We start from the raw sequence: 918,842 nt of genomic DNA on the forward strand, positions 1-918,842 counted from the left end.
GTGTATGCCGAGCCGGTCCTGATCGTGCCATCCTGGATCATGAAGTACTACATCCTCGACCTGTCGCCGCACAACTCGATGGTGAAGTATCTGGTCGACCAGGGGCATACGGTTTTCATTATTTCATGGAAGAACCCGACCGCAGCCGATCGCGACCTCAGCCTGGACGACTACCGGCGTTTGGGGGTCATGGACGCGTTGGACGCGGTCACGGCCATCGTGCCTGAGCGCAAGGTGCAAGCCGTCGGCTATTGCCTGGGCGGTACCTTGTTGGCGATCGCTGCTGCTGCGATGGCGCGCGATGGTGACGAACATCTGCAAAGTTTGACGCTGCTAGCGTCTGAGACCGACTTTCGTGAATCTGGCGAGATCGCGCTTTTCATCGACGAGAGCCAACTGGCGTGGCTCGAGGCCGGCATGTGGGACAAGGGCTATCTTGACGGCAGGCAGATGGCTGGCGCGTTCCAGATGCTCAATTCGCGTGACCTGATCTGGTCACGACAGGTTCGCGAATACCTGTTGGGTGAGCGGCAAGTCTTCAACGATCTGATGGCCTGGAATGCCGACGTGACCCGCATGCCGTATCGCATGCACAGCGAGTACCTGCGGCAACTGTATCTGAGCAACGATCTGGCAGAGGGACGCTATCAGGTCGACGGGAGGCCGGTGGCGCTCGCCGACATCGACGTGTCCATGTTCATCGTCGGCACGGTGCGCGATCACGTCGCGCCTTGGCCCTCTGTGTACAAGATGCACCTGCTCAGTGATGCGGAGTTGACCTTCGTGCTCACCAGCGGTGGGCACAACGCCGGCGTGGTCAGCGAGCCGGGGCATCCCCGGCGCAGCTTCCAGATTGCCACCCGTGCCGCCGGCAAGCGCTACGTCGATCCGCAGATGTGGCGCGCCGAGACGCCTTTGCACGAGGGTTCCTGGTGGCCGGCCTGGCAGCAGTGGTTGGCGCAGCGCTCGGCCGGGCGCGTAGCGCCACCTGCCATGGGCGGCAGCACGTACACACCACTTGGCGACGCGCCCGGGACATACGTGGCAATGACGTGACATGGCCATCCGCGGCGGAGACAGAGCCGCCGCGGTTCAATCGGGTCACCTCGCAAGGAATGGTCCATAGCCGCCCCCAATGGGGCACAACGTGACCGTGGAGCACTGCAATGAACAGCGAACTGCCCATCCAACTCTACAAAGCCAACGCCGAGCTACAGCTACAGATCACTCGTTTGCTGCAAGAAAGCGGACGTCGCTGGCTAGAAGCCATGCAACAGCTCAGCGCTGGCGGCGTAGAGGAAACCACTGCGCGCATCCAGAGGCTTCAGCAGGCGGCAGACTGGCAGGCGCTCGCGACCTTGCCATCCGAGGCGTTCCGGTGCCTGTATCAGGGCCGCGTTGGCGATGCCCAAGCAATCGCTCAAACCGCCACCAGGGGCCAGGCCGCCTTTGTCGATGGCCTGCGCCAGGCGCTCGCGACCTGGCAGGCGTCTGTCTCCGAGACACTTGGTGCTAGTGGTGACGCTGCTTCTTTTGCGCAGCTTTTTCAGCCATGGACACAGCCCTGGTCTGCACCAGCCGCCACGCCCAAGAGCAAGGCCGAAAAGTGAGGAGGTCGCCATGAGTACCTCTCAGCGAACAGCCCTGGTGACCGGAGGCAACCGGGGATTGGGCGCCGCGATCGCCCGTGCTCTGCACGACGTCGGCCACCGCGTAATCGTGACACATACGCCGGGCAACACCACGATTGACCAGTGGCAGCAAGCGCAAGCAACACAGGGTTATACATTCGCCGCCTACGGGGTGGATGTGTCCGAATACGAATCGACGCAGCAACTGGCGCGGCGCATCCACGCCGATGGTGATCGGATCGACATTCTGGTGAACAACGCCGGCATCACCCGCGATGCCACGCTGCGCAAGCTCGACAAGGCCGGCTGGGATGCCGTGCTGCGCACCAACCTGGACTCCCTGTTCAATGTCACCAAGCCATTCATTGATCCGATGGTGGAGCGAGGTTGGGGACGCATCGTAAACATTTCTTCGATCAATGGCAGCAAGGGCCAGTTTGGCCAGACCAATTACTCGGCTGCCAAGGCCGGCGTGCATGGATTCACCAAGGCGTTGGCGCAAGAGGTGGCGCGCAAGGGCGTGACGGTCAACACCGTCTCGCCTGGCTACCTGGCCACCGAGATGGTGATGGCGGTGCGCGAGGACGTACGCCAGAAGATCATCGATGCGATACCAGTCGGCCGCCTTGGTCAGCCGGATGAGATCGCAGCGATGGTAGCATTCATCACGAGTGATGCCGCTGCCTTCATGACCGGCAGCAACGTCGCCATGAACGGCGGTCAGCACATGTACTGATACGCGGGGAAGCTACGCTTTAACCGCAGAGCTGGCGCATCGGGAACCTGTGTTCATCAACACTGAGGCAGACTTGGATCAATCTCTACTCAGGAATCGCACCTTCGACGACCTCACGATCGGCGAGAGTGCTTCCCTCGTGCGCGTCGTTGGCCGCGACGACATCGATCTTTTCGCCACCGTGTCCGGCGATGTAAATCCCGCTCATCTCGATCCCGTCTTCGCGTCGACCGATATTTTCGGACATATCGTCGCTCATGGGATGTGGACCGGCGCGCTGGTCTCGGCCGTGCTCGGCACGAAGCTGCCGGGCCCGGGCACGATCTATCTCGAGCAGGATCTACGCTTCCGCAAACCGGTCTCCCCCGGAGATACGATCACTGTCACCGTCATCGTCCGGGAGAAGTGGCCGGAGCAGCGCATCGTCGTACTCGACACGCGCTGCGCGAACCAGCGCGGCGAGGAGGTATTGAACGGCTCGGCGACCGTGATAGCTCCGGACCGCACCGTCGAATGGCCGCGCGCGAAGCTCCCCGACGTTGCACTGGTACGGCGTCACCGATACGAGCATTTCGTCAACGAGGCTCGCGCCCTGCCAGTGCTCAAGGCAGCGATCGTCCATCCTTGCTCGCCTGATGCCATACTTGCCGCGGTGGAGCTCCGTAACGAGGGTTTGCTCGAGCCGCTTCTCGTCGGGCCCGAGGCCAAAATCAGGGCTGCGGCTGAGGAGGCCGGCGTCTCGCTTGATGGTATCCCGATCGAAGCCGTCGAGCACAGCCACGCGGCTGCTGCCCGCGCCGTCGAGCTTGCCGCCGGCGGTCGCGTCGCCACGCTCATGAAGGGTAGTCTGCATACCGACGAACTGCTCGGAGCGGTTATCGCCGAGAATTCCGGACTGCGGACAGATCGTCGCGTCAGCCATGTCTATGCGATGAGCGTGCCCGCCTACTCGAAGCCGCTTGTCGTTACCGATGCGGCGATCAACATTCAGCCGACTCTCGATCACAAGCGCGACATCTGCCAGAATGCAGTCGACCTTCTGCACACGCTCGGCGTCGTCGAACCGCTCGTTGCCGTCCTTACTGCCGTCGAGACCGTCAACTCCCGCATGCCATCGACGCTCGACGCCGCCGCGCTGACTGTCATGGCGGCTCGCGGCCAGATCACGGGCGCACGCGTCGATGGGCCGCTCGCCTTCGACAACGCCATCAACTCCGACGCAGCGCGCACCAAGGGTATAATCTCGCCGGTCGCCGGTCAGGCAGATATTCTGCTCGTACCGGATCTCGAGGCCGGAAACATGCTGGCGAAGCAACTGATCTATTTCGGCGGCGCGGACGCAGCCGGGCTCGTGCTCGGCGCCCGCGTGCCGATCATCCTGACGAGCCGAGCCGATTCCTTGCGCACCCGCATCGCCTCCGCTGCCCTTGCCAAGCTCGTCGCATTTCGCCGGTCTCAGGAAGTAAAACCCGCATGAGCCAGCGCATGCTTGTCACGTTCAACGCGGGATCGTCCACGGTGAAGCTCGGCCTGTTCGCCCTCGAAGGGGATGGGGCGCGGCGCATCGGGAAGGGAATGATCGACTTCCACAAGCCGCCCCTTCAGTTTCGTCTTCTCGAGGGACAGGACAGGTTCGATGTGGCGCTTGAATCCGACCCTGCCGCCGAACTGCATGAAGTGCTCGGCGAGGCCTTCCGCCGGCTGTCCTGGCACTACGATATGGATCAGATCACCGCCGCCGGCCATCGCATCGTTCATGGCGGCGACACCTTCGCCGGACCGATCCGGCTCGACGACACGGCGTTCGAAACCTTACAAGCCCTGACGCCGCTCGCGCCGCTGCATCAGCCGCAGGGGTTGCGGCTCGTCCGCGCGATCAGCCGCTTGCGACCCGGGCTGCCGCAAGCGGCCTCTTTCGACACAGCTTTCCATCGCACCCAGACGGACCTCGTTCGTCGCTTCGCGATCCCGCGCGCCCTGCATGACGAAGGTGTGAAACGCTACGGTTTCCATGGACTTTCCTACAAGTTTATCGCAAGCGAAATTGCGAAAAGCGAGCCCGAACTCGCCGGCGCGCGCGTCGTGGTCGCCCATCTTGGCAGTGGCGCCAGTTTGTGCGGATTGGCGGGCGGCCGCAGCTGCGACACCAGTATGGGCTTCTCCGCCCTGGATGGGGTTCCGATGGCGACCCGCTGCGGCGCGCTGGATCCTGGCGCTGTTCTACATTTCATTATGCAGAAAGGCATGAGCCCGGCCGATGTCGAGGATCTGCTCTATCGTCGCTCCGGGCTCCTCGGCATCTCCGGGATCAGCGCCGACAGTCGCGAATTGATCGAAAGCGCTGCCCCCGAAGCCGCCGAGGCGCTTGAACTCTTCTGCTTTCGCATCGCCGGCGAAATCGCCCGACTCGCGGCCACGCTCGGCGGGCTCGACGCTGTCGTCTTCACGGCGGGCGTGGGCGAAAATCAGCCGCCGGTGCGCGCCGCGGTCGCGCGTCGTCTCAGCTGGCTCGGGCTCGAGCTGGACGAGGCCGCAAACGCCGTCAATGCCCGGTCGATTGGCGCCGCAGGCGCGCGCGTCAAAATACTGGTCATCGCGACGGACGAAGAGAGCGTCATCGCCGACGAGGCGCTGTCGGTTCTGCGACCTGACAGCGCCGCTGTAGAACGCTTGTGATGTCCCCCATCGTCGACCTCTCGGGCAAACGCGGGCTCATCATCGGCATCGCCAATGCACAGAGCATCGCCTCCGGCTGCGCTCATGTCTTTCGTCGGTGGGGGCGGAACTTGCAATCACCTATCGCAATGACAAGGCGCTGCCTCATGTGGAGCCGGTCGCGCGCGCAACGGACGCGACGACCTTCGCGCCCTGCGACGTGCGCAGTCCTGGACACCAACTTGATGCTCCGGGCAATTAGGAGTGGGAATGAGCAACATTTTCCGTGCGCTCGGCCGTCTATCGTTCGTCGTCATCGCCATGACGATCCTTGCCGCCTGCAGTTCTCTTCCGCGGACACAGTACACCGCCAATGACGCGCTATCCTCGCGTGTGCTCGACCTCAACGATCTGCGGAAATATGCGGACGAGCCAGTATCGACGTTCTCCAATGAAGCGCGCATGCCCCTTCGTGCTGGCTCGCATAGCTATCTTGCGCTATCCGGAGGCGGTGCCGACGGTGCCTACGGTGCCGGCGTCTTGAGCGGCTGGGCCGCAGCCGGCACTCGCCCGCAGTTTTCAGTTGTTTCGGGGGTGAGTACCGGCGCATTGATTGCGCCGTTTGCATTTCTTGGGTCTACCTACGATGCCACGCTGAAAGAAATATACACCAGCGGCATAGCGGAGAGCCTTCTCGGATCGCCAAGTATTACGAATGCCCTTTTTAGATCGGGCGTGTTTGGAAATACGCGTCTGCGCGAGCTCGTCGCTCATTATGTTGACCAGCGTATGCTCGCAGCAATTTCTGCCGAGCACGCTAGGGGCAGAAGGCTTTTCATTGTAACCACCAATCTCGATACGCAACGCACGGTGATCTGGGACATGGGGCGAATTGCTTCGATTGGATCAACTCAGGCTTTGAACCTGTTTCGGGACGTCATTGCCGCATCGGCAAGCATCCCGGTGGTATTCCCACCTATCCTAATCGACGTTGAGGCAAATGGGCGTCGTTTTGAGGAGATGCATGCGGATGGGGCCGTGATGACGCCCGTACTGACGTTACCGGATGCATTCCTCTTACGGAATGGAAACTTCAGCCGAAATCTACATATAGACATCTATATCTTGATCAACAACAAGGTTGACCCAGATTTTCAAGTGGTGCGGAACAACACTGCGGATATCGCTGCGCGGAGTTCTGCCTCGCTCACAAAGAGGCAAACTCGGTCTATTCTATACGACACCTTTGACTTCGCCCGGCACAACAAGCTTGGGTTCAACCTGACCTACATCGACGGGAATGTTCCGTCACCTGCCTCGCCTGACTTTGATACAGGCTATATGCGGTCTCTTTATGAGTACGGTTATGAAAAGGCGAAAACCGGTCCGTTCTGGGAGAAAGCGCCACCATCGAATGATCGTCCTCTGAATGGCGGCCGCGAACAAAGGGTTGGAATGTAGCGAGCCGGAGACCGTCGACAAAGCTGTTTGGTGTGAACTCGGGCTGGCTAAGACATCAAACACGCAAATCAGCTTTGCTCGGCTCGCATGCACTCGCGATGTCGGGCTAACCGTCGACGATGGCCATCTGTTAGCGGAATGGGGGAATGCCAGCGCAGTTCGGCACGCGCTTGCTCGCTGAGGCTGGCCGAGAACTCGGGCCTGCCCTGGTCGTCAAATGTGACGAGCGCACGGTCGAAGGCAGCATCCCACAGCGCCGCTCGGCGTCGCTTTCGCACGCGCTCCACGGCACGATGTGCGAGGCTCGCAGCAGCGCCGGGTCGGAGATCCCCGTCAGGCCCCGCATACGGCCCACCTTTCGTCTTCGGCAACAGAAACGCCGACACGTTGAGATCGCATGCCGTTTCAAGTTGCCATGCGACTGCACCTTGCTTGGTCAGCGCACGTAGTCTTGCAGACTTGGCTTCAATCTCGTCGACGGTATTTTCCGGCATAGCGCGAAGCGCCTCGAAATCGCGCGTGACGTCTCTTGCACGGCTGAAACCGGAGCCTTCGGCGATACGATCTTTTTCTGCTTTCTCCAGGTTGTTCTTTCGGGCGTAGTATCTTGCTACCTCTTTGTTGTCGCCGGCGAGCTCCTTGAACGCAGCATCCGGAATACCCTGCTCCAGCACCTTTAAATCGAACACGCCAAAAAGAGAGTCGCCGCAACGGATCTGCGCATCGAAGAAGCCAAGCAGAAGGCCAGGGTCCACCGTCTCGATCCAGAGAGCGACCTTGGTGAGTTCAACCGCCATCGGGTTGCGATCGACACCATAGATGCAGCAGCGGGTGACATCACGCAGCGCATGTCGGAAATCTGCAAGCGAGGGTGTGCCCTCCGCTCGAATGCGGGCAAGACGAGTAGCGATTCGGCGGGCAGCGGCTAGCAGGAAGTGGCCCGATCCGCAGGCGGGGTCGATGACGCTGAGCTTCAACAAGGCTTGGGCTGGGTCGGCGGCTTCCGCCTCTGTCTTGTCGCGAATAGGATCGAGCGCTGTGTCGAGGAGTGCCTGCACGAGGCTGTCCGGCGTGTAGTAGGAGCCGGTGGTTTTGCGCTGGTTACCCTTCTGCTCAGTGGCTTCCGAGGCGAAGGTGAGCGTCTTGCCGTCGTCGCCAAGCTGCGGCTGGAGTTCGAGCAGAGATTCATAGACCGAACCCAGCTCCTCGGTTTCCATCGCGCGCCAGTTCACCGGCACCATGCCGGTTTTTTCGGATATCCGACCAGATTCTGCCGGGAATGCGGACATGAGGTCCACGTCGTCACCAAGACTGAGGACGCTGACGGCATCCTGTTTCTGCCGAGAAACATCGACGATGCGCCCCTCGATGATCAGGAGGGGGGACGCCGCGGGTTATCTGACCGCTACGGGAGACGGGGATCCCGACTACGCCTTCACTGGTGAGATCGAGAGCTATCCGGAGGATTGGCGCGAGGAGCGCAATGGCATCGAGCGGCTTCGGGCTAACAGGAAACGCCGGATGCCTCAGATGGTCACGGTGGCTCCCGACGGGCGGTACGATTCATCCGGGAAGAGCTTCTGGTTCATAGGCGATGCCGCCGTTCGGCTGACGAGCAGCATCACTCGTTCCAGATGATGGCCGCGGCCGCGGTCAATCACCTCGCTGGCTTAGTGGCCGAGACCCAATGGCGCGAGATCCAATGTCTCAGCCGATACAAGCCGTCGGTCGAGCTGGGTCGGCCCGTTCGCGCCAATCTGCTGGATGTTGTGAATCGGAGCCGGGATCAAAGATGGTGCGGGCGGTCGGACTCGAACCGACATATCCGTGAAGATGGTGGATTTTGAATCCACTGCGTCTACCAATTCCGCCACGCCCGCACACCACCGCCGATCCTACCCCAGGTTTCGGCTCCTAGCCGGCTCCTAGACTATTTTCGGCGATTTTCCTACTCGCCTTTGCCACTCTGTCAGCCCGTTGAAAATACGACGGTTTCAACTCGTCGTGATTTTCTGTGGATTGGTAGACAAACCACTTTTTGAGTCCGGCGCGTCTACCAGTTCCACCACACCCGCACGCAGCGACGAAGCCGTCGCCATGGGCAGCTATTTGCCATAGCAAGCCCGAGAAAGTCCAGCCTCGAAAGCTGATTGTTTTTAACGGGCGCTTCCAGCGCTCCAAGGTCCCCGGCGCCGACGGCATTTCGCGTCAGCGGCGCCATTCCTCCGCGGAATCAATCCCAGCTCAGAGCGCCGCCGCTCTGGTATTCGATAACCCGGGTCTCGAAGAAGTTCTTCTCCTTCTTGAGGTCCATAGCCTCCGACATCCAGGGGAAGGGGTTGTCCGTCTCGGCGAACACCGGCGAAAGGCCGAGCTGGGCGCAGCGCCGGTTGGCGATGAAATGCATGTACTGTTCGCAGAGTGCGGCGTTCAGGCCGAGGAAGCCCCGCGGCATGGTGTCCCGGCCGTAGGACGCCTCGAGTTCAGCAGCCTCGCGCAGCATCCCGCGCACTTCGTCCTGGAAGGCCGACGTCCAGAGATGCGGGTTCTCGTGCTTGATCTGGTTGATGACGTCAATGCCGAAATTGAGGTGAATACTCTCATCCCTGAGGATGTACTGGTACTGCTCGGCGATGCCGACCATCTTGTTGCGCCGACCCAGCGACAGAATCTGTGCGAAGCCCGTGTAGAACCACATGCCCTCGAACACGACATAAAAGGCCACGAGATCGCGCAGGAACGCCTGGTCCGCCGCAGGCGTGCCGGTCTTGAAGTCGGGATCATCGAGATGCTGCGTGTGCTTCAGCGCCCAGGCGGCCTTGTCGGTGATCGACGGCACCTCGCGATACATGTTGAACAATTCGCCCTCGTCCAGGCCGAGGCTCTCCACGATATACTGGAAGGTATGCGTGTGGACCGCCTCCTCGAAGGCCTGGCGCAGCAGATACTGCCGGCATTCCGGGTTGGTGAGATGCCGATAGATGGCCAGCACGATGTTGTTGGCCACAAGGCTTTCGGACGCCGCGAAGAAGCCGAGATTGCGCTTGATCGCCCGGCGTTCGTCGTCCGTCAGGCCTTCGCGTGATTTCCACAAGGCGATATCGGCCTGCATGGAAACCTCGGTCGGCATCCAGTGGTTGTTGCAACCCGCGAGATACTTCTCCCAGGCCCATTTATACTTGAGCGGCAGCAGCTGGTTCACGTCGGCGCGGCAGTTGATCATCGCCTTGTCGTCGACGGTGACGCGCCCGCCTCCGCGATCGATGGCGCCGAGGCCGGTGGCGTCGCCAGCGGGCTGCTGGCCGGACGGCAAGGGCTGGAATGGGAGCGCGGCTGTGGCCTTCGGCTCTGACCAATCGAGCATTCTTTTATTCTCCAAATGTCTTGTCATGTGGGGCTATGGCCCTCACTCACCCCCTCACCCCAACCCTCTCCCGCTCAACATGGCTGTTGCCGTGTTGAGCTTGAACAACGCCAAGTTGGCGATAGCCGACTTGGCGGAGAGAGGGAGGCGCTCTTCCTATTGGCAGGCTTCGCAGTCGGGGTCGTCGATCGCGCAGGCCTTGCCCCAGGCGGCGCCGAGTTCAGCCTCACCTGCCGCCACATCACTCGCTTTACGCGTCTCGGCGATGAGAATCGGCGATGCCGCGGGCGCAGCAGCCGGCACCACCGCGGAAACCGCGTTGAGCTTGCCGTCGGTGCCCTTCAGCGTCGATTTCTCGACATGGGTCGCGGAGCGCGAGCGCAGGTAGTAGGTCGTCTTCAGGCCGCGCTGCCACGCCAGGCGATAGAGCGTGTCGAGCTTACGCCCGGACGGATTGGCGATGTAGAGATTGAGCGACTGCGACTGGTCGATCCATTTCTGCCGGCGCGCGGCCGCCTCGATCAGCCAGGCCGAATCGATTTCGAAAGCCGTCGCGTAGAGCGCCTTGAGATCGTCGGGCACCCGGTCGATCTGGCCGACACTGCCGTCGAAATATTTGAGATCCGACACCATCACCTCGTCCCACAGGCCGCGCGCCTTGAGGTCGCGCACCAGCGCGGCGTTCACCACGGTGAAATCGCCCGACATGTTCGATTTCACGAAGAGGTTCTGGTAGGCGGGCTCGATCGACTGGCTGACCCCGCAGATATTGGAGATCGTCGCGGTGGGCGCGATCGCCATCGTGTTGGAATTGCGCATGCCGGTCGTGACCACCCGCTGGCGCAACGTCTCCCAATCGAGCTTCGACGAGCGGTCGAAAACCCCGTCACGCGTTGCAGTGCCGCGCGCCTCGGCCAGGAGGCCGACGGAATCGATCGGCAGGATGCCGCGTGACCATAGCGACCCTTCGAAGGATGAATAGCGGCCGCGCTCGACTGCCAGATCGACCGAGGAAGCGATGGCGTGGAACGAGATGGCTTCCATGCTCGCATCCGCGAAGGAAACGGCCGCGTCCGAGCCATAGGGAATGCGCAGGGTCTGCAGGGCGTCCTGGAAGCCCATCAGGCCAAGGCCAATCGGCCGATGACGCAGGTTCGACCGGCGCGCCTCGGGGATCGTGTAGAAGTTGATGTCGATGACATTGTCGAGGATGCGCATCGCGGTTTTGACCGTGCGCACCAATTTCTCCATATCGAGGCCGTCAGCCGTGACATGGGCCGCGAGATTGACTGAGCCGAGATTGCAGACTGCCACCTCGTCATGGGAGGTGTTCAGCGTGATCTCGGTGCAGAGGTTCGAGGAATGCACAACGCCCGCGTGCCCCTGGGGCGAGCGGATGTTGCAGGGATCCTTGAAGGTGAGCCAGGGGTGGCCGGTCTCGAACAACATGGTCAGCATGCGCCGCCAGAGGTCGAGCGCCCTCACCTGCTTGAACACCTTCATCTCACCGCGCGCGGCCTTTGCCTCATAGGCCTCGTAGGCATCACGGAAAGCCGGCCCGTAGCGATCATGCAGGTCCGGTACCTCGTCCGGCGAAAACAGTGTCCACGGGCCGTCCGCCTCGACGCGCTGCATGAACAGGTCCGGCACCCAGTTGGCGGTGTTCATGTCGTGGGTGCGGCGGCGATCGTCGCCGGTGTTCTTCCGGAGATCGAGGAATTCCTCGATGTCCACATGCCATGTCTCGAGGTAGCCGCAGACGGCGCCCTTCCTCTTGCCGCCCTGATTGACGGCGATCGCCGTATCATTGGCCACCTTGAGGAAGGGCACGACGCCCTGGCTTTCGCCGTTGGTGCCCTTGATATGGGCGCCGAGGCCACGCACCGGCGTCCAGTCATTGCCGAGCCCGCCGGAATATTTGGCGAGCAGGGCATTGTCCTTGATCGCCTTGAAGATGCCGTCGAGGTCGTCCGACACCGTGGTCAGGAAGCAGGAGGCAAGCTGCGAGCGGCGCGTGCCGGCGTTGAACAGCGTCGGCGTCGAGCACATGAAATGGAAGGACGAGAGGAGATCGTAAAATTCGATCGCCTTCGCCTCGCGGTCGACCTCACGCAGCGCCACACCCATGGCGACGCGCATGAAGAAAGCCTGCGCCAGCTCGAACCGCGTGCCGCGCACATGCAGGAAATAGCGGTCGTAGAGCGTCTGGAAGCCGAGATAGTCGAAGTTCAGATCGCGCTCGGGCTTCAGCGCGGCGGCGAGGCGGGCCAGATCGAAGCGGGCGAGCTCAGGGTCGAGAAGCTCATTGTCGATGCCAGTCTTCACGTAAGCGTGGAAATAGCTCGGGTAGCGCTCGGCCATCTCGGCCTGCGTCGCCTCCTCCGCGCGGCCGAAGACGAAGCTCAAGGCCTCGCGCCGCAGCTTGTCGTTCAAGAGCCGCGCGGAAACCTTGGCATAGTCCGGCTCGGTCTCGACAAGGGTGCGGGCCGCGAGGATCGGCGCGAGCGCCAGTTCGTCCCGGCTGATGCCGTCGTAGAGGTTGCGGCGCGCCTCCGTGAGGATCGCCTCAGCGGTCACGCCTTCGAGACCGGCGCAGGCTTCCGCGATGATGGCGGCAAGGCGCGCCTCGTCGAGCGGCACAAGTTCGCCGTCAGCGCCCTTCATGCGAAGGTGTGGCTGCTCCGGCGTCGTCGTCGCGTCATTGGCGGCGCGGGCGCGCTCGCGGGCACGCTCCTCGCGATAGAGCACATAGGCGCGCGCGGCCTTGTGATGCTCGCTGCGCATGAGGGCGAGCTCGACCTGGTCCTGCACATCCTCGATGTGGAAGGTACGCCCGGCATCGGCGCGACGGGTCAGCGCGGCGACAATCTGGCCGGTGAGATCAGCGACGATGTCGTGCACGCGGCGCGAGGCGGCGGCGCTCGATCCTTCGACGGCGAGGAACGCCTTCGTCAGCGCAACGGCGATCTTCGACGGGTCGAACGGCGTCACAGCGCCGTTGCGGCGGATGAGCTGGTATCCCGGCTCAGCGGCCGCGCGGGGGGCGCCCGTCACACCAGCGGGCGAGCGTGACAGCCTGGCTTCGGTTTCGCGGGCTTCGGTTTCGGTCATCAAGGACATCGGCAACACACCCCATTCTTGGGGGCAAAGGCCGAGCGGACGCGCAAACAGGAGCGCCCGGCAGCCTTCCGCCGCGACAAACTCCAGGCGATCCACCGGGGCACCCCGCCCGAGGACAATCTCAATCGTCGCGGCAGGTCTCCTGGCTGTGGATCGCCGCCCACGCCCTGCCTTCCCGGCGCCATGCGACGCCAGTGACATCAGTTGGACGTAGACTCACCACTTACAGTTGCGGGGGCAGCTTCGGTTTGGCGGTGCCAAAGCTCCGCGCCCGAATTCCCTCTTGCCCGCTCGAATACGAATCGAGCGACCGTGACCACTAGATATAGGGGGTAATTGCCCGCTTATGTCAATATATGCGATATCTCGGCGCGGCGTGGGATCACGGCCAGGGTTAATTTTTCCTCATTTTCCCCAGGCCGCCGAGCGCGAGCAGCGCAAGGCCGAGCGAGGCGAGCGCACTCCAGCCGGCGAGCGAAACACCCAGGAAACGCCAGGCGGCCTCGTCGCAGCGCACCACGCGGGTGGTCTGCAGGTTCTTGAGAAAATCATTGAGGCCGACATTGTTGTTCATGGGGCCGGTGCAATCCGCAGGCCCCTGCCACAAATGCCACTCCGCGCCGCTGTGGTAGACGCCGAGGCCGGCGTTGTAGAGGAACGCGACCGCGATGATGCCGAAGCCTATCCAGCGCAGGCCCACGAACAGCCGGTCACGCCGCTCATCGGGCAGAAGCGCGAGCACCGCCGCTATCGGCATCGCGAGATAGTAGGGCTGGCGCTGTTTGAGACAAAGCTCACAGGGCTTCAGCCCCAGCACGTACTCAAAATAATAGGCGCCGCCGATGAGGGCGACGCAAATGACGAGGATCGTCAGTGCAACAAGGCGTGGGCGCGAGAGAAGGGACATTGAACGCTCGTGAGGCGAGGCGCCCTGTCGATGCGCGCCCCTAGAATATATAGCGGACGGCCACGAAGCCGCCGATGATGGTGGCAAACAGGATGATTGCGGCCAGACCGAGGTTGCGCTCCAGGATTTCCTTGGCGGGAGCCCCGAAACGGTTGACCAGCGCGGCGAGAATATAGAACCGCAGGCCCCGGGTGATGATTGACAGTATCGTGAACCACAGAAGGTCGTAGCCGGCAAAGCCGGATGTGATGGTCACCAGCTTGTAGGGGATAGGCGTGAGGCCCTTGATCAGGATGATCCATTCGCCATAGGCCGCATAGGCCTGCCGGAAAGCCTCGACATTGTCACCGTAACCATAAGCCTGGATGATCCAGGCGCCGAGCGTGTCATAGAGCACCGCGCCGATGGCATAGCCGAACAAGCCGCCAATGACCGACGCCACCGTGCAGACACCGGCATAGAAAAAGGCCTTGTCCGGCCGCGCCAGCGCCATCGGCACGAGAAGCACATCCGGCGGGACCGGAAAGAATGAACTTTCGGCAAAGGAGACGAGCGCCAGCGCCCAGGCAGCGTATGGGCTTGCGGCAAGCGACAATGTCCAGTCGTAGAGGCGGCGCAGCATTGGGACCGCTTAAGCTGCCCCGCCAGTCTTGTCCATCGCCATCGCGCGTTGCGGTTACCAAATCCGCAAACACGCGGCATGACTGCCACGGTTCTCGCCAGGCGGGCAGGAAACGCATGATTGTCGGCGCATGATTGTTCTTGAGGCCCGAAAGCGTTATTGCGTGGGTGTGACCGCTCATTCTCGCCCCCCCACCCACCGTCAGGAACTGCCGGCAGCAGCCGGCGAATCCGTCGCGTTGCGCTATGAGGCGCTCATCGCCACGGGCACGGTAGAGCGCGATGAGGCGCAGCTCGCGCTCATCGCGCAACTCGATCGGCTCGTGGAAACGCTGCGGCGGGCCGAGAAGGCCAAGGCCGCGCCGAAGCGCCCCTTCGCGTGGCTGCTGGGTCGGCGCGAGCGCGACAATGGAGCGGTGGTCCGTGGGCTCTATGTCTGGGGTTCTGTCGGGCGTGGCAAGACGATGCTGATGGACCTCTTCTTCGAGGTCGCACCGGTCGCACTGAAACGGCGGGCGCATTTCCACGCCTTCATGAGCGATGTGCACGAGCGCATCTTCCACTTCCGGCAGCGCGTCAAGCGCGGCGAGGAGAAGGACACAGACCCGATCCCCCACGTGGCGGCCGAACTCGCGAAGGAAGCCGAGCTTCTGTGCTTCGACGAATTCGCGGTGACCGATATCGCCGACGCGATGATCCTCGGGCGTCTTTTCACCAGCCTCTTCTCGCTCGGCGTCGTGGTGGTCGCGACGTCCAACGTCGTGCCTGACCGTCTCTATGAGGACGGGCTCAATCGGGCGCTTTTCCTGCCGTTCATCGCTCTCCTCAAGGAGCGGATGGACGTAGTCAAGCTCCAGTCGCGTACGGATTTCCGGCTTGAGAAACTCGCCGGGAGCCCGGTCTTCATCGTGCCCGACGATGACAACGCCCGACAGCGCCTGGATACGATGTTCCACGCGCTCACCGGCTCCACCGGCGGACCCTTGTCATTGACGGTGAAGGGGCATCCGGTGGAGGTGCCTTGCGCGGCCGGCGGCGTCGCACGCTTTGCCTTCACCGATCTCTGCAGCAAGCCGCTCGGCGCCTCCGATTACCTAGCGCTGGCGGAACGCTTCCATACCCTCATCGTCGAGAACATTCCGGCGCTCAATTTCGACCGCCGCAATGAAGCCAAGCGCTTTATTACCCTCGTCGATACGCTCTACGACCGGCATGTGAAACTTCTCGCGTCCGCGGCGGCGGAGCCGCAGAACCTCTACCATGCCGATCAGGGACGCGAGGCCTTTGAATTCGACCGCACGGTCTCTCGCCTGATCGAGATGCAGTCCGAGGAATATCTCTCTGCGCCCCACGGGCGCGGCGACTCCACCGGCTCAGGCGACAGTACCGGGCTCGTGGAGACCTGATGACGGTGCGCCCGCCGCTGCCGAGGGATCATCGCGGCAGAAGCGTCCGTGACAGGAGCGTCCGCGGCCAACCTGGTCCGCTCACAGCAAGCCCCGCATCGACGTCCCCAGGCGCAAGCCCGCATGGCTAGACATCCATCGGCCAAACAGCCTTCACCTAGAAATCCTTTGACCAAGCCGACCAATATCGCGCCCGACAGGGTGGACGCGCGCCTCATCGCCATCGCCAATGAGCATGTGCGCAAGTTCGGTCCGGGCAAGATGACCGTGGTGGCTGTCGCCGAGGCGGCTGGCATGACCCATGCCAACGTCTACCGCTATTTCCCCTCGAAAAATGCCCTGATCGATGCGGTCGTCGGTGAGGCGCTGAAACCGATCGAGACCGTGATCGCGGACGTGGCGAGCGCGCCGGACCCTGCCGACGACAAGCTGGAGCGGCTGGTCCTCGACCTCGCGCGCCTCTATCGCACGCTGATGGAGCAGAACGCGCCGGTGTTCCGCCTCTTCGTCACAGCGACCCTCGAGAACCGGGCCGTCGCGCGTCGGCATCGCGGACGCGTGCGCATGCTGGTTGAACGTGTGGTCGACGAGGGCATAGCGACGGGCGCATTCGAGCCGCGCGACCGGGAAGGCGCCCTCTCCTTCCTGACCGACGTGCTTTACCGCTTCACCCACCCGAGCGCCATTCTGGCGGACGCTGGGGTCCCGCGTGACGTGCTCGATAGGCGCCTCGCGGCGGTGGTGCGGGTAGCCCTGCGGGCCTTGTCCGTAGGCCTGATCTAGGGTCCGGGAAAGCCGAAAAGTTACATTTTTCAAATTCTGTTACTAACTCGAATCGCTGAGCTCAATGCACTCGGAAGCCCTCCGGGGATTCCCATAAGCTCCTGCAATTGAATTAGTTTTATAAGCAACCGGCATGGCGGACGCGCAGGCGGCCTTCCACCGTCGCGCAGGCTGCCAACCCGGCTGTCACAACCTTGACTTGATGCAGTGCTGCCTTTGAGGCAAAGAACCTCGGTATTCCCGAGGGCATGATCCCTCCCCTTCAAAGCCAAGGACGTTTTCTATGGCCCGTAAGAAGATCGCTCTGATCGGCGCAGGCCAGATCGGCGGCACGCTCGCGCATCTGGCTGGTCTCAAGGAACTCGGCGACATCGTCCTCTTCGACATCGCAGAGGGCACCCCCCAGGGCAAGGCCCTCGACCTCGCGGAATCCTCCCCCGTCGATGGTTTCGACGCCGCCTATTCGGGAACGCAGTCTTACGCCGACATCGCCGGTGCTGATGTCATCATCGTCACCGCTGGCGTGCCGCGCAAGCCCGGCATGAGCCGCGATGATCTTCTCGGCATCAACCTCAAGGTCATGGACTCGGTCGGCCAGGGCATCAAGCAGTATGCGCCCGACGCCTTCGTCATCTGCATCACCAACCCGCTCGACGCGATGGTGTGGGCCCTGCAGAAGGCCTCGGGCCTGCCGAAGAACAAGATCGTCGGCATGGCCGGCGTGCTCGACTCCGCCCGCTTCCGTTACTTCCTCGCGGAAGAATTCAAGGTCTCGGTCGAGGACGTCACCGCCTTCGTGCTGGGCGGCCACGGCGACGACATGGTGCCGCTCGCCCGTTACTCCACCGTTGCCGGCATCCCGCTCACGGATCTCGTCAAGCTCGGCTGGACCAGCCAGGAGAAGCTCGACGCCATCATCGAGCGCACCCGCAAGGGCGGCGGCGAGATCGTCAACCTCCTCAAGACCGGCTCGGCCTTCTATGCGCCGGCCGCTTCCGCCATCGCCATGGCGGAAAGCTTCCTCAAGGACAAGCGCCGGGTGCTGCCGGCGGCCGCCCATCTCACCGGCCAGTATGGCGTCAAGGACGTCTTCGTCGGCGTGCCGATCGTCATCGGCGCCAATGGTGTCGAGCGCATCGTCGAAATCGAGCTGAACGAGGCCGAGAAGGCGGAATTCGCCAAGTCGGTCGCGGCAGTCGAAGGCCTGATCGAAGCCTGCAAGGGCATCAATCCCGCCTTTGCGTGACCAGCGCGGCCGCAGGAGGTGTCCGGCGACGGTGGTTACCGGAACACCTTATTGTGGCCCGCTTCTGTCTTCATCGAGAGTGCCGGATGTTGTCCGGCCTCTGCCGGACAACGGCCCAGTTCCGCAGCTGAAAGGCTAAACGGATGAATATTCACGAGTACCAGGGCAAGGCCATCCTCAAGGAATTCGGCGCCCCCGTTTCGGCCGGTCGGGCCGTTTTTTCGGTCGATGAGGCCGAAGCCGCCGCCAAGGAGCTTGGCGGCCCACTGTGGGTGGTGAAAAGCCAGATCCACGCCGGCGGCCGCGGCAAGGGCAAGTTCAAGGAGCCTGAGGCTGGCGAGAAGGGCGGTGTCCGCCTCGCCAAGTCGGTGGACGAGGTCAAGACCTTCGTCGGCCAGATGCTCGGCAACACCCTCGTCACGATCCAGACGGGCCCCGCTGGCAAGCAGGTCAACCGCATCTATATCGAGGACGGCTCGGACATCGAGAGCGAGTTCTATCTCTCCGCTCTCGTCGATCGCTCCACCGGCCGCGTCGCTTTCGTCGTCTCGACGGAAGGCGGCATGGACATCGAGGAAGTCGCGCATAAGACGCCCGAGAAGATCCACACCTTCTCTGTCGACCCCGCGACCGGGGTGATGCCGCACCACGGCCGGACCGTGGCTCAGGCCCTCGGTCTCACCGGCGACCTCGCCAAGCAGGCCGGCCAGCTCATCACCCAGCTTTATGCCGCCTTCGTCGCCAAGGACATGGCGATGCTCGAGATCAATCCGCTGATCGTCACCAAGGACGGCCAGCTCAAGTGCCTCGACGCCAAGGTCTCGTTCGATTCCAATTCGCTCTACCGTCATCCCGACGTTGTCGCCCTGCGTGACGTGACGGAAGAGGACGAGAAGGAAATCGAGGCGTCCAAGTACGACCTCGCCTATATCGCGCTCGACGGCACGATCGGCTGCATGGTCAACGGCGCCGGCCTCGCCATGGCGACCCTCGACATCATCAAGCTCTACGGCGAAGAGCCGGCGAACTTCCTCGATGTCGGCGGCGGCGCCTCGGAGGAGAAGGTCACGGCTGCCTTCAAGATCATCACCTCGGATCCCAACGTGAAGGGCATCCTGGTCAACATCTTCGGCGGCATCATGAAGTGCGACGTCATCGCGCGCGGCGTCATCGCCGCGGTGAAGGCCGTCGGTCTTGAAGTGCCGCTGGTCGTCCGCCTCGAAGGCACCAATGTCGAGGAAGGCAAGACCATCATTCGCGAATCCGGCCTGAACGTCATTCCGGCCGACGATCTCGATGACGCGGCGCAGAAGATTGTCGCGGCCGTGAAGGGGACCCGCTGATGTCCATTCTCATCGACAAGAACACCAAGGTCATCACCCAGGGCTTCACGGGCAAGAACGGCACGTTCCACTCGGAGCAGGCCATCGCCTATGGAACCAATCTCGTTGGCGGCACCTCGCCCGGCAAGGGGGGTTCCAAGCACCTCGGCCTGCCGGTGTTCGACACCGTGCGCGAGGCGCGTGAGAAGACCGGCGCCGACGCGTCGGTGGTCTACGTGCCGCCGGCGGGCGCCGCTGACGCCATCTGCGAGGCCATCGACGCGGAGATCCCGCTGATCGTCTGCATCACCGAAGGCATTCCGGTGCTCGACATGGTGCGCGTGCGCCGCTCGCTCGATGCCTCGAAGTCGCGCCTCATCGGCCCGAACTGCCCGGGTGTCGTCACCGCCGGCCAGTCGAAGATCGGCATCATGCCGGCCAACATCTTCAAGCCCGGCAGCGTCGGCATCGTCTCGCGCTCGGGCACGCTGACCTATGAAGCGGTGTTCCAGACCTCCCAGGAAGGCCTCGGCCAGACCACGGCGGTCGGCATCGGCGGCGATCCGGTCAAGGGCACCGAGTTCATCGAGGTGCTGGACATGTTCCTCTCCGATCCCGCGACCGAGTCGATCGTCATGATCGGCGAGATCGGCGGCGCGGCCGAGGAAGATGCCGCGGAGTTCATCGCCCGCGAGGCGAAGAAGGGCCGCAAGAAACCGATGGTCGGCTTCATCGCCGGCCGCACCGCCCCTCCCGGCCGCCGCATGGGCCATGCTGGCGCCATCATTTCGGGCGGTAAGGGCGGCGCCGAAGACAAGATCGCGGCGATGGAGGCGGCGGGCATCCGCGTGTCGCCTTCACCGGCCCGCCTTGGCAAGACCCTGGTTGAGGTCTTGAAGGGATAAGACAGCTTTTTGCCTGGTCCGGCGCTAGCCGGACCAGGTTTACATCTGTCTTGTCCGGACGTTGTAGATCCTCATCTGAGGGTCGAAGAGGAAAGGGTCTGGAAACCTTCTGGGAATATTGCGGTTCGATCGCCATATGACCGGCGGGGATCCAAGAGATCCAGTTTGATCGAAACGGGAGCGCCCCAGGCGGTCCCTCTCGCCGCGAAACCGGGTTGCGGCGGGAGAAGCCGGCCTTCGATGGCCGCGCATATGCCTTCGCAGCCGCACCCACACGTGTGTTGCAGAGGTCCCGGCCAGGATGAAGACGATGGCACGCCAGGACGTGAACGACATCTTTGCTCAAACTTCCTTCCTCTACGGTGGCAATGCCGCCTATCTGGAGGAGCTCTACGCCCGCTACCAGCAGAACCCGTCCTCCGTCGACGAGCAGTGGCAGACGTTCTTTGCCGGGCTGAAGGACGAGGGGTCGACGATCGTCGAGAACGCGCGCGGCGCGTCCTGGAAGCGGCCGAACTGGCCGATCGTCGCCAATGGCGAGCTCGTCTCGGCGCTGGACGGCAACTGGATCGGCGTCGAGAAGGCGATCGGCGACAAGATCAAGGGCAAGGCCCAGGCGAAGGGCGTCGAGCTCAGCCAGGCCGAGGTCGAGCAGGCGGCCCGCGACAGCGTGCGCGCTATCATGATGATCCGCGCCTATCGCATGCGTGGCCACCTCCATGCCGATCTCGATCCGCTGGCGCTCGAACCGCGCGGCGATCACGAGGAACTGCACCCCTCGACCTACGGCTTCGGGCCGCAGGACTACGATCGCAAGATCTTCATCGACAACGTGCTCGGTCTCGAGTTCGCCACCATCAACCAGATGCTGGAGATCCTGCGGCGCACCTATTGCCAGACGCTGGGCGTCGAGTTCATGCATATCTCCGATCCGACCGAAAAGGCCTGGATCCAGGAGCGCATCGAGGGGCCGGACAAGGAGATCAGCTTCACCCGCGAGGGCAAGCGCGCGATCTTCAACAAGCTCGTCGAGGCGGAAGGATTCGAGAAGTTCCTCGACGTCAAGTACACCGGCACCAAGCGCTTCGGCCTCGACGGCAGCGAGTCGATGATTCCGGCGCTCGAGCAGATCATCAAGCGCGGCGGCGCGCTGGGCGTTCGCGATATCGCGCTCGGCATGGCGCACCGCGGTCGTCTGAACGTGCTCGCGCAGGTCATGGGCAAGCCGCACCGCGCCATCTTCCACGAGTTCAAGGGCGGATCCTTCGCGCCTGACGACGTGGAAGGCTCCGGTGACGTGAAGTACCATCTCGGCGCCTCGTCGGACCGTGAGTTCGACGGCAACCGCGTCCATCTTTCGCTCGCCGCCAACCCCTCGCATCTCGAGATCGTCGATCCCGTCGTGCTCGGCAAGGTGCGCGCGAAGCAGGACCAGCTCGGCGACACCGTCGAGCGTTCGAAGGTGCTGCCGCTCCTCATCCATGGCGACGCGGCCTTCGCCGGCCAGGGCGTCGTGGCGGAATGCCTCGGCCTCTCCGGCCTGAAGGGGCACCGCACCGGCGGCTCCCTGCATTTCATCATCAACAACCAGATCGGCTTCACGACCAACCCGCGCTATGCGCGCACCTCGCCTTATCCGTCGGATCTCGCCAAGATGGTCGAGGCGCCGGTGTTCCACGTGAATGGCGACGACCCGGAAGCCGTGACCTTCGCCGCGAAGATCGCCATCGAGTTCCGGCAGAAGTTCCACAAGCCTGTCGTCATCGACATGTTCTGCTACCGCCGCTTCGGCCATAACGAGGGCGACGAGCCGGCGTTCACCCAGCCGATCATGTACAAGAAGATCCGCCAGCATCCGACGTCGCTGGAGATCTACGGCAAGAAGCTCGTGGCCGAGGGCGTGCTGGCCGAAAGCGAGGTCGAGGAGGCGAAGGCCGCCTGGCGCACGAGGCTCGAGGGCGAGTTCGAATCGGCGCAGACCTACAAGCCCAACAAGGCTGACTGGCTGGATGGCCGCTGGTCAGGGCTCAAGGCTGTCCGCGAGGACGCCGACGATCCGCGCCGGGGGGCGACCGGCCTGCCGGACGCGACCCTGAAGACCATGGGCGAGCGCCTGACCACGGTGCCGGAAGGCTTCCATCTGCACCGCACGATCCAGCGCTTCCTCGACAATCGTCGCAAGACGATCGAGGAAGGCCAGGGCATCGACTGGGCCACCGGCGAGGCGCTTGCCTTCGGCTCGCTGCTGCTTGAAGGCCACCCTGTCCGCCTGTCGGGCCAGGACGTCGAGCGCGGCACTTTCAGCCAGCGCCATTCGGTGCTGCTCGACCAGGAGAACGAGGACCGCTACACGCCCCTCAACAACCTGGACGAGAACCAGGCCCGCTACGAGGTCATCAACTCGATGCTCTCGGAAGAGGCGGTGCTCGGCTTCGAATATGGCTACACGCTGGCCGAGCCGAATGCGCTGACCCTGTGGGAAGCGCAGTTCGGTGACTTCGCCAACGGTGCCCAGGTGGTCGTCGACCAGTTCATCTCGTCGGGTGAGCGCAAGTGGCTCAGGATGTCGGGCCTCGTGATGCTGCTTCCGCATGGCTATGAAGGCCAGGGGCCGGAGCATTCCTCCGCCCGCCTGGAGCGCTATCTGCAGCTCTGCGCCGAGGACAACATGCAGGTCGCGAACTGCACGACGCCGGCGAACTACTTCCATATCCTGCGCCGGCAGCTGAAGCGCGAGTTCCGCAAGCCGCTCATCCTGATGACGCCGAAGTCGCTGCTGCGCCACAAGCGCTGCGTCTCGACGCTGGACGAGCTCTCCGAAGGCACGAGCTTCCACCGCATCCTGCGGGATGACGCCGAGCGTCTGCCGAAGGAGAAGATCAAGCTCGTCAAGGACGAGAAGATCCGCCGGGTCGTGATCTGCTCGGGCAAGGTCTACTACGACCTCTATGAGGAGCGCGAGAAGCGCGGCATCGACGACATCTTCTTCCTGCGCGTCGAGCAGCTCTATCCTTTCCCGGCCAAGACGCTTGCCGGCATTCTTTCCCGCTTCCGCAACGCTGAGGTGTTGTGGTGCCAGGAAGAGCCCAAGAACATGGGGTCGTGGAACTTCGTCGAACCCTATCTCGAATGGGTGCTCGACCATTCCGGCCTCAAGGCGACGCGTCCGCGCTATGTCGGACGTCCCGCCTCGGCCTCCACGGCTGTCGGCCAGATGTCCAAGCATCTGGCACAGTTGCAGGCTTTCCTTGACGAGGCGCTGGCTTCCTGAGGGAAGCCTTCGCCCCGCCCCCTCAAGCTGGCCGCAAGGCCTTAGATCGTCAGGCATCCGGCCCGGCCGGAAGACAGCAAGAAGCGAACATCATGGCGACCGAAATCCGTGTGCCGACCCTCGGCGAATCCGTGACGGAGGCCACCATCGGCCGGTGGTTCAAGAAACAGGGCGAGGCCGTGAAGGCCGATGAGCCGCTCGTCGAACTCGAAACCGACAAGGTGACGCTGGAGGTCAACGCTCCGGCCGCCGGCGTGCTCGCCGAGATCACCGTCAAGGAAGGCGACACCGTCGAGGTTGGCGCCCTGCTCGGCTCGCTCAGCGAAGGTGGCGCGGGTGCTACTCCCGCCAAGGCGGCTGAAAAGCCCGCGGCAAAGCCGGCGCCTGCTCCGGCCGCCGCTCCGGCGCCGGCACCCGCCGCTGCTCCCTCCAAGGGTGACAATGGTCCGGCGGTCGGCCGCATCGCGGCCGAGACCGGTCTTGATCCGGCGAAGGTCGCCGGCACCGGCAAGGACGGTCGCGTGACCAAGGGCGATATCCTCGGCGCGCTGTCCAGCGGCGCGGCCTCCGCCCAACCAGCCCAGCCCGTGCAGCTGCGCGCGCCGTCGGCTCCGGATGATGCCTCGCGCGAAGAGCGCGTGCGCATGACCAAGCTGCGCCAGACCATCGCGCGCCGCCTGAAGGAAGCCCAGTCCGCCGCCGCCATGCTGACGACGTTCAACGATGTCGACATGTCCGGCGTGATGGATCTGCGCAACCAGTACAAGGATGTGTTCGAGAAGAAGCACGGCGTGAAGCTCGGCTTCATGGGCTTCTTCGTGAAGGCCTGCGTGCAGGCGCTGAAGGACGTGCCGGCCGTCAATGCCGAGATCGACGGCACGGACATCATCTACAAGAACTACTACCACATCGGCGTCGCCGTCGGCACGGACAAGGGCCTCGTCGTGCCCGTAGTCCGCGATGCGGACCAGCTGTCGATCGCCGGCATCGAGAAAGAGATCGCCGAGTACGGGAAGCGCGCCCGTGACGGCAAGCTGACGATCGAGGAGATGCAGGGCGGCACCTTCACCATTTCCAACGGCGGTGTCTACGGTTCGCTTCTCTCCACGCCGATCCTCAACGCGCCACAGTCCGCTATCCTCGGAATGCACCGCATCGAGCAGCGGCCCGTGGTGAAGAACGGCCAGATCGTCGCCCGACCGATGATGTATCTCGCGGTGTCCTACGACCACCGTCTCATCGACGGTAAGGAAGCGGTCACGTTCCTGGTCCGCATCAAGGAAAACCTCGAGGACCCGACACGCCTCGTGCTGGACCTCTGATCCAGACCCCATAGTCGCTAGGGCGCTGGTCGCTCGGGACCACCGCTTCGTTCCAGAACCGGAATTCACTCATCGGGTTCTGAAGGAAAGGCTGGTGCGATGGATGGCGTTCTGGTGATCACAGGCGGTGGCCGGGGTATTGGCCGCGCCACCGCGTTCAAGGCCGCGGCCGCGGGCTATCGCGTGGCCATCAGTTACGTCTCGGATGCCACTGCGGCTGATGCCGTGGTGGCCCGGATAAGCGAGGCTGGCGGCACGGCTATTGCCGTGAAGGGGGATGTCGCTGACGAGGCGGACGTCGTTCGCCTTTTCGCCGAGGCCGACAAGCTTGGCCCCCTCGCGGGGCTGATCAACAATGCGGGCATCGTTGATCGCGCGGCGCCGCTCGCCGACATGTCGTTCGAACGCATCACCCGCATGATGATGGTGAACGTTGTCGGCAGCCTCATCGCCGCCCGCGAGGCGGTGCGCCGCATGTCCACCAGCTCCGGCGGGCAGGGCGGCGTCATCGTCAATCTGTCCTCGCGCGCCGCCGCGCTGGGCGGCGCCAAGCAGTATATCGACTACGCCGCCGCGAAGGGTGCCATCGACAGCTTTACCCATGGGCTCGCCCTGGAGGTCGCCGACCAGGGCATCCGTGTTGCCGGCGTCAGGCCCGGCATCATCGACACCGATATCCATGCTAGCGGCGGCGATCCTGGCCGGGTCGCCCGCATGCGCAGCATGCTCCCGATGGGCCGCGAGGGCAGCGCGGACGAGGTCGCGGAGGCGATCATGTGGCTCATCTCCGACAAGGCCAGCTATGTGACCGGCACGACGATCGATGTATCGGGCGGCCGTTAGAGCATGATCCCAAAAGTGGATACCGGTTTTTGGAAAAGAGCATGCTCAGAGCAAAAACTTAAAGCGGTTTGCAAGAAGGAAAGAACGCGAAATGGCTGACGCTTACGATCTCGTCGTCATCGGCACTGGACCGGGCGGCTATGTCTGCGCCATCCGGGCCGCCCAGCTCGGCCTGAAGACGGCCGTCGTCGAGAAGCGCAAGACCCATGGCGGCACGTGCCTGAACGTCGGCTGCATCCCGTCCAAGGCGCTGCTCTATGCCTCAGAGAAGTTCCACGAGGCCTCCCATGCCTTCGCCAAGATGGGCATAGGCGTGTCGGCGCCGAAGATCGACATTGCCCAGTTGCAGGCCTTCAAGCAGGAAGGCGTCGACGGCAACGTCAAGGGCGTGGAGTTCCTTCTCAAGAAGAACAAGGTCGATGTGTTCTTCGGCACGGGAAGCATTCCCGCCGCCGGTTCGGTCTCCGTGAAGGCTGAGGACGGTTCGGTCCAGACGATCGCCACGAAGTCGATCGTCATCGCGACCGGCTCGGATGTCGCCAGGCTCCCCGGCGTCACCATCGACGAGAAGATCGTGGTGTCGTCGACCGGCGCGCTCGAGCTGGCGAAGACGCCCAAGAAGCTCGTCGTCGTCGGCGCCGGCGTCATCGGCCTCGAGCTCGGCTCAGTCTGGCAGCGCCTCGGCGCCGAGGTCACGGTGATTGAGTATCTCGACCGCATCCTGCCCGGCATGGACGGCGAGGTCGCCAAGCAGTTCCAGCGCATCCTTGCCAAGCAGGGCTTCACCTTCAAGCTGTCGAGCAAGGTCACCAAGGTCGAGACGGCCAAGAACGGCGCCAAGGTCACCGTCGAGCCCGCCGCTGGCGGCGACGCCGAAACGCTCGATGCCGATATCGTTCTCGTCGCGATCGGCCGCACGCCTTACACCGACGCCCTTGGCCTCGCCGAGCTCGGCGTCGAGCTCGACAAGCGCGGCCGTGTCGTGGTCGACAGCCACTATGCGACCAAGGTTCCCGGCGTCTACGCCATCGGCGACGTCATTGCCGGCCCGATGCTCGCGCACAAGGCCGAGGACGAGGGCGTGGCGGTGGCCGAAATCCTCGCCGGCAAGGCAGGCCACGTGAATTACGAGGTCATCCCGAGCGTGGTCTACACCTTTCCGGAGGTGGCCTCCGTCGGCCGCACCGAGGAAGAACTCAAGGAAGCGGGCATCACTTATAACGTCGGCAAGTTCCCCTTCACGGCCAATGGCCGCGCCAAGGTGAACCACACCACCGACGGCTTCGTGAAATTCCTGGCGGATGCCACGACGGACCGTGTGCTCGGCTGCCACATCGTCGGCCCCGAGGCCGGCGAAATGATCCACGAAGTGGCCGTGCTGATGGAATTCGGCGGCTCGTCGGAGGATCTTGCCCGCACCTGCCATGCCCATCCGACCCGCTCCGAAGCGGTCAAGGAAGCCGCCATGGCCGTGGAGAAGCGCGCGATCCACATGTGAACGCGACGCAGTTCACTGAAGATGCTGGTCCCCGGCCTCGCGCCGGGGATTTTTTATGGCGTCCGTGTGGATCTCTGGCCAGCCACGCCGGCCGCGCGGGGACTGCACGTGCGCCAACCTATGATAAAAGTGGTTACGGTGCGCCCACCGCACTTTTTCCGTCCATCTGATGGAAGGAGGCCCCGCCGGTTTCTCTCTTCCCGCAAGGAGAGAGCTTGGATTTAGAGGCGATCTCCGGAGCGGGTACCCCTCACCCGCGCCTACGGCGCGACCTCTCCCGTCGGGAGAGGTGAGCACCACCGACATCGGCCGCGACATCAGGCATTGGCGTCCCCTCTCCCGGGCGGGAGAGGGACAGGGTGAGGGAAGCAGCGGGTTACCGTCGCGGCTCGACGTGGGAGCATCGCATCGGAACCACCAGCCCCAATAAAAAAGGCAGCCGCCTCGACTGAGGACGGCTGCTATTTATTTCTGGAGGTCGTCTGTCGGTTAGTGTCAGCCCGTCTGCGTGGTTGACGGGGCCTGGATTGTCTGTTGGCTGTCGAGCGAAGATGTATGCTTCGGGCCGCAATCCGCAAAAGCGGCCGGAGCAAAAGCCGCACTGGCGGCGAGGGTCAAGGCGAGGATCAGTGAACGCATCGTCTTTCTCCTTCAAGGGTTCTTACTTCAACTGAGGATAACGGTTTTTCCCTAGATTGGTCCCCTTTGCAGGCTACACGGCATATCGCGGAGAACAAGATGGGGGTGACATTCGTTCTGCACTAAGATCAGCCATCTCACGCAATAGTGTGCGACAGAAGGAGAATGATCATGGCGGGAAGCGTGAACTCCATCCCGGATAACGGCGCCCCGAAGCCCTACATCTGCGTCAGCCGTGGGAACGAAGCCATCGCCTTCTACAGGCAAGTCTTCGACGCCGTGGAAACGCTGAAGATCTCGGATCCGGCAGGAAAAGTCGGGCATGCCGAACTGACCATCGGCGAGGGCAGCATGATGCTCTGCGACGAGTTTCCGGAATACGGCGCTCTCAGCCCTGAAACCATCGGCGGTTCACCGGTCGTCCTGCATATCTACGTCAAAGATGCGGATACCACCGTCGCCAAGGCGGAGGCTGCGGGCGCGACCATATTGAAGCCGGTCGAGGACCAGTTTTACGGCGATCGCGGCGGAAAGCTCAAGGATCCGTTCGGGCATATCTGGTGGGTCTCCACCCGTATCGAGGACATATCGCACGATGAAATGCGCCGACGCGCCAAGGAACTCTACGGCATGAGCTGACAGGGGTCCGCCCGGGCTGATCCTGTTTGGAGCGTTCACCGGGGAGCCATCGAAGCGCCTTGCAAAGACCATGAACGACAGGCACGAGCGACAGCTGATGTCCGGAGCTGATCCATGCGCCGCCTGTTGAAACCGCTGTGGTTCCTTCTCGCCGTGCTCTTCCTGGTGGAGGCATGGCTGTGGGACAGGCTCGCCCCCGTTGTCGCCGGCATCGTCGGGCTGCTGCCATGGGCCGAATGGTCGAAGAAGCTCGCGGCCTTCATCGATCGTCTGCCGCCGCTCGCCGTGGCCGCGCTCTTCATCGTGCCGGCGAGCCTGCTGCTGCCGGTCAAGCTTCTCGCCCTGTGGCTCCTCGCCCATGAACATTGGTTCATGGCCGTTGGTCTGCTCGTCGCCGTCAAGATGCTCGGGCTTGGCGTCACGGCCTATCTCTTCGAGCTATGCCGCGAGAAGCTCCTCGAGTTGCCGTGGTTCGCCTGGCTCTACCGGCGTCTTCTCGAGATCCGCGCCTGGGCGCATCGTCAGACCGAGCCCGCGCGCCGGGCGGTCCGGTCGGCCATCGCCGCCGTGCGTCTGCGCCTCAACCTCAATGGCCAGATGGGGCGGCGCATCGCCCTTCTGCGCCGGCGTACCCGCCGCTTCGGTGGCAGCGCCTGATCCGTTAAGCTCTTGGATGGGCGGCGTCGTAGGCCGCGAGCAGCCTCGCCGCGTCAACCTTCGTGTAGTTCTGCGTCGTTGACAGGGACGCGTGGCCCAGCAGCTCCTGAATGGCCCTGAGATCCCCCCCGCGACCGAGCAGATGCGTTGCGAAGGAATGCCGCAAGGCGTGCGGCGTCGCGCTGGCGGGCAGCCCGAGCGCGCCGCGCAGGTTCTCCATGACAAGCTGGATGATACGCGGCGACAGCGGACCACCACGTGTGCCCACAAAGAGCGGACCTTCCGGCGGCAAGGGATGGGGGCAGGCCGCGATATAGTCCGCGATGGCACGCGATACCTGCGGCAGCACGGGCACGCCGCGCGTCTTGCCCCCCTTGCCCGTCACCGTGATGTCCATCTGCCCATCGACGGGCGCGTGACGGCGCTGGAGGCCAAGCGCCTCGCTGATACGCAAGCCGCACCCGTAGAGCAGCGCCAGCACGGCCGCATCGCGTGCCAGGATCCACTCCGCCCGGTCATCGCCGGCCCGGCTCTCGATCGTCGTAACGGCCTTCGCCGCCGTGACCGCGAGCGGGCGTGGCAGGCTCTTCTTCACCTTGGGACCTCGCACCGCCGCGAAGGCCGACGCATTGCCCGCGCCGCTCCGTTCGAGATGCCGGGCGAAGGAGCGCAGCGCCGCGAGCTGGCGCATGAGGGAGTGGCTGCCGATGCCATCGCGCCGCCGGGCCGCGAGGAACGCCCTGATATCAGCCGGCCCAAGCGCGGCGATGGTGCGCAAGCTGGCCGGCTCTCCCTGATATTCGGTCAGGAAAGTCAGGAACTGCCTGAGATCACGCCCATAGGCTTCAACTGTCTTGGGCGACAGGCGGCGCTCGGCGGCGAGATAGGAGAGCCACGTTGTGGTCGCCACGAACAGACCATGCCCGGCCTCCGCGCCGTCCTTGTCCACCGGCGTGCCGGCCGAAGCGGGCGAATCATCGGTGGGCAGTATCGGCTGATGTCTCGGCTGATATCTCGCCATGGAATCATTATCCGTGATTCGTCCTAATCCCAGGTGAACGGCTCCGATGGCGCGGCTGATCGCCATGCAGGCCGCGCGCCCGCGTAGTGGGGATGAACATCCGTCCCGGCAGTGCTATGCCTGCCGCCATGAGTATCGCAACGTCATGAGCATCACCGAGGCAAGCCCCACGATCAATGCATCGTCCGGCCAGGTCGCAGACGTGCTCGTGCCCGTCGCGCTTGATACAGCCTATTCCTACAAGGTCCCCGCGAGTCTCACCCTGAGCGCGGGTGATGTGGTCGTGGTGCCGCTCGGGCCGCGCGAGACCGTTGGCGTGGTATGGGAGACACGGCCCGGCGAAGGCGGCAACCTGAAGGCGGTTGTTGGTCGCGTCGATACGACGCCCATGGGCCCGGCCTTGCGGAAGCTCGTCGAATGGATCGCCTGGTACACCGTGTCGCCGCGCGGCCTTGCCCTGCGGCTCGCGCTGCGCGTGCCCGACCCGAGCCGCCCGGAAGCGCTCCGCGTTGGTGTGCGGCTGGCCGGGCCACCACCGGCCCGAATGACACCGGGGCGGCAGCGCGTGCTGGCGCTGGCGCAGGACGGGCTCGTCTTCACCAAGAAGGCGCTGGCCGAGGAAGCGGCGGTGAGCCAGGCCGTGGTCAACGGCCTGATCGATGAAGGCACGCTGGAGACGATCGCGCTGGCGCAGGAACCGGTCGCGCTGCCGCCGAACCCGGCCTTCGCCGAGGCGAGCCTCTCGCCCGCGCAGCAGGAAACAGCCGACGTCCTGCGCCAGACCGTCGGCGAAGGTGTGTTCTCGGTCACGCTGGTGGAGGGCGTGACGGGCTCCGGCAAGACGGAGGTTTATTTCGAGGCCATCGCCGAGGCGTTGGCGCGCGGCAAACAGGCGCTCATCCTGATGCCGGAAATCGCCCTCACCGCCCAGTTTCTGGAGCGCTTCGCCAGCCGCTTCGGCACGCGGCCGGCCGAATGGCATTCGGGCGTCGCCACCCGCCGGCGCGAGCGCATCCATCTCGGCGTCGCCGCGGGGGACGTGCGGGTCGTGGTGGGCGCCCGTTCGGCCCTGTTCCTGCCCTTCCGCGAACTCGGCATCATCGTCGTCGATGAAGAGCACGAGACGGCCTACAAGCAGGAAGACAACGTGCAATATCACGCCCGGGACATGGCCGTGGTGCGCGGGCGCATCGAGAATTTTCCCGTCATCCTGACGTCGGCCACGCCATCGATCGAGACCAAGGTCAACGCGCAATCCGGGCGCTACCGCTACCTCGCCCTGCCGGAGCGTTTCGGCGGCCGTGCCATGCCGACGATCCGCGCGATCGACCTGCGCCGCAGCCCCGCCGCGCGCGACCACTGGATGTCGCCACCGCTCGTGGAGGCCATGCGCGAGACGGTTGGCCAGGGCGAGCAGGCGCTGCTCTATCTCAACCGTCGCGGCTATGCGCCGCTGACGCTCTGCCGCTCTTGCGGCCATCGCTTCCAATGCCCGAATTGCTCGGCCTGGCTGGTTGAGCATCGCTACCGGCGCGCGCTCGTCTGCCATCACTGCGGCCATGTGGAACGCCGGCCTGACAGTTGCCCGTCCTGCGGCACCGTGGATGCGCTGACCGCCTGCGGCCCCGGCGTGGAACGGCTGGCGGAGGAAGTCGCGGAGCATTTTCCGGACAAGCGCAGCATCGTCCTGTCGAGCGACATGCCGGGTGGCACGGAGCGGTTGCGGGACGAGCTTGGGGCCGTGGCCAAAGGCGAATTCAGCATCGTCATCGGCACCCAGCTCGTGGCCAAGGGGCACAATTTCCCGGGGCTCACGCTGGTCGGCGTCGTCGATGCCGACATCGGCCTCGCCAATGGCGACCCACGCGCCGCCGAGCGCACCTTCCAGCTCCTGCAGCAGGTGACGGGGCGCGCCGGCCGTTTCGAGAAGCCAGGCCGCGCGCTCATCCAGACCTTCCAGCCGGATCACCCGGTGCTGCAGGCGCTCCTGTCCGGCAATGCCGAACGCTTCTACAGGGAAGAGATCGCCCAGCGCGAGGCGGCGGGCCTGCCCCCGTTCGGACGGCTTGCCGGCATCATCGTGGCGGCCCCCGACCGCAACGAGGCGGAGGCCCATGCCCGCGCGCTGGCGCGCACCGCCGAGACACCGCCGGACGTGCATGTGTTCGGCCCCGCGGAGGCACCGCTGGCGCTGGTGCGTGGCCGCTACCGCTTCCGGCTTCTGGTGCGCGCCACGCGTGAGACCGACCTGCAGGGCTATCTGAGGGCGTGGATGGCGCGCGCGCCGCGCCCGCCGCAACGCATCCGCGTCACCATCGACGTCGATCCGCAGAGCTTTCTGTAGGACAGAGCGCCCTGCCGCCGGATTACAGGAGCTCAGCCGTCTCGATCAAAATGACGCCGCCGAGCCCGGTCGCGGTGATCTTCTTGTATTCGGGGCAGTCGGCGAAATAGCCGAGAAGCCCCTCCTTGCCGATCCCCGCCTGCATGCTTTCGCGCCAGAATATCTCACCGGCGGTATCCGGAAACCTGCCCAGGAGCTCCTGATAGAAAAGCGCGATCAGATCCTCGCTGGAATGAGCCGCGCCGAAGCGGGTGGCAAACCGTTCGGTCGCCACGAGGTCACAGGCCAGCTCATGGTATCTTCCTCCCTTGTCGAGAGCATCCAATCTCGCGAAGACCATGTCGTCGGGTGGGTCATCGTCATAAACCGCCGCGCATAGGCGATAGGCGCGCCCCGCATTCCCCTCGGTATCGAATGCGAGCATCGCGTCCGAAAACTGAATCCGCTCCGTGTTGAGTAAGGTAAGCTCTGGATTGAAGCTTTGATCCGGCTTCCCATCTGGGGCATACTTTGTCTTCAGACTTAAAAATAATCCATCGTGCGTCCACGAAATATTATAAGCGTCGGACGTCGCCTGAATTATAACAGTATCTGTACCATCGCCCATATTGAGGGTACCATGGATCCATTCCCCCAATATCATTCTGTCATTGAGCGCCGTTGGCAGGCCACAGTCCGACATAAAAGCAGTATCAAGTGAAGAAAGGCTCAGGGCCCTGTTTTCCGGGGCTTTAGGTCCCAAGGCTGAGTGATGCCGCGAAGCGAACGCCTCCTCGACATGCGCGCGTTTCCCGTCGAGCGGAATGCCGTCGGGAAACAGCGTCCGCGCATGTGAGCCCATGAAACGGGGGGCACCATCGACAAACTGAATATTGCCATCCCAGCTGGATATATCTCCACTCGCCGGACGCAATGCGTTCGCCATGAACAACGCGTGGGCTATTTCATGGCGGAATACGGTTGTTGCGTCGAATCGATGCCGCTCGTCGAAAGCGCCGTCGAAGGACAGGTTTTCCAGAGAATTCAGACCTATCTTCACATGGATATCGGCTTCGTCAGGCTCGTTGTCGAACCCCGTGATCGCCTTGAAGGCCGGATGCGCCATGACGCGCATCCCTGCCACACCCTCCCGGCGGGCCATTGTCTTCAGACCATCGCCATGCGTCTCAGCGATATGCGCCTCCTCAAGCCTAGGAACGATGGTCAGTTTGAGATTGAGGGGATGTGGAGAAGGCAGAAGGGCCAACCAGTCGGCCAAGCCCCGGGTATAGCAAGTTTTCAGATCGGCGAGGACTTCTTTCGCAACGGACCCGGTTGTGTCATATAATACAACGTCAATACTCATATCTTGTCTCGGAGAAAAATTCAAATCAAGCATTATCACGATAAAATGCTATATATATTGATATACTTTCTATATTATGATATACTTGGGTATTTGAATATGACCATTTGCAATTGACGTCGCGGCCAAACGAAACGAGGCGCTCCATCGGGGCGCCTCGCCGTAGACATGCATTTAAACCACAGCTTTAGATGTTTTCACGCATCAAACTGTGATGTCGCCTTGGCTTGATGACAAGTCTAAACCCACGACGGTCGTCGCGAAATCTTTTGCCTCTTTGGTATCACAAAGCGTACGCAGAAATTCCGTGTTACTCAGACGCTGGGATTCCGACGTCCAGAATTTCAAACCTTCTGGATCGGCATCACGACCAAAGATGTTAATAAAAGATTTATTAACATACTCTTCACTTCCGTACGTCACGAAGGGCTCGTCGTCACTCCCAAGCCGCGAAAGCAAATTCTCAAGGACATATACAGGCTTATAACGACCGAGCATCTCAGCTGTATAAAGGACATCCGAGATATCGGCTTTCGCCCCAGCAATGGCCCTCGAAAACTGATATGCCTGGAACAACTCCGGTGTTAGATTTAGAGACGTCATGCCGTCGTCGAACTTCAGTAACTCGACCCCCTTGAGATGAATATCGACAGAGGAACCACCGGCTTTAGGGGACACATGCCAGTCCGGACCGTCCGCCCTGAGCACATAGTCCGACTTCTTGCCTGACAGCACGATCCCATCGTAACCAGCGCCAAGATCAATCGTTCCCGATACGGACGCATCCAGCTTGTAGACGTCGCTCGAACTGGTAAGCGACTGGAACGCGAAGGATTTTTGCTCGGCCGGATCGGGATTCGGAGTGCCCTTCCAGGCCTTTACCGCATCCTGGGCCTCTAGCCGCGCTTGCTCGATCTGTGTGTCGCACTGCTTGCAGTCATCCAACTCCAACTTCCCGATAGCGTCCTTCAGGGGTTGGACCTGCTCCTCGGCCGCTTTCAATACTGCGTCAACCCATGCCGCCGTACCGACCTCCAACTTCGGCGCTTCGGCCAGAGCGGGCGTTTGGATGGTCTGCTTCACGGCCTCGAACATCGGCGAGGCCAGTCTTTCGATAGCCTTGTCATAGGCCTGAGCGAAGACCGCCTTCTCCTCGGACGGCATATCCCAACTTCCCGCGTCACGTGACTTCAGCTGGTACTGCACGTCGTGCAGCTGGATTCCCTCCAGCTCACCGACCTTTTGCGCCACGTCGGAGATCCATGACTGTTGAGTCGCAAGCTTCTGGGTCGCCTCAGCCTCAGCCTGTGCCTTCTGCTCATCCGCGAGCTTCTGCGCCGCTTCGGCTTCTGCCTGCGCCTTCTGCTCGGCCGCAAGCTTCTGCGCCGCTTCGGCTTCAGCCTGCGCCTTCTGCTCATCCGCGAGCTTCTGCGCCGCTTCGGCTTCAGCCTGCGCCTTCTGCTCATCCGCAAGCTTCTGCGCCGCTTCGGCTTCAGCCTGCGCCTTCTGCTCATCCGCGAGCTTCTGCGCCGCTTCGGCTTCTGCCTGCGCCTTCTGCTCATCCGCGAGCTTCTGCGCCGCCTCGGCTTCAGCCTGCGCCTTCTGCTCATCCGCGAGCTTCTGCGCCGCTTCGGCTTCAGCCTGTGCCTTCTGCTCGGCCGCAAACTTCTGCGCCGCCTCGGCTTCAGCCTGTGCCTTCTGCTCGGCCGCAAGCTTCTGCGCCGCCTCGGCTTCAGCCTGCGCCTTCTGCTCATCCGCGAGCTTCTGCGCCGCTTCGGCTTCAGCCCGCGCCTTCTGCTCATCCGCGAGCTTCTGCGCCGCTTCGGCTTCAGCCTGCGCCTTCTGCTCATCCGCGAGCTTCTGCGCCGCCTCGGCTTCAGCCTGTGCCTTCTGCTCATCCGCGAGCTTCTGCGCCGCTTCGGCTTCAGCCTGTGCCTTCTGCTCGGCCGCAAGCTTCTGCGCCGCCTCGGCTTCAGCCTGCGCCTTCTGCTCATCCGCGAGCTTCTGCGCCGCCTCGGCTTCAGCCTGTGCCTTCTGCTCGGCCGCGAGCGCCTCAGCCTTCTGCTTTGCTATTCTCTCTAGCGCTCTCCTTTGAAGGGCTTCGAGCTCCAGTTTGAAGGTCTCATCACCCTCAAGAAGCTCGACGTCTTCGCGCTTAAATCTATTATTATCAAGAATTTGATTCATCACATTCCCTCGCGTGAATTATCACGCGTGGAATATAGACTCATACATAATTTTTTCGGTGATATACTATATTTATATGTCTATATAATAGAAAACATAAACAAATACAAAAGATTCAAAAATTAATACGATCGAATAAGAAACTTGTGGTCGATATGTTGCTTTTTGCGCAATAGACACTTGCAGGGACGGAAGCCTCAGCGCCCCTACCAAATGTCCTGGAAGCACCTGCGAACCTGCCCAAGGCATCGCGATCCGCCCGCAAGCCGCCCGGCCGACGCTCAGGCTTGACGTGCCAGATCACCGGGCCCGCGGCAGCCACGTGGGACGGGGAGGGTCGAGAATGTCCATCAGGCGCTCGAATGAACGCTGCGACAATTGGCTGCCCGGTCGCGGCCAGAGACCGCTCACTCCGGCATCCCAAGCCGACTTGGGCAGCCTTGCTTCAGGCAGCAGCGCCGCAGCGGGCCTCGATGAGGCTCGCCCAATAGCCGATGCCGGCCGTCACGATCTCGTCGTTGAAGTTATAGCGCGGATGATGAAGCCCGGCGCTGTCGCCGTTGCCAATGAAGATGAAAGCGCCGGGCCGCTCCTCGAGCATGTAGGAGAAGTCCTCGGCGCCCATGATCGGCAGGATGCTCCTGTCGACCTCACCGGTGCTCGATATCCCTTGGGCGACATCGGCCGCGAAGCGCGCTGCATCGGGATTGTTCATGGTGACGGGATAGCCGCGCCAGAACTCGACCTCGGCCGTCGCCCCGAGCGCGGCCGGAATGGCACGCGCCAGCGCCGTCAGCCGCTCCTCGCAGAGATCGCGGATCGCGGGATCGAGCGTGCGGACCGTGCCGGTCAGCGTCACACGCTGCGGCAGCACATTGAAGGCATCACCACCATTGATGGTCGTGACCGAAACCACCGCGTTCTTCAACGGGTCGACATTGCGCGCGACGATCGTCTGCAGCGCCAGCACAAGCTGGCTGGCCGCGACGACGCTGTCGATGCCCTCGTGCGGATGCGCGGCGTGGCTGCCCTTGCCCTCGATGACGATGCGGAAACGATCCGCGGCCGCCAGCATCGCGCCGGGCCGGATCGCGAAGCTGCCGGGAACCATGCCCGGCATATTATGCATGCCGTAGACCTCCTGGATGCCGAAGCGATCCAGAAGGCCGTCGTCGAGCATCGCCTTGGCGCCGGCCCCACCTTCCTCCGCCGGCTGGAAGATGACCACCGCCGTGCCAGCAAAGTCGCGTGTCTCGGCGAGATAGCGCGCCGCGCCGAGAAGCATGGCGGTGTGACCGTCATGGCCGCAGGCATGCATCAGGCCCGGCGCCGTCGAGCGATAGGGAAGATTCGTCTCCTCCTCGATGGGGAGCGCGTCCATGTCCGCCCTGAGGCCGATCACCGGCCCGGCGCCCTTCCCGCGAATGATCCCCACGACGCCCGTGCGGCCGATGCCGGTCACAACCTCGTCACAACCGAAGCCGCGCAGCTTGTCGGCGACGACGCCGGCTGTCCGTGTGACCTCATAGAGCAATTCGGGATGCGCATGCAGATCCCGACGCCACGCAATGACGTCGTCCTTCATCCCGGCAATGCGTTCCGCGCGCGGCATCCACCAGCCCTCCTGCCCAAATCACCAAAGGCAAAGACTTAGCACAGTCCGCACCGGGAGGCACTCCAGGGTCGGGACGAGCCGCCGGCGTCGCCTCGCTCGCGCACGCGCATCAGAACGATCTGGCGCGCACACCGCCATTCCCCAAGTTTCGACTCACGCGGGCGCGACTACGCAAAGGCGGCGAAAGTGTGCCGGGTTCGGTTGCACAGCCCGCATCCTTATGCTAGTGCACCCCCGTCTTGGGATTAAGGGTTCAGCTTGTCCCAACCCTATCAGAAGATAGCCAAACAGGGTTAGGCGCCGCCGAGCGATCGGTGACGACGTCGCCCTTGAGACGAAAGAGAGGCCCGGTGGCTAACGGGGGTGCAATGGTGTCGGGTGTCGCGGAGCGCTATGCAAAGGCGTTGCTCGATCTCGCAGAGGAAGCAAAGGCGGTGGATGCCGTCGGTGCCGACCTCGACCGATTCAGTGGTCTGATCGCGGAGAGCCCTGACCTCGCCCGCTTGGTCAAGAGCCCCGTGTTCTCCGCCGAGGAGCAGGAGAAGGCCGTCACGGCCATTCTCGCCAAAGCCGGTATCGGCGGCCTCACAGCGAATTTCATTCGCCTCGTCGCGTCGAAACGCCGGCTGTTCGCCCTTCCGGGCATGATCGAGGCTTACAAGAGCCTCGTCGCCGACAAGAAGGGCATCGTCCGCGCGGAAGTGACGCTCGCGGAACAGCCTTCTCCCAAGATGCTGGCCGACATCGAGGCCGCGCTGAAGGACGTCGCCGGTGGCAGCATCGCGCTCAACGTCAAGGTTAACCCCGCCATCATCGGCGGTCTCATCGTCAAGCTCGGCAGCCGTATGATCGATGCCAGCCTGCGCTCCAAACTGAATTCGATCCGTCTCGCGTTGAAAGAGGTCGGCTGATGGACATCCGCGCCGCGGAAATTTCCGCAATCCTCAAAGAGCAAATCAAGAACTTCGGCCAGGAGGCTGAGGTCACCGAGGTCGGACAGGTCCTCTCGGTTGGTGACGGCATCGCCCGTTGCTATGGCCTCGACAATGTCCAGGCCGGTGAAATGGTGGAGTTCGAATCGGGTGTGCGCGGCATGGCGCTCAACCTCGAGACGGACAACGTCGGCGTTGTGATCTTCGGTTCCGACCGTGAGATCGCCGAAGGCCAGACCGTGAAGCGCACGGGCGCCATCGTGGACGTGCCCGTCGGCAAGGGCCTCCTCGGCCGTGTCGTCGACGCCCTTGGCAACCCGATCGACGGCAAGGGCCCGATCGTGTCCTCCGAGCGTCGCCAGGTCGACGTGAAGGCGCCGGGTATCATTCCGCGCAAGTCCGTGCACGAGCCCATGGCGACCGGCCTCAAGGCGATCGACGCCCTGATCCCGATCGGCCGCGGCCAGCGCGAGCTCATCATCGGCGACCGCCAGACCGGCAAGACCGCCGTCGCGCTCGACACCATCCTCAACCAGAAGTCGCTCAATGTGGCTGGCGCCGACGAGCAGCAGAAGCTCTACTGCGTCTACGTCGCCATCGGCCAGAAGCGCTCCACCGTCGCCCAGTTCGTGAAGGTTCTCGAGGAGCAGGGCGCTCTCGAGTACTCGATCGTCGTGGCGGCCACCGCTTCCGACCCCGCCCCGATGCAGTTCCTGGCGCCGTTCGCTGGCTGCGCCATGGGCGAGTTCTTCCGCGACAACGGCATGCATGCCGTGATCATCTATGACGACCTGTCCAAGCAGGCCGTCGCCTACCGTCAGATGTCGCTTCTGCTGCGCCGCCCGCCGGGCCGCGAGGCTTACCCGGGCGACGTGTTCTACCTGCACTCCCGCCTGTTGGAGCGCGCCGCCAAGATGAGCGATGCGAGCGGCAAGGGATCGCTGACCGCGCTCCCGGTCATCGAGACGCAGGCGAACGACGTGTCGGCCTACATCCCGACCAACGTGATCTCGATCACCGACGGCCAGATCTTCCTTGAGACGGACCTCTTCTACCAGGGTATCCGCCCGGCAGTGAACGTCGGTCTGTCCGTGTCGCGCGTCGGCTCCTCGGCGCAGACGAAGGCGATGAAGAAGGTCGCCGGCAAGATCAAGGGCGAGCTCGCGCAGTATCGCGAAATGGCAGCCTTCGCCCAGTTCGGCTCGGACCTCGACGCGACCACCCAGCGTCTTCTGAACCGCGGCGCGCGCCTCACCGAGCTTCTGAAGCAGGGACAGTTCTCCCCGCTCACCATGGAAGAGCAGGTCGTGGTGATCTACGCCGGCGTGAACGGCTATCTCGATCCGCTGCCGGTCAACCGTGTGCGCGGTTTCGAGGAAGCGCTGCTCGGCGCGGTCCGCACCAAGCATCCGGAGATTCTCGAGGCGATCCGCACCTCTAGGGATCTCTCCGACGACACCGCTGGCAAGCTCAAGGCTGCGGTCGAGGATGTTGCCAAGACGTTCGCGTAATGGCGACGTTTGCGTAACAGCCTGTCCGTGTTGACGCTGGGCGCATTCGCGAGAAGCCTGTCTCCTCTTGCAGGGGCGGGCGGGGAGAGAAAGGCAGCTGCTGATCTCTCCCGCGTTTGCGCTTCATCCCCTCTCCAGCTCTCCCCCGCATGGGGAGAGGGTAGGTCCTGATGCCGAGCTTAAAAGACCTTCGCAATCGCATCGCCTCCGTCAAAGCGACGCAGAAGATCACCAAGGCCATGCAGATGGTGGCCGCGGCGAAGCTCCGTCGTGCCCAGATGGCCGCTGAGGCCGCTCGCCCCTATGGGCAGCGCATGTCGCATGTCCTGGCCAATCTGGCGAACGCGATGCCCTCCCGCGAGGGCGCGCCCCGCCTCTTGGTCGGCACGGGTCAGAACGAGACGCATCTCCTCATCGTCTGCACGGGCGAACGTGGCCTGTGCGGCGCTTTCAACTCGGCGATCGTCCGCCTCGCCCGCGAGCGCGCCAACGCGCTGATAGCCGAAGGCAAGCGCGTCAAGTTCTTCTGCGTCGGCAAGAAGGGCTATGATCAGCTGCGTCGTAATTTCGCCAAAGATATCATCGAGCTCGTCGAGCTACGCTCGGTCAGGGTGCTTGGCTTCGAACACGCCGATGAAATTGCGCAGAAGATCATCAGCCTGTTCCACGAAGGCAAGTTCGACGTGGCGACGCTGTTCTTCTCGCGTTTCCGCTCGGTCATTGCCCAGGTCCCGACGGCCCAGCAGATCATTCCGGCCAATGTCGAGGCCGCCGATGACGGTGAAGTCGCCGGTCTCGTCTATGACTACGAGCCGGATGAGGAAGAGATCCTCGCCACGCTGCTGCCCCGCAATCTGGCCGTCCAGATTTTCGGCGCCCTGCTCGAGAACAACGCTTCGTTCTACGGTGCGCAGATGTCCGCCATGGATAACGCCACGCGCAACGCCGGCGAGATGATCAAGAAGCAGACGCAGCTCTACAACCGCTCGCGTCAGGCGATGATCACGAAGGAACTGATCGAGATCATCTCGGGCGCCGAGGCGGTCTGACGCATTGTGACGAAGGTCGCCCAGGCGGCATTTATTATAGTTTGATGAGGCCCGGACGGGCTCGGACGGGAGTTTCCCCATGGTAACGAAGCAAGAGCCGGTAACGAGTGGGCGCGTCGCTCAGGTCATCGGTGCCGTCGTCGACGTTCAGTTCGACGGGCACCTGCCGGAAATCCTGAACGCGCTGGAAACGACGAACCACGGCAATCGCCTTGTTCTCGAAGTCGCCCAGCAGCTCGGTGAATCGACGGTGCGCTGCATCGCCATGGACACGACCGAAGGTCTTGTTCGCGGCCAGCCGGTCACGGACACGGGTTCTCCGATCATGGTGCCGGTTGGCGCCGGTACGCTCGGCCGCATCATGAACGTCATCGGCGAGCCGGTCGACGAAGCTGGCCCGGTGCCCGCCGAGGCGCTCCGCCCGATCCATGCCGAGGCGCCCAGCTATTCCGAGCAGTCGACGGACGCGCAGATCCTCGTCACCGGCATCAAGGTCGTTGACCTGCTTGCTCCTTATGCCCGCGGCGGCAAGATCGGCCTGTTCGGCGGCGCCGGCGTCGGCAAGACCGTGCTGATCCAGGAACTGATCAACAACATCGCCAAGGCCCACGGCGGCTACTCGGTGTTCGCCGGCGTCGGCGAGCGCACCCGCGAAGGCAACGACCTCTATCACGAAATGATCGAGTCGGGCGTGAACAAGGACCCGCATGAGAACAACGGCTCGACCGCCGGTTCCAAATGCGCCCTGGTGTTCGGCCAGATGAACGAGCCTCCGGGCGCCCGCGCCCGCGTCGCGCTGACCGGCCTCACGGTCGCCGAGCAGTTCCGCGATCAGGGCCAGGACGTGTTGTTCTTCATCGACAACATCTTCCGCTTCACCCAGGCGGGTTCGGAAATGTCGGCGCTTCTCGGCCGCATCCCCTCGGCCGTGGGTTATCAGCCGACGCTGGCCACCGACATGGGCCAGCTGCAGGAGCGCATCACCACCACCACCAAGGGTTCGATCACCTCGGTGCAGGCCATCTACGTGCCCGCCGACGACTTGACCGACCCGGCGCCTGCCGCCTCCTTCGCCCACTTGGACGCCACGACCGTGTTGTCGCGCGCGATCTCGGAAAAGGGCATCTATCCGGCCGTGGACCCGCTCGACTCCACCTCGCGCATGCTGTCGCCGCAGATCGTCGGTGAGGAGCACTACGACGTGGCCCGCCGCGTGCAGCAGCTCCTGCAGCGCTATAAGTCCCTCCAGGACATCATCGCGATCCTGGGCATGGATGAGCTCTCGGAAGAGGACAAGACCACGGTGGCCCGCGCCCGCAAGATCGAGCGCTTCCTCAGCCAGCCGTTCTTCGTCGCCGAAGTGTTCACCGGCGCGCCCGGCCAGCTCGTTGCCCTCGAAGACACCATCAAGGGCTTCAAGGGTCTCGTCGAAGGCCAGTATGACCATCTGCCGGAAGCTGCCTTCTACATGGTCGGCACCATCGAGCAGGCAGTCGAGAAGGCCCAGCGCCTCGCCGCCGAGGCCGCGTAAGCAGCGGGCACGACACGAGGATGCGCGCTGGACGCGCATCCGAGGCGGAGAAACCAGGCGCCTGGCCACAAGCCGGCCAGGTCTGCCAGGGATTGAATTTACTGCGCTCCAGACGCGCGCGAGATCGAAAGAGATTGAGCCATGGCCACCGTTCCGCTTGAGCTGGTCGCGCCCGAAAGACTTCTCTTCTCGGGCGACGTCGCCAGCGTCATCGTCCCCTCGGTCGAAGGCGAAATGCAGGTGATGCCGGGCCATGCGCCTGTCATCGCCGTCCTGCAGCCGGGAATCATCACCATCGACTCCGGCGCGGGTGCCTCACAACGCCTGTTCGTGCGCGGCGGCATCGCCGAAATCCGCCCAGACAACATTTCGATCCTGGCGGATTATGCGGTTCCGGTCGCGGAACTGACCGCCGAGACGCTGCAGATCGAGATCACGACCGTCGAGACGTTGGTGGCTTCGGCCACAAATGACGCGGGCCGGCTGGCAGCCTCGACGCGGCTGATGCGCCTGACAGAGCTGCGCATGCAGGTTCTGCGCTGAGCATCGCGCTCCGCATATAGCGAGATTTGACACGGCCGCCCTTTTTGGGCGGCCGTTACTTTTTTAAGATACAGCAACACCAACACGCCGACGCGCGGGCTGCCGGGGACCAACACCGGATCTCAGCGATCCACTGAGATCGGTCCGTCTCTAGCCGCGGCGAGCCAGCCAGCCGGCAACGCGCTGGCGCGCGACCTTGGCCGTCACCCGCAGCTTGCGGCGTCCCTCCTCATGCATCGCGAGAAAACGCACGGCGAGTGAGGAGCCAGGACGGGCTCCCACAAGGACATCGGAGATGGTCAGGCGTCCGTGCCAGAGATGATCGATCATCGGATGGTTGGCGATCGCGCAGGAATCGGTGTAGGCGATCGTCCGATCGTCCAGCTGCGCGTGGCTGAGCGCGAGCGTCAGCTGCACCCCGGGCGAGAAGCGAGCAAAGGCCTCGTCATAGGCAATCTTCCAGAAAAAGGCCTCGTCCCCGCTTCTCAGGACGATGCCGGCAGCGATAGCGCGCTGACCGACGTTCAGGACATGCACCTCGCAGCGTCCCTCATGCGCCATCCGGCGGGTCATGGTGCGCAGGAATGCAACGTCCCCGGTTTGCTGGAGGATGGCCGTGCCGGCCCTCGCCTTCCAGCCGGACGCCTCGATCGCGAGGAAACGCTCGACCGCGTCTCGCACCTCGAGCGGCGTGCAGGCGCGGGTGAAACTGACCGTGCCGAGATCCTCGAGCCGGCGCAGCTGGCGACGCAGTTCCTTGCGCTTACGGGCAGACTGGAGCGTCACGAAACTGCCCGGGCTGCTGGATGCCGGCAGGATGGCACGGCGATGGCGGGCGAAAACCCGCATCTGACGATCCGTCTCGCCGATCACCGCACGTAGCGCGACCGCGAAGGGCCCCTCCTCCGCCAGGAGCTGGAACAGCACGCCGGTCCCGCGCATGCCGCGGCGGCCCAGATGATCAAGGAAGGACGCGATGACACCCTGCGCATGATCACGATCGACCAGCGGCACGCCAAAGGCCATCAACGGCGGCTGCCAAAGGCGCGCCGCCGCGGGCAGCACACCTGAACGAGGCAGGATCACGGGAAAGAAGCCGACGAGCACGCGCTGTTCCGCCGGCCCGCCCCATACAAGGATCGCTGTCACATGGCGACCGTCCGGCAGATGTTGCACGGCCGGACCGGCGAACGCCGGCGTATAGAATGGGTTTTCTTCGAGCGTCCGGCTTGCGAGATCGGCCCAGGCTTCCTCGTATTCCCCCATGTTGCGAAGCAGGCGCTGCTCGACCGTGAGCGGCGCGTCGACGGCGATCGGGACAGGATGCGGCCCGGGCATCGGGACGAGCCGGATGCGCTCTGCGGTGGAGGTCCGCAAAACGGGTCCAGTTGTTGCGTGTTCGGCAACTACGGACGGAAAGACGTCGGACATTCCGAATCCCACCCTGCTCGACCTGCCTTGTCCCGGAAGAGGACAACTCCCCGACGGATCGGGGTTTTGTGGTCAGGCAGCACAAGTCTTGTGCCATAGGATAGACCGGAGTGGATGACAATAAAGCCCTACCGATGCCAACCCGGCATCTTCATCGCACGGCGCGGTTACTGAAACAGGAAGTCGCGGGTTACAGTTTGTGGCACGGTCGACGGCGCACCTAAAGAAGCATTTGTATTTATTACTGTTTCCAAATCGGGATGCGGCGCGGAGCGAGCGTCAGGCCGGCGATCCCGGTGCGGCCCATTCCGCTCCATGCCGCGACGCGATGGATCGAGGTTCATCATCGGCCCGCTTTGGGGGCCGACCGATGGGCCGTTGGGACATTCGGGCGCTGTGCCGAAATCATACGCCCCAGGCGATCGCAAGGCGATGAGAGATGTCGCCTGACAAATTCTGGGCTCGTCGGCATCATGGCCGGAGCGAGCCCGGCCATGATGGGGGAGTTTCAGCGATTCAACGCGTTCGGCCTTCGCCTACCGCCCACCGCCGAGTGCCAGGGGATTGGCCGTCAGGGCCGCGGCGTCGGGAGCGTCGATCGAGGGTTCGCCGAGGAAGGCGTTCCACAAACGCGACACGAAGCTCTCATCGAGATCGCGCAGGATGAAGACCAGACGGCTGCGGTGGTCGCCATCCGGCCATCTCTCCAGCCGAATGGGCTGGTGGAAGACGTGCTGCACGCCATGGATGACCATCGGGTGGTCGGGATCATCGGCAAGCGCGACGAGGCCCTTGACCCGCAGCAGATTGGGGCCGTGGGAGGCGCGCAGGAGATCAAGGAACAGATCGAGATTATGGGCGGTGATCGGCCGCGCGCTGGTCAGGCAGAACGCGCGGATGCGCGCGTCATGACGATTCACGTCGTGATGATGGTCCCTGTGGCCGTGACCGTGGTGGCTGTGCGCGTGCTCATGGCCATGTTCATGATCATGGGCGTGGTGATCATGGGCGTGGTGATCGCCATGCTGAGCACCATTCTCGCCATCGAACGCCTCGGCCTGCAGCCAGGCGCGCACATCGGCGATCTTGCCATCGATGTCGTAGAGCCCGATCCCGAGCAGGGCGGCAGGCGTGGCCTCGCCACGGGCGATGTCGAGGATGGGCGCGGCCGGGTTGAGTGCCTGAAGGCGATGCTTCAGCACCGAGAGGCCTTCCCGGCTCGCTTCCGGCAGATCCGCCTTGCTGATGACAAGGCGGTCGGCGACAGCCGCCTGCTTCAGCGCCTCGATATGGGCATCGAGCGTCGCCGCGCCGTTCACCGCATCGACGACGGTGATCACGCCGTCGATCGCAAACCTCTTGGCGAGATAGGGGTGATAGAGAACCGTGTGCAGCACGGGGGCCGGGTCTGCCAGACCCGTGGTCTCGATGACCACGCGACGGAAGGTCATGATGCGGCCGTTGTCGCGGCGGCGCAGCAGATCCTCCAGGGTGGAAATGAGATCGCCGCGGATCGTGCAGCACAGGCATCCCGAGGCCAGGGTCACCATGCCCTCGTCGGCCTTCTCGACGAGAAGATGATCGAGGCCGATCTCACCGAATTCATTGATGATGACGACGGTGTCTGCCAGATCCGGCTCTCGCAGCAGAGCGTTGAGAAGGCTCGTCTTCCCCGCTCCGAGGAAGCCGGTGAGGATCGTCAGCGGTATCGCGGGTATCGGCCCCTTCGGGCGCGGCGCCCGGCGCGGTTCCTCTGGCAAGGTCATCTGTCACTTTCCTCAGCGGATCTTACAGCGCAGCGCACGATGGACATGGGGGGCCATCAGGCAAACACAACAAAAAAAGGGCGAGACATCAGCGCCCCGCCCTTTATGTAACATTATATCACTTCCAGCAGAACATGCGCTTTGCGCATGCCCGATATCCGCTGTCGCGCTTAATCCTTGCCCGAATTCAGGCTCAACGGCTTGTTCTTTGCCGTGCCTTTCGCGGTGGGCTCAGCCTTGGCAGCCGGGCGAGGCGTTGGCGCTGCGGCTTTGGCCGATGTCGTCTTGGTGGTGGCCTTGGTCGTGGCAGCCTTGTCAGCCGGCGCGGTCTTCTTGGCGGGCTTGATGGCTTTCTGGAGGGCGCCCGAAGCGCTGCCACCCGGCTGCTCGACCGGCGCAAAGGCGGTGGCGCTTGCGGCGGGCACACCCTTGCCGGAACGGCTGATCTCGATCTGCTTGCGCCCCGTGGCGTTGGTTTTCGCCGCCTGCTTGGTGGTTTTGGCCGACTTCGCCTTCGCCGCTTCCGCCACGGCGGCGGCCGGGTCCGGCTCCGCACCCGGCGTGCGGCCAACGAAAACCGCGAGCGGGACGAATTTCTCACGCGGAGCCAAACGGTTCGGCGAGGATCCGCGCACGGCGGCGGCACCATTCACACGCTGCCCGCTGGAGAAGAAGCTCGCGAGACTACCGCCATCGCTGGCGGAGGCACTGACGGGCGCCGCATTATCATCGTCAACGAGATAGGGCGCGCGATTCTTGCCGCAGATCTCGTTGTAGAGATTGACAGGCGCCGTTTGCGCCGCGCGCGGCAAGCTGTCGACGGATTGCCCGCTCCCGCTCCATTGCGAAAAGCCGGCATCAAACAATTCGGCGGCCTGAATCGTGCGCTGCACGGCAGAGGGCGCTCCAAGCACCACGGTGAGAAGCTCACGATTGCCCTGCTGGGCTGTGGCCACCACATTGAACCCGGACGCGCAGACAAAGCCGGTCTTCATGCCGGTGGACCCGGGATAGCGTCCGACGAGGCCGTTGGTGTTCTGGAACGTCCGCTTGCCGAGCTGGATGGAGCCGATTTCGAAATAGCCGCGATAGGGGGCGAAATCGACAATCAACGAGCGGGCGAGCACCGCAAGGTCGCGCGCGCTCGTGCGGGCGCGGTCGTCCGGCATGCCATTGGGGTTCGCGAAATAGCTGTCGTACATCCCGATCGACTGGGCGGTCTGGTTCATGCGGGCAACGAACGCCTCGACGGAACCGCTGACGCCTTCGGCCAGAACCACGGCAATGTCGTTCGCCGACTTCACGAGCATCATCTTGAGCGCGTTGTCGACGGTGATCTCGGATCCCGGCCGGACGCCGATCTTCGACGGCTTTTCCGCGGCCGCGCGTGCGGACACCTTGAGCGGCGTCTCGAGGCCGAGCCGGCCTGCCTTGATCTCCTGGAAAACGAGATAGGTCGTCATCAGCTTCGTGAGCGAAGCCGGATACCAGAGATCGGAGGCTTGCGAGGACTGAAGCACACGCCCGCTGGCGACATCAACGACCAAGGTCGGATTGGCGCTCGCCGGCGCGATGGATGCTATCGAAATGCCGGTGCCCCCCACGGCGACGAGAGAGGCAACCGCCCAACGAGAGATCACATTCGTCATTATCCAACCTTAATCAAGGGGCACAGGATGCCACCCTCCCCGGGAGGCCGGCAATGTCCCGCACGCACTCACACGATCCTGCAGTCACACGCAGCGGATAACGGTCAACGTTTCTCGACGCTTAACATCGAGGCCAGCCGCCCGAACGGGGCGACTGCTAGCCGTATAATACGGCAGGTTCCGGGCAAGGCCCATAGTTTCCCACGAGAAAAGTTACCAGATCGCCAAGAACGCCACCATATTAGCTGCTCATGCCTCATCATCGGGGCAGAATATGACAGTCAAATGCCACGCACAGCCTCGCCAGGCGCTGCCGCTTCTATCGCGAGAGCGTGCAGGCCATCGTCGAACTCATCCTTGAGAAGCGCGTTGACGAGTCTGTGCCTGTCCAGGCGTGACTTGCCTGTAAAAGCATCCGCGACGATAGTGATGCGGTAATGTGTTTCTCCGCCTTCACGCCAGCCGCCATGTCCGGCATGCTGGTGCGACTCGTCGATGACGCTCAGTGCGAGCGGCTTGAGACCGGCGGTTAGCTTGGCACTGATCCTGTCGGCGCGGACCATGGGGGCTCCTTCTCGCGAAGTGGGTCACACGTTCGTAGTCCGAGGATAGCCCGAGGGGAAGCTGCAAGGGACGCGGCTCCGTGCGGGTCGTCGCCATCGGGTGCGAATGCCTCAGTCCGCGGATCAAACCCCGCGGTTGAGGCTCCAGCCAAGGCCAGGGTCGAGTTTATGGCGGGGCTGCCGTGTCTTTAAACCACTTGTCCATGCTGTTCGCGCAAACATAATCTGATGGTCATGAATCTGAATTCGCGCCTCTTCGATCGCATCCGGGTGAAGTCGACGGCCAGCAAGCCGACGGCAGCGGCAACCCATACGTGCGAGCATCCCGGTTGCGACAAGCCGGGCGACCATCGCGCGCCAAAGGGACGCGGACACGAGAACGAATACTGGCGCTTCTGCCTGGAGCACGTGCGCGCCTACAATCAGTCCTACAATTATTTCAACGGCATGAGCGATGATGCCGTGGCCGCTTTCCAGAAAGACGCCGTCCTCGGCCACCGCCCTACCTGGACGATGGGCATGAACGCGGCAGCGCGCGGCGCCACGCGTTCGGCCGGTGAGAACGGCAAGGCGGCCGGAGCCAATGTGGAGGATCCGTTTGGCGTCTTCGGCGCGCGGGCGTTCAACCAGGCGGCGCGCCAGGAAGAAGCCAAGCCGAAGCTCTCCAAGCCCGCGCTGCAGGCGCTCGACACGCTTGGCCTCGACGAAGGGGTGGACGCGGTCACGATCAAGGCTCGCTACAAGTTGCTGGTGAAGCGTTTTCACCCTGACGCGAATGGCGGGGACCGCGCCTTCGAGGAGCGGCTGCAAGCCATTATCCGCGCCTACAACACTTTGAAGGCGCTTGGATTGTGCTGAACAGGGCTTTTCCGGGAATGACGATGCGTCTGCGGCCCCTGGCGGGCGCTTCTGCCGCGGCTTATTTTCGCCATGCGACGCGCTCCCCCATTTGCCTGTTTGCACGCGGCCCTGTATCTCGTTTTGAGGGTCGCTGTACGCCCACCCCTCCCATGGCCCCCGGCTGTGGAGAGGTGCTGGCAGAGACCTGACGGCAATCCATGGTTATCGTGGCGCGATATCGCATCAGCGGCGTGAGAACTTATGTGAATCGCCCCACGAGCGGCATGAGCTTGCCGCGACGGAGTGAGAGGACCTATGCAAGCGACGAGTGAGAACAAGTCAGGCATCCCGGACATGAAGCTGTCCGTGCAAAAGGTGTTCGGCATCGATACCGATCTCGAAGTGCCCGCCTATTCCGAGCCTGACGAGCATGTACCCGACCTCGACCCGGACTATCTGTTCGATCGGGACACCACCCTCGCTATCCTCGCCGGATTTGCCCGCAACCGACGCGTGATGATCACGGGCTATCACGGCACGGGCAAGTCGACCCATATCGAACAGGTCGCCGCGCGCCTCAACTGGCCGTGCGTGCGCGTCAACCTCGACAGCCACGTCAGCCGCGTCGATCTCGTCGGCAAGGACGCGATCGTGGTGAAGGACGGCATGCAGGTCACCGAGTTCCGTGATGGCATGCTGCCCTGGGCGTTGCAGAACAATATCGCGCTCGTGTTCGACGAATATGACGCCGGCCGCCCGGACGTGATGTTCGTGATCCAGCGCGTGCTTGAGGTCTCGGGCCGCCTGACGCTGCTCGACCAGAACCGCGTCATCCGCCCGCATCCGGCCTTCCGGCTGTTCGCCACCGCCAACACGGTGGGCCTTGGCGACACCTCCGGCCTCTACCACGGCACGCAGCAGATCAACCAGGGCCAGATGGACCGCTGGTCGATCGTGGCGACGCTGAACTATCTGCCGCATGACCGCGAGGTCGACATCGTGGTGGCCAAGTCGCCGCACTATCGCGACGCGGCCGGCCGCGACACCGTGAGCAAGATGGTGCGCGTGGCGGATATGACCCGCAACGCCTTCATCAACGGCGACCTGTCGACGGTGATGTCGCCGCGCACGGTGATCACCTGGGCGGAAAATGCGGATATCTTCAATGACATCGCTTTCGCCTTCCGGCTGACCTTCCTCAACAAGTGCGATGAACTCGAACGCTCGCTGGTGGCCGAGTTCTACCAGCGCTGCTTTGGCAAGGAGCTGCCGGAATCGACTGTGAACGTCGCCCTGAGCTGATGATGGAGCCGTCGCGGCCGATCCCCTGATCGGCCGGTGGCAGGAGACCCATGTCCATTTCCAATCGCAAGCCGTCCTCGCCCAAGGAGGCGCCGACCGAGCCGCTGAAGCAAGCGGTGGCGACGACATTGCGCGCCATCGCGCGGCAGCCGGAGCTTGAGGTCGCCTTCTCGGCGGACAAGCCGGCCCTGACGCCCGGCCGGGCGCGCCTGAGCGAGCCGCCCAGGCGGATGTCGCCCCACGACGTTGCCCTGCTGCGGGGCCAGGCCGATGCCATGGCGCTGCGGCTCGCCTGCCACAACGATGTGACGCATCGCAAGCTGGCGCCGCAGGGCGCGGCCGCGCGCGCCGTCTTCGATGCGGTGGAGCAGGCGCGTGTGGAGGCGATCGGCGCGCGCCGGATGACGGGGGTCGGTGACAACCTGACCGCCGTGCTGGAGGAGCGCTTCCAGCGCGCGAACCTCCAAGGCATCACCGATCGTGACGATGCGCCCATCGAGGATGCAATCGCCCTGCTGGTGCGCGAGCGCCTGACCGGCCGCGCGCCCCCGGCCGCGGCCCAGGGGATCGTCGATCTCTGGCGGGACGTCATCGAGGCGAAGGCCGGCAAGGATCTCGACAGCCTGCTCGGCGCCATCGAGAATCAGCGGAGCTTTGCACGCGGGATCCGTGACCTCCTGACGCATCTCGACATGGCCGACGACGCCGAGAGCGAGGGCGAACAGGACGAATCCGACGACAGCCAGGAAGAAGGCGACAAACAGGAGCAAGGCGAGGGCGAATCCCAGGAGGATGCCAGCGCCGAGCAGGGCGACATCGAGCTCACGGACGAAGCCAGCGACGAGATGGAGGACGGCACCAGCGAGACGGCGGAAGCGCCGCAGGGCGAGGTGCCTGACGACAGCGACGCCTTCGACGAAGACGACGCCGACGAGGCCTGGCGCCCGCCGCCACCCCGTCACAATGAGCCGCGTGGCCCGGATTATCGCGTTTACACGAACCAGTTCGATGAGGTGATCGCGGCCGAGGACCTGTGTGATCCGGAAGAATTGGCGCGGTTGCGCTCCTATCTCGACAAGCAGCTGGACAACCTCCAGGGCGTGGTCGCCCGTTTGGCGAACCGCCTCCAGCGGCGCCTGCTCGCGCAGCAGAGCCGCTCATGGGAGTTCGATCTGGAAGAGGGCATGCTCGATCCCGCCCGCTTGTCGCGGGTGGTGACTGACCCCTTCCAGCCGCTGTCGTTCAAGCGCGAGAAGGACACCGACTTCAAGGACACGGTCGTCTCACTGCTGATCGATAATTCCGGCTCCATGCGCGGGCGGCCGATCACGGTTGCCGCCACCTGCGCGGACGTGCTGGCGCGCACTTTGGAGCGCTGCGGCGTCAAGGTCGAGATCCTCGGCTTCACGACGCGCGCCTGGAAGGGCGGACAGTCGCGCGAATCCTGGCTGCAGAACGGCAAGCCCGTCAATCCGGGACGCCTGAACGACCTGCGCCACATCATCTACAAGTCGGCCGACGCGCCATGGCGGCGGGTCCGGCGCAATCTTGGCCTGATGATGCGCGAGGGTCTGCTCAAAGAGAATATCGACGGCGAAGCGCTGGATTGGGCGCACAAGCGCCTTCTCGGCCGCCCGGAGCAGCGGCGCATCCTGATGGTGATCTCGGATGGCGCCCCGGTTGACGACTCCACGCTGTCCGTCAACCCCGGCAACTATCTGGAGCGGCATCTCCGGCACGTCATCGCCGAGATCGAGGAGCGCTCGCCCGTGGAGCTCATCGCCATCGGCATCGGCCACGACGTCACGCGTTATTATCGGCGCGCCGTCACGCTTGTCGACGCCGAGGAACTCGGTGGCGTCATGACGGAAAAGCTGGCCGAGCTCTTCGAGGAGAAGCCCGCTCCGAAGCGCGGAGCCGGTGTGCGTCCACGCCGCTCGGCCTACGCCTGATCGCAAGCCATGCAACTACGATTGCCCGCATGGCTGGCGACGAACCGCTCCCTGCGGATCGGTCTCGCCATGTTGGCAGTCGCGGTCGCCGTGCCGCAGGGCGCGGCGCTGTCCGAGGTGCTCGCGAAGGGGCCTGAGCCGATCGCGATCAGCGCGACGGCAATCCCGGCCTTCACCGTCAGCGGTCCGGATCGCAAACGCTTCGGCCGCCTGGAATTCCGTGGCGGCTTGCAGTTGCGATCCCCTCACCCGGCCTTCGGTGGCTTTTCCGGCCTGGCGCGATCGCCCGACGGACGGCGTCTCACAGCGATTTCCGACAAGGGCTATTGGCTGAGTGCCGATGTCGCGGAGGCCGGTGGGCGGATGGTCGGCCTCGACCGCGCGGTCATGGGCCCGCTCCCCTCGCCAACCGGCCGGCCACTCGCTTCCACGCGCTCCTACGATACCGAAGGCCTCGCGATGGCAGGCCCTGTGGCCTATGTCTCCATCGAACGCACGCATGAGGTGCTTCGCTTCGATTGGGGGCCGGAGGGACCGCGCGGCCCGGCCAAAGTCGTGCCCGTTCCACGCGAGGTGAAGGCGCTCGGCAGGAACCGAGGCCTTGAATCGATTGGTGTCGCGCCCCCCGGAAGCCCCGTCGCGGGTGCCGTGGTGACCATCGCGGAGGAGCCACCGCGCGCCGGAGGTCCGGACGGATTCATCCTCACCGGCGCACGGAAGGGCAGCTTCAGCGTCGCCCGTCACGATGGTTTTGCGATCACCGACATGGCATTTCTGCCGGGCGGCGACCTTGTGCTGCTGGAGCGCCGCTACGTGCCGCCCTTCAGCCTCGCCATGCGCCTGCGCCTCATCGATCGCACCGCGCTGCATCCCGGTGCCCTGGTCGATGGCGAAATTCTCTTGACCGCGGATCTCGCCGCCAAGATCGACAACATGGAAGGGCTGGCCGCGCACCGGAACGCCGCCGGCGAAACCATCCTAACGCTGATCTCCGACGACAATTTCTCGATGTTCCAGCGCACCCTGCTGCTGGAATTCGCCCTGCTTCCGCCGGAGACCGCATCGATCGCGCCGCCAGTGAAGGCGCAATAGGCGGACAGCGCCGCTGGGGGATTGCCGGGTTTTTACCAGACGGGCGGAAGAGCTTGGCAGGCTCGCCGAGACGATGGGCTTGAGCATCTCGTTTTGGATGGAGAGGCGCCGTCATTCCGGGCCTCGCATCAGCGAGGAGCCCGGAATCCATGAACACGGTGTCTGACAAGAAGACGCGTCCGACTGTGTCCTCTCCCGATTGATCGTCGTGTTCATGGGTTCCGGGCTCGGGCCATTCGGCCCGCCCCGGAATGACACGGCGGTTCCGTATTCATCAGAAGCTCTAACGCAGAGCGGCGCCTCATAAAAAGGCAGCCGGTCAGACACCGTGCCGCATCAACCCAAGAATGTATCAGCTCGCGCTGCGCTGGAACCGTTCGGCCGGCAGCACGACGTTGAGCAGCGCGCCGTAAGGCAGCAGCATCAGCAGCGCCATCGCCACCTTGACGACGAAATCGCTGACCGCCCAGGCCACCCAGACAGGCGCGGTCACCGCAAAGCCGGCAAAGCCGTAGGTCGCCACATCCGTGATGTCACCGGCGAAGGCGAGCGTGAAGAAGAGCGCCGTATCGATCGCGGAGCCCACGAGGCTGCCGATCAGGGGGGCGCGCCACCAGGCCAGGCGCCGCAAATTGTTGAACACCGAGATGTCGAGAAGCTGGCCGACCAGGAAGGCCGTGCCCGAGGCGATCGCGATGCGCGGGCTGGCCGCAGCGATGGACGCGATGACTGCGATGATGAAGCCCACGATCACCAGCCGGCGCGCGAGCTTCGGCCCGTAGCGCCGATTGGTGAGATCGGTGATCAGGAAAGACACGGGATAGGTGAAGGCGCCCCAAGTGAGATAGTCGGCGAGGCCGAAGGGGGTGAACGGATATTGCACCGCGACGTTGGACAGAACGACGACAGCTGCCATCGCGGCAACCGGCAGCCACAGCTGCGATACAAGACCTGCGACTGTGCGCGAAGTGTTCATCGGCGTATTCATCGGCCCGAACCACCCTTTCGACATCAAGACCCGTCACAGCCGGATCCCGACGCAAATAGCAAAAATCGCGCCGACGACGTCAGCGCGATCATCTTGCAGCAAAGCCTAGAGGCTAAGAAGCTTTCCAGCCTTAGCTGGCAACCGCTTCCGTCTGCTTCTTGGCGATTTCGCGCTTCAGGACGCGCAGGTTCTGCGCCAGGTCCGTCTCCGGCGCCTTCGCGAGGAAGGCATCGAGCCCACCGCGATGCTCAACCGAGCGCAAGGCCGCAGCCGAGATGCGCAGCTTGACGCCACGGCTCAGCGCTTCCGACTGAAGGGTCACATTGACCAGATTCGGAAGAAACTTCCGCTTGGTCTTGCGATTGGAGTGGCTCACGAGATGACCGGACAGAACGGCCTTACCCGTGAGTTCGCAGCGGCGCGCCATGACGCTTAGTCCTTAACTTTGTTGGTGCACTCTGGCAGAGCTAACAGCAGCTTGTTCCGACCTCAGTCGGGCCAAGAGGCGCCGATGTCTGAATGAAAGTTGCGCGTGTATAGTAGATGTGATCGGGCACCGTCAAGGATCCTGCGCGATTTCGTTGCGATCGGACGCAAGATGCGTCACGATTCAAACGGATTTTCATCCGATAAAAGTGAGCGATTCGGCTCGTGGTCCGTGCCGACTTGTGAGATCGCGGGATCCCGGGCGCCGCGCGATGGAGAGTGCAACAGTATGATCCGGCGTTTGAAAAGCAAGGCTGGCTACGCGGCGAGCGGCTTTCGCCGGGCTCTGCCCGGGCGAGCCATGTTCGGGCTTTTGGCGCTCGCGCCTTTGCCCGCGAGCGCCGCGTCGATTGAGGCCAACTACGACATCTCCCTGCTCGGCCTGAAGATCGGCGTTGCCGCCATCAAGGCCGATGTCCTCAAAGACCAGTACAAGCTCGATGTCTGGTCACAGCTCACGGGCCTGGCCGGCGTCATCACCGGGGGCAAGGGGGCGGCCACGTCTACCGGCAGCATCTCCGGCGATCGCATCCTCCCCACGACCTTCGCCGTGACGACGGCGAATTCCGAAAAGTCGATAACCGTCCGCATGGCCTTGGCCGGCGGCAGCGTGCAGGCCGTCGAGATCAAGCCGCCGATCGAACCAAGACCGGACCGCATACCGGTTACCGAGCAGAACAAGCGCGGCGTGGTCGACCCGCTTTCAGCCCTGCTGATGCCGGCGTCTTCCAGGAACGCGTCGAGCGAGGCGGCCTGCAACCGCACGATTCCCGTCTTCGACGGCGCCACGCGCTTTGATGTGAAGTTGTCCTACGCTCGTCAGGAGACCGTACGCAGTCCCACCTACTCCGGCCCCGTATCCGTATGCCGGGCGCGATATATGCCCATCTCCGGCCATCGGGCCGATCGGACGGCCACCAAATTCATGGAAAACAACAAGGATATGGAAGCCTGGTTGATGCCTGTGGGCGATGACCGGGTTTTCATCCCATACCGCATTTCAGTACGCACTCCGCTTGGCACGACCGTCATCGAAGCGACCCGCGTGAATGTGAACGGCGATGGTCCGCAGATGCCGGTACGCGCGCGGAACTGAGCCGCGGGAACACGTTCCCCGACTTTAGGCTGAATCGACATTTAGGAATGACACGCGCGGTCATCCCGGGACGAGCGTAAGCTCGGGCCCGGGATCCAGAGCCGATACGGTTCGTGAGTGGCCATCTGCCTTTGCACAAGGCGTCATTAGTGCTGAATCGGCCCGTTTCTGGATTCCGGACAGCGGCATACAAATCGGGTAGACCCGACTTGTTGATCCAAGATGGCGAACTCGGCAACACCCGAGTTCAGCCGGCTTCCGGGATGACACCGAGTTTCCCGCACCAATCCCACATGGGCGCTCAAAGCATTCCGGCACGTGTGTGAGCCGCGGCTGCGTTGTTTCCCGAATCGTTCCAGTCGATCGCGACGCGATCGCTGTATTTCACTTGTGTCTATTCAAAGCGGCGACCACCATATCTCGTGTGAGAACGAAACCTGATTCTGTAGGAGTCAGCGATTCGGCCGCGATTCGTTCTGGACTCGTTCCAGTGCATAAATTCAGCCGCGCTTTACGTATCGATGTGATACAGAAGGCGAGCCACATCGCGTTCAGGGCCGTTGCGGGAGTTGCGGTCACGGCGTTTCCGTCCAGTCTCTACGGCATCGGGTTTCATGGTTTCATCCCTGACGGCAGCACGGTCGCTCTCACCTCAGATGCGGGCGCGCGGTGTAACCGCGGTTCTCGGCCCCACCAACACCGGCAAGACACATCTCGCCATCGAAAGGATGGTTGGCCACACCAGCGGTGTCATCGGGCTGCCGCTCAGGCTGCTCGCGCGCGAGGTCTACGGTCGGGTGGTGGAACGCGTCGGCGCTGACGCCGTCGCGCTCATTACCGGCGAGGAAAAAATCAAGCCGCCCAACGCGCGCTACTGGGTCGCCACCGTCGAGGCGATGCCAAGCGATCTCGACGTCGCGTTCTGCGCGATCGACGAGATCCAGCTCGCGGCGGATCTCGACCGGGGGCATATCTTTACGGACCGCCTCCTCAACCGGCGCGGCTACGCGGAGACGCTGATCATCGGCGCGGCCACGATGCGCCCGCTGGTCGAGACGCTCATCCCCGGCGCCAATATCGTTTCGCGCCCGCGCCTCTCGACGCTGACCTTCACCGGCGAGAAGAAGATCACGCGGCTACCGCCGCGCTCCGCCATCGTCGCTTTCTCCGCGGAGGAGGTCTACACGATCGCCGAGCTGGTGAAGCGCCAGAAGGGCGGCGCCGCCGTCGTGCTGGGCGCGCTCAGCCCACGCACACGCAACGCGCAGGTCGCGCTCTATCAATCGGGCGAGGTGGACTATCTCATCGCCACGGACGCCATCGGCATGGGCCTCAATCTCGAGGTCAACCATGTCGCTTTCGCCGGCGACCGGAAATTCGACGGCTTCGGCTTTCGCCAGCTCAATCCCGCGGAGTTCGGCCAGATCGCGGGACGCGCCGGGCGCTATATGCGCGACGGCACCTTCGGCACGACCGGACGCTGTCCTCCCTTCGAGGCGGAACTCGTCGAGGCGCTGGAGAGCCACAGCTTCGACCCCGTCCGCGTGGCGCAATGGCGCAATGCCGACCTCAATTTCCGCTCGCTCGGCGCGCTGCAGGCGAGCCTCGCAGTCCTGCCGACCGAGAAGGGGCTGACCCGCGCGCCGCTCGCCGACGACGTGAATGCGCTCGACATCGCCTGCCGTGACGATGACATCCGGCGGCTCGCGACCGGCGAGGAAGCCGTCTCCCGGCTCTGGGAAGTATGCCGCATCCCGGACTATCGGCGCGTGGCGCCGGCGGCGCATGCTGATCTCATCGTGACGATTTACCGTGCGTTGATGACCCAGGGCGTGATAGCGGATGACTGGTTTCGTCGGCAGGTCGCGCTCGTGGACAGGACCGATGGGGATATCGATACCCTTTCGGCCCGCATCGCGCAGGTGCGCACCTGGACCTTTGTTGCCAACCGTCCCGACTGGTTACGTGATCCTGAGCATTGGCAGGAGGCCACCCGTCAGGTAGAGGACAAACTGTCGGATGCTCTGCATGAGCGTTTGGCGAGCCGGTTCGTTGATCGGCGGACCAGCGTACTCATGCGGCGCTTGAGAGAGAATGCGATGCTCGAAGCGGAAGTGACCGCCAGCGGCGACGTCCTGGTCGAAGGCCAGCATGTCGGTCGGCTGCACGGATTTCAGTTTGCCCCGGATCCCCAGGCCGATGGCCAGGAGGCCAAGGCATTGCGGGCGGCGGCCCAGAAGGCGCTGGCTGGCGAGATCGAGGCCCGTGCCGAGCGCTTTTCCCAAGCGCCGGACGATACCTTCGTGCTCGCCAATGACGGTACCATCCGCTGGATGGGCGAGGCTGTCGCCAAGCTCGTGGCGGGCGACAAGCTGCTCGCCCCGCGCTTCAGGCTGCTGGCGGACGAACAGCTGTCCGGGCCACCGCGCGACAAGGTGGATACGCGCCTCCAAACCTGGATCAAGGCGCATATCACCAAGCTGCTCGGCCCGCTGACCGCTCTTGAGGAAGCCGCCGACATTCCCGGCATCGCCCGCGGCATTGCCTTCCAGATCACCGAGGCGCTCGGCGTGCTGGAACGCGCGCGCGTCGCGCAGGACGTGAAGAGCCTCGACCAGGACGGGCGCGCGGCGCTCCGTCGCTATGGCGTGCGCTTCGGCGCCTATCATCTCTACCTGCCGCTGTTGCTCAAGCCGGCCCCGCGCGGGCTCGCCGCCCAGCTCTGGGCGCTGAAGCACGGCGGGCTCGACGTTAAGGGCCTGGACGAGATCCCGCATCTCGCCGCCTCGGGCCGCACGTCCTTCCCGGCTGATACCGAGGTGCCGCGCGGGCTCTATCGCGCCGCCGGCTTCCGGGTGTGCGGCGGTCGCGCCGTCCGTATCGACATCCTCGAACGTCTGGCGGATCTGATACGGCCGGCGATCGGCTATCGCCCCGGCACGACGCCCGGCGAACCGCCGGCTGGCGCCGCCGATGGCGATGGTTTCGTGGTGACGGTCGGCATGACCTCGCTCGCCGGCTGTTCCGGTGAGGACTTCTCATCGATCCTGAAATCTCTCGGATATGTGGTCGACCGGCGCGCCGGCCCGGCCATCACCGTCCCGCTCGTGCCGGCTCCCCAACTCATTCGCCCGGCGGCGGATGCTGCCGCGGAAGCCGAGGCTGCTTCCACAGTGGAGGAGCCCACTCCGGCTGTTGACGCCAGCAACGGAGAGGCAACGGTTTCCGTTGACGAGACGGAGCAGGCGGCCGACGTGACGGCTGATACGACCGGCGACTTAGCGGATGCTGCCGCGGAAGCCGAAGCCTCCGATAGCCCCAGCGATGCCGTGGCCGCGCCTCTCGTGTCAGTGGCCGAAGAACAGTCCGTCACCGAGTCGGTTGTGGAGACATCTCCCGCCGAGGCGGAGCCGGTGCTCGCGGTGGATGTGGCCGCCGAGGTCGTGACGCAGGCGGCGGAACCAGAAGTCGCTGAGCCAGTCGCGACCGGGGACACGCCTGTGGCGGAGGAAGTCGTTGCGGCCGAGGCCGCGCCGGCCGAAGGCGAGCCTGAGCAGCCGGCCGAGCCCGAGATGATCGAGGTGTGGCGTCCCCATCGCCAGAATCACCATGCTCAATCGCGCCGGCGCAATGATCGCGCCCCGGGCGAGGGTCGTCCTGACCGGCGAGCGGGTGACCGCAACCAGGGCCAGGGCCGCCGCGCTCCCCCGGGAGAGCCGGCGACTGCCGCCGCCCAGGACGGGCAATCCCGCGAGGGACAGCCGCACCGGCAGCCGCGCGACAATGCCGCCGGCGATCGTCCGAAGCGCGACTGGAAGGCGAAGGCCCCCAATCGCGAGGGTGGGCGCGAGTTCGGCAAAGGTGACTCTGGCAAAGGCGAGTTCGGCAAGGGTGACTTCGGTAAGAGCGGCGGCGGCAAGCGCGGCGGTGGCTCTTTCGGCAAGGAAGGCGGCCGTCAGGACGGCGGTGGCGGACATCGCGGCGGCAGAAGCGGAAACTGGCAGGATCGCCCACAACCGCGGGCCGACAAGGCGCCCGATCCCAATTCGCCTTTCGCGAAGCTGCTCGCGCTCAAGGAAGAGCTTGAAGCCCGCGCGGGCCGCAAAGGGTGAAGCCGGCTTCCGGCGAGCGGATACGGATCGACAAATGGCTATGGCATGCGCGCATGGCCAAGAGCCGTACCCTCGCCGGCAAGCTCGTTGAGAGTGGGCATGTACGCCTGAACGGCCGGCGCCTCGACGGCGCGGACCGTCTGATCAAGCCCGGCGACATTCTGACGCTGGCCCTGGCGCACGCCACCCTTGTGGTGGAGGTTCTGGCGCTCGGGCAGCGCCGTGGCCCGGCATCGGAGGCGCGGACGCTCTATCGCGATCAAGTCGGGGGCACCGCCACGGCCGCGGACCTCGATGCCGACATGGACGACTAGTCTCGTCTGCTCACGGCATCTCCCTTCCCGCGCGATCGGTCTCCCGTCGAACGCTCACTCCATCGCGGATCGGCGGCCGGGGATTTGCGCGACGTTAGGCAGATGGGTTGACCTGGGCGGCCACGCATCATATTTACATGAAAATCGCACCAATACCGCATAAATACATCTTTTTTTGGTATATAGATGCCCCCTCGCCCGATCATGCGACAAGTCCACTCTTGTAAGGGCTTGCAATTGGCTCTAGACCACGGACGCGTTTCGACCATCGAAGCGTGGCCGGATTGCGGTGTTGCGTTCAAACAGGGGCTGCGGGCCTCGCCAGCTCGCCAGCGGAGAGGTCGATGACCTACGTCGTCACCGATAACTGCATTCGTTGCAAATATATGGATTGCGTCGAAGTGTGTCCGGTGGACTGCTTCTATGAAGGCGAGAATATGCTCGTCATCCATCCTGACGAATGCATTGACTGCGGCGTCTGTGAGCCCGAATGCCCCGCCGAGGCCATCAAGCCTGATACCGAGCCGGGTCTGGAATCGTGGCTGAAGCTCAACGCGGATTACGCCAAAACCTGGCCGAACATCTCCCAGAAGGGGGAGCCCCCGGCCGACGCCAAGGCTATGGACGGCGTGCCCAATAAGCTCGAAGCCTATTTTTCACCGAATCCCGGTGAGGGCGACTGATCACGATTAATGGCTCGATCGTTGCCTTGCGAGGCGATCAGCCCGGCAGTCCTTTGATTTCCCCCGTTTTTTGTGTTAGGCTGTGCCTCATGGTCGATTAACGCCATGGGCGCCTTTTGCTGCCCTGTTGTTACGGGTTCAATAAGCAATGACATGAATGCAGTCGGCAGACCCTATTCAGGCGTCTAGCTCGCGGGGTGTCGTGTTTCCCTATCGGCTCTGATGTCAGCGTGTGAGTTTCTTGCACGTCATGGCAATTTTTTGCGTGCGTGCCGGTCGGCCTAAGCCGGTCTGCGACAGTAGCGTTCGGTCTGAAGCGAACGCGATCAGGAGGCGATCACTATCATGACGAGTGCCAAGAAGACCGCCCAGCGTCAGGGATTCAAGACGGGTGAATCCATCGTCTATCCCGCTCATGGCGTCGGACAAATCGTCGCCATCGAAGAGCAAGAGGTGGCTGGCTACAAGCTCGAGTTGTTCGTCATCACTTTCGAGAAAGACAAGATGACGCTGCGCGTCCCGACCGCGAAAGCGGCCAGCGTTGGCATGCGCAAATTGGCTGAGTCGCCGCTCGTCGGCAAGGCCCTAGAAACATTGACAGGCCGCGCCCGCGTCAAGCGTACGATGTGGTCGCGTCGCGCCCAGGAGTACGAGGCGAAGATCAACTCTGGCGATCTCATCGCCATCGCGGAAGTCGTCCGTGATCTCTATCGTTCGGACGCCCAGCCCGAGCAGTCCTACAGCGAGCGCCAGCTCTACGAAGCGGCGATCGATCGTATTCTGCGTGAAATCTCAGCGGTCAACGAGATCACCGAGACCGAGGCCATGAAGCTCATCGACGACGCGCTCGCGAAGGCTCCACGCCGCGCCACGAAAGCCACACCGGCTGACGCGGAAGGCGATGCGGACGAAGAAGACCTTCAGGACGAAGCCGCTTAAGGCTTTTTCCCACCTTTGTTCAAGCCCGGCCTTCCAAAAGAGGGCCGGGCTTTTTTATTTATGGGCGAAACGGCGCACGGCGTCTCACGCAGGTCTGATATGCGTCAATGGCGACTCGGCCTTATGAGCCAAGGTTTGCCAAGACATCGGCGGTGCGGCCCGCGCCAGCTTGGCCGCGTCCGCATTGTGGCGTTCTGCCGATGTCAGTGTTGGAGGCCTCGTCGCCCCGGCGACGACGAGGCGCCGTTGCCGAGCCTCATGGTCCGCTGCCCACGCCGTTCACAACGAACAGCCCGGGCCGGCCGGCACAAAGAGATTACAGTTTGGAGAGCCCCAAGAGCCCCAAGCAAGCCTGGCGCGCCTCGTGAGCGAGGAACCCATCTTGTCGGTTGTCATATAACTTGTTACGGTCCCTCGCATCGCTGATGGATATCCTTGAGGGATATCTTTGGGGGGCGTTGCTGATGCAAATCGTTGACATCAAGGTTCGCGTTTTCCGTCACACCACACGCCGCCATCAGGATTCAGCAGGCCATGCGCATCCCGGTGAACCGCATCAGGCGCGACAGGCGCTCCTTACCATCACGTGCGACGACGGCACCGAGGGCCACTGCTTCGCGACGCCCGAAGTCGTGCGGCCGCATCTGATCGAGACCTTCGTGAAGCGCGTCCTGCTTCGCCAGGACCCCTTCGATCGCGAGAGGCTGTGGCAGGAGCTGGCCCATTGGCAACGCGGTAGCGCGGCCCAGCTCACGGACAGGACGCTCGCCGTCGTCGACTGTGCCTTGTGGGACCTTGCCGGCCGCAAGCTCGGGCTGCCGGTTCATAAGCTCATCGGCGCATATCGCGACAAGGTGCCCGCTTATGGATCCACCATGTGCGGCGACGAACTCGAAGGGGGCCTCGCCACGCCGGAGGACTACGGTCGCTTCGCGGAGACGCTGGTGAAGCGTGGCTACAAGGGCATCAAGCTGCACACCTGGATGCCGCCGGTGTCGTGGGCGCCGGATATCAAGGCCGATCTTCGTGCCTGCGCCGCCGTGCGCGAAGCCGCTGGGCCAGACATCCATCTTATGATCGACGCGTTCCACTGGTATTCGCGGACGGAGGCCTACGAGCTCGGTCGTGGGCTGGAGAAGCTCGGCTTTGCCTGGATCGAGGAGCCGATGGACGAGCAGAGCCAGTCCTCCTACGCTTGGCTGACGGCAGCGCTCGATATCCCCGTCCTCGGCCCGGAAAGCGCCGCCGGCAAACATTTTACCCGCGCTGAATGGGCCGCGGCCAAGGCCTGCGACATTCTCCGCACCGGAGTGCATGACGTGGGCGGCATCTCACCTGCCCTGAAATCCATGCATCTTGCCGAGGCCTTCGGCATGAACTGCGAGGTGCACGGCAATGGCGCCGCCAATCTCATCGTAACCGCCGTCGCCAAGAATTGCCGCTGGTATGAGCGCGGGCTCCTTCATCCCTTCCTCGAATACGATGACGGCCACGAATATCTGCACAGCCTCTCGGATCCCATGGACGCCGACGGTTTCGTGCATCTCTCCGACAGGCCGGGCCTCGGCGAGGACATCAATTTCGACTTCATCGACGCCAATCTGGTGGACGGCGCATACCGCTGATCACCGCGACGGCTCACCCAAAGGATTTTGACAGTGAACCATCCACCCGCCCGCGCCATCGATCCCCAGGAGCTCAAGCACATCCTGTCCTCGGGCCTGATGTCCTTCCCGCTCACGGATTTCGACGAAAGCGGCAATTTCAACGAAGCCGGCTACCGTGGCCGTCTCGAATGGCTGATGCCCTATGGCGCGACGGCGCTGTTCGCCGCCGGCGGTACGGGTGAGGCGTTCTCGCTGACGCCCGCCGAGCATCAGCGTGTCATCCGCGCGGCCGTGGAAACCTGTGGCAATAACACGCCCATCATCGCCGGGGCGGGCTATGGCACGCGGCTCGCCATCGAGATGGCACGGAATGCCGAGGCCGCAGGTGCCGCGGGCATTTTGCTGATGCCGCATTATCTGACCGAGACCAACCAACGCGGGCTCGCCGCGCATATCGACGCGGTCTGCAAGTCGGTGCGGATCGGCGTCGTCGTCTACAACCGCAACGTCTGCAAGCTCGATGCCGCGACCCTCGAGAAGTTGGTCGATGCCAACCCCAATCTCATCGGCTTCAAGGACGGCGTGGGCGACATCGAAGCCGTCACAGTCATCCGTAACCGCCTTGAGGATCGCGTCAGCTATCTCGGTGGCCTGCCCACGGCCGAGGTCTTCGCCGAAGCCTACAACGCCGCGGGCTTCCCCGTGTATTCCTCCGCCGTTTTCAATTTCATCCCGCGCACGGCAAACGTGTTCTACAAGGCGGTGCGCGAGGGTGATCGCCAGACTACGACGCGCCTTTTGAAGGACTTCTTCATTCCCTACATCGCGATCCGGAATCGCGGCGGCGGCTATGCCGTGTCGATCGTGAAGGCGGGCGCCCGCCTCGTCGGCCGGTCCGCCGGTCCCGTGCGCCCGCCGCTCGCCGACTGCACGGAGGAAGATCATCGCGACCTCGCGGCGCTGATCGAGAAGCTCGGTTCCCAATAAGCCGCGCCCCGCAGGGCCGCTCAGGTCTCCTCGGCGAAATCCTCGTCGGCGAAATCGCCGGCAAGGCGCAGACCCTCGATCCATGTGCCCCCATCGCGGCGAATGATGGTGCGCGGCGTCACACCGCCGTGGCGGGCGAGTTCCGTGGCGAGTTTCTCGGAATGGGTGACAAGCCAGATCTGCGCGTGCCGCGCCGCCCGTGCGATAAGCCGCGCCAGCGGCCCGAGCAGATCGGGATGGAGGCTGGTCTCCGGTTCGTTGAGAGCGACGAATCCGGGCAGACGATAGGACAGCAACGCCCCCATCAGTGCGAGATAGCGCAGGGTGCCGTCGGACAGCTCGGCCATCTCGAAGACCCGTTTCGGGTAATCGGGAAAGATGATGCCGAAGGACGCATGCCGGCCAGGCACGGGGCAGACGAGCTGCGCACCGGGAAAAGCATCGTCAATCGCCGCGTCAAGCTCGGTCGTGTCCTCGCGGATGTGCACGAGCGTGGCGAAGACAGCAGCAAGATCGGCGCCGTCGGAGGATAGCGTCGGCGTCGTCACCGCCAGGCAGGGACGGCGCAGCGGCGCCGCCGCGTCCGTGCGAAAGTCATGATAGAAGCGCCAGTCCAGCATGAGCCTGCGGGCAATCGCCACGTCGGGAAAGTGAATGGGATCGTCAAGCGAACCGAGCGCCGTCTCGGAGGCCATCAGCCCGTCTGCGTGGCTCTGCTTACGCCCCTGGGCGTCGAGCGCCTTGGTCATCGGCCCGCGCCGCTCCAGCAGAACACGCGGATGACGCCCTTCGAGGCTCGTCAGCGTTTCGGCCTTGATCTGCGGTTCGAGCGGAAAGGCTGCGACCGCGGCGCGGCCGCCGGAGCCCGGCATGGGTAAGCCAACCTCGATCGCATAGCCCTGCGCCAGGCTGGATCGTGGTGCGTCGTCGGCCTCATCCCAGCTCGGCCCGCTGGTGCCGAATTCAACGCCCAGCTTGATACGCGCTGGCTTCCTGGGGTCCCGTACGCCGGCCCAAAGCGCGGATTCCATGCCGCCCTCTGCGGCAAGCTCCCGCGCCAGTGTGCCCGCCGCCGCGGCCCGCACCAGCTGCAGGCCTCGATAGAGGTTCGTCTTGCCGACACCGTTGGCGCCCACGAAGACATTGAGCTGGCGCAGCGGGAAGCGAATGGCGCGCACCGAGCGGTAGCCAGCGATGGCGACCTCGCGGATGGCAATAGTCATGCATGACGTCCCGATTCTGACGGTACACAAGTCCGAATTGTATGACGTCTGTGCTGGTATCGCGCAACGCGGCTTCCTCCTTATCGTCGGAGCCCGCGCAGAACAGGCCAGAAAAAAGGCGCGCATCGCGTGATGCGCGCCTCAACAAACACAGATCCTTGGCTGGATCAGGCGCTGATGGCTTCCTTCTGACGCTCGGCGCGCTTGCGATCATTCGGATCGAGCAGCGCCTTGCGCAGACGGATCGACTTCGGCGTGACCTCGACCAGTTCGTCGTCCTGAATCCATGCAAGCGCACGCTCGAGCGTCATCTTGATGGGCGGCGTCAGGCGCACGGCTTCGTCCTTCGAGGTCGTGCGGATGTTGGTGAGCTTCTTGCCCTTCAGCACATTGACCTCGAGGTCGTTGTCGCGCGTGTGGATGCCGACCAGCATGCCCTGATAGACCTTCCAGCCCGGCTCGATGATCATCGGGCCGCGATCTTCCAGGTTCCAGAGGGCATAAGCCACCGCCTCACCCTGCTCGTTGGAGATCAGCACGCCGTTGTTGCGTCCGGCGATCTCGCCCTTGTACGGCTCATAGGCATGGAACAGCCGGTTCATGATGGCGGTGCCGCGCGTGTCGGTGAGCAGTTCCGACTGGTAGCCGATGAGGCCGCGGGTCGGCGCGTAGAACACCAGACGCTGGCGATTGCCACCGGAAGGGCGCATCTCGACCATCTCGGCGCGGCGCTCGGACATCTTCTGGACGACAGTGCCGGAATATTCCTCGTCGACGTCGATGACCACCTCTTCGATCGGCTCCAGCGTCTCGCCGTTCTCGCCTTCCGAAAACACGACGCGGGGACGCGACACGGCGAGCTCGAAGCCCTCGCGGCGCATGGTCTCGATGAGAATGGCGAGCTGCAATTCACCACGACCGGAAACGAAGAAGGAGTCCTTGTCCTGGGACTCCTCGATCTTCAGCGTGACGTTGCCCTCGGCTTCCTTGAACAGGCGATCGCGGATCATGCGGCTCGTGACCTTGTCGCCTTCCGTGCCGGCGAGCGGCGAATCGTTGACGATGAAGGACATGGTGACGGTCGGCGGGTCGATCGGCTGGGCCTGGATCGCCTCGGTGACCGAGAGGTCGCAGAAGGTGTCGGCCACGGAGCCCTTCACCAGACCAGCGATGGACACGATGTCGCCCGCCTCGCCAATCTCGATCGGCTGGCGCTCGATGCCGCGGAAGGCGAGGATCTTGGAAACGCGGCCGTTCTCGACCAGGTTGCCGTCACGATCGATGACCTTGATGGTCTGGTTCGGCTTCACCGTACCGGAAGCGATGCGGCCGGTAATGATGCGCCCGAGGAACGGGTTGGCCTCGAGCAGCGTGCCGAGCATGCGGAAGGAGCCTTCCTCGACCTTGGCCGGCGGCACATGCTTGACCACGAGGTCGAACAACGGCGCGAGACCGTCTTCCTTCGGGCCTTCTGGCGAATGGGCCATCCAGCCGTCACGGCCGGAACCGTAGAGGATCGGGAAGTCGAGTTGCTCATCGGTCGCGTCGAGCGCGGCGAAGAGGTCGAACACCTCGTTGATGACCTCCGCCGCGCGTGCGTCCGGACGGTCCACCTTGTTGATCGCCACGATCGGCTTGAGGCCGATCTTCAACGCCTTGCCGACGACAAACTTCGTCTGCGGCATGGGGCCTTCGGCCGCATCGACCAGCACGATCGCGCCATCGACCATGGAGAGAATGCGCTCCACCTCGCCGCCGAAATCGGCGTGACCGGGCGTATCGACGATATTGACGCGGACATCCTTCCAGACGACCGATGTCGCCTTGGCGAGAATGGTGATGCCGCGTTCCTTTTCGAGGTCGTTGGAGTCCATCACGCGTTCGGCGACGCGCTGGTTCTCGCGGAACGATCCCGACTGCTGGAGCAATTTGTCGACAAGGGTCGTCTTACCGTGGTCGACGTGTGCGATAATCGCTATGTTGCGCAAGTTCATGGGTTTTCCTGGCCGCGACCCTCTCGGAACCTTACGGATCAGGGCCGGTGGTTAGCAGATAGACGATGACAATATGAATAATGGGCCGCGAACCTCCCAAGGCCCGCAGCCGCGCATGTTGCGCTGCATATACGGCGAAATCGCTTCCACGGCAACGTGTAGCGTTGCAATTGGCCAATGGACGACGCAACCGCCACATTGACCTCGCCTCCTGTCCCCCGTAAGCAAGAGCCGTTGTCGGGCAGCTGGTACCTGGGGAGGTGCAGCCTGATGACGATGGGCATGGCAGGTTGGAAAACGGCCGTAGACATGTCAGGAGCAAGCCGCTCCTTCGCCCACGACGCCCCCGCGTCCAGGGCGCGATAGGATCGTCCCGACACCCGGCCCCCCCTGGGGGAGGGTCGGAAACCCCTATGCCGTCGGTCATGTCGGAGCGCTATACGGCTATACTAGGGGCCTTCCTGGTCGCATTAGGTCCGGTCAGCCTTGCGCTCTATACCCCGGCCATGCCAACGCTCGTCGAAGAACTCGCGACATCGTCGGCCGCCATCAAGCTGACCATCACCGCCTATTTCATCGGCTATGCCCTGGCGCAGCTCGTCTGCGGCCCATTGTCGGATGCCTACGGACGGCGCCCCGTCGCGATGGCCTTCTTCGCGCTCCACCTCCTTGGCAGCCTCATCGCGCTTTGGTCCCCCTCAATCGGCTGGCTCCTGGCCGGTCGCATCCTGCAAGGCACGGGGGCCGCCGCTGGGGTCGCCATTTCGCGCGCCATGGTACGCGACCAGTTTACCGGCGCGTCTTCCGTGCGAATCATGAGCCTGATCGGGCTGATGCTCGCCGTCGGACCAGCCCTTTCACCGGTGCTCGGCGGCCTTACCCTGAGCGTATTCAACTGGCGCGCGCTGTTCGTGCTGATGGCCGTCTACGCCGCTGCCGCGATAGGCGTACTTCTCTTCGCGGCGCGCGAGACGAACGACCGGCCTGATCCGAAGATGGCCCGGCCACGACAGTTCATGGCGAGCTACAAGACGCTTTGGACAGACCGGGCGTTTCTGCGGGCTGGTTTTCTTCTGGCGCTGGTCACCGGCGGGCTCTACACGCTGGCCACCCTCCTGCCGTTCGTTCTTATCAGTGAAGTGGGCCTGAGCCCGGTCGTGTTCGGCCTGGGGATGATGCTGCAGTCCGGGTCCTACGCTCTCGGCTCTCTCCTCACGGCGCGCTTCATCACCTTGCTCGGCGCCGAACGCATCATCTCCATCGGACTTTGCTTTACGTTCACCGCGTCGCTCGGATTTTTTATCGCGCTGTTTCACGAACCGTCGTTCCTGACTGTCATGGTGCCCGTGATGTTCTGGGCATTCGGCCTCGCTCTCACGATGCCCGGCGCGACCACCAGCGCGCTTGCGAATTTTCCACGCATCGCAGGGGCCGCCGCCGCCATGGTCGGCTTCCTGCAAATCGCCGGCGGCCTCGCGGGCTCGGCCATCTCGGCGTTCTTCGTCGACCCCTATATCGCGCTGATGACCATCATGCCGGTCATGGGGCTCCTGGCAATCCTGTGCCACTTTGGATTGCGCGGCCGGTCCTGAGCTGCCGTCGCATGTCAGCACCGGCAGAGGCCAAGATCAGGTGGCTGCCTGACGGGCCTGCTTGAACACCGCGAGGTTGGGCTGCGCCAGGATAAGCGCGATCACGAGGAGCCAGAGACCGTAGCTGAACGAAAATGCGACCAGCGCGGCAACGAGGGCGAGGCCGCAGAGCGCAATCGTCAGGCCCGCCGCCTTCTTTCCGATGACGGGCGCGAGAAGGACATAGGCGCTACGCCCGCCATCAAGCGGAAATGCGGGCAGGAGATTGAACAGCCCCAGCGAAACATTGATCCAGCTGCCGATGTCGAGGAGGCTGCGGAGCAAAGGCGGCGTCTCGCGGGTCGTGAGGCCCAACGCGGCCTCGAAAAGCCCATAGAGAACAAGATTGCTCAACGGCCCCGCGAGCAGGATGGCGACCGCCTTCCAAGGCGTCTTCGGCATCCATTTGAGATGGGCGACACCGCCAAAGGCATTGAGCCGGATTGCCTGCGAGGGGATGTCGAACAGCCGCGCGACCTTTGAATGCGCGAGCTCATGTACCAGGACGGACAGTCCGAGAAGTACGACAAAGCCCGCGCCCAGCGCCATGATCGCGGGCCGGCCGGCGAGCCAGTAGGGAGTGGCGAGCAGGATCGCGACGAGGAGGAAGCCGCTGTCGATTTCGACGGGTACGCCGGCGACGCGGCCGAGACGCAGTACGGCGCCCTTCCTGACCCTCGATCTCTCGACTCGTGGCTGTCCTGCCGGCGGCTGGCCGGAGGGGGGCGCGGGATCCGTCGGCGTCCCCCCTGTGGCTGTCACAGGCCGAGCTTCTTCTTGCGCTGGCCGAGCGTCCGGAGGCGCAGCGCGTTCAGCTTGATGAAGCCGGCCGCGTCGCGATGATCATAGGCCACCGCGCCTTCCTCGAAGGTGACGAGATCCTGATCATAGAGGGAATACGGGCTCTCGCGGCCGATGATGTGGACGCCGCCTTTGTAGAGCTTGAGACGGACCGTTCCGGTCACGAATTCCTGGCTCTTGTCGATGAGCACCTGCAGCATCTCACGCTCGGGCGAGAACCAGAAGCCGTTGTAGATGAGCTCCGCATATTTCGGCATCAGCTCATCCTTCAGATGCGCCGCGCCGCGATCGAGCGTGATCGATTCGATCGCGCGATGGCCGAAATACAGAATGGTGCCGCCGGGGGTCTCGTACATGCCGCGCGACTTCATGCCCACGAAGCGGTTCTCGACAAGGTCGAGGCGGCCGATGCCGTTGGCGCGGCCGAGCGCGTTGAGCTTGGTCAGCAGGTTGGCTGGCGACAATGCCTCGCCGTCGATGGAAACCGCGTCGCCCTTCTCGAAGCCGATGGTGATGATCGTCGGCGTATCCGGAGCCTGCTCCGGATCGATGGTGCGGGAATAGACATAGCCGGGCACTTCCTGGCCGGGGTCTTCCAGCACCTTGCCCTCGGACGAGGCATGCAGCAGGTTTGCGTCGACCGAGAAGGGCGCCTCGCCGCGCTTGTCCTTGGCGATCGGGATCTGGTTCTTCTCCGCGAACTCGAGCAGCGCCGTGCGCGACGTCAGGTCCCATTCGCGCCAGGGCGCGATGACGGTGACGTCGGGCTTGAGCGCGTAGTAGCCAAGCTCGAAACGGACCTGGTCGTTGCCCTTGCCGGTAGCGCCATGGGAGACGGCGTCGGCGCCGAGCTTCTCGGCGATCTCGATCTGCTTCTTGGCGATCAGCGGACGCGCGATCGACGTGCCGAGCAGATAGAGCCCTTCATACTGCGCGTTGGCGCGGAACATCGGGAAAACGTAGTCGCGAACGAATTCCTCGCGCAAATCCTCGATGAAGATGTTCTCCGGCTTGATGCCGAGCAGCAAAGCCTTCTGCCGGGCAGGTTCAAGCTCCTCCCCCTGGCCGAGATCGGCGGTGAAGGTGATGACTTCACAGCCGTAGGTCGTCTGAAGCCACTTCAGGATGATGGAGGTGTCGAGACCGCCGGAATAGGCGAGCACGACTTTCTTGACAGGCTTCTCGGACGATGGGCTCAGGGACATGGGTTCAGATCTCGTCGACAAACGCGGCCGCTTAGGCGGCCTGCATGGGATGCCGCGGGACTATAGTGCGCGCGCCAAGGGGCGCAAGCCGTTCGAACACCGCGGATACGACAAAGATGCGACGATTTGGCGAGGCTGTCCAAAAAAAGCGTCCCCCCGCCTGCCCGCCGAAAAAGATGCGTCGCGGCGCGAGTGGTATTTTATGCTTCGATATTGTTCGATCTCGACATCGCCGTCGTATTGACGCCATCTTCCCACTGTCCTGACTGGTGCTTGACTCAATAAAATGGAGCGAAGCGTGCACCGCCATCAGCTGGATTTCTGGTATGATTTCGCGTCGCCCTACGCCTATCTGGCGGCGATGCGGATTGAAGCCCTCGCGGAAATCCATGCTGTCGATGTCCGCTGGCGGCCTTTCCTGCTCGGACCGATATTCGCCGCGCAGGGTTGGTCGGATTCGCCGTTCAACCTGTTTCCCGCCAAGGGGCGTTATCACTGGCGTGATCTCGCGCGGCAAAGCGCGAAATACGGCCTGCCCTTCAAGGCCCCTGCGAATTTTCCACCCAACAGCCTGGCGGCTGTTCGCCTTGGCCTTCATCTGCGCGACAGCGACCAGGCCGGCCCGTTTTCGCGGGCGCTGTTCGCCGCGACCTTCGGTGAGGGCCGCCCCATGTCCGACGCGGATGTGCTGGCCTCCGTCCTGACGAAGCTCGGCATCGATGCGGGCCGCGCCATTGCCGAGTCGCAAAGCGCTAACGTGAAGGCACGGTTGCGCGCCGAAACCGAGGAGGCCCGCTCCCGCGGGCTTTTCGGCTCCCCGACCTTCCTCACCGGCGACGGGGAGTTGTTCTGGGGGAACGACCGTCTGGAAGAGGCCATGGCCTGGGCTGCCGGCGAGCGCCCCAGCGGCATGCTTTAAGGCGGCGCGGGTTTTCTGCCGCGCCGGTCTTGCACTTGAGCGCCTTGAGGTCTATGTTCCCCGCATCCTGATCATCCAGAATGGTTCATGGTGAACCGTGACGGAGAGTGGGCCCCTACGGGTCCGCTCCTTTTTGTTCTGGAAAATCGAGTAGGGCCCCATTTGACCGAGACTGATCTGCATCTGTTGGAACAACGTGTTATTGCCGAAAAGGGCGTGGCCGCGCGCGTGGCCACCATCGTCGAGCCCGTGCTCGCCGATCTCGGCTTCCGTTTGGTGCGGGTCAAGATCAACGGCATGAACGGATGCACCGTCCAGATCATGGCTGAGCGGCCTGACGGGTCCATGACCGTCGAGGGCTGCGAAGCGGTGAGCCGCGCGATATCGCCGGTGCTCGACCTCGAGGATCCGATCGACCGCGCCTACCACCTCGAAATCTCCTCGCCGGGCATTGATCGGCCGCTAGTACGCCGGTCCGATTTCGAACGCTGGGCGGGTCATGAGGCGAAAGTGGAGACCGCTCTGCCCGTCGAGGGCCGCAAGCGTTTCCGTGGCTTGCTGCGCGGCCTTGATGGGGAGGCGGCGCGTATCGAACGGCTCGACGCCAAGCCAGACGAGGTCGTTGACGTCCTGATACCGCTCGTCGACATCACCGAGGCGCGCCTTGTCCTCACGGACGAGTTGATCCGCGAGACGCTCCGTCGCGACAAGCATGGCGAGCTCCAGGACCTCGATTTCCAGGGCCTCGGCGACGATGTCGACATCGAGGATGTGGACGCGGTGCCGGACGAGGCCGACAACGACAACAGGCCGGGCTGGGCGGGCAAAACCAAAGCCAAGGAAGCCTGGGCCAAGGACGCGAAGACCAAGGGTGGGCCCAATCGCCAGGGCAAGAAGGCCAGCAAGCCTTCTGGTGAGAAGCCTTCCACCAACGAGTGACCAAACGAGAGGATTGACGACATGGCGGTGAGCGCCAACAGGCTCGAGCTCCTGCAGATCGCCGACGCCGTCGCGCGGGAAAAAGTGATTGACCGCGGTATCGTGCTCGCGGCCATGGAGGATGCGATCGCCAAGGCGGCGCGGTCCCGCTATGGCGCCGAGACCGATATTCACGCGGAAATCAATCCCCGCACGGGCGAACTGCGCCTGGCGCGTCACCTGCTCGTTGTGGACGATGTCGAGAATTCATCGACCCAGATCGGCCTCGTTCAGGCGCGGCGCCACAACCCCGCCGCCCAGATCGGCGACGTCATCTCCGATACGCTGCCTCCGTTTGATTTCGGCCGCATCGCGGCGCAGTCCGCGAAACAGGTCATCGTGCAGAAGGTCCGCGAGGCCGAGCGTGATCGCCAGTATGAGGAATTCAAGGACCGCATCGGTCAGATCGTGAACGGCGTCGTGAAGCGCGCCGAATACGGCAACGTGATCGTCGATCTCGGCCGTGGCGAGGCGATCGTGCGTCGCGACGAGCTCATCCCGCGCGAGACGTTCCGCCCTGGTGACCGCATCCGCGCCTATGTCTATGACGTGCGTCGCGAGACGCGCGGACCGCAGATCTTCCTGTCGCGCACCCACCCGCAGTTCATGGCCAAGCTGTTCGCGCAGGAGGTGCCGGAGATCTATGACGGTATCGTCGAGATCAAGGCCGTGGCGCGCGACCCGGGCTCCCGCGCCAAGATCGCGGTGATCTCGCGTGATTCCTCCATCGATCCCGTCGGCGCTTGTGTCGGTATGCGCGGTTCGCGCGTGCAGGCCGTTGTCGGCGAGCTTCAGGGCGAAAAGATCGACATCATTCCGTGGTCCGTCGACAACGCCACCTTCATCGTCAACGCGCTGCAGCCGGCCGAGGTGGTCAAGGTGGTGCTCGACGAGGATTCAGAGCGCATCGAGGTGGTGGTGCCGGACGAGCAGCTGTCGCTCGCCATCGGCCGCCGCGGCCAGAACGTGCGGCTCGCCTCCCAGCTCACCGGTTGGGACATCGACATCCTGACGGAGGCCGAGGAATCGGAGCGCCGGCAGAAGGAATTCATCGAGCGAACCAACATCTTCATGGAACAGCTCGATGTCGATGAGGTCGTCGGCCAGTTGCTCGCCTCGGAAGGTTTCCGCTCGGTCGAGGAAATCGCCTTCGTGGAGCCCTCGGAACTTGCAACGATCGAGGGCTTCGACGACGATACAGCCGCTGAAATCCAGGCACGCGCGCAGGATTACCTGGCCCGTGTCGAGGCTGAGCTCGATGCACGGCGTCAGGAACTCGGCGTCGCTGACGAGTTGCGCGAGATCGACGGTGTGACGACCGCCATGCTCGTGGCATTCGGCGAGAACGACATCAAGACGATCGAGGATCTCGCCGGCTGCGCGACCGACGAGTTGGCCGGATGGACCGAGCGCAAGGGCCAGGAGACGACCAAGCACAAGGGCATCCTCGATGACCTCGAGGTCTCCAAGGCCGAAGCGGAAGGCATGATCATGCTGGCCCGTGTCCGCATGGGCTGGATCGACGCCAGCGAGCTCGAGCAGGCGGCCGAGGAAGCCGAAGACGGCGAGGAAACCGAGGCCACCGAGGCCACCGAGGCGGACGCCGCGGATGCCGACGAACAGACACCGGCCGAGGGCAGCACAGCCCCGGCCGCAGACAGATGAGGATGGGGAGACCGCCATGTCGCGCCGACGCGACGCAACGGTGGATCTGCGGCGGGAGGAGCGGCTTTGCGCGGTGACGCGCGAGGTCAAGGATCCCGATGAGCTGATCCGTTTCGTTGCCGGCCCTGACGGGACGATGGTGCCTGACCTGCGCCGCCGGCTTCCGGGGCGCGGTGTCTGGGTGACCGGTACCGCGTCAGCGGTGCGGCAGGCGGTCAAACGGCGCGCCTTCGGGCGCAGCCTCAAGCAGGATGTGGTGACTTCGCCGGCGCTGGCCGACGAGGTGGCGGCCCTGCTCCGCCGCGATACCTTGCAGGCGCTCGCGCTCGCCAATAAGGCAGGCGCCGTGGTGACCGGTTTTGGCAAGGTCGAGGAAGCGGCGGAAAAGGGCAAGGTGGCAGCCTTGCTCCATGCCAGCGAGGCGGCTCCGGATGGCCGGCGCAAACTCGCGCAGGCGATGCGGAGGGGCTTTCCGGAGACCTCGGCGACCGTTGCTGTCGTCGATGTTTTCGCCGAAGGCGATTTGGATTTGGCATTGGGCCGGGCACATGTGATACATGCAGCCCTCATCGCAGGCCCTGGCAGCGAAGTGTTTATGGCGCGCTGGCGTCGATTGGCGCGCTATGTGGCGGATGACGAACCCAGGGCGGGCCCGTCGGACGGTACATTGAACGAATTGGGCACAGGGCCGCGAGGCCCGGTGATGGATGAACGCGAAGGCGCAGGATTCGAGCGGAATGAGTGATACAAAAAACCCGACCGACAAGACGCTGAGCGTGACGTCGAAGACGTTGACGCTGAAGCGCCCAGTCGAACAGGGCGTAGTGCGCCAGAGCTTCTCCCACGGGCGGACCAAATCCGTCGTGGTTGAGAAGGTGAAGCGTCGCGTCATCGGACCGGGCGATGTCAAGGAAGGCGCTCCCGCTGCGCCGACGCCTCCCGTTGCTCCCCCCAAGCCCGCGCCAGCTCCGGCAAGGCCGTCCCAGCGGCCCGGCCAGCAGCAGTCGCAGCGGCCTGCCGCGCAATCGTCCTCGCGCCCCACCGGCGTGGTCCTGCGGACCTTGACCGACGATGAGCGCGATGCCCGCCTGCAAGCCTTGACGGAAGCCAAGCGCCGCGAGACCGAAGAGCGCCGCGTGGCCGAGGAAGAGGCGAAGCGTCGCGCTATCCGCGAGGCGCAGGAGCGCGTCGAGCGTGAGGCGGCGGAAGCCCGCAAGCGCGAGGAAGACGAACGTCGCCGGCAGGAAGATGACCGCAAGCGCAAGGCGGAAGAAGAGGCACGCCGGCGCCTTGGCGCCGAGACCGCTGGCCAGTCCGCGGCACCGGCGTCCCAAGTACCGCGCGCGGAAGCGCCAGCCGCCTCGCGCCGGCCTGAGACCGCTCCCCCGAGCGGCGGCGCCGCCGCTCGTCCCGCCGGAGCGGGCCAGCCGAGCGGGGCGCCTCGCCGCGCGCCTTTGAACGCAACCGTTCCCTCCAGCCGTCCGCGGCCGCTTGAATCGGAATCGGAAGCGCCGCGTGTCATTCGTCGCCCGAGTGGCGTGCCGGGACGGCCTCCCGCTCCGCCGCCGAAGACCCCGAAAGCGCCGGGGACGGACGATCGTCGCCGCGGACGCCTGACGCTCGCCACGGCCCATACGGCCGAGGAGGAGCGCACGCATTCCGCGGCCGCCTATCGCCGTCGCCTGCAGCGCATGAAGGGTTCCGCGAACGAACCGAAAGAGAAGCTCAGCCGCGAAGTCGTCATTCCTGAGACCATCACGATCCAGGAACTGGCGAACCGCATGGCCGAGCGTGGCGTCGACGTCATCCGCCTGCTGATGAAACAGGGCGAGATGCACAAGATCACCGACGTGATCGACGCCGACACCGCCCAGCTCATCGCCGAGGAACTCGGCCACACTGTCAAGCGCGTGGCTGAATCGGACGTGGAAGAAGGCCTGTTTGACGCTCCCGACCAGGAGGCGACGCTCCTGCCGCGCCCGCCGGTCGTGACCATCATGGGCCACGTCGACCACGGCAAGACCTCGCTGCTCGACGCCATCCGCCATGCCAATGTGGTGTCGGGCGAGGCAGGTGGTATCACGCAGCACATCGGCGCCTACCAGGTGACATCGCCGCTCGGCGGCAAGATCACCTTCATCGACACGCCCGGCCACGCCGCCTTCACGGCGATGCGTGCCCGTGGCGCGAAGGTGACGGATATAGTCGTGCTCGTGGTGGCGGCTGATGACGGCGTCATGCCCCAGACGGTTGAAGCCATCAACCACGCCAAGGCGGCCAATGTCCCGCTGATCGTGGCGATCAACAAGATCGACAAGCCGGAAGCGAACCCGCAGCGCGTGCGCACGGAATTGCTCCAGCACGAGATCGTCGTTGAGTCCCTGGGTGGTGACACCCTCGAATTCGAGGTCTCGGCGAAGGCCGGCACCAACCTCGACAAGCTCCTGGAAGGCCTGCAGCTTCAGTCCGAAATTCTCGATCTGAAGGCGAACCCCGACCGTGCCGCCGAAGGCACCGTCGTCGAGGCCAAGCTCGATCGTGGCCGTGGCCCGGTCGCGACCGTGCTCGTCCAGCGCGGCACGCTGAAGGTCGGCGACATCGTTGTCGCCGGTGCCGAATATGGCCGCGTCCGCGCCCTGATCGCCGATACCGGCGATCAGCTGAAGGAGGCCGGTCCGTCGGTTCCGGCCGAGGTGCTCGGTTTCAACGGCACGCCCGAGGCCGGCGATCGCGTCGCGGTCGTCGAGAACGAGGCGCGTGCCCGCGAGATCACGGGCTATCGCGAGCGTCAGAAGCGCGATCGCGCCGCCGCGCGTGGCGTGACGGCAGCCCGCTCGCTGACCGACATGATGCGCGACCTCAAGGAAGGCACAGGCCGCAAGGAGTTCGCGCTCGTCGTCAAGGGCGACGTGCAGGGCTCGGTCGAGGCCATTGTCGGCGCGCTTGAGAAGATCGGCAACGACGAGGTCAGCGCCCGCGTGCTGCATTCCGGCGTCGGCGGCATCACCGAGAGCGATGTTACGCTCGCGGAAGCCTTCAACGCGGTCATCCTCGGCTTCAACGTGCGCGCCAACAAGGAAACGCGCGAAGCCGCCGAGCGCACCGGTGTCGAGATCCGCTACTACAACATCATCTACGACCTCGTGGACGATGTGAAACTGGCGATGTCGGGCCTTCTGGCTCCCACGCTCCGCGAGCACCGGCTTGGCGAAGCGCAAATCCTCGAGATCTTCGACGTGTCGAAGGTCGGCAAGATCGCTGGTTGCCGCGTGCTGGACGGTACGGTGGAGCGTGGTGCAAACGTGCGCCTCATCCGCGACAACGTGGTCATCCACGAGGGCAAGCTCAGCCAGCTCAAGCGCTTCAAGGACGATGCGAAGGAAGTCGTCGCCGGTCAGGAATGCGGCATGGCCTTCGAGAATTATCAGGACATGCGCGCCGGCGATCTCATCGAGTGCTATCGCGTCGAGGAGATCAAGCGCACGCTTTGATCCGCGTCGCATCATGGCCGGGCTTGGCCCGGCCATCCGATTGGGGGGAGCGCAGCGCTTGGGCTGGCTTCCTCCAAAGAGCTTCGAGGATGAGATAGGCCGATCGAGATGGCCGGGACAAACCCGGCCATGATGACGGCGATTTATCAGAGCCCGGTCCGATCCCGGGAGGTAGGAACTATGCCGAAAAAGAGATTCGACACGGGCCCAGGCCCGAGCCAACGCGCGTTGCGCGTCGGCGAGCTTGTCCGTCATGCGATGGCCGAGATATTGACGCGCGGCGATCTGATCGACGACGTCGTCACCTCACATGTGATCACCATCCCCGAAGTGCGGATGTCGCCCGATCTCAAGCTGGCGACGATCTATGTCATGCCGCTCGGCGGCAAGGACGAGAAGGCGGTGGTCGAAGCCCTGCAGCGCCATCGCCGCTTCCTGCGCGGAGAACTCGCGCGGCGCCTCAGCATCAAATTCATGCCCGATATCCGCTTTCGCCTCGACGAGAGTTTCGACGAGGCGGCTCGCATCGACGGCCTGCTGCATTCCAGCAAGGTGCAGGCCGACCTCGCGCCTCACAGGGGTGAGGATGACGACGAGGACGATGCGGACGCGGATGGCATGAACTCTCACCCGTATGCCCGTCCCTCAAAAGCAGATGATGATGAGACCCCTTGAGCGCGCCACGATGAGCGACATCGCCGACGAGCCCCCCAGCCTCCCGCCCTCGCACGCCACACCCTCTTCGGGCCGTGGCCAGCAGCCCCCGCGCCGCAAGCGGGACGTGCACGGCTGGGTGGTGCTCGACAAGCCGGTGGGCATGACCTCGACCCATGCGGTGGCTGTGGTAAAGCGGGTCCTGCACGCGAAGAAGGCTGGCCACGCCGGCACGCTTGATCCGCTCGCGTCGGGGCTCCTGCCGATCGCGCTCGGTGAGGCCACGAAGACCGTGCCTTTCGTGATGGACGGCCGCAAGGCGTACCAATTTACCGTCACCTGGGGCAGCCAGACCGATACGGACGACACCGAGGGCAGCGTTACGGCGACCAGCGAGGCGCGCCCGGACGAGGCCGCCATTCTGGCTGTCCTGCCACGTTTCAGCGGCGATATCATGCAGGTGCCGCCACGCTTCTCCGCGATCAAGATCGCCGGTGAGCGCGCCTATGATCTGGCGCGCGGCGGTGAAGTGGTTGAACTCGAGGCAAGGCCGGTCCGGATCGACCGGCTCACGCTCATCAGTCACACGCCGGACCACAGCGTTTTCGAGGCGGAATGCGGCAAGGGTACCTATGTCCGCGCCATCGCGCGCGATCTCGGCCTTGCCATCGGCTGCTACGGCCATGTCTCCGCCCTGCGGCGGACACGGGTCGGGCCGTTCAATACCGACCGCTCCATCTCGCTCGAAGACCTCCAGAAAGCCGGACAGGCGGCGCCCGGCGAGGCGCTCGCGGCCGTTCTTCCCGTGGACGCGGCTTTGGATGATCTGCCTTCGGTCGCCGTCAGCCGGCCCGATGCCGCGCGGCTGGCACGTGGCCAGGGCGTTCTGCTGCGTGGCCGCGACGCGCCGATCATCGAGGGGCCCCTGTCGGTCACCTGCCAAGGACGTCTGGTGGCCGTCGCCGACATCGCCGGCGGTGAGATCGTGCCGCGGCGCGTCTTCAACCTGTCAGGCGGATTGTGAGCGCCGAGCAACGGCCTCCATCTTAGCGGCCGTCAAGCGTAACCACGCTTCACGCTGGCTTTCCCACGCAATTCGTGTATAGCACGGCAGCATGCGGCATGTGTGCTGCCTCAACAGACCTCGCTGGACGACATCCCGGCCAGGCCAACGTCAAGGAGATACCGATGTCGATCACAGCCGAGCGCAAGCAAGAGCTTCTCAAGGACTATGGACGGGTCGCCAACGACACCGGCTCTCCCGAGGTGCAGATTGCGATCCTGACCACGCGCATCGTCAATCTGACCGAGCATTTCCGCACTCACGCGAAGGACAACCACTCGCGTCGCGGACTGCTGAAGATGGTTTCGCAGCGCCGTTCGCTGCTCGACTACCTGAAGAAGAAGGACGAAGCCCGTTACCGCAGCCTGATCGAGCGCCTCGGCCTCCGTCGCTGATCGGCATCGCGATCCCGCCGCCGGACACGGTGCCGGGATCGTCTCGTATCAGGCCCCGACAACAAGGATGGCGTGCCCGATCTTCAGCGGCTCGCCTCCTCCAGGCATCCGCGCCCTTGGCTTTCCGAATGACTCAGACGCGGATGTTAAAGAGAAGAGCGATCGTTCTGATCCGATCAGGCCCATCCGCTCTGGCGTAGTTGAGTGCGTGGCCGCAACCGACTGTTCGGCTGTAGACAACGTTAGGACGTCGGCCCCCCGTAGGGTCGAAATAACAGCGGGCCATGTCGGCCTGCCGGAGAACCGGGCGGTTGGGATTGCTCGGCAGTGGCTCGCAAGGGGTAGTGTACCCACCATCGCGACCACACTCCGAACCGCAGCATGGTGCTGCGATAGGCACGTATCGTGAAAATGGCCGCTTGGCCGTGTTTTGCGCTGCGTCCCCGGGCGGACAGCAAGGGTTGACCGCCCTTCGTGAGGGACACGCGGACTTCGTCCGGCGGCTTCCCTTAGACAGGTTGCTTGAACGGCCAGGCGTGCTGCGTGAACGGCCGGGCCAGACGACCATGGCAGGATCGCCGGATGCTCATCAAGAGATCGAGCCTCTCGCCGTCTTGCTCATGGCGTCGCCTCAAGCGGCTCAAGGCCTTCGGGCCCGAAAGACCATGAGAGATAGAACCCATGTTCGACATTCAACGTGAAGAGATCAATTGGGGCGGCACCACGCTGACCCTCGAGACGGGCCGCATCGCCCGCCAGGCTGATGGCGCGGTTCTCGCGACCTACGGCGAGACGACGGTTCTCGCGACGGTCGTCGCGGCCAAGGAGCCCAAGCCCGGCATCGACTTCATGCCGCTCACCGTAAACTACCAGGAAAAGGCCTATGCCGCCGGCCGCATTCCCGGTGGTTATTTCAAGCGTGAAGGCCGTCCTTCCGAGAAGGAGACCCTGGTCTCCCGTCTGATCGACCGCCCGATCCGTCCGCTGTTCCTCGACGGCTGGCGCAATGACACCCAGGTCATCGTCACCGTGCTCACGCACGACCTAGAGAACGATCCCGACATCGTATCGATGGTCGCCGCTTCCGCTGCCTTGACCCTGTCGGGCGTACCCTTCACCGGGCCCGTCGGCGCGGCGCGCGTCGGCTATGTCAAGGGCGAGTACAAACTCAACCCGCCTGTCACCGAGAAAGAGGCCTCCGACCTCGACCTCGTCGTCGCCGGCACCGCGGATGCCGTGCTGATGGTGGAGTCGGAAGCCAAGGAGCTTTCGGAAGAGGTGATGCTCGGCGCCGTGATGTTCGGTCACAACGCCTTCCAGCCGGTGATCGAGGCCATCATCCGTCTCGCGGAGAAAGCCGCGAAAGAGCCGCGCGATATCGCCGCGCCTGATGTCTCGGACGTCGAGAAAGCGGTTCTCGAGATCGCCGAGGCTGACCTGCGCGCCGCCTATCAGATCGTCGACAAGCAGAGCCGCTATAACGCGGTCGATGCCGCCAAGGCCAAGGTCGTCGCGGCCCTTCTGCCGGAAGAAGGCGAGGCGCGTTTCCCCGCCGAGCAGGTCAAGTCCGTGTTCAAGGAAGTCCAGGCCAAGATCGTGCGCTGGAACATCCTCGACACCGGCACGCGCATCGACGGCCGCGACGTCAAGACGGTCCGCCCGATCGTCTCGGAAGTCGGGCTCCTGCCGCGCACCCACGGCTCCGCCCTCTTCACTCGCGGCGAGACGCAGGCCCTGGTGGTCGCGACGCTGGGCACCGGTGACGACGAGCAGTTCGTCGACTCGCTGGAAGGCACCTACAAGGAAACCTTCCTGCTGCACTACAATTTCCCTCCCTACTCCGTCGGCGAGACGGGCCGCATGGGTTCGCCGGGCCGCCGCGAGATCGGCCATGGCAAGCTCGCATGGCGCGCCGTGCATCCCATGCTGCCGCCGCACCACGAGTTCCCCTACACCCTGCGCGTCGTCTCGGAGATCACCGAGTCCAACGGTTCGTCCTCGATGGCGACCGTCTGCGGCACGTCGCTGTCGCTGATGGACGCGGGCGTGCCGCTGCGCCGGCCGGTGGCCGGCATCGCCATGGGCCTGATCCTGGAAGGCGAGCGCTACGCGGTGCTCTCCGACATCCTGGGCGACGAGGACCATCTCGGCGACATGGACTTCAAGGTGGCTGGCACCGACCAGGGCATCACCGCCCTGCAGATGGACATCAAGATCGCCGGCATCACCGAGGAGATCATGAAGGTCGCCCTCGACCAGGCCAAGGGCGGCCGTCTGCACATCCTCGGCGAGATGGGCAAGGCGCTGACCTCGGCTCGCGCCGAGCTCGGTGAATATGCCCCGCGCATCGAGACCATCAAGATCCCGCAGGACAAGATCCGCGAGGTCATCGGTTCGGGCGGCAAGGTCATCCGCGAGATCGTCGAGAAGACGGGCGCCAAGATCGACATCGGCGACGACGGCACCGTCAAGGTCGCGTCGTCGGATGGGAAGTCCATCACCGCCGCCATCAACTGGATCAAGGGCATCGCCGCCGAGCCGGAGCTGAACGCGATCTATGAGGGCACGGTGGTGAAGACCACGGACTTCGGCGCCTTCGTGAACTTCTTCGGCTCCCGCGACGGCCTCGTCCACATCTCCCAGCTCGCGCCGCAGCGGGTTCAGAAGGTGACGGACGTGGTCAAGGAGGGCCAGAAGGTCAAGGTCAAGCTTCTCGGCTTTGACGAGCGCGGCAAGGTCCGCCTCTCCATGAAGGCGGTCGACCAGGAGACGGGCGAGGACCTCGAGTCCAAGCAGAAGGATGGCACCGCCGAGTAAGGCGCTGCCCTTCGCATTCCAAAATGAAAAGGCCGGCTTGCGCCGGCCTTTTTTATTGCGGTCTTCAGCAATCCACTCAGGCGCGGATCGATCCAAGTCCGCGTGTAACCCAGCAAGTCCGCGTGCAACGTAGCGCTTGGAAGCCCGCGGAAACTCGCCCTCGGGCAAGACAAACCACACGCAGTTCACTGCGGTAGGCAACCACGAGCGGCATCGTCCCTACTCACCGGACCTGGCGTTATTGGCCAGCCCCGGGGTGACATAATGTGAAGTTTTGCTTCAGTGGCGGGACAAGCCGAGGCCCCGCTTACAGCCCCTCGAACAGGGCGGTAGAGAGATAGCGTTCGGCGAAATCGGGAACGATCAGCACGATCGTCTTGCCGGCCGATTCCGGACGGGCCGCGACTTCGAGGGCCGCCGCCAGCGCCGCACCCGCCGAGATGCCGACGGGAATGCCCTCCGTCCGGGCAAGCAGGCGCGAGGTGTCGAAAGCCGTCTGATTGCCGACTGTGACGACCTCGTCGATCACGGACCGATCCAGGACCTCCGGCACGAAACCGGCGCCGATGCCCTGAATCTTGTGGGGGCCTGGCTGGCCGCCCGACAGCACGGGTGAATCCTCAGGCTCGACCGCGACGACATGGAGGGAGGGCTTGCGCGGCTTCAATACCTGGCCGATGCCGGTGATCGTGCCGCCCGTGCCGACACCCGCGACGACGATATCGACCTCACCCTTGGTGTCGTTCCAGATCTCTTCAGCGGTCGTGCGCCGGTGGATGTCCGGGTTAGCCGGATTATGGAACTGCTGCGGGATGATCGATCCGGGGATAGAGGCCTTAAGCTCCTCGGCGCGGTTGATGGCGCCACGCATCCCCTGGGGTCCTGGGGTCAGCTCAAGCTCCGCGCCGAGCAGCGACAGCATCTTGCGCCGCTCGATCGACATCGTCTCCGGCATCACCAGAATGAGGCGATAACCCCGGGCGGCCGCGACGAAGGCGAGCGCGATACCCGTATTGCCCGAGGTCGGTTCGATCAGTGTCGCGCCCGGCTTGATGAGCCCCTGCTCTTCGAGAGCCGCGATCATATTGACGCCGATGCGGTCCTTCACGCTCGCGATCGGGTTGAAGAACTCGAGCTTGGCGAGCAGGCGGGCCTTCAGGCCGCGTTCCTGCTCCAATCGATGAAGCCGAACGAGCGGGGTATCACCGATCGTCTCGGTGATGGAGTCGTATACGCGGCCACGGCCTGGTCCCGTGGATGCACTCGATTTGTCCGCCATGGCGCTTCTCCGTTGCGCTGGAAATCCGTCCCGGGTTGATCCCAGCGTTCATATAACAACAATATAGAGATGATTAAAATATTTTACGATCTAAATCGTAAAATCTTCCGCGGCGGCAGGCGTGGCGAAAACCGCCGTCGCATCCGCCTTGCGGCAAAGGTCCTCGACGGTGATCTGATCGAGCTTCGCCAGGAATGTCTCGCTGGCGTCACGAATCGTCGGCCCTATGACGCGATCGACGAGAACCGAATCGGGAACCGGCAGGCCACTCTCATCATCACCGTCCATGGCTGCCCGCACGATGTCGCCGGCCGAGATCCGGCGGCGTTCCCGCGCCAGCTCATAGCCGCCGCGTGGGCCGCGCACCCCTTTCAGAATTCCGGCGCGAACGAGCTGCTGCAGCACTGTTTCCAGATGCCGCGGCGGCAAGTTGTGGCGTGCAGCGAGAAATTTCGCCGCGACTGGGGTTGGCCGCGCATGGATAGCGACATCAACGACCGCGGCAACGGCCAGAAGGCTGCGCCTGGAGAGCAAGATCATGGCGGATGGCTCCTCTCGATTAAGTCATCACGTGCCGGTCGAGCCGAAGCCCCCGCTGCCGCGCGCTGTCTCGTCGAAGGTCTCGACTTCGCGCAACGCGACCTGAATGACCGGCGCGACGACAAGTTGGGCGACGCGCATGCCGCGCGTGATGACAACAGGCTCCTGGCCCAGATTGATCAGGATGACGCCCAGTTCGCCGCGGTAATCCGCATCGACGGTGCCAGGCGCATTGGCAACGGTCAGTCCCTGCTTGAGGGCAAGTCCGGAGCGCGGCCGCACCTGTCCCTCATAACCGCGCGGCAGGGCAATCACGAGCCCGGTGGGCACCAGCGCGCGGGAGCCGGGCTGGAGCGTCAACGGCTGCCCCTCCGGCACGGCCGCGGTGAGATCCATCCCGGCCGCATCCGGTGTCTCGTAACGCGGCATCGGCAGGCCCTCGGCGTGCGCCAAACGGCGCAACCCCACTTCAACGCTCATACATTATTCTCCTGGAATACGCGGGCGATCCGCTCCACCAACCGGGCGGCCACTTCGGTCTTCGGCAGATCGGGCCAATCCTCGACCGTGTCGGCGGTCACCACATGCACCGTATTGTTGTCCCCGCCCATGATGCCCGTGGCGTGGCTGACGTCATTGGCGATGATCCAGTCACAACCCTTGCGCTGGCGCTTGGCCTTGGCATAGGCGACTACATTTTCTGTTTCGGCGGCGAAACCCACGACGAGCCGTGGGCGATCCACGGCGCGCTGCGCGACGGTCGCCAGGATATCCGGGTTCTCCACCAAGGCGAGCCTTGGAGCGGCGCCGGTTTTCTTCATTTTCTGCGAAGCTTCGCCCGCCACCCGCCAGTCCGCGACGGCCGCGGTGAAAATGCCGACATCCGCCGGTAAAGCCGCCTCGACCGCCGCGAGCATCTCGACGGCGGTTTCCACATGGTGAACCGTTACGCCGGAAGGATCAGGAATTGAAACCGGCCCCGAAACGAGCACCACCTCCGCGCCCAGCGCCGCCGCCGCGGCCGCGATAGCGTGGCCCTGGCGGCCGGAGGAGCGATTGGCAATGTAGCGGACGGGATCGATCGGTTCATGCGTCGGGCCTGACGTAATGACGACACGCCTGCCGGCGAGGGCTCGTGTCGAACCGGATTGCCCGGCATTATCCTGAAGCACCTGCTCGATCGCGGCGACGATCTCCAGCGGCTCGGCCACGCGGCCCGGCCCCTCCTCGCCCCGCTCGGCCATCTTACCGCTGTTGGGGCCAACGACGCGCACGCCGTCTGCCAGAAGTTGGGCCAAGTTGCGCCGCGTGGCGGGATGCTCCCACATGCGCGGGTTCATGGCCGGTGCGATCAAAATGGGTTTGTCCGTGGCGAGCAACGCGGTGCTCGCGAGATCATCCGCGTGGCCCTGGGCCATCTTGGCGAGGATATCGGCGGTCGCGGGTGCGACGACGAGCAGATCAGCCTGCCGCGACAACGCGATATGGCCGATGTCCGCTTCATCAGTCAGGGAAAACATATCGGTAAAGGCGCGTTCACCACAGAGACTGCCAACCGACAGGGGCGTGATGAACTCAGCGCCGGCGCGCGTCAGGATGGCGCGCACGGCGTAGCCTCGCTCCTTCAAGCGTCGAATGAGATCCAGCGACTTATAGGCCGCGATCCCCCCGGCGATGATGAGAAGAATGCGCTTCTGCAATCCACACTCCGGCGCTCGCGCTCCAATGATATGCCGGAACGATTAGCACATTCCCAGCGCGGGCTTTACCCCATTTCGCAAAATTCAGCGCGAAATAAAGGTCTTTACAAGGCGAGCCAGATGAGGCCGAGCAAAACGACAATCAGCCACAGCGCAATTGTCCGGGCGCGGCCGCCACGGGCTTCCGCCCGGCCAATGGCCGCCACGCTGTCGTGATCGAGCTGGACCCCTTCCCGCGCCATGCGCTCGACGTCGGTGACGAGGCGCTCGCCACGGGTGAGGAGGCCCGGCAGATGGCCGAGAAAGCCGCCGAACTCGCGCGCATTGCGGCCGACATCCGCCAACCGGCCAAGCGGCCCGAGATTCTGCTCGATCCAGCTGCGCACCACGGGATCGGCCGTGGACCACATATCGAGCTTCGGGTCGAGATTGCGCGCCACGCCCTCGACCACGACCATGGTCTTCTGGAGCATCACCAGCTCCGTGCGCGTCTGCATGTCGAAAAGCGCCGTGATCTCGAAGAGAAGCGTCAGCAGCTTCGCCATCGAGATCTCATCCGCGCGCCGCTTGTGGATCGGCTCGCCGATCGCGCGGATCGCCTGGGCGAAATCCGCGACGTTATGGCGATGCGGCACATAGCCCGCTTCGAAATGCACCTCAGCGACGCGCTGATAGTTGCGGGTGATGAAGCCGTAGAGGATTTCCGCGAGAAAGCGGCGCTCCTCCAGGCTCAACCGCCCCATGATGCCGCAATCCACGGCAACGAGCCGGCCGTCCGGCGCCGCGAAGAGATTGCCCGGATGCATGTCCGCGTGGAAGAAGCCGTCGCGCAGGGCCTGACGCAGGAACGTCTGGATCACCGCGCGGCCCAGCGCTACGCGGTCAAGCCCGGCCGCCTCGATGCCAGCCAGATCCGACAGCGGCAGGCCTTCCACCCATTCGTTGACCAGAACGTCGCGTCCCGTCATGTCCCATTCAACGGCCGGCACACGAAAATCGGTGTCATCGGCGGTATTCTGGGCGAGCTCCGAGAGCGCGGCGGCCTCCAGCCGGAGATCCATCTCCATGACGACGGAACGCGCCAGCGTCTCGACAACTTCCACCGGCTTGAGGCGGTGCATGTCCGGCAGAAAACGCGCCGCCAGCCGCGCCCCAAAGCGCATGGCGGACAGATCCGCGTTGAAACGCTCACGCACGCCGGGCCGCAGCACCTTGACCGCGACCTCGCGGCCGCCCCGCGCATCCACAAGCCGGGCGCGATGGACCTGGGCGATGGAGGCGGCGGCGACCGGATCGCTGAAGCTCGCGAAGACCTGGCCGAGGGGCTGTCCCAGTGTTTCTTCCACGATCGCGACCGCTTCCGCCTTCGGAAAGGCAGGCATTCTGTCTTGCAACGCCTCGAGATCGCGCGCCACGCGGATGCCCACGACATCGGGCCGCGTGGCCAGAAACTGGCCGAACTTGACATAGGAGGGCCCGAGCCGCGTCAACGCGGCGGCCAGACGTTCCGCCCCGTCGCCGCGCCCGCGTCGCTCGATAAGCCGCGCGATACGGACCCCCGCCCTCGCCGCCGGCGGCAGCAGCGACTGGTCGAACAGGCCAAAGGCCCCCTCGCGCGCCAGCACGAAGCCAACACGGGCGAAGGACAGAATATGCCAGATGTCGGAAAGCGCCACCCTATCGCCTCCCCCACGCGCCACGCCAGCCGGTGGAACGAGCCATCAAAGCTTCCATGCCGAATGGAGAGCGACGACGCCGAGCGTCATGGGACGGTAGCTGACGGAGCGGAAGCCGGCATCTTCCAGCATGGTGGAAAAGGCGTGCGGCGTCGGGAAGCGGCGGATCGATTCGACGAGATAGCGGTAGGGCTCGGCGTCGCCCGTCACCATACGCCCGACCGCCGGAATGACATTAAAAGAGTAGGCCCGATAAATCGCGTCGGCGCCGGGCACGTCGACATGGCTGAACTCAAGGCACAGCAGCCGTCCGCCACGCTTCAGCACGCGATAGGCCTCGGCGAGTGCCTTGTCGATGCGCGGCACGTTGCGGATGCCGAACACCACCGTATAAGCGTCGAATTCACGATCACCGAAGGGAAGCGCCTCGGCATTGCCGGCGACGAAGGTGATGCGGTCGCCAAAGCGCGCTCCCGCCCGATCCTTGCCGACCTCCAGCATATCGCCGTTGATGTCGAGCACCGTGACGCGCGTCTCGGGCCCGCCCGCGTCAAGCACCCGGAAGGCAACGTCCCCGGTTCCGCCCGCCACGTCGAGGTGGGCGAAGGGGCGGTTCCGCGGCGGGCGCAGCGACGATACCAGCGCATTCTTCCAGGCGCGATGCAGGCCGCCCGACATCAGATCGTTCATCACGTCGTAACGGCGCGCGACCTTGTGGAAGACGTCGTTCACGAGCGTCTGCTTTTCGTCCAGGGGCACCTCGGAAAAGCCGAAATGCGTCAGGTCATTCGCCCGGGTCACCGTGATCTCGCATCCCTATTGGAACTGATGATGCAGTCGAAGCGGCCCGACCATAGATCAAGAGCCCCAAGGGGGGAAAGTGCCATTCGGTCGCTCTCCGTCTCTATCTTATTGGAAATGATCACATTCCGATGCCTGGCGGATCTCGCCACATCAAGCGCTAGCTGGCCGCGGGGAGGAGAGGGGGTGCTGCCCACCGCCTTGGGGCAAGGCGGCCACACGAGAGAACAGTGCTAAGGCAGCCCATTTCCTTAAAATCATCTATTGCAACAGGCCGGCCGCGTTGCGGGCCATAGGGGCGAGCGACCGCTCTGGCATCAGCCCTCGCCGCTTGCTATCTGTGACAAATCTTTTAGTGAACGCCGCGAGAGAGCGGCGCACCAGGACTGTCTATGCCCGAGCTTCCTGAAGTTGAAACCGTCAGGCGCGGCCTCGAACCGGCCATGGTCGGCACGGTGATCACCGCTGTTGAACAGCGACGCCCGAACCTGCGCTTTCCCTTTCCCGCGAACTTTCCGGACAGGCTGCGCGACCAAAGCGTTATCGGTCTTGGGCGGCGCGCCAAATATCTTCTGGCTGATCTCTCAAGCGGCGATGTCCTCATCATGCATCTTGGAATGAGCGGCCGCTTTCTCATCGAGGCGAAGGACGAGCGCAGTAGGCCCGGTGTGTATCATTATGAGGCCGGCGGCGACCGTCGCCATGACCACGTGGTGTTCCACCTCGGCAACGGGCTGACCGTCACATACAATGACGCGCGGCGCTTTGGCTTCATGGTCCTCGTACCGCGCGCCGAGCTGCTTCAGCATCCGTTGATCGCCAAACTCGGCATCGAGCCTCTGGGCAATGAACTGGATGCCGAGTTGCTTGCCCGCCTGATGGCCGGGCGGCAAGCCCCCTTGAAAGCCGCCCTGATGGATCAGGGGCTGATTTCCGGTCTCGGCAACATCTACGTCTGCGAGGCGCTGCATCGGGCCGGGCTTTCACCGGCTCGCGCCGCGGGCTCGCTCGTCACAACAGCCGGCCGGCCGACGGCTGGCGCCCGGCGGCTGGCGATAGCGATCCGTGACGTCCTGTCCGAGGCGGTCGCAGCCGGCGGTTCCAGCCTGCGCGACTATGCGCAGCCGAACGGCTCGCTCGGCTATTTCCAGCATGGCTTCCGGGTCTATGACCGGGAGCACGAGCCCTGCCCGACGCCCGGCTGCCGTGGCACGATCGCGCGGATGACCCAGGCCGGGCGCTCGACGTTCTTCTGCGCGAGCTGCCAGCGGTGAGAGACCGCCATCACAGGTCCGTCCGTGGGGCTTCCGGCTATTCCGCGTGCCCGGCGTCCGACTTGAAGAAGAATGCAAGACGAGCGTTGACGCTTGAGCCGCGACACCGTATAAGCCGCCCATCAGGATGGGTGGCGTTCGGCGCTGCCCTCTTTCACTGTTAACAACTGCCGATCCCGATCGCTCGCCGCTACTGGTCGCGCGGACAGATCGGGGACGATCAAGAGGTTAGAGATGGCTAATACCGCGTCGGCCAAGAAAGCGGCTCGCAAGATTGCACGCCGCACGGCCGTGAATAAGGCGCGTAAGAGCCGCGTCCGCACCTTCCTCCGCCGTGTTGAGGAAGCCATCGGCAGCGGCGATCAGGCCGCCGCCGCGGTGGCCCTGCGTTCGGCCGAGCCCGAGTTGATGCGCGCCGCTCAGAAGGGCGTCGTGCATAAGAACACCGCGTCGCGCAAGGTCTCTCGCTTGGCGAGCCGCATCAAGGCGCTCAGCGCTTAATCGATACTCTTCGATTGCTTTGAAAAGCCCGGCTTTTGCCGGGCTTTTTTTATTTCCCGCCGCCGAATACGCATTTCGCGCACTACATGCTTGCCTTTTACTCTTGACAAGCGATCCCCGCATCAGGGGCATCTTGCAAACCCAACCGCGCAGATAAAACGCCGTCAGAACAGATCCTTAGCAGGCAAAGGGTGTGAGGGGGGGCGAATCTGTCCATCCGGGTGGGAAGGAGGGCGACCGATCGTGTCGCAAATCGCTTCCCCAGGGTGGCGATTAAGCTTGAGCGGAGCCATTACGAAAACCGAGCATCAACAACAATTTACACTGTTTGCAAGCCAGCCTGCAGCCACCGCGACTCGCCGATAGGTGAGCTTTGGCGCCTCCACAACCGTTTGATGTGTTGCGCCCGCCCAAGCGGGTGTCGTAGTGTTAGCGGACTTGAGGCTTTCGCCTTGAGGCCTTCAGCGGGAAAGTTGGAAGAATTCAACCTCTTTTTCAGGAGGGGGCGGTGTTTTTTGTCTGTTCAACAGCTGTCAGGTCGCTCTATATACAGCCTGCGACCTCTGCTTATCGAGCAGTGTGGAAAGCATCGTTACAGATTATGCCGGTGTTATGCGGCTTCGTTATTCTGTAAAGTTCTCTGTTGCTGCGCACCTGGTCCCGTTGACTCTGCGTAATTTCGAAACAGTCTCCGCACGCCTCTTGTTGCGTACCTTTTTAAGGGCAGGCGCGGCTTAAGGTTTGTTCGTTGGAGATCCAACAGCGGCGCAATCGTCGATTGTGCCGTGGGGATGGTTTGCGCTCAGAGGTCGGGCGTTAAAACAAAAAAAGGAGCTGCGGTCGATGTATAAGGCGAACGAAGGGACGAAACTCGCCGGAGAACGTGGAAGCCCTGAAAAGGGCCCTTTGTCCGGGCAGGGTTTACGGCCTTCGGAGGCCTTATCGGCAACGGCTCGTGGCCCCGGTATCAGTCCGGGCGGCCTTGGTGATCCCCTCAAAGGAAGCGCCAAGGTCGCGAATGGTTTGGGATCGAGTATCTTGGGAAGTGGTGCGTTGGGAAGTGGTGCGTTGGGAATGGGTGGCATGGGAGCAGCGGTGGTGAGCACGAACGCCGTTGGCGATCAGCCGGTATTCGGTGAGCCATGGACACGTGTGCGGCGTCGGCTGCGTGTCGAGCTCGGGGAAGATGTTTTCACGAGCTGGTTCGGGCGTCTTGAGCTGGATGGAGTGACCGAGGGCGTCGCCCGGCTCACCGTTCCGACGCGCTTCCTCAAGAGCTGGATCGAGTCCCATTATGCAGACCGTGTCCTCAACCTGTTCCGCGCCGAATGCGCTGAGGTAACCCGTCTCGCCCTATCCGTTCGCGGCTCGGTGAACCGTGACGCGATCACCCCCGCGCGGCCGGCGGAGCCGCCGGCGCCACGACCGGCAGCCGTGCGGGAGGGATTTGCCGAGACGAGCATCGCGCCGCCTGTTTTCGAGAAGCCGGTTGCAGTGACCGCTACCCAGCGTGGCGAAAGCTCGGATCTCACGGGCAATCCTCTCGACAGCCGCCTGACGTTCGAGTCCTTCATTGTCGGCCGGTCCAACGCGCTTGCCCATGCTGCGGCCGAGCGGGTGGCGCGCGACGACGGCGCGACCCCGCTTTATAATCCGCTTTATCTCCATGCCGGCGTCGGCCTCGGCAAGACGCATTTGATCCAGGCGGTGGCCCACGAGGCCCAGCGCTGCGGGAAGCGGGTCATCTATCTCACAGCCGATCGCTTCATGTATGGCTTCGTCGCCGCCCTGAAGGCCCAGACCGCGCTTGCCTTCAAGGAAAAGCTGCGCGGCATCGACCTTCTCGTCATCGACGACGTGCAGTTCCTGCAGGGCAAATCCATCCAGCAGGAATTCGGCCACACCATCAATGCCCTGCTTGATGCCGGGCGACAGATCGTGGTGGCCGCGGATCGTCCTCCCGCTGACCTTGAGGCCCTCGACGAGCGTGTCTGCTCGCGCCTTGCCGGCGGGCTCGTGGTTGAGATGGCCTCGCTGGACGAGGAGCTGCGCAACCGCATCCTGATGGCCCGGATCGCGGCGGTGCAATCCGTCCATCCGGCGTTCTCGGTGCCGGCGCCGGTCGTTTCCTACGTGGCCCGCGTGATCACCACCAACGGCCGCGACCTCGACGGTGCCGTCAACCGGCTGCTCGCGCATTCCACCCTCTCGGGGTCGGAGATGTCGCTGGAGACAGCCGAGGCAGCCATCCGCGATCTCGTCCGCACCAAGGACCCCAAACGCGTCAAGATCGAGGACATCCAGAAGCTGGTCGCCAGCCGGTACAACGTCTCGCGCGCCGATATCCTGTCCGAGCGTAGGACGGCGGCGGTAGTCAAGCCGCGCCAGATCGCGATGTATCTGTCCAAGATTCTGACCCTGCGCTCCCTGCCGGAAATCGGCCGGCGCTTCGGCGGGCGCGACCACACCACCGTGCTGCATGCGGTGCGGAAGATCGAAAAGGCCGTCGGTGACGACAGCGCATTGAACGAAGAGGTCGAGCTCCTGAAGCGCATGCTGCAGGAGTAAGTCTCCCGGAATGCGGCCCATGCCCATGGGCCGCCGCCCGGAACCGTGGCTTGTTAACAAGTGCCCTTGCGAAAGCGCTGGCGAGACGGCATTGTGCCTGCCCACCCGTTGGGCGGGCCGGTTTCTTTCCAGCCTGTTCTGCACGGGACATTGCGTTAGAGAGAAACGGAACGTTCGATGAAGGTCACCGTCGAACGGGCGACACTTTTGAAGTCGCTCGGTCATGTCCATCGCGTCGTCGAGCGGCGCACAACGATTCCGATCCTGTCCAACGTCCTCCTGAAGGGCGTGGCCGGTCAGCTTAGCCTGAAGGCAACCGATCTCGACCTCGAGGTGACGGAAACCCTGGCCGCCGATGTCGAAGTCGAGGGCGCCACAACGGTCCCGGCCCACGTCATCTACGACATCGTGCGCAAGCTGCCCGACGGCGCGCAGGTCTCGCTGGAAACCACAGGCGACGGAACGCAGATGCTGATGCGCGCCGGACGCTCGCGTTTCAACCTGCAGGCCCTGCCTGAAAGCGATTTTCCCGATCTCGCGGCGGGCGACCTACCGCATCGGTTCAGTCTGCCCGGCATCGAATTGAAGCGCCTTATCGACAAGTCGCAGTTCGCGATCTCGACGGAAGAGACGCGCTACTATCTCAACGGCATCTTCATTCACACGATCGAGGCGGAACCCGGCGCGACCGTGCTGCGCGCTGTGGCGACCGATGGCCATCGCCTCGCACGCGTCGACGTGCCGGCGCCGGCCGGATCCGTCGGCATGCCCGGCGTCATCCTGCCGCGCAAGGCCGTCGCCGAGATCCAGAAGCTGCTCGATGGCCTGGAAGCGGAAATCACCGTCGAGCTGTCGCCAGCCAAGGTGCGGCTGACGATCGGCGCCGTGGTTCTGACGTCGAAGCTGATCGACGGGACTTTCCCGGACTATCAGCGGGTCATCCCGGCCAACAATGACAAGCAGCTCGTCGTGGATCGCGACGTGTTCAGCGCGGCGGTCGATCGTGTATCGACCATTTCATCTGAGCGCGGGCGCGCGGTGAAGCTCGCCCTCAGCGACGGCCGCATGGTTCTTTCGGTCACCAACCCGGACTCAGGCAGCGCGACCGAGGAGCTCGAAGTCGACTATGAGGCAGGAGGTCTCGATATCGGCTTCAACGCGCGCTATCTCCTCGATATCACGAGCCAGCTCGACGGCGACACGGCCCTGTTCAAACTGGCGGACGCCGGTTCGCCGACACTCGTGCAGGATCGCGAGGGGGCAGCGGCTCTCTATGTGCTGATGCCGATGCGGGTCTGACCGCAGGGGCATCGCGCGCAAGGATCGGAACGACCTTGCGTGGGGAACGGCAGCCTGACGGGTCGGGGCGTTTTTCTCAGCCAGATCAGACTGTCAGGCGGCGCGATACCCGCGGCGAAGCGATTGACACATGTGGCTTCTGGCCGGCGACATGTGGACTGAGCGAGGCGGCGGTTCTTGAACGCCGCCAGATGTAGCCAGGCAAACTGTGGGGACGCGACCATTCAGGAGCTCGCGACGGCTCCGCGCGTGAAGCGCCTCATACTTGCGGATTTCCGCAGCTATGCGGACCTCCATCTCGACGTCGGCGAAGCGCCACTGGTGGCGCTCGTCGGCGACAATGGCGCGGGCAAGACCAATCTCATCGAGGCGCTGTCGCTGTTCACGCCCGGGCGTGGGTTACGCAGGGCTGACTTCAGCGAGCTCGCACGCCTTGGCGGACGCGGCGGCTTTGCGGTGTCCGCCACGCTGGCATCAGCTTTTGACGAGATTCGTCTGGGTATCGGCAGTGAACCAACGGCTGACGGCGGCGCGGGCCGCAAATGCCGGGTCGATGGCACGGCGGTGGCGTCCGCTTCAGCCTTCGCGGAGTATGTGCGAGTCGTCTGGCTGACACCGGCTCTCGACGGGCTCTTTTCCGGGGCCGCGGGTGATCGCCGCCGTTTCCTCGATCGCCTCGTTCTGGCCGTCGACGCAGGCCACGGTACACGCGTCAACGCCTTCGAGAAGGCGATGCGCGGCCGCAACCGGCTGCTCGCGGAGGATGCTCCCCACCGGGCGTGGCTCGATGCGGTGGAGCGGGAGGTGGCTGAACTCGGCGTCGCCGTTGCCGCCGCGCGCGCGGAAACGGTGGCGCGGCTCGCCGCGCTGATCGAAGCGACCCGCGATGACGCCTCTCCCTTTCCCTCGGCCGAACTGCGACTGGAAGGCGAAATCGAGGCGATGGTCAACACGACCGCCGCCGTCGAGGTCGAGGATCACTATCGCCGCCTGCTGCGTGACGGCCGGGCGCGCGACAAGGCCGCCGGCCGCACGCTGGCAGGCCCGCAGACCAGCGAACTCGTGGTGCACCATCGCGCGAAGGCGATGCCCGCCGGCCAATGCTCGACCGGCGAGCAGAAGGCGCTGCTGATCGGGCTCGTGCTCGCCCATGCCCGCCTCGTCGCGACCATGAGCGGGATCGCGCCGCTGGTGCTCATGGATGAGGTCGCAGCCCATCTCGATCCACGCCGACGCGCCGCGCTCTACCGGGAATTGGGCGCGCTGGGGTCCCAAGTCTGGATGACTGGCGCCGACCCCGCGCTGTTCGCCGACCTGCCGGACGGCTCAGTACGTTTCCTGGTGGCTTCCGGCGTGGTAACACGTTACGCCGCAACAGAAATTTGACTTTCCGCCCAGCAGCCGCACCTGCGAATCACGCCTTCGCGCCGCGTATCATTTCTGCTATGAGCAGCATCAACGTTTTTGGCTTTCTATGCCCCGATATCGTGAGACGCTGAGACAATGTCCGGCCTTGACCTGATCAGCCTTGCCGTTTTCGCCAGCGTGCTCGCCGCCGCGGGCGCTTCGCCGGGACCGGCGGTCGCGGCGATTCTCGCGCGGGTGCTGGCGCGCGGGGCGACGGGCGTCGCTCCCTTCCTTGCCGGCCTTATTGTCGGAGATGTAGTCTGGCTGGCGGCCGCGGTGCTCGGACTCGCCGTCGTGGCTCAGACATTCCACGAACTCTTCCTCGTCATCCGTTATCTCGGCGCCGCCTATCTGCTCTGGCTGGCGTGGAAGCTCTGGTTCGCGCCGGTTTCGGCCGCGCCGGGGACCTCCGCGCACGCCGGCCCCGGCGAAAGGGGCGCGCGCGCTTTCATCGGCGGCCTGATGCTGACGCTCGGCAACCCTAAGACCATGATGTTCTATCTCGCGCTCTTGCCCAATATCATTAATCTGGCGGATGTTCGTCTTTTGGCCTTCGTCGAACTCGCCGCCGTCATCGTCGCCGTCCTGACCGGCGTGTTCACCGGCTATGTGCTTCTGGCGACACGTGTTCGCCGGCTTTTCACCTCGCCGCGCGCCATGCGCTGGCTTAACCGGGGCAGCGGAACCGTGATGGCCGGCGCGGCCGTTGCGGTCGCAACGCGATAAAGCCGCATTCTCAAGGGAAAAGTGCCCGCGCGGGCGTGAAATCTCACGCCCGAATGATTAGATTTATGCTGTCGAATCAAAGGCTGCGGTGCGATCGCGGCAGTGCTTCCCGATATCGGATTGGACCCATCCATGGCTGAACCCGCCCGCGACGTGAACGAAGAGTCCTATGGCGCCGATTCTATCAAGGTGCTCAAAGGCCTCGATGCCGTCCGCAAGCGCCCAGGCATGTATATCGGCGACACCGATGACGGCTCAGGCCTCCACCACATGGTGTACGAGGTCGTCGACAACGCCATCGACGAGGCGCTCGCGGGCCATGCGACACGGGTCACCGTGACGCTGAATGCCGACGGCTCGGTCACGGTTTCCGACAATGGTCGCGGCATCCCCACCGATATTCATCCCGGCGAGGGCATTTCAGCGGCCGAGGTCATCATGACTCAGCTCCATGCGGGCGGGAAATTCGACCAGAACTCCTACAAGGTCTCCGGCGGCCTGCACGGCGTCGGCGTGTCGGTGGTCAACGCGCTGTCAACCTGGCTGAAGGTGCGCATCTGGCGCGGAGGCAAGGAGCATTTCGTCGAGTTTAATCACGGCAACGCGGTGGCGCCGCTCGCCGTTGTCGGCGAAGCCCCGCAGGACAAGCGTGGCACCGAGGTCTCCTTCCTCGCATCGCCCGAAACCTTCACCATGGTGGAATACGACTATGCCACCCTGGAGCACCGCCTGCGTGAACTGGCGTTCCTCAACTCAGGCGTGCGCATCGTCCTGACGGACAACCGCCACGCGGAGCGCAAGGTCGAGGAGTTGTTCTACGAGGGGGGCGTGGAAGCCTTCGTCCACTATCTCGACCGCGCGAAAACCTCCCTCCTCGGCAAGCCGATCGTGATCCGTGGCGAGCGCGACGGCGTCGGTGTCGAGGTCGCCCTGTGGTGGAACGACAGCTACCACGAGAATGTGCTGGTCTTCACGAACAACATTCCCCAGCGGGACGGCGGAACGCATCTTGCCGGCTTCCGTGGCGCTCTCACGCGCCAGATCACCGGCTATGCCGAAAGTTCCGGCCTTTCCAAGAAGGAGAAGGTCGGCCTCACCGGCGACGATTGCCGTGAAGGCCTGACCGCGGTTGTTTCCGTTAAGGTGCCTGATCCGAAATTCTCGTCGCAGACTAAGGACAAGCTGGTGTCGTCGGAGGTCCGGCCGGCCGTCGAGGGCGTCCTCAACGAAGCGCTCGCGATCTGGCTGGAGGAGAACCCGTCCGAAGCCAAGACCGTCGTCGGCAAGGTGGTGGAAGCGGCGGCCGCCCGCGAGGCCGCCCGCAAGGCGCGCGAGCTGACGCGGCGCAAGGGAGCGCTCGACATCGCCTCCCTCCCCGGCAAGCTCGCCGACTGCCAGGAGCGCGACCCGGCTAAGGCCGAACTCTTCATCGTCGAGGGTGACTCGGCCGGCGGCTCCGCCAAGCAGGGCCGCAACCGCGAATATCAGGCCGTGTTGCCGCTGCGCGGCAAGATCCTCAATGTGGAGCGCGCGCGCTTCGACAAGATGCTGTCCTCGGAGCAGATCGGCACGCTGATCACCGCGCTGGGCACAGGTATCGGCCGCGAGGATTTCAACGCCGACAAGCTGCGCTACCACAAGATCATCATCATGACGGACGCGGACGTGGACGGAAGCCACATCCGCACCCTGCTGCTTACCTTCTTCTTCCGGCAGATGCCGGAACTGATCGAGCGGGGGCACATCTTCATCGCCCAGCCGCCGCTCTACAAGGTCACGCGCGGCAAGTCCCAGCAGTATCTCAAGGACGAACGCGCGCTTGAGGACTACCTCATCGAGGGCGGGCTCGACGGCGCCCTGCTGCGATTCGCGAATGGCGAGGAGCGCGCAGGGCTCGACCTGAGGGCTCTGGTGGACGAGTCGCGGCTCGTCCGGCACATCCTCAGCAACCTCCACACCCGCTACGACCGCGCCGTCGTGGAGCAAGCCGCCATCGCCGGCGCGTTGCGCCCACAGGTGGCTGAAGAGCCGGAAGCCGCGAATGAGGCCGCCGCTTTTATCGCGCGCCGTCTCGACGCTATGGCCGAGGAAACGGAACGTGGCTGGGAAGGCCGCGCCGAGGCGGGCGGCTTCGTTTTCAGCCGCATCGTTCGCGGCGTGAAGCAGGTGGCAAGTCTCGATGCCGCGCTGCTTGCCTCGTCCGAGGCCCGGAAGCTCGACGAGCATGCAGCCAGCCTGCAGGCCTACGCTCACCCCTCGAAGCTCATTCGCCGCAATGAGGAGATCGGCGTGGACGGGCCGATCAGCCTGTTCAACGCGGTGGCGACGACAGGGCGCAAGGGCATCCAGCTGCAGCGCTACAAGGGCCTCGGGGAGATGAACCCCGACCAGCTCTGGTCCACCACGCTCGATCGCGACGTGCGCTCGCTGCTGCAGGTGAAGGTGAAGGAAGTCACCGACGCCGACGACATCTTCGTCAAGCTGATGGGTGACACGGTGGAGCCGCGCCGCGAGTTCATTCAGGCGAACGCGCTGAATGTCGCGAACCTCGACGTCTGAGGCAGCGTTCTAACGGTCACTCGGCCGCCGGAAGGCGAGCACCTTGTCGGTATAGGTCTCGACGACGACACTGAAGGGCGTGCCATCGGGCACGCTCAGGACGGCCTCATGCCGTATGACCTCGGTCGGAATGGCAAGAGCGCCTGCGACGATCTCCGGGGTTTGCACAGGCCGTCTCACCATTTCCCACCCATCCGGAAGCGGCGTCCAGAGCAGGCGCGCCGACAGGGTGCGGCGTCGGAACTGCAGCGCTTGCACCGCTCGTCCGAAGGCCGTGTCGGTCTCATCGAGCAACCGGTTCATCTCCGGCGTGAGCCGGGCTGGCACATACCAGTTGTCGGCCTCCGACAGCACGAAATCACCGCACACGAGCTGGACACGCCGATAACGGACGGGCTCTGCCTCCCCCACCCCGAGCGTCTGCCTGATCGCCGCCGTCGCCGCCTTGTCGGCGCCGCGCACCAGACGCGCGACCACGCGCGCCGGCGAGGCGAGCTGGTGTCGGGCGCACCAGCGCTCCAGCGTCAACGTGGCGCTTGGGTTGCTGAGGAGTTCGGCATTGAGGGTCTGCAACAGCGCCAGCGCTTCCAGACGGCTCACGAAGTCGTCCTCCCCCGAGAACGTCCGCGTCGGCGCGATGCTCTCGGCCCGAACCGGCCCGGCCGCCAGCACAAGCGCGACGCCAACCCCCAGCGCGGTGCACTCGACGGCGTGTCTGGCCGTTGTCCTCGCGGCCTTTCTTACTGTGAGCCTGGCGGCCTTTTCCGCGGCGGTCCCCACCTCGGCCATCGCCTGGAGCAGCTTGCGAGATTTCGCCATTGGCCGTCCAAACATGACCGCTCACCTCACAGATAGAACAACACCGTCACCAGCAGGAACACGGGAATCAGGATGCCGCCCGACCATAGCATGTAGCCGAAGAAGCTCGGCATCTTGACGCCGCGATGGCGGGCGATGGCATAGACCATGAAATTCGGCGCATTCCCGATATAGGTATTGGCCCCCATGAAGACGGCACCGGCGGAGATCGCCGTCAAGGTCAGCGCGCCCTCGCGCATGAGGTGCTGGGCGTCGCCGCCCGCCAGCTCAAAGAAGACGAGATAGGTCGGCGCGTTGTCGAGGAACGAGGAGAGGAGCCCGGTCAGCCAGAAATAGGCCACCGGCACGGGTTCACCCGTTGGCGCGGTCACGAGGCTGACCAACGGCGCGAATGCGCCGGACGAGCCGGCTCGCAACATCGCCATCACCGGGATCATGCAGGTGAAGATCGCGGCGAAAAGCTTGGCGACCTCGAGGATGGGGCCCCAGCTGAAGCCATTGGCCTGGCGGATGCCTTGCCGGGTCAGCGCAAGCGAGGCCAGCGCCACCAGCACGAACACGACATCGCGCAGCACATTCTGCAACTCGACCCGCGCGCCGGGGAGATCGAAGGTGATGCCCGGCTTCCAGGTCGCGCTGACGAGAACAGCCGCAATGATCACGCCAATCAGGCCGAAGTTCGCCAGGCCCTCGACCCCGAGGCGGCTTTCGGGGGTCGGATCGCGCAACCGGGGACCGATGTCCTCGCGCTTGTAGAGGCGCCAATCCAGCAGGAAGAACACCACGAGCAGGATAGCCACCAAGAGCAGCGTCTCGGGCAGGAGATGCTGCGTCGTCCAGAAGAAATCCACCCCGCGCAGGAAGCCCAGGAAGAGCGGCGGATCACCGAGCGGCGTCAGCGAACCGCCGATATTGGCGACAAGGAAGATGAAGAATACGACGACATGCACATTGTGCCGACGGTCATCGTTCGCGCGCAACAGAGGTCGTATCAGCACCATGGCGGCGCCCGTCGTGCCGATGACGCTGGCGAGGCCTGCCCCGATGGCGAGGATGGCGGTGTTCGTGCCCGGACTACCGCGCAGGTTGCCGCGAACCAGAATGCCACCGGCGCAGGTGAACAGCGCGAAGAGCAGCGCGATGAACGGGACATATTCGAGGAGCGCCGTATGGATGAGTGCTTCGAAGGCGACATCCGCGCCCTTGATCAAGGCGAGGGGGAGCGCCGTTAAAATACCCCAGACAAGCGCGATCTTGCCATAATGATGCTCCCAAACATGGGCAAAAAGCAGCGGTCCAAGGGCGATCGACAGGAGGATCCCGACAAAGGGCGTGGCCCAAAGCAGCGCCAACGACGAGCCATCGAGTTCGGCGGCGGTGGCTGGAAACGTGCTGGCCAGGAAAACAGCCGCGCTCGCTGCTACGATTATGCCCCTTTTCAAGGCGCCCTCTTGTTCTGATCGCTGTTTGATGCCGGCATTGCCGCAAGCTTAGCGGCTACTCTGGTTAAGGCTTTCGTGAGACGCTGGCAACAAGACAGCGTGATTCGCGATCATGGAGGCCCGCAGGACGACGCCGCGCATGGCGGCGAGCGCCTGTCGAGGTTTGGTTCTGCCGCGCTGACGCGCGAAAGGGTCCGTTGGAATGTGCCGCTTTCTTGCTTACCACGGTGAACCGGTGCTGCTGGAGGATCTGATCTGCGCCTCCGACCATTCGCTCATCCACCAGTCTCTGCATGCCATGGAATGCAAGACGGAAACCAACGGGGACGGCTTCGGGCTGGGCTGGTATGGCGAGCGGCCGACCCCCGGCATCTTTCGTGATCTGCGACCGGCGTGGTCCGACGAAAATCTGCGATCGCTCTGCGCGCAGGTGCGCTCGCCCCTGTTCTTCGCCCATGTGCGCGCGGCGACCGGTACCGCGACGAGCCGGGCCAACTGCCACCCCTTTTCCCATGGCCCATGGCTGTTCATGCATAACGGCCAGATCGGCGACTACGTCCGCATCAAGCGCCAGCTCGAGGCCGCCCTTCCCGACAGCCTCTATGACATGCGCCAGGGGACGACCGATTCCGAGGTCCTGTTCCTGCTGACGCTGGCGCGCATCGAGACCGGCATGGCGCCGAGGGAAGCGCTTACCGATGTTCTCGCCCTCGTGAAGAGCACCATGCTCACGGCCGGCATCACCACGCCGCTGCGTTTCACCGCCACGCTTTCAGACGGTCAGACCACCTGGGCCGTGCGCACCGCCTGCGACGACCACCCGCCCAGCCTTTACATGCTCGCCCGGCCAAAGGCCGTCATTTTCGCGTCCGAACCTTTGGAAATGCGCCGGGAGGGCTGGCAAGCCCTGCCTCCCCATTCGATCGCCGTCGTGACGCACGGCAAGGATGCGATGGTCTCCCCCTTCGCGATAACAGCGCCTTCACGGAACGCGGCCTGATCGACGGCGGTGTACAACCTCCGCGATGCGATTGGCCGTGCGTTGCGCGGCGATACGGATCCGCGCGAGCGTGGGCGCGACGATCCGCGACTGCGCGAGAGGCGCATCCTCGGCGGTATCACCAACGATGAGCGCGATTGCCGTCACGACGCCATCACGCACGCTGCGGGCGATCAGGGTGATGTTGCCGATGTCTAGACGATCGCCTTCGCGTACGCCCTCCTCGAAGGTATCGGCGAACATCGCGCCCAAGGTCAGGCCCTGAAGGCCCTCATCCGGCTCGACGCCGTAAGCGCTGGCGAGATCCGCGAATTTGATGTCCGGCGAAAAGGTGAACACGGCCGACATGGCACGGCTCTGGTGCCCTTCGAAGGCAGCGAACAAGCGGTCCAGCCGCCGGATGCGATCCGGTGGGACCAGGAAATAGCCGTAGTCGCCGACGCTGAGCACGCCCGCCTCCTCCGGCGTCAGCACGGAATCGTTGCGCACGATCAGGACCGCGCGCGCCCAGGACGGCAAGGTTCCCCGCTGGATAACGGGACTGTCGGCGAGCAGCGGGTAGCCGACCATCTCGAGATCAACCTTGCCCGGCAGGTCTATCTCCACGCGGCTGATCTCCGGAGCCGGATCAGCGAGGGCGACGCCCGTGTGACGCGCCACGAAGGCTACGCTCCAGCCCTGCACGAGCAGCGAGACCAGCACGACGAAGAAGGCCACGTTGAAATAGAGCTCCGCGTCCGGCACCTGCGTCAGCTGGGGAATCGCGGCCAGGAAGATCGATACGGCGCCCCGCAGGCCGACCCAGGAGACGAAGGTCTTTTCCTGGCGGCTGAAGCGGAATGGCGTCAGGCAGAGCCACACCGCCACGGGGCGGCCGACCAGCATGAGAAAAGCCGCGACGGCGAGCGCGGGCAAGGCATGCGCCATCAGCCTCTCGGGCGAGACGAGCAGGCCGAGGACGAGAAACATGACGATCTGGCAGAGCCATGTCGCCGCGTCGTGGAAGCTCAGGATCGAGGCGAAGGCGCGCACGGGACGGTTGCCGACGACGAGACCGGCGAGATAGACGGCAATGAAGCCCGAGCCATCAAGAATACCGGCGAGCCCGTAGATCATCACGGCGAGCGAGATGACGAACAGCGGGTGGAGGCCAGCCGGCAGGGTGACGCGATTGATGAGCCAGGCGATGGCGAGCCCGCCCCCGATGCCAAGGCCTCCGCCGATCAGGCATTGGCGCATCAGATGCAGCGGGATGTTGGCGATCTCCGAATCAAGCCCGGCATGTCCCTGCGCCCCGATAAGGGTAACGAGCAGCACCACCAGGAAGACGGCGACGGGATCGTTGGTCGCCGATTCGACCTCGATGGTGGCATTCACCCGGCGCCTGAGCTGCAGTCCTCGCGCCCGCATGAGAAAGAAAACAGCGGCTGCGTCGGTGGACGCGACGATCGAGCCGGTCAGGAAACCCTGCAGATAATTCAGGTTGAGGAGCGGCATAGCCACAAGACCGGTGAGCCCGGCCGTGATGACGACGCCGACCGTGGCGAGCAGGATCGCCGGAGCCGCACCGCCGCGCACGCTCGCGAGCCGGGTGCGGAGCCCGCCGTCGAACAGGATGATGGCCAACGCCAGCGAGCCAATGAGATACATGGCCCGGTAGTCGTCGAAGAGGATGCCGCCGGGGCCGGCCTCGCCCGCCACCATGCCGATCAGGATGAAGACCAGCAACAAGGGGGCGCCAAAACGCGAGGCCATCAGGCTGGACAAAATGCCAATGGCCACAAGCCCGGCGCCGCCGAAGAGCAGCGAGTTGACAAAAATGATCGTGTTCATTCGGCCCTGCAACTCCGGGCCGGACGGACTAGGATACAGCCATATGTCGACTCGGGGATTGATATGCTGCGGCACGGAAACGCCTCGCGCAAGCAGCAAGGTCACACCGTTTCAAGAAACTTCATCAGCACCGGGCATTCCGGGTAACAGCCCCTTAATCTGCCACATTTACGATGCCTTTCGTGGATTGTCGGAAATGTAAGGTGAATTCGTGCGCCATGCGCGGGACCGCCTTGCCTGCGCCGGCGGACGAGCCGATAGGAGCCATGCGCCTGGTCAACGGCGGGGACAATGGTAGCGACCGTGCAACGGCCCGGACGCACCGGTATCAATGCTCGAGGACAGGACATGCGGGACTTCGACCGCCGCGGGCACGACCCGGATGATGAGGCGGATTCTTACCACGATCAGCGCTCACGGGGGCTTGAGGCGCGCCGCCGGCAGGAGCCGCGCGGGAATGCCCGGTCCGGTTTCGCGCGCGAAGAGCGCGTCTACGGGGGACACAGCGATATCGTGCTATCGCCCGGCGATCGGCCCGGCGGGTCAGTCCGCGATCATGAGTCCCGGGACCGCGCGTCGGGGCCACGGAGCCGCAAGGCCGAGCGCGCGACGCAATCGGATGGACGCAGGGAGCCTTCGTTCGCTGCCGACACCGGTTTCGGAGCTCCACAGCGATTCGCGGGGGCGCCGGATTTCGACGTCACCATGATGAGCGACGACAGAGGTGCCGACCCCGGCGACTACAGCCGCACCGAGGATAGTACGATGGCAGCGTCCCCGCGTAAGAAGGGTGGTTCCGGTGGCGGCAACGGCCGCGGTGGCCGTGGCGGCGGAGCTGGAAAAGGACGGAAACGGCGGAAGCGGTCTTTCCTCGGGCGCCTTTTCGGCCTCTTCATCGTGCTCGCCGTGTGGTGCGTCGTCGGACTTGCCGGTGTCGTGGCGTATCACTTCGCGCAGCTGCCCCCCATGTCGGAACTCACCGTTCCGAAGCGCCCCCCCAATGTCGCCATCATGGCGGCGGACGGCTCGCTGCTCGCCAACCGCGGCGACACGGGCGGCCAGACCATCGCCATCCACGACTTGCCGCCCTATCTGCCCATGGCCTTCCTCGCCATCGAGGACAGGCGCTTTTACAGCCATTTCGGCGTTGATCCCGTCGGTATCGCCCGTGCGGCCTTCCGCAACGTCAGCAGCCGTGGCGTGGCACAGGGCGGCTCGACACTGACCCAGCAGCTCGCCAAGAACATGTTCCTGACACAGGAACGGACCCTTTCGCGCAAGATCCAGGAAGCGATCCTCGCGCTCTGGCTTGAGCAGACCTACACCAAGGACCAGATCCTCGAGCTTTATCTCAACCGTGTCTATTTCGGTGCCGGCGCCTATGGCGTCGAGGCGGCCGCGCTGCGTTATTTCGGAAAGCACGCGAGCGAGGTCTCGCTCGCCGAAGCCGCGATGCTCGCCGGCCTGGTTCAGGCGCCGTCCCGTCTCGCGCCGAGCCGCAACCCGCAGGCCGCGCGGGCCCGCGCGGAGGTCGTGCTCGGGGCCATGGTCGATGGCGGCTTCATCACCGAGAAGGCCGCCAAAGCCGCAGTCCTCGCCCCCGCGACGGCCGTGAAGGCCAAGGGCGCCGGCTCGGCCAACTATGCCGCCGATTATGTGATGGATGTGCTCGACGACTATGTTGGCAAAGTCGACATGGACATCGTCGTGGAGACCACGATCGACAACCGCCTGCAGGCTGCCGGCGAGCGCGCGCTGGTCGAGGAGCTCGATCAGAAGGGTGCCAAGTACAAGGCGAGCCAGGGCGCGCTCGTGTCACTGGCGACCGATGGGGCCATCCGCGCGCTGATCGGCGGACGGAATTATTCCGACAGCCAGTTCAACCGCGCGACCACGGCGAAGCGGCAGCCGGGATCCTCGTTCAAGGCCTTCGTCTATCTCGCCGCCCTTGAGAACGGCCTGACGCCGGACACGGTGCGGGAGGACTCGCCCATCAATATCCGTGGCTGGCAACCGGCGAACGCGAACCGGCGCTATAACGGCCCGATCACGCTCGCCACGGCGCTCGCCTATTCCATCAACACCGTTGCGGTGAAACTCGCGGTGGAGATGGGCCCGCGCGCCGTGGTCCGCACCGCCCAGCGGCTCGGCATTACCTCGTCGCTGCAGGCCAATCCGTCGATCGCGCTCGGCACCTCGGAGGTCACGCCGATCGAGCTCGTCGCGGCCTTCGACGCCTTCGCCAACGGTGGCATCGGCGTCATCCCCTATGCGGTGAAGACCGTTAAATCGGCTGACGGCAAGGTGCTGTACAAGCGCACCGCCGTCGATCTCGGCCGCGTCATCGAGCCCGCGCAACTCGGCATGATGAACGGCATGCTGCGCGAGGCCGTCACCATCGGCACCGCCAAGGGCGCCCAGCTCCCGGGCTGGGAAGTGGCCGGCAAGACAGGCACGTCGCAGGATTACCGCGATGCGTGGTTCATCGGCTTCACCGGCAAGGGCGTCACCGGCGTGTGGATCGGCAATGACGACAACTCGCCGACCAAGCGTGCCTCCGGCGGCAACCTGCCCGTCGAGGTCTGGAGCCGCTACATGAAAGTCGCCATCCAGGGCGAGAAGCCGGTGCCGCTGCCAGGCATCCGCTACCAGCCGTCGACGCCGAACTACCAGTCCATGGGTGGGGAGATGGCAGCGAACCAGGGCGTGACGGCTGAGGATGAAGTGACACTGGTGCCGCCCGGCTCCGTGGGCGGCGACCGTCTGGCAGCCCAGCCGCAACAGCGCCAGCCGCCACGCCAGCGCGGCCTGCTGGAGCAGTTGTTCGGCGGCTGAAACCTCGGGGCCGTTTGATCACTGAGGTTCAGTTGCGGGCCCCGCGCTTGCGACCCGCCGCGATCCCTCCCCTCAAGGGAGGGTGGCCTCGCGCCAGCGAGGTCGGGTGGGGCTCACCCCAACCACCAGGCTCTCACATTGAAAGGTCCCCACCCGGCGCTGCGGCGCCACCCTCCCTTGAGGGGAGGGATCGCGGCGCGTTTCCCGCGGCCGCCCTCAGGCCCGTCCACCCTCGCCGAGGCGGCGGTTGAACGCATCGTTGAGGCCGTCACCAACGAGGTTCAGCGCCAGCACCGTCAGCGCGATGCAGAGGCCCGGCATCACCGTCGTCCACCAGGCGAGCCGCATGGCAGAGCGTGACGCGGCGATCATGTAGCCCCAGCTGATGAGGTTGGGATCGCCAAGGCCGAGGAAGCTCAACGCCGATTCCGTCAGGATGGCATTGGCGACGAGAATCGAGCCGATCACGATCACGGGCGACAGGGCATTCGGGGCGATCTCGCGGGTAATGATATGCGCCGTCGAGAACCCCTGGACGCGGGCCGCCTCAACGAACTCGGCCCGTCGCAGCACAAGGAACTCGGCGCGCACGATGCGCGCGACCTGCGGCCAGCTGATCAGGGCGATACCGCAGATCGTGGCCGTGACGCTCGGGCGCATCAGGGCGATCAGCACCATGAGCAGGATGAAGCTCGGGATGATCTGGAAGAACTCCGTGAAGCGCATGATCGCGTCATCGATCCAGCGCCCGAAATAGCCGGCGAGCGCACCCAGCACCGCGCCGATGACGATGGCGAGCAAGGCCGACAGGAGCCCGATCGTCAGCGAGACGCGCGCGCCATAGGCGAGGCCCGCCGCAACATTGCGACCCAGCATGTCGCTGCCCGCGATGAGATTCGGCGAGCCGGGCGGCCTGAGCGGCGCACCCGCGATGGCGAGCGGATTGCCGGGATAAATCACCGGCGCGAGCAGCGCGAAGGCGAGGATGCCGAGAAAAGCAAGGAGGCCGATGACGGCGGTCGCATTGCGCAGGAAGCGGCGAAGGGCGCTCATTTGCCGAGCTCCATGCGCGGGTCCAGCACCACGTAGAGGAGATCGGTCAGAAGATTGAAGAGCACCACGAGAACCGAGGTGAAGATGAAGATGCCGATGAGCAGATTGTTGTCACGCGCGATGAGCGCGTCATAGGCGAGCCGCCCGATCCCGGGCCAGGAAAACACCGTTTCCACCAGCACCGTTCCACCGACCAGGGCGCTCGTCTGCAGGCCCGCGTAGGTGACGACGGGAATGAGCGCGTTGCGCAGGACGTGGCGTATGAACAGGCGCGTCTCCGAGATGCCCTTGGCGCGTGCCGTGCGGACGAAATCGAGATTGACGACTTCGAGCATCGCGGCGCGCGTCAGGCGAGCATAGATCGCGGCGAAGAAGAGGCCCAGCGTCAGGGCCGGCAGCACGAGATGCCGTCCGATATCGAGCGCCCGCGCCATCGGCGCCGGGTCCCCACCCATGGTCTCGATGCCGAAGGCCGGCAGCCAGCCGAGATGGACAGAGAAGGTGAGAACGAGGACGAGACCCAGCCAATAGGACGGCATGGCATAGAAGGCCATCAGAAAGACGCGCAGGACGCCGTCGACAAGCCGCCCGGCGTATTTCGCGGAGACTGCGCCGACGAAGATACCGATCGCGAGCGAGACGACGATGACGACACCGGCGAGCAGAAGCGTCGCCGGCAGTCGCTCCATGATGAGATCATAGACGGGTTGCCGTTTCTGATAGGAAAAGCCGAGATCACCGACACCGACCTTGGCGAGGTAGATGCCGAACTGGGTGAGGACCGGCTTGTCGAGGCCAAACTCCTTTCTGAGATCAGCTACATATTGCGGGTCGCTGTAGCCAGTCTCACCGGCGATCGCCATCGCCGCATCGCCCGGCGCGAGCCGCACGAGGAAAAACGAGAGAAATACCACGCCAACGACTACCATCGCGGCTTGCACAACACGACGCGCGAGAAAGGTCGCTCTCGTGGACATTCTTTCTCCTCGTGGGAAACGCGAACGGGAAAAGCAGGCGCGGCCGGCAGGCTGCCTGCACAGACGACATGCGCGGGACTTTCACGAAGATAGTCCCGCTTCGCGGAATGAGCCGCCGGACACGCTAAGCAGGCTTGGCGGCACCGAAACCGTCGCAAGGGCCGTTCGGCCCCAACACCACGTCCTTGAACTTCTTCGTGTGGAAGAGCGGCTTGCGGCGTTCATACATCCACAACATCGCGACGTCCTCGGTCAGGATCTTCTGCAATTCGCTGTAAGCGGCCTGCGCGTCCTCGCGCTTGACGGCCGTCGCGCCCTTCTGCAGGAGATCATCGACCTTCGGGTTGGAATAGCCCTGCGTATTCGTCTGGGGAACGCCCTTACGGATATTGTTCGACAGGAAGAAGCGCGACATGCCGATGGCCGGATCACCGAACTGTCCGTAGCTGTTCCACATCACGTCGTAGTCCCAGTCACCGTTTCTCTTGTAGAACGTGGCGACGTCCGTGGACTGCAGCTCGACGTCGAGACCGACATCCGCGAGCGCCTGCTTTGAATATTCGCCGGCGCGACGCCACGGACCATCTTGGTTCGGGAGCATCAAAACCGAGAACTTGTGGCGGACTCCACCCGCGCCGGGCTTCAGCCCCATGTCGTCCAACAATGCCTTGGCCTTGGCGGGCGAGAATTCGTATTGGGTGAGGGCTTTGGGATCGTAATAGGGGACAGTGGAAAAGATGGGGCTGTCCGCCACACGGCCGAGGCCGAAATTCAGCTGATCGACCAGGAAGTTGCGGTCCATCGCGTGCATGATCGCGGCCCGGAAGCGGCGATCGTTGAACGGCGCCGTGCGCTGGTTGATCTCCATCAGCGTGATCTCGCCAACGGCGTCATAGGCATTCTGCACCATGACGAGGCCTGGATTGTCACGGAAGCGTGGCACGTCGATCGGGTCGAGATCATCGCCGAAGGCCATGTCGACCGCGCCCGTCTCCAGCGCCACGGCGCGCTGCTCGGCCGAAGCGATGATGCGGAAATTCACTTCGTCGAGCCCGGGCTGGCCCTTGCGCCAATAGTTGTCATTCCGTACCAGCTTGATGAAATTACCCTTCGACCACTGAGCGAACTTGAAGGGGCCAGTACCGATCGGCGCCGTATTCGCGGGATTATTGCGAAAATCAGTGCCCTCGTAGATATGAGCCGGCATCATCGGCCCCGTGGAGGCCATGAACGCCAGAATAAAGGCGTTGAAAGGCTCCTTGAGCTTGAAAACAACCTTGTGGTCACCTTCCGCCGTAATGGATTCGCAGCGATCCATCGCGGCGCGGCTGCGTGGATTGAGCTCACGCAGCATCTTCGCGCAGGTGAACACCACATCCTTGGATGTGAACGGCTTGCCATCATGCCATTTAACGTCCGGCTCGAGCTCGAAAGTATAGACAAGGCCGTCGGGCGAGACGTCGAAGCTGCGCGCAAGATTAGGTTGCGGTTTCAACTGCCAGTCAAACAGCAGAAGCGACTCGTTGATGGATCCACATACGGACTGGATGACGCTGGTATTGAGCAGCGCGTAGTTGAGGGTGGCCGGCTCCACGTTGAGCATGGCATTCAGCACGCCACTGCGTGTCTGCGCGAACACCCACTCGGGATACCCACCTGTGGCCGCCAGGGCCGCGGCACCTCCCGCCGATTGCAGAAACCCCCGCCGCGTCGTCAAAGAACGTCGTATCGTTTCCATGATCCAAGGTTCCCTCTGCTGCTCGGACCATCCGGGACGCCCTTGATTTCAAGCCATGCGCGGACGGGCCTCTTGGTTCGAAGCTAGGGACTGGCTCCAGTTCATGTCAAGAACGCCATGTTTCCTCACACGAAACAGAAATCAAAAAACCTTGGGTTTCAGCCGGTGGCTGAGGCGAGTGGCGGCGCCTCAGGAACATAGCCGAGCGCCGTGGAAACCGCCGCCGCCGCCTTGCGCAACATGGCCACCGCCTCCACCGTGATTTCGGTGCTCATGCGCCGCTCGGGCGCCGAGAGGCTGAGCGCAGCGACGGGATAGGCGTCCTCATCAAAGATCGGCACCCCGATGCACATGGATCCGTCCTCGTTCTCGCCGGTCTCGATGGCGTAACCACGACGCCTGATATCGGCGAGCTGCCGCGACAGGGCGCCCCGGTCGGTGACGGTATTGATGGTCTTCAAATCCAGGGGCGTCGCCAGAAAACTCCTGCGCTCATCCTCCGGCAGGAAAGCCAGGATCGCCTTGCCAAGCGACGTCGAATGCATGGGATGGCGATCGCCCAGGCGGGCCTGCATTCTGAGCGCTCGCTTGGCTTCCAGCATCTCGACATAGACCACGTGGCCCTCGGAAACGATGGCGAGATTGATCGTCTCGTTGAAGATGTCGAGCAGCCGCTGCATCTCCGGCAGGGCCAGCGTCCTCAAGCCGTGCAGGCTCTTGTCGATGCGGGCGAGGCTGCGGAAACGCCCGCCGACGCCGTAGCGATCCTTCTGCGCGTCATGACGCAGGAACGAAGCGGCCGTCAGGGTCTGCAGATAGCGGAAAACCGTGGTCTTGGGCATCTTCAGCTCGGAGGCCACCTCGGTCAACGAGACGTCATGCCCCTTCTCGGCGACCAGTTCCAGCACCTTCAGCGCCTTGAACACGGGCTGCACGATGTAGTTGTTGGGCGTTGCTGGCATGGTCTTCGTCCTCGTCCGACAGGGCGCAACTGCGATACCAGATTTTTCCGCCCGACGAAACCAATGTTCCTTTACAAGAAAATGGAGCTTTGGTCTGCTTGGCTCACGATGCACAACCGTGGGAAACGCCGACCGTGTCCGCCATCACATCTTCCTCCCGTCCGCCCCTTTCGTTCGATGGTTCAGCCCGGCAGATCAAGGACAACATGCGATGGCTGCCCGGTGGGGTCAGCAGCAACTTCCGTCTCGGCATCGCGCCGACGCCGCTCGTTTTCGAGCGCGGCGAGGGCCCTTACCTGTTCGATATCGATGGCAACCGGCTGATCGATTACTACCTCGGCATGGGGCCGATGATCCTCGGCCACAGCCCGTCTGGCGTGCGTGAGGCGGTGAAGGCGCAGGCCGACACGGGCATCCTCTTCGCGGGGCAGAGCGCTGTCGAGACGGAGGCCGCGCGGCTTGTCTGCGAGATGGTGCCCTGCGCCGAGCGCGTACGCTTCGGCTCGTCCGGGTCGGAGGCGGTGCAAGGCGCGCTCAGGCTGGCGCGCGCCGCGACCGGCCGCCGCATCATCCTCAAGTTCGAGGGTCACTATCACGGCTGGTTCGACAACATCCTGTGGTCGACAGCGCCGGCCCTCAACGCGGCCGGCCCCGAGGACGCGCCCGTGCCGGTCGCGGGTAGTGTCGGCCAGGAGGCCGAGGCCGCGGGCGGCATCGAGGTGATGGCCTGGAACAACCTGGAGCGGCTTGAAGCGCGGCTCGCGAAGGGAGACGTGGCCGGCGTCATCATGGAAGCGGCCATGTGCAACGCGGGCGCCATCCACCCGGGGGCGGGCTATCTGGAGGGCGTGCGCGAAGCCTGCACCCGGACAGGCACGATCCTGATCTTCGATGAGGTGATCACCGGTTTCCGCCTCTCGCCCGGCGGCGCGCAGAAGCGCTTCGGCGTGACGCCGGACCTCGCCACCTTCGGCAAGGCCATCGCCAACGGCTTCCCCGTGGCGGCGCTGGCCGGCCGCGCCGACCTGCTCGATCTCTTCGCGACCGGCGGCGTGGTGCATGGCGGCACCTACAATGCGCAATGCCTGTCCATGGCGGCGACCGTCGCGACGCTGCAGGCGCTGACCCCGGAGCTGTTCGCCACGCTCGAAAACCGTGGCACCCGCCTGATGGACGGCATGCGCGATACCCTGGCGGAGGCCGGCATCCCGGCCGTCGTCGCCGGCTTCCCGCAAGTGTTCCACGTGGCCTTCGGGCTGAGCGAGCCGGCGCGCGACTATCGCGATCTCACCCGTATCAACCGTCAGGCCTATATAGCCTTCACCACCGCGCTGCTGGCACGCGGCGTGCGCGCGCTGGAACGCGGGGCCTGGTTCCTGTCGAGCGAACATGACGACGCGGTGATCGACGAAACACTCGCCGCCGTCGCCGGCGCGGCGCGGGACGTCAAGAGCCAGATGAGCTTGTAAAGGCAGCTGACAGCGAGCGGGGGCGCGTGATGACCGGGAATGGCGCTGGCAAAAGAATAGCCGTCGGCTGCTTCATGCAGGAGACCAACACCTTCTCGCCAACGCCGACGACGGTCGCCGATTTCGAGGCGCACTATCTCAGACGCGGTGCCGATGTTCTCACGGGCTATGGCACAGCCCGCGTCGAGGTTCCCGGCTTCCTCAGCGTTCTCACCGCTGCGGGCGCCACACCTGTCCCCCTCCTCGCCACCCATGCGGCATCGAGCGGAGCGCTGACCCGCGACTGCTTCGAGACCATTCTCGGGGAGCTGCTGCGGCGCCTTGCGGACGCAGGCCCCCTCGACGGGATCCTGCTGGCGCTGCACGGCTCCATGGCCGTCGCGGACAACGGCGATGCCGAAGGCGAAATCCTGGAGCGCGTGCGGGCGGCCCATCCGAACCTGCCCATCGGCGTGTCGCTCGACCTGCACGGCCATATCACCCAACGCATGCTGCAGCCGGACACGTTCCTCATCGGCTACCGGGAATACCCGCATATCGACATGTTCGAGACGGGCGCGCGCGTCGCGGAGCTGATGATGGAGGTCCTCGCCGGACGCCGCCGCCCGGTCATGGCCTTCGCCAAACGCCCGCTCCTGTTCAGCCCCGTACGCTGCCGGACCGACGACGGGCCGCTGACATCGATCGTCGCGGAAGCGCGTCACATGGAGGAGCGGGAGGCTCATGTGCTGCACGCCTCGTTGTTCCCGGTGCAGCCGTGGCTCGACGTGCCGGACATCGGCTTCGCGGCCCTTGTCTGCGCCGACGGCGACAGCGCGGCGGCGAAGGGCGCGGCCGACCACCTCGCCGATCTCGCCTGGGCGGCGCGCGGCGACTTCGAGCCGGATCTCACGCCCATCGACGAGGTCATCCGCATCGGACTGAGTTCCCCCGGCCTCACCGTCGTCGGGGATGGCGGTGACGCGCCGACCAGCGGCGCGCCCGCCGACGACCCCACCATCCTGAAACGGCTGCTGGCGCTTGGCGCCGACAAGGCCGCGCGCATGACCTATGTCACCCTGCGCGATGCGCCCGCGGTGCAGAAAGCCTTCGCCGCCGGCCCCGGCGCGACGGTGACGCTCTCGGTCGGCCATTCCCTGTCGGCGGGCGAGCCGGTCGAGATCACCGGCATCGTGCGCAGCCTCTCGGACGGCACCTATGTCATGCGCGACGCGGGCGCCGCCGGGCTGGAGACGCACCAGGGGCCGACCGTCGTCCTTCATATCGGCGCGATCCGGCTCGTCCTGCGCAGCCTGGGCGGCTTTGAATGGGACACGGGCGTCTACACGGCCTTTGGCCTCGACCTGCGCTATCCCGCGCTCGCCTTCGCCAAGTCCCCGTCGCATTTCCGGGTGTCCTACACCCCCTTCGCCGCACGCATCCTGGCCGGCGACACCCCCGGCGCCAGCGCCTGCAACCTGCGCCGCCTCAAGCTCGTGAACGTGACGCGACCGCTGTATCCGCTCGACGACATCTAGGCGAATTGGCAGGCTGTCGGCGTCGTTCCCTGGATCCCCCTTCCCGGGCTGCTGCGCAACCCGCCGGGGATGACATGGGGTTGCCGCCCGCGCTGATTTCTTGCCCGCGGGGGATAGGCGTGGCGCGACTGCCTTGATGACACGAAGCACTCGCGGCACAGGGCATCGCCTAAGACTTTGGTCGATGTCGCCTCTGGTTCGCTTGACACCGATACCCCGGGCTGAGTAAATCACCAGTTAGTTACAACATGCGCGGAAAGCGTAGTCTGGGAAACGCTCTGGTGGAGGTTATCGGATGGCGACGCCGTCGGTCCGTACGCTTGCTCGCATTGTGGACTCGCCCTGGGTCAGGCCGGTTGGCCTGCTTGTTCTCCTGATTGTGCTCTGGGATGTGGCGGTCAGGCTGTTCAGCATTCCGGCCTATCTCATCCCCGCGCCCATCGACGTCATCAAGGCCTTCCGCACGGAAGGGCCGATGCTCTTGGCCGAGAGCGTGCCGACCACGCTCGCGACACTCGGCGGCTTCCTGCTGTCGGCAGCCATCGGCATTCCGCTTGCGATGCTCATCGCGGGCTCGCGGACGATCGAATCCTATCTCTATCCGTTGTTGGTGTTCTCTCAATCCATCCCGAAGGTGGCTATCGCGCCGCTCTTCGTGGTGTGGTTCGGCTTCGGCATGACGCCGAAGGTGATTTCCGCTTTTTTGCTCGGCGTCTTCCCCGTCGTGGTTTCCGGCGTGCAGGGCTTCAAGTCCCTTGATCCGGACATGCGGGACCTCGCCCGCGCCATGAAGGCATCGTGGCTCCAATCCTTCGTGATGGTGAAGTTGCCCCACGCCATGCCAGCCATTTTCGCCGGCCTCAAGGTTTCGGTGACGCTCGCCGTCGTCGGCGCGGTGGTCGGCGAGTTCGTCGGCGCCAATTCCGGGCTTGGCTTCGTACTGCAGCGCTCGATCGGCAATTTCGAACTGCCGACGATGTTCGCCGCGCTTGTACTGCTCGCCGCGATCGGGGTCATCCTGTTCTGGCTCGTCGATCTGATCGAACGTTTCGCTATCCCCTGGCACGCCAGCCAGCGGCAGGAATTCTTTGCGACTGCTTGATGTTCAATAACTTCACTAACGTTCAATAACTGCACTTGCGCAACCGCCAGCTAACAAGGCGGGCCGCAATCACCGGAGGAATGATTATGTTAAGACGATCTGTTCTTAAATCGATACTTGCAGGCGCCGCGGCCCTCGCAGCCCCCTCTTTCGTTCTTCCCGCGGCGGCGGCCGACAAGGTCACGCTGATGCTCAACTGGTATGTCTACGGTGAGCACGCGCCGTTCTACTATGGCAAGGAGAAGGGCTTCTATGCCGCCGAGGGCATCGACCTTGACATCCAGGAAGGTCGCGGCTCGGCCGTAACCATTCAGGCCGTCGCCGCCAATACGGCGACCTTCGGATATGCCGACGTCGCCACGATGATTCGCGCCGCCGCCAAGGGCGCGCCTGTCACGTCCCCCGGCGTGCTGCTACAGACGAGCCCGATGTCGGTGATGGGCTTTTCAGACAAGAACATGCGCAAGCCTGAAGACCTCAAGGGCAAGACGATCGCGACCACGCCGGGCGATTCCATGTCGCAGATCTGGCCGCTCTTCCTCAAGAGCGCCGGCCTGAAGGAGAGCGAGATGAAAATCCTCTCCGGTGATGCACAGACCAAGCTCAACGCCGTCATCAGCGGTCAGGCGGATGCCCTGCTCGGCTATTCGATGGACCAGAGCATGAAGATCAAGGATGCGACCGGCAAGGACGTCTTCCCGATCATGTTCGCGGACTATGGCATTCACCTCGTCTCGTCCGGCATCATCGCCAATCGCGACTTCCTCAAGAAGAACGAGGACTTGACGCGGCGTTTCATGGCCGCCACCACCAAGGCCATCCTCGCGGCCGAAAAGGATCCGGACGGCGCGGTCCAGGCCATCCTCAAGGCTCTGCCCAAGGCCGGCCAGCCGGCGACGCTCAAGGAAGGCTTCGAGCTCACCATCCCGCTCTATCGCACGGCGGAGACGAAGAACCTGCCGCCCTTCCATGTCACCGACCAGAACATGGTCGATTCCGTTAACCTGCTTGTTGAATACGGTGGCCTCGAAGCTTCCGCCAAGAATGACGTGAAGAGCTTCTACAGCCGCGATTACTTGCCGAAGGCGGCCGGCGGCTGATCGCGATCAGCGTCGCGTTTCGTCAAGACATCGTCCATCGGTTGAAACATCAGGCTCACGGGGGAGGAAGTATGTCGCTGTCGTTGAGAGTGGTGAGTGAAAGCGATCAGCCCAAGACCAGGAAGCGACTCATCGAGATCCGCGGCCTGCAAAAAACTTACCGCACTCGCGACGGCGACGTACCCTCGTTGAAGCCGATCGACCTCGACATCCACGACGGCGAGTTCGTCGCCGTCGTGGGCCCGTCAGGCTGCGGCAAGTCCACCTTGCTGAAACTCGTCGCCGGCCTCATCCCGCCGACGGCCGGCGAGATCCACATCGACGGGAAGCCGGTGACCGAGCCGCCGGATGACGTCGGCATCGTGTTCCAGAGCCCGGTTCTGCTCGCCTGGCGCTCCGTGCTGCGCAACGTCATGATGCCGGTCGAGGTGCGCAAGCTCGACCGCGCTTCCCATCTCGAACGGGCCCGCAAGCTCCTCAAGACCGCGGGCCTGGAGGGCTTCGAGAACAAATATCCCTGGCAGCTGTCCGGGGGCATGCAGCAGCGCACGTCGATTTGCCGCGCGCTGGTGCATGATCCGAAGATCGTATTGATGGACGAGCCGTTCGGCGCTCTCGACGCCTTGACGCGCGAGCGGATGAACCTCGAGCTGCAGCGCATTCATCAGGAAACGCGCAAGACCATTCTGCTCATCACGCATTCCATCCCGGAAGCCGTCTTTCTCGCCGACCGGGTTGTAGTCATGTCTGAGCGGCCCGGGACGATCGCCGCCATCTATGACGTGGAACTGCCGCGCCCCCGCCGCCTCGAGGACATGGGCAGCCCCCTGTTCAGCTCGCTGACCCAGACCATTCGCGGGCATTTCTACGCGCGCGGCCACCTCGACTGAGAGAGTTCATGAGTCTCCGCGTCACCATCGACGAGATCGCGCTTTTTGAACGCCCGATGACGTTCCGCCTGCCGTTTCGCTTCGGCGCGGTGACAGTGACGGAAGCTCCGCAAGCCTTCGTCCGGGTGCGGCTGACGGGCGAGGACGGGCATGGCGCGACCGGTGTCGCCGCCGAGATGATGATGCCGAAATGGTTCGACAAGAACCCGGCCAAGAGCCCCGGCGACACCATCACCGACCTCCGAACGAGCCTCGCGACCGCCGCCGGCTTCTATCGCGACGGTGCACGCGAACCCGAGACTGCCTTCGGCCACCATGCCAGGGTTTATCCCCGACAGATTGCCGCCACGAGCGCGCATGGCCTTCCCTCGCTCGCCGGGGCCTATGGCCCGGCGCTCATCGACAAGGCCATTGTCGATGGCGTCCTGAAGCTCAGGGGGCTCGATCTCGCCGCCGGACTTCGCGCCAATGTCCTTGGGCTAGATAGCCGGCTTACTAATGATCTGGCGCAGGAGGACATCGATTCCTTCCTTCGTGGGGTCACGCCGCAGCCACGCGTGAGCCTCCGCCACACAATCGGCTTTGTGGACGCGCTGGATGCGCTGGCGGATGAAGTCGCCCATGCGCGGCCTCGCTATTTCAAGATCAAGCTGAGCGGTGACGTCGCGGCGGATTGCGCGCGGCTTCGCGCCTTGACGCCCGCTCTCGAGGAGCTGGTGCCTGACTTCGCGGCGAGCCTCGACGGCAATGAGCAATATGATCAGGCGCGCCTCTCCGAACTGATCGCGGCATTCGGAAGGGACCATATCCTTAGCCGGCTTAAATCAAGGCTTCTCTATATCGAGCAACCTCTTGACCGCGCGGCTACTTTCGTGACGCCGGTCGCGGGCGCTGACGATATTCCCTTCATCATCGACGAGGCGGATGGTGGCTACGACGCCTTCCCCAAGGCGGCGGCGCTCGGCTATCGCGGCGTTTCATCGAAGGCCTGCAAGGGCCTCTACAAGTCCCTGATCAACGCCGCGCGCGCGACGGCCTGGAACCGGCGCGACGGCGTGCCCGGTCGCTGGTTCGTCACCGGTGAGGACCTCACCTGTCAGGCGGGCCTCGCCGTGCAGCAGGATACGGCGCTGGTCGCGTGCCTCGGCATCAGCCATGTGGAGCGCAATGGCCACCATTATGTCGACGGCTTCGGCGCGGCGCCTGCCGCGGAGGCCGCCGCCTTCGCCGCGGCGATGCCCGGCTTCTATGAACGCCAGGGCGACGCGCTGGTGCTAGCGGTCGGCAGGGGGGCGTTGCCTACAGCCCCCCTCTTCACACCGGGCTTCGCCAGCGGCGCCATGCCGGACTGGGCGAGCCTCGCGCAGATCGAGGACGACGCGCATGTCGCTTGAATGGGCGGGGCGCGCGAATCTGCGGGCCGAGGGGACTCAGAAAAAGACCGCGCAAATCCAGACTGGGCAGATCCAGCCTGAGCAGGACGAGGCTTCACAAACCAGAGCTGGGCAACCGCCGCGCACGCGTGATCCCGAGGCGACGCGCGCGAAGATCCTTGCCGCCGCGACGGTCGAATTCGCGGCCAGCGGCTTCGCCGGCGCCTCCATCGATGCCATCGCGAGCCGGTCGCAGGCCAACCGGCGGATGATCTATCACTATTTCGGCTCGAAGCGCGGCCTGTGGCTCGCCGTTCTGGAAGCCGCCTACGAGCGCGCGCGGGTGGCCGAGGTCAAGCTCGATCTGGGCCGTTTAGCGCCCGAGGAGGCCATGCGGCGCCTCGTGACCTTCACCTTTGACGCCTTCGTCGGCGACCGGGTCTTCATCAATCTGCTCAACAGCGAGAACCTGCACCAGGCCCGTCACCTCAAGACGTCATCGCGGGTGAAGGAGATGCATTCGCCGTTGATCGGGATGATCAGCGAGATCCTGGACCGCGGCGTTGCGGCGGGGCTTTTCCGCGCGGGCATCGATCCGGCGCAGCTCTGGATCTCGATTGCCGGGCTTTCCTATTTCTACTTCTCCAACATACACACCCTTTCGGTGATCCTCGACCGCAACTTCCCCGGCAAGATGGAAATCGGCGCCCGGCGCACCCATGTGGCCGAGCTGATCCTCGCCTCGCTCCGGACTTGAATGCAGTTCCGGTGACGCGTCATAGCGGGTCCCGCTCCGGCTCATCCCGGCCATCCGGCAAGCCAGCATTGTGGCCCTTCCAATGAGAGCACCGGCGCGAACAGGCCGAAATGACGGATGTCGATTATATATTTCAAATCGCTCAGAGAACGGGATGGTGATAGCGAGACATATTGCGTAACGGAATGCGAAAAGATCATAAAAACACGCAATCCCTCAGTTTCTTGAAACAATCAGATGCCACAATACTATATTGCGGATACATCTCAATTTTCACAAATTTGACATGAATCGAGTAAATCGTGCGACGATCATAACCATTTATGACGATTAGCATGCGAAGAACATTGGTATATACGCTTCCACTTTCACTCTCATCAACTTCAGTGCCGAATCATTACCTGGTGATTCGATTTTTTTGATTGCAAAGCCGGAATCGATACGAACGACAAACTTACGGGGCGAATTCGCTTACCAGAAAAATTCCCAGATCACCTTGTCCACGTTGGAAAATTATTACTCGTAGATCTGTAAAAAACATGCTTGATCCTAACGGGCGAGGATGGACGCCGCTATTTTCCTGACACGATCGAGGATACGATTGCAAAAGGGATTGTTGAGCCTGAAAAATTGGTGAAATGATTTTTTATATTTGGAAGCGGCGACGTTGATGTTTCACAACAAACAAAAATTGCAATAACCAACGTATGTAAATAAGAAATTCTAGAAATTATTATTTGATCGCCGTCCTCTCATCACTTCACGATACGGAGTGATGAGAGGACAACGTGGACAATATGCTCGCCCCAATGGGCGAGGCGCTCCGGTGCGGTGAGATCGCGGGCAAAGATCGTTGAGAGCGTGTGGCGGTTGGACAGGTAGAAAGCCGCGAGCGAGGCGATGCTGATATAGACATCGACCGGATCGAGGCCGGGCAGAAAACGGCCCTGCGCCGCCCCTTTGTCGAGAAGCTCGCGGAGTTTTTCGATGAAGGGAGAATGCAAGCTCAGCACCTTCGCCGACTCGCGGAGATTCTCGGCCTTATGCAGGTTTTCCGTGGCGAGCAGGCTCAGGAATTCCGGGTTGTCCAGGAAATACTGCCACGTAAAGGCCGTGAGCCGGCGGATACCGTCCTCCGGGTCCGCTGTTTCCAGCTTAAGCGCGGCCTCGGCGGAACGGATCGAAGCATAGGCCTCTTCCAGAACGGCCATGTAGAGGCGCTGCTTGTCACCAAAGTAATGGTAGATCATGCGCTTGTTGACACCAGCGCGCTCCGCCACCGCATCGACACGCGCGCCACCAATACCCTTGTCCGCGAATTCGCGCGTCGCCGCCATCAGAATGGCCTGGCTCGTGCGGTCCGGGTCGCGGGACGTACCGGTATAGCCCCGGCGGCGCGGCGCGACCACGCCACTGTCACTCGTCATTGCTTGTCGGCTCCGCGCACGAGGCTCGTTAAGAATCGGAATAGATAGCCGTTCCCTCGCAGACATGGCGGCTGATCGCAAGGGTTGGATGGCCGCGCATGGCGGGAGGACAGGCTTCACGAATGTCAACTGCGCCCTTCGCAATGCAGCGCCGACGGCAACCACCCTTGCGGCGGGCGTAAAAATAGGGCTCCCTCACAGGCCATCAAGACGTCGAGCCTTGCAGAATGTAGAGCCTCGCCATGTTGCGCGTCGAATCGCCTGGCTTGCGCCGGGACCGCATGGCCACCGCGGTACTATTCTTGGTCAATGGTGCCGTGTTCGGTGCCTGGGCGACCCATATCCCCGTCGTGAAGACGGTTCACGATCTGTCGCCGTCCCTGCTCGGCCTCGCGCTTCTGGCCTTGGCGGCCGGGGCACTCATCGCCATGCCGGCGTGCGGGGTGGCCCTGGCACGCTTCGGCGCGCGGCGGGTGCTTGGCGTCACGGGGCTTGCCTTCAGCGTTCTCCTCGCGCTCCTGCCTGTCATGCCCCAGACGGCGGGACTTTTCGCTGTCCTCTTTCTCTTCGGCGCCTCCGGCGGCGCCATGGACGTCGCGATGAACGCCCATGGCACGGCCGTGGAACACCAGTTCGGCCGGCCGATCCTGTCCTCCCTCCACGGCATGTGGAGCCTCGGCGGGCTGGTGGGCGCGGGACTGGGCGGCCTCAGCCTCGCCCTCCTGCCGTCAGCGATCGAGGCGGCGACCCTCGCGGTCGTCTTTGCGGCCACAGTCCTTGCCGCCGTCCAATACATCCAGCCGCAGATGGCCACCGCGACCAGTGACGACCCGAAGCTGGCGCTGCCGGACCGCGCAACCCTTGCGATCGGCGCCGTCGTCATGTTCGCCTTCATGGCCGAAGGCGCGCTGCTCGACTGGAGCGCCGTGTACCTCCGTGAAACGCTTGATGTGCCAGCGAGCTCGGCCGGGCTCGGTTTCGCCGTTTTCTCCGGCGCCATGGCGATCTCGCGCTTTCTCGGCGACAGCATCCGTCGGCGTGTCGGGCCCGTCATGCTGGTCGGCGGCGGCGCCTTCATAGCCTCTGTGAGCCTTGGACTTGGCATAGCCGTGAACCACCCGCTGGTGGCTGTTCTGGCGTTCGGCATCGCCGGACTTGGACTCGCCAATGTCGCGCCCGTCGGTTTCAGCACCGCGAGTGCCGGCAGCGCCGACAACCCGGCGCAGGCGGTGGCGGCGGTGGCGACGCTGGGCTATGGCGGGGTTCTGATCGGTCCTGTGATGCTTGGCTTCGTCGCCGATGCGACCTCCCTGTCAGGCGCGCTGAGCTTGACGGTCGGCCTCTGCCTTCTCATCGTCTGCGGTGCACGGGCCATGCGCGTCAAGCGGTTCAGCCCGGGAACGGGCCGTTGATCGTGGGCCGCTCGCCACATCGGCTATCAGTGAGGGGAATGTGATGGAGATCGGTTTTCTGGGAGATTTACTCCTTGATACGCAAAATTGGATCAGCTTGAAGGCCTGGGCGGCCTTCATGGCCGCGTCGGCGGTGGTCCTTCTCATTCCCGGTCCGACGATCCTGCTTGTCGTATCCTATGCCCTCGGCCAGGGTCGCCAGGCCGCGATGCCCCTCGTGCTCGGGGTGGCGGTTGGCGATACGATCGCGGTGATCGCTTCCCTCATGGGCCTCGGGGCCATCCTCGCCGCTTCCGCTCTTGTGTTCACGATCGTGAAATGGCTCGGCGCCGCCTATCTCGTGTATCTCGGCATCAAGCTGTGGCGGGCTGATCCGGCCTTGCAGAGTGCCACATCTCCAGCGAAGGCGCGCCCCATGGCCATGTTCTCGCACGCGGCACTGGTCACGGCGCTGAACCCGAAGAGCATCGTCTTCTTCGTGGCGTTTCTCCCGCAGTTTCTCGACCAAAGCCGCCCGCTCCTGCCGCAGATGATCATTCTGGCCGCGACCTTTGTCACGCTGGCGTTCTTCAACGCCGCCGGCTACGCGATGCTCGCCTCCTCGGCCCGCCGCCTCGTCAGCCGCCCAAGGGTTCTGAAAGCCGTGAACCGCACCGGCGGCAGCCTCCTCGTGGGCGCCGGCATCGCGACGGCCACATGGCGCTCTTGAACTTGGCTGTCCTAAATTGGCGATTGTGAGCCGGCGTCCTGCGAACATAGGGCTGCGGAATGGGTGACGATAGGGTCAGCATCCATCACTGGCGCATTGAAGCGCTGGCACTGCGTCTCACCGACGGCCGCCAGTCGCCGACCGCCCTGAAAATCCAGCGAGGCGTTTGCCGGCTGATGGCGGGCCTCGGCCAGGTTTCGGTGACGGAACTGACCTTGGCATCCGGGCGGCGCGCCGACGTCATCGCGCTCAGCCCCGCCGGCGACATCACCATCGTCGAGGTGAAATCGAGCCTCGCCGATTTCCGGGCCGACACGAAATGGCGGGACTATCACGCCTTCAGCGACTACCTGTTCTTCGCCGTCGCGGAGGATTTCCCGATCGAGGTGCTGCCGGAGGAGGCCGGGCTGATCGTTGCCGACGCCTACGGCGCGGCCATCCTGCGCAGTCCGGAGCGCATGCCGCTCGCGGCGGCACGGCGCAAGGCGGTGACGATCCGTTTCGCGCAAGCGGCGGCGGCACGGTTGCATAGCCTGACGGATCCGGATGGCGCGCCAATCGCCTTGCTTTGATAGAGCGCCCTGGTTTGATCCAGGGCCTCTTTGATCAAGGACCTCTTTGATCAAGGGCCCTGCCGCCACGTTCCGATCTGATGAGATCGCTGAGTCTCAGTCAGCCGTCATGGCTAGGCTTTGTCCCGGCCATCCCGAATAATTGAGGTGCTTTACTGGTCGGGATCACCGGGACAGGCCCGGTGATGACGCCGGTATCTCCCGTTCGACGCTAAAATCCCGATCGACCCTAACGCGGGGCGCGCTTCGCGAGGATGCGCTGCAGGGTGCGGCGATGCATATTCAGCCGCCGGGCGGTTTCCGACACGTTGCGGCTGCAGAGTTCGTACACGCGCTGGATATGCTCCCAACGAACCCGATCCGCCGACATGGGGTTTTCGGGCAGCTGGGCGCGCTCACCCTGCTGCGCCATCAGGGCGGCATGGATCTCGTCGGCGTCAGCGGGCTTCGCGAGGTAATCGAAGGCGCCGAGCTTCACGGCCGTGACCGCGGTCGCGATATTGCCATAGCCGGTGAGCACGATGCAGCGCGCGTCGAGGCGACGCTCCTTGAGGCGGGTGACGACGTCCAAGCCGTTCCCATCGCCGAGGCGCATGTCGATGACCGCGAAGGCCGGGGCCTGCTCGTCGATAGCCGCGAGGCCCTCGGCGACACTTTCGGCAACGCGCACACTATAGCCACGGGTTTCCATGGCCCGCGCCAGTCGTGTCAGGAAAGGCCTGTCATCATCGACGATCAAAAGGCTGTTGTCGCCTTCGATCTCTGTTTGCTGCTCGGAGTCTACCATCCGGTCACCTCACGCAGGTGGGCCACGCGACACCTTTGGGCCCTCAATCACAGAGCAATCCCAGGCTAGAGCATGCCGCCTCAAAAGGAAGATCCGCCTTAGACGTAATCTGCGCTCTGTCACTTCTCTCTATAATCGCGTCCCTCGCCGCGATGATCTCTTTCCCTAGCCGCCCCTTTGACCCCGATCAATGCTGATCGATCACGAAATAGGCATTTGTGACACTTTTCTAAAGGATCGATCTCCGCTTGATCCTATCGATCACGTGATTTTTCCCGTCACCGCCATCGGCCGACGTCGGGAAGCGGATCGAGATCCCGCTCGAAAACGCCGCGTGGCCAGGTCACAGTGACGATGGCGCCCGTGTCCGGCGCGGCCGCATTGCTGAATTCGATCGACGCGCCGGAGCGCTCGATCAAGGTCTTGGCGATGAAGAGACCAAGTCCGAGGCCGTCACCCGGCTCACCACCGCCCCGGCGGTCGGATCCCCGTGTGGTGACATAGGGATCGCCCAGGCGCAGCAAGACCTCGGGCGCGAACCCCGGCCCGTCGTCGCGAACCACCACGCTCACCGTGTCCTTCGTCCAGGATGCGTCGATGACGACTCCGGAGGTCGCGAAATCAACGGCGTTGTCGACGAGATTACCGAGCCCATAGAGGAGGCCGGGACTGCGGCGACAGATGGGCTGTGCGCCCTCGCCGCTCGCATTGAGGGTAAGCGGCGTGCTGAAGGAGCGCTGGGGGTTCGCCACTTCCTCGATGAGATCGCGCAGCGTCAGGCGTTCGAGCGGCCCGGCCTCGCCGGTGCCCAGCGAGGTCAGCGTGCCGAGGATCTTGCGGCAACGCGCGACCTGCTCGCGCAGCAGCGTTATGTCCTCCGCCATGGGGCCGTCCTTCGGCGCGAGCTTGTCGAGTTCCTTGGCCACCAGCGCAATGGTGGCGAGCGGTGTGCCGAGTTCGTGGGCGGCGGCAGCGGCGAGGCCATCGAGCTGCGACAGGTGCTGCTCACGGGCGAGCACGAACTCAGTCGCGGCCAGGGCGTCGGCAAGTTGCCGCGCCTCCTCCGCGACGCGCCAGGCATAGACCCCGGTGAAGGCCAGGCCGAGCAGAATGGCGCACCAGATACCCGCCACGTACAAGAACGGCAGATGCAGCGTCTCCCCGGGATACCAGGGCAACGGCAGGTGGAAGAAGGCCAGAATGGTGACGCAGACCATGGCCATGAAGCCTAGCGCCAAAGTTCGCCAGGGTTGCAGGGCCGTCGCCGAAATCATGACGGGCGCCAGCAACAGCATCGCGAAGGGGTTTTCCAGGCCACCCGTGAGGTAGAGCAGCGCGGATAGCTGCAGGATATCGTACCCCAACAGCAGGGAGCCGGCGTTTTCGCTCAGCCTGTGGCTGATCGGGTAGCGGATACGGAGCGCGAAGTTCAGCCAGGCCGACACCGCGATGGCGACAAAGCAGAACGCAAAGGGAAAAGGAAAGCCCAGACCGAAATGCACGCCCACAACGGCAGCGCTTTGTCCCACGACGGCCAGGGAACGCAAACGGACGAGGGTGTCCACCCTCAGATGCTGGGCTGTGCGCCGTATGGTTGCTGTATCGTTGACGGCCATGGATCCATCCCGGCCGGGCGCGCCCGACTACATGTGGGGGCTAACCCCTATAGGCGCGTCGCGCAAGCGCTAAGCACAGCATCAGACTGGCTTTTTTGGCAGGGTACGCGGCCATGGGGACGACCGGCGATGTGGGATTGATGTTTCCGGAGGCATGGCTTCATGAAGGGCCCCGGCAGCTCGCCCCCTGACCTGCCCGGAACGCAAGGCTACGATTGTGCGTTGCATCAGGGTGGACGTGGTTTGAATGATTACAGAAAAAAGGTTAAGATCACGTCTCGATTTTGCGACGCAGCATCGCAGCGAGCCCTGTTGCGCCTCCCTTTGTCACCTCTCCCACGAGGGTAGAGAATGAATTTTGCCTATTTCTGGTATGAGGCCGCGCACGCTCTTGTCAGCCCGGCCCGCGCCGTCACAGATGCGGCTCGACTGACTTTCAACAATCCGATCAATCCGCTCACCTATACCGCCTACGGACGCACCGTCGCGGCCGCCTGCGAACTCTTCGAGCGAACGACGCGCCGTTACGGCAAGCCGGTCTTCGGCCTAAAGGAAACCATCGTGGAAGGCATGACCTGCCGGGTCCGCGAGGAGGTGATCTGGGAAAGGCCGTTCTGCCAGCTGCTTCACTTCGATCGCGGCGGCAAGGCCAAGCGGCTGAACCAGCCGAAGCTCCTGATAGTCGCGCCGGTCTCCGGCCACTACGCGACGCTTCTGCGCGGCACCGTCGAGGCGTTCCTGCCGACTCACGACGTCTATATCACCGATTGGGTCGATGCCCGCCTCGTGCCCCTGTCCGAAGGGCGTTTCGATCTCGACGACTATATCGACTACGTCATCGAGATGATGCGTGAGCTCGCGCCCAACCTGCATGTGCTCGCGGTCTGCCAGCCGTCCGTGCCGGTCATCGCGGCGGTCGCGCTGATGGAGGCGGACAAGGACCCGGACGTGCCGGCCTCGATGATCCACATGGGTGGCCCGATCGACACGCGCCGCTCGCCGACGGCGGTCAATCTGCTGGCGCAGGAGCGCGGCACCGAGTGGTTCCGGCGCAACTGCATCGTGAAGGTGCCCTTCACGCAGCCGGGCTTCATGCGCGAGGTCTATCCGGGCTTCCTGCAGCTGTCGGGCTTCATGGCGATGAACATCGACCGGCATCTGACCGCCCATTGGGAAATGTACCAGCATCTCGTCGACGGCAACGGCGACTCGGCCGACAAGCAGCGCGAGTTCTACGACGAGTATCTCGCCGTGATGGACATGACCGCCGAATTCTACATGCAGACCATCGACGAGGTGTTCGTCAAACATAGCCTCCCCAAGGGCGAGATGAAGCACCGGGGCAAGCCTGTTGATCTTGGCGCCATCAAGCGCGTGGCGTTGATGACCGTGGAAGGCGAGCGGGACGACATTTCGGGCGTAGGCCAGACGCAGGCCGCCCACGACCTGTGCAAAAACCTTCCCGCTTCGATGAAGCTTCAGCACCTGCAGCCGGGCGTCGGCCATTACGGCGTGTTCAACGGCCGCCGTTTCCGGGAGGAAATCGCGCCGAAGATCACAACCTTCACCAAGACGTTCAATGGCGATACGGCTGAGGTTCCGCCCCAGCGCCGCGCCAAGGTCAAGGGAGAGGCAGCCTGAGGCCGCCTCTGACAGCGTGCGGATTGTCACGACCATGATCCTTAAGCCACGTCGTGGCTCACGTCATCATGCTGATGTGCTATTGATGGCCGACCTGCCAAAGGCCTGAATCGGCATGCGCATCAGTCTGTTCAAACGGTCGGCTCCTGACCCGGACCATATTGCCGTGCGCCACGGCGCGGAGACGTTCCAGGTCACTGTGCGGCGCCGCGCCGCCGCGCGGCGCTTCACATTGCGAGTGTCGAACGCCACCGGCGAGGCCGTGCTGACCTTGCCGGAACGCGGCGACTTCGCCGCGGCGCGACGTTTCGCCGAAGCCCAAAGTGGTTGGCTCGCCGCGCGTCTCAAGCGCGTCCCGGACAGGACCCCTTTCGACGTGGGGGCGCTCGTGCCGTTGCGTGGCATTCCCCACCGTATCGTCCACTGGTCGAAGACGCGCGGCGTTCCGGAGGCGACATTCGACGCCGCCGGCGCGCCCATCCTCGCCGTCACCGGGGAAACCCCTCATGTCCCGCGCCGCGTCATGGACTTTCTCCGGCGGGAAGCCACGCGCGATCTGACGGAGGCCGTGGCGCGCCACACCAAGAGCCTCGGCATTCCGGCCCGCAGCATCAGCATCCGCGACACCAGGAGCCGCTGGGGATCCTGCTCCGCGCAGGGCCGGCTCAATTTTTCCTGGCGGCTCATCCTCGCGCCGCCTTATGTGCTCGACTATCTGGCGGCCCATGAAGTCGCGCACCTTAAGGAAATGAACCATTCGGAGCGTTTCTGGCGCTTGACGCGTCGGCTCTGCCCCCGCACAGACGAAGCAGAAGCCTGGCTCAAGCGACATGGCTCCGCCCTGCATCGCTTTGGCTGACACCATCCTGATCCGGAGGAAACAACGATGAGCGAGCCATCCGCCGTGACAGCCATCGCGCTGGCCTTTGCCAATGCGCGCGCCGAAGCCCGCGCCCTGTCGGGCTTTCCCGGTACGGTGCCGGAGAGTTTCGAGGCGGCCTATGCCGTGCAGAAAGCGGCCATGGGCGTCCATCCCGCCAATCTGCGCGGCTGGAAGGTTGCCATGGTCCGGCCGGATTGGCGCGCGGCGTTCCCCGAGGAGCGGCTGATCGGTCCGGTGTACCATGTGATCGACGTGCCGGATGGCGGCACAGCGACCATGCCTTCGATCACAGGCGGCTACACAGCCGCGGAGGCGGAATTCATCGCCGTGATGGCGCAGGATCTCCCGCCGCGCGAGAAGCCCTATGAAGTGGCGGAAGTGGCGGCAGCAATCAGTGCGATCCATGTGGGTGCGGAAATTGCCGGCAGCCCACTCGTCAATCTCAACGATCTCGGACCGGGCTCCATCATCAGCGATTTCGGCTGCAATGCTGGTGTCGTGCTGGGCCCTGAAGTCGTCGGCTGGCAATCGCGCCCCTGGGAAAGCCTCACCGCGAAATCCACGGTCAATGGCGCCGCCGTCGGCGAAGGCACCGCGGCCGGCGTACCGGGAACGCCACTGGCCGCCGTGGTTTTCCTGGCTAACAGGCTATCACGCCTCAAGATCACGCTGCGGGCGGGAGACCTCGTCTCGACGGGGATGGTGACAGGCATCCACAAGGTGGCGGCCGGTGATCGGGCGGTGATCGATTTCAGCGATTGTGGTCAGTTCACCATCGATTTCGCGACGGCGAAGCCGGTCGATTGAGCGACACCATCCCTTCACTGGACAAACGCGAGGGCTAGGTCCTCCACGGCGCGGGTCGCGGCGCAATGGCTCCGTGGTGCGCCGAGCAATCAAGAAAAACAATCGGAATCGCGCGACAAGATCAGCAGAACTCACCACGACAACGGCGCTGCCTCTTGAGCTTCTGGATCATGCCGTCTGGACGAAACCATCCAGGCGGCATGGTTTTCACAGCTTGGAGCGCGCTCCGGGCAATCCGCTTCCCTACACGGATCGTCACCGGACATGTCGCCCATCCAGCTCCTGCAGCCGCTCCTCCTGGTCTTCGCCATCATTGCCCTTTTGGCCCCGATCCATCGCGGGGCGGGATTTGTGCTTCTCGCCGCCAGCTACGGCCTGGCGTTCGTGACAGGGCAATTGAGCGGTCCGAGCCTCATCCCCATCATGCTGCTGTTTCTCGCCGCTTACGCGGTCACGCCGCGCCATCCGCAGCCCGCGCGCATTCTCGGCCACGGCTTGTTCCTTGTCCTTGCCATCGCCTTGAGCCTGCATTGGATGCCGGGCTTCGACAACTGGCGCCTCATCGGCCCGGAACGGCTGACGCCCGACGCCGCGCCTTTCACGATGTATCTCAATCTCGACAAGCCGCTTGGCGGCCTATGGCTGCTGCTGGTCCTGCCCTGGCTGCGGCCGCGCTACGCGCTCGTCCAACTCCCGATCGGTCTCGCCGGCGCCGGGCTCGCCGTGCTGCTGTCGCTGCCGCTCGCGCTCGCAGCCGGCATCACGGCATGGTCGCCCAAATGGCCGGCTTCGAGCGGGCTCTGGCTTGCGAACAACCTCCTCATCGTCACGGCCATGGAGGAGGTGGTTTTCCGCGGCTATCTCCAGGGCGGTCTTAGCCGCTGCCTTCAAGGCCGGCGGTACGGCGACTGGATCGCGCTGGCGGTCGCATCGGCCCTATTCGGCCTCGCGCATTTTGCCGGAGGATGGCCCTGGATGCTCCTGGCGAGTTTGGCCGGCCTTGCCTACGGCTGCGCCTTCCGCTTCGGTGGCCTGCCCGCCGCCGTCATTGCCCATTTCGGGCTGAATGCGGCGCATTTCTTCCTGTTCGTCTATCCCATGCTGCAGGCGGGGGCCTGACCACCCGTGTCCCCGCCGCGCGAGGCGGAAACACCTGCAAGAGATCCAGGCACGTGGGAGAGATCCCGGGATGGCTCCCGCATGCGAGGCCGCTTCAGCCGTAGTTTGCCACAGTCGCCTTGGCGCCCTTGTCGAACAGGCTCGCCAACGCGGCCGTCACCGCCTTGACGAAAGTGGCATTGGAAGCGAGATCCTCGCCAAACACGGCTCGCACGCCCATGAGCGCGGCGACCAGTTTTTCGGCATCCCGGCCGGCGGCATCCGCCAACGCCCGGAATTCGGCCGCCAGCGGGTCGCGCACGTCGATCGGCTCGCCGGCTTCATCGACGCCCGTGACATACCGCATCCAGGCCGCGACGGCGAGGGCATGACGTTCCACCGGCAGCCCGCGCGCCAGACGGTCGCGGATCGTTCCCAGCAGCCGCTGCGGCAGCTTCTGCGAACCGTCCATGGCGATCTGCCAAGTGCGGTGCTTCAGCGCCGTATTGCGGAAGCGTTCGATCAGCGAACGCTTGTAGCCCGCGACATCGGCGCCCTCTGGCAGCGTCAGCGTGACGGTGGAGTCTTCCATCAGCGCGGCGACATAAGCCGCGATCGCCTCATCCGCGATGGCTTCGGCGACGGTCTGGTATCCGGCGAGATAGCCGAGATAGGACAGCGCCGAGTGACTGCCGTTGAGCAGCCTGAGCTTCATCGCCTCGTAGGGCGCGACATCCTCCACCAGCGTGGCGCCAAACTTCTCCCACGCCGGCCGGCCGGAGACGAAGCGGTCCTCGATCACCCATTGGGTGAAGGGCTCCGTCATGATCGGCCAGGCGTCGGTCAGGCCGAGCGCGCCCGCGATGTGGCTACGGTCGGCGTCGGTCGTCGCCGGCACGATGCGGTCGATCATCGTGTCGGGGAAGCTGATCGCCTCCCGCACGTGGCGGCCGAGTTCAGGCGAGACGAGATCGGCGAAACGGGTCAGGATGCCCTTGAGCGTCTGGCCGTTGGCCGGAAGATTGTCGCAGGACATCACGGTGAAGGGGCGCGTGCCGGCAGCCTGCCTCCGGGCGATGGCGGCCGTGATGAACCCCAGCGCCGAACGGGGACGCCGCGGATTGGCGAGATCGTGCACCACATCAGGATGCGCCTCGTCCAGACGACCGGTCGCCGGGTCATGGCAATAGCCCTTCTCGGTGACCGTGAGGCTGATGATAGCCACGTCCGGATCGCTCATGCGGGCGAGCAGGGCCTCCGGATCCTCCGGGGCCACCACCACATCGAGAATGCTGCCGACGACACGCAGCGCCTCGCCGGACGTCTCGCGGACCGCTATGGTGTAGAGGCTGTCCTGCGGCACCAGGGCATCGCGCGTGTCGGGGCTGCGCAGGCTTGCGCCGACGATGCCCCAGGCCAGATCGCCTGATTTCAGGACGTCCTCGGTATAGACGGCCTGATGCGCCCGATGGAACGCGCCGATGCCCAGATGGACGATACCGCTACGGACCCGGCCGCGATCATAGGTGGGACGTTCGATCGCGGCAGGCAAGCCGCCCAGACGGGCGGCATTGAGACGGGGCGGATGCGTCACAGCTTGTAGGCCTCCTTGGCCAACCGGTAGGCGAGATCATGGGCGACTTCGGCGGCTTCATCCTCGTCGAGGCGATGGGTCACCACGAGCTCGGCGAGATAGGCGCAATCGACGCGGCGCGCCACGTCATGGCGCGCGGGAATGGAGGGGAAGGCGCGGGTGTCGTCGTTGAAGCCGACGGTGTTGTAGAAACCTGCCGTTTCCGTCACCAGCTCGCGGTAGCGGCGCATGCCCTCTGGACTGTCGTAGAACCACCAGGCCGGGCCGAGCCTCAGGCAGGGATAATGTCCGGCCATGGGCGCAAGCTCACGCGAATAGGCCGTCTCGTCGAGGGTGAAGAGAATGACCGTCAGGTCCCGCTCGTTGCCGAAGCGGTTGAGCAGCGGCTTGAGATCGCGCACGTAGTTGGTGGCGCTCGGGATGTCCGCGCCCTTGTCGCGGCCGAATCGCGCGAACAGGTCGGGATTGTGGTTGCGCTGGGAGCCCGGATGGATCTGCATCACCAGCCCATCCTCGAGGCTGAGCGCCGCCATCTCGGTCAGCATCTGCGCGCGGAACAATTCCGCGTCCTCCGGCGTCACCTGCCCCTGCGCCATGACGCGGGCATACAGCGCCTCGGCCTCAACAGGAGAGAGATCAGCGGTGCGGGCGGTGGGATGGCCGTGGTCCGTCGACGTCGCGCCGAAGCTCTTGAAGAACTGGCGACGCTTGCGGTGGGCCTCGCGATAGCCGGCGAAGGTGGCGACGTCGGTATCCGTGATCTCACCGAAGCGGCGAACGTTGTCGCGGAAGCCGTCGAACTCCGGATCGACGACCGGATCCGGTCTGTAGGCCGTGACGACGCGCCCTTTCCAGCCGCTGTCCCGGATCGCGGCATGGTGCGCGAGATCGTCAAGCGGGCTCTCGGTCGTCGCGATGACCTCGATATTGAACTGCTCGAACAGCGCGCGCGGGCGAAACGCATCGCTTTCAAGCCTGGTGGCGATCGTGTCGTAAATCGCGTCCGCGTTGCCCGCCGACAAGCGCTCGGTCACGCCGAACAGCGTCGCCAGCGCGTGGTCCAGCCATAGGCGCGTCGGTGTGCCGCGGAAATGATGGTAGTTGCTCGCGAATAGCCGCCAGATCTTGCGCGGATCCTCCTCCACGGCGGAGCCGTCGACCGTGGGAATGCCGAGATCCTCGAGGCGGATGCCCTGGCTGTAGAGCATGCGGAAAATATAGTGGTCCGGCACAACGAAAAGACGCGCCGGATCGGGGAATGCCGAATTTTCCGCGTACCAGCGTGGATCGGTGTGGCCGTGCGGGCAGATGAGCGGCAGGTCCTTGACCTCGGCATAGAGCCGGCGCGCGACAGCGCGTGTGGCCTCGTCGGCCGGAAACAGGCGGTCGTCATGCAGTAGGGTCATATCGCTATCCCAGCCTTTCCCTTGTAAGGGTTAAGGGTACAAACATGCGTCGAATGCACAGCGCTCCGCGCCCCTCGCCTGTTCTGTGCGCGGGTGAAATAGCCTTTTTCCACCGCAACGCAAACTGTCCAATGTCAGGTGGCCCACCGGCCAGCGAGATAGGATCCTGCGTCGGCCAGGGCCTTGTCAGCTGCTGGAAGTTCGGCAGCCATGCGCAGAAAGCCGTGCACGACGCCGGGAATCACATCGAGACGGAAGCTCACGCCGGCTTCCGCCAACCCGGAGCTCAAGGCCAAGGTGTCGTCGAGCAGGGGATCAAGCCCCGCCGCGTTCAGATAAAGCGGAGGCAATCCCTCCAGCTTGGCACGCAGCGGCGCCGCGAGCGAATCGGTGTCCTGCGGCAGCGAGCCGAGGAAATTGCCCCAATACCACTGCATGCTCGCCGTGGAGAGGAGATAGGTGCCATCCCCGAGGCGCGCGTGGCTCGCCGTGCCATGGTCCGGCGCGTAGCAGCCATAGAACAGGGCAGCGGTACCAAGTTGCGGCAAGCCGGCGTCCCGCCGCGCCAACAGGGCCGCGAGCGCGAGATTCGCACCGGCTGAATCGCCCGCGACAGCAATCCGCGATGCGTCGACAGCCCGTCCAAGCCCTCCCTCCTCGACGAAGCGGATGGTGGCAAGAACGTCCTCCAGGGGCTTGGGGAAGGGATGCTCCGGCGCCAGGCGGTAGTCGACGCCGAGTATCGCGGCGCCTGATCGCAAGGCGAGCCTGCGCATCGTGCCGTCGTGTGTCTCAACCGAGCCGAACGTCCAGCCGCCGCCATGCGCGTAAACCACCACCGGCGCGTCATCGGCGGCTGTCGGCCGGTAGAGCCTGGCGCGAAGCGGACCGTCTCCACCGGGCAGTTCCAGATCCTTGACCGAGGCGAGCGGCGGCGGCGCCCGATTGAATGGCTCGTGTCCGGCGGTAAAGATCGCGCGCGCTTCGTCCATGGGCATGGTGCGGTAATCAACAGCGGGCGCTGCCTTGATGCGCTCAAGAATCGGAACGAGGTCAGGATCGACTGTCACGGGACAGGCCTTTCGCGGCATGGAGAGGCGCGGGGAAATCCCGCGCCGAGGGGGTCAGCAGGGCGCGCATAATCAACGCTGGCGAGAACAAGCGTCAAGACCGTGTCGAGGCTAACATGTCACCTGTCCAAAAGGCGCTTGCTGCCGGGGCGGCCCGCGGGCTATCAGCGACAGGGGTGAAGTTCGACACGATATCAAGGTCGAGGATAAGCGGCACTATGGACCAGAACGACCACTCCCATCTCAATCCCGCAAAGGGCTACAGCGCCATCAACGCGGAGCCGCGCGTGCGGCCTGACGAACTGGCGGCGTTTGTCGAAAACGTCTTTCTGCGGATCGGCATGGACGAAGCCAGTTCAAAGGCCGTGACACGCGTGATGATGCACGGTAGCCGGCTCGGCGTGGACAGCCACGGCGTTCGCCTGCTGGCTCACTACATCAAGGAAATCGACGGCAACTGCATCAACAAGCAGCCCAAGCCGAAGTTCACGCGGACGCGGCCAGGCGCGGGCGTTCTGGATGGCGACAACGGCCACGGTGGCTTCGTGGCGACGGTGGCGATGGATCATGCCATAGCACTCGCCCGCGAGGCCGGCATCGGCGCGGTCGCGGTCCAGCGATCCAATCATTTCGGAGCCGCGGGGGCATACCCCATGCAGGCCGTCGAGGCGGGATTGATCGGCTTGTCCACCTGCAATACCGACGCCTTCGTCCATCTGCACGGGAGCAAACTGCCGTTCCACGGCACCAATCCCTTCGCGATCGGCGCGCCAGTCGCGGGGCAACGGCCCTGGCTGCTCGATTTCGCCACCAGCTCCATTCCCGTCAACCGGGTCATGCTCTATCGCTCGCTCGGCATCGGCGTGCCTCCTGACACGGCCGTCGACAGCGAGGGCAAGCCGACTACGGATTCCCAGCGTGCGACGGGCTTGCTGCCCCTCGGCGGCACCCTCTTCGGCTTCAAGGGAGCCGGCCTCGGGGGCCTTGCCGAGGTCCTCTCCGCCGCGTTGACTGGCATGCGCGCCAGCGTGGACATTCCTGCCTGGGACAGTGTCGGGAAGCCTCGCGAACTCGGCCAGTTCGTGCTGGCCATCGATCCGGAGGCTTTCGTGCCACGCGCGGTCTATGATGGAATCATGACCGGCTATCTGGCGTCGCTGCGCGGCATGGAGCCGGCGGAAGGCGCCGAGCCACCGATGGCGCCCGGAGATCGGGAATGGCGCATTGAGGAAGAGCGCAAGCTCAACGGCATTCCGATCGATCCCGCCACGTTCAGGGTTTTCGCGGAGGCCGGCGAACGGTTTGGTCTGACGCCGCCCAAGGTGCTTCAGGGAAACGCGTGAAGCACCAATGGAGCGGCTCTAGCGCCTTCGGGAAGCCAAACCTCCCGTATGGCTATGGCTTGAGATAGGCGTCCACACCCTCAGCCGCCGCGACAGCCGTCGAGAACGTCGCCTGAAGGAGGTAGCCGCCTGTCGGTGCCTCCCAATCCAGCATCTCGCCGACGGCAAAGACACCCGGAAGGCGGCGCAGCATGAAATGCTCGTCGAGCTCCGAGAGGGCGATGCCGCCCGCCGTCGAGATCGCCCGTTCGATGGGATGGGCACCGTCCAGCACGAGTGGCAACGCCTTGATATGCCGCGCCAAGGCCTCGGGTGTCTGCGGGAAAGGCCCCTTGGGCTCCCTGAGCAGCGCCGTTGCCACCGGCGAAAGCGCCGCCGCCTTGCGCAGGTGATTCGAGAGGGACTGACTGCCCCGCGACCGGCTGAGCCTGCGCGCAAGTTCATCAACCGTGAGATCTGGCCGCAGGTCGACCACGAGCATCGCCTTACCGAAACGCGAGATCTCATCGCGCAGGCTATCCGCGAGCGCATAGACCGCCCCGCCTTCAATGCCAAGGCGAGTGACGACAGCCTCTCCACGCACGCGCCGGCTTCCCGTCATCAACGCAATTCGCTTGACCGGCACGCCCGAAAAGCGCTCGCTCATGTGGCTCGACCAGGCAACGGCAAAGCCGCAGTTGGCGGGCTGGAACGATGCCACGGCGACACCCGCCTCGGCGAGTGGCCCGCGCCAGCTGCCGTCACTGCCCAGGCGCGGCCAGCTCGCTCCACCCAGAGCCAGTAAGGTCGCGTCGGCCGCGAAGGCGGCCTGCTCGCCGTCCGGCCCCTCGATCAACGGCCGGCGCACCTCGTCGAAGCCACGCCAGCTGTGGCGCAATCTGATCTCGACGCCCAAGCCGTTGAGCCGTGCGAGCCAGGCTCGCAGCAGCGGCGAGGCCTTCATGGCTCGTGGGAAGACGCGCCCGCTCGAGCCCACGAAGGTCTCGATGCCGAGATCGGTCGCCCAATTGCGCAGGTCCGTTGGCGAGAACCGCTCAAGCGCCGGCTTCACCCATGCTTCCGAGCGGCCGTATCGCTTCAGGAAGAGCGCCAGCGGTTCGCTATGGGTGATGTTGAGGCCGCCACGCCCCGCCATCAGGAACTTGCGAGCCGGGCTTGGCATGCGCTCGAAAATGGTGACGGCATGGCCCTTAAGGGCCAAACGCTCCGCCGCCATCAAGCCGCCAGGGCCGGCACCGATAATCGCCACACTTTTTGACATGGAGGGGCTGGTCTGCGCCTTGCTCAGAGTTTGCTCTTCCACCAGGCGATCTGCTCGGCCACACGGGCAGGAGCCGTGCCGCCAAAGCTGGTACGCGATTTCACCGAATTATCGACCCCGAGCACGTCATAGACCGCTGCGGTTATGCGCGGCTCAACCGCCGTGAAGGCCTTGAGAGGCAGATCCTCCAGGTCGACGCTCTGCCGTTCGGCTTCCGCCACCAGCCGGCCGGTGACGTGGTGGGCATCGCGGAAGGGCATGTCGAGCGCGCGCACCAGCCAATCGGCGAGGTCCGTGGCGGTGGAAAAGCCAGCACCGGCGGCGGCGGCCATGCGGCCTTCGTCGACGGTAAGATCCTCGATCATTCCGGCCGTAGCCGCCAGCGCGAGTTCGAGGGTATCGACCGCATCGAACAGCCGTTCCTTATCTTCCTGCATATCCTTGGAATAGGCGAGCGGCAGCCCCTTCATCACGGTGAGGAGGCCCATCAGCGCGCCGAAGATGCGTCCCGTCTTGGCGCGCACGAGCTCGGCCGCGTCGGGGTTCTTCTTCTGCGGCATGATGCTGGAGCCCGTCGTCCAGCGGTCCGAAAGACGCACGAAGGCGAACTGCGGCGTCATCCACACCACGAGCTCCTCGGCGAGGCGCGACAGGTGGACGGCGGCAATCGCGGCAACCGTCATGTATTCCAGAAGGGAATCCCGGTCCGACACCGAATCCAGCGAATTGCGCGTCGGCCCGTCAAAGCCGAGCGCCTTCGCCGTCATGTGCCTGTCGATGGGGAAGGATGTGCCCGCGAGAGCAGCCGCGCCCAGGGGGCATTCGTTCAGCCGCTTCCGGGAATCGCGCATGCGGCTTCGGTCGCGTCCGATCATCTCGACGTAAGCCATGAGATGGTGTCCGAACGTCACCGGCTGGGCGCTTTGGAGATGCGTGAAGCCGGGCATCACCGTCGCCACATGGCGCTCTGCCTGCGTGACAAGGGCGCGCATCAACACGGTGAAGCCGGCGTCGGCGCGATCATGCGCGTCACGCACGAACAGGCGGATGTCGGTCGCAACCTGGTCATTGCGGCTCCGCGCGGTATGCAGCCGGCCGGCCGCCGGCCCGGCGATCTCGCGCAGCCGCGCCTCGACATTCATATGAATGTCTTCGAGGGCCGTGGAAAAGGCGAAGCGCCCCTCGGTGATCTCCTCACGGACGGCCTCGAGACCCGCATGGATCGCGTCGCGATCCGCCTCGGTGATGATGCCCGTCGCGGCAAGCATGTCGCTATGGGCAAGGGAGCCCGTGATATCCTCGCCGGCGAGGCGCTTGTCGAACCCGATCGAGACGTTGATCGCCTCCATCAGCGCGCTCGGCGAGGTGGAAAATCGCCCGCCCCACATGGCGTTGCCGCCACTTGAGCCATCCGTATCCGCAGCCCCAGGCGTTGCGTTCGGTCCATTCGTATCGCGGGTCAATCTCACAACCTCAATTTCTCGTTCGCACCCGGCTCGATAAGATCGTCGCCGGGCGAAGGTCGCGGGCGAAGCCCACAACCCCCGCAAGGGCATCATGAAACGCAGGCATTTTCCACCAGGATTTCTGAACCCGGGCGAAGAATGCGTGCGATGGCAGGATCGCGCCTGACGTCGAAAGCTCCATCGACACCAGCGCGCGACATAAGCCAGCCTTGCAATGTTCGCAAGGCGCCACTTGCCTCGCTCGACCGGCACGATACGCCACACCGCCCGCGCATTTCGCAAGCGCCCTCAGCGCGCAAGGGTTCCATAAAACGCCTAAGATCAGAGAATTGCTATCGATATACGACTTTTCCCTCTTCTCATCTATCGCGCAAGATATCAATTTCGATTCATCAGGCGCCACTTTGTAAGAAGTACGATTGATTATAAATTAAACTTAGAACCCATCACCGAAATAAATGAAGAACTATATTGATTTTTTTCTTCACTATTAGCAGTATATTAACCTCGATTGCATATACCGTTACCTTATTTATTCATTTTTTATTCATTCCTAAAATGAGATTGCCGTGGTTGCTCGCGAGCCTTCAGCGTGCACGCCTCGATCGGAGCGGCGTGCGACCAAAACAGAGAAAGTGCCGCGCTCAAGCCGGCGTCGCCTGGCCTTGGCTGAACTGGCCCAAGCTGAGTTGGCCCAAGCTGAGTTGGCCCCGGCCGAAGCCGCCAGCGATCCGGTTATCGCCGCCGTGGAGCAAAGCCCGGATGTCGTTACAGCGCTAACGAGCCAGGATCCCATTGCGGAACCCGCCTCCGCTTGCCACATCGTCGAAGGTATCGGTGGACGCGCCCTGAGCCGTCATCTGGCGTCCCCCGTGCCAGCCGCGCGCATCCATCTCGATCTCAGCACGTTGACTGATGGTGATGAGAGTGCGCGGCTCGTCGAAGCGTGCCTTCGCAGCGCCGAACTCTCCAGCGCCGTTCTGATGGACGGCCCCCTGGCGCGAAGCGTCGCTGGAGCCCTGGTCCAGCGTGTTCCCGGGGTCGACGTCCTTTACATTCTCAATTCAGGGATCTGCTGGCAGTCCGGCGGCTGGAACGCCCTACGCGATCTCGTCGCCTTGCAGCGGCGCGCCGCCGGTCGGTTCAAACTCCTCACCATCGACGATGCGCTGACGGGGATCGTCACCGCTCTCGGCGGCTCGGCCATACCGTGCCGACTCAAGCCCGCGACGGCGCGCAGGCGGCCGCGCATGGGGCGTGTCGCTCTCCTCATCGGGCGCGGTACTGGAGAGACGCCCTCCCATGGCCACATCGCCGCGACGGCCGCCATCGCGGCGGCGGAGGTCGGCGACCGCGTCGGGGCTATTTTCGTCCCCGAGGAGCTGGGCCATCTGACGGCGCTGCTGAAATCCTTCGGACTGGGAAAGCGGCTCCTCCCGTATCTCGCTATCGAGGATGCGCTCGCGCGGCTTGCCGGCACGCCTGTCGTTTATGTTGCGCCCTTTCCAGACGGTGTCGTTGATCTGGAGGCGCTGGTCGTTCTGGATCAGGGCGGACTTGTCCTTGTCGGGCCCGGCGCGGTCCCGCTGCCCGAGACGGTCGTCGGGACGATGAGCTCCCCTTACTGGGACCAGGCTGACGAATTCGGCGCGATGTTGTGTTCGCTCGCGCGCAACTACCACGCACAATGGGCGATGCTGCACGACAGCATCCAGCAGGCCGCGCAAACCAGTCTCATCACGACGGACGCGGTCTCTCGCTTCCTGATAGCGCCGGCGGCCTGACGATGACCGGCCCCCTTTCCCTTATCCGCCGCTTCACCAGGCGCTTACCGGGACGCGCGGTTCCTCCAGCGTCGCTGGCCAGCCTGAAGGTGGCGCGAGCAATGCGTCCGGCGCCTGACGAGACCCTCGTCATGCCTGTGCCGTCGCTCCTGGCACGCTGGCTGCCAGACGAACCGGTCATCGTCACCGGCGCCACCACCGCGCTTGGCAAGCCGGTCGATCTCGCGGCGCTAGCCCTGCCGACCGGCGGCGAGCGCATCCGTAACCTGCGCATCGGCCACGGCGTCCGCGTCCCCCTCGCCATTCGCCTCGTGGCCGGAGACGTGCTGCATTTGCCTTTCACAGGGGGCGAGGTGGAGCTGCTGAGCCATCCCCATGCGGGCCTGGTCCGTGTCGAGGCGGCCGATGCCCCGCCACTGACCGCCACGCTCGACGACGATACGGCCCGCCCGGTGAGCATTGGCGCGGCGCGGCGCACGGCACGGACCAGCCAGCGCCGAACGAGCGCGCGTCATCTGCGCCTCAAGGCATTGGAAAGTGCCCTTGATCGCCACATCGCAACAGCGATGGCCGCGCCCACCCATTCCGACGCCCAGGCGGTCACGCTGGCTCTCTATACGCCGCGATGGCGCGGACCAGCGGCCTCCACCGTCAATCTCTTCAATCGCTCCTTGCCCATTCCCGTCGATGACAGCCATCCAGAGGATCTCTCGGCGGCGGAGATCGAGACCTGTGCCGCACGCATAGCCTATCTGCCCATCGACAGGCTGGTGATGTCGGGTTGCGATCCCTCCATGCGCAGACTGCTCGAAGCCATTCACCGCCGGCGTCCTATCGAGACCGACCTGCTTTGGCATTCGAGCTTTCTGCAAATGGGTGAGCCCGCGGATTGGGGTTTGCTGCGCATGTGGCTCGACGCGGCCAGTACCGGCCATATCCGCCGCATCGGGGTGGTGAAGCGAGGACTCGACGGTTTCCTGCGCTCACTCGGCTTCAATGCGACCTTCGTTCAGAATCGCATCGCCGTCGACCCAGCCACCGTCCGTCCGACCACCGCGCACGATGCCGCCGGCATCTGGCTGTCCGGCTCGTCGCACTATCGCAAGCTGCCTTATGCCACGCTGCTCGCCCTCTCCGAACTCCGCCATGTGACAGTCAGCGGTGCTGGTTTCGACAACCGCGCCCTGGCCTTGATCGAGGAGCTTGGCCTCAGCGCAGGCGACATCTCTCCCGAGCCACTGGCGCCCGAGGACCTCAAGGCGGCCCTGCGAAAGACGGCGATCACCCTTTCCATCACGACCTCGGAATGCCTGCCCATGTTGCCTCTCGAGAGTTTAGCCGAGGGCGTGCCCTGCCTGATCGGCCCCTCCTGCCACCTGTTTCGCGACCATCCGGATCTGCGGGCCGCTTACGTCGCCGATCGACCGGGCCAACCGCATTATCTAGCCGGCAAGATACGTGATGCCCTGGCCGCGACGGACGAACTTTTTCCAAAGCTTACGACCTACATGAGCGCCTGGAACGAGGCTTCCATCGCCAGCGTCGATGCCCTGCTCTGCGGACATCCGCCGCGCTCCACGGCAAACCGGGGAGTGCTCGTATGAGTACAGCCACCGACACCATGAAGCGGCTTTACCGCCTCATCCGCCGCATTCCGTTGGCTGGTCTGGCCGTGACCGGCGTCGTCAGGCTCTGCAAGGCGATATTTCTGCCCGCCCCGCGAAGCTTCGACGGGCTGGCCGATGAGCTGCATGTCGTCGGCGCATCCGTCCAAACACTGCGCGCCGACCTCGATCAGCTCGCGGTCATGGTCGCCGCCCTCAAGGCGGAGCAAACGGGCGACGCACCCCGTTTGCTCCGCGATACAAGGCCGATCGAACCCCTGGCGACGCCAGTGGCCGCCATTCTCGCGCGCGATGAAACGAGTGCTCCACAACAGATAGCACTCGATCTCAACACCACGGATCGCTCCACGCTGATGGCCCAGATCGCCGCCTGCGCACCAGCGGCGCTCTCGGCCGCGACGATCCCGCTGTCAGGATGCGAAACGCCGGAAGCCGTGCGCGCGCTCGCCCAGGCGCTCGGCAACGCCATGCGCGATCGGGCCGTGCTGTGCCTGCGACTCCTCGATCGGCTGTCGCTGTTCCTCGCCGCTCCCCGGGAAACCGGAGCGGGCGCCGAGGCACGGCAGCTCTCACCCCAGATCGTGCTCGAGATCTTCGAGCGTCAGGGCTGCCGGCTTATCGGACTGCGGCGCGGAATGGCCGGCGCCTGGCCAACCGTCGACCTCATCATTGAAATGCGAGAGTCGTGATGCATAGGCATGAACTTCCCACCGTCAGCGTGATCATAAATACCCTGAACCGCGCCGCCTATCTGGCGAATACCCTGGCGGCGCTCAAGCTGCAGCGTTACGCGAATTTCGAGGTCATCGTCGTCAACGGCCCGTCCGAGGACGGCACGGATGCGATCCTCGCGGCCTATGGTGACAGCATCCGGGTCGCCCGCTGCGACACCGCCAATCTCTCGGCGTCCCGCAATATCGGTGTCGGCCTCGCCTGCGGCGAGATCGTCGCTTTCCTCGACGACGACGCCATCCCCGAGCCCACATGGCTCGAAGCGCTCATCAGGCCGTTCGAGGATCCGCAGGTGGGGGCAGCCGGCGGCTTCATCCGCGATCACACGGGTGTCGGCTTCCAGGTGCGCGTCGTGACCTGCGACCGAACGGGCCGCCTCGAGACGTTCATGAGCGAGCAGTCAGCCAATCTGGATCAGCGACCCGGAGCAGACCGCGTGCTGTCGTCGACCGGCGCCAACGTGGCCTTCAGACGCGACCTCATCGTCGAGCTCGGTGGTTTCGACGAGAATTATCGCTACCTCCTGGAGGAAACCGACCTCAATTTCCGCATCATGGACGCGGGCTATCGCAATGTCGCGGTCCCCCAGGCGGAGGTGCATCACAAATACGCGCCGAGCCACATCCGCAACGCCGCGCGCATACCGCAGTCGCTTTACGCCATTTCGCGCAGCACGCATTATTTTGCCCTGCGCCACGGTCAGGATCATGTCGATCCCGCGACTGTGGAGAAGCGTCTCATCCGCTTCCGGCGGGATCGCAGCCGGGATATCGCGCTGCTCGCCCGCGAAGGCCATATCGATCTGGCCAGGAAGGCTTCGCTCGTCACGGATCTCACGCAAGGGGAAGCCGATGGCCGGGCCGCGGCGGCGCGGCCGCCCCTCACCCCGCTGACGTCTCCAGCGGCCGCCCCCATGGTGTTCAGGCCAAGCCGGCTGCGGTTCAACAGCGACAGGCTCAGGATCTGCCTGCTCTCGCAGCAATATACGTCCGGCCCCATGGGTGGCATCGGCAACTGGACTCAAACGCTGGCCGAAGGGCTCGCCGCCGAAGGCCATGAGATCTCCGTGATCGCCGATGCCGCGCCAGGCCACAGTGAAAGTGTGGACTTCGAGCATGGTGTCTTCGTGCATCGGCTGACCCACCGTCGCACCATTACCCCCTCGCGGCTGAAACTGCCATCCGCGGTGCGGCATCTGGAGCAGCGCTCGGTACGCTGTTTCGACGAGGCCATGCGCATCCATTCACTGCGCGGGCTCGACCTTGTCTCCGGGCCGATCTGGGATCTCGAACCTTTCGCCTGCCTGACGAGCGGTCTTTTGCCGACCGCCGTGTCGCTCCACACCACCTATGGCCTGGCGCGACCTCACAAGCCGGACTGGCAAGGCGGAGATGTCATCCAGCAGACGATGCTCGACGAGGTGGTCGCCGCCGAGCGCTGGATCCTGGCCAATGCCCCGTTTCTTCTGTCCAATTCGACCCCTATCATCCGGGACCTGGAGCGTGTGTACAAACTCCCCGGGCTCCTCGGACAACGTGCGACCATCGTGCCGCACGGCGTGCCCGATCGCCGCCGCCAGTCTCCGCTGCCGTCGAACGACAATGGTCGCATCACGGCGGTCTTCATCGGCCGGCTGGAGCCTCGCAAGGGTGTCGATGCGCTGCTCGCCGCCGCCCCGCATCTGCTGGATGCCGCGCCAAACCTCGATCTCGTGTTTGTGGGTGAGGATGTGCCCATAGACCAGACCGGCGCGACCCTTCGACAGCGCTTTCTCGCGAAGGCCGATCCTGAGATACAGACGCGCGTCACGTTCTGCGGAAACGTGCCGGCGGACGAACTGCGCGCCTGGTACGAGCGCGCGGATTTCATCCTCGCGCCATCGCGTTATGAATCCTTCGGGCTCGTCTATGTCGAGGCCATGATGCACGGCAAGGCCGTGATCGCCGGCGCGCGGGGCGGAGGTGCTGACATCGTCGTGCCGGGCGAGACGGGGCTTCTCGTCAATCCCGACGACATGGAGGATTTCATCGACGCGGTGGTCCAGCTGGCCTTGTCACCCCATGATCGCGAACGCATGGGGCGTGCCGGGCGCAAGCGGTATGAGGAGAACTTCAGCGTCGCCGCGATGGTCAACGGCGTCGAGGCCGCCTTCGCCCAGTGGATTCAGGCCCTGCGGTCGTTCGACCGACCCTTCGCCTGTCTGAAGACCTGAAATGCCGGGTGCAGCGCACGCCGCGGTCGCGCTGATATCTCTCGAGGGGTTGCCAGAGGTGGCCCAGCATGAGCTGACGTCGCGACGGCTTTGCGCGCGCTGCACTGGCCGGGCTCCGCGTGATCGCGTAGAGACGTCGCGTTGCCCTCGCGGCCGGGGTCTGTTCAAGACGATGCTCTTCCGATATCGCGCGCGGTGGCTCCGCAAGGGGTTGCCGCCGGAGAGCCGCTCCGCTGCGTTCATGTGGAGCCCAGCGTTTGCAGACGGTTCTGGCTACGGTCTTTCCGGTGTTCGCGTTGATCGCCCTCGGTTTCGGCGCCGCCAGGGTCAATATCCTGGCGCCGCAATCGACCGACGTGCTCAATCGCTACGTCATCTATCTCGCGCTGCCCGCCATGCTCTTCCGCGCGATGGTCCAGACCGATTGGGCGATGCTCGGCAATGGGCCGTACATCCTCTCCTTCGGCGGCGGCATGATCGCCACCTTCGCCCTGATGATGCTGTTCTCGATGCGGTCCCGCGCCAGCCTCGCCGACCGCGCCGTCAACGCGCTCGCCGCGTCCTATCCCAACACTGGCTATATGGGGCTGCCGCTCGCCCTGATGGCCTTCGGCGCGCCGAGCCTGCCGGCGGCGGCCGTCGCCATGCTGATGACGACATGTATCATCTTCGGCATCGCGATCGTCTTCATCGAGATGGACCGCGCGGCAACGCCCAACCTTGTCCATGCGCTGGCCAAGGTGGCCTGGGGCCTTTTGAAGAACCCGCTGATGCTCTCGCCCGTTCTGGGCGCCGCCTATTCCGCATCAGGAATTGGCTTGCCCGTCGCGATCGACCGCTTTCTCGAACTGCTCGGCGCCTCGGCGAGCCCCTGCGCGCTTGTCACGATCGGCCTGTTTCTCGCGGAGAGGCAGACAGCCGTTCCGCATGGCGGCGTGTGGAGCGTCGTCCTGCTCAAGCTGTTCGTCCAGCCGGCCGTCACCGGCTTCCTGGCTTTCCGTGTCTTTGAACTGCCCCATATCTGGGCGAGCACGGCGCTCCTCTTGAGCGCCCTGCCCATCGGCACCGGCCCGTTCATGCTCGCCAAATATTACAGGCTGGACGCCGGCGTGACCTCACGCGCGATCCTGCTCACCACGCTCGGTTCGGTGATAACCACATCGCTTCTGGTCGCATGGCTGGTGCCTTAGCGCGTCGGCTCAGCCCGCCTTGACGGTCTCGCCCGCCACCGCCTCGGCCACCGTTTCCGCGACTTCCTGCGCCTTGAGCACTTCAGGGCGCGGCATGGAGATGATGTTGTAGCCGGAATCCACGTAGTGAATCTCGCCCGTCACACCGGTTGACAGGTCCGACAGAAGATAGACGGCGGCGCCGCCGACCTCCTCGATGGTGACCGTGCGGCGGAGCGGCGCGTGGGCGCGCTGATAATTGAACATCAACCGCGCGTCCGCGATGCCCGCCCCCGCCAAGGTCCGAACCGGTCCAGCCGATATGGCATTGACGCGGATGCCCTCCGCGCCGAAGTCACCGGCGAGGTAGCGTACGCCTGCTTCCAGCGCGGCCTTCGCGACGCCCATCACGTTGTAGTTCGGCATCACGCGCGTCGACCCGCCGTAGGTCAAGGTGAGCATCGAGCCGCCGTTCGGCATGAGCGCCGCGGCGCGCTTGGCGATCTCCGTGAAGGAGAAGCAGGAAATCAGCATCGTGCGTGAGAAATTCTCCCGCGAGGTATCCGCGTAACGCCCCTTGAGTTCCGACTTGTCGGAAAAGGCGATCGCGTGGACGATGAAGTCAAGCGCTCCCCAGGTCTCCTTGAGGGTCGCGAAGACCGAATCCACCGATGCGAGATCCTCGACGTCGCAGGGGATGACGAGCGACGACCCCACCGATTCGGCGAGCGGCGCGACGCGCTTGCGGAGCGAATCGCCCTGGTAGGTGAACGCGAGCTCGGCGCCGTGGTCGCTCAAGGCCTTGGCGATGCCCCAGGCGATGGAATGGTCGTTGGCAACGCCCATCACGAGACCGCGTTTTCCCTGCATCAGTCCCGTGGTGACCATTCCTGACGTCCTTGTTACCGAGTAAGGCCCAACCGTGGCAGCCACAGGGGGCCGCCAGCTTCTTTGGCTATCCCGCAACGGATCGCATCGCGCGGCCGCGGCGGACAGTTAGCCTGAAACGCAAGACAAGAGCGGCGGCTCAGCTGATACTACGCCACCTGCCGCTCGCTAATCTTGATCTGAAAACCGATGTCCACAGGCGCCACGTCGGTTGAGACCCATGCGCGGCACCACCTCTCATCAGAGATCGACATGCTTCATGACGATCGTCGCGTTGGTGCCGCCGAAACCGAAGGAGTTCGACAGCACGCAGCCGAGCTTCGCATCGTCGATCCGTTTCCGGACGATCGGCATGTCAGCGAAGAGCGGATCGATTTCCTCGATATTGGCGCTCTCGCAGATGAAGCCGTTGTTCATCATGAGAAGCGAATAGATCGCCTCCTGCACGCCCGTGGCGCCGAGGGAATGGCCGGTGAGGGACTTCGTCGCCGAGATGGGGGGACATTTGTCGCCGAACACCTCGCGGATAGCCTCGATCTCCTTCTCGTCGCCGACAGGCGTCGAAGTGGCGTGCGGGTTGATGTAGTCGACCGGCACCCTCACACCGTCCAGGGCCATACGCATGCAGCGCACCGCGCCTTCGCCTGAGGGCGCGACCATGTCGTAGCCGTCAGACGTGGCGCCGTAACCGACGATTTCGGCATAAATCTTGGCACCGCGGGCTCTCGCGTGCTCGAGCTCCTCGAGGACAAGCACGCCCGCGCCGCCGGCGATGACAAAACCGTCGCGGTTTTTGTCATAGGCGCGTGACGCGACCTGCGGGCGGTCGTTGTACTTCGACGACATGGCGCCCATGGCGTCGAACAGCATCGACAGGCTCCAGTCGAGCTCCTCGCATCCACCCGCGAAGACCACGTCCTGCTTGCCCATCTGGATGGTCTCATAGGCATTGCCTATGCAGTGGTTCGAGGTCGCGCAGGCCGAGGAGATCGAATAGTTGACGCCCTTGATCTTGAACCAGGTCGCGAGCGTCGCGGAAGCCGTCGAGGACATGGCCTTCGGCACCGCGAACGGTCCGATGCGCTTCGGGCCCTTGGTGCGCGCGGTGTCGGCCGCCTCGACGAGCGTGCGTGTTGACGGGCCGCCGGAGCCCATGATGATGCCGGTGCGGATGTTGGAGACCTCGTCCGGTGCCAGCCCGGAATCGAGGATCGCCTGCTCCATGGCCACGTGGTTCCAGGCAGCCCCTTCGCCGAGGAAGCGCATGGCCCGCCGATCGACCACCTCCGCGGGATCCATCGTCGGCGCGCCATGAACCTGGCAGCGGAAACCGAGTTTGGCGTAGTCGTCCGCAAAGACGATGCCGGAGCGTGCCTCGCGCAGCGATGCAAGCACCTCCTGCGTGTTGTTGCCGATGGACGAGACGATGCCCATCCCCGTCACCACAACGCGTTTCATCGCAATATCCTCTGCCTTGCCTTCGACCTCGCGGCCATTTCTGCCCCGCGATATGGCCACTCGGCGCCGCCAAGTCCAGCCTCTTCTATCAGCCGGCTACGACGCGGCGCGCGTGACACGGGTCAGCCGCCCTGGGCGTCCGCCTGGACCTGGAACAAACCAACACGCAGATCCTGCGCGAGATAGATGCGCTTGCCGTCCGCTTCCAGCCAGCCATCGGCGATGCCCAGAACCAGCTTGGAGCGAAAAACGCGCTTCAGGTCGATTCCATAAACAACCTTCTTCACGCTCGGCAGCACCTGATCGACGAATTTCACCTCGCCAACGCCAAGCGCGCGTCCGCGCCCCGGCGCACCGAGCCAACCGAGGTAAAAGCCGACGAGTTGCCAAAGGGCATCGAGCCCAAGGCAGCCCGGCATCACGGGGTCGCCCTTGAAATGGCATGGAAAGAACCAGAGATCCGGCCTGACATCCAGCTCGGCGCGCACCAAGCCCTTGCCCGAAGCTCCACCGGTTTCCGCGATCTCCGAGATCCGATCGAACATCAGCATCGGCGGCAGAGGCAGCTGCGCATTGCCAGGGCCGAACATCTCGCCGCGGCCGCAAGCCAGAAGCTCCTCGTAGTTAAAACTGGACTGCCGCTCCATATCCTTCAGGCAACCTCTTCATCATTTCGTCATGTTTGGCTGGCTCGTTCGGAGCCGGCTCATTCAACGATGTCGTAACATACAGCCTTGATGGCCGAAAGCGGGGCTGCAGCGTTTTAGCGCAGGATGCTTGACTGCCAATCCCGCAATGAGCGGTTGTGGGGGTTTTCCAGCGCCGAATGTCGTTGTCCGCGAGCAACGTAACAGTTCGGTGCTGGATCGCCACAGCCAGGGCTGCCGGACATTTGATCGGCCCTTCCCGGGTCGCGCGGGTTGCGGCGAAAGCCTAAAGTTCTTATTGTTATAAGGTGATAGACAGAGTTGGCCCTTGAGATCTGGAAAGTGGAACGATGACGGACACCGTACAGGTCCGCGTAGCGCGCGAATCGGTTGAGACCTCGACACGCGCCGGCGGAACTCTCGCAGACCCGTCACTGCGGAAGGGCTGCCCCGTCCATGACTTGCGTGAGCATCTGCGCAAGGCGGGTCTGCGCCCGACGCGCCAGCGCATCTCGTTGGGCTGGCTGCTTTTCGCCAAGGGTGATCGGCACGTGTCCGCCGAAATGCTCTATGAGGAGGCGACACTTGCCCGCGTGCCGGTGTCGCTGGCCACCGTCTACAACACTCTCCACCAGTTCACCGAGGCTGGCCTCCTGCGGGAACTCGCGGTCGATGGATCGAAGACCTATTTCGATACCAACGTGTCCGACCATCACCACTTCTTTCTGGAGGGGGACGACACGCTCATGGATATCCCGGCGCCTGCCGTCGCGGTCAGCGATCTGCCCGAGCCGCCTCCCGGTATGGAGGTCGCGCGCGTGGACGTCATCGTTCGCCTGCGCCGAAAGGCTTGACTTTCACGCTTCCAAGCCCGGAGCCGGCCCCGGATGGAGCCGGGATGAGTATGGTGTCTGGAGAGAACAGAACAGACAATGATTCTGTCGCGGCGTCGTCGCTGCTGCGGACCGTTGTCGAAAGTCCGACCGACTACGCCCTCTTCTTCGATGTCGACGGCACGCTGATCGAGATCGCCATGTCGCCCGATGCCGTCGAGGTTCCCGCGGACCTGCCGGAGGGCTTGCGGCGCCTTTCCAGCCGCTACGGCGACGCGCTCGCTCTCCTCAGCGGGCGGTCCATCGAATGGCTCGACGGGCGCTTCGAGAACGCGGTAACCCCCATCGGCGGCTTGCATGGCCTTGAGCGGCGCGATGCCAGTGGCGCTCTGCGGCGTATCGAGGCCCCACCGATGCTGGAAGCGGCGCGGGCCACGATCATGGCAGCGCTCGACGACATGACAGGCGTCCTTGTCGAGGACAAGAATCTCTCCATCGCCTTGCATTATCGCGCCGCGCCCGAGCAGCGCCTGCCGGTGAAGCGGCTCCTGACTCGCCTCGCCGATGCCAGCGATGGGATGCTTGATGTCCTGCCGGGCAAGGCGGTGGTCGAGCTCCGCACCACAGGCGCCCACAAGGGCTCTGCCCTGATGGCCTTCATGCGCGAGGAACCCTTTGCCGGTCGCCTGCCCGTCTTCTTCGGCGATGACCGCACGGATGAGGATGCTTTTGCGGCCGCGCGCGAGAAGGGCGGTATCGCGGTCGTTATTGGCCGGCCAGCGGAGGAAGTGGGCGCCAACCTGTCCCTTCCCGATCCCGCCAGCGTTCGGAAATTCATCGCTCTGGCCGGCGCCGAGAATCTGGAGCCGGTCGGAGCGATTGCATGATATCAGACGGACTGAGCAAGCCCGCGCAGGCGGCAGCGGGCAACGATCCCCTGCCCGCGAATCTCGATCTCGGTGTCATCGGCAACAGCGCGCTGGCGGCGCTGATCGATGACAAAGCCAGCATCGTCTGGTGCTGCTATCCCCGGCTTGATGGGGACCCCGTCTTTCATGCCCTGCTCGGCAGCATCGACAAAGGTGACGGAGCTTTTTCGGTCGACATCGCGGATGTCGTCAAGACCGAGCGGCGCTATCTCCCGAATACCGCGATCCTTGAAACGCTCATCGAGACAGCCGACGGCGCGCGCGTCCGGGTGGTCGATTTCGCGCCCCGTTTCAAATTCAGCGGGCGCGTCTTCCGGCCGGCCATGCTCATGCGCCAGATCGAGCCCGTCGTCGGCGCTCCACAGGTGACGATCCGCATCAAGCCGCGCGCGGACTTTGGGCAGGTCGCGCCGGAAATCACGCGCGGATCGAACCATATCCGCTTCCGTCTCGGCGAGCAGACACTGCGGTTGACGACGGATGCCTCGCCGGGCCTTATCCTGGATGAAGTGGCCTTCGTCCTCGACAGGCCCCTCACCTTCGTGCTCGGTTCCGATGAAACCCTGAGCGAAGCGCCCGGCGCCGTCTACCGACATTTCCTCGAGGAAACGACCCAGTACTGGCGGGAATGGGTGCGCTATCTCGCCATTCCCTACGAATGGCAGGACGTTGTCATCCGCGCAGCCATCACGTTGAAGCTCTGCGCCTATGAGGAAACCGGCGGCATCGTCGCGGCCCTGACCACCTCGATCCCTGAATATGGAACGAGCGGCCGCACCTGGGATTATCGCTACTGCTGGCTACGCGATTCATTCTTCACGGTTCGCGCGCTCAATCGTCTTGGCGTGACCAAGACGATGGAAGACTTCATCAGCTATGTCGCCAATGTGGTGGCCCGCAGCGCTGACCGTGAACTGCAACCTCTGTTCGGACTGCAGTTCGAAGCCAAGATCGACGAACATACGCTGGAGGCGTTGCCCGGATATCGCGGCTACGGGCCCGTCCGGCGCGGCAATGCAGCCTATCTCCAGCGCCAGAACGACGGCTATGGCTCGGTGATCCTGGCGATCTCCCAGTGCTTCTTCGACGAACGCCTGGATGTCCGCGGGGACCTCGACCTTTTCTATCGCCTCGAGGCGTTGGGAGAACGGGCAGCTATCCTCTGGAACGAACCGGATGCCGGCCTGTGGGAATACCGGACGCTTTCCAGTGTTCACACCCATTCGGCCGCCATGTGCTGGGCCGCCTGCGATCGCCTGGCGCGCATCGCGCTGAAGCTCGAACTCACCGACCGCGCGACCTATTGGCGGGAGCACGCCGACCGGCTTCGCTCAAGAATTTTTGCGGAGGCGTGGAACGAGGAACTGCAAAGCTTCGTTTCGTCATTCGGTGGCACGGATGTTGACGCAGCCTTGCTGCTTCTGGCGGATATCGGCCTTGTGCGGGCGGATGATCCGCGTTTCCGTTCGACAGTCGAACTGATCGGAAAGCGCCTCAAGCGCGGAAACCATCTCTTCCGTTATGCCGGAGAGGATGATTTCGGAAAGCCGGAGACGGCCTTCACGATCTGTACGCTGTGGTACATCGAGGCTTTGGCCAAGATTGGCCGCGGGGCGGAAGCGCGCGAATTGTTCAAGCACGTACTCGGCCGTCGGAATAGTCTCGGCCTTCTCTCCGAAGGCATTCATGTCGAGACGGGTGAGCTTTGGGGTAACTTCCCCCAAACTTATTCGATGGTGGGACTTATTCACGCCGCCTTGTCACTGTCGCGATCCTGGGAGGAGGCCTTTTGAGCAAGCTGGTGGTCGTTTCCAACCGTGTCGGTGTCCCCACGAAAAAAAGCGGGGTCGCCGCGGGTGGACTGGCCGTGGCGCTCAACGATGTCCTGGCCGACAGGGGCGGCCTGTGGTTCGGCTGGAGCGGCAAGATCGGGGCGCCGCAAGCCGACGCGACGCTCGTGGAACATGGCAAGATTACCTATGCCCTGTGCGATCTTTCCAGCGAGGATTTCGGCGAATATTACAACGGTTTCGCCAATCGAACCCTATGGCCGCTGCTGCATTACCGGCTGGACCTGACTGAATTTGCCCGGCGTGATCTTGCCGGCTACCGCCGGGTCAACAGCTACTTCGCGGATTTGCTGATCAAGCATATCGAGCCGGACGATCTCATCTGGATCCACGACTACCATCTCATTCCACTCGCGGAGGCGCTGCGAGCACGCGGCATCAACAACCGCATCGGCTACTTCCAGCATATTCCCTGGCCCTCGCCCGACATCTTCCTCGCACTGCCGAACCATGTCGAGATCGGCCATGCCCTGACGGCCTGCGACCTCGTCGGCTTTCAGACAGAGAGGGACGCGGTGAACTTCGGCCGCTATCTGGTCGAGGAACTCGGTGCCTTCGCCCGCAAGGACCATGTCTTCTCGGTCGCCGGACGCGAGCTCAGGACTGGGGTCTATCCCGTGGGTATCGACAGGCTCGGCTTCGCCAAGATGGCCAAGCGCGCCAGCCGCTCGCGTTTCGTCACCGAGGTCGCGGAGAGCCTGAACGGCCGGCCCATGCTCATGGGGGTCGATCGTCTCGACTATTCCAAGGGGCTCACGCAGCGGCTCGATGCCTTCGAGCGCATGCTGGAAAAAGCGCCGGAATGGCGGGGCCACGTCACTTTCCTGCAGATCACCCCACGGAGTCGCGGGGATATCCCGGAATACGCGGCCATGCAGCGCGCCCTCGGTGAGACGGCTGGTCGCGTCAACGGGCGTTATGGCGAAGCGAACTGGACCCCGATCCGTTACGTCAACCGCTCCCATACGCGGCTTGAACTGGCGGGCCTTTATCGCGTCGCCAAGGTCGGGGTCGTGACACCCCTTCGCGATGGCATGAATCTCGTCGCCAAGGAATATGTGGCGGCGCAGGACCCGGAGGATCCCGGCGTGCTGGTGATCTCGCGCTTCGCCGGCGCCGCCAGCGTTCTTGACGGCGCTCTGGTGGTCAATCCCTATGACATGGATGGCACCGCCAACGCACTGAGCCAAGCCCTCGCGATGCCGCTGGAGGAGCGCCAGCAACGCTGGCAATCCATGTGGGATCGACTCGAGACCACGGACATCGCTGACTGGGCGCCGCACTTCCTGAGCGCGCTCGAACATGTATCCCATCGCCGGCGCGTGCCCTGGTAGGGGAATCGCGCCGGTCGATGGACCGGGGCAACAAGTTCAGATCTCCGGAAAATCGGGAGCGCTATTGCTTTCGCGACGCGCCAATTATGGCGTGCGACCGTAGCCAGTCCGACGCGGCCGCTTGCAGTCACTTGACCTGTTCGTGCGGATAAACGCCCCAAAGGCGATCCTGCTTCATATAGCCGCCAACGTCACGCACCATGACGCTGCACCATGTGCCGTCGCAGGAGCGCACATTGGCGATGACGCCAGCCTGGAGCCGGGCGGTGACCGCCGATTTCGCGTCGGTCTGGTCGCGCATGTCAAAGGTCTGGCCCTTTTCCCAGGGCGCGACGAGCGCGGTCCGCCTGCCGGACAAGAGGCTATGCAGGACCCATCCCTCCGCACCCTCCGAATCACGAATGCGACGCCATGTCTCGAACTCGGCCGTCACTTCCACCGGCAATCCCGCGCGCTGGAAGACCCAGGTGACACGATGGTCCTTGGAAGGGCCTTCCCGCAGATTGACCCGGTCAGACTTCAAGCTGACGTAGCGAGGAACAGGCAGGCCGCTGACCGTGCCGACAGGCGTTGCGGGCTGCGCGGGCGCCGCGGCCACCTGCACGTTCTCCGTCTTGGCCAAGTTCTCCGTCTTGGCCAAGTTCTGCGTTTTGGCCAAGTTCTGCGTTTTGGCCAAGTTCTGCGTTTTGGCATTGTCCGATACGCCGGCGGTCGGCTTTTCGGCCGGCGCGCTGCTGGCGGCCCGGGCATCCTGGGTCCCATGGCTGAGAAGGGCAATGATCGGAACCGCGGCAACCGTCAGAAGGCAGGCGAGGCGCATCACGTTCGAGGATTTGATCAGCATCGTCTTCTCAGTCTGAATTCAGTGCACGCGACATCGGGAGGGGCGGGGACATGCGGCAAATGCATGAGCCCTGCCAATCTGTGCGCTACGCGTTAACGGCGGCCTAATGGGCCTGCGACGCATTATCGCCCAAACTGACAAGCCCGTTCAATTTCCACAGAACCGCCCTGCATGCAATCAGCGGGAGGGCCAGGCGGTGAAACCGCGACTTGACGGCCGGCTCCGGCTTCGCTCTCTTGCGACCTGGTTACCGTTCCGCAGGAGCACGTCCATCTGTCGCGGACTTGCTCCACTTGGAAGAGACGAGCAGATTCACCAACTTGGATTGCATCCGATGATTCAGCCTAAGTTGAACGTGCTCTGAGGCCGAGATCAAGAAGATGAGCAAGCCACAGCCTCTCGTCGTCGTTACACGTCGCCTGCCGGAACCGGTCGAAGCGCGCATGAGCGAGCTCTTCTCAGTCCAGCTCAACCGTACCGATCAGCCCTTCTCGCGGGCTGACCTCATCGCCGCCATGAAGAGCGCCGACGTGCTGGTGCCAACGATCACGGACCGGATCGATGCGGGCGTCATCGCCGAAGCCGGCGAGCAACTGCGCCTCATCGCCAATTTCGGCAATGGCGTCGACAACATCGATGTCGAGGCCGCGACAGCGCGCGGAATAACGGTCACGAACACGCCGGGCGTTCTCACCGCAGACACGGCCGACATGACCATCGCTCTCATGCTCGCTGTGGTCCGCCGCCTGCCTGAGGGCTCGCGAATCATTCCCAACGAGGAGCCCTGGGCGGGTTGGTCTCCGACCTGGATGCTCGGGCGGCGCATCACCGGCAAGCGCCTCGGCATCGTCGGCATGGGGAGGATCGGCCAGGCGCTGGCCGCCCGCGCCCGCGCCTTCGGGCTTTCGATCCATTATCACAACCGCCGGCGGCTACCGACGGACAACGAAACAGCACTCGACGCGACCTACTGGTCGAGCCTCGACCGTATGCTGGCGCGGATGGACATCGTCTCCATCCATTGCCCGCATACGCCGGCAACCTACCATCTTCTGTCGGCGCGCCGCCTGAAGCTGATGAAGCCTGACGCGGTCATCATCAACACGGCGCGTGGCGAAATCATCGACGAAACCGCCCTCATCGCCATGCTCGAAGCCGATGAGCTCAGCGGCGCGGGCCTCGATGTCTTCCAGCATCATCCGGCTGTCAATCCCCGGCTGCTGCGGCTCGCCAAGGCCAACAAGGTGGTGCTGCTGCCGCATATGGGCTCGGCCACCCTTGAGGGGCGCATCGACATGGGTGACAAGGTCATGGTCAACATCCGCGCGTTCCTTGACGGGCACAAGCCGCCAAACCGCATCCTGCCCAGCATGTTGTGATCGCCTTGTCCCTGTTCGCGTCCATTTCCCTCATAATTCAGGCTGCGATCAAGGCGGCCTCGCAGCTTCTGTCGCCGGGCTTCCGCCGCCTGCTGTGGCGCTCATTGGGACTGACGATCCTACTGCTCGCGATCGTCTGGTTCGCGCTGACGCGGGTGATCGCCCATTTCATGGACGGCAGCGACATCCTCTCAAACTATCCGCTCATCGACAGCCTGGCCTTCTTCTTCGCGGGCGTCGGCATCTTCATCGGGCTTGCCTATATCATCGCGCCCGTAACGGCTGTCGTCGCCGGCTATTTCCTCGACGATGCGGCGGCGCTGGTGGAGGAACGCCATTACCCTGCCGATCCACCGGGACAGCCCCTGTCCTTGGCCCGCTCGCTGCTCTACGGCCTGCGTTTTGCCGGGCTCGCCGTTCTGGTGAACGGCGTGGCGCTCATCCTGTTTTTCGTGCCGGTGGTGAATGTCGTGGCCTTTTTCCTGGCCAACGGCTACCTGCTCGGACGGGAGTATTTCGAACTCGCCGCCGGCCGCTTCCGGCCAATGCCGGAGGCGGCTGCCATGCGCGTTGCCAATCGCGGCACCGTCCTCATCGCGGGTTTCCTGCTCGCGGTGATGGTGGCCATTCCCATCGTCAATCTGTTCACGCCGCTGTTCGGCGTCGCCCTCATGGTGCACGTCCACAAAGGCTTGGCGGCGCGGGGCCGCGTGCCCGAAGGCGCGCCGCGCTGAAACAAATCCGCCCTGGACCGCATCAGGCGATGCCATCCAGGGCGGATAGTTTTCCGGCCGGTTTACGGGCGGGCTTCAAGTCCGCAGCAGGCGGACCTGAAGCTTATGCGGCGTGATCAGATGGTGCGGATGTCGGCGAACTGGCCGGAACGGCGATAGCGCCAGAGATAGCCCGGGACGATCGCCTCGTACGGTGTCGCCGTGACGCCGATGTCACCGAGCGTGCGGCCGGTATCGATGGCCGTCGTCGACACGACATTGTCATGGCCGAGCAGCGCGACCTGATCCCGCGTGAGCACGAGATAGTCGGGCAAGATGCCGAAGGTGAGCTTGTCGGCGAATTCGACGACACCCGCCATGAGCGATGCACCGGCCTTCGGCAGATCCACCACCAGCCGGCGACGGCCGATGACGCCGAGTGTATAATCGACGATTTCGCGGAGTGTCTTCACCTCAGGCCCGCCGAGCTCGTAGACATGGCCCTCCGCGACGGCGCCGTCGACGACACGGGCAATGGCTTCGGCGACGTCCATGACATAGACGGGCTGGAAACGTGTGGCGCCACCGGTGATCGGCACGACCGGCAGGCGGCTGCCGAGCGCCGCGAAGCGGTTGAAGAACCCGTCCTCCGGGCCGAACACCACGGACGGACGGAGGATCGTCGCCTTGGGGACATGGCTGAAGGCGGCGGCCTCTCCGGCTGCCTTGGTGCGCGCGTAGAGCGATTCAGACTGCGCGTCGGCGCCCAGCGCCGAGACATGGACGAGGCGGGCACCGGCTGCCTCGGCCGCCTCGGCCACCGCGCGGGCACCGAAGCTGTGAACCGCCGCGAAATTCTGCCGGCCGGCTTCCTTGAGCACGCCGACAAGATTGATCACCACGTCCGAACCACGCGCCGCAGCCTGAACGGATTGCTTATAGCGCAGGTTTGCCTGCACCGCGTGGATCTGTCCGACGCGGCCGAGCGGCTGCAGGAAGCCGGCCAGGTCCGGACGCCGCACCGCGACGCGGATGCGATAGCCGCGCTGGGCCAACGCCCGCACCACGTGACGACCGATGAAGCCCGATCCGCCGAAGACGGTGATGAGCTGTGAGGACGTCCCCACTACTCCCGCTGTCATCGAAAGCCTCCGCCTGTTTGGAATTGATCTCGACACGTGTTCCATAGAGCGCTTTACCGCACGAGGGAACCATGCAGCGGTGAAGAATCAATCAAATTGCACGCGCCATTGCGTCGCTGCAGCATTTTCGGCCCGTCAGGGCCGGGTTGCGGATTACACGCCCCCCTAGGCCAACGGAGATGTCAGCCGCTCTCAAGGCGATACGGTCAATGAGCCCGTCAAGCGCTCTGATCTTCGCGCCGCGCCGATACGATACGAATCGAGCCCACCGAGGCGCATCAGGCCGGGGATGCCGCGCGCCGCCCCTCTCCACAACGTCCGGCGAGACCGCGAATGCAAAAGCCTTTCCGGTGCGCGTGAAGCTGTGGCGTGGCAGCCAGGGGATAGCCGCCCCTTTGACGCCCGATGTTTTCCCATACCATCAGGCCGGATATGACCGCGGCATGACGAATGCCGTTGACAGGTGATGCGGCGACCCTCTAAAGAGCGCCTGCCGACCCCGATGGGGAGGCCACCTGCCCAGGTGGTGGAATTGGTAGACACGCAGGTTTCAGGTACCTGTGCCGCAAGGCGTGAAGGTTCGAGTCCTTTCCTGGGCACCATTGATCCGCTAAGCGATTGATGGATCGGTAAATTCTGATAGATCAGAGAGTTACGTCGCCCGAGTGCTACAAACGGGTGATACAATTGGCTCTGACGATGGCACGTCCCTTCAAGCATCGGAAGACTGGCGTCTATTGGTTCCGAAAGGCGGTCCCGCAGGACTTGCGCGGTATCATCGGCAAGACCGAGATCAACAAGACGCTAGACACCAAGGACGCCGCCGTGGCCCGAACGCGCCACGCGGAGATGGCTGTTACCGTTGAGCGTGAGTGGCAGGAGCACCGCAGGCGACAAGCTCTCCTGTCCGGCCCCATGCTGGACGAAGTGGACAACGAGACGATCGCGCGCGCTGGGAAAGTCTATTACGCCGCTCTCCTCGAAGAAGACGAGGAGGTGCGGCTCGATGGCTTCAGTGATGAGCCTCGGCTTCCCCTTGAACGGCCTGACGACCCTGAAGCGGCGAACGATCTCATAGCCCGAGATGGCTTCAAACGGCCGACCTTCGACGCGCGGCAGGCGGATCGCGAATGGCTGGACGCCCACAACCGAGCACAATGGGCTCGCGGCACCATCGATCCCTTTTATGCTGGGGAAGTGGATGAGGTCATGTCCTGGCCGCAGTTCGGCATCCGCCTCGCTCCCAACTCCCCAAGCCGTAAATTCATCGCCCGAGCCCTTCAGAGCGCAGCTATCAACGCCGAGAAGGCCCGCCGGGAGCGCGATCAGGGCGAACCTATCGAAACGCCGCTGATGCCTGAGCCTGCGGCTGCCAGTCATTCAAGACCAGAACGCGCATCCTCGAAGCCGAAGAATGGGGAAACAATCACATCGCTGCTGGCCGACTGGTGGAAGGAAGCCCAAGCCACGGGGACGAAACCCAGCACGTATGACAGCTACGCGCGTACGGTGAAGTATTTCATCACCTTCCTCGGGCACGACGACGCAACCCATGTGGCTCCTGCGGACGTGGTGGCATTCAAGGATCACCGCTTGGCGTCGATCAACCCGAGGACCAACAAGCCGGTTTTACCCAAGACCGTCATGGATAGCGATCTTGTGGCGCTGAAGTCCCTGTTCGGCTGGGCTGTGATCAACCACCGGGTGCCCTCGAACCCGGCAACCGGCATTTCCATCAAGCGCGCCCGAGTACGCAATCTCCAGCGTGACCCCGGCTTCACGGATGAGGAAGCTGCCGCCCTTCTGAAGGCTGCGGACCTGTATACTCCGGGCAATGAGCATCCGAAAACCGCTGCGGGCAAACGATGGCTGCCTTGGCTCATGGCGTACACTGGCGCTCGGGTAGGCGAAGTTGCTCAGCTTCGGAAGCAAGACATAAAGCTGGTAGACGGTATGTGGATCATCCACATCACCCCGGAGGCGGGAACCGTGAAGACCGACAAGCCTCGATGGGTTACCGTACACCTCCATCTGATCGAGAAGGGATTTCCCGAGTTTGTGACTTCGGCATCACCCGGCCACTTGTTCCTCACGCCATCTGCCGAGGGGGACGTGTTGGGGCCACTTCAAGGCTTGAAGAACAGGCTTGCCGAGCTGGCGCGCAGCATCGTAACGGACCCTAGGGTGGCCCCCAACCACGGCTGGCGTCACCGCTTTCGTGCTCAATGGCGACTGGCCGAGCTGTCGATGGACGATAACGAGTTCATTCAAGGGTGGAGTTCAGGAAAGAGCAGCGCCCGATATGGCATGACTCATTACGTAATGGTCGCGAAGTCGATGGCGAAATTTCCTCGGCAAGACATCACCCGCAGTGCCCCTCAAGACGCGGTGCCTGCTCCAGTCAACACCCTGTGAACTGACGCCTTGCCGATCTCGAGGCGCCTCGCGATCTCCGACAGGCTGACCCCTTGAGCCGATAGGGCCTTGATCTCCTCAGCCTTGGCCCTCGCGGTCGGCTTCCGGCCCTTGTACTTGCCATCGGCCTTCGCCTTGGCGATGCCTTCGCGTTGCCGCTCCAGCATCATTTCGCGCTCGAACTCCGCAACACCCCCAAGGACGCTGAGCATGAGCTTGCCCGTGGGTGTGGTCGTATCGATGCCGAGATTGAGGATGCGGATGGCAACGTCCTTCGCCTGAAGGGCACGGACGATCTCCCACATGTGGGGAACCGAACGGGCCAGCCGGTCCAGCTTGGTGACCACGAAGGTATCGCCCTTGCGACAGTACGCGATGGCCTCTTCAAGGCCCTTCCTGGAGCCTACTGAGCTTGTCTGCTCCCTGAAGACCTGCTCACACCCGAGGGCTTCCAAGTCCCTGACCTGGGCCTCCAGGCCCGCTTCCTGCTCGACTGTGCTTGTTCTCGCGTACCCGACCAGCATGACCCGCCATCCGTTCCAATGAAGTCTTAGACAACGTGAGGCCGACCGTTCCGAAAGTCAATACTATTTATACGGAACGGCAAAGCTCATGCCTTGGAACGACTCACTGGGGCTTGGCCTATCGGAACGACGAGTTTTGCGAGATCGACGATGCGTAGGAACTCCTTCGTGAGCAGACAATTGGAAAGCGGATCGAAATCTTCACCGGCATACGTGGAACCGGCGCGGAAACACCTGCGTGCGGTCATTTACCTTCACTTTTGGCAGGACAAGGACCTACCGAGGCCCCCACTGGGGGAACCTCAAAGCAGGCAACTGATCGATCCTGTGTCAAACTTTTTCCGGGGAAATTTTGGATGTCCGACTCGGGGCTCAAGCGGGCCGTGAGGAAGAGTGCCCTTTACCGTGAGTGCGAGTTGTTAGAGCATAGCAGAAGGTGGACGGTCGGGGGGGGGAAATGATGGCTGCCGAAATGCTTGTCGAAGCGAGCAAATCACTTGAGAGAGTTCAACAATTCGATGCAGAGCAGTTGCCTCGACGCGACGTTCTCGGTTCAAGCCTATCATTCGACGCCGCCGTAGAACCCGCTAAGCGGATCATCGGACTTTTCCAGCAACTCCCAATCGAGCACCTGAAAGACCTCCCCACTGGATCACTTCAGCAAATCCGCGATCTGGCAAATAGCTTTTACAGCACGCTACAAAGCATATTGCAGTTCTCTACCGAAACTGATGGGAACCCGGCTGCTCTCCGACAGCAGTACATCGAGTCGCTCAAAAGGTTATACGATGATATTTTTAACATTGTTCATCCGTTAGTAGGGTACCTCACCAGTCGCCAGCGCGACTTTGGTGCACTGGAGCGCGCAGCTCGGGCTGCCGTACAGTCTGCGACGGATCAGGCCGGTTTAGTCATGGAGCAATTCGCTAAGGATCGCGAGGAAGTTCAGCGTATCCTCAACGAAGTTAGGCAGGCTGCCGCCGAACAGGGCGTGTCGCAGCAAGCCATCTATTTCAAGGATGAAGCCGAAAAGCACGAGACCTCGGCGGACAAATGGCGGACCTACACGGTCCGTACCGCGATTGGTCTAGGCGGGTTCGCTGCTGTCAGCGTATTTCTTCACAAAATCCCGTGGATCACCCCAACAACGACATATGAAGCTGTACAGGTTGGGTTGAGCAAGTTGCTGATATTTGGCGTGATCGCCTATATGGTGGCGCTGTGTGCCAGGAACTTCCTTTCGCACAAGCACAACGGCATCGTGAACCGACACCGTCAGAATGCCTTGCTGACCTTCAAATCACTCACGGATGCCGCCAGCGGCGAAGACCGACGCGATGTCGTTCTGACGCATGCAGCAGCCTGCATCTTCAGCCCTCAGGACACCGGCTACACTCGTGCATCAGGCGGCCAAGACAACTATTCCGCGACTAAGTTGATAGAGGTCTTACCCAAGCTGTCCTCATCTAGCGGCGGTTCCAGCTAGCGGAGCTAAGGCCGAAGCGGCTCATCGCTGGGCTGATAAGTCCACACTTGCCCATCGCTTAACGCTATCAGTTAATCTGAGGGTGTCTCCGAGGACGAAATCAGCTCGCCTCGACACTGCCGCACTCACAGCTAACTTCAGATCTCACCACCCAAGGCCAGCTTCTCCAAGGTTAAGAGAAGCGAGATTTCGTCCCAGCATCGTCTCCCGAAAAGTCCACCCGGATGGTCATGGACAAAATGGTGGCGAGTTTGTTCGGCATACTGGCTCACCAGCCTTAGAGGTCATCTCCGGCGATGCTTCTCCGCTGGAGCGACCACACAGCTCTTAACGATCGGCTGAGAGTAATTCTCTCGCTGATTGAGCGGAATTTTTCTTTATCTTACAAAGACTAACAACCCGCGCTGTTGCCTCTAAGTGTCCCAATGGGACAGCAGAGCTAGAAATCTTGGCCGTCCATTGACGCGTCATCGACCTGCCCCCAGCGAGCGCTGAGTTCGTCTTCCTCTTCATGGCGCGCCTGAAGCTCCTTCAACGCGCTGGCTAGAAGCCCAACGAGCTCATCCCGATCGGCCCAACTGGTTGCCTCATCGAACGCCAGGAAGAGGCTCGATAAGTTCTCTCGGGCTCCCGCAAGGGCGTCCTTGCGACGCTTCAGGGCCTGTAGGCCACCTTCGGGTTTGGGCGCATCCTCATTCGCCATCCGCTCGGCGACGGCACGATGGTCCTCCCGTATCCAGCGAAAGACACTAGACTTTGGGGCGCCTAGAACCTCCGCGATGTCGCGATAGCTCTTGAGCGAACCATTCGCGTTGATGTGCCTGCGCGCGTGGATGTAGGCCTTCAGTACGTCACGCAGGCCTCGCGCTTTAAGGGGCTGCCCGTGCCTGAGATTAGCTTCGGCCGCCAACCATCTGGCCTGCCGCCGCGTCGTCCTGATAACGTAGGCCTCAATTTCCTGCCTACCATCCATCTGATGGACATTATACCGGTGATGGCCATCGATGATGGCAAGCGAGGTCTCAAAGCCGCCATGTTCCTCGTGGGCTTCAAGTGCCGCAATTACAATTGGGTCCAACCGTGTGCCCGATCGCAGGACTCCTGCCAGCCGCGTCAGGTTGCGCGAGTCAAGGCCATCCCTGATCTGAAACACGGGGTCGCGTCGGATATCCCCGAGCGGCACGCTGTAGGGTCCCAGCGGCTGCTCCCGTTCGGCCCCAGCAAGGTCCTTCCTGAGCCGCTCCCACTTGAACGTCGTTGCGCTTGGGTGCTTCCGTGAGCTGAAGATGCCGCCTGCTCCCTCGTCATCAACGCCCGACCTCTTCTTTCTCATTCCAGTCCCTTCAGCGCCTCATGCAAGGCGTTCACTTCATCCTGCTGCTTCTGCCTGTCCCGCTCTTCCAGCTTCGCGAGATGGATGCCAGCGCCCCCGAATGCCTCAGCCAGCCACTGCCCGATGATCACAGCCGCTTTCGGTGCGAGGTCCTTGTAAACCCGCTTTGTCTTACCGGTCTTGTGATCGTACCACTCGCCCGCATTGACCTCGGCCAGTCCCCGCACACGCCGCACCAGTTGCATCCTGAAGCCTGCATCGCTGGGGAACCGGTGAGGCTGGTCCTGCTGCATCATGAACATCGCGAGCACCGTATGGATCACCTCGCGCGGCTCCAGGGGTTCCCCGAGGGTGACGATGGCATGGGCCGCGATCCGCTCATACCGGACCATAGGCTGTCCCCGCTGATAGGCGGCTAGAACACCCCGCGCGTGACTTTGGAGGGCCTCCCAGCGTTCCTCAAGCTGCGCCCATAGGGGGCTGCTCTTGTTCTTCTCCACCCGCCTCACGACCTGCCTGAGATAAGGCGCGAGCTGGGCCTTGGTGACTGCCTCCTGATCGACCGCGCCATGACGCCGCAACCGTGCGCGATGGGTGGTGCAATATGGGCTGTATCGGGAGGTGGTCTGCGAGGAGCAACCGGGTGCTCGACAAAGGCGACTCATGCAAAGCTCAATATCTGCGGCCCTGCCTAGCCAGACAGAGACGGAAATGAATAGCGGGTGCAGGTGGTGATGGCCAGAGCGCGCCGTTTGATGAGTCGGAGACGGTGCTGCGATTAGGGTAAGGCCTATGAGCCAGGAGGGCTACGCATTAAGCTTGGCCTCGCCTAAGGGGGAAGGGGAAGCTTATGTGTGACAAGGACACGCTACCGCAACACCCGACGGAAGTCGCCGATGAAGTGGCATATAGGACAGCTCGCGCCACGGTTGGGGTAGTCCCATTCGCCGGTACGTTCCTCCAAGAGCTGATGGACGTTGCCATTGGTTCTCCACTCGAGAAGCGGCGTACGGATTGGTTTAGATCACTTGCAGCCGAAGTGGCACGGCTTCGGGAGCAATCGGAGAGCTTCGATCCGCATCTTCTCGCGGGCAAACCAGAGTTTGTTAGCGCAGTCTACGAAGCTACGACGATAGCCATGAAGACCCACCACGAGGAGAAGCTAGCGGCTCTTCGAAATGCCGTGCTGAATGTAGGACTTGGCGCCGGTCCTAGCGAATTATTTCGCGGCCAGTTTATGCATTATCTGGACCGATTTTCCGTGTCCCACATAATGATGCTTCGAGCGCTGCATTCACCCGACAGCTATGGAACGATGGCAGAGGTCACCATGAATTTTCAAGGAAAGCGGGAGGACGGGAACCTACAGCGTGCGCTTGCGGCTACATTCCCAGAACTAAGCGAGGCAGGACTACTCTCCCAAGTTTTTAGCCAACTTCGAGACGAAGGTTTAGTCAGCATCAACATGGGCAACACCAATGTTGGGATGCGGTCGGGCTTAACAGGACTTGGCGAGGCGTTCCTTGAGTTCATTTCGGGACAGGACTTCTCTGACGCCTGATGTCCTCCGTCGCGACACGGAGGAGTGGCAATCGTTCAGCTCCTCGCCACCACGAACAGTAGCTACGAATGGACGTAACTACAACAGAGTGCTACAGAGAACGAATGGGGCGTAACGTAACTAGCTGTTTTTAAATGAGTTTACCTGGCTGATAGCCAGTCCTTTCCTGGGCACCATGATCTCTTGAACGCCTTGCGCAGCAAGAACTTCAAGGCACGTAAGGGTTTCTGTCTCTCGCCCTGGTACACAGGAGAGGCACACATGGTCATCGCGATGTCGCAGCCCTGGAAGCACCCGGACACCGGCGTGTTGTATTTCCGTGGCCGCGTTTCCGCTGAGCTCATCGAGACGTTGAAGAACCAAAAACTCACCGTTCGTGTGGGCGATACCTACCGCACGTTCACCGTTGCGGCCATGGGCGTTAACGTAACTCGCAGAAACACCCATCCTGCTTCTCCAAGCAGGCTTTAGCTTTCCAACGCCTCGTTGGTACACTGGTAAAGTAAGGACGGGACTTGGCACGTAGCAGGTTGGTTCCTGGGTATGCCGGACACATCGTAACGCCCTGGGATAAGGCCGCGGATCAAAACGGGTATCAGCTTCCCCAGCTCCTCACCGGAGTTAACCATCATGAAACGCCGGAATTTCCTCAAAGCATCCGCGTTAGTGCCTGTCTCCGTCGGTGCGGCGGCGATCTCGCCGGTTCTTGCCCAGACACCAACACCGCTGGAAGCGATGACCACGCAGGTCAGCGACAGTCTGTTCGCCTCCGACGGCCTCGCCGTCCCGGTCCCCGACAAGCCGGTGCCCTCGCGATTCGCTGCCGGGCTCGACCGCACGCTGGTGCTCGGTGGCGGCGGTGAATACTACGTCGCATGGTATTGTGGTTTCTTCCACGGCCTGCTCGAACTCGGCGTCGATCCGGCGGCCCTCGCCGAGATGGTGGTGGGCACCTCGGCCGGTTCCTATGCCGGCTCTTCGCTCACGTCCGGGCATTTCCTGCGAATGCGCAGCGAGATCGAGTTCTTCGGGCAGTTTCCAAGCCTGTTCGCCAAGCTCGCGCCGCTCTCCGCCCCCAATGCCAGCCAGAAGCGCGCGCAAGAGATCAACTTCAAGGTCACCAGCGGTGATGCCGCTTCGATCCGCGCCATCGGCCATGCGGCGCTGGCGGCGGACAACCACGTCAATGGCGGGGCCGTCGAGCGGTTAGCGTGGCTTCTGACGGGAGACAGCCGCACCGACTGGCCGGTCGCCAAGATGTTCACCACCGCCAATGATTGCTACACCGGCGAACGTCTGGTGGTGCATCAGGATGTGGCCCGCAAGAATGGCATTCCGCTCGCCCATGCCGCCGCCGCCAGTTCCTCGCTGCCTGGGGTTATGGGACCGACGCTGCTGGGGCAGCGCTATTGCATGGATGGCGGCATCTCCAAGACCTGGGCGCACACCGATCTGGTTGCCGGCTCGAAGCGCGCGCTCATCATCACCCTGACCAATGGCTATGAGGGCAGCCTGCTCACCGGCATTCCTCACGATATCCATAAGGAAATAGCGACGCTGGAGGCGACCGGCACCAAAGCGATGCTGATCATCGCCGGCACGCCACCGGGCGTGAACCTGCTCGATCCCGGCCAGATCGCTCCCGCGATCAAGGCAGGTTATGAGCGCGCCAAGATCGAGGCGCCGAAGATCAAGGACTTCTGGGCCTAGCCGCGGTTATTTCGGATTTTTGTGTTCCTCTGACGCGCTTCGATCCTGAATTCGGTAGGCGGGCGGATGGCGTGTCGATCGCTGGCAATGCCAAAATACGCCATGGCGCCCCCGCAATGCCCATGCCGGGTGCCTCTCGACCGGTTGCCACGCGGGCGTCAGCGCACCATGAAGCCGATGGCCACCGCATTGGCGATGTCGATGAAGAAGGCGGAGACGAGCGGCAGGATGATGAAGGCGATGGGGGCCGCGCCATGCACCTTCGTCACCGCGGTCATATTGGCGATGGCGGTGGGTGTCGCGCCGAGGGAAATACCGCTGAACCCGGCCGAAACCACGGCCGCGTCGTAGTCGCGGCCCATGGCGGGGAAGACCACGAACAGGATGTAGGCTACCGCCGCAACGGTCTGCACGCCGAGCACGAGAAGCAGGGCCGGGCCGAGATCACCGAGCGTCCATAGCTGCATGCTCATCAGCGACATGGCGAGGAAGACGCTCAGCGACAGGTCGGAGACGAGCGACAACGCCTTTGTCCGCGTAGGCCAGAGCAGCCCGCGGAAGACGTAAGGGATGGTGTTGGTCATGACGATCGCGACCATCAGGCAGGCGACGAAGAGCGGAAGATTGATGCCGAGTTCTTCCAACAGCTCATCCACGGTGAAGCCGATCAGAATGGCGATGTTGAGCACCAGGATAGTCCGCAGCAGGCTCACAGCGCTCACGTCATTCCGCACGTGCCCGTCAGGGTCATCCGGCAGGCCAACGATAGGGGCCTTCTCGAGGGGACCGCTCAGGCCATAGCGCGCTATGAGCAGGCGCGCGACGGGGCCGCCCACCAGGCTCGCGATGACAAGGCCGAGCGTGGCGCTGGCAATGCCGACCTCCAGCGCCTGGGGTATCCCGAAACGCTGCTCGATGATCGGCGCCCAGGCGATCGTCGTGCCATGGCCACCGATCAGGGAGGCCGAGCCCAGAAACGCCGCGAGCCCGTCCGGCAGGCCAAGCAGGGCGACGCTGCCGACCGCGATGATGTTCTGCAGGACGAGAAAAACGATGGTGATCGCCAGCAGGATGGCGAGTCGACGCCCGCCCGCCATGAGGTCCGACAGGCGGGCGTTCAGCCCGATCCCCGTGAAGAAATAGAGGAGCAGCATGTCGCGCGCCTCGAGATCGAAGGTAACCGCGGTATCGAAGAGATGGTAGGCCGCGAGCGTCACGACCGCGGCTATGAGGCCGCCGGTGACCGCCTCTGGAATATTCCAGCGTCGCAGCGGCTCAACCACCCGATTGAGCCCCGCTCCGGTAAAGTACACCAAGATGGCGATAGTGAAGGACAGTAGTCCCGGAACGGCGATCGTTGTCATGTCCGCTCTTAGAGCAAAGGACACGATGCCAGGCAACTGTTGGTTGCGACTTCATTGGCTCGCCCCAGGCAAGGGGCAAGGCGTCAGAATGAGGCGATCCGTAGACCACGATCGATAGTGGCGACAAGCGATGAGGCGGCGCCGGGAAGCGCCACCCTGAGGATGTCGCGTTCGAACGGCAAATCCAGGCGCATGTCAGAATCCGGCCATCACCAAAGCCTCAATTTCGGCATTGGGGTCGACGCCCGTAACACGTATATCCTCTATCGGCACATCCGACCCGCGAAAGCCGGAGTCATGCTCCGCCAGCTCTGCCAAGCCGACATCCCGCACAGTGCGAACCCCGTATATCGACTGCTCGTCGGCGGGTGGAACGTAGGAGGGCGTGAATTGCTTGAAGCTGGAACTCGACCAAGCCTCGTTGAACTTGTGCTGATCATTCAACCAGACCTGCCGGGGATTGTCATCGGTTCCAACCCAGTATTTCTTTGTCATCCGGTCCTGGTAGAGATTGTAGCCGTCGTCACCATGTCTTATTTCCTTGTAACGCCAATCCCTCAAACCTGCGCTACCTCTTATAGCTGCCGCACCAGCTTTCTCAAGAACATTAGCCATAGACGCACTCCACTATATTTCAATATCACTCGGCAAAATTTGCTGAGATCACCGCGAAGCGATGACTTTTTGCCGAGGCTCGTATCTGATCGAGGTTGATTTTTTCTACCCCAGTTCTTCAATACATAGATGGATAAATCTGAGCGACGCGAATAGTGCAGACGCGGCTGCATTGCAGGCTTCCGCAAAGAAATAAGGTCAAAAAATAAACGCCTTTGAGTAATAAAATATAATATTCGTTGAATGTTAAAATCGACGGTCGGATTCGCGGACCAAAATGCTCACGCCAGGTAGATTTTTTGGAATATCCAGCGTCAATTCACGCCATACGCATGGCGAATCTGGAAGCGCCACACGGAATAGACATCCTACGGTCAGTGAATGATCACCTGACCGACATATTCGCCCCTCATTGTGAATATATCAACGAACGTCATCCGAAACTTCCTATTCAGGAATAATCGATGCGTCTCATCATAGCACTCGCGGCAGGCACCACCCTGGCGCTCTCCCCGGTCGCTTACGCCCAAGCGCCCTCCACTCAACCGCCCGCCACACAGCCGCCAGCCACCTCGCAACAAGCCCCCCAGGAAGCGCCGCCTATCCGCAGTGTCCGGGTCCTCGACATCGAGGAGCTGCCCGAGGCCACGCGCACCGAAGTCAACAATGCGGCCGCGCAACGGAGCCCCACCGAGCTGCAGCAGTTGCGCGCGTCGATTGATGCCACGCCGGCTATCAAATCCGCCTTGACATCGAAAGGGCGCACGTCGGCTGAGGTCATCGTGGCGAGCTTGAGCAACGACGGCACGCTGACACTGGTGACAAAAAAGGCGAGCTAGGTAGGTTGAGCTCTGGAATGGCTGTGTCGAAAGCACATCGAAAAGTCTTGCTGTTCCTCGCCAAGGCCTTGTCATGCTCAGCCAGTGACAGGCAGGGATGAGCGTCTATGACGGCGAGCTGCGCGATCCGGCTCGTCATCGCCTCCGCGTAGAACTACGTCTCACGGGCCATAGTGCGCAGCGCGATATCGGCACGAGCCCAGCGTGACTTGCCGCAACTGGTGATAGAGATCATTCGTCGCGCCAGCTTCCCACACGAATCTCATCGCGGCGCCGTCGACGACGAGCTTGGCCGCCCAAACCGCTCTTGCGACGTGCGCCGGGATCACCAGCGCACGTCTTTCCCGGAAGTCTTTCCCGGAAGTCGAGCCGTTTCGGATCCATTTGGAAAGCGCCGGGCGGCTTACTCACACGGGCGCTGCTTCAGCATTCCTGATAACGACGACCGCGATAGACATAGGTACGGCAGGTGGGAGTCGTCGCGTTCCCGACAATGGCGCCGCCGACACCGCCGATGGCCGCACCCGCGAGCGCACCGCCCGCACGGCCGGTCGCCAGGCCTCCAACCAGGGCGCCCGCGCCGGCACCGATGGCGGCACCACCGATGGTCCGATCGGTGCGATCGTTGGGGTTACAGGCAACCAAGCCCATTGCAAGCAACCCTATAATAATAAAATTCTTCATTGAAGTTCTCCCACGATATCCGGTCCTTATCGCAGATTGACCGCAAGCGCTCCACGCGAAGACACGTTCACTCATCTCGCTGAATTTTCGGTTTATCTATCAACGAGAACTGCCCTACCTATCGGTTGTGGAGCATTCTGAGCCCATCCATCGTTGACGCCACACGACGCGCGCATACCGATAAACGTGCCGATCAGCTCAGGATCGCACCCTCTCCCCTTCGATAATGCACGGAGCGGCGGATTGTTGCAGACGACATCGGCTGTCCCCGCGAATCGGTCTGGCCGCTGGAATGATGCCAACCCGCCTGCAAGCGCCGGATCTCCGTCTCCAGGTGTTGCGCGGCTTGTTCCTCCACGGAGCGCCACCGCATTTCGCAACAATTGTCCCGTCGAGCGTACTTGATCACCCTCAGGTCCAAGCAAAGGGAGGCATTGGCGACGCTTCCGGCTTGGTGATAGGCTCCACCCGCGTCTTGCCAGACGCCAATCCCGTGGAGTGTCCCATGTCCGATCTCGTCGTCGTTGTATACCCCTCCGAACAGAAGGCAGAAGAGGTTCGGAAGCGCCTTTTCGAGCTGCAAAAGGAGTATCTGATCCAGATCGGCGACGCCGTTATCGCCACCAAGAACGAAAGCGGCCACGTGAAGCTTAACCAGCTCATGAACACGACGGCTGTCGGCGCGGCATCCGGCAGCATCTGGGGTCTCCTGATCGGCGCCATCTTCCTGATGCCGCTCGTCGGCGCCGCCATCGGCGCGGCCTCGGGCGCTCTTGGCGGCGCTCTGACCGACTACGGCATCAATGATAAGTTCATGAAGGAACTCAGCGAGACCCTTCAGCCGGGCAACGCCGCCCTGTTCGTGCTCGTGCAGAACGTCACCGGCGACAAGGTGCTGGAAGAGCTGCGCGGCACCGGTGGCACCGTTCTAAAGACCTCACTCGATCACACCAAGGAGCAGGCCCTGCGCGAAGCCTTGGCCGCCCAGCCCGTGACGGCACCCCCGGCAGCACCCGCCGTCTGAGCAGGCTCCATCGAACAGGCGATCGGGCCACGCGCATTACGCGCCACGTGGCCCGCTCGCCTTCACACCGCACGACGATCCTCGCACCGGCCTCCCAGGTTTGTGGCATGGTCGGCGGCCATGCCGGCGATCGCGACGGACGATATACGTTGCGGATGAGCCCAGCTGCGCAACTCCCCGACGAGACGCAAGCGGTGATGCTGCATGAAGCGCCGCGCCGCCTGGCGTCCCGCTTCCCCCAGGATAAGACGCAAATTGGGATCGCCATAGAGACGGCGCAGAATGTCCGCCGCGGCCGGAACGTCCGGCGAAGCCCAGACCTGCCCCGGGCAGCCCTCCAGCTTATCAGCCCCCTCCACGGGCACCAGGCGGCTGGGCACAAGGCAGCTGGCGCTCTGCGGCATGAAATCGAGGTTTCCCGACCAAGCCGTGGCAACCGTCGGGCGACCAAGAAGCATGCCTTGCGCGAGTGTCAACCCAAAGCTCTCCGCGCGGTGCAGCGACAGCACGACGTCGGCGCTGGCGAGAAAGCGCCACATGTCATCGTCGAGGAGATCGCGGCTGATCAGCTTGATCCTCGGATCCTGCCCCGCGATCTTGCGCAGCTTGGCGTAGCCGGGCGAGGCCATATCCGTCTTGTTGATCTTCAAGGCAAGCGTGACCTGCTCATGACGGGAGAAGGCCCGCTGGAAGGCCGAGATGGCCGCCAGCGGGTTCTTGCGGGCGAATCCGGACTGGAGATTGGCAACGACGGCGACGATGAAGCTGTCCTCATCGAGCCCGAAGCGCTTTCGATCCGCATGAACGGCGGGAGGCACTTCCAGAATATAGGGAATGACGCGGATTGGGCGGCGAACGCCGGCCGTCTGAAAAGCACGCCGCGTGAAATGACTCGGCACCCAGACTTCGTCGAGCAGGGAGAGCTGCGCCGCCGTTTCGGGCGGCAACTGCTCCAGATCCCATGGGCAATAGCCGATGACGAATTTATCCGCGAGCACCTCGCCCTCGAGATAGGACAGCCCGTAGGCGAGCTGATCCGGTCCCAGATGGACAAAAAGGGTTCCCGTGCCCGTCGCTCGGGTTTTCTCACGTCGCCCCCTGACCGTTCGAAAAGCATGGGCGATATCGATCTTCCCGACAGGCAGCCCCGCTTCCGCGGCGAGCGTCTGCATGAGCCGGGCCGACCATCCAGCCTGAGAAGCTCCCTCCAGAACCCCCGCAATATAGACCGAGCCTTCCGGCGCCGACGGACGTGCTCCACTGCGCTTTGGCGTGCCGACCATTCGGAGCCGCACCGTCTGGCGGACGTTTGACGGAACATGTTGCCAGAGGGTACCGATACCGGACCGCAAACGAGAAGCAATAACACCATGGGCAGCCCCTGCCCCAAAATAGGACGACAAAGACATAGCTATCGACCGCACAATAATAGTTGCCATTACTTTTAACGAACTACCAGCCATTGGCCAGTTCGCGCACTTTCTGAAAATAAATTACGTGTATTTTGTGTTCTTATTTCTCATTAATATCTATAAAATCCGATACTTCACCGCACCGAAATGCAAATCACGCGCTGGACATTGCGAAACGTGTTTCCTCCACATATCCAGCTTCGTCATCCACAAGCCCGTGGGCTCCTCCCCATCCCCATTGTCGGAGCTCTCGAAGGAGCGGCATTCCCATCCTGCGCCAATGGGCCTAAGACCGTGTTAAACATGGGTCGCGATGAGATGGAGATGAAACGATGGATCTAGGATTGTCGGGAAAACGCGCCCTGGTGCTGGGCGCAAGCCGTGGCCTTGGCGCCGCCATTGCCCGGACGCTGGCGGTGGAAGGCGCTGATGTCGTCGCCGCCTCACGCAACCTCGACAAGATCACGAGCTGGACGGAGGCTCTTCCCGCCGACGTCCGCGCCCGCGTTACGCCGGCCGCGATCGATCTCTTCGATGTTGCATCCGTGGAAGCGCTCGCCACCGCCATGGCGGCAAAAGGTGGCGTCGATATTCTCGTCAACAATTCCGGAGGACCGCCACCCGCCACCGCGCAGGAAGCGCCTCGCGAGACCTGGCTGAAGCAGTTCGAGGCCATGGCCGCGAACCTTATCCATCTGACGCAGCTTCTCCTGCCTCATATGCAGGAACAGGGTTGGGGCCGGGTCATCACGGTGGCTTCCTCCGGCGTGGAGCAGCCTATCCCGCGGCTTGCGCTCTCGAACGGCATTCGTTCAGCCTTGATCGGCTGGTCGAAGACCTTATCGAGCGAAGTGGCGGCCAATGGTGTGACCGTCAATGTCGTGCTGCCCGGCCGGATCGCGACCGAGCGCATCGCAGAGCTCGATTCGGCCAATGCCAAGCAGAGCGGCAAGAGCATCGAGGAGGTCGCGAAGAGCTCCATCGCGACTATCCCAGCCGGCCGTCTCGGTGATCCGCAGGAATTCGCCGATGTGGTCGCCTTCCTCGCCAGCAAGCAGGCGTCCTACGTGACGGGCACCAAGATGCGTGTGGACGGCGGCGCAACCCGCTCTGTCTGATCACGCAGCAAAAAGGCCGGGGTTTCCCCGGCCTTCGCTGTCCGCTCGCATGTGACGTGGTCTCGTCAGGCCGCCAGCGAGCTTTGCGGTCCCGCCTGGCGCACGTCGGCGTCGACGTGGCTCTCGAACTTGCCGAAGTTCTTCTGGAACATCTTGATCAGCGTCTTCGCCGTCTCCGCGAAATCCGCCTTGTTGGCCCAGGTCTTGACCGGGTACAGGATATGCGGCTCGACGCCCGGCACCGAAGTTGGCACCGCGAAACCGAAATACGGATCCTGCCGGAAATCGGCGCGATTGAGAGAGCCGTCAAGCGCCGCCGTCAGGAGGCGACGGGTGACGCGGATCGGCATACGCCGCCCGATTCCGTATTTGCCGCCCGTCCAGCCGGTATTCACCAGCCAGCAGTCCACGCCGTGCTTGCCGATGAGGTCGCGCAGCAGATTGCCGTAGACGGAGGGGTGACGGGGCAGGAACGGCGAGCCGAAGCATGTCGAGAATGTGGCCTCCGGCTCGGTCACGCCCTTCTCGGTGCCAGCTACCTTCGCGGTGTAGCCGGACAGGAAGTGATACATCGCCTGCGCCGGCGTGAGCTTGGCGATCGGCGGCAGGACGCCGAAAGCGTCGCAGGTCAGCATCACGACATTCTTCGGAATGCCGGCACGGCCCGTCGGGCTCGCATTGGCGATGAAGTCCAGCGGATAGGCGCAACGCGTATTCTCGGTCTTCGAATCGTCGTCGAAGTCCGGCTCGCTCGTGAAAGGATCGAGCACCACATTTTCGAGAACCGACCCGAAGCGCTCGGTCGCCGCATAGATGTCCGGCTCGGCCTCGCGTGACAGGCGGATGGTCTTGGCATAGCACCCGCCCTCGAAATTGAAGACGCCGCGCTCGCTCCAGCCATGCTCGTCATCGCCGATGAGCGTGCGCTCCGGATCCGATGACAATGTTGTCTTGCCCGTGCCGGAGAGGCCGAAGAAAATCGCCACATCGCCGCGCGAACCGACGTTCGACGAGCAATGCATCGGCATAACGTTCTCGGCCGGCAGGATGTAGTTGAAGTAGGTGAAGACCGACTTCTTCATCTCACCCGCATAGGACGTACCCCCGATGAGCACGATCTTGCGCGTGAAATCGCAGGCGATGACCGTCTCGCTCCTGACGCCGTGGCGAGCAGGATCGGCCTTGAAGGATGGCAGATCGACGATGGTAAGTTCGGGCACGAAATTGCGCAGCTCGCCGAGTTCCGGCCGCACGAGAAGGTTGCGGATGAAGAGGGAGTGCCACGCATATTCTGTGAAGACGCGCGTCTTGACGCGATAGGCCGGATCAGCCCCGCCGAAGAGATCCTGAGCGAAAAGCTCCTTACCCTCGGCATGCTTGAGGAAGTCCTCGAGGAGCACATCAAACTGCGCGGGGGTGATCGCGCCGTTGTTGTCCCACCAGACAGCGTCGGCGGTGACCTCGTCCTTCACGACGAACTTGTCCTTCGGGCTGCGCCCGGTATGGACGCCTGTGTCGGCGGTCAAGGCGCCGCCGGCGGCGATCTTCGCCTCACCGCGCTTCAAAGACTCCTCATAGAGGCGCGGTGCCTGAAAGTTCCAGTTCACACCCTGGAGCTTGCGGAAGCCGAATGTTTCGGCGCCATGTGCTTCATTGAACAGTCCGGCGTTCGCCACGTTTGTCTCCCTTGCCATGCGCGTTTTGCAATGCCTCTCATACTGGTGACGAGAGCCCCCTCCCTCTCGCCAGGACAACTTGGATCTGGACGTTAGACTAAAAGCCAAGCCGACAACAGATGGACAACGCCCGCCCTGATCGCATCAGGACGGGCGCTTCGATACTGGTTTATGTATCAGGCGACTCGCCGGGCTTCCTGCGCCAGATCCTTGAGGACGCCGCGCAGGGAGAGGCCCGCCCCTTCCGCCGGTTTCGGGAAGGGCAGGCGTGCCGTCTTGTCTCCAAGCATCAGATCGAGACCATCGGGATCGATGCCCGTGGCCTGCCACGCGCCGGGCTCCTGGCCCAGAAGCTTCACCGCGTAGAGTTCCAGCGCGTCCGCGTGGTCCTCGTTCATGTGAGCGACGGCGCCTGCCTCGCCAGCGACGATGGCCTCGGCGCCGGTGAGATCCGTCATGAACTCCGCGGCCTGCAGGCTGTAGATGCGCCCGAAGCCGGCGACGAGATGTGCGCTTTCCGGCTCGATGCGGTAAAAGCCGAAATCGGCGAAGGTCGAGTAGCCCGCAGATCCGGGGTGCCTAGCCAGGAAGCGACGGCGCGCGTTTTCGTCCGTGGTGAGCGACGCGCGACCCTTGATGCTGATGCGCGGATGGGCGGAGGGATCGCCACCACCCACATGCGACAACATCAGCGAGACGCGGGAATCGCGCAGGATGTTCTTGGTGTGGAGGGCGAGACGCGAAATCAGGATGACCGGCGCGCCATCGACATCCGTCCCGACATTGACGAGCGAGGTATAGGGCGCGTTCTCGGCGTCGAGCGAGCCAAGCGCGCCGTAACGCGTGCTCCGCAGCAGCGTCTTGGCCGCACCGATCTGGTCGAAGGAGGCAGCGCTTGCAGCGGCAGCCTTCATGGCGGTCCGCGCACCGGCGTCCCCGGTAGGTGGTAGGTGGCGGTCTGGTTCGGACATATCGTATCTCCCAAGATCACGCTGCGGGATCACACCATCCCCGCTGAATGCACTGTCCGGCCGCACCCTCGCCGGACCGCCGACTGCTTCACTGGGTTTTTCGCCAGGAGCGTCGGCTTTGCAAGTGGATTTGCTGCAATTAATTGACAATTTCCCGCGTTTGTAACGCTTGATCACGGCCTTTGGCGCCCGAACAGGCTAGCATGGCGAGAAGCGGAACCACTGCTTCCGGCGCCTCGACCCTGTGTGGAAAGGAGATCCGGGCGGTCGCTTTCGACGTGATGAGGTCGAGCCCGTCGGGGTCGACCCCCGTCGCGCGCCATCGCCCCTCGGGAGCGCCCGCCAGAACTGTCGCGACGCACGCCATGTCAGCCTCATGGTCGGCATTCAAGATCTTGAGAAGCTCCGCTTCCGAGGCCGCCAGAGCCTGCGCGCCACCGCAATCGAGAATGAGGTCCGCGACGGGCACGCCTGTTCCGAAGTGGGCGGCGGTGACCGTGAGACGCCACAGGCTGAAATCGGGCATCCGCATGAACGCGGCAGTCTTGCGATGACGTGCCAGGAAGCGTTGCCTGACCAGCGGCGCATCGACGATCTCCACCTGGCCGGACACTGTGAGCCGTGGCCGTGTAAACAAGGAGGCCGAAGGCGCGTCGGCCCAGCCATGGGCAATCGGCTGGCCGTCCTCAGACCGAAGTGTTCCGGCAAGCGGCTGAAGCGACAGGGATATGCGCCCGTCCGCCCTCATGTTGCGCCCGTGCAGCGTGAGTTGCGAGGTTAGGAGCAAGGGAGAGCCGTCCTGGTCCGTCGCGATATTGGTCAATGTGGCGAAGGGGTGCCCGCCCGGGTCACGCGTTGCCAGAGCCGCGACAACGGGTGCGCGCAGGTGGACGCGCATCCTCCGCGGATCGCGCGTCGACTGTGGCAAATCCACCTGGACATCGCGTGGTGTGATCGCGCTTGCGTCGCGCGCGCCAGTTGTCGTGTCGTCTCGCATCTACCCTCCGCTTGCTGTTCGCTCCCTCGCTACAGACCGGTCCACGCCACCACAATTGCGTTCTCGACAAGTGAGGGAGGCAGAAGCGGGTCTTGTGCCAAACGGAAATATTCGTAGACTTATCTTCACTCGGACGATGCGCGCGCAGCAGCCCACCAGCTTCCAAACATGCGGATTGCAGGGGGTGCGTTCAGCTTTTCGGCATGCGTGATGGTGTGATGGCGCCGATCAGGCTAAGATGGCCGACCGCGCTGCCTTATTTCGGCCGCCGTAGGACGCGAGGTGACATGTAATGTGACGCCTCCGCGGCCGCATTCGCGGCTGTTTGGCCGAGCAAAACGGAATGATGAGCGAGACGCATGCCGACCATCGCCCTCGTCGACGACGATCGAAACATCCTCACTTCGGTCTCCATTGCATTGGAGGCGGAAGGCTATCGCATTCAGACCTATACTGACGGCGCCTCTGCGCTCGATGGTCTGAAGACCAATCCGCCAGACCTCGCGATCCTCGACATCAAGATGCCGCGCATGGACGGCATGGAGCTCCTGCGCCGCCTGCGCCAGAAGACTGACCTGCCGGTGATCTTCCTGACGTCCAAGGACGAGGAGATCGACGAATTGTTCGGCCTCAAGATGGGCGCCGACGATTTCATCCGGAAGCCGTTCTCACAGCGTCTGCTCGTCGAGCGCGTCAAGGCCGTGCTCCGGCGTGTCAGCCCCCGTGACCAGAGCGCGCCGCGTGAAAATGACGCCAAGGCCCTGGAGCGGGGCCTGCTGAAGATGGATCCCGAGCGTCACACCTGCACCTGGCACAATGACCCCGTGACCCTGACGGTGACGGAGTTCCTCATCCTGCAGGCGCTCGCCCAGCGCCCGGGCGTGGTCAAGAGCCGCAACGCCCTGATGGACGCCGCCTATGACGATCAGGTCTATGTCGATGACCGCACCATCGACAGCCACATCAAGCGGCTGCGCAAGAAATTCAAGGCGGTGGACGACAACTTCGACATGATCGAGACGCTTTACGGTGTCGGCTACCGCTTCAAGGAGGCATGAGGACTGACCGAAAGCCCGTGACGACACGCGCCGGTCATCCCGAGCGTGAGCTCAAGCCCGGGATCAAGGACCGATGCGGTTTGCGGGGCTGTGCCCGCGGCGTCCGGGACACCGGCGTTGGCATTCCTTGAACGTCGATTGATCCTGGGGCTGGTCCGTCTGTTTCGGATTTGCTCCGGGGCGGATCGCCACCCACATTGAGCCGCAAGGCCTGTATGACCCTACGACTGATATCGCAGCTCCGGCAGATCCCCGGAGAGGTCTAGACGAGGACAATGGCGGTCGAGCCGATTGATCGTTTGGAGCGCCCGCACCCCAGCGGAACGCGGCGCTTCCTCAGTGGGGTTGCCCGGGCTCTCCGGCGCGGCGCGGCTGGTCTTGCCTCGCGCAGCGCCTCCAGCCTGACAAGGCGCATCGTCGTCCTCAACCTGGCGGGGCTCGTCGCCCTGCTTCTCGGCTTTCTGTATCTCAACCAGTTCCGCGCCGGCCTCATCGACGCGCGCGTGCAGAGCCTTTTGACCCAGGGCGAGATCATCGCCGCCGCGGTTGCCGCCTCCGCCACGGTCGAGACCGACACCCTGACGCTCGATCCCGACAAGCTCCTGCAACTGCAGGCGGGGGAAAGCTTCGGCATGAACGACGAGCTGTCGCCGCTGGAATTTTCCATCAATCCGGAGCGGGTGGCTCCGGTCCTGCGGCGTCTGGTGACGCCGACGCGCACGCGTGCGCGCATCTACGATCGCGACGGCCTGCTGCTTCTCGATTCCCGCTCGCTCTATTCGCGCGGCGATATTCTCCGTTACGACCTGCCACCCCTCGTGGAAAACAAGCCACCACTGCTCGAACGGGTTTGGCAGGGATTCTGGAAGCTGCTCGGCAGGGGGACATCTCCCCTCATCGACGAGCTCGCGCCTATCAATGGCCGCTCACTGCCCGAGGTGCAGCAGGCTCTCATCGGAACGCCGGGAACGGTGGTGCGCGTCAACAACCGTGGCCAGACAATCGTCTCCGTGGCGGTGCCCATCCAGCGCTTCCGCACGGTACGCGGCGCGTTGCTGCTCTCGACGCAGGGCGGCGACATCGACGCCATCATCTCGGCGGAACGCTGGGCCATCCTGCGCGTCTTCGCGGTTTCGGCGGGCGTGATGACGATCCTCTCGGTGCTTCTCGCCGGCACGATCGCCGGCCCCGTGCGCCGACTGGCCGATGCCGCCGAGCGTGTGCGGCGCGGCATCAAATCGCGCCAGGAGATCCCGGATTTCACCGATCGCTCGGACGAGATCGGCCATCTCTCCGGCGCCCTGCGCGATATGACGCGCGCGCTCTATAACCGCATCGACGCCATCGAGAGCTTCGCGGCGGATGTCGCGCATGAATTGAAGAACCCGCTGACCTCCCTGCGCAGCGCGGTCGAAACGCTCCCCCTCGCCAAGCGGGCCGACGCACGCAACCGCCTGCTCGAGGTCATCCAGCAGGACGTGCGGCGTCTTGACCGGCTGATCAGCGACATTTCCGACGCGTCCCGCCTCGATGCGGAACTCGCCCGCGCCGAGGCCGAGCCGGTGGACCTCGAGCGCCTCGTGCAGACCGTCGCCAGCGTCGCCAACGAGCTGAAGCCGGCGGGATCGGTGCCAATCAAGGTGACTGTGAACAAGAGCGCGCTCGGAAACAGCGCCTTCTTTGTCGTCGGCAACGACGGCCGCCTCGGGCAGGTCGTGCGCAACCTTATCGACAACGCCGCATCCTTTTCCCCGCCGGATGCCGAGATCCGCGTTGCGTTGCAGCGACTGCCGCAGGAGGTCGAGATTGTCGTGGAGGACGACGGGCCCGGCATTCCACCCCATGCCCTGGAACGCATCTTCGAGCGCTTCTACACCGACCGGCCGGAGCAGGGCTTCGGCCAGAATTCCGGCCTCGGCCTGTCCATTTCGCGCCAGATCGTGGAGGCGCATCGCGGGCGCATCTGGGCGGAAAATCGCTTCGCGGAAACGCCTGCGGGTGAACAGAGCGGGCAGGTTGCCGAATGCGACCGTCCGCGACTCGGTGCGCGCTTCATTGTCCGCCTGCCGGCAGCGGCGGCAACGTCCTCGTCGTGAGCGATGAGGCCCCCTGATCCTTCAAGAAATTCCAACCCGGATGCGGAACACCCGGAAGCGGGCCACTCCGGCCGGGCAACTGTCCATGCATCCTGCGTCGTCGTCGGCGAGTGCGGAGTCCTCATCCGGGGACCCTCGGGATCGGGTAAATCGACGCTCGCACGTCGACTTGTGGCGGATGCGCGGAGGGACGGACGTTTTGCCGCACTCGTCGCGGATGACCGGGTCAAGCTGACCCCGACGGGCGGGCGCATTATCGCGGAAGTTCCCCCTCGGATCGCCGGGATGCTGGAGGTTCGAAGCATCGGAATTGTGAAGGTTGCCTTTGAACCGGCCTGCATCGTCCGACTGGTTGTGGACTGCGAGAAGGCGTACCCTGCGCGGATGCCCGATCCGGCGGCGCAACGGGCGGATATCTGCGGGATTGTGCTGCCAAGGCTAAGCTTATGTGGCAGTGCAGCAATAAGCCCTGACATATTGGACTTTTTGATGACTCAGCATGCCTTTTCAGGCTTTGTTGATGACGAAATGATGAAGACTTAGACGTATTGCACTTGCACTTGCCGCCGCAATGCACAAAATGAGCGCTCCCCACTATGGGGGTGCCGCAAGGTTGCTGAATGATCGGTTTAGTGCTCGTGACGCACGGCTGCCTCGCCACGGAATTCCGTGCGGCGTTGGAGCATGTTGTCGGCCCGCAAACGCAAGTCGAGACCGTCACGATCGGTCCGGACGACGATATGGAAGCGCGTCGGCGTGACATTGTCGCCGCGGTCGACAATGTCGACACTGGCGACGGTGTGGTGGTTCTGACCGACATGTTCGGTGGAACCCCATCCAATCTCGCGATTTCAGTCATGGGTGGTCGCCAGGTCGAAGTGGTCGCCGGTATCAATCTGCCGATGCTGATCAAGCTTGTCAGCGTCCGGGACGAGCTGCCGCTCCAGGAGGCGGTCCTCCAGGCCCAGGACGCCGGCCGGAAATACATCAACGTGGCAAGCCGCGTTCTGGCAGGAAAGTGAGCGCCTGAACGCGATGAGAGCCAAGAGCGCGACATGAGCACCACTGACGACGTGGAGGATTGTGAGCCGTTCGTGCCACCGCCCGGCGCCTTGGTGCGTGAATTGGCGATCACCAATCGCAAGGGGCTGCATGCCCGCGCCTCCGCCAAATTCGTGCAGACCGTCGATGCCTTCGAGTCCGACGTCACCGTGACACGCTGCGGCGAAACCGTCGGCGGGCGCTCCATCATGGGCCTGCTGATCCTTGCCGCCGCCCAGGGCACGACAATTTTCGTGACCGCCAAGGGCGACGATGCTGAGGCCTGCCTGGCGGCCATCACCAGCCTCGTGACGTCCCGCTTCGGCGAGGACGAATAAGCCGGCATACCGACGAAATGGCTGTGCCGGTCCTCGCGCGGAACGGTGCGGTGCCAGCCGTGCCGCCGCGACGTACTGCCGCTCGCTCTCCATGAATGAGACATCCAGCCCCGCTTTCGGCGATTCGAGACGTGCAGTAATGCGAGGAACGCGGCTTGCGCGAACCCGCGCTCCTGAAATTTCTCTCACCCCAGCGACGCTTATCAAGACCTCTTGCTCGCCGTGATCCAGCCTGCCAGCATCATCGCCCCGAAGCGTTCCTCGGAGAGATCCATGGGTAAACCGCGACGCGCCTATGAAGCCGGCCATCATGCCAAGTTCCTGGCTATCGTCGACGATACGCCGGAATGCGAGCGCGCGATCCATTTCGCGGCCCGACGTGCTGTGCGCACCGGCGTTTCGCTCGTCCTGCTGTGCATCAAGCCAGAAGCGGACATGCAGGACTGGCTTGGTGTCGGCGATGTGATGCGCGCCGAAGCCGAGGACGACGCGGCCGCCGCGCTCGAAAAGGCCGCGGCCTATGTGCGTGGCATGGTCGGGCTGGAGCCGGAATGCGCCACGCGGATCGGCGTGCTCGCGGACGAACTCGTAACCTTCATCGACGACGACGAGGACATCGCCTTGCTGGTGCTGGCGGCCGGCACCGGCAGCGACGGACCAGGACCGCTCGTCTCGGCGCTCGCTTCCCGCGCCGCGGCGAGCTTTCCCGTGCCGGTCGCCATTGTGCCAGGGCATCTCAGCACGGATGAAATCGATGCGCTCGCCTGACGGAGCGATGCGCCAGCGGGGCTCATCGCGATGAGCCCCACGCCGCCTGCGCCCATCCTACGCCCCCTCATGCGGAGCGACGGGCCTGCCTTCCGCGCCATACGGGTGGAAGCGCTGTCTCTCAATCCCGGCTCCTTCGGCGCGGTGGCCGCCGACTGGGCAGACCTGTCGGATGACACACTCGCCGCGCGCATCCCAATCCAGCCGCCGAGCATCATCTTCGGCTCTTTTACGCAAGGCGCCCTCGCTGGGCGCGAGGACCTTGTCGCGATGGCGGGACTGATGGTGGCGGGATCCGTCAAACAGCTGCACAAGGGCCTCATCTGGGGCGTCTATGTCCGCGAAGCCTGGCGTCGGCGCGGGCTCGCGGCCGCTCTGATCGACGGACTGATCGCGCATGCCGTGGCCCAAGAAGGCCTCGAAATCCTGCATCTGTCGGTGGCCGCGGACAATCCGGGCGCCCGCGCGCTTTACGTGTCGCGCGGCTTCACTCCCTATGGGCTGGAGCGCCGTGCGCTCAAGCTCGGCCCCGGCGACTATCGCGACGAGGAGCTGATGATGCTCGATCTGCTGGCGCTCCGTCCCACCACAGGCGATCGCGCAGCCGGCTCGCCCTTCGTCCGCATTGATTAACATTGGCCGCGTCGCCACATCACACTCGCCGACTGAGCCAATTTCGTCTAATTCGGACTGTGACGGATATGGCATAATGTTATGGGCCGTCTGTCGAGACGGCCTGACTGCTTGACCGACACCGCCGGCCTTGAACCGGCTGCGTGAGGAGAGACCGCATGTTCATCCAGACCGAGGCGACGCCTAATCCGGCGACCCTCAAGTTCCTTCCCGGCCGCGACGTCAAGACGGGCGAGCCTTTGGACCTGCCTGATCGCACAGGCGCGGAGCGTTCGCCGCTGGCGGAGAGGCTGTTCGCCATCGACGGTGTGTCGGGCGTGTTCTTCGGTTCCGATTTCGTAACGGTGACCAAAAACGACGGCGAATGGCAGCATCTGAAGCCCGCCATCCTCGGCGCCATCATGGAACATTTCATGTCCGGCGAGCCGCTGCTGCGGTCTGACGCGGAGGAGGACTTCGATACCGCCGAGGAATTCTTCGCGGAGGAAGACGCCGAGACCGTCGAGACGATCAAGGAGCTTCTGGAAACACGCATCCGCCCGGCTGTCGCCGGCGACGGGGGCGACATCACCTTCCGCGGCTTCCGCGACGGCGTGGTCTATCTCGCCATGAAGGGCGCGTGCTCGGGTTGCCCTTCGTCCACCGCCACATTGCGCCATGGCATCCAGAATCTGCTGAAACACTTCCTGCCGGATGTGCGTGAGGTCCAGGCGGTTTGACGGCAACGCCATGTGATGACGACACAGGATTGATACAAGCGGGCGCTGCCATGGACGGTGCCTGCTCTCAAGGGCGGAAAGGCTGCCAGGTTTGCGTATTCTTGCCATCGACACCGCGCTCGGGGTGTGCGCTGCCTGCGTGCAGCAGGACAATGCGGCGGCGCCTCTATCGGCCGAGTCTCTCGCCATGGAACGCGGCCACGCGGAAGCTCTGTTGCCGCTGGTGGAGCGGGTCATGGCGCGGGTTGATGGTGGCTTCAAGAGCCTCGACCGTGTCGCCGTCAGCATCGGCCCGGGCAGCTTCACCGGTATCCGCGTTGGCATCGCTGCGGCGCGTGCCATCGGCCTCGCCGCGAAGATCCCGGTTGTCGGCGTCACGACGCTGACGGCTTTCGCCGCTCCCCTCGTGGCGAGCGGCCAGCAGCGTCTGGTCGGCGCCGCGATTGATGCCCGGCACGGACATGTCTTTTTCCAAGCTGTCGCGCCGGGCGGACGCAGCGTTGTCAACGCCCGCCATATCTCGATCCGCGACGCGGCCCGCGCCCTTGGCGCCGGCCCGGCCGTGCTGGTCGGTTCCGGGGCCGGCCTTGTCGCCGCGGATGCGCGCGCGCTCGGCGTCGAAGTCTCGACAGAGGGCGTGAACATGGCTCCCGATATCTCCTGGGTCGCGCGCCTTGGCCTCACCGCCGATCCGGCAACCGCCCTGCCCAAGCCCTTCTATCTGCGCCCGGCGGATGCCAAGCCCCAGACAGCGGCGCAGATCCCGAGGCAGCCCGCTCCGCAATGATCTTCGACCGTTTGTGGAGACCTCCTTCCGACGCCCATGTCATCCCCCTGCGACCGGACCACGCCCGCGCGATGGCCGTGCTGCATGCGGAAGCCTTCGCGCGGCCGTGGAGCGCCGCGGATCTCGAAGCCATGATCATCGACCCCATGATCGTCGGTGACGGGCTCTTTCTGGGGCGTGATCGCCAGCCGAGCGGCTTTGCGTTGTCGCGCGCGGTTCTCGACGAGGCCGAGATCCTGACGGTCGTGATCGCGCGGCGCCACCATGGCAAGGGTTTTGGCAAGACGCTCCTGGCGGCCCATCTCGGCCGGATCATGGCGCGCGGCGTCACCGACATCTTCCTCGAGGTGGAGGAAGGCAACAGGCCGGCGATCGCCCTTTACGAGGCGTTTGATTTTCTCCACACCGGACGGCGCGAAAGCTACTATGTGAAGCCGGACGGACGGCGCGTCGCGGCGCAGCTGATGCGGCGCTCGTCGTCCTGACGGAGACCACCCGGCCGATGAAGCCCCCCCACCCCAAGCAGGTTCTGCGGCTGGCGATGATCGCGCCGATGACCCTCGTCGGCATTCCGCTGCAGTGGGCGGCCGTGAGAACGAGCCCGCGCGCCGCCAAGATCATTCCCCAGGTCTATCACCGCATGCTCTGCCGCATCCTCGGCGTACGCCTGGTGGTTCGCGGCGAGCGGGTGAAGAACAGCGCGGCCCTCATCGTCGCCAACCATGTGTCCTGGCTGGACATCCCGGTGATCTCGGCGGCCGCGCCCGTTTCCTTCATCGCCAAGGCGGAGGTCGGAACCTGGCCCGTGGTGGGCCTCCTGGCCCGGCTGCAGCGCACCGTCTTCATTGATCGCACCCGTCGCGCCGCGACGGCCACGACGAACACCATGGTGGCATCCCGGCTCGGCCGCGGCGACGCTGTCGTGCTGTTTCCGGAGGGCACGACGGGGGACGGCATCCGCATTCTGCCGTTCCGTTCCTCGCTGGTCGGCGCTGTGCGCGACACGCTGACGAACGGCGGCGAGGCGCCGGTCAGCCTGCAGCCCCTCACCATCACCTATGCCAGGCGCGGCGGTTTGCCCCTGAGCGACGCGGACCAGGCCGACATCGCCTGGTACGGCGACATGGATCTCGCCCCGCACCTCGGCGCGATCCTGAAAGGCGCGCCGATCGACGTGATACTGACATGGGGCGAGCCCATTACTGTCGATGCGGCAACCGACCGCAAGGCCGCGACACGGCTCGCGGAGATGCAGGTTCGTGCCGCGATGCGGGCGGCGCGAGCCGCCCGCGGCCTGACGTGATGCGCGCGTATTGGCGCAATTGTCATGCGCGGCCTATTTCCTCTGGCCGCCTGGCGGCTTAAACAGGGGCTGAATGGCATTGAGGAGAAGGGTGACGCGATACCCGAATGCGACAGGGTGAGCTGGCTGGTCAGGGATGACTGATCAAGGGGCGGAATGACATTCGCCGCGCGATCCGGCGCCCCAGCTGGCTCGACCGACGCATTGACGGACAAGCGAGCCTTACTTTCTCCTGACCGATCCGCGAACCGCGTGCTAGCATCTGAACGAATGAGCGACGTGAAGAAAGTTTTCATCAAGTCCTACGGCTGCCAGATGAACGTCTATGACGCCAAGCGTATGGCGGACGTTCTGCGCCCGGAAGGCTATGTCGAGGTCGAGACGGCGGAGGATGCCGATCTCGTGGTCCTCAACACCTGCCACATCCGCGAGAAGGCTGCGGAAAAGGTCTATTCCGAACTCGGCCGCCTGCGTGAGCTCAAGGGTGAGCGCGCGACCCGGGGGCAAGACACGTCGATCGTCGTCGCCGGCTGTGTCGCCCAGGCCGAGGGGGCCGAAATCACGCGCCGCGCGCCCGTCGTCGATCTCGTCGTCGGGCCACAGAGCTATCACCATCTCCCAGGCCTCATCGCGCGCAGCCGCAGCGGCGAGAAGGTCGTCGAGACCGAGTTTCCGGCGGAAGACAAATTCGACCACCTGCCCGCCGCCCCGCGCGCCGTCACCCGCGCCCGCGGGGTTTCCGCCTTCCTGACGGTACAGGAGGGCTGCGACAAGTTCTGCACCTTCTGCGTGGTGCCCTATACGCGTGGCGCCGAGATGTCGCGCCCCGTCGTCAAGATCCTGGCCGAGGCCGAGCAGCTGGTCGACGCGGGCGTGCGCGAGCTGACTCTCATCGGCCAGAACGTCAATGCCTATCACGGCGAAGGGCCGGACGGCCGCGCATGGACGCTCGGCATGCTGCTGGAGCGGCTCGCGGAGATGCCCGGCGTGGCGCGCCTGCGCTATACCACCAGCCACCCGCGCGACATGGACACATCCCTGATCGCCGCCCATCGCGACCTGCCGGCGCTGATGCCGTATCTCCATCTGCCCGTGCAGTCCGGCTCCGACCGCATCCTCGCGGCCATGAACCGTCAGCACGATGGCGACGAATACCGCCGTATCATCGACCGTGTCCGCGAGGCACGACCCGACATCGCCCTGTCCTCGGATTTCATCGTCGGCTTTCCAGGCGAAACCGATGCCGATTTCGAGGATACGATGCGGCTCATCCGCGATATCGGCTTCGCCAGCGCCTATTCGTTCAAGTACAGCCCGCGCCCCGGCACCCCCGCCGCCGATCGCGACGGCCAGCTGACGGAAGCCTTGAAATCCGAGCGCCTCGCCATCCTGCAGGCCGAGCTCGATGACAGCCGCCGCGCCTTCAACCGGTCGACGGTCGGGCTCGTCACCGACATCCTTGTCGAGCGCCAGGGACGCCATCCCGGCCAGATGGCCGGCAAATCGCCCTATCTGCAGGCCGTGCAGTTCGAGGCGGAGAACGTCGCGATCGGCGATATCGTCACCGTCGAGATCACCGAGACCGGCCCGAACAGCCTGTTCGGCCGGCCGATTGGCGCCATGGCCACCCCGACCAGGGAGAGGGCAGGCGCATTGTGAGCCGTGACGTCAGGCAGGTGCCGGAGAAGGCATTCAAGGGAGGGGATGACGTGTCGCAACGCGTGCCGCGGGGACGTGCAGTCGCTGATCCACTTGTCCTCGGCCGCCCCGGTGGCGCGCCTGACACCGGCGGCGGCGAGGCCGACGAAATTCTTGTAACCCTGGATGACAACCGCACAGCCAGCCTCGTCTTCGGCCACTATGACCAGAACCTCGCCCATATCGAGCGCCGGCTTGATGTCCGTGCGACCGCCAACGGCAACCATGTCGTCATCAAGGGCCCGCCGGATCTCACCGAACGGGTTCGCCATGTGCTGGAAAGTTTGGCGCAGCGCGTGAAGGCGGGAACGCAGATCACGCTCGGCGACGTCGACGGCGCGATCGAGGAAAGCGCCCAGCAAGGCTTCCTCTTTCCGCAGGAGGAAACCGACGCGGAGCCTCGGCCGGGTGGCTTCGAGCAGATCGTCACACGCAAGCGCGGCTCGGTGAAGGCGCGCAACGCGGCGCAGGACATCTACCTCAGGGCATTGCGCCGGCATGAGCTGGTGTTCGCGGAAGGTCCCGCCGGTACAGGCAAGACCTGGCTCGCGGTGGGCCACGCGGTGTCCCTGCTCGAGCAAGGCCTCGTCGAGCGGATCATCCTGTCGCGACCGGCGGTGGAGGCCGGCGAGCGTCTCGGCTTCCTGCCGGGCGACATGCGCGAGAAGGTCGATCCCTATCTCAGGCCCGTCTATGATGCGCTGTATGATTTCATGGAGGCGCGGCTGGTGGAGCGCGGGCTGTCGACCGGGCTCATCGAGATCGCGCCGCTTGCCTTCATGCGTGGGCGCACGCTTACCAACGCCGCCATCCTTCTGGATGAGGCACAGAACTGCACCGCTATGCAGATGAAGATGTTCCTGACGCGCCTTGGCGAAGGCTCGCGCATGATCGTCACCGGCGACCCCACACAGATCGACCTGCCGCCGGGCCAGAGCTCGGGCCTGGTGGAGGCGGTGCGCCTCCTGTCAAAAGTTGAGGGCGTGGGCCATATTCGCTTTCGGGAAGGTGACGTCGTCCGCCATGAACTGGTGAAACGCATCGTCAAGGCCTATGAGGAAGAGACATCCCGGCTGCGTGAAGCCGGCCAGGAGGACCGCAGGCGTTGACCGCTCGCCCTGAACAGCACACCCCGCCCGTGGCGGATGACGGGATCGACGACGGGGCCATCCCTCTCGACGACGGCCTCGTCGTGGAGGGGCTTGTGGTGGATGTCGCCGTCGAAGCCGGCGACTGGTCAGCCCTGCCGGTCGCGGCGCTGATCCGGCGGGCCGTAACGGCGGCGCTGGCCGAGGCCCCGGTTAAGCCGGCCAAGGGAGCCGAGGTCAGCATCGTCTTGACGGACGACGCACATATCCGTGAGCTCAACCGCCAGTGGCGCGGCTTCGACAAGCCGACCAACGTGCTGTCCTTCCCCGCCGCCGAGCCCGATGCCGTCGGCGAAAGTTCGCATCTGGGCGATATCGTGCTGGCCGCGGAGACGATTGCCCGCGAAGCGGCGACCGATGACAAGACGGTGAGCGACCATCTGTGTCATCTCGTCATTCACGGTATACTGCACCTGCTGGGTGAGGATCATCTGGACGAGGCGGAAGCCGAGGCCATGGAGGCGCGGGAAGTTGCCGCGCTTGCAAGGATCGGCATTGCCGATCCTTATACGGAACCACCTGATGTTTGATGGAGCGATGAAAGAGGCCATGAGTGACGACCGAAGTACGGGACAGGACGATGGTCCGGCGCACCGGGAACCCCCCAGTGAACGTTGGATAGACCGGCTGCTCGCCGGTATCGGCCTGAGAAACACCCCGTCCATTCGCGAGGGCCTCGCTGATGCCCTGGAAGCCACCGGGCCGGGTGGCGACTTCAATCCCCAGGAGCGCTCGCTCCTTAAGAACGTCCTCGACCTTCGCGAGATGCGTGTCGATGACGCAATGGTGCCGCGATCCGATATCGTTGCCATCCACGCCGAAGCGAGCCTCGCCGAGGTGCTGAACCTGTTTCGCACGGCCGGCCATTCCCGCATTCCCGTCTATGGCGAAACGCTCGATGACCCGCGCGGAATGGTCCATATCCGCGATTTCGTCGATTATCTCGCCGGCCGGACCGAAGCGCAGGCGCCCAACCGCGCCAAGATCGCCATGGTGCGCCTCGCCATCGACCTCTCGGCTCCCCTTGCCTCCGCAAAGATCCTGCGCCCTGTGCTGTTCGTGCCGCCGTCCATGCCGGCGATGGACCTGCTCGTGAAGATGCAGGCAACCCGCACGCATATGGCGCTGGTGATCGACGAGTACGGTGGTACCGACGGCCTCGTTTCCATGGAGGATCTCGTCGAGATGATCGTGGGTGACATCGCCGACGAGCATGACGACGATGAGGATCCGCAGATCGAAGCCAGCGAGGGCGACACCTTCATCGTCGATGCCCGCGCTGGGCTGGAAGAGGTCTCCACCGCCATTGGCATCGATCTCGAAGCCGCGGATACGGCCGAGGACGTCGATACCATCGGCGGACTGATCGTGACGATGGCAGGGCGCGTCCCGACCCAGGGCGAGACCGTCGACGGGCCGGAGCAGCTGACCTTCGAGGTGCTGGATGCCGATCCGCGCCGCGTCAAGCGCGTCCGTATCCATCGGCGCGCGGTCGCAGACACGGCGACAAGCTCCGCGGAGCCCGTTCCCCTGGCTGACGGATCCACATCAGATGCCGTGAAGCCGCCCCGCTCCGATACCGCAGCGTGATCGCAGCGTCGGCCGCAACTGTTGCCCAGCGTGCCGGGGCGGCGCGCGGCTGGTCCCGGCGGGCGATCGCCTGGATTGCCGGCGCCATCGGTGCCCTCGCCATGCCACCGATCGGCCTGTGGCCGGTTCTTATCGTCTCGCTCTCGACCGCAATCTGGCTTCTTGATGGCCGTGCCGGCCGGGGGGAGCCCTATTGGCGGAGTGTGCGGGGGGCGGCCTCGGACGGCTGGTGGTTTGGCTTCGGCTATTTCGTGGCGGGGCTCTGGTGGCTCGGAGCCGCGTTCTTCGTTCAGGCTGACGAATTTCTCTGGGCGTTGCCGCTCGGTGTGCTCGGTCTTCCGGCCGGGCTCGGGATCTTCTTCGCGCTGGGCTTTGCACTGGCGCGCACCTTATGGTCGCCCGGACCCGCGCGCATCATTACCCTGGCGGCTGCGTTGACGCTCGTGGAGTGGCTGCGCGGCCACATCCTCACGGGCTTTCCCTGGAACGTCCTCGGCATGGCGCTCGCCCAGGGGCCGGAAATCGCCGCCACGCCCGTCATGGGCCAGATCGCCTCGGTCATCGGCCTGTGGGGCCTGACCTTCCTTGCGGCCGCATGCCTCGCGAGCCCGGCGACCCTGGTCGACCAGGGCTCCCTCAGTCGCCGCATCGGGCCGTCGCTCGTCGCGCTCGTCACGCTCGCCGGCATTGGCGCCTACGGGCTCGCGCGGATCCCCCGGCAGGATGTGGCGACCGTGCCCGGCATCGTGCTGCGGATCATGCAGCCCAATGTGCCGCAGGACGAGAAATTCCGGCGCGATCGCGCCCAGGCCATTCTCGACCACTATTTCACCGTGACCCGGCGGCCTATCACCGAAGCACTTGGCGAGCCAACCCACATCATCTGGCCGGAATCCGCCTTTCCCTTCCTGCTGGAGCGGGAACCGGCGGCTCTGGCGCAGATCGGCGCGGTGCTCGGCCCGGAGCGCATCCTGATCACCGGGGCGGCACGCGCCGACGACCGCCTGCCAGGCGAGAACTATCGCATTTACAACAGTATCCAGGTGGTCGACGGACAGGGAACTTTGCGCGCGACCTACGACAAGGTGCATCTCGTTCCCTTCGGCGAATACCTTCCGTTCGGCGGTTTGCTGGAGCGTTTCGGTCTTCGACAATTCGTCGAGGTGCCGGGCACCTTCGCGGCCGGAGAGAAGAGCGTCCCCCTCGCCGTGCCCGGCCTGCCCGAGACGGCGCCGCTTATCTGCTATGAGGCGATATTCCCCGAGGATGTCATTCCAGCGGGAACGCGCCCTTCCCTGCTCCTGAACCTCACCAATGACGCCTGGTTCGGGATGACTGCTGGCCCCTACCAGCATTTCGCGCAGGCCCGCCTCAGGGCTATCGAGCAAGGTCTGCCACTGATACGGGCAGCGAATACTGGAATCTCCGCGGTCATCGACCCCTACGGCCGAACCACCGCGTCGCTCGGGCTGGGTCAGGAGGGCGTCGTGGACGCGCGCCTGCCTGTCGCACTCTCCTCGACACCTTATGCGCAATTCAGCAATGTATTTGTCGCGTTTCCGCTTATATGGTGCGCAGCGATTTTGATCCTCTCGCTACGGCCCCGCCGGGCAACCAAGGGCACATAGCCCTCAAAAAGCTGGCTACTGGGCAACAAGCTGCTCAAAATCAAATATTTAACGATTACACACTGGAAAAAGCCGCTCCCTCTTTTTCGGGAGATGATCTAGTGTGAGCGCCGCGACGTATGGAGGTCGCGGCTTCGGATCATGGTGGGTGCCATCTGGGCGACGGAGATTAGCGCGTGAAGAAAACTCCCAATCCCATCGACAAGCATGTCGGTAGCCGTGTGCGCATGCAGCGCATGTTGGTGGGGATGAGCCAGGAAAAGCTCGGCGAGGCGCTCAGCCTCACTTTCCAGCAGGTCCAGAAATATGAGAAGGGCACCAATCGCATAGGTGCCAGTCGCCTCCAGCAGATATCCCAGGTGCTGGGCGTGCCGGTGGACTTCTTTTTCACGGATGCCCCCGTTCCCGCAAACGGAGAGGGCGGCTTTGCGGAAGCGCCTTCCACCGCCTATGTCGCGGACTTTTTATCGACCACCGAAGGCGTGCAACTGACGAAAGCCTTTGTCCGCATCCGCGACCCTAAAGTCCGCAGACGCATTGTGGATCTGGTCACGACGCTCGCGGGCGACGACGCGCAACCGGAATAAAGCGTATCGTTCCGTTCTTTTTATCGAACGATTCCTGTCTTCCACCTTGACCCAGCGCGGCCGGGCTGTCACAACTCCCGCATCTGCGAGCAGCGCAACGGCTCGCGCCGAGAGAGGGTTGACTGTGCCTCGCCAGAATTATCTTTTCACGAGCGAATCCGTTTCCGAAGGCCATCCGGACAAGGTCTGCGATCGCATTTCCGACACCATCGTCGATGCTTACCTCGCCGCGCTGCCCGAAGCGCGCGTGGCATGCGAGACGCTCGCGACCACCAACCGCGTCGTCATCGCCGGTGAGGTCCGCGGGCCGGAAAGCCTGACGAAGGACTACCTTGCCCATCTGGCGCGGCTTGCCATCCGCGACATCGGCTATGAACAGGACGGCTTCCACTGGGAGAAGGCGGACATCGACGTCCTCCTCCACGCCCAGTCCGCAGACATCGCCGTCGGCGTCGATTCCGCCGGCAACAAGGATGAAGGCGCCGGCGACCAGGGCATCATGTTCGGCTATGCCTGCCGCGAGACCCCGGAACTGATGCCCGCGCCGATCTATTACGCGCATCGCATCCTCAAGACCCTGTCCGACGCCCGCCGCTCGGGCGAGACCGGGGCGCTGGGGCCGGATGCCAAGAGCCAGGTCACGGTTCGCTACGAGGACGGCAAGCCGACCGGCGTCACGCAGATCGTGCTGTCGACGCAGCATCTCGACGAGGCGCTGACTTCCCACGACGTCCGCCACATCGTCGAACCCTATATCCGCTCGGCGCTGCCCGAGAACTGGATCACCGGCGAGACGGTCTGGCACGTCAATCCCACCGGCAAGTTCGTCATCGGCGGCCCGGATGGTGACTGTGGCCTCACGGGCCGCAAGATCATCGTGGACACCTATGGCGGTGCCGCGCCGCACGGCGGCGGCGCCTTCTCCGGCAAGGACCCGACGAAGGTGGATCGTTCCGCCGCCTACGCGGCGCGCTACCTGGCGAAGAACGTGGTTGCGGCCGAGCTCGCTGATCGCTGCACCATCCAGGTGTCCTACGCCATCGGCGTCTCGAAGCCGCTCTCGCTCTATGTGGACCTGCATGGTACCGGCCAGGTCGACGAGGCCAAGCTCGAGAAGGTTCTGCTCGAGGTCATGGATCTGTCCCCGCGCGGCATCCGCGAGCATCTGGCGCTGAACCGCCCGATCTATGCGCGGACCGCGGCCTATGGCCATTTCGGCCGGCCAGCCGAAGCCGATGGCGGCTTCTCCTGGGAGCGCACGGATATCGCGAAGGACATCCGCAACGCGCTGGTGTGATATCCAAACCTTGTGTGATGTGCAGGACATTGCCATGAGGCGGGATTGGCCGGGTTCGCCCGGCCATTGCCATTTTTGGGGCCGTCCCACGCGACGGTGACGAGACCGTTATGATCGAGACCGAGGAAAGACGCGGCGCATTCTGGGGCCGCCGGGTGGGGCACAAACTGCGCGAGCATCAGTCCGAACTCATGGACGTGCTGCTGCCGCATCTCATGGTGCCCGAAGGACCGCTCCCGCCCCCGGAGGATGTATTCGGCCGGCCGATGGACGATCTCTGGCTCGAGATCGGCTTCGGGGGAGGCGAACATCTGCTGACGCGGGCGGAGGCCAACCGCGATATCGGCTTTATCGGCTGCGAACCCTTCATCAACGGCATGGCCAAGTTGTTAGCGGGCGTCGAGGAACGCGGGCTCGACAATATCCGCCTGTTCGACGAGGACGCCGCGCTCCTTCTGCCGCGCCTGGGCGAAGCCAGCGTCGGACGCGCCTTCCTGCTTTATCCCGATCCCTGGCCAAAGCGGCGGCATCGCAAGCGGCGCTTCGTCTCCGACGCAACCCTGAAGGCGCTCGCGCGCGTCCTGAAACCAGGCGCGGCGTTCTGCTTCGCGACGGATATCGACGATTACGCCGCCTGGACGCTGGCCCGCATCCTGCGCTCGGCCGACTTCGCATGGGCGGCAGAGGGGCCCGACGACTGGCGCAGGCCGTGGGCGGGATGGCCCGGGACACGGTATGAAGCGAAAGCCCTGCGGGAAGGCCGAACGCCGGGCTATTTCACCTTCATTCGCCAATAAGCGCGAAAAGGCCGGTTTTCGACCTCAGAAACCGCCATTTCTCTCGATTTTGTGCGATCTTTGGACGCACGGGGGCCTTGCGGAGTCCCCCGTGCCTCTTATATAGCTTTGCCGTCCAGCAAGACGCTGCATCTTTTTTGGCAGCGCGTCAGGGTGCGTCATACCGCGCCCTTTCCGTGTTCCAAGATCCAACATCTTGTTGCGAAAATCGCCTCCGGGCGGGATCGCACGGACATACCAGACGTTCCCGACCATCGGTTCGATGTGCCGGCTCGTCCGTTTTTGCCTCGCGCCATTGGCCTGACAGAGTCGGCCTGACCGCGGCGATGCGTGACGAAAGTCGCATGGCTCGCCAAGCCGTGCGCGGCCGAGGTCGAGGAGCGGAACGCAACCTGTACGCCGGTACACTGGCAGTGGAGAACGAATGTCCGTTTCCGTCAATCACGCCCCGTCCCGCGAGGATTTCGCGGCGCTTCTCGAAGAGTCCTTTGGTGAGCACGAGTCTCACGAGGGCAGCGTCGTCAAGGGCATCGTCGTCGCCATCGAGAAGGACGTGGCCGTCATCGACATCGGCCTGAAGACCGAAGGCCGCGTCGCGCTCAAGGAATTCACGGGCCCCGGCCGCGACCAGACCCTCAAGGTGGGGGACGAGGTCGAGGTTTATCTGGAGCGCGTCGAGAATGCGCTCGGTGAAGCCGTCATTTCGCGTGACAAGGCTCGCCGTGAAGAGAGCTGGGTCAAGCTCGAGAAGGCCTTCGAGGCCAACGAGAAGGTCACGGGCGTCATCTTCAACCAGGTCAAGGGTGGTTACACCGTCGATCTCGACGGCGCCGTCGCCTTCCTGCCGCGCAGCCAGGTCGACATCCGCCCCGTGCGCGACGTCACCCCGCTGATCGGTCAGCCGCAGCCCTTCCAGATCCTCAAGATGGATCGCCGTCGCGGCAATATCGTCGTGTCGCGCCGTACCGTCCTCGAGGAGACCCGCGCCGAGGCCCGCTCCGAGCTCGTGGCCAACCTCGAAGAGGGTCAGGTCATCGAGGGCGTGGTCAAGAACATCACCGAGTATGGTGCGTTCGTTGATCTCGGCGGCATCGACGGCCTGCTCCATGTCACCGACATGGCATGGCGCCGCGTCAACCACCCGACCGACGTCGTCACCATCGGCCAGTCGGTCAAGGTCAAGATCATCAAGATCAACCACGAGACGCACCGCATCTCGCTGGGCATCAAGCAGCTTCTGGCCGATCCGTGGGAAGGCATCGCCACCCGCTATCCGCTCGAGGCGCGCTTCAAGGGCCGCGTGACCAACATCACCGACTACGGCGCCTTCGTGGAGCTGGAGCCGGGGATCGAGGGCCTCATTCACGTCTCCGAGATGTCCTGGACGAAGAAGAACGTCCATCCCGGCAAGATCGTCTCGACCTCCCAGGAAGTCGAAGTGCAGATCCTCGAGGTCGATCCGGTCAAGCGCCGCATCTCGCTCGGTCTCAAGCAGACCCTGCAAAACCCGTGGGAAGCCTTCGCCGAGAAGTTCCCGGCCGGCGCAACCGTCGAAGGCGAGGTCAAGAACAAGACCGAGTTCGGTCTGTTCATTGGTCTCGACGGCGACGTGGACGGCATGGTCCATCTCACCGACCTCGACTGGAACCGTCCGGGCGAGCAGGTCATCGAAGAGTTCAAGAAGGGCGACGTCGTTCGCGCCGTCGTTCTGGACGTCGATGTGGAGAAGGAGCGCATCTCGCTCGGCATCAAGCAGCTCGAGGGTGACCCCTTCGCCGATGCCGGCGAGCTCAAGAAGGGCGCCATCGTCACCTGCGAGGTTCTCGAGGTGAAGGACAGCGGCATCGAGGTGAAGATCGTCGATACCGACATGACCTCCTTCATCCGTCGCGCCGAGCTCGCTCGCGAGCGTGGCGACCAGCGTCCGGAGCGTTTCGCCGCCGGCGAGAAGGTGGATGCCCGCGTGGTCCAGTTCGACCGCAAGGCGCGCCGCATCCAGCTGTCCATCAAGGCGCTGGAAGTGGCCGAGGAGAAGGAAGCCATCGCTCAGTATGGTTCGTCCGACTCGGGCGCCTCGCTCGGCGACATCCTCGGGGCCGCCCTCAAGCGCGCCAACGAGAAGAAGTGATCACAAGGCCGCGAAGCTCGCGGCCTTTCAAAGAAAACGACCCGCGCGGAGCGATCCGCGCGGGTTTTTCTATCTGCCTCAGGAGCCCAGACGTGACAATCGCCGCGAATGCCCCAGTTGATATGATCGAGGGCGAAGTCGCCGCCATCGGCATCGATTTCGGCACCACGAACAGCGTCGTCGCGCTGGCTCACCCCGATGGGCGCGTCACCACCCGCAGCTTTCCCACACATGCCGGCCCGGTGGACGCCTATCGTTCGGCCCTGATGTTCTGGCGCGAGGGACGTCCGCCGGCGAGCACGATCCGTCATGCCAGCGGGCCGGACGCGCTCAACATGGCGATCGACATGACGAGCGAGCATCGCTTCCTCCAGTCGCTCAAGACCCACCTGTCCAGCCGCGCCTTCCAGGACACGCGCCTCTTCGGCAAGCTCTACCGGCTGGAGGAGTTGATCGGCGTCTTTCTCGGGGACCTCACGGCCAACCTCCAGGGCCTCGACACTCTGCCCCTCGTTTCCGGACGTCCGGTCGTATTCGCGGGCGACCGGCCCGACGAGGAGCTCGCGCTGCGTCGCCTCACAGCCGCCTATGCGGCCGGCGGCATGGCGAAGGTGGACTATGCCTATGAGCCACTGGGCGCCGCTTACTGGTACGCGCGCGACCTCACACGGCCCGAGACGATGCTCGTCGCCGACTTCGGCGGCGGCACGAGCGACTTCTCGGTCATGCGCTTCGAGCCGGGCGGCGATGCCGGGCGGCTCAAGGCCATTCCGCTTTCCCATGCCGGTGTGGGCGTCGCGGGGGACAGCTTCGACTACCGGATCATCGAGCACGCCGTTTCACCGCGGCTTGGCAAGAACACGCGATACCGCTCCTTCGACAAATGGCTGCCGGTGCCGGCGCACTACCATGCCGCCTTCGCGCAATGGCACCGCCTGTCCCTGATGAAGAGCCGGGAGACCATGGCCGAGCTCAAGGCGCTGATCAGGGATTCCGAGGACCCCGCCAAGCTGGAGGACCTCCTGGCCGTCATCGAGTATGACCTTGGCTATGCCCTCTACCGGGCGGTGTCGGCCGCCAAGATCGCCCTGTCATCGGCGGACGAGGCGGTCCTGTCCTTCAACGAAATTGACGTGAAGATCGAGGCGACGATTAAGCGGGCCGATTTCGACCGCTGGATCGCCGACGATGTCGCCGCGATCGAGGGCGCTCTCGATGAGGCGCTGGCGCGCGCGGGCATCGCTCCCGAGGCTATCGAGGCCGTCTTCATCACGGGCGGCACCTCGCACGTGCCAAGCGTCCGCGCCCTGTTCGACAGGCGCTTCGGACGTGAGCGCATCCATGTGGGCGACGCCTTCCGGTCCGTCGCGAGCGGCCTTGCCCTGATCGCGCTCGATCGTCAACGCGCCGTCGCGGCTGCCTGAAGCCTTGCCGGTTCGGCCCCCGGGGACTAAATCAGACGGCATCGCATGCCATCCGCGTTGCTGAGGAACCTTGCCGATGTCCTTCGAGGCCGATCTTCTTGTCGATCGCAAGCGTCTCCGGCGCAAGCTGACCTGGTGGCGCGCGGCGGTGTTCCTGGTGCTCATTCTCGCGGTCGGGGCGGTTGCCTGGGCCTTCCGCGACAAGGTGAGCGACGGTCAGGCGCAGATCGCGCGGATATCCCTGTCCGGCTTCATCAGCGGCGATGAGCGCACGCTCAACCTCATTCGCGATGTCGGCAACAGCCGGGCCGTGCGGGCCGTGCTTGTCGAGATCTCCAGCCCGGGCGGCACGACCTCCGGCGCGGAAAGGGTCTATAACGCGCTCCGCGAACTGTCGGCGAAGAAACCGACCGTGGCTGTCGTCGGCGGGCTTGCGGCTTCCGGCGGCTACATAGCGGCCATCGGCACGGACCGCATCGTGGCGCTGGAGACATCCCTCGTCGGTTCGATCGGCGTGCTGATGCAGTATCCGAACGTCGAGGGGCTGCTCAACACCCTCGGGGTGAAGATGGAAGAGGTGAAGTCCAGCCCCCTGAAGGCCGCGCCCAACGGATTCGAGCCGACCTCCCCGGCCGCGCGCGCTGCCCTCGAATCCCTCATCGCCGACAGCTACGCCTGGTTCAAGCGGTTGGTGCGTGAACGGCGCAAGTTCGATGAGACGCAGCTGACCGTGGTTGCCGACGGGCGCGTGTTCACGGGCCATCAGGCGGCGGAACTCGGCCTCATCGATCAGATCGGCGACCGGCGCGAGGCTATTCGTTGGCTGGAACAGGACAAGAAAGTCGCCCGGGATCTTCCCGTGCGCGAGTGGAAACGCTCCGGATCGGACGGAACCTTCGGACTGTGGAGTGCAATGGCGATCGGCGCGCAGGGCGTGGGCTTGACTAATATTGCGGCGATTTTTGACCGTCTTGACAATCAATTAGCCGCTCACCGCCTTGACGGGCTTCTCGCCCTCTGGCACCCTGCACTCGAAAAATAGTGATTTTTCAAGGACTAAGCGGGGCACATGATCAAGTCGGAACTGGTGCTGCTCATTGCTGAGCAAAACCCGCATCTCTACCAACGAGATGTCGAGAACATCGTAAACGCCATCCTGGACGAGATCACGCGGGCCCTGGCCCGTGGTGACCGGGTGGAGTTGCGCGGCTTCGGAGCCTTCTCGGTGAAGAAGCGCGATGCCCGCGTCGGACGTAATCCGCGCACAGGCGAGACCGTCTCGGTCGCGGAAAAGATGATTCCCGTGTTCAAGACTGGCAAGGAGATGCGCCAGCGGCTCAATGGCGGCACCCCAACCACCCGCAGCCGTGGCGCCGCACGCGCACGGGCATGATGTTGCGTTGAGCGGCGGAACACCGATTCTTGGGAGAGTCGATTCCGTGAGAGAATCGATTCTTGGAGAGAAAGCCCGTCTTGGAGAGAAAGCCCGGTCCCATCGGACCGGAACATCCACTCCCTATGGTTTTGGCATTTTCGTTGCGCGAACCGATGCGCCTTTCGCTTGAAAATGCTCCGATGCGACAGGAGGCTTCACGATGAAGCGGTTTCTGAAGGCTCTCGTGCTCCTGCCGCTTGCCCTGATCGTCGTGCTCCTGTCTGTCGCCAATCGCGGCATCGTCCGGGTGTCGCTCGATCCGTTCTCCCCTGACCAGCCGATGGCAAGCCTCGAAATGCCGCTGTTCGTCGCGCTGTTCCTGTGCGTCATGCTTGGCGTCGTCATCGGCGGCGTTGTCGTCTGGGCGGCCCAGGGCAAGCACCGCAAGGTCGTGCGCCAGCAGAGGCGCGAACTTGAGCGCATGCGCGTGGGGCGGGTTGAGCACCGTCCGCAGTCGCAGGCGGTAGCCACGATTCCGCCCATTTAAACCGGTTTAAGCGGCGCGGCGTGATCTATTCTTCGGCGCGTGCTTCCTGCGAAAAGCCGTTGCCACTTTTCCGCAGCGTGCTCCAGGGCCGTGAGGGCAACCCATCGTGACCATCGTCAAGATCTGTGGGCTGAGTACGCCCGACACCATGGCGGCGGCGCTCGACAGCGGCGCCGACATGATCGGCCTCGTCTTTTTTGCCAAGAGCCCTCGCTACGTCGATCTGAAGACCGCGCGCTCGCTCGCGGAGCAGGCACGCGGCCGCGCGGCCATCGCGGCGCTCACGGTCAATGCCGATGACGCGACCCTCACGGGCATCATCGCCGCAACCAGGCCGGACGTCCTGCAGCTGCATGGCCATGAAACGGCCGAGCGCATCGCCGACATCCGGCTGCGCTTCCGTCGTCCGGTGATGAAGGCCGTCGGCATTGCCTCGGCGGAGGATGTCACCGCTGCGCGTGATCTCGCGGCTGCACTCGCGGCCGCCGGAAGCCAGGACCGGATGCTGCTGGACGCCAAGCCACCCAAGGACGCGGCACTACCGGGCGGAAACGGCTTGCCCTTCGACCGAAACCTCGTCGCCGGGCTTGACCTCGCACTGCCGTTCATGGTGTCAGGAGGGCTTGATCCCGCGAGCGTGGCCGAGGCCATAAGGCTCGTCGCCCCCTGGGGTGTCGATGTCTCGTCAGGGGTCGAGCGGGCGCCGGGTGTCAAGGACCCTGCCCGGATCGAGGCTTTCATCAGGGCCGCCCGCGCAGCAGGCGTCGACGGCGCAGAGACGAGGGGCAGAGTGGCGTGACCAGCGAGCCGAATTCCTATCGGACGGGACCCGACGAACATGGGCACTTCGGGCAGTTCGGCGGCCGCTTCGTGGCCGAGACGCTCATGCCCAACCTGCTCGAGCTGGAGGCGGCCTATGCCGCCGCCAAGGCTGACCCCGCCTTCGCCAGGGACATGGCGAACTACCACACCCATTATGTCGGGCGCCCGAGCCCGCTCTATTTCGCGGAGCGGCTGACCGAGCACGTGCGCCAGCAGGCGGCCGCCAAGGGCGGCAGCGGCGGTGCCAGGATCTACCTGAAGCGCGAGGAGCTCAATCATACGGGCTCGCACAAGGTCAACAATGTGCTCGGGCAGATCCTGCTCGCACGCCGCATGGGCAAGACGCGCATCATCGCCGAAACCGGCGCCGGCCAGCATGGCGTGGCGACGGCCACGCTCTGCGCGCGCTTCGGCCTTGAATGCGTGGTCTATATGGGCGCCGTGGACGTGGAGCGGCAGAAGCCGAACGTCTTCCGCATGGAGATGCTCGGCGCCAAGGTCGTTCCCGTGCAGTCGGGCTCGCGCACCCTGAAGGACGCGATGAACGACGCCCTGCGGGACTGGGTGACCAACGTCAACAATACCTTCTACTGCATCGGCACGGTGGCGGGTCCACACCCCTACCCCGGCATGGTGCGCGACTTCCAGGTCATCATTGGCAACGAAGTCCGCCAGCAGATCATGGAAGCCGAGGGACGGCTGCCGGATTCGCTGGTCGCCTGTGTCGGCGGCGGCTCCAACGCCATCGGCCTGTTCCACCCCTTCCTGGATGACCGCGGCGTCGAGATCTTCGGCGTGGAAGCGGCCGGCCACGGCCTCCTGACCGACGCCCATGCCGCCTCGATCAACGGCGGCCGTCCCGGCGTGCTGCACGGCAACCGCACCTATCTCCTCATGGACGGCGACGGCCAGATCATCGAGGCCCACTCGATCTCGGCCGGCCTCGACTATCCCGGCATCGGCCCCGAGCATTCCTGGCTCAATGACGTCGGCCGGGTGAACTACATCGGCGCGACCGACGCCGAGGCGCTCTCTGCCTTCCAGCTTCTTTCCAAGCTCGAGGGCATCATTCCCGCGCTTGAATCCGCCCACGCGGTGGCCAAGGCGGTCGAACTCGCCGCCGAACGCCCGCGTGACCACATCATGGTGGTCAACCTCTCCGGCCGTGGTGACAAGGATGTCTCGCAGGTCGCCGATATGCTCGGGAGCAGCCTGTCATGAGCCGCATCGACGCCAAGTTCGCCGCCGTGAAGGCGGAAGGACGCGCCGCGCTGGTCACCTTCGTGACGGCGGGTGATCCCGATCACGACACATCGCTCGCTATCATCAAGGCGCTGCCCGGTGCCGGCGCCGACCTCATCGAGATCGGCATGCCCTTCACCGATCCGATGGCCGATGGCCCGGCCATCCAGCTCTCGTCGCAACGCGCGCTCAAGGGTGGGCAGACGCTCACGAAGACACTGGCGATGGTCGCCGCCTTCCGCCAGACCGACAACGAGACGCCGATCATCCTGATGGGCTACTACAACCCCATCTATATCTACGGCGTGCCCCGTTTCGTGGCCGACGCCAAGGCTGCCGGCGTCGATGGCCTGATCGTCGTGGACCTGCCGCCTGAGGAAGACGCCGAGCTCTGCCTGCCGGCGCTTGAGGCCGGTGTCGCCTTCATCCGGCTCGCGACCCCCACCACCAACGACAAGCGGTTGCCGACGGTGCTCGCGAATACCAGCGGATTCGTTTATTACGTCTCCATTAACGGTATCACCGGCTCGGCGACCCCCGATTTCGCGGAAGTGGGCTTGGCGGTTGACCGGATCAAGGCGCATACCCACCTTCCTGTTGTGGTGGGCTTCGGTGTGAAGAGCCGCGCCCATTCGGCCGAGGTCGCGAAGGTCGCCGATGGCGTCGTGGTCGGATCGGCGCTTGTTGATGCCGTACGCCGTTCGCTGGACGCGGACGGCAAGGCCGGGACGGGGACTGTCGATGCAGTCATCGACCTGGTCAGGGAGCTTGCCGCCGGTGTACGCGACGGCCAGCGCGTCAGGGCGTGAAATATCGCCCCGCGTTCGTGGCCGTGACATCTGGAAGGATGGATAAACGATGAATTGGATCTCCGACGTCGTTCGGCCGAAGATCAAAACGCTCTTCAAGCGCGAAGTGCCGGAGAATCTGTGGATCAAGTGCCCCGATACGGGGCAGATGGTGTTCCACAAGGACGTCGAGGCCAATCTCTACGTCATTCCGGGCTCCAACTATCACTTGCGCATGACGGCGGCCAATCGCCTGAAGGCGATGTTCGACGATTCCAGGTGGGAGGCGATCCCGACGCCCGAGGCCGCGATCGATCCGCTCAAGTTCCGCGACGAAAAGCGCTACGTGGACCGTCTGCGCGACGCCAAGGCCAAAACCGGCATGCAGGATGCCGTGCTCGTCGGTGTCGGCGAGGTCGAGGGCCAGAAGACGACCATCGCTGTCCAAGACTTCGAATTCATGGGCGGGTCGCTTGGGATGGCGGCCGGCGACGCCATCATCACCGGCCTCGATACCGCGCGCAGCCGCGGCACGCCTTTCGTTCTCTTCGTATCATCGGGCGGCGCGCGCATGCAGGAGGGTATCCTCTCACTCATGCAGATGCCGCGCACGACGGTCGCCGTACAGCGCCTCCGGGACGCCAAGCTCCCCTATATCGTCGTGTTGACGAACCCGACCACCGGCGGCGTCACGGCGTCCTATGCCATGCTGGGCGATGTCCATATCGCCGAGCCCGGCGCTCTCATCGGCTTCGCCGGACCGCGCGTCATCGAGCAGACCATCCGCGAGAAACTACCGCCGGGCTTCCAGCGCTCCGAGTATCTCAAGGACCATGGCATGGTCGACATGGTCGTCCATCGCCATGACCTCAAGGCGACGATCGCGCGCCTGAACGGGCTTCTGACGCGAACGCCCGCCGCATCGGCGACTGAGGTGAAGGACGAACCCGCGCCTGAACCCCAGGTGCTGGAGGCCGCCGCAGAGTAGACCGCCGACAAGGCTGCGCGGAGAGCGAGAAGCGCGATGGACTCATCCGATGCCCTGCTGGCGCGCTTCCTGGCGCTCCATCCGAAGGTGATCGACCTGTCGCTCGGCCGCATCGCGCGCCTGCTGGCGAGCCTGGGCCATCCCGAGCATCGGCTTCCGCCGATCATCCATGTCGCCGGCACCAACGGCAAAGGCTCCACCATCGCCTTCATGCGGGCTATCCTGGAAGCGGCGGGCCTGGCGGCGCATGTCTATACCTCACCGCATCTGGTGCGTTATCACGAGCGCATCCGGCTCGGGGCTCCGGGCGGCAGCCGTATCGTCGACGAGCAGCGCCTGCTCGATGCGTTCCGGCGTTGTGAGGAAGCCAATGGCCGCGAACCGATCACGTTTTTCGAGATCACGACGGCCGCGGCCTTTCTCCTGTTCGCGGAAAACCCGGCTGACGTCCTCCTTCTCGAAGTCGGTCTCGGTGGCGAGGCCGATGCCACCAATGTCATCTCCGAGCCGCTGGTGACGGTGGTGACGCCCGTCTCGCTCGATCACCCAGAATATCTCGGCAACCGCATTACCAGCGTTGCCGCGGCCAAGGCAGGCATTTTCAAGCGTGGCGTGCCCGCCGTCATCGCGCCCCAGGACCCGGAAGCCTCAGCCGTGCTGGAGGCCCGCGCCGAACGTATCGGCGCGCCGCTGATCATCGGCGATCAGGACTTCTCCGTTCATGAGGAAGGCGGGCGCCTCGTCTATCAGGACGAGCGCGGGCTGCTCGATCTGCCCCTGCCCCGCCTGTCCGGCCGCCATCAGCATATCAATGCCGGCACCGCGATCGCGGCGCTGCGCGCCGGTGGCTTCGATCGCCTGCCCGTCTCGGCTTATGAAACGGGCCTCAAGAATGCCGACTGGCCAGCGCGGATGCAGCGCCTGACACGCGGCGATCTCATCGCGCATGCACCCGAAGGCGCTGAAATCTGGCTCGACGGCGGCCACAACCCCGAGGGCGGCCGTGCCATCGCCAGCGCCATGGCCGACATGGAAGAGAGCCGGCCGGCACCGCTCGTGCTCATTGTCGGCATGCTCGGCACGAAGGACGCGGTTGGCTTCCTCTCCCCCTTCGCGGGCCTTGCCCGTGAATTGCTGGCGGTGTCGATGACCACGCAGCTCGCCGCGCGCCCGGCGGAGGAAATCGCCGAAATCGCCCAGGAGCTCGGCTTCGTCACGTCGGCCCATGCCAGTGTTGAGGCAGCCCTCGGCTCTCTCAAGCACCAGGATTGGGAGCATCCCCCGCGGATCCTGATCACCGGGTCGCTCTATTTCGCGGGTGAAGTGCTGGCCGCAAACGGAACCCCACCGACCTGAGCATCCGCCGGAATTATAGAGAATATCGTGTTTGAATGGAGACCCGCGGTTATTCCGGGGCCTCGCCTCAGCGAGGAGCCCGGAATCCATGAACACACGGCCTGACAAGAACACGCATCGGACCGTGCCCCCTCGTGGTTACCGCCGTGTTCATGGATTCCGGGCTCGGGCCTCTCGGCCCGCCCGGAATGACACGGCGGTACCGTTTGAAGTCAGCATGACCAGGGGCGCGGAACACGCCGCCAACCCCTTCCCCGGAGCTGATACCCTGCCGCGTGGGAAGGCACGGTTCCCTGTCCGGTTTACGACAAGAGCTGCCTCAATAAAAAACCCGGCTCCGCGAGGGGCCGGGTTTTCTCTTTCGCTCGAAAATCGCGGCGCGGGAGGCGCCAAGACCTGATCAGACCGAACCGGAGATCCAGCGGGACAGGTCGCTCTTGGGTGCCGCGCCGACTTTCTGGCCGGCGAGCTTGCCGTCCTTGAAGAGGAGCAGCGTCGGGATCGAACGGATGCCGAACTGCGCGGCCGTGGCCGGGTTCTCATCCACATTGACCTTCACGACCTTGACCTTGCCGGCGAGCTCCGTGGAAATCTCTTCCAGGGCCGGGCCGATCATCTTGCAGGGGCCGCACCATTCCGCCCAGAAGTCCACAACCACCGGCTCGCCCGCTTTCAGGACGTCGGCTTCGAAACTCGCATCGGTTGCCTTGATGGTCGCCATGATGAAAAACCTTTCGTGGGTGGCAGGCTGCACGGGGAAGCCCATGGCCGTCCGTTGGATGGGAACGTAAGAAGCGGGATGGGATGGGTCAAGGAGCAGGCAGCACAAGTCACGCCTGCTTGACAAGCATGAGTGCGGCCTCAAGCGCCTCCGGCGGCACCTTGAACACGCGCGGGCCGCGCGTATAGACGAGGAAAGCCCGGACCGGCCGATCGGGATAGATCTCGGCGAGCAAGGCCGCGTAGACCGCGAGCTGCGCGAGATGGCTCGCCGGGGCCGCATCGAGCGTTGCCGGTGGCCAGTGACTCGTCTTGAAATCCGCCACATGAACGGCGTCCGCGGTGACGGCGAGACGGTCGATCTGGCCCGAGACCGGTACGGCCTCATCATCAATGGTGATCGCGCCAGCGATCGGCACCTCGGCGCGGCTCGATGGGCCGAACAAGGCCGCAAGGTCCGGCCGGGCGAGCACCGCCAGCGCGTCCGTGACGATGCCATCCCGCGTCGCGGCGTCGAGGCCGGTGGCGCGCACCTCCAGAAGCGCCGCGATCTCCCGTGCCATGGCCTCTCCGCCGCGCATGAGGCCCTCCGGCAGATGCTGCAGGAGTTTGTGCAGGAAGTCGCCCCCGAGCCGAGCCGCGCGGCGCGCGTCCTCATCACGCCGGGAACGCGGCGGCGCTCCCAAAGGACCGGCCAGAGGACCTCCAGAAGGAAAACCAGCCGCCTCCGGAAGCTGATCCGCCGCGCCAAGGGCGCTTGACGGCCTGAGCGGGGGGCGCGCCTCGGCTTCCGGCGGCAGGCGGCGATCGAGCCAGGCGGGCAGGCTCGGCAAAGCCACCGCGGCCGCGGCCGGCGGCGCGGAGGGGCTCGCCGGCCGCGCGGGATCCCGCCAACGCCAGACGGTGCCGTTGCCGTGGGGAGCCGGAGCCTCGACGAGCCCGTATGCGCCGGCCTCCAGCCCCTTGCGAATCATCGCCGGCCAGCTCTTCTCCGGCAATGGCCGGAAGTCGCCGGTCTTGGCGTCGCGGCCAAGGCTCGTGTAGGAGGCCACCACCAGCCGCTCCTTGGCCCGGGTCATGGCCACATAGAGCAGGCGATTGTGCTCCTCCTCCGCCTCGCGCCGCAATCTGTCGCGCACCCCTGCGACCGCCGCGGGATCGAGCTCGCTCCTCGGTGACCAGATCGGCAAGGCAGGGCCATCGCGGCCGGCAATGGCGAAAAGCTTGGGATCGGTGCGCCCGGTCGGCACATCGCAGCCATCCGCAAGGATGACGACGGGTGCCTCCAGTCCCTTGGCACCGTGCACGGTCATGACGCGGATCTCATCATGGCCATCTTCGAGATCGCGCTTCACCTCGCGTTCGGCCTCGCCGAAGGCGACGAGGAAACCCGCCAGGGACGGTGCCTGCCGCCGTTCATAGCCGAGCGCCGCGGCCATGAATTCGTCGATGGCGTCGCCCGCCTCGGCGCCGAGGCGGGCCACCAACCGGCGGCGCCCACCGCCGGGACCGATCAGATGGGCGTAGAAGGCGAAGGGACCGCCCCGGCGTGCCCGCTGGCGCCAGTCCGCCAGCAGCCCGACGGCGCGCACGGCCCGCTCATTGCCCGCTTCCGCCGCCAGCGCCAAGGCGTGGTCGAGCGATTGCTCCTCGGGCCGCTCGGCGCCGATGCGCATGAGGTCGTCGTCGTCGAGGCCAACGAGCGGCGATTTCAGGAGCGCCGCGAGCGTCAGGTCGTCCGCCGGCAGCAAGGCCGCGCGGCCGGCCGCGACGAGGTCGCGCACCGCGATATGTTCGGTGACCTTGAGCCGGTCGGCGCCGGCCACCGGCAGGCCGGTGTCCTTCAGCGCGCGGATCAGGGATTCGTAGAAGCCGCCGCGCTTGCGCACCAGGATGAGGATGTCGCCGGGCGAGAAGCGCCGGCCGTCGTCGCCCCCGCCTGTCCAGTGCTTCACGGCCCGCGCGATGCGCCGCGCAAGCCGCACCTGGGGCGATCCCTCCTCGAGCTCATCGACGGGCAGCGTCCAGGCTTCCGCATCGACCACCTCCGTGGGGCGTTCGGCCTCCCAGAACTCGACAAGGCCCGCGAGCTGCGGCCGGGCGCTCTCATGGACCGTGCCGACGGCATCGTCATCGAAGGACAGGCCCTGGAAATGCTGGGGATCGGCGAAGACCGCATCGACCGCCTTCAACACCTCCGGCGCCGAGCGGAAGGACACTGTCAGGCGCACATCCTCGAAGGCTTGGCCAGCGGCCTCGACGCGCCGGCGGAAATAGCGGCCGCTGTCGTCGAACTCGCGTGGCGCCGCGCCCTGGAAACCGTAGATGGACTGCTTGGGATCACCCACCGCGAACAGCGTCCGCCGCGTCAGCGCGGCGCTGTCGCCAGCGGTGAACTCTTCCGCGAGCGCCTTGAGGATGCGCCACTGCTCCGGGCTCGTATCCTGCGCCTCGTCGACCAGGATGTGGTCGATGCCGGCATCGAGCTTGTAAAGCACCCAGGCCGCCTCATGGCGGGCGAAGAGATCGACCGTGCGGGCGATCAGATCGTCGAAATCCAGCGCGCCGCGTGCGTTCTTGGAGGCCTCGACGCGGGTGAAGACCGCGCTCGCGAGCGTCAGCAGGGCGGCTGTGCGCTCGACGGCGAGCACAGCCTTGAGCCGTCCGGTCAGCCCGGCGAGGCGATCGCGCTCGTCGCGGAGCTGCTGGACCAGGTCTGGATCAATGGCTTTCGTGCCGAAGCGACTGTCTGAACGCGGCTCGCCAGCCTGGGTAAAAAACACAGATTGATAGGCGGCTAATTTGTCGGCCGGGTTCGTTGCGGCGAGCGCTGCCCGGAAGCAGTCGGCCAGAGCCTGATCCGTCGTTTTGCCAGCGGCCAGTGCCGTGATGATGTCGGGCCAATCGGCCTCGGGGATGCCCTCCCCCAGCATCTGGCGTTCCACGCTGGCGCGATCGTCGGCGGGCTCGAGGCCGAGCGCGGCCTTGATGGCGTCGGTCGCGATGCCTCCGCCTGACGGCCCGGGTTCCCTGGAAAGGCCCTGCCGCAGCAAGGCCTTGGCGCGCAATGCCTCGGCAAGGGCCTTGTCGATGGTGACATCGCCCGCCTCCTCCACCAGCCGGGCCAGAGCCGCAGCGAGCGCCGGGGCGCGGCCGGCGATGGCATCGCTGATCACGGCGACGCGGGCGCGGGCGAGAAGATCGGCGGCATCCGTGTCGTCCAGCACCTCGAAGCGGGCCGGGACATTCGCCTCGAAGGGGAAGAGATGCAGAACGCGCTCGCAGAAGGCGTGGATGGTCTCGATCTTCAGCCCGCCGGGCGTCTCGATGGCGCGCGCGAAGAGCCGCCGGGCGACCGCACGGAGATCGGCGGTCGGCGGCTTGCCGGTGAGGCGAAGCAAGGCGGCGTCGAGTGCTGCGTCATCCAGCGCGACCCAGCGGCCGAGGTCGTCGAACACCCGGTTCGACATATTGGCGGCGGCGGCCTTGGTGAAGGTGAGGCAGAGGATGCGCCCGGGCTCCGCGCCCGCCAGCAGAAGCCGCAGCACCCGGTTGGCGAGCACGGTGGTCTTGCCGGAGCCGGCATTGGCCGACACCCAGGCCGAGGCGGCCGGATCAGCTGCCCGATGCTGGTCATGGATGACGCGACCGATGACCTCATCAGCGGACGGAGGCGTAACGCTCATTCGCCGCCTCCCTCGTCGCCGCCGGTGGACCATTCGCGCACCCGCGCCAGATGGTCATAGACACCCTCGCGCTTGGCGTATTCGGCGAAGGGCCGTGAGGCGAAGCCGATCTCACCACGGCAATAGCGCGACAGAAGCTGCGCCAGCCGGGTGGGATGCTCGGTGACGAGATCCGCGACACTCCGGGTTTCGCCCCGCTCCGGCTGCACCGGCCGGGGCTTGAGAGGCTCCTTGCCGCCGGTGGCGCCGACATAAAGCAGCTCTATCCGATCCGCGGGCATGGACGCCGGGCCCTTGAAACCGCCCGCGACCAGCATGGCGGCTTCCAGGGTCATCTGCGGCGCGAAGCCGGCGAAGATCTGCTTGGGCGTCGGCACCTGGCCCGTCTTGAAATCCACGATCACTGCGAGGTTGTCGTTTTCCTCGACGCGGTCGGCGCGCCCCCGCAGGGAAAAGCTCGATCCGTCCGCGAGCACGAGATCGAGCGCGCCGGAAATCTCGGCATGGAGCCGCCCCAGGCCCGGACGGCGGGCGGCCTCCCATGCCACATAAGCCTCCGCGAGCCTGAGGAAGCGCGGCCACCACAGGGCCATGACGTCGGGATAGGCCCCATAGGGCGCGAACACTTCACGGCCGATCGCGGTGAGAGCGGCGAGCGCATCGGCCGGGAGGGCTCCCGGGTAAGTGTTGGCGAAACTGCCAAGCGCCTCATGGACGAGATTGCCGCGGTCAGCTGCGCCCGGAGGCACCGCGAGGCCGTCCAGCGGATCGAGCTTCAGCACATGCCGGGCGTAGATGGCATAGGGGTCACGCACCAGCGTCTCGACCTCGGTGACGCTGAGGGAGCGCGGAATGAGGTGGAGCGGCGGCTTCGGCATCGGCCGACGCAGGGAGGGCTCAGCCGGTGCGTGTTCCAAGGCCTCGGCCCAGGCGAGGATCGTGCGGCCGCGCGCGCGAACCGCCTCCCAGGCCTCGCCTCCCGCCAGCGCCTTCATGCGCTGCAGAAAGCGCGATGGCACGGTCGGCGCCCCCTCGCGCTTCAACGAACGGGTGATCACCGCGTCACGCGTGCCCAGGGCCTCGACGAAGTCATGGGCGGTCTGGCCGATGCGCCGCTCCGGCGGGCTCATCCCGAGCGCGGTGCGCATGGGGCGATTGAGGAAGGCGTCCGTCCGCACCACCGGCGGCCAGATGCCCTCGTCGAGGCCGCCCAGCACGATCCTGTCGGCGGTGAGGAGGCGGGCCTCCAGCAGCCCGAAGACCTTGGCGCGGCGATGCGCGGCCTCGCCCCGGCGCAGCACGCGCTCCGCCAGGAGCCCCGCAAAGAAGGCCGGATAATCCCCCGGGCGGCCGATGAGCTCAGCGGATTTTACGACGGCGAGATCATCGAACAGGCTGGCGAGGTCTCCCCAGCCATCGGCGCGCGGCGGATCCCAATCCTCCTCCGGCGCGCGTGCCGAGACCGCGCGCAAAACTGCGTCGTGGGCTGAGGCCATCGCGACGAGGTCGGCCGCACCATCCGCGAAACTCCTGACGTCGAGGGGGGCGAAGGCGGCCTCCAGCGCGTCAAGCAGCGCCGCCACGCGTTCCCAGGCCGAGGGGCCAAGGCGCCGCAGGGGACGTGGGCTGCGACGGCTCGCGGCCTCTCTCCGGCGTTCGGGGAGAACGGCCTTCAACCCGGCGATGCCGGGCGGTGCCTCCGGCCCGCGCAGCAGGCCGATCTCAAGCTCCGTTGCCGCCTGACGCGCCGTCGCGAAGCTCTGTCCGAAGGTCGCGTCGGGGTGATTGAGGAGCGCGAGCAGGTCCGGTGCAGCGAAATCGGCAAACGCCACATCAGCGACGAGCTGGGCGAGGCTGCCGGCGCGCGAGCGGCTGAGCGGCAGCCCGGCCGAATCTTCCACCGCGATATCCCAGCGGGCGAGCTCGGCGATGGTGCGTTCGGCCAACATGCGATCCGGCGTGACGAGCGCGACTGTCGCGCCCGGCGTCTCCAGCGCCTCGCGCATGGCGAGCGCCGCGGCCAGCGCCTCGGAACGTTCATCCGGCGCCTCCACAAGGGTGAGGCCCGCAAGGGCGGCGCGTGTCGTCGTGGCGAAGTCTCCCGTGCCCTGGCGATACTCCGCCCAGACGTGGGTGGTCTCGGCCGGGCGCAGCGCCTCGGCGAGGAAGCTCGCGCGGGCCGCGACCTCCGGGGGAAGATCGGCGAGTTCCTGAACCTCGGCGCGGTCGATGCCAATGGTGGTGATGAGACGTTGCAAGGCGGCTTGGGGATGGCCGTGTCTCGCATCCGCGATAGCGCGCCACGAGGGTTCGTCCAGCCCGCGATCGAGGCCTGGCAGGACGACAGCGCCCTGCGGCAGCCGCGATACGGCGGCGATGAGATGGGCCGTCGCCGGCACCGAGCCGGTGGACCCGGCGACGATCATCGGCGCCTCCGGCCGTTCACGGGCGAGCCGTTCGGCGTCAGCGAGGATGATGGCGTTGCGCCGGCTGACGGGATCGCTCGCGCCACGGTCCGCCAGAATCTGCGGCCAGGTCTCGGCGGCGATTTTCAGGAAGTCGAGCGTGATGCCGTAGTAGCGGGAATAGCGATCCTCCACGAGGCTGTGCAGGCTCTCCCAAGCAATACCCTCGGTGGCAAGCGCGTCCATGAGGCGGGCGAGATCCCCCGCGAGCCCGAGCGCATCGGCCGGGGAAGCCGGCACGAGCAATGGCTCGTGATCGTCAAGCCGCAGGAGGGCGCGATCGACGGCCTTGGCCCAGGCGAGCACCAGCCGCGTCAGGATGAGGCGTCGTTCCGTCTCGCCGATCGCCGGCGGGAAGCCGGTAAAGTCCCCCTCGCCCATTCCGCCAAGGTCGGCGGCAAGGGCAATCTCGGCATCATCGACATCACCCAGCGGCACGATGCGCGGGAGAAGCACCGCCCGCCCGCCACAGCGCTCGGCGAGAAGGGTCGTCAGGGCCCGCGCCGCGCGGCGGGTGGGCAGGAAGATGGTAGTATCGGCGAGCGCCAGCGGATCGACGGTGCCATCGGAAAGCCCGAGGCCGGGCAGGATGCGCCCGGAGGCCAGCGCCTCGACCAGCGTCGGCAGAAAGGGCGCGCCCGGCGCAATGGTGAAGACCCTCGGCGATGGCGCCCTTGCCATCCTTACCTCGCGCTCGCGACGAAGGTCTCTTCGGCGAGCTTGACGGCGGCCGGCGTGCCGACATGCAGCCACTGGCCGTCGAGCCTGACGCCATAGAGACGGCCGGCGGTAATGGCGCGATCGAACAGGAGGTTCAGTGAAAAGGAACCCTCGGGGGTATTCTCGAACAGCTCCGGCTTGGCAATGGCTACGCCGGCGTAGATGAACGGCGCGAGTTCCCGCTCGCCCCGCCGACGCAGGACACCGGCCGGATCCATCGTGAAATCGCCGTAGCCCTCATCGCCGATGCTGGTGGCGCCGGAAGCGAGGAGGAGCAGGATATCCATGCGCGCGGGATCCCAGATCCGCCCCATGCGCGCGATATTGCCGTGTGGCCCCTCGAGCCATAGCGAATCGGTGTTGATGATGAAGAACGGATCCGGCCCGAGCAGCGGCAGGGCCTTCTTGATGCCGCCCCCCGTCTCCAGGAGCTTGCCGCGCTCGTCGGAAATGATGATATCCGGCGCCTTGCGGCGCTTGAGATGCTGCTCCACGAGATCGGCGAGATAATGGACATTGACCACGGCCCGCTTCACCCCGGCGGCCGCCAGCCTGTCGAGCCCATGGTCGAGCAGGGAGCGGCCCGCGATGCGGATGAGGGGTTTGGGGGTCGTCGCCGTGATCGGGCGCATGCGCTTGCCGAGGCCGGCGGCCAGCACCATGGCGGTGATCGGCAATTGCCCGGCTTCTCGGCCCGCATGCTGGTCTGCCGTGCGGCCGGCATTCGCGGGAGAATCTATCGTCGAACCGTCTGTCATCGTGGATCGATCTTGAGGGGGGCCGCCCTCCGGATCTTGGGAAGCGGCCGCTACGCGGGGGGGCGGGCGACGAGGCCCGGCAGGCGAGCCTCATACCAGAGCTTCAGCTCCGACAACACCGGATGTGCGAGATTGCGCGCGAGATAGTCCTGCATCCGTGGCAGATGATCGAGATATTGGGGTTTGCCGTCGCGCTTGTCGAGCCGCACGAATGTCCCGAACAGCTTGGTCGCGCGCTGCGCGCCCAGAATAGCGTAAGCCTCGGCGAAGCTCGCCACGTTGAATTCGGGATGGCTCACCCGGCGCAGCTTCGCGTAATGCGCGATGAGTTCAAGCTCGAGTGCGGCGGGCATTGTCACCCGCGCGTCCTGCAGCAGGGCCACGACGTCATAGGCCGGATGCCCCAGCACGGTATCCTGCAGATCGATGAGCCCGACGCGCGCCAGCCCTTGCCGCTGCGGCAGCCAGAACAGGTTGGGGGAGTGCATGTCGCGGAGCGTCCATGTCTGCGGAATATTGGTCTGAGGGATATTGCTCTGCGGGCCGGACACCACCTGCCCGAGGAGCTCCGTCCAGACCTTAATGAAATCGGAACGGGCCGCCGCGCCGAGGGAGCCGCCGCCCTTGTGCGGGGCGTACCAGTCGAGCAGCAACTCGACCTCGATCAGGAGTGCCTCCAGATCATAGGGCTGCAGGATATGCTCGCGGCCGTCCATGACAGGCAGGACGCTTGGCAGGTCCTTGTCGTGCAAGGCGGCGAGGACGCCTATGGCCTCGCGATAGCGCTCCGGGATGGGACCGTCCGCATTGGTCACGGGCTCCTTGCCGAGATCCTCGACCAGCACGAGGCCCTGGTCGAGATCGGCTCCGTAGATCTCGGGGGCGCTGAAGCCCTCCGCGCGCAGGCCCTGCGCCACGGCGACGAAGGCGTCGACGCGCTCGGCCAGCTTCGCGAGCTCATGATAGGGCCGCCCGTTGCGGATGGCCGGCCCGGCGAGACGCGGTGGGGCGATCATCAGGATCGCGGTCTCACCGCTGTCCTTGTGCAATCGGTCATACAGCCGAACCGAGGCATCGCCCTGGATGTGCTCACGGCGCGCCTCGCCCCAGCCGGCCTTCTCCAGCAGGCGGCGCAGCGATTGCAGCCGGGCGAGACGCGGCGCGAAACGGCCCGTGCCGGTCAATCTGACGCGCCGGGCCTCGTAGTTGTCGCCGTTCACATGGGTCAGCGCGACATCCAGCCTGTCGGCGGAGAGAACGCCCGCCGCCCGGTCCGGCCATTCGACAAGGACGATGGCCTCCTCGCTCGCCTCGTCCCAGCCGAGATCCTCAAGCTCCGCGGCGTGACCCACGCGATAGAGATCCGCGTGGACCACCGTGCCGTGGCCGGTCTCGTAGAGCTGCATCAGCGTGAAGGTCGGGCTCGGCACCTCGAGGGCGGGATCATCCGCGAGAATGCGGATCAGCGCCCGCGCGAAGGTCGTCTTGCCCGCGCCGAGGTCGCCCGACAGTGTCACGAGATCACCGGGCCTGAGCTCCTCGGCGAGAAGATGGGCCAGAGCCTCGGTTCCCGCCTCGTTGTCGATGGGAAAATCCCAGGTCGCCTCCGCCCGGCGGCTGTCTTCGCGCACGAGCGCGGGCGCGGGCGGCGAGAGGAGGCTGTTGATGGTCGTGGCGGCAGCCGCGCCGTCTGTGGTGTCGTCGAACGCCATTACTGTCACCGCCGTCATGCGCGTCACACTGCTCTTATTCGGCCGCGACGCGGGCTAGCCCGCCGGCTGCCGGGAAATGACACACGACCGTTGTTCCGCGGCCCGTGCCGGTTTCGAGTTCGACATGGCCGCCGTGCAGTTCCACGAAGGACCGCACGATGGAAAGTCCCAGACCCACGCCGCGATGACGAGAGCCGATCGCGTAGCTCTCGAACCGATCAAAGACATGGGCCTTAATCTCGGGCGGGATGCCCGGCCCCTCGTCGGCCACCGAGAACAGGATCTCGTCGTTCTGCTTGTAGGCCGACACCTTGACCCTTTGTCCCATCGCTGAAAAGCCCACCGCGTTCGACAGGAGGTTGAACAGCACCTGGCGCACGCGCTTGGCATCCGCGATGAAGACGCCGATGCTGGGCGCCACCTCGATATCGAGCTGAATATTGCGTTCGACGAGCCGGTCGTCCAACCCGCGCACCGCGGCCGCGATCGTCTCGCGCGCATCCACCGGTCCGAGGTCGAGCTCGATCGATCCGTTGTCGATGGTGGCGAGATCGAGAATGTCGTTGATGATGGCGAGCAGCGCGGCCGACGACTTGGTGATATGGGAGGTGTATTCGCGCTGGCGCGCGTTCAGGGCACCGACCGTCTCGTCCCCAAGGAGCTGGGTGAAGCCAATGATGTTGGTGAGCGGCGAACGCAGCTCATAGGAGACGTGGTGGACGAAATCGTCGCGCAGGCGCGAGGTTTTTTCCAGCGCGTCGTTCCGCTCGGTCAGGACCCGCTCCACATCGACCGCCGCCGTGACATCGGTGAAGGTGATCAGCGTGGACCCGTCGGGCAGTGGCGCCGTCACGCAATCGACGACCGTGCCGTCCGGGCGCTTGATGCGCTGTGAATGACTGGTGCGCGTGTCGTACAGGCCCGTCACCGCCATGCGCAATTCGCTCCAGTCGTCATCCTCGGAGAGGTGACCGCAGAGCGCCACTATCGCGTCGATATGGGGATGCCCGGCCAGAAGCGAGGGCTCCAGATTCCAGATGGTAGCGAAAGCCGGGTTGAAGAGCGTCAGGCTGCCGTCGGCGGCAAAGACGACCACGCCTTCCCGGAGCGAATCCAACGTCTCGCCGCGTGCCCGAACGAGGGCGTTGTAGCGCGATTCCATCTGGACGCGCTCCGTGACATCGTCGAAGAGATAGGTGACGCCGCCCTTCGGCGCGGGATTGCCGATCACCCGCAGGGTGCGGCCATCCGGCAGATACCACCAGTGCTCCTGCGTCTCCAGAGACTTGTATCCGGCCAGGATCTCGTTCCTCCAGACGCGGAAGTCCGCCTGCTCGGGAAGACGGCGCTCAGAGCGCAGCCGATCGAGGATTTCACCGTCCTTGGGCCGGGAATCGAGGAACTCGGCGTCGAGCTGCCAGAACTCGCGATACGCCGCATTGTAGAACACCAGCCGCTCGTTGCCGTCGAAGCTCGCCACCGCGGTCGGCAGCTGATCCAGCGTGCGCACATGCGCCTGCATCTGCCTCTGCAGATCGAGCCGCATTGCCTCCAGCTCGGACACATCGGTGGCTATACCGGCGCTGCCCTCCCCGGTCGGAGTTTCCACGACGTCGAGCGTGCGGCGCTGGCCCGCGATAATCGCCGCGACCCGCGCCTTGTAGGCGCCACCGCCGTCGCGGGCTTCCCGCGATGCCAGACGAGTCGGTTCGTCCAGAAGCTCAAGGCGGCGCTCGATGGCGTCGCGCCCGTCACTCGCCTCCACGGCGCGGCCATAGGCGGCGTTCACCCAGAGAACTTCGCCGTCCCCATCCCTCAGCCAGACCGGTTGGGGAAGCGCATCAAGGAGCGCCTGCAAGCCTTCCAGATCGCCGCGCGTCGTGATCAGCGCATCATGCGCGCGCACGAGTTCGAGCCGCTCGGCGGTGATTTCGCGCAGCCGCAGCACTGCCTGCCCGCTGATCGCGCTGCCTTCGGCCTCGAAATAGAGGCCGGAGACCGAGCGCAGGACCAGATGGAAGGCCTCGCCGTTGCGCTTGAGATGGCCAAGGGATGTCTCCAGGGCCTGGGCGCTGGCGGCTGTGAGCCAGGAGCCAAAGGCAAGGATGCGGCGTGGCGAGGCGCCTTCGCCGACAACGGACACATCCCCTTCGATGACGGGATCGTCGTCCTTATGGCCGAAACTGATGACGACGCGGTGTTCGGCCGCGAAGATCACATCGGCACGATCGCAGCGCAGCTGCAGCTGCGCCACTTCCGCGGACAGGGCGTCCTCCCGCTCGCGCGCACGGCGGCGTTCCCGGAGGTGGAAGAAGGCTGTCGCGGCTGCAAAAAGCGTCAAGCCGCCCATGATGGCGAGCGGCACGGCCGTTTCGAGATAGCCGCCGGAGCCCGGCGCGCGAGCGAGCCATCCGGCCAGCGAGAACCCTTCAGCCATCCCCGGCGCGGGCTGGGCCACGGAGGGAACCGCGAAAATGCCCAGCGTCAGGACGGAGACCCCGCCACCCAGCGCTGCGGCTGGCGCCAGGACAGGTCTGGAGCCGGCTTTGGCCTCGGTCTTGCTCCGCTGATGTCCGAAACGCGCCATTCTCGCCACGATCCCCCGCTTCATCGCCACGCGATTCAACCCGCTTCACTCAAGATTCTGCCTGAACCGACCCATGCGCCCAAACCGACCCGTGCGCCCAAACCGACCCGTGCGCCCAAGCCTCGAAACCACGATATCCGACCCTCGATAGCGCAAGCCGACCGCATCACGCCCAACGGGGGCGGCGCGAGCTACGCAAACCAGTCAATGGCCGAATCAGTTTCACTGTATCGTTTGCCAGACTCCCTCAGGAAGTGGTTAACGGACGCAAAAAAAACACCCGGCCTGTGAAGACCGGGTGCTGTGTCTTTGCTGCCGATGCGGCGTCAGCCGGGATCGGCCGATTCGGATCAGTAACGATAATGATCGGGCTTGTACGGGCCCTGCGGCGTCACGCCGATATAGGCGGCCTGCTCGGCGCTGAGCTCCGTGAGCTTCACACCGATCTTAGCGAGATGCAGGCGTGCGACCTTCTCGTCGAGGTGCTTGGGAAGCGTATAGACCTTCTTGTCGTACTGTCCCTGCTTGGTGAACAGCTCGATCTGGGCCAGCGTCTGGTTGGTGAAGGATGCCGACATCACGAAGGACGGATGGCCCGTGGCGTTGCCGAGGTTCACGAGGCGCCCCTCCGACAGGAGGATGATGCGCTTGCCGTCGGGGAACTCAACCTCGTCCACCTGCGGCTTCACGTTGTGCCACTTGAAGTTCTTGAGGCCCGCGACCTGAATTTCGTTGTCGAAATGGCCGATGTTGCAGACGATCGCCCGGTCCTTCATGCCGCGCATATGCTCGACGGTGATGATGTCCTTGTTGCCGGTGGCCGTGACATAGATGTCGGCACGCGGCAGGGCGTCCTCGATGGTGGCGACTTCATAGCCTTCCATCGCCGCCTGGAGGGCGCAGATCGGATCGACTTCCGACACCAGCACGCGGGCGCCGGCCTGACGCAGCGAGGCGGCAGAGCCCTTGCCCACGTCGCCGAAGCCGGCCACGAAGGCGACCTTGCCGGCCATCATCACGTCGGTGCCACGGCGGATGCCATCGACCAGCGACTCGCGGCAGCCGTAGAGATTGTCGAACTTCGATTTCGTGACGCTGTCATTGACGTTGATCGCCGGGAAGAGCAGCTTGCCGTCCTTCTCCATCATATAGAGGCGATGCACGCCCGTGGTCGTCTCCTCGGAGACGCCGCGGATCGACTTGGCGAGCTCGGCGAACCAGCCCTTGGGCTTCTCGGCCAGGGTCTTCTTCAGGAGCGCGAAGAGCACCTCCTCCTCTTCCGAGGAGGCCTTGTCGAGGAAGGCGGTGTCGCCGTTCTCGGCACGCAGCCCGAGATGGACGAACAGGGTCGCGTCACCGCCGTCGTCGAGGATCATGTTCGGCATACCGCCGCCATGCCACTCGAACAGCTTGCGGGTGTAATCCCAATAGTCGGTCAGCGTCTCGCCCTTGATGGCGAACACCGGCGTGCCGGCGGCGGCGATGGCCGCTGCAGCGTGGTCCTGGGTCGAATAGATGTTGCAGGACACCCAGCGCACGTCAGCGCCAAGCGCCTTCAGCGTCTCGATGAGCACGGCGGTCTGGATCGTCATATGCAGGGAGCCGGCGATGCGGGCGCCCTTGAGCGGCTGTGCCGCGCCGTACTCTTCGCGGACAGCCATCAGGCCGGGCATTTCGCTCTCGGCGATGGCGATTTCCTTGCGGCCCCAATCGGCCAGCGAGATATCCTTGACGATGTAGTCCTGGGCAGCGGTGGACATGGCGCGATTTCCGTTCTGATGCGATAGCGCGGCCTCTATAGCAGGCTGCGGCGAGACGCGCAATAAAGACATAAAGAAGTCTTTATATGGCTAAATGTGCGCTTTGGGAGATGGCGGCAATCTCAAGCGCGGCGTTCCCCCACCCCTTACCCTCCCCGCAAAGGGTGAGGTGTCTCGCGTTGAGACTGCTGAACAAAAGCCACTGGCCTCCGCGTTTCCCGACACCCGATTTGACGGAAATGCACTACGTCGCCGCGCCCCTCCCCTTTGCGGGGAGGGTGAGGGGTGGGGTACACCCGATGACGAAAAAGCCCGGAGGGCTAATGCCTTCCGGGCTCGAATCGTGTGCGAAATGATTGCTATCGCGGCGAAGCGCTTACTTCGCCCTGACGAAGCCGAGGATATCCTTCACCGCGTCGATCGTCGGCTTGGCGATCGCCCGGGCGCGGTCGGCGCCGTCGATCAAAACGGAATCAATATAGGCCGGGTCATCGACGAGGCGCTTCATCTCGGCGCCGAGCGGACCGAGCCGATCGACGGAGAGGTCGATCAACGCCGCCTTGAAGGCGGAGAACTGGCCGCCGCCGTAGTCGCGCAGCACCTCGGTGCGCGGAATACCCTTCAGCGCCGCGAAGATGCCGACCAGGTTGTCCGCCTCGGGCCGGCCTTCCAGCCCCTTCTCCTCCGACGGCAGGGGCTCCGGATCGGTCTTAGCCTTGCGGATCTTCTGGGCGATGGTGTCCGCGTCATCGGTCAGGTTGATGCGCGAATAATCCGACGGATCGGACTTCGACATCTTCTTGGTGCCGTCGCGCAAGGACATGATGCGCATGGCCGGCCCCTGGATCAGCGGCTCGGTCAACGGGAAGAAGGCGCCATTAAAGCCGTTCGCGGCGATCGACGCGGCGTAGTCGTTGTTGAACTTCTGCGCGATGTCGCGGGTCAGCTCCAGATGCTGCTTCTGGTCCTCGCCCACGGGAACATGGGTCGCCCGGTAGATCAGGATGTCGGCGGCCATCAGGGAGGGATAGGCGTAGAGCCCGAGCGAGGCATTCTCGCGGTCCTTGCCGGCCTTCTCCTTGAACTGCGTCATGCGGTTCATCCAGCCGACCCGCGCGACGCAGTTGAACACCCAGGCGAGTTCGGCGTGTTCCGTCACCTGGCTCTGGTTGAAGACGATGTGGCGCTTGGCGTCGATGCCGGCGGCGAGGAAGGCCGCCGTGACCTCACGGATCTGCCGCTTCAGCTCGGCCGGATCCTGCGGCACGGTGATCGCGTGCATGTCGACCACGCAGTAGATGCAGTCATACTTCTCCTGCAACGGCACGAAGCGCGCGATGGCGCCGAGATAGTTGCCAAGGTGAAGGTTTCCCGTCGGCTGCACGCCGGAGAAAACGCGTTCCTGAAAAGCCGCCATGATGACTCCGTCAACCCCAGCCTCTGCGGGTCAGCCGGCGCCTGTCGGGGATGGCCCATCCATCCCGCATGCGCATCGGCAATGCCCGCATGAAAAAACGTGCGGCGTTATCGCAATGCGCCGACCGGAGCGCAAGGTGCCGCGTGCAAGGTGCCGCGTGATAGCACAGCTCAGGAGCGACGCCATCGTAGAATATGTGGCGCGATCGCACCGGTCGCGAAGGCCATACCGGCATAGAGGGCAAGTCCTCCACCGCATAGCAGCGCGAGCGCGCCGGCCTTCACCGCGAGATGATCCATCACGAGCCATGGCGCGAGCCCGCGCATGCCCGCCACGAGGCCCAAGCCCATCACGAGCGAAGCGGCAAGCAGCAGCATGACGCGGCGCGCCATACCGGCAGTCAGCGCCTCAGCCGTGGACCGCGCGGCCCCCCACAGCACCAGCGCATTGATGCCAAGGCCGAGGCTGAGGCCGAGGCCAATCCCGGCAATGCCCAAGGCAGAGTTGAGCGCGTAGCCGGCCAGTCCCGTTACCACGAGACATGACAGCCCGCCGACAATCGGGATGCGCAAGGCCTCCCGGGCGAAGAAGGGCTGGGCCAGGACCTTGGCGATCGACGCTGCCGGGAGGCCGAGAGCCAGCATGCGCAGGAGCGCCGCCGTGCCCGCCGCATCGTCAGGCCCGAAGGCTCCACGCTGGAAAAGCACCATGGTGATTGGCTCAGCGAGTATGGCCAGCGCTACCGCCGCCGGCAGCGACAGAGCGAGCGCGCCTTCCAGCGCCCGCGCCTGCGCGATGGCCGCGCCGTGATGGTCGCCCGCTGCGAGGCGGGCCGCCACCTCGGACAGCAAGACCGTGCCCACCGCAACGCCGATGAGCGAGAGCGGAAGCTGCGCGACACGATCGGCATAGTAGAGCCAGGACACCGCTGAGGCTTCTTGCGAGGCGACCGCGGTCGCCACGACGACGGCGAGCTGGGTGGCGCCGCTCGCGGCGGTCGCCGGCAGGACACGGCGCGCAAGCCGGCGGATGTCGGGCGTCAACCGAGGGCGGCGCCACGTGAAACCGCCGGGATGACGTAGCAGCGCGACGAGAACGATGCCGAGATGCACAAGGCCGGAGGCGCTGACCGCGAGCGAGAGCCACCAGCCCTGCCGGATCGCGGTCTCCTCGTCAGGCACGTCGAGCATCAGCAGGACGGCGATCATCAGGACATTCACGAGTACCGGCGCCATAGCAGCTGCCGTATAGCGCCGGTCCGCGTTGAGATAAGCGCCGATGAGCGAAGCGAGACCCGCCAGCGCGACAAAGGGGAAGGCCAGACGTGTGTAGGTGACCGCCAGCGCGAATTTGTCCGCGTCGTCGGCGTAGCCGGCGCCCAGCGCCATGACGACAACAGGCGCGGCAAGCTCGACCAGTCCCGTCAGCCCGAGGAGGACCAGGGCCGCGCCACTCATGGCCTGGCCGGCAAAGCGCCACGCCTCGGCCTCCCCCCGCTCCGCGCGGATGCGACTGTAGAGCGGCACGAAGCCGGCATTGAGCCCGCCTTCCCCGAATACGCGACGCGCCACGTTGGGAAGCCGAAACGCGAGCAGGAAGGCATCCGCGGCCATACCGGCGCCGAGCACGCGCGCGATCATGACATCGCGCGCGAAACCGATGAGGCGCGAGGCGATGGCGGCAAGGCCCACGACGAGGCTGGAACGAGCGAGCGACATGCCTGAGGTCTAGCTTATTCGCGGGCTGGGATCAGCGGCTGATTTTTGAGGGTTGGAACGGGCGCCCTACAGGCAACCTCAGTCCTACCTCCCGCACGGACGCCCCCTCCGCCAGCCTGCGGCTGGCACCTTCCCCTGGAAGGGGGAGGATCACTCAGCCTGTGAACGCGCGTTGATCCCTCCCCTCAGGGGAGGGTGGCCTCGCGCAGCGAGGTCGGGTGGGGTTCAACCCGGCCGACCTGTCTCACGTGAAACATTTGGGCGCGGCGGTGGCGACAGAACTCACAGAATGAAGCGGCTAAGGTCCGTGTTCTTGGCGAGGTCACCGACGCCGGAGCGTACATAGTCGCCGGTGATGGTGACCGTTTCGCCACCCCTGTCCGGCGCCGTGAAGGAGATGTCGTCGAGCACACGCTCGATAACTGTCTGCAGGCGGCGGGCACCGATGTTCTCGACGGAGCTGTTCACGTCCACGGCCACCTTGGCGATGGCGTCGATGGCGTCATCGGCGAAGACGAGCTTCACGCCCTCCGTGTCCATCATCGCCACGGACTGCTTGATCAGGCTTGCCTCGGTCTCCGTGAGGATGCGGCGGAAATCCGCCTCGTTCAGCGGTTGCAGCTCCACGCGGATCGGCAGCCGGCCCTGCAGCTCCGGCAAAAGGTCGGACGGCTTCGACACATGGAAGGCGCCGGAGGCGATGAACAGGATATGGTCCGTCTTCACAGGGCCATGCTTGGTGGAGACGGTCGTACCCTCGATCAAGGGAAGCAGATCGCGCTGTACACCCTCGCGCGACACGTCGGCACCGCCACCACGGCCGGATTCCGAGCCGCGCGCGCAGATCTTGTCGATCTCGTCGAGGAAGACGATGCCGTTCTGCTCCACTTCACGGACGGCTTCCTGGGTGATCTGGTCCTGATCGATGAGCTTGTCGCTTTCCTCCGCCAGCAAAGGCTCATAGGCCTCCTTCACGGTGACGCGACGCGTCTTGGAACGGCCGCCCATGGCCTTGCCGAAAATGTCACCGAGATTGATGGCGCCCATCGAGCCGCCCGGCATGCCCGAAAGATCGAACATGGAAATACCCGGCGCTGGGGCCTGGACCTCGATCTCGATTTCCTTGTCGTCGAGCTCACCCGCGCGCAGCTTCCGGCGGAACGAATCACGGGTCGGGGCGCTCGCGTTCGGGCCTACCAGCGCGACCAGCACCCGCTCCTCCGCCGCGATATGGGCCTTCGCCTCGACATCCCGGCGCTTGGCCGTCCGCACGAGGCCGATGCCGACTTCGACGAGGTCGCGGATGATCTGCTCGACATCGCGGCCGACATAGCCGACCTCGGTGAACTTGGTCGCCTCGACCTTGAGGAAGGGCGCGCCCGCGAGCTTGGCAAGGCGCCGCGACACCTCGGTCTTGCCGCAGCCCGTCGGGCCGATCATCAGAATGTTCTTCGGCAGGACCTCTTCCTTCAACGGCCCCGTGAGCTGCTGCCGGCGCCAGCGATTGCGCAGGGCGATGGCGACGGCACGCTTGGCGTCGTTCTGGCCGACGATGTAGCGGTCGAGCTCGGATACGATCTCACGGGGCGAAAAATTGGTCATGTCAGGTCAATCAGGTCACTGGGTTTGGAAGTCGGAGGGTGAGGTTCACCGGCAGTCCCCGCAGGAACAGGCGGCGCAGGGGCTGCCAGCCGGCGCTGAGCAGGAGAATGAAGGCGCCAAGCACGAGCAGCGTCGCCGGCAGCATCAGGTCTGACGCGCCGGCATTGCGCAGCAATGTCCCGCAGGCGATACCGGCATAGATAAGGCCTGACACGAGGATAGCCCGTCGGTCGATGATCACAGCCACGATACCGAGCGCGAGGAAGGCGCCGAGTATGGCCACCGCCTGACCGAGGCTGACCACGCCAAAGTCCGCGCCGATACCCGCGAAGAGGGGATGCACGATCATCGGCGCCGCGGCGAGGTGAAGCCAGAAGGCCACGTCCGTCCGACGGGTCAGGCGCGCCTTGTCGGACATGTCGAAGCGCATGGCGAGGACGAAGATGGCGAGCCCAAGCACGAAAAGCAGGGCTGTCACATGAGTACGCACAATCTCGGGGGCGGCCGCCAGCAGTCCCGCGAGAAGCGCGCCGGCCAGGGCGACGACTCCGGCCGCGACCGTGATCGGGACGCGGAAGCGCAGGTAGTGCAGGAAAGCGGCCACGCTCGTCGCCAGGGCCGCGACGCTCGCGACCATGGGATAGCCATTGACGAAAGCGGGATAGTTGCCTGTGGCGATGTCGACATCGCCGGTCAGTGCCGCAAAGCCGTGGAGCAACGCGAGAAAGGTCGCCCCGACGAAGACGGCGAGAAGCACGATGGATGGCAGCGCCATGCGGCGCCGGCGCGTGAAGAACTCGGCGAGCAACCAGGCGACGATCGCCAGCACCAGCCACGACAGGCCGAGATCGGGCAACAGGGCGCCGCCGATATACCGAACCGCGCCGAGAAACAGAACGAGGCCGAGGGTCACGAAAATGTCGGCGAAACCGGTGATAAGCCGCAATGCCTCATCATCGGGCGTGCGCTGAGCCGCCGGCTGGCTTTCCCCGCCAAGCTCGGCCGCGAGACGATTGAGCGCGTCGGCCTGGTCGGCCGACAGGATGCCACGGCTGACCGCAGTGGCGATGACGCTCTCTTGCATCATGTATCTATACTCTCAATCACGAGATTGCTGTTGGTATAGACACATATGTCGGCGGCGATGCCGAGCGCGCGGCGTACAATGGTTTCAGCATCGTGGTCACTGTCGGCGAGCGCGCGGGCAGCGGCGAGCGCGTAGTTGCCGCCCGACCCGATCGCCATGATCGCCGCCCCATGCAGAAGCTCCGGCTCGAGCACGTCACCAGTACCCGACAGAAGGAGGCCGACATCCTTGTCCGCCACCAGCATCATGGCCTCCAGCCGACGCAGGTAACGGTCCGTCCGCCAATCCTTGGCGAGTTCGACGCAGGCGCGCGTGAGCTGCCCCGGGAACTGCTCGAGCTTGGCCTCCAGCCGCTCGAACAAGGTGAAGGCATCGGCGGTCGCACCGGCGAAACCGGACAGGACTTTTCCTTGGGCCAGCCGGCGAACCTTGCGGGCGTTGCCTTTGATCACGGTCTGCCCGAGGCTGACCTGGCCATCCCCGCCGATGACCACCTTGCCGTTCTTGCGCACCATGAGGATGGTGGTGGCGTGGAAGACGCCGCCCTGGTCGCCGTCATGGTGGGAGCTCGGGTTGTGCATGCGCATGGGGATCTGGCCAGCTTCTGAATGCGAACGGGAATAGGCGACAATCGATAGGACCGTCGCCGGTTTCATGTAAGCCCATTTTCGCCAAGATCCAGAGTTTCACGTCGCGAGCGCGCACGGGCCCAAGCAAAGCTCCCGGGGGCGTGAGGCCTGAGACGGGAGAACCTGGGGAGTCCTAACCTTAAGCGATGGTGGCGCGGCGCCTCGCGTCTTGCTAGAAGCAGCCGGACTGCCGAGAGACGACCAACAGGCAGGCGCCGAAGGAGACAAGTCATGCGGGCCGCGACCGTGAAACGCCGCACCAGCGAGACCGACGTTGCCGTCGAGGTTGCTCTCGATGGGTCGGGCAAGGCTGACATTGCGACGGGCGTTGGATTTTTCGACCACATGCTCGAACTCTTCGCGCGCCACGCCTTGTTCGACATGAAGGTCAAGGTCACAGGCGACCTGCATGTGGACCAGCATCATACGGTCGAGGATGTCGGCATAGCGCTCGGCGAAGCCGTGCTCAAGGCGCTTGGCGAAAAGCGTGGCATCCAGCGTTATGCGAGTGTCGACCTGCCTATGGACGAGACGCTGAGCCGGGTTGTCGTCGATATTTCCGGCCGGCCCTTTCTCGTCTTCCGGACCACCTTCCCCACCGAGAAAGTCGGCCAGTTCGACACCGAGCTCGTGCGCGAATGGTTCCAGGCTTTCGCGGTCAATGCGCGCCTCACGCTCCACGTCGAGACTTTCTATGGCGACAACGCTCACCATATTGCAGAGAGCTGCTTCAAGGGATTGGCCCGCGCCTTGCGTGCCGCTGTCTCCGTGGACGCACGCGAAGGCGAGCGTATCCCTTCGACGAAGGGCGCACTTTAGGGCGGTTCAGTGCGGGAGTTTGGGTGATGGCGGTGTACACGCTGCATGTCCCGGCCGAGGACATGCCGGGCGATCCGGCGGCGCTGGGGGATGCCGTTCTTCTAAAGGACGGCTTCGCCTGGGGCGCGTTTATTTTCCAGGTTTTCTGGTGCCTCTATCACCGGCTGTGGCTGGTGGCGCTGGCGCTGGCGGTCGTCACATTGGGCGTCAGCGCCGGCCTGCAATGGTTTGGCCTGCCGTCTTTCGCCGTGACGGTGATCTCCCTGCTCATCGCCGCGTTCTTCGCCTTGGAAGCCAACGGGCTCCGGCGACGGAAGCTGGAGCGACACGGTTTCCGCCCGGCGGGCGTCGTCGTCGCGGACAGCTATTCGGATGCGGAGGCACGCGCGTTCTCGGCCTGGCTCGACACACGCGAGCCTGGGATCGTTCCCCCTGGACGGACCACGCCGACGAGCGTTTACGACCAGCCCCGGCATAAGGTCGCCGCTGGAGCCGCGGGAACGCATCCGGTGCTCGGCCTTTTTCCTGACCAGGAGGGTCCACGATGACCACGGCCATTGTCGACTACGGCTCGGGCAACCTGCACTCCGCTCACAAAGCGTTCGAGCGGGCGGCGCGCGAGGCCGGGCTTGAGCAGGCGATCACCGTGACGTCGGACCCGGACGTCGTCCTCGGCGCCGACCGAATCGTCTTGCCCGGCGTTGGGGCCTTCGCGGATTGCCGGCGCGGACTTGACGCGGTGCCAGGCATGGTCGAAGCGCTCGAGACGGCTGTGCGCCGTCGTGGTGCACCTTTTTTAGGCATTTGCGTCGGCATGCAACTCCTGGCGACGCGCGGCCTCGAATACGAGACGACCGCGGGCCTGGACTGGATCGGTGGCGACGTCGCCCAGATCGAGCCGTCGGACACTCATCTGAAAATCCCGCATATGGGCTGGAACACGCTCGGCACGACCCGCGGCCACGCCTTGCTCGAGGGCATCGAGACCGGGCCGGAGGGCCTGCACGCCTATTTCGTCCATTCCTACGCGCTGAAGCCGCGCGATCCGTCCGATCTGGTGGCGGAAACGGACTACGGCGGCGCGATCACCGCCATCGTCGCCCGTGACAATGTCGCGGGCACCCAGTTTCATCCTGAGAAGAGCCAGGAGCTCGGTCTCTCTCTCATCGCCAATTTCCTGAGGTGGCGGCCATGATTTTGTTTCCCGCCATTGACCTGAAAGAAGGTCGTTGCGTGCGTCTCGTCCAGGGTGACATGGACCAGGCCACGGTGTTCAACGATGATCCGGCCGCGCAGGCCGAGACCTTCGCCGCCCAGGGCTTCTCCTGGCTCCATGTGGTGGATCTCGACGGCGCGTTCGCCGGCCGGCCGATGAACGCGGAGGCCGTGGAGGGAATCATCGCGCGGAGCTCGATGCCCCTGCAGCTCGGCGGCGGCATCCGTGACATGAAGACTGTCGATGGCTGGATCGAGCGTGGCATCTCGCGCGTCGTCATCGGAACCGCCGCGGTGCGCGACCCCCAGTTCGTGCGCGAGGCCGCCCGCGTCCATCCCGGCCGGATTGCGGTCGGCATCGACGCCCGCGACGGTCGTGTCGCGGTGGAGGGCTGGGCGCGCCTGTCGGAAATGACGGCCGAGGAGCTTGCCCAGCGCTTCGAGGATGCCGGTGTCGCGGCGATCATCTACACGGACATCGCCCGCGACGGCATCCTCAAGGGCCTCAATATCGAGGCGACGCTGCGGCTCGCCAAGGCCGTGTCGATCCCCGTCATCGCCTCCGGCGGCCTCGCTTCCATCGATGACGTGAAACGGCTGCTCGAGCCCGATTGCGCCATCCTCGAAGGGGCGATCACCGGCCGCGCGCTCTATGACGGGCGGCTGGATCCCGCCGAGGCTATGGCCTTGATCAAGGCCGCCGGGCGTATCCCCACGCCTTTGGCGTCGTAAGGGGTGACTTCATGCTGAAGGTCCGCCTTATTCCTTGCCTGGACGTCAAGGATGGCCGCGTCGTCAAGGGCGTCAAATTCGTCGACCTGCGCGACGCGGGCGATCCAGTCGAGGCCGCGATTGCCTATGACGCGGCCGGGGCCGATGAATTGTGCTTCCTCGACATCACGGCCAGTCACGAGGATCGCGGCACGCTGCTCGATGTGGTGCAACGCACCGCCGAGGCCTGCTTCATGCCGCTGACAGTCGGCGGCGGCGTGCGCAGCGTCGACGATATCCGCACGCTTCTGCTTGCCGGCGCCGACAAGGTGTCGATTATGACGGCGGCGGTGAAGAACCGGCAGTTCGTCCGCGAGGCGGCGGAAAAATTCGGCGACCAGTGCATCGTCGTCGCCATCGATGCGAAGAAGACCTCCCTGCCCGGCTCACCCGACCGCTGGGAAATATTCACCCACGGCGGCCGCAATCCGACGGGCCTCGACGCGGTGGCCTATGCCGCGGAAGTGGCGAGCCTCGGCGCCGGCGAACTGCTCGTGACGTCCATGGATCGCGACGGCACCCACGCCGGCTATGATCTCGCCCTGATGCGGGCCATCGCCGACGCGGTCACCATCCCGGTGATCGCCTCCGGCGGCGTCGGCAATCTCGACCACCTCGTCGACGGGGTGCGCGAAGGCCATGCCAGCGCCGTGCTGGCCGCCTCAATTTTCCATTTCGGCGACTATAGTATAAGTGAAGCCAAGGCTTATATGGCCGATGCCGGCTTGGCGATGCGTTTGGATCCCCCAAGGAGTGGTCCCCACCATCGGGCGGGCTGACTTCGACCGTCGCTTTTGGGTTTGGACGCAAGGCCAATGACTGACGCCGATACAGACGTGCCGACCAACGCCTTTACGCTCGCCGACCTGGCGAAGATCGTCGCGACGCGAGCCCAAGCGGGGCCTGATCAGTCCTACACGGCCAAGCTGATGGCGAGCCGCCCCGAGGGGCCGGCCAAAAAACTGGGTGAGGAGGCGGTCGAAGTCGTGATCGCCGCCATGGCGGGCGACCGGCAGGCCCTGACCTATGAGGCAGCAGACCTCATCTATCATCTGCTCGTCGTGCTCGAAGCGGGCGATGTGCGGATCGCCGATGTTCTAGCCGAGCTGCAGCGTCGCACCGCCCTATCCGGGCTTGCAGAGAAAGCCCAGCGCAAGCGCTGACCCCTCGACGACTGGAATCCGTCCATGGATGATCGCGTCACCCCATTTCCTGATCTTGAGGCCGAGCTGTCGCCATACCGGGTCTTCCGGCGGGCGGAATGGGCGGCCTTGCGCGCCGATACGCCTCTGACATTGACCGCGGATGAGGTCCTGCGCCTGCAGTCCCTCAACGACATCATTTCGTTGTCGGAGGTGTCGGAGATCTACCTCCCCCTGTCGCGCCTGCTCTCGCTCTATGTGGCGGCGACCCAGGGGCTGTTCCGCGCCACACAGCGCTTTCTGCTCGCCGACGAACAGAGCAAGGTGCCCTATATCATCGGCGTCGCCGGCTCGGTCGCGGCGGGCAAGTCCACCACCGCCCGCGTGCTGCAGGCCCTGCTCGCGCGCTGGCCGAACACGCCGAAGGTGGATCTCATCACCACCGACGGCTTTCTCCTGCCCAATGCCGAGCTCCAGCGGCTCGGCCTGATGCAGCGCAAGGGCTTCCCCGAGAGCTACGACACCCAGGCCCTTCTGCGCTTCCTGACGGATATCAAGGCCGGCAAGCGGCAGGTCGAGGCGCCGGTCTATTCACATCTCGTGTACGACTTCGTGCCTGGCGAGACGACCGTTGTCGACCGCCCCGACATTCTCATCGTCGAGGGGTTGAATGTGCTGCAGCCCGCGCGCCTTCCCCGCGACGGCAAGGCCATCCCGTTCGTGTCCGACTTCTTTGATTTTTCGATCTATGTGGACGCGGAAGAGCAGCACCTGCACGACTGGTATGTGAGCCGCTTCATGCGCCTGCGCGAAACGGCCTTCCGCGATCCGAAATCCTACTTCGCGAAATACGCCGTCGTCTCGCGAGAGGAGGCCCTGACAACCGCTGAAAGCCTCTGGATGGGGATCAACCTGCCGAACCTGCGCGAGAACATCCTGCCGACCCGGCGGCGCGCCAGCCTCATCCTGAAAAAAGGTGACAGTCACCGCATCGAGGAAGTCGCACTGCGGCGGTTATGAGCGCACTCGTCCGGCGTGCGGGCATGCTGAGTTTGGATGGAACCCCGCCGTCATTCCGGGGCCTCGCCTCAGCGAGGAGCCCGGAATCCATGAGCACAAGTCCTGACAAGAAGACGCGTCGGACCATGCCCTCCTGGTCGACCGTCGTATTCATGGATTCCGGGCTCGGGCCTTTCGTCCTCCCCCGGAATGACACGGTAGTTCCGTAATTAGTCAACATGCCTTGGGGCCGGGCCGACCATGCCAAGAGCGCCCTGAATACCTAGGGTCCGCGGCTCTTCAGACAGGCAGGCCGTTGTCCAGTGCGCGCTGCTTGAGTTCCTGCTCCGGCCGGGCGCCGACATGCTGGATCACCTCGCTTGCCGCGAGCGCGCCATGATGGGCGCAGGTGCGCAGGTCGAAGTTGCGCGCGAGGCCGAACAGGAAGCCCGCGGCGAACTGGTCACCGGCGCCCGTGGTGTCGACGAGCGTCTCGATCGGCACGGCCGGGACAGCGAGCGTCTCCTCGCGGGTCACCACGACGACACCCTTCTCGGAGCGCGTGACGACGCCAAGCAGGTTTTCCTCGCGCAGATAGGCGAGCGCCGTGTCGAAATCGGCAGTTTGATAGAGGCTGGCGAGCTCCGATTCGTTGGCAAAAAGGATGTCGACCGCCCCGGTGCGCATCAAGCCACGGAATTCCTCCCGGTAGCGATCGACGCAGAATGAATCCGAGAGGGTTAGCGCGACCTTGCGGCCAGCCGCGTGCGCAATGCGCCCCGCCTTAACGAAGGCCTCCTTCGCTGGCGGCGGGTCCCACAGGTAGCCTTCGAGATAGACAATCGCTGCGGCGGAGACGGTGTCCTCGTCGATGTCTGCCGGTGCCAGATCCTGGCTTGCGCCGAGATAGGTGTTCATCGTGCGCTCGCCATCCGGCGTCACGAGGATGAAGCAACGCGCCGTGGCGGGACCATCGGCGGCGGGCATCGTCTCGAAATTAATGCCGAGGGCCCGGATATCGTGGGAGAACAATCCGCCAAGCTCATCGCCCTTGACCTTGCCGATGAAGGCGGCGGATGCGCCGAGCGAGGCAAGGCCGGCCACGGTGTTGGAGGCGGACCCGCCGGATATGATGGTGGCGGGGCCCATGGCCTGATAAAGCGCTTCGGCGCGCGCTTCGTCGATGAGCGTCATCCCGCCCTTGCGCAGATTGTGGGTGAGGAGGAAGTCCTCATCCGTACGAGCAATGACATCGACGATCGCATTGCCAATGCCCAGCACGTCATAGCGGCGCGTCATCCATTTCCCTTTCGAGCCTGGAGAAAGCCCGCTGCTGCGGACTGGCTCCACTTAAACAAGCGGCGAGCACATGTGCCCTCTGGCCGCGCACTAAGCATCGCCCCGCGTGAGGGGTCAAGCGCGACCACGTGGATCCAACGGCTCACTCGGAGGCAGGTGTATCGGGGGCAGATTTCTCTGAGCTTTGCGTGGCAGGGCCCGCATCCTCGTCTCGCTCTCCCAGGATAAGGAGCAGCCGCCGGACCTGCACTGGCGGCAGGGCTCCGATGTCCCTTGCCAGTCGATTGGCGAGAAGCGTTGCCTCCGGGCTGAGGCCCGCGGTGTCGATCACGATGCGGGGATGGGAGAGTTCGGCGAGCCTGAGGAGTTCGTCCGCCTCGTCCCAGATGATGTTGAAATACTGCAGGATGGACTGCATCAACGCCCAGGTCGGCCGGCCGCGCCGGCCATGCTCCAGTGCCGAAAGATAAGCGCTGGAGACGTCGAGAGCGTCCGCCATATCCTTCAGGGTGACGCCGCGCTCCCGCCGCAGCTCTCGAATGCGCGCACCGAAGGGGGTCACGGCCGCGTCTCCCGGCTTCGGCGCAGGCGCACATAAAGCGCGCCCGTGCCGCCGTGATGCCGACCGGCCTCCCCGTAACCCAGAACGACCGATCGCAATTCCGGTGAGGCCAGCCACTGCGGAACCAGCCGGCGCAGGACGCCGCGCTCACCGAACATCAGGTCATCACCGACCTCGCCACCTCCCTTGCCGGTGACAACCACGACGACGCGCTTCTGCTCACGCTGAGCCCTGCGGACAAAGCCGATCAGCGCCGCGTGCGCTTCCATCTGCCGCATGCCGTGGAGATCGAGCACAGCCTCGATGGCCTCCGTTCCGCGCCGAAGCGCGAGCCGCTGCCGCCGTTCCAGCGGCGCGAGCGGCGGGATCTTTGGGGCTGGGACTTTGGGAGCGGCAGGCTTCTGTGGCGCGGTCTTGGCAGTTGTCTTCTTGCCTCCGCTCTTGGCTCCGAGTTTATCCGCAAGCTGCTGCGTGGCCTTCACGATGTCTTTTGATTCGGCCCCGGATTGATCGCCAGCGTCAGCGGGGGCCTCGTCGGGCGGTATGGCCGGTATGGCCCGTCCCGGCAGGGGTTTCACGCTTTTCACCACATGGTGCCAAAGCGTTATCTCTTCCTTGTCGAGCGTCCGGCCGCGCCGGCGTCTCATCGCCCCGCTCCACCGGGCCGCCGGGTCGTTTCGCGCGGCAGCAGAACAACAAACCGGCCTGGATGGCGGATCAACCCCGCCTTGTCCCCGGCGGCGGGGCCGCTTCCAAAGAAGATGTCGCCCCGCGCCGGCCCCAGTATGGCCGAGCCCGTATCCTGCGCGATCATCAACTTACGGAACTTTGCCGTGCTTTCATCCGGACGCGGCAGCTCCGCGTCGATCCAGAACGGCAGGCCGTAAGACCAGAGGTTGCGATCGATCGCGAGACTGCGCCCGGGTACGAGCTGGACGGATGACCCGCCGAGCGGTCCTCGTCTGGGATCGAGCTCGTCCGCGACACGGAAGAAAATATAGGAGCGGTTCTGCCGCATCAGCCGTCGGCCGGCATCCGGATTCGCCTTGAGCCAGGCGACCAGTTTGGGCGTATTGAGCTCCGCAGGTGGCAGCCCCGTCTCGAGGGCGACCATGCGACCGAGCGAACTATAGGGCTGTCCATTGCGGGCGGCGTAGGCGAGCCGGATGATGCTGCCATCATCGATTCGCACCCGAACCGACCCTTGCACATGGGCGAGAAAGGCGTCGATTGGGTCAAGATACGCCAGTGGCCGCGCCTTCGCGCCAAGCGCGCCATCCTCGATTGCCGCCCGGTCCGGATATGGCTCGAGACCCGACGCCGTTCGCCGCGCGGCCGTGAGCGCGGCATGCGGCTCCGGCAGACGCTCGCCGTCGGCGAGGGTGACGAGGTCGTCGGGGCGGGCGAGAAGAGGCGCCGAGAAGATCGCGTCGGGGGCCAGCCGCCCGCGATACTCCGGCTCGAAATAGCCAGTGAGGAAGCCGTGGCCCTGCGACGGCACGACCTGGAAAGCCGCGAAATTATGTTCGAAGAAACGGCGCGCTGCCGCCTGGGTTTTCGGAGGGTGCTTCAGCGCGCGCCGGCAGATGCCGACCAGCCCCCGCGACGAAGGGGTGATCCATCGCTGTTCGCCCGTACCCTTGCGGATCGCCTCGCAAGATCGCAGGAATGTCTTGAAGGCGGCTCTGTGATCGTCCGCGCGCCAGCCACCCAGATCGTGAAAGGCCACCGGCTCAAGGCGGGCGCCGGCCACCTCCCGAGGCGTCGCCGAAAAGGCAGGCAGCAACCCCGCGCATGCCAGGAACCCGGCCGCCGCGAGGGCGGTGAGAGAACGCCTCGCAATCCTGATCCGCTCGGACCCGATGCCACGCCGCACGGCACCGGACCCGTTACTGCGCCGCTTCGGTCGCGACCAGCTGCCAGTTCGGATCGCGGCCACCCAGGGTGCGCGCGAAGGTCCAGACATCCGTGACCGTGACGACCGTCTCAGCGCTGCCGTCGACGACGGTGCCCGCGGCATCCCGCGTGGCCGTGATGAGCTTCGAGGTGAAGCGCACCGTTGCCTGCGCCAGCTTGCCCTTGAGGTCCACTGCGAGAAGGTCGGCGCCGTCGATCGAGACAAACGTGGTCTCGATCTTCTCGCCACGCTTTTCGCGTTCGCCGATTTCCCGATCGAACCCTTCAAAAACCTCCTTCGAGAGAAGGCCCTTGAGGCTCTTGCGGTCGCCCTGGGCGAAAGCCATCACGATCATCTCGTAGGCCATCTTGGCGCCGCTGAGGAATTCCTGCGGATTGAAGCTCGGCTCAGCCCGGACAACGGCATCGAGGCCCGCCGCCAGCGGCGTCCCTGCCTCCGCGATGCCTTTCCAGCGATTGGGGTTTGCCTCGGCGCCCGAGCCGGTGTCATTGGCCGCGCCGGGCAGGCGCACCACATTGTCACCGTTCGAACTCCCGTTCGCGGGCTTCATCGGCGGATCGCGGCGCGCGAAAGGATCCTGCGGGGGGCGCTCATTGCCCGTCCGCTGGCCAAGCACCGAGCGGAGGCGCCAGATCACGAACACCGCGAGCGCGAGGAAGACTATAGTCGTTACGTCGAAACCGTCTTGCATGGCTATCAGTCGTCTCGTGCTCGTACCCCGGCGTCAAGTCCCACGGTTCGATTCATAGCCACAAAGACCATCCCTGTCCGATACCGCTTGATAGATATGGGGCCTTGCGCTCGTAACATCCACCGTTGCGGCAAACAAGAGATGGGTGCCTCACAAGGGCGCGGGATTGGGATTATCGTGCCTTGTCGGTGACCAGCTTTCCATGCTAGCCCCCAGCGACTGGAGCTGGGAATGCAGCAAGGCTTCGGTGGTCCATTCAGAACGGCCCGGTTCCGACAGGGATCCGTCGCCGGTCGACGAGTCCCGGTCCGGGGAGCGCGGATGCCTTCCGGAACCTTAGTTTCCATCATCCGTATATCCGGAGAAGTTTTTCCATGAGCGACATCTCAACCAACGGCACCGGCGCCCCGGCCGATACCACGCCCTCGCTGAACGCGCTCGCGCAATATATCAAGGACTTGTCCTTCGAGAACCCGAATGCCCCGCGCTCGCTGACGCCGCAGCAGCAGGGTCCGGAAATCTCGATCCAGGTCAATGTTGGCGCCAACCAGCTCGCCGAAACCGATTTCGAGGTCGACCTCACCCTCGAGGGCAAGGCCACCATCGGCAATGACGTTCTGTTCGTCTTTGAGCTCGTCTATGGCGGCGTGTTCCGCCTGCGCAACATCCCGCAGGAGCACCTGCATCCGACCGTCATGATCGAATGCCCGCGCCTGCTTTTCCCGTTTGCCCGGCAGATCGTGGCGGACAGCGTGCGCAACGGCGGTTTTCCACCCCTGTTCATCGACCCGATCGATTTCGCAGCGCTCTATCGCCAGAAGCTTTCGGAAGTGCAGCCGCAGCAGCCGGCCGCGCAGGCCTGATAACGGCCTCGGGCTCTCAAACCCGTTTGCAGCGCACCGGGCCGCCGGAAGTTATCCCTCCCCCCTTGGGGGCCCCAAGGCGCTCCCTTGGGGGGAGGTTGGCCTCGCGCCAACGAGGGCGGGGCGGGGTGCCCAGGTCAGAAGATCGATACTCCCGCCGGGCATTAAAATCACTTCTCCTCAAGCGTCCGAGATCACGCCATAGCGCGTCCAGATCGCTGCCTCGCCCAAGCCAGTCACAAAGTTGCGATGAGCCTCGCGTTCGGCGTCGCTGAGGCGCGACGGAAGCGGCTCCGGCCGCTGCATGGCTCTTAACGCTCCCTCGGCGATCGTGACGGCGGCACGTGCCGCACCGGCGACGGCGAGCCCCAGATCCGTCTGCCGGCCGCCGATAAGCTCCAGATAAACATCCGCCAGAATTTCAGAATCGAGCAGGGCGCCGTGCTTCGTGCGACGCGAGTTGTCGATGCCATAACGCGAACACAACGCATCGAGGCTGTTTTGCCCACCAGGATGCTTGCGGCGCGCAAGCATCAGTGTGTCGATGACATTGGCCGCTTCGATGCGCGGGAAGCCCAGCCGGGTGAGTTCAGAATCCAGAAAACCGACGTCGAAGGACGCGTTGTGAATCACGAGATGCGCGTCTGCGATGAATGCGACGAACTCCGCGGCCACGTCCTGAAACAGTGGCTTGTCGGACAGAAACTCGTTGGACAGTCCGTGCACGTCAAAGGCGGCCGGAGCGACCGGATATTGCGGATTGATGTATTTGTGAAAAGTACGGCCCGTTGGCAGATGGTTGATGAGCTCGACGGCGCCGATCTCGACAATCCGGTCCCCGGTGAGATGATCAAGGCCGGTCGTTTCCGTGTCGAGTACGATTTCACGCATCAAATCAGTCCCGTCGCTCGCTTGTCCGCGCCATGATGTTAGCAATGATCACGTCGATCTGAGCTTCCGCCTCCGCCAATCCGCGCCCGGTGTCCACAATGAAATCCGCCCGTCGCCGTTTCTCGGCGTCGGGAAGTTGTTTCACGTGAATCATCGCGAATCGTTCCGGCGTCATGCCCGGGCGCGCCAGAACCCGCTCACGCTGGATTTCGGGCGATGCGGTCACCACCAGAACCGCGTCGCAGTCCTTCTCCGCGCCCGTCTCATAGAGAAGCGGAATATCGAAGACCATCAGCGCCGCACCAGACCGCCGCGCCTCTTCCAGAAGGGCGTCCCTGTCCGCCCGGACGAGCGGGTGAATGATCTTTTCCAGTCTGGCCATACGCTCAGGATGGCCGATGACTTGAGCACCGAGCTTTGCCCGGTCAACCGCGCCGTCGGTCGTGGTGCCCGGAAAAGCCTCCTCGACCAGGGGCGCCGCCGCACCCCGATATAAGCGGTGAACCGCCTCGTCGGAATCATGTACGGGTATTCCCCGTGCCCTGAACATCGCGGCCGTGGTGGACTTGCCCATGCCGATCGAGCCGGTGAGGCCAAGGATAAAGGTCATACCGCTCACGCCGCCGGATAGTGCCGCAGAACGTCGGCCTCGATATGATCCCGCAGCCTCGGCGTTACGCGGGGCAATATCCCGAACCAGCGCTCAAAACCTGGAACCGCCTGATGCAGAAGCATGCCAAGCCCATCTACACCGAGAATGCCGCGCGTCCGTGCCTGGGCCAAGAGCTCGGTCTCGAGGGGAACATAGACGATATCATTGACGACGGCGTTGACCGACAACCCTGAAAGGTCGATCGCGAGCCGGTCCTGGCCGAACATGCCGAGCGAGGTGGCATTCACGAGAAGCCTGATCTGCGGCAGAAGCTTTCCGATATCCTGCCAGGGCGTCACTTCCACTTGGCCGTTGGATGAACCTTTGAACCGCTCCGCCAGAGCTTCCGCCCGGCCGGAGCTGCGATTGGCGATCACCACGCGTTGGACGCCCCGGGTCAGCAAAGCATAGACCACAGCCTTGGCGGCACCACCGGCGCCCAGAACCAATGCGACCTCCGTGCGGGCATCCCAGCCCGGCGCGCCTTCGTCCAAATTGCCGAGAAAACCCGCGACGTCGGTATTGTCGCCGCAGAGCTCACCTTCCTCGTTCAACCAGAGCGTGTTGGCCGCACCGAGAGCCACGGCGGTATCACTGAGATGAACGATGTGAGGGACGACCGCTTCCTTGTGTGGAACCGTGACATTCGCCCCGACGTATCCTCGCTCCGTCAGGTTCGTCACAAAGGCGGCCACATCGTCTGGCGCCACATCCACCTTCTCATAGGCACCGGCCAACCCATGCTCCAGGAGCCAGTGGCCATGAATAAGCGGCGAGCGGGAATGACCGATGGGATGGCCGATAACACAGGCCTTGGGCAGAGTAGCTGACATCGGTCGGTTCCTATCAAGCGAGCACGGCTTCGCGGCGCAACGCCGGAAGGATCGAGAGCAGGGGCAGACCGAGAATGGTGAAATGATCCCCGGTGATCGCCGTGAACAGGTGGACACCCAGCCCCTCGAGCTGATAGCCACCCACGCTGCGAGTCACTGCTTCCCCTGCGGCTGCGAGATAGCGCGAGACGAATGCCGCGTCCATGGCGCGCATGGTGAGCGCGGCACTTGATACGGTCTTGAAGACGATCTCTCCATCCCGCGCCAGCGCCGCTGCGGCATGGAGATGATGCGTGCGTCCGGCGAGATCCATCAACTGGCGATGCGCGGCCTCCCTGTCGCCGGGCTTGGAGAAGGATGTCCCCTCACAATCCAGCGTCTGGTCTCCTCCAAGCACGAGCCGCCCCGGATGGCGTTGGCTGACCGCAAGCGCTTTGGCGCAGGCAAGGCTCAAGGCCACATCTCGTGGCGAGGCGCCGGCCGCCTTGAGTGGCGCCTCGATAGCGCGTTCATCGACCGCCGGATCCTCCGTTTCCACGGGAATTCCCGCCGCATCGACGAGAGCGCGCCGTGTCGCGCTGGTTGATGCCAGGATCAGCGGCGCGGGCGAGAGCCAGAGGTTCGACGCTATCATAGGGCAATGAACTTCAAACGATGATCGCGGTGCAGCTCGATGATCGTCGCCGCCGTCTCCTCGATGGAGCGGCGTGTGACATCGATCACCGGCCAGTTGTTTCGGGAACACAGGCGGCGCGACTGGGCTATTTCCTCCGCTACCATATCGCGATCCACATAGGCGGAATCTTCGTCCGCGCGGAGGCTGAGCAGGCGGTTGCGGCGGATTTCCACAATACGCTCGGCTGTCGCGATCAGCCCGACGATCAAGGGCTTGCGTGCCTCCATCACCTGCGGCGGTACGGGGACGCCCGGCACGAGGGGGATGTTGGCTGTCTTGATACCGCGATTCGCCAGATAAATGCTGGTCGGGGTTTTTGACGTTCGGCTGACGCCGAGCAGCACTACGTCCGCCGCATCGACATCATCCGCCATCTGCCCATCGTCATGCATAAGCGTGAAATTCATCGCCTCGATGCGCCGGAAATAATCGGCATTCAGCGTATGCTGGGCGCCTGGGCGCGCCTGCGATGCCATGCCCAGATAGGACTCGAACAGCCGCTGGACGGGATCGAGGACGTGGAGGCAGGGAGAACTCGCCGCCGCGCAGGCCGCTTCCAACATCGCAGCGAGATCCGGCTCCACCAGGGTGTAAAGGACGATACCCGGAGCGACATCGATCTCCGCGATGACCCGCTCCAGCTGCGCCTTGGATCGCACCAAGGGATAGACATGCTCGATCGCCGAGATCCCCTCGTATTGGGCGGCTGCGGCACGGCTGACCGCGATGAGGGTCTCACCGGTCGAATCGGATACGAGATGAATATGGAAGTAGCTGCGACTCAAGGGTTTTTCCCGATCTTCCTGCGCCGGACGAAGCGGACGGCCGCCACGCCAGGCCATCTGACAGCCAAGTGGATGAAGCGTTGACGGCTGTGGAGAACTCCAGCCCGCACCAAGGACCGCCGCCACACTGTGGCTTGAGTAGCCCGAGCGATCAACAGCGAGCTTCCTATGGACGGATTCCACCGGGGTTGGATCCCGTCAACGGGGATAGTCCCGACTCAATCACGCCGCAATCGTTAACAAACGATGAAGATTAACGGTTTGTTAAGATATGCGGCGGCTCTTCCGCCCGTTCATCCATCCCCCACCCTGGCGAGCAATCTGGGGACGGCTTGTGGACGGCCTTGGCGCATGTGTCATGCCCTGACCAGTAGAAACAACAGAATCTAGACTCTAAAATAAGATTAGATTTGAAGAGAGAGATGGTGTGACCAGCGTCCTGCAAGCCTCCCAAAGCCAGCACTCCCCTATCCTCCGGACGCTCTCCGGGGAAACGATGACCCCTCCTCCTCTCTGGATGATGCGCCAGGCCGGGCGTTATCTCCCGGAATATCGCGCTCTGCGCGCGGAAGCCGGATCGTTTCTCGACCTCTGCTACACCCCCAGCCTCGCCACCGAGGTCACTCTTCAGCCCATCCGTCGGTTCGGCTTCGACGCCGCCATCCTGTTCAGTGATATCCTGGTCGTGCCGCACGCGCTCGGGCAGGATCTGTGGTTCGTCGAGGGCGAGGGACCACGGCTCAAGCCGGTCGCGACGACGAAGGACCTTGCGGCGCTGCGCGAAGACCTCGATCCTGAGAAGGTTGGAGCGGTCCTTGAGACCGTCTCACGGGTGAGAGCCGCATTGCCGCGCGAGACGGCCCTGCTTGGTTTCTGTGGGGCACCGTGGACGGTCGCGACCTATATGGTTGCCGGCAGAGGGACGCCAGACCAGGCGCCGGCGCTTGATCTCGCCGCGCGGGATCCCGTGCTCTTCAGGGCGATCATCGACCGCCTGGTCGCGCAGTCGACGCGTTATCTGGTTAGCCAGCTCCAGGCGGGCGCGGACGCGGTCCAGATCTTCGACAGTTGGGCCGGCGCGCTCATCAGTGACGAAGCGCTCTACCGCCGGTGGTGCCTGGAGCCGATCGCGCGGATCGTCGACGGCGTCCGCGCCGAGGTTCCCGGGGCGCGGATCATTGGCTTTCCGAAGGGCAGCGGACCTTTCTATCCGCTTTTTGCTGGCGAGAGCGGGGTCGATGCGGTGGGATTGGACCAGGGTCTGGGATTGGACCAGGCTCGCGCCGTTCAGGCTATTCGGCCGGTGCAGGGCAACCTCAGCCCAGAAGTTCTTCTGTCAGGCGGCACAGCGCTTGACCGGGCTATCGATTTGATCCTGGAGGCGCTCGGCGGGCGTCCCCATATCTTCAACCTTGGCCATGGCATTCTGCCGCAGACCCCGATTCCGCATGTTGAAAGGCTCGTCAAGCGGGTGCGCGGCGGGTTAGGTTGATCCCATGTATGAATGGATCAAAGCCTTCCACGTCATCTCCGTTATCGCCTGGATGGCGGGCATGCTCTATTTGCCCCGTCTCTTTGTCTACCACGCGGAGGCGCCCGTGGGTTCCGACCGCTCCGAGACCTTCAAGGTCATGGAGCGGCGCCTTTTGAAGGCGATCATCAATCCCGCCATGATCGCGACGTGGATTTCCGGCCTCTACATAGCCTATAGCGGGGGCTGGTTCTCATCCGGCTGGCTTCACGGGAAGCTGCTTCTGGTTGTTCTTTTGTCTGGCATTCACGGTTTTTTTGCTGGCGAACAGCGCAGGCTCGCGGGCGACATTCGCAAGCATAAGGCGCGATTCTATCGTATTGTGAACGAGATACCGACCCTTCTGATGATCGGGATTGTGATACTGGTTGTCGTCAAACCTTTTTGAAGCCTTGACGGTGGGGCTTGAGAGCCACTTCAAAAACGGATATGGAATTCCCATCCTTCCTTGAAACAGGTTGGCGGATGCCGTGGGTTTCTACCACGCGACGCCTCTTCCGGTAGCTTGTTATTCCTAGCCGCTGCCCTTCTGCCTGTTAGTTCCCCTTCTTACCGTGGCCAGCCTTCCCCAGGCATGCCCCTTACATTTTGAGAGAGTCTCCATGCGGGAGATCAAGCTTCAGGACCTCAAGTCCAAGACGCCAACCGAGCTTTTGACTTCAGCCGAGGAGCTCGAGGTCGAAAACGCCAGCATCATGCGCAAACAGGAATTGATGTTTGCGATTTTGAAGCAGCTGGCTGCGCGTGAAATCGAAATCATCGGCGAAGGCGTCGTCGAGGTCCTTCAGGACGGATTCGGATTTCTCCGGTCGTCCGATTCCAACTACCTGCCGGGGCCGGACGATATCTACATTTCGCCCTCGCAAATCCGCCGTTTCGGCCTTCGCACCGGTGACACGGTCGAGGGCCCTATCCGTGGTCCGAAGGAAGGCGAGCGCTATTTCGCGCTGCTCAAGGTCAACACGATCAATTTCGAGGATCCGGAGAAGATCCGGCACAAGGTTCACTTCGACAACCTGACGCCGCTCTATCCCGACGAGAGGTTGCGTCTCGAGCTCGAGGATCCGACCAAGAAGGACTACTCGGCCCGGATCATCGACATTGTCTCGCCGATCGGCAAAGGCCAGCGCGCCCTCATCGTGGCGCCGCCGCGTACCGGCAAGACGGTCCTTCTGCAGAATATCGCCCAGTCGATCACCACGAATCATCCCGAGTGCTACCTCATCGTCCTGCTCATCGACGAGCGGCCTGAGGAAGTCACCGACATGCAGCGCTCGGTGAAGGGCGAGGTGATTTCCTCCACCTTCGACGAGCCGGCCGCACGCCACGTGCAGGTGGCCGAGATGGTCATCGAGAAGGCGAAGCGCCTGGTCGAGCATGGCCGTGACGTGGTCATCCTGCTCGATTCCATCACCCGACTCGGTCGCGCCTACAACACGGTCGTGCCGTCTTCAGGCAAGGTGTTGACCGGCGGTGTGGATGCGAACGCCTTGCAGCGGCCGAAGCGCTTTTTCGGTGCGGCTCGCAATATCGAGGAAGGCGGTTCGCTGACCATTATCGCGACCGCGCTGATCGATACCGGCAGCCGCATGGACGAAGTGATCTTCGAGGAGTTCAAGGGCACGGGTAACTCGGAAATCATTCTCGACCGCAAGGTTTCCGACAAGCGCGTCTTCCCGGCGCTGGACATTACCCGTTCCGGCACGCGCAAGGAGGAACTGCTTACGCCGGCGGACATCCTCAAGAAGACCTATGTGCTCCGGCGGATTCTCAATCCGATGGGTACGGTCGATGCCATCGAGTTCCTGCTCGACAAGCTGCGGCAGACCAAGTCCAACGGCGAATTCTTCGATTCGATGAATACCTGAGGATCGAAAGGCTGCCGGGGATCAAGGCCGCCGCTTCGATCGGTTGCCCCCGACCCCTCCATTCAAAAAAACCGCCGGGGTTTTGCTCCGGCGGTTTTTTGTGCCCTGTGCGCTGCCGATCCCACGCTCCGGCCGGCAGCACAAACCCTCTGGCGGAAAGCCGGCTCGACACTTGCGAACTTGCCACGGGGGACCTCGGTCTATCCCGGAACGGGGCAAAGGCGCAGTCAAAGCGGGAATTCTGGCATGGTTATCAATTTGACACCGACAAGTGGTGTTTCGTTTCGGGACTACCTGACGTTGGGGAGTTCCTATTCCGTCGCCTACGGGTATGGCGGCAACGATACGATCGAGAGCACCGCACGGGGGGGTTTCAATCTCGCCATGGGCGGCAAGGGCGAGGACGGCTATATCGTAAGCGGTGACATGATCATCTCGGATAGTGGCGGAGATGATTATGTGACGATGCGGGGCATCTCGTGGTCGTCATCGACGAGCCACATCGCGACGATCGATAATCGCCATCTCGTTCTCTGGGATACCGCCAGTGATACGTCGGTCATCGTTCTCGACTGGCTTGATCCGGGCCGACAGGTCGAGCTCTACCATTTCAATGACGTCAGTCTGAGCTGGGGCGAAATCGCCTATTACCTGCCCGAAAAAGGAAGCTACATCGGTGACATTCCCTGGGAAGGATTGGGTGGCCTCGGTCTCAGTGGTTTCCTGTCCAATGATGCCAACGACACCATCAATTTCCATCGCGAGCAGGAAGTCTTCGGTTCCAACAAGGCGGATGCCGAAGGCGTCGGACGTCTTTATGAGGCTGGCCTCGGCCGCAAGGCCGATATTGCGGGCCTCAACTTCTGGTATGACCTGCAGGCGAGCGGCGTCCCGGAGACGGACATCGCGGGCTCGCTTCTGAAAAGCGCCGAATTCACGAAGGCCTACGGAAACGCGTACACCATGACCAACGCTGATTTGGTCGAGGTGATGTATGAGAACGTACTTGGCCGGGCCAGTGACAGCGCCGGGGCAGCTTTCTGGATCAGCCAGCTGCAGAACGGATTCAGTCGCGAGAACCTTCTTATCGCTTTCGCCGATAGTCCCGAGAACGTGAGCCAGAGCGACTATCTGCACTCGCTCGCCTGGAACGCGTCTACCAGTGATTGGTACTTTGCCTGAGGATTTCGCACCGCGCGACTCTCTCGCTGACCGCGTGTCGCGCGGCCGTTGAGCCGGGAAGCCGGCTCCTCCTCACCACCCCGCGACTGCAAATTGCCGCGGGGTTTTTGCAAACTAGTCCGTCTTATCCGAAGATGGGCTTAGCAATTCTACCAGTACGACTGGATCGCTGATCGGTAGGGAACAGGCCTGCCCCCGGCATATGAAGGCACTTCCCCGCCCAGCTCTCTCGGATTGCGCCCTCACCGGGTGCCCAGCGGCAAGGGCATGGACATCTCGCAACTCCATGATTGTCCGATTCGGATATGGAACGGACCTGGCCGCCGCGAGCAGCGCCTCTCTTTCGGATCCCGCGACGACGATAGCCGCGCCATGGATATGAAAATCCAGGCCGTTCAGGATCGACGCGTGATTTAAGGGTGCTACCTTGGCATGGCCAGCGAGCATCGACAGTTCCTCGCCGGCGCCTTCGAAAGGTGCGAGTGCCGCCAGTCTGGCCAAGGCTTCCGCGTACAGGCCGTTGGCATTCGGCGTCGCTTCATCCATCGTCGGTCGTGGGCGCACGACAAGATCATCAGCGCTGTCGGCAACCAGGAAGAGCAAACCCGATTCGTCAGCGTAACGATCTTTTAACGCTGTTCGCCAACGCACGGCATCGTCCAGATAGTGCGGGCCTCCCGTCGCCTCATAAAGCGTTAGAGCCGCCAGCATCAATGCGGCGTGATCGGTGGCGAAACCGGGGAAAAGCAGACGGCCATCCCGCCAGCTATGGCCCAGAAGACCGTCCCGCACCATCGATTCGTTTATGAAACGATACGCGCCCTGGGCGGTTTCTATCCAGTCCGGGCGGTCGAGAAGTAATCCCGCGCGGACGAGCCCGACGATCACCAATCCGTTCCAGTCGGCGAGGATCTTGTCGTCCCGAGCGGGCTGCGGACGTCGGCTTCGATAGTCCAGAACACGCTCCCTGAGACCTTCCAGCTTGGTCATCTGTCGGGGGTCAGGGACAAAGTCGTTCTGGCGGTTGAGGATGGTATGGCCTTCCCAATTGCCTCCGGGCGTCACGCCGTAGACGGCCTTGAACAGGGCGGCGTCTGACCCCAGGATCGCATCGATTTCGGGTTCGGTCCAAACATAGGCCTTGCCTTCCTCTCCCTCCGAATCCGCATCGAGGCTTGCCGCGAAGGCACCGCCTGGCATGCGCATCTCACGCTCAAGCCAGCTGACGATGCCCTCGGCCGCCTCCTTGAAGACGGTATGACCCGTCTGGGAGGCTGCTAGGGCGAAGAGAGGCAGCAGCTGGGCATTGTCGTAGAGCATCTTCTCGAAATGCGGCACGAGCCATCGATCATCGACAGAGTAGCGCGCGAAGCCGCCGCCGAGGTGATCATGGATGCCCCCGCGAGCCATCTGTTCCAGCGAGAACTGAAACAAGGCTTCCGCTTCCGCATCGCCTTGCGCTTGAGACCAGCGCCACAGGAATTCGAGAAGCATGGGGTTGGGAAACTTCGGGGCGCCTTTCAAGCCGCCGCTGACCGGATCGAAAGCGCGCTTGAGTGCCGACCCCACCTCTCCGAGCCACTGCCCACCAAAGGAGGCGTCGGGGCTCGCGGCGACCGTCGCGCGCAAATTCTGCAACAGGGCATTCCGGTTATGGGCGATCCGTACCGGCTCCTCCCGGACAAGCCGGGCTACCTCTTTGAGAACGGACACAAACGCGGGGCGCCCGAACTGGGCTGTCTTTGGGAAGTAGGTCCCGCCCCAGAATGGCTCAGCCTCGGGCGTTAGGAACATGGTGAGCGGCCAGCCCCCCTGTTCTCCCAACATGTGAAGGGCCTGCATATAGATCTGGTCGACGTCCGGACGCTCCTCGCGATCCACCTTGATATTGACGAAGAGTTCGTTCATCACGGCGGCGGTCGCCGCGTCTTCGAAGCTCTCGTGCGCCATGACGTGGCACCAGTGGCAAGCCGCGTATCCGACCGACAGCAGAATCGGCTTGCCCAGACGCCTCGCTTCGGCAAGCGCTTGCGATCCCCAAGGCCACCAATCGACGGGGTTGTCACTATGCTGCAGGAGATAGGGACTTGTCTGGTCACCCAGGCGGTTCATATCAACGCTCCGTCCTCACTCGGTGTCATTGTCGCATGATTTGCCGATCAAACTAGGCCTCGCCGTCGTAATCCTGAAGGGCTGACTTCGTTCCGTGATGACCAATATGGCTCCGACCCATCATGAAAACGCCGGGGGGCGGGAAACGATCGTTGCGCTCGCGACCGGGCAGGTTCGTTCCGCCGTGGCGATCCTGCGCTTGTCGGGCCCCGGAAGCCGATTCGCTCTCGAAACGATCGCCGGTGGCTGCCCAGATCCCCGCCGGGCTTCCCTTCGCTCGCTGCGCGCGCCAGGGACCGGCGAGGTTCTCGATCACGCGCTTGTCTTCTGGTTCCCAGGGCCCGCGAGTTTCAGCGGCGAAGACATGGCGGAGTTTCACCTCCACGGCGGTACGGCGGTCATCAAGGCCGTCATGGCAGCCCTGCTGGACATACCGCGTTGTCGGCTCGCCGAGCCGGGCGAGTTCTCGCGCCGCGCCTTTCTCGCCGGGCGTCTCGATCTGAGCGAGGCGGAGGGCATCGCGGATCTTGTGGACGCGGAGACTGAGTTGCAGCGTCGGCAGGCCTTGCGTCAAATGGACGGTGCCCTTTCCGCCGTCACAATGGGCTGGCGGGACCGGTTAGCGGACTGCCTGGCCGAGGTCGAGGCTGAACTTGATTTCTCGGACGAAGGGGATGTGCCCGACAATTTGGTTGACGGGGTAGGGCCACGTGTGGCGCAGGTTCGTGCAGAGATCGCCGCGGCGATCTCGGATGGCCGTCGGGGCGAACGGCTGCGTGAGGGCTTCACCGTGGTCATCGCGGGCGCACCGAACGCCGGCAAGTCCACGTTGTTCAATCGTCTGCTTCAGAGAGAGGCGGCGATCGTTACCCCTGTTCCGGGTACGACCAGGGATGTATTGGAAGCAGCGCTCGATATCGATGGGCTGCCCGTAATGCTCGTCGACACGGCTGGGCTCCGCTCAACCGAGGACCTGATTGAGACGGAGGGGATTCGACGGGCCCTCGTCCGCGCCGAGCGGGCTGACCTGGTGCTTGCGCTCGAGGCCCTCGATTCGCCCCCGCAACCATCCGAATGGCAAGCGCCTACGTTACGGGTATGGACGAAACGTGATCTGCGGGAAGCGCCGGTCGGCTTTGATGGCCTTGCGATTTCATCGACAAGAGATCAAGGGATCGCACAGTTGTTGCACGTGATCGCTGATCGTGCGCGCGAGGCGCTGGGAAACGGCTCAGCGCTTGTGACCCGTGAACGCCATCGTAATGCGCTCACAGCCGCGCTCTCGGCTCTCGAAAGAGGTTTGGAGCCCGCCAAACCACCCGAGCTTTTCGCGGAAGACTTGCGGCTTGCTCTACGCGGCCTTGGTCGCGTAACAGGGCATGTCGGGGTGGAGGAGATTCTCGACCGAGTCTTTTCGTCATTCTGCATCGGGAAGTAGGGCACCGCTTCGCGCTGTTTCACGTGAAACGCATTTCGCGTACAAGCGTCATGACGCTCTGGGATCGCACGGAGATCCAAATGTTGACCAAGTTTGATGTCGTTGTGGTGGGCGGTGGTCATGCCGGGACTGAGGCTGCGTCCGCCTCCGCGCGTCTTGGCGCGCGAACCGTTCTGGTCACGCATAGCCAAGCGACCATCGGCGCGATGTCATGCAATCCGGCGATCGGTGGCCTTGGCAAGGGTCATCTCGTGCGCGAGATCGATGCCCTGGATGGGGTCATGGCTCGCGCGGCCGACGTGGCTGGAATACAGTTCCGGGTTCTCAACCGCCGCAAGGGACCGGCCGTGCGTGGCCCGCGGGCTCAAGCGGATCGGAAGCTCTATGCCCGCGCCGTGCAGGAAGCCTTGGCAGCGACCCCGAACCTGTCGCTTCTGGAAGCTGAAGTCGATTCCATTATCTTCTCGGACAATTGCGTGTCCGGCGTGCAACTCGGCGATGGGCGCCGCCTGGCCTGTGGCGCTATCGTTATTACGACTGGCACATTCCTGCGCGGGTTGATCCATATCGGAGAGTTCAGGCAGGCAGGCGGACGCTATGGGGAGCCACCCGTGAATGGCCTTTCGGCCAGCTTGATGAGCCTCGGGCTTTCGCTCGGGAGGTTGAAGACAGGGACCCCGGCCCGCCTGGACGGCCGGACGATCGATTGGTCTGCTGTGGAGATGCAGGCCGGCGATGATCCGCCAGAACCTTTCTCGACGCTGACCAACCGGATCGTAACGCCGCAAATCGCGTGTGGCATTACCCGGACGACCGAGGCGACCCACGCGGTCATCCGGCAAAACATCCACCGGTCGGCGATGTACTCCGGTTCAATTACCGGTAGAGGCCCCCGTTACTGTCCTTCGGTGGAAGACAAGATTACCCGCTTCGGCGATCGGGATGGCCACCAGATCTTTCTGGAGCCGGAAGGGCTGGATGATCCCACAGTCTATCCGAATGGCATTTCTACGTCCCTGCCTGAGGATGTACAGCGTGCCTTCATTGCCACAATACCCGGGTTGGAGAAGGCTACCATTCTCCGGCCTGGCTATGCGATCGAGTATGACTATGTCGATCCGCGCAATCTGAGGGCGACTTTGGAGGTCAAGACCTGCGGCGGTCTTTTCTTGGCGGGTCAGATCAATGGTACGACCGGCTACGAGGAGGCTGGCGCTCAAGGATTGGTCGCCGGTCTCAACGCCGCGCGCCTCGCGGGAAAGCAGCCTGGGATCATCTTCGATCGCGCCGAGAGCTATATGGGCGTTATGGTGGATGACCTCGTAACGCAAGGCGTGAGTGAGCCATACCGGATGTTCACGTCCCGATCGGAATATCGGTTGTCGCTCCGTTCCGATAATGCGGATGAGCGCCTGACGCCTCGGGGCCTGGCAATCGGCTGCGTCGGAAGCGAACGGGCGGAAAGCTTCCGTTTGTCTCAGGAGGCGCTAGCCAACCTTCGTAGTCAGCTAACGTCACTAGCCCTCACGCCCAACGAAGCTGACAAGTTTGGTCTGTCGCTCAATCGTGACGGGCAGCGGCGCTCGGCCTTCCAGCTGCTCTCTTATCCGGGCATCGATATGCGGAGGCTTGCCGGAATATGGCCCGAACTCGCATCGACGCCCGACCGCCTTGCCGCGCGTGTGGAAGCCGACGCGACCTATGCCGTCTATACCGAGCGTCAAGCGGTGGATATCGCTACCTATCGCGCGGATGAATCCGTTAAACTTCCTCCCGTTGATTTCCTCACCATGCCTGGGTTGTCCAACGAAATTCGCCAGAAACTTGCGCAGGTACAGCCCGCTACGCTCGGACAAGCCGCCCGTATTGAAGGCATGACACCCGCCGCGATGACGATCCTGGCCGCTATCGCCCTGGGGAAGGTGAATCGATTCGCTACCGTTACATAAAGCAGTTGTTTCACATGAAACATTCCCGATGCTATAGCTTGATGATCGATTCTTTTCCGCAACGATTCGGCATTTAGGTCCATGGCTTCAGGGGTTCAAAAAGGTGATTTGGAACAAGCCGGCCTGGCCGATGTTTCACGTGAAACTGTGGCCAAGCTCGATGTATATGTCCGCGAACTTCAGCGCTGGCAGTCCATAAAGAACCTTGTTGGGCCTGGAACCCTGGAGGACATCTGGGGTCGGCATATCGCTGATTCGGCGCAACTTCTTCGGCTTCGGCCGCAGGCTCGCCGATGGCTCGATCTCGGATCAGGAGCTGGGTTCCCGGGTCTGGTTATCGCGATCCTCCTCAGTGACACGGCGGGCGCGGAGGTTCATCTCGTTGAGAGTAACAGCCGGAAATGTGCCTTCTTGCGGGCCGCCGTTCGCGCCACGGGAGCCCCTGCCAAAGTACACGAGGGGCGTATCGAAGATGTCGCGAATCAGTTTGTGGGCGGGATCGATGTCGTGACCGCGCGGGCGTTGGCGCCGGTTGTCCGGCTCATGCCGATGGTCAAAGATCTGTTGAGAACCGGATCGGTCGGGATATTTCCCAAGGGCCAGGATCTGGATGCTGAATTGACCGAGGCCTCTAAATCCTGGAGAATCACTGCCGATATCGCGCCGAGCTTAACGGATCCCGAGGCGGGCATCCTGGTTGTGAGCGAGGCCTGTGAGCTTGAGCGGGAATAGGCGACGTCATGACCGATAGCCATACCATTGAACCGCCGCAGGCCGGACCGATCCAACGGTTGCATTCCCAGGCGGTGCGTGTTCTTGCTTTGGCCAACCAAAAAGGCGGGGTTGGCAAGACCACGACGGCGATTAATTTAGGAACAGCGCTGGCCGCCATCGGTGAGCGTGTCTTGATCATCGATCTCGACCCTCAGGGTAATGCGACGACAGGCCTCGGGATTGACCGCCGAAGCCGTCGCATTTCCACCTATGACGTCATGACGGGCGCAGCCCAACTCGCCGATGCGGTCATCGACACCGCGGTTCCCAATCTGTCTGTGGCGCCTTCAACGCTCGATCTTTTGGGTGTGGAGCTGGAGATCGCCTCGTCCCGTGATCGGGCGCATCGTTTGGTGCATGCCATTAAAACCGTTTCGGCATTGCCGTCCCAGGATGGCCATACCGGCGGCTTTACCTATGTTCTGATTGATTGTCCGCCCTCTCTCAACCTGCTGACAATCAATGCATTGACGGCGGCCGACGCTGTCGTGGTGCCGTTGCAGTGCGAATTCTTTGCTTTGGAGGGGCTCAGCCAACTCCTGAAGACCGTGGATCAGGTTCGTGCGGCGCTCAATCCGCGGCTCACAATTCATGGGGTCGTATTGACGATGTATGACCCCCGTAACAATCTCGCCGGTCAAGTTGTGGCGGACGTGCGGCAGTTCATGGGCCAGAAGGTCTATGATACGGTCATACCGCGGAATGTTCGGGTTTCCGAGGCGCCTTCTCATGGTAAGCCGGTCTTGCTCTATGATCTCAAATGCGCCGGCGCCCAAGCCTATCTCAAGCTGGCGTCAGAAGTGATTCAGCGCGAGCGTAGCTTGTGCGCAGCCTGATCGCAGGCCTTGTCGTTCTGGAGACCTCCTATGGCCGATGATCCCGCACGTTCCCGCCTTGGCCGAGGCTTGGCCGCTCTCATCGGTGATGTCGGCGAAGAATTCGGCGCGCTGGAGCGCACACGTACGCCTGGTCAGCGCCTTGTTCCGGTGGAGTTTCTCCGGCCAAACCCGCGTAATCCACGCAAGGCCTTTGTTGAGGAAGATCTATCCGAGCTCGCTGATTCGATCAGGCAGCGGGGTGTCATCCAGCCGATCGTGGTGCGGTCGCTCCCGCATTTGATCGATGTCTTCGAGATCATCGCGGGTGAGCGTCGTTGGCGGGCGGCCCAACGGGCCGGCCTGCACGAAGTCCCGGTGGTAGTTATCGAGGCGGACGACAAAACCGCGCTCGAGATCGCGATCATCGAGAACGTGCAGCGCGCCGACCTCAATCCCATGGAGGAGGCCGCCGGCTACGAGCGGCTCATCGCCGATTTTGACTATTCGCAGAACGATTTAGCGCAGGTAATCGGCAAGAGCCGCAGCCATGTCGCAAATACGCTTCGCTTGCTCAAGCTGCCGACCGGTGTAAAGGATCTGGTCAATGACGGTCAGCTGTCGGCCGGCCATGCGCGTGCCCTGCTCGGCCTGGAAGATCCGGAGAGCGTCGCGCGGCAGGTGATTGAAAAGGGGCTCAATGTTCGCGATGTCGAGCGCATCGCACAGGACGAAGCCCGTGATAGCGGAAAGCCGAGCGTGCCGCGTGCGCGTGCGAAGGCGGAGAAGGACCCCGACACCCGCGCCTTGGAAAAGGCGCTTGAGGATGTTCTTGGGCTGACTGTGACGATCAACCATCAGGCGCGTGGCGGCGAGATGCGGATCCGCTACCTCACTTTGGACCAGCTCGACGCGCTTTGCCGCCGTCTGCAGGGCTGAAATCTGCCGCGAAGGATTGTCGCATGTGTGCGACAGTTGGCGGCTTCGACTAATGTCCTAGTGATTTCAAACCGTTCTAGCCTTTATTCCAATACAGATCGGCATGCGTTGCGCTTGCCGAGCGATAGCTCGATTCGCATAATCAACTGAGCCACGGTTGGTTGCGTCAGCGTTCGTTCCATAAGCCGACCGGGAGGAAACCAATGTCGGACAAGATTTATCCGGTGCCTGCTGATTGGGCCGCTCGCGCTTATGTGGATAAGGCGCGCTATGAGGCCATGTATCAGGCCTCTATCGACGATCCTGAAGCCTTTTGGGGCGAGCATGGGCGACGCATCCACTGGTTCACGCCCTATACCAAGGTAAAAAATACGAGCTTCGCGCCGGGTGAGGTGTCGATTCGTTGGTATGAAGATGGCGCCACGAACGTCGCTTACAACTGCATTGATCGGCATTTGCCGGAGCGCGCCGACCAGGTCGCGATCATCTGGGAAGGTGACGACCCGAGCGAGCACAAGTACATCACCTATCAAGAGCTTCATGACGAGGTTGCCCGGCTCGCCAATGTCCTGCGGCTGCGAGGGGTGGAAAAGGGCGATCGCGTCACGATCTACATGCCGATGATACCTGAGGCGGCCTATGCCATGCTGGCCTGCGCGCGGCTCGGCGCCGTGCATTCGGTCGTGTTTGGTGGGTTCTCGCCCGATTCTCTGGCCGGCCGTATTACGGACTGCGGTTCGAAAGTCATCATCACCGCCGACGAAGGGCTGCGTGGCGGGCGCAAGGTGCCGCTCAAGGTGAATGTCGACGAGGCCATCGCCATCGCGGGTGGGGTGGACCATGTGGTCGTCGTCAAGCGCACAGGCGCGCCCGTGAACATGGAGCCGGGCCGTGACGTGTGGTTGCACGAGGCCGCGGCGCTTGTGACAGCGGAGTGCCCCTGCGAGGAAATGAACGCTGAGGATCCGCTATTCATCCTCTATACTTCGGGTTCGACCGGAAAGCCGAAAGGCGTTCTGCATACGACGGGCGGCTATCTCGTCTATGCTTCAATGACCTTCCAATACATCTTCGACTATCATGGCGACGAGGTGTATTGGTGCACGGCCGATGTGGGCTGGGTGACAGGGCACAGCTATATCGTTTATGGGCCACTGGCCAATGGCGCCAAGACCCTGATGTTCGAAGGCATCCCGACCTATCCAACCAAGTCCCGCATGTGGGAAGTGGTCGACAAGCACAAGGTCAACATCTTCTACACCGCCCCCACTGCGCTGCGGGCCCTGATGCAGGCTGGGGACGAACCGGTGAAGCAGACGTCCCGCGCCTCGCTGCGTCTTCTGGGCTCCGTGGGTGAGCCCATCAACCCGGAGGCCTGGGAGTGGTACCATCGCGTCGTTGGTGACGACCGCTGCCCGATCGTGGACACCTGGTGGCAGACCGAGACCGGCGCGGCGCTGATCTCACCGTTGCCAGGTGCCACAGACCTCAAACCCGGTTCCGCAACACGGCCGTTCTTCGGCGTCCGCCCGGAACTTCTCGACGCGGATGGAAAGATTATTGAAGGTGCGGGCGCTGGCAATCTGGTGCTGACTGATTCCTGGCCAGGGCAGATGCGCACCGTCTATGGTGACCATGCGCGCTTCATGGATACCTATTTCTCCGCCTATCCGAACCGCTATTTCACGGGTGACGGCTGCCGGCGCGACGAGGACGGGTACTACTGGATCACCGGTCGCGTTGACGATGTTCTCAATGTCTCCGGCCACAGGCTTGGAACGGCCGAGGTGGAGTCAGCGCTCGTCGCCCATGACAATGTCTCGGAAGCGGCCGTTGTCGGCTATCCCCATGACATCAAGGGGCAGGGCATCTACGCTTATGTCACACTGATGGTCGGCGTCGAGCCCTCCGAGAGCCTGCGCAAGGATCTCGTGGCCTGGGTGCGCCATGAGATCGGGCCGATTGCCACGCCGGACCTCATCCAGTTCGCGCCGGGCTTGCCCAAGACCCGTTCCGGAAAGATCATGCGGCGTATCCTTCGCAAGATTGCGGAGGATGAACATGGGAGCCTCGGCGACACCTCGACCCTGGCGGATCCTGGAGTCGTCGATGATCTTGTGGCCAACCGGCTGAACAAGCGCGCAGGCACCTGACAGCGACGCGGATGTGATCTGGGACGAACTCGACGCGCCCGTTCTGGTGGCGCGTCGAGAGGGCGCGCGCATATCAGGCTCAATCGCCCAAGACACTCAAGAGCCAGCGAATGTGAAAGTGAGGCTGGCTCTTCTGCGCCGCGCGCGCCTTGTCGCGATTCTAGAGGCCTGCCTTGGGGTGGAGTATACGCCGCCCCCCGCCCCCTGAAGGGTCATGATTCTATGAGGCCGTGCGCGCTGCGGTCATCGACAAAGACAGAAATCCGCGATGGCCGCCAGCGACGCTATCTGAGGTGGATTCTGCACTTATTGCAGCGCATCTGTAGCGCTGATGAATCTATCAAACGTGGAGTTCACGACTCTGTTTGGATATTCATGAAGCATGGTTGCAATTTGATGCTCCACTACAGAGGCAAGATTCTACATTAGTAAATGGCGCCATCTATGCCTATGGATCCTCCCTTCAAAGGGCGATACGAGAGCGGCGATCTCCTGTATGGCCTTGCTGACGCAAGAAAGACATACTGTCAAAAGTGGGGGCTGACATCCAAGTTATGCGATGAGCCTTTTCTGATGATCGACTGCTATTCCTTATCGAGTGACGAAGCTCATGTTAGGGGGAACGTCGATGAATTCAATCCGCCGTCCCAACGGCAAGTCGATTTCTGGAATACATTGCGCAGTCATTCGGTCTATGCATCCGCACTCAATGATGAGTATCAACTGCGCGGGAATTGGAGTTTCTACTCGTCGCAAACAACGCGGCGGAAAACCAAGGGGGGGTTACACTGGGCCGCACGCGGCAGGTTTAATATTGCCGTCCATTTCATTCTTGATGACCTGGACTTGCGGGCCGTCGTTGAAAAGAACGCAACATGGGGCGACGGTGAGAAAATCGACTACGTGGAGCGAGGCCGCAAGCGGCGCGCGTGTACAGGTGCCGAACTCCGCTGGATTTACAGGAATCAGACCGACGCACTCGTCCGCAATACGGTTCAATTCTGGAAGAACTTTCGGCCAGTCGCGCCACCCTGGGAGCCGGGGCATCTCGGCTGGAGCGAAGCGCGACTGTGGTCACACTATGTCCCGCGTTCATGGGGCGGGAAGTTCAAAGTTTGAGAACGACATAGATCAGGGCTGGAATCTGAAACGGGAAGGGTCGGGCGACTTCGGATCACTGCTGTAGCAAGCACGGGCGTCCAGCCTTGAGGTGGATGCGGAATCTAATATCGCCGCTCTGCTCAAATAAAACCCAAAGTTCCAAAAGTCTAAATATCTCAAAACCGGGATTAGGCTTTGGCTCAAATTATGTGACGCCCAGATGCCCATGACTCCCCCCTTTAAAGAATTCTATGAAACTGGCGACCTATTGTATGGTCTAGCCGACGCAAGAAAAATATATTGTACCCGATGGGGAATTTGCTCGAAATTGAGGAATGAGCCATTTCCCTTGATCGACTATTATTCCTTATCAAAGGACGAAGCCCGCGCCAGGGGGAACGTCGACGAACTACACCCCCTGTCCCATCGACAGATTGATTTTTGGAGTACATTACGTAGTCATCCGGTATACTCTTCCGCTCTCAGCAGCACCCATTATATTTTCGGAAATTGCTCCTCGTATCCGTCGGAGACGACGCGGCGCAAATGCAAGGGTGGTCTACATTGGGCGGCATACGGAAATATTGGTATGTCCGTCCATTTCGTTCTCGATGAAATCGACATACGCGCTGTTGTGGAAAAAAATGCGACATGGGAAAACGGTGAGAAACTTGACCATATGGAGCAGGGGCGTAAGTGGCGCTCCTGTACCGGCGCTGAACTTCGCTGGCTTTTTAGACATCAGAAAGATCCATTAGTTCGCGATACGGTGCAGTTCTGGAAGTATTTTCGGCCTGTTGCGCCGCCTTGGGAGTTCGGGCATCTGGGCGGAATCGATGCGCAGTTGTGGTCGCGCTACATTCCTCGCTCGTGGCGGGAATGATAACTGATGAATATCATGCTTCGGAAGTAAGCTGGGCTCCTAGCCGAAGAAAAGACCCGTAACCGACAAGGCCATATAGTTCTGGCGGAACGACCGGCCAGCCGGTCCGCCCAGGAGGATGCGTGGGCAGCGGGCAGACCAATGCCCAGTGAGCTGCTTACCGGCCGCGAAGCTTGGCGTGAGATGCACCGACCTTGGCGCTGGCGTCGTCTGTTCCGCCCGGGGGTTGCGCGTCATCTCCGGCATGGGCATCCTTGACGCTTGGGCGAGGTCTGTCGCCGAACAGGTTGCGAGTTAAACGCCATGACGGATACGATCAAGCCGCGCATCGTCATCACCTATTGCACCCAGTGCCAGTGGCTGCTGCGGGCGGGCTGGATGGCGCAGGAGCTTCTGTCGACTTTCGGTGCCGATATCGGCGAGGTCGCGCTCGTCCCGGGCACCGGCGGCGTTTTCCAGATCGACTGCAATGACGTTGTCATCTGGGAGCGACAGAGGGACGATGGCTTTCCGGATGTGAAGACGCTGAAACAACGCGTCCGCGACCAGCTCGAGCCGGGGCGTGACCTCGGACATATCGATCGAGCCTGAGGACACGTTTTCGTGCGTATCGCCAGCTTTCGGCTAACGAAATGAAATACTACGCTTTCATCGGCAGCTTTGGATGTAGAACAGTTAAAATATAATGATTACTGTTACTTAAGTCTTGCGCTGCGCTGCCGAATGCGCGCAAAAAGCGCCCGTACGCGGGCGCCCCCTGTCAAGGCGCGGAGGTTTTGGCCTGGTTCCCCCTGTTGGGATTTGCCGGATCAATGGCGGACCGGCGGGGACAGCGCCCTCGGCATCGAAAACGGGGCTGCGCGAGCTCAAGGAGATAGAACCGATGGCGATACTGGTCTGCGAAGCGCGGGTCCGTACAGGCCTCTCGTCACATGCCATTGCAACGCTCTGCGAGCGCTTCGCGCGGGACGATGCGCAGGCGACCTGGAGCGAGCGCAGCGGGCGCGCCGATTTCAGCTTTGGATCTGGAATTCTCGAGGCCACCGAAGACAGCATCATGCTGCGGGCCGAGGCCGCCGACGAGGCATCGCTGGCGCGTGTGAAATTCCTGCTGGCATGGCGTTTCGAGGAATTGGCGAAGGCCGAGAAACCGGACATCATCTGGACAGGCGACGGCTGTGATCGCACCGAGCTTCTTAATTTTCGCGAGATGCGGGTGTCGAGGATCGCGGATATCACGCCGCATCTGCGCCGAATCACGCTGGCGGGCCAGGATCTCGCCCGTTTCGACAGCCGTAATTTCCACGTGAAGCTCCTGATCCCGCCAGTCGGCGTGGAACCGGCCTGGCCGGTGATGGGACGCAATGGAATGCCGATCTGGCCCGAGGGCGAGCGTCGGCCGACCGTGCGCACCTACACGGTCCGACGTGTGGACGCGCTGGCGGGTGAGCTCGATATCGATTTCGTCATGCACGAGGACGCCGGCCCGGGATCAGCCTTCGCGCTACGTGCTGAGACGGGTGATGTCGTCGGCATCATGGGTCCGGGCGGGCGCGGGCTTGCCGACGCGGATTGGTATTGCTTTGTCGGCGATGAGACAGCCTTTCCGGCGATTGCCCGCATGCTGGAGTCCATGCCGGCGACCGCAAAAGGGGTCGCGCTGGTCGAGGTGAGTGATGCCGGCGAGGAGCAGACCGTTCAACACCCGCCGGGAATTTCCCTGCGCTTTCTCCATCGCAACGGCGCGGAACCCGGCTCCACGACTCTTCTGCAGGATGCGGTCCGCGTGGTCGAATGGCCGTCTGATGGCAGCGTCTTCGCCTGGGCGGGGGTGGAGTTCGAGGCTTTTCGAGCAATACGCAGCTACTGGCGCAAGGAGATGAACCTTGATCGTAGCAGCCATCTCGCTGTTGCTTATTGGCGTCGCGGCTTCAGCGAAGGTGACTTCAAGAAAGCTCCAGCTGAAGACTAGTGATCGTGATTATATTAGATATATTCTAATGTATTGGGCAGGCGAGGCCAGTTTTGAACACGTCTAATGTGACATAGAAACTAGGCAGCCATGCTTTCATGGACTATTCGTAGTCATGATATTTGGCGTAAGTGAGAGCGGGTGAGGGACGGCATGGCCCTTCCGAGCTTTACGACGTCTGAATATACCGCAAGCCAGCCAATTCCTGCTTCGGCCGGATCAGCCAGCCAGTGGCCAATCTGCTAGATGCCAATAGGGATGTGGCTTATGCCTGCGATTCACGGACTGACGCCTGTTGATCATTCGCGCCTGCCGATGGCAGCGGGAGTGATGAAGCCGATGGCCATGATATCCTCGCAGACAATGGCGTCGCGTTTGAAACGGCTGCCGTTCCGCGTCGCGTGTGGAGCGACCATCTGGCTCGCCGCGGCGTGCTTGAGCCCGCTGGCAGCGCAGCAGGCACTGCCAGCGCAAGGCGGCCAGCCCGGATCTGCATCAGGCCAACTCCCCGCGGGGCATCCCGTCGTCAGCCCGTCGCGGATGGGGCAGAATCCTGTGACGATGCCGCCCGCTGCCGCGCCCGGACCTGTCCAGCCTTCCTCCCCGCAGCCTTCCTTCGTACCCAATGACCAGGGAGGCATCGAGGCCCGCCCGCCCGTGTCCCAGACCGCGACAGGCGTGGTGACACCCGCCGCCGGACCAGCGACTGCACCAACGGCGGAAACCGCGCTGCCGGAACTGCCCTCGCTGCAAGGCCCCTCCGCGGGAGGATTGCCGCATGATCTGTCCCCTTGGGGCATGTTCATGCAGGCGGATCTGGTCGTTAAAGCGGTGATGGTTGGTCTCGCCTTCGCCTCGCTTATCACCTGGACAGTCTGGCTTGCCAAAAGCATCGAGCTTGCGGCCGCCAAGCGTCGTGCTCGCCGTTCGCTCACCGGGCTCGTCGAGGCGCGTAGTCTCGAAGACGCTGAAAGCAACCTCATGCAGGGGCGGCTCGACAAGGGAGTGGTCGCCGCCCTGGTGCGCGCGGCCAAGCAGGAAGAGGACGTTTCCGCCGATCTGCCCGCCGACGGCATCAAGGAGCGCGCGTCGGCCGCCTTGTCGCGCATCGAGGCGCGGGCGGGCCGGCTGATGACGCGCGGCACCGGACTTCTCGCGACCATCGGCGCCACCGCGCCCTTCGTCGGCCTGTTCGGCACCGTCTGGGGCATCATGAATTCGTTCATCGGCATTGCGAAATCGAACACGACGAATCTGGCCGTTGTCGCGCCCGGCATCGCCGAGGCGTTGCTCGCGACGGCCATCGGCCTTGTGGCGGCCATTCCGGCGGTGATCATCTATAATGTCTTCGCGCGCGGCATCACCGGCTATCGGGCCATGCTCGCGGACGCGGGCACCGAAGTGCTGCGTCATCTCTCGCGGGATCTCGATCGCCGCGCGGCGGCGAACGGACGCCGCAAGCCCAGTCTTTTCGCCGCTGCCGAATAAGCCGCCATGGGTGTCCGTCTGGATCATGGCGACGAGGAACTCGCCGACAACCACGAGATCAATGTCACGCCCTTCATCGACGTGATGCTGGTTCTGCTCATCATCTTCATGGTCGCCGCGCCACTTTCGACCGTGGATGTGGCGGTGGATCTGCCCTCATCCAACGCGCAGCCGCAGCCCCGCCCGGAGAAACCGCTGTTCCTGACAGTCAAGGAGGATTTGACGCTGGCCCTCGGTGACACGCCGATGGACCGTGGAATGCTCCAGATGGCGCTTGATGTGCAGACCAACAACAATCGCGAGGAGCGCGTCTTCGTGCGGGCTGACAAGGTCGTGCCCTATGGCGACGTGATGGAGGTGATGAACCTCCTTCGATCAGCGGGCTACCTCAAGATCGGGCTGGTGGGCCTCGAAGGCGCTCCAGCTCAAGGGACATCTCCCGCCGCGCCGGCCGCTCCACCATCAGCGGCGGCTTCCGGGGCGGCACAGTGAGTTCGCTATCGCCTTTGGGGAGCTTCCGCTGGGAGGAGGGGGCAACTCGTCAGGTCGCCCGCTGGGGGCTGGCCGCGCTGCTGGTGGCCAGCGCGCATGCGGCGGGTGCCTGGGGCGTGATGAACTGGCCGCGGGACGCGGAGCCGTCCGATCCGACCGGCGCGGCCGTGCTGATCGAGCTGGCACCCCTTCCCGTGTCTCCTGAAGCGCCACCGGAAACGGAAGTCGGGCCGCAGATGGCAGAGGCCGAGCCCGAACCGGAAAAGCCGATCGAGCCACCTGTCGAGACGCCGGACCCGGAGCCGCCACCACCCCCGCCTCTGCCTGAGCCCGTGCCGCCCGAGCCTGAACCGCCTCCACCGGAGCCCGAGCCGGAGCCACCCCCGCCGGAACCGGAGCCGCCGCGCCCCGTCGTGGAGGCGCCGGACATCAGCGTTCCGGAATTGCCCGATGTCCCCAACGCCGCCGCCATCCTGACGCCACCCCCGCCACCTCCGCCCCCGCCGAAAGAGGTCAAGAAGGAGGTGAAGAAGGTCGAGAAGAAGGAGCCGCCCAAGCCCCGTCGGGTCGAGCGTCGCCGTGAGGTCGAGCGCAGGGACCGGCGTGCGGACCGAAACTCCGCTCCGCCGGCCAGCGAGGCCCCGCGCGCGCAGACCGCTGCCGCCCCGTCACAAGGTGTGACGCAAGCGCCTTCGCGGGCGCCAGCGACCTGGAAGAATCTTCTCAACGCGCATCTGAAGCGCCACCAGCGATATGCTCGTGAGTTGCAGGACAGAAACCAACGTGGGACCGCTTATGTCACGTTTACGATCGATCGATCGGGACGGGTATTGTCCGCGAGGCTTGGCCGAAGTTCAGGATCAGCGATGATCGATCAGGAGGCGGTTGCAACCTTGCAACGAGCCAGCCCACTCCCGGCGCCTCCGCCTGAGATAAGGGGAGCTACCCTCTCCCTTTCAATACCGATTGTGTACAATCTTCGGTAGCTCAAGCAAGAAAGCCCGCCAACGAGACCGTTGGCGGGCTTTTTGTTGCGACGAAACCGGAGATCAGGCCGCGCGGGTGGCCTGGCGCTGCGCGGTGAAATGCCCGCACCAATCGTCATTCGTCACCACGGGCCAGAGGCCATGGGCGTCGGGGCCGGGCTGGGAAACCGGGGGATTGAAGCGGCAGAGACCCGCGTCAGCAGCCGGGCTACCGCCGTTGCCGGCGTGGGTGTCAAAGAAGATGCAGCTCGTGCAGGAGGTGGTCCGATCCATCGTCAATCACTCCAATGCGGCGGGGAGGCCGGCAATTCAACTTTCATTAGAATAATTACAATTTAGAATCGGTCAAGACTGGCAGGTATTTTTTGTGCCGCAACACGGTGCGATGGAGCTGGCAATCCCGGCCGTTCGTTGGGAAAACGCGAATGTTTCCCAGGGCTCGACCACCACCACCGCACCTTCCGGTAGATCGCCGGATACATGAAGGTTGCCCCGCGACCCCTCAGCGGTCCGGCGCTCACGCCTTGTCCGACACGCCTGAGGCAGGGCCGGCTTGCCCTATGAGGAGCCGAACCAGGTGGCAGACGTCCGCAAACCCTTGCGGCGCGCGGAAGGACTTCCAAGCACCTCCAAGCCTCTTCGCGACTGTGCCCTTTGCGGACAAGGCGCGACTTCCTATCTGAGAGGCGCGGCAGGCGCCGGACATGGACCGGCCGAGATCGGGTTTGGCTTGCGATATCAGGTGGACTTATGCAGTGACTTGTTCGATGAGTCGGCGGATCATGAGCGGGAGCCGCATGTGTTCGCCGGCGACATGCTATCGCCCGTAAGGTTAAGGACGGCGTCCGGGGCTTTGCCCGTGGGATGCGCCCAGGAGAGATGAGGAATTCATGCTCGCAGATACGTCCGGCCAGGCCGATTCCCTGGTAAAGGATACAACAACCTCGGATTTCCGGCAGGATGTGATCGCGGAGTCCATGCGTCAGCCTGTCCTAGTGGATTTCTGGGCCCCTTGGTGCGGGCCGTGCAAGCAGCTCGGGCCTGTCATCGAAAAGGCCGTGAACGCCGCGCAGGGCAAGGTGAAGCTGGTCAAGCTCAATATCGACGAGCATCCGCAGATCCCCGGCCAGCTCGGCATCCAGTCCATCCCGGCTGTCGTTGCCTTCAGTCGTGGCCAGCCGGCCGACGGTTTTGTGGGCGCCTTGCCGGAAAGCCAGGTCAAGGCGTTCATCGAGCGGCTCGTCGGGCCGATCGGGCCCGGGCCTATCGCTGAGCTCCTGGACAGCGCGGACCAGCTTGCCGCGGCCGGAGATGCGGCTGGCGCGGCCGGTCTCTATGCCGAGGCGCTGGCGCAGGAGCCCGACAATGCCCGCGCCATCGCGGCGCTCGCCAAGCTTCACGTGGAACTCGATGACCTTGAAGGCGCGCGCCGCTTCCTCGACATGGTGCCCGCTGACAAGGCCAACGATCCCGCGATAGCGGCCGCGCGCGCCGCCCTTGAACTGGCGGAGCAGGCTGCTTCGCTGGGTGATCTCGCAGAGTTCGAGCAGCGGCTGGCGGCTAATCCGCTCGATCATCAGGCGCGTTTCGACCTCGCCGTAGCCCTGAATGCGAAGGGCAGGCGTGAGGAAGCTGCCGATCATCTGCTCGACATCGTTCGTCGCGATCGCAACTGGAATGATGACGGCGCGCGCAAGCAGCTTCTGCAGTTCTTCGAGGCCTGGGGGCCGACTGACGAGGCTACGCTGGCCGGCCGGCGGCGGCTGTCGTCGCTCCTGTTCGCTTGATGCCAATCAGCCCCACCAACCGCACCGGCCGTGGGGCCCGCGATCGGCATCGACATTGCGTATTTAAGGCTTGATCGAGATGTCGACGCACCAGACCTATCGTGGTCCACAGGACTGCCCCGCCGTCGTTCCGCTGTTTCCCCTGGCCGGGGCGCTGCTGCTGCCGCGCGGGCAACTGCCCCTGAATATCTTCGAGCCTCGCTATGTCGCGATGGTCGACGAGGCGATCGCCAGCCATCGCGTCATCGGGATGATCCAGCCGGATGACGACGAGGACGCGGCCATACCTCGGCTCTACTCCGTGGGCTGCACGGGCCGCATCACGCAGTTCGCCGAGACAGGCGATGGGCGCTATCTGATTTCCCTCACGGGCGTTTCCCGTTTTCGCGTTGTCGAGGAACTGACCGTCGCGACCCCCTATCGCCAGGCACGCGTCGATTACGAGCCTTTCAAGGTGGATTTCGAGCCGCGCGCCGGGGAAGCCGAGACCGATCGCGCCGGGGTTATCCGTACCCTGAAGGAATTCGCCGAGGCCAACGATCTGAAGGTGGACTGGAAGGGCATCAACGAAGCGCCCAACGAGGCGCTGGTGAATGCCCTCTCCATGATGAGCCCGTTCGGCACCCGTGAGAAACAGGCGCTCCTCGAAGCACCTGATCTCAAGAGCCGGGCGGAAATGCTGATCGCGATCACAGAGATTGAATTAGTTCGCGACTCCGAAAATCCTGATTCGACATTGCAGTGAGCTTTCATGACGGACGAATCCTCTCCCCCCGCCACGCCCCCTAGCGAAGAGCCTTCTCTGGCCGAAGGCACGGCCGTGGATCCCAAGCTCCTGGAGATCCTTGTCTGCCCCCTGACCAAGGCCGGCCTGGAATATGACGCCGCACGTCAGGAGCTCATCAGCCGGCCTGCCAAGCTCGCCTATCCCATTCGGGATGGTATCCCGATCATGCTGCCGGAAGAGGCGCGATCCATCGAGTGAAGCCGCCTTGCCGCCCGCTCGCCGGTCGGCTGGCCGCGTCGCAGGGCTGCTGCTGCTGATCGCGGTCTCTCCCGTCCAGGCCGAAACCATCGTGAACGTCGATGGTATGGCCGGGGTCTATTCCGCGCCGGCGGGAAAAGCCGCCTTTGCCTGCGCGGTGATCGTGCCGGGATCGGGGCCGACGAACCGCGACGGCAACAATCCCTACGGTGTCGGCGCCCGTCCCTACGCGCTTGTCGCGGATGCCCTTCTGGCCGACGGGATAGCTAGCCTCCGCTATGACAAGCGTCTGCCCGCCACCGTGGAAGCGGAGCGGGAGCTCACCTTCGATGCCGCGGTTGCCGATGCCGGGCGATGGCTCCACTGGTGTCGCGCGCAGGCGGGCGTCTCGGCGGTCTTCCTCATTGGACACAGCGAAGGCGGTCTCATCGCGCTCGCGCTTGCCCGTCGCGAGGCGGTCGCGGGTCTCGTGCTGCTGACAACGCCCGGCAGGCCCGTCGCGGAGCTTATCCAGAAGCAACTCGCGCAGGCGCCGGAGCCGTTGCGCGCCGAGGCGGCCGCGATACTCGCGCGTCTTCAGCGTGGGGATCCTGTCGATGACGTGCCGGCGGCGCTCGCTCCGTTGTTCCGGCCGAGCGTTCAGCCGTTTCTCCGGTCCCTGATTGCCGTGGATCCGGACGCCCTGGCGCGCCAGCAGCAGGCACCCTTCCTGGTGGTCGCCGGCGGACGGGATATCCAGGTTCCGCCGGCCGACGCCCGCCCCGGCGGTGAGGCGCTGACCTTGCCCGACATGAATCACGTGCTGAAGGACGTGGCGGCGGAGCCCGCGGACAACCCGTTAGCCGACAACCTCTTAGCCGACAACTTGGCGGCTTACCGCGACCCGGATCGGCCTCTCGCTAACGGGCTCGTCGAGGCCGTCGTCTCCTTCATCCGCCGGCACGCGCCGTAGAGCCATGCTGTCTATTACAGACGTGACTCCGGTGTCTTGACTCTGATGTCTTGGGTCTGAGGCTTCGCGATCAGAGTGGCTCGCCGCGCATGAGACGCGGCACGGCGCCGACGACACCGGCCGCCTCGCGGATGAAGAAGCTCTTCAGCCCGGGCATACGGTCCACCAGGCCAAGGCCGAGGTCCCGCATGAGGCGAAGCGGCAGCCGGTCGTTCGAGAACAGCCGGTTGAGGCCGTCGGTCGCGACGCCAAGCGTCAAGGTGTCGAACCGCCGCGCGCGCTGGTAGCTTTCCAGCACCGTCGCCTCGCCGGGTGGAAGCCCAAGGCGGGTCTGGTCAACGATGGCCTCGGCAAGGACGGCGGCGTCGCGCAGGCCGAGGTTGAGGCCAAGGCCAGCCAGGGGATGCACGAGATGCGCGGCGTCGCCGACCAGGGCGAAGCGGTCGCCGATGAAGCGACGCGCCATGCCGACGCCGAGCGGGAAGGCGCGTGGTTCCGTCTCCAGGGTTATCCGCCCCAGGTCGAGGCCGAAGCGGCGTTCCAGTTCGTCGACGAGATCATCCGGATCGAGCGCGAGAATCGCATTTGCATCCTCCCGTCGTTCCGTCCAGACGATCGAGGAGCGGTTTCCTGTCAGCGGAAGTCGCGCGAAGGGGCCGGAAGGCAGGAAATGCTGGACGGCGCAGCCGTCATGGGGTCGTTCATGCCCTATCGTCGCAACGATGCCGGATTGGTCATAATCGCGGCCGCTCCAGGCGATGCCGGCGTAAGCGCGCAACGCCGAACGCGCCCCATCGGCTGCGACAAGCAGCGCTGTCCGCAGTTTGTCTCCGTCGGCCAGAGTGATATCAAGGCTGGCGCCCCGTTCCGTGAAAGCCTTCACCGAGGTTAGAGCCGTGACAACGCCCGCCTTCTCCGCGGCCGCACGAAGCGCTTCGCTGACAACGGCATTCTCGATGATATAGGCGAAGGGCTCATCCGGGGCGATCTCTCCGTCGAAGGTGATGAAGGTCTGCCGCACGGGATCGGCAAGCCGGCTGTCGGTTACCACCATCTTGGACACGGGCTGAGCGGCGGGTGCGATCGCGTCCCACACGCCGAGTTCGGCCAGCATGCGCTGCGCGCCGGCCGCGAGAGCGGAAGCCCGCCCGACATCCTTGCCGGGGGGAAGAGGATCACAAACCAGAACCGACAGGCCGGCGCCTTGTCGCAACGCCACGGCCAAGCAAAGGCCAACGATGCCTCCGCCGGCGATCGTGACATCGGTCCTTGGCAGCGGGGCTGCCTGTTGCGTGTCGTTTGCCATGCCCTGTTCCACCAACGGATACCATTCTACCGCGCGCCTTCGCCAAGACCATTGCCCGAGATCAACAGCGGGATGGCAGATGCGAACTCCCCACAGCCTCTAGATGCCGTAATGGGCCGGTGTCTCAAGAGTAGCCATGCTGTGTGGCTGTCCCTCAGAATGATGTTGTTGAAACGAGGTTCGAGCGATCGGCCTCAAGCATCATGAGAGGAACAGCCGTGGAGCATTATGCAGGAATCGATGTCTCTCTGAAAGAGAGCAACGTGTGCGTCGTCGATACGACTGGAAAAGTGGTTCGCGAGGTGAAGCTCGTCAGCGAGCCGGAGGCCTTGGTTGGGTATTTCGAATTGCTCGGATTGCCTGTTTCCCGGATCGGTCTCGAAGCCGGCCCGCTATCGCAGTGGCTGCATGCAGCGCTCTTGGCTGCCGGCCGTGACGTGGTTTTGCTGGAAACGCGGCACGTGAAGGCGGCGCTTTCAGCGATGACGGTGAAGACTGACCGGAAGGATGCGCGGGGCATCGCGCAACTGCTGCGGATGGGATGGTATCGGCCGGTCCATGCGAAGTCGTCAGCGGCCCAGGACACACGAGCGTTGCTCGTCGGGCGTAAGCTCCTCCAGGGCAAGCTGCTCGATGTCGAGCTCAGCATCCGCGGCATCTTGCGGGGCTATGGATTGAAGGTCGGTGAGGTCAGCCGGGGGCGGTTCGAGGCGCGTATCCAGAACCTGATCGCGGGACACGCCACACTCTCGACGGTGATCGGCGGAATGTTGGCGGCGCGAGCGACGCTATGGAGCGAGTTTACAAAGCTTCATCGGGAGATGCTCCGGATCGCTCGGGCCGACGCGATCTGCCACCGACTGATGTCGGTGCCCGGCGTCGGTGCGCTGGTTTCGCTGACATACCGCTCGGCAGTGGACGACCCGACACGCTTCGGGAAATCCAGCACCGTCGGCGCATACTTCGGTCTGACGCCGAAGAAATATCAGTCCGGGGAAACCGACCGGGATGGCGGTGTCACGAAAATTGGCGACGCCATGGTACGCACCGCCTTGTTCGAAGCAGCACATATCATGCTGACGCGGGCGACGCGCTTCTCCGGCCTCAAACAGTGGGGGCTGAAAGTTGCGCGGCGGCGCGGAATGAAGCGCGCGAAGGTGGCGCTCGCCCGCAAGCTGGGTGTCGTGCTCCATCGCATGTGGATCGACGCGACCGACTTCCGGTGGAGCGCCGTGCACGTGGCCGCTTGAGAGTAGAAATGAGATTGGGTCGGTCAGGTTAGGCCGGCTCTGTTGGGGTCCCGTCGCCGGGACGCAGGCTTGGCAAGGTCGTGTGTAGTGCTGTGATTGCCTCGGCAAATCACGCTTCCTAGATTGACCTGCCGGCTTGAGGATCTGATGGCATGGTGTGGCAGCCTTCGTGCTGACCACGGACAGAAGCATGATCCTGGCGACGAGATATCGTTCAGAGGGACTTGACGATCAAAGGCCCATTACAGAAGCACTATTAGGGACAAATCGAACCATGGTATCGGGCCGCGTCCCGGAAGGACATTCACCGCAGGCGCTTGACGCCCCCACCTGTCAGGCGCACATGGGATGCAAGAGGCATGCGGTAGGTGGACATTGCCTTCCGCAGTCACGCATCGCATGCGGCAGAAATGAGTGACCGATGGCCGATCCCGTAGATGAAGTGCTCGATATTCTCGACCTTGAGCCGCTCGAGCGTAACCTGTTCCGCGGGCGCAGCCCCAAGGTCGGTTGGCAGCGGGTGTTTGGTGGACAGGTCATTGGCCAGGCACTCGTCGCGGTGACACGGACCGTGGATCCCGGGCGTGATATTCACTCGCTGCACGGTTATTTCATGCGGCCCGGCGACCCAAAGGTCCCGATCATCTATGAGGTCGATCGCATCCGCGATGGGCGTTCCTTCGCGACGCGCCGTGTCGTTGCCATCCAGCATGGCGAAGCGATCTTCTCCATGTCGGCCTCCTTTCACACTCCGGAGACCGGCCTGACCTATCACTTGCCCATGCCAGACGTGCCGATGCCGGAGGATCTGCCTACCGAGGATGATCTGCGCGCCAATTTCCTTCCGGCTATGCCCCATCCCATGCGGACTTACTACGAGCGCGAGAGGCCGATCGAACTCAGGCCTGTTGAATACCAACGCTATCAGCAGACGGGCACACCGATGGCGCCCCAATTCAACGTGTGGATCCGCACCACGAAGCGCCTGCCGGATGATGCGGCGATTCATCGCTGCGTGCTGGCCTATGCCTCGGACATGACGCTGCTCGATACCAGCCTCGTTCCCCACGGCCGCACGGTTTTCGAGCCGGATATCCAGGGGGCGAGCCTCGACCATGCTCTCTGGTTCCACGGGCCGTTCCGTGCCGACGAATGGCTGCTCTATTCGCAGGATACGCCCTTTTCCGGAGGCGCGCGGGGCTTTTCCCGGGGCCTGATCTATACGCGCGATGGCGCCCTGATTGCCTCAGTGGCGCAGGAAGGTCTGATACGCCTACGGCCTGACCTCGCGGTCTGATTGCATATTTTTTAATCAAACTGACTGTTCATTGCGCATCATTGGCATGCGTCCGTGGGGAGACCGCGGGCGCGTGTCTGCATTTGCCCTGAAAAAGTGCGCTTTGCGCCATCTTCGGCCTATCTGGCACGAAGATTGATTTCCCTTGGACGGATTAGCTGGTCAGGGGCGCCTCACAAAGCGTCCAGCACCATCCGCGAGGGAGCCGAGACATGAAATTCGTGGTGGCCATCATCAAGCCCTTCAAGCTCGAGGAGGTCCGCGACGCCCTGACAGCCATTGGCGTGAACGGGCTCACCGTCACCGAGGTCAAGGGATACGGGCGACAGAAGGGACATACCGAGATCTACCGTGGTGCCGAATACGCGGTGAGCTTTCTTCCCAAGCTGAAGATCGAGGTCGCCGTCGCTGCCGATATTGCGGACAAGGTGGTCGACGCGATCGTTGGAGCCGCACGCACCGGCCAGATCGGCGATGGCAAGATTTTCGTCTCGTCGATCGAGAAGGCCGTTCGCATCCGCACGGGTGAAACCGACGCCGACGCTCTTTGACAACCCGCCTGCCTGCTACATTCGAGGAGTTTGTTTCATGACGTTAAAGCGCGAGCATAAGGCGGGTCTTGCGGCACTCGCCCTTGCACTTGCCGCTGGCACCATTGCGGGTGTCGGACCGGCATTTGCCCAGGCTGCCGCAGAAGCGGCGCCTGCGGCTGCTCCGGTTCCCAATAAAGGTGACACGGCCTGGATGCTGGTTTCCGCGATCCTCGTGCTCGCAATGACCATCCCGGGGCTTGCCCTGTTCTACGGTGGCCTCGTTCGCACCAAGAACATGCTGTCCGTGCTGACGCAGGTGTTTTCCATCGTCTGCGTGGTCGTCCTTGTATGGGTCATCTACGGCTACAGCCTCGCCTTCACGGGCACGAGCGCGTTCATCGGCAATTTTTCCAAGGCCTTCCTTGCCGGCATAACGGGTGATTCGACGACGGACACCTTCACCAAGGGTGTCGTGATCCCCGAGTTCGTATTCATCTGCTTCCAGATGACCTTCGCCTGCATCACGCCGGCGCTGATCGTCGGGTCCTTTGCGGAGCGCATCAAGTTTTCCGCGCTCCTGCTGTTCACCGTCCTGTGGGTCACCTTCGTCTACTTCCCCATGGCGCATATGGTGTGGTTCAGCGAGGGCCTCCTGTTCAAGATGGGCGCGCTCGACTTCGCCGGCGGCACGGTCGTCCACATCAACGCGGGTATGGCAGGTCTTGTCGGCGCCTTGATGATTGGCAAGCGCACGGGCTACGGCAAGGAGCCGATGCCTCCGCACTCCATGACCATGACCATGATCGGCGCCTCCCTTCTGTGGGTGGGCTGGTTCGGCTTCAACGCCGGCTCGAACCTCGAGGCCAACGGTGGCGCGGCGCTTGCCATGCTCAACACCTTCGTCGCGACCGCCGCGGCTGGTATGGCCTGGCAGTTCACCGAATGGGGCACGAAGGGTCACCCGTCGCTGCTCGGCACGGTTTCGGGCGCCGTCGCCGGCCTTGTTGCGGTCACGCCGGCAGCCGGCCTCATCGGCCCTATGGGCTCGATCATCCTGGGCCTCATCGCCGGCGTCATCTGCTTCTACGCGTCGACCACCGTGAAGAACGCGCTCGGCTATGACGACTCACTCGATGTCTTCGGCATCCACTGCATTGGCGGCATCGTCGGCTCGCTGCTCACCGGCATCCTGGTCGCTCCGGCTCTCGGTGGTGTCGGCGTCGCGGATTACTCCATGGGCGGCCAGCTCTGGACGCAGTTCGTCGCGGTTGTCGTCGCCCTGCTGTGGAGCGGCATCGGCTCGGCCATTCTTTATAAGGTGGTCGATCTGATCGTCGGCCTGCGGATTTCCGTCGAGGGCGAGCGCGAAGGGCTCGATCTCGCGGACCACGGCGAACGTGCCTACAACTACTGAGACCGCTTCTTTCATCTTCTCCTGAGACTTCAACCCCGGCCGTGAGGCCGGGGTTTTTTTGCGCGCGGCCGAGGGTTTCAGGCTAGGGCCATCGTGTTGCAAGATTGGGCCATCAAGCGATACGCGGCACGGGGCCATACCAATAAGCGACGCAATGCGACTTTGCTGGGAAGGTTAATCGCGCCTTAACCGCCGGGTCTTACGCTAAGGTCTGTTAGCGTGACTTTTCCGGGTCCCTCTGCGATATGCGAACACTACGCCGGCCTTCGTCTCCCACCGACGGTCTCTCCGATGCGCTGCGCCGCTTCTTCGCACGCCGCGCCGTGGAGCTGGTCGGTCTCGCCTTGCTGGGTGTTGCGGGCGCAACCGCACTCGCGCTTGCCACGTGGTCGGTTGACGACCCGAGCCTGACGCACGCCACGAGCCAGCCCGCCGTCAATCTGCTGAAACTGCCCGGGGCGATCACCGCCGATCTCGCGATGCAGGTCTTTGGACTCGGCGCAATCGCCTTCCTGCTGCCGGTCGCGGCCTGGGGGCTTGGCCTGATGACCCGCAGGGCACTGCCGCGTCTGCCTTTGAAGATCGGCCTATGGCTTCTCGGGGGGGCCGCCGCGGCCGCGGTCGCCAGCGCTCTTCCGTCAACCGCGCGATGGCCTTTACCGACGGGTCTCGGCGGCGTGGTTGGTGACGCGCTCGTCTTCGCGGCCAGGGGCATCATTCCTTTCGGCGGTGGTCCCGAGCGGGCGCTTGTCGCGCTGATCTATGCGGGTGTCGCCATTCTTGCGCTGACGGCTGCCTGTGGCATCGGCCTTACCGAGGACCACCACGAGAATGCCGATGACGACAATCACGATGGGGCGGCTGACAGCGACGACGATGCCGACGGCAGCAGCGAGCCGGGCTGGGGCATCATTTCTCTCGGCGCCATCGCCCATGGCGTGATGGCGACGAAGGCGGCTCTCGCCCGCCGTTTCGCCGCGCCAAAAGCCGCGCCGAGGCAACGTGGCGAACCCATGCTGGAAAGGGCCGGGGCCGCCTCGTCACGGCGTGCGGTGTCGTCGCCCTACCCGCAGTATGACGACGATGACGATTATGCTGACGCTCCCTTCGGGTCTGACGACAGTTTCGCGCCGGAACCGCCGCCGAGCCGGGTGACGCCACGCGCGCCCGCGCCCAAGCCGGGCCGGCGTCTGGCGCGGGAGGCACAACCCTCCTTCCTCGACGCGGAGCACTACCAGCTGCCGCCGCTCGGCCTGCTGGCGGAGCCGAAGAAGACGCTGATGCCGGTATCCCCGGAGGCGCTCGACCAGAATGCGGCGCTTCTCGAAGGTGTTCTCACGGATTTCGGTGTGCGCGGCGATATCGTCAATGTGCGTCCCGGTCCGGTCGTCACGCTCTACGAGCTGGAACCGGCGCCGGGCACCAAGTCGTCCCGCGTCATCAGCCTCGCGGACGATATCGCGCGCTCGATGAGTGCCGTCTCCGCGCGCGTGGCCGTCATACCAGGGCGCAACGCCATCGGTATCGAGCTGCCCAACGCGAAGCGCGAGACGGTCTTCCTGCGCGAGCTGCTGGCCTCGGAGGATTTCGAGAAGACCAAGCTGAAGCTCGCGCTCTGCCTCGGCAAGACGATCGGCGGCGAGCCCGTCATCGCCGAACTCGCGCGCATGCCGCATCTGCTCGTGGCCGGCACCACCGGCTCGGGCAAGTCAGTCGCCATCAACACCATGATCCTCTCGCTGCTTTACCGGCTGAAGCCGGAGGAATGCCGGCTGATCATGGTGGACCCCAAGATGCTCGAGCTCTCGGTCTACGAGGGTATACCGCATCTCCTGACACCCGTCGTCACCGACCCGAAGAAGGCGGTCGTCGCCCTGAAATGGGCGGTCCGGGAGATGGAGGAGCGCTATAAGAAGATGTCGAAGGTCGGTGTGCGCAACATCGACGGGTTCAATGCCCGCGTCGCCGAGGCGAAGGCCAAGGGCGACGTCATCACCCGCACGGTGCAGACGGGCTTCGACAAGGAAACGGGCGAGGCGGTCTATGAGGAAGAGCTCATGGATCTCGAGACGCTGCCCTATATCGTCGTCATCGTCGATGAGATGGCCGACCTGATGATGGTCGCCGGAAAGGAAATCGAAGGCACCATCCAGCGCCTTGCGCAGATGGCGCGCGCCGCCGGCATCCATGTTGTCCTCGCCACCCAGCGTCCGTCCGTCGACGTTATCACCGGGACCATCAAGGCGAATTTCCCGACGCGCATCTCCTTCCAGGTGACGTCCAAGATCGACAGCCGCACCATCCTTGGCGAACAGGGCGCCGAGCAGCTTCTGGGGCAGGGCGACATGCTCTATATGGCGGGCGGCGGCCGCATCATGCGTGTGCACGGTCCCTTCGTTTCCGACAACGAGGTCGAGAAGATCGTCGCGCATCTCAAGCGCCAGGGACGGCCGCAATATCTCGATGCCGTCACGGCCGGCGACGACGACGGGAGCGATGGGGGTGGTGATGGCGCCGTGTTCGACAGTTCGTCCTTTGGCGCGCCGGGCGGCGATCTCTACGACCAGGCCGTCGCCGTTGTGCTGCGCGACCAGAAGGCGTCGACCTCCTATATCCAGCGTCGCCTGCAGATCGGCTACAACCGCGCTGCCTCCCTGATGGAGCGCATGGAGAACGAAGGGATCGTCGGTCCGGCGAATCACGCGGGCAAGCGTGAAATCCTCATGGAAGGCGGTGGCCGCGACGACGACGAGGACTAGGCGGTGTGAACAGTTGGTCGCGTCGGCCTTGCCGGAATGACGACAGAGTTTCCGGTGACTTCACTGCGGCAACTGTCCACACGCGACAGGCCACATGGCCTCATGGGCATGTTAGGCAGGGCGCCTCATTGAGAGGGGCTTGGCCGTCAGGATTTTCGGCGCGTGACAGGCAAGGCGGATAGGGGAAGCCATTTCGGGAACGGACCACCTGTTTCAGCGGAGCTTTCCGGTCCCGCTTTCGCCATAACGTGGGTTTATGTGAAACGTCTCAGCTTTACGTGAAGACTGTTGGAATTTGGCGTATGGTTTACGATCTACGGAGGGAGGCCGCTTCGTCAGGGTCTCCATGGGTAGGTCGGAGTATGGCCGGAGCATGTGATGCTCCGCCGTTAGCGCGGATGGTGAGATGAAGCGTTTTGGTTGTGCAACATTGGCGCTTGTGGTCGCTTTCGCGGCCAGTGGCGGCGTGCCCGTTGCGCAAGCGCAGAATGATCCCCTCACGCGCTTTCTCGACGGCATGTTCAGAAAGACGCCGGCTGAAGAACCCGCGCAGGCCCCGGCTCCGGCACGGGCCGCCCCGCTCCCGGCACCGACCGGCGGCAGTACGGCCCCGCCGCAAGCCGCATCCCCCCCAGCCATATCCCCCACCGCCCCCACCCAGTCCGCTGCGGGCGGACCGCCGTTGCCCCCGCGCCGGCCGGCTGCGCTGGGCGGCAATGAGGGTCAATCCGTCCAGCCTGTCACCACGGCCGCCCCGGCGCCGGCCGCAGCCCCAGCCGCCGCGCCCGTGGCATCCATCGCTCCGGCAGCCACCGCGCCGCGGGCCGCGAACAACGTGGTGCCGACGAGCCAGGCGGCCGCCATTGAACGCGTGAATTCTTATGTGAACAGTATCGACACGCTGACGGGGCGGTTCGTCCAGTATGGCGGCGACGGCCGCCGGGCCGAAGGCACGCTCTATATCCAGCGGCCGGGGCGTTTGCGCTTCGCCTACAATCCGCCGTCGACGCTCGAGATCGTCGCGGATGGCCGTTCTGTCGCGATCCGCGATTCCAAGCTCAAGACCAACGATGTCTATCCGATCGGGCAGACGCCGCTGAAATTTCTTTTGAAAGATCGTTTCGACCTGACGCGGGATACCAAGGTTCGCGCGGTGGACATCGGCAATGACGGCGTCGTGACCGTCAGTTTCGAGGATAGCGCCACGATCGGCGGCACCTCGCGCATCACCTTGCGCTTCGATGCCCGCAACAATGCCCTGCGGCAGTGGACCGTCGTCGATCCACAGGGCTACGAGACCTCCGTCGCGCTGTCCGATCTGCGCCTCGCGAGCCGCGCGCAGACGGAGTAGGACGAGGCTTCGTAGCGGACGGGCTTGATTTAGAAGCGCAGCGAAACACCGACCACCGGGCCGTGCTGAGTCACGTCCCATGCGAACCGTTCCGGCGAGTTATTCGTTTTGTAGTCCTGATAGAGGGCGCGGTAGCCGACACGGAGATTAGCGGGAACGCCGAGCAGTTCCGTCCGATATCCCAGGTAGATCTGGCCGTTGAGGCTCAGGTCGGACCCGACGCTGAATCCCCCGACATCGCCCTCGGCGGCTATGTTCCATCGCTCGTCGAGATCCACGTAAAGACGCAAACCTACGAATGGATCGACCCATTCCACTTTGCGCGATACTTCGTATGGTCCGAGGTTCAGGCCCGCCTTGAGCCGGGTCCAGCGCAGGCCGGCCGTCGGTTCGATCGCGAACACCCGGGGGCGGTCGATGGCATTCGTCCCGCCGAGCCGATGCTCATAAACGCGATAGTAGGCCCCGGCGGCGATGAGGCTGGATGTGACGCTCAATCCGAGCCGGTTGTTGTAAACATTCTCGTGCTGGCTGGTTTTCGTGTACTGGCCGTCCACATAGACGCCAAAGGCCCCGTTCGTAACCTCGACATTGCCCATGAAGCTGAAATCGAGGTTCTTCAAGGTCTCTGAGAACGGGATATCGACGTGGGCATGGCGCCCGTAAAGATAGGATTTTCCTGTGAGGGACGCGCCCCAGACATAGGGGCTGACGATGACGCGCCAAGACCGATCCAGTGATTGATTTGCGGCGCGGGTCTTCGGTATTGCCGTCGGAGCCGTGCCGCTCTCAGGGATCGAGGCTGGGTCCGCCGCATACGCCGCGTTTGCAGAGATGAGAAAAACCGCCGCGAGGATGCACCCCCGCAGGCCCTTCATCGTGGATGAGCTGAGCGTGGCGAGCCAGCGAGGGTTGATCATGGTTGCTCCGCATATGCCTTAAGCTCGGCCCTTGTTCACCTTGTGCAATAGGCAAAAAGGCAACCGGGTTCAATAAGGCCCATGGTCGGCCATCGGTTGGTTTGAGATGCGGCTGCGGCGGCTCGTCCGTTTGCGGGACGCATCATTTTCTGCGAAAGCAAAGCTCGAGGTCGCCCGCATCATGGGCACATGGCTCTCCCCTGCCAGCACGTCGAAAGCCAAGGCATGAAACTCGTCGTCACTTCCTGGAACGTCAATTCCGTCCGTATGCGGCTGGACCATGTCGTCCGCTTCCTGACGGAAACGCGCCCGGATGTGCTGTGCCTGCAAGAGACGAAATGTCCGGATGACCGTTTCCCATCGGCGGCCTTCAAGGCGCTTGGCTATCATTACATGGCGCTCAACGGTCAGAAGGGCTACCACGGGGTCGCGGTGCTCTCCCGGCTGCCTTTCGCGTCGACCAATATCATGGGCTTCTGTGACAAGAACGATTCGCGCCATATCGCGGTGACGCTGGGCACGGGCGCCAAAGCCGCTTCGGGTGTGACCATCCATAACTTCTATGTGCCCGCTGGCGGCGATATCCCCGATCCGGAGCTCAATCCGCGCTTTGCTCATAAGCTTGCCTTCCTCGACGAGCTGATGCAGTGGCAGGACCGCGCCCGGCCAACCGCCGCGCCCAGCATTCTGCTCGGCGATCTCAATATCGCGCCTTACGAAGCCGATGTGTGGAACCACAAGGCGCTGCTCAACGTCGTCAGTCATACGCCGATCGAGACGACGCGGCTGGAGGAGTTTCGACAGACGTCGGGTTTCGTCGATGCCATACGCCAGCTGCGCCCCGTGCCGGAAAAGGTGTTCACGTGGTGGAGCTACCGTTCGCCGGATTGGGCGGCGGCCGACAAGGGCCGTCGTCTCGATCACGTCTGGGTCGCACCGGAGCTTGTCCCAAGCGTGACGGGCAGTGCCATCGCGCGTGAAACGCGCGGCTGGGAGCGGCCGTCAGACCACGTGCCGGTGTCGATTACGCTTGATCTCTAGCGGCTTGATCTTCTGAACCTTGATCACGTGAAGCTTGGATCGCCGGCTCGGCGCTGGTCGCATCGATCGTGTCGCGTATCTCCCCGAGCTCCTGGGAGAACGCTATCAGTCGCGCCGCGATGGCATCGTGCAGGGCGCGGGCTGAATGGGGAAACTCGCCCAGTACGCGATGCACAAGCCCGCGCTGCATCTTCATGACGCTGGACGGCTCCCGCGCGATGGCCGTGGCCGGGCGGCTGCATTCCGCGAAGAGCGCGGATTCTCCAAGGAGCGTGCCGGGCCTTGCGATGTAATTCGCGGGCGAGCCGTCATCCCTTGCATCAAGCGCTATCGCGCCCGACACAACGATATAACCGCCGTCAGCGTTCTCGCCGCGTCGGAACAGTATGTCGCCCGCCCGCAGGATGCGCGTTTCGGCGGCAAAGGCGAGAAGGCGCAGGGCCTCAGGTTCTATCAACGAGAGGAGCGGCACCCGACTCAAGGTTTCGAGGTCGTCGTTCAGTCCCATACCCGCGCCGCCTGCAAAACTGGTCCCAAAACTGCGATGACACGGCCATACCGGGTCATACCGAAACGTGTCACGCCGAAACGTTTCACCCGTTGCCGCGCGCGATGGCCTGGTCCGGATGGACAGGCTACGGGATCAGTTTGTACCCGCCGGCTTCGGTGACAAGAATGCGGGCTTCGGAAGGATCCTCTTCAATCTTCTGCCGCAACCGATAAATATGTGTTTCCAGCGTGTGCGTCGTTACGCCAGCGTTGTAGCCCCAGACTTCCGCGAGGAGGGTATCGCGGCCGACGACCTTCTGATCTGCCCTATAGAGGAAGCGCAGAATGGCGGTTTCCTTCTCGGTCAGCTTCAGCTTCGAACCGCGGGCATTGACGAGAAGCTTGGCGCTTGGCCGGAACGTATACGGGCCGATCGAGAAAACGGCGTCCTCGCTCGCCTCGTGCTGGCGCAGCTGGGCGCGGATCCGTGCGAGCAGCACCGCGAATTTGAAGGGCTTCACCACATAGTCGTTGGCGCCGGCTTCCAGACCCTGGACCGTATCCGAATCGCCGCCGAGCGCGGTGAGCATGATGATGGGTGCGCGGAACCCGCCTTCCCGCATGATCTTGACCGCATCACGTCCATCCTTGTCGGGCAGGCCGACATCCATGATCACGAGATCGATCCGGCCAGCGGCGACGGACGCGATTGCTTCCGTGGCGTTCGCCGCAGTTGCGACGGTGAATTCCTCAACAAGCGCGAGCTGCTCCGCGAGAGTTTCGCGAAGGTCCTGCTCGTCGTCCACAATGAGGAGGTGGCGAGCACTGGGCATGTGGGGGATTCCTTAGAATGGAGCGACGGAAGGATCGAGGCGGGAATTTGTCTTGGATTTGGGAACAATCGCGATAGACAGTGAAAAGGCTCCTTAACACCGGAAGCACCGTGGAATTCCTAGACTATGTATGCCCCCGGCGCCAAACAAGGCCTCAAGCAACCTTGGGCTGCTCGCAAAGGGTCTTCGAGGCATGAAGCGCACAACAATTCCCGTTGTTCACGTCTATGCCTCCCCTCTCGATCGCGCCCGCGGGGTCGTCGTCGCGGGTGCGTTGCGTCTGCCTTGCGCTCTGGGGCGCTCCGGAATCGCCGTCGTCAAACGTGAAGGCGATGGCAGGACGCCGCGCGGGCGCTTTGGCCTTCTGGGTCTGACTTACCGGGCCGATCATGGCGCCCGCCCGCGCTCGGGCCTTCCCACACGCGTGACGCGCCGGAGTGACGGGTGGTGCGACGCGCCAGGGGATCGCCGGTACAATTGCCCGGTCGTCCTCCCCTATCCCGCGAGTACCGAGACCTTGTGGCGCGACGATGATCTGTATAATGCCGTCGTGGATATCGCTTGGAATCGCGGGCCGCGCATTGCCGGTCGCGGCAGCGCCATCTTCCTGCATGTCGCGCGTTCCGGTTTCAAGCCGACAGAAGGCTGCGTGGCCGTCGACGCGAAGGCCATCCGCCGGCTTTTAGCCGTGATCGGGCCCCATACCGTCCTCTCCATCCATTGACTGGTCCTGCCCCGTGACATCCATTGCCCCCGCCACGCTCCTGTTCGATCTCGACGGCACACTCGTGAATACGGACCATCTTCATTGGCGCGCCTTCCAGGATCTGCTGGGCGATTTTGATCGCGGTATGGAGTGGGACGTGTTCGAGCGCGATATCATAGGGCGCGCCAATGCCGACATCATGGTCGGCTTGTTTCCCGATCTCCCGGTCACCGAGCACGAGCGGCTGGCGGCGGCCAAGGAGGCCCTGTTCCGCGGCAAGGTCGAGGACCTCTCACCGACGCCCGGGCTGGACGACCTGCTGGCCTTCGCGCGCACCCATGGCATCGGCTGCGCCGTGGTCACCAACGCGCCCCGCGACAACGCCATGCTGCTCCTGAAGGGGCTGAAGCTCGACGCGCGTTTCGAGGCGGTGGTCATCGCCGACGAACTCCCCGCCCAGAAGCCCGATCCCTTGCCCTATCTCACCGGGCTTAAGCTGCTGAACGGCGATGCGCGCCGCGCGCTTGCCTTCGAGGATTCCCGTTCCGGCATCAAGGCTGCCACGGCGGCCGGCATCCTGACCGTCGGCCTGACGACCTCGCTCAGCGAAGCCGCCCTCATGGACGCGGGGGCCTCACTTGCTGTGGCGGATTTCACGGATCCCCGTTTGGGAAGCCTTATCCACGACCGGCTTGGCATCCGTTAGCGTCGAACTGTTTCAACAGCCCGATTCGCCCCGGTTGATGCTTGCGATCTGTGCGGCCTCGGCTGCGAAGCTGCGTGAATCCAAAGAGATAGGGCATTTCAGGCGAACCGGAATTCGCGGGAAACTCTCCGGGCTTCCCCGGATGGCGCATGGTGCGGGATATCAGGCGCAATCTGCGATGATAGGATGGCAAGCTTTATGGAAATATATTTCATGCAGGAGCGTGAAATATGCAGGACTCTTTTGTTTTTTTAGGTAATGAGATCGGAAATATAAAAGCATCCGTCATAAAACAATGTCGATTTTACAAGAAATCATCGCCAAATCATCGTTTCGCGACATTCTGTAATCGCGGATCAGGGCTCGCCCCGGTGTTCGAAAATTGTCTTTCGGCAATATCGGAATACAGCACAGTCCATATCGGCTTTATTGCTGCGTCGAGCGGTTCCCATGTGGTGGGGCGAACATATTTGTTTCCGGGAAGCCCACCCGGCTTTAGCGCCATTCGAAAAGCGGCCATGCGCGCCCGCTCGCGTTTTTTCCCGTCCATCTGGCTCCCGCCGCATGATCACGGGCCCGACCGGTTGCTCAAGGCTGCGGAGATCGGGCACTTCATTCTGTCGCTCGGGATTCCTCCTAAAGTCATGGTCAATTTGGCTCCAGGCCTCTCTGACAATGCGATGTTCGAAATCAACATGGTCCTCGCGATCAACGACGTGCCGGTCACGCTGGTATCCGCTTCCAGTCCCTGGTTTCCAAGCTATGTCGGCGCGTCGTCGATCGATGAGATGAGAACCTACCGTATCAGCATGGCGGAACAATCAATCACATGAGGCGGCGGTGCTGTTCGATGCTTCGGCCCCCCGCGAACAGGAAACGTGTCAATGAGCCGCTCCGCGCTCCTCTATGTCGGCAACGCCCATGATGCCCAAATACTAGCGCGCTTGCCGCGGAGCCAAGTGTATCTGACCACGCCGCCGGGTCGGCGCTTCGCCACCTTCGCGTTTGATGCGCTTGGACTGACAGTTGTCGAACCAGGGTGTTTCGCGAGGCTTGGCCGGAACGCCACCATCTGTGTCCTTTGCCAGCAAACGGCATGTGGCCGGGATATCCTGGCGCGCCACCTGTTCGAGGACACACGGCTTGAGGGGATGCCGCCCGCGGATGACAGGGCCGTATCAGCATCGGAATTCACGGACTTCATGGAAGAGCTGGGAGCGCCGATGCCGCTTGCGATAGCCTTTCCGCCTGGCTTCTCACCTGTTGGAAAGTTGCTGTTGCGGCATCATCTCACGGTCGGAGGCCGAAGGGTGACTTGCCTCTTTCACGAAGAGGCCTGGTTGCCCGAAACCCGTGGCGCCCTGCGGGATCTCCTGTAACCGGCGTGATTCCGGTCCCGACCGCCGCTAGAGAGGCGGGCGATGCCCGAAGATGGCGCTGCCGACGCGCACATGGGTCGCGCCGAGCATCACCGCCTGCTCGAAATCGCCGCTCATGCCCATCGACAACAGCGGCAGGCCATAGCGGCGCGCCAGCGTTGCGAGCAGGGCGAAATGCGCGGAGGGCGGTTCCTCGGCCGGGGGAATGCACATCAGCCCCTCGATCGTGAGAGCGTGATGGTCGCGCAGACGGGTGAGGAAGGCGCCGAGATCGGCGGGCGCGATGCCAGCTTTCTGCGGCTCCAGCCCGGTATTGACCTCCACCAGGAGTTTGGGCCGGCGGCCGGTGGCTGCCTCCTCGCGCGGGATCTCCTTGGCGAGCGCCGCAGCCAGTGATTCGCGGTCGACCGTATGGATGACGTCGAACAGCGCCACTGCCTCCCGGGCCTTGTTGCTCTGCAGGGGGCCGATGAGATGGAGTTCCACCCCGGGAAAGCGCTCCCGGAGCCCCGGCCATTTGGCCTTGGCTTCCTGGACGCGGTTTTCCCCGAAGACACGCTGGCCGGCCTCCAGCACGGGCAGGATATCTTCCGCCGGGAATGTCTTGGAGACGGCGACCAGCGTGACCTGCGAGGGATCGCGCCCTTCCTCGCGCGCGGTGCGGGCAATCGCATCGCGAACCGCTGCCAGCCGCGTCGCTGCCGCGTGCCCGGAGCTCGTATCGGTGGACGCTGCGCTAGCCATGATGCTCACCAAATCCTTCACTGGGCCCGTCGTTGTCCATCCGGCCACAGAGGGCGTTAAAAGGCGGCCTGTTGTTGACCGCCTCCTTCATTCGTGTCCTAGTCCGATCGACCTCGGTGAGGCAATGCCGCTGCGCCGTTTTTGACGCATGCGGCACGGTTCTGCGCCGATTCCCTTCACTTTGCGCTCCCTCGGGAGCGAACGACCGGACCGACGACAGCAATGAGCGTGGAGCGTTACAACCCGAAGGAAGCCGAGCCGAAATGGCGCAAGGTGTGGGACGAGCGTCAGCTTTTCCGCACCGACAATGCGGATCCGCGCCCGAAGTACTACGTGCTCGAGATGTTCCCCTATCCTTCGGGACGCATCCACATGGGCCACGTGCGCAACTATACCATGGGCGACGTGGTTGCGCGCTACAAGCGCGCCAAAGGCTTCAACGTGCTGCACCCCATGGGCTGGGACGCCTTCGGCATGCCGGCCGAGAACGCGGCGATGGCGAACAGGGTGCATCCTCGCGAGTGGACCTACGCCAATATCGCGACCATGCGCGATCAGTTGAAGTCCATGGGCCTGTCGCTGGACTGGAGCCGCGAGATCGCGACCTGCGATCCTGCCTATTATCGCCACCAGCAGCGCATGTTCATCGATTTCCTGAAGGCGGGGCTGGTCTCACGCAAGACCGCGCGCGTCAACTGGGATCCGGTTGACCACACGGTGCTCGCCAACGAGCAGGTGATCGATGGCCGGGGGTGGCGCTCGGGCGCGTTGGTGGAGCAACGCGAGCTGACGCAATGGTTCTTCACCATCACACGTTACGCGCAGGATCTGGAAAACGCGCTCGACGGGCTGACGCGCTGGCCTGAGAAGGTCCGCATCATGCAGAAGAACTGGATCGGCCGGTCGGAAGGCCTGCTGGTCCGTTTCGCGCTCCAGGACGGCGATGCCAGCGAGGTCGAGGTCTATACGACGCGGCCGGACACGTTGTTCGGTGCGAGCTTCGTGGCGATCGCGGCCGACCACCCCATCGCCCGCAAGGCGGCCGAAGACAATGCCGAACTCGCGGCTTTCATCGAGGAATGCAAGCGCACCGGCACGGCGCAGGAAATCATCGACAAGGCCGAGAAGCGCGGTTTCGATACCGGCATCAAGGCCGTGCATCCCTTTGATCCCAACTGGACGCTGCCGGTCTATGTCGCCAATTTCGTGCTGATGGACTACGGCACGGGCGCCATCTTCGGTTGCCCGGCGCATGACCAGCGCGACCTCGAGTTCGCCCGGGCTTATGGCCTGCCGGTGAAGGCGGTCGTGCGGCCGGAAGGCGCTTCTGACGATTTCGCCGTCACCGACACGGCTTATGACGGTGACGGCCGCCTCTTCAACTCCGCCTTTCTGGATGGCTTCGGCATTCCCGAGGCCAAGGAGGAGGTTGCCAAGCGCCTGGAAAGCCGCGACTACGACGGGCGGCCGGTGGCCGAGCGCAAGGTGAACTATCGCCTGCGCGACTGGGGGGTGTCACGCCAGCGATATTGGGGCTGCCCGATCCCGATCATTCACTGCGAGAGCTGCGGTGTCGTCCCGGTGCCGGCGGAAAGCCTTCCCGTGACCCTGCCTGAGGACGTTTCCTTCGACGTGCCGGGCAACCCGCTCGACCGTCATCCCACATGGAAGCACGTGGCCTGCCCCACCTGCGGCAAGCCGGCGGTGCGCGAGACTGACACCATGGACACCTTCGTGGATTCGTCCTGGTATTACGCGCGCTTCACCGATCCTTTCCTGGAGACGGAACCCACGGACCGCGCGGTGGTCGATCGCTGGCTGCCGGTGGACCAGTACATCGGTGGCGTGGAGCATGCGATCCTGCATCTGCTCTACTCCCGTTTCTTCATGCGGGCGATGAGTGCCACCGGCCATTCCGGGCTGGATGAGCCCTTTGCGGGGCTGTTCACCCAGGGCATGGTCGTGCATGAGACCTATCGTGGCGCGGACGGGCGCTGGCTGCAGCCGTCCGAAATCCGCATCACCACCGAAGGGGGGGAGCGCCGCGCCATCGAGTTGTCGAACGGTGCCGATGTCGAGATCGGCTCCATCGAGAAGATGTCGAAGTCGAAGAAGAACACGGTCGACCCTGACGATATCATCGGCACCTTCGGCGCAGACACCGCGCGCTTCTTCATGCTGTCGGATTCGCCGCCGGAGCGCGACGTCATCTGGACAGAGGACGGGGTGCAGAGCTCCCATCGCTTTGTCCAGCGCGTCTGGCGCCTCGTGAACGAGGTGGCTACCATCACGGGCATCGTGAAGGACGAGCAGGCCGCCACCGAGCTTGATGCGGCCTCGCTCGCGCTGCGCAAGGCCGCGCACCGCGCCTTGGCGACGGCAGGCGAGGATATCGAGCGCCTGCGCTTCAACCGCGCGGTCGCCCAGCTTTACGAACTCACCAACGCCCTTCAGGCGGCGGCCGTCGGCGCGCGCCAGGTGGGCGAGGCGGGCGGTATCGAGGATATCTCGGCCGACATGCGTTTCGCGCTCTACGAGGCGGCGACTATCCTCGTGCAGCTTGCCGCCCCAATGATGCCGCATCTCGCCGAAGAATGCTGGTCGGTTCTCGGCTATACCAACCTCGTGGCCGAGACCCCGTGGCCCGTGGCCGACAGCTCGCTCCTCGTCGAGGACGAGATCACGCTGCCGGTCCAGGTCAACGGCAAGCGCCGCGGCGATGTGACCGTCGCGCGCGACGCGGATTCCGCCACCGTCGAGGCGGCGGTCCTGGCGTTGGAAGCTGTGCAGCGGGCCGTTGAGGGGCGGCCGATCAAGAAGATCATCGTGGTTCCGCAAAGGATCGTGAATGTCGTCGCCTGACGTGAAGCGTCGAGCACCGCTTCTACCCGTTGTGCTCACACTGGCCGTCGCCCTGTCGCTGGGCGGATGCTTCCGTCCGCTTTACGGGACGACGTCCGCCGGCACATCCGTGCGCTCGGATCTGGCTGCGATCGAGGTCGCTCCGATGGGCGCGGCCGTCGGCCAGGAGCGCATGGCCCATTACCTGCGCAACGAGACCGTTTTCGCGCTGAACGGAGGCGCCCCGGCCGGTGACAAGCGCTACCGGCTTGAGATGACAGTGTCCGAGCGCGTGCAGACGGCGATCGTCGATTCGTCCACCGGTAACGCGCAATCCGCGACGCTGATCGGTACCGCGAACTACACGCTCCGGCCGTACACCGGCGGTGATCCCATCTTTACCGGCAAGGCCGTCGCGTCCGCGTCCTACGACCGTAGCCCGCAACGCTTCGCGTCGCTGCGCGCGGCCCGCGACGCGGAGATCCTGGTCGCGAAGCAACTGGCCGAGCAGATCAAGACCCAGCTCGCGGCGCGGATGGCCAATCGGCAGGTCGCGGGCCTCTGATCGCCGATGGTCGCGGTCAAGGCCAGCGATGCGGAGACTGTGCTGCGGCGGCAGGATCTCCGCGCCGCCGTCGTGCTTTTATATGGCCCCGACGGCGGGCTTGTTTCGGAGAGGGCGCGGGCGCTCGCGGAACGCAGCGTCAGCGATCCCGGTGATCCCTTCCAGCTCGTCAAGATGGACGGCGACGACATCGCCGGCGACCCGCTGCGGCTGGCCGATGAGGCCAATACCATCGGGCTCTTCGGCGGCAAGCGCGCCATTCGCGTCAGGGCAGGCAGCCGCAATCTGGCTCCGGCCGTCACGACGGTGCTGGCCACGCCACCGGAGGACGCCGTCATCGTCATCGAGGCGGGCGAACTCCAGAAATCCTCGCCGCTCCGTGTCCTCTGCGAGAAATCACCGGCCGCGCTCGCCATCGCTTGTTATGCGGACGACGCCCGCAGTCTCGCCGCGCTCATCGATACGAGCGTGAAGGGCGCGGGCCTCACGATCGATGCCGAGGCCAAGGAGCATCTGCTCGGCCTCCTGGGGGCGGATCGCGGCGCGACACGGGGCGAGATCGACAAGCTCGTTCTCTATGCCCATGGAAAAGGCTCCATCACCGTCGAGGACATCGAGGCGGTGATCGGCGATGTGTCCGCGCTCGCCATGGATGCGGCCATCGATGCGGCCTTTACCGGCAATCTGGCCGAGCTGGACCGGGCCTTCACGCGGCTCATGGGCGAGGGGGTCGATGCCGGGACGTTGCTGGGCTATGCGCTACGACATGCCCTCATGCTGGCGCAGGCGCGCGTTGGTGTCGATCGCGGGGCTCCGACGGCAGCGGCCGTGAAGACGATGCGCGGTCTCTATTTCAAGCGAGAGAGCGCCGTCGAGCGGCAGCTGCGGGTCTGGACGACCCCGATGCTGCGCAGCGCGGTGGTCGATCTCGGCGCGGGCGTCGCCGCCACGCGGCGACAATCTGGCCTCGCCAGCGAGCTGGCGTTGAAATGCCTGTGGTCCGTGGCGCTGGCTGCCCGCCGCGCGGCGCGGCGGTGAGCGTCAGGCCCGTTTCACTTACGTACCGAGAACCGCAACCCGATTATTCCCGCCTGAAGCCGGTGCTCGCCACCATCAGATCACGGGTGTAGGGCGTGCTGATCTGGCGGGTTGCGAGATCCTGCGCGGAGAGTTCCTCCACCGCCTGCCCCTTCTGCATCACGAGAAGCCGCTCACACATATGGGTGACGACAGCGAGGTCGTGGCTGACGAGCACATAGGTCAGCCGGCGTTCGCGCCTGAGCTGCTCCAGCAGGTTGAGGACCTCTGCCTGCACCGAGGCGTCGAGCGCCGAAGTCGGTTCGTCGAGCAGGAGAACCTCAGGCTCCAGCAGCAACGCCCGCGCGATGGCAACGCGCTGGCGCTGACCGCCGGACAGCTGGTGCGGATAGCGGAAGCGGAAACCTTTTCCCAGCCCCACTTCGTCCAGTGCGCGGGCGATCCGACGCTCGCCGTCGCCGATTCCGTGGATCGCGAGCGGCTCGGCAAGGGCCCTGTCTATGGTCTGGCGGGGATGCAGCGAGCCATAGGGATCCTGGAACACCATCTGGACATGGCGGTAGAACGCCTTGCCGCGCGGGCTCGCCACGGGCCTGCCGTCGAGCAGAACGGCGCCGCCGCTGACGGGTGCGAGCCCCACGATGGCCCGCAGGACCGTGGATTTGCCGGAGCCCGACTCACCGACAAGACCAAAGGATGAGCCGGCCGCGACGGTGAAGGAAACGTCGTCGACGGCCGCGAAATCCTCGAAATAGACGGTGAGGTTGCTGATGGTAAGGGCGTCGGTCATTCCGCCCACTCCGGCCGCCTGTCCAGCACCGGCAGGGGGTGGCGGTCATCGCCGATCTGCGGCAGGCAATTGATCAGGCCGCGCGTGTAGGGATGCGTTGCCTCGTTGAGCCGATTGGCGGCGATCTCCTCGACGATCCGCCCGCGATACATCACGAGCACGCGGTCGCAGAAGGAGGAGACGAGCCGGAGGTCGTGGGAGATGAAGATCAGTCCCATGCCGCGCTCGCTGACCAGCCGGTCGAGAATGCCGAGAACCTGCAGCTGCACGGTGACATCGAGCGCCGATGTCGGCTCGTCGGCGATCAGGAGTTCCGGGTCGGCGATCAGCATCATGGCGATCATGGCGCGCTGGCCCATGCCGCCGGACACCTCGTGCGGGTAGAGACCGAAAATGCGCTCGGGATCACGGATCTGCACGGCGGCCAGCATCTCCAGCGCGCGCTCGCGGGCGACAGCGCGTGTCACGTCGCTATGGGCGCGCAGGGTCTCCGTGATCTGCTGGCCGATGGTCATGACCGGGTTCAGCGAATATTTTGGATCCTGGAGGATCATGGCGATGCGCTCGCCGCGAAAGGCACGCCGCTCGCGGGCGGACAGCTCCATCAGATCCGTTCCAGCGAAGGCGAGGCGTCTGGCGGTGATCTCCGCATGCGGCGGCGTCAACCCCATGATGGCGCGGCCCGTCTGGGACTTGCCCGAGCCGGATTCGCCAACGATACCCAACCGCTCACGCCCCAGCGTGAAGGAGACCCCGCGCACCGCTTCCACGGGGCCGTTACGGCTCGGAAAACTGACCCGGAGGTCCTCGACCTCGAGAAGCGGCTTACTCTCCGGGAGAGTTTTGCCGACACGCGGATCGCCTGCGTGGCTTTCGCTCTTGAAGCCGCCGCTCATTGGTCCGACGCCTTGGGATCGAGCGCGTCGCGCAAACCATCGCCGAGCAGGTTGAAGCCGAGGCTGACGATGAAGATGGCGGCGCCCGGCGCGGCGGCCACCCACCACTGGTCAAGCACGAAACGCCGGCCGGAGGCGATCATCGCGCCCCATTCCGGCAGCGGCGGCTGGGCGCCGAGACCCAGGAAGCCGAGGCCCGCCGCGGTGAGGATGATGCCTGCCATGTCGAGGGTGACCCGGATGATCAGCGAGGACACACACAGCGGCATGATATGGCGCAGGACGACACGCCAGGAGGACGCGCCCATCAGCTCGACCGCCGCGATGAACTCGCTGGAGCGGATGGTCAATGTCTCGGCCCGCGCGATGCGCGCATAGGGTGGCCATGAGGTGATGGCGATGGCGATGACGGCATTCTCGATGCCCGGGCCCAGCGCGGCCACGAAGGCCAGCGCCAGGATAAGCTTCGGAAAGGCGAGAAAGATGTCGGTGATGCGCATCAGGATGGCATCGACATAGCCGCCGGCATAGCCCGCCACCGTCCCGACGATGAGGCCGATGGGCGCCGCGATGATGGCGACCAGTACCACGACGAACAGTGTAATGCGTGAGCCGAAGACCACGCGTGAGAAGATGTCGCGCGCCTGGTCGTCGGTCCCGAAGAGATGGGCGGCGCTCGGCGGCAAAAGCCTTTCCGTGCGCAGGTCCCCGCCCTCGACGGGGGAATAGGGCGCTATGAAGTCGGCGAAGATAGCGACCAGAACGAGACCGAGCACGATCGCGAAGCCGACCATGGCGAGCTTGTTCGCCGTGAAACGCCGCCAGCCGGCATAGGCGCGGCCGAGGCGCGCCTGGCTGCGCGAGGCCGGCCGATCGCTCATGAGCCATGCCCGCCAGTGCTGGGGCTGAGCCATATCGGTCATCGCACGTCCGCCCTGATGAGATGTCGCTGCTCGTCCGCTTTCATCGCCGCTTCGTCATCTCCGTTTCGTTCGGGGATCGAGGAAACGGTAGAGCAGGTCCGAGAGGAGATTGAGCCCGATGAAAACCGAGCCGACCACGATGGTGCCGCCGAGCACGGCGTTCATGTCGGCGTTCTGCAGGGAATTGGTGATGTAGAGCCCCAATCCCGGCCAGGCAAAGACGGATTCGGTCAGGACCGAGCCTTCGAGCAGGCCGGCATAGGACAGCACGATCACCGTCACGAGCGGGACGGCGGCGTTGCGCAGGGCATGGCGCCAGATCACACGCGTCTCCGAGATGCCCTTGGCCCGGGCCGCGACGATATATTCCTGGCCGAGCTCGTTCAGCATGAAAGAGCGCGTCATGCGGCTGATATAGGCCAGCGAGAAATAGCCGAGCAGCGCCGAGGGCAGGATGAGATGGCCCGCGACATTGCGGAAGGCATCCCATTCTCCCGCCATGGCGGTGTCGAGGAGCAGAATGCCGGTCACCGGGGTGATCGTGTATTCGTAGATGATGTCGAAGCGGCCCGGCCCCTCAGTCCAGCCGAGGCGGGCGTAAAAGACGAGCAGCGCCATCAGCCCGAGCCAGAAGATCGGCACGGAATAACCGACGAGCCCGATGACGCGCACGATCTGGTCGGCAAGGCTGCCGCGCTTCACAGCTGCGAGCACGCCGAGCGGAATGCCGAACACGGCGCCGATGATCGTGCCGAGGGTCGCGAGCTCGAGCGTCGCGGGGAAGACGCGGCGGATGTCATCGATCACGCGGTTCGATGTCAACACCGACGTGCCGAGATCTCCCGCCAGCACGTTGCGGACGTAAATGACAAACTGCTCGATGAGCGGCTTGTTGAGGCCGAGCTCCTCCCGCGTGCGTTCCACGACATGTGTCGGCGCGCGATCACCGACGATGGCGAGCACGGGATCGACGGGAATGACACGACCGATGAAGAACGTGACGGCCAGGAGGCCAAGATAGGTCAGGACGACGATGACGAGGAAGCGGCCGATGCTGGAGGCGGCCGCCCACGAACGGGATTTCGCGCGGGGCCGGGTGGGCTTGATGCCACCCGGCCGGGGCGTCTCAACGACGGCCATGATGGGCCGTCAGCTCTTCGAGGCCTTGTAGGTATAGGTCGTGTCCGAGGTCGGGCCGAGCTTGAAATCCTTGACGTCCTTGCGAACGCCCGCCGTCTCGATCATCTGGAAGATGATGACGTAGGGGCTCGCCGCGAGGACATCCTTCTGCATGTCCTTATAGAGCTGCGCGCGCTTCTCGGTGTCGCGTTCCAGCACGGCCGCGTCGGCCTTCTTCGTCAATTCCGGGATATCCCAATCATTGCGCCAGGCCAGGGTCTTCGATGAGGCGTTGTCGGAATTGTCCGGGTTGCGGGCGAAGGTATCGGCGTTGGTATGGGGGTCCCAATAGTCCGCGCCCCACTGGCCGATATAGAGGTCATGGTTGCGCGCGCGGTACTTGGTCAGCGTCTGCTTGCCATCGCCGGGGATGATGTCCATCTTGATGCCGGCCTGCGCGAAGCTGCGCTGCACCGCTTCGGCGATGCCCGTCACCGGTTGCGTGTTGCGCACGTCCATGGTGATGGTGAAGCCGTCCTTCAGGCCCGCTTTCGCCAGAAGTTCCTTGGCCTTGGCGACATCGAGCTTGTAGGGCTTCTCGTCGGAGGCGCCGAGCAGGCCCTTCGGCAGGAAGGTCTGGTGGATCTCGCCGATGCCCTTGATGAAGGTCTGGCCGATCGCGTCATAGTCGACCAGGTATTTCATGGCCTCGCGAACCTCGGGCTTGGCCAGCGTCGGGTTCTTCTGATTGAGGCTGAAATAGTAGATCGTGCCCTTCGGCGTGTTGGTGACGGCCACATCGGCGTTTTTAGCGACCGCGTCGAGATCGCCCGGCTCCAGATTGCGCGCGACGTCGATGTCGCCCTTCTCGAGGAGCAGGCGCTGCGTGGCGCTTTCCTTGACATGGCGGTAGATCACGCGCGGCAGCTTGGATTTCTCACCGTAGTAGTTGTCGTTGCGCTCCATCGCGAGGATTTCGTTCGCCCGCCAGTCGCGGATCTTGAGCGGGCCGGACCCAGCATAGTGGGTCTTCAGCCAAGCGTAGCCCATGTCGCCGTCCTTGGCATTCGCCTCGACGAGCTTCTTGTCGACGATCGCCGCGACATTGGCGGTGAGGCAGTTCAGGACGAAGCTCGGCGCGTAGGGCTTGTCGGTCTCGAGCGTCACCGTGAGGTCGTCGACCTTCTTGACCTTGCCATCGACGTTGTCCTTCGACCAGCCGAGCTGAGTCAGGATGAAGGCCGGCGTCTTGTCGAGCTTGACGGCCCGCTGCAGCGAATAGACGACGTCATCGGCCGTCAGCGGGTTGCCGGACGCGAATTTAAGGTTCGGCTTCAGCTTGAAGGTATAGAGCTTGCCGTCGTCTGAGACTGTCCAGGAATCGGCGATGTCGCCATAAAGCTTGGACGGATCGTTGACATCGAAGCGCACAAGGCGATCGTAGGTATTGCCCATGATCTCACCGGCGCTGATCTCAAAGGCCTCGGCCGGGTCGAGCGTGATGATGTCGTCGATCGCCCAGGCCAGTACAAGCGTATCCTTGGGCGTGGCGGCCGCGACCGGTGACACGCTGGCCAGCAGTCCCGCCATCAGGCCCGCCATGGCACCGGCCATCGCGGCGCTCTTCCAGTTCTTGCGCATCATGATCATGATTTTTTCCCCTCGCTTTGACGATAGCCGCCTCGCCGCATTGAATATCAATGCCGTCTGCGTCGATTGTCAAAGACGATCATGGACAATCCGTACTTGCGTCGCGCGCGAATACGTGGCGCCTTCCGGCAAGATGACAAAGATATCTCACGATATCACTTTGTCTTGGCAAAAGTCCTTGGGCGTCTTGTCAAAATATACGCAAACACGGCACCCCATCAACGGTTGGGCGAGACGTTGATCTAAGTTTCGTAATACTAAAGACTAACGCGCGTTCCCTTAGTATATCCGTTGCATGATTTGCTGCCCACGCAACTGTTCTGATGCGATCGTAACCGTTGGCGTATCGTTGTCAAACGGTACGCGGGGCACGGCGGAAGCACCGCCATCGGCCATGCCGGCGAGGGTGCGATTTCAGGATGGCGTCGACCGATAGACGGTTCTGGGCGGCTTCCAAATCAGCGGCCGCCCGATCCCACGCTTCTGCACCGCGCGACCGCACGCCGCGCCTTCCCTGGCGGGATCAAGAGCGGCGTTGAGGCGGCTTCGCGGGCGTGGCTGGCTGATTGATGCAGGCCGGGCGCCGCTTGGCTTCCGATGCCGCCAGATGCTGGTTGAGCGCAGTGTCGCTGGACGTGAAGCCCGTGCCGTCGATCATGCAGGCCAGGGTATCGGCATCGATGGGCCGATCGGCGGCCCCGCAGGCCCAGCCGGATAGGGTCAAGCCGCCGCCCTGGCCGCGGTTGCGGAACACGAGGCAGTCGCGGCGCAGCGTTCCGTTGGTCAGGACGCCATTGGCCATTTCCGTAGGGCCGAACTTCGTCGCGCGAGCGGCGGGAACATCCGTGCGGATCACGCCGATGCCGGCTTCGGCCGCCTGGCGGGCGGCATCGACGAAGAACGTTGGAGCGGCCTGTGCCTCCTCGCCCTGCCGATAAAAGGACAGGAAGACGTAGAGGCCGTCGGCGAAGTGCCCGAAGACCGTCGTGTCCCGCTGTCCACCGAGCCCGTGCTGCCAGGTCTCGTAAGCGACATCGGAGGTCTTGAGGGCCGGTGCCGGATTGACGACGGTCACTGCCGGTTTCGCGAGCCGCACCCATATGGGAAGCGCCTGACCGAGCGCATCAACCGCCGGCGTCGGCTTAATGGTGTAGTCGAGAGGATCGCTGCGCTCTTCCCCGACTTCGGGAATGACGGGCTGCTCGAGCAGCTTGTGCGTCAGAAGTGCTCCCGTGGCGGCGGCCAGAAGTCCAAGCGCGATCAGCCCAACGTTGACGCGTTTGCTTGTCGTGGCCTGCCGGCGGCGTTGTCCTTCGGGGATCGCCCTGAGATGCACGCGGTGATGCGGGATGCCCGGGTGGTCCGGCCTGCCTGGGTGCGGGACGGGGCCCTGGCGGCGTACGGTCTTGAGAGGCACGCCCTTGGGCGCGGCGCGTTTGCCGGAGATAGCGTCGGCCAGTCGGGTAAATTCCGAATCCTCGTCCCAATTCGTATCGCCGTAACGAGAATTCATAGCGTGATCGAAATCCGTTGCTGTTGGTCCGGACGCGATAGCCGGGCGTCACCGTCCACTCATGCCACATCGACGCCACGACTTTGGACCCTCAACGTTGTTCACCCGTTATTGGTGCCCGCTTTTTGTCGCGGAGGGTGAACAAAAGATTGCGGATATTCCGATACGGATTGAGCGCCCGGTCGGGTTCGGGCGCCAGTGGCAAGTTGTGCAATCCACTCGTGATTTCATGCGCTCCCCCGTGCCGTTTCGCATCTGCCCTCTTGACAGGAGCCTCTGTCTGATGTTGCTCACCGTCAGACTTGAGCCGGATTGCGACGGAACAGCCATGGTGGCGCTTCACACCACGACGAAACGGAAAACCGTCACGACGGTCGCGAAAGCGACCGGCTGAGCCTCCGCTCGTTCCCCGTTCTCTCTCCCGCGGGGCGAGAGGACGGTGCCGCAAGGCGCCATAGGTGACGGGGAGAGAAGCGCAACAGGAGATGATGATGGGGTTCAAGGTCGCCGTGGTCGGCGCCACGGGCAATGTGGGCCGTGAGATGATGGAGATCCTCGCCGATCGGGCCTTTCCCGCGGACGAGGTTGTCGCTCTCGCGTCCCGTCGCAGCATCGGTCAGGAGGTCTCCTTCGGCGACAAGACGCTGAAGGTAAAGGATCTTGAGACCTACGATTTCTCCGATATCGATATCTGCCTGATGTCGGCCGGCGGTGCCGTGTCGAAGGAATGGTCGCCCCGGATCGGTGCCCAGGGCGCTGTCGTCATCGACAATTCCTCGACCTGGCGCATGGATCCGGACGTGCCGCTGGTGGTGCCCGAGGTGAATGCCGAGGCAGTCGCCGGCTTCACGAAGAAGAACATCATCGCCAATCCCAATTGCTCGACGGCGCAGCTCGTGGTGGCCCTGAAGCCCCTGCACGATCATGCTGTCATCAAGCGTGTCGTGGTGGCGACCTATCAGTCGGTCTCCGGCGCCGGCAAGGACGGCATGGACGAACTGTTCAACCAGACCCGTTCCATCTTCACCGCCGGCGAGCTCAAGACCACCAAGTTCACCAAGCGCATCGCCTTCAACCTGATCCCTCACATCGACGTGTTCATGGAGGACGGGTACACGAAGGAAGAGTGGAAGATGGTCGCCGAGACCAAGAAGATCCTCGACCCGAAGATCAAGCTGACGGCCACAGCCGTGCGCGTGCCGGTATTCATCTCTCATTCGGAAGCGGTCAATATCGAGTTCGAGAAGCCGATCACGGCTGACGAGGCCCGCGAAATCCTGCGTTCGGCGCCGGGCTGCGTCGTCATCGACAAGCATGAGGACGGCGGCTACATCACCCCGCATGAGGCGGCCGGTGAGGACGCGACCTATATCTCGCGCATTCGCGAGGATGGCACGGTGGAGAACGGCCTCGCGATGTGGGTCGTCTCGGACAACCTCCGCAAGGGCGCGGCGCTCAACGCGGTGCAGATCGCCGAGGCGCTGGTCAACCGCAAGCTCATCACGCCGAAGGCCAAGGCGGCCTAATATCGCGCCACAGGGTTGTCATCGAAAAAGCGCGGCTCCATGGCCGCGCTTTTTTGTTTTGATGAAGCTCGCCGCAATCGGAGCTCAGCCGGAGTTCATCGGCAGTCGAACAGGGAGGTCTTGCCGGGGTGGTCCGGGACGACGGCTTCGAAGACGCCGGTGGCCGGGTCGCGCACGAGAAGCTGCCCGCTCGCCACGCCGAAATAGGCGCCGTGCAGCTGGAGGCGGCCCTGATTCACCAGGATCTCGATGCACGGGAAGGTCATGAGATTGGCGAGGCTCATCTCGATCGCGGCATGTTCGAGCTTTGTCAGATAGGAACCGCGGTCGCCGGCGGGGGTGCCGAGCTTCTCTGCGGCGGGCGCTATCAGCGCCATCCAGTTGCCGATGAAGTTGCCGGGAGACAAAGGCTCGGCGTCATCGGCGAAGGCACGGATACCACCGCAGCTCGCATGGCCCAGCACGACGATATGCTTGACCCGGAGCGCCTGCACCGCGAATTCGAGCGCGGCGCTGGTACCGTGGAAGTCGCCGCCGGTCTCGTAAGGAGGCACCAGATTGGCGACATTGCGGGCGACGAAGAGCTCGCCGGGGCTGGCGTCGAAGATCACCTCCGGTGAGACACGCGAATCACAGCAGCCGATGACCATGACCTCCGGCTTCTGTCCCTTTTCCGCCAGCTGCTTGTAGCGGCTGCGCTCGCTGGGAAAACGGCTATCGAGAAAAGCCCGATAGCCTGCCGTGAGTTTCTCCGGAAACATTGTGGTCTCCTTTTTTTACGCAAACCGCCATGCCGGCCTACGGCCGGCACCGGAACAGCCGGGGTCAGTGACGGAAATGGCGATGGCGGGTGAAGACCATCGCGAGCCCGGCCCCGTCGGCCGCCTTGATGACCTCGTCGTCGCGCATCGAGCCGCCGGGCTGGATCACGGCGGTGGCGCCTGCCTCGGCGGCAGCCAAAAGCCCGTCGGCAAAGGGGAAGAAGGCGTCGGACGCGACCACGGACCCTTCGGCCAGGGAGCGCGGCAGGCCGGCGGTCCGGGCCGCCTCGGCCGCCTTCCAGGCCGCGATGCGCGAGGAATCGACGCGGCTCATCTGGCCCGCCCCCACGCCGACGGTCGCGCCGCCCTTGGCATAGACGATGGCATTCGACTTCACGTGCTTCGCGACACGGAATGCGAAGGTGAGATCGGCGCGTTCGGCTTCCGTCGGCGCGCGTTGCGTCACCACCTCGAGCTGCATGTCGTCGATGACGGCGTTGTCGCGCGCCTGAACGAGGAAGCCACCAGCCACCGTTTTGAAACCGAGGCCGGGCGCGCGCGGATCCGGCAGGCCGCCAGTCAGGAGAAGTCGCAGGTTCTTCTTCGCGGCGACAAGCGCGATCGCCTCCTCACTCGCGTCGGGGGCGATGATCACCTCAGTGAAGATCTCGACGATTTTGCGAGCCGCGTCGGCGTCGAGGGTCTGGTTGAGGGCGACGATACCGCCGAAGGCGGAGACCGGGTCACAGGCCAGTGCCTTCTCGTAGGCATCGAGCAGGGAGGATCCCTCCGCCACGCCGCAGGGATTGGCATGTTTCACGATCACGACGGCAGACGTGCGCGCGGGGTCGAATTCCGCGACGCATTCGAAGGCTGCGTCGGTGTCGTTGATGTTGTTGTAGGAGAGCTGCTTGCCTTGCAGCTGGCGGGCGGTCGCCACGCCGGGCCTCGCTTCGGCCGTACGATAGAAGGCCCCCGCCTGATGCGGGTTTTCTCCGTAGCGCATGGGCTGGATCAGCGAGCCGCCCAGGGCGCGGAAAGCCGGCGCCTCCTCGCCGATCTCACGGGCCAGCCAGTTGGAGATGGCGGCGTCATAGCTCGCAGTCCGGGCATAGGCCTTCTGGGCGAGATGGCGGCGCAACGGCAGGGTGGTGGAACCGTCGTGGGTGGCGAGTTCCTTCAGGACCGCGTCATAGTCGGACGGTTCGACCACCACCGCGACATCCGTGTGGTTCTTGGCGGCGGCGCGGATCATGGCGGGGCCACCGATGTCGATGTTCTCGACGCAATCGTCGAAGGAGCCGCCGCGCGCGAGCGTCGCCTCGAAGGGGTAGAGGTTGACGACGAGCAGATCGATGGTCGCGATGCCATGCGCCAGCAGCGCGGCCTGGTGAGAGGGATTTTCGCGGACTGCCAGGAGACCGCCGTGGACGGCGGGGTGAAGGGTCTTAACACGACCGTCCATCATCTCGGGGAAGCCCGTGACATCGGACACTTCCGTGACTGGCAGGCCCGCTTCGGCGATGGCCTTGAATGTGCCGCCGGTCGAAATCAGCGAGACGCCGCGTTCAACGAGGCTGCGGGCAAAATCGACGAGGCCGGTCTTGTCCGAAACCGAGAGAAGGGCACGTGTCAGGGGCTTTGGATGTTCAAGCATCGGCTTCCGTCGAGAATGTCGTTTCGATCCACGTCCAGGGTGGATGCGTCGCGATTAGCACGAAAGCGACCTTCGGCAAAAGCTGCAGGATCGACGCGGGCCAGTGCGCAGGTGTCCCGTCGACACGTTCCCTGGATCAGCTCGCGCTTTCCGTATGCGGCCGGTGGCCGAGGTGCAGGAAGCGCCAGCGTACGGTTCGCGTCAGACCCGCGTCAATGGCCACGACGATTTGTGTCGTGCGCCTGACACCGTCGGAGGCGGCGAAAAACACGCTCTCTTCGAGGCTGAGCTCGCCCGCGTCCGCCTCGAAGCTCCAGCAGTCCTGATTGGGCAAGACGAGAAAAATCCCCGGTCCGTCGGCGATCCGGGATGCGCGCACGGAAGGATGCAGGTGAAAGCGCAGCGCCGTATCGGTCTCGCCAGGCCGCGCGGGCCCTTCAGAAATGAAGCTGTCCTCGCCTTCGAGCCTGTCGCCATGGGCGCCCAGATCGAGCCGGCGCTCGTGGATCACCCCGAAGCGATTGAGATAGCCGTCGTGCGAGGCCTTGATGCTGATTCCGTCAGGCAGGATCTCCCGCGTCGCGGGGACCTGGCGGGGGCCTGAAAGCACGGGCGTACCGATGAAGCGGCCAAGCCACCAGCCAATGCTGCTGCCGTTGGTGGCGCCCGCAAAATGGCAGGACGACACGTCGCCCATAGTGACCGTGGAGTGAGCGGCCGTGGAGCGCGCGGCGAACGTCGACTGTCCGGTGCCGGGACGCGGCGCGCCGCAATTCACAACGAGACGGAACGCGCCGACCGACATCTCGAAGGAGAGGCAGCCGGCATGGGCCTCACGCGAGAATTCAGCGGGCGGCGGTGTCCCGACATCCATCAGCACGATCGCCTCTCCGGCCTCGAGGCGTTCGTATCCGGAATGGGGCGCGTGTTCCATCGCCTTGGCGCGCACGTCGTCGTAGGCGAGAAGAGTCGCGATAAGGTCCGGCTTGGTCAAGCCCATGCCGTTGAAAAGGCCGAGTGATCCTTCGCCATGCCGGAACATGCGCAGCACCGGCATCATCCGATCGATGGCGCCGATGAGCGCCGGCGGCGGTTCGGCGCCGCGCGCGGCATAAGTCTGGCTCAGCGGCAGCAAGTCAGTCAGGAGCTCGACCACCAGGCGGGGATTGCGACTGATGTGGCCGCCGTCGGGAAGGACCTGGCGGTTCAGTTCGTCGGTCAGCAGGCGGTTCGCCTGCCGGAGCACACGACTGGGGCCGTTCAGGCAAAGCCCGGCATAGGCCAGCGCGACGGCCGCGATGAGCCTGTCGTTTCCGCGCAATCCGCCTGCGACGGACAGCTGGAGCTGCACCGCCGTGCGGCCAAGGGTGCGCGTGAAGCGCCGGTAGAAGCCGCGGTCCGCGCCGTCGAGCACAAGGGGGGAGTGGTCGAGCAGCGAGATCAGCCGGCGGGCGGCGACGCGCGGTTTGGTTGCGATGCCGTTGCGCGATGCGGCGTGATTGAAGAAATCATCGACCAGCGCACGGGCGTTGGCCCGCGACAGCGCGGAATCGGCGGCCCGGAGATGTCGCAGCCAGCCGAAGCCATAAAGAGCTTCGGCCCAGGCGCGGCTCGGCGGCTCTTCGTTGAAAGGGGATGATCCGCGCGTGTTCACGACGCGGCCGGCGAGGGCGTAGTAGCCGGAGTAGATGTCGCCCGCGACCGTTGGATCGGCGGTCCGCAGGTCCTGGGGCACGATGAGAATGCGATCCGGGGCAAAGCGATGCAGGGAAAAAACGCTGCGCCAGGCGCTGACGGCGCAGTAGCGCAGCCGCCGCCAGCCCTCGCCCAAGGCGAGCCCGTAGAGACGCCATCGGTCGGTTCCCCGGGGCACGACCGCTTTGGTCCTCTGTACTTCAGCTCTCCTCACGGCGACTGCGTCCACTCATCCCGTCCCGTATCATCCGACCGGCCGATGCGCATGACCGCTCAGTGCTCCAGCACCGTTACCAACCGGCGAAGATAGCGGGCAGAGGTTAACGTTTCAGTTGCCCCTTCAGGTGCCACCGCGCCGCAGGCGGGCGGCATAGAAGCCATCGAAACCATCGACAGCGGTTCCGTCGGCCAATGTCATGCCGGCGCTTGGCAGACTGCGGAAGTCGCCATCACGGGTCACGAGATGGTCAACGCCGCCGAGTTCGGCCGCCGAGATCGCCTCGCGTCGGAATTCCGGATTCCGGGCAAGGAAGGCATCGGTCTGGGCCTCGCCTTCCTCGGGTTCCAGCGAGCAGGTGCAATAGACGAGGACTCCTCCGGCTTTGACAAGGCCGGCCGCATGGTCCAGCAGCTGCCGCTGGATCGCGGCAAGGGCTGGAATATCTTCCGGGCGCTTGGTCCAGGCCACGTCGGGATGACGGCGGATGGTGCCGGTTGCGCTGCAGGGCGCATCCAGCAGCACGGCGTCGGCGGGGGCGTGCTCAAGACTGCCCGCATCAGCTTTGCGGCATGTCACACCGAGCTTGAGCCGCTTCATGTTCTCCTTGAGGCGCTCCAGCCTCGCTTCAGCCCTGTCCACGGCGGTGACATCGGCACCGGCGGCCGCGAGCTGAGCCGTCTTGCCGCCCGGCGCGGCGCAGAGATCGAGCACCGTGTCGCCGGACTGGACCAGAAGAAGCCGAGCCGGAAGCGCGGCCGCGGCATCCTGCACCCACCAGGCGCCCTCGGCATAGCCGGGCAGTTCCGCCACAGGCGTCCGCGTCGTCAGGCGGATCGATCCGGTCGGCAGCAGGAGGCCGCCGAGCTGTTCCGCCCAATGCGGCGCATCGGCCTTGACGGTAATGTCGATCGAGGGCTCCCGACCATGCGCAGCCGCGATCTGCCGCGCCGTCGCCTCGCCGTAGGTTTCGCTCCAACGGGCGCGCAGCCAAGCTGGCGTATCGACATCGAAGGGGTCCGTCGCGGCCAGGATGGCGTCACGGTCGGCTGCGATACGGCGCAGCACGGCGTTGACCAGCTTGGCATAGGGAAAAGCGCGCTTGTCGCCCCGGGCGAGATCCACCGCCGTGGTCACCGCCGCATGGTCCGGAACATCGAGCAGCAACAACTGGGCCGCCCCGACGAGCAGGATGGCTTCCAGCGCCCCCGAGTTGCGCGGCAGACCCTTCTGCAGGCGGTCGCCTATCGCCTTGCGCAAGGTGCCGAGACGGCGAAGGGCCGCTGTCGTAATGGCACGGGCCAAGGCCTTGTCGCGCTGGTCAAGCTCCGCGCCGACGGGCTTGTCCTGATGCCGGCCTCCGGCCGGCTTGTTGTCGCGCGAAGCGCCGCGACGTCCGGCGGCCCCGTCAAATAGGTCCTCCAGGCCCTCGCTATGCCCGAGGATGCGCGTCAGCGCAGCCACCGCCATGCGGCGAGCGGCGAGGCCGGGTGGATCTTCCCGCCGTGATCGGCCGCGGTGTGCCGGAACGGAGGCTTTCAACTGGGCCGATCCCCTGTGGCAGGATCTGTCATGGGCTTAAACTCTGAAGAACCTTGGGCGACAAGGGCTGGCGCGAGAATTCCGGGCGGAAGACGCCGCAGCTACACCAGACCATGCCATCAGCACGCCTTTTCCGCGAAGCGATGGCATTTGTCGACATCTAATCACGAAGGATCGAGACAGCTGCCCCGGATTGGCTCCGGCGCCGGATCAACCCCACGGACCGTTGCGCGGGCGCGATCCGTTGCCCCAGGGGCCGGCGGCGCGCTGGGCGCCTCCGAGGAAGGAGGACGAGCGCGATGGCGCCACGCCCATGCTGCGGGCGAGCTGCTCGAGCGCCGCGATGCGGTTTTCCGTGGCCGGGTGGGTGGAGAACAGATTGTCCATGGCCCGCCCGGACAGAGGATTGATGATGAACATCGGCGCCGTCGCCGGGTGGCTCTCGGCCTCCTCGTTGGGGATATGGGCGACACCCTGCGAAATCTTGGCGAGAGCGGTGGAGAGCCACAAAGGATTGCCGCAGAATTCGGCGCCCATGCGATCGGCTTCGTATTCGCGCGAGCGACTGACCGCCATCTGGATGATCATCGCCGCGATCGGCGCGAGGACGACGAGCAGAATGGTGCCAATGGTCCCCAACCCGTTATTGTTACGGTTTCCGCCGCCGAAAAACAGGCCGAACTGGGCGATCGAGGAGATGGCGCCGGCAATGGTGGCCGAGATCGTCATCGTGAGAGTGTCGTGATTCTTGATATGCGCGAGCTCATGGGCCATGACGCCGGCCAGTTCCTCACGGCTCAGAATGCGCATGAGGCCCGTTGTGGCGGCCACGGCGGCATTCTCCGGGTTGCGGCCGGTCGCGAAGGCGTTGGGCTGGGGATTGTCGATGATATAGACGCGCGGCATCGGCAGTCCGGCGCGCTCGGCAAGCTGGCGGACCATGCCGACATATTCCGGCGCGGCGCGCTCGTCGACTTCCTGGGCATTGTAGGCGGCCAGGGCGAGCCTGTCCGAATTCCAGTAGCTGAAAAGGTTCATGCCCGCGGCGAGCGCCAGGGCGATGAGAAGGCCAGCCGCGCCGCCGATGAGATAACCGACGACGCCGAACAGCGCCGTCAGTGCCGCAAGCAGCATACCGGTCTTCACGTAGTTCATCCGCACCCTCCACCGATCCCGGTCAGCTCTGTCGAGCCGGGTTTCTATCTGCCATAACGATATGGCATCCTTGGGATCGTGCTCTATATGTGGAGGAGGATAGCCCCTGCGTTCAAGAGCATGGAGCGTCCATAAGTGGAGCAATTTCTGTGACGAGCCCCGACAAGCTGTCCTCCAGCATAGCCGGCGCCGCATCGGCGGCGGAAGCGCCGCGCAAGCCGCTGACCCCGGCGGCGCAACGCGCGCTGGCCGAAGCCGCGGAGCGTCGCGCGGCCATCGACGCCCATACCGCCGCATTGACCGCGCAACGCGAAATCAACGGGCGCAACGGGCCGGAGCCCGTGCGCTATGATGACTGGGAAGTCAAAGGCATCGCCAGCGACTTCTGATCAGGGGGTCACACCTTGGTGCGATTGCGGATCATCAGGGTGTCGAAGGCATATTCGTTGACCTGCCACCAGAGGTAATTCTCGGTGCGGAAGGCGATCATCGATTCCAGCGCCTTCTTGAACAAGGGGTTCTTGGCGGCCATCTCGCCATAAAGTTCGTGGGCGGCGTTCCAGGCGGAATCGAGCACCGCGTTGGGGAAGAACCTGAGTTCCGTGCCTGTTCCGATGAGGCGCTTCAGGGCTGGGCCATTGAAAGCGTCGTATTTCGCCAGCATCCAGTTGGTCGAGGCATCGGCCGCCTGCCGCATGACGGCCTGGTAGTGCTTCGGCAGGGCGTTCCACTTGTCTCGGTTGACGACCATGTGGAGCATCGCGCCGCCCTCCCAGAAACCGGGCGCGTAGTAGTATTTGGCGACCTTGGCGAAGCCCAGTTTCTCATCATCGTAGGGGCTGACGAATTCGGCGGCGTCGATCGTGCCGCGTTCGAGCGCCGGATAGATGTCGCCGCCGGCGATCTGCTGGGGCACCACGCCGAGCCGCGCGAGCACGTCGCCGCCCAGACCGCCGATGCGGAATTTCAGCCCCTTCCAATCGTCCGGTGTGTTGATCTCCTTACGGAACCAACCGCCCATTTGGGTTCCGGATTGGCCACATGGGAACCCAACTACGTTGAACTTAGCCAGGGCTTCGTCCATCAGCGCATTGCCGCCGCCATTGAGCAGCCAGGCGTACTGGAGGCGCGAATTGAAGCTGAAGGGAACGCCGGTGCCGAAGGCCAGCGCCGTCTCCTTGCCGGTGTAGAAATAGATCGGCGTGTGGGCGCATTCGACCGTACCGTTCTGGGCGGCGTCGAGCGCCTGAAGCGCGGGCACGATCTCGCCGGGACCGAAGCACTGGATCTGGAATTGTCCGTCGGTCGCCTCTCCGACGAATTTCGCAAACATCTCGGCGTTGCCGAACAGGGCGTCGAGTGGCTTCGGAAAGCTCGAAGTCATGCGCCATTTGATGGCCGGTGACGACTGGGCGATGGCAGGCATCGCCACGCCCGCGGCGGCAACCGTGCCTGCGGCGACAGCGCCGGGGGCACCTTTCAGGAAATCACGACGCTTCATCCGGCATCCTCCCAGGAGCACATTATGGAGGGGCTATGAGCCCGGCGGGTTTCATAATGTGTCATGCGGGTGGTTGGCAAACGGATTGGATATTCGAGCCTTCCGTTGCCGACACGCGGGCGCTCCGCCCACAGACTGACGCGATCTGCGGCAATTGCAATCACCTTCACTCTTATCTTCCTGCGATGATAATTTTAAATTGAAAATGATTTCACGGAATAGATTTTATGGTATTCGCGAGATATTTTGATGAAATGTTCCCGAAACATTTTTGCAAATCGCGTGGGCGAGTATGTGTATGCTTGGACTCTGGCCGAGGGAAAGCCTTCGTCCGGGGTACGTGCATGCGTTATATCAACGCATGGAGCGAGATTTCACGGCGGGTATTTCTCGTGGCCAAATGTTGAGCTTGTTTTCTATGGTCCTGAAGGTGCCTCGCTCGTGCAGCCCATCAGCACGGACATCATCGGCGTGCTAACCGAGACCTATCCAAACTACGAGACGATGAAACGCGGCCCTTACCCGGACTACTTTCTCAGCAAATATCAGGGGCCGGACGAGACCTATGAGTTTCTTGGCGACCTGCCGGTCCATGTCGCCCATCGCTATTCGATCCGGCGGCCGGAGGAGCGCCCGGCGAGCCCGCCGCATCCCGAGGCTGTCGCGCTTTACGCGGATTCCGGTATCCCCGCATACAAGGACCTCGTCTCCCGGCATGGGGTGTGGACCATGGACGTAATCACCGTGAGACGGCGTGGTCTGAAAGTCGCAACGCGTCTGTCAACACTGATCAAGACCTTGCACAGACACGGTTATCACTATCACACGATCCACTGCGATTTTTGTCGGAGCCCGCTGTTGCCTTTTCGCGAACCGAGCTATTCACCCCGGCGCCGCCACACTTTTTGAGCGCGGCGGCCCGCCCGGACCATACTTGGCGCCAACCGGGGTGACACTTTTGCTTCCAATGCTCTAACGTCGCGCGCGAACGGAATAGGAAAGCGTGATGACGAGCGGGAAGACTGGTGAGGGCGGGGACAAGCGTCTCGCTGCGGTGAAACGTGTGCTACGGCAGGCGGCGGAGCATATCAACGCCGATTTCGGAATCAGACTGTGGGACGGCGAGGTGATTCCACTCGGCGCCGACGCACGCACTGATTTGCTCGTGGCTCTCAACAGCCCGGCCGTGTTGAGCCGCCTCATTCGCCAGCCGCGTCTGACGACCGTAGTCGACCTCGTCGCCTCGGGCGATGTCGATATCATCGGCGGAACGCTGCTTGATCTCGCCGCGCGGCGCGGCAGTGGCACCAAGGGTATCTGGAAGAAGATCGGCAAATTGTCGCTGGCGCGGGCGCTCTGGCCCTTCCTGTTTTCCGCCAAGGCCGATGCCGCGGCGAACCCGCTCAAAAGCGAGGCTTACCAGGGCGAGCAGATCGACAAGGACGCGGGCGGGCGTGACAACAAGGCCCTGGTGCAGTTTCATTACGATCTCTCGAACACCTTCTACCAGCTCTTCCTCGACCCCGAGATGCAGTATTCCTGCGCCTATTTCCCGACCTGGGAGAGTTCGCTGGAAGATGCCCAGCGCGCCAAGCTCGACATGATCTGCCGGAAGCTCAGGCTGCAGCCCGGCGAGCGTTTCCTGGATATCGGCTGCGGCTGGGGCGGCCTTGTCTGCCATGCCGCCCAACACTATGGGGTGGAGGCCCATGGCGTGACCCTGTCGGAGGCGCAGCTCGCCTTCACCAAGGAGAAGATCGCTCGTCTTGGCCTCGAAGGGCGTGTCCACGTCGAGCTGCGGGATTATCGGGACATCTCCGGAACCTTCGACAAGATCGCCTCGATCGGCATGTTCGAGCATGTGGGGCTCGATAACCACGCGGCCTATTTCAACAAGCTGCGAGAGCTGCTGAAGCCGCGCGGCATCCTGCTCAACCATGCGATCACGCGCCCGGCCAAGAAGGATGCCCGCGCCTTCCGTCGCAAGCGGCCGGAATATCAGGCTATCGTGAATTACATCTTCCCGGGATCGGAGCTCGACCATATCGGCGGCTCGGTCACCAGCCTGGAGCGTCATGGCTTTGAGATCCACGACGTCGAGGCGTGGCGGGAGCACTATGCCTTGACCACGCGGCGCTGGTGCGAGCGCCTCTATGCGGAGCGCGAGGCGGCCGTGCGCGAGGTCGGCGAGGCCAAGACCCGGCTGTGGCTGCTCTATCTCGCCGGCGTTTCGCTCGGATTTGAACGCGGCACGATCGGCATTTTCCAGACGGTGGCGACGCGCCGGGCACGCGGGCTATCCGGCCTGCCGCCGACACGGGCCGATCTTTATGCCGGCGCGGACGTCACGGGACAACGATAACAGGCGTGCCGACGCGCACCCGCTGATAAAGGTCGATGATGTCCTCGTTCAGCATGCGGATGCAGCCGTAGCTCGCGTAGGTGCCGATGCTGCGTCGCATGCTGCGCGTTGTTCCGTGGATCGCGTAGAGATCGCCCGAGAGCGTCAAGGCGCGCGCTCCCATCGGATTGTCGCGCGCGCCGCCGGCGATGTAATCGGGAAGCTGCGGATTGTCGCGCTTCACATCCGGCGGCGGCATCCACGCCGGTTCAACATATTTGCCATCGATGTGGACCGTGCCATGCCATTGCTTGCCCGGCTTGGCGACGGCGACGGGATAGCGGATCGCCTGGCCCTCGCCAAGCACGAGATAGAGCCTGCGTTCACGGGTGCGAACCAGCACGGTGCCGGCAGGCGGCCCTTCGAATGGGGCGAGACTGGGTGCCGCTGCCACATCCGCCGGTAGAATTGCCAGGCCCGCCGGTAAACCCAGCGCGGGCAGGCCAATGACGAACCGCCGCGTCCAGCCGCGCGATCTTGAAAACTCTCCACCCATGATCCCGTTCCATCACGCACAGTCTTGCGGTGAACGGCATTCAACGCGGGTGGTGCTGAAGCAATCCTTGCTGACGATCAGGAATACTGCTGGTTGATGGGCGGATCGGTGCACCAATTGCAATTAGATTTAATGATTCTCAAATGCGGCCCTATCAGCGTGTCTTGGCGTCATGAAGCTTGGCACCATGAAAACTTGGCTCATGAAAGCTTGGCTCATGGGCAGGCAGCACGAGTTGGACATGCTGACTTGGATAACCTGACTTGGATAACCGGCCGCCGTGTCATTCCGGGGCGGGTCATGGGCCCGAGCCCGGAGACCATGAACGCGACGGCAAACTAAGATAGGGAAACGTCCGACGCGTCTTCCTATCTTGCCTTGTGTTCATGGATTCCGGGTTCCTCGCTGATGCGAGGCCCCCGGAATGACGGCAAGATTTTCTATCCAAACTCGACATCCGGCTGGTGAAGGCCCGCATAACGAAAAAGCGCCTGTCCCGTTGGCATGGGACAGGCGCTCTATTGAAATCAGCCGGCCGACTGGCGGAAAACTGCGGCGTCAGCGCAAGCTCGAAGGCAGCCGGCGCTTCCAGCGCTGACCGGGCGGCAGCGCGGCGGCTGGCTGTTTACGGCGCCGACGCACGACGGAAGCGTTCACATCCCGACGGGGCGCCGCGTCCGCCAACGGCTGGATGTCGTGCGCGGCATCGACCGCGTCCAGGACTTCATCCGCGTCCAGGATTTCATCGTCCTCGCCCTCGTCATCCAAGGGGAGAGAGAAAGCAAGCGGAGCCTTGGGCACCTTGGGGACGGCCGTCTGCGCCTTGCGACGCGAATTCGCCTTGGGCTTGGACGGCGCGATCTCTTCCGGCGGCAATTGGCCGGCGAAGAGATCGACGGAAAGCTTTGGCTCGACCAGGGAAGCGACGACCTCTTCGGCCTTCGGCTTGATGCTCCAGCCGAGAGCAGCTGTCGCGTCTTCGGAACTAAGAGGCTTTGCGTCCTCCGCGAAAGCTTCCCGCGAGCGCGGGTCATCCCAAAGGCTAGCGGCAGCCGGCGCTGGTTCTGCCGGCGGTGCCATGCGCGCGGCGAGATCGGGTAGGGCAACAGCCTGTGATCTGGCCGGAGCCTTAGCCTTCGCAGAGATCTTGCGCGCGGCAGGTGATGGCGTGCGCAGCGAGAACACGTCGTCTTCTATGCCGTGATCATCCTCCTCGACGTGGTCGCTTGTGGCGGCTCGTTCCAGGACGGGTGTTTCATCGGCAAGAAGGCTCGGCAGAATACGCGGTGTGGCGCTAGTATTGCCGGCCTGTTCTGGCGCTTGCGTCGGTGACTTCTTGAAGAGACCTTCCAGACTTGCCGATGCCGCGCCAGCGCGGTTGGTTGGCGCTTCCGCATCATCAAAAATGGAAGAAGATCCCCAAATATTGGTCGGAGCCTTCCGCGTGCGCTTAACCTCGACCACAAACGGTCGCGACTGTCGTCTCATAAGTCCTCTTGAGTGTTATCTTTAGTCTTATAACTGTTTAGCGATCCATTCACGGGTGTTTGCACGGCATTCATCGCCGCAGCCACCAGAATGATCGACGACAAATTTCGTGCCCCCGCACAAACTTGCTCAATAGCTAGCGCTGATTCGCATTCCCCACTGGACTATAGCGAATTTTCTCGCGCGAACCCAGCCCTTCTTCCTCTTCGTGACAGGAAACCCCGGCACGATGGTGTCGAAGCCGACATTGCGTTCAGCAAGAGCCATTGGACAGTGAGCGAGTAGCAAGTCTGTCGCCAATACGCAAGAGATATAATGGTTGGCGAAATCAAGCTTTTCCAGGGGTAGGCGAAAAAAAGCCTTGCGGCATGCTGTCCCGTGGTCCCGCTGCTCACGCCAATGTTCATGAATGACGGAAATGCCGCTTGCCGTATCACTGGTAGATATATGCTTCAAATGTTAAAATGGCGTATATATCAGTATATATGATCGATGACCTGACATTGATAGCCGATATTTTGATTATTTTTTGAGCAAACAGACGATCATTTATGGGATTTGACGATATATTTCACCGGGGAGCTTATAACATCAGTATTCTTATGGCGATGATGCGCCGCTGCTTCTTGGGTGAGGCCCGATATCATTGCGCGTCGCGCCTTGTGAATAGAGCCGAACGAATTCTTCGACACGCCTCGCCCTACCCAGAGTTCCTGGAGATGGAGGGGCTGGCCCGCCGCACGGGCGCAGCGGGCGCCATGGTCGCAGCCGGGCCAGGGGTACCATAACCCTCAGGCTTCGGACGCCGATCCGGCTTCGGGCGCCGGTTTGGCGGAACGGCGCGCGCGCCATTCCTCGAACCGCTGCAAGACGGTGAAGAACGAGGGAACGAACAGCACGGCAAGGCAGGTCGAGGCGAGCATGCCAGAGAAGACGGCGATGCCGATGGATTTGCGCGCCGACGCGCCGGCGCCTGTCGCCAGCACCAGCGGCAAGACACCCAGAATGAAGGCGAAGGACGTCATGATGATGGGGCGGAAGCGAAGACGCGCCGCCTCGACCGCCGCCTCGGCGATTTCCATGCCCTCGGCCCGCTTCTCGCGCGCATATTCCACGATCAGGATAGCGTTCTTACTCGCCAGCGCTATGAGCAGGATCAGGCCGATCTGCGTATAGAGGTTGTTGGCGATGCCGAGCCCGACGAGGGCGCCGACCGTCCCGAGCAGTGCCAGCGGTACGGCGAGCAGCACCGACAGCGGCTGGATCCAGCTTTCATATTGCCCGGCGAGGACGAAATAGACGAGCAGGATGGCGAGCCCGAAGACGACATAGATCTGCGAGCCGACCGCCATCTCCTGGTAGGACATGGCGGTCCATTCATAGCCGGTTCCGGGCGGCAGGACGCTGGCGGCGATCTGGCCCATCAGGTCCAGCGCCTGGCCGGACGAGAAGCCGGGCGCCGGCGTGCCGACGATCGTCGCGCTCGGATAAAGATTGTAGAGACTGATGAGGGCCGGGCCGGTCATCGGTTCGACAGTAACCATCGTGCCGATCGGCACCATCGTGCCATTGCCGGCGCGGACCTTCAGGCTCAAGAGATCCTGGGGACTGACGCGGTACTGCGATTCCGCCTGCGTATAGACCTGGAAGGTCATGCCGAAGGCGTTGAACTGCGTCACGTAGCTCGATCCGACATAGCCCGAAATAGTGGAGAAGAGCTGCCCGACGGTCACGCCGAGCGTCTCGGCCTTCACACGGTCAACCCTCACCTCGAACTGGGGCACACCCGCGCGGAAGGAGGTGTTGAGATGCTGCAACCCGGACTGGCTCGATCCGGCCTCGACGATCTGGCGTGTCACGGCCTCGAGCAGCTGATAGTTGAAGCTGCCGTCCTTCACCTGGGTCTGCATGGTAAAGCCGCTGGCGTTGCCGATACCCTGGATGGGCGGCGGCACGAGCACGAAGGTGGTCGCTTCCGGCACCGCCTGCAGCGCGCGGTTGAGATGCTCATAGATGCTGAGAAGATCCTCGCCCTTGGCCTTGCCGCGCGTGTCCCAATCCTTGAGGACGACATAAGCGACGCCAGCGTTCGCGAGCGTTGCGCTGTTGTCGAGAATCGAGATGCCGCTGATGCCGATGACATTCTCGACGCCGGGGGTTTCCTGCGCGATCTGCGACACCTTGGCGAGGACGGCGTTAGTGCGCTCCTGGGAGGCGCCGTCGGGGAGCTGCGCGCCAATGAGGACGTAGCCCTGATCTTCCGTTGGCAGGAAGGATGTGGGCACGCGCGTCAGCGCCCAGCCGGCAAAGCCGATCAGCACCAAGGCAATCGCCACCATGAAGCCGCTGCGATGCACCATGTGGGCGATGAGCCGGGAATAGGCACGTTCGCAGCGATCGTAGATGGCATTGAAGCCGCGATAGAAGGCGTTGCGCTTCTCGGGCGGCACGGGCTTGCGGAGCCACAGCGCGCACTGGGTCGGCTTCAGCGTCAAAGCGTTGACGGCACTGATCAGGGCGGTCGCGGCGATCACCAGCGCGAATTGCTGGAAGAGCTGGCCTGTCAGGCCCGGCAGGAAGGCGGCCGGAATGAACACGGACATCAGGACGAGGGTGATGCCGATGATCGGGCCGAACAGTTCATCCATGGCCTTCTCAGCGGCGGCCTGGCCCGGCATGCCGGCCTCGACGTGGCGTGACACGCCTTCGACGATGACGATGGCATCGTCGACGACGATGCCGATCGCGAGCACGATGGCGAAGAGCGTCGACAGGTTGACGGTGAAGCCCATCGCCGACATCGCCGCGAAGGCGCCGATGATCGTGACGGGGACGGTGGTCGCCGGCACGAGCATGGCCCGCCAGTCCTGCAGGAACAGCAGGATGACGACGAGCACCAGGATGCCGGCCTCGAACAGGGTCTTGTAGACTTCCGTGATCGAGGCGTTCACGAACATCGTGGTATCGAAGGGTACGCCATAAACGAGACCCGGCGGGAAGCTCTTCGACAATTCCTCCATCTTGCCGCGGACTTCCTCCGCCACCGCGATGGCGTTGGCTTCCGGGAGCTGGAAGATGCCGATGCCCGCCGCCGGCTTTCCGTTCAATGTGAACGTCTGGCTGTAGGTCTGCGCGCCGAGCTCGACGCGGCCGATGTCGCGGACGCGGGTGATCTGGCCGCCGTTGGCATTGTCGACCTTGACGATGATGTTCTCAAAGTCCGGCGCGTTGTCGAGCCGGCCATTGATGTTGATGGTATATTGGAAGTTCTGGCCAGCGGGCGCCGGGGGCATGCCGACCACGCCCGCCGTGACCTCCTGGCTCTGCTGCTGGATGGCGCTGATGACGTCCGACGGTGTCAAGCCGCGGGCCTGCATCTGCTGAGGGTCCATCCACACGCGCATGGCATATTCGCCGGCGCCGAACACGTTGACGTTGCCGACGCCGGGCAGGCGGGCGAGCTCGTTCTGGAGATTGATGACGCCGTAGTTCGCAAGGAAGAGACTGTCATAGCGCGCGTCTGGCGAGGACAGGGTCACGAACTGCAGGATCGAGGTGGACTTCTTCTGCGTCGTCACGCCCTGCACCTGTACCGCCTGCGGCAGGGAGGACATGGCGATGCTCACGCGGTTCTGCACCAGAACCTGCGCGAAATCCGGATCCGTGCCGATGGCGAAGGTCACCGTCAGCGTGTAGGAGCCGTCGCTGGCACTGGTCGACTGCATGTAGATCATCTTGTCGACGCCGTTGACCTGCTGCTCGATGGGCAGGGCAACCGTATCGACGACGGTCTTGGCGCTGGCGCCGGGGTAGCGCGTCGTTACTTGCACGGTCGGCGGCGTGACGTTGGGATATTGCGCGACCGGCAGATTGAAGAGCGCCACCGCGCCGATCAACACCATGACCAACGCCAGGACGTTGGCGAGGACCGGACGCTCGATGAAGAAGCGGGAAATCATGGGGGACCGCCTTCTGGACGGAGCGTCAGGGCTTCGTGGGGGCAGGCGCGGCAGCCGGCGCAGGCACCGGGCTGGCGGGTGGCGGGCTGTTGGTCGCCGGGCTGTTGGTGGCCATGGTGCCGGTCTGAGGATTGACCTTGTTGCCGGGCACGGCGCGTTGGAGACCGTTGATGATCACCTTGTCCCCGGCTTCAATGCCCTTCTCGATAACCCGAAGCTGGCCTTCCAGCCGGCCCGTCGTCACGGGACGCTGCTGGACGACGCCGTCGGCGCCAACGACGAGCACGTAGCTGCCGAGCTGGTTCCGGCCGATGGCGGTATCATCCACGAGCAGGGCGTTCTGCGGCGGCCCGACGGGAATGCGAACCCGCACGAACAAGCCCGGTATCAGCGCCAGCTCCTTATTGGGGAAGACGCCGCGCACTTCGAGGGTGCCGGTGCTCGGATCGACCTGCGGGGCGATGTAATCGATCGTGCCGCGATACGGAAAGTCCGTCTGATCCTGCAGGCCGATCTCGATCGGAACATTGTGGATCTCGGTGAGATTGCGGCCAAGGCGGGCGAGTTCCGCCTTGATCTGGAGCACGATCTGCTCGCTGACCGTGAAATAGGTGTAGATCGGGTCGACCTGCACGATCGTCGCGAGCTTGGTGGGGCCGGAATAGCCGACGAGCGCGCCGACATCGACCAGATGGCGCGTTACAATGCCGTCGAACGGCGCGCTCACCTGAGTATAGCCCAGGGTGATCGTCGCAAGCTGGATATTGGCCTGATCGGCCGCAATCTGCGCGGTTGCCTTGTCCAGGTTGGTCTTGGCGTCGTCGATGGCGCGCTGGGAGGCGAAGTCCTGCTTGCCGAGCTGCGCCTGTCGGTTGTACTCGGTTTGCGCGTTCGCCTGCGTCGCCTGCGCCGAGGCGAGCTCGGCCTTCTGCAGGTCAAGCTGTGCCTGGTACTGGTCACGCTGGATGGTGAACAGCAGCGTGTCCTTTTTGACGAGCGCGCCGTCCTTGTAGCTGATGGCATCGAGGAAGCCCTGGACGCGAGCCTCCAGATCAACGGAGTTCACGGCCGCGGTGTTGCCGGTGAATGAGAGATAGCGCTGCACCGGCTGCTGGACGGGCGTTGCGACATAGACTTGTGGCGGCGGCGGCGGAACATAGGTATTTTTGTCGTTGCAGGCCGCCAGTGTCAGAAGCATCAGCGCGACAGCGCCGACGCCCGGACCAGCCATGCGATGAGGCTGAGCGCTCGCGATACCGCGAAGACCCGGAACCTCGGCATGTTGGCCGGTTTGTGTGACAAGCCTCTCAAACGCCATGCGAACCCCCAACACTGCCCGCGACTGCAGATTCCCGCCGCGCGGGCGGAATGCTCAAACCAAACAACTCCGAGCCCGCACTTCCTGCGGTCACGGAGGTCAAGAAGTCCAGGAGGCCGAGATACTTGGTCCCGGCCTGTTATTTCGCCACAGCTCGGGACCGCCGCGCAGCCGGCCGAGCATTTCTCGTGAAGCGAAGCAGCGTTCCCGCTTTCGGAAACGCTTTAGAATGGGTTGGCGACAACCTGATAAACGGCACGGCCATTGGAGTAGTAAGGCCTGTAGAACGTCGAACCGCAACGATAGTAGCGCACGCCGCTTACCGTCGCCGATGTGCAGCCACCCGGCAGGCTGGCAAACATGGCGCCGATCGGTGCAGCCGTTGTGACAGGCGGTGGCGCATAATAGACAGGCGGTGGCGCCGCCGCGGCTGCCCCGAGCGCCGCTCCCGCCGCGAGCCCCGCCGCCGCGCCAACCGCGGCCGCGGCACCCGGTGATGGGCCGCCATAGCCCCAGCCATAACCCCAGCCCGGCCGAACGACCGGACCACCCCAGGCGGCTCCCCCATGCCAGGCGTGAAAGCCTCCGGCTGGCCCCCGCCAGACGCCACCACCGTGATAGGCAACCCAAGCCGACGCCGGCGACGTCGCTGAGACGACCGCAATGGCGGCTCCGGCCGCGGCGATTGCCAGTGCAAGGCGCCGCTTCAGCTTGCGTCGCGGGGAAGCGCCGCTGGTCACTATCGCGTCCTGACCAGTCATTTCACACCGCATCGGACATCTCTCTTCGCTTGAAACAGAAGGTCGTGGCATGTCGATCATTGCGAGGCTGGCAGAAAGTCGATCTTCGCATCAGACTTGCCCGGCGAGAAACGGAACCGTGAGTCAGGGCGGTCGCGGAATTCCCAGTCCTTGAAGGACACCGCGAAACGCGGCGACTTCGGCACGTCGAGGTAAGTCACAGTCATCAGGCGCGGCAAGTTGGACTTCGTATCGAGCCAGAGCTGGTACTCAATGCCCGGCTTGGCAAAGACCAGATGGCGGACAGCCTTGCCGTCGACGGTGGTCTGGCCCGCCTCATAGGCGTTCGTCAGGCCGCTCGCGAGCTGGCTGTAGGGGTCGCTCACGAGGAAGTCGGCCATGGGGAAGTGGATGCCCCGCTTCTGCGCGGCATCGGTGAGGAAGGCGTCGAGCGTGGCCGGCGCTTCCGCGACGGCATAGAGCTTGGCCTTGTCGTCGAAGATCGTTACGGACTTTCCGTCGTAATAAACGTCGACTTCGCTATTGCCACCCCTGATTTCGGCCTTCAACTTATTGGGCCGCTTCACATCGACTTCGGCGGTGTCGAAGAAGGTGAGCATCTGGCCCTGGCTGGAGGGAACCTCCCGCGAGCCGGATGTCTCGACCGAGAAGGCCTTGGCATCGGCGATGCGTGCTGTCGCTTTCTTCAGGAGGTCGAGAACCGCCTGGTCGAGGATCGGCTTGTTGCCATCCGCGGGCGCGGCTGCGGGCCCGGGAGAGGCCGGGGGAGTTGAGGCCGGGGGAGTTCCCTGCGCGTTCTGGGCATATGCGGTGATTGTCAGCGGTGGCAGGAGAAGTGATACGCCGATGGCGAGCACCGCCCCCAAACGCACGCGGCCCGGCCGATTCAGCTCAAGCGCCATTGAAGCGAATCCCTGTCCGTATTCGGATGATTTTGCTTACGGCGAAGCCTTCGTCTTTCACCATTGTCCTGTCAATAGCCGATAGCCTCGTGTGGTGAATTTCCGATCCGATGGTTGTTAATCCGCAAAGAGCCCTGCGTTCGACAGTCAACCGTCAGTTTTCATTGCCGGCGAAGAGGCGCGTGCGGATCGGGGTCTGCGGCGCATTGTATCGTTTCCAATCTCGATCCTTGCGAGCGGGTCGGCAGCTTTATAACCTGCTCGTTACAACAAAGCGTGGCGCTTGCGATTTGGTGGTGCGGCGCGAGGGAGAAACGCGTGAGCAAGACGAGCGACGAAGACGTTCCGGCCGCGCCGGGCAAGGCAGGGACCCGGCCACGGCGTGCCATTTCCGAGCTGCGAAGCCAGCGTTGGTATGGTGATCCCGGCCTCCGGGCTTTCGGCCACCGCTCCCGCACCTTCCAGATGGGCTATACGCGCGCCGACTTCATGGGCAAGCCGGTGGTCGCGATCGTCAATACCTGGAGCGACATCAACCCCTGCCACAGCCATTTCAAGCAGCGTGTGGAAGAGGTGAAGCGCGGCATCTGGCAGGCTGGGGGATTTCCCGTGGAGCTGCCGGCAATGTCCCTGAGCGAGCCCTTCGTCAAGCCGACGACGATGCTCTATCGCAATTTCCTCGCCATGGAGACCGAGGAACTCCTGCGCAGCCATCCCATGGATGGCGTCGTGCTGCTCGGCGGTTGCGACAAGACCACGCCGGCGCTCCTCATGGGGGCTATCAGCATGAACCTGCCCGCCATCTTCGTGCCCGCCGGACCGATGCTGCGCGGCAACTGGGCCGGCAAGGTGCTGGGCTCCGGCAGCGACACCTGGAAATACTGGGCGGAGAAGCGTGCCGGCAACCTGAGCGAGCAGGCCTGGCAGGAGATCGAGGAGGGCATCGCCCGCTCGCCCGGCCATTGCATGACCATGGGCACGGCCTCGACGATGACGGCCATCGTCGAGACAATGGGGATGACGTTGCCGGGCGCCTCGTCAATTCCCGCACCCGATTCGGGCCATGCCCGCATGGCGTCGGAAAGCGGGCGCAGGATCGTCGACATGATCCTGGAGGACCTTAAGCCGAGCGATATCCTGACGCCGGCCGCCTTCGACAACGGCATCACCGCCGACATCGCGCTGTCGGGCTCGACAAATGCCATCATCCACCTCGTGGCGATGGCGGGCCGCGTGGGGATCGACCTGCCGCTCGAGCGCTTCGACGAGATCGCCAAGCGCACGCCGGTGCTGGCGGACGTCCGTCCCTCCGGCCGCTTCCTGATGGAGGACTTCTATTACGCCGGCGGCCTCCGGGGATTGCTCAGCCGCATCACCGACCACCTCGACCTGACCACGCTCACGGCCAATGGCCGCACGCTCGGCGAGAATCTCGCGGGGGCTGAGGTCTACAATGACGAGGTGATCCGCCCGCGCGACAATCCGCTGACGGCCTCGAGCGGCCTTGCCGTGCTCCGCGGCAATCTCGCCCCCAACGGCGCCGTCATCAAGCCACCGGCGGCGGAGCCGCGCCTGCATGTACACACCGGCAAGGCACGGGTCTTCCGCAACTACGATGACATGGCAGCGCGCATCGACGATCCGGCGCTCGATATCGACGAGACCTGCGTGATCGTGTTGCAGAACGCCGGGCCGCTCGGCGCCCCCGGCATGCCCGAATGGGGACAGCTGCCGATCCCGCAGAAGATCCTTGCCAAGGGCGTGCGCGACATGGTGCGGATTTCCGACGCGCGCATGAGCGGCACGAGCTACGGCGCCTGCGTGCTCCATGTCTCGCCGGAATCCTACCTCGGCGGCCCGCTGGCGCTTGTGAAGGACGACGATCTCATCACACTCGACATTCCTGGCCGCCGGCTGGAACTGCATGTGGACGACGCCGAACTCGCCCGCCGCAAGGCGGCGTGGGTGCAGCCGAAACCCCACTACGAGCGGGGCTATGGCGCGATGTTCGCCAAGCATATAACGTCAGCCGACAAGGGCTGTGACTTCGATTTCCTGCACGCTGGCGCACCGACGGCGGAGCCGGAAATCCATTAACGCGGGAAGGGCGCGGGCGCTGGGGTCCGCGCCGCTTCTACGGCTTTCGTCGAACATGAGCATGTCGCGCTGGCGTTCCAGTTGTATCGATGTAAGATGACATACGAGATAGGCTCCTGTCCGGTGCGTTGAACGGAGGACTTGAGACGCGGCTTGATTGGCCGAACACCCTGGCGGAACGGCCCCGTCCCTGAGCCGGCAACTTGTCCTGTCAGGAGATGGTGAGTGAAGCCGGCGCAATAGACGACCGCGGGGAACGGTCGCGTGGCAGATAATAGAGAGACAGCCGACACTGATCGATCCTGAAATCGAACGGTATTCGGACAAGTTCTTCGAGCAAGTCTTGCGTATGCGCGAGACCGTCTGGTTTTGACGATCTATAAAGTCAATATTTTTCTATGAAGACGTATAAATCGTCGTTGTCGTAAATAAGAATAATTCACTGGGGAGTGAAAAGAGATGATCTTTACGGCGAGAGCATTATTGCATTCTTGCGCGGCGGGGGCATTCCTGGTGGCCGCGCTGCCGGTCCTTGCGGCTGACTACAAGGAGGCGCCGACGCTGGCAACGTCCGTCAAGGCTGGCCAACTGCCATCGGTCGACAAGCGCCTGCCGGAGCATCCTGAGGTGGTGAAGCCGCTGAATGCCATTGGCACCTATGGCGGGCAGCTGCGGTTCGGCCTGCGCGGCTCGTCGGACCACAACCACATTCTGCGCATGGTCGGCAACCAGGGCCTGGTCCGCTGGGATCCGGAATATACGAAGATCGTGCCGAATGTCGCGGAGAAGGTCGATGTCAGCCCGGACGGCAAGGTCTTCACCTTCACCTTGCGCAAGGGCATGAAATGGTCGGATGGCAAGCCCTTCACGGCCGACGACATTCTCTTCAACGTCAATGATCTCATCCTGAATGCCGAATTCGCCGCGCCCCAGCCCCGCTACATGACGGGCGGCGTGCCGATGAAGGTCGAGAAGATCGACGATGCCACCGTGAAGTTCACTTTCACGGAGCCCTATGGCGACTTCCTGGCGGAACTCGCGAGCCCGCTCGGGCAGCATCCGGTGCTCTATGCGAAGCATTATTGTTCGCAGTTCCACCCCAAGTACAACGCCAATATCGCGGATACGGTCAAGGCGAACAACGCTTCCGACTGGAAGAACCTGTTCCTGCAGAAATGCGGCGACATCGAAATCCCGGCGCGCTGGGGCAATGTCGATCGCCCGACACTTGACCCCTGGGTGGTGAAAGACGCCTACACCGGCGGGGCCACGCGTGTGATCATGGTGCGCAACCCCTATTTCTGGCAGGTCGATACGGACGGTAACCAGCTTCCCTATATCGACGAGCTCAATGCGCCGATCGCGCAGGATGTGGAAAGCCTGATCCTGGCGGCCATCGGTGGCCGCATCGATTTCGGCCTTCGCCATCTCGACGCCCCGGCCAACCGCGCCGTGCTCGCGGAGAACCGCACCAAGGGCGGCTACGAGATGTTCGAGGCTTCGGCCGTCGGCGGCACCAATATGGTGATCAATCTCAACCTGATGTCGAAGGACAAGGAGCTGAGGGAGCTCTTCAATAAGAAGGATTTCCGCATCGCCCTGTCGCACGGCATGAACCGCAAGGAAATCATCGATACCGCGCTACTTGGCGACGGCGAGCCCTGGCAGAACGGACCGTTCGAGAACCATCCCAATTTCCACAAGCGCATCGCAACGCAGTATCTGGAGTATGACGAAGCCAAGGCGAATGCGTTGCTTGACGGTCTCGGACTGACCAAGCGCGGCCCGGATGGCACGCGCCTTCTTCCGAGCGGCAAGCCGATCAAGTTCAAGATCGACGTCATTCCCACGCTGCAGCCCGAGCAGGTGGACATGCTGCAGCTGATCGAGCGCCAGTGGGCCAAGATCGGCATCGACATGGATGTGAACTCGCTGGAGCGCACGTTCTTCTATGAGCGGACGTCCAACAGCAACGACCATGACGCGGCGGTCTGGGGTGGCCAGGCGAGCTGGGTGCCGGGAGAGATTCCGCAGCAGATCGTGCCCGTGCACCACGACTCGCGCTGGGGCATCCCGTGGGTGCAGTGGTACAAGACGGGTGGCAAGCAAGGCGAGGAGCCGCCGGCTTCGGTGAAGGAGCGCATGAAGCTCTATGACGAGGCGCGCGCGACGACGGACCCGGAAAAGCGGCGGGCGCTGATGCTCAAGATCGCGGATATCGCCGCTGACGAGTTCGAGGTGTTCTCGGTGACCAAGGCCTTGCCGACTTACGGTATCGCCAAGACGAACCTCAAGAACGTCCCGGCCACGATGCCGAGCTCCTGGTACTATCCGACGCCCGCGCCAACCCTGCCGCAGACGTGGTTCTGGGCCAAGTAAGGCTTCGAAGCGACACTTCGGAGTGAACGGTTTCGGTCGCGTAGCACGATGTTCTGGCCATGTGCCGGTCAAGCCCCCCGGTTCCGCGGAGCCGGGGGCTTTCCGGGGCCAGCACATCTCCGATCTGTCACAGGAACGCCCGCAGCCGATAGCGGCAGTCAATCGGGCGTGCCAGAAGCCGATCGCTGGAGATGATCGCTGATGCTCATCACCTATATCATTCGCCGCATCTTGTGGTCCGTGCCGTTTCTCTTCGTCGTGTCGCTGATCGCCTTTGCGCTCATCCAGGCGCCGCCCGGCGACTATTTGACGACATTCGCCGCGACGCTCGCGCAATCGGGCGATGTGGTCGACCAGGAGCGCCTCGAGCTCCTGCGGGAACGCTACGGCCTCGATCAGCCGTTCATCGTCCAATACTGGAAATGGATCACCGGCGTTCTCGTCGGCGATTTCGGCATCTCCTTCGAGTGGCAGCAGCCGGTCTCCAATCTCATCTGGGAGCGCATGGCCTTGTCCGTGACGCTGGCGCTCTCGACGCTGCTGTTCACCTGGGCGGTCGCCTTTCCCATCGGGGTCTATTCCGCCGTCAAGAAATACACGCTCGGCGACTATGTCATCACGGCGGTCGGCTTCATCGGCCTCGCCATGCCGAGCTTCCTCGTGGCGCTCGTGCTCATGTATATCGCCGTCGTCTTCTTCGGCAGCGATGTCTCGGGCCTGTTTTCGGAGGAGTTCGAGAAGGCGCCCTGGTCGCTGGCAAAGATTGGCGACCTCATGTCCCACCTCTGGCTGCCGGTGGTCATCCTCGGGCTTGGCTCCACCGCCAGTCTCACGCGCATCATGCGCGCCAATCTGCTGGATGAACTCCACAAGCCCTATGTGACGACCGCCCGCGCCAAGGGGCTGTCGGAACTCCGGCTCATTCTCAAATACCCCGTGCGTATGGCGCTGAACCCCTTCGTATCGACCCTGGGCTGGGCATTCCCACAGCTCATCAGCGGCGCGGTGATCACCGCCTTCGTGCTCTCCCTGCCCACGTCGGGGCCGCTCCTGCTGCAAGCTCTGCTCGCGCAGGACATGTATCTCGCCGGTGCCTTCATCCTGCTGCTCTGCTGCCTGTCGGTCGTCGGCATGCTCGTCTCGGACATCCTGCTCGCGGTCATCGACCCGCGCATCCGCTACAGGTGAGGGGAGATCGCATCGATGAGTGTCGTCGCCGATCCACATATCGATCCGAACGCCGATCCCCGGGCCATCGCCGGCGAGGACAGCGCGTCGCAATGGCGGTTGATCTGGGGCACCTTCCGTCGTCATCGTCTTGCGATGACCGGCGCGGTGGTGGTCATAGCCTTCTATCTCGTCGCGCTATTCACGGAGTTTCTGGCGCCGTTCGATCCCGACGCGCCGTCGTCGCGCGATGTCTACCATCCGCCGCAGATGATCCACCTGTTCGACACCACCGCTGACGGAAGCTGGACCTTTCGACCTCATGTGAATGGCATGAAGCTGTCGCGGGACCGCTTCACGCTCAAGACGACCTTTGCACCAGACCCGGACAAGAAGATCTATCTCACCCTGTTCGGCAACGGCTCACCCTACAAGCTGTGGGGTTTGATCCCGATGGAGAAGCGCCTGATCGCCGCGGTCACGCCCGGCGAGCGCTTCTATCTTCTCGGCGCGGACCGGCTTGGCCGCGACATGCTGAGCCGAATCATCGCCGGAACGCGCGTCTCGATGTCGATTGGTCTTGCCGGCGTCGCCGTCAGCCTGTTGCTCGGCCTCGTGCTGGGCGGGTTGTCCGGCTATTACGGCGGCTGGGTCGATACCGGGGTCCAGCGACTCATCGAACTCAAGCTGTCCCTCCCGACAATCCCCATCTGGCTGGGGTTGAGCGCCGCCCTGCCGCAGGACTGGGCGCCGCTGACCCGCTATTTCGCCATCACCCTGATCCTGTCGCTCGTCGGCTGGACGGAGCTGGCGCGTGTGGTGCGCGGGCGTTTCCTGGCCCTGCGGACGGAAGATTTCGTCGTCGCCGCGCGGCTCGACGGGGGCAGCAAGGCGCGCGTCATCTTCCGCCATATGATGCCGTCGATGGTCAGCCATATCATCGCCTCGGTCAGCCTCGCCATCCCGGTCATGATCATCGCCGAGACGTCCCTGTCGTTCCTCGGCCTCGGCCTCCTGCCGCCGACGATTTCCTGGGGCGTGCTTCTCAAAGAGGCGCAGAACGTGCGCAGCATCGCCCAGGCGCCCTGGCTGTTCGCGCCAGGCGTGGCCGTCTGCGTCGCGGTTCTCGCTCTCAATTTCCTCGGCGACGGCCTGCGTGACGCGGCCGATCCCTATGCGCAGGAGGGCCGCTGATGAGCGGGACCGCCGATCGTCTCCCCGGCTCGCCGAACGGCGCCGGAGGCTCGGGGCGTGAGCCACTGCCGGTTCTTGAGGTCAGGAACCTCGTCACCGAATTCGCCACGCGACGCGGCGTGTTCCGCGCGGTGGACGATGTGACATTGTCGCTCTATCCTGGCCGCACGCTGTGTGTCGTGGGGGAAAGCGGCTCCGGCAAGAGCGTGACGGCCCGGTCGATCCTTCAGATCGTCGATCCGCCCGGCAAGGTCGCCTCCGGGCAGGTTCTGCTGCACCGCCATCTCACGGCGCGGGGGCGCGGCGCCGAGAACACGGTGGATCTCGTCAGCCTCGATCCGCGCTCGTCGGCGATCCGCTCCATTCGCGGGCGCGACGTCGCGATGATCTTCCAGGAGCCGATGAGCTCATTGTCGCCGGTGCATCGCATCGGTGACCAGATCGGCGAGGTCATCCGCCTGCACGAGCATGTCTCGAAGAAGGAGGCGCGGGCGCGGACCATCGAACTCCTGCGCAAGGTCGAGATTCCCCGGCCGGAGGTGGCGATCGACCGCTATCCCTTCGAGTATTCCGGTGGGATGCGCCAGCGCGCGGTCATCGCCATGGCATTGGCCTGCAATCCGGCGGTTCTGATCGCCGATGAGCCGACCACGGCGCTCGACGTGACGATTCAGGCCGAGATTCTGGCGTTGATCCGCCAGCTCCAGCGCGACAGCGACATGGCCGTGATGTTCATCACCCATGACATGGGGGTCGTCGCCGAGATCGCCGACGACATCGCCGTGATGCGTTTCGGCAAGATGGTGGAGCGCGGCGACGTGTTCTCGATCTTCGAGAGGCCACAGCACGACTACACGCGCCATCTGCTCAATGCCGTGCGGGAACTCGACCGGCCATCGGAGCGGCGCCTCGCCATGCGGGCGAAGGCGGCGCCCGGCAAGCCGATCCTCGTCATGGCGGACATGCGCAAGGAGTTCCCTTTCGCCACCGGCTTTCTGGGGTTGAAGCACGATTCCATCGTCGCGGTGGCGGACGCGAGCCTTGAGCTGAAGGCCGGTGAAAACCTCGGCATCGTGGGCGAGTCCGGGTCGGGCAAGACGACGCTCGGCCGTTGCCTGCAGCGCGTTCATCCCGTCACATCAGGCCGCATTCTTTATACGGATCGCCACGGCAAGACGATCGATCTGGCGCCGCTGTCGGACAACCAGCTGAAGGAGCCCTGGCGCGACATTCGCATGGTGTTCCAGGATCCGTTCTCATCGCTCAATCCGCGCATGACCGTCGGGCAGATCATCGGCGAGCCGCTGCTCGTCAACGGCAGCTTGAGTGGCGCGGCTCTCAAGGCGCGCGTCGCGGAGCTTCTCGGGCTCGTCGGCCTGCCGGCCTCGGCGGCGGAGCGTTACCCCCATGCCTTCTCGGGCGGGCAGAGGCAGCGCATCTCGATTGCGAGGGCAATCGCGCCTGACCCGCGCATCATCATCGCCGACGAAGCGTCGTCGGCGCTCGATGTGAGCCTGAGGACCCAGATCCTCGATCTGATGCTCGACCTGCAGGAGCGGCTCGATCTCAGTTTCATCTTCATCAGCCACGATATCGCGGTGATCCGCTATTTCTGCGATCGCATCGCGGTCATGCACCGGGGCCGCATCGTCGAGACGGGCGAGACGGAGACGGTCTGCTCCAACCCCCAGCATGCCTACACGCAGTCCCTGCTCTCGGCTGTTCCGGTCGCCGACCCGCGCCGGCGCGGCATGACGCATCGCTTTCGCTATCGTGAACCGTAAAGTTGGATTAGTCGTCCCATGAAGATCACCGCCGTCAAAACCTATCTGATGCAAGTCGGCTCGCGCCCGACAACGACGAGTGCCTCGAAGGAGGGAGCAGCCCAGGACAGTGCGGGAAAAGATAGCGCGGGACTTGGGGCCGATGCCGACTTCCGCGGATCGCGCAACTGGCTATTCGTGAAGATCTTTACCGACGAGGGCATCACCGGCGTCGGCGAATGCTCCGGCTGGCCGCGCGTCATCGAAACGGCGGTCAAGGACTATGCCTCGATACTCGTGGGTGAGGAGGCCAGCGACATCGACCGGCTGTGGCATCGCCTCTACGTGGCCTCGATGGGCCACGGCGTGCTCGGCACGGTCGGTGGCGGTGCCCTGACCGGGATCGAGATGGCTTTGTGGGACATCAAGGGCAAGGCGCTCGGCCAGCCGGTCTGGAACCTGCTCGGGGGGCGCTTCCGCGATCGCATCCGCGTCTACGGCCATGCCAAGACACCGGAGCGCGCACGCGACCTGATGGCACGCGGATATACCGGCGTGAAGGTCGGCTTCACAGGCGCCGTTGATGTTGATTGCGTGGCGGCGGTGCGTGACGCCGTCGGCGCTGATGTAGACGTGATGGTCGACGCGCATGGCCCGTCCTGGATGACACCCCAGGACGCGATCATCGTCGGCCGCGCCCTCGAGCCGCTCGATCTTCTCTTCTACGAGGACCCGGTCGCACCCGAGAGCCTGGACGCGCTGGCGCGGGTGCGCGATTCCGTGGATATTCCGCTGGCCGCCGGCGAGCGTGTCAGCACGATCTGGGGCATTCGGCCCTACATCGAGCGTGATCTCGTCGATGTCATCCAGCCCGATACCGGCCGCGCCGGCGGCATCACGCAGATGCGCAAGATGGCGGCCATGGCGGAGGGACATTTCATCACCATGGCTCCCCATTCCGGTTCGCTCGGACCGGTGGCGGAATTCGCGGCGCTCCATGTCATGGCGACCATTCCCAACGCGTTGATGCTGGAGCGTGTCGAGTTCGACTGGCCGGGCCGCTACGAGGTGGTTACGCCGGTGCTGAAGGTCGTCGACGGACATCTGCCGGTGCCGACCGCCCCCGGCCTCGGCGTCGACATCGTCGAGGAGGAAGTGGCGCGCTATCCGAGCCGCCGCAACGTCGCCGACATGCCGCCCGAGGACGGCTGGGCCTATGAGACGGGCACGGTCGGCGAGAACGTCTATTTCCAGACGCGCCTGCGACGGCGGGCGAAGCTGACGCGCACGGGCGGGTGAGAGGGCTTTCGCCGCTTTGATCCTGCTCCCCGTTTCATCCCCGGCGGCCGGCAAAGCCGGCCGGGAAGGGGATCCAGCTGGCTGCGACGCCATCGGCCGCTTCTTACCTCTCCCGGTGGGGAGAGGTCGGGCGCGTAGCGACCGGGTGAGGGGCTTTTGACCCTGGAGCGCATACCCCTCATCCTGTCCTTCTCCCCGCCGGGGAGAAGGGACGCTCACGATGACGGGCCGCGTTCAATGAGCTGCCCCAACAGTCCCGCCTTTCAATCGCGCGGCGCTGCCTCAGGCCCATGCGGATCGAGCCCGAGCGCCTGCATGGCGCCGATGATGTAGCCGTAGCAGAAGGCGAAGGCCGTGCCGCTTGGATCCGGGCCGGACACCTTGGGCGCATGATCCGGCATGATCATGTATTTGTAGCCGACCTCGGCATAGAGCTTGAGCGCGGCGACCATATCCATGTCGCCCTCGTCCGGGAAGGTCTCCATGAAATCGAGGCGCCTCCCCCGGATATTGCGGAAATGCACGTTGAAGAGCTTGCCGCGTTCGCCAAACCACCTGATGACATCGCCGATTTCGCGAGCGGGATCTTCCAGCATCTCGCCGACCGTGCCTTGGCAGAAATTGAGCCCGTGATACGGGCTCTCATGCATCGTCACGAAGCGCTTCAACCCCTCGACCGTGCCGAGCACACGCGTGACGCCGCGATAGCCCGGCGGGGTGTAAGGATCGTGCGGATGGCAGGCGAGCCGCACCTTCACGGCGGTGGCCACGGACACGACGCGCGCCAGGAAATAGTCGATCCGCTCCCAGTTCTCCTCCTCCGGGAGAATGCCGGCGCGTCCGGGCGCGGCTTCATGATCAGCCTTGTCCCAGCGGAAGGCTTCGTTGACCGAGCCGCCGCGCCCGGCCTCCGGCGCGGTGCGCGGAATGCCGATGATGTTCATGTTGTATTTGACGGCGGGGATGCCGGCACGCGCCACGCGGTCCAGTAGAGCGCAGATCGAATCGATCTCCCGGTCGCGCTCTGGGCTTTGCCCGAGCAGGATATGCGGGCTGCGGCTCTCTTCGATCGGATGGGATTTCAGGGGCAATTCCACCATGTCGAGCACGAGACCGAAGCTCTCGATATGAGCGCGGTGCCGCTCGAGGTCGTCGAGTGTCCAGTCATGCGGGTTGCCGGGCGGATCGGCGCAGACGTGGCGGACGCCCAATTGCGCCATGACCCGGTAGTCGTCATCCGTGCGGGCCTTGAACTGCGTGCCTACAAACATTCTCCACTCCTTAGTCGCGCCACGGCGGCCTGGCTGTCCCGCCGGCCTCGCGGGCAAGGCTCCACCGACATCCAAGGCTCTAGTGGCATCCAAGGCTCAAGGGACATCCAAGACTTAAGGGACGTCATTGGGATCGGCGGTGAATTCCGTCGACACGAAGCGTGATCCCTGGAACTCTTCCGCTATGGGATCGTCGCCCCGGATATGGCCGACCTCGGCAGCATAGGCTTCCGACTCATCCTGTGGATCGTAGCCGAGCCGGTAGGCGTTGCTGTTGTCCCACCAGGCCCGCTTGTTGCGTGAGATGCCGAAGACTATCTCGTTGGTATAATCGGCGGTCAGGCCAACGCTCACCAATTGCGCCATGTCCCGGTGGGAAATCCAGGTCGAAAGCGCGCGTGCATCCGTCGGTGTTGGCGTGAAGGAGCCTATGCGCATGCCGAAGCCGCGCACGCCGTATTTATAGGCGTAGAGGTAGGCGAGATCCTCCATGAAGGCCTTTGACAGCCCATAGCGGCAGTCAGGCCGGTGCGGGCCGCGATGGTCCAGCGTTTCGCTGCGCCGAGTGAAGGCGATCGCGTGGTTCGAACTCGCATAGATGATGCGGTCGACGCCTTCGTGGCGCGCTGCCTCCCAGACATTGATCGAGCCGATGATGTTGGGCTCCAGGATCTCCGGCCAGGGGCTCTCGCGCGGGTTGCCGCCGCAATGGATGATGGCATCCACATCGCGGCAGGCGTGCCTGACGGCCTCAGCATCCTTGAGGTCGCATGTGACGCCTTCCTCATGCGACTGAACGTCTTTCAGTGGAATGATGTCAGACAAGATAAGGCGCTCATATCGACCCTGGAGCGCGGTCCGCAACATCCCGCCGATGCGGCCGCCCGCGCCAGTGATGAGCACGCGATTGATGGTACGCGCCATTCCTCCCCCTCCAGATCCGCCGTTCTGTGCAACGGTCAAGCCGCTCCGGGTCTCGATGCCCGGTCACGGTATGTCTGACGGAATACCTGTCTCGCCGATTGGCCAGTCTCTCCATTCTGCTAGGAGGTCGGCCGAATGTCGACGGGAAAGACGTGAGGCCAGATGAAAAGCGTCGCCCACGACCGGATGCTGGCCGTGAAGCGTTTGTTGTGTCCATCGGCGGACTGCGGCTCACCACGCGGTATTAAGCCATCGCTGGCGCAGCGCAAGCCCGGCAGTATTCGTCGCCGCCATCGGAATTATTTCGGAACAGGCTTTAACGGAGAACGTTATTCGCTGGAGCCTCGGGAGAAATTTCGCCTAAGCCTTAAAAGCTGGGGCTTGTCCATTTTCCATATATTGTGGAGGGTATAATGGGTTTTTTCGCGAAAGACATAAAGTCAATGGACGATCTGTTTGTCCATACGCTGCAGGACATTTACTACGCTGAGAAGAAGATCGCCAAAGCTTTACCGGACATGGTGAAGAAGGCGAGCAACGCTGAACTCAAGAAGGGGTTCGAAACCCATCTCGGTGAAACGAAGAATCACATCGCCCGTGTGGAGGAAGTCTTCCGCATGCACGGCGCTCAGGCGAAAGCCGTGGAGTGTCCGGCGATTGACGGAATCATCGAGGAGGCCGAGGAAATTGCCGGTGATGTCGATGATCCGCGCGTTCTTGACGCGGCCTTGATCGCGGCGGGCCAAGCTGTCGAACACTATGAGATGACACGCTATGGCACGCTTGTGGCCTGGGCGAAGGAACTTGGTCGCGACGACTGCGCGAAGGTGCTCCAGCAGAACCTTGATGAGGAGAAGGCGACGGATCAGAAGCTGACAAAGCTGGCCGTCGGCACCGTCAATATGCAGGCGGCGGAGTAGCGCGGGCGGATTGTCTTGAAGGGTGGACCGCCTTGAAGGACAGTCCGCGGCGCGAGCTCTTTTCCGGCAGCGCAGTTCAAAATTCATCTGGACGCTCGTTCCCGCCATGGTCCAAAAGGCGAATGGTCATGAAGCGGTGAGTTCTTCTTGGCCTTTGCGATTTTGAAGCGGTCGCGAGGGGGCTGGCTCCGTGAAGAAGCGACGGGCGTTGGGGCGGCTCTTCTTTCGAGCGCTCTCGGCGGGACGGCGATTGTCGCGTCCCGCCATACCGCCGCCGTTGGCGCGTTGATGCTCGGGGTCATCCGTTTTGGCGTCGGTTTTTGCCGCGTTTCTTCCCGTCGCCGTCCTGCGGCAGGAGCGCTGGCCACCGCCGCCGGACCGGTCTGCCGTGATTTGGCGACGACGCAGGGCGCGTCTAGTCAAGGCTGAGGGCGCGTCAACGTTAATGTGACGTTTTCCAAGGCGTATGAACAATATTCGCCTTTGGATTGCATTGCGGCGTATAAGATAATATCTGCACGTTCAAATGAACCGCAGGATGTAAGCCATGCGCTCCCAGTCACTCGCCTTGACGGCAATCACACTCGCGGCGGGTCTCGTCGTATCGGCTGCAGCCGAGGCTCAAAACCGCCAGCCGCGGACAATCCGCGTTCAGCCTCGCAGCTTCCTCGATCCTGGCACGGTCGTGCCGGTCGGCTCGCTTTCAGGCTATGTGACAGCCGGCAGCATTTTGAGCTCCCCGGCGCCCACGCTCGCCGCGCAGCCCCAGTATGAGGCGCTACCGCCGCGCATCGGCGCGGGTCGCAATCCCTTCCCCAAGGTCTATCTGACGCCGCCGCTGGCTGATCCGGCAGCTCGCTGATCTGGCCCGAAGCGTAATCCGGCGATCGCCCGGCCTCCGGTTCGCATCCGGTGTGAAAGCCTGTCCATTCGGACAGGCTTTTTTATGGGCCGGCGGGGGCGAGGCTGGATCGGCATTGAGCGCTTCGACTGAAACGTGGGTTCAGCAACCGCTGTGGTATCGAGGCAGCCGCGGTGTGCAGAGCCGCGCCTTTCCCGTCCGATTGGATGTGAGCGGCCACCGGCGCTCCGGCCTCTCCCGGAGGGACAGGATTGGGGTGAGGGGGATCATCGCTTCCTTGAGGGAGTTCCCTCACCCACACCTTCGGCGCGACCTCTCCCTCCAGCGAGAGGTGCGCAGCGGCAACCGTCGTCATCCCTGAATGTCGATCGCTCCTACCGCGCCTGGACGGTCAGCATCTTGATGGCGAACGCGCCGAACAGGCTCGCAAAGCCGTAGTCGATCGCCCGCATGACGCGGGGACGGCGCTTCAGTGCCCCGACCACCTTGTCCGCGGCCAGCACTAGCGCGATCGAGAGGGGCGTGGCGACCACGACGAAGTAAAGCCCCAGGAACCAGAGCTTACCCGAGGCATGGGGGTCGCTCGCGTCCACGAATTGCGGAAGGAACGTCACAAAGAACAGGACGACCTTCGGGTTGGTGAGATTGATGCCGAGTCCGACGAGAGCCGTGCGCCATAGCGGCATAGGCTTTCCCTGCCGCTTCGCGTCGACACTCAGCGCGGAGCCATGGCGGATGGCTTCGAACGCAAGCCACAACAGATACAGCGCGCCGACGACCTTCAGGATCGTGAAGGCTGTGACCGATGCGGCGAGAAGGGCGGACACGCCGAGCGCGGCGAGCATGGTCTGCACGCAGCAACCCGCGGTGGTTCCAAAGAGCGCCGCGAAGCCCTGGCGGCGACCGCCGGACAGGGTCTTGGCGAGCATCAGGCTCATGTCGGGCCCTGGGGTCACGAACAGGACGATGCAGGCAAGCGTGTAAGTCAGGATGATCGTGGTGGATGGCAGGAACGTCATCATCGTCGCGGAATCCGCACTGGAACGGCCCTGCAAGAAGGAGGCCCGCAGCCCCCTGGTCGCTAAAGGCCGTCGCTTTTGGCCGCGCCGAGAATCACGCTTGGGCGGCCGTTGTCAACTGCCTGCAGCAGCACGACGTAACCGTCCGTGCCCGGGGGCTTGGCCGCCTCCGGTGAAACATCGATCGTCATCGCTTGCCCGGACCAGTCACCGAGCTTCGTGATGCGCCTGACGACATTCGTGTAAACGACGGTGCGACCCGTGTTCTCGCCGCGCCCGATGGCCACGTTGTGGCTGCGCGAGACCGCCAGAATCCACAGCGCCGCGGTTTGGCCAGGCTGACCCTGCGGCACCGCTATCTTGAGCGTCCCCGCGTTATCGCTGACGTCGAGCGGGATTGTCAGCGCGGTCTTGGCAAGGCTCTTGTCGATATTCCCCTTCTCGCCCTCACCCTTGTTGGCGATGGCGGCCTCGATGCTCTTGCGGTCAGATCCGAGCGCATGCCGCGATCCGTTGATCACTGCTTGCGGCGTGTAGATCTGGCCATCGCCACGCGTCTCGGCATAGGCGCGCTGGCGTTTGCTGAAGGCCTTCTCGGCGAGCGTATCCTTCCAGCCGAGATAGTCCCAGTAGGTCACGGGGAGGCTGATCGCCACGATGCTCGTGTCCTTCGCGAGCTCGCGCAGAAGGGCATCGGCCGGCGGGCAGGACGAGCAGCCCTGGCTGGTGAAGAGTTCGACGACGCCACGTGGCGCATTCCCGGCAAGAGCGGGGAATGAAATCGCCATCAGGCAGGTAAGGGTGGGGACGAGGGCAAATCTTTTTGTCATGGAGGCTGTTTCCACGATCACTGAAACGCAAATTTGCCGCCGGCGATACTCACGTTGCCTTGAGCGCGACGACAGGCGGGCGCCAGCGACGATGCATCCACAGCCATTGGCCGGGATCCTCTCGCACCCAAGTCTCGACGACGGCCGTCATGGCGGCCATGGCGCCCTCGACATCGACCAGTCCCTCGCTGTCGCGCGGTAGATCAAGCGGAGGCGTCAACTGCAGGCGGAAACGCCCTCCGGGCAGCCGCTGGACCCGGACGCCATGCACCGGACAGTCGAATCGCCGCGCGAATTTGCCGAGGATCGGATTTGTCCGTGCCGGCCGCCCGAAGAACGGCACTGTCACCCCGCGTGTGAAGTGCTGGTCGATCAACATCCCGAGATGACCGCCGTCCTCGAGGACGCGGGCCATGGCGAAGGCCGCCCCCTGGCGCGCGGCCTCGAGCCCGCCCATGGTCTGGCTGCGCACCTCATGCACCACATGGGCGATGCCGGGATCGTTGGGCGCGCGGAAGACCGCCGTCGCCGCCAGCCCGTAGCGCGCCGCGCAGATCGCGGGGAGCTCCCAGTTGCCGAGATGCGCGGAGAATATAATGCCAGGCTTGCCATCGTCACGCAGCGCCATGAAGTGCTCGATGCCATCCACTTCCACACGTGCATCAAGTTGCGGGTTGTCGTGGTCATAGTCGAACAGGACCGAGAGATGGGCATATTCCGCGCCGGTGCGGCCGAGATTGTCCCAGGCGCTCCGCGCGATCGCGCGCCGCTCCGCCTCGCTCTTGTCGGGAAAGGCTTCGCGCAGATTGGTCATCGCGGTGCGATGGGCGGGGAAGAGTGGCCCGATGGCGCGGGCGACGGCGCCGCCCAAGGCGCTCGAGCGGTCCGGACCCAACGCGCGGAACAGTGCGAAGACAGCGCGGACGAGCCCGATCATGGTCACTTCCGCGACCCGCGCGGCCAATCGCCGAACGATCCCGCCAAGCGAGATCTGACGTCGTGCTGTCAAAGTCGTCCTGCTCCAAGCATTACGCGGCAGGACGCATGCGCCGTCCAACCCACTCTTGCCTGCCTACTTCCCCGAAGCGGGCTGCCGGGTCAAGAGCATGGACCGCGTTACAAGGTCACGATGACCTTGCCGAACACCTTGCGGCTTTCGAGCCGCTCCAGGCCCTCAGCGTAGTCGGCGACATCGAAGACGGTATCGATCACCGGCGTGAGGCCTGTCGCCATCTTGTGCAGCGACTGCTCGATGTTGCGCAGCGTGCAGCCGAACGATCCGAAGATCTTGTACTGCTGCTGGAAGAGCTGCATCAGGTTCATCGTGGTCGATACGCCGGAGGTCGACCCGCAGGTCACCAGGCGGCCGCCACGCTTCAGGCAGAGCAGGGAGCCGTTCCAGGTGTCGACGCCGACATGCTCGAAGACCACGTCGACGCCCTTGCGGCCTGTGAGCTTGCGCACCACCCCCTCGAAGCGGTCGGTGCGGTAGTTGATCACATGGTCGGCGCCGAGCAGCTTGGCCTTGGCGCCCTTGTCATCATCGCCGACCGTGGTGATCACGGTGCAGCCGATGGCCTTGGCCATCTTGATCGCCGCGGTGCCGATGCCGGAGCCGCCGGCATGGACGAGGATCGTCTCGCCGGGTTCGAGCTTGGCGTTGTCGAAGAGCATGTGCTGCACGGTGCCGAAGGCAACCGGCGCGCAGGCGGCTTCCTGGAAGCTCACGCCATCGGGAATCTTCACCATGAGCCGCTGGGGCATATTGACGAAGTCGCGGGCAAAGCCGTCGATATGGAAGCCGAGCACCCCGCCGACATTCTCGCAGAGATTGTCGCGGCCTTCGCGGCAAGCCTTGCAATGGCCGCAGGTCATCGCGCCATACATGGCGACGCGATCCCCGACATCCACATGGGTGACGTCCTCGCCCACCGCGACCACGGCACCGGAGGCCTCCGCTCCAACGGCGAGCGGCAGCTTGCGCTTGGCAAAGGCCATGCCACGGAAGCCCCAGACATCGATGTGGTTGAGGCCGACGGCGTGGACACGCACCTGGACCTCGCCCGGGCCGGGAGGTGGCGGTGCGGCCACCTCTTCCAGTCTGAGGTCGCGGTCACCAAAAAGCTGCAGCGCGCGCATGGAATGCATCGTCACAATCTACCTGATTTTTGAGTGACGCGATCCGTAGCAGGGCACACCGCCGGCATCAACCACCACGCCCGGATTAGGGCTCAGCGATGGACACCGAGCTGTGCGGTCAGGCCGCCGTCGATCGGAATGACCGCGCCGGTGATATAGGCCGCAGGCGGGCTCATCAGGAAGGCGACAAGACCGGCGATCTCGTCCGGCGCCGCGAAACGGCCCGCCGGGATCTGCTTTTCCATCTGCGCGCGGTAGGCCGCATAGGGGGTCATCATGTCGGTATCGATGAAGCCGGGCGCGATGTAGTTAGCGGTGACACCACGCTTGGCGCTCTCGATCGCGAGCGTCTTGAGATAGCTGAGCAGCGCGCCCTTGGAGGCGGCATAGGCCGCATTTCCGGCATTCGCCTGAAGCGCGGTCACGGAGCCGATCACGGCGATGCGCCCCGCGCGAGCGCGGATCATCGGCCGGATGAAGGTCTTCACCAGCCGCGTCACGGACCAGAAATTGACCTGCATGGCCGCCTCGGCCTTGTCCTGCGACATCACGGCGGTCAAGGCGTCATAAGGCTGGCCGGCGTTGTGCACGAGCCCGTAGTAGACAGTGTCTTCCTGCGCCACGCAGAAGGCCTCTATCGCGGCCGTGTCGGCGAGGTCGAGCGCCAGCGCGTTGACAGCCACGCCGTGGGCGTCCGACAGCTCACGCGCCAGGGCGTGAGCGGCGTCGCCGGAGCTGCGATAGGTGAAATCGACGGCATAGCCGCCGGCGACGAGCGTCCGCACGATGGCGGCGCCGACGCCCTTGGCTCCGCCGGTGACGAGAATGCGTTGCGGTTCGACGGAGGCTGTCATCGTATCTGCGTCAGGTCACCGGTTCGGCCGTGAACAGCAGGCAGGTGTTCTGACCGCCGAAGCCGAAGGAATTGGAGAGCACGCGGGTGACGGATGCGTCACGCGCCTCGTTGGGTACCACATCAAGCGGGATCGCGGGATCGGGCACCTGATAGTTGATCGTGGGCGGCAGACGGCCATTGGCGATCGTCATCAGCGACACGACCGCCTCGATGGCGCCGGCCGCCGTCAAGGTATGGCCGATCATCGACTTGTTGGAGGAGATCGGCACCTGCGCCATGCGCTCGCCGAGCACGGTCGTCAGGCCGAGCGCCTCCATCTTGTCATTTTCCGGCGTCGCCGTGCCATGGGCGTTGATATAGTCGACATCATCCGGCGTCAGCCCCGCGTCGGCGATGGCCTCGCGGATGGCGGCGATGATCGGCGCCCCGCCGGGGCTCGAACGGGTGCGGTGAAAACCATCGCCCTTCTCGCCGACGCCCGCCACGATGCCGAGGATGGTCGCGCCGCGCGCGATCGCGTGGTCGTAATCCTCGAGGACGAGTGCCGCGGCGCCTTCGCCCATGACAAAGCCGTCACGGTTCTTGGAGAAGGGCTTCGCGGCCTCCTCGGCCGGGTCGTTCTGGGTTGACAGGGCCGAGAGCAGCGAGAAACGGATCAAGGCTTCCGCATGCACCGAGCCGTCGGTGCCGATGGCGAGCACGGCCTTGTTCTCGCCGCGACGGATCGCCTCGACGCCAAGCTGAATGGCCGTCGCGCCGGAAGAACAGGCCGTCGACAGCGAGATCGGCGAGCCCTTGGTGCCGAAGCGCTCGCGGATGCGATCCGCGACGGTTCCGAACAGGAAGAGGTTGTGCCAGGCCCTGAAATCGCCGGAGCCGGCCGCCTTGAGCAGGTCGGCATAAGTGATGTCGCCCGCCTGGCCGGATGCCTTGGCTAGCGCCTCGCGCTGCGGCCATTCCATTTCCACGGGCGGCACGGCGATGAAAAGGCTGCCGGGAAAATCGCCGGCCGAACCGATGGCCGCCTGGCTCACGGCCTCCTCGGCGGCGAGCGTCGCGAGCTGCTCGGAAAGAAGAGGAGCGCAGAACGGTTCGACGGGAATGAAATCGACCGTGCCCGCGATGGTTGTGCGCAGGCCCTCGATCGGGAAGCGGCTGATGGTGTGGATGCCGGAGCGGCCCGCCGTCAGGGCGGCCCAGTTCTCGTCCTTGCCGGCGCCGAGCGAGGTGACGACGCCCATGCCGGTGACGGCAACGATCGGCCGTCCATGGCTGTCGCGGTGTTCATGACTGTCGCGGTGTTGCTGTGCCATCGTGCTCCCGCCTCAGACCGACGTCAGGAAGGCCAGGCCTTCGCCGCGCATGTGACCGACGCTGGTGACCGCGGCCTGCCTGAGATAGCTGTCGCGGATCGCTGCCGCCGCGATGGCCACGCTCAAGGGGAACTGCGCCTCGATCGTGTGACCGATGAAATCGCCCATGGCATGGACCGTCGTGCCCGGCATAAGCTTGGCGAGCGCGCCACGCTCTTCCTCGGTGATGCCGGTTATACCCGTCGCGCCGGAGAGAATGGCGCCGCCCGTCGGCCTGAAGTCGCTCGCCGCTTGCTGCCACAGGTTCTCGACGCTGGCGCCCACCGCGCCGATGCCGCGCGTCACCTGGTCCGCCGCGACCGCCTGCAACGTCGCGACCGGTGTGGCTCCGCGCGCCTCGGCTGTTTCCCGCGCTTCGAGCACCAGGAAGCCAGCAGCGCTGCCGGGAATGAAACCACCGCCCTCGCCGGGCCGGTCCCAGACCGACGCATAAGGCTTCTTCCAGAGAAGCTGGCCCATTTCGTAGATCAGGAGGACGTCCGGTCGCTCGGCGTTGTAGGCGCCGCCCACGAGGAACGTGTCGCCCTGTCCCGCCGCAATCCGCGCATGGGCGATGCGCAGGGCGTCGACGCCGGACTGCTCCTCGCCCATGAAGGTACGGGTGGCACCGGTGACGCCATGAACGATGGAAATGTTGCCGGCCAGAAGGTTGGACAACTGCGCTAGGAACAGGGTCGGCCGGATGTCGCCCATCAGATGTTCGTTGAGAAACACACCGGGCTTTTCGGCCGTGCGCAGCCCGGTCAGGATCTGGCCGTCGACCGCGTAGTCGCGCTCACCACCACCCGCCGCAACGATGAGCTGCATGGCCGCAAGCCTTTCGGCGTCGCCCTTCAGGCCCGCGTCTTCGAGCGCGAGACCCGCGGCATAGACGCCGAGGCGCTGCCAGGGTTCCATCTGGCGTTGGTCGGCCTTCTTCGGAATCTGCCGGTCCAGCTCCAGGGGAATGGCGGGATGGACAGAGAACGGCGCGAAGCGCTCGCTATCGATGACCGGGTCCGTGTCTCCGTCGAAAATGCCGAGATGGGCTTTCGCGCCTTCACCCAGGCTGGAGACGAGCCCGAGGCCGGTGATCCAGACCTCACGCGTCATTCTGCGATTCCTCCACTTCGAGGCCGAGGGATGCTGCCTGTTCACGCATGCGGGCCCCGAGACCGTCCGGGAAGGGCATCGTGCGGAACATCAGCTCTGCATCACAGATGGCCTTGCCGCCCGACGCAATGCGCGCCTTTGTCACGGCGTAGCCTGAGCCTTCGTGAAGACGGGTGGCGGTGATGTCGAGCGGCGCGCCGGGGCCGACAAAGGTGCGGAACTTCGCCTTCTCGACGCCGCAGAGAAACGGCATATGGGAGAAACGGCAGAGGCCGAGGATGAGATAGCCGGATGCCTGGGCCATCGTCTCGGTGAGAAGGACGCCCGGCATCAGCGGGTGACCGGGGAAATGGCCTTCAAAAACCGGGCTCTCCGCAGGAACGGTGGAGCGGGCCTCAAGCCGCAAAGCCGCCTCGTCGAAAGCGACGACGCGGTCGATCATCTGGAAATATTCAAGGCGCATACGGTGAGCTACCGGAGCCAGACAGCAGCGCCGGGGAGACCGGCGCCTGTCGTTTCATCAAGCCCGGACGGGCTCGAAGGCCCATTGTCAGGGCGCGTCACGCGGTTTTCGCCGCCACGAGATCGTCGATGCGGGCGCAAAGGTTCTTCAGAACGAAATACTGGTCGGCCGGGACCTTCCCGTCGTTGACCTCCTGCGTCCAGGTCTCAAGAGGCAACTTGATGCCGAACGCCTTGTCGATCGCGAAGGCGATGTCGAGGAAGGCCAGCGAATCAATACCGAGATCGTCGATGGCGTGGCTTTCCGGCGTGATCTGATCGCGCGGAATGTCAGCGGTTTCGGCGATGATATCGGCGACGGTCTCGAAGGTAGATGCCATCGCTTGGCTCTCCTGTCCGTGAAGTGTGCAACCCTTAAGGGCGCAACAGAAAAAATGCCCAGGCACGTGGGGCGTGCGCGGGGCCTTGATGCGTTTCCCTATACATGAGCGCCGGCTCTTGTCCAAGCGCGGGTGACGGTTCGGTGACCGATCTTCGCCGCAAAATCGCAGATTGTGCGGCAGCGCACGCCATCGGTGCAAGCCGCTGCTCCTTCCTGAAAGCCAGGCTGACATTCAGAAAGCGGGCAGGCGTCCCGCGCCGTGGTCGTGGGAGAAGGAGGCGGCCTCGAGGGCCGCCCCGTTCATCATTAGGCTGCGAGATTGCGCAGGACGTACTGCAGGATGCCGCCGTTGCGGAAATAATCCAGCTCGTCGAGCGTATCGATGCGGCAGGTCAGCGGGACGTTCTTCACCGAGCCGTCGCCAAGGGTGATCTCTGCTGTCAGCGTCTGGCGCGGCTTCAGGTCGCCCTCGATGCCGCGGATGGTGACGACTTCGTCGCCCTTGAGTCCAAGCGTCTGCCAGGAGTCTTCACCCTGGAAGACGAGCGGGACGATGCCCATCCCCACGAGGTTGGAGCGGTGGATGCGCTCGAAGCTCTGGGCGATGACCGCGCGGATGCCGAGCAGCTTGGTGCCCTTGGCCGCCCAGTCGCGGGAGGAACCGGTGCCGTATTCCTTGCCGGCAAAGACCACGAGCGGAACGCCCTCCGCCTTGTACTTCATGGCCGCGTCATAAATCGGCATCTCGGTGCCATCGGGCCAATGCTTGGTGAAGCCACCTTCCTTGCCGCCGAGCATCTGATTCTTGATGCGGATATTGGCGAAGGTGCCGCGCATCATGACTTCGTGGTTGCCACGGCGCGTGCCGTACTGGTTGAAGTCCTGCGGGCGCACCTGGTGATCGCGCAGGTAGTGACCAGCAGGGCTTGCTTCCTTGATCGAACCGGCCGGAGAGATGTGGTCGGTCGTGATCGAATCGAGGAACAGGCCCATCACCCGCGCCTTGACGATGTCCGTGACCGGCTCCGGCTTCATCTCCATGCCTTCAAAGTAAGGCGGGTTCTGCACATAGGTGGAGCCCGAGTCCCAGGCATATGTCTCGCCGGTCGGCACGGCAATTTTCTGCCAGTTGCTGTCGCCCTTGAAGACGTCAGCGTATTTTTCCTGGAACATCTTCTTGGTGACGTTCTCGCGGATGAACTTGGCGATCTCCTGGTTGGACGGCCAGATATCCTTGAGATAGACCGGCTTTCCGTCCGAACCCGTGCCGAGCGGCTCGGTTGTCAGGTCGATCTGCAGCGAGCCGGCGATGGCATAGGCGACGACCAGCGGCGGCGAGGCGAGGTAGTTCGCCTTCACGTCCGGGTTCACGCGGCCTTCGAAGTTGCGGTTGCCGGAGATGACGGCGCCCGCGACGAGGTCGTTCTTGTTGATCGCCTCGGAGATGTTCTCGGGCAGCGGGCCGGAGTTGCCGATGCAGGTCGTGCAGCCGAAGCCGACGAGATTGAACCCGAGGGCGTCGAGATCGGTCTGCAGGCCGGAGGCGTTGAGATAGCCTTCGACCACCTGCGATCCCGGTGCCAGCGAAGTCTTCACCCACGGCTTGGACTTGAGGCCCTTGGCGGCAGCGTTGCGCGCCAGAAGTCCGGCCGCGATCAGCACGCTCGGGTTGGAGGTGTTGGTGCAGGAGGTGATGGCGGCGATGGTGACATCGCCATGACCGAGGGTGAAGTCGGCATCGGCAACGGCGAAACGCTTGGCAGCCTCGCCCGGCTTCTTGAACTCGCCTTCGAGGGCGGCGAGAAAGCCTTCCTTGGTGCCGGAGAGCAGCACGCGGTCCTGTGGGCGCTTGGGGCCGGCGAGCGATGGCAGCACGGAGCCGATGTCGAGCTCGAGGATGTCGGTGAAGACCGGATCCGGCGTGCCCACTTCGCGCCACATGCCCTGTGCCTTGGAATAGGCCTCGACCAGCGCGATGCGGTCGTCGGTACGGCCGGTCTCGTCGAGATAGGCGATGGTTTCACTGTCGACGGGGAAGAAACCGCAGGTCGCGCCATATTCCGGCGCCATGTTGCCGATCGTGGCGCGGTCGGCCAGCGAGAGATGGTCGAGGCCATCGCCGAAGAATTCGACGAATTTGCCGACCACGCCTTTCTTGCGCAGCATCTGGGTGACCGTCAGCACGAGGTCGGTCGCCGTGATGCCCTCGTTGAGCCTGCCGGTGAGCTTGAAGCCGATGACCTCGGGGATGAGCATGGAGACCGGCTGGCCGAGCATGGCCGCCTCGGCCTCGATGCCGCCGACGCCCCAGCCGAGCACGCCGAGGCCGTTCACCATGGTGGTGTGGCTGTCCGTGCCGACGCAGGTATCGGGATAGGCGACCGTTTCGCCGTCCTCGGTCTTGGTCCACACGGTCTGTGCGAGGTACTCGAGGTTGACCTGGTGGCAGATGCCGGTGCCGGGCGGCACGACACGGAAATTGTCGAAGGCCGACTGGCCCCATTTCAGGAAGCGGTAACGCTCCTGGTTCTGCTTGTATTCTTCCTCGACGTTCTTGCCGAAGGCGGCGTTGTTGCCGAAGAAATTCACGATCACCGAGTGGTCGATGACGAGGTCGACCGGCACCAGCGGGTTGATGCGCTTGGGGTCGCCGCCGAGATTGACCATGGCGTCGCGCATCGCGGCGAGGTCGACGACCGCGGGAACGCCGGTGAAGTCCTGCATCAGAACGCGTGACGGGCGATAGGCGATCTCGCGCTCGGCCGTGCCGCGGTTCACCAGCCAGTCCTTGATGGCGATGATGTCCTTCTTCGTGACGGAACGGCCGTCCTCGAAGCGCAGCAAGTTTTCGAGAAGCACCTTCATGGAGAAGGGCAGGCGGGAAATTCCCTCAAGGCCGTTCTTTTCGGCTTCCGGCAGGGAATAGTAGGTGTAAGTCTTGCCAGCCGCGACGATGGTGCGGCGGGAGGAGAAGCTATCGACGGATTTGGTCATCGCGTGATCCTTCGGGGATGGACGGCACAAATGTCTGGTGAGACGGACATGCCAGCCTGTTGCGCAAAAGCGCGCGCCGCCCCGGGGGTGCCCAGGTCCCCGCGCGTCACGCGCGCGGCGCAGCCTGCGCTCTATATAGAGAGTTTCGTGCCGGACTTCTAGACGAATGATAGTGATTCTAAACTGACCGTGAAGCCCTCACGGTCATTTCGCCCTCCCTTCCCGCCCAGAGGTTCGCCCATCTTGCGCCTTGAGATCGATCGTCTCTCCTGCCGCCGTTCTGGACGGCTGCTGGTCGAGCACCTTACGCTCACGGTCGCCGGTGGCGAAGCGCTTGTGGTGAGGGGACAGAACGGCGCGGGAAAGTCGACGCTGCTCGCGACCCTCGCCGGGCGGCTGAAGCCCGCCAGTGGCACGATCCGCCTGATCGGGGACAGCAGCTCGACCGAGCGACGCGAGGGAGAGGAGGATGCACCGCTCGCCGAACGGGCGGTCTTGGTGGGGCATCGCGACGGGCTCAAAACGGCGCTGACGGCGACGGAGAACCTCGTTTTCGCCGCCGCGATGCTGGGGGTGCCGGCGACACCGCCGCAGGCGGTTGCGGCCCTTGATGATCTTGGTCTCGTTCATGTGTCCGATATTCCTGTCGGATATCTCTCGGCGGGCCAGCGGCGGCGTGTGGCCCTGGCGCGGCTCATCCTTGTTGATCGGCCCGTATGGCTGCTCGACGAGCCCACGGCGGCGCTGGATGCCACGGCGCAGGAGGATCTCGCGCATCTGATGCAGCGGCAGCTCGCGCGTGGGGGCCTCATCGTCGCGGCGACACATCTGCCGCTGGGGCTCGACGGCGCGCGCGTGCTCACTCTCGGTGGCAAGAGTGACGGGCATGACAATAGCTCTGGCGATAGCCCAAGTGATGGGCCTGGCGATCTGGACGCCTGGGAGTTCAGCCGATGATGGCCGCTCTCCGCGCTCTTCTCGTCAGGGACCTGAAGCTCGCGGCGCGGGTCGGCGGCTCCGGCTTGCTCGGCGTCGTGTTCTTCCTGATGCTCGTCACGCTTATCCCCTTCGCGCTCGGGCCGGATCTCAACCTTCTGCGCCGCATCGGCCCGGCCATCCTCTGGATCGCGGCGGTGCTGGCCACGCTCATCGGCCTCGACCGGCTTTTCCAGGGCGATGAGGAGGATGGTTCGCTTGATCTCATGCTGATGTCGCAGGTGCCGCTCGAACTCACTGTCGTCGTGAAGGGCTTCGCCCATTGGCTCACAACGGGCTTTCCGCTGGCGCTGCTCTCGCCGCTGTTCGGCCTACTCCTGGCCCAGGAGCCCGATGCGATGCTTTCGGTCATGGCGACGCTGATGGTCGGCACGCCGGCCCTGACCTTCATCGGCGGCATCGGGGCAGCGTTGACGGCGACCCTGCCGCGCGGGGGGCTCATTCTGGCCGTCCTTGTGCTGCCGTTGATGATCCCCACGCTGATCTTCGGCGTCTCGGCGGCGCAGGCGGCGCTGGGGGGAACGGTGCCGTTCCTCACGCCCTTCCTCGTGCTCGCCGCGCTCAGCCTTGTCGCGATCGTGACCGGGGCGGTGGCGTCCGCGGCAGCGTTACGCGGCGGCGGATAGCAGGAGACCGTTGCGGGCGAGACTGTCGGCCGCTACATCACGATGATGCGGAGGAGCACCATGCCGACCAGCCTTCTATGGGGGCTCGCCAATCCCACGCGTTTCATGGCTCTCTCGGCCCGCGTTCTCCCTTGGATGGCGGGGGTGAGCGCCATTGTCACCGCCACCGGGCTCTATCTCGCGCTGTTTTCGTCGCCTACGGACTATCAGCAGGGTGAGACGGTCCGCATCATGTACATTCACGTGCCGGCGGCCTGGCTCGCGCTTGCCCTCTACACGATCATGAGCGCATCGGCGCTCGGCACGCTGGTCTGGCGTCACCCCCTGGCCGACGTCTCCCAGAAGGCAGCGGCACCGATCGGGGCAGCCTTCACGCTGCTGTGCCTCGTCACCGGCTCCCTCTGGGGCAAGCCCATGTGGGGTACCTGGTGGGTATGGGACGCGCGCCTGACCTCCGTGCTCGTGCTCTTTCTCATCTATCTCGGCATCCTCGCGCTCTGGCGCGCCATCGAGGAGCCGGGACAGGCGGCGCGTGCCGTTGCCATCCTTACCCTGGTCGGCTTCGTCAACATCCCCATCGTCAAGTTCTCGGTGGATTGGTGGAATACCCTGCACCAGCCGGCCTCCGTCATCCGCATGGACGGCGCGACGATCGACGCCAGCATGCTGTGGCCGTTGTTCATGATGGCGATCGGCCTGACGTTGCTCGCCCTCACGCTGCACGTATCCGGCATGCGCAGCGAGATCCTGGCGCGGCGGGTCCGCAGCCTCACCCTGAAGGCGGCCGATCAGTCCGCGGACCATCGCCGCCCGCTTCCGCTCGGTGCCGGCTCGGCCGGCGCGGGGCCGGCGTGAGGTTCCGGTGATGATCGCGCTCGATGCTCCCCATATCGGTTTTGTGCTCGCCGCCTATGGGGCGGCTGCCGTCATCGTGACAGGTCTTGTGCTACGCGCCGTCATGGACAGCCGGATGCAGCACAAAGCCCTCGACGCCCTGGCCGCACGCGGGGTGGCGCGCAACCGTATGCCATCGTCCGGCCATCCTCCGGGTGCAAGTGCCGTGCGGGATATCGGCGATAGCGGTGGCGGCGCCGGACATACATCATCGGCACGCGATGCCGCGAACCAGGATTCAAACGAGGGCAAAGAGCGTGGTGCTGCGCGATCCCACAACGACGGACGGAGCGATCGTCACTGACGAGGCGTCGCTGCGGAGGCGTCGCATCCTGCTCGCAGTTCCGCTCGTCATCTTCCTGGCGCTGGCCGTGCTGTTCGTGGTGCGGTTGTTCGCCGGCGATCCGGCCCGCATTCCGTCAGCCCTCATAGGACGGCCGGTTCCCGTCTTTTCCCTGCCGCCGCTCGAGGGCCTCGTGCGCGATGGCCAGCCCGTGCCGGGGTTGACCAACGAGAGCCTGCTGGCATCAGGGCCGAATCAGGTGACGGTCGTGAACATCTGGGCGTCCTGGTGCGCGCCCTGTCGCGAGGAACATCCACTCCTGATGAGCTTGGCGCAGGATCCGCGCGTCAAGGTCGTTGGAATCAACTACAAGGACAACGCTGAGAACGCCCGGCGCTTCCTGGGCGCGCTCGGCAATCCCTTCACGGCGGTCGGCGTGGATGCGGCTGGTCGCGCCTCGATCGACTGGGGGGTGTATGGCGTGCCTGAGACCTTTATCGTCAGCCGCGACGGACGCATTCAGCATAAACATATCGGGCCGTTAACCCACGAGGCTCTGCAAACGAGTATCAACGCAGCGATCGACAAGGCGGCCAAGCCCTGACGATTCGCTTCCCACCCGGCTGGCCGATCCTAGCGAGCGGTCACCGGCACCAGCAGGTTCCACCCCCGGACCACGGCCATCCATGATCGCCCGCTCCTTCAAGCTCCCTAAGGAAAGTGACGTCCTGCTGCTCAGCGCCGAGCTGAGCGCGGAGCGGACGGCGAGCCTCGTGCGTATGATCACGGGTATCGTTCTCCTGGCGGCGATCGCCTTCGTGGATCGCAAGAGCGACTTCTCGCCGATCGGTGAGCGGCAGGTTTTATACGCCCAGCTTACGGTGCTGACGTTGTTCCTGTCAGGGCTTCTCAGCTACGGGCTGGTGCGCGTCCGCCTCTGGCGGTGGTGGATGAGCTTTGGGACGGCGACGATCGACATGTTCATCGTCGCGTTCAACATCTGGCTCAACGTCTGGGTTACCGGGCTGACCGGCCAGTATATCCTGTCGTTTCCGATCATCGCGGCCCTGCCGCTGGTCTTTGCGAGCAACGCGCTGCGCCTGCGGCCGAGCGTCCAGATCTACACGACGGTTCTGCTCGTCCTGTCGATGGTCGCCGTGGGCATTTTCGCCGCGCCCGCGCAAATGACGTTCCCCCGTCCCCCCGAACTCATGGTGCAGGACCAATTCGGCTGGCAGCCGAATTTCGCGCGCGTCGTCATTCTGCTCCTCACTGGCGGAATCCTCATTCTGGCGGCTGCACGTGGCCGCAAGCTCCTGGTGCGCGCGGTTGAGGAAACAACGATCCGTCTCAATCTCGGCCGCTATCTGCCGGCCGAGCTCGCGCCGGTGCTCGCGGAAGGGCGCATCAGCGAGCTGAAAGCCGGTCGCCGTAGCGTCGTGACGCTCATGTTCGTCGACATTCGCGGCTCGACCGCCATGGAGGAGAGCCTGTCGCCCTCGGCCGTCGTGGAGCTGATCGGCACGTTCCGCGAGCATGTGATGGCGGCGGCGGCCGAGCATGGAGGCGTCATCGACAAGTTCATCGGCGATGGCGCCTTCCTCGTCTTCGGCATGCCCGAGCCCGGCGAGGATGACGCGGCGCGGGCGCTGGCGTGCGGGCGCGCCATTCTCGACCGCATGGACAAATGGAACCTGGAGCGCGGCCGGAATGGGTTCGATCCCATCCGCATCGGCATCGGTGTGCATAGCGGCGAGGCGTTCATCGGCGCCATCGGCAACGACATGCGTCTCGACTTCACGGTGCTGGGGGATGCGGTGAACGTTGCCTGCCGGCTCGAACAGGCGACGAAGCTGCACCAGGTCGCGTTCCTCGTATCGGAGGAAGCGCTTGACGCCGCGCACGCCGACCGCTCCGGATGGCGCCATATCGGCGAGCAATCCCTGCGTGGCCGGGCGGAACCCATCGAGCTGTTCACCCCTGCCGATCTCGCGAGCTGGGAGACCGCCGAAGCCGAGCCCGCCAGCCAGGCGTCCTGACCGGACCGTCCGGCCGCGATGACTGCCGAAATCCAGGCGGCCGAAACCCGGAGTTCCTAAGTCAGGATTGCCGGATTTGGCCCTATGCCTCGGGCTGGTCTTTCTCGGGCAGGGAATGGCGCATGATCAGCGGTGTCTGTGCCAAAGCAAAGACGATGGTGATCGGCATCGTCGCGAAGACCTTGAAGTTCACCCAGAAGTCGGTGGACTGGGTCCGCCAGACCACTTCGTTCAAAATCGCCAGGAAGAAGAAGAACAGCCCCCAGCGTAGCGTCAGCTTCCGCCAGCCCTCATCATCCAGGTGAAACACGCTGTCGAAGACGATGGGCAAGAGCGGCTTGTTGAAGGCCAGCCCGCCCAGGAGCACGCCGCCGAACAGGCAGTTCACGATCGTGGGCTTCAGCTTGATGAACAGCTCATCATGCAGCACGAGCGTCAGGCCGCCGAAAACCAGCACCACGACGCCAGAGACGATCGGCATGATGGGCAGATGCCGGACGAGCGCGTAGTGGACCACAAGCGCGATGGCGGTCGCGACCATGAACACGGCCGTCGCCGTGAAGAGACCCTCGCGCTGGTTCGCGAAAAAGAACAGGACGAGGGGCCCAAGCTCAAGGGCCAGCTTGAGCATGGGGTTGAGCGGCTGTCGCTTGGTATCGGTCATGGGATGATGTCTGCCCGTTCCGCCACAAGCCGTCAACTCTAGTGGCTGGAGCCGCCTATCACGACACCGGGATCATCGGCTCGGATTTTTTTCCGGTTCATGTCACAGTCCGGGAACCTCGCTCGTCAACGCACCGACATGTTCCCAAAGTTGGAAACGGAGTGAGACATGAAGCCGAGATTGAACCCCTACACCGCCGCTCCCGACACCATGAGCGCCATGTTCGACCTGGAGAAGCGGGCCTTCGGCAGCGGGCTCGAGCACAGTCTGCTCGAACTGGTGAAGACGCGGGCCTCGCAGATCAACGGCTGCGCCTTCTGCATCCACATGCACACCCGCGATGCCCGCGCCGCCGGTGAGACGGAGGAGCGGCTCTATCTGCTGGACGCCTGGCGGGAGTCGCCCCTCTATACGGACCGCGAGCGTGCCGCGCTGGCCTGGACCGAGGCCTTGACGCTGGTGTCCAAGACCCATGCGCCCGATGAGGACTACGAGGCGCTGAAGCGCGAGTTTTCCGATGAGGAGCAGGTGAAACTCACACTGATGATCGCCACGATCAATGCCTGGAACCGTTTCGCCATCGGCTTCCGGGCCATCCATCCCGTGTCGAAGCGGCAAGACCGTGAGTGACGGTATCGTGAGTGATCGCGGCCCCGACCAGGATGCCATGTTGACGGAGGCCTTCTCGGCGGCGCGCCCACGCCTGATCCGCCTTGCCTATCGCATGCTTGGATCGATCGCGGAGGCCGAAGACATGGTGCAGGAGGCCTTCATCCGCCTGCACCGCGCGGATGCGGCCACCATCCGCGAGCCGGCCGCCTTCCTGTCGCGGGTGGTCACCAATCTCTGCCTCGACCAGCTCAAGTCCGCCCGCGTCAAGCGGGAGAGCTATGTGGGGCCATGGCTGCCGGAGCCCGTAGTCGATCCGCTCGAGGACGAGGGCACTGACGATATCACGACCGCGCTGATGGTGGCGCTGGAGCGTCTGTCGCCGCTCGAACGGGCCGCCTTTCTCCTGCATGATGTGTTCGGCGTCGGCTTCGACGAGATTGCGGCATCCCTGCAGCGCGACCCGGCCGCCTGCCGGCAGCTGGCCCGCCGTGCCCGCGCGCATGTGCAGGCCGCCCGCCCACGCTTTCCCGTCTCGCCCGAGAAAGGCCGCGACCTGGCTGAGGCCTTTCTCGCCGCCTCCGCGACCGGCAACATGGCCGGCCTGCAGGCGCTGCTGGCCGAGGACGTGGTGCTCTATGGCGACGGCGGCGGCAAGGTCGCCGCGACGTTCAACCCGATCTTCGGGCAGGACAAGGTGTCCCGCTTCTTCTGGGGCCTGAGCCGCAAGAAGGACTACAAGCCGGCCACCGTGCTAAGGCGCTGCGTCATCGACGGCCTGCCCGGCTTTGTGACGGTCGACGGCCATGGCCATCTGCAGACGACCGCCCTTGCGATCGACAATGGGCGGATCACGGCGATCTATGTGGTCCGCAATCCGGACAAGCTCGCCCATGTCGTCGAGGGGCTGTCGCCCTTTGCTTCCTGAGGTCAGTCGACATCTGTGCTTCGTTCAGGGGAGGCGCGGGAGCCTCCGCGTCATCCCGGAAGCCGCAAAGCGGCTGTCCGGGATCCATGAACACTACTGATTCAGAAAGACGGCACCTTGCGCAAAGGCTGACAGCCACTCGCGGACCGTATCGGTTCTGGATCCCCGGCCCGAGCTTGCGCTCTTCCCGGGATGGCCCGCGTGGAAATCGACGCCGGCCTTTGACATTGGCATGGAACCGGTGCCACGAAGGCGGGAGCCCTTGACCCGTCCTCAACCCATCTCGCCGATGCCCATTCCCGCCCTCGCGATCTATATACTCGCCGCGCTCGCGGAGATTGCCGGCTGCTTCGCCTTCTGGGCGTGGCTGCGCCTTGGCCAGAGCGTGCTATGGCTCATCCCCGGCGTCGTCTCGCTGGCCGCCTTCGCCTATTTCCTCACGCTGATCGACACGGCAGCGGCCGGGCGCGCCTACGCGGCCTATGGCGGCATCTATATCGTGATGTCGCTGATCTGGCTGTGGCGGGCCGAGGGTGTCACCCCCGACCGTTGGGACCTTGCTGGCGGCGCCATCTGCCTTGCCGGGGCGGCGGTCATCCTGCTGGGGCCGCGGGCCGCCTGAGCGGCCGGCGGCTCAGGCGTCGAGGCCGGCGATGGCCCGCGCGAAATCGCGCGCCGTGAAGGGTTCGAGGTCGTCCACCCCCTCGCCGACGCCGATGAAATGCACCGGCAGGCCTGTCTTGTCGGCGAGAGCCACGAGGATGCCGCCGCGCGCGGTGCCATCGAGCTTGGTCATGACGAGGCCGGTGACGCCGGCCGTCTTGCCGAAGATCTCGGCCTGGCTCAGCGCGTTCTGGCCCGTCGTCGCGTCGAGCACGAGGAGCACCGCATGCGGCGCCTCCGCATCGAGCTTGCGCATGACGCGGACGATCTTCTCGAGCTCGGCCATGAGGCCCGCCTTGTTCTGCAGCCGGCCGGCGGTATCGACGATCAGCACGTCGGTGCTCGCGTCACGGGCGGCTTGGAGGGCGTCGAAGGCGAGGCCCGCCGCATCCGCGCCCTGGTCACGCGCGACGACGTTGGCGCCCGTGCGCGTGCCCCAGACCTTGAGCTGCTCGACGGCAGCCGCGCGGAAGGTGTCGCCGGCCGCGAGCATCACCGAGCGGCCCTCGGCGCGATATTTGGCGGCGAGCTTGCCGATGGTGGTCGTCTTGCCGGAGCCGTTGACGCCGACCATCAGGATCACGAAAGGCTTCTTGTCCGCCGCGACGACGAGGGGCTTGGCTACCGGCGCCAGCACCGCCTCGACCTCCCGGGCGAGCACGCCCTTGACCTCTTCCGGATCGATCGCGCGGTCATGCCGGCCCTTGCCGACGGCTTCCGTCACCCGCGCCGCCATCGCGACCCCAAGGTCGGCCTGGATGAGAATGTCTTCCAGTTCCTCCAGGGTCGCGGCGTCGAACTTCCGCTTGGTGAAGAGATCTGTGATGCCCGCGCCGATCGACGACGACGTGCGTTTCAGGCCCGCCGTCAGCCGCTGCCACCAGTTTTGGGGCTTCTGCGCGGACGGGGAGGGCAAGTCCGGTTCAGGCTCCGGGGGCCCGGGTGGCGCGACCGGAGCGGCATGGCCGCCATCCGTGTCACCGATAGTCGGTGGCAGCGCCTCGGGCGCGGGCGGCGTGACGGGTTGAGGCTCGGCGACGTCCGTCGCCGCCGGAGGTGGGACAGGCGCCGGCTCGGGAGCGGGCAGGGCCGGGGCCTCCGGTTGGGACGCGACGGGTTCGGCCGCGGGCAGCGGTGACTCGAAAGGGGGTGACTTGAAAGATTCCGACTGGGAAGGCTTGGGTTCGGAAGGCGCCGGCTCTGTCTTGTCCCTGCGACGGCCGAACAGCCGGTCCAGCATCGTCCGTTTCTCGTTCTCAGCCATCGTCGCCTTCAATCCCCGGGGCACAATCCCGAAAAGCCGTTCGACTTCCCGGAGCCGATCATGCGTTCAAACACTGCATTGCCTCAGCCACCGCTGGGTGGCCAGCCGCAGATGAGCCTTGCCGCCCGATCCCGCAAGGCATAGAGCAAAATCCGACTTGGATTGCATTGTACGATCCAAGTCGGTGAATTTGCTCGCCTCTTTTCAGAGAGCAAGTCCGCAACAGACGGACTTGCCCGCGAGCGGTTCTATCGCGTCGGCAGGATGAGGGCATGACACAGGACAGGCCGAAGGGCCATATCTCCAGGTCGGATATTCTGACGCGCCTTCTCTATCGCGACGCGCTCATGCTCGTCATCGACAAACCGGCCGGACTGCCGGTGCACCCCGACGCGAAGGGCGGCGAGACGCTCGCGGACCACCTCGATGCCTTGCGTTTCGGCCTGCCGCGCCGGCCTGAACTGGCGCATCGCCTGGACAGGGACACGTCCGGATGCCTTGTGCTCGGACGTCATCGCAAGGCGCTGGAACGGCTGAGCCGCCTGTTCGCTGACAACAAGGTGTCGAAGACCTACTGGGCTGTCGTCGTCGGTGGGCCGGAGGCCGACGCGGGCGAGATCATGCTGGCGCTCAGCCCGCGCGATCCCGCGCAGGGGTGGCGCATGCAGGTGGATCCCGCCGGCCTGCCGGCCCTGACGCGCTGGCAGGTTCTTGGCCGTGGCGGCGGCCTCACCTGGCTCGCGCTCGAACCCGTGACCGGCCGTACCCACCAGCTTCGGGTGCACTGTGCCAGCATGGGCTGGCCGATCCTGGGCGACCGCGTCTACGGGCGTGGCGGAGCCGGGCAGGGCCTTCATCTGCATGCGCGCGCGGTGACAGTCCCGCTCTACCCGAAACGCGATCCGATCACGGTGGAGGCGCCTGCGCCGGCGGGCATGCAAGAGACGCTGGCGATGCTCAAAGGAAGAGAGGGGCATCCGTCAGGATGAACGACACCAATGTGATGGTTTGTGACCGGAAACGCGGTGTCATCAAGTCAGTCGCGACGCGCCGATCCCTCCCCTGAGGGGAGGGTGGCGCCGCAGGCGCCGGGTGGGATCCACCTGCCGCTGGCCCGGCTGGAAGAAGAAGATGCGAGCTGGCCGGGATGGCCGCGGAGGCGCGGCCACCAGCGTTTCTCCCTCTCCCCGGCGGGGAGAGTGCCGGGAGAGGGGGATGCTTCCGGAGCGGGCGCTCCCCTCACCCGCGCCTTCGGCGCGACCTCTCCCTGCGGGAGAGGTGCGCGGTTGAAACCGTCGCGCGTGATTCCTGGCCTTGCGCCGGAGATCCTGATTGGTTTCAGGCTGCCAGCAGCTCGTGCCCGTCGTGGCCGGCGATGGTGACGTCCAAGATGCGGCCGGGGACGGCGGCGGAGGCGAGGCGCACCAGCGTGAAACCCTCGGTGCGGCCAAGCTCGGCGTTTTCGGTGAGCACCGGCACCTGACGGCCGACCTCGCGCGCGAGATGGCGGGCGAGCGCCTCCGCGCCCTTCTCGCGCAGGCGGCGGGCGCGGTCCTTGATGAGCGCCCGATCGACCTGCGGCATGCGCGCGGCCGGCGTGCCGGGGCGCGGCGAGAAGGGGAAGACATGGAGGTGGGTGAGGTCGCATTCGTCGATGATGGCGAGCGAGCGTGCGAACATATCCTCGGTCTCTGTCGGAAAGCCGGCGATGATGTCGGCGCCGAACACCACATCGGGCCTCAGCTTGCGGACATCCTCGCAGAAGCGGATGGCGTCGTCGCGCAGGTGGCGGCGCTTCATGCGCTTCAGGATGAGATCGTCGCCCGCCTGCAGCGAGAGATGCAGGTGCGGCATCAGACGCGGCTCGGTGGCCAGCGCGTCGAGCAGATCGTCGTCGGCTTCCACGGAGTCGATCGACGAGATGCGCAGGCGCGGCAGCTCCGGAACATGCCTGAGGATCTGCTTGACCAGTCTGCCGAGCGTCGGCGTGCCGGGCAGGTCGCGGCCGTAGCTCGTGATGTCCACGCCCGTGACGACGACCTCTCCGCAACCGTTCTCCGCGAGCCGTCGCACCTGATCGACGACGGCGCCCATGGCGACGGAACGCGAATTGCCGCGGCCATAGGGAATGATGCAGAAGGTGCAGCGGTGGTCGCAGCCGTTCTGCACCTGCACGAAGGAGCGGGGGAGCCCGCCGTAGCCATCGACGAGATGGCTCGCGGTTTCCTTCACCGCCATGATGTCGCCGACGAGGATGCGCTCGGCGGGCGCGGCTCCGGCGATGGCGGCCCAGGTCCCGGCCTGCATCTTCTCGGTGTTGCCGATGACGTGGTCGACTTCCGCCATCGCGGAGAAGGTCGCCGCCTCGATCTGGGCGGCACAGCCGGTAACGACGATGCGCGCCTGCGGCCGCTCGCGGCGAAGTCTGCGGATGGTCTGGCGGGCTTGCCGGCTAGCCTCGGCGGTCACGGCGCAGGTGTTGATGATGACGAGGTCGTCGGCGCCGGCTGCATCGGCATGGCGCTTCATCGCCTCCGATTCGTAGGTGTTCAGCCTGCAGCCGAAAGTGACGACGTCGATCGCCATCAGGCGGCGCCCGCGAAAATTTCCGGCGGGAAGCGGGCTTCCCATTCGAAGGCAACGGCGCCCGTCATGAGGACATGACCGTCGCTTTCCCGCCAGGTGATGGTGAGATCGCCGCCGGGCAGGCTGACGACCACCTCGCGATCGGTGAGGTTCTTGCGCGCGGCCGCGACAGCCGCTGCGCAGGCGGCGGAGCCGCAGGCGCGCGTGATGCCGGCCCCGCGCTCCCATACCCATAGATCGATGTGCCGGCGATCCTTCACGGCCGCGAGCGAGATATTGGCGCGCTCGGGAAAGATCGGGTGGTTCTCGAGCAGCGGGCCGATGGCCGGCAGGTCATAGGCCTTCACGTCATCCACCCAGAAGATGGCATGGGGGTTGCCCATGTTGACGGCGGATGGCGAATGCAGGATGGGCGCATCGATCGGACCGATCTGCAGCTCGATCGCGCGGGTGTCGCGGAATTCTTCCGCCAGCGGGATCTGGTCCCAGCCGAAGCGTGGCGCCCCCATGTCGACGGTGAAGGTGAGCGCGTCGACACGCGTGCAAGGCAAGACGCCGGCAGAGGTCTCCAGCGTCAGGCTGTCGCGGTCGCCATCCTTCATGAGGTGCCAGGCCACGCAGCGCGTGCCGTTGCCGCAGGCCGCCGATTCCGAACCGTCGGTGTTGTAGATGCGCATGAAGGCATCCGTGCCAGGCGTCACGGGCGCATGCAGCACCATCAGCTGATCGAACCGGGAATGCGGATCGCCAGCGATGGCACGCGCTTCCGCCGGTGTCACGACGTGGTCGCAGCCGCGCAGGTCGAGAACGACGATCTCGTTGCCGATGCCGTTCATCTTGGCGAAGGAGTGGTTGGCGAGCGTGCTCATGGTTTCGGCCGGTGGTGCAAACGTCTGGACAGATGGGGGCCTTTTAGAATGATTGCGAGAGGGTGCCAATCCGTCAAAGACATCACGGCTTTCAGTTATTTGCGCGCCATGGCGCGCTTTGCCGCAAATAAGCGCCAAATCGCGATGAACATCCCTTAAAGCATCTCTCGCTCACGGACGCCGAGAATCGTATCGTCGCGATAGCGAAAAGATAGCGATTCGCGGCTGTGGCGAGGAGCCAGGCAATGAGGGAGAGCCGGGCGTTGGGAGAAGTCGCAATCCTGCAAGACGTGCCGCGTCGATCCGTGCCTCGTCCGGATGCGCGTCGCAAGGCGCGTGGCTTGAATGGGCCCCGGGGCTCTGGGCCGGTCGCAACGCGGATCATGTCAGGGCTGGTCATCTCAAGATTGGTTGTCTCTCGACTGATCCTGGCCGCCCTGTTTGCCGCCGGCCCCGTCGTGGCATCCAAGGCTTTCGCGCAGGAAGCCGCGCAACCCCCCGCCGCCTCGTCCCCCGCGCCTGCGGAAGGCGCCCAGCCTTTGCCGCGGACTGCCGAGGAATTGCCGGCTCTCGTGCCTTCCACGGGCAACAGCGGCGACGCGGAGGACGTAACCCTTCCCGAGAAGCCGGCGGCGGTGCTGAAGGGCGGTGAAAGCTCGTGGGACGATGGCTTCAAGAACCTGACGGAGAGCTTCACCCGCATCCAGGACGCGCTGGCGAAGGCGGGATTGAAACCGGCCGGACGGCCCATAGCCATCTTCCTGTCGGCGGATGACACCCATTTCCGGTTCGAGGCCATGGTACCGCTCGCCGCGCCGTTTCCCGGCGGCGGCGAGATCGCGCCTGGCATCACAGCCGGCGTGACCCCATCCGGGAGGGCCTTGCGCTTCGTGCACAAGGCACCTTACGACGAAATCGACACGACCTATGAGGCGATCACCGCCTATCTCGACTCAAAGAACATGGTCGCGAAGGACACCTTCATCGAGGAATATCCATCGCGCACGATGGACCCGGATGATCCGGAGCTCGAGATCAACGTCTACGTGCAGCCCAAATAGAGATTGCGCTCCGCTCACCGTGCCAACTTGCGCACCATGCGCAGACTTCCTCCCGCGATCCCGCGAAGCAGCCGCAGCATCCGCGCCACGAGGCCATCGCCACTCGCGTAGCGGATATAGGCGGCGGCGATGCGGTGGGCACGCGAATGGAAGGCGACGTCGCGGAAATACCTAAGCTCCGTGACTTCGGCGACAAGCGTGTCCTTCTCAAAGGTCGCGATGCGCCTGATTTCCCGGGCGCGCTCCTCCGACAACAGGGCGAGTTCGCGATAATGGGCGACATCCCCTGCCGGGTCATCAGCCGCGCTCTTCAGGCGTTCAATCTCAAGCCAAGGCGCGATATAGGCAGTGCGGGACAAGGGGGTAGAGACCGCGGCCGGCGCGACTGTCGCGTTCCAGACGCCCACGAAGAAAGTCGCACTCTCCGGTGTAACGCTGTGCTCCTTCTCAGCCGGCAGGAGAAGTGACTGAGCAATGGTCTCCGCATTCAGGCTGAGATCCATGGCATCGTCATGCGTGGCGAGCCGCGCGTTGCCCTCCTCGAGGATCGACAGGCCGGTCAGGGGGGCGCCCAGGAGCCATTGCGATGCCGGGCCTAGAACGGCAACGGTGGTGTCCTTGAATTCCTGAAGGCTGTAGGTTTTCTGGTGGAAGGGGTTTTGAATGCCCCGGCGCGTGTCGATGGCATCATTGGGGCAGCTGATGATGATCGCGCCGCCTGGCGCCAGCTGGGCGCGAAGGTTTTCCAGCAACCGGCTCGCGCTCGATACATGCTCGATCGTCTCGAAACAGGTGATGAGATCGAATGGTCCATGCCCATGAAAAGTCGCGGGGGAAAGCGCATCACCCGCGATAAACGTGATGCCGGGCTTGGCGAAACGTGTGTTGGCGGCCTCGATCGCTTCCTTGGCGATGTCTATGCCGACGACCGTGGTGGCTCCGCTCGCACGGAGGAAGCTTGTGCCGTAGCCTTCGCCGCAAGCGACATCGAGCACGCGCTTGCCGGTGCAGAGGGGCCTTGCGAGCAGATAGCGCGCGACATGCTCGGCAGCGAGCATTGCATCGTAAGGCATGGTGCCGGGGGAGAAGCTGATCCGCTCAGCCATGACAGAGGACCTTGGGGGCGACCGTAGGGAATGGCGAGGCGTGACGCGGCCTCTGGCCGAACAGCTGGGCGACGCGCGCGCGGTATACCGCATGGGAATGCTGCCGCGCGACCAGCTCCAGCGCAGCTTGGCTGAATGTCTGCAGCAGTGCGGGATCGCGATGGAGCCGAACCAAGGCTTCCACATAGGCGTCGGCCATTGCGTCGTTGTCCCACAGCGCTGGCAACAGAATGCCCGTCTTCCCATCGATCACGACTTCAGAAATGCCGCCGACATCAGACGCGACCACGGGGAGCCCATGACTCATGGCCTCCAGTATCGTGTTTGGAACGCCGTCATAGTGGCTCGTATACATCAATGCCAGGTATGTATTCGGCGACAGGGACTCGAAGCCGTTATAGGGGCCGTGAAAGGTGAGGTTCTTATACCCATCGAGCTGCGTCGCGCTGAAGCCATTGAAGACAGCTCCGCCGAATGCGTGAATATGCACATTTGGAAGCCGGCGCTGCAGCCGCTCGGCAACGAGTGGCAGAAGATCCGGACGTTTCTCGGAATCGAGCCGTGACGCCCAGAGAATGCGGGACTGTGCCTCCGGCGTTTGCGGGGCAATCACGGCCGGCCGCTGCACCGGCGCGTAGAGGCATTCCCATTTTTCGGTCTGAGTGCCGACACGGTGGCGGTCACGGTCTATCATTGCCTGGCTGTCGCAAATAATTTTTGAAAGAGAATCAATATTCTCCACGATAAGATTCAGGGGTGAATAGTAAATGAACTTGCGGCCGTCCTGAATAAGCTCCGTTTCGCAGAAATGATAATAGACGCATTCGTGTTGACCCATAATGGGGCCGAACGCCGTCAGGAAGCGCTCGGTAAATACGGAATCGCGCAGATGGATGCGCGCGTCCGGCGTGCGCGACTGGATGAGCTTGAGCGTGAGGAGGCACCGCTTGTCCATCGGCAGTCCCCCGCAGAGGCTGCCGAAGTCGACGATGCTTGCATTGGGCGGCACGCGATCCTCCCAGGACGGGCCCGCACGATTCTCCCCGAAAATCAGCAGCGTGTCGGAAAGAGGTTCGTTCTGGTACATGGCCTCGAGCAGTTCGAGAAAATACTTCTCGGCGCCACCGCGCGGCATGAAGGGCAACAGGAAGACATCCGTGAAATCCGCGTCGCCGATGGCTTGGCAGACCTTGTAGTAGGCCACGCCCGCCGAGAGGTCCTGCATGGAATTCGAGATGAGATCACAGTGCTCATATTTCGGTGTCGAGATAAGAGGCTCGATCGCGTTGGCAGCGTCGATCGCACGGCGAATATCGCCGCGTGCGAGAAGGTCTCGCGATGGCGGATCCATCGGCTTGACTGCGCCGGGGGCTTTCGCGACGCGATCGTAATAGGGGGCGCAGATCTTGAGATAAGTTTTCGGCACGAACAGGGGGTTGGGCGGGATCTGGCATGTCGACGCGGACTCCGCGCTATCGAGCAGACTTCCCCGGCGCTTGCGATAGAACAGGAGCGTCCCGGGGGCGATGCGCATGTCGAAACCGGCGGCGACCGCCGCGCAATTGAGATCCCAATCCTCGAAGGCGTAACCTGAGGAAAGCCTGAGATCGGAATAGCGCAGCTCAGCGAAGGCGTCACGATGGGCGCAGAGCCGCGATGTGAACGGGTGCATGTCGATGAGGGCGAACGGCGTCACCGTGGCGAGATCGCGATAGGCCCAGATGTGGTAGGTCGCCCCGAAGGCGAAGAGATATTCCGGAAACACGAGGCAGCGCGGTCCAGCGCCACGCGCGGTCCGGATGGTCTCCTTCAGAAAATTGGGCGAGACAAGGTCGTCCGCGTCCGCTGTCAGAATGAATTCGCCACGCGCTCGTGCAATGCCGTCGTTGCGTGATAGGCCGAGCGAGCCGTTGTCGACATCGAGCATTTCGACATGGGCATAGCCGTTGAGGTCGTGTCCCGCCAGAACGGCGCGCGTCGCATCATCGCTGCGGTCGAATACCGCTACGAGTTCGATGGCAAGGCCATCGTCGTGAGCCACAGCAAGCGCCTCATCCAGTGAAAGGAGCGTGCGCTTCAGGAAGACCGCTTCGCGATGTATGTTGAGGATGATGGATGCGTGAAAAGTCCGCGACGCTTCCACTTCGACGCCCCCCAGCGTGGTCATGTGAGCCACGGTCCGTGGCGCTCGGCGCGATCTAACGTGAATTGGAAGATGGGTCAATGTAATGGCAGCAAATCTTGGGCGCGATTGCAGGTCCTGATTTCATGGAACGACGGCGCGGCTACTTGTGTGACGCTGCCGGGGCAGCATAAGGACTCACGTAAAATTGGACGCAATTTCGCCATCTTTTATTCAAATCGACATTCTGACGCTTTCGTCTCGCGCCGTGATGAGTTGTCCAGACGCGAGATATTGCCCGCTTTAAATTTTATCTTTTGTATATACAAGCCTAGCCTTGATCTCGCGGCACGCTTCTCCATATGTGCGGCGTTGCTCGCGGAAAGGGCGCGGTTGCAGCAATCAGCACGCGCGGTGCACGAGTTGCCGGCGAGGCGCTATGGAGATCCGGGCAAAACATGGGTCGCTCGGCAAACCTTGACTCATCAAGCCCTGTGGCTCATAAGGCGCGGATATTTGCCCGAACCCTGCCGTGTTCGAGAGCCGCCGACTGGTCCGAGAGACCGGAGGTCAACGTCCGACAGCGCTGTGCGCCCTCGGGCGTGATCGCGCTTGAAGACGACGTGCGTGGGGGAGGGCTATCAGGAGTGACTATGGCATTGGCTGACACGCCTTTGAGGATTGAGGACGCGATCAACGAGCTCTGCCCATGGTCCGGGCGGCCGATCGCGGCTGACAGCCTCACGCGTTACAAAGGGGCGGTCGTTGGCTTCTGCAATCCCGGATGCCGGGACAAATTCGAGACGGCCGTCAAGCATTTCGAGGCCGCGCTGGTCGTCCGTCGGGCGACGCGGGCCGGACAAGTCGAGGAGTGAACTGTGTTCGACAATCTCTCCGATAAGCTCTCCGGCATTTTCAACGCGCTGACCAAGCGCGGCGCGCTCTCCGAGGAGGACGTCAACGCCGCGCTTCGTGAAGTGCGCCGCGCACTGCTCGAGGCGGATGTCGCACTGGAAGTCGCGCGCAGCTTCATCGACAAGGTGCGCAGCCGCGCCGTCGGCGCCGAGGTCATCAAGTCGGTGACCCCCGGTCAGATGGTCGTGAAGATCGTTCACGACGAACTTGTTGCGATGCTTGGCGCGGAAGCAGAGAGCATCGATCTCGAGGCTCCTGCGCCCGTCGGTATTCTGATGGTCGGCCTGCAGGGCTCGGGCAAGACCACGACGACGGCGAAGATCGCCAAGCGCCTCACCGACAAGGCCAAGCGCCGCGTCCTTCTGGCGTCGCTCGATACGCGCCGTCCCGCCGCCATGGAGCAGCTCGCCGTGCTCGGCAAGCAGGTGGGTGTCGAGACCTTGCCGATCATCGCCGGCCAGTCCGCCGTGCAGATCGCTCGCCGCGCCATGGAGGCCGCGCGCCTTGGTGGCTTCGACGTGGTCATGCTCGACACCGCGGGCCGCGTCACCCTCGACGAGGCGCTGATGCTCGAGGCGGCCGAGGTGAAGGCCGTCGCGCAGCCGCACGAGGTGCTCCTGGTCGCCGACAGCCTCACCGGCCAGGACGCGGTGAATACGGCCAAGGCCTTCGATGGCCGGCTGGGGCTCACGGGCATCGTGCTGACCCGTATGGACGGCGACGGCCGTGGCGGCGCGGCGCTCTCCATGCGCGCCGTCACCGGCAAGCCGATCAAGCTCGTCGGCACCGGCGAGAAGGTCGACGCGCTGGAGGACTTCCATCCGGCCCGTGTCGCCAACCGCATTCTCGGCATGGGCGACATCGTCTCCCTGGTGGAAAAGGCGGCGGAAAGCTTCGACGCCGAGCGCGCCCAGCGCATGGCCGAGAAGATGCGCAAGGGCTCCTTCGATCTGGAGGACCTGCGTGATCAATTGGCCCAGATGGAAAAGCTCGGCGGCATGGGCGGCCTGCTCGGGATGCTGCCGGGCATCGCCAAGATGAAGTCCCAGATCGCCAGCGCCAATCTCGACGACAAGGTGGTGAAGCGCCAGACCGCCATCATCGATTCGATGACGGTGAAGGAGCGCCGCAATCCGGACATCCTCAAGGCCAGCCGCAAGAAGCGCATCGCCGCTGGCTCCGGCACCAAGGTCGAGGACGTCAACAAGCTCCTGAAGATGCACCGGACCATGGCCGACGTCATGAAGTCCATGGGCAAGGGCGGCCGGGGCGGTATCGCGGGCGCGCTTGGCAACATGTTCGGCCTTGGCGGCGGCGGCATGCCCAACATCGATCCCTCCAAGGTGACGCCGGAGATGCTGGAGCAGATGAAATCGCAACTGCCCGGCGGGCTTGGCGGTGGCGGGCTGCCTGCCCTGCCGCCCGGCGGCTTCGGCGGAGGCTCCAAGCTTCCCGGCATGGGTGGCGGGCTTCCCGGCCTCGGGCCAAAACTGCCCGGGCTCGGTGGGTTTCCCGGATTGGGGAAGAAGAAGTGATGGATGCGCATCCCGAATTGCTGCGCTTGCGCGGCAGCATCGACAATATTGACGCGGCGCTGGTGCATCTTCTGGCGGAGCGCTTCAAATGCACCCAGGCGGTCGGCGAATATAAGGCAACCCATGATCTGCCGCCTGCCGATCCCAGCCGCGAGGCGAGGCAGATCACCCGCCTGAGGGCGCTCGCCGCCGACGCCCATCTCGACCCAGACTTCGCCGAGAAGTTCTTGAACTTCATCGTCAAGGAAGTGATCCGGCATCACGAAACCATCAAGAGCCGGCAGAACCAGGGCGCCTGAGGCGCCCCTATCGTTAGACCTGAGGAGTAGTCTTTTATGTCCCTGAAGATCCGTCTGACCCGTGGCGGCGCCAAGAAGCGTCCTTACTACCGCATCGTGGTGGCCGACGCCCGCGCTCCGCGTGACGGCCGCTTCATCGAGAAGATCGGCGCCTATGATCCGATGAAGCCGAAGGATGACGCGGCTCGCGTCGTGCTCGACATCGAGAAGGCCAAGTCCTGGCTCGCCAAGGGCGCCCAGCCGACCGACCGCGTGCTGCGCTTCCTCGATGCCGCCGGCGTCGTCAAGCGTCCGGCCCGCAACAACCCCAAGAAGGCCGAGCCGGGCAAGAAGGCCCAGGAGCGCGCGGCTGAGCGCGCCGCCGCCGCCGGCGCCGAAGCTGCCGAGGCGTAAGCCACGCAACGCAGGGGCAGGATCCTGAATGGCAAGAAAGCCCTCTCGTCCGGCCCCGGCACGTCCGGCGTCCTCCCGTCCGCGGAGGGAGGATGACAAGCGCCTGCCCGTCGCGCGCGGATCTCACGCCCCGAAAGGGCGGGAGAAGCCGCGCCCGGGGCTGGTGCAGGTCGGTGAATTCGGCCGCGCGCATGGCGTGCGCGGCGAGGTCCGCCTCAAGTCCTTCACGGGTGAGCCAGGGGCGATCAAGGGGTACTCGCCGCTTGAGACGGCTGATGGCTCAATGAGCTTCGTCCTGAACCATGTGCGACCGGCCGCCGGCCCAGCCGGCGATATGCTGGTGGCCCGTGTCGCGGGCATTGACAATCGTGATGCCGCCGAGGCGCTGAACCGCGTCGCGCTTTATATTCCGCGCGAGCGACTGGCGAGCGATCTCGAGGAAGAAGAGTTCCTCCAGGCCGATCTCATCGGCCTGGCCGTCCTGGCCGAGGATGGTGCGCGTCTCGGCACGCTGGTCGGCTTCCACGATTTCGGCGCTGGCGATATCATCGAGGTCCGCAAGGCCGACAGTCCCATCACCGCAATGGTTCCTTTCAGCAAGGCCGCGGTTCCCGTCGTCTCGGTGAAGGACGGGCATGTCGTCGTGGCCGACAAGCGTCTGTTCGATCCGGTGGAGCCTGTTGATCCCGATGAGGACGGCCGGGCCGCGCGGGATTGATGGCGATGACCTGGCGCGCCACGATACTCACCCTCTATCCCGAGATGTTTCCCGGCCCGCTTGGCACCAGCCTGTCGGGAGATGCGCTGTCGCGCGGGCTCTGGAGCCTCGAGGCGCGCCAGATCCGCGACCATGGCATCGGCCGCCACGCCAAGGTGGACGATACCCCTGCCGGGGGTGGCCCGGGCATGGTGCTGAGGGCCGATGTGCTGGCCGCCGCCATCGATGCGGCGGCGGAAGAAGGTGACATCAGGCCGCGTTTGCTGATGAGCCCGCGCGGGCGCCCCTTTACGCAGGCGGATGCGCGCCGGCTGGCGACGGGGCCAGGGCTCGTCATCGTCTGCGGCCGGTTCGAGGGTATCGATGAGCGGGTAATCGCCGGGCGTGATCTCACCGAGGTGTCGATCGGCGATTATGTGCTCTCCGGCGGCGAGATTCCGGCGATGGTGCTGACCGACGCCTGCGTGCGGCTGCTGCCGGGCGTGATGGGCGCCGACGCATCCGGAGACGACGAGAGCTTCGAGAATGGGCTGCTCGAATATCCGCAATATACGCGGCCGCGTGAGTGGGAGGGGCGTCCCATTCCGGATGTGCTCCTCTCGGGCGATCATGGCGCCATCGCGCGCTGGCGGCGCCAGGAAGCGGAGCGCCTGACGGCCGAGCGCCGGCCGGATCTGCTCAGCGCGCGCTGAGGCCAATCCAGGGCGGGCGCAACGCGCTTCCAATTGTCGCAAAATGAACGCCCGCCGCGCCTTGCGCCTCGACAGGGCTGTCTGGCTGGTGTATAGCGCGCCATCCTCGGCTGCCCGTTTGGTTCGCTGCGGAAACCCAATTCAAAACAGCGTCGCCGAAACGCTGGCGCCCGCGAGGGCGTCTCGGCAGGAGTTGAACCGATGAACATCATTGAAGCCCTTGATAAAGAGCAGATCGCCAAGCTCACCGAAGGCCGCGAGCTTCCCGATTTCGAGCCCGGCGACACCGTGCAGGTGAACGTGAAGGTCAAGGAAGGCGAGCGCACCCGCGTCCAGGCCTATGAGGGTGTCTGCATCGCCCGTGACGGCGGCGGCATCAACCAGAGCTTCACGGTCCGCAAGATTTCCTACGGCGAAGGTGTCGAGCGTGTGTTCCCGCTCTACTCGCCGAACATCGATTCCATCAAGGTCGTCCGCCGCGGCAAGGTGCGTCGCGCCAAGCTCTACTATCTGCGTGACCGTCGTGGTAAGTCCGCCCGTATCGCCGAGCGCACCGATCGCGCGTCCAAGACCAAGGGCGCCGCGGCAACCGCCGCCGAGTAATCGCACGTTCCATTCCGGCCGTCGCGCCGGGGTGTTGAGGGCGGGCCTGCCTGTCTTTCCGCTGATGGTCCCTTGGGATGATCCGGAAGGCACGCGGTTCCCGCCTTTTTTCTTGAAGAGCGCCATCTTCCGCGGTTACGGCCGCGGGATGCGTCATCCCGCCCGCTGGAACGACCGGAGTCGGCTGTCTCCACCTCTATCGTGGTATTGATTGTCGGATCTTTTTGGATCTGCTAAAAACTAGACATTATGACCATGCAATGCTCACAGGATCGGCTGTTACCGGCCTTGTCGCGCGCCTTGAGGGCGCGACCGGTGGTGACGACCCATGAGTTTGCTGCGCTGCATGATCACGCGCGTCTGCCGGGACGTTTTTTTGGACGCCTGACCACGGCCGCGAACGCGCAACTTACGGTGATCTGACGCCGGCTCCGCCGGCTCACATGTCGCGAGCGGAAATTTTCCGCGCGCGCGGCCGTTACCGGTGGCTCCAGGAACAGCCATCTTCTGAGTTGAGATCATCACGCCATGAAGCCTCGCACTCTCTACGACAAGATTTGGGACGACCATCTGGTCGACGAACAGCCCGATGGCACTTGCCTGCTCTATATCGACCGCCATCTCGTGCACGAGGTGACCAGCCCGCAGGCCTTCGAGGGCTTGCGTGTCGCCGGTCGTAAGCTGCGCGCGCCGCAGAAGACGCTTGCCGTCGTCGATCACAACGTCCCCACTAGCGACCGCTCCAAGGGCATCGACGACCCGGAGGCGGCGACGCAGGTTGCCGCGCTGGCCGAGAACGCCCGCGATTTCGGCGTGGAATATTATGACGAGCGCGACGTTCGCCAGGGCATCGTCCACGTCATCGGTCCGGAGCAGGGCTTCACGCTGCCGGGCACGACGATTGTCTGCGGCGACAGCCACACCTCGACTCATGGCGCTTTTGGCGCCTTGGCCCATGGCATCGGCACGTCCGAGGTGGAGCATGTGCTCGCCACACAGACGCTGATCCAGAAGAAGGCCAAGAACATGCGCGTGACGGTGGACGGCCAGCTGCCGCCCGGCGTCACCGCCAAGGATATCGTGCTGGCGATCATCGGTGAGATCGGCACGGCCGGCGGCACCGGCCATGTCATCGAATATGCGGGCGAGGCAATCCGCGCGCTGTCCATGGAAGGCCGCATGACGGTCTGCAACATGTCGATCGAGGGCGGCGCCCGCGCCGGCCTCGTCGCGCCGGACGAGAAGACCTACGAGTATCTCAAGGGCCGGCCCAAGGCACCGACGGGCGCCGCATGGGACGAGGCGGTGCGCTTCTGGGAAAGCCTGAAGACGGACGAGGGCGCGTTCTTCGACAGCGAGATCCGGCTCGACGCCGCCAGCCTGCCGCCGATCGTGACCTGGGGTACGAGCCCGGAGGACGTCGTTGCGGTGACCGGTGTCGTTCCCAACCCGGACGATATCCAGGACGAGAACAAGCGCAACTCCAAATGGCGCGCGCTCGAGTACATCGGCCTGAAGCCCGGCACCAAGCTGACCGACGTAACCATCGACCGTGTCTTCATCGGCTCCTGCACCAACGGCCGTATCGAGGACATGCGCGCGGCCGCTGCCGTGGTGCGGGGCAAGAGCGTGCATCCGGGCGTCAATGCCATGGTCGTTCCCGGCTCGGGTCTGGTGAAGCTCCAGGCCGAGGAGGAAGGTCTGGACGTCATCTTCCGTGAAGCGGGCTTCGACTGGCGTGAGCCGGGCTGCTCCATGTGCCTTGCCATGAACGCCGACAAGCTGAAGCCGGGCGAGCGCTGCGCGTCGACCTCGAACCGCAATTTCGAGGGGCGCCAGGGCTTCAAGGGCCGCACGCATCTCGTGTCGCCAGCGATGGCGGCGGCCGCGGCGATCGCCGGGCACTTCGTTGACATCCGGGACTGGAAATGACCGTGGACGGGCGGCCGTCGCCGGTTGGCGCGGCCGCTTCCGCGGCAACGCCCGGCCTTGTGCTGCGGGAGCTCGATCCGGCTGACGCGACCGGGCTCTTGCCGTTGATCGCGGCCTATGGCGAGGCGCTCAGCCACGGCGAGGACAACGGCGACAAGCCTGACCTCGCTTATGTCGAGCGGCTGTTGGCTGAGTCCGGCGTCATCATCCGTGGTGCTTTCGCGGGCGATGACATGAACGGCAAGCTCGTCGGCTTTGCCCTGTTCTATGACCTGCCGGAGGCGATCTCGCGGCGGCGGGCCGGGCAGATCGATGACCTCTATGTTCTTCCCGAGGCGCGCGGTCAGGGGGTTGCGGGGGCGTTGATCGCCGATATCGTCGCGGAGGGACGCAAGCGTGGCTGGATCCAGTTGCGCTGGATGGTTCCTCACGACAATCTTGGCGCGCAACGGCTTTATGACCGCATCGCCGAAGCCGCCCCCTGGAAGAACTATGTGATCTGGCTCGAGCCGGGCGTTTCCTGGTGAGGCGGTAACGCGAAAGCCAGCGGGGCCGGGCTTGAGGCGGTTATCATGGTGGGTCATGACGAAAGGTGATGACGAGCGGGAGCGGGAAGCCAAGGAGACGCTGGAGCGCGTGTCCCGCGACAGCGAGGCGATCGCGGATTCCGGCGTCGCGCGTGTCGTTCGCCATATGACCGGCGCGGATGCGCCCCTGTTGCCGGACGGTCGTCGCGATCCCATCGAGGTCTGGGGACGGCGCATCGGACGGGCAATCGGTGTGGTGATCGTCATCTACCTCGCGGTGTCGCTGTTTACCCAGCTGCGGGGCTGAGGAGAACAGCTTTCGCGACTGAGCGTTTTCGAGCGGAGTGGAAACCGGTTCGTGTGAAGGAAATGCGTGGAAGCAAAGACCTGAAGCGTTCCTGGTGAACTCCGGTTCATAGGGAAAGCTCCAGGCTTTGAACGGAGAGTGACGGCGTGGCATCTGTGCACAATCTCGCGGAGGAACTGCCTCTGGCCTGGGGCAGGCGGATGGCCCCTACCTTGGCTGACGTCGAGGTTCTGGCCGAGCGTGCCCTGGCGCAGCTGCCTGATACGTTCCGCGCATTGTGCAGCGGCGTGGTGCTCACGATCGAGGATTTTCCGGACGAAGAGACAATCGAGGAAATGGATCTCGAAAGTCCTTTCGATCTGCTCGGCCTGTTCCGCGGGCATGGCCTGGCGCAACAGGGCGCGGGTCCCTTGAGCGGGCAGATGCCGAATATGGTTTTCCTCTACCGCCGGCCCATCCTCGACTATTGGGCGGAGCACGAGGAAACGCTGGGTTCGATTGTGACGCATGTGCTCGTGCATGAGATCGGGCATCATTTCGGTCTGTCCGATGAAGATATCGAGGCGATCGAGCGCGAAGCCGGTTGATGGAAATCTGCGGAGCCTTTGAGCTCCTGTTGCTTGAGAATTTGGGTGGAAGGACTGGACGGATGGACAAATTCACAACCCTGACGGGGGTCGCGGCTCCGCTGGAGATCGTCAATGTCGATACCGACATGATCATCCCGAAGCAGTATCTGAAGACGATCAAGCGCACGGGTCTCGGCGCTGGCCTCTTCGCCGAGATGCGCTTTAAGGAAGATGGCTCGGAAAATCCCGACTTCATCCTGAACAAGCCGGCCTACCGTAACGCGCAGATCCTCGTCGCGGGTGACAATTTCGGCTGCGGCTCCTCGCGCGAGCACGCGCCCTGGGCGTTGCTCGACTTCGGCATCCGCTGCGTGATCTCGACGTCCTTCGCGGATATTTTCTACAACAACTGCTTCCAGAACGGCATCCTGCCGATCAAGGTCTCGCCGGAAGATCTCGACAAGCTGATGGATGACGCACGCCGCGGGGCCAATGCGACGCTCACGGTCGATCTGGAAAGCCAGACCATCAAGGGCCCCGACGGTGGCAGCATCAGCTTCGACCTTGACCCCTTCCGCAAGCATTGCATGCTCAATGGTCTCGATGGCGTGGGACTGACCATGGAGAAGCGCGACGCCATCTCGAGCTATGAGACCAAGACGAAAGAGACGCATCCCTGGCTTTGATCGCGCGGGCCTCGTGCCCCGGCTGATCGGCTCATAATTTGCGACTTGAAATGCGGCGGGAGCCTCCAAGAGGTTTCCCGCCGTTATTGTTTTCGATGAATGTATTTATGTATATTGCAAGTTATTGTGATGTTTGTTTCGCGATCAGGGCATGACGTATACTAAATCAATTTCGGAAATTGGGAGTTTCAGCGTCTATTTGAGCCATATCTATGTTGGTGGAGTGATCGTGCACTCCAGCTTCAACAGGATGGCAGGTTTTCATAGTGACAAGATGGGCTGTGTGAACAACGCGATCCGTTTCATCATGGAGCGATTGCCCGATCATCTACCGCGCATTTCACCGCTGAATGTGATGTTGCATCCTCGCATTGCTTGCGAGGCCTGCTGGTGGCCGGAGGGGCCGGGCGGCAAGCGCACCATGTTCGTGGGAGACAAGATCTTTGACGTGAATGACCATTACCCCGGCCAGAGTCCGATCTTCGGGGAAGGTCCCAAAGGCAAGCGCGGTATTCCCGACCAGTTGCGCGATGCTGGTATCATGAACCAGATAACAGGGTTGACGCCGGTGCCGAAACGGAGCGCCTCGGAAGCGATGCGTGGGATCGCGGCTGTCGTCCATGAATTCGGCCATTTCCTGCATGAGGCTAACAGGCCCGCCATGTTCTGGAGCCTGAAGATGATATCAAGCACGGCATGTGTCGCGCCTGACATCGGCATCCAGGTGAGCGGCTATGCAACCATCAACCCGCTGGAGTTCGTCGCCGAGGTCTTCACCGGTCTGGTGTTCGGCCTGCGTTACTCCGAGGCTGTGATCGCGCAGTATCACGCCTTTGGTGGGGTCGATCTCTAGAGGAGTTTACCCTCGGCCCATGTGGTGATCGTTCGCCAAGTCCTAAAGCTTGCCAAGTCCCCGCGGAACGTCTTAAACCTCCGGCACAATCCATCTCGGCGTAGTCTCGCGAGGCATCATGGCATCCTTCAATCTCCTTCTCCTCCCCGGTGACGGGATCGGCCCCGAAGTCATGAGCGAAGTGGAAAAGCTCGTTCGCTGGTTCGACAAGGAAAGCGGCAACCGTTTCGAGACGGAGCGTCAGCTCGTAGGCGGTTCCGCCTATGACGCGCATGGCGTTGCCATCACCGACGAGGCGATGGGGCTAGCCATGGCGTCGGACGCCGTGCTGTTCGGTGCGGTCGGCGGACCAAAGTGGGACAAGGTCCCCTATGAGCACCGTCCCGAGGCAGGCCTGCTGCGCCTGCGGAAGGATCTTGGGCTTTTCGCCAACCTGCGCCCCGCCATCTGTTACCCGGCGCTGGCCGACGCGTCGTCCCTGAAGCGTGAGCTGGTCGAAGGGCTCGACATCCTCATCGTGCGCGAGTTGACGGGCGGCGTGTATTTCGGCGAGCCGAAGGAGATCGTGACGCTGGAGAACGGCGAGAAGCGCGCCGTGGATACCCAGCTCTACACGACCCACGAAATCGATCGCATCGCCCGCATCGCTTTTGATCTCGCCGGCAAGCGCCGCAGCAAGGTGGCCTCCGCTGAGAAGCGCAATGTCATGAAGTCCGGGGTGCTGTGGAACGAGGTCGTCACCCGCGTGCATGGCGACTATCCCGGTATCGCGCTGGAGCATGTGCTCGCCGATAACTGCGCCATGCAGCTGGTGCGTAATCCCAAGCAGTATGACGTCATCGTCACCGACAACCTCTTCGGCGACATCCTCTCGGACGTGGCGGCGATGCTGACGGGCTCGCTCGGCATGCTGCCATCGGCGGCGCTCGGCGCGGTCGACCCCGTGACGGGTAAGCGCCGGGCCATGTATGAGCCGGTGCACGGCTCAGCCCCCGATATCGCCGGCCAGAGCCTTGCCAATCCGATCGCCATGATCGGCTCTTTCGCCATGGCATTGCGGTATTCCTGCAACCTCGTCGAGGAAGCCGATCTCCTTGAGAAGGCGGTTGCCAACGTGCTGGACAGTGGCCTGCGCACGCGCGATATCGCCGCGCGGGGCTCCAACGCGACCAGCACCGGCGAAATGGGCGATGCTGTCCTGGCCGAGCTGCAAAACCTCGCGCGCTGAACGCGCCCGCGAGACTGTTGGGTATTTGGGGAGTGCCCGAGGCGCTCCTTATTTTTTCCTGAAGTCGAAGCTCGCCACCATCAGCGACGCGTCTGGATGAAAATAAGAGACCGTCCAGCGGTTCGGCAGCGTTTCGAGTTCCTCATTGTACGCCTTGGCGCCCGCGACATAATCGCTGCGCGCCACGACCATCCGCTGTTCGTGCTCGGCCAGCTGCGCGAGGAGCGCCTTGACCTTGGGGTCAGCCGCGTCCGTCGGATGGGCGTTGACGAGATCCAGCACTTCACCCAAGGCGTCCGAGAGGACATCCTGCGTCGCCATGAAGGCGCGCAGCTTGTCGGGCGAATACGGCGTGCTGGGGTCCGACGGCAGCGCCTCGACATCCTCGGTGGCGGTGACAATGCGTTCGCGTAGCTTGTCGTTGGCCTCGACGCGGATGGCGAGCGAAACCATCGCCGGTGCGACCGCTGTGCGTGCCCTGAATTCCTTCTCGACATTGCCCCAGGCCGCGACGGCATTCTTCGCCCGTATGGGGATCTCCGCGGCGCTGTTTCTGGCGAACACAACGGTTGCTGCCCCAAAACACACTGCCGTCACGACAGCGACAACGCCGATGAGCGTCCGTGACCCCATGGTCAGATTTCCCCGATCGTCAGATGTGTAGATGAAGTGGTTGTGGGACGAAGTGCCCGTAGGCACAGCTGGACCGGCATCATGGCCGGCGACCCGCGGTACGACCGGCGATCGCCCAATGGACCAGGCCGGCAAGCGCGCCCGTGAGGAACAGTACGAGGGTGACGTCGGCCTCGCCCTGCGTGCCATCCGCCGAACCCCGCGCGATCCAGGGAAGGGCCGCTGTAAGGAGCGCGGTCGCGGCGGAATACCAGACGAAGGAGCGCCATCCCGCGAATTCGCCGACGAGGGCGATGATGGCGGGCGGCAGCGCCACGAAACCGACGGTCAGCATCCAGAGCGCCAGAAGCGATCCGGGATCGCCGGTCGTTGTCAGGGCATCGAAAAAGGTAAGGAGACCCGCGAGGCTGAGCCCGGCGAAGAGCTGGGCGAGCGCGGGCTGGAAGGTCGCCGCCAGCATCAGGAAGATGAGGCCCGCCGTGACCGCGCAGCCGATGCCGAGCGGCACAAGGATAAAGCGCGCGAGAAGGCGCATCCGTCAGTCTCCGGCGGTGAACAGGCCTTCGGCGCCGATGCCGCTCTCCGCCATCAGGCGCGCCCGCGCCCGGAGCTTTTCCGTCTCGCTCTTCAGCTGGCCGCAGGCGGCCAGGATATCGCGGCCGCGCGGAGTGCGCACCGGGCTCGCGTAACCCGCCCGGAACACGATGTCCGAGAAGGTCTCGATCGTGTCCCAGTCCGAGCATTCATATTGCGTTCCGGGCCAGGGATTGAACGGGATGAGGTTGATCTTGGCCGGAATGCCCTTGAGCAGGCGCACGAGCTCACGCGCGTCGGCCTTGCTGTCGTTGATGCCCTTCAGCATCACGTATTCGAACGTGATGCGGCGTGCATTCGATACGCCGGGATAGTTGCGGCAGGCATCCAGAAGCTCGGCGATCGGATACTTCTTGTTCAACGGAACGAGGGTGTTGCGCAGGTCGTCCCGCACGGCATGCAGGGAGATGGCGAGCATCGAGCCGATTTCCTCGCCGGCGCGCGGGATCATCGGGACGACGCCGGATGTCGAGAGGGTGATGCGGCGCTTGCCGAGGGACAGGCCATCGCCATCGGCGACCACGCCCATGGCGTCACGGACATTGTCGAAATTGTAAAGCGGCTCGCCCATGCCCATGAGGACGATGTTGGTGACGAAGCGGTTGCCATCGCCCGGCAGGAGGCCCTTTTCGCGCGCGCCGGGCGGTGGGGACTGGCCGGGCCAGTCGCCCAGCCGGTCACGGGCGACGACGAGCTGCGCGACGATCTCGGCGGCGGTGAGGTTGCGCACCAGCTTCTGCGTTCCTGTGTGGCAGAACGAGCAGTTCAGGGTGCAGCCCACCTGACTCGAAATGCAGAGCGTCGCACGGTCGGCTTCCGGAATGTAGACGCACTCGATCTCCGGGCCGACACCTTTGACCTTCTCGTGCGCCGCGACGGGCGCCATGCGCATCAGCCATTTGCGCGTGCCGTCGCGCGACACCTGCTCGGTCACGACTTCGGGACGGGCGAGCGTGAAGGCATCGCCCAGCCGCGCGCGCAGCTCCTTGCCGATCGTCGTCATGGACGTGAAATCGGTGGCGCCGCGCTGGTAGATCCAACTCCAGAGCTGGGCGGTGCGCATCTTGAGGTCGCGATCGGGCACGCCGATCGACGACAGGGCTGTCCGCAATTCCTCACGTGTCGCGCCAAGGAGTGAGGGCGCACGCTCATCAACGGGCTGGGCGGCGCCGACAGGGGCATGCGCAACGGCCGCCATGGGGGCGCTGCTGCGTCTGGCAAAGTCGAGCGAAACCTCGGCCATTGGTGATCATCTCATATAACGATGCACGGAACCGGGACGGAAGCGCGTCATGGAACAGTGCATGAGGGTTGTGGTCCATCCGGAGCGCCGATGTCGCGGCCGCCCGCAGTGACATGCGCTCCAAGGGATGCGGAATGCGCCGCTATAGCACGGTCATCGCCTCACGGCCATGCCGTTTCCGCAATTCCGCTATCCGTCGAGCCTCTCATATACCAGCACGCCGGAGCGTGGATCGACGGCAAAATCCATCACGCGGCCGTTCTTCATGCCTTCGCCTTCCCAGCGGCCGTCATCCGCCTCGAGGGCATGTATGGCGCTGTAGCCGCTTTCCTTCAATTTCGCGATGACTTGCTCCATCGGAAGCCAATCAGGACCAGGGACGTCCGCGAGTGCGTGGCTTGCGAAGGCTGCAGTCAGGGTGACGGTACAGAGCACGGCTTTCAAACGCGACAAAGGTCTCTCCTTTTCTGTCGATACACATGCAAACGGCGCCACGCGGGCGCCGTCATTAGAGATGGAAATCGATAGGGAGGCGAATAAAGGATTCGCTACTTCTTGCATTCCGCGGCGGCTCGTTCCAGCGCCTGAGTGAAGCCGGCCAATGAATATTCATCCGTGAGGTTGCTGCCGCGCCGCGACTGCGACTTCACGATGAGCTTCGCGCCAGCGCGAAAGGCGGCGAGCACACGCGCTTCCTCAGCGGGGTTCTTGACCCAGGCGTTGGTATCTTTCGTCACGAGCGCAAATTTCGCATCGCCTACCGTTGCCGTGGCCTCCGCGCCTTCCTTCGTCGGGAAGCCCATCACGATGCTGATCTCGTTTCGGACGTTCTCAGCCGGTCGCGTGGAGATGAAGAGATAGGCGGGATCGCGGTTCAGTCCCTGAGGCAAACGGGTCTTGGGCTGCGACAGCGCATAGCAGACCTTGTTGCGTCCCTGACCCGAGGCATAGGCGCCCCAGTCACCCGAGGAGGCGAGAAGAACCGCCTGACCTTGGCCGGCGCCTTGCGCCGTCGCGCTGGTCGCTGTTGCCCCGTAACCGCACGCGAGCAGCGCGACCATGAAGAAGCCCCGTAGGGGCTGGAAGGAGAGATGCCGAATCATGAACGCATGTTACTCCCCGCAGCCCGCAGGAAAAGCGGGCGCGTTCCCTTAACCCTGATCTGTACCATGATATAGAAAGTTAGGCATAATTTTCCCTGAACGGGCGATGCGTAACCCGCGAACCTTAATGGCTTTTGCTGCTCAGTTGTCCATCTCGGACAAAGTTTCGTGAGCGCGGCGGCGATGGTCGTCGGTGATTGATGTGGCAACGCCGGTAATCGCGGCCGCGAGAAGCGCCATGTCGTCGCCATAGCCGAGCAGCGGGATGATGTCGGGAACCGCGTCGAAGGGCAGGATGAAATAGGCGAGCGCGCCGTAGAGCACCAGCTTCACGCTCCGTGGCGTCTTGGGATCGAGCGCACAGTAATAGGCGGCGACAAGATCGCTCGCGAATGGCACGTTGCGCGCCACGCGTTTCAGGGCCGGCCAGAAGCCACGCTTCACGCGCACCTCGGCGTCCCCGTCCTCCACCTTGGCCCGACGCCGGATTTCGGCCATTTCCTCCGGGGTGAGCCGCTTCTCAAAACGGGAACCAGCGAAATCGCCAGTAGCCATTGCCTCATGCATCCTTCCTGGTGGCGGGCCCTGGCCCGCGCTCACAACGCCCTGAGAGATGGGATCGGAGGGGCGCGGGTGCAAGCCTCGCCAAGAGCAGCGAACGAGAGCAGCGAACGAGAGCGGCCTGGCAAAGGGGCTGGCCGAGAGGCGCGAAGGGCTTCGCTAAGCAGGGGATGCTCGGAGCAGCGGGTAGACCGCCTCGGTGATATAGGGGCCGCCCCCGACGGAAGCGCGCGCCGACATGAGCACGAAATGATCGACAGGGAAGGTGATGGACCGGGGTGCGCTGCGGGTCGAGAGATAATCCGCCACATCGAGCGGCGAAGCGTCGCGCAGCCGCGCCAAAGTCACGTGGGGGGTGAATTTTCGCGTTTCGGGATCGAGGCCGGCGCGCCGGCAGCGCCTTTCAAGGTCTGCCTGCAGTTCCATCAGGGGGGCGGCCGGCGCGGCGCGCGCGATGATGGCGCGGGGCCGGGCGCCGCCAAAGCTGTCGAGGCCCTCGATGGTGACATCGAACGGGCGGCGGTGGATTTCCGCCAATGTCTCGTCGATGTCGCGCGCCATCGCATCGTCGATATCGCCGATGAAGCGCAAGGTGAGGTGGTAGTCGTTCGGTTCCATCCAGCGCGCGCCCGGCAGCCCGCCGCGCAGAAGTGACAGCGCGCCGGCGACATCCTCCGGGATGGAGAGGGCGGAAAACAAGCGCGGCATGGTCATCTCCTCAAATCTACAGCTGCCGGCAGAACGCCTCCCGGCGCTCTGCTGCCCGTGGACATGAACCCTGATGCCGCTAGGGGCAGGGGTTCTGATGCAGCAGATGGATATCGTTGATCTGCTGTTCGATTTCCTCCGTGAGCGCGAGGTCGATGGCGTCGATATTGGTCTTCAGTTGGTCGAGGTTGCTGGCGCCGACAATGGCGGCGGTCACGAAAGGCCGCGACAGCACGAAGGCGAGCGCCATTTGCGCGGGATCGAGGCCGGTTGTGGCGGCGAGGGCGAGATAGGCATCAAAGGCTGGCTGCGCGCCGGGGGTCTCGTAGCGTTGCAGCCGGTTGTAGAGCTGCTTGCGGCTGCCCTTTGGCAATGCGCCGTTCTGATACTTGCCGGTGAGGTAGCCCTGTCCTAGGGGGGAATAGGCGAGGAGGCCCGTGTTCTCGCGCAGCGCGATCTCGGCGAGGCCGAGCTCGAAGGTGCGATTGACGAGTGAATAGGCATTCTGGATCGACTGCACACGTGGCTTGCCAGCCGTCTCGGCTGCGTGGAGGAAGCTCATGGTGCCCCATGGAGTCTCGTTGGAGAGACCAATGAAGCGCACCTTGCCGGCTTTGACGATGTCGTCGAGGGCGTCGAGAATCTCAGGGATCGGGTTTTCCGGACCCTCGACGGCCTTGAAGATGGTGGCGTTGGAGCCGAAACGGCTGACGGCGCGATCCGGCCAGTGCAGCTGGTAGAGGTCAATGTAGTCCGTCTTCAGGCGTTTGAGGCTCTTGTCGACCGCCTCGTGGATCTGGGCGCGGTTGAGCTCACCGGGCAGGCCGCCTTCCCGAAACCAGGTGTTGGGCGTACGCCCGACAATCTTGGTGGCGAGGACGATCTTGTCGCGCTGGCCGCGCTCCATCAACCAGTCCCCGACGATGCGCTCGGTGGAGCCTTGCGTCTCCGGCTTCGGCGGCACCGAATAAAGCTCGGCGGTATCGAAGAAATTGATGCCGCGCTCGACGGCATGATCCATCTGGGCGAAGCCTTCGGCCTTCGTGTTCTGATCACCGAAGGTCATCGTGCCGAGGCAGATGCGGCTGACGTCGAGGCCGGTGCGGCCGAGTTTTGTGTAGCGCATGGAGGGACAGTGTCCGCGTGTCGTGGGTCTTGGTGTGGAAGGACCGAGGGCTTGCCGCCGTCAGCTTTTGGGGAGAGAGGCGATGAACTGTTCGACCGTCGGCAGTATCGCGGCTGCGATGCGCCGCACGCCTTCGGCCGTCGGATGGAGCCCATCAGGAAGGTTGAGCGAACTGTTGCCGGCAACGCCGTCGAGAAAAAACGGATAAAGTGTCACGCCATGCGTCTTGGCAAGCTCCGGATAGATGGCGTTGAAGCGCTGGACGTAGTCGGCGCCAAGATTGGGAGCAGCCTGCATGCCGGCCAGCAAGACGGGAATATTGCGCTCCTTCAGCCGCTTAATGATGCTGTCGAGCGTGGCTTTCGTCACCGCGGGATCGACGCCGCGCAGCATATCATTGGCGCCAAGTTCCAGGATCACGCCTTGTGTGTCTTCGGGGATCGACCAGTCGAGCCGGGCAAGGCCGGCCGACGCGGTATCGCCTGAGACGCCGGCATTGACCAGTTCCACCTTGATGCCTTTTTCCGCCAGCATCGCCTGCAAAACGTTTGGAAAGGCCTGGCTGGCCGACAAGCCGTAACCCGCGACGAGGCTGTCTCCGAAAACCACGATCTTCGGCGTTTCAGCGGCGCGGGCGGGGAGAAGCATCAGGGGCACCGACAGCGTGAGCGCGAGGGACAGGGTCATCAGGTGCGTTGTCACACCGCGAAAGTGGAAAGCAAGGTGAGACAAACATTGGATCACGGCGCGATCTCTCCCATATGACGTTGGCTGTCCGGATGGCGGCGGGTTGTTCGGAGGTATCGATCCTGCGCATCCTGTGCCCACCGCGCCTGTTTCACAGGAGTGGCTCGCGATGGCGAGCCAATGGCGGGCCACACCAGATCGATGGATTGTGATGATGGCCACATGGGCCTTTGCTGTAAGGCGGACAAAGGTAGCGTGACCGGATGGGCAGAAGCGGAGCAAAGGGTATGGAACCTACGGTGGAAGCAGATCAGCGCACTGTTCACAACGGTCTCCAGGACAGGCTGACGTCTTCCGCTTCGCAGCCCAGAATGGGACAGACTTTGCCGCAAGGACAACTTCAGGCCAATGCCGCCGCGGCGGCTACACCCACCGATATGGCTATCCAGCTCGCGGACGTCCATCTCAGTCTCGGTCATGCAGCGGCTCGCGTCCACATCCTGAAGGGCATATCACTGGCCGTGCGTCCCGGCGAGGCCATCGGTCTGGTTGGCCCTTCCGGTTCCGGCAAGTCAACGCTCCTGATGACGCTGGCGGGCCTTGAACGCGCGGATAAAGGCTCGGTCATGGTCGCGGGCCAGGAGCTCGGAAGCCTTGATGAAGATGCGTTGGCGCGCTTCCGGGGGCGCAATATCGGTATCGTTTTCCAGTCATTCCATCTTGTGCCCACCATGACGGCGCTGGAGAATGTCGCCCTGCCGATCGAACTGGCCGGTGGGCGCGATGCTTTCGAGCGGGCCGCGGCCTCTCTCGAGCGCGTGGGGCTCGGCCATCGCCTCAGCCATTATCCGTCCCAGTTGTCCGGCGGCGAGCAGCAGCGTGTTGCCATCGCCCGGGCGACCGTCGGCCATCCGCCCATCCTGGTGGCGGACGAGCCCACGGGCAATCTCGACGAGGCGACGGGGAGTAGCATTGTTGAGCTGCTGTTTGAGCTGAAGCGCGATCGCCATGCGACGCTCGTGCTCGTGACCCATGATCCGAGCCTGGCGGCTCGCTGTGATCGCGTCGTGCATCTCCGGTCCGGTCTGGTCGAGGCCGACCATGCATCCACCAACCATTGAGGGACGACCCCGTGCCGGGATTCGTTGCTGATCGATCCGGCTGGGCCGGCCTCATCCTCGTCGTCAGGCTGGCGTTCAGGGAGATGCGCGGCGGCCTGCGCGGCTTCGGGATTTTCCTGGCCTGCGTGGCACTTGGTGTTGCCGCCATCGCGGCTGTGGGCTCCGTCGGGCGCAGCCTCACGGATGGCTTGGCCTCCCAGGGCCGGCTCATTCTCGGCGGTGACCTCAGCTACTCGCTGGTTCAACGGGAGGCGACGGAGAGCGAGCAAGCCTTTCTTGCCGCGCGGGGCGACCTGTCGAGCGTGGCGACGCTTCGCGCGATGGTTGTCGCGGGCGACAAGGGCTCCGCACTGGTCGAGGTCAAGGCCGTCGATCATCGCTATCCCTCGCTGGGAACGCTTGAGACCGACCCGCCGCTGGCACGTGACGCGCTCGGCGTGACAGACGGGGCCTATGGCGCCTTCGCCGACCCCGTGCTGCTGGCGCGTCTCGGCCTGAAGACGGGTGACCGGGTGACACTGGGGCACCTGCCGGTGGTCCTCAAGGCGGCCATCATCACCGAGCCCGACAAGGTGGTGGCCGGGGTGGGCTTCGGTCCACGCCTCATGATTTCGCAGGAGGCGCTGAAGGCCTCCGGGCTTCTCCAGCCGGGAAGCCTCGTCCGCTGGACCTATCGCCTCGTGCTGCCACCGGGCGCCGACGATGACGCGGCGCTGGCGACGATCCAGAGCGCCGTGAAACAGGCTTTTCCCGATACCGGATGGGAGATACGCAGCCGTCTTGAGGCCGCGCCGCGCCTGGCCCGCGAGATCGAGCGCTTTACTCAGTTTCTGACCCTCGTCGGACTGACGGCCCTGCTCGTTGGTGGTGTCGGCGTTGCGAATGCGGTCAATGCCTTCGTCGACCGCAAGCGGCCCTCGATCGCCACGCTGAAGAGCATCGGCGCGCCTGGCGGGCAGGTCGTGGCTATCTACCTTATCCAGGTCATGCTGATGGCGTTCATCGGCGTCGCTATCGGCATGGCGTTGGGGGCGACGGTGCCCTTCCTGCTCTCGACAGTGGGACGCACGCTCATTCCGCTGCCGTTGGAACCGAGCTTCGCGCCGCTGGAACTGGCGCTCGCCGCCCTCTACGGGCTGCTGACCGCTTTCGTCTTCGCGCTGTTGCCGCTCGGCCGCGCCCATGACGTGCCCGTGACGGCTCTCTTCCGCTCGGCCGTGCAGCTCGACCGGCGCCTGCCGCGTCGTCGGTATCTCGTTGCGCTGGCGCTTGCCATCACCGCCCTGGTCACCGTCGCCGTGGTCTTTTCGTACGACCGCTGGCTCGCGCTGATGTTCGTGGCCGCCGCGGCCGCCGTCTTCCTGCTGCTGCGGCTGGTGGCGAGTGGCCTCATGCGCATCGCCAGCGCGTTGCCACGGGTGCAACGGCCGGCGATGCGGCTCGCCATCGCCAATATCCACCGCCCGGCGGCGCCGACGCCGTCTCTGGTATTGTCCCTGGGGCTCGGGATCACGCTGATCGTCACCCTCGCCCTCATCGAGACAAATCTGCGCAACCAGCTCACCGGCAGCCTGCCCGCGCAGGCGCCGAGCTTCTTCTTCCTTGACGTACCGGGCAACCAGGCGGAGGAGTTTCGCGCATTTCTGGCAAGCGAGGCGCCCAACGCCAAGATCGACCAGGTGCCGATGATGCGTGGGCGCCTGTTGACGTTGAAGGGCGAGCCCGCTGAGGGATACAAGGCGCCGGAGGACGTGCAGTGGGTGCTCGACGGCGACCGCGGCATCACGTATTCCGCTACTGTCCCGGAGAATTCCAGCGTCGTTGCCGGGCAATGGTGGCCGGCCGACTATGCCGGGCCGCCGCTCGTGTCCTTTGAAAGCGAGGTCGCGGAAAAGCTCCGTCTCGGCATCGGGGATGTCATCACGGTCAACGTGCTCGGCCGCCGGATCGAGGCGCGGATTGCCAATCTGCGCAAGCTGGAATGGCGTTCGCTCGGCATCAATTTCGTGATGGTCTTCACCCCGAATACCTTCGCGGGCGCGCCTCACACCGACCTCGCGACGCTGAGCTGGCCAAGGGGGGAGATCGCCGACAACGGGCTGATCACACGGGAGGCAGCGCTGCTGCGCAAGGCCGCGGAAACCTTTCCCGTCGTGACGAGTGTGCGTGTGCGTGACGCTTTGCAGGCTGTCGACGATATGGTGTCGCAGCTGGCGCTTGCCGTGCGGGCGGCGGCTTCAATCGCCCTTGCGGCGAGCGTCCTTGTCCTGGCGGGCGCCATGGCGGCGTCGCATCAGGCGCGGCTCTACGATGCGGTGGTGCTGAAGACCATCGGCGCAACCCGCTCGCATCTCCTGACGGCCTATATAATCGAGTATGGGGTGATTGCCCTGTCTACAGCCATCTTCGGTTTCATTGCGGGCTCCATCGCCGGATGGGTTATAATAACCCGCGTCATGAGGCTGAGTTTCGACTTGTCGCCAATGAGCGCGATATTGGCCGCGCTGATTGCAGTTGTGGTTGCCGTAGGGATCGGGCTTGCCGGAACATGGAGAATACTTGGCCAGAAGCCCGCGCCTTATTTGAGGGATCTTTAGCAAAAGGTGCTTCCGGGCTGGCGTTTCGCCGCCTCTAATCTTTACGAAACGTTCATGTTGGGACGTATGTCTTGCGGCAGCGCGCGGAATGAGCGAGCAGCCCTTGTATCGCGGGCGGCGATGTTCCATATTTCGTCTGCTGCCAATATGTCGCAGCATAACGCTTTTCGGAGTTTCGAGAGGGAATCATGTCGGATCTGAACCGCAACACCTACGCCTACGGCAGCGGTGTCGCCCGGGCCGGAACCGCAGAGCTCGACCAGGGTCTGCGGGCCTTCATGCTCGGTGTCTACAACAACATGGTTCTGGGCCTGGCCATCACGGGTCTGGCCGCGCTTGGAACCTCTATGGCGGCCGTCACCACTGACCCGGCTGCCGCCGCCGGTCAGTTCAGCAACGGCCTGATGCTCACGAGCTTCGGCGTCGCGATGTTCGGCTCGCCCCTGAAGTGGGTGGTGATCTTCGCCCCGCTGGCGCTGGTCTTCTTCCTGAGCTTCCGCATCGCGCGGCTTCAGCCCGCCACGGCGCGTCTGCTGTTCTTTGCCTACGCGGCGCTGGTCGGCCTGTCGCTGTCGTCGATCTTCCTCGTCTACACCCACGCGTCGATCACGCGGGTGTTCTTCATCACCGCGGCGACCTTCGGCGCACTCAGCCTCTATGGCTACACGACGAAGCGTAACCTGTCGGCGATGGGTTCGTTCCTGATCATGGGCCTGTTCGGCGTCATCATCGCCTCGCTGGTCAACATCTTCCTGGCGTCGAGCGCCCTGCAGTTCGCCATCTCGGTGGCTGGTGTGCTGGTCTTCGCCGGTCTGACCGCCTGGGATACCCAGCGGATCAAGGAGATGTACTACGAGATGGACGACAGCGCCTCGGCGGCCCGCAAGTCGGTGCTGGGCGCGCTGATGCTCTATCTGGACTTCATCAACATGTTCGTCATGCTGATGCAGCTCTTCGGCCAGCAGCGCAGCAGCTGATAAGGCTGTAGGATAAACGAAGAGCCCCGGTTTGCGCCGGGGCTTTTTTATTGGCGGCGTTCGTTCGATCCCCGCTCAATAGGTCGCAGACATCGGGGCATGTTTTGACGATCATCATCGATGCCGTCCTGGTTCATCGACTTGTCGCCGAGCAGTTCCCTGATTTGGCACATCTGTCGATATCGCCGGTCGTGCCGGGCGGGTGGGACAACCGCACCTTCCGTCTGGGCGAGAACATGCTCGTGCGCTTGCCGAGCGCTGGTCGTTATGTCGCGCAGGTCGCGAAAGAGCATCGCTGGCTCCCCGCGCTGACGCCCCATCTACCGTTGCCCATTCCGGTCCCCGTGGCCAATGGCCAGCCAGGCCAGGGATATCCCTGGCCCTGGTCCATCTATCGCTGGCTTCCCGGCAATCCCGTGGCGCGTGAACCGCAGGCCGATCTCAATCGCGTGGCATGCTCGCTCGCCGATTTTCTGAGCGCGCTGCATCGGATAGATACCCGTGATGGCCCACCGCCCGGAGACCATAATTTTCATCGCGGCGGCCAGCTCGCGGTGTATGCGGGGGAGGTTCAGGCGGCGCTGGCGGTCCTTGGAGAAACAGCTGAAACCGGTGTTCTCAGGGATGTGTGGGCCAATGCGCTCGCATCGCAATGGGAGCGCCCGCCGGTCTGGGTCCATGGGGACGTATCAGGTGGCAACCTGTTGGTTCGCGATGGCGATCTCAGCGCTGTCATCGATTTCGGCAGTTCCGCGGTGGGCGACCCGGCGTGTGATCTCGTGATCGCATGGACGCTGTTTTCGGGCGACAGCCGTGCGACTTTTCGAGCAGCGCTTTCCCTCGATGATAAGACGTGGAGCCGCGCCCGAGGCTGGGCGCTATGGAAAGCCCTGATCACAGTTACCGCGCCTGACATCGCTCGGGATGGGGCCGAGGCGTCATGGCGGCTTATTGGCGACGTATCGGCCGACCACCGGCAATGCCATCAGACGTAAGGCCCGTCAGCCCACCACCCGCAGGGAGGACCGGTCGAGAACGCTGATCACGCGGGCGAGGTCGTGGCCGCGTTTGAGGATGAGGCCCGAAGCCGTGATGACGCTGTAAGCACCCTGTCGGCGCGCCAGCCTCGGGTCCTTCTCGATGCGATACATCGGCACCTCCGATGTCCGCCGGAAGACGGAGAAGACAGCGCGCTCCTTCAGGCAATCGATTGCGTAGTCACGCCATTCGCCGGCCGCGACCTTCCGGCCGTAGAGATTGAGGATCTCCCGGAGCTCCAGCCGGTCGAACGACACAACGGGCGGTAAGCTCGGCTGGGCAGCAGCAGGCGGAAGCGCGTTTGACGGGGCGAAGGGAGAAGATCGGTTTTGTGCTGCCGCGAAGGGAAGGACGGATCGGCTCGATGACCGGCCTGGCGATGGTTCGCTGTCCGCCGCCGTTGTGATCGCCTCGATGCGATACGCTGACGGCGCGGACAGGTTTGGCTCGATGTCCGAGCTGCCCTCCTCGCTCATTCCGTTACCCTGTTCCTGCCTTCCGCGGCCGGCGAACGCCAACTCACTGAAGCGGCGGCCACGGCGGCCGCCGTACCGAGGGCGCGACAAAACCTCGCCCTATCGCCTTTCATGATGGGGCGCGTCGCGTTGTCATGCAAGCGTCATGAGCTGCACGCTAACGGCGCGCTATGTCAGCCGTGCTGAGTGGCGGCGTTTGATAAATCGCAAAATCCACATTTCCGCCGCAGAGAGGCCCAGCGGCGGCCCAACTGCCCGGCGATAAAGTCCATGTTGCCTTGGTGGCTCGGCATCTCCTGGTGCCGGAATACGTCAGCCCCCCAGCCCCCCGGTGTCAGGGGAATGCCGGGCCACTTGGCAACGCGTAACGAGTATCTGACTTCAAAAAGGCCGGCGTTGAACGCCGGCCTTTTCTTTTGTGCGGTGCGAGCCCTGGAGCCACCGGCGCTGCGACGACAGCGGTGCTGCAAGCGCGATTCCTCGCAGCCCTGGCACTGGCCTCGCGCGCGGGTAAGCGCGAAAGAGAACCGCGGTTTGTAGCATTCGCCTTCCTTTCGGGGATCTCTCCGGTTGCCATTGAGGCACAAGCGGTTAAGGCTACTACGCGCCAGTAACGGGCGGATAAAAAGCGTCAGCCGCGATCGGCAGCTGAGCACCCTGAGGAAGGCGTCCACATTGATCGTGACCGCGAGCATCGAAACGGGAACTCACCGTCGCACCTGACAATTCGAGAGGCGAGACGATGACCGCCCGGTGAGCCTTCGGTTCGCATGGTGGTTTTCTTGAGCGGCCTATACGGCTCAGGTCATGATTGGTGCACATCCCTCGGCTAGCCTGTTTCAGGAGGCCTGCGGGACACCGCAGCAGCACGAGCAGCATATTGGGAGTTTGGGTATGACGTCGGCGAAGCCGGATCTAGTGAAGCCCCATAATCATGAGCGAGCCGCCACGTCGGGAGTGTCTCCAGGGCTTCTTGATTCGCAGGGAATTCGTTCCTACGGCGAGGTCTCCGGTGATCAGGGGGACAGGGAAAAGGTGCATCTGATCGCGTCCATCGACGCGGTGTTGCATGAACGCGCGCCCTCGGTTCCCAAGGGGTTCGCCGCCAAGCTCTTTGGGGCGACGGCGACCGAGGACCTCGAGCGCTATGCGCCGGATGAGGTGGCGGCACTCGCGGCCGATGCCTTTGCCCATCTCGCTGAACCCCGGCGACGCGGCGACCCGCCGATCGTCAAGCTGATCGATCGCGACATCAACGGCGATGGTCAGCAGCGTCAGATCACGCTGCTCGAAGTCGTCAACGACAATATGGCGTTTCTGCTCGATTCCACCCTCGCGGCGCTGATCGCCCAGGGCTTCGAGGCGGAGCTCGCGCTGGTCGCGCATCCGATCATCGCCGTGGAGCGCGACGGGGACGGCCGTCTTGCCAGGATCATTCCTGACGCGGAAGCCGGCGGCACCGTTCCGCGCGAGAGCCTCATCCATATCCATCTCGATCGTATAGACGATGACGCCGTGCGCGCGGCCCTCGTCGCGGAGTTGTCGCGGACCTATGCGGAGGTCCGGCAGGCGACCGACGATTGGACAACGATGCGTGAACGCCTGCGCGGAGCGATCGATGTCGTCAGGGCATCGCCCGCGAGCATGCCGGCGGAGGCGGTCGAGGAAGCCGGGGATTTCCTCTCGTGGCTCGCGGATGGCAATTTCACCATTCTCGGCATCCGTGAATACAGCTTCGCGGGTGGCGACACGAGCGCCGACCTCGTCGAAGGTTCGGGCCTTGGCATCCTGCGGGATCCCTCAGTTCGGATCTTGCGGCGCGGGCGGGACATGGTCGTCATGACACCGGAAATGCGGGCTTTCCTTGCTGAGCCCGTGCCGCTGATCGTCACCAAGGCCAATGTCAAGTCGCGTGTCCATCGCCGGGCCTATCTCGACTATATCGGCGTGAAGCTGTTCTCGGGGGATGGCCGGCTGGAAGGCGAGCTGCGCATCGTCGGCCTCTTCACCGCCGATGCCTATACGGGCACGACGCGGGATGTCCCCTATCTTCGGCACAAGGTGGCGCAGGTCATCGCCCGCGCCGGCTTCGATCCGGCGAGTTATTCCGGCCGCGCGCTGCTCTACGTGCTGGAGGACTATCCGCGCGACGAGCTGTTCCAGGTGGATGTCGAGACGTTGTATCGCTTCTGCCTGGAAATCCTGAAACTGACCGAACGGCCGCGCGTGCGCGTGCTAGCTCGCCGGGACGCTTTCGACCGCTTCGTCTCCGTCCTCGTCTATATTCCGAAGGACCGTTACGACACCGAGGTCCGGCGGCGTGTCGGCGAGTTTCTGGCGCGCACTTTCGACGGCCATGTCTCCGCCGCCTATCCGGCCTATCCCGAGGGGCCGTTGTCACGCACGCATTTCATCATCGGCCATCACGAGGGCAAGATCCCGGCGATCGGGCAGGAGGCGCTCGAAGCCGGCGTGCGTGCCATCGTGCGGACGTGGCGGGACGCGCTCGGCGAATTGCTCGATGCGGCGATCGGAGGCCGGCGCGGTCGCGTGCTCGCGGAGCGTTACGGCGATGCCTTCGGGGCGGCCTATCGCGAATTCTACAGCGGCGATGCCGTTCTCACGGATATCAATATCCTCGAGCAGTTGAGCGCCGAGCGGCCTTGGGCGGTGGATATCTACCGCCGCGAGGGCGAGGATGACACCAGCGCCAATCTCAAGGTGTTCTCGCGGGGGCGGCCGATGCCCCTGTCCGAGCGGGTGCCCTTGCTCGAGAACCTCGGTTTCCGTGTCGTGAACGAGCGCACCCACCGCATCTTTCCCGCGGGGGCGAGCGATGACGCGCGGGTCTGGCTGCACGACATGCGGCTCGAGCGCGCCGCCGGCGGGGTCATCGATGTGGACGCGCTGCAGCCAGCCATCGAAGCGGCCTTGATGGCGCTGTTCCGGGACCTGGCGGAATCGGATGGCTTCAACGCCCTGGTTCTGGAAGCCGGGCTTGGCTGGCGTGACGTGGCGCTTTTGCGCTCGCTCGCCATCTATCTGCGCCAGATCGGCGTGCATTTCAGCATGGGCTATCTCGCGGGCGCCGTGACACGCCACGCCGCCATCGCGAAAGAGATCGTCGCGCTGTTCTATGCCCGCTTCGACCCACGCTTGGACGAAGCCACGCGGCTGGCGCGTCAGGCCGAAATCCACACCCGTATCGAGGAACTTCTGCAGGGCGTGGCGAGCCTCGACGACGACCGCATTCTTCGGCGTTTCGTCAATCTCATCGACGCGGCGATCCGCACCAACTTTTTCCAGCTGGACGGTGACGGCAATCCACGACGTACCATTGCCGTCAAATATGCCTGCGCGAAGGTGGACGGCTTGCCGATGCCGAAGCCTCTCTACGAGATCTTCGTGCATTCGCCGCGGGTGGACGGCGTGCATATGCGCTTCGGCAAGGTGGCGCGCGGCGGATTGCGCTGGTCCGACCGGGCGCAGGATTTCCGCACCGAGGTGCTTGGCCTCGTCAAGGCACAGCAGGTGAAGAACGCGGTCATCGTGCCTGTCGGCGCGAAAGGCGGGTTCCTGCCGAAGCGCTTGCCGGCCCCCGGCGACCGGCAGGCCTTCATGGCCGAGGGCACAGAGGCCTATCGAATCTTCGTGTCGTCAATGCTGGACATCACCGACAATCGCGAGGGCGAGGCCATCGTCCATCCGCCGCTGACGGTTCGCTATGACGATGATGATCCCTATCTGGTCGTTGCCGCCGACAAGGGCACGGCCACCTTCTCGGACCTCGCCAACAGCATCTCGGCTGATCATGGCTTCTGGCTCGGCGATGCCTTCGCCTCCGGTGGCAGCCACGGTTACGACCACAAGAAGATGGGCATTACCGCGCGTGGTGGCTGGGAAGCCGTGAAGAGGCACTTCCGGGAGCTCGACGTTGATATCCAGTCGACGCCGGTGACGGTGGCGGGCGTCGGCGACATGTCGGGGGATGTCTTCGGCAATGGCATGCTACTGTCGGAGCAGCTGAAGCTCGTGGCCGCCTTCGACCATCGCGACATCTTCCTCGATCCGAACCCGGATCCCGCTGTGGGCTACGCGGAACGGCAGCGGCTCTTTGCGCTGCCGCGATCGAGCTGGCAGGACTACGACACCGCGCTGATTTCGGACGGCGGTGGGGTCTTCTCGCGCGCCGCCAAATCCATTCCGCTGTCGCCGGCTGCGCAGGCCGCGATCGGCCTCACGCAAGATCACGCCTCGCCCCAGGAGGTGATGTCAGCCATCCTCAAGGCCCCTGTCGATCTCCTGTGGTTCGGCGGCATCGGCACCTATATCCGCGCCAGTGAGGAGACCGATGCCGAGGCGGGCGATCGCAACAACGACGCCATACGCATCACGGGTCAGTCCGTCCGCGCGAAGGTGATCGGCGAGGGTGCCAACCTGGGCATGACCCAACGCGGGCGTATCGAGGCGGCGGAGGCCGGCGTTCGCCTCAACACCGACGCCATCGACAATTCGGCAGGCGTCAATTCCTCCGACGTCGAGGTGAACATCAAGATCGCGCTGGCACCCCCGGTGAAGGAGGGGCGGCTTGATGAAGCCGGCCGTGACAGCCTGCTTGTCGAGATGACGGACGAGGTCGCCCGGCTCGTCCTGACGAACAACTATCTGCAGACACTCGCTATTTCGCTCGCTGAGCGGCGCGGGACCGAGGAGCTCGGCTTTGCCCGTCGCCTCATGCGTGTGCTGGAGGCGGAAGGACGTCTTGATCGCGCGGTGGAATTCCTGCCGGACGACGCGACGCTCGCCCAGCGCCAGCAGCGCGGTGAAAACCTGACGCGGCCGGAGATCGCGGTCATCCTCGCCTATGCCAAGCTCGCGCTCTACGACGCGATCCTCGAAAGCCCGGTACCGGATGACCCGTATCTTGCGGGCGAACTGATGCGGTATATGCCGAAGCCTTTGCGGGAGCGGTTCCCGGACGCGGTGACGGCGCATCGCCTGCGACGGGAGATCATTGCGACGCAGCTTGCCAATGCCATCATCAATCGCGGCGGGCCGACGATTGTCACGCGCCTCGCGGATGAGACGGGGGCTGATGCGCCAACGATCGCCGCTGCCTACGCGGCGGTCCGGGACGCCTATGGGCTGATCGAGCTGAATGCGGGCATTGACGCGCTCGATGAGCGCATCGGCCATTCCGCCGACGACATCAATGCGGCCATGCAGCTTGATCTCTATGCGGGCTTGCAGGACCTTCTCGTCGATGGGCTCTCCTGGTTCATCCGCAACGCGGATTTCCAGGCCGAGGGAATCCAGAAGATCGTCGCGCGCTACCGTCGCGGCATCGCGACTGTCGAGGCGGCCTTGCCGGCCGCGCTGTCCGCGGATGTCCGCGAGGGGCTCGAAGCGCGAAGCACGAGCCTGGAGGAGGCCGGGATCCCCGCGCCGCTGGCACGGCGGCTTGCCGCCTTGTCGGAGCTGGGCGCCGCGCCGGACATCGTGCGTATTTCCCAGGCGAGTGATCGCGATGCCGACGAAGTGGCCGCGATCCACTTCGCGGTGGAGAGCAGCTTCCGTCTCCGAGAGCTCGCGGCCGCGGCGCGCGGGCTGCCGGTGACCGACTACTACGACCGGCTTGCGCTCGGCCGTGCGCTCGGCGGCATCGCCAGCGCGCATCGCCGCCTGACAACGGCCATCGTCGCGACCGGGGCGCCCGCGCGGGATGCCGCCGCGGCCCGCGAGGCCGTGCGCCTCTGGGCGGAAGCGCGGGGCGGCGAGGTGGAGCGCATCCGTTCGACCGTAGAAAGCATCGCGGGTTCTGGGCTGACGCTGTCGCGCCTGACGGTCGCGGCGGGCCTCGTAGGGGATCTGGTGAAGTCATGACGCAGCGACCGTGCCAACCCGTCGACCCACCGGAATTCGGCCCGGCGTTTCGCAAGCAGCTGGAGGAGCTCCTCGCATGGCGGCGGGACGTGCGCCGCTTCACCGGCGCGCCCATGCAGGAGGGCATGCTGCGGCATCTCATCGATCTCGCCGTGATGGCTCCCTCTGTCGGGAACAGCCAGCCGTGGCGCTTCGTGGAGGTCGTCACCCCGGCGCGGCGGCAGGCCATCATCGCCGAATTCGAGCGTTGCAATGCCGAGGCATTGAAGAGCTATACGGGTGATCGCGCGTCATCCTATGCCACGCTGAAACTTGCGGGCCTGCGCGATGCGCCGGCCCATATCGCGGTCTTCAACGAAGACAAGCCACTGGCGGGATATGGCCTTGGCCGGCGGACCATGCCGGAGACGCTCCATTATTCCACCCTGATGGCGATTCATACGCTATGGCTTGCGGCCCGCGCCGAGGGGCTTGGCATGGGGTGGGTCTCCATCCTCGACCCCGAACGCGTCAAGGCAGCCCTTGACGTGCCGCCCACATGGTCGTTTATCGCCTATCTATGCATCGGCGAGCCCTGTGAAGAACATCTCGATCCGGAGCTCGTCCGCCACGGCTGGCAGGAGACCTTGCCGATCGAAGCCGTTCTTCACAGCCGCTGACCCTGCAAGGCCCCCTTGTCATCACTCCATCAGCGGCATAAGTCGCTTCCCGCAGAGCCGGTGGCGCCAGGGTATCCGCCCAAGCGCGCGGTCGTCGCCTGGATCTTCTTTGACTGGGCCACGCAGCCGTTCTTCACGTTGATCACCACCTTCGTGTTCGCGCCTTATTTCGCGGCGCGCCTCGCGTCCGATCCCGTGAGCGGGCAAAGCCTCTGGGGCTACGCGACGGGCGTTGCCGGGCTCGCGATCGCGCTGACGTCGCCGTTCCTCGGCGCGGTCGCGGACACGACAGGCCCCAAGAAGCCCTGGATCGTTGTCTTCGGCCTGCTGCTGGCCGTTGGCTCGGCGGCCTTGTGGTGGGCAGCCCCTGGCGTGCCGGGGGCGGTCGCGCTGGCGCTCGTCGCCTTTGCCGTTGCGACGATCGGCGCTGAATTCGCCACGGTCTTCAACAATTCCATGATGCCGCATCTGGTGCCGCCTGAGCGCATCGGCCGGCTGTCCGGCGCCGGCTGGGCGACGGGCTATGTGGGTGGATTGATCTCGCTGGCCCTGACGCTGGCCCTCTTCGCGGCGTCGCCTGACACCGGCCGGACGCTGGCCGGGCTCACACCACTCTTCGGGCTTGATCCCGCGACCTTTGCCGGTGATCGGCTGGTGGGTCCCCTGACGGCCCTGTGGTTCATCGTCTTCGTGATCCCCATGCTGCTTCTGACGCCGGATGTGAAGCCCAGCGGGATCCCGCTCAAGGTCGCCATGCGCGCGGGCTTCAACGCCTTGACGGAAACCGTGCGCCAGGCAAAGAGCCTCGGCGATATCGGCCGCTTCCTCCTCGCCAATATGATCTATCAGGACGGCCTTGTGGCGCTGTTTGCCTTCGGCGGGATTTACGCCGCCGGCGTGTTCGGCTGGGGCATGATCGAGATTGGCGTCTTCGGAATTCTGTTGACCTTGACCGGGACGATCGGCGCCTTCATCGGCGGGCGCCTCGATGATGCCATCGGCGGCAAGCGGGTCATCCTCGGGGCATTGACCATCCTCGTCCTGTGCTGCCTCGGTATACTCTCGCTCGGACGGGACCATATCCTGTTCGTCTGGCCGACAGGTCCCATGATCCCGGGGGCGGGGCTTTATGCCCACCTGCCGGAAAAGGTCTATGTCGCGCTCGGTCTCGCCATCGGCCTCGTCGCGGGGCCGCTGCAGGCCTCCTCACGCAGCCTGCTCGTCCGTCTCGCGCCACCTGGGCAGGCCGGGCAGTTCTTCGGCCTCTTCGCGCTGTCGGGCAAGGTGACCTCCTTCCTGGGGCCGACACTCGTCGCCACCGCCACCTATCTGTTCCAGAGCCAGGCCGCCGGTCTCGCCGTTCTCATCGGCTTCTTCGGTCTCGGCGGCCTCCTGATCGCCGGCGTTCGCGCACGCTGAGTGGCGGGGGGCCGCCTCGGCTTCGACCGAGCGTGGCCACCGGAAAAGATCAGGGGCTTCAATCGAGGCTCGATATGCGATCGGTCGTCGCGCTCAAGGCTGCCAGGGCGCGTCGTCGGTTTCGGCTTCCGCGGCGGCCACGCCGTCAAGTGTCGCCATGACAGCCCGCAGCACCTCACGCACGCCGGCGCCTGAGGCGGCCGAGATCACGTAGGGCGTGCGCTTGGAGGCCCGTTTCAGCCGCGCGACCTGATCCTTGCGGGTCTCGTCATCAAGCGAGTCGGCTTTCGTCAGTACTACGATCTCGGGCTTGTCGCTCAATCCGTGGCCATAGGCCTCAAGCTCCGCGCGCACGGTCTTATAGGCCTTGCCCGCGTGCTCGCCGGTGCCGTCGACGAGATGGAGCAGGACCCGGCAACGCTCGACATGGCCGAGGAAGCGGTCGCCCAGGCCATGTCCCTCGTGGGCGCCCTCGATGAGGCCGGGGATGTCCGCCAGCACAAATTCCCGGCCATCCACGCCGACCACGCCGAGGCCCGGATGCAGCGTCGTGAAGGGATAATCGGCGATCTTAGGCTTTGCGGCGCTGACCGCGGCGAGAAATGTGGACTTGCCGGCATTGGGCAGGCCGACGAGGCCGGCATCGGCGATAAGCTTCAGCCGAAGCCAGATCCACATCTCGGTGCCGGTCTGGCCGGGATTGGCGTGGCGCGGGGCCTGGTTGGTGGACGACTTGAAATAGGCGTTGCCGAACCCGCCATTGCCGCCGCGCGCCAGAACGACCCGCTGGCCGACCTCGGTCATGTCGGCGAGCAGGGTCTCGCCATCCTCCGTATAGATCTCGGTGCCTTGGGGAACCTTGAGCACCACATCGTCACCGCGCGGGCCGTTGCGGTTCTTGCCCATGCCGTGCATGCCCGGCCGGGCCTTGAAATGCTGCTGGTAGCGATAGTCGATCAACGTGTTGAGCCCGTCGGTGCACTCCACGATGACATCGCCGCCGCGACCGCCGTCACCGCCGTTTGGGCCGCCAAATTCGATGAATTTTTCGCGCCGGAAGGAGACGCATCCCGCGCCACCATCACCAGAGCGCACATAGACCTTGGCTTGATCGAGAAACTTCATGGCACCACTCCCGCCCACCGCGGGACGAGCCTTGTTCCTACAGGAGGTTGGTGAAGGCTGCAACGTGTCGTGGCCTCTCAAGATGCGCGCTGCGTGTGCGCAGAACGCAAATTCACGCGTGAACTGCCAGGTTTTCAGCGCAGTCCGCGTGTCAATCCATGACAAGAGCGAATAACGCATTCGGTGCTGATGTGAGGAATGAAATGAGTATAGCGAATAATATTCCGACTGGAAACCGTGCGATAGACGGGCTTATTCATCAATATAAATGGTCATCAAATATTATAACTTATAGCTTTCCAAGTTCCTTGTCGGACTATGGAGATAATTATCCAATTGATTATATTGCCGATTTCAAAGGGGTTGCTAAAGGCGTCAAAGAAAAGGCTCGTGAATTTTTCAGAGAGATTGAGAAGGTAATCAACGTAAAATTTTATGAGTACGAGGCCGATCCGGGCCGGGCCATCATTCGTATCGCGCAAAGTCGCGTAAAAAATCCCTGCGCCTATTTACCAGATACTCATCATTGCGCCGGCGATGTCTGGCTTCCAATCACGGATGACTATTGCGAACTCAACGAGGGCGGCTTCGAGCACCACGCAATACGTCACGAAATTGGTCATGCCTTGGGTTTGAAGCATCCTCATGATTCCGGCGCCTTCGGGACGCTTCCGCAGGAACAAGACAGCTCCCGTTTTACAGTCATGAGCTATAATACTTACCGCGACTATTGGAGCTTGGGCTGCAGCCGAGGCGAACATCCCCAGAGCTTCATGCCGCTGGATGTGCTGGCGCTTCAAGCACTCTATGGTCCACCGGCCCTGTCGCCAAACTCCGGGATCGATAGTTTATATTCATGGGATCCTTTGAAGGGCCACAGTTTCCGCGACGGTCAATATCGCAAGAAAGCGTCGGGCGACTATGTCTTCGAGACAATTGTTGATGACGGCGGATGGGACACTTTCGATTTCTCGAACTTTACGCGGGATCTGAATATCGACCTTCGACCAGGAGGGGCGAGCCACGTCATGCCACGCTTCTTGAAGTACGGCGAGACCGCCGAGCAGATGGTTGTCTGCACGCCGATGTCACCTCGGGATGACCCCCGCTTCTTCATCGAGGCCGCAATCGGAGGGGCCGGGAACGACGCGATGAAGGGCAATTGCGGTCCCAATCATCTTCGCGGCGGAGGAGGTCATGATCGCATCAATGGATACGCCGGGGATGACAGGCTTGAGGGCGACGATGGAGATGACGTGCTTTGGGGCGGTCGCGGAGATGACTTCATGGCGGGAGGAACGGGACGAAACCTTTTCTATATTACTCCCGGCGATGGGCATGACGTGATCGAGGATTTCAAGCGAGGTTCGGGTAATGTCATCGATCTCAGGCGCTTCGGCATAACAGCACCGGAGGATGTGAAGATGCTGGACACTCCGGCCTTTGGCGGCTCCGTGACACTGCATCTTGTTGCTTTCAACGGAGAGGGTGAAGCCAAACTCACCTTGATCGGCATGACAGTACAGGAGGTCCGCGCGGATCCAGCGATGTTCCTGTTCTGATGGGCGGTTTACGTTCACCCCGCGTTGCGCATGCTGCGGAGAAGCCGTCGAACCAGACGCTCTTCCGCTCAACGCACATGCGAAGACCCGGCCGTCGTGTGTGACGGCCGGGTTATTTGTTTCATGCCGCCATGGCGCTTTCACGCCAACGGGTACGACCGAGCATCGTGTCGGAATGGGCGCGATGACGGCCCAGGGCCTGCGATTCGAGCAGTCCCTCACCGACCACCACAAAGCCCAGCTTCTCCTGGACGCGCAACGATGCCTCGTTGTCACTGAATGCCCCGGACGTAAGGTGCACGTCCGATGAGCCAGCGAAGAAGCCCGCCACATAGGCAGCGGCGGTCTCGGTGGCCAATCCCTTGCCCCAGTGGGGCTCAGCGAGCCAGTAACCGAGATTCATCGCGCCGTGGCGTGGTCTGATCGACATAACGCCCGCCGGCGTACCATCGACAACCACCGTATGGTGCCAACTGATGCCCGCGCGCGTCTGGGCTTCAGCCCTTGAGGCAAAATCCTCGACCCCGGCGAGCGGAAGAGGCCATGGCACACGGCTTAGCTGGCGCACGACGCCCCACGTCATCGCCGCGTGCAGCGCTTTTGCGTCCCCGGCGACGATGGGGCGGAGAAGAGCGCGTTGAGTCTCTATCGCATTGTCCAGCATCTCCACCTCCTTATCCTAATGGCGCCGTCAGGGCTGTGTCGTTCCGCACGCCCTCAACGACCACCGCTGGTCCCCACTGCTTGAGGCTGGCCCAGATGCCGCGCTCAAGGGCGAAAAGATCAACGGGAAGCCGGCCACCGCGGGCTGGAAAGTCCATGAATCCCGCACCGTCATGGTGGAAGCCGCACTTTTCCAGGACGTGGCGGGACGCCGGGTTGACCACCCGGACAGCCGCCGAGAGTCCCCGGCTGTCGCTGCGGGCGAACAGAACGTCGATGAGGCCACGCAGTGCCTCCGTCGCCAGCCCCCGACCCCAGTAAGGTCTACCCAGCCAGTAACCGACCGAAGGCAGCGATGTTTCCGGCTCGCGGGTGGCGCCGAACGCTCCGATGATGTCATCGGGCGCGTGGCGGAAGGCCGCGACCAGGATGAGGTGCTGCCCGGCCGCGTTGCCCGCGCGGGCGGTCGTGATGAATTGTTCCGCCAGGCCTGGTGGATAGGGATGCGGAACAAGAGCCGTCATTTCAGCTACGGCTTTGTCACCGGCCAAGCATGCGATGGCGGCTGCGTCGGCGAGGCGCGGCGAGCGCAGGGCAAGCCGTTCGGTCTCGATGACGAAGGCGTCTTCGATGATGCCGCAGGTGAACATCGTTCGCTCCGTTCCAAAAGGCCGTGTGCCAGCGCGGCAACGACGGCGAAAACGACGAAGGGGAGATGGTCATCCCATCTCCCCTGTCGCTTGGATCCGAAGCTATCGTAAGGAGCCTCTTGATCCGCCGGTTCGCTGGGATGCCGGCGGAGCTCCTCGTCTTAAGCTGCGCCGTTTACTCTGCCGCCTGTTGGGCGGGTACAACCGATACAAATGCTCGTCCGGCACGTTTCGTGAAGTCGACGCGGCCTGCGCAAAGCGCGAAGAGCGTATGGTCTTTGCCCATGCCGACGTTGGCGCCCGCGTGCACCTTGGTGCCGCGTTGGCGGATAAGGATGTTGCCGGAAATGACGCTTTCGCCACCGAACTTCTTCACGCCGAGACGCCGGCCGTCCGAGTCACGACCGTTGCGCGACGAGCCGCCTGCCTTTTTGTGAGCCATGGTGAAACTCCTGAATTACTTGCCGTGTGTAGCGCGAGACGCCGTTTCCGCAACTCTGAACGCTACTGCCTAAACCTTCGTTGAACCCTACCGCTCAGTAGTCCTCACCGGACTTCAGCTCGGCCTGATCGATCTTCGCACGGGGCGGCTTGCCGGCCAGGAGCTCCTTGGCCTGCTCGATCCACTCGTCGCGTGCAATGCGACCGCGCAGGGCGAGTTCGGCATCGTACTTCTCGATGTCGGCCTCGGTCCAGGCCGCGATCTGATCCCAGCTCGTGACGCCAGCGGCGCGCAGCTTCTTCTCGATGGTCGGGCCGATGCCCGCTATCAGCGAGAGATTGCTATGATCGCCGGCAGTGTCAGCCGCGGCGGCGGCTTCCGTTGCCTTCGCTTCCGTCGCCTTGGCCTTCGGTGCGGGCTTCGCGGCCGCGACCTTCGCCGACGGCTTCGCGCCACCCGTGAGAATCTCCGTGATGCGCACCACGGTCAGGTCCTGACGGTGACCACGCTTGCGCTTCGAGTTCTGCCGGCGACGCTTCTTGAAGGCGATGACCTTGTCGCCGCGGCTCTGCTCTACGAGCTCACCGGCAACGGTGGCGCCGGCCACGAAGGGCGCGCCCACTTCGGTTGTCTCGCCATTGCCAAGCATCAGCACGTCGCTGAAGGCAATGATGTCACCAGGCTCGCCGGCAAGGCGCTCGATGGTGATAACGTCGGCGGCGGCGACGCGGTACTGTTTGCCGCCGGTCTTGATAACTGCGAACATCGTTCTTGTCCCGTGTTCCTCCCGGCTCTTTGCGGCTGGAGCCACAAGGCCGGCTTTTTGGCAGATGTTGCCGTACGCACGCGTGGCGCTTTCAAGGCTGAAGGAGCCACGCACAGGTACGGAGCGCGAAAAGACTTCGCATGGAATGAGGGTCGATACATCCCACGGGCATGCATGTCAACGCGTTGACGGTGCAAAATGTACCACGAGCCCCTTGATCTTGCGCCGGTGTCACGTATAAGTGCCGCGCCGACGCGGAGAGGTGGCAGAGCGGTTGAATGCACCGCACTCGAAATGCGGCATGGGTGCAAGCCCATCGGGGGTTCGAATCCCCCCCTCTCCGCCAGGCGTCTCTATAAGTAATTGATTTCATTGAATAATTTATGGAGATGAAATGGACATCTGCCATTTCATACCACATTCCTATTTGGACGACCCTGGACGCTGCACGGCGCTGTCATCCGATCAGCGAGATCACGCCTCCCGAAATTCTTGAGACCTAGCGGCGGGGCGAAGCGCGGGGACGGTATGAAACCGCGAGAAGGTTGCGATCTACTATCGGCAGCGTGTTCCGCTATGCCGTTGCGACGGCGCGTGCCGATACTGACCCAACTTTCGCCTTGCGAGGCGCTCTCACAGTGCCGCAGACGAAATCCTGGGCCGCCTTGACCGAGCCAAAGGCCTTCCGGGCGCTCTTGCGGGCAATCGATGGCTTCGAGGGGCAGGCCACGGCGACAGCTGCTTGAAGCTCTTGGCACTACTGTTCCTCGGCTCGGTGAGTTGAGAGCGGCCCACTGGTCAGAGTTCAATCTGGACGAGGGGATTTGGACCGTTCCGGAAGCCCTGATGAAGATGCGCCGTCCCCATCGGGTGCCGTTGCCCACACAAGCCGTTGCCATTCTCAAGGACGTGCAGCAACTCACCGGCCATGGCACCTTTGTCTTTCCCTCGCTCCGCTCGGTCCGCGTCCCATGTCGGAAAATACGCTGAATGCAGCGCTGCGGCGTTTGGGCTTCACCAAGGAAGAGATGACTTCCCACGGATTCCGAGCGAGTGCCAGTTCCATACTCAACGGGAGTGGCTATTGGCATCCCGATGCCATTGAGAGGCAACTTGCACATGTGGAGGAAAACAGTGTGCGGCGCGCCTATGCTCGCGGCGAGCATTGGGACGAGCGGGTTCGGATGATGGCTTGGTGGGCTAATCGCCTGGATGAGCTATGCGCGGGTAGCCTGAGGTGATCATGCCCGGCTCCAAGGGGCTGAAGGTGACTCTGGAAACCGTTTCCAAATGGCAGACTTGGGGCCGGTGGCAGACTGTCTGCTATAGGGGCCTTCAAACGAGAGGCGGACATGTCGCCGATGAATGCCCGAGGCCGGAGCTGGCCCATTTCCGACTCTCAGAGCGTCCGGTTTCCGGCCGTCCAATGGACGTGCATCTCACTTTCCTGGCGGACATCAATCTGTCGCGCTCGTCGCGCGAGGGACTGCTCTAGCACCGCTTTTGGTTCAAGCGCTTTTTCGATTTGGGCGCCGTCAAAGCCGACTTGCCTAGGTCGGACGGTGTGTGACGCTTGCCCTAGACGCGGAACAGCACCACCGTCTTCTGGACCGAACTGTCCGCTACGGTTCGATGGTGAAGCGAGATCTGATCCCTGATGTCGGGCTGGGCGCCCATTCTGTCGAAAAGATCGAGAACCATCAGAATGGCAAAGCTGACATTGGTGCTCTGATACGCGATTGCTTGGGGCCCGTACTCGTCAACGAGCTGATCTGATGATCGTTTGGGGAGTGATCGTTTGAGCTCGGCCGCGGTTTTCATCCACCGGAACGTGAAAAGGACATCGACGCGACCTCCACCGAGATCTCTTGCTTCTGGGGTGCAGATTTGCGCGAGTGTCGAGCCCACAGGTAGGCAACCAAGGGAAACGTCGCGACACTCAAATCGTGGCGCGCGACGAGGAAGCGGGTCGTATGCAGCAGGACTACTTCGAAGAATCTCCGAGCGTCCTCGTGCTTTGCGTAGCCGCCATTCTCCATGAGCCCGTTGGTTGTGGCCTCCAGAACCTCAATGAAGCTCCGGGATACTGTCTCATTCAAGATCGATAGCGCGGCCGCCTCGATCCGCGCCACGATCGTCGCCTGCTCGCTGGCTGGCAGGCGCTCAATGATGGCGGCGGTCGGTGAGCTGCCGACCACCGCCCCCGAAGGGCGGTGTGCAACGAGGTCTTCTCGGGCGTGGACGACCAGCTCTCGGAGGGCGTCTGCATCCGGCAGCAAGCCAGACGACGAATTCTCGGCGATCCATAGTTCCAGAATATCGAGAGAGCGGAGCTCCTTCTGCATGCTACCTATGCCCGGGCCTCGGCGATCGCGGTTCCGTTCTGCGCTAGCCATTCGTCCGTGACGCTCCGGCCGCTGGCGGCGCCCCGAAAGCGCGCCGCCAGGGTCTCGGCAATCTGCTAATGCTTGATCGCGATGCGCTTGACCTGAGACTGTGCCCTCTCGCTCTTGGGCAGGACGATCGTCAGCACGCCGTTCTTGAAGCGGGCATCGATCTTGTCCTGCTCGACCTCACAGCCGAGAGGAATGCGACGCTCGAAGCGGCCGTAATACCGCTCCGAATACTGTCTCTCCTTGTCCTCGCTCTCGGCGCGTTTCGCGCCCCTGAGCGTCAGGACGTCGTCATCGAGCAGGATCTCGAGATCCTTCTCCTCGATCCCGGGAATTTCGGCGGTTACCTTGATATCCCCGGCTGTCTCGGAGATCTCGACCTTCGGCCAGCCGCCATTGAAGGCCGGCAGCGAACCAAGGCTGTCGAACGAGCGGAACATGTCGTCGAACAGGCGATTGACCTCGCGATGAAGCGAGAAGACGGGGTTGTGCTGATCATCGCGATAAAGCGTGGGGACCCGATTACCATTGTCGCGGCCCCAAGGGATCAAATCTCGAACGCTCATGGCAGTCCTCCTTGTGTTGATACGTCAAAGCGGATCGGCAGCGCCGGACTCCTCGCCCGGCGCCTGACGCCAGCTTTCAAGCAGCCTCTGCTCAGGCCGCGCGCTTCTGAGAGTCGATCTGCAGCCGATCGGCTTTCGGCAGTGCGGTGCTGGTGGCGATCTCAATCCGGCGCGGCTTCATCTCCTCGGGCAGCTCGCGCTTCAGATCGACTGTCAGCAAACCGTTCTCGAGGTTGGCGGCCACGATCTTGACGTGGTCCGCGAGCTCGAAGCGGCGCTGGAAGGCGCGCTCGGCGATGCCATGGTGGAGATACTGGCCATTGTCCTGGCCGGCTTTCTGCCCGGACACCATCAGAGGTTCGGCTCCTGCGTGATCGTGAGCTCGTCACGCGAGAAGCCTGCGACGGCCATCGTGATGCGATAGTCGTCGTCACCGGTCTTGACGATGTCGTAGGGCGGCCAGTTGCCGGCCGGGTCCAGCCGGCTCGCAGCTTCGAGCGCACCGAATATGCGGTCGAAGCCGACACTCGACCGATACAGAGGAGAAAAATCGAAGACGGTTCTCATAACCACATCCTCCATCGAGCAACATGGGTACAAGTCGGTCATTCCGAGGTCTCACCGACGCCGGCTTGACCGGCCGATCCCGTAAAAGGCGATCGGCGATCATCGATTTGGATCAGGTTGGCCGGTGTTCAAGAGGGTCGACGACATTTTTTGAACAGCGTTCGATGGCTCGGAAACGGCCGCGTCGAACGAGAGCTCAGCTGAACTGGGTCTCGAAGCCGGTGCTGTTCGCCCAAAGTCGGGGCAGGATTTCGACAGATTGCAGTAAGGGAGCGTCCAGGCTTCGAGAATACCCGGCCCCGCCAGCGCGGCGCCGGGCTCTTCTTCAGGCGTGGCCGCGCGAGCCTTCCTTGCGGCGGCTGACGAACGCGGCCACGTCGGGCGCGAGAAGATCGTGCTTTTCCGCCCATGACGCGAACAAGCCGCGCGCCGTATCCGGCTCGATCTCGCCGCGGATCGCCGCCAAGCAGGCTTTCAGCGCGAAGCCGTGCACCGGATCGCGCCTGCTCAAGGGCCAGTCGGCCAGGAACACGTAGGCCTCCATGGCTGATGCGATCGCCGCCGGGTGCCCGAGCCCGGTCAGGATCACGACCGGCCTCTCGAAGTCGTCAGATATCATCATGCAGTCCTCCCTGAGTGGGGAGCGATTGCCAACGTTGCCATAGCCATATCCTCCTGGAAGCAACATGGATCCGGTTTGGTTGATCGCCGCGTCGAGCGCGCTGTCGCTTTCGGCGGCCACCATGATTTTGGGAGGTGTTCTCGCCGGATCAAGTCCCGCCGGTGCATCGACGTTATTGGAGCCGGAATTCGCCGTTCACCGCGCTGAGGTCGGCAGGCCCGATCAGGTCCTGATGGGCAACGGTAATCCGAAAAAGCTTACCGTCGAGCTTGGCCTGCCAGAAGGCGAGGAACTTGTTCAGCTCCGGGAAGCGCGGGGCGAGGTCGTAGTCCTGCCAGATGTATTCTTGCAGAATCGAAGGGTGGTCGGGCAGGCGGTAGAGAATACCGGCGGTGGTCAGTCCATAGCCCGCGATCTGGCGGGCGAAGTCGGTAGAAGCCATTCCTTTCAGCTCCGTGATTCAACTGCACCATGGCAGCCCAATCTGAACGGCGGAGCAAGCCCAAAAGTTGCATTTATGGCGCCTTATCAACCGGTTAGCACTCGTACGAAAAAAGTGCTGCCAGCCTCTTGAAGGCGAAAATGCGGCAAACCAAATCATCGCGCGGGCACGGCGCCTCAGGGGCGCGCGGAACCTCGCCGCGAGACCCGCACAGGGCCGACCCGCTTTGACATGTGACCGACATGGAAATTGGAGGAACTCATGAAGTTTCGGCCACTGCATGACCGCGTCGTCGTGAAGCGCATCGACGCCGAGGAGAAGACCAGGGGCGGGATCATCATCCCCGACACCGCCAAGGAAAAGCCGCAGGAGGGCGAGGTCGTCGCTGTCGGCCCCGGGGCTCGTGATGAGGCCGGCAAGCTCGCGCCGCTTGACGTCAAGGTCGGCGACCGCGTGCTCTTTGGCAAATGGAGCGGCACCGAGGTCAAGATCGACGGCGAGGATCTCCTGATCATGAAGGAGTCCGACATCATGGGCGTCGTCGAGGCGACCGCGACCCTCAAGCAGGCTGCCTGACGGGGCCTCTTCCAAACCATCAACCTGAAACCTCAAGTCTGAAGGAGTGAGGAATCATGGCTGCGAAGGACGTGAAGTTTTCGCAGGACGCGCGCGAGCGGATGCTGCGCGGCGTCGACACACTGGCGAATGCCGTCAAGGTGACGCTGGGTCCGAAGGGCCGCAACGTCGTGATCGAGAAATCGTTCGGCGCCCCCCGCATCACCAAGGACGGCGTCACCGTCGCCAAGGAAATTGAGCTTGCCGACAAGTTCGAGAACATGGGCGCCCAGATGGTGCGCGAGGTTGCGTCGAAGCAGAACGATGCGGCCGGTGACGGCACCACGACCGCGACGGTCCTCGCTCAGGCGATCGTCCGCGAGGGCGCCAAGGCGGTTGCCGCCGGCATCAATCCGATGGATCTTAAGCGCGGCATCGACCTCGCGGTGGAGGCGGTGACCAAATCGCTCGGCGAGCATTCGAAGAAGATCACGGGCTCGGAGGAGGTCGCGCAGGTCGGCACCATCTCCGCCAATGGCGACCGCACCATCGGCGAGATGATCGCCGAGGCGATGAAGAAGGTCGGCAACGAGGGCGTCATCACCGTCGAGGAAGCCAAGACCGCCGAGACCGAGCTCGACGTCGTCGAGGGCATGCAGTTCGACCGTGGCTACCTCTCGCCCTATTTCGTGACCAACACCGAGAAGATGATCGCAGAGCTCGAGGATCCCTACATCCTGATCCACGAGAAGAAGCTCTCGGGTCTCCAGACCATGCTGCCGCTGCTGGAAGCGGTGGTGCAGACCGGCAAGCCGTTGCTGATCGTGGCGGAGGACGTCGAGGGCGAGGCACTCGCCACCCTCGTCGTCAACAAGCTGCGCGGCGGCCTCAAGATCGCGGCCGTCAAGGCTCCGGGCTTCGGCGATCGCCGCAAGGCCATGCTGGAGGACATCGCCATCCTGACCGGTGGCACCGCGATCAGCGAGGATCTCGGCATCAAGCTGGAGAACGTCACGCTCGACATGCTCGGCCGTGCCAAGAAGGTCCGGATCGAGAAGGAGAACACCACCATCGTCGATGGCGCCGGCGCGAAAGTCGAGATCGACGCCCGGGTCGCGCAGATCAAGGCGCAGATCGAGGAGACCACCTCCGAGTACGACCGCGAGAAGCTCCAGGAGCGCCTGGCCAAGCTCGCGGGCGGCGTCGCGGTGATCCGCGTCGGCGGCGCGACCGAAGTCGAGGTCAAGGAGAAGAAGGACCGCGTCGATGATGCCTTGAACGCCACCCGCGCCGCGGTCGAGGAAGGCATCCTGCCGGGCGGCGGCGTCGCTCTGCTACGCGCGGTCAAGGCACTCGAAGGGCTCGTGCCGGGCAACGACGATCAGCGCACCGGCGTCGAGATCGTCCGCAAGGCGATCACCGCGCCCGCCAGGCAGATCATCGACAATGCCGGCGTTGACGGCGCGGTCGTGATCGGCAAGCTGCTGGAAGCGTCCGATTACAACCACGGCTACGATGCCCAGACCGGCACCTATGGCGACCTCGTCAGGGCGGGCATCATCGACCCGACCAAGGTCGTGCGCACGGCGATCCAGGACGCGGCCTCCGTCGCGGGCCTGCTGATCACCACCGAGGCGATGATCGCCGAGGCGCCGAAGAAGGAAGCGGCCCCCGCCATGCCCGCCGGTGGCATGGACTATTGAGCATCGAGGGCGCCGCGGCTTCCGCGGCGCCCTTTCCCAACGCCGCGATCTCCCAGGCATGCCGAGGGAAGTCATGCCCTTTTCATCGCTGACCGACCCCATCGACCTGGCCCATGCCGAGGCCGCTCTCGAAAAGGCATGGGCGGAACTCAAGCCGTCGCTCCCGGAAGGCTCGGACGAACAGGAGCGGAAAAACCTCGCCTATATCGTTGCTTCGCTGGTTCCTTTGGCGCTCGACGAGGATGATCTCGCACAGCGTGCGATCGATCGGTTTCGCGCGAAAGCCTAGACGAGACGTATTGGGAAAGCTTCTGGATGCTTTTCTATTGATATCAGGCAATGTGGGCTGGCGTGAAGCCTGCCGCGCAAAATCCAGTTCCCTCAGCTTTGGATGTCCGGTTCCAGGTTGCTTCTGAATGTCCGATTGTGGCGCAACAGAGCCATCCCGCGAGCCTGGATGGATGCCCGCTTCTGAGTAGCGCCCGTCACTGCGGTAACGACCGGAATGGGCGCAAAGCGGCCATTAGGATCAAGCCGCATTAGGTCACCAGCGTCAGAAGGTTGCACGCTCTCCCGCGTTGGGAATGATGGCAAGGTCTGGCCTGCCTGCTAAGGTGCCGCTGGGGGAATAGGGGGATCACGTGGCACGGGTGTTGCGGAAGCTGCTTCGGCATGAGCCTGACGCGACTGATCGCGAAGGCCATATACGGGCGATCCTGGAGCTCAGCTTTCCGCTGATCGCCGACGAACTGAGAGACGTCGTGCGTGCGCTGTCTGAAGGCGTGCTGCCTAATGATGCAATAGGGCGTACGCTGGCGGGCTCGCCCGCTTTTTCCGATCCGCAAGACTGGAGCGATGACGAGCAGACCGAGACTCAGGATGCGATCATGGCCGCGGCGGCGCTCTATACCACGTTGCAGCCACTCCCCATGCCTGAGCTTCGTGATCGATTGTTGCCTTGCAGTCGACCAGGCGCATCGTTCGATATGGCCGCATGGTGGGAAATGCCATTCTGGACAGTGGCGGAGTCGCGGCCTTGTCCCTCGGCAAAGATCCGCATTTACTTGACGAGGGGTCGCCGGTGGCCGATGAGGCGCTGCCAACAATCAAGTGCTTCAAGGAGCAGCACGAGCGAATCCGACGGGCTGTGGCGATCGGCCTCGTTGGTCATGACGGCAGGGTCATTCCGCAGCAGCTGGCCGATTGGCTGGGGGATGCCGCGTTCGGGGAGGCTTTGAGGGAGCAACCACGCCCGCAAGACCGGAGAAGCGGGAAGCCGAAAGCACCACGCGCTGAGAAAGGGAAAAAGCCGAATGCAGTTGCATCGCCTGCACCAACTCAAGTTGCCCCGGATGAGAAACCGACGGCCGAGAATACGAACCAACAAACAACGCAGACGGAGATGCCACGGACTGGGTTGGTCCGGTTGAAGCAGATTCTGGCGCCAGGTGGCCCATTGCCCCTGAGCAAGTCCACCTTCTGGACGAAAGTGAAGACGGGCGAGTTTCCCCAGCCGGTGCGTCTGGGCGGAACAACATCCTGGCGCGCGGAAGAGATCTGGGAGCTTATCAACAACCGGAATCTGCCCGAGAAGACAAAACGCTGACACTAGCTTGACGGAACGGCTTCAAAGATCCTTGCATGACACCCGCCCGCCAGGAATACGGTCTGTACAATGGGCGAATAGATCAGGCTTCAGTGTATTTCACGTAAAATGCACTGTCGTGAGATGCACAACGGAGTCGTTGCGGCGAGCGTGAGCAAAGGATGGCTTTACACGCCCGCCGTTCGCTCATCGCGTGATGCTGCACGAGATGCGCGACGGCTTTCCGCTCGGCGGCGGGCGTCACCACTTCTTTCCCAGCAGATCCTTCAGTGCGACATTGTCGAGCATCGCATCGGCCACATCCGCTTCAGCTTGGCGTTCTCGTCCTCGAGCGTTCGCAGGCGCCTGGCCTCCGACAGGTCCATTCCGCCGAACCTCGCCTTCCACTTGTAGATGCTGGCGTCGCTCACACCGTGCTTGCGGCACAGATCGGCGACCGAGACCCCGGACTCCTGCTTCTTTCAAAATCGCGATGATCTGCTCTTCCGAGAAGCGGCTGCGCTTCATGCTCTGGTCCTCTCAACAGGCCAGAACGAACTTCAAACCGGATTAGAACCAAGGGGCAACGTCATCGGATATGTTCCATGCTCGACTTCAAATCAGCCGCCTGCGCCGCGACGATCTGTCTGGGATCGAAATGGTCCTCATGATGCGCAAACGGCAGGCTAGGTACGTCTACAATCAGCACCATCACTCGTTGAGCAGTTTGACCCCTGTCGGCTGGGGGTTGAACTGGACCACGCGCCCGCGCCGGTGGTGCCGCTCTTGCAGGCACGCGGGATAGGCCATACAGACGCCGTGCCCTTCATGCTGGCGGTGCGTGCGGTCAAATTGCCGGGCGAGATTGCCCTCCTGCGGGCCGCGGCCCGGATGACTGAAGCCGCCATCGAGGCCGGGATGCAGGCCGCCCGCGTCGGCGTGACGGACAAGGAGGTGGCCGCTGTCGTGGCCGCCGCCATGTCGGCCGGTGGGGGCTATCCGCGCAATGTAACCGTGGTGGGTGGGCTCGACAGCGCCTTTGCCGATGCCTTCGCACGCGAAAGGCCGCTGGCCCCGGGCGACCTGCTGCGGTTCGACGTGGGCTGTAACTACTACGGATACAAATCCGATCTGGCCCGCACCGCCGTGATGCGCGAATCCACGCCCCTGCAGCAGACCCGTTACGAGGCGCTGCGTCTAGGCCTGAAGGCCGAAGTCGACACGGCCCGCGCGGGGGTGACAGCCGGCGAGATATTCGAAGCCGGGTTGCAGGGCATCACCGAGGCGGGGTTTCCCAGCGTCCGCCGCCACCATCTGGGCCACGCCATCGGCATGTCGGTCTATGAGCAGCCCGTCATCACGCCGGGCAGCACGGCGGTGCTGCAGGCCGGATCGACCTTCTGCCTTGAAACCCCCTATTACGAGCCCGGCTGGGGCGGGATGATGTGCGAAGATACCGTCATTGTCACCGAAACGGGCTTCACGCTGATCTCGTCGATGGATCGCAGCCTGCGCATCCTGACCTTCCGTCATCCGGGGCTGCCCAGCGCCGAACTGAACGAACGTTTGGTGCTGGCGGGGGTGGATGTGACGGTGCGTCAGGGCAATCTGCGCATCGCGCCGCATTTCTATAACGACACCGGCGATATCGACCGGCTGCTCGACGCGCTGCCTGCATAGCGCCGTCCGGTTGAGGGGACAGCCCATCCCTCACCGCCCCAGACCCACCTAAAGGCCCAGCCGCCCGAGCTGGGCCAGCGGGCCTGTTGCCTGTGGGCTGGTCGCCTGTTCGACCAGATAGGTACCGGTCTTGCGGATATCCTGGGCCATAGCTAGTTCGGCCGCAGCACCGTCCCGCAGCGACAGCGCCGCCAGCAGCTCGATATGGGACGAGGTATCCCACAGATTGGGCGAGTTAAGTGAGAAATACATCGTGGGGCCTGACCGCAGCCACAGCGCTTCGATGATCGGCATCAGGATGTCAGATTCGGCATGGTGGTACAGGGTGAAATGGAACCGCTGGTTGACCTGCAGCACTCCAGCCATGTTGCCGTCACGATGCTCGGCCTGAAGATCGCGGTTGATCGCCGTCAGCGAATCAATCAGCTGCGGTACGGCCTTTTCAGCCGCCATCCGGGCAGCCAGCCCTTCAATCCGGATCCTGACTTCGAACAGCTCCTTCAGCGTGCCGCTCGACATGCGCGGCACCCGCAACGAACGGTTGGGCAGTTCCTCCAGCACATTCGCAGCCAGCAGCCGGCTCAGGCTTTCGCGCACCGGCATGGCGCTGGTGCCCAGGCTTGACGCCAGCTTGCGCAGGCTGACCGCTTGCCCCGGCACGAACAGCCCCGACATCAGCCCATACTGGATGCTGGCCAGCACGCGGTCCTGCATTTTTCCACGGCCCGAAGTCGTTCCGTCGTCATCGGCTGCATCCGGTGCTTCATTCATGGGCAACATCAACTCTCCTTGTCGGCAGGTCTAGATTCTTCTTGCTGGCGGCTTGACAGGCAGAAAACGTGATTACAATGTGTGATCACAGTTAAGGATCTCAATATGGTCACTGCTAGCAATCGAACCCCGCTAGGGCAACCTGAATCTGGACCCGGCCGATGAAGGCTGCCCGCTCCCGGGCCGACCTTGTTTCGGTCGATGACTACAGCAAGGCTGCGCATCGCGTGCTGCCGCGCATGATCGACGATTTCGTGCGCGGCGGCGCGTTGGACGAACGGACGCTTGCGCGCAACGCCGCGGGGTTCGATGACCTGTGGCTGCGTGCCCGCAGCTTCAGCGCCGCGTCGCAGGTGGAACTGGGCACGACCGTTCTAGGCAGCCAGATCGCCCTGCCGGTAATGACGGCGCCCACCGGCGCCTCGGGCCTGTTGTGGCCGGGGGGCGAGGCCGCAACCGGCCGCGCCACGGCCGCGTGCGGAACGGTCATGCAGGTCAGCGCGGGATCACTGCAATCCATGGAGGACATTGCGGCTGGCTCGGACGGGCCCAAATGGCTGCAGCTGTTCCTGTATAAGGACCGCGGGCTGACCACCGAATTCCTGCAGCGTGCCAAAGCGGCGGGCTATCGGGCGATCATGGTCACCACCGACTGCCCGGTGCACGGTCGGCGGGAACGTGACAGCCGAAACGGCTTTACCATGGAACGGCGAATTCGCTTCTCGCGGCTGGTGGACACCGCGCTGCGCTATCGCTGGTGGCTGCGCATGGCCGGCGCGCCGCCGTTTTCGCTGCGCAATTTCGAAGGACGCGCCACGGGCGGGCTGGTAGACATGGCCGCCTATATCGCCAGCGTGCTGGACCCCGATGTGACCTGGGCCGATCTGGAGTGGCTGCGTGGCCAGTGGGACGGGCCGCTGGTGATCAAGGGCATCCTGCATCCCGATGATGCGCGTCAGGCGATGGCAGCTGGAGTCGACGGCATTCAGGTGTCCAACCACGGCGGGCGCCAGCTGGACGGGACCCTGGCCACGATCGACGCCCTGCCCGCGGTGGTGGATGCCGTGGCCGGCAAGGTGCCGGTGCTGCTGGACGGCGGCGTGCGCCGGGGTACCGACGTGATCAAGGCGCTCGCACTGGGTGCCACCGCCTGTGCCATCGGGCGGTCACATCTGTGGGGGCTGGCGGTGGCCGGCGAGCGCGGCGTGGCCGCAGTACTGGACATCCTGGCGGCCGAAATGCGCAACGCGATGATGATTGGGGGCTGGCGGTCGGTGGCTGAGCTAGGCCGCGTATCGGTCTGCCAGCTGCGCCGGCCCGATTTTCAAAGAGAGCTCATGAATGCATGATATCAGACGCATAGGCGACAACGTGCGGATGCGCGACTGCGTGATCCACAACGGAACGGTGTATTTCCGCGGGCTGACCGCGCGCGGCGGTCCGCCCGATGCGGCAGGGCAGGCGCGGGTGGTTCTAGATCAGCTGGACGGCCTGCTAGCCAAGGCCGGCACCACGCGCGACAGGCTGCTGGCCGTCACCATCTGGCTGACCGACATGGCCGATTTCGATGTGGTGAACGCGGTCTATGACGGCTGGGTGGTGCCCGGCGCGCAACCGGTGCGCGCCTGTGTACAGTCGCAACTCGCCGCCCCCGAACTGAAGATCGAGGTGCAGGCCACCGCGGCGCTCTAAGCCCCGGATGGCATCGGACATAAACGGTCAAATAACCGACAGGGGAACCACAATGACCAAGATCACGACAAGCCGTCCTGCTGCGATGAGCCGACGGCGACTGATGCAGACCGGCAGCGGACTATTCGCCCTGGGGCTAGCGGCCCCCTGGGTTGGCCGTGCCCATGCGGCCGTGGAAAACGAGCTGATCTTTGCCGGTACCGGTGGCATCACCCAGAAGCTGATCGAGCAGGAGATCTTTCCCGCCTTTGCCGCCAACCATGGCGGGCTGCGACTGACCTATGTCTCCAGCCCCACCTCTGAAAACGTGGCCAAGCTGCGCACCCAGCGCGGCACGCCGTCGATTGATGTGATCTGGCTGGCGGGCGCGCAGACCTATCAGGTTGCCGACGAAGGGCTGGTGGCAGAGCTGGATATTGGCCGCATGCCCAATGCCCAGAACATTCCGGCCGAAAGCCGCACCGAGTCCCGCTCGCTGCCGCTGGGCAACACGACGGCCGGCCTGCTGTATAACGAGCGCATCTTCAAGGAGAAGGGGCTGCAGCCACCGACCTCGTGGTTCGACATGTGGGACCCGAAATATCGCGCCCACACCGGCATGCTGAACATCGGCAGCACCAGCACGGTGGCCACCCTGCCGCTCTTGGCCAAGGCGCTGGGCAGCGATCCCTATGATTTCGACGCCGCCTTTGCCAAGCTGGGCAAGCTGCGCGCCAATGTCTACGACTTCTTCACCGCCTCTGGCCCGATGGATACCATGGTGCAATCGGGTGATCTGTGGATGTGGTCGCACATCGCCGCCCGCGCCATGCAGTACCAGAACAGTGGCTTTCCGGCCCGGTTCGTGACCCCCAAAGAGGGGGCGGTGGGCTACAGCGCCTCGTTGGGCATCGTCAAGAACGCGCCGCATATCAACGCGGCCTATGCATGGCTTGACTATCTGTACACCCCCGGCGTCCAGCAGAAGCTGGCCGAGGTGATCGGATATACCCCCGTCGTGCCGGGGATCGAGATCGCCGAGGCGCTGCGCGAATTCCACCCAGCTCCCGATAAGATATTCATCCCCGACATGCGCCGTATGCAGACGTTACTACCCGATCTGGTGCAGCGCTGGAACCGGGAGGTCGAGGGTTGATGCTCGTAAAGGACATCACGAATCCGGCCGGAGTTTCGCTTGATCTTGAGCAGGTCGAGGTCAACTACGGCGGCGGGGCCGTGCTCGCGGACTTCTCGCTCGGCATTGCGCCGGGCGAGTTGTTCGGGTTGATCGGACCTTCGGGGTGCGGAAAGTCCACCACGCTGGGGGTGATCGCCGGGTTCATACCGATCGAACGGGGCAATGTGCGGCTGGGCGGGCGCGACGTAACGGGCCTGCCGTCGCAAAAGCGCGAGGTCGGCGTGGTGTTCCAGAACTACGCGCTGTTCCCGCATATGACGGCGGCCGAGAACATCGGCTATGGCCTGCGCGTCAGCCATGACATGTCCGACTATGACGCCCGCATCCAGTCGCTGCTGGATCTGGTCAAGCTGAGTGCCAAGGGCGGGCGGCTTCCGCGCGAATTGTCCGGCGGCGAACAGCAGCGCGTGGCCATCGCCCGCGCTCTGGCGATCAGGCCCAAGGTGTTGTTGCTGGATGAACCGCTGTCGAACCTTGACGCCCGACTACGCGGCGAGATGCAGGAGGAACTGCGCCGTATCCAGCGCGAGGCGAGCGTGACCACGATATTCGTGACCCATGACCAGGATGAGGCCTTTGCGGTCTGCGACCGGGTGGCGATCATGAATCTGGGCCGCATCGAACAGCTTGGCAGGCCGCGCGATTTATATCGCAGCCCGGCCACCCGCTTCGTCGCCCGCTTCATCGGCAAGTCCAGCAAGCTGCAGGGCCGCGCGGCGGCGGCCAACACGCTGGAAATCGCAGACGCGCAAGTCCGCACCGCAACGCCCATGCAGCCGGGCCGGACCTACGAGCTGTACCTGCGCCCCGAAGACATCTCGATCGGCGCCGCGGTCCATACCGACAACCGGTTCGAGGGCCGGGTCACCGCCATGCTCGAGGCTGGCCCGCACCGCTATTACACCGTCCGTTTTGACGGGGGCGAGGTGCAGGTGATGTTCTCGGCCCGGGCCGAGACCGACTTTGATCTGTCCGCCCCGGTCTGGATCGGCTGGCCGGCGCAGGCGGGTGCCCTGCTGGAGGGGTCCGATGGCTGAGGCTGTTTCCCTCCGGGTCGACTGGCCCCGCCTGGTGCTTTACAGCGCAATGCTGGCCCCGCTCTTCATAATCCTGCTTTTCTTCTTTGTAGTGCCGCTGGGTATCGTGGCCGGCAACAGCTTGACCGGCACCGGGGTCGACGCGGCCTTTCCATCGCTGAGCCAGTACACGTCGATCGTGACCGACAGCTATTATCTGGGCATCCTGTGGCGCACGGTCGTCGTGGGGCTAGCGGCCACGCTGGGCGCGCTGGTGCTGGGCTATCCGGCGGCGCTGGTGCTGTTCTTCTTTCAGGGGCGGTGGCGGCAGGTGTTCCTGTTCGTCATCATCTCGCCGCTGTTCATCAGCGTGATCGTGCGCACCTATGGCTGGATGGTGCTGCTGGGACCGGGCGGGCTGCCGTCACTGCTGCCGTCCGAGATCCGCCCGCGGCTGATCAAGACCGAATTCGCCATCATGGTGGGTCTAGCGCATATCTACATTCCCTACATGGTGCTGTCGATCAACTCGGCCATGTCGCGCATCGACGTGCGTTACCTTAGGGCCGCCGCCACGCTGCGGGCCTCGAACTACCAGATTTTCCGCGACATCATCCTGCCGCTGTCAGCACCCGGTGTAGTGGCGGGCTGCGCCATAGTGTTTTCGCTGTCGATGACGTCCTTCAGCACGCCGATCCTGTTGGGCGGATCGGGCAACAAGACAATGCCCTATTTGATCTACCAGCAGAATCTAGTGGTGGGCGACTGGGCCACGGGTTCGGCACTGGCCATCGTGCTACTGGCTGTGACCATGTCGGTGCTGGTGACGCTGACCCTGCTGAGCCGCCGTGTGATGACCCGGGTGGGAGGTTGACATGACCACGGGCCTTTTGCGCACCGGCGGCCGCATCTACGGCATCCTATTCTGCATCTTCATGCTCGCGCCGATGATCGTGGTGCTGGGCGCCTCGTTCACCGGCGAAGGCTATATCAGCTTTCCGCCTCCCAGTCTGTCGCTGCGCTGGTATCAGGAGGTGTACCATAACGACACCTTCATGCGCGCGTTGCGTTACAGTCTTGAAATCGCGGCTATTACGGCGGCGGCTTCTGGGGCGCTGGGGGTTGCGGCGGCGGTGGTGCTGGTCAACCGCGGCATTCCGGGCCGCGGGCTGCTGGTCACGCTGGCGACCATGCCGCTGACATTGCCGCATATCGTGCTGTCCATCGCGCTGCTGCAGCTGTTCGGGCAGTTTGCCGTGCCGACGGCGCCCTATGCGCTGCTTGCGGGCCATATCCTGATCACCGCGCCCTATGTGCTGCGCCTGACCATGTCCAGCCTCGGCGGACTGGACCCACGGCTGGAACTGGCCAGCTACACCTTGGGGGCCTCCTATGCGCAGACCCTGGTGCGGGTCGTCCTGCCGCTGGGCATGCGTGGCATAACGGCAGGGTTGCTGTTCGCCTTCCTGCTTTCGTTCGACGAGGTGACGATCTCGCTTTTCACCGCGCTGCCAGGCGCCCAAACCCTTCCGGCTGAGATCTTCAACTATGCCTCGCAGGGGGCCGATCCGATCATCGCCTCGGCCAGCGGCATCATGATCATCATCAGCGCGCTGGGTGTCGTCGCCATCGAGCTGAGCTTTGGCCTGCTGCGGATGATCGCGGGCGAAGAAAGGCCGCGCCGCAGCTGACCACCGGCGCGGCCCGGCCGCCCGTTCCAAGATCCAATCTCCTCCCTCCTGCGCGCGGCCATGCCCGCAGCGCCAAGGGATAGCCATACCCGACGGAGCCTGCAGTGCCGACGATTTCGCAGATCGAGACGATCCTTGTCCGCCTTCCTACCCGACGCCGGCACCAGTGGACCGGCCTGACCGAACCCATCGGCCAGTATCTGATGGTCCGCATGACCGACAGCGACGGTCGCACCGGCTGGGGCGAGGCGCCCGCGCTGAAGGACTGGGGCGGCGAGTTCGGCCGCTACTTCGGCGAAAGCACGGCCGTGGCCGGGCTGGTGATTGAGCGCTACCTGACACCGTCCATTGACGACCACCCGCTGGGCGATGTGATCGGCTTGCACCGGCGCATGGATGCGATCATCAAGGGCTATCCCTATGCCAAGGCCGCGATAGAGTTCGCCTATCTGGACCTGACCGGAAAATGGCTGGGCGTGCCGGCGCATACGCTTTTGGGCGGGCTGACGCGTGACCGGGTGGCGGTCACGCATTCCATCGGCCTGATGTCGGTCGAGGAGGCGGTGGCCGAGGCGGCCAAGGTCGCGGCCGAGGGCATCCGCACGATCAAGATCAAGGTCGGCGTTGACGCCGCCCGCGACATTCGCATCGTGGGCGAGATCCGCACGGCCGTAGGCCCTGACACCCGCCTGTGCGTGGACGCGAACGAAGGCTACGCCACCCCGGGCGAGGCCATCCGCACCTTCCGCGCGATGGAAAAGTTCGATCTGGTCTATTTCGAACAGCCCGTCATTGGGATCGAACGCATCGCCGAGGTGGCCCGGGCCATCGACACCCCGGTCATGGCCGACGAATCCGCCTGGAACTCGCACGATGCGTTGCAGATCGCCCAAGCCCGCGCGGCGCAGATCGTCTCGCTTTACACCACCAAATCGGGCGGGCTGTGGAAGGCGATGGAGGCCGCAGCCGTCTGCCGGGCCGCGGGCATCGTCTGCAACGTCAACGGCTCGGTCGAAACCGGGGTGGGCAACCTTGCCAATGTCCATCTTGCCGCCGCCGCGCCTGCGGCCACGCTGTCGAACGTCATCCCCGTTTCAACCCCGGCCCAGTTCCAGACCGGCACTATCGGCGGGATCTACTACTCGGACGACCTGCTGGTTGCGCCGCTGGAGCTGGTAGACGGCCATATCACCGTACCCACCGCGCCGGGCATGGGCATCGCCGTCGATGAGGCCAAGATCGACCGCTACCGCGTGTCGTGACCGTTTCGCAAAGGACCATTCCCATGACGCTGCATGCCACCCTCTCGCCGCGCGAGGAAATCATCACCCGCCAGGTCGCCGCGATGCGCAGCGCCGGGCTTGATGCCAATATCTCCTGCTCGCCCGAGGGCTTTGCCCATCTGACCGGGTTCGTCGTGCCTTCGCAGCCGCTGATACGCCACCGCCACGCCATGGCGATCCTGTCAGCGGCGGGTGACATGTCGCTGTTCGGCGTGGATATGGAGGAGTCGACGATCCGCCGTCAGGCCCCCGCCCAGCATCTGACCGTCTGGGCCGAGTTCCGCGACGATCCCATGGCCGTGCTGGCCGACCGACTGACCACACTGGGGCTGGGCTCTGCGCGGATCGGGATTGAGCTGGATTACCTTCCGGCGGCCGATTTCGCCCGGCTGGTCCGTCTGATGCCAGCCGCCCGGTTCGAACCCATCGATGCTATGCTGGCCCGCCTGCGGCAGATCAAGACCCCCGCCGAGATCGCGCTTCTGCGCGAGCTGTCGCGCATTGCCGACCGGGCGATTGCCGATGCATATGCCGCCGTGGGCCCCGGCAGTTCGGAAATGGACATCGCAGCCGCCCTGACCCGTCGGGTCTATGAACTGGGCGCCGAGCATTTCAAACTGCTGATCGTGGCCACGGGCGAACGCAGCCAGTTGCCCAACGTCGGCCCCACCGCCCGCATCCTGCAGAAGGGCGACATCTGCCGGGTCGAGATCTTTGCGGTCAAGGCGGGCTATCAGGCGGGCGTCTGCCGCACGGCCTATGTCGTGGAACCACCGCCCATGGCCGAAAAGATCTGGTCGCTGCTGGCCGATTGCAAGCAGCGCATCCTTGATCAGGTGCGCCCCGGGGCCAGCTGTCTCGCCATATATCAGGATTTCATTGGCCGGCTGGCTACGATGAACCTGCCGCCGATCTCGTTCGTGGCACATGGGATCGGCCTGCATCTGCACGAAGACCCCTATATTGGCGAGACCCCCACCATCGGCCGGCCGGGACAGGATACCCTCCTGGAGGAAGGCATGGTCTTGGGGTTCGAGCCGCTCTGTTACCGCACGGGCTTTGGCTACGGGATGCAGAACAAGGATCTTCTGTGCGTGACCGCTTCGGGAGCGGAACTGCTGTCGAACCACACCAACACCGACCGGCTGATCCGTGTCGGCTGAAGGAGAGCACCAGATGAACGATACCGCAGAGCGCGCCGGCTGCGACATCCTGATCCTGGGATCGGGCTATTTCGCCGAGGTGATGGTGGCCGACCTGGCGCTGGCCGCCGATACACCGGTGCGCACGGTGATCGGAGGACGTAATGCCGCCCGTTGCGGCTGGTTGGCACTGGCGGGCAATTCGCGGGCAGCACTGCACGGCCGGTCGGCCCGGTTCGACAGCGCCAGTGTCGATTTCGATAGCCCCGACCGGCTGGATGCACTGCTGGGCCGGCTGCAGCCGCGGGTGGTGGTGCAATCGGCCTCGATGCAGTCGCCCTGGAAGGTCGATGTGCTGGATAGCGAATGGTCACGCGTGGTGGCCGAGGGCGGCTTTGGGATCACCATCGCCTTTCACTCCGTGCTGTCGGCGCGGACGGCGGCTGCGGTCGCCCGGACGGTCCCGGGGGCACATTTCGTCAACACCTGCTATCCCGATGGGGTGAACCCCCTGCTGGCGCGCGCGGGGCTGCCGGTCACCACCGGCGTCGGCAACGTCTCGATCTATTCCTCGGTGATCGCGGGACTTCTGCCACCTGAGCAGCGGCAGCGCCTGCGCGTGCTGGGGCACCACCATCATCTGGTCCAGTGGCGCCGCACGCCCGGCACCCGGACCGGCGCACCGGTGCGAGCATGGGTGGGCGGTGTCGAGATCGTCGATACCGAAGCGCTAACCGGACACCTGCAACTGCCCTACCGCGACCTTAATCTCATTTCGGGCGGTGGCGCGGTACCGGTACTGCTGGGGCTGGCCGGAGCGTGGTCGGGCCGGGCGCATGTGCCGGGCCCGCGCGGGCTTCCGGGTGGCTATCCGGTGCAGGTTTCGCAGGCTGGCGTCACGCTGGACCTGCCGCCGGGGCTGACTGAGGCCGAGGCCATCGCCTGGAACCGCGGCTTTGACGAGGCCGATGGCGTGTCGGTCGGGGATGACGGGCGGGTCATCTATTCTGCCGCCGGCCAGCGCGCTCTGGCACGTCACAGCGCCGAACTGGCGCGGGGGTTCCATGTGGGCGCGGTCGAAGAGGCCGCACGCGAACTGGGTGACTTGCGCGCCCGCCTGGGGGGTTGAGATGCGCGTACTGGTGATCGGGTCAGGTTCGGGTGCCATGGCCTCGGCGGTGGAACTGTCGCTGGCAGGCCATGAGGTGCGGCTGGTCGGGCGATCCGAGGCGACGATGGCCCCACTCCGCGCCAACGGAATCGGCTATAAGGGCGTGCTGGGCGAAGGGCGGACCGGCGCCATGGTGATCGACACCGCCATGGCGCCGCATGCCGGCTGGGCCGAGGCCGCCGTCGTTTCGCTGCCCACATTCGCTCATTCCGGCATAGCGCGCGCCATGGCGCAGGCGGGTTGGAACGCGGCGCGGCCCGTGGTGCTGAACCCTGGCCATACCGGCGGCGCGCTGGAATTCGCGACGGCTTTTAAGGCACAGGTGGGTGTCGCGCCCTGCGTGGCCGAATTCGCCACGCTGGCCTATGTTGCGCGCAAGTACCTGCCCGATGAAGTGACAGTAACCGGCCGGGCCAAATTCCTGCGCGCTGCCGCGCTGCCGGGCGGCGATGAGGCCCTGCACACGGCACTGGCTCTTTTTCCCGGCAGCCATGACGCGGGCGACGTTCTGGCGACGGGTCTCGCCAATGTGAACATGGTGCTTCACCCGCCCGGCAGCGTGATGGCGGCCGCCTGGGTCGAGGCGCGGCAGGGCGATTTCACCTTTTACGTCGATGCGATGACGCCAGGGGTGGCCCGGGTGATGGCGAAGCTGGACGGTGAACGTCGCCGCGTGGCCGCGGCCTTTGGCCATGATCTGCCACCGCTAGTGGCGGAGATGCAGCGGATCGGAACCGCATCGGCCAATGCAGATGCCACCGACCTGCGCGCGGCCATTTCGGGTGGCGAGGCCAATGCCCGCATTCGTGCGCCCGACGCCCTGACCCACCGGTACTATACCGAGGATTTCGGCTTTGGTCTGGTGCCGTTCGTCGCGCTGGCCGGGGTCGCGCGGGTCGGCGTTCCCACGGCCGCGGCGCTGCTGGCGCTGGGTCATGCGATGCAGCCGGGAGTGGGCGGTGCGGGGCGCGATGCGGCGGCGATGGGCATCGCGGGACTGAACCGCGCGGATCTGCTGCGGCACGTCAGGCGGTAGCACCGGTCTCCGGCGGCGGCTCGCCGGAATAACGGGCACGGGGGCGGATCAGGTTCTGGTCGCCATTCTGTTCCAGCACATGTGCGATCCACCCTGTCAGCCGGCCGCACAGGAACAGGATCTGCGCCGCCTCATCGGGCAGACCCAGCGCATGTCGCATCGCGACCAGCGCAAAGGTGAAAGCCGGCCGCTTGCCCAGCACCGCCTCCATCGTGTGCAGCAGCGCATCGCGCAGCGGATCGGCCGGTAGTCCGGCCAACAGCAGCAACGCCCGCGGGTCACCCAGTTCGTGCATCTGCAGGCCAAAGCGCGGCAACCGGTCGCCCCGCGCCAGCCTGTCGATGATCGCGCGCTCGGGATGGCCAGAGGCGGCTGCCTCGGCAAACAGCTGTTCGATCATGCCAATCTCACCGCCGTGCCGCGGCCCGCCAAAGGCGGCCAGCCCGCCCGAGATGCAGGCGCTGAGGCTGGCCCCGGTCGAGGCGATGACCCGCGTGCAGAACGTGGCGGGCGACAGTTCGTGATCGGCCGCCAGCACCAGCGCCCTGCGCAGCAAATCGGCCTGTTCCGGTGGCACGTCCCAGGCGCGGGCCAGTTGCAGGTGGATTGGCGCGGTGGCGGCCGGGCAGCCGGTCAGCAGCGCGGTGGCCCCGCGCAGCATGTCGATGGCCGTGCCGATCAGGCTGTGGGCTTCGCGCTGCCAGATGGGCACCGATGGGCCAAGACGCGGCAGGTCATGGCGAAGCCGTTCTTCGATCGTGGCACCCGGATACACCGCGCGGTCGGGCGGTCCGATCAACGGCGCCGGACGGTCGAACAACCGCACGTCACATTGCCACAGCAGCGCCGCCGCCTGTTCCAGCGTTGCCCGCTGCGCCAGTTCCACCGCATCCTGCCCTCGGTACACCAGGCGGCCGTTCTCGACCTGGCTGATCGCACTGGTCAGCGCGGGAAAACCAAGGTTCAGCGCCGAGGCCGCCACATCCACCGGTTTGCGCCCGATCTCTTTGCGGCGGTTCAGCTCGGTGATGTCGCGAAGGCTGTACAGCCGGCGCCGGTTGCCGCCGGGGTTGTGGCGCGACCGGATCTGGCCGCGGCTGACATAAGCATAAAGCGTGTCATGCTTGACCCCCAGCAGTGCTACGGCCTCATCGGCATCGATGAATTCATCGACCATGGCCACCATTCCGTACCTTGATCATGTTTATCAAGATTGACTGGATACCAGGGCGCACGCAAGCTCTGTCCATCCAAACTGCGCCAGTGGGCAACCGCCGCCAGCACCAGACATTGGACGTACCCGCAACTGGAGGTTGAAAGATGCCGGATCACCGGAGCATGAAACTCGGGCTGTCGATGCGCGGGCTGGGCTATCACCCCAGTGCCTGGCTTGATCCGCGCGTTCCGGCCGACGGGGCGATCAGCCTGCCCTTTTACCGCGACCTGGTGGCTACTGCCGAACGCGGCCTGCTAGATGTCTGTTTTCTGGCGGATCAAAACGCGATCACCGTCAGCGACACGCCCAAGGGCGCATTTGGCCGCACGCCCGTGGGCGCCGAGTTCGAGCCGCTGACCCTGCTGTCCGCGCTAAGCACCTCTTCGTCGCATGTGGGTCTGGTGGCCACGGCCTCGACCACCTTCCACCAACCCTATCAGCTGGCGCGCGTCTTCGGCTCGCTTGACCATTTGAGCGGGGGGCGGGCGGGGTGGAATGTGGTTACCTCCTCGCGCGATGACGAGGCGCAGAATTTCAGTGAAGACCGGATCCTGGCCAAGGAGCTTCGCTATGAACGCGCGCGCGAGGCACTGGAGGTTTGCTTTGGCCTGTGGAACAGCTGGGATGCCGATGCCTTTGTGCATGACCGCAGCCGGGGGGTCTTTGTCGAACCGGCAGGGATGCACCGTTTGGACCACAAGGGCCAGTTCTTCAAGGTGCGTGGGCCGCTGAACCAGCCGCCTACCCCGCAGGGTCGGCCAGTGATCTTTCAGGCCGGCGCGTCCGAAGGCGGCATGGATTTCGCCGCAGCCTTTGCCGAGGTCGTCTATTCGGTGCAGCACAGGCTGGCTGATGCGCAGGCTTTCTATGCCGCGATGAAGAGCCGGATCGCCAAACATGGGCGCGACCCCGCTGCAGTGATGATCCTGCCCGGCATCCTGCCTGTGCTGGGCGGCACCGAGGCCGAGGCGCAAGCCAAGTTCCGCGACATGCAGGACCAGATCGACGATATCGTCGGGCTTGAAAAGCTGTACCGGTTCTTTGGTGACCTGTCTGGCCATGATCTGAATGGCCCGGTTCCTGACCTGCGTCAGGACATCGCCGTGGTCAGTCGCGGCGAGATGATGGTTCGGATCGCGCGCGACAATGGATGGAGCATCCGAGACCTGTTCCGACGCACGTCGATCGGAAATTCACACAATGTTGTGGTCGGCACACCCGAACAGGTAGCTGATGCGATGGAGGTCTGGTTCACGCAGGGCGCTGCGGACGGATTCAACCTGTTGCCGGCCAAATCTCCGGTGGATGTGGCGGATTTCGTGGATCAAGTGGTGCCGGTCCTGCGGCGCCGGGGCCTGACACGCAGCGCCTATGCGGCGGATACGCTGCGCGGGAACCTTGGCCTTCCGGCTACCCCCGTCGGCCGGCTGGCCGGGGCATGACCGGCCCGGCGAAGCCGCAGATGGCGAGTGACGCCTTTCGGCTGGGCATGCGGCGGCTGGCGGGCGCGGTCTGTCTGGTCACTACCAGCGAGAACAGGCAGGATGCCGGACTAGTCGCCACAGCGGTCAGCTCGGTCAGCGCCGAGCCGCCCACCCTGCTGGTCTGCGTGAACCGCAGTGCCTCGGCCTGGCCGGTGATCGAACGGTTTGGGGTGTTCTGCGTCAGCGTCCTGGGCCATGCGGCGCTGCCTCTGGTCGGGCAGTTCAGCGCGCCGGACCGCCGGGACGAACGGTTCAGCACCGGCAGCTGGCAACGCCTTGGCGGCGGTGCGCCGGTGCCCGAGGGCGCACTGGCGGTATTCGACTGCGCGGTGGCGCAGATCGTCCCGTGGCATTCGCATGCCATCATCCTGGGCGCGGTGCGCGAGGTGACGCTCACTGAGGGCGCGGATGTCCCGCTGCTGTACATGGACCGCGGCTTTCACCGGCTGGCCGCACTGCCCGCCTGACCCGTGGTCAGCTGGCCACCGGCGTCAGCCAATGCACATAATCCGGCAGCCGGCCCGACACGCAGTCGTCGTACAGCGCCTGCAGGCGGCGGGTCAGCGGGCCGGGGCTGCCGTCGCCGACCGCATAGCCGTCGATCTCGGCCACCGGCAGGATCTCGTGCCCGGTGCCGCACAGGAACAGTTCGTCGCAGATATACACCTCGCTGCGGCCCACGGAGCGTTCCTGCACCATGACCCCCAGCCGCTCGCGTGCCAGCCGCATGACCGTGTCGCGGGTGATGCTTTCCAGAATGTCCTCGGTCACCGGCGGGGTGATCAGCACACCTTCGCGCACCATGAACACGCAAGAGCTGGGGCTTTCGGCGACATTTCCCTGCTGGTTCAGCATGATGGGCACGTCATGCCCGCGCAGCTGCGCCTCGACCTGGGCCAACCGCGAATTGTGGTAGTTGGCCGAGGCCTTGATGCGCGATGGCGCCGCATTGTCGGGGCTGCGCCGCCAGCTGCTGATGCCGCTGCGGATGCCAGTCGCGGCGCCGGCCCGGCGCGGGTTCGGCAGCGCAAAGATGAACAGGCCCGAGGCAATATCTTCGGGCCGCCAGCCATAGCCCAGCCCCTCACCGAAATAGGCGGTGGCGCGCAGATGGATGGTCTGGTCAAACCCGTTGACCCGAACCAGATCACACATCGCGCGGGTCAGCTGGTCGTCCGACCACGCAATCGGAAGACGCATGAAGCGCGCCGACTGGCGGAGCCGCAGCAGATGTTCGGGCACGCGGAACAGGTTCAGGCGGCCTGACGCATCGGGATAGCCGCGCAGCCCCTCGAACACGCTACCGCCGCGCAGGACAGCTTCGGAGGTCACATGCAGCCGGGCATCCGCCCAGGCAAGCATTTCGCCGTCCATCCAGATAAAGTCAGCCTTGGCCGCCATCAGATCCTGCTCTCCTGTGCCGCAAGCCAACAGCGCGCTGCACGGCCGGGCGTGTGGGGTTCGAGGGGCGGCGGCGTCTGGCAGGCATCGTATGCCTGCGCGCAGCGGTTGCGAAACGCGCAGCCGGGCGGCAGGCGAGCCATATCCGGCACCGTGCCGGGGATCGCCTGCAACGGGGTCTTGGGCGCCATATCGGCCGCGGGCACCGAGGCCAGCAGGCCCCGGGTATAGGGATGCGCGGGCGCCTGCAGCACGCGTTCGCAGGGGCCGCTTTCCACCAGCTCGCCCGCATACATGACCGCCACCCGGTGGGCGATGCGCGACACCACGCCCAGATCATGCGAGATGAAGATCCCGCAACCGGATTCGCCCACCAGCGCCAGAACCTCGCCCCGGTGCAGATCGAACGATACCCCCCGCACCGCCAAGCGTCTCTATAAGTAGTTAATTTAATTAAATAATTTAGAGCGATGAAATGGTCGTCGGCCATTTCACGCCACATTCCTATTTGGACAATCTCGGACGCTGCAATCTGCCGGCGTCCGGTCCGCGAGATCGCGGCTCCCGAAATTCTTGAGACCTTGCGGCGCGTTGAAGTGCGTGGGCAGTGTGAAGCGCCCAGAGGCTGCGCTCCACCATCGGCCGCGTGTTCCGCTATGCCGTGGACCGTTAAGCGCGGATGAAGATGTGCCGTCCCCATCGGGTGCCGCTGCCTACACAACCATGTTGCACCTCTGCGCATGCGGGTGCGGGGCGCAGGGTCGTGACACCGCTCTCGCCGAACGATTGGAAATTTATCTGCAACGGAAGGAACGTTTCCGTAAGTCCCTCGATAGGAAGTTGGTCACTCCCCTGCCGTTCCCACTACGTCATCGAGCATGGCAGGATTCGATGGGCGGACGATTGGACTGACGAACAAGTGGAGCGTGGACGCAACGCTGACCTGCACCGCAAACGCTCGCCGGAATGACGGAGATGGGCGCGCGAAACTGACTAGGCAAATTTTGCTGCACGGGGGCTCCGCCGGACGGTCCGGTTATGGGGTGTTCCCGTTGAGCTGCCGTTCTGGGCCCTGCCTCAGTCAAAGTCTGCCAAGTCATCGACTTTGACTAAGGCCCGCAGCGTCATCACCTCGTGAAAGGAAGACTACAACCATACAGAGTAGCCTCGGAGCTCGGCAACATGCCACCGGCCGAGCTCGCTATGAAATCTACACCGGAAAACAAGCCGCGTGAGGTCAGAAATGGAACCCAGCACTCTCCCTTAAACCAGAGGAAGGTAGGGCCTCAAGTCAAATGATCTAGATCCAGCGGCAGCCAAGCTGCCCGCGCCCCCGAGGTCATCGGGCACGAGCACAACTGTCTTTCGATGCCCTCCCCAACGACGGCGTTACAGAATCCTGGATAATTCGGCAGTGATCCGTTTCGCCGTTTGACGCACCAGCCTGGCGCAGAGTTCGTGACGTCGCGCGTCGTGCCGGTATACGGGCATACTGACGCTTATCGCTCCGACTGGTTCCCGCTGACGATTGAAGATCGGGCTGCCGAGACAACGAATATCCGGCTCGTTCTCCTCGTCATCAAATGCAAACCCCTGCTCGCGCGTCCGCTTCAGTTCCGCGAGCAGCGCCTCCGGCGTCGTTAGCGTCATGGCGGTGTGGCGCTTTAACTCCAACCCTTTGATGACTTCCAGCAACCGCTCGTCCGGTAGGCCAGACAGCCACGCCTTGCCCACGGATGTGGAGTGAAGTTCAACCTGGCCGCCAATGCTCGTCTTCATCTGAACTGTGCTGGAGCCGACCAACTTGTCTATGTAGACCATCTGGTTGTTGCTGGGCACCGCAAGGTGCACGGCCTCATCCGTTGCGTCGCGGAGCGATACCAGAAAGTCCCTCGCGATCGTTCGCAGGTCGGAATCCTCCCAGGTCTTGGCAGCGAGCTGGAGAAGGCGCGGCCCAAGGCGAAACGTTCCGCTCTCCCCGGACTGCGTGATGAGGCCCTCGGCGATCAGCGCCGACACGAGTCGGTAGACCGTCCCGCGCGGGAAACGCGCACGCTTGGTCAGTTGGGCAATGTCCAGTGTCCCGGGGGAATCCGCGATGATCTGGAGCACCGTCATGAACTTTGAGAACGAAGCCGCTCCCTGCACGGGATTGGGAGCCCTGACATCTGCTTCGTCCTGGAGGTCACTCAGGCTCATGGCATAACTCCCTGCAAGCTTGACAACGGAACATGGCGGTACTACACGTTCGTGGGCAAACTGTCCATATTGTAGTCAGTATTCCGGAATTCCGGTTCTAGTCGTATGATCGGGGAGGGTCAACGACAAGCTCACCTGCACCGAAAGTGAACGCATCGGGCAGTCCGCCCTTCGGCGAGAGGGCGCGGGAATTGCTGCTGGGAGGATAAGCAATGACAAAAAAAGGGTACTGGGTTGCAATGGTCGATATTGCAGACCAAGAGGGCTACAAAGAATACATCGCCTTGAACAAGGCCGCTTTCGACAAATACGGCGCGACTTTTGTCGTTCGCGCCGGAAAACACCAGGTCATGGAAGGGCCGGACGCGAACCGTGTGGTTGTGATCGAGTTCAAGGACTACGAGACTGCCCTCGCCTGCTACAACTCCCCTGAGTATCGGAAGGCGATCGAGGCACGCGTCAAGTACGCCAAGGCACATCTGACTGTGGTGGAAGGCGTCTGACGCCGGAAGCAAGGCTTGAAACCTCCTGTCGTGGTGGTTGGAGGGAACGTCGCTTTTGCTCCTGCGCGCCGTTCGACCGGAGTAGCAGCACAGGGCTTGATCACACGACAGGGCGTTTCCGGCCCGACCGGCATGCTGGAGCGCCATGCTCGCCTTCTCCGTAGCCTCGTCAGAGTGCGGCGAGGACGTCGCTTGAGCGCACAACCTTCTGGGGGGAACTATGCCCGAACCGTTGCGGTGGCTTTTTAAGGTCTTTGACGTCCTCGTCGTCGTCGGCATGGCCGTCATCAGCCTCTTGATCTTTACAAATGTCGTGCTGCGCTACGGTTTCAGCTCAGGCATTCCGTTTGCTGTCGAAGTCTCCCGTGTAGTCCTCGTCTGGGTCATCTTTCTGGGATCCGTGGTGGCCCTGGCCAAGGGCGCGCATCTCGGCGTCGACTCATTGGTCGTCCGGTTGCCACGCAGGGCGCGATTCGTCTGCTTTCTTGCTTCATACGGCCTGATGCTTTGGTGCTGCTGGCTCCTGGCAAAGGGCAGCTGGTCGCTCACCCTCATCGAGTGGGGCAACGTCCAGGCACTGTCGGGAATTCCCGTCGGCGCCATCTACGCCGCGGGGCTCGCCGCCGCCATCCTGATGGCTCTGGTTCTCCTTATCGATCTGTGGCGCTCGCTGCGCGGCATCCTGCCGGCCCCTTGGTCGGGCGAACAACACGTTGAGCCGGTTCCGGTCGTGCCTGCGGCGCTCAAGACGGAGGGAGCACCGTGAGCGGATTGGTCTTCATCGCGTCTCTCCTCGGTGCGATGGGCATCGGGGTCCCCATCGCCTTCGCCCTGATGGTCTCCGGCATTGCGATGATGCTGCTGATGGGCAATCTGGATGCGCAGATCCTGGCACAGCGGCTGGTCAATGGCGCAGACAGCTATCCGCTGATGGCGATCCCGTTCTTTCTGATTGCTGGCGAGCTCATGAACGCAGGCGGCCTCTCCCGCCGGATCGTGAACGTGGCCTTGGCGCTCGTCGGTCATATACGTGGCGGCCTCGGTTACGTGGTCATCGGCACGGGCCTGGTGCTCGCCAGCGTCTCCGGGTCGGCGATCGCGGATACGGCGACGCTCGCCGTCATGCTGGTCCCCCTTATGCGGGATGCGGGCTATCACATGGGTCGAGCTTCCGGACTGATGGCGGCGACGGGCATTATCGCGCCTGTCATCCCGCCGTCCGTCGGGTTCATCCTCCTGGGCGTCACCGCGAATATCTCCATCGTCGGCCTGTTCTTTGCCGGAATCGTGCCAGGGCTTTTGATGGGGGTGAGCCTCATGATCGCCTGGTGGTTCCTCTCCAAAAAGGAAACGGCGTCGGTCCACCTGAAACTTCCGCGCAGGGACATCCCGAAAACAATCAGGACCGCCGGTTGGGCGCTGATGATGCCGGCGATCATCCTGGGCGGATTGCGGTTCGGCATCTTCACGCCCACGGAGGCCGGCGTCGTTGCCGCCTTCTATGCCCTGTTCGTGGGGGTGTTTATTTATCGAGAGCTGACACCGCGGCTACTCTATGACGCGCTGCTGGGCGCCGGGCGTCTGACGGCAGTGATCATGCTTTTGGTCGCGGCCTCCATGATCTCCGGCTTCATGCTGACGATCTCCAATATGCCCGCCCAGCTGGTCAGTCTCCTTCAGCCGTTCATGGACTCGCCGATCCTGCTGATGGGCATGATCGTCGTGGCCGTCTTCGTCGTCGGCACGGCGCTCGATTTCGCACCCTGCATCACAATTCTGGTGCCGATCCTCGTTCCAATCGTCAAGGCGGCGGGGATCGACCCGGTTTATTTCGGGGTCATCTTCATGATGGTCAACGCGGTCGGCCTTATCACGCCTCCTGTCGGAACCGTGCTCAACACTGTGTGTGGAATCAGCGGGGTTTCCATGGAGGCCGCTACCAAGGGGGCCATGCCCTACCTCCTGGCGCAGATGATACTCATTGTGCTGCTGGTTCTATTCCCGGCGCTGGTGACCGTGCCAGCCTCTTGGCTGCACTGAGCTCAAACCGTCGGCGTTCGACATGCGACAGCGGCTTCTTCACCCACGCGACACCGGGCCTCGACGAAGCCCGGCAGCGGAGCGCCTGGTGCGATAAGACATGCAACCGCCGGGCCAGGTGCAATGCGCGTGCTGGTCGGCGGGGGCGCTCGGTGAGGCGGCCTTGCCGCCCACATTCGTTAGCCAGACAAAGAAGTGTCCGGTTTTGGGGGAGGGCGACCGCGTTGGCATGCGTTGAGACTTCAGGGCTCACGCGGCCAGCGCGGCGTTCCTCGATCCGGGCGGCAGATTGAACAGCCGACCTGGAGATCCGCAATTCAATGGGCGCGAAACCGCGTCCATCGCCGCGGGCGGAAGGTTCGGTAGGTCCGGGAATGAGGATGGCAACCGCTCTCGGCAAGTGTGCCAGGGAACCTGGCACTCCCTGTGACATACGCCTGGGGCGTCAGAGCCCCCCGGACACCGTGATCAGCGTGCCTGTTATGAACCCGGAGCCAGGAGACGCAAGCCACAGGGCCGCGCGCGCGATGTCTTCGGGCTCTGCGATGCGCCCCATGGGGGTTGCCGCCGCGATCCTGGCGGGCCGCTCGGGGTTTCCGCCTTGGGTGTGTATCCGCGTGTTGGTGGTCCCGACACGTATGGCGTTCACGCGAATGCCCTCCGGTGCCAACTCTTTGCCCGCACCGAAGGTGATGGTTTCGACGGCTCCCTTGCTCGCGGCATAGTGGACGTATTCGTTGGGGCTACCGAGGTAGGCCGCAAGGGACGACATGTTCACGATCGTCCCGCCCTGTCCGCCCCGACGGGTCGACATGCGTTTCGCGGCCTCCTGGATACAATACATCACGCCGAATACGTTCACCCTGAAGGTTCTCTCCAGAGTGGCAGGCTGCAGATCCTCTATTCGGCTGGCATTGCCGATGATCCCCGCGTTGTTGATCACGCAGGTCACCCGTCCCAGCGCATCGTCGCATACGCTGAAGAGCGCCTGGATGTCCTCGATCTTCCCGACGTCTCCCTGCACCGCGATGGCGCGGGCGCCTGCGGCCTTGCAGTCTTCCGCGACTGTCGATGCAGCCGCGGTGTCGGAGAGATAGTTTATGCAGACATCGTAGCCGTCAGCGGCGAACAGCCGAGCCGTTTCGGCGCCGATGCCGTGGCTTGCGCCCGTTACGATTACAATCGGTCTCAAGGACTTGCCTCCCCGCTTCCTGTCTGAGGGCGTTCCGGCCTAGGTTTAATCGACATTCAGCGTTCTCAGCTGTCATGGCCGGGCTCGTCCCGGCCATCCCGATTTATGGAGGCGCCCTTCCTATCGGGATCACTGGAACTCGGCTGTTGCCGAGTTCCAGGCTAGTAGCCGAGATCGGATAAATCCGATCTTGGGACAAGCCCGGTGATGACGGTGCTATCTCTTGGGCATACTTGAATGTCGATTGCCCGTAGAGCAAGTCCGTCTGTTGCGGACTTGCTCCGCTCGAAAATTGACGAGCAAATTTACCGTCTTAGATAGTGTCGGACGATTCCATCTGAGACGGATGCGCGCTAGAAGACGGACTCAAGTATCGAGGCGTAGTCTTCCTTCGTCAGCGGGCGTGGGTTGGTGGGGTGGCTGTGATCTGCGAGGGCCCGCTCACATACCCAATCGATGACATGCCGGGGCACACCCAATTCGGACAATCTCGGCGTGATGCCCAGACGGCGGTTCAACTCGTCCAGCGCGTCTGCGAGTGTTATCTGTTCAAGTCCCGCCAGGCTCTCGAGGTAGCTTACTTTTTCAGCCGCGGCCTCGACTTTCACATTCCACCGGAGGACGGGCGGCATCAGGATGGCGTTGAGCGTCCCATGATGGAGTCGCGCCTCCTTCAGACCACCCAGGGCGTGGCTGAGTGCATGGACGGCCCCTAGCCCTTTCTGGAACGTCATGCCGCCTTCGAGGGCACCCATCATGAGATCGCTCCGCGCCTGCGCGTTCGAGCCATCGGCGTAGGCGACGGGCAATGCCTTCCAGATGCGTTTGAAGCCGTCGACGGCAATTGCCTCGGCAGGCGGATTGTAGCGGGGAGAAAGGTAGGTCTCGATGCAATGGGACAGCGCGTCGAGTCCTGTCGAGGCCGTCAATGCCGGAGGAAGCCCCATCGTCAACTCCGGGTCACAGACCGCCCTGCGAGGGATCAGATGGGGGCTGATGAACCCCAGCTTCCGGCCATCATTCAGCGTGATCAATGCGGCGCGCCCCACCTCGGATCCCGTACCCGCCGTTGTCGGGACAGCCACGAGCGGCGCGACCGCGCCTGTGATGCGCGCCACGCCGCCCAGGATCGCCGCATAGCGCTCAAGTTCGCCGTCGTGCGTGGCGAGCAGTGCAACACCCTTGGCGAGATCAATCGGAGAGCCCCCGCCAATCGCCACCACCCCGTCGCAACCGCTTTGTCTGTATAGCGCCAGACCGGCCGCAACAGCGCTCTCGGTCGGGTTGGAGGGGACGTCCAGGAAGGTCGGCGCGGTGCTCAGAAACGCGAAAGCACGGCGCTGAAGCAGGCCAGCGGCCCGGACCCCGGGATCGCTGATGACCAGCGGGTTCGACACTCCGAGTTCGCGCAAAATTTCCGCCAACGACTCGGCCGCCCCAAGCCCGAAACTAATGTTTGTAAGATAAGTTATAGTATTCACGCTGCGAGTATTCACGCTGCCGCTCTCCTCGATGTCCCCACCCCCAATGCACCGCCGCAGCCAACGGGTGGCACTCGGCACGTTTTGAGGAGCCATGCAGAATGTGACGCTCTCGTCACCTTGGTCCATATTGTGGACATATTGCCCAAACATTAATCGGAGCTCTGCAAATGTCAAGCGGCGCGTTTCGCGCGCCCGCTGCTATGGCCATTGACAAGGAGCGTTCCAATCTTACCATGGATATGGTCATATTGCCTATATTGTGGACAATCTGTTGATGGCTTTAGGGCTGCGCTGATCAGCTCGTGGGAATTCGCACCGGCAGTGACATGCCGAAGGGAGGAAAGCCATTGTCGAACCCCGCCGCTACCGTGCTGATACCAGGCTGGATGCACGAGCATGCACGGCACATGCTCGGCACGCAGTTCAACCTAGTCGAGACTCCCGACTGCGACATTCACGCCCGTCTGCCCCAGGAGGTACGGGCTTCAATTCGTGGGGTGGCCTGCCGTACCAGAATCGACAGTCAGTTCATTGACGCCCTTCCCAACCTGGAGATCATCGCCAGCTATGGCGTCGGATACGACGCAGTGGATGCTGCCTATGCGCGCAGCAAGAACATCATCGTGACCAACACCTCTGACGTCCTGAACGAGGAGGTCGCCGATCTCACAGTGGGGCTCCTTGTCAGCGTCGTGCGCGAGATACCAAAGGCGCAAGCCTTCGTCCGCGAAGGCCGCTGGAAGACGTCGGACTACCCGCTTAGCCGAAACACGCTGCGAAACCGGAGGATCGGTATTTACGGATTGGGTCGGATCGGGCGCTGCATCGCCCGGCGGATCGAAGCTTTCGGGCTTCCTGTCGCCTACTACAGCCGGCGCCCGGCTAACGAAGTCGCGTACGACTACTTTCCCTCGCTGCTCGAACTTGCGTATGCAGTCGACGTGCTCATCGCCATCGTTCCCGGAGACGCTTCGACCGCAAAGACCGTGAATGCCGACGTGCTGTCCGCCCTTGGACCGGAGGGCGTGTTCATCAATGTCGGCCGCGGAACTGTGGTGGACGAGGATGCATTGGTCGGCGCCCTCCGGACAGGAACCATTGCGGCGGCCGGTCTGGATGTCATCGCGGATGAGCCCAATGTCACGGATGACATGCTGGCGCTCGAGAATCTGACGATCCTTCCGCACATCGGATCCGCGTCGGTCGCGACGCGCACCGCGATGGCCGATCTCCTCGCGCGGAACTTGATCGCCTGGTTCCAAAGCGGAGCGGCGATTACGCCCGTGCCCTAGCCCCTACCGGCAGGCCAGGGTCCGCGCGCCTTCCACCGCCACGGCGGTCAAGGCGTCAACCCAACGCCAGCCATCTCGTCGCCGTACTCTGGAGCGTGGCGAGAAGCGTTGACAATCGGGAGTAGTCTGCCATCATATCATTTTGGACAATTCGCCCATAATGTGGACATTCTCGTCTGGTTTAAAGTAGGGCCACAATACACGTAATACCGGACTTGTTCGCGTCTGTAGACAATCCGCACATCCTAGTTGCGTGAACGATCCTTGGGAGGGGAACTCAATGAAACTCTTGCTTCTGACGGCGGCATTTGTCGGAGGCCTTCTGGCTGCTGCTCCGGCGATGGCCCAGAATGCCCGCCTTGGCTACGTGCCCACGGAAGACCATCCGGTGGGGCAGGCTTCGCGCCACTTTGCGAACCTGGTAAAAGAGAGGAGCGGCGGTCGCATCAAGATCGATACGTTCGGCAACGGCGTGCTCGGCAGCGAGCCCGAGATGCAGGCGTCGGTTCAAGCCGGCTTCATCGACATCATGGTCGGCCCGACGCCCAACCTGGTCGGCGTTGTTCCGCAGTTCATGATCTACGACCTTCCGTTCTTCTACAAGGACTTCGCCGCCGTGGATGCCGTGATGGACGGCGCGGTCGGTGAGCAGCTGTTCTCGCAGCTGAAGGAAAAGACCGGCATAGTTGGGCTGGCGTGGTGGGACAACGGCTTCCGTCACATGACCACCAAGGCCCGTCCCGTCAACAAGGTCGAGGATATGGCGGGGATCAACATCCGCGTCATACCCAACCCGTTGTTCATCGCGACCTGGAAGGCCCTGGGTACCAATCCGACACCGCTACCCTGGCCTGAGCTCTACAGCGCCCTCGAAAATGGCGCCGTCGATGCGCAGGAGACCCCGTACGCTCTGATCTACACCGCAAGGTTTTACGAGGTGCAGAAGCATCTGGCCAAGACGGGCCACGTCTACACGCCGTTTGTTCTTCTCGCGAGCAAGAAATGGTTCGAAAGCCTCTCGGACGCGGATAAGGCGATCGTCATGGACGCCGCGAAGGAATCGGCAGCCTTCCAGCGTGAAATTTCTCGCAAGTCTGCGGAGGATCTGGAGAAGGAACTCGTGGCAAAGGGGTTCAAGATTACCCAACCCACGCCCGAAGCCCTCGCAGCCATGCGCCAGCGCGTCGCGCCTGTCGTGAAAGAATACAGCGAGAAGATCGGCGCGAATGTGGTCGAGCAGGCACGAGCGGCGATGGCTGCAGTCGCCGGTCAGTAAAGAACATGCCTATGTCGGCGATGTGGTGCAGCCCCGCATCGCCGCTTCTCTAAATTCAATCGGATCACGAAACCTTGTCTGGCGTCCGCCACGTCGGCATACCGCGACGGGCAGGCCAAAGTCATCGGCGGAACGCACGACGGCTCTTGCTCGGTCCGAGCGGCGCTGAAGATCGTCACATGACCCTACGCATGCCCTTGCCCCACGAGGTCATCCAGTACCCAATCGAATGCCGGGATCGAGCTAGACCCACACCGCGAGCAACCGCGCCTCACCGTCGCCAGTTCTGGCAGCGGAGCGAGACGCACCGCGCATGGCCTTAAACTTCGCCGCCGATGATGCAGATCACGTCAGCGCTCCGCGCCGGCAGCGTAGTCCGCATTCGCTGCCAATGACAACATTTTACGGGAGCGCACCCGTGCCGCAGACAGAGCCCTCTCAGGATGTCGATCATTTGCTTTCATAGCAAACTACAATCGATACTACATTGTAACTTGGATTGTACTGGATCGCAATGGACCAAGCCGGATAGGTGATCGATACGATTATTTGTTATATTTACCTAATTTGAATGGTTGGGCTGAACTGGATCCGGATACGGCGGCCCCCCTCTCCGCGACCTTGGCTAAATTCGCCAATCCAGCGAACGATTGCCGCCGGTCGCCACCGTTTTCCTCCGCTTTCCCACCTCGCCGGTCGTAACGCCGCCCGAATGTTCCATCCGCCACTATTGACCGCGTAGGACGTTTGTCCTAAGAGTTTATAGGTCAAATGTCCTACGGCGTAGTTCACGGCTTTTGCCTTCCGCGCCATGATTGTGGAGGCAAGATATGGGCGCCAGCGAAACCCGCCGGCAGATCGTGGATGCCGCCGACCGGCTCTTCTACGAGCGTGGCTTCGAAGCGACGTCGTTTGCGGCTATCGCCAAGGACGTGGGCCTCTCGCGCGGCAATTTCTACTACCACTTCAAGACCAAGGACGAGATTCTCGACGCGGTGATCGCACAGCGCATGGCAAATACCCGCGCCATGCTGGAGGCCTGGGAGCAGGATGCTGCTCCCCCGACAGACTGCATCCGCAACTTTGTCCACATTCTCATCGCGAACCGGGCCAAGATCATGGCCCATGGCTGCCCGGTCGGCACGCTTTGCAGCGAGTTGGCGAAGCTGGATCACCTGGCGAAGGACGACGCGACCGGTCTGTTCACCCTGTTCCGCGACTGGCTCCGCCGGCAGTTCACCAGGCTCGGGCGCGAAGCGGATGCCGATGCGCTGGCCCTCCACGTTCTGATGGGCAGCCAGGGCGTCGCGGCGCTCGCCACCGCCTTCCGGGACGAAGAGTTTATCCGCCGCGAAGTCGCGGACATGGAGGCGTGGCTGCTCGCCCAGTGCCCGGTCGGTTCAACCCCCAATGTCCGCCAACCTGCCTGATGGAGAGACCATGTTCATCATCACCCTTCGCTTTGCTGACAAGACCAAAGCGCCCCTATTCATGGACGGGCACAACGCTTGGATCAAACGCGGCTTCGACGATGGCGTTTTCCTCCTAACCGGCAGCCTTCAGCCGAGCGCAGGCGGTGCGATCCTCGCGCACAATGCGTCTCCTGAAGAGATCGAGGCTCGTGTGCAGGATGACCCCTTCGTCGCCCAGGGGATCGTCAGCGCTGAAATCCTCCGCATCATACCGGGCCGTACCGACGAACGGCTCGCCTTTCTGAAAGGCTGAGTGATGAGCGCGACGATCTCTGGTCCGGACGCCCGCCCGCGTTGCCGCTGGTGCGCGGCCGCGCCCGAATTCCTCGCTTATCACGACACCGAATGGGGTTCTATCTCAATGGTGTGGCCAAGTAACCGCCGCGCAGATCGCGCTGAGCGCTTCGTGTTCGAGGCTCATCGTCGCAAAATCCCACGGATCATGCGAAGGACTGACCAGGACTCTCATGGTTAGGCTGCGCCTAGTTTTCTGGGCGGTCTGCCGGAAATCTGAAACGACCAGCTCGACGAGCGCTCGGGCTGGACCTCGTGAATATGCAGCCTGACCGCCTGCTACCCCTGCTGGTTCAGACCGAATGCCGGGTGATGGATCAACTCTCCGCGAGGCTCCGTGCCGTCGAACGGCAGAGCCTGAACCACTTCGGGGGACAGCCGGTCACGCCGAGGCCGGGGAATGCCCGGACGCCGAACCGGCCATAACAGGCGGGGTCACCCACCAGCGCCGCGCCCCGGCTGGTCGCCCGCAATCGGCGCAGGGCCTCTGCCATCAGGCCCTCACCGATACCTTGGCGATGCCTTGACGGCAAAACGACAAGCGGGCCGATCAGAGCCCAGCCGCCCTGCTTCCCGAGCCGCGCCGGCGAGACCGCCAGATAGCCGATTACTTCGCCGTCCTCCTCGGCAACAAGCGAGAGGGCAAGCGCGCGGTTGCCCGCAGCGCCTCCACGATGCCTGCCTCGGTTCCAATGGATCGCGCCAGCATCTGCATCGCTTCGGTGACAAGCCCGCTGATAGCCCGGATGTCAACGGCAGTCTCATCGCGGATCAGCATGTCATGGCTCCCTGAACGTCGCGTTGCATGTGGACGTGGGTGCCATCGTCTGGGACGTTTGCCGGTTAATAGTCTCAAAAGCACTAACGCCCCACAAACGCTCACATGATCATAGTCTCACCGAAGTTTAGTCAAAGCTTTCGCTGATCGCTGCAACGCCGCTTGTGAACGAAGCATCTCTTCATACGATTTGCTCTGGAACATGCATTCCCGCCGCGCATTCACTAAGGGTGACCCACTTCAAAATCTTAATTGAGGATCGCCGATGAAAGCGCTGACTTGGCACGGCAAGGGCGACATCCGCTGCGAGAGCGTGCCAGACCCGCAGATCGAGGATGGCCGAGACGCCATTATTCGCGTCACGTCCTGTGCCATTTGTGGATCCGACCTGCACATGTACGACGGCGTCATCCCGGGGATGCAGGCGGGCGACGTCGTCGGCCATGAGACTATGGGCGAAGTCGTCGAGGTGGGGGCGCGCAACAGCAAATTGAAGGTGGGTGACCGCGTGGTGGTGCCCTTCACTATTTCCTGTGGCGAATGCTTCTTCTGCAAGCGCGGCTATTTTTCAGGCTGTGAGCGCACCAATCCCGACCGGGAGAAGGCGGCGAAGCTCTGGGGCAATTCGCCCGCGGGCCTGTTCGGCTATTCGCATCTTCTGGGGGGATATGCCGGAGGGCAGGCCGAATATCTGCGCGTGCCCTATGCTGATGTCGGCCCGATCAAGGTGCCCGACACCCTCACTGACGATCAGGCGCTGTTCCTCTCCGACATCTTCCCGACCGGCTACATGGCGGCCGAATTTTGCGATATTCAGCCCGGCGATACGATAGCCATCTGGGGCTGTGGCCCTGTCGGACAGATGGCTATCCGCTCGGCCTTCCTGCTCGGTGCCGAACGGGTGATTGCGATAGACACGGTGCCGGAGCGCCTCGCGCTCGCCCGCGCCGGCGGTGCACTTACGCTCGATTTCATGGACGAAGACATCTACGACCGCATCATGGAACTGACCCATGGCCGCGGCGCGGACGCATGTATCGACGCCGTCGGGACGGAAGCGGAAGCGATGGCCAGCGTGGATTCGATGCTGGACAGAGTGAAGACCGCACTGTTCATGGGAACAGACCGCCCCCATGTCCTTCGCCAGGCGATTCATTGCTGTCGCAACTTCGGCACAGTGTCCGTTGTCGGCGTCTATGGCGGCTTTCTCGACAACGTGCCCATGGGTTCGGCCATCAATCGCGGCCTGAAATTCCGGATGGCCCAAACACCCGTACAACATTATCTGCCTGTGCTGCTCGAGCGTATCGAGAAGGGGGAGATCGATCCGTCCTTCGTCATCACGCATCACGCCTCGCTGGAAGAAGGCCCGGAGCTCTACAAGACCTTCCGCGACAAGCGTGACGGCTGCATCAAGGTCGTGCTCAAGCCCTGAGGAGAGAGCTAAATGTCAGATGGCAGTCGCCCGCTTGGTGGTCACGGGCGCGTCTACCGGAATAGGCTTTGCGCTTGCCCGCATTGCCGCCGCGCGCGGCTATGATTTAGTCATCGCGGCCAACGAGTCGCGCATAAAAGTGGCCGCGCAGGAATTGCGCGGGCTTGGCGCCCCCGTAGTGGCGGTCGAGGCTGCCCTCGCCCGGCTCGAGGGGGTCGACGCGCTCTATGAAGCCATCGCCACCTTGGGAATGACCCAATCGATCGCGCCAGCCTTAACCGCATCATCGCCGGCGCCCTTGCTGCGTGAGAACTCTGTGGGTGCCTGACGATCAACCTCTATCGCGGAAAAATGGATGAGGCGCTGGACACCGGTCTCTCCAGTTGCCGCGAGCGCTGCGGCGATATGCGAGCCGATGAGGCCGCGGCACCAATGATGAGGATGGGGCTTTTGGCATGATAAGCATTTGGGCACGGGCCCTCACTCGGCCAGTTCCCGCGTCAACCCGCAATGCAGTCTCAGCCACCCGAGGGAGCCTCGCCAAACTTGGCCATTGCAACCAACCCGGCCTCGCGGCTTGGATAGGGGCCGTGTATCGGCGTTTCCGCGTGATCGGTAACCCACCACCCCGCGGCCACTCCCTTCTCGGCGGCGTGTTCTTCGGACCATTCAGCAACGAGATAGTGCGGCTCTCGCGATCGCGAGATATCCACTCTTGGTGTCTTGTCCATCGCTCATTTCCTTCTGCTACTGTGAAAAAGTCGACGACTTGGCTATTCGTTCCCGGCGATATGTTTCCCGCGGGCGGGATAAGACCGGCTCGCTGTCACCCAGTCTCTGGCTCGGCAAGCCGCGATTGAGGGTCGCTCCGCCGAGGAATTCCGTGGGGTCTTTCCGCGTCGCTCCGGCGCATTGATTGGAGCGCAGGATCTTGCGTTTCGTGCTTGCCGAATATGATCCTCTCGGCGGCGCTGCCCAAGCACTTCCTTGCCCCCCTCCGCCCCCCTCCATGACGGAGGAGACGGCTGCGATCGGTAGCAATCCCCTCTTAGATGGCCATGATGGAAATGCCGCATGCGCCGTTGCTGCCGGAACCTGGACGGCGCCCCGCGTGGCGGCATAAGAATTCATGGGACAAAAAAAGGGCCGTCCAAAGGACGGCCCCTCAGTGCGAAATGTAGCGGATGATCAGCGCTGTCCACCTTTTCTGCCGGCCTCGGACGCCTTCTCAGGGTCCTTAGCGAAATTGCCGCCAGATTGCTGGCCGCCTTTCTTACCGGCTTCAGACGCACGCTCTGGATCGTTCTTGAAATTACCACCAGAGGCGTGACCGCCCTTGGCCGCGATTTCGCGCTGCTTGTCCTCGTCCATAGCGCCAAATCCGCGGTTCGATGTCTGATTTGCCATAATCTTTCTCCATCCTGTCGCATTCGACATAATAAAAACAGCAGTCGATACGAGATGTTCCTATTTTTTATTGTGTTAATAATGTGAATGATAAGAGCAAGCTAAGAGAGAGCATATATCAACAGGGCGGCGACGGCGAATACTGAGATGACTACGATGGAAATTTCCGCAGCAACGCTCCAGCCCCGCTCTATATTGCTGGTTCCAGATGGACCTCGTATCCGCTCCCGCGTGTCGTGCGGCGAACGGTCGCCCGGGCGTGTGAACTCGGCTTCCCCCGCCAGCTTCAGCTCCGCCTCTGTAGGTGGTGTACCGGCTGCCTCATCGTCGGTGCCAAGCGGCGCCGCTGCCGGATCGGGGAAGTCGACCTTGTCCTTGGCGTGCCCTCTGTCGATTCCTTCCTTCAATTGGGCGGACGTCTTCATCTGGCCTCCCCTTTCAATGATCGCGAGGCTCAATACCTCTCGCAGGGCTGCATCACCTTGTGGCGATGGGGGTTGCTGGATTGCTGCGCAGGGTTATGAGCGCCCGACCTTCGGCGCAGCTTTTGCGTCAGCCAGGCTCAATGTGTGGGAACAATGAATCATGGTTGCCCTCAATGCTTGGCCACGATGCCGGGGGATTCTTCCCGCCGCAGGTAGGTCAGAGTGAGGTGGTTGAAGTTGTTGCGGGCCCACTCCGCCATCGCTTCCTCCTCCTGCAGGATGCGTGTGCAGACTTCAGCTGTGCGACTGTCACCCACCGCCTCCGCCGCGGCGATAAGGACTTCATAGGCGGCGATTTCCATGTGCTCGAACGTATAGCTCGCCATCGCGCCCTTGATGATCTCGTCACCCACGAAGACCCCGCTCAGGCCTTGTCCCATGGCCACGAATTTGGCGGCCAGGTCCTTGAGAGACGACGTGTCGCCCCCACGGCGCTCGATGCATTCATTCAGGAGCTGAGCCTGGATCCGGGTCTCTTCCAGATGGGCATCGATCCGGGCTTTGACCTCGGGGTAGTTTTCAATACGGCTGGCAAGTCCGCTCAGCATCGTCTCGGCTTGTTGCTCCATAGCATGCGCGTCGCGCAACCACTCCATGAGGCGTTCTTCGGCTGTAGCCATCGTTTCTGCTCCGCGTGTTGTGGGGTCTACCCCAACCAGCAGCGGATGTCGGAGTTCCAAGCGAGTGAGGTCTTCCGGACAACCGAGCGCAACCGTACCAATCGGAGCGCCGGCTCGCTCCCGAGCATGCGAACGTGATCCGTCCCAAGCAAGTCTCGCCCGCAGGATCGCGACGACGAACCACCCTGAGGGGCCAGCTCTTGATCGGGGGGAACATCGGCCTGTGCCGCTGGTTTAAAAAGCATTCCAGCATTAGGAGACGTCCGATGGCCAAAGAGCAGAATCTCGAAACGCTTTTCCACGAGACTCTGAAAGACATTCTTTATGCCGAGAAGCAGATCTTAAAGGCTCTGCCCAAGATGGCACGCAACGCGGATTCTGAACAACTGAAGCAGGCGTTTCTTGCTCATCGGGAGGAAACCGATACGCATGTCGAGAGGTTGCAGCAGATTTTCGAGATGCTCGATAAGCCCGCCCGTGGCAAAACATGTGATGCCATTCTCGGCATTGTCGAGGAGGGCAAGGAGGTTATGGAGGAGTTCTCCGGTTCGCCAGCCTTGGATGCTGGCCTCACGGCTTCCGCGCAGGCGGTCGAACATTACGAAATCGCGCGCTATGGCACGCTCAAGACTTGGGCGACCCAGCTCGGCATGAAGGACGCGGCCAAGCTTCTGGATCAGACACTCCAGGAAGAGATCAAGACCGACAAGCTCCTCACCCAGCTTGCCGAGCAAGCTGTGAATGCCAAGGCCGCCTGAGGGCGCAACGCGCTATGGCCGGCCAAGGTCTCATCCACGGCCCTCTCGGTGATAACTGGGTGCATCTGTGCGTCGACATGCAACGCATCTTTGGGCCCGGTTTTCCGTGGGCGGTACCGTGGATGGACCGCGTCCTTCCTCGCATTGAGACCCTGTGCGACCGGTACGCCGATCGCACCATCTTCACGCGCTTCATCCCTGCGCGAAAGTCTGGCGAAGGTCGCGGGACCTGGGCGCGCTACTACCGCCGTTGGGCGGACGTGACGCTCGAGAGCATCGGTGCTGACGCCGTGCGGCTCGTTCCCGAGCTTGAGCGCTTTGTCCCGCCGGCTCGCGTCCTCGACAAGAACGTCTACTCGCCCTGGACCGAGGGACATCTTCCCGCCTTGCTTCGCGATGTCGAGACCCTTGTGCTCACAGGCGGCGAAACGGACGTGTGCGTGCTCGCGACAGCGTTGGGAGGGATTGATCATGGGTACCGCATTGTTCTTATCGCTGACGCGCTCTGCAGTTCCTCGGATGCAACCCATGATGCGCTGATGGAATTGTATCTCACAAGGTTCAGCGAACAGGTCGAGGTAGCGACACTCGCCGAAATTATCGACGTTTTGCGGTAACTGGATACGCCTATGTTACGCATCTTCTTCCGCGACAATGGACTGACGCTTGTGCTGACGGCCATGTTCGTGCTTTCCGTCGCGGGCATGATCTTCGCGGGGCAAGCAGCATATAATAAAGACCTCGCGGATCATGGCGCGGCTACGGTCGGGCTTATGCGCTATCTCCAATCAGGAAATTTCCTTTCAGCCCTCTTCGAGAACTGGGAAAGCGAATTTCTGCAGATGGCGGCCTATGTCGTTTTGACGGCGATGCTGTTTCAGCGCGGATCAGCCGAGTCACGCGATCCAGACGATCCCGACAGGCCAAATGATCGTTGGGACCGGCGTGGCTGGTCGCCGATTGCGGCTTGGATCTATGAGCGCTCGCTGGGCCTGGCGCTGGCATTGCTTTTCGGAGCGTCCTTTGTTCTCCACTGGTGGTTCAGTATGATAGCCGCCAATGAGGAGGCGGCCCGCCATGCCGGGCCGGCAAGCTCGCTATTTGAGCATTTCTGGGATTCCCAATTGTGGTTCGAATCCTTCCAGAACTGGCAATCCGAGTTCCTATCGACGGCGCTTCTGGTTGTGCTCTCGATTTTCTTGCGCCACCGCCACTCGCCGGAATCAAAGCCTGTGGGTGCCACCAATTCCGAAACCGGAGCTTGAGGCCTCCACGGAATTTCGGAGGGTGGAGGACACGTCCGCCAATCTTTCGATAGGTCGGCTAACTTTAGCCATTCCGTCATAGCTTTATTGAGGAGGGTTATGGCGGGATAGCGTGGATGTCGTTTTCCGTTTCGGTTTCATCACTTGCCGCCCCGCAAATATTGTCCAGGCAGCCGTCTTTTCAAAGGCTCAGAAGCCTCATTGTCTAAGCCTGAATTTCGGCCAGACAGATTTTGTTGGCCTTCCATTCCATAAGCCGCGCGGCCATAGTTTGGCCTGCCGCCTGGTCCGCCAAGCCGCGCCTGATCGACGATGGCCACATCCTCGTCGGTTTTTGGCCAGTCATGGCCTTGACCAGTCGTGGCCTTGATCTGCCCATTGCCGGATCCGGCCTCGACTAGAAGTCTGCCCGCGAACGCGGACGCATGATTTTGGCAGCTACCCTTTGCAGCGAGCTTGCGTCGATCCCCAGCTCGCTCAATCCAAGCTCTTGGAGTTCAGCGCCGGGAGGTGCCTGATAAGGTTCGGGCGATTCCCGCTGTCGCGTGTTCCCTTCACGATCCTTGTTGAGACGTCATGTCCTTTTCAGATTCCGTTTATCGTCCCTTCGAGACGCTCGTTCAGCCCCTCGACATTCCCGTGACGCCGCTGCCCTCCAGCGGTCCGCTCTCGCTGCTCGGGCACTTCGCGTCCATGTTCCGGGGCGTGCTGGTCACCGTCGCCCTCCTCATGATCGCCGTGGAGGGCATCAATCTCGCAACCATCTGGACTATCTCCTTCGTCGTGGACGGCGTGACAGCCAGCGGCGCGCGGGTTTTCCTGGGAGAGGAGTGGCCGACGCTGGTCCTCCTTGGCGTCTTGATCTTTCCAGTCTTGCCCTTGCTGATCTTCCTCGGAAACGCGCTGAACTCGCAGGCCGTCGCGGTGTGCATGCCGGCCGCCATTCAGTGGCAGGGCCATAAGGCGGTGGAACGTCAGGATCTCGCCTTCTTCCAGGACCTGTTCGCCGGACAGGTCGCGGCGCGCATCTCCCAGGTCGCCTCGGCGGTGCAGCAGCAGATCGTGGTGGCCTTCTACCAGATCCCGCTCTTCTTGGTGCAATTCGTGGGCTCACTGGCTCTGCTCGGCGCGCTGTGCTGGCCGCTGGCGCTACCGGTTTTCGTCTGGATCGTCGCCAATGTTGTCCTCGCCGTCGTGGCCGTGCCCCATTTTTCCGAGCGTTCGCGCCGGACGGCCCGGGCGCGCGGCCTCATCTTCGGCGCGATGACCGACGTCTACAGCAATATCCAGATGGTGAAGCTCTTCGCGGCGGAAGACAGCGAAGCGGGCGCGATGCGGACGTTCATGGCGAACGCCATCGAGACCCAGCAGCGCGAGAGGCGGATCCATCTGACTTCGGATACGACGGTCATTCTGCTCAACACTTTGCTTGTGATCGCCAATTTCGCGATCGGTTTCTGGGGGCTTGCCGCCGGCTTCGTCACGATTGGCCAATTCGTCGCATCGATCGCCATCGTGCAGCGCCTCAGCGCCAATTCCCGCGCCTTTCTCCAGATGGGGCAGCAGATCTTCCAGGCGGTGGGCACGATCCGCGACGCCATGCCCGTGATGACGACCCCACCCACCATCATCGACGCGCCCGATGCCCAACCGCTCAGGGTGGAAGCGGGCCGGGTCGAATTCAAACATGTCCATTTCGCTTATCGGGAGGGACAGGCCGTCATCGAAGATCTCTCGCTCACGGTCCGCGCCGGCGAGAGGGTCGGACTGGTCGGCCTCTCGGGCGCGGGCAAATCGACGCTTGTCAGCCTGCTGTTGCGGTTCTTCGAACTCAAGGATGGCTCGATCAGGATCGACGGGCAGGACATCCGCTCCATAACCCAGGCAAGCCTCAGGGAGAGCATCGGCGTCGTGACGCAGGACGTCTCGCTGCTGCATCGCTCCGTGGGTGACAATATTCGCTACGGGCGCCCCGATGCATCACCGTCGGAAATCAGGCAAGCTGCCGTGCTCGCCGAAGCCGACGGATTCATCACGGCCTTGAAGGATGGGGAAGGGCGCACCGGCTACGACGCCTTCGTCGGAGACCGGGGCGTCAAGCTTTCGGGCGGGCAGCGTCAGCGGGTGGCGATTGCCCGCGTGCTGCTCAAGGATGCGCCCATCCTCGTTCTGGATGAGGCGACCTCGGCGCTCGACAGTGAATCCGAGGCGGCGGTTCAGGACAAGCTCGCCCTCCTGATGCAAGGCAAGACGGTTATCGCCATAGCTCACCGACTGTCGACCATCGCCAGCATGGATCGCATCATTGTCATCGACCGCGGACGCATCGTCGAGGAAGGCACACCACAGGCGCTGCTTGAGCGCGACGGTCTTTATGCCCGCCTCTGGAAACGACAGACCGGCGGCTACATCGCCGACACCGTCGAGGCGACGTGAACGTGTTCCCAGTCCGCCTTGCGGGGAAACGGTCTCGCGGTTGCCGGTCTCCTCGCAAGTCGTGCCGCTGATCGCCCATGGTGAAAAACAGAAACGACAAAGGTCTCGTCACCGGTCAAATCGGAAAAGCCGATAGGGTGTGATCGAAAATTTCGATAGTTCAATGCGACGAGTGTGCACGCTACGCTTTCAGCCGGTCAACGCTCGATCCATGGGACTCTTTTTGTTCAAACGAGATACCTTGTCAGTCGGCCCTGGTTGGCGTACTCGGAGCCCATAAGACCAAAGACCGATTAACAGGACCGGTTGGTGGCCCTGCGCTTAAGCCCCATGGACCCCATGACGTTGAGATTGCGATGACCCTCTACTCGGATTACCTGGCTGAGATCAAAAGCAGAGAGACTCAAGGGCTCGCCCCCAAGCCGATCGACGATGGCAGACTCACTGCGGAAATCATCGCGCTCATCAGGGATGCCGGTAACGAGCATCGCGCGGAAGCCCTGAATTTCTTCATCTATAATACGCTGCCTGGGACGACCAGCGCGGCTGGGGTGAAGGCGGCGTTCTTGAAGGAGATCATCCTCGGCGAAGCGATCGTCCCGGAGATCACCCCCGCGTTCGCCCTCGAACTGCTGTCGCATATGAAGGGCGGGCCTTCGGTCGAAGTGCTGCTCGACATCGCGCTTGGCGATGACGCCGCGATCGCCGGCGAGGCCGGCGAGGTGCTGAAGACCCAGGTCTTCCTGTACGATGCCGACATGTTCCGCCTGCGCGATGCCTATAAGGCGGGCAACGCGGTTGCTAAGGGCATTCTCGAAAGCTATGCCAAGGCGGAATTCTTCACCAAGCTCCCGGATGTGGAGGACGAGATCAAGGTCGTGACCTTCATCGCCGCCGAAGGCGATATCTCGACCGACCTCCTGTCGCCGGGCAATCAGGCGCATTCGCGCTCCGACCGTCAGCTGCACGGCCAGTGCATGATTACACCGGAAGCGCAGCAGGAAATCGTGGCGCTGCAGAAGCAGCACCCGGACAAGCGCGTGATGATGATCGCCGAGAAGGGCACGATGGGCGTGGGCTCGTCGCGCATGTCCGGCGTCAACAACGTGGCGCTCTGGACCGGCAAGCAGGCCAGCCCCTATGTGCCCTTCGTCAATTACGCCCCCATCGTCGCGGGCACCAACGGCATCTCGCCGATCTTCGCGACCACGGTCGATGTGACCGGCGGCATCGGCATCAACCTGAAGAACTGGGTCAAGAAGACCGGCGAGGACGGCAAGCCGATCCTCAACAACGAGGGCAATCCGATCCTCGATCAGAAATTCTCGGTCGAGACCGGCACCGTCCTGAAGATCGACACCAAGACCAAGAAGCTGCGCGACGAGGCCGGCGAGGAGCTGGTAGACATCGCCTCTTCCTTCACGCCGCAGAAGGTGGAGTTCATGAAGGCGGGCAGCTCCTATGCCATCGTCTTCGGCAAGAAGCTCCAGACCTTTGCCGCCGAGACCCTGGGTGTGGAACCGACCGCGGTCTTTGCCCCGAACAAGGAAATCACCGTCGAGGGCCAGGGCCTGACCGCGGTCGAGAAGATCTTCAACCGCAACGCCGTCGGCGTGACGCCGGGCAAAGTCCTGCACGCCGGCTCGGACGTGCGCGTGAAGGTGAACATCGTCGGCTCGCAGGACACCACCGGCCTTATGACCGCGCAGGAGCTGGAGGCGATGGCGGCCACCGTCATCTCGCCGCTGGTGGACGGCGCCTACCAATCGGGCTGTCACACCGCATCCGTGTGGGACAAGAAGGCGCAGGCGAACATCCCGAAGCTCATGTCCTTCATGAACAATTTCGGCGTCATCACCGCCCGCGACCCGAAGGGCGTCTATCACGCGATGACGGATGTGATCCACAAGGTGCTGAACGACATCACCGTGGACGATTGGGACATCATCATCGGCGGCGACAGTCATACCCGCATGTCGAAGGGTGTCGCCTTCGGTGCGGATTCCGGTACCGTGGCGCTGGCGCTTGCCACCGGCGAAGCCACCATGCCGATCCCACAGTCCGTCAAGGTCACCTTCAAGGGCAGGATGCTGCCGTACATGGACTTCCGCGACGTGGTGCATGCCACCCAGGCGCAGATGCTCCAGCAGCACGGCGACAACGTCTTCCAGGGCCGCATCATCGAAGTCCATATCGGCACCCTGCTGGCTGACCAGGCCTTCACCTTCACCGACTGGACCGCAGAAATGAAGGCCAAGGCCTCCATCTGTATTTCCGAAGACGAGACGCTGATCGAGTCCCTGGAAATCGCCAAGTCGCGCATGCAGATCATGATCGACAAGGGCATGGACAATGCCGTCGGCACGCTGAAGGGCCTGATCGCCAAGGCCGATCGCCGCATCGCCGAAATCCGCTCGGGTGAAAAGCCGGCGCTGACCCCGGACGCCAACGCGAAATATTTCGCCGAAGTCGTCGTCGATCTCGATCTCATCGACGAGCCGATGATCGCCGACCCGGACGTCAACAATGCCGACGTCTCCCGCCGCTATACCCACGACACGATCCGGCCGGTGTCCTATTACGGTGGCACCAAGAAGGTGGACCTCGGCTTCGTGGGTTCGTGCATGGTGCACAAGGGCGACATGAAGATCGTCGCCCAGATGTTGAAGAACATCGAGAAGGCCGAGGGCAAGGTCGAGTTCAAGGCGCCGCTCGTCGTCGCCGCGCCGACCTATAACATCATCGATGAGTTGAAGGCCGAGGGCGACTGGGAAATACTGCAGAAGTATTCGGGCTTCGAATTCGATGACCTGAAGCCCAAGACCAGCAACCGGACCGAATACGAGAACATCCTGTATCTAGAGCGTCCGGGCTGCAACCTCTGCATGGGCAATCAGGAGAAGGCGGAGAAGGGCGACACGGTTCTCGCCACCTCGACCCGTCTGTTCCAGGGGCGCGTTGTGGAAGACACCGCCGAGAAGAAGGGCGAGTCGCTTCTGGCCTCGACGCCGGTCGTGGTGCTGTCGGCGATCCTTGGCCGCACGCCGAGCGCGGAGGAATACAAGGCGGCCGTCGAGGGGATCGATCTGACCAAGTTCGCGCCGCCGAAAGCCTCTCCGATCGATGCCCGCTCCGTCCATTACTAAGGTCGGGCCTGGAGGAGTTTGGACTCTGACAGCCGCACTCCTCCGCGAGATCCATCTCTAAGAGTAATGTGATGGGAATACTGGTGATGCTCCACCATCCCCATCACATTTCCCGCGCACGTTCCCGGTCTTCGTCCGGGCTTCGACTTACGGTCCCGGGATCAGGTCGGCCTTCAATCGCGACGAGTACTTTATGAAGAGCTCTTGACGAAGAATTCCTGGCGACGCGGCAGACTTGCCACCTTTTCACGCGGCAGGCCCAGATTGGTCGCAAGTACATCCACCGGATTTGTTGAAAGCCATGCGGAGAGATCGTTGGCTTGGTAATGGCCGTTGTTGAAGCCGACGAGGACACGCAGGACCGATTGGCCGGTGTTCTTGATATAGTGGCCTGAACCCATCGGCGCGTATCCGACATCACCAGCTTCGAATTGCTCGGTGACGACGTTGCCTTCCGCCAGGAAGACGGCCATCTCCGCACGGCCCTCGATATAGTATTGCCACTCATCGGCGTTGGGATGCCAGTGGAGCTCGCGCATGGCGCCGGGCTGAATCTCGAGGAGCGAGCCTGCCATCGTTCTCGAAATGGGGAACTCGTCGACCGTCACGGTTCGCTGTGTCCCTCCGCCGGGAACGCGCCTCGGCTGCTGCGCGTGCAGGGGATAGCGATGCGTGGTCACCAGCTGCGCTTCCTTGCGGCATGTCGCGTCCGCGGAGCGATCATCGGGTGTCGGGCCTTTCGCGAAATAGGCTTCTCCCTTCGGCAGGAGGGCCACATCGGCTGGAGCAAGGCCAAGGCTCGCAGCGACGACGTCCTGCGGGGTCCGCGACAGCCAATCCGTGATGCTGAAGGTGTGATCCTCGGAAAAATCGCCGTTGTCGAAGATCAGGATGAAATGGCACTCGTCCGGGCCGATACCTTGAATCGAATGGCCCCAGCCCCGTGGGAAATACCAGACATCGCCGGGGCCGAACGTGTCGATCTCCGCGCCGCCATCCGGATTGAGAAGGGTCGTGCGGCAATTCCCCGAGATCACATACGCCCATTCAGCGGCATTGGCATGCCAATGGAGCTCGCGCATCCCGCCGGGCTCCAGGCGCATCGACACCCCCGCGATGCCCTGGCTGGCGGGAAACTGCTTCACGGACGCGCCGCGGGTAATGCCGCCCGGGCCAAGGCGCGGCTCTTCCTGCTCCAGGCGATAGCGGAATGAAATTGGATGGGTACTCATTGACTGCCTCCTCTTATTGTTAAATCGGTACCTTGATTGGCCGGATCGCAGCACGCGTGGCGATAGTAAACCAAGTCGAGCGCTAACCGAGCTTTTTCTTGGCTTGAGGTGAACGATAGACAGAAGTTTCGCTGCGCAATGCTTGGCGAGGCCGAAACTGTTCAAGTAGTCGGCTGTCGTGCGAAGCTGACGGAATTCCGAAGTGGCGGGAGAGTATCCGGCGGCCGCGCGTCACGGGTGCGGCGCTATCCGGCCAGGGCTGAAGCTACACCCGCGCCTGCTCGAGCTCTTTCCGTCCGCGCCAGCGGTGGGGCGTCTCGCCGGTTATTCTCTTGAAGACACTCGTGAAATGCGCCTGTGTCTGAAAGCCGACATCCAGGGCGATGGCGACAAGTGGAGTATCGCTCGATGCCATCATTTCCTGCGCGCGCTCGACCCTCTGGCGGAGGAGAAATTCATGCGGGCGTGTGCCGGTGGCAATGCGAAACTGCGCCGCGAAATGCATGCGGCTGAGACCCGCGACCGACGCCATGTCCTGCAGCGTGATCGGTTCGCCCAGATTGGCGCTGACATAGTCGACGACCCGCTTGAAGCGCCATTTCTGAAGGCCGGATTTTTCAGGCCGGGGCTTTCGCGCGTGATCTGCCGGGCGTTGCGCTGGCTCGGCGGCGCGAAGGCTCAGCACGCGTGTGACGATGGCGAGCCGCAACGCGTCCGCCATCACGCTGGAGAGTTCGTCGTCACGCCGGCCAACGGTATCAAGTGCTCCAGACATCCGCTTGACGACCGGATCGGCGGTGACGCGCGCCGTCCCGGCGTTGGCTTCGCCCTCGCCGGTGCCGGACAACGGATCTGGCCCGGAGGTCTGACTGGCGTGAACCGTTACGGCTTCGGACGTGTTGTTCATCCTTGAAAGGGCGATCTGCAGCCCGAGAGCGGCTAGACTGATCCCTTTTTCACCGCCCGGAGAACGTGAAGAGCCCGCTCCAAACGAGAGATCCTTGAAGTCCAATGTATAAAGATGACGTTCTGACAGCTTTTCTGAGGCGCTATATACATCATCAGCTGTATAGGTGGAACGAGCTTCAGGAAGCGGCAATATATGAAGCGACATGGCGCGAGCTCCTGGGGCCATAGATTTCGGATGTAGCGGTGGGCTGGCGGAAAATATCCGGGCGTAGACCACACGCGCAGATAACTATCTGGCAGTTGCACCGGATGGCTGCGCGCTGTCGATGTGTGTAGAATATCGCGTCGTGGAATTCCCGCCATTCTACGTTGGTTTGACTGCATATCTAAAGATTGAGGCGCGGTCATACCTTCGTATAGGCCAGCACTACTGGTCCCAGCCTCGTCATGACCGGCGCCCGATGCGCCCGCAAAAGGTCGCCGGGCGAAAGCTACGGCAATGCGGCTGCATCTCAACGGATGATCGCGGCCATGACAGGTGACGCTGATCAGTCACGCCGGCCGCTCGGGTTCAGGGGACCATGGGGGGCGGCCCCCAGCATCGCCACCACCGCTATCCCGGCGAGCGCCCCCCAGAAGCTGATGCGGAAGCCGTCGATATAGGCGAGGACATTGGCGTTCTGGCTTACGATGTCCGCCAGCGCCGCCACCCCACGCTCCCGACTGAGCTCGGCGGAACCGCCAGCGCCGGCGAAATGCGACGCGAGGCGCTCGACCCGCGCTGTGACGGCCGCGCTCGAGGCGGGTACATGGAGCCCAAGAAGATAAGAGTGAAGCTGCTCGCGCTGCCTTAGCCACGTCGCCATCAGGCTGATCGCCATTTCCGCGCCGCCCAGCCGCAGGACCTGCACATAGGCTGCCGATGCTGTCGCGAACTTGGGATCGGAGTTCGCGAGGATATAAACCACGGCCGCGAGGAAAGTGAAACCTTGTCCGACGGCCTGGATCATCAGCATGGGAATGAAGGTCCAGGGTGACCATTCCCGGGTGATCATGGTGCCCATCTGTCCGGCGATGGCGAAGGCAACGAAGCCGATCAGGAGGGATAGGCGGATATCGAAGCGGCGAATCATGACGACCGCGATCGGCATCACCAGCGTCAGCGGCACCGCGGTCCCGAGGACGATTGGCAATCCGATCTGCTCGGGCCGCAGTCCAACGACGTTGCTCAGGAAATTGGGAACCAACAGGCTGTTGGAAATGCTCGCGATGTCGAAACAGAGAATGCTGATGAAGGCGAGGATGATATTGGGTGATGAAATGACTTTGTGTGTCGCCCATGGCTGTTGAACGACAGCTTCATTGACAATAAAGCCGATGAGCAGCGCTCCACCGGCAAGAAGAAGCGACAGCACGAGACCGGATTCAAACCAGTCCAGCCGGTTTCCCTGGTCCAGTGCGACGTAGATCAGCGCCCAGCTCGCCCCGAGCAGCGCCATTCCTCCCCAGTCCCCGCCGGCCCATAGAGCGGCGTTCACCGTCTCCCGTTTTGTCCCGAGCATGACGAGCAAGCCGATCATGGGCGCCAGAACGACATCCTGCCAGTAGACCCATTCCCAGCCGAGGTATTGCTCGTAAAAGCCGACGATCGCAACGCCGACGCTCTGCGAGAAGGCCAGCCGGAAAGCATAGATGGCCAGTGCCGGCGCCCACCACCGAATGGGCAGGGTTCGCAATATGATCATGATGGTCGCTGGAATGAAGACGCCAAGCAGCAATCCGCGTAGCGCGTGCAGAACGAGAAGAAATTCCCAGCTGCGAACCTCGGGTATCAAAGCCGACAACCCGGCATAGACAATGCTGGGCAAGACCAGTACGCGGCGAATTCCAAAGGTCGCCGCGAGCCAGGCGACAGCGGGCGCCACGACGATCTGCGGTGCCGTGGCTATCGTGTTGAGCCACGCGCCCTGGTCGAAGCTGAGGCCGAACCCGCCACGCAGATCGGGCAAAGCCATCGCGAAGAGACGCGTATCAAAGCCCACAAGGAATGAGCCCAGCAGCACCGCGGCCACGGCGAAGGCAGGTCGCGGGCTTGTCTCAGCCCCGGTCGTGCCGGTTGCGGTGCTGGCGACCGTCATCGCGTCACCGGCGCTCATCTGTGTGGATCTCGGCCTCCACGGACATGCCCGCGCGCAACTTCTCCTTGATGGGCTGGCCGTCATCGATCGAGATGCGGACTGGTATGCGCTGCACGACCTTCGTGAAGTTGCCCGTCGCGTTGTCCGGCGGAAGCAGGGCAAAGACCGCTCCGCTGGCCGGGGAAATGCGCTCGACATGCCCCTTGATGGTCTGTCCCGGAAACGCATCGACAGTGATGTCCACCCGCTGACCGGGCTCGACCTTTGTGAGCTGCGTTTCCTTGAAGCTCGCGATCACGTGGACGCTGGGCAACGGTACTGTGGCGATCAGGTTCGTGCCGATATTGACATAATCGGACACCTGCACGAGCCGCGCGCCCACATTGCCGTCGAACGGCGCGACGATGGCCGTATAGCCGAGCTTGAGCTGAGCACTCTCGAGTGTCGCCTTGGCTGCATCCAGCCCTGCTTGCAGGCTCCCCTCCTGGCCGATGAAGACGTCGAGCTGGCTTTTCTGCGCGGTGATGGCGGCATTCGCCTGCTGGACGCTCGCGGTGGCTTGGGCGAGATTCGATGTGGCCTGCTGCAGGCGCTGTTCCGTACCCGCGAGCCCCCCCTTCACGAGTGCCTGCTGACGGTTGAATTCCTCGCTGCTCTCGGTTTCGGCCGCTCGCGCCGACGCGAGCTGGGCCTCGGCGCTGGTGACGAGCGCCCGTTGCAGGGCTTCCTGGTTCTTCAGGTTGGCGAGGGCGGCGCGCGCGCCGGCTACCCCCGCCTTCGCGGCATCCACGGCCGCGATGTAGTCGGCAGGGTCGATTTCGACCAGCGGCTGGCCGGCCTTCACGGATTGATAGTCCGCGACCAGCACACGCTTGATGTTGCCGCTGACACGTGCGCTCAGCATGGAAACATCCGACTGGATATAAGCGTCATCGGTGGACTGGGTGGCGCGATTGCTCACCCATGAGGCCCATCGCTCATTCGTCAGGACAAGAAGCCCACAGACCAAGACGATCGCGGCTATCGGTATGGCCAGGCGGCGAAGCGCCGCGAGACCGGGGGACGCCGGCGGGATGGCGACCGCCGGCGTCGCTGCTGGCGTTGCAGTGTTCGGCAGGGAGCCGATTTCGTCCGCGTGTGACATGATCAAGCCGTCCCGGAGCAGCCCGCCGGGGGCTGGTGTTGCGGGTTAGTGCCGCCAGATTAGACGCGCTCTCTCAGCGGCTCTTTCCAGAAACCATCGTGCGGGGGATTGAGCGTGCATGGTGGATAGCGGGGCGAACTGAACAGAGCCTACGGGTCTTCCAGGGCTCGCGAGGGCCTCATACGTTCTGTGACTCCCCCCGGCTCCGTCGGCCGCGTGCCTGCAGGATTGTCGCGAGTGCGCTGAGCGTCAGGCCCAGAGCGCTGACGGCCGACCAACCGCCGTAGTCCCACGCCATCGTTGCGGCAGCCGAGCCAAAGGCGCCTCCGAGAAACATCGCCCCCATGAAGATCGTGTTCAGCCGCGAGCGTGCACTGGGCCGCAGCGAGAAGGTGATGTGCTGGTTGGAAACCAGGGCGGTCTGTATGCCGAAGTCCAGCAGGATCACCCCGACAACGAGCCCGATGATAGAATCCCAGGCCCCAAGGACGATCCAGGACACCAAGGTCGCGACAGCGCCAAGCATCACGGCGCGATGGGGCCCTTTTCTGTCAGCGAAACGCCCCGCGAGCGGCGCGGCCAGGATGCCGACGGCGCCGACCAGCCCGAACAATCCCGCGATATCGGCCCCCAATCCGAAACGTGGCTCTTCCAGCCGGAAGGCGAGAATCGTCCAGAAGGCCGTGAAGGCGGCGAAAAGGGCGGCCTGAGTCAGCGCTGCGACGCGAAGGGCAGGAAATTCCAGCCACAGATGCAGGATCGAATGGAGCAGCGGACGATATCTCATCCGTGAATCAGGCGCGCTGTGGGGGAGGACAGCGGCCATCAGAGCCGCGGCCGCCAGGGCCATCGGCACGGCGAGCCAGAACATCTCGCGCCAACCGCCGTGGGTCGCCACAAAGCCCGCAAGGGTCCGGCTGAGCAATATGCCCGTCAGGAGCCCCGCCATCACGGTGCCGACCGTGGCTCCACGCTTTTCAGGCGGGGCGAGATGGGCGGCGAACGGCACGATCTGCTGCGCGACCGTCGCCGACAGGCCGACCGCGAATGAGGCGGCGACGACAAGCGCCGCGGTCGGCGCAACGGCCGCCAGAACCAACGCGGCGGCCAATACGACGAGCTGCACGACGATCAGCCGCCGACGCTCAACCAGATCGCCGAGCGGCACGAGAAAAAACAGACCGACGGCGTAGCCGAGCTGCGTCGCGGTGGGGATGGCGGCGCTCGCGGCCCCGGGCAGATCCTGCTCGATCAGCGCAAGCATCGGCTGGTTGTAGTAGATATTGGCGACCGCCAGTCCCGCCGCGGCAGCCATCGCGAAGATCGTGCCGGAGCCTGGCGGGGCTTCAGGGCGGGCATCGCCCTCGGAAGCTGGGCTGTGAGCTGTTTCTTGGGTCGTCATGCTGGTCTCCTCGGCGCCAGGGCTCCTGTATGTGGAGCTGCGGCACGCAAGCCCGCGCGATTCCGACGGGCCGCATTGGCTTGGAAGATAGAATTGTAGCGGTCGCGGTTATAGTGTCTTCCCGTGATGCACGGTTGTATCGTATTCTGTTATTATGGATCTCGCGGCGCTAGCAGTTCTGGTGGAAACGGCGTCCGCGGGCAGTCTGGCGGGCGCCGCCCGCAGGCTGCGCATCACGCCCATGACGGCGACGCGGCTTCTGGCGGCCCTTGAACACGAATTGGGTGTTCGGCTCGTGCAGCGGACGACCCGCTCGCTGTCCCTGACAGCCGAAGGACAAGCCTTTCTGCCCCATGCGCAGGCGCTGGTCGAGGGGGAGGCGGTGGCACTGGCTAGCCTGCGCGGCACGGCCGCTGGCGCAAGCGGGCTTCTGCGCCTGACGGCCTCTTTGGCTTTTGGTCGGCAGGTCGTGGCCCCCCTTGCCGTGGAGTTCATGAGGGCCAATCCAGAGGTCAAGATCGACCTCCTGCTGACCGACAGCCTTGTCGACATCGTCGCAGAGGGAATCGATCTCGCGGTGCGCATCGCCGACCTTGCTGACAGCAGTCTCATTGCGAAACGCCTGGCGGACAATCCGCGCCTTCTGGTCGCGTCTCCAGCTTATATCGATCGTTTTGGTGTACCTACCGAACTCGCCGGCCTGCAGCGGCATGAGTGTCTCATGGTCAGTGCATCCTCGCATTGGGACTTCCGTTCAGGGGATATGTCCCGGCGGATCAAGGTGCTCGGACGCTTCACGGCCAATTCGATCGATGCGATTCATGAGGCCTGTCGCGGCGGACTTGGGATCGCGAACCTGTCGCATTGGGATGTGCAACAGGATCTGAAGGAGGGCGCGCTTGTTTCGATTTCCCTCGCGGATGCCTATCCCGAGCCATTGTCGATCTGGGCGGTCTATCCATCGCGTCGCATGGTCCCGGCCAAGGTGCGGCTCTTTATCGACGCGTTGTCAGGTCATCTGAAGCCGCGCGGCTGACTCACAGGGTTCGGCTGGGCTCCCTCGTTCCGGCGAAAGCCGCGATTGCGCAGGGCAGGCGAATTGTGACATCGCCGCCCATATGCCCCGGCGATGTTGCGACGCGGATATCCCCATCATGGGCCGCGAGGATCGTTCTGCACATGGCAAGGCCAAGACCCATGCCGCCGGCCTTGGTGGTGTAGAAGGGCTCAAAGGCCTTCTGCGCCGCCTCCTCCGAGAAGCCAGGCCCACTGTCCGCCACCGCGATGAGCACGCTCTCGCCGCTCAGCACAGTGCGGACGGACAAGGCGCGCTTGTCGGGCGCCAGGATCTGCATGGCCTGGATCGCGTTATTCATCAGATTGATGACGACCTGCTGAAGCAGAACTCGATCCCCCAGGATTGCGGCGCCCTCGGCTTCCAGAGCCGTCGTCAGTTTGACGCTATTGGCGCCAAGTTCGTTCTGGATGAGATGAATGGCTTCCTCGACCAGCGCGTTCACCGGCAGGGACATCCGGTCCGGCTCGACGCGTGTCATGAATAGGCGAATGCGGCGCACCACTTCCGAGGCCCTCATGGCGGCTGCGCTCGCCTCTTGAAGCGAGGCGCGGACTTCACCGAGATTGGGCGGGTCACGGTCCATCCAGCGGCGGGCGGCGGCGGCATGGGTGGTAATGGCGGCGAGAGGCTGGTTGATCTCATGGGCGATCGAAGCCGACACTTCGCCGACCGTCGCGGCGCGCAGGGCATGGTCGAGCTGGTTACGGGCCTGCTGCAATGCTTCCTGCGCCTTCACGCGCTCCGTGATGTTCAGAATGCAGGCCTGCACCCGGTCGAGCATATCGCGCGGCGGGAAATTGAAGGCGACGATCACCCGCAGGATCTCACCGCGCCTGGTCCTGATGATAGCCTCGTTCTCATAGGACGAAACTCCGGCATCCAGAGCGACGAGAAAGGCCGCGAAGCTGTCATCCGCGTCGGCCAGAAAATCGTCGAGATGCGTGAAGAACTCCTGCTTGGTGGCGATGCCCATGAGCTTGAGGCCGGTCGTGTTGACATCCGTCACCCGGACCGTGCGGCGCAGGCTCCGCACGAAATCCGGATGGCTGGCGAGATAGGACGGCATATCGGTGATGCCACTCGCCCTCAGCGCGTCCAAAGCGTCCTTTACAGGACGAAGGTCGTGCTCCCAGATCGCGACCGCCAGCGTCTCGAAGATCGTCCGGAAGCGTTCTTCGCTCTTCGCGAGGGCCTCGATCGCGGCCTTGCGGTCCGTTACGTCGGTGTTGCTCTCGAGAATGGTGTTGAGCTTGGGATTGGTGGTGCTGCGCTGCCGCCAGCGGCTGAAGACATAGACGGTTCGCCCATTCCGGGTCGACTGCGCGATCTCGCCCTCCCAGCTCCCATGGTCGCGCAGGCTGTCATTGATCGCGGCGCGCGGAAGGGGCAGCTGGCTGCGCAGGAGTTGGTGAGGGTCGCGCCCGAGGACCTCCTCGGAAGGCCAGCCATACAGCCTCTCCGCGCCGCTGTTCCAATAGGTTATCAGTCCTGAGGCATCAGTGAGAAAGATCGCGTCGCTGGTAACTTCAAGAAGTTCAGCCTGCGCCGCTACCGTTTTACGATCGTCGAGTCGCTCAAGGAGTATGAACGTCGTCGCCAGAATCGCGGCGATGCTGAAGACCAGGCGCAACAATACGTCGATCTCACCAGTAAGACCGTGACCGTAGACATAACTGAACAGCGTGAGCGCGATGCAGGCGCCCGCCACCGCATACAGGCCTTGCGGTGTCGATTTCTCGCCTACGACCAGCAGCACGAGAACATAAAGGACGGCGACGGCGCTGCCGAGGGCCGTGAAGCTATCGATGGCGAACACGGACGCAGCGAAGAGTGCGGCTCCAGCATAACGCCACGTCAAGGTGAGCGAGTTCGGAGCAGCATCTCGTCGCATACGGAGCATGTTCACTTATGAGGCCGAGGATGTCGGATCATAAGCCGATCGGCGAGTGCCATGTCATTAGCTAAAGGTAGGGCTTCTCCCCACCTCAGGTATAGGTTGGGATCGCTGCCGCGCCGGTGTTTCGGTCAGCCGCGGCCGGAAACGGCTCGCTCGAGTGCGGCAACCAAGCTGGCGACGTCGCGCTGCCCGTCGTAACGCTCTCCATTGATGAAAAGCGTCGGTGTCCCGTTTACGCCGCTGCGCAGCCCACCCATGAAATCCTGGCGTATCTTGCCGTCATAGCGGCCGTCGAAGGCCTTGAGAACCGCGGAGCGGTCGAGGCCTACCGTCTCACCGTAGGCGATGAGGTCGAGGTCTTCCAGTGCGTCCTGATGCTCGTAGAGAAGATCGTGCGCCTCCCAGAAGCGTCCGGCCGTTGCGGCGGCCTCGGCAAATTCGGCGGCGCGACCGGCATGAGGATGGGCTTCGGTGATGGGGAAATTGCGAAACACGAACCGGAGCTGGTCTCCCAGCGCTTCCTGGGCTGCCTTGATGACCGGATAGGCCTCACCGCAGTAGGGGCACTCGTAATCCCCATATTCGAGAAGCGTGACAGGCGCGTCGCGTGGTCCCTGGATATGATCTTCGACGCTGACGGGCACGGTGAGGCGGCTCATGGCTGGGCTCCCAGTCCTTGTGGATTTTGCGCGAGGTCTTCCAATGCGCTGAGAATTCCGTCAGCCCCTGGATTGAGGCCAACGGGCGAGACATAACTCCAGCGTATGACCCCGGCCGGATCAATGACGAACAGGGCCCGCGCGGCCGTGCCTTCCGCGGCGCGATAGACGCCGTAGCTTCTGGCAACCCCGCCTTTCGGCTCGAAGTCGGCCAGAAGCGGGAAGTGAAGCTTGCGCTGTTCGGAAAAGGCCGCGTGACACCAGACCCCGTCGGTCGAAATGCCGACGAGATGCGCGCCGAACCGATGAAATTCAGGCAAGACCTGATTGTAGAGGGTCATCTGGTCGCCGCAAACCGGACTCCAGTCGGCTGGATAGAAGGCAAGGATCACCGGCTGCCCGCGAAGATCAGCGAGGGATAGCTGCTGATCCGGTGTGGCCGGCAGGGTGAAGGCTGGCGCGGGCTGACCGGGCTGCAGCGCGCCAGCTGCCGAAATTTCCGTTTGAGACATGATGTTTCTCCACCGCAACTGCGCGCCGATGAGACGCGTGCGACTCATCGGTGTTCCTGCATGGTCCGCTCAGACGTTGGAACGCGTGGCCTCGTAGAGGAACCACGTGCGCCGCTCCGTTTCATCGATCCACACCTCGATCAGGCTGGTCGTTGCCACGTCATTGTAGTCCTCACAGACACCATGGGCGGCGCGCAGGAATGCGGTCAACTGCTTGTTGTCTTCGCCCAGCTCGGAGAGCATGTCCGCCGCCGTTACATAGGGCGCATCGTTGTCGGCAAGGCGCTGCAGCCGATGGATGTGGCCAATCGAACGTAGCGTCGTGCCGCCGATCTTGCGCGCCCGCTCGGCGATGGCATCAGTCATCGCAAAGATCTGATCGCCCTGATCATCAAGCAGAAGATGGTAATCGCGGAAATGGGGACCGGACATATGCCAATGAAAATTCTTTGTCTTGATGTAGAGCGCAAAGACATCGGCCAGAAGTCCTGTCAGGGCGGCGGCAATGTCACGCGTTGCATCGGCCCCGAGATCCGTCGGTGTGCGCAGGGGGGCGATCTGTCGCATTTTTGCGGGAACTGTCGTCATCATAGGGCTCCATAGCTCCGGGAAAGGCCAACGCGCTTCAGCATCAGGACCAGCCTTCCGCCGTTCAATTCTCGCCAACCGCTTGGCTGTCCGTGTTGCGCTGAACGATACAGGCAGTTTACGGAGTGATACGTTCTTTGGAAATCGTTCGCTAGGATATTTGAATTATACATCCGTTTACATCGGGATATGCAAGCGGGATTATAATAATCGTGTTTTAATGTGTCCGGTATCGGACGGAATAAGCTATTTTGAGGTTTCTTATAATACGGGCGACGCCGGCAACGACGGTGGACGCCTCGTGGCATTACTATCAGTGCAGGGTGACCCTACAGGGACACTTGCTGCCCCTGGGGATCCTGCAATGCGCGATCCAGGCAAGCCACCATCTCGCCGCCGTCGAAGGGTTTGCTGAGAAACCCGATCGCGCCCGCGGACATGGCCTGGTGGCGCAGCCGCTCCTCGGGGAAGGCGGTGATAACGATGACGGGCACGGGATTGCCGCTGGCCTTGAGACGGACTTGCAGCTCCATGCCGCTCATGCCTGGCATTTGGACATCAGTAATCACGCAGTCCGAGCAGGTCAGCTGTTCGGAGTTGAGAAAGTCCTCGGCGGACGCGAACAGACTCGTCGCCAACCCCAGCGAACGGACGAGGCTCGCCGTTGCGGTTCTCACAGATTCGTCGTCGTCGATGATCGAGATCATCGCAGATTGGCGCACTTCGAAAAATCCTTCCAGATGGCCCGCACGCGCGCAGGCCGCACGCCCCCAATACCCCCGACATATAGGGCGTTGCTCGCCGCCGGGATATCATATCAAGGTTTACAGGGGCCATCTCTTGGGGCTGGTGTGGCCACGCGGCGAGGGGAAGCCCAGAACAGGGGACTTGTTCCGGGTGATGTGCCCCGGCTTTGTTGGGAGTGGCGCGATCATTCCGGGCAAGGACCCGCAGCCTGCTTGAGACTAGCGAAGGTCATCGCGGTGGCTTCAACGCGGCAACTGCCCATATGCCCTAACGCCGTGAGGCGATCTTGGGCTTCGGCAATTGCAGAAGCTCTGCCATGCGCACGAGATCGGCCAGCGACCGCGCCTCCATCTTCTTCATCGCGTGCCCGCGATGAATCTTGACGGTAATCTCGCTCAGCCCGACTTCGGCCGCGACCTGCTTGTTCATCAGGCCGGCGGTCACAAAGGCCATGATCTCCTTCTCGCGCTCCGTCAGGGTGTTGTAGAGCGCTTGCACATCCGCGATGGCCTGGTCGGATTTGCGCCTGGACCGGTCCTGATCGAGGGCGGTCGCCACGGCGTCGAGGATATCCTGGTCGCGGAAGGGCTTGGTGAGAAAATCAACCGCTCCAGCCTTCATGGCGCGGACAGTCATCGGAATATCGCCATATCCCGTCATGAAAATGATCGGCATGTTGAAGCCCGAGCGAGAGAGCTGGCTCTGGAACTCCAGCCCACTGACACCAGGCAATCGGATGTCCAGCACCAGGCAGCGCGGGACGTCCGGGATCGGAGCCGCCAGGAACTCCGCCGCCGAGGCAAAAAGCATGACATCCAGGCCAATCGACCGGAAAAGGCTTGAGAGCGCCGCCCGAAGGGCATCGTCATCATCCACCACGATGACGAGGGGCTCGCTCGCCTCAGCGGCGACGCGTGGCGGGTTCCCGGTCGCAATCACAACGGCAAATCCTTTATCGGCAGGGGTAAAGTGATCCGGAAGGTCATACCACCTTCAGCCTGGGCGATCGCCTTGATCCGACCGCGACGCGCCTCGACGATCGAACGCGAGATGGACAGTCCAAGTCCCATGCCATTCGGTTCGGTGCTGTAGAAGGGCTCGAACAGCCGCAGCACATCCACGATCCGCCCCATGTGACTTGTCATTTGCCAGGCTGGCCCTGCCGCGCATGCACGGCAAGGAGATGGCGCACCGTGGGTCCGTCATCGAGAATATGGAAACGACGGACCTCGCCCTGCACATCCGCATCGGCATGGGAAACGCGTCGGTGCTGGCGCAGATGTTCCGCCCACGATTCCACCATGAACCACTCGACGATGATTTCCGGATCAGCGGCATCCTCGGTGACACCCCAGCTATAGGCGCCATCACGGCGGCGCGCGTGGGATAGCCTTTCCAGGGCGGAAAGGAACGCCGTGCGATCCCGCTGCGCGATCCGGTACTCGATGAGGATGAGAACCGGCCCCCGGTCATCCGCGACGGGTTCGGCAAGGGAAGGTTCTGGCCAGTGATGCGAAGGCGTCAGGTCCGCCTCGCCCTTTGGCAGCCGGACCCGATGAACAAGCAGCCCGCTCGCGATGAGGCCCGCCGCGGACAAGATCAACGTCGCGGACAGCCCGATTTCCTGGGCGATGAGCCCCCAGGTGAGGCTTCCGCCGGCCATCGCGCCGTTGAACACCGTCAGATAGACGGCCAGCGCCCGCCCCCGCACCCAGTTGGGGAGGATGGCTTGCGCGGTCGCGTTGAGTGTCGTGAGAGCGATGATCCAGGCCCCGCCCATGGCGAGAAGGATCGCCACCGCTAACCAGCGCGGCGGCGCCATTGCCAAAGCGAGCGCTGCGGCGCCCGTGACGATGGCCGCGGTCAGCATGAGGCCGTCGACGCCGAGGCGCTCGCGCAAGGCGGGCAAGACCAGCGCGCCACCGATCGCGCCGAGGCCAACGGAGCCCAGCAGAACGCCATAGAACGCCGCGTCGCCACGGAGCAGTTCGCGGGTAATCAGCGGCAGCAGCGCCCACACGGCGCTGGCAAAGGCGAAGAACACCAGCGCCCGGAGCAGGACGACATGCAGTTCGCGGCTGGCGCGCGCGTAGCGCAGGCCCGCGCGAAAGGCGCCGGCGAAATGTTCGCCGAGTTCGTCCTCCGCGCTTTTTGGTCGTTTCCACCAGAGGAGCGCCGCAATCACGATGAGATAGCTCGCCACGTCCGCGCCGTAGGTCACCGCCGCGCCGAAGGCCGCGAGCAAGAACCCGCCCACCGCCGGCCCTATCGAGCGAGCGATGTTGATCCCTAGTGAATTGAGGGCAACGGCGGCCTTGAGTTCCGCCCTCGGCACGAGTTCCGGCACGATCGATTGCCAGGTTGGGCCCATGAGCGCGGCGCCGATACCGCCGACGAATGTCAGGGCGATCAGCAATGACACGCTCATCAGCCCGCTCTGCGCGAGAAGCATCAAGGTCGCGCTGACGCAGCCCAGCATGATCTGGATGGCGATGAGAAAGCGGCGGCGATCGAGAATGTCCGACAGAACCCCCGCCGGAATGGCGAGCAGGAAAACTGGCAGCATCCCGGCGGCTTGCACGGCCGCGACCGCAGCCGGGGAAGCCGAAAGATCGGTCACCAGCCAGGCACTGGCGACATCGCGCATGAAACTACCGGTGTTGCCGAGAACGGTGGCAACCCAAAGGACGGCGAAAACCGAGCGACGCAGCGGCGCGAAGCCGCTGGAGCCCGTCGGGCTGGCGGCTGGTTTCTCGGATGGGCTCACCCTGTTACCTCAACGCTGTTCGGATCATCGTGAAATACGGCCGCCCTGCCATCGCCTCAAATGTGCTCACAATTCAGACCGCCCAACAGGCGCAGCCGAGCGCGCCCCAGAAGGAACGGGCATCGGACACCGGAACATCGGCGCCCCACGCGGTTGCGTGACCATGGCCGTGGACATTGCAGCTGTTGGCGCAGCCACAGAACGACGCGACGGCAGCGGTGGCGGCCAGCGCCTCGGCGCGTTGCTGGTAGCCGCCAAAACGGCGCACCGGGGACCAGTCGGGCATGGGCGGCGGGAGGTCGGGTGCCAAAGGCCGGAAATCACCATCACCGTGGACCGGCGTCCCACCAAGCAATGTCAGCGCGGCGGTGATGTCCTGAATCTCGTCCTCGCGAACGCTGAAGTAGTCGGCGGACAGGACGGCGATATCAGCGAGCTGCCCGGTCCTGATCTGACCTTTCTTGCCGCTCTCATTCGAGAACCAGCCATTGGCCTGCGTCCACAACTGCAAGGCTGTCTCCCGGTCGAGACGATTCGATGCCGGGTAAAGTGAGAGGCCTCCGACAGTCTTGCCCGTCACGAGCCAGTAAAGCGAGACCCATGGATTATACGAGGCGACACGCGTGGCATCTGTTCCGGCCCCCACGGGCACGCCCATGTCCAGCATCTTGCGGATTGGCGGCGTGCGTTCCGCGGACCGGTGGCCGTAGCGCTCGACGAAATACTCGCCCTGATAGGCCATGCGATGCTGCACGGCGATGCCGCCGCCCAGTCTGGCGATCCGCTCGATGTTGCGGTCGGAGATCGTTTCAGCGTGATCGAAGAACCAGTTGAGGCCACGAAGCGGGATATCCCGGTTCACTTTCTCGAAGACATCGAGCGCGCGCGAGATGGTCTCGTCATAGGTCGCATGCAGGCGCCAGGGCCACCCGTTTTCCGCGAGAAGACGGACGACCGGCTCGAGGTCCGCCTCCATGTTCGACGGCATCTCGGGGCGCGGCATCTGGAAGTCTTCGAAGTCGGCGGCACTGTAGACGAGCATCTCGCCGGCGCCGTTATGACGATAGAGATCATCGCCCTGGCCGGGACGCACCTGCATCGCCCAGCTTTCGAAGTCCCGCAGTTCTTCCTTCGGCTTCTGGGTGAAGAGGTTGTAGGCGATGCGCACCGTGAGAAGACCCTCGCGGTGCAGTTCCTCAATGATCGCGTAGTCGTCGGGATAGTTCTGGAAACCGCCTCCGGCGTCGATCACGCTCGTCACGCCGAGACGATTGACCTCACGCATGAAATGGCGGGTCGAGTTCTTTTGGTACTCGGCCGGAAGCCGGGGCCCTTTCGCAAGCGTTGCATAGAGTATCGTGGCATTGGGCTGTGCGATGAGGAGTCCGGTCGGGTTTCCGCGCGCATCCCGAACGATCTCGCCACCGGGAGGGTTCGGCGTGTCCTTGGTATAGCCGACGGCGCGAAGCGCCGCGCCATTCAGCAAGGCCCGATCATAGAGATGGAGGATGAAGACAGGCGTGTCGGGCGCGACGGCGTTGATTTCCTCAAGCGTCGGCAGGCGCTTTTCGGCGAACTGATGCTCCGTGAAACCACCGACCACACGCACCCATTGCGGCGGTGGCGTGATTGCAACCTGTGTCCTGAGCATGTCCATGGCCTGCGCGAGGGAGCGCACCCCATCCCAGCGCAGTTCCATATTGTAGTTCAATCCACCCCGAATGATGTGCATGTGGCTGTCGATCAGCCCAGGCACAACGCGGCGCCCCGCGACGTCCACAATCTTCGTCCCGGGGCCGGCATGCGCCATCGCATCTGCGTCCGTGCCGGCGAGAAGAATCCGACCGTCCTTGATCGCAACGGCTTGTGCCTGCGGGTTGGAACGATCCAGCGTCGTGACCTTGCCGTTGAGCAGAATGAGATCAGCGGCAGTCGTCATAGGGCAACCTCAAGCAGAGAGAGGAGGGCGGCGCCGCCATGCTCAGGGCTGGCGACACCCGCCGATTGGCCGGCGCCGAAGGGCAACCAGCCAATTGGACCGGTTTTCCCGCCTTACTGCGCGATGAAAGCCAGGAGATCCGCGTTGATCACATCGGCGTGTGTCGTGCACATGCCATGCGGGAAGCCCGGATAGACTTTCAGGGTGGAGCCCTTCACGAGCTTGGCCGACAGCGGCGCGGAATCGGCGAAGGGGACGATCTGGTCATCATCGCCGTGCATCACCAATGTCGGAACCTCGACGGCTTTGAGATCCTCCGTGAAATCGGTCTCGGAAAAGGCCTTGATGCCGTCGTAATGGGCCTTGGCACCGCCGGCCATGCCCTGGCGCCACCAGTTCTCGATCACACCCTGGGAGACCTTCGCGCCGGGGCGGTTGAAGCCGTAGAACGGACCGGCGGGGACATCGAGGAAGAACTGGGCGCGGTTGTCGGCCAGGGCCTTGCGGAATCCGTCGAAGACCTCGATCGGTAGCCCGCCCGGATTGGCATCCGTCTTCAGCATGAGGGGCGGCACGGCGCCGATGAGCACGAGCTTGGCGACGCGGCCCTTGCCGTGTCTGACGGTGAAGTGCAACGCTTCTCCACCGCCTGTCGAATGCCCAATGTGAACCGAGTTCTTGAGGTCGAGATGCTCGACCACGGCCGCGGCATCGGCGGCGTAGTGGTCCATGTCATGACCGTCCCAAACCTGCGTTGAGCGACCGTGACCGCGTCTGTCATGGGCTACCACACGATAGCCCTTAGCAAGGAAGAACAGCATCTGCGCGTCCCAATCATCGGCGCTCAACGGCCAGCCGTGGTGGAACATGATGGGCTGTGCGTCCTTGGGACCCCAGTCCTTGAAGAAAATTTCGACGCCGTCCTTGGTGGTAACGCTTGGCATGGAGGTCAATCCTTCACTCGAATGATGGAGTTTCCACGACCCGCCCGTGCGGGCCGCGACGGAAGGTACGAGAGGCCTGTTCCAAGGCAATCGATCCGGCCCTGCCATCCGGCCCTGCCATGAGACCATGCGCCCTGATCGGACATCGCTCAAGGCCGAGTAGCCTGCAGAACCTTCACTCTTGCCCGATCAAAGTCCCGGAGTGGTGAACACTTCACCGAATTTCAACCCGGGGCAATAGGGTGCTTAATGTCCCTCGGAAGCATCGAACATCGACTTGGCGTAGATAATACCAAGACCGTACGCTCCGCCGAATTTCTTGGCGATGCCCGTTGTTAGATCGTAGGTCTCCGACCGGGCCCAGTCACGCTGGAGTTCAAGAAGATATTGCAGAGATGTCATCGGCACCGCGCCAGCCTGGACCATACGTTCCATGGCGCGTTCATGCGCCTCCGAGGACACATCACCGCATGCGTCCGCGATGACCGCGACGTCGTAGCCCTGTTCGAGGGCAGATAGTGCGGGTCCGACGATGCACACGCTCGTCCAGAGACCGGCGAGGACAATCCTCGATGAACCGATCTCATTGACCCGCGCAATGACCGCGGCGTCTTCCCAAATATTCATCGACGTCCGATCGAGCATCGGTTGTCCGGCGAAGGCCTCGATAATCTCGTCGAACATCGGACCCGAGAAGCTTTTTTCAGCAACCGTCGTGAGGATCGTCGGCACCTTGAAGCCGGCGGCCGCCTGGGAAACCAGCGCCGCGTTATTGCGCAGCGCGACGGCGTCGATGGATTTCGTCGCAAAAGCCATCTGCGACTGGAAGTCGATGAGAATGAGCGCGTGATTGCTGGGATCGAGCAGGCGCTTACCGGGTGTGGGCGTGGCGGTCGGCATGGCTGTCCTCTGCGAGCGGCAGCTTCATTTTAGGAAATCTCACGGCAAGGCGGCAATTGTCTACTCATGTAGGTGCCATTGAACTTGAGTATAGGGTGGCAGAGGGCGATCCTGCGGGCTCGATCCGCTAGGCCTTGGCAGGATCCGTCGCGAGACGGTCGACGATGCGTACGAGGTCGGGGAGCGTCCTCGCCTGCATCTTCGTCATGATCTGGGCGCGATGAACCTTCACGGTCACTTCGCTCAGCTTGAGATCCATCGCGATCTGTTTGTTCATCAAGCCGCTTGCCACAAGGGGCATGATCTCCCGCTCCCGGGGTGTCATCAATGCGTATCGATCGCGCAATTCCGTGATTTGCCGATCCTGAGCGAGACGGCGGCGGTCCATGTCGATACCGTTGTGGACCGCGTCGAGTAGATCCTGATCCCGGAAAGGCTTCATCAGGAACTCAATCGCGCCGGCTTTCATGGCGGCTACCGACATCGGGACATCGCCATGGCCGGTGATGAAGACGATCGGCGTCAGGATGCCGTTGCGTGCGAGTTCCCGCTGGAACTCCAGGCCGCTCACGCCTCGCAACCGGACATCGAGGACAAGGCACGCGGGCAGGGGGGGCCGGGGCGCCTCCAGGAAGGCTTGCGCGGAATCGAACGTCAGAACCGCGTGGCCTTCGGATGCGAGAAGGCTTTCGAGGGAGGCTCTTACGGACTGGTCATCGTCCACGACATAGACAACGGAATCCGTCATCGCTCCACCTGCGCGTCCCTATCAACAGTCTTCGGCCCTGCCGCCGACAAAATGGCTGCAGGCAGGGAGAAATGGAAGACGGCCCCGCGCGGGAAATTCGGCGTGACCCAGATGCGCCCGCCATGGGCCTCGATGACGGATCGGCAGAACATCAAGCCCATCCCCATGCCACCCGGTTTCGTCGAAACGAACGGATCAAACACGCGATCCGCGATAGCATGCGCGACGCCGGTTCCATTGTCCTCCACGCTGACCGTGACCACGCCATATGTGTCGCGCCGCGCGCGCAGAATGACGCGCCGGGAGCGCTCTCCGCCCGCCTTCACCGCGTCGATGGCGTTCTCGATGAGATTGCGCAGGACATGATGCAGCTGGGCGCCATTGCCGTTCACGGCGGGCAATTGCGGCTCCAGATCGACTTCAAGATCGATGCCACCGTGGTTCGCCTCGGCGGACGCCGTTCTCACGGCCTCCAACACCACCGCGCCCAAGTCAACTTCCGCGCGCTCCTGCGTACCCTTGCTGAACATGGCCCGGATGCCGGCGACGACCTTGTTGGCGCGATGCCCGTCATCCACGATGCGCCGCAAGGCGGCATCGGCCTTGTCGACCTGCGGCTCCTGTCTGGCCAGCCAGCGCAGGGCGGCCGAGGCATTGGTGATCATGCTCGTGAGAGGCTGGTTGATCTCGTGGGCGATCGATGCCGACAGGGCTTCCATGGCGGTCAGCCGGTTCTGACGGGCGCGCCGCTCAGCCGCGATCGTTTCCACGAGCCTTCCCTGGACGCGCGCGCTTTCGGAGAGGAGAACGAGCAATATGACGCTGGCGGCGACAAGCCCGTAAATTCGTCCTGTCCACCAGCCCACGCTGAGCCGGATGGCGCCTCCGAGATAGGAGATCGTCAACAACTCGATGAAGAGCGAGAAGAGAACGAGACATACCCAGATGTCCAGGGGTGCGCGACGACGCCACAGCAGAAGGACGATGTTGACGCCGTAGAGAAAGAGAGCAAGCCCGGGCACGTAGAACCATAGAGAATCAACCTGCCGCGCATCCAGCATGAGCGTGGGAAGCCCCCGGTGATTGACAAGGATCGCTCCTGTCAGCAGCCCTGCGGCCAGGCAAACGCCGACGATGCTGGCCGCGATCGCGCGCCCGGGCGACATGCTCATCCGGTCGCAGACTGGTGCGAGGGCATAAGCCAGGATGGAAAGAGGAAAGGCCAGGCGCCGAAGGGCAGCAACCGCCGCGGTTGCCTGGAGGCCGAAGTCGATCCCGAGGCTGCCGAAGACGCCCGGAAAGGAAATCGCCCATGCGGGTATTGTCAGGGCGGAGAACAGATAGCCCGATGCCAGGAGCAGGAGCGCACCCGTGCGTTGGGCGTTGAACAGCGCGAACAGGAGCGCTGCCGTCATCAATTCCAGGATGAACGTCGCCGCGGCATAGGCCGGAAGCAGGGCCTCCGTGCCATGCGTGGGAAGGCGCGCGAATGGCATGGAAACGGTCAGGGCCAGCACGAGGCCCAGCGAAATGCACGCCGCGAGCAACGCCTGAACGCGCGTCGCATGCGCGGGAGCCACAATATGATCGCCCTTGGCCAGAAGCCTCTCCGTCAACCCTCACGCCGGACGCCACCGGACGCGGGCGGAGGGGAAGAGCAAGAGGCGCCTCTCACCGTCCACGCAACGCGGGGCGGCGCCAAAGTTGACCGAAGACAGGCAATTGTCCAGTCACACGTTCAGCTTGGGATGCGGTGCCGAAACCGTCGATCAAGCGCCTGCGAGGGGATGGCGGTCCAGCCCTATGCACGGGATCGCCGCGGCGCGGCACGGCGGGGCGTTGTTCACGCCTTCGGCGCTCGCCTCACCAGTTGGTATGGGAGCCGTCGTCGCGCTTCAGATGGGGCATCTCGACGAACTGGAACGCGCCGGCCTTCGCCAGGGCCTCCTCGTCGATCTCGATGCCGAGGCCCGGCGAGGTCGGCACGGGATACATCGTGCCCTCCAGCTGCGGGCGGCTGCGGAAGATGCCGCTGTCGTACCGCCGATACTCCTCGCCGGGCGTCTCGCGGCATTCCAGCCATGCGAAATTCGGGACGGCCGCGGCGAAATGCACGCTCGCGGCGATGCAGATCGGCCCGAGCGGATTGTGCGGCATCAGGTCGATGTAATGCGCCTCGCACCATCCGGCCACCTTCATCGCCTCGGTGAAGCCGCCGACATTGCAGACATCGAGCCGCGCGTATTCGGTCAAGCGCTGCTCGACATAGGGCAAGAACTGCCATTTCGAGGAAAACTCCTCACCAACGGCGAAGGGCACGGTCGTCAGCCGGCGCAGAGCCGCATAGGACGCCGGATCCTCGTCGCGGATCGGCTCCTCGACGAAATCGAGCGTGCCGGCCGGCATCCGTTGGCACAAAGCGGCGGTCTCCGCCACCGTCAGCCGATGATGCAGGTCAATGCCCAGGCATACGCCGATACCCAACTCCTGACGCAGGCGTGGCAACCACTCGACGTAGCGCGCAACGGCTTCCCAGGGTTCGAAACGCGCGCCCGGCGCGCCGACATCGACGAGCAGGCGAATGCAGGTCCAGCCGGCATCGCGCACGGCGCGGCCGCGCTCCAGCACCACATCGAGGGTGCTGCCCTTCAACGAGGCGAAGGTGGGCACATGGTGGCGATGCCGGCCGCCGAGCAATTCATAGACCGGCACGCCGAGCGCCTTGCCCTTGATGTCGTACAGCGCGATGTCGATGGCCGAAATGGCCGCCGTCAGAACGCGGCCGCCCTCGAAATACTGGCTGCGGTACATCTCCTGCCAGAGCGCGCCGATGGCGAAGACATCCTGCCCGATGAGAAATTTCTCGTAGTGCTCGATCACGCCCATGACGGCGCGCTCGCGCGTGGCGAGGCCGGATTCGCCCCAGCCGTGGATGCCGGCGTCCGTCTCCACCTTGACGAGGAGTTGATTGCGATCGCCGATGCGGACGGGAAAGCTGCGGATTGCCTTGATCTTCACAATCTTACTCTCTGCTGGATGGACGGGGCCGACGGGCTGTCATCGAAGCTTGAACCGGGCCAGCGCGTCATCGCGCGAGCGCTGCACATGCTGACGGGCCAGCCGGCCGGCGGTTTCGACATCGCGGGCCTCGATGGCGGCGACAAGCTGGTTGTGTTCGTCGATGATTTCGTCCAGGCGCCCTTCGGCATAGCCGGTCTGCCCGCGCAGGGAGTAAATCAGCTCCCAACCCTGATCGAGAATGCGCGCCGCCTCGGCGTTGCGCGCCAGGTCGGTGATGCGCCCGTGAAACGCCAGGTTCGCCGCCATGAGGGCGCGAAAGTCGCCGCTCGCCGCCATCTCAGCATGTTTGACGGCGAGAGGACGCAGGCTTGAGAGTTCGGCATCGCTCGATCGTTCGATGGCCCGCCGGACCAGAAGCTCCTCGAGCATCATGCGGATATCGAACATGTTCTCGATGAACTGATGGTCGATCTTGCGCACTGCCGCGCCCCGGTTGGGCTGCAATTCGACGAGCCCTTCCGAACTCAGCTTCACCAGCGCGTCGCGGATCGGCATCTGGCTGACGCCGAAGCGATCGGATAGTTCACGCAGCTTGAGGCGCGTTCCAGAGGGAAGGTTTCCACTCAGGATCTCGTCGCGCAGGCGCTGCGCGAGCCGTGCCACGATCGTCTCGCTGAGCAGACGATCGTCTTCTCCGCCGGTTGCCGCGGTCGCGGCCGCAACCATCGTCATGGTGTCGCTCCTCCGGTTGCCTCATCGTCTACCCAGGCTGGCAGGCCGCCCCGTGCCCGGTGACAAGCGACCTGGTGCCCGGCTCCCTGTGCGGCGAGGGCGGGATCGCTCCTTCCGCATAGACCCGGGCGGAAATGCAGGCAACGGCCGGCGAACAGGCAGCCCGGCGGCTCGGTGAGCGGACTGACCGGCTCCCCGCGCAAGACGATACGCTGCGGCGCCGGCCGGTCTCGGCTCGGATGCGGGGCCGCCGACAACAGGGCGCGCGTGTAGGGATGCAGCGGGCGGGCGAACAGCACATCCGCCGGTGCCACTTCGATGATCCGTCCAGCGTGCATCACCGCGATCCGATCGGCGAAGCGCCTGACCACGCCGAGATCGTGGGTGATGAAGAGATAAGCGAGCTTGTAGCTGCGTTTCAGGCTGCCGAGCAGGTTCAGGATCTGCGCCTGCACTGACACGTCCAGCGCGGAGACGGCCTCATCGCAGATGACCAGTTGCGGCTGCAGGGCGAGAGCCCGCGCGATGGAGATGCGCTGGCGCTGGCCGCCGGAGAGCGCCGCGGGGAAGCGCTGCAGCATGTCGGCGTTCAGTCCCACCTGAGCGATCAGGGCCTCGACCCGGCGGCGCCTTTCCTGGCTGTCGCCGACGCCGTGCACCTTGAGCGGCTCGGCCAGGATATCGGCGATCCGCTTGCGACGGTTGAGCGAGGAGTAGGGATCCTGAAACACCATTTGCAGGCCGCGCCGTACACGGCGCATGCCGGCTCGATCCGCCCTCAGGATATCGATGCCATCGAAACGCGCCTGTCCCGCTGCCGGCACGAGCCGCGTGATGGCGCGCGCGAGCGTGCTCTTACCGGACCCGGATTCGCCGACCAGAGCGAGGGTCTCGCCCGCCTCCAGGGTGAGGGACACCTTGCGCAGCGCGCGGATTGGCGTGGGCGCGGCGAAGGGGTGCGGGCGTGGCCCGCGCAATGTCACGGAGACATCATTGAGTTCGAGAAGCATGCTCATGCCGGCACCCCGGAATTGAACAACCAGCAGGCGACGTCGTGCGCGGATGCGCCGGGAACGGTTGCCATTGGCGGACGTGTGGCGCAGCGCTCAAACGCGCGGGGACAGCGCGGGGCAAAGGCGCAACCCGGCATGTCGGGTCCGTTGGCCGGCGGTGTGCCTTCGATCGTGCGGAATTCCACCCCTTCGCCCGTCCAGAGGCTCTGCACGCTGGCGAGAAGCCCGGCGGCATAGGGATGCGAGGGGCGATCCAGCAGCGCATCCGCCGGACCGATCTCCACCAGGCGTCCCGCGTACATCACGGCCACCCGGTCCGCGATACGGTTGAGGAGCGCGAGATCATGGGTGATCCAGATGAGGCTGAGGCCGCGTGAACGCCGGATTGACAGGATGAGGTCGACCACCTCGGCCTGCACCGTCGCATCGAGGGCCGTCGTCGGCTCATCGGCGATCAGAAGCTCGGGATCGCAGGCGAGCGCCATGGCGATGGTGATCCGTTGCAGCATGCCGCCAGAGAACTGGAAGGGATAGAAGGATAGCCGCCGCTCGGCATCGGTGATGCCGACTTCCCCGAGGAGGCGCAGAGCCCGCGCACGCGCCGTCCGCGCGTCGAGACGCAGATGTTGGCGCATGTGGTCGGTGAGCTGACGCTCGATGGTCAAGACCGGGTTGAGGGCGACCATGGGGTTCTGAAAGACGACGCCGATCCGCCTGCCGAGCACGCCGGCTTGCTTTCCGTTCAGCTTGCCGAGATCCGTGCCGTCGAGCCGCACATGGCGCGCCTCGACTTCGGCGGTTTCCGGGTCAAGCAGGCCGACCGCGCCCATCGCGGTCGTGCTCTTTCCGCTGCCGGATTCACCGACGATGCCGAGCGCCTCGCCGGGCGCGAGACGGAAGGACACGTTGTCGACGGCGGTCTTTCCGCCAAATCGCACGGTGAGACCCTCGACCTCGAACGAGGCGCCGGTCGACACCGGGACCGTCTCTGCCGCTGGGGTCATGACCGTCATCGCTGCGGATCCAGTCGCATGCGCAGGCCGTCCGCGGCGATATTCAGCGCGAGCACCACGGCGGTGATCGTGAGACCGGGCGCCAGCGCGTACCATGGGGCCGATACCGTATAAGCGCGGGAGTCGCTGAGCATCGCGCCCAGCGATGGACGCGGCACCTGTACGCCAAGGCCGATGAAGCTCAGCCCGGCTTCGGTGAGGATGGCGATGGCGAAATAGAGCGTCGCCTGCACCACGACCGGCGCCAGGATGTTGGGCAGAAGATGGCTCATCATGATCCCCAGCGGGCCGACGCCAACAACCCGCGCCGCATCGACATAAAGTCCTTGCTGTTCCGAAAGAGCCGCGCCACGGGCGATGCGCGCCATCTGCGGCACACCGACGATGCCGAGCGCGATCGTCGCGCTGACCGCGCCGGGACCTATGATCGCCGCGACGCCGATGGCCAGCAGCAGAGACGGGAACGCCAGCAGCGCATCAAGGCCGCGCATGATGACCGAGTCGCTCCAGCGGCCGAAATAGGCGGCGGCGAGGCCGAGCGGCACTCCGATTGCCAGCGAGGTCAGGACGGCCGCGCCCGCGATGACCAGCGAGACCTGCAAGCCCCAGAGGGTTCGCACGAAAATGTCGCGACCGAACTGGTCCGTGCCGAACCAGGCATGGAACGAGGGCGGCATGAGGCGCGCCGTCGACATCTTGGTGTAGGGCGCGAAAGGCAGCGCGGGTGTCAGAAGCGCCAGGGCCCCGACAATGATGAGAAAGGCGACCGCGATCAGGAAACCGCGCCTGCCCCGGCTCCTTTGATCAATGCTGGGCATGGCGAATTCTCGGATTGAGAAGCCCGTAGAGCAGGTCCACGATGAGATTGGCGAAGACAAAGCCGAAGACCGCGATCAGCAGAACCGCCTGGATGACGGAATAGTCGCGGTTGCCCATGGCGGAGACGAGCAGGGAGCCCATCCCCGGCCAGGAGAAGACGATCTCGACCAGCGCCGCGCCGCCGATGAGATTTCCGAGAAGAATGCCGGCGGCCGTCACGGTTGGGATGAGCGAGTTGCGCACGATGTAATCGCGCGTCACCACAGTTCTGGACAGCCCCTTGGCATGGGCGGCGCGCACATATTCGGCGCGCCGCGTTTCCTGGATGCTGTCGCGCAGAAAGCGCATGATCACCGGCGCGTTGGCGATGGCGAGCGTCGCCACCGGCATCGCGAGGCTGGCGAGCGCGGCGCCCACGCCTTGGGAAAAGGGCACCCGTCCGGCGGGCGGAAGCCATTTCAAGGACACGCCGAAAACGGCGACGAGCAGCATGCCCGTCCAGAACATCGGCGCCGCCAGCCCGAGCGCCGCAACCGCCGAGATCAGCCGGTCCAGCAGGGTATCCGGGCGAAGGCCGGCCAGGATGCCGAGCATGCCGCCCAGCAGGAGGCTCGCGAGAAGACCGCCCATGGCCAGTTCGAGGGTGGGCGCGATACGCTCGCCCATGATGCGCGACACCGGCAGCCCGCTGACCATGGACCGGCCGAGATCACCCGTGAGCAATGCCCCGAGCCACTTCACATATTGCGTGGCATAGCTCTCATCGAGCCCAAGCCGGCTTCTGACGGCCGCAATCGTCTCGGCGGTGGCGTCATTGCCGGCCAACATGGTAGCAGGATCCCCCGGCGACAGCCGCATGCCGACGAAGATGAGCAACGACGTGATGAGCAGAACGGGAATGGCCTGAAGAAGCCGTTTCAGGATGAAGCCGAACATGGATGATCCGCGATGCCGGAATAAACGGTCGTCGACGCGTGCCGGGGAAGTCAGCGCGTGACGTCGACCTGCTGCAACTGCGAGAAGCCGGAGCCATCCATCTCGAAGTTCTTGACGCCGTCGATCATCGGGATGGGCCGGAACTCATGGGCGAAGGGCAGCATGAAGGCTTCATCGGCGATCAGCTTTGAGATGTCGGCATAGATCGCCTTGCGCTCGTTGAGATCGAGCGTCTTGCCCGCCTTCTCCACGATCGCCTCGAAGGCCGGGCTCGTGAACTTCGTACGACCCTTGGTCGGCCCGTAGATCGCGCTCGGGATGATGAACTGCGGATCGTTGCCGCCTTCGATGTAGTTGTGCAGCAGCATGTCGAAATTGGCGCCGAGGATGAGTTCACGCGCCTTCGCCGGTTCATAGGTGGCGATGTTCAGGGTGATGCCGAGGGCCGCCAGATCCTCTTTCAGGATCTGAGCCGTATCGACACTGCCGGGCGCGTAGGAATCGGTGGAGGTGTTCACCGTCATGGTGAAGGGACCGACGCCGGATTCCTTCATCAACGCCTTGGCTTTGTCGAGATCATAGCCACACAGCTTGTCGACGGCCGGCGCATAGGCCCAGTGGCTTTCGGCCCAGGGTTGGCAGCTCGGCGCCGCGAAGTCGTTGTAGACCACCGAAGCGATCATCTCGCGATTGATGGCATGGGAGATCGCCTGGCGCACCAGCTTGTTGTCCAGCGGCGCGCGCGACGTATTGAGGGCGAGATAATGGCTGCGCGGCGCGCGCTTGATGCGCTCGATCTTGGTGCCGGCGGCATCCTTCAACTGGGCCAGCGCGAGGGGGCCGGCGGTATAGAGGACATCCACGGCCCGCGTCTGGAGCAGAGCCGCGCCGGCGGCGTCATCCGGCACGATACGCACGGTGATGCGATCGGGCTTGGTGCGATCGTTGCTCCAGTGGTCGGCGAAGCGCTCCATGGTGTAGGACACGCCGGGCGTCCAGTTCTTCATGACGAACGGGCCGCTGCCGGCGTCCTGCTGGGCGATATTCCCGACCGTCTTTTCGTCGAGTATGAACAGCGCGCTGAGGAGATCGTAGAGGCCCGGCGCCAGCGACGACAGGGTGAGCTTGACGGTGCGATCATCGAGCGCCTCGACATCCTTCACCGCGCTCAGGCGCGCGAGGAGGTTCGCGGCATTGGCCGGATCGAGGTGATAACGCACGCTGTAGACCACATCCTGGGCGGTCAGAGGCCGGCCGGAATGGAACTTCGCCGGGCGCAGCTTGAAGGTGACTGACAGCCCGTCCGCCGAACGCTCCCAGCTTTCCGCGAGCGATGGACGCGGCTGTCCGTCAGGTCCGATTTCGACAAGCGTGTCATAGAGCTGGTGCAGATAGGACGTATTGGGCGCGGAAAAGCGCGTGGGATTGAAGCCCAAAGGGTCCGCGCCCTGCGCCAGGACCAACTCCGTCGCCGCGTCCTTGGCCGAAACTTGAGCCGAATTCTGGGCCGATGCCATGTGTGGCCACGCCACGCAGGCCAATGCCGCCAACGCGATCGCTCTCTTGAGAGCCGGCTTGTTGAACATGTGAAATCCTCCCTGAGCCGCTTGAGCAGCCTTGGGAGTTGAATATTTGATAAAATATGGAGCGTCAACAGATTTGATAAAATATTGAATTAGTGCGATCCCTCCCCTTTAAGGGAAGGGATCCACCTCAACCGTATGATTCTAGACTCCATCCCCATGGGCGGCTTCGTTGATGACGAGTGTGGGCATCTTCGAGAAATCGACGGCGACTGGGCCGGTCGGGCCAATGGCAAGCTGCAATGTGCGGATCACATGGACGAGCCGGCTGACCGTTTCGCGTGTGGCCGGCGCATCCTCATCCAGGTCAAGCGGTTCGAGGCAATAGCCGATGATCTGCTTTGGTCTTTCATAGGAGGTCATCTTCATTCTCCTGTCTTCATTCTTGGACATTCGCGTGGGGCGGAGACGGGTGGCTTGCGGCACCGGCCTCCGGAACTTCGGTCGACCGGGCCTTTGTTTCCGCTCGACCGCGCCGCCACCGTGACGAGTCAGGCCGCCGCGAACTGGTTCATGGTGTTGGCGTGGCCGCCCGCCTTCAGGGCACGCTCGCCCGCGACCATTTCCTTGAAGCTGTCGCCGAGATCGGAACCGACCTCGTGCTGATGCTTCACGGCCGAGATGCCGCGTCGGATTTCCTCGCGCTGCACCGTGTTGACGTAGGCCTTCATGCGGTCCGCGCCGAAGTAACCCTGGGCCAGCTCGTCGACGCTCTTGGCCGTCAGATGGAAGGTCGGCAGGGTAATGAGGTTGTGGAACACCCCGGCTTGCGCCGCGATATCGACCTGGAAGCGGGCAAGCCGGGCATCGGCCTCATGACCGAGCTCGCTGTCGTCCAGTTCAGCCTTCATCAGGGCGTTTCCGTCGGGATAGGCATCCGCCGTGATCCGGCCTTCCGACAGCCACTCGGCCCGCACCTGCTTGCGGATGTTCAAGGTCCAGTTGAACGACGGCGAATTGTTGTAGGCGAGTTTGGCGCCCGGCGCCGCCTTGCGGATCTCGCTGACGATCGATGCGATTTCGGTGACATTCGGCGTGTCGGTCTCGATCCAGAGCAGGTCCGCGCCGCCGTCATTGATGAACGCGATGCAGTCCTCGATGACACGCGCCCGTCCCGAGCCTTCGCGGAACTGGAAGAGGCCGTTCGCCAGCCGCTCCGGCCGGACCAGCTGGCCTCCCTGCCACAGCGCGACCTCGCCCTCGCGCAGGGGCTTTTCCTCGGTCACGGGCTCCGTCCTGAGCCATTTCGTATATTCGGCAGCGAGATCGCCGGGCCGCTGGCTGACCGGTATCTTCTGGGTCAGCCCCGCGCCCAGGCTATCCGTGCGGGCGACGACAATGCCGTCGGTCACGCCGAGTTCCTCGAAGGCGAGGCGGCAGGCCCGCAGCTTCTCGATGAAATCCTCGCGCGGGACCGTGACCTTCCCGTCCTGGTGGCCGCATTGCTTGGCGTCCGAGACCTGGTTCTCGATCTGCAGGCAACAGGCCCCGGCCTTGATGAGCTCCTTGGCGAGCAGATAGGTCGCATGCTCATTGCCGAAGCCCGCGTCGATATCGGCGATGATCGGCACGACGTGGGTCTCGAAGCCGTCGATCGCCGCGATCGCCTCGGCCTCGGCCTCCGCGTCGCCGGCGGCGCGCGCCGCCTTGAGCGCACGAAACAGGTCGTTCAGAGCCACTTCGTCAGCCTGGCGCAACGAGACGTAGATCTCCTCGATCAGGTCGGCGACGGCCGTCTTTTCATGCATGGACTGATCGGGCAGGTGGCCGAAGCGATTGCGCAGCCCCGCGACCATCCATCCCGACAAATAGACATAGGCGCCACGCGCGGTGCCGCGCAGCCGCTTGACCGATTTGATCATCTGCTGCGCATGAAACCCGGACCAGCAGCCGAGCGACTGGGTGAACTGCGCGCTGTCCGCGTCGTACAGCGCCATGTCGCGGCGGACGACAGTGGCCATGGCGCGCGCGATGTCGAGATGGGTATCGAAGGTGTTCTGCAAGCGAAGCTGCACGATGTCATCGACCGTGATGCCACCGGGGCCGACGCCCGAGGGATAGCGGGAGAGAGCCTCGGCCCTCAGGTCGGAATAGCGCTTCAGCGGGTGGTCGCCGGTCTTGGCGGCGACCACCGTCTCAAGGCGCCCGGCGGACGCGAAACGGGGACGATCTTGACGAATTTGGTCCAACACGGCTGTCTCCTCATTCCTGTCGGAGCTGGATTTGTACATAGATTGACAGGATGCCGCCGAGAGGCAAGAACTTATTGTAAATCAACATGTTAAGTTGAAAATTGATGTCAATCGCGATGGCGGGATGTGTCAATTTTGTAAAGATCCGCGCGTCCTTACAGCGCCATCCAGCCTGTCATCCGGGGCAGTCTGAACGGGATCGTTATCGGCGATTTCCAGCTATTTTCGCAGGGGCGTCCCGCGTCGAGGAACCCATGATGCGGGGCGCTGGAGAAAGGCTCCCGCAGGCGCTAGTGTCGACGACGGCCACACGTCTCACGGGCGCAAGACAGTCGACCAGGTGCAATGATTTTTCACGCCGACCTGCATATCCATTCCAAATATTCCCGCGCCACCAGTCGGGACCTTGATCTGGAGCATCTGTTCTGGTGGGCGGCGCGCAAAGGCATAAGGGTCGTCGGCACCGGGGACTGCGTGCATCCGGCTTGGCTTGCGGAGATCAAGGACAAGCTCCAGCCGGAAGGCAACGGGCTTTTCCGGCTGAAGCCCGAGATCGAGGCCGCCCTTTACGAGACCTTGCCGCCCGTTTGCCGGCAGCCGGTCTCGTTCATGCTCTGCACCGAAATCTCGACCATCTACAAGAAGGGCGAGAAGACGCGGAAGGTCCATCACCTCATTTATGCCGCCGATCTCGATTCGGCGGACAGACTGGCGGCGCGCCTCGCCCGCATCGGCAATATCGCCTCGGATGGGCGGCCGATCCTCGGCCTCGATTCGCGGGACCTCCTGGAGGTCACGTTGGAATCGGGGCCGGATTCCTACCTGGTCCCCGCGCATATCTGGACGCCCTGGTTCGCCGCGATGGGCTCGCAATCCGGCTTTGACTCGATTGACGAATGCTACCGCGATCTCAGCCAGCACATTTTCGCGGTCGAGACCGGGCTGTCCTCCGATCCCGCGATGAACTGGCGCATCTCCTCGCTCGACCGGTTCCGCCTGACCTCCAATTCGGACGCGCATTCTCCCGGCAAGCTCGGCCGCGAAGCGACGCGCTTCGCCTGTGCACCGGATTACTTCGCCATACGCGGCGCCCTGGAGACCGGCGAGGGCTATGTCGGCACGGTCGAGTTCTTTCCGGAGGAAGGCAAATACCACATGGACGGCCACCGTGCCTGCGGCGTGCGGCTCGACCCCAAGGAGACGATCGGGCTCGGCGGTCGTTGCCCCGTCTGCGGCCGTCCCGTGACGGTGGGTGTCGCGCATCGCGTCGAGGCACTGGCCGATCGCGAGGAGGGCGCCGTGACCCCGGCCACGGCGGGCAAGGCGTCGAGCCTTGTCCCGCTGCCGGAAATCCTGTCGGAGATCGTCGGCAGCGGCGTTGCCTCCAAGAAGGTAGTGGGAGCCTATGACGGTGTCATCGCGGCGTTGGGCGCGGAATTGTCGGTGCTGGATGAACTGCCCGCCGAGGACGTCGCAAGGGTCCATCCGCTTCTGGGCGAGGCGGTGACCCGGCTACGCGCGGGCAAGGTCATCCGCAACGCCGGCTATGACGGTGAATACGGCGTCATCAAACTTTTCGAAGAGGGTGAGATCGACACGATCGCGGGCAACCGGGCCCTCTTCGACGATGCCCCTTTGCAACGCAGGAACCGCCCCCGGAAAGCATCGGCGGCAACACCGCCGGCCGCCGGGAGTACCGCGCCCGACCTGCCGATCCCGGAGGCGGCGTCCACCGCGGGCTCCGGTGAGGCGGGTGTTCTGGCCGGGCTCGACCCCGACCAGACATGCGCGGCCCGGGCCATTTCGGGGCTCTTGATCGTCCTTGCCGGTCCGGGCTCCGGCAAGACGCGCATGCTGACCCGCCGCCTCGCGCATCTCGTTCTGGAACGCGACGTGCCCGCCGTATCCTGCCTCGCGATCACCTTCACGCGGAAGGCGACGGAGGAACTGCGGGCACGCCTCGCCGCGCTTCTGGCGGAGGCATCGCGCGCCATTGCCGTGCACAGCTTCCATTCGCTGGGACTGGCAATCCTGCGTGCCCATGCCGATAGGGCAGGCTTCAGCGCGGACCTTCGCGTCGCCACCGACAAGGAATGGCAGGAGGCTCTGGCGGGCGCCATGGGCATCAGCGATGCGAAAGCGACGCGTCTGCGCAAGCTTGTCTCGGTGCGCAAGCGCGGCGAGGCGGCGGATCCGCGCGCTGACGCCTCAGGCCAGGGTGAGGAAGCGCAGGCGCGGGCCGTGCTCGAGCGGATAGGACGCGAACGCGACTGGGTCGATTTCGATGATCTCGTCGCCCTGTCGGCTGATCTTCTGGAACGGCATGATGATATCGCAAGCCAGTGGCGCGCGCGTTATCGGCATATCGTCGCCGACGAGTTCCAGGACGCCGACGCGCAGCAATATCGCCTGTTGCGATTGATCGCGGGCGAGAACGGCAATCTCTGCGTGATCGGCGACCCCGATCAGGCGATCTACAGTTTCCGTGGGGCGGATGCCGGCTGTTTCGCGCGTTTCCTGTACGATTTTCCATCGGCGCGCACGTTGCGGCTTGGCCGCAATTACCGCTCCAGCGGAACGATCGTGAAGGCCGCGACCGGCTTCATCGGGGCGCCGGACGCCAGCATCATGCGCCCGGCCGGGACAAAGATCACGGTCCATGTGGCGCCCGACGAAACGGCAGAGGCCGAATTCGTCGCGGCGACGATCGAGGCGCTGATGGGCGGGCATGACATGCTGGCGGCCAACCGCAACGGCGGTGGGGGCGCTGCCGGCAGCAACGCCCTCGGCTTCGGCGATTGCGCGGTGCTGTATCGCACGGATGCCCAGTCGGCCGCCTTGAGGCTGGCCTTCGACCGGGCCGGCATCCCGTTCGCCAAGAGCTCGCCGGCACCGATCGCCGGCCACCCCGGCGTACAGGCGATCCTTGCGGCGCTGGATGGCGTGGAAGGCGACATGCCGCAGCGCGTCGCTGACGCGGCCGAGATCGTGCGCCGCGAGGGAACGGTCGATGCGGCCACCCTCGCCGAGGCGAAAGGCTGGCTCGCCACGCTCGCTCCGTCCGATGCCGTCGTGGACGAGACGGCGCGGTTCGCCGAGGCGGTTGCCTTGTCGACCGAAGCCGATTTTCATGATGCGCGGGCTGGCCGCGTTTCCCTGCTCACCATGCATGCGGCGAAGGGGCTGGAATTTTCGGTGGTCTTCATCGTTGGCCTTGAGGCGGGCCTAGTGCCGTTTTCCTGGGGCACATCCTCTGTCGAGGACGAGCCCGCCACGGCTGAGGAGCGGCGCCTGTTCTATGTCGCCATGACACGCGCCAAGGACCAGCTGTTTCTCAGCCGGGCAACCGAGCGCTTCTGGCGCGGCGCGGTCCGCTCGCTGCCGTCCTCGCCTTTCCTGAACGAAATTGCCCCGGACTTGATGACCAGGGCCGGAAAAGGCGGAAAAAAGCGGCAGACCGCGCGGCAGCTTAGCCTGTTCTAGGGGCCATCGATATTCAGCATTCTCAGCTGTCATGGCCGGGCTTGTCCCGGCCATCCCGATGGATCGATGCGCCTTTCGGGTCGGGATCACCGGGGCTGGCCCGGTGATGACGGTGGTATCTCTTAGGCAATACTTGAATGTCGATTGCCCCCAGGGCGTATGGTCACTCGCCGCGATAAAGCCGCGGGAAACCATGACCGCGACCTTCGGCAAGGCCGACGCGACCACCTGTGTCTAACTCCGAGGGAGGCGTATTGTCCAAACAGCGGATTACAGCCCCACGACCTTCTGCGGCCATGGATTCACGCCATCCCTGAGCCAGAGCAGCGTATCGGTCCAGAAGTCGCCGGCGTGGCTGTCATGGAACAGCCTGAAGTGGCCGATGGCCTCCCGTCCATAGTCGGCGGGCGTCAGCGACACCATCGTTCGTGATGCACCGGTGTAGTAGCCAAGCGTGCGGCGCACGGCGGCGGGGGTCCCGAGTTCGTCATCGGTGACCGAGACGGCGAGGATCGGCGCTTTCACGGCGGCCATCCGGGCGAGCACGGACTTCCGCTCACCGCGTGGATGGCTGCGTTCGAACCGCGGCCCGCGAAAGCTCCATTCGTTCGCGACGCCGGCGGGCAGGTCCTCCAGCCAGCCGAGCCTGCGGCCGGGGAAATAGCCATGGAGCGCCGTGGCGGCGGGCATGGCGACATGCCACTTGAGGAAAAGGCCAAGCCGCCGGCGCGCGGCATAGTCTCCCCACCAGGCGTATTGAGCGCCGACGGTGAGCATTCGGTCGATCATCGATGCGCTGTCCGCGAGGCCGGGCAGGAAGCCACCGATGCTATGGCCCACCACACGGATCGGCGCGCCGTTCGCGTGCTCCAGCATGAAGCGCAAGGCGGCGTCGCAGTCTCGTTCGCCCCAGTCACGCCAACGATATCCACTGCCGCGCAGCCGGCCGGGACGTGATGCGCCGATGCCGCGATAGTCATAGGTGAGGACGTCGAAGCCGCGGCTTGCCAGGAATGCCGCATAGCGGTGGTAGTAACGCGCCAGTACTCCCGTCGCCGGATTGATGACGACACCGGCCAGGGGGCCGGTCGACGCCGGCCAGAGATGGCCACCGAGCCGCACGCCATCGCGGCAAGTGATGGTAACGGCCCCTCCGTTTGGGATGGGGGTGGACAGCGCGGCGTTGGCTGATGCTGTCGAAGGCAATGCGGTGTCGTCCAACGCGGTCTCGTTCAACGTGGTGTCGTTTTCGCGAGAGGCGATAGATCCGGGACATTGACAATGCACCCCGGTGTTCGCCCACCGTATCGATGGCAGTTCGCACGGACATGCAGGCCTTGCGCGGCCATCACGGGGCTGTGGCCGTGATCCCGCGCAGCATGGCTATGAAATTGCTCGTGCGGAGGGCCTTGTTTCTGTCCCCGCGCGCGACGACCTGCACGACGACGAGGTGTTTCGACGGCACGATGGCGATAAACTGGCCGCCAAAGCCGGAAGCGAGCGCCGCGCCTGGTCCGAAAACATCGGCCCGGAGCGTCCACCAGAGATAACCATACCCACGGCTGCCCCGATCCGTTTGAGAGTAGGCTGTCGTTGATTCCCGCACCCAGTCGGCGGGGATGACCTGCCGGCCGTTCCACTGGCCGCCGTCCACGAACAACTGGCCGAATCGGGCCGCGTCCCGCGCGGAGAGCGCGAAGGGATAGGCGGGATGAATGGACGGGGGCTCTGTGACGTAACGACCGTCCCCGATCGCGAAATCCTCCATGCCGATGGGCGCGGCGATGCGTTGCGCGAAGCTCTTGAAAAGGTCTTCGCCAGTCCTCTGCCTGTAGATCGTGGCGAGGGCATTGAAGTCCCAGTTGTTGTAGAACCAGAATGTGCCTGGCGCATGGCTGCCCCTACTGGGCCGCTTGCGTCTCATCTCCGCGGTCTCATGGGCGGCCTCGTGATAGACGCCGGAACGGGCCATCAGCAGATCACGGACAGTTGCCCGTTTTTCCGCGGCAGTGAGGGGTGGCGCCTTATCGTCCATGCCAAGATCGGCGAGGGAGGAGGTGAGGCTGATGTGGCCGTCGGCAACCGCGATCCCATAGAGGGCGCCAAGGAGGCTCTTGCGGACGGACGCAACCTCCACCTTGCGCGAAATATCCCCCCATCTCATGATGATTTTGCCATTTTGCACGATCATGAAGGCGGTCGGGCCGAGGCGGGCGACGTAGTCTTCCGCTGCTTCTATCTTCTCCTGTGACCATCCGGCCGACGCCGGGTGCGCCGCCTGCCATGGCTGGGCGGCAGCAGGCTCTGGCGACATCGTGATCAGAGTGCAGGTCAGGATGGCGGTTGCCGCCACGCGAAGCCGGATCAGGTGCCACGATATCGGCGAGCTTGAGATGTTAGCCCGGTCCAATTGCGGCTCCGTCGCGGCTTGCAGGTGAGAAGACGACAATAATCTCTGTCGAGCTTGAGTCGGTTCGACTATGGACTAATGCGTGCAGGCACGACACAGTGAATCGGGGGATATGTGATTTTTTGAGACGCCGGGAATCGGGCTTCACAAAACCAACTAGGATATAGCGACCATTATGGTGGGTAGAATTCAGCTTGATGAGAAGACCAAGAAGGCGCGCCAGCAAGGGGGAGTGTGGTTGCGGCGCCTGCGCGAGGAAGCAGGCTTGTCGCAGCGCGATTTGGCCAAGCTCATCGATATCGATTTTTATACGTTCGTTTCCCAGGTTGAAATCGGCAAGGGGCGCATTCCTCCGGAGAAGTATTTAGTCTGGAGCAAGGCCCTTAAGGTCGATCCGCATGAGTTCGCCATCAATATAATAAAATACTATAATCCGTTTCTCCACGATCTGCTTTTCCCGACCGCGGGCGCACGCGCGAAGGCCGGCGCATCGGCGAAATCACCGCTCCTCGATATCCATGGGCTGCAAGAGGAGATCCGCGAGCTTCAACGCCTGTTGGGGGAAAAAACGCTTGAGATAGCCCGGCTTCAGGTGCGCCTGAAGCAAAGCGAAGCGGACGCGCGGCCCGCCGCGGAAGAGCCGCCCGCCGATCCCGGCAAGAGCGCGCGATCGCGCGGGCGTAAGAAGGGATAATGTCGCGGGCTGGCTAGCTCGCCCTGGGCTTCCGCGCCATCTTCCTGGCTGCGGTCAGTGTTCCCTGAAGGCGCCGGTCATGGCGTCTGTGAGGGGTCTCATGAGGTAGCTCATGACGGTTCTTTCGCCGGTGTTGAAGATGATTTCGGCGGGCATTCCGGGTCTGAGGCGTCCCTTGAGCTCGGCGGGGACATCGGTGTCGGCGACGGAGATGAGGGCGAGGTAGTAGGGCTCGCGGGTCTGCTCGTCGACGAGGCGGTCGCGGGAGACGTTGCGCAGGGTGCCGAGGATGAGCGGCGTGGTGCGCGAGTGGAAGGCGGGGAAGCGGACTTCCGTCGAGGTCTCGGTCCTGAGGTTGTCGATGTCGGTGACCTGGACGCGGGCCTCGATGACGAGCTCGTCGTCCTGGGGGACGATCTCGACGAGGGTGTCGCCGGGGCGCACGACGGCGCCGACGGTGAAGACGCGCTGATTGATGTTCTGGGCCTCGCCGCCGCGCGGCGCGCGGATTTCGGTGCGGCGCAGGACGTCCTCGGTGACATTGAGCTTCTCGCGCATGTCGCCGAGCTTCTGGCGGATGTCGAGGAGCTGGGCGCCGACCTCCTCGATGAATTTCTGGCGGGTCTGGGTCGCCTGCAGGTTCATCTCGCCGATATTGTTCTGGGCCTTGGCGGCATCGGCGAGATTGCGGCCGACGACGCCGTCGAGGCGGGCCTTCTCGCGCTCCAGCGCCGACTGGCGGGACTTCGGGACGAGGCCCTTGAGGGCGAGGTCGCGGATGCCGACGAGCTCGTCGTTGATGAAGTAGAGCTGCTGCTCGGCGGACTTGCGCTCGCGGTCGAGACCGTCGATCTCGGCCTTGAGCTGGTCGACGCGGCCGTTGATGATGTTGATCTGGCCGGTGATGGAGGCGCGGCGGTCGTTGAACTGGGCGGTCTCGTCGCCGATGACGCGCTTGACCACCGGGTCGTCGGGATGATCGACGAGGAGGGCGGGGAAGGTGATCCTCGGGGCGTCGTCGCGCTCGGCGACGAGGCGGGCCTCGAGCGCCAGGGCCGCATAGACCTGGTTGCGGACGGCGTCGCGGTTGGCGAGCGCGGTGGTGTCCTCGAGGCGGAACAGGAGATCGCCGACCTCGACCTTCTGGCCTTCGCGGACCTTGATCTCCTTGATGATGCCGCCTTCCAGGTGCTGCACGACCTGGCGCTTGCTCTCCACGGAGATGAGGCCCGGCGCCACGACGCCGGCGTCGATATTGGCGAGCGCCGCCCAGCCGCCCATGATGCCGAAGGTGAAGACGATGATGGCATAGCCGGTCAGGGCGATGCGGCGGAAGTCACTGTCGGGCTTGCCCGGGGAACCGGTGCCGTCGTTGCCCGGAGCGCCGTCGCCGTTCGTGGTGCCGCGCTTGCTCTTGCCCAGGCTGAGGGCGGCATCGATGGCCTTTTCGAGAAAGGGCAGCTTGCGCCCGGCCTTGTCCGGCTGGGCGTTGGCGAGCGCGCCGGCGCCGCCGTGCCCGGGGTTGCCTTGCCCAAAATTGCCTTGCCCAAAATTGCCTTGCCCAGGATTACCTTGGCCAGGATTACCTTGGATGGCCTCATGCGCCGGCACCTTCACCGGCGTGATGGCGGCGAAGGGCACCGGGCCGCTGGCGCCGGGGCCATTTGTCTCGGAACCCGTTGTCTCCGGACCCCTGGCCAGCCCCCCTTCCGACGCGGCGGCTGCCGCCAGGCTGGCGGCGGGTTGCGCCGTGCCGGCCGCCAGGGGAGGGGCCGGCCGGCTCATGCCGGGCTGGTTCATGCCGGGCTGGCTCATGCCGGGCTGGCTCATGGCGGACTGGCCTGTCGCGGGCTGGCTTGAAAAAGCGGGCTGGTTTGCAAAAGCAGGCTGGTTTGCAGGAGCAGGCTGGTTTGGCGGAATGGGCTTGCCGAAGGTCAGCGGCCGTGGAAAGCGGGCGCCCTCGCTGTCGGCGCCGGCCGGGACGCCGCCGGGGGCGGGCGCCGCCAGGGGCCGCGAAGGTTGACCTGCGGCGGGTTGACCTGCGCTGGGCTGATTCTGAGCCTGCCCCGTCTGGGCATTGACCGGCTGGGCATTCACCGGGGGGATCTTCTGCTCGGACATCAACCACGCTCCAGCGTCACACACAGGCTCCGGCCGGCAGACAGCGCCGGAGAAACCACAGGAACCACAGCTGTACGGACCACGATGGCGGCCGGGACAGCGATCACATAGACACCGGCGCCGCCGCTTGCCAGAGGAAGCCCGCCGGCGCCGATCACATCGATGTTAGTCGCGGGCATCCGCGGCCGGCTTTCGGCCTCGGCGCGGTATCGCCGCTCTGTCGTCTCAGCAGACCTTGGCCAGGCCTTGGCTCAGCAGGCCTTGGCTCAACCTGGCGCGGCCGCCGCGGCGATGCCGGGCTGGCCCGGGGTGGCCGTCACCGATCCCGCCGTCACCGATCCCGCCCCCTGGCCAGCGCCCTGCGGCCCGACGATGCGCGGCCCGAGCACCTTGGCCAGCACCTCGTCGCGCGGCCCGAAGGCCTGCACGCCACCTTCCGCCAGCACCAGGATGGAATCGCACAAGGCCAGTGAATTGGTCTTGTGGCTGATCAGGATGACCGTGCGTCCGGCCGCCTTCAGCTGGCGGATCGCCGTCATCAGCGCCTGTTCGCCGGCCGCGTCCAGGCTCGCGTTCGGCTCGTCCAGCACCAGGATCGGCGGCGACCCGTAAAGCGCCCGCGCCAGGCCGACCCGCTGGCGCTGGCCGCCCGACAGCGCCTGCCCGCCTTCGCCGATCTGCGTGTTGTAGCCGTCCGGCAGCCGCTGGATCATCTCATGCACGCCCGCCAGCTGCGCCGCCCCCACGATCCCCGCCTCGTCCATGTCGCCGAAGCGCGCGATGTTCTCGGCGATCGAGCCGGAAAACAGCTCGACGTCCTGTGGCAGATAGCCGAGGAAACGCCCGAGCTGTTCGGGATCCCAATGGCTCAGGTCCGACCCGTCGAGCCGCACGCAGCCCGCCGCCGCCGGCCACACCCCGACAAGCGCTCGCGCCAGGCTCGACTTGCCCGCAGCGCTCGGCCCGATCACACCCAGCACCGTGCCGGCATTGACCGCGAAGGAGATGCCCTTCAGCACCGGCATGTCCCGCGTCGGCACCCGCACGATCAGGTTTTCGACCGAGATGTCGCCCTTCGGGTCGGGCAGGCGCATGCGCGCCCCCGGCGCCGGCAGCGCCCGCAAAAGGCCCTGCACGCGCTCATAGGCCGAGCGCATGTTGATCAGCGACTTCCAGTTGCTGATCGCCATCTCGATCGGCTGCACGCAGCGCCCCACGATGATCGACGCCGCGATCATCATGCCCGGCGAGATCTCCCGCTTGATCGCCAGATAGGCCCCGACCCCCAGGATCAGGCTCTGCATGAAGGCGCGGTTGAACTTGATGCCGGCCATCAGCCCGCCGGCGCGGTCCGAGGCCTGCGCCTGGTGGCCGAGCGCGTCGTAGTGGTGCTTCACCCACTTCTCGCGCAGCCGCCCCACCATCCCCATCGCCTGCAGCACCTCCGCGTTGCGGAAGGTGGTCAGCGCCTGGTTCTGCGCCGTGATGTTGGCCTTCGTCGCCTGGTCCAGCACCGGCCGTGTCGCCCGGTCGTTGGCGAAGGCCAGCGCCGCCGAGATCAGGGCCGTGATGATCGCCAGGACCCCGTACCAGGGATGCAGCAGCGTCGCCGCGATGATGTAGATCGGCACCCACGGCACGTCGCAGAAGGTGATCAGCCCCTGGCCCGTGAAAAACTCCCGGATGCTGTCGACGTCGCGCAGGGCCTGGACATGGCCAGGCCCGGGCTGGCGCAGCGAGGCGCGCTGCACCGCGTTGAACGCATCCGCGTTCACCTCCTCGTCAAACCGCACCCCGGCCCGCACCAGAAGCCGCGTCCGCAGGCTCTCCAGCGACGCCGAGACAAGATACAAAATCGCGATCAGGATCGTCAGAACAACTAGCGTCGTCAGGTTCCGGCTCGACAGGACGCGGTCATAGACCTGCATCATGTACAACGAACCCGTCAGTCCCAGAAGATTGATGAAAAACGAAAAAATGATCGCCGTCACAAAGGCCGGACGCGTCGCGCGGATCGCCGCGTTCAAGGCCGTCGGCGCCTTCTTCCCCCCAACCATCATCCCCGCCTGTGACATCAATCTACGCTCCAATCCCAGGAGCTGCACTTTCCGGCGCAGCTTTATACCGCGTGAGATCACCCGCGTTATTCAAACGCCTCGCCCCCTCGCGGTGCCCCTCGGTCAATAGGAAAGCGCAACGACTCCATGCACCAGCAAGGCATTGCCATCTGGCGCGGAAGTCGCTGGCTGGCCAATTCACATCCCGCATGACGCTTGTGTAAAATTCCTGCCTCTACCGAAGATGTGCCGAGATTCTACAGCTTCAAAACGATATCCTTATTCTTGGCCAGTTCCAGCTTTCTAAGAAGTTCCACGATCGGGCAGGTGCGGTACAGGGACCCCGGAAGACCGCCATCGCGCAGGAAGAGATGCGTCCAAATGCAGCATTCACCCTTTGATAGACTGACGACTCCACCTTCGATGGTCACTGATATAGAACATTTTTTGCAGGGTACTGTCTCAACGACGCCATCAAGTGTGGCAATGTCGGATGATCTGCCCATTTGCCTAGCTTCGGATGTCGGAGATGCAGATAGCGCGACCACCATGGCGCGCGCATGACGGACCTTCATTCACACGAGCTTCTGCCAGGCAATTCATTGCGCCAGCCTTGCATGCAAGGGTGTATTATTTTTACATACCATTGGCAAGTGTCGACTATTCGTTTGCCGGCAAGATGCTGTAGCTTATGCCGTGGTGGACAGGGGCAAGGTGTCACGTGATCTGTCGAGGGGAACCAAGCCGGGAAGCTTGGCATCGGGAGGAGCGCTGGCAAGCTTTAAAAAAGCAACCGGATGCAGGAGAATGCGGGCCGCTGGCCAACCGGTTCTATCGGGAAGCGCAACCCATAAAACTTCGCTGAAGAAAGGCGTATTGCGCCAAGGGGCGGCCGCGCATCTGTGGGGCCGCCGGCTTGAGCGCGACGCAAATGGAGCGATCTACGCCCGAGCGTTGATGCCGTTCTCTTCAAGTGCATTTTTCAAGAGAGGGCGAAGGCGGGGACCGCTGCTTGCGGCCCGCAACGGAGATGACGCAACGAGTGCGACGCCATCAATCCAGGCGATATGGACAATAGTCTCAGCGTATTCCGCATCGATAACGGCAACCCATTCGCTTCCATCTTCACTGACTGAGGAAGATATCTCGAATCGAGGTCCGACTTTATTCAACACCTTTTCAAGCCAAAGTAGATCCGTAAGATCCTGCTTGCCCGCAGACTTCAAGTGAAGATAGTTCATACTCCCCTCAATCATGAATCTACGCGACGCATACCGAATTTTCCAAGTTTACGCGCGATACCAAGATCTTGGCATCGGCAGCTGGCGTGATGCATCCCACTATTCGGAAAATTCCGACTTTACATAATGCGTTACGTTCAGGTGGAATTTCAGGCGCCCTATCTGTGATGAGCAGGGATAGAGATGGTATTACCTATTTATCTCAGAATTCTAATGGCAACCATTTGGACCAACGAGGCGCGGCTTGCGCGGTGAAGCTGTAAGGTCCTCTCAGAATGCTGGACGTAACGAGAAAAAGCCTCGATTCGCGATGGCATAATTGGTTGTTAACGGATTGCACTCCCCGATCGTGGCGGGTGCGATTGCACTTGGCTTGCGACACGTCCCCGAATCACTGCGATGCTTCCAAAAACGTCACCTCCGTCGCCGACACTTTCGTCAGCAGGCACCGGGATGCTGACGGTTTGGGAGCAGCAACAATTAGCCCAGCCGGGCAAAATGGTGCGGAGCGCCGCATGATTGAGCCTTCAGTCCAACTTCGCTAAACCCGCTGATCTCACGTAAATGTTTCATATCCATGTCGGCGTAAGCTTGGGCTGTGCCTTTGCTGGCAGTATTTCATTTTCTTCGCTTCCTCTCCGCCCTCTTCTGGCAGCTCCGGTTAAGGTGAAACGAAATTATGAGACAGATCTTTCGATGGCGCCGATGTCGAGCCTTGAATTGGACCAAAGAAGAAAAACGAAGAGCAGCGGGATCGCTTAAGAGGCGAGCCAGAGCTCTGTGCTCAGGAAGCCGATCAACGTGATGTGAGACCCATCTTCTGCCGCCAGAGTCGTAAGAACAAAGGTCTTTCCTGTGCCTGAGGAATCGTTGAGATCGGAAGTGGAGTATACGACATCGCCCCCGCCCTGGCCGAATGCGCCTTTTCCGTCCGCGTCCCGGATATGAATGTTGCGATTGTTGTCCATGAAGTTTTCGACCAGGCTGATCGCACGTGCGTTGGAAACGACAGGATCGGCTGGCGGATTGTGCTGGCCAGACGTGGGAGGTTGCGGAAGCAAGGTCGGGGGCGGCGACGGATCGTTAATCGGGAGGGAATCGGCCATCCGGTCCGGTACCGATGGAGAAGGATCCTGAGGGAGCGTGGGCGATGCGATGGGAAAGCGGATTTTTGCTTCGGACGTATCGTTATCGAGGCTCGCAGCACCCAAACGCGCGGTGCTCGTTACCCATCCGTCCCCGTCAAAGTCCGAGGTGCGATCATCCGCAACCGAATACTCTGGCAAATGGTCGTTCGCGACGAACAGGCTGGCAAACTGCACTCTCGGCTCGGCTTCGGGTGCGCCGTTACTTCCACGTCCACCGGCGAGCATCTGATCGATCGCCTGCTTTATCGCGTCGCTGATATCTTCGGTACTGGCGTGAGCCTCAGCTACAGAATCAGCCGTTGCCGCCAAGCTCGCCTCGCCAGCCGCCAAGACCTTGTTGACCAGCTTGCCAACATTGGCCGTAGCCACCATTAACGCCCTGTCGTCAACGCTCCCGGCGTCATCGGCTGCTTCAAGCGCACCAGAAGACGTCGCATGCGGGGGAACGACGTGCCGCGCTCTGCCGTCCGGACTGGCATCTATGTCCGCCATGCCTGTCCCCGTGCCCGGGGCGACATGGGACGGGTCTGCCATCGCAATGTCCATGGCTATCGATGATGGATCATGGGCATCCGTGGATTCGACCGCATGCGGGGAAGGGTTCGATCCGTCGACGACCCCACGCTGGTGGATGGCAGCGGCGAGCGCGGCCAGAAGCACTGCCGCCGCAGGGAAGGAACCCTGATCCTTCAATCGCGAGGCAGCCGTCGCAACCCAGGCGTGCTTGCTGGTGGCAGGGATCGGAACGCCGGTACTGTAGGAATTATTGAGATTCTCGCTAAGGTTGTTGACAAACAGCGGCGCGACGACGCTTGGCAGCAGCGCGGCCGGATGCGCAATGACATTGGATGTCTGGTCTGGAGGCTGCGCGACTGGCAGGCGAGATACATGCCGCGTCAGGAAGCTCTCAACGACTTTTCCAAGGGCCCGATCCTGCAGGGCCTCGCCAAAGCCACTCGCGATGACAAAGACCCCGTCGATATAGGCGATATGAATAATCGGATCTTCTGTGTCGACGCTTGTGAAGATGAACCACGGGTCTCCTTCATCCGAGCACCCATGCTCCGACTCGATATTGAGACCGCAGCGCCGCAGCGCGGCTTCGAGGCGCGCAAGGTCGGCCAAGTCCTGGGGAGTCCAGTCCTTGGATTTGCGCCTGAAGAAGTAAAGATTCGTTATGAGATTGCTTGCCATGGCCAGCCCAGCCAAGCGCGGGTCGGTAGGCGGCTAAGCGCCTTCGCCCTCGAAGAGGATATCATAGGTGACGGGGTCGTAGAACTTGAGCATGGTCTGCACAAAAAGCTTCAAGTCTATCTTGAGCGCTTTCGACCAAGCGCGGTACCGGTCAGGAGGGATACGACCACGACCGAGCTCAAGCTGGGATATGAAAGTATAATACTGTGTGCCGACGAGGGCCGCCAGCTCACGCTGGGATAGGCCTACGGCCTCACGTCGCTCCTTGAGCCACCGTCCGGCGTCGCGTCTGAGCGACTGAACGTCCGAATCATCTAGTCTTTGTGGGTTTCCATACATCACGCGCCTCGACATGCGACGTTTCCAGCCTTCGGCAAAGGTACTGCACTTGCCCCCGGGGTGCAATATTTGCTGTACGCCGATCGTAGTGATTTTTCTTATAATTCCGGACGAAGTGTTGCATTCTTGCGGTTAACAATATCTATCATATTGATTTAAATGGCATTTTATATTTCTAGAAGCGGCCTTCCTGGAGCATGGGGATATAAAAAACGCTTACTATGCGCTTGTAAGGGTATGAAGAACGCTGTATACCCCCGGCTACGGCAGATGCCTCGGCTTGCAGCCTGGCCTGCCCCTTGTGTCTCGAGAGGATCCGTCCATGGCTCTTGATCCCGCAGTCGTTGCTGCAAACTACAAAGCAATCCTTCGCGTTACGCCGACCCAATCCCAAGTGAATGCCCTTGCCGGTACTTACGATACTGTGCAGGAGCTTCAGGATATTCTGATCACCGCCGCTCGCGGCAGCGTTAACCCTGTCGTCCAGCTTTACCAGGCTGTCTTCGGTCGCGTGCCGGACAGCGCCGGTCTTGACTTCTGGGTCCAGAGCTACACGCAGGCCAATGTCGGCGGTAAGCTGACGCTCGGCAATCTGTCGACTGCTTTCGCGGTCAGCCAGGAGTTCCAGGACCAGTACGACTCGCTTCCCGACGCAGCTGTCGTCGCGAAGATGTATGTCAACGTGCTCGGCCGCGAGGGTGAGCCGGCTGGCGTTCAGTTCTGGACCGCGGCTCTCGGCCAGTGGACCCAGGAAGTCGGCCGTGAGGAAGCTCTCGCCCGCCTCGTCCTGTCGTTCTCGCAGTCGCCGGAGTTCACCTCCGCGTCGCAGGAATACATCGCCGGCTTCCTCGAAGCCGCCGCCGATGGCCAGCCTGTTTACACCGGCACGCTGTTCAACCCGGACTTCCTGCCGCCTGAGCCGCAGCCTGAGCCGGAAGTCATCGCGCTGACCTCGGGCGTCGACATCCTCAACATCCATGACGGCGACGTCGTTCGTGGTGGCACGGGCACGCTGACCGCCGGCGACATCATCACCGGCCATTCCGGCACGGTCGAGCTCGAGTTCACGTCGGGTGGCTATGATGGCCAGACGATCACGAATGTCGATCTCATCAAGGTTGGCACCAGCGATGCCGCCGGCACGGGCCCCGTCACGGTCGACACCCGCCGCTGGACCGACATCGACGCGATCGCGCTTGACACGCTGCGTGTCGACACCGCGCTCAACAACCTGCAGAGCTCGGACACCGTCTACAGCATCGACGACGATGTCACCTCGAATGGCACGCTGACCACCACGCTCGACTTCGACAAGCAGGCTGTCGGCGCCGACAAGACGGTGAAGCTCGGCCTCAAGGAAGTCACCGGCAACGTCAAGCTGACGGCTGACGTCGGCGCCGTGATCGGCACGGTCGCCCTCACGATCAACGACACCGCCGGCTTCGAGTCCAACCTGGCCTCGCTGCACAGCCAGGGCACCACCAAGCTGACCATCGACGGTGGCACGGCTGGCCTCAACTTCGGCATCAAGGGCGCTCTCGACGCTGGCCTCACCAGCATCGACGCTTCGGCTGCCAAGTCGAACCTGTCGCTGAACATCTCCGACTCGACCACTGACATCAATGTCAAGCTCGGCTCGGGCAACGACAAGCTGTACACCGGCGACACGCTCTCCAACGGCGACGTGTTCGATGGCAACGGCGGCAACGACACGCTCTATGCGACCTTCACCACGGGTGGCACGCGCGCGCCGACGAGCACCGAGATCGAGACCTTCGACCTCACCTTCAAGGCCAATGCGACCCTGAACTTCGCCAAGGTCGATGACGTCAAGACCGTGAACGTCAACGAGAGCGACAACCGCATCTCGCTGATCAACATGGACTCGACCGTCGCGAACCTGAACGTGTTCGGCACGCAGGCCGATGCCTACCACAACATCGAGTACGCTCCCGGTGTCTCCGACAGCAACCTGAAGGTCACCTGGACCAACAACAAGGCCAATGACGAGGCGGGTGCTCTCGGCGTGAAGCGCGCTGGCGAGTTCCACTTCGAGTCGAAGGGCCAGTTCGACACCTACTTCACCAACAAGGGTCCGGATCTCTCCGGCGATGCCTGGCAGTTCGATATCTCGGATGCCTCGCACCCGGTGACCCGCGTTCTCGAAGTGGTGAACAGCGGCAAGGGCGATCTCGTTCTTGGCAACAAGGGTGCTTACCCGTCGTTCAATTATAGCGGCGACTACTACTACTATATGGGCGGCTTCAACGATATCGGCGGCACCAATGCGGTCACCGACATGTCCTTCCAGACCAAGGACACCGGCGACATCCTGCTGCGCGATATCCGCAACGTCGACGCGCTGGAGCGTTTCGACGCCCATGCGACGGCGAGCGGCGACATCTTCATCAACTCGGTCGGCCTCGGCCTTGCTCTGGGCTTCAACAACCCGGCGCCGTTCGACGCAGCCCGTTACCTCGATGAAGTCCACCTGTCGTCGGCGCAGGGCTCCACCACCAATGTCAATATCATCAACGCCCTTGGTGATCTGACGAGCCCGGTTCTCTCGAACGGCGCCACGATCTCCGAGATCACCCTGGACGCCCAGAACGACTCCGAGACCAACCTCTGGTACCTCGGTGCCGGCGATGTCGAGAAGACCACGATCACGGTCGCCAACGGCGCCTCGGTCGGCGTCAACACCTGGATCCTCGCCAACAACATCTCGCAGGGCTCCAGCCTCGGCACGCTGACCGCGTCCGGCGCCGGCGTCCTCGAGGAAGGCGATTTCCAGAGCAGCTACCAAGGCGGCGGTGGTCACTGGTTCACGTTTGCCAACCAGGCGATCAAGACCCAGAACTACTCCGGCCTGACCTATGACACCGTCCATGTCGACTTCGAGAACGACACGGTAGGCGTGAACTTTACCGGCACGAATAATGATCTCACCGAGTACAGCCAGAACGTAGACAAGAGCTTTGTGAGCTACGGCGATGTCGGCAATAACGGTGGTCAGAACAATTTCTACAACCTGAACAACGAGAATCAGTCTGGCTTCGGTGCTAACGACGGCTTCGTAGGCAAGGTGACCGGTGACTGGATCAAGGCTGGTGACGGCAACGACGTCATCAAGGCTCTTGGCGGTAACGACTTCATCTACGGCGGCATCGGCAAGAACACCATCGATGCCGGCACGGGTAACGACGTCGTGGTGACCGCCACGAAGGGCTCGAACACCATCACGCTCGGCGGGGGTGACGACTATGTCATCTTCAACAATGCCGGTCAGTCGAATGTCGGTGGCAAGACGGTGTCCAATAACATCGTTACCGACTTCAACTACGACGGTAACGACAAGATCGTCATCGACATCAGCGGCATCAACAGCCAGCTGTCCGGCGGTGGTGAGCTCGTCAACACCCGTGGCTTCGACATCGTGGCGGCAAATGAGTCCTACCTCCAGGCCGACTTCCTGACGCTGGACAATGTGCTCAGCAACCTCGGCAGCCTCGTGTCCACGCCTTCCTTCATCGATGTGACCGGCACCTTCGCCAATCACAACGCGGTTGCGTCGGCTCTGAACATCGGCAGCATGCAGGCGATCATCGCCGGTACGGGTGCGGATGTGAATGATGCCTTCCTGATCGGCTGGCGCGACACGGATGGTGACTTCCACGTCTCCTTGGCCAAGATTGCCACTGAGTCGGCAGGCCCCGTTCAGGCCTTCAACTTCAACATCGTTGATGTTGTCGAACTGACCGGCGTCTCGGGCATCTCCCAGGACGACCTGCTCTTCACGGCGTAATTTCCAGCCAAGTCGTCCAAGGACCCTTGGATGACCGCTTTTCGGGACCCGGTGCACGCGCCGGGTCCTATTTTTCATTACCATGCATGCCGACTTTCCGATCTGAGGCCGCATCGGTCGCCGCTGGCGACCCCCGCACCGGAGGAAGTCATGAAAGCGCAGCCGATCACGCTGTCTGAAGCCGCCCGCCTGGAACTCGAAGACTGGATGCAGACCGCCACGCCTGACGAGCAGGTGAGGGCGCAGTGCATTCTCCTCGCGGCCGACGGCGCCCGTAACAATGCCATCAGCGAAGCCGTCAATCTCTCCCAGCAGGCCGTTGGGAAGTGGCGCAAGCGCTATGCGGACATGGGACTTGAGGGGATAAAGGAACCTCGCCGCGGCCGCCCGCCGAAGTTCGACGCGGACACGGTGGAGCAGGTTGTCAATTTACGCTTCGCGCATCGCGGCCCCGACGAGCCCGCGACGAGCTGGTCCATCCGGAAGCTGGCGCGCAACTCCGGCATGTCCTTCCGGACAGTGCAGAAGATCGTCAAGGCGGCCGCCCCTCAGCGCCCGAATTCGTGACCTTATCCGAAATGACGGCCAAGGTTCCGGTTGCGCCGCTGCGCTACACGCCTGATGACGCGCGACTATCGACGTGTGGCGATCTGCCGGGCCATGTCGGCCAGATAGGCATATTCACCCGCCGTCTCCGATTCCCACCACATGGCACAGAGGTGATGGCCCGCAACGGGCGGGTCCGCCTCCAGTACCCTGAGATCCAGCCCTTCTCCTGAGAAGCCGAGAATCTCGCGCGGCAGCAGCGCCGCGCCCGTGCCGGCGTTTGCCAGCCGCGCGATCACCGTGAGCGGATTGCATGTGTTGAGCCTCAAGGGCTTCAGGCCACGGGTGCCGAACCACATCTGAATGGTCGTGAACAGGCCGGAAGGCGGGCTGTTGGTGAAGATGGGGAGGCCGACGAGCTTCTCAGGCGTGGCCACGCCGCCGTCGAAAGGGAGGTTGCGCCCGATAACCCAGACAAGATCGATCTGCCACAGCGGCGTAATCACGATCTTCTCGTGGGCGCGCGGCTGCGACAGGAAGGCGATGTCGATGGCCCGGTCGAGCAGCAACTGCTCCAGCCGGGTGCTGAAATCGACCGTGACGTCCACCTGCAGGCTTGGGTGCCTGGCGGCAAGTGCGGCCAGGAGATCCGGCAGGATGCGCGCGGCGAAGGAATCGGCCGCGCCGATGCGCAGGAGCCCGTGGCCCGGCATGTCCTCACGCGAGCGGCGCTGCACCAGCTCGGCGTGGGCGAGCATGCGCTCCACGTCGCCGTAGATGCTCGCGCCGAGCGAAGTCGGCACTGGGCGATACAGGGAGCGGTCAAAAAGGTCGCCGCCAAGTATGCGCTCGAGCTCCTTCACGCGCAGGCTGACCGTCGGCTGGGAGAGGTTGAGATGCGCGGCCGCAGCCCGGAAACCGCCGAGACGGGCGACCCAGTAGAAGGCTTCGGCCTGACCGAAGGTGTAGCGCATGGGAGTGGCGGCGATCCGTTGCGCCGAGCTCTCTCGGCATGCGAGATGATAGCAAAAATCAATCAAGTGACCAAGGCTTCTTATTTTAATTCAATGGTGCCTCGGTGCTACGCTTGCCTGATCCGCCGCGCCTTCGGGCCCCGCGCGGCCAACGTTCAAAAATGAGGGGGACTTCGATGGATCGTTTTCAGACAGACCGTCGCCGCTTGCTCGCCGGTGGTGCGGCTGGCGCTTTGGCATCCTTCCTTCCGGCCAGTCTGCTCCATGCGCAGCCCAACGAGGGCAAGACGCTGACGATCGTGCTGCCGAGCAATCCGATCACCATGGATCCGATCAACCAGCTCAATCATGACGCGATGGTTCTCGGCCAGACCGTGTTCGAGAACCTCGTCGAATATGACGTCGATGGGGTTTTGAAGCCGCAGCTCGCGAAGGCCCTGCCGACGATTTCCGCGGACAAGAAGACCTATGTCTTTGAACTGCGCGATGACGTCATGTTCCAGAACGGCAAGAAGATGACCGCCGAGGACGTGAAATACAGCTTCGACTATCTGCTCGATCCCGAGAACAAGGCGGCGCGGCGCTCCCTCTTCACGCGTATCGCAAAGGTGACCGCGCTTGCGCCGGACAAGGTGCAGTTCGATCTCAGCGAGCCGTATGGACCTTGGCTCTACTTCCTGACGAAGTATATGGGCATCTTCCCGGCCGGGTCGCGCAAGGAACATGGCGACGACTACTTCAAATCCAGGCCCGCGGGCGTCGGGACGGGGTTCGGCATCTTCGAGGAGTGGAAGCCGAACGACTACATCAGCTTCAAGAAAAACCCGAATTACTGGCGCAAGGGCTTGCCACATTGGGACAGGCTCGTCGTCAAGATGATCCCGGAGGACGCGACGCGTGTCGCCTACCTGCTCACGGGGCAGGTGGATATCATCAGCGCGCCACCGCCACGGGAGTTCAACAAACTCAAGGACATGCCGGGCGTCACGGGCGCCTCGCGACCCACGCTGGGCGGTGCCCTCCTGATGTTCACGAACAACCTCAAGCCCCCGCTGGACGATGTGAATTTCCGCAAGGCGATCTCAGCGGCTCTGGATCGCAAGGTCATCGGCGACAAGGTCTACTATGGGCTCCTTGATCCGACCTCCGTGCCGGCGCCGCCGCGCGGCTGGTGGTACAACGCGGAAGCGGACAAGGAACTCGGCTTCAACCTCGACCGCGCCAAGGAATTCCTCGCGAAGTCAAAGTATCCGACCGGCGCCGAGGTCGACCTCAGCATCCAGGCCGAGCCTTACCTGCTCGACACGAAGGATGCGGCGATCTTCGTGCAGTCGCAGCTCGCCAAGATCGGCATCAAGGTCAACCTCAAGGTCTATGAATTCTCGGTGCTCATCCAGCAGATCGCGCGTGGTGAACATCAGATGGCGCTGCAGGTCTTCATGTCGCCGGGCGAGGCGAGCTATATCGTGCAGGTGACCCTGACGCCCGGGCAAGTGCTGTCGAAGAGCACAGGCTACGACAATCCGGAGCTGACCGGCTTGCTGTCGGCGGCATTCGCCGAGACCGATCAGGCCAAGCTGAAGGATATCTATGGGAAGATCCAGTCTATCGTCGCGCGCGACGCGCCAATCGGCGTGCTCGGCTACGTGCACGCCTCGAACCTCTGGCGCGACCGCGTGAAAGACTTCAAGGTCAACCAGGGTTTGACGATGTATGTCGGCGAGACCAAGGTATAGACGCGGTCTGGATCGATGTTTCGCCTCATCGCCGGCCGGATCGTCTCTTCCATTGGCACGTTGCTGTTCGTTGGGCTGGCGTTGTTTCTCCTGACGCGATCCGGACCGGGTTCGCCCGCCCGGGTCGTGCTGGGGACTGACGCCACGGCGCAGCAAATAGCCGAGTTCGAGCAGAGCCATGGCCTTGATAGGCCGGTCCTCGTTCAGTATGGCGACTGGCTTGCCGATGTCGTCACGCGTGGAGACTTCGGAAAATCATTCGTAACGGGGCGGGATGTGGCCGGGGAAATCATGGCGTCTCTCCCTGTGACCTTATCAATTGTTCTGTTTGCCTTCTTCATCGCAATGGTCTTCGGCCTTGCCATTGGCATCGCGGCCGCCTTGAGACCGGGGGGCGTGTTCGACAGGCTGGCGCGGCTGGGGGCCGTCGTCGGCCTGTCGATACCGGCCTTCTGGCTGGGGATCATCCTCATCCGCTTTATCGCGGTGGATCTGCGCCTGCTGCCTCCCGGTGGCTATGCGCCGCCCTCGGCAGGTCTCGTGGCGCACCTCAAGACCATCCTGATGCCCGCCGTCTCGCTGGCAGTCTATTATATCGCTGTTCTCGCGCGCATGACGCAGGCGAGCCTGCAGGAGGCGCTGCGGGGAGACTATGTGCGCACGGCGCGCGCCATGGGCCTGCCATCCTGGAAGGTCGTCGCCTATGCGCTGGTCAATGCGCTGCCGCCGGTCATCAATCTGGCGGCCCTTTCCTTCGGCTACATGTTCGGCTGGGCTTTGATCATCGAACAGGTGTTCAACATCCCGGGCCTGTCGCGGGCGCTGCTGAACGCGATCTCGCAGCGGGATTTCCTGCTGCTGCAGGGCATCGTCTTTCTCTTTACGGTCATTTTCGTCATGGCGAATCTCGCGGCTGATCTCGTCAACCGTACGTTGGATCCACGCCAGAGGAGCGCGGCATGAACCGCTGGTCGGGCGCCCTGCGCAGCGTGGATTGGACCGGCTGGCTCGGCGCGGCCTTCGTGGCGCTGATGCTGGGCAGCGCGTTGCTCGCGCCCGTCATCGCTCCATTCGATCCGCTCGAAGTCAGTCTGGAAGACAGGCTCATGCCCCCGGATGCCGTGCATTGGCTCGGTACGGACCAGGCGGGCCGGGATGTGCTCAGCCGCATTATCTACGGGGCGCGCGCCTCGCTCACCGTGGGGATCGGCGCCGTCCTCATCGGTGCCCTCATCGGCGTGTCCGCCGGCCTTTTCGCGGCCTACAAGGGCGGCCTTGGCGATCAGCTCGTGATGCGCATCATCGATGGCATCGCGGCTATCCCCTTGCTCGTCTGGGCCATCGCCATCGTCGGCATCCTGGGGGTGGGGCCCTTGCATCTTGGGCCTTTCGCCTTGCCGAACGAGGCGAAGATCGTGCTGCTGGTGGGTGTCTTGTTCTCGCCCGTGTTCGGCCGCGTCACCTATGCCGTCGCGCAGCGTGTGGTGCGTGCGGATTTCGTCAAGGCGCGCCTGCTCCAGGGCGCGAGCCACAGGGCGATCGTGCTGGGCGACATTCTGCCCAATTGCCTGTCGCCGATCATCGTCCAGGCGACGCTGCTCGTCGCGATCGGCATCGTCATCGAGGCCTCCGTCAGCTTCGTGGGGCTGGGCGTGCAGCCGCCAAGCCCGAGCTGGGGCACCATGCTGTCAGATGCCCGCAGCGCCATTTACTCCGGAGAGTGGTGGCTGCCGGTGTTCCCGGGGCTCGCGATCTCGATCACGGTCGTCGGTTTCAATCTGCTGGGCGATGCGGTGCGCGATCTGTTCGATCCGCGCAGTGAAGCAAGGACACTGGTCGCATGAGTGGGAACGCTCCGTTGCTCGCCATGGAAGGCCTGCGGGTCGGCTTCCGCGCCACGGGTGGTGGCATGATCGAAGCCGTGCGCGGTGTGGACCTCACCGTGGCGCCAGGCGAGGCCGTCGGCATCGTCGGCGAGTCCGGCTCCGGCAAAAGCCTCAGCATGCTGGCCGCCATGCGCCTGCTCGGCAGCACGGCCCGCATCACCGGCGGGCGCATCATGTTCGACGGGCGGGACCTGACGGCGGCGAGCGAGGCGGAGATGCGCAGCCTGCGGGGTCGCGACATGGCGATGGTGTTCCAGGATCCGCAAAGTTCGCTCAATCCGGCGCTCACCATCGGCCGGCAGATCACGGATGTGGTCCGCGCCCATCGCGGCGTCGGCCAGACCGAAGCGCGGCGGGTGGCGGCCGACGCCCTGGAGCGGGTCGGCATCCGCGATGCGGGGAGGCGCCTCGATGCCTATCCCCACGAATTCTCGGGGGGCATGCGCCAGCGCGCGCTGATTGCCATGGCGATCGCCTGCCGTCCCCGCCTGCTGATCGCGGACGAGCCGACCACGGCGCTCGACGTGACGGTGCAGGCCCAGATCGTCGACCTGATCGCGGAACTGCGCCGGGATCTCGGTCTTGCGGTCGTCTTCATTTCCCACAACCTGCAACTCGTGGCGGAGGTCGTTGACCGCGTCGTCGTCATGTACGGCGGCAAGGTCGTCGAGGACGGGCCGGTCGAAACCATCGAGCTCGCCGCGCGCCATCCCTACACCAGGCTGCTGCGCTCCTGCGTGCCGCGGCTTGACGGGCCGGTCGGGCCGCTCGCGACCATCGAGGGCGCCCCGCCGCGTCTCGGTCGCATGCCGGCCGGGTGTCCGTTCCAGCCGCGCTGTCCGAGCAGCGAGGCCGTCTGCGCGTCGGACATGCCACCGCTGGTGGCCGATGTGGCGCATCGGCTGGCCTGCTGGAGGCCGCAATGAGCCCGGCCCTCCTCTCCCTACGGGACGTGACCAAGTCCTATCCGCGTGGCGGCCTCATCGACAGGGTCCTCAAGGGCACCAAGCCTTTCGTCGCGCTCGACAACGTATCGCTCGATATTCATCGCGGCGACGTGGTGGGCATTGTCGGCGAAAGCGGATCGGGCAAATCAACCTTGGCGAGCCTCGCGGTCGGGCTGATCGCGCCAACGGTGGGCGATATCCTGCTCGACGGCGAGAACCTCGCAGAACTGATGCGCGACCACGCCGGGCCATGGCGTCGGCGCGTACAGATGGCGTTCCAGGATTCGAGCAGCGCGCTCAATCCGCGCAAGACGGTCGAGCTGTGCCTCACCGAGACCCTGGCGCTGCGTGGAGTGGCGCGCGAAGGGCGGCGACAGGAGGCCCATGAACTGCTCGCCCTCGTCGGGCTGGGCGCCGAGCTCGCGCCACGCTTGCCGCACGAGCTGTCCGGCGGCCAACGCCAGCGCGTCGGGCTCGCCCGGGCGCTCGCCATGCGGCCGGATATCCTCTTTGCCGACGAGCCGGTGTCGGCGCTCGATGTGTCCTTGCAGGCGCAGGTCGTCAATCTCCTGGCACGCCTCACGCGGGAGCTTGGCCTGACGCTCGTGTTCATCAGCCATGATCTCGCGCTCGTCCGCACGTTATGTAGCCGACTTATCGTTATGCGCAACGGCGCCGTCGTGGAACAGGGCGCTTGTCGGGACGTATTGGACAATCCGCAGCACGATTACACCCGGCTTCTGATTGCCGCCGTGCCCAAGGGGCTCACGGGACGCCGTGTCGGGCCTCCGGCTTCAAGCGCTGGCGCGAGTATTCTCGAGCGAAAGTCGCCGGATCCAAAGAAATCTATCTTCGCCAGTCGTCGATTGGCTGAACGTATCTGAATACATATCAATGGAATGTCGAGACGACATCAATGTCCCAACATAGTTACCGGATAGGCGTCGACATCGGCGGAACATTCACCGATGTGGTTGTTGCGCGCAACGATGGCCTTGTTGAAACGCGCAAGGTGCCCTCGACACCTGACGACTACAGCCGCGGCATCGCCATGGCGATCAAGGCGCTGGTCGAGGAGTTTCAGACCACGCCCGATCGCATTACCGGCATCGTCCACGCGACGACGGTCGCGACCAATGCGATCCTGGAATACAAGGGCGCCTGCACGGGCCTGTTGACGACGGCCGGCTTCCGCGACGTGCTGGAGATGCGCCGGCTGCGCATCCCCGTGCTCTATGACCTTCAGTATGACAAGCCGAAACCGCTCGTGGCGCGGCGGCTCAGGCTTGAGGTGCGCGAGCGGCTGAGCGCCGACGGCGGCGTCAGGCTGCCGTTGTCGGAGGACGATGTCGTTGCCGCCGCGCGACACTTCCGCGAAGCCGACGCGGAGGCCGTCGCCATCAGCTTCCTGCATGCCTATGCGAATCCGGCCCATGAAATCGCGGCGGAGGCCATCCTGCGGCGCGAGCTGGGCTCGCATGTCTATATCTGCCGGGGCTCCGAGATCCTTCCCGAGATCCGCGAATACGAGCGCACCAGCACGGTGGTCGTGAATGCTTATATCGGTCCGGTGGTGCGCAACTACGCCAGCGCCCTGACCGCGCGGCTTGCCTCGATCGGCGTGACCTGCGCGGTGGACATGATGCATTCCGGCGGCGGCATCATGCGGCTGGAATCGGCGGTGCGCCGCGCCGCGTCCCTCGTGGAGTCGGGGCCGGCCGCTGGCGTGATTGCCTGCGCGCGGCTGTTCCCAGGGCACGCCGAACCCAGCATCATCAGTTTCGACATGGGAGGCACCACGGCGAAGGCTGCTTTGGTGGAGGACGGCGAGCCCGCGCGGACCACGGAATATGAGGTGGGCGCCGGCATCAATCTGTCGAGCAAGCTGGTCAAGGGGGGCGGCTATCCCATCAAGATGCCGTTCATCGATGTCTCCGAGATCGGTGCCGGCGGGGGCAGCATCATCGCCATCGATCGCATGAACCAGGTCTCCGTCGGTCCGCAGAGCGCCGGCGCCTATCCCGGTCCCGTCTGCTACGGTTTGGGCGGCACGCAGGCCACGCTGACCGATGCCTTTCTCACGCTCGGCTACATCAACAATGAGGCGCTTGCCGGCGGCACGTTTCCGCTGCAGGCGGAGGCTGGGCGCGCGGCGCTGAACGATCAGGTGGCGCGGCCGCTCGGGCTTGAACTGTCGCGCACGGCGCGCGGCGTGCTGACCCTTGCGGTCACCACCATGACGCGGGCCGTCAAGGCTGTGTCCACCTACCGTGGCCGGGATCCGCGTCAGTCGACCCTCGTCGCGTTCGGAGGCAACGGGCCGGTTGTGGCGGCGGAGGTGGCCATGGCGCTCGGTATCCGGCGTGTCATCATTCCGCGCGCGGCAGGCGTTTTCAGCGCGCTCGGGCTGCTGCGCTCCGATGTGGAGCAGGAATTCGTGCGGCCATCGCGGCATCGGCCGGGGGAGCTGGACGATGGCGGGCTCGCCGGCCTGTTCGACGAACTCGCGGCCGATGCCCGCCGCATCATGACGCTGGAGGGTTATGACCAGTCAGCCGCTACGTTCCATCGCGCGGCGGACCTACGCTATGTCGGGCAGGCCTATGAGCTCACGGTGCCGGCTGAACGGCTCTCACTGGATGAGCTGACGGAGCTGTTCCATCGCGAGCATGAGCGCACCTATGGGCATCGCTCCGCAGGTGACGCGGTGCATCTCGTCAATGCGCGCCTCACCGTGCGTTTGCCGCTCGTCGCGCCGCCCCCGCATTTCCATCCGGACAAGCCGCTGCGGCGCGCCGACCGAAGCGTCATTTTCGCCGCTGATCGTGAGCCGGCTACCGTCGCGGTCATCGGCCGGGGCGAGCTGGACGCCACGCCACGGCGCGGGCCCTTCGTGATCGAGGACTATGACAGCACCTGTATCATCGGGCCTGGGCAGGCCGCGAGCCTCGATGAGGCCGGCAACATAGCCATCATGCTCAGTGGAGAAGCGTCATGAGCCAGACTGACATGAGCGTCTCCGGGGAGGGCGTCGCCCCGGCGATCGACCCCATAACCCTAGAGGTCATCCGCAACGCACTTGCTTCCACCGCCGACGAGATGGCGCTGATCATCATGCGCAGCGCCTATTCGCCGGTCGTGCGCGACATCATGGATTATTCGACCGGCCTCTGCGACGCGAAAGGCCGGGTCATCGCGCAGGGCCTGACGCTGCCGATCCAGCTCTGTTCCTTCCCGCGCATCATGCAGTTCGTGCGGGAGCGCTTCGGCGCCTCGCTCAGCGAAGGCGATATCCTCATCGCCAACGACCCCTACGGGTCGGGCGGGCAACATCTCCCGGACGTCTATATTCTCAAGCCGATCTTCGCCGACGGCGTGCTGGCCGGCTTCGCGGCGACCGTCGCCCACCACACCGATCTTGGCGGCATCGCACCCGGGAGTGTCGCCATCTACGCGACCGAGATTCAGCAGGAAGGGTTGAGGCTGCCCCTGCTCAAGCTTTATGAAGCCGGCAAACCAAATGAGGCCGTCTTCGGCATTCTAGAGGCGAACACGCGCTCGCCGGTCGAGGTGCTGGGCGATATCCGCGCGCAGATCGCGGCCTGCAATGTGGCCGAGGAGGGGCTGAAGGCGCTTGTTGCCCGCTACGGGCAGGCCTGCCTCGACAGCTATATCGGGGCCCTGCATGACCACGCCGAGGCGATGATGCGCGAGACGATCCGCGACCTGCCGAACGGCGTCTACCGCGCCACGGACTATATCGACGGCGTGGGCGAGAACCCGGCACCCCTTGCCATCGTGGCGACCGTCACCGTCAACGACGACACCATCGACATCGACTTCGCCGGCACGGCCGGCCAGGTGGCGGCGAGCATCAACTGCCCGATCTCGCTGCCGGAATCGGCCGCCTTCAGCGCCATCCGCTGCCTGTCGCAGCGGGATATCCCCAATTGCGAGGGCTACCTCAGGCCCATCACGGTTCGCGCGCCGGAGGGCTGCCTGGTCAATCCGCGTTACCCCGCCGCCTGCGGGGCTCGCGGCGTCGTCGGCTACCGCGTCTTCGACGCGATCATGCAGGCGCTGGCGCAGGTGGTGCCGGAGCGCGCCATCGGCGGCTCCGAAGGCGGACCCTATCTCCTGGCATCGGGCGGCATGCATCAGGGGCGGCCCTTCGTGCTCAACGAGATGGTCGTCGGCACCTGGGGGGCGCGCGCCACGAAGGACGGCATCGAAGGTATTTCGAACCCGGCCGCCAACCTGTCCAACCAGCCGATCGAAATGATCGAGACGGATATGCCCATCGAGGTGCTTGATTACGGCCTGGTGCCGGATTCCGGTGGGCCGGGGGAGTTCCGGGGCGGCCTCGCCTTCGTGCGCAGCTTCAGATTTCTCACCGATGCCCGCTTCACCTTGCGCGGGGACCGGCGCGCTCACCCGCCCTATGGCGTCGAGGGCGGCGGCGCGGGTTCCTCGTCCGAGCATCTCCTGATCCGGCTGGATGGTGGCGCACATGTTCTGCCGACCATGCCGATGGAGAGCTTCACGGCTAGGGCGGGCGATGTCTTCCGCCTTACCGGCGCTGGCGGTGGCGGCTACGGCAATCCGCTCCTGCGAGAGACCTCGCGGGTTCTGGATGATATCCGCGAAGGCAAGGTGACACGCGAGGGGGCATTGCGCGACTATGGCGTCGTCGTGGACGATGATCTGAGTGTGGACCCGGCTGCAACACTGCGTCTGCGCCGGGAGCGTGGACTGGAGCGACAATCGTGATGAACACTGTCGGTGCCGCGGCGCTGAACGCGCCGAAGATCGGGATTGTGGCTGGCCGCGCACATCTTGAGACCCCGGCGGCCGTGCTCGACCTGCCGATCTTTGAGCGCAACCTTGCCACCCTGGCGGAGACATGCCGGCGGGCGGGTGTCGGCATGCGGCCCCATGCAAAGTCGCACAAGTCAGCGGAGATCGCGCGGCGGCAGCTCGCGGCAGGCGCGCTCGGCATCTGCTGCGCCAAGCCGGGAGAGCTCCTGGCCTTGTTCGAGGCGGGCATCACGGATCTGATGCTGACGGCGCCCGTTGCGAGCGCCGCCAAGATCGACGCGTTGGCGCGGGCGGCATCTGCGGGAGCGCGCCTGATGGTGGTGGCTGATCGGGTGGACCTTATCGCCGCCTATGGCGATGCAGCCCGGCGTCACGACACACGCATCGATCTCGTGGTCGATCTCGATGTCGGTCTTCTGCGCAGCGGCGTGACCGAGCCTGAGCAGGCCGTAGCCTTGGCGCGGGCCGCAGCCGACCATTCCTATCTGCGCTTTGCCGGTGTGCAGGCTTACCAGGGTCGTGTCCAACATATCGATGATTTCGACCAGCGGCGCGCGGCCAATGATGAGGTCGCCCGACGTCTGGTGCCGATGCTCGACGCGCTTGCCGTTGCCTCGCTCGCGCCCGCCATCATCTCCGGCGGTGGCACAGGCAGCCACGTGCTGGATGCCGAGCGCCGCTTGTTCACCGAGGTTCAGCCCGGTTCCTATGTCTTCATGGATGAGGCCTACAACTCGGTCGATATCGCGGGAGGCGGCGAGCTCGTCTTCGGCCCAGCCCTGCGCATCGCGGTCACCGTCATCGGCCACTCCTCGGCCGGCTTCGCTATCACGGATGGCGGCAGCAAGAGCTTTGCGTGGGATGGGCCGGCGCCGCGCGTGCTGCTCCCCGGCCCGTCAGGCGACAGGCTGGTCGGCACGATCGAATGGTGTGGCGATGAGTTCGGCCGCATTCTTCCGGCCGCCGGCTGTGCCACCCTGCCCATCGGTACGGTCGTTGAATGCACCGTTCCCCATTGCGACCCGACCATCAACATGCACGACGTCCTGCATGTGATGTCCGGCGACCGGCTGGTGGCGCAATGGGCCGTGGAAGGGCGAGGCCGCGCGGATTGAAATCCACGCAGTCCCGCGCTCAGCTCAATCCCGCAGCAGCTCGTTGATCGCGGTCTTGGAGCGGGTCTGGGCGTCGACGCGCTTGACGATGACCGCGCAGTAGAGCGAGGGGCCAGGCGTTCCGTCCGGGAGAGGCTTGCCCGGCAGGTTGCCCGGCACCACGACCGAATAGGGCGGCACACGGCCATAGAACACTTCACCGGTGGCGCGATCCACGATCTTGGTGGACGACGAGATGAAAACGCCCATCGACAGCACGGCGCCCTCGCCGACGACCACGCCCTCGACCACCTCCGAGCGGGCGCCGATGAAGCAGTTGTCCTCGATGATCACCGGGCCGGCCTGCAGCGGCTCGAGCACGCCGCCGATGCCGACGCCGCCTGAGAGATGCACGTTCTTGCCGATCTGCGCGCAGGAGCCGACGGTCGCCCAGGTGTCGACCATCGTGCCCTCATCCACATAGGCGCCGAGATTGACGAAGGAGGGCATCAGCACGACGTTCGGAGCGATATAGGCGCCACGGCGCACCGTGCAGTTGGGCACGGCACGGACACCGGCTGCCTTGAACTCACCCGCGCCCCAACCGTCGAACTTGGAGGGCACCTTGTCCCACCACACCGCCTCGCCCGGGCCGCCGGGAATGACGGCCATGTCGTTAAGGCGGAAGGAGAGGAGGACGGCTTTCTTCAGCCACTGGTTGACGCGCCAGCCCGTGGCTTCCGCCGCGTCCTTCTCGGCAATGCGCTTCTTGCCGCTGTCGAGGAGGAGGAGTGATTCATTCACCGCGTCGCGAACTTCGCCCTGTGTTGCCGCGCTGATCTCGGCACGTGCCTCCCAGGCGGTCTCGATGACGGAAGCGAGTTGTTCGGTGCTCATAAATCGACATCCTTGGCAGCAGTGGACGGCACGGGCGATATCCGGCGGGCGGCACCGGGGTGGAAGGCGTTGTCGGCATTGGCTGGGCCTGAGTCAAGGTCGAACTCGCGCGATAGGCCTGCCACGCGCTGATCGCGGGCGCATGTGAAACCCATCGTCGAAGTTCTTGCTGCGGCCTCTTTCAATTTACCGATCCGATAGCAACTTATTGACCGCATCACCCAATGGGATTTGAAGTTGCGGGGGCTGGATGCGATCAAGGCGGCGGAACCCCCGGCCACTGCCGCTGAACACCGGTTTTGTCTTATGGAACGCAATCCGATCCGATATGTCTGGGCTCGCAGCCGGGGCGTTCATTGTCTGGCCTTTCTCATCATCGCCGCGCTGTTGCCGGTGGTTTGGCTGCTGTTGCTGGTGCCACGCGAACTTGTCGACATGGTATTCCTCGGCGATGCGGGCGCTGATGGACAGGTCAACGCTTTCCTGCGGCTCGCCATACCCTTGTCCTGGCATTTCGGTGGCGAGCGGGTGCTTTTCTCCGGCTTTCCGTTGAGCCGGGACCAGGCGTTCACGGTGGGGCTGATGGTTGTTGCCCTCCTTGTCCTGCTGAGGGCCGTGCTCAGGGTGTCCATCCGGCTGATCAGCGCGCGCCTCGGGCCTAGTCTCGCCGATGATCTCAGGCTCCTTCTCTTCCGGCATCTGGTGGCGGAACGTACCACCAGCGACGCCGTGGAGAACGCGATCACCTCGCTCGGCCATCGGGTCGCGGCGGTTACGCCTTTCCTCGGCCGGGCCTTGGCGGCGCCTGCGCTGTTTCTCGCCGAGGGCGTCATCGTCGTCCTGTTCGTCTTCACGCTGAATCTGTGGCTTGGCCTTGCCTTGATGGTGGCGGCCATGCTCGACGCGATGCTTGTTCCGGCCCGCGAGGCGGAAAGGGACACGATGTTGAGGCGGACGACGGCGGGTGAAACCGAGGCGATCCAGATGGGGCGCCATGCGGTTGAGCGCCTTCCGGCCATCCGGGTGCATGGCACGGCCGACGGCGAGGCCAGCCATTTCGCCGAGCGCCTGGCCAATGTCGCTAACAAGAACCGCCCGCCGCTCGGCCAGCTCACCGTGCTCGGCATCGCCCTGCGCATGGTGCGCGACGGCATGCCGGTGCTGATGCTTATCGTCGGCGGTTGGCTGATGATGCAGGGCAAGCTGACGCCGGGCGGCCTGCTGGCCGCCGTGAGCGCGGCTTTCCTGCTCATCCGCCCCGTCGAGGCCATGGCGCTCTGGACGCGCGAGCGGCATGCGGCGACGCAGCTCTTCGACGAGATCGCGCGTTCGATCGGCGATCTCAAGGCCCGCGCCCGGCGTTTCTCCGACACGGATCTGCCGGAACACTGGAGCCAGCTCCGTATTGAGCGGGCATCGATCTTCGATCCGGTGACCAGCCATCGGCTCTCTGCGGTCGACATCGACATTCCCCTGCCGACGCGCACGGCGCTGGTGACCGATGACGAGGGCGGCGGACATATCATCGCGGCGGCGCTCGGTGGCGCGCTCGAGCCGTCCTCGGGCGAGATCAAGCTGGACGGCATCAATCTTCTGAATGTGCCGGCGGCTCGCCGCGCCCGGCGCGTCGCGCTGGCAGGCCATACGCCCATCATTCTCGACGGCACCTTGCGCCAGAATATTCTCTATGGAGCCTCCGATCCTGCCGGAGGGGACATCGACGCGGTCCTCTGCGATGTCATGCGCACGGCCGGCATCGATGACGAAGCCTATGCGCTCGGCCTCTCCACGAGCGTCAGCAGCCAGACGGCGCCCCGTCTGGCGGAACAGGTGGTGGATGTCCGCCGGGCCATTCGGGCGGAGCTCAGCGCCAACGGGCTCGGCGAGTTGGTCGATCCCTTCGAGCCCAATCGCTACAACCGCTACGGAACCGTTGCCGAGAACATTCTGAATGGCGTCCCTGTCGGGGATACGTTCCGGGAGGCGCATCTCGCCTCCAATCCCTTCCTGCGGGCCGTGTTCGAAGCCGAGGACCTGACGCGGCCGCTCGCGGAGATGGGGTTCGCCATTGCCTCCAGTCTCGTCGAGATCTTCGACGGCGTGCCGGATGGGCATCCACTTTTCCAGCGTTTCGCCTTCTTCAGCGCCGCCGAGCGTGGCCTCTGCGCAGACATGGTGGCGCGCCGGTCGGAGCGCCGGCGGTCCGCCGAGACCGGGCGCGACCGCGACCGACAGATCGCGCTGGCGCTTCGCTATTGCGAGACGCGGCATCGTCTCGGCGTTCTCGATGAGGCGATGGAAAAACGCCTCGTTGCAGCACGCCATACATTTGCGCGGTTGCTCCCGCCGAGCCTGAGGCCAGCGATCTCCTTTTACGAAGCGGATGCCATCTGCGCCGCCGCCTCGCTCAGCGACAATCTGCTCTTCGGGCGTATCGCCTATGACGTGGCCGGTGCCGAGGACAAGGTCCACGCGACCGCGCGGCGCGTTCTCAGCAATCTCGGCCTGGATGAGGATGTGCTGCGTCTCGGGCTTTCCGCGCATGTCAGCCACGGCGCCGAAAGGCTTCAGCACCTCAACATCGCGCTGATCGATCTGGCACGCTGTTTGGTGCGCCAGCCGGATCTTCTTGTTCTTGACCGGGTGTTCGATGGTCTCTCCATCGCCGAGATCTCCGCCTTGATGAAGCGATTGGACGTGTTCATGGCTGACGGCAGCCTTATCGCCGTCGTGCCTTCCACCTTCGATCTAGGCGCGTTCTCCCGGATCATCCGCTTCGAGGGCGACCATGTCCTGGTTACGCAGGCTGATACGGAGCCCGCCGCTACAACGGAGCCCGTTACCGTGGGCGGCGGCAATGCGGCGATTTCAGCGCAATCATGATGCATTCCGTGTGCGTTTGCACACGGTCCGATCCAGGAGTCTGGAATTTCACGCCAATTTGGCGGTATCGGCGGCGCGTAACCCCAGATGGCGTGGATTTTCGCATCCTCCACCACCATATTCGGTGCTGGAAGCCGCTGCCGATGTGAGAAAGGCAGTTGCCACGTCGCGATGTTCATGGTGCTGATAAGGCTGAACGGGATCGCGGGATGGATAGAACTGTGGCAATTGTGGCGAAACATCCTTCTGTGTGTGTTAGCGCACGGAATTTGCGGCGTTTTTGAGGTAACGGTAGCCGATGTGCGCCTATCCTGCTCCAGCCGATGATGCGCTCCTGGTCAAGTTTTGGGGCGTTCGCGGTTCGATTCCGGTCTGCGGAACAGATCACGTCATTTTTGGCGGCCATACGCCTTGTGTCGAGATTCGATGCGGCGGCCAGCTTTTCATCATTGATGCCGGTACGGGAATCACCAACCTCGGCCTGGCCATCAAGGAGACGGCGCCGGCGCAGATCGAGATTCTGCTGAGCCATCTTCATCTCGATCATGTGATGGGCTTGCCCTTCTTCAAGCCCGCCCTTTATCCTGACAAGACGATCCGGTTGTCCTGCGGCAACCTCGATGGGCAAACGGCCGAAAAGCCTTTGGAGCGGTTGTTTGCGCCGCCGATTTTCCCGGTAACGCTCGCGCAGCTGCCCGCGAAATTCGTCTACAACGGTTTCAGGGCCGGTGAGACGCTGTCATTCGGCCCCCATAGCGTGCGGACCTGTCCGTTGGACCATCCGTCCGGCGCGACCGCCTATCGTTTTGACTATGGTGGCCGCAGCGTGTGCTATGTCAGCGACGTCGAACATGGCGAGAACTGGCCGCCCGAGAATCTCATCGAATTCGTCCTGGATGCGGACCTCGTCATCTATGACGCCATGTTCTGCGAAAACGAATACAGCCATTGCCGTGGGTGGGGGCATTCCACGATTAGCGCGGGGGTCGAGCTTTGCCGTCGCGGTCATGTAAAGCAGCTCGCTGCTTTCCATATGCACCCGATGCATAATGATGCCTTCCTGCTCGACATGGAGGCCGACCTCGCCAAGGCTATGCCGGGATCATTCGTGGCCCGTCAGGGACAGTCTCTCGTCTTCGCCCCCGTGGCGATGGAAGTCCCGGCCTGACGCAGCCGCGCCTGTCACCGTCTGCTCCCTTGATATACGCGATATCAGCATCGCCTGCGGAAAGGCGGTGCTGGTCTCTTGCCCCCGGAAATCCGGCCGCTATTGTCCGGCCGGTAATTCTCCATCGTCGCGGGCAGGGACTGGCGAGGCATGACGGCATCTCTTCTGGCAGGCGTCGCCAGTGTCGGGCTCATCGCGGCGGGGCTTTCGGCCGCCCTTGTTCTTCTCCTCTTCCCGCTCATGCAGCGCTACGCGCTAGCCCGTCCGAACGCCCGTTCCAGCCACCGCGTGCCGACGCCGCAAGGCGGCGGCATCGCGGTGTTGGCGGCCATGCTGGTGACTGCGTGCGCGGGCATTTCAGTTCTCGCGCCGGGCGCGATCTCCGCTTTCATCCCGGTCGCGATGGCCGCCGTCGTTCTGGCTGTCATTGGCGCCTTCGATGATATCCGGCCGTTGCCCGTGCTGCCGCGTCTCCTGTTCCAGTTCGGCGCGGTTGCCCTCGGCGTCGCGGCGGCGGGGGAGATCCGGCTCTTTCCTGCCCTTCTGCCGGCTCCTGTGGAATTCGCCCTCGTCGTTCTGGCAGGCGTCTGGTTCGTCAACCTCGTCAATTTCATGGACGGGCTGGACTGGATCACGGTGGCTGAAGTCGCGCCGGTCACGGCGGCGCTGGCGCTGTTCGCGCTGCTCGGCGCACTCCCCGGCGACGCGGGGCTCGTGGCGATAGGGCTCTGCGGGGCGATGCTTGGCTTCGCGCCCTTCAACAGGCCCGTGGCCCGGCTCTTCCTGGGTGATGTCGGCTCGCTCCCCATTGGCCTGATCCTGGGCTTCCTTCTCTATCGCCTCGCGGGGGAAGGGCATCTCACTGCGGCGCTCCTTCTGCCGCTCTACTATCTCGCGGACGCGACCTTGACGCTTCTGATGCGTCTGAGGCGCGGCGAGAAGGTCTGGCAGGCCCATCGCAGCCATTTCTACCAGCGTGCCACCGACAATGGCTTCACGGTGATGGAAGTCGTCGGAACGGTCTTCGCGCTCAATCTGGTGCTGGCCGGGCTTGCGACGTCGGCTGTGCTCGCAGAGGGAGTTCTCGTTCCCTGCGGGCTGCTGATGGCCGGCATCATCGCGGTTGCCATCGTGCTCGCACGTTTCGCCCGGCCGCGTCCGGCGGTCGCGGCGGGGAGAAGCTGATGGCGCAGCGGGTTCTCCTGACCGGCGCGACGGGTTTCGTCGGCCGCCATCTCACCGCTGATCTGATGCGCGCCGGTATGATCGTGCGGGCGGCCACGCGCCAACAGAGCAGCCTGCCGGCAGGGGTCGAGCAGGTGGTCGTGGGCGATCTCGATGGTCCGGTTGACTGGAGCGAGGCGCTTGCTGGCGTGGACGCGGTTGTTCATGCCGCGGGCATCGCCCATGCCGGGCCGGGCATCGCCGAGGATCGCTATCATCGTGTGAATACGGCGGCGACGGTGGCGTTGGCGGAAGCGGCGGGGCCCCTGCGACGTTTCGTCTTCATCTCGTCCATCCGCGCCCAGAGCGGCCCGACGGCGGCGCGCATTCTGACGGAAGCTGACGCGCCTCGTCCCGAGGACGCCTACGGCCGCTCAAAACTCGCCGCGGAGAAAGCGTTGGCCGATCTCAATGGGGACTGGGTCGCGCTCAGACCGGTGCTGGTCTATGGTCAAGGGGTGGGCGGGAATATGGGCGCCCTGCTGCGGCTGGCGCGCCTTCCCTTCCCCCTCCCGTTGAAAGGCCTCACGGGACGGCGGTCCCTTCTGGCGGTCGAGACGCTCGCGGGGGCTGTGCGCCACTGTCTCGCAATGGAGGAGGCGCCGAGGCGCGCCTTCATCGTCGCTGATCCGCAGCCGGTGACGGTGGGAGAGATCGTGGCAGCGCTCCGGGAAGGGATGGGCAGGCGACCGGGCCTTTTCACGGTGCCGGAGGGCGTTTTCCGGTCGCTCTGCGCGCTGTCTGGGCGCACCGCGGCCTGGGAACGCCTGGCGGGCTCGCTGGAAGTCGACGCGGCCGCGCTCAGGCGATCCGGCTTTGCGCCGGAACTGCAGACCCGACCACAGCTGCGTCTTTTATCGGCGGGGTCTTGCGCGCGGCGAACTCAGGGATAGCATCCTCGAGGATGGCTTCCGCGGCCAGCCGGTCACCGCTGGTGATCGCCTCCGCGAGCGCGGCAAGGCGCGCGGCGAGATAACGCCGGTCAGCAAACAGCGGTTTGGCGGCCATGACGCCGTCTATGCCGGTTTCCGCCATGGGTTCCTGCTGGCTGAACAAAATCTCGTGCAGCCTTTCGCCCGGCCGGATCCCGGTCTCGACGATGTCGATATCCGCCCCCGGCTCGAAACCGGCCAGACGGATCATGCGTTCGGCGAGCGCGTAGATGCGAACGGGCTGGCCCATCTTCAGCACATAGACGGAGGCCTGCTCACGCGGCGCGGTGTTATCCGTGCTCGCATTGGCCACGACCTCGCCTGCCACGCGCCCCTCGCCATCGGCGTGGGAGGCGGCCGTGATGACGAGGTCCACGGCCTCGCGCACGGTCATGAAGTAGCGCACCATGTCACGATGCGTGACCGTCACCGGGCCACCGCGCGCGATCTGCGCCTTGAACTTCGGCACAACCGAGCCATTCGAGCCGAGCACATTGCCGAAGCGCACAGCGATGAGACGCGTCCCGCCGTCCTGATGGCCGCGTCCGCCATCGGCGCCTGCCATCTCCGCATCGAGGGCCTGGGCATACATCTCGGCGAAACGTTTGGTGGCGCCGAGCATCGACACCGGCTCGATCGCCTTGTCGGTGGAGATCATCACCATGGCCTTGGCACCGGCGGCGACTGCGGCGTCAGCCACGTTGACGGAGCCGAAGACATTGGTGCGGATACCCTCACCCCAGTCCTGCTCAAGATAGGGCACATGTTTCAAGGCGGCCGCATGGAAGACGATGTCCGGGTTGAACCGGGCGAAGAGCGTGTCCATGCGCATGCGGTCGCGCACGTCGGCGATCGCGCCTTCCACTTTCGTCTCGGTACCCAGATTGGCCAACGCTTCCGTGATCTGGTGGAGGGCGGGCTCGGAATTCTCGATGACGAGAATGTCAGACGCGCCAAAAGCGGCCGAACGCAGGCAAAGTTCGCTGCCGATGGAGCCGCCGCCGCCGGTGACGACGATACGCCGGCCGCGCACAAAGCGGGCGAGCCGGGCACGATCGATCTCGACCGTCGGTCGCAGCAGGAGATCCTCGATTTCCACGGGCTGGAGCGCCGCGGCGCTCATGCCCTCCTCGACATCCTGCATGCGTGACAGCGGCAGTCCGAGCCGCCGGGCGCGCAACAGAAGGTCACTGCCCTCGGTGTCGCTGCCATGCTCACCGGTGAGGGCATTCTGTGTCAGGACGAGCCGGCGGATGGATACTCCGCGTTCCTGGGCCTCCGCGACCACCTGTTCGAGATCCGCGAAGCTGCCGAGCACGGGGACGCCGCGGATGGCCTGGCCGAGATCGCCCTGGCGGGGCGAGAGGATGCCCTCAGCGGAAATCTTACGGAAAGCCCCGGATTCGATGGCGCGAAGCAGTGCCTCGATGTCCGTGCCGCGACCCAACAGAAGTGCGGGATGGGCGCCATCCTTCGCGTGGGTCTTGGCCTGTTCGTATTTTATATAACGATAGGCGAGGCGCGGGCCGCCCAGCAGCGCGACCTGCAGCAGCCAATAGAGCGCGATGGTGATCTTGCCGAAAAAGAAGAAGCCATAGAACGTCGACGAGGCCAGCACGTAGTCCACGACCAGCAGGGTGAGCGCCAGAACCGTCGAGGCGCGAACGATGTTCGACAGGTCGGGTAACGACGCGAAGCGCCACTTCGATTTGTAGAGCGAGAACAGCCAGTAGATCGCGCCGGCGTAAATCAGGAAGACCGGCAGTATCGTCGGCAGCAGGTCGAGCCGCGTGGCAAGACGCCCCCCTTCGAAACGGATGATGAAGGCAAGGGTGACGGCGAGCGCCGTCGCGACGAGATCGTGGATCACGATCAACGTCTTCTTGAGGGAAGGGATGAGATCAAGCCGGGCCATGGGTCGTGCGGGATATCCGCTCACATCACGCTTTTGTCAATGTTGGAAGCGCCGGGGACGGCGTTGTTGGCCAAGCATCGCGTGCAAGAACGACCTTATTGAGTCCATTCACTTTTTCTCGCCTTTCCATGGCCAGATTCTTGAGTCTAAAGGTCCAGCTGAAGCGCGCCGATCGATTCGACGGCGGGAACCAAACTGAACTGGAAATATTTCAATAGGTGATCTGCGTCCCGCGCCACATGACGCGCGTAACTTGCCAAGGCGAAGCTGGGCGTTCGTTAACCTATTGTTAAAGTGGACATGGTGATGAGCGGATCGAAGCGGATCGACGGCATTGATTTCTGGCGAGGCATCGTTCTCGCGATGATTTTCATCAATCATGTGCCCGGCAACGGCTTTGAAATTATGACCCACCGCCATGTGGGCTTCAGCGATTCCGCCGAGGCCTTCGTTTTCCTGGCTGGCGTTTCGGTGGCGCTCGCCTATGGCGGCCGTTTTCTCGGCAGCCAGACGTGGCGTGGCTTTCGTTCGCTCATGAGCCGCGCCGTGACCCTCTATGGCGTGCAGATCGCCATGTCCTTCGCGGCGATTGCCATCTTTGCCGTCGGCGCGCTTGTTTTCGATGATGACACCATCATGCACGAGCATGGGCGGGATCTTTTCCTGTCGAACCCGATGCGCGCCGTTGTCGCCGTAACAGGCCTCAGCCATCAGCTCGGCTATTTCAACATCCTGCCGATGTATATCGTTTTCCTGCTTTGGGCGCCGGCTCTGCTTCTGCTGGCGCGCATCGATGATCGCCTGATGCTGGGGCTCTCGGCGCTGATCTATCTCTTCGCCCGTGAATATGGCTGGAACTTTCCAACCTGGCCAGTCGAGGGGGGATGGTTCTTCAATCCCTTCACGTGGCAGTTCCTGTTCGCGACGGGAGTGTTCATCGGGCTGCGCCTGCGCGAGACGGGGGAAATCGGCTTCGACCGCCGCCTCTTCATGGCGAGTGTCGTCATCCTGGCCGTTTCGGCTTTCGTGGTCACCAAGGCCTTTGGCTTCCTGCCGCTTTTGCCGGAGCAGCTCAACAGCATTGTCGACATGAGCAAGACCAATCTGGCGCCGATCCGGATGATCCACTTCCTGGCGCTTGCCTACGTGCTCTATCACTCCGGCCTGACGTTGATGGCCAAGAGCGGCAATCTGTTCGCGCCGCTCTGCGTGATCGGTCGTCAGAGCCTGCCGGTCTTTGCCGCCGGCTCTATCCTCAGCGCGATCGGCCAGATCGTGATCGGGATGCGGAACACCGGCTTCATCGACGATCTTCTGTTCATCGGTGGGGGATTGCTCCTCCTCTACGCCATTGCGCTTTATCTCAGCGACCGCCGCGATGTGGCGACGGGCGAGCCGCCGAAGGCAAAGATGGCCTGATCCCGCGATCGCGGATCAAACGCGGCTGCGGGCGATCGACAGCAGGGTCGCGGTGTCGAGATGGCGCGCCATATGCGAAGCGAGCTTATCGAGCGTGTCCTCTATCGTCGCGTCATAGGCCAGCCCCGTCTCACCGGGGCCATCCGCTAACGTGCCCGCGAGCCAGCCCAGAAAAGCGCGGCGGAAGGCATCCGCCGTGAACAGGCCGTGCAGATAGGTGCCTAACACCCGGCCGTTCGGCGAGCGGGCGCCTTCAGGCCGCCCGTCGATCTGGAAAAGAGGGCGGGCGCAATCCGCGCCGTTGCTGCGGCCGAGGTGGATTTCATAGGCCTCGATGGGTGCGGCGGGGGCCAGGGCCAGTGCCTTCACGGGCCGGACCGTCTTGTCTCCCGCCAGCACCGTGTCGATGGCGAGATGCCCAAGACCGTCGGCCGTGCCGGGCGGGCCTTCGAGGCCGTCGGGGTCGGCGATCGTCCGCCCCAGCATCTGGTAGCCGCCACAGAGGCCGAGGACGGCCCCGCCGCGCCGGATGTGGGCCGCGAGGTCGATGTGCCAGCCCTCCTCGCGGAACACGGCGAGGTCGGCGATCGTCGCCTTCGAGCCCGGCAGGATGATGAGATCCGCATCTCCGGGCAGGGCCTGCCCGCGCTCGACGAAGGTCAGTGCCACGGAGGGTTCGAGCCGGAGCGGGTCGAGATCGTCGAAATTGGCGATGCGGGGCAGCACCGGGACGGCAATGCGAAGGTTTCCGTCGGGATTCGGCGGGCCACGCCGCAGGTCCATCGCGTCCTCGGCGGGCAGGCGGCCGGCATCCGGAAACCAGGGCAGGATGCCGATGGACCGCCAGCCGGTGCGGGTGGTGATGGTGTCGAGGCCAGCGGCGAACAGGCTGGGGTCTCCGCGGAACTTGTTGATGAGAAAGCCGCGGATCATCGCGCGGTCGTCAGCCTCCAGCACCGCATGGGTGCCGACGAGGCTCGCGATGACACCGCCCCGGTCGATATCGCCCCCCAGAATGACGGGCACGCCGGCCTCGCGGGCAAAGCCCATATTGGCGATGTCGCCGCCACGCAGGTTGGTCTCCGCCGGGCTACCGGCTCCCTCGACGATCACGAGGTCCGCTTCCTCGGCAAGGCGCGTGAAGCTCTCCATGACGAAGGGCATCAGCCGCTCGCGCTTCGACGTGAAATCGCGGGCCTCCAACCGGCCGAAGCGCTGGCCCTGGACGATGAGCTGCGAGCCGCGCTCGCTCTCGGGCTTCAGGAGGATCGGGTTCATATGGACTGATGGCGCCACCCTGGCCGCCCGTGCCTGCAGGGCCTGCGCCCTCCCGATCTCGCCCCCGTCGACCGCGGCGGCGTTGTTCGACATGTTCTGCGGCTTGAACGGACGCACCCTGAGGCCCTGGCCGGCGAAGTACCGGCAGAGGCTGGCGACGAGGAGCGACTTGCCGACATTGGAGCCGGTGCCCTGGATCATGATGGCCGGGGTGGGACGCATATCAGCTTTCAGAGCCCGCGATTTCGTCATAGCCGCGATTGAGGAACTCGATCAGGCAGAACCCGTGGCCGAAAGGATCGGCGCAGATGGCTATCTTGCCCCAGGGGGCGCTTGTTATGCCGCTTTCGAGCGTCGCGCCGGCGGCGATGGCGCGGGCGAGAGCGATCTCGATATCATCGACCGGGACATCGAGATGGATGGGTGTCCAGTGGCGCTCATAACGCCGATGATCGTTGGCGGCGCCGACCGTACCCGGTCCTTTCTCGAGCAGATAGATCGGAACCTGGCCTCCGTCGAGTTCAACGACCGTCTTGCCCAGGCGGCGCCCGGGCGTCAGGCCGAAGGCCGCGGTGTAGAAGGCCACGGCCAGCGTGAGATCCGGCACATCGATATTGACCAGCAACCGCATGGCGATGTCCTTCCGCTTGAACGCCGCAACCCGAACAACGCAACGCGGATTGGCGGCGTCAGGCTTACATCAGAACTCGATGCCTAGAACTCGATGCCTTCCTGCGCGCGCACGCCCGCTTCGAAATGGTGCTTCACCGGCGTCATCTCGGTGACGAGGTCGGCGGCGGCGATGAGTTCTAGCTTGGCGTTGCGACCGGTGACGATCACGTGCAGGTCCGGGCGTCGCGCGCTCAGAGCCTCCACCACCTCGTTAAGCGGAAGATAGTCATAGCGCAGCGCGATGTTGAGCTCATCGAGGACCACAAGGCGAATGGCCGGATCGTCCATGAGTTCCCTGGCCTTCGCCCAGGCGCGGGTCGCGGCGGCGATATCGCGCTCTTTATCCTGCGTTTCCCAGGTGAAGCCCTCGCCCATGCTGTACCAGCGCACCTGGTCTCCGAAGGCCTCCAGCGCCTTGCGCTCGCCGGTCGACCAGGCGCCCTTGATGAACTGCACGACCCCGACCGGCCAGCCATGGCCCAGAGCCCGCAGCATCAATCCGAAGGCGGCCGTCGATTTGCCCTTGCCCTTGCCCGTATGGACGATGAGCAGGCCCTTCTCGATGGTCTTGGAGGCAACCTCCGCGTCCTGGGCGGCCTTGCGCTTGATCATCTTGTCGCGATGGCGCGCGTCGTCAGTGCTCAGGCTCATGATGTCCTCGGGATAACTTGCGGGCGGGATAACTTGCTGGCCGTTTGGATACCGGCGGCCCCGCACCGGATCTATTTCAGTTTCAGGGGAAGGCCGGCGGCGACCATCACCACTTCATCGGCGATGGCCGCGACGCGCTGGTTGATGAGGCCCGCCTGGTCGCGGAAAGCGCGGGCGAGCGCATTGTCCGGCACGATGCCGAGGCCGACCTCGTTGCTGACGATGACGAGGGGGCGGTCGTTGGCCTCCAGGCGCGTGACCAGCCGGTCGCATTCCCCGCTGACGTCGTATTCGGCCAGCATCACATTGGTGAGCCAGAGGGTCAGGCAGTCGATGAGCATCGGGACGCCCGGCGGCGCCTCGTCGAGCACCTCCACGATGTCTATGGGTTCCTCGCGGGTGATCCATCCGCCGCCGCGGCGGTCGCGGTGATGGGCGATGCGTTCGGCCATCTCCTTATCGCGCGGCTCACAGGTGGCGAGGTAAATCCACGGCTGCGGCAGTGATGTGATACGGGCTTCGGCCACGCGGCTCTTGCCAGAGCGGGCTCCGCCGAGGATCAGGGACAGGAAGGGGCGTGGTGCGCTGGCCTGGGACATGCCCATTGGTGTCACGACCCTCGGGGCAATGCAAGGCGTCGGGGGCGTTGCCCAAAAACGGGAACCGGCCCGGCAAGTCCGCAAGGCTGGGAGGGGGCACCGGAGAACGGTCCAGCCATACGGCCCTGCCGAGCCGATGACTCATCCTTCGGCTTCATCGCTTGTGAAGTCAAACAAACCCCAGCCCTGAGCGGCGGACCTGCACCGAAGCCCGGTCCAGGCTGTGCGCTGGCACACCCTGGTATGCGCTGATTGCAATATCCCGCGCGGCCTGTTGCAGGAGATCGACAACGGGGTGTCGCGCCACGCGCATGGCGCGATGAATGCCGTTTCGCCGGCCGGTCGGCGGTGCTAAGGCTGACGCATTGTAGAGGCGCTGCTCCATGAACCGCATTTTCTCCTCCCTGCCCACCACAGTCTTCGAATCCATGTCGCAGCTCGCCCGCGAAACGGGAGCGGTGAACCTCGGGCAGGGCTTTCCCGACGGCGCCGGCCCGGACGACGTTCGTGCCAAGGCGGCGGAAGCCGTGATCTCCGGCTGGAACCAGTATCCGCCGATGATGGGCCTGCCCGAACTCAGGCAGGCGGTCGCCCAGCACTACGCCGATCACCAGGGGCTCGATCTCGGGGCGGATGAGGTGATGGTGACATCAGGCGCCACGGAGGCGATCGCGGGTGCCCTGTTCGCGCTCATCGAGCCGGGTGACGAGGTCGTGCTCTTCGAGCCGATGTATGATGCCTATCTGCCGCTTGTGCGGCGTGCGGGTGGCGTGCCGCGCTTCGTCACCTTGCAGCCCCCGCATTGGCGCCTGACGGAGGAGGCGCTCGCCGCGGCTTTCTCCGACAAGACGAAGGTCGTTCTGTTCAACAATCCGCTCAATCCCTCCGCCGTCGTTTTCCCGGAGGAAGACCTCGCCTTGCTCGCTCGCTTCTGCGTCAAGCATGATGCGATCGCGGTGTGTGACGAGGTGTGGGAACATGTGGTGTTCGACGGGCGCTGTCATCGTCCGCTGATGGCGGAGCCCGGCATGCGCGAGCGCACCGTCAAGATCGGCTCGGCGGGCAAGATCTTTTCGCTGACCGGGTGGAAGGTGGGCTTTGCCTGTGCCGCGCCGGACATCCTCAAGGTGCTCGCCAAGGCGCACCAGTTCCTGACCTTTACCACGGCGCCGAACTTGCAGGCGGCCGTCGCCTATGGCCTCGGCAAGGCCGACGACTATTTCACCGGCATGCGGGCGGATTTCCAGCGCAGCCGCGATCGTTTCAGCCATGGCCTCAAGGAGCGCGGCTTCACCGTGCTGCCGAGCCACGGCACCTATTTTCTCAACGTGGACATCGCGCCGCTCGGTGAGAGGGATGACGTCGATTTCTGCAAGCGCCTCGTGACGGAACGCGGCGTGGCCGCGATCCCCGTTTCAGCCTTCTATGCCGAAGGGGCTGTGCGCACCGTGGCGCGCTTCTGCTTCGCCAAGACGGACGCGACTCTCGACCGCGCCCTCGCGCAGTTGGAAGGGCTTGTGCAGAGCCGTTGAACTGCCTCACATTGTCTGGCAACACTCCAGCAAGACGAAAACGCACTCCAGCTTGGGAACAGCCGGCATGATCCGTTCTCTGATGCTCCGCTCCTTGGTGTCGATCGCCGCGCTGGCCGCGGCCGGGGTCGCCTTGGCGCAGGACAAGACAGTCAACGTCTATAACTGGTCGGACTACATCGATCCTACCGTGCTCGAGGAGTTCACGAAGGAAACGGGGATCAAGGTCGTCTACGATACCTACGACAACAACGAGATCGTCGAGACGAAGCTGCTTGCCGGCAAATCCGGCTACGACATCGTCGTGCCGTCTGGACCGTTCCTGCAGCGCGAGATCAAGGCCAAGGTCTTCCAACCGCTCGACAAGGCGAAGATTCCCAATCTCGTCAACATGTGGCCGGACGTGGCCAAGAAGCTCACCGTCTTCGACCCCGGCAATGTCTATGCCGTCAATTACATGTGGGGCACCACGGGCATCGGCCTGAACGTCGACAAGGTGAAGGAGCGGCTTGGCGATGTGCCGCTGAATACCTGGGATCTCGTGCTGAAGCCTGAAGTCGCGGCGAAACTCAAGGATTGCGGCATCTATATGCTGGATTCGCCCGAGGACCTCTTCCCCGGCGTCCTGAACTATGTCGGCCTCAATCCCGATTCGAAGGACTCGAAGGATCTCAACAAGGCGACCGATGCGCTCATGAAAGTGCGTGGCAACATCCGCAAGTTCCATTCCTCCGAATATATCAACGCGCTCGCCAACGGCGACATCTGCGTGGCGGTCGGGTATTCCGGCGATATCGTGCAGGCCAAGACCCGCGCGGAAGAGGCCAAGAACGGCGTCAACATCGGCTATGTCATTCCGAAGGAAGGCGCGCTGATGTGGTTCGATTCCATGGCTATCCCGGCCGATGCCAAGAACGTCGCGGAGGCGCATGCCTTCATCGATTTCATGAACCGGCCCGAGATCGCGGCGCGCAACGCCAATGCCGTGCACTACGCCAGCGGCAACCTGGCCGCGAAGAAGGATGTCGATCCCGCGATCCTGAACGATCCGGGCATCTATCCGGATGAGCAGACCATGTCGCGCCTGTTCACGAACACCGCCTATAACGAGCAGGCCCAGCGCACCGCGACGCGCCTGTGGACCCGCATCAAAACGGGACGCTAAGGCCCGCGCCTTGCGGGATATGGCCTCTCGTAGGGCCTATGCAAGCGATACAGCCATTGGCTGGAAGAGAGCAGGCTCGCCCTTTGGGGGGCCTGCCAATCAAGGTTTCGCGCAGCGCGAGCGAATCAGGGCCTGGAAATCAGCGACCGATGCGTCCATTTGCGTCACATTCTCCTGGCGCTCACGCCCCGTCGTGCAACGGGTGAAAGTCTTGCTCGCCTCGCGCATGACATCGACATGCTTGCGATAGGCGCTGCATTTGGCGTCATCGCTCGCCTGCGCCACGGCTTCCAGATTGCGCAAGGCATTGCTCAGCGTTGATTCGAGAACGAAGAGATCACGCTTGCAAACGGCTGTGCCAGCCTGCGCCTGCGCCGTGCCGGGCGCGAGGCTCAAGCCCAGAACGATGCTCATGAAACCTGCGCTCAAGAATCGCGTGGCTTTCGCGCGGTTCAAGCCTGTCGTTCTGGAAGGCATGCGTCGCTGTCCTCGTCATCACTCCATACGGAGCCATGCATAGCCTGATCCTGACTTATTGCCACTAAAGCATTTGTGGGCGCAGTGGAAACCGGTTCGCGTGAAGGAATCGCTTAGACGCAGGACCCCCCCGGACATCCCCGGTCTTGCTGGGCATTCCCGGCGCATTCCTGTGCCGATACCTTGGTTCGGGCAGGCCTCGCGCTTGACCCCGCTCCGCCAAAGCGGGACAAGGACCAATCAAACAGGTCGGCCGAAGCGTCATGTCGCCCGGATTTCCGGAGATGCTTTGGCAGCGGAACCCTCGGCGCAACGCTCTCGTTTACAGGGACGATGACGGCAAAATTTCCTCACCCCGTACTGGTCGGCGATATCGGTGGCACCAATGCGCGCTTCGCGCTGGTAGAAGCCCCCGGCGGCGCCCTCGAAGCTTCCGTGCAGCTACATACGCATGACCATGCGAGCGCCCATGACGGTGTCGTCGCGGCAATCGCAGCGATGCGCGGTGGCGCCGCTGGATCGACCTCCGCGCGTCTGCCGGCGCCCCGCTCTATGATCGTATGCGGCGCCGGGCCGTTGGTCGACGGGCGCATCCAGCTCACCAACGCGGGGTGGGTGCTCGACCAGCAGGCGTTGCTGGATGAGCTTGGCCTGGAAGAATGTCTGCTGCTCAACGATTTCGAGGCGCAGGCCCTCTCGCTGCCGGCCTTGCCGCATGAGGCGCTTCATCAAATCACGCCAGATCTGTCACCGCGGGCGGGAACGCGGGTCGTGCTCGGGCCGGGCACGGGCCTTGGTGTCGCGGGCCTCATCGAAAGTGCCGGCCAGTTCATTCCCGTTGCCAGCGAGGGCGGTCATATCGACTTCGGCCCCGTAACGGACGAGGAATATGGGCTCTGGCCGCATATCGAGCGGGTCGATGGCCGGGTGACGGCGGAATGCGTTCTGTCCGGCCCTGGCCTCTTGCGGCTCTACAAGGCGCAATGCACGGTGGCGGGACGGGAGCCGCTCTACGGCGAGCCACCCACGCTGGTCGAAGCTGCGGTGGACGGCAGCGATCCCGTGGCGCGTGATACGGTGCGTCTGTTTCTCTCCATCCTGGCGCGCTTTGCCGGTGACGTCGCGCTGACATTCGGCGCCCGGGGTGGCGTTTACCTCTCCGGTGGTATCCTGCCGCGGATCCAGTCGTTGATCGACCCCGTCGCCTTCGGCGCGATCTTCGCCGACAAGGCCCCGGTCGATGGTTTCATGAGTCGTATCGCGACTGTGCTGGTCATAGAGCCGCAGGCTGTGCTGCTTGGCATGGCGGCCGTTGCGGCGGCGCCGGAGTGCTACCGCATGGATTGGAACAGCAGGCTTTCCCGCCGTGAGCGTCATAGGTGACGGCTTCTGCCGTAGTCAGATATTCCGATCGCGGTGACTACACGTAACGGAGTTTGTAGTTTAATTACAAAATTCTGGCGTCATACGTCGCAATTTCTCCGTTGAAGCGGCCCCGCAATGTAATTATTCTACGACACGACCCCTTGAATGGCCCTACCGCAAGCATCCGGATAATGTCGTGATGCGCGGGCAGAGTAAGGCAAAAGAAGCCACGCCACGGGCATACGGGCCGTGTTCTAGAGAGTTTGCGGGAGGGACAAACATGAGTGTGACGAGACGGACAATTCTGAGAACGGGCGCCGCGACGGCGGCGCTTCTGCCCTTCGTGGGTCCGCTGCGGGCCGACGGCAAGCAGATCAACGTGTTCGCGCACCGCGTGATGCAGAACGTGTCCAATGGTACAAAGGGGGGTGACGTCACTCAGGCTTTCACGAAGGCGACCGGCGACACGGTCAACTGGGTGACTTTCGAGACAGGGCCGCTGCATGACCGGCTGTTCCGCGAGGCTTCGCTCTCGGAATCCACCGTCGATGTGGCCTTTATTCTCAACACCTACGCCACGCCGCGCATCGCGAACCTGTTCGAGCCGCTCGGTCCGCGCATGGCCAAGGATCCTGTCGAGGATCCGAAGGACCTGTTCCCGGGCCTCGTCAAGGGCGTGACGATTGCCGACGAGCTTTATGCGGTTCCGTTCAGGCACGCATCGACCGGTCTCCACTATAACGAGGAGATCTTCGCCGAGCGGGGCATCAAGGGACCGCCGCAGACCATCGAGGAATTCGTCGAGGTCGCCAAGAAATGCACCTACACCCGGCCTGATGGCACGCCGGTCGTGGGCTTCATCCTGCCGGGCGTGGCCTATCCCGAGGTTATCGCGCTCGCCCGTGCCTGGGATGCTGATTTCATTACCCCCGACATGAAGGTCGTCGCCAATTCCAAGGAGATGGTGGCGGCGCTGACCATGATCCGCGACCTGTACACGTCGGGTGCGGTTCCCAAGAACCTCACCGGCATGAAAGCCGAGGACGCCAATACCTGGATGCAGCAGGGCCGCGCGGCCATGGCCGCGAGTTCGATGAGCCGGAACGGTCTTTATAACGATCCAGCGAAGTCGCAGGTCGCCGGCAAGATCAAGACGACCTATTTCCCGATCGCCGAGGCCCTGAAGGGCAAATATGAGGTGGCGCCCACCAAGGTCGAGTTCTGGAGCATGGCGATCCCCAAGAACTCCAAGAACAAGGATCTGGCCTGGGCCTTCATCAAGGCGATGTCGTCGAAGGACGCGACGCTGGCCGCCGCTCTTAACGGCAACGGGCCGGTTCGCGGTTCCACCTATGATGATCCCCGCATCAAGGAGGCCCTCCCCTATTCGGAGGCGGAGCGGAAGGTGCTGCAGGTGTCGCGCGTGCCGCTGCCGGCCTTCGACAATGCCGCCCGCGCCGCCGACCTCTTCAAGGAACAGGCGGAAACGGTCGTCCTTGGGATGAAGTCACCGCAGCAGGCGATGGACGAGCTGACCGTCAGCGTGCAGAAGCTGGTCAGCTGACAGGGGACCCAATAAGAGGGGGGAAGGGCGCGGTCATCTCATAGGCATGTCCCGGGATGACCGCGCAGACCTTCTCAGTTTTCTGGTCAGTATTGTTGCGTGCTGAGGCGATCCCCAGATTGCCAGGGTGTCCTTTCAAGACCCGTTGATCAGCGCGTCCGGCGTCGTGTCTTCCCCCATATGCACAAGGACGTCTCCCGGCTCCGCGAGCGTCGGCACGCGCCGGCAGATGACGAGGCCGTCTGCCGCATAGTGGAGCGGTTCGGGCGTTCGTTCGGGCCGTTCGGGATCGCTGAGCCAACCCGCCACGTCGCCGGCCGCCACCGCATCGCCGAGCATGAAGGCGGGAGCGAAGAGGCCTCGTCCGGGTGAGCGCAGGAAATGCTCGCCGCCGACCGCGAGGAGCCGTGTCGATGCGCTTGTCGGGGTCGATGCGCTTGCCGGCCCGGAGGCGCTGTCCGTGAGGACGCCGACATGGGCAAGCGCGCGGCGCAGCCCGGCAGCGGCTATCGCAACCGTCTGCCTTGTGACGCCGCCGCTTCCGCCCAGTTCCGTCGCCATGGCGACGACACCGAGATCGAGCGCCGTGGCGACAAGGGTGCCCTTGGCCTCGGGGCGCTTTACCACCGCGGTCACGGGCGCGCCAAAGGCTACCAAAAGATCCAGCACCCGGGCTGCCAAGGCCTTGTCCGCCGGCAGACGGCCGAAGGCGCAGGGCAGATAGTCGAGCGTGCCGCCGCCGCTGTGGAAATCCAGGAGATAGTCAGCCCCAGGCAGGAGAAGGCGTGTGATGCCCTCGGCGATCTGGCTTGTGGGGCCGCCGCTCGCCTCCCCGGGGAAAAGGCGCGCGAGGTTGCCGCCATCGATGGGTGAGGTGCGCCGGCTGGCCAGTGCCGCCGGCGGATTGGCAGTGGGCATGATGATCAGCCTGCCCTTGATATCCTCAGGCACGAGTTCGCGGGCCAGCGCGCCGAGGACGATCGGACCTTCATATTCATCGCCGTGGACGCCACCGGTGCATAGCACGGTCGGCCCGGGGCCGCCGTTGATCACGATGACAGGGATAACGATCTGGCCATAGGCGGAGCGGTCATGAGACCACGGCAACCGCAGCGCGCCGATCGTGCGCCCCGGCCGATCCAGCGGAATGTCGAGCCGCGCGGGGCCTGGCTGAGTGGCTTCCGATCTGCTCACGCCATGGCCTCCCCGGCGAGCGCTTGCGCATGGGTGAAGAGACCGGGTGTGCCGCCGGAATGCAGGAAGACGACGGAATGCTCCGGCTTGATCACGCCAGTCCGTACCGCCGTGGCGAGGCCGGCCATGCCCTTGCCGGTATAGACCGGGTCGAGCACCAGGCCTTCCATGCGGCCCGCGAGGCGGACCGCTGCCAGGCTCGCCGGCGATGGCTTGCCGTAGCCCGGCGCGATTTCGCTGTCGATGATGTCGAAATCATCGCCCATTAAGCGCGTGTCGATGCCGAGCAGGGCCGAGGCTTCATCCGCCGTGCCGCAGATCCATGCCTTGAGGCGCGGAGCGGGCTGCTGGGCGCTGATGCCGAGGAGGCGCGTGCGGCAACCGAGATGCTTGAAGCCAAGAGCGAGGCCCGCGAGCGAGAGGCCGGAGCCGCAGACGGCCACCAACACGTCCGGCACCGCGCCACGCGCCGCGAAGTCCCCGATGAGCTCGGCCGCGCCGGACATCCAGCCGCAGACCCCGACGGCCGCGCTCACACCCGTCAGCTGCACAATGAAAGGATTGCGGCCCTCGGCCGCATAGCCGGCGGCGATCGCGTCGAGCTCATTGGCGACCGTCCGGTCCCAGGGGTCCGTCACGGCGGTGAAGGTGATGGTAGCGCCGAAGACGTCATCCAGCAGGAGATTGCCTACCCGCTCGGTGCCCATCGCGGCGCGCAGGTGGAGGTGGCAACCAAGCCCGAGCTTGGCGGCGGCGCCGGCGAGGGACCGGCAAAAATTGGACTGGCTGCCGGCTGTGGTGATCAGCATGTCCGCGCCGGCGGCGAGGGCTTCAGCCAGGATGAAATCAAGCTGGCGCAGCTTGTTGCCGCCCAACGCGTAACCGGCCATGTCCTCCCGCTTGATCGCAAGCTTCGCAATGCCGAGCGCCCGGGCCAGCCTGGGGGCATCATCCAGTGGGGTTGGCAGCTGCGACAGAATGAGGCGCTCAAGACCCGTTGTCGGGTCACGCTGTGTAGCGGGCATGGTCGTTTCCTGAATTGTTCTGATCGTTCCGGGCGAAGTCAAAATCGTGAGGAGTCGGCCTGTGGAGGGGCTCCAGCCTGGCGAAACCCTTCCTGTCATTCAGATCTCAGCTCCAGAATTGCGGCCGCGTGTTCAAATGGATTGCCGAGCATACACCGTGCATGCGGTAGTCGCGAGCGATTTGTAGCTTTATTACGGCGCGCGCGGTGGCTTCAGCTCGCCCGAGAAATATCGGCGAAAAGGCCTGTCATTTATCGATGCAGCCGCACAGTATTATCGTTCATGTGATATTTCACCGAGATTTCAACGAGAAATGCTCAATACTCCCTAGAATTTCATGATCGGGGATTGAAACCTCCCCCTCTTTTTGAAAAATAACTCTGATGTATCAAATCCTAGTTCGATCGCGAGGATGTCCGCGCCGATGAACCTTCAATCATCCCCGGGCGATTTTTGGAGAAAAATTACATGCATCCCGCCTCAACGCCCAACCAGCCGCGGATCAGCGTGGGGGGTGTGTCGATGAAGGCCGCATCCGTTGTGATTATGAGCGACTTGGAATGGTCATCGCATCGATGACGATGGTGAATTTCCAGCGTGACCGAGGTGATGCAATGGCGGCGGACGAAACGGGCGCCGGGCCTGACCAGCGCGCGGGTGTCAAGGCAGCCAGCGGGCCGCTGATGCAGGACGCGTCGCGTTTCCTGGACAAGATTGCGGCCCAACGCGCGCAATTGTCGCCGTCGGAGCGGAAGGTCGCCGATTTCGTTCTGGATCATCCCGAGCGGATCATTCGCATGTCGATCGCCGAATTGGCCGCGTCGGTCGGAGTAAGCCAGCCAACTGTGCTGCGCTTCGTGCGTTCGCTCGGCCTGTCGCGCTATCCCGATCTCAAATTGCTCACCGGCCAGAGCATCGTCTCCGGCACGCCCTATCTCCATAGCGAGGTCCGTACACAGGACACGCTGGATGAGGTCGCGGACAAGATTTTCGATTCGAGTATTCACGTCCTCAACACGGTTCGCCAGTCGATCAATCGCGAGGCACTGATGCGTGCCGTGCAGATGATTGTCGCGGCGCGGCGCATCGATTGTTTCGGTGCTGGCGCGGCCAGCATTCTCGCCATCGAGGCGCAGCACAAACTCATGCGCTTGGGGTTGCCCGTGATGGCCTATGTCGACACGCATTTGCAGCGCATGGCGGCGGCGACACTCGGACCGCGTGACGTCGTGCTGTGCTTTTCCCATACGGGCGAGATCCGCGACACGGTGAAGATGGCCATGAAGGCGAGGGAGGTTGGCGCTTGCGTCATCGCCCTTACCAAGCCCGGTACGGCCCTTGCCGCCGCGGCCGATATCCTGCTCGCGATCGACGCCCATGAGAATACGGAAGTCTACGCGCCGATGACCTCGCGGATCGCCCATGCCGTGGTGTTGGACATCATCGTGACCGCCGTTGCCCTGCATTTCGGCGAACCTCTGCTCAAGCGTCTGCGCGATGTGAAGGACAGCCTGGCTGATCTCCGCCTGCCGGCCGCGCATGGGCAGGCTGGGAAGCAGGGGGGCACGGGCAAAGCGCCAGCGGGCGGGTATGGTGGGTGACCCGGCAGGCTGTGACGGAACCTAGCTCCGCCTTCACTGCCGTTGTCCGCTCCGACGCATTATGTCCCATCGGCCTAGGCCGGAAGCGGGAGTCATCAGGGGCTGTTTGCCGAAGCAACGACGGGCGGGTCGATCCTGATTGGTTCCCACATGCTGATGAGCCGTGGCTCCTGCAGCAGATCCGGCAGCGCCGCGTGCCAGGCCGCGCGATACGGGCGTTGGAGCTGTACGTCGACGACATCCTGGTGGTTCGCCCAGGTCTCATAAAGCATGAAATGATTGGCGTTGGCGGGATCACGGTGCAGCGCCGCGTTCCTGAAGTTGTCCTCGCCGCGCATGGCGTCCAGGACGCCATTGATGAGAATGAGGAAGCGCTCGCGTTCCGTTGGCTTGACGTCGAACTCGATGAGATAGGTCACGCTCATGATGAGGCTCCCACGGCATCCGAAGATAAGGGCGCGTTCAGCAACGCCGTGCGTGTCGCGGCGTCGGCCGGATAGAAGCATTCGAGGGTCAGTTCCGCCAACGTCACATCTGTCGCTGTTCCGAAGACCGTGGTGGTGGAAATGAAGGAGAGGCATGCGCCATCATCGGCTCTGAGCCTCAGCGGGACAGCGATGGCATTGGCTGTCCCCGGCCGGGCCCTGCTGGCCCGGAAGGGCAAGGTGGAGAGCTCTGCCAGCAAATCCGCCAGCACAGGGTCGCCGGTCTCGTCGCATTGTCGGGCGAGGCGTTCGAGCAGGTGGTGTCGCCACTCGGCCAGATTGTCGATGCGCGGCGCCAGGCCCTCCGGATGGAGGCTGAGCCGCAGTACGTTCACGGGAGTCGTCAGGAGCTGTTGCTCTACCCCCGCCAGGAACGGCGCAAGGGCGGGATTGGCAAGCACAAGGTTCCAATGACGATCCACGGCAAGGGCGGGAAAAGGCATATGGCCGGCAAGGACTGCCTCCACCGCTTCACGCGCCGCAGTCATGTCGCGCGCATCGAGTGGACGTTCGGCGTGTTCTGGTGCGTATCCGCCCGCGAGCAGCAGCCGGTTCCGAATGCGCAGCGGCATTGCGAGATGCTCGGCAAGGCGAATGAGCATGTCACGGCTCGCGGAGGCCCGCCCGCTCTCCACGAAGCTCAGATGGCGGGTGGACAGAGCGGCTTCGCTTGCGAGGTCGAGTTGGCTGAAGCGGCGTCTCTGGCGCCATTCGCGCAACAGGGAGCCCACGTTGTCGATGGTCGTTTCCGAGGTCGTCTCCATGGGGGACACTATAGCGGAATGTGGTGGCCTGGATGATTACCTCGGAGGTAATCGCGCCGGCCGCCAAAACTAGCCAGGATCGTCACGTCGACCACAGGAGTGACAGTTCATGAGCGACAACCAAGATATCGCACACATCTATCTCGCCACCTGGAATGAAATTGACGATGGGCAGCGGCGTAAGCTCATCGCGGCGCGATGGTCCGCGGATGCTCGTTATGTGGATCCCCTGATGTCGGGAGCGGGAAGCGAGGGGATAGCCCTGATGATAGCGGCTGCGCGTGCGCAGTTTCCCGGTCACCGCTTCGAATTGCGGGGAACGCCGGACAGCCACAACGACTATGTTCGCTTTTCCTGGTCGTTGACGGCCGGCGAGGGGCACCCCATCGCCGAAGGGACGGATATCGTGCGTCTGGATGCGGCGGGCCGCATCGCGACCGTCGTCGGCTTCCTCGACCCACGGCCCGCATGAAAGGGAATGCCGTGATCAGGGCGCCTTGAACCGAGACGGCTCAAGGCCAAAGTTTGCCGAAACACCCTCATCCGCGGCGAGACATTCGCGCCCAGACTTCGGAAGATTCAGAAGATTCATGGTGGCGAAGAAGGCTTGGCTGGGGCGGGAGGATTCGAACCTCCGCATGGCGGAATCAAAATCCGCTGCCTTACCACTTGGCGACGCCCCAACGCGTTGCACGCTTCGCCGCCCTTGGCGACGCAAGTCTTGCGAGCGGGGCGGACCATAATTCGCTGCTTGTGCGATGGCAATGGCCAACCCGTGGGCTTTGCGCAGAAATCTTGCGCGTCCTTGCTCCCTGGCAATTACTCCGCCGGCGTCAAATGCCCCGGTGTCCCGGCCCCCTTGGGGTGCGGATGATGCGCATGGGCTTCGTCGTGCTCCTCATGGGGTTTGTGGATGCGGCCCACCAGGCTGTAGACGGTGGGCACCACGAACAGGGTGAGCAGCGTGCCGAGGGTGAGGCCACCGACAATGACGAGGCCGATCTGCTGGCGGCTTTCGGCGCCCGCACCTTCCGCGAGCGCAAGCGGCACGGCGCCGAGCACCATGGCGCCGGTCGTCATCAGGATCGGCCGCAGACGCAGTGTCGCCGCCTCGATCACCGCCGTGAGACGGGTCTTGCCGGCTTCCTGCTGCTGGTTGGCGAATTCGACGATGAGAATACCGTGCTTGGTGATCAGGCCGACGAGGGTCACAAGGCCGATCTGCGAATACACGTTGAGCGTTCCGCCGGCGTAGTACAGCGCGGCGAGCGCGCCCGTCATAGACAACGGCACCGTGAGCAGGATGATGACCGGATCGCGGAAGCTCTCGAATTGCGCGGCAAGCACGAGGTAGATGAAGCCAAGCGCCAGCACGAATACGACCGCGAGGCTCTGGCTGGAAGAGTGGAATTCACGGCTCTGCCCGCCGAAGTCGGTCTGCACGGTCGCGGGGAGTACCTCCTGGGCGGCTTTCTCCAGATAGGCCAGGCCGTCGCCCAGGGCGTAGCCCGGCGCGAGGTTGGCAGAGATGGTCGCCGCCCTCAGCTGGTTGAAACGCCGAAGTTCCTTGGGCGCGACAGATTCGGTAACCCGCACGATGTTGGAGAGCTGAACCATTTCCCCATTCGGGGCCCGCAGGAAGATGGTGGACAGCGTCGACGGCGAGGCGCGATCTTCCGCCGCCATCTGCACATAGACGTCGTATTGCTCGCCTTCCACCTCGAAACGGGTGACCTGGCGCCCGCCGAGCAGCGTTTCCAGTGTCCGGCCGATCACCGAAACATCGAGGCCGAGATCGGCCACCTTCGCGCGATCCAGCTCGATGCGAAACTCAGGCTTGTTCAGCTTGAGGTCCGAATCCAGATTGATGAACCCCGGGTAATCGCCAACCCTGTTCAGGAACGTATTCACATAGCCCTGCAACTCCTCGTAGGTTCCGGATGTCTGCAGGATGAATTCGATGGGACGGGACGAGCCGCGCTGGCCAAGCGAGGCCGGATTGTTGGCGTAAGCCTGGACACCGGGAATGCGAGCAAGCTTGGCGCGCATCGCCGCGGCAATTTCCTGCTGGCTTCGCTGTCGGACATCCCAGTCCTTCAGGCGGCCGACGATCATGAAGTCCGTGATTTCCGGGAAGCCAAGAATGACCAGTACCGACTGCATTTCCGGAACTTCGCGGAGCGAATCCTCGATCTGGCGGGAATAGCGGCTCATATAGGCGAGAGTGGCGCCTTCCGGACCGCTGCCACGAATCATGATGACGCCACGATCCTCGACGGGCGCAAGTTCAGCCCTGAGATGCGTGAAATAATAGCCGCTCATGCCAGCGACGCCGAGCGCCAGCAGGATGATCAGGAAGCGGACCTTGAGCGTGGCGACAAGCAGGCGGCGATAGCCATTCTCAAAGGCGTTGAAGCCACGCTCGAGCAGCCTGAAAAGGAAGCCGGGATTAGGCTCGTGCTTGAGGATCTTCGAGCACATCATCGGCGTCAGCGTCAGCGCGACAAAGCCCGATACCAGAACCGCGCCGGCGAGGGTCAGCGCGAATTCCAGGAACAGGCGGCCTGTGCGGCCCGGTGAGAAGGCCACCGGCGCGTAAACCGCCACCAAGGTGAGTGTCATGGCGATGACGGCGAATCCGATCTCCTTGACACCTTTGATGGCGGCCGCTTTCGGCTTCATGCCATGCTCGACGTGGCGGTGAATGTTCTCGAGCACCACGATGGCGTCATCCACCACGAGGCCGATCGCCAGCACCATGGCGAGCAGAGTCAGGGTGTTGATGCTGAAGCCCAGCGCATACATCAGCGTGAAAGTCGCGATCAACGAGATCGGGATTGTCACGATGGGAATGAACGAGGCTCGCAGCGAACGCAGGAAGAACAGAATGACGAGCACGACGAGAACGATGGCTTCCAGAATCGTGTGAAAGACGCTCTGGATGGACCGGTCGATGAAGACGGCGTTGTCGTTGGCGATCTCGGCGGTCACACCGTCGGGCAGCGAGGCGCTGATATCGGGAAGGACAGCCCTCAGGGCTTCCGACACGTCGAGCGGATTGGCGACGGCCTGTTTCACAATGCCGACGGTGACGCTCGTCTGGCCGTTGTAGCGGCCGTCGCGCCGCTGGTCCGCCGCGCCAAGCTCGACGCGCGCGATGTCCTTTAACTTGACCTGATAGTTTCCGGACAGCTTGACGACGATATTCTCGAACTGTTGAGCATTCGTCAGGCCCGTGCGGGAGAGCACGGTGAACTCGCGGTCTCGGCTCTCGATCCGGCCGGACGGAAGCTCGACGTTCTGGGCGCGGAGCGCGGCCTCGATGTCCTGGACTGTCAGATTGTAGGCCGCCAAGCGCTCGCGATCGACCCAGATACGCATGGCATAGCGCCGTTCACCAAAAATGCTGACGTCCGCGACGCCTGTCAGATTCTTCAGGCGGTTGGTGACATAGCGGTCGATATAGTCCGTCAACTCCAGGGCGTTCATGTCGGTGGCCATGAACGAGATGAAGATGATCGGCTGAGCGTCGGCTTCCACCTTCGCGATGACCGGCTCGTCAATTTCATCCGGAAGGCGACGGCGCACGCGGCTCACGCGATCGCGCACATCGCTCGCGGCCACATCGGCATCGATGCCGAGACGGAAACGAACGGTAATGCGGCTCGACTCCGAGCGGCTCGATGATTCCAGCACGTCAATGCCCGCGATGCCGGCGATCGAGCCTTCGAGCACCTGCGTCACTTGGCTTTCCATGATGGTGGCCGAGGCGCCGGGATAAGTCGTGGTCACGGAGACCACGGGTTCGTCGATATTGGGGTACTCACGCACGGTCAGGCGCTGATACGAGACGGCGCCGATGAGCACGATGATCAGGCTGAGCACTGTCGCGAAGACTGGCCGGCGGATGCAGAGCTCAGAAAAACCCATATCAGCCGTGCCTTTCGAAGGGATCTGGGACGCGTAGGGCGTAACCTGAAATCAATGCGAGCAAGTTGGCGACAGGAGCGTAAGGCGCATCAGGTCTGGCGCAGAGAACTGGCGACGACCTCCACACGGACGCCGTCACGCAGCCGCGACTGTCCCGATGTCACCACCGGGGCGTCGGCTATCAGACCCTCAAGGATCTCGACCTCTCCAGCCTTACGGTTGCCAAGGCGCACCTTGGTCTCCACGGCCTTGCCGTCGACGATCTGGTAAATAAGCGAATCCTTGCCGCGAGGCACGACGGCTTCTTCCGGAACGAGCGAAACATTCTGCACGCTCTGGCCCTTCACGGTGATGCGCGCGAACAGGCCTGGCCGCAGGGTGAGATCCGTATTGGGCAGACGGGCGCGGATGGTGAGCGCCCGGCCATTGACGTCGACCATGGGGTCGATGGCGTAGATGGTGCCTGTGAAGATACGGCCCGGCAGCGCGTCGACCGTCAGTTCAACGGTCTGGCCCACCGAAACGCGCGACAGGAAGATCTCGGGAACCTTGAAATCGACTTTGAGGGCGTCGATCTTTTCCAGATTGACGATGGCGGCGCCGGGGCTGAGATAGGCGCCGACCGACACTTTGCGGATGCCGAGGACGCCTGGGAAAGGCGCCTGGATCGACAGCTTGTCGAAGCGCGCCTGCATGAGAGACAGGGTCGCCCTGGCCGTCGCGAGACCGGCGAAGGCCTCGTCATTGGCGCGCTGAGTGGCGTTGCCGCCCTTGGCGAGGGCATTTGTGCGCTTGTAGTTGGAATCAGCCAGATCGAGACGCGCCTGCGCGTCATCAAGTTCAGCCTGCGTCAGAGAGCCGTCGAGCTTAACGAGTACCGCCCCCGCATTGACCTGCTGGCCTTCCTTGAAGAGGATTTCAGCAACCCGGCCCGCGATCTCCGACGAGACAACCACCGATTCATCGGATTGAAGGCCGCCGACGGCCAGAATATCAGATGTGGCTTCGCCGCGCCGTGGTCGCACCGCTTCAACCGGCATGGCCGCGGCCTGCTGCCGCGCCGGCCCCGCGCTCTGGTCGCGCGCGCGCGCTTCGCCGAAGACTGCCTCCTTCAGCCGCTTGACCTCCGCCGAAAGGTCCGATCCGCCACGATCGAGCATGAAGGCGCCGGCAGAGGCCAGAGCGACAAGACCCACAACTGCCAAAACCGACTTTCGCATTCTCGTCTCATCCGCTGCGGAGTGATCCGGATCCTCTAAGCAACTCGCGTGCCGATCAAGTTAACATTTGCTCATGTAACGCCAAAAGGGACGACCAAGCCCATTATCCGGCATTTATGAGGGCTTCGCCATCACGTGTTTGATACCGCGGCGACCACTCCCTTCGGAGCGGCCGCCGCGCAACAAGTTGGATGGTGGGTGAGGCCGGGTCAGGCCGCCGGCGCGGCCCTTGACGATGCGTAGACGTCCAGGATCTCGTCGACGCCGCCCTCGGCGATGACGCGGCCTTCGCGCAGCATGATCGCCCGATTGCAATATTGCCGCAAAGCGTTGCTGTCGTGTGACGCCAGCACAAGGATGCTGGCGTTGTTCATCATGTCCTCGGTGCGCTGCAGGGCCTTGTCGGCGAAGCCCGCATCGCCCACGCTGATGAGCTCGTCCAGGAGCAGGATATCGGGCTGTACGGCCGTGGATATGGCAAAGGCGAGCCTGAGCGACATGCCGGTGGAATAGGTGCGCATGGGCAAGTCGATATAGCCGCCGAGCTCCGAGAAATCCGCGATCTCGCCGATGCGCGCGCGCGCCTCGGCGATGGACATGCCGACAATGACGCCACGCAGGATGATATTTTCGGCGCCTGTCAGCTCCGGATCCATCCCCATGCTGATATCGAGCAACGAGGAAATCCGTCCCTCAATGTCCACGGTGCCGTCCGAGGGCTCATAGGAGCCGGAGAAGACCCGCAGCAAGGTCGATTTGCCGGCGCCGTTATGGCCGATGAGGGCGAGCCGATCACCTGCCTTGAGCGACAGATTGATGTTGCGCAGCGCCTTCACGGTGACGACGTCGCCGTTCTCGCTCTCGATCTGGCCGCCGACACGCTTGAGGAGGCTCGATCGCAGCGATCGCCCGCGTGCGTTGTAGATGGGGAATTCCACGGAGGCATTGACGAGGTCGATCGACGGCATGGCCCTGTCCGATCTCAAAAGCTTAAAGCCAATAGACGATGCGCGCCCGGAAACGGGCGAACAGCGGCGCCGCGATGAGCGTCAGCACGGCGATGACGACGAAGGCGCTCGCGTAGGTCGCGAGGCCGGGGATGCGGCCGTGCAAAGGCTCGGCCACGATGCGCAGGAAGACCGCGAACGGGTTGAAGCCCACGATATACCAGGCGGCCGCGCCCATCTGGTCCACCCGCCACATCACCGGCGTCATGAAGAACGCGATCTGCAGCAGGTTCTGGATGATTTGAGGGAGATCGCGAAAGCGTGTCGACAGGATCCCGATGATCATCGCGGACAGGAAGGCCGCCACCATCATCAGCACCAGGCCGGGGATAGCGAGCAGCATGGCTGGACTCGGCACGACCAGGAAGCAGATCCAGACTATGGGTATGATGATGAGATTGTGGGCAAAGGCGATGAGGTTGCGCACGAGAATGCGCAGGATGAAGACGGTTTTAGGCATCGCCTCCTGGCGCAGGTAGACCGAGGCCTGCACGAAGGCGAGCGTCGCTTCGTTGACGATGCCGGCGATCAGCGTCCACACGACCATATTGACAGCCAGGAACGGCAGATACTCGCGAACGGGCTGGTTGAACAGGAAGGCGTAGACGATGCCGATGCCTGCGACAAAAATGCCCATGCTCAGCGTGATCCAAAACTGTCCGAATTTGGATCGCTTGTAACGCTGGCGAATATCGCTGAAGCCGAGCAGCACCCAAACGTGCCAGGCGGTGATACCGCGCACGACATCGTTCAGCATAAGCCGCCAGTCGCGACGTGTCGGGCTCAAGGGCATGGGTGGTTTCTCGGATTCGGGTCTCGACAAGGAAAAAATAAGGCCGGTGGCGAAAGCTCCAACAAACCCAGGTCAGGTCATTAGCTTCCGTCTCCGCTAGGCCCCGCGGCATCGAGGGGCAGAACGCTGGCAGCCCGCCTTGCCGAGCCCGTCCCGCTCGGCAGCCGCAGGGGCGGGTGGGCACCGATGCGTCCGGCCAGCCTGTTCGGCTGTCTAGCGAAGGCGGAGATGAGGGTCAAGGCAACTGCGGCCCGCGATAAGCGACAGTGGGGATGACGAAAAGGCGGATGCGGCTCTCCTTGGCCATTCTCCTGTGCGATGGCCCCGCTGTCGTGTCCGGTGATCAAATGGGCTTGTCAGGATGAGCCTGCCAGTGTTCTTAAGCGGCCTGCGGATCGAGCGATCGATCATGAGGCGGTGGAAGCACCGTGGCGGGCAGCAGGGCGACGCGCCGGGATGATGGAGAGAGTGATGGTGAAAGCAGCCTCGTTGGTAGACAGACAAACGATCGCCCACCAGACCGCCCGCATGATGCTCGAGGTCAAGGCTATTCATTTCAACGCCGAGAAGCCGTTCATCTTCACGTCCGGTTGGGCGAGCCCGGTCTATACCGACTGCCGCAAGCTGATTTCGTATCCGCGCCTGCGCGCCGGGCTGATGGATTTCGCCGCGACCACCATCCTGCGCGACATCGGCTACGAATCGATCGATTGTGTGGCGGGCGGCGAGACCGCCGGCATTCCCTTCGCCGCCTGGATCGCCGATCGGCTCATGCTGCCGATGCAATACATCCGCAAGAAGCCGAAGGGCTTCGGCCGCAACGCCCAGATCGAGGGCGAGGTCGTGGAAGGCGCACGGACGCTTCTGGTCGAGGACCTGGCGACTGACGGCGGCAGCAAGGTGACCTTCGCGGATGCCATCCGCAACGCGGGCCAGACGGTCGACCACTGCTTCGTGCTCTTCTTCTACGATATATTCCCGACGGCTCGCGCTGATCTGAAGGCCATCGGCCTCGATCTCCATGCGCTCGTGACATGGTGGGACGTGCTGGAGGTCGCGAAGGCGAGCGGTCATTTCGACGCCGGTGTTTTGGCTGAGGTTGAAGCTTTCCTCAAGCAGCCGACCCAATGGTCCGCCGCCCACGGTGGCAAATCCGAGTTTGGTGGGCCGAAGAGCTGAGCGGCAGCTCGAATAGGGGCGGCTTTGCGCCAGAATGCTGCGCCGGCTGAAAACTGTTCGCGGAAGCCCGTGCCGGGCATTCCGGGACGACCCCTAGCTTGGCCGGGATTCAATCAGCACGGTTTGCCGGCAGCCCATAAGCGCCTCTCAAGAGGCTTTCTCTCTGAAGCCGTATGGGTTCAGGATCCGCACGGCGACATATAAGTCGTTTCGGCTTGTTCGTCTTAAAGCGCTGAACTCGGCAAGACCTGAGTTCAGCGCCGTTTGCGGGATGCCCGGGGGGCAGGCATCAATCTCGCTAGAGGCGCTGGACGACGGCTGGATCAGGCCGCGCCGGCAACCTGCGGACCCGACGCGGCTGCGCTTCTGTCGGCTTTGCCAGTCAGGTCATTTCAGGCTCTAGTCGCTCCGCCGGTGCGCTCACCGCCAAAAGGAGATCAATCAGGCGCCGCACCCGGCGGGTGGCTGACGGGTATAGGGTCGCCTGGTTTGCGTGATCGTCCAAATGCGCCATTGCCTCGGCGAGTTCGGCCGCGCTTGCGCCGGTTCCGATCATTTCAGAGGCGATCATATCGTCTACCGTGCCAACGAGCGTGTCGATGTCACGTCGTGATATGCCAGTCATTCAACTTCTCCCGCGCCTTTTCCATGGCGTAGAACCTTTTGCATGACAAGTGTTACGATGATCCTAGGGGCTGAAGGTCACGCATCTACTTATTTTCTTATCAATATTAGAGAATGACGTCATAAAACCTTATTATTCAGTCCTGTTTACGATGGTGACGAATGCCGGAATCACGATCATGATTCGTGCCTCATCATACAGATTTCGAGATGTTATTCTAATCGTGCGATGTCTATGCCTGTTCAGGGCTGTGGGTTATGCGCCCCGCCGGGCGGGTGAAGATGCTGAAAATGCTCGCATAAGAGGGCGTCGCCCACTATCTTGCGGGAGTGGTCCGCGACCACATGATCAATAAGGATCCTTGCGTCATGGCTTCGTCCGAACCCGTCGCCGGGCCGACCGAAACACCTTCCGACAGCCGTCGGCTGATTGTCGGGCTGTCTGCGGTGGCGGCCGTGCTGACGCTTTTCGCGGGAGTGATGCTGTGGGCCAGTCAGGGTGACGGTGTTTTCCTCGCCTGGATAACGACAGCGGTCGCTGGCTGCTTTTGACGTTGGTCGTTTGCGCCCATTTCGGGGCGGGCGTCAGTTACCGTTCATAGCAAATGACGTTTTCGCGAGGCGACCATCTGCCGCCTTCTCCTGCCGGGCCGGTGCCGGCTATAGCGATGCTGCCGACGCCCCCCGCCCGCCTGGTCCACGAGGGTTCCTGGTCCACGAGGGTTTATAGTCCACGAGGGATTGGCTTGGGAAAGTCGGTCCGGATGGCATCTCCGAGGAGATGTCGGCTCCGGAGCACAGGGATCGCCTTCGGGTAGCGTAACGGGAGCAACGCATATGAATCATGACCGCCTTCGGCGTCTGGCGCTCCCTCTCGCAGCTTTCCTCTTCAGCGTTATCGTGCTCGGCATCGCGATCGTCTCGCTGGTTGATTTTCGCCGCGATGAACCGGTGATATCCTCCGTTGGAGGGCCATTCACCCTGACCGCGCAGGATGGACGCACCGTTACGAACAAGGACTTCCTCGGCGCGCCGTTCCTGGTATTCTTCGGCTTCACCCATTGCCCCGATGTCTGTCCGACGACGCTGTTCGAGGCCTCCGAACTTCTCAGGGCCGCGGGGCCACAGGGCGACAAGCTGCGCGTTCTGTTCGTCACGGTGGATCCCGAGCGGGACACGCCCGAGGTGCTGAAAAGCTATCTCGGGGCGTTCGACCCACGCATCATCGGGCTGTCCGGTTCACCCGAGGCAATCGCGGCGGTGCTCAAGTCCTACAAGGTCTATGCGCGCAAGGTGCCGACAAGCGACGGATACACCATGGATCACACGGCCATGGTGTATCTGATGGATGCCAAGGGGCGCTTCGTGAACGGCTTTGATCTCAAGCGCGCGCCGGACGTCGCGGCGAAAGATCTTTTGGGCTACCTGTAATCTGGAGGCTGTGGCGCCGGGCGGACAGTCCGTGCTCCGTCTTGTTCCAGTTGAATGGGGAAGTGACGAGGCCGACGAGGCCGCGCCACGAGGCCACCGACACCAGGACGTAGTAGAAGGGCAGCAGCGGCACATAGAGCATCAACCTCCACGGGCCGCGCCGGGCGATGCCGATGATGGGCGGCAGCAGCATCGAAACGAAGCCTGCCGTGAAGACCACGAGCGCAAGCGCCGCAAAACCGGCGTCCGCGATCGAGGAAACCGCGATATTCCCGCCATTCAGCACGAGCCTCGCCGCGATGATCAGGGCGAGTGTAGCGAATAGCGGATAGGCCAACGCGGTTGCGACCGTGCCGAAGGCCATCGTCACGACGCCGAGCGAACCGGCTCCGCCGAGTGTCCTCACGGTATTGAGCGGGGCGCGGCTGTGGGTGATGCAGACCTGCATCCATCCCTTCATCCAGCGTGCGCGCTGGCGCATCCAGGCGCCGAGGTGCATCGGAGCCTCCTCAAGGGTCGCCGATGGCAGATCGGCGACGTCGTAGCCGCGACACGCCAGCCTGACGCCAAGGTCGGCATCTTCCGTCACGTTCCAGGCATCCCAGCCCTTGATGTCGCGCAGTACCTCCGTCCGGAAGTGGTTGGAGGTGCCGCCGAGCGGCACCGGCAGGCCATAGCTGGCGAGGCCTGGATTGATGACGTCGAACAGCGCCATGTATTCGATCGCGAACAGGGAGGCGAGCAGGCCATCCCTGAAGTTGTCGATGACGAGACGCGCCTGGAGGCAGGCCACGGAGCGGGGCATGCGCGCGAAAGTCTCCACGGCCAGGCGTAGCTGGTCGCGATCCGGCACATCCTCGGCGTCGTAGACGACGACGAATTCTCCGCGCGCGAGCGGCAGGGCGACGTTCAGCGCCCGTGGCTTCGTCCGGGGCTGCCCTGACGGGGCGATGATGACCTCGATGAAATTCGGCATCTCCATGGACCGGACAGCGGCGCGCATGGGCTCGTCGTCTTCTTCCAGCACAAGCTTGATATCGAGCTTGGCCGCCGGGTAGTCGAGGTTCTGTAGAGCGCTGACGATCTGGCCCAGCACGCGTGTCTCGCGAAACAGGGGCACGATGATGGTGTAGGCCGGCAGGTGTTCATCGCTGTGCGGCTGATCGCCGTGGTGATCATCGCGGTGCCATTCCTGGCCCCAGGCGCGTGAAACCTTGCGGCGGGGGCGGACTGGCACCCGCTCGAGGCAGCAGGCCAACCTGACCGTGATCATGGCCAGGAAGATAAGGCTGATCAGACCAACGATGACTTGCTGCACTTGAAGCGGCGCCAGCGTCGCCAGAAAGCTCGCCGCGCCCACGGCCGTGGCGACGGAGACGATCTGTGCCTTTGTCGCGCCGTCGCGTGCGGAGAGGGCAGGGTCTTCATCGGGCAATTCGTGGGCCGCGCGGCGCGCGATGCGGGCGGCGGATGCCGCCATGACGCGTTCGGCGAGGCGTCGCGGTGCGATCAATGCCACACCCTGCCGCGCGAGCTTGGGCCCCCGCAGAAGCAACTCCTGCACCGCGCTGCCGCGCGGGGCGATCGCGAAGGCGAGGCGACGCCGGTTGGGCTGCAGCGCCACGATCCCCGAGCGAATTCCCAGGTCGTAGGGTGCGTGCGGACACACCGCTATATCGGCCGGCAAAAGCGGCACGCCTGTCTCCGCGGCCAGGGCGCGGTAAAAGGCATCCTCGTCGATGAAGCCCAGGGCCAGCAGGGACTCGGACGGTGTGACACCCCACAGAAGCGCGTAACGCTTTGCTTTGATGAGTTGCGGAACGGTCACCCCATGTGCCGCCAGAAAGGCGATCTCGGGTGGCAAGGGCTCATCGTCGCCCTGCGGTGACCACCGATAACGCAACAACCAGCCTTCCCCGCTGGCATTGCTGCCCCGATGCATAGTTTTCCCCCAAATTGTCCCCGGGGCGCATTGTGCTAGAAGTTTAGCAAGGATTGCGAGTCAAATCCGACTCATTCCATGGTCGAATAGACGCTGGCCATCCGATGCCTGGAACAGAATGAAGCCCTTGCCGTCCCGTATTGTCCGGATCATTCGGTCGCATTGGCCGCGCTCGGCGGTTGCCGCCATCCTGTCGATCATCCTCACCATTGCCTCGGGCGCGGGGACGTCTTTGGCGCAGGACGGGCGGCCGCGCGGGGCCTCGGACGAGGTTGCCGTGCCGAATTTCTGGAATCGCCAGAATCCTCCGAACAAGCCGGATCTGACTGGCCTGCGGGTCATCCGGTTTCTCACGGATGATCTATACCCCCCCTTGCATTTCTCGGATGCGGAAGGCCTGCCGACGGGCTTTTCGGTGGATCTGGCGCGTGCGGTCTGCGACGTGTTGCAGGTCGCCTGCACCATCCAGGTGCGGCGTTTCGATACGCTTCTCGACTCGCTCGCCGAAAGTCGCGGCGATGCCATCGCCGCCGCCATCCCCATCCGGGAGGGGCTGCGCCAGCGCTTCGCGGTGACGACGCCCTACTACCGGACGCCCGCTCGTTTTGTGGCGCGGGGGGGCGGCGATCTGCCGGAGCCGACTGTGGAAACGATCGTCGGGCGCACGGTCGGTGTCGTGGAGCAGTCAGCCCACCGCGCCTATCTCAAGGCGGCCTTTCCGGGCGCGAAAGTCGAGACCTTCATCAACCTCGGCCTGGCACAGGATGCCCTGCGTGACGGCAAGGTGGACTATGTCTTCGCCGATGGGCTGAGCATGGCGCTCTGGCTGAACGGGAGCGATGCCGCGGGCTGCTGCCGGTTCAGTGGCGGGCCTTATACCGAGAGCCGGTATTTTGGCGAGGGCGTTGGCTTCATCACCCGGCGGGACGACCCCATCCTGCGCCAGGCCCTTGACTATGGCCTGCAGAAGGTATGGGAGGATGGCACCTATGCGGAGCTTTACCTGCGGTACTTTCCGGTGAGTTTCTACTGAGGCATGCCAGGCGGATCCCATCGCGGATCCCGTCTTGGATCCCCTGGCCTTCCCCCAAGGGCTCGGCCGCTGATCGGTCGCGCAGCCGTATCTTGCGCGCTATCCTCTTGTTCGGGCAACGCATTTCACCAGAAACCGCGTGCACTTTAGCTGTCGATGTTCTAGTGTCCGCCGCGTTTGCATCAGATTGGCCCCTGTCGAGCCTCTGGTGGCAGACCCTTTCGACACCCTGAAAACCTGAAAGTTTGAGTTCATGACGACCCCCCTCGCGCTCGATCGCGGCGTTATCGATGCGGCCCACGCATCGCAGGCCTGGCCTTTTGAAGAGGCCCGCAAGCTCGTTGCACGCCTGGAACGCTCGGGGAAAAAATCGGTGCTGTTCGAGACCGGCTATGGCCCCTCGGGTTTGCCGCATATCGGCACCTTTGGCGAGGTGGCGCGCACCTCGATGGTGCGCCATGCCTTCCGTGTCCTGACCGAGGACAAGATCCCGACCCGCCTCGTCGCCTTTTCCGACGACATGGACGGCCTGCGCAAGGTTCCCGACAATATCCCGAACAAGGAGCAGACGGCTGCCTATCTCGGCAAGCCGTTGACTGAGGTGCCGGACCCGTTCGGCACGCATCCGAGCTTCGGGCAGCACAACAACGCGCGGCTGCGCGCCTTTCTCGACGCTTTCGGCTTCGAGTATTCCTTCCAGTCGGCGACCGAGACGTACAAGTCTGGCGTGTTCGATGCCACGCTCAAGCTGGTGCTGGAGCGCTACGACGCGATCATGGCCATCATGCTGCCGAGCCTCCGGGCCGAGCGGGCGCAAAGCTATTCGCCTTTTCTGCCTATCCATCCCAGGACCGGCATCGTCATGCAGGTGCCTCTCGATGAGATAAGGGCGGACACAGGCACCATCGTGTGGCGCGATCCGGAGACCGGCGAGCGGTTTGAGACGCCGGTGACCGGCGGCCATGTCAAACTGCAGTGGAAGCCGGACTGGGCGATGCGTTGGGTCGCGCTCGGCGTTGACTATGAAATGGCCGGCAAGGATCTGATCGATTCCGTCAAGCTGTCCGGCCAGATCGCGCGCGCGCTCGGCGCGGTGCCGCCGGATGGCTTCAACTACGAGCTTTTCCTGGACGAGAAGGGCCAGAAGATCTCGAAGTCCAAGGGCAACGGCCTCACGATCGAGGAATGGCTGTCCTACGGCATGCCGGAGAGCCTTGCGCTCTTCATGTATTCCAAGCCGCGTGAGGCGAAGCGGCTCTATTTCGACGTCATCCCACGGCAAGTGGATGAATATGCGGCCCATCTCGCCGCTTATCAGAAGCAGGCGGAGCCGCAGCGGCTCTCGAATCCAGTCTGGCATATCCATGCCGGAAAGCCGCCGGAGCCGGAGACCGTTGCCGCGGCCGGTGACAACAGCGGGCGCAGCCAGCTCTCCTTCGCGCTGCTTCTCAATATCGTGGCGGTGGCGAATGCCGAGAGCAAGGACATGCTCTGGGGCTATATCCGCCGCTATGCGCCGGGTGTCGGCCCGGATACGCATCCGCGGCTCGATGCGCTCGTCGGCTACGCCATCCGCTATTTCCAGGATTTCGTGAAGCCGGCGAAGACCTATCGCATGCCGGACGACGGGGAGAGGGCCGCGCTCGAGGCGCTCTCGGCGGCGCTTTCGGTGCTTCCAGCGGATGCATCAGCCGAGAAGATCCAGGAAGTTCTCTATGACGTGGCGCGGCCCATCCCGCGCTATCAGGACTTGAACGCCAAGAACGCGACGCCCGAGCGGCCCGGCGTGTCCAACGCCTGGTTCAACACGATCTACCAGATCCTGCTGGGCGAGGAGCGCGGGCCGCGCTTTGGATCCTTCGTGGCCGTCTACGGCATCCCGGAAACGCGCGCGCTCATCGCCAAGGCGCTGAACGGCGAGCTCATCGCCGAGCATCAGGCCTTCCTGGCTGCCCGCGGAGCCGCCTGAAGACAAGATTGGCGAGCGGCGGCCGTGAAAGGCGCGCCGCTCGAAGGGCGCGCCGCTTGCCTTGATTGCTCTCACTGGCTCGCCCACATGACGCGGGCCATCCACGAGACATCCGCCAGCGACAGCACGCGGTCGGCATGGTCGGGGTTGAGGGAGCGCAGCTCGACGGTCTTGACCGTGCGGCGCTTGAGCTCCTTCACCATCACCTCGCCCTCGAGGGTGCGCACCACCACCCGGTCGCCCCGGCGCGGCGCCGCTGTGGGCGAAACGATGATGACATCGCCGTCGCGATAGAGCGGCAGCATGGATTCGCCGGAAATTTCCAGCGCGTAGAACCGATCGTCACCCATGTCCGGGAAGGCGACCTCGTCCCAGCCGGTGCCGACGGGGAAGCCGCCATCGTCGAAATAGCCGCCATGGCCGGCCTGCGCGAAGCCGATGAGCGGCAAGCCGCGCGGCGCGCGGCGCCCGCCACGCTCCAGGCTCGCCATGAATTCGTCGAGGGACGCGCCCGTCGCCTCCAGGATCTTGGCGATAGACTCTGTCGACGGCCAGCGCAGGCGGCCATCCGGACCGATGCGCTTGGACCGGTTAAAGGACGTGGGATCGAGCCCGGCCTTGCGGGCAAGACCAGAAGGTGAGAGGCCATAACGCGCCGCGAGCCCATCGACGGCTGACCAGATCTGATCATGCGAGAGCATCGAGGCCGCTTTCATGGATGGCTAGGATAATTCCCTTATTATAGGATAATATGCCTTTTCGCAAGGAGAGATTGAAGCACGCGCCCGGCTCGCGCCAGCATTTTGGCGGGGTCTGGTTTTCTCTCGGAGAGCCCCCACCCCTTAACCCTGCCCGCAAGGGGGGAGGGGTAAGGGGGATACGCGCAGCTATCGGTGTTCCGGCGCCCATCAGTCAGCCTCGCATTGGCCGTCTCCCGCATTGACAGGTTGATCTCCGGCGGCGCCTGCCCTACCCACCTGATGAGGAGGCGACGCCTGTGTCCACCATCGACGAAACCTGCATCTACAAGATCTGTCCGGAGGCCTTATGGCGGGAGGCCGAACGGGACGGTGTCTTCACAGGTGCGCCGGTGGACCATGCGGATGGCTTCATCCATTTCTCGACGGCCGCGCAGGTCCGCGAGACCGCGCGCCGCCACTTCGCCGGGCAACAGAACCTGCTGCTGATCGCCATTGATCCAGCCTCGTTTGGGGCCGAACTACGTTTCGAGCCCTCCCGCGGAGGCGATCTCTTCCCGCATCTCTATGCGCCCCTGTCCCTATCCGCCGTCCGCCGCATTGATCCGCTGCCGCTCGGTCCCGATGGCGCCCCTATCTTTCCGGAAGAAATCCCATGATGTCGATGCTCGCCTCCCTCGCGCGGCCGTTCCTGGCGCAGCTTGATGCCGAGACGGCGCATCGTCTGACCATTCGCGCCCTGTCCGCCCTGCCGCCGGCGACACCGCCACAGAATGACCCGAAACTCAGGGTCGAGGCTTTCGGGTTGAGTTTTCCCAACCCCGTCGGCCTTGCCGCCGGTTTCGACAAGAACGCGGAGGTGCCGGATGCGATGCTCGGCTTCGGCTTCGGTTTCGTCGAAGCGGGCACGCTGACCCCGCGGCCGCAGGAGGGCAACCCGCGTCCGCGCGTTTTCCGCCTGCCGGCGGACCAGGGCGTCATCAACCGGCTCGGCTTCAACAACGGTGGCCATGCCGCGGCTGAGGCCCGGCTCAAGGCGCGGCGCGGCCGGGCGAACCCGTCCGCCATCCTGGGCATCAATATCGGCGCCAACAAGGATTCAGCCGATCGCGCGGCGGATTACGTGGCCGGTGTGAAGGCCTTCGCGCCCTATGCCAGCTATTTCACCGTCAACATCTCCTCGCCCAACACGCCGGGTCTGCGCGATCTTCAGCAGGCGGCCGCCCTTGACGATCTCCTCGCCCGCGTCATTGAGGCGCGTGACGGCGCCAATGGCCCGCGTCGTCCGGTCGTCCTCAAGATCGCGCCGGATGTCACCTTGGCCGAGCTCGACGATATCGTCCGGGTGGCCCGCGCCCGCGCCATCGACGGCATGATCGTCGGCAACACCACGATCAGCCGGCCCGCGACACTGCGGGATTCCCGCGTGACGGAGGCGGGCGGCCTGTCCGGCCAGCCGCTGTTTCCGCTCGCGACACGCATGCTGGCCGAAACCTTCCTGCGTGTCGAAGGCGCTTTCCCGTTGATCGCGGCGGGCGGCATTTCATCCGCCGAGACCGCCTGGCAAAAGCTTCGCGCGGGAGCCACCTTGATGCAGCTCTACAGCGCGTTGGTCTATCACGGTCCCGAGTTGGTGGGCGTCATCAAGCAGGGGCTCGTCGCCAAGCTCGCGACCGAAGGCGGCACGCTCAACAGCCATGTTGGCCGCGATGCGAGCGCCTGGACGCGCGAGATCTGACTGCCGAAGGCCTATCGTCCCTTGCTGGTCACGCGGAGCAGGAGCCAGATCGGCACGACGATGATGGCGCCATAGACGAGCCATTGTCCGACTTCCATCAGCGTTTCCAGGCCTCGGCCGAAGATGCGATCGATGAACCTGACGACGCCTTCGACCAGACTGAAGGGCGTGATCCCGAGGAAGGCCATGAGCGCGCCGACCAGGATCGACAGAAAGACCAGCCGCACCAGAACCGCTCCCGGCGAACCGCCGAGAAAACGCTGCAGTGAACCATTGGCCATACGCATGCTCCTGTTGCCGATACCGCCTGCTGGACGACGATCGCTCATTGTTGTTTCATCGCAGGCCCGTCCATTGAGCGCAACCGGTCTGTCGCATGCCTGATCCCGCCCTGTTCGATCCCGCCGCCATCGATCCCGAGACGGCGGCGCTCAATGCCACCATCATCGCCAATGCCGACCAGGCTCCCGATCAGTGGAGCCTGCCGCCGGCCGTCATTCGCGACATGCGCGCCAAAGGCATCGGGGCCTTCCCGCTGGCGCCGAAGAGCCCGCGCGCCGAGACGGTGACAATCCGGGGACCGGGTGGGCCGATCGCGCTCCGGATCATCGCACCGCCACAACCGCGCGGCGTTTACTTCCATATCCATGGCGGTGGCTGGACCTTCGGCGGAGCAGACCTGCAGGACGGCCGTCTCGAGCGCTGGGTCGAGACGGCGGGACTAGCCTGCGTCTCCGTGGAATACCGGCTCGCGCCGGAACATCCCTATCCCGCCGCGCCGGATGATTGCGAGGCGGCGGCGCTCTGGCTAATCCGTGAGGCCAAGAACCGCTTCGGGACAGAGCGTCTGTTCATCGGCGGCGAATCGGCTGGCGCGCATCTGGCCGTCGTGACCCTGCTGCGTCTGCGCGACCGACACCAGCTCACGCCCTTCCGCGCCGCCAATCTGGTGGCGGGAGCCTTCGACCTCGGCATGACTCCAAGCGCCCGCCAGTTCGGCGAGGAGAAACTGATTCTGCGGACGCTCGACATCCACTTGTTCGTGCAGAACTTTCTGCGCAACGGTGGAGACTTGCGTGCCCCCGACATTTCACCGCTGTATGGCGATCTCCGCGGCATGCCCCCCGCGATCTTCACCATCGGCACCCGCGACGCGCTGCTCGACGACAGCCTCTTCATGAGCGGGCGCTGGACAGCGGCCGGCAATCGCGCCGAACTCGCGGTCTATCCCGGCGGGTGTCATGTCTTCATTGGCTTTCCAACGGCCTTGACCGAAAGGGCGCTCGTCCGCAGCGAAGCCTTTCTGGCAGATTTTTAGGGCCAATCGACATTCAGGAATTGCCCAAAAGTTATGACCCAAAGCATACCATCGTCATCACCGGGCTTGTCCCGGTGATCCCGACCAGTAAGCCACCTCAGCTCATCGGGATGGCCGGGACAAGCCCGGCCATGACAGCCGAGAACGCTCACGGTCGATTGAACTGCCGGCTTTCTCGCCATACGGGAGCCGGGAAGGACGACATGGGAACGATAGCAGGGACGGCCATTCTCAGGCCGCTGTTCCCGTTCCCGTCACCCTGCCGGCCAGTATGACGGCCTGCGTGCGGCTCTCGACGCCCAGCTTCTGCAGGATCGCCGAGACATGGGCTTTCACGGTCGCCTCGGAGACGCTGAGTTCATAGGCGATCTGCTTGTTGAGCAGGCCCTCCGTCAGCATCATGAGCACACGCAACTGCTGTGGCGTGAGGCGGGACAGGCGCTTGGCGGCGTCGCCCAGCGCCGCATCCCCGGCTGTCGACAAGTCGATGTCCGGCGGGACCCAGGTGTTTCCAGCCAGCACGGACCGCACGGCCTCGCCGATGCTCGCGACGCCGAGGGACTTCGGTATGAAGCCGGAGGCGCCGCAGTCCATGCAGCCGCGAATCACGGTGCGATCGTCATTGCCGGACACGATGACGACCGGAGTGCCGGGATACTGGGCGCGAAGATACATCAGGCCGGACAGGCGCTGGGCGCCAGGAATGGCGAGATCGAGCAACACGAGATCGACGTCGCCTTTTTCCGCCAGAACCGCAACCGCGTCATCGAAAGTGCCGACGTCGATCACCATCGCCTGGGGCATGAGCGTCGTAATGGTTTGCTGCAAGGCCCCGCGATAAAGCGGGTGGTCATCTGCGATGACGATCTGCACGGATGGCTGATCGTTCAATGAATGGGCCTCCCGAATTTTGCCACATTGTTTCGCGTTGCGCCCCGCGGCGCAAGAGTTACTCTAAAAAAACCAGAAAATTGGGATAATTTGGCGATCCTTGATCAGATAGGACAGTGTCCTTGCCCTAATCTTTGCCTTCGAGCAAGGCTTCAAGGAATTCGATTCGGTCCGCCTCCCGTGGCGGCTTGTCCCATCGGATGCGGCTTATGCGCGGAAAGCGCATGGCGATGCCTGATTTATGCCGCGGTGACGACTGCAGGCCTTCGAAGGCAACCTCCAAGACCAGACCGCTGTCGCGCGCATGCACGACCTCGCGGACGGGCCCGAACCGGTTGACCGTGGACTGCCGCACGAAGCGGTCGAGCCTGGCGAGTTCCTCGTCGGTGAAGCCGAAATACGCCTTGCCGACCGGCACCAGCTCTTCCTCGCCTTCCGGCCCGCGCCACACCCCGAAGGTGTAGTCCGAATACAGCGATGAGCGCTTGCCATGGCCGCGCTGGGCATACATCAGCACCGCATCGACCGTGTGCGGGTCGCGTTTCCACTTGAACCACGGCCCCTTGGGACGGCCGGGGACATAGGTGCTGTCATGGCGCTTCAGCATCAAGCCTTCGATGGCCGCGGCATCCGCCCCGCCGCCGGCGGACGCCGGATCGGTCCGCGCGGCGGCCAGGGCGTCCCAGTTGGCCGCCGCGACGAGAGGCGACAGATCGATGCGCGTGCCGGCGAGGCTGTCCACGAAACGCTCGAGCCGCTGGCGTCTCTCCCTGAAGGGGAGGGCGCGCAGGTCCTCGCCGGCTTGCGCCAGGAGGTCATAGGCCCTGATATGCGCGGGATATTCCGCCATCAGCTTCGGCGTGACCGATTTGCGGTTGAGCCGCTGCTGCAGCACGTTGAAGCTCTGAACGAGCCCGCCCCGCATGATGAGCAGTTCGCCATCGATGGCGCCCTCGAAGGCGGGATCGAGAAGGATCGCCTCGATGAGATCGGGAAAGCCTCCCGAAATATCCTCACCCGTGCGTGTATAGAGCCGCACCTGGCGGCGCCCCTCGCGTTGGCTCCGGCTGCTGCCCGCCACGGCCTGGATGCGGATGCCGTCCCATTTCCACTCGGCGGAGAAATCGGCGGGATCGAGCTTGGCGATGTCCACTTCCTCGAGGGCATGCGCCAGCATCGGCGGGCGAAAGGGAACCGCCGACACGCCTTCCGGCTTATCGCCACGTCCCTCCACCCAGGCGAACAAGGGCTCGTAGGGCGCCTCCAGCCCGTGCCAGATCTCCTCGATGGCGTCCGGATCGAGACCTCCGAGTTCCGCGACGGCCGTCTTGGCGAGCCGCGCGGACACGCCGACGCGCAAGCCGCCGGTGATGAGCTTGAGCAGCGCCCAGCGCCCGGTCTCGTCAAGGCCGTCGAGCCAGCCGGCGACGAGGTGAGGCAGATCGGGCTTCAGCGTTGCCGTGAAGGCCTCGACGACTTCGGTCAGCGTGGGCGCCGGCGGATGATTGTGGCCCCGCGTGGGAAGGCTCGAAGATCCCTCCCCTTCAGGGGAGGGTCCTCCGCGCAGCGGAGGGGGTGGGGCGCCCTCTCCCGTCTCCGCGCTTCGCGCGGATCCACTCTCTCCTGAAGGGGAGGGATCTGGGCGATCACCCGGCGGAGGGCCGGGCCACATCAGCGCGACGGTTTCCGAAAGATCCCCGACATAGTCGTAGGACAGGGCGAACAGCACGGGGTCGGTGCGCTCGGCGATCAAGGCACGAATAACGCCGGGCTTTGCGTTGGCAAAGGAGAGCGCGCCGGTCAGCGCCGCGAGCGCGAAGCCGCGTTCGGGATCGGGCGTCTCGCGAAAATACGCGCTCATCAGCCTGAGCTTGGCATTGCGGCGCGGCTCATAGGAGAGGCGGTCAAGCAGCTCGGCGAAGCGGTTCATGGCGTTTCGCTCTCCGCTGCCGCCTGGCTCGCCACCGGCGCCTCGCTCTCGGCCGCGGCCGCCTCCTCGTCGTCGCCATAGCCCAGCATATGCAGGGGCTTGGCCTTGAGACCACGGCCCGTGCACCAGTGGACGAGGGCGTCGGCCTCGCCGTGTGTCACCCAGATCTCGGAAGCGCCCGTCTCGCAGATCGTGGTGCAGAGGTCCTCCCAGTCGGCATGGTCGGAGACGACCAGGGGTAATTCGACGCCGCGCTGGCGCGCCCGCGCCCGCACCCGCATCCAGCCCGAGGCGAAGGCGGTGACCGGATCGGCGAAGCGACGCGACCATATTTCCTGCGTCGCGCTCGGCGGACAGAGGATGATCGACCCCGCGAATGTGCTGCGGCCCGCCTCCTTGCCTGTCGGCACCTTGCGGATATCACCGAGCGGCACGCCCAGTGTCTCGTAGAGGGCCATCAGCCGTTCCATGGCGCCGTGGATATAGATGGGCGCGTCATGTCCCGCTTCGCGCAGAAGGGCGACGAGCCGTTGCGCTTTGCCCAGCGAATAGGCGCCGACGAGATGGCTGCGCTCCGGAAACAGGGCGACCGAAGCGATGAGTTTCGCCACCTCGTCACGTGCCGGCGGATGGCGGAACACGGGCAACCCGAAGGTCGCCTCGGTGATGAAGACATCGCAGGCGATCGGCTGAAAGGGGATGCAGGTCGGGTCCGGCTCGCGCTTGTAATCGCCGGAATTGACGATGCGGCACCCACCGGCCTCGATGAGGATCTGAGCGGAGCCGAGCACATGGCCGGCCGGGTAGAAGGTGACCGTCACGTCGCCGAGGCGCATGGATTCGCCGAGAACGGCCGTCTGTTGCGTGGCACAGAAGCCCTCGCCGCATCTGACTGCCATGATGGCGAGCGTTTCCGACGTCGCGAGGACAGCGCCATGGCCCGGCCGTGCATGGTCGGAATGGCCATGGGTGATCAAGGCGCGGGGCACTGGCCGCAGCGGATCGATGTGGAAATCGCCGGGTGGGCAGTAAAGCCCGGCGGGCGTGAGGGTGAGAATGTCGGTTGGGCGCATGCTCCCTGAAAGATAAGTCTTTATATGGCCATGCACAGGGGGGCCGGTTCATCGTCCCGTGAGTGGCGCGCGAGGCGCTTTGGAACGACAGCAATGGCTTCCCTTCCCGGCGCTCGCGCCACCGGGAATGACATGAGGGAACTGCTGCCCTTCACCTCGCCCCAGCGGGGAGAGGTCGCGCCGCAGGCGCGGGTGAGGGGACGCCCTGCTGTCAACGATCGCCCCCTCACCCCAGCCCTCTCCCCGCCCGGGGAGAGGGAGAGCCGCGCTAGTCCCGACGGGATGAAGATGCTTCTCCAAATCCGCGTACACTTTTCGGCGCAATGCACTAGATTGGGTCCGTGCCCGATGCGCCGCCCATATTCCCTTTGCCGGAGCCTTTTGCCGGCTGGTTCGCCGCGCGAGGCTGGACACCGCGCGTCCATCAGCTCGAACTTCTGGCCAAGGCCGAGGCCGGCCGCTCGGCGCTGCTCGTCGCGCCGACGGGCGCCGGCAAGACGCTCGCCGGCTTTCTGCCGAGCCTGGTCGAACTCACCGCGCGCGGCACGCATCCTGATGTCTCCCGCGGCATCCACACGCTCTACATCTCGCCCTTGAAGGCGCTTGCCGTCGACATCGCCCGCAACCTGGAAACCCCCGCGCGCGAGATGGGGCTGCCGGTCAGGATCGAGACACGCACGGGTGACACTCCCGCCCACAAGCGCGCGCGCCAGATCGAGCGGCCACCGGACATTCTCCTGACGACGCCGGAGCAACTGGCGCTTCTTCTTGCCCACCGGGAATCCGAGGCGTTTTTCTCTGGCCTGAAGCGCGTGGTGCTCGATGAATTGCACGCGCTCGTCACCTCCAAGCGCGGCGACCTGCTGTCGCTTGGTCTTGCGCGGCTTGGCCGGCTCGCGCCGGACCTGACCGCGGTCGGCCTGTCCGCCACGGTGCGGGAGCCGGAGGTGCTCGCCCGCTACCTGCCGGGGCGGGAAGCGGCCGACATCGTCGTGGTCAGGGGTGGCGCGCAACCCGAGATCGGTATCCTGGCGACCAAGGTCTCGCCGCCGCTCGCCGGCCACACCGCCGCCCACGCCATGCGCGAGGTCTATGCAGCGATCCGCGACCACAAGCTCAGCCTGGTGTTCGTGAACACCCGGATGCAGGCGGAGTTCCTGTTCCAGGAACTCTGGCACATGAACGACGACAACCTCGCCATCGCGCTCCATCATGGCTCGCTCGACGTTGGCCAACGCCGCCGTGTCGAGGAGGCGATGGCGGCGGGCCAGCTGAAGGCCGTCGTCTGCACCTCGACGCTCGATCTTGGCATCGACTGGGGCGACGTCGATCTCGTCATCAATGTCGGCGCTCCGAAGGGGGCGAGCCGTCTGATGCAGCGGATCGGCCGCGCCAACCACAGGCTCGACGAGCCATCTGCGGCGGTCCTCGTGCCCTCGAACCGCTTCGAGGTGCTGGAATGCCGGGCGGCGCTCGACGCCGTGGCGGAGGCCGCGCAGGATACGCCGGATGCGCGCACCGGGGCGCTCGACGTACTGGCCCAGCATATACTCGGCATGGCCTGCGGCGCCCCCTTCGCGACTGACGCGCTCTACGACGAGGTGCGGCAGGCCGCTCCTTATGCCGGCCTCAGCCGCCCCGATTTCGATGCGACCGTCGCTTTCGTGGCGACCGGTGGCTACGCGCTCAAGAGCTACGAGCGCTTCGCCAAGATCGCCCGGGGGCGGGACGGGCTGTGGCGCGTCGCCAATCCCCGCGTCGCCCAGCAGTATCGCCTGAACGTCGGCACCATCGTCGAGGCGTCGATGCTCAAGGTGCGTGTCTCCAAGCCGCGCCGTGGCGTCCAGCCTACCCAGGGCTGGATGCGGGGTGGGCGCGTGCTTGGCGAGGTCGAGGAGTATTTCGCGGAGGGCCTGTCGCCCGGCGATACTTTCGTCTTCGCAGGCGAAGTGCTTCGCTTCGACGCCATTGTCGAAAACGAGGTGATCGCCCAGCGTACCGCGCCCGGCACGGACCCCAAGATCCCGTCCTATGAGGGCGGCAAGTTCCCGCTCTCGACCTTTCTCGCGGATCGGGTGCGCGCCATGCTGGCGACGCCAGAGGACTGGCATCGCTTGCCGAGCCCCGTGGCGAACTGGCTGGAGGGCCAGAGGCTGATGTCGCGACTGCCCGGCCGCGAGGGGCTCCTGGTGGAGACCTTTCCACGCGCGGGGCGGCATTTTCTCGTCTGCTACCCCTTCGAGGGGCGGTTGGCGCATCAGACGCTCGGCATGCTGCTGACGCGCCGGCTGGAACGGGCGCGCCTCAACCCGCTCGGCTTCGTCGCCAACGACTATGGCCTCGCCGCCTGGTGCCTGTCGGATATCGACGCGGCCATCGCCTCGGACCGCCTGTCGATCAATGGTCTCTTCGGCCAGGACATGTTGGGTGACGACCTGGAGGAATGGCTGGCCGAATCGGCGCTGATGAAACGCAGCTTCCGGCAATGCGCCATCATCGCCGGCCTGATCGAGCGGCGTTTTCCCGCGCAGGAGAAGTCGCAGCGTCAGGTCACCATGTCGACCGATCTCGTCTATGACGTGCTGCGCCGGCACGAGCCGCAGCACCTGCTGCTGCGGGCGGCGCGGGCGGACGCGGCCACCGGCCTCCTTGACCTCGCGCGCCTCGCCGGCATGCTGGGGCGCATCGAAGGCCGAATCACGCATCAGCCGCTAGAGCGGCTTTCGCCGCTCTCGATCGCGGTCATGCTGGAAATCGGCCGCGAGCTGGTCTACGGCGAAGCCTCCGAGACGATCCTCGCGGACGCCGAGGCGAGTCTTATCGAGGAGGCCATGGGATGATCTTCGGGGATGACCTTCGGGGGTGATCTCCGGCCGCAACGGATGGGCGAGACGCTGATTTGAGCATGGTGGTGGCGAGAGATGACGTCGATGTCGCCGGGCGGGAAGCCGCAGGCTCGCTGTTGCTTGGCCAGCATACCGCCACGGCTGATCCGAGTGGGGCGCTCCTCCTGCGTGAGGAGCGCATGCTCGTGGTGGCGGATTTGCACCTCGAGAAGGGCTCCTCGTATGCGCGGCGCCGCATCTTCCTGCCGCCTTACGACACCCGGGCGACGCTGGAGCGGCTGGCGGCGGTCATCGACTCGCATGCGCCGCGCATCGTTGTCGCCCTTGGCGACAGCTTCCACGACGACGGCGGAGGCGGAAGGCTCGATGCAGGCGACCGTGAACGGCTCGCGGCGTTGCAGCGTGGCCGCCAGTGGATCTGGATTACTGGAAATCATGATCCCTCACCACCGGTCGGGGTCGGCGGCGACGTGGTCACGGAGATGTCCGCCGGCGGAATGGCCTTGCGGCATATTCCCGGCAGCGCCCCGGATTGCCGCGCGGCGTTCGAGCTTGCCGGCCACCTCCATCCCGTCGCGAAAGTGGCATCGCGTGGCCAGGTCGTCCGCCGTCGCTGCTTTGCCTTGGGGCCCGGGCGCTGCGTCCTGCCGGCCTTCGGCGCCTATGCGGGCGGGCTGAATGTGCGTGATGAGGTCTTCGCGCCGCTCTTTCCGAAAGGGATGACGGCCCATGTGCTCGGGCGCCGCACCTTCGCCATCGCTTCGCCGCAGCTGCTGCCGGATTGAGACCATCACGCCGAAAGGTGGATGCCGGTCTCCGGACGAGAGCGATGCCGAAGATCGTCACTCGCGACGGAAGACGACCGTGGCGAGCCAGCCCAGGAAGAGCGCGCTCGCGGCGGCGATGAGACCGTAGACGAACCCATAGTCGCGGGCGAGAACGACGGTCGCCTGTTCAAAGCCCGTTTTCTCAACTTCGAAATTCGTGGATTGCCGCGAGAGCGCGATACCGTCGGACAAAAGGACAGTCTCGACCTCATAGAGGCCCGTCGGTGCGATCGCGGGCAGTTCGATCTTCGCACGAAACAGGTTCTGCGTCAGGAAGACGACGCCCTCGGGATCTTCCTGGAAGAGGTTCTGCTGGCGGCGCAGACGGATGAAGGCGTCGATGAAGTCCTCGCCCATGATGTTCGCGCCGGGAAGAGGCGATGCGAACTCCGCTTGAAGCCCCAGCTTCAGCCGTTCTCGCACGGGCTCTCCCGCGATGTCGTTGATCGCGCGCGAGCTCACGACGGCGAGATAAACCGGTTGGTCGACGAAACGGCGCTGCCCACGGGTGATCCAGAGCGGGCCGAGCGGCTCCTTCTCGCGCACCAGCGCCGTGCGCCGGGGGCCGCGCACCGTGACGACCAGATCATAGGGCGCGGCGCGCGTCGTCGTGCGCGCGTCCCGCTCGATCGAGCCGAACAGGACGAGGGATGCGCCGGTGTAGTTGGAGTTGATGGCGACGCGATAGGTCGACAGGGAGGTGACGAGCGTCTCCGCCATCACCGGCGCCATGCTGGCGAGACAAGCGAGAAGGGCCAGCGCGCACCGTTTCATCAATTGTCCAGCGTCACGATGGAAAAGGTCTCGTCGGGCTTCAGGATGATGTCGCCCGCAAAGCGGACGCCGACGCCGAGGATGAGGATCGCGAGCATGAGGCGGAAGGCATCGCCGCGCAGGTTGCGTCCGACGATCGCTCCGAATTGCGCGCCGACGACGCCGCCGACGATGAGGAGCAGCGCCAGGACCAGATCGACCGAATGGTTCGAGGTGGCGTGCATGATCGTCGCCGCCACCATCGTGAGCAGGATCTGGAACAGTGAGGTGCCCACGACGACGGCGGCGGGGATGCGGAACAGGTAGATCAGGGCCGGAACGGCGATGAAGCCGCCGCCGATGCCGAGGACGGCGCCGATGAAGGCGATCAGGAGCGCGAGCAGCGCCAGCGGTATGATGCTGCCGTAGAGCTTGGACTGGTGAAAGCGCATCTTCAGCGGCAGGCCGAGATACCACGGGTGTTCGCCGGGCCGGCGCGGCGGCCGTCTGATGCCCTTGCGAGTGAGCCACATGGCGCGCAGGCTCTCGAAGAGCATCAGCCCACCGATCACGCCGAAGAGCACGACATAGGCGATGGCGATGATGACATCGAGCTGGCCAAGCCGCCGCATCACATTGAAAAACCACACGCCGAGCACGGTGCCGATGAGGCCGCCTGCAGCCAGAACGAGGCCGAGCTTCACGTCCACCGCGCGTCGGCGCCAATAGCCGATGGAGCCGGTCATCGAGGACGCGGCGATCTGGGCGGCCTGGGTGGCGACCGCGATGGCGGTGGGAATACCGATGAAAATGAGCAGCGGCGTCATCACGAAGCCGCCGCCGACGCCGAAGAGGCCTGAAATGAAGCCGACGCCGCCGCCCATTGCCAGCAGCAGCAACCAGTTCACCGAGACATCGGCGATGGGAAGATAGATCTGCACGACGCGCCTTACACAAAAGGATCAGCACATACGACAAAGCGCCGGCATCGCATGAACGATGCCGGTCCAACACTACGGCGCATAGTCCTTAGAGAATTCTCGGTCCACCCCTTGGATATGCGTTTTACCAGATGGTTACGCCCACGGAACGAAAGGTCAACCTCGTGTTTTCGCTTTGGCGGCCGCGCCTGCGTCTCCGGTCGTGTTCTTCGGAAGCGCAGGCCTGTTCCATTCCGGGGCCACTTCGACACTATTGACGGCCGGGTCCGGGGTCTTCGCGACCCATTGCTCGGCGGCCGCGCGTGCCAGCGTGAGATCGGTGGGGGACAGGCGAGCGCCGACGCTGTCGCGTTTCTCGGCGGCGTCCGCGTCGCCGTGATCAGCCAGAACGGCGAACCAAGTGTAGGATTGCACGAGGTCGGGATCCATCCCGAGGCCACGCGCTGCGAGGATCGCCAGGTTGAACTGGCTGTCGCGGATGCCGAGCTCAGCCGCCTTGCGGAACCATTTCACGGCCGTCGGGTAGTCCGGCTTGCCACTGACGCCTTCTGCGTAGAGAACGGCCAGGTTGTGCATGGCTTTCGCGTTGCCGGCCTCGGCGGCGCGCTGATACCATTCACGCGCCTTGGCAAGGTCGCGATCGACACCGAAGCCCTTCTCATAATGGTTGGCGATACGATACTGGGCCGGCGCGAAACCTGCTTCCGCCTGGATCTCGAATAGCCGGGCGGCGCTCTTCATGTCCCGCGGGATGCCGCGCCCCTCGGCCAACCGCGACGCCAGCTCATAGACCGCCGACGCGTTGCCTTTCTCTGCGGCCTGCCGCAGTGCATCCGGGCCGATGTTGACGGGTATGCCCGCCAGCATGTCCTTGGGCAGAACGGTGGTTATCTCGCGCGGCTTTGCCGTTTCGGGCGCCACGGCTTCAGGTGTGAAGGGGCTTTGGGCGGGGAACAGGGGCGCCATCGGCACGGTGCCGACCTGGACGGACTTGCCGGTATCGGCAACGGTCGCCTCTGGGACCGGCTTGATGGAGCCGGTGGTCACCGAGGCATCTGAGTTGGCGGCTTGATTGGCCGATGGCTGCGCCAGGGGATTGACGAAATCTTTCAGTCCGAGCGGCTGGCCCGATTGAGCGGGGCTCGCCGCCGGGACGTCCGCCATCTGCGTGCTCGGCGGCAGGGCAGCCGGCTGCTGAGTATTGGTGTTGTGAGGCTTGGCCTGAGCAAGGCTCGATGCATTGGGAGCAGGCTCCGACGGCACCGCGCTATGTTCACCGAGCGCGATGGGCGCCGTGCCGTCTTTCGAAAGGCGCCCGTACGATACGATGAGTTGCGCCGCGCCGAGAGCGATGACCAGGGCGGCAAGGCCGAAGACCAGTTTGCGGCGGCGTGTGGAACCGTGGCGCAGGCGCTCGATCAGCGATTCACCTCGTCCGCGCACGATGGCCGCAGCGGCAGCCGCATCGGCCTCGGTTTGTGCCACGACGGGGGCAGGAGAGGCGGGGAGCGGCTGCTTCGGAGTGGCAGGGGCCACGGTGGCCTGGGAAGCGGTCGCAGGTCCGCCCATTTCCACCGTTGCCGTCTGCGCGGCCCGGCGCGCGGCGGCGATGAAGCTTGATTTGACGTCCGTCGACGCCACCTCGCCGGCCGGGCGTGCCGGTTCCGTGGCGGGCGGCAATGTGACGGCAGAGGGGGCGTCGCGATCAGTCGCCAGGATCTGTGACACCTGCTTCTCGAAGAGCGAGCGCGAAAGGTCCGGCTTGCGGCCGAAACTGCGTTCGGATTCCATGAGCGCGAGACGCTGCACAACCAGCTCCAGCGTCTGATGCACGGCACTGAGCGTGTCCTGCGTGCGCTCGTTGCTGGCGCTGTGAACAGACTTGAGGTCGGCGATGTCGGCCTTGAGGCCGCTCATGTCATCCGAGCCATCCCAGATCTTGGCGCCGAGAGCGTCCGTGACCGCGGTGCGTGTCGCGAATTCGACAGCCTCCACGGCCTTCTGCTGCAAGCCCTGCACGCGATCGACAAGGCCGACGATGATCGTCTCGAGCTCACCCAGCTTTTTCTCGAGGGTAGCGTCGGTCAGCTTGCTGCGCAGCGCATCGTCAACGCGATGAGCGAGATGCCCGATCTGCGTTTCGAGCGCATCGAGGCTGTCGGTATCGAGTGCCTTGCCCTGGTTCGATTCAAGCCGGTCGGCGACAACGGTGAGCAACTGCTCGACACGTCCGAAGTCGCCGGAGAGCTTCGGATGTTCGATGTGAGCGTCGATACGGTCGAGCCGCTCGATCACGCCGTCGAGCGCGGGGAAACGGCCGGGCACGAGCAGTGCGTCGATCTTCTCCGTCAAGGCCTCGAGCCGTTCCGCGACGTCAACCGCGATCCCGCTCGTCGCGGATTGGCTCGCTGGCGTGGCCGACCTGTGTGCGGAGCCGGCCCTGATCTGCGTGGACCGGGCCTTGTCAGTTTCGTCCATATCGGCGTCTTCCGTATCCGCCGACATGTCGGCGATGTCCTGCTCGCCTTCTTCAGACAGTCTGGCCTGCCGACGGCGGATCTCGGCGATGGTCGCCGCGAATCGATCGATATCCGAATCAACGCCGCCAGGGCGGGTGATGGGTTCATGGAACGGCGTCGTCCCGCGCAGGCTTGCAGCCTTGTGGGCGGAGGCGGTGGGCTCCTGCTGGCCGCCACCGGTGCTCATTCCGTCGGGGAGATGTCTTGTCGCCTCGCGCCGGGGCGCGATCGCTGCGGTTGCATCCGGCCCAAGCCGAACGATGATGTCAGTCAATCGCGTTTCGAGCGTACGCAACATGTCTTCCGCCGCAGTTGCACCGGACGGCGCGATCGCCGCGGTGAGGTACTCCAAACGTTGTTCAAGCTTCTCGACGGCCGACAGCGTCGGCTGCGCCGCATGCTGGGTATCGAGACGTGTCTCGATGGCGTCGAGGCGCCGGGCGACGTTGTCGAGCAGGTTTTCGAGGGCGGCGGCCGGACCATGCTGGGCGGCATGTGCATTCCGGGAAGCCTCGGCGGCGCGTGCCTTCAGTGCCGCCGTCTCCAGGGAGAGCCTGTCGGCTGCATGCGCAAAGACGTCCTGCGATTCGCTGTCGAAAGAAAAGCGATGGAGCCCGCCGCCGCCTGGCTGGGTTGTTTCCGCGATCATGCTGTTCAGCCACGCGCCCAGCGTCATGCCGGCCTTGCGCGCCGCATCCTTCGCAGCCTCGCGGGTTTGCGGATCGATCCCTTTGACGCTCCAGGGAACGTTCTGAGTCATGATCGCGATGGTCCTCGTGCGGTCACGTGCTTTCGCAGACATCTCTCTGAGTTGGGGCCACCGCGACTCCACAAAAGCGGCGGAATCGAAAGTCTGCCTCGCAAGCTCACTCTTTTCAATTTACGGTTAACAACCAGTTAACGAATCAAGTGGATGTTTGCACCAAATGGTTGTACCGTCCTGATGTGGCGTATTTTTCCTGATCAATCTGCGCAACGCGGTGTCTTCCGCCTGTATCCGCTTCACGTAAAATGGAAGCGGATGCATCATTCGTGCGCGCAAAATTGGCAAATGTCGTGAGTCTTCCTAGCTAACAGATAGCGGGAGGTCCCGACGGGAGGAGACGATATCGTGCCGAGCTACAAGGCGCCCCTGGACGAGGTGTTGTTCCTGATCAACGACGTGTTTTCCCTTGATCACTACAGCCATCTCGATGCCTTCACCGACGTCACGCCGGATCTCGCATCGGCGGTGCTGACGGAAGCCGCCAGAATCACCGAAGAAGGATTTGCCCCGCTCAATGCGATCGGCGACCGGCAGGGTTGCCATCGCGATGCCGATGGTTTCGTGCGCACGCCGGAGGGGTTCGGGGAGGCCTATGCAGAGTTCGTGAAGGGCGGCTGGGTCGGTCTCGCGACGCCGCCGGACTATGGGGGGCAGGGGCTGCCCTATACCTTCGCGGCCATCGTCAATGAATTCGCGTCCTCGGCCAACATGGCGCTCGCCATGTATCCCGGGCTGACGCAAGGCGCGATCGCGGCTCTTCTGCAACACGGCACGGCGGAACAGAAGGCGCTCTATCTGCCACCGATGGTGACGGGAACCTGGACCGGCACGATGAACCTCACCGAGCCGCAATGCGGCACGGATCTCGGTCTCATCCGCACGCGGGCCGAGCGCAAGAGCGATGGCACCTATGCCATCACCGGCACAAAGATTTTCATTTCCGCGGGCGAGCATGATCTCGCCAGCAACATCGTCCATCTCGTTCTCGCCCGGGTGGAGGGAGCGCCGGTCGGCACCAAGGGCCTCAGCCTGTTCATCGTGCCGAAATTCCTGGCGGCCAGCGGCGGGGTGAAAGGCGCCCGGAACCGGGTGAGCTGCGGCTCGATCGAGGAGAAGATGGGCATTCACGGCAATGCCACCTGCGTCATGAACTACGACGGGGCGACAGGCTGGCTCTTGGGCGAGGAAAACCGTGGCCTCAACGCGATGTTCACGATGATGAACGAGGCGCGGCTCGGCGTCGGCATCCAGGGCCTCGCGCTCTCCGAGGTGGCCTACCAGAACGCCGCGACTTATGCGCGAGACCGCCTGCAGGGGCGGGCGCTGACCGGCGCGGCCTTTCCCGCGCAGGCGGCCGATCCCATCATCGTCCACCCCGATGTCCGGCGCACGCTGTTGTCCATCAAGGCCTTCAACGCGGCCGCGCGGGCACTGGTGGTGTGGACGTCGCTCAAGGCCGATGTTGCACGTCAGGCGACAGATGAGGCCGAGCGTCAGGCCGCGGAAGATCATCTCGGCCTCCTGACGCCCGTGATCAAGGGCGTGCTCACCGACATCGGCTTCGACAACACCGTCAAGGCGCAGCAGATGTTCGGCGGACATGGCTATATCGTCGAGACCGGCGTCGAGCAGTTCGTGCGCGATGCCCGCATCGCCATGCTTTATGAAGGCGCCAACGGCATCCAGGCCATCGATCTGGTCGGGCGCAAGCTGCCCCGCGACGCGGGTCGGGCGATGCTGGCCTTCTTCGCGGAAGTGTCCGGGTTCCTCAAGGACAATGCCGAGCATGAGGGGGTCAAGCCTCACGTCGCGGGCATGAAGACCGCGCTCGACCACCTGCAGGAAGCCTCCATGTGGTTCATGCGCAACGCGCTCGGCAAACCTGACAATGCCGGCGCAGGCTCGACCGACTACATGCATCTCTTCGGGCTCGTGGCGCTCGGCTACATGTCGCTCAGGATCGCGAAGGCCGCCGCGGACAAGCGTGCCGATGCGCACGACGCCCATGACGACGGTGCCGTCGCGGTGATCGACACACGCCTGACGACGACACGGTTCTTCATGGAGAGGATACTGCCGGAGACCGCACTCAGGCTCAGCCGTGTCACGGCCGGCGCCGAGGGTGTCATGACGCTGCCGGCCGAGATGTTCTGACCGCGAGAGAGCCAGACCGCAACGTGGTGGCCAGCTTTGGTGCCGGCCGCAAGGGAGATCCGAGATGCCCGATGCCTTCATCTATGACCACGTCCGCACGCCGCGCGGGCGCGGCAAGCCAGACGGGGCGTTGCACACAGTCGAGTCGGTGGCTCTCGCGGCCGCCACGCTGTCCGCGCTCAAGGAACGCAACGGGCTCGACACGCGCCTCGTCGATGATGTCATCCTCGGCTGTGTCGATCCCGTCGGCGAGGCGGGGGGTGACATCGCGCGGGCGGCGGTATTCCTCGCGGACTACGGCAGCCACGTGCCCGGAATGCAGATCAACCGCTTCTGCGCCTCCGGGCTCGATGCTGTGAATATCGCGGCCGGGCAGGTGCTTTCGGGCCAGCACGAGCTCGCCATCGGCGGTGGTGTCGAATCCATGAGCCGTGTGGGTATCGGCGCCTCGGGAGGCGCCTGGCCCGTCGATCCGGCGGTTGCCGTGAAGTCCTATTTTATGCCGCAGGGCGTTTCCGCGGATCTTATCGCGACACGCTACGGCTTTTCCCGCGAAGCGGTGGACAGCTATGCGGTGGAAAGCCAACGCCGCGCCGCCCTCGCCTGGCGCGAGGGGCGCTTCTCCAGATCCATCGCGCCTGTCAAAGACGTGAACGGGCTCGTCCTGCTCGATCGTGACGAGCATATGCGTCCTGATACGACCGTCGAGGGGCTGGCGACGCTCAAGCCGTCCTTCGCGCAGATGGGCGAGCTCGGCGGCTTCGACGCGGTCGGCATTGCGGCCCATCCCGAGGTCGAGGCGATCGACCATGTGCACCACGCCGGCAATTCCTCCGGGGTCGTCGATGGCGCCGCCGCCGTGCTCATCGGTTCTGCCGCGGCCGGGCGGGCCATGGGGCTGAAGCCACGGGCCCGCATCAGGGCCTTCGCCAATATCGGCTCCGATCCAGCCCTCATGCTGACCGGGCCCGTGGATGTGACGCGGAAGCTGCTCGACCGGTCCGGACTGGCGATGTCGGATATTGATCTGTTCGAGGTCAACGAGGCTTTTGCGGCCGTGGTTCTCCGCTATCTTCAGGCCTTCGACCTCGATCCCGCCATCGTCAACGTGAATGGCGGCGCCATCGCCATGGGCCATCCGCTCGGGGCGACAGGCGCGATGATCCTGGGCACGGCGCTCGACGAACTGGAGCGGCGTCAGGCCGCGACGGCGCTCGTCACATTGTGCATCGGCGCGGGCATGGGTACTGCCACCGTCATCGAGAGGATGTGACCGGCGCGGCCGGATGGGAGATCGACCATGAATCTCGTCAACTTCCGTTTCGAGATCGACGCCGACGGCATTGCGCTCGCCACCTGGGACATGCCCGACCGCTCGATGAACATCATCACCACCGAGGTGATGGATGAGCTTACCCTGATCATCGACGGCGTCGCCGCCGACCCAGAGATCAAGGGCTGTGTCATCACCTCCGGCAAGGACAGCTTCTCGGGCGGCGCGGACCTCTCCATGCTGCAGGACCTCGGCCGCAGCTACGCGCTGCTCAAGGCCGAGCGCGGTGATGCCGAGGCGACACGCGTGTTCTTCGAGCAGTCGCGGCGCCTTTCGCAACTCTACCGGGCGCTGGAGACCTGCGGAAAGCCCTTCGCCGTGGCGATCCATGGTGTTTGCCTCGGTGGCGCCTTCGAACTCGCGCTGTCCTGCCACTACCGGGTGCTTTCGGATGCCGATTCGACGCGGGTCGGGCTGCCGGAAATCAAGGTTGGGCTCTTTCCCGGAGCCGGCGGCAGCCAGCGTCTGCCGCGGCTGATGCCGACGCCGGACGCGCTCCAGCTGATGGCGCGCGGTGAGCAGCTTCGGCCGGCTGCCGCGAAGAAGCTCAATATCGCGGGCGCGGTGGTGCCGCGCGAGCAGATCGTGGAGACGGCCAAGGCGTGGATCCGCCAGGGCGGCAAGGCGGTGGCGCCGTGGGACGAGCAAGGCTTCCGCCTGCCGTCCGGCAAGGTCTATTCGCCCACCGGCATGCAGATCTGGCCCGCCGCTAACGCGATCTATCGCCGGGAAACCCAGGACAATTATCCGGCGGGACGCGCGTTGCTGCAGGCGGTCTACGAGGGGCTGCAACTGCCGATGGATCAGGCGCTGAGGGTGGAGAGCCGCTACTTTGCCTCCATCCTGCGCTCGCCCGTGGCGACCGCGATGATCCGCACGCTGTTCCTGTCGAAGCAGGAGCTCGACAAGGGCGCGCGGCGGCCAAAGGAAATCCCCCCTTCGCGGCCGGCGACGGTCGGCATCGTCGGTGCCGGCTTCATGGGAGCGGCCGTCGCCTATGTCACGGCGCTCGCCGGTATCAAGGTCGTGCTGGTGGACCGGGATCAGGAAACGGCGGACAAGGGCAAGAGCTTGTCGCACAAGCTCATGACCGACCAGATCATGAAGGGGCGGGCGAAGACGTCCGATCGGGATCGTCTGCTCGAACTCATCACGGCGACGCCGGACTACACGGCCCTGTCCACTTGCGATCTCGTCATCGAGGCGGTGTTTGAGGACCCGAAGGTCAAGGCTGAGGTGCTTGGGCGCATAGATGCGGTGTTGAAGGAAGACGCGATCCTCGCCACCAACACCTCCACGTTGCCGGTGAGCGGACTGGCCCGCGCCGTCACCCGGCCCGAGCGCTTCGTCGGCATCCACTTTTTCTCGCCTGTGGAGAAAATGCTTCTCGTCGAGGTTATCCGGGGGCACGGAACGGGCGACCGCGCGCTCGCGGTGGCGCTTGATTTCGTGCGGGCTCTCAAGAAGACGCCGATCGTCGTCAACGACGCCCGGGGCTTCTACGCCAATCGCTGCGTGCTCGCCTATGTGCGCGAGGGGCATATCATGCTCGGGGAGGGCGTACCCCCGGCGATGATCGAGAATGTGGCGAAGCAGGCCGGCATGCCGGTGGGCCCGCTGGCCCTCAATGATGAGGTCGCGCTCGATCTTGCGCTCCGCATCCTCCGGGCCACAAAGGCGGAGGTAGGAAATGATGCTGTCGATCCGGCGCAGGAGGCTCTGCTCGTTGCCCTCGTGGAGGGGGAGAGCCGGCTCGGACGCAAGAACGGCAAGGGCTTCTATGACTATCCGGAGGGCAAGCCGAAGCACCTGTGGGTGGGATTGCGCGCCTTTCAGCCTGTCCAGCAGAACCCGGACACCAGTGACATCGCGGTGTTGAAGCAGCGCTTCCTTGTGGTCCAGGCGCTTGAGGCCGCGCGCGCCATCGAGGAAAAGGTGCTGATCGACCCGCGCGAGGGTGATGTCGGCGCCATCCTCGGCTTCGGCTTCGCACCGTTCACGGGAGGACCCCTCTCCTACATCGATGGCATGGGCGCCGCGACCTTCGTGGGCTTGAGCGAGCGTCTGGCCGCCGTGCACGGCCCGCGGTTCGTGCCCTGTGATCTCCTCGTGGAGATGGCCCGCACCGGTGGCGCCTTTTATGCTCAGGACGAGCGAAGCGCGGCGGCATAGTGCATCGGGCTGCAAAGCTGGATGCCGGTTTTCGGCAAAATGAGCCGGCCTCACACAAATCCACGTCGTCATTCCGGGGCGGGCCGTAAGGCCCGAGCCCGGAACCCATGAACACGGCGGAAAACGAATAGCATGCCGGACCGATGCGTCGTCTTGTCAGACGCTGTGTTCATGGATTCCGGGCTCCTCGCTGACGCGAGGCCCCGGAATGACGGCGTCAAGAGGGCGATGTCTCGCAGCAGAAATCTCATTCCGCAGCGATGTTGGGCGCCGCCTGCCAGTGTACGAACAGTGCCCGGATCGCGGCGGGCTTCAGGGGCTTTTCTAGCACATGGATGTCGGCCGCGCGGGCGCGTTCACGCACCTCCGGTGACCGATCCGCGGTCACGAGCACGGCGGGCAGGGCGCGGCCGAGCTTCTGGCGTAGCGCCAGGATCGCGGCGATGCCCTCGCCGTCGTCGAGATGATAGTCGGCAACGAGGACATCCGGCATGAAGCCGCCATCGACCAGGGTCTCGGCTTCAGGGAGGCCACACGCGGTCGCGATGCGGCATCCCCAGCTCGAGAACAGAACACGCATGCCGTCCGCCACCACCGGCTCGTTGTCGATGGCGAGGACCGCGAGATTTTCCAATGTGCCGAAGCTCGGCGCCGCGAGGTCCCGGGTCGGCAGGTTGGTGGGCACGCTGTCGGCGATTGGCAGTTCGACGCTGAACATGGAGCCATGGCCGGGCACCGATCTGAGCGTGACCTTATGGTCGAGCACGCGCGCTATGCGCTCGACGATGGAGAGGCCGAGCCCCAGGCCGCGCGCCATATGCGCGGCGTCAAGCCGCTGAAACTCGCGGAAGATGATGCGGTGCTGGCTGGTCGGGATGCCGGGGCCGGTATCCCACACCTCGACCTTCAACGTGCCGCGCTCGGTGCGCCGGCATCCCACCAGTACACGCCCGGCCGGCGTATATTTCACGGCGTTGGAGACGAAGTTCTGCAGGAGGCGCCGCAGCAGACGGCGGTCGGAACGGACGGCGAGGGAGGAGCGCACGAAGGTCAGCGCGATGCCCTTCTCCTCCGCCATCAACTCGAATTCGCGCTGCAAGGGAACCAGCAGGTCATCGATGCGGAAATTCGAGAGTTCGGCCTTGAGGGCTCCCGCATCAAGCCGGGCGATGTCGAGGAGAGCCGTCAGGATTTCCTCGACGGTATCGAGCGAGGCCTGCACATTCTCGGCGAGCGACGGGTCTCCCTCGCGGCGGTCGCGTTCGGCGAGGGCGGTCGCATAGAGGCGGGCCGCGTTCAGCGGCTGCAGAATGTCGTGACTGGCGGCGGCGAGGAAGCGGGTTTTCGACGCATTGGCATCCTCGGCCTCACCCTTGGCGCGTGACAGTTCCTGGTTCAGCCGCTCCAGTTCCTCCGTGCGCTCCTTGACGCGACGCTCGAGTGTTTCGTTGGCGCGCGCCAGCTCCTCTTCCGTCGAGACCGTGTCGGTGATGTCGGCATAGGTCGTCACGATGCCGCCGTCAGGCAGCCGGTTCGACCGGATTTCGATGACATTGCCGGAGGGAAACAGCTTGAGGCGCACGGGCGCGCGGTCATCCATCAGGCTCTCAATCCGCGCGGCGAGAAGCTGCTCCGGGTGGCCGTCGCCGTAGGCGCCGCGCGCAATGTTGGAACGGACGATCTCGTCGAGCCCGACGCCCACGCGCATGAGATAAGGCGGAAGATTGTAGATGTCGCAGAACGCCCGGTTCCACCCCATCAGGCGCAGGTCCTTGTCGAAGATCGTGATGCCCTGGCTCGCGTGGTCGAGCCCGTGTTGCAGCAGATCCCGGTTGTACTGGATGGCGGCCGAGGCATCGTCGAGGAGCTTGAGCGCCGCGGTGGCTGACACATTGCGGCGCAGCAGCAGCGACAGAACGAGCCGCGAGGACGCTGCCCCGATGGCGGAGGCCAGCAGATGCTCGGTCTGGCGCAGAAGGTGAAGATCCGCCTCGCTGTCGTCGGCAAGCGGCGTGCCGCGCGCGGTGGTGAAGCTGGCGAAGGCGCGTTCGGCCCGCTCGGCGCCGAGATAGCGCGCGACGGTCGAGCGCAGCTCCGCGACACTGACGGCGGACCGGCGCAGGCGGAGGTTCTGCGTGATGGCCGGCGTGCCGAGGTAGTTCTTGCTGGTGAAGAGCTGTGCCTGCAAGGTCTCCATGACATTGGCGGGCCGCATGAAGGAAAAGCCGATATAAGCCGTCACGTTGATGGCAAGGCTCCAGAGCACGCCGTGGGTCAGCTGCGGGAGGTCGGTCCCGAAAAGCGCGGTTGGCCTGAGCGCGGTGATGCCGAAGGGCCCTTCGGCAATCAGTTCCGCCGCGAGGCCGCCCGTCGGCGCCAGGCTCGGGAGAAGCAGCGTGTAAAGCCAGACGCTGAAGCCCGCGACGAGGCCGGCGCCGGCGCCTCGGGCGGTGCCGCGCCGCCAGAACAGGCCGCCGAAGAAGGCCGGCGCGATCTGCGCGACAGCGGCGAAGGACAGGAAGCCAATCGCGGCGAGTTGCGCCTCGCCGGCCATGCGGAAATAGGCATAGCCGAGGAAGATGATCGTCACGATGGCGATGCGGCGCGTCACCAGCACGAATGTGCCGAGGTCGCCCATCGTGCCCGCCGCGTCCCGCATGGCGCTTTGCAAGAGCGAGCCCCGATCCGCTCCGCGCCGCCGCAGCCAGCCCCTCCGCCGCAAAACGAAGGGCATGACGAGATCGTTGGAGATCATGATGGCGAGAGCCACGGAATCGACGATGACCATGGCGGTTGCCGCCGACAGGCCGCCGATGAAGGCGATGAGCGCGATGCCGCCGGCATTCACGGAGAGCGGCAGGGCCAGCACGGTCATGTCGTGGTCGATGGTGCCGGGCTGGAACAGGAGCTGTCCGGCAAAGGCGAGCGGCAGGACGAACAGGTTGATGAGAACGAGGTAAAGCGGAAACAGCCAGGACGCGGTGCGCACATCGCGCAGGTTGCGGTTTTCCACGATCATCATGTGGAACTGGCGGGGCAAGAGCAGGGCCGCCGCACTCGACAGAATGATCATCGCAAGGAAGGGCAGGGGCGGTGAGGTGCCTTTGGTGACGGAATGGGCATGCTCGGTGGCGGCGATGCGGTCGAAGATGTCCGACACCCCGTCGAACATCCAGTACGACACGAACAGCCCGACTGTCAGAAACGCGAAAAGCTTGACCGCCGACTCCACGGCGATCGCCAGCACAAGGCCGTTCTGGGGCTTGGTCGCGTCAATATGGCGTGTGCCGAAGGCAACCGAGAAGGTTGCGAGCACGCAGGCGACGACAAAGGCGAGGTCGCCGAAGATCATCGTCGAGCTCGACAGGCCGGTGACCCGGCTCGCATCCAGGAAGGCGGTGAGCGAATTCGAGACGGCCTTCAGCTGCAAGGCGATATAAGGCACCGTGCCGACGACCGCGATCAGCGTGACGAAAGCCGCGATGCGGTCGTCCTTGCCGTAGCGCGCTGCCACGAAATCGGCGATCGTCGTGATGTTCTGCGCCTTGGCCAATCGCACGATATGCATCACGAGGCGGGTGCCGAGCCCGATGACGAGGATCGGCCCGATATAGATGGTGAGGAAGTCGAGACCCGCGCGCTCAGCCAGCCCGACGCCGCCGAAGAAGGTCCAGGAGGTGCAGTAGACCGCGAGCGCCAGGGCATAGATGAGCGCGCCCGACCGACCGACCATCAGGCCCTTGCCGAACAGGGTGCCGGCTCGCGCCACCGCGAAGAGGCCGCTGAGATAGACTAGCGCGGAGAGAACAACGGCCCAATCGGCGATCATGAAGCACCTTGCCGGGGCACTGTCATGCCCGCAACGAGGGTGCTGGCTTGCCAGCCAGCCGGACGGTGGCTCTGATCTCCGCGTGTGAAGCGGGCGTCATGAATCTCAATCTGCATTGGATGCCCGCAGTCCTCCCCCCAGACATCAAGGCACGCAACCATCCAGGTACTGAACATCGTCCTTTTAAAGCAAGGCACTCAGAGTTCAGAGCGCCAAACTCCAGCCTATGTGGCTCATTTCTTTGGGAAGAGTAGCGTCGACGGTGAAAAACGGCAAATATTGGGCGATTCGCATCGCCCGGGAGCTGGGACACCTGGCAAAGGACACCTGGCAAGGGACACCTGGACCGTGGCGTCTGCCGCCGTTGAGAGAGGATGAGCAGGGCGTGATTGCTCACAATCCCATATTGGAGTGTGTTCCGATCGAACAATCCGGTCCGTCTTTAAGTTTCCCGCGTACCGGGCTTCGCCAGAACAGGCTTTAAGTCGACCAAAACAGGAAGGGTCTCGTTATGTCCATGGTCAAGGAGTTTCGGGAGTTTGCCCTCAAGGGCAATGTCATCGATCTCGCCATCGGTGTCATCATCGGCGCCGCGTTCAGCCGTATCGTCGAATCCGTCGTCAATGATCTCTTCAACCCCATCCTGGGTGCCATCACCGGTGGCGGTATCGATTTCGCGAATTATTTCCTCCCGCTGAGCAGCAATGTCACGGCGACATCCCTGGCCGCGGCGCGCGAACAGGGCGCGGTTCTCGCATGGGGCAACTTCGTCACCGTCGCGATCAACTTCCTGATCGTCGCGTGGATTCTCTTCCTCGTCGTCAAGGGCATCAACAGGCTGCGTCGCCAGGAAAAGGTCGAGGAAAAGGCGCCCGAGGCTCCGGCCGATGTGAAGTTGTTGACCGAGATCCGAGACCTTCTCGCCGCGCAGCGCCGATAACCCTGAGCTCCCCGCCTAGCCGTTTCCCTCCCAAGTCCCGTCAATTGCGGCGCAGGGTCTCCAGCAGCTCCTGCGAAGGATAGGAATCCGCGGGCAGGCCAAAACGGCTCTGGGCATCGCGTACGGCTGTGCGCGTCGCGGTGCCCAGTTTGCCGTCGATGGGGCCAGGGTCCCATCCCTTCGCCGAAAGGAGCCTCTGCAGGTCGGACGTGTCCTGGGCATTGAGGGGTGTGACGCGCCCGCGCCCCCTGTTGATCGGCGGCGCGCCAGCGAGGCGATCGGCGAGGTAGGCCGCCGTCGTCGAATAGACCAGGGACTGGTTCCATTTCAGGAACACCTGGAAATTGTCATAGGCGAGGAAGGCCGGGCCGAGCCGTCCCATCGGCAGATGAAGTGACGCCTCCCGCTCTTCCGCAGGCAGGGCGCCGCCATTCGGCAGGGTCACGCCCCATTGGGCCCAGACCGAAACCGGGTGCTTGATGGCGAGATCCGCCTGTTTCCAGTCCAGGCTTTCGGGCACGCGTACCTCGCGCAGCCAGGGCTCCCCACGGCGCCAACCGAGCGACTTCAGGAAATTGCCGGCCGAAGCCAGGGCATCGGCGCGACTGCGTAAGAGATCGCGGCGGCCGTCACCATCCTCGTCCACCGCGTATTTCAGGTAGTAGGACGGCATGAACTGAAACTGGCCGAGCTCTCCCGCCCAGGCGCCGCGCATGTCGCTGGCCTGGAGATCGCCGCGGTCTATGATTTTCAGAGCGTCAATCAGTTCGGCGCGGAACATCGCCGGGCGGCGGCAATCATAGGCCAACGTGGCCAGCGAGCGCAGCGTGGACATGTTGCCCATCACTGCGCCGAAGTCTGTCTCGAGACCCCAGAACGCCACGATCACCGGCCCGGGCACCCCGTAGGTTCGCGCGATATGGTCGAACGTCGCGGCTTCGCTTTTCAGGAAGCGACCTCCGCGCAAAAGCCGGTCAGCCGAAACCATTCGATCAGAGAACTGCAGAAAGCTCTGCTGGAAGACGCCCTGCGCCCGATCCCGCGCCACGATCTGAGGATCGTAGGTAAGGCCGTTGAGGGCCGCGAGCCCGCGCGGTGTCACACCTGCAGCGGCGGCCTCCGACTTCACGTCCGCGAGCCAGGCTTCGAAGGGCTGGCGGGTGGAGCAGGAAGCGGCCAGAGCCGAAGACAAGGTTGCTCCCGAAAAAAGCAGCACGGCTGCAATCGTCCGAAACATGGTCTTCATGCGTCACCTCGGTGCCCGATGCTTCTCGCGGCGTAGCGCGGCAAAGGGTCCGCCGAGAGTGAGGAGCGGCTGCTCCGGGGTCAAGCCGGGGCTCAAATCACGGTGAACGGCAGTTGAGCGGGACGCTTCGGGAAGCCTGCTTCGCTTTTAGGCATCAAATACGACCGTCTTGCGGCCATTGAGGATGACGCGATCCTCCAGGTGATAGCTGAGCGCGCGCGCGAGCACCCGCCGCTCGATATCCCGCCCCTTGCGGACGAGATCCTCGGGGAAATCCGCGTGGCTGACCCGCTCCACGTCCTGCGCGATGATCGGACCTTCGTCGAGATCACTGGTGACGTAATGCGCGGTCGCACCGATGACCTTGACGCCACGCGCGAAGGCCTGGTGATACGGCTTGGCACCCTTGAAGCCGGGCAGGAAGGAATGGTGGATATTGATGCACCGCCCGGCGAGCTTCGCCGCGAGCCCTTCCGACAGCACCTGCATATAGCGGGCGAGGACGACCACGTCGCTCCGCGTCGACTGCACCAGCTCCCACAGGGCGTGCTCCTGCTCGAGCTTGGTGTCCTTGGTCACGGGCAGATAATGGAAGGGAATGCCGTCGAAGTCGTGATGCGCGTAGGTGTCGCGCGGATGGTTGGCGACGATGGCCGCGATGTCCATCGGCAACTCCTCGATCCGCCAGCGGTAGAGGAGGTCGGCGAGGCAATGGTCGAATTTCGAGACGAGAATCATCACACGGCGTCGCGCCGCCGGATCGCTCATGCGCCAATCCATAGCGAAGCGCTCGGCTATGGCTCGGAAGCCATCTTCCAGAACGGCCTGGCTCGGCTCGGCCGCCACGCGATCGAAGACAACACGCATGAAGAACCGGCCGGTCTCGGTGTCGTCGAACTGGTGAGCCTGGTTGATGTTGCAACCCGTCTCGAACAGGTAGGTCGACACGGCGGAAACGATGCCGGGGCGGTTGATGCACGACAGCGTCAGCACATGGTTGGCACGAGACATCGGGAACTCCGGCGGCCTTGACGAATACGGTTCCGTGGCGGGGCCACGCCTTGTCGCGACCCTGGCGGCTTCATGCCGTTGCCGGGCGGAGAACGCAAGAGCCACGCATGCGAGGTCTGAGAATGCCAGGGTGCCGCGCTCCTGCGCGGCGGCCGTGTGTCGTAATTGTGGCGATTGCTTGTCGCGGCCCCTTGTGAAGTGTTACACCCACGGCAGCTTTTCGACCCGAAAGGGGCCGGGCGGGCCGGAGGCGGCCTTGCGGCTCGCCGGGTTGGATATTACGTGATTTCAACACCAAGGTGCTGAATGGCCATTCGTCTGCATCGCGGAGATCTTCCGCCAGGTCTTGATTTCGGCGCGTCAGTCGCGGTCGATACGGAGACGCTTGGTCTCAATCCGCACCGCGACCGGCTCTGTGTCGTTCAGCTCTCCCGTGGCGACGGGTCGGCGGAGGTTGTGCAGATCCTTCGCGACGGCCCGCCACCAGAGAATTTGATCAGGCTCCTCGCTGATCCCGGGGTGGTGAAGATCTTCCATTTCGCGCGTTTCGACCTCGCCGTGCTGTTCCATCGGCTGGGGGTCATGCCGGCGCCGGTCTATTGCACGAAGATCGCCTCGAAGCTCACGCGCACCTATACGGACCGCCACGGCCTCAAGGACCTCCTGAAGGAACTGCTTTCGGTCGATATCTCAAAACAGCAGCAATCCTCCGATTGGGGCGCCGACACATTGACGGACGCCCAGATCGCCTATGCCGCATCCGATGTCCTGCATCTCCATGCCCTGAGGGAGAAGCTGGATATATCCCTCGCCCGCGAGGGAAGGACTGAGATCGCGGCCGCTTGTTTCGATTTTCTGCCGACCCGGGCCCGGCTCGACCTTCTCGGCTGGCCTGATGTCGACATTTTCGCGCATAGTTGAGCGACCGGTTGGCGATCAGACGCCGGACAGGCCACAACTTCGCCACGGGTTTCGCTGATTGAAGGGCGTGATGCTAGGAGGGCCGCGCGGGTTCAGGACACGATGGATCAACCGACCCTGGAGATGAGGCCGCCGTTGGGGGCACCAAACACTAGCAGCGCCAAGCGTTTACAGCGCGGCGGTTACGCGGCCGCTGTGAAGCATTCCGCGCGCGTGCGCTTCTTCAAGAAGGCTATCCCCATCGGCGCGGCGACTGCCGTGATCCTCGTGCTGATCATTGGCATCTTCGATCCTTTCGGCCGCTTGCGCGGCCTCTCCCTCGGCCCGGTGAGCCTGTCCGGCACGAAGATCACGATGGCGGCGCCGAAGCTGCGCGGATACCGCGCGGGGTCGAGGCCCTATGAGATGACCGCGGCATCGGCGTCCCAAGATGCGCGCAAGCCCAATATCGTGGAACTCAACGATATTACCGGGAAGGTGACGTTGGAGAACAACGGCCAGGCTCATATCGAGGCGACGACGGGCGTTTATGACTCCCAGACCGAGCTTCTGGAACTTGCTGGCCGCGTCAATGTGCGGACTGACACGGGCTACAGCGCCCATCTCACGACGGCATCCGTCGACTTCAAGGGCGGCAAGGTTTCATCGGCGGAGCCGGTGAGGGTTGATATCGATGGAGGCTCGATTAAAGCGGATAAGCTTGATATCGATGACAATGGCAAGCACATCGTCTTCCAAGGGCGGGTGCGAGCCATCATGGAATCTGATAAGGCCCGATCGAACCCTCCTGCTCCTACGAACGATTGAGAGACGAGCCATGAAGCGTTGCTTCCTATCGCATCTAGGCTTCGCCCTGGCCCTACCGATCGCGGTTGCCGCAGTTGCGCCTGCCGCTTTCGCCCAGAAAGTTGCGCAGCAACAGCAACAGCAACAGCAAGGGCCAAAGAATTCGCCTCTCGGAGGTATCGGCTCCAACAACAAGGAGCCGATCAAGATCGACGCCGATCGCCTGGATATCTTCGATCGGGAGCAGCGCGCCAGCTTCTCCGGCAATGTGGTTGCCGTGCAGGGCGACACGACCATGCGGTGCTCGCTGCTCAACGTCTACTATGAGCAAAGCGCGATGGGCGGTGCCACCGGCGCGCAACGGCCGGCGCAACCCGCTGCCCAGCCCGGTGGGGAGAACAGCAATATCCGCAGGCTCGACTGCAAGGGGCCCGTGACGGTCGTCTCCAAGGACCAGACCGCGACTGGCGAGAACGCGACCTATGACCGGGGCGACAACAAGGTCATCCTCACTGGGCGCGTCGCTTTGAGCCAAGGTCCCAATGTGCAGCAATGCGATCGCATCGTCTATAATTTGGACACGAGCATCGCCAATTGTGAATCCCGCCCGGGTGGCCGCGTGCAGGGTGTCTTCGTTCCCGGCAGCGCCGAGCCTGGGCAGAAGCCGGCCCAATCGCGCCAGGGCCGCTGAGCGGCGACCGGACGGGCGGCCGGGCGTTATAATGGATCAGGTAATGGATCAAACAGTCGGCGCCAGCTACGCCGCTTCCTCGCATGAGATCTCTGGTGGTGCCCTCTCATCGGCGAGCGAGGGAGCCGTGCAGGGCCGCGTCATGGGAAGCGGCATTCTCTCGGTGCATGGCCTCGAGAAAAGCTATCGCGGCCGAACCGTCGTGCAGGACGCGACGCTGCATCTCAGCAACGGCGAGGCCGTCGGCCTGCTTGGGCCGAATGGTGCCGGCAAGACGACGATCTTCTACATGATCACCGGGCTGGTAGGCGCGGACCGGGGCATGATCAGCCTTGATGGCCACGACATCACCCATCTGCCGATGTATCGGCGGGCGCGCCTCGGGATCGGCTATCTTCCCCAGGAAGCCTCGATCTTCCGCGGGCTGAGCGTCGAGGACAATATCCGTGCCGTGCTCGAGGCCGTGGAACCCGACCGCAAGGCACGGGACCGTAAACTCGATGAGCTGCTCGAGGAATTCGATATAGCGCGATTGCGGAAGTCACCCTCCATCGCGCTGTCTGGCGGTGAAAGGCGTCGCTGCGAGATTGCGCGTGCGCTCGCCGGCAATCCATCGTTCATGCTTCTCGACGAACCCTTCGCGGGTATCGATCCCATCGCGGTCGGTGACATCCAGAATCTCGTGCGGCACCTGACCCGCAGGGGTATCGGGGTACTTATCACCGACCATAATGTGCGAGAGACGCTCGGGCTGATCGACCGGGCCTATATCATCCACTCCGGTCGTGTGCTGACCGAAGGTACACCGGACGAGATTATCGCTGATCAGGACGTTCGTCGGCTCTATCTCGGTGAAGATTTTCACCTGTGATTTTTTGCGGGCCGCGCGCCCTTCGAAGGCAAAGAGCCCAAGCTGCTCAATTCATAAGCATTTTGCTGTTTAACCATCACGCCGGATTGCCGCATGGCCGCATTCAGCACGCGCATTGCGCCTTTGACGCCGCGCTCGCAACCAGATAGAGATTGAACGCAAGAATTATGCCGATTTCTACCTGAGGTATCTCACTACGCGCGACGCAATCCGTGGCGTGGGAAGAGCAGGATCGATCGGCGAGCCGGGGGCATGTTCGCCGCGCCGAGGTGGGGCCACTTTAGCGGGATGTCTTCCGGCCATCGGCTGAGGGTGGTGGGCGTCGGCAATGGCTCTATCTCACAGACTTGAATTGCGCCAAGGGCAGTCCTTGGTCATGACGCCGCAGCTGTTGCAGGCGATCAAGCTGCTGCAGTTGTCGCATTTCGAGCTCATGGCGCATGTCGAGGCGGAACTCGAGACAAATCCCCTTCTGGAACGCGGCGGCGATGTTGCCGACGGCTTCGATGGGGCTGACGAGCGGCACGCCGATGCTCACGAGCCGGCGCCTCCCGCGTCCTTCGATACTCCTCTCGATCCCGCTGACTGGAGCCAGCCTGACGGCGGGCTCCAGCGCGAGACAATCGAGGCGGATTTCGGCACGACATTCGACAATGTCTTTCAGGACGAGGCGCCGCTACGGGCCGCAGAGGCTGCTGGCGGAAGTGAATTGCCGGTGTCGTCCTCCCTCTGGAGCGGCGTGGGCGGCGGCGGCTTCGACGACGACATGGATTTCGCCGCGACGCTTGTCGCGGACGAGACCCTTCACGGTCATCTCGAAGCCCAGCTCGATCTCGCCACGACGGATCCCGTTACCCAATTGATCGGCCGCTTCCTGATCGACGCCATCGACGAGGCGGGCTATCTCGCGGAGGATCTCGCGGTCATCGCGGATCGGCTCGACGTGGGCGTCAGCCGGGTAGAACTTGTGCTCAAGCTCGTCCAGAGCTTCGAGCCCTCCGGCGTAGGCGCGCGCAGCCTCGCCGAATGTCTTGCCATCCAGCTCAGAGAGCTGGACCGCTTCGATCCGGCGATGGAGGCCCTCGTCGCCAACCTGCCGCTGGTCGCGCGCCGGGATTTCCAGGCCCTCAAGCGCATTTGCGGGGTGGACGACGAGGATCTCGCCGACATGCTGGCGGAAGTGCGCCAGCTTGATCCGAAGCCGGGCCGTGCCTTCGGTTCCACGCCAGTCCAGCCACTGGTGCCGGATGTGTTCGTGCGGACAGCGCCCGATGGGAGCTGGCTTATCGATCTCAATCCGGAGACGCTGCCGCGGGTGCTCGTCAACCAGACCTACCACGCCAAGGTGGCGCGCCATGCGCGCAACGATACGGAAAAGGCCTATATCGCCGATTGCCTCCAGAATGCCACCTGGCTGCAGCGCAGCCTTGAGCAGCGAGCCAAGACCATTCTGAAGGTTGCCTCCGAGATCGTGCGCCAGCAGGACGGCTTCTTCGCCTATGGCGCGGAGCATCTGCGTCCATTGAACCTTAAGACAGTGGCGGATGCGATCGGCCTTCACGAATCAACCGTCTCCCGCGTGACGTCGAACAAGGCGATCGGTACAAGCCGTGGCGTCTTCGCGATGAAATATTTCTTCTCGGCGGCAATCGCGGGGGTAACGGGCGCTGAGAGCCATTCGGCGGAAGCTGTTCGCCATCGCATCAAGCAGATGATCGATCAGGAAACGCCGCGCGACATTCTGTCCGATGATGCCATTGTCCAGAAACTGCGTGACAGTGGCATCGATATTGCGCGGAGGACGGTCGCCAAATACCGCGAATCGTTGCGCATCCCGTCCTCGGTCGAGCGACGGCGGATGCATCAGCGGGCGTGACCGCGAAACCGTGAGCCATTAAACGCTTGAGGCGCGTTGACAGATCCTGGGGAGCTTTCTAGGACTTGGCGCTAGAGACTGACGTGAATGGATGATCAAGGCTCACGACGTGATCGCCCCGGCCAGGCAGGGAGGAACAGATGGTTTTGCGGCTTTTCCACGATCAGCATTCAGCGCTCTTTTGCTGCATTTCCAACGTTCTTGCCAATTATACAGGCGGTCATTGCCCTGATCGCGCGATCGCACCAGCTCGTCCCCCTAGCGGCGGACCTCGCAACATCGTATATCGTCGTGATGAGGAGCTTCGGGAATATCCGCCCGAGCCATGTTTCGAGGGGCAGGCCTGACATCGTATCGGCCTTGAAGGCCGTTTCATAACGATCTCGCGGGGGCGGCCTTTGCCGCACGTACTCAAGACGATGGCTCTGATCGACATCATATCTCCGAACGCTGTTTTGCCCTCTCTCAAGGTCAACGGCAAAAAGCAGGCACTCCAGGAAGTCGCCAGCCAGGCTGCCCGACTTCTCAATCTCGATGATCGCGAGATCTTCGAGGCGCTGCTTCAGCGCGAGCGCCTGGGATCGACCGGCATCGGTGACGGCATCGCCATTCCGCATGGCAAGCTGGCCCATGTCGACAAGCTGTTCGGGCTCATGGCCCGGCTTGAGCGCCCTATCGATTTCGAGGCCCTCGACGGCCAGCCCGTCGATATCATTTTTCTGCTCCTGGCACCGGAGACGGCGGGCGCGGACCACCTCAAGGCGCTCGCCCGGATTGCCCGGCTGTTGCGCGAGCCGGGTCTGGTCGACAGCATACGTGCCACCCGGGACGCGTCGGCGCTTTATGCCCTTATTACCCAGAGCGCGGTTTCGCACCCGGCATAGGTCCACCCTGGAGAGGGGTCCTCATGTATTTCTATCAGCCGTCCAAGGGGCATGGGCTGCCGCATGATCCCTTCAATGCGATCATCGGCCCGCGCCCTATTGGCTGGATTTCGTCCCGCGCGGCTGATGGGGTGCTGAATCTCGCACCCTACAGCTTTTTCAACGCTTTCAACTACAGGCCGCCGATCATCGGCTTCGCCAGCACGGGCTGGAAGGACAGCGTCCGCAATATCACCGAGACGGGGGAATTCGTCTGGAACCTGGCGACGCGCGCCCTCGCGGAGGCCATGAACGTGACCTCGACGACGCTGCCGCCCGCCGTGGATGAATTCGCGCTCGCAGGGCTGACGCCGGCAGCGAGCCAGATGGTCAGCGTACCGCGTGTGGCGGAAAGTCCTGTTGCCATGGAATGCGTGAAGATCGACGTCATTCGTCTCAAGTCGGCGGCGGGGGAGCCCGTCGACAGCTGGCTGACCCTCGGCGAGGTCGTCGGTGTCCATATCGACGAGGCGCTTCTCAAGGACGGCGTCTACGACACGGCGGCCGCGCTCCCCATCCTGCGCGCGGGAGGCGTGGGGGGCTACGCGCAGATCTCGCCCGACGTCATGTTCGAGATGGTGAGGCCCGACGCGCGCCGGTAAGATACAACCTCACTCCACCTCCGCCAGGATCACTTCAAGCCGATTTATGTTTGCACCCGGTGCTGTTACAAGCATGGCCGCTCCCTTCCCGTCGCGGCGGGAGCGTTGCCATGCTGCACGGGGCCTCGCGGATGCTCGACGACCAGGCGCTTTTCATCACCCAGCTCGTCACGCTTTGGGCCGTGCTTGATCCGATAAGCCATCTGCCTCTTTTCATGGGGGCGACCACAAGCCTGAGCGATGGTGAAAAACGCCGAGCGGCCTCGATCGCCGTGCTGCTGGCCTTCGTCATTCTCGCGATCTTCGGCTTTTGCGGTCAGTTCCTCCTGCATGCCATGGGCATTTCACTGCTCTCCTTCCAGATCGCGGGCGGCATCGTCCTCTTCCTGTTCGCCGTGTCCATGGTGCTTGGCGAGGCCAAACACACGCCGTCGTCGGTGCCGACCGGCGAGAAGGTGATGGAGGTCGCCGTCTATCCGCTCGCCACGCCGATCATCGCCGGGCCCGGCGCGATGCTCACCATCGTCCTCCTCATGGACAACAACCGTTACTCGCCAACCGAACAGATCATCACCTTCGCCGCTTTGGCGACCGTTCTCGTCGGGCTCCTCACCATCTTCCTGCTGGGCGGCATTCTCACGAAGCTGCTCGGCACCGGAATGACCAACCTGCTGCGGCGAACGATGGGCCTCGTCCTCGCGGCGCTTGCCGTCAATCTCGTGCTCAGCGCGGCGGCGACCTGGCTGAAACTGCCGGAGATTTAGAATACACCGGCTCAAGATCGTGCCGACCCCCGTCCGCTTTTGTCCCGTATGATTGTCACCGATGCTGCCCTGGATAACCCTCGACACCGCCAAGATACCGGATGCCAGCCTCGCTGGTGGAGAAGGAGAGCTGCGCCTCAAGCAGCGCGGACAGGAGTTCTCCATCATGCTCGGCACGAACGAGCTGATGAACAGCCGGCTGAGCGGTTCCGAGGAGGCGCTAGCCAATCTTGGTTGCGCGCGCATCGCGGGGCGCTCCCGCCCTCATGTTCTCATCGGCGGGCTTGGCATGGGCTTCACCCTGCGAGCAGCCCTCGCGGCGCTGGGCGCGGACGCGCGCGTCACGGTGGCCGAGCTCGTGCCGGCCGTCGTCGCCTGGGCGCGAGGGCCGATGGCCGGCCTCTTCGCCGGCTCGCTGGAGGACCGGCGTGTGACCCTACGCGAGGAGGACGTCGCGCTGTTGATGCGCGAGCGTGGAGCGGCCTTCGACGCCATCCTGCTCGATGTGGACAACGGCCCGGAGGGCCTCACATCGGAGGCCAATGACAGCCTTTATTCGACAGCGGGTCTCGGGATCGCCCGCGCGGCGCTCCGTCCGGGCGGCATTCTGGCGGTCTGGTCCGCGGCACCGGACCACGCTTTCGCGCAGCGACTGCGACGGGTGGGCTTCGCGGTGGAGGAGGCGCGGGTCCGCGCCAATCGCGGGCGCTCCGGCGCGCGGCACGTCATCTGGCTCGCCGCCAAGGATGGCGGCGCTCAGCCGCGGCCCCGGTCCCGCTGAGCCTGTCCCGTGGAAACGACGCTCTATCTGCCGGTCAAGCGCTTCCTCGAGGGGCTCGGTTTTTCCGTCAAAGGCGAAATCGGCGGCTGTGACATCGTGGCGCTCAAGGAGGGCGAGCCGCCGCTCGTGGTGATCGGCGAAATGAAGTTGAGCTTCAATCTGGAGCTCGTGCTGCAAGCCGTCGACCGTGCTGCCGCCTGCGACGAGGTATGGCTCGCGGCCCGCCTGTCCGCCCGGGGCAAAGGGCGCGAGAGCGATGCCCGCTTCCGCCAGCTCTGCCGGCGGCTTGGTTTCGGGATGCTCGGCGTGGCCGCCGATGGCGCGGTCAGCGTGCTCGTGAGCCCGGAGGCCCCCATGCCGCGCAAGAACCCGCGCCGGCGTTCGCGTCTCGTCTCGGAGCATCGCAGGCGTCTCGGCGATCCGGCGTTGGGCGGTGGCTCCCGCGCCCCGATCATGACCGCCTATCGTCAGCAGGCGCTCGCCTGCGCGGCCGCGCTCGCGCGGGGGGCGCTGAGGCCGCGGGATCTGCGGCCGCTCGCGCCCGACGCGGCCAAGATCCTGCAGCGCAACGTCTATGGCTGGTTCGCCCGTGCTGAACGCGGGGTCTATGCGCTCACCGCGGCCGGCCAGGAGGCGCTGGTCCGGTGGCCCCAGAACGACACAACTTCAGTTCATGGCGCTGATACGCTTTCCGCCACCGAGGATTACTCCACGACCACCTTGTAGGTTTCGCCCGGCGCCAGGGAGGTCGAAGGATCAAGGCCATTCAGGACGCGGAACCGCTCCACACGTCCGTTGGCGATCGCCATGCCAGCCGCCAGCGTGTCCGGCGTGTCACCCGGATTGGCCTTGGCAAGGGCAATCCGTAACGGCTTCACGGCGTTGATCTCACTGTCGGAGAGGCGACGCAGGCTGTTGAGGGTTCCGGTGAACGCCGGGCCGCTCGCATTGTCGCGGTCACGCGAAGCCAGTACCAGCCGATAGATCGAACTGCCGATCCGCACGGCGGCGAGATGGAAGCGCCATCCATTGCTTTCGGCGGTGGCGGTTGCAGCGGACAGGCCATTCACCGTCACAGGCTGGATGCTGGCCGGATCGACCTTCTCGATCCAGCCTGATCGCAGGAATTCCTCCAGCGAATTGATATCACCGCCTTCTACCGCGTCGAGCCGAAAGGCGGCTTCGCCGTTGCGCGAGACGCCCAGCACGGCCTGGGCGGTGTTGTCGATGGAGAAGTTTTCAGGGGCGGTAAAGGTGATGCCGAGGCGCGGATGGATGAAGGCGCGGCCGCGTACGACGCCGTCAGCCGGGTCATCCCCATAGGCGATGCCGTTGATGGCGGCGAGATATTCCGCGCGATGGCGCTCGCCGAGGCCCGGCGCCGCAATGCTGCGGGCGGTCGAAAGAGCCTGAGCGATGCGTTCCGGCGTGCTAGGATGCGTGGCCAGGAAGTTCGATGCCTGCGGCTGGCGCCCGTTCGAATTGCGGCCGAGAGAAGCGAGGAAGCGCGCGGACCCATAGGGATCGTAACCGGCGCGCGCCATGGTACGGATGCCGATGCGATCAGCCTCGAGTTCCTGGGCGCGGGAGAAGCCGGCGATGGTCCGTTCGGACTGGTTGGTGACAGTCTCGCTCTCGCTTGGATTGTTAAGCACTTCGGAGACCACGCGACTCACCAGCGCTGACTTTTCGGCAAGCTCCGCGCGGGCGCTCGCATGTTTCGCCGTGACATGGGCGATCTCATGCGCGAGCACGCCAGCGACCTCCGAATCGTCGTTGGCAAGCGCCAGGAGACCGCGTGTCACGTAGATATTGCCTGTCGGCAGCGCGAACGCGTTGACTGTCGGCGAGTTCAGGAGGGTGACGCGATAGCCTTGGGTCGGCGTGTCAGTAGCGGCCACCAGTTTCGCGACCATGGTTCTCAGCCGCGTCTCAGCTGCCGGCCAGCGGTAGCTGCCGCCGAGCGATGCGACGAGGCGTTGATGTTCGCGGTCTGCGGCGCGCTCGATGCCCGTGACGCGGGGCGCGGCTGGTGGCAGAGGGGCGGACGTAGGAAGCTTGCTGGTTTCTGTAGCGCAACTGGTCAGGAACATGACGCCAAGCAATGCGCAAGCGCCGCGCGCCGTCGCCCAGCTCATCCTATTCCGCTTCACTCTGGGCGACAGTCCGCCGGCTGCGCCAGCCAGCATCATTCGCTTCGTCACGCCACACGCGCTCATTCAGTCCCGATGACCTCGATTTGTTCCGGCGTCAACACGTCGATCAATGGCCCTCGGCCTGCCTCCACCATGCCGCGTACCCGGATACGTCGTCCATCAAGTTCGGCGACCCGTAGTCCGGCGGCGGCAAATTTTGCCCGGTTCTTCTTCCAGATGGTGACTGTGAAATCCCGCGTCCACTGTGTTCCGAAATTTAAATAGGTAACCCGTTCCCTTTCCCTTACGCTGACGATTATGCCCTCAATCACGGCAAAATCGCCAGCCTTGGCGAGTATGGCTTCTGGTTCGCCGGCCGCCAGCACGGCGGACGCATCCTGCCATTGCCCCCGGCGGCTCGTGCGCGCCTTGTCCTCGCGCGCGAGCAATGCCTTCATGCATGGTCGTGACAGCGGTGTGACCGCCGCGTCGGGCGCTGCCCGGGCCAACCCGGCATCGACAAGCCATTGCGCGATGGTGTAGGCGGGTTCAGCACCTGAGTCCATGCCCATCTCCGCCGCCGTTTTGGCCTTTTGCGTGCCGGCCTCGCTGGAGGAGGCGCGCGAAGAGTTCTGAGCCCCAGCCATCGCCTCCGGCAACAAGATGTCAGCGGATAGCCGCCCCCAGCGATCCGATGCTGGCTGGAGGACACGGAAACGCAGCTCCGATCCGAGAACGGCACCGAACTCCGCGCGGGGAATGGGACTATCGGCTTGCGCCGGCGCGAGAAGGATGCCGGCCAGGGTGAGCAGTCGCCCATCGGCCAGGCGCAGATCGCCGTTGTCCTCGATGCCCGTCACGACGCCGGCATCGGTCACCTCGGGCGGCAGGCATGTTGCGTTGCTACGGGTGGATTTCCTCTCGCGCGCAGCCACATCGGGAATGGCGAGCGCGATCGCGGCAAGGAGGGAGAGAGCGGCTGGGGCGAGGAACTGCGCGAGGCCTGATGGAGCGAGCATGTGCGGAAAGGGATCAGTAACGGACGGTAAGTTTACGCAGGACCGAGCCATAAACCAAGACGTAACAGGAGGCTGTTTTCACAGTTCCCCTCTTGAACATGAAGGGCGCCTTGGGTCATATGGATCGCGTGAACGCTCGCTTTTCGAGTGGGATCGCGTCGGCATCTCGATTGTGAGACTGTCCCGGTAGCTCAGCAGGATAGAGCAACGGTTTCCTAAACCGTAGGTCAGGGGTTCGAATCCCTTCCGGGACGCCATATCTTAATCCGCCGCGGTTCATTTTAATTCTGAATCCGTTGAGAAATAGTAGATTTGCATTGGTTGCATGTCCGCATCTGTCCGTCCGCGTGTGTTGGTACCCAGCCAAATCGTTGGTATTTTCAGCGGTAGTTCCAAAGCCACTCACCTGCGATACCAACAATTATGCCGCTCACGGGCATTGCCATTCGACGAATCAAACCATCCCAGCAGTCACAGAAGATTTCAGACGGCCAAGGTCTGCACCTGTTTGTCGCGGTATCAGGGTCCAAGCTGTGGCGGATGTCTTACCGCTACATGGGCAAACAAAAGCTGCTGAGTTTCGGAGCTTATCCGGCCGTGAGTTTGGCCGATGCACGACGCGCACGGGACGCGGCGAAGCAGGTTTTAGCGGCCGGCGAGGATCCAGGTCTTAAGATCAAGCTCGCAAAGATCGCCAAACGTGCCGGTGGTGATGAGACCTTCGGTAAAATCGCTGAGGAATACAAAGATAAGCTCATTCGTGAGGGGAGGGCAGCGCCGACCGTGGAGAAGGAGACTTGGCTTCTTGGGGGTGGCTACCCCGTCTTTGGGCCGACGTCCGATCCGCGAGATCACGGCTCCCGAAATTCTAGAGACCTTACGGCGGGTCGAAGTGCGTGGACGGTATGAAAGCGCGCGGAGGCTGCGCTCCACGCTCGGCAGCGTGTTCCGCTATGCCGTTGCCACCGCTCGTGCGGATAATGATCCAACCTCGCATTGCGCGGTGCTCTGACCGCACCGCAGACGAAATCATGGGCCGCCTTGACCGAGCCAAAGGCCTTCGGGGCGCTCTTGCGGGCAATCGATGGCTTCGAGGGGCAGGCCACGACGACAGCCGCGTTGAAGCTCTTGGCGCTGCTGTTTCCCCGGCCTGGTGAGTTGAGAGCGGCTCACTGGTCCGAGTTCAAGCTGGACGAGGAGGTATGGATCGTTCCGGAGGCGCGGATGAAGATGCGCCGTCCCCATCGGGTGCCGAATAGGGCGTATGCTGGCGGGCTCGCCCGCTTTTTCCGATCCGCAAGACTGGAGCGATGACGAGCAGGCCGAGATGCAGGGTGCGGTCATCGCCGCGGCGGCGCTCCATACCACGTTGCAGCCACTCCCCATGCCTGAGCTTCGTGATCGATTGTTGCCTTGCAATCGACCAGGCGCATCGTTCGATATGGCCGCATGGTGGGAAATGCCATTCTGGACGGTGGCGGAGGCTGTGGCCTTGTCCCTCGGCAAAGATCCACGCTTACTTGACGAGGGGTCGCTCGCGGCTGATGAGGCGTTCCCAACGATCAAGAGCTTCAAGGAGCAGCACGAGCGAATCCGACGGGCAATGGCGATAGGTCTCGTTGGTCATGACGACATGGTCATTCCGCATAAACTGGCCGATCTGCTGGGGGATGCCGTATTCCAGGAGGCTTTGACGGAGGCGGCTCGCCCGCAGGTCCGAAAAGAGCTGAGCAGAACCCCTCTCGCTCAAGAACCGAGAAACAAACTAATGCACCTGCGTCGCCTGTGCCGCTTCAAGTTGCCCCCGGATGTAGGACCAACGGCTGAAACTGCGGACCAACAAACAAGGCCGACGGAGAGGTCACGGACTGGCTTGGTCCGGTTGAAGCACATTCTGGCACCAACCGGACCTTTGCCGGTAAGCAAATCCAGGTTTTGGGCGAAGGTGAAGACGGGTGAGTTTCCCCAGCAGGTGCGTCTGGGCGGAACAACATCCTGGCGCGCGAAAGAGATCTGGGAGCTTATCAACAACCGGAATCCGCCCGCGAAGACAAAACGCTGACACCAGCTTGGCAAAACCGACTTCAAAGTCCCATGCATGATACCGGGCGCCAGGAATACCGCCCGTGCAATGGGCGAAAATACCCCGTTTCAGTGTATTTCACGTAAAATGCACTGGCCGGTTTAGTTGGTCCTAAACAGCTTGCGCCTTTCGGCGGTCTTCTCGACTGACAGCTTTAAGATGCCGTGGCGTCGGGGAAGCGACGCATAGTGTTGCGGTAGAGGTAGCCGTAGTGCCTCAGGGGAGGCAGAGCATACCGTCAAGCGATGTCGCGCCTACCACCGGAAGACGAACACGATGGTTCTCCAGACCCGCGCCAGCACAATACTCCGGCCTTTCGGCTCGACGCGCGTTGGCCGCTCGAACCACCTCTTCACCGTCTTCGGATGCAGGCTTAGGATGCGCAGCAACAGTCAGGGTCGTTTCTTTCGGCTCTCGGAGTTCGGTTCGGACACACTGCATTATGCACGCCATCGTGAAGAACGGCTTTTATTCGAGAAAAAACCCTGACGACGTGAGAGCATAGTGCTGTCAGCTTATAGTATCGCATGCATAATTCGGGGCCGACAGTTCGGTCGGGTCCAGAGTTCAGCACTTAATTGCAACGCACTTCACTTCGGCCAAAACGCCAGGGTAAGCGAGTTCCGAAACACCGATCCTGGTCCAGGCATAAGTGCCTTTCGGGAAAACGGCGTTCTTTGCGACGCGGAATACGTCCATGTGCTTGGACATCTCGACGTGATAGCTCGTCATTTCGACGATGTTATCGAATGTGCAGCCCGCTGCCTCCAACACCACGCGGAGGTTTTCCCACATCGCATCGAACTGTTTCCGGGGATCTTCGATCACTTGAAGATCCCTGGTTCGCCCGATCTGCCCGACAACGTAGATTGTATGTCCTACTTTAACGGCGGGCGCGTAGCCTGCCCGGTCAACGATTTCCCTCATTTCCTCAGGGATGATGATTTCTCGGTCCATATGGCACACGGATTCCGCGTTGGGGTTTTGGCGCTGCGTGATCGGACGACCGCGCCGAATGTCTGAGGTCAAGACGCTGTGGAAAGATCGTCCCGCACGGCGACGGACTCCAGGTAATTCTTTACTTCGGCCGTCGGAATGACATCGGCGTACTTGCAGTTGAGATCAAACAAGTTGATAGCATGGCTGGATTGAAAGCGGTCAAAGGCTGTCTCTTCGGGGACGATGACTTTAAAATTATAAGAATAGGCGTCGACTGCGGTAGCCCTTAGGCATCCGGACGTCGTGCATCCGGTCAAGATGAGGGTGTCGACATCGAAGAAATTCAAATGGCTCATAAATATCGTGCCAAAAAAAGCGGACGGTTTGCGCTTGCCGATTCGAATATCTTGAGGCCGCGGTGCCAAAGGCTCAACGGTCTGCGTCGCGTGCGTACCCTCGAGGACAGTCTTTTCCTTGCCTCGATGATTTTTGCCGACCTGGACGCCGCTATCAACCATATCCGGGCGGCGTGCACTCTCAGTATAGAAGACGGGAATGTTCTTGGCCCGCGCCAGTTCCAGCAAGGGTACAATATGCTCCACGGCGGCCCAAGCCTCTGCGCCGCAATGGGTCCGATACTGCTTCAGACCGTCCAGGATATCCTCGGGACGGTCGCCACAGAAATTATACTGGACATCGATGATGAACAAGGCCGGGCGCTTGCCGAAGCCACCGCGCTTGCCGTATCCGGCTTGCGCGAAAACTTCCTTGTCGCGCTCGGTCAGGAAATCGTCCCAAATTCTCTTGGTCATCGTGAAACTCCCGGAATGCGATTGAGGTAGCGGCCGGCTGGAGCCTGGCAAGCCTGTTCGTCGAGGGCCCCATCACTGGCGAGTGTTCGCCCGCGCAGAATCGTCCTGACCGGAGATCCCTTGAACGTCATGCCCTCATATGGAGAATAGTCGGAGTAGGATTCCTGCGTCGTCGGATCCACATGAACCTCGCGATCCGGGTCGACAATGACCATGTCGGCGTCCATCCCGATGCCGAGCTCCCCCTTGTTGGGAATGGAATATAAGCGCGCAACGTTGGCACTCGTCACCGCGGCGATACGCTCGATCGGAATACCGCGCTTGTGCACGCCCTCATGCACAAGGACCCGGAGCATCGTGCCGAGACCAGGAAAGCCTGCACTGGCCTTCCAGATGTCCGGGCCCTTGGTCTCCCGCTTCCGGCCGACGTGATCCGATCCAACTGTTGAAATCGTGCCGTCGCGGATGCCCTCCCAGAGAGCATCGACGTCTGACTGACTGCGCAAAGGCGGATTGACCTTGCCGAGCAAACCGATCGGCGAATTGCGCGTCAGAGAGAGATAATGGCTACACGTTTCAACATGGATCGGCGCCCGGCCAGGCCTTCTCAGGTTGCGAACGATTTCGAGGCTCTCGGCGCTCGACATGTGGACGATATTGACCGGGCACTCGGCCTTTTCGCCAAAATAGGCGACCCTGAAAACGTTCTCGGCCTCGAGAAACCCGGGGCTTTGTTCGTCCCATGCGGGAAGGTCGTTCCGCCCCGCGGCTTTCAATGGATCCCGAAAGACCGGAATGACCTCGACGTTCTCGCAATGCACGCCAACAACACCGCCGGTGATGTTCCTGGTCTGTAGCATCGCCGCGAACAGGAGCCCATCGTCGATTTCCGTGAAGCCTTTCGCAGCGCCGCTGGCGCCCTTATACATGAGATAAACTTTGATCGATGTGACACCGAACCGACGGGTCGTTTCAGCGAGCGTCTCAATATGAAGTTTGCTCGTCACGCCAAAGTGAAAGCTGAAATCAATCAAAGATTGCTCTTCGCCGCGCTTTCTCCACGGGCCAGTCGAGGCGCTGAGGTCGTTGGACCTGTGAAACGTCAGGAGGCTGGTGACACCGCCTAGCGCCGCGGAGCGGGATTCTGTTAGAAAGTCTGTCTCGTTGGAACCGAAACCGATGTGGGTATGAGGATCAATGAGGCCCGGCAGCACCCACTTATCTTTGCAATCAATGATCTCGTTGGCCTTCAGGCCATCGGATCGTGAGACAATACCTGCGATCTTGCCGTTCCGAACGAGGATGGAGCCCGTGCGGATTCCCCGGTCGGGAAAGACGATTTCGCCGTTAGCGAGGATTAGGTCATAACTCATGTGATTGGACCTGAACTTCGTGATTATGACGAGAAAATCGCTTGAACATGTCGACCATGATGCCGCCGTTCTTGAGACAGTCGCGTTCGCTTTGTGTCGTCACGGCTGCGGATACCTCAAATGTGAGCTCGTGATCGTCCTGACGCGCCCTTACAACCGCTCGAGCAACGCCATCAACCGCCTGGAGCAAGCCTTCAATTGCAAAGGTCTCTGAGCCTTTGAGACCGAGCTGGCGCCAACCCTCCCCGGCGGCGAATTGCAAGGGGATGACGCCCATTCCGATGAGGTTCGACCGGTGAATGCGTTCGAAGTTCTCGGCGATGACCGCTCGAATGCCCAGCAGTGCGGTACCTTTGGCCGCCCAATCCCGACTTGAACCCATTCCATAGTCGCGGCCCCCCAGAACGATCAGGGGAGTGCTGCGCGCCCTGTAGATGGCTGCTGCATCGTAGACCGTCCACACATCGCCTTCGGGAAAGACGCGCGCCCACCCGCCTTCGCGTTCCTCAACCAGCAGATTCTTGATTCTGAGATTTGCGAACGTCCCGCGCGCCATGACCTCATGGTTGCAGCGACGTCCAACATAGGTGTTGAATTTCGCTTGCGGAATGCCTTTCGCCAGTAGGTACTGTCCCGCGGCGCTCTCCGAAGGGATCTCCCCACTCGGAGAGATATGGTCGGTGGTAAGGGAGTCACCAAAGACGCCTAGCGCTCGTGCGTCGTCAATACGATCCGGCAGCCCGGACCGTGCCTGCTCGCGCCCCAAGGCAATGAAGGGGGGTTCGATGAGATATGTCGACTGTTCTTCCCATTGGAAGCGACTGCCGCTCGGTGCTGCAAGATCGTCCCAAAGCGCGACGCGGTTTGGCTCACCGTAGACCCCGGCGAACAACGCAGGGTCACGAACGATCTCCAGCGACTGGGTGATTTCCGATTGGGAGGGCCAAATGTCCGAGAGATAGATGGTGTTGCCGCCGGAACCCGCCCCGAGCGGTTCGCGATCCAGGTCGATGTCGACCCGACCCGCCAATGCATATGCGACGACCAAAGGCGGCGACATGATGTAGTTGGCGCGAACCTGACGGTGAATTCTACCCTCGAAGTTTCGGTTTCCCGAAAGTACGGAGGCTGCAACGAGATCGGTCTGCGCAATCGTCGCCGACATGGCTGGATGCAGCGGGCCGGATTTCCCGCCGCAGGTGGTGCACCCATATCCAACCACCCCAAAACCAATCGCTTCCAGTTTGTTGAGTAGGCCGAGCTCCTCAAGGTAACGCGTGACCACCCTGGATCCGGGCGCTAGCGAGGTTTTCACCCAAGGAGCCGGTAACAAGCCCGCATTGACCGCTTTCTCTGCGAGAAGCCCGGCAGCGACCATGACTTCGGGGTTTGACGTATTGGTGCATGCGGTAATGGCAGCGATCGCGATGGCGCCATGTGTGATCGTTGCGGTGCGGCCATCAACCCTAATCTCGGCCTCAAGTGGGGACCTGCATGCAAACCCCCCATCCCTTACGCCGAGCGGCAAGCGCCTACGAAAATCGTCAGCGACATCCGGAATATCGAGGCGGTCCTGAGGGCGCCGTGGTCCCGCAACGCTGCGCCCGACCGAGCCAAGCTCGATCTCGATCGTGCGTGCATACAGCGGCTCAGCATGCCCAGGATCAGCAAACAGGTCATTGGCCTTGGAGTATCGTTCGACAAAGTCAGCGTGCGCGGGCGACCTCGTATAGGTCAGGTACGATATTGTCTCTTGATCGATGGGGAAAAATGCTGCGGTCGCACCGTATTCTGGCGCCATGTTCGACAGTGTCGCACGGGCTGGAACGGGCAGTTTCGCTACTGCTGCGCCACAATATTCAACGATTGAGCTGACCACGCCTTCTCGCCGGAGGCGCTCCGTCACATGCAGAACCAAGTCGGTCGTCGTCGCGCCAGATGGCAATTCGCCGTTCAGGCGAACACCCACGAACTCCGGAATGGGGAAGATGTAAGGGACGGCAAGCATCGCCGCTTGAGCCTCGATCCCTCCTACACCCCAGCCCAAAACACCGATGGCATTGACCATGGGCGTGTGAGAGTCACCGCCGAGCACGAAGTCGGGGTAGGCGAGCCCAGTCTCAGTCGATCCGACTACAGGTGCGATATGCTCGAGATTGATCTGGTGGATGATCCCGGTGCCGGGCGGAAACACGCGAACAGACCTGAAGGCCTGCTGCGCCCATTTCAGGAACCGATAGCGCTCGCTATTCCGTTCGAACTCGTGGTGCAGGTTGCGAGAGGCCGCGCCCGGTACCGCGGAGACATCGACCTGCAGCGAATGATCGACGATGACATCAACCGGGATACTGGGCTCAATGACGGTTGGATCGGATCCTTCGCGCGCCACCGCATCACGCAACGCCGCCATGTCGAGCAATACGGGTAGCCCGCTGGAATCCGGTAAGATTACACGGCCGACGTTTAGGGGGGCACTTTCGCCGATATGGTCATTCCAGTGGATCATATGAGCGATGTCGGTCGAGGATACAACGTCCGGGCGCAACTGAGAGCCTCTGGCCAGATTCTCCACGAGCACCCGGCACGCGAATGGCAGCTGGCTGGGCCTCACTTTGTAGGGCGCGCAGGCGGACGCAACACTTATGTAACTGTAGGACGCGCCGTCGCTACAGCTAAACTGGCCAATGGAAGGGGTTAAATCTCTCACGTCCGCCTCTCGGCATACGAATATCTTCGAATGGAGTGTCCGCTCAGCACAATCCGGGCTTCACAGACTGCGCTGCCTACGACGTTTACTTCTGTTCAGCCGATGTCTTTGCGTGAGGGTCGAATGCTGGCACCGGAATGCCGCGGTCGGCGAACTTCGCGCGCCGCTCTTCATTGAGCGCAGCTGAGCGTTTGCCCGGGGCAAGAATTGGCGCAATTTCTTCCCTCTTGAGTTCACGCATCTTCTTTTTGCGTGCAAGCGCGGCCTGGATGTAAGGGGTGAGCTCCTTCTGCTTCCTGGCCTGCCGCTCTGCTTCGCGGGCGTGGAACTCGGGCATGACAGCCTCCGCGAACAGCGTCAGCGAGTCGCAGATGTGCTCATGCTTATTCGCTCCCGCCTGCTGGACAAAAATGAGCTGATCAACGCCGCATTTTTCGTAGCGGAGAAGATAGTCCCGTATTTGCTCTGGCGATCCGATACCGCCGGCCCCCGCGTTGCCGGGCAGGGTGTCCTTGACGGATTCGAAGCCGCTCCAGATGTCTGAATGACCGGGAACCATCTCGCCGAAGCTGCTGACGTACCCCAGGGAGTATCCAAAGAACTTGAACCCATCGAGGCCGCGACGCTCCGCTTCCTGCGGATCCGAATGGCACATCATGCCGCCGACCAGGGCGATGTTCGGATTCACGACATGAGAGATCGGAACGCACTCTTCCGACTTGATGATGTCGTAGTACTCTTCAACCCACTTAGCTGCCATTTCGGGCTCTACGAACGCAAACGCGAGCGCCCCGAGGCCATTTCGCGCCGCGCGGTGGATCGTTTCTCTTTTCGAACAAGCAACCCACATCGGCGGATGAGGTCGCTGAACCGGCTTTGGCACGATGTTGCGGACCGGCATGTCGAAGAACTGGCCCTGAAAGCCAGGATACGGCGACAGCGCGACCATATTGGCCGATTGCTCGGTCGCTTCAGTCCACATGGCCGTCTTATCCGCGGGATCGACGCCGAAGCCCTCGAGCTCGATGATCGAAGCGGATTCCCCCGTACCCCATTCGACACGGCCCTTGGAGAGCAAATCCAGCGTTGCAATTCGCTCCGCAACGCGTGCCGGATGCGTATATTTCGGTGGCATCAAGGCGATGCCGTGACCCAGTCGCATCCGCTTGGTGCGCTGAGAAACAGCGCCAAGGAAAACTTCCGGAGCCGAGGAGTGCGAATATTCCTCCAAGAAATGATGCTCAGCCACCCACAGCATATCGAAGTTCAGCCGATCGGCGAGCTCAATCTGATCCAACGCATCTTGAAAGAGTTTAAGCTCATCTCCTTCATTCCACGGTTTCGGAAACTGATGTTCGTAGAACAATCCGAATTGCATTGGCTAAACTCCGTGTACAAAATGAATGTTGGGCGGTCGGATGTGTTATGTTCGGACGCGACCAGGGGCGACTACTGCAGTGCGAGAACAGGGAGCTTCCAGCCAAACAGTGTCTCCACCGTTCGTCCCGCCCTAAGTACCCGAGCCTCTTTGAAGTATGGGCCGACAAACTGCACCGAAAGCGGCAGTCCGTTCGAGGCCAATCCCACAGGCACGCTCATTGCTGGGTGGCCGCTTAAGCTGAACGGGTAAGCTTGGATCACCGATGGTGCGGTGAACGGGTCTGGCATCGAGTCTAGACGCGGTGCCGGTGCAACGCTGCAGGCGGTCAGGATGAGATCGTATTGATTGAAAGTATCGTCGACGGCCCGCGCCAGCTCCCGCCGCAGGCGTAGCGCCTGGATGTAGTCGGCTGCGGTGAGCGAGGCTCCGAGCATGATGCGCTGCATGGCCAGCGAGCTATAGTCGGCAGCCCGTGTCCGCATGTTTTCTTCATGAACTGAGAACGCCTCAGCCGTGAGGATGACACGACCGCACGTGCTGAAGAGAGGATAGTCCGGCATTGCGATATCCTCAACCGTCGCGCCTGCCGCGCGCAAGGCGTCCTCGACCTGCGTGATTGCGGCCAGAGCCTCTGTCGATATGCCTTGCGCTTTTTCGAAGAAGGCTCGAGGAACGCCGATCTTTAACCTAGCCACTCCCCCATTCAGTTCAGCCAGGTAATCTTCCACTGGCACGTCTGCGCTCGAAGGATCCCGAGGATCATGGCCCGCCAACACCTGTAGCGCGATCGCCGCTTCGGTCACACTCGCCGCCAGTGGACCACAATGATCCATCGAGTAGGCAAGCGGGTAGGCGCCGCGCGTGCTGACCCTGCCGAAGGTTGGCTTCACTCCGGCAAGCCCGCACAGAGCCGCCGGCCCCCTGATGGAACCACCTGTGTCAGTTCCGATCGCAAAGCGAACCATCCCTGATGAAACGGCGACAGCGGAGCCCGATGATGAGCCGCCCGTCATGTGCTCGGTGTTCCATGGGTTCAGCGGAGCAGGGAATGGGAGATCGTCCGTGGGCCCGCCAAATGCGAATTCGTCCGTGGCTAACTTTCCCATGAGCACTCCGCCGGCATTCGACAAGCGGGCGACGACTGCAGAATCCTCGGCCGGTATATTGTCCAGCAGGATCTTGCTATGACACGTCGTTCGGATCCCCTCGGTGTCGAAGACGTCCTTTACCGCATAGGGGATGCCGTGCAGCGGCCCACGGTCGACCCCCGCAGCGAGTTCGTCATCGGCTCGCTTTGCATCCGCAAGCGCCTTCTCTTCTGTAACCGTAATGAAGGCATGCAGCGTAGGGTTATACTCGCTAATGTGACGAAGGGCGGATCGGGTGAGTTCCTGAGACGAAATCTCACGAGAGCGGATCGATCGCCCCGCCTGCTCTATGCTCAGCTCTCTATACGTGGCGTCCTTCATGATAATCTCCGCACATCCACGCTAAAAACCGAACATGGAGCAGAAGATGGCTTCCGCTTCTGCCGCAAGAGTGCGACGCGTTTTCTTAGATCCTCATACCCAGCAATCATCGCCTCTCTGCGGTCAGCGGACACAGACAAGCCCGCACGAGCAAGAAAAGCGTCGAATTCCGTGGCGACATTCATCGGTGACACTCCGGATTTATGCCCGCCACGCACGAACATATCAAGAACATAGCATAATGTGTTCATACTTTACGAGCGAGGCCGACACAATTCTCGTAGAGTCTCGCTATTTGGCAGTCAAGAGTGTTGACACATTTTTAGAGGTTGAACTACAGTCGCAGCGTTGATTGAGCCCAATAAACTTTGGGGTGCCCGCCTCGATAAACCGCTGCGGCGGACCTGCGCAGAGGCCTGGAAGCACTGACCTGACCAAAATGAGGGGACGAAGAATGACCACTAAATCGGGTCCGTACATGTCTAATCTTACGCGCCGCGCGGCGCTCCTCGGAGGCTCGGGCCTAGTCGCTTCGGCCGCGCTTCCACAGGCGCCGAAGGCGCAGGAGCAGGCGCCGATCACCGTCACCTGCTACGGTGGCGCGTTTGAAAAAACGGTTCGCGAGAAAATCATTCCACGCTTCGAGGCCGAGCACCCCTATAAGATCAGGCTCGTCGTTACGGATGATGCAGACATTGTCGCGAAGTTGGTTGTTGCGCGGGGAAAGCCACCCTTTGATGCGATCATGATCAATCATGAGACCGCGATCATGCTCAATGAAGCCGGCCTTCTGCTCGGCGATCAGAGCTCGAAACTGTCGCATGCCGGCGAAATCTACGAGAGCATGATGCCGCCGAAATGCGAAGTGTATGGCACTACGATCTACAAGTTCGACCTTGTCTATCGCAAAGTCGCCTTCGAATCCCCTCCGACCTCTTGGCGGGATCTGTGGCGTCCCGGTCTGGCGGTAGGCGTCCCGTACGTCGGCCAACCGTACGGGTTGACGTTCCTCTACCTAGCAGCCGTACTCAACGGTGGAAGCGCCACAAATCTCAATCCCGGCTTCGCGGCAATCAGGCGCCTGCCAAAATTCAAGATCTACAACAATGTCGGACAAGGCCTTCAACTGTTCCAGCAGCAGGAGATCGATGCCGCGTTCTACTATGCCCATCGGGGCGAGCAGCTTATCGCGCTCGGCTTGCCGGTTGCGCGCGCCCAACCCCACGAAGGGGTCTATGCCCAGAGGACAGGGACTCAGATCCCAAAGGGGACGCGAAATCTCGCTGGAGCCCTCGCGTGGACGGACTTCACGCTGTCAGCCGGCTACCAGGCGCCGCTCGTCGAGCAATTCTACAGCCCGGCCAACAAGACGGTTGCTATTCCTGCCGACAAGACCGCGAACTTCACGTTCGGTGATGAAGCCGTCGCGCAGCTTCTGGATCCGCCGTGGCACGATCTCATGCCGCAGCGCGATGCGCTGCTCGATCAATGGCGAAAGGAAATTGGGTGACCTCTATGAGATTGGGTTTCTGGACGCCGCTGCCCCATATCGTGCAGTCGGAGCCGGCAATCGAGGCTGCTGTCCAGGCAGCCTCGAAGCGAGGTTTGGGCCAAACCGATGAGTTGCTTAGTTTCACGCGGCAAGCGGTCAAAGAAGCCGAGGCGTACGGATTTGACGTGACACTCGTTGCCGAACGTTGGCTTGGCCCTGATCACGCGTCCTGGATCCTGGCCACGGCTCTCGCTTGCGCGACAAGCAGAATGGAGATCATGGTCGCGACCCATCCGGGCATACTCGCCCCCCAGGCCGTTGCAAAGATGGGCGCAACGCTCGATCGCATCAGTGGCGGCCGCTTCAGCATGAATATCGTCAACGGCTGGTGGCCCGAGGAATTGAATGTCTTCGGCAATGGCGCCTGGCTTGAAGATCCCGGGCAGCGGTACAAGCGCATGGATGAGTTTGTCCGCGCGATTCGCGCGCTTTGGACGGAGGAGGCTCCGTTGCTCCAAGGGGAGTATTTCACGTTGGATGGGACCGAACTTCCGTTGAAGCCCGTTCGCTCACCATCTCCTCCGATCTATGCTGCCAGCCGGTCGGAACCAGGCAAGAACACAATTGCGGAATTCTGTGACTGCTGGTTCGTCGAGTATGATACGGATTTCCGAAAATACGAAGGCAACCTTGGGAAGATCCGCGTGGATATCGCGGAAATGCGGGATCGTGCTGCTAAATTCGGTCGCACTCTGCAGTTTGGAATGAGCGCTCACGTCATTTGCGCGGATGACGCTACCGACGCGGTTCGGCAGGCCGTTGAGCTCGAAGAGTATGGCGCCCGAAACCGAGTCGCGCTGACCTCGGCAAAGGCGCTGGGTGCCGGCCTGCTTGGAACTGCCGAAACGGTAGCCGAGCGGATCGATACATATGCTGAGATTGGGATCGACCTTATCATGCTTCGCTTCCACCCTACGCTCGACGGTCTGCGGCGCTTTGGTACTGAGGTCATGCCCAAGGTCAGATCTCTCAACCGAGTGCCGGTCGACGCGGTGGTTTGACTGGCGGTTTGAGTGGCCAGGATGGTGGCGCTCGATGAAAAATATCGTCTTCGCTTGCCTAACGTGAAGCGCCTCACGGCGGCTACATGCCCTTACAAACAAAAACCCCGGCTTTGCCGGGGTTTTCCGCGATTGGCCGAAGACCAGGAAGCCCGGCTAAAACTGCCCGCACTCACCGATGACGACCAGAATGTCGGATATCGACACGATTACCATACCATTCCTCGTCGCAGAGCGATCCAAATCGTCGCCGCGAGCCATCGTGCCATCAGGATTGGTGATCTCGCAGAGAACGCCAGCGTCGCGTAGGCCAGCCAACCGCATCAACTCGAGTGTGGCCTCGGTGTGTCCCTGCCGGCCATGCAGGCCTTCGGGATGGCTCTTGAGCGGAAATACATGCCCTGGGCGGACGAGATCGTTCGCCTCCGCGTCGATAGCAACAGCAGCCTGAATAGTCCTCACACGGTCCGCGGCCGAGACGCCGGACGACACACCATGCCTGGCCTCGATAGAGACAGTGAAGCCCGTGCCGAACTTCGATTGATTATCCTGGACCATGGGGGGAAGTTCGAGTTGGAGTGCGCGCGCGTCACTGATAACCAGACAAACAATCCCGGATCCCTCTCTGATCATCAGCGCCATTTGCTCTATGGTCAGGTTCTCTGCGGAAAAGACGAAATCGCCTTCGTTTTCGCGATCCTCGCTGTCGGTTACGATTACCCCCTTGCCGGCGCGAAGATCAGCAACAGCGCGCGCTACGCGAAGAGAAGCCGACACGAGTTTACTGGCTTCGGCGACTTCAGCCCCGGCGACTGGAGGGGTTGGGACGAGAATATTCATGGCGTATCCGTCGATGCTCAGGAGTCATTCAAGCCGCGATCGTGCTTTCGGGCGGCTTTGACTTCCCGAAGCGCGCGAAGGTCACGACCTGCTCAGCCAGAATGTGCAACTGAGCGCGGGTGTTGGGGTCGATGCAATTGCCTTCCTGATCGAACGCTCTGACGGCAACCGTATTGATGCCCACTCCGAGTGGAGTGGGCCAGCCCCGGAGGGCGTGCACGATCGAACGCAGGGACGTCAGCGTTGTGCCGACGGCTTGCCAGCCCGCGGCGCAGACGATGCACCCCACGCTGCGGTGCTCAAGATAGACACGCGTGTCCTCACGCATGTCCTCGGTATAGTCCAACGCGTTCTTCAGCATTCCGGATATGCCGCCGTGATATCCCGGAGACGCTAGAATAACGCCGTCAGCCGCACGCAAAGCGGCGATGAGTTCAAGCGCTTCGGAGCTGCGCTTCGCTGATTCTGGCGCATACATCGGCATGTTCAACAGTGCTCCGTCGAACATCTGGACTTTTGCCCCGAGCTTGGCGGCCTCCGCCAATGCGAACCGCGCAGCGTTCTCGGACGACGATCCGACCCGCGTGGTCCCTCCAAGAGCCACAATGGAAACGTGAGACATCCTAGATCCCTTTTGGCCATTGATTTGCGGGCGCGGCCCGTTGCAAAAGCAGCGGGTGGCTGCTGCCAATCACCCACGCCAGGGGCGCAGGATCGGACGCTGAGGCCTAAGTGTCAACACTTAAATCTCTCGACGGTCGAAAGCCAGAAGCAAAATGCTAGGAGGCGGCGGACTTTTCCAGCGTTCCCGTCAAGAAACTCTCCTGGCGAGCAAGATTTTCGGACGCACGCGCGATATGCGATCGCATCATCGACTCAGCGAGATCGGCGTCTCGACTGATGATGGCGCGCATGATCTGCCAGTGCTCCTGATAGGCCGTCTGCCGCCTCTGGTTATCCATCCCCGACTGCCGCCGATAAACTCTGAAGAGCTGGTGCAAATCGCCATTCAGCGTGTCGATGATACGCTGGTTTCCGCAGGCAGCAACCACGCGCTGGTGAAAATCAAACTTCCGCGACCTGTCCCCACTGGTCCAGGAGCGCCGGTCCGCCTCGAGGTCGGCCAGAAGTCTTGTCGACTCGTCTGCACTCATGTTCTCCGCTGCTAGGCGGCAGGCCATGCCTTCAAGGGCTTCGCGCATCTGGAATAGCTCGGCCAGTTGCTTGGCATTGAGGGAGACCACCCGAGCGCGCATGAATGGCTCGCGCGAAATAAGACCAATACCTTGCAAGCGTCGCAAGGCTTCACGCACAGGCCCCCTGCTCACCTGGAAGCGCTGAGCGAGGAATTTCTCATTGACTTCAGAACCCAATCCAAGTTCGCCTGATTGAATGATCTCGGCGATATCGTGAAAAAGCTGTTCACCGAGCGTGCCCGCCTCCCGATCGGTTGACACAATCTCACTCATTCGATCTTCCCTAAAAAGATTGAAAACTCAGCATCCAGGATAGCGGTTCGCTTGCCTATTGACCAGAGCTACCCCGCAATGAGCGTGATGCGCACTTAACGTGTTGACACTATTTTCGACGGCTCGTATGTCAATATCAATCCTGGGTAGACTTCTCCGGCGTGCCGAGAAGTGAGAGATGGAGCTCCACCGTGATCTTGGATAGGGATGATAACAAGACGGGCCCCAAGGCTTTTCGGCGCCTGCTAAGCTCCGGTGACTTCATCGTGTCGCCGGGTGTCTATGACGGATACAGTGCGCGCCTCGTCGAAGCCGCCGGCTTCAAGACCGCAGCGACGAGTGGAGCCGCAATCGCCAATGCCATGCTCGGCATGGAGGATGTTGGCATCATGGGGCTCGCGGAAAACGTCGCGCATTGTCGCAATCTCGCCCGAGCGATCGAGATTCCTCTCACTGCAGACGCAGACGACGGATATGGAAATCCTGTCAATGTGTTTCACACGGTTCGCGAATTCGAGGCGGCTGGCGTCGCGGCCGTCAACATCGAGGACCAGGTCAGCCCCAAACGTTGCGGGCACATGCCGGGCAAGGAGGTCATCCCGACCGCGGAAATGGTCAAGAAGATTGAAGCTGCGTGCCTGGCTCGCAAAGACGACGCTTTCGGGATTGTCGCGAGAACGGATGCTCTGGCTATCGAAGGCATTGAGGTTACAGTGCAACGGGTTCGTGCTTACGTTGCCGCTGGCGCCGACATGATCTTTCCGGATGCTGTACGATCACAGGATGATATCGCCAGGATCGTGGAAGCTGCCGGTGTGCCGGTTACGGTCAATATGGGCTTTGGAATCCGGTCCCGTCCGACCTCTCCGCTCATTCCAATCGAACGCTTGAAGGAACTCGGGGTTCGGCGGATCAGTCTTCCGAGAATGCTCCCGGCTGCCGCTATCCATGGCATGAAAAGTGCTCTTTCGGTCATGCGCTCCGTGGTTGACACTGGCCAGGCCGTCGATCGCCCGGATCTTCTCGTTGGTATAGAGGAAATCTGGTCCCTTATGGGCTTTCCTCAGATTCAGGAACTCGAACGCCGGCTTCTTTCAATGGCGACACTGTCGAGCAAGTACGGCGATGCCCCGGCGGTACCCGCCTAGCCGCCAGAAATTCATACTGATCGTTCTGAGGAGGCACGCATATGCTGGCTGTCCCACCGGCATCCAATAATGCGCTGAAAGGCAAGGTCGCGCTGGTCACAGGAGCTCAACGGGGCATAGGACGCTCTGTTGCCGTGGCGCTGGCGTCCGCTGGTGCGGATATCGCAATCAACTGGCTTGATAACGAGGCCGATGCGAGGCTGACCGGCGACTTGGTGGAGGAGGAGGGGCGACGCGCCCGGCTCGTCCGGGCCGATGTCGCGCAGTTGACTGAAATCGCGGAGATGGTTCAAGAGGCCGTGTCGACGTTAGGATCGGTCGATATCCTCGTAAACAACGCCGGCATATTTCCGCGGGTATCATTCCTCGAGCTGTCTGAGGAGGTTTGGGATGCCGTTGTTGCTGTCAATCTCAAAGCAGCCGCCTTTTGCACTCAAGCGGTAGCACGCGAACTTATCCGACTGGGCAGGACCGGCTGTATCGTCAACATGTCATCGTCGGCGTTACGGGGATCCCCACGAGGCGCCCATTACAGCGCGAGCAAAGCGGGGCTCATTGGCTTGACGCGAACGACGGCTTTGGAGCTGGCTCCCTATGGCATTCGCGTGAACGCCGTTGCGCCGGGGTTGATCGATACAGCCCAACCCCGAGGTGGATATGACGAAGTTCAACTCACCGAGATGACGAAGAGCATTCCGCTGAGGCGTATGGGACAAGCAGGCGAAATCGCCGATGCCGTTCTGTTCCTTGCTTCGGACGCGTCTTCGTTCGTCACTGGCGAGTTGATTCACGTCAACGGCGGCGCCTACATGGGATGAGCCGATAGAAGTTAGCCAACGTTTTCTTCTAGAAGCATAAATAATAATAAATATTGATCGCGGAGTGGTGAACGTGAATTCAGAACCGATTCAAGTCGCAGATCCCGGCGAAATTGCCTTGTCAATAAGGAATGTTCGCGTGAAATATGGCTCCTTCGACGCCCTTAAGGGTGTGAGCCTCGATGTGAAGCGCGGCGAGTTTGTTGCGCTTTTGGGTCCGTCTGGATGCGGGAAGACTTCTCTGCTTCGCACGATTGCGGGCTTTGTATCGCCCGCGCACGGAAGCGTCGTCCTGAATGGCCACGATGTTGCCGGGCTGGCCGCACGGAGTCGCAATATCGGTATCGTTTTCCAATCTTACGCGCTGTTCCCTCATATGACTGCGCTTGAGAATGTGCAGTTCGGACTGGATTGCCGGCAGATTCCCGCCGAGCGGAAGCGCGCCATGGCCAACAGTGCCTTGGCGTTGGTTGGACTTGGCGCACTCTCAGACCGGAAGCCGAAGCAATTGTCGGGCGGCCAGCAGCAGCGCGTCGCACTCGCGCGTGCGATTGTGTTTCAGCCGGATCTTCTCCTGCTCGATGAGCCACTAGGAGCTCTCGACAAACAGCTCCGCGTCCAGATGCAAACCGAGCTCAAGGCGCTGCAGCGCCGCCTTGGGGTCACGGCTGTTTTCGTAACCCATGACCAGGAGGAGGCGATGTCGATGGCGGACCGCATCGTCGTTATGCGGGATGGCAATATTGTGCAACTCGACACGCCCGAAGAACTTTTCGCAAAGCCGAATTCGTCCTGGGTGTGCGAGTTCGTGGGCTCTGGAAACCTTCTTCGAGGCGATTTCCAGGCGACAGGCGAGGAAGAACTTGAGCTGAGGCTTGGAGGCGACAGCACGATTAGGGTCCGCGGGAGAAATGCGCCCGATATTGCTGTGCAGTTGGCCTTCAACAAGGTGCGCGTTGTTGCCAGCGACGAAGCCTCTCTTAAAGTGACCGGCAAGCGATTCCTTGGTTCGTCTCTGGAGCTACAAATCGCGACGCCTGCGGGATTGGTCTGTGCCCATGTCGATCCGCAGCTCGGCGGTCGGTTCGAGCTGGGTACCGGAGTGACAATCGGCGCGGACATGCAGGATTGCAGGGTGGTGCCAGCGCGATGAGTATCGAGACCATGTCTTCACCACGCGCGGCGTACGGCGCTGGGGCCAAAGCGCCTTGGTCGAAAATGTGCTCCTATTTGGCGCCGATCACCGCATTTTACATCGTCTTCCTGATCGTTCCGTATGCGCTCATTCTGGAGATGAGTTTCTTCTCATTCAGCTCCACGAAACTATATATACCGATCCTTACGTTGAAAAATTACGTCGATGTTCTCACGGATACCTACTATCTTTTACTCATTGTTCGATCTATCGGCCTCGGTATATTGGTCACGCTCATTTGTATCCTGCTCGGCTTTCCACTCGCATTGAAAATCGCGAGATCGGGAGCTGCTATGAAAAGCGCGCTGATCGCACTGACGCTGTCACCGCTCCTGATCAACCTTGTCGTGCGTTCCTATGCGTGGATCGTCCTGCTTGGTGACACGGGCTTGATCAACAGTTGGCTCAAAGCCGCGGGTATCATCGAGGCGCCGCTGCCGTTGAATGGAAACACGTTCGCGGTGGTGGTCGGCCTGGTTCACATCAGCCTGCCACTGATGGTTCTCAGCCTGATCGGCATTCTTGAGAAGATAGATAAGTCGCTCATAGACGCGGCTGAGAGTCTGGGTGCGTCGCGATCACGTATCCTTCGGAAGGTCGTTCTGCCGCTGTCGGTGCCGGGAATCGCCGCGGGTTCGCTGCTGGTGTTCAGTCTCGCCATCAGCGCCTTCGTGACACCGGTTCTGCTCGGAGGAAGTCGGGTTTCGACGATCAGCACACTGATCTATGAGAAATTCACGTATTCAGTGAATTGGCCGGTGGGCGCCACGCTCGTGATGGTCCTTCTAGTCATCAATGTCGCCGTTATGGCGCTGCACGGCCGCTTGTTCAAGGAGCAATGATCGACATGGACAAGGCTCTGGACCTCGCCGCCTGGTTAGTTGTGATCTTCCTGATCGGCCCTCTGGTCGTGATCATGGGGGGCTCTTTCACGCTCACCCCCTACGTCGCATTCCCGCCGGTTGGTTTCACATTTGACTGGTATTATAAACTTCTCCATCACGTGGATTTCTTCCATTCCTTCATTCTCAGCCTCGTACTGGCGACTTTGTGCTCATTGGCTGCAATGGTGATCGGTGTTGCGGCGGCCATTGGACTTCACAAGTTTAAATTCTCTGGCTCCAGTTTGTACAAGTCATTTCTGATGTCACCTTTGCTGTTGCCGACCGTCGTCACGGGCGTTGCATTGTTGCAATTTTACTACATGATTCATATCGACACTTCGTTGTTCGGATTGTTGGCTGCCCACGTTCTCATCACAGTTCCTTACGTTCTGCGCACGGTTGGTGCCGGGCTCGTTGGGCTCGACCCTGCAATCGAGGAGGCGGCCGCGAGCCTGGGGGCCGGCGAGCTCCGAACTCTCGTTCGCGTGACGCTGCCGGCAATCGCGCCCTCCATCATGGCTGCCGTGATTTTTGTATTCATCACGTCCTTCGACCAGACGACTGTCTCTATCTTTTTGGCAGACGTGAATTTGATGCCCCTTCCGGTGCGAATATTCAACTACATCGACTTGGCTGTAGACCCAATGATTGCGGCAGTTTCCACGCTGCTGATCTTTTTTGCGTTCGGGATGATCGTGCTCCTCCAGCGGCTCCTGGGATTGGATAAAGCGATGGGTGTTGGCTAGAACCACAAATCTCACCCTTGCATTTGAACGGCGATGGGCGGTCCTTTTTCAGTCGTCGCCGAAGTTCCTGGAAGGTTTCGCCGTGGTTTTGAGAATAGCGACGCGACCCAGCAAGCTCGCCCTCTGGCAAGCTCGTTACGTTAAGAGCCTGATCAACGGTAAGCGGTGTTCTCAGGCCACGGCCTTGATCTCGGAAGCGGCGATATAGGCCCAAGGCAGGAGATCGTCGATTTGGCTGTTTGGATGGCCGTTGACGATCCTTGCGAGCACGTCGGCGATGTAGCGGAGCGGTTCGACGTCGTTGAGCTTGCAGGTTTCAATGAGAGAAGCGACGACAGCCCAATGCTCGGCGCCACCGTCAGAGCCCGCGAAGAGAGCGTTCTTGCGGTTGAGCGCAATCGGTCGGATCGACCGCTCGACGGTATTGGAGTCGATCTCGATACGTCCGTCGTCCAGGAAGCGGGTGAGCCCCTCCCAGCGTGAGAGCGTATAGCGGATTGCCTCGGCGAGTTTGGTCTTCTGGCTGATCAGGCTGAGCTTCTCGTGCAGCCATGGCTCGAGTTCGGCCAGGAGCGGCCGACTCCTTTCCTGGCGCGCGGTGCGACGTTCGCCTGCCGACTGGCCGCGGATGTCGTTCTCGACGCGATAGATCTCTGCGATGCGCCGGAGCGCCTCGCTGGCGATGGGCGCCGGGCTGGCGGCCGCGAGCTCGTAGAAGCGCCGGCGTACGTGTGCCCAGCAGAAGGCGAGCGTTGCGCCGCTCTTCCCGGCCAGCACGCGATAGCCGCCATAGCCGTCGACCTGCAGGATGCCGGTAAAGCCCGCGAGATGAGCGATCGGTCGCTCCGCCTTTCGGTCCGGCGCATAGACATAGGCGACGCCCGGCGGGTCGCTCCCGTTCCATGGTCGGTCATCGCGAGCGTAGGCCCAGAGCTGCCCGGTCTTGGTCTTGCCGCGGCCGGGATCCAGCACCGGCGCCGTGGTCTCGTCGGCAAAGAGCTTCGGCGAGGCCTTCAGCTTCTCCAACAGCCGCTCGTGGACCGGACGCAGGTGCCAGGCGGCGCGGCCGACCCAGTCGGCGAGCGTGGAACGGTCGAGGTTGATACCCTGCCGAGCATAGATCTGCGCCTGACGATAGAGCGGCAAATGATCGGCATATTTGGAGACCAGAACCTGCGCGACCGTCGCCTCGGTCGGCAGACCGCCTTCGATCAGCCGGGCAGGCGCCGGAGCCTGCACGACCACGTCATCGCAGGCACGACACGCATATTTGGGTCGACGCACGACGATCACGCGCAATTGCGCCGGCACGATATCGAGCCGCTCGCTGACGTCTTCGCCGATCCGATGAAGGTCGTTGCGGCAGCATGGGCAGGCATGGTCCTCGATGTCGACGACCATCTCGATGCGTGGCAGATGCGGCGGCAGCGCGCCACGGTTCGCCCGCCGCTTCGCAGCGCGTTCCCTGCGGATAGCCGGATCAGCGTGTTCGGCTTCTTCCTCGCCCGCTGCTTCGATCTGCTCTGCTTCCTCGAGGCCAAGAAGGAGTTGATCCTCAGGCAGGCTCTCGGCCCGACGACCGAAGCGGTGGCGCTGCAATTCCTTGATGATCTGGGTCAGGCGAGCGTTCTCGACATCGCGCGCCAGGACCATCGCCTTCAGCACATCCGGATCGTCGGGAAGCTGGTCCGCCGTCATCGCCATGACGGGAGCAGACCATATTCGCCGGCTCCGGGCGACAGCGGAATCGAGGCTGATTCACTTCGTCGCGGATCAACTCGCCTGCGTGGGAACGCTTGTCTGGCGGGCTTCATGGACCCGCCGCCAATCGAGCCCCTCAAGCAGCGCCGACAACTGCGCGGCCGTCAGGCGCATCACGCCATCCTGCACCTTTGGCCAGCGGAACTCCCCGTCTTCCAGCCGCTTTGCATAGAGGCAGACGCCGGTACCGTCCCAGAAGATCAGCTTGATCCGATCCGTGCGCTTGGCACGAAACACATACACCGCACCGCTGAACGGGTCGGCGCCCATCGTCTCGCGCACCAACGCAGCCAGCCCCTCCGCCCCCTTGCGGAAGTCTACCGGCTTCGTCGCCACCATGACCTTGACGGCGCCCGTCGGCCCGATCACGAGGTTGCCTTCAGCGCACGGATCACCGCCGCAACCGTCTTGGCGTCGGCGCCTCGGCCAACCCGCATGGCAATGCCGTCTATCTCCAGCTCGATCATCCCAACGTCGCGGATACTCTTGCGCCTCCGCGGCTGTCCAGGACGCTTCGGCGCGGATCCCCGAGGCGGGGCTGTCACCACCGCGGATACGAAGGCCAGGGATTCCTGCTGCACCGAAGCGGCCTGTTTGCGCGCTTCGCGCCGCCAGGCGAACACCTGCTGCGGCCTGAGACCATAACGCCGGGCAACTTCGGAAATGATTGCGGTCGGCTCCAGCGTCTCCGCGACGATCCTCGCCTTGTCATCCATCGACCAGTGACGCCGGCCGCCAGCACCGTTGATCACCTCGAAACGCCGAGGCTGCCGCTCCGGGTCAAGCGTAAGGTCAAGTCCAGACACAAATCTATCTCCGATCCAATACAGGACCGGCAACCTCACAGATCGCGATCACTCCCGAAAGATGGCCCGGAAACACCGCTTACGATCAACGTACGCCATCCGGAAATTCCGGTGCAGATCGTGCCCATCAAGACGGTCGGAGACACAATCATCGACAGGCCGCTTCGAGAGTTGGACGGGAAAGCGCTTTTTATCAAGGAGGTCGAAGATGCGCTTCTGGATGGCCGTGCGGACATCGCCGTTCATTGCATGAAGGATTATTATCCCACGGTGCCTGAAAGCTTTAACCTGGAAGTTATCTTGCGCCGCGAGACGGCGTTCGACCTAATCCTAACACGCGATAGGCTTGGCCGCTGGAGAGAATTACCGTTGGGCTCGGTGATAGGAACGACGAGCCAACGGCGAGTCTTTGAACTCAAGCGCGCGCGCCCGGACTTCATCTTCCGACCATTGAGAGGCAATATCGACACGCGGCTGGCTCGACTATGTCGTGGTGACTTCGACGCCATCGTGCTGGCTGAGGCCGGGTTTCACCGACTTGGGCTTGAGCATCATTCCGTTTTTACCCTTTCCCCTGAGGAGATGCTTCCCGCAGTCGGCCAGGGGGCACTGGGTATCGAAACCAGGGCGGGAGATCTAACGACGTTAGCGAAGATCCGCTTCCTGGACGACGGCCTGACCCACGCGCTCGTCTCCGCTGAGCGGGCATTCGTTCGCATGGTCGGCGGAGATTGCGGGTCCGCGGTTGGCGCCTTTGCCCGCTTCAGCGGGACAAATATCATCCTCACTGGGTTTGTCGGTGATGTCGCTTCAATGAAGGAAATCCGGAAAACAGCCCAGGGTACCATGGACGCGCCTGAAGAGCTCGGGATCGCTCTGGGGGCAAAATTTGCCTCCCAAGGCGCTGCGAAGATCATTTCCTCTTAAGTTACTTAAAATTAAAAATTCGTATATTTTATTTGGTCGCTATTTGTTTCGGGAAGAGGCGCAAATTCCGCCATATTCATTAGCCATTCAAAAATTTCAACCTTAATAAAGTGTGATACTTTCGGAGGATATCCATCTTTTCAGCTTATAAAATCATCAACCACTTCGTTCCTCGGTTCAAGACAGGAGGAGCACCGCTAAATAGGTGTCCTCACCCCACCTGCAAGCCAGCCCGTTTCCTCGCAACCACCCTAGCCCGGCTGACATAAGCTTTCCCAGCCCCCGAGGCGGTCATCAGGTCATACTTACGCAACTCCCCCAACACCCGCAGCAGAACCACACGATGCTGACGCGACTGCCGATCCTGGAAAGTTTCGCGAATAACTCGGGAGCCTATAATCACAACATGAGGTGTAAGACTCATCCATGCTCTTAATGACGCCAGGTGGGGCACTCGCGTTAGTGTGTTTGGCGCAAAATGCACTGTATGGGAAGTCTGCGTGGCTTGCGAGGCCGGACGATTGCAGCATTTTCTTCACCACATCGCGGGCCATATAGGCTTTGGCTTCGACAACGGCATATACGCTGTCTTTGTCAAAGGCCGCCACATTGCCGTGAAGACACGCATATTTGTCGACTTCCTCATTGAAGTATTTAAACGAAACAGTGACGTGCAAGCATAAGGACCCGCGCTGACTATAGTTACTTGATTTCGCATGGCACAAGCGACCTATCCTTAATGAGGATCTCGACAAAATATGTCGAAGAACAACCGTCCCCTCTTGGACGGTAGGATGTGGGGTTTCCGAATACAGATCGCAAGCCGGTCGCGCTCCGGCATGCGAAATGCCCACTTTCCATTCAGCCCGACAAGGGACGATCGACAATGGCCCCGGTGTCAGTGAGCCGGCGGCGCAACTCGGCGACGTCGATTTCGCGCAGGGGCACGTTGCCAAGCGATGACATCGCGGCCGCGGTGCCCGCGGCTTGGCCCATCGCCATGCAGGTACCCATAACCCGGAAGGCAGACTGGGCGGCGCGGCTGCCCGACACGCAACGGCCGGCCAGGATCAGCCCGTCCAGCGACTGCGGGACCAGTGCGCCATAGGGGATGCCGAAGCTCGCCTCATCGGCGATCTGCCCGCCTCCGGCCGCCTGGGTAAAGTCGGAGCTGTCAGGGTCGTGGATGTCCATGAAGTAGCCGCACTGAGCAACCGAATCCTCGAATTGACGGGCGGTGAGCGCGTCCTCGTCGGTGAGATAGTATTCGCCACGGATGCGGCGTGTCTCGCGGACGCCCAGATGCGTTGCGATCTGGACAAGCCGCACCTCCTCGAAGCCCGGCACGTGCTGGCGCAGAATCTCGACCAGCCGCCATACCAGCAGACGGCCAACCGTTTCCCCTCGCGCCAGCTGCTCGCCGTTTGTGCCGTCGAGATGGCTGATATGGATGAAGTTGCCGGTCTGGAACATGCCGTCATTCTGGTCGTGGAACCGGAAACGCGTGATCGGGGGCACTTCGCTGGGCGTAATCGCCTTGAGCACGTCCGCCCAAGGGGTCATGTCAAGGATGTAGCTCCTGAACTTGCCGGTCAGTTCGACGGGCTCCATCACGTTCCACGGGGTTCGCTTCATCGCCCCTGATGCCATGGCCCTTTCGACGTCGATATTGCCGACGGCGAACAACATGGTCATGGGCTGGAACACACCATCGCCGCGGCTGCCGAGTTCGAATGCGGCGCCGGCTCGCGCCGCGAGGTCGCCGTCGCCGGTGCAATCGACGATGACGTCGGCGGACAGTTCGCTACGGCCTGACTTGTTCTCGATGACCACCGCATCGATGCGGCCGTTGCTTGTGAGCGTGCCGGTGACGAGGGTGCGGCAGAGGATGTCGACCCCGGCCTCGAGCAGCATCTCGGTGGCGACCTGCTTGAATAGTTCGGGACTGTAGCGGATACCCGTGGAATGGAAGAACTCGAGCGCGAAATCGCCGTCGTGCTTGCCATCGTTACGGTAAACGACGCAGTTACCTTTCGCCATCATGCGACGCACCATCTCCCATGGCACGCCGCCGACCACCCGCCGGAAGGCATTATCGTGGAAGGCGAGCAGGCTCAGGCCGGTGCCGGCCATGCCGCCGACGAAGCCTTGTTGCTCGATAAGTGTGATCTTGGCGCCATGGCGGGCGGCGGCGATTGCGGCGACGATGCCGGCTGGACCGCCTCCGGCCACTACAACATGAGCATTCCTTGTCATTTGGGTTCCTTGTCGTCCAGTGCGCGGGGGATTGCCGCCGCGTATGCGTGGCATTGAGCAAATCGGGCATTGTCCCGGGTCTTGTGCCTAGGAACCGGAGCGCCTTAGTCGGATGCCTCGATGACCACCCGGCCGGAGCGCCTCAGCCACAGCAGGCCGATGGCGATTGCCAGCACCACGATGATGACTGAGACAGAGATCGGACGCTGCAGGAAGATCAGAGGCGACCCGTAGCCCATGATCAACGCCTGCTGCAGGCTCTGTTCTAGGATCTGCCCGAGGACCAGCGACAGCACCAGCGGTGCCGCGTCGTAGCTCCAGGCCTTGAGCGCGAGCCCCACGGCGCCGAACGCGATGAGCATCAGACAGTCACCCATCTGGCCACGCAGCGAATAGGCGCCGATGAAACACATAACCAGCACGAAGATCGCCAGCCGCCGCTTGTTGAGGCGCAGCAGCTGCACGAACACCGCGACCAGCGGCACGTTCAGGATGATCAGAAAGACGTTGGCGACGAACATCCCAACGACGATGCCCCAGAACATGTCGGGACGACTGGAGACGAGCATAGGGCCGGGGGTCAGGCCATGGATGATGAAGGCGCCCAGGATCATCGAGGTGATGACGTTATTGGGGATTCCGAGCGAGAGCAGCGGCACCATGGCCGCCTGGGAGGCTGCGTTGTTGGCGGCCTCCGGGGCGGCTACGGCGCGCTCGTCGCCGGTGCCCACCCGGCCGGTCTTGTCGAGCGCTTTCTCAAAGCCGTAGGCGAAGAACGCCGAGAGCGTCGCGCCCGCGCCGGGGAACAGGCCGACGATGAAGCCGATGATCGTGCCTCGCGCTGTCGCCGGAACGATCTTGAGCAGTTCGCGCGGCTTGGGATAGAGGCCGGAGATTTTGCCCGGCAGGTCGGGGGGCCGTGAATCCTTCTCCGACAGCAGACCGATCGCTTCGGCGACGCCGTAGATTCCCATCGCGACGATGGCGACGTTGATGCCGTCGGCGAGGAACATTTGGCCGCCGGTGAAACGGCTCTCGGCGAAGACGAGGTCGGTACCGATCGTGCTCATGGCAAGCCCGAGCCCGGCCATGATCAGCGACTTGGTGAGGTTGCTCTGGGACACGGCCGCAACGAGCAGCAGTCCGCCCAGCACCAGCACCACATATTCAGGCGGGCCGAACGAGCCCGAGACGCGTGCCAGCGGCTCCCCTATCAGGCCGACAAGGATCGTCGCGACGATACCAGCGCCGAGCGATGCGAAGGCGCAGATCGCCAACGCGTAGCCGGGCCGACCTTTCCTCGCTATGAGGTGTCCGTCCTGACATGTCATCAGCGAGGTCACTTCGCCGGGCACGCGCATCAGTACCGAGGTGATCGAGCCGCCATACATCACGCCGTAGTAGATGCCGCACAGCATCAGGATCGCCGACAGTGGATCCATTGCGAAAGTGATCGGCAGCAGGATGGCGATGGTGGCGGTAGGCCCGAGCCCGGGCAGCACGCCGACAGCGGTACCCACCAGCGAGCCCATGAAACACGCGGCGAGGCGATCGAAAACGGCGACCGCGGCGACACCCTGCCATAGACCATGGGAAAGAAAGGAATCCATATCCGCCTACCGGAGGAGGGGAATGAGCGCCGGCATAAGCGGCAAGTTGAATATCACCTTGAAGACGAGGTGCATGGTCGTCGCCGCGACCAGGGCAAACAGCAGGGAATTGGCCAGTGCCCGCCTGTCCCAGGCGTCAATGACGAGTGTCGCGACGCCAATCAGGGCGATGAAACTGCCCAACACCACCCCGAACAGGGCGAGTAGCGCAAGAGTGGCCCCACAGGCGAGCCAGGCTGCGAGCGTGCCGAAACTGCTTCCCAGATCCGGAACGACCTCGTGGGAGGACACGCCGGCAAACCGGCCTCTCGCCTCCACCAGGAGGGCCACCGCCATCAGGGAGCCGAACAACACCGGGGCGGCGCCCGGCCCGGGCGCTCTATCCACAACCACGCCGTATCGCGCGCCGCTGAGGAAGAACAGGCAGATCAGTGTGAGCACAACGAGATCAAGGTGCCGAACGAGCTTCTGAACCATAACGAGGCTGTCCTAAACTGGCTTATATAGTTGCGACGGACAAACGGACGGCACATGATCGCCTTCGCGCCGGCTCGCCTTGCGCACCGCGTTCACTTGTTGGAAACGCCGGCTTCCCTCATCGCCACGCCGACCTTGGTGAACACCTCCTTGGCATTGGCCTTGTAGTCGGCAGCGCTGAGCCAGGCCGGGCGCAGGTTAATACGCTTCAGCGTATCGACCGCCGATGGGTTCGCCATCGCCTTCTCGCAAGCCGTTTCCAGCCGGGCACGGACATCGCCGGCAAGCCCCCTGGGCGCGACAAGGCCGGCGAAGCCGACAAATTCCATAGTGTTGACGCCCAGTTCTTTCAGAGTCGGAACATTCTGTGCCTCGGGCGCGCGCTCGTTGGCAAACATCGCGACAGAGGAAAGGCCCGCATTGGCGATGGTCGTCGGCGTATCGGCCGCGACATGAATCTGCCCGGAAGCCAGCGCCTGGATCATCGGCGCCCCGCCGGTGAAAGGTACGCGCGTCATTTCTGTCCCCGTCGCCCTCTGCAGCGCCAGCATCGCAACATGATAGATGCCGCCGATGGCGGGAGTTCCGTACAGGATCTTGCCAGGGTTTTCCTTGGCGTAGGCGATCATGCCGGCAACATCCTTGAAAGGCGCCGATGGCGCGATGGCAAGCGAAACTGGAACGGCAAAAATGCGACAGATGAAGTCGAACGTCTCTGTATTGTAGGCCGTAGTCTTGAAGTTCGGCTCGTAGATGAGGTTGTTAGACGCCAGCAACAAAAGCGTATAGCCGTCGGCCTTATCTTTCATGACTTCGGTAATACCCAGAGCACCGCCGGCACCCGCCTTGTTCAGCACCACAACGGGCTGGCCAAGATCTTCCGAGAAAGCCGACTGGACCGCTCTGGCCGCGAGGTCGTTCGCACCACCAGCGTCGAACGGCACCACGATCTCAACCGGTCCTGTGGGAAAGGATTGCGCCTGGGCGGGCAGACCCGCAGCCAGCCCCACTGCTGCTGTGAGCGGAATAAAAGCCCTCATCCACATGCTCGACATGCCTTCAACCTCCCTTTTTATGAACTTTGTTCAGGAATAGAATCGTTCGGCTGGCGCTGTCAAGATGCCGGACCGGGACCCGAATCTGAACCTTGACGAAGACAGGTAAGCCAGAGTCATGCATTTTTATCATTTTTACCAATATATTAATGAAATTTCGCGCGTCGGTGGACAACATTGACGGCGCAGGAGCAGACCTGTTAGGCATGCGTTGAAATTCGTGAACAAGGTTCGATATGAGAGTTGGCACCACCCTGATTTCGCAGGCCGTCGCGGTGATCGAGCTGCTGGCTGAGGAGGCACGGCCGATGCGCTTCGCGGACATCACCGGCCGGCTCGAATTGCCAAAGAGCAGCGCTCACGCCCTGCTAAGCGCCCTATGCGAGGCCGCCTGGGTGGACCAGGACGCCGATACGGGCTTCTATCGGCTGTCGTTGCGCTTCCCAGTGCTGGGACAGCGCTTCATCACCGGGATGGGCTTACGCGAGGTCTTCCAGCCGGTGCTCGACAGGCTGGCGCGCGAGAGTGGTGAGCTTGCACGCCTCGCGATCGTGGAGGGCCACCAGCTAATGTGGACCGCCGACGCGCAAGGGGCGCATAGCGGGCTCATCTACCAGCCGATCGTGAATTCAGTAGTGGCCCCGCATGTCACCGCGCACGGTCGGGCGTGGCTCGCAACCCTGCCGCAGGAAGAGGCGGTCAAGATCGTGCTCGCCATCGGTTTCGGACGCCCCGATGACTACGGCCCTCGCGCAATCCGCTCGATGGACGCGCTGCTGCGCGAACTTGAGCGAACACGCGAGCGCGGATACGGCGTCGTCTTCGAAGAGGCCCTGCCCGGCATTGCGGCCGTCGCCGTCGCAATCCGCCCTCATGGCGGGGTTGCGGTCGGCACGGTGGGGGTCGCAGGGCCGATCATACGGATAGATAAAGCTAGGCTTCCTGAACTAGTCCGCGTCGTCAGGGCGGCGTCCGAGGACCTGGCGACGCTATGGCCGCTGCGCAGCTTGAGGCCGAAGCCGGCTGGCGTTTGAATGGACGGTAGGTCAGGTTAACGTCACGCAGCGGAAAGAGGCGAACTTGGCCTTGTTCCCCACGCTGCCGTGGCGCTCTAGCTGATAAAAGGCAGGTTCGAGTGCGTCGAGCGGCTATGGCCGTGGTCTGAGCACCTTCCCAGTACCTTCGCCGTGACTTTGCACCATAATGATGGCGCCGTCTTCCATGATGTATTCCATGGCGGGTGCGTCTGTGCAGGCGTCGAAGAGCTTCACGAACACATTAGCCTTGCGCCAATCGCTGAAGCGTCGAAAGGCCGTGCTCCAGTTGCCGAACTCGCGGGCAAAGCACGCCATGGACTGCTGTGCGCGCGATTCAGAGCACAGCTTCGCCACCCTGCGGCTCCCCCTCCCAAGCGTTTGCCAATCTGGTTAACGTTCGCTAGAAGCTTGAGCATTCGACATAGAAGCCTCTCTCACGGGAGGTTAGGCGCTTCATCGTGCCTATCTATGCCTTTGGGGGAGGGGTATGGGGACTATCCGGATGTACGTGCTGACCGTGCCACCCTTGAGATCGAGCTTGAGAAGGGCTTGAAACTGGCGGCCTACGAAGCCACGGCGATCTGGCAAATGCTTTGACTCTGCCGGAGGTTTGGTGGACGCCGCGTGTAGTCGTTCCTAGACTCGGTGAGAATATTCCAAACTTGCGCGCACTCGCGGGTCAACATGGCCGGAGAAATCTCACAGTAATAAGAGTGGGTCCAGACCTCTGGAGAGAGCTAAGAGGGGAGATTGCGATCATAGCGAGAGGATTTAGCGTACTGCACATACTGCTAAGACCGATACTCACCCTACCCGTAAACCAGCCCGTTTCCTCGCAACCACCCTTGCCCGACTGACAACAGCCTTCCCAGCCCCTGAAGCGGTCATCAGGTCGTACTTGCGCAGCTCCCCCAAGAGCCGCAGCAGAACCACACGGTGTCTAAGCGACTGCCGATCCCGGAAGGTCTTGGACGGTAGGACCCTGTCCCCCGCACAGGCCAGCTTTCGCCCCCACACACTGTCCACCATCCGCCCATCCTTAACGGCATAGGCCAACCATCCTACAAGGTCATGACAGGCCCGAAAGTCGAAGCGGCTGATACCGTGATCGTTGACACCGAGCCGCACAACCAGCTGCCGTAACACGGACCGTGGCGCCCAAATCAAGCCGTGGACATGGGGACTAACGACGGTATGGACCTCATCCGTATAGCGCCGGATCCCGACATCAATATGCGCCAAAAAGGGATAAGGCCGCAGCACCAACCCCACACGCCGCCGGATCTGCCTCACGACGGCCTGAAACCGCTCGGGAGTAGCACCACCAAGGGGTATCTCCCAATCCATTATCGACGAGAGTAAAGGCCCACATTGATCCGGGTAATTGAGCCGCCACCACCTCTTTCGCGAGCATCCTGGCCCATCGCTTGATACCACACCGCGATTGATGCCGATGTCCCGCCCCGTGACAAAAGCGCGGGGATGGTACAGCATCGCGCCCCGATCGCGATGCTGTCCTGATTAGCCCATCCGGAATAGGTTACAGCGCCGCTCTTTTCAGGCAGAGAAAGCGCTTGCGCTTCGAGACCGGGGATTTTGATCCGCCATATAATTATTCTTTATATTTACCTAATTTGTATAACGTCGGATCGGGATGGATCCGGATGCGGCGGCCCCTCTCCGCCAAATGCCGCGGGTTGCCCTCTGAGCTCTCTATTGCCTGCGATCGCCTCACACCCACCAATCGGCATTCAAAACCGCCGATTCTACGCCACAGCCCGATATTTCTTGAAGATCGGCAACGCCTGCTATCCATCCCTTTTCGGACGCTGCATTGCGTAACCCTTGAAGCTGCCGTCGTAGGGACGGACTGGCTGCCCAACTGGCCCTGCTCAAATCGTACCAGCACCCTACGCCGCCTCCTTGGCCGCTCAAGCATGGGAATGCACTTCTGCTACTGGATAGTCACCATGGCATCAACGGACGTTTTATGTGGTGGGTGCCCTAGACACCTTCTGGATCGGGTGCCCGTATTGGCTCGGTGCGACGCCGACAAAGCGGGAAAAGGCAACGCTGAAGGCGCTTGCCGAGCCGTAGCCAATGCGCCTGGCGATTTCTTTCATTCGCCCGTCCTTGCGCCTTAGCATATCCTTGGCCAGCGCCATCCGCCACGACAGCAGATATTCCATGGGCGCCATGCCAGTCTGCTTTTGAAACCTGTCGAAGAACACCGACCGTGACAGCATGGCGGTGGATGCCAGTTCTTCGACCGTCCAGGCTTTGGCGGGGTTCTCGTGCATCTGCCGAATTACCGGGCCGAGGCTCTTGTCGGCAAGGCCCCGCAACAGGCCGGGCGTTTCCAACCCGGTGGAATCCGAGCGCAACGCCTCGATCAAAAGAAGCTGCAACTGCCTTTCGAGCACGATCTCCTTGGCGGGTCTGTCGCCTTGCGCTTCCTCGCGGATCATGTGCACGAGTGCGGTCAGGCGTGCCTGACCCCGCACATGCAGCAGGCAAGGCAGGAGTGCGAAAACCAGGGTTGTATCGGGAGAGCCGAAGGCCAGTCGTCCGATCAGCACGCGCATGTTGGGCATACCGGTTGGATCGCCATGTCGCGTTTCGTCGCCGAGCCGCGTGACACGAAGCGGGTCGTCGGCTTCATCTGTGTTTTCGGCATTGCTCGACATGGTGAAGCGGCAGGCGGCCGGAATGAGCACGAAATCGTTCTCCTCCAGCTCAGTGCCTGGCTGTCCGTTGATGGCAAGCCTTGCCGATCCTTCGAGGATCACCGCAAAGAAAGGGCTTCCATCGCCATCTCCGTCCACGCGCCAATTTCCGGATCCGCTTGCCGCCTTGGAGAAGGGCAGGCTCGGCTGAAGCATGCTGACGATTTCGGCGAGGGGGTCGATCAATAGGACGATCTCTAATGCAATTAGGACGCGCCATTATAGCACGTCCTGTCTTCGGGATCCACATAAGCGATGCTAGAACACCGCGAAAGGACTTCTCATGAAGACCGTGCTCATTACCGGCTGCTCGTCCGGCTTTGGTCTCGATACCGCCAGGCTTTTCCTCGATCGTGGCTGGAAGGTTATCGCGACCATGCGCTCGCCGCGTAGCGACTTACTGCCAAAGTCGGACAAACTAGTCGTTCTGCCGCTCGACGTCACCAGTGACCAGAGCGTTCGCGATGCGGTCGAGGTGGCGGGGCCGATCGACGTACTGGTCAACAATGCGGGGATCGGCTGGCTCAATGCCCTTGAAGGCACTCCAATCGATGTTGCCCGATCCCTCTTCGAGACCAATACACTAGGGACCATGCGTATGATCAGCGCCGTCCTGCCCCAGTTTCGCAGCAGAAACGCGGGCCTTGTCATCAACGTGACTTCAAGCGTCACGATGAAGCCGCTGCCGCTCCTTTCGGCCTATACGGCCAGCAAGGCAGCCGTAAACGCCTTCACGGAATCCCTGGCGCTGGAACTCGCCCCCTTTGGAATTGAGGTCAAGATCGTGTTGCCCGGCGCGGCGCCGGAGACAAGCTTCGGCAGCACCGCGTTTTCACGATTGGAGGAAAACGGCGGCTTCCCCGCGGCCTATGCCGAGTTTGCCAATGGCGTGATCGCGGCCATGCGTGCATCGGACGCTCCAAAGACCCTTTCCTCGGACGTCGCTGAGGCCGCCTGGCGTGCGGCCACCGATCCATCTGCCCCGATGCGCATCCCCGCAGGCGCCGACGCGGTTGCGCTGGAACGTTAGGCCAGCTGCCAGCCGTCCAGGCTAACGTCCGATGCAGAGCGGAGTGAATTTGCATCGGACGCGATCACCATATCCCACGCGCTCCATCCGCAATCGCCAGGTATGACAATGAGCTGGCGGTCTTCCTCCCCCCAGGACCGCCAGGCTAGCAACGTATTCTGCGTTCCGAGGCGGCCATCCGCGCTGGGTCGGATGACTGCTCAGAGTTAGATTCCGGTTCGCTCGGCTAGGAGTAGGGGCGTCCTCCCGGTCGATGCCGAGATATCGGACGGTGTTCGATTTTGGAATGACCGAGAAGGATCTGGATCGCTCGCAGGTTTCCTGTCGCCTTGGAGATCATCGAGGTCTTTGTTCGGCGAAGAAAGTGAGTCCCATACTCCTCTGGAAGCAAGCCAATCGCCATCACCCATTCGCCGACCAGGCGAGCATACTGCCTCGTGCCCATTTGACATGCGTGATCGATCCGGCTCGGGAAGGCATAGTCCTCGACAGTACCCCACGCCGTTCGAGCCCCTTGCCGACCATCGTCTCGATTCTACCGAGTATGTGCTGGACGTTGGAGTTTATGCGCGGCGTATCTGGATGCGCATCCTCAACAACCATCTTGTCGTCGCCGGCACGCCAACCGCGCATGTGTAGGCACTCATTCACAGCGGGAAAATCCCCGAGATCGGCGGGCCCTCTGGGTCGAGCAGCTCATTTCATGCCGATCGAGATACGCGAAGGTTTCCGCTCGGCGGCTAACTTAGGGCGTGATCTCGACGATCTTAAGCATTCAATGGCGGTAATGCCGCTGAGACGAAGAAGAGCCAAATGTACGCCTCCCAGTCAAACACAATAATTTACATCAGACTCGTCTGATGGCGATTTATTCAGACAATGCTACCGCCATCAACGACGAGGCATTTGTTTGCCCCCAGTCAGCGCGTAGGCATAAATTTTGACATTGGCGGTGATGAGCTTATCCGGAGCTCGCTCACGAGGGGGCGTGAGTTCACAAATCAAGTATGATGTTTTGCTGTCAAAAGAGATCGGGCTTATCGACCGGGCGTGTTGCATGCCAAAGCCACGAGGCAGTCGCAAAACGTGCTTACGACGAGCTCAGGGCTCATTCCAGCGATGTCCAGCCGCATGACGAACAGCGGCGTGATGAAGCTTGCGCGCAGCCTGGATGATGAGACTTCGCTGTCTTGAATGGGACGAGCAGCCCACGAGGCCCAACGCGTGATAGACGCTGATGAAGAAATTGATGACGCTGTTCGGCCGCAGCGCTCCGCCGCGACGCAAGATGATCACGGGACCATCGACGATCCCAATGGGCTTCAGGTCTTTCAGGCTCGGCGCAGATCCGAATGAAGGGGAATCCGGCGCCCGCTGCCCTTCTTGGTGATGGCATCCCGGACACTCAACACCGATCCCACCCGACCCTTGTCGTCGCGCACATCGACCAATCGCGACCGGAGATCTCACGCATTCGTGGCAAATCAATTGTCTCGCTGAAGATGACTCCCACCCGGATGCCGGCCCCAGATAGCAGTCGCGCCATCGATGCCTATGGCGGGCACGATATCAGCGATACCGGATCCGCGTCTCCCGGAAGCAAATCCGACAAGGATCTGCACCGCCCTTCGTAGCAAAGCCGCCAGTCATCTGTCGCTCCCGATCGCCTCATGGCCACGGATGCCAATGGCCCGAGCGGCGGCTTCCAGGCCCAAAAGTTGCCCTCTCGTCGTGCTTCCGGTGGCGGGTCCATACCAGCACCAGATCCCATGACACGCGCCTGTGTGAGCAGCAGCCCTTGTGGCGTCAGACGCCAATCCTCTTCCCATACGGTCTTCTGCACAGAATGCGTCCAGCTCAAGGTGACCTGGGAGACGCCCAGCTGGACCATCAAGCCGACTGCGGCCAAGCATAGGCTCATGCTCGCGCGGGACTTATCTGTCTATTTCGCCAGACATGCGCGGCAATCACCATGATGCCCAGGGCAAACCCCACCTCATCGGTGATGGGCAGCGCGAGAAAGAGAAATCCTGCGGCCGCAGTCGCCAGGAGCCGCTCCCAGATGGCGAGCGGCGCATTGAGATAGCCGATCGCGGCCATGCCCCAGAGACCAATGGCGAGTGAAGTCTTGATCACCATATAGACGACCGCCCACGCATAGGCGATCCCTTCCAGGCCTGGCTGCGGCTGCAACATCAGGGCGGGATCGTAGACCGCCATATAGGGTATGACGAAGCCGGGCAGCGCGATGCGTATGGCCTGAAAGCCGATCCGGAAACCGCTCTCTTTCGCGATGGGCGCCGCGGCGAAGGCGGCCAGCGCCACCGGCGGCGTGAGATCAGCCATGATCCCGAAATAGAATACGAACATATGGCTGACGATGAGCGGCACGCCGAGATCGAGTAGCGCCGGGGCGGCCAGAGAGGACGTGATGATGTAGTTCGGGATGGTGGGGATGCCCATGCCTAGAAACAGGCTTACGAACATCGTCAGGATCAGCGACAGGATGAGAGATCCCTTGCCGATCGAGACGACCCAGTTGCCGAAGATCGTGCCGACGCCCGTGAGCGTCATGGTGCCGATCACGATGCCGACAACCGCACAGGCAAGTCCGACGGGCAGCGCTTGACGCGCTCCGTCGGCAAGAGCCGCGCGACAGGCTATCAGAGTGTCCGGGCCACCTCGCACGAAGAGACTCACCACGATGAGGAGGGCAACGAGGCCGACCACCATCAACACGCCAAGCACAAGGAAACTCGCCGCCAGCAGGCCGAGACCGACCCAGAAGACGAGCCGGATTACCTCATGGGTCAGCCCGGCGGCGATAGCGCCGCCCAGGATCAGCACGACCGTCAGGGCAAGGCCAACCGACCCTGAATAGAGTGGCGTATAGCCCGCGAAGAGGAGATAAACGAGGACCGCCAGAGGCAGCAGCAGAAACCATTTCGAGCGGAAGGCGGCCATCGCGCTCGGCAGCTCGTTCTTAGGCATGCCCACAAGGCCGCGCTTGCCGGCTTCGAGATGGACCGCCCAGAAGGCTGATCCGAAATACAGAATAGCCGGTATCACCGCGGCTTGGACGATGTCGGCATAAGGAACGCCGATCGTCTCGGCCATGATGAAGGCCACCGCCCCCATGACCGGCGGCATGATCTGCCCGCCCATGGAGGCGGTGGCCTCGACCCCGCCAGCGAACGCGGCCTTGTAGCCGAAGCGTTTCATCAGCGGGATGGTGAACTGACCGGTCGAGACCACATTGGCGACACCGGATCCGGAAATCGTGCCCATGAGCGCGGACGCGAAGACGGCGACCTTCGCGGGTCCGCCTCTGGCGCCACCGAAGATGCCCATGGCGATATCGGTGAACAGCTGAATCATCCCCGCGCGCTCGAGAAACGAGCCGAACAGGATGAAGAGAAAGATATAGGTCGCCGAGACCGCCGTCGGTACGGCGTAGATCCCCTCCGTTCCGAAGGACATATGTTCGACGACCTGTTCGAGGTCGTAACCGCGGTGATCAAAGGGGGCCGGAAGGAATTGGCCGAACAGGCAGTAAGCCAGGAACAGCCCTGCCACGATCGGCAAGGCCGGCCCCATCACGCGCCAGACTAAAACGAACAGAATGACGAGAACGGCGATGCCGGCGACAAAATCAGGCCCCGTCAGTTCGCCGGCGCGATTGACCAGATCGAAGTAGAAGGCCCAATGGTAAATGCCGATGAGAAAGCCGGCGACGCCGATGCCCCAGCCGAGAAGTCGCCCTCCGCTCGTTGTGGCCCGATGGTTGGCGAGCATCGCTCCAGCCACGAGGCAGAGAAAGCCAACGTGCATCGCGCGCACGACCTGGCTGGGAAGGCCGCCACTGAATTGCGCGACAATCACATAGACGACGCCGAGTGAAAGAAGGCCATAAGCCCCCTCTGACACACCGCGACCCTTGCTCTTGTCCCAAACAAGCTTTGCCAGCCAAAAGGCGAGACCGGCCCCCATAAGATGGATCAGGGTGACGCTGAGAAAGACGGGTTGGTTAAGCGGAAGCCCGAAGGCCGTGATGATCTGGAACGTGGAAAAGGCCACGGCTATCCAGAACAGCAGTCGCCCCGCATGGCCCGGGCCAAATCCTTCCGGCAGCCCATGTTCGGGATTGGCGATGGGCTCCGCATCCGGCACCTTCATCTCGCGTGCGTGAACCATGCATACCCCCGGATATTCAGCTTCCGATCAGGCCAAAGGACAGCAAGCTGATCGTCTCATTGCATTGGAAGCACTGAAGCACTCAGATCTTCGATAGCTAGAGCATTTCCAGCGAACTCCGGTTCTCCGGAAATGCTCCTTTATGTTTTTACGCATTTTCCTCACGCGAACCGGTTTCCACTTCGCTCGAAAATGCTCTAGCCGGAAACGAGAAGAGCCATATCGCTCTTCCCCGCCATGTTCGCTTACTGAGGAACGCTCAGGCCCTTTTCCTTGAAGTAACGCGCGGCGCCTGGATGAAGCGGCACGGGAACGCCCTGCAGGGCGTTGTCGAGCTTGATGGACTTTGCGGCGCTGTGAGCTGCCGCCATCGTGTCGAGATTGTCGAAGATCGCCTTGGTCATTCCATAGACGAGGTCATCCTTGACGCCCTCGTGGGTGACGAAATAGTTGACCACGGCGGCCGTGGGCACGGCTTCGCTCTGCCCGGTGTAGGTACCGGCCGGAATAGTCGCGGCGATATAAGGCGCCCCGACTTTCTTGACGGTGTCTTCGGGGACGGCAACGACGACGACATCGACCGCCGACGCGAGATCGCGCAGCGAGGCGACCCCCAGCCCCGCCGACTGCAAGGTCGCGTCCAGCTGGCGATTCTTCATGAGCTCGACGGATTCCGCGAACGGCAGATATTCCACCCTCCCGAGATCGCCATAGGTGAGGCCCGCGCCCTTGAGGATCGCCCTGGCGTTGAGTTCGGTGCCGGATTTCGGCGCGCCGACGGACAGACGCTTGCCCTTGAGGTCGGCGAGCGTCTTGATGCCGGAGTCCTTGGACGCCACGATCTGAATGTAGTTTGGATAGATGGCGCTGATCGCACGCAGCTTGTCCAGCTTGGACCTGAAGCCAGCATCCTCCACGCCGTTCCAGGCATCAGCCAGGCTGTCGCCGAGCGTGAAGGCGATCTCCCCCTTGCGTTGCTGGAGCAGATTGAGGTTCTCGACGGATGCCTTGGTCGCTTGAACCGAGGGGCGGCTTCCAGGGATCTTCTCCGTGTAGATCTTCGACAGCGCGACCCCGAGCGGATAATAGACGCCTGAGGTGCCACCCGTAAGAATGTTGATGAATTCCTGAGCCTTAACAGGCACGGCAAGCGCCAAAACCGCCGTCGCTGCAATAATTGTCCGGCGAATGAGCATCCCGGAAACCTCCCACCATTATTCAAAATATTCTAGTCTTGCGTATGTTAGCTATTGCACAGCGAGACACAACTAGCCAAAAGGCGGGATAGGCTGCGAAGGGATCCAGACGACTGCCGTGGTTCCCGGGCCGCCTTGCCTGTCCGTCCAGCCCATCCCAAAGAGGGGTTTGGGTGTCAGTCGCATAGCGCAACTGGCAGGTGCATGAGTTGGTCGGGCCGCCAGCTCGGGAGCACTGACATCTATGAGCCATCGCGCCGCGCCACGCGCGCCGACCCGCGCACAAATCCTGGCCGCTCGCGCTGCCGCGTCTTTGGAGCGCTTCATCCCTATCGAGGCCACCAGCGGCGTTGTTCTCATGCTCGCTGCGGGCGGTGGCCTTGATCTGGGCGAATTCTCCCTTCGCGCAAAGTTATGATCACCTGTGGCACCTTCCCGTGACAGTCGGCATAGGTGAATACACTTTCGAGCGCTCGCTGCATTTCTGGATCAACGATGCCCTGATAACTGTCTTCTTTCTCGTCGTGGGCATGGAGATCCGCCGCGAGATGCACGAGGGCGCTCTGTCCAGCTGGCGCGAAGCCTCGCTTCCTGCCCGGTGAGCTGCGCTCCGCGATGCATTTCCTCGACCTACCGAAGAACGTTGATTGTCTTGGCCTTGATCAAATCAAAATCAATCCCGACACCGAGGCCCGGCTTGTGGATGGCTATTGATATAGCCGTCGGAGTCTACAACGAGATCATCGAGAATTCCATACTGCTGCGCCTCGGAAGGAAGAAAAACCTCAAACAACCCGGTGTTGACGATGGAAAGCGCGGCATGAATTTGGGCAATATTGTTGAGCGAGTTGCCATGATGGATTTCGAAGTTCATGCGAAAAGCGTCTGCGAGCCCCGCTGCCTTCAGGATGCCGGTGAGGCCGTCCTTCACCGCCACATCCCCCCGCAGATAATCGGTGGTCTTGGAAGAGATCCAGATCGGATAGGAATAGAAACCGCCAGGTGAATATTTCGTTGCCATGAGCGGGATGGTCAATTTCTCCCGTGGCTCCGTATAGTTGTAGATATCATCCTCAGCCAATGGGTCTTCAAACCAAAAGAAATCGAGTTCTTCCGGGGCTCTACCCAGCCGCACAGCTTCCGTGAAGTTGTGGCGGCCCCCCGTGTCAACCATGAGCCGCATGTCGGGTCCAACAGCCGCGCGCACGGCTTGGCAGGCGACCACCGCGTCCCGGCTCCCGGGACTGCCCATGCGACAGGTCCCGCACGTGTGCCAGCCGCCGATCACATATTTGCGCACATGCGCTTCGGGCAGTTCGTCGCTGCCGAGCAGCTCTGCAAGTGGGAGGCCGGGAGCAAGGGTCGATGCCGCCGACGATGCGTTGATCTAGCATCTCGAAGGTCGTTATCGGATCGAACCACAATCCGACCAGGGCCGCTGAAGTCCGGTGCCGGGTCGAGCGATGTTGTTCGAGCACGCGGCAGGCCCGCCGCTCTGACGCCTTCAGAGCAAGCTGGACATGGTCGATGCGGTACGGCGACGCGCGGGGATCAGAAGTTTTCTGAGGCAGCCTCTTTCAGGAACAGCTTGTCGAGCGTTAGGTCCGCGACGGCGCGGCGAAGCCGGGCGCTCTCAGCCTCGAGCTCCTTCATCTGCTCAACCTGATCCGACTTCAGGCAGCCAAACTCACGCGCCAGTGGGAGCGGCTAGCCTCCGTGACACGGATCGAACGGATCGCATCGGCAACGGCTTACCCTGCGAGATTAGTACATCAACCTGGCGCGGCTTCGTGACAATCCCTTCGGGTTTGTGGCGCTTCTTTGGCATGACGGTCCTCCTGCCTGACGAGAGACATACTTCAGGGTGGACCCGTCCAACGGGAGTGGATCAGGTCACGCGATGAGCATGGCGTTATCCACAGGCGATTTTCTCCGCAAGGTAGGACAATTGGTCGTCTAGTCCAAATCAGCAACGGGGTTGGCATCACAGTTGGCGATTTAAAAATATGATATTTATCAATTTCTTATGGAGGTATGTAGCACTTTAGGTAGCGCCATATCCCGGTCCGGCGCCGTTTTCATTGGTCCAGAAACTATTATCTGTCCGGAGGCTTTTTAAGAGTAAGCGGTTTCAGGCCGCCTATGGCGGAGGTCATCGGGCATGGCGTGCCGGCGCGGAAGGGCGCGCGGGCCGTATGAAGCTGAAGGCCGGTGGGGTCGCCATCGGCGACATCCCCCCTTGAAGGGCTCAGCCCAGATTTGCTCTGTCAGATTGATGGATTGGTCTTCGCTGATGTACCAATGGCGCGCCAAGGCGGTCGCTGGTCGTCCAAGCCATCATGCTGTGGGAATCCCTGCGGCTACGCATCGCGTTATCGGGCGGCGGATGCTAAGGGCGATGCGCGAAGGGGTTCCTGATGAAGGTCAACATCGACATGGGCGCCGCGGCCGGTGGTGCGGTGGCGGATCTGGATCTGGAAGAGTTGCTCGCGACCCGCCTGCTGGTGCAGGGCAATTCAGGGTCCGGCAAGTCGCATCTGCTGCGACGCCTGCTGGAACAGAGCGCGCCCTGGGTCCAGCAATGCATCATCGACCCCGAAGGCGACTTCGTCACGCTCGCGGAGAAATTCGGCCACCAGGTGGTGGATGCCGCCCGCACCGAGGCGGAGCTCGCGCGCATCGCCAGCCGCGTTCGCCAGCATCGTGTCTCTGTGGTGCTCAATCTTGAGGGGCTCGACATCGAGCAGCAGATGCGTGCCGCGGCAGCTTTCCTCGGCGGTATGTTCGATACCGAGCGCGACTATTGGTACCCCGTGCTCGTGGTGGTCGATGAGGCGCAGCTTTTCGCCCCCGCCGTTGCCGGTGAGGTCTCGGACGAGACGCGGAAGCTCTCGCTGGGCGCGATGACCAATCTGATGTGCCGTGGCCGTAAGCGCGGGCTGGCGGGCGTCATTGCCACCCAGCGCCTGGCCAAGCTGGCGAAGAACGTTGCGGCGGAAGCGTCCAACTTCCTGATGGGCCGCACCTTCCTGGACATCGACATGGCGCGCGCCGCCGACCTCCTGGGGATGGAGCGCCGCCAGGCCGAAATGTTCCGTGAGCTGGCGCGCGGGCGCTTCATCGCATTGGGCCCGGCCCTGTCGCGTCGGCCGCTGGCGATCACCATAGGCTCTGTCGAGACCTCGGCGCGCTCGGCTAGCCCGAAACTCATGCCATTGCCCGACGCGCCGGAGGATGTCCGCGACCTCATTTTCACGCCCGGCCCCGAGGAAGCGAGCCAGGTCGTGAGAAAACCGCCACCCAAACCGATACCGACAGCTGACATTCTGACCCAGCTGTCGCGGCCGAGGCCGGCGCCTGAACCGCCGGCCGAGCCGGTTTTCGCCATCATCGACGAGGCTGAGCGCGAAGCCGGCATCGACACGGTGTTGCGCGAAATTCTTGAAGACCCCGACGCGGCGTTCCGCTCCGATGCGGTGCTCTATCAGGACTTTCTGGTGCGCAGCCGTATTCGACGGGTGCCGGGAGAACCGCTGCAGCTGCCCGCCTTCCGCAGGCGGCTCGCTGTCGCCAAGGCCGGGGTCGATGAAAGCGCCGGCGGCGAGGCCTGGGCCATGGCGCTGTCGCTATCGGAAGGTCTTCCCGATGATCTCCAGGGCATGTTCCTGATGATCGCCCGAGCCGCGACCAACAAGGATCCCTGTCCGTCCGATGCGACTTTGGCGCGTGCCTATGGCAGCCACTCGCCGCGCCGGGTGCGGCGCCTGCTCACCTATTTCGAGGAGCGCGGCCTGCTCGTCACCCGCATGGATTTTCATGGGCGGCGCGTGCTCGCCTTCCCGGATCTCGGCTGCGAAACCGCCCCCGGCGACCCTGATGGGCCTGACGAGGCGCAACGCGACGCCGCTGAGTGATGAGACCGGCGCGGCCCGTAACCGCCGTGTGTCGTGCTAGAGCATTTTCGAGCGAAGTGGAAACCGGTTCGCGTGAAGAAAATGCGTAAAAACATAAAGGAGCATTTCCGGCGAACCGGAGTTCGCTGGAAATGCTCTAGGATAGTCAGGGTGATTGGCACAACGGGCATGGCATAGTGGGGGCGCGCCGCATGGTCAGTATCGTCGATGTTGCTCGACATGCACGGGTGTCACAAGCGACGGTATCGCGTGTGCTGAGCCAGAAGGTCTTCGTGACGGAGGAAACGCGCCAGAAGGTCATGTCAGCGATCGAGGAACTAGGCTACCTGCCGAGTTCACTTGGCAAGGCACTGCGGACAGGTTATCTCGACTCTGTCGCGTTTCTCGTCAGCGATATCGAGCAGGGCTGGTATTCGGCACTCGCCAAGCATTTGCAGCGGGCGTTGCAGGAGCGTGGCCTCGATATGTTGCTGTTTGACCTGAGCCATAGTGAGGCTCGGCTGGTGCAGATGCTCGAACGCAGCAATTCCCTCCGATTGCGCGGCGTTATACTGGCGACAAGCGATAATTTTGACTTCAGATCGATACAGCCTATTACCGCGCAATTGAAGGATGGAAATATTCCGGTCGTATCGATCGGCCAAAAAATGGATCATCTCGGAATTAGTTCGGTCCTTCACGACGAAGTCGATGCAGGCATACAAGGTGTCATGCATTTTGTCGCGAGGGGGCGCACCCGCATCGCTTATCTCAACCGTATCTCGCTGTCGGCCGCGGGTCGCCAGCGCTATGATGGTTATGTGGCAGGACTTCAGAAAGCGGGCATACCGTTCGACAGCTCATTGCTCTGGGAAAGTCCCCTCTATCGTTTTGAAGGCGGCTACGCGATGGTCGCGCAGGCCGTTGCGGCCGGTGTTCAGTTCGATGCGATACTGGCGGGAACGGACGAACTGGCGATCGGGGCGTTGTCGGCCGCCGATGATGTTGGTCTCAATGTCCCGCGCGATGTTGCCGTTATGGGTTTCGGTGGTCTTGATGTTGGCAAGTATTCGAGGCCAAAGCTCACCACGCTGACTGGAAATCCGGTTGCGGTCGCGCAGGAGATGGTAAAAATGCTCTTCTCAAATGCTGTGAGCTGTGTCTCGTTCAAGCGTGAGCTCATCGTAAGGGCGACGAGCTAGAGCATAATCCGACCGGAGTGAAACGAGGATCGATAAGATTATGCTTGAAATAAAAGAGGTTGGAGCGCCGATCTGATACAATCAGATCGAAACGCGCTCTAAAAGCGCTTCGCGGGCGCGCTCGATCTGAGGTGGCGCGTTATCTCCGACTTAGCGTCTAGCGAACCGCGCGCGCCTTTGCTTTGCGCGCTGATCAGCGGGTCTGAAGCATCTGCAAGCGGGATGTATCGGACAGGTGCGCCCGGCGTCAGAGCATCTCCCTGGCGATGAGGTGATACTGGCGTTTGCGCAAGGAAAGGGTCGGCAGAAACTCCTGCAGCATGAACTCGGTGACACCGGTCTGCGCCGACATGCGCTCGATGGTCGATCGTACCTGTCGGGGCGTTCCCACGAGATAGGCCGGCCAGTCGGCCTCTTCGGCCGGCACCATACCGCCCAGTAAGGCGATAGCTTCCTCCGGCGTCGGCCATGTCTCAAGGAGAATATTCTGCTCGCGGCGCAATTTGAAAACGGCTCGTACCGGCATCGCCAGATATTCCGCCTCCTCCTTGGTTTCGGCGACGATGACGCGTACGGCGGTGATCAGAGCCGGCTCGCTCACGCCCGCAGCGTAGCGCGAGGCCACAAAAGCGCGTCGATACGCGGCCACTGCCGGGGCAGCTATCCCTGGCGCTATGAAGGCGCTGAAGGCGAGCGGAATACCATAGCGCGCCGCGCGCAGGGCGCTTTCTTCACTGGCCGCCAGAATCCAGGGCGTCGGCCCGGCGGGCTCATCCGGCATGATGCGGATAGCCCGGAAAGGGGAATCCGCGTCCAGCTGATGGCTCAACCAGCCGATCACTTCGCGTATCTGCTCTTCCTGATCATCTGGCACCTCGCACCCGCGCAAGCGGCGCAAGGCGGTGTCGGCCAGCGTCCCGGTGCGGGCCCGGCCAAAGCCGGCGTCGATGCGCCCCGGAAACATCACGCCCAGCGTGCGCATGCATTCCGCTGCCTTGTAAGGACTGTAATGGTTCAGAAGGACGCCACCGACACCAACGCGAATGGATCGGGTCGCGCCGGCGAGCGCCATGGCGAAGACTTCCGGCGCGGGATTCGCCTCGAACGGTGTGGCGTGGTGCTCAACGATCCAGTAGCGGTGGTATCCCAGTTCTTCCGCATATTGGGCCAGCGCGATGGTTTCCCGCATGGCCTGCCCCGAAGTCAGGCCGGTCGATTTCTGCATGGCGTCGAGTATCGACAGGCGAAGACGGGGCGACATGCAGGTGCTCCTTCTGAATCAGGCCGCAGCGATCAATGCGCGCGTATACTCGTTTTGGGGGGTCCGTACGATGGTGTCGGCCTGTCCTTCCTCGATGATACGGCCCTGGCGCAATACGGCGAGGCGATCGCAGAAGTGGCGGGCCAGCGCGATATCGTGAGTAATGAGGAGAAAGGCCGTTGCGGTTTCGCGCGCGAGGCTTTCCATCAATTCCATCATCTCCATCCGGACCGATTGATCGAGCATGGATGTGGGCTCATCAGCGATGATGAGCTTGGGATTGACGACCACCGCTCTCGCGAACGCGACACGCTGTCTCTGTCCGCCAGACAGGGCGATGGGCAGATGGGAGATGAAGGCGCCGTCATTGGGCAGTCTGGCGGCCGCCAGCGCCGCGAGGACCTTCGCATGGATGACGGCGGGATCGCGCTCGCCCCGGATGCGCAAGGGCTCGGCGACGATGTCGCGCACGGACATGCCGTTACGCATGCTTTGGTAAGGATCCTGAAAGACCAGATGGACGGCCTCGCTCATGATCTGGCGGCGGCGCGGGCCAAGCGAGGCCATGTCTCTGCCCTGGAAGAGGACAGTGCCTTCATCGGGTGACAGGACACCCATGCACAGACGGGCGATGGTGGATTTGCCCGCCCCACTGCCGCCCACAAGGCCCAGTTTCTCTCCGGGAGCCAGAACCAGCGATACATCGTTCAGCGCCCGATGCTCGCTCGCCCCACGCGCCCGCCCGGCACGGCGGCGGAAGGTCTTCGATACGTTCCGCAATTCGATGAGTGGCGTTGGCGCGGGCCCACTTCTCTCTGCTTGGGCTTGCCAGCGCTTTTCGCCGTTGATCTCAGGCAGGCTTTCGAAAAGAGCGCGTGTGTGGGCGTGACGCGGGGCGCGGCGCAAGTCCGCCGGCTCGCCTTCTTCCACGATTGTCCCGCCGCACATCACAGCCAGCCGGTCGGCATGGCGCGCGATCAGGGGCAGGTTGTGGGTGACGAACAGGATCGAGAGATCGAGCCGCTGCCGCAAATCGAGTAGCAGCGCCATGATGTCCTCCTGCACAAGGACGTCGAGGCCTGTCGTTGGCTCGTCAGCGATTACGACCTCGGGTCGGTTGCAAAGCGCGATGGCGATGACGGCGCGCTGGCGCATGCCGCCGGACAGCTCATGCGGGAAGCTCGCGGCATGGCGGACCTCCAGTCCGACCGACAGCAACTTCTCGGCGATGGCGGCTTCACGGGCCTTTGGCGTGCGCTTCCCGCCCTGGTCCAGTGCCTCGCCGAGCTGGGCGCCAATTGTGAGCACGGGGTCCAGGGCGTTCATGGCGCTCTGCGGAATAAGCGCGATGCGCCGTCCGCGCAGACGCCGCATCGTTTCGTCGCTGGCGGTCAGAAGGTCATCGCTGTGCAGCCAGATGGCGCCGCGCGTGACGCAGGCGGAGGAGCGCAAGAGCCGCGGGATCGCCATCGACACCGTCGTCTTGCCTGAGCCGGATTCGCCCACGAGGCCGAGCAGTTCGCCCCGCCGCAGGTTGAGATCGACGCCGCGCACCACCTCATGGCTGCCGAATTCGGATTCCCACGATACATGCAGCTGCTGCACCGACAGAATGACGCCGGGAACGGGTGCCGCCGCCGCGGGGCGTTCGATCGCTTTCGCCAGCCGCTTGCGGATGCGGGGCGCGAGCGAGGCATCGTAGCCAAAGCCGATCAGCGCCAGCGCCAGCACGGTTATCGAGACGGCGAGCCCCGGTGGCATGACCCAGTAGACCCAGGCGCCTGTGAGAAAGGCCGTGCGCGCGTTGGCGTGGAAAAGGATGGAGCCCCAGCTGTTCTGCAATGGGTCGCCCAGGCCGAGGAAGCTCAGCGAGGTCTCGATCAGGATCGCGTTATGGGCGATGCGAACGAACTGCGGCACGATCAAGGGCGCGAGCTCGGGAATGAGATGGCGCATGCCGACGAAATAGCCGCTGGCGCCCATCGCCAGCGATGCCTCAACGAAGGTGCTGGACCGGATCTGCAGGATCTGCGCGCGCAGCTCGCGCACGGATGGCGCCCACATGACAAAGGCGATGACAAGGACCTGGGTCTTTATCGATGCGCCAAAGAACACGCCAAGCACGACGACGAGCGGCATGAAGGGCAGGCACAGGATGATGTCCACCAGGCGCATGACAAGGCGGTCGATCAACCCGCCGTTGAACCCGGCGATGACCGCGATGACCGTCGCCAGGAATGTCGATATCACAGCCACCAGCAGTCCGACGAAAAGCGATATGCGCGCGCCGTACAGCAGCTGGGAAAACAGGTCCTGCCCTGCGTCGTCGCAGCCCAGTATATGCGCCGCGGTCGGTGCCGCGAAAGGTCTGCACACAGTGTCGCGAGGCCCGTAGGAAGTCAGCAACGGCGCGAATATGGCACTGAGCGCGATGACCGCGAGGATGACCATTCCTGCGCGCTGGACCTTGCCGGTCAAGGTTTCGCCCGGCGCGAGAAAGCGGCGCGTGTTTACATAGCGATCGCTCATATCCGGTCAATTTCAGCGGTGCGAGGATCGATCAGCGGATAGAGCAGGTCGGCTACCAGATTGGCGATGATCACGCTCAGCGACACGAGAATGAAAATGCCTTGAAGAAGGTTGTAATCGCGCGAGTTGACCGCCATCACGATCAGGCTGCCGAGCCCCGGATAAGAGAACACGGTCTCGATCACCAGCGTGCCCCCCACGAGAGATCCGACGCTCATCATCACGTTCGTAACCAGGGGCAAGAGCGCGTTGCGGAAGGCATGGCCGAAGAAGATGCGACGCTCGCTGAGCCCCTTGGCACGGGCAAAGGTCACATAATCCTGGTCCAAAGCCATCATCGTCGCTGAGCGTGCGATGAGGAGCACATTGGCGGCCATCACGACCCCCAGCGCGAGTGTCGGCATGATCAGTCGCTTGGCGACGCCGACATACCACGCCCAGCTGCCGGTCGGCGTGCCGATCGGATACGCGCCATAGGACGGCAACCACTGCAAGGTGGTTGAGAAGAGGATGATCAGCATCATGGCCAGCCAGAAGGGTGGCAGGGAGCCTATGAAAAGCACGCCCGAAATGGTGGCGAGATCCGCGGCGCGGCCCCGCCGCCAGGCCGAATAGGCACCGAGCAGCGAGCCGACCAGGGTGCTGAATATGAGCGCGCCGCCCATCAGCAGCAGCGTCCAGGGCAAGCGCTGCATCAACGCCTGCGACACTGGCATGCCAAGGAGGATCGAGTTGCCGAGGTCGCCCCGGAAGAAGCTCGTCAGATAGTTCAGATATTGCTGCCAGAGAGGCAGATGCAGGTTGAACTCTTCCATGATGCGTTGCATCTGGGCCTTCGTCATGTTCTCCACGACGTCGGACCCCAGCAAGGCATTGATCGGGTTTCCGGGCGCAAGGCGCGGCAGAAGAAAATTGGCCGTCAGAACGACGAGCAATGTCACCGCGTATTGCAGGAATGTACGGAGATAATACATCGGTGAAAGCCCGCTCATTAAAGATGAGAGGGGGTCTCTCATCTCCGATTTCGGATAGTTCCGGTGATGCTTCAGGAAGAGCGGGGGCGCCGCCTCTATCGGCTCCAGGATATTCCGACGCGCGGCACGGATAGCACTTTTCCGGAGCTCTCAGGAATTGTAGAGACTTTGTTTCCACGGCCGGCTTGTCTCGACCATCTCCATCAATGAGTCCCAGAAGCCTTTCCAATCGTCGTTACGGAACTCGGGTGTTCGCGAGTTCCTGATGACTAGCCGGCATCGGGTAAACCGATTTCGGGAACAAGCCCAGTGATGACCATGGTACCTCTTGGGCAATTCGTGAATGTCGACTGGGCTTAGTGCTGGAACTGGGCGTCGAGCGGCGCAGTCGTGCCGATGCGGCCAGCCTCGGGCAGAAATGAATACTTGTGAAATATCCCGTATCCCGATGACGAAGCATAGTTGTCATAGGACTGCCAGCGATAAGCAAAGAGACCATCCGGATACCAGAGCATGAAACGGCTCGGGTACTTCACTTCATATTCCTGGAGTTCGAAGCTGACGTCCTTGCGCTTGTCACGCGTATCGGCATCCCACCACTTGTTGTAGAGGGCGAGCCGCTCCGGCTCGCTTTCCAGCAGTTTTTTCATCTGCGAGGACGAGTAGAACTGCATGTACTGGTCCTGATCGGCCAATCCATGCGGCGTGATTTCCGAGATCGAGAAATCATAATTGCCGGAATTCGAGAGATTGGCGAAAGTCGCGGCATCGACAGCCTCGACATGGGACTTGAACCCCACGTTGGCGAATTGCTTCACCATCAACTCGGCGGCCCGCACGTGCAGAGGCTGGTTTGTCGACACGAGGATGCGCCAATCGATGGGCTTGCCATCAGGTAGATCGCGGAAGCCGTCCTTGTCCTTGTCGACGAAGCCCTGGCTGTCGAGGCCCTTCTTGGCGAGCTCGGCGTCGTAGGGCACGGTAAGGCCCGGCTTCGTCCAGGTGCTGTCGAGATGCGGCCAGCCATGCTTGCCGGATTGGGCCCGGCCCAGCATGATGCGATCGACCATCTCGTCCGGCTGAATGGCAAGCGACAAGGCATAGCGCAAGTCGCGATTGTTGAAGACGGGCAGATCGAGGTTCATCTGCATCCAGGTCCCCCAGAGGCTGGGCGCCTGAGCGATCTCTATGCTTAGGTCGTTCCGCCATTGCTCCACCAGCTCGGGCGGCATGGCGCGTGCAGCGCCGTCGATCTCGCCTGACTTCAGCGCGGCGAACATCGTCTGGGGGTCCTTGATCATGACGAGGGTCAGTTCATCGACCACCGGTTTGCCCGCCCAATATTGATCATGGGCGACATAGTGGTAGTATTCATCCGCCTTGTAGTCGACCAGCTTGTAGGGACCGGTGCCGATGGCCGGATCGGTGAGCGTGCGCGGATCCTTGATGTTTTCCCACTGCTTCTTCTGCAGAATGGGCAGTTCCGGCGCTGTTACAAGGTCGAAGTTAGGCATGGGCCGTTCGCTCGTGAAGCGTATGCGGGTCGGACTGATCTTCTCGATCTTGTCGACACGCGGAACGTCCGAAACATGGTGCGTCCAGCGATTGGCTGGCCCGTCGCGATAGTATTCATATGTGAAGACAACATCATCGACGGTCAGTTCGCTCCCGTCGTGGAACTTCACGCCCTGCCGGATCTCGGCTTCCCACACTCGTCCGTCGGCCGTCACCGGAACAACCTCGGTGGCCAGCCAGCTGCGGCCTTTGCTGAGATAAGGTGAAGGCTCGAGCAGCTTGTCGAGGCTCAGATACAGCACCCAGTCATTCCAGGAGTTGCCGATCGTGTAGGTCGTGATGTTGCCCGCGGTGTTCCAGATGCCAATGCGCAGATGCTTGGCTTTCTTGGGTCCTTCGTTATTGGTCGCGCTCAAAATTCCGGCCGCGGTGTGCTTCTGGTCGGCCGTCACGTGGGCACCATCATGGGCGACGACAGGCGCCGCTGTGGCCATGAGGGCGCAAACAGCCGTGGCGGTTGCAAGGCGCGTGAGAACTGCCATGTCCGGAACCTTTTCGAGAGGAATGCGCGTCCAAAATTTGACGGGCTCGCGAAGCCAGCGGAGCGCTGCTGACTTATCGTTATGTATTGCATCCGTCAAGGAAAGATGACATCTAAGAAATGTTAAAAACTAACGCTTTCGCGATCGACGAGGCATCACAAATTATGGGCGTACTTCTTGTACAGTCTCATTATAATTATTATAATGAAGGAAATAGTCCTATGGGACTTCAAATCCAGGCTCAGGAGGTGCTGCCGGTCCGCGAATTGCAGCTCACGGAAGGCCATTTTCGGGAAGCGACCGGGCTTATTACCACCACGCACCTGGATCAGATCGGATTTTTACGCTTTCGCGACGCGGTCGAGGACTTCCTGGATCGCGGCGGGCGTTGGATTTTCAACGGCCATCTCATGAGGCCGCTGGTCGAAGGGCTGCGCAACTATGTGCCGCTTCCAAGTCAGCGGCGGGTGGATCTTGACCAGATCCGCCTGAATTCACATCCCATCTTTCTTGGCATCGACCAGAAGAAGCTTGAGGAAAACCGTGGTGTCGCAGGCTTTTACGGGCGCGGCCACAATCCGATGCCGGAGGGCGCGGTGGCAATCAACGGAATTGGTCCCGACAAGGTTGCGGTGGATTGGGTCTGGGCGAGGCCGCGCGGCGGCGAGATCTTCTCACACAGTGGCAACGAGTTCTGGGGCTGTGGAGATGATCCCGACCTGAAAGCGAGTTTACTCGACCGGGCTGTCAGGTGGGCTGGGGGGAAATTGAACTGATGCGCGTCCTGGCTATCCATCCTGGCACTTATTATCACATTCAAAGTCTCGAGAGCCCTCCCTTCGCGCAATATTTCGACGCGCTGGTTCGGCCTGAGGACCTTACTTGGGCGGAGCTGCGGCGGTACGACGTTCTTTTCATCCCTTGCCGCACCCCCGCCGATAGGATGCTTCCCTACAAGGATCTCTTGCTGCGCCATCTCGATGAGGGCGGGACGATCATCTCGACGGGTGAGAATCATAGCGAGCTCTATCTCCCAGGCGTCCGTTTCACCCCGCAGCCGACCAACTGGTGGTGGTGGCTCACGCCGGGCGCGGATCTCGGCGTGCGGGCCGCGAATGCCGATCACTCCCTTTTCCGCTACCTGCCCGAGGAGGATCTGACCTGGCACCTGCACGGCTGGTTTGATCCGCCGGAAGGCGTCACGGCGTTGGCCGTCAACGAAGCCGGCAAGCCGATCCTCTACGTGGATGACGTGAGCACCAACGGCCGTCTCATCATCACCAGCCTCGATCCGCTTTTCCATCATGGCTCGCACTTCATGCCTGCCACGACACGCTTCCTGAAAGGCTTCCTGCCCTGGATGCGCGATCATGCCGCGCGCCAAGCCGCGTCAAAAGTCGAGTGAGCCTTCAAGAGCATGCGCTCGTGAAGGCTCACGGCTGGCCGGATGTTGAAAGGAGCGGAGCCTCGTCAGGGACCCCGCGCGTTGGGCGCGCAAGGTCCCTGTCTCCATTTACGTCCGGCGCGGGGCCTTGGTGTCGCGGTCATTGTCCAAATCTATTTACGGAAGAAACAAGTATATTTGTGTTTTATACCCATCGTTGAAAGTGGATTTTTTTTTGAGTGAATTATGAAAATCATGATGTGATTGATATGTATTGTTCGTAATGTATATCTACGAATTGCGAATTTCACGAATCGGAATGCTTTAACAGATCGAATATAGTAGATATATTGCCATTTGAGTGTATATATTTTGTTATGATCAACTATAAATCGAGCGCTGGCTTGTGCTATCGAATAAGCCTCCACTCCGCAGAGGCCTTCCGGCCCATTCGGCGGAACGTCTTGTCGTCCACGCGCGTTCCAGGGTTGTGCGTCATTGGGGCTGACGGCATCATCGCGCGCGTCGGAAATCGGGCTGGTGTTGGCTTGAGGTGGGAAAGGATACGCTATGGCAGTTGCCAAGAACACGATCTGTTTGTGGTTCGACAAGGACGCTGAGAATGCGGCCCGCTTCTACGCCGAGACGTTCCCGGACAGTTCGGTCGGTGCCGTTCACCGTGCGCCCAGCGACTTTCCATCCGGGAAGGCGGGCGATGTGCTGACGGTTGACTTCACCGTCGCGGGCATCCCCTGCCTCGGCCTCAACGGAGGTCCTGCGTTCAAACATAACGAGGCCTTTTCGTTCCAGATCGCTACGGACGATCAGGAAGAGACGGATCGGTATTGGAATGCCATCGTCTCCAATGGCGGCCAGGAAAGCGCGTGTGGATGGTGCAAGGATAAATGGGGCATCTCCTGGCAGATAACGCCGCGTGTGCTGACGGACGCTCTCGCCGCTGGCGGTGAGGAAGCCAAGCGCGCCTTCGAGGCCATGATGGATATGACGAAAATCGACGTCGCGGCCATCGAGGCGGCGCGGCGCGGCTGAGGATTCGAGATCGCGCGCTCCATCGGGTGATGTGGCGTGTCCAACGCGACGCGTCGTCGCTCCTTAATGGACAAGGTGTTGCAGCGTCTGGTTGCAAGGGAGTATCACGGCCAGTACCACGGCTGTTTATCGATTGAGTGATGCCTTGACCCATCCGGCGAATTATGAAGGACTAAGCGTTCCCTTTGCAGAGCCACCAGCCTCTGGTGAGGTCGTCGAAGTCGCTCCCGGTCTTCTCTGGGTGCGCTTGCCGCTGCCTTTCCGCCTGAACCACGTCAATATCTATCTGATCGCGGATGGTGAGGGCTGGGCGGTCATCGATGCGGGCATCGGCGACGCGACCTCGCGTGCGGCGTGGGAGGGCCTGATGGCCGGTCCCCTGGCGGGACAAAAGCTGACTCGCCTCTTCGTCACGCATTTCCATCCCGATCACATCGGGCTCGCCGGTTGGCTGGTCGAGCGTTTTCAAATCCCGCTTCTATGCAGCGGCACGACCTATCTGATGTCGCGCAACATCGCGCTCGACCCCAACTCGCTCGACGCGGATTTCTATCGGGATTTCTATCTGCGCCACGGGATGGATCCGGACACGGTCGCGCTCGTCGTGACCCAGGGCCATGCCTATCTCGGCATGGTCGATAGCTTGCCGCTGAGTTTCCGGCGTTGCGTGGCGGGCGATCAACTGCGCTTTGGCGAGCGCACATTCGACGTGATCGACGGCAATGGGCATGCGGCCGAGCAGCTGATGCTCTATTGCAAGGCCGAGCGCATTCTCCTGGCTGCCGACCAGGTGATGGCGCGGATCACGCCGAATGTCAGCGTGTCTGCTATCGATCCGGAAGGCGATCCTCTGGGCCTTTATCTGCGCTCGCTGACTGAGCTCGCGGATCAGATTGATCCCGAGGCCCTGGTGCTGCCCGGCCACCAACTGCCCTTCGTCGGCCTTCAGACGCGCTGTCGCCAGATCGCGGATCACCACGCCGCGCGATGTGAAATGATCGCCGCGGCTTGCGCCGTGGACGCGCGTTCCGTGGCTGAGATTGTCCCGGTGATGTTCCCGCGACCGCTGGACCCGCATCAATGGAGCTTCGCATTCAGCGAGGCCCATGCCCATGTGAACTACCTGGTCCATCGCGGCGATCTGGTTCGGATCGTTGAGGCCGACAGCGAAAGATTCTTGCTGAACGCCCGCTAAAGAGCTCTCCGCGCGGGCCGTTCACGGGCGGCGGGCAAGTCGGGCTGAAACATGCGCCAAACCCCGCGTAAGGAAGACGCCCGTCATGAAAGTGGCGCCACTAAGGGCGCCACCGAGTCATGCGATTACCCATCCCTAAAATGGATCAGGCGGGGGCGGTCTCACCGACGAAGCGGCGCACGCTGCTGGCTTGTGGGCCCATGGGGCCTTCGCCCGTCGCGCGGGTGATATGCACCATCATGCCGACTTCCAGGTCCTCAAACGCGCCTGATGTGACCGCGTTGCGGCTGAAATAGAGCTGCGGGCTGCCGACGACCTCGACAAAGCCGTAGTCCCGATCCGGAAAGAGCCGGGCGATCTTGCCGGTTTCGGCGCCTGTGTCGTGGGCTTTGACGTGCTTGCGCCGGACCTGCGCGTCTTCCTCGAGCTGCCGGCGGATGGCATCGAAAGCACGCGTGACGATCGCGGTGCGATCCTCCTTCATCTCTTTCATTTCATCGCTGCGCTTTGCAACCAGCGTGCGGCCGGGGACATCGACTTCGAGATTGATGGCGAGAGGGGTCTTGCCGCTACCCGAACCACGATGGGGCACTTCAATCACGACACGGCAGGCTACAATGTGGGGGTGGAAACGCTCCAGACGATCAACGCGTTCGCGGATGAACCGATCGAGTGACTCGGACGTCTCGGTATCCTTGAAAGTGATCTGCAGCGGTGTTTGCATGGTCTGCATCCCCTGTTCTGTCTACATGTCAAAGCTTACACAACCGGCCCGTACGTCAAGAGCTGAAAAGCCTCCCACCCGGCGAGATGTCCGAGCGTGATCGAATTAATGTGCAGGAAGGCACCAGCGACGGGCAGGGTTCTCACTATCCTCGTTTCATCCCCCCTCATTGATTCATTTAGGCTTTGATGGGCCATTCGCAATGCGCCCGACGTGCAGGGAATGGCAAAAAGGTCTCAGAATCTGTTTTGTGAGGCACCTTCTTACCATCGCAAACAGGCACGATGCAGCTGCGCTCCCCACGTTCCGGCATCGCTTCGAGGTTGTCCTGCCGGGACATCCGGGGCGCAGCCATTTCGGCTGTCAGCGCGGCCCGGCAACGATCAGCGCCCAATAGACCTTGTACTTGGAGCCGGGCGCATAGGCAGTCGCGATGCCGAGGCGCGTCGCGCGCGGGAGCAGCATGACACGATTGTGGGCCGGGGAATCCCGCCATCCCGAGAAGGCTTCCGCGAGGGTGTGGTATCCGGCGGACAGATTGACCCCCGGCGAGCTCAGGCCCCGTGTCGCCAATTGCTTGCTGAGGGCTTCCCCGGAGGCGGGCCGATCGGCGCGTGCCATGGCATTTGCGGCCGCCTGGGCGCTCTGGATGAGTTCTGGGTCAACCGTCAGCGGTGGCAGCCCCTTGTTGGCCCGGTAGGCGGAGATCATTTCGGCAGCCGTGGCCGGATCGACACTGGCGGAGGACGAGGCCAGCGACCGGTAGAACACCGGCTGGGAGGGCGGCGATGGACGTGGCGCATCCGAGCTGCAGGCAGCGAGGAGGGCGAGAACGCAGGCCGCGGCGGCGGCGGGGAAGGCGGATCGGACCATACGGATCACCCTCGGCGCCATTCGTTAATGCACCCTTGCAATCAGCGCGGCGGCAGTGCATCTCGTGCTTTTAATTCGCGCAGGATCTTGAAGCTGATTTCGCTCTTGATCCGCCCGCTGGTCGCCACGTCGGCGACGAAGCCGTGCAGATCGAAATTGACGGCCTTCTCGCCGAATTCAGTCAGGAACACGCGGGGCGGCGGGTCACGCAGAACCTCGGCATGGCCTGCGGCGAGCGACAGGAGCAGGTCCCGGATCTCGTCGGCGTCGGCCGTATAGCTCACGCCGACCTTGATAGTGAAACGGCCCGAGCGGCCGTTGTGGACCCAGTTCTTCACGACACCGGAGACCAGGTTGGAGTTCGGCACGATGACAGCCGCCCGGTCGAAAGTCTCGATTTCGGTCGCGCGCACGCTGATACGCCGTACATGGCCCTGATCCGCGCCGACCACGACCCAATCACCCACCCGTATGCTGCGCTCCCACAGCAGGATGAGGCCTGACACGAAGTTGTTGACGATGGATTGGAGACCAAGACCGATACCGACACTGAGCGCGCCGGCGACGATCGCGACATTCGCGAGGCTGAGGCCGAGTTGCGACAAGGCTACCATCGCGGCGATGAAGAAGCCGAGGTAGCCGACCGCTGTCGTGATCGAGTTGCGAATGCCGGATTCGAGCTCCGTCGTGGGCAGGAAAGTGCCGGATAGCCAGCTCTGGACGGCACGGATGGCGGCGATAATCACGATGAAGGTCAGAACGGCGATCATGATCGCCGAGAGCGATATGGTCACCTCGCCGATGGTGAAGCCGACGAGTGCTTGGCGCGCCGCGGGAATGATGTCGTTGGATTCGACGCCGAACGGGGCTAGCACAAGCAGGAAGCCGAGCAGGATCAGGGTGACGTTGATTAGCCCGCCCGCCAGCACGCTGAACTGCTCCAGTGAGCGGTAGCTGAGCCCGATATTGGCGTGAATGGCGGAGGCCATGCGCTTGTCACGCGGGATCGCTCCGATGGTGACCGCAACGAGTTGTATCGCGAGATAGATGACGGCGGCGACAAGGGCCGCCCACATGAGCTGCCCTACGATGAAGCCCGCGAGCGCGACGTAGCCGAGAATGACGGCCAGGGTGACAACGGCGATCGCGGCCCAGCCCGCGATCTTGAAAATGCCCGCGGAGCGATTGGGCGCGACATAGGGGCCAAGGGCGCATTCCTCGTCCTCATCGGGGCTGCGCAGGCTGTGCAGGGCCGTCAGCGTGACGAGGACGACGGCGACGAGATACAGGCATTTGACGAGGATCGTGCTGGGAAGGCTGGCGCTTGTGGCGACGAGCAGCGCCTCGATCACGCGTTCAGCGAGCATCAGGCCGGCTATCGTCGAGACGTAGGTCAAGAGCTGGCGTGCGGTCGTCTCCTGCATGCCGAACAGGCGCCAGGACGGCAGGTTTGGCGCGAAACAGGCGTCTGCAAGGGCTCGCGCGCAGACGACCAGGGAGAGAGCCAGGAAAATAGCCTGCGCCAGATCCTTGATCCGGCCCGGCAGAAGGCCAATACCGTCCATCGCCACATACATCAGGGCAAGGGTGATCGCGACCGTGAGCGTGCGGCCCAGCGCGATGCCGATCGCGACGAGGACGCGTTTGCGTTGCGAAACGTCGACGGCTTCAGGATCACGGCGGGTCAGGTGAGGTATCAGCCATTGCCGCAGGACGAACATGCCGATCCCGACCAGGAGCGGCAGGACGAGGGCCGCGATGCGCCCGTCTTGTACGCGTTCGGCGAAAATGCCCGCCCAGTCGCGTGCCAGCCTATGCAATGCACGCATGTCATAGGGCATGGCGGCGAGGGCATCGGTCCACAGCGCCGGGCTGAAGATGCCGGGGGTCTTGGCCAGGATACGGCCGCTGATAAGCGTGCGGCGCGCGTCCGAGATGCTGGTCCGCAACTGCGCGGCCTGGACCTGCAGAGCGTTGGCCGCGGCGACCAGGCCTTCCGCCCGGGCGAGGCCGGCCTTTTGGGCATCGCGCTCCTCGCGGTTTTCATCCATCGGCGGCGCCGTCGCACCCGCCACCGCCTCAGGGGCCGGGCCGAGCTGCGCCAGTCGGGCTTTCAGGGCATCCACACGCGGGCGCAGCTCCGCCTGAATCGTGCTGATCGTGACCGCTATCGGCTCAAGGGAATCACGCAGACCCGTCAATGTGTCGTCCGAGAGATCCTGGCGGGTTAGCGTTGCCTCGATCTGGTCGAGCTGCAGCTTCGCCTGGTCGAGGCGGGATTGGGCACTTTCAGCCTGGCCTCCCGCCGCGCTTTGGGATTGCGCCGGCGTCTGCGCCAGCGCTGGTCCATTCATCGTCAGACCGCCAAGCCCGACCACCAAAAGGCACAGGAAGATGGCGGCGATCCGGCACGGAACTGAACGAAGAAGAATGGACAGGCGCATGCGTGAACGGCTCCGCGAACCATCAGGATCTATCGTGAGTGATGTCAGGGTTGCCTGCCCTCGATGACGAAGGCAAGGCCTCTTTGGGGCCATTTCGGTCGCGATCCCTTTCCCGATACCCTGTCTCACGGCTTGACAGTGGTGCGCGGCGCGTTGTGACTGGCGTGTTCAGAAACACTCGCCAGCAATTCGGTTCCGATGAATCTTGCCCGTCTCTATCTGCGTGTCCTGTCTGCGCTGGGCGGCGAGGCCCGGCTCGGCGGTTTGCTGATCGTGGCGAATATCGCCCTTGCCCTCGCCCAGTTCGCGGAGCCCCTGCTGTTCGGTCGCATCATCGACCTGCTCTCGCATGCCCAGGGCAGCGGCCAGCCGCCGGACATCGGCCTGCTCGGCCGCTATACCGCGGCGTGGGTCGGCTTCGGACTTTTTAGCATTGGTGCCGGCGTGTTCGTTGCCTTGCATGCGGATCGCCTGTCGCACAGGCGGCGCCTGGCTGTGATGGCGCAGTTCTTCGAGCATGCGTTGACGCTGCCGCTGGCGTTCCACGGGGCAACTCATTCGGGCCGGATGCTGAAGGTGATGCTGGAGGGCGCCAACGGCATGGCCGCCGTCTGGCTCTCTTTCTTCCGTGAGCAGTGCTCCGGCTTCGTGGTGCTTGTCGCGCTCCTGCCCATCTCCATGATGCTGAACTGGCGGCTCGGCCTCCTGCTTCTCGTGCTCGTCTTTTTCTTCGCCGCCGTCACGACTTTCGTGCTGCGGCGTACGGAAACCTTGCAGGGCTCCGTCGAGCGTCACCATTCGGCGCTGGCCGAGCATGCCTCTGACGCGCTCGGCAATGTGCCGGTCATCCAGAGCTTCACGCGCGTCGAGGCGGAGGCGCGGGCTCTGCGGTCGACCATCGATGCGCTCCTCGCCGCGCAAACGCCTGTACTGTCCTGGTGGGCGCTGGCGACGGTCGCCTCGCGGGCGTCGGCCACCCTGACGGTCCTGTCCATCTTCCTGACGGGCACCTGGCTCAATCTCAACGGTCTTGCCACGCTCGGCGAGGTGGTCGCGTTCATGAGCCTTGCCACGATGCTGATCGGCCGGCTCGAGCAGATCGTGTCCTATATCAATTTCCTCTTCCTGCAGGCGCCCAAGATCAGCGAGTTCTTCTCGATTGCCGATACGGTTGCGACGGTGGCCGACCGTCCGACGGCCCGTGACGCGGGCGTGCTGACGGGGAACGTCGTTTTCGACAACGTATCTTTTTCCTACGACGGCAAGCGCGCCGCCCTCGCGGATGTCTCCTTTGAGGTCAAACCCGGCGAGACGATCGCGCTCGTCGGCTCCACGGGTTCAGGCAAGTCGACAACGCTCGGACTTCTCCATCGCGCTTTCGATCCGCAGTCCGGGCGCATCCTGATCGATGGCACAGACATTCGCGATTTCACGCTGCTGTCTCTGCGACGGAACATCGGCGTCGTCTTTCAGGAGCCGATGCTGTTCGCGCGCTCCATTGCGGACAATTTGCGGGTCGGCAAGCCGAACGCGACCGACGAGGAGCTGCGGGTGGCGCTGGAGCGTGCCCAGGCCACGGATTTCATCGCCCGGCAGCCCGATGGCATCTATACGCTCGTCGGCGAGCGCGGGCGCACCCTTTCCGGCGGCGAGCGTCAGCGCCTCTCGATCGCCCGCGCGCTTCTGAAAAATCCGCCGATCCTCATTCTCGACGAAGCGACCAGCGCGCTGGACGCGACGACCGAAGGCAGGCTGCAGGCGGCGCTCGACGAGGTGATGCGTGGGCGGACGACCTTCGTCATCGCCCATAGACTCGCGACCGTTCGCAATGCCGATCGCATCTTCGTACTCGATGCCGGCCGTATCGTCGAAGGCGGGACTTTCGACGAGCTCGTCGCGAAGGGAGGTGTCTTTGCGGCTCTCGCCCGCGCGCAGTTTCTCGCCGCGCCGGAGGAGGAGGCTGCTTCCAGGCAAGCCCGCCCTGTCACCCTGCCCGATGGCGCGGGGCTGGCGGAGACCTGACATCTGGCGGCGACGAGCCTGGGATCTGTCTCGCGCACCATGCTCATCAGCCATGCGCTCCAGGCAGTTGGTTGCATCGGCGACCATCGCTATGAAGAGCGTTCAGAAATGGGTGCTCAATCATGGCTGTCGAAGCCGAGACTAGTCAGAATGCCGCGGCAGGCGTGAAGCGCGGAGGGGCCGTCATCGGCATCCTGTCGGCGATCAGTCTGTCCCATCTGTTGAACGACACGATCCAGTCGCTCGTTCCCGCGATCTACCCGGTTCTCAAGGATGGGTTCCATCTTGATTTCGGGCAGATCGGCCTGATCACGCTCGCCTTCAATCTCACCGCCTCGCTTCTGCAGCCGGCGGTCGGACTTTATACGGACAAGCACCCGCAGCCCTTTTCACTCGCGGTCGGCATGGGCGTGACGCTGAGCGGCGTGGTGCTGCTCTCCATGGCCCACAGTTTCGGGATGATCGTGCTCGCTGTGTCGCTCATCGGGACAGGCTCGGCGATCTTCCATCCGGAATCCTCGCGCGTGGCCCGAATGGCTTCAGGTGGCCGGCACGGCTTCGCGCAATCCTTCTTCCAGGTCGGCGGCAATGTCGGATCGTCGCTCGGGCCGCTGCTCGCCGCCTTCATCGTCCTTCCTTACGGGCAGCCGAGCCTCGCCTGGTTCTCGCTGATCGCCCTCACGGGCATCATCGTGCTGACCCGCGTCGGCTTCTGGTATCGCAACGAGGGCCGACGTCCCAAGGCTGCCGCCGTCTCGCTGGCTGCGGGCGTGGAGGCCATTTTCAGCCGTGGGACGGTGGCGCGCGCCATCGGCATCCTCATCGTGCTGATCTTCTCCAAATATTTCTACATGGCGGCGATGGGGAGCTACTATACGTTCTTCATCATCGAGAAGTTCGGTGTGTCCGTGCGCGACGCGCAGCTCTACCTCTTCGTCTTCCTCGGCGCCGTGGCGCTGGGCACCTTCGTCGGCGGGCCGATGGGCGACCGTTTCGGCCGCAAATATGTCATCTGGTTCTCGATCCTCGGCGTCCTGCCGTTCACGCTCATCCTGCCTCACGTCAACCTGTTCTGGACGGTTGTATCGAGCGTGGCGATCGGCATCATCCTGGCGTCTGCCTTTTCTAGCATCCTCGTCTATGCACAGGAGCTGATGCCGGGCAAGGTTGGTACGATCTCGGGGCTGTTCTTCGGCTTCGCCTTCGGCATGGGCGGGCTCGGCGCGGCGGTGCTGGGGCAACTGGCGGACCACACCAGCATCCGCTTCGTCTTCAACCTCTGCTCCTTCCTGCCGCTCCTCGGCATCCTGGCAGCCTTCCTGCCCAATACGCGCAGGAAGACCCCGGTGGTGGTGAAGGATCAGTAGAGCGGCTGGACCGTCGCGAAAGCGAAAGGCCCCACGGCGACGCGTCCGTTGGAAATCGTCACCGTCGGCAGCGGCGTCAAGCCGTTAGACGGCTTCGCGGTGCCATCGCCTTGCCCCTGTGATTGCTGGGCTTGTGATTGCTGGGATTGGCGGGCGCCGAGACGCGCGAGCCCGCCCGCGATGAGCGCGCCGAGATTGCTGCCCTGGCCGCCGATGCCGAAACGGGCAAGCACCTGTTCAAGACCCGCGACCGATGCATCGATGGTCCCCGCGGGGCGGTGAGCTTCGTCGAGGCCGAGTTCGCCACGCGCCTCAAGCCGCTGCTGGCCCTTGTCCATGGACAGTCCGAGGATCTGCACCCTGCCGCCCGCCTGGCGCCAGGCCTCGAGCTCTTCGGCGCGGCTTTGCGCGGTGAACGGTCGCGCGTGGCTCACCTTCGCATCGAGCGCGAGCTTGATGGGTGTCTGGGTCGCGAGAAGGGCGTCCAGCGGCGGGACGACCGCACCATCGAAGGCAAGTGTGAAATCGTAGGTATTCTCTTCCGGCGGCCGTGACGGGTCTCGCCGCAAGTGGGACTCAAAGGTATTCGCGGTCAGGTTGAGGGGCATCACCGCTGATCCCGCGACAGTGAGCGTAGGTTGATCGATGACCATCGACACGCGCTCCACGGATCGGCCGGCGGCGATGACGCTTGCGTCGAGCAGCTTCCAGTCGAAAGTCAGGTCGATCGTGCCGTCCGCCTTGGCGACCTTCAGCGGTCCGGTCGCCTCGAAGATCACGTGCTGTGGCTTATAGATCTGGGCAACCGCGGCGAGGCGCGGCATGGATCCGTTGACAGGCCCTTCGGGTGTCTTGCCGGCGAAGGTGAGGTTGTTGCACGTCAGTTCGAAGCGGAACGGAAAGCCGCCTATGGTGCGATCCGGGCAACTCCAGTCGCGACCCTGGGCCGCCTCACGGGTCAGCCAGGTGTTGACCGCCGTATTGACGGTGTTGCGCGCAATGAACCAGAACACGGACCAGCCGGCGGCGATCGCGAAGAGGAGGGCGACGGGCAAATAGAGGCCGAGGCGGCTCCTTCGTTTGATGGTCCCGGACGTATCTGCGGACATTGCTGGCCTGATCTCCTGTTCGGTCACACTTTCCGAAGCGTCGACAATTCTTATCATCATTCATTCGGGCGGGACTGTGTTACATCACCGGCCGGTCGGATCCAATGCGCCTTCCCAATGGGCGGGACTGCCTGTTGACTGTGAGGGCCTCAAGCTGTCAAAGACCTTAAGCTGTGAAAGACCTGGTTCATGAATGAGATGACCGTGTCAGCGCGCGGGGCCGTTTCACCCGACCCGGCCAAGAGCATGTCCGACAGCATTTCCGGCGATCTCTGGGTATTCGGCTACGGGTCGTTGATGTGGCGGCCCGGCTTCCCCTTCGTTGAACAGCGCAAAGCCGTCATCCGCGGCTTTCATCGGTCGCTGTGCATCTATTCCCATGTCCATCGGGGCACCGCGTCGCAACCGGGCCTCGTGCTGGGGCTCGACAAGGGTGGCTCGTGCCTCGGGATCGCCTTCCGCGTCGCGGCGACCGATGCCACGGCAACGATCGCTTATCTACGCGAACGTGAGCAGGCGACGTCAGTCTATCTCGAACGCTACGTTCAGACGATGTTGGGCGTGGGGGAGGTCGTGCGCTCCCTGGTCTATGTCGCGGACCGCAAGCATGATCAATATGCGGGGCGTCTTGACGAAAGCGAGGTGCTACGCCTCGTCCGGCAGGGGATAGGCCAGTCCGGCGCCAATCCGGACTACGTGCGTAACACGCAGGCCCATCTGCTTGAGCTCGGGGTGCATGACCCCGTTCTCACCCGTCTCGTCGCCGGGCTCGACGCTCCGGCCTGAGCGAGCGCCTTTCAGGCGGCTCCGGCCGTTGCCGGCACTGGCGTTCCGTCGGTGTGCCGGCCCTCCTCGATCAGGCGGCTGGAGGCTTCCTCAATCTCCGCCGCGACCCGGTCGCGGAAAGTCAGGCGCGACAGCCCGGGCGGGATGGGGGGGAGGCACTCGACAATGATGGTGCCGGGGCGTTTGATGAACTGCCGGCGCGGCCAGTAGAGTCCGGAATTCAGCGCGACCGGCAGGCAGGGCACGGCAAGCGTGTTGTAGAGGTGCACGAGGCCGTATTTGTAGGCCGGTGGCGCTCCCGGCGGCCGCCGGGTGCCCTCGGGGAAAATCACGATCTGACGGCCCTTGGCGAGCTCGTTGCCGACCCGTTCCGCCATGGCGGCCAACGCCGTCGCGCCCTTGCCGCGATCGACCGGAATCATCTGCGCCTTCACCGCATACCAGCCGAAGAACGGCAGCCAGGTCAGCTCGCGCTTCAAGACGAAGACCGGGTCCTTGATGATGGTGAGCAGAGCAAAGGTCTCCCACAGGGACTGGTGCTTCGACGCGATGATGCATCCACCTGCCGGGATCCGCTCGACACCGCGAAACTCGGCCTTCGTGCCGGCGATGACGCGCAGCAGCCAGAGCGACGAGTGAGCCCAATTGCGCACGGCCGCCATCAGCCACGCGCGCGGTAGCACCAGCAGCGGCAGATACAGCACAAGGCGCGCGATCATGTTGACGTAGAACGCGATATTGAACAGCAGCGAACGTAGAACGAGCATGAGACAGGCCTGACAGTCAGTCCGCTAAACCGGCAGGTCGTCATCAGGCCGGGCGAAGCGAGGATCGCCCTCTCATATAGCGGTCAGACGCTCACCGCCAGATGTCGGTCCCGACATGGCGCGATCGGCGTCAGTCGTGCTTCGTCATGAGCGGGCCGCTGATCGCGGGCTCGCGGCCCCCGACGAGCACAGCCATGCGCGAGTGCTCCGGGTCACCCTCGACGAGCGTCCGCACTGACGCGGCGAGGAATTTGACGTACTCCATGACGAGCAGCCGGGTCGTCGCGGCATCGCTCCACCAGCGCTCGGTCAGGGAATTCTCGGCCACGACGGCGTATGGCATGAGCTTCACCCCGGGCAGCGTGTTGCCGAGCTCCACGAGCGTGCGGGGCATGTGATAGTTGGACGTGACGACGATGACGGAGTCGAAGTTATTTTCCTGTGCCCATCGCCGCGCGCCGATGGCATTGCCGATCGTGTTGCGGGCGCGATAATCGAGGTCGACGCAGCAATCGACCAGATGCGCGAGTTCGCTGTTGACCGCGACAATCTGTTCGCGTGTCGTCTTCAGATTGACGCCGGTGATCAGCATGCGCTTGGCGCGGCCCCGCGCCAGCAGGTCCGATGCCTCGGCGATACGCTGCGCGCCGCCGGTCAGGACGACGATGCCATCCGCGGTCGTGCTATCGCTGGTGCGATAGCTGTCGAGTTGGCGTACGAAGGCGAAAAAGCCGCCGATGAGAAGGACCAGCGCAATAACGACGGCGCCGATCCCGACCAGCTTCAGCCGCCGCCCAATCTTCAGCGGCTGCCTCTTGTTCGTGATCGCCAATCCATCCGTCATATACACCCATCCCACGCGCATTCGGGAGAGACCGTGGCTCCGCGCGCGAATCCAGATGTTTTAAGGATAATGGCGAATGAGGCAATGAGGGGGCAGCCAGAATAACCCTTCGCCATGGCGTTGCCGGGCATCGCGTCCTCACTGCAACCCGCTGAGGTGTCGTCGGACCGTCGTGCGCGAAACGGCCGCCGTCACCAAGGCGATGATAACCGCGATCGCGGCCACGGATGCATAGCCCCAGATACCGATGTCGAACAGGCCGAAGAGGGCCTCCAGCTGGTCGCCCCCAGGGCTCGCGCGCCAGTAGCGCGCCATCATGCCGCCGACGATGAGACACAGGAGTGCGGCGCCACCGCCGATGAGACCTCCCTTGAGGCCGAGGCCCAGAAAGCGTCGCTGGTACTCGCGCGCGATGAACTGGTCGTCCGCGCCGACGAAATGCAGCACCTCCAGGATCTCGCGGTTGCTCGCGACCGCGCCACGTGTGGCGGAGGCGATGGCGAGCGCGGCGGCGACCAGCACGAGGCCAACGATCGCGAGGGCGCCGAACACGACCGTGCCGGCCATGGCCGAAAGCCGCGCGATCCACGCGCGATGATCGTCGATGGTCGTCCCGGGCACGGCGGCGGCGAGCTTGCTGCGAAGCGTTGCGAAATCCGGCTGGATACCTGGCTTCACGGTGAGGACGATCAACCGGGGGATTGGCAGCTCCACGAAATCCAGCGTCGTGCCAAGCCATGGCGACAGGAGACGTTCCGCCTCCGCGCGCGAATAGACCAAGACGCCGTCGATCGCGACATCGGCTCGCGCGATATCGGCGGCAGCCGCCACGTCCGCCTCGATGTCACGCTGAGGATTGGGGCGGACCTGGATGGTCGCCTCGCGCGCGATCGAGGCGTTCCATTCCGATGAGGCGCTGGCGACGAGCTGGGCGGCCCCGGCGGCCAGCGCCGCGAGGAAGGTGAGGATGGCGATGACCGTGACCAATGCGCGGCCCGCCGAAGAATCACTTGGAACAAGCGACTGATTGCGCTTCAACGCTTCGGGCAGTGGGCCAAGCTCGGAATCCGGCGATCCCGGAGAGTGAGGCGTGTCATCCGCTTGGCCGCTTTCGGCAAAGAAGGTCATCGATCCTCAGTCGTAAATGTGAAGCCGGCCTTCGGCGAGCACCAGGCGGCGGGCATCGACCTGGTCCATGAGGCCGAAGTCGTGCGTGGCGATGATGACGGACGTTCCAAGACGGTTCAACTCGATCAAAAGGCGCAGCAGGCGGCGGCCGAGATTGGGATCCACATTGCCGGTGGGCTCGTCAGCGAGCAACAGCTCCGGCCGGACGATGAGGGCGCGTGCGATCGCCGCACGCTGCTTCTCTCCGCCGGACAGCACGGGCGGCAGCACATGCATGCGCTCACCCAGCCCCACCCAGCGCAGAAGCTCTACCACCTCGGCGCGGTAGCTGGCCTCTTCCTTGCCTTGTACCCTGAGTGGCAAAGCCACGTTCTCGTAAGTGGTGAGATGGTCGAGCAGGCGAAAGTCCTGGAAGACCACACCCATACGGCGACGCACGGCCGTCAGCGCCTCGCCCGCGATCTGTGAGACATCTGTCCCGAAGATGCTGATGAGACCCCGCGTCGGCTTGAGTGACAGGAGGATAAGGCGCAACAAGGTTGTCTTGCCGGCGCCCGAGGGGCCGGTCAGGAACTGGAAGGACCGTGGAGCGACCGTGAAGGTAAGGTCCTTCAGGACTTCCGGGCCCATGCCATAGCGCAGTCCGACGTTGTCAAAGCGGACCACTCTTCATCCTCTCCTCCAAAACCACTCGTTCACACGGGCCGCAGCGAGCAGTTGGCCCTGATTCGCCATGCTGCCGTGCTTCCACGCCGATGCAAGCGATGTTTCCAATCAAGATTTGGCCCACGGACGCGGACCGCCGGGCCTGCGTGGCCACGGCCGTTCCACGATGATCAAGACCATATGCCCCCCGAAGTTTCACTCTCGATTTGCGCGTGCCGGGATCGGCCGTGCCGAAATCGCCCGCGCGAGGGCCGTCGGCATAAGATTTCCAGCATGGGATCTCTCGCACTGGATCTCTTGCACCCGGATCTCTTGCACCATCTCATCGGCGCCTTTAATCCGAAAATCAGGCTGGCGGCTATCACATGTGTGTGCCGGGGACTATGCTGGCGCACCATATGGTCGCTGTCATCACGATGGGCGGTGATCCTATCCGAGAAAGAGGGTCATGGTTAACAAAGGCTTAGGTGCGGAAGAGAAGGGCGCGGATCGAGGGCCCGCCGCCAGTCACAATGATACGCCGACGCGGCCCGTGCGCGTGCTCTACGAGGCTAAGGACATAGCGCAGCGCAATGAGGAGATTGCGGCGGCGATCGCCGCATCCGAGCCGCGTGATCTTCTTGTCGTTGCCGTCCTCAAGGGCAGTTTCATGTTCGCGGCGGATCTCATCCGCTGTCTGCACCGGGTTGGCCTCGCGCCGCAGGTCGAGTTCGTGCATCTGTCGAGCTACCGCAAGGCCACCGTCTCGTCGGGGCAGGTCGACATTCTGAAAGATGTGGATAGCGACGTCCGCAATCGCGACGTGCTCCTCGTGGACGATATTCTGGAGTCAGGCAGGACGCTCGCGTTCGCCAAGGATCTGATGGCGGCGCGTGGCGCCCGACGGGTCATGTGCGCTGTTCTCCTGGAGAAGCCGCACAAGCGCGCCGTCAACATCGAGGCTGATTTCGTGGGCTTCGCCTGCCCGGACGCCTTTGTGGTCGGCTATGGGATGGATGCGGCCCATTTCTACCGCGAGTTGCCCTTCGTCGGCATCGTCGAGGCTGCAGACACCGAGGTTGATTGACCATGGCGCGCATTCTTCTCGTCGATGACGAAGCCGGCGTCCGGGGCCTTCTGAAGCGAGGATTGGAACTCGATGGCCACACGGTGGAGACCGGCGAGGATGGTCTCGACGGCCTTGAGCGGCTACAGGCAGCGCGCGGCGATTTCACCCTGCTGGTCAGCGATATCAGGATGCCGTTGATGGACGGCATCGAACTCGCCGTGGCGGCGAAGGAGGACTATCCGTCCCTGACGATCATGCTGATGACCGGCTTCACCGAGGAACAGGAGCGCATCAAGGGGCTCGACGAGACCGTCGCGGATCTGTTGATCAAGCCGTTCTCGCTCGGCGACTTCCGGGCCGCGGTCAGACGCGTGCTGGCTGCGGCGTGAGACGACTTCAGCGGTTCAGCCACCAGATGCTCGCGTTCAGCACCGTGGCGAAAGAGACCCATGCGGCATAGGGTACGAGGCACCATGCGGCGGAGGCATCCAGCCGGTGAAAAGCGGCGATCGTCACGAGAATCATCGCCAGCAGCGGAATGATGACGATGAGGCCGAGAAGCGGGCTGTTGGCGCCGAAGAACGCAAAGGACCACAGCGCGTTCAACACGAGCTGCAGATAAAAGAGCATGAGCGCCCCCCGCCTGTGCCGGACGGAGGTTGGCAGTCTCAGGATTCGCCAGGCAGCAAATGCCATGAGGATGTAAAGCACCGTCCAAACCGGCCCGAACACGCTGTTGGGCGGATTGAACGATGGCTTGATGAGGCCGGCGTACCAGGGAGCCAGGTTGGGGAAGGTGGCGTATTGCCCCGCGAGGGATGCAGCGGCCACCGGCAGGATGGCCGCAAGCGCCAGCCAGAGCGACCGTGGGAAGCCCGAGTGAGCGACTGTCGTCATGGGAATCTGTCTCGAAAGGGCGCTGGACGGCTTTGACCACGATGCCGCCATGAACCGCGCGCGGCAGACGACGACCTGCCCCATCAATCCGGCGAGACGATCAAAGGTTCCCATTCGCTCGCGACGGGCGACGGCATGAGGCGCCTCACCACGCGGGATGAATATGGGGGCTGGCGGATAGACGTGGCGGCAACCCGAGCCACGGCGACACGCTCCATAATAAGGCCCCGCGCCTCCTGGAGGCGCGGTTAGCTTTCAGCCCGCGGCGCGCTGGGACGATGAGCCGACGTCGGGCTGGGACGGGGTCTTTCCAACAACGTCTTCCATCACCCGGAAGGCCGCTTCGATCATAGCCTGAAAGGCGGCTGGAACAGACTCCGTCGCAAGCGCCGGCGAGGTTGTCAGCAACTGCGTGAACCCCCTGGGGGAAATCAGCATATACCGGGTATAGGGCCTGAAGGTATTGGGACTCGTTTCGAGCCTGGCGAGATGCTTATCGTCGGCCTTTACGGCGGCCAGCGCCAGCGTCACGTTAAGTTCGCCCCGGCGATTGACGAACAAGTCGAGTGCGCGGCAGATGTCGGCGGCCACGAACCAGGGTTCGCCCTGATGGCGGACGATCCGGATCTCCCGGTTGCTTTCCGGCCAGGGGACTCGGTGGATAACAGCCTCGGCAAAGCTGTCCATTGTTAGCCTCCGCTCGAATTTGCGTTGGGGGGAACGCTAGAGGACGCTCCGCACGGCGGCGTGGCGCGGCGCGCACGCCACCAAGTTTGGTGCGCAACGTAAGTAACGATTGTCAATATTCTCGTCTCATTGGTGAAGTTTTTGCCGGAGGATAACTTCGGGTTGTCGATTCTTTGCGGAGATCGTCCGCTCACGTTCAATTTTTAAAGCGTTTTATACTGAATTTCTGATGGGGACCGTTGAGTTCTTCATGTTGGATAGCGCTGACTTTGTGAAAGGTGCGAAGAAGAGACCCGAGGCTGGCGATAACGATCATTAGAATCTGCCCTTCTTTCATGTGCGGCTCGCGATGGCAACGCCACCTATGGCGATGGCGGTGCCCGTGATTTGCAGGGGTGTCATCGTCTCGCCGAACAGGGCGAAGGCCATCAGCGCCGCGACGGGCGGCACGAGATAGAAAAGCGAGGCGACCTGGGCGACGGCGCCGCGTCGTATCATGGCCAGCAGGATGAGTATGGCGCCGACTGAAATGCCGAACACCGCCCAGATCAGGCCCACCCACAATTGCCAGCTGTTGTCGATAAAGCCGGTCTCAAGCACGGCGGCGGCAGGCAGGGTCACAAGAAGGGCCGCGATGAACTGAATGACGGCGCCTGTTACGAGGTGCTGGGAAGAGCCCGTGCGCTTCTGCCAGATGGTTCCCAGGGTGATGCAGAACATGGAGGCCAGCGCCACGGCGATGGTGAGCCCGCCACCCGACGCGCTGAGGTTGGGAACGATCACACAGGCTACGCCGAGAAGTCCGAGACCGATCCCAATCCAACGGCGTCCCGAGACGCTCTCGCCGAGGAGGGGACCGGCGAGCGCCGCCGTGAGGACGGGCTGCAGGCTCATGATAAGGGCGACGACGCCGGCGCCGAGCCCATGGCGGACACTCCAGAATACGCCGCCAAGATAAAGTCCCTGGAGCAAGACCCCGGCGATGAGCGCGTTCCGCCAGCCATGCCAGTTCAGTGGCCAGGCTTGGCGCAATGCCACCGCGATGGCCGTGAGCGCCAGGATGCTGAGCACGTAGCGGGCGACAAGGAAGGTCAGGGGCTCGGCGTGGGGAGCCACCAGCCGTGCGACAATGAAGCCCGTGGCCCAGATCACCACGAAGATCGCAGGGGCGGCGCGCAGGAAGAGAATGGGATTCGACCGATCCGACAAGCGCCTGCCCGACATCTCAATGGCGACCGCCCCATGTGAGAGGGTCCTGATACCGCAATGAACCAAACGCGGCACTGGCGAGCAATGCGTTTTCCAGATAAGAGCCTTGCGCAAATTGCAAGGCTCACGCTTTATGCGCGCGGATCAGCGTGTCGCGGTCAGCATGTAGTTGACCGCGAGATCTCCGGAGAGCCGCCATGAGGCTGTCAGAGGATTATAGGTGACGCCCGTGCGGTCCCTCACGGTGAAATCGGCGGCGGCCACCGCTTGCGTGAGTTCCTCCGGCGTGACGAACTTTTCCCAGTCGTGGGTGCCGCGCGGCAGCCAGCGCAGGACATACTCGGCGCCGACGATGGCCAGAGCGAAGGACCGCAGCGTGCGGTTCAGGGTGGAGAGAATGACGATGCCGTCCTGTCCCGCGACCGCGCAGGCCGACTTCACGAAAACCTCCACGTCGGCGACGTGCTCCACCACTTCCATAGCGGTGACCACATCGAAACGCTCCCCCCGCGCCGCGACGGTTTCGATCGTCTCCGTGCGGTAGTCGATGGAAAGGCCGCTCTCCTCCGCATGCCGGCGTGCCGCGGCCGCCATGCCGGCCGCCGGCTCAAGGCCCGTCACATCAGCGCCGAGGCGTGACAAAGGCTCGGCGAGCAGGCCCCCGCCGGAGCCGATATCGAGAAGGGACAGGCCGGCGAGCGGTTTCGGCGTGCGGACCGACCGGCCGAAATGGGCGAGCACCGCGTCGCGGATGTAGGCGAGCCGCAGCGGGTTGATCTGATGCAGGGGGCGCATCGGCCCGTTCGGGTCCCACCAGCTGTCGGCCAGCTTGTCGAAGCGCGCCACTTCAGCAGGGTCGATCGTCTGGCCCGCTGGCGCGGCCGCACCCTCCGGTGTTCGATCCTCGGGGGCTGTCATGGTCTGCTCCATAGGGCTCATCGCCTGCCTTCATTCAGCCACGGCAGCAGTGCCATGGTGGTCATATGTCGCCCGCGTTGACAGCGGCCGGCCACATCGTCATGTATACGCGCCTTTTGTTGAGCAGCCATAGCGTGGCCAGCGGCGCGAGGCATCACAAACGTTCCTATCGACACTGAAGTTGCAGATCCTGTCATGGCTCGCCTCGTAATGAAATTCGGCGGCACTTCCGTCGCCAACGTCGATCGCATCCGTAACGTCGCTCGCCATGTCAAACGCGAGACCGACGCCGGGCATGATGTTGCTGTCGTCGTATCGGCCATGTCGGGGAAAACCAACGAGCTCGTCGGCTGGTGCCGCGAAGCGGCGCCGCTGCATGACGCGCGCGAGTATGATGCCGTGGTCGCCTCGGGCGAACAGGTCACCGCAGGCCTCCTTGCCATCGTCCTGCAGGAGATGGGGGTGCCCGCGCGCTCCTGGATGGGGTGGCAAGTTCCCATCCTGACGGATGGCGCGCACGGGGTCGCCCGAATCACGGGCATCGACGGCTCCGGCATCATCCGCCATTTCGACGAGCGGAAGGAAGTGGCCGTCGTCGCCGGGTTTCAGGGCATGCATGAACCCACGCGCCGCATCTCCACGCTCGGGCGGGGCGGTTCGGACACGAGCGCGGTGGCCATTGCCGCTGCCATCGGGGCGGACCGGTGCGACATTTATACGGACGTGGATGGCGTTTACACGACGGATCCGCGGATCGTGCCGCATGCGCGCCGTCTCGACCGTGTGTCGTTCGAGGAAATGCTTGAACTCGCGTCCCTGGGCGCGAAGGTCCTGCAGGTTCGGTCCGTGGAACTCGCCATGACCCAGAAGGTCAGGACATTCGTACGTTCGAGCTTCGATGATCCGCTCGATCCGAAACCCGGCACGCTCATCTGCGATGAGGAGGATATCTTGGAAAGTAACGTGATCACGGGTATCGCCTATTCCAAGGACGAGGCCCAGATCACCTTGCGGCGCGTGGCCGACAAGCCCGGCGTCGCGGCGGCGATCTTCGTGCCACTGGCCGAAGCCAACATCAATGTGGACATGATCATCCAGGTGGTTTCGGACGATACCACCACCACGGATATCACCTTTACGGTGGGATCGGCGGATTTCGAGCGAGCCAAGGGCATCCTCGAGGCCTCGCGGGCGAAGATCGGCTTTGCGACGCTCGAGGGCGCGACCGATGTGGTCAAGGTTTCGGCCATCGGCATCGGTATGCGCAGCCACGCCGGCGTCGCGGCGCGAGCATTCCAGGCGCTGGCCGAGAAGGGCATCAACATCCGCGCGATCACCACATCGGAGATCAAGTTCTCGGTGTTGATCGATTCGGCTTATACCGAGCTCGCCGTTCGCACGCTTCATTCGCTCTACGGCCTCGACAAGCCACAGTAAGGCCGCGCCCCGGGGCCGGTTTACGCCGATGCGGGCTCACCCTGAGCTCAGTGTCATTCCGCGCATCGGCGTCGTGCATTCGCGCCGCCTCTATTCTGGCAGCGGACTGCGCGTGCCGGGTTGGCAAGTGGCCAGCCCGGGTTGGCGAATGGTGTCGCCAACCGTCACATCCTATCCACGTTTCCCCGATATCCCCCCAACGGGGATGATTGATGCGTTTGAAACAGTTGATTCGCCAGAGGATCGGCGCTTTGGATCAAGTGGTCCTGGAGCCGGCCCCGCCGCCAAAGCGGTTTTCGGATAAATCCCATGCTCCAGCAATGAGATAGAGTGGCGCGTCGGGTATCTTTGACGGCCTGCTCGTCTAGCTTTTCCTAAAGGCGACCAGGTGGTTTCGGCCCGACGATGATGGGCTTTTGTCGTTTGATGCAATGCTTCATGCGACAGTGATGCGTTAATATGCGCACCATGGGTTGCGGTAGCGCGAATTCGTTGGCTATACCAACGGTCTATTGGCGCGCCACGTACCGGCGGAGCGGTTTCGCCGGCGCGGTTGGCCGTTAGCTGACCCGCTTCGTGCGGGACGTTCAACGGGAACAGGTTGATGCGAGGCGCTCTTGGTGGCCCGCGAGTCCTGTTGCGTCGTCTCCGCGAGGTCATGGCGGAGCCGGTCAGCGCGCAGGACAGGCTCGACCGCATCGTCGTTTTGATCGCGGCCAACATGGTCGCGGAGGTCTGTTCCGTCTATGTCATGCGCACGGACGGAACGCTCGAGCTCTATGCGACCGAGGGTCTGAAGCGCGAAGCCGTCCATCTCACCACGATGAGTTCGGGCGAGGGCCTCGTCGGCCTCATCGCGCGGGAGGCTGAACCGCTGGCCCTGCCGGACGCGCAGGTCCATCCCGCTTATTCCTACAAGCCCGAGACGGGTGAAGAGATCTACCACGCCTTCCTCGGTGTGCCGATCCTGCGTGCTGGCAACACGCTCGGCGTGCTCGTGGTACAGAACAAGACGCATCGGGTCTATCACGAGGAGGAGATCGAGGCGCTGCAGATCACGGCGATGATCATCGCCGAGATGATCGCCTCCGGCGAGCTGCAGGCACTGGCTCGTCCCGGCGCGGACATCGCCATCCGCCGCTCCTTCCATCAGCGCGGTGTCGCCCTGGCCGATGGTGTCGGTCTCGGCCATGTCGTGCTGCATGAGCCACGCGTGGTAGTGAAGGATCTCATCGCCGAGAATGTCGAAGGCGAGGTGAAACGCCTCGAGGACGCGATCGCGGTGATGCGGGCCGATATCGATCGCCTGCTGGAACGCGGCGACGTGGCTCATCACGGCGAGCATCGCGACGTGCTCGAGACCGTGCGCATGTTCGCCAATGACAAGGGCTGGATCCGTCGCATCCGGGAGGCCGTGACCACTGGCCTCACCGCCGAGGCCGCCGTCGAGCGCATCCAGTCGGACACGCGCGCGAAGATCCTGCGGCAAACGGATCCCTATCTGCGCGAGCGTCTGCACGACCTCGAGGATCTGGCCGACCGCCTGCTGCATGTCCTGGCCGGGGCTAAGCGCGGCGCGACGCGCGAGGATCTGCCGGAAAACGCCATACTCGTCGCGCGTTCGATGGGGCCGGCGGCGCTGCTGGATTACGACCGGTCCCGTTTGCGCGGCCTGGTGCTGGAGGAGGGGGGGCCTTCGAGCCACATCGCCATCGTGGCGCGGGCGCTCGGGATCCCGGCCGTCAGCCGCGTCGAAGGCATAGCCGGACTTGTCGAGGCCGGTGACGCCATCATCGTCGATGGCGGCGCCGGTGATGTCCAGATCAGGCCCGCGCCCGATATCGAGGCGGCCTATGCCGAGAAGGCGAGGCTGCGCGCGCGGCGGCAGGAGCAGTATCGCAGCCTGCGCGGCATTCCAGCGATCACCAGGGATGGGACGACCATCACTCTGCAACTCAACGCGGGCCTGCTCGTCGATCTGCCCAATATCGTCGAGACGGGCGCGACGGGCATCGGCCTGTTTCGCACCGAGCTGCAGTTCATGGTTTCGGAGCGCATGCCCTCCACCAGCGACCAGCAGACGCTCTATCGTCAGGTGTTGGTCGAGGCCGGCGGCACGCCGGTTACATTCCGTACGCTCGATATCGGCGGCGATAAGGTTTTGCCCTATATGCAGGCCGCCGAGGAAGAAAATCCGGCGCTCGGCTGGCGGGCCATCCGTATCGGGCTTGATCGGCCGGGCCTCTTGCGCTCGCAGTTGCGGGCGCTGCTCAAGGCGGGCTCAGGCTATCATCTGAAGATCATGTTTCCGATGGTCGCGACGGTCGAGGAATTCCTGCGCGCCAAATCGATGGTGGGCCGCGAGCAGGCCTATCTCCGGAAATATGGCCATCCCGAGCCCGAATCGGTTTCGCTCGGCGTGATGGTCGAGGTGCCGTCGCTCCTCTTCCAGCTCGACGAGATCGCGAGCCACGCGGATTTCCTGTCGGTTGGATCGAACGACCTCCTGCAGTTTCTTTTCGCGGCGGACCGCGACAACAAGCAGGTTTCGGATCGTTTCGATCCGCTAAGCGCTCCGGCTTTACGGGCGCTGCGGTCGATCGCGGAGACCGCGGGCCGTCACAACTGTCCGGTGACGCTCTGCGGGGAGGTCGGGGGGCGTCCGCTTGAGGCTATGGCCCTGATCGGCATTGGTTATCGCGCTTTTTCGATGACGCCGGCTTCCGTCGGTCCCGTGAAGGCGATGCTGCTGGAATTGAACGTATCCGAACTGGCAAACACCATGACCACGCTGCTTGGAGCCAGTGAGAAGGGCAGCCTTCGGCCAGCGCTTGCCGCCTTCGCGGCCGCGCACGGCTTGCCTGTGCAGTGAATCCACCGGACTGGCCGCGAAAAACCACTGGCATAAAGGCCGCGTCGCACTTATGTGCCCTTCCTCATGACCCAGTCCAGCACCATGGTTCCCCAGGACAAGCTCGCGGCGATCCTGCAGCGGCACGATATTCTCACGGCCACGCTCGCGGCGGGCGGGGATGCTGATGACTTCGTCGCCTTGTCACGGGAATTGTCGGAGCTCGACCCGGTCGTTGCCGCGATCCGTGATTTTCAGGCGGCCGCCCGCAATGCCGAGGATATCGAGGCCCTTCTGAACGATCCCACCACGGATGCGGACATGAGGACCCTTGCCGCAGAGGAGCAGGCGGATGCGGACGCCGCAGCGGAGGCGGCCGCGCTCGCCTTGCGCCTGCTTCTCATCCCCAAGGACGAGGCGGATGAGAAAAGCGCCATACTCGAGGTGCGCGCCGGCACAGGTGGTGACGAGGCCGCGCTGTTCGCGGGTGATCTCTTCCGTATGTACTCCCGCTATGCCGACCTGAAGGGCTGGAAGGTCGAGATTCTCTCCGAAAGCGAGGGAACCGTCGGTGGCTACAAGGAAGTCATCGCTGAAATTCGGGGAAGGGGCGTTTTTGCGCGCCTCAAGTTCGAATCCGGTGCCCATCGGGTCCAGCGGGTGCCGGACACGGAGGCCTCGGGGCGCATTCATACCTCGGCAGCGACGGTAGCTGTGCTGCCGGAGGCCGAGGACGTTGACATCGCCATCGATGAAAGCGACCTCAAGATCGATACCATGCGGGCACAGGGCGCTGGCGGCCAGCACGTCAACAAGACGGAATCGGCCGTGCGCATCACCCATATCCCGACAGGAATTGCGGTCGTGGTGCAGGACGAGCGCTCCCAGCATCGCAACCGCGCCAAGGCCATGGGGGTACTGCGCTCCCGGCTTTACGACATCCAGCGTCAGCAGAAGGACGCCGCCCGCGCCGCGGACCGGCGGTCACAAGTTGGCTCCGGTGACCGTTCGGAGCGTATCCGTACCTATAATTTCCCGCAGGGGCGGGTTACGGATCACCGCATCGGCCTTACGCTCTACAAACTTGACGAGATGATGATGGGGACGGCTATGGACGAGGTCGTCGATGCCCTGACCGCGGCGCATCAGGCGGCCTTGCTCGCCGAGGGAGAATGACGCCGCCCGCCAGCAACTGGATAACCCCCGCCACGACGCGCGGGGAGGCACGGCGTCTGATGGCCGACGCCTTTTCCACCGCGGGTCTCGATACGCCGGCGCTGGATGCGCGTGTGCTGCTATGCAAGGCGCTGGAGATCACCGCTCTTGATCTCTCGACGAAGCCGGACGTGACGATCGGACCAGTCGCTCCCCTGCTTGCAGGGATGGTCGCGCGGCGGCTCAAATTCGAACCTGTCGCCCGCATCTGCGGCATGCAGGAGTTCTGGGGACTGCCTTTTGCGCTGTCAGGGGCGACGCTGGTGCCGCGTCCTGATACCGAAACACTGGTGGAGGCCGCCCTTAAGGTCGTTCGCGAGGAGGGCAGAGCCGACAGCCGGCTGCGCATTCTCGACCTCGGCACCGGCTCGGGCTGCATTCTGACCGCCCTTTTGAGTGAGCTGCCGGCCGCCACGGGCGTCGGCATCGACCTTTCACCGGACGCCGCGCGCGTGGCGCGCCAAAACGCCGCGATGAACGGGGTGGGCGCGCGCGCCGCGTTCCTCGCCGGGGACTGGGCCTCGGCCGTGGCGGCGCCCTTCGATTTTATCGTCTCGAATCCCCCCTATATCGAGACGGCTGACATCGAGTGCCTTGCCCCCGATGTGAGGCTCCATGACCCCCGGCTTGCCCTCGATGGCGGGCCGGATGGACTTGCGGCTTATTGGCGCGTCGCTGCCGAAGCGGAGCGCTTGCTGCGTCGGGACGGACACTGCCTCGTCGAGGTTGGGGCGGGACAGGCGGGCGATGTGGGCCGTCTGTTTGGCCGATATGGTCTCGTCAATTGGGTCGCGATACCAGATCTCGCGGGAATCGAGCGTGTCATTCACGCAACACCCGATCGCGATACGGGCGATATGCACCGATCACCATGAGGGTGATCTTGCAAAAATGGCTTGGCTGAATAGGGTAAAGACGTTAGTGTGGCTTTTAGGAATTGCGCTTAGCGGCAAAAGATAAAGGGTCATGCGATCCTATCGGATCCGCAAGGAGTAGACCTCCGCGAGAAGTGCGAATCAGAATCTCCGGTGCAGTGGATGGCGGGCAGCTTTGATGTTGCGCGCAGACCTCGGGTCGAATAATTCGCTGCTGGTGAGGCCTTGTCGTATCACCTTGGGATCGGCATCCGCAATATGAACACAAGGGTGGCTGACTGGACCTTCGGGGGTTTCAGCTACGGCGCTGACTGAATAAGCGCGCATTCTCCGCCACTGGCGGCTGGCGCGTTTGAACGCGGGCGTTTGCCGCGCGTGGTTTTTTTATCCATATCCAGAGACAGTCGATGAGACCAGGTCAAAACAGGCGCATGCGGGGCCGGAATCGGAAGGGCCCCAATCCTTTGACACGGACATACGAGTCCAACGGACCGGATGTGAAGATCAGGGGCACAGCCCAGCATATCGCCGAAAAATATGCGCAGTTGTCGCGTGATGCACAGGCCTCCGGTGATCCCGTATCGGCCGAGAACTACCTGCAGCACGCCGAACACTATTACCGGCTCATCGCCGCCGCGCAGGCTCAGTTTCAGCAGACCTATGGCACCTTTCCCCGCGCCTATGACGATGAGCGCGACGAGGGCGAGGGCGCTGAAGAGGGCGGTTACGGCTACGGCTCGCAGCAGCCTTCGGACTATGGAGCGCCGCAGCCTGCTTATGACGAGCAGCCCTATGCGCCAGCGCAGCCTTATCAAGCACGCCAAGACCGTAATGACCGCCAGGACCGTGGCGAACGTCAAGACCGTGGCGAACGTCAGGACCGTGGTGAACGCCAGGACCGTGGTGAACGCCAGGATCGCAACGATCGTCAGGATAGGGGTGAGCGTCAGGACAGGGGCGATCGTTACGAGCGTACCGAGCGTCAGGATCGCGGCGACCGGCAGGCTCGCGGCGAGCGCCAGGATCGCGGCGAGCGCCAGGATCGTGGTGAGCGCCAGGATAGGGGTGAGCGTCAAGAGCGCAACGATCGTCAGGAGCGTGGGGATCGCCAGGACCGTCGCGAGCGGTTCCGTGGTCCGCGCCGCAACGATGATGCCCAGCCGGGCGAGACGGGCGCAAATGCGCAGGGTGTGCTGCCCGCCTTTCTGACGGCGCCTCTGCGGCAGTCGCCGGAAGCGGTTGATGAAACGCCGGAGGTCGTCGAAGCTCCCGCACCGGTCGAGCGGCCCCGTGGTCGCGCTGCCGCGAAGACCACCGCTCCCAAGGAGACTGCTCCCAAGGAGACCGCGGCGAAGGTCGAGGCTCGGGCCGAGACCCCGGCCGCCGCCGAAGAAGCCGAGGCGCCTGCTCCGCGCGCGCGCCGCACCCGCAAGGTGGCGACAGTGGCGCCTGAAGCGCCGGCCACACCCGCTCCGCGGGCGACGCGCGGGCGCCCGAAGCGCCGTGCCGCGGCGGAAGAAGATGCCGACAGCGACGAGAGTGTGCTGCCGCTGGGCGATTGATAAGCTGCGCGCGGCTCGGCTTTACAGACCGGAATGATGACGAAGGAGGGCCTTGAGCCCTCCTTTTTTATTGTCTGGAACTTTTGATTGCCAAGGCGGCATAGTGGTGCTTGGCTCTTACGAGGTCACCCGCCCAATCCGGCTCCGGCCGATGCCGCCGGGATTGTTGCGGCATCGTCGCAAATATCCGGTCATCGGGCGGGGGTGGCCACTTGTGTTACTGATTTACAACACTACATCAGCTTCGCCGACCCCGCCGATGGGGGCGGTGCCTGGCGCGGCTCAACCCGCGGGGCAATCCTTCGCGGGTCTCGGCGTGCCTCTCGGGGGCGCCGCTGCCGGAGCGGGAGCAGGACATGAATATTGATAAGTACACCGACCGGGCAAAAGGTTTTCTTCAGTCCGCTCAGGCGCTTGCACTGAGAGAGGGACATCAGCAATTCACGCCGGAGCACCTCCTCAAGGTGCTGTTGGATGATTCCGAAGGGCTTGCGGCAGGCCTCATCGACAGGGCGGGCGGTCAGTCGCGGCTGGCCTTGAGCGCCGTCGAACAGGCGCTCGCCAAGCTGCCGAAGGTGCAGGGCGGCTCGGGGCAGATCTACCTGTCGCCGGCGCTGGCGCGAGTTTTCGATCAAGCCGAGAAGGCGGCCGACAAGGCGGGCGACAGCTTCGTCACGGTCGAGCGGCTGCTGCTTGCGCTCGCCGTCGAGAAGGACAGCGAGGCTGGCAAGGCTTTGGCTGAGGCCGGCGTTACCGCGCAGAGCCTGAACGCGGCGATCAATGCGCTCCGTAAGGGCCGGACGGCCGACAACGCGTCAGCGGAGAATGCCTATGACGCGCTCAAGAAATATGCGCGGGACCTCACGCAGGCGGCGCGCGACGGCAAGATCGATCCGGTCATCGGCCGTGACGAGGAGATCCGTCGCACCATCCAGGTGCTGTCGCGTCGCACGAAGAACAATCCCGTGCTCATCGGCGAGCCCGGCGTCGGTAAGACGGCTATCGTGGAGGGCCTCGCCAAGCGCATCGTCGATGGCGACGTGCCGGAGAGCCTGAAGGACAAGCAGTTGCTGGCGCTTGACATGGGCGCGCTGATCGCCGGCGCGAAATACCGCGGCGAGTTCGAGGAACGCCTGAAGGGCGTTCTGTCGGAAGTGCAGGCGGCCGAGGGCGGGATCATCCTGTTCATCGACGAGATGCATACGCTCGTCGGCGCCGGCAAGGCCGATGGGGCCATGGATGCCTCGAACCTCCTGAAGCCGGCGCTCGCCCGGGGCGAGCTGCATTGCGTCGGCGCGACCACGCTCGACGAATATCGCAAGCATGTCGAGAAGGACGCGGCGCTCGCCCGGCGTTTCCAGCCCGTCTTCGTCTCTGAGCCGACGGTTGAGGATACCGTCTCGATCTTGCGCGGCATCAAGGAGAAATACGAGCAGCACCACGGCGTGCGCATCCAGGATTCGGCGCTCGTCGCCGCCGCGACGCTGTCTAACCGCTACATCACCGACCGCTTCCTGCCCGACAAGGCGATTGACCTTGTAGATGAGGCCGCGGCCAGGCTGAGGATGCAGGTCGATTCAAAGCCCGAGGAGCTCGACTCGATCGATCGTGAGATCGTTCGTCGGAAAATCGAATCCGAGGCTCTGAAGAAGGAGACCGACGCGGCTTCCAAGGATCGGCTCGTGCGGCTGGACAAGGAACTGGCGGACCTCGAGGAGCAATCTTCCGCCCTGACGGCCAAGTGGCAGTCCGAGAAGGACAAGCTCGGCAAGGCGGCGGACCTCAAGAAGAAGCTCGACGAGGCGCGCAACGAGCTCGCCATCGCGCAGCGTCAGGGCCAATACCAGCGTGCGGGCGAACTCGCCTACGGCATCATTCCGGGCCTGGAGAAAGAGCTGGCCGATACCGAGGAAAAGGAGAGCAGCGGCCAGGGCGGCGTGGTGCAGGAGGCGGTGACGCCCGACAACATTGCCCAGGTCGTCTCCCGCTGGACGGGCGTGCCCGTCGACAAGATGCTGGAGGGCGAGAGGGAAAAGCTCCTCAAGATGGAGGACCAGCTCGCCAAGCGTGTCGTGGGCCAGGAGGAGGCGGTCGAGGCCGTGTCCACCGCGGTGCGCCGCGCCCGCGCCGGGCTGCAGGACCCGAACCGGCCGATCGGCTCGTTCATGTTCCTCGGCCCGACGGGCGTCGGCAAGACCGAGCTGACCAAGGCGCTTGCGGCTTTCCTGTTCGACGACGAGACGGCCCTCGTGCGCCTCGACATGTCGGAATACATGGAGAAGCACTCGGTGGCCCGCCTGATCGGCGCGCCTCCCGGCTATGTCGGTTACGAGGAAGGTGGCGCCCTGACGGAGGCCGTGCGACGCCGGCCTTATCAGGTCGTGCTCTTCGACGAGGTCGAGAAGGCTCATCCGGACGTCTTCAACGTTCTCCTGCAGGTGCTTGATGACGGGCGCCTGACGGACGGGCAGGGGCGGACGGTGGACTTCCGCAACACGCTCATCATCATGACGTCGAATCTCGGCGCCGAATATCTCGTCAACCAGAAGGCCGGCGAGGATTCCGAGGCCGTGCGCGAGGAGGTGATGGGCGTTGTGCGGGCGCACTTCCGACCGGAATTCCTGAACCGCGTGGACGAGATCATCCTGTTCCACAGGCTCAAGAAGGAGCAGATGGGTGCTATCGTCGATATCCAGCTCAAGCGGCTCGCCAAGCTCCTGGAGGAGCGCAAGATCACGCTGGAGCTCGACGAGTCGGCCCGTGAATGGCTTGCTGACAAGGGCTATGACCCGGCCTATGGCGCTCGCCCGCTGAAACGAGTGATCCAGAAGAACGTGCAGGATCCGCTGGCTGAGCTGATCCTCGCGGGATCGATCAAGGACGGTGAGACCGTGCCGATCGTCGCCGGGCCCAGCGGGCTTATTATCGGTGACTTCCCGGCAGCGGAGACACGCCGTCCCGTGGGCGTCTCGCTGAACTGAGGCTTCGCTGCCCGCAAATCCCCCTTCCCGCATGCGGGAAGGGGATAACGCGTATGAATATGTCACCATGCCCTGACAATTGGCCTCCCGGCGCTTATCTCTCAGGGGTTCGTCGGGAGAACTCTTGATGCAGGACAGCGACAGCCCCAAAGCCGATCGGGAAGCAAACCGCCTTTCGGCGCGGGCTGCGCGTTATGCCCGGGTCGGGCGCGATGTGGGCGGCATCGCTGCCAAACTTGCCGGTGCCCGGGCGCTCGGATTGACCACGGATCGCGAGCAGAATGCCGGGGAGCTTATGCGCGCTCTCGGTGGCCTCAAGGGGCCGCTGATGAAGGTGGCCCAGCTTCTCTCCACCATTCCCGATGCCTTGCCGCCGGAATATGCGACCGAACTGCAGAAGTTGCAGGCGGAGGCCCCGCCCATGGGAGCTGCCTTCGTGAAGCGGCGCATGATGAGCGAGCTCGGGCCGGATTGGGCCACGCGCTTTCAATCCTTCGATCTGAGGCCGGCGGCGGCCGCTTCGCTCGGGCAGGTGCATCGCGCCACCGCGCATGACGGCACGGCGCTTGCCTGCAAGCTGCAGTACCCTGACATGCAGTCGGCGGTCGAGGCGGACCTGGTGCAGCTTGGCCTCGTCATGAAGCTGCAACGCCGCTTCAATCCCTCCATCGACACACGGGAGATCGCCACCGAGATCGGCGCGCGCCTGCGCGAGGAGCTGGATTATCGCCGCGAGGCCAAGCATGCCGCGCTCTATCGCCTCATGCTGGCCGATGTGCCTGATGTGCGCGTGCCGCGCGTGCATGAGGATCTGTCGACCGGCCGTCTCCTGACGCTGGACTGGCTGCAGGGCGAGCGGCTGCTGGATTTCCGGCATGCCTCGCTCGATACCCGCAACAGGCTGGCCACCGTGATGTTCGGCGCCTGGTGGCATCCTTTCAGCCACTATGGCGTCATCCACGGCGATCCCCATCTCGGCAACTATACCGTCTTCCGCGGCGGTCCGGACAACAACGCGCAAGGCATCAATCTCCTGGACTACGGATGCATCCGGATTTTCCCGCCAGCCTTCGTCGGCGGCGTAGTGGATCTTTATCGCGGGCTCCTCGGTGGGGACGAGGAACGCGTGGTGCAGGCTTATGAAACCTGGGGTTTCCGCGGGCTGACGCGCGATCTCATCAGCGTGCTGAACATGTGGGCGCGCTTCATCTATGGCCCGTTGCTGGACGACCGCGTGCGGACGATCGCCGATGGCGTGGCGCCGGGCGAATATGGCCGGCGCGAGGCCTGGCGCGTCAAACAGGCGCTGAAGGAGAAGGGCCCGGTCCGCATACCACGCGAATTCGTCTTCATGGACCGCGCCGCGATTGGCCTTGGCGCGGTTTTCCTGCATCTCAAGGCCGAATTGAATTTCCACCGGCTGTTCGAGGCCGAGATCGAAAGCTTTGATCTCAATGTCGTGCGGGACCGGCAGGCGAGGGCGTTGGTGGAAAGCGGCCTGGCTTGAAGCGTTCCGGAGACGACACGTGGTCGCGCCGCAGCTATCGCGATTCCCAATGGCGCGCTGCAATTTCTGAATGACGATAAGGCGTTGCAAGGCGCATTGGCATGGGGTAAAGCCCCATCCAGGAAACGTGACAGCAGCCTGAGGGAACATTATGGCCCAAGCCGCCGAAGCCAAAGCTCACCACGCGCCGCCGGCGATGGACTACGGTGAGCACGAGCGCACCTATCAAGGCTTCGTCGTCGGGGCGAAATGGGGAACCATCGCGGTCTGCGCCATACTCATTCTGATGGCGATCTTCCTCCTCTGATTTTGCAATTCGCTGATCGACAGATAGGGCCGGATCCCTGCCTCATGTGATGATCTGCACGTGGTGGTTGGATCGCTCGGGGTAGCCATGGGCTACAGGTCGTGACGCGCCTTTGCTGTTTCCGGGAGAGACGTCGGCACGTTCCTGATGGCCGACTATCCATCTCTCGCCGCCGTCCAAGCTGTTACCGTCGTTCTGGAGTGGTTCAACGATGCTGATCGCCGTCCCCGCCGAGACCGAGCAGAATGAAGGGCGCGTTGCCGCGACGCCCGAGACGGTAAAGAAATTCCTGGGCCTCGGGGCCGAGGTGGTCGTGCAGAGCGGGGCTGGCCTGCGCTCCGGCTTGACCGATGCTGACTATACGGAAGCCGGCGCGCGTATCGCGGCGACATCGGAAGAGACCTTGAGCGGCGCCGATGTGGTGCTGAAGGTGCGGCGGCCGAGCGTCACCGAGCTCCCGTTGATCAAGCGGGGCGCCCTCGTGATCGCCGTGCTCGATCCCTATGGTGACGATGCTGCCGTGAGGAGCTGGGCGGATGCCGGCATCTCGGCATTTTCCATGGAATTCATGCCGCGCATTACCCGCGCGCAGGTGATGGACGTTCTGTCCTCGCAGGCCAATCTCGCGGGTTACCGCGCGGTCATCGACGCGGCCGCCGAATATGGACGGGCCTTGCCGATGATGATGACGGCCGCCGGCACCGTTCCCGCCGCGCGTGCCTTCGTGATGGGCGCGGGTGTCGCCGGCCTCCAGGCCATCGCGACGGCGCGACGTCTGGGCGCGGTCGTTTCCGCGACCGACGTGCGTCCCGCCGCGAAGGAGCAGGTGGCCTCCCTCGGCGCCAAGTTCATCGCGGTCGAGGACGAGGAGTTCAAGGCGGCCGAGACGGCCGGCGGCTATGCCAAGCAGATGTCGGCCGAGTACCAGGCCAAGCAGGCCGAGCTCACCGCGAGCCACATTTCCAAGCAGGACATCGTCATCACGACGGCGCTGATCCCCGGTCGTCCCGCGCCGAAGCTGATCACGGCCGCCATGGTGGCCTCGATGCGGCCGGGTTCGGTGATCATCGACCTCGCGGTCGAGCGCGGCGGCAATGTCGAGGGCGCGGTTCCCGGCGAGGTGGTGGTGACGCCGAACGGCGTGAAGATCGTCGGGCATCTCAACGTGCCGGGCCGTCTCGCCGCGACGGCATCGAGCCTCTATGCCAAGAACCTCTATGCCTTCGCCGAGACGCTGATCGACAAGGCGTCGAAGGCGCTGGCCGTGAACTGGGACGACGAACTCGTGAAAGCGACGGCGCTGACACGGGACGGCGCCATCGTGCATCCGGCCTTCCTGCCGAAAGCCTGATGGCGACGAACCTGCCCCTTCTTCTCCGATTTCCCTGACCACAGAACCACACCGGTATAAACGAGGGAGTGCGAGCGATGGCCAATCTTACGCCGGAGGAAGCGCTCGAACGCGCCCGTGCGGCAGCTGACGCGGCCCGGCAGGCCGCCGAGGCAGCGCAGACCTATGCCGACTACGCCGCTGACATGGTGGGCAACGTGGCCCATGCGGCCACGGGCGGAGCGGTCGACCCGACGGTTTTCCGCCTGGCGATCTTCGTGCTCGCGGTCTTCGTGGGCTACTATGTGGTCTGGTCGGTCACGCCGGCACTGCATACGCCATTGATGTCGGTCACCAACGCCATCTCGTCGGTGATCGTGGTGGGCGCTCTGCTTGCCGTGGGCGTCGCCGTGGCGCCTGAGCTCGGCGCCGGGCCCTGGTGGGCGAAAGTCTTCGGCTTCATCGCCTTGATCCTCGCCTCCATCAATATCTTCGGTGGCTTTCTGGTGACCCAGCGCATGCTCGCCATGTACAAGAAGAAGGGCTGATGGACATGGCCGCCAATCTATCTGCGCTGCTCTATCTCGTCGCCGGCGTCCTCTTCATCCTGGCCTTGCGCGGCCTGTCGTCTCCGGCGACCTCCCGCCAAGGCAATCTCTATGGCATGATCGGCATGGGGATCGCGATCCTCACGACCATCGTGTTCCATCCGCCGGCGGATATCCTGAGCTGGCTGATCATCATCCTGGGCATGGCCATTGGTGGCGGCATCGGCGCGGTCGTGGCAAAACGCGTGCCCATGACCGCGATGCCGCAGCTCGTGGCTGCGTTCCACTCCGGCGTCGGCCTTGCCGCGGTGTTCGTCGCCGCAGGCGCACTTTATGCCCCAGAAGCCTTCGGCCTCGGGGCAGTCGGCACGATCCACGGCGGCAGCCTCGTCGAGATGTCGCTCGGCGTGGCGATCGGCGCGGTCACCTTCACGGGCTCGGTCATCGCGTTCCTGAAGCTTGATGGCCGCATGTCCGGCAAGCCGATCATGCTGCCGCAGCGCCATCTCCTGAATATCGCCCTTGGCGCGCTTCTTGTCGTCTTGATCGCCGTGTTCGTTGCCACCGAGAGCCATGTGGTCTTCTGGCTGATCGCGCTGGTCTCCTTCGTGCTCGGCGTCACGCTGATCATCCCGATCGGCGGCGCCGACATGCCGGTCGTCGTGTCCATGCTCAACTCCTATTCGGGGTGGGCGGCCGCCGGCATCGGCTTCACGCTCGGCAATCTGGCGCTGATCATCACCGGTGCGCTCGTCGGCTCTTCGGGCGCGATCCTGTCCTACATCATGTGCAAGGGCATGAACCGCTCGTTCATCTCGGTCATCCTTGGCGGTTTCGGTGGTGACAGCGCGGCCGCGACCAGCGGTGCCGTCGAGACGCGGCCGGTCAAGCAGGGCTCGGCCGATGATGCTGCCTTCCTGATGAAGAACGCCGCCAAAGTCATCATCGTGCCGGGTTACGGCATGGCGGTGGCGCAGGCCCAGCATGCGCTGCGTGAAATGGCCGACAAGCTCAAGGAAGAGGGCGTCGAGGTCAAATATGCGATCCACCCGGTCGCTGGCCGCATGCCCGGCCATATGAACGTGCTTCTGGCCGAGGCCAACGTGCCCTATGACGAGGTCTTCGAGCTGGAGGACATCAATTCGGAATTCGCGCAGGCCGATGTCGCCTTTGTCATCGGCGCGAATGACGTGACCAATCCGGCCGCCAAGACCGATCCCGCCTCGCCGATCTTCGGCATGCCGATCCTTGACGTCGAGAAGGCCAAGACGGTCCTCTTCATCAAGCGCGGCATGGGTTCCGGCTACGCGGGCGTGGAGAACGAGCTGTTCTTCAAGGACAACACCATGATGCTGTTTGGTGATGCCAAGAAGATGGTGGAGAATATCCTCAAGTCGCTGTGACCGTCCGAGCTCCGCCGGACCGGGGACCGCAGCAGTGTTTCCGGTCCTGCCTTGACGGGGCCATGGTCGATACGGAAGGGAGGCCGCTTGTCGGACGCTCAGCATCCACCGGTGATGCCGCCTTCGCCGCCTCCCAATCTCCCGCCGCCACCGCCGGAGGGCTCTTTCCCCGGCCTGCCGCAGCGCCCGCCGGACGCGCCGCCGCGTGTCCGCCGCAACTGGCGGCGTCTTGTGGCGCTCGTCATCGGCGCGATCGCGCTGGCCTATCTCGCGGCGGTCGGCGCCCTCTACAGCCAGCAGCGGCATTATCTCTTCCCGCTTGATCCGGCGCGGACGGATCCGGTGGTCGCGGGTATCCCCGGGCTGGCTGAGACGACCATCAGCACCGAGGACGGTGAAACTCTGGTCGCCTGGGTTCTGCCTCCTCAGGAGGGCAAGCCCGTCCTTCTTTATTTCCATGGGCAAAGCGGCAATCTCGCGCGTCCCGGCCGGCTCGACCGCTACAAGGCCTTGAGCGAGGATGGCGAGGGCCTGTTCATCGTCAGCTACCGCGGCTATGGCGGCTCTACGGGCAGCCCGTCCGAGGAAGGACTGCGGGCGGACGCGCGCGCCGCATACAAAGCCGCCGCTGAACGGTTCGGCGCCGAGCGCCTGGTTGCCTATGGCGAATCACTCGGCACCGGCGTCGCCGTGGGTCTCGCGGCGGAAGTCCCGCTCAAGGGTGTCATTCTGGAATCGCCCTACACCTCGACCGCCGAGGTCGGCGCGGCGCGCTACCCCTGGGCGCCGGTCAAGCTCCTGATGCGCGACCCGTTCCGGTCGGATGAGCTGATCGGCAAGATACGCGCCCCGCTCCTCATCCTGCACGGGCTCCAGGACCACATCATCCCCTACGCGCAAGGCGTTGCGCTGTTCAACCTGGCGCCGGGGCCGAAGCGGCTGGTCTCGTTTGTGGGCGGGGGACATGTGGACCTGCCGGACCACGGCTCCATCCCCCAGATAACCATGTTCCTGCGGGATATCGACGGCGCGACGCCGCTGCCGGAGGCACAGACTCGCGTTGTCAGGGAAATCCTGGACGCGCCGGAGCCGGCGCCTCAGGGCCAGAAGTAACATTCCGGGCGCCGAGCGCGGCTCTTTGTGGAAACCAGGGGATAAGGCTTCGCGGCGGCAGGCCTGTCCGTGGGTGTCCCCCATAGGCGAGGACGAATCGAATCTCACTCGCTGGGGCAGTGGCTTTCCGAATGCGGGCAGGGCGCGTGCGGGCGGGATGACGACCGCCTCACAATAAAAGAGCACCGGCTGGTATGTCCGGTGCCCGAAATATGGAGGAGGGGGAGGCCTCCTCTGACCGGAGCCATCATCCCATCTGCGCGCAAAGCTGCGGCGCGGGACATGACGGCTCGGAAGCGAAGCTAATTAAGGATTTCCTAATGTTAAGGACATTCCTAATGTAAGGACTTGGACGCCATGCCATGCTGCAATTGCTCTAGCTCGTCCTTGAGCTGGAGTTTTTTGCGTTTGAGCTCGGCCACCTTGAGTGTGCTGGCATTAGACGGGCTCGCGAGTGTCGATTGTATCTCCTCCTCGAGGGCCTGATGCCGCCTCTTGAGCTCCATGATATGGGCCTGCAAAGACATCGGACTATCTCCTCTCCTTAAGAGCAGTGACGACAGCAGTGTGACACAACGGACAGCGGCTGTGGAGCCTCGGGTCTCGCACATTGCGAAATCTTTGTGACGCTTCTTGGCGTGCAGCCCCTTGAATAGTGCGCTGATGCCCTATATAGGGACGGTCACTGAACGCTCCCTTCGTCTAGCGGTCTAGGACGTCGCCCTCTCACGGCGAAAACAGGGGTTCGATTCCCCTAGGGAGCGCCAGTATTTCAAGGGTTTAGCGGGTGACGCTCGACGACCCCTCCCTCTTCCTCTTCTCCCCATTTTTGTGATGCCGGCGCCGTTTTCGGCCGTTCGCCATGATGCGAACTTTTGATACGGGCTCACGGAAATTTTTTTACACCGGCAGAGGCTGCACGCGATCGCGGCGCCCGATCGACATGCCGATCGCGGCCTTTCCTTGGGCGAGATAGATTTCGCCGGGTTCCAGTGTCTAGTTGTTTTCATATATAAATTCGCGATAATCCCGAAGTTTGCGAATTAATCCTGTATTATTTTCTATTTCAAATTTATTTATTTAGACTTAAACATAGCATTTGAAATGTTATAAACTTGAATATTTTATTCATTATTTATTTTGAAGGTTTCTCTGAATTTTATAATGATCATAATTGAAGTTCGTGCATTTATGGCCTGATCATTACTGCATGGCTCCGCGCCGGATGTTCACTGACAATGCAGTTCTTGACCTGGATCAAATTCTGCGCTGATATAGTTCTATGTAAAGCATATGTCTTCTATTAGAAGACAAACAGAAGCGCGATCAAAGTCACCCATGGCAGTTCGTTCTCTCTCCACGGTTTTGAAAACGCTTGCCGTTCTTGATGCGGCGGGGCGGTCCGATCGTCCCTTGCGGCTTGTCGATTTCTGTCGCGCGACAGGAGAGGCGAGGGGCGCGGTCTATCAGCGGCTGGTGACCCTGATCGAGGCGGGATGGATCGAAGCGACCGACGAGGGCACCTATCGATTGTCGTTGCGCATCGTGCCCTATGCCAACCGCGCGCTCGACCAGGCGAGCCTTGGGACGCGGCTCGCGGATGTGCTGCAGCAGATCGTCGTTGATACCGGCGAAACCGCTTCGCTCGCGGTGCTCGAGGATGGCGAGGCCGTCATCGTCCAGCGCGTGGAATCGAAGGGCATCCTGCGGTCCGACCTGCGGGTCGGCAAGCGTCTGGAACTGGCGCGCACGGCGCTTGGGCGTGCCCTCGCCGCCTATGCGCAGCCAGAGATTCTGGCGCATCTCGCCGAGCTCGGGGTGGATCTTCCTCCCGAGGAGGTGATGCGTGAGGTGCGCGAGCAGGGCTACTCCGTGTCCGTTCTCTCAGGCCCGCGCACGGTCTCGGCTGTGGCGAGCCCGATCTTCGACAGCCGCGGCCACTGCATCGGCGCCATTTCGGTGTCCGGGCCGACGGCTGGTTTCGACAAGGACAAATGCGCGCGCGCGGCCGTCGCGGCCGCCGAACGCGCCAATTCACGCTTGATGGGAATGGCTGCCGAATGATGGCTCTAGACACACGCCCGGCCGACCCGGCGTTCGACATCGCTGCCTTGATGCGCGCGCCAGCGCGCATCATGCGGCCGGAAAAGCTGGCGGCGTTCCAGCCGTCGCGATTGAGCGCCTCCCGCGCGCTGATGAGCCAGGCCGTGCGGCAGAAGTGGTCTATCCATCGCCGGCGCTTCGACATCGATGCTACCGGCCGCGGCGTCGCCGACTATCGTATCGACATCGGCGGCTGGCGCTTCTCCTTCCCGGTCTATTCCTTCGCGCCCTCGAAGGAGGGGCGGACGGGCCGAATCATCGGCCGCGCCTGGGACATGATGGGCGCGCTCGTCGAGGGCGACATGTCCGCCGAGGATTTCGAGACCACGGGACGGGAGCTTCCCAAGCTCTATGAGGGCCGCGCGACACCCGGCACGCTGATCTGGTGCCGCTCGAACCGCAGCGGCCGTTTCTTCAACACGGCGCAGCAAGCTCTTGCGCAAGGCCGCCAGCCGGATGTCGCGGCCCTCGCGCAGAGCTGCTACCTCATGCGCAACACCGGCCTCGACGGCAACGGCACCTTTGGCACCAAGACCTTCCTGACTTACGAGAAGGACCACCCGCTGCGTTGGTCACTCTCCGCCCAGATGCTGTGCGCCTACATGATGCGGGTCTTTGCGCAGGATCTCGTGCATCACCTCGCGCGTCTCGCCAATCCGGCGGCGCCCGAGCTGGCGCCGGAGCTTCGCCGCTTCCTCGGTGTGGGCAACGGCTCGGCGCTGGGGCTGATGCTGTTCGTCAACAACCACCCCCGGCTGATCGATCGCTGGATCGGCATCCGCGAGACGGCGCTGGCCCATGCCAAGAGCGTGGCCCTCTCGCCCGACGGCCGGGAACTCGCCCTGCTGCTCGGTCTCATCGACAAGGCGATCGTCTTCCGCCAGCAAGACCGTGCGGAATATGAGGCGTTGACGGCGAGCGAGGTCATCGCCGAGGACCTCGTCGTGGTCCGCGACGCCCTTTGCCGTCTCCAGGCGCGCGTCGGGGCCGGCGAAGTCCTGCCCGAGCGGCCGTTGTGCGATCTCTGCGAGGGGCTTGAAGGCCGCATCGCTCCCGAAGCGCTGGAAACGCTTCATTCCATCCTGATCGAGCTGGTGCCCGATGTCGCCAACAGCTTGGCCGCGACGCTCGTGCTCGACGAGGAACTGACCGGGCGGCCGGAGATGCCTGTCAGCCGGCTGCTGGAGATCGTGCGCGAGGAATATGCCTGGGCCTTCGCGCTGGGTCTCACCTCCGAGGCCTCGTCCCGCTACGTCTGGTACAAGTCCGCGACGGCGGAAGAGCCGCGCCGTGGGCCACGCAGCGAGGCGGAGGACGCGGTGAACCTCGGGCTCGACCTTGCCCGCTTCATTGTGCGGCTGGAGGCGGATCTCGCACGGCAGGACCCTCGCCTCAGCACCGCGCGCTTCCTCATGGCCCATCCCCAGCACCGGGCCATCGTCACGCGTGTCCAGGCGCTCGCCGGCTCGCTCTATCATTCGCCTTACGCCGACATCATGAGCGAGGATTTCGTTCCCGCCCATATCACGCGGCTGCTCAATGTCGGCCTGCACGGCATCGACAAGACCCGCGACTTCCTCAACCGCAACCTGCGCGGCGTTCTCTATCACGGCGCGCCGCTGCCTGAGGATCTTCGCGCCGGCACGGCTGATGATCTCTGGTTCTATCCTTCGGAGCCCGTATTGTGAGTTCAGCGAACGCACCCTCCACACCGATGCGCGCCAGCCTGCGGGAAAGCCGCATGGTCCTGGAGCGCCTCATGCAGGTCGTCCGTATCGACGAAGGCTTGGTCCCCTCGCTGCGCGACTGTGCCCTCTATTCGGCCGCCCTCGGGCTCGGCGGCTTTCCGGTCGTATCGGCCCAGCTGGAACTGCTGCGCGGCGCGGCCCCCGCCGCTATCAGGCTGGTGAGCGAGGCGCCCTTGACGATCGACGGCGCCGGCCAGCACGCCTGGGTGGTGGCGGAGGCCGTCGTCGACCTTCTTGTCGCCGAAGCGCGTGCCGCGGCAGCGCCGGGCCCGGAGACGGCGGAGGCGCGCGTCCTCAATGTGGCGGAGCCGGGCGAACTCGGGATTGTGGCGGCTATCGCTCGCAAGCACGGGTTCACGACCGAACTCAGCCATGGCGAAGGAGAGGCCGGTATCCGTATCGTCCTGCGGCCCGCATCGGCCGACGAGCTGGATCCGCTGCAGCGCATCCGGCTTGAGGGACTGCCGGTTGCCCAGGACCTCTGGTGGCGGCTCTTCCATCGCGCCAATGAGGCTCTTGCCGCTGATACGGTGGAGTCGCGGCGTCATGCCGGGCCCATCCGGGTCGAGGAGGATGGACGCATCGTTGGCCGTCAGGACGACGACGAGACGGATTTCAGCCTGCTTGTCGGTCCAGCCGTCTCACCGCACACGCCTTCAGCCACGCCCATCGCCAAGCAAGGGGCCTGAACCATGCTCATCGACGCGTTGCAATGCGGAAATTTCGACCGGGACGTGTTCGAGGAACTGAAGGCGGGCGGCTTCACCTGCGTCACGCCCACCCTCGGTTTCTGGGAGGGCACGCTCGAATCCCTCGATGAGCTCGGCCGCTGGCGCGACCGGGAGCGGGAATATCCCGATCTCATCAAGATCGTGCGCAAGGCCGACGACATCCGCGCCGCCGAACGCGAGGGCAAGGTCGGCGTCCTGCTCGGCTACCAGAACACCAACCTGCTCGAGGACCGGATCGCCTATGTCGAGCTGTTCGCCGATCTCGGCGTGCGTGTTCTCCAGCTCACCTACAACAACCAGAACGAACTCGGCGGCAGCTGCTACGAGGAGCAAGACAGCGGGCTTGCTCGCTTCGGCCGGGAGGTCGTGCGCGAGATGAACCGCACCGGCATCGTCATTGATTGCTCGCATGTGGGCGACAAGACAACCCTCGACGCCATCGAATACTCGCAGAAGCCGGTAGCGATCACCCATGCCAATGCCGATTCATTGTTTCCGCACAAGCGGAACAAGACGGATCCGGTCCTGAAGGCCTTGTCGCAGACAGGCGGCGTCATCGGTTGCGCTGCCTATCGCAATATCACGCCCGCCGATGCCTGCGTCACCGTGGATGCCTGGTGCGAGATGGTGGCGCGCACCGTCGAGATCGCCGGCATCGACCATGTCGGCCTCGGCACCGACTACAGCCACAAGACAGGCCCGAACCATCTGGACTGGATGCGCAAGGGCCGCTGGACGCGCGGTGTGCAGTATGGCGCGGGTTCGGCCGCCGTCCCGGGCAAGGTCGCGAAGCCGGACTGGCTCGTCAATATCGGCTCGTTGAACAGCGTCGAGGGCGGTTTGCGCCGTGTCGGCTTTGATGAGGAAGGTATCGCCAAGATCATGGGGGGCAACTGGCTGCGCCTCTATGAAGAGGTTTTTGGATAACATCCGGAAATTGTTGGAACAGACGGGGAGAGAATAATGACAAAGTCAGATATCAGCGGTGTCTGCTCTCCTGAGCAGGCCGTATCGACTGCAGCAACCAAGGTTTCGCGCCGCTCGTTCCTGGCAACGGCTGCAGCGGGCGCGGCGTTGTCCATGCCGGCTGTGCGCCGGGCGGTGGCGGACGAAAAGGTGCTCTATGTGAATACATGGGGCGGTGCCTGGGAGGAATCGGCGAAGGAAGCACTGTTTACGCCGTTCACCCGCGATACCGGCATCGAGATCCGCACCGTCGCGCCGGTGTCCTTCGCGAAGCTCGCGGCGCAGGTGCGCACCGGCGTCTACGAATTCGACGTCACGACGCTGGGGGTCGCCGAACTCGGGCGCGCCAATCAGGCCAAGCTGATCGCCGCACCGGAAAAGTCGATCCTCGATCCGGCGAAGCTGTGGCCGGGCGCCGTGGTGCTCGACGGCGTGGCCTCGCACGCCTTCGGCAATGTCATGGCCTTCCGCAATGAGAAGTTTCCCGCCCCTGGGCTGCAGAGCTGGGCCGACTTTTGGGACGTCCAGAAATTCCCGGGCTCACGCTGCCTGCAGCGCTATGCCGGCCGCGTCATCCCCATCGCGCTCCTGGCCGATGGTGTCGCGCCCGACAAGCTGTTCCCGATGGATCTCGACCGGGCCTTCAAGTCGCTCGACAGGATCAAGCCTTATATCCGCGTGTGGTGGTCGCAAGGGCCGCAATCCCAGCAGTTGCTGCGCGACGGTGAGGTCGATGCCATCGGCATGTGGAACACGCAGGTGCAGCGCCTTGTCGAGGCGAAAGCCCCAATCACGGTGAGCTGGAATCAGGCCGTGGTCGACGTGGCCTACTGGGCGGTCGCCCGAGGCACGCCGCGCTCCGAGAACGCCTGGCGCTTCGTGAACTACGCCGTGCAGCCGGAACCGCTTGCGAAGTTCTCCGTGAAGAATGACTATGGCCCGATGAATCCAGAGGCTTTCAAGTTTATTCCGGAAGATAAGGCCAAGCAGCTGCCGACATGGCCCGAAAACTTCAAGAACTCGATCGTGCTTGATCCTGCGAAAATGCTGCCGCAGATCGATGAGTTCTCGAAGCGTTTTGACCAGTGGATCGCGAGCTGACGGCCTCCGCATCCGTTCCACGGATCTGGATTTGTCCCGGTCGTCTTGAAGACGGCCGGGATTTTGGAATGCGCGGCACCTGCCGCGGCGCGGCGGGCTTTGCCTGCCCGGTATACGCGATGCTTGAGGAATAGGTTTATGGGGTCGAGCGTCTCGCGCTTGTTGAGAGGGCCGGCTGTGCTTTATTTGCCAGCCGCGCTCTTTCTGCTTGTCTTCTTTCTCGTGCCGCTTTTCAACGTGGCCTGGATGAGCTTTACTGAGCCGGATACCGGGTTCGGCAACTATACCGCTTTCTTCGCATCGTCCTTCGACGTCGGCGTCCTGTTGAATACGTTCAAGACAGCGGCGATCGTCACGCTCATCTCCCTTATCTTCGCCTATCCCGTCGCCTATGTGGCCGCGCGCTATGGTGGGGCGCTTGGTTCCATCCTGCTGCTGGTCGTCACCTTAAGTTTCTGGACGAGCTTCCTGGTCCGCACCTATGCGTGGATGGTGATCCTCGGCGTCAAGGGGCCGATCACGGCGGCGCTCATCATGCTCGGCTGGTCGCCGCCGCCGCAGATCCTGTTCACGACCTTCGCCTCCACCTTCGCCATGACGCATCTCCTGATGCCGTTCATGATCCTCACCCTCTACGCGGTCATGCGGCGTATCGATGGCACCTACATGCGCGCCGCCGCAGGACTAGGCGCCAGGCCTCTCAAGGCTTTCACCTCGATCTATCTGCCCCTCAGTCTGCCGGGCATCGCCAATGGCTCGGTGCTGGTCTTCATCACATGCCTTGGCTTCTATGTCACACCGGTCCTGCTCGGCAGCCCGCGCGACAAGATGATCGCGGGGCGCATTGGTGACGAGATCGAGCAGATGCTGAACTTCGGCGGTGCTTCGGCGATGGCGATCGTTCTTCTTGTCGCGACGCTCGGCCTGTTCGCGCTCTACAGCCGCTTCTTCGGCCTCGACAAGCTCTGGAGATAGCGATGTATTCGGAAAATACCCTTCCGGTGAAGCTGCTTGCGGTGCTGATCGCACTCTTCATTGCCGCACCGATGTTCGTCGTCATCCCCATGTCGTTCTCGACGGCGCCCTCCCTCGAGTTCCCGCCGCCGGGATACTGGCTCGGCTACTACGAGCGCTTCTTCACCGATCGGAACTGGACGCTGCCCTTGTTCAATTCCATCGTCATCGGGCTTGGCACCACGGTGCTGACGCTGGTGCTCGCGGCGCCCGCGGCTTTCGCGCTCGTGCGTCACGATTTCCGCGGCAAGGCGTTGCTCAATCTCGCCCTGATGATGCCGCTCGTCGTGCCGCATATCGTCATGGCGCTCGCCTATTACAGCTATTTCGGCATGCTGCGGCTCGTGCAGAGCTACACCGGCCTCATCCTCGCCCATACCTGCCTCTCGATGCCGGTGGCGATCCTCATCCTGACGGCGGCGCTGAAGACCTTCGACCGCAATCTGGAGCGGGCCGCCGCCAATCTCGGCTCGCGGCCGCTGACCACCTTCCGGCTCATCACCTTGCCGGTGCTGAAGCCCGCGTTCCTTGTCGCCGGCCTCTTCGTCTTCATCCACTCCTTCGATGAGACGGTGATCGCCTTGTTCATCTCCGGTCGCGATACCACGACGCTGCCCCGGCAGATGTTCAACTCGTTCCTCATGCAGGCCGACCCGGTGCTGTCGGCCGCGTCCTCCGTCCTTTTCACCGCCGTGCTCATCGCAGTCGCTGTGCCGGCCGTCGTGCGGGCGGTGCGCGGCAAGCGCGCGGTCTCCCCACGATCGTAGTCAGTCCACCATTCATCGTCGTTTCATTCGTCTGAGAAGAATTCATGCAGCCGCGTTCCTTGATCCTGACAGATCTCGTCAAGTCCTATGATCGGCGAACCAATGCCGTCGACCATATCGATCTTCGGATCGAGGCGGGCGAATTCGTTTCATTTCTCGGGCCATCCGGTTCCGGGAAAACAACCACCTTGATGATGATCGCCGGCTTCGAGCAGCCGACCTCGGGGGAGATCAAGCTCGACGGCCGCGCCATCGAGCAGGTGCCGCCCTATGACCGCAACATCGGCATGGTGTTCCAGAACTATGCGCTGTTTCCGCATATGACGGTGCGCGGCAATGTCGGCTATCCCCTGCGCATCCGCCATGTGGCGAAAGACGAGATGCGCCAGCGGGTCGACAAGGCGCTCGCCATGGTGGGACTGAGCACTTTCGGGGAGCGATATCCCGCGGAGCTTTCTGGTGGCCAGCAGCAGCGTGTCGCGCTGGCGCGCGCCCTCGTCTTCGAGCCGGGCCTCATCCTGCTCGACGAGCCCCTGGGCGCGCTCGACAAGAATCTGCGCGAGCATATGCAGGTGGAGCTGAAGCGCATCCACAAGGAACTCGGCGTCACCATGATCTATGTGACGCATGACCAGACCGAGGCGATGACGATGTCGGACCGCATCGCCGTGTTCAATGCCGGCCGTATCGAGCATCTCGGCACCCCGACTGAGGTGTATTTCAAGCCGCGCACACGCTTCGTCGCATCCTTCGTGGGCGACAGCAATCTCCTCGAGGGCACCACCGGCAAGGGGGGCGTCGTCGAAGTCCCCGGCTTCGGCCCGGTCGCCACGGCGGGCACCGACCTGCCTGCCGGCTCGCCGGCACTGCTGCTCATGCGGCCGGAGATCTTCGAGGTGGTGGCGGACGGGGAGGGGGCTTCCGTGACCGCCAACCGCCTTCAGGTGGCCGATGTCGTGAACTATGGCGACAGTCTGCTTCTCATCGGCAAGGCGGGCGAGCAATCCCTGCGCGTGCGGGTGCCGAGCCGGGTCGCCGCGGGCTATGAAGCGGGCGGGCATTATGGCATCCGCTGGAATCCGGCCAATGTGCAGGTGGTGGGCAACTGACCACCCGGGCAGACGACAAGCCCCGCGGATCCTGATATTCACGGCGGAAGCCTGTTTCGGGAGACCGCCTGATGACCGCCTATTCCGAGCTCTACGCCCATTTCGGCCGTGTCGCGGCGCTGGCCAATGCGGTCGGCATCCTGCAGTGGGACAACGACACCATGATGCCGCGCGGCGCGGCCGTGACGCGCGCCGAAAGCATGGCGCTGCTGCATGTCCTGCGCCATGGCATGATGACCGACCCGCGTATCGGTGACTGGCTGGAGGCGGCCGCCGCGGATACGGGCCTCGGTGCCTGGGAAAAGGCCAATCTGCGCGAAATCCGCCGGGTCTGGACGGTCGAGACCGCGGTGCCGCCGGATCTCGTCGAGGCGTCGAGCAAGGCGATCTCGGCCTGCGAGATGACCTGGCGGCAGGCGCGCGCCGATTCCGACTTCAAGGCGCTGCTGCCGACGTTGACGGAAGTCCTCAACCTGCAGCGTGCCATCGGCGAGGCCAAGGGCGCGAAGCTCGGCCTCTCCGCCTATGACGCCCTGCTGAATGACTATGAGCCCGGCGGGCATTCCACGGCCATTGATGCATTGTTCGATGATCTGGCTGACTTCCTGCCGGGGCTCACCGCAGAGGTGCTGGAGGTCCAGGCCCGCCGGCCTGCCGATCCGCCGCTGGCGGGTCCCTTCCCGGTTGCCGCGCAGCGCGCGCTCGGCATGCAGATGATGGAGGTGCTCGGCTATGATTTCGAGCGTGGGCGGCTCGACGTCTCGACCCATCCATTCTGCGGTGGGGCGGACAACGATGTACGCATCACGACGCGCTACGACGAGGACGATTTCACGAGCGCCCTGATGGGGGTGATCCATGAGACGGGTCATGCCCTCTACGAGCAGGGGCGCCCCCAGGCCGAACTTGGCCAGCCCGTCAGCGTCGCGCGCGGCATGAGCATCCACGAGAGCCAGTCACTGCTCATGGAGATGCAAGCCTGCCGTAGCCGCGAGTTTCTCCGCTTCGCCGCGCCGGTGATGCGCAAGGCGATGGGGGGCAGCGGCCCTGCCTGGGAAGCCGACGCCCTGTGGCGCCGCTATACGCATGTGGAGCGCGGCTTCATCCGCGTCGACGCGGACGAGATCACCTATCCAGCCCATGTTATCCTGCGCTACCGCCTGGAGAAGGCGCTAGTCGCCGACGCGATGCCGCTCGCGGAACTGCCGCTTGCCTGGAACGCGGGCATGCGCGACCTCCTCGGGGTGACGCCGCCGAACGACCGGCTCGGCTGCCTCCAGGACGTGCACTGGCCGAGCGGCGGCTGGGGCTATTTTCCCACCTACACGCTCGGCGCCATGACGGCGGCCCAGCTTTTCGACGCGGCCTGCAAGGCCAATCCAGATGTTTTGCCGGCTATCGGCCGGGGCGACTTCGCGCCGCTCGTCAACTGGCTCCGCTCGAATATCCATATCTATGGATCATTTTATGAGACGAACGATCTGTTGACCCACGCAACCGGCCGGCCGCTCGACGCGAGCGTTTTCAAGGCGCATCTGCGCCGGCGCTATATCGAGGAAGTCTAGGTGGGGGTGCGTTGCCCTCACCCCGCCCCTCTTCCATTCGGGAGAGGGGGCGCCAGTGATCCGCCTCTGGGCGATGGCGATGGTTTTGGGGAGAGGTGAAGGACGGTATCGGGACGCTTCGGTGCAGTATCGGTGAAACAGACGATCATTGGCGTCCCTTCTCCCCGGCGGGGAGAAGGACAGGATGAGGGGAAAGCAGCGTTCAGGAATGCGAGCCAGGCCTTGCTCCAGATGCTGTTCGTCTGGAGCATTTCCAGTTAACTCCGGTTCACCGGCAATGCTCTAGGTTTTTGTTTTTTCGCATTTCCTTCACGCGAACCGGTTTCAACTTCGCTCGAAAATGCTCTAATCTTTCGCGCCCCCCGTGAATTCTTCCGGCGCGGGGCCGTCGGGGGCTTCGATGAACATGCCGGAGACAGGTTCGACATAGGTCAGGTGGTCCTTCACCGCCTTGGTGCCGGGAATGCCCTCGGCCAGCACTTTCAAGGCGTAACGCACTTCGTCGGTGACGATGACGCCGACGAGATGCACGACCCCGTCACGGACGAAGACATCGACACCATTGACTGGCGCCCAGGGCTGCTTGGCGACCTCGGTCATGATCGCGTCCTGAATCGCCGCGTCCCCGCGGGCGGGTTCCGGACGGCGAAGCAGCGCCACGTTCAGCGCCTTGAGAAGGTCCGCGCGGGTGATGATGCCGATGAGCCGTCCATCGCGCACCACCGGGATGCGCTTTACGCTTTTGCTCTCCATCAGAGCCACGACGTCCTCAAGGCTTGAGTCGGGCGCGACGGTCGCAACCTCGCGCGTCATCACCTCCTCGACGCGACGGGCGTGGGCCTGCACATAGTCCTCGGCAAGGCGCCCGGGCCCCAGGATGTAGGAGAGCCACCGCGGCCGCTTGGTCTCGGTTCCGAGCTCGGCTCGCCGCAGGAGGTCACCTTCAGTCACGATGCCGACGAGCTGCCCGCTCGCTTCGACGACGGGAAGACCACTGTATCCATGCTCGATGAGCAACTGGACTGTATCGGCGATCGTCGCATTGGCCGGCACGCTCATCACCGTGGTCGTCATGACATCCGAGGCTTTCATGGCCTGCTCCTTTCGACGCGGCTCACCATCGGACTGGGCGATCCTGGCCGCATTGACAGCGATCAAACGACACTTGATCGACGTCAAGGACAAATAATTGATGCTGCATACCTTATAATCCGGCACGTTGCGGCAAGGCCCCGTTGCGCCAGCTGCCCAAAGGGAGAAGACGTCATGCCCAGAATGAAAGCCGCTATCTTCGTCGAACCCGGCCGTATCGTTCTCGATGAGAAGCCCGTGCCCGACATCGGCCCGCTCGATGCACTTCTGCGCATCACGACGACCACCATCTGCGGGACGGACGTCCACATCCTCAAGGGCGAGTATCCGGTTGCCAAGGGGTTGACGATCGGCCATGAGCCCGTCGGCATCATCGAGAAGCTCGGCTCGGCCGTCACGGGTTATCGCGAGGGGCAACGCGTCATCGCCGGTGCCATAACCCCGAGCGGCCACAGCTATGCCTGTCTGTGCGGTTGCTCATCGCAGGACGGCCCGGACACGCGTCACGGCTTCAAGGCCACGGGTGGCTGGAAATTCGGCAATACGATCGACGGCGCGCAGGCTGAGTATGTCCGGGTGCCGGACGCTATGGTCAACCTGAGCCCGGTGCCCGATCATCTGACTGACGAGCAGGTGCTAATGTGCCCGGACATCATGTCGACAGGCTTTTCCGGCGCCGAGAACGGCGGCGTGCGTATCGGGGATACCGTCGTCGTTTTCGCACTGGGTCCGATCGGGCTTTGTGCGGTTGCCGGCGCCAAGCTGATGGGGGCCACGACGATCATCGGCGTCGATACGGTGCCGGAGCGTCTGGCTGTCGCCAAGGCGCTCGGCGCCGATCACGTGGTCGACTTCAAGCAGGGCGATCCGGTCGAGCAGATCATGGCCCTCACGGATGGGCGTGGCGTCGACGTATCGATCGAGGCGCTGGGAACGCAAGGCACCTTCGAATCGGCGCTGCGCGTGCTGCGGCCGGGTGGAACGCTGTCGAGCCTCGGTGTGTATTCCAGCGACCTGACCATTCCCCTCAACGCCTTTTCCGCCGGGCTCGGCGACAACCGCATCGTCACGGCTCTGTGCCCCGGCGGCAAGGAACGCATGCGTCGTCTGATGGATGTCATCGCGTCGGGCCGCGCGGATCTGACGGCGCTTGTCACACACCGGTTCAAGCTCGACGACATCGAGACGGCCTACGAGCTGTTCTCCCATCAGCGCGACGGGGTGCTGAAAGTGGCGATCACGCCCTGACGCGTGACCGACGCCGCAAATAAGAACGCCGCCCGGATCCGGGCGGCGTCAATGTCAGCGGTTTCCCGGTCGCTGCCTCTCACCTCTCCCTGGTGAGGGAGAGGTCGCGCTGCAGGCGCGGGTGAGGGGGATGCACGCATTGAAATCGATCAGTCCCTCGTCCCATTCCTCTACCCGCCAGGGAGAGCGAGAAACGCGCGCGTCCTTCCTCGGTTGATTCGATTGCACGTCGGCAGCGTGAATATCGATGATCCTAGCCTGCGCAGGCAAAGGAGATGTCGTCATTCCGCTCCTCGTCGGCCCCGCCGCTGAGTTCGCGCAGGCCCCGTGGGCGCTCGATGATCAGGTGGTAGCGGCCGCGAAAGGAGATCATCCCGTCGCGCTGCATTCGCGTCAGGACGCGGCTCACCGTTTCGATGGTCAGGCCGAGATAGTCGGCCATATCGAGGCGGCTCATTGGCAGGTCGATTTCCCGCGGCGACTGACCGATGCGCTCGGCCATGGCGAGAATGAAGCTCGCCACGCGCTCATCCGCCGTCTTGCGACCGAGCAGCACGATCTGGTCCTGCGCGCGGGCCAACTCCTTCGCGATGGTGGCGAGGGCTTCCGGGCGAAGGCTTGGGATCACGTCGGCTGCATTGTAGAGGCTGCGGCGCGACACACGGCGGAGTTTGATTTCGCCGACAGCCTCGGCGCTGCAGGGATAGCGGCGCGTGAAGGCTATACCGACGATCTCGCCCGCGCAGGCAAAGCCTGTGATCGCTCGCCGTCCGTCGGGCAGAGAACGGTAGAGCCTCAGCAGGCCTTCCACGACGGTGAAGACATCCTCGGCGTCATCACCTTCCCAGAAAACGGTCTGGCCAGCATCGAAGGACTCAAGCGCGGCGTCCCGGAAAAGTGAGCCGAGACTTGGCTCCTCCGGTCCGGCCTGCATTGCATGTCCCTCGCGCGCCGCCAGAGCGGGCTGCCGTGCGGGGAAGGGAAAGATGGGGGCAGCGGCCAAGGCGGTGGTCAGAGTCTGCATAACGCTCTCCTGTCGAGGTGCGACAATGAGAAAAGCCCGACCGTGTGACGCGCGTGTCAGAACTATCGCAAGAATCTGTGCGATTGTGTAACAGTTTGTAATCGGTGAAGGTTGAGCTGCGATTTGGGGCGGGTTTGAGCGACGACGACAAAGGATCAGCGCATATCCTTGTGGTGGATGACGAGGTTCGCATCCGGGATATGCTCCATCGCTATTTCGAGGGCGAAGGTTTCAAAGTCACCTTGGCCGATGGCGGACCCGCCATGCGCGCGGTTCTTGAGCGCGAGCACGTCGACCTTGTCTTGCTCGACCTGATGATGCCCGGTGACGACGGTTTCACCCTCGCCAAGGAGATCCGCGCCCGTCCGGATATCGGCATCATCATGCTGACGGGGCGCAGCGACATGGTCGACCGGGTTGTCGGCCTGGAAGTCGGCGCCGACGACTACATCGCGAAGCCTTTTCATCTGCGCGAGGTTCACGCGCGGGTCAAAAGCGTGCTCAGGCGGCTGCAACCAAGCGCCCGGCCACCCGGCCAGGTCGCTCCCTCAGCGGAGCAGACCCTGCGCTTCGACGGATGGCTGCTCAACCTCGATCGCCGCCAGCTGACGACGCCGACTGGCGACGACGTCGCGTTGACCACCGGCGAGTTCGATCTGCTCGCGGTGTTCGTCAGCAACGCTGGGCGCGTGCTGGACCGCGACCGGCTGATGGATCTGACCCGGGGGCGTCACTGGGAAGCTTTCGATCGCACCATCGATGCGCAAGTGGGGCGTTTGCGCCGCAAGCTCGACATCGATCCCCGGATCCCCTCGCTCATCAAGTCCGTGCGCGGCGTCGGCTACGTCTTTACAGGCGCCGTCGCGCGGGGCTGATCGTCCCGGCATCCACGTCGTCTGGCGCTCAATCGAGGACGCTGCGGAGCTTTTTGGCCAGGGCCGTTGTCGTATAGGGCTTCATCAGCCATTGGGCCGTCGATGCCGGATGCCGCATGACGAGGTCCGGTTCGGCATAGCCGGACGTGAGCAGGAGCTTGATGGCGGGACGCAGCGTCTGCACCGCCGTCGCGAGATCGCCTCCAGTCATGCCGCCTGGCATCACCATGTCCGTGAAGACGAGCGCGATTTCCTCGTGGCGCTGGAACATCTCGAGCGCCAAGGGGCCGTTCTCGGCCTCCATGACATCATAGCCGAGATCGCGCAGGCGGCTGACGGTGACACGGCGCACGCGCGGGTCATCCTCGACGACCAGGATCGTCTCGCCCTTCGCCCTTGGCAACGAGGCCGGGGTATCGACTGATGTGACCTCATCGGCGTTACGCTCGGGAACCACGACTGGCAGGAACAGCCGCACCGTCGTGCCATGGCCGGGCTCGCTGTAAAGTTGGACGTGTCCGCCGGATTGCTTGACGAAGCCATACACCTGGCTGAGGCCGAGCCCCGTGCCGGCGCCAACCCCCTTGGTCGTGAAGAACGGTTCGAAAGCGCGGTCGCGCACTTCGGGGGTCATGCCCGAGCCGCCGTCGGTGACCGCGATCAGAACGTAATGGCCGGGGGAAACGTCCGGATATATTTCGCAATAGCTCGCGTCGAGTTCAGCGCGGCTGACCTCGATCGTCAGCCGCCCCCCGCCCGGCATGGCGTCCCGCGCATTGATGCCCAGATTGAGCAGGGCGTTCTGCAACTGCGACGCATCGACCACGGCCTGCAGGTTATGCTCGTCCACGACCATGCGCACGTGCACGGTCTCGCCCAGCGTGCGCCGCAACAGTCCCGCGAATTCGCTGACAAGCCTGCTGATGTCGACCAGTTTGGGATCAAGGGGATGCCGGCGCCCGAAGGCGAGCAGGCGTTCCGTCAACTGGGCGCCGAGCTGGGCGGCCTCCTGCGCTTCGCGAACAAGGGTGTGCTTCAGCGGATCCGGCTGCAACCGCTGTTCCAGCATTTCGAGATTGCCGAGGATGACCGTCAGCAGATTGTTGAAGTCATGGGCGATGCCCCCGGTGAGCTGTCCTATGGCTTCCATCTTCTGGGCATGGCGAAGTTCCTGCTCCATGCGATGCCGCGATGTCAGGTCGCGGATGAAGCCGGTGAACAGCCGCCGGCCGTTGGCCATGGCTTCGCCCACAGCCAGTTCCATAGGAAACGTCGAGCCGTCCTTGCGTAATCCCTCGACGGTGCGACCGATCCCTATGATGCGTTTCTCGCCCGTGGCGAGGTATCGGCTGAGGTAGCCATCGTGGGCGGCGCGGTGGGGCGCCGGCATGAGCATGCTGACGTTGCGGCCCACGACTTCGTCGGCATCGTACCCGAACAGGATTTCCGCGGACTTGCTGAATGATTCGATGTGGCCTCGCTCGTCGATGGTGACGAGTGCCTCAGGGGCCGTCTCAAGGATAGAGCGCAGCCGTGCCTCACGCTCGCGCAGCACGCTTTCCGTATCGCGCTTGTCAGTGCGCGCCTCTTCAAGGGGCGCGCTTCTCCTGGTGGCACTCTGGGTCACGCCGGCTTCGTCCCTGGATCCCCGACATAGTCTCATTGACTGCAAATCTAGCGCTCTTCCCGCGCCATTCATTGCGCGATGTCAAACCCGCTATGGCGATTTTTGTGCCGGGAAGTTTCGCGCAACACAGGTCTATCGCAGAAAATCTCTGAATAGCCTCCAAGCCAGCCTGCGGCAGTCTGCCGCAGTTAGCCTTGAATCCGTTAAAGTTTTGGTAACTTTTTGGAAGTTTTCTCGTCATGTTGCCGCAAAAAAACACGCGGCGGTTGATGGACGAACCGAGCGCCACCGTTATAGTGCGGACATCTGTGGCGTCAGGGAGCTCCGGCATTGGATATAGCGGCATGAACGAACGCAGCTTCGCGAAGATCTCGATGGGCTTGGCCTTGCTGCTTGTGTCACTGTCGCTCGGTGCCTGCAGCGCTTCTCGTGGAACGGTCTCCGACGCGCGTACATATTCTGGCACCAGCCGGGAATGTCTCGCACGTGCCATGTATTTCGAATCCAATCGCTCGAGTGAAGACGGCATGCTCGCCGTGGGCTCCGTGGTGATGAACCGCGTCGAGTCGCAGCAGTTCCAGAATTCTGTTTGTGGTGTCGTCGGCGCGCCCCGGCAATTCGCCCAAGGCGTCTTGTCCAAGCCGATGAAGGAAGGGGCCTCGAGGGAGCGCGCGCTCAAGGTAGCGGATGCCGTTCTTTCCGGCAGGCGCCACAAGGGTGTCGACAAGAAGGTCATGTACTTCCACACGGCCGGCTTGAAATTCCCCTACAACAATATGCATTACACGGTCGTGGCCGGTGGCAATGCCTTCTACGAGAAGCGCGGCCGCAAGCCGACGATCCCGGTCGCGCCGATCGAGACCGCCTCGCCGGTCATCATGGTCGCGGATGCCCGGCCCGCCCCACGCGCTGTGCCGAGCTTCGTGACTGCCTCGGCGGATCAGCCTGAGCGCGTGACCGAAGCGCGCACGGTCGTCGCGAGCTATGCGCCGGTGCAGGAACCCGCGCCGGCACCTGTCGTCGCGCAGGTCCAGCCTCAGACGCAGCCGGCCGCGGTGGCCGTGCAGGCGGCGGTCGAGCCGGAGCCCGTCAGGACGCCGGTCATCCGCACGGCGACGCCCGCAAAACCCGTCTACCAGCCTAAGCCGGTCGTCGTAGCCTCAATGATGCCGCTGCCGCCCAGCCGTTCGGTCGTGGCAGCTCCGCCGGCGCGCGCGCCGCGGAATCTGACGGAGCTCATCGAGGCGACGTCGCATGTGAATGCGGGTCTCGGCCCGATCTATTGATCATACCCACGTTTGCGGATGAATGCTTAGAGCCACCCCATGGGTGGCTCTTTTGCTTTGTGCCGAATCAGCATGCGCACGTAATCGACGTAATCGGCGGAGTGGTCTCTACCGGCTCGCCGTTGCGGCCGGAGCGGCTTGCCAGCCGCCGCCCAAAGCCCGAAACAGCCCGACGCTGGCCTGCAGGCGCTGAAGATTCATTCCCGCCATCTGGTCTTCCGCCTGGAAGAGCGTGCGTTGCGCGTCCAGCAGCGTGATCAGATCCGTCGCGCCGGCGCGGTAGCGCGCATCGGCGAGGCGGAAGGCGATCTGCGCCTGCCGCTGCTGTTCCGCCACGAAAACGGACTGCCGATTGAGCGTCTCGACCGCCTTCAGCGCGACGCTGACATCGGCGAAGGATGCGGCGAGGACCGCGCGGTAGCTCGCGATGAGTTCCTGCTGGGTGGCGAGCGCCACATCCCGTTGGCCGATCAGCCGCCCGCCCTCGAAGATCGGCTGAGCCAGCCCGGCGGCGAGGCCGTAGCCGAAGGCGCCGCCGCTGAACAGGGAGGTCAGCGCGGTGCTCGCAAGATTGGTGGTGCCTGTCAGGTTGATAGTCGGGAAAAAGGCGGCGCGCGCGGCCTGCACATCGGCCCCGGCCGCCGCCAGGCGCTCTTCCGCCGCCTTGATGTCAGGGCGGCGCGTCAGGAGCCCGGAGGGCAACCCGGGCTTGACCTGCGGCGCGCGGAGGCCGGCGAGCGAACTGCCGGCTACGGTGAATGTGTCGAGCGGTTGATCAAGCAGCACCGCCAGCGCCGACCGGGCCTCGAATTCCTGCCTCTCGAGCTGGGGGAGCGTTGCCTCCTGGCCGGCGATGACCGCCCGCTGCTGGGCAAGGTCGAGATCCGTTCCCGCGCCGGCGCGGACGCGGGCCTCGATGGTGGCGAGCACGCTGCGGGCATTGGCAAGATTGGAGCGGGCGATGCGCAGCCGGTCTCGCAGTGACAGCACGGTCAGGTAGTTGTTCACGACATCCGCGGTGATGCTCAGCGCGACCGTGTTCTGGTCGGCCGTGCTGGCCCGCAGCGTGGCCTGGGCGGCAGCCTCGTTGGCCCGAAGCCTGCCCCACAGGTCCACCTCGTAGCTGCCACCGATGCCGGCCCCGTAGGACCGCGTGACGTTGCTGTTGCCGGCATTGCCGCGCAAGGCCGCGTCCGCATCGAAACCGATGCTCGGGAACAGCGCGGCGCCGACGACACGGGTGCGCGCCTCGGCCTGCAGGATTCGCGCCGCCGCGATCGCGATATCGGTGTTGTTGGCATGGGCGGTCACGACGATCGTGTCGAGTTCCCTGCTGCCGAAGCCGCTCCACCAGCCCGGGGCGGGCCAGGTCGGGGCGCTGTTGGCGACCGGTGCGCTCCAGCCACGCGGCTCGGCAACCGCTGGCTTGTCGCCAGGCGCGCCGACACACCCCGCGATCGAGGTCATCAAGGCCGCGCCGCAGCCATAGCCGATGATGGAGATGAGCTTCATTCGTTGGCGAGCGCGACGACGGGATCAAGGCGGGACGCCTTGATCGCAGGAGCGAGACCAAAAAGGAAGCCCGTGCTGACGGCGCAGCCGAAAGCCAGGAGCACCGGGCCGGCGCTGAGCTGCACGGTCATGCCGGTCAATGTCGTGACCCAGGCGGCGAAGAAGCCGAGCGCGATGCCCGCGATGCCGCCGCAGGCGGATATGACGAAGGCCTCCGTCATGAACTGGCTCAATATGTCACGTGTCCCGGCGCCGGTCGCCATGCGGATGCCGATCTCGCGCGTGCGTTCGGTGACGCTCATCAGCATGACGTTCATGACGCCGATGCCGCCGACGAGGAGGGAGATGGCTGCGATGGAACCGAGCAATATGGTCATGGTGTTGGCGGTCGCCGAGACTGTTTCGATCAGTGAAGCCATGTTGCGGATCTGGAAATCCTCCTTTCCGTGCCGGTCGGTAAGAAGGGTCCGAACGTCGGTCTCGCTTTGGTCTATCCGGCTCGTGTCCGCCACCGCGACAGTGATCGACTGGACATGGCGACGGCCAAAAATCCGGAGGCTGCCGGTGGTGATCGGAACGATCATCACGTCGTCCATGTCGCGCCCGCCGGAATTCGCGCCTTTGGGCGCCATCACGCCGATGATCTGGAAGGGCACATTATTGATGATGATGAATCGCCCCAGCGGTTCCTCCCCGTCGGGAAACAGGATGTTCGCGACGGTGGTGCCGAGAACGACGACCGCCGCATAGCTCTCCGCATCCTCGGGCGTGAAGAAGGTACCATGCGCGATATCCCAGCGCTGGGCGACGGGATAACCGGAGGTCGTCCCGGTGGCGAGGGTGCTGTAGTCGACGCGCCCGCCGCGCACCGTGACCGATGACGAGATCTCCGGCACGGCGACGATCACATTCTCCTGTTTCGCGATCGCCTCGGCATCCGCTGGCACGAGGCTCGTCACCGAGCCGCCGGCCGAGAAGCGCTGGTTGGGTGCGCCCGGGCGGACCAGAAGAAGATTGCTGCCCATGGCCGACACGCGGTCGAGCACGTTGCGCTTGGCGCCTTCCCCGACGGCCAGCATGGCGATGACGGAGGCGACGCCGATCATGATGCCGAGCAGCGTGAGAAGGGTACGGAACGGGTTGGTGCCCAATGCCCGCATCGCCATCTTGGCGGCTTCCGCCATTTGGCCGGCGGGATGACGGCTTGCCGGCGCCGGATGGGCCGGCAGTCCGTGTGATGCGGTGCGGTCGAGATGGGTGAGATCGTTGCCGGTGTCGGACACGATCCGTCCATCCTGGATCTCGACCACGCGCCGGGTCTGCGCGGCGACATCGCGGTCGTGGGTGATCAGGATGATCGTGCGGCCTTCGTCCGAAAGGCGCTTCATCAGGTCAAGCAGCTGCTGTCCGCTCTTGCTGTCAAGGGCGCCGGTCGGCTCGTCGGCGAGAATGACGCGGCCGTCGTTCATCAGGGCGCGGGCGATCGAGACGCGCTGTTGCTGACCGCCGGAGAGCTGATTTGGCAAGTGCTCCAGCCGCTCGCCGAGCCCCAGATCGGTCAGGATGCTCTCCGCCACCGCGTGGCGTTCGCTGGCTGGCCGGCCGGCATAGATGGCCGGGATCTCGACATTCTCGACCGCCGTCGCATTCGCGATGAGGTTGTAGCTCTGGAAGACGAAGCCGAATTCGTGTCGCCGAAGCTGCGCGAGTTCGTCGCGTGACAGATCGTCCACGTCGCGCCCGGCGAAGCGGTAGCGACCCGCGCTCGGCCGGTCGAGGCAGCCGAGAATGTTCATCAGGCTCGATTTGCCGGAGCCGGAGGAGCCGACGATCGCCACGAACTCGCCGGGATAGATCGTGAGCGAGATGCCCTTCAGCGCCTCGGCGCGAATGCCGCCATCGGTCACATAGACCTTGGTGATGCCCTCGAGCTCGATCAGCGGCTGAACCGGCACCTTCGGTTGCGCGAGAGACTGGCGGGTATCGAGCTCGACGTTCATGGCGGCCCCCGCGTCAGAAGCGCATGCGGGGGAGGCCCGGAGGGCCGCCGGGGCGGTTGCCCTGCGCGGTGCGGGCGTCTCCGGTGCGGTTGCCGACCACCACGCGCTCCCCTGGCTCTATGCCGGAACGGATTTCGGCCAGCACGCGGTTGGTCACGCCGACGTCCACGGGCCGGGTCTCGATCGAGCCGTCGTCGCGCACCACATCGACGGTCGCCTTCCGCTCGCGGCCGCCACGTTTCACCGCGGAGAACGGTACCGTGATCACATCGCTGGCTTCCGCCACCACGAAATAGACCTGCGCCGTCATCTGGGTCATCAATTCCTGCTTGGGATTGGCGACGTCGAACAGGGCCGTATAGAGCACGACGTTATTGACGATCTCGGGGGTCGGCATGATCTGCCGCAGCGTGCCGGTCCAGCGCCGTTGCGGCATGCCGAGCGTGTTGAAATAAGCCTTCATGCCGAGCTTGAGCCGCGACACGTCCGCTTCCGACACCTGGGTCCAGATGGTCATGGTCGACAGGTCGGCGATGCGCAGGATGATCGGGGCCTGCTGGTTGGTGTTCAGCGTCTGCCCCTTGCGCGCGGTCAGCGACACCACCGTTCCGGCCATGGGCGCGAAGATCTTGGTGTAGCCGAGCGTCGCCTCGTCGCCGCGGATCGTCGATTCAACCTGGCTGATCTGGGCTTTCAGCATGTCGATCTGCGCCTCAGCAGAGCGCGCGGCGGCATCGGCGCTCTCGTAAGCCTCCTCGCTCGTCGCCTTGTCACGGCGAAGCCTGCCCTGGCGCTCAAACACCTGGCGGGCGAGGGTCGCCTGCGCCTGTCGATCGACGAGCTGCGCCTTCAGGCTCGCAAGCTGCGCCCGCCCGCCCTCGACCCGCGCGACAAGCACGACGGGATCGATCTCGGCCAGCAGGAAATTGTTGGGCACTTCGTCGCCCACGACGACGTGGATCTGCTTGAGCTGGCCTGATACCTGGGCGCCCACATCCACATAGTCGCGTGGTTGAATGTTGCCGAGCGCGGAGACGGCGTCCTCGATATCGCCGCGTGTCGCGACAGCAGTCACGGGTTCCGCGCGCGCCTCTGTCTCCGACGCGGCACGCATGTAACCCATCGCCCCGGCTCCGGCCGCGAGTATCACGATCGCGAGGAGCGTGAGGCGCCAGCGCGAGCGTCCGCGGCGCTTCGCCGGCACAGGCTGCGCCTTGTTGCCCGCCGAGGGATTGGTGCTGTCGGTCATCAGGGTTCGGCTCCGCCGTCGATCACTTCTGCCGGAACATCCCGAAGCTCAATCAAAGCGTTCGCTGCCTCAAGCCTGATATAAGTCGCGTATGTTTCTCTGATCGGTGATATCCGTGGGCAGATCAATAGCGGCAGCCGCGTCCACGCCGCCGAAATCGCATTAAATTTTTGTAAACCTTGGCCGCCGCGCGACTGTTGCAGGCAAGTGTGGCAAGCTGTTGTAGCGCGACATCACGATCGCTGGAGCGTCGTGGGGGTCAGGCTCTGGCGCGAACGGCACCCAGTATCGCCGCTAGACCAGAGGTGCAGGCCGCGATGATGAGCATGGCGTTGGGGGCGTTGTGGCCGAGCAACCCGAAAACGGTGCCGGCTGCGGCAACGCCAAAGGTCTGGCCGACGAGGCGCGCTGATGACTGCATGCCACTGGCACTGCCGCTGCGGGACCGTGGAACGCCCATGAGCATGGTGATGTTGTTCGGCGTCTGAAACAAGCCAAAGCCCACACCCGCGAAGGCGAGCCGCCAGAGAATATCCATCGTTGTGGCCGTGGCGGGCAGCATGGCGAGCAGGGCGATCCCGAGCGTCATCAGCACGAGGCCAGCCGAAGAGACATAGGGCGCGGGGTAACGGTCGGCCAGACGGCCGGCGAGGGGCGCCGTGCAGGCGACCGCGACAGGCCAGGCCGTCATCACGAAGCCCGCCTGGATCACCGGCCAGCCGAGGATGTCCTGCAGGTAGAAGGCGAGCGCCAGGAACGTCATGGCCTGGGTGGCGAAGGACGAGATGGACGTCAGGATCGACAGGCTGAATATCGGTCGTTTCAAGAGGTCGATCGGCAGGAGGGGCACCGGCAGTTTGAGCTGCCTGCGTACGAAGAACACGCCGACGATGGCGGATACGACGAGCTCCATTATCGGCAGGGTTCGATCCGCGGCACCGCCAATCGTACTGACCCCCCTGATCAACAGGCCGATCACCACGGCATAGAGCACAGTGCTGATGGCATCGAAGGGGCGTCCTGAACGCGGAGTGAGCGGCAGGTAGCGCAGCGACGCGACAAGCGCGAAAAGGCCGATCGGAACGTTGACGAGGAACAGCCAGTGCCACGACGCGACGGAAAGGATCGAGGCGCCGATGGTCGGCCCCGAGGCGATGGACAGCGCGACGATCACAGCCATACGCCCTGCGCCGACGCCGAGCATATGCGGCGGATAGATGAAGCGTACCAGCGCGAAGTTCACGCTCATGACGCCGGCCGCCCCCAGGCCCTGGATGGCGCGGCCCGCGAGGAGAACCTCGAAGGACGGCGCCACGGCGCAAAGCACCGAAGCGAGCGTGAAGACCGCGAGGCCGGTGCAGTAGACTCGCTTGTAGCCATGGCTGTCACCCAGGGCGGACAGGGGCAGCAGGGCAATCGTCACCGCGAGCTGGTAGATGTTGACGAGCCAGATGGCCTGCGCGGCGGGCACATTGAGATCGCGCGCCATGTGGGGCAGGGCGATATTGACGGCGGTGCCGTCGATCACGGAAAGGCTTACCGCCGCGGCGATGGCAATGGAGGCGAGGTTGCGGGCGGCGCGAGGCAGGCCTTCCTCGCTCATCGTGGGCTTCGGCGGATCCGCGGGCGGCGCGACGTCGTTCCCGGCTGGCAAGGCCTCGCCCCGCGCATTCATGTCCGCAGAGGTCCCGGAGGAAGTTCCCGCTTGCGGCCCCTTGGCATCCCGGCGGTCCCTGGAACGTTGATCGTCCTTGGCCGCCTTGTCGCTGGAAAGCGTCATTCCTAGTCCATGGGGTGCGACCGCAGTCTCACAAAGCCACTAAAACTCCAATGCGGCTCTATCGTTTTGCGCAATCTGCGACAAGCGCTCATTGCGCATGGCTTCTTTCCTTTTCATGAATGCGCGGCCTCCGCCTTTATTTTCCGAATTCTGCAGCCTATAAGGCGCCACATTTCCTTCATTCATTCTGGATCGCCGTTTGTGGCCATTGCGCTGTGAGCCGATCCGCCAGCCGGAGCAGACCATGGCCGGACATTCACAGTTTAAGAACATCATGCACCGGAAGGGCAAACAGGATGCCGTCCGGTCCAAGCTCTTCTCCAAGCTCGCCCGCGAAATCACCGTGTCGGCCAAGCTCGGTATGCCCGATCCCAACATGAACCCGCGCCTGCGTGCCGCCATACTGGCCGCCCGCGCCGAGAACATGCCGAAGGACAACATCGAGCGCGCCATCAAGAAGGCGTCTGGCGGCGATGGCGAGAACTACGAGGAAATCCGCTATGAGGGCTACGGCCCCGGCGGCGCGGCGCTGATCGTCGAGGCGATGACCGACAACCGCAATCGCACGGCGTCCGATGTGCGCTCTTATTTCGGCAAGGCCGGCGGCAACCTCGCCGAAACTGGCGCGGTGGCCTTCATGTTCGATCGCGTGGGGCTCATCGAGTTCGACGCGGGCGTCGCCTCCGCCGATGCCATGCTCGAGGCGGCCGTCGATGCCGGCGCCGACGACGTGGCGTCCAGCGAGGATGGCCATGAGGTCTATTGCGAGCAGAGCGCGCTGGCCGAAGTCTCCAAGGTACTCGAAGGCCATTTCGGCGAGCCGCGCAAGTCCAGGCTGATCTGGAAGCCGCAGACCCCCGTGGCCGTCGACGACGAGACCGCCGAGAAGCTCATGCGCCTGATGGAGACGCTCGAGGATCACGACGACGTCCAGAACGTTTACGGTAATTTCGAATTCTCGGACGCTTTCCTCGCCAAGCTTGCGGATTCGTGAGCATTCCGGCCTACGGACTGGTGTGTTCTCGCTTTGTTTCCGCTAGGCTGCAGGCATGGTCATGCATCCGATTCGCATTCTCGGTGTCGACCCCGGCCTGCGTCGCACCGGCTGGGGCGTCGTGGCGGCGGAGGGCTCGCGTTTGTCCTTCATCGCCTGCGGCTGTGTGGAGTCCAATGGCAAGCTGAGCCTGGCCGAGCGGCTGCGCGAGCTGCATGTCGGCCTGACCGAGGTGCTGGAACGGCACATGCCGCATGAGGTCGCCGTCGAGGAGACCTTCGTCAACAAGGACGCGCAAGCGACGCTGAAGCTCGGGCATGCCCGGGCGATCGCTCTTCTGGTGCCGGCGCTCGCCAATCTTTCCGTTGCCGAATACGCGAGTAATCTCGTGAAGAAGACGGTTGTCGGCGTTGGCCATGCCGAGAAGGCGCAGGTCGGGGCCATGGTCAGGGTGCTCCTGCCGAAGGCGACGCCCAAGACGGCTGACGCCGCCGATGCCCTCGCGGTCGCTATCACCCATGCACAGCACAGGCAGGCGCGTGCTCTGGCGCGGCGGGTTCTGGAGAGCGCATCGTGATCGGCAAACTGAAGGGTCTGGTCGATTCCTACGGCGAGGATTTCGTGATCCTCGATGTGGGGGGTGTGGGCTATGTCGTGCATTGCTCGACGCGCACCCTTCAAAATCTGCCGCAGGCGGGAGAGGCCGCGACACTCGCCATCGAAACCCATGTCCGCGAGGATATGATACGGCTTTACGGTTTCCGCTCGGACGCCGAGCGTGAGTGGTTTCGCATTCTGCAGACCGTTCAGGGCGTCGGCGCCAAGGTGGCGCTCGCCATTCTGTCCGTCCTCGATCCCGGAGCGCTCGCCACGGCCATCGCCATGGCGGACAAGGCGGCGGTGGCGCGGGCGCCAGGCGTCGGCCCGAAGCTCGCCGCCCGCCTCGTCGCGGAGCTGAAGGACAAGGCGCCGGCGTTCGGCGTCGTCGATCCGATCGTCGCAAGCCTTGCCGGCGCCGTCGAGGATCGACGCGCGCCGCAACCGGCAGCGGATGCCATCTCGGCGCTGGTCAATCTGGGCTATGGCCAGCCGCAGGCGGCCGCTGCCATCGCCGCCGCCATGCGGCAAAGCGGGGAGGACGCGCCGACCGCGACCCTGATCCGGCTCGGCCTTAAGGAACTGGCGCGATGAATACTCCTTCCCGCCTCGTGACCGCCGAGAAGCGCGACGACGATCAGGAGATGTCGCTGCGCCCGCTGGCGCTGGGCGAATTCATCGGCCAGGCGGCGGCGCGGGCCAATCTTGGTGTCTTCATCGAAGCGGCCAAGACACGGGGCGACGCGCTCGACCATGTGCTGTTCGTGGGACCGCCCGGCCTCGGCAAGACGACGCTGGCGCAGATCGTCGCGCGGGAGCTCGGCGTCAATTTCCGTTCGACCTCGGGACCGGTGATCGCCAAGGCCGGCGATCTCGCCGCGCAGCTCACCAATCTGGAAGAGCGCGACGTGCTTTTCATCGACGAGATCCACCGTCTCAATCCGGCGGTGGAGGAAATCCTCTATCCGGCGATGGAGGACTACCAGCTCGATCTCATCATCGGCGAGGGGCCGGCGGCGCGCTCGGTCAAGATCGACTTGCCGAAATTCACCCTCGTCGGCGCGACGACCCGGCAGGGCCTCCTGACGACGCCGTTGCGCGACCGCTTCGGCATCCCCATCCGCCTGCAGTTCTATACGGTGGAGGAGCTGGAGCTCATCGTCTCGCGCGGCGCGCGCGTGCTCGGCATCGGCATGAGCGACGACGGCGCCAACGAGATCGCCCGGAGGGCGCGCGGCACGCCGCGCATCGCGGGGCGTCTCCTGCGCCGCGTGCGTGATTTCGCTATCGTCGACGGCAATGCCACGGTCACCCGGAGTGTCGCCGACAAGGCGCTGGGCCTGCTCGACGTCGATGGGGTGGGCCTTGACCTCATGGACCGGCGCTATCTGACGATGATCGCCACATCCTTCGGGGGAGGGCCGGTCGGGATAGAGACGATCGCGGCGGCGCTCTCGGAGCCGCGGGACGCCATCGAGGAGATCATCGAGCCCTTCCTGATCCAGAAGGGCTTTGTCCAGCGCACGCCGCGCGGACGCATGTTGACCCCGCACGCTTTCCGCCACCTCGGCCTCGCCGAGCCGACCCGTGAGGGGCCGCAGATGCCGCTCTTCGATGAAGGCGATTGAGCCTGTCGACGGCCGCGCTTCCGTCATGTAAAGCCTCGTCACATGAGCTGGTCGAAAAAGGATGGTCCGCGCGGCTATCATCATGGCAACCTGAGGGAAGCCCTGATGCAGGCGGCGCTCGACCTGATCAACGAGAAAGGCACGGCGGGCGCGACCTTCGCCGAGGCCGCGCGGCGCGCGGGTGTGAGCCCAGCCGCGCCCTATCGTCACTTTCGCGACCGCGATGAACTTCTGGCGGCTGTGGCCGCCTCAGGCTTTGCACAGTTCGCGGAAGCGCTGCAGACCGCCTGGAACCAGGGGCAACCACACCCGGCGCAGGCTTTCGAGCGCATGGGCAAGGCTTACCTCGCCTTTGCCCGCGACAATCCGGCGCTTTATGTGGCGATGTTCGAATCGGGCCTGCCGGCCGATGCCAGCGCTGAACTTCAACAGGCGGCCGAGCGCGCTTTCGGTGTGCTGCGGAGCGGCGCCGAGGCCCTGGTGGCGACCATGCCGGCACCCGGTCGTCCGCCCGCGCTCATGGTGGCCCTCCACATCTGGTCCATGGCACATGGGGTCGCCAGCCTGTTCGGCCGCGCGGACGCCGCGCGACGCAAGGTGCCGATGGCGCCCGAAGACCTCCTCGAGGCAGGGTTCCTGATCTATCTCAAGGGATTGGGCGGGGCGCCCGAGTAGCGCCGGTCGCCATGTTTCGAGCATGATCCCGACACCGTGTCGGACATTTTGAACCCTACCATTTTCACCCAGAGGGCCGTCTGGGATCCACCCGACGCTGCCCCGCAGGCGATCGGCTGGCGTGGGGGCAGCGGCTCGAGCCGTGTGACCCCACCCGACCTCGCTCGGCGAGGCCACCCTCCCGGAGGGAGGGACCGGCCCGTCGTGCCGCTTGGCGTGAGGCCTGCGTGAGGCTTCGGGCGGTGGAGGCGCCCCCTGGAAGAGCTTCGACTCATCATTTTTCACGACCCGTTATTGACAGGAAAGCCTCCCATCTCTAACTATGTAAATGTGATTAACATTCACAGAGGACGGACGGTCATGCAGCTCGCAGCAAAGCTGGACGAATTTGGCAAACCGGCCTGGATCGCCCTCATGGTGCTGGGCTTCATTGCCTGGTGGCCCCTGGGCCTGGCGGTCCTCGCCTTCTCAGTATGGAGCGGACGTATGGGATGCGGTATGAAGCGCGGCGGTTTCGGCCCTTGGGCATTTCGCCGGGACGACGGTCAGCGTTGGGGCGGCCGGTGGGGTGGCCCACCGTCAAGCGGCAACCGCGCTTTCGACGAGTATCGCGAGGAGACCTTGCGCCGGCTGGAAGACGAGCAGCGCGAGTTCCGCGACTTCCTCGAGCGTCTGAGGCTGGCCAAGGACAAGGCCGAGTTCGACCAGTTCATGGCGGACCGGCGCAACCGCCCGCAGACGCCGCCTTCGCAGCCGGAAGCGCAGGCCTGATCGTAACCAAGCCTGATCCTAGCCAGCCCTGATCATATCAGGTCTGAATGTAACCTCCCCGGTCCGGTCGAGCTGGATGGCTGATCCGGACCGTTCCGCCAAAGACGACGCCGCGCTCGCAAAAGCGCGGCGTTTTTTTTCGGGCACTCGCTATCCCTTCACGCACGATAGGCGATGAGGACCGCGCCGGCCGCAATCATGACGACGCCGAGCCAGTTGGTGCCGGACAATTTTTCGCCGAGGAAGAGGACGCCGAAGACGGCGACGAGGACCACGCTCATCTTGTCGAGGGGGGCGACGCGCGCTGCATCGCCGAGCTTCAGCGCGCGGAAATAGCACAGCCAGGACGCGCCCGTCGCAAGGCCTGATAAAGCCAGGAAGACGTAAGTTCGGCCAGGAACCGAGCCCGGCTGCTGCCATTGGCCGGTCGCGCCCAGCAAGGCGGCCACCGTGATGAGGATGACGATGGTGCGGATGAAGGTCGCATAGTCCGAATTCACCTCACTCACACCGATCTTGGCGAGAATGGCGGTCAAGGCAGCGAAGGCGGCTGACATCAGCGCCCAGAATTGCCAGGTCAGGAGAAAGGGTTTCATGAGTTGCAGGGTCCCATGGGCTCGCGGCGCCTCTGGTGTGATCTCAGCGAAATTCGTATCACCTGTACCCGGCCAGCGGCGGACGAGCCGCCGAGCACGCCCGCATTGCCGGGACGCGTGGCCGCGATGCCGAAGTGCCAGATCAGGTTTTGGATATCCGATGAGTGAAACGCACCGCACCGACTTTTCCTATCTCGCCGGCCAGTTGATCGAGGGTGTTCACCGCCTGCCCGTGCGCATCTACTACGAGGATACGGATTTCTCGGGCATCGTCTATCATGCCGGATACTTGCGCTTCCTGGAGAGGGGCCGCACGGATTTCCTGCGGCTGGCGGGCGTCGACCAGTCTGTCCTTCATGACGAGGGGCAGGGCCTTGCTTTCGCGGTGCGGCGCATGACGATCGACTTCATCCGGCCGGCGCGCATGGATGACGTCGTCGAAGTGGAAACGCGCATGGCGGAGGTGCGCGGCGCGTCGCTTGTCATTGCCCAATCCATCAAGAGGGGGGATGACGTGATCGTGACGGCTGACGTCCGCGTGGCGTTGATCCGCGGTGGAGCGCCCGCACGCATTCCCGAGCCACTGCGCCGCATCCTGAGCGGCGACGCAAAAGTTTAACGCCAGGCGCCGATTGCCGGGGCGAGTGAAGTTGACGACATCGGCGACGCTGCCTGTGATCACGCAGCCAACTCGTTGACTAGAACTTTTGCGTCGAGACGCCGCTAACCGCAAATTAACCTTATCTCATGCTTAACTCATCGGGAGTGCGCGGCAGGGGGAATGCCTTGGCAGTCCCTTTGTAGCGCCCTCATTTCGACAGATTCCGAGGCGAGTGAGGGGATACGCGGATCATCCCATTTTTTCACAGCCGTTCGACCGTGGTGACTTGACACGAGCGAAGAGGGTGGGCCCGCGCATTGAAGGAGTAGTCGATGAATCCGGCCGAGGTTACCCAGGCGGCTCTGCCCCATGCGGGTGGTGGCTCGCTGCTGGAGTTGTTCTGGCAGGCGCACATCGTTGTCAAACTGGTGATGCTGGGGCTCATTGCCGCTTCAGTGTGGTGCTGGGCCATCGTCATCGATAAATCGCTCCTCTTTGCGCGCACCAAACGAGCGATGGACCGCTTCGAGGAAGTGTTCTGGTCGGGCCAGTCGCTGGAGGAGCTCTACCGCTCCCTGCACAACCGCCCGACCCAGGGGCTGGCGACCTTGTTCACCGCCGCGATGCGCGAATGGAAGCGCTCGTTCGAGGGGGGCGGCCGCTCGATGGCGAGCCTCTCGCAACGGATCGACAAGGTGCTCGACGTCGCCATTCAGCGCGAGACCGCGCGGCTCGAATCACGCCTGCTGGTTCTCGCCACCGTAGGGTCGTCAGCACCCTTCATCGGCCTGTTCGGCACGGTCTGGGGCATCATGACCGCCTTCCAGTCGATCGCCGCATCCAAGAACACCAGTCTTGCCGTCGTCGCGCCAGGCATCGCGGAGGCCTTGTTCGCGACCGCCATCGGCCTGTTCGCCGCCATTCCCGCTGTCATCGCCTACAACAAGCTGCAGGCGGAGGCCGCCAAGGCGCAGGGGCGTATGGAGACTTTCGCGGACGAGTTCTCCGCCATTCTGTCGCGGCAGATCGACGAGCGGGCAGCCGCCTGACGGCGGACACGAGGAGCCGACAGCATGGGCATGTCTCTCGGAGCATCAGCGGGCGGCGGCGGGCGGCGCAGACGCCGCCGCAAGCATGGGGCCATCGCCGACATCAACATGACGCCCTTCATCGACGTCATGCTCGTGTTGCTCATCATCTTCATGGTGGCGGCACCGCTATTGACCGCTGGCGTGCCGCTGGATCTGCCGCAGACGTCTGCCAAGCCGATCAATGTCGACCAGAAGCCGCTGACGGTGTCGATCAACGCCGAGGGCCGCGTCTATCTCAATGAGGACGAGGTCCAGCCTTCCGATGTGGTGTCACGCCTCCAGGCGCGGGCCCAGGAGGGAATGGAGCAGCGCATCTACGTGCGTGGTGCCAAGAACGTGAATTACGGCCGCGTCGCCGAGATCATGTCGCTGATCACGGCTGCCGGCTTCAAGAAAGTCGCCCTTATCACCGAGCCGGACCAGCAAAGCTGATATCGTGAGCGTGAAATCGGCCATCCTCAGTTTTGTGAAGCGTGAACCCGGGCTTGTCGCATCAAGCACGGGACACGTGGCGATTCTCGTCGCCGGATTGGTCGCCTTTTCGGCGGCCGCTCCTTTCGCGGACCAGCAGGAGTCGGTCGCAGTCGAACTGATGTCTGCGAGTGAATTCGGCGCCATGATGCGGGGCGATAAATCCGCGAAGGAAATCAAGCCGGATCCCAAGCCGCGCGCCGACAAGGTCGCCGAGGTGGCCGAAGAGAAGCCTGTGCCGGGCGAGGCCGCGCGTGATGTGCCGGCGCCGCCTTCGCGGCCGCAGGTCCTGCCGGACCCCAATGTCGCCGAGACGCCGCCGCCTCCACAGCAGGCCAAGGTTGAGCCGAAGCCGGAGCCGCCCAAGGTCGAGCCGCCCAAACCGACGCCGAAGCCGCCGGAGCCGGCGAAGATAGAGCCGCCAAAGCCAGAGCCCGTGAAAGAGGCCGAGCCGAAGCCTGAACCGCCGAAGCGGCCTGAACCGCCGAAGCAGGCTGAGACAAAGCCGGAGCCGCCGAAGCCTGAACCCAAGAAGGTCGAGGCGCCGAAGCCCGAGCCCAAGAAACCCGAACCCCAGAAGCCTGAACCCCAGAAGCCCGAGCCGAAAAAGCAGGATCTTGCCAAGCTCATCGAGAGCAGTGAGCCGAAGGCCAAGCCCCAGCCCTCGAAGCCGGCCGAGCAGGAGAGCAGCAAGTTCAATCCGAGCGATATCCAGAAGCTCTTGCAGAGCAAGGAGAAGGCTCAGAACGCCGCTTCGACCGGCCGTGAGGTCAGCCGCACGGCGTCCGCCGGCACACGGACGGGGGCCGGCACCAGCAATACCAATTCGCCCAAGCTCTCGATGGCGCAGAAGGACGCGATCGGCCGGCTGCTTAAGGAGCAGATCCAGCGCTGCTTCTCAGCGCCGCCCGGCATCGAGCAGGTGAAGACGCCGCCCATCGTGCGTGTAGAGTTGAGCGCGGACGGTTCGCTGGCGGCTTCGCCCAAGGTGGCTAACTCGTCTGACGACCCGGGCTTTCGCTCCTATGCGGAGAGCCTGCGCCGGGCCATCCTGCGCTGCGCGCCTTATCATATTCCCGCCCAGTATGCGCCTTTCATGAATGACTGGCGCGATCTCAATATCGTCGCCGACCCTCAGGACTTCTTAGGCTGATGCGCATTTCCTCCTTTCTCCCTTCGATGCCTAGACGAGGTGTCGCCGTCGATGCCGGCCTTCCCGGTCGCAATTTCCTACGCCGCACCGTTAACGAGGCCGCGCCGCTTCTCCGGCGGGCGTGGCAACACGGTCAGCGGGGCCTGTCGGCCGGAAGGCTGTTCGCCTTGCGGGGGGTGGCGATCGGCGCCGCCTTCATAGCCACGGCGGTGGTGCAGCCGGCCCGTGCCGAGATTACCATCACGCTCGATCGGGCCAATTTCCAGCCGCTGCCCGTGGCGATCACCGATTTTGCCGGTGATGGCGACCTCGGCGCGAAGATAGCGGGCGTGATTTCCGCCAATCTCAAGCGCTGCGGCTATTTCGTTCCCCTCGATCGGCAGAACATGCCAGCCAGCATGGCCGGGTTTGACGCGGTGCCGCAGTTCCAGCAGTGGCAGGCCTTGAATATTCAAGGCCTTGTGACCGGCCGTGTCACGCGTGAAGGGTCCGGCCGCCTCAAGGTGGAGTTCCGGCTGTGGGATGTTCCCGCCGGGCAGCAGCTCACCGGCCAGCAGTATTTCACCGATCCCGCCAACTGGCGCCGCATCGCGCATATCATTTCGGACGCCGTGTTCACGCGGCTCACCGGGCTCAAGGGCATGTTCGACACGAAGATTGTGTTCGTTGACGAATCCGGCCCCAAGGAAAGCCGCCGCAAGCGCCTTGCGGTCATGGACCAGGATGGCGCGAATGTCCGCTTCCTGACGCGCGGCGAGGATCTCGTCGTGACGCCGCGCTTCTCGCCGACGAGTTCCGAAATCGCTTATATGGCGCAGCGCCGTGGAGCCCAGCCGCATATCCAGTTGCTCAATCTCGACACGAATCAGCGCGAGATGGTCGGCAACTTCCCCGATATGACCTCGAGCCCGCGCTTCTCGCCGGATGGAAGCAGGCTTCTGCTCAGCCTGCAGCAGGGTGGCAACGCCAATATCTATGTGATGGACCTGCGCTCGCGCACGACAACCCGGCTGACGTCGACCAATGCGATCGACACGAGCCCGTCCTTCTCGCCGGATGGCTCGCAGATCGTCTTCGAGTCGGACCGTGGCGGCCAGCCGCAGCTCTATGTCATGCCGGCATCCGGCGGCGAAGCGCGCCGCATCTCCTTCGGTCAGGGCACCTACGGCCAGCCGGTCTGGTCGCCGCGTGGCGACTACATCGCCTTCACGAAACAAAGCGGTGGCCGTTTCGGCATCGGCATCATGAAGCCGGATGGCTCCGGCGAACGCCTGCTGACGGAAGGCTTCCATAATGAGGGCCCGACGTGGGCGCCCAACGGCCAGTTCCTGATGTTGTGGCGCGATGGCGGCGGCGCCAATGGCGGCCGGATCTTCATGGTCGATATCACCGGCCGTGTCGAAGTGCCGGTGCCGACGCCGTCCTTCGCGTCCGATCCGGCCTGGTCGTCCGTTCTGACGGAAATTCGCTGACGCGCACGTCTGTGACACGGCGCCCGAACTTCGGGCGTCGTCCGGGTTAAGGTCAGTCTTAACAGGCCGTTAACCTTGTTTCGTGTTTTGGTTTTGAAACGAGCCAGCGGCTCGCCGCGTCAAGAACCCGTCAAGGTTGACGGATCATGAATTGTAACAAACCGAGCGGCTTACGCGTCCCGTGTTCTCCTGCCAGGTGTTTCAGGCAGAGGGGCAGGCGCGTGGAGCCGCAGTGCAAGCCGTCGTTCTGGAGTGATCCGATGCTGTCTCTCACTTGTTCCCCGCGCGGCCTGAAGTTGGCAGCGGTCTTTGTTGCAACGCTCGCCATGGCCGCCTGTGCCAAGGACGCCAACCAGGCGGGGCTCGGTGGCGCGGGCGGCGCTGGTGGCTACGGCGCCGGCGGCGCGAGCACGCCAGGCTCCACGCAGGACTTCGTCGTCAATGTCGGCGACCGCGTCTTCTTCGAGACGGATTCGAGTGACCTGACGCCGACCGCGATCGCCACGCTCAACAAGCAGGCGCAATGGTTGCAGCAGTATCCGCGCTACACCTTCGTTCTCGAAGGACACGCCGACGAGCGTGGCACGCGTGAGTACAACTTCTCGCTCGGCGCCCGCCGCGCACAGACGGTGCGTGACTACCTCGCCTCGCGCGGCATTCCCGCTTCCCGGATGCGCACGATCTCCTACGGCAAAGAGCGGCCGGTCGCGGTTTGCGACGACATCTCGTGCTGGTCCCAGAATCGTCGCGTCGTGACCGTTCTCGACGGCGCTGGCGCCTGATTGGTCCACTAGGGCCTGCGGCGCCAATCGGCCCGCAGGTCCGTGGCCATCGCGCATGCGCTATGGTAGAAGCCCCGAGGAGCGGCGAGGATCCTGGCTCTTGTCTGCGTTGCGGGCCTTGCCTCGAGTCGCGACATCAGATGGTCGCGGGTGTCAAAGTGTCTCGACCGCGATGACGTGAATTGACGTGGCGGCGGGAATGGGCGCTCCTCGCTTGAGGATTTTATCTTAAGGGCGGTTCATGATCAGAGTTCAGCGTTCGCTTTTACTCCTGACCGTTTGCGGCATGGCACTTTCGGCCGGCGTCGAGGCACGAGCCCAGGACGCTTCGGAGATGTTCGTCCGCCTGCAGCGGCTTGAGGGGCAGGTGCGCGAGCTCTCCGGCCGCGTGGAGCAACTGCAGTTCGAGAACCGCCGCCTTCAGGACCAGACGCGCAAGTTCCAGGAAGACGTGGACTTCCGCTTCCAGGAACTTGGCGGGAAGGGCGGCGGCAATGCCGCTCCCCAGCGGCCGCCGCAGAAACGCAGCGACGCCTTCGATCCCGCGACGCAGTCTGGACAGCCTGGCGCACCGCGACCGCTGGGACAGGGCCAGTCCAACCTTGCCGCCGCGGATCCGGATGCGACCGGCGGCATCGCCATCATTGACGAATCCGGATCAGGCGATCGCCCGGACGCGCCTCTAGACCTCTCGAGTGTGGGCCGGAATCCCCCGCCGCCGCCCCGGATGAGCGTCGCCGCGACGGCGACGGATGATCCGCGCACGCAGTATGAGAGCGCAGTCTCGTTGCTTCAGCGGAAGGACTATGAGAGCGCGGAAATGGGCTTTCGCCAGTTTCTGCAGTCCCACCCGCGCGATCGGCTCGTTCCGGACGCGACCTATCTCCTCGGGGAGAGCTATCTGTCCCGTGGCCGCTATCGCGAGGCGGCTGAACAATATCTCAAGGTGACGACCGAGTACGGCAAGAGCAACCGCGCGCCCGCCGGCATGGTGAAGTTGGCCGTGTCGCTGAACGCGCTCGGCGCCCGCGACCAGGCCTGCGCAACGCTCGCCGAGGTCGGCCGCAAATATCCTCAGGCTGATGCCAATGTCCGCCAGAACGTTGCGCGGGAGCGCGCGCGCGTCAAATGTACCTGAGACGCCAGCCACAGTGCTGAGCGGCAACGCGCTCGGGCAGGCTGCCGCGCAGGCGCCGGACGGATCCGCGCTGGACAGACGCCAGGTGGACAAACCCAAGCTTGACAACCCCGGGCTCGACAAACCCTTGCCAGGGTTTTCTGATTGCGAGGTCGTTGCATTGCTTGCCCCGCTAGGCGAGGCCAGTGGCATCATCCTTGCGGTATCCGGCGGCCCGGATTCGCTTGCTCTGCTGCTGCTGGCATTGCGATGGCGGGCTCTTGTCGAGGCTCCGCCAATCACCGTTGCCAGTGTCGACCATGCGCTCCGGCCGGAGAGCGGGGCGGAGGTCGCGGCCGTCGCCGCGCTTTGCGCGCGCCTCAACGTCGCTCACCGCGGTCTCAACTGGGAAGGCCCGAAGCCCGCGACAGGCATTCATGAAGCGGCGCGTGCGGCGCGCTATCGCCTCCTGGCGATCGCCGCCCGGCAGGCCGGCGCGACGCATCTGGTCACGGCGCACCACGGGGATGATCAGGCGGAAACCGTTCTGCTACGCCTCGCGCGGGGAAGCGGCGTCGGCGGCCTGGCGGCGATGCGGCCGACAAGTCCTCTCGCCCCGGGCCTCATTCTCGCGCGGCCCCTCCTTGGCCTGCCCAAGGCGCGGCTCGTGGCCCTGGTGAAAGCGATGGGGCTCTCCGCCATCGATGATCCGTCCAATCGCGATCCCCGCTTTGCGCGAGGAGCCTTGCGCGGGCAGGCGGGGGCGCAGGAGGCGCTCGGTCTGACGGCGGCGCGGCTGGTGCTGCTCGCTCGCCGGGCGGCACGGGCCGAGGACGCGCTCGAACAGTCGACGAACACCGCGGCCGCGCGTTGCGTTCTGAAGGATGCCGACGCGGCTGTGGGCAGCCGGCTTTCTCCGGATTTCTTCCTGGAGCCGGAGGAGTTGCGTTTGCGCCTGTTGCGGCGCGGGATCGCGGGGGCCTCGGCAGATGTGCGGCACCTGCGGCTCGAGCGCCTTGAAACATTGACAGAAGCGCTCTCGGAAGCACGGGCGCGCGGGGCACCGCTTAAACGGACTCTTGGGGGGGCGGTGATAAGGTTATCGCGGACCGGTCACATCCATATGACCCGGGAAAGCCCTCGCCGACGCGGAAAGATACGGAAAGTTTGACTTTTTGACCGAGTATCTGGAACAATCGCCGGCTGTTTCCAGGCGCGCATGCCAACTTCCTCGGGCTCTTCCCTTGGCAAGCATGGTTGTGAGCCCTAGATTAGCGCGTACGGCGGCTTTCGCAGATAACAATGCCGCTTCAGAGTGACGAGGAAGACCTAATCCGATGAACCCCAATTTCCGCAATTTCGCCCTGTGGGTCATCATCTTTCTATTGGTGCTTGCGCTCGTCACGCTCTTCCAGAATCCGGGCTCGCGCGGAACCGCCAACGAGATCCCCTATTCGCAGCTCCTGAACGATGCTGACGCGGGGCGGATCACGAGCGTGGTGATTTCCGGCCAGGACATTACCGGCACCTACACGAATGGCGGGTCCTTCCGCACCTTCGCGCCGAATGACCCTTCGCTGGTGAGCAAGCTTTCCCAGAAGGGCGTGCAGATCACCGCCAAGCCGCCGTCGGACTCGACGCCTTGGTTCATCGCGCTGCTTTTCAACTGGTTGCCCTTGCTTGTTTTCATCGGCGCCTGGATTTTCCTGTCGCGCCAGATGCAGAGCGGTGCGGGCCGTGCCATGGGCTTCGGCAAGTCCAAGGCAAAGCTCCTCACGGAAGCGCATGGCCGTGTAACTTTCGAGGACGTGGCCGGCATCGACGAGGCCAAGGAGGACCTGCAGGAGATCGTGGAATTCCTGCGCGATCCGCAGAAGTTCCAGCGGCTCGGCGGTCGGATCCCGCGCGGCGTGCTGCTCGTCGGCCCGCCCGGCACGGGTAAGACGCTCACGGCGCGTGCCGTCGCGGGCGAGGCCAATGTGCCGTTCTTCACCATTTCAGGCTCAGACTTCGTCGAGATGTTCGTGGGCGTCGGCGCAAGCCGTGTGCGCGACATGTTCGAGCAGGCCAAGAAGAACGCGCCCTGCATCATCTTCATCGACGAGATCGACGCGGTCGGCCGCCATCGTGGCGCGGGCCTCGGCGGCGGCAATGACGAGCGCGAGCAGACGCTGAACCAGCTGCTCGTCGAGATGGATGGCTTCGAGCAGAACGAAGGCATCATCATCATCGCCGCCACGAACCGCCCGGATGTGCTCGACCCCGCCCTGCTGCGTCCCGGCCGCTTCGACCGCCAGATCGTCATCCCGAATCCGGATGTCGCCGGCCGCGAGAAGATCCTGCGCGTTCACGTCCGCAAGGTGCCGCTGGCGCCGGACGTCGACCTCAAGACCATCGCGCGTGGCACGCCTGGCTTTTCCGGCGCCGATCTGATGAACCTCGTGAACGAAGGGGCCCTTCTCGCCGCAAGGCGTGGCAAGCGTATCGTCACACAGGCTGAGTTCGAGGATGCCAAGGACAAGGTCATGATGGGCGCCGAGCGCCGCTCCATGGCCATGACCCAGGAGGAAAAGGAACTCACGGCCTATCACGAGGCGGGCCACGCGATCGTCGGCATCAACGTGCCGAGCCACGATCCGATCCACAAGGCGACCATCATTCCCCGTGGCCGCGCGCTCGGCATGGTGATGTCGCTGCCGGAAAGTGATCGTCACTCCTATACGCGTGAGTGGTGCGTCTCCCGTATCGCAATGACCTTCGGCGGTCGCGAGGCCGAGATCCTGAAGTTTGGCCCGAACAAGGTGACGAACGGCGCGAGCGGCGACATCCAGCAGGCCACCCGTCTCGCCCGGGCGATGATCATGGAGTGGGGCATGTCCGACAAGCTCGGGCGCGTCCGCTACCAGTCCAACGAGCAGGAGGTGTTCCTCGGCCATTCCGTGGCGCAGAGCCAGAACATGTCCGATGAAACCGCGAAGCTCATCGACGCGGAAATCCGCAAGCTGATCGAGGATGGCGAGAATGAAGCTCGTCGCATTCTCATCGAGAAGCGTCAGGATTGGGAAACGCTGGCTCAGGCGCTTCTGGAGTACGAAACCCTGTCCGGTGAGGAAATCCGCGACCTCCTGAACGGCAAGCCGCCGACACGTGACAGTGGCGAGCCGAAGACCCCGAGCCGCAGCTCGGCCGTGCCGACGACGGGCCGCAACCGGCCACGGGGCGAGCCGGATACGGGCTTGGAGCCTCAGCCGCAGGTCTGATGATCAAGCCGCATAGAGACTCTTCCAACCTCCGCCGGATGTGATCCGGCGGAGGTTTTTGCTTTTGGGAAAGACACAGGCTTGAAGACGCGCCGGCTTGAAAGATTTGCTCATATTTTTTGAACGAAGTTCGGTCACAGTCGGCGCGCGGCGCTGCTATAAGCGTCAGAATCCGTACAGTTCGGACGGTATGGGCTGTGGAGGTCGCGATGGCGCGCAAGGGACGTAGAACGCGCCTTGAGATGAAATCTCCCGCTGAAGACAAGCAGAAGGCTGCCGATATGAGACGCGCGTATTTCGGAACGGATGGCATTCGTGGCTTGGCCAATGCCGTCATCACGCCTGAACTCGCCCTGAAAGTCGGGCAGGCGGCGGGGCTTCTGTTCCAGCGCGGCGAACATCGACACCGTGTGGTGATCGGCAAGGATACACGTCTTTCGGGCTACATGATCGAATATGCGCTGGTGGCGGGCTTTACCTCGGTCGGCATGGACGTGCTGCTGCTCGGCCCGATGCCGACGCCGGCGGTCGCCATGCTCACCCGCTCGATGCGGTGCGATCTCGGCGTCATGATTTCCGCCTCGCACAATCCGTATGAGGACAACGGCATCAAGCTGTTCGGCCCCGATGGCTACAAGCTCAACGATGAGGTCGAGGAAGAGATCGAGGGATTGATCGACGCCGATCTCAGACTGCGGCTTTCGAAGCCCGAAAGCCTTGGCCGCGCGAAGCGTATCGAGAGCGTGCACGCGCGCTATATCGAATTTGCCAAGCGGACCCTGCCACGCCAGCTTGATCTCGACGGACTGCGTATCGTCGTCGATTGCGCCAACGGCGCTGCCTACAAGGTGGCCCCGGAAGCTCTGTGGGAGCTCGGCGCGGATGTCATTTCCATTGGCGTCGAGCCGGATGGTTTCAACATCAACCGCGACGTCGGATCCACCGCGCCCTCGGCGTTGATCGCCAAGGTGCGTGAGACACGCGCCGACATCGGCATCGCGCTCGATGGCGACGCCGATCGCGTCATCATCGTCGACGAGAAGGGCCATCTCGTGGATGGCGATAGCCTGATGGCCGCCATCGCCACGAGCTGGAAGGAAGACGGGCGCCTGTCCCGGCCCGGAATCGTCGCGACGATCATGTCCAATCTCGGGCTTGAACGTTATCTTGAGGGGCTCGGCCTCAACCTCGTCCGCACCGCGGTGGGGGACCGCTATGTGCTCGAGCGCATGCGTCAGGATGGCTATAATCTCGGCGGCGAGCAATCCGGCCACATCATCATGCCGGACCACGCGACGACCGGCGACGGGCTTGTCGCGGCCCTCCAGCTGCTTGCCGTGGTGAAGGGACGTAATCGCCCCGTCAGCGAGATCTGCCAGTGTTTTGAGCGTTTGCCGCAAATTCTGAAGAACGTGCGTTATCGCAGGGATCAGGCGCTCTCGGAAGAATTGGTCGGGCCGGTCGTCGAGGCCGCCCGCAAGAAACTCGGCTCAGGCGGGCGCCTTGTCATCCGGCCTTCAGGCACCGAGCCGCTCATCCGCGTGATGGGTGAAGGCGATGATCGCGTTCTCGTCGAGAGTGTTGTCGATGAGGTCGTCGAGGCCTTCACGCGAGCCGCTGCCGCGGCGTGATTCGCACGGTGAAACGGCGCCTCGTGGTTAACGCGGCGCCGCCTTTCTTTAATCATTTTCACCGTTTCTGGCGACAGGAGCGGGGTGTCGGTGCCCGGGATGATCTTGTCCGGGCCAGTTGCCGGCGCGTAAAAAACGCGTCCGGAGTCGCCTCGCGAGCTTGTGTCGTTGCCGAATAGTAATGAAATCAGCCCGTTATGGATCTGTCGCTCCGCGTGGTCCCATGGCCTCGCGGGTAGGTCCGCGCGTGCCCGATCGATGACCGGAAGACGATAAGCTCAATACTCATTATGGTGAAGTATTAAGGTTAAGATCTGTTTAAGAGTTTTATGCGACTGTCCTTCCATGTGCAGTGGGGAGCTCCACAACCGGACCCTTCCCTGACAAGAAGGAACCTCGTTCATGCGTGGCATGAAATCTATCGTCCTGGCGGGCAGCTTTGTTGTGGGGAGCATGGGGGCTGGTCTCGCCGCGGATCTCTTGCCACCGCCACCCCCACTCGCGCCTCCGGTGCCGCTCGACATGAGCGGATGGTATCTGCGTGGTGATATCGGCTTCAGCAACCAGCAGGTCGATAAGCTCGACAATGTGCTCTACCAGGGCACAACAGTTGTCAATATCAATAAGGACTTCGACGCCGCACCCTTCGCCGGTGTCGGTGTCGGTTATAAGTTCAACAACTGGTTCCGCACCGATCTGACAACCGAATATCGTGCGAGAGCCAACTTCAAGGGGCTCGATATATACGAGGCTCCTTATCTTTCGACCGGCTATGCGACCGATCAATACTCCGGCGGCAAGACGGAGTGGACGACGCTGCTCAATGCTTATTTCGACCTCGGCACCTGGTCAGGCATAACGCCTTTCGTTGGCGCGGGCATCGGTGTCACGCGCAATACGATCACAGGTTTCACCGACACCAATATCATCACGCAGGGACTTGCCTACGGTCGCGACAAGTCGAAGTGGAATCTCGCCTGGGCGCTTTACGCTGGCCTTGGTTATGAGGTGACGCCGAATTTCACGGTCGAACTGGCCTATCGCTACCTCAACCTGGGCGATGCGGAGTCGGGTGATCTGATCACCTACACGGGCTATAATTCAGTCTATAACCCGATGAAGTTCAAAGACTTGAGCTCGCACGACATCAAGATCGGCCTGCGCTGGATGCTGGGTGGCCCAAGCTATGCGGCCATGGATGAGCCTTTGATGCGCAGCTACTAAGGCGCGGTCGTCTGGAACAAATCGGATTTGGATGGGATCAGTTGTTTCCATCCAAGCCGGCGGGTTTGCTCGTTTATTCTTAAGCGGAGCAAGTCCGCAACAGACGGCTTGCCCTGGACAGCCTCAGCTGCGCGGCGAGATGGCCGGCGCCTATGATGGCATGGAGCCTGTTTGCGTTGAGCGCTGAATCAGCCTCACGCAAGCAGGCTTTTTTTTAATCGCTCCGGCGTTCTCCTTATGAGAGGACATGCGCTCGCTTCTTGCCTATCAGGATTTCTTGCGCATCCTAAGTAAATTTGCGTTATATTTCTTATAGATTTTGAATTTGAAACTTCCGAACATAGGCGCTAACGTTTGTCCGGGATAAAATTTGATATCTATTTTGCTTTTAACTATAATATATGCTATATTTTTTCTGATGAATTGTTGTTTTAGCTATTCGTTAAACATAAAAGCCAAGTATCCGCTGGCTGTACGAGTCGTTGTGAGTTGGGCGCGCGGTGATGTCCGAGAGGGGCGTCGCAGCGCTGCGTGAAACAAGCTTCGAGGAAGACAGGACCATGCGGGCGGCATTCTTCGGGATCGATCTTAGCGCATGTCGCCGGGCGGCGGTGGTGTATCTGCTGGCCGGGAGTGCCCTTCAAGGCCAACCGACGCGGGTGCAGGCCGCAGATCTCGAATACTCCTCGCTACGTGGCGCGATCATGGATGACAAGCCGGCCGATGCGCCTGACTGGAGTGGTGTTTATCTTGGCGCGCAGGCCGGCTATGCCAATGCGAATGTCGATTTTGGCAGGGCGACAGGCGATCTCGTTGCCCATGTGCTCCGCGACACCATCATCGAGTCCGAGGCCGCCGTCTCTGGCTGGACGGCATTGCCTGAGCGAGACGCGCGGCGGGGCGTCTTCGGCGGATTCATTGGCTACAACAGTCAATGGGATGATGTGGTGCTGGGTATCGAAGCCAACTACAATCACACGAATATGAGTATAACGGCGCGCGATAAGCTTCAGAGAGCATTTATCGCTTCAGATCGGTACAATTATAACGTCGATCTCGATGCGCGGTCGACCGTCAAGGTGATGGATTACATGACGTTGCGCGCGCGTGCCGGCTACGCCCTTGGCTCCATCTTGCCTTATGCGATGATGGGCGTGGCGGTCGGTCGGGCAAGTATCGATCGATCCGCCTCGGTGGCCGTAACAGCCTATGATTATTCCGGCATGGGAAGGCCGGTGGCGAGCCTCGATCCCAATCCGACGACGCTGTCAGAGAAAAAGAACAATGAATTCGCCTATGGAATGGCGGCCGGGTTGGGCGTCGATATGCTTCTGACTGATGGCATCTTCCTGCGAGGTGAATATGAATACATTCGCTTCATGTCATTCTCAAAGGCGCGGGCCGATATAAATACCTTGCGCGGCGCGGTCGGTGTGAAATTCTAGACGCAGGGTGGCGCGCGCTTCAGGAGAAGCGTTGTCGGACGCGCCTTGCGACTTTCCATGAGCGCGTATTTCGATTCGCGCGCATTTCGATCCGCGACGGTGAGCGTCGCGGTTGACCGAAAACTGCGAGAAGCCCTCGTCACAATAACCCGTTGACTGGCGGCTCCATCTCCCGTATCTCCATCCGCGGGACACCTTCCCCCAACGGAAGGCGCCCATCTGTAAGGATGGACTGACATGACAGAGACGCTGCCCGCCGCGCGCCCCGCTCGGCCTCATTTTTCGTCTGGCCCCTGCGCAAAGCGCCCGGGCTGGGATGCCGGAGCCCTCGATACGAGCGTGCTCGGCCGCTCCCACCGCGCCAAGATCGGCAAGGCCAAGCTCAAGCAGGCGATCGATCTTACCCGTGAAATTCTGCAGGTTCCTGCCGACTATCGTATCGGCATCGTGCCTGCGTCCGATACCGGCGCCGTCGAGATGGCGCTGTGGTCGCTGCTCGGCGCCCGCCCCGTCGACATGCTCGCCTGGGAATCCTTCGGCGAAGGCTGGGTGACGGATGTCGTCAAGCAGCTCAAGCTCGCTGACGCCCGCGTCATCAAGGCCGGCTACGGTGAGCTTCCCGATCTGGCCGAGGTCGATACCAAGACCCGCGACGTGGTCTTCACCTGGAATGGCACGACCTCCGGCGTGCGCGTCCCGAACGCTGACTGGATCGCCGCCGACCGTGAAGGCCTGACCATCTGCGATGCCACCTCGGCAGCCTTCGCCCAGCGTCTCGATTGGCCGAAGCTCGATGTCGTCACCTTCTCCTGGCAGAAGGTTCTCGGCGGCGAGGGCGGTCACGGCATCCTCATTCTCTCGCCGCGCGCCGTCGCCCGGCTCGAGAGCTACACGCCGGCTTGGCCGATGCCGAAGATCTTCCGCATGACCAAGGGCGGCAAGATCGTCGAGGGCATCTTCCAGGGCGAGACCATCAACACCCCGTCGATGCTCTGCGTCGAGGACTATATCGATGCGCTCGAATGGGCGAAGTCGCTCGGCGGGCTCGATGCGCTGGTCGCGCGGGCTGACGCCAACGCCAAGGCGATTGCCGACTGGGTGGCAAAGACGCCGTGGGTCGCCAATCTCGCCAAGGTCGCGGAGACGCAGTCCAATACGTCCGTCTGCCTGTCGATCGTCGATGCCGACGTGGTCGCCAAGGGGCCGGAGGCCGTCGCCGCGGTCGCCAAGGGCCTTGCCGCCGCGCTCGACAAGCTCGATGTCGCCTATGACATCGGCGCCTATCGCGATGCCCCTCCCGGCCTCAGGATCTGGTGCGGCGCCACCGTCGACGCCGCCGATGTAGCTGCGTTGACCCAATGGCTCGACTGGGCCTTCGCCCAGGAAAAGGCCAAGGTCGCCTGATCTTGTGCTGAAGGCGCACTGCGCTCTTTCGTGAAGAATAAGAGCGCGCTGAGATGGCCGGGGATGGTGACGTCCCCCGGCCGCTCGAAGCAACCACGTTGTCTGATCCTCAGAGTCGCAGCGCATGCGAGACGCTCAGACGCCATCCGTTGGCCTGCGTCGTCGCTCCTGAAAGGATTTCCGATGCCCGCTCCCAAGGTTCTCATTTCCGACGCTCTGTCTCCCGCCGCCGTGCAGATCTTTCGGGATCGCGGCATCGAGGTCGATTTCCAGCCCGATCTCGGCAAGGACAAGGACAAGCTCGCCGCCATCATCGGCAACTACGATGGCCTTGCGATCCGGTCCGCCACCAAGGTCACGCCCAAGATCCTCGAAGAGGCGAAATCGCTGAAGGTCATCGGTCGCGCCGGCATCGGCGTCGACAATGTCGATATCCCGGCGGCCACCGCCAAGGGCATCATCGTGATGAACACGCCCTTCGGCAATTCGATCACCACCGCCGAGCACGCCATCGCCATGATGTTCGCGCTGGCCCGCGAGATCCCCGCCGCCGATGCCTCCACGCAGGCCGGCAAGTGGGAGAAGAACCGCTTCATGGGCGTCGAGATCACGGCCAAGACGCTCGGCATCATCGGCTGCGGCAATATCGGCTCCATCGTCGCCGAGCGGGCGATCGGCCTGAGGATGAAGGTCATCGCCTATGATCCCTTCCTGTCGCCGGAACGGGCGCTCGACCTCGGCGTCGAGAAGGTCGAGCTCGACGACCTGCTGGCCCGCGCCGATTTCATCACGCTGCACACGCCGCTGACGGAAAAGACCAAGAACGTCCTCTCCGCCGAGGCGTTGGCCAAGACCAAGAAGGGCGTACGCATCATCAACTGCGCCCGTGGCGGCCTGGTTGACGAGGCGGCCCTGCGCGCGGCGCTGGATTCGGGCCATGTCGGTGGCGCTGCCTTCGACGTGTTCGTCGAGGAGCCGGCAAAGGAAAACCCGCTGTTCGGGCACCCGAATGTGGTCTGCACGCCGCATCTGGGCGCCGCCACCACCGAAGCGCAGGAGAATGTCGCTCTCCAAGTCGCCGAGCAGATGTCCGAGTACCTGCTGCGCGGCGCCATCTCCAACGCGGTGAATTTCCCGTCCATCACCGCCGAGGAAGCGCCGAAGCTGAAGCCCTTCATCGCGCTGGCCGAGAATCTAGGCTCATTCGCGGGGCAGTTGACCGAAACCGGCATCAAGAGTGTCCACATCACCTATGAGGGCACTGTCGCCGCTCTGAAGATCAAGGCACTCACCTCGGCGGCGGTCGCCGGCCTGCTGCGGCCGATGCTGGCGGATATCAATGTTGTCTCGGCGCCGAGCGTCGCCAAGGAGCGCGGCATCGTCATCGAGGAGACGACGCGCGAGGCTCAGGGCGAGCACGACGCGCTGATCACGCTGACGGTCATCACCGAAAAGCAGGAGCGCTCCGTGGTCGGCACCGTCTTCGCCGATGGCGCGCCGCGGATCGTGGCGATCAAGGGCATCAAGGTCGATGCCGAATTCGCCCCGTCGATGATCTATGTCACGAACGAGGACAAGCCCGGCTTCATCGGCCGCTTCGCCAGCATGCTGGGCGATGCCGGCGTCAATATCGCGACCTTCGCGCTTGGCCGCGACCGGCAGGGAGGCTCGGCGATCGCGCTTGTCGAGGTGGACGGAGCCGTGCCGGACAACGTGCTGGCCAGCGTCGAGACCATCCCGGGCGTCAAGCAGGTCAAGCCGCTGAAGTTCTGAGCCGGCTGCCCCCCGAGGTGAACACAGTCAGACGCGCCTTCTTGTCAGACATCGTGTTCATGGATTCCGGGCTCCTCGCTGAGGCGAGGCCCCGGAATGACGGCGGGATTCCATCCGAACGCAGCGTGCGCCAGGGGAGGGATCATGCGCCGCATCGATCCCTAGCGCAGGCGCTCGGCGATGAGGATGCCGCCGATCACCAGCACCATGGCCGCCATCTGGTAGAAGCCGAAGGCCTCACCCAGCAGCACGATGGACAGCACGATGCCGAAGACCGGCATCAGATTGTTGAACAGGCCGGCACGGCTCGGGCCGATGAGTTGGACGGAGCGGATAAAGAAAATCTGCCCGATGAGAGACGGAAAGATCCCGATATAAAGAAGGGTGAGCCATCCGGACGAGCTCGGCCAATAGGCCTTGCCCTGGGCGATCTCGATGGCGAGCAGCGGCAGGGACGAGACGAAGGCCGCCAGCGCCATCGCTGCGAAATAGGCGGTGTCCGACACCTTCGGCCGGCTGCGCAGATGCAGCGCATAGGCTGCATAGAACGCGCAGGCGATCAGCATGAACAGGTCGCCGCGGTTGATGGTGAGATTCAACAGGGTTTGCAAGTCGCCATGCGAGGCCGTCACCATCACGCCGAGGATGGTCAGTACAAGCCCGACGGCCTGGCCGATATTGATCCGCTGGCCGAAGAACAGGATCGCTCCCATGACCACGAAGACCGGTATCGCGCTCTGGATGATCGTCATGTTGACGGCGGTGGTCTCGTAGGCCGAGACGTAGAAGAGCGCGTTGAAACCGGTGAAGGCCAGTGTCCCCATGCCGGCGATGATCGGCCAGCGGGATTTCAGCACCGGCAGATCGCGGACGATGTCCTTCCGGCTGAAGATGAGCAGAACCACGCAGACGATGGCCCAGCGCAGGCAAACGATGCTCATCGGCGAGATCTGGCCGACAGCGAATTTACTGGCTGTGACATTGCCGGCCCACATCAGCATCGTGAGCGGCAGCAGGACATAGGCTTGATTGAACAACCACTGGGTCGCGCGGCCGATCGGGGAATTCGTCTCAGGCATGTCCGCTCGACGCGCTTGTGGTCACGATCATGGAAGAGGCACTCCTAAGCGATACTCACTCATGGAAGCCAATCCACGGAGAGGGGCTGTTCGGGGCGCGACGATAGCCAAAACCGTCAGGTCAGGGTTAGCAGAGTTGGCGCAAGGCTGACATGCATAAAGACTGTCACAACGCCAGCCGGTAAGCCGCCACGTGGATTGTGAACCTGTCATGGAGCGCCCAGCGACGCTGTGGCTTGACCTCGCGGGTCTAATCGTCGAAGAGAGGCTGTAAGGACCCCGGCCTTGCGCCGGGGTTTGTCATGTGAGGGGTCGGCTATTGGCCGGCTTGAAGGATATGGCGAACGTCGTTGTAGTCGGTGCCCAGTGGGGCGATGAAGGTAAAGGCAAGATCGTCGATTGGTTGAGCGAACAGGCCGACGTGGTCGTTCGCTTCCAGGGCGGTCACAATGCCGGTCACACGCTTGTCATCGATGGCACGACCTACAAGCTTTCCCTTCTGCCGTCCGGCGTCGTCCGACCCGGCAAGCTCGGCGTCATCGGCAATGGCGTTGTTCTCGACCCGCAGGCGCTGATCTCTGAGATCTCGCGGCTGAAAGAGCAGGGGCTCGCGATCTCGCCGGAGAATCTGCGCGTCGCCGACAATGCCGCTCTGATCCTGTCGCTGCATCGCGAGCTTGATGCGCTGCGGGAGAATTCCAACAGCGGCACGAAGATTGGCACCACCCGCCGCGGCATCGGCCCGGCTTATGAAGACAAGGTGGGCCGCCGCGCGATTCGCGTGATGGATCTGGCGGATCTCGACACGCTCGAGGAAAAGATCGAGCGCCTGCTCGTCCATCACAACGCTCTGCGGCGCGGTTTTGGGCTCCCTGAGTTCAACGCGGCGGACATCTTTGCCGAACTCAAGGCTGTCGCGTCCGAGATCGTTCCCTACATGGGCGTGACGTGGATGCTGCTCGATGAGCATCGCCGCGCCGGCAAGCGCATCCTGTTCGAGGGCGCGCAGGGCGCGCTTCTCGATGTCGATCACGGCACCTATCCCTTCGTCACATCCTCGCACACCGTCGCGGGCCAGGCTGCCGCCGGCTCGGGTCTCGGCCCCAACGCCATCGGCTATGTGCTGGGCATCGCCAAGGCTTACACCACCCGCGTCGGCGGGGGGCCGTTTCCAACCGAGCAGGACAACGAGATCGGCGAAACGCTCGGCACCCGCGGCCATGAATTTGGCACCGTGACCGGGCGCAAGCGTCGCTGCGGCTGGTTCGATGCCGTCCTCGTCCGGCAGACGGTGAAGACATCCGGCATCGATGGCATTGCCCTGACCAAGCTCGACATTCTCGATGGCTTCAAGACCATCGACGTTTGCGTCGGTTACCGCCTCGAAGGCAAGGACTACGATTACCTGCCCGCCGGTCAGGCGCAGCAGGCCCGCGTCGAGCCGATCTACGAGACGATCGAGGGCTGGGAAGGCTCCACGGCAGGCGCCCGTTCCTGGGCCGACCTGCCTGCCCAGGCCATCAAATATGTCAGGCGTATCGAGGAATTGATCGGTGCTCCGGTTGCTCTTCTCTCGACCAGCCCCGAACGTGATGACACGATCCTGGTGCATAACCCCTTCGAAGGTTGACGTGACGACCGATTCGAGACATTCGACCTGAATGGCCGATTATTACACCCTGCTGCAGCGGGCAATTTCTGGTCTGCCGGAAAACACGCCCGAAACTCGCGGAGCCATCTACGAGCGGGCGCGAACCGTGCTCGTCCAGCAGTTGCGCAATGTCGAGCCGCCGCTTCCCGACGCTGACATCGATCGCGAATATGCCGCGCTCGACCTTGTTATCGCGCGCATAGAGGCGGAGGCCCGGCCACTCGAAGAGCCGGCCTGGCCGCAGGACAACTGGCCTGATCAGGAGAACCTGCACGCCTTCGAGCAAGTGCCTCAGGTGTTTGACGAGGGTGCGGCACGGACAGGCGAGGCCTCGCCACAGCAGGACGAGCAATCCGAGCCGCAACCGGCGGGAACACAGCAGCCCGATTTCAGGTCGTTGGACACGGATGCGAATGGATCGCCGGGCCGCGAGAGGCCGCGGCTGGCGCCCGTCCGGCCGAAGCGGGACTGGCGCAGCCATATGCGCACTTTTGTGGTGACAGGCGTGCTTGCCGCGGTTGTTGCGGCGATCGCGGGCGTCGCGGTCGTGCTGCGTGATCGACCCGTGGAAATTCCGCGCGAGGAAGAGCATGCCGCGCCACAGGAGCAAGGCGACGGCAAGTTCACCGAGCGGCTGGGCGGCGAGCCGGCACCCGCGGCCCCGCCGCCTGCGGCGGCGCCGGCACAAACCGCAAGCCCGCAACCGTCGCCGGCCCAGCCTCAGGTGCCGGCTCAAGCGCCTCAGGGCGGGGTTGCTGTCGCGCAGCGCGCAAGTCTTTATGAGGAATCACCGGACAATCCGCAGGCGGCCCCTATCGTGCGGGCCGGACGTACGACGTGGCGGATCGACAGCATCAACCCTGGCCAGGGCGAGCCGCTCGAAAGCGTCGTCCATGCGGATGTGGAGATTCCCGAAGCGGGCCTGACGCTTGCGCTCGTGCTCCGGCGCAACCGCGATACGACGTTGCCGGCTTCCCATACGGTTGAGCTGACATTCCGGAACACATCAGGCGATGCGACGCGCTCGGTCCGCGATGTCGGCGTGATGCAGCTGAAAGCGGACGAGGGCGGTCGCGGCACGCCTCTGGCCGGCCTGCCGGTGCCTGTCACTGAAAATATCTTCCTGATTGGCCTGTCGAATCTCAGCGCGGATATGGAGCGCAACGCATCCCTGCTGAAAAGTCAGGCCTGGATCGACCTGCCGCTTCGCTTCGCCAACGGGCGTCGCGCGGTACTGGCCTTCGAGAAGGGCGTATCGGGCGACCAGGCGATCAACGAGGCCTTCCGCCTCTGGCAATAGCCGCGCCTGGCTGTGCTTTCTTGGCTGCCGGGGCCGGACTGGCGACGCAGCCGATCTCGCCCCAAGGTTGGAGACGGCAAAAAAAATGGCCCCGGAAGGGGCCATTTTCGTTGCCGCGGCAATCAGCCGGTCTGCTGGTATTACATCGCGGGAAGAGCCGCCGGGCCGGCCATCTCAAGCTTGGCCAAGCCTTTTTTCACGGCTTCCTGCACCTTCTCGAAAGCGCGGACCTCGATCTGGCGGACGCGTTCGCGCGAGACGCCGAACTCACCGGACAGATCCTCGAGGGTGACAGGCTCGTCCTGAAGGCGGCGCGCCTCGAAGATGCGCCGCTCGCGGTCGTTGAGGACGCCGAGCGCGTCGCGCAAAGCGGAGAGGCGGTTACGCCCTTCCTCTTCGTCCGCCAGGATCGTCTCCTGGCTAGCGCTGTCATCCACAAGCCAGTCCTGCCACTCGCCTTCGCCTTCCTGGCGCAGCGGGGCGTTCAAGGACGTGTCGCCGCCGAGACGGCGGTTCATGTCGATGACGTCCTGCTCGGACACGCCGAGGCGCGTGGCGATCGTCTTGACCTGGTCGGGGCGAAGATCCCCTTCCTCGTAAGCCGAAATATGGCTCTTGGCCTTGCGCAGATTGAAGAACAGCTTCTTCTGATTGGCCGTGGTTCCCATCTTGACCAGCGACCATGAGCGAAGGATGTACTCTTGAATAGCGGCCTTGATCCACCACATCGCATAGGTCGCCAAGCGGAAGCCTTTGTCGGGCTCGAAGCGTTTGACGGCCTGCATGAGGCCAACGTTACCCTCCGATACGACTTCCGAAATCGGCAGGCCGTAGCCCCGGTAGCCCATGGCGATCTTGGCCACGAGCCGCAAATGGGATGTCACAAGCTTATGGGCCGCTTCGCGATCGTCCTGCTCGCGCCAACGTTTGGCGAGCATGAATTCCTCTTCCGGTTTCAGCATCGGAAACCGGCGGATTTCATCGAGATAGCGCGACAGGCCACCTTCGTTCAGCAGCGCGGGAAGAACCGTCGAAGCCATGAAAACCTCCTAACCAACCCCCTTTCAGGCAGGTTGTCTTAGAGCCGCCTATCTGGCCGGCTCCGTATTGTAGCATATAGGTCTCGACCTGAGCGGGCGAGGCACCTTTCTGCGTCATGGGCATATTGCAGTGCGAAGGCGCTGAATGCAGTGCGATTCCGCACATGATCTACTGTTTGGGTCTTGTTGTCGGCAAGGCCGCTACCAATCGTGCCAAATCCTCCGGCGGCGCGCTTTCAAAGCTCATGAATTCGCCTGTCGCCGGATGGGCGAAACCAAGGGTACGGGCATGCAACGCCTGCCGTCCGAGGATCTCGAGCGCGGAGCGGGCGGCGGGGCCGAGCAGGCTCTCCTTCGTCTTGAAACCCCGCCCGTAAAGCTGGTCGCCCAGCAAGGGGTGGCCGATATGAGCCATGTGGACGCGGATTTGATGGGTTCGCCCTGTTTCAAGACGACAACGGACGAAGCTTCCGATGGGTTCCATACCGCGGTCCTCATCGCCTCTGAAGACCCTATCGACTTCATAGTGGGTGATCGCGATCCGGCCTCGCCCCTCGCGGGTGACCGTCATTTTCTCGCGGTTGTGCGTGGCGCGCTCGATCGGCTGATCGATGGTGCCTCTCAGCGTGGGCAGGATGCCCCAGACAACTGCCGTATAGACGCGCTCCAGCGGCCCGGTGCGACCATGATCGGCGAACTGCGCGGACAGCGCGGCGTGGGCCTGATCGGTTTTGGCGACCACCATCACACCGGACGTGTCCTTGTCCAGTCGATGCACGATGCCGGGACGCCGCACGCCCCCAATGCCGGAAAGGCTGTCGCCGCAATGGGCCAGCAGCGCATTGACCAGCGTTCCGCTGGCATGGCCGGGCGCGGGATGTACGACGAGGCCGGCGGGCTTGTCGATGACGATGATGTGATTGTCTTCGTAGAGCACGGTCAGCGGGATCGTCTCCGGCTCCGGCTCCGCGGGGGCGGCGGGCGGCACCACCAAGGTGACCGTGGCGCCGACGGTCACCTTGTGCTTCGGATCTTCCACGACCGCCCCATCGATGCGAACCTGTCCTGCCCTGACGAGCTGTTGCAGGCGGGAGCGGGACAGGTCGGAGAAGGCGGCGGCGAGAAAGCGGTCCAGGCGATCGCCGGCGAGGTCGTCCGCCACGACAACGGTCTGGATCTGCTCGGAAGCGATATGGGCTGGGCTGGATAAAGCGTGCATCGGCAAGGGATGCCCTTGGCAAGTCCCCTTGGCAAGTCCCCTCGGCAAGTCCCCTCGGCAAGTCCCCTGAACCGGCCGTCCAAATCATCGGTCAAGGCTCCGGCAATGCTGGGCAGGGCCGCTGGACCGATATCGTCGCCGTTATTCAAGACAACCGGCACGGGAAGCGCCCTCGGGGGCGTGACCGATAGTCACTGCATACGTTGGAAGCCGCTACTGGCTCATCGTCGCGGTGGAACGTTTTCGCGCTCCGGCGTATGATGCTTAACGCAGGGTGGCAGGCGCCTTGACAGCTGATGGCCGCTAAGGCTCTTGGTTCTGAAAGGTGCTCCGCGGTCCCGGTGGGATTCGTTATCTTGAGGGAAGTTCAGGCCGGCATGAACACGCGATCGACGTGTTGCAGAGGTAATGATATGGGCGCTGGTGCTGCACCTCGGCGAGGACAGACGCGGAGGCGCGGGTGAACGACGTGCGGCTGCCGCCCTCAATTGTCTCACTACAAGGCGGCGGGTCTCCGCCCCCGAGCGCCGACAACTCGGACAAACCCTTGGTTATCGGCCTGTTTGAGGGCGACGAGCAGGATGTCCTCGCGGCTGAGTTATCGCGGTTGCGGGAGGAGCATCGTGATCTCGACATGGCGATCGGTGCCCTGGAGCATGTCGGTCCAGCCGATCAATTGCAGATCCAGCGGTTGAAGAAGCGTAAGCTTTTCCTGAAGGATCGCATCTCCTTCATCGAGGACCAGTTAACCCCGGACATCATTGCGTGATGACGGCGGCTGTAGCAAGGCTGCGCCGGCTGCGGCTACACCCGCAGAGGGCTGCGAGGCGGGCGACATGACCGCGTCGGCCCTTGCGTAGGGCCTCCGCACCCGCTATGGCGCGATTTTCAGAGGAGCGCAAACGTATGGGAAGCGCCGGCTACGGCATTCGCCCGCTTTGGAAAGGGATGATCACCCGATGAATGGGAAAGCGGGCAAGGCACCGGTTGCCGTCATCATGGGAAGCCAGTCGGACTGGGCAACCATGCGTCATGCCACAGAGACGCTGGAGGCGCTGGGCATCGTGTTCGATGCCAGGATCGTTTCAGCCCATCGCACGCCGGACAGGCTGTATGATTTCGCGAAGGGTGCGGCGGACGCCGGCTACAAGATCATCATCGCCGGTGCCGGCGGCGCGGCGCATCTGCCTGGCATGGCGGCCGCGCTGACGCATCTTCCGGTTTTCGGCGTGCCCGTGGAGTCCAAGGCCCTGTCCGGAAAGGACAGTCTGCTCTCGATCGTGCAGATGCCGGCCGGGATCCCCGTCGGGACGCTGGCGATAGGCCGCGCGGGTGCCGTGAACGCGGCCTTGCTCGCGGCTGCCGTTCTGGCCCTCGACGATGCCGAGCTGACCGCGCGCCTCAAAGCCTGGCGCGAGCGCCAGACGGCTGCGGTAGCCGATGTCCCTGAGACGACATCATGAGCGTGGAATCTTCCGCCGACAGGGCAGGGATGGGCGCGCTGCCGCCCGGCTCGACTGTCGGAATTCTCGGCGGCGGGCAACTTGGCCGCATGATGGCTATCGCGGCGGCATCCTACGGATTGAAGACGCATATCTTCGCGCCGGACGCGGATAGTCCGGCTTTCGAGGTCGCGGGCAAGCACACCGTGGCCGGTTATGAGGACGAGGCGGCTCTGGTCGCGTTCGCGGCCGCTGTTGATGTCGTCACTTACGAATTCGAGAATATCCCCGCTGAAAGCGTGGATCTTCTTCGCCGGCATGTGCCGCTTTTTCCGGATCACAAGGCCCTGGCGACCACCCAGGACCGTTTGCTCGAGAAGCGTTTCGTCGCGGCGCTCGGCATTCCGACAGCGCCATTTCGGGACATCGCCAGTAGGCAGGACCTTGTCACGGCCCTTGCCGATCTCGGCGCGCCGGCAATCCTCAAGACGCGCCGTTTCGGCTATGACGGCAAGGGGCAGGTGAAGATCGAGGTTGGGGCCGATCTCGATGCGGCTCTCGCGGCGATCGGCCATGCGCCTGCCATTCTGGAAGGGTTCGTCCCGTTCGTGCGCGAGGTGTCCGTCGTGGGCGCGCGCGACCAGGCGGGCGCCTTTGCGGCTTACGATGTGTGCGAGAACGTCCATCGGCATCACATTCTAGACATCACGACGGTGCCAAGCGCGCTCTCCGCGGAGCAGACGGCGGAGGCCATCGCGGCCGCGAAGGCTATCGCCGATGCCCTGTCCTATGTCGGGGTGTTGGCTGTCGAGATGTTCGTGCTTGAAGGCGGGGACAGCCCGATCGTCGTGAATGAGATTGCCCCGAGGGTGCACAATTCCGGTCACTGGACCATCGAGGGGGCGGTCACCTCGCAATTTGCGCAGCATATCCGCGCGGTCTGCGGCTGGCCTTTGGGCTCCACCCGTCGCAACGGCCAGGTGGAGATGCGCAATCTGATCGGCGACGATGTCGAGGCCTGGGCCGACATCGTCGCGCAACCCGGTTTGCATCTGCACCTCTATGGCAAGGCCAGCGCCCGTCCCGGCCGCAAGATGGGCCATGTCACCCGTGTCCTGCCCGAATGAGATGGGACGGTGACGGTCGATCGCGATTTGATGCCGGAATCATGGCTGCGATGGTGGACAGCCGTGATGACATCTGCTATTCGCAACCATCCTTGGTGGCGGCGCGTTTCAGCGCCGCTTTCGGCTTTTGCCAAACCTACTCAGAATACGGGATGAAGGCGTGCAGGTTCTCGTTCGCGACAACAATGTCGATCAAGCGCTGCGTGCGCTGAAAAAAAAGATGCAGCGTGAGGGCATCTTTCGTGAGATGAAGCTTCGCGGACATTACGAGAAGCCCTCCGAGAAGCGGGCCCGCGAGAAGGCTGAGGCCGTGCGTCGCGCGCGCAAGCTCATGCGCAAGCGTCTTCAGCGCGAAGGCCTGCTGCCTTCGAAGCCGAAGCCCACGCGCTGATCACTGACCGGCTCGGCGTAGCCGGTTTCGCGTCTTCGCCGACGCTCATGGTAGCAGGTGAGACTGCGCTGTTCAGACAGTAGCCCATGGCGAAGCTGAATCGTGGGATGCTAATCGCAGCCGGCGCCGCTTATGATACAGACAGTCGAGTTATGCGGCGCCCTGGAACCTCCCGGGCGCCTTTTCCGTTTGGATACCACGTCATTGTGCAGAGCTGAGCTTCGACGGGATGAAATCGCGTGGGGCAGGACGCATGTGCTGGATGCCAAGCTGATCTGCTTGTGACGCAGGTTGAGACAATCCGCCGCGAGGCGGGCCGACAATCGGCACCATCGCCATGGCAGATCGTTCTCGCGAGTGACCTGGTGCCGATAACCAATTGATATAAATAATCTTTTATGACCGGCTGTTCGTGCCCGGTAAAATGAACGGCGATCGTCCACCAGCCGACGTCTGTGAACCGCCAGCGAACTGAATACTTCAGAAACCGGATTTCGCCAGAATGATGGTTAAAGGTTAACCAGACCAGTGTTTATTGCGTCCGGTCTGGCGTCAGGTGGTGGCGGCAGAGCGGACTCGTTCGGGATGCCGGGGGATAACTGGCATCAAGGTAGGAGAATCTGTGGTGATGAATCAGCGCGCGGCGCAGGCCTCTCCTCGTCGTTCTTATGGCACGGCGGGATATCGCTTCTGGGTTGGCGCTCGAATCGTTGCGGCGGCGGGCCTGATGAGTGGTCTGGTGGCCTGTGAGACGGTGGCTCCGCAATCGGCCAGGGTCGCTGAGCTCGTGAAGGACAACTCCGCCGCCACGTCGACGAATATCGCGTCGCTGACGGACGTCATCAAGGCAAACCCCAATGATCCCGGGGCTTACAACACCCGCGGCGCGGCCTATGCCCGCACCGGGCAATTCTCGGATGCCATCGCTGATTTCTCGCAGGCGGTGAAACTCAATCCCAATTATGCGCCAGCCTATACGAATCGCGCGCTGGCTTATCGCCAGACCGGGCGCGACCAGCAGGCGCTGAGCGATTTCGACCGCGCTATCGCATCTGACCCGAATTATGCGCCTGCCTATGTCGGGCGTGCCAATCTGCTACGTGTCCAGGGCCGCTTCGATCAGGCTCAGGCCGATCTGAGCCGGGCGATCCAGATCAACCCTGAATCCGCCGAATCCTTCCACGCCCGCGCGCTCGTCTACCAGCGCCAGGGCCAGAACCAACTGGCGATCAAGGACTTCGACGCCGCTCTCGACCGCAATCCCTTCGTCGCGGCGCCCTATACGGGACGAGGCCAGAGCCTGCTCGCGGTCGGCCAGTACGACAAGGCGGTCGAGGACTTCAACGCCTCGCTCAATGTCGACAATCACAATGCCGACGCATGGGCTGGTCGCGGCATGGCTTACGAGCGCCTCGGCAAGAAGAACGAAGCGATCGAATCCTATCAGCGCGCGATCTCGGTGGACCCCAATAACGATCTCGCCAAGCAGGGCCTCCGTCGTCTTCAGAGTGGAGGCGGGCTCTTCGGCTAGCCACACGCGTCCGTCTGCCGTGGATTTTCTCCGGTTGAACGAGGCGAGCCAATTCACCGACGGGATGGTGCCGGATGATGCCATCCTGACACAGATCTGATCCAGAGCCACTCAGGGGTTGAGCGAGCACCCGCACGCCACAAGGTCTGTGCGCCTATCGCGCGCGCTTGAGAGCCCAATCTCGCCAAGCCCCTCTCGCCAAGCCCCTCATGCCGCCGGCACACCGGCCGATGATCCGTTCGCGCCATGCCGCCATGCCCCGCTCATGGCAGAGGCTGCGCCAGAGCGTGTAGCCGATCGCCGTCCAGAACGACAGGCTGGCGACTGCGGTCGCAATCGATTGTGCAAATTGCATGGCAACCCTACCTGCTATCGGGCGCCCCCCAACAGGCACACTCTATTCTCTCGCCCCCCTGGCGGAGTGACAGCGGCGTTGCATTGCGTTTCAGTGCGTTGCAATGGCACGGGCGTGTCCGTGCCCGCACCCTCGTAAGGTGTGTTTCCCAACAAAAAGGGCGCCCAACCGGGCGCCCCGCTATTCCGGGAGCTCAAACTCCCGATGTCCCTTCAAGCCCCTGCGGCTTGGATGTGTTCAATCCTCGTCCTCGTCATCGCGGGGCCGCAACTGCTTGAGCTTCGCGAAAACGCTGTCAGCGTCGATCGCGTCATCCTCTTCCTTCTTTGGACGGCTCATGTCGCTGAACGGATCAATCGTGTCTTCATGGAGTGGCGCGGTGGTTTCCTCCGGCGATAGCAAGGTCTGACCGGCGTCCATCTGGGCGGGGCGATCCTTCGCCGAACGCGCGACCTCGAAATCAAGATCGATCTGGGAGCAAAGCCCGAGGGTGACCGGATCCATGGGCGCGAGGCTCGCCGCGTTCCAGTGGGTGCGTTCGCGGATCTGCTGGATGGTCGTCTTGGTGGTGCCGATCAGCCGCATGATCTGCGCATCCTTCAATTCAGGATGATTGCGCAGCAGCCACAGGATGGCATTGGGACGGTCCTGGCGCCGCGAAACGGGCGTGTAACGCGGACCCTTCTTGCGCTTCTGCTCCGGCAGCTTGACCTTGGGCGCGGCCATGCGCAGGACGTGGTTTTCGTCCTTTTCGGCACGGCTGATTTCCTCGCGGCTCAACTGGCCCGTGCTTGTCGGGTCGAGACCCTTGATGCCGATCGCGACTTCGCCGTCGGCGATGCCCTTCACCTCGAGCGGGTGCAATTTGCAGAACTCGGCGATCTGCTCAAAGGTCAATGCCGTGTTCTCGACCAACCAGACGGCGGTCGCTTTCGGCATCAGGGGGCCCGTGGACATAGGGAGCTCCTTAAAGGTCTTATTCGCGGCATCGTCTTCACGACGACGCCTGTGAGGTCAAGCGCCAGAACCTATTTGGCAACGGAGGGCACTTGCCGCGCCCGCACAGCCAACTTGGCTCCAAGTTATTGATCTGGAGCGATTTCTTGTGAATCTGATGATACCATCCGGTTCACAAGCGCTCTAGGTAAACCTTCCGCGGGCTTCCGGCCAGGCTAACCGGCCAGGGCGGGACGTCACCACCGATGAAGGGGAACTGGCGGAATATAGGCGTTGCAACGGTCGCTGGCAAATGGCGAACCGCGAGAAAGCGATGTCGGGTGCGGTAAAAGTATCTCCAAGCCGGCGCCCCTTTGCCTTCGACACCTTCATTGCCATATCGGGGTAAGTGTTCCATGAACGATGGGCGCATCCCGCGATGGCAGCATGAGGAGAATTGCCGATGGTTGGCCTCTTCGATGATGAAGCCCCCCGACCCGTGACCCCGCATGTTCTCGGTCAGGACCTCAGCACCTTGTCGCTCCATGAACTGACCGAACGTATCGCGCTGCTTCGGGCGGAAATCGAGCGCCTGATGGCGGCGCAGACCGCGAAGGAGGCCTCACGGGCCCAGGCGGACGCCGTGTTCCGCTCCTGAACGGGCTGACGGTCGCATTTGTATCTTTTTGACGCGGGCGTCTGGCCATGGCGGTCAGGCAACGGTCCATTAAGGTTTCCAATATATGACTAGGGTGTCCATTTCCTGGACGCTGAGTGGCCCTGTCCACTCTTTTTGACGCCTCCCTGCTTCGACCTTCAGCCGCCCAAAGGGCGGCTTCTTTTTGGACCCTGCGCGCACGGCGCCAAACCCTGTCCCGCCGTGCCGATGCCATGCGCGGCGTTTTCGGCAATCCCGCCGGGCGGTGTCAAAATCGGCCGCCTTGCGCGCGCGGAGATCGCATCGCTGTCGTCATCTGGCCAGCATACTCTCTGTCTCGCGGCTTGGGCTTGCGGCTGATCATGAGTGCTTCACACCACCAGTGGGTCGCTCCGGCCGCCCGTGCTTGGCGTTGTCCTTGCGATACCGAACCCAGGCGGGAGTCGATGTTTCATTACGAGACGTCGGCGTCCGGCCGGAGCCGGAAGGGTGAGGTATGGCAAGCGTAGACATGACTCGGCAGGCGACGGCGCCGATTCCATTCGGCGTGCATTTCGTTGCTTCGGAGCAGTTTCGCCGCTTGTTCCGTGAAGGCATGGCCCTGATCGAGGAGACGGCCGCCTACCTGGAAGGGGCGGGGCGCGCGGAGGCCCGCGCATTGCGCCGACAGGCCGCCCTGGCCTATGCGACGGAAAGCATGCGCCTCACGACGCGCCTGATGCAGATGGCATCCTGGCTGCTGTTGCACCGCGCGGTCGCGGATGGCGAGATCAGCATGCGTGAGGCGCGCAGCGAGAAATCCAAGGTTCGGCTCGCCAACGCCGAGCCGAACGAGGTTCTCTTGATGGACGATGCGCTCCCGCCACGGCTTTGTGAGTTGCTGGCGCGCGCACAGCGTCTCTTCACCCGCATCAAGCATCTTGAGCACGTGCTCGCCACAGGCGACGACGACGTCGTTTTCGTCGCGACGCAGGCGCCTTTGACTCAAGTCAAACGCCTACAATCAGTTTTGCTTTAGTTAAACAAGGTTGGGGGGCCGGCTTGCTGCTTCTCGAAGCCAGCGAGCCGGAATTGCTGGAGCCCCGCGAGGTCTAAAGCCATGTGGGGCTCCAGCGCACTGCATCATCTGCGACAAACACGAAACGGCGGCTGGAAATATCCAGCCGCCGTTTCGTGTTCCTAGTCTCCGTGCGCGGCAAGTCCCTCGCAGGGTGCAGGCGCTATATGCCGCTCAACCTGTCAGAGGGCTGGAATTGAGCTGCGCGAGGCCGCGCCGGTATGAACCGGCGCAGGCATCACCAGCTCACTTCTTGCCGAAGCTCAGGCCGGCGAAGCGGTTGTTGAAGCGCGACAGGCGACCACCGCGATCGAGCAGCTGCTGCGTGCCGCCGGTCCAGGCCGGATGAGTCAGATTGTCGATATCGAGGTTGAGGTTGTCACCCTCTTTGCCATAAGTCGAACGCGTGACGTAGGTGGAACCGTCGGTCTGCGTGACCTTGATGAAATGGTAGGTGGGGTGAATGTCGGCCTTCATGGCAAATTCCTTTCGAAGTCACCGCAAGCGGCGGCAACCACGCACATCGTCGGCAGGTTGTCTCAGGGTCGCGACCCTATAGCGCAGCGCCAAGCGAAGGACAAGCGGACAAAAGGAAGCAAATTCGGAGGATTGATGATGGCACGCCGATCGGCAAGCCAGATGGACGATCTTGGAAGCGAAACCAGGCCCCGGGCACCGCTGAGCGCGCTCCGGCCTCTGCTGCCGTTTGCCCTGCGCTATCGCGGCCTCATCGCCGCCGCCTGCCTCGCCCTGCTCATGGCGTCCGCCGCCACGCTCGCCTTGCCGCTTGCCGTGCGCCGCGTGATCGACCATGGCTTCTCGACCGATGGCGCCGGCATGATCGACAGCTATTTTGCCGTGCTCGTCGTCGTGGTCGGTGTTCTCGCGCTCGCCAGCGCCACGCGCTATTATTTCGTGACGACGCTCGGCGAGCGGGTGGTCGCGGATCTGCGTTCAGCCGTCTTCCGGCATCTCACGCATCTCGATGCCGGCTTCTACGACCGGACCAAGAGCGGCGAGATCACCTCGCGGTTGACCGCCGACACCACGATGATCAAGGCCGCCTTCGGTGCCAGCGCTTCGGTCGCCCTGCGCAATCTCGTGCTGTTCCTCGGCGCTGCGACGATGATGCTGATCACCAGCCCGCGCCTGTCGAGCCTGGTGCTCATCGTCATCCCGATCATCGTCATTCCGCTGGTGGCGTCCGGCCGGGGTGTCAGGCGGCGCTCCCGGATCGCCCAGGACAAGCTCGCGGCGGTCTCCGCCTATGCCGTGGAGGCCATTGGTGCCGTGCGCATCATGCAGGCCTTCAACGCCGAGGATGCGACCGCGTCGCGTTTCAGCCGGGCGGCGGAAGAGACTTTCGAGGCCGCCCGGGCTTCGGTGACCGCGCGCGCGATACTGACCGCCATTGCCCTGTTCCTCGTGTCCGCGAGCGTCGTCGCCGTGCTCTGGTATGGCGCCCAGGACGTGCTCGCCGGCCGCATGACCGCCGGGCGCCTGTCGCAGTTCGTGATCTACGCCGTGCTGGCGGCCTCATCGCTCGGTGAGCTCAGCCAAGTGTGGGGTGAGGTTTCCCAGGCCGCAGGTGCCGCTGGGCGGCTCGCCGAGCTTCTGGCAACCAAGCCCGCCGTCACGGTCCCGGCGCGGCCTGTGGCACTGCCTGAGCCGCCTCTGGGCACCGTTGCGTTCGAGACGGTGCGGTTCGCCTATCCGACCCGGCCGGAGACGCCGTCAGTCGATGGCCTCAGCTTCGAGATCCGTCGGGGTGAGCGAGTGGCCCTCGTTGGTCCTTCAGGGGCCGGCAAGAGCACGGTGATCCAGCTTTTGCTGCGCGCCTACGATCCCCAGGCGGGGATTGTGCGCGTCGATGGCGTCGACATCGCGACGGCCGATCCCGCGGCCGTGCGCCGGCGCATCGCCTTCGTGCCGCAGGACCCGGTCGTCTTCGGCACCAGCGTGATCGACAACATCCGCTACGGGCGTCCCGACGCGAGCGAGGCCGAGGCGCGGCAGGCGGCCGCTTTCGCCGCCGCCGACGGTTTCATCCAGGCGCTGCCGCAGGGCTATGAGACCCTTGTCGGCGAACGGGGCGTCACCTTGTCCGGCGGCCAGCGCCAGCGCATCGCCATCGCCCGGGCGGTGCTCAAGGACGCGCCTATCCTGGTGCTCGACGAGGCGACCTCGGCGCTCGATGCCGAAAGCGAGCAGCTCGTCCAGACCGCGCTCGACCGCCTGATGGAAGGGCGCACGACCCTCGTGGTGGCGCACCGTCTGGCGACCGTGCTCTCGGCGGATCGCATCCTCGTCATCGATGAGGGACGCATCGTGGAGGAAGGCACGCATCAAAGCCTTGTCGCGCGGGGCGGCCTCTACGCGCGGCTCGCGCGTCTGCAGTTCAGCCATGCCACGCCCGAGCGGGTGGCCGTCGTGGCTGGCGGAGCGGGCCTCACCGTTCCGTAAGCTTCAGCTCGATGCGGCGATTGCGGCGGTAGGCGTCGTCGTTGTCGCCCAGTTCGATCGGCTGGTATTCGCCGAAGCCGGCGGCGAGCAGCCGCTGCGGCGGCACGCCCTTGCTGACGAAATATTGCACCACGGCGATGGCGCGCGCGGCGGAGAGGGCCCAGTTGCTCTTGAACTCGCCGAAGCCCGACAGCGGGCGCTTGTCGGTGTGGCCGTCCACGCGGATGATCCAGGGGATATCCGCCGGGATCTCCTTGTCGAGATCGACCAGCGCGGTCGCCACCTTGTCGAGCTCGGCCGCGCCCGCGGGCAGAAGAGCGGCGGAGCCGGCGTCGAAAAAGACCTCGGACTGGAAGACGAAGCGATCACCGACGACGCGGATGTCTGGCCGCTCACCCAGGATCTGCCGCAGGCGACCAAAGAAATCCGAGCGGAAGCGGGCAAGCTCCTGGACACGCTGCGCCAGCGCGACATTGAGGCGACTGCCGAGATCGGCAACGCGCGCCTGGCTTTCCTTGTCGCGCGCCTCGGAGGCCGCGAGGGCGTCCTCCAGCGCCGCGAGCTGGCGCCGCAACGCGGCGAGTTGCTGGTTGAGCAGCTCGACCTGCGTCAGCGCCCGGGCCGAGATGGCCTTTTCCTTGTCGATTTCCGCGGTCAGCTGGCCGATGCGGGTGTTCGCAGCGGTGCTGGTGGCCGAGCCCGAGCTCAGGAGGCCCTGCAGGCGCAGCCTGTCGGCCTCGGCGGTCTGCAGGGTGGATTGCAACGCGGCAAGATTGTCCTCGGCATCCTGGCGGTTGGCGCGCTCAAGGGCGAGCAGTTCGTTCAGCTCCAGGATCTGGCGGTTGAGGCGCTGCAGGGCGGTGTCACGCCCCGAGATTTCCTGGGACAGGAAAAACTGCCCCAGCACGAAGACCGTCAGGATGAAGATGATCGACAGCACCAGTGTCGACAGGGCATCGACGAAGCCCGGCCAGTAGTCGAGCCGGCGCTCGGAGCGGCGGGCGCGGGACAGGGCCATGTCAGCGGATCCGCTCGTCGACGAGGCGCTCCAGCAGCCGCTTCAGCTCGCGCTGCTGGCCGGCCTGGGATTCCACCCAGTCGCGGATCATCTGCTGTTCGGACCGCATGTGCTGCACGAGGCCCTGGACGCCTTCCGCGAGATTGGCCATGGCATGGGTGGCGGCGCGACCGCCCTGGCCGTCGTTGATCACCGTGGCGAGCTTTTCGAGCGCGGCCGCGACGTCCTGGTCGGAGCCGCCGAGCGCCGGTGGCAGCCTGCCGGACATGGGGTTGGGGTTATCGACCACATGGGCGGACAGCCAGTCCTCGAGTTCCGTGTAGAAGCGCCCCTGCGCCTGGCCGAGCTGCAGGTCGAGGAAGCCGAGGACGAGGGAGCCGGCGAGGCCGAACAGCGAGGACGAGAAGGAGATGCCCATGCCGGCGAGCGGCGCGGCGAGCCCGCTCTTCAGTTCCTCGAACAGGACACCGGCTTCCGCACCCGTGCGCATGGAGGAGATGACGTTGCCCACCGAACTGACCGTCTCGAGAAGGCCCCAGAAGGTGCCAAGCAGGCCGAGGAAGACGAGGAGGCCTGCGAGATAGCGCAGGTTCTCGCGGTTCTCGTCGAGGCGCGCGCCGATCGATTCGAGGATCGCGCGGAAAGTGTGGGTGCTGACGCCCCGCGATGAGTTCTTGTTGCCGAACAGCTTCGCCGTCGGGCCGAGCAGGCTCGGCGGCGAATCAAGGGTCGCGTTCGGGTTCGAGCGGCGCAGCTCATTGACCCAGCGGACCGAGCGGAACAGGCGGATCACCTGGCGGAAGGCCAGGATGATGCCGATGAGGAGAGCGCCGATAATGAGGCCGTTGAGCCCCGGGTTCGTCATGAACGCCGTTGTGATCTGCCGGTGCAGCACAAAGGCCAGGAAGCCGACGAGCACGATGAACACGAGCATGCGGATCACATGGATCCGGGGAGGGGTCAGCTTCAGGGAGTCATCGGCAACCATGCATCCACCCGCGTGCTCACGGCAATCAAGAGACGTGGCTGCATGTTCGCTGGCGCGGCGTTCGCAATCAAGCCTTTACGGCGGGGAGCCCGCGCCATCCCGAGGGCTTTATGCATCCGGGTCTTGAGCGTGCTATTTTTGTATGCCTTGTTTTGAAAGGTTTGAAGGCCCGGATGGGACACCCGCTTGCGGGAGGCCTCAAAGGCTCTCCCGTCTTGAGCCGGCGGGGTTGCCTCAGGCGGCGGGCTGGGGAGCGCGCGCGGTCTTGAGAACCTCGAGCAATTCGCGGTGCAGGGCTTCGTTGCCGCAGGCGATATGGCCCTTCGCGACGGGATCGGAGCCGCCGTCGGCGTCGCTCGCGAAGGCGCCCGCCTCGCGCAGGATGGCGAGGCCCGCGGCCATGTCCCAGCTCTTGAGGCCGCGCCCGAAGAAGGCATCGAAGCGGCCGCAGGCGACATAGGCGATATCAAGGGCGGCCGCTCCGTAGGAGCGCAGGCCGGCGGCGCGTGCGCTCATGGTCGCGATCTCGCGAAGCGTGGTGGCCTGGGTGCGCTCGCCGAGATGCGGAATATCGCAGCCGACGACCGACGCGCTCAGCTCCCGCCGCGCGGCGACGCGTACCCGGCGGTTGTTGAGAAATGCGCCCTTGCCCTTCTCGGCGATGAACATCTCGTCCTTGATGGGGTCATAGATGATGCCGGCAACCATCTGCCCGTCACGCTCAAGGCCGACGGAGATGCAGAAATGCGGAATGCCGTGCAGGAAGTTGGTGGTGCCGTCCAGCGGGTCGATATGCCAGCGATGCGAGGTATCGCTGCCCTCGACGATCCCGCTTTCCTCCATGACAAGGCCATAGCCGGGGCGGGCCTTCTCCAGGGCCTCGCGAAGGATTGTTTCCGCCTTGCGATCGGCATTGGAGACGAAATCACCCGGTCCCTTGATGGAGACCTGGAGGGCTTCGACTTCGCCAAAATCGCGTTTGAGAGAACGCGAGGCCTTAATGACGGCCTCCGACATGACGGTGATGAGCGGGGAGCGAATCATTGCTTGGGTTCTGCCTTCGCGCCGTTTCGTGACGCCATCGGTAAACTTGAATATCGGTAAACTTGGATTGTGTTCCGGAGGTCGTGTCCAAGGACCGCCAGCCGGACAGGCTGGCACGCGGACACTAAACCAGAGAATTGATCCGGTGAACCGGTCTCGGCGGCTCGGCCGCAAGAGGGCGGCCAAGTCCAATGAGATCGGTGGCAATATCGATGCTGCTGTGTGCCTGCCCGCTGGCCGCCCGTCAAGGCTGCAGATTGGCGGAGAGATCGGCGTTGCGCTGGCGCGCCAGCCCCTCCGCCTTGATCCTCTCGGCGGAGGACAGGTCCTTCAGCTGGTCGTCGAGCCATCTGTCGGCGAGACCCTGCTGCGTCGCCATGAGGTTCCAGGCGGCCGACTCAACACGGTTTTTCGCGACGCCCCGGCCGGTTGCCAGGAGACGCGCGTAACGGTTCTGCGCGATGGCGTTGCCGCGTCCGGCCGCCAGCGCGAAGAGTTGCGCGGCCCGTTTCTCATCCGCCTTAACGCCCTCGCCGTTGAACAGCATGATCGCATACTCGACCTGGGCGCTGATGTTGTCGTTCGCCGCGGCGCGCGCCATCCATTGCGCGGCCTCGGTATCGTTCTTCGGCAAGCCGCGTCCCTGCTTGGTCAGCACGGCGAGCGCATATTGGGCATCACCGATTTCGGCCTGCGAGGCGGTGCGCAGCAGGTCGATCGCGCGCTTCAGGTCCTCCGGCTTGCCGGTGCTGATCAACGCGACGGCGAGATTGTAGGCGGCCGGTCCCTGGCCGGCCTTGGCGGCCTTCTCGAGATAACCGAGGGCGGCCATCTCGTCCTTCGGTACGCCGCGTCCCGCCAGCACCATCATCGCCAGCGCGAAGGACGCGTTGGGATCGCCCTGGGCATCCGCCAGCTTGTACCACTCGGCCGCTTTCGTGAAATCGCGGCGTATGCCGAGGCCCTGGTTGGTGAGTTCACCGAGCAGGGTCAGGGCGGCGGCGTCGCGCGGGTTGCGGTCCGCCCGCTGCTTCGCCTCGTCATAGGCGCGGCGGTAAAGGCCGCGCTGGTAGGCGCCGTAGGCAGCATCCGCATTGGGATCGGGCAAGCTCGGTAGCGTCGGGATCGCCGACTGGGATGGCTGGCCGAAACCGGGTTGGGCAGGACTCCCGAAGGGGCTGTCCAGCGATCCGGACCCGTCGAAGTTCGGCATCACCGTCGAGGGGAGCTGGCGTGGACGGGCTGGCTGGGCATTGCCGCCGCCGGTCGATCCGGATGACGCGGCCGGCAGAGAGGGCGAGTTGGAGGGCGCGCGGGAGGGCGGCTGCGTTCGCTCCTGGGCAATGGCTTCCACCGCCACCGATGCGATGGTGGTCATTACCAGCCCGCCGAGGATCAGCGCCCGCGGCGTCATGGTTCTTCCGGAGCGTTGGCGGCTATGCTGGCAAGGGCCTCGGTGACGGCGGCGGCTGGTCCGGCCGGATTCGTCCAGACCGCGTCACCGAGCGCGACGAATTCGACGCCGACGGCAGCCAGCGGGCCGACATCGCCGAGCGTTTCGGCGTAGGCCACACAAGGCGTCGCGAAGATCGACGCCCACCAGCCGGCGCGCTCAAGGGTCTCGGAGGCCGGGGGCACGCTGCCGTCGGGGCGCGGTTCGCCGAACATCACATAGTCCACCTCGGCCTCTCCGGCCTGCATGGCGGCATGGCGGCTCTTGAGGCCGCCCGCGCCCAGCATGCGCTCAGGCCGAAGCTGCGAGATCGCGTCGCCGAGCACATCCTCCGGATCGTCCGCGTTGCGGATATCGAGATGCGCACCGTCCGCCCCGCCGCGCGCGGCAACGCCCGGGGAGGCCGCGACAATCAGCGCGGCTCCAGCGTCCTGCGCGATCGGCGCAAGTTCCTTGACGATGTTGATGGCAGCGCGTTCGTCACTCGCATCGAGGCGCAGCAGCACGGCGGCAATGTCGCCGGCGGCGCAAGCAGCCTTCAACATGGGCGCGAAGGCCTCGGGGGCGGTGACTGCGGGGCTGACGAGATAAAGACGGCAGAAGGGTTTGGTCATTCACTCACTCGATGCCGCCAAAACGCGGCGATGCTCCGCTGACAGAGCGGAGCATAACGTGATTCTGCCGTTGATGATGGCGCGAGAGTGGCCGCCATCCCTCACGATCGGCTGATGTTCAGCCGGTCGCCAGCCGAACTTCAGCTGATCTTGGGCGCGAGCTCGCCCTTGTCGTAGCGCTTGGCCATGGCGGCCAGCGACAGCGGCTTGATCTTGCCGGCCTGGCCCGCCGTGCCGAACTCCTCGAAGCGCTGCTTGCAGAGCTTCGTCATGGCCTCCATGGCGGGCTTCAGGTATTTGCGCGGGTCGAACTCGCCCTTGTTCTCGCTCAGCACCTTGCGAATCTGGCCGGTCATGGCCATGCGGTTGTCCGTGTCGATGTTGATCTTGCGGACGCCGTGCTTGATGCCGCGCTGGATCTCTTCCACCGGAACGCCCCAGGTCTGGGGCATCTCGCCGCCGTAGGCATTGATGATGTCCTGCAGATCCTGCGGCACCGAGGAGGAGCCGTGCATGACGAGATGCGTGTCCGGCAGGCGCCGGTGGATTTCCTCGATGACGTGCATGGCGAGGATGGCGCCGTCGGGCTTGCGTGTGAACTTATAGGCGCCGTGCGAGGTGCCCATGGCGATGGCGAGCGCGTCGACCTGGGTCTCCTTGACGAACTTCACCGCTTCTTCCGGGTCGGTCAGCAGCTGGTCGTGGCCGATCTCGCCCTCGACGCCGTGGCCGTCCTCCTGCTCGCCGCCGCCATGTTCCAGGGAGCCGAGCACGCCGAGCTCACCCTCGACCGACACGCCACCCCAATGGGCCATCTCCACCACCTTGCGAGTGATGCCGACGTTATAGTCCCAGTCGGCGGCGGTCTTGCCGTCGGCCTTGAGCGAGCCGTCCATCATCACGGAGGTGAAGCCGTACTGGATGGCGGTGGCGCAGGTCGCTTCGTTGTTGCCGTGGTCGAGATGCATGCACAGCGGGATGTGTGGGTAAAGTTCCGCCAGGCCCTCGATCAGCTTCGCGAGGACGAGGTCGTTGGCATAGGAGCGCGCGCCGCGGCTCGCCTGGATGATCACAGGGGCATCGGCCGCATCGGCCGCCGCCATGATGGCGAGGCCCTGCTCCATGTTGTTGATGTTGAAGGCGGGAACGCCATAGCCGTTTTCCGCGGCATGATCGAGCAACTGGCGCAGGGTAATGCGAGACACGTGTTAGATCTCCTATGCGACGGTGGCCAGCGGCCACTAGGGGATGGGAGCGACAGGGCCGGTTGGCCCGAATTGCGGATCAGGACACTTTCAGCGCGCTGACACCCGGCAGATCCTTCCCCTCGAGCCATTCGAGGAAAGCGCCGCCGGCCGTGGACACGTAGGTGAAATCGTCGCCAACGCCTGCATGGTTCAGGGCCGCGACGGTGTCGCCGCCACCGGCGATCGACACGAGCTTGCCCTGCTTCGTCCGCTCGGCGGCATGCCGGGCGGCAACGACGGTGCCATGGTCGAAGGGGTTGAGCTCGAAGGCACCGAGCGGGCCATTCCAGACGATCGTCGCGGCATCGTCGATCGCGGATTTGATCCGTTCGATCGATTGCGGGCCGACATCGAGAATCATGCCGTCGGTCGGCACGGCGTCGAAACCATAGGCATGGTGCGGCGCATTCGCCTTGAACTCATAGGCGACGAGACCGTCCACCGGCAGGATGATGGCGCAGTTCTTTTCCTGCGCGACCGAGAGGATGCGGCGAGCGGTATCGGCGAGATCCTTCTCGGCGAGCGACTTGCCGATATTGACGCCCTCGGCATGCAGGAAGGTGTTCGCCATGCCGCCCCCGATCACGAGGGCATCGACCTTGGCGACCAGGTTCTCCAGGAGATCGAGCTTCGTCGACACCTTGGCGCCGCCGACGATGGCGACGACCGGGCGCGCGGGCTTCTCCAGGCCCTTGCGCAGCGCGTCGAGCTCGGCCTGCATGCTGCGGCCGACATAGGCCGGGAGGACGTGGGCCAGCCCCTCGGTCGAGGCATGGGCGCGATGGGCCGCCGAGAAGGCGTCATTGACATAGATGTCGCCGAGCTTGGCGAGCTCGGCCACGAAGGCCTTGTCGTTCTTTTCCTCGCCGGCGTGGAAGCGGGTGTTCTCGAGGAGAAGGACGCCGCCGTCGGCAAGCTTGGCGACCGCCTGAGCGGCCGCCTCACCGATGCAGTCCTCAGCGAAGGCGACCGGCTTGCCCAGCGCCGCCGCCACTGCCTTTACCACTGGCTTCAGGCTGTCCTTCGGTTCGCGCTTGCCCTTCGGGCGGCCGAAATGGGCGAGCAGAATGACCTTGCCGCCACGGTCGGCAATCTCACGCAGCGTGGGCACCACCCGCTCGATGCGCGTGGCATCTGTGACCTTGCCATCCTCCATGGGGACGTTGATGTCGACGCGTACAAGGACGCGCTGCCCCTTCACCGGCGCTTCGTCGAGGGTGCGGAACGAGCTCATAGGCCAAGGCCTCCTGCGTAGCGGAGAAGGATAACGGCGAGCACGGCGCCGCCGATGGCGGCCAGTGCTGCGACGACGATGAGTGTGCCGTAGCCGGGAAGCCGGCTGACGCGATAGTCGACGGCCGCGACATCCTCCTGGCGCGCCAGGGAGCCGGTGATCCCGGTCGATTTTTCGATCTGCGCCTCAAGCCGCAGCATCAGGGCTTCGGAGCGTGCGAACTTTTCCTCGATGCGGGCGGCCTTCTCCTCGATGCGGGCCAACTGGTCGAGGCCAGGACGCTGGCTCGCCGGGACGGCTTGCTGAGGTGGCTGCGACTGGGCGGGCTGCGGGGGCGGAGCGGGACGCGGAGCCGGCTGGGGTGCGGGAGCAGCCCGCGTCTCGGCTGCGGGTTGAGGCGGCGGCGGTGCCGGGCGCGTCTCGGGTTGTGGTGCCGCCGGTGGGGGCGGCGCGGCCTCCGCCTCGGGCGTCGACAGGCTGGGTTCGATACGTCCACTCGTCCGGGGGTCGCTCATGGCATCCATCCAGTTGCGAGAAGAGGTGGCGGACTGGGGGGAATCCGCCGGCTGTTCGCGATCATGACACGCCCGCCAGAGCCTTCCCTTGCCGTGGCGCGCGCGCTTCTGTCTCAGAACGCAAAAGGCACCGGCTTTGCCGATGCCCTTCTACAAAACTGCTGTCTCAGATGAGCTTCGCCATTGCAACCGCGGTATCGGACATGCGGTTGGAGAAGCCCCACTCGTTGTCGTACCAGGACATCACGCGCACCAGCTTTCCATCGAGCACCTTCGTCTGGTCGAGGGCGAAGGTCGAGGAATGCGGATCGTGATTGAAGTCGATCGAGACATTCGGCGCGGTGGTATAGGCAAGAATGCCCTTCAGCGGGCCATCAGCGGCGGCCTTGAGGGCGGAATTCACCGCGTCCTTCGTCGTCGCCCGGCTCGGCACGAACTTGAAGTCGATGACCGAGACATTCGGCGTCGGGACGCGGATCGACGTGCCATCCAGCTTGCCGGCGAGCTGCGGCAGCACGAGGCCCACCGCCTTGGCGGCGCCGGTCGAGGTCGGGATCATCGACATCGCAGCAGCGCGGGCCCGGTAGAGGTCCTTGTGCATGGTGTCGAGCGTGGGCTGGTCGCCGGTATAGGCGTGAACCGTCGTCATGAAACCCTGCTCGATGCCGAAGGCCTCGTCCAGCACCTTGGCCACCGGCGCGAGGCAGTTGGTGGTGCAGGACGCGTTGGAAACGACGAGGTGATCCTTGGTGAGCTTGTCGTGGTTGACGCCATAAACGACCGTGAGGTCGGCGCCATCGGCCGGAGCCGAGACCAGGACGCGCTTGGCGCCGGCGGCGAGATGCGCGGCGGCCTTCTCGCGGCTCGTGAAGATGCCCGTGCATTCCAGCGCGATGTCGACACCGAGGTCCTTATGCGGCAGCTCGGCCGGATTGCGGACCGCCGTGACCTTGATCGGCCCACGTCCGACATTGATGCTGTCGCCGTCGACCGTCACCTGATGCGGAAAGCGACCATGCACCGAGTCGAAACGCAGCAGATGGGCATTCGTCTCGACCGGGCCGAGATCGTTGATCGCCACGACTTCGATGTCCGTGCGTCCGCTTTCCACGATGGCGCGCAGCACATTGCGCCCGATCCGCCCGAACCCATTGATCGCGACCCGAACCGCCATAACCTCACTCCTCCGCTGGGCATCCCCAGGGGGATGCCTTTCCGTATCCAATGATACTGACCGTCGTCAGCCGTTGTGGCGCGCGGTCACACGTTCCACAACGCTTTCAGCCGTAATGCCGAAATAAGCGTAAAGATCCTTGTAAGGCCCGCTGGCGCCGAAGCTCGCCATGCCCACGAAGATGCCGTCATGGCCGATGACGGCGTCCCAGCCGAAGCGAACCGCGGCCTCTACGGCCACCTTGATGGGCGCATCGCCGATCACGGCCTTCTGCACGTCTTCCGGCTGTTCGAGGAACAGCTCCAGCGACGGTACGGAGACCACGCGGGCATGGATGCCCTTCTCGGCGAGCTTGGCCTGCGCCGCGACGGCGATCTCGACCTCCGAGCCCGAGGCGAACAGCGTCGCGATGGCCTTCCCGCCCGCCGGCGACAGCTCATAGGCGCCGGTCGCGCAGAGGTTGCTCTCGACGGCTTCCTTGCGCAGCAGAGGCAGGTTCTGGCGCGTCAATGCCAAGACGGTCGGGCCGTCCTTGCGGGTGAGGGCGAGCTGCCAGGCTTCGGCGGTCTCGACCGCGTCCGCCGGGCGGAACACGCGCATGTTCGGCATGGCGCGGAGCGCCGCCAGATGCTCCACCGGCTGGTGGGTCGGGCCATCCTCGCCAAGACCGATGGAGTCGTGGGTCATGACATAGACCACGCTCGTTCCCATCAGCGCCGCGAGGCGCATGGCTGGGCGGGCATAGTCGGTGAAGACCATGAAGGTCGCGCCGGCCGGCAGGAAGCCGCCATGCAGGGCGATGCCGTTCATGGCCGCGGCCATGCCGAATTCACGGATGCCGTAGTGGATGTAGCGGCCGCTGAAATCTGCGGCATTGATGGCTTTCGCCGTCTTGGTGCGGGTGTTGTTCGACGGCGTAAGGTCGGCCGAGCCGATCGCCAGTTCCGGCAGGAGCGGCACGACGGCCTCGAGAACGAGCTCGCTCGCCTTGCGGGTGGCGATGGCCGGGGCCTCGGCGATGAGTTTGCCCTTGAGCGCCGAGATCGCGGGACCGAGCGCCTTCGGGCGCTCGCCGACGAGGCGGCGGACGAAATCGTCCCGGGTGTTTTGCGGCGCGGCGGCGAGGCGACGCTGCCATTCCTCACGCGCGGCGCGTCCGCGTTCGCCGATGGCCCGCCAGGCGCTGGCGATATCGGTGGGGATCTCGAACGGGCCGTATTCCCATTTCAGGGCGGCCTTGGCGCCGGCCAGTTCCTCGGCGCCGAGGGCTTCACCATGGGCCTTGGATGTCCCGGCCTTCGTCGGAGCGCCGTAACCGATGGTCGTGCGGCAAGCGATCATCACGGGCCGGTCGGCCGTGCGCGCGTTGGCGATGGCGGCTGCGACCGCCTGGGGATCATGCCCGTCGACGCGGGAGGCGAGCCAGCCGGCCGCCTCGAAGCGCTTCACCTGGTCGACGGTGTCGGCAAGCGATAGCGGGCCGTCGATGGAAATGCCGTTGTCGTCATAGAGGACGATGAGCCGGGAGAGCTTGAGATGACCAGCGAGAGCGATGGCCTCGTGGCTGACGCCTTCCATCAGATCGCCGTCGGAGGCGATCACATAGGTGTAGTGGTCGACGAGGTCTTCGCCGAATTCAGCGGCGAGCATGCGCTCGGCCATTGCCATGCCGATCGCGGTAGCGAGCCCCTGGCCGAGCGGACCGGTGGTCGTCTCGACGCCTGCCGTCACGAAATTCTCGGGATGGCCCGGCGTCTTCGAATGCAGCTGGCGGAAGCGCTTGATCTCGTCGAGGGAGACGCTTTCGTAACCGGTCAGGTGCAGCAGCGAATACAGCAGCATCGAGCCATGGCCGGCTGACAGCACGAAACGGTCGCGATCAGGCCAGTGCGGATCGGCGGCATCGAACTTCAGGAAGCGCGAAAACAGGACCGTCGCGACGTCGGCCATGCCCATGGGCAGGCCGGGGTGGCCGGACTTGGCCTTCTCCACGCCATCCATGGAAAGGGCGCGGAGTGCATTGGCCAGACGGTCGTGTTCTACCTGGGATGTCATTGTTTCGCCTGCACGCGTTCGGAGGTCACTGCGATCGCGAAAAATCGCGCGATGGACGTGAGGCGCCGGAACGCCTGGCACGTTGGGGCTTGATAGCAGTAGATATGGGCAAGTCAAAGAGGCTCATTGACGTTCTATCTCGCACCCGGCACCCTGTCGCGCAGAATTGGCAGGGATATGGCAGAGATTCGGGTGCGCTCCGTGTTGCGCCGCGATACCGGCTGAGAGGATCCACGCACCCTGCCGCTGATGCTTGTATCAAGGCCAGGGAGGGCGATCGACATGACGCTTGCTGAGGCGCTGAAGCGACTCGAGGCGGCCATCGGGACGCTGGAGGCCGCCACCATGCGTCGTTTGGAGACCGAACGTCGCCGGGGCGATCTCGAGACCGAGCTGTCGCTGATGCAGGATGATCGGGCGCGCATGGCTGTCGAACTCGACGGCACGCTGGCGCGTCTCAACAATCTAGAGGCCGTCACGGAAGACGTCGACAAGCGGCTCGCCCGCGCGACGAGCGTCGTCGGCTCCATTCTCTCCGAGGCCGGGCGGCGCTAGGTCTTCGTCAGCGGCCTCGGGCGCGGCATGTCTATGGTCTCGGCAAGAGGGTATTGGGACGAGAGGCCTGCACGGGCGGCGGACCGTGCATTTGTGGAGTATGTCCTTGAAGGTTAGAATGGGTTCCGCTTCATGGTCTCGGGGCGGGGAGGGCTGAATGGCAGAGGTCAATGTCAGCATCGCCGGGCGCAACTATCGCATGGCCTGCGGGCCCGGCGAAGAAGAGCATATCTCCGCGTTGGCAGGGGTGCTCGACGGACGCATCCTCGAACTGAGGCAGTCCTTCGGCGAGATCGGCGACATGCGTCTCCATGTCATGGCGGCGCTCACGATTGCGGACGAATTGTCCGAGGCCAAGCGTGGTCTCGCCAATCTCGAAGCGGAGGTCGCGAAGCTCAAGGAGGCGGTCGGGGCTGGCGACGCGCGCGTCGGTACCATGGAGGCCGAGCTCACCGAGGCGGTCGCATCAGCCGCCCAGCGCATCGAGCGCATCGCCCGCGAGCTCAATACGCCGCAGCAGAACGGGTAACGGGTCCCGTTTTACCCCTCCCTGGCGGGGAGAGGTCGCGCCGGAGGCGCGGGTGAGGGACTTCGACCCTTTCTCCCCTCACCCTGTCCCTCTCCCGCCGGGAGAGGGGACGCAAATGACGGGCGATCCGCGGTTTGACGTCCTGACTTTCGCTGCCTCACGTCATTTCTGATCGCGCTGGGCTCTAGCATTCCGCGCGGGGGGCGATTATCTTCGTTCATGCGGGGCTATGGGGTGCGTCAGGAGACATATTCCCCGGGGCCTTACGATCTCCTAGGGAGCTGTCCCTGGCCGGGTCCGTGGACCTGGGCATACGGCGCCCACCTACTTATGTAGGTTCCCGGGATCGTCACTCCAACGGCCTTCGTGGCTCCGCGCTTCTTTCAACAGGTCGAGCCTTTGAACGATCGTCCGATCGGGGCGCGCAAGTCCGATCTTCGCGCCGCCATCCTCGCTGCCCGTAAAATTTTCGCCTCTTCCAACGGCACCGCCGCCGGCATGGCCCTCGCCGGTCCGGTGCTGGAGCTGCCGATTTTCGCGCAGGAAGGCGCGGTCGTCGGCGGTTACTGGCCGATCAGGGGAGAGGCCGATCCGAGGCCTTTGCTGATGGCGCTCGGCATGAGGCGTATCCCGACCGCCCTGCCGGTGGTCGTGGAGGACGACCTTTCCTTCCATCTGTGGAGGGATGGCGAGGTGCTCGTGCCAGCCGGGCTCGGCACTTTCGGTCCCGACACCACGGCTCCCGTCGTCCGTCCGTCGATCCTTCTTGTTCCCCTCGTCGCCTTCGACCGCAGAGGCTACAGGCTCGGCTATGGCCGTGGCTTCTACGACCGGGTGGTGGCGCGGCTGAAGGCGGCGGGGCCGCTGGCGACCATCGGTCTCGCCTATGCCATGCAGGAAGTGCCGGCCGTGCCGACCGAGCCCCATGACCAGCCGCTCGACTACGTCGCCACCGAGCATGGGGTTCTCGTCACGGGGGCGCCGCCGCCCGGGCGTGACGGCAGGTGACGCGCGGTTCACTTCCCTTTGAACGGCTTTCCGCCCTGACAGGTGCCGCTTGCGTCGCCGCGCTGAAGCCTGCAAGAGGTGATGGATCGATCGCGGTTTTTCGAGGCTCCCATGCGCCTGCTGTTTCTTGGAGATGTCGTCGGGCGTCCTGGGCGTTCCGCAGTCACGCGCCTTCTGCCTGGTCTCAGACAGGCCTGGGCGCTCGATTGCGTGATCATCAACGGCGAGAATGCCGCCGGCGGCTTCGGGCTCACGGAGGCGATCTGCGACGACCTGCTGGGTGCCGGCGCTGACGTCGTCACGCTGGGCAACCATTCCTTCGATCAGCGCGAAGCCCTCGTTTTCATCGAAAGGCAGCCGCGCCTGCTGCGCCCGGTGAATTTTCCGCCGGGCACGCCCGGTCGGGGCGTCACCATGGTGGAGACCGCTACGGGAGCCCGGGTGCTCGTGGCCAATGTCATGGGGCGGCTGTTCATGGACGCGCTCGACGATCCCTTCGCGGCGATGGAGCGGGCGGTCGGCGAATGTCCCCTCGGCCTCGGCGCGGACGCGATCGTTGTGGATGTCCACGCCGAGGCGACCAGTGAGAAGCAGGCCATGGGCCATTTTCTCGACGGACGGGTCAGCATCGTCGTGGGCACCCATACCCATGTGCCGACGGCCGACGCGCGTATCCTGCCGGGCGGCACGGCTTACCAGTCCGACGCCGGCATGTGCGGGGACTACCAGTCCATCCTCGGCATGCAGCACGAGGAGGCGGTCCGCCGCTTCGTGCAGAAAACGCCCGGCGCGCGGCTCGAGCCCGCGACGGGAGAGGGGACGCTCACGGGCCTTGCCGTCGAGACCGACGACCGGACGGGCCTCGCGGTGAAAGTCTCGGCCGTGTCGATTGGCCCGCATCTGGCCGAGATCCGTCCGGCTTTCTGGGAGAAGGCCTGACCCGGAGGGCGCCATAGCCGGAGGGCTTAATAACCCCGCGTGATGTCGAAGGTGTTCGGCAAGGGGCGTCCTTCGCGCAGGGCCTTCATGTTCGTGAAGAGCACGTCGAGCGTGTTCGCCATGTAACGCGCGGGATCATCGGCCGACATATGCGGCGTGATCACCACATCGGGTGTCGTCCAGATGCGGGCGTCCCGCGGCAGCGGCTCCGTGACGAAGACGTCCAACACAGCGCCGGCGAGCGCGCCCGTGTCGAGGGCATCGCAGAGCGCCGGCTCGTCCACCAGCTGTCCGCGTCCGATATTCACCAATCCGGCATGGCGTGGCAGCAGCGCGAGCCGACGCCGGTCGAGGATGTTGCGGGTGGCCGGCGTCAGCGGGCAGGCCAGCACGAGATAGTCCGTCTCCGGCAGGACGCTGTCGACATCGCTGGTGGCGACCACACGGTCGCAGGCAGGGTGCGGCGTGGCGCTGGTGCGCACCCCAGTCACATGCATGCCGAAGGCCTTGCCATGGTGGGCGGCGGCCCCGCCAAGGGCGCCGAGGCCGACCACGGTCAGGCGTCCGTCGCGCAGAAGCCGGCCGGCTTGCCGGTTCCAGCGCGCCTCGCCCTGGGCCGCGACGAAGGCGGGAATGCGGTTCGCCAGCATCAGCAGGGCCATGATTGCGTACTCGCCGGCCTTGTCGGCATGGGTGCCGCTGTTGGTCAGCAGGGTTACGCCGGGCGGCAACCAATCGAAGGGGGCGAGCGAATCAAGGCCGGCATTGCCGCACATGACGTATTTCAGCTTCGGTGCCTCAACAGGAAACAGGTCCGGAATGCTGCGGTTGTGGCTGAGCAGCAGTTCCGCATCCGCGATGGCGCCGGCGTAGTCGTCCAGCGTATTGCCATAGGTGACCTGGTAAGCCGCGCCATCCTCGCCGTTGCGGGCCAGCGCGGCCGCCCAAAGGGCCTCATCGACGGTATAGGTTGAATTGAGGGTCGCGGTGTTCTGGATATGGATGCGCATGCTGGACCTTCAGTGGGCTGAAAAGCGGACACCCGGGCGGGCAAGGCCGCCGCCGATGCCGAGAACGGTGCCGTCGGCCCGCCAGCAGGCGGCTCCCGTCATGGAGCCGTCGGGATGGAAGGCGATGGCATTTATGCCGCCGGCGACGCGCCCCACGCGCGTGACGCGATGGCCACGGCGGGAGAGCTCGGCCTGCGCCGCCTCGCTGATACCGCGCTCGACTTCGAGATCCCACCCTTGCGTCCATACGCGAGGGGCTTCCACCGCCTCCTGCAAGCCCATCCCATGGTCGATGAGATTGATCAGCGCCTGCATGGCCGAGCCGAAGATGCGCAACCCGCCGGGAAGGCCGAGCGCATAGGCGACGCGCCCATCCCTGAGCGCCATCATCGGTGCCTGCGAGGTGAAGACGCGCTTGCCGGGGGCGATCGACAGCGCCTTGCCGGGGTGTGGATCGAAATTGAACATGTAGTTATTGGCGATCATGCCCGTGCCGGGCACCATGACCCGCGCGCCGAAGACGGAATTGATGGTCTGCGTGGCGGCGACCACGTTGCCCTCGCTGTCCGCGATCGTGACATGGGTGGTGTTGGGTGATTCAGGCGGCATGAGGCTGCGGCCGGCGGAAATGCCCGGCAGCCAATCCCTGGCCTGATCGATCGATAAGGCAGCCCGTCGCTCGGCCGCATAGGCGGGATCGATGAGGCGAGCGACCGGCACTTCGACGAAGGCCGGATCCGCCGTGGCGACGGCGCGATCGGCGAAGGCGATCTTCAGCACTTCAGCGAGGAGATGCGCGTTGTCCGCCGTGCCGAAACCCAGCGCGCCGATGTCGTAGCCCTCAAGAATATTGAGCATCTGCGCGATATGCACACCGGCCGAGGAGGGCGGCGGCGGCCCGACGATCTCGAAGCCACGGTAATGGCTGCGAACGACATCGCGGGTGACAGTTGCATAGTCGGCGAGGTCCGAGACCGCGAGGGAGCCGCCGCCGCTGGAGGTGGCCGTTGCCAGCGCCGCGCCAAGCGGGCCGCGGTAAAGCGCGTCGGACCCCTCATCCGCAATAGCCTGGAGCGTGGCCGCGTAGTCGCCCTGAATGAGGCGGTCGCCCGTCTCAAGGGCGTGGCCGCCGGGCAGATAGAGCCGGGCGAGACCATTGTCGCGCGCGAGGTCGGCGGCGGTGTCGGTGATGCAGTCGACGAGATAGGGCGTGACGGCGAAGCCGCGTGCGGCGAGCTGGATCGCCGGAGCCATGACATCGCCGAGCGGCAGCCTGCCGAACCGCTTAAGGGCTTCGCACCAGCCGGCCAGCGCTCCAGGCACGGCGACCGCCGCATCACCCGTCTCATTCCGCCGGCCGACGGTGATCTGATAATCGGGCAGCACATCCGACACCGTCTCGTACATGCCGGCATGGGCGGCCGCAGGCGCGGTCGACAGAGCATCGATGACGCGATGCGATCCGTCAGCCTGGCGGATATGGAGCAGTCCGCCGCCGAGCACACCGACCATCATCGGCTCCACCACGGTGAGGGCGAAGAGCGCGGCTACCGTGGCGTCGATCGCGTTGCCGCCGGAGAGCAGCATCTGGCTCGCCGCCTGCGATGCCAGGGGGTGGTTGGTGACGACCATTCCCTTTGTCGCGTGAACCGGCGTCTTCTCGCATGCAAACGCCGGGGACAAGGCGGGCACACCGGAGGACGCAGCATTGACGGTCATGACGTGATGTCCTCCTGGCCGGGACCGGCCGCTGATCGGTTCCGTTCGCGGTTGGGGCCATGGCGCAGGCCCGTCGGCGGGGTCGCACTCTGTCGCGAAATGTCGCGTCCGACAACCGTCTTCCCTTGGACAGCTTTCCCGCACCGAGCCAAGCAGTGACCGCGCCTTGATTGTATTCGCGACGCGGCGTATGGAAAATTGTTACCCGCCGATGGCGAAGTCGACGACTCACTCGAGAAATTTGGCCGCGCGTGCTCTTCTTTTCCCAGTCGTTCCTCTTCGTCTTTCTGCCGATCGTGCTGGCCGGCGCGTTGTTTCTCTCCCGTATCCGGGGCGCCCTGTTCGTGGTGCCGTGGCTCGCCGTCGCCTCGGTGGTGTTCTATGTGCAGGACGGCTGGCGCCACGCCGTCCTCCTGGCCCTGTCCATCGTCGTCAACTGGATCGTGGGGGCCGGCCTCATGCGGGCGCGGGACAATCCCCGCGTGGCGCGCATGATCTTCCTTGCCGGAGTGGCCTTCGACGTCGGCCTGCTGGCGGTGTTCAAGTACCTCGATTTCCTCATTCGCACTGCGAATGATCTCACCGGCTGGCATGGCGCGGCCTTTGAAATAGCGCTGCCGGTCGGTATCTCCTTCTATACATTCACGCAGATCGCCTACATTTCAGATGTCTATCTCAAGCGTCACGATCACGAGCCGTTCATCCCTTATGTCCTCTTCGTGACCTTCTTCCCGCATCTGATCGCCGGCCCCATCATCCACCACAAGGAGATGATGCCGCAGTTTCACGCGCGCCGGCGGATCTCGCTGTTTTCCGATGAAATGGCGCAAGGCTGGCTTCTGTTCGCGATCGGGTTGTTCAAGAAGCTCGTCGTCGCCGACACGCTCGCCCTGTTCGCCGATCGCGGGTTCGCTGACAAGGCGGAGCTCGGCGTGGGCGATGCGTGGCTCGCGAGCCTCGCTTATACCTTCCAGCTCTATTTCGACTTCTCGGGCTATGCCGACATGGCGGTAGGGCTCGCGTTGATGTTCGGCATCCTTCTGCCGTTCAACTTCAATTCGCCCTACAAGGCGCTCAATATCCAGGATTTCTGGCGCCGCTGGCATATGACGCTGTCACGCTGGCTGAGGGACTATCTCTATATTCCACTCGGCGGCAACCGCGGCACCGAGGCCCGGACGCTGGGCAATCTCTTCATCGTCTTCCTGGTCGGCGGCCTCTGGCATGGCGCGGCCTGGACCTTCGTGATCTGGGGCGCCATGCATGGCGCCGCCATCGTCGTCCACCGGCTTTGGGTGCAAGCCGGGATGCGGATGATGCCGGCGCTCGCGTTGCCACTGACCTTCCTGTTCGTCAATGTCGCCTGGGTGCCGTTTCGCGCGCCGGATGGCGCAACGGCGGCCGGAATCCTGTCCGCGATGGCCGGCCGCGCGCAATCAACCGACGTCATGACGCTGTTCGCCATGGATTGGCACTGGCTTGTCGCCCTGCTCGCGCTGTGCGTGGGAATAGTCTGGAGCATGCCCAATTCCCAGACGATCGTCCTTGGCGGGCGCTGGCGCATAGGCTGGGTGAGCGGCGTGGCGACGGGCCTCGCGATCTTCCTCGCGCTCATCCGCGCGGGCGGTGGCGAAACGTCGCCGTTCCTGTACTTCAATTTCTAGGGGCGGCCGACGATGTCCCGAAGCCGCAACGGCCAATTCCTCATGGCGGGTGTCGTCACCTTCGTGGTGCTCGCCGTTGCGAGCTTCCTTGTTTTCGATCGCCTGCTCGTCCTGCCGGCGCGTGATCCCCCGCTGTCTGTGAGGCAGGTCCTGTTTGAGCAGACGACCGGTCCGCGGATCATCATCGATGCGGGATCCAACGCCTATGTCGGGCTTGATCCGGAAATTCTTGAACGCAGGTTCGGTCACCAGACCGTGCTGCTGGCCGACCATGCCGGCTATCCGCTCGATATGAAGCTCTCTCGCCTGGAGAAGTATCTCCATCAGGGCGATGTCCTTATCTTGCCGCTCGAGTGGAACTATTACGTCGGCCACTTCAGTGATCGGACGTTCACGGACAATGTTTTCACGGCGCTCAAGCATTATTATCGCGCGCTCCCCTTTTGGGAGCGAGCCCGTTTCTTTTTCACGGGCATGAAATTTTCCTCCGTATTCAAATATGTACGGTCCCTCGTTCTCGGCGAGGTGGCGCGGCCGAGCTCTCGGGCCATTGTTTCCGAATGGTATGCCCAGTTGAAGCATTCGCCCTTTGGCGCGGCGCTCAATGATGGTCCGGTGCCGCGCTATGTCGGTTTTTTCGACTGTCGCAGCATGTTGCTGTTCGGAGAGAAGAACGGGGCGCCCGACCTGGAGAGGCTGGCGGACCGGCTCGCCGCGATCGCCCGCGCGCGGCAGGTGAAGATTGCGCTGACCTGGCCGGTGGTGATCGGCAAGGATTGTTACGATGCCTATGAGCGGGATTTTCGTCCCGCCGAAAATGCGCTCCGGGCCGCGATGGGACGCGTCGGCATCCCCATCCTGGGCAATCCGCGCGACTACTACTTCGCCGATGAGCGCTATATGCTCGACACATATTATCATCCCATCGCCGAGGGCGCGCGTATCCGTACGCGCCGTTTGGCCGAGCAGGTCGCGGAGGCGGGAATTCTGGCGTCTCAGGCTGTATCGGCCGCCGAGCTCGCGCAGCAGCGCCTGGAGGCGGTCGATGCCGCGATTGCCGGCGTGGCCTATCGCGGGCTTGTGCCGGCCAGCAACGGCACGCATGTGATCGATCAGACGGCTGTCGAGAACAACATGCTGTTCGGCCGTGGATGGTCCCAGCCCGAAGCCAACAGCTTCATCTGGTCGGACGGACTGGAATCGGTTTTGGCCATCCGTTTGCCGGAGCGCCGCTGCCGGCTGACGCTGAATCATTTTCTCCATGGCGAGCAACGGGACAGCGAGGTGCGGCTTGTTCCCTCGCGGACCTGGCAATCGGCATCCGAACCGATCGAGGTGCCGGCGGCGGCAAGGGGCGTAGCGCTCCTCCAGCTGCGTCACTGGGATGTGAAATCGCCGCTTGAACTTGGCCAGGGTACAGACCCGCGGCTTTTGAAGTTCAATCTGCAATCATTCACGGTCGACTGCGAAGGCTGACAGAAGGCGGGCGCATGAGGATGCGCCCGCCGTGCAGCTGTCAGCACTGCTGATAGCGGCGACCGCGATACCAGTAGTAATCGCAACGGGGTGTGGTCGCGTTGCCCACAATTGCACCGCCGACACCGCCGATAGCCGCCCCAGCCAGAGCACCGCCAGCGGTTCCTGTCGCGAGGCCGCCCACAAGCGCGCCCGCGCCGCCGCCGATGAGGGCGCCACCGACCGTGCGGTCCGTTGGGTTGTTGGGGTTGCAAGCTGCGAGACCAAGCGCCATAGCGCCGACGGCCAATAGCTTCTTCATAAGACTGACTTCCTCCATGGATGCTGCATGACTGAGCATACTGTCCCGTTTTAGGCTAACCGGGCGCGATAATAAACCGCGCTTGCTGCGGCGGGCGCCGCCGCCTTCGTCTTACATGAAGCGGTGGGGGTCTTGGCCGGGCACGGCGGCTTCTCGTCCAGCAGGTTCCCCGCAGTGGATGTTGCAATGAAAAAAAGCCTCTGTTCCAGCTCATGGCCTGAGCATCAGGCGATCCTGGGATGGTATTTCCTGTCGTCAGCAATAGACATCGTGTGCACTACTTGCAAGTTTTACGTTATTCCATGGATAACATACTGCATAGAAACACGTTTATAATTCATCTTCTGGGCAATAGATCGGCAAAATAACAAGAGAATGAGTAATTGTTTTTGATATGAATGGTTGTAATCGGCTGGCGTGAATATATAATATGGTGCGAGCACAATTTTCTTAGATTGTAGCCATGCCAGTGATATTGCTGTAGTGACGGTTCGCCCTAAGTATTGGCGCTAACAGTAAAATCAAAATGACATATCTGGAGTGGCGAGCGTGGAGTAAGGAGAGGATGGAAGAGAGAGCAAGAGGCCCCAAGGTGGGCGCGTCGATCGCGCCTTGTGCAAGCCGTATCGAAAACGTTGCTGTTCAGGACTTTTCGATCGATCAGTTGTCGCCCGTCGATCAGGATAACGACGATCAGGAGCCCGGGCACGTGGCCCATCTGGAACTCGTGCGTATTGTGGAGCGTGTCTATCGACGCTATCTCGATCTTCTGCGCAATGATCTGACTCGGCTGGGCGTCGACGACGTGAGTCCGTCACAGGTGATGATGCTCTTCACGATCGGTGGGGACGATCTGTCGGTGCGTGACCTCATCGATCGCGGGCATTATCTCGGTTCAAACGCGTCCTATAACCTCAAGCGGCTTGTGGAATGCGGTTATGTCGAGCGCAGCGCATCCCCACGTGACAAGCGGGCTGCCCGTATCCGGCTGTCCGATGAGGGGCGGCATCTGTGCGATCTCATCCGCAAGATCGATGACGGCTATCATCGTCTGGCGGTGAGGGATGACGAGCAGACGCGCGAATTTGCTGTCACCTTCACGACGTTACAGAGGCTAGAGCATATCTGGACCAATGCTGCGCGCTATGGTGAGGCGCGGCTCGTCTGAAGATGTCGGGACCTGCGATGAAACCCTCGATGGCGCAGGTCCCCGTTGCCTCAGGCCTGCGCCTGCTGGGCCCTGATGGCGTCGGCCTTCTCAAAGGCGCGGATGACGGCTGGCCTTTCGGCGATTGTTTTGAACCAACGCTCCACGTTGGGGAAATCCTGGAGACGTTGTCCATGGCGCTCATGGGGGACGACCCAGGGATAGCAGGCCATGTCAGCGATCGAATAGTCGCCGGCAAGAAATGGCCTGTCGGTGAGGCGTTTATCCATCACGCCATAAAGGCGGGCGGTTTCCTTGACATAACGCTCGATGGCGTAGGGTATCTTTTCAGGAGCCACGTTGCTGAAGTGATGGTTCTGGCCGGCCATGGGGCCGAGACCGCCCATCTGCCAGAACAGCCATTGCAAGACTTCGGAGCGACCGCGAATCTCGGAGGGGATGAAGCGATGAATTTTCTCCGCGAGATAAAGCAGAATCGCGCCGGATTCGAATAGAGAGACCGGCGCCCCACCGTCGGCCGGTTCGTGATCTACGATGGCTGGGATCCGATTATTCGGCGCGATCTTGAGGAAGTCTGGGCTGAACTGCTCACCCTTGCCGATATTCACCGGATAGATTCGATAAGGCAGGCCTGCTTCCTCAAGGAAAATCGTTATCTTGTGGCCGTTCGGGGTGGTCCAGTAGTAAACATCGATCATATCAGGCTCGCTCAAAACCATCGTCGGGCTCGGATGGTGCTCCATCCCTCTGCCAGACGATGCACTATTCTAAGCGAGCTTCCAAATTAGCGGGCATCCGGCCAAGGTGGGCCCGCCATCCCCGGATAGCGGGCCGTCGGGCCGATGCAAGGCAAGGGCGACGTAATGTCGAACGGCCGTGGGAGACCTTTAGTCAGTCTTCGAGCTCGCCGATATGGTTCTGCGCATAGAGTTGCTCACCGAGTTGCTTGATGAGCTCAAGCTGCGTCTCCAGAAAGTCGATATGACCCTCTTCGTCTGTCATGAGCTCAATGAAGAGATCGCGTGACGGATAGTCTTTCTGCGTCTCGCAATAGGCCGCAGCTTCCTGGTATAGCGCGCGAGCACCGACCTCCGCGGCCAGATCGCATTCGATGACTTCCTTGACGGTCTGGCCGATCTGCAAAGGGTCCAGAACCTGGAGATTGGGGTGCCCATCAAGGAAAAGGATGCGATCGACGAACTTGTCGGCATGCACCATCTCCTCGATCGACTCCGCGCGCCACTTCTTGGCCATGGCCTTGTAGCCCCAGTTATCGAGCATGCGATAATGCAGCCAGTACTGGTTGATCGCGGTCAGTTCGCTACGCAATCCGCGATTGAGGTATTCTATGACCTTTGCGTCGCCCTTCATGGCATCCAACTCCCGTGGCCTGGAATTTCAATTTAGAATAATTATAAACTTGGATTTGAAAGATCAAGCCCATGACCACTCGAGAAGCGCGTTTTCCCACGGGGGCGTGGCACCGCAGGGCAACCCCGGATCGGATTGTCGTAGAATTCCCTTTAGCCTGACCGCAGACTTGGCCGTCTCTTCAAGGGGAGGACGCGGCGGCGCGCGCCGTGGAGCTGGGGGCATCGCATTTCGCGGGGCGCTCGCGACAAGCCCTTCAGTTCAGGCGGTGGACTGGCTCAAGCTTGCTGCCGTCGTGCTTGTGACGCGGCTTTATTCGGCCGCGACAAGGGTGGCCCGTTCGGGCTGATCGACCTCGCGATGAGCCATCTCATGCCCATGGGCATGCTCATGAGGGACATGGTCGTGCTGACCATGCATGGCGCTCGGACAAATCGCGCAACCAACCGGGCAGGCAGCGGCACGGGCGTCGGAGAGGATGCGGCGCACGGTCACGAGGCACCGGCCGCAATCGGGGCTGCAGCCGAGACAACGATACGCCTGCGCGGGGCTGCGCGGCTTCGTCGGATCCTCGTCTGCCAATGTGCTGCGTATATCAGCATCGGTCACGACGTTGCAGTGGCAGACGATCATTACCGGTCCAGTTTAGAATAATTCAAAAAAACCTTTTATATCAAGAACTTAACGTGCACAGCCGAAAATTCAAGGCCTTTCCCTGCGACAGAATCGCCCCTTTTGCGGACAATCGGCGCGGAAGTGGTATTGAGGTCCGCGGAGTTGGAGCATCCCTTTGCGCATCCCTGCCGACGCGTTATGCCGGGAGGGACATGATGGCAGGCAGGCTATGATCCGGATTAATGATCGCATCGAGCTCGACGAGCGGGAGATCGAGGAAAGTTTCGTCAGGGCCGCTGGTCCGGGCGGGCAGAATGTCAATAAGGTCTCGACGGCCGTTCAGCTGAGGTTCGACATCCGGCGCTCGCCCTCGCTTCCCAATGATGTCGCGATCCGCATGATGAAGCTGGCCGGCAGCCGGGTGACCAATGATGGCGTGATCGTGATCACGGCACAGGCCCATCGCAGTCAGCAGCGCAATCGCGAGGAGGCCCTCGAACGGTTGATCGCGCTCATCCGGCAGGCGACCCATGTCGACAAGCCGCGCCGCGCCACCCGCCCGACGCTCGCCTCCAAGGTGAGGCGGCTCGATAGCAAGAGCCGGCGCGGCGCCATCAAGGGATTGCGCGGCCGCAAACCGGGGGAGGAGTAAGGGCCTGCGAGAATATGCGCGATAGCCCGGACGGTTTTCATCCGGGCGCCTCGCGGGGTGCAGTATCTTGCTCGTTTTTCTGGAATTATGGTTGTTTGGATCCCCTTCCCGAGCGGCTTCGCCGCTCGCCGGGGATGACACAGCTCACGCCGGGTCAGGGCTCTCTATGTCGTCAAGTTAGGTGCGACCGCTCCATCCATGTCGTCCCCGGCGTCGCGCAGCGACGGGAAGGGATCCAGCGGCTGGGCCAGGATGTGTGGCCTGACAGGTTTCGGGAAAAAGCAGGGCGGTGTTGATCTCTCGCCGTTGCGGGGAAGTTGGCGTCGCGTTGAGCGAAGCCGCGGCCGGGCTTCAAGCTTTCGGCGGATAGAGATGGGTCTCGCCCTGATAGTCCGTGACGTCGTAGCTTTCTGGGTCGAGGCTCTCGCACAGATATCCAGGGCCGATCGGAACCTTGCCGTGGCCGCCGGGAATGTCGAGCACGTAGGTCGGTTGGCAAATGCCTGAGACATGCCCGCGCAAGGCGCGCATCAACGCCTGGCCCTCGGTGATGGTGGTGCGCAGATGGCTGGTGCCGGGCGCGAGATCACCGTGGTGCAGGTAGTAGGGTTTGACGCGGCTCTCGACGAGGGCGCGCAGCAGATCGGCCAGCGCTTCGGGCGTGTCGTTGATGCCCTTCAGGAGCACGGACTGGCTGAGCATCGGGATGCCGGCATCGACCAGCCGCGCGCAAGCCGCGCGGGCGGCGGGCGTCAGTTCCCGCGCGTGGTTGGCGTGGAGCACCACATAGCTTGCCTTGCCCTCAGCCTTGAGTGCCTCCACCAGCGTCGGCGTGATCCGCTCGGGATCGACGACGGGCAGGCGCGTGTGCCAGCGGATGACCTTCACATGGTCGATGGCGGCGAGGCCGGCGACCGACTCGGCGATACGGCGGGGCGAGACGACCAGCGGGTCGCCCCCGGTGATCACCACCTCCCAGATCGCCGGCGTCTGACGGATATAGGCGAGGGCGGCTGCCATCTCGTCCGGCGTCAGCATCTTGGCGCCCGGGCCCACCATCTCGCGGCGGAAGCAGAAGCGGCAATAGACGGCGCAGACATGCACCAGCTTGAGCAGGACACGATCGGGATAGCGATGCACGATGCCCGGGGCGGCCGCATGGGGCTCGTCGCCGATCGGGTCGTCGATTTCCCCGGGCCGGCGGTCGAGTTCGGCCGGATCGGGAATGAACTGCCGGGCGATGGGATCGTCAGGGTCGGCGGCATCGATCAGGTCCGCCATCGCCGGGGTGACCGCGACGGCATAACGAGCGGCGACGGCATCGAGCGCGGCGATCCGCTCGGGCGCGACTAGACCACCCGCCGCTAGCTCGGCGGGGCGGGTCATCTGGCGCGTCGGCCGTGCCTGCGCGGCGCCGGGCGAAAAGGGTTTGACCGGTGAATTCATCAGGAGCGGTTGTGCCCCTTCAGGGCATGGGTGTCCAGAGCACGTCCTCGATGCGACGCGCGCCGACCGCCAGCATCACCAGCCGGTCGAGGCCGAGCGCGATGCCGCTGGCCGGGGGCATCGCCGCCAGCGCCGCCAGGAAATCCTCGTCGAGCGGATAACGCTCGCCATAGATGCGCTCCTTCTCGTCCATGTCGTGAATGAAGCGGTTGCGCTGTTCCTCGGCGTCGGTCAGTTCGCCAAACGCATTGGCCAGCTCCACACCGCAGACATAGAGCTCGAAGCGCTCGGCGAAGCGTGGGTCGTCGGGCTTGCGGCGGGCGAGTGCGGCCTCGCTCTCGGGATAGTCGTAGAGAATGGTGGCGCGCCCCAGTCCAAGCCGTGGTTCGACACGCTCGCTGATGACGCGGCTGAAGATATCGCTCCAGCCGTCGTCCTGCGCGACGCGCAGCCCCTTCGCCCGAGCAGCGGCTGCGAAGGCATCACGGGCGCCGGCCGGATCAGCCCCGGGCAAAATGGCGGCGAGATCGATGCCGGCGTGTCGCGAGAACGCCTCCACGACCGAGAGGCGCTCCGGGCTCGCGTGCGGATCGGCGGTCAGGTCGCGATAGCGGAAGATGTCGGTTGTGGCGGCCTTGGCGGCGAGTGCGAGAATGTCGGCGCAATCGGCCATCAGGCTTTCATAGCCCGCCCCGGCACGGTACCATTCCAGCATCGTGAATTCTGGATGATGCAGGGGGCTGCGCTCCCGGTTGCGGAAGACGCGGGCGAGGTCGAAGATGCGCGTCTCGCCGGCGGCCAGCAGCTTCTTGCAGGCGAATTCCGGTGATGTATGGAGGTAAAGCGGCGTATCGCCCTGGTCCAGGCCGACGAGCATGGTGCGAAAGGCGTGCAGATGCGTTTCGTTGCCCGGTGAGGTTTGAAGAATTCCGGCTTCAACCTCGACGAAATCCTGCGCCGCGAAGTGTTCGCGCAGGGCACGGATGATCGCCTGGCGCGCGAGAAGGGCGGGACGACGGCGGTTGTGCTGTTCACGGGACCACCAGGGTGACGGCGAGGCCGACGGCAACATAGGCATTTTGAACGGATCCGGAGCGTTTTTTCGGTGCGGGATATGGCGCTTGCCGTCAAGATCGGTATTGTGCACCGAAATTTAGCGGCATTGGTGGCCTGATGGCGCGCCGATGTCTTTAGCCATTCGATGAATCAAGGACGACCACCGTGAAGGTTATCGCGAGCTCCGTGCGCAAAGGCAATATTCTCGAGGTGGACGGAGCGCTGTATGCCGTGCTCTCGGCCGAGAGCTTCTTTCCCGGCAAGGGAACGCCGACCACTCAGATCGACATGCGTCGCCTCTCCGACGGGGTGAAAACCTCGCAGCGCTATCGTACGACAGAGCAGGTCGAGCGCGCCTATGTCGAGGATCGCGAGCACACCTATCTCTATCAGGACGGCGCCGACTATGTCTTCATGAACCCCGAGAGCTTCGAGCAGATCACCGTTCCGGCTGATGTGATCGGCGATCAGGCCGTGTATCTGCAGGAAGGAATGGCCTGTATGGTCTCGATCCATGAGGGCGTGGCTGTTTCCATCGAGCTGCCGCAGCGCGTGGTGCTCGAGGTGGTGGAAACCGAGCCGACGGTGAAGGGGCAGACCGCTTCCTCATCCTACAAGCCGGCTCAGATGTCGAACGGCATCCGCGTGATGGTGCCGCCGCATATCTCCACCGGCACGCGCATCGTCGTGATGACCGCCGACAACTCCTATGTCGAGCGCGCCAAGGACTGAGGCTCGTCTGACTGAGGCGCATCTGTCGGCTGAAGCGGCGGGGCAGGTGCTGCCGCTTCGATCAGGCCCCAGATCTCCGTTTCCTGGCTGCGTCCCCGCAGGAGCGTGTTGCCGATACGATTGAGCTGGCTCAAGGTCGGCGGGACGGCGCCACCATCGCAGTTGCGCGCGGCTTCGAGCGCTTCCTGGCTGACAATGAGAGCCGCGCCATGGGTTCTGCATAGCACCTGGAGGCGGCTCGCGGCATTGACCGTGTCGCCCACGACGGTAATGGCGAGCGCCTGCTCGCCTCCGATGTCGCCGAGCATCACATCCCCCTTGTGAATGCCAATTCCCATTGCGACTTCAGGCAGGCCGCGCCCGACCCTGTTCCTGTTGATCCCTTCAAGTGCTTCCAGCATTGCAAATCCGCAGGCAAGCGCCCGTCGCGCGTCGTCACCGCGCGGCTCGGGCATCCCGAACACCGCCATAAGCCCATCGCCCAGGAAGCGATCGAGCGTGCCGTGATGGTCGAAGATGACCTTGGCCATCGCCTTGTGGAAGTCGCGCAGCAGCTCCATCGTTTCCTCGGGGCCGGCCGCTTCCGAGAGGGTGGTGAAGCTGCGGATGTCGCAGAAAAGTACAGTGGCCGGCAGCTTGCGCGGCTTCGCGAACGGTCGGCCGAGGCGTGCCACGAGTTCCACCATGTTGGGCGAGAAATGGCGCGCGAGATTGATTCGCTCGGCCGCGCTGCGGCGGCTCTCCGCCACGGTTGCATAGAGCACGAATTGCGTCGAGGTGACGGTGAGAATGTAGAGCTGCGCCAGGAGCAGGAGGATCGGCAGATCGAAGTTGGAATCGCCGTCGTGGCTGCCGACCACCATCAGGGTCAGACTGGCGGTCGTCAGAACGATCGCGCAGAAGAGCCGCGGCCGGGTCGAAAAGGCTGCGGCCGCGAGCGCGGGGCCGATCAGCAGCAGCATGGCCGCGTTCTCGACCATGGCAGGCAGATTGACAAAAAGTGCGGCGAACGCCGTGACGATCGTCAGGCCCCAGAGCGTCAGGACGGTTACTGGCGGACGCTCCCAACGGCCGGGCTGGCTCCAGGCGATCAAGGCTGGCGTCACCATGACGCAGCTCGCCAGGTCGCCGATGAGCCAGGGAATGAAGCTGCCTATAAAATCGGAGGCTCCGCTCAGAGGCTCGATTCCCCGCAGGGCCAGTGACCCGCGCAATATCGTGGTGCCGACCAGCGCACTGCCTAAGGCGAAAGCCTCGCAGCCCGCCGCCAGAAGAATCACCATGCTGCGCGGGTGACTGAACGGATCTTTCGGGCCATCCCAGTTTTGGGAGAAGAGCCTGCACATCGCGGCGCCGAATATGGCGCCGGTCACCGCCGCGCTGATGAGCAATACCTCTGTCAGGAAAAAGCCGAAAGTCGGCTGATTCTTCTGCAGGGTGGTTATGATCGCGGCGAGAAGGCCTCCGGTGATCGTTGGTCCGAGGCCCATGACGAGGTTGGCGCGACCGTAACGCAGGATGAGGTAAAGCGCGATACCGCCTGCCGGCCACAACACCGTGATGTCGTTGGCGATGGCCCCGTAGTTATGTGCCAGGACGGCAAGCACACAGTATAGCGCCGTCCAAACCAGAAAACCGACCACGATTGCTCCCCGCCACAGCTGGCGAAAACTACCCCTTTTCGCCGCAACAGCCTATCGGAAAGGAGCAGGCCGCAAGCGGCACATGTCTCCACCGGCAGATCGGAGAAATCGACCTCAAAGGGGTGTCCGGCAAAACGCAGGATCCGCCGATGGCCTGTATGAAGCTATGTGGTGGCGCACATGAACAGGATATTGCTGGCTGCAGAGTAAAAAAGAACCCGGATGGACAGGCCATCCGGGTTTGCCAAGTCTCGGGCGGAGATTAAGTCTCGGGCGGAGAAAGGTTTAGTCATAAACGGACAGCCGTGGTCATCCCGCGTCCACGATGCCGCGAGGTTTACCAGCTTGGGAGTATGGAACCCTTGAAGGTCTTTTCGATGAAGCTCTTCACTTCGGGAGTGTGGTAGCTGTCGACAAGTATCTTCACCCACGGCTTGTCCTTATCGACGCTGCGGACCGCGATGACGTTCACGTAGGGACCTTTCGCGTCTTCGGTGAGGATGATCGCCGAGGGATCGATACCGGCCGAGGTCGCATAATTGGTGTTGATCGACGCCGCCGCCACGTCATCCAAGGTGCGTGGGGTCTGAGCCGCCTCGATTTCCAGGAACTTTAGCTTCTTCGGATTGTCGATGATGTCGAGCGGGCTGGGCTTGAAGCCGACGCCTTCCTTCAGCTTGATCAGTCCCTTGGCCTGGAGCAGCAGCAGGCTGCGCCCGCCATTGGTCGGGTCGTTCTGGATAGCGACGGTGGAGCCTTCGGGGATGTCGTTCCAGGACTTGTATTTCTTGGAATAGATGCTGAGGGGGAACGTCACGGTGGATGCGACATTCTCGATCTTGAAGCCACGATCGGCTTTCTGGTTGTCGAGGAACGGCTCGTGCTGGAACGAGTTGGCCTGGATGTCGCCGGAATCGAGCGCCTGATTGGGCACGACATAGTCGGAGAATTCGACGATCTCGATGGTGACGCCCTGCTTGGCGGCAATGGGCTTCACCGCTTCCAGGATCTGCGCATGCGGGCCCGGCGTCACGCCGATCTTGATCGTTTCCGCTTGGGCGGACAGGGATGTCGCCGCGAATGTGAGGCTTGCCGCGACGGCGAGGGTTAAGAACGAGAGTTTCATGGCAGTCTCCGTGGACAGATATTCTTCAGGATCAGGCACGCGTGATCAGCCGTGGCGCACGCGCTTGTTCAGCTTGCGCGACAGGGCGTCGCCGAGGCTTTGGATGCCCTGCACGAGAAGGATGAGGACGAGAACGACAGCGGCCATCACATCCGGCATGAAGCGCTGGTAGCCATAGCGGATGCCGAGATCCCCCAGGCCGCCACCGCCAACCACGCCGACGATGGCGGAGAAGCCGATCAGGCTGACGATGGCGAGCGTCAGGCCTAGCACGATTCCGGGCAAAGCCTCGGGCACCAGCACCTTGGCGAGAATCTGCACCGGGCTCGCGCCCATGGCGCGCGCCGCCTCGATCAGCCCCTGATCGACCTCGCGAATTGAGCCTTCGACGAGGCGGGCGATGAATGGGGTGGCGGCCACCGCGAGGGGGACGATGGCCGCCGTGGTGCCGATCGACGTGCCCGCGACAAGGCGGGTGAACGGGATGATCGACACGGTGAGAATGATGAAGGGTGTCGAGCGCGCAGCATTCACGATGATGCCAAGGACACTGTTGGCGACGGGCGCCGACAGCAGCTCGCCGCGCTTGCTCGTGGCCAGGAAAACGCCGAGCGGCAGGCCAATGAGGGTGCCGATCGCGGTGGCGGCTGCGACCATGTAGAGCGTATCAAGTGTTGACGCGGCGATCAGGCGGATGATTTCAGGCGACATCGCTCTGTCCCCCCTTGTTCTGCGTGGCGTCCACCGGGGCTTGATCGGCGCCGAGGGCGATGAAGCCCAGCGTTTCGACATCCAGGCCGCGCGCCGTGAGGAAGGCGGTGATGCGTTGCAGCAGGCTGGCGTCGTTGGGCACGGCGACGATCAGCGTGCCGAACGGCCGTCCGGAAATGGCGTCCACCGTGCCGCCGAGGATATTGACGTCGATCGCGAAGTTGCGGGTGATCTGCGACAGCACGGGGTCGGTGGCGTGCGAGCCCCTGAAGATGACGCGCAGGACGGCCTGGCTGGAGGGAGCCGCCTCGGTGGTCAGGCGCGCGGCGACATAGGCGGGGAGGGCACGGCCGCTTTCGGCGGCCAGGAAGGTCCGTGTCGTCGGGTGCTGCGGCCTGGTGAACAGGTCGAATACGTCTCCCTTCTCGACGATGCGGCCCTTGTCGATAACCGCCACGTCACGGGCGATGCCCCGGATCACGGCCATTTCGTGGGTGATCAGGAGAATGGTGAGCTTCAGCTCGGCATTGATCGTCGCGAGCAGGTCGAGGATCGAGCGGGTGGTCTCGGGATCGAGCGCGGAGGTCGCCTCATCCGAAAGCAGCACCTTGGGCCGCGTCGCCAGCGCCCGCGCGATGCCGACGCGCTGCTTCTGGCCGCCGGAAAGCTCGGCGGGATAGCGATCGCGCTTGTCGGCGAGGCCCACGAGCTCGATGAGGGGGCCGACCCGCTGCCTGATCTCTTCGCGGCTGGCGCCGGCGATCTCGAGCGGCAGGGCGACATTGTCGTAGACGGTGCGGGAGGACAAGAGATTGAAGTGCTGGAAAATCATGCCGATCGAACGCCTGAGCTGTCTCAGGTCTTTCTCGGCCAAGCGCGCGACGTCGGTGCCATCGACCAGGACACGACCCGCTGTCGGCTTCTCCAGGCCGTTGACGAGGCGGATCAACGTGGACTTGCCGGCGCCGCTGCGCCCTATGACGCCCAGAATTGAGCCGCGCCGCACGGTGAGATCGATGTCCTCGAGGGCGGCGACCGCGGTCTGCCGCCCTCGGGCGGCGAATGTCTTGGCGACGCCCTCGAAACGCACGACGGCATCGTCAGCGGCCAAGGGCGGCTGGGCTGCGTCCTGCGGATGAAATGGAAGAGCGTTCACGGTTGATCTCGTTTCTCATAGGATTTGCGGCAGAATAACATGCGCCGCCCTACAATGATTGCTTGTGCTGCGAAAGTATAAGCGCGCGATGCTGCCACGATTATGCTTGATGGGCCGGTTGTGGGGAGGGCCGCCACGTCGGGTTGCTTCGTCGCCGAACAGGGCCTTTGACGCGGCGGTCCTCAACGCAGCCCGGATCAGTCGATACGGTGCGGGACGTTGCGCCGTCCGACCCCGTTGAGATGGCGCTGCGCTGCCTTCTGGGCAGCCCACGGATCGGCAAAGACCTGACCGTTCAGGCTGTAGAAGGGACGCGCGGACGCATGGAAGCGATAACCATGGGTATCGCGCGCAACGATGCCAGCCGGCCGGCCGGCGACCTCGATGAGATAGCTGTCGTACATGATGTTTATGCGCCGGTGCTGTGGCGCCTCTCTTGCTCGGATTGTCCGGAATGACTGGTCAGATGCGCTGGTTGCGACAGCACATGCCTGCGACGTCACATCGACACGGACACATTCGGGAGGAGCAGAGGGCATGACCGGCTGCGCGCGGAGCCTGGCTCGACGGCGAGTGGTGCGAGAAAGAAAGTGCCATGCGCATCTCCTGCATTGACCGGAGCCACGAAGACACTTCGTGGCGCTTTAGCGTTTGGTGACGCGGCGCAAGCTGCTTTCAAATTCCCGCGGTGGACCAGATTTCGCCGATCCGACGGCTCCATACATAAGGCCCTTCTGGTGAAAGTCAACAGTTTATGTAGAATTATATTTTTCACATGCACTAAATGTATTTAATTGTTCGGCACAAGTTGGCGGCTCGCGCGTTCGATAATGTGAACTGATGGTCCGGAGGGCTTGAGGAAGAAGGGTTGTCACCGCTCATTTTGACGTATAATTTATGTGAAATTATTAATTCCACAAATTCTATATTGATTATGTAGAAATATGCGTAAACAATGCGGTCAAACTGGTTCCATCGAGCCGGATGATTGAGGAGGCCGCCATGGTGACGAATACATTCAAGCTGTCGCGCCGGTTTGTCGTGGCGCTCGCGGCGCTCGGTGCCGCGTCCGCGGCCTTGCCGGTTGCGCCAGCGCGTGCGGAGACGGTGCTGCTCAACGTCTCCTATGATCCGACGCGGGAGCTTTATCGCGAGCTCAACGCCGCGTTCATAGCGGACTACGAGAAGAAGGCAGGCGAGAAGCTGACAGTCCGGGTCTCGCACGGCGGTTCCGGTTCGCAGGCGCGGACGGTGATCGACGGGCTCGACGCCGACGTCGTCACGCTCGCGCTGGCCGCCGATATCGATGCGATCGCCAATCGCACGGATCTCATTCCGAAGGATTGGCAGAAGCGCCTTCCCAACAATTCCTCGCCCTATACCTCGACCATCGTTTTCCTGGTGCGCAAGGGGAACCCGAAGGGCATCAAGGATTGGGATGATCTGATCAAGCCCGGCGTGCAGGTGATCACGCCCAACCCGAAGACCTCGGGTGGCGCGCGCTGGAATTATCTGGCGGCCTGGGGCTTCGAGCTTGGCCGGACCAAGAGCGATGAGAAGGCGAAGGAATTCGTCGCGGCCCTGTTCAGGAACGTGCCTGTCCTCGATACGGGCGCGCGCGGCTCGACGATCACCTTCGCCCAGCGTGAGCTCGGCGATGTGCTGCTCGCATGGGAAAACGAGGCGTTTCTCGCTTCCGCCGAGTTCGGCGCCGACAAATTCGACATCGTCGTGCCGTCAATTTCGATCCTGGCCGAGCCGCCTGTCACGCTTGTGGACGGCAACGTCGACAAGAAGGGCACTCGCAAGCAGGCAGAGGCCTATCTGAACTTCCTTTATACGCCCGAAGCGCAGGCGATCATCGCCAAGCACAAGTATCGGCCGTCGAAGCGGGAGTTCGCGCGCAAGGAGGATCTCGCGGCTTTGCCAGCTATCAAGCTCATCACGATCGACGATGTCTTTGGGGGCTGGACGAAGGTGCAGAAGGAACATTTCGACAACGGCGGCATCTTTGATCAGATCGTGAAGGTCAAGCGATGAGCCAAGCGATGACGTCGGCCGGGGCTCGCAGTCCATCGTTTCGCCACTGGCGGGCGCCGAGCGCGCTTCCCGGCTTTGGCATCGCTTTTGGCTATACGCTCATCTATCTGGCGTTGATCGTCCTCATACCGATGGCGGGGCTCGCGCTCAAGTCAGCCTCGCTCGGCATAGCTGGGATCGTCGACATCATCACCGAGGAGCGGACGCTCGCGGCGCTCAGGACGAGCTTCGGCGTGTCGCTCGCAGCCGCCGGCTTCGGCAGCGTGTTCGGTCTCGCTATCGCCTGGGTTTTGACCCGTTACCATTTCCCCGGTCGCCGGCTGATCGATGCGATGGTGGACCTGCCCTTCGCGCTCCCCACAGCTGTCGCCGGCATCGCGCTCGGCGCCATTTACGCGCCGAACGGCTGGGTGGGTGCGCAGCTGGCGCCTTTCGGAATCAAGGTGGCCTTCACGCCGCTCGGCATCTTCGTCGCACTCGTCTTTGTCAGTCTCCCCTTTGCGGTGCGCACGGTTCAGCCGTTGATCGAGGAGATCGACAGGGAGCTTGAGGAAGCTTCCGCGACGCTCGGCGCCAGCCGTTTGCAAACGGTGTGGCGCGTGCTGTTGCCGCCGCTCGTGCCGGCGGTGCTCACGGGATTCGCGTTGGGCTTCGCGCGGGCCGTCGGCGAATACGGCTCGGTCATCTTCATCGCGGGCAACCTGCCTTACGTGTCCGAGATCGCCCCGCTCCTCATCGTCATCAAGCTCGAGGAATTCGACTATGCCGGCGCGACGGCGATCGCGCTAATCATGCTCGTGATCTCTTTTTCGAGCCTGCTCGTCATCAACCTCATTCAGGCCTGGAGCCGGCGGAGGTTCGGGCATGTCTAGCGCGACCAAGTCCCGTTTCATCGTCCCGGCGACATTGGGGAGGCACCCATGGCAAGCGTGACGCTGTCCACGGGGAGCGTGGCGAGGCCGCATGCGGCCAGGCGCGTCGCGACGACGGAGGCGCCGATAGCCCGCTGGCTGCTCATCGCGGGCACGCTGTGCTTTCTCGCGTTGTTCCTGCTGCTGCCTCTGCTCGCGGTTTTTTCGCAGGCATTCGCGGCCGGCGTCGGCACCTATTGGGCCGCGCTGCGCGAGCCCGATGCGCTGGCCGCCATTCGCCTGACACTTCTGGTGGCCGCGATCGCCGTGCCCCTCAATCTCGTCTTCGGTATCGCGGCGTCCTGGGCCATCACCAAATTCGAGTTTCGTGGCAAGAGCTTCCTCATCACGCTCATCGACCTGCCGTTCTCGGTCTCTCCCGTGGTCGCAGGCCTGATCTATGTGCTCCTTTTCGGAGCTCAGGGCTTTCTCGGGCCCTATCTCAAATCACAAGGCTTGCAGATCATCTTTGCGGTTCCGGGTATCGTTCTCGCCACCGTCTTCGTGACTTTTCCCTTCGTGGCGCGCGAACTCATTCCCCTCATGCAGCAACAGGGCACAAGCGACGAAGAGGCGGCGCTGACGCTGGGCGCTTCCGGCTTCACGGCCTTCCGCACGGTGACGCTGCCGAACATCCGCTGGGCGCTTCTCTACGGCGTGCTGCTTTGCAACGCGCGGGCGATGGGGGAATTTGGCGCCGTTTCGGTGGTATCCGGCCGCATTCGGGGACTTACCAACACCATGCCGCTGCAGGTGGAGATTCTCTACAATGAATATAACATCGTCGCGGCCTTCGCCGTTGCTTCGCTCCTCGCTCTCCTCGCCCTTGTCACTCTCGCAGGGAAATCAATTCTCGAATGGCGATATGGTAACAGCCTCGACACCCAGCACTAAGGCGGGGCATCCGCCCGCGGGGATCCGCGTTGTCGGGATAGCCAAGGATTTCGGAGGGGACGCGGCGCTTCGAGGCGTCGACCTCGACATCGCGCCGGGCGAGCTCGTCGCCCTGCTCGGGCCGTCCGGTTCGGGCAAGACGACGCTGCTGCGCATCATCGCCGGGCTGGAAGATGCCAGTGCAGGCCAGGTGTTCTTCGGGCATGACGACGCCACGCGCCTCTCGGTGCAGGAGCGCCGCGTCGGCTTTGTCTTCCAGCACTATGCGCTGTTTCGGCACATGACGGTGTTCGACAATGTCGCCTATGGCCTGAAGGTGCGGCCGCGCGCGGAGCGGCCCTCCAAGGCCGAGATCCGTGAGCGGGTGCTCTCGCTGATCGACCTCGTACAGCTTGGCGGCCTGGAGCGCCGCTATCCCTCCCAGCTCTCGGGCGGGCAACGGCAGCGTGTCGCGCTGGCGCGGGCGCTGGCGGTGGAGCCGCGCGTGCTCCTGCTCGACGAGCCCTTTGGCGCCCTCGATGCCAAGGTGCGCAAGGATCTGCGCCGCTGGCTGCGTGAGATCCATGATCGAACCGGCCATACCACTGTTTTCGTGACTCACGACCAGGATGAGGCGATGGAGCTTGCCGACCGGGTCGCCATCCTCAACAAAGGGCGGCTGGAGCAGGTCGGTTCCGCCGATGAGGTCTACGAAAACCCCGCGTCTGCTTTCGTGATGTCCTTCGTGGGGGACACCGTCAGCCTCCCGGTGGCCGTGCGCGCTGGCCGCATCTTCTTTGGCGACGCGCCGCTGGAAGCGGACGTGGCTGACGCGCCGGAAGGGCCGGCCGCCCTGTATCTGCGACCGTCGAACCTGGCCTTGACCCGGTGCGACGAGGGCGGGGTGCTCGGCGGGACCGTCGTGGCGGTTCGTCGCACGGCGAATGGCCGTCGTGCCGAGGTTCTGACGGATGTCGGCGCGGCATCGGTCGAGGTCGAGCTGCCCAGCGGCAAGCTGCTCGCACCCGGCGAACGCGTTGGCCTGCATATCCTGAAGGCGCGCCTGTTTCCGACCGCCTAGCGTTAGTTGAACGTCAGGAACGGCCTGCCGCGACGCCGGGAAGGGGGGATGATCCCTCCCGTGAGGGGAGGGATCGGAGCGACGAGGATCCAGCGCACGGCGTTCCTTAAAATACGTCTAAAATTTGTATTTTTATTATTATTTACGCGTGTTATCGTAATTTATAAATTTTACGGTCATTCGGTGTTGATTTGCCTCGCTTGCGCTTCTTTCCCGTATCCTATGACGTTGCCGGCAAGGCCGTGGTCGTGGCTGGCGGCGCGGAGCCCGCGCTCGCGAAGTTGCGCCTCCTCGTGCGGAGCGAGGCGCGGCTTACGCTTGTGTCGCCGAATATCGACGGTGAACTGGCTGCCTTCGCCCATGAGCATGGCATCCCGCATGTGGCCCGTGACCTGACGCTGGCGGATGTGGATGGCGCCGCGCTTCTCTTCGTGGCGACCGATGACGAGGCGCAGGACGCGGCTCTGGCGGCGTTGGGGCGGCAGGCCGGCGTGCCCGTGAATGTGGTCGACCGGCCGCATCTGTCCGACTTCGCGGTGCCGGCGATCGTCGATCGCGCTCCCGTGGCGGTGGCGATCTCGACCGATGGCTATGCGCCGGTACTCGCCCAGCGCGTGCGTGCGGCCATCGAAATGCTGCTGCCGCCCGAGTTCGGCAGGCTCGGCGAGCTTGCCGCCTCCCTGCGCGGTGCCGTCATTGCCTCCCTTGGCACCGCGCGCCATCGCCGGCGTTTCTGGGCCCGTCTGTTCGATGGCCGCAGCGCCGACCTCGCCTTGTCCGGCGATCTGGCCGGCGCCCGTCGCGCCGCGCTGTCCGTGCTGGGCGAGAGCTTTACGGCCAATGAAGGCGTGGTCTGGCTGATCGGCGCGGGCCCCGGCGCGACGGATCTGCTCACCTTGAGGGCGCAGCGCCTGCTCCAGCAGGCTGACGTGATCGTCCATGATCGCCTCGTGCCCGCCGAGGTCGTCGAGATGGGCCGCCGCGACGCCGAGCGTATTTCCGTCGGCAAGGCCAAGGGGCACCATTCCGTTCCCCAGCATGAGATTGACGCGCTCCTCGTGCGGCTCGCCCGCGAGGGCAAGCAGGTTGCTCGCCTCAAGGCTGGCGACCCCCTGGTGTTCGGCCGGGCGGGTGAGGAACTGGCCGCGCTCCGCACCGCAGGTATCCGCCATGAGATCGTGCCCGGCGTCACATCGGCGCTGGCGGCAGCCGCGGATGCCGGTGTTCCGCTGACGCTGCGGGGCGTTTCGTCCGCGCTCGCCTTCGCGACCGGCCACGGCGCCGATGGCGCGGAGCCGGCGGGTTGGGCCGAGGTTGCGAGAACGGGTGGCACGATTGCCGTCTACATGGGCGCCAGTGTGGCCGGCGATGTGGGTCGGCGGCTCGAGGCCGAGGGGGTTTTCCCTGCGACCCCCGTGGTGGCCGTCGAGAATGCGGGACGCACCGAGCGCCGCATCTTCTCCGGCACATTGGCCGAGCTCGGGGCGCTCGCCACACGTAACGACGTCAAAGGCCCGGTCATGATCCTCGTCGGCGATGCGGTGAACCACGGGGCAGGCGCGGGTGAGCGGTTTGCCGCCGAGGCCTGGTGTCCGGCCGGCGTGACATCCCGCGTTTCCCAGAAATCCCTTATCTCCCAGAACGTGTAATGCCATGAAGCGCGATGCCAAGAAGGCCGGTCCCAAGGTGGTCACGGCCAATGCCCTCGATACCGGATGGGTCGTTTTTCTGAAGGCGGACGGCGGCTGGTCGCGCGATATCCGCGAGGCGGCCGTGGCGGATGATGCCGAGGCGGAAGCAGCCCTCAATGCGCGTGGGCTGGAGGCGGCCCAGCATAACATCGTGGTCGAGCCCTATCTGGTCGAGGTGAGGGACGTGGATGGTGGCCGCGTGCCGGTTCTCCTGCGGGAGGTCATTCGCGCAGCGGGCGGCCCGACAGCCAGCACGTTGCACCGTATCGCCGAAGGCGCGGTGGTCTGAGGCTGCCGGATCAAGTCCGTCTGTTGCGGATAGGCTCCGCTCGGAAACAGACGAGCAAGGAATTGAACGATGTATCGTTATGATGAATTCGACCGTCAGTTCGTGACCGAGCGCGTCGAGGAATTCCGCGATCAAGTCGCCCGGCGCCTGAGCGGTGAGTTGACGGAAGACGAGTTCAAGCCGCTCAGGCTGATGAATGGGCTCTACCTGCAACTCCACGCCTACATGCTGCGGATCGCCATCCCCTACGGCACCCTGACCCCGCGGCAATTGCGACGGCTTGCCGATATCGGCCGCCGCTATGATCGCGGCTATGGCCATTTCACGACCCGGCAGAACCTGCAGTTCCACTGGATCAACTTGAAGGATGTGCCGGATGTGCTGAGCGCGCTGGCCGAGGTGGAGATGCATGCCATCCAGACCTCGGGCAACTGCATCCGCAATGTCTCGGCGGATCATTTCGCGGGCGCTGCGGCCGATGAGGTGGCGGATCCGCGTGTCTATGCCGAGATCCTGCGCCAGTGGTCCTCTCTGCACCCGGAATTCACCTATCTGCCGCGCAAGTTCAAGATCGCGGTATCCGCCGCGCCGGACGATCGCGCGGCGATCCAGATCCACGACATCGGCCTGGAGGTGAGGCGGAACGACGCCGGCGAGATCGGCTTCGGCGTCTATGTCGGTGGGGGGCTGGGGCGCTCGCCCTTCATCGCCAAGAAGCTGCGCGACTTCCTGCCGGAGGCGGAGCTGCTCAGCTACTGCGAGGCGATCCTGCGCGTCTACAACCTGTTCGGCCGCCGCGACAACAAATACAAGGCGCGGGTCAAGATCCTCCTGCACGAGGCCGGCACGGAGGAAATCTCCCGCCAGGTCGAGGCAGAATATGAGGCCATCCGCGCGCAGGGGCGGCTGACGCTGCCGCAAACCGAGATCGACCGCATCCGCGCCTATTTCGCGCCGCCGAAGCTCGATGATCTGCCGGCGCGATCTGCGCGCCTGGACGAGGCCGCGGCTTCCGACCAGGGGCTGCGGCACTTCCTGGAGCGCAATCTCGTCCCGCACAAGGTGCCGGGCTACGGCATCGTGACGATCTCGCTGAAGGCGATCGGTGCGGTGCCCGGCGATGTCACCTCCGACCAGATGGAGGCAATCGCCGACATCGCCGAGCGCTATTCGGCCAACGAGCTGCGCGTCAGCCACGAGCAGAACCTCGTTCTCCCGCATGTGAAGCTGGACGATCTGCCGGAGGTCTTCGCGCTTCTGCAGAAGGTCGGCCTCGCGACCCCCAATGCCGGCCTGATATCGGATATCATCGCCTGCCCGGGGCTCGATTATTGCTCGCTCGCCAATGCGCGCTCCATCCCGCTCGCACAGCGCATCGCCGAGCGCTTCGGCGACCATGACCGCCAGACGCTGATCGGGGATCTCAAGGTGAAGATTTCCGGCTGCATCAACGCCTGCGGCCACCACCACGTCGGCCACATCGGCATTCTCGGCGTCGATCGCAAGGGCGAGGAATTCTATCAGATCACCCTCGGCGGCTCCGGCGACCAGCATGCGAGCCTCGGTGAGATCGTCGGTAAGGGTTTTTCCTCCGCGGAGGTGGTCGATGCCATCGAGACGATCGTGGAGACGTATCTCACACGCCGCGAAAATGCCGACGAGACTTTCCTCGCCTGCTTCCGGCGGATCGGCGAGACGCCTTTCCAGGAGGCGCTCTATGCCGACGCAAAATGATGATGACGGACGCGACGCTGTCTCACCTCTCCCTGGTGGGGAGAGGTCGTCTGCGAAGCAGGCGGGTGAGGGGGACATGTCCCCAGATCGAAAAGGCCCATCTCCCCTCACCCTGTCCCTCTCCCTACCGGGGAAAGGGGACCAAATCCGGCCAAGCGCTGGTCCTGTGATCGAGGGGGAGCATCACGCCCGCGCCGCGGCGCTCGATGCGGAGATCGGCCAGCTCGCGCCCGAGGCGGTGTTGAGGGAGGCGATCGCGCGCTTTCCCGGAGAGCTCGCGCTGGTGTCGAGCTTCGGCGCGGAATCGGCCGTGCTGCTCCACATGGCGGCGGCGATCGACCGGCATTTGCCCGTCGTCTTCGTCGATACGCTGCGCCTGTTCCCGGAAACGCTCGCCTATCGCGATACACTCGTCGCACGGCTCGGGCTTGCCGACGTGCGCACCGTCGGGCCGCAGCGCGCGGTGATGGAACAGGCAGATCCTTGGCATGCCCTCTTCAACGTCGATCCCGACCGTTGCTGTCACCTGCGCAAGGTCGAGCCTCTGGCGGAGGCGCTGGTGCCTTTCGCCGCCTGGATCACCGGCCGCAAGCGCTATCAGGCGACCACGCGGACGGCACTCGCGGTCGTCGAGGCCGACGACACGCATATCAAGATCTCGCCGCTCGCGTCCTGGGGCGCGCCGGAGATATCAGCCTATATGCGCGCCCACGATCTGCCCATCCATCCCCTCGTAGCGCAGGGTTATCCCTCCATCGGCTGCGCGCCTTGCACGACCCAGGTCGCGCCGGGGGAGGACCCGCGGGCAGGGCGCTGGCGCGGCCAGGGCAAGGTGGAATGCGGCATTCATGTCAGCGCAGCTGGCGTCGAGAGAAGGAGCGCCTGATGCCTCTCTTCAAGAACGGAACCTTCGTCGACGATCCCTGGCAGACCCTCGCTGACGATGTCGCCGTGCCGGCGGATCGTTCGGTCATCGTCAGCAAGACGCGGTATCTCGCCGAGCGGGACGCGCTCGCCGGCCGCAACGCACCGCTCGGGCTGCTGTTGCAGCCGGGCGAGGGGTTGGAGGAGATCGAGGCTGACCTTCCCCGCTTCGCGGTGATCGCGCTTGCCTTCCCCAAGTTCAACGATGGACGCTCCTACTCAACCGCCCGCCTGCTGCGCGAGCGGCACGGCTTCGCGGGCGAGCTGCGGGCGATCGGCAACATCTTGCGGGACCAGGTGAATTCCCTACATCGCTGCGGTTTCGATGCGCTGGACGTCACCCATCCCGGAACCATCGCCGCTCTGGAGAAGGGGGCGATCAAATTCGTGCACAGGCACTACCAGCCTGCGGCGGTCGATGCCGTGGAGGCAGGGCCTCCCGCTGACCGGCCGAGGCTCCGCGTGACACCCGGCCAAGCCTGATCTGACCAAGCTCAATCTGGCCAAGCTTAGTAAGGCGGCCCGGCTGGCCGGGCGCGCCCCTTCAGGATCGATGCAATGACCTATCCCTTGCGGGCTGATCCCGCCGGTGATGCCGTCCTATCTGCTCTCACCGTCGATCGTGAGGCCAGACCGGCGCTGTCGCCCCATCTCAAGCGCCTCGAAGCCGAGGCCATCCACATCATGCGCGAGGTCGCCGCCGAATTCGCCAAGCCGGTGATGCTTTATTCGATCGGCAAGGACTCCTCAGTGATGCTGCATCTGGCACGCAAGGCGTTCTTCCCCTCCAAGCCGCCTTTTCCGCTCCTTCATGTCGATACGACATGGAAGTTTCGGGAAATGATCGCCTTCCGCGACGAGACGGCCAGGGCGCTTGACTGGGAGCTTATCGTTCACGTGAACCAGGACGGTGTCGCGCGCGGCGTCGATCCTTTCCGGTCGGGGTCGGCCGTGCACACGCAGGTCATGAAGACGGAAGGGCTGAAGCAGGCTCTCGACACATGGGGCTTCGACGCGGCGTTCGGCGGCGCACGCCGGGACGAGGAGAAGAGCCGGGCGAAGGAGCGCATCTTCTCCCACCGCACGGCAAGCCATGCCTGGGACCCGCGCAGCCAGCGGCCGGAACTCTGGCGGGTGTTCAACACGCGGATCGGGCCGGGCGAATCGATGCGCGTCTTCCCGCTCTCCAACTGGACCGAGCTCGACGTCTGGCAATATATCGCCGCCGAGGGCATTCCCGTGGTGCCGCTCTATTTCGCGGCCGAGCGGCCGGTCGTGAAGCGCAATGGCGCGCTCATCATGGTGGATGATCAGCGCATGCCGCTCGATCCGGGCGAGCAGCCGGAGCTGCAACGCGTCCGCTTCCGCACGCTCGGCTGCTATCCGCTGACGGGCGCTATCCCGTCCGATGCGACGACGCTGGACGACATCGTCGCCGAATTGCTCGCTTCCAAGGTGTCCGAACGCCAGGGCCGCGTGATCGACCAGGACGGGCAGGCGTCCATGGAGCGCAAGAAGCGCGAGGGGTATTTCTGATGAGTGTGCTGTCCCTTGCGCGTGAACCCGAGGCGCACGCCGCCGAACCTTTGGCGGCCGATCGCGGCCTCCTGCGCTTCATCACCTGCGGCTCGGTCGACGACGGCAAGTCGACCCTTATCGGGCGTCTGCTGTTCGAGACGCACGCGGTGTTCGACGACCAGCTCGTCGCGCTTGAGGCCGACTCCCGGCGGGTCGGCACGACGGGCGGCGACATGGATTTCGCGCTGCTAGTGGATGGGCTGGAGCAGGAGCGCGAGCAGGGTATCACCATTGATGTCGCGCATCGCTATTTCTCCACGCCACGCCGCTCCTTCATCGTGGCTGACACGCCCGGCCACGAGCAATATACGCGCAACATGGCCACCGGCGCGTCCAACGCGGAACTGGCGATCATTCTCGTCGACGCCCGCAAGGGCCTGCTGACCCAGACGCGGCGCCATAGCATCATCGCGTCGCTGATGGGCATCCGCCATGTCGTCGTCGCGATCAACAAGATCGACCTCGTCGGCTACGACGAGGCGCGCTTCAGGGCCCTGACCGCGGATTATGCGAGTCTCGCCGAGGGGCTCGGCTTCGCCTCGATCACCCCGATCCCGCTCTCCGCGCGCTTCGGAGACAACATCTCCACCGCGAGCGCGGCGACGCCATGGTACGATGGGCCGACCCTGCTCGGTCATCTCGAAACCGTCGACGTGGAGGAGGCGAGCGCGCGGACTGGCTTTCGCTTTCCCGTGCAATGGGTGAACCGGCCAAACCAGTCTTTCCGTGGTTTCTCCGGCACGGTCGCCGGCGGCACCATTGCCGTGGGGGACGCTGTGGTGACGGCCGTCTCCGGTCATCAAAGCACCATCGCCCGGATCGTCACCTTCGACGGTGATCTGGAGCGGGCATCCGCTGGCGACGCGGTGACGCTGGTGCTGGCCGACGAGATCGACGTGCCGCGCGGCGACGTGCTGGTCACGCCGAGGGAGCGCCCCTCGGTCGCGAGCCGGCTCAGTGCCGACATCGTCTGGATGGGCGAGGATCTCGCCGTTGCCGGTCGCAGCTATCTCCTGAAGATCGGCACGCGGACGGTGCCGGCCAAGATCAGCGTCATCGACCATACCCTCGACGTTGAGACCCTTTCCGTCGCTCCGGCGGTGTCGCTCGGCCTCAATGCCATCGGCCGCGTCGAGATCGAGACTCTGATGCCGGTTTCTTTCGACGCCTATGCGGATAACCGCGCGACGGGCGCCTTCATCCTGATCGATCGCTTTACCCATGCCACGGTCGCGGCGGGGCTCGCCCGCGAGGCGCGCGGCGCCACCAACGTCCATCGCCACGGCTTCGATGTCGATCGTGATGCACGCGCGGCGTTGAAGCGCCAGCGTCCCCTCACGATCTGGCTGACCGGGCTTCCGGGTTCGGGCAAATCGACCATTGCCAATCTGCTCGAACGGAAGCTCCACGCGCTGGGCCGCCATACGGCCGTGCTCGACGGCGATAGCCTGCGGCAGGGGCTCAACGCCGATCTTGGTTTCGACGCCGCGGCGCGCGCCGAGAACGTGCGGCGCGCCGCCGAGGTGGCGCGCCTGATGGTCGATGCGGGCCTGATCGTCATCTGCGCGTTCGTCTCGCCCTTCCGCGATGACCGAGCGAACGCGCGAGCGCGCTTCGCCGATGGTGACTTCCTAGAAGTCTTCGTCGATGCGCCACTGGAGGTCTGCGCGGAACGCGACCCAAAGGGGCTGTATGCCGGCGCGCGCGAAGGGCGCATCGCGACATTCACCGGCGTCGGCCAGCCCTATGAGGCGCCCGTCGCGCCGGATGTCTATCTCGACGCGGCAGGAGCGGACGCGAATACCCTGGCGGAGCAACTCCTCGCCGTGGTGGAGCATCGCATCACGGGCGCGGCGGACAATTCGGAGGATTCGGCGGCGCTCTGAGGGGTGTCATCCCTCGTCCGGAGCCTGGCCTTGTCTTGAAGCATGCTTGCCGTGTTGGGTTCCCCCTGACGCGGCTGCTTCGGCTTGCCGCTCCGCACGCTCCAACGCCTCCGTGATGGAAAGACCGCTGCGGCGCGCCTTTTCGGCCAGCTTCTGATAGTGATTGCGGAAATCGTCCAGTTCCTTTTCCGACAACTCCTCAAGATCGAGCAGGGAGTTCTGGGCACGGGACGTGGCGCGGATCAACTCGTCCAGTTTGATATGCATGGCCTGGGCGTCACGGTTCTGGGTGTTCTGGATGATGAACACCATAAGAAATGTGATGATGGTCGTGCCTGTGTTGATGGTCAGTTGCCAGACTTCGGAAAAGCCGAGGAATGGGCCCGAGATGGCCCAAACAACCACGATGATACAGGCTGCGGCGAAGACGGCGGGGCTTCCCGCGAGGCGTGCTGTCTTCGAAGCGAAATGACCGAACCAATTGGAATGAGCCCGAGCTTGCGGACCGTTTTGCGGCATGGAGGCGTTCTCGATTCAAACGTTCGAAGCTCCCGCGCCAAGGTTCATGACGACAGGGCGCTTCGTTCTCACGAAATAACCGCTGTGCTGCGCTTCAGGTTCCGCTGTCCCCCGTCTGTTGAGCATCGGAGCGTGTCGGCGTTTGCCGTTTCGCGCGGGGCGCGGGTTTTGGCTTCGGCGGATCGATCGTCAGGAATGCATCGCCGATTTCCTCGATGCGCTCACGCAGCTTCGCGGTCTCGGTGACAAGCCCCGCATCGGCGCTTCCGTTGCCGATGGCGGCATTGGCCGCCGTCTTTGACTTCCGCGCCCTGGGCACCGCAGGCGCATCGAGCGCAGGCGGATTGGCAAGTTGCGCTTCGAGCTCCGCGATACGGGCCTCGGCCTGGGCGATTGTCGCCTCGCGCTGCTCGATTGTGGTGCGCAGACGCGCGGAGGCGACCGTCGCCTCCGTCAGCTTGGCCGCAAATTCGATCTCGTTGGCTTCGAACATCTCGACAAGAGAGCTCTGGTTATCCTGCCGCAACGTGATTTCCGAGACCTTGCGCGTGAGGGTCTGGGACTTTTCCTTTTCGGCGGAGAGCTTCTTTTCAGCTGTCTCGGCGCGTTTCTGCATCGCGCCCAGCTCATCGCGGGCGCTTGCGGCCAGCTTTTCCGCATCCTGCTTGCGCAGGGCTGAAGCCTCATTGCGTGTTTCGAGCTCAACGACAGTGATGCGCCGACGATCGAGTTCAAGCATCAGGTCTTGAATCTTGGCGTCGAGCGCGGCAATCGCCGCCTCCCGTTCAGTGACGGTGAAACGGGTGTCGCGCAATACGCGCTCGAGCTCGGAGATGATCGTCTGCTTCTGGTAGATCTCGGCGCTGGCGTCGCTGTTGCGGGCTTCCGCCAGAAGATTCTTGGTGGCTTCCAGCTCCTGATTGCTCTTGGCGAGCGCATCTTCCAGATTGATGACGACCTTGTTGCGCTCGGTCAGCGTGGCTTGGCTCGCGGCATAAAGGGAGCGTTGCTTCTCCGTCTCACGTTCGAGACGCCGTACGGCTACGGCGAACTCAGCGCGCAAATGGTCGCGTTCCGCGAAAATTTCCTGCCGCGTCAAAGGAAGTTGCGATTCCAGCCGCCGTCTCATCAGCCGCTGTGCCCGACGGTTGAAGGCCGGCAGGAGCATCGCCACCAGCAGGGCAGCGGCCAGGAAGCCCAAGGCGAAGAGCATGGCTGCTTCGACCTTCGCCATTTCGATCATCGTTGATCCCTGGTTCCGGAGGCGAATATCTCAGTGAGATTATCTGCTAAAAACAAATGGATAAAACATTCTTGACGACAGGCGCGGACAAAACGGACGCTCTCTGTCAATTGCGCTGCGACCTCGACAACTTCCCTCGCCGCTTGCCGCTGAGGGACGCAGTCGATGAACGCCATGGTTGCACAACAAGCATATCGCAGCTACAGGTTTTTTGAGCACTTCAACACCTGGCCGACGAACTGGCAATACAGGCGCGATTGCCAGGCGCCCCGCATGAGGCGGAGAGCTCGCTTCATACGAGAGAGGACACGAGAAGGGCGGCCAAGGCCTGGGAGCACACGTCAGAACGGGTTCCAGGTGGCGTTGGGCGTGAATTTCACATAGCCGAGGTTGACGCCGAGACGCGCGCCCACACCGGACTTGATCGGCACAATGATGATGCCGTTGTTGGTCAGAGCTGTCATGCCGAAGCCAGCGACCAGATAAGCTGAGCCATTCACGCCGGCAAACCGCTCAAAGATCGCATCCACGGCGGGCAGGTTGTAGACCAGCATCATCGTGCGCGCGCCGTCGCCGCCGATGTCGAAGCCAAGCGACGGGCCTTGCCAGAATACGCGGCGGTCCCCGGCGTTGCGCGTGTAGAGGATGCCTTCGCCATAGCGCAGGCCGCCGAAGAAGGCGCCGGACCCTTCCTGGCCCAGGATGTAGCCGTTCGGCTGGCCCCAACGACGCGTGGCCTCCTGGATCGTGAGCGCGATACCACGCGAGACATTTCCGAAAAACTTATGGCCGGATGTGACAAGTTCGTCCGGGCTGAACGTTTCCGGCGCCTGCTGGCCAGGCCCACTGTAGCCGCCGCCCTGGGCGGCCGCGCTGGGGATATGGCCCGCGACGGCCAGGAGGGTGGCGACGAAGCCAGCCATCACCAGGCTGTAGAACCGCGACATGGGCTTCTCCTCACTCGTGCACATATCAACGCATCGGCGCAGCATCAGCACCGCGGCCGATCGAATCACAACCATGGACAGTCATGCTTAACAATGTCTGTCGTAGGGCCGGATTATCGCGCTGTGGGCTGGAGCACATCCGGGGCGAGCGCGGGGTCGCCGAAAGCGATGAAGGCGCCATTGAGGAAGGCGCGTTCGGCGTGACCATAGGTAAAGTGGCTGCCATCGGGCGCGAGCATGCGGCCGCCAGCTGCGAGCAGAATGGCTTCGCCGGCGGCGGTGTCCCACTCCTTGGTTGGGCCAAAGCGGGGATAGATGTCGGCCTGGCCGCTGGCCACGAGACAGAATTTCAGCGCAGAGGCGCGCCGTTCCACCGCCCGCACCGGCAGGCGCGAGAGCAGCGCCTCGCTTTCGGCATCCCCATGACGGCGGCTCGCCAGCGCAACCAGCCCATCGGCCGGCGCGGGTCGCGTCCTGATCGGCAGCCAATGCGCCTCGGTCGGCATCGGCCGGCCAGCCGCGACGGTCATCGCATAGGCGCGCGTGCCGCCGATATAGAGCTGTCCAAGCCGGGGCGCGAAGACCGCGCCGGCAATGGGGCGGCCGTTGCGGACCGCGGCGATGTTCACGGAGAAATCCGTCTCGCCGGCAATGAAATCGCGGGTTCCGTCCAGCGGATCGACCACGAAGAAGGAGGTTGCCAGCGGGGGCCCCGCCTCGGCGCTTTCTTCCGACACGATGGCGCATGCGGGCGCGTCTCGCTGGAGTGCGGCCACGATCGCTGCCTCCGCAGCTTCGTCTGCCGCGGTGCAGGGGCTTCCGTCATCCTTCATGTTGACGTGGAGGCTCGCCTGGGATGCTTCCGCAATGGCGGCGCCGGCCGCGATGGCAATCCTGCCGAGGAAGGCCGCGAGCGTGTCCGGCTCGCTATGGTCGATATGCAACACAATCTTCGCCTTTGAACAACGCACTGAACGAACGCTGCCGGGCACGACCTTATCCGGCGTCCCGCTCTCCTACGCCCAAGAGCTCGTCAAACATACCCCAAAATGCCAAAGCTCAACGTTCCGCGTGATATCTTAGTCTAGGGATTCCGGCCGCCAGCTTCCAAGGAGCGGCAAGGCGGTGTATCAAAAATCAACCGGGTCTGGGAGTATGAGCCGAGTGATTCTGACCTGGGGCGGAGCTGTGGATGAATTCTATCTCGTTGGATGCCCTCGATCTTGCTGCTCTGCTGTGCAGTCGTGTTTGCCATGATGTGATCAGCCCGGTCGGCGCGATCGTCAACGGCCTCGAGGTGCTTGAGGACGAGGACGATGCGTCCATGAAGGAATTCGCGCTTGATCTCATTCGCAAGAGCGCGCGGCAGGCATCCGCGCGCCTCCAGTTCGCGCGTCTTGCCTTCGGTGCGGCCGGTTCGGCCGGGGCGTCCATCGATCTCGGCGACGCCGAGCAGGTGGCGAAAGGCTTTATCCAGGATGACAAGCTGTCGCTCACCTGGGAAGCGGTCCGCGTTCTGATGCCCAAGAACAAGGTGAAGCTTCTGCTCAACCTCGTCCTGGTCGCCACAAACGCCATTCCACGCGGCGGACGTATCGACGTGAAGGTCGAGGGGGCGGACGAGACGACGACTTTTCTCCTGACCGCGACGGGACGTAGCGCGCGCATTCCCACCCATGCCGAGGAACTCATTGGCGGGCATTCGGCAGATGGTACCGTCGATGCCCATGGTATCCAGGCCTTCTACACGGGGTTGGTGGCCAAGGCTGCCGGCATGGAGATCGCCTTCTCCATCGAGGAGGAAACCGTGACATTGAAGGCCGTACCGGCGGTCTGAGCCAAGCTTTCGCAACCGATCGTCAACCGTTGGCCGTCAAACTGTGCATGCTAGTATGCGTGCATGCCCTGTTGAGGCGCGAGGGTCCGGGTTGGCGTGATGGACGAACTCCTGCGTGAGTTTCTGACTGAGACGAATGAGCATCTCGACGTCGTTGACGTCGAGCTCGTTCGCTTCGAGCGCGACCCCAACGATATTGATGTTCTTCGCAACGTTTTTCGCCTCGTTCACACCATCAAAGGTACGTGCGGGTTTCTTGGATTGCCGCGCCTGGAGGCGATCGCCCATGCGGCGGAGTCTCTGCTTGGTCGTTTTCGCGACGGCAAGGTCGAGGTGCAGCCAGAGGATGTCTCGCTCATCCTCGCCAGCATCGACCGTATCAAGCATATCGTCGCGGAACTCGACCGAACCGCGGCCGAGCCGCCCGGTACTGACCGGGATATCATCGATCAACTCGAAGGAAGCCTGAAGAGGCCTCAGCAGGACGAGCGGGTCGCGCGCGTCGCGTCCGTGGTGGAGGCCTCGCCGGATGGCGACCGGGGATCGCTGCGGCAGCCGACCATCCGCGTGACAGTGGACGTGCTTGAGCATCTGATGACGATGGTCTCGGAACTGGTGCTGACCCGCAACCAGCTGCTTGATCTTGCCCGGCGCCAGGACGACCCGGCCTTGATGGTGCCCCTGCAGCGGCTGTCGCATGTGACCGTCGAGCTGCAGGAAGGCGTCATGAAGGCGCGTATGCAGCCTATCGGCACGGTGTGGCAGAAGATGCCGCGCATCCTGCGCGACCTCGCAGTCGATCTCGGCAAGAGCATCGATCTTAAGCTGCGTGGTCCTGAGACCGAGCTGGACCGGCAGGTGCTCGAGTTCGTCAAGGATCCGCTGACGCAGCTGGTACGCAATGCGGCAGATCACGGGATCGAGGTCCCCGCAGCGCGGATCAAGGCAGGCAAGCCCGAGCGCGGCACCATCACGTTGTCGGCTTTCCATGACAGCGGTTCGATCACTGTCGAGGTTTCAGACGATGGCCGGGGGCTCGACTACCAGCGCATCAGGCACATCGCCATCGAGCGCGGGCTTATCACAGAGGCGGAGGCCGACCGGCTGGGCGATGCCGCTGTCGCGCGGTTCATTTTCCATCCCGGCTTTTCGACGGCGCAGGCCGTGACATCTGTCTCCGGTCGTGGCGTTGGCATGGATATCGTCAAGACCAACATCGATCTGATCGGTGGGTCCGTGGAGGTCCGTTCGGAAGCCGGGCGTGGCACCACTTTCGTGGTCAAGCTGCCTTTGACGCTGGCAATCGTCGCGACGCTCATAGTCGGCGCCGCCGGCCAGCGCTTCGCCATACCCCAGATGTCCATCATGGAACTGGTGCGCGTGCGGCCGGGCCAAGGCGATGCCGCCGTCGAGAAGCTGAACGATGCCCTGGTGTTCCGTCAGCGCAACGAGCTCATCCCTGTCATCCCCTTCGCGACCCTTCTAGGCCTCACCGCGAAGGATCAGGCCACAGCGCATGACGGCTTTATCGTCGTGATCCAGATCGGCCGCCAACGTTTTGGCCTGCTCGTCGATACTGTGCTGCATACCGAGGAGATCGTGGTGAAGCCGTTGAACAAGCGGCTTCGCAGCCTGCGCTGCTTTTCCGGCAGCACCATTCTCGGCGACGGTAGCATCATTCTCATCGTCGAGCCGGGTGGCCTTGTGCGTATGTTCGAGGACTACGCCGAGAGCGCCGTTCCGACGATCGAGGCGCGGCCGGAGCCCGAACCGCAGAAGATCGAGGAGGAAATGGATGGTCCGGTCTCCTTGCTGGTCTTCCGGGCCGGGAGCGACATGCCGAAGGCCGTCCCCCTGTCCCTCGTCACTCGTCTTGAGGAAATTGACGCGGCGCGCATCGAGCAGGCGGGCGGGAGGCTGCTGCTTCAGTACCGCGGCCATCTCATGCCCCTCGTTTTCGCCGACCCCGCCATGAGCCTGCAAAAGGAGGGGCGCCAGGCGATGGTGGTCTTCTCCGACGGCGATCGTTGGATGGGGCTTATCGTCGATGAGATCCTCGACATCGTGGAGGATGCGCTCACCGTCGAACTCGTTGCGGACCGGCCTGAGCTGGTGGGGTCCGCAATTGTCCGCGGCCGCGCGACAGAGATTTTGAACGTCGCGCATTTCCTGCCGCTCGGCCATGGCGCCTGGCTGCAGCGGGAGGTTGCCCCCCAGACGGTGACGCGCACCGTGCTGCTGGTAGATGATTCTGAATTCTTCCGCAGCATGCTCGCTCCACTCCTGCGCGCTTCGGGATATCGCGTACTCGTCGCCGACGGCGTGGAAGGGGCCCTGGCCACGCTCGCGCTGCCGCGCCTTGTGGACGTTGTCGTCACGGATCTCGAGATGCCGGACAGGAGCGGCTTCGATCTTATCGAAAGCCTCAGGGCTGAGCCCCGGTTCGCGGGGCTCCCCGTCATCGCCTTGTCGTCCTATGTGAGCCCGCCGATTGTGGAGCGGGCACGCAAGCTGGGTGTCGTGAATTTCGTGGCGAAGTTCGATCGCAGCGGGCTCGTGGAGGCGCTGAGCGCCGTGCTCAACGCTCGGAGCCGGGGAGTGGCCGCATAATGGCGATCGCCAAGCATTCGCCTGATCGGGGCACGGCACAGGCGCCGGTGATCGAACAGCAGGACAAGCATATCCAATATGTCACGGCGTGGGTTGCCGATCAGCTTTTCGGTATCCCCATCGCCGACGTCCGTGACGTGTTCGTCATCCAGTCGATGACGCCGGTGCCCCTGGCGCCGCCGCAGATTCTCGGCCTGGTCAATCTACGCGGGCGCGTCGTGACGGCCGTCAGTCTGCGCTGGCAGCTCGGGCTGCCCGAGCCGGCCGACCGCCAGAGGATGATCGCGATCGGTATCGAGGCGGATGGTGAATCTTATGGAGTGATCGTCGATCGCATCGGGGAGGTGCTGAATCTCATGCCGGATACGGCAGCTCCGACGCCGTTTCATCTGGATACGCGCTGGGCGAGCCTGTCGACAGGCGTGCATAGCCTCGACGATTGCCTGCTCGTCATTCTGAATGTGAGTTCCGTGCTGGCCTTCTCCAATGATAACAATGGTCTTTAATGCGAATCGCCGCTTCAAGGGCGCCACATTATGAAGCACTGTCTCATCGTCGATGACTCGGCGGTTATAAGAAAAGTGGCGCGCCGTATCCTGGAGGCTCTCGAGTTCCGGATCTCAGAGGCTGAGGACGGCGCAAAGGCGCTCGCCGTCTGTGAGCGGGATATGCCCGAGGCGGTGCTTCTGGACTGGAACATGCCCGTTATGGACGGCTACGAGTTTCTCGGGCACTTACGCCGGATGCCGGGCGGCAGGCTTCCCAAGGTTGTGTTCTGCACGACCGAGAGCAATGTGGAGCATATCGCCAGGGCCATGCAGGCCGGAGCCGACGAGTACATCATGAAGCCCTTCGATAAAGAGATCGTCGCGGCCAAGTTCCATGAGGTGGGGCTTGTCTAACCAAAGGCAACGGGACTAACGCTACTGCTGTATCGCCCGGGGAGGGCTCCTCTCAGCGCCATGTGCGTCAACAGGCAGCCTGCGGCATAGGCGGAGGGGGTATGCCTACCAGTCAGCGAAAATCAGATGATCCAACAAGGGTCATGGTCATCGGTGCGACGTCGATGTTCGACGAAGCGGCGATCGGACATCTGCGTCAGGCGGTGAATGTTGTCGCGCATTTTCCAACCATCAGCGGGGTGCTTGATGAGCTCAACGTGCTCGATCCGCATGTCGTGCTGCTTGATGTGACCGCAGGCACCTTCGACGGCATGGCCGCGCTTCAGCTCATCCTTGCGGTGAAACCCGCTGTCGCAATCATCGTCATGGTAGGCGAGGCGCCGCAAAGCGCCGATCTCAGCCTGCGCTGCCTGTCGCGTGGCGCGGCTGCCGGCATCATGCTGCCGGCGCGGGCGCGAGGAAGGCCGGTCCGGGAGACGCGCGACTGCTTTGTCCGGGCCCTTATCGGCAAGATCAGGACGGTCGCCGCACGCCCCCAGGAGCGGACGCGAATGGTCATTCCCGGTCTGCGACGCGCCGAGCCCAGCAGCACCCAACCCAGATGCATCATTATCAGCGCCTCCACCGGAGGGCCGCAGGCGCTCGCGATCGTCATGCGCGAACTTGGCCCCGCGCTCGTGCGGAGCGTTCCGATCATCATTCTCCAACATATGCCAACGATTCTGATCGCCGGCCTTGCCAGCCAGATCGGCGCTCTGTGTGGCTGTAGGGCGGCGGAGGTGGCGGACGGCGAACATATTCGTGCCGGGGCCGTTTATGTGGCGCCTGGACATCGGCACTTGCGGTTGAGGAAAGCGGGAAGGAGCGTCGTGGCCTGGCTCGATGACGGCCCGCCGGTCAATTCCTGCAAGCCGTCGGCGGATCTTCTGCTCGGCGATGCCGCAGAGGTCTATGGCTGTGCGATTCTCTCGATCATTCTTACGGGCATGGGGCAGGACGGGCTCCGGGGGGCAACCGCCTTGTCCGCCGTCGGCGCGCCCATACTGGTCCAGGACGAGGCGACGAGCACGGTTTGGGGGATGCCCGGTAGTGTGGCCCGCGCAGGCCTTGCTTCCGCGGTCGTGCCGCTCGATCAGATGGCAGCCACCGCGAAAACGTATTGGCCGGACATGCTGCGCCATGACTGAAGCTGATTATCAGTTTCTCAGTTCCTTCCTGCGTGCGCGGTCGGGCATGGTTCTGAACAGCGACGGCCACTATCTGGCCAGGAGCCGCCTTCCCGCGGTGTGCAGACGCTTTGGTCTGGTTGATCCCGCCGAGGTTGTTGCCATCCTGCGCAACGGCTCTCATCCCGAGATCGAGGCAGCCGTCGTCGAGGCGATGGTGATTCAGGAGACGTTCTTCTTCCGCGACAAGACGCTCTTTGCCCAGATTCATGAAACGGTGCTCCCCCGCCTCGTCGAAGCGCGGGCCTCCAGTCGGCGCCTGCGCATTTGGTCCGCGGCCGCGTCGACTGGGCAGGAGGCCTATTCAATCGCCATGATGCTCGCCGGTCTGGCGCCGCGCCTTGAGGGCTGGACGGTTGACATCGTCGCCACGGATCTGTCGGAGGTTGCCCTGGAGCGAGGCCGCAAGGGGCTTTACACGCATTTTGAAGTGCAGCGGGGATTGCCTATCCAGATGCTCCTCAAGCATTTCACCCAGCTGGGCGACCTCTGGCAGATCAATGCTGACCTGACCGCGATGGTGGATTTTTCTCGCATCAATCTGCTGGATGATTTCAGCGATCTTGGCACGTTTGATCTCATACTTTGTCGTAACGTACTGATGTATCTTGATGATCGGACCAAGCGCGATGTGCTTGAGCGTGCCGTCGCGCGGCTCGCCAATGATGGCAAGCTGATCCTGGGCGGGGTCGAAACCCCGCTTGGCTTGACCGAGGGCATCGTTGCCGATGCCGCGCTAAAAGGGATCTATGGCCGCGCGGGTTGCCGCTGATCGGATCTGCTGCCCAATTCTGAGCGCGGAAATCCGCAACAGACGGACCAGCTCCGGGTCTGCCAGCTCCGGGTCTGCCAGCTCCAAGTCCAACGGGGAGCGATCAGGCGGCTAGAAATAAAAAGCCCCGCCAGAGGCGGGGCTTTGGATGGGACTTTACGCATACAAGCTTTTTGCAAGTTCTTGATTGCGTGCAACTACGCTCAACCAGCGACCCAGTTTCCCCGAGGCTACTGAGGGCTCTGTCGCTGATCTGCGTTAATGACGAATTTGGAGCTTGTGTGTCGAGCAGGTTCGAGGTGACAAGACCACCTCGATCAAACCGCGAGACGCTCCTCGACCTCATTGGGCTCGCGCAGCACATAGCCGCGTCCCCAGACGGTCTCGATATAGTTCTTACCACTCGATGCATTCGCGAGCTTCTTGCGGAGCTTGCAAATGAACACGTCGATGATCTTGAGTTCCGGCTCGTCCATGCCGCCGTAGAGATGATTGAGGAACATCTCCTTGGTGAGCGTGGTCCCCTTGCGGAGGCTCAGCAGCTCAAGCATCTGGTACTCTTTGCCGGTCAGGTGAACGCGGTTCTGACCGACCTCGACCGTCTTGGTGTCCAGATTGACCACCAGGTCGCCGGTATTGATGACCGACTGGGCATGGCCCTTCGAACGCCGGACGATCGCGTGGATACGCGCAACGAGCTCGTCCTTATGGAAGGGCTTTGTCAGATAGTCGTCGGCGCCGAAGCCGAGACCTTTCACCTTGTCCTCAATGCCGGCAAGACCGGAAAGGATAAGGATTGGCGTCTTGACCTTCGCCACACGCAGACTGCGCAGGACCTCGTAGCCCGACATGTCGGGCAAATTGAGATCCAGAAGGATGATATCGTAGTCATACAACTTTCCGAGATCGACGCCTTCTTCGCCGAGATCGGTCGTGTAGACGTTAAAGTTCTCAGACTTGAGCATCAATTCGATGCTCTGCGCCGTAGCGCTGTCATCTTCGATAAGCAGTACGCGCATTGTCAGATCCCCAACCTCGCTCCACCGGCCTCACCGGCCAAGTCCCGATGCGTTAACGCAGCTCCCGGAACAGGGCGGAGTGCACGCCCAATCTCCCACTTTAATCCGACTCGCGACGCTACTCGTAAATGGATAACAAAACCTAATTCCATCGCGCAAGCACCATCAGCCGAAACTTCCATTAACCAACGCAGAACGTTGATGTTGAGCTCGTTTTGGGCTTGCATCCTGTTCGCGCCATGGTTGAAGAAATTGGATTAAGTGACTCAAGCGGTTCGTTCATCGCACCGCTTCGCAGCATCTCGAACGCTGAGAATACTCTTAACGATGCAGGTAAATGAAAGGTTGACGACGGGGCAACAAATATGAACGCGAGCTAATCGAAGCGAAAAAAATTAAGGGACCGACGAGGAACCATAGCCTCTCGCCCCCTGCCGATGGAAGATGAGCCCACAAGCTTGCGCGAAGGTGTGCTTCTCCTACAACGCTTGGTAGGCATTCGTAGGCGGAGCACGGCTTTCAAGTGAGGGCTACCGCCGATTCTGTTCTGTTGTCAGGCTCTTGACGGTAAGGAAAGCCTTCGCCGACCAGCAAAGGTAACATTCGATCAACTTCCTTGAGTAATGCTGATGATGGCCATTCTGTGGTGCGCTTGGGTGCGCCGCGGGTGCACAGTATGCGTGTTCAAGGAGTCTTTCGGCAATGAAACCGCGGGAAAGCCTGGTGCGCCTCAAGCGCTTCCAAGTCGATGAAAAGCGTCGGCGCGTCATGCAAATCGAGATGATGATCGCCGAATTCACGCGCGTCGCGTCCGATCTTGAGCGAGAAATCGCGAGCGAGGAAAGCCGCGCGGGTATCACTGACCAGAATCATTTCGCCTATCCGACCTACGCGAAGGCGGCGGCCCAGCGCCGAGACAATCTTCGCCGTTCCGCGGACGAGTTGCAGGAGCAGCTCAGCGAGGCGAAGTCCGATATGGATGCGGCAACGGCGGATCTCACCAAGGCGGAGCAGTTGGAGGACCGCGAGCAGGTCCGGTTTCGCACTGCAGAAGCACCGCGCGATCAAGCGGTCTTTGAAGCGAAAGCGTTCTCGGCGAGCTCGACCGCCAGCTTCTGACCCACGATAGTCCGGCGCCGGTTACCGCGGGCTGCCGGTGTCACTGGCCGCGACGCGATCGCGGCATTTCAGGCGGCGTTCGGCCGGTCCGACGGCTGCTGAGCGGGCCCCCATGCCCTGTCGCCGTCCCGCGGTTGGTCCTTGGGGGATGCGTGAGGTCGAGTTTGTCGATTTTTTTGAAGGCCGCGACGTAAGAACAGCTTGCGGGGGAGGGTCTGCTCGGGCACAGATGCCAGGAAACATACGGCGTTGGGCATGGGATGACATGTCGGCACCGGGCAGGGGACAGAGAGCTGGCATCGTGAGTCCATGAAGAAGACGCTTGAGTATGTCTGGCCGGTAGTCGGCCTGCTTGCGGTTGTGTTTTCGTTTTGGCTTCTCTACCGAGAGTTGAAAGATATCTCGGCGAGTGAGGTCGTAGCGAGTGTCGCGGCGATTCCCTTCCACCGTTGGGTCCTTGCGGTGGCGGCCACGATCGTGGCTTATGGCGCGCTTGCCTGGTACGATCGGATTGCCTTGCTGCATCTCGGCCGCAAGCTTTCGTGGTTCGTCATCTCCCTGGTTTCCTTCACCACCTATGCCCTCTCGCACAATATCGGTGCCTCGGTGCTCTCAGGCGCCATGGTCCGGTTCCGTGCCTATGGCACGATGGGGTTGTCAGTGGCCGAGATCGGCGTGCTCGTCGCGCTTTGCTCCTTCACCTTCGCGCTCGGCACGGTCCTGCTCGGCGGTCTTGTGCTCGTGGGTGAGCCGGAAGTGGTGCTGCGGCTGTTCGATGTGCCCATCTGGATGGCAAGGCTGATCGGCATCGGCATGCTGGTGCTGGTGGCGCTATATGTGCTCGGGTCCTGGAAAGAGTTCAAGCCGGTCAAGATCGGCCAGTTCTCCATCTATTATCCGCGCCTGAAGATCACGGTACGCCAGCTGTTCGCAGCCCCGCTCGAGCTGATCGGCGCGGCGGGCATCATTTATTTCGCCCTGCCGGAGGCCGGCAATCCCGGCTTCTTCATCGTGCTCGGCGTGTTCCTCGCTTCTTTCTCGGCCGCTCTGATCTCGCACGCGCCCGGCGGACTTGGCGTGCTCGAGTTCGTTTTCATCAGCGCGATGCCCGAGATGAACCAGACAGACGTGCTGGCAGCCCTGCTCGTGTTTCGTCTGCTCTATCTCCTCATCCCACTCGGGTTCTCGACGATCGTCGTCATCCTCTTCGAGCGGTCGCGACTGGCGAAGACTATGCAGGATCGCCTGGCGCGCAGTCCCGTCGACAGAGCCTGATCGATCACGGTGAGCGGGCGACGGCTGAGGCGTTTTTGGCTTGGATTGCGGACCCTCGCGGGGGCGGCCCGCAGCGGGTATTTCATACCCTATCGCTATGCGCGGCCGGCGCGGCGAGAGCCCTATGCGGCGCTCGAGCCTCTCTTCACGGCGGCAACGGAACAATTCGAGGCCCTGCTGGGTGAGATCGAGCGGCATGCCGCGGCCTTGTCCGCTATTCCCGTCGAAGGTGAGGGCCTGCGCTGGGGGCAGATGTGGTTTCCCCGCCTGGACGCGGCGGCGGCCTACGCCCTTGTCCGCAGCCTCCGACCGAACCGGATCGTCGAAATCGGCTCTGGTCACTCGACGCGCTTTCTGGCGCGCGCGGTCAGCGACGGCGGCCTGCCAACACGGATCACCGCCATCGACCCCGCGCCGCGCGCGTCCATCAAGGCTCTGCCGATCACTCATCACGCCAAGGTCGTCGAGGAGGTCGCTCCAGAGCTGATCACCAGTCTGGAGGCCGGGGACATCCTCTTCATCGACTCAAGCCATGTGGCGATGCCGGGGGGCGATGTCGATCGTCTGCTGCTCGATATCCTGCCGCGCGTCACGCCCGGGGTTGTCGTGCATATCCATGACATATTCCTGCCGGACGCCTATCCGGCGGAATGGGACTGGCGCGGGTACAACGAACAGCTCGTGGTGGGGGCCCTGATGCAGGGCGGGGGCTATGAAACGTTGTTCGCGAGCCGTTATGTGGCAACGCGCATGGCGGCCCGCGTCAACGAGACCGTCCTTGCGCGGCTGCCGCTCCAGTCCGGCGCTCACGAAACCAGCCTGTGGCTGCGCAAGCGGTGACCGCAGGGCGCTCAACGCCGAGGTGGCCGCGCGATTTTCGAGAGATGCCTCAGCGTGTCCGTGGCCGCGGCGCGGGAACGCTCATTCCGGCGGCGTTATAGCTCGTCAGCTTGTTGTGGAGGCTTCGCAGCGAAATGCCGAGTATCCTGGCGGCTGAGGTGCGATTGCCCTCGCAATAGTCCAGCGTAGCAAGGATCAGTCCCTGCTCGACCTCGGCGACGGTAGCGCCGACGAAGGGATGATCTTCCGGCTGGCTGGAAGGCGCGAGCTTGGAAATCGTTCCGCTCGACTGGCCGCGGCCCGTTCCCTTACCCCATGATGACCCTAACGACGCCAATGGCACCTACACACTCCCGTCACGCTCGGCTTTACATCGAGCGATAACAATCGGCGGGGTATGGTTAGGGTTTGGTTAACAGCCGTCTCACGGGCGGACCGTAGGCCACAGGCTCAGGAGACCGGCCTACTCACGACCCCGACCGCGCGGCACCACAATGCCGCGTAGTCGGGATTTTCATGAGCTACACACGGTAAGTTCCTTGCGACGCAGCTGGCCATCCGGTAGTTATGGTGGTGCGAATCGCTCAGGTGGTTCGTCGCTTCCGCCTTCTCAGAACGCGGAGGCGCTATTGACGATAGTGCTGAATGCGCGTGGTCCGTAAACCGGCCAAGCCATGGCGATCGATAGATTCCTGCCAGCCGAGGAATTCCTCGACGGTCAGTGTGTAACGTTGGCACGCCTCATCAAGACTGAGGAGGCCGCCTCGCACAGCCGCGACGACTTCTGCTTTGCGACGGATGACCCATCGCTTGGTATTCGAGGGCGGCAGATCCGCAATCGTCAGAGGACTGCCATCAGGCCCGATGACGTACTTCACCCTCGGGCGGTGGGGTTCGGTCATGATACGCTCACACTAATCGACTAACCCTTGTTATCCCCAACACTAGAGTGCTGCGCTTAAGATTTGACTAAAGGCGCAATTATTTCCGGAACTTGCGGCGGGATTTCGGCAGGAGGGCAGTTGATTCAGATCATTGCGCCGATTCCCCCGAATGCCAAAGTCGTGTGCTAGCGGCCAACCGGCCTGCCTTCCGGCATCGCAAATGGCCCGTTTTCCCCACCTTCATGGCTGGGGTGAAATGGACGCAGACGCGGGTCCAGGTCTGGAAAGCCGGATCGATGGCGCTTATAGAACACTGGATGCAGGGTGCGTAGGCCGTAAGCTGGGAGCGATTTCGTCTTCGTATCTGTGGCAGCACCAACGATGGCGGCAGACAGCAGGCCGTTGTGGAAGATCCGTTCAGATGTGATAAGCAGAGGCGAGGCGGCCCAGCTGACGACCGCTAGCCGCCGCTGAAGGCAAGATATGGTGAATAGTCTCGATCTGCCGAAGACCCCTGCCGACACGCGCGTCGTGGTCGCGATGTCGGGAGGTGTGGATTCATCGGTGGTGGCCGCGCTGCTGAAGAGCCAAGGCTACGAGGTCATTGGCATCACGCTCCAGCTCTATGACCATGGCGAAGCAACCCACCGCCGTGGCGCGTGCTGCGCCGGCCAGGACATCCACGATGCGCGCCGCGTGGCCGAGCGGCTCGATATCCCCCACTATGTGCTGGATTATGAAAGCCGATTCCGCGACGAGGTCATGGCGCGTTTCGCGGAGAGCTATCTCGCGGGCGAGACCCCCATTCCTTGTGTCGAGTGCAATCGCTCGATCAAGTTCGCCGAACTCCTGGAGACCGCCCGCGACCTCGGCGCCGACGTCCTGGCGACTGGCCATTATGTCGTGACCCGGCCGATGCCGCAGGGCGGGCGCGGGCTTTATCGCGCCGCCGATCCCGATCGTGACCAGAGCTATTTCCTCTATGCCACCACGCAGGCGCAGCTCGACTTCCTGCGTTTCCCCCTTGGCGGCATGCTGAAACCGGATGTGCGCAAGCTCGCGCACGATTTTGGGCTAGCCATCGCGGAGAAGCCGGATAGTCAGGATATCTGCTTCGTGCCAAGCGGCCGCTATACCGAGGTGATCGAGCGCTTGAAGCCAGGCGCGGTGACGCCGGGCGATATCGTGGACCACAACGGCCGCGTTCTCGGCCGTCATAATGGCATCATCCATTATACGGTAGGCCAGAGGCGCGGACTTGGCCTGTCCGTGGGCGAGCCGCTCTATGTGGTCAAGCTGGATGCTGAGCGGGGCGAGGTCGTAGTCGGCCCACGGGAACTGCTGGCGACGCGGACGATCAGTCTCAACGCCATGAACTGGCTCGGTGACGTGCCTCTCGATGGTGATGCCGTGCACGAGGTTGCAGCCCGCGTGCGTTCGACGCGCAAGCCGCGGCCGGCTCTGGTGCGCGCCACGCTCGACGGCGCGGAGGTGACCCTGCTGGATCCCGAGGAGGGCGTCGCGCCCGGCCAGGCCTGCGTGCTTTACGACAGTGCAGGTCCTGATGCCCGCGTCCTCGGCGGGGGTACCATCCGTGCGGCCGCCCGGCCGCTCTCCCAGCGTCTCGGCCCCCCGGCTGAGCCGATGTTGCGAACCGACGCCACTCTGGCGCGTTCCTTGCCATAACGAGGATAGGAAGACGGCCAGCATGGCAGAGGTACGATACGCTCAGCCCGACATGACGCTCATGCGCAAAGCCTACGCGCGTTGGGCCCCGGTCTATGACCTTGTCTATGACGGTATCACCGCGCCGGCGCGGCGTGACGCGGTCGATGCCGCGCTGGCTTGTGGGCGCGATATCCTCGAAGTCGGGGTGGGCACCGGTCTCTCGCTCGGGGACTATCCCGTCAATGCGCGCATAACGGGCGTCGATCTTTCTGCCCATATGCTCAAGCGCGCGGTCGAGAAGGCGCGCAAGAACCACTGGAGCCATGTGAAGCTGCTGGCGGTAATGGATGCCTGTCGCCTTGGCTTCGCCGATGCCACCTTCGACGCCGTGGTCGCGCAATTCCTGATCACGCTGGTCCCGCATCCGGAGGCGGCGCTGGACGAGATGCTGCGCGTTCTCCGGCCCGGCGGCGAGATCGTGCTCGCCAACCATTTCGGCGTGCCCGATGGTCCGGTCGCGCGTGTCGAGGAAGCCGTCGCGCCGCTGGCGAGCCGCCTTGGCTGGAGTTCCGCCTTCAAAGCCCGGCGCATCGAGGATTGGGCGAAGGCTCGTGGCGACGTCGAGGTGCTGTCGCTGACGCCGGCCTTCCCCCTCGGCTTCTTCAAGGTGCTGCGGCTGCGCAAGAAGAGCTGAGCGGGGCTATTGAGCCGAGCGGCTCTGAAGCATCGGCCCGAAAAGCGGAATTCGGTTTTCGGGCAAAGCCGATGCCTTGGCGGGTCGCAGCTCACCGTTATCCAACGGCGAGCGATCTCTCAGTCTTCGGATCGAAAAGATGAAGCCGCGAGACATCGCAGGTGAGCGCTACCGGCTCGCCGGCTTGCGGAACAAAACGGCCGTCAGCCATGCCCACCAATTCGTGGTCGCCGACCTTCGCAATCACCTGCGTGGTGACACCGAGCGGCTCCGCGATCACCACCGTGCCCTCCAGCCGTCCGGCCTGGTCGCCATGCCCGGCCGTGGCCGGGGTGATCGCGAGGTCATCGGGGCGGATGCCCACGGTCACGTGCTCCCGGTTGCCAAGGCGCGCGTTCGCCTCCGGCGAGAGCGGCAGGACGGCCTGCTCACCGAAGGCGATGGCGGGGCCGCCTTCGGACCTTAGAACGGGCAACCCGATGAGATTCATCGTCGGCGTGCCGATGAAGCCGGCGACGAAGGTGCTGACCGGCGCGTGGAAGACGTCGAGCGGCGTGCCGACCTGCTCGATGCGGCCGTCACGCATGATGACGATCCGATCGGCAAGCGTCATTGCTTCCACCTGATCATGGGTGACATAGACGATCGTCGTGCCGATCGACTGATGCAGCCGCTTGATCTCCGTGCGCATCTGGCCGCGCAATTGCGCGTCGAGGTTGGACAAGGGCTCATCGAACAGGAACACGGTCGGGTCGCGCACGATCGCGCGCCCCATGGCGACGCGCTGCCGCTGGCCGCCGGACAATTCATTCGGACGCCGCTCCAGAAGCTCGGAAAGGCCGAGCAGCTTGGCCGCCTCACGCACCTTCCTGTCAATGGCGTCCTTGGGCAGCTTGGCCGCATGCAAGCCGAAGGCGATGTTGCGGAACACCGTCATATGCGGATAGAGCGCGTAGTTCTGGAACACCATGGCAATGTTCCTGTCCTTGGGCTCCAGCGTATTGACCACCCGGTCGCCGATGGAGATGGTGCCGGCGCTCAGGCTCTCCAGCCCGGCGATCATCCGGAGCGTGGTGGATTTGCCGCAACCGGACGGCCCGACCAGGACGACGAACTCTCCGTCCTTGATGTCCAGGCTGATGCCATGGACGATCTCGATATTGCCATAGCGCTTGACGACGTTCTTCAGGGTGAGTTCAGCCATGGTTTCAGGCCCCGGTCGCGGTGGTCATGAGCGTCGCCATCGCGTCCGCCAGAAGTTCCTTGGAAGCTGCGTCCCGCGCCCGGTGGGCGGCGATGACGGCCCGCGCGTCGGCGGCTTCGCCGGTGTAGATGGCAAGGCTCTCGGCCATCGCCTCCGGCGCCGGACCGCCCGGCAGCTCGCGCACGGCCACGAAATGCTCCGGTGTCGTCACGCGGCGGAAGGTTGCCTCGTCGAAGGTGGGTTCACGTCCCGCCGTCTCCGCGAAAATCCGGACGAAAGTCTGGTACGGCACGTTCGACAATGTCTCTCCCGAGGCCTGCATGTGGCGGGCGAGGGTCGCGGCGATGTGGTGGGCCTTGGAGAAGGGCAGGTTCTCCTCGCGAACCAGGGAATCCGCGAGTTCGGTGATGGTGGCGTAGGACGCTTCGATATTGGCGCGCACGCGCCGGCCGTTGATTTCGGCTGACTGCACGACACCCGCCATCAGCGCAAGCACACGATGGGCTGTCGCGAAGGCCTCGTAGCCCGCGCCATGGACCTCGTGCTCGTTGTCGTTCATGTCGATGAACGGCGTGTTGTGGAGGGCCAGCAGCACCGCATCGGCATGGCCGGCGGTGAGCGAGGCAAGGAGGCGCATGTGCTCCACCGGCACGGGATTGCGCTTTTGCGGCATGATCGAGGAGATCTGCACGAAACCATCGGAGAAGCGCAGCTGGCCGACCTCGTAGGCGGTCCAATAGCCCATGTCCTGCGCGAAACGGCCGAGGCTGAGGGCCATCAGCTTGATGGCGCCGTAAGTCGCGGCGGTGTAGTCCGCGCCGGCGATGCAACCGTAGGAATTGCGCAGGATGACGGGAAAGCCGAGCAGGTCAGCCACGCGCTGGCGATCGAGCGGGAAGCCTGTTGTCGTGATGGCCGCCGCGCCGAGGGGGGAGAGGTCCACCACCGCCCGCGCTTCCATCAGCCTATTGAAGTCGCGCAGCAGGGTCTCGATGACGGCGCCGAGATAATGGCCGTAGGTCGATGGCTGCGCCGGCTGGCCGTGGGTGTAGGCCAGGATGATCGTGCCGGCATCGGCGCGGGCCCGCGCGATGAGCGTGTCGACGAGATCGAGCACCGCCGTGCCGAGCGTGTCGAGCCGTTCGCGCAGCGCCATCTTGAACAGGGTATGGTCGATGTCGTTGCGCGAGCGCCCGGTGTGCAGGCGGCCGGCCACGTCGGGATCGACCTTCTGGGCCGCGATATCCTGGGCGATCAGCTTCTCGATATAGAAGAAGAGGTCTTCATATTCGCCGGTATAGGCCACGGGCGCGGTCAACCCGGCAAATGTCGCTTCCACCCTGTCGAGCGCCTTGAACAGGGCGGCGGCCTGCTGCGCTTCAAGAAGACCTTGCTCGGCCAGCATCGCCGCATGGGCGCGATGCAGGCGCAGGAGGTGGCCGACCAGGTGCTTCTGGCTATGCATGAAGCCGGGTGCCAGCACGGTTTCGGCGTAGACGGGAGCGGGAAAGCGGTCATCGCCGCCCATCACGGCCGGAGTGCCTGTCGAAACGCTCATAACGATTATCCCTTCAGCCCGGCCAGCACGACGCCGCGGATGATGTAGCGTTGGAAGATGATGAAGACGATCAGGGTCGGCAGCGTCGCGAGCGTGGCGCCCGTCATGATAAGTTCCCAGTCCGACAGGAATTCGCCGGAGAACGAGGCGAGGCCGACGGGGACCGTGTAGAGCGCGCGGTCGTTGGTGGCGATCAGCGGCCAGAGGAAGGCCGTCCAGTTGCCGAGAAAGGTGAAGATGGCGAGCGCCGACAGGGCCGGCGTGACGAGCGGCATCGCCACCTTCCACCAGATCTGGAATTCGTTGAGCCCGTCGATGCGCGCGGCATGGATGTAGTCGTCCGGAATGCCGGAGAAGAACTGCCGCATGAGGAACACGCCGAAGCCCGTGATGAGGCCGGGGAACATGATGCCCCAGTAGCTGTTCAGCCAGCCGAAGTTCTTCGCCATGATATACCACGGCACGATGAGCATCTCGGTCGGGATCATCAGTGTGGTGAGGATCGCGATGAAGATGAACTCGCGCCCGCGAAACTTGAACTTCGCCAGGGTGTAGCCGACGAGGCTGTCGAAGAAGATGACCGAGATCGTCACGAGCGTGCTGGTGACGAGCGAGTTCACGAACCAGATGCCGAAACGCGTATTCTGAAAGATATAGGTGTAGTTATCGAGTGTCGGCTCATGGGGGATGATGTTGAGCTCATAGACCTCGTTCGGATATTTGAAAGAGGTGGCCACCATATAGACGAGAGGCACCATCATGACGATGGCGCCCATGGCGAGCAGCGTCCAGGCGACGATGCGGCCGGGGTGGATGACCGTCCCGAGGGACCAGCCGCGCGCGGTGGTGGTGTCCGAGGCGTGGGTCATGGGCGGCCCCTCATCAGGCGTAGCTGCAAGAGGCTGATCACCAGAAGGATGATGAACAGCACGAGCGTTTGCGCGGCCGCATAGCCCATCTGGAACGAGCGGAAGGCCGTGTCGTAGATGTTCAGCACGAGCGGCCGCGTCGAGTTCAAGGGGCCGCCGGCGCCATTGTCCGTCATGTTGTAGACATGGTCGAAGATGCGCAGGAAGCCGATCGACGAGATCACCAGGAGGAAGACGATGGTCGGGCGCAGCAAGGGCAGGGTGATCTCGCGCAGGATCATCCAGCGGCCGGCGCCGTCAATGCGCGCCGCCTCGTAGTAGCTGGACGGGATGGCGCGCAGGCCCGCGAGGAACAGCACCACCTGGAAACCGAGCCCGGCCCAGATCGCGGGCGCAAGGACCGCCGGCAGAGCCTGTGTGGTCGAGCGCAGGAAGGGCTGCACGTCAAAGCCGACCGAGGCCAGCATGTTGTTGAAGAGCCCGACCGGCATCGGCTGGTAGAACCAGCGCCATACCCAGGCCATCGCCACTGTCGTCGTGAGATGCGGCATGAAGTAAAGCGCGCGGATGAAGCCGTGGCCGAAGCGCACCTGATCCAGATAGTAGGCGATGACGAAGGCGAGGAGGAGGCTGATCGGCGTGCCGAGGATCAGATAGAGGAACGTGTTCTTCAGGGTCTGCCAGAAGACCGGATCGTGGATCATCTGCCGGAAGTTGTCCAACCCGATGAATTCCGGCGGTGACAACAGGTTCCAGCGCGTGAAGGCGATCCCGAAGGACTCGAAGGCCGGGTAGAAACGGATCAATCCGAAGAAGACGATGGGAATGGCCAGAAAGGCCCAGGCCCAGACCGCCTGCTTCTTCTCGACCGTGAGATTGCTATAGATCCGCATCGCTCCGCCTGTTCCCCACGTTCGTCCCACGACGTTCCTATGACGCGTCGAAGTTCCTTGTGACGCGTCGCTTGGGCGCCTGTTGCGCCGATCATGGTCCAGCCCGATTAAATCAGGATTGTTGATTTAATACGTGAGCCACGTCATTATGCAAGTGTCAGCCGCGATGCGCTGCGAATGAAGGCCCTAAGGACCAATGGTCATTCAGGAATGGCCCAAGCGACACCACCGTCATCACCGGGCTTGTCCCGGTGATCCCGACTGGAAAGGTGCCTCAGTTCATCGGGATGGCAACGGAACTCGGCTGTTGCCCAGTTCCGCATTGAATAAGCTGAAGTCGGGCAAGCCCGACTTCAGGGACAAGCCCGGCCATGACGGATGAGAATGCCGAATGTCGATTGAACCTTGAGCTGGCGGGAGAGATGACGGGCATGAGCGTTTCCGGCCTCGCTCCATTCGACAGGCGTGGTCACAACCGCCGCGTCATTCTGGATGCCTTGCGCCGGCAGGGTGCGGCGTCACGGGCCGAGCTCGCGGCGACGACCGGCCTGTCCGCGCAGACGCTGTCCTCCATCGCGGATGATCTGTGCCGCGAAGGGCTTCTCAAGATTGTCGGTCGTCGCGCATCGGCGCGGGGACAGCCTCCGATCGACCTCGCCATCAATCGCGACGGCGGATTTGCGGTGGGAATTCATGTCGAGCACGGCCGCCTCACCGGCGTGTTGGCGGATCTCGGCGCGGAGATCCGCGACGAGACGGTGCTGGCCTGCGATACGGCGACGCCTGAGACGGCTATCGGCGGCGCGTGCAGGCTGGTCGAGCGGCTCGTATCGGCCGCCGCTATCGACAGGGCTCGGCTTTGGGGCGTTGGCATCGTGCTGCCCGGCCCCTTCGGTCCCATCGATCTTGGGCCGGATCCGCTCTCCATGGCCGCCTGGTCCCGGGCCGATTTCAGTGGAGCCTATGCGGCGGCCCTGAAGTTGCCGGTTCTGGTCGGCAACGACGCCTCCGCTGCCGCCATCGGTGAGCATCTGCACGGTGTGGCACGGGATCTCAGGAGCTTCGTTTATCTTTATATCGCCGAGGGTGTCGGCGGCGGGGTGTTCGTCGACGGGCAGCCTGCGACCGGCGCTTTCGGGAATGCGGGCGAGATCGGCCGCATGGTCGTTGGCATTGCCCAGGACGGTGAGACGCCGATCACCCTGGAGGACCACGCATCCCTTGACGCGCTGCGCCGGCGGCTGAGCGAAGCCGGACTGTCGGAGGCCGCGGCCGATGATGCGCGGCTGTTCGCCACCCGGCCCGACATCGTCGCCGAATGGCGGGAGAGCGCGGCCCGCTACCTGCGTATGGCTATCGCGACGGTCGAGAGTCTCTTCGATCCGGAAACCATCGTGGTGGGCGGCCCCTTGCCGCCGCCGGAACTCAAGGCCTTGATCGCGGCGCTCGATCCGCTGCTGCCGACGGTCAGCTTGCGCAAGGACAGGGTGCAACCGCGCGTGATGATGGGCAGCGCCGGTCGGGCGTCGCCTGCGCTGGGTGGCGCAACGCTGCCTCTCTTCCGGGGCCTGACCCCGCAGCCGCGCGCCGCGCGCGTGCCGAAAGGCTTGCGGAGCGCCAGACAGGGCGCAGGTTTGCCGAATGCCACGGCCCGCTCCACGAATGGTGGAGCCGCACAATGAACGGGCTTTCCTTCCTACGCTCAGGACGCGCTGGATTGTGTGGCTGGCAGCGGCTCAAAGGCGAAGCCGTCGTCCGCGTTGCCGGTGATCGCGCCGAAGCAGCGGTCCTCCGGGAAATGGCCCGCTGCAACGACAGCGCCCTCGGTTGCCGCGAAGGCGGCGAAGCCCATGCGCGTGAGAATGGCCTGGGCCGGGTCGCGATCGGCCCGGTGGCACCAATGCGGCTCGCCGATCTGGGCCGGGCTGTGCCAAAGATCGCCGGCCGTCAGCAGCGGCCGCGCGGTACCCGAAAGGGTCACCACGCTATGGCCCTCGGTATGGCCCGGCGCCGGCAGGAGGCTGAGCTCGGTCGCGCCAAGGCGCATGACCGGCGTGTCGGTGGAGTGCCCTGTGAGGGTTCCGGCCGCGATGAGCGGCGCGATATGCGTGCGATAGGCCGCCACATGATGCGGCAGCGCCGCGTCATCGCCGGCTTTCTGCCAGTGGGCCATTTCGGCGACGGGAGCGAGGTAGCGCGCTTTGCGAAAGGTCGGGACGCCTTCCGTGTCGCTTGCCCAGCCGACATGGTCGAGGTGAAAATGGGTGAAGAGAACGAAATCGACGTCATCCGGCTGGATGCCCGCCGTGGCGAGTTCGTCCAGCAGTCTCCCGGACAGGCCGGGAAAATAGGCAACCGGCCCGGCCCCGATGCCGCAATCGATCAGGACGACCTCATCCCCGATCCGGAGGGCGAATGCATTGAAGCGGGTGTGAAAACGGTGATCGGGAAACCAGCGGCTCATGAGATCCGGCCTCCGGCTCACATCAGCCTTTGGAAAAGAATAAGACCATTCCGCCGGGGAGGGCGCTGCATCGGTCAAGGCGAAAAGAGTAGCGCCGCCAAGATCGAGCTGTCGCATGGTAATCTCCGAACTTTGATTGTGGCTATGCAGAAATGAAATTTTTGTTCATCTGCAGGCCATCCATTCTCCATGAATTAAGTGCCATCGTTTGAAAGCGATAACAAGGGAGAGACTACAATGACCGATGATAGAGCGGGAAAATGCGGTAAGGGTAGTGGGTTGTCGATCAACCGCCGCGTGTTCGCTACGGGTGCGATGGCGACGGGCTTTGCGGTGGCTGCACCCGCCGTCTTGCGCGCCCAGACGGTTGAAATCGAGTATTGGCAGTATTTCTTCAAGGAACGCGTCGAGGCGATCGATGCCCTCATCGCGCAGTTCGAGGCGGCCAATCCCGGCATCAAGGTCAAGCACTCGCATTTCCCCTATGCGCAGTATCGCACGAAGGTCGCCGCCGCCGTGCCGGCGGGCGAGGGCCCGGCCGTGCTCCAGCTCTATTTCGGCTGGATGCGCGAATATTCCAGGGCGAAGCTGATCCAGCCCTTGCCGACGGACGTGTTCAAGGCGGCCGATATCGACAAGAACTTCTTCCCCTTCGTGCAGCTCATGAAGCGCGATGACGCCTATTGGGCCATCCCGACCGCAGTGCGCAGCCTTGGGATGTTCTACAACAAGAAGCTCCTCGAGGGCGCGAGTATCGCGGAGCCGCCGAAGACGCTCGATGACTACGTGAAGACGGCTCTCGCGGTCGCCAAGCACGACTCGTCCGGCAACCTGATCACCGCCGGCGCCACCATCGGCCTGCCTTCGCAGGATAACCACTGGTGGCGCGACATTCTCATCCGGCAGTTCGGCGGTAAGCCCTACAGCGACGATTTCCGCACCGTCACATATGGGAACGAGCACGGCGCGGCGGCGCTTGCCTGGTACACTGACCTGCAGCGCAAGCACAAGGTGGCGACGGCCGGCTTCGTGGGCGAAACGCAGGCGGCCTTCAAGTCGGGCAAGGCTGGCCTGACTGTGGATGGCTCCTTCCGCCTCGGCAGCTTCAAGACGGCGCGCGGTTTCGACTGGGGTGTGGCGGAAGTGCCGACCCACAACGGCATCAAGTCCAACTACGCATCCTACTGGGTCAATGGTCTTACCGCGGGTGTCACCGGCGCGAAAAAGGACGCTGCGACCAAGTTCCTCGCCTTCATCACCACCGATGACGCGATGCAGCTGTGGCTCGACAAGACGGGCGAGTTGCCGGCCAAGCCGAGCGTGGCCCTCAGCCCCAAGAACCTGGCCGATCCTCTGACCGGGCCGATGCTCAAGGGCCTGGAATATGCGCATACGACCGATTTCGTGAACGAGGATGCAAACCTCCAGAACTTCGCGAATATGATCGACCGGGTGCTGATCCAGAATCAGGATCCGTTGGAGTCCGTCAAGATCGCGGCTGCCGCCGAGCAGAAGCTGATCGACGACTATTACAAGTCCTGATCACGAGAAAACGCACGCCAGCTATCGGGCTGGCGTGCCTTCCTTACCGGCGACAAGATGTGAGGTGCGGCTCAGACGCCGCCGAGCGGATCCGGGCCGAATCGATTGGGCCCGCGCGTGCCCGGCTGGCAGAACCAGATAATCAGGATGATGCCGCCGATGCCTGTGAAGCCAAGCAGCACCCACCATCCCGTCCGGTCCATGTCGTGGAAGCGGCGGACGGCCAAGGCAAGCGTCGGCAGAAACAGCGCGAGATAGGCGAGGCCGTTGAGCGGCGTGACGGCCATCTCACCGGTCTCGAACAGGAGGCGATCGATGCCGCCGGCGACGAGATAGACGACAATGGTGAACAGGATCCAATACCAATAGGCCGAGCGCGACGCGCGGCCGTTGAAATTGACGTAGTTCTGGAAACCGGATGCGACCGCTTGGCTGAATGTCATGGCCCCTGCCCATGCGTCTGTATCAATAGGTTCTCTCTATCCAAACGCGCGGCGGTGGCAATGAGATCTCGCTGTTAGTGTTAAGCGGCTTGCCTCAGCGCGAGCGTTTCCCTGTTCCTCGTTCTGAAATAGCCGAGCAGCCTGAGCGCGTTGAGGGTCACGAGCACCGTGCCGCCGGTGTCGGCGATGACGGCCATCCAAAGTCCGGTCGCCCCGACGATCGTGGTGACGAGAAACAGCGCTTTCAGGCCCAGCGCGATCGCGATGTTCTGACGGATGTTGGCCATTGTGGCGCGGGCGAGGCCGATGAGTTGCGAGACGCCCGATACGTCGTTCTTGAGCAGCGCCGCGTCAGCGGCTTCCAGGGCGACGTCGGTGCCCGACCCCATGGCGATGCCCACCTGCGCGGAGGCGAGCGCGGGCGCATCGTTGATGCCGTCGCCAACCATGGCGACCGGTTTTTCCGCCGCCATCGTCTTGATCACCTCCGCCTTGTCAGCGGGCAACATCTCGGCCCTGACATCAAGGCCGAGCATCTGGCCGATGGCCGCGCCCGTCCGGGCGTTGTCACCGGTCAGCATGACCGCTCCGACGCCGAGATCCTTGAGCGCGGCGATACCGGCGGCGGCCCCCGCGCGCGGCTGGTCGCGCAGCGCGATCAGCCCTTGCGCGGCGCCATCCGTCGTCACCACCACGACGGTCTTGCCCTCGCTTTCCAGCCGCGCGATCGTCTCTTCAACGCCGGAAAGCTCCGCGCGTTCAGCGGCGAAGCGCGGCGCGCCGATGAAGACATCGCTCGGCCCCACGCGGCCTTCCATGCCCTTGCCGGGCACCGCGCGCACGGCGGTGGCCTCGCGTTTGCCGGCGTTTGCCGGGATGGCGGCAGCACGGCTGACGATCGCCTTGGCGAGCGGGTGGTTGGAATGTGCCTCCACGGCGGCCGCCATGGCGAGAAGCGCATCGTCGCCGCCTGTCAGCGCCACCACGTCGGTCACCTCCGGCCGCCCTTCCGTCAGGGTGCCCGTCTTGTCCAGTGCGACGGTCTTGATGCCGGCGAGCTTTTCAACGATGACGCCACCCTTGATCAGCAAGCCGTGGCGCGCACCGGCCGACAGGCTTGAGGCGATCGCCGCCGGGACCGAGATGACAAGCGCACAGGGGCAGCCGATGAGCAGGAGTGTCAGCCCCTTGTAAACCCATTCATCCCATGCGCCGCCAAAAGCGAGCGGCGGCACGACGGCGACGAGCGCCGACAGCACGACGATGAAGGGCATGTAGACCCTGGAGAAGCGATCAATGAAGCGTTCGGTGGGCGCCTGCGCTTCCTGGGCTTCCTCGACGAGGGTGACGATGCGCGCGATCATGTTGTCGCTGGCGGCTTTCTCCACCCGCACCCTGAGCGCCGCATCCTGGTTGATGGAGCCGGCGAAGACATCGGCCCCGGGCTCCTTGGCCTTGGGCACGGATTCGCCGGTGATCGGCGCTTCATCGACGCTCGAGAATCCTTCCTCCACCTTGCCGTCGGCGGGCACGCGGTCACCCGGCCGGACCACGACGATCTGGCCGACGGCGAGGCTCGCGGCCGGCACCTCGCGAAGGGCGCCGCCGGCCTCAAGCATGGCCGTCTGCGGGATGAGATTGGCGAGGGCGCGGATGCCGGCGCGGGCGCGGCTCGCCGCCACCCCCTCAAGCACCTCGCCGACGCTGAACAGGAACACGACGATCGCGGCCTCTTCGGCCGCGCCGATGATCAGCGCGCCTATGACGGCGATTGTCATCAGCATCTCGATGGTGAATGGCGCTCCTGCGCGCGCCGCGATGATCGCGCGGCGGGATATGGGGGCCGCGGCAATGAGCGTCGCAGCAATAAAGATGAGATAGGCGGCCTGCGGAATAACGAGGCTCGCGCCATAGGCCAGCACCACAAGCAGCCCTGCGGTGAGCGCGATGCGCCCCTTGGGTTGGCTCCACCAGGCGCGTGGGGGCTCCTCCTTTGTCGGGCGAGCGGTTGGATCGCTCCTGTCAACCCGCTCGGGCCGATAGCCCAGCTGGCTGATCTGGCGCTCGATATCGGTCTCTTGCGTCACCGCGCGATCCAGCTTGAGCGCCAGTGTCTCGTTGGTGACGGAGATGCGGATGTCTCCCGCGCCCGGCAGGCGCTGAAGCGCGGTCTTGATGGTGTTGGCGCAGCTCGCGCAGTCCATGCCATAGACCTTCCACACGACCGCGCCCGCCGGCGCTGTGGCTACGGCAAGACCCGTGTCCTCATCCGCGGAAGCTTGGTGGTCGTGGGCGGCATGCGTGTGCTGGTGGCCCTGATCATGGTCATGCTGGCAGCTGGCGCCATGGGTATGAGCGCCATGGGTATGGGGATCGTGGCCATGTGCATCATGGCCGCACGAATCATGCTCATGGTGGTCGCGAGGCGCGTGACCGGATTGTCCATGCCTGCAGCCGCAGCCCGCACCGTGGCTATGCCCGTCTTGGCTATGCCCTTCCTGGGGATGGTGTTTCGTCTGCGCATTCATGGCGGCACCGGTCATTGAATTTCGATCCGGCGCCCACCATAATTCCTCTAGTAACTACAGGTTCAAGCCCAAAAATTCGGGTGATGGGAGCTTTTGCGATGGCCGGGACGACCCTTGAACGCGCCTATTCCATCGGCAAGGTGTCCGAGGCCACGGGCTGCAAGGTGGAGACCATCCGTTTCTACGAGCAGATTGGGCTGTTGCCTGAGCCTGAGCGCACGGAGGGCAAGCAGCGCCGCTATCTCGCCAGCCATATCGACCGCCTGCGGTTCATCCTTCACGCGCGTGACCTTGGTTTTTCCGTCGAGGCGGTCCGCGAGCTCCTGAAGTTGGCCGCCGACCCTTCCGCGCCCTGCGAGCAGGCCGATGAGATCGCCCGCGCGCAGCTGACCGCCGTGCGGGCCAAGATCGCCCGCCTGATGGATCTCGCCGAGGAACTCGAACGGGTGGCTGAAGGCTGCCATGGAGGGCGCATAGCCGATTGCCGGGTCATCGAGGTGCTGGCGGAACACGGCGCCTGCAGCCACGGCGGTGCCCGCTATGACGATGGGCGATAGACCTTGACCTTCCCATAGGGGGAAGGTTTATGTGAGCTGCATCCCATGGGGTGGGATCGCGGTCAAATGTCTTGGCTTGATCTCCTGGCCTAATCTCTCGACCGTCCCCCATGGGCCGACGTGTGTCCGGACGGGGGCGCGTCGCATGATCCGGCATTCGGGTGGCCGGAACCGATCCCTCCCTCGCAACAGTGGAGATGGACACATGAATATCGGTGAGGCGGCGATCGCTTCGGGCATTTCCGCCAAGATGCTGCGCTATTATGAGCGCGTGGGGTTGATACGCCCCGCGCAGCGCACCGAGAGCGGTTATCGCGTCTACGGAGAGGATGACGTCCACACCCTGCGCTTTGTGCGTCGCGCCAGGGGGCTCGGTTTTTCCATCGAGGAAACGGCAGGGCTCCTGGCCCTATGGCGGGACAAGACGCGGGCGAGCGCGGACGTCAAGGCGATGGCGCTTCGCCATATGCGGGAGCTCGAGGCCAAGATCACGGAACTCGAGGCCATGCGTCGCACGCTGCAGCATCTGGCCGGCCATTGCCACGGTGACACGCGCCCGGACTGCCCCATTCTCGACGATATGGCCGGCCTGAAGCGGAAGTCCGATGCCTGAGCGTTTTATCGTTATCACCGGCGGTCCTGGGGCGGGCAAGACAACACTCATCGAGGCTCTGGCGGCACAAGGCTACGCCACCGCCCCAGAGGCGGGGCGCGGCATCATTCAGGACCAGATGGCCATCGACGGACAGGCGCTGCCCTGGCGGGACAAGGCCCTCTTCGCGGAGATGATGCTGGCGGCCGATCTCGCGACCTATCGCAAGCAGCCCGTTGACGCGGAGGGACCTGTCTTTTTCGATCGCGGCATTCCCGATATCGCGGGATATCTTACGCTCTCGGGGCTCGCCGTGCCCGCTCATGTCGAGCGTGCGATCAGACTATGTCGCTACAACTGCACCGTCTTCATTTGCCCGCCGTGGCCCGAAATCTATGCGGGAGACACGGAACGCAAGCAGTCGCTCGGGGAGGCCGCGCGCACCTCGGAGGCCATGCGCGTGACCTATTCCCGCTACGGCTATCGGCTCACCGAGGTGCCGCGCCTCACCGTCGCGGAGCGGGTGGCCTTCATCCTGGCGGCCGTCGGCTCGGACTGATGCCAGGCGGTGCCCCTGCATGCGGGGCTCCTGACAATTTGGGCTGCGGTATCGATCGATGGAACGGCCGGCGACTTGAGCCGCCGGCCGGATGGTGGTGGTGATGCTTAGTCGACGAGCGCCGCGTCCAATGTGATTTCAGCTTTCAGGAGCTTGGAAACGGGGCAGCCGGCCTTGGCCTTGTTCGCGAGTTCCTTGAATATCTCGGGCGTCGCTCCGGGGATCTTGGCGCGCAAGGTCAGATGCACCGCCGTGATGGCGAAGCCGTCCTCAACCTTATCGAGGGTGACCTCGGCGGTTGTGTCCATGTTCTCGGCCGTCAGCTTGGCCTCGCCGAGGATGAGCGAGAGCGCCATGGTGAAACAGCCGGCATGGGCCGCGCCGATGAGTTCTTCGGGATTGGTGCCGGGCTTGCCCTCGAAGCGGCTGCTGAAGCCATAGGGATAGGCACTCAGCGCCCCGCTTTTCGTCGAGATCGCTCCCTTGCCATCCTTGATGCCACCTTGCCATACGGCTGATCCACTCGTCTTCATGAATGATCTCCTGACAGTCGGTGAGGGGCCGCGAGCCGTGCAGCTGGCTCCACCATTGCGGCGACCCTCACCCCTTGGTTGACCAACTGGAGCGGTTACCCTCGGGAGAGGCGCTCCAGCGCGAAAGGCTGATGTCACTCTATACCGGCGTGCGGACGCTGATACAGCGAGGAGATAAGCAGGAGCGGGCGCGTCTTCCAGTGCGTCGCGGTGCTTTGGCGCAAAGCTTCCGAAGCGGTCGCGATGCCTCACCGATAAAAAGATGGCGCATATCTTTGCGCCCCGCTCACCTTTAAACCGGTTGGCATCGAAGCCGGGCTTGCATTCTGCCATCTGCCCGCTATAGAAGCGCAGCGCGTGGGCGAAGAGGTGCTGTTCCACAGCATCGCGTGGGTGACAGACGGGGTGCCAAGCCCCAGTCTCTCACCTCAAGTCCGCGCCGGGGAGAGGTGGCCGAGTGGTTGAAGGCGCACGCCTGGAACGCGTGTATACGGGCAACCGTATCGAGGGTTCGAATCCCTCTCTCTCCGCCAAGCGTTCTTCTAAGATGTTGAATTGTCTAAATTTTTATAGTGGACGTGACTAGCGCCCTAGTTCTAGGCCTAGATCCGCGATCGGATTTGCTCGGACGACTGCGGCCCATTCAATTTGGATTGACGCGGCGCCTTGCTCGTCCCTTCATACCCCGATGGCCGAACTGTCCGAGACCGCCGCTTGCCTGCGCTTCATTGGTGATGACCTCGATCCCGGCGAGCTCACCCATCGGCTGGGCGCGGAACCGACTAGCAGCGCCCGAAAGGGTGGTCGCGTCTCGCGACCGAACGGGACGGTCGTAGTCGCCCCTCGCGGATGGTGGCATTTCAAGGTCGAGCGCCGTCGTCCCGGTGGCCTCGATGGCCAGATTGCCGAGATCCTGGAACGCCTAACGGATGAGCTATCGGTATGGCAGGACCTCGCGGCCAGGTTCAGAGCCGAGATTTTCTGCGGGCTGTTCCTGCACGAAGGGAACGAAGGCTTGGCGCTCACGCCGGCAACGATGCTGGCGCTCGGGATGCGCGGCCTTCAGCTGGAGATGGACATATATGGCCCCCAGGATGGCGAGCACTGACAAACAAGATCGAGTTGAACGGGTAGCGCTATCGGAGTTGGAAATACCGAGACGTATCGTATGACGCCGTCGTAGGCGTGGCACTGTGGTTTCATTCGGGCCCCAATGATCCTTCTGGCAAGCTCACCACCTGACCAGAGCCGGTCCGCGCGCGCAGCGCGACCCGGCAGGATCTGCTGGATCTGGACATCCCGGACAGGTGGGACATTAGCCATTGCCGAGTGAGAAGCTTGCGCATTCATCGTCGCTCACTCAGCATGCCGCCAAGTAGACAAAGGTCTAGATTCGCCGTTCAGGCTACGTCGCTCGTAAAGCATCCGCTTTGCCGGCTTTGGCGACCAGAATCGCCATGATCTTCATTCCAGCCGACATGTCTCCTCCTCCAAATCCGATATTGAGCGACGTCACTCTTTCTCGCCGCGCAGAGCATTCAGTCCGCGCACCGCAAACCTGTGCGCGAGCGGGCCGAAGCGCTTGGCCTCCGGATCGGAAGCGTTGCCGGCCGCCGCACGGTCGGCGATGCCGACGAAGATGACCGCGAAGCGGAACAACGCGAAGGCGACGTGGAAGGGCTCCAGCCGAGCCGCAGTGGTGTTGATCCGCCGATAGGCCTCAACGAACTCGGCCTGCGTTGGAATGCCTGGCACATCCTGTCCGAGAATGCCGCCATACTCATCGGGCGACGTATGCCATGGCATGCAGCAGAAGCCCAGGTCGGCGAGTGGATCGCCGAGCGTCGAAAGCTCCCAGTCGAGAACGGCGACGACGCGTGGCTCTACCGGGTGAAACAGCATATTGCCCAGCCGGAAATCGCCATGGGCGATCGAGACCTGTCCGCCATCGTCCGGCAAGCTGGTGGCGAGCCTGTCCGCCAATGCGAACAGCAGAGGATCACGCTGACTGGTTGATTTCTCCAGCTGGCCGCCCCAGCGCTTCATTTGCCGCGCAAAGTAATTGCCCGGTGGACCGAAGTCGCCAAGGCCGATCTCGTCCGGGCGCACCAGATGCAGTTTCGCCAGCGTTTCCGCCATCGACAGATACATGGCGCGACGATCTGACGGCGCGATGTCCGGTAGTGTGCAGTCGGAGAAGACGCGGCCTTCCACGAAGTCCATGAGATAGAAGGGTGTGCCGATGATATCCGGATTGTCTTCGAAAAGAAGCGCCCGTGGCACGGGCACGTTTGTCCCGCTCAAGGCCCTCAGCACACGGTACTCTCGATCGATCGCATGGGCGCCGCGCAGGATTTCACCGTTGGGCTGCTTACGCAGCACCGATTTCCTGCCGCCCCATTCGATGATGTAGGTCGGATTGGATTGGCCACCGCCTATGCGGGTTAACGCGAGACTCCCGCCGCCGAACTGGTCCGCGAGAAAGGTCTCGAGCTTTGCGACGTCGAAATCGGCCTTCAGCGAAGCTTCGCTCACGCTTTCGCCTCCGCACTTTCCCAATGCCAGAAGTTACGGCCTTCATTGCTCAAATGCCGGCTAAGCACCATACGATGCACTTCGTCGGCCCCATCAACGAGGCGAGCCTGCCGGGCATAGCGGTAGATCCATTCGGCTACAGTGTCCTTGGAATAGCCCCTGGCGCCATTGATCTGGATGGCGGTGTCGGCAGCCCGGTGCAGAAGATTGGCGACATGGACCTTCGCCATCGACACCTCCTTCTGGGCAAACCCGCCCCGATCGAGTTCCCATGCCGCCTTCATCACCAGAAGACGGCCAATCTCGATGTCAGCGCAGAGCGCGCCGATCAACATCTGCACGCTTTCGCGCTTGGAAAGCCTGATGCCGAAGCCATCGCGACGGTCGGCATATTCGGTGGCAATCTCGATGCAGCGTTTGGAAAGGCCGAGCCAACGCATGCAGTGGGTGAGGCGCGCAACGCCGAGTCTCGTCTGCACCACCTTCAGTCCGCGGCCTTCCTCAAGCACGACGTTGCGCGCGGGTATCCGCAGGCCGTCGAATTCGAGCTCGCAATGCCCGCCATGCTCTTCCGGACCCATGATCGGGATGCGACGGGTGATCCTCCAGCCTGGATCATTCTTGTGGAACAGGAAGCAGGTATGTCCACGTCGCTCGTCGTCCGAGGTGCGCGCGAGCAGCATGAAATGCTCTGCTTCGCCAGCGCCGGTAATGAACCACTTGCGGCCGCGCACGACGTAGTCGTCTCCGTCTCGGGTCGCGGTCGTCAGCATCATGCCGGGATCGGAACCGCCGCCCGGGGCGGGTTCTGTCATCGCGAAGGTCGAACGGACCCGCCCCTCGACGACCGGCTTCAACCACCATTCCTTCTGCTCGGCGGTGCCGAGCGCTTCCATAACCATCATGTTGCCGTCGTCGGGAGCTGCCGAGTTGAAGACGGCCGGGCCGAAGATCGAGCGGTTCATCTCCTCGTAGCAGACCGCCATGCCGACACGGCCAACGCCGCGTCCGCCCGTTTCCGGTTTCAACTGCAGGCACCACAGGCCTTGCGCGCGGGCCTTGTCGCGCGTCCGCGCCAAGAGGTCGAGGCGAATGTTCTCATGCTCATCGTAGGAGGCGGGATCGCTTTCCAACGGCAAGACGTCTGTCTCGACGAAGTGGGCGATCTGCGCGCGCAAGGCCTCCAGCTCGGCCGAAATTGTAAAGTCCATGGTGTCCTCACAAGCCTGACACGAGGTGCCCGCCGTCTACGGTCAGGATCGAGCCGGTCATATGGGCGGCGGCGTCAGAGCAAAGCATCTTCAGCGGCGCATCGAGGTCCTGGACTGTGCCGAGACGCCGCTGCGGAACGCGCCGTATCAAGGCAAGGCCGGGCTCGCTTGCGAAGAACTCGGCGTTGAGCGGCGTTTCGATATAGCCTGGGCAAAGCGCGTTGACGCGAATGCCATAGCGCGCCCACTCCAGTGCCAGTGCCTTGGTGAGATGAACCACGCCGGCTTTCGAGGCCGCATAGGCGGCCACGTTTCCAGAGACCCTGAGGCCGAGGATGGACGCGATATTGATGATCGCGCCGCCGCCTTCGTCTTTCATCCGCTTGGCGGCGGCTTGGGCGACATAGAAGACGCCTTTCAGGTTGGTGTCGATGATGGCGCCGAATTCGGCGGGCTCCATCGCGATTGCGGGCTTGCTGGCTGTGATGCCGGCATTATTGACGACCACATCGACTTTTCGGGAAACCGCGGCGACACCGTTCGCGACAGAGCCGGCATCGGTCACGTCGATTTCGACAACTTCAGCGGAGCCTCCCAAGGCTGCGATGTCTGATGCAATCGTCTCGATGCGATCGCGCCTGCGCGCGGCGAGAATGATGTGATGGCCATCCCGCGCCAAGCTGCGCGCAAAGCTCTCCCCAAGCCCACTCGATGCGCCCGTAACCAGGATCGTTTTTGTTTCAGTCACCGCCCCGACTTCCTCCGACATTTCGCAAGGAGACCACTCCTGGAATGCCGGGCAGGCCTCGCTTGACAATTGCCTTATTATCCGACAATCCTTTTATCCTAATAAAAAGTCAAGCGGTGATCGAAGTTTCGCGTTCGCGGCTTCAAGTGGGAGGCACGATGAACAAGGTATTCCCCTCCGCGTCCGAGGCGCTTCAGGACGTCTTGACAGACGACATGCTCATCGCCGCAGGCGGTTTCGGCCTTTGCGGCATTCCAGAGTTGCTGATCGCCGCAATCCGGGAGTCCGGCGTCCGCAATCTGGTCTTCGCTTCCAACAATTGCGGGGTCGACGACTTCGGCCTGGGCCTGCTTCTCCAGACCCGGCAGATCAAAAAGATGATCTCGTCCTACGTTGGCGAGAACGCCGAGTTTATGCGGCAATATCTCGCCGGAGAACTAGAGGTTGAGTTCAACCCGCAAGGAACACTCGCGGAACGCATGCGCGCCGGCGGTGCTGGCATTCCCGGATTTTATACGAAGACTGGCGTTGGCACGTTGATAGCCGAGGGCAAGGAACATAAAACCTTTGACGGCCACACCTATATTCTGGAGAGGGGCATCGTCGCCGACCTTTCGATTGTAAAGGCGTGGAAGGCGGACACGACAGGCAATCTCGTCTTCCGCAAGACAGCGAACAACTTCAATTCCCCGGCAGCCAAATGCGGGCGCGTCTGCGTCGTTGAAGTCGAGGAGATCGTCGAGGCCGGTGACCTCGACCCCGAACGGATCGATCTGCCGGGCATCTACGTGCACCGCATCATTACCGGCCATCACGAAAAGCGCATCGAGCAGCGCACCACACGCAGCGCCTGAGGGAGGAACGAGATGGCTTGGGATCGCGACCGGATGGCGCGGCGGGCAGCTGCCGAGCTTGCAGACGGAATGTACGTAAACCTGGGGATTGGAATACCCACGCGGGTGTCCAATTTCATTCCCGACGGCATGATGGTGACCTTCCATTCGGAGAACGGCATGCTCGGCGCCGGCCCTTTCCCGAAGGAACACGAAGTCGACGCCGATCTCATCAATGCCGGCAAACAGACTGTGACGGCTCTGCCGCACGCCGCCTTCTTCGACAGCGCCGAGAGTTTCTCGATGATCCGCGGCGGCAAGATTGCCATGGCGATCCTCGGCGCCATGGAAGTATCCGAGACCGGTGACCTCGCCAACTGGATGGTTCCAGGCAAGCTGGTCAAGGGCATGGGCGGCGCTATGGACCTGGTTGCCGGCGTCGAGCGCGTTGTCGTCGTCATGGACCACACCAGCAAGGCAGGCCAGTCGAAGGTGCTGAGGTCGTGCTCGTTGCCATTGACAGGCCAAGGCGTCGTCAGCCGCATCATCACCAATCTTGGCGTCCTCGATGTCGTTGATGGCGGCCTTAGGATCGTCGAACTGGCGGATGGCGTTAGCGAGGCCGAACTGCGTGCGGCTACCGAGGCGAGGCTCGTCAACTGAGAGCTGATTCCATCCGAAGAGGCTGGGCTGGCCGCCTCTTCCTATCCTCGGAGGGCCGGGGTCTGCGGGATCCTGGCGCAGGTCGGCGGGGACCTCCAATCAGATCAATCTCGACGGGATCAATGAGGGGATCGTCGACACGAAAGCGGGGTGCAACATCCGTTTCATCGTGGAGTTCACGCAATGAACGTCGATCGCCTAGCCGCGTTGCTCGCCGAACATCAGCTCGATGCCGTCGTTAGCACCTCGCCGGGTGCAGCTGTTGTACAATAATAATTTTGCAGGTTATACGGCGATGCCGGAGCGTATATATATAAGAAATATTTAGGTGTTAATCGGAGTTCAACAAAAATGGCGTCGGAATCCACATTCATCATTTCCGGTATCCGCACCGCGATCGGGGATTTCGGTGGCGCGTTGGCGGGTGTTGCGCCCTGCGATCTTGCAACGGCGGTCTCTAAGGCAGCGATCGAGCGGTCCGGGCTGGAGAGCGGCGATATCGACCAGACGGTCTTCGGCAACGTGATTCATACCGAACCGCGCGACATGTATCTCTCCCGCGTGGCGGCGATCGGGGCAGGCGTGCCGGTTGGGGCTCCGGCCCTCACGCTGAACCGGCTGTGCGGTTCCGGTCTGCAGGCGATCGCCACGGCCTCGGATGCCATCCGGCTCGGCTATGCCGGTGCGGTGCTCGCGGGCGGCGCGGAAAGCATGAGCCGCGCCGGGCATCTGATGACCCAGGCGCGGGCGGGCCAGAAGATGGGGGATATGACGGCCATCGACATGATGGTCGGCGCGCTCACGGATCCCTTCGGCAATGGGCATATGGGCATCACGGCGGAAAACATCGCCGCCGCCGACGGCATCGACCGGGAGGCGCAGGACGCGCTGGCGCTGCAATCGCATCAGCGCGCCGCCCATGCCATCCGCGAGGGATATTTTCGGGAACAGATCCTGCCGATCGAGGTGAAGCAAGGGCGGGCGACCGTGCTGTTCGACACGGACGAACACGTGCGGCCCGACGTATCCGCTGCGGACCTGGCCAAGCTGAGGGCGGCGTTCAGGAAAGACGGCTCTGTCACGGCCGGCAATGCGAGCGGTATCAATGACGGCGCGGCCGCGCTGGTTCTGGCGTCGGAATCAGTTGTAGGGGCGCGGGGCCTGAAACCCCGGGCGAGGATCGTCGCCACCGGGCTCGGCGGTGTTCCGCCGGAATTGATGGGCCTCGGTCCTCAGCCGGCGGTTGAGCAGGCACTCGGCCGGGCCGGCCTGACGGTGGGCGACCTCGATGTGATCGAATCCAACGAGGCCTTCGCGGCGCAGGCCTGTGCCGTGTCTCGCAGGCTCGGCTTCCCGGATGACAAGACCAATCCCAACGGCGGCGCGATCGCGCTCGGCCATCCGGTCGGCGCATCCGGCGCGATCATCATGGTCAAGCTTCTGGCCGAGCTGGAGCGGATCGGTGGCCGCTACGGTCTCGCCACGATGTGCATCGGTGGCGGGCAGGGCATCGCGGTCATCGTCGAGAACGTGAGGCTCTGATTAGAAAAAGATCGGGATTGCCGGTCGCGGCACGATGGGGTGCTTGGGCATTTTATGTACCGTCCAGGTTGCTCAGGAAGCACGCCGCGGCGGGCCAACCCTGACTGATCGAGCGGGAGCCGCGGGGCTCAGGCTCGGCAAGCCGCCCGGTGATTTCACCACAAGTTTGCCGCAGGCGACGTGGCTGAACGTGTCGCGTAGGGTCGGATGGAGGCCGTGATCAAGGATCCGACGGTGAAAGGGAAGGTGGATTAGGACGATACGGCGTGAAGATGTTTCAATCGACAAAACGAATGCCAACCTTGACACGAATCATCCGTTGTAGAATTGACCTACAATAGGTTTTTGGAACTGGGCACAACCGATGGCCGCCGTCTCTTCGCGGAAAACCGCAGTTCTGCCGCAGCTTGATACCGCACCCGGATACAAGCGGGTCGCGAAGCTGATCGAGGCGGAAATCGTTGCCGGGCGCTTGAAGGAAGGGGACCTTCTGCCGACGGAGGGCGATCTTGCCGACCAGCTCGGAGTCCATCGTTCGACGGTCCGCGAGGGCATCCGATCGCTGGAGAATTCCGGCCTCGTCCGTCGGGCTGGTGGCAAGCGCCTTATGGTTGCAACCCCGGATGCCAGTTCCATCGCCATGTCCAATATCCGCGCCCTCGGTTTGAAGCAGGTGAGCTTCAACGAGCTCTGGGAAGCGCAAATGGAACTCGAGCCGTTCTGCGCCAAACTTGCCGCGACCCGCATGACCGAAGACATCGAAGCGGCGCTGGTCAGGAACGTCGATAGGCTACGGTCCAACCTCGACAACGACGACGTCGTCATCGAAAGCGATATCGAGTTTCATCGTCTGATCGCGGCGGCCTCTGGCAATGCGGTGGTGGCCCTGGTCGCCGCACCCATCGGCGTCCTGCTTTTCTCGGCGACCGTTCAGCTCTACCAGACCGTCGCTGCCGCGCGGCATCGCCTGCTCGCAGCCCACGAGAAGATCTTGGAAGGGCTTATCGCCCGGGACGCTGCGATGGCCGAGACATGGATGAGGCGGCATATCCTCGACTTCAAGCGGGGCTACGAGATCGCCGGTTTCGATTTCAACGCGCCAATTCAGCTTGAAGCAAGGGCCTTCGCCAGCTTCAGCTGATCCTGCCGTTTTCCGTTGCAAGCCCAAATCTATGAAGCGCGCGGCCACGGATGTGTTCTCCGCGGCGAGAATACCGTTCAGTCGGCAAAGTGCGTCATCCAAGGTAATGCGCGTCAGCGAGGGCCGATACGCTGCAGCCGATGTGAGAAGATGATCCTGCACGTGGCAAAGCTAGCTCTGAAATCTCAAAACGCATGGGCCGCCTACCTGAGATTGGAGCATGTTCGGCGCGTTGGATCGATCGTGATCTGCAGATGAGGCAGCTTGACGATTGATCGTGACCGTTGAAGAGGGCTTGACACGGAGATGCCCGAGAGCTGCTGGCTATGTTGGGACCTATCGCCAAGAACCTCAGCTTAAGAAAAGCGGGTAACCAGCGGCAAAAGCACCGATTCGCCCTTAAGTTGTTTCATTGGAGAGTGAAATGGATAAGGACGGCGATCTGATGGTGGAGGGGTGCCACCTCAAACTGACATGCTGGGCGTGCCCCGAACAGTACGACGTGTTTCGAGATGGGATACAGGTGGGGTATCTGAGGTTGCGGCACGGGTATTTCGAAGCCTGCGTGCCTGACGAGAATGGCGATACTGTCTACGAGGCCAGCCCAAATGGCGATGGCCGATTTGATGACGATGAGAGAGGACGCTTCTTACATGAAGCTGTCGCGGCCATCGCCAGATCGTTGAAGTCGGAGCAGCGCTTCCTCACCCCATCCCCGCCTCCACAGTAGCCTTGAGAAAGGCGGAGCGCTCAGTCTCGATCTGCCCGCAGATCGCCTTCATACCACGCCAGCTGTGGAGGGGGCGCCGGTTTCCGAAATCTGCCGGAAGGCGGGCTTGCATGCGGATGCGGCGGAACCCCGCTTCACGGAAGCTGCCGCCCCGCACCTCCGTTTCGATCTTATGGTGCAACGCTGCGATCCAGCATTCTGCGGCGCGATTGGATGAGGTGGTGTTGCATGGCAACGCGCGCAGCCTGTGCATCCTGCATGCGGATCGCACTGACGATCTGGTCATGTTCTGATATGACGAGTTCGCCTCTGCTGATTGAGCGGGCACTCGTCACCGAGACTGAAACCGATAGCAGGCTCGATAGGCTCATGGGCGGGCCTTCAAGGCTCCGCGCGTAGAATTCATTGCCAGATGCGGCTGCGATTTCGAGATGGAAAAGCCTGTCGGATTCCCACCGAATTTCACGGCGACGTACTTCGGCAATGAAGTTCTGGTGGGCTGCCTCGATCCTGGCCATCTCGGCGTGGCTTCGCCGCTCGGCTGCAAACGTGGCCGCGGCCCCTTCGATGGTGAGCCGAAATTCCTGGAACCGTTGGTAGCGCGCGATCCAGTTGACATCACCTGTCGCGCCAACCTCCTCTTCAGGAATGCGCAGGACGTAACTGCCACTGCCTTTCCTGCTCTCGACCACGCCGTCCCGCTGCAGCCGCGCCATAGCCTCGCGCACCACAGGCCGCGAAACAGCGAACTTCTCGCACAAGGCAGCTTCCGATGGCAGGCGGGTATGAATTGGAAAATGACCACTGATAATGGCACGAAAAATCTGGTCGTAGACCTGATCCGCAAAGGATGATGGGCGGGACCCAAGCGGTTCCTTGTCGTCTCGTGGCGAAACAATAGTCATATCGGCGCCCCAGCGACCTCAGTTTCGTGTTGTCCCGATGTCTGTTGACATAGCGGTGGATGCAAGTGCCGGCACCTTGTTTCCCCAACGTTTGCATCACTCGGGCGCCAAGTTTGATTGTCCCAAAGGTCGGAAGGTCCTATTAATTGACAGATTAAAGATTATAAGGCGTATTCTTGTTAAAATAAAAGACAGCTTTCGGCCGCCCAGGTCAAGGGCCCGACCACACCCGTCCGGAGTATGGAATGTCAAAAAAGATTGCCACGCCAAATGTTGGGGGCCTCGCGGTCTTTCAGCCGGTGGAACAGCCCCGTCTTTACGTCGCCGTGGCGAGGCAGATCGCTCAGCAGATTCAGGACATTCCGTTGCCGCCGGGGACGCGCTTGCCCTCAGAACGTGAGCTTGCGGGCCAGTTTCAGGTCAGCAGGACCACGCTTCGAGAAGCCATGATCGCGTTGGAGACGATGGACCTGATCGAAGTGCGCGTCGGCGACGGAACGTATGTTCGGAAAGGCGCAGGCCGGCCGTTCGGGCTTCGATGGGAGCAAGAGGGCGATCCCGGCCCGGGCCCGCATGAGCAGTTCAGGGTCAGGGTGCTGGCAGAATGCGCGGCGGCCGAGGATGCCGCGGCGAATATCTCCATCGGAGAGTTGCGGCAGCTTGAGGACCTGATAGTGGCAATGGAAATGGATATCGATGGCCCTGCCGCCGAAGCTAATCGGCGCGCTTTCCATGCGAATATAGCGGCGGCGTCGAGAAACTCGATCCTTGTTGGGCTTATTGACCAGTTGTGGGAAATGCGCGGAAGCGCCATGTGGCGCAAAATCAGGGACCGCGCCGTCCGGCCCCAGCACCACCACGAAGCCCTCAGCGACCGTCGCGCAATAGTCGAGTCCTTGAGAGCAAAGGACGGCGCAGGAGCCTCAGCGGCCATGGCGCGGCTTATGGACCGCATTCGGCAACGGTATTTTGGCCAGCTCGATGAATAAACGTTGACGCGCGATTGGGAGGCGAGCTGTCAGGATCCTTCACAGGATGGGCGTTGCGGCGTTCGTGCGGGTTTGCGGGATTGGGAAAGAGGAGTTCCTTTGACGCCCGGCTTGCCCAAGGCGTGCATATGTCTTGCGCCGCCGCCGCTGTTTTCATCATCTCATCGTTCTTGTTTCGCTGAACGCGACACCCCGACATCCATGCAAATCTGTAATTTTGATTGACAGATTATCCGTTGATGTTTAATGGTCCAGCCACTGGATGTCTGGAGCTAAAATGCCTCCGGCAGATAACGATCAAAAAGGGAGGGAAACACATGAAAGGACTTCAGTTCGGGTTCCTGACGCTTGCCCTGGCGCTAAGTTCCGGTGGTGCCCTGGCGGAGACGGTGACGGTTTGGACCTTTCTTGATCCAAACAAGTCGACAGGGCGTGACCAGGCCCTCAAGGAAATCATCGGCAATTTCGAGAAAAAGAATCCGGGAACGACGGTAAAGGTCGAATCCCAAGTATTCTCAGAGCTCGGGCCAAAGTTCTTGATGGCCTCCCAAATAGGCAGCGCGCCCGATGTGGTGTTTATCAACATCGAGAATCTTGGGGCGCTGGTGAAATCAGGCGCTGCTGCCGACTTGCAATCGGAGCTTGTCTCCGCCTGGCCGAAGGGCGCTGAAGACGATTTTTACATGCGCGCGGCATGGGATGCGGCAAAGTCTGGCAACGCGCGTTATGCAGTTCCTTTATTTCCGGGCACCGCGACTTTATTCTACCGTAAAGACCTGTTTAAGGCCGCTGGCATCGATCCTGCTGATTTAAAATCCTGGGATGATTTAACGAATGCGGCCCGGAAACTTACAAAAGATACGGATGGGAACGGAACGCCGGATATCTGGGGCTTATCCATTCCGTTGTCGGTAGAACGGACCGGTGGCGTGACGGCAATGCTGCCAATGATCCAAGAAGGTCAGGAACAGGTCTGGCAGAATTGCAAGGCCAGTTACGATACCGAGGCAGGTCGGCGGGCACTCCAGGTGCACGTCGATTGGATTCAGAAAGACAAGGTCATGTCGCAGGAGGCTTTCGCCTCCAATAGCGATGATACGATGGAGCAATTCATCGCAGGCAGGTCTGCGATGGCGGTCGGACCATTCGCGCGTTTCGACGCCACGGCGAAAGCGGCAGCCTGGGATGGCGCCGCGAACCTGGGCGTTCTTCCCTGGCCGACGTGGGACGGGAAGGGCAGTGGGCCGCAGAGCGTGACTGGCTGGTTTCTGGCCGCATCGAGCAAATCCCCCAGGAAGAAGTCTGCGGTTGCGCTTATAGACTATATGATCGGTCCGGAGGCAGCACGCATCTGGTCCATGACCGGAGGGCAGGTACCTATTCGCACCTCCGTTTTTACTGATCCCCACTTCCAAACTCCAAAGTACGAATACATGCGGGTCATGCAGCAGGCGTGGTCGAACTGGAGCATGGTCGTGCCGACCGAATGCAATAACGCCCGCATAGACGCCGATCTCAATGCCGCGGTTCAGCGAGTAGCCCTGGGGTCCGCCAATGTCTCGGCTGCGCTCAAGGAAGCTGAGAAATCCTACATGGAGCGGCAATAGCCGCTCCCACACCCCTCACTTCAGCGGACGGACGTGATGTTTAGGCAAGACAAAGTTGCCTGGGGCCTTGTGCTGCCCTTTCTGGCGATCGAGTTCATCTTTGTCGCGGTGCCGCTCGGCATCGGAGGCTGGATGAGTCTTCATCGCGTTGACTTCCTGGTCGTTAAAAATTTCGTAGGGATGCAGAATTACTGGGACGTCATCAACTCGCCGGCCGTTTTAAACAGCCTGCTGCTGACCGCGGTTTTTACGTTCTTCGCGCTGTTTTTCACGTTTCTGTCCGGATTCTCGCTCGCGCTTTTTTTGGAACGGGACGGACGCCTGCAAGTCTTCGGCCGCGCGGTCGTGCTTGTGCCGTTCACGATCTCCATGCTGATCGGCTCGATGCTCTTGAAATGGATATTCTCGCGCGAGGGTGGATTGATGCCACTCGCACTTCAGCCACTTGGCATGGCGGACACCAGTATTCTCGCAGATCCCTCGAATGCGATGGGAGCTCTGGTGTTCAACGCGATGTGGAGAGATTCGGCCCATGCGATGATCCTGCTCATGGCCGGCCTGAAGAGCGTACCCCTTCAACTCTACGATGCAGCCCGCGTCGATGGGGCCGGCCCGGTCCGGCGGTTCGTCAGGATAACACTGCCGATGATGCGGCTGCCGATCCTGATTACATGCGTCCGGCTCATTCTCCATTTCGCCAACATCTTGACCTTTCCACTGATCCTGACGGGTGGCGGCCCGAATGACGCGACCAACATCATCGGCCTCCAACTTTACCGGACGGGCTTTCAGGATTTCCGGCTCGGCATCGGCAATGCTTTCGCCTTGATTGTCTTCGTCGTGAACATCGCGCTGATCATGGTCGTCATCCGCCTGTTCAGGGCAAAAGAGGAAAGCCAGGCATGAATTATCAGGGCCGTATCCTGATCCGCCGCGGCGTTGACGTCGTCGTAACCGTGGTAATCGCTATCATCTGCCTGTTCCCAATTCTATGGGGGCTGTCGACATCGTTGAAGCCGACGCGCGACATCATGGCCTATCCGCCGAAACTGATCCCGGAGACGATCAGTTTTGACCATTACCGGACGTTATGGGACCAAAATATCCTGCACTACGTCATGAATAGTGCGCTCGTCTCCGTGTTTACGATCGTGGCCTGCCTCCTCATCGGCTCGCTGGCTGCGTATGCCTTGGCGCGGTTCCGGTTCAAAGGCAAGGGCTTCGTGATGGTCGTCATCGTGGCGGTGATGAGCGTTCCGATCTCCTCGCTGCTCGTGCCGACATTCAGCTTCATGGCCAATGTGCAGTTGCTGAACACACGTCTCGGCCTGGTGCTGCTTTACACCGCCTATGAACTGCCGATGGCGGTCTGGCTGTTGTCCGCATTCTTCCAGACCATTCCAGTCGAATTGGAACGCGCGGCCATGATTGATGGCTATTCACGTCTTCAGACGATCCGTCGCGTTGTTCTTCCCCTTTCCCGGACCGGGCTGGTGGCCGCAGGGCTTTTCGTTTTGACCTTCACTTGGAATGATTTCGTCGTGGCGCTGGTGATGACGACAAATGACAGTGTCCGAACCTTGCCGATCGCGATCTACAACTTTCTCGGCTACTACGGCCGAGAATGGGGACCACTGACCGCCGGCGCCATGGTTTCGATTATCCCTCTTATCGTCATCTTCGTGCTTTTCCAGCGCTACTTCCTGTCGGGGATGACCGGCGGAAGCGTGAAAGGATAATCATGTCGCATGTCACTTGTAATTCGGTCTCGAAGCGTTTCGGCAAAGTCCTCGCGCTGGACGATTTGAACCTGGAGATCAAGGAAGGAGAGTTTGTCTCGCTTCTTGGCCCGTCCGGTTCGGGAAAGACCACGACGCTTAATCTGCTCGCAGGGTTGCTTCCGATCGACGAAGGTAAAATCTCGATAGATGGCAGAGTCGTCAATGATCTGACACCAGACAAGCGCGACATCGCCATGGTCTTTCAGAACTATGCGCTCTACCCGCATATGACGATCTTCGAGAATATTGCCTTTCCTCTCAAGTCCAGAGGGAGGAAGCTCGCTGCCGCGGAAGTCGAACAGAAGGTCCAGCGCATTGCCGAAATGCTTGGGGTGCGGGATATGCTGGCAAGATATCCGAAGGAATTGTCGGGTGGGCAGCAGCAACGTGTCGCGCTCGGGCGCGCGATGGTCCGTGATCCCAAGGTTTTCCTGCTGGATGAGCCTTTATCCAATCTGGACGCGCGTCTACGTATTCGAATGCGGCAGGATATCAAGGCCTTGCACGCCCGCATCGGTTCGACGATCATTTATGTGACGCATGACCAGGCTGAAGCCATGTCGATGTCGAGCCGCATCGCCGTTTTCGCCCGCGGTAAACTGCAACAGTTTGCAAGCCCGTTCGACATCTATAACCGCCCCGCCAATCTCTTCGTGGCAGGTTTTGTGGGCGAGCGGGAAATCAATCAGTTCAACGGGCGCCTGGTGCGCGGCGACGGACAACTCATGCTGGAGGCGGGGGGCCTCGTCTTCGCGATCGAAGCTGCGGACGAACTGCGTGCCGGGTTGGATAGCGAGGTGACCGTCGGCGTGCGGGCCGAAAGCCTCGAACCTCGGACAGAGCCCGGACCAGGCTTGATCCCGGCGCGCGTGATCATGTCGGAGTTGATCGGACCGGACCTGATCCTTCAGGTCAAGGCAGGAGACCTGACATTCGATTGCCGCGCCGATCCGCGTCTGCGCTTCGGCGAAACCGTGCATCTCGATCCCCGCACCGCGGAGTTCCACCTCTTCGATATCCACAGCACCAACAATCTCCGCGTCTGCGCCTGACGCTCACGCCGGAAAGGAAAGCCAATGGAACAGCGCCTGAAACAATTGGACTATGACGTGGTCGTGGTCGGCGGGGGCTCGGCTGGTGTCGCCGCGGCCATTTCTGCCGCGAACAACGGATCGCGGACCCTGCTGATCGAAGCGGGCCCGCTGATCGGCGGTGAGATGCTGAGTGGCTTGCCTATCGACGGATGTCTCTCGACGCGAGGCGAGTGGGTGGTCGGCGGCGTAGCACGCGAAATTTTCAAGGAATGCGACCGGCTCGGTGGTTATGTCGGACACTTCTATGATTGGCGCACGATCTGGGTCGTGTCCGTTGATCCTGAGATCATGAAGCTTGCGGTTGTCAATGTGGTTCGCCGCGCGGGCGTCGATATGCTGCTATATACATTCGCAGAGGAAGTCGTCGTCCAGGATGGAAGCGTCAAGGGTGTCATTGTTCTCAATAAGAACCAGCGGACACTGATCACCGCGAAAGTTTTCATAGATTGCTCGGGCGACGGCGATTTGGCGCAGCGTGCAGGAGCCCCGTTCGAATCAGGCGGCGGAAACGGCGAGTTCCAGCCTGTCAGCCTCGTTTTCCGTATGTCAGGCGTCGACTTCGGGCGGCTGATGACCTTTGTCGGCGAGAATCCCGAGAACGTGGCGGTAGCCGAGAACCCGTACTATGCCGATATCAGTCGAGAAGAGCAGGTCCGCCGCCTGGTGGAGCAGGGCTATCCCAAAGTGTTCTTCGTCGCCAACGGGCCTCTGATCAAGCAGGCGATCGCGGACGGCGATCTTCACGCCACGGCGCTCATCGGGATCGGTCCGGTCTCGATGAAGCGGCGCGAGGTCTACTGCAATACAACCCGTATCGCGGATGTGGATGCGACGCGTACGGATCAACTCACCAAAGCCTTGCCAGATCTGATGGACCAGGTCTGGAGCTGCGCGGGCTTTCTGTCCCGCCGGGTGCCGGGCTTTGAAGACGCGCACTTCTCCGGCATCGCTCCGCGCATTGGCATCCGCGAGACACGCCGCATTATGGGCGATTATGTCCTCACGGCAGAGGATGTGCTGGAGGCCCGCAAACGAGACGATGGAGTAGCGAAGGGGGCGCATCACATCGATGTGCACGGGTCGGGCACCAAGCAACTGCGTCAGCCGATAAAAGACGGGGGATCCTACGACATACCCTATGGCAGCCTGATCCCTCGTAATCTGACGAATGTCTTGCTCGCGGGACGGTGCTTCTCCGCGACACGTGAGGCTCACGGCTCGGCTCGCGTGATGGGGACATGCATGGCGATGGGGCAGGCGGTGGGCACGGCCGCGGCCATGGTCTCCCAATCCAATCATCTCGATGTCCGCCAGGTCCCGGTCGAAGCCCTGCGTTCGCGTTTGAAAGCCCAAGGCGCAGTCATTGACGGAACGCACTGATGTCCTGGGTCAGTTTGGATCAGAGCCAGGCGGGCATGGTGTCGGCGCTTGCGCGCCACATCTGGCCCGCCGATGAAGCCGGGGCAGACGGTGCCGATCTGGGTGTGGTCACCTATATCGACAGGGCGCTTGGTGGGCATGAGCGCGCGCACGGGTCGGATTATCGCTCGGCGCTGGCGGCGCTGAACGCCGCGGCCCAGGCGCGCTTCGGCTTCGCGTTCGCGGATAGCAGCGCCTCGCAACAGAATATCCTGATCACTGCGATGGAGGAGGGACAGGTTGAAGGCCTGCCCAAAGGCTTTTTCAACCTCTTGCGCCGTCACGTCATCGAAGGGCTCTTCGCCGACCCCGCTTATGGAGGCAATCGCGATACCGGGGGCTGGGCCTCCATCGGCTTCCCCGGAGTTATCGATACCCACACGCCGGAGGAGAACCTAGGCGCTCCCGTCGCCTTACGGGGCGGACGGCGGGCGACCATGGGAGATGCGGAACGCCGGCTGGATCCGGGCCCTTCCGCCCCGGCGCCTGTCCGGTTCGGCGATGCCGTGGATGTCGTCGTGGTGGGTGCGGGCGGTGTAGGGGCGCTCGTCGGCCCGTGGCTGGCCATGGCCGGGCTCAAGGTTGTTGCCCTGGAGGCTGGAGGTACGCGCGCGGCCGCCTCCAGCCGGCCGGACGAATTACGCAATGCCTACTATTGCCGCGCCGGATTCGGCGAGAAGTTCAACGAGGAAGTGCCAAGCTGGCGGGAGGGCCCGGGCTTCGAGACGAGCCCGATGACATTCTCGCTTGGCCGGATGTGCAACGGTGTGGGCGGATCGCTCATACACTACGGCGCCAGGTTGCGCCGACAACATCCGCACCAATTCTCGATGCGGAGTGCGCTGTCTGAACTCGGCTTGCTGGCCGGACTCGATCCGTCCTGCACGGTGGCTGACTGGCCGCTTGGCTATGAAGATCTGGCGGAGCATTATGAGGCTCTGGAATGGATGGTCGGGATCGCGGGGCCTGACGAGCACCCATTCATCCCCCGTCGCAAAGGGCTGCCGATGCCGCCCGCGCGCGCATTTGCCGCCGGCGAGAAGTTCGGAGCGATAGCGCGATCTCTTGGCCTTCATCCGGAGCCGGTACCGGTCGGTATGAATACGGTGCCGTGGAATGGCCGGCCGGCTATGGAGTACTCGCCGTGGGGAGAGGGGATGGGCTCGCCCACGCGTTCCCGATGGATGCCCGATGACGATCTCATTCCTGCGGCGCTTGCGACTGGAAATCTGGAGATCCGGACCCACACACGGGTCCTGCGCGTACTGACGGACAGCACGGGCTGCGCCTCCGGCGTGGTCTGTGTGAACCAGGCTGGCCACACATTCGAGATCCACGCGCGGGCCGTGATCCTATCCGCCTACACGTTCGAAAATGTGCGCCTGATGTTTCTGTCCGGCGACACTAAGCGGCCGGAGGGGCTCGGTAACTCGAGTGGCCAGCTTGGGCAGCATTTCATGACCAAGCAATTTCCATCGGTCTATGGCTGGTACCCGGGTCAGAGTTTCAACAGGCATACGGGCCCTGGTGCGCAGGGGCTGGTCGTAGAGGACATGCTCACTCCTGGTTTCATGGCCCGAGAGCGTCTGGCAGGTGGCGGCACCCTATCGACCGAGAACCAGCTTCTGCCGATCCAGATCGCGCGCGAACCGCTGCCGGCGGATATCCCGGCGTGGGGCGGGGCGTGGAAGCGGCATGTCCGGTCTTGGAATGAGAGGCTGGCCATTCGTATCCAAACGGATACGCTGCCCTATGCGGAAAACCGGCTCGATCTCGATCCGCTGCGTCGAGATCGTAGCGGGTTGGGGTTGCCGGTCGTCCGCGTCACCTATGGCATACGCGATCACGAGATGAAGCTTTATCGGCATATGATCGCCGAGGCTGAAGCGCTGCATCGCGCCATGGGCGCCGAAAAGATCTGGTCCGGGCCGATTTTCACAGGCATTGGCAGTTGTCACGACCTTGGCGGGTGCCGGATGGGTGAGGATCCGTCTCGTTCCGTTGTCTCGCCAGATCTGGAGGTGCATGACACGCCAGGACTCTATGTCATGGGAGGGGCGGTTTTCCCGTCCTGTCACGCCGTAAACCCGACGCTCACGATCTGGGCGCTGTGCCGCCGGGCTACACAATCTCTGATTGGAAGGCTGAAATGATGCTTGATCGAGCAATGGAAGCCATGGCGTCGGTGGTTTTGTCGCACCGCATTGAGGGGCGAAACGTCGGTGCCGGGTCGGAGCGCGCGTTAATCGACCCAGGCCGCGCATTGTCGTTTGCTGCGGTGCCGGACGGCGGTCCGGATGACGTGTCGGCGGCCGTGGCCGCCGCCCGCGATGCGTTGGCGGGGCCATGGCAAAGCATGAAGCCCGCCGACAGGGGGCAGCTCCTGATGGTCGCATCACAGCGGTTGATGGCGGAGCAGGATCGCTTCGCGCTCGTCGAAACGCTGAACGTGGGCAAGCCTCTCCGGCAAGCCCGCGCGGACGTTGGGACGGCCGCGCGCTTCTTCGAATACTACGCCGGCGTGGCGGACAAGTTGGAAGGGGAAACGATCCCCCTCGGCCCTGGGATGATGGCCTGGACGGAGCGCGAGCCGGTTGGCGTCACAGCGCAGATCGTGCCGTGGAACGCCCCGCTTGCGATGCTCGCCCGCGGTCTCGCGCCCGCGTTGGCCGCCGGGTGCACGGTCATCGCCAAACCAGCCGAAACGACGCCTCTGACGGCCCTCATGCTGGCGGATCTGCTGCAAGAGGTCGGCTTGCCCGCTGGCGTGTTGAATGTAGTCCTCGGTCCCGGTCACGTCGTAGGCGCCGCCCTTGCCGCTCATCCAGATGTCAATCACATCACGTTTACGGGTTCGGTTGCGACCGGCAAGGCCGTAATGGCCTCCGCCGCTTCCCACCTCGCAACCGTAACGCTGGAGCTCGGAGGCAAATCTCCGGTCGTCGTGCTCGACGACGCCGATCTCGATGCGGCAGCGGAAGGCATTATGCGAGGGATATTCACAAATGCGGGCCAGATCTGCTCGGCGGCCGCGCGATTGGTGGTGGACCGCCGCGTCGCCGACAAGCTGCTGGACGATATCACCCGACGTGCCCGTTTGCTGGATCTCGGCCATGGATTGCAGGACCCCGACCTCGGACCGCTTGCGTCCGAGACACAGTTGAAAAAAGTCGATGATATGGTGCAGAAGGCAAAAATGGCAGGCGATCGTGTCCTCGCGGGTGGTGTTCAAGCATCCGGGCCAGGTTATTTCTTTCAGCCTACGATCATGGCGTCCCGTCCCGACAGACCACTCGCGCAAGAAGAGATCTTCGGGCCGGTTCTGACCGTTTTGGAGGTCGATGATCCGGCCGAGGCCTTGCGGGTCTCCAACAACTCACGCTTCGGCCTAGTCGCCGGGATATACACCCGGAACATAGACCGTGCGCTCTCCTTTGCCCGCTCGGTCGAAGCTGGCCAGGTCTTTGTCAACCGCTTTCTGGCTGGCGGCGTTGAAACGCCCGTCGGCGGAGTCAAGGACAGCGGCATTGGCCGTGAGAAGGGCCTGCGAGGGCTTGAAGCGTATCTGCGGGTCAAATGCACCACGGTGGCCTTCGATGCATCCTGAACCACACCGCGTCCTCTGCTTTGGCGACAGCCTCACCTGGGGCCTCGATCCCCTGCGGGGATGCCGTCATGGAGAAGCTGTACGCTGGCCATCTGTCCTGGAGCGCGCTTTTGGTCAGGGCCTGCGTGTGATCGAGGAAGGGCAGGGCGGCCGCACCACTGTTTTCGAGGATCCGTCTTCGCCGGTCAGCAAGAACGGGGCAAAGGCATTGCCAGTCGTGCTATCGACGCATCAGCCGCTCGACCTCGTGATCATCATGCTCGGCACGAACGATTTGAAGCCTGCCATCTGTGGATCGGCCGAGGGGGCGGCCGAAGGCATCGGGCACCTGGTCGAACTCATCCGGACACATCCTTGGCACGCCTCATGCCGCATGCCGGGCATCATGATCGTAAGTCCCCCGCATTTCCGGCAGACTGCTTCGGGGGAGGGGCCCAGGCTGGGGCGCCAGATTTCGGAATCTCTCCGGCTGCAGCCGGCTTATCGGTCGCTTGCGGGCGAGCGGGGATGCCACTTCTTCGACGCGGCGAAGGTTGCGGAGGCGTCCTCGATCGACGGCGTGCATCTCGAGGCGGAGGCGACGCGCGCGATTGGTATAGCAATCGCTCGGTTCCTGCAGGACCACGTCTTCGGTGCGAAGGACGACAGCCATGACCGGTGAGGTAAAAGCGCGGCTTCGCAGCTCCCGATGGTTCGATCCCGATGATCTGCGATCGATGGGCCATCGCTCGCGTTTGATGCAGCTCGGCTATTCCGAAGCCGATTTTATGGGAAAGCCGATCATCGGTGTACTCAACACCTGGTCAGAGCTGAATGCCTGCCATGGACATTTCCGCGAGCGCGCGCAGGACGTAAAACGCGGCGTCGCGCAGGCCGGCGGTTTCGCCGTCGAGCTGCCAGCTCTTTCTGTCGACGAAAGCTTCAACAAGCCGACCTCGATGCTTTACCGCAACCTCCTGGCCATGGAAACGGAAGAGCAGATCAGGGCGCATCCGCTCGATGGCGTGGTACTCATGGGCGGTTGTGACAAGACGACGCCCGCTCTCGTCATGGGAGGTCTTTCCGCCGGCGTTCCCATGATTTTCCTGCCCGCCGGCCCGATGCTGCGAGGCAACTATGCGGGAAATGCACTCGGCTCGGGATCGGACGCCTGGAAATACTGGGATGAACGTCGCGCAGGACATGTGTCTGACGCAGAATGGCTCGGTATCCAGGGGGGCATAGCGCGCTCGGCGGGTACGTGCATGACGATGGGTACCGCCGCGACCATGACGGCCATTGCCGAGGCCATGGGCCTGACGCTCCCAGGCGCATCGTCGATTCCCGCGGTCGATTCCGGCCATCAACGCATGGCGGCAGACTGCGGCCGGCGCATCGTTGCGATGGTGCGGGAGGGTTTGACGCCGGACCGGATCGTGACGGAAAGCGCAGTGAGGAATGCCGCCATCGTCGCCATGGCAACGGGATGCTCGACGAATGCCGTGATCCACTTGATCGCAATCGCTCGCCGCGCCGGTGTGGAACTAACCCTGGATGACCTTGATGCGTTAGGTCGTAACACGCCACTCATCGCGAATATCCGCCCGTCCGGCAAAGACTATCTCATGGAAGATTTCTATTACGCGGGTGGCCTGAAGGCATTGATGAACCAGATTGGCAGTCGCCTTGATCTCTCGGCCATTACGGTTACAGGAAAGACCCTTGGCCAGACACTCGAGCACGCGCAGGTTTATAATGAGGACGTGATCCGGCCGTTGTCCAATCCCGTCTATCACGAGGGATCGCTCGCTGTGCTGCGCGGCAACCTCTGTCCGGATGGCGCCGTCATCAAGCCAGCGGCCTGCGACCCGAGATTCCATGTTCACGAGGGACCCGCGTTGGTATTCGACAGCTACCCGGAGATGAAGGCGGCGATCGATAACGAACACCTCGATGTGACTCCGGATCACGTGCTGGTGCTGCGCAATGCCGGCCCCATTGGAGGCCCCGGCTTTCCCGAATGGGGAATGTTGCCGATACCAAAGGCCTTGATCCGACGGGGCTGCCGCGACATGCTGAGGATTTCGGACGCCCGCATGTCCGGCACGTCTTACGGCGCATGCGTCCTACATGTCGCACCGGAAGCCTATATTGGCGGACCACTGGTGCTCTTGCGCAGTGGTGACATCGTGCGCATGGACCTGCCAGGCCGCAGGCTCGACATGCTGGTCGATGATGACGAACTGGAACGCCGCCGTGCCGCATGGCAAGCGCCCGAACCCCGCTATGGACGCGGGTGGGGCTGGATGTTCTCGCGCCATGTGACGCAGGCCGACAAGGGTTGTGATTTCGACTTTCTCGAACGCGGCTTCGGCAAGGCCGTTGGCGAACCCGATATTTTCTGAGGACGATCGATGACAATTTCGCTCGAAAACGCACTGACCGGGATTTCAGGAATTCTGGTCACCCCGTATGATGCTGAAGGCCGGATTGCTCCCGAACGCCTCGCGCCGATTCTCGACCGGGCCCTCGGTGCAGGCATGCATCTCCCCGTTATCAATGGAAATACGAGCGAATTCTACGCCCTGACTACCGACGAAGCTTGCACCATGGTGCGCGAGGTCGTCGGCTTGGTGGCGAAACGTGCGCCCGTTCTCGCCGGTGTCGGGCGGGCCATCGGAGATGCCCGTCGCCTAGCCCGCGCATCGGCGGACGCTGGCGCTGCTGGGTTGATGATCCACCAGCCGCCCGATCCTTTCGTGGCCGCGCGCGGGGTCGTCGATTATCTGAAAGCGGTCGCCGATGCGTCGGGCGGGTTGCCGATGATGCTTTATCTGCGCAATGACGCCATAGGCACCGCGGCCATCGCCGATTTGTGCGCCGTGCCCGGCGTGCGGGGCGTCAAATGGGCCACGCCGAACCCTCTCCGGCTTGCCGAGGCTAAAGCCGCGTGCGACCCGTCCATCGTCTGGGTCGGTGGCCTTGCGGAGGTATGGGCGCCGATTTTCTATGCGGTGGGTGCGCGCGGTTTCACGTCCGGACTGGTCAATGTGTGGCCCGAACGTTCCCTCGCAATCCATGGCGCGCTGGAAGCGGGAAACTATCAAGTTGCGAACGCGCTGATCGCAGGTATGAAGGCTTTTGAGGATATACGGGCCGAGGAAATGAACGGTGCCAATGTGTCCGTTGTCAAAGCTGCTCTACAGGCGTTGGGGCTCGATTGCGGGCCGACGCGCCCCCCTTCCGCGTGGCCCCTGACTCCTGCACAAAAAGCAAAGCTTCATGCGTTTCTTGGAGACCACCAGCTTGCTGGCCTAAGGCACATGGACAGGGTATCGGGAGCTGGCATCCTCCCCTGAACGGGAGGGCGGACATCCATGAGCGTCCTAAACCGGGCCGCCACCGATCTGTGACAAGTGGTGAACCTGACGCCAGAGGGCATCTGCCTTTTGGGTCGCTGTGGATTGGGCCGGATCCGGCGGCCCCCGTCTCCTCGTCGGCCGTCATGCCGCGAGAGGCTCTGCGCCAAGTTGACATGCGCCAGATTGGTCCGGGACGATTGCCTTCTGGTGCTTTTCCGGCGTAAGGCTCGTGTCGGTGGTGGCTGGCTGGGTGGCGAAAAATGAGGTGTTCTAGCGGGCTCAGACATGCCAATTTCGCGCCGCGATTTGGCAGGCAGGCGAAGAAGAGATGACGAAGACGCTGACGTTGGTCCCCCCTCAGCATCCATTGCGCGGCGCCGTTGCGCCACCAGGGTCAAAATCGATCACAAATCGCGCGCTTCTTTTGGCCGCGCTCGCCAATGGAACGAGCCGCCTGACCGGCGCGTTGAAGAGCGATGACACGCACCATATGGCGAATGCCCTTAGGCACATGGGCGTCGTGATCGATGAGCCTGACGCGACAAGCTTTCTCATCCACGGCACCGGTGGATTAAAGGCGCCTTCCGAACCCGTTTTCCTAGGAAACGCCGGCACCGCCACCCGCTTCCTGACCGCTGCGGCCGCCCTCGCGAACGGCGTTGTCGTCATCACCGGCGATGACCACATGCAGAAGCGGCCGATCGCGCCGCTGGTCACGGCGCTCGACCAACTGGGCGTCACCGCGAGCGCGCCAACCGGTTGTCCGCCGGTGACGGTCGAGGGGCGTGGCCGCTTCGAGGGCGACAGTGTCACCGTCGATGCCGGGCTTTCGAGCCAATACATTTCCGCTTTGCTGATGCTGGCCGCCGGCGGATCTCGCCCGGTCCATGTCAACCTCAAGGGCGAGGCTATCGGCGCGCGAGGCTACGTCGACCTCACCTGCGCCGCGATGCGCCACTTCGGCGCGCGTGTCGAGGAACTGAACGCCGCGACATGGGTGGTCCAGCCGGGCGGTTACAGCGCCGCCGACATGCACATCGAGCCTGACGCGTCGGCGGCCACCTACCTGTGGGCGGCGGAAGTTCTGACCGGCGGGGCGATCGATATCGGCACGGCTGCGAGCGCCTTCACCCAGCCTGATGCGCGCGCCCACGCCTTGATCAGCCAGTTTCCGCATCTGCCGCGGGAGATCGACGGATCGCAGATGCAGGATGCCGTTCCCACCCTGGCGGTCCTGGCCGCGTTCTGCGCGGCGCCGGTTCGCTTCACGGGCATCGCAAACCTGCGCGTCAAGGAATGCGACCGTGTCGCCGCCCTCGCCAATGAGCTGTCGCGACTGGCTCCCGGATTGGCTATCGAGGACGGGGATGACCTCGTCGTCACACCTTTGCCGGCAGACCGCTTTCAGGCCGCGGAGATCGAGACCTACGCCGATCACCGGATCGCCATGAGCCTGGCGCTCGCTGGCCTAATGGTGCCGGGGGTCACCATCAAGGACCCCGATTGCGTCAACAAGACATATCCGGCCTATTGGCAGGACCTGCGCTCCCTGGGCGTCGTCATGTCGATGCACGGGACATAAGCCATCCGCCGGACGCGGTGTGGAGAGCAGTGCGGTCTCCACACGCGGCCGGATTTGTTGATCAGTATTTGTTGCTCAGTCTCGACCGTTGCGTGTGTCCCGCCAGGCAATCCATTCCGGTAAAAAGGACAGGTCGAACCGGGGGCCGGCTGTACGCACCATGAAAAGCGTACATCCCGCATCCAGAAATGCTCGAGTCTTTGAAAGGTCGTCCGGTGATACCGCGACCCCACGTTCGATGGAAAGGGAATCGCGCCCGATCGTCTCGCAGGCAGAGTCCAATTCTTCATTGTAGGCCTGTACCACCTCAGGGGACTTGAAATCCATCCAGATGTCGGCGTGGCGCGCGACCATCTCAGGTGGTTTCCGGTCGCCGCCATTGCCGATCATGACAGGCAGTTTGCCCGCCGGAGGCGGATTAAGCCGTGGGAGCCTGTATCTTATGGCCTCCAGCGATTGATGGAGACCTTCGAGACGGCTTTTTGCGTCAGACAGGTCATAGCCATATTCGTCATGATCTTTTCTGAACCAGCCGGAACCAATACCCAAGATCGCTCTGCCATGTGCTATGTGATCGACCGTTCGCGCCATGTCCGCAAGGAGATGGGCGTTTCGATACGTGTTGCCACTCACAGAAACGCCGAGCTGAACATGGCGCGTCTGTTCCGCCCATGCGCCAAGCATTGTCCAGGCCTCAAAGCAACTTCCACGATCATCCCCGATCGATGGAAAGAAATGATCCGAATTGAAAAGGATGTCCGCGCCGGAGGCATCGACACGCGAAACGGCAGCGCGCAATGTATCATATGTGCAGTGAACCGGCTGAAGTTGAACAGCGATACGGATCCTGGGCGCGTGTGACATTATTTCTCCGGTTGCGGGCCGCTGGAGACTGCAGGCGGGAAGGACGGCGCAGCGCGTGACGCGAATGCCTCGCGCCACGCCTTTCGAAGGAACGCGATACGTTCTCGGCGGTAAGAAACTGGTTCAGCCGAATACCGCGCCATAGAGACGCAGCCAGTTCCCACCCATGATCTTTCCGATTTCGTCCGATGAGAATCCCACTTCGGCCAAGGCGGGTTCGAGATCCTTCAGGCGGTCGGCAGTCGGCAGCCAATCCGGCTTGGAGACCGCGCCGGGACGGGTAGCCGAACCCGCGCCATACTGCACGGACCGGGTCCAGCGCCCCTTGCGCATCCATTCCCGGAATGCGTCATTCGACTTGTAGCTAAAATCGGTGCCCAGGCCGACATGGTCGATGCCTGCTATCTCGACCGTCCGCGCGATCATTTCCGCAAAGCCACGCGCAGTCGCGCAGGCAGCATCCGGCGTTATGTTGCGGTAGGCCGCGCAGCCGATAACGCCGCCGGTTTCAGCCAGCGCCTTCAGCACGTCATCGCTGCGGTTGCGCTTGTGCGGGAAGATCGACGCGGCGTTCGCATGGGTCACGGCGATTGGCTTGGGGCTGTGCTCGATCGCATGGAGCGTCGTGCGATCGCCGACATGCGAGCAATCCACGACGATGCCGCAACGGGCCATCTCGACCACGACCTCGCGGCCGAAGCGGGAGAGGCCGCTGTCTTCGTCCTCGTAGCAGGAGCCTCCAAGCTCGTTCTGATTATTGTAGGTCAACTGCATCACGCGGGTATCCATATCCGCGAAGAGCTCCACGAAGCGGATGCGATCTTCCAGACAATTTGTGTTCTGGAAGCCAAGCAGGACACCAAGCTTGCCGTCCGCCACGCATTGGCGGATGTCATCGCTCTTGCGCACGATCCGGATCAGATCGGCATGGTCCCGCTCCATATCCTTCCATTTGCCGATGGCGTCCATGGATTCCAGCGTGCCTTCCCAGAAGCCGAGGGTCGGGGTTACGCAGGTATACCCGCCTGCCCGCAGCATCTCGAGAACGTCGCGGTCGAATTCACCGCATTGAAGGGCGTCAATAAGCATGGCCTGTCCTTTGGAAATGCTGATCGAAATCAGTGTTTTGCGTTGCGGACGAAACTGGCGACCTTCCCGCTGGCCGGGTTGGCGGCCAGATCCTCGAAGGGGGCATCCTGAATGACGACACCGTGATCCATGAAGACGACCCGGTCCGAGACCTCGCTCGCAAAGCCCATTTCATGGGTGACCACGATCATCGTCGTTCCGCTCCTGGCGACGTCCTTCATCACCGCGAGTACCTCGCCGACGAGTTCGGGGTCGAGCGCGCTGGTCGGCTCGTCGAACAGCATTACCTTGGGCTCCATGGCGAGCGCCCGTGCAATCGCGACGCGCTGCTGTTGACCGCCCGAGAGCTGATAGGGATAGAGATTGGCTTTGTCGGCGAGTCCGACCTTCTCCAGGAACGCCATCGCCTGCGCGCGTGCAGTCGATTTCGCGATACCGCGTACCGATACGGGCGCCTCCATGACATTGCCGATGGCGGTCAGATGCTGAAACAGGTTGAACTGCTGGAAAACCATTCCGAGGGCGCGCCGCTGCAGCATGCGGCGATGGGCGGACAGCCGACGGACGCGGCCGTTCACATAGTCATAGCCTATGCTTTCGCCGTCGATTTCGATCCAGCCGCCGTCAATATCCTCAAGTTGATTGAGGCAGCGAAGGAAGGTCGATTTTCCGGATCCGGAAGAACCGAGAATGACGACGACCTCGGAAGCGCGAACCGAGAGATTAACTCCCTTGAGAACCTGGTTCTGGCCAAAGCTTTTGCGTATGTCGCGCGCCACGACTACGGGGTTACTGGCGTGTTCGGTCACGGTCATTGCTCGGTCATTCCTGCGCTGCGCTGTGGTCGCTTGTGCCGGCGCGGCTGCGATATCCGCGCCCGAAGTATTTCTCGATGTATCTCTGACCAATCTGCAATATCGAAGTGAGAATGAGGTACCAAAGGCAGGCGACGACCAGCAACGGAATGGTCTGGAACGTCCGCGCGTAGATCGTCTCTACGGTGTAGAGGAGATCGGCCATGGAGATCACGCTCACCAGCGAGGTGAGCTTCAGGGTGGAGATGATCTCACTGCCGGTGGGTGGAATGATGACCCGCATGGCTTGCGGCAGGATGACCCTGCGCAGCATTGTCGCCGACGACATGCCAAGCGAGGTTGCGGCCTGCTTCTGCCCGTCATCCACTGACAACAAGCCTGCCCTTATGATCTCTGACATGTAGGCGGCCTTGTGAAAGCCGAGCCCGATTGTCGCGGCGACGAACGGTGTGACGAGGTCGTTGGTGCGTTCCGACCACAATACCGGGCCGAATGGTATCCCGATCTCCACCGTCGGGACCAGGATCGAGATGTTATAAAGGAAAATAAGCAGAACCAGCGTCGGAACAGAGCGAAACAGCCAGGTGAAGCCTAACGCGAAGTAGCTGAGTGGGGCAATCGTGCTCATCCGGAACAAAGCCAACGCCGTGCCCAGCACAAACCCAACCGCCATGGCAAGAAAGGTCAGCCATAGCGTCATGCCAAGTCCGCGCAATACGACTGGATTGAACAGATAGTTGGCAACGATCGGCCACTGGAGGTTCTGGTTTGTGGCGATCAGTATGAAGAACCGGAGCACCAGCAAGGTCACGAAAATGCTGAGCGCCCACCTCCATGGGTGCCATTGTTTCTCGGCCCGGGCCACGTCGGGCAGCTCGGCGGTGCCTTGGGGGCCGGCGAGCGGCACCGGAATGGATTGCTGTGACATGGTGTTGGCCTCGTCTGTCTTGGAGGTTCGCTCACCGCTTGAAGCATCGGACGAGCAGGGCAATGCAGCTTGCAGTCAGGAGAGCGTGAGCAAAGTCTCGGCTAGCAGTTGCGGATGGGTGATCATGACGTTGTGAGCGGCATCAAGGTCCCGGACAGTCCACCCTTTGCGGTCTCGATGTCGATCTGCGGCAAGATCGAAATAAGACCGTTTGTGCGCCGTGCATCGAATGTAAATCTTGCGATCCGCATCCGCCGCCGGTTTCGCCAGATGCAGCCTGTCCGTATAGGCCTTCCAAGCCATGGGCGTGGCCAGACGGTTGATCCATGCCGCGTCCTCAAGGTCTTCAGTGCCGAATACGGAGGCGGGCGAGGGGGGAAGTCTCCAGCCGCCGCCATCTTCCGCCACCCGCCTACGAAGGCGTTCTGTTACCTCCGGCCCGGCGAGGGCGCACATACTGTCGCCATCCATAGGCACGTGAGCGTCGAGATAGACAAGTGCAGCGATGCGGTCTGGCACTGCATCTTGAACGCCGCGTATCACCATGCCTCCGTAGCTGTGTCCTAGGAGTATGATGTTGCTCGCGTCGTTGAAGCGTAGCGTCTGCACCACATCGTCGATATGGGTGTCGAGCCCGACGGCTGGGGTCAGAAGATGATACCGCTCACCCTGTCCGGTCAGGGTTGGTGTGAGGACACCGGCCCCATGCTTGCGTAATATGGGAGCTACTCGCGACCAGCACCACCCACCATGCCATGAGCCATGGACCAGGACGAATGTCGGATTTTCCATGTATTCGCGCCCTCCATGACGAAAAGAGCGTGTGGATACCTTTTCAACCGAGGTATCCAAAGAAATGGTCTATTGGTTCGGCTTGGCGAGGTTGAGACCAGGCGCCGGGAGCATGTCGTCCTCAATGCCCCACTTGGTCATGAGACGGGCGTAGGCGCCGTTGTCGACCAACTGCTGCCACGCTGCCATAATGACTTTCGTCAGATCGGAGCCCTTGGGGGTCGCCGAGGCCTGGTAGAGTTCCGCCAGAAGGTTCTTGCCGGACGGAACGACCTTGAAGGCGTTGTTGTTGACAGAATTCTGATAGGCGAGAGCCACGGTCTCGGAGAAAACCGCCTGGATTCTCTTAGACCTGAGGCCGAGAAGAAGCGTGGCCTGGTCGTTCAGAATTTGGACCGTCACCGGCTTTTTCCCGGCTGCGACGCAAAGCTCGCTTTGCTTTTGAATGATGGGCTCGACGAAGCTAGCCTTCTGGATGCCGACGATGAGGCCGCATGCGTCATCGATGCTGCTCATTGCGGTGCCGTCTTCAGGGTTGATCAGGAAGGCGGTGCCCTGCCTTTTCCAATCGACCATATCAACGACATTCTGGCGCTCTGGTGTATCGGCAACAACCCCGAGAATGAAATCGAAGCGATTACTGGTGAGACCGGTGATGAGCGACGCGATGGATTCTGCGATCTCGTTCTTAACCGGAACGCCCAGGACTTTCTCCATTTCCTCTCCGAGCTCTATCGACAAGCCCTGGAGAGTTTTTCCGTCTTCCTTCATGAAATTGAAGGGCGGATAGCGTCCGGTCGTGGCTGAAACGATATAGCCCTTTTCACGGATTTCAGCCGGCAATTGCTTGTAGAGCGGCGCGGACGGGTCCGGCTGCGACAGCCCCTGCGACAAGGCCGGACTGACCAGCATGAAGCCTAGCAGGCTCGCCGCGAGAAATTTGTTCATTTGTCTCCACCCTCCACTACGTGTCATGATAACGTTTACATCGGTCATTCCGGCTGTCAATAGAGGGTGATTGATTATATGAAAACGTTATCACGGTGAGGTGAGGAGTAGGGGTCGCGCCTCTTGGCAGTCGGCCGCGAGGCCTGTCGGCGAGACCAGGGAGACGTTCACGCCGGCCTGAGGGGCTCGAGGATGTTGTGGCTCCGCCCATCGTGGAGCGTGCGAAGGAAGGCAGGATGGTAAGCGTTGTTGATGTCGCGCGTCATGCGGGTGTGTCTCAGGCCACGGTGTCGCGGGTCCTGAGTGGCAAGGTCTTCGTTGCGGAGGACACCCGTGGCCGTGTCATACGATCCATCGAGGTGCTTGGCTATCGGCCCAGTTCCATAGGAAAAGCGCTGCGGTCCGGCCAAATTGCTTCCGTTGCATTTCTGGTCAGTGACATAGAGCAGGGCTGGTACTCGGCTTTGGCGAAGCAATTGCAGCTCGCCTTGCAGGCTGTCGATCTCGATCTTCTTCTATTCGATCTCGGTCACAGTCAGCAGAGACTTACGCAGGCGCTGCGTCACTGCCAATCTCTCCATGTTCGAGCGCTCGTGCTGGCGTCTTCTGACCCGTTGGATTTCGTTGAACTGCGCTCCGAAATCGCCAATCTGCGACGCGGAAAGATGAGGCTCATCTCAACTGGCCAGGATCTCACGGCGGCGGGATTCATGTCCATCATCCATGATGAGCAGGATGCCGGTAAGCGGGCTATCGCGCATCTTGTCGGACGGGGTTGCCGACGTATCGCCTATCTGAACAGGGTCAGCCACTCCGTAGCGGGGCAGAGGCGGTTTCAGGCCTATCGAAGAGCTTTGGGCCTCCACGGATTGGAGTTCGACGAGGCGCTTGTCTGGTCAAACCCGGCCTTTCGTTTCGAGGGTGGGTTTCGCAGCGCCTCCGATGCAATTGAAAAGAAGATCGCGTTCGATGCGATACTTGCCGGGACGGACGAGCTTGCCGCCGGCGCGCTGGCGGCCATCACCGACGCCGGGTATCGAGTTCCCGACGATGTCGCCCTGATCGGCTTCGGTGATCTCAGCTTAAGCCGCTATACGCGGCCGGCGTTGTCGACCTTGAGCGGCCAAGCTGAGGAAATGTGCCGAATAATAGTGGAGTGCCTGAGTCACTCGGATATCGAAATGCTGGCCATTTCGCGCGATTTGATTTTGCGAGAATCGGCTTGATTTTATATGAATAAATATTCATGTAATTATGAATATAGGTTAGAGATGTCATTATAATATATGTTGCGGGTATTTGTTGGGATTTGTATTTTCCTGCATACGGGGTATCTCCTGAATCGGTAGATGGGTATCGCGCTGGGAGGTATCATCCGGCGATGACTGTTCTGTCTTTGCTGGGAATGCTTCGGGTGAGGGGCGGCGCTCCCTGCGCCCAATGGCGGGAGCCCACTGTATCTCCCGCGATGTCCAAGGGGCGCAGGGAAGGGGTTCGCAACACGCGATCGGAGAGCATGCATCCGGTGTTACCCCGAAGCTTGGAGCTCACTGCGTCGTCATGGCGACCGTAACCAGTTTCGCGGCACAGCGTGAGTTGGTCAAGCCGGGCGCGGGCCCTATGGCATGCCTGTAGGCCCTCATCCCGTCAATCCGCTTTGCACTTTTCACGCGTGTTCCCGCCATACGTGTCCTGAAGGACGACACGCGAGCGCTTGCAGGGTCGGCGTTGCGGCGATCTGAATGAAAATTTTCATGTTGAACAAGGAATAATATTCCAATACATTGAGCGATAAGAGAAGCCTTCCAGCAAGGGGAATACGATGGGAAAGTTTTTGGCAGCCATGGCTATTTCGCTGGCCGCGACCTTGTCCGCGCAGGCCCAGACGAGAGAGCTCGTGGTGGGGGCTTTCGGTGGTGCCTACACGGAAGCCTTGAAGAAGAACATCGCGCAGTTTGAAAAGGACAATGACGTCAAGGTGACATTCGTTCCGGCATCAGGCGCGGATGGTCTTGCGAAGGCTATGGCCAAGGAAATCGACGTTGTCCATGCCGATATGGCCTGGGCTTATCGTGGCGAAGCCCAGGGTGCATTCGAGAAGCTCGATCCTAAGGTCATTACCAACCTCGATAAGCTTTACCCGAGGGCGCGCTTTTCGGAGTACGGCGTTATTACGAATTTCGGAGAATATGGCATCGCCTTTAATCCGAAGGAGGTGTCGCCCGCGCCGACATCCTGGCTTGATCTGTGGAACCCCAAATATGACGGTGCGGTCAGCACAACAGGTTTCGATGCGGCCAATATAGAGCTTCTTGTGCTGATGGCGAAGCTTAACGGCGGCAATGAGGATAATATTGATCCTGGCTTCCAGAAAATGGCCGAGCTCGGCAAGCACATCACAGTTTTCTACAGCCAGCATCCGCAGTTGCTCGATCTCTTCCGCAATAATGAGGTCGTCATCTCCCGCTGGCTGCGCGGGCGGGTTGACTGGGCCAACAAGCAGGGCGTCAGCCTTGGCTTCGCGGCGCCGAAGGAAGGCGCCATTGCTCTTGTCTCGACGGTGCATGTCGTGAAAGGACGACCAAACACGGAACTCGCACAGAAATTCGTCAATCACCTTCTAAGTGTTGATGGACAGATGACCTACGCATCGGATCTCGGCTATACGCCGGCGCGCGCGGGGCTCGATCTCAAGGGCATCAACGTTCCCTATGGGGAGGATGTCGTCGGGTCGCTTCTGATCGCCGACTGGAAGAAGATCGTTCCCAAGATGGACGCCTGGAAAGAACGCTGGGAAAAGGAAGTTGTCGCGCGCTGACGACTGGAACAACGCGCCCGGCATGCACGCCATGCCGGGCCTGGCTGAGCAGCGAGGGACTGTCGCCGATGGGGCAGATTAGTGTCAACCGCATTTCGAAAAGCTGGGGGAGCTTCGCGGCTCTCGAGAGCATCGATCTTGAAGTGCGCGAAGGAGAATTCCTCTCCATTCTCGGTCCAAGCGGTTGTGGCAAGAGTACGCTTTTGCGGATCATCGCCGGGCTTGAGGAGCCGAGCGGTGGGGAAATCCACATCGCCGGACGCAACGTCACGCGGGATCCCGTGTGGAAGCGCAGGATTGGCTTTGTCTTCCAGAATTTCGCGCTGTGGCCTCATCTCAGCGTTTTCCGCAATATCTCGATGGGTCTTGAGCTGAGAGGCACACCTTCCGCTGAGCTTCGCGCCCGCGTCACCGAGGCATTGGCCATGGTGCAACTCGAAGCCCTCGCCGACCGCTTGCCCACCCAACTCTCCGGCGGACAGCAGCAGCGTGTGGCGTTGGCTCGCGCCATCGTGTTAAAACCGGACGTGCTCTTGCTCGACGAGCCGCTGAGTGCGCTCGACAAGAACCTGCGTCAAGACATGCAGGTGGAGCTTAAGACCTTGCAGCAGACGCTCGGTCTGACGACAGTCTTCGTAACGCATGATCAGGAAGAGGCGCTTTCGCTGTCGGATCGAGTCGTTGTCATGAATAAGGGCGTTATTGAGCAACTCAATACGCCACATGCCATCTACAACAGTCCCGTTTCGGAATATGTCGCGCGCTTTGTCGGCGAGGCATTCTTCTTCCGGGGCCAGGTCGAGAATCGCGGGGCGATCCAGTGCATACGCCTGGCCGAGGACATGGTGATCCCGGTCGAAGGTGCCGAGCAACACGTGGGGCGAGGCGTCATTGCCTTCGTGCGTCCCGAATGGGTGACGCTGGATGCGCCAAAGGCGCAGGAGGAGCAGGAACTTCCGCGCGGCGTCGTGGATCGCCTCATGTTCTTCGGCCAGTCAAGCGACTATCTCATCAAGTTTGGTGACCGCCAGATGCGCGTGAAGCGGCGCCCGGACGCGCCAGAGTTCCAGGCTGGCGATGTTGTCGCCTTGCGTTGCCAGGCTCGGATGCTGCCGAACGAGGCGCTTGCGCCATGAAGATCTCCACTGTCCTCGTCCTTCCCGCTGTTGTCATTCTTGGCGCTTTTTTCGTCGTGCCCCTGATCTGGGTGTTCATCCTGAGTTTTCTCGGCGCGGGGCCGACTGGCGAGGTGCAGCACACGTTCACGCTCGGCAATTACGCTCGCTTCCTCACCGATAGCTACTATGTAAACGACCTTCTTCTGCGCACCATCCGGCTCGCGGCAATTGCGACCCTGTTCTCGGTCGTCATCGGCTATTTGGGCGCCTTTGTTATCGTAAGGGCCTCGCCGGCGGCGCAGACCTGGATGATCCTGCTGGTTATGCTGCCGCTCTGGGTCAATCTGGTGGTGCGCACGCTGAGCCTTATGGTGGTCCTCGGCCGCAACGGCCTGGTCAATCAGATCCTCGTTGGGATCGGCATCAGTGCCCGCCCGCTACCGTTGCTCTACAACGAGACGGCCGTGGTGATAGGCATGGTGCAGGTGGCGGTGCCTTTTGTCGTCATGTCAGTGTATGGCGTTCTCCAGGCCATTCCCCGCCAGCTCGAACAGGCCGCCATGACCGTGGGCGCCAATCCGCTCTCCGCCTTCCGCCGCGTGACTTTGCCGCTCAGCGTGCCGGGAATCCTCGCCGGCAGCGTACTGGCATTCGGCATCAACGTTGAATCCTTCGTGGTGCCGATCCTGCTCGGCGGAGGGCGGGTCCGTTTCATGAGCGTGGCTGCCTACGAGACTGCGACGGTGTCGAACAATCTGCCTTTCGCGGCCACCATCGGCGTCATCCTCCTGATTGTCACCATGGTGATGCTGGGGGTCTATCAATGGGCGGTACGATCCGCCGGCCGCCCGGCGCCGGCTGTTCAAGCGGCTTGAGGAGAGGTTTATGCAGAAAACGCTTCTCGGCAGCGGCCTGTGGTATGTGGGTGTCGCGCTCTTCTTCGCTTTTCTTTTGGCGCCGCTGGCCATTCTTATCGCGGTCTCTTTCAATCCCGTGTCGATGGTCTTTCCCCCGCAGGGCTTCACTCTGAAGTGGTATGCCACGATCCTGGACAAACCGGATTTCCTGCATGCGGCCTGGGCCAGCACCATCCTCGGTGTCGCCACGGCGCTTCTCAGCACCGGCCTCGGCGTTCTCGCCGCCATCGGCTTGCAGCGTCAGCGTGGCGCGGCGAGGGCGCTTGTCTCATCGCTTCTGATGTCGCCCTTATTCATTCCCGCTGTGATCGTTGCGCTCGCCCTGTTCCAGATCATCTTCATGATGGGGTTGGTCAACAACGTCTGGACGCTGCTCGCCGCGCATGTGGTGGTGACGCTGCCATATCCGCTGCGCAATGTGATGGCGCAAATGGAAGGCTTCGACGTGCGCCTTGAGGAAGCAGCGCTCAGTGTCGGCGCGACGCCCCGGCAGGCGCTCTGGCGCGTGACATTGCCCTTGCTCAAGGCAAGTATCATTCCGTCGCTGATCATCGTTTTTGTGTTGTCCTGGAACAACTATACGGTGTCTGTTTTTCTTGCGAACAAGAACTGGACGACACTGCCGCTACAGTTGCGCGCCTACCTGCAATACGAATACGAGCCTTTTGTCGCGGCGATGTCGACAGTGTTGATCGTGGCCTCGGTCATCCTTCTCGTCATCGTCGACAGGACGGTGGGTCTAGGTGCCGTGCGCAAGCGCGATTGATCGGCGATTAAAACAGGCAGAGGGCTCGAATGCTCGATCAGCTCACGAAAACCTTACGCCTCTTCGAGGAGCGGTCGACGGCTTCAAGCCGCTTCTGAGCACCTCCCTTCATGCTGATGCAAAGTGCGTCGAGCAATACAGAGACGAGTATCGCTGAGCCGGCGTAGGAATCGAACAGCAGGCGATTGCTGACACGTGATGTGAGCAGGATGTCGGCTATGCCATCGTGATTGTTGAAGCTGGCGTCCGTGACGAGCGCGATGCTCATGCCGGCCTGGCGGGCGCATTCGATAGCGCGGATCGTCTCTCGGGGATGGAGCGGCATCATGAAGACGAGCATCGTGCGCCCGCCGGCCGCGGCGCATTGCTCGATCTGGTCCTCGACGAAGGACCCGCCGCCGGTCAGCAGCCGGACATCAGGATGCACCTTGGCGGCGAAATAGGCGAATTGGGTGGCAAGCCCAGCCGAGGCGCGCAGGCCGAGCACGGCCAGTGGCCGTGACTTCGCCAGCGCCTCGCCGAAGCTCTCGATGACGCCTGTGTCGGCAAGGGACTGTCCGAGTTCCGTCAGATTGCTGGCCTCGGCAAGCACGGCCGTCTGGTATCGGTTGGCTTCGCATTGCTCCTGCGCGGCGCTTTCGCCGGAATGATTGGCCCGCAGGAACCGCCGCATTTCCAGATACCCGTCGAAGCCGAGCGCGACAGCGAAACGTGTCACCGACGGTTGGCTGACATCGGCCAGTTCGGCCAGCTCCATACTGGAGAGAAATCCCAACTGCGCGCTGTTCTCGATCATGCACTGGGCGATGCGGCGCTGTCCGGGCGTCAGCCTTTGGCCAGCCGCGCGCCGATCAAGCTCCGCCCGCAAAGACTGTCGATCCGCCGGATGAGCGTTTGCCCCCAATGCCGCGCTGTCTTCTGTTGTCTTGCTCGCCGCCACGACTGCTATCCCGATGCGCATCAGCCACTCTTGAGCCTGTATTATTATATTCAGGCGATGGATGCGCGCATAAATTTTTGCGCAAAAAAAAGCCAGAGCCGGCAATGCCGGGCCCTGGCCTTCGAGCCGAGGGGAGGGCTTCGTCTCAGGCCGCCGCGACGACCTTGGAGAATGCCAGAACCTCCGATGGTTTACGGTGCGGAAAGGCGACGCCGAGGTTCCATGGAAAGATAAAGTGGATCCAGCGATGCATGCGGATGACGTAAGTCATCATCGCGCCCGTCAGTTCGACGTATTCATCCTTCGTCTTCAGCGTGTCGAGCGTGTCGGAATACATCTGTCCTATTTGATGCATATTTGTGAGGCCGAGATCGGTCATGAACTCGAATACGTTGAAGGTGCCGGTCAGGAACTCGCGCGTCATGCGGTTCAGGGTCGCAAGCTCCGTATCTTCGTATCTAGATATCTTGAGCAACCGGTACATCACATCGGCGCCGACAAGCATCATATAGGCTTCAAGGTGGACAAGAACCGAGAACGACTGCTCGCCGCTTCCCGCGCCACTGTCGATCACACCCCAGCGGATCTTCTGGATTTCCTCGGGCTCATCGAACCAGACGCGATCGATCTCCTTCTCGATGATGGCCTTGGCTTCCCGCCAGTCACCGGTGAATCGCGTGATCGCGGACATTATGCTGCCCTCCGGACATTGATTTCGACGATATTGCGCCGTGGCTGAGTGACGGTCTGCTCATACACCTGCGTACCGAGCTGTTGCAGTTTTGGCAGGTCCTCGCCGAACACCTCGGCGAATTTGTTGACATTGGCGCTCTCGGTGATCTTCCCGTAGGTCAGGCAGATCGATTGGCCGGGCGCATAGAGATAGACCGCGCCGGGATGGCGCTGGACCATATTGTTGCGGCCGAGATGAACGATACGTGTCGGCATCCAGATGGCTTCGCCGGAGATGACGACATGGCCGAGCGCGCTCTTCAGCGGCAACTGGGCAAGCACCTGCGCGACCACATCGGGGTTCTCTTCGGCAAGAAGTTTAGCCCGGAAAGACAAGCCGACGCTGGGCGCGTCGAACTCCAGGATTTCGGATGACGACATTGGACCTCCTTGGAGGGGCTGAATGAGAATATCAGGGTCCGATATTTATGTATAAAACCATTCATTATGTCAACGAATGAAAAGAAACATTCCTGCCGCGGGCCGTCGCCTAGCGTCCGGTTTAAAGGTGGAAAGAGCGCGATGGATCGAATGGGCCGAGCCGCCGTTGCCAACTGTGGGTCCAGATGGATGTCATTCGCGAATTCTACGAAGCGAGGCGAACCAGGTAGCCACGCGACCGCTGCGCGTCTGCCATGGGAAGCCGCTTAGCTTGGTCGCCGCAAGACGGCCGGCTCATCGACATGATCTTTGAGGTCGCCCGCGGCTTCGCGTCATCTTCGCTCGACAAGATCGCGTGGATCTCGTCAAATTCGCTCGCCAGATCGACAGCACAATTTTAGCCACACGCTACTCACTTCGATGTCAGCAACGTTCTTGGTGAGTTTTGCCCCGCCAGTTCCGGGGCCATACATCGTGCCTGTTGCTGGACGGTGAGGAGAAGGACAACGGGATATGCCAACGAAAACGATCGCGGACTTCCTCGCAGCGACCCTCGCCGAGATCGGTGTGGAGCGCATCTGGGGCGTGACGGGCGACAGTCTGAACGGCCTCAACGATAGCCTGCGACGACTCGGCAGCATTCGCTGGATGCACACGCGCCATGAGGAGGTAGCCGCTTTTGCTGCAGGTGGCGAGGCGGCGGTCACGGGACGGCTTGCCGTCTGCGCCGGGAGCTGCGGGCCGGGTAATCTGCATCTCATCAACGGGCTCTACGACTGCCATCGCAACCATGTGCCTGTGCTTGCCATCGCGGCCCATATCCCATCCTCGGAGATCGGCCTCCACTATTTTCAGGAAACGCATCCGCAGGAACTGTTCCGTGAATGCAGCAACTATGTGGAGCTCGTATCGAGCCCGGAACAGTTCCCGCGGGTGCTGGAGACAGCCATCCGTACTGCGATCGGCAAGCAGGGCGTCTCCGTCGTCGTTCTTCCCGGCGATGTCGCACTGAAGCCCATGCCGGACGGCGCGCGGATCGATATCGCTCGGACCGCGCCTCCGACGATCACCCCCGCAACCGCGGATATCGACCGACTGGTTGAGCTGCTTGATTTGTCCAAGGCTGTGACCCTGCTATGTGGCAGCGGCTGCGCGGGCGCTCATGACGAGGTGGTGGCGCTGGCCGACACGCTCGCCGCGCCCATCGTCCATGCCCTGCGCGGCAAGGAGCACATCGAATGGGACAATCCCTTCGATGTGGGCATGACAGGGCTGATCGGCTTCTCGTCAGGCTACCATGCGATGTTGAACTGCGACACGCTGGTCATGCTGGGCACCGACTTCCCGTATCGCAACTTTTATCCCGACAAGGCGAAGATCGTTCAGATCGACATCCGTCCGGAAGCGATAGGCCGACGGGCGCCGGTCGCTCTCGGGCTGATCGGCGATGTCAGGTCAACCCTCGCCACCGTCAGCGCTCGGCTCAAGAAGCGCACCGATCGGACCTTCCTTGAAAAGGCCAAGGCGCATTACGCGGACGCGCGCACCGGCCTCGACGATCTCGCGCGGCCCAGGGCCGGCGATAAGCGCATACACGCCCAGCATCTCACGCGCCTCGTCAGCGAATTCGCGGATGATGACGCCATTTTCACCGCTGATGTCGGCACGCCCACTGTCTGGGCCGCCCGCTATCTCAAGATGAACGGGAAGAGACGTCTTGTCGGCTCGTTCAATCATGGCTCCATGGCCAACGCCATGCCGCAGGCCATTGGCGCGAAGGCCGCTTCCCCCGGGCGTCAAGTGATCTCGCTCTCGGGCGATGGTGGCTTTTCCATGCTGATGGGAGATGTGCTGTCGCTCAGGCAACTTGACCTGCCCGTGAAGCTCGTCGTCTTCAACAACGGTTCGCTCGGTTTCGTCGCCATGGAGATGAAGGCGGCGGGTTATCTCGACACTGGCACCGATCTCGACAATCCGAATTTCGCGGCTATGGCGGAAGCGATCGGTATTCGCGGCATTCGGGTAGAGGATCCGGCTGCGCTCGAGGACGGCGTCAAGGCAGCGCTGGCCCACGACGGTCCTGTCCTCCTCGACGTGGTCACCGCCAAGCAGGAGCTCGCACTCCCCCCCAAGATTCAGCTTGAGCAGGCCAAGGGCTTCAGCCTGTTCCTCCTGAAGGCGATCATCAACGGCCGCGGCGACGAGGTTCTTGAACTCGCCCGTACGAACCTGCGCCGCTGAGTGTTGTCCCGAGCGGCGTCGTGTCGCGGCAGCTAGAGCATTTTCGAGCGAAGTGGAAACCGGTTCGCGTGAAGAAAATGCGTAAAAACAAAGGCCTAGAGAATTTCTGGTAAGCCCGGAGTTCACCAGAAATGCTCTAGCGGTGAACCAACGGGGCCAGCTCTTCGACGAGCGCGTCGAAAACGGCCCTGCACCGCGCGCTGCTGCGAAGATCTTCGTGCATCACGACCCAGGTTTCCAGATCGACTGCGAAAGCATCGGGTAACACCCGCATGAGATCCGGTTCTGAGGTGGCGATAGGCACCTGGCAGACGCCGATACCGAAGCCAGCGCGAATGGCCGCGAGCTGGGCGACATCACTATCGACCCGGAGTGCGAATGCGCTTCGCGTCAATGCCGGATAGTGCTGGGCGATCGCCCGGATCGCCGGCGTCTCGACATCATAGCCGATCAGGTCATGTCGTCCGAGTTCCTCCAAGCTCACGGGCGTCCCGCGCCGGGCGAGGTAAGCCTGATGCGCGTGTAGCCCCAAGCGAATGGACCCAATGCGTTTCGACACGAGTGCCTGCTGCTCGGGGCGGACCATGCGGATCGCGATGTCTGCCTTGCGCTGAAGAAGATCGTCCAGCGCGTTGGACAGCGATAGCTCGATCGTGAGCGCGGGATGACGCTGTCTCAGCCGCGCTAGAATAGGTGGCAGATGCTCTGTTCCGACGACTTCGCTCGCGCTGATCCTGACCGTGCCATCGACTTCACTGGCCCGGCCTTCGGCGGTGCGCACGAGCGCCGCGGAAGTGGACACCAATAACTCCACAAAAGGTTTGATCTCCAATGCGGCATCAGTCGGCGAAAGCCCGCGGGGCGTTCGCACAAAAAGCCTCGACCCAACAGCAGCTTCCAGGCTGTCGATGTGGCGTGCGGCGCTGGGCTGGCTGAGGCCCAAAGTTCTGGCCGCGCCCGAAAGAGATCCCTCCCGCAGAACGGCGGCGAAGGTGCGATAGAGGTCCCAGCTTGGCTCAGAGCTCATATATATTCGTATACCAGACGCAGAATTTTCGGCAATTTCTTTGAGTTCACAATGCGACCACTCTGACCACGTCAAGCAATGGAGACTGACATGGACAAGAGGAAGGCATTGGTGCTCGGTGCGACAGGTGGCATCGGCAGCGAAGTTGCGGCCAAGCTCGTACGCTCTGGCTGGCGGGTGATCGCGCTTCATCGCGATCCCGAGGGCGTGGGGAGGGACGACCGGTTCGGGTGGGTCAAGGGCAACGCGATGGTTGCTTCGGACGTGGCAGCGGCGTCCTCGGGAACGTCGCTGATCGTTCACGCCGTCAATCCGCCCGCCTATCGCGACTGGGACAAGCTCGTTCTGCCGATGCTGGATAATACGATAGCCGCCGCTGAGGCGAACGGCGCACGCATTCTTCTTCCCGGCACCGTTTACAACTACGGTCCCGACGCCTTTCCCAATATTGCCGAGGACGCGCCCCAGAATGCGCCAACCCGCAAGGGGCGTATTCGCGTGGAAATGGAGCGGCGCTTGCGGCGAGCGGCGGACGAAGGAAAAGCCAGGGTACTGATCGTTCGCGCGGGCGACTTCTTTGGCCCCAAAGCGGCGAATAACTGGTTCAGCCAGGGCCTGGTGAAGCCTGGCCTGCAGCCGAGGGCCATCACCTATCCGGGCAAACCTGGTCTTGGACACCAGTGGGCCTATCTGCCGGATGTCGCTGAAACCATGCTGCGGCTTATTGAGCGCGATGGGAGGCTTGAGAATTTCGCCACCTTCCACATGGACGGCCATTGGGACGCCGACGGCATGCGCATGATCGAGACCATCCGTCATGCGCTTGATACCCCGGACCTGCCAATCAAACGGATGCCCTGGCTGCTCATGCGGCTGGCCGCGCCCTTCGTGCCGCTGCTCAGGGAGCTCGTCGAAATGCGATATCTCTGGCAGCAGCCGGTTCGGCTGCGCAACGGGAAGCTCGAAGCGACCATCGGCGCGGAACCTCGCACTCCGCTCATCGAGGCTGTCTGGACGACGCTGGCGGCTATCGGATGCTGCGACGCGGCGACGAAGCCCGAGCCGCGCGCGAAAGTGATTGCTTTGTAGCGGCGTGAGCCGCCACCGTGCGAAACATCACCCTTCCGATGCGCCATGGCTGTGCTTCCGCGCCGCCACTTTCGCCATTGCCTCGCCGCTTCTTGACTGTGGGAGGGGCAATATAAGTCCAACAACCCGTGACAGTCCGACGAAGCCTGTTAAAGTTGCCGAACCCGCCGCCAAGAGTCGGGGAAGAGCGAGATCGGGAGGTTGCCGTGGATGGAGTCTTATCCCGCCGCGCCTTTATTGGCGCAGCTGCCGGAACGGGTTTGTCGAGCCTTGGTTGGAATGTCGCCCGCGCGCAGGCGCCCGCGCTGAACATTATGTCTCACCGCGTGCACCAGCAGGTTGCGACAAGCGCCGACCGGCCGGGCGGCGATGTCACCGCCGACTGGGTGAAGCGCAATGGCCGCCCCTTGTCCTGGATCACGCTGGACAACGGCCCACTGCATGACCGCCTCCAGCGCGAGTTGGTGCTGGGGGAGACCTCGATCGATGCCGCCTATGTGCTGAACACCGCCATATCGCCGCGGCTGCTCAATCTGCTGGAGCCGTTGGAGGGCCATGTCGCAACCGCGCCGGTGGAAGACTTCCCGGATATCGCCGCCGGCATGGTGGAGGCAGTGACCATCGACGGCAGCCTGCGGGCCATCCCGATCCGCCACGCCACTGTCGGGCTTTTCTACAACGAGGCGCTCTTCGAGGAGCAGGGTATCAAGGCCCCTCCGAAGACCATGGAGGAGCTGATCGATCTGGCGGGACGGCTTACCTATCGCCGGCCCGACGGCACAGCGGTCAACGGCTTCGCTTTCCAGGGCAACTCGCATTTCAATTTCCTCACCATGGCCTTCGCCTATGACGCGCCGTTGATCGCGCCGGACCGGACCTTGCTGCCCAATGAGGCCGGCATGGTGACCATGTTCGAGGCGCTGCAGACGCTATTCGACAAGAAAATCCTGCCGCGCAATTTCTCGGCGATGTCGCAGGATGACGTCTTCACCATGATCCAGAATGGGCGCGTCGCCATGGCTTTGGCCATCATGGGACGCTACGCGGATTTCAACGATCCCAAGAAGTCCCAGTATCCCGGCCGTATCAAGCTCGTGCCGGTTGTCGCCTCGGCCGGCGTCAAGGAGAAGGTGCCGCTCGTCGCCACGTCGGATTTCTGGTCGATCGCCATTCCGAAGAACGCCGGCAACAAGGACCTGACCTGGTCGCTGATCCGCGATCTCGCAAGCAAGGACGGCACATTGCGTCAGGCGCTGAACGGTAATGGCCCTGTGCGCAGTTCGGTCTATTCCGACCAGCGGTTGGTGGCCGCCGTTCCTCAGGCCCGTATCGAGGCCGCGGTGCTGCCCTATGCTCGCCCACCTCTGCCGATCTTCGCCGAGGCGCAGCGCGCCGCCGACATCATGATGCAGACCAGCCAGGGCGTCGTCGTCGGCGTCATGACCCCGGCCGCGGCCGTCAAGGAACTGCGATCCAAGATTTCTCCCCTGTTGAAGGCTTGAGCATGCTGCCTATTGATCTCACCGGCCAGGTGGCCTTCGTTACCGCTTCTTCTCGCGGCATTGGCCGCGGCATCGCGCTCATGCTGGCGGATGCCGGCGCCAGCGTGGCTGTCACCTGGGCGGCGGCGCGCGAGGAAGCGGAGGCCGTGGCCGCTGACGCACGGTCGCGTGGGGCCGATTCCTTTGCAGTGCGCTGCGACGTCACCGACAGTGCTTCGGTTGATGAGGCCGTCAGCGCAGCCAATGCCCGCTGGGGCAAGGTCGATATCCTTGTCAGCAATGCCGGGGTTGGCACGGCCAAGCCCATGACCGAGACCACGGACGCCGAATATGCGCGCGTCTTTGATCTCAACGTGCGCGGTTTCGTGGCGACCGCGCGCGCGGTGTTGCCCGGGATGAAGGAGCGGCGCGCCGGTCGCGTCATTGCCATCAGCTCGGTTACAGGCCGCAGCGGCAAAGCCTTTCGCTCGCCGTCCCCGACCTACGCTGGTGCCAAGGCGGCGTTGATCGGCTATACGAAAGGGCTCGCGCGCGAATGCGCGCCCTACGGGATCACAGTGAACTGCGTCTGCCCCGGCTGGATCGACTGGGGCGAGAAGCATTCCGGTGCTCCCGCCGAGGTCCGCGCCCAGGCCCTGAAGGAAATCGCTCTCGGCCGCACCGGCACGCCCGAAGACGTTGCGGGCGCCACCGTATTCCTGGCATCCGGTTTTGCGAGCTACATCACCGGGGCGACGCTGGACGTGAACGGCGGCCTCTATATGGGGTGAGTGCCGTCTTCCAACGGGCCCATGGTTTCCACCGCACAGGGCGCTCCTCGCATGCGACACCGCCATCAGTGTCCGCGCCGAAGTGTATGCCGCCGTGAAAGAGGGCCGTTCGCTTCAAAAAACCGCCTGCGCTATACGGATAACCAGCGCCAGCGCGACCGGATGCCTTAATCCAAGTAACGACGGCGCGTCCCAAAGTGTCAAGCGGATGGCGCAACGGGTCAAGCGGCCACGTCCCGCCCGCAGATAATTGTCCTGGTCCAAGTTGGACGAGGACGAGACGCGAGCGGGGCATTGGTGGTGACAGAGTATGAATCAGTCCGTGCTGGATGCCTATGGGGCGCGGATGCCGCAAGCAGGCTGCTGTCCAAGTCAGTGCCTGAAGTCATGGCGGGAGAAATGGCATGAATCCGACCCACGCGACCGCGCCGGATCACCTGCCGTTCTTCCTTCCCGTGCCGGGTACGACCGATGTTCTCATGGTCGTCATGGCGGTTTTTCTTCTACTGGTCGTGCTGGCGGTCGGGTTGCTGTTTCTGCGCCTGCATACGTTGCCCGAACGTATCGCGCACAGATCGCACAAACTGCAGTTCGAGATCGTCGCAGTGCTCGGCTTGCTGGCTCTCTTCACCCATATGCACGTGTTCTGGGTGGCGGGCTTGCTGCTGGCCTTGATCGATATCCCCGATTTCGGGCGGCCGCTCAGGAGTATCGCGCAGTCGCTGGAGAAGATTGCCGGCACCACGCCTGACGCGCATGGCGCTGGAGTGAAGGACAGTCCAGCCGAGGAGACGGATCGGTCAGGGATAAAATCTCCACAAGATACTGCCGGAATTCTCCCCCATGCTTGAGCTCCTGTTTTGTTCAATCCTGACGATCCTGCCGGATTATCTCTATCGTCGTTATGTCCAAGGCAAGCGGATCGGCAAGGAAATCACCCTTTATTCGGTCTGGTTCGAATTGCGGTGGGGCATCATTTCATGCCTGATGCTGACGATCGGCTTGATAACGGTGATCTTCTACAATCACCCGTCAACAAGCAATGTGACCGTATTCTTTCGGACGATCCCGGTATTGCCGGAATCCAACGGCCGCGTTGCGGAGGTATTCGTTGGGTTCAGCGATGATGTCAAACAGGGTGAGCCCATCTTCCGGCTGGACAGCACGCGCCAGGAGGCCGCGGCCGAGACCGCTCGACGGCGGATAGTGGAGGCCGATGCGGCCCTTGTCGTGGCCCGCGCCGACATTCTGGCCTCGGACGGCCGGCTGAGGGAGGCCAGAGGCGCGCACCAACAGGCTGTCGACGAATTGGAAACCAAGCGCGAGATCTATCGGCGCAATCCCGGCGCGGTCGCGCTGCGCGATATCGAGAGACTGGAGGTCACGGTTGAGGGGCGACAAGGCGCCATCGACGCGGCGGCGGCGGCGAAGCAGGAGGCTGAGGCAAGGGTCTCCACGCTGCTGCCGGCAGAAAAGGCCAGCGCGGAGGCGGCGCTGGCTCAGGCCCAGGTCGATTTGGACAAGACCGTCGTCAGGGCGGGTGTGTCAGGGCGCCTGGAGCAATTCACGCTGCGGGTTGGCGATGTGGTCAATCCGCTGATGCGCCCGGCAGGCGTGCTGATTCCCGAAGGAGCAGGCCGAGGTCGCCTGCAGGCTGGCTTTGGCCAGATCGAGGCGCAAGTGATGCGCGTTGGGATGGTGGCTGAGGCAACCTGTATCTCGAAGCCCTGGACTATAATTCCTCTCGTTGTGACCGGTGTTCAGGACTTCATCGCTGCTGGGCAATTCAGGGGCGGTGAGCAACTGCTCGATGCACAGTTTGCCGCTCAGCCTGGGACCATTCTGGTGACGCTGGAACCGCTCTATGAAGGAGGGCTTGATGGTGTCATGCCCGGCAGCAGCTGCATCGCCAACGCCTATACCAGTAATCACGATCTGCTCGCCTCAAAAGGCGTGGGCACGCTTCGCGGAATAGCCCTTCACGCCGTTGATGCGGTGGCGTTGGTCCATGCCATGCTTCTGAGGATCCAGGCGCTTATCATGCCTATCCAGACGCTTGTGTTCGGAGGGCATTGAGGCGTAATCGACATTCGCGGGGCGACGAGATGATTGCCCCGAAAGGATTGCCCAATGGCAGGGTAATCCGGATGGCAGGGTAATCCGGCGACCGGCAGCCTTTGGGGCATAAGACGGATCACTGCTTGATTGCAGGTCAACAAGGTCATGGCAACCGATCCAACCCTCAGGGCCTCGAGCCGCTCAGTAAAGCTCAGGTCTATGCCGTCGATTAACTGGTTATTGATATTTGCTCCTGCCGCCATCATCCTCGATAGGGCAGGCAATCTGCCAGCCGGGTTCGTGTTTTTCTGTGCCGCCATCGCCATCGTGCCATTCGCAAAGCTCATCGTGAAGGGAACGGAGCAGGTCGCGGCCTATGCCGGCGCGACATTGGGCGGCTTGCTGAATGCGACCTTCGGCAATCTCCCCGAGCTCATCATCGCCATCGCGGCTTTGCGTGCCGGCCTTGTTGAAATGGTGCGCGCCTCGATTGTCGGGGCACTCCTGGCTAACTTGCTCTTCGCGCTCGGGCTGTCATTCCTGCTGGGAGGAGCGCGGCACCGGAGGCAGGAATATAACCCCCGCGCTGTATCGGCTTTTTCATCGACCATGGTGCTGGCATGGCTCAGCCTCGCTTTGCCGAGTGCCTTTCACCGGGCGTTGGGTGAGCAGGCCGCTCAGGCTCAATATGCCATACTGGATGTTATTGTGGCCGTCCTGTTGTTGTCACTCTACGGACTTTTCCTTCTCTATTCGCTGTTCACCCACCCGGAGACCTTTGCTGAACTCGGCGCGCCTTCTTCAGAGGAGGCGGGCGATCGCGCGGGGATGATGCGCGGCATCGTGATGTTGCTGGTGGCTTCCTTTGGCGCGGCCTGGATGAGCGAACTTCTTGTCGGCGCGGCAGAGCAGGCCGGTCGCTCTCTGGGTATGTCGCAAATGTTCATCGGCGTGATTGTGCTTGCTGTCATTGGCGGCGCGGCTGAAACCGGATCCGCGGTTGCCATGGCGCGCGCCAATCGCATCGATCTCAGTCTTGGCATCGCATTGGGAAGCTGTGTGCAGATCGCTCTGTTTGTCGCGCCGTTGCTGGTGTTGCTGGCGCCGATCATTGGCCCGGCGCAGTTCCAGCTTGTCTTCTCTCAAGCCGAGATGTGGATGTTGTTCGGCGCCGTGCTACTCGGACTGGCGGTCACCATGTCCGGTTACGCGGACTGGTTCAAAGGAGCGCAACTTCTGGCGCTTTACGTGATTGTCGCGGTTGTTCTTTACCTCATTCCCGGTGAGACGCAGTAAGGTCCTAATTCCATACGCGCGCAGGTCAGCGAAATTGTATTCGAACCGCATCCGCGCCGCCGGCGAGCATCAGTCCCTGTCTCCTGGATTGCAGTCGCAATACAACGCCCTTGTCGTTCTGCAGCCACAGTCGCCCATCGCCCTTGCTTGCCAGAGCCCAGCCGATGCGGGCCTGTCCATAGATGCCTTCGAGATCGCGGGGACGGGCGAGGTTGAAGACCTCACCGGTTGCTCTCAGCTTCGACACCCCGACGCCTCCAAAGCCGAGGCCATTGATCGTGAAGGGATAGCTCTTCCCGCGGAAGTTTAACGTGCCGCCGCCTACCGCCGCGCTGCCAATGAATGCGACCTGGGCCTGATCGATCACGACACGGCCCGCGGGTTTCGGCTTGGCTGATTGGGCCGAGGCATCCGCCGTCATGATTGCGATAGCGAGCAATACGAGTGCCGTGAAAAGGCTGGCGCCTTGCGGAATGCGCATCACGTCCTCCTTCAAGTTAACGCGACGAGGCTGTCCAGCTTTTTCGCGGGACTTTGTCCCGGTGCGGCTTGCATCGCTATCGATGCCGATGGACGCACCGGGCGGCGGCATGCAAATGGCTCGTCGGCTGACATCCACCGCAATCGCAGCTCAGAGCTTGCTGTCTCCCCATTTCAGGAAGAAGCCCACATCGCCTGGCAGCCCGCCGGGCCATTCGATGATCATGGCCGTCAGCCTGAAACCGGCGTCTTTCAAGTGGCTCTGCCAGAGTTCATAGGCTTGGCGCGGCCGACCCGTCAGGGTGTCAGGCCAGGATGGATCGCTGTTGTTGATGGCGCGGCCCTTATCCGAACACAGGGTGTTGGGAAAGCGCATCACCAGCAACTCCGTGTCTCCGCGTTCGGCAGCTGCGCGCAGTTTTGAGCGCAACGGCTGAAGGATCTGCTTGAGCCGCTCGGGGGTGAGATCGATGCGTTCAGCGAGTTGCTTGACGAGTTCTTGCCGCGCTTTTTCAGCGCGGTCCATGCTTTCCATCGATTGTGACGCTTTTGCTATCAGCATTTCACCCATATAGCGGCGCAAATCGGCCGCCGACATGAATGTCTCGTCGCCGAGTTCCTGCCATGCCTTGGGTTCTGCGGCGCCCGTCTTCTGAGCTTCCATGGTATTGTTCTCCTTGTCCTGGAAGGCCTGTCTAGCGTCGACTTGAGGCGATCTCTGGCAGCCAGTGAAGTATGGTTTCTTCCTGCACGGCTGCTTGACTGTTTGCGCCATCGGCTTGACAGTTTTGGACCATGCAGCGGGCGCGGGGGAAGCGTATTCGCCACGCCATTCGCCTCTCGTTCGGCGAACATCGGCTGGCGACAGAGTGGTGCGGACCAGAAAACGCGGACCGGCCGCAATCCATTCCCAGCGTGGGTACGCGGCGGCGAGCTGAAGCGTGGCCCACGTCCCATATAGACAAGTGCTTGACCCAAAGGATCAAGCCGTTTGGTGTGAATGGCGCGATCATGGTCCGTTGAAATCGTGGGCAGATGGTTGGCGTTGCGCGAGCAGAGTGTGGCTCCAGGGGATCCGCTCAACCGCGAACAGGCCTTCCCGTCCTGCGGTTCTGCCCGCATGAACGGATCGCCGGAAGTCCGGGACGAGATCGATCGGTCGCTGAAGGAGAATGGGGATGGGCCATAAGAAAGACGCTGTAAAGGCGAAAAAAGCGGCTGCCGATGACACGGTGACGTCTCCAGCTCCCATGAAGCGCAAGGAATTCGAGTCAGAACTGCGTAAGCTTCAGGTTGAACTCGTACGGCTCCAGACTTGGGTGAAGGCAACCGGCGCCAAGGTCGTTGTGGTCTTCGAAGGGCGCGACACGGCAGGCAAGGGCGGTGTGATCAGTCGGATCATGCAACGGGTCAGTCCCCGCGTGTTCCGGCATGTCGCCCTGCCTGCGCCGACCGAACGGGAGAAGAGCCAGCTCTACATCCAACGTTACATCGCCCATTTTCCGGCAGCCGGGGAGATCATCCTGTTCGATCGCTCATGGTATAACCGGGCGGGTGTCGAGCGCGTCATGGGGTTCTGCAGCAAGGATGACTACGAGCGCTTCATGCGGCTTGTGCCCTCCTTCGAGCAGGAAATGATCGAGAATGGAATCATTCTCCTCAAGTATTTCCTGGATGTCAGCCAGGATGAACAGCGCCGGCGTTTCGCGGACCGCATTAATGAGCCTATCAAGCACTGGAAGCTGAGCCCCATGGACACAGAGTCGGTGCGGCGCTGGTGGGACTACACGGAGGCTTATCAGGACATGCTGCGCGGGACAGATACGGCGGCGAGCCCTTGGTATTTGGTTCCCTCAGATGACAAGCGCCGGGCGCGCCTCAATCTTATTTCTCATTTCCTGAGCAAGATCCCTTACGAGAAGGTCAAGGTAGACCTTCCGAAGATGCCGAAGGCGCAATCGCGCCCCAAAGGTGTTGAGGATGCACTGCCCGTTCGGGACACCGTCCCGTCGGTGTATTGATCTGGACCGATGACCGGCAGTGCGGCTGGCCGCGTCGAGAAAGCCCCTTGATGAGGCCGTTGGCCAGGTATGCTTTCTGATACAGGTATGTTTTCTGATAGGCGTGAGGACAGCGGCTCGAGAGACACTCCGCAGCAATGACAACGCATGACCCCCGCGAGTCCGGACCGATCTGGTCAGGCCATACCCCGCAGACAGGTGAGAGCGAGACGGGGCGGGGATGGTTGCGTTGGATGCCTGGTCTTCAGACCCTGCGCGACTACAAGATCAGCTGGCTCGGGCAGGACGTGGTGGCCGGCCTCGTACTGGCGACGATGCTGGTGCCTGTCGGCATCGCTTATGCGGTGGCATCGGGCTTGCCGGGGATCGCCGGCCTTTATGCCACGATCGTTCCCCTTCTCGTCTACGCCATCGTCGGCCCTAGTCGCATACTTGTGCTTGGTCCGGATTCCGCGCTGGCGGCTGTCATCCTCGGTGTCGTGCTGCCGTTGTCACTCGGTGATCCGCAGCGGGCTATCGTGCTGGCCGGCGCCATGGCGCTCGTGTCCGGGGCCGTGCTTGTCCTGGCGGGGTTGGGAAGGTTGGGATTTGTCACAGAACTCCTCTCGAAGCCCATACGCTATGGTTATATGAACGGCATAGCCCTGACGGTTCTGATCAGCCAGTTGCCGAAGCTGTTGGGGATTTCGACGGACGCCACGGGGCCGCTTCGTAATCTGTGGGCTATGGGGCAGGCCATTCTCGCGGGCAAGGTCAACTGGATGTCCTTTGCTATCGGGATCGCCACGCTTGCGGTGATCCTGCTGCTGCGGGGCAGCAAGCGCGTGCCGGGCATTCTGGTTGCGGTCATTGGCGCGGCGGTTCTGGTGGGCGTGTTCGATCTCGCTGATCGTTTCGGTGTCGCAATTCTGGGATCGGTTCCGCAAGGCCTGCCGGCCTTCACGCTTCCGCTCATCGGCCTTGATGACATCGTTCCCGTGCTTCTTGGCGGTTTCGCAGTCGCCCTTGTCTCCTTCGCCGACACCAGCGTCCTGTCCCGCTCCTACGCCGCGCGCATGGGTGCCAAGGTCGATCCGAACCAGGAGATGATTGGGCTCGGGGCCGCCAATCTGGCGACTGGCTTTTTCCAGGGATTTCCGATCAGCAGCAGCAGCTCGCGCACACCGGTCGCGGAGGCGGCCGGCGCGCGTACCCAGCTCACCGGCGTGGTTGGCGCCGCAAGCATCGCGGTGCTGCTGATGTTTGCACCCGATCTTCTCAGGACACTGCCGAATGCTGCCTTGGCGGCAGTCGTCATAGCCTCGGCCATCGGCTTGTTCGAGGTTGCTGACCTCAAGCGCATCTATAGGATTCAGCGCTGGGAGTTCTGGTTGTCGATCGCCTGTTTCGTCGGGGTCGCGGTGCTTGGCCCCATTCCCGGAATAGGCCTGGCGATCGTGATCGCCATTATCGAATTTCTCTGGGACGGATGGCGGCCGTACTACGCCGTTCTGGGGCGGCCGGATGGCATCGCGGGCTACCACGACGTGACACGCTACCCCGATGCCCGCCGGATTCGGGGGCTTGTGCTGTTTCGATGGGACGCGCCGCTTTTCTTTGCGAATGCTGAGTTGTTTCGTGAGCGGGTGTTGGCTGCGGTCGCCTCCTCCCCTACCGAGGTCCGTTGGGTTGTCGTGACGGCGGCTCCGGTGACAAGTATCGACGTCACCGCCGCTGACGTCCTGATCGAGCTGGACGAGACCCTGCGCGCGCGGGGTATCGACTTCTGCTTCGCCGAGTTAAAGGACCCGGTCAAGGACAAGCTCAAAAGGTTCGGACTATCGGCGCAGTTCGACGAGGGACATTTCTTCCCGACGATCGACAGCGCGGTGGCGTGCTACCTCGGGTCCAGAGGGAAGGACCTGGATAACGCTTAGCTGGCTGGCAGATCCTCACGAGATCCGCGATCGCCGATGGTTGTAAACGTCCTGCGGCATTCAGCTTGTCCTCAAGCGAGCCTTTCCTCCTCCCTCCATGTGGTTGGTGTCAACCCTGACCAGCGGCGGAAGGCGCGGGTGAAGGCGCTTGCCTCCGAATAGCCAAGTGTCGCGGCGATCTGCGCAAGCGGCATTTTGGTATCCTCAAGCAACTGCCGGGCGATCTCGAACCGTATCTCGTTGGTGATTGTCCGATATCCTATACCGCAGTCTTTCAGGCGGCGGCTCAAGGTGCGGCGGTGCATGGCCAGCAGGAGAGCCGTATCCTCGGCGGAGCAGCGATGGCTGGTGAGCCGCGTTCGCAGAAGACGCCGTATGTCGTCCGAAAACTCTGTTCCGGGCCAACCCTTGAGTTGTTGAACGCGCTCCTCAAGGACCGCGCGAAGCATCGGGTCTGCGCCGGCGATCCGCCGTTCGAGATCGCGGGCCGGAAATGACAGCGTCGCGCTCTCCTGATCAAACCGGACGGGCGCTCGAAAGTGACGCCTGTAGGGCGTGGTATCCTTCGGCGGCTTGCGGGGCAGAAGCACGTCGCTCGGGTTCCAATCGACACCGCACAGGCTGCGCAACGCGTTCACGGTTACCGCGAGCGCTCCGTCCGATATCTGGTCTGCGCTTTCGGCTTCCGGCTGATAGACCGAGAAGCTGAAGAGGGCCGTATCGCCGCCGATCGACATGGAAGGGACCGCGCCGCGGTTCTGAATGCTGAGATTGGAGACCAGGCTGCGTAACGCGTCGCCCACCGTCTCGCAGTGTTGCATGAGGCGGCCCACCAGCCCGAGGGACAGAATTGTCGCCCTTTGGCCAACCATGAGCCCGAAGTGAGAGCAATTCGTCCTTGCCACGCTGAGCGCCAGCAGGCGTCCTAGAGAGGCATGCGGTATGACACTTGTCACGTCATCGAACGATGACGGATCGAGCCCAGCTTCCCGGATGAGAACATCGGGATCGAGGCCAAAGTCCTGTAATATAGGAACAATTTCCTTGGCGACGCCAAGATGGATATAGCCTGGGGGGAGAGTGCGGCCAACCCTGCCTTGAGCGGGCGGGGACGCCGTTGATCCCATCCCGACTTTATTGTCCATGCGATACCCAATGTCCTGCATTGGAGCCCCGACAACTTGACGGATTGGCATCTATCTACCGCATATCATTCATTATGCGAACCCGGACATTATCATGGCGCGAGGCGTTGGCAACGGCAATATTGTTGGCGCTATCAGCGTATGAGTTCATGAAGCTTCGATCCGATGGAAACGAAGGTGGTGTCACAGTAAATACAAATATTTGGATCGCTTTCGTCTCAGGCGTGAAACTTGCTGCGCATGGCGCGGTCTCGGTGGATGCCGCGGAAAATGGCACCAGCCTGACGCGTTTTCTCTGTGCACGTTAGCGGGTTGATGCCAGTAAGGTATTGCTAGTATTAGTTAAATCTAGGGGGTGATGCGGAGCTGGTTGGGGAGCGGCCTGCTCCGCCCAATGTTGTCGCTGCGCGCGCCCGGACAGCACGCGTTGGATGGGGGAGTTGCTGCTATGACGCGGCTATTCCCGCATCGGGTTGCGTTCAGAGCCTGCGCGGCGTGAGGACGATCTGCGTCGCTTCCGTGAAAACGAGGTTAACCATATCACCCCGGCGTAATGTTTGCAGCACACTGATAACGGCCGGATCAATCACCCGAAGGCTTCTAGCGCCTTCCGGGCCGACATAGCGGACGGTGCCGCTGGCAGCATCAAAGCTCGTAAACTGCGCCGTGACAGTCACATTGCGAACGACCCAGCGGGCCGGGAGGTTGCCAAACAGCCCCTCATCGCGTGCCACCGTGAACACGACATCTGGCTTCGTCCCCCGGCGAGCGGGCGTGACTGCGATCAAGGCACTTTCAACCCGGGAGATCGATAAACGATCGCGGCGCCTCAGGGCCGCGAGGCTGCCGAAATCCTCGGGAACGGTAATGCGCCATTGACGGCCACTGCGTTCCACAACCACGTTGCGGGATGGAAGATCGACCGAGACAACACGCACATCGACATTGTCAACAGCCACGACGCCCAGGCCGCGCACATTGACCGATTGTTGCGCTATGGCAGGCGAAGTAATCAACGGCACTGCCGGCATGAATATTGCACCCGCGAGGAGTGAGGCCGTCAAGTGGCGACGCGTTACAGACATCTTGGTCATCCTTTGTTGACGAACGCGGTAGTTTGCTTGCGAGATAGACCACGCGGTGATGAGGGTTGTCGAGCGAAAATATGCCAGCATGAACGGGATCAGGCTAAGGGTTTGAGGCGGCACAGGTCTTGATGCGTCGTTCTCAGCGTTTCATTTTTCGAAGCGTCTGGGAACACTCCGCGGAGATCAGGCTGCCGTTCATCCTGAGGCATTGCAGAAGTCGGCTGCTTCCCGCATGGACGTTCTTGCAAAATTTCCGCAAATCAGCCTTGCAGTGCCTGGCGAGTTCACCCTGCGTTTGGGCGTGACTAGCAAGATCCGTGCAAGCAAGGATCGCCAGAGCCAGAAATATTCTCTTCATGGTTTTGGCTCAACGGTGGGGTCTTTTCACATCACGACCGGCGATGTCTGTCTCGTAGCGGGCTTCAATTCAATGTATATGTGCTTAGGTGCAATTATTGCGGTCGTCGGGCGCAATCCTGATGGGGACTGCCGATCGTGTCTTGCGCATTGAGATATCGATTGAGCGAGCCATCGGGCTGTCTCGCCATGAGAACGCGCACGTCATTGCTGCCGACAGCGTTGACGCAGTCGAGAGCAAGTTCTTGGAGATTGCCAGATGGGCGGACCGACTTGATGCGACAACTGGCACCCGGTGTCGTGAGACGGTTGCCGGAAACGATGAAAGCGGGGGCAAAGAGATCGACCGGCTTTTTGAATGATATGCCTTTCGCCGACATTGTGTAAACGTCCGTGCAATCGGAGCTTTTAGCCAGCCAAGCCCCCTGCAACGACTTTAAGTCCTGCGCTGAGGCAATCCCCGCTGGTATCGAGACTGTCATGACGAGCGATAATCCAGCTAGCTCGATGAAGCGACGGATTCTCAATGGGAACTCCTGATTAGAGCTGGGCTATACGATCGCTGGGATAGCTGGTTTCCTTGAAGCCTTGGCATATCAATGCCTTTCCGGTGCGTATCCGGCGTCCTTCGCTGTCGTCTACCAAGCCATAGAGATGCCGAGAGCCTCTTCCAGGCGCTCGCACGCGAGGCGATGAGTATGGTTTCTCGCAATTCACCTGCTTGATTAGTCTGGCCATTTTCTTGACATTTTGAGACACGGCGCTGTGTGGCGGCCGAACACTGTTCAAGAGGCTGAGCCCTCGGCCATCTTCATTGGCGGTAACGTCTCGCCCAATGGGGCCGACGAGAGCGCCTTTCACGGCATGACGTGATTTGTGGGCAGCTACGGCTCCCGGCCATCAGCCCCCTCCGCGAAAGTCAAAGGACTAGCACGCTTATGCGCATGCAGGGTTAGTCGACCACTTTGGTATTCAGCCCTGTCGGGGGATGGGGCTTAAGGCTTTCTGGCCTATTCTGCCCACCATCGGCCGGGCGCCCATGGCGAACGGTTGGTGTCTTGATGAAATCGACAAATGCGCGCAGCGGCGCGGGCACGAGACGGCGGCCGGGATAGTAGAGGAAAGGCCCTGGAAAGCTCGGCCACCAGGGCTCGAGGACTGGCTCAAGCGCGCCGCTTTCGAAATGAGGGCGCAACCAGTCCTCGAATAGCCCGACAATACCGGCGCCGGCGACGGCTGAATGGACGGCGAGGTCCGAACCGCCGCCAGCCTGCACGATCAGTGGCCCTGTGGGATCGACACGGATGATCTCGTCGTCGCGCTCGAATTCCCAGGCTGGCATTGTCCCACTGGGAAAGCGATGGCGCAGGCATGCATGGCCGAGCAGATCGCGCGGATGCTCCGGCCGACCGTGGCGATCAAGATAGGCCGGAGAAGCGGCGGTGGCGTAGCGTTGAATGCGCGGCCCGATCGGCACGGCGACCATGTCCTGCTCCAGCCGTTCCTCGTAGCGGATCCCGGCATCGCAGCCGGCCGCGAGCACGTCTATGAAGCTCTCTTCGGTGATCACTTCCAGCCTGATGTCCGGATAGGCCGCGATGAAGGAAGGGACGATATGCGGCAGCACCAGCCGTGCCGCGCTGACTGGCACGTTGAGCTTGAGCGTTCCAGCGGGCCTATCGCGGAAATCGTTCACTACCCCAAGCGCCACGTCCACCTCCCGCAGCGCCGGGCCAAGCCGCTCCAGAAGACGCTTGCCAGCCTCGGTCGGCACGACGCTACGCGTGGTGCGGTGAAACAGCCTCACCCCGAGCTGGCCTTCAAGACGTCGCACGGCCTCGCTCAAGGCCGACGCGCTCGCGCCGCTCTGGCGCGCCCCGTCGCGAAAGCCCTTGGCGCGGGCCACCATGACGAAGGCGTTCAGGTCACTCAGATCGATCTTCATTGTTCGCTAATCCGCACAGCCTGTGCGGATTGTATCTGGTTATCGCTGTCACGCGCAGAGCCCATTTGTCTCATGTGAGAATTGGGAGAAGACCATGACCAGCATCGATCAGTCCGACACCTTCGCCCTGGGCGGCCGCCGGGTGAAAAGGCTTGGTTACGGAGCCATGCAGCTCGCCGGGCCTGGGGTGTTCGGTCCGCCGAGGGATCGCGGCGCGGCACTCGCTGTGCTGCGCGAGGCTGTCGCGCACGGAGTCAATCATATCGATACGAGCGACTTCTATGGTCCGCATGTCACCAACCAACTGATCCGTGAAGCGCTTCATCCCTATCCGGATGATCTCGTCATCGTCACCAAGATTGGCGCGCGGCGTGGCGCGGACGCCTCATGGCTTCCGGCCTTCGCGCCCGATGAGCTGGCGAGCGCGGTGCATGATAACCTGCGTAATCTTGGGCTCGACGCGCTGGAGGTCGTCAATCTTCGGATCATGTTCGATACGCATGGGCCAGCCGAAGGGTCGATCGAGGCGCCGCTTGCCGCTCTGGCCGAGCTTCAGCGGCAAGGCCTCGTCCGACATATCGGGTTGAGCAACGTCACGGCCGCGCAGATCGCGGAGGGGCGCAAGATCTGCGAGATCGTTTGTGTCCAGAACCACTACAATCTGGTTCATCGCGGCGATGATGCCTTGATCGATACGCTCGTCAATGACGGCATTGCCTATGTGCCGTTTTTCCCGCTTGGCGGCTTTACGCCGCTGCAGTCGTCCAGATTATCCGATGTTGCTCAGCGTCTCGGCCTCACGCCCATGCAGGCCGCTCTCGCCTGGCTGCTTCAACGCGCGCCCAATATTCTTCTGATCCCGGGCACGTCCTCGGTTGCGCATCTGCGTGAAAATCTTGCCGCTGGCGCACTCGATCTGCCCGACGACGCGTTTGCGGATCTCGATCGCGTTACTTGAGGGGCACGGCTGAAGCGCTGTCAAGCGAAGTGAAAGTCAGTTCGCGTGAAGGAAACACGTCCAAACAACAACCTGGAGCATACCCGACGCACAGTCTTTTAACGGGCATGCTCCAGGTCGGCGCTCGATATAATCGGACATGGAGCCTGACAGGACACGGAAGGTTTCGACGGTCACCACCTTCCGTGTCGGGCGTCTTCAGTTCAGTCCAAGTTTTCCGCGCAAGGTCGACAGGTCTTCAGCGAGTGTGTTGACGGCGCTAGCCAGAACCTTGCGATCATCATCAGTGAGCTTGTCGTAGGACTGATAACCTTCGCCGCTCTTGTATTTGGCGAGAGTCGTGCCGACAACGCTGAAATTATCCGCGACTTTCTTGACGAAATCCGGATCTTTCTTTTCGATCAACGGCCGTACGAGGATGAAAATCTTCTCAGAGCCATCGAAATTGCCCTTGAAGTCCCACAGATCGGTGTGGCTATAGCGATCTTCCTCGCCGGAGATCTTGGTTGCCGCGACCTCTTCCATGAGCGCCGCGGCGCCGCCGACCACCTTTTCCGGCGGAAGTGTCATGTCGGTGATCCGCTGGCTCAGCGCGGTCACATCGGCCATGAGCTTGTCTGCGAAGGGCGTGAGGCCTTCCGTGGAATTCTGCTCCCAGAGACCGTATTCAATACGATGGAAGCCTGGGAATTCGGGGTTCTTCTCACCATTCTCATAGTCGTCGGCCCGCGAGTCGATGGCGGCGTCGAGATCGCTGAAGAGTTCCGCGATAGGCTCGATTGCCTCATAGCTCATGCGGGTGGGGGCGAAAAGACTTTTTGCCTTGTCCACATTGCCCGCCTTCACCGCATCCGTGAAGGTCTTCGTATCCGCGACGAGTTTTTGCAGTTTCTCGGATACGTAGATCTTGTATTCGGCGATCGGCTCGACCAGATCGAGCGTCGCAGCCTGTTGCGCATAGGCCGTGCCGCCAAGCGATGAGGTCAACACCGCAACAGCGAGGAGAGCCTTCAATCTCATTTCGTTTCTCCTGGTCTTCATGTCGGGGATGGATGGCCTGCGCGCGCGGCTTCGATGAGCCGTCGGCCGAGATAGTCGCCGGGCTCCCGCACGCCGGGCAGAACATAGAAATAGCCGCCGCCGATAGGCTTGAGATATTCCTCGAGGGGTTCTCCGTTCAGGCGGCGCTGCACGGTGAGGAACCCGGCCTCGAGGTCGGCCTGATAGCAGATGAACAGAAGGCCTTGCTCGAGCTGGCCGGATCGCGTCACGCCGTTCGAATAGTTGAACGGCCGCCGCAGGATCAGATGCTCCTCCGATCCCGGCGTTCGCGGGTTGGCCAGGCGGATGTGAGCATCGAGCGCCGTCACCGCGCCGTCGGGATCTTCTTTGTAGTCGGGCTCGTCGAACTCGGTCGCGCCATTGAATGGCGCTCCGCTCGCCTTGTGGCGGCCCATGATGCGCTCCTGTTCCCCCAGCGGGGTCCTGTCCCAGCGCTCGACCAGGTTGCGAATGATGCGGATGGCTTGATAGCTACCGCCCACTGCCCAGGCGGGCTCACCCCTGTCCTCGCCGACCCACAGGATGTGCCGCATCAAAGCCGCGTTATTGGCGTCGGGGTTCGCCGAGCCGTCGCGAAAGCCGAGGAAATTGCGCGCGCTCTCGACACGACCGTCGGGACGCGGCGGAATGACCGGAACACTGCCTTCCTGCTTCCAACGCAGCACCAGCTTGTCCGGCATCGTTTTCACGATGTCGCGCAGCGCATGGATCGTCGTATCGGACCGGTTGGCGCAGAATTGCAGGGCGAGATCGCCATGGCAGATGGAGGCGTCCAGCGCATCGTTGGGAAACTTCGTCATCCGCTGGAGATGACGCGGTTTGAGCGGCTTCAGCCAGTCGCGACCCGCGAAAAGGGACGCGCCGACCGAGACCGTCGCCGTCAGGCTGTCCGGCGAGACGAAAGGCCCGAGGATGCCGGAATCCGCCGGCGGAAATTTCGGGTCGAGATCCGGCGGCCGGCCGCCCTGCGTCAGGAAGACGAGGCGCTCGGTCAGTGTCCGGAAGAGCCTTTCCAGCTCGTCCGGGGTTCGCGCGATCACGTCGAAAGAGGCGACCATGCCGGCCGCCGGGCGCGGCGTCACGATGCCTTGCTGGACCTCTCCAAAGAACGGCCAGCGGCCTTCCGTCGAGGCGTCACCCGTGGGCGCATCGGTGACGTGATGCTCGGTCTGCGCGAGTGCCGCCTTGTCTTCGGCATGCTTATCTTCGGCATGGGCGGCCTGTGTCGCAAGCGCGCCTCCCGCGGCAGCACCCACGCCGAGCAGAAAGCGCCGGCGCTCGCGGTCCTGTGGGGAGGAAGGATCATCCTGTCGAGCCATGACCTTATCCCGGAGCCAGGCGATTGGAGACCTTGTCGAGGGTATCGGCAAGGGCGCGGAAGGTTTCGGCGATCGTCCTGCGGCTTGGCGCATCCACCTTGTCGTAGGTGGCATAGTCCTTGCCCGACTTCAGCGCTTCGAGGCTCTGGCGCGCCGCCTTCAATCGTGTGTCGAGTTCGTGGCTGAGATCGGCGGAGCTTTCGGGGATGAGCGGGCGCACCAACCCGGCCATTCTGGTGATGCCGGTCAAGCTTGCGTCGAGGTCGTCGAGGTCACTATGCGCATAGGCGTTCTCGCCGCTTTCGATCTTTCCATCGGCGAGGCGCCTCGAGAGGCGTGCCGCCCCGCCTGGTACATCGTCGGGCGCCAGTTTCACGGCGCGCAGTCGCGCTTTCAGCTCATTCACATCGGTAAGTAATTTCTCGGCGATCGGAATGAGCGGCGCCGTCGTATTTTCGACGAACAATCCATATTCGAGACGGTGATACCCCGTGAAATGGCTGTCCTTCTCGCGATCCTCCAGATAATCGGCGATCGGGTCGATCGCGGTCTGAAGATCCGCCCACCGCATGGCAGTCGCCTCAGCCTGGCGATAGGGCGCCCGCGCTGACACGTAGAGCGCCCGGGCCTCGTCCAGGTCGCCCGCCTTGAGCGCCGCGACGAGTTTTTCCGTCGCCGTGACGAGGCTCGCGCCCTGCAGTGCCAGGAAGAACTTATATTCGGACAAGGGACCGATGAAGGCCTTCAGCTCCGGCCCTGTCTTGGCGGCGGCTTCCGACGCCGCGTTGGGCGTGACGGTGAGTTTGCCACGCGGGTTGGAGAGAAGCCCGCATGTGATCTGGTACTGGCCGGGCTTCAGATTGGCCGCCAAAGTTTGCCGCAAGCCCGGGATGATGTTTTCCCGTTCCTCAAGGACCATGATGCCGTCGAGGATCTCCCATTCGACAGGGCGATCCGAGGCATTGTGGATCTCGAAGGTATGCCGGCCCGCCGGGAGCGTGAGTTCATTCGGCCTGCAGGCCTTCGCCCCAACCTCCACCTTGACGAGATCGGACGTGCTGCCGCTCTGCCGCTTCGCAGTCGCGTAGAAAAAGGCGCCGCCGCCCGCCAGCGCGAGCAAAGCCGCGCCGGCAACCGCGAAGGGCATGAGGGGCGACGGGCCGGGGCCTGGTTTGCGTTCTATGCTCATGGCCTGGGGTCCTCGGCTGGCCGCGCAAGGGGGCTCGGCGCCGGGGCGCGGCTGTCCCGAAGGAAGAGAAAAAGGCTCACGGCAAGAAAGACGATATAGACGAAGACTTCACCAACGGCGGGTGCTTCCTGATAGCTGAATAATCCCGACAGCACGGTTCCGCTCACGCTGGAAACCGGCAGGATGTCGCTAAGGTCGTAGGCGCGGGCTTGCAAGAGATTCCAAAGCCCAGCTTCATGCAGATTGCGCAGCGCGCTTGAGAGGATGCCGGCCGCGACGATGAGGATGAAAACGCCTGTCCAGGTGAAGAAGCGACGCATGTTGATGCGCACGCCACCAATATAAACGAGATAGCCGACGGCGACGGCGCACAGGAGGCCGGCGAGGGCGCCGAGCGGAGCCAGTGGCGTTGGGCTCTGTTGAAAGATCGCGAGCAGGAAGAAGACGGACTCCAGCCCTTCCCGCATCACAGCGAAGAAAACCATACCGACGAGTGCCCATCCGCCGGCGGCGCCTGGCTGGAAGGCATCGTCTATGGCGTGCTGAAGCTCGGATTTCATGGAGCGGGCCGCCTTGCGCATCCAGAAGACCATCGAAACGAGCACGCCCACGGCAAGGAACCCGACGAGACCCTCGAAAAGTTCCTGCGCCTTCTGCGGAAATTCCGCGCTGGCCAGTTGCAGCACGGCACCGATGAAAAACGAAGCCGCGATGGCGAGAAAAATCCCGATCCAGACAAAGGGCATCCACGCGGAGCGGCCTGTCTGCCGAAGGTAGCTCGCAATGATGCCTACGATGAGGGCTGCCTCGATGCCCTCGCGCAGCATGACGAGAAACGGAGCAAGCGTTTTGACCTCCTTACCCGGAATCCGGGCGCAGATCTTTAAAAAACGGCCTATGTATAGCGCCGTGGCAAGTGAAAGCAACCGCACTTGTTGGAAATGTTTTTTAATTAATCTAATAAAAAACTGAATTACCAAGTAATGATAATGGGTGGTCGCGCACGATCGCAGCAATCAGCGCGCCGTGCGTGACGTGTAGCCCGTTGCGCCCGCGATCAAGACGTCCTGTGGCGGCGGCACCTCATCGCCTCAAAAAAACGGACACTCGTCGATACCCTTCTAAGTAGCCACAGAGATGGCGACGCAACCCGCCCGATGACATGTGCGCGAACGCGCTTTCCTCGGGCGGGAGAAAGGGCTAGTTCAGTCGCATCTGCGACGATGGCCGGTAAACGCCGGCCTGAACAGGCCAAGGCGGCTCTCCTGGAGGCAAAAGATGGCGCACGCGCTGCAATTCTACATCAATGGTGAATGGGTCGCGCCCAGCGGCAGTGCGACGCTCGACGTCATCGATCCTTCCAATGAGGAGGCTTTCGCGACCATCGCGCTCGGCACGGAAGCAGATGTCGACAAGGCCGTTGCCGCGGCGCGCGCGGCCTTCCCCGCATTCGCTGCGACCTCGCGGGAAGAGCGGCTCGCCCTCATGCGCAGGCTGCTGGAGGCTTATAAGGCACGCTATGACGATGTCGCCAAGGTCCTCTCGCAGGAGATGGGGGCGCCGCTTCCTTTCGCGCATCGCTCGCAGGCAGCGATGGGGACGGCCCATCTCGCCAAGACGATCGAGGCCCTGGAGACTTTCACCTTCGAGGAATTGCGCGGCACAACGCTGATAGCGCGCGAGCCGATCGGCGTCGTGGGCATGATCACGCCCTGGAACTGGCCGATCAACCAGATCATGTGCAAGGTCGCGCCGGCGCTTGCCACTGGTTGCACGATGGTGTTGAAGCCGAGCGAGATCGCGCCGCTCAACGCGATCATCTTCGCCGAGGCCATGCACGATGCCGGCGTGCCGAAGGGGGTTTTCAACCTCGTGAACGGCGATGGCCCAACAGTGGGTGAGGCGATTGCCCGCCATCCGGGCGTCGACATGGTGTCTTTCACGGGTTCGACGCGCGCGGGCATTCTCGTGGCCAAAGCCGCTGCTGACACGGTGAAGCGCGTGCATCAGGAGCTCGGCGGCAAGTCGGCGAACATCATCCTGGATGATGCCGACCTTGACCACGCGGTGAGGACCGGCGTCGAGGATTGCATGGGCAATTCCGGCCAGTCCTGCAACGCGCCCACACGCCTGTTCGTGCCGGCCGCCATGCACGATCGGGCGGTAGCCGTCGCCAAGGCTGCCGTGGAGCCATTGCGGGTCGGCCCCGCCTCGGCGGAAGGCACGCGCCTCGGGCCTGTCGTCAGCGAGGTCCAGTTCAACAAGATCCAGCATCTCATCGAGGCTGGCATCAAGGAGGGGGCGGATCTCGTCGCGGGCGGGCTCGGACGTCCCGAGGGGTTGAACCGCGGCTATTACGTCCGCCCCACCGTCTTCGCCAATGTGACCGACGACATGACGATCGCGCGCGAGGAGATCTTCGGGCCGGTGATCTCGATCCTGCCCTACCAGACCGAAGCCGAGGCCGTGACGCGGGCCAATGACACGCCCTATGGGCTGGCCGCCTATGTGCAGTCCGGTTCGCTCGAGCGGGCGCGCCGGATCGCCGCGCAGATGCGGGCGGGCAATGTCTATATCAACTATCCCGCATGGGACGCCGGTGCGCCGTTCGGCGGCTACAAGCAATCGGGCAACGGGCGTGAGTATGCCGATTTCGGCATCCACGAGTTTCTGGAGATCAAGGGAACGGTCGGCTACGGCGCAGCCTGAGTTTGTCCAGCCTTGCCTTGACCAGACCACATGTCTTCTCAAAAAGCCGGGCCTTCGCCCGGCTTTTTTCGTGACCACAGGTTCCATGCGGTCCGACTTGGCTGATGACAATCATGTCGATGCGGAGAATTTAGGCACGCACTTGAATGTCGGCTCATCAATGCATTGATGAGCGTGGATGCGCGTCTGGAATTTGCTCGAACTGCTCTCCGGTGGCTCCAGAAGTGCACCCCCACACATCAATGCGAGGCCGAGCGATGTTCACATGTACTGGCTATGCCGCCGAGGCTGCCGACCAAAAACTTGCGCCTTTCACATTCCAAAGGCGGGATCCCGGCCCCAACGACGTTGTCATCGAGATCCTCTACTGCGGCGTCTGCCATTCCTACCTCCACACGGTTCGCAACGAGTGGCAGAACACGCTTTTTCCAAGCCTGCCGGGCCACGAGATCGTCGGCCGCGTTCAGGCCGTGGGCACGGATGTCACGCGATTCAAGGCGGGTGACATCGCGGCGGTCGGTTGCATGGTGGATTCCTGCCGGACCTGCCCGAGCTGCCGCGAGGGGCTGGAGCAATATTGCGAGCCGGGCTTCACCGGCACCTACAACAGCCCGGACAAAGTCTTGGGCGGCCCCACCTTCGGCGGTTATTCCAGCCATATCGTGGTGGATGATGCCTTCGTTTTGAAGGTGCCCGCCAATCTCGATCTGGCCGCCGCGGCCCCCTTGCTGTGCGCCGGCATCACGACCTATTCGCCGCTCCGTCACTGGAAGGCCGGCCCTGGCAAGAAGGTCGGCATCGTCGGTCTGGGCGGTCTTGGGCATATGGGGGTCAAGCTCGCCCACGCGATGGGGGCGGAGGTCGTGCTGTTTACCACCTCGGCGAGCAAGGTTGACGACGGGCTGCGGCTCGGCGCCGATGCGGTGGTGCTTTCGACGGATCCCGCCGCCATGGCCGCGCATGCCGAAAGCTTCGACCTGATTGTCGATGCCGTGGCGGCGCCGCACGACATCAACGCCTATCTGGCGCTCATCAAGCGCGACGGCACGCTGGTGCAGGTCGGCGCGCCGGATAAGCCTCTGCCGGTCTCGGTTTTCAGCGTGATCTGGCGGCGCCGGAATTTTGCCGGCTCATTGATCGGTGGCATAGCGGAGACGCAGGAGATGCTCGACTTCTGCGGCGAGCACGGCATTACCGCCGACATCGAGATGATATCGATGGACAAGATCGAGGACGCTTACGCCCGTATGCTGAAGAGTGATGTGAAGTACCGCTTCGTCATCGACATGGCGACCTTGCCGAAGGCTGCTTGAAATAATGGATCGACGGCGGCGCGCATAACGCCGCCCTCATTCGGCCCGGCGGCTCCTCATGTCCAATGCAGGGCCGCCGCGGCCAGCGCCGCATAACGCCCGACCTTGGCGACTGTCACCAATGCCAGAAAGATCGGCAGCGGCTCACGAAGAACACCTGCCACCACCGTCAAGGGGTCACCAATGATTGGCATCCAGCTGAGAAGCAGGGACCATCTGCCATAGCGCTGATACCAGCCTTGCGCGCGCTGGAGCGCGCTCGCCTTGACGGGAAACCAACGGCGATCGCTGAAGCGCTCGATCCCCCGGCCAAGCAGCCAGTTGATGACGGATCCCAGCACATTTCCAACACTTGCGACGCCAATCACCAGCCAAGGCGTGTAGTCGGCCATGAGCATGGCGACGAGCACCGCTTCGGACTGCATGGGAATAATGGTTGCGGCGGCCAACGCCGTTGCGAACAGACCGAAATAGGCGGCGATGAGGCTCATGTCCGATGATCACGTAAGGTAGTGTTTCATCACGGTCTATAGCAATTTGTCGACAGCGGGAGCGTGGCGCCGCATCGCGTTGGGCCTTAAGGTCGCGGCGACGGCGAAAAGCTCACCTCTGGACGGATGCGGGCGGGAAGGGTTTTGATGGAGACGACTGCGGTTCTTATCGTCGGCGCCGGGCCTGTGGGCCTCATGCTGGCCAACCAACTCCAGCGGCAGGGCATCGCGCATGTCCTCATCGACCGGCAGCTTGAGCACAGCTTTTTCTGCAAGGCACTTGGCGTTACCGCCCGCACGCTCGAGATATTCGATGATCTCGGAATTGCCGACGAAGCGATCGACCGGGGCGTCTGGCTGCGTGGTCTACGCACTTTCGACAATGGCGAGCAGGTCGCTGCTTTTGACCTCCCCGAACGCGACCTTCCGTTCGGCGCGCTGTCTCTTGCCCAATATGAGACAGAGGACTTGCTGGAGATGAGCCTGCGTCGCCATGGCGGCGGCGTCGCGCGCGGCTGGCGGCTGGACAGATTCGTGGAAGACGCGGACGGCGTTCAGGCTGAACTGGTGCGCGAGGGCGACGATCCGGCGGTGACACGCACGCTGAGATGCCAATGGCTTGTCGGGTGCGATGGCGCTCACAGTCGGGTCCGTGCGGCGCTTGGCCTGAGTTTCGAGGGCGGCAAGTTCCCCCAGACCTTTGTGCTCGGGGACCTCGATATCGACTGGTCGCTGCCGCGCGGCTACTTCTATCGCTTCAGTACGCACCGGGATGGACAGCAACCGAACTCGCTGGCGGCGGTCCCCGTCCATGGTTCGGTGCGGCGTTACCGCCTTTCGACCATGCTGCAGGATGGGCCGGAGCTCGCCATGCCGGAGGGTGTCGAAGCAACGCCGCCGGATCTCGAGCGGCTGACGGCGATTGTGCAAAGCGGCTTGCCGCAGGGCACGCGCTTGTCGAATTTGCGCTGGTCATCGCTCTATCGCGTGAGCCACCGTATCGTGCCGAGCTACGGCAAGGGCCGCGTGTTTCTTGCGGGCGATGCGGCGCATATCCATCCGCCCGTTGGCGGGCAGGGCATGAACACCGGTTTGCAGGACGCCAACAATCTGGCCTGGAAGCTCGCGCTTGCGGCGCGAGGCCTTGCGGCTGAGGGACTTCTGCAAAGCTATGATGCCGAGCGGCGTCCCGTTGGCCTTGATGTCGTCGAAGGCACGAGCCGCGCTCTGAACGCGGTTCTCTCACAGCAAGCCACCATGCCCGGGGTCAAGGAAACCCAGCTGCTCATCAGCTATCCGGAAAGCCCGATCATCGTGAGGTCGAAAGCAGGTGTCGAGACCGGGCTGCAGGCCGGTGACAGGGCGCCCGACGCCTATGGCCTTGTCAGACCGTTCGTGGCCCATCCGGCCCGTCTCCACGAGCGGTTGGGAAAGGGGAAGCACCGTCTCCTGTGCTACGCCGGTCAGGAAGGCTTCGCGCCTTTCTCGGCGCTTGTCAGAGAACTCGCCGCCCGTCTGCCCGGTTGTTCCGGGAGCCTTGGTATCGTGGCGAAGGGCGCGCCGCCCGCCGACGATGAGGCGATCCCGCTGCTCCAGGACGCGGCCGACAACTTCCGCTCGTCCTATAACGCGGTTCCGGGCATGGCGTGGCTTGTACGACCGGATGGTCACCTCGCCTGGATTGGGCACGCTGAGGAAATCGCGGAGCTTTCATCCGCGCTCGACCTGGTGGCCGCCATCCGCTCGGCTGAATTATGACTCAGTCTTTCCAGGGGCTCCGGCTTCACTGAGGATAGCCGAGACAGCCAGCCGTGTGCGATCAAGATGTGTCGCGAGGACATCGAGGCTGGCGGGATCGCGGGCGAGGACCAATTCCATCAGGCTGCGATGGTCCGCTAAGAGATCGTGACCAAGCTTGGAGCGATCCATGCTTGTCAGACGGAGCGCCCGGTAGCGCTCTGTCTGATCGACCATCTGATCGATGAGCCGCAGCAGGCGCGGCGACGGTGCCGCCTTGATAAGGCTGAAATGGAAGGCGCGGTGGCGTGCCTCCCACTCCATCACCGCGCTCGGCTGATCCGCGACATGGTAGGGAAGCGGTGCCTTCTCCATGCGGTGGCATGTCGCGATGATATCCGCCTCCCAGTCATCGTCGCCGAATTGCAGCGCGAGCCCCAGGGCCTCCCGCTCCAGTGCGATCCGGATGCGGTAAACATCCTCAACGTCGCCGATGGACGGGCGCGGCACGCGGACGCCGCGGTGGCTCGCGGCTTCCAGGAACTGCTCGCCGACCAATCGCGCCAGCGCTTCGCGCAGGGGACTGATGCCGCATTCGTAGCGCGCGAGCAGATCGCGCGTCAGCAAGGCCGAGCCGGGCGGTAGCTCTCCTGAGAGCAGGTCCGACTTGATCGACCGATAGACATTCTCGGCAACCGTTTGTGCCGATGCCGGGGCGGAGAGCGCGTCACTCATACGACCTCTGTAGCAGCTTCGGAAAATTAATACCAGATTCCATCATGAATTAAATTTTCCAAACTTTTGACGATTGTGGAAATGATGTCATGATCACGCCAAATCGACGAGGGGAGTTTTCTTGATGTGGGCATTGACGACGGCCGAGTTTGCGAGTGGGCCGACAGCATGTCTCGTGGTCGGCGATACGCTTCACCCGCTCAGTGAGCTCGCTGCTGCCCATGGTGTCGCCCTTCCGGGTACGGTTGTGGATGTCCTCGCCGATTGGGCGCGTTGCGAGCCCCTCCTGTCGGACCTAGCCGGCAGGGCGACCGGAGGGCATCCGGTAGCGGAGGCCGGTATTCTCGCGCCATTGCGATATCCCGGAAAAATCTTGTGCGCGGGCGCGAATTACTTCGATCATATGGCCGAGATGGGCTTTCCTGACATAACAAAGGACAGCCAGCGGCTGTTCTTCTTCATGAAGCCGCCGCGCAACGCGATTGTCGGTCCGGGAGCGACGGTCCTGATGCCGCGCGGAACGCAAGCCTTCGACTGGGAGGTTGAGCTCGCCGCTGTCATAGGCAAGACGGCGCGGCATGTGTCCGTTGATGACGCGCTTTCCTATATCGCCGGTTATACGGTCGCGATCGATTTTTCAGCGCGTGACTTCAACAAGGCGCCGGAGCAGTTCTACAAGCTGGACTGGGTCGCGGGGAAAGCCAACGATACCTGCTGCCCGATCGGCCCGTGCATTGTTCCGGCGGCACATTTCCCAAATCCGCAAGCGGCCCGCCTCCGCCTCTCGGTCAATGGTGAGCTCAAACAGAATGGCAGCGCGGAGCAGATGATCTTCTCGATCGCGGAGCAGGTCGCGCGTGCATCGGAAATCATGACGCTCGATCCCGGCGATCTCCTGCTTACAGGTACGCCGGCCGGGGTTGGCGTGCCAAAGCAGAGCTTCCTCAAGGTCGGCGACAGGGTGGATGCCGAGATTGATGGCATCGGCAAGCTGTCGGTCACCATCGCGGGCGAGGCCTGAGATGAAGCCGCGGCCCGTCGCCTTCGTCACCGGTGGGGCGTCCGGCATAGGGCGAGCGACGGTGCTTCGCCTCGTGGCGGACGGCTTCCATGTGGCGGCGGCGGATCTCAACCGGGTGCTACTGGACGAGCTGGGCGGGAGCGAAAGACACATCACCACCCATGTGGCCGATGTGCGGGAGCGGTCGCAGATCTCCGAGGCGATGGCGGCTTATCCGGAGATAAATGCGCTTGTCTGCGTCGCGGGCCTGTATCAACCGCGGCGTTTCGAAGACATCACGACTGAAGACTTTCGATTGATGCTGGACGTCAACCTTATCGGCGTCTTCATCGCGGCCCAGGAAGTGCTGCACCATATGCCGGAGGGTGGTCGCATCGTCACGGTTTCATCGCGCGCGGCGATCGGAGGCACCAATTTCGCGCATTACGTAGCCTCAAAGGCCGCGGTGGTCGGCTTGACGCGTGCGATCGCCATGGAGTTGCGGCCTCGTCGTATCGCGGTGAATTCGGTCGCCCCCGGCTTCACGGATACGCCGATGACGCGGAGTATGCCGCCGGACCAGTATGCCGCCGCGCAGTCCCTGGAGCCGAGTGGGGCGGCGGCCGATCCTGACGATATCGCTGGTGCAATAGCCTTTCTTGCCAGCCCTACCACGCGCTTCATCACCGGTCAGACGTTGTTCGTCGATGGTGGAAAGTCACTGGGCGGCCTCGGTATGTAATGCGAAGACGCGATGGCGTACTAAGCGCTTATCAACAGCAATGACAAGAAGAGGGGATCTTTCATGTTCAAATACAGCAAGGCCATCGCGCTCGCCTGCGCGGTAACCTTCGGTGGAGTGACGGGCGCTGCCGAGGCGGCAACGCAGTTGCGCATCTCGACGGCGGCTCCGGAGAATTCTCCGCTGACGGATGCATTCCGCCACATCAAGAAGAAGATGGAAGAGGCCTTTCCGGGCGAGGTGACGGTGTCGGTGCACCCCGCTTCCAGCCTTTTCCGCCAGGGCACGGAACTTCCGGCCATGCAGCGCGGAAACCTCGAAATGGCGTCGCCGGTCACGTTCGAAATCGAGGCTCAGCTGCCGGAATACGGTGTTTTCTCGTCCGGCTATGTATTCCGCGATCCAGCCCATATGCTAAAAGTATTCAACGGTCCGATCGGCGAGGAGTTCTACGCGAAGGTCGCCGACAAGATGGGGCTCGTCATTCTCGACACAGCCTATCTCGGAACGCGGCAAGTCGGCCTGCGCGACGTGAAGAACATCAAGACACCGAAGGATTTTTCCGGGGTGAAGCTACGGATGCCGCCGGGAGCAGCCTTCCAGACATTGGCGCGCGCCATGGGCGTGACTCCGCTCGCCATGCCGATCACGGAAGTTTATCTCGCATTGCAGACCGGATCGATCGACGGCCAGGACAATCCCGCGAACATGACGCGTGATTGGAAATTCAACGAGGTCTCGAAAGAGATCGTGCTGACGCAGCACATCGTTCAGCCCGTCTTCATCGCCATCTCCAAGACCGCCTATGACAAGCTGACGCCCGACCAGCAGAAGGCGCTGCGCGCTGCGGCCAAGGAAGCCACGGCGATCGAGGTTCAGAAGACCATCGAAGACGAGAAATCAGCTGTCGAGGGCTTCAAGAAGGCCGGCATCGTCGTCTCCGAGCCCGATCTGGAACTCTTCCGCGCCAATGCCGCGAAACTCTACAAGGAAGAAGGCTATGAGACGAAGTGGCAGCCGGGCCTGAAGGACAAGATCGACGCCCTGCAGTGAGGAAGTTCGCGTTCTGATGTCCTCGTAACAGGAGCGGGCCATGAGGGATCGCATCGTGCAGGCGGCCGAAAAGTTCAGCCGCTTCGCCGAGATCGTATCCGGTTTAATGTTCGCCGGCATATTCGTGGTGTTCATCGTTGGTATCGCTATGCGCTATCTCTTCCACAAGCCGCTCATGTGGACCGACGAAGTCACCATATTGCTTCTGCTCTGGTGCACATTTCTAACGGATGCCTTCGTCGTCCGTTCCAGCGACCATGTCGCTTTCGACGTTGTCTGGGATGTCGTCTCCCTGAGGACGCGGCGGGTCATCGGTATCATCGGGCGCCTTCTGTTCGCGCTGATATTCATCGGCGCCCTCCCCACTGTTATCGATTACGTTCTGTTTCTTTGGCGCGAGCGCACCGATGTTCTGGAGATCCGGCTGGACATCGTCTTTTCCTGCTTCGTGATTTACATGATCATGGTTGTTGTGCGGCTCATCGCCCAGCTTGTCGAGTTTTGCGGGCCCGCTTGGCGGCAGCACGTCGCCGCATCCGATGCCCCCAATACCTCCAACGTGATTGGTTGAAGCGATGAGCACCAGCTTGATCGTTTTGTGCGTCGCCTTCGTCGTGGGGGCGGTTCTTCGCATACCGGTTGTTCTGACCATGTTCGGCAGCGGCATTGTCTATCTCTGGGTGAGCGGCCAGGACGTCGGCCTACTCGTCGATCAGACGTTGAACAATATGATGGGCATGAACGCGATGCTCGCGGTGCCCATGTTCATTCTCGCCGCCAACGTCATGAATGCGGCCACCATTTCGGAGCGGCTCTGGTCCGCCGCAAACCTTCTGGTGGGGCGCCTGCGCGGTGGCCACGGCCATGTCACTGTCCTCATGAACGTGGCCATGTCCTCAATGACCGGCAGCGCCGTATCGGAGGCATCCGGCGCGGGCATGGTCGCCATCCGCATGATGCGGAACCAGGGCCACTATCCCGGTGGTCTTGCGGTGGCTGTGGCATCGGGCGCGTCGTTGCTCGGCCCGATCATGCCACCTTCCATCCCGCTCGTGCTCTACGCGGTTATTTCCGGCGCATCGGTGGGGGCTCTGTTCCTGGCTGGTATTGTGCCGGCGTTCCTGATGGCGCTGTCGCTCAGCATCCTGATTTCCATCATGGCGCATCGCCGGAACCTGCCGCGCGCCGGCCAGGTAGCGCGGGGCGAGAGACTGAAGGTTATCGCTGGGGCGCTGGTGCCATTGACGCTTCCCGCCGTTCTGCTGGGCGGTATCTGGAGCGGCATCTTCACGCCGACGGAAGCCGCCTCGGTCGCGGCGCTTTGGGCCATACTGCTCGGCTTTATCGTTTATCGTAACCTCAATATGAAGTCATTGCTCGCCGTCTTCTTGGAATCATCCAGGCAGTCAGCCGTCGTGATGATGTTGATCATCAGCTCGTTCATCATCAACTATGCGATAACGAACGAAGGCCTTGCGGATAACATGGCGGCGTGGATAAAGGCGATGAACCTGTCGCCGCTCCAGTTCATGCTGCTGGTCAACGTATTGTTCCTTGTCCTGGGGACAGTTCTTGACGGCGCGGTTATGCTGATGGTCTTCGTACCGGTGCTTTTGCCATCAGTGCACGCGCTGGGCATCGACCCCGTCCATTTCGGTGTGGTTTCAATCATCAACTTCATGATTGCGATCATTACACCTCCCTATGGGCTTATTCTGTTTGTTTTGTCGACGCTGACAAAGGTACCGATGCGCGAAATCAATCGTGAAATCTGGGCATTTTGCGTCCCGTTGACGATTGTCATGTTCATTCTTGTCTTGTTTCCGCAGATCGTGCTCTTTCTCCCACGCATGTTTGGCTTCCAATAATATTGGCATCTGCCAGGGCGAGGTGGATAATTCCTGCCGCTCCGCAAGACAGCTCGCCACCGGAGACAATCCATGATCATACGTTCCGCTGTACTCGAGGGGCATGTTGCCCCCGGAGATCAAGAGGCCTTCGACCATAGCATGCGCACGCATGTGTTGCCGGCTATTCGCAGCTATCCGCGGCTTCGCGATGTCAGACTGCGAAAACTTGCTGTGCCGGAAGCCGGAGCGCCCGACGTCTATATGATCTTCGACCTCTATTTTGACAGTATCGCGGACATGGATGCGGCACTGGCAAGTGAAACAAGGCAGATTGTTCGCATGGCGATTGCTGAAAACATGGCTGCGTTCCAGGGGCGTGTCTATCATCTTGTTTTTGACGAAGACGCATAGAGCATTGGACGGCTCATGGGGATACTGATTACAGGCGGTGGGGTCGTCGGATTGCGGACAGCCGCGCTTTTGGCGGCGCGCGGTGAGCGTGTCGTGATTGTCGACGTTCGGCAGATCCGCTCGGACACCCTCGGCGGCGGAGTCGAAACCGCCACATGCGACGTTGTCGACCGCGATGGGCTCACCGCGCTGGTCGAAGCTAACGCGATCACGTCGATCATTCATACGGCCGCGCTGCTCTCGACGGCCATCCGCCGTGATCCTGTCCGCGGTGTCATGGTCAACACGGTGGGGACGACCAATGTCCTCGAAATCGCGCGCAGCATGAAGCTGAGGCGCGTGGTCATCGCAAGTTCCACGACGGTTGGATATACCGGGTTCTCTACACATGGGCCTGATCCCATCGAGGAGGACATCCAGCTCCGCGTAGTCAGCCAGCGGCCGGCAAGTATATATGCGGCAACTAAGCTGGCCGCAGAGAATATCGCACTACTGTACAACGATCTTTATGACGTTGATGTCGCCGTTTTGCGTTATGGCGCGGTGTTGAGCGCCAGCCAGGACATCGCGACGAGCGTGCCGGATCAGCTCCTCTCAACGCTCATGTCGGCGGGGCGTGCCGGCATGCCTGTCCATATCAAGGACCCATTTCTTCTATGGGCTGGTCGCGAAGAATTCGTCGATGCCCGGGACTGCGCGCGCGCCAATATCGCTGCGCTGGACGCTTCCGAGCTGAAGTCGCGCGTTTATAATATCGCGACGGGCGCATGGTATAGTTTCGAGGATGTCTGTGACGTCGTGCGCGGAATTTATCCTGATCTTTCCGTCGATTTAGGTGTCAATGTTACGAGCGGCTTCGCGGGATTTCCCCATATGCGTCCCGCGCCGTCGTCGACGGCCGCCGCGAAGCGCGAGCTTGGCTTCACGGCAGCTTATCGACTGGAGGATACGGTCTCCCAGCTGGCTTTGCCCGCCTGAGGTGGCGTCGCAGCCATTCCGTCAAAAGTCATCCGAGGTGATGAACTGTATCCGGGTTCCATTATCGTTGATTGGTGACCGGGGCGCGGGCTGGGCGGTCGGAGACGGCGACGCGGAACGCTGGGGAGGCGATGCTGACGTGTGCGGAGCTGGTGCCGGGGGAACCCGTGGCTCCTCCTGTACGTCTAGGCCGATGCTAGCGGGGGACTGAGCAGCGCGGTTGGCCGCTCGCTGGGCGCGATAAGCCGCGACCAGTTGATCCGAGCTGCGGATGGCGCGCTGGCCGGGTGCTGCCGCTTCGGGGGCTTCCCGCACGACGCGCCGAGCAGGGGCGTGCGGTGTGCTCACAGGTTCGCTTGATGCGGCCGGCCGCTGAGGGGCAGGGGGCAATGGCCGGCTCGTGGGTCGTTGATCGGCTGGCGCCGGCTGCGGGGCCGGGGAAAAGACGACCGGCCGCGCATCCGTCTCGGGGTAGGACACCGGCGCGGACGAGCGCAGCGCTGGTGCGGGCTGTGCCGGTGGGGGGGCAGGCAGTTGCGCGACCGCGCTTCGGGGCAGTTGGGCCAGCGCTTCCAGGTGAAGAGCCGGCGGCGTGCGCGCCGCCTGCGCGACCCGTGCCTCTTCCAAAGCGTCGCGCAGGGCGCGTTCGCGCTCCTCTCCCTTATCGCGCTTCTTGCGTTCGTCCTTGAGCAGGCCAAGGGCGTCACGCAGCGAGGCGACGATCTCCGCGGATGGCTCCACGGTCGGGTTGAGCTGCAGGGCGGACAGTGTCTTGTGCAGCCGCTTCACCTCGGCTTCGGCGGCCTTGGCGCGGGTTTCAGCGAGCTTCGCCTTCTCGGCGAGCCCGCCCTGAAGTGCGGCTTGTTCCGTGAGAGCGCCGACAAGGCTGTCGACCTTCTGACGGAGATAGAGCTTTTCCTCGTCGGGTCCTTCCGGCCCGCGCTGGGGAGCCCGCGCTTCGTGGGCGAAGCTCTCGGCGACGACGGGGAGGGAGCGTGCCAGCGTGTGCAGCAACGGCTGCTCCTCTCCCGACTGGGACTTCTGCACGATGGCATGGATGAGGGCGTCGAGGGTCTTGGCGCCTTGCCACATCAGGCGCGCCATGTCCGGGCGTTCGGCTGAGAGGGCCTCGGCACGATCCCGCAGCAATTCGGCTATGTCCTGAAGCCCGGGCGCGGCTTTCGCCGGCTCGCCCGCCCCATGCCGCGGAGGTGACACCGGCACCAGGCTCGGGCGAATGGCCGCGCGCATGAGAAGCGTTGGCAACCATTGCCTTGCGAAAAGGCAAAATTCCATCGCCTCGTCAATTGTGGGGGGCGTGTCGGCCGTCAGGCGCTTGCACCAGCGCTCCCAACCGTTGAAGCTTTCTGACATCATCTCGGCGTCTATGGACATGGTGCCGGTGTAGCGTGATCGGTGCCAGACATCCAGCAGTTATGCGAATCGCTCGGAAGAGTATGGCATCGTAGCAACTGGTTAACGCTGAACCTAGATGCAAATCGTCGCTTAGAGCTGATGGATGAAATGGGAGAGCTTTTGGCTAGCCTCCGCACGATCGAGCCCTCGTTGCCTGACGAGGTCTTGGGCCGCCTGTCCCAGGTGTTCACGCTGCTGCCTGTCCCGGAGGAGATCGACCGTGGCCCTGGCGAGCGCCTCGCTGTCAAAGAAATTCACGAGCCGCGCGGTTTCACCGTCGCTCATGAACTCGGTTACAGGCGGCGTATCAGAGGCAACGATGGCGTGGCCCATCGCCATGGCCTCCAGCGCTGACCACGACAGCACGAAGGGATAGGTGAGGTAGAGATGGACCTCTGCCATCCGCGTCACTGTCACATAGTCACGGAAGGGAAGATTGCCCAGGAAATGGAGGCGCGTGTGGTCGATTTCCCAGCCCTTCTGCTGCAGCATAAGCTCCTTCCAGGTCTGGCCGTTCGCAGGCGTGGCGCCGTAGCCGCCCTTCTCCGATCCAACGACGAGGATATGGGCGTCGGGAGCTAGTGACTGCAGGATGGGCACCGCGCGGATGAACGTGTGGAAGCCGCGATGCGGCTCCAGGTAGCGGGCCACATAGGTGATAACAGGCGCCGAGCGGCGGATGCCGAGCTTCTGGCGCCACTGCGCCTCGGCTGCCTCGTCGGCGCCAAGGCCACGTAGGTCGATCCCCTCATGAAGAACGGCAATCTTGGAGTGCAGCTCCGCCGGATAGGTGGAGCGTTGCCAGAGCGTTGGGGAAATGCAGGCGACTGCGTCGTCAACCGAGGCGAGCTCGAAGGCATTGCGAACGCGCAGGCGATGCAGGATATCGAGGGATTCGATGGGGAATTCCGGATCGAACCCGATATCGGCGCCAGCGCGATGGTAGAAGAACTCGCAGTAGCAGACCAGCCTGGCGCGTGGAAAAATGTCCCTGAGATAGAGCGCCTCGCCCCAGCCGCTGTGAACGACCATGACGTCGGGCTCGAATCCCGTGTGCTGCAAAAGCCGTGCCTGGGCGGCGACAGCCGATGCACGGCGCAGGCGCCCGCTTGCGTCGTCGATCGACAGATCGTTGGATTGCTGCACCATTGGCGCGCCGTAGCGATGATAGCGGATCCGGCTGTGCTGGAAGTCACGCGCGCCGATGCCCGCGACCTCCACATTCTCCGTCAGGAGCCGGTCGACCAATCCGGCGAACTGGCCTGGGAAGTTCTGGTGGACGAACAGGACTTTCAAGAGAGAGAACCTTTTTGACCCTCGGTTCCGGTAGCCTTCTGTGCGGGCGCGCCCGTCGCGGCGGCTGTCCTCTCCGAAGGTTCCTCAAAAACATGGTCAAGGTATGAGGGGGCGTCCTTCTGCATGGCGATCGCCCAAAGATCGAAACTGTTGCCAAAGGCAACCACGACGCGTGGAAAGCCGGCGTCGACAAGCAGGTTGCCAAGCCGATCCCGGCTGAACGCCGTCTTGTGACTCATGAAATGATTGCCGGCCGCCACCGAACGGCGGTGGCCGAACATCATGTCGAGTGCCGTGATCGGCCCGGCGGGCGATTGGTAGGCGACTTCATCGAGCTTCCCGTCGACCACTAGCTGGGCGATCGCCTCGATATCGGGCATCGTCATCAGCGCGAAGCCGGTGGGGCGCAAGACACGGCGAAACTCCCGCAGCGCCACGGGCACATCGTGATCGTAGAGATGTTCGAGGTTATGCGAACTCCAGACCGCATCGGCGCCACCGTCCGCGAAAACCGAAAGATCGCAGATGTCAGCCTCGACATCCGGCGCGACGTTGGGGTCTATATCAACCCGGACCTCGCGCCAGCCGGGGCGGCGGAAATGCGAGTGAAGCTTGCGCGGATTGGACACGCCGCAACCGACGTGCAGCACCGTCTTCGCGCGTGGGGTCGGCTCGCCCGTCAAAAGCATGACTTTGTCGTCACTCATGGATAACCACCACTGCTGGATTGCCGTGATGCACCGTCAACTGAGCCATTTGAACATCGTGTTGGGTTGTGGCGGCTGGTTCAGGCGCATGGCCCTGTCTCGCGGCGGCCAGGCGATGCCCGTATAGGGGTAGGCATCGCGGTTGAGGCAGGGTGAGTAGAGCGGATCAGAAACCAGCGTTTCCCCCCATTTGAGCCGCAGCGCGTTCAACTCGCGCCGTGTGCGGGATTGCCGCTCGGCACTCGCATCCTGTCCGCGGCTTGCGGATTCCTTGTGGCGGAGGACGGCATGCGGCGTCCAGATATTGCGCCGGCCGATTGCACGCAGTTTGAGGCAAAGATCCACGTCGTTGAAATTCACGGGAAACAGCCGCTCGTCGAGCCCGCCGACCGCGAAATAGTCATCCCGCTTGACCAGCAGGCAGGCGGCTGTGACCGCGCTGGTCTCACGCGTTACCTCCAGAAGCCCGTCATAGCCTGGTTCGTCGCCTTGGCGTTCGTTGAAGGCATGCGCGGCACCGAAATGCGAGCCGAGGACCACGCCGCCGTGCTGGACAAGCCCGCTCGGCCAAAGAAGTTTGGCGCCGACGGCACCCGCATCGGCAGCGATGCCGGCTTCGAGGAGGGCGGTCAGCCAGTCGCGATCCTCGACCTCGGTGTCATTGTTGAGCAGCAGGAGATAGCAGCCACGCGCCTCGCGCGCGGCTGCATTGTTGATCCGCGCGTAATTGAAGGGGCCAGGCGCCGGCAGGATCCGGACGCCGCGATAGGTAAGCTCGCGGAAATAGGCGAGGGTGTCCTCTTCGCGCGAATCGTTGTCCGCGATGAGGACCTCGAACGCGGGATGTGCTGTCCTGGCGAAGATGCTTTCCACGCAGGGACGCAGCAGGTCGAGGCGATCACGCGTCGGGATGATGATGCTGACCAGCGCTTCGTGATCGACCTCCGGCCGGATGCGAATGGCCGGGAAGAGCCGGCCTTCGCTCACCACGACATGGGTCTCGCGTTCAGGATCGAGCAGCGGTGGCAAGGCCGCGACCAGCGCGTCGGCCTCCGCTTCGGCGGAGGAAACCGGCACGGTGACGAGCACGTTCGGCACATGGCCGATCGGCCGTCCGGCGGCCAGCGCATTGGCGACGACATGGGCCACAAGGCCATAGTCGCTGACGCTATCATCCTCGGACAACTCCGGCAGCAGGCTCGCATCGAAGGCGACGAGATCGCAGATATAGCCCTGGGCGAGGAAGCGTTCCTTGTCGAAGGCCGGCTTGAAGCGCGGCAGCAGCGTGCCGTCGGCCAGGGCGATCTCACTGTCGCTATAGACAAGGGCCGGCTTGTCCGGCCCAGCCATCGCGGCGGCGAGCGAGGTGAGCGCGGCCGGATGCACGCGGCTGCCGGCCTTCAGCACAAGGATGACATCACTGTCTTCCGCGACGAGATGGGCGCGTGCCTCGCGCCAGAGATCCAGGCCGCCGGGGGAGAGGCTTTCCAGCGCGACGGCCGTCCACAACGGCGCATCGTCGCCATCAAGGCTTTGCAGAGTTTCCTCGGCTTGATCGGAAGGGCCGAACACCACGGCGGCGATGCGCGGCGTCTCAGCCAATTGAGGCGCTTTCGGCGCGTAGGCCATGCGCCAGTCGGCATAGCTCGTCAGTGGCAACGCACTCGGCATCAGCCGTTCGAGATAGGCGAGGCGGGCCAACTCATCCTTGGACGCGGGCGCGATATCGGCCAGGCCGAATTGCTCGATCCCGCTGCCAAGGGTCAGTAGCGCGATGGGGCTGCCCGCGAGTTCGGTTCCGCGCTCGGTGAGGACGCGGATTTCGTGCACGCGCCCGTCGGCCAGTTCCATCGGCAGGGTTATGTCGAAGCCGTGGCGGCCTGGAGCGAGCGGTTCGTCCGGCCCAGGCTCGTACCACATGTCAGCTGGGACCTCCGCCAGCAGACGCGAGCCTTCAAACAGCGAGACGGTCAGCGTTTTTTCGATATGGACCCGATCACGCGCCCAGCCAACAACGCGGATGCCACCGACCCAACGGACCGAGCCCGCGATGTCTTCCGGCTTCGCAGGCCGCGCGGAACCCGTGCTACTGAGATGCACCGTACCGAGGTGATGATCTGTATTGGCCACATAGGCCGAAACCTGACGCGTGTGTGCGAGCGAGGAGAGCTTCAGGCTTGTCGCGAAGCCATGGCAGCCGTCAGTGCCCTCCGCTTCGCGCAGCTCGGGCACGAACAGATCCGCCCGCACGAGTGAAGTCACCACGCCATCAAGCCACAATTCCACGGCGAGTTTGCGCTCCGGATGCCGGGGATCGAAAGCCCACCCCCCGAACAAACCGTCTCCGAGCTGCCAGAAGTCGCCCTGGAACGTTAGGTTCTTGGTCTGTGGGACGGCCGCCGGCAATGGCTCGACATGCGCGGGTGCCGGCCCATGGGTCACCCGCTTGACACGGCGCTGGGGCCGTTGACTCGCAGCTTCAGGCTCACTCACCGGTTCACGCGTCTCGTCGCGACTGGATTGTTCCATGCGCTGTTAAATATACCTCTTAACGCCGGCTATTCGTCCCGGAACAACTTCCGGAAAGGGATAGCAGGTTTCCGTCCGGAGTTGAGTGAAAATAGAATGCGCTTGCGGCTTGTGAAATCGACCGGGTGAAATGCCAGGCCATTGCGGCGTATTGAAGAAGGTGAACTCATAACCGCGCCAGCCAGCCTTCAATCGTCGCGGCGACAGCGCTGTCGCCGGCTTCCGGGATCAGTGCCAGATCGCGTGGGCCTGCGGTGAGTTCGGCACAGAGGCCTTGGGCGAATGTCGCGATCGGCGCGCGAATTCCGGCCAGGATAGGACAGCGTATCTCCGCGAAGAGAAGCCTTCTGCACGGCACGACGACGCCGGGGGACCGGTAGGTGGAGACGACGGTAGGCCATTCCTGCGGGTCGACCTTGCCGAGTACGAAGACATTGCCGAGGCGCATCAAAGCTTCGTCGTCCAGGGTCTCTCCGACAACCAGCAATGGCGTCTGGCAATCAGCCTGGTTTAATCTCAACGCCAATGCGCGGATGAGGGCAAAGGTGGCTGGGCCGTCGTCCAGGGGTAAGATCGCCAGCGGATCATCGCTATGGGCCGCTCTGGCGCGCGGGGCATCGGCCTGTGCAGTTTCGCGCGACAACGCCAGCAAGGGGGGCTGAACAGCGCGGCAGCCGTGGGCGGCGAGTGGCTTTGCGAGCGCCGCACAGCCTGGCACGACATGCGTGGCGCGTGCCAGAAGGTCGGACCAACTCGCGAGGGCGGCCTCCAGGTCGCCCGACTCGCGTGGCGCCTCCACGAGACATGCATCAACGGTCACATTCAGGTTTGCGGCGATGTCCAGCAACACTTGCGAAGGCGGCTCGCCGGCGAGGAAGATGATGCGCTCGACGGCCGCCGCCCGAAGGAGTGCCTCCAGGCGGGCGCTGTCATCAGCCGGAAGCGGCAGTTCCATTGGGAGACCACCGACCAGACCCATCACTTTCACGGCGAGAGTCCTGACGGCACCATGTATCTCGGGGGCGATATGGATCCAGGGTTCCTCCAATCCCTGCACGTCCCGGAGCAATGCCTCGCCCGCCATTGCGTCCGTGCATGTCGACACGACCGCCGTGCGGGCGTGCACGACGGCGGGCCACAGGCCCTCGGTGATGCGATGGCGGGCCGGTGCCAGCGGATCCGTCTCCATGAACCAGGAGGTGTGACGCCTGAGGTCAGGAAAACGGCGCAGGGTTTCCGCCTGATTGCGCAGCACGAGGCCGCGCTTGGCATCGAGATAGGATGCCGATCCAAGATGTCCCACCACGATGTCGGTGGCGCAAACGTTGCGAAAGCCCTTTTCCTCCGCACGCAGGCAGAAATCCACGTCCTCGAAATAGCCGTGGGTGAGGAAATCACTGCCGAAGAATCCAAGCACATCGAGGCAGGTTCGCCTGATATAGAAGCAGAAGCCGATTCCGCTCGGCAGATCGATGATTTCACCCGCGTTCACACGTGCCGCCGTGGCATCGATCAATGCAAGATGGCCCGGCTCCGGCATCGGTGCCTCGCCAAAGGGCACGGGATAGCTCGTCAGATCGCCATTGTTGGACAAAGGCGTGACCGTGCCGATGTTATCGGCGGCATACGCCGCAGCGTGCAGCCGCTCCAGCCATCCCGCCGGAACGACGGTGTCCGCGTTGAGGAGGATGATGTCGCTGGTCGCTGTCTCGGCGAGGCCTGTTTCGACGGCGTGGATGAACCCTCTGTTGCGGGCATGTACGAAAAGCTTGATCTTGCCCGCCGTGGCCTGGTCACGGAGATAGGCCGACAGTTCAGGCTCCGGGCTCGCATCATCGACGACAATGAGATCGTAACGCTTGCCGTGTCCTGGCTCCCGTAACACGGCTTCGATGCAATCCCGCGTCGCCGGCAGATTGCGGTAGGCCGGGATGAGGACCGTGACAGGAGCCTCGCGTTTGCCGCGGCGCGCTGAGGAACCCTTCATCTTCGTCATTGCCGCTGGTGTCGGTTCGGCCGGGCTGTCCCGCCTGCTTTCCGCAACCGGTCGCAGAATTGGCGGCATCACGGCTTCGCCTGAAGGCCAGAAGAACTGGCAGCGGTCGACGTCGTCCGGCCAGGGCAGGCTTACGCGTATGCTGTAGTCGAAGGCGGCGGCATAGCGTGCAGGGGCACGGCCGGTGACATTGATGACGTGATCCCGCGCGTTTTGTGGACCATCAGCCGAACTGTCGTCACTGGCGCGACGCTTGCCGGATGCCCGGCTTGCGTCCCCATCACTCTCGTAGCGAACGGCGAGCGAGATTGCCTGCATCCCTTGCCACAGGCAGTGGAGGACGATCGCGTCGTCGTCGAGCCAATGCCGGCCCGCGCGAGGCATGCCCTGGAGGGCGAAAGCGCGCGCTATGACATCCGCATGGACGTCAGCGCGATCTTCCCGGAAGAGGCCGTTGGTAAGCGGGGCGAGATCCGCGTCGCTTCCCTTGTCTATCTGTACCCGCAACCAGTGGGCGCGCAGTGCGAGATCATCCGGGGTGAGCTTGATGGCACTGGCCAGATCCCGCTCAGCCGCATCGATGGCACCGAGCGCCTCATTGATGGCTGCGCGGAGTCTGTAATGTTCGGCGTCTGGGATGAAGGCACGGCAACAGCGATCGATCAGGGCGAGCGCCCGGATATGGTCACCGTGTTGATAGGCATCGAGCGCGTGGAGCGCGAAATCGCTGCGGCTGCTCGAACCGAGAATCAGAGAGTTGCGTGATGACAGCAGGGGTGATCGCACGTGTGCGGAAACTCAATGAGCGGCAGATGGGATGACGAGCGTGTAGGCATCCCAATCTGATCTAAAAAGATCTTACCGCAAATCTCCAAACTGCAGGCATTACCCGCGATGTAATTCCTGCGCAGCCCGCTGACGAAGGGGCGAAGGCGCCGCAAAAACGCAAATGACGTGATTGACCATCAAAAAGGGTATGAGCCGTCAGAGACGGCTCATACGTAGTCAATGCAGGTAACGAGCCACTGGCATCAGGCCAGGTGATCGTCGTCGTCGAGGACGTGGATGGTACGCTCGGTGGACTGCTCACCTTCAGCCGACTGAGCAAAGGCGACAGCGATGTCAGCGCGATCGGCAGTGCCTTCGTCAAGCAGGTTGGTCCAGTATGCCGCGCCGGCAGCGTCGGGCTCGCGACCGAAGAGCTGCTCGTAGAGGTTATCCACGAACTCGGCATTCGTGTCCGAACCGTGAGCGCTGGAGAACTCTTCGCTATCGAGGAACGCCTGAGCGATGTCGTGGAGCGAAGCGTCGCCGGACTCGTAGACGTCGAACCAGAACTTGACGCCTTCGAAGTCGCCGTAACGGTCGAGCAGCGTCTCGTACATGCGGGCAACGACGCCGAGATCAGCCGTTTCCGCGGCAATGATCGCGCCATCGTCGAACTGCACGTATTCGACATTCGAAATGACCGATGTCTCACCGGCGAGATTGGTGATCGAGAGCTGGTTGCCTTCCCAAGAAATGCCAGCTGTGTCGAACGACGTCTCGATAACGCCGAGATCGAAGCCGGCGCCGCCATCGACCGTGTCCGAACCATCGCCGAAGTAGATGGTGTCGTCACCAGCCGCTGCCACGATAGAATCGTTGCCAGCGCCGCCATGGATCGTGTGGTCGCTTTCCGACGAAGGATCGACGATGAGTGTGTCGTCGCCCGCGCCAAGCTGAACGACCGTCGGAACGGTGCCTTCCAGCGTGACCTGCACGTTCTGTTCGGTTTCGAAAATGACGACCGGTACGCCATCGGGAATTGCAACTTGAGTTGCATCACCCTTGACGAACAACACGTCGACTCCATCAGGGATGTTGTCGCCAGGCTGCCAGTTGTCGACGAAATTCACCAATTCCCCAGGGGGGATATCGTTCAATACATTAAGGATTGCATCCTTTACGCCCTGCGGCAGATCTGATCCGCCAATGGCGGATTCAGCGTCGCTTACGGACGTATCGTAAGGGGTTGCCATCTAGACCTCCAGTCCCAGATTCATTCAGCTGCGTGTCGGTTGGCGAAACTGCGAGCGCCGCGAAAAACGCGAACCCTTTCGGAGCGCAGTCCCACACCATTCCTCGCCCCAGCATCCTTCATCTCGGGCACCGAATCGGCCAGCTGATGATCGACACTTCCCCCAACGGACGTCTCACTTAGTTGAGTTGCAGAAGCCTTAACGCCCTCAACGGCAGCCTTTTGGACATGCACGGTGAGGCCGACGAGCGATGCGCCGGGATCCCGGGGAGCTGCGACCAGCTCCAAGGCCGAAGATCGAACAGCGGACCCATCGGAAAAAATCGCTTCTGCCTGCAGCTTGTAGGAAGCCGCATTCTCTCCAATCAAACGAAGAGATACTCCATCGATCGACAACGCACGGGCGCGCGTGCCGACAAAACCACCTGTCAATGCTTCGGGCATACGACCTTGCCCAGTCACCGAACAGTCATACTCGATATCGACACCCATAGGCCGACGCGGCCAATGAACGGCGAAGCCCTCGATGTGCTGTCGGGACGAACGGCCCCCAAGCCATTCACCCGCAGGCAAAGAGACGTCCCCCCGGCGCTGTATATGCCCCGAGAGGTAAATCGGCATTTCCTCGCTGCTATCCTGAGACTTCTTCTTTTGACCGGTTGACGCGCGAACAAGCTCGCCATCCCGGCCGGAAACTTTGTCAAGCTGATCAATCTTCAGCTTCACACCGTCGGAGAGTGCAAACTCACCGACGAAAATTGTCACCACGATCATGGCATCGCCCGAAGACGATACCACGACGGCATCGCCAGGACGGCGCATGACGCCATCTTCCGCTCCCGGCGCGAACAACAATTGCACGTCGCCCGTCACATCCGGGCCCACATGGACACTGATGCGAGGCGGGTTCCGCTCGTCGTCGGCACCGAGATAGCGAAGAGCGAACAGCCCCCGGGGTACCGGCATGGCACGGGCAAAGACCCTGTTCAGATCCTCGTTGCCCTTCACGCCAACCATATAGCCCTCAGGCGCCATCCGACCGCTCCAGCGCAATAGCACAGAAAAATGACGTTAATTTTCAAGATATTTTTCTATTCCCGTGGCATGCATAAGTCAATAGAACTTTTGCAGAGATCGCGATCTTGGTCGCGTCTATCGAGGAAAATGGCAGGGATCGACATGTATAAAAATTTGGCGCCCTTCTCATATGGGCGCAAGAGATTGGAGTTATTTAGTACTGTACAGTATAAACATCTTAATAAAACTATCACATTTCCCGTATCACTTGTTGAGCTAAATAATGTAGCTCATTCTTATCCTGTCGTGTGGCAGCGAAATAAGGATGGTGTCGAGCTGGTCGCGCTCGTCGGGTTGGAGCCGGATCATAATTACGCATTATCTGGGCATCCTAACTTTGTGCGGTGCAACCTGCTTATTTTGGAGGCATATCCGTTCGCGCTGGGGAAGACCGACAAGGAGGGGCATTGGCAGATCCTCGTCGATGAGGTTATCGGGCAGGGTGAGGACGATCCTGCGGCGTTGAGGAATGCGGAGGGGGAACTCAGCGAGGAGGCAGACCACCGGCTGTCAGCATTGCGTGTCTTCGCGGAGAGCTATGGACGCACACAGACCCTTTCCCAGCAGCTCGACCAGGCTGGATTGCTGAAGCCCTGGGACGTCTCACTCAAGATCGGCGACCGTTTCGTTGGCCTCCGGGGGCTCGAAGTGCTTGATAGAGATGTGGATATCCGGCGCCTTAAACTTGCCGGAGTAATCGAGCAAGTGGGATGGGATGCTATCCATCTCGCCACCATGCATGAGCTGTCCCTGTTCCGAATGCAGAATCTCCTGGAAGCGCGAACCGCGGCGCAGGCTGCCTGAGTTGGTCGATATGTGCGGCATTTCGGACACACTTCGTGTGTTTTCGTTGAGTAAAGCCTGATGCAGTTTCTGTTTGAGCCCCTCAATATTAGCCGGCATCGGGACCAACGCTGGTCGCGGCCAGTCCAATTCGACTTTACAAGCGATATCAAGCTCGCGCCGCTCACGTTCCGCGAGGTCCACAGGGCCGCTCATCATTTTCCGCTATGTGTGCGCCGTACGAGCGCCGGCTTGAGTCTGGTCGCCGTTTTGGCGGACAATGCGGGTCGTAATCAACATATCGACGACGAAGGGCGCTGGACGTCGCCCTATATACCTTTTGTGTTTCGTACTCACCCCTTCCGCCTGATCGCCTCTGGGGCAGGCTCTTCGTTGGTGCTGGCGGTCGCGCGTGACGGGGCAACCGTGAACCCAAATGGTGAGTTCGCGTTCTTTGAGCAGGACAAGTCGGTGTCGGAGGCGACCCGTGCCGTCCACAAGGCTTTGTCCGAGGCAGAGGCGAGTACAAGGCAGCTTGCCGCCGCGCTCGTGCAGCTCGAAGCGCTCGATGTGCTATCGGAGGTGCCGGCGGATAAGATGGGGCAGTGGCTCCGACGGCAGCGTTGCTTTGGTGTTCAGGCCGCTAAGCTCAGGGTGTTGCAGGCTGCACCGCCAGATGCGCTGGCCGGCCTCTTCTCGGCATCGCCCGCGGCCATGGAACTTGCAGAGATCATCGTATTTTCACACCGCACCGTCACCAAAATGCGTCGCGTGCAGTCGAGTAAAACAGCAGAGGCGGCGCCGGCGCTGATCGAGGAGGAGGTCGAGGCGGCTCCCGCTTTGTCATTCCGTCGCAAAGAAGTTGACTTTCTCGACTATGGGGACAACCTCACCTTTGATATAGAATAGCAATCTGGCATTCAGATTATCGAAGATTACGACACGGCGTTTCCGTGAAGTATCGGAAAATGTTTCATTTTCCGCGGCCCGAGAGAGATTTGCACATTGCTTCTTTCGTCCTGGCTACCTCATCACCTGTTGGGTACGACGGCTTCCACGCCTACCCCGCTGGAAGGGGCCATCCGCAAGGCCCGTCCGGCGATAGGTTATGTGGCGTTGTTCACCAGCGTCACGAGCATCCTGGGCTTCGTCACGCCCATCTATATGATGAACGTGTACGACCGCGTATTGTCGAGCCGTAGCGTCGATACTCTACTTGCGCTCAGTCTTATCGCAGCTTTTCTTCTCATGATCGCTGCGGTGATTCGCTTCATTCGGACGGCGATGCTGAAGCGGCTTGGCGCCTGGTGCGATGAGGAAGTGGCGCCGCAGCTGTTTTCCGCCGTCCAGACGGCGGCTCTGACCTCTCCCAACCGCGGCGAGGTCCAGGCCCTGCGGGACCTCGACACGTTTCGTGATTTCTGGGTCAACCATGGCCTGGTGACCGTGTTCTCAGCGATGTACACGCCGATCTTCTTGATCGCGTTGTTCATTCTGAGCCCTTACCTCGGGATTCTCGCTCTGGTCGCCGTGGCCATCATCGCGGTCCTCGCCGTGATGATCGAAAAGGCGATGTGGCCAAGCCTGAAGAAGGCGTCCGAGGCCAATATGCGAGCCTCCGCCAGTGCCCGCATGGCGATGAGGAATGTCGAATCCGTCCACGCCATGGGCATGCGCAATGCCATGGCGGACGCCTGGCACGAGGACCACCGGGCGGCGCTGGCTTGGAATGCCCATGCCGCCGAGCGCGCGGCGCCCTATACGACCGCTTCTAATTTCATCAGCGCCGGGATGATGATCGCCGTGCTCGGCACGGCCGCCTTCCTTGCTCTCGAAGGACAGATTTCGCCTGGCGCCATTTTCGCGGCGAACCTTATTTTCCGTCAGGCGACCGGCCCTCTTCGGTCGCTCATCTCGCAGTGGAAGGGCTTTCTCGGTTCACGTCTCGCTTACGGACGTCTGCAAACGCTGTTCCGTGAGGCGGGAGTTCACGGAGATCGCGTTTCTCTGCCCCGCCCGGAAGGCGCGCTGTCGGTGGAGAACGTCACGCTGTCGATCTTCGACAGCAAGCAGATCGTTTTGCGCAATGTCGACTTCGCCGTCGAACCAGGCGATGTGTTGGGCATCATTGGTCCGAGCGGCGCCGGCAAATCCACGCTGTCCCGGGCTCTGGTCGGCCTTATCAGGCCGACGCTCGGCACCATTCGCATCGATGGCGCAGATCTAGAACATTGGGCGCCGGACGAGCTCGGCCAATATGTCGGCTATCTGCCTCAGAATGTTGAGCTGCTGGCTGGAACGGTCGCTGAGAATATCAGGCGCTTCCGTCCCCGTGATGACGTGGGGGTTATCGAGGCCGCCAAGCTGGTCGGTGTCCACGATCTCATCCAATCGCTTCCCGCAGGCTACAATACCAAGCTCGGAGAAGATGGCGTGGGGCTCTCCGGTGGGCAGCGACAGCGTATTGCGCTTGCTCGCGCGGCCTATGGCCGCCCATCCTATGTCGTTCTTGACGAACCGAACTCCAATCTTGACGCGGCGGGGGAGGCGGCCTTGACGCGCGCGATCCTGGCGTTGAAGGAAGCCGGCACCACCGTCGTTCTCGTAACGCATAAGGCGCAAATTCTGAGTTGCGTCGACAAGATCGCCGTTCTGGGTAACGGCACCTTGATGCACTTCGGCCAGCGCGATGATGTATTGAAGAGATTGTCCACGCCCAAGATCGTCCCCATTAAGGGGCAGCAGGAATTGCTGGCCAAACGCTAGCATGGGGTGGATCTTCGGGCCCGGTGTGGCGTGACGTTTCGAGCGCGTTGCAGAGCGGCCTCGGGTTGTGATTTTTGCTTATTCTCGCTGGCATCGCGAGGATGCTCGGGTCGTTCGCGGCCAGGTTGGTGAAAGGCGCGGTATGTCTGACGACGACATGGATCAAAGCTTCGACACCACGGTGCTGGACAGGCCCAACAAGGCTCTGCCGCAGAATGACCGTGGATTGCCGCCGCTGAACATGGACTGGCGTCGTTCGGCGCGGCTTGGCCTGGCCGTTATCTGTATTGGTTTTGGTGGAAGCGCGGCCTGGGGGTTTGTCGCGGGGCTCGACAGCGCGGCGATAGCCGATGGCGTGGTGAGCGCCGAATCGAACAGGAAGACGGTGCAGCACTACGAGGGCGGCATCATCCGCGACATCCGGGTTCGCGACGGCGACCATGTCGAGGAAGGCCAAGTCCTGTTCGTGCTGGACGACACGCAGGCACGCGCCAATCTCGACGCGGTGCGGAACCAGCGGGCCGCGGCGCTTGCCGAGGAGGCACGCCTCGTCGCGGAGCGTGACGGCAAGGACAGTATTTCCTTCCCGCAGGAGTCCCTGGAACGCCAGAACGATACCGCCGTCCGCCGCACGATCGAGGATCAGCAGCGCGCATTCCAGGACAGGCGCGCCTTCATCAAGAACCAGGTCGATTCGCTGCAGTCGAAAGTCGGACAGGCTGAGGAGAAGCTAACCGGCTCGGAGGAAGCCAATAAGTCGGCCATCAAGCAGCTCGAGTGGATCGACAAGGAGCTTCCCGCGCTTCGTACCCTTTATGACAAGGGCCTCGTCCAGTGGCCGCGCATCACCGCGCTGGAGCGCCAGCGGGCACAAATGGAGGGCACGATCGGCCAGACCGCGGCCGCGATGGCGGAGAGCCGTCAGGCGATCGACCAGGCGAAATTCGACATGGCCCAGGTCGGCAAGGGCATGCAGCAGGAGGTCGCCCAGCGAATCATCGATGTGCGCAAGCAGCTCTCCGACCTTGGGGAGAAATTGAAAGTCGCTGAGGATGTGATGAATCGGTTGACGGTGCTCGCACCGCAGACCGGTGTGGTGCAGGGACTGAAATTCTTCACTCGCGGCGCGGTGATCCGCCCAGGTGACGCGCTCCTCGATATCGCGCCGCTCAACGAGGCGCTCGTCATCCTGGCCCAGATCCAGCCGACGGATATGGATGTGGTACAAACGGGGCTTGAGGCGGAGGTGCGCTTTCCTTCGTTCCACCTCGGCCAGGTGCCGTTCATCATGGGGACGGTGAAAACCTTGTCCTATGATCGGCTCATCGACCAGAAGAACCAGAATTCCTATTTCGCTGCCGAAATCGTCGTGGATCCGAAGACGATCCCCGACCAGATCAAGGACAAGCTGAGGCCGGGCATGCCGGCGCAGGTGATGATCGCGACGGGCGAACGCACGCCATTCGAATATCTCACTGCGCCACTGTTCAATCGCCTCCGGAAGACGATGGTCGACGGCCACTGAGTGCGAGCGTTCGGGATTTGATGGTTGGCCGGACGGTGGGGCCGATGCGTCGTGCGTCAGAAGCTGCTACGAAAGCGGCATCTATCGCTGATCGCAGAGAGGCATCTGTGGCACGTATCGAGGGTGGAGCCATCCGCAATCACGGCAACGTCGAGGCCGTGCCGCTTGCGCTGGACGGGGTAATGCTCGTCAGAGCGCGGCGCTTTGGTGACGCGCGCGGATTCTTCACGGAGGCCTACAACCGGGCCGATTTTCTTGCTGTAGGCATCGACAGCGTGTTTGTGCAGGACAATCAGTCATTTTCGGCGCCACGGGGCACCATCCGTGGCCTTCACTTCCAGACGCCACCTCACGCCCAGGCAAAACTTGTGCGCGTGCTGCGAGGCGCTATCCTGGATGTCGTTGTGGACATCCGGCGGAACTCGCCCACCTTCGGGCGCCATCTCGCCGTAGAGCTCGATCATGCGGAAGGCCAGCAGCTCTTTGTCCCAGAGGGCTTCGCGCATGGCTTCTGCACTCTGACGCCGGATACGGAAGTGTTCTACAAGGTCACCGATATCTACGCCCCTCAATGTGACCGCGGTATTGCGTGGAACGATCCGGCGCTCGGTATTGAGTGGCCCGTTGATGCAGCCGACGCGAGCCTTTCCGACAAGGATCGGCATCAGCCGTTCCTGTCCGAGGCTGAACTCGTCTTCTGAGGGGCCCGCATGCGTATCATCGTGACAGGCGGCGCCGGCTTCATCGGATCAGCATTGGTGCGCCATCTCGTTCTGGAGCGTGGCGCCAATGTTCTCGTCATCGATAAGCTGACTTATGCCGGCAACCGTGCTTCGTTGAGGCTGTGCGAGGGCAGGACGGGCTTTGCCTTCCTGCAGGCGGACATCGCGGACGGTTCCCGCATGCGCGCGGCCTTCAGCGAATTTGCGCCGGATGCGGTCATGCATCTCGCCGCTGAGAGCCATGTCGATCGTTCGATTGCGGGAGCGGCGCCGTTCATCGAGACCAATATCGTCGGCACCTTCACATTGCTCGAGGCCGCGCGTGCCTATCGCGACACGCTGGCGGGCAAGGCGAAGGATGCCTTCCGGTTCCTGCATGTCTCGACCGATGAGGTTTTCGGTTCGCTGGGTGAGAGCGGCGCTTTCTCCGAGAAGACGCCCTATGATCCGCGCTCGCCTTATTCCGCGAGCAAGGCGGCATCGGATCATCTGGCGCGCGCCTGGTGGGAGACCTATGGCCTGCCGACGATCGTCACCAACTGTTCCAACAACTACGGGCCTTACCATTTTCCCGAAAAGCTCATTCCGCTGATCATTCTCAACGCTCTGGAGGGCAGGCTGCTGCCCGTTTATGGCGATGGGGGGCATGTTCGCGACTGGCTCTTTGTGGAAGACCATGTGCGCGCGCTCGTCGCCGCGCTGGAGCGGGGCCGGCCGGGGGAGACCTATGCGATCGGAGGCCGCAGTGAGCGCCGCAACCTCGCGGTCGTGGAGGCCGTCTGCGATATTCTTGACGGGCTGGTTCCGGACGGAGTTGGCACACGGCGCAGGCTGATCACCTTAGTGGCGGACCGCCCGGGCCATGACCGCCGCTATGCCATCGATGCCTCGAAAATTGAGCGGGAGCTTGGCTGGCGTCCGAGCGAGAGCTTCGAGGGGGGGATAGCGCAGACGGTGCGGTGGTATCTCGATAATGAGTGGTGGTGGCGTCCCCTGCGACAGGGTGTCTATGACGGGGAGAGGCTTGGCCTCCTGTCCGGGCATGCCGCGTCTAGGTCTGCATCCTCCAGGTCCGCATCCTCCCGGCCCACGGAAGGAGAGGGGTGATGCGGGTTCTCGTGGCGGGGGCGGGCGGACAGCTCGGCAGCGCGCTCGTCGCGGGATTGCGCGCGGCGGGTGCTGATGTCATTGCGATGGTCCGCGCAGATCTCGACCTCTCCTCACCATCGAGCTGGGGTGATCGCGTCGCGGCTGCACGGCCCGACCTCGTCGTCAACGCGGCCGCATACACGGCCGTCGACCGGGCCGAGGATGACAGGGACGCTGCCTGGGCAGTGAATGCGGCGGGGGCGGCGGCGCTGGCGCGCGAGGCTGCGGCCTGCGATGCCGCGCTCGTGCACGTCTCGACCGATTATGTTTTCGACGGACGCAAGGGGGCCCCCTATACGGAGGAGGACGCGCCCAGTCCCACGGGTGTGTATGGAGCTTCCAAGCTTGCGGGTGAGGCGGCGGTGATGGCGTGCCATCCGCGGGCCCTGGCCCTTCGCACGGCGTGGGTCGTGTCCGCCAGCGGGCATAATTTCCTTAAGACCATGCTGCGCCTGGGAGCAGAGCGCGAGAGCATCAGCGTCGTCGACGACCAGTGGGGCGCGCCGACATTCGCGGATGATCTGGCGGACGCCATCGTTCGCATGGCGCCGCGTCTTGTTTCGTCCGAAGCTGGGGACCCCGCCTTCGGCGTGTTTCATCTCACGGGCGCTCCCCATACGACGTGGCATGGCTTTGCCGAGGCCATCTTTACCAAGACCGCCAAGCGCGGCCGGAAAACGCCCACGCTCCGGCCAATCGGGACGGCCGATTATCCCACACGCGCGGTTCGGCCAGCCGATTCGCGCCTTGATTGCGCGCGGATCTTGGCTGTTCATGGCATCGCAGCGGCGGATTGGCGCCTGTCCCTTGGGCGCTGCCTCGATGGGTTGCTGCTGGTTGAAGGAGACGACGGGCGATGAAGGGAATTGTTCTGGCGGGGGGGAGCGGCACGCGGCTCTATCCGGCGACGCTCGCTGTCTCGAAGCAGCTCATGCCAGTCTACGACAAGCCGATGGTGTACTATCCCCTGTCGGTCCTCATGCTCGCAGGCATCCGCGATATCCTCCTGATTTCGACGCCGCAGGACCTGCCACTCTTTCGGCGCTTGCTTGGGGACGGCTCCCAATGGGGAATATCGCTCAGCTTTGTCGAGCAGGATGAACCACGCGGCATCGCCCATGCCTTGATCCTTGCCGAGACCTTCATCGGCGGTGGAGATGTGGCGCTGATCCTCGGCGACAACATCTTCTATGGCCATGACCTGCCACAACAGATGGCCGATGCGCGCAAGAAGAGCACTGGTGCCTCGGTCTTTGCCTATCATGTCGCCGATCCCGAGCGTTATGGCGTCGTGGAATTCGACGCAGAGGGGCGTGCCCTGTCGATCGAAGAAAAGCCCATCAAGCCGAAGTCGGAATGGGCCGTCACGGGCTTGTATTTCTATGATGGACGGGCTTCGTCCATTGCACGTGAATTGAGGCCGTCAAAGCGTGGCGAACTCGAAATCACAGATCTGAACCAGTTTTACCTGCGCGAGGGGATGCTCCACGTGCAGCGTCTCGGCCGTGGCTACGCCTGGCTCGATACAGGCACGCACGACAGCATGCTGGAGGCCGGCGAGTTCGTGCGGGCAATCGAAAAGCGCACCGGACAGAAGATCGCGGCGCCTGAAGAAATCGCCTATGAACAGGGCTTTATCGATGCCGCGCAACTACGCAAGCTCGCGGGGCCTTTGCGCAAGAGCGGTTATGGCGCCTATCTCGATGGTCTCACGGGCTCTGAACCATAAAAAAAGTCGGGCCAGCCTGAAGACTGCGCCCGACAATTTCAAACTCAAGCCAGATCGTTGGAGTGAGCGGCCTCAGGCCGCCTCTTCCTCCTCATCGCCCCATTCGCTCCACGCAGCGCTTGGCGCACCAAGGACGGTCACGCCCTTCTTCGGAAACATCCCGGAAAAGGCGAACTGACAGCGAACGTCGAGCATCGGTATAAGCGGCGGTGCAAAAATCGGCCACGGTAGCGGCGGGATAGTCCCGCTTCGGGCGGCGTAAAAGCCGGCCACCTATTGTCCTTCTGCAACGAGCGCAGGAGGGTTAGGGATCTACACCGTGGAATTGTATCTGAAGGTCCGTCTGGCCTGCTCGGAAGGGATGAGCCGGCGTCAGGCGGCGAAGCATTTCAACATATCGCGCGACAGCGTAGCCAAGATGCTGTCGTATTCGACCCCTCCGGGCTACCGTCGGCGGTCACCGGTCCGGCGGCCGAAGCTCGACGCGTTCGTTTCGACCATCGATCGCTGGCTGGACGAGGACAGACAAGTGCCGCGCAAGCAACGCCATACGGCCAAGCGGGTGTTTGACCGGCTACGAGACGAATGCGGGTTCACCGGCGGCTACACGATCATCAAGGACTACATGCGTGAACGGGAACAGCGTCGCCAGGAGGTGTTCGTGCCGCTGGCGCATCCGCCAGGCCACGCGCAGGCCGACTTCGGCGAGGCGATGGTGGTGATCGGCGGCATAGAACGGAAGGCGCGCTTCTTCGTGCTCGACCTGCCACATAGCGACGCCTGCTATGTTCGTGCCTATCCGGCGGCGGTGTCGGAGGCCTGGGTCGATGGCCACATCCATGCGTTCGCCTTCTTCGGCGCGGTGCCGCAGTCGATCGTCTACGACAACGACCGCTGCCTGGTGGCGAAGATCCTGCCCGACGGCACGCGCAAGCGCGCGGTGCTGTTCAGCGGCTTCCTGTCTCATTACCTGATCCGGGACCGTTACGGCCGTCCCGGCAAGGGCAATGACAAGGGAAGCGTCGAGGGCCTCGTCGGCTATGCGCGGCGCAACTTCATGGTGCCGATCCCGCAGTTTGCGACATGGGATGAGTTCAACGTCTGGCTGGAAGAGCAATGCCGCAAGCGTCAGCATGACAGACTGCGCGGCGAGAACGAGACGATCGGGGAACGGCTGCAGCGCGATCTTGCTGCCATGCATTCATTGCCGGCTTCGCCCTTCGATGCCTGCGACCAGGCCAGCGCCAAAGTGACGGCGCAGTCGCTGGTGCGCTACAAGACCAACGACTATTCGGTGCCGGTCGCCTTCGGCCATCAGGACGTCTGGGTCCGGGGCTATGTCGACGAGGTGGTGATCGGCTGCCGCGGCGATATCATCGCTCGCCATTCCCGCAGCTGGGAGCGGGAAGACGTCGTCTTCGATCCGCTGCACTACCTGCCGCTGATCGAGCAGAAGATCAATTCACTGGATCAGGCAGCGCCCTTGCAGGGTTGGGACCTTCCCGGGGAGTTCGCCACGCTGCGCCGCCTGATGGAGGCGAGGATGAACAAGCACGGCCGGCGCGAGTATGTGCAGGTGCTGCGCCTGCTGGAAAGCTTCGAACTCGCCGATCTGCATGCGGCGGTGAAGCAGGCCCTGCATCTCGGTGCGGTCGGCTTCGACGCCGTCAAGCATCTTCTCCTGTGCCGGGTGGAGCGCCGGCCACCGAGACTGGATCTGTCCATCTACCCCTACCTGCCGAAGGCGAACGTCGAGACGACCTCGGCGAAGGCCTACATGCGTCTTCTGTCGACGAATGCGGGAGAAGCGGCATGAGCGCCGAAGCCCCCGAAATCCTGCTCTCCCATTACCTCAAGACCCTCAAGCTGCCGACCTTCCTGCGCGAGTATCAGAAGCTGGCCCGGCACTGCGCCACCGAGGGCGTGGATCATACCGGATATCTTGCTCGGCTCGCCGAAAGGGAGATGATCGAGCGGGATCGCCGCAAGGTCGAACGCCGCATCAAGGCGGCCAGATTCCCTGTCGTCAAAAGCCTCGACAGTTTCGACTTCGCCGCTATCCCGAAGCTCAACAGGATGCAGGTGCTGGAACTGGCACGCTGCGAATGGATCGAGCGGCGCGAGAACGTCATCGCGCTCGGTCCCAGCGGCACGGGCAAGACCCATGTCGCCCTCGGCCTCGGCCTGGCCGCCTGTCAGAAGGGCCTGTCCGTCGGCTTCACGACAGCAGCCGCGCTGGTCAGCGAGATGATGGAGGCACGCGACGAGCGGCGATTGTTACGCTTCCAGAAGCAGATGGCCGGCTACAAGCTCCTCGTCATCGACGAACTGGGCTTCGTGCCGCTCTCCAAGACCGGCGCGGAATTGCTGTTCGAGCTGATCTCGCAACGCTACGAGCGCGGCGCAACCCTGATCACCAGCAATCTTCCCTTTGACGAATGGACCGAAACGCTGGGATCAGAACGTCTGACGGGCGCGCTGCTCGATCGCGTCACCCACCACGTCAATATCCTCGAGATGAACGGCGAAAGCTATCGCCTCGCCCAAAGCCGTGCCCGAAAGGCCGGCTGAAACCCCTCTCAAAAATGGCCGACGCTGCAAGCGGGAAACTCTGGTCGGGCTACGCCCTCCCGACGTTCCCCGCTTGCACCGCTAAGTGGCCTACTTTTACGCCGCCCTGTGGCCTGATTTTGCTCCGCCGTTGACACAGCAGCCACCGGTCAGGTCGTCGCGCGGTCCGCCAGGCCTCTTTCCCAGGCAAGTGCCTGCGAGACAATCATGTCTAGGTTCTGGAATTGTGGGTTCCAATCAAGGGTCGACTTGATTTTCGCGACTTCCGCGACGATCGCGGCCGGATCGCCGGCCCGTCGCGGGCTGAGCACCACGGGGATATCCACCCCGCTGACGCGTTTGACCGCTTCAACGACCTCAAGCACAGAATATCCGCGCCCGTATCCGCAGTTCAACGTGAGATTATCTCCGCCCGCACGCAGATGATCCAATGCCGCGACATGTGCCTGCGCGAGATCGCTGACCTGGACATAGTCGCGCAGGCACGAGCCGTCCGGCGTGTCATAGTCCGTGCCGAAAACCTCAAGCCGCGGGCGCAGGCCAAGCGCGGCTTGGCAGGCGACCTTGATCAGATGGGTCGCGGCGGGTGTCGATTGGCCTGTCCGGCCGCCCGGATCGGCGCCGGCCACATTGAAATAGCGCAGGACGACATACTTAAGCCCATGGGCGAAGGCCGTATCCTGCAACATCCACTCGCTCATCAGCTTCGAACGCCCGTAGGGCGAGACCGGCTGCAGCGGCACATCCTCGGGGACAGGCATGACAGGCGGGTTGCCGTAGACAGCCGCGGTGGACGAAAAAATGAAGCTTTCCACGCCGTTGCGTACGGCCGAGGCGAGAAGGCTGCGGGTCTTGGCGGTGTTGCCGAGATAATAGCCCAGGGGATCGGCCACCGATTCGGGTACAACAATCCTGGCCGCGAAATGGGCGATGGCCGTGACGCCGTGGTCCTTGATCGTCTTGTCGAGGAGTGCGTCGTCCGCAACGTCGCCAACCACGAGGGGCACATCTTCGGGGAGCGCCCAGCGGAAGCCCGTCGACAAGTTGTCCAGGACAACGACGTCGTCGCCCTGGTCCCGAAGAGCCAAAACCATGTGGCTTCCGATATAGCCTGCCCCGCCAGTGACGAGAACGCTCATGCCGATCTTCCTCTTGAACAGCCTGGGGGCCATTCTCTAGCAATAAATGGTCCGGGAGAGAATGCGGGACGGCCAGCCCTCCCTCCCCAAGTTGCGTATCATAGCTAACACGTCTGTCATGCTCTTGTGCAATTGCGAAATATATTTTTGTATATCGACCGTTCGATCGCTACACGAGCGCTTATCGATCACCCCGTGCGCCATGGGCTGCGGGAGGCGTTAAGTTCTGGTGAGCTTAGTGGCAGATCACGAGATGTGGCGTAACGTGGAAGATTACGCCATGCGGGGGGAGCGCTTCAGCTTGCATGTTGATCAGCCCATTCCTATGGAGTTTAACGAAGCGCCTATGACAGAAAACAATGTAATTACAGAACGTTCATTGGCCACCCCCCGCCGTATCCGGAAGGCGGTGTTTCCGGTGGCGGGGCTTGGCACGCGGTTTCTGCCGGCGACGAAGGCGATGCCGAAGGAGATGCTGACCGTCGTCGACCGGCCGGTGATCCAGCATGTGGTCGATGAGGCCCGCGCCGCCGGCATCGAGCATTTCGTCTTCGTCACCGGCCGCAACAAGAGCGTCATCGAGGACCATTTCGACAGCCAGTTCGAACTGGAGCGCACCCTCGAGGCCCGCGGCAAGACCAAGGAGCTGAAGGCGCTGCTCGAGGACCTGCCCGGCCCCGGCCAGACCAGCTTCACCCGCCAGCAGGCGCCGCTCGGCCTCGGCCATGCGGTGTGGTGCGCCCGCGAGATCGTCGGCGACGAGCCCTTCGCGCTGCTCCTGCCGGACATGCTCCACCACGGCGCGACGCCGTGCCTCGCCGACATGATCGCCGCCTATGAGGCCCATGGCGGCAACCATATCGCGGTGGCGCCGGTGCCGGAGGACCAGACCCACCAGTACGGCATCGTCGGCGTCGAGGATGCCGCGGCCAAGGTGTCGAAGATCACCAGCATGGTCGAGAAGCCGCCCAAGGGCACGGCCCCCTCGAACCTGCACATCACCGGCCGCTATATCCTGGAGCCGGCGATCTTCGACCTCATCGCCACCCAGGAGCGCGGCGCCGGCGGCGAGATCCAGCTCACCGACGCCATGCTGACCCTCGCCAAGACCCGCCCCTTCCACGCCACCCGCTTCGACGGCGCCATCTATGACTGCGGCTCCAAGACCGGCTTCCTCGCCGCCAATGTCGCCTATGCCATGGACAGACCAGACATCGCGCCTATCCTCAGGCAGGATATCAAGGCGATCTTGAAGGATTAGTGAGTTCTGTACGAAGATACTCCAGATTTCGCGCTTCGATGATGAGTGTCTGATATTTGAAGTATCGGATATATTTATATTATTCCCGGCCGGGTGCGGCTCCTGCGAGGCTTCAAGCCTCGCAGGGCCCTTGAACCACGCGCGCGTATAGTAATCACGCTCCGGTCCGTCGAATTCTCCGCTTTGCATGCAGCATCGATTGAAATCTGCGTCCGGAGCCGCAGGCGCAGAGGTCTTTGCGGCCGAGTTCCTCGATGGGTTCGACATGGCCGTGGATGACGCGATCGCCACGTTTAACGTAGGTCTCGGAGCGATGGAGCCGGCGACGTTTGCTCATGATCTCAAAAGGAGGCCATGTCGGCGATGGAGCGCGATGCCCAAACAGGACGATGGCTCGATCCGCTATTCGGATCGCGGTTCCTAGGGCGTGTCGTGAAGGGTGCGAACAATGTTGCCACGCCCAACCGATATCAGGTCGAGCCAGTCGTGGAGCCGGGCCGCGTTGCTATCGCGTTCATGCACCGCCGCGAGCAATGTGCGCAGCCCCCTGGCTCAGCGCTTCCTCTGCCGCCAGCGGGCGCCGGCCCGTGGCCGGCTTTACGTTTCGAAAAGATTTCACCTCGACAGGCTCGCTCGTTAACAGCCCTTGGCTGCGCGTGCTGTGCCTTAAAAGAAGGCAGGTCGGCTGCGCGGACATGAGCCATGGCGTGCCGCGTGTCTGAATGCTTTGGCTTGGGATGTCCGGGCGCGTGGTCATCAATGCTGTTTTCCATACACCCTGGAAGCAGAAAATACGAAATTCCTGGCCGAAAATGGAACTAAAAATCGCTCAACCCCGCCGATGCTCAGGGACGGGCATAACGCATGGATTAACAATGCCGGCCAGGAGAAGAGGGTGAGGGCGATGGTGCGAGATTTTCAGATTTGCGCATTTTTTAGGCATAAACTGCGTTGGTAGTTGCAAATATAAACAGGCCCGTATGTACAAACATACTTGACTGTTTGTAAATTGCGATGCCTGATGGGGCCAAGGGAGCACCCATGGCAGTTCGCAGGCAACGTCGGACCCAGCAGGAGCGTAGCGCCGATACATCGGAAAGGCTGCTCAATGCGACCATCGATCTATTGCATGATCGTGGTCTTTATCGCATGTCTACGTCCGAAATTGCCGAGATAGCAGGTCTATCCCGGGGCGCGCTGACGCATCATTTTAGTTCTAAAGAGGAGATAATTGTCGAGGCGGTTGGATATATGCTTCGAAAGGTAACTGCCGGACTGCATGAAATGGCCGAAGGTATCCGTTTCTCTGGTAGTTCTACGGATGAAATTGTCGAATATCTGTGGCGAATGATGAATGATCGCCTGTTTTACGTGACGATGGAGTATCTTCCCGAGGCGCGGCACAACCCGGAGTTCCGTGAGAAGATCGTCCCGGTCGTCAAGGAATTTCACGAAGGGCTCAATGCCGTATGGGCTGAGCTCGCGGCGCAGGCAGGCGTCAGCGTGGATCAGGTTCTCGTCTTGATGAATGCCACCATGTGCATGTTTCGCGGGATGATCGCACAGACGACCGTCAAGGACGATCCCGCCTATTTCCAGGAATTGCTTCAATTCTGGAAGGGGCAGGTCAGGCGGGAATTCAATG

At 63.3% G+C, this 918,842-nt stretch carries 810 protein-coding genes, 7 tRNA genes, 1 other RNA gene, 9 pseudogenes and 1 riboswitch (2 of these 828 only partly in view); of the genes and pseudogenes, 471 read left to right on the top strand and 356 right to left on the bottom strand.

All coding sequences use genetic code 11. The features are described 5' to 3' along the window. The 7 genes and pseudogenes from KIO74_RS14470 to KIO74_RS14495 form a co-directional block, all read left to right on the top strand. A protein-coding gene (locus KIO74_RS14470; RefSeq protein WP_029075194.1) for a PHA/PHB synthase family protein crosses the window boundary here: on the top strand, positions 1-1,056 show its 3' portion. It extends 705 nt beyond the left edge of the window; 1,056 of the gene's 1,761 nt are visible here — the last part of the coding sequence; the start codon falls outside the window, past its left edge; it ends in the stop codon at positions 1,054-1,056. A 110-nt stretch (positions 1,057-1,166) separates the two neighbouring features. Continuing rightward, positions 1,167-1,610 (top strand): phasin family protein, encoded by a 444-nt coding sequence (locus KIO74_RS14475; RefSeq protein WP_213332558.1) that lies wholly within the window; start codon positions 1,167-1,169, stop codon positions 1,608-1,610. Between the two features lie 10 nt (positions 1,611-1,620). Further along, positions 1,621-2,367 (top strand): acetoacetyl-CoA reductase, encoded by a 747-nt coding sequence (gene phbB, locus KIO74_RS14480; protein ID WP_029075192.1) that lies wholly within the window; start codon positions 1,621-1,623, stop codon positions 2,365-2,367. A gap of 49 nt (positions 2,368-2,416) precedes the next feature. Further along, positions 2,417-3,844 (top strand): bifunctional enoyl-CoA hydratase/phosphate acetyltransferase, encoded by a 1,428-nt coding sequence (locus KIO74_RS14485; RefSeq protein ID WP_035830963.1) that lies wholly within the window; start codon positions 2,417-2,419, stop codon positions 3,842-3,844. Further along, positions 3,841-5,043 (top strand): acetate/propionate family kinase, encoded by a 1,203-nt coding sequence (locus KIO74_RS14490; protein WP_029075190.1) that lies wholly within the window; start codon positions 3,841-3,843, stop codon positions 5,041-5,043. The genes KIO74_RS14485 and KIO74_RS14490 overlap by 4 nt, the downstream gene beginning before the upstream one ends. Continuing rightward, a pseudogene (locus KIO74_RS31795) lies at positions 5,043-5,272 on the top strand (SDR family oxidoreductase); the annotation flags it as partial. The gene KIO74_RS14490 and the pseudogene KIO74_RS31795, both read left to right, overlap by 1 nt. A gap of 20 nt (positions 5,273-5,292) precedes the next feature. Then, positions 5,293-6,483 carry a patatin-like phospholipase family protein gene (locus tag KIO74_RS14495; RefSeq protein WP_084639931.1) on the top strand — a complete coding sequence of 397 codons (1,191 nt, stop codon included), beginning with the start codon at positions 5,293-5,295 and terminating at the stop codon, positions 6,481-6,483. A gap of 68 nt (positions 6,484-6,551) precedes the next feature. Here KIO74_RS14495 and KIO74_RS32655 read toward each other — a convergent pair whose 3' ends face one another. Further along, complete coding sequence (locus KIO74_RS32655; RefSeq protein WP_245576853.1) at positions 6,552-7,772, bottom strand: N-6 DNA methylase; 1,221 nt, start codon at positions 7,770-7,772, stop codon at positions 6,552-6,554. 79 nt (positions 7,773-7,851) lie between these two features. Between KIO74_RS32655 and KIO74_RS14510 the strand changes: the two genes are divergently transcribed. Continuing rightward, complete coding sequence (locus tag KIO74_RS14510; protein WP_249730991.1) at positions 7,852-8,121, top strand: hypothetical protein; 270 nt, start codon at positions 7,852-7,854, stop codon at positions 8,119-8,121. A 155-nt stretch (positions 8,122-8,276) separates the two neighbouring features. Here KIO74_RS14510 and KIO74_RS14515 read toward each other — a convergent pair. From KIO74_RS14515 to KIO74_RS14535, 5 genes are all read right to left on the bottom strand, one after another. Then, positions 8,277-8,363 (bottom strand) — tRNA-Leu (locus KIO74_RS14515). Positions 8,364-8,716: 353 nt separating this feature from the next. Further along, positions 8,717-9,847: a ribonucleotide-diphosphate reductase subunit beta gene (locus KIO74_RS14520; protein ID WP_213332559.1), complete on the bottom strand. Its 1,131-nt coding sequence runs from the start codon at positions 9,845-9,847 to the stop codon at positions 8,717-8,719. Positions 9,848-10,003: 156 nt separating this feature from the next. Continuing rightward, positions 10,004-12,958 (bottom strand): ribonucleoside-diphosphate reductase subunit alpha, encoded by a 2,955-nt coding sequence (locus KIO74_RS14525; protein WP_213332560.1) that lies wholly within the window; start codon positions 12,956-12,958, stop codon positions 10,004-10,006. Between the two features lie 124 nt (positions 12,959-13,082). Next, positions 13,083-13,297, bottom strand: a riboswitch (cobalamin riboswitch). Positions 13,298-13,361: 64 nt separating this feature from the next. After that, positions 13,362-13,874 (bottom strand): disulfide bond formation protein B, encoded by a 513-nt coding sequence (locus tag KIO74_RS14530; RefSeq protein ID WP_213332561.1) that lies wholly within the window; start codon positions 13,872-13,874, stop codon positions 13,362-13,364. A gap of 40 nt (positions 13,875-13,914) precedes the next feature. Continuing rightward, positions 13,915-14,496, bottom strand: a complete 582-nt coding sequence (locus KIO74_RS14535) for a YqaA family protein (RefSeq protein WP_213332562.1) — start codon at positions 14,494-14,496, stop codon at positions 13,915-13,917. A 130-nt stretch (positions 14,497-14,626) separates the two neighbouring features. On the opposite strand from KIO74_RS14535, the gene zapE reads away from it, so the two are divergent. From zapE to lpdA, 9 genes are all read left to right on the top strand, one after another. Then, positions 14,627-15,901, top strand: a complete 1,275-nt coding sequence (zapE, locus tag KIO74_RS14540; protein ID WP_213332563.1) for a cell division protein ZapE — start codon at positions 14,627-14,629, stop codon at positions 15,899-15,901. 168 nt (positions 15,902-16,069) lie between these two features. Beyond that, positions 16,070-16,684, top strand: coding sequence for a TetR/AcrR family transcriptional regulator (locus KIO74_RS14545; protein ID WP_249730992.1), 615 nt, complete (start codon positions 16,070-16,072; stop codon positions 16,682-16,684). Positions 16,685-16,967: 283 nt separating this feature from the next. Beyond that, complete coding sequence (mdh, locus tag KIO74_RS14550) at positions 16,968-17,930, top strand: malate dehydrogenase (RefSeq protein ID WP_213332565.1); 963 nt, start codon at positions 16,968-16,970, stop codon at positions 17,928-17,930. A 143-nt stretch (positions 17,931-18,073) separates the two neighbouring features. Beyond that, a complete protein-coding gene (gene sucC / locus KIO74_RS14555) occupies positions 18,074-19,273 on the top strand; it encodes an ADP-forming succinate--CoA ligase subunit beta (protein WP_213332566.1) in 1,200 nt (399 codons plus the stop codon). Beyond that, positions 19,273-20,157 (top strand): succinate--CoA ligase subunit alpha, encoded by an 885-nt coding sequence (gene sucD, locus KIO74_RS14560; protein ID WP_213332567.1) that lies wholly within the window; start codon positions 19,273-19,275, stop codon positions 20,155-20,157. The genes sucC and sucD overlap by 1 nt, the downstream gene beginning before the upstream one ends. Positions 20,158-20,467: 310 nt before the next feature. Then, on the top strand, positions 20,468-23,428 hold the full coding sequence (locus KIO74_RS14565; RefSeq protein ID WP_213332568.1) for a 2-oxoglutarate dehydrogenase E1 component: 2,961 nt from the start codon (positions 20,468-20,470) through the stop codon (positions 23,426-23,428). Positions 23,429-23,520: 92 nt separating this feature from the next. Next, positions 23,521-24,750 (top strand): 2-oxoglutarate dehydrogenase complex dihydrolipoyllysine-residue succinyltransferase, encoded by a 1,230-nt coding sequence (odhB, locus tag KIO74_RS14570; protein WP_213332569.1) that lies wholly within the window; start codon positions 23,521-23,523, stop codon positions 24,748-24,750. Between the two features lie 99 nt (positions 24,751-24,849). Further along, positions 24,850-25,593 (top strand): SDR family oxidoreductase, encoded by a 744-nt coding sequence (locus tag KIO74_RS14575; RefSeq protein WP_213332570.1) that lies wholly within the window; start codon positions 24,850-24,852, stop codon positions 25,591-25,593. Between the two features lie 91 nt (positions 25,594-25,684). Continuing rightward, complete coding sequence (gene lpdA, locus KIO74_RS14580; protein WP_213332571.1) at positions 25,685-27,091, top strand: dihydrolipoyl dehydrogenase; 1,407 nt, start codon at positions 25,685-25,687, stop codon at positions 27,089-27,091. A 495-nt stretch (positions 27,092-27,586) separates the two neighbouring features. On the opposite strand, the gene KIO74_RS14585 is transcribed toward lpdA, so the two are convergent. Further along, positions 27,587-27,730, bottom strand: coding sequence for a hypothetical protein (locus KIO74_RS14585; RefSeq protein ID WP_213332572.1), 144 nt, complete (start codon positions 27,728-27,730; stop codon positions 27,587-27,589). Positions 27,731-27,901: 171 nt separating this feature from the next. Between KIO74_RS14585 and KIO74_RS14590 the strand changes: the two genes are divergently transcribed. After that, positions 27,902-28,369, top strand: coding sequence for a VOC family protein (locus tag KIO74_RS14590; protein ID WP_213332573.1), 468 nt, complete (start codon positions 27,902-27,904; stop codon positions 28,367-28,369). A 114-nt stretch (positions 28,370-28,483) separates the two neighbouring features. Then, positions 28,484-29,026 (top strand): hypothetical protein, encoded by a 543-nt coding sequence (locus KIO74_RS14595; RefSeq protein ID WP_213332574.1) that lies wholly within the window; start codon positions 28,484-28,486, stop codon positions 29,024-29,026. Positions 29,027-29,030: 4 nt separating this feature from the next. Here KIO74_RS14595 and KIO74_RS14600 read toward each other — a convergent pair whose 3' ends face one another. Further along, positions 29,031-30,047 carry a tyrosine recombinase XerC gene (locus KIO74_RS14600; protein WP_213332575.1) on the bottom strand — a complete coding sequence of 339 codons (1,017 nt, stop codon included), beginning with the start codon at positions 30,045-30,047 and terminating at the stop codon, positions 29,031-29,033. A gap of 145 nt (positions 30,048-30,192) precedes the next feature. Between KIO74_RS14600 and KIO74_RS14605 the strand changes: the two genes are divergently transcribed. Next, a complete protein-coding gene (locus tag KIO74_RS14605) occupies positions 30,193-32,391 on the top strand; it encodes a primosomal protein N' (protein WP_213335275.1) in 2,199 nt (732 codons plus the stop codon). Positions 32,392-32,413: 22 nt separating this feature from the next. On the opposite strand, the gene KIO74_RS14610 is transcribed toward KIO74_RS14605, so the two are convergent. From KIO74_RS14610 to KIO74_RS14620, 3 genes are all read right to left on the bottom strand, one after another. Continuing rightward, a complete protein-coding gene (locus tag KIO74_RS14610; protein WP_213332576.1) occupies positions 32,414-33,736 on the bottom strand; it encodes a DUF4214 domain-containing protein in 1,323 nt (440 codons plus the stop codon). A 204-nt stretch (positions 33,737-33,940) separates the two neighbouring features. Beyond that, complete coding sequence (locus KIO74_RS14615; RefSeq protein WP_213332577.1) at positions 33,941-35,923, bottom strand: hypothetical protein; 1,983 nt, start codon at positions 35,921-35,923, stop codon at positions 33,941-33,943. Between the two features lie 445 nt (positions 35,924-36,368). Then, on the bottom strand, positions 36,369-37,535 hold the full coding sequence (locus KIO74_RS14620; protein ID WP_213332578.1) for a M20 aminoacylase family protein: 1,167 nt from the start codon (positions 37,533-37,535) through the stop codon (positions 36,369-36,371). A gap of 353 nt (positions 37,536-37,888) precedes the next feature. Between KIO74_RS14620 and KIO74_RS14625 the strand changes: the two genes are divergently transcribed. The 5 genes from KIO74_RS14625 to KIO74_RS14645 all read left to right on the top strand — a co-directional run bounded on the left by KIO74_RS14625 (position 37,889) and on the right by KIO74_RS14645 (position 43,104). Further along, positions 37,889-38,449 (top strand): F0F1 ATP synthase subunit delta, encoded by a 561-nt coding sequence (locus tag KIO74_RS14625; RefSeq protein WP_213332579.1) that lies wholly within the window; start codon positions 37,889-37,891, stop codon positions 38,447-38,449. After that, positions 38,449-39,981 carry a F0F1 ATP synthase subunit alpha gene (atpA, locus tag KIO74_RS14630; RefSeq protein WP_213332580.1) on the top strand — a complete coding sequence of 511 codons (1,533 nt, stop codon included), beginning with the start codon at positions 38,449-38,451 and terminating at the stop codon, positions 39,979-39,981. The genes KIO74_RS14625 and atpA overlap by 1 nt, the downstream gene beginning before the upstream one ends. 170 nt (positions 39,982-40,151) lie before the next feature. After that, complete coding sequence (locus tag KIO74_RS14635; protein ID WP_213332581.1) at positions 40,152-41,030, top strand: F0F1 ATP synthase subunit gamma; 879 nt, start codon at positions 40,152-40,154, stop codon at positions 41,028-41,030. 79 nt (positions 41,031-41,109) lie between these two features. Continuing rightward, positions 41,110-42,561: a F0F1 ATP synthase subunit beta gene (gene atpD / locus KIO74_RS14640; protein WP_213332582.1), complete on the top strand. Its 1,452-nt coding sequence runs from the start codon at positions 41,110-41,112 to the stop codon at positions 42,559-42,561. A gap of 141 nt (positions 42,562-42,702) precedes the next feature. Then, positions 42,703-43,104, top strand: coding sequence for a F0F1 ATP synthase subunit epsilon (locus KIO74_RS14645; protein ID WP_213332583.1), 402 nt, complete (start codon positions 42,703-42,705; stop codon positions 43,102-43,104). Between the two features lie 150 nt (positions 43,105-43,254). Here KIO74_RS14645 and KIO74_RS14650 read toward each other — a convergent pair whose 3' ends face one another. The 4 genes from KIO74_RS14650 to KIO74_RS14665 form a co-directional block, all read right to left on the bottom strand. Next, complete coding sequence (locus KIO74_RS14650; protein ID WP_213332584.1) at positions 43,255-44,535, bottom strand: GNAT family N-acetyltransferase; 1,281 nt, start codon at positions 44,533-44,535, stop codon at positions 43,255-43,257. A gap of 536 nt (positions 44,536-45,071) precedes the next feature. Next, positions 45,072-46,301 carry a CobW family GTP-binding protein gene (locus KIO74_RS14655; RefSeq protein ID WP_213332585.1) on the bottom strand — a complete coding sequence of 410 codons (1,230 nt, stop codon included), beginning with the start codon at positions 46,299-46,301 and terminating at the stop codon, positions 45,072-45,074. Between the two features lie 170 nt (positions 46,302-46,471). After that, on the bottom strand, positions 46,472-47,950 hold the full coding sequence (locus KIO74_RS14660) for a D-alanyl-D-alanine carboxypeptidase family protein (RefSeq protein WP_213332586.1): 1,479 nt from the start codon (positions 47,948-47,950) through the stop codon (positions 46,472-46,474). Between the two features lie 281 nt (positions 47,951-48,231). Beyond that, on the bottom strand, positions 48,232-48,513 hold the full coding sequence (locus KIO74_RS14665; protein WP_213332587.1) for a BolA family protein: 282 nt from the start codon (positions 48,511-48,513) through the stop codon (positions 48,232-48,234). 234 nt (positions 48,514-48,747) lie between these two features. Here KIO74_RS14665 and KIO74_RS14670 point away from each other — a divergent pair, with 234 nt between their 5' ends. The 4 genes from KIO74_RS14670 to KIO74_RS14685 all read left to right on the top strand — a co-directional run bounded on the left by KIO74_RS14670 (position 48,748) and on the right by KIO74_RS14685 (position 53,699). Beyond that, positions 48,748-49,371: a J domain-containing protein gene (locus tag KIO74_RS14670; protein WP_213335290.1), complete on the top strand. Its 624-nt coding sequence runs from the start codon at positions 48,748-48,750 to the stop codon at positions 49,369-49,371. 297 nt (positions 49,372-49,668) lie between these two features. Further along, the gene (cobS, locus tag KIO74_RS14675) at positions 49,669-50,655 is read left to right on the top strand and encodes a cobaltochelatase subunit CobS (RefSeq protein ID WP_213332588.1); all 987 of its coding nucleotides are present in this window, start codon (positions 49,669-49,671) and stop codon (positions 50,653-50,655) included. A gap of 50 nt (positions 50,656-50,705) precedes the next feature. Next, on the top strand, positions 50,706-52,607 hold the full coding sequence (gene cobT / locus KIO74_RS14680) for a cobaltochelatase subunit CobT (protein WP_213332589.1): 1,902 nt from the start codon (positions 50,706-50,708) through the stop codon (positions 52,605-52,607). Positions 52,608-52,616: 9 nt separating this feature from the next. Further along, positions 52,617-53,699: an esterase-like activity of phytase family protein gene (locus tag KIO74_RS14685; protein ID WP_249730993.1), complete on the top strand. Its 1,083-nt coding sequence runs from the start codon at positions 52,617-52,619 to the stop codon at positions 53,697-53,699. 352 nt (positions 53,700-54,051) lie between these two features. Here the strand turns inward: KIO74_RS14685 and KIO74_RS14690 are convergent, their stop codons facing one another. Then, positions 54,052-54,675, bottom strand: coding sequence for a queuosine precursor transporter (locus KIO74_RS14690; RefSeq protein ID WP_213332590.1), 624 nt, complete (start codon positions 54,673-54,675; stop codon positions 54,052-54,054). Between the two features lie 142 nt (positions 54,676-54,817). Further along, positions 54,818-55,114 (bottom strand): 50S ribosomal protein L28, encoded by a 297-nt coding sequence (gene rpmB, locus KIO74_RS14695; protein WP_213332591.1) that lies wholly within the window; start codon positions 55,112-55,114, stop codon positions 54,818-54,820. Positions 55,115-55,402: 288 nt separating this feature from the next. On the opposite strand from rpmB, the gene KIO74_RS14700 reads away from it, so the two are divergent. From KIO74_RS14700 to kdgD, 7 genes are all read left to right on the top strand, one after another. Beyond that, positions 55,403-56,269, top strand: a complete 867-nt coding sequence (locus tag KIO74_RS14700) for a DUF3108 domain-containing protein (protein WP_213332592.1) — start codon at positions 55,403-55,405, stop codon at positions 56,267-56,269. A 614-nt stretch (positions 56,270-56,883) separates the two neighbouring features. Further along, positions 56,884-60,381: a helicase-related protein gene (locus KIO74_RS14705; protein ID WP_249730994.1), complete on the top strand. Its 3,498-nt coding sequence runs from the start codon at positions 56,884-56,886 to the stop codon at positions 60,379-60,381. Next, positions 60,378-60,695 carry an RNA-binding S4 domain-containing protein gene (locus tag KIO74_RS14710; RefSeq protein ID WP_291979745.1) on the top strand — a complete coding sequence of 106 codons (318 nt, stop codon included), beginning with the start codon at positions 60,378-60,380 and terminating at the stop codon, positions 60,693-60,695. Before KIO74_RS14705 ends, KIO74_RS14710 begins: the two co-directional genes overlap by 4 nt. A gap of 344 nt (positions 60,696-61,039) precedes the next feature. Further along, on the top strand, positions 61,040-61,378 hold the full coding sequence (gene fdxA / locus KIO74_RS14715) for a ferredoxin FdxA (RefSeq protein ID WP_213332594.1): 339 nt from the start codon (positions 61,040-61,042) through the stop codon (positions 61,376-61,378). A 345-nt stretch (positions 61,379-61,723) separates the two neighbouring features. Then, positions 61,724-62,317 (top strand): CarD family transcriptional regulator, encoded by a 594-nt coding sequence (locus KIO74_RS14720; protein ID WP_213332595.1) that lies wholly within the window; start codon positions 61,724-61,726, stop codon positions 62,315-62,317. A gap of 464 nt (positions 62,318-62,781) precedes the next feature. Beyond that, positions 62,782-63,942: a mandelate racemase family protein gene (locus KIO74_RS14725; protein WP_213332596.1), complete on the top strand. Its 1,161-nt coding sequence runs from the start codon at positions 62,782-62,784 to the stop codon at positions 63,940-63,942. Between the two features lie 33 nt (positions 63,943-63,975). Next, positions 63,976-64,911: a 5-dehydro-4-deoxyglucarate dehydratase gene (gene kdgD / locus KIO74_RS14730; RefSeq protein WP_349629192.1), complete on the top strand. Its 936-nt coding sequence runs from the start codon at positions 63,976-63,978 to the stop codon at positions 64,909-64,911. A 20-nt stretch (positions 64,912-64,931) separates the two neighbouring features. Here the strand turns inward: kdgD and KIO74_RS14735 are convergent, their stop codons facing one another. Both KIO74_RS14735 and typA read right to left on the bottom strand, forming a co-directional pair. After that, positions 64,932-66,134, bottom strand: a complete 1,203-nt coding sequence (locus tag KIO74_RS14735) for an AAA family ATPase (RefSeq protein ID WP_213332597.1) — start codon at positions 66,132-66,134, stop codon at positions 64,932-64,934. A gap of 167 nt (positions 66,135-66,301) precedes the next feature. Continuing rightward, positions 66,302-68,128: a translational GTPase TypA gene (gene typA, locus KIO74_RS14740; RefSeq protein ID WP_213332598.1), complete on the bottom strand. Its 1,827-nt coding sequence runs from the start codon at positions 68,126-68,128 to the stop codon at positions 66,302-66,304. Between the two features lie 413 nt (positions 68,129-68,541). Between typA and KIO74_RS14745 the strand changes: the two genes are divergently transcribed. Next, the gene (locus KIO74_RS14745) at positions 68,542-69,720 is read left to right on the top strand and encodes a multidrug effflux MFS transporter (RefSeq protein WP_213332599.1); all 1,179 of its coding nucleotides are present in this window, start codon (positions 68,542-68,544) and stop codon (positions 69,718-69,720) included. Between the two features lie 36 nt (positions 69,721-69,756). Here the strand turns inward: KIO74_RS14745 and KIO74_RS14750 are convergent, their stop codons facing one another. After that, complete coding sequence (locus tag KIO74_RS14750) at positions 69,757-70,521, bottom strand: site-2 protease family protein (RefSeq protein WP_213332600.1); 765 nt, start codon at positions 70,519-70,521, stop codon at positions 69,757-69,759. Then, positions 70,518-71,765 (bottom strand): argininosuccinate synthase, encoded by a 1,248-nt coding sequence (locus KIO74_RS14755; RefSeq protein WP_213332601.1) that lies wholly within the window; start codon positions 71,763-71,765, stop codon positions 70,518-70,520. Before KIO74_RS14755 ends, KIO74_RS14750 begins: the two co-directional genes overlap by 4 nt. A 286-nt stretch (positions 71,766-72,051) precedes the next feature. On the opposite strand from KIO74_RS14755, the gene KIO74_RS14760 reads away from it, so the two are divergent. From KIO74_RS14760 to pnp, 9 genes are all read left to right on the top strand, one after another. Next, on the top strand, positions 72,052-72,684 hold the full coding sequence (locus KIO74_RS14760; RefSeq protein ID WP_213332602.1) for a 2-hydroxychromene-2-carboxylate isomerase: 633 nt from the start codon (positions 72,052-72,054) through the stop codon (positions 72,682-72,684). Positions 72,685-72,846: 162 nt separating this feature from the next. After that, positions 72,847-73,623 carry a ribosome maturation factor RimP gene (rimP, locus tag KIO74_RS14765; RefSeq protein ID WP_249730995.1) on the top strand — a complete coding sequence of 259 codons (777 nt, stop codon included), beginning with the start codon at positions 72,847-72,849 and terminating at the stop codon, positions 73,621-73,623. A gap of 21 nt (positions 73,624-73,644) precedes the next feature. Further along, the gene (nusA, locus tag KIO74_RS14770; protein WP_213332604.1) at positions 73,645-75,327 is read left to right on the top strand and encodes a transcription termination factor NusA; all 1,683 of its coding nucleotides are present in this window, start codon (positions 73,645-73,647) and stop codon (positions 75,325-75,327) included. 16 nt (positions 75,328-75,343) lie between these two features. Continuing rightward, positions 75,344-76,072, top strand: a complete 729-nt coding sequence (locus tag KIO74_RS14775) for an RNA-binding protein (protein ID WP_213332605.1) — start codon at positions 75,344-75,346, stop codon at positions 76,070-76,072. Next, positions 76,065-78,818, top strand: a complete 2,754-nt coding sequence (gene infB / locus KIO74_RS14780; RefSeq protein ID WP_213332606.1) for a translation initiation factor IF-2 — start codon at positions 76,065-76,067, stop codon at positions 78,816-78,818. Before KIO74_RS14775 ends, infB begins: the two co-directional genes overlap by 8 nt. A gap of 180 nt (positions 78,819-78,998) precedes the next feature. Next, positions 78,999-79,493, top strand: coding sequence for a 30S ribosome-binding factor RbfA (gene rbfA / locus KIO74_RS14785; protein WP_213332607.1), 495 nt, complete (start codon positions 78,999-79,001; stop codon positions 79,491-79,493). A gap of 10 nt (positions 79,494-79,503) precedes the next feature. Then, a complete protein-coding gene (truB, locus tag KIO74_RS14790) occupies positions 79,504-80,496 on the top strand; it encodes a tRNA pseudouridine(55) synthase TruB (protein WP_249730996.1) in 993 nt (330 codons plus the stop codon). A 164-nt stretch (positions 80,497-80,660) separates the two neighbouring features. Then, positions 80,661-80,930 carry a 30S ribosomal protein S15 gene (gene rpsO, locus KIO74_RS14795; RefSeq protein ID WP_213322245.1) on the top strand — a complete coding sequence of 90 codons (270 nt, stop codon included), beginning with the start codon at positions 80,661-80,663 and terminating at the stop codon, positions 80,928-80,930. Positions 80,931-81,611: 681 nt separating this feature from the next. Then, positions 81,612-83,747, top strand: a complete 2,136-nt coding sequence (gene pnp, locus KIO74_RS14800) for a polyribonucleotide nucleotidyltransferase (RefSeq protein ID WP_213332609.1) — start codon at positions 81,612-81,614, stop codon at positions 83,745-83,747. A 307-nt stretch (positions 83,748-84,054) separates the two neighbouring features. On the opposite strand, the gene cysK is transcribed toward pnp, so the two are convergent. From cysK to ubiE, 6 genes are all read right to left on the bottom strand, one after another. Further along, complete coding sequence (gene cysK / locus KIO74_RS14805) at positions 84,055-85,026, bottom strand: cysteine synthase A (RefSeq protein WP_213332610.1); 972 nt, start codon at positions 85,024-85,026, stop codon at positions 84,055-84,057. Positions 85,027-85,116: 90 nt separating this feature from the next. Further along, positions 85,117-85,566, bottom strand: coding sequence for an RrF2 family transcriptional regulator (locus tag KIO74_RS14810; RefSeq protein ID WP_213332611.1), 450 nt, complete (start codon positions 85,564-85,566; stop codon positions 85,117-85,119). Positions 85,567-85,593: 27 nt separating this feature from the next. Further along, the gene (gene dut / locus KIO74_RS14815) at positions 85,594-86,046 is read right to left on the bottom strand and encodes a dUTP diphosphatase (RefSeq protein ID WP_213332612.1); all 453 of its coding nucleotides are present in this window, start codon (positions 86,044-86,046) and stop codon (positions 85,594-85,596) included. Next, positions 86,043-87,266 (bottom strand): bifunctional phosphopantothenoylcysteine decarboxylase/phosphopantothenate--cysteine ligase CoaBC, encoded by a 1,224-nt coding sequence (gene coaBC, locus KIO74_RS14820; protein ID WP_213332613.1) that lies wholly within the window; start codon positions 87,264-87,266, stop codon positions 86,043-86,045. Before coaBC ends, dut begins: the two co-directional genes overlap by 4 nt. A gap of 104 nt (positions 87,267-87,370) precedes the next feature. Further along, positions 87,371-88,942, bottom strand: coding sequence for a 2-polyprenylphenol 6-hydroxylase (gene ubiB / locus KIO74_RS14825; protein WP_213332614.1), 1,572 nt, complete (start codon positions 88,940-88,942; stop codon positions 87,371-87,373). A gap of 45 nt (positions 88,943-88,987) precedes the next feature. Next, positions 88,988-89,743: a bifunctional demethylmenaquinone methyltransferase/2-methoxy-6-polyprenyl-1,4-benzoquinol methylase UbiE gene (ubiE, locus tag KIO74_RS14830; protein ID WP_213332615.1), complete on the bottom strand. Its 756-nt coding sequence runs from the start codon at positions 89,741-89,743 to the stop codon at positions 88,988-88,990. Between the two features lie 392 nt (positions 89,744-90,135). Between ubiE and mutM the strand changes: the two genes are divergently transcribed. The 7 genes from mutM to gyrB all read left to right on the top strand — a co-directional run bounded on the left by mutM (position 90,136) and on the right by gyrB (position 100,077). Then, positions 90,136-91,017, top strand: coding sequence for a bifunctional DNA-formamidopyrimidine glycosylase/DNA-(apurinic or apyrimidinic site) lyase (gene mutM / locus KIO74_RS14835; RefSeq protein ID WP_213332616.1), 882 nt, complete (start codon positions 90,136-90,138; stop codon positions 91,015-91,017). 234 nt (positions 91,018-91,251) lie between these two features. Beyond that, entirely contained in the window at positions 91,252-91,518 is a 267-nt protein-coding gene (gene rpsT / locus KIO74_RS14840) for a 30S ribosomal protein S20 (RefSeq protein ID WP_213332617.1), read from the top strand. A 1,083-nt stretch (positions 91,519-92,601) separates the two neighbouring features. Next, positions 92,602-94,086 carry a chromosomal replication initiator protein DnaA gene (gene dnaA, locus KIO74_RS14845; protein WP_249730997.1) on the top strand — a complete coding sequence of 495 codons (1,485 nt, stop codon included), beginning with the start codon at positions 92,602-92,604 and terminating at the stop codon, positions 94,084-94,086. Between the two features lie 177 nt (positions 94,087-94,263). Then, entirely contained in the window at positions 94,264-95,385 is a 1,122-nt protein-coding gene (dnaN, locus tag KIO74_RS14850) for a DNA polymerase III subunit beta (RefSeq protein ID WP_213332619.1), read from the top strand. Positions 95,386-95,607: 222 nt separating this feature from the next. Continuing rightward, on the top strand, positions 95,608-96,771 hold the full coding sequence (gene recF, locus KIO74_RS14855) for a DNA replication/repair protein RecF (protein WP_213335303.1): 1,164 nt from the start codon (positions 95,608-95,610) through the stop codon (positions 96,769-96,771). A gap of 117 nt (positions 96,772-96,888) precedes the next feature. Next, a complete protein-coding gene (locus tag KIO74_RS14860) occupies positions 96,889-97,518 on the top strand; it encodes a LysE family translocator (protein ID WP_213332620.1) in 630 nt (209 codons plus the stop codon). Between the two features lie 132 nt (positions 97,519-97,650). Then, positions 97,651-100,077, top strand: coding sequence for a DNA topoisomerase (ATP-hydrolyzing) subunit B (gene gyrB / locus KIO74_RS14865; protein WP_213332621.1), 2,427 nt, complete (start codon positions 97,651-97,653; stop codon positions 100,075-100,077). Positions 100,078-100,086: 9 nt separating this feature from the next. On the opposite strand, the gene KIO74_RS14870 is transcribed toward gyrB, so the two are convergent. Together KIO74_RS14870 and KIO74_RS14875 are read right to left on the bottom strand one after the other, a co-directional pair. After that, positions 100,087-100,896, bottom strand: coding sequence for a hypothetical protein (locus KIO74_RS14870; protein ID WP_249730999.1), 810 nt, complete (start codon positions 100,894-100,896; stop codon positions 100,087-100,089). A gap of 26 nt (positions 100,897-100,922) precedes the next feature. Beyond that, positions 100,923-102,338: a sodium:proton antiporter gene (locus KIO74_RS14875; RefSeq protein WP_249731000.1), complete on the bottom strand. Its 1,416-nt coding sequence runs from the start codon at positions 102,336-102,338 to the stop codon at positions 100,923-100,925. 202 nt (positions 102,339-102,540) lie between these two features. Between KIO74_RS14875 and KIO74_RS14880 the strand changes: the two genes are divergently transcribed. Then, complete coding sequence (locus KIO74_RS14880) at positions 102,541-103,338, top strand: class II glutamine amidotransferase (RefSeq protein ID WP_213332622.1); 798 nt, start codon at positions 102,541-102,543, stop codon at positions 103,336-103,338. On the opposite strand, the gene KIO74_RS14885 is transcribed toward KIO74_RS14880, so the two are convergent. Further along, positions 103,321-105,171 (bottom strand): potassium/proton antiporter, encoded by a 1,851-nt coding sequence (locus KIO74_RS14885; RefSeq protein ID WP_213332623.1) that lies wholly within the window; start codon positions 105,169-105,171, stop codon positions 103,321-103,323. The two genes, KIO74_RS14880 and KIO74_RS14885, sit on opposite strands and share 18 nt — an antisense overlap. 705 nt (positions 105,172-105,876) lie before the next feature. Here KIO74_RS14885 and KIO74_RS14890 point away from each other — a divergent pair. Continuing rightward, entirely contained in the window at positions 105,877-108,006 is a 2,130-nt protein-coding gene (locus tag KIO74_RS14890) for a PBP1A family penicillin-binding protein (protein ID WP_213335312.1), read from the top strand. Between the two features lie 216 nt (positions 108,007-108,222). On the opposite strand, the gene KIO74_RS14895 is transcribed toward KIO74_RS14890, so the two are convergent. From KIO74_RS14895 to KIO74_RS14910, 4 genes are all read right to left on the bottom strand, one after another. Then, on the bottom strand, positions 108,223-109,059 hold the full coding sequence (locus KIO74_RS14895; RefSeq protein ID WP_213332624.1) for an ABC transporter permease: 837 nt from the start codon (positions 109,057-109,059) through the stop codon (positions 108,223-108,225). Continuing rightward, entirely contained in the window at positions 109,056-110,036 is a 981-nt protein-coding gene (locus tag KIO74_RS14900) for an ABC transporter permease (protein ID WP_213332625.1), read from the bottom strand. The genes KIO74_RS14895 and KIO74_RS14900 overlap by 4 nt, the downstream gene beginning before the upstream one ends. Before the next feature lie 124 nt (positions 110,037-110,160). Then, the gene (locus tag KIO74_RS14905; RefSeq protein ID WP_213332626.1) at positions 110,161-111,774 is read right to left on the bottom strand and encodes an ABC transporter substrate-binding protein; all 1,614 of its coding nucleotides are present in this window, start codon (positions 111,772-111,774) and stop codon (positions 110,161-110,163) included. Between the two features lie 158 nt (positions 111,775-111,932). Further along, positions 111,933-112,736, bottom strand: a complete 804-nt coding sequence (locus tag KIO74_RS14910) for an IclR family transcriptional regulator (protein WP_213332627.1) — start codon at positions 112,734-112,736, stop codon at positions 111,933-111,935. A gap of 134 nt (positions 112,737-112,870) precedes the next feature. Between KIO74_RS14910 and KIO74_RS14915 the strand changes: the two genes are divergently transcribed. The 7 genes from KIO74_RS14915 (at position 112,871) to KIO74_RS14945 (ending at position 120,944) form a co-directional block, all read left to right on the top strand. After that, positions 112,871-114,205, top strand: coding sequence for an aspartate aminotransferase family protein (locus tag KIO74_RS14915; protein WP_297258550.1), 1,335 nt, complete (start codon positions 112,871-112,873; stop codon positions 114,203-114,205). A 29-nt stretch (positions 114,206-114,234) separates the two neighbouring features. Then, positions 114,235-115,722, top strand: a complete 1,488-nt coding sequence (locus KIO74_RS14920; protein WP_213332628.1) for a M81 family metallopeptidase — start codon at positions 114,235-114,237, stop codon at positions 115,720-115,722. A 295-nt stretch (positions 115,723-116,017) separates the two neighbouring features. Next, the gene (locus KIO74_RS14925; RefSeq protein WP_213332629.1) at positions 116,018-116,824 is read left to right on the top strand and encodes an ABC transporter permease; all 807 of its coding nucleotides are present in this window, start codon (positions 116,018-116,020) and stop codon (positions 116,822-116,824) included. A gap of 86 nt (positions 116,825-116,910) precedes the next feature. Then, complete coding sequence (locus KIO74_RS14930) at positions 116,911-117,924, top strand: ABC transporter substrate-binding protein (RefSeq protein ID WP_213332630.1); 1,014 nt, start codon at positions 116,911-116,913, stop codon at positions 117,922-117,924. A 71-nt stretch (positions 117,925-117,995) separates the two neighbouring features. Further along, a complete protein-coding gene (locus KIO74_RS14935; RefSeq protein ID WP_213332631.1) occupies positions 117,996-118,814 on the top strand; it encodes an ABC transporter ATP-binding protein in 819 nt (272 codons plus the stop codon). Positions 118,815-118,822: 8 nt separating this feature from the next. After that, the gene (locus KIO74_RS14940) at positions 118,823-120,208 is read left to right on the top strand and encodes an enolase-like domain-containing protein (RefSeq protein ID WP_213332632.1); all 1,386 of its coding nucleotides are present in this window, start codon (positions 118,823-118,825) and stop codon (positions 120,206-120,208) included. Continuing rightward, positions 120,198-120,944, top strand: coding sequence for a TetR/AcrR family transcriptional regulator (locus tag KIO74_RS14945; RefSeq protein ID WP_213332633.1), 747 nt, complete (start codon positions 120,198-120,200; stop codon positions 120,942-120,944). Before KIO74_RS14940 ends, KIO74_RS14945 begins: the two co-directional genes overlap by 11 nt. 755 nt (positions 120,945-121,699) lie before the next feature. Here the strand turns inward: KIO74_RS14945 and KIO74_RS14950 are convergent. Then, positions 121,700-122,371, bottom strand: coding sequence for a TetR/AcrR family transcriptional regulator (locus KIO74_RS14950; protein WP_213332634.1), 672 nt, complete (start codon positions 122,369-122,371; stop codon positions 121,700-121,702). A 242-nt stretch (positions 122,372-122,613) separates the two neighbouring features. Between KIO74_RS14950 and KIO74_RS14955 the strand changes: the two genes are divergently transcribed. The 3 genes from KIO74_RS14955 (at position 122,614) to KIO74_RS14965 (ending at position 125,064) form a co-directional block, all read left to right on the top strand. Then, positions 122,614-123,783, top strand: a complete 1,170-nt coding sequence (locus KIO74_RS14955) for an MFS transporter (RefSeq protein ID WP_213332635.1) — start codon at positions 122,614-122,616, stop codon at positions 123,781-123,783. A gap of 91 nt (positions 123,784-123,874) precedes the next feature. Beyond that, positions 123,875-124,492 carry a LysE family translocator gene (locus KIO74_RS14960; RefSeq protein ID WP_213335340.1) on the top strand — a complete coding sequence of 206 codons (618 nt, stop codon included), beginning with the start codon at positions 123,875-123,877 and terminating at the stop codon, positions 124,490-124,492. 59 nt (positions 124,493-124,551) lie between these two features. Beyond that, on the top strand, positions 124,552-125,064 hold the full coding sequence (locus KIO74_RS14965) for an MmcB family DNA repair protein (RefSeq protein ID WP_213332636.1): 513 nt from the start codon (positions 124,552-124,554) through the stop codon (positions 125,062-125,064). A 229-nt stretch (positions 125,065-125,293) separates the two neighbouring features. Here the strand turns inward: KIO74_RS14965 and KIO74_RS14970 are convergent, their stop codons facing one another. Beyond that, the gene (locus tag KIO74_RS14970) at positions 125,294-125,851 is read right to left on the bottom strand and encodes an ActR/PrrA/RegA family redox response regulator transcription factor (RefSeq protein ID WP_213332637.1); all 558 of its coding nucleotides are present in this window, start codon (positions 125,849-125,851) and stop codon (positions 125,294-125,296) included. A gap of 278 nt (positions 125,852-126,129) precedes the next feature. Continuing rightward, positions 126,130-127,467 (bottom strand): ActS/PrrB/RegB family redox-sensitive histidine kinase, encoded by a 1,338-nt coding sequence (locus tag KIO74_RS14975; RefSeq protein WP_213332638.1) that lies wholly within the window; start codon positions 127,465-127,467, stop codon positions 126,130-126,132. A 351-nt stretch (positions 127,468-127,818) separates the two neighbouring features. Between KIO74_RS14975 and KIO74_RS14980 the strand changes: the two genes are divergently transcribed. From KIO74_RS14980 to KIO74_RS14995, 4 genes are all read left to right on the top strand, one after another. Next, the gene (locus KIO74_RS14980; RefSeq protein ID WP_213332639.1) at positions 127,819-129,108 is read left to right on the top strand and encodes a polyhydroxyalkanoate depolymerase; all 1,290 of its coding nucleotides are present in this window, start codon (positions 127,819-127,821) and stop codon (positions 129,106-129,108) included. A gap of 115 nt (positions 129,109-129,223) precedes the next feature. Beyond that, positions 129,224-129,967, top strand: a complete 744-nt coding sequence (locus KIO74_RS14985; RefSeq protein ID WP_213332640.1) for a M48 family metallopeptidase — start codon at positions 129,224-129,226, stop codon at positions 129,965-129,967. A 27-nt stretch (positions 129,968-129,994) separates the two neighbouring features. Continuing rightward, the gene (locus KIO74_RS14990; protein ID WP_213332641.1) at positions 129,995-130,798 is read left to right on the top strand and encodes a 2-keto-4-pentenoate hydratase; all 804 of its coding nucleotides are present in this window, start codon (positions 129,995-129,997) and stop codon (positions 130,796-130,798) included. A gap of 264 nt (positions 130,799-131,062) precedes the next feature. Further along, positions 131,063-131,917, top strand: a complete 855-nt coding sequence (locus KIO74_RS14995; protein ID WP_213332642.1) for a CPBP family intramembrane glutamic endopeptidase — start codon at positions 131,063-131,065, stop codon at positions 131,915-131,917. A 94-nt stretch (positions 131,918-132,011) separates the two neighbouring features. On the opposite strand, the gene KIO74_RS15000 is transcribed toward KIO74_RS14995, so the two are convergent. From KIO74_RS15000 to KIO74_RS15010, 3 genes are all read right to left on the bottom strand, one after another. Then, complete coding sequence (locus tag KIO74_RS15000) at positions 132,012-133,490, bottom strand: mannitol dehydrogenase family protein (protein WP_213332643.1); 1,479 nt, start codon at positions 133,488-133,490, stop codon at positions 132,012-132,014. Continuing rightward, positions 133,487-134,896, bottom strand: a complete 1,410-nt coding sequence (gene uxaC, locus KIO74_RS15005) for a glucuronate isomerase (protein WP_213332644.1) — start codon at positions 134,894-134,896, stop codon at positions 133,487-133,489. The genes KIO74_RS15000 and uxaC overlap by 4 nt, the downstream gene beginning before the upstream one ends. A gap of 134 nt (positions 134,897-135,030) precedes the next feature. Beyond that, positions 135,031-135,966 carry an alpha/beta hydrolase gene (locus tag KIO74_RS15010; protein ID WP_213332645.1) on the bottom strand — a complete coding sequence of 312 codons (936 nt, stop codon included), beginning with the start codon at positions 135,964-135,966 and terminating at the stop codon, positions 135,031-135,033. Between the two features lie 218 nt (positions 135,967-136,184). On the opposite strand from KIO74_RS15010, the gene KIO74_RS15015 reads away from it, so the two are divergent. Further along, positions 136,185-137,309 (top strand): Ldh family oxidoreductase, encoded by a 1,125-nt coding sequence (locus tag KIO74_RS15015; RefSeq protein ID WP_213332646.1) that lies wholly within the window; start codon positions 136,185-136,187, stop codon positions 137,307-137,309. Positions 137,310-137,361: 52 nt separating this feature from the next. Here KIO74_RS15015 and KIO74_RS15020 read toward each other — a convergent pair whose 3' ends face one another. Then, a complete protein-coding gene (locus KIO74_RS15020; RefSeq protein ID WP_213335343.1) occupies positions 137,362-138,570 on the bottom strand; it encodes a TIGR03862 family flavoprotein in 1,209 nt (402 codons plus the stop codon). Between the two features lie 23 nt (positions 138,571-138,593). Beyond that, entirely contained in the window at positions 138,594-139,958 is a 1,365-nt protein-coding gene (gene argH / locus KIO74_RS15025) for an argininosuccinate lyase (protein WP_213335346.1), read from the bottom strand. A gap of 743 nt (positions 139,959-140,701) precedes the next feature. On the opposite strand from argH (KIO74_RS15025), the gene KIO74_RS15030 reads away from it, so the two are divergent. From KIO74_RS15030 to KIO74_RS15050, 5 genes are all read left to right on the top strand, one after another. Then, on the top strand, positions 140,702-141,820 hold the full coding sequence (locus KIO74_RS15030; protein ID WP_213332647.1) for a hypothetical protein: 1,119 nt from the start codon (positions 140,702-140,704) through the stop codon (positions 141,818-141,820). 101 nt (positions 141,821-141,921) lie between these two features. Continuing rightward, complete coding sequence (locus KIO74_RS15035; RefSeq protein ID WP_213332648.1) at positions 141,922-143,424, top strand: glycosyltransferase family protein; 1,503 nt, start codon at positions 141,922-141,924, stop codon at positions 143,422-143,424. After that, positions 143,421-144,134 carry a hypothetical protein gene (locus KIO74_RS15040; protein WP_213332649.1) on the top strand — a complete coding sequence of 238 codons (714 nt, stop codon included), beginning with the start codon at positions 143,421-143,423 and terminating at the stop codon, positions 144,132-144,134. The genes KIO74_RS15035 and KIO74_RS15040 overlap by 4 nt, the downstream gene beginning before the upstream one ends. Further along, positions 144,134-146,389 carry a glycosyltransferase gene (locus tag KIO74_RS15045; RefSeq protein ID WP_213332650.1) on the top strand — a complete coding sequence of 752 codons (2,256 nt, stop codon included), beginning with the start codon at positions 144,134-144,136 and terminating at the stop codon, positions 146,387-146,389. Before KIO74_RS15040 ends, KIO74_RS15045 begins: the two co-directional genes overlap by 1 nt. Before the next feature lie 257 nt (positions 146,390-146,646). After that, the gene (locus KIO74_RS15050) at positions 146,647-147,579 is read left to right on the top strand and encodes an AEC family transporter (protein WP_213332651.1); all 933 of its coding nucleotides are present in this window, start codon (positions 146,647-146,649) and stop codon (positions 147,577-147,579) included. A 9-nt stretch (positions 147,580-147,588) separates the two neighbouring features. Here the strand turns inward: KIO74_RS15050 and fabI are convergent, their stop codons facing one another. The 3 genes from fabI to fabA form a co-directional block, all read right to left on the bottom strand. Next, positions 147,589-148,446 carry an enoyl-ACP reductase FabI gene (gene fabI / locus KIO74_RS15055; RefSeq protein WP_249731003.1) on the bottom strand — a complete coding sequence of 286 codons (858 nt, stop codon included), beginning with the start codon at positions 148,444-148,446 and terminating at the stop codon, positions 147,589-147,591. 240 nt (positions 148,447-148,686) lie between these two features. Then, positions 148,687-149,904: a beta-ketoacyl-ACP synthase I gene (gene fabB / locus KIO74_RS15060; protein WP_213332652.1), complete on the bottom strand. Its 1,218-nt coding sequence runs from the start codon at positions 149,902-149,904 to the stop codon at positions 148,687-148,689. A 122-nt stretch (positions 149,905-150,026) separates the two neighbouring features. Then, complete coding sequence (fabA, locus tag KIO74_RS15065) at positions 150,027-150,551, bottom strand: 3-hydroxyacyl-[acyl-carrier-protein] dehydratase FabA (protein WP_213332653.1); 525 nt, start codon at positions 150,549-150,551, stop codon at positions 150,027-150,029. A gap of 350 nt (positions 150,552-150,901) precedes the next feature. Here fabA and irrA point away from each other — a divergent pair, with 350 nt between their 5' ends. Genes irrA through otsA form a run of 4 tightly spaced genes read left to right on the top strand, consistent with a single transcriptional unit; the run spans position 150,902 to position 155,497 of the window. Continuing rightward, entirely contained in the window at positions 150,902-151,405 is a 504-nt protein-coding gene (irrA, locus tag KIO74_RS15070) for an iron response transcriptional regulator IrrA (protein ID WP_213332654.1), read from the top strand. 44 nt (positions 151,406-151,449) lie between these two features. Next, positions 151,450-152,271: a trehalose-phosphatase gene (gene otsB / locus KIO74_RS15075; RefSeq protein ID WP_213332655.1), complete on the top strand. Its 822-nt coding sequence runs from the start codon at positions 151,450-151,452 to the stop codon at positions 152,269-152,271. Next, the gene (locus tag KIO74_RS15080; protein ID WP_213332656.1) at positions 152,268-154,106 is read left to right on the top strand and encodes a glycoside hydrolase family 15 protein; all 1,839 of its coding nucleotides are present in this window, start codon (positions 152,268-152,270) and stop codon (positions 154,104-154,106) included. The genes otsB and KIO74_RS15080 overlap by 4 nt, the downstream gene beginning before the upstream one ends. Next, entirely contained in the window at positions 154,103-155,497 is a 1,395-nt protein-coding gene (gene otsA / locus KIO74_RS15085; protein WP_213332657.1) for an alpha,alpha-trehalose-phosphate synthase (UDP-forming), read from the top strand. Before KIO74_RS15080 ends, otsA begins: the two co-directional genes overlap by 4 nt. Positions 155,498-155,624: 127 nt before the next feature. Here otsA and KIO74_RS15090 read toward each other — a convergent pair whose 3' ends face one another. After that, positions 155,625-156,119 carry an SH3 domain-containing protein gene (locus tag KIO74_RS15090; protein WP_249731319.1) on the bottom strand — a complete coding sequence of 165 codons (495 nt, stop codon included), beginning with the start codon at positions 156,117-156,119 and terminating at the stop codon, positions 155,625-155,627. A 602-nt stretch (positions 156,120-156,721) separates the two neighbouring features. Here KIO74_RS15090 and KIO74_RS15095 point away from each other — a divergent pair. After that, complete coding sequence (locus tag KIO74_RS15095) at positions 156,722-157,720, top strand: 2-hydroxyacid dehydrogenase (protein ID WP_213332658.1); 999 nt, start codon at positions 156,722-156,724, stop codon at positions 157,718-157,720. Then, positions 157,717-158,454, top strand: coding sequence for a sulfate transporter family protein (locus KIO74_RS15100; RefSeq protein ID WP_291979718.1), 738 nt, complete (start codon positions 157,717-157,719; stop codon positions 158,452-158,454). Before KIO74_RS15095 ends, KIO74_RS15100 begins: the two co-directional genes overlap by 4 nt. A 116-nt stretch (positions 158,455-158,570) precedes the next feature. On the opposite strand, the gene KIO74_RS15105 is transcribed toward KIO74_RS15100, so the two are convergent. Continuing rightward, on the bottom strand, positions 158,571-159,575 hold the full coding sequence (locus KIO74_RS15105; protein WP_213332659.1) for a complex I NDUFA9 subunit family protein: 1,005 nt from the start codon (positions 159,573-159,575) through the stop codon (positions 158,571-158,573). A gap of 517 nt (positions 159,576-160,092) precedes the next feature. On the opposite strand from KIO74_RS15105, the gene KIO74_RS15110 reads away from it, so the two are divergent. Together KIO74_RS15110 and KIO74_RS15115 are read left to right on the top strand one after the other, a co-directional pair. Beyond that, positions 160,093-160,177 (top strand) — tRNA-Leu (locus tag KIO74_RS15110). A gap of 97 nt (positions 160,178-160,274) precedes the next feature. Next, the gene (locus KIO74_RS15115) at positions 160,275-161,990 is read left to right on the top strand and encodes a DUF6538 domain-containing protein (protein WP_213332660.1); all 1,716 of its coding nucleotides are present in this window, start codon (positions 160,275-160,277) and stop codon (positions 161,988-161,990) included. Here KIO74_RS15115 and KIO74_RS15120 read toward each other — a convergent pair. Further along, positions 161,954-162,514, bottom strand: a complete 561-nt coding sequence (locus KIO74_RS15120; protein ID WP_213332661.1) for a recombinase family protein — start codon at positions 162,512-162,514, stop codon at positions 161,954-161,956. The two genes, KIO74_RS15115 and KIO74_RS15120, sit on opposite strands and share 37 nt — an antisense overlap. A 457-nt stretch (positions 162,515-162,971) precedes the next feature. On the opposite strand from KIO74_RS15120, the gene KIO74_RS15125 reads away from it, so the two are divergent. Then, the gene (locus tag KIO74_RS15125; RefSeq protein WP_213332662.1) at positions 162,972-164,000 is read left to right on the top strand and encodes a DUF6161 domain-containing protein; all 1,029 of its coding nucleotides are present in this window, start codon (positions 162,972-162,974) and stop codon (positions 163,998-164,000) included. Positions 164,001-164,439: 439 nt separating this feature from the next. On the opposite strand, the gene KIO74_RS15130 is transcribed toward KIO74_RS15125, so the two are convergent. Further along, positions 164,440-165,333 (bottom strand): ParB N-terminal domain-containing protein, encoded by an 894-nt coding sequence (locus KIO74_RS15130; protein ID WP_213332663.1) that lies wholly within the window; start codon positions 165,331-165,333, stop codon positions 164,440-164,442. Beyond that, positions 165,330-165,998: a hypothetical protein gene (locus tag KIO74_RS15135; protein ID WP_213332664.1), complete on the bottom strand. Its 669-nt coding sequence runs from the start codon at positions 165,996-165,998 to the stop codon at positions 165,330-165,332. Before KIO74_RS15135 ends, KIO74_RS15130 begins: the two co-directional genes overlap by 4 nt. 305 nt (positions 165,999-166,303) lie before the next feature. On the opposite strand from KIO74_RS15135, the gene KIO74_RS15140 reads away from it, so the two are divergent. The 3 genes from KIO74_RS15140 to KIO74_RS15150 all read left to right on the top strand — a co-directional run bounded on the left by KIO74_RS15140 (position 166,304) and on the right by KIO74_RS15150 (position 168,604). After that, the gene (locus tag KIO74_RS15140) at positions 166,304-166,894 is read left to right on the top strand and encodes a hypothetical protein (protein ID WP_213332665.1); all 591 of its coding nucleotides are present in this window, start codon (positions 166,304-166,306) and stop codon (positions 166,892-166,894) included. A 261-nt stretch (positions 166,895-167,155) separates the two neighbouring features. After that, positions 167,156-167,365, top strand: coding sequence for a hypothetical protein (locus KIO74_RS15145; RefSeq protein ID WP_213332666.1), 210 nt, complete (start codon positions 167,156-167,158; stop codon positions 167,363-167,365). A 159-nt stretch (positions 167,366-167,524) separates the two neighbouring features. Continuing rightward, a complete protein-coding gene (locus KIO74_RS15150) occupies positions 167,525-168,604 on the top strand; it encodes a patatin-like phospholipase family protein (protein ID WP_213332667.1) in 1,080 nt (359 codons plus the stop codon). Between the two features lie 158 nt (positions 168,605-168,762). Here the strand turns inward: KIO74_RS15150 and gltS are convergent, their stop codons facing one another. Next, complete coding sequence (gene gltS / locus KIO74_RS15155) at positions 168,763-169,968, bottom strand: sodium/glutamate symporter (RefSeq protein ID WP_213332668.1); 1,206 nt, start codon at positions 169,966-169,968, stop codon at positions 168,763-168,765. A 195-nt stretch (positions 169,969-170,163) separates the two neighbouring features. After that, positions 170,164-170,583 (bottom strand): hypothetical protein, encoded by a 420-nt coding sequence (locus tag KIO74_RS15160; protein WP_213332669.1) that lies wholly within the window; start codon positions 170,581-170,583, stop codon positions 170,164-170,166. Between the two features lie 464 nt (positions 170,584-171,047). On the opposite strand from KIO74_RS15160, the gene KIO74_RS15165 reads away from it, so the two are divergent. Continuing rightward, entirely contained in the window at positions 171,048-171,422 is a 375-nt protein-coding gene (locus KIO74_RS15165) for a superantigen-like protein SSL4 (protein WP_213332670.1), read from the top strand. Positions 171,423-171,845: 423 nt separating this feature from the next. On the opposite strand, the gene KIO74_RS15170 is transcribed toward KIO74_RS15165, so the two are convergent. Then, positions 171,846-172,106 carry a YMGG-like glycine zipper-containing protein gene (locus tag KIO74_RS15170; protein WP_213332671.1) on the bottom strand — a complete coding sequence of 87 codons (261 nt, stop codon included), beginning with the start codon at positions 172,104-172,106 and terminating at the stop codon, positions 171,846-171,848. A gap of 505 nt (positions 172,107-172,611) precedes the next feature. Here KIO74_RS15170 and KIO74_RS15175 point away from each other — a divergent pair. After that, complete coding sequence (locus tag KIO74_RS15175; protein ID WP_213332672.1) at positions 172,612-173,130, top strand: DUF1269 domain-containing protein; 519 nt, start codon at positions 172,612-172,614, stop codon at positions 173,128-173,130. Positions 173,131-173,192: 62 nt separating this feature from the next. Here KIO74_RS15175 and KIO74_RS15180 read toward each other — a convergent pair whose 3' ends face one another. Beyond that, positions 173,193-174,413 (bottom strand): glycosyltransferase family 4 protein, encoded by a 1,221-nt coding sequence (locus KIO74_RS15180; RefSeq protein WP_213332673.1) that lies wholly within the window; start codon positions 174,411-174,413, stop codon positions 173,193-173,195. Positions 174,414-174,874: 461 nt separating this feature from the next. On the opposite strand from KIO74_RS15180, the gene KIO74_RS15185 reads away from it, so the two are divergent. Continuing rightward, a complete protein-coding gene (locus tag KIO74_RS15185) occupies positions 174,875-175,660 on the top strand; it encodes an SDR family oxidoreductase (RefSeq protein ID WP_213332674.1) in 786 nt (261 codons plus the stop codon). 65 nt (positions 175,661-175,725) lie between these two features. Here the strand turns inward: KIO74_RS15185 and KIO74_RS15190 are convergent, their stop codons facing one another. From KIO74_RS15190 to KIO74_RS15200, 3 genes are all read right to left on the bottom strand, one after another. Further along, complete coding sequence (locus KIO74_RS15190) at positions 175,726-177,354, bottom strand: phosphoenolpyruvate carboxykinase (protein ID WP_213332675.1); 1,629 nt, start codon at positions 177,352-177,354, stop codon at positions 175,726-175,728. Positions 177,355-177,512: 158 nt separating this feature from the next. After that, complete coding sequence (locus KIO74_RS15195) at positions 177,513-178,307, bottom strand: HugZ family pyridoxamine 5'-phosphate oxidase (RefSeq protein WP_249731004.1); 795 nt, start codon at positions 178,305-178,307, stop codon at positions 177,513-177,515. Positions 178,308-178,446: 139 nt separating this feature from the next. After that, complete coding sequence (locus KIO74_RS15200) at positions 178,447-179,304, bottom strand: HugZ family pyridoxamine 5'-phosphate oxidase (protein WP_213332676.1); 858 nt, start codon at positions 179,302-179,304, stop codon at positions 178,447-178,449. A gap of 359 nt (positions 179,305-179,663) precedes the next feature. Here KIO74_RS15200 and KIO74_RS15205 point away from each other — a divergent pair, with 359 nt between their 5' ends. The 29 genes from KIO74_RS15205 to KIO74_RS15345 all read left to right on the top strand — a co-directional run bounded on the left by KIO74_RS15205 (position 179,664) and on the right by KIO74_RS15345 (position 207,462). Further along, positions 179,664-180,362: a response regulator transcription factor gene (locus KIO74_RS15205; RefSeq protein ID WP_213332677.1), complete on the top strand. Its 699-nt coding sequence runs from the start codon at positions 179,664-179,666 to the stop codon at positions 180,360-180,362. 275 nt (positions 180,363-180,637) lie between these two features. Beyond that, entirely contained in the window at positions 180,638-182,458 is a 1,821-nt protein-coding gene (locus KIO74_RS15210; protein WP_213332678.1) for a sensor histidine kinase, read from the top strand. Between the two features lie 3 nt (positions 182,459-182,461). Further along, positions 182,462-183,001 (top strand): HPr kinase/phosphorylase, encoded by a 540-nt coding sequence (locus KIO74_RS32235; protein ID WP_213332679.1) that lies wholly within the window; start codon positions 182,462-182,464, stop codon positions 182,999-183,001. 77 nt (positions 183,002-183,078) lie between these two features. Further along, entirely contained in the window at positions 183,079-183,480 is a 402-nt protein-coding gene (locus KIO74_RS15220) for a PTS sugar transporter subunit IIA (protein WP_213332680.1), read from the top strand. Between the two features lie 33 nt (positions 183,481-183,513). Then, on the top strand, positions 183,514-183,837 hold the full coding sequence (locus KIO74_RS15225; RefSeq protein WP_213332681.1) for an HPr family phosphocarrier protein: 324 nt from the start codon (positions 183,514-183,516) through the stop codon (positions 183,835-183,837). A 273-nt stretch (positions 183,838-184,110) separates the two neighbouring features. Next, positions 184,111-184,605, top strand: coding sequence for a universal stress protein (locus tag KIO74_RS15230; RefSeq protein ID WP_213332682.1), 495 nt, complete (start codon positions 184,111-184,113; stop codon positions 184,603-184,605). 30 nt (positions 184,606-184,635) lie between these two features. Next, entirely contained in the window at positions 184,636-185,238 is a 603-nt protein-coding gene (locus KIO74_RS15235; protein WP_213332683.1) for a GNAT family N-acetyltransferase, read from the top strand. A gap of 158 nt (positions 185,239-185,396) precedes the next feature. Further along, positions 185,397-185,957, top strand: coding sequence for a NifU family protein (locus KIO74_RS15240; RefSeq protein WP_213332684.1), 561 nt, complete (start codon positions 185,397-185,399; stop codon positions 185,955-185,957). A gap of 91 nt (positions 185,958-186,048) precedes the next feature. Then, positions 186,049-186,744, top strand: a complete 696-nt coding sequence (gene tsaB, locus KIO74_RS15245) for a tRNA (adenosine(37)-N6)-threonylcarbamoyltransferase complex dimerization subunit type 1 TsaB (RefSeq protein ID WP_213332685.1) — start codon at positions 186,049-186,051, stop codon at positions 186,742-186,744. Continuing rightward, positions 186,741-187,229 carry a GNAT family N-acetyltransferase gene (locus KIO74_RS15250; protein ID WP_213332686.1) on the top strand — a complete coding sequence of 163 codons (489 nt, stop codon included), beginning with the start codon at positions 186,741-186,743 and terminating at the stop codon, positions 187,227-187,229. The genes tsaB and KIO74_RS15250 overlap by 4 nt, the downstream gene beginning before the upstream one ends. A 17-nt stretch (positions 187,230-187,246) precedes the next feature. After that, positions 187,247-188,047: a lysophospholipid acyltransferase family protein gene (locus tag KIO74_RS15255; RefSeq protein ID WP_213332687.1), complete on the top strand. Its 801-nt coding sequence runs from the start codon at positions 187,247-187,249 to the stop codon at positions 188,045-188,047. A 279-nt stretch (positions 188,048-188,326) separates the two neighbouring features. Further along, positions 188,327-189,706, top strand: a complete 1,380-nt coding sequence (gene miaB, locus KIO74_RS15260; RefSeq protein WP_213332688.1) for a tRNA (N6-isopentenyl adenosine(37)-C2)-methylthiotransferase MiaB — start codon at positions 188,327-188,329, stop codon at positions 189,704-189,706. Positions 189,707-189,768: 62 nt separating this feature from the next. Continuing rightward, positions 189,769-190,854 carry a PhoH family protein gene (locus tag KIO74_RS15265; RefSeq protein WP_502762113.1) on the top strand — a complete coding sequence of 362 codons (1,086 nt, stop codon included), beginning with the start codon at positions 189,769-189,771 and terminating at the stop codon, positions 190,852-190,854. Between the two features lie 29 nt (positions 190,855-190,883). Next, on the top strand, positions 190,884-191,423 hold the full coding sequence (gene ybeY / locus KIO74_RS15270; protein WP_213335373.1) for an rRNA maturation RNase YbeY: 540 nt from the start codon (positions 190,884-190,886) through the stop codon (positions 191,421-191,423). 19 nt (positions 191,424-191,442) lie between these two features. Then, the gene (locus tag KIO74_RS15275) at positions 191,443-192,483 is read left to right on the top strand and encodes a hemolysin family protein (RefSeq protein WP_213332689.1); all 1,041 of its coding nucleotides are present in this window, start codon (positions 191,443-191,445) and stop codon (positions 192,481-192,483) included. Further along, positions 192,480-194,111, top strand: a complete 1,632-nt coding sequence (gene lnt, locus KIO74_RS15280; protein WP_291979707.1) for an apolipoprotein N-acyltransferase — start codon at positions 192,480-192,482, stop codon at positions 194,109-194,111. The genes KIO74_RS15275 and lnt overlap by 4 nt, the downstream gene beginning before the upstream one ends. A 227-nt stretch (positions 194,112-194,338) precedes the next feature. Continuing rightward, on the top strand, positions 194,339-194,698 hold the full coding sequence (locus tag KIO74_RS15285) for a helix-turn-helix domain-containing protein (RefSeq protein ID WP_213335393.1): 360 nt from the start codon (positions 194,339-194,341) through the stop codon (positions 194,696-194,698). A 124-nt stretch (positions 194,699-194,822) separates the two neighbouring features. Beyond that, on the top strand, positions 194,823-195,995 hold the full coding sequence (gene metK / locus KIO74_RS15290; protein ID WP_213332690.1) for a methionine adenosyltransferase: 1,173 nt from the start codon (positions 194,823-194,825) through the stop codon (positions 195,993-195,995). Between the two features lie 110 nt (positions 195,996-196,105). Then, entirely contained in the window at positions 196,106-196,792 is a 687-nt protein-coding gene (gene trmB, locus KIO74_RS15295) for a tRNA (guanine(46)-N(7))-methyltransferase TrmB (protein ID WP_213332691.1), read from the top strand. Positions 196,793-197,216: 424 nt separating this feature from the next. Continuing rightward, a complete protein-coding gene (rpsA, locus tag KIO74_RS15300; RefSeq protein WP_213332692.1) occupies positions 197,217-198,920 on the top strand; it encodes a 30S ribosomal protein S1 in 1,704 nt (567 codons plus the stop codon). Positions 198,921-199,012: 92 nt separating this feature from the next. Next, on the top strand, positions 199,013-200,344 hold the full coding sequence (locus KIO74_RS15305; RefSeq protein ID WP_291979705.1) for an Hsp70 family protein: 1,332 nt from the start codon (positions 199,013-199,015) through the stop codon (positions 200,342-200,344). A 76-nt stretch (positions 200,345-200,420) separates the two neighbouring features. After that, a complete protein-coding gene (sppA, locus tag KIO74_RS15310) occupies positions 200,421-201,386 on the top strand; it encodes a signal peptide peptidase SppA (protein WP_213332693.1) in 966 nt (321 codons plus the stop codon). 27 nt (positions 201,387-201,413) lie between these two features. Next, positions 201,414-201,737, top strand: a complete 324-nt coding sequence (gene ihfB, locus KIO74_RS15315) for an integration host factor subunit beta (protein WP_213332694.1) — start codon at positions 201,414-201,416, stop codon at positions 201,735-201,737. 202 nt (positions 201,738-201,939) lie between these two features. Then, positions 201,940-202,266 carry a lipopolysaccharide assembly protein LapA domain-containing protein gene (locus tag KIO74_RS15320; RefSeq protein WP_213332695.1) on the top strand — a complete coding sequence of 109 codons (327 nt, stop codon included), beginning with the start codon at positions 201,940-201,942 and terminating at the stop codon, positions 202,264-202,266. 103 nt (positions 202,267-202,369) lie between these two features. Continuing rightward, positions 202,370-203,065: a phosphoribosylanthranilate isomerase gene (locus tag KIO74_RS15325; RefSeq protein ID WP_213335399.1), complete on the top strand. Its 696-nt coding sequence runs from the start codon at positions 202,370-202,372 to the stop codon at positions 203,063-203,065. Next, on the top strand, positions 203,062-204,309 hold the full coding sequence (gene trpB, locus KIO74_RS15330; protein WP_213332696.1) for a tryptophan synthase subunit beta: 1,248 nt from the start codon (positions 203,062-203,064) through the stop codon (positions 204,307-204,309). The genes KIO74_RS15325 and trpB overlap by 4 nt, the downstream gene beginning before the upstream one ends. Further along, positions 204,306-205,139 (top strand): tryptophan synthase subunit alpha, encoded by an 834-nt coding sequence (gene trpA, locus KIO74_RS15335; protein WP_213332697.1) that lies wholly within the window; start codon positions 204,306-204,308, stop codon positions 205,137-205,139. The genes trpB and trpA overlap by 4 nt, the downstream gene beginning before the upstream one ends. Positions 205,140-205,188: 49 nt before the next feature. Continuing rightward, positions 205,189-206,106: an acetyl-CoA carboxylase, carboxyltransferase subunit beta gene (gene accD / locus KIO74_RS15340; protein WP_213332698.1), complete on the top strand. Its 918-nt coding sequence runs from the start codon at positions 205,189-205,191 to the stop codon at positions 206,104-206,106. A gap of 36 nt (positions 206,107-206,142) precedes the next feature. Next, a complete protein-coding gene (locus KIO74_RS15345; RefSeq protein ID WP_213332699.1) occupies positions 206,143-207,462 on the top strand; it encodes a bifunctional folylpolyglutamate synthase/dihydrofolate synthase in 1,320 nt (439 codons plus the stop codon). A gap of 400 nt (positions 207,463-207,862) precedes the next feature. On the opposite strand, the gene trxA (KIO74_RS15350) is transcribed toward KIO74_RS15345, so the two are convergent. The 12 genes from trxA (KIO74_RS15350) to hslV all read right to left on the bottom strand — a co-directional run bounded on the left by trxA (KIO74_RS15350) (position 207,863) and on the right by hslV (position 228,275). Beyond that, positions 207,863-208,183 carry a thioredoxin gene (trxA, locus tag KIO74_RS15350; RefSeq protein ID WP_213332700.1) on the bottom strand — a complete coding sequence of 107 codons (321 nt, stop codon included), beginning with the start codon at positions 208,181-208,183 and terminating at the stop codon, positions 207,863-207,865. A gap of 109 nt (positions 208,184-208,292) precedes the next feature. Next, complete coding sequence (addA, locus tag KIO74_RS15355; protein WP_213332701.1) at positions 208,293-211,868, bottom strand: double-strand break repair helicase AddA; 3,576 nt, start codon at positions 211,866-211,868, stop codon at positions 208,293-208,295. Beyond that, entirely contained in the window at positions 211,865-215,014 is a 3,150-nt protein-coding gene (gene addB, locus KIO74_RS15360) for a double-strand break repair protein AddB (RefSeq protein ID WP_213332702.1), read from the bottom strand. Before addB ends, addA begins: the two co-directional genes overlap by 4 nt. A gap of 2 nt (positions 215,015-215,016) precedes the next feature. Continuing rightward, positions 215,017-215,715, bottom strand: a complete 699-nt coding sequence (locus KIO74_RS15365; RefSeq protein ID WP_249731324.1) for a nucleotidyltransferase family protein — start codon at positions 215,713-215,715, stop codon at positions 215,017-215,019. A gap of 146 nt (positions 215,716-215,861) precedes the next feature. Beyond that, complete coding sequence (gene tsaE / locus KIO74_RS15370; RefSeq protein ID WP_249731007.1) at positions 215,862-217,541, bottom strand: tRNA (adenosine(37)-N6)-threonylcarbamoyltransferase complex ATPase subunit type 1 TsaE; 1,680 nt, start codon at positions 217,539-217,541, stop codon at positions 215,862-215,864. 16 nt (positions 217,542-217,557) lie between these two features. Then, the gene (locus tag KIO74_RS15375; RefSeq protein WP_249731008.1) at positions 217,558-220,110 is read right to left on the bottom strand and encodes a sensor histidine kinase; all 2,553 of its coding nucleotides are present in this window, start codon (positions 220,108-220,110) and stop codon (positions 217,558-217,560) included. A 350-nt stretch (positions 220,111-220,460) separates the two neighbouring features. Then, entirely contained in the window at positions 220,461-221,870 is a 1,410-nt protein-coding gene (gene ahcY, locus KIO74_RS15380; RefSeq protein ID WP_213332704.1) for an adenosylhomocysteinase, read from the bottom strand. A gap of 376 nt (positions 221,871-222,246) precedes the next feature. Continuing rightward, positions 222,247-223,287 (bottom strand): tryptophan--tRNA ligase, encoded by a 1,041-nt coding sequence (gene trpS, locus KIO74_RS15385; protein WP_213332705.1) that lies wholly within the window; start codon positions 223,285-223,287, stop codon positions 222,247-222,249. 170 nt (positions 223,288-223,457) lie between these two features. Then, positions 223,458-225,005: a murein biosynthesis integral membrane protein MurJ gene (gene murJ / locus KIO74_RS15390; protein WP_213332706.1), complete on the bottom strand. Its 1,548-nt coding sequence runs from the start codon at positions 225,003-225,005 to the stop codon at positions 223,458-223,460. Between the two features lie 282 nt (positions 225,006-225,287). Next, on the bottom strand, positions 225,288-226,607 hold the full coding sequence (hslU, locus tag KIO74_RS15395) for an ATP-dependent protease ATPase subunit HslU (protein ID WP_213332707.1): 1,320 nt from the start codon (positions 226,605-226,607) through the stop codon (positions 225,288-225,290). Positions 226,608-226,617: 10 nt separating this feature from the next. After that, positions 226,618-227,694, bottom strand: a complete 1,077-nt coding sequence (locus KIO74_RS15400; protein WP_213332708.1) for a hypothetical protein — start codon at positions 227,692-227,694, stop codon at positions 226,618-226,620. After that, positions 227,691-228,275, bottom strand: a complete 585-nt coding sequence (gene hslV, locus KIO74_RS15405) for an ATP-dependent protease subunit HslV (RefSeq protein ID WP_213335435.1) — start codon at positions 228,273-228,275, stop codon at positions 227,691-227,693. The genes KIO74_RS15400 and hslV overlap by 4 nt, the downstream gene beginning before the upstream one ends. Before the next feature lie 279 nt (positions 228,276-228,554). On the opposite strand from hslV, the gene hisB reads away from it, so the two are divergent. Genes hisB through coaA form a run of 7 tightly spaced genes read left to right on the top strand, consistent with a single transcriptional unit; the run spans position 228,555 to position 233,290 of the window. Then, positions 228,555-229,142, top strand: coding sequence for an imidazoleglycerol-phosphate dehydratase HisB (gene hisB / locus KIO74_RS15410; RefSeq protein ID WP_213332709.1), 588 nt, complete (start codon positions 228,555-228,557; stop codon positions 229,140-229,142). Positions 229,143-229,168: 26 nt separating this feature from the next. Next, positions 229,169-229,690, top strand: a complete 522-nt coding sequence (locus KIO74_RS15415) for a DUF2628 domain-containing protein (RefSeq protein ID WP_213332710.1) — start codon at positions 229,169-229,171, stop codon at positions 229,688-229,690. Beyond that, positions 229,687-230,337 (top strand): imidazole glycerol phosphate synthase subunit HisH, encoded by a 651-nt coding sequence (hisH, locus tag KIO74_RS15420; protein WP_213332711.1) that lies wholly within the window; start codon positions 229,687-229,689, stop codon positions 230,335-230,337. Before KIO74_RS15415 ends, hisH begins: the two co-directional genes overlap by 4 nt. After that, positions 230,334-231,089, top strand: a complete 756-nt coding sequence (gene hisA, locus KIO74_RS15425; RefSeq protein WP_213332712.1) for a 1-(5-phosphoribosyl)-5-[(5-phosphoribosylamino)methylideneamino]imidazole-4-carboxamide isomerase — start codon at positions 230,334-230,336, stop codon at positions 231,087-231,089. Before hisH ends, hisA begins: the two co-directional genes overlap by 4 nt. Before the next feature lie 11 nt (positions 231,090-231,100). Beyond that, positions 231,101-231,907 carry an imidazole glycerol phosphate synthase subunit HisF gene (gene hisF / locus KIO74_RS15430; RefSeq protein WP_213332713.1) on the top strand — a complete coding sequence of 269 codons (807 nt, stop codon included), beginning with the start codon at positions 231,101-231,103 and terminating at the stop codon, positions 231,905-231,907. A 36-nt stretch (positions 231,908-231,943) separates the two neighbouring features. Beyond that, a complete protein-coding gene (locus KIO74_RS15435) occupies positions 231,944-232,291 on the top strand; it encodes a phosphoribosyl-ATP diphosphatase (RefSeq protein WP_213332714.1) in 348 nt (115 codons plus the stop codon). 24 nt (positions 232,292-232,315) lie between these two features. Next, on the top strand, positions 232,316-233,290 hold the full coding sequence (gene coaA / locus KIO74_RS15440) for a type I pantothenate kinase (RefSeq protein WP_213332715.1): 975 nt from the start codon (positions 232,316-232,318) through the stop codon (positions 233,288-233,290). Positions 233,291-233,569: 279 nt separating this feature from the next. Here coaA and KIO74_RS15445 read toward each other — a convergent pair whose 3' ends face one another. The 5 genes from KIO74_RS15445 to KIO74_RS15465 all read right to left on the bottom strand — a co-directional run bounded on the left by KIO74_RS15445 (position 233,570) and on the right by KIO74_RS15465 (position 237,739). Then, positions 233,570-234,568, bottom strand: coding sequence for an adenosine kinase (locus tag KIO74_RS15445; RefSeq protein ID WP_213332716.1), 999 nt, complete (start codon positions 234,566-234,568; stop codon positions 233,570-233,572). A gap of 142 nt (positions 234,569-234,710) precedes the next feature. After that, complete coding sequence (locus KIO74_RS15450) at positions 234,711-235,130, bottom strand: helix-turn-helix domain-containing protein (protein WP_213332717.1); 420 nt, start codon at positions 235,128-235,130, stop codon at positions 234,711-234,713. Continuing rightward, positions 235,127-235,777 carry a Smr/MutS family protein gene (locus KIO74_RS15455; RefSeq protein ID WP_213332718.1) on the bottom strand — a complete coding sequence of 217 codons (651 nt, stop codon included), beginning with the start codon at positions 235,775-235,777 and terminating at the stop codon, positions 235,127-235,129. Before KIO74_RS15455 ends, KIO74_RS15450 begins: the two co-directional genes overlap by 4 nt. Further along, the gene (mltA, locus tag KIO74_RS15460) at positions 235,774-237,006 is read right to left on the bottom strand and encodes a murein transglycosylase A (protein WP_291979695.1); all 1,233 of its coding nucleotides are present in this window, start codon (positions 237,004-237,006) and stop codon (positions 235,774-235,776) included. Before mltA ends, KIO74_RS15455 begins: the two co-directional genes overlap by 4 nt. A 13-nt stretch (positions 237,007-237,019) precedes the next feature. Then, a complete protein-coding gene (locus KIO74_RS15465; protein WP_213332720.1) occupies positions 237,020-237,739 on the bottom strand; it encodes a Tim44/TimA family putative adaptor protein in 720 nt (239 codons plus the stop codon). A gap of 374 nt (positions 237,740-238,113) precedes the next feature. Here KIO74_RS15465 and secB point away from each other — a divergent pair, with 374 nt between their 5' ends. Next, a complete protein-coding gene (secB, locus tag KIO74_RS15470; RefSeq protein ID WP_213332721.1) occupies positions 238,114-238,602 on the top strand; it encodes a protein-export chaperone SecB in 489 nt (162 codons plus the stop codon). A gap of 180 nt (positions 238,603-238,782) precedes the next feature. On the opposite strand, the gene dnaQ is transcribed toward secB, so the two are convergent. Genes dnaQ through KIO74_RS15495 form a run of 5 tightly spaced genes read right to left on the bottom strand, consistent with a single transcriptional unit; the run spans position 238,783 to position 242,439 of the window. Next, positions 238,783-239,493 (bottom strand): DNA polymerase III subunit epsilon, encoded by a 711-nt coding sequence (gene dnaQ, locus KIO74_RS15475; protein ID WP_213332722.1) that lies wholly within the window; start codon positions 239,491-239,493, stop codon positions 238,783-238,785. A 4-nt stretch (positions 239,494-239,497) separates the two neighbouring features. After that, the gene (coaE, locus tag KIO74_RS15480) at positions 239,498-240,103 is read right to left on the bottom strand and encodes a dephospho-CoA kinase (RefSeq protein ID WP_213332723.1); all 606 of its coding nucleotides are present in this window, start codon (positions 240,101-240,103) and stop codon (positions 239,498-239,500) included. Between the two features lie 5 nt (positions 240,104-240,108). Further along, a complete protein-coding gene (locus KIO74_RS15485; RefSeq protein ID WP_213332724.1) occupies positions 240,109-240,978 on the bottom strand; it encodes a shikimate dehydrogenase in 870 nt (289 codons plus the stop codon). A 13-nt stretch (positions 240,979-240,991) separates the two neighbouring features. Further along, positions 240,992-241,612 (bottom strand): Maf family protein, encoded by a 621-nt coding sequence (locus KIO74_RS15490; RefSeq protein WP_213332725.1) that lies wholly within the window; start codon positions 241,610-241,612, stop codon positions 240,992-240,994. After that, positions 241,609-242,439 carry a pyruvate, water dikinase regulatory protein gene (locus KIO74_RS15495; protein WP_213332726.1) on the bottom strand — a complete coding sequence of 277 codons (831 nt, stop codon included), beginning with the start codon at positions 242,437-242,439 and terminating at the stop codon, positions 241,609-241,611. The genes KIO74_RS15490 and KIO74_RS15495 overlap by 4 nt, the downstream gene beginning before the upstream one ends. 439 nt (positions 242,440-242,878) lie before the next feature. Between KIO74_RS15495 and hemE the strand changes: the two genes are divergently transcribed. The 4 genes from hemE to KIO74_RS15515 all read left to right on the top strand — a co-directional run bounded on the left by hemE (position 242,879) and on the right by KIO74_RS15515 (position 247,020). Further along, positions 242,879-243,931, top strand: coding sequence for a uroporphyrinogen decarboxylase (gene hemE, locus KIO74_RS15500; RefSeq protein WP_213335437.1), 1,053 nt, complete (start codon positions 242,879-242,881; stop codon positions 243,929-243,931). Positions 243,932-243,935: 4 nt separating this feature from the next. Further along, entirely contained in the window at positions 243,936-244,358 is a 423-nt protein-coding gene (hemJ, locus tag KIO74_RS15505; RefSeq protein WP_213332727.1) for a protoporphyrinogen oxidase HemJ, read from the top strand. Positions 244,359-244,572: 214 nt separating this feature from the next. Then, the gene (rho, locus tag KIO74_RS15510; protein WP_213332728.1) at positions 244,573-245,838 is read left to right on the top strand and encodes a transcription termination factor Rho; all 1,266 of its coding nucleotides are present in this window, start codon (positions 244,573-244,575) and stop codon (positions 245,836-245,838) included. 246 nt (positions 245,839-246,084) lie between these two features. Beyond that, the gene (locus KIO74_RS15515) at positions 246,085-247,020 is read left to right on the top strand and encodes a DUF4214 domain-containing protein (RefSeq protein WP_213332729.1); all 936 of its coding nucleotides are present in this window, start codon (positions 246,085-246,087) and stop codon (positions 247,018-247,020) included. 114 nt (positions 247,021-247,134) lie between these two features. Here KIO74_RS15515 and KIO74_RS15520 read toward each other — a convergent pair whose 3' ends face one another. Continuing rightward, positions 247,135-249,132 (bottom strand): thioredoxin domain-containing protein, encoded by a 1,998-nt coding sequence (locus KIO74_RS15520; protein WP_213332730.1) that lies wholly within the window; start codon positions 249,130-249,132, stop codon positions 247,135-247,137. Positions 249,133-249,238: 106 nt separating this feature from the next. On the opposite strand from KIO74_RS15520, the gene mnmE reads away from it, so the two are divergent. The 9 genes from mnmE to KIO74_RS15565 all read left to right on the top strand — a co-directional run bounded on the left by mnmE (position 249,239) and on the right by KIO74_RS15565 (position 259,184). Next, positions 249,239-250,570 (top strand): tRNA uridine-5-carboxymethylaminomethyl(34) synthesis GTPase MnmE, encoded by a 1,332-nt coding sequence (mnmE, locus tag KIO74_RS15525; protein WP_213332731.1) that lies wholly within the window; start codon positions 249,239-249,241, stop codon positions 250,568-250,570. A gap of 80 nt (positions 250,571-250,650) precedes the next feature. Further along, complete coding sequence (mnmG, locus tag KIO74_RS15530; protein WP_213332732.1) at positions 250,651-252,519, top strand: tRNA uridine-5-carboxymethylaminomethyl(34) synthesis enzyme MnmG; 1,869 nt, start codon at positions 250,651-250,653, stop codon at positions 252,517-252,519. An 81-nt stretch (positions 252,520-252,600) separates the two neighbouring features. Next, positions 252,601-253,251 carry a 16S rRNA (guanine(527)-N(7))-methyltransferase RsmG gene (gene rsmG / locus KIO74_RS15535; RefSeq protein WP_213332733.1) on the top strand — a complete coding sequence of 217 codons (651 nt, stop codon included), beginning with the start codon at positions 252,601-252,603 and terminating at the stop codon, positions 253,249-253,251. A gap of 8 nt (positions 253,252-253,259) precedes the next feature. After that, the gene (locus KIO74_RS15540; RefSeq protein ID WP_213332734.1) at positions 253,260-254,129 is read left to right on the top strand and encodes a ParA family protein; all 870 of its coding nucleotides are present in this window, start codon (positions 253,260-253,262) and stop codon (positions 254,127-254,129) included. A gap of 30 nt (positions 254,130-254,159) precedes the next feature. After that, positions 254,160-255,047, top strand: a complete 888-nt coding sequence (locus KIO74_RS15545) for a ParB/RepB/Spo0J family partition protein (protein ID WP_213332735.1) — start codon at positions 254,160-254,162, stop codon at positions 255,045-255,047. A gap of 203 nt (positions 255,048-255,250) precedes the next feature. Next, positions 255,251-257,200 carry an acetate--CoA ligase gene (gene acs / locus KIO74_RS15550; RefSeq protein ID WP_213332736.1) on the top strand — a complete coding sequence of 650 codons (1,950 nt, stop codon included), beginning with the start codon at positions 255,251-255,253 and terminating at the stop codon, positions 257,198-257,200. Between the two features lie 230 nt (positions 257,201-257,430). Next, positions 257,431-257,526: an enoyl-CoA hydratase/isomerase family protein gene (locus KIO74_RS32240; RefSeq protein WP_213332737.1), complete on the top strand. Its 96-nt coding sequence runs from the start codon at positions 257,431-257,433 to the stop codon at positions 257,524-257,526. A 247-nt stretch (positions 257,527-257,773) separates the two neighbouring features. Continuing rightward, positions 257,774-258,319 carry a hypothetical protein gene (locus tag KIO74_RS15560; RefSeq protein WP_213332738.1) on the top strand — a complete coding sequence of 182 codons (546 nt, stop codon included), beginning with the start codon at positions 257,774-257,776 and terminating at the stop codon, positions 258,317-258,319. Between the two features lie 571 nt (positions 258,320-258,890). Then, complete coding sequence (locus KIO74_RS15565) at positions 258,891-259,184, top strand: hypothetical protein (RefSeq protein ID WP_213332739.1); 294 nt, start codon at positions 258,891-258,893, stop codon at positions 259,182-259,184. A 39-nt stretch (positions 259,185-259,223) separates the two neighbouring features. Here the strand turns inward: KIO74_RS15565 and KIO74_RS15570 are convergent, their stop codons facing one another. Then, positions 259,224-259,430, bottom strand: coding sequence for a hypothetical protein (locus KIO74_RS15570; RefSeq protein WP_213332740.1), 207 nt, complete (start codon positions 259,428-259,430; stop codon positions 259,224-259,226). 57 nt (positions 259,431-259,487) lie between these two features. On the opposite strand from KIO74_RS15570, the gene KIO74_RS15575 reads away from it, so the two are divergent. The 5 genes from KIO74_RS15575 to KIO74_RS15595 all read left to right on the top strand — a co-directional run bounded on the left by KIO74_RS15575 (position 259,488) and on the right by KIO74_RS15595 (position 264,122). Beyond that, positions 259,488-259,775 carry an Rdx family protein gene (locus tag KIO74_RS15575; protein ID WP_213332741.1) on the top strand — a complete coding sequence of 96 codons (288 nt, stop codon included), beginning with the start codon at positions 259,488-259,490 and terminating at the stop codon, positions 259,773-259,775. A 292-nt stretch (positions 259,776-260,067) separates the two neighbouring features. Further along, a complete protein-coding gene (locus KIO74_RS15580) occupies positions 260,068-261,156 on the top strand; it encodes a siderophore-interacting protein (protein ID WP_213332742.1) in 1,089 nt (362 codons plus the stop codon). 267 nt (positions 261,157-261,423) lie between these two features. Next, entirely contained in the window at positions 261,424-262,644 is a 1,221-nt protein-coding gene (exbB, locus tag KIO74_RS15585; protein ID WP_249731010.1) for a tonB-system energizer ExbB, read from the top strand. Positions 262,645-262,650: 6 nt separating this feature from the next. Further along, a complete protein-coding gene (gene exbD / locus KIO74_RS15590) occupies positions 262,651-263,136 on the top strand; it encodes a TonB system transport protein ExbD (protein ID WP_213332743.1) in 486 nt (161 codons plus the stop codon). Continuing rightward, the gene (locus tag KIO74_RS15595; protein WP_291979689.1) at positions 263,133-264,122 is read left to right on the top strand and encodes an energy transducer TonB family protein; all 990 of its coding nucleotides are present in this window, start codon (positions 263,133-263,135) and stop codon (positions 264,120-264,122) included. The genes exbD and KIO74_RS15595 overlap by 4 nt, the downstream gene beginning before the upstream one ends. Positions 264,123-264,185: 63 nt before the next feature. Here KIO74_RS15595 and KIO74_RS15600 read toward each other — a convergent pair whose 3' ends face one another. Then, positions 264,186-264,395, bottom strand: a complete 210-nt coding sequence (locus KIO74_RS15600) for a hypothetical protein (protein ID WP_213332744.1) — start codon at positions 264,393-264,395, stop codon at positions 264,186-264,188. A gap of 617 nt (positions 264,396-265,012) precedes the next feature. Between KIO74_RS15600 and trxA (KIO74_RS15605) the strand changes: the two genes are divergently transcribed. The 4 genes from trxA (KIO74_RS15605) to KIO74_RS15620 all read left to right on the top strand — a co-directional run bounded on the left by trxA (KIO74_RS15605) (position 265,013) and on the right by KIO74_RS15620 (position 267,846). Next, on the top strand, positions 265,013-265,909 hold the full coding sequence (trxA, locus tag KIO74_RS15605) for a thioredoxin (protein ID WP_213332745.1): 897 nt from the start codon (positions 265,013-265,015) through the stop codon (positions 265,907-265,909). A 79-nt stretch (positions 265,910-265,988) separates the two neighbouring features. Further along, positions 265,989-266,654, top strand: coding sequence for an LON peptidase substrate-binding domain-containing protein (locus tag KIO74_RS15610; RefSeq protein ID WP_213332746.1), 666 nt, complete (start codon positions 265,989-265,991; stop codon positions 266,652-266,654). A 6-nt stretch (positions 266,655-266,660) separates the two neighbouring features. Next, positions 266,661-266,894, top strand: coding sequence for a Trm112 family protein (locus tag KIO74_RS15615; protein WP_249731011.1), 234 nt, complete (start codon positions 266,661-266,663; stop codon positions 266,892-266,894). Positions 266,895-266,901: 7 nt separating this feature from the next. After that, on the top strand, positions 266,902-267,846 hold the full coding sequence (locus KIO74_RS15620) for an alpha/beta hydrolase (RefSeq protein WP_213332747.1): 945 nt from the start codon (positions 266,902-266,904) through the stop codon (positions 267,844-267,846). A 70-nt stretch (positions 267,847-267,916) separates the two neighbouring features. On the opposite strand, the gene KIO74_RS15625 is transcribed toward KIO74_RS15620, so the two are convergent. After that, on the bottom strand, positions 267,917-269,152 hold the full coding sequence (locus KIO74_RS15625; protein ID WP_213332748.1) for a ubiquinone biosynthesis hydroxylase: 1,236 nt from the start codon (positions 269,150-269,152) through the stop codon (positions 267,917-267,919). 218 nt (positions 269,153-269,370) lie between these two features. Between KIO74_RS15625 and KIO74_RS15630 the strand changes: the two genes are divergently transcribed. From KIO74_RS15630 to KIO74_RS15655, 6 genes are all read left to right on the top strand, one after another. After that, on the top strand, positions 269,371-270,402 hold the full coding sequence (locus KIO74_RS15630) for an IS110 family RNA-guided transposase (RefSeq protein ID WP_213332749.1): 1,032 nt from the start codon (positions 269,371-269,373) through the stop codon (positions 270,400-270,402). A 421-nt stretch (positions 270,403-270,823) separates the two neighbouring features. After that, positions 270,824-271,699: an acyl-CoA thioesterase II gene (gene tesB / locus KIO74_RS15635; protein ID WP_213332750.1), complete on the top strand. Its 876-nt coding sequence runs from the start codon at positions 270,824-270,826 to the stop codon at positions 271,697-271,699. Between the two features lie 212 nt (positions 271,700-271,911). After that, positions 271,912-272,250: a P-II family nitrogen regulator gene (locus KIO74_RS15640; protein WP_110374906.1), complete on the top strand. Its 339-nt coding sequence runs from the start codon at positions 271,912-271,914 to the stop codon at positions 272,248-272,250. 37 nt (positions 272,251-272,287) lie between these two features. Continuing rightward, positions 272,288-273,646: an ammonium transporter gene (locus tag KIO74_RS15645; RefSeq protein ID WP_213332751.1), complete on the top strand. Its 1,359-nt coding sequence runs from the start codon at positions 272,288-272,290 to the stop codon at positions 273,644-273,646. A 245-nt stretch (positions 273,647-273,891) separates the two neighbouring features. Further along, on the top strand, positions 273,892-276,405 hold the full coding sequence (locus KIO74_RS15650) for an FtsK/SpoIIIE family DNA translocase (protein ID WP_213332752.1): 2,514 nt from the start codon (positions 273,892-273,894) through the stop codon (positions 276,403-276,405). 406 nt (positions 276,406-276,811) lie between these two features. Next, positions 276,812-277,756 (top strand): outer-membrane lipoprotein carrier protein LolA, encoded by a 945-nt coding sequence (locus tag KIO74_RS15655; protein WP_213332753.1) that lies wholly within the window; start codon positions 276,812-276,814, stop codon positions 277,754-277,756. Positions 277,757-277,785: 29 nt separating this feature from the next. Here KIO74_RS15655 and KIO74_RS15660 read toward each other — a convergent pair whose 3' ends face one another. After that, complete coding sequence (locus KIO74_RS15660) at positions 277,786-278,676, bottom strand: porin family protein (protein ID WP_249731013.1); 891 nt, start codon at positions 278,674-278,676, stop codon at positions 277,786-277,788. Between the two features lie 225 nt (positions 278,677-278,901). Here KIO74_RS15660 and xth point away from each other — a divergent pair, with 225 nt between their 5' ends. Continuing rightward, positions 278,902-279,717: an exodeoxyribonuclease III gene (gene xth, locus KIO74_RS15665; RefSeq protein WP_213332754.1), complete on the top strand. Its 816-nt coding sequence runs from the start codon at positions 278,902-278,904 to the stop codon at positions 279,715-279,717. Here xth and KIO74_RS15670 read toward each other — a convergent pair. Then, complete coding sequence (locus KIO74_RS15670; protein ID WP_213332755.1) at positions 279,701-280,225, bottom strand: cyclic nucleotide-binding domain-containing protein; 525 nt, start codon at positions 280,223-280,225, stop codon at positions 279,701-279,703. The two genes, xth and KIO74_RS15670, sit on opposite strands and share 17 nt — an antisense overlap. Positions 280,226-280,352: 127 nt before the next feature. After that, positions 280,353-281,039, bottom strand: coding sequence for a response regulator transcription factor (locus KIO74_RS15675; RefSeq protein WP_213332756.1), 687 nt, complete (start codon positions 281,037-281,039; stop codon positions 280,353-280,355). Between the two features lie 193 nt (positions 281,040-281,232). Between KIO74_RS15675 and KIO74_RS15680 the strand changes: the two genes are divergently transcribed. The 4 genes from KIO74_RS15680 to KIO74_RS15695 all read left to right on the top strand — a co-directional run bounded on the left by KIO74_RS15680 (position 281,233) and on the right by KIO74_RS15695 (position 283,830). After that, a complete protein-coding gene (locus KIO74_RS15680) occupies positions 281,233-281,763 on the top strand; it encodes a L,D-transpeptidase family protein (protein ID WP_213332757.1) in 531 nt (176 codons plus the stop codon). Between the two features lie 13 nt (positions 281,764-281,776). Then, positions 281,777-282,451 carry an HAD family hydrolase gene (locus KIO74_RS15685; RefSeq protein ID WP_291960556.1) on the top strand — a complete coding sequence of 225 codons (675 nt, stop codon included), beginning with the start codon at positions 281,777-281,779 and terminating at the stop codon, positions 282,449-282,451. Between the two features lie 230 nt (positions 282,452-282,681). Continuing rightward, positions 282,682-283,284 carry a hypothetical protein gene (locus tag KIO74_RS15690; protein ID WP_213332758.1) on the top strand — a complete coding sequence of 201 codons (603 nt, stop codon included), beginning with the start codon at positions 282,682-282,684 and terminating at the stop codon, positions 283,282-283,284. Between the two features lie 51 nt (positions 283,285-283,335). Beyond that, positions 283,336-283,830 carry a hypothetical protein gene (locus KIO74_RS15695; protein ID WP_213332759.1) on the top strand — a complete coding sequence of 165 codons (495 nt, stop codon included), beginning with the start codon at positions 283,336-283,338 and terminating at the stop codon, positions 283,828-283,830. Between the two features lie 27 nt (positions 283,831-283,857). On the opposite strand, the gene KIO74_RS15700 is transcribed toward KIO74_RS15695, so the two are convergent. After that, entirely contained in the window at positions 283,858-284,574 is a 717-nt protein-coding gene (locus KIO74_RS15700) for a YggS family pyridoxal phosphate-dependent enzyme (protein WP_213332760.1), read from the bottom strand. A 222-nt stretch (positions 284,575-284,796) separates the two neighbouring features. Between KIO74_RS15700 and leuS the strand changes: the two genes are divergently transcribed. From leuS to holA, 3 genes are read left to right on the top strand one after another with little or no spacing between them, the layout of a single operon-like run. Then, positions 284,797-287,436 carry a leucine--tRNA ligase gene (gene leuS / locus KIO74_RS15705; RefSeq protein WP_213332761.1) on the top strand — a complete coding sequence of 880 codons (2,640 nt, stop codon included), beginning with the start codon at positions 284,797-284,799 and terminating at the stop codon, positions 287,434-287,436. Continuing rightward, positions 287,423-287,980 (top strand): LPS assembly lipoprotein LptE, encoded by a 558-nt coding sequence (gene lptE / locus KIO74_RS15710; RefSeq protein ID WP_213332762.1) that lies wholly within the window; start codon positions 287,423-287,425, stop codon positions 287,978-287,980. The genes leuS and lptE overlap by 14 nt, the downstream gene beginning before the upstream one ends. A 6-nt stretch (positions 287,981-287,986) precedes the next feature. After that, the gene (gene holA, locus KIO74_RS15715) at positions 287,987-289,018 is read left to right on the top strand and encodes a DNA polymerase III subunit delta (protein WP_213332763.1); all 1,032 of its coding nucleotides are present in this window, start codon (positions 287,987-287,989) and stop codon (positions 289,016-289,018) included. A gap of 43 nt (positions 289,019-289,061) precedes the next feature. Here the strand turns inward: holA and KIO74_RS15720 are convergent, their stop codons facing one another. The 6 genes from KIO74_RS15720 to KIO74_RS15745 all read right to left on the bottom strand — a co-directional run bounded on the left by KIO74_RS15720 (position 289,062) and on the right by KIO74_RS15745 (position 295,909). Continuing rightward, positions 289,062-289,808 carry an ABC transporter ATP-binding protein gene (locus KIO74_RS15720; protein ID WP_213332764.1) on the bottom strand — a complete coding sequence of 249 codons (747 nt, stop codon included), beginning with the start codon at positions 289,806-289,808 and terminating at the stop codon, positions 289,062-289,064. Next, positions 289,805-290,704: an ABC transporter ATP-binding protein gene (locus KIO74_RS15725; RefSeq protein ID WP_213332765.1), complete on the bottom strand. Its 900-nt coding sequence runs from the start codon at positions 290,702-290,704 to the stop codon at positions 289,805-289,807. The genes KIO74_RS15720 and KIO74_RS15725 overlap by 4 nt, the downstream gene beginning before the upstream one ends. Beyond that, positions 290,701-291,627, bottom strand: coding sequence for an ABC transporter permease (locus KIO74_RS15730; protein WP_213332766.1), 927 nt, complete (start codon positions 291,625-291,627; stop codon positions 290,701-290,703). The genes KIO74_RS15725 and KIO74_RS15730 overlap by 4 nt, the downstream gene beginning before the upstream one ends. Positions 291,628-291,681: 54 nt before the next feature. After that, positions 291,682-292,767, bottom strand: coding sequence for an ABC transporter permease (locus KIO74_RS15735; protein WP_213332767.1), 1,086 nt, complete (start codon positions 292,765-292,767; stop codon positions 291,682-291,684). 9 nt (positions 292,768-292,776) lie between these two features. After that, positions 292,777-294,396: an ABC transporter substrate-binding protein gene (locus KIO74_RS15740; RefSeq protein ID WP_213332768.1), complete on the bottom strand. Its 1,620-nt coding sequence runs from the start codon at positions 294,394-294,396 to the stop codon at positions 292,777-292,779. A 523-nt stretch (positions 294,397-294,919) separates the two neighbouring features. After that, a complete protein-coding gene (locus KIO74_RS15745) occupies positions 294,920-295,909 on the bottom strand; it encodes a hypothetical protein (RefSeq protein ID WP_213332769.1) in 990 nt (329 codons plus the stop codon). A gap of 491 nt (positions 295,910-296,400) precedes the next feature. Here KIO74_RS15745 and KIO74_RS15750 point away from each other — a divergent pair, with 491 nt between their 5' ends. Next, a complete protein-coding gene (locus tag KIO74_RS15750) occupies positions 296,401-297,435 on the top strand; it encodes an aspartate-semialdehyde dehydrogenase (RefSeq protein ID WP_213335479.1) in 1,035 nt (344 codons plus the stop codon). A 95-nt stretch (positions 297,436-297,530) separates the two neighbouring features. Here the strand turns inward: KIO74_RS15750 and KIO74_RS15755 are convergent, their stop codons facing one another. From KIO74_RS15755 to htpX, 5 genes are all read right to left on the bottom strand, one after another. Continuing rightward, positions 297,531-298,196, bottom strand: coding sequence for a carbonic anhydrase (locus KIO74_RS15755; RefSeq protein WP_213332770.1), 666 nt, complete (start codon positions 298,194-298,196; stop codon positions 297,531-297,533). A 64-nt stretch (positions 298,197-298,260) separates the two neighbouring features. After that, positions 298,261-299,853: a bifunctional phosphoribosylaminoimidazolecarboxamide formyltransferase/IMP cyclohydrolase gene (gene purH / locus KIO74_RS15760; RefSeq protein ID WP_213332771.1), complete on the bottom strand. Its 1,593-nt coding sequence runs from the start codon at positions 299,851-299,853 to the stop codon at positions 298,261-298,263. Positions 299,854-299,989: 136 nt separating this feature from the next. Next, on the bottom strand, positions 299,990-301,726 hold the full coding sequence (locus tag KIO74_RS15765; RefSeq protein ID WP_213332772.1) for a heparinase II/III family protein: 1,737 nt from the start codon (positions 301,724-301,726) through the stop codon (positions 299,990-299,992). 162 nt (positions 301,727-301,888) lie between these two features. Then, positions 301,889-303,307 (bottom strand): RsmB/NOP family class I SAM-dependent RNA methyltransferase, encoded by a 1,419-nt coding sequence (locus KIO74_RS15770; protein ID WP_249731014.1) that lies wholly within the window; start codon positions 303,305-303,307, stop codon positions 301,889-301,891. Between the two features lie 210 nt (positions 303,308-303,517). Continuing rightward, positions 303,518-304,462 (bottom strand): zinc metalloprotease HtpX, encoded by a 945-nt coding sequence (htpX, locus tag KIO74_RS15775; RefSeq protein WP_213332773.1) that lies wholly within the window; start codon positions 304,460-304,462, stop codon positions 303,518-303,520. Positions 304,463-304,611: 149 nt separating this feature from the next. Here htpX and KIO74_RS15780 point away from each other — a divergent pair, with 149 nt between their 5' ends. After that, the gene (locus KIO74_RS15780) at positions 304,612-304,851 is read left to right on the top strand and encodes a DUF1674 domain-containing protein (RefSeq protein ID WP_291959983.1); all 240 of its coding nucleotides are present in this window, start codon (positions 304,612-304,614) and stop codon (positions 304,849-304,851) included. Between the two features lie 8 nt (positions 304,852-304,859). Here the strand turns inward: KIO74_RS15780 and KIO74_RS15785 are convergent, their stop codons facing one another. Continuing rightward, positions 304,860-305,963, bottom strand: a complete 1,104-nt coding sequence (locus tag KIO74_RS15785) for a TRAP transporter substrate-binding protein (RefSeq protein ID WP_213332774.1) — start codon at positions 305,961-305,963, stop codon at positions 304,860-304,862. 249 nt (positions 305,964-306,212) lie between these two features. Between KIO74_RS15785 and KIO74_RS15790 the strand changes: the two genes are divergently transcribed. Together KIO74_RS15790 and KIO74_RS15795 are read left to right on the top strand one after the other, a co-directional pair. After that, positions 306,213-306,872, top strand: a complete 660-nt coding sequence (locus KIO74_RS15790) for a putative adhesin (protein ID WP_349629197.1) — start codon at positions 306,213-306,215, stop codon at positions 306,870-306,872. Between the two features lie 97 nt (positions 306,873-306,969). Next, positions 306,970-308,325 carry a class I SAM-dependent methyltransferase gene (locus KIO74_RS15795; protein WP_213332776.1) on the top strand — a complete coding sequence of 452 codons (1,356 nt, stop codon included), beginning with the start codon at positions 306,970-306,972 and terminating at the stop codon, positions 308,323-308,325. On the opposite strand, the gene KIO74_RS15800 is transcribed toward KIO74_RS15795, so the two are convergent. From KIO74_RS15800 to KIO74_RS15825, 6 genes are all read right to left on the bottom strand, one after another. Then, complete coding sequence (locus KIO74_RS15800; RefSeq protein WP_213332777.1) at positions 308,309-308,860, bottom strand: L,D-transpeptidase; 552 nt, start codon at positions 308,858-308,860, stop codon at positions 308,309-308,311. The genes KIO74_RS15795 and KIO74_RS15800 overlap by 17 nt on opposite strands. A gap of 558 nt (positions 308,861-309,418) precedes the next feature. After that, positions 309,419-310,348: a hypothetical protein gene (locus tag KIO74_RS15805; RefSeq protein WP_213332778.1), complete on the bottom strand. Its 930-nt coding sequence runs from the start codon at positions 310,346-310,348 to the stop codon at positions 309,419-309,421. Positions 310,349-311,139: 791 nt separating this feature from the next. After that, on the bottom strand, positions 311,140-314,307 hold the full coding sequence (locus tag KIO74_RS15810) for an efflux RND transporter permease subunit (RefSeq protein ID WP_213332779.1): 3,168 nt from the start codon (positions 314,305-314,307) through the stop codon (positions 311,140-311,142). A gap of 25 nt (positions 314,308-314,332) precedes the next feature. Beyond that, complete coding sequence (locus KIO74_RS15815; RefSeq protein WP_349629198.1) at positions 314,333-315,625, bottom strand: efflux RND transporter periplasmic adaptor subunit; 1,293 nt, start codon at positions 315,623-315,625, stop codon at positions 314,333-314,335. Positions 315,626-315,849: 224 nt separating this feature from the next. Beyond that, positions 315,850-316,365, bottom strand: coding sequence for a DUF6515 family protein (locus tag KIO74_RS15820; protein WP_213332780.1), 516 nt, complete (start codon positions 316,363-316,365; stop codon positions 315,850-315,852). A 77-nt stretch (positions 316,366-316,442) separates the two neighbouring features. After that, positions 316,443-317,288 carry a DUF2092 domain-containing protein gene (locus KIO74_RS15825; RefSeq protein WP_213332781.1) on the bottom strand — a complete coding sequence of 282 codons (846 nt, stop codon included), beginning with the start codon at positions 317,286-317,288 and terminating at the stop codon, positions 316,443-316,445. A 318-nt stretch (positions 317,289-317,606) separates the two neighbouring features. Between KIO74_RS15825 and araD (KIO74_RS15830) the strand changes: the two genes are divergently transcribed. From araD (KIO74_RS15830) to KIO74_RS15855, 6 genes are all read left to right on the top strand, one after another. Continuing rightward, on the top strand, positions 317,607-319,385 hold the full coding sequence (araD, locus tag KIO74_RS15830; RefSeq protein WP_502762068.1) for an L-arabinonate dehydratase: 1,779 nt from the start codon (positions 317,607-317,609) through the stop codon (positions 319,383-319,385). 459 nt (positions 319,386-319,844) lie between these two features. Then, the gene (locus KIO74_RS15835) at positions 319,845-321,764 is read left to right on the top strand and encodes an ABC transporter substrate-binding protein (RefSeq protein ID WP_213332782.1); all 1,920 of its coding nucleotides are present in this window, start codon (positions 319,845-319,847) and stop codon (positions 321,762-321,764) included. A 201-nt stretch (positions 321,765-321,965) separates the two neighbouring features. After that, positions 321,966-322,952 (top strand): ABC transporter permease, encoded by a 987-nt coding sequence (locus KIO74_RS15840; RefSeq protein WP_213332783.1) that lies wholly within the window; start codon positions 321,966-321,968, stop codon positions 322,950-322,952. A gap of 6 nt (positions 322,953-322,958) precedes the next feature. Then, entirely contained in the window at positions 322,959-324,125 is a 1,167-nt protein-coding gene (locus KIO74_RS15845) for an ABC transporter permease (RefSeq protein ID WP_502762114.1), read from the top strand. Then, complete coding sequence (locus KIO74_RS15850) at positions 324,125-325,909, top strand: ABC transporter ATP-binding protein (RefSeq protein WP_213332785.1); 1,785 nt, start codon at positions 324,125-324,127, stop codon at positions 325,907-325,909. The genes KIO74_RS15845 and KIO74_RS15850 overlap by 1 nt, the downstream gene beginning before the upstream one ends. Positions 325,910-325,927: 18 nt before the next feature. Then, positions 325,928-327,187 (top strand): mandelate racemase/muconate lactonizing enzyme family protein, encoded by a 1,260-nt coding sequence (locus KIO74_RS15855; protein WP_213332786.1) that lies wholly within the window; start codon positions 325,928-325,930, stop codon positions 327,185-327,187. Between the two features lie 263 nt (positions 327,188-327,450). Here the strand turns inward: KIO74_RS15855 and KIO74_RS15860 are convergent, their stop codons facing one another. Then, the gene (locus tag KIO74_RS15860) at positions 327,451-328,458 is read right to left on the bottom strand and encodes a mannonate dehydratase (protein ID WP_213332787.1); all 1,008 of its coding nucleotides are present in this window, start codon (positions 328,456-328,458) and stop codon (positions 327,451-327,453) included. Positions 328,459-328,572: 114 nt separating this feature from the next. Then, positions 328,573-329,382 carry an NAD-dependent epimerase/dehydratase family protein gene (locus KIO74_RS15865; RefSeq protein WP_213332788.1) on the bottom strand — a complete coding sequence of 270 codons (810 nt, stop codon included), beginning with the start codon at positions 329,380-329,382 and terminating at the stop codon, positions 328,573-328,575. A gap of 162 nt (positions 329,383-329,544) precedes the next feature. Here KIO74_RS15865 and KIO74_RS15870 point away from each other — a divergent pair, with 162 nt between their 5' ends. The 3 genes from KIO74_RS15870 (at position 329,545) to KIO74_RS15880 (ending at position 331,164) form a co-directional block, all read left to right on the top strand. Then, complete coding sequence (locus KIO74_RS15870; RefSeq protein ID WP_213332789.1) at positions 329,545-329,796, top strand: hypothetical protein; 252 nt, start codon at positions 329,545-329,547, stop codon at positions 329,794-329,796. After that, positions 329,796-330,302: a YciE/YciF ferroxidase family protein gene (locus tag KIO74_RS15875; RefSeq protein WP_213332790.1), complete on the top strand. Its 507-nt coding sequence runs from the start codon at positions 329,796-329,798 to the stop codon at positions 330,300-330,302. The genes KIO74_RS15870 and KIO74_RS15875 overlap by 1 nt, the downstream gene beginning before the upstream one ends. A 547-nt stretch (positions 330,303-330,849) precedes the next feature. Further along, on the top strand, positions 330,850-331,164 hold the full coding sequence (locus KIO74_RS15880) for a hypothetical protein (protein ID WP_213332791.1): 315 nt from the start codon (positions 330,850-330,852) through the stop codon (positions 331,162-331,164). Between the two features lie 374 nt (positions 331,165-331,538). On the opposite strand, the gene KIO74_RS15885 is transcribed toward KIO74_RS15880, so the two are convergent. The 10 genes from KIO74_RS15885 to acnA (KIO74_RS15930) all read right to left on the bottom strand — a co-directional run bounded on the left by KIO74_RS15885 (position 331,539) and on the right by acnA (KIO74_RS15930) (position 342,311). Then, positions 331,539-332,183, bottom strand: coding sequence for a LysE family translocator (locus KIO74_RS15885; RefSeq protein WP_213335506.1), 645 nt, complete (start codon positions 332,181-332,183; stop codon positions 331,539-331,541). 62 nt (positions 332,184-332,245) lie between these two features. Next, positions 332,246-333,013: a DUF1223 domain-containing protein gene (locus KIO74_RS15890; protein WP_213332792.1), complete on the bottom strand. Its 768-nt coding sequence runs from the start codon at positions 333,011-333,013 to the stop codon at positions 332,246-332,248. Between the two features lie 49 nt (positions 333,014-333,062). Beyond that, the gene (locus KIO74_RS15895; RefSeq protein WP_283772128.1) at positions 333,063-334,022 is read right to left on the bottom strand and encodes a lipid A biosynthesis lauroyl acyltransferase; all 960 of its coding nucleotides are present in this window, start codon (positions 334,020-334,022) and stop codon (positions 333,063-333,065) included. 107 nt (positions 334,023-334,129) lie between these two features. After that, positions 334,130-335,152 (bottom strand): zinc-binding dehydrogenase, encoded by a 1,023-nt coding sequence (locus KIO74_RS15900; protein WP_213332793.1) that lies wholly within the window; start codon positions 335,150-335,152, stop codon positions 334,130-334,132. Positions 335,153-335,244: 92 nt separating this feature from the next. Continuing rightward, positions 335,245-336,006 (bottom strand): SDR family oxidoreductase, encoded by a 762-nt coding sequence (locus KIO74_RS15905; RefSeq protein ID WP_213332794.1) that lies wholly within the window; start codon positions 336,004-336,006, stop codon positions 335,245-335,247. Between the two features lie 10 nt (positions 336,007-336,016). Next, positions 336,017-337,321, bottom strand: a complete 1,305-nt coding sequence (locus KIO74_RS15910) for a beta-ketoacyl-ACP synthase (RefSeq protein ID WP_213332795.1) — start codon at positions 337,319-337,321, stop codon at positions 336,017-336,019. A gap of 12 nt (positions 337,322-337,333) precedes the next feature. Then, positions 337,334-338,473 carry a beta-ketoacyl-ACP synthase gene (locus KIO74_RS15915; RefSeq protein ID WP_213332796.1) on the bottom strand — a complete coding sequence of 380 codons (1,140 nt, stop codon included), beginning with the start codon at positions 338,471-338,473 and terminating at the stop codon, positions 337,334-337,336. Next, positions 338,463-338,936 (bottom strand): 3-hydroxyacyl-ACP dehydratase FabZ family protein, encoded by a 474-nt coding sequence (locus KIO74_RS15920; RefSeq protein ID WP_213332797.1) that lies wholly within the window; start codon positions 338,934-338,936, stop codon positions 338,463-338,465. The genes KIO74_RS15915 and KIO74_RS15920 overlap by 11 nt, the downstream gene beginning before the upstream one ends. A gap of 97 nt (positions 338,937-339,033) precedes the next feature. Continuing rightward, the gene (locus KIO74_RS15925) at positions 339,034-339,315 is read right to left on the bottom strand and encodes an acyl carrier protein (RefSeq protein WP_110374860.1); all 282 of its coding nucleotides are present in this window, start codon (positions 339,313-339,315) and stop codon (positions 339,034-339,036) included. Positions 339,316-339,623: 308 nt separating this feature from the next. Continuing rightward, a complete protein-coding gene (gene acnA, locus KIO74_RS15930) occupies positions 339,624-342,311 on the bottom strand; it encodes an aconitate hydratase AcnA (RefSeq protein ID WP_213332798.1) in 2,688 nt (895 codons plus the stop codon). Between the two features lie 243 nt (positions 342,312-342,554). On the opposite strand from acnA (KIO74_RS15930), the gene ccmA reads away from it, so the two are divergent. From ccmA to KIO74_RS15960, 6 genes are all read left to right on the top strand, one after another. Next, entirely contained in the window at positions 342,555-343,268 is a 714-nt protein-coding gene (gene ccmA, locus KIO74_RS15935; RefSeq protein WP_213332799.1) for a heme ABC exporter ATP-binding protein CcmA, read from the top strand. Then, positions 343,265-343,933 (top strand): heme exporter protein CcmB, encoded by a 669-nt coding sequence (ccmB, locus tag KIO74_RS15940; protein WP_213332800.1) that lies wholly within the window; start codon positions 343,265-343,267, stop codon positions 343,931-343,933. Before ccmA ends, ccmB begins: the two co-directional genes overlap by 4 nt. Before the next feature lie 60 nt (positions 343,934-343,993). Continuing rightward, a complete protein-coding gene (locus KIO74_RS15945; RefSeq protein ID WP_213332801.1) occupies positions 343,994-344,788 on the top strand; it encodes a heme ABC transporter permease in 795 nt (264 codons plus the stop codon). Positions 344,789-344,798: 10 nt separating this feature from the next. Continuing rightward, the gene (ccmD, locus tag KIO74_RS15950; RefSeq protein ID WP_213332802.1) at positions 344,799-345,131 is read left to right on the top strand and encodes a heme exporter protein CcmD; all 333 of its coding nucleotides are present in this window, start codon (positions 344,799-344,801) and stop codon (positions 345,129-345,131) included. Continuing rightward, positions 345,091-345,714, top strand: coding sequence for a DsbE family thiol:disulfide interchange protein (locus tag KIO74_RS15955; protein ID WP_249731332.1), 624 nt, complete (start codon positions 345,091-345,093; stop codon positions 345,712-345,714). Before ccmD ends, KIO74_RS15955 begins: the two co-directional genes overlap by 41 nt. Positions 345,715-345,796: 82 nt before the next feature. Beyond that, positions 345,797-347,149, top strand: a complete 1,353-nt coding sequence (locus KIO74_RS15960) for an adenylate/guanylate cyclase domain-containing protein (protein ID WP_213332804.1) — start codon at positions 345,797-345,799, stop codon at positions 347,147-347,149. 82 nt (positions 347,150-347,231) lie between these two features. Here the strand turns inward: KIO74_RS15960 and KIO74_RS15965 are convergent, their stop codons facing one another. Beyond that, positions 347,232-347,813: a septation protein A gene (locus KIO74_RS15965; RefSeq protein WP_213332805.1), complete on the bottom strand. Its 582-nt coding sequence runs from the start codon at positions 347,811-347,813 to the stop codon at positions 347,232-347,234. Positions 347,814-347,981: 168 nt separating this feature from the next. On the opposite strand from KIO74_RS15965, the gene KIO74_RS15970 reads away from it, so the two are divergent. The 3 genes from KIO74_RS15970 to KIO74_RS15980 all read left to right on the top strand — a co-directional run bounded on the left by KIO74_RS15970 (position 347,982) and on the right by KIO74_RS15980 (position 349,972). After that, positions 347,982-348,443, top strand: coding sequence for a carboxymuconolactone decarboxylase family protein (locus tag KIO74_RS15970; protein ID WP_213332806.1), 462 nt, complete (start codon positions 347,982-347,984; stop codon positions 348,441-348,443). A gap of 37 nt (positions 348,444-348,480) precedes the next feature. Continuing rightward, entirely contained in the window at positions 348,481-349,350 is an 870-nt protein-coding gene (locus KIO74_RS15975) for a sigma-70 family RNA polymerase sigma factor (RefSeq protein WP_213335512.1), read from the top strand. Positions 349,351-349,645: 295 nt separating this feature from the next. Further along, the gene (locus tag KIO74_RS15980; RefSeq protein ID WP_213335515.1) at positions 349,646-349,972 is read left to right on the top strand and encodes a YnfA family protein; all 327 of its coding nucleotides are present in this window, start codon (positions 349,646-349,648) and stop codon (positions 349,970-349,972) included. A gap of 12 nt (positions 349,973-349,984) precedes the next feature. Here the strand turns inward: KIO74_RS15980 and ftsY are convergent, their stop codons facing one another. Beyond that, positions 349,985-351,277: a signal recognition particle-docking protein FtsY gene (ftsY, locus tag KIO74_RS15985; protein WP_213332807.1), complete on the bottom strand. Its 1,293-nt coding sequence runs from the start codon at positions 351,275-351,277 to the stop codon at positions 349,985-349,987. Positions 351,278-351,549: 272 nt separating this feature from the next. On the opposite strand from ftsY, the gene KIO74_RS15990 reads away from it, so the two are divergent. Beyond that, positions 351,550-352,266: an RluA family pseudouridine synthase gene (locus KIO74_RS15990; protein ID WP_213332808.1), complete on the top strand. Its 717-nt coding sequence runs from the start codon at positions 351,550-351,552 to the stop codon at positions 352,264-352,266. Between the two features lie 349 nt (positions 352,267-352,615). Here the strand turns inward: KIO74_RS15990 and mtaB are convergent, their stop codons facing one another. Together mtaB and dapF are read right to left on the bottom strand one after the other, a co-directional pair. Continuing rightward, complete coding sequence (gene mtaB / locus KIO74_RS15995; RefSeq protein ID WP_213332809.1) at positions 352,616-353,863, bottom strand: tRNA (N(6)-L-threonylcarbamoyladenosine(37)-C(2))-methylthiotransferase MtaB; 1,248 nt, start codon at positions 353,861-353,863, stop codon at positions 352,616-352,618. Next, entirely contained in the window at positions 353,863-354,732 is an 870-nt protein-coding gene (gene dapF / locus KIO74_RS16000; RefSeq protein ID WP_213332810.1) for a diaminopimelate epimerase, read from the bottom strand. Before dapF ends, mtaB begins: the two co-directional genes overlap by 1 nt. A gap of 245 nt (positions 354,733-354,977) precedes the next feature. On the opposite strand from dapF, the gene KIO74_RS16005 reads away from it, so the two are divergent. Continuing rightward, positions 354,978-355,793 (top strand): GyrI-like domain-containing protein, encoded by an 816-nt coding sequence (locus KIO74_RS16005; RefSeq protein ID WP_213332811.1) that lies wholly within the window; start codon positions 354,978-354,980, stop codon positions 355,791-355,793. Between the two features lie 14 nt (positions 355,794-355,807). On the opposite strand, the gene KIO74_RS16010 is transcribed toward KIO74_RS16005, so the two are convergent. Together KIO74_RS16010 and KIO74_RS16015 are read right to left on the bottom strand one after the other, a co-directional pair. Then, entirely contained in the window at positions 355,808-356,899 is a 1,092-nt protein-coding gene (locus tag KIO74_RS16010) for a class I SAM-dependent methyltransferase (RefSeq protein ID WP_213332812.1), read from the bottom strand. Next, the gene (locus tag KIO74_RS16015; protein WP_213332813.1) at positions 356,892-359,066 is read right to left on the bottom strand and encodes a glycosyltransferase; all 2,175 of its coding nucleotides are present in this window, start codon (positions 359,064-359,066) and stop codon (positions 356,892-356,894) included. The genes KIO74_RS16010 and KIO74_RS16015 overlap by 8 nt, the downstream gene beginning before the upstream one ends. Positions 359,067-359,674: 608 nt before the next feature. Here KIO74_RS16015 and KIO74_RS16020 point away from each other — a divergent pair. From KIO74_RS16020 to leuB, 14 genes are all read left to right on the top strand, one after another. Beyond that, entirely contained in the window at positions 359,675-359,896 is a 222-nt protein-coding gene (locus KIO74_RS16020; RefSeq protein ID WP_213332814.1) for an eL24 family ribosomal protein, read from the top strand. A gap of 3 nt (positions 359,897-359,899) precedes the next feature. After that, the gene (ffh, locus tag KIO74_RS16025) at positions 359,900-361,471 is read left to right on the top strand and encodes a signal recognition particle protein (RefSeq protein WP_213332815.1); all 1,572 of its coding nucleotides are present in this window, start codon (positions 359,900-359,902) and stop codon (positions 361,469-361,471) included. Continuing rightward, positions 361,471-361,770 carry a chorismate mutase gene (locus KIO74_RS16030; protein WP_213332816.1) on the top strand — a complete coding sequence of 100 codons (300 nt, stop codon included), beginning with the start codon at positions 361,471-361,473 and terminating at the stop codon, positions 361,768-361,770. Before ffh ends, KIO74_RS16030 begins: the two co-directional genes overlap by 1 nt. Positions 361,771-361,806: 36 nt before the next feature. After that, a complete protein-coding gene (gene rpsP / locus KIO74_RS16035; protein WP_213332817.1) occupies positions 361,807-362,163 on the top strand; it encodes a 30S ribosomal protein S16 in 357 nt (118 codons plus the stop codon). 28 nt (positions 362,164-362,191) lie between these two features. Beyond that, positions 362,192-362,881 carry a ribosome maturation factor RimM gene (gene rimM, locus KIO74_RS16040; protein ID WP_213332818.1) on the top strand — a complete coding sequence of 230 codons (690 nt, stop codon included), beginning with the start codon at positions 362,192-362,194 and terminating at the stop codon, positions 362,879-362,881. Next, positions 362,881-363,573, top strand: coding sequence for a tRNA (guanosine(37)-N1)-methyltransferase TrmD (gene trmD / locus KIO74_RS16045; protein ID WP_213332819.1), 693 nt, complete (start codon positions 362,881-362,883; stop codon positions 363,571-363,573). The genes rimM and trmD overlap by 1 nt, the downstream gene beginning before the upstream one ends. A 201-nt stretch (positions 363,574-363,774) precedes the next feature. Then, positions 363,775-364,176, top strand: coding sequence for a 50S ribosomal protein L19 (rplS, locus tag KIO74_RS16050; RefSeq protein ID WP_213332820.1), 402 nt, complete (start codon positions 363,775-363,777; stop codon positions 364,174-364,176). A 528-nt stretch (positions 364,177-364,704) separates the two neighbouring features. Further along, the gene (leuC, locus tag KIO74_RS16055; protein ID WP_213332821.1) at positions 364,705-366,108 is read left to right on the top strand and encodes a 3-isopropylmalate dehydratase large subunit; all 1,404 of its coding nucleotides are present in this window, start codon (positions 364,705-364,707) and stop codon (positions 366,106-366,108) included. Beyond that, positions 366,105-366,635, top strand: coding sequence for a GNAT family N-acetyltransferase (locus KIO74_RS16060; protein ID WP_213332822.1), 531 nt, complete (start codon positions 366,105-366,107; stop codon positions 366,633-366,635). The genes leuC and KIO74_RS16060 overlap by 4 nt, the downstream gene beginning before the upstream one ends. 55 nt (positions 366,636-366,690) lie before the next feature. Then, positions 366,691-366,942, top strand: coding sequence for a hypothetical protein (locus KIO74_RS16065; RefSeq protein ID WP_213332823.1), 252 nt, complete (start codon positions 366,691-366,693; stop codon positions 366,940-366,942). Positions 366,943-367,142: 200 nt separating this feature from the next. After that, positions 367,143-367,529 carry a metallopeptidase family protein gene (locus KIO74_RS16070; RefSeq protein WP_213335518.1) on the top strand — a complete coding sequence of 129 codons (387 nt, stop codon included), beginning with the start codon at positions 367,143-367,145 and terminating at the stop codon, positions 367,527-367,529. 62 nt (positions 367,530-367,591) lie between these two features. Further along, positions 367,592-368,197, top strand: coding sequence for a 3-isopropylmalate dehydratase small subunit (gene leuD, locus KIO74_RS16075; RefSeq protein WP_213332824.1), 606 nt, complete (start codon positions 367,592-367,594; stop codon positions 368,195-368,197). A 133-nt stretch (positions 368,198-368,330) separates the two neighbouring features. After that, positions 368,331-369,050 carry a hypothetical protein gene (locus KIO74_RS16080; protein WP_213332825.1) on the top strand — a complete coding sequence of 240 codons (720 nt, stop codon included), beginning with the start codon at positions 368,331-368,333 and terminating at the stop codon, positions 369,048-369,050. Between the two features lie 118 nt (positions 369,051-369,168). After that, positions 369,169-370,278, top strand: coding sequence for a 3-isopropylmalate dehydrogenase (gene leuB, locus KIO74_RS16085; RefSeq protein ID WP_213332826.1), 1,110 nt, complete (start codon positions 369,169-369,171; stop codon positions 370,276-370,278). A 48-nt stretch (positions 370,279-370,326) separates the two neighbouring features. On the opposite strand, the gene KIO74_RS16090 is transcribed toward leuB, so the two are convergent. The 9 genes from KIO74_RS16090 to KIO74_RS16130 form a co-directional block, all read right to left on the bottom strand. Continuing rightward, positions 370,327-370,911: a LemA family protein gene (locus KIO74_RS16090; RefSeq protein ID WP_213332827.1), complete on the bottom strand. Its 585-nt coding sequence runs from the start codon at positions 370,909-370,911 to the stop codon at positions 370,327-370,329. Positions 370,912-370,990: 79 nt separating this feature from the next. Next, positions 370,991-371,446 carry a hypothetical protein gene (locus tag KIO74_RS16095; RefSeq protein WP_213332828.1) on the bottom strand — a complete coding sequence of 152 codons (456 nt, stop codon included), beginning with the start codon at positions 371,444-371,446 and terminating at the stop codon, positions 370,991-370,993. Positions 371,447-371,449: 3 nt separating this feature from the next. Next, the gene (gene rlmN / locus KIO74_RS16100; protein WP_213332829.1) at positions 371,450-372,748 is read right to left on the bottom strand and encodes a dual-specificity RNA methyltransferase RlmN; all 1,299 of its coding nucleotides are present in this window, start codon (positions 372,746-372,748) and stop codon (positions 371,450-371,452) included. 189 nt (positions 372,749-372,937) lie between these two features. After that, positions 372,938-373,309: a PepSY domain-containing protein gene (locus KIO74_RS16105; protein ID WP_213332830.1), complete on the bottom strand. Its 372-nt coding sequence runs from the start codon at positions 373,307-373,309 to the stop codon at positions 372,938-372,940. Continuing rightward, positions 373,297-373,851, bottom strand: a complete 555-nt coding sequence (locus KIO74_RS16110; RefSeq protein ID WP_249731015.1) for an invasion associated locus B family protein — start codon at positions 373,849-373,851, stop codon at positions 373,297-373,299. The genes KIO74_RS16105 and KIO74_RS16110 overlap by 13 nt, the downstream gene beginning before the upstream one ends. A 141-nt stretch (positions 373,852-373,992) precedes the next feature. Next, entirely contained in the window at positions 373,993-374,406 is a 414-nt protein-coding gene (locus KIO74_RS16115) for a YkvA family protein (RefSeq protein WP_502762069.1), read from the bottom strand. A gap of 165 nt (positions 374,407-374,571) precedes the next feature. After that, the gene (gene thpR / locus KIO74_RS16120) at positions 374,572-375,120 is read right to left on the bottom strand and encodes an RNA 2',3'-cyclic phosphodiesterase (RefSeq protein WP_213332831.1); all 549 of its coding nucleotides are present in this window, start codon (positions 375,118-375,120) and stop codon (positions 374,572-374,574) included. 79 nt (positions 375,121-375,199) lie between these two features. Then, a complete protein-coding gene (locus tag KIO74_RS16125) occupies positions 375,200-376,246 on the bottom strand; it encodes an aldo/keto reductase (protein ID WP_213332832.1) in 1,047 nt (348 codons plus the stop codon). A 60-nt stretch (positions 376,247-376,306) separates the two neighbouring features. Beyond that, on the bottom strand, positions 376,307-376,933 hold the full coding sequence (locus tag KIO74_RS16130; RefSeq protein WP_213332833.1) for an arylesterase: 627 nt from the start codon (positions 376,931-376,933) through the stop codon (positions 376,307-376,309). A 437-nt stretch (positions 376,934-377,370) separates the two neighbouring features. Here KIO74_RS16130 and KIO74_RS16135 point away from each other — a divergent pair, with 437 nt between their 5' ends. From KIO74_RS16135 to KIO74_RS16150, 4 genes are all read left to right on the top strand, one after another. After that, positions 377,371-378,054 (top strand): ABC transporter ATP-binding protein, encoded by a 684-nt coding sequence (locus KIO74_RS16135; RefSeq protein ID WP_249731336.1) that lies wholly within the window; start codon positions 377,371-377,373, stop codon positions 378,052-378,054. An 11-nt stretch (positions 378,055-378,065) separates the two neighbouring features. Beyond that, positions 378,066-380,651 carry an ABC transporter permease gene (locus KIO74_RS16140; RefSeq protein ID WP_291980008.1) on the top strand — a complete coding sequence of 862 codons (2,586 nt, stop codon included), beginning with the start codon at positions 378,066-378,068 and terminating at the stop codon, positions 380,649-380,651. Between the two features lie 188 nt (positions 380,652-380,839). Beyond that, positions 380,840-381,628 carry a Bax inhibitor-1/YccA family protein gene (locus KIO74_RS16145; protein ID WP_213332834.1) on the top strand — a complete coding sequence of 263 codons (789 nt, stop codon included), beginning with the start codon at positions 380,840-380,842 and terminating at the stop codon, positions 381,626-381,628. Positions 381,629-381,732: 104 nt separating this feature from the next. After that, entirely contained in the window at positions 381,733-382,623 is an 891-nt protein-coding gene (locus tag KIO74_RS16150; protein ID WP_213332835.1) for an aminoglycoside phosphotransferase family protein, read from the top strand. A gap of 6 nt (positions 382,624-382,629) precedes the next feature. Here the strand turns inward: KIO74_RS16150 and KIO74_RS31815 are convergent, their stop codons facing one another. After that, positions 382,630-383,073 carry a DUF2794 domain-containing protein gene (locus KIO74_RS31815; RefSeq protein WP_291980012.1) on the bottom strand — a complete coding sequence of 148 codons (444 nt, stop codon included), beginning with the start codon at positions 383,071-383,073 and terminating at the stop codon, positions 382,630-382,632. A 963-nt stretch (positions 383,074-384,036) separates the two neighbouring features. On the opposite strand from KIO74_RS31815, the gene KIO74_RS16160 reads away from it, so the two are divergent. The 3 genes from KIO74_RS16160 to KIO74_RS16170 are packed head-to-tail and all read left to right on the top strand — an operon-like array spanning position 384,037 to position 391,103. Further along, positions 384,037-389,025: an NAD-glutamate dehydrogenase gene (locus tag KIO74_RS16160; protein ID WP_213332836.1), complete on the top strand. Its 4,989-nt coding sequence runs from the start codon at positions 384,037-384,039 to the stop codon at positions 389,023-389,025. After that, positions 389,022-389,684 (top strand): 5,6-dimethylbenzimidazole synthase, encoded by a 663-nt coding sequence (bluB, locus tag KIO74_RS16165; protein ID WP_213332837.1) that lies wholly within the window; start codon positions 389,022-389,024, stop codon positions 389,682-389,684. The genes KIO74_RS16160 and bluB overlap by 4 nt, the downstream gene beginning before the upstream one ends. Positions 389,685-389,699: 15 nt before the next feature. Next, complete coding sequence (locus tag KIO74_RS16170; RefSeq protein WP_213332838.1) at positions 389,700-391,103, top strand: MFS transporter; 1,404 nt, start codon at positions 389,700-389,702, stop codon at positions 391,101-391,103. Between the two features lie 93 nt (positions 391,104-391,196). Here the strand turns inward: KIO74_RS16170 and obgE are convergent, their stop codons facing one another. Continuing rightward, positions 391,197-392,228, bottom strand: a complete 1,032-nt coding sequence (obgE, locus tag KIO74_RS16175) for a GTPase ObgE (protein ID WP_213332839.1) — start codon at positions 392,226-392,228, stop codon at positions 391,197-391,199. Positions 392,229-392,386: 158 nt separating this feature from the next. Between obgE and KIO74_RS16180 the strand changes: the two genes are divergently transcribed. Beyond that, complete coding sequence (locus KIO74_RS16180) at positions 392,387-393,790, top strand: M10 family metallopeptidase (RefSeq protein ID WP_213332840.1); 1,404 nt, start codon at positions 392,387-392,389, stop codon at positions 393,788-393,790. 121 nt (positions 393,791-393,911) lie between these two features. On the opposite strand, the gene KIO74_RS16185 is transcribed toward KIO74_RS16180, so the two are convergent. The 4 genes from KIO74_RS16185 to KIO74_RS16200 all read right to left on the bottom strand — a co-directional run bounded on the left by KIO74_RS16185 (position 393,912) and on the right by KIO74_RS16200 (position 396,311). Beyond that, the gene (locus tag KIO74_RS16185) at positions 393,912-394,454 is read right to left on the bottom strand and encodes a GNAT family N-acetyltransferase (protein ID WP_213332841.1); all 543 of its coding nucleotides are present in this window, start codon (positions 394,452-394,454) and stop codon (positions 393,912-393,914) included. 10 nt (positions 394,455-394,464) lie between these two features. Next, complete coding sequence (locus tag KIO74_RS16190) at positions 394,465-395,103, bottom strand: GNAT family N-acetyltransferase (protein ID WP_213332842.1); 639 nt, start codon at positions 395,101-395,103, stop codon at positions 394,465-394,467. Between the two features lie 175 nt (positions 395,104-395,278). Continuing rightward, on the bottom strand, positions 395,279-395,545 hold the full coding sequence (gene rpmA / locus KIO74_RS16195; protein ID WP_213332843.1) for a 50S ribosomal protein L27: 267 nt from the start codon (positions 395,543-395,545) through the stop codon (positions 395,279-395,281). A 94-nt stretch (positions 395,546-395,639) separates the two neighbouring features. Further along, a complete protein-coding gene (locus KIO74_RS16200; RefSeq protein WP_213332844.1) occupies positions 395,640-396,311 on the bottom strand; it encodes a 50S ribosomal protein L21 in 672 nt (223 codons plus the stop codon). A 256-nt stretch (positions 396,312-396,567) separates the two neighbouring features. On the opposite strand from KIO74_RS16200, the gene KIO74_RS16205 reads away from it, so the two are divergent. The 3 genes and pseudogenes from KIO74_RS16205 to KIO74_RS32480 all read left to right on the top strand — a co-directional run bounded on the left by KIO74_RS16205 (position 396,568) and on the right by KIO74_RS32480 (position 397,301). Beyond that, positions 396,568-396,657, top strand: a tRNA-Ser gene (locus tag KIO74_RS16205). 172 nt (positions 396,658-396,829) lie between these two features. After that, positions 396,830-397,057 (top strand): annotated as a pseudogene (locus KIO74_RS32475) (phage integrase central domain-containing protein); the annotation flags it as partial. After that, positions 397,020-397,301, top strand: a complete 282-nt coding sequence (locus KIO74_RS32480; protein ID WP_349629200.1) for a tyrosine-type recombinase/integrase — start codon at positions 397,020-397,022, stop codon at positions 397,299-397,301. The pseudogene KIO74_RS32475 and the gene KIO74_RS32480, both read left to right, overlap by 38 nt. 588 nt (positions 397,302-397,889) lie before the next feature. Here the strand turns inward: KIO74_RS32480 and KIO74_RS16215 are convergent. From KIO74_RS16215 to KIO74_RS16240, 6 genes and pseudogenes are all read right to left on the bottom strand, one after another. After that, the gene (locus tag KIO74_RS16215; RefSeq protein ID WP_213332845.1) at positions 397,890-398,132 is read right to left on the bottom strand and encodes a hypothetical protein; all 243 of its coding nucleotides are present in this window, start codon (positions 398,130-398,132) and stop codon (positions 397,890-397,892) included. Further along, positions 398,129-398,656 carry a hypothetical protein gene (locus tag KIO74_RS16220; protein WP_213332846.1) on the bottom strand — a complete coding sequence of 176 codons (528 nt, stop codon included), beginning with the start codon at positions 398,654-398,656 and terminating at the stop codon, positions 398,129-398,131. Before KIO74_RS16220 ends, KIO74_RS16215 begins: the two co-directional genes overlap by 4 nt. Before the next feature lie 116 nt (positions 398,657-398,772). Further along, positions 398,773-399,270, bottom strand: a complete 498-nt coding sequence (locus tag KIO74_RS16225) for an Hsp20/alpha crystallin family protein (protein ID WP_213332847.1) — start codon at positions 399,268-399,270, stop codon at positions 398,773-398,775. A 91-nt stretch (positions 399,271-399,361) separates the two neighbouring features. Beyond that, positions 399,362-399,837: pseudogene (locus tag KIO74_RS16230) on the bottom strand (Hsp20 family protein). 325 nt (positions 399,838-400,162) lie between these two features. Beyond that, a complete protein-coding gene (locus KIO74_RS16235) occupies positions 400,163-400,582 on the bottom strand; it encodes a DUF982 domain-containing protein (protein ID WP_349629201.1) in 420 nt (139 codons plus the stop codon). Between the two features lie 49 nt (positions 400,583-400,631). Beyond that, positions 400,632-400,901: an usg protein gene (locus KIO74_RS16240; protein WP_213332848.1), complete on the bottom strand. Its 270-nt coding sequence runs from the start codon at positions 400,899-400,901 to the stop codon at positions 400,632-400,634. A 261-nt stretch (positions 400,902-401,162) separates the two neighbouring features. On the opposite strand from KIO74_RS16240, the gene groES reads away from it, so the two are divergent. From groES to KIO74_RS31820, 4 genes are all read left to right on the top strand, one after another. Beyond that, positions 401,163-401,477 (top strand): co-chaperone GroES, encoded by a 315-nt coding sequence (gene groES / locus KIO74_RS16245; protein ID WP_213332849.1) that lies wholly within the window; start codon positions 401,163-401,165, stop codon positions 401,475-401,477. A 56-nt stretch (positions 401,478-401,533) separates the two neighbouring features. Continuing rightward, complete coding sequence (gene groL, locus KIO74_RS16250; protein ID WP_213332850.1) at positions 401,534-403,159, top strand: chaperonin GroEL; 1,626 nt, start codon at positions 401,534-401,536, stop codon at positions 403,157-403,159. Positions 403,160-403,232: 73 nt separating this feature from the next. Beyond that, positions 403,233-403,448, top strand: coding sequence for a hypothetical protein (locus KIO74_RS16255; protein ID WP_213332851.1), 216 nt, complete (start codon positions 403,233-403,235; stop codon positions 403,446-403,448). Positions 403,449-404,117: 669 nt separating this feature from the next. Beyond that, positions 404,118-404,765, top strand: a complete 648-nt coding sequence (locus KIO74_RS31820; protein ID WP_249731016.1) for a helix-turn-helix transcriptional regulator — start codon at positions 404,118-404,120, stop codon at positions 404,763-404,765. Between the two features lie 109 nt (positions 404,766-404,874). Here KIO74_RS31820 and KIO74_RS16265 read toward each other — a convergent pair. Beyond that, positions 404,875-405,272: pseudogene (locus tag KIO74_RS16265) on the bottom strand (transposase); the annotation flags it as partial. A 300-nt stretch (positions 405,273-405,572) separates the two neighbouring features. On the opposite strand from KIO74_RS16265, the gene KIO74_RS16270 reads away from it, so the two are divergent. Continuing rightward, a complete protein-coding gene (locus KIO74_RS16270) occupies positions 405,573-406,424 on the top strand; it encodes a M24 family metallopeptidase (protein WP_213332852.1) in 852 nt (283 codons plus the stop codon). Positions 406,425-406,472: 48 nt separating this feature from the next. Here KIO74_RS16270 and KIO74_RS16275 read toward each other — a convergent pair whose 3' ends face one another. Then, a complete protein-coding gene (locus KIO74_RS16275) occupies positions 406,473-407,195 on the bottom strand; it encodes a GntR family transcriptional regulator (RefSeq protein WP_213332853.1) in 723 nt (240 codons plus the stop codon). 161 nt (positions 407,196-407,356) lie between these two features. Here KIO74_RS16275 and KIO74_RS16280 point away from each other — a divergent pair, with 161 nt between their 5' ends. From KIO74_RS16280 to KIO74_RS16325, 10 genes are all read left to right on the top strand, one after another. After that, entirely contained in the window at positions 407,357-408,544 is a 1,188-nt protein-coding gene (locus KIO74_RS16280) for an alpha-hydroxy acid oxidase (protein ID WP_213332854.1), read from the top strand. Then, positions 408,537-408,887, top strand: a complete 351-nt coding sequence (locus tag KIO74_RS16285) for a RidA family protein (protein ID WP_213332855.1) — start codon at positions 408,537-408,539, stop codon at positions 408,885-408,887. The genes KIO74_RS16280 and KIO74_RS16285 overlap by 8 nt, the downstream gene beginning before the upstream one ends. A gap of 52 nt (positions 408,888-408,939) precedes the next feature. Further along, positions 408,940-410,022: an ABC transporter substrate-binding protein gene (locus KIO74_RS16290; protein ID WP_213332856.1), complete on the top strand. Its 1,083-nt coding sequence runs from the start codon at positions 408,940-408,942 to the stop codon at positions 410,020-410,022. Next, positions 410,022-411,101, top strand: coding sequence for an ABC transporter ATP-binding protein (locus KIO74_RS16295; RefSeq protein WP_249731339.1), 1,080 nt, complete (start codon positions 410,022-410,024; stop codon positions 411,099-411,101). The genes KIO74_RS16290 and KIO74_RS16295 overlap by 1 nt, the downstream gene beginning before the upstream one ends. Next, positions 411,094-411,954, top strand: a complete 861-nt coding sequence (locus KIO74_RS16300) for an ABC transporter permease (RefSeq protein WP_213332858.1) — start codon at positions 411,094-411,096, stop codon at positions 411,952-411,954. Before KIO74_RS16295 ends, KIO74_RS16300 begins: the two co-directional genes overlap by 8 nt. Position 411,955: 1 nt before the next feature. Next, positions 411,956-412,771 (top strand): ABC transporter permease, encoded by an 816-nt coding sequence (locus KIO74_RS16305; protein WP_213332859.1) that lies wholly within the window; start codon positions 411,956-411,958, stop codon positions 412,769-412,771. A 104-nt stretch (positions 412,772-412,875) separates the two neighbouring features. After that, positions 412,876-414,033, top strand: coding sequence for a mandelate racemase/muconate lactonizing enzyme family protein (locus KIO74_RS32485; RefSeq protein ID WP_213332860.1), 1,158 nt, complete (start codon positions 412,876-412,878; stop codon positions 414,031-414,033). 23 nt (positions 414,034-414,056) lie between these two features. Then, on the top strand, positions 414,057-415,217 hold the full coding sequence (locus KIO74_RS16315; RefSeq protein ID WP_249731017.1) for a M24 family metallopeptidase: 1,161 nt from the start codon (positions 414,057-414,059) through the stop codon (positions 415,215-415,217). A gap of 13 nt (positions 415,218-415,230) precedes the next feature. Next, complete coding sequence (locus KIO74_RS16320) at positions 415,231-416,325, top strand: hypothetical protein (protein WP_213332861.1); 1,095 nt, start codon at positions 415,231-415,233, stop codon at positions 416,323-416,325. A gap of 1 nt (position 416,326) precedes the next feature. Then, on the top strand, positions 416,327-417,403 hold the full coding sequence (locus tag KIO74_RS16325; RefSeq protein ID WP_213332862.1) for an NAD/NADP octopine/nopaline dehydrogenase family protein: 1,077 nt from the start codon (positions 416,327-416,329) through the stop codon (positions 417,401-417,403). Here the strand turns inward: KIO74_RS16325 and KIO74_RS16330 are convergent. Further along, positions 417,393-418,580, bottom strand: a complete 1,188-nt coding sequence (locus tag KIO74_RS16330; RefSeq protein ID WP_213332863.1) for a citrate/2-methylcitrate synthase — start codon at positions 418,578-418,580, stop codon at positions 417,393-417,395. The genes KIO74_RS16325 and KIO74_RS16330 overlap by 11 nt on opposite strands. Before the next feature lie 161 nt (positions 418,581-418,741). Here KIO74_RS16330 and KIO74_RS16335 point away from each other — a divergent pair, with 161 nt between their 5' ends. After that, positions 418,742-420,061, top strand: a complete 1,320-nt coding sequence (locus KIO74_RS16335; RefSeq protein WP_213332864.1) for an LLM class flavin-dependent oxidoreductase — start codon at positions 418,742-418,744, stop codon at positions 420,059-420,061. Further along, entirely contained in the window at positions 420,058-420,570 is a 513-nt protein-coding gene (locus KIO74_RS16340; RefSeq protein ID WP_249731018.1) for a flavin reductase family protein, read from the top strand. The genes KIO74_RS16335 and KIO74_RS16340 overlap by 4 nt, the downstream gene beginning before the upstream one ends. Positions 420,571-420,577: 7 nt before the next feature. On the opposite strand, the gene KIO74_RS16345 is transcribed toward KIO74_RS16340, so the two are convergent. Together KIO74_RS16345 and KIO74_RS16350 are read right to left on the bottom strand one after the other, a co-directional pair. Beyond that, positions 420,578-421,504 carry a branched-chain amino acid transaminase gene (locus KIO74_RS16345; protein WP_213332865.1) on the bottom strand — a complete coding sequence of 309 codons (927 nt, stop codon included), beginning with the start codon at positions 421,502-421,504 and terminating at the stop codon, positions 420,578-420,580. Then, complete coding sequence (locus tag KIO74_RS16350; RefSeq protein ID WP_291980011.1) at positions 421,504-421,926, bottom strand: oligopeptide/dipeptide ABC transporter ATP-binding protein; 423 nt, start codon at positions 421,924-421,926, stop codon at positions 421,504-421,506. Before KIO74_RS16350 ends, KIO74_RS16345 begins: the two co-directional genes overlap by 1 nt. 263 nt (positions 421,927-422,189) lie before the next feature. On the opposite strand from KIO74_RS16350, the gene KIO74_RS32660 reads away from it, so the two are divergent. After that, on the top strand, positions 422,190-422,474 hold the full coding sequence (locus tag KIO74_RS32660; protein ID WP_502762115.1) for a ubiquitination-like system serine protease family protein: 285 nt from the start codon (positions 422,190-422,192) through the stop codon (positions 422,472-422,474). Positions 422,475-422,893: 419 nt separating this feature from the next. Here KIO74_RS32660 and KIO74_RS16355 read toward each other — a convergent pair whose 3' ends face one another. Next, a complete protein-coding gene (locus KIO74_RS16355; RefSeq protein WP_213332867.1) occupies positions 422,894-423,703 on the bottom strand; it encodes an IclR family transcriptional regulator in 810 nt (269 codons plus the stop codon). Between the two features lie 212 nt (positions 423,704-423,915). Here KIO74_RS16355 and KIO74_RS16360 point away from each other — a divergent pair, with 212 nt between their 5' ends. The 3 genes from KIO74_RS16360 to KIO74_RS16370 all read left to right on the top strand — a co-directional run bounded on the left by KIO74_RS16360 (position 423,916) and on the right by KIO74_RS16370 (position 426,246). Beyond that, positions 423,916-424,206, top strand: coding sequence for a DUF1330 domain-containing protein (locus KIO74_RS16360; RefSeq protein WP_213332868.1), 291 nt, complete (start codon positions 423,916-423,918; stop codon positions 424,204-424,206). A gap of 220 nt (positions 424,207-424,426) precedes the next feature. Further along, complete coding sequence (locus KIO74_RS16365) at positions 424,427-424,972, top strand: TRAP transporter small permease (RefSeq protein ID WP_213332869.1); 546 nt, start codon at positions 424,427-424,429, stop codon at positions 424,970-424,972. After that, the gene (locus tag KIO74_RS16370; protein WP_213332870.1) at positions 424,969-426,246 is read left to right on the top strand and encodes a TRAP transporter large permease; all 1,278 of its coding nucleotides are present in this window, start codon (positions 424,969-424,971) and stop codon (positions 426,244-426,246) included. Before KIO74_RS16365 ends, KIO74_RS16370 begins: the two co-directional genes overlap by 4 nt. A 445-nt stretch (positions 426,247-426,691) precedes the next feature. Here the strand turns inward: KIO74_RS16370 and KIO74_RS16375 are convergent, their stop codons facing one another. Together KIO74_RS16375 and gbd are read right to left on the bottom strand one after the other, a co-directional pair. Continuing rightward, a complete protein-coding gene (locus KIO74_RS16375; protein WP_213332871.1) occupies positions 426,692-427,438 on the bottom strand; it encodes an SDR family oxidoreductase in 747 nt (248 codons plus the stop codon). A gap of 353 nt (positions 427,439-427,791) precedes the next feature. Further along, complete coding sequence (gene gbd / locus KIO74_RS16380) at positions 427,792-428,919, bottom strand: 4-hydroxybutyrate dehydrogenase (RefSeq protein ID WP_213335572.1); 1,128 nt, start codon at positions 428,917-428,919, stop codon at positions 427,792-427,794. A gap of 350 nt (positions 428,920-429,269) precedes the next feature. Between gbd and KIO74_RS16385 the strand changes: the two genes are divergently transcribed. From KIO74_RS16385 to KIO74_RS31825, 5 genes and pseudogenes are all read left to right on the top strand, one after another. Then, a complete protein-coding gene (locus KIO74_RS16385) occupies positions 429,270-430,214 on the top strand; it encodes a 2-hydroxyacid dehydrogenase (protein ID WP_502762070.1) in 945 nt (314 codons plus the stop codon). 280 nt (positions 430,215-430,494) lie between these two features. Then, complete coding sequence (locus KIO74_RS16390) at positions 430,495-431,490, top strand: TRAP transporter substrate-binding protein (protein WP_213332872.1); 996 nt, start codon at positions 430,495-430,497, stop codon at positions 431,488-431,490. Between the two features lie 830 nt (positions 431,491-432,320). Then, positions 432,321-432,920 carry a TetR/AcrR family transcriptional regulator gene (locus tag KIO74_RS16395; RefSeq protein ID WP_213332873.1) on the top strand — a complete coding sequence of 200 codons (600 nt, stop codon included), beginning with the start codon at positions 432,321-432,323 and terminating at the stop codon, positions 432,918-432,920. 10 nt (positions 432,921-432,930) lie between these two features. Continuing rightward, a complete protein-coding gene (locus KIO74_RS16400; protein WP_213332874.1) occupies positions 432,931-433,215 on the top strand; it encodes a YciI family protein in 285 nt (94 codons plus the stop codon). A gap of 3 nt (positions 433,216-433,218) precedes the next feature. Further along, positions 433,219-433,314, top strand: a pseudogene (locus KIO74_RS31825) (DNA-3-methyladenine glycosylase I); the annotation flags it as partial. Between the two features lie 259 nt (positions 433,315-433,573). On the opposite strand, the gene KIO74_RS31830 reads toward KIO74_RS31825, so the two are convergent. The 3 genes and pseudogenes from KIO74_RS31830 to KIO74_RS31840 all read right to left on the bottom strand — a co-directional run bounded on the left by KIO74_RS31830 (position 433,574) and on the right by KIO74_RS31840 (position 434,034). Next, positions 433,574-433,750: a hypothetical protein gene (locus tag KIO74_RS31830; RefSeq protein WP_249731020.1), complete on the bottom strand. Its 177-nt coding sequence runs from the start codon at positions 433,748-433,750 to the stop codon at positions 433,574-433,576. A 15-nt stretch (positions 433,751-433,765) separates the two neighbouring features. After that, positions 433,766-433,864 (bottom strand): annotated as a pseudogene (locus KIO74_RS31835) (GNAT family N-acetyltransferase); the annotation flags it as partial. Next, positions 433,864-434,034, bottom strand: a complete 171-nt coding sequence (locus KIO74_RS31840; RefSeq protein ID WP_249731021.1) for a hypothetical protein — start codon at positions 434,032-434,034, stop codon at positions 433,864-433,866. The pseudogene KIO74_RS31835 and the gene KIO74_RS31840, both read right to left, overlap by 1 nt. 265 nt (positions 434,035-434,299) lie before the next feature. Between KIO74_RS31840 and KIO74_RS16410 the strand changes: the two genes are divergently transcribed. Both KIO74_RS16410 and KIO74_RS16415 read left to right on the top strand, forming a co-directional pair. Then, the gene (locus KIO74_RS16410; RefSeq protein ID WP_213332875.1) at positions 434,300-435,469 is read left to right on the top strand and encodes a zinc-dependent alcohol dehydrogenase; all 1,170 of its coding nucleotides are present in this window, start codon (positions 434,300-434,302) and stop codon (positions 435,467-435,469) included. 19 nt (positions 435,470-435,488) lie between these two features. Next, positions 435,489-435,797, top strand: a complete 309-nt coding sequence (locus tag KIO74_RS16415) for an SDR family NAD(P)-dependent oxidoreductase (protein ID WP_213332876.1) — start codon at positions 435,489-435,491, stop codon at positions 435,795-435,797. 190 nt (positions 435,798-435,987) lie between these two features. Here KIO74_RS16415 and KIO74_RS16420 read toward each other — a convergent pair whose 3' ends face one another. The 4 genes from KIO74_RS16420 to KIO74_RS16435 form a co-directional block, all read right to left on the bottom strand. Then, a complete protein-coding gene (locus KIO74_RS16420) occupies positions 435,988-436,200 on the bottom strand; it encodes a hypothetical protein (RefSeq protein WP_213332877.1) in 213 nt (70 codons plus the stop codon). Between the two features lie 457 nt (positions 436,201-436,657). Further along, a complete protein-coding gene (locus tag KIO74_RS32490) occupies positions 436,658-436,906 on the bottom strand; it encodes a con-10 family general stress protein (protein ID WP_349629203.1) in 249 nt (82 codons plus the stop codon). 71 nt (positions 436,907-436,977) lie between these two features. Further along, the gene (locus KIO74_RS16430; RefSeq protein WP_213332879.1) at positions 436,978-437,301 is read right to left on the bottom strand and encodes a hypothetical protein; all 324 of its coding nucleotides are present in this window, start codon (positions 437,299-437,301) and stop codon (positions 436,978-436,980) included. Positions 437,302-437,471: 170 nt separating this feature from the next. Then, a complete protein-coding gene (locus KIO74_RS16435) occupies positions 437,472-437,981 on the bottom strand; it encodes a ferritin-like domain-containing protein (protein ID WP_213332880.1) in 510 nt (169 codons plus the stop codon). 266 nt (positions 437,982-438,247) lie between these two features. Between KIO74_RS16435 and KIO74_RS16440 the strand changes: the two genes are divergently transcribed. The 5 genes from KIO74_RS16440 (at position 438,248) to KIO74_RS16460 (ending at position 445,586) form a co-directional block, all read left to right on the top strand. Continuing rightward, complete coding sequence (locus tag KIO74_RS16440; RefSeq protein WP_213335578.1) at positions 438,248-438,739, top strand: YciE/YciF ferroxidase family protein; 492 nt, start codon at positions 438,248-438,250, stop codon at positions 438,737-438,739. A gap of 14 nt (positions 438,740-438,753) precedes the next feature. Continuing rightward, positions 438,754-439,356 (top strand): cysteine hydrolase family protein, encoded by a 603-nt coding sequence (locus KIO74_RS16445; RefSeq protein WP_213332881.1) that lies wholly within the window; start codon positions 438,754-438,756, stop codon positions 439,354-439,356. A gap of 12 nt (positions 439,357-439,368) precedes the next feature. Then, complete coding sequence (locus tag KIO74_RS16450) at positions 439,369-440,004, top strand: DUF6766 family protein (protein WP_213332882.1); 636 nt, start codon at positions 439,369-439,371, stop codon at positions 440,002-440,004. 576 nt (positions 440,005-440,580) lie between these two features. Next, complete coding sequence (locus tag KIO74_RS16455; RefSeq protein ID WP_213332883.1) at positions 440,581-442,440, top strand: ABC transporter ATP-binding protein; 1,860 nt, start codon at positions 440,581-440,583, stop codon at positions 442,438-442,440. A gap of 356 nt (positions 442,441-442,796) precedes the next feature. Beyond that, complete coding sequence (locus tag KIO74_RS16460; protein ID WP_213332884.1) at positions 442,797-445,586, top strand: bifunctional aconitate hydratase 2/2-methylisocitrate dehydratase; 2,790 nt, start codon at positions 442,797-442,799, stop codon at positions 445,584-445,586. Positions 445,587-445,777: 191 nt separating this feature from the next. Here KIO74_RS16460 and KIO74_RS16465 read toward each other — a convergent pair whose 3' ends face one another. The 5 genes from KIO74_RS16465 to KIO74_RS16485 all read right to left on the bottom strand — a co-directional run bounded on the left by KIO74_RS16465 (position 445,778) and on the right by KIO74_RS16485 (position 452,411). Next, positions 445,778-446,818 (bottom strand): cupin domain-containing protein, encoded by a 1,041-nt coding sequence (locus KIO74_RS16465; protein ID WP_213332885.1) that lies wholly within the window; start codon positions 446,816-446,818, stop codon positions 445,778-445,780. A gap of 265 nt (positions 446,819-447,083) precedes the next feature. After that, positions 447,084-447,725 carry a helix-turn-helix domain-containing protein gene (locus KIO74_RS16470; protein ID WP_213332886.1) on the bottom strand — a complete coding sequence of 214 codons (642 nt, stop codon included), beginning with the start codon at positions 447,723-447,725 and terminating at the stop codon, positions 447,084-447,086. A gap of 550 nt (positions 447,726-448,275) precedes the next feature. Continuing rightward, a complete protein-coding gene (locus KIO74_RS16475) occupies positions 448,276-449,883 on the bottom strand; it encodes an MFS transporter (protein ID WP_249731023.1) in 1,608 nt (535 codons plus the stop codon). Next, positions 449,870-451,009, bottom strand: coding sequence for an HlyD family secretion protein (locus tag KIO74_RS16480; RefSeq protein WP_213332887.1), 1,140 nt, complete (start codon positions 451,007-451,009; stop codon positions 449,870-449,872). The genes KIO74_RS16475 and KIO74_RS16480 overlap by 14 nt, the downstream gene beginning before the upstream one ends. Before the next feature lie 178 nt (positions 451,010-451,187). Next, a complete protein-coding gene (locus KIO74_RS16485) occupies positions 451,188-452,411 on the bottom strand; it encodes an MFS transporter (RefSeq protein ID WP_213332888.1) in 1,224 nt (407 codons plus the stop codon). Between the two features lie 154 nt (positions 452,412-452,565). On the opposite strand from KIO74_RS16485, the gene KIO74_RS16490 reads away from it, so the two are divergent. After that, positions 452,566-453,447, top strand: a complete 882-nt coding sequence (locus KIO74_RS16490; RefSeq protein ID WP_213332889.1) for a LysR family transcriptional regulator — start codon at positions 452,566-452,568, stop codon at positions 453,445-453,447. Position 453,448: 1 nt separating this feature from the next. Here KIO74_RS16490 and KIO74_RS16495 read toward each other — a convergent pair whose 3' ends face one another. The 22 genes from KIO74_RS16495 to KIO74_RS16600 all read right to left on the bottom strand — a co-directional run bounded on the left by KIO74_RS16495 (position 453,449) and on the right by KIO74_RS16600 (position 476,391). After that, on the bottom strand, positions 453,449-455,380 hold the full coding sequence (locus tag KIO74_RS16495; protein ID WP_213332890.1) for a PAS domain-containing sensor histidine kinase: 1,932 nt from the start codon (positions 455,378-455,380) through the stop codon (positions 453,449-453,451). 134 nt (positions 455,381-455,514) lie between these two features. Next, on the bottom strand, positions 455,515-456,045 hold the full coding sequence (locus tag KIO74_RS16500; protein WP_213332891.1) for a DsbA family protein: 531 nt from the start codon (positions 456,043-456,045) through the stop codon (positions 455,515-455,517). Beyond that, complete coding sequence (locus tag KIO74_RS16505) at positions 456,042-456,557, bottom strand: redoxin domain-containing protein (RefSeq protein ID WP_213332892.1); 516 nt, start codon at positions 456,555-456,557, stop codon at positions 456,042-456,044. The genes KIO74_RS16500 and KIO74_RS16505 overlap by 4 nt, the downstream gene beginning before the upstream one ends. A gap of 69 nt (positions 456,558-456,626) precedes the next feature. Beyond that, positions 456,627-457,145, bottom strand: coding sequence for a Dps family protein (locus tag KIO74_RS16510; RefSeq protein WP_213332893.1), 519 nt, complete (start codon positions 457,143-457,145; stop codon positions 456,627-456,629). A 329-nt stretch (positions 457,146-457,474) separates the two neighbouring features. Beyond that, on the bottom strand, positions 457,475-457,852 hold the full coding sequence (locus tag KIO74_RS16515) for a response regulator transcription factor (protein WP_213332894.1): 378 nt from the start codon (positions 457,850-457,852) through the stop codon (positions 457,475-457,477). Between the two features lie 307 nt (positions 457,853-458,159). Next, on the bottom strand, positions 458,160-458,828 hold the full coding sequence (locus KIO74_RS16520) for a response regulator transcription factor (protein ID WP_213335594.1): 669 nt from the start codon (positions 458,826-458,828) through the stop codon (positions 458,160-458,162). Further along, the gene (locus KIO74_RS32255) at positions 458,828-459,025 is read right to left on the bottom strand and encodes an ATP-binding protein (protein ID WP_283772129.1); all 198 of its coding nucleotides are present in this window, start codon (positions 459,023-459,025) and stop codon (positions 458,828-458,830) included. Before KIO74_RS32255 ends, KIO74_RS16520 begins: the two co-directional genes overlap by 1 nt. Positions 459,026-459,033: 8 nt before the next feature. Further along, a complete protein-coding gene (locus KIO74_RS16530; protein WP_213332896.1) occupies positions 459,034-460,659 on the bottom strand; it encodes an MFS transporter in 1,626 nt (541 codons plus the stop codon). Between the two features lie 73 nt (positions 460,660-460,732). After that, positions 460,733-462,598 carry an amidohydrolase gene (locus KIO74_RS16535; RefSeq protein WP_213332897.1) on the bottom strand — a complete coding sequence of 622 codons (1,866 nt, stop codon included), beginning with the start codon at positions 462,596-462,598 and terminating at the stop codon, positions 460,733-460,735. A 113-nt stretch (positions 462,599-462,711) separates the two neighbouring features. Next, a complete protein-coding gene (locus KIO74_RS16540) occupies positions 462,712-463,542 on the bottom strand; it encodes an alpha/beta fold hydrolase (protein WP_213332898.1) in 831 nt (276 codons plus the stop codon). A gap of 246 nt (positions 463,543-463,788) precedes the next feature. Continuing rightward, positions 463,789-464,442: a hydrolase gene (locus KIO74_RS16545; RefSeq protein ID WP_213332899.1), complete on the bottom strand. Its 654-nt coding sequence runs from the start codon at positions 464,440-464,442 to the stop codon at positions 463,789-463,791. Positions 464,443-464,569: 127 nt separating this feature from the next. Then, entirely contained in the window at positions 464,570-465,190 is a 621-nt protein-coding gene (locus KIO74_RS16550; RefSeq protein ID WP_213332900.1) for a response regulator transcription factor, read from the bottom strand. Further along, on the bottom strand, positions 465,187-466,806 hold the full coding sequence (locus tag KIO74_RS16555; protein WP_249731024.1) for a sensor histidine kinase: 1,620 nt from the start codon (positions 466,804-466,806) through the stop codon (positions 465,187-465,189). The genes KIO74_RS16550 and KIO74_RS16555 overlap by 4 nt, the downstream gene beginning before the upstream one ends. A 247-nt stretch (positions 466,807-467,053) precedes the next feature. Next, positions 467,054-468,208, bottom strand: coding sequence for a mandelate racemase/muconate lactonizing enzyme family protein (locus KIO74_RS16560; protein ID WP_213332901.1), 1,155 nt, complete (start codon positions 468,206-468,208; stop codon positions 467,054-467,056). Positions 468,209-468,247: 39 nt separating this feature from the next. Further along, positions 468,248-468,943 (bottom strand): GntR family transcriptional regulator, encoded by a 696-nt coding sequence (locus KIO74_RS16565; RefSeq protein WP_213332902.1) that lies wholly within the window; start codon positions 468,941-468,943, stop codon positions 468,248-468,250. After that, the gene (locus KIO74_RS16570) at positions 468,940-469,959 is read right to left on the bottom strand and encodes an ABC transporter ATP-binding protein (protein WP_213332903.1); all 1,020 of its coding nucleotides are present in this window, start codon (positions 469,957-469,959) and stop codon (positions 468,940-468,942) included. The genes KIO74_RS16565 and KIO74_RS16570 overlap by 4 nt, the downstream gene beginning before the upstream one ends. Next, complete coding sequence (locus KIO74_RS16575; RefSeq protein WP_213332904.1) at positions 469,956-470,960, bottom strand: ABC transporter ATP-binding protein; 1,005 nt, start codon at positions 470,958-470,960, stop codon at positions 469,956-469,958. Before KIO74_RS16575 ends, KIO74_RS16570 begins: the two co-directional genes overlap by 4 nt. Positions 470,961-470,965: 5 nt before the next feature. Further along, the gene (locus KIO74_RS16580; RefSeq protein WP_213332905.1) at positions 470,966-471,787 is read right to left on the bottom strand and encodes an ABC transporter permease; all 822 of its coding nucleotides are present in this window, start codon (positions 471,785-471,787) and stop codon (positions 470,966-470,968) included. Beyond that, complete coding sequence (locus KIO74_RS16585) at positions 471,774-472,724, bottom strand: ABC transporter permease (protein ID WP_213332906.1); 951 nt, start codon at positions 472,722-472,724, stop codon at positions 471,774-471,776. Before KIO74_RS16585 ends, KIO74_RS16580 begins: the two co-directional genes overlap by 14 nt. Positions 472,725-472,774: 50 nt before the next feature. After that, positions 472,775-474,310: an ABC transporter substrate-binding protein gene (locus KIO74_RS16590; protein ID WP_213332907.1), complete on the bottom strand. Its 1,536-nt coding sequence runs from the start codon at positions 474,308-474,310 to the stop codon at positions 472,775-472,777. Between the two features lie 141 nt (positions 474,311-474,451). Beyond that, positions 474,452-474,670 (bottom strand): hypothetical protein, encoded by a 219-nt coding sequence (locus KIO74_RS16595; RefSeq protein WP_213332908.1) that lies wholly within the window; start codon positions 474,668-474,670, stop codon positions 474,452-474,454. Between the two features lie 128 nt (positions 474,671-474,798). Then, positions 474,799-476,391 (bottom strand): isocitrate lyase, encoded by a 1,593-nt coding sequence (locus tag KIO74_RS16600; RefSeq protein ID WP_249731346.1) that lies wholly within the window; start codon positions 476,389-476,391, stop codon positions 474,799-474,801. A gap of 453 nt (positions 476,392-476,844) precedes the next feature. Here KIO74_RS16600 and KIO74_RS16605 point away from each other — a divergent pair, with 453 nt between their 5' ends. Then, positions 476,845-479,982, top strand: a complete 3,138-nt coding sequence (locus KIO74_RS16605; RefSeq protein WP_213332910.1) for a UvrD-helicase domain-containing protein — start codon at positions 476,845-476,847, stop codon at positions 479,980-479,982. Positions 479,983-480,252: 270 nt separating this feature from the next. On the opposite strand, the gene KIO74_RS16610 is transcribed toward KIO74_RS16605, so the two are convergent. Further along, a complete protein-coding gene (locus KIO74_RS16610; RefSeq protein ID WP_502762116.1) occupies positions 480,253-481,146 on the bottom strand; it encodes an alpha/beta hydrolase family protein in 894 nt (297 codons plus the stop codon). Positions 481,147-481,330: 184 nt separating this feature from the next. After that, positions 481,331-482,392 carry a serine hydrolase domain-containing protein gene (locus KIO74_RS16615; RefSeq protein ID WP_249731025.1) on the bottom strand — a complete coding sequence of 354 codons (1,062 nt, stop codon included), beginning with the start codon at positions 482,390-482,392 and terminating at the stop codon, positions 481,331-481,333. A gap of 238 nt (positions 482,393-482,630) precedes the next feature. On the opposite strand from KIO74_RS16615, the gene KIO74_RS16620 reads away from it, so the two are divergent. Then, positions 482,631-483,086, top strand: a complete 456-nt coding sequence (locus tag KIO74_RS16620) for a helix-turn-helix domain-containing protein (protein WP_249731026.1) — start codon at positions 482,631-482,633, stop codon at positions 483,084-483,086. A 54-nt stretch (positions 483,087-483,140) separates the two neighbouring features. On the opposite strand, the gene KIO74_RS16625 is transcribed toward KIO74_RS16620, so the two are convergent. From KIO74_RS16625 to KIO74_RS16650, 6 genes are all read right to left on the bottom strand, one after another. Next, on the bottom strand, positions 483,141-485,207 hold the full coding sequence (locus KIO74_RS16625) for an HlyD family type I secretion periplasmic adaptor subunit (RefSeq protein WP_213331219.1): 2,067 nt from the start codon (positions 485,205-485,207) through the stop codon (positions 483,141-483,143). Continuing rightward, positions 485,207-485,386, bottom strand: coding sequence for a hypothetical protein (locus KIO74_RS16630; protein ID WP_213331218.1), 180 nt, complete (start codon positions 485,384-485,386; stop codon positions 485,207-485,209). The genes KIO74_RS16625 and KIO74_RS16630 overlap by 1 nt, the downstream gene beginning before the upstream one ends. Positions 485,387-485,473: 87 nt before the next feature. Next, positions 485,474-487,234: a type I secretion system permease/ATPase gene (locus tag KIO74_RS16635; RefSeq protein ID WP_249730876.1), complete on the bottom strand. Its 1,761-nt coding sequence runs from the start codon at positions 487,232-487,234 to the stop codon at positions 485,474-485,476. Positions 487,235-488,205: 971 nt separating this feature from the next. Further along, the gene (locus KIO74_RS16640; protein WP_213332912.1) at positions 488,206-488,505 is read right to left on the bottom strand and encodes a hypothetical protein; all 300 of its coding nucleotides are present in this window, start codon (positions 488,503-488,505) and stop codon (positions 488,206-488,208) included. A gap of 758 nt (positions 488,506-489,263) precedes the next feature. Beyond that, on the bottom strand, positions 489,264-490,847 hold the full coding sequence (locus KIO74_RS16645; protein ID WP_213332913.1) for a hypothetical protein: 1,584 nt from the start codon (positions 490,845-490,847) through the stop codon (positions 489,264-489,266). 33 nt (positions 490,848-490,880) lie between these two features. Next, positions 490,881-491,186 carry a helix-turn-helix domain-containing protein gene (locus tag KIO74_RS16650; RefSeq protein WP_213335629.1) on the bottom strand — a complete coding sequence of 102 codons (306 nt, stop codon included), beginning with the start codon at positions 491,184-491,186 and terminating at the stop codon, positions 490,881-490,883. Between the two features lie 322 nt (positions 491,187-491,508). Between KIO74_RS16650 and KIO74_RS16655 the strand changes: the two genes are divergently transcribed. Both KIO74_RS16655 and KIO74_RS16660 read left to right on the top strand, forming a co-directional pair. Beyond that, on the top strand, positions 491,509-494,991 hold the full coding sequence (locus tag KIO74_RS16655; protein ID WP_213332914.1) for a DUF4214 domain-containing protein: 3,483 nt from the start codon (positions 491,509-491,511) through the stop codon (positions 494,989-494,991). Between the two features lie 150 nt (positions 494,992-495,141). Continuing rightward, positions 495,142-495,558 (top strand): helix-turn-helix domain-containing protein, encoded by a 417-nt coding sequence (locus KIO74_RS16660; protein WP_213332915.1) that lies wholly within the window; start codon positions 495,142-495,144, stop codon positions 495,556-495,558. A 65-nt stretch (positions 495,559-495,623) separates the two neighbouring features. Here KIO74_RS16660 and KIO74_RS16665 read toward each other — a convergent pair whose 3' ends face one another. Continuing rightward, on the bottom strand, positions 495,624-496,511 hold the full coding sequence (locus KIO74_RS16665) for a LysR family transcriptional regulator (protein WP_213332916.1): 888 nt from the start codon (positions 496,509-496,511) through the stop codon (positions 495,624-495,626). A gap of 176 nt (positions 496,512-496,687) precedes the next feature. Between KIO74_RS16665 and KIO74_RS16670 the strand changes: the two genes are divergently transcribed. Genes KIO74_RS16670 through KIO74_RS16705 form a run of 8 tightly spaced genes read left to right on the top strand, consistent with a single transcriptional unit; the run spans position 496,688 to position 507,013 of the window. Next, the gene (locus KIO74_RS16670; RefSeq protein ID WP_213332917.1) at positions 496,688-498,247 is read left to right on the top strand and encodes an ABC transporter substrate-binding protein; all 1,560 of its coding nucleotides are present in this window, start codon (positions 496,688-496,690) and stop codon (positions 498,245-498,247) included. A 15-nt stretch (positions 498,248-498,262) separates the two neighbouring features. Next, on the top strand, positions 498,263-499,210 hold the full coding sequence (locus KIO74_RS16675; RefSeq protein ID WP_213332918.1) for an ABC transporter permease: 948 nt from the start codon (positions 498,263-498,265) through the stop codon (positions 499,208-499,210). Continuing rightward, positions 499,207-500,091 (top strand): ABC transporter permease, encoded by an 885-nt coding sequence (locus KIO74_RS16680; RefSeq protein ID WP_213332919.1) that lies wholly within the window; start codon positions 499,207-499,209, stop codon positions 500,089-500,091. The genes KIO74_RS16675 and KIO74_RS16680 overlap by 4 nt, the downstream gene beginning before the upstream one ends. Beyond that, a complete protein-coding gene (locus KIO74_RS16685; RefSeq protein ID WP_213332920.1) occupies positions 500,088-501,059 on the top strand; it encodes an ABC transporter ATP-binding protein in 972 nt (323 codons plus the stop codon). The genes KIO74_RS16680 and KIO74_RS16685 overlap by 4 nt, the downstream gene beginning before the upstream one ends. After that, positions 501,056-501,964: an ABC transporter ATP-binding protein gene (locus tag KIO74_RS16690; RefSeq protein ID WP_213332921.1), complete on the top strand. Its 909-nt coding sequence runs from the start codon at positions 501,056-501,058 to the stop codon at positions 501,962-501,964. The genes KIO74_RS16685 and KIO74_RS16690 overlap by 4 nt, the downstream gene beginning before the upstream one ends. 32 nt (positions 501,965-501,996) lie before the next feature. Beyond that, a complete protein-coding gene (locus KIO74_RS16695; protein ID WP_213332922.1) occupies positions 501,997-504,078 on the top strand; it encodes a hydantoinase/oxoprolinase family protein in 2,082 nt (693 codons plus the stop codon). Beyond that, on the top strand, positions 504,075-505,850 hold the full coding sequence (locus tag KIO74_RS16700) for a hydantoinase B/oxoprolinase family protein (RefSeq protein ID WP_213332923.1): 1,776 nt from the start codon (positions 504,075-504,077) through the stop codon (positions 505,848-505,850). Before KIO74_RS16695 ends, KIO74_RS16700 begins: the two co-directional genes overlap by 4 nt. Further along, positions 505,850-507,013, top strand: coding sequence for an alanine racemase (locus KIO74_RS16705; protein WP_249731347.1), 1,164 nt, complete (start codon positions 505,850-505,852; stop codon positions 507,011-507,013). The genes KIO74_RS16700 and KIO74_RS16705 overlap by 1 nt, the downstream gene beginning before the upstream one ends. Positions 507,014-507,037: 24 nt before the next feature. Here KIO74_RS16705 and dapD read toward each other — a convergent pair whose 3' ends face one another. Then, on the bottom strand, positions 507,038-507,889 hold the full coding sequence (gene dapD, locus KIO74_RS16710; RefSeq protein WP_213332925.1) for a 2,3,4,5-tetrahydropyridine-2,6-dicarboxylate N-succinyltransferase: 852 nt from the start codon (positions 507,887-507,889) through the stop codon (positions 507,038-507,040). Between the two features lie 306 nt (positions 507,890-508,195). On the opposite strand from dapD, the gene KIO74_RS16715 reads away from it, so the two are divergent. The 4 genes from KIO74_RS16715 (at position 508,196) to KIO74_RS16730 (ending at position 514,057) form a co-directional block, all read left to right on the top strand. After that, positions 508,196-510,772 carry an ABC transporter transmembrane domain-containing protein gene (locus KIO74_RS16715; RefSeq protein ID WP_213332926.1) on the top strand — a complete coding sequence of 859 codons (2,577 nt, stop codon included), beginning with the start codon at positions 508,196-508,198 and terminating at the stop codon, positions 510,770-510,772. A 298-nt stretch (positions 510,773-511,070) separates the two neighbouring features. Continuing rightward, a complete protein-coding gene (locus KIO74_RS16720) occupies positions 511,071-511,940 on the top strand; it encodes an MBL fold metallo-hydrolase (RefSeq protein WP_213332927.1) in 870 nt (289 codons plus the stop codon). Between the two features lie 150 nt (positions 511,941-512,090). Beyond that, on the top strand, positions 512,091-513,125 hold the full coding sequence (locus KIO74_RS16725) for an MraY family glycosyltransferase (protein ID WP_213332928.1): 1,035 nt from the start codon (positions 512,091-512,093) through the stop codon (positions 513,123-513,125). Beyond that, a complete protein-coding gene (locus tag KIO74_RS16730) occupies positions 513,125-514,057 on the top strand; it encodes an NAD-dependent epimerase/dehydratase family protein (protein ID WP_213332929.1) in 933 nt (310 codons plus the stop codon). The genes KIO74_RS16725 and KIO74_RS16730 overlap by 1 nt, the downstream gene beginning before the upstream one ends. On the opposite strand, the gene KIO74_RS16735 is transcribed toward KIO74_RS16730, so the two are convergent. Continuing rightward, complete coding sequence (locus KIO74_RS16735) at positions 513,966-516,011, bottom strand: nucleoside-diphosphate sugar epimerase/dehydratase (RefSeq protein WP_213332930.1); 2,046 nt, start codon at positions 516,009-516,011, stop codon at positions 513,966-513,968. The genes KIO74_RS16730 and KIO74_RS16735 overlap by 92 nt on opposite strands. Positions 516,012-516,317: 306 nt before the next feature. Between KIO74_RS16735 and KIO74_RS16740 the strand changes: the two genes are divergently transcribed. After that, the gene (locus KIO74_RS16740; RefSeq protein ID WP_213332931.1) at positions 516,318-517,430 is read left to right on the top strand and encodes an OpgC family protein; all 1,113 of its coding nucleotides are present in this window, start codon (positions 516,318-516,320) and stop codon (positions 517,428-517,430) included. Positions 517,431-517,445: 15 nt separating this feature from the next. Here KIO74_RS16740 and KIO74_RS16745 read toward each other — a convergent pair whose 3' ends face one another. The 5 genes from KIO74_RS16745 to KIO74_RS16765 all read right to left on the bottom strand — a co-directional run bounded on the left by KIO74_RS16745 (position 517,446) and on the right by KIO74_RS16765 (position 521,024). Beyond that, entirely contained in the window at positions 517,446-518,930 is a 1,485-nt protein-coding gene (locus tag KIO74_RS16745) for a cobyric acid synthase (RefSeq protein WP_213332932.1), read from the bottom strand. A gap of 1 nt (position 518,931) precedes the next feature. Further along, positions 518,932-519,339 carry a VOC family protein gene (locus KIO74_RS16750; RefSeq protein WP_213332933.1) on the bottom strand — a complete coding sequence of 136 codons (408 nt, stop codon included), beginning with the start codon at positions 519,337-519,339 and terminating at the stop codon, positions 518,932-518,934. Between the two features lie 83 nt (positions 519,340-519,422). Then, positions 519,423-520,031 carry a cob(I)yrinic acid a,c-diamide adenosyltransferase gene (gene cobO, locus KIO74_RS16755; RefSeq protein ID WP_213332934.1) on the bottom strand — a complete coding sequence of 203 codons (609 nt, stop codon included), beginning with the start codon at positions 520,029-520,031 and terminating at the stop codon, positions 519,423-519,425. A gap of 71 nt (positions 520,032-520,102) precedes the next feature. Then, complete coding sequence (gene cobU / locus KIO74_RS16760) at positions 520,103-520,630, bottom strand: bifunctional adenosylcobinamide kinase/adenosylcobinamide-phosphate guanylyltransferase (protein WP_213332935.1); 528 nt, start codon at positions 520,628-520,630, stop codon at positions 520,103-520,105. Between the two features lie 169 nt (positions 520,631-520,799). Further along, positions 520,800-521,024, bottom strand: a complete 225-nt coding sequence (locus KIO74_RS16765; protein WP_213332936.1) for a hypothetical protein — start codon at positions 521,022-521,024, stop codon at positions 520,800-520,802. Between KIO74_RS16765 and KIO74_RS16770 the strand changes: the two genes are divergently transcribed. Both KIO74_RS16770 and KIO74_RS16775 read left to right on the top strand, forming a co-directional pair. Beyond that, a complete protein-coding gene (locus KIO74_RS16770; protein WP_213332937.1) occupies positions 521,014-522,162 on the top strand; it encodes an aminotransferase in 1,149 nt (382 codons plus the stop codon). The genes KIO74_RS16765 and KIO74_RS16770 overlap by 11 nt on opposite strands. A gap of 67 nt (positions 522,163-522,229) precedes the next feature. Beyond that, positions 522,230-523,327 carry a polyamine ABC transporter substrate-binding protein gene (locus KIO74_RS16775; RefSeq protein WP_213332938.1) on the top strand — a complete coding sequence of 366 codons (1,098 nt, stop codon included), beginning with the start codon at positions 522,230-522,232 and terminating at the stop codon, positions 523,325-523,327. 99 nt (positions 523,328-523,426) lie between these two features. On the opposite strand, the gene KIO74_RS16780 is transcribed toward KIO74_RS16775, so the two are convergent. Continuing rightward, positions 523,427-523,741 carry a hypothetical protein gene (locus KIO74_RS16780; RefSeq protein WP_213332939.1) on the bottom strand — a complete coding sequence of 105 codons (315 nt, stop codon included), beginning with the start codon at positions 523,739-523,741 and terminating at the stop codon, positions 523,427-523,429. Positions 523,742-524,137: 396 nt separating this feature from the next. Here KIO74_RS16780 and KIO74_RS16785 point away from each other — a divergent pair, with 396 nt between their 5' ends. Together KIO74_RS16785 and KIO74_RS16790 are read left to right on the top strand one after the other, a co-directional pair. Continuing rightward, positions 524,138-525,187, top strand: a complete 1,050-nt coding sequence (locus KIO74_RS16785) for a glucokinase (protein WP_213332940.1) — start codon at positions 524,138-524,140, stop codon at positions 525,185-525,187. Between the two features lie 262 nt (positions 525,188-525,449). Continuing rightward, positions 525,450-526,733, top strand: a complete 1,284-nt coding sequence (locus tag KIO74_RS16790; RefSeq protein ID WP_213332941.1) for an ABC transporter substrate-binding protein — start codon at positions 525,450-525,452, stop codon at positions 526,731-526,733. A gap of 135 nt (positions 526,734-526,868) precedes the next feature. Here the strand turns inward: KIO74_RS16790 and KIO74_RS16795 are convergent, their stop codons facing one another. After that, the gene (locus KIO74_RS16795; RefSeq protein WP_213332942.1) at positions 526,869-527,927 is read right to left on the bottom strand and encodes a succinylglutamate desuccinylase/aspartoacylase family protein; all 1,059 of its coding nucleotides are present in this window, start codon (positions 527,925-527,927) and stop codon (positions 526,869-526,871) included. Further along, positions 527,924-528,952: a 1-aminocyclopropane-1-carboxylate deaminase/D-cysteine desulfhydrase gene (locus KIO74_RS16800; RefSeq protein ID WP_213332943.1), complete on the bottom strand. Its 1,029-nt coding sequence runs from the start codon at positions 528,950-528,952 to the stop codon at positions 527,924-527,926. Before KIO74_RS16800 ends, KIO74_RS16795 begins: the two co-directional genes overlap by 4 nt. 560 nt (positions 528,953-529,512) lie before the next feature. Between KIO74_RS16800 and KIO74_RS16805 the strand changes: the two genes are divergently transcribed. Beyond that, the gene (locus KIO74_RS16805; protein ID WP_213332944.1) at positions 529,513-530,553 is read left to right on the top strand and encodes an SIS domain-containing protein; all 1,041 of its coding nucleotides are present in this window, start codon (positions 529,513-529,515) and stop codon (positions 530,551-530,553) included. 95 nt (positions 530,554-530,648) lie between these two features. Here KIO74_RS16805 and KIO74_RS16810 read toward each other — a convergent pair whose 3' ends face one another. Together KIO74_RS16810 and KIO74_RS16815 are read right to left on the bottom strand one after the other, a co-directional pair. After that, on the bottom strand, positions 530,649-530,978 hold the full coding sequence (locus tag KIO74_RS16810; RefSeq protein WP_213332945.1) for a putative quinol monooxygenase: 330 nt from the start codon (positions 530,976-530,978) through the stop codon (positions 530,649-530,651). Further along, positions 530,975-531,802, bottom strand: a complete 828-nt coding sequence (locus KIO74_RS16815; RefSeq protein WP_213332946.1) for a helix-turn-helix domain-containing protein — start codon at positions 531,800-531,802, stop codon at positions 530,975-530,977. The genes KIO74_RS16810 and KIO74_RS16815 overlap by 4 nt, the downstream gene beginning before the upstream one ends. 109 nt (positions 531,803-531,911) lie before the next feature. Between KIO74_RS16815 and KIO74_RS16820 the strand changes: the two genes are divergently transcribed. Beyond that, a complete protein-coding gene (locus tag KIO74_RS16820; protein ID WP_213332947.1) occupies positions 531,912-532,274 on the top strand; it encodes a nuclear transport factor 2 family protein in 363 nt (120 codons plus the stop codon). 136 nt (positions 532,275-532,410) lie between these two features. Here the strand turns inward: KIO74_RS16820 and KIO74_RS16825 are convergent. The 5 genes from KIO74_RS16825 to KIO74_RS16845 all read right to left on the bottom strand — a co-directional run bounded on the left by KIO74_RS16825 (position 532,411) and on the right by KIO74_RS16845 (position 538,752). Then, positions 532,411-532,485, bottom strand: a tRNA-Gln gene (locus KIO74_RS16825). A gap of 136 nt (positions 532,486-532,621) precedes the next feature. Beyond that, positions 532,622-535,732 (bottom strand): efflux RND transporter permease subunit, encoded by a 3,111-nt coding sequence (locus KIO74_RS16830; RefSeq protein WP_213332948.1) that lies wholly within the window; start codon positions 535,730-535,732, stop codon positions 532,622-532,624. An 89-nt stretch (positions 535,733-535,821) separates the two neighbouring features. After that, complete coding sequence (locus tag KIO74_RS16835; RefSeq protein ID WP_213332949.1) at positions 535,822-536,952, bottom strand: efflux RND transporter periplasmic adaptor subunit; 1,131 nt, start codon at positions 536,950-536,952, stop codon at positions 535,822-535,824. Between the two features lie 209 nt (positions 536,953-537,161). Beyond that, a complete protein-coding gene (locus KIO74_RS16840; protein ID WP_213332950.1) occupies positions 537,162-537,920 on the bottom strand; it encodes an ABC transporter ATP-binding protein in 759 nt (252 codons plus the stop codon). 22 nt (positions 537,921-537,942) lie between these two features. Beyond that, complete coding sequence (locus tag KIO74_RS16845; RefSeq protein ID WP_213332951.1) at positions 537,943-538,752, bottom strand: ABC transporter permease; 810 nt, start codon at positions 538,750-538,752, stop codon at positions 537,943-537,945. A 471-nt stretch (positions 538,753-539,223) separates the two neighbouring features. Between KIO74_RS16845 and KIO74_RS16850 the strand changes: the two genes are divergently transcribed. Beyond that, positions 539,224-539,931: an orotate phosphoribosyltransferase gene (locus KIO74_RS16850; RefSeq protein ID WP_213332952.1), complete on the top strand. Its 708-nt coding sequence runs from the start codon at positions 539,224-539,226 to the stop codon at positions 539,929-539,931. Positions 539,932-540,313: 382 nt separating this feature from the next. On the opposite strand, the gene KIO74_RS16855 is transcribed toward KIO74_RS16850, so the two are convergent. Next, a complete protein-coding gene (locus tag KIO74_RS16855; RefSeq protein WP_213332953.1) occupies positions 540,314-540,556 on the bottom strand; it encodes a hypothetical protein in 243 nt (80 codons plus the stop codon). A gap of 368 nt (positions 540,557-540,924) precedes the next feature. On the opposite strand from KIO74_RS16855, the gene KIO74_RS16860 reads away from it, so the two are divergent. Together KIO74_RS16860 and KIO74_RS16865 are read left to right on the top strand one after the other, a co-directional pair. After that, complete coding sequence (locus KIO74_RS16860) at positions 540,925-541,107, top strand: hypothetical protein (protein WP_213332954.1); 183 nt, start codon at positions 540,925-540,927, stop codon at positions 541,105-541,107. Between the two features lie 285 nt (positions 541,108-541,392). Then, on the top strand, positions 541,393-541,986 hold the full coding sequence (locus KIO74_RS16865; protein WP_213332955.1) for an SCO family protein: 594 nt from the start codon (positions 541,393-541,395) through the stop codon (positions 541,984-541,986). Here the strand turns inward: KIO74_RS16865 and KIO74_RS16870 are convergent. Further along, entirely contained in the window at positions 541,937-543,892 is a 1,956-nt protein-coding gene (locus KIO74_RS16870; RefSeq protein WP_213332956.1) for a glycosyltransferase, read from the bottom strand. The two genes, KIO74_RS16865 and KIO74_RS16870, sit on opposite strands and share 50 nt — an antisense overlap. 154 nt (positions 543,893-544,046) lie before the next feature. Here KIO74_RS16870 and KIO74_RS16875 point away from each other — a divergent pair, with 154 nt between their 5' ends. After that, complete coding sequence (locus KIO74_RS16875; RefSeq protein ID WP_213332957.1) at positions 544,047-544,961, top strand: transporter substrate-binding domain-containing protein; 915 nt, start codon at positions 544,047-544,049, stop codon at positions 544,959-544,961. A gap of 253 nt (positions 544,962-545,214) precedes the next feature. Continuing rightward, positions 545,215-546,930, top strand: a complete 1,716-nt coding sequence (locus KIO74_RS16880) for a lysine--tRNA ligase (protein WP_213332958.1) — start codon at positions 545,215-545,217, stop codon at positions 546,928-546,930. A 71-nt stretch (positions 546,931-547,001) separates the two neighbouring features. Here the strand turns inward: KIO74_RS16880 and KIO74_RS16885 are convergent, their stop codons facing one another. Further along, positions 547,002-547,631: a S24 family peptidase gene (locus KIO74_RS16885; protein ID WP_213332959.1), complete on the bottom strand. Its 630-nt coding sequence runs from the start codon at positions 547,629-547,631 to the stop codon at positions 547,002-547,004. Positions 547,632-547,927: 296 nt separating this feature from the next. Here KIO74_RS16885 and KIO74_RS16890 point away from each other — a divergent pair, with 296 nt between their 5' ends. After that, positions 547,928-548,287 (top strand): DUF952 domain-containing protein, encoded by a 360-nt coding sequence (locus KIO74_RS16890; protein ID WP_291980227.1) that lies wholly within the window; start codon positions 547,928-547,930, stop codon positions 548,285-548,287. After that, on the top strand, positions 548,284-549,366 hold the full coding sequence (locus KIO74_RS16895; RefSeq protein WP_213332960.1) for a quinone-dependent dihydroorotate dehydrogenase: 1,083 nt from the start codon (positions 548,284-548,286) through the stop codon (positions 549,364-549,366). The genes KIO74_RS16890 and KIO74_RS16895 overlap by 4 nt, the downstream gene beginning before the upstream one ends. Positions 549,367-549,377: 11 nt before the next feature. On the opposite strand, the gene KIO74_RS16900 is transcribed toward KIO74_RS16895, so the two are convergent. Beyond that, a complete protein-coding gene (locus KIO74_RS16900; protein WP_213332961.1) occupies positions 549,378-549,647 on the bottom strand; it encodes a DUF6460 domain-containing protein in 270 nt (89 codons plus the stop codon). 95 nt (positions 549,648-549,742) lie between these two features. Here KIO74_RS16900 and KIO74_RS16905 point away from each other — a divergent pair, with 95 nt between their 5' ends. Further along, a complete protein-coding gene (locus tag KIO74_RS16905) occupies positions 549,743-550,684 on the top strand; it encodes an alpha/beta hydrolase (RefSeq protein WP_213332962.1) in 942 nt (313 codons plus the stop codon). 231 nt (positions 550,685-550,915) lie between these two features. Here the strand turns inward: KIO74_RS16905 and KIO74_RS16910 are convergent, their stop codons facing one another. From KIO74_RS16910 to KIO74_RS16920, 3 genes are all read right to left on the bottom strand, one after another. Next, positions 550,916-551,575, bottom strand: coding sequence for a LuxR C-terminal-related transcriptional regulator (locus tag KIO74_RS16910; RefSeq protein WP_213332963.1), 660 nt, complete (start codon positions 551,573-551,575; stop codon positions 550,916-550,918). Positions 551,576-551,702: 127 nt separating this feature from the next. After that, a complete protein-coding gene (locus KIO74_RS16915) occupies positions 551,703-553,505 on the bottom strand; it encodes a cisplatin damage response ATP-dependent DNA ligase (RefSeq protein ID WP_213332964.1) in 1,803 nt (600 codons plus the stop codon). Further along, positions 553,502-554,578 (bottom strand): ligase-associated DNA damage response exonuclease, encoded by a 1,077-nt coding sequence (locus tag KIO74_RS16920; protein WP_213332965.1) that lies wholly within the window; start codon positions 554,576-554,578, stop codon positions 553,502-553,504. The genes KIO74_RS16915 and KIO74_RS16920 overlap by 4 nt, the downstream gene beginning before the upstream one ends. Positions 554,579-554,919: 341 nt before the next feature. Between KIO74_RS16920 and KIO74_RS16925 the strand changes: the two genes are divergently transcribed. Beyond that, positions 554,920-557,418, top strand: coding sequence for a ligase-associated DNA damage response DEXH box helicase (locus tag KIO74_RS16925; protein ID WP_213332966.1), 2,499 nt, complete (start codon positions 554,920-554,922; stop codon positions 557,416-557,418). 65 nt (positions 557,419-557,483) lie between these two features. Then, a complete protein-coding gene (pdeM, locus tag KIO74_RS16930; protein ID WP_213332967.1) occupies positions 557,484-558,209 on the top strand; it encodes a ligase-associated DNA damage response endonuclease PdeM in 726 nt (241 codons plus the stop codon). Positions 558,210-558,266: 57 nt separating this feature from the next. Here pdeM and KIO74_RS16935 read toward each other — a convergent pair whose 3' ends face one another. The 3 genes from KIO74_RS16935 to KIO74_RS16945 form a co-directional block, all read right to left on the bottom strand. Continuing rightward, a complete protein-coding gene (locus tag KIO74_RS16935; protein WP_249731027.1) occupies positions 558,267-559,025 on the bottom strand; it encodes a TIGR02186 family protein in 759 nt (252 codons plus the stop codon). Beyond that, positions 559,025-559,945: a sulfite exporter TauE/SafE family protein gene (locus KIO74_RS16940; protein ID WP_213332968.1), complete on the bottom strand. Its 921-nt coding sequence runs from the start codon at positions 559,943-559,945 to the stop codon at positions 559,025-559,027. Before KIO74_RS16940 ends, KIO74_RS16935 begins: the two co-directional genes overlap by 1 nt. Positions 559,946-560,101: 156 nt before the next feature. Beyond that, positions 560,102-563,224, bottom strand: coding sequence for an SEL1-like repeat protein (locus KIO74_RS16945; RefSeq protein ID WP_213332969.1), 3,123 nt, complete (start codon positions 563,222-563,224; stop codon positions 560,102-560,104). A 351-nt stretch (positions 563,225-563,575) separates the two neighbouring features. On the opposite strand from KIO74_RS16945, the gene KIO74_RS16950 reads away from it, so the two are divergent. The 3 genes from KIO74_RS16950 to KIO74_RS16960 all read left to right on the top strand — a co-directional run bounded on the left by KIO74_RS16950 (position 563,576) and on the right by KIO74_RS16960 (position 568,889). Further along, on the top strand, positions 563,576-565,384 hold the full coding sequence (locus tag KIO74_RS16950; protein ID WP_213332970.1) for an acyl-CoA dehydrogenase C-terminal domain-containing protein: 1,809 nt from the start codon (positions 563,576-563,578) through the stop codon (positions 565,382-565,384). A gap of 64 nt (positions 565,385-565,448) precedes the next feature. Further along, positions 565,449-566,657, top strand: coding sequence for an acetyl-CoA C-acetyltransferase (locus KIO74_RS16955; protein ID WP_213332971.1), 1,209 nt, complete (start codon positions 565,449-565,451; stop codon positions 566,655-566,657). Positions 566,658-566,684: 27 nt separating this feature from the next. Continuing rightward, the gene (locus KIO74_RS16960; RefSeq protein ID WP_213332972.1) at positions 566,685-568,889 is read left to right on the top strand and encodes a 3-hydroxyacyl-CoA dehydrogenase NAD-binding domain-containing protein; all 2,205 of its coding nucleotides are present in this window, start codon (positions 566,685-566,687) and stop codon (positions 568,887-568,889) included. Positions 568,890-569,136: 247 nt separating this feature from the next. Here the strand turns inward: KIO74_RS16960 and KIO74_RS16965 are convergent, their stop codons facing one another. Then, entirely contained in the window at positions 569,137-572,718 is a 3,582-nt protein-coding gene (locus KIO74_RS16965) for a PAS domain-containing hybrid sensor histidine kinase/response regulator (RefSeq protein ID WP_213332973.1), read from the bottom strand. 517 nt (positions 572,719-573,235) lie between these two features. On the opposite strand from KIO74_RS16965, the gene mscL reads away from it, so the two are divergent. After that, complete coding sequence (gene mscL / locus KIO74_RS16970) at positions 573,236-573,658, top strand: large conductance mechanosensitive channel protein MscL (RefSeq protein ID WP_213335647.1); 423 nt, start codon at positions 573,236-573,238, stop codon at positions 573,656-573,658. Positions 573,659-573,698: 40 nt separating this feature from the next. On the opposite strand, the gene KIO74_RS16975 is transcribed toward mscL, so the two are convergent. Next, on the bottom strand, positions 573,699-574,904 hold the full coding sequence (locus KIO74_RS16975; protein WP_249731028.1) for a lytic murein transglycosylase: 1,206 nt from the start codon (positions 574,902-574,904) through the stop codon (positions 573,699-573,701). 147 nt (positions 574,905-575,051) lie between these two features. Next, a complete protein-coding gene (gene purU / locus KIO74_RS16980; RefSeq protein WP_213332974.1) occupies positions 575,052-575,915 on the bottom strand; it encodes a formyltetrahydrofolate deformylase in 864 nt (287 codons plus the stop codon). 306 nt (positions 575,916-576,221) lie between these two features. Here purU and KIO74_RS16985 point away from each other — a divergent pair, with 306 nt between their 5' ends. From KIO74_RS16985 to KIO74_RS17030, 10 genes are all read left to right on the top strand, one after another. Further along, positions 576,222-576,836, top strand: a complete 615-nt coding sequence (locus KIO74_RS16985; RefSeq protein ID WP_213332975.1) for a ribonuclease D — start codon at positions 576,222-576,224, stop codon at positions 576,834-576,836. A gap of 135 nt (positions 576,837-576,971) precedes the next feature. Then, a complete protein-coding gene (lptC, locus tag KIO74_RS16990) occupies positions 576,972-577,643 on the top strand; it encodes an LPS export ABC transporter periplasmic protein LptC (RefSeq protein WP_213332976.1) in 672 nt (223 codons plus the stop codon). 10 nt (positions 577,644-577,653) lie between these two features. Continuing rightward, positions 577,654-578,313, top strand: coding sequence for an LptA/OstA family protein (locus KIO74_RS16995; RefSeq protein WP_213332977.1), 660 nt, complete (start codon positions 577,654-577,656; stop codon positions 578,311-578,313). Positions 578,314-578,356: 43 nt separating this feature from the next. Beyond that, a complete protein-coding gene (gene lptB / locus KIO74_RS17000) occupies positions 578,357-579,184 on the top strand; it encodes an LPS export ABC transporter ATP-binding protein (protein ID WP_249731029.1) in 828 nt (275 codons plus the stop codon). A 328-nt stretch (positions 579,185-579,512) separates the two neighbouring features. After that, the gene (gene rpoN, locus KIO74_RS17005; protein WP_213332979.1) at positions 579,513-581,060 is read left to right on the top strand and encodes an RNA polymerase factor sigma-54; all 1,548 of its coding nucleotides are present in this window, start codon (positions 579,513-579,515) and stop codon (positions 581,058-581,060) included. Between the two features lie 419 nt (positions 581,061-581,479). Then, positions 581,480-581,944 carry a PTS IIA-like nitrogen regulatory protein PtsN gene (gene ptsN, locus KIO74_RS17010; RefSeq protein ID WP_213335653.1) on the top strand — a complete coding sequence of 155 codons (465 nt, stop codon included), beginning with the start codon at positions 581,480-581,482 and terminating at the stop codon, positions 581,942-581,944. A 23-nt stretch (positions 581,945-581,967) separates the two neighbouring features. After that, positions 581,968-582,585 carry a flavin reductase family protein gene (locus KIO74_RS17015; protein ID WP_213332980.1) on the top strand — a complete coding sequence of 206 codons (618 nt, stop codon included), beginning with the start codon at positions 581,968-581,970 and terminating at the stop codon, positions 582,583-582,585. A 110-nt stretch (positions 582,586-582,695) separates the two neighbouring features. After that, positions 582,696-583,349: a MarC family protein gene (locus KIO74_RS17020; RefSeq protein WP_249731030.1), complete on the top strand. Its 654-nt coding sequence runs from the start codon at positions 582,696-582,698 to the stop codon at positions 583,347-583,349. A gap of 61 nt (positions 583,350-583,410) precedes the next feature. After that, the gene (locus KIO74_RS17025) at positions 583,411-584,130 is read left to right on the top strand and encodes a polyamine aminopropyltransferase (protein ID WP_213332981.1); all 720 of its coding nucleotides are present in this window, start codon (positions 583,411-583,413) and stop codon (positions 584,128-584,130) included. A 9-nt stretch (positions 584,131-584,139) separates the two neighbouring features. After that, on the top strand, positions 584,140-584,856 hold the full coding sequence (locus tag KIO74_RS17030) for a DUF2161 domain-containing phosphodiesterase (protein ID WP_213332982.1): 717 nt from the start codon (positions 584,140-584,142) through the stop codon (positions 584,854-584,856). On the opposite strand, the gene KIO74_RS17035 is transcribed toward KIO74_RS17030, so the two are convergent. Beyond that, positions 584,835-586,268 carry a M48 family metalloprotease gene (locus KIO74_RS17035; RefSeq protein WP_249731031.1) on the bottom strand — a complete coding sequence of 478 codons (1,434 nt, stop codon included), beginning with the start codon at positions 586,266-586,268 and terminating at the stop codon, positions 584,835-584,837. The two genes, KIO74_RS17030 and KIO74_RS17035, sit on opposite strands and share 22 nt — an antisense overlap. A gap of 77 nt (positions 586,269-586,345) precedes the next feature. Next, the gene (locus KIO74_RS17040; protein ID WP_213332983.1) at positions 586,346-587,284 is read right to left on the bottom strand and encodes a hypothetical protein; all 939 of its coding nucleotides are present in this window, start codon (positions 587,282-587,284) and stop codon (positions 586,346-586,348) included. 180 nt (positions 587,285-587,464) lie between these two features. Between KIO74_RS17040 and KIO74_RS17045 the strand changes: the two genes are divergently transcribed. The 5 genes from KIO74_RS17045 (at position 587,465) to KIO74_RS31860 (ending at position 589,346) form a co-directional block, all read left to right on the top strand. After that, a tRNA-Arg gene (locus KIO74_RS17045) sits at positions 587,465-587,541 on the top strand. Between the two features lie 166 nt (positions 587,542-587,707). Continuing rightward, positions 587,708-588,193 (top strand): Arm DNA-binding domain-containing protein, encoded by a 486-nt coding sequence (locus tag KIO74_RS31850; RefSeq protein WP_249731032.1) that lies wholly within the window; start codon positions 587,708-587,710, stop codon positions 588,191-588,193. Beyond that, a complete protein-coding gene (locus tag KIO74_RS32665; RefSeq protein WP_502762078.1) occupies positions 588,096-588,296 on the top strand; it encodes a phage integrase central domain-containing protein in 201 nt (66 codons plus the stop codon). Before KIO74_RS31850 ends, KIO74_RS32665 begins: the two co-directional genes overlap by 98 nt. Positions 588,297-588,325: 29 nt before the next feature. Beyond that, a complete protein-coding gene (locus KIO74_RS31855) occupies positions 588,326-588,598 on the top strand; it encodes a hypothetical protein (protein ID WP_249731033.1) in 273 nt (90 codons plus the stop codon). Continuing rightward, positions 588,549-589,346, top strand: a complete 798-nt coding sequence (locus KIO74_RS31860) for a helix-turn-helix transcriptional regulator (protein WP_249731034.1) — start codon at positions 588,549-588,551, stop codon at positions 589,344-589,346. Before KIO74_RS31855 ends, KIO74_RS31860 begins: the two co-directional genes overlap by 50 nt. Before the next feature lie 588 nt (positions 589,347-589,934). On the opposite strand, the gene KIO74_RS17060 is transcribed toward KIO74_RS31860, so the two are convergent. The 6 genes from KIO74_RS17060 to KIO74_RS17085 form a co-directional block, all read right to left on the bottom strand. After that, entirely contained in the window at positions 589,935-590,324 is a 390-nt protein-coding gene (locus KIO74_RS17060) for a RidA family protein (RefSeq protein ID WP_213332984.1), read from the bottom strand. A 68-nt stretch (positions 590,325-590,392) separates the two neighbouring features. Next, positions 590,393-591,118 (bottom strand): isochorismatase family protein, encoded by a 726-nt coding sequence (locus tag KIO74_RS17065; protein WP_213332985.1) that lies wholly within the window; start codon positions 591,116-591,118, stop codon positions 590,393-590,395. Further along, a complete protein-coding gene (locus tag KIO74_RS17070; RefSeq protein WP_213332986.1) occupies positions 591,115-592,491 on the bottom strand; it encodes a dihydroorotase in 1,377 nt (458 codons plus the stop codon). Before KIO74_RS17070 ends, KIO74_RS17065 begins: the two co-directional genes overlap by 4 nt. Then, entirely contained in the window at positions 592,481-595,198 is a 2,718-nt protein-coding gene (gene acnA / locus KIO74_RS17075) for an aconitate hydratase AcnA (RefSeq protein ID WP_213332987.1), read from the bottom strand. The genes KIO74_RS17070 and acnA (KIO74_RS17075) overlap by 11 nt, the downstream gene beginning before the upstream one ends. A gap of 85 nt (positions 595,199-595,283) precedes the next feature. Beyond that, positions 595,284-596,576: an LLM class flavin-dependent oxidoreductase gene (locus tag KIO74_RS17080; RefSeq protein ID WP_213332988.1), complete on the bottom strand. Its 1,293-nt coding sequence runs from the start codon at positions 596,574-596,576 to the stop codon at positions 595,284-595,286. A 71-nt stretch (positions 596,577-596,647) separates the two neighbouring features. Further along, positions 596,648-598,048 (bottom strand): amidase, encoded by a 1,401-nt coding sequence (locus KIO74_RS17085; protein WP_213332989.1) that lies wholly within the window; start codon positions 598,046-598,048, stop codon positions 596,648-596,650. Positions 598,049-598,526: 478 nt separating this feature from the next. Between KIO74_RS17085 and KIO74_RS17090 the strand changes: the two genes are divergently transcribed. Continuing rightward, the gene (locus KIO74_RS17090; protein ID WP_213332990.1) at positions 598,527-599,558 is read left to right on the top strand and encodes an extracellular solute-binding protein; all 1,032 of its coding nucleotides are present in this window, start codon (positions 598,527-598,529) and stop codon (positions 599,556-599,558) included. A gap of 11 nt (positions 599,559-599,569) precedes the next feature. Continuing rightward, positions 599,570-600,601, top strand: coding sequence for an LLM class flavin-dependent oxidoreductase (locus KIO74_RS17095; protein ID WP_213332991.1), 1,032 nt, complete (start codon positions 599,570-599,572; stop codon positions 600,599-600,601). A gap of 156 nt (positions 600,602-600,757) precedes the next feature. Here KIO74_RS17095 and ribB read toward each other — a convergent pair whose 3' ends face one another. From ribB to KIO74_RS17110, 3 genes are all read right to left on the bottom strand, one after another. Beyond that, on the bottom strand, positions 600,758-601,441 hold the full coding sequence (gene ribB / locus KIO74_RS17100; RefSeq protein WP_213332992.1) for a 3,4-dihydroxy-2-butanone-4-phosphate synthase: 684 nt from the start codon (positions 601,439-601,441) through the stop codon (positions 600,758-600,760). A 28-nt stretch (positions 601,442-601,469) separates the two neighbouring features. After that, positions 601,470-602,063, bottom strand: a complete 594-nt coding sequence (locus tag KIO74_RS17105; protein ID WP_213332993.1) for an NADPH-dependent FMN reductase — start codon at positions 602,061-602,063, stop codon at positions 601,470-601,472. Between the two features lie 157 nt (positions 602,064-602,220). Further along, on the bottom strand, positions 602,221-602,910 hold the full coding sequence (locus KIO74_RS17110; RefSeq protein ID WP_213332994.1) for a GntR family transcriptional regulator: 690 nt from the start codon (positions 602,908-602,910) through the stop codon (positions 602,221-602,223). Between the two features lie 191 nt (positions 602,911-603,101). Between KIO74_RS17110 and KIO74_RS17115 the strand changes: the two genes are divergently transcribed. The 5 genes from KIO74_RS17115 (at position 603,102) to KIO74_RS17135 (ending at position 607,701) form a co-directional block, all read left to right on the top strand. Beyond that, positions 603,102-604,058 carry an isocitrate lyase/PEP mutase family protein gene (locus KIO74_RS17115; RefSeq protein ID WP_213332995.1) on the top strand — a complete coding sequence of 319 codons (957 nt, stop codon included), beginning with the start codon at positions 603,102-603,104 and terminating at the stop codon, positions 604,056-604,058. 41 nt (positions 604,059-604,099) lie between these two features. Beyond that, positions 604,100-604,876 carry an SDR family NAD(P)-dependent oxidoreductase gene (locus KIO74_RS17120; RefSeq protein WP_213332996.1) on the top strand — a complete coding sequence of 259 codons (777 nt, stop codon included), beginning with the start codon at positions 604,100-604,102 and terminating at the stop codon, positions 604,874-604,876. A gap of 73 nt (positions 604,877-604,949) precedes the next feature. Further along, the gene (locus KIO74_RS17125; RefSeq protein ID WP_213332997.1) at positions 604,950-606,029 is read left to right on the top strand and encodes an ABC transporter ATP-binding protein; all 1,080 of its coding nucleotides are present in this window, start codon (positions 604,950-604,952) and stop codon (positions 606,027-606,029) included. Continuing rightward, positions 606,026-606,913: an ABC transporter permease gene (locus tag KIO74_RS17130; RefSeq protein WP_213332998.1), complete on the top strand. Its 888-nt coding sequence runs from the start codon at positions 606,026-606,028 to the stop codon at positions 606,911-606,913. The genes KIO74_RS17125 and KIO74_RS17130 overlap by 4 nt, the downstream gene beginning before the upstream one ends. A gap of 5 nt (positions 606,914-606,918) precedes the next feature. Continuing rightward, positions 606,919-607,701, top strand: a complete 783-nt coding sequence (locus KIO74_RS17135; RefSeq protein ID WP_213332999.1) for an ABC transporter permease — start codon at positions 606,919-606,921, stop codon at positions 607,699-607,701. A gap of 171 nt (positions 607,702-607,872) precedes the next feature. On the opposite strand, the gene tnpC is transcribed toward KIO74_RS17135, so the two are convergent. The 3 genes from tnpC to tnpA form a co-directional block, all read right to left on the bottom strand. After that, on the bottom strand, positions 607,873-609,405 hold the full coding sequence (gene tnpC, locus KIO74_RS17140; RefSeq protein WP_213331183.1) for an IS66 family transposase: 1,533 nt from the start codon (positions 609,403-609,405) through the stop codon (positions 607,873-607,875). Between the two features lie 69 nt (positions 609,406-609,474). Then, a complete protein-coding gene (gene tnpB, locus KIO74_RS17145; RefSeq protein ID WP_213331182.1) occupies positions 609,475-609,831 on the bottom strand; it encodes an IS66 family insertion sequence element accessory protein TnpB in 357 nt (118 codons plus the stop codon). After that, on the bottom strand, positions 609,828-610,268 hold the full coding sequence (gene tnpA / locus KIO74_RS32670) for an IS66-like element accessory protein TnpA (protein WP_213331181.1): 441 nt from the start codon (positions 610,266-610,268) through the stop codon (positions 609,828-609,830). Before tnpA ends, tnpB begins: the two co-directional genes overlap by 4 nt. Between tnpA and hemC the strand changes: the two genes are divergently transcribed. Then, positions 610,185-611,195, top strand: a complete 1,011-nt coding sequence (gene hemC, locus KIO74_RS17155; RefSeq protein WP_297258495.1) for a hydroxymethylbilane synthase — start codon at positions 610,185-610,187, stop codon at positions 611,193-611,195. The two genes, tnpA and hemC, sit on opposite strands and share 84 nt — an antisense overlap. A gap of 861 nt (positions 611,196-612,056) precedes the next feature. Here the strand turns inward: hemC and KIO74_RS17160 are convergent. The 4 genes from KIO74_RS17160 to KIO74_RS17175 all read right to left on the bottom strand — a co-directional run bounded on the left by KIO74_RS17160 (position 612,057) and on the right by KIO74_RS17175 (position 616,593). After that, complete coding sequence (locus tag KIO74_RS17160; RefSeq protein WP_213333001.1) at positions 612,057-613,451, bottom strand: FAD-dependent oxidoreductase; 1,395 nt, start codon at positions 613,449-613,451, stop codon at positions 612,057-612,059. A gap of 104 nt (positions 613,452-613,555) precedes the next feature. Continuing rightward, on the bottom strand, positions 613,556-615,061 hold the full coding sequence (locus KIO74_RS17165) for a tripartite tricarboxylate transporter permease (RefSeq protein ID WP_213333002.1): 1,506 nt from the start codon (positions 615,059-615,061) through the stop codon (positions 613,556-613,558). Positions 615,062-615,067: 6 nt separating this feature from the next. Further along, on the bottom strand, positions 615,068-615,538 hold the full coding sequence (locus tag KIO74_RS17170; RefSeq protein ID WP_213333003.1) for a tripartite tricarboxylate transporter TctB family protein: 471 nt from the start codon (positions 615,536-615,538) through the stop codon (positions 615,068-615,070). A gap of 92 nt (positions 615,539-615,630) precedes the next feature. Further along, positions 615,631-616,593 carry a Bug family tripartite tricarboxylate transporter substrate binding protein gene (locus KIO74_RS17175; protein ID WP_213333004.1) on the bottom strand — a complete coding sequence of 321 codons (963 nt, stop codon included), beginning with the start codon at positions 616,591-616,593 and terminating at the stop codon, positions 615,631-615,633. A 236-nt stretch (positions 616,594-616,829) separates the two neighbouring features. Here KIO74_RS17175 and KIO74_RS17180 point away from each other — a divergent pair, with 236 nt between their 5' ends. Next, positions 616,830-617,627 carry an IclR family transcriptional regulator gene (locus tag KIO74_RS17180; protein WP_213333005.1) on the top strand — a complete coding sequence of 266 codons (798 nt, stop codon included), beginning with the start codon at positions 616,830-616,832 and terminating at the stop codon, positions 617,625-617,627. A gap of 114 nt (positions 617,628-617,741) precedes the next feature. Here KIO74_RS17180 and KIO74_RS17185 read toward each other — a convergent pair whose 3' ends face one another. Next, the gene (locus KIO74_RS17185; RefSeq protein ID WP_213333006.1) at positions 617,742-617,984 is read right to left on the bottom strand and encodes a hypothetical protein; all 243 of its coding nucleotides are present in this window, start codon (positions 617,982-617,984) and stop codon (positions 617,742-617,744) included. Between the two features lie 1,634 nt (positions 617,985-619,618). After that, positions 619,619-620,542 carry an AraC family transcriptional regulator gene (locus KIO74_RS17190; protein WP_213333007.1) on the bottom strand — a complete coding sequence of 308 codons (924 nt, stop codon included), beginning with the start codon at positions 620,540-620,542 and terminating at the stop codon, positions 619,619-619,621. Positions 620,543-620,639: 97 nt separating this feature from the next. Between KIO74_RS17190 and KIO74_RS17195 the strand changes: the two genes are divergently transcribed. After that, positions 620,640-621,386 (top strand): SDR family oxidoreductase, encoded by a 747-nt coding sequence (locus tag KIO74_RS17195; protein ID WP_213333008.1) that lies wholly within the window; start codon positions 620,640-620,642, stop codon positions 621,384-621,386. 206 nt (positions 621,387-621,592) lie between these two features. Here KIO74_RS17195 and KIO74_RS32675 read toward each other — a convergent pair. Beyond that, a pseudogene (locus tag KIO74_RS32675) lies at positions 621,593-621,882 on the bottom strand (tyrosine-type recombinase/integrase); the annotation flags it as partial. Between KIO74_RS32675 and KIO74_RS17200 the strand changes: the two are divergent. After that, on the top strand, positions 621,837-622,025 hold the full coding sequence (locus KIO74_RS17200; protein ID WP_213333009.1) for a hypothetical protein: 189 nt from the start codon (positions 621,837-621,839) through the stop codon (positions 622,023-622,025). The pseudogene KIO74_RS32675 and the gene KIO74_RS17200 sit on opposite strands and share 46 nt — an antisense overlap. A gap of 913 nt (positions 622,026-622,938) precedes the next feature. Here KIO74_RS17200 and KIO74_RS17205 read toward each other — a convergent pair. The 3 genes from KIO74_RS17205 to KIO74_RS17215 all read right to left on the bottom strand — a co-directional run bounded on the left by KIO74_RS17205 (position 622,939) and on the right by KIO74_RS17215 (position 626,770). After that, positions 622,939-623,307, bottom strand: a complete 369-nt coding sequence (locus tag KIO74_RS17205; RefSeq protein ID WP_213333010.1) for a DUF1850 domain-containing protein — start codon at positions 623,305-623,307, stop codon at positions 622,939-622,941. After that, complete coding sequence (locus KIO74_RS17210) at positions 623,304-625,580, bottom strand: TRAP transporter permease (protein WP_249731035.1); 2,277 nt, start codon at positions 625,578-625,580, stop codon at positions 623,304-623,306. The genes KIO74_RS17205 and KIO74_RS17210 overlap by 4 nt, the downstream gene beginning before the upstream one ends. Positions 625,581-625,825: 245 nt before the next feature. Then, entirely contained in the window at positions 625,826-626,770 is a 945-nt protein-coding gene (locus KIO74_RS17215) for a TAXI family TRAP transporter solute-binding subunit (protein WP_213335678.1), read from the bottom strand. A 380-nt stretch (positions 626,771-627,150) separates the two neighbouring features. On the opposite strand from KIO74_RS17215, the gene KIO74_RS32495 reads away from it, so the two are divergent. Next, positions 627,151-627,378, top strand: a complete 228-nt coding sequence (locus tag KIO74_RS32495; RefSeq protein ID WP_349629206.1) for a Na+/H+ antiporter NhaA — start codon at positions 627,151-627,153, stop codon at positions 627,376-627,378. 71 nt (positions 627,379-627,449) lie between these two features. On the opposite strand, the gene KIO74_RS17225 is transcribed toward KIO74_RS32495, so the two are convergent. Together KIO74_RS17225 and KIO74_RS31870 are read right to left on the bottom strand one after the other, a co-directional pair. Further along, complete coding sequence (locus KIO74_RS17225; protein WP_213333011.1) at positions 627,450-628,028, bottom strand: enolase C-terminal domain-like protein; 579 nt, start codon at positions 628,026-628,028, stop codon at positions 627,450-627,452. A gap of 193 nt (positions 628,029-628,221) precedes the next feature. Further along, positions 628,222-628,604, bottom strand: a pseudogene (locus tag KIO74_RS31870) (IS3 family transposase); the annotation flags it as partial. Positions 628,605-629,193: 589 nt separating this feature from the next. Between KIO74_RS31870 and KIO74_RS17230 the strand changes: the two are divergent. Both KIO74_RS17230 and KIO74_RS17235 read left to right on the top strand, forming a co-directional pair. Further along, complete coding sequence (locus tag KIO74_RS17230; RefSeq protein ID WP_213333012.1) at positions 629,194-630,690, top strand: helicase HerA domain-containing protein; 1,497 nt, start codon at positions 629,194-629,196, stop codon at positions 630,688-630,690. Between the two features lie 191 nt (positions 630,691-630,881). Continuing rightward, positions 630,882-631,871 (top strand): LacI family DNA-binding transcriptional regulator, encoded by a 990-nt coding sequence (locus tag KIO74_RS17235; RefSeq protein WP_213333013.1) that lies wholly within the window; start codon positions 630,882-630,884, stop codon positions 631,869-631,871. Positions 631,872-632,118: 247 nt separating this feature from the next. Here the strand turns inward: KIO74_RS17235 and KIO74_RS17240 are convergent, their stop codons facing one another. The 4 genes from KIO74_RS17240 to KIO74_RS17255 all read right to left on the bottom strand — a co-directional run bounded on the left by KIO74_RS17240 (position 632,119) and on the right by KIO74_RS17255 (position 638,692). Then, positions 632,119-633,132 carry an MsnO8 family LLM class oxidoreductase gene (locus KIO74_RS17240; RefSeq protein ID WP_213333014.1) on the bottom strand — a complete coding sequence of 338 codons (1,014 nt, stop codon included), beginning with the start codon at positions 633,130-633,132 and terminating at the stop codon, positions 632,119-632,121. Between the two features lie 18 nt (positions 633,133-633,150). Continuing rightward, positions 633,151-635,661: an ABC transporter ATP-binding protein/permease gene (locus tag KIO74_RS17245; RefSeq protein ID WP_213333015.1), complete on the bottom strand. Its 2,511-nt coding sequence runs from the start codon at positions 635,659-635,661 to the stop codon at positions 633,151-633,153. Then, entirely contained in the window at positions 635,658-636,635 is a 978-nt protein-coding gene (locus KIO74_RS17250; RefSeq protein ID WP_213333016.1) for an ABC transporter permease, read from the bottom strand. The genes KIO74_RS17245 and KIO74_RS17250 overlap by 4 nt, the downstream gene beginning before the upstream one ends. A 356-nt stretch (positions 636,636-636,991) precedes the next feature. After that, a complete protein-coding gene (locus tag KIO74_RS17255; protein ID WP_213333017.1) occupies positions 636,992-638,692 on the bottom strand; it encodes an ABC transporter substrate-binding protein in 1,701 nt (566 codons plus the stop codon). A gap of 119 nt (positions 638,693-638,811) precedes the next feature. On the opposite strand from KIO74_RS17255, the gene KIO74_RS17260 reads away from it, so the two are divergent. From KIO74_RS17260 to KIO74_RS17275, 4 genes are all read left to right on the top strand, one after another. Then, a complete protein-coding gene (locus KIO74_RS17260; protein WP_349629208.1) occupies positions 638,812-639,468 on the top strand; it encodes a hypothetical protein in 657 nt (218 codons plus the stop codon). Then, positions 639,468-640,097 carry a hypothetical protein gene (locus KIO74_RS17265; RefSeq protein WP_213333018.1) on the top strand — a complete coding sequence of 210 codons (630 nt, stop codon included), beginning with the start codon at positions 639,468-639,470 and terminating at the stop codon, positions 640,095-640,097. Before KIO74_RS17260 ends, KIO74_RS17265 begins: the two co-directional genes overlap by 1 nt. A gap of 549 nt (positions 640,098-640,646) precedes the next feature. Then, positions 640,647-641,126, top strand: coding sequence for a VOC family protein (locus KIO74_RS17270; protein ID WP_213333019.1), 480 nt, complete (start codon positions 640,647-640,649; stop codon positions 641,124-641,126). A 145-nt stretch (positions 641,127-641,271) separates the two neighbouring features. Then, positions 641,272-642,321, top strand: a complete 1,050-nt coding sequence (locus tag KIO74_RS17275) for an MBL fold metallo-hydrolase (protein ID WP_213333020.1) — start codon at positions 641,272-641,274, stop codon at positions 642,319-642,321. A 145-nt stretch (positions 642,322-642,466) separates the two neighbouring features. Here KIO74_RS17275 and KIO74_RS17280 read toward each other — a convergent pair whose 3' ends face one another. The 3 genes from KIO74_RS17280 to KIO74_RS17290 form a co-directional block, all read right to left on the bottom strand. Continuing rightward, entirely contained in the window at positions 642,467-643,045 is a 579-nt protein-coding gene (locus KIO74_RS17280) for an HPF/RaiA family ribosome-associated protein (protein ID WP_213333021.1), read from the bottom strand. A gap of 363 nt (positions 643,046-643,408) precedes the next feature. Beyond that, entirely contained in the window at positions 643,409-643,918 is a 510-nt protein-coding gene (locus tag KIO74_RS17285; RefSeq protein ID WP_213333022.1) for a CAP domain-containing protein, read from the bottom strand. A 41-nt stretch (positions 643,919-643,959) separates the two neighbouring features. Further along, a complete protein-coding gene (locus KIO74_RS17290; protein ID WP_213333023.1) occupies positions 643,960-646,362 on the bottom strand; it encodes a DUF3772 domain-containing protein in 2,403 nt (800 codons plus the stop codon). A gap of 198 nt (positions 646,363-646,560) precedes the next feature. Between KIO74_RS17290 and KIO74_RS17295 the strand changes: the two genes are divergently transcribed. Together KIO74_RS17295 and KIO74_RS17300 are read left to right on the top strand one after the other, a co-directional pair. After that, on the top strand, positions 646,561-648,384 hold the full coding sequence (locus KIO74_RS17295; protein ID WP_213333024.1) for a glucan ABC transporter ATP-binding protein/ permease: 1,824 nt from the start codon (positions 646,561-646,563) through the stop codon (positions 648,382-648,384). A gap of 122 nt (positions 648,385-648,506) precedes the next feature. Continuing rightward, positions 648,507-649,751: an MFS transporter gene (locus KIO74_RS17300; RefSeq protein WP_213333025.1), complete on the top strand. Its 1,245-nt coding sequence runs from the start codon at positions 648,507-648,509 to the stop codon at positions 649,749-649,751. Here the strand turns inward: KIO74_RS17300 and KIO74_RS17305 are convergent. Then, positions 649,745-650,860: a DUF2125 domain-containing protein gene (locus tag KIO74_RS17305; protein ID WP_213333026.1), complete on the bottom strand. Its 1,116-nt coding sequence runs from the start codon at positions 650,858-650,860 to the stop codon at positions 649,745-649,747. The genes KIO74_RS17300 and KIO74_RS17305 overlap by 7 nt on opposite strands. A gap of 246 nt (positions 650,861-651,106) precedes the next feature. On the opposite strand from KIO74_RS17305, the gene KIO74_RS17310 reads away from it, so the two are divergent. Then, on the top strand, positions 651,107-651,646 hold the full coding sequence (locus tag KIO74_RS17310) for a gamma-glutamylcyclotransferase (RefSeq protein WP_213335684.1): 540 nt from the start codon (positions 651,107-651,109) through the stop codon (positions 651,644-651,646). A gap of 11 nt (positions 651,647-651,657) precedes the next feature. Here the strand turns inward: KIO74_RS17310 and KIO74_RS17315 are convergent, their stop codons facing one another. From KIO74_RS17315 to ftsE, 4 genes are all read right to left on the bottom strand, one after another. Continuing rightward, entirely contained in the window at positions 651,658-652,413 is a 756-nt protein-coding gene (locus KIO74_RS17315) for a lysophospholipid acyltransferase family protein (RefSeq protein ID WP_213333027.1), read from the bottom strand. A 130-nt stretch (positions 652,414-652,543) separates the two neighbouring features. Next, the gene (locus KIO74_RS17320) at positions 652,544-653,257 is read right to left on the bottom strand and encodes a YdcF family protein (protein WP_213333028.1); all 714 of its coding nucleotides are present in this window, start codon (positions 653,255-653,257) and stop codon (positions 652,544-652,546) included. Between the two features lie 138 nt (positions 653,258-653,395). Beyond that, a complete protein-coding gene (locus tag KIO74_RS17325) occupies positions 653,396-654,385 on the bottom strand; it encodes a cell division protein FtsX (RefSeq protein ID WP_249731037.1) in 990 nt (329 codons plus the stop codon). A gap of 6 nt (positions 654,386-654,391) precedes the next feature. After that, on the bottom strand, positions 654,392-655,051 hold the full coding sequence (gene ftsE, locus KIO74_RS17330) for a cell division ATP-binding protein FtsE (RefSeq protein ID WP_213333029.1): 660 nt from the start codon (positions 655,049-655,051) through the stop codon (positions 654,392-654,394). 448 nt (positions 655,052-655,499) lie between these two features. On the opposite strand from ftsE, the gene hpt reads away from it, so the two are divergent. Next, positions 655,500-656,117, top strand: coding sequence for a hypoxanthine phosphoribosyltransferase (gene hpt / locus KIO74_RS17335; protein ID WP_213333030.1), 618 nt, complete (start codon positions 655,500-655,502; stop codon positions 656,115-656,117). Positions 656,118-656,119: 2 nt separating this feature from the next. After that, positions 656,120-656,488 (top strand): response regulator, encoded by a 369-nt coding sequence (locus KIO74_RS17340; protein ID WP_213333031.1) that lies wholly within the window; start codon positions 656,120-656,122, stop codon positions 656,486-656,488. A gap of 7 nt (positions 656,489-656,495) precedes the next feature. Here KIO74_RS17340 and KIO74_RS17345 read toward each other — a convergent pair whose 3' ends face one another. From KIO74_RS17345 to ubiG, 4 genes are all read right to left on the bottom strand, one after another. Next, positions 656,496-656,996, bottom strand: a complete 501-nt coding sequence (locus KIO74_RS17345; protein WP_213333032.1) for a TspO/MBR family protein — start codon at positions 656,994-656,996, stop codon at positions 656,496-656,498. Positions 656,997-657,251: 255 nt separating this feature from the next. Next, positions 657,252-657,683 (bottom strand): BRO-N domain-containing protein, encoded by a 432-nt coding sequence (locus tag KIO74_RS17350; RefSeq protein ID WP_213333033.1) that lies wholly within the window; start codon positions 657,681-657,683, stop codon positions 657,252-657,254. A 333-nt stretch (positions 657,684-658,016) separates the two neighbouring features. After that, complete coding sequence (locus KIO74_RS17355; protein ID WP_249731038.1) at positions 658,017-658,892, bottom strand: DMT family transporter; 876 nt, start codon at positions 658,890-658,892, stop codon at positions 658,017-658,019. 144 nt (positions 658,893-659,036) lie between these two features. After that, the gene (gene ubiG, locus KIO74_RS17360; protein ID WP_213333035.1) at positions 659,037-659,810 is read right to left on the bottom strand and encodes a bifunctional 2-polyprenyl-6-hydroxyphenol methylase/3-demethylubiquinol 3-O-methyltransferase UbiG; all 774 of its coding nucleotides are present in this window, start codon (positions 659,808-659,810) and stop codon (positions 659,037-659,039) included. A 195-nt stretch (positions 659,811-660,005) separates the two neighbouring features. Here ubiG and KIO74_RS17365 point away from each other — a divergent pair, with 195 nt between their 5' ends. The 12 genes from KIO74_RS17365 (at position 660,006) to KIO74_RS17420 (ending at position 676,939) form a co-directional block, all read left to right on the top strand. Beyond that, positions 660,006-661,247, top strand: coding sequence for an aspartate kinase (locus KIO74_RS17365; protein WP_213333036.1), 1,242 nt, complete (start codon positions 660,006-660,008; stop codon positions 661,245-661,247). A gap of 604 nt (positions 661,248-661,851) precedes the next feature. Beyond that, positions 661,852-664,119, top strand: a complete 2,268-nt coding sequence (gene ptsP, locus KIO74_RS17370) for a phosphoenolpyruvate--protein phosphotransferase (protein WP_213333037.1) — start codon at positions 661,852-661,854, stop codon at positions 664,117-664,119. A 66-nt stretch (positions 664,120-664,185) separates the two neighbouring features. Continuing rightward, positions 664,186-665,274, top strand: a complete 1,089-nt coding sequence (prfA, locus tag KIO74_RS17375) for a peptide chain release factor 1 (RefSeq protein ID WP_502762079.1) — start codon at positions 664,186-664,188, stop codon at positions 665,272-665,274. Continuing rightward, the gene (prmC, locus tag KIO74_RS17380; RefSeq protein WP_213333038.1) at positions 665,271-666,188 is read left to right on the top strand and encodes a peptide chain release factor N(5)-glutamine methyltransferase; all 918 of its coding nucleotides are present in this window, start codon (positions 665,271-665,273) and stop codon (positions 666,186-666,188) included. The genes prfA and prmC overlap by 4 nt, the downstream gene beginning before the upstream one ends. Before the next feature lie 431 nt (positions 666,189-666,619). Then, a complete protein-coding gene (locus KIO74_RS17385) occupies positions 666,620-667,750 on the top strand; it encodes a DUF4167 domain-containing protein (protein WP_249731358.1) in 1,131 nt (376 codons plus the stop codon). Between the two features lie 356 nt (positions 667,751-668,106). After that, positions 668,107-670,731: an ATP-dependent chaperone ClpB gene (gene clpB / locus KIO74_RS17390; RefSeq protein WP_213333040.1), complete on the top strand. Its 2,625-nt coding sequence runs from the start codon at positions 668,107-668,109 to the stop codon at positions 670,729-670,731. Positions 670,732-670,858: 127 nt separating this feature from the next. Then, positions 670,859-672,238: an ABC1 kinase family protein gene (locus KIO74_RS17395; RefSeq protein ID WP_213333041.1), complete on the top strand. Its 1,380-nt coding sequence runs from the start codon at positions 670,859-670,861 to the stop codon at positions 672,236-672,238. A gap of 151 nt (positions 672,239-672,389) precedes the next feature. Next, complete coding sequence (locus KIO74_RS17400; RefSeq protein ID WP_213321800.1) at positions 672,390-672,545, top strand: aa3-type cytochrome c oxidase subunit IV; 156 nt, start codon at positions 672,390-672,392, stop codon at positions 672,543-672,545. Positions 672,546-672,756: 211 nt separating this feature from the next. Continuing rightward, the gene (locus KIO74_RS17405) at positions 672,757-673,896 is read left to right on the top strand and encodes a Re/Si-specific NAD(P)(+) transhydrogenase subunit alpha (protein ID WP_213333042.1); all 1,140 of its coding nucleotides are present in this window, start codon (positions 672,757-672,759) and stop codon (positions 673,894-673,896) included. 77 nt (positions 673,897-673,973) lie between these two features. After that, a complete protein-coding gene (locus KIO74_RS17410) occupies positions 673,974-674,423 on the top strand; it encodes a proton-translocating transhydrogenase family protein (protein ID WP_213333043.1) in 450 nt (149 codons plus the stop codon). 5 nt (positions 674,424-674,428) lie between these two features. Next, positions 674,429-675,826, top strand: a complete 1,398-nt coding sequence (locus KIO74_RS17415) for an NAD(P)(+) transhydrogenase (Re/Si-specific) subunit beta (RefSeq protein WP_213335699.1) — start codon at positions 674,429-674,431, stop codon at positions 675,824-675,826. A gap of 87 nt (positions 675,827-675,913) precedes the next feature. Next, a complete protein-coding gene (locus KIO74_RS17420; RefSeq protein WP_249731039.1) occupies positions 675,914-676,939 on the top strand; it encodes an alpha/beta hydrolase in 1,026 nt (341 codons plus the stop codon). Between the two features lie 335 nt (positions 676,940-677,274). On the opposite strand, the gene KIO74_RS17425 is transcribed toward KIO74_RS17420, so the two are convergent. Then, the gene (locus KIO74_RS17425) at positions 677,275-677,466 is read right to left on the bottom strand and encodes a YdcH family protein (RefSeq protein WP_213333044.1); all 192 of its coding nucleotides are present in this window, start codon (positions 677,464-677,466) and stop codon (positions 677,275-677,277) included. Positions 677,467-677,630: 164 nt separating this feature from the next. Between KIO74_RS17425 and KIO74_RS17430 the strand changes: the two genes are divergently transcribed. From KIO74_RS17430 to KIO74_RS17475, 10 genes are all read left to right on the top strand, one after another. Then, a tRNA-Glu gene (locus KIO74_RS17430) sits at positions 677,631-677,706 on the top strand. Positions 677,707-678,277: 571 nt separating this feature from the next. After that, entirely contained in the window at positions 678,278-679,003 is a 726-nt protein-coding gene (locus tag KIO74_RS17435; protein WP_213333045.1) for an IclR family transcriptional regulator, read from the top strand. Next, positions 679,000-680,730 (top strand): hypothetical protein, encoded by a 1,731-nt coding sequence (locus tag KIO74_RS17440; protein ID WP_213333046.1) that lies wholly within the window; start codon positions 679,000-679,002, stop codon positions 680,728-680,730. The genes KIO74_RS17435 and KIO74_RS17440 overlap by 4 nt, the downstream gene beginning before the upstream one ends. Beyond that, complete coding sequence (locus tag KIO74_RS17445) at positions 680,727-681,479, top strand: hypothetical protein (RefSeq protein ID WP_213333047.1); 753 nt, start codon at positions 680,727-680,729, stop codon at positions 681,477-681,479. The genes KIO74_RS17440 and KIO74_RS17445 overlap by 4 nt, the downstream gene beginning before the upstream one ends. Positions 681,480-681,482: 3 nt before the next feature. Further along, positions 681,483-682,448, top strand: a complete 966-nt coding sequence (locus tag KIO74_RS17450; RefSeq protein ID WP_213333048.1) for a membrane dipeptidase — start codon at positions 681,483-681,485, stop codon at positions 682,446-682,448. A 36-nt stretch (positions 682,449-682,484) separates the two neighbouring features. Further along, a complete protein-coding gene (locus tag KIO74_RS17455) occupies positions 682,485-683,588 on the top strand; it encodes an ABC transporter substrate-binding protein (RefSeq protein ID WP_213333049.1) in 1,104 nt (367 codons plus the stop codon). Between the two features lie 138 nt (positions 683,589-683,726). Continuing rightward, positions 683,727-684,563, top strand: coding sequence for an ABC transporter permease (locus KIO74_RS17460; protein WP_213333050.1), 837 nt, complete (start codon positions 683,727-683,729; stop codon positions 684,561-684,563). Between the two features lie 2 nt (positions 684,564-684,565). Next, positions 684,566-685,369: an ABC transporter permease gene (locus tag KIO74_RS17465; RefSeq protein ID WP_213333051.1), complete on the top strand. Its 804-nt coding sequence runs from the start codon at positions 684,566-684,568 to the stop codon at positions 685,367-685,369. Positions 685,370-685,413: 44 nt separating this feature from the next. Beyond that, positions 685,414-686,478, top strand: a complete 1,065-nt coding sequence (locus KIO74_RS17470; RefSeq protein WP_213333052.1) for an ABC transporter ATP-binding protein — start codon at positions 685,414-685,416, stop codon at positions 686,476-686,478. Positions 686,479-686,549: 71 nt separating this feature from the next. Beyond that, positions 686,550-688,043, top strand: coding sequence for a carboxypeptidase M32 (locus KIO74_RS17475; RefSeq protein ID WP_213333053.1), 1,494 nt, complete (start codon positions 686,550-686,552; stop codon positions 688,041-688,043). A gap of 345 nt (positions 688,044-688,388) precedes the next feature. Here the strand turns inward: KIO74_RS17475 and KIO74_RS17480 are convergent, their stop codons facing one another. Then, the gene (locus tag KIO74_RS17480; protein ID WP_213333054.1) at positions 688,389-689,135 is read right to left on the bottom strand and encodes a CBS domain-containing protein; all 747 of its coding nucleotides are present in this window, start codon (positions 689,133-689,135) and stop codon (positions 688,389-688,391) included. A gap of 174 nt (positions 689,136-689,309) precedes the next feature. On the opposite strand from KIO74_RS17480, the gene KIO74_RS17485 reads away from it, so the two are divergent. Further along, a complete protein-coding gene (locus tag KIO74_RS17485) occupies positions 689,310-690,383 on the top strand; it encodes an NAD(P)-dependent alcohol dehydrogenase (protein WP_213333055.1) in 1,074 nt (357 codons plus the stop codon). 253 nt (positions 690,384-690,636) lie between these two features. Here KIO74_RS17485 and KIO74_RS17490 read toward each other — a convergent pair whose 3' ends face one another. Beyond that, positions 690,637-691,407, bottom strand: a complete 771-nt coding sequence (locus KIO74_RS17490) for a helix-turn-helix domain-containing protein (RefSeq protein ID WP_213333056.1) — start codon at positions 691,405-691,407, stop codon at positions 690,637-690,639. A 134-nt stretch (positions 691,408-691,541) separates the two neighbouring features. Between KIO74_RS17490 and KIO74_RS17495 the strand changes: the two genes are divergently transcribed. Further along, the gene (locus KIO74_RS17495) at positions 691,542-692,282 is read left to right on the top strand and encodes a response regulator (protein WP_283772130.1); all 741 of its coding nucleotides are present in this window, start codon (positions 691,542-691,544) and stop codon (positions 692,280-692,282) included. A gap of 28 nt (positions 692,283-692,310) precedes the next feature. Here the strand turns inward: KIO74_RS17495 and KIO74_RS17500 are convergent, their stop codons facing one another. Then, positions 692,311-693,909, bottom strand: coding sequence for a PAS domain-containing hybrid sensor histidine kinase/response regulator family protein (locus tag KIO74_RS17500; protein WP_502762080.1), 1,599 nt, complete (start codon positions 693,907-693,909; stop codon positions 692,311-692,313). A 344-nt stretch (positions 693,910-694,253) separates the two neighbouring features. Between KIO74_RS17500 and KIO74_RS17505 the strand changes: the two genes are divergently transcribed. After that, on the top strand, positions 694,254-695,195 hold the full coding sequence (locus KIO74_RS17505) for a cell wall hydrolase (protein WP_213333058.1): 942 nt from the start codon (positions 694,254-694,256) through the stop codon (positions 695,193-695,195). A 108-nt stretch (positions 695,196-695,303) separates the two neighbouring features. Here KIO74_RS17505 and KIO74_RS17510 read toward each other — a convergent pair whose 3' ends face one another. The 4 genes from KIO74_RS17510 to KIO74_RS17525 all read right to left on the bottom strand — a co-directional run bounded on the left by KIO74_RS17510 (position 695,304) and on the right by KIO74_RS17525 (position 701,736). Beyond that, entirely contained in the window at positions 695,304-696,707 is a 1,404-nt protein-coding gene (locus tag KIO74_RS17510; protein ID WP_213333059.1) for an efflux transporter outer membrane subunit, read from the bottom strand. Then, on the bottom strand, positions 696,704-698,707 hold the full coding sequence (locus tag KIO74_RS17515; protein WP_213333060.1) for a MacB family efflux pump subunit: 2,004 nt from the start codon (positions 698,705-698,707) through the stop codon (positions 696,704-696,706). The genes KIO74_RS17510 and KIO74_RS17515 overlap by 4 nt, the downstream gene beginning before the upstream one ends. 13 nt (positions 698,708-698,720) lie before the next feature. Next, positions 698,721-699,956 carry an efflux RND transporter periplasmic adaptor subunit gene (locus KIO74_RS17520; RefSeq protein WP_213333061.1) on the bottom strand — a complete coding sequence of 412 codons (1,236 nt, stop codon included), beginning with the start codon at positions 699,954-699,956 and terminating at the stop codon, positions 698,721-698,723. 259 nt (positions 699,957-700,215) lie between these two features. Continuing rightward, a complete protein-coding gene (locus tag KIO74_RS17525; protein ID WP_213333062.1) occupies positions 700,216-701,736 on the bottom strand; it encodes an MFS transporter in 1,521 nt (506 codons plus the stop codon). A 244-nt stretch (positions 701,737-701,980) separates the two neighbouring features. Here KIO74_RS17525 and KIO74_RS17530 point away from each other — a divergent pair, with 244 nt between their 5' ends. The 6 genes from KIO74_RS17530 (at position 701,981) to KIO74_RS17555 (ending at position 706,401) form a co-directional block, all read left to right on the top strand. Continuing rightward, entirely contained in the window at positions 701,981-702,730 is a 750-nt protein-coding gene (locus KIO74_RS17530; RefSeq protein WP_213333063.1) for a YebC/PmpR family DNA-binding transcriptional regulator, read from the top strand. A gap of 55 nt (positions 702,731-702,785) precedes the next feature. Continuing rightward, positions 702,786-703,307 (top strand): crossover junction endodeoxyribonuclease RuvC, encoded by a 522-nt coding sequence (ruvC, locus tag KIO74_RS17535; RefSeq protein ID WP_213333064.1) that lies wholly within the window; start codon positions 702,786-702,788, stop codon positions 703,305-703,307. Further along, positions 703,304-703,921 carry a Holliday junction branch migration protein RuvA gene (ruvA, locus tag KIO74_RS17540; protein ID WP_213333065.1) on the top strand — a complete coding sequence of 206 codons (618 nt, stop codon included), beginning with the start codon at positions 703,304-703,306 and terminating at the stop codon, positions 703,919-703,921. Before ruvC ends, ruvA begins: the two co-directional genes overlap by 4 nt. After that, positions 703,918-704,955 carry a Holliday junction branch migration DNA helicase RuvB gene (gene ruvB / locus KIO74_RS17545; protein WP_213333066.1) on the top strand — a complete coding sequence of 346 codons (1,038 nt, stop codon included), beginning with the start codon at positions 703,918-703,920 and terminating at the stop codon, positions 704,953-704,955. Before ruvA ends, ruvB begins: the two co-directional genes overlap by 4 nt. A gap of 42 nt (positions 704,956-704,997) precedes the next feature. Further along, positions 704,998-705,630, top strand: a complete 633-nt coding sequence (locus KIO74_RS17550; protein WP_213333067.1) for a TetR/AcrR family transcriptional regulator — start codon at positions 704,998-705,000, stop codon at positions 705,628-705,630. 360 nt (positions 705,631-705,990) lie between these two features. Continuing rightward, positions 705,991-706,401, top strand: coding sequence for a DUF2852 domain-containing protein (locus tag KIO74_RS17555; protein WP_213333068.1), 411 nt, complete (start codon positions 705,991-705,993; stop codon positions 706,399-706,401). A gap of 158 nt (positions 706,402-706,559) precedes the next feature. Here the strand turns inward: KIO74_RS17555 and KIO74_RS17560 are convergent, their stop codons facing one another. Next, a complete protein-coding gene (locus KIO74_RS17560; RefSeq protein WP_213333069.1) occupies positions 706,560-706,997 on the bottom strand; it encodes an EamA family transporter in 438 nt (145 codons plus the stop codon). A 160-nt stretch (positions 706,998-707,157) separates the two neighbouring features. Between KIO74_RS17560 and ybgC the strand changes: the two genes are divergently transcribed. From ybgC to serA, 14 genes are all read left to right on the top strand, one after another. Beyond that, the gene (gene ybgC, locus KIO74_RS17565) at positions 707,158-707,616 is read left to right on the top strand and encodes a tol-pal system-associated acyl-CoA thioesterase (protein WP_213333070.1); all 459 of its coding nucleotides are present in this window, start codon (positions 707,158-707,160) and stop codon (positions 707,614-707,616) included. 314 nt (positions 707,617-707,930) lie between these two features. Then, positions 707,931-708,647, top strand: a complete 717-nt coding sequence (gene tolQ / locus KIO74_RS17570) for a protein TolQ (protein ID WP_213333071.1) — start codon at positions 707,931-707,933, stop codon at positions 708,645-708,647. 24 nt (positions 708,648-708,671) lie between these two features. After that, positions 708,672-709,121, top strand: coding sequence for a protein TolR (gene tolR, locus KIO74_RS17575; RefSeq protein ID WP_213333072.1), 450 nt, complete (start codon positions 708,672-708,674; stop codon positions 709,119-709,121). Between the two features lie 4 nt (positions 709,122-709,125). Further along, positions 709,126-710,313, top strand: coding sequence for a cell envelope integrity protein TolA (tolA, locus tag KIO74_RS17580; protein ID WP_213333073.1), 1,188 nt, complete (start codon positions 709,126-709,128; stop codon positions 710,311-710,313). Beyond that, positions 710,313-711,785 (top strand): Tol-Pal system beta propeller repeat protein TolB, encoded by a 1,473-nt coding sequence (gene tolB / locus KIO74_RS17585; protein ID WP_249731040.1) that lies wholly within the window; start codon positions 710,313-710,315, stop codon positions 711,783-711,785. The genes tolA and tolB overlap by 1 nt, the downstream gene beginning before the upstream one ends. A gap of 260 nt (positions 711,786-712,045) precedes the next feature. Continuing rightward, positions 712,046-712,567 carry a peptidoglycan-associated lipoprotein Pal gene (pal, locus tag KIO74_RS17590; RefSeq protein WP_213333074.1) on the top strand — a complete coding sequence of 174 codons (522 nt, stop codon included), beginning with the start codon at positions 712,046-712,048 and terminating at the stop codon, positions 712,565-712,567. 241 nt (positions 712,568-712,808) lie between these two features. Beyond that, a complete protein-coding gene (ybgF, locus tag KIO74_RS17595; RefSeq protein ID WP_213333075.1) occupies positions 712,809-713,705 on the top strand; it encodes a tol-pal system protein YbgF in 897 nt (298 codons plus the stop codon). Then, positions 713,656-714,855, top strand: coding sequence for a tRNA lysidine(34) synthetase TilS (gene tilS / locus KIO74_RS17600; protein ID WP_249731041.1), 1,200 nt, complete (start codon positions 713,656-713,658; stop codon positions 714,853-714,855). Before ybgF ends, tilS begins: the two co-directional genes overlap by 50 nt. A gap of 166 nt (positions 714,856-715,021) precedes the next feature. Continuing rightward, on the top strand, positions 715,022-716,944 hold the full coding sequence (gene ftsH / locus KIO74_RS17605; RefSeq protein WP_213333076.1) for an ATP-dependent zinc metalloprotease FtsH: 1,923 nt from the start codon (positions 715,022-715,024) through the stop codon (positions 716,942-716,944). A gap of 281 nt (positions 716,945-717,225) precedes the next feature. Next, positions 717,226-718,575, top strand: coding sequence for a phosphoglucosamine mutase (gene glmM, locus KIO74_RS17610; RefSeq protein ID WP_213335734.1), 1,350 nt, complete (start codon positions 717,226-717,228; stop codon positions 718,573-718,575). Positions 718,576-718,977: 402 nt separating this feature from the next. Next, positions 718,978-719,799, top strand: a complete 822-nt coding sequence (locus KIO74_RS17615; RefSeq protein ID WP_213333077.1) for an outer membrane protein — start codon at positions 718,978-718,980, stop codon at positions 719,797-719,799. A 503-nt stretch (positions 719,800-720,302) separates the two neighbouring features. Continuing rightward, positions 720,303-721,244, top strand: coding sequence for an outer membrane protein (locus tag KIO74_RS17620; protein WP_213333078.1), 942 nt, complete (start codon positions 720,303-720,305; stop codon positions 721,242-721,244). A gap of 237 nt (positions 721,245-721,481) precedes the next feature. Next, entirely contained in the window at positions 721,482-722,648 is a 1,167-nt protein-coding gene (locus KIO74_RS17625) for a phosphoserine transaminase (protein WP_213333079.1), read from the top strand. 183 nt (positions 722,649-722,831) lie between these two features. Beyond that, positions 722,832-724,421 carry a phosphoglycerate dehydrogenase gene (gene serA / locus KIO74_RS17630; RefSeq protein WP_213333080.1) on the top strand — a complete coding sequence of 530 codons (1,590 nt, stop codon included), beginning with the start codon at positions 722,832-722,834 and terminating at the stop codon, positions 724,419-724,421. Positions 724,422-724,582: 161 nt separating this feature from the next. Here the strand turns inward: serA and KIO74_RS17635 are convergent, their stop codons facing one another. Further along, positions 724,583-725,500, bottom strand: coding sequence for a DMT family transporter (locus KIO74_RS17635; protein ID WP_213333081.1), 918 nt, complete (start codon positions 725,498-725,500; stop codon positions 724,583-724,585). Positions 725,501-725,837: 337 nt separating this feature from the next. Between KIO74_RS17635 and KIO74_RS17640 the strand changes: the two genes are divergently transcribed. Then, a complete protein-coding gene (locus tag KIO74_RS17640) occupies positions 725,838-727,130 on the top strand; it encodes an adenylosuccinate synthase (protein WP_213333082.1) in 1,293 nt (430 codons plus the stop codon). A gap of 31 nt (positions 727,131-727,161) precedes the next feature. Then, the gene (locus tag KIO74_RS17645; protein WP_213333083.1) at positions 727,162-728,451 is read left to right on the top strand and encodes a histidine kinase; all 1,290 of its coding nucleotides are present in this window, start codon (positions 727,162-727,164) and stop codon (positions 728,449-728,451) included. A 140-nt stretch (positions 728,452-728,591) separates the two neighbouring features. Here KIO74_RS17645 and rpoH read toward each other — a convergent pair whose 3' ends face one another. Further along, a complete protein-coding gene (rpoH, locus tag KIO74_RS17650) occupies positions 728,592-729,491 on the bottom strand; it encodes an RNA polymerase sigma factor RpoH (protein WP_213333084.1) in 900 nt (299 codons plus the stop codon). 169 nt (positions 729,492-729,660) lie between these two features. Beyond that, positions 729,661-730,710, bottom strand: a complete 1,050-nt coding sequence (locus KIO74_RS17655) for an RluA family pseudouridine synthase (protein WP_213333085.1) — start codon at positions 730,708-730,710, stop codon at positions 729,661-729,663. Between the two features lie 553 nt (positions 730,711-731,263). Here KIO74_RS17655 and KIO74_RS17660 point away from each other — a divergent pair. From KIO74_RS17660 to KIO74_RS17680, 5 genes are all read left to right on the top strand, one after another. After that, positions 731,264-731,479, top strand: coding sequence for a YdcH family protein (locus KIO74_RS17660; RefSeq protein WP_502762117.1), 216 nt, complete (start codon positions 731,264-731,266; stop codon positions 731,477-731,479). Positions 731,480-731,669: 190 nt separating this feature from the next. Next, positions 731,670-732,173 carry a 5-(carboxyamino)imidazole ribonucleotide mutase gene (gene purE / locus KIO74_RS17665; protein WP_213333086.1) on the top strand — a complete coding sequence of 168 codons (504 nt, stop codon included), beginning with the start codon at positions 731,670-731,672 and terminating at the stop codon, positions 732,171-732,173. After that, positions 732,170-733,279: a 5-(carboxyamino)imidazole ribonucleotide synthase gene (locus tag KIO74_RS17670; RefSeq protein WP_249731042.1), complete on the top strand. Its 1,110-nt coding sequence runs from the start codon at positions 732,170-732,172 to the stop codon at positions 733,277-733,279. The genes purE and KIO74_RS17670 overlap by 4 nt, the downstream gene beginning before the upstream one ends. 160 nt (positions 733,280-733,439) lie before the next feature. Continuing rightward, positions 733,440-733,670, top strand: coding sequence for a 30S ribosomal protein S21 (gene rpsU / locus KIO74_RS32265; RefSeq protein ID WP_019403310.1), 231 nt, complete (start codon positions 733,440-733,442; stop codon positions 733,668-733,670). A 727-nt stretch (positions 733,671-734,397) separates the two neighbouring features. Then, a complete protein-coding gene (locus KIO74_RS17680; protein WP_213335755.1) occupies positions 734,398-735,201 on the top strand; it encodes a tetratricopeptide repeat protein in 804 nt (267 codons plus the stop codon). 154 nt (positions 735,202-735,355) lie between these two features. Here KIO74_RS17680 and KIO74_RS17685 read toward each other — a convergent pair whose 3' ends face one another. Together KIO74_RS17685 and KIO74_RS17690 are read right to left on the bottom strand one after the other, a co-directional pair. Beyond that, the gene (locus KIO74_RS17685; protein WP_213333087.1) at positions 735,356-735,556 is read right to left on the bottom strand and encodes a hypothetical protein; all 201 of its coding nucleotides are present in this window, start codon (positions 735,554-735,556) and stop codon (positions 735,356-735,358) included. Positions 735,557-735,793: 237 nt separating this feature from the next. Continuing rightward, the gene (locus tag KIO74_RS17690) at positions 735,794-736,513 is read right to left on the bottom strand and encodes a DUF1013 domain-containing protein (protein WP_213333088.1); all 720 of its coding nucleotides are present in this window, start codon (positions 736,511-736,513) and stop codon (positions 735,794-735,796) included. 442 nt (positions 736,514-736,955) lie between these two features. On the opposite strand from KIO74_RS17690, the gene KIO74_RS17695 reads away from it, so the two are divergent. Together KIO74_RS17695 and KIO74_RS17700 are read left to right on the top strand one after the other, a co-directional pair. Further along, positions 736,956-737,150: a DUF1192 domain-containing protein gene (locus tag KIO74_RS17695; RefSeq protein WP_213333089.1), complete on the top strand. Its 195-nt coding sequence runs from the start codon at positions 736,956-736,958 to the stop codon at positions 737,148-737,150. Positions 737,151-737,745: 595 nt separating this feature from the next. Further along, entirely contained in the window at positions 737,746-738,168 is a 423-nt protein-coding gene (locus KIO74_RS17700) for a DUF1465 family protein (protein ID WP_249731043.1), read from the top strand. A 285-nt stretch (positions 738,169-738,453) separates the two neighbouring features. Here KIO74_RS17700 and rpmE read toward each other — a convergent pair whose 3' ends face one another. Beyond that, positions 738,454-738,684, bottom strand: a complete 231-nt coding sequence (gene rpmE, locus KIO74_RS17705; protein WP_213333091.1) for a 50S ribosomal protein L31 — start codon at positions 738,682-738,684, stop codon at positions 738,454-738,456. Between the two features lie 135 nt (positions 738,685-738,819). Here rpmE and KIO74_RS17710 point away from each other — a divergent pair, with 135 nt between their 5' ends. Continuing rightward, entirely contained in the window at positions 738,820-740,670 is a 1,851-nt protein-coding gene (locus tag KIO74_RS17710) for an ABC transporter transmembrane domain-containing protein (RefSeq protein WP_502762081.1), read from the top strand. On the opposite strand, the gene KIO74_RS17715 is transcribed toward KIO74_RS17710, so the two are convergent. From KIO74_RS17715 to tkt, 10 genes are all read right to left on the bottom strand, one after another. After that, positions 740,657-741,688, bottom strand: coding sequence for a peptidoglycan -binding protein (locus KIO74_RS17715; RefSeq protein WP_213333092.1), 1,032 nt, complete (start codon positions 741,686-741,688; stop codon positions 740,657-740,659). The two genes, KIO74_RS17710 and KIO74_RS17715, sit on opposite strands and share 14 nt — an antisense overlap. 1 nt (position 741,689) lies before the next feature. Next, complete coding sequence (locus KIO74_RS17720; RefSeq protein WP_213333093.1) at positions 741,690-742,676, bottom strand: flagellar motor protein MotA; 987 nt, start codon at positions 742,674-742,676, stop codon at positions 741,690-741,692. Positions 742,677-742,910: 234 nt separating this feature from the next. Then, complete coding sequence (locus tag KIO74_RS17725; RefSeq protein WP_213333094.1) at positions 742,911-743,720, bottom strand: inositol monophosphatase family protein; 810 nt, start codon at positions 743,718-743,720, stop codon at positions 742,911-742,913. Between the two features lie 244 nt (positions 743,721-743,964). Further along, positions 743,965-745,134, bottom strand: coding sequence for a tetratricopeptide repeat protein (locus tag KIO74_RS17730; protein WP_213333095.1), 1,170 nt, complete (start codon positions 745,132-745,134; stop codon positions 743,965-743,967). Continuing rightward, positions 745,131-745,787, bottom strand: coding sequence for a thiamine phosphate synthase (locus KIO74_RS17735; protein ID WP_213333096.1), 657 nt, complete (start codon positions 745,785-745,787; stop codon positions 745,131-745,133). The genes KIO74_RS17730 and KIO74_RS17735 overlap by 4 nt, the downstream gene beginning before the upstream one ends. 140 nt (positions 745,788-745,927) lie before the next feature. Continuing rightward, on the bottom strand, positions 745,928-746,992 hold the full coding sequence (gene fba, locus KIO74_RS17740) for a class II fructose-bisphosphate aldolase (RefSeq protein ID WP_213333097.1): 1,065 nt from the start codon (positions 746,990-746,992) through the stop codon (positions 745,928-745,930). Positions 746,993-747,071: 79 nt separating this feature from the next. After that, positions 747,072-748,268 (bottom strand): phosphoglycerate kinase, encoded by a 1,197-nt coding sequence (locus KIO74_RS17745; RefSeq protein WP_213333098.1) that lies wholly within the window; start codon positions 748,266-748,268, stop codon positions 747,072-747,074. Further along, a complete protein-coding gene (locus KIO74_RS17750) occupies positions 748,265-748,783 on the bottom strand; it encodes a hypothetical protein (protein ID WP_213333099.1) in 519 nt (172 codons plus the stop codon). Before KIO74_RS17750 ends, KIO74_RS17745 begins: the two co-directional genes overlap by 4 nt. Before the next feature lie 166 nt (positions 748,784-748,949). After that, complete coding sequence (gene gap, locus KIO74_RS17755; protein ID WP_213333100.1) at positions 748,950-749,957, bottom strand: type I glyceraldehyde-3-phosphate dehydrogenase; 1,008 nt, start codon at positions 749,955-749,957, stop codon at positions 748,950-748,952. A 66-nt stretch (positions 749,958-750,023) separates the two neighbouring features. Continuing rightward, a complete protein-coding gene (gene tkt, locus KIO74_RS17760) occupies positions 750,024-752,012 on the bottom strand; it encodes a transketolase (RefSeq protein ID WP_213333101.1) in 1,989 nt (662 codons plus the stop codon). Positions 752,013-752,294: 282 nt separating this feature from the next. Here tkt and KIO74_RS17765 point away from each other — a divergent pair, with 282 nt between their 5' ends. The 5 genes from KIO74_RS17765 (at position 752,295) to KIO74_RS17785 (ending at position 755,043) form a co-directional block, all read left to right on the top strand. Beyond that, entirely contained in the window at positions 752,295-752,567 is a 273-nt protein-coding gene (locus KIO74_RS17765) for a DUF4164 family protein (RefSeq protein WP_249731044.1), read from the top strand. A gap of 157 nt (positions 752,568-752,724) precedes the next feature. Continuing rightward, positions 752,725-753,096 carry a cell division protein ZapA gene (locus tag KIO74_RS17770; RefSeq protein ID WP_213333103.1) on the top strand — a complete coding sequence of 124 codons (372 nt, stop codon included), beginning with the start codon at positions 752,725-752,727 and terminating at the stop codon, positions 753,094-753,096. A gap of 221 nt (positions 753,097-753,317) precedes the next feature. Next, positions 753,318-753,473: non-coding RNA, 6S RNA (gene ssrS / locus KIO74_RS17775), on the top strand. A 22-nt stretch (positions 753,474-753,495) separates the two neighbouring features. Next, positions 753,496-754,104: a 5-formyltetrahydrofolate cyclo-ligase gene (locus KIO74_RS17780; RefSeq protein WP_213333104.1), complete on the top strand. Its 609-nt coding sequence runs from the start codon at positions 753,496-753,498 to the stop codon at positions 754,102-754,104. A 111-nt stretch (positions 754,105-754,215) separates the two neighbouring features. Further along, entirely contained in the window at positions 754,216-755,043 is an 828-nt protein-coding gene (locus tag KIO74_RS17785; RefSeq protein ID WP_213333105.1) for a TIGR00282 family metallophosphoesterase, read from the top strand. A 26-nt stretch (positions 755,044-755,069) separates the two neighbouring features. Here KIO74_RS17785 and KIO74_RS17790 read toward each other — a convergent pair whose 3' ends face one another. Next, positions 755,070-756,053 carry a D-2-hydroxyacid dehydrogenase gene (locus KIO74_RS17790; protein WP_213333106.1) on the bottom strand — a complete coding sequence of 328 codons (984 nt, stop codon included), beginning with the start codon at positions 756,051-756,053 and terminating at the stop codon, positions 755,070-755,072. A 9-nt stretch (positions 756,054-756,062) separates the two neighbouring features. Further along, positions 756,063-757,772 (bottom strand): gamma-glutamyltransferase, encoded by a 1,710-nt coding sequence (ggt, locus tag KIO74_RS17795; RefSeq protein WP_213333107.1) that lies wholly within the window; start codon positions 757,770-757,772, stop codon positions 756,063-756,065. 251 nt (positions 757,773-758,023) lie between these two features. On the opposite strand from ggt, the gene KIO74_RS17800 reads away from it, so the two are divergent. Together KIO74_RS17800 and KIO74_RS17805 are read left to right on the top strand one after the other, a co-directional pair. Beyond that, complete coding sequence (locus tag KIO74_RS17800) at positions 758,024-759,436, top strand: MBOAT family O-acyltransferase (RefSeq protein WP_213333108.1); 1,413 nt, start codon at positions 758,024-758,026, stop codon at positions 759,434-759,436. A gap of 12 nt (positions 759,437-759,448) precedes the next feature. Beyond that, positions 759,449-760,912 (top strand): hypothetical protein, encoded by a 1,464-nt coding sequence (locus KIO74_RS17805; RefSeq protein WP_213333109.1) that lies wholly within the window; start codon positions 759,449-759,451, stop codon positions 760,910-760,912. A 40-nt stretch (positions 760,913-760,952) separates the two neighbouring features. On the opposite strand, the gene KIO74_RS17810 is transcribed toward KIO74_RS17805, so the two are convergent. After that, on the bottom strand, positions 760,953-761,213 hold the full coding sequence (locus KIO74_RS17810) for a YMGG-like glycine zipper-containing protein (protein WP_213333110.1): 261 nt from the start codon (positions 761,211-761,213) through the stop codon (positions 760,953-760,955). A 565-nt stretch (positions 761,214-761,778) separates the two neighbouring features. Here KIO74_RS17810 and KIO74_RS17815 point away from each other — a divergent pair. Further along, entirely contained in the window at positions 761,779-762,381 is a 603-nt protein-coding gene (locus KIO74_RS17815) for a MarR family winged helix-turn-helix transcriptional regulator (RefSeq protein WP_213333111.1), read from the top strand. A 50-nt stretch (positions 762,382-762,431) separates the two neighbouring features. Here KIO74_RS17815 and KIO74_RS17820 read toward each other — a convergent pair whose 3' ends face one another. The 3 genes from KIO74_RS17820 to KIO74_RS17830 all read right to left on the bottom strand — a co-directional run bounded on the left by KIO74_RS17820 (position 762,432) and on the right by KIO74_RS17830 (position 764,385). Further along, positions 762,432-763,079: a glutathione binding-like protein gene (locus tag KIO74_RS17820; RefSeq protein ID WP_213333112.1), complete on the bottom strand. Its 648-nt coding sequence runs from the start codon at positions 763,077-763,079 to the stop codon at positions 762,432-762,434. A 193-nt stretch (positions 763,080-763,272) separates the two neighbouring features. Continuing rightward, positions 763,273-763,752, bottom strand: a complete 480-nt coding sequence (bfr, locus tag KIO74_RS17825; protein ID WP_213321729.1) for a bacterioferritin — start codon at positions 763,750-763,752, stop codon at positions 763,273-763,275. A 312-nt stretch (positions 763,753-764,064) separates the two neighbouring features. Further along, on the bottom strand, positions 764,065-764,385 hold the full coding sequence (locus tag KIO74_RS17830) for a (2Fe-2S)-binding protein (protein WP_213333113.1): 321 nt from the start codon (positions 764,383-764,385) through the stop codon (positions 764,065-764,067). Positions 764,386-764,596: 211 nt separating this feature from the next. On the opposite strand from KIO74_RS17830, the gene arfB reads away from it, so the two are divergent. After that, on the top strand, positions 764,597-765,019 hold the full coding sequence (gene arfB / locus KIO74_RS17835) for an alternative ribosome rescue aminoacyl-tRNA hydrolase ArfB (protein WP_213333114.1): 423 nt from the start codon (positions 764,597-764,599) through the stop codon (positions 765,017-765,019). A 351-nt stretch (positions 765,020-765,370) separates the two neighbouring features. Here the strand turns inward: arfB and KIO74_RS17840 are convergent, their stop codons facing one another. Next, positions 765,371-766,465, bottom strand: a complete 1,095-nt coding sequence (locus KIO74_RS17840) for a lysine-2,3-aminomutase-like protein (protein ID WP_502762084.1) — start codon at positions 766,463-766,465, stop codon at positions 765,371-765,373. 19 nt (positions 766,466-766,484) lie between these two features. Then, the gene (gene epmA / locus KIO74_RS17845; protein WP_249731045.1) at positions 766,485-767,543 is read right to left on the bottom strand and encodes an EF-P lysine aminoacylase EpmA; all 1,059 of its coding nucleotides are present in this window, start codon (positions 767,541-767,543) and stop codon (positions 766,485-766,487) included. Between the two features lie 143 nt (positions 767,544-767,686). Here epmA and efp point away from each other — a divergent pair, with 143 nt between their 5' ends. Then, positions 767,687-768,253, top strand: coding sequence for an elongation factor P (efp, locus tag KIO74_RS17850; protein ID WP_213333115.1), 567 nt, complete (start codon positions 767,687-767,689; stop codon positions 768,251-768,253). Here the strand turns inward: efp and KIO74_RS32500 are convergent. From KIO74_RS32500 to KIO74_RS17875, 5 genes are all read right to left on the bottom strand, one after another. Next, on the bottom strand, positions 768,229-769,896 hold the full coding sequence (locus tag KIO74_RS32500) for an adenylate/guanylate cyclase domain-containing protein (protein WP_213333116.1): 1,668 nt from the start codon (positions 769,894-769,896) through the stop codon (positions 768,229-768,231). The two genes, efp and KIO74_RS32500, sit on opposite strands and share 25 nt — an antisense overlap. Before the next feature lie 337 nt (positions 769,897-770,233). Beyond that, positions 770,234-771,022: a MetQ/NlpA family ABC transporter substrate-binding protein gene (locus tag KIO74_RS17860; RefSeq protein ID WP_213333117.1), complete on the bottom strand. Its 789-nt coding sequence runs from the start codon at positions 771,020-771,022 to the stop codon at positions 770,234-770,236. A gap of 45 nt (positions 771,023-771,067) precedes the next feature. Further along, a complete protein-coding gene (locus tag KIO74_RS17865) occupies positions 771,068-771,733 on the bottom strand; it encodes a methionine ABC transporter permease (RefSeq protein ID WP_213333118.1) in 666 nt (221 codons plus the stop codon). After that, positions 771,723-772,889 (bottom strand): methionine ABC transporter ATP-binding protein, encoded by a 1,167-nt coding sequence (locus KIO74_RS17870; protein ID WP_213333119.1) that lies wholly within the window; start codon positions 772,887-772,889, stop codon positions 771,723-771,725. Before KIO74_RS17870 ends, KIO74_RS17865 begins: the two co-directional genes overlap by 11 nt. Positions 772,890-773,086: 197 nt before the next feature. Continuing rightward, positions 773,087-773,293 (bottom strand): hypothetical protein, encoded by a 207-nt coding sequence (locus KIO74_RS17875; RefSeq protein ID WP_213333120.1) that lies wholly within the window; start codon positions 773,291-773,293, stop codon positions 773,087-773,089. Between the two features lie 598 nt (positions 773,294-773,891). Here KIO74_RS17875 and KIO74_RS17880 point away from each other — a divergent pair. The 11 genes from KIO74_RS17880 (at position 773,892) to cysN (ending at position 785,896) form a co-directional block, all read left to right on the top strand. Beyond that, positions 773,892-774,929 (top strand): sulfate ABC transporter substrate-binding protein, encoded by a 1,038-nt coding sequence (locus KIO74_RS17880; protein ID WP_213333121.1) that lies wholly within the window; start codon positions 773,892-773,894, stop codon positions 774,927-774,929. A gap of 8 nt (positions 774,930-774,937) precedes the next feature. Further along, positions 774,938-775,801 (top strand): sulfate ABC transporter permease subunit CysT, encoded by an 864-nt coding sequence (gene cysT, locus KIO74_RS17885; RefSeq protein ID WP_213333122.1) that lies wholly within the window; start codon positions 774,938-774,940, stop codon positions 775,799-775,801. 48 nt (positions 775,802-775,849) lie between these two features. Next, the gene (cysW, locus tag KIO74_RS17890; RefSeq protein ID WP_213333123.1) at positions 775,850-776,734 is read left to right on the top strand and encodes a sulfate ABC transporter permease subunit CysW; all 885 of its coding nucleotides are present in this window, start codon (positions 775,850-775,852) and stop codon (positions 776,732-776,734) included. Next, entirely contained in the window at positions 776,706-777,794 is a 1,089-nt protein-coding gene (locus KIO74_RS17895; protein WP_213333124.1) for a sulfate/molybdate ABC transporter ATP-binding protein, read from the top strand. Before cysW ends, KIO74_RS17895 begins: the two co-directional genes overlap by 29 nt. A gap of 191 nt (positions 777,795-777,985) precedes the next feature. Further along, positions 777,986-779,443 (top strand): siroheme synthase CysG, encoded by a 1,458-nt coding sequence (cysG, locus tag KIO74_RS17900; protein WP_213333125.1) that lies wholly within the window; start codon positions 777,986-777,988, stop codon positions 779,441-779,443. A 4-nt stretch (positions 779,444-779,447) separates the two neighbouring features. Then, the gene (locus KIO74_RS17905; RefSeq protein ID WP_213333126.1) at positions 779,448-779,774 is read left to right on the top strand and encodes a DUF2849 domain-containing protein; all 327 of its coding nucleotides are present in this window, start codon (positions 779,448-779,450) and stop codon (positions 779,772-779,774) included. A gap of 69 nt (positions 779,775-779,843) precedes the next feature. Then, complete coding sequence (locus KIO74_RS17910; RefSeq protein WP_213333127.1) at positions 779,844-781,508, top strand: nitrite/sulfite reductase; 1,665 nt, start codon at positions 779,844-779,846, stop codon at positions 781,506-781,508. A gap of 76 nt (positions 781,509-781,584) precedes the next feature. Next, the gene (locus KIO74_RS17915; protein WP_213333128.1) at positions 781,585-782,394 is read left to right on the top strand and encodes a phosphoadenylyl-sulfate reductase; all 810 of its coding nucleotides are present in this window, start codon (positions 781,585-781,587) and stop codon (positions 782,392-782,394) included. After that, positions 782,394-782,915 (top strand): DUF934 domain-containing protein, encoded by a 522-nt coding sequence (locus KIO74_RS17920; protein WP_213333129.1) that lies wholly within the window; start codon positions 782,394-782,396, stop codon positions 782,913-782,915. Before KIO74_RS17915 ends, KIO74_RS17920 begins: the two co-directional genes overlap by 1 nt. A 75-nt stretch (positions 782,916-782,990) precedes the next feature. Continuing rightward, on the top strand, positions 782,991-783,968 hold the full coding sequence (gene cysD, locus KIO74_RS17925) for a sulfate adenylyltransferase subunit CysD (protein WP_213333130.1): 978 nt from the start codon (positions 782,991-782,993) through the stop codon (positions 783,966-783,968). Further along, positions 783,965-785,896: a sulfate adenylyltransferase subunit CysN gene (gene cysN, locus KIO74_RS17930; RefSeq protein ID WP_502762118.1), complete on the top strand. Its 1,932-nt coding sequence runs from the start codon at positions 783,965-783,967 to the stop codon at positions 785,894-785,896. Before cysD ends, cysN begins: the two co-directional genes overlap by 4 nt. 6 nt (positions 785,897-785,902) lie before the next feature. Here the strand turns inward: cysN and KIO74_RS17935 are convergent, their stop codons facing one another. The 4 genes from KIO74_RS17935 to KIO74_RS17950 all read right to left on the bottom strand — a co-directional run bounded on the left by KIO74_RS17935 (position 785,903) and on the right by KIO74_RS17950 (position 789,552). Continuing rightward, positions 785,903-786,415 (bottom strand): low affinity iron permease family protein, encoded by a 513-nt coding sequence (locus KIO74_RS17935; RefSeq protein ID WP_213333132.1) that lies wholly within the window; start codon positions 786,413-786,415, stop codon positions 785,903-785,905. A gap of 94 nt (positions 786,416-786,509) precedes the next feature. After that, complete coding sequence (locus KIO74_RS17940; RefSeq protein ID WP_213333133.1) at positions 786,510-787,658, bottom strand: coiled-coil domain-containing protein; 1,149 nt, start codon at positions 787,656-787,658, stop codon at positions 786,510-786,512. Positions 787,659-787,999: 341 nt separating this feature from the next. Further along, positions 788,000-788,605: a DUF1134 domain-containing protein gene (locus KIO74_RS17945; protein WP_213333134.1), complete on the bottom strand. Its 606-nt coding sequence runs from the start codon at positions 788,603-788,605 to the stop codon at positions 788,000-788,002. A 113-nt stretch (positions 788,606-788,718) separates the two neighbouring features. Next, positions 788,719-789,552: a 3'(2'),5'-bisphosphate nucleotidase CysQ family protein gene (locus KIO74_RS17950; RefSeq protein ID WP_213333135.1), complete on the bottom strand. Its 834-nt coding sequence runs from the start codon at positions 789,550-789,552 to the stop codon at positions 788,719-788,721. A gap of 245 nt (positions 789,553-789,797) precedes the next feature. Between KIO74_RS17950 and chpT the strand changes: the two genes are divergently transcribed. From chpT to KIO74_RS17980, 6 genes are all read left to right on the top strand, one after another. Then, the gene (chpT, locus tag KIO74_RS17955) at positions 789,798-790,442 is read left to right on the top strand and encodes a histidine phosphotransferase ChpT (RefSeq protein ID WP_213333136.1); all 645 of its coding nucleotides are present in this window, start codon (positions 789,798-789,800) and stop codon (positions 790,440-790,442) included. A 99-nt stretch (positions 790,443-790,541) separates the two neighbouring features. Next, a complete protein-coding gene (locus tag KIO74_RS17960) occupies positions 790,542-793,052 on the top strand; it encodes a hybrid sensor histidine kinase/response regulator (RefSeq protein WP_213333137.1) in 2,511 nt (836 codons plus the stop codon). Next, a complete protein-coding gene (locus KIO74_RS17965; RefSeq protein ID WP_213333138.1) occupies positions 793,052-793,558 on the top strand; it encodes a chemotaxis protein CheW in 507 nt (168 codons plus the stop codon). Before KIO74_RS17960 ends, KIO74_RS17965 begins: the two co-directional genes overlap by 1 nt. Before the next feature lie 30 nt (positions 793,559-793,588). Then, a complete protein-coding gene (locus KIO74_RS17970; RefSeq protein ID WP_213333139.1) occupies positions 793,589-793,954 on the top strand; it encodes a response regulator in 366 nt (121 codons plus the stop codon). A gap of 143 nt (positions 793,955-794,097) precedes the next feature. Continuing rightward, positions 794,098-795,141: a chemotaxis protein CheB gene (locus KIO74_RS17975; protein WP_213333140.1), complete on the top strand. Its 1,044-nt coding sequence runs from the start codon at positions 794,098-794,100 to the stop codon at positions 795,139-795,141. Continuing rightward, positions 795,134-795,952 carry a CheR family methyltransferase gene (locus KIO74_RS17980; RefSeq protein WP_213333141.1) on the top strand — a complete coding sequence of 273 codons (819 nt, stop codon included), beginning with the start codon at positions 795,134-795,136 and terminating at the stop codon, positions 795,950-795,952. The genes KIO74_RS17975 and KIO74_RS17980 overlap by 8 nt, the downstream gene beginning before the upstream one ends. A 317-nt stretch (positions 795,953-796,269) precedes the next feature. Here the strand turns inward: KIO74_RS17980 and ctrA are convergent, their stop codons facing one another. Beyond that, positions 796,270-796,971 (bottom strand): response regulator transcription factor CtrA, encoded by a 702-nt coding sequence (gene ctrA, locus KIO74_RS17985; RefSeq protein ID WP_110374681.1) that lies wholly within the window; start codon positions 796,969-796,971, stop codon positions 796,270-796,272. A gap of 702 nt (positions 796,972-797,673) precedes the next feature. Between ctrA and KIO74_RS17990 the strand changes: the two genes are divergently transcribed. The 3 genes from KIO74_RS17990 (at position 797,674) to KIO74_RS18000 (ending at position 800,205) form a co-directional block, all read left to right on the top strand. After that, the gene (locus tag KIO74_RS17990) at positions 797,674-798,090 is read left to right on the top strand and encodes a flagellar export protein FliJ (protein WP_213333142.1); all 417 of its coding nucleotides are present in this window, start codon (positions 797,674-797,676) and stop codon (positions 798,088-798,090) included. 309 nt (positions 798,091-798,399) lie between these two features. Further along, positions 798,400-799,365 (top strand): lysylphosphatidylglycerol synthase domain-containing protein, encoded by a 966-nt coding sequence (locus KIO74_RS17995; protein ID WP_213333143.1) that lies wholly within the window; start codon positions 798,400-798,402, stop codon positions 799,363-799,365. 45 nt (positions 799,366-799,410) lie between these two features. Next, positions 799,411-800,205 carry a class I SAM-dependent methyltransferase gene (locus KIO74_RS18000; RefSeq protein ID WP_249731047.1) on the top strand — a complete coding sequence of 265 codons (795 nt, stop codon included), beginning with the start codon at positions 799,411-799,413 and terminating at the stop codon, positions 800,203-800,205. A gap of 49 nt (positions 800,206-800,254) precedes the next feature. Here the strand turns inward: KIO74_RS18000 and KIO74_RS32680 are convergent, their stop codons facing one another. Continuing rightward, on the bottom strand, positions 800,255-800,548 hold the full coding sequence (locus tag KIO74_RS32680) for a helix-turn-helix domain-containing protein (protein WP_213333145.1): 294 nt from the start codon (positions 800,546-800,548) through the stop codon (positions 800,255-800,257). Between the two features lie 283 nt (positions 800,549-800,831). Beyond that, entirely contained in the window at positions 800,832-801,107 is a 276-nt protein-coding gene (gene sciP / locus KIO74_RS18010; protein WP_110374685.1) for a CtrA inhibitor SciP, read from the bottom strand. Positions 801,108-801,575: 468 nt separating this feature from the next. On the opposite strand from sciP, the gene mnmA reads away from it, so the two are divergent. Further along, positions 801,576-802,775 carry a tRNA 2-thiouridine(34) synthase MnmA gene (mnmA, locus tag KIO74_RS18015; protein WP_213335777.1) on the top strand — a complete coding sequence of 400 codons (1,200 nt, stop codon included), beginning with the start codon at positions 801,576-801,578 and terminating at the stop codon, positions 802,773-802,775. Positions 802,776-802,797: 22 nt separating this feature from the next. Then, the gene (locus tag KIO74_RS18020) at positions 802,798-803,451 is read left to right on the top strand and encodes a class I SAM-dependent methyltransferase (protein ID WP_213333146.1); all 654 of its coding nucleotides are present in this window, start codon (positions 802,798-802,800) and stop codon (positions 803,449-803,451) included. Between the two features lie 97 nt (positions 803,452-803,548). Here KIO74_RS18020 and KIO74_RS18025 read toward each other — a convergent pair whose 3' ends face one another. From KIO74_RS18025 to KIO74_RS18040, 4 genes are read right to left on the bottom strand one after another with little or no spacing between them, the layout of a single operon-like run. Continuing rightward, a complete protein-coding gene (locus tag KIO74_RS18025) occupies positions 803,549-804,655 on the bottom strand; it encodes an ABC transporter ATP-binding protein (protein WP_213333147.1) in 1,107 nt (368 codons plus the stop codon). Positions 804,656-804,659: 4 nt separating this feature from the next. Continuing rightward, positions 804,660-806,213 carry an argininosuccinate lyase gene (argH, locus tag KIO74_RS18030; protein WP_249731049.1) on the bottom strand — a complete coding sequence of 518 codons (1,554 nt, stop codon included), beginning with the start codon at positions 806,211-806,213 and terminating at the stop codon, positions 804,660-804,662. Between the two features lie 5 nt (positions 806,214-806,218). Continuing rightward, positions 806,219-807,082, bottom strand: a complete 864-nt coding sequence (locus KIO74_RS18035; protein ID WP_213333148.1) for a carbohydrate ABC transporter permease — start codon at positions 807,080-807,082, stop codon at positions 806,219-806,221. Continuing rightward, a complete protein-coding gene (locus tag KIO74_RS18040; RefSeq protein WP_213333149.1) occupies positions 807,079-807,975 on the bottom strand; it encodes a carbohydrate ABC transporter permease in 897 nt (298 codons plus the stop codon). The genes KIO74_RS18035 and KIO74_RS18040 overlap by 4 nt, the downstream gene beginning before the upstream one ends. A 371-nt stretch (positions 807,976-808,346) precedes the next feature. Between KIO74_RS18040 and KIO74_RS18045 the strand changes: the two genes are divergently transcribed. Further along, positions 808,347-809,657 carry an ROK family transcriptional regulator gene (locus KIO74_RS18045; RefSeq protein ID WP_213333150.1) on the top strand — a complete coding sequence of 437 codons (1,311 nt, stop codon included), beginning with the start codon at positions 808,347-808,349 and terminating at the stop codon, positions 809,655-809,657. Between the two features lie 20 nt (positions 809,658-809,677). Here the strand turns inward: KIO74_RS18045 and KIO74_RS18050 are convergent, their stop codons facing one another. Continuing rightward, positions 809,678-810,556: an MBL fold metallo-hydrolase gene (locus tag KIO74_RS18050; protein WP_213333151.1), complete on the bottom strand. Its 879-nt coding sequence runs from the start codon at positions 810,554-810,556 to the stop codon at positions 809,678-809,680. A gap of 120 nt (positions 810,557-810,676) precedes the next feature. On the opposite strand from KIO74_RS18050, the gene KIO74_RS18055 reads away from it, so the two are divergent. Then, complete coding sequence (locus tag KIO74_RS18055; RefSeq protein ID WP_249731050.1) at positions 810,677-811,981, top strand: extracellular solute-binding protein; 1,305 nt, start codon at positions 810,677-810,679, stop codon at positions 811,979-811,981. Between the two features lie 71 nt (positions 811,982-812,052). On the opposite strand, the gene KIO74_RS18060 is transcribed toward KIO74_RS18055, so the two are convergent. After that, positions 812,053-812,424: a DUF805 domain-containing protein gene (locus tag KIO74_RS18060; protein WP_213333152.1), complete on the bottom strand. Its 372-nt coding sequence runs from the start codon at positions 812,422-812,424 to the stop codon at positions 812,053-812,055. 80 nt (positions 812,425-812,504) lie between these two features. Continuing rightward, on the bottom strand, positions 812,505-814,628 hold the full coding sequence (locus KIO74_RS18065; protein WP_249731051.1) for a heavy metal translocating P-type ATPase: 2,124 nt from the start codon (positions 814,626-814,628) through the stop codon (positions 812,505-812,507). Positions 814,629-814,721: 93 nt separating this feature from the next. On the opposite strand from KIO74_RS18065, the gene KIO74_RS31885 reads away from it, so the two are divergent. The 4 genes from KIO74_RS31885 to KIO74_RS31890 all read left to right on the top strand — a co-directional run bounded on the left by KIO74_RS31885 (position 814,722) and on the right by KIO74_RS31890 (position 816,660). After that, on the top strand, positions 814,722-814,970 hold the full coding sequence (locus KIO74_RS31885; RefSeq protein WP_249731052.1) for a hypothetical protein: 249 nt from the start codon (positions 814,722-814,724) through the stop codon (positions 814,968-814,970). Between the two features lie 80 nt (positions 814,971-815,050). Beyond that, a complete protein-coding gene (locus KIO74_RS18070) occupies positions 815,051-815,509 on the top strand; it encodes a MerR family transcriptional regulator (protein ID WP_213333153.1) in 459 nt (152 codons plus the stop codon). A 205-nt stretch (positions 815,510-815,714) separates the two neighbouring features. Then, entirely contained in the window at positions 815,715-816,122 is a 408-nt protein-coding gene (gene cueR / locus KIO74_RS18075) for a Cu(I)-responsive transcriptional regulator (RefSeq protein ID WP_249731053.1), read from the top strand. Then, positions 816,115-816,660 carry an AAA family ATPase gene (locus tag KIO74_RS31890; protein ID WP_249731054.1) on the top strand — a complete coding sequence of 182 codons (546 nt, stop codon included), beginning with the start codon at positions 816,115-816,117 and terminating at the stop codon, positions 816,658-816,660. Before cueR ends, KIO74_RS31890 begins: the two co-directional genes overlap by 8 nt. 107 nt (positions 816,661-816,767) lie before the next feature. Here the strand turns inward: KIO74_RS31890 and KIO74_RS18080 are convergent, their stop codons facing one another. Beyond that, a complete protein-coding gene (locus KIO74_RS18080; RefSeq protein WP_213333154.1) occupies positions 816,768-817,193 on the bottom strand; it encodes an OsmC family protein in 426 nt (141 codons plus the stop codon). Positions 817,194-817,636: 443 nt separating this feature from the next. Here KIO74_RS18080 and KIO74_RS18085 point away from each other — a divergent pair. Beyond that, a tRNA-Ser gene (locus KIO74_RS18085) sits at positions 817,637-817,726 on the top strand. 155 nt (positions 817,727-817,881) lie between these two features. Beyond that, positions 817,882-818,301: a DUF4279 domain-containing protein gene (locus KIO74_RS18090; protein ID WP_213333155.1), complete on the top strand. Its 420-nt coding sequence runs from the start codon at positions 817,882-817,884 to the stop codon at positions 818,299-818,301. A gap of 404 nt (positions 818,302-818,705) precedes the next feature. Here the strand turns inward: KIO74_RS18090 and KIO74_RS18095 are convergent, their stop codons facing one another. From KIO74_RS18095 to KIO74_RS18105, 3 genes are read right to left on the bottom strand one after another with little or no spacing between them, the layout of a single operon-like run. Then, complete coding sequence (locus KIO74_RS18095; RefSeq protein WP_291979922.1) at positions 818,706-819,728, bottom strand: phosphotransferase family protein; 1,023 nt, start codon at positions 819,726-819,728, stop codon at positions 818,706-818,708. Beyond that, entirely contained in the window at positions 819,725-820,939 is a 1,215-nt protein-coding gene (locus KIO74_RS18100; protein WP_213333156.1) for an acyl-CoA dehydrogenase family protein, read from the bottom strand. The genes KIO74_RS18095 and KIO74_RS18100 overlap by 4 nt, the downstream gene beginning before the upstream one ends. Positions 820,940-820,946: 7 nt before the next feature. Further along, positions 820,947-821,708 carry an SDR family NAD(P)-dependent oxidoreductase gene (locus tag KIO74_RS18105; RefSeq protein WP_213333157.1) on the bottom strand — a complete coding sequence of 254 codons (762 nt, stop codon included), beginning with the start codon at positions 821,706-821,708 and terminating at the stop codon, positions 820,947-820,949. A gap of 137 nt (positions 821,709-821,845) precedes the next feature. Between KIO74_RS18105 and KIO74_RS18110 the strand changes: the two genes are divergently transcribed. From KIO74_RS18110 to KIO74_RS18130, 5 genes are all read left to right on the top strand, one after another. Beyond that, on the top strand, positions 821,846-822,541 hold the full coding sequence (locus KIO74_RS18110; RefSeq protein ID WP_213333158.1) for a CoA transferase subunit A: 696 nt from the start codon (positions 821,846-821,848) through the stop codon (positions 822,539-822,541). Positions 822,542-822,553: 12 nt separating this feature from the next. Beyond that, positions 822,554-823,183: a 3-oxoacid CoA-transferase subunit B gene (locus KIO74_RS18115; RefSeq protein ID WP_213333159.1), complete on the top strand. Its 630-nt coding sequence runs from the start codon at positions 822,554-822,556 to the stop codon at positions 823,181-823,183. 351 nt (positions 823,184-823,534) lie between these two features. Further along, positions 823,535-824,725 (top strand): beta-ketothiolase BktB, encoded by a 1,191-nt coding sequence (gene bktB, locus KIO74_RS18120; protein WP_213333160.1) that lies wholly within the window; start codon positions 823,535-823,537, stop codon positions 824,723-824,725. A gap of 364 nt (positions 824,726-825,089) precedes the next feature. After that, positions 825,090-825,866 (top strand): FadR/GntR family transcriptional regulator, encoded by a 777-nt coding sequence (locus KIO74_RS18125; RefSeq protein WP_213333161.1) that lies wholly within the window; start codon positions 825,090-825,092, stop codon positions 825,864-825,866. 424 nt (positions 825,867-826,290) lie between these two features. Next, a complete protein-coding gene (locus KIO74_RS18130) occupies positions 826,291-826,596 on the top strand; it encodes a hypothetical protein (RefSeq protein WP_213333162.1) in 306 nt (101 codons plus the stop codon). Positions 826,597-826,766: 170 nt separating this feature from the next. Here KIO74_RS18130 and KIO74_RS18135 read toward each other — a convergent pair whose 3' ends face one another. Then, positions 826,767-827,501 carry a FadR/GntR family transcriptional regulator gene (locus tag KIO74_RS18135; RefSeq protein ID WP_213333163.1) on the bottom strand — a complete coding sequence of 245 codons (735 nt, stop codon included), beginning with the start codon at positions 827,499-827,501 and terminating at the stop codon, positions 826,767-826,769. 245 nt (positions 827,502-827,746) lie between these two features. Between KIO74_RS18135 and KIO74_RS32685 the strand changes: the two genes are divergently transcribed. From KIO74_RS32685 to aroA, 12 genes are all read left to right on the top strand, one after another. Further along, a complete protein-coding gene (locus KIO74_RS32685) occupies positions 827,747-828,490 on the top strand; it encodes a FadR/GntR family transcriptional regulator (protein WP_363317706.1) in 744 nt (247 codons plus the stop codon). Between the two features lie 317 nt (positions 828,491-828,807). Next, positions 828,808-830,097: an extracellular solute-binding protein gene (locus tag KIO74_RS18145; RefSeq protein WP_213333165.1), complete on the top strand. Its 1,290-nt coding sequence runs from the start codon at positions 828,808-828,810 to the stop codon at positions 830,095-830,097. Positions 830,098-830,133: 36 nt separating this feature from the next. Further along, entirely contained in the window at positions 830,134-831,003 is an 870-nt protein-coding gene (locus KIO74_RS18150) for a carbohydrate ABC transporter permease (protein WP_213333166.1), read from the top strand. Then, entirely contained in the window at positions 831,000-831,836 is an 837-nt protein-coding gene (locus KIO74_RS18155; protein ID WP_213333167.1) for a carbohydrate ABC transporter permease, read from the top strand. Before KIO74_RS18150 ends, KIO74_RS18155 begins: the two co-directional genes overlap by 4 nt. 2 nt (positions 831,837-831,838) lie before the next feature. Beyond that, a complete protein-coding gene (locus tag KIO74_RS18160; RefSeq protein WP_213333168.1) occupies positions 831,839-832,930 on the top strand; it encodes an ABC transporter ATP-binding protein in 1,092 nt (363 codons plus the stop codon). A gap of 24 nt (positions 832,931-832,954) precedes the next feature. Then, positions 832,955-834,352 (top strand): FAD-dependent oxidoreductase, encoded by a 1,398-nt coding sequence (locus tag KIO74_RS18165; protein WP_213333169.1) that lies wholly within the window; start codon positions 832,955-832,957, stop codon positions 834,350-834,352. Next, positions 834,352-836,544 (top strand): GMC family oxidoreductase, encoded by a 2,193-nt coding sequence (locus KIO74_RS18170; protein ID WP_213333170.1) that lies wholly within the window; start codon positions 834,352-834,354, stop codon positions 836,542-836,544. Before KIO74_RS18165 ends, KIO74_RS18170 begins: the two co-directional genes overlap by 1 nt. Continuing rightward, on the top strand, positions 836,541-837,998 hold the full coding sequence (locus tag KIO74_RS18175; protein WP_213333171.1) for an aldehyde dehydrogenase family protein: 1,458 nt from the start codon (positions 836,541-836,543) through the stop codon (positions 837,996-837,998). Before KIO74_RS18170 ends, KIO74_RS18175 begins: the two co-directional genes overlap by 4 nt. Then, positions 837,988-838,659 (top strand): SGNH/GDSL hydrolase family protein, encoded by a 672-nt coding sequence (locus tag KIO74_RS18180; protein WP_213333172.1) that lies wholly within the window; start codon positions 837,988-837,990, stop codon positions 838,657-838,659. The genes KIO74_RS18175 and KIO74_RS18180 overlap by 11 nt, the downstream gene beginning before the upstream one ends. Next, positions 838,649-840,382, top strand: a complete 1,734-nt coding sequence (gene araD, locus KIO74_RS18185) for an L-arabinonate dehydratase (RefSeq protein ID WP_213333173.1) — start codon at positions 838,649-838,651, stop codon at positions 840,380-840,382. The genes KIO74_RS18180 and araD (KIO74_RS18185) overlap by 11 nt, the downstream gene beginning before the upstream one ends. A gap of 9 nt (positions 840,383-840,391) precedes the next feature. Then, positions 840,392-841,336 carry a dihydrodipicolinate synthase family protein gene (locus tag KIO74_RS18190; RefSeq protein WP_213333174.1) on the top strand — a complete coding sequence of 315 codons (945 nt, stop codon included), beginning with the start codon at positions 840,392-840,394 and terminating at the stop codon, positions 841,334-841,336. Positions 841,337-841,667: 331 nt separating this feature from the next. Beyond that, positions 841,668-842,921: a 3-phosphoshikimate 1-carboxyvinyltransferase gene (aroA, locus tag KIO74_RS18195; protein ID WP_213333175.1), complete on the top strand. Its 1,254-nt coding sequence runs from the start codon at positions 841,668-841,670 to the stop codon at positions 842,919-842,921. A 75-nt stretch (positions 842,922-842,996) separates the two neighbouring features. Here aroA and KIO74_RS18200 read toward each other — a convergent pair whose 3' ends face one another. The 6 genes from KIO74_RS18200 to KIO74_RS18225 all read right to left on the bottom strand — a co-directional run bounded on the left by KIO74_RS18200 (position 842,997) and on the right by KIO74_RS18225 (position 848,357). Then, positions 842,997-843,785, bottom strand: coding sequence for an LLM class F420-dependent oxidoreductase (locus KIO74_RS18200; RefSeq protein WP_213333176.1), 789 nt, complete (start codon positions 843,783-843,785; stop codon positions 842,997-842,999). A gap of 123 nt (positions 843,786-843,908) precedes the next feature. Continuing rightward, positions 843,909-844,874: a dipeptidase gene (locus KIO74_RS18205; RefSeq protein WP_213333177.1), complete on the bottom strand. Its 966-nt coding sequence runs from the start codon at positions 844,872-844,874 to the stop codon at positions 843,909-843,911. A gap of 29 nt (positions 844,875-844,903) precedes the next feature. Beyond that, positions 844,904-845,689, bottom strand: coding sequence for an amino acid ABC transporter ATP-binding protein (locus KIO74_RS18210; protein WP_213333178.1), 786 nt, complete (start codon positions 845,687-845,689; stop codon positions 844,904-844,906). 7 nt (positions 845,690-845,696) lie between these two features. Then, on the bottom strand, positions 845,697-846,596 hold the full coding sequence (locus tag KIO74_RS18215) for an amino acid ABC transporter permease (protein WP_291979924.1): 900 nt from the start codon (positions 846,594-846,596) through the stop codon (positions 845,697-845,699). Between the two features lie 96 nt (positions 846,597-846,692). After that, positions 846,693-847,409, bottom strand: coding sequence for an alpha/beta fold hydrolase (locus KIO74_RS18220; RefSeq protein ID WP_213333180.1), 717 nt, complete (start codon positions 847,407-847,409; stop codon positions 846,693-846,695). Between the two features lie 69 nt (positions 847,410-847,478). Continuing rightward, on the bottom strand, positions 847,479-848,357 hold the full coding sequence (locus KIO74_RS18225; protein WP_213333181.1) for an ABC transporter substrate-binding protein: 879 nt from the start codon (positions 848,355-848,357) through the stop codon (positions 847,479-847,481). 212 nt (positions 848,358-848,569) lie between these two features. On the opposite strand from KIO74_RS18225, the gene KIO74_RS18230 reads away from it, so the two are divergent. The 5 genes from KIO74_RS18230 to KIO74_RS18250 all read left to right on the top strand — a co-directional run bounded on the left by KIO74_RS18230 (position 848,570) and on the right by KIO74_RS18250 (position 853,976). Further along, entirely contained in the window at positions 848,570-849,583 is a 1,014-nt protein-coding gene (locus tag KIO74_RS18230) for a LacI family DNA-binding transcriptional regulator (protein WP_213333182.1), read from the top strand. 596 nt (positions 849,584-850,179) lie between these two features. Further along, positions 850,180-851,175: an ABC transporter substrate-binding protein gene (locus KIO74_RS18235; RefSeq protein WP_213333183.1), complete on the top strand. Its 996-nt coding sequence runs from the start codon at positions 850,180-850,182 to the stop codon at positions 851,173-851,175. 68 nt (positions 851,176-851,243) lie between these two features. Further along, the gene (locus KIO74_RS18240) at positions 851,244-852,311 is read left to right on the top strand and encodes an ABC transporter ATP-binding protein (RefSeq protein ID WP_213333184.1); all 1,068 of its coding nucleotides are present in this window, start codon (positions 851,244-851,246) and stop codon (positions 852,309-852,311) included. Further along, positions 852,308-853,168 carry an ABC transporter permease gene (locus tag KIO74_RS18245; RefSeq protein ID WP_213333185.1) on the top strand — a complete coding sequence of 287 codons (861 nt, stop codon included), beginning with the start codon at positions 852,308-852,310 and terminating at the stop codon, positions 853,166-853,168. Before KIO74_RS18240 ends, KIO74_RS18245 begins: the two co-directional genes overlap by 4 nt. A gap of 10 nt (positions 853,169-853,178) precedes the next feature. Continuing rightward, a complete protein-coding gene (locus tag KIO74_RS18250) occupies positions 853,179-853,976 on the top strand; it encodes an ABC transporter permease (protein ID WP_213333186.1) in 798 nt (265 codons plus the stop codon). Between the two features lie 37 nt (positions 853,977-854,013). Here the strand turns inward: KIO74_RS18250 and KIO74_RS18255 are convergent, their stop codons facing one another. The 3 genes from KIO74_RS18255 to KIO74_RS18265 all read right to left on the bottom strand — a co-directional run bounded on the left by KIO74_RS18255 (position 854,014) and on the right by KIO74_RS18265 (position 856,029). Then, positions 854,014-854,937, bottom strand: coding sequence for a MurR/RpiR family transcriptional regulator (locus tag KIO74_RS18255; RefSeq protein ID WP_213333187.1), 924 nt, complete (start codon positions 854,935-854,937; stop codon positions 854,014-854,016). A 124-nt stretch (positions 854,938-855,061) separates the two neighbouring features. After that, entirely contained in the window at positions 855,062-855,607 is a 546-nt protein-coding gene (locus tag KIO74_RS18260; protein WP_213333188.1) for a cucumopine synthase-related protein, read from the bottom strand. Further along, positions 855,607-856,029 carry a DUF3830 family protein gene (locus tag KIO74_RS18265; protein ID WP_213333189.1) on the bottom strand — a complete coding sequence of 141 codons (423 nt, stop codon included), beginning with the start codon at positions 856,027-856,029 and terminating at the stop codon, positions 855,607-855,609. The genes KIO74_RS18260 and KIO74_RS18265 overlap by 1 nt, the downstream gene beginning before the upstream one ends. A 513-nt stretch (positions 856,030-856,542) precedes the next feature. Between KIO74_RS18265 and poxB the strand changes: the two genes are divergently transcribed. Continuing rightward, complete coding sequence (gene poxB, locus KIO74_RS18270) at positions 856,543-858,270, top strand: ubiquinone-dependent pyruvate dehydrogenase (protein ID WP_213333190.1); 1,728 nt, start codon at positions 856,543-856,545, stop codon at positions 858,268-858,270. 136 nt (positions 858,271-858,406) lie between these two features. Here the strand turns inward: poxB and KIO74_RS18275 are convergent, their stop codons facing one another. Then, a complete protein-coding gene (locus KIO74_RS18275) occupies positions 858,407-859,072 on the bottom strand; it encodes a LysR substrate-binding domain-containing protein (RefSeq protein ID WP_349629222.1) in 666 nt (221 codons plus the stop codon). A 90-nt stretch (positions 859,073-859,162) separates the two neighbouring features. Next, positions 859,163-859,489, bottom strand: a pseudogene (locus KIO74_RS32505) (helix-turn-helix domain-containing protein); the annotation flags it as partial. Here KIO74_RS32505 and KIO74_RS18280 point away from each other — a divergent pair. The 6 genes from KIO74_RS18280 to cax all read left to right on the top strand — a co-directional run bounded on the left by KIO74_RS18280 (position 859,388) and on the right by cax (position 866,012). Next, positions 859,388-860,386, top strand: a complete 999-nt coding sequence (locus KIO74_RS18280) for an NAD-dependent epimerase/dehydratase family protein (RefSeq protein ID WP_249731056.1) — start codon at positions 859,388-859,390, stop codon at positions 860,384-860,386. The pseudogene KIO74_RS32505 and the gene KIO74_RS18280 sit on opposite strands and share 102 nt — an antisense overlap. Positions 860,387-860,592: 206 nt before the next feature. Next, positions 860,593-861,888: an ABC transporter substrate-binding protein gene (locus KIO74_RS18285; RefSeq protein ID WP_213333193.1), complete on the top strand. Its 1,296-nt coding sequence runs from the start codon at positions 860,593-860,595 to the stop codon at positions 861,886-861,888. Positions 861,889-861,890: 2 nt separating this feature from the next. After that, on the top strand, positions 861,891-862,658 hold the full coding sequence (locus KIO74_RS18290) for an SDR family NAD(P)-dependent oxidoreductase (protein ID WP_213333194.1): 768 nt from the start codon (positions 861,891-861,893) through the stop codon (positions 862,656-862,658). 404 nt (positions 862,659-863,062) lie between these two features. After that, positions 863,063-863,509, top strand: a complete 447-nt coding sequence (locus tag KIO74_RS18295; protein ID WP_249731057.1) for a hypothetical protein — start codon at positions 863,063-863,065, stop codon at positions 863,507-863,509. After that, the gene (locus tag KIO74_RS18300) at positions 863,502-864,734 is read left to right on the top strand and encodes an HlyD family secretion protein (protein ID WP_213333195.1); all 1,233 of its coding nucleotides are present in this window, start codon (positions 863,502-863,504) and stop codon (positions 864,732-864,734) included. The genes KIO74_RS18295 and KIO74_RS18300 overlap by 8 nt, the downstream gene beginning before the upstream one ends. A gap of 222 nt (positions 864,735-864,956) precedes the next feature. Continuing rightward, a complete protein-coding gene (gene cax / locus KIO74_RS18305; protein ID WP_249731058.1) occupies positions 864,957-866,012 on the top strand; it encodes a calcium/proton exchanger in 1,056 nt (351 codons plus the stop codon). 25 nt (positions 866,013-866,037) lie between these two features. Here cax and KIO74_RS18310 read toward each other — a convergent pair whose 3' ends face one another. Both KIO74_RS18310 and KIO74_RS18315 read right to left on the bottom strand, forming a co-directional pair. Further along, entirely contained in the window at positions 866,038-866,493 is a 456-nt protein-coding gene (locus KIO74_RS18310; protein WP_213333196.1) for a hypothetical protein, read from the bottom strand. 150 nt (positions 866,494-866,643) lie between these two features. Next, on the bottom strand, positions 866,644-867,156 hold the full coding sequence (locus KIO74_RS18315; protein WP_213335822.1) for a hypothetical protein: 513 nt from the start codon (positions 867,154-867,156) through the stop codon (positions 866,644-866,646). 514 nt (positions 867,157-867,670) lie between these two features. Here KIO74_RS18315 and ppk2 point away from each other — a divergent pair. Both ppk2 and KIO74_RS18325 read left to right on the top strand, forming a co-directional pair. Further along, the gene (gene ppk2, locus KIO74_RS18320; protein WP_213333197.1) at positions 867,671-868,513 is read left to right on the top strand and encodes a polyphosphate kinase 2; all 843 of its coding nucleotides are present in this window, start codon (positions 867,671-867,673) and stop codon (positions 868,511-868,513) included. Positions 868,514-868,746: 233 nt separating this feature from the next. Continuing rightward, positions 868,747-870,429 (top strand): SulP family inorganic anion transporter, encoded by a 1,683-nt coding sequence (locus KIO74_RS18325; protein ID WP_249731059.1) that lies wholly within the window; start codon positions 868,747-868,749, stop codon positions 870,427-870,429. 71 nt (positions 870,430-870,500) lie between these two features. Here the strand turns inward: KIO74_RS18325 and KIO74_RS18330 are convergent, their stop codons facing one another. From KIO74_RS18330 to KIO74_RS32690, 3 genes are all read right to left on the bottom strand, one after another. Then, entirely contained in the window at positions 870,501-871,625 is a 1,125-nt protein-coding gene (locus KIO74_RS18330; RefSeq protein WP_349629214.1) for an AraC family transcriptional regulator, read from the bottom strand. 428 nt (positions 871,626-872,053) lie between these two features. Next, positions 872,054-872,749 carry a hypothetical protein gene (locus KIO74_RS18335; protein ID WP_213333200.1) on the bottom strand — a complete coding sequence of 232 codons (696 nt, stop codon included), beginning with the start codon at positions 872,747-872,749 and terminating at the stop codon, positions 872,054-872,056. 52 nt (positions 872,750-872,801) lie between these two features. Continuing rightward, positions 872,802-872,921, bottom strand: coding sequence for a hypothetical protein (locus KIO74_RS32690; RefSeq protein ID WP_363317707.1), 120 nt, complete (start codon positions 872,919-872,921; stop codon positions 872,802-872,804). On the opposite strand from KIO74_RS32690, the gene KIO74_RS31905 reads away from it, so the two are divergent. Continuing rightward, positions 872,895-873,173 carry a hypothetical protein gene (locus KIO74_RS31905; RefSeq protein ID WP_249731420.1) on the top strand — a complete coding sequence of 93 codons (279 nt, stop codon included), beginning with the start codon at positions 872,895-872,897 and terminating at the stop codon, positions 873,171-873,173. The genes KIO74_RS32690 and KIO74_RS31905 overlap by 27 nt on opposite strands. Here KIO74_RS31905 and KIO74_RS32695 read toward each other — a convergent pair. Together KIO74_RS32695 and KIO74_RS18350 are read right to left on the bottom strand one after the other, a co-directional pair. After that, positions 873,115-873,546: a hypothetical protein gene (locus tag KIO74_RS32695; protein ID WP_213333202.1), complete on the bottom strand. Its 432-nt coding sequence runs from the start codon at positions 873,544-873,546 to the stop codon at positions 873,115-873,117. The genes KIO74_RS31905 and KIO74_RS32695 overlap by 59 nt on opposite strands. A gap of 425 nt (positions 873,547-873,971) precedes the next feature. Continuing rightward, entirely contained in the window at positions 873,972-874,964 is a 993-nt protein-coding gene (locus KIO74_RS18350; RefSeq protein WP_213333203.1) for a LysR family transcriptional regulator, read from the bottom strand. A gap of 94 nt (positions 874,965-875,058) precedes the next feature. Between KIO74_RS18350 and KIO74_RS18355 the strand changes: the two genes are divergently transcribed. Then, entirely contained in the window at positions 875,059-875,922 is an 864-nt protein-coding gene (locus KIO74_RS18355) for an aldo/keto reductase family oxidoreductase (protein ID WP_213333204.1), read from the top strand. 198 nt (positions 875,923-876,120) lie between these two features. Here the strand turns inward: KIO74_RS18355 and efeO (KIO74_RS18360) are convergent, their stop codons facing one another. The 4 genes from efeO (KIO74_RS18360) to efeU are packed head-to-tail and all read right to left on the bottom strand — an operon-like array spanning position 876,121 to position 880,361. Continuing rightward, positions 876,121-876,942 (bottom strand): iron uptake system protein EfeO, encoded by an 822-nt coding sequence (gene efeO / locus KIO74_RS18360; protein WP_213333205.1) that lies wholly within the window; start codon positions 876,940-876,942, stop codon positions 876,121-876,123. Positions 876,943-876,959: 17 nt separating this feature from the next. Beyond that, a complete protein-coding gene (gene efeB, locus KIO74_RS18365) occupies positions 876,960-878,303 on the bottom strand; it encodes an iron uptake transporter deferrochelatase/peroxidase subunit (RefSeq protein ID WP_213333206.1) in 1,344 nt (447 codons plus the stop codon). 4 nt (positions 878,304-878,307) lie between these two features. Then, entirely contained in the window at positions 878,308-879,492 is a 1,185-nt protein-coding gene (gene efeO, locus KIO74_RS18370; protein WP_213333207.1) for an iron uptake system protein EfeO, read from the bottom strand. After that, positions 879,489-880,361 (bottom strand): iron uptake transporter permease EfeU, encoded by an 873-nt coding sequence (gene efeU, locus KIO74_RS18375; protein ID WP_291979927.1) that lies wholly within the window; start codon positions 880,359-880,361, stop codon positions 879,489-879,491. The genes efeO (KIO74_RS18370) and efeU overlap by 4 nt, the downstream gene beginning before the upstream one ends. Before the next feature lie 409 nt (positions 880,362-880,770). Here efeU and KIO74_RS18380 point away from each other — a divergent pair, with 409 nt between their 5' ends. Next, a complete protein-coding gene (locus tag KIO74_RS18380; RefSeq protein WP_213333209.1) occupies positions 880,771-882,201 on the top strand; it encodes an aldehyde dehydrogenase family protein in 1,431 nt (476 codons plus the stop codon). 257 nt (positions 882,202-882,458) lie between these two features. Further along, the gene (locus KIO74_RS18385) at positions 882,459-883,514 is read left to right on the top strand and encodes an NAD(P)-dependent alcohol dehydrogenase (protein ID WP_213333210.1); all 1,056 of its coding nucleotides are present in this window, start codon (positions 882,459-882,461) and stop codon (positions 883,512-883,514) included. 56 nt (positions 883,515-883,570) lie between these two features. Here the strand turns inward: KIO74_RS18385 and KIO74_RS18390 are convergent, their stop codons facing one another. Further along, positions 883,571-884,005: a YqaA family protein gene (locus KIO74_RS18390; protein ID WP_213333211.1), complete on the bottom strand. Its 435-nt coding sequence runs from the start codon at positions 884,003-884,005 to the stop codon at positions 883,571-883,573. Positions 884,006-884,152: 147 nt separating this feature from the next. On the opposite strand from KIO74_RS18390, the gene KIO74_RS18395 reads away from it, so the two are divergent. Continuing rightward, a complete protein-coding gene (locus KIO74_RS18395) occupies positions 884,153-885,763 on the top strand; it encodes an FAD-dependent monooxygenase (protein ID WP_213333212.1) in 1,611 nt (536 codons plus the stop codon). Here the strand turns inward: KIO74_RS18395 and KIO74_RS18400 are convergent. Then, the gene (locus KIO74_RS18400) at positions 885,758-886,477 is read right to left on the bottom strand and encodes a GntR family transcriptional regulator (RefSeq protein ID WP_213333213.1); all 720 of its coding nucleotides are present in this window, start codon (positions 886,475-886,477) and stop codon (positions 885,758-885,760) included. The genes KIO74_RS18395 and KIO74_RS18400 overlap by 6 nt on opposite strands. 124 nt (positions 886,478-886,601) lie before the next feature. On the opposite strand from KIO74_RS18400, the gene KIO74_RS18405 reads away from it, so the two are divergent. The 7 genes from KIO74_RS18405 to KIO74_RS18435 all read left to right on the top strand — a co-directional run bounded on the left by KIO74_RS18405 (position 886,602) and on the right by KIO74_RS18435 (position 892,511). Further along, positions 886,602-887,498: a fumarylacetoacetate hydrolase family protein gene (locus KIO74_RS18405; protein WP_213333214.1), complete on the top strand. Its 897-nt coding sequence runs from the start codon at positions 886,602-886,604 to the stop codon at positions 887,496-887,498. A 1-nt stretch (position 887,499) separates the two neighbouring features. Further along, entirely contained in the window at positions 887,500-888,219 is a 720-nt protein-coding gene (locus tag KIO74_RS18410) for an SDR family NAD(P)-dependent oxidoreductase (RefSeq protein ID WP_213333215.1), read from the top strand. Between the two features lie 63 nt (positions 888,220-888,282). Further along, positions 888,283-889,272, top strand: a complete 990-nt coding sequence (locus tag KIO74_RS18415; RefSeq protein ID WP_213333216.1) for a DctP family TRAP transporter solute-binding subunit — start codon at positions 888,283-888,285, stop codon at positions 889,270-889,272. 40 nt (positions 889,273-889,312) lie between these two features. Beyond that, positions 889,313-889,843 carry a TRAP transporter small permease gene (locus KIO74_RS18420; protein WP_213333217.1) on the top strand — a complete coding sequence of 177 codons (531 nt, stop codon included), beginning with the start codon at positions 889,313-889,315 and terminating at the stop codon, positions 889,841-889,843. Between the two features lie 4 nt (positions 889,844-889,847). Then, a complete protein-coding gene (locus tag KIO74_RS18425) occupies positions 889,848-891,140 on the top strand; it encodes a TRAP transporter large permease (protein ID WP_213333218.1) in 1,293 nt (430 codons plus the stop codon). Positions 891,141-891,212: 72 nt separating this feature from the next. Beyond that, positions 891,213-891,533, top strand: a complete 321-nt coding sequence (locus tag KIO74_RS18430) for an EthD family reductase (RefSeq protein WP_213333219.1) — start codon at positions 891,213-891,215, stop codon at positions 891,531-891,533. A 15-nt stretch (positions 891,534-891,548) separates the two neighbouring features. Then, positions 891,549-892,511, top strand: a complete 963-nt coding sequence (locus tag KIO74_RS18435) for an NAD-dependent epimerase/dehydratase family protein (protein WP_213333220.1) — start codon at positions 891,549-891,551, stop codon at positions 892,509-892,511. Between the two features lie 21 nt (positions 892,512-892,532). Here the strand turns inward: KIO74_RS18435 and KIO74_RS18440 are convergent, their stop codons facing one another. The 7 genes from KIO74_RS18440 to KIO74_RS18470 form a co-directional block, all read right to left on the bottom strand. Beyond that, complete coding sequence (locus KIO74_RS18440; RefSeq protein WP_213333221.1) at positions 892,533-893,888, bottom strand: hypothetical protein; 1,356 nt, start codon at positions 893,886-893,888, stop codon at positions 892,533-892,535. Between the two features lie 129 nt (positions 893,889-894,017). After that, positions 894,018-895,223 (bottom strand): glycosyltransferase, encoded by a 1,206-nt coding sequence (locus KIO74_RS18445; protein WP_213333222.1) that lies wholly within the window; start codon positions 895,221-895,223, stop codon positions 894,018-894,020. Further along, complete coding sequence (locus KIO74_RS18450) at positions 895,220-895,930, bottom strand: class I SAM-dependent methyltransferase (protein WP_213333223.1); 711 nt, start codon at positions 895,928-895,930, stop codon at positions 895,220-895,222. The genes KIO74_RS18445 and KIO74_RS18450 overlap by 4 nt, the downstream gene beginning before the upstream one ends. Positions 895,931-895,966: 36 nt before the next feature. Further along, a complete protein-coding gene (locus KIO74_RS32510) occupies positions 895,967-898,423 on the bottom strand; it encodes a glycosyltransferase family 2 protein (protein ID WP_213333224.1) in 2,457 nt (818 codons plus the stop codon). A gap of 202 nt (positions 898,424-898,625) precedes the next feature. Beyond that, a complete protein-coding gene (locus tag KIO74_RS18460) occupies positions 898,626-901,241 on the bottom strand; it encodes a glycosyltransferase (protein WP_213333225.1) in 2,616 nt (871 codons plus the stop codon). A gap of 245 nt (positions 901,242-901,486) precedes the next feature. Beyond that, on the bottom strand, positions 901,487-902,476 hold the full coding sequence (locus KIO74_RS18465) for a DUF4214 domain-containing protein (protein ID WP_213333226.1): 990 nt from the start codon (positions 902,474-902,476) through the stop codon (positions 901,487-901,489). Positions 902,477-902,496: 20 nt separating this feature from the next. Further along, positions 902,497-903,510, bottom strand: coding sequence for a hypothetical protein (locus KIO74_RS18470; RefSeq protein WP_213333227.1), 1,014 nt, complete (start codon positions 903,508-903,510; stop codon positions 902,497-902,499). A 129-nt stretch (positions 903,511-903,639) separates the two neighbouring features. On the opposite strand from KIO74_RS18470, the gene KIO74_RS18475 reads away from it, so the two are divergent. From KIO74_RS18475 to istB, 10 genes are all read left to right on the top strand, one after another. Then, positions 903,640-904,356 carry a SapC family protein gene (locus KIO74_RS18475; RefSeq protein ID WP_213333228.1) on the top strand — a complete coding sequence of 239 codons (717 nt, stop codon included), beginning with the start codon at positions 903,640-903,642 and terminating at the stop codon, positions 904,354-904,356. Positions 904,357-904,416: 60 nt separating this feature from the next. Then, positions 904,417-905,244: a SapC family protein gene (locus KIO74_RS18480; protein ID WP_213333229.1), complete on the top strand. Its 828-nt coding sequence runs from the start codon at positions 904,417-904,419 to the stop codon at positions 905,242-905,244. A 96-nt stretch (positions 905,245-905,340) separates the two neighbouring features. Beyond that, positions 905,341-907,101 (top strand): type I secretion system permease/ATPase, encoded by a 1,761-nt coding sequence (locus tag KIO74_RS18485; protein ID WP_213333230.1) that lies wholly within the window; start codon positions 905,341-905,343, stop codon positions 907,099-907,101. Between the two features lie 142 nt (positions 907,102-907,243). After that, positions 907,244-908,626, top strand: a complete 1,383-nt coding sequence (locus KIO74_RS18490; protein ID WP_213333231.1) for an HlyD family type I secretion periplasmic adaptor subunit — start codon at positions 907,244-907,246, stop codon at positions 908,624-908,626. A gap of 107 nt (positions 908,627-908,733) precedes the next feature. Next, positions 908,734-909,327 (top strand): dTDP-4-dehydrorhamnose 3,5-epimerase, encoded by a 594-nt coding sequence (gene rfbC, locus KIO74_RS18495; protein ID WP_502762093.1) that lies wholly within the window; start codon positions 908,734-908,736, stop codon positions 909,325-909,327. A gap of 9 nt (positions 909,328-909,336) precedes the next feature. After that, the gene (gene rfbB, locus KIO74_RS18500) at positions 909,337-910,455 is read left to right on the top strand and encodes a dTDP-glucose 4,6-dehydratase (RefSeq protein ID WP_213333233.1); all 1,119 of its coding nucleotides are present in this window, start codon (positions 909,337-909,339) and stop codon (positions 910,453-910,455) included. After that, positions 910,455-911,357 carry a dTDP-4-dehydrorhamnose reductase gene (rfbD, locus tag KIO74_RS18505; protein WP_213333234.1) on the top strand — a complete coding sequence of 301 codons (903 nt, stop codon included), beginning with the start codon at positions 910,455-910,457 and terminating at the stop codon, positions 911,355-911,357. The genes rfbB and rfbD overlap by 1 nt, the downstream gene beginning before the upstream one ends. Further along, positions 911,354-912,226 (top strand): glucose-1-phosphate thymidylyltransferase RfbA, encoded by an 873-nt coding sequence (gene rfbA / locus KIO74_RS18510; protein WP_213333235.1) that lies wholly within the window; start codon positions 911,354-911,356, stop codon positions 912,224-912,226. The genes rfbD and rfbA overlap by 4 nt, the downstream gene beginning before the upstream one ends. Positions 912,227-912,545: 319 nt before the next feature. Next, positions 912,546-914,042 (top strand): IS21 family transposase, encoded by a 1,497-nt coding sequence (gene istA, locus KIO74_RS18515; protein ID WP_213327476.1) that lies wholly within the window; start codon positions 912,546-912,548, stop codon positions 914,040-914,042. Then, a complete protein-coding gene (gene istB, locus KIO74_RS18520) occupies positions 914,039-914,797 on the top strand; it encodes an IS21-like element helper ATPase IstB (RefSeq protein WP_213327477.1) in 759 nt (252 codons plus the stop codon). Before istA ends, istB begins: the two co-directional genes overlap by 4 nt. 149 nt (positions 914,798-914,946) lie before the next feature. On the opposite strand, the gene galE is transcribed toward istB, so the two are convergent. After that, positions 914,947-915,936 (bottom strand): UDP-glucose 4-epimerase GalE, encoded by a 990-nt coding sequence (gene galE / locus KIO74_RS18525; RefSeq protein WP_213333236.1) that lies wholly within the window; start codon positions 915,934-915,936, stop codon positions 914,947-914,949. A 346-nt stretch (positions 915,937-916,282) separates the two neighbouring features. On the opposite strand from galE, the gene galU reads away from it, so the two are divergent. Both galU and KIO74_RS18535 read left to right on the top strand, forming a co-directional pair. Beyond that, positions 916,283-917,197 (top strand): UTP--glucose-1-phosphate uridylyltransferase GalU, encoded by a 915-nt coding sequence (gene galU / locus KIO74_RS18530; protein WP_213333237.1) that lies wholly within the window; start codon positions 916,283-916,285, stop codon positions 917,195-917,197. A 1,041-nt stretch (positions 917,198-918,238) separates the two neighbouring features. Next, positions 918,239-918,842, top strand: the 5' portion of a protein-coding gene (locus tag KIO74_RS18535; RefSeq protein WP_213333238.1) for a TetR/AcrR family transcriptional regulator. It continues 47 nt past the right edge of the window; only the first 604 of its 651 coding nucleotides appear in the window; the start codon lies at positions 918,239-918,241; its stop codon lies beyond the right edge, outside the window.

It is taken from the genome of Chelatococcus sp. HY11 (genome assembly GCF_018398335.1).
Lineage (GTDB): Bacteria > Pseudomonadota > Alphaproteobacteria > Rhizobiales > Beijerinckiaceae > Chelatococcus.

What these genes read in the sequence shown, in the direction of transcription:
- KIO74_RS17240 (WP_213333014.1), bottom strand. Translation starts at nt 633,132, where the DNA reads ATGTCGCCCCGTCTTCGCCTGTCGATACTCGACGCCATGCAGAAATCG.
- KIO74_RS17895 (WP_213333124.1), top strand. Translation starts at nt 776,706, where the DNA reads ATGGTAACAGCCTCGACACCCAGCACTAAGGCGGGGCATCCGCCCGCG.
- cysT (WP_213333122.1), top strand. Translation starts at nt 774,938, where the DNA reads ATGACGTCGGCCGGGGCTCGCAGTCCATCGTTTCGCCACTGGCGGGCG.
- KIO74_RS17225 (WP_213333011.1), bottom strand. Translation starts at nt 628,028, where the DNA reads ATGGGCAGTCCCGGGAGCCGGGACGCGGTGGTCGCCTGCCAAGCCGTG.
- KIO74_RS18480 (WP_213333229.1), top strand. Translation starts at nt 904,417, where the DNA reads ATGCAGTTTCTGTTTGAGCCCCTCAATATTAGCCGGCATCGGGACCAA.
- argH (WP_249731049.1), bottom strand. Translation starts at nt 806,213, where the DNA reads ATGAGCGTTTCGACAGGCACTCCGGCCGTGATGGGCGGCGATGACCGC.
- KIO74_RS15825 (WP_213332781.1), bottom strand. Translation starts at nt 317,288, where the DNA reads ATGGCGCTTGAGCTGAATCGGCCGGGCCGCGTGCGTTTGGGGGCGGTG.
- KIO74_RS17625 (WP_213333079.1), top strand. Translation starts at nt 721,482, where the DNA reads ATGACAGAGACGCTGCCCGCCGCGCGCCCCGCTCGGCCTCATTTTTCG.
- rplS (WP_213332820.1), top strand. Translation starts at nt 363,775, where the DNA reads ATGAACATCATTGAAGCCCTTGATAAAGAGCAGATCGCCAAGCTCACC.
- KIO74_RS18180 (WP_213333172.1), top strand. Translation starts at nt 837,988, where the DNA reads ATGCATCCTGAACCACACCGCGTCCTCTGCTTTGGCGACAGCCTCACC.
- lptB (WP_249731029.1), top strand. Translation starts at nt 578,357, where the DNA reads ATGGATCAAACAGTCGGCGCCAGCTACGCCGCTTCCTCGCATGAGATC.
- KIO74_RS16790 (WP_213332941.1), top strand. Translation starts at nt 525,450, where the DNA reads ATGAGTGTGACGAGACGGACAATTCTGAGAACGGGCGCCGCGACGGCG.
- KIO74_RS14495 (WP_084639931.1), top strand. Translation starts at nt 5,293, where the DNA reads ATGAGCAACATTTTCCGTGCGCTCGGCCGTCTATCGTTCGTCGTCATC.
- KIO74_RS18470 (WP_213333227.1), bottom strand. Translation starts at nt 903,510, where the DNA reads ATGGCGCCTGAGGGCTATATGGTTGGCGTGAAGGGCAACGAGGATCTG.
- KIO74_RS17285 (WP_213333022.1), bottom strand. Translation starts at nt 643,918, where the DNA reads ATGGTCCGATCCGCCTTCCCCGCCGCCGCCGCGGCCTGCGTTCTCGCC.
- trmD (WP_213332819.1), top strand. Translation starts at nt 362,881, where the DNA reads ATGGCGATGACCTGGCGCGCCACGATACTCACCCTCTATCCCGAGATG.
- KIO74_RS14650 (WP_213332584.1), bottom strand. Translation starts at nt 44,535, where the DNA reads ATGTCCGACGTCTTTCCGTCCGTAGTTGCCGAACACGCAACAACTGGA.
- trxA (WP_213332700.1), bottom strand. Translation starts at nt 208,183, where the DNA reads ATGGCGACCATCAAGGCAACCGATGCGAGTTTCGAAGCCGACGTCCTG.
- KIO74_RS17685 (WP_213333087.1), bottom strand. Translation starts at nt 735,556, where the DNA reads ATGCAATTTGCACAATCGATTGCGACCGCAGTCGCCAGCCTGTCGTTC.
- KIO74_RS15080 (WP_213332656.1), top strand. Translation starts at nt 152,268, where the DNA reads ATGATATCAGACGGACTGAGCAAGCCCGCGCAGGCGGCAGCGGGCAAC.
- KIO74_RS15650 (WP_213332752.1), top strand. Translation starts at nt 273,892, where the DNA reads ATGCGAACACTACGCCGGCCTTCGTCTCCCACCGACGGTCTCTCCGAT.
- KIO74_RS15750 (WP_213335479.1), top strand. Translation starts at nt 296,401, where the DNA reads ATGGGGTTCAAGGTCGCCGTGGTCGGCGCCACGGGCAATGTGGGCCGT.
- KIO74_RS18145 (WP_213333165.1), top strand. Translation starts at nt 828,808, where the DNA reads ATGAAAGGACTTCAGTTCGGGTTCCTGACGCTTGCCCTGGCGCTAAGT.
- KIO74_RS15175 (WP_213332672.1), top strand. Translation starts at nt 172,612, where the DNA reads ATGTCCGATCTCGTCGTCGTTGTATACCCCTCCGAACAGAAGGCAGAA.
- KIO74_RS17655 (WP_213333085.1), bottom strand. Translation starts at nt 730,710, where the DNA reads ATGCACGCTTTATCCAGCCCAGCCCATATCGCTTCCGAGCAGATCCAG.
- gap (WP_213333100.1), bottom strand. Translation starts at nt 749,957, where the DNA reads ATGGCGGTTCGGGTCGCGATCAATGGGTTCGGGCGGATCGGGCGCAAT.
- KIO74_RS14605 (WP_213335275.1), top strand. Translation starts at nt 30,193, where the DNA reads ATGAGCATCACCGAGGCAAGCCCCACGATCAATGCATCGTCCGGCCAG.
- rsmG (WP_213332733.1), top strand. Translation starts at nt 252,601, where the DNA reads ATGGCTTCAGGGGTTCAAAAAGGTGATTTGGAACAAGCCGGCCTGGCC.
- KIO74_RS18465 (WP_213333226.1), bottom strand. Translation starts at nt 902,476, where the DNA reads ATGGCAACCCCTTACGATACGTCCGTAAGCGACGCTGAATCCGCCATT.
- KIO74_RS18380 (WP_213333209.1), top strand. Translation starts at nt 880,771, where the DNA reads ATGGCGCACGCGCTGCAATTCTACATCAATGGTGAATGGGTCGCGCCC.
- leuS (WP_213332761.1), top strand. Translation starts at nt 284,797, where the DNA reads ATGAGCGTGGAGCGTTACAACCCGAAGGAAGCCGAGCCGAAATGGCGC.
- KIO74_RS14890 (WP_213335312.1), top strand. Translation starts at nt 105,877, where the DNA reads ATGATGAGCGACGACAGAGGTGCCGACCCCGGCGACTACAGCCGCACC.
- KIO74_RS14490 (WP_029075190.1), top strand. Translation starts at nt 3,841, where the DNA reads ATGAGCCAGCGCATGCTTGTCACGTTCAACGCGGGATCGTCCACGGTG.
- mutM (WP_213332616.1), top strand. Translation starts at nt 90,136, where the DNA reads ATGCCCGAGCTTCCTGAAGTTGAAACCGTCAGGCGCGGCCTCGAACCG.
- KIO74_RS14565 (WP_213332568.1), top strand. Translation starts at nt 20,468, where the DNA reads ATGGCACGCCAGGACGTGAACGACATCTTTGCTCAAACTTCCTTCCTC.
- coaE (WP_213332723.1), bottom strand. Translation starts at nt 240,103, where the DNA reads ATGACCTTTATCCTTGGCCTCACCGGCTCGATCGGCATGGGCAAGTCC.
- KIO74_RS15520 (WP_213332730.1), bottom strand. Translation starts at nt 249,132, where the DNA reads ATGAACCGCCTGGGTGACCAGACAAGTCCCTATCTCCTGCAGCATAGT.
- KIO74_RS15990 (WP_213332808.1), top strand. Translation starts at nt 351,550, where the DNA reads ATGACACAGGACAGGCCGAAGGGCCATATCTCCAGGTCGGATATTCTG.
- KIO74_RS16740 (WP_213332931.1), top strand. Translation starts at nt 516,318, where the DNA reads ATGAGCGGATCGAAGCGGATCGACGGCATTGATTTCTGGCGAGGCATC.
- KIO74_RS18115 (WP_213333159.1), top strand. Translation starts at nt 822,554, where the DNA reads ATGGCTTGGGATCGCGACCGGATGGCGCGGCGGGCAGCTGCCGAGCTT.
- KIO74_RS16920 (WP_213332965.1), bottom strand. Translation starts at nt 554,578, where the DNA reads ATGCGCCCAACCGACATTCTCACCCTCACGCCCGCCGGGCTTTACTGC.
- KIO74_RS14755 (WP_213332601.1), bottom strand. Translation starts at nt 71,765, where the DNA reads ATGTCCCTGAGCCCATCGTCCGAGAAGCCTGTCAAGAAAGTCGTGCTC.
- KIO74_RS17470 (WP_213333052.1), top strand. Translation starts at nt 685,414, where the DNA reads ATGCAGCCGCGTTCCTTGATCCTGACAGATCTCGTCAAGTCCTATGAT.
- KIO74_RS15885 (WP_213335506.1), bottom strand. Translation starts at nt 332,183, where the DNA reads ATGACGTTCCTGCCATCCACCACGATCATCCTGACTTACACGCTTGCC.
- KIO74_RS17020 (WP_249731030.1), top strand. Translation starts at nt 582,696, where the DNA reads ATGCTGCACGGGGCCTCGCGGATGCTCGACGACCAGGCGCTTTTCATC.
- KIO74_RS18060 (WP_213333152.1), bottom strand. Translation starts at nt 812,424, where the DNA reads ATGACATTCAGCCAAGCGGTCGCATCCGGTTTCCAGAACTACGTCAAT.
- argH (WP_213335346.1), bottom strand. Translation starts at nt 139,958, where the DNA reads ATGTGGGGCGGGCGATTTTCCACCTCGCCGAGCGCGCTGATGGAGGCG.
- tnpC (WP_213331183.1), bottom strand. Translation starts at nt 609,405, where the DNA reads ATGGCGATGACGGCGGACCAGCTTCCCGACGATCCGGATGTGCTGAAG.
- KIO74_RS16065 (WP_213332823.1), top strand. Translation starts at nt 366,691, where the DNA reads ATGACGAAAGGTGATGACGAGCGGGAGCGGGAAGCCAAGGAGACGCTG.
- KIO74_RS18035 (WP_213333148.1), bottom strand. Translation starts at nt 807,082, where the DNA reads ATGACCCACGCCTCGGACACCACCACCGCGCGCGGCTGGTCCCTCGGG.
- rpoH (WP_213333084.1), bottom strand. Translation starts at nt 729,491, where the DNA reads ATGGCTTCGACGGTTCTTCCCGCGCTGCTGAACGAAGGTGGCCTGTCG.
- KIO74_RS16125 (WP_213332832.1), bottom strand. Translation starts at nt 376,246, where the DNA reads ATGCGCTACACAAAACTCGGCCGCACCGGCCTCGACGTCAGCCGCATC.
- KIO74_RS15490 (WP_213332725.1), bottom strand. Translation starts at nt 241,612, where the DNA reads ATGATAGCGTCGAACCTCTGGCTCTCGCCCGCGCCGCTGATCCTGGCA.
- KIO74_RS17915 (WP_213333128.1), top strand. Translation starts at nt 781,585, where the DNA reads ATGTCCCCAGATCGAAAAGGCCCATCTCCCCTCACCCTGTCCCTCTCC.
- KIO74_RS17040 (WP_213332983.1), bottom strand. Translation starts at nt 587,284, where the DNA reads ATGCTCGCTCCATCAGGCCTCGCGCAGTTCCTCGCCCCAGCCGCTCTC.
- xth (WP_213332754.1), top strand. Translation starts at nt 278,902, where the DNA reads ATGAAACTCGTCGTCACTTCCTGGAACGTCAATTCCGTCCGTATGCGG.
- KIO74_RS17325 (WP_249731037.1), bottom strand. Translation starts at nt 654,385, where the DNA reads ATGACCTTCTTTGCCGAAAGCGGCCAAGCGGATGACACGCCTCACTCT.
- KIO74_RS17165 (WP_213333002.1), bottom strand. Translation starts at nt 615,061, where the DNA reads ATGGATTCCTTTCTTTCCCATGGTCTATGGCAGGGTGTCGCCGCGGTC.
- KIO74_RS18475 (WP_213333228.1), top strand. Translation starts at nt 903,640, where the DNA reads ATGGCAGGGATCGACATGTATAAAAATTTGGCGCCCTTCTCATATGGG.
- ybgC (WP_213333070.1), top strand. Translation starts at nt 707,158, where the DNA reads ATGAGTGAAACGCACCGCACCGACTTTTCCTATCTCGCCGGCCAGTTG.
- KIO74_RS16705 (WP_249731347.1), top strand. Translation starts at nt 505,850, where the DNA reads ATGAACACTGTCGGTGCCGCGGCGCTGAACGCGCCGAAGATCGGGATT.
- acnA (WP_213332798.1), bottom strand. Translation starts at nt 342,311, where the DNA reads ATGACCAAATCCGTCGATAGCTTCTCCTCCCGCCGCACCATCGTCGCG.
- accD (WP_213332698.1), top strand. Translation starts at nt 205,189, where the DNA reads ATGAATTGGATCTCCGACGTCGTTCGGCCGAAGATCAAAACGCTCTTC.
- KIO74_RS14885 (WP_213332623.1), bottom strand. Translation starts at nt 105,171, where the DNA reads ATGAACACGATCATTTTTGTCAACTCGCTGCTCTTCGGCGGCGCCGGG.
- KIO74_RS17765 (WP_249731044.1), top strand. Translation starts at nt 752,295, where the DNA reads ATGACGCTTGCTGAGGCGCTGAAGCGACTCGAGGCGGCCATCGGGACG.
- KIO74_RS16010 (WP_213332812.1), bottom strand. Translation starts at nt 356,899, where the DNA reads ATGGCTGAGCGGATCAGCTTCTCCCCCGGCACCATGCCTTACGATGCA.
- KIO74_RS14725 (WP_213332596.1), top strand. Translation starts at nt 62,782, where the DNA reads ATGCAAATCGTTGACATCAAGGTTCGCGTTTTCCGTCACACCACACGC.
- KIO74_RS15815 (WP_349629198.1), bottom strand. Translation starts at nt 315,625, where the DNA reads ATGGCGTTTGAGAGGCTTGTCACACAAACCGGCCAACATGCCGAGGTT.
- serA (WP_213333080.1), top strand. Translation starts at nt 722,832, where the DNA reads ATGCCCGCTCCCAAGGTTCTCATTTCCGACGCTCTGTCTCCCGCCGCC.
- rpsP (WP_213332817.1), top strand. Translation starts at nt 361,807, where the DNA reads ATGTCCCTGAAGATCCGTCTGACCCGTGGCGGCGCCAAGAAGCGTCCT.
- obgE (WP_213332839.1), bottom strand. Translation starts at nt 392,228, where the DNA reads ATGAAGTTTCTCGATCAAGCCAAGGTCTATGTGCGCTCTGGTGATGGT.
- KIO74_RS14690 (WP_213332590.1), bottom strand. Translation starts at nt 54,675, where the DNA reads ATGAACACTTCGCGCACAGTCGCAGGTCTTGTATCGCAGCTGTGGCTG.
- KIO74_RS17250 (WP_213333016.1), bottom strand. Translation starts at nt 636,635, where the DNA reads ATGTATTATCTCCGTACATTCCTGCAATACGCGGTGACATTGCTCGTC.
- KIO74_RS17405 (WP_213333042.1), top strand. Translation starts at nt 672,757, where the DNA reads ATGCTGATCGCCGTCCCCGCCGAGACCGAGCAGAATGAAGGGCGCGTT.
- KIO74_RS18335 (WP_213333200.1), bottom strand. Translation starts at nt 872,749, where the DNA reads ATGCTGGCATATTTTCGCTCGACAACCCTCATCACCGCGTGGTCTATC.
- KIO74_RS17090 (WP_213332990.1), top strand. Translation starts at nt 598,527, where the DNA reads ATGTCTAATCTTACGCGCCGCGCGGCGCTCCTCGGAGGCTCGGGCCTA.
- cobS (WP_213332588.1), top strand. Translation starts at nt 49,669, where the DNA reads ATGCAAGCGACGAGTGAGAACAAGTCAGGCATCCCGGACATGAAGCTG.
- mnmE (WP_213332731.1), top strand. Translation starts at nt 249,239, where the DNA reads ATGGCTCCGACCCATCATGAAAACGCCGGGGGGCGGGAAACGATCGTT.
- KIO74_RS16595 (WP_213332908.1), bottom strand. Translation starts at nt 474,670, where the DNA reads ATGACCTCCTATGAAAGACCAAAGCAGATCATCGGCTATTGCCTCGAA.
- KIO74_RS14910 (WP_213332627.1), bottom strand. Translation starts at nt 112,736, where the DNA reads ATGCCAGCAACGCCCAACAACTACATCGTGCAGCCCGTGTTCAAGGCG.
- KIO74_RS17350 (WP_213333033.1), bottom strand. Translation starts at nt 657,683, where the DNA reads ATGGACAGCTTTGCCGAGGCTGTTATCCACCGAGTCCCCTGGCCGGAA.
- KIO74_RS14615 (WP_213332577.1), bottom strand. Translation starts at nt 35,923, where the DNA reads ATGAATCAAATTCTTGATAATAATAGATTTAAGCGCGAAGACGTCGAG.
- KIO74_RS18135 (WP_213333163.1), bottom strand. Translation starts at nt 827,501, where the DNA reads ATGACTATTGTTTCGCCACGAGACGACAAGGAACCGCTTGGGTCCCGC.
- KIO74_RS15180 (WP_213332673.1), bottom strand. Translation starts at nt 174,413, where the DNA reads ATGGTCGGCACGCCAAAGCGCAGTGGAGCACGTCCGTCGGCGCCGGAA.
- KIO74_RS14685 (WP_249730993.1), top strand. Translation starts at nt 52,617, where the DNA reads ATGCAACTACGATTGCCCGCATGGCTGGCGACGAACCGCTCCCTGCGG.
- ybgF (WP_213333075.1), top strand. Translation starts at nt 712,809, where the DNA reads ATGATCAGAGTTCAGCGTTCGCTTTTACTCCTGACCGTTTGCGGCATG.
- KIO74_RS17750 (WP_213333099.1), bottom strand. Translation starts at nt 748,783, where the DNA reads ATGAGCGACCCCCGGACGAGTGGACGTATCGAACCCAGCCTGTCGACG.
- KIO74_RS15870 (WP_213332789.1), top strand. Translation starts at nt 329,545, where the DNA reads ATGAAAAGCGTCGCCCACGACCGGATGCTGGCCGTGAAGCGTTTGTTG.
- KIO74_RS17080 (WP_213332988.1), bottom strand. Translation starts at nt 596,576, where the DNA reads ATGCAATTCGGATTGTTCTACGAACATCAGTTTCCGAAACCGTGGAAT.
- KIO74_RS15040 (WP_213332649.1), top strand. Translation starts at nt 143,421, where the DNA reads ATGAGTACAGCCACCGACACCATGAAGCGGCTTTACCGCCTCATCCGC.
- KIO74_RS18235 (WP_213333183.1), top strand. Translation starts at nt 850,180, where the DNA reads ATGGGAAAGTTTTTGGCAGCCATGGCTATTTCGCTGGCCGCGACCTTG.
- KIO74_RS15755 (WP_213332770.1), bottom strand. Translation starts at nt 298,196, where the DNA reads ATGTTTCCGGAGAAACTCACGGCAGGCTATCGGGCTTTTCTCGATAGC.
- KIO74_RS16235 (WP_349629201.1), bottom strand. Translation starts at nt 400,582, where the DNA reads ATGGTGGCCGCCGAAAGCGACAGCGCGCTCGACGCGGCGATCAACCAA.
- KIO74_RS17975 (WP_213333140.1), top strand. Translation starts at nt 794,098, where the DNA reads ATGGTCATCGGTGCGACGTCGATGTTCGACGAAGCGGCGATCGGACAT.
- KIO74_RS15200 (WP_213332676.1), bottom strand. Translation starts at nt 179,304, where the DNA reads ATGCGAGACGACACGACAACTGGCGCGCGCGACGCAAGCGCGATCACA.
- KIO74_RS17180 (WP_213333005.1), top strand. Translation starts at nt 616,830, where the DNA reads ATGAGAGTTGGCACCACCCTGATTTCGCAGGCCGTCGCGGTGATCGAG.
- pnp (WP_213332609.1), top strand. Translation starts at nt 81,612, where the DNA reads ATGTTCGACATTCAACGTGAAGAGATCAATTGGGGCGGCACCACGCTG.
- KIO74_RS18290 (WP_213333194.1), top strand. Translation starts at nt 861,891, where the DNA reads ATGCTGCCTATTGATCTCACCGGCCAGGTGGCCTTCGTTACCGCTTCT.
- KIO74_RS17505 (WP_213333058.1), top strand. Translation starts at nt 694,254, where the DNA reads ATGAACGAACGCAGCTTCGCGAAGATCTCGATGGGCTTGGCCTTGCTG.
- KIO74_RS17245 (WP_213333015.1), bottom strand. Translation starts at nt 635,661, where the DNA reads ATGAGCGATCGCTATGTAAACACGCGCCGCTTTCTCGCGCCGGGCGAA.
- KIO74_RS16180 (WP_213332840.1), top strand. Translation starts at nt 392,387, where the DNA reads ATGACAAGAGCGAATAACGCATTCGGTGCTGATGTGAGGAATGAAATG.
- KIO74_RS16765 (WP_213332936.1), bottom strand. Translation starts at nt 521,024, where the DNA reads ATGCGGTTCATGGAGCAGCGCCTCTACAATGCGTCAGCCTTAGCACCG.
- KIO74_RS17305 (WP_213333026.1), bottom strand. Translation starts at nt 650,860, where the DNA reads ATGTCCGCAGATACGTCCGGGACCATCAAACGAAGGAGCCGCCTCGGC.
- KIO74_RS17365 (WP_213333036.1), top strand. Translation starts at nt 660,006, where the DNA reads ATGGCTCGCCTCGTAATGAAATTCGGCGGCACTTCCGTCGCCAACGTC.
- fabB (WP_213332652.1), bottom strand. Translation starts at nt 149,904, where the DNA reads ATGAAACGCGTTGTGGTGACGGGGATGGGCATCGTCTCGTCCATCGGC.
- KIO74_RS16855 (WP_213332953.1), bottom strand. Translation starts at nt 540,556, where the DNA reads ATGACTGGCATATCACGACGTGACATCGACACGCTCGTTGGCACGGTA.
- KIO74_RS16655 (WP_213332914.1), top strand. Translation starts at nt 491,509, where the DNA reads ATGGCTCTTGATCCCGCAGTCGTTGCTGCAAACTACAAAGCAATCCTT.
- ccmD (WP_213332802.1), top strand. Translation starts at nt 344,799, where the DNA reads ATGATCGCGCTCGATGCTCCCCATATCGGTTTTGTGCTCGCCGCCTAT.
- KIO74_RS17170 (WP_213333003.1), bottom strand. Translation starts at nt 615,538, where the DNA reads ATGGTTCAGAAGCTCGTTCGGCACCTTGATCTCGTTGTGCTCACACTG.
- KIO74_RS16135 (WP_249731336.1), top strand. Translation starts at nt 377,371, where the DNA reads ATGGCTATCCAGCTCGCGGACGTCCATCTCAGTCTCGGTCATGCAGCG.
- KIO74_RS32480 (WP_349629200.1), top strand. Translation starts at nt 397,020, where the DNA reads ATGGCTTCGAGGGGCAGGCCACGGCGACAGCTGCTTGAAGCTCTTGGC.
- htpX (WP_213332773.1), bottom strand. Translation starts at nt 304,462, where the DNA reads ATGAACTACGTGAAGACCGGTATGCTGCTTGCGGCACTGACGGCGCTG.
- KIO74_RS16470 (WP_213332886.1), bottom strand. Translation starts at nt 447,725, where the DNA reads ATGAACAACACGTCCGAAGCCGTAACGGTTCACGCCAGTCAGACCTCC.
- KIO74_RS17810 (WP_213333110.1), bottom strand. Translation starts at nt 761,213, where the DNA reads ATGAAGAAGCTATTGGCCGTCGGCGCTATGGCGCTTGGTCTCGCAGCT.
- KIO74_RS16490 (WP_213332889.1), top strand. Translation starts at nt 452,566, where the DNA reads ATGGATCTCGCGGCGCTAGCAGTTCTGGTGGAAACGGCGTCCGCGGGC.
- KIO74_RS15915 (WP_213332796.1), bottom strand. Translation starts at nt 338,473, where the DNA reads ATGACGCGTGAGGTCTGGATCACCGGCCTCGGGCTCGTCTCCAGCCTG.
- KIO74_RS15850 (WP_213332785.1), top strand. Translation starts at nt 324,125, where the DNA reads ATGAGCGGGACCGCCGATCGTCTCCCCGGCTCGCCGAACGGCGCCGGA.
- KIO74_RS16360 (WP_213332868.1), top strand. Translation starts at nt 423,916, where the DNA reads ATGACAAAAAAAGGGTACTGGGTTGCAATGGTCGATATTGCAGACCAA.
- KIO74_RS16935 (WP_249731027.1), bottom strand. Translation starts at nt 559,025, where the DNA reads ATGAAACGGTGCGCGCTGGCCCTTCTCGCTTGTCTCGCCAGCATGGCG.
- KIO74_RS18430 (WP_213333219.1), top strand. Translation starts at nt 891,213, where the DNA reads ATGATCATACGTTCCGCTGTACTCGAGGGGCATGTTGCCCCCGGAGAT.
- KIO74_RS15740 (WP_213332768.1), bottom strand. Translation starts at nt 294,396, where the DNA reads ATGATCATGATGCGCAAGAACTGGAAGAGCGCCGCGATGGCCGGTGCC.
- KIO74_RS15125 (WP_213332662.1), top strand. Translation starts at nt 162,972, where the DNA reads ATGATGGCTGCCGAAATGCTTGTCGAAGCGAGCAAATCACTTGAGAGA.
- KIO74_RS17920 (WP_213333129.1), top strand. Translation starts at nt 782,394, where the DNA reads ATGCCTCTCTTCAAGAACGGAACCTTCGTCGACGATCCCTGGCAGACC.
- KIO74_RS14610 (WP_213332576.1), bottom strand. Translation starts at nt 33,736, where the DNA reads ATGAGTATTGACGTTGTATTATATGACACAACCGGGTCCGTTGCGAAA.
- dnaQ (WP_213332722.1), bottom strand. Translation starts at nt 239,493, where the DNA reads ATGCGTGAAATCGTACTCGACACGGAAACGACCGGCCTTGATCATCTC.
- ihfB (WP_213332694.1), top strand. Translation starts at nt 201,414, where the DNA reads ATGATCAAGTCGGAACTGGTGCTGCTCATTGCTGAGCAAAACCCGCAT.
- KIO74_RS16915 (WP_213332964.1), bottom strand. Translation starts at nt 553,505, where the DNA reads ATGAACCGCTTCGCCGAGCTGCTTGACCGCCTCTCCTATGAGCCGCGC.
- KIO74_RS17485 (WP_213333055.1), top strand. Translation starts at nt 689,310, where the DNA reads ATGCCCAGAATGAAAGCCGCTATCTTCGTCGAACCCGGCCGTATCGTT.
- prmC (WP_213333038.1), top strand. Translation starts at nt 665,271, where the DNA reads ATGACGCCGCCCGCCAGCAACTGGATAACCCCCGCCACGACGCGCGGG.
- KIO74_RS17935 (WP_213333132.1), bottom strand. Translation starts at nt 786,415, where the DNA reads ATGCCGCAAAACGGTCCGCAAGCTCGGGCTCATTCCAATTGGTTCGGT.
- KIO74_RS18410 (WP_213333215.1), top strand. Translation starts at nt 887,500, where the DNA reads ATGAAGCCGCGGCCCGTCGCCTTCGTCACCGGTGGGGCGTCCGGCATA.
- KIO74_RS15640 (WP_110374906.1), top strand. Translation starts at nt 271,912, where the DNA reads ATGAAATTCGTGGTGGCCATCATCAAGCCCTTCAAGCTCGAGGAGGTC.
- KIO74_RS15045 (WP_213332650.1), top strand. Translation starts at nt 144,134, where the DNA reads ATGCATAGGCATGAACTTCCCACCGTCAGCGTGATCATAAATACCCTG.
- KIO74_RS18440 (WP_213333221.1), bottom strand. Translation starts at nt 893,888, where the DNA reads ATGATGTCAGAAAGCTTCAACGGTTGGGAGCGCTGGTGCAAGCGCCTG.
- pdeM (WP_213332967.1), top strand. Translation starts at nt 557,484, where the DNA reads ATGGTGGTGGCGAGAGATGACGTCGATGTCGCCGGGCGGGAAGCCGCA.
- KIO74_RS16860 (WP_213332954.1), top strand. Translation starts at nt 540,925, where the DNA reads ATGGCTTCGTCCGAACCCGTCGCCGGGCCGACCGAAACACCTTCCGAC.
- KIO74_RS16280 (WP_213332854.1), top strand. Translation starts at nt 407,357, where the DNA reads ATGAAGGCTGCCCGCTCCCGGGCCGACCTTGTTTCGGTCGATGACTAC.
- KIO74_RS16785 (WP_213332940.1), top strand. Translation starts at nt 524,138, where the DNA reads ATGACGGCAAAATTTCCTCACCCCGTACTGGTCGGCGATATCGGTGGC.
- KIO74_RS17065 (WP_213332985.1), bottom strand. Translation starts at nt 591,118, where the DNA reads ATGACCAAGAGAATTTGGGACGATTTCCTGACCGAGCGCGACAAGGAA.
- lpdA (WP_213332571.1), top strand. Translation starts at nt 25,685, where the DNA reads ATGGCTGACGCTTACGATCTCGTCGTCATCGGCACTGGACCGGGCGGC.
- KIO74_RS16665 (WP_213332916.1), bottom strand. Translation starts at nt 496,511, where the DNA reads ATGCGCTACACCTTCGGTCAGGCCGAAGCCTTCTACTGGGTCGCCCGT.
- KIO74_RS18295 (WP_249731057.1), top strand. Translation starts at nt 863,063, where the DNA reads ATGAATCCGACCCACGCGACCGCGCCGGATCACCTGCCGTTCTTCCTT.
- KIO74_RS18490 (WP_213333231.1), top strand. Translation starts at nt 907,244, where the DNA reads ATGTCTGACGACGACATGGATCAAAGCTTCGACACCACGGTGCTGGAC.
- rimM (WP_213332818.1), top strand. Translation starts at nt 362,192, where the DNA reads ATGGCAAGAAAGCCCTCTCGTCCGGCCCCGGCACGTCCGGCGTCCTCC.
- KIO74_RS15570 (WP_213332740.1), bottom strand. Translation starts at nt 259,430, where the DNA reads ATGCCGGAGATGACGCGCAACCCCCGGGCGGAACAGACGACGCCAGCG.
- KIO74_RS18400 (WP_213333213.1), bottom strand. Translation starts at nt 886,477, where the DNA reads ATGAGTGACGCGCTCTCCGCCCCGGCATCGGCACAAACGGTTGCCGAG.
- KIO74_RS16660 (WP_213332915.1), top strand. Translation starts at nt 495,142, where the DNA reads ATGAAAGCGCAGCCGATCACGCTGTCTGAAGCCGCCCGCCTGGAACTC.
- KIO74_RS17465 (WP_213333051.1), top strand. Translation starts at nt 684,566, where the DNA reads ATGTATTCGGAAAATACCCTTCCGGTGAAGCTGCTTGCGGTGCTGATC.
- KIO74_RS14995 (WP_213332642.1), top strand. Translation starts at nt 131,063, where the DNA reads ATGTCGCCCATCCAGCTCCTGCAGCCGCTCCTCCTGGTCTTCGCCATC.
- KIO74_RS17790 (WP_213333106.1), bottom strand. Translation starts at nt 756,053, where the DNA reads ATGCGCATCCATATCCAGAACACCGCGACCCTCAATTCAACCTATACC.
- KIO74_RS15680 (WP_213332757.1), top strand. Translation starts at nt 281,233, where the DNA reads ATGAAGCGCACAACAATTCCCGTTGTTCACGTCTATGCCTCCCCTCTC.
- rlmN (WP_213332829.1), bottom strand. Translation starts at nt 372,748, where the DNA reads ATGGCCGAGGTTTCGCTCGACTTTGCCAGACGCAGCAGCGCCCCCATG.
- purH (WP_213332771.1), bottom strand. Translation starts at nt 299,853, where the DNA reads ATGCTTGAACATCCAAAGCCCCTGACACGTGCCCTTCTCTCGGTTTCG.
- KIO74_RS15675 (WP_213332756.1), bottom strand. Translation starts at nt 281,039, where the DNA reads ATGCCCAGTGCTCGCCACCTCCTCATTGTGGACGACGAGCAGGACCTT.
- KIO74_RS16905 (WP_213332962.1), top strand. Translation starts at nt 549,743, where the DNA reads ATGCCTGATCCCGCCCTGTTCGATCCCGCCGCCATCGATCCCGAGACG.
- KIO74_RS16630 (WP_213331218.1), bottom strand. Translation starts at nt 485,386, where the DNA reads ATGCCCGCGACTAACATCGATGTGATCGGCGCCGGCGGGCTTCCTCTG.
- KIO74_RS15945 (WP_213332801.1), top strand. Translation starts at nt 343,994, where the DNA reads ATGCCGACCAGCCTTCTATGGGGGCTCGCCAATCCCACGCGTTTCATG.
- KIO74_RS18190 (WP_213333174.1), top strand. Translation starts at nt 840,392, where the DNA reads ATGACAATTTCGCTCGAAAACGCACTGACCGGGATTTCAGGAATTCTG.
- KIO74_RS15145 (WP_213332666.1), top strand. Translation starts at nt 167,156, where the DNA reads ATGGTCATCGCGATGTCGCAGCCCTGGAAGCACCCGGACACCGGCGTG.
- KIO74_RS15230 (WP_213332682.1), top strand. Translation starts at nt 184,111, where the DNA reads ATGGGTAAACCGCGACGCGCCTATGAAGCCGGCCATCATGCCAAGTTC.
- KIO74_RS16110 (WP_249731015.1), bottom strand. Translation starts at nt 373,851, where the DNA reads ATGATTCGGCATCTCTCCTTCCAGCCCCTACGGGGCTTCTTCATGGTC.
- KIO74_RS16200 (WP_213332844.1), bottom strand. Translation starts at nt 396,311, where the DNA reads ATGTTCGCAGTTATCAAGACCGGCGGCAAACAGTACCGCGTCGCCGCC.
- KIO74_RS16585 (WP_213332906.1), bottom strand. Translation starts at nt 472,724, where the DNA reads ATGTTCGGCTTCATCCTGAAACGGCTTCTTCAGGCCATTCCCGTTCTG.
- KIO74_RS17680 (WP_213335755.1), top strand. Translation starts at nt 734,398, where the DNA reads ATGAGTGGTCTGGTGGCCTGTGAGACGGTGGCTCCGCAATCGGCCAGG.
- leuC (WP_213332821.1), top strand. Translation starts at nt 364,705, where the DNA reads ATGAAGCCTCGCACTCTCTACGACAAGATTTGGGACGACCATCTGGTC.
- KIO74_RS16295 (WP_249731339.1), top strand. Translation starts at nt 410,022, where the DNA reads ATGCTCGTAAAGGACATCACGAATCCGGCCGGAGTTTCGCTTGATCTT.
- efeO (WP_213333205.1), bottom strand. Translation starts at nt 876,942, where the DNA reads ATGAGATTGAAGGCTCTCCTCGCTGTTGCGGTGTTGACCTCATCGCTT.
- KIO74_RS16580 (WP_213332905.1), bottom strand. Translation starts at nt 471,787, where the DNA reads ATGCCCAGCATTGATCAAAGGAGCCGGGGCAGGCGCGGTTTCCTGATC.
- KIO74_RS15560 (WP_213332738.1), top strand. Translation starts at nt 257,774, where the DNA reads ATGATCGACTGCTATTCCTTATCGAGTGACGAAGCTCATGTTAGGGGG.
- KIO74_RS17210 (WP_249731035.1), bottom strand. Translation starts at nt 625,580, where the DNA reads ATGGTTCACGCACGCGAGATGAAGGTGCCGGATGCGGAGCCCATCGCC.
- murJ (WP_213332706.1), bottom strand. Translation starts at nt 225,005, where the DNA reads ATGTCGCTCGCTCGTTCCAGCCTCGTCGTGGGCCTTGCCGCCATCGCC.
- KIO74_RS16960 (WP_213332972.1), top strand. Translation starts at nt 566,685, where the DNA reads ATGAATCTCGTCAACTTCCGTTTCGAGATCGACGCCGACGGCATTGCG.
- KIO74_RS18065 (WP_249731051.1), bottom strand. Translation starts at nt 814,628, where the DNA reads ATGGACTGCGCGAGCTGCGCCAACACCATCAAGACCGCGCTTCAGCGC.
- KIO74_RS31850 (WP_249731032.1), top strand. Translation starts at nt 587,708, where the DNA reads ATGCCGCTCACGGGCATTGCCATTCGACGAATCAAACCATCCCAGCAG.
- KIO74_RS16495 (WP_213332890.1), bottom strand. Translation starts at nt 455,380, where the DNA reads ATGCGACGAGATGCTGCTCCGAACTCGCTCACCTTGACGTGGCGTTAT.
- KIO74_RS16430 (WP_213332879.1), bottom strand. Translation starts at nt 437,301, where the DNA reads ATGAAGACGTCCGCCCAATTGAAGGAAGGAATCGACAGAGGGCACGCC.
- KIO74_RS15645 (WP_213332751.1), top strand. Translation starts at nt 272,288, where the DNA reads ATGACGTTAAAGCGCGAGCATAAGGCGGGTCTTGCGGCACTCGCCCTT.
- KIO74_RS17290 (WP_213333023.1), bottom strand. Translation starts at nt 646,362, where the DNA reads ATGCGCCTGTCCATTCTTCTTCGTTCAGTTCCGTGCCGGATCGCCGCC.
- KIO74_RS16725 (WP_213332928.1), top strand. Translation starts at nt 512,091, where the DNA reads ATGACGGCATCTCTTCTGGCAGGCGTCGCCAGTGTCGGGCTCATCGCG.
- arfB (WP_213333114.1), top strand. Translation starts at nt 764,597, where the DNA reads ATGATCCGGATTAATGATCGCATCGAGCTCGACGAGCGGGAGATCGAG.
- KIO74_RS18390 (WP_213333211.1), bottom strand. Translation starts at nt 884,005, where the DNA reads ATGAGCCTCATCGCCGCCTATTTCGGTCTGTTCGCAACGGCGTTGGCC.
- KIO74_RS14965 (WP_213332636.1), top strand. Translation starts at nt 124,552, where the DNA reads ATGGGTGACGATAGGGTCAGCATCCATCACTGGCGCATTGAAGCGCTG.
- KIO74_RS17745 (WP_213333098.1), bottom strand. Translation starts at nt 748,268, where the DNA reads ATGAGCTCGTTCCGCACCCTCGACGAAGCGCCGGTGAAGGGGCAGCGC.
- KIO74_RS18300 (WP_213333195.1), top strand. Translation starts at nt 863,502, where the DNA reads ATGCTTGAGCTCCTGTTTTGTTCAATCCTGACGATCCTGCCGGATTAT.
- KIO74_RS15655 (WP_213332753.1), top strand. Translation starts at nt 276,812, where the DNA reads ATGAAGCGTTTTGGTTGTGCAACATTGGCGCTTGTGGTCGCTTTCGCG.
- KIO74_RS14635 (WP_213332581.1), top strand. Translation starts at nt 40,152, where the DNA reads ATGCCGAGCTTAAAAGACCTTCGCAATCGCATCGCCTCCGTCAAAGCG.
- KIO74_RS16715 (WP_213332926.1), top strand. Translation starts at nt 508,196, where the DNA reads ATGGAACGCAATCCGATCCGATATGTCTGGGCTCGCAGCCGGGGCGTT.
- ggt (WP_213333107.1), bottom strand. Translation starts at nt 757,772, where the DNA reads ATGACCGTCAATGCTGCGTCCTCCGGTGTGCCCGCCTTGTCCCCGGCG.
- KIO74_RS14475 (WP_213332558.1), top strand. Translation starts at nt 1,167, where the DNA reads ATGAACAGCGAACTGCCCATCCAACTCTACAAAGCCAACGCCGAGCTA.
- KIO74_RS16345 (WP_213332865.1), bottom strand. Translation starts at nt 421,504, where the DNA reads ATGGCGGCCAAGGCTGACTTTATCTGGATGGACGGCGAAATGCTTGCC.
- KIO74_RS17640 (WP_213333082.1), top strand. Translation starts at nt 725,838, where the DNA reads ATGGCGAACGTCGTTGTAGTCGGTGCCCAGTGGGGCGATGAAGGTAAA.
- KIO74_RS16160 (WP_213332836.1), top strand. Translation starts at nt 384,037, where the DNA reads ATGACGTCGGCGAAGCCGGATCTAGTGAAGCCCCATAATCATGAGCGA.
- KIO74_RS15345 (WP_213332699.1), top strand. Translation starts at nt 206,143, where the DNA reads ATGGACTCATCCGATGCCCTGCTGGCGCGCTTCCTGGCGCTCCATCCG.
- KIO74_RS16365 (WP_213332869.1), top strand. Translation starts at nt 424,427, where the DNA reads ATGCCCGAACCGTTGCGGTGGCTTTTTAAGGTCTTTGACGTCCTCGTC.
- dapF (WP_213332810.1), bottom strand. Translation starts at nt 354,732, where the DNA reads ATGAGCACGCTCGCCAACCACTCCTTCGCCAAGATGAACGGCATCGGC.
- KIO74_RS31890 (WP_249731054.1), top strand. Translation starts at nt 816,115, where the DNA reads ATGCCTGAGCGTTTTATCGTTATCACCGGCGGTCCTGGGGCGGGCAAG.
- KIO74_RS15700 (WP_213332760.1), bottom strand. Translation starts at nt 284,574, where the DNA reads ATGGCTAGCGCAGCGTCCACCGATACGAGCTCCGGGCACGCGGCAGCG.
- KIO74_RS17690 (WP_213333088.1), bottom strand. Translation starts at nt 736,513, where the DNA reads ATGTCCACGGGCCCCCTGATGCCGAAAGCGACCGCCGTCTGGTTGGTC.
- ccmB (WP_213332800.1), top strand. Translation starts at nt 343,265, where the DNA reads ATGATGGCCGCTCTCCGCGCTCTTCTCGTCAGGGACCTGAAGCTCGCG.
- ptsP (WP_213333037.1), top strand. Translation starts at nt 661,852, where the DNA reads ATGCGAGGCGCTCTTGGTGGCCCGCGAGTCCTGTTGCGTCGTCTCCGC.
- KIO74_RS17120 (WP_213332996.1), top strand. Translation starts at nt 604,100, where the DNA reads ATGCTGGCTGTCCCACCGGCATCCAATAATGCGCTGAAAGGCAAGGTC.
- KIO74_RS16820 (WP_213332947.1), top strand. Translation starts at nt 531,912, where the DNA reads ATGAGCGACAACCAAGATATCGCACACATCTATCTCGCCACCTGGAAT.
- KIO74_RS15540 (WP_213332734.1), top strand. Translation starts at nt 253,260, where the DNA reads ATGACCGATAGCCATACCATTGAACCGCCGCAGGCCGGACCGATCCAA.
- KIO74_RS15925 (WP_110374860.1), bottom strand. Translation starts at nt 339,315, where the DNA reads ATGGCATCTACCTTCGAGACCGTCGCCGATATCATCGCCGAAACCGCT.
- KIO74_RS15905 (WP_213332794.1), bottom strand. Translation starts at nt 336,006, where the DNA reads ATGACAGCCTCCGTCGAACCGCAACGCATTCTCGTCACCGGCGGAGCC.
- KIO74_RS16690 (WP_213332921.1), top strand. Translation starts at nt 501,056, where the DNA reads ATGAGCCCGGCCCTCCTCTCCCTACGGGACGTGACCAAGTCCTATCCG.
- KIO74_RS17400 (WP_213321800.1), top strand. Translation starts at nt 672,390, where the DNA reads ATGGCCCAAGCCGCCGAAGCCAAAGCTCACCACGCGCCGCCGGCGATG.
- KIO74_RS14860 (WP_213332620.1), top strand. Translation starts at nt 96,889, where the DNA reads ATGTCCGGCCTTGACCTGATCAGCCTTGCCGTTTTCGCCAGCGTGCTC.
- cysW (WP_213333123.1), top strand. Translation starts at nt 775,850, where the DNA reads ATGGCAAGCGTGACGCTGTCCACGGGGAGCGTGGCGAGGCCGCATGCG.
- cobO (WP_213332934.1), bottom strand. Translation starts at nt 520,031, where the DNA reads ATGAGCCTGAGCACTGACGACGCGCGCCATCGCGACAAGATGATCAAG.
- KIO74_RS17555 (WP_213333068.1), top strand. Translation starts at nt 705,991, where the DNA reads ATGCAGCTCGCAGCAAAGCTGGACGAATTTGGCAAACCGGCCTGGATC.
- KIO74_RS15580 (WP_213332742.1), top strand. Translation starts at nt 260,068, where the DNA reads ATGGCGATACTGGTCTGCGAAGCGCGGGTCCGTACAGGCCTCTCGTCA.
- KIO74_RS15135 (WP_213332664.1), bottom strand. Translation starts at nt 165,998, where the DNA reads ATGAGTCGCCTTTGTCGAGCACCCGGTTGCTCCTCGCAGACCACCTCC.
- KIO74_RS18260 (WP_213333188.1), bottom strand. Translation starts at nt 855,607, where the DNA reads ATGTCCGCGATCACGCGATTCACCGGTGACTGGCGGGAAGCCAAGGCC.
- mtaB (WP_213332809.1), bottom strand. Translation starts at nt 353,863, where the DNA reads ATGGCGATCGACGTCGTCACTTTCGGCTGCAGGCTGAACACCTACGAA.
- KIO74_RS15015 (WP_213332646.1), top strand. Translation starts at nt 136,185, where the DNA reads ATGGACCAGAACGACCACTCCCATCTCAATCCCGCAAAGGGCTACAGC.
- KIO74_RS16420 (WP_213332877.1), bottom strand. Translation starts at nt 436,200, where the DNA reads ATGGACAAGACACCAAGAGTGGATATCTCGCGATCGCGAGAGCCGCAC.
- KIO74_RS15840 (WP_213332783.1), top strand. Translation starts at nt 321,966, where the DNA reads ATGCTCATCACCTATATCATTCGCCGCATCTTGTGGTCCGTGCCGTTT.
- hpt (WP_213333030.1), top strand. Translation starts at nt 655,500, where the DNA reads ATGGTTAACAAAGGCTTAGGTGCGGAAGAGAAGGGCGCGGATCGAGGG.
- sppA (WP_213332693.1), top strand. Translation starts at nt 200,421, where the DNA reads ATGTCCTTCGAGGCCGATCTTCTTGTCGATCGCAAGCGTCTCCGGCGC.
- KIO74_RS14585 (WP_213332572.1), bottom strand. Translation starts at nt 27,730, where the DNA reads ATGCGTTCACTGATCCTCGCCTTGACCCTCGCCGCCAGTGCGGCTTTT.
- KIO74_RS15690 (WP_213332758.1), top strand. Translation starts at nt 282,682, where the DNA reads ATGCAGGACTCTTTTGTTTTTTTAGGTAATGAGATCGGAAATATAAAA.
- KIO74_RS16700 (WP_213332923.1), top strand. Translation starts at nt 504,075, where the DNA reads ATGAGCCAGACTGACATGAGCGTCTCCGGGGAGGGCGTCGCCCCGGCG.
- ftsY (WP_213332807.1), bottom strand. Translation starts at nt 351,277, where the DNA reads ATGGCTGAGAACGAGAAACGGACGATGCTGGACCGGCTGTTCGGCCGT.
- mdh (WP_213332565.1), top strand. Translation starts at nt 16,968, where the DNA reads ATGGCCCGTAAGAAGATCGCTCTGATCGGCGCAGGCCAGATCGGCGGC.
- KIO74_RS16390 (WP_213332872.1), top strand. Translation starts at nt 430,495, where the DNA reads ATGAAACTCTTGCTTCTGACGGCGGCATTTGTCGGAGGCCTTCTGGCT.
- KIO74_RS17815 (WP_213333111.1), top strand. Translation starts at nt 761,779, where the DNA reads ATGGAAGAGAGAGCAAGAGGCCCCAAGGTGGGCGCGTCGATCGCGCCT.
- KIO74_RS17035 (WP_249731031.1), bottom strand. Translation starts at nt 586,268, where the DNA reads ATGAGCTGGGCGACGGCGCGCGGCGCTTGCGCATTGCTTGGCGTCATG.
- KIO74_RS16775 (WP_213332938.1), top strand. Translation starts at nt 522,230, where the DNA reads ATGATCCGTTCTCTGATGCTCCGCTCCTTGGTGTCGATCGCCGCGCTG.
- KIO74_RS16570 (WP_213332903.1), bottom strand. Translation starts at nt 469,959, where the DNA reads ATGAGCATGCTTCTCGAACTCAATGATGTCTCCGTGACATTGCGCGGG.
- KIO74_RS17945 (WP_213333134.1), bottom strand. Translation starts at nt 788,605, where the DNA reads ATGTCGCGGTTCTACAGCCTGGTGATGGCTGGCTTCGTCGCCACCCTC.
- KIO74_RS15160 (WP_213332669.1), bottom strand. Translation starts at nt 170,583, where the DNA reads ATGGCTAATGTTCTTGAGAAAGCTGGTGCGGCAGCTATAAGAGGTAGC.
- KIO74_RS15415 (WP_213332710.1), top strand. Translation starts at nt 229,169, where the DNA reads ATGGCGGTGTACACGCTGCATGTCCCGGCCGAGGACATGCCGGGCGAT.
- KIO74_RS17195 (WP_213333008.1), top strand. Translation starts at nt 620,640, where the DNA reads ATGAAGACCGTGCTCATTACCGGCTGCTCGTCCGGCTTTGGTCTCGAT.
- exbB (WP_249731010.1), top strand. Translation starts at nt 261,424, where the DNA reads ATGCCTGCGATTCACGGACTGACGCCTGTTGATCATTCGCGCCTGCCG.
- KIO74_RS18315 (WP_213335822.1), bottom strand. Translation starts at nt 867,156, where the DNA reads ATGGAAGCTCAGAAGACGGGCGCCGCAGAACCCAAGGCATGGCAGGAA.
- KIO74_RS18420 (WP_213333217.1), top strand. Translation starts at nt 889,313, where the DNA reads ATGAGGGATCGCATCGTGCAGGCGGCCGAAAAGTTCAGCCGCTTCGCC.
- KIO74_RS16745 (WP_213332932.1), bottom strand. Translation starts at nt 518,930, where the DNA reads ATGCGTCCCACCCCGGCCATCATGATCCAGGGCACCGGCTCCAATGTC.
- KIO74_RS16875 (WP_213332957.1), top strand. Translation starts at nt 544,047, where the DNA reads ATGAAGCCCTTGCCGTCCCGTATTGTCCGGATCATTCGGTCGCATTGG.
- trmB (WP_213332691.1), top strand. Translation starts at nt 196,106, where the DNA reads ATGATCGAGACCGAGGAAAGACGCGGCGCATTCTGGGGCCGCCGGGTG.
- KIO74_RS17770 (WP_213333103.1), top strand. Translation starts at nt 752,725, where the DNA reads ATGGCAGAGGTCAATGTCAGCATCGCCGGGCGCAACTATCGCATGGCC.
- KIO74_RS18450 (WP_213333223.1), bottom strand. Translation starts at nt 895,930, where the DNA reads ATGAGTGACGACAAAGTCATGCTTTTGACGGGCGAGCCGACCCCACGC.
- KIO74_RS14520 (WP_213332559.1), bottom strand. Translation starts at nt 9,847, where the DNA reads ATGCTCGATTGGTCAGAGCCGAAGGCCACAGCCGCGCTCCCATTCCAG.
- rho (WP_213332728.1), top strand. Translation starts at nt 244,573, where the DNA reads ATGCGGGAGATCAAGCTTCAGGACCTCAAGTCCAAGACGCCAACCGAG.
- KIO74_RS15165 (WP_213332670.1), top strand. Translation starts at nt 171,048, where the DNA reads ATGCGTCTCATCATAGCACTCGCGGCAGGCACCACCCTGGCGCTCTCC.
- KIO74_RS16650 (WP_213335629.1), bottom strand. Translation starts at nt 491,186, where the DNA reads ATGTATGGAAACCCACAAAGACTAGATGATTCGGACGTTCAGTCGCTC.
- KIO74_RS15195 (WP_249731004.1), bottom strand. Translation starts at nt 178,307, where the DNA reads ATGTCCGAACCAGACCGCCACCTACCACCTACCGGGGACGCCGGTGCG.
- KIO74_RS15225 (WP_213332681.1), top strand. Translation starts at nt 183,514, where the DNA reads ATGAGCACCACTGACGACGTGGAGGATTGTGAGCCGTTCGTGCCACCG.
- KIO74_RS15910 (WP_213332795.1), bottom strand. Translation starts at nt 337,321, where the DNA reads ATGGCACAGCAACACCGCGACAGTCATGAACACCGCGACAGCCATGGA.
- KIO74_RS16735 (WP_213332930.1), bottom strand. Translation starts at nt 516,011, where the DNA reads ATGGCCCGGCTTGATCTCATCCCTTCCCTCAAGAAGACGTTGATCGTG.
- bfr (WP_213321729.1), bottom strand. Translation starts at nt 763,752, where the DNA reads ATGAAGGGCGACGCAAAGGTCATAGAATACCTCAATCGCGGATTGCGT.
- KIO74_RS15565 (WP_213332739.1), top strand. Translation starts at nt 258,891, where the DNA reads ATGTCCGTCCATTTCGTTCTCGATGAAATCGACATACGCGCTGTTGTG.
- KIO74_RS17905 (WP_213333126.1), top strand. Translation starts at nt 779,448, where the DNA reads ATGAAGCGCGATGCCAAGAAGGCCGGTCCCAAGGTGGTCACGGCCAAT.
- KIO74_RS16450 (WP_213332882.1), top strand. Translation starts at nt 439,369, where the DNA reads ATGTTACGCATCTTCTTCCGCGACAATGGACTGACGCTTGTGCTGACG.
- KIO74_RS15610 (WP_213332746.1), top strand. Translation starts at nt 265,989, where the DNA reads ATGTCGACGCACCAGACCTATCGTGGTCCACAGGACTGCCCCGCCGTC.
- KIO74_RS17700 (WP_249731043.1), top strand. Translation starts at nt 737,746, where the DNA reads ATGGCCCTGATCGAGGAGACGGCCGCCTACCTGGAAGGGGCGGGGCGC.
- KIO74_RS18020 (WP_213333146.1), top strand. Translation starts at nt 802,798, where the DNA reads ATGGCAGAGGTACGATACGCTCAGCCCGACATGACGCTCATGCGCAAA.
- KIO74_RS17235 (WP_213333013.1), top strand. Translation starts at nt 630,882, where the DNA reads ATGGTCAGTATCGTCGATGTTGCTCGACATGCACGGGTGTCACAAGCG.
- KIO74_RS18160 (WP_213333168.1), top strand. Translation starts at nt 831,839, where the DNA reads ATGTCGCATGTCACTTGTAATTCGGTCTCGAAGCGTTTCGGCAAAGTC.
- KIO74_RS16995 (WP_213332977.1), top strand. Translation starts at nt 577,654, where the DNA reads ATGAAGCGTTGCTTCCTATCGCATCTAGGCTTCGCCCTGGCCCTACCG.
- KIO74_RS16270 (WP_213332852.1), top strand. Translation starts at nt 405,573, where the DNA reads ATGCTGGCGGTGCGTGCGGTCAAATTGCCGGGCGAGATTGCCCTCCTG.
- KIO74_RS15285 (WP_213335393.1), top strand. Translation starts at nt 194,339, where the DNA reads ATGCAGCGCATGTTGGTGGGGATGAGCCAGGAAAAGCTCGGCGAGGCG.
- KIO74_RS16945 (WP_213332969.1), bottom strand. Translation starts at nt 563,224, where the DNA reads ATGACTCAGAACGTTCCCTGGAGCGTCAAAGGGATCGATCCGCAAACC.
- KIO74_RS15965 (WP_213332805.1), bottom strand. Translation starts at nt 347,813, where the DNA reads ATGACCGATACCAAGCGACAGCCGCTCAACCCCATGCTCAAGCTGGCC.
- KIO74_RS16465 (WP_213332885.1), bottom strand. Translation starts at nt 446,818, where the DNA reads ATGAGTACCCATCCAATTTCATTCCGCTATCGCCTGGAGCAGGAAGAG.
- KIO74_RS15880 (WP_213332791.1), top strand. Translation starts at nt 330,850, where the DNA reads ATGCGCTCCCAGTCACTCGCCTTGACGGCAATCACACTCGCGGCGGGT.
- KIO74_RS17560 (WP_213333069.1), bottom strand. Translation starts at nt 706,997, where the DNA reads ATGAAACCCTTTCTCCTGACCTGGCAATTCTGGGCGCTGATGTCAGCC.
- KIO74_RS16225 (WP_213332847.1), bottom strand. Translation starts at nt 399,270, where the DNA reads ATGAGCGTTCGAGATTTGATCCCTTGGGGCCGCGACAATGGTAATCGG.
- KIO74_RS15130 (WP_213332663.1), bottom strand. Translation starts at nt 165,333, where the DNA reads ATGAGAAAGAAGAGGTCGGGCGTTGATGACGAGGGAGCAGGCGGCATC.
- trxA (WP_213332745.1), top strand. Translation starts at nt 265,013, where the DNA reads ATGCTCGCAGATACGTCCGGCCAGGCCGATTCCCTGGTAAAGGATACA.
- KIO74_RS31840 (WP_249731021.1), bottom strand. Translation starts at nt 434,034, where the DNA reads ATGCTGATCCGCGATGAGACTGCCGTTGACATCCGGGCTATCAGCGGG.
- KIO74_RS17785 (WP_213333105.1), top strand. Translation starts at nt 754,216, where the DNA reads ATGCGCCTGCTGTTTCTTGGAGATGTCGTCGGGCGTCCTGGGCGTTCC.
- KIO74_RS18130 (WP_213333162.1), top strand. Translation starts at nt 826,291, where the DNA reads ATGGATAAGGACGGCGATCTGATGGTGGAGGGGTGCCACCTCAAACTG.
- KIO74_RS17410 (WP_213333043.1), top strand. Translation starts at nt 673,974, where the DNA reads ATGGCCAATCTTACGCCGGAGGAAGCGCTCGAACGCGCCCGTGCGGCA.
- KIO74_RS17455 (WP_213333049.1), top strand. Translation starts at nt 682,485, where the DNA reads ATGACAAAGTCAGATATCAGCGGTGTCTGCTCTCCTGAGCAGGCCGTA.
- tkt (WP_213333101.1), bottom strand. Translation starts at nt 752,012, where the DNA reads ATGACATCCCAGGTAGAACACGACCGTCTGGCCAATGCACTCCGCGCC.
- KIO74_RS14670 (WP_213335290.1), top strand. Translation starts at nt 48,748, where the DNA reads ATGAATCTGAATTCGCGCCTCTTCGATCGCATCCGGGTGAAGTCGACG.
- mnmG (WP_213332732.1), top strand. Translation starts at nt 250,651, where the DNA reads ATGTTGACCAAGTTTGATGTCGTTGTGGTGGGCGGTGGTCATGCCGGG.
- KIO74_RS16005 (WP_213332811.1), top strand. Translation starts at nt 354,978, where the DNA reads ATGAGGGAGAGCCGGGCGTTGGGAGAAGTCGCAATCCTGCAAGACGTG.
- KIO74_RS14940 (WP_213332632.1), top strand. Translation starts at nt 118,823, where the DNA reads ATGAGTCTCCGCGTCACCATCGACGAGATCGCGCTTTTTGAACGCCCG.
- gyrB (WP_213332621.1), top strand. Translation starts at nt 97,651, where the DNA reads ATGGCTGAACCCGCCCGCGACGTGAACGAAGAGTCCTATGGCGCCGAT.
- KIO74_RS17670 (WP_249731042.1), top strand. Translation starts at nt 732,170, where the DNA reads ATGAGCGTGGAATCTTCCGCCGACAGGGCAGGGATGGGCGCGCTGCCG.
- KIO74_RS16145 (WP_213332834.1), top strand. Translation starts at nt 380,840, where the DNA reads ATGTCGGATCTGAACCGCAACACCTACGCCTACGGCAGCGGTGTCGCC.
- cysK (WP_213332610.1), bottom strand. Translation starts at nt 85,026, where the DNA reads ATGGCGGACAAATCGAGTGCATCCACGGGACCAGGCCGTGGCCGCGTA.
- KIO74_RS18395 (WP_213333212.1), top strand. Translation starts at nt 884,153, where the DNA reads ATGGAGACGACTGCGGTTCTTATCGTCGGCGCCGGGCCTGTGGGCCTC.
- cobT (WP_213332589.1), top strand. Translation starts at nt 50,706, where the DNA reads ATGTCCATTTCCAATCGCAAGCCGTCCTCGCCCAAGGAGGCGCCGACC.
- KIO74_RS16545 (WP_213332899.1), bottom strand. Translation starts at nt 464,442, where the DNA reads ATGCCGACCGCCACGCCCACACCCGGTAAGCGCCTGCTCGATCCCAGC.
- ctrA (WP_110374681.1), bottom strand. Translation starts at nt 796,971, where the DNA reads ATGCGCGTACTGCTTATCGAAGATGACAGCGCTACGGCGCAGAGCATC.
- KIO74_RS32660 (WP_502762115.1), top strand. Translation starts at nt 422,190, where the DNA reads ATGTGCCGTCCCCATCGGGTGCCGCTGCCTACACAACCATGTTGCACC.
- holA (WP_213332763.1), top strand. Translation starts at nt 287,987, where the DNA reads ATGGTCGCGGTCAAGGCCAGCGATGCGGAGACTGTGCTGCGGCGGCAG.
- KIO74_RS16240 (WP_213332848.1), bottom strand. Translation starts at nt 400,901, where the DNA reads ATGGCTTCTACCGACTTCGCCCGCCAGATCGCGGGCTATGGACTGACC.
- KIO74_RS16865 (WP_213332955.1), top strand. Translation starts at nt 541,393, where the DNA reads ATGAATCATGACCGCCTTCGGCGTCTGGCGCTCCCTCTCGCAGCTTTC.
- KIO74_RS32655 (WP_245576853.1), bottom strand. Translation starts at nt 7,772, where the DNA reads ATGTCCGCATTCCCGGCAGAATCTGGTCGGATATCCGAAAAAACCGGC.
- KIO74_RS17110 (WP_213332994.1), bottom strand. Translation starts at nt 602,910, where the DNA reads ATGAGTGAGATTGTGTCAACCGATCGGGAGGCGGGCACGCTCGGTGAA.
- KIO74_RS15515 (WP_213332729.1), top strand. Translation starts at nt 246,085, where the DNA reads ATGGTTATCAATTTGACACCGACAAGTGGTGTTTCGTTTCGGGACTAC.
- efeB (WP_213333206.1), bottom strand. Translation starts at nt 878,303, where the DNA reads ATGGCTCGACAGGATGATCCTTCCTCCCCACAGGACCGCGAGCGCCGG.
- KIO74_RS17435 (WP_213333045.1), top strand. Translation starts at nt 678,278, where the DNA reads ATGGCAGTTCGTTCTCTCTCCACGGTTTTGAAAACGCTTGCCGTTCTT.
- KIO74_RS15170 (WP_213332671.1), bottom strand. Translation starts at nt 172,106, where the DNA reads ATGAAGAATTTTATTATTATAGGGTTGCTTGCAATGGGCTTGGTTGCC.
- KIO74_RS16285 (WP_213332855.1), top strand. Translation starts at nt 408,537, where the DNA reads ATGCATGATATCAGACGCATAGGCGACAACGTGCGGATGCGCGACTGC.
- bluB (WP_213332837.1), top strand. Translation starts at nt 389,022, where the DNA reads ATGACGCAGCGACCGTGCCAACCCGTCGACCCACCGGAATTCGGCCCG.
- KIO74_RS16895 (WP_213332960.1), top strand. Translation starts at nt 548,284, where the DNA reads ATGATGTCGATGCTCGCCTCCCTCGCGCGGCCGTTCCTGGCGCAGCTT.
- KIO74_RS14990 (WP_213332641.1), top strand. Translation starts at nt 129,995, where the DNA reads ATGAGCGAGCCATCCGCCGTGACAGCCATCGCGCTGGCCTTTGCCAAT.
- KIO74_RS18070 (WP_213333153.1), top strand. Translation starts at nt 815,051, where the DNA reads ATGGCCGGGACGACCCTTGAACGCGCCTATTCCATCGGCAAGGTGTCC.
- KIO74_RS16330 (WP_213332863.1), bottom strand. Translation starts at nt 418,580, where the DNA reads ATGGTCGATGAATTCATCGATGCCGATGAGGCCGTAGCACTGCTGGGG.
- KIO74_RS15240 (WP_213332684.1), top strand. Translation starts at nt 185,397, where the DNA reads ATGTTCATCCAGACCGAGGCGACGCCTAATCCGGCGACCCTCAAGTTC.
- KIO74_RS14930 (WP_213332630.1), top strand. Translation starts at nt 116,911, where the DNA reads ATGTTAAGACGATCTGTTCTTAAATCGATACTTGCAGGCGCCGCGGCC.
- KIO74_RS16290 (WP_213332856.1), top strand. Translation starts at nt 408,940, where the DNA reads ATGACCAAGATCACGACAAGCCGTCCTGCTGCGATGAGCCGACGGCGA.
- KIO74_RS16835 (WP_213332949.1), bottom strand. Translation starts at nt 536,952, where the DNA reads ATGCGAAAGTCGGTTTTGGCAGTTGTGGGTCTTGTCGCTCTGGCCTCT.
- KIO74_RS16675 (WP_213332918.1), top strand. Translation starts at nt 498,263, where the DNA reads ATGTTTCGCCTCATCGCCGGCCGGATCGTCTCTTCCATTGGCACGTTG.
- KIO74_RS18100 (WP_213333156.1), bottom strand. Translation starts at nt 820,939, where the DNA reads ATGGACTTTACAATTTCGGCCGAGCTGGAGGCCTTGCGCGCGCAGATC.
- KIO74_RS18125 (WP_213333161.1), top strand. Translation starts at nt 825,090, where the DNA reads ATGGCCGCCGTCTCTTCGCGGAAAACCGCAGTTCTGCCGCAGCTTGAT.
- KIO74_RS17025 (WP_213332981.1), top strand. Translation starts at nt 583,411, where the DNA reads ATGCTGCCCTGGATAACCCTCGACACCGCCAAGATACCGGATGCCAGC.
- KIO74_RS17340 (WP_213333031.1), top strand. Translation starts at nt 656,120, where the DNA reads ATGGCGCGCATTCTTCTCGTCGATGACGAAGCCGGCGTCCGGGGCCTT.
- KIO74_RS16805 (WP_213332944.1), top strand. Translation starts at nt 529,513, where the DNA reads ATGGTCATCGCATCGATGACGATGGTGAATTTCCAGCGTGACCGAGGT.
- rpsT (WP_213332617.1), top strand. Translation starts at nt 91,252, where the DNA reads ATGGCTAATACCGCGTCGGCCAAGAAAGCGGCTCGCAAGATTGCACGC.
- bktB (WP_213333160.1), top strand. Translation starts at nt 823,535, where the DNA reads ATGGCGTCGGAATCCACATTCATCATTTCCGGTATCCGCACCGCGATC.
- KIO74_RS15465 (WP_213332720.1), bottom strand. Translation starts at nt 237,739, where the DNA reads ATGCAAGACGGTTTCGACGTAACGACTATAGTCTTCCTCGCGCTCGCG.
- KIO74_RS32235 (WP_213332679.1), top strand. Translation starts at nt 182,462, where the DNA reads ATGAGGCCCCCTGATCCTTCAAGAAATTCCAACCCGGATGCGGAACAC.
- KIO74_RS15455 (WP_213332718.1), bottom strand. Translation starts at nt 235,777, where the DNA reads ATGAGACGCCGGCGCGGCCGGACGCTCGACAAGGAAGAGATAACGCTT.
- KIO74_RS17510 (WP_213333059.1), bottom strand. Translation starts at nt 696,707, where the DNA reads ATGAAGCTCATCTCCATCATCGGCTATGGCTGCGGCGCGGCCTTGATG.
- KIO74_RS17200 (WP_213333009.1), top strand. Translation starts at nt 621,837, where the DNA reads ATGCGTGATCGATCCGGCTCGGGAAGGCATAGTCCTCGACAGTACCCC.
- KIO74_RS14655 (WP_213332585.1), bottom strand. Translation starts at nt 46,301, where the DNA reads ATGACCTTGCCAGAGGAACCGCGCCGGGCGCCGCGCCCGAAGGGGCCG.
- gltS (WP_213332668.1), bottom strand. Translation starts at nt 169,968, where the DNA reads ATGACAACGATCGCCGTTCCGGGACTACTGTCCTTCACTATCGCCATC.
- KIO74_RS14620 (WP_213332578.1), bottom strand. Translation starts at nt 37,535, where the DNA reads ATGCCGCGCGCGGAACGCATTGCCGGGATGAAGGACGACGTCATTGCG.
- KIO74_RS15785 (WP_213332774.1), bottom strand. Translation starts at nt 305,963, where the DNA reads ATGAAGCGTCGTGATTTCCTGAAAGGTGCCCCCGGCGCTGTCGCCGCA.
- KIO74_RS16070 (WP_213335518.1), top strand. Translation starts at nt 367,143, where the DNA reads ATGGCCCCTACCTTGGCTGACGTCGAGGTTCTGGCCGAGCGTGCCCTG.
- KIO74_RS15890 (WP_213332792.1), bottom strand. Translation starts at nt 333,013, where the DNA reads ATGACAAAAAGATTTGCCCTCGTCCCCACCCTTACCTGCCTGATGGCG.
- KIO74_RS31885 (WP_249731052.1), top strand. Translation starts at nt 814,722, where the DNA reads ATGCGTGTGCTGGTGGCCCTGATCATGGTCATGCTGGCAGCTGGCGCC.
- trpS (WP_213332705.1), bottom strand. Translation starts at nt 223,287, where the DNA reads ATGGCGGCTTTTCAGGAACGCGTTTTCTCCGGCGTGCAGCCGACGGGA.
- KIO74_RS17265 (WP_213333018.1), top strand. Translation starts at nt 639,468, where the DNA reads ATGCGCGTCCTGGCTATCCATCCTGGCACTTATTATCACATTCAAAGT.
- addA (WP_213332701.1), bottom strand. Translation starts at nt 211,868, where the DNA reads ATGAGCGTTACGCCTCCGTCCGCTGATGAGGTCATCGGTCGCGTCATC.
- KIO74_RS16445 (WP_213332881.1), top strand. Translation starts at nt 438,754, where the DNA reads ATGGCCGGCCAAGGTCTCATCCACGGCCCTCTCGGTGATAACTGGGTG.
- KIO74_RS18405 (WP_213333214.1), top strand. Translation starts at nt 886,602, where the DNA reads ATGTGGGCATTGACGACGGCCGAGTTTGCGAGTGGGCCGACAGCATGT.
- KIO74_RS16305 (WP_213332859.1), top strand. Translation starts at nt 411,956, where the DNA reads ATGACCACGGGCCTTTTGCGCACCGGCGGCCGCATCTACGGCATCCTA.
- KIO74_RS17550 (WP_213333067.1), top strand. Translation starts at nt 704,998, where the DNA reads ATGAGCTGGTCGAAAAAGGATGGTCCGCGCGGCTATCATCATGGCAAC.
- zapE (WP_213332563.1), top strand. Translation starts at nt 14,627, where the DNA reads ATGATTGTTCTTGAGGCCCGAAAGCGTTATTGCGTGGGTGTGACCGCT.
- KIO74_RS18210 (WP_213333178.1), bottom strand. Translation starts at nt 845,689, where the DNA reads ATGACCGTGACCGAACACGCCAGTAACCCCGTAGTCGTGGCGCGCGAC.
- sucC (WP_213332566.1), top strand. Translation starts at nt 18,074, where the DNA reads ATGAATATTCACGAGTACCAGGGCAAGGCCATCCTCAAGGAATTCGGC.
- KIO74_RS17175 (WP_213333004.1), bottom strand. Translation starts at nt 616,593, where the DNA reads ATGTCGAGCATGTGGATGAGGGCTTTTATTCCGCTCACAGCAGCAGTG.
- KIO74_RS17345 (WP_213333032.1), bottom strand. Translation starts at nt 656,996, where the DNA reads ATGACGACAGTCGCTCACTCGGGCTTCCCACGGTCGCTCTGGCTGGCG.
- KIO74_RS18045 (WP_213333150.1), top strand. Translation starts at nt 808,347, where the DNA reads ATGACGGATGAGAATGCCGAATGTCGATTGAACCTTGAGCTGGCGGGA.
- KIO74_RS16670 (WP_213332917.1), top strand. Translation starts at nt 496,688, where the DNA reads ATGGATCGTTTTCAGACAGACCGTCGCCGCTTGCTCGCCGGTGGTGCG.
- KIO74_RS17280 (WP_213333021.1), bottom strand. Translation starts at nt 643,045, where the DNA reads ATGCAAACACCGCTGCAGATCACTTTCAAGGATACCGAGACGTCCGAG.
- KIO74_RS14880 (WP_213332622.1), top strand. Translation starts at nt 102,541, where the DNA reads ATGTGCCGCTTTCTTGCTTACCACGGTGAACCGGTGCTGCTGGAGGAT.
- KIO74_RS16060 (WP_213332822.1), top strand. Translation starts at nt 366,105, where the DNA reads ATGACCGTGGACGGGCGGCCGTCGCCGGTTGGCGCGGCCGCTTCCGCG.
- leuD (WP_213332824.1), top strand. Translation starts at nt 367,592, where the DNA reads ATGGACAAATTCACAACCCTGACGGGGGTCGCGGCTCCGCTGGAGATC.
- KIO74_RS17520 (WP_213333061.1), bottom strand. Translation starts at nt 699,956, where the DNA reads ATGACCGACAGCACCAATCCCTCGGCGGGCAACAAGGCGCAGCCTGTG.
- sciP (WP_110374685.1), bottom strand. Translation starts at nt 801,107, where the DNA reads ATGACCGAACCCCACCGCCCGAGGGTGAAGTACGTCATCGGGCCTGAT.
- KIO74_RS18055 (WP_249731050.1), top strand. Translation starts at nt 810,677, where the DNA reads ATGACCGATGATAGAGCGGGAAAATGCGGTAAGGGTAGTGGGTTGTCG.
- infB (WP_213332606.1), top strand. Translation starts at nt 76,065, where the DNA reads ATGAGTGATACAAAAAACCCGACCGACAAGACGCTGAGCGTGACGTCG.
- exbD (WP_213332743.1), top strand. Translation starts at nt 262,651, where the DNA reads ATGGGTGTCCGTCTGGATCATGGCGACGAGGAACTCGCCGACAACCAC.
- KIO74_RS15105 (WP_213332659.1), bottom strand. Translation starts at nt 159,575, where the DNA reads ATGACAGCGGGAGTAGTGGGGACGTCCTCACAGCTCATCACCGTCTTC.
- KIO74_RS15485 (WP_213332724.1), bottom strand. Translation starts at nt 240,978, where the DNA reads ATGTCAGCTACTCTGCCCAAGGCCTGTGTTATCGGCCATCCCATCGGT.
- KIO74_RS16030 (WP_213332816.1), top strand. Translation starts at nt 361,471, where the DNA reads ATGGATGCGCATCCCGAATTGCTGCGCTTGCGCGGCAGCATCGACAAT.
- KIO74_RS16885 (WP_213332959.1), bottom strand. Translation starts at nt 547,631, where the DNA reads ATGCTCTCGCATGATCAGATCTGGTCAGCCGTCGATGGGCTCGCGGCG.
- KIO74_RS17105 (WP_213332993.1), bottom strand. Translation starts at nt 602,063, where the DNA reads ATGTCTCACGTTTCCATTGTGGCTCTTGGAGGGACCACGCGGGTCGGA.
- KIO74_RS18325 (WP_249731059.1), top strand. Translation starts at nt 868,747, where the DNA reads ATGCCTGGTCTTCAGACCCTGCGCGACTACAAGATCAGCTGGCTCGGG.
- KIO74_RS14660 (WP_213332586.1), bottom strand. Translation starts at nt 47,950, where the DNA reads ATGACGAATGTGATCTCTCGTTGGGCGGTTGCCTCTCTCGTCGCCGTG.
- KIO74_RS17425 (WP_213333044.1), bottom strand. Translation starts at nt 677,466, where the DNA reads ATGTCTTTGCAGGCCCATATCATGGAGCTCAAGAGGCGGCATCAGGCC.
- KIO74_RS18205 (WP_213333177.1), bottom strand. Translation starts at nt 844,874, where the DNA reads ATGCTTATTGACGCCCTTCAATGCGGTGAATTCGACCGCGACGTTCTC.
- KIO74_RS18280 (WP_249731056.1), top strand. Translation starts at nt 859,388, where the DNA reads ATGGACAAGAGGAAGGCATTGGTGCTCGGTGCGACAGGTGGCATCGGC.
- KIO74_RS15205 (WP_213332677.1), top strand. Translation starts at nt 179,664, where the DNA reads ATGCCGACCATCGCCCTCGTCGACGACGATCGAAACATCCTCACTTCG.
- rfbD (WP_213333234.1), top strand. Translation starts at nt 910,455, where the DNA reads ATGCGGGTTCTCGTGGCGGGGGCGGGCGGACAGCTCGGCAGCGCGCTC.
- KIO74_RS15725 (WP_213332765.1), bottom strand. Translation starts at nt 290,704, where the DNA reads ATGAGCGGCGGCTTCAAGAGCGAAAGCCACGCAGGCGATCCGCGTGTC.
- KIO74_RS16015 (WP_213332813.1), bottom strand. Translation starts at nt 359,066, where the DNA reads ATGACCACGCTGGGGGGCGTCGAAGTGGAAGCGTCGCGGACTTTTCAC.
- KIO74_RS17725 (WP_213333094.1), bottom strand. Translation starts at nt 743,720, where the DNA reads ATGATTCGCTCCCCGCTCATCACCGTCATGTCGGAGGCCGTCATTAAG.
- KIO74_RS16550 (WP_213332900.1), bottom strand. Translation starts at nt 465,190, where the DNA reads ATGACGGATTCCGTTGTCTATGTCGTGGACGATGACCAGTCCGTAAGA.
- ptsN (WP_213335653.1), top strand. Translation starts at nt 581,480, where the DNA reads ATGGCTCTGATCGACATCATATCTCCGAACGCTGTTTTGCCCTCTCTC.
- KIO74_RS18250 (WP_213333186.1), top strand. Translation starts at nt 853,179, where the DNA reads ATGCAGAAAACGCTTCTCGGCAGCGGCCTGTGGTATGTGGGTGTCGCG.
- KIO74_RS16300 (WP_213332858.1), top strand. Translation starts at nt 411,094, where the DNA reads ATGGCTGAGGCTGTTTCCCTCCGGGTCGACTGGCCCCGCCTGGTGCTT.
- ppk2 (WP_213333197.1), top strand. Translation starts at nt 867,671, where the DNA reads ATGGGCCATAAGAAAGACGCTGTAAAGGCGAAAAAAGCGGCTGCCGAT.
- KIO74_RS17730 (WP_213333095.1), bottom strand. Translation starts at nt 745,134, where the DNA reads ATGACGCCGCGGGCGCTGATCCTCGGCGGGCTGGTAATGACCACCATC.
- KIO74_RS16105 (WP_213332830.1), bottom strand. Translation starts at nt 373,309, where the DNA reads ATGCAAGAAGTAGCGAATCCTTTATTCGCCTCCCTATCGATTTCCATC.
- KIO74_RS15860 (WP_213332787.1), bottom strand. Translation starts at nt 328,458, where the DNA reads ATGTTTGTAGGCACGCAGTTCAAGGCCCGCACGGATGACGACTACCGG.
- KIO74_RS16485 (WP_213332888.1), bottom strand. Translation starts at nt 452,411, where the DNA reads ATGACGACCCAAGAAACAGCTCACAGCCCAGCTTCCGAGGGCGATGCC.
- KIO74_RS15020 (WP_213335343.1), bottom strand. Translation starts at nt 138,570, where the DNA reads ATGTCAAAAAGTGTGGCGATTATCGGTGCCGGCCCTGGCGGCTTGATG.
- KIO74_RS16460 (WP_213332884.1), top strand. Translation starts at nt 442,797, where the DNA reads ATGACCCTCTACTCGGATTACCTGGCTGAGATCAAAAGCAGAGAGACT.
- KIO74_RS18150 (WP_213333166.1), top strand. Translation starts at nt 830,134, where the DNA reads ATGTTTAGGCAAGACAAAGTTGCCTGGGGCCTTGTGCTGCCCTTTCTG.
- KIO74_RS17320 (WP_213333028.1), bottom strand. Translation starts at nt 653,257, where the DNA reads ATGACGGATGGATTGGCGATCACGAACAAGAGGCAGCCGCTGAAGATT.
- KIO74_RS14535 (WP_213332562.1), bottom strand. Translation starts at nt 14,496, where the DNA reads ATGCTGCGCCGCCTCTACGACTGGACATTGTCGCTTGCCGCAAGCCCA.
- KIO74_RS16780 (WP_213332939.1), bottom strand. Translation starts at nt 523,741, where the DNA reads ATGAGCATCGTTCTGGGCTTGAGCCTCGCGCCCGGCACGGCGCAGGCG.
- KIO74_RS16020 (WP_213332814.1), top strand. Translation starts at nt 359,675, where the DNA reads ATGGCATTGGCTGACACGCCTTTGAGGATTGAGGACGCGATCAACGAG.
- KIO74_RS17615 (WP_213333077.1), top strand. Translation starts at nt 718,978, where the DNA reads ATGCGTGGCATGAAATCTATCGTCCTGGCGGGCAGCTTTGTTGTGGGG.
- KIO74_RS15920 (WP_213332797.1), bottom strand. Translation starts at nt 338,936, where the DNA reads ATGCGCCTTGAATATTTCCAGATGATCGACCGCGTCGTCGCTTTCGAC.
- KIO74_RS14925 (WP_213332629.1), top strand. Translation starts at nt 116,018, where the DNA reads ATGGCGACGCCGTCGGTCCGTACGCTTGCTCGCATTGTGGACTCGCCC.
- hslV (WP_213335435.1), bottom strand. Translation starts at nt 228,275, where the DNA reads ATGCACAACCCGAGCTCCCACCATGACGGCGACCAGGGCGGCGTCTTC.
- KIO74_RS16395 (WP_213332873.1), top strand. Translation starts at nt 432,321, where the DNA reads ATGGGCGCCAGCGAAACCCGCCGGCAGATCGTGGATGCCGCCGACCGG.
- KIO74_RS16410 (WP_213332875.1), top strand. Translation starts at nt 434,300, where the DNA reads ATGAAAGCGCTGACTTGGCACGGCAAGGGCGACATCCGCTGCGAGAGC.
- istB (WP_213327477.1), top strand. Translation starts at nt 914,039, where the DNA reads ATGAGCGCCGAAGCCCCCGAAATCCTGCTCTCCCATTACCTCAAGACC.
- rpmA (WP_213332843.1), bottom strand. Translation starts at nt 395,545, where the DNA reads ATGGCTCACAAAAAGGCAGGCGGCTCGTCGCGCAACGGTCGTGACTCG.
- KIO74_RS15745 (WP_213332769.1), bottom strand. Translation starts at nt 295,909, where the DNA reads ATGAATTCTCGTTACGGCGATACGAATTGGGACGAGGATTCGGAATTT.
- KIO74_RS14575 (WP_213332570.1), top strand. Translation starts at nt 24,850, where the DNA reads ATGGATGGCGTTCTGGTGATCACAGGCGGTGGCCGGGGTATTGGCCGC.
- dnaN (WP_213332619.1), top strand. Translation starts at nt 94,264, where the DNA reads ATGAAGGTCACCGTCGAACGGGCGACACTTTTGAAGTCGCTCGGTCAT.
- hslU (WP_213332707.1), bottom strand. Translation starts at nt 226,607, where the DNA reads ATGACCAATTTTTCGCCCCGTGAGATCGTATCCGAGCTCGACCGCTAC.
- clpB (WP_213333040.1), top strand. Translation starts at nt 668,107, where the DNA reads ATGAATATTGATAAGTACACCGACCGGGCAAAAGGTTTTCTTCAGTCC.
- KIO74_RS31905 (WP_249731420.1), top strand. Translation starts at nt 872,895, where the DNA reads ATGGACGTTCTTGCAAAATTTCCGCAAATCAGCCTTGCAGTGCCTGGC.
- KIO74_RS17980 (WP_213333141.1), top strand. Translation starts at nt 795,134, where the DNA reads ATGACTGAAGCTGATTATCAGTTTCTCAGTTCCTTCCTGCGTGCGCGG.
- KIO74_RS16185 (WP_213332841.1), bottom strand. Translation starts at nt 394,454, where the DNA reads ATGCTGGACAATGCGATAGAGACTCAACGCGCTCTTCTCCGCCCCATC.
- KIO74_RS16720 (WP_213332927.1), top strand. Translation starts at nt 511,071, where the DNA reads ATGTGCGCCTATCCTGCTCCAGCCGATGATGCGCTCCTGGTCAAGTTT.
- KIO74_RS15220 (WP_213332680.1), top strand. Translation starts at nt 183,079, where the DNA reads ATGATCGGTTTAGTGCTCGTGACGCACGGCTGCCTCGCCACGGAATTC.
- cueR (WP_249731053.1), top strand. Translation starts at nt 815,715, where the DNA reads ATGAATATCGGTGAGGCGGCGATCGCTTCGGGCATTTCCGCCAAGATG.
- otsB (WP_213332655.1), top strand. Translation starts at nt 151,450, where the DNA reads ATGAGTATGGTGTCTGGAGAGAACAGAACAGACAATGATTCTGTCGCG.
- KIO74_RS15660 (WP_249731013.1), bottom strand. Translation starts at nt 278,676, where the DNA reads ATGATCAACCCTCGCTGGCTCGCCACGCTCAGCTCATCCACGATGAAG.
- KIO74_RS16845 (WP_213332951.1), bottom strand. Translation starts at nt 538,752, where the DNA reads ATGCCCTTGAGCCCGACACGTCGCGACTGGCGGCTTATGCTGAACGAT.
- epmA (WP_249731045.1), bottom strand. Translation starts at nt 767,543, where the DNA reads ATGCCTATGTTGCCGTCGGCCTCGCCGTCACCCTGGTGGTCCCGTGAA.
- KIO74_RS17515 (WP_213333060.1), bottom strand. Translation starts at nt 698,707, where the DNA reads ATGAACGTCGAGCTCGATACCCGCCAGTCTCTCGCGCAACCGAAGGTG.
- ruvB (WP_213333066.1), top strand. Translation starts at nt 703,918, where the DNA reads ATGAATACTCCTTCCCGCCTCGTGACCGCCGAGAAGCGCGACGACGAT.
- KIO74_RS17260 (WP_349629208.1), top strand. Translation starts at nt 638,812, where the DNA reads ATGTTAAAAACTAACGCTTTCGCGATCGACGAGGCATCACAAATTATG.
- rpmB (WP_213332591.1), bottom strand. Translation starts at nt 55,114, where the DNA reads ATGGCGCGCCGCTGCGAACTCACGGGTAAGGCCGTTCTGTCCGGTCAT.
- KIO74_RS15835 (WP_213332782.1), top strand. Translation starts at nt 319,845, where the DNA reads ATGATCTTTACGGCGAGAGCATTATTGCATTCTTGCGCGGCGGGGGCA.
- KIO74_RS17645 (WP_213333083.1), top strand. Translation starts at nt 727,162, where the DNA reads ATGGCCGATTATTACACCCTGCTGCAGCGGGCAATTTCTGGTCTGCCG.
- KIO74_RS14700 (WP_213332592.1), top strand. Translation starts at nt 55,403, where the DNA reads ATGATCCGGCGTTTGAAAAGCAAGGCTGGCTACGCGGCGAGCGGCTTT.
- KIO74_RS16605 (WP_213332910.1), top strand. Translation starts at nt 476,845, where the DNA reads ATGATTTTTCACGCCGACCTGCATATCCATTCCAAATATTCCCGCGCC.
- mscL (WP_213335647.1), top strand. Translation starts at nt 573,236, where the DNA reads ATGGTCAAGGAGTTTCGGGAGTTTGCCCTCAAGGGCAATGTCATCGAT.
- KIO74_RS15185 (WP_213332674.1), top strand. Translation starts at nt 174,875, where the DNA reads ATGGATCTAGGATTGTCGGGAAAACGCGCCCTGGTGCTGGGCGCAAGC.
- tsaE (WP_249731007.1), bottom strand. Translation starts at nt 217,541, where the DNA reads ATGACGGCGGTGACAGTAATGGCGTTCGACGACACCACAGACGGCGCG.
- galU (WP_213333237.1), top strand. Translation starts at nt 916,283, where the DNA reads ATGACAGAAAACAATGTAATTACAGAACGTTCATTGGCCACCCCCCGC.
- KIO74_RS17910 (WP_213333127.1), top strand. Translation starts at nt 779,844, where the DNA reads ATGTATCGTTATGATGAATTCGACCGTCAGTTCGTGACCGAGCGCGTC.
- KIO74_RS16750 (WP_213332933.1), bottom strand. Translation starts at nt 519,339, where the DNA reads ATGCGGTTGCTGGTCAATATCGATGTGCCGGATCTCACGCTGGCCGTG.
- KIO74_RS14970 (WP_213332637.1), bottom strand. Translation starts at nt 125,851, where the DNA reads ATGGTAGACTCCGAGCAGCAAACAGAGATCGAAGGCGACAACAGCCTT.
- KIO74_RS16695 (WP_213332922.1), top strand. Translation starts at nt 501,997, where the DNA reads ATGTCCCAACATAGTTACCGGATAGGCGTCGACATCGGCGGAACATTC.
- KIO74_RS17940 (WP_213333133.1), bottom strand. Translation starts at nt 787,658, where the DNA reads ATGATCGAAATGGCGAAGGTCGAAGCAGCCATGCTCTTCGCCTTGGGC.
- KIO74_RS15695 (WP_213332759.1), top strand. Translation starts at nt 283,336, where the DNA reads ATGAGCCGCTCCGCGCTCCTCTATGTCGGCAACGCCCATGATGCCCAA.
- KIO74_RS16500 (WP_213332891.1), bottom strand. Translation starts at nt 456,045, where the DNA reads ATGAGCCGCCTCACCGTGCCCGTCAGCGTCGAAGATCATATCCAGGGA.
- KIO74_RS16645 (WP_213332913.1), bottom strand. Translation starts at nt 490,847, where the DNA reads ATGGCAAGCAATCTCATAACGAATCTTTACTTCTTCAGGCGCAAATCC.
- KIO74_RS14900 (WP_213332625.1), bottom strand. Translation starts at nt 110,036, where the DNA reads ATGTCCACGAGAGCGACCTTTCTCGCGCGTCGTGTTGTGCAAGCCGCG.
- KIO74_RS14600 (WP_213332575.1), bottom strand. Translation starts at nt 30,047, where the DNA reads ATGGCGAGATATCAGCCGAGACATCAGCCGATACTGCCCACCGATGAT.
- KIO74_RS16335 (WP_213332864.1), top strand. Translation starts at nt 418,742, where the DNA reads ATGAAACTCGGGCTGTCGATGCGCGGGCTGGGCTATCACCCCAGTGCC.
- thpR (WP_213332831.1), bottom strand. Translation starts at nt 375,120, where the DNA reads ATGCCGCGCTTGTTTTCCGCCCTCTCCATCCCGGAGGATGTCGCCGGC.
- KIO74_RS17385 (WP_249731358.1), top strand. Translation starts at nt 666,620, where the DNA reads ATGCGGGGCCGGAATCGGAAGGGCCCCAATCCTTTGACACGGACATAC.
- KIO74_RS31860 (WP_249731034.1), top strand. Translation starts at nt 588,549, where the DNA reads ATGCTGGCGGGCTCGCCCGCTTTTTCCGATCCGCAAGACTGGAGCGAT.
- KIO74_RS15975 (WP_213335512.1), top strand. Translation starts at nt 348,481, where the DNA reads ATGTTGACGGAGGCCTTCTCGGCGGCGCGCCCACGCCTGATCCGCCTT.
- KIO74_RS15875 (WP_213332790.1), top strand. Translation starts at nt 329,796, where the DNA reads ATGGGTTTTTTCGCGAAAGACATAAAGTCAATGGACGATCTGTTTGTC.
- odhB (WP_213332569.1), top strand. Translation starts at nt 23,521, where the DNA reads ATGGCGACCGAAATCCGTGTGCCGACCCTCGGCGAATCCGTGACGGAG.
- KIO74_RS15320 (WP_213332695.1), top strand. Translation starts at nt 201,940, where the DNA reads ATGAAGCGGTTTCTGAAGGCTCTCGTGCTCCTGCCGCTTGCCCTGATC.
- KIO74_RS17255 (WP_213333017.1), bottom strand. Translation starts at nt 638,692, where the DNA reads ATGGCAGTTCTCACGCGCCTTGCAACCGCCACGGCTGTTTGCGCCCTC.
- KIO74_RS15375 (WP_249731008.1), bottom strand. Translation starts at nt 220,110, where the DNA reads ATGGCGCGTTTCGGACATCAGCGGAGCAAGACCGAGGCCAAAGCCGGC.
- KIO74_RS16435 (WP_213332880.1), bottom strand. Translation starts at nt 437,981, where the DNA reads ATGGCTACAGCCGAAGAACGCCTCATGGAGTGGTTGCGCGACGCGCAT.
- fabI (WP_249731003.1), bottom strand. Translation starts at nt 148,446, where the DNA reads ATGGTCACCACGGGACTGATGCAGGGAAAACGCGGTCTCGTGATGGGC.
- KIO74_RS15625 (WP_213332748.1), bottom strand. Translation starts at nt 269,152, where the DNA reads ATGGCAAACGACACGCAACAGGCAGCCCCGCTGCCAAGGACCGATGTC.
- KIO74_RS14980 (WP_213332639.1), top strand. Translation starts at nt 127,819, where the DNA reads ATGAATTTTGCCTATTTCTGGTATGAGGCCGCGCACGCTCTTGTCAGC.
- KIO74_RS16850 (WP_213332952.1), top strand. Translation starts at nt 539,224, where the DNA reads ATGGTGAAAGCAGCCTCGTTGGTAGACAGACAAACGATCGCCCACCAG.
- KIO74_RS15275 (WP_213332689.1), top strand. Translation starts at nt 191,443, where the DNA reads ATGAGTGACGACCGAAGTACGGGACAGGACGATGGTCCGGCGCACCGG.
- fabA (WP_213332653.1), bottom strand. Translation starts at nt 150,551, where the DNA reads ATGGAGCGGCAGTCCAGTTTTAACTACGAGGAGCTTCTGGCTTGCGGC.
- KIO74_RS15190 (WP_213332675.1), bottom strand. Translation starts at nt 177,354, where the DNA reads ATGGCAAGGGAGACAAACGTGGCGAACGCCGGACTGTTCAATGAAGCA.
- KIO74_RS14590 (WP_213332573.1), top strand. Translation starts at nt 27,902, where the DNA reads ATGGCGGGAAGCGTGAACTCCATCCCGGATAACGGCGCCCCGAAGCCC.
- chpT (WP_213333136.1), top strand. Translation starts at nt 789,798, where the DNA reads ATGAATTCTATCTCGTTGGATGCCCTCGATCTTGCTGCTCTGCTGTGC.
- KIO74_RS15805 (WP_213332778.1), bottom strand. Translation starts at nt 310,348, where the DNA reads ATGAGACGACAGTCGCGACCGTTTGTGGTCGAGGTTAAGCGCACGCGG.
- hisB (WP_213332709.1), top strand. Translation starts at nt 228,555, where the DNA reads ATGCGGGCCGCGACCGTGAAACGCCGCACCAGCGAGACCGACGTTGCC.
- KIO74_RS17830 (WP_213333113.1), bottom strand. Translation starts at nt 764,385, where the DNA reads ATGATCGTCTGCCACTGCAACGTCGTGACCGATGCTGATATACGCAGC.
- lptE (WP_213332762.1), top strand. Translation starts at nt 287,423, where the DNA reads ATGTCGTCGCCTGACGTGAAGCGTCGAGCACCGCTTCTACCCGTTGTG.
- KIO74_RS17490 (WP_213333056.1), bottom strand. Translation starts at nt 691,407, where the DNA reads ATGCAGACTCTGACCACCGCCTTGGCCGCTGCCCCCATCTTTCCCTTC.
- KIO74_RS17270 (WP_213333019.1), top strand. Translation starts at nt 640,647, where the DNA reads ATGGCAGTTGCCAAGAACACGATCTGTTTGTGGTTCGACAAGGACGCT.
- KIO74_RS16540 (WP_213332898.1), bottom strand. Translation starts at nt 463,542, where the DNA reads ATGCCAAGCGTTACCACCAAGGACGGCGTCGAAATTTTCTTCAAGGAC.
- KIO74_RS16680 (WP_213332919.1), top strand. Translation starts at nt 499,207, where the DNA reads ATGAACCGCTGGTCGGGCGCCCTGCGCAGCGTGGATTGGACCGGCTGG.
- KIO74_RS17960 (WP_213333137.1), top strand. Translation starts at nt 790,542, where the DNA reads ATGGACGAACTCCTGCGTGAGTTTCTGACTGAGACGAATGAGCATCTC.
- nusA (WP_213332604.1), top strand. Translation starts at nt 73,645, where the DNA reads ATGGCGGTGAGCGCCAACAGGCTCGAGCTCCTGCAGATCGCCGACGCC.
- KIO74_RS16325 (WP_213332862.1), top strand. Translation starts at nt 416,327, where the DNA reads ATGCGCGTACTGGTGATCGGGTCAGGTTCGGGTGCCATGGCCTCGGCG.
- KIO74_RS16900 (WP_213332961.1), bottom strand. Translation starts at nt 549,647, where the DNA reads ATGGCCAATGGTTCACTGCAGCGTTTTCTCGGCGGTTCGCCGGGAGCG.
- KIO74_RS18175 (WP_213333171.1), top strand. Translation starts at nt 836,541, where the DNA reads ATGATGCTTGATCGAGCAATGGAAGCCATGGCGTCGGTGGTTTTGTCG.
- KIO74_RS15255 (WP_213332687.1), top strand. Translation starts at nt 187,247, where the DNA reads ATGAAGCCCCCCCACCCCAAGCAGGTTCTGCGGCTGGCGATGATCGCG.
- KIO74_RS32255 (WP_283772129.1), bottom strand. Translation starts at nt 459,025, where the DNA reads ATGGGGCGGATCGTGGATGTGCTGCGGCTGTTCGAGCCCTTCTACAGC.
- KIO74_RS14920 (WP_213332628.1), top strand. Translation starts at nt 114,235, where the DNA reads ATGACCGGGAATGGCGCTGGCAAAAGAATAGCCGTCGGCTGCTTCATG.
- KIO74_RS17865 (WP_213333118.1), bottom strand. Translation starts at nt 771,733, where the DNA reads ATGTCGCCTGAAATCATCCGCCTGATCGCCGCGTCAACACTTGATACG.
- KIO74_RS17415 (WP_213335699.1), top strand. Translation starts at nt 674,429, where the DNA reads ATGGCCGCCAATCTATCTGCGCTGCTCTATCTCGTCGCCGGCGTCCTC.
- tolB (WP_249731040.1), top strand. Translation starts at nt 710,313, where the DNA reads ATGCGCATTTCCTCCTTTCTCCCTTCGATGCCTAGACGAGGTGTCGCC.
- KIO74_RS17965 (WP_213333138.1), top strand. Translation starts at nt 793,052, where the DNA reads ATGGCGATCGCCAAGCATTCGCCTGATCGGGGCACGGCACAGGCGCCG.
- KIO74_RS17620 (WP_213333078.1), top strand. Translation starts at nt 720,303, where the DNA reads ATGTCCGAGAGGGGCGTCGCAGCGCTGCGTGAAACAAGCTTCGAGGAA.
- KIO74_RS17085 (WP_213332989.1), bottom strand. Translation starts at nt 598,048, where the DNA reads ATGAAGGACGCCACGTATAGAGAGCTGAGCATAGAGCAGGCGGGGCGA.
- KIO74_RS17720 (WP_213333093.1), bottom strand. Translation starts at nt 742,676, where the DNA reads ATGGTTGCCGATGACTCCCTGAAGCTGACCCCTCCCCGGATCCATGTG.
- KIO74_RS15970 (WP_213332806.1), top strand. Translation starts at nt 347,982, where the DNA reads ATGAAGCCGAGATTGAACCCCTACACCGCCGCTCCCGACACCATGAGC.
- KIO74_RS15670 (WP_213332755.1), bottom strand. Translation starts at nt 280,225, where the DNA reads ATGGGACTGAACGACGACCTCGAAACCTTGAGTCGGGTGCCGCTCCTC.
- KIO74_RS14525 (WP_213332560.1), bottom strand. Translation starts at nt 12,958, where the DNA reads ATGACCGAAACCGAAGCCCGCGAAACCGAAGCCAGGCTGTCACGCTCG.
- KIO74_RS18330 (WP_349629214.1), bottom strand. Translation starts at nt 871,625, where the DNA reads ATGCCAATCCGTCAAGTTGTCGGGGCTCCAATGCAGGACATTGGGTAT.
- KIO74_RS17880 (WP_213333121.1), top strand. Translation starts at nt 773,892, where the DNA reads ATGGTGACGAATACATTCAAGCTGTCGCGCCGGTTTGTCGTGGCGCTC.
- KIO74_RS18350 (WP_213333203.1), bottom strand. Translation starts at nt 874,964, where the DNA reads ATGAAGATCGATCTGAGTGACCTGAACGCCTTCGTCATGGTGGCCCGC.
- KIO74_RS32685 (WP_363317706.1), top strand. Translation starts at nt 827,747, where the DNA reads ATGTCAAAAAAGATTGCCACGCCAAATGTTGGGGGCCTCGCGGTCTTT.
- KIO74_RS16565 (WP_213332902.1), bottom strand. Translation starts at nt 468,943, where the DNA reads ATGACGATGGTTGCGGCCGCGACCGCGGCAACCGGCGGAGAAGACGAT.
- KIO74_RS16515 (WP_213332894.1), bottom strand. Translation starts at nt 457,852, where the DNA reads ATGATCTCGATCATCGACGACGACGAATCTGTGAGAACCGCAACGGCG.
- KIO74_RS16640 (WP_213332912.1), bottom strand. Translation starts at nt 488,505, where the DNA reads ATGAACTATCTTCACTTGAAGTCTGCGGGCAAGCAGGATCTTACGGAT.
- KIO74_RS17805 (WP_213333109.1), top strand. Translation starts at nt 759,449, where the DNA reads ATGTCCCGAAGCCGCAACGGCCAATTCCTCATGGCGGGTGTCGTCACC.
- KIO74_RS17160 (WP_213333001.1), bottom strand. Translation starts at nt 613,451, where the DNA reads ATGACAAGGAATGCTCATGTTGTAGTGGCCGGAGGCGGTCCAGCCGGC.
- KIO74_RS16275 (WP_213332853.1), bottom strand. Translation starts at nt 407,195, where the DNA reads ATGAATGAAGCACCGGATGCAGCCGATGACGACGGAACGACTTCGGGC.
- KIO74_RS17860 (WP_213333117.1), bottom strand. Translation starts at nt 771,022, where the DNA reads ATGAAACTCTCGTTCTTAACCCTCGCCGTCGCGGCAAGCCTCACATTC.
- KIO74_RS17695 (WP_213333089.1), top strand. Translation starts at nt 736,956, where the DNA reads ATGGTTGGCCTCTTCGATGATGAAGCCCCCCGACCCGTGACCCCGCAT.
- KIO74_RS16815 (WP_213332946.1), bottom strand. Translation starts at nt 531,802, where the DNA reads ATGGAGACGACCTCGGAAACGACCATCGACAACGTGGGCTCCCTGTTG.
- KIO74_RS16455 (WP_213332883.1), top strand. Translation starts at nt 440,581, where the DNA reads ATGTCCTTTTCAGATTCCGTTTATCGTCCCTTCGAGACGCTCGTTCAG.
- rpmE (WP_213333091.1), bottom strand. Translation starts at nt 738,684, where the DNA reads ATGAAGGCCGACATTCACCCCACCTACCATTTCATCAAGGTCACGCAG.
- KIO74_RS17130 (WP_213332998.1), top strand. Translation starts at nt 606,026, where the DNA reads ATGAGTATCGAGACCATGTCTTCACCACGCGCGGCGTACGGCGCTGGG.
- KIO74_RS18265 (WP_213333189.1), bottom strand. Translation starts at nt 856,029, where the DNA reads ATGTCGTCATCCGAAATCCTGGAGTTCGACGCGCCCAGCGTCGGCTTG.
- KIO74_RS18255 (WP_213333187.1), bottom strand. Translation starts at nt 854,937, where the DNA reads ATGCGCATCGGGATAGCAGTCGTGGCGGCGAGCAAGACAACAGAAGAC.
- KIO74_RS14720 (WP_213332595.1), top strand. Translation starts at nt 61,724, where the DNA reads ATGACGAGTGCCAAGAAGACCGCCCAGCGTCAGGGATTCAAGACGGGT.
- araD (WP_213333173.1), top strand. Translation starts at nt 838,649, where the DNA reads ATGACCGGTGAGGTAAAAGCGCGGCTTCGCAGCTCCCGATGGTTCGAT.
- tesB (WP_213332750.1), top strand. Translation starts at nt 270,824, where the DNA reads ATGGCCGATCCCGTAGATGAAGTGCTCGATATTCTCGACCTTGAGCCG.
- atpD (WP_213332582.1), top strand. Translation starts at nt 41,110, where the DNA reads ATGGTAACGAAGCAAGAGCCGGTAACGAGTGGGCGCGTCGCTCAGGTC.
- KIO74_RS14985 (WP_213332640.1), top strand. Translation starts at nt 129,224, where the DNA reads ATGCGCATCAGTCTGTTCAAACGGTCGGCTCCTGACCCGGACCATATT.
- KIO74_RS15960 (WP_213332804.1), top strand. Translation starts at nt 345,797, where the DNA reads ATGATCGCCCGCTCCTTCAAGCTCCCTAAGGAAAGTGACGTCCTGCTG.
- KIO74_RS17970 (WP_213333139.1), top strand. Translation starts at nt 793,589, where the DNA reads ATGAAGCACTGTCTCATCGTCGATGACTCGGCGGTTATAAGAAAAGTG.
- KIO74_RS14595 (WP_213332574.1), top strand. Translation starts at nt 28,484, where the DNA reads ATGCGCCGCCTGTTGAAACCGCTGTGGTTCCTTCTCGCCGTGCTCTTC.
- hisA (WP_213332712.1), top strand. Translation starts at nt 230,334, where the DNA reads ATGATTTTGTTTCCCGCCATTGACCTGAAAGAAGGTCGTTGCGTGCGT.
- ahcY (WP_213332704.1), bottom strand. Translation starts at nt 221,870, where the DNA reads ATGTCCACCGCTGCCCAGGACTACATCGTCAAGGATATCTCGCTGGCC.
- KIO74_RS15095 (WP_213332658.1), top strand. Translation starts at nt 156,722, where the DNA reads ATGAGCAAGCCACAGCCTCTCGTCGTCGTTACACGTCGCCTGCCGGAA.
- KIO74_RS16880 (WP_213332958.1), top strand. Translation starts at nt 545,215, where the DNA reads ATGACGACCCCCCTCGCGCTCGATCGCGGCGTTATCGATGCGGCCCAC.
- KIO74_RS16625 (WP_213331219.1), bottom strand. Translation starts at nt 485,207, where the DNA reads ATGTCCGAGCAGAAGATCCCCCCGGTGAATGCCCAGCCGGTCAATGCC.
- KIO74_RS14955 (WP_213332635.1), top strand. Translation starts at nt 122,614, where the DNA reads ATGTTGCGCGTCGAATCGCCTGGCTTGCGCCGGGACCGCATGGCCACC.
- KIO74_RS17525 (WP_213333062.1), bottom strand. Translation starts at nt 701,736, where the DNA reads ATGACGCTTTCCAGCGACAAGGCGGCCAAGGACGATCAACGTTCCAGG.
- ubiG (WP_213333035.1), bottom strand. Translation starts at nt 659,810, where the DNA reads ATGACAGCCCCCGAGGATCGAACACCGGAGGGTGCGGCCGCGCCAGCG.
- KIO74_RS16340 (WP_249731018.1), top strand. Translation starts at nt 420,058, where the DNA reads ATGACCGGCCCGGCGAAGCCGCAGATGGCGAGTGACGCCTTTCGGCTG.
- KIO74_RS16590 (WP_213332907.1), bottom strand. Translation starts at nt 474,310, where the DNA reads ATGTTCAACAAGCCGGCTCTCAAGAGAGCGATCGCGTTGGCGGCATTG.
- KIO74_RS31830 (WP_249731020.1), bottom strand. Translation starts at nt 433,750, where the DNA reads ATGGCAGAGGCCCTGCGCCGATTGCGGGCGACCAGCCGGGGCGCGGCG.
- KIO74_RS17480 (WP_213333054.1), bottom strand. Translation starts at nt 689,135, where the DNA reads ATGAAAGCCTCGGATGTCATGACGACCACGGTGATGAGCGTGCCGGCC.
- KIO74_RS18090 (WP_213333155.1), top strand. Translation starts at nt 817,882, where the DNA reads ATGGCCGAACTGTCCGAGACCGCCGCTTGCCTGCGCTTCATTGGTGAT.
- KIO74_RS17715 (WP_213333092.1), bottom strand. Translation starts at nt 741,688, where the DNA reads ATGGCCCTGTCCCGCGCCCGCCGCTCCGAGCGCCGGCTCGACTACTGG.
- KIO74_RS16415 (WP_213332876.1), top strand. Translation starts at nt 435,489, where the DNA reads ATGGCAGTCGCCCGCTTGGTGGTCACGGGCGCGTCTACCGGAATAGGC.
- KIO74_RS16800 (WP_213332943.1), bottom strand. Translation starts at nt 528,952, where the DNA reads ATGCCCGCTACACAGCGTGACCCGACAACGGGTCTTGAGCGCCTCATT.
- KIO74_RS14775 (WP_213332605.1), top strand. Translation starts at nt 75,344, where the DNA reads ATGTCGCGCCGACGCGACGCAACGGTGGATCTGCGGCGGGAGGAGCGG.
- KIO74_RS15575 (WP_213332741.1), top strand. Translation starts at nt 259,488, where the DNA reads ATGACGGATACGATCAAGCCGCGCATCGTCATCACCTATTGCACCCAG.
- KIO74_RS14510 (WP_249730991.1), top strand. Translation starts at nt 7,852, where the DNA reads ATGATCAGGAGGGGGGACGCCGCGGGTTATCTGACCGCTACGGGAGAC.
- KIO74_RS17735 (WP_213333096.1), bottom strand. Translation starts at nt 745,787, where the DNA reads ATGACCAAACCCTTCTGCCGTCTTTATCTCGTCAGCCCCGCAGTCACC.
- KIO74_RS17530 (WP_213333063.1), top strand. Translation starts at nt 701,981, where the DNA reads ATGGCCGGACATTCACAGTTTAAGAACATCATGCACCGGAAGGGCAAA.
- KIO74_RS15400 (WP_213332708.1), bottom strand. Translation starts at nt 227,694, where the DNA reads ATGATGCAAGAGAGCGTCATCGCCACTGCGGTCAGCCGTGGCATCCTG.
- KIO74_RS14975 (WP_213332638.1), bottom strand. Translation starts at nt 127,467, where the DNA reads ATGGCCGTCAACGATACAGCAACCATACGGCGCACAGCCCAGCATCTG.
- KIO74_RS14705 (WP_249730994.1), top strand. Translation starts at nt 56,884, where the DNA reads ATGGTTTCATCCCTGACGGCAGCACGGTCGCTCTCACCTCAGATGCGG.
- KIO74_RS18425 (WP_213333218.1), top strand. Translation starts at nt 889,848, where the DNA reads ATGAGCACCAGCTTGATCGTTTTGTGCGTCGCCTTCGTCGTGGGGGCG.
- KIO74_RS17460 (WP_213333050.1), top strand. Translation starts at nt 683,727, where the DNA reads ATGGGGTCGAGCGTCTCGCGCTTGTTGAGAGGGCCGGCTGTGCTTTAT.
- addB (WP_213332702.1), bottom strand. Translation starts at nt 215,014, where the DNA reads ATGGCAAGGGCGCCATCGCCGAGGGTCTTCACCATTGCGCCGGGCGCG.
- KIO74_RS18050 (WP_213333151.1), bottom strand. Translation starts at nt 810,556, where the DNA reads ATGCGACAGCTCGATCTTGGCGGCGCTACTCTTTTCGCCTTGACCGAT.
- KIO74_RS15800 (WP_213332777.1), bottom strand. Translation starts at nt 308,860, where the DNA reads ATGGGTGGAGAGTTTTCAAGATCGCGCGGCTGGACGCGGCGGTTCGTC.
- ruvC (WP_213333064.1), top strand. Translation starts at nt 702,786, where the DNA reads ATGGTCATGCATCCGATTCGCATTCTCGGTGTCGACCCCGGCCTGCGT.
- KIO74_RS15855 (WP_213332786.1), top strand. Translation starts at nt 325,928, where the DNA reads ATGAAGATCACCGCCGTCAAAACCTATCTGATGCAAGTCGGCTCGCGC.
- coaA (WP_213332715.1), top strand. Translation starts at nt 232,316, where the DNA reads ATGGATGATCGCGTCACCCCATTTCCTGATCTTGAGGCCGAGCTGTCG.
- KIO74_RS17230 (WP_213333012.1), top strand. Translation starts at nt 629,194, where the DNA reads ATGAAGGTCAACATCGACATGGGCGCCGCGGCCGGTGGTGCGGTGGCG.
- hisF (WP_213332713.1), top strand. Translation starts at nt 231,101, where the DNA reads ATGCTGAAGGTCCGCCTTATTCCTTGCCTGGACGTCAAGGATGGCCGC.
- rbfA (WP_213332607.1), top strand. Translation starts at nt 78,999, where the DNA reads ATGCCGAAAAAGAGATTCGACACGGGCCCAGGCCCGAGCCAACGCGCG.
- KIO74_RS14745 (WP_213332599.1), top strand. Translation starts at nt 68,542, where the DNA reads ATGCCGTCGGTCATGTCGGAGCGCTATACGGCTATACTAGGGGCCTTC.
- KIO74_RS17015 (WP_213332980.1), top strand. Translation starts at nt 581,968, where the DNA reads ATGTATTTCTATCAGCCGTCCAAGGGGCATGGGCTGCCGCATGATCCC.
- KIO74_RS14645 (WP_213332583.1), top strand. Translation starts at nt 42,703, where the DNA reads ATGGCCACCGTTCCGCTTGAGCTGGTCGCGCCCGAAAGACTTCTCTTC.
- KIO74_RS16830 (WP_213332948.1), bottom strand. Translation starts at nt 535,732, where the DNA reads ATGGGTTTTTCTGAGCTCTGCATCCGCCGGCCAGTCTTCGCGACAGTG.
- rpsO (WP_213322245.1), top strand. Translation starts at nt 80,661, where the DNA reads ATGTCGATCACAGCCGAGCGCAAGCAAGAGCTTCTCAAGGACTATGGA.
- KIO74_RS15735 (WP_213332767.1), bottom strand. Translation starts at nt 292,767, where the DNA reads ATGGCCGTCGTTGAGACGCCCCGGCCGGGTGGCATCAAGCCCACCCGG.
- KIO74_RS18080 (WP_213333154.1), bottom strand. Translation starts at nt 817,193, where the DNA reads ATGAAGACGAGTGGATCAGCCGTATGGCAAGGTGGCATCAAGGATGGC.
- pal (WP_213333074.1), top strand. Translation starts at nt 712,046, where the DNA reads ATGCTGTCTCTCACTTGTTCCCCGCGCGGCCTGAAGTTGGCAGCGGTC.
- KIO74_RS15810 (WP_213332779.1), bottom strand. Translation starts at nt 314,307, where the DNA reads ATGATTTCCCGCTTCTTCATCGAGCGTCCGGTCCTCGCCAACGTCCTG.
- KIO74_RS18220 (WP_213333180.1), bottom strand. Translation starts at nt 847,409, where the DNA reads ATGGAAAATCCGACATTCGTCCTGGTCCATGGCTCATGGCATGGTGGG.
- KIO74_RS18415 (WP_213333216.1), top strand. Translation starts at nt 888,283, where the DNA reads ATGTTCAAATACAGCAAGGCCATCGCGCTCGCCTGCGCGGTAACCTTC.
- KIO74_RS15600 (WP_213332744.1), bottom strand. Translation starts at nt 264,395, where the DNA reads ATGGATCGGACCACCTCCTGCACGAGCTGCATCTTCTTTGACACCCAC.
- dapD (WP_213332925.1), bottom strand. Translation starts at nt 507,889, where the DNA reads ATGAGCACCGAACAACTCGCTTCCGTCATCGAGACCGCCTGGGAGGCA.
- KIO74_RS17205 (WP_213333010.1), bottom strand. Translation starts at nt 623,307, where the DNA reads ATGAGCCTATGCTTGGCCGCAGTCGGCTTGATGGTCCAGCTGGGCGTC.
- KIO74_RS14810 (WP_213332611.1), bottom strand. Translation starts at nt 85,566, where the DNA reads ATGATCTTGCTCTCCAGGCGCAGCCTTCTGGCCGTTGCCGCGGTCGTT.
- KIO74_RS14945 (WP_213332633.1), top strand. Translation starts at nt 120,198, where the DNA reads ATGTCGCTTGAATGGGCGGGGCGCGCGAATCTGCGGGCCGAGGGGACT.
- fdxA (WP_213332594.1), top strand. Translation starts at nt 61,040, where the DNA reads ATGACCTACGTCGTCACCGATAACTGCATTCGTTGCAAATATATGGAT.
- KIO74_RS17475 (WP_213333053.1), top strand. Translation starts at nt 686,550, where the DNA reads ATGACCGCCTATTCCGAGCTCTACGCCCATTTCGGCCGTGTCGCGGCG.
- hemJ (WP_213332727.1), top strand. Translation starts at nt 243,936, where the DNA reads ATGTATGAATGGATCAAAGCCTTCCACGTCATCTCCGTTATCGCCTGG.
- KIO74_RS18225 (WP_213333181.1), bottom strand. Translation starts at nt 848,357, where the DNA reads ATGAACAAATTTCTCGCGGCGAGCCTGCTAGGCTTCATGCTGGTCAGT.
- KIO74_RS15120 (WP_213332661.1), bottom strand. Translation starts at nt 162,514, where the DNA reads ATGCTGGTCGGGTACGCGAGAACAAGCACAGTCGAGCAGGAAGCGGGC.
- prfA (WP_502762079.1), top strand. Translation starts at nt 664,186, where the DNA reads ATGACCCAGTCCAGCACCATGGTTCCCCAGGACAAGCTCGCGGCGATC.
- KIO74_RS17820 (WP_213333112.1), bottom strand. Translation starts at nt 763,079, where the DNA reads ATGATCGATGTTTACTACTGGACCACCCCGAACGGCCACAAGATAACG.
- KIO74_RS14935 (WP_213332631.1), top strand. Translation starts at nt 117,996, where the DNA reads ATGTCGCTGTCGTTGAGAGTGGTGAGTGAAAGCGATCAGCCCAAGACC.
- KIO74_RS16320 (WP_213332861.1), top strand. Translation starts at nt 415,231, where the DNA reads ATGAACGATACCGCAGAGCGCGCCGGCTGCGACATCCTGATCCTGGGA.
- phbB (WP_029075192.1), top strand. Translation starts at nt 1,621, where the DNA reads ATGAGTACCTCTCAGCGAACAGCCCTGGTGACCGGAGGCAACCGGGGA.
- trpA (WP_213332697.1), top strand. Translation starts at nt 204,306, where the DNA reads ATGAGCCGCATCGACGCCAAGTTCGCCGCCGTGAAGGCGGAAGGACGC.
- KIO74_RS15250 (WP_213332686.1), top strand. Translation starts at nt 186,741, where the DNA reads ATGATCTTCGACCGTTTGTGGAGACCTCCTTCCGACGCCCATGTCATC.
- KIO74_RS15790 (WP_349629197.1), top strand. Translation starts at nt 306,213, where the DNA reads ATGAAATGTTCCCGAAACATTTTTGCAAATCGCGTGGGCGAGTATGTG.
- KIO74_RS16255 (WP_213332851.1), top strand. Translation starts at nt 403,233, where the DNA reads ATGCCCTTTTCATCGCTGACCGACCCCATCGACCTGGCCCATGCCGAG.
- KIO74_RS16400 (WP_213332874.1), top strand. Translation starts at nt 432,931, where the DNA reads ATGTTCATCATCACCCTTCGCTTTGCTGACAAGACCAAAGCGCCCCTA.
- KIO74_RS16355 (WP_213332867.1), bottom strand. Translation starts at nt 423,703, where the DNA reads ATGAGCCTGAGTGACCTCCAGGACGAAGCAGATGTCAGGGCTCCCAAT.
- sucD (WP_213332567.1), top strand. Translation starts at nt 19,273, where the DNA reads ATGTCCATTCTCATCGACAAGAACACCAAGGTCATCACCCAGGGCTTC.
- KIO74_RS17310 (WP_213335684.1), top strand. Translation starts at nt 651,107, where the DNA reads ATGTCCGACAGCATTTCCGGCGATCTCTGGGTATTCGGCTACGGGTCG.
- KIO74_RS15035 (WP_213332648.1), top strand. Translation starts at nt 141,922, where the DNA reads ATGCGTCCGGCGCCTGACGAGACCCTCGTCATGCCTGTGCCGTCGCTC.
- KIO74_RS15210 (WP_213332678.1), top strand. Translation starts at nt 180,638, where the DNA reads ATGGCGGTCGAGCCGATTGATCGTTTGGAGCGCCCGCACCCCAGCGGA.
- tolR (WP_213333072.1), top strand. Translation starts at nt 708,672, where the DNA reads ATGGGCATGTCTCTCGGAGCATCAGCGGGCGGCGGCGGGCGGCGCAGA.
- KIO74_RS14895 (WP_213332624.1), bottom strand. Translation starts at nt 109,059, where the DNA reads ATGAGCGCCCTTCGCCGCTTCCTGCGCAATGCGACCGCCGTCATCGGC.
- groL (WP_213332850.1), top strand. Translation starts at nt 401,534, where the DNA reads ATGGCTGCGAAGGACGTGAAGTTTTCGCAGGACGCGCGCGAGCGGATG.
- ribB (WP_213332992.1), bottom strand. Translation starts at nt 601,441, where the DNA reads ATGAATATTCTCGTCCCAACCCCTCCAGTCGCCGGGGCTGAAGTCGCC.
- cysD (WP_213333130.1), top strand. Translation starts at nt 782,991, where the DNA reads ATGACCTATCCCTTGCGGGCTGATCCCGCCGGTGATGCCGTCCTATCT.
- KIO74_RS18200 (WP_213333176.1), bottom strand. Translation starts at nt 843,785, where the DNA reads ATGTCACACGCGCCCAGGATCCGTATCGCTGTTCAACTTCAGCCGGTT.
- KIO74_RS16975 (WP_249731028.1), bottom strand. Translation starts at nt 574,904, where the DNA reads ATGAAGACCATGTTTCGGACGATTGCAGCCGTGCTGCTTTTTTCGGGA.
- rfbA (WP_213333235.1), top strand. Translation starts at nt 911,354, where the DNA reads ATGAAGGGAATTGTTCTGGCGGGGGGGAGCGGCACGCGGCTCTATCCG.
- KIO74_RS15795 (WP_213332776.1), top strand. Translation starts at nt 306,970, where the DNA reads ATGACGAGCGGGAAGACTGGTGAGGGCGGGGACAAGCGTCTCGCTGCG.
- KIO74_RS18040 (WP_213333149.1), bottom strand. Translation starts at nt 807,975, where the DNA reads ATGCGGATCTATAGCAATCTCACGGTCGAGAAGAAGCAGGCGGTCTGG.
- KIO74_RS18435 (WP_213333220.1), top strand. Translation starts at nt 891,549, where the DNA reads ATGGGGATACTGATTACAGGCGGTGGGGTCGTCGGATTGCGGACAGCC.
- KIO74_RS17300 (WP_213333025.1), top strand. Translation starts at nt 648,507, where the DNA reads ATGGCTGTCGAAGCCGAGACTAGTCAGAATGCCGCGGCAGGCGTGAAG.
- KIO74_RS17315 (WP_213333027.1), bottom strand. Translation starts at nt 652,413, where the DNA reads ATGCTCGTTCTACGTTCGCTGCTGTTCAATATCGCGTTCTACGTCAAC.
- KIO74_RS15150 (WP_213332667.1), top strand. Translation starts at nt 167,525, where the DNA reads ATGAAACGCCGGAATTTCCTCAAAGCATCCGCGTTAGTGCCTGTCTCC.
- KIO74_RS18025 (WP_213333147.1), bottom strand. Translation starts at nt 804,655, where the DNA reads ATGGCTGAACTCACCCTGAAGAACGTCGTCAAGCGCTATGGCAATATC.
- galE (WP_213333236.1), bottom strand. Translation starts at nt 915,936, where the DNA reads ATGAGCGTTCTCGTCACTGGCGGGGCAGGCTATATCGGAAGCCACATG.
- poxB (WP_213333190.1), top strand. Translation starts at nt 856,543, where the DNA reads ATGCCAACGAAAACGATCGCGGACTTCCTCGCAGCGACCCTCGCCGAG.
- KIO74_RS15615 (WP_249731011.1), top strand. Translation starts at nt 266,661, where the DNA reads ATGACGGACGAATCCTCTCCCCCCGCCACGCCCCCTAGCGAAGAGCCT.
- KIO74_RS14760 (WP_213332602.1), top strand. Translation starts at nt 72,052, where the DNA reads ATGGAGCGAAGCGTGCACCGCCATCAGCTGGATTTCTGGTATGATTTC.
- KIO74_RS16115 (WP_502762069.1), bottom strand. Translation starts at nt 374,406, where the DNA reads ATGGCTACTGGCGATTTCGCTGGTTCCCGTTTTGAGAAGCGGCTCACC.
- rpoN (WP_213332979.1), top strand. Translation starts at nt 579,513, where the DNA reads ATGGCTCTATCTCACAGACTTGAATTGCGCCAAGGGCAGTCCTTGGTC.
- ftsH (WP_213333076.1), top strand. Translation starts at nt 715,022, where the DNA reads ATGAACCCCAATTTCCGCAATTTCGCCCTGTGGGTCATCATCTTTCTA.
- KIO74_RS16730 (WP_213332929.1), top strand. Translation starts at nt 513,125, where the DNA reads ATGGCGCAGCGGGTTCTCCTGACCGGCGCGACGGGTTTCGTCGGCCGC.
- KIO74_RS16505 (WP_213332892.1), bottom strand. Translation starts at nt 456,557, where the DNA reads ATGTCTCAAACGGAAATTTCGGCAGCTGGCGCGCTGCAGCCCGGTCAG.
- KIO74_RS17450 (WP_213333048.1), top strand. Translation starts at nt 681,483, where the DNA reads ATGCTCATCGACGCGTTGCAATGCGGAAATTTCGACCGGGACGTGTTC.
- KIO74_RS16215 (WP_213332845.1), bottom strand. Translation starts at nt 398,132, where the DNA reads ATGAAAACCGCGGCCGAGCTCAAACGATCACTCCCCAAACGATCATCA.
- KIO74_RS16955 (WP_213332971.1), top strand. Translation starts at nt 565,449, where the DNA reads ATGCCCGATGCCTTCATCTATGACCACGTCCGCACGCCGCGCGGGCGC.
- KIO74_RS16770 (WP_213332937.1), top strand. Translation starts at nt 521,014, where the DNA reads ATGAACCGCATTTTCTCCTCCCTGCCCACCACAGTCTTCGAATCCATG.
- KIO74_RS17990 (WP_213333142.1), top strand. Translation starts at nt 797,674, where the DNA reads ATGAAACCGCGGGAAAGCCTGGTGCGCCTCAAGCGCTTCCAAGTCGAT.
- KIO74_RS15140 (WP_213332665.1), top strand. Translation starts at nt 166,304, where the DNA reads ATGGACGTTGCCATTGGTTCTCCACTCGAGAAGCGGCGTACGGATTGG.
- KIO74_RS17635 (WP_213333081.1), bottom strand. Translation starts at nt 725,500, where the DNA reads ATGCCTGAGACGAATTCCCCGATCGGCCGCGCGACCCAGTGGTTGTTC.
- KIO74_RS16685 (WP_213332920.1), top strand. Translation starts at nt 500,088, where the DNA reads ATGAGTGGGAACGCTCCGTTGCTCGCCATGGAAGGCCTGCGGGTCGGC.
- KIO74_RS18155 (WP_213333167.1), top strand. Translation starts at nt 831,000, where the DNA reads ATGAATTATCAGGGCCGTATCCTGATCCGCCGCGGCGTTGACGTCGTC.
- aroA (WP_213333175.1), top strand. Translation starts at nt 841,668, where the DNA reads ATGACGAAGACGCTGACGTTGGTCCCCCCTCAGCATCCATTGCGCGGC.
- KIO74_RS18355 (WP_213333204.1), top strand. Translation starts at nt 875,059, where the DNA reads ATGACCAGCATCGATCAGTCCGACACCTTCGCCCTGGGCGGCCGCCGG.
- secB (WP_213332721.1), top strand. Translation starts at nt 238,114, where the DNA reads ATGAGCGACATCTCAACCAACGGCACCGGCGCCCCGGCCGATACCACG.
- KIO74_RS16810 (WP_213332945.1), bottom strand. Translation starts at nt 530,978, where the DNA reads ATGAGCGTGACCTATCTCATCGAGTTCGACGTCAAGCCAACGGAACGC.
- dnaA (WP_249730997.1), top strand. Translation starts at nt 92,602, where the DNA reads ATGGGAGCAGCGGTGGTGAGCACGAACGCCGTTGGCGATCAGCCGGTA.
- typA (WP_213332598.1), bottom strand. Translation starts at nt 68,128, where the DNA reads ATGAACTTGCGCAACATAGCGATTATCGCACACGTCGACCACGGTAAG.
- tolQ (WP_213333071.1), top strand. Translation starts at nt 707,931, where the DNA reads ATGAATCCGGCCGAGGTTACCCAGGCGGCTCTGCCCCATGCGGGTGGT.
- KIO74_RS16130 (WP_213332833.1), bottom strand. Translation starts at nt 376,933, where the DNA reads ATGACCCTGTCCCTCGCGCTCACGCTGTCGGTGCCCCTGATGCTTCTC.
- KIO74_RS16480 (WP_213332887.1), bottom strand. Translation starts at nt 451,009, where the DNA reads ATGTCACACGCGGACGAAATCGGCTCCCTGCCGAACACTGCAACGCCA.
- KIO74_RS17070 (WP_213332986.1), bottom strand. Translation starts at nt 592,491, where the DNA reads ATGAGTTATGACCTAATCCTCGCTAACGGCGAAATCGTCTTTCCCGAC.
- KIO74_RS17710 (WP_502762081.1), top strand. Translation starts at nt 738,820, where the DNA reads ATGATGGCACGCCGATCGGCAAGCCAGATGGACGATCTTGGAAGCGAA.
- glmM (WP_213335734.1), top strand. Translation starts at nt 717,226, where the DNA reads ATGAGACGCGCGTATTTCGGAACGGATGGCATTCGTGGCTTGGCCAAT.
- KIO74_RS15435 (WP_213332714.1), top strand. Translation starts at nt 231,944, where the DNA reads ATGACTGACGCCGATACAGACGTGCCGACCAACGCCTTTACGCTCGCC.
- KIO74_RS17995 (WP_213333143.1), top strand. Translation starts at nt 798,400, where the DNA reads ATGAAGAAGACGCTTGAGTATGTCTGGCCGGTAGTCGGCCTGCTTGCG.
- uxaC (WP_213332644.1), bottom strand. Translation starts at nt 134,896, where the DNA reads ATGACCCTACTGCATGACGACCGCCTGTTTCCGGCCGACGAGGCCACA.
- KIO74_RS15445 (WP_213332716.1), bottom strand. Translation starts at nt 234,568, where the DNA reads ATGACGCGCCGCTATGACGTGCTGGGCATTGGCAATGCGATCGTCGAT.
- KIO74_RS18165 (WP_213333169.1), top strand. Translation starts at nt 832,955, where the DNA reads ATGGAACAGCGCCTGAAACAATTGGACTATGACGTGGTCGTGGTCGGC.
- KIO74_RS17395 (WP_213333041.1), top strand. Translation starts at nt 670,859, where the DNA reads ATGCAGGACAGCGACAGCCCCAAAGCCGATCGGGAAGCAAACCGCCTT.
- KIO74_RS32490 (WP_349629203.1), bottom strand. Translation starts at nt 436,906, where the DNA reads ATGTCGAATGCGACAGGATGGAGAAAGATTATGGCAAATCAGACATCG.
- KIO74_RS15235 (WP_213332683.1), top strand. Translation starts at nt 184,636, where the DNA reads ATGAGCCCCACGCCGCCTGCGCCCATCCTACGCCCCCTCATGCGGAGC.
- KIO74_RS17135 (WP_213332999.1), top strand. Translation starts at nt 606,919, where the DNA reads ATGGACAAGGCTCTGGACCTCGCCGCCTGGTTAGTTGTGATCTTCCTG.
- KIO74_RS14530 (WP_213332561.1), bottom strand. Translation starts at nt 13,874, where the DNA reads ATGTCCCTTCTCTCGCGCCCACGCCTTGTTGCACTGACGATCCTCGTC.
- efeO (WP_213333207.1), bottom strand. Translation starts at nt 879,492, where the DNA reads ATGAGCATAGAACGCAAACCAGGCCCCGGCCCGTCGCCCCTCATGCCC.
- KIO74_RS18240 (WP_213333184.1), top strand. Translation starts at nt 851,244, where the DNA reads ATGGGGCAGATTAGTGTCAACCGCATTTCGAAAAGCTGGGGGAGCTTC.
- KIO74_RS15720 (WP_213332764.1), bottom strand. Translation starts at nt 289,808, where the DNA reads ATGACCGACGCCCTTACCATCAGCAACCTCACCGTCTATTTCGAGGAT.
- KIO74_RS15730 (WP_213332766.1), bottom strand. Translation starts at nt 291,627, where the DNA reads ATGACCGATATGGCTCAGCCCCAGCACTGGCGGGCATGGCTCATGAGC.
- KIO74_RS16475 (WP_249731023.1), bottom strand. Translation starts at nt 449,883, where the DNA reads ATGAGCGCCGGTGACGCGATGACGGTCGCCAGCACCGCAACCGGCACG.
- KIO74_RS16315 (WP_249731017.1), top strand. Translation starts at nt 414,057, where the DNA reads ATGACGCTGCATGCCACCCTCTCGCCGCGCGAGGAAATCATCACCCGC.
- KIO74_RS16220 (WP_213332846.1), bottom strand. Translation starts at nt 398,656, where the DNA reads ATGCAGAAGGAGCTCCGCTCTCTCGATATTCTGGAACTATGGATCGCC.
- KIO74_RS14950 (WP_213332634.1), bottom strand. Translation starts at nt 122,371, where the DNA reads ATGACGAGTGACAGTGGCGTGGTCGCGCCGCGCCGCCGGGGCTATACC.
- KIO74_RS16840 (WP_213332950.1), bottom strand. Translation starts at nt 537,920, where the DNA reads ATGCCGTCGATCGACCTCGTCAATGCCTCCGTGGAATTCCCCATCTAC.
- KIO74_RS15865 (WP_213332788.1), bottom strand. Translation starts at nt 329,382, where the DNA reads ATGGCGCGTACCATCAATCGCGTGCTCATCACTGGCGCGGGCGGCCGC.
- KIO74_RS18105 (WP_213333157.1), bottom strand. Translation starts at nt 821,708, where the DNA reads ATGTCGGAGGAAGTCGGGGCGGTGACTGAAACAAAAACGATCCTGGTT.
- atpA (WP_213332580.1), top strand. Translation starts at nt 38,449, where the DNA reads ATGGACATCCGCGCCGCGGAAATTTCCGCAATCCTCAAAGAGCAAATC.
- rfbB (WP_213333233.1), top strand. Translation starts at nt 909,337, where the DNA reads ATGCGTATCATCGTGACAGGCGGCGCCGGCTTCATCGGATCAGCATTG.
- KIO74_RS17060 (WP_213332984.1), bottom strand. Translation starts at nt 590,324, where the DNA reads ATGGACCGAGAAATCATCATCCCTGAGGAAATGAGGGAAATCGTTGAC.
- KIO74_RS16090 (WP_213332827.1), bottom strand. Translation starts at nt 370,911, where the DNA reads ATGGGGTCACGGACGCTCATCGGCGTTGTCGCTGTCGTGACGGCAGTG.
- rpsA (WP_213332692.1), top strand. Translation starts at nt 197,217, where the DNA reads ATGTCCGTTTCCGTCAATCACGCCCCGTCCCGCGAGGATTTCGCGGCG.
- KIO74_RS14735 (WP_213332597.1), bottom strand. Translation starts at nt 66,134, where the DNA reads ATGACTATTGCCATCCGCGAGGTCGCCATCGCTGGCTACCGCTCGGTG.
- KIO74_RS15365 (WP_249731324.1), bottom strand. Translation starts at nt 215,715, where the DNA reads ATGGTGCTGGCCGCCGGCCTCGGCAAGCGCATGCGCCCGATCACGGCG.
- KIO74_RS16535 (WP_213332897.1), bottom strand. Translation starts at nt 462,598, where the DNA reads ATGACGACTGCCGCTGATCTCATTCTGCTCAACGGCAAGGTCACGACG.
- KIO74_RS16510 (WP_213332893.1), bottom strand. Translation starts at nt 457,145, where the DNA reads ATGACGACAGTTCCCGCAAAAATGCGACAGATCGCCCCCCTGCGCACA.
- KIO74_RS18110 (WP_213333158.1), top strand. Translation starts at nt 821,846, where the DNA reads ATGAACAAGGTATTCCCCTCCGCGTCCGAGGCGCTTCAGGACGTCTTG.
- leuB (WP_213332826.1), top strand. Translation starts at nt 369,169, where the DNA reads ATGGCATCCTTCAATCTCCTTCTCCTCCCCGGTGACGGGATCGGCCCC.
- KIO74_RS16095 (WP_213332828.1), bottom strand. Translation starts at nt 371,446, where the DNA reads ATGCGCCTTCTCGCGCGCTTTATCCTTGTGCCGCTCGGCATCGGCTGC.
- KIO74_RS15115 (WP_213332660.1), top strand. Translation starts at nt 160,275, where the DNA reads ATGGCACGTCCCTTCAAGCATCGGAAGACTGGCGTCTATTGGTTCCGA.
- KIO74_RS14870 (WP_249730999.1), bottom strand. Translation starts at nt 100,896, where the DNA reads ATGGCGAAATCTCGCAAGCTGCTCCAGGCGATGGCCGAGGTGGGGACC.
- purU (WP_213332974.1), bottom strand. Translation starts at nt 575,915, where the DNA reads ATGTCTCGTGCCAACCATGTGCTGACGCTGTCGTGCATCAACCGCCCC.
- KIO74_RS15900 (WP_213332793.1), bottom strand. Translation starts at nt 335,152, where the DNA reads ATGCGCGCGCTGCAGCTTTTTGGTGACCGCGACCTCAGACTGGAAGAG.
- hisH (WP_213332711.1), top strand. Translation starts at nt 229,687, where the DNA reads ATGACCACGGCCATTGTCGACTACGGCTCGGGCAACCTGCACTCCGCT.
- KIO74_RS18385 (WP_213333210.1), top strand. Translation starts at nt 882,459, where the DNA reads ATGTTCACATGTACTGGCTATGCCGCCGAGGCTGCCGACCAAAAACTT.
- KIO74_RS18245 (WP_213333185.1), top strand. Translation starts at nt 852,308, where the DNA reads ATGAAGATCTCCACTGTCCTCGTCCTTCCCGCTGTTGTCATTCTTGGC.
- KIO74_RS18310 (WP_213333196.1), bottom strand. Translation starts at nt 866,493, where the DNA reads ATGCGCATTCCGCAAGGCGCCAGCCTTTTCACGGCACTCGTATTGCTC.
- KIO74_RS17295 (WP_213333024.1), top strand. Translation starts at nt 646,561, where the DNA reads ATGAATCTTGCCCGTCTCTATCTGCGTGTCCTGTCTGCGCTGGGCGGC.
- dut (WP_213332612.1), bottom strand. Translation starts at nt 86,046, where the DNA reads ATGAGCGTTGAAGTGGGGTTGCGCCGTTTGGCGCACGCCGAGGGCCTG.
- KIO74_RS17840 (WP_502762084.1), bottom strand. Translation starts at nt 766,465, where the DNA reads ATGAATTCACCGGTCAAACCCTTTTCGCCCGGCGCCGCGCAGGCACGG.
- KIO74_RS17875 (WP_213333120.1), bottom strand. Translation starts at nt 773,293, where the DNA reads ATGTACGACAGCTATCTCATCGAGGTCGCCGGCCGGCCGGCTGGCATC.
- KIO74_RS16440 (WP_213335578.1), top strand. Translation starts at nt 438,248, where the DNA reads ATGGCCAAAGAGCAGAATCTCGAAACGCTTTTCCACGAGACTCTGAAA.
- cobU (WP_213332935.1), bottom strand. Translation starts at nt 520,630, where the DNA reads ATGTCCCAGGCCAGCGCACCACGCCCCTTCCTGTCCCTGATCCTCGGC.
- KIO74_RS14905 (WP_213332626.1), bottom strand. Translation starts at nt 111,774, where the DNA reads ATGGAAACGATACGACGTTCTTTGACGACGCGGCGGGGGTTTCTGCAA.
- KIO74_RS16575 (WP_213332904.1), bottom strand. Translation starts at nt 470,960, where the DNA reads ATGACCCCAGCGGCAGAGACGGTCCCGGTGTCGACCGGCGCCTCGTTC.
- KIO74_RS17440 (WP_213333046.1), top strand. Translation starts at nt 679,000, where the DNA reads ATGATGGCTCTAGACACACGCCCGGCCGACCCGGCGTTCGACATCGCT.
- KIO74_RS16965 (WP_213332973.1), bottom strand. Translation starts at nt 572,718, where the DNA reads ATGATCGCCGATTGGGCCGTTGTTCTCTCCGCGCTAGTCTATCTCAGC.
- acs (WP_213332736.1), top strand. Translation starts at nt 255,251, where the DNA reads ATGTCGGACAAGATTTATCCGGTGCCTGCTGATTGGGCCGCTCGCGCT.
- KIO74_RS15545 (WP_213332735.1), top strand. Translation starts at nt 254,160, where the DNA reads ATGGCCGATGATCCCGCACGTTCCCGCCTTGGCCGAGGCTTGGCCGCT.
- tilS (WP_249731041.1), top strand. Translation starts at nt 713,656, where the DNA reads ATGTCCGCCAGAACGTTGCGCGGGAGCGCGCGCGCGTCAAATGTACCT.
- KIO74_RS16985 (WP_213332975.1), top strand. Translation starts at nt 576,222, where the DNA reads ATGGCCATTCGTCTGCATCGCGGAGATCTTCCGCCAGGTCTTGATTTC.
- KIO74_RS16190 (WP_213332842.1), bottom strand. Translation starts at nt 395,103, where the DNA reads ATGTTCACCTGCGGCATCATCGAAGACGCCTTCGTCATCGAGACCGAA.
- purE (WP_213333086.1), top strand. Translation starts at nt 731,670, where the DNA reads ATGAATGGGAAAGCGGGCAAGGCACCGGTTGCCGTCATCATGGGAAGC.
- KIO74_RS14665 (WP_213332587.1), bottom strand. Translation starts at nt 48,513, where the DNA reads ATGGTCCGCGCCGACAGGATCAGTGCCAAGCTAACCGCCGGTCTCAAG.
- KIO74_RS18170 (WP_213333170.1), top strand. Translation starts at nt 834,352, where the DNA reads ATGTCCTGGGTCAGTTTGGATCAGAGCCAGGCGGGCATGGTGTCGGCG.
- groES (WP_213332849.1), top strand. Translation starts at nt 401,163, where the DNA reads ATGAAGTTTCGGCCACTGCATGACCGCGTCGTCGTGAAGCGCATCGAC.
- truB (WP_249730996.1), top strand. Translation starts at nt 79,504, where the DNA reads ATGAGCGACATCGCCGACGAGCCCCCCAGCCTCCCGCCCTCGCACGCC.
- irrA (WP_213332654.1), top strand. Translation starts at nt 150,902, where the DNA reads ATGACGGACACCGTACAGGTCCGCGTAGCGCGCGAATCGGTTGAGACC.